Origin of the sequence: Flavobacterium alkalisoli (assembly GCF_008000935.1) — a bacterium.
In the GTDB taxonomy this organism is placed as follows: domain Bacteria; phylum Bacteroidota; class Bacteroidia; order Flavobacteriales; family Flavobacteriaceae; genus Flavobacterium; species Flavobacterium alkalisoli.
The window spans coordinates 1,556,281-2,479,026 of the sequence record NZ_CP042831.1 but is presented as its reverse complement, the minus strand read 5'-3'; the positions used below and the strand labels follow the sequence as shown (position 1 = coordinate 2,479,026).

845 protein-coding genes, 5 tRNA genes, 3 other RNA genes and 4 pseudogenes are annotated in these 922,746 nt (G+C 37.6%); 428 read left to right on the top strand and 429 right to left on the bottom strand.

The window, feature by feature from the left end; translation table 11 throughout:
- Positions 1–259: 259 nt before the first annotated feature.
- Entirely contained in the window at positions 260–832 is a 573-nt protein-coding gene (locus tag FUA48_RS11120; RefSeq protein ID WP_147583598.1) for a hypothetical protein, read from the bottom strand.
- A complete protein-coding gene (locus FUA48_RS11115) occupies positions 832–1,287 on the bottom strand; it encodes a hypothetical protein (RefSeq protein WP_147583597.1) in 456 nt (151 codons plus the stop codon). The genes FUA48_RS11120 and FUA48_RS11115 overlap by 1 nt, the downstream gene beginning before the upstream one ends.
- Positions 1,288–1,739: 452 nt before the next feature.
- Here FUA48_RS11115 and FUA48_RS11110 point away from each other — a divergent pair, with 452 nt between their 5' ends.
- On the top strand, positions 1,740–3,947 hold the full coding sequence (locus tag FUA48_RS11110) for a hypothetical protein (RefSeq protein WP_147583596.1): 2,208 nt from the start codon (positions 1,740–1,742) through the stop codon (positions 3,945–3,947).
- Positions 3,948–3,959: 12 nt separating this feature from the next.
- Positions 3,960–6,932: a coiled-coil domain-containing protein gene (locus FUA48_RS11105; RefSeq protein ID WP_147583595.1), complete on the top strand. Its 2,973-nt coding sequence runs from the start codon at positions 3,960–3,962 to the stop codon at positions 6,930–6,932.
- Between the two features lie 60 nt (positions 6,933–6,992).
- Here FUA48_RS11105 and FUA48_RS11100 read toward each other — a convergent pair whose 3' ends face one another.
- Positions 6,993–7,829: a hypothetical protein gene (locus FUA48_RS11100; RefSeq protein ID WP_147583594.1), complete on the bottom strand. Its 837-nt coding sequence runs from the start codon at positions 7,827–7,829 to the stop codon at positions 6,993–6,995.
- A 113-nt stretch (positions 7,830–7,942) separates the two neighbouring features.
- On the opposite strand from FUA48_RS11100, the gene FUA48_RS11095 reads away from it, so the two are divergent.
- A complete protein-coding gene (locus tag FUA48_RS11095) occupies positions 7,943–8,182 on the top strand; it encodes a hypothetical protein (RefSeq protein WP_147583593.1) in 240 nt (79 codons plus the stop codon).
- Positions 8,182–8,427 carry a hypothetical protein gene (locus FUA48_RS11090; protein ID WP_147583592.1) on the top strand — a complete coding sequence of 82 codons (246 nt, stop codon included), beginning with the start codon at positions 8,182–8,184 and terminating at the stop codon, positions 8,425–8,427. The genes FUA48_RS11095 and FUA48_RS11090 overlap by 1 nt, the downstream gene beginning before the upstream one ends.
- Positions 8,428–8,432: 5 nt before the next feature.
- Here the strand turns inward: FUA48_RS11090 and FUA48_RS11085 are convergent, their stop codons facing one another.
- From FUA48_RS11085 to FUA48_RS11030, 12 genes are all read right to left on the bottom strand, one after another.
- Positions 8,433–9,008 (bottom strand): Crp/Fnr family transcriptional regulator, encoded by a 576-nt coding sequence (locus tag FUA48_RS11085; protein WP_147583591.1) that lies wholly within the window; start codon positions 9,006–9,008, stop codon positions 8,433–8,435.
- A gap of 92 nt (positions 9,009–9,100) precedes the next feature.
- Positions 9,101–9,838: an SDR family NAD(P)-dependent oxidoreductase gene (locus FUA48_RS11080; protein WP_147583590.1), complete on the bottom strand. Its 738-nt coding sequence runs from the start codon at positions 9,836–9,838 to the stop codon at positions 9,101–9,103.
- 116 nt (positions 9,839–9,954) lie between these two features.
- Entirely contained in the window at positions 9,955–10,644 is a 690-nt protein-coding gene (locus tag FUA48_RS11075; protein WP_147583589.1) for an SIMPL domain-containing protein, read from the bottom strand.
- A 24-nt stretch (positions 10,645–10,668) separates the two neighbouring features.
- Entirely contained in the window at positions 10,669–11,778 is a 1,110-nt protein-coding gene (locus tag FUA48_RS11070; protein ID WP_147583588.1) for a hypothetical protein, read from the bottom strand.
- A 4-nt stretch (positions 11,779–11,782) separates the two neighbouring features.
- Positions 11,783–13,252: a hypothetical protein gene (locus FUA48_RS11065; RefSeq protein WP_147583587.1), complete on the bottom strand. Its 1,470-nt coding sequence runs from the start codon at positions 13,250–13,252 to the stop codon at positions 11,783–11,785.
- Between the two features lie 4 nt (positions 13,253–13,256).
- Positions 13,257–14,264 carry a serpin family protein gene (locus FUA48_RS11060; RefSeq protein WP_147583586.1) on the bottom strand — a complete coding sequence of 336 codons (1,008 nt, stop codon included), beginning with the start codon at positions 14,262–14,264 and terminating at the stop codon, positions 13,257–13,259.
- 4 nt (positions 14,265–14,268) lie between these two features.
- Positions 14,269–14,487, bottom strand: a complete 219-nt coding sequence (locus FUA48_RS11055; protein WP_147583585.1) for a hypothetical protein — start codon at positions 14,485–14,487, stop codon at positions 14,269–14,271.
- A gap of 24 nt (positions 14,488–14,511) precedes the next feature.
- Positions 14,512–15,363, bottom strand: coding sequence for a hypothetical protein (locus tag FUA48_RS11050; RefSeq protein WP_147583584.1), 852 nt, complete (start codon positions 15,361–15,363; stop codon positions 14,512–14,514).
- Positions 15,364–15,470: 107 nt separating this feature from the next.
- Positions 15,471–16,142, bottom strand: a complete 672-nt coding sequence (locus FUA48_RS11045) for a hypothetical protein (protein ID WP_147583583.1) — start codon at positions 16,140–16,142, stop codon at positions 15,471–15,473.
- Positions 16,143–16,150: 8 nt separating this feature from the next.
- Positions 16,151–16,504 carry a hypothetical protein gene (locus tag FUA48_RS11040; protein ID WP_147583582.1) on the bottom strand — a complete coding sequence of 118 codons (354 nt, stop codon included), beginning with the start codon at positions 16,502–16,504 and terminating at the stop codon, positions 16,151–16,153.
- Between the two features lie 10 nt (positions 16,505–16,514).
- Entirely contained in the window at positions 16,515–17,405 is an 891-nt protein-coding gene (locus FUA48_RS11035) for a hypothetical protein (RefSeq protein WP_147583581.1), read from the bottom strand.
- A 40-nt stretch (positions 17,406–17,445) separates the two neighbouring features.
- A complete protein-coding gene (locus tag FUA48_RS11030) occupies positions 17,446–17,844 on the bottom strand; it encodes a hypothetical protein (RefSeq protein ID WP_147583580.1) in 399 nt (132 codons plus the stop codon).
- Positions 17,845–18,647: 803 nt separating this feature from the next.
- Between FUA48_RS11030 and FUA48_RS11025 the strand changes: the two genes are divergently transcribed.
- The 10 genes from FUA48_RS11025 to FUA48_RS10980 all read left to right on the top strand — a co-directional run bounded on the left by FUA48_RS11025 (position 18,648) and on the right by FUA48_RS10980 (position 28,897).
- Positions 18,648–19,673 carry a Clp protease ClpP gene (locus FUA48_RS11025; protein ID WP_147583579.1) on the top strand — a complete coding sequence of 342 codons (1,026 nt, stop codon included), beginning with the start codon at positions 18,648–18,650 and terminating at the stop codon, positions 19,671–19,673.
- Entirely contained in the window at positions 19,673–20,731 is a 1,059-nt protein-coding gene (locus tag FUA48_RS11020; RefSeq protein ID WP_147583578.1) for a hypothetical protein, read from the top strand. The genes FUA48_RS11025 and FUA48_RS11020 overlap by 1 nt, the downstream gene beginning before the upstream one ends.
- 281 nt (positions 20,732–21,012) lie before the next feature.
- Positions 21,013–21,612, top strand: a complete 600-nt coding sequence (locus FUA48_RS11015; RefSeq protein ID WP_147583577.1) for a hypothetical protein — start codon at positions 21,013–21,015, stop codon at positions 21,610–21,612.
- Positions 21,612–22,025 (top strand): hypothetical protein, encoded by a 414-nt coding sequence (locus FUA48_RS11010; protein ID WP_147583576.1) that lies wholly within the window; start codon positions 21,612–21,614, stop codon positions 22,023–22,025. Before FUA48_RS11015 ends, FUA48_RS11010 begins: the two co-directional genes overlap by 1 nt.
- On the top strand, positions 22,025–23,182 hold the full coding sequence (locus tag FUA48_RS11005; RefSeq protein ID WP_147583575.1) for a hypothetical protein: 1,158 nt from the start codon (positions 22,025–22,027) through the stop codon (positions 23,180–23,182). Before FUA48_RS11010 ends, FUA48_RS11005 begins: the two co-directional genes overlap by 1 nt.
- Positions 23,157–23,654 (top strand): DUF6712 family protein, encoded by a 498-nt coding sequence (locus FUA48_RS11000; protein ID WP_147583574.1) that lies wholly within the window; start codon positions 23,157–23,159, stop codon positions 23,652–23,654. The genes FUA48_RS11005 and FUA48_RS11000 overlap by 26 nt, the downstream gene beginning before the upstream one ends.
- Before the next feature lie 2 nt (positions 23,655–23,656).
- Positions 23,657–27,382 (top strand): pyocin knob domain-containing protein, encoded by a 3,726-nt coding sequence (locus FUA48_RS18480; protein WP_205729406.1) that lies wholly within the window; start codon positions 23,657–23,659, stop codon positions 27,380–27,382.
- A 33-nt stretch (positions 27,383–27,415) separates the two neighbouring features.
- Positions 27,416–27,883: a phage holin family protein gene (locus FUA48_RS10990; RefSeq protein ID WP_168196974.1), complete on the top strand. Its 468-nt coding sequence runs from the start codon at positions 27,416–27,418 to the stop codon at positions 27,881–27,883.
- A gap of 4 nt (positions 27,884–27,887) precedes the next feature.
- A complete protein-coding gene (locus FUA48_RS10985) occupies positions 27,888–28,262 on the top strand; it encodes a YcbK family protein (protein WP_147583572.1) in 375 nt (124 codons plus the stop codon).
- Positions 28,256–28,897, top strand: a complete 642-nt coding sequence (locus tag FUA48_RS10980) for a DUF6549 family protein (RefSeq protein ID WP_147583571.1) — start codon at positions 28,256–28,258, stop codon at positions 28,895–28,897. The genes FUA48_RS10985 and FUA48_RS10980 overlap by 7 nt, the downstream gene beginning before the upstream one ends.
- Positions 28,898–28,946: 49 nt before the next feature.
- Here the strand turns inward: FUA48_RS10980 and FUA48_RS10975 are convergent, their stop codons facing one another.
- The 4 genes from FUA48_RS10975 to FUA48_RS10960 all read right to left on the bottom strand — a co-directional run bounded on the left by FUA48_RS10975 (position 28,947) and on the right by FUA48_RS10960 (position 31,248).
- On the bottom strand, positions 28,947–29,534 hold the full coding sequence (locus FUA48_RS10975) for a hypothetical protein (protein WP_147583570.1): 588 nt from the start codon (positions 29,532–29,534) through the stop codon (positions 28,947–28,949).
- Positions 29,535–29,763: 229 nt separating this feature from the next.
- The gene (locus tag FUA48_RS10970) at positions 29,764–30,039 is read right to left on the bottom strand and encodes a hypothetical protein (RefSeq protein WP_147583569.1); all 276 of its coding nucleotides are present in this window, start codon (positions 30,037–30,039) and stop codon (positions 29,764–29,766) included.
- 140 nt (positions 30,040–30,179) lie between these two features.
- On the bottom strand, positions 30,180–30,692 hold the full coding sequence (locus FUA48_RS10965; RefSeq protein WP_147583568.1) for a lipocalin-like domain-containing protein: 513 nt from the start codon (positions 30,690–30,692) through the stop codon (positions 30,180–30,182).
- Positions 30,693–30,783: 91 nt separating this feature from the next.
- Positions 30,784–31,248 carry a lipocalin family protein gene (locus FUA48_RS10960; protein WP_147583567.1) on the bottom strand — a complete coding sequence of 155 codons (465 nt, stop codon included), beginning with the start codon at positions 31,246–31,248 and terminating at the stop codon, positions 30,784–30,786.
- A 129-nt stretch (positions 31,249–31,377) separates the two neighbouring features.
- Here FUA48_RS10960 and chrA point away from each other — a divergent pair, with 129 nt between their 5' ends.
- From chrA to FUA48_RS10940, 4 genes are all read left to right on the top strand, one after another.
- Positions 31,378–32,490 (top strand): chromate efflux transporter, encoded by a 1,113-nt coding sequence (gene chrA, locus FUA48_RS10955; RefSeq protein ID WP_147583566.1) that lies wholly within the window; start codon positions 31,378–31,380, stop codon positions 32,488–32,490.
- A gap of 230 nt (positions 32,491–32,720) precedes the next feature.
- Positions 32,721–33,602, top strand: coding sequence for a hypothetical protein (locus tag FUA48_RS10950; protein ID WP_147583565.1), 882 nt, complete (start codon positions 32,721–32,723; stop codon positions 33,600–33,602).
- A 161-nt stretch (positions 33,603–33,763) separates the two neighbouring features.
- Positions 33,764–34,234 carry a hypothetical protein gene (locus FUA48_RS10945; RefSeq protein WP_147583564.1) on the top strand — a complete coding sequence of 157 codons (471 nt, stop codon included), beginning with the start codon at positions 33,764–33,766 and terminating at the stop codon, positions 34,232–34,234.
- Between the two features lie 2 nt (positions 34,235–34,236).
- Positions 34,237–35,811, top strand: coding sequence for a hypothetical protein (locus tag FUA48_RS10940; RefSeq protein ID WP_147583563.1), 1,575 nt, complete (start codon positions 34,237–34,239; stop codon positions 35,809–35,811).
- A gap of 66 nt (positions 35,812–35,877) precedes the next feature.
- On the opposite strand, the gene FUA48_RS10935 is transcribed toward FUA48_RS10940, so the two are convergent.
- The 11 genes from FUA48_RS10935 to FUA48_RS10895 all read right to left on the bottom strand — a co-directional run bounded on the left by FUA48_RS10935 (position 35,878) and on the right by FUA48_RS10895 (position 42,309).
- Entirely contained in the window at positions 35,878–36,246 is a 369-nt protein-coding gene (locus tag FUA48_RS10935) for a hypothetical protein (RefSeq protein ID WP_147583562.1), read from the bottom strand.
- 24 nt (positions 36,247–36,270) lie between these two features.
- A complete protein-coding gene (locus FUA48_RS10930; protein ID WP_147583561.1) occupies positions 36,271–36,762 on the bottom strand; it encodes a hypothetical protein in 492 nt (163 codons plus the stop codon).
- A gap of 59 nt (positions 36,763–36,821) precedes the next feature.
- The gene (locus tag FUA48_RS18370; protein ID WP_168196973.1) at positions 36,822–36,995 is read right to left on the bottom strand and encodes a hypothetical protein; all 174 of its coding nucleotides are present in this window, start codon (positions 36,993–36,995) and stop codon (positions 36,822–36,824) included.
- 2 nt (positions 36,996–36,997) lie between these two features.
- Positions 36,998–37,159, bottom strand: a complete 162-nt coding sequence (locus FUA48_RS18365; protein ID WP_168196972.1) for a hypothetical protein — start codon at positions 37,157–37,159, stop codon at positions 36,998–37,000.
- Positions 37,160–37,171: 12 nt separating this feature from the next.
- Positions 37,172–37,678 (bottom strand): hypothetical protein, encoded by a 507-nt coding sequence (locus FUA48_RS10925; RefSeq protein ID WP_147583560.1) that lies wholly within the window; start codon positions 37,676–37,678, stop codon positions 37,172–37,174.
- 6 nt (positions 37,679–37,684) lie between these two features.
- Positions 37,685–37,927: a hypothetical protein gene (locus FUA48_RS10920; protein ID WP_147583559.1), complete on the bottom strand. Its 243-nt coding sequence runs from the start codon at positions 37,925–37,927 to the stop codon at positions 37,685–37,687.
- Between the two features lie 420 nt (positions 37,928–38,347).
- A complete protein-coding gene (locus FUA48_RS10915; protein ID WP_147583558.1) occupies positions 38,348–38,701 on the bottom strand; it encodes a hypothetical protein in 354 nt (117 codons plus the stop codon).
- A gap of 552 nt (positions 38,702–39,253) precedes the next feature.
- Positions 39,254–39,329, bottom strand: a tRNA-His gene (locus FUA48_RS10910).
- 74 nt (positions 39,330–39,403) lie between these two features.
- Positions 39,404–40,120 carry a bacillithiol biosynthesis deacetylase BshB1 gene (gene bshB1, locus FUA48_RS10905; RefSeq protein WP_147583557.1) on the bottom strand — a complete coding sequence of 239 codons (717 nt, stop codon included), beginning with the start codon at positions 40,118–40,120 and terminating at the stop codon, positions 39,404–39,406.
- 592 nt (positions 40,121–40,712) lie between these two features.
- On the bottom strand, positions 40,713–41,774 hold the full coding sequence (locus FUA48_RS10900; protein WP_147583556.1) for an isochorismate synthase: 1,062 nt from the start codon (positions 41,772–41,774) through the stop codon (positions 40,713–40,715).
- Positions 41,775–41,883: 109 nt separating this feature from the next.
- A complete protein-coding gene (locus tag FUA48_RS10895) occupies positions 41,884–42,309 on the bottom strand; it encodes a hotdog fold thioesterase (protein ID WP_147583555.1) in 426 nt (141 codons plus the stop codon).
- A gap of 189 nt (positions 42,310–42,498) precedes the next feature.
- Between FUA48_RS10895 and FUA48_RS10890 the strand changes: the two genes are divergently transcribed.
- The 4 genes from FUA48_RS10890 to lpxD all read left to right on the top strand — a co-directional run bounded on the left by FUA48_RS10890 (position 42,499) and on the right by lpxD (position 46,515).
- On the top strand, positions 42,499–44,058 hold the full coding sequence (locus FUA48_RS10890; RefSeq protein WP_147583554.1) for a hypothetical protein: 1,560 nt from the start codon (positions 42,499–42,501) through the stop codon (positions 44,056–44,058).
- 67 nt (positions 44,059–44,125) lie between these two features.
- Positions 44,126–44,770, top strand: coding sequence for a DUF1579 domain-containing protein (locus FUA48_RS10885; protein ID WP_147583553.1), 645 nt, complete (start codon positions 44,126–44,128; stop codon positions 44,768–44,770).
- Positions 44,771–44,978: 208 nt separating this feature from the next.
- Positions 44,979–45,323, top strand: a complete 345-nt coding sequence (locus tag FUA48_RS10880) for a hypothetical protein (protein ID WP_147583552.1) — start codon at positions 44,979–44,981, stop codon at positions 45,321–45,323.
- Positions 45,324–45,525: 202 nt separating this feature from the next.
- Positions 45,526–46,515: a UDP-3-O-(3-hydroxymyristoyl)glucosamine N-acyltransferase gene (gene lpxD, locus FUA48_RS10875; RefSeq protein WP_147583551.1), complete on the top strand. Its 990-nt coding sequence runs from the start codon at positions 45,526–45,528 to the stop codon at positions 46,513–46,515.
- Here lpxD and FUA48_RS10870 read toward each other — a convergent pair whose 3' ends face one another.
- Positions 46,516–47,268 carry an NYN domain-containing protein gene (locus FUA48_RS10870; RefSeq protein ID WP_147583550.1) on the bottom strand — a complete coding sequence of 251 codons (753 nt, stop codon included), beginning with the start codon at positions 47,266–47,268 and terminating at the stop codon, positions 46,516–46,518.
- Positions 47,269–47,563: 295 nt separating this feature from the next.
- Here FUA48_RS10870 and FUA48_RS10865 point away from each other — a divergent pair, with 295 nt between their 5' ends.
- Complete coding sequence (locus tag FUA48_RS10865; RefSeq protein WP_129750256.1) at positions 47,564–47,773, top strand: hypothetical protein; 210 nt, start codon at positions 47,564–47,566, stop codon at positions 47,771–47,773.
- A 4-nt stretch (positions 47,774–47,777) separates the two neighbouring features.
- On the opposite strand, the gene FUA48_RS10860 is transcribed toward FUA48_RS10865, so the two are convergent.
- Positions 47,778–48,278 (bottom strand): hypothetical protein, encoded by a 501-nt coding sequence (locus FUA48_RS10860; RefSeq protein WP_147583549.1) that lies wholly within the window; start codon positions 48,276–48,278, stop codon positions 47,778–47,780.
- Positions 48,279–48,306: 28 nt separating this feature from the next.
- Positions 48,307–49,077 carry a hypothetical protein gene (locus FUA48_RS10855; protein ID WP_147583548.1) on the bottom strand — a complete coding sequence of 257 codons (771 nt, stop codon included), beginning with the start codon at positions 49,075–49,077 and terminating at the stop codon, positions 48,307–48,309.
- A gap of 249 nt (positions 49,078–49,326) precedes the next feature.
- On the opposite strand from FUA48_RS10855, the gene FUA48_RS10850 reads away from it, so the two are divergent.
- The 4 genes from FUA48_RS10850 (at position 49,327) to FUA48_RS10835 (ending at position 55,898) form a co-directional block, all read left to right on the top strand.
- On the top strand, positions 49,327–49,776 hold the full coding sequence (locus tag FUA48_RS10850; protein ID WP_147583547.1) for a hypothetical protein: 450 nt from the start codon (positions 49,327–49,329) through the stop codon (positions 49,774–49,776).
- Positions 49,777–49,926: 150 nt separating this feature from the next.
- A complete protein-coding gene (purL, locus tag FUA48_RS10845) occupies positions 49,927–53,589 on the top strand; it encodes a phosphoribosylformylglycinamidine synthase (RefSeq protein WP_147583546.1) in 3,663 nt (1,220 codons plus the stop codon).
- Positions 53,590–53,694: 105 nt separating this feature from the next.
- On the top strand, positions 53,695–54,828 hold the full coding sequence (locus FUA48_RS10840; protein WP_205729405.1) for a biosynthetic peptidoglycan transglycosylase: 1,134 nt from the start codon (positions 53,695–53,697) through the stop codon (positions 54,826–54,828).
- Between the two features lie 545 nt (positions 54,829–55,373).
- Complete coding sequence (locus FUA48_RS10835) at positions 55,374–55,898, top strand: hypothetical protein (protein ID WP_147583545.1); 525 nt, start codon at positions 55,374–55,376, stop codon at positions 55,896–55,898.
- Between the two features lie 451 nt (positions 55,899–56,349).
- On the opposite strand, the gene glmM is transcribed toward FUA48_RS10835, so the two are convergent.
- Entirely contained in the window at positions 56,350–57,738 is a 1,389-nt protein-coding gene (gene glmM, locus FUA48_RS10830) for a phosphoglucosamine mutase (protein WP_147583544.1), read from the bottom strand.
- Positions 57,739–57,900: 162 nt separating this feature from the next.
- On the opposite strand from glmM, the gene FUA48_RS10825 reads away from it, so the two are divergent.
- From FUA48_RS10825 to FUA48_RS10800, 6 genes are all read left to right on the top strand, one after another.
- Positions 57,901–58,491: an acyl carrier protein phosphodiesterase gene (locus FUA48_RS10825; protein WP_147583543.1), complete on the top strand. Its 591-nt coding sequence runs from the start codon at positions 57,901–57,903 to the stop codon at positions 58,489–58,491.
- On the top strand, positions 58,488–59,153 hold the full coding sequence (locus FUA48_RS10820) for a DNA alkylation repair protein (RefSeq protein ID WP_147583542.1): 666 nt from the start codon (positions 58,488–58,490) through the stop codon (positions 59,151–59,153). The genes FUA48_RS10825 and FUA48_RS10820 overlap by 4 nt, the downstream gene beginning before the upstream one ends.
- A gap of 74 nt (positions 59,154–59,227) precedes the next feature.
- Entirely contained in the window at positions 59,228–61,048 is a 1,821-nt protein-coding gene (locus tag FUA48_RS10815) for a chloride channel protein (protein WP_147583541.1), read from the top strand.
- 455 nt (positions 61,049–61,503) lie between these two features.
- Positions 61,504–62,778, top strand: a complete 1,275-nt coding sequence (locus FUA48_RS10810) for a chloride channel protein (RefSeq protein ID WP_147583540.1) — start codon at positions 61,504–61,506, stop codon at positions 62,776–62,778.
- Positions 62,768–63,367, top strand: a complete 600-nt coding sequence (locus FUA48_RS10805) for an HPP family protein (RefSeq protein WP_147584987.1) — start codon at positions 62,768–62,770, stop codon at positions 63,365–63,367. The genes FUA48_RS10810 and FUA48_RS10805 overlap by 11 nt, the downstream gene beginning before the upstream one ends.
- 415 nt (positions 63,368–63,782) lie before the next feature.
- Positions 63,783–64,697: an NAD(P)/FAD-dependent oxidoreductase gene (locus tag FUA48_RS10800; protein ID WP_147584986.1), complete on the top strand. Its 915-nt coding sequence runs from the start codon at positions 63,783–63,785 to the stop codon at positions 64,695–64,697.
- Between the two features lie 623 nt (positions 64,698–65,320).
- Here the strand turns inward: FUA48_RS10800 and fsa are convergent.
- The 5 genes from fsa to ffs all read right to left on the bottom strand — a co-directional run bounded on the left by fsa (position 65,321) and on the right by ffs (position 68,724).
- Positions 65,321–65,977 (bottom strand): fructose-6-phosphate aldolase, encoded by a 657-nt coding sequence (gene fsa, locus FUA48_RS10795; protein WP_129750241.1) that lies wholly within the window; start codon positions 65,975–65,977, stop codon positions 65,321–65,323.
- A 42-nt stretch (positions 65,978–66,019) separates the two neighbouring features.
- Positions 66,020–66,823 (bottom strand): SDR family oxidoreductase, encoded by an 804-nt coding sequence (locus tag FUA48_RS10790; protein ID WP_147583539.1) that lies wholly within the window; start codon positions 66,821–66,823, stop codon positions 66,020–66,022.
- A gap of 202 nt (positions 66,824–67,025) precedes the next feature.
- A complete protein-coding gene (locus tag FUA48_RS10785) occupies positions 67,026–67,604 on the bottom strand; it encodes a hypothetical protein (protein WP_147583538.1) in 579 nt (192 codons plus the stop codon).
- A 153-nt stretch (positions 67,605–67,757) separates the two neighbouring features.
- On the bottom strand, positions 67,758–68,465 hold the full coding sequence (locus tag FUA48_RS10780; RefSeq protein WP_147583537.1) for a hypothetical protein: 708 nt from the start codon (positions 68,463–68,465) through the stop codon (positions 67,758–67,760).
- 161 nt (positions 68,466–68,626) lie between these two features.
- Positions 68,627–68,724: signal recognition particle sRNA small type (gene ffs / locus FUA48_RS10775), an RNA gene on the bottom strand.
- A gap of 89 nt (positions 68,725–68,813) precedes the next feature.
- On the opposite strand from ffs, the gene FUA48_RS10770 reads away from it, so the two are divergent.
- The 5 genes from FUA48_RS10770 to FUA48_RS10750 all read left to right on the top strand — a co-directional run bounded on the left by FUA48_RS10770 (position 68,814) and on the right by FUA48_RS10750 (position 72,064).
- Entirely contained in the window at positions 68,814–69,869 is a 1,056-nt protein-coding gene (locus FUA48_RS10770) for a glutaminyl-peptide cyclotransferase (RefSeq protein WP_147583536.1), read from the top strand.
- Between the two features lie 235 nt (positions 69,870–70,104).
- On the top strand, positions 70,105–70,569 hold the full coding sequence (locus tag FUA48_RS10765) for a hypothetical protein (RefSeq protein ID WP_147583535.1): 465 nt from the start codon (positions 70,105–70,107) through the stop codon (positions 70,567–70,569).
- A gap of 5 nt (positions 70,570–70,574) precedes the next feature.
- Positions 70,575–71,036, top strand: a complete 462-nt coding sequence (locus FUA48_RS10760) for a hypothetical protein (RefSeq protein ID WP_147583534.1) — start codon at positions 70,575–70,577, stop codon at positions 71,034–71,036.
- Positions 71,037–71,094: 58 nt separating this feature from the next.
- Positions 71,095–71,556, top strand: coding sequence for a hypothetical protein (locus tag FUA48_RS10755; RefSeq protein ID WP_147583533.1), 462 nt, complete (start codon positions 71,095–71,097; stop codon positions 71,554–71,556).
- An 85-nt stretch (positions 71,557–71,641) separates the two neighbouring features.
- The gene (locus tag FUA48_RS10750) at positions 71,642–72,064 is read left to right on the top strand and encodes an SRPBCC domain-containing protein (RefSeq protein WP_147583532.1); all 423 of its coding nucleotides are present in this window, start codon (positions 71,642–71,644) and stop codon (positions 72,062–72,064) included.
- A 204-nt stretch (positions 72,065–72,268) separates the two neighbouring features.
- Here FUA48_RS10750 and FUA48_RS10745 read toward each other — a convergent pair whose 3' ends face one another.
- On the bottom strand, positions 72,269–72,829 hold the full coding sequence (locus tag FUA48_RS10745; RefSeq protein WP_147583531.1) for a fasciclin domain-containing protein: 561 nt from the start codon (positions 72,827–72,829) through the stop codon (positions 72,269–72,271).
- Between the two features lie 113 nt (positions 72,830–72,942).
- On the opposite strand from FUA48_RS10745, the gene FUA48_RS10740 reads away from it, so the two are divergent.
- The 3 genes from FUA48_RS10740 to FUA48_RS10730 all read left to right on the top strand — a co-directional run bounded on the left by FUA48_RS10740 (position 72,943) and on the right by FUA48_RS10730 (position 74,055).
- Positions 72,943–73,188 (top strand): hypothetical protein, encoded by a 246-nt coding sequence (locus FUA48_RS10740; RefSeq protein ID WP_147583530.1) that lies wholly within the window; start codon positions 72,943–72,945, stop codon positions 73,186–73,188.
- Between the two features lie 84 nt (positions 73,189–73,272).
- Complete coding sequence (locus FUA48_RS10735) at positions 73,273–73,665, top strand: hypothetical protein (protein ID WP_129750231.1); 393 nt, start codon at positions 73,273–73,275, stop codon at positions 73,663–73,665.
- A gap of 174 nt (positions 73,666–73,839) precedes the next feature.
- A complete protein-coding gene (locus tag FUA48_RS10730; protein WP_147583529.1) occupies positions 73,840–74,055 on the top strand; it encodes a hypothetical protein in 216 nt (71 codons plus the stop codon).
- 1,345 nt (positions 74,056–75,400) lie between these two features.
- On the opposite strand, the gene FUA48_RS10725 is transcribed toward FUA48_RS10730, so the two are convergent.
- The 5 genes from FUA48_RS10725 to FUA48_RS10705 form a co-directional block, all read right to left on the bottom strand.
- On the bottom strand, positions 75,401–76,009 hold the full coding sequence (locus FUA48_RS10725) for a hypothetical protein (RefSeq protein WP_147583528.1): 609 nt from the start codon (positions 76,007–76,009) through the stop codon (positions 75,401–75,403).
- A 96-nt stretch (positions 76,010–76,105) separates the two neighbouring features.
- A complete protein-coding gene (locus FUA48_RS10720) occupies positions 76,106–76,567 on the bottom strand; it encodes a hypothetical protein (protein WP_147583527.1) in 462 nt (153 codons plus the stop codon).
- Positions 76,568–76,588: 21 nt separating this feature from the next.
- Positions 76,589–77,128, bottom strand: a complete 540-nt coding sequence (locus FUA48_RS10715; RefSeq protein WP_147583526.1) for a tetratricopeptide repeat protein — start codon at positions 77,126–77,128, stop codon at positions 76,589–76,591.
- 6 nt (positions 77,129–77,134) lie between these two features.
- Complete coding sequence (locus FUA48_RS10710) at positions 77,135–77,662, bottom strand: tetratricopeptide repeat protein (protein WP_147583525.1); 528 nt, start codon at positions 77,660–77,662, stop codon at positions 77,135–77,137.
- A gap of 25 nt (positions 77,663–77,687) precedes the next feature.
- A complete protein-coding gene (locus tag FUA48_RS10705; RefSeq protein ID WP_147583524.1) occupies positions 77,688–78,215 on the bottom strand; it encodes a tetratricopeptide repeat protein in 528 nt (175 codons plus the stop codon).
- Positions 78,216–78,370: 155 nt separating this feature from the next.
- Here FUA48_RS10705 and FUA48_RS10700 point away from each other — a divergent pair, with 155 nt between their 5' ends.
- Positions 78,371–78,853 (top strand): hypothetical protein, encoded by a 483-nt coding sequence (locus tag FUA48_RS10700; protein ID WP_205729404.1) that lies wholly within the window; start codon positions 78,371–78,373, stop codon positions 78,851–78,853.
- A gap of 164 nt (positions 78,854–79,017) precedes the next feature.
- On the opposite strand, the gene rpsA is transcribed toward FUA48_RS10700, so the two are convergent.
- Positions 79,018–80,787 carry a 30S ribosomal protein S1 gene (gene rpsA / locus FUA48_RS10695; RefSeq protein WP_147583522.1) on the bottom strand — a complete coding sequence of 590 codons (1,770 nt, stop codon included), beginning with the start codon at positions 80,785–80,787 and terminating at the stop codon, positions 79,018–79,020.
- A 339-nt stretch (positions 80,788–81,126) separates the two neighbouring features.
- Between rpsA and FUA48_RS10690 the strand changes: the two genes are divergently transcribed.
- Positions 81,127–84,429, top strand: a complete 3,303-nt coding sequence (locus tag FUA48_RS10690; RefSeq protein WP_147583521.1) for a T9SS type B sorting domain-containing protein — start codon at positions 81,127–81,129, stop codon at positions 84,427–84,429.
- 86 nt (positions 84,430–84,515) lie between these two features.
- On the opposite strand, the gene FUA48_RS10685 is transcribed toward FUA48_RS10690, so the two are convergent.
- The 6 genes from FUA48_RS10685 to FUA48_RS10660 form a co-directional block, all read right to left on the bottom strand.
- Complete coding sequence (locus FUA48_RS10685) at positions 84,516–84,998, bottom strand: hypothetical protein (protein WP_147583520.1); 483 nt, start codon at positions 84,996–84,998, stop codon at positions 84,516–84,518.
- A gap of 43 nt (positions 84,999–85,041) precedes the next feature.
- Entirely contained in the window at positions 85,042–85,470 is a 429-nt protein-coding gene (locus FUA48_RS10680) for a hypothetical protein (RefSeq protein WP_147583519.1), read from the bottom strand.
- Between the two features lie 76 nt (positions 85,471–85,546).
- Positions 85,547–85,876, bottom strand: a complete 330-nt coding sequence (locus FUA48_RS10675) for a hypothetical protein (protein WP_147583518.1) — start codon at positions 85,874–85,876, stop codon at positions 85,547–85,549.
- 164 nt (positions 85,877–86,040) lie between these two features.
- Positions 86,041–87,312: a hypothetical protein gene (locus tag FUA48_RS10670; protein WP_147583517.1), complete on the bottom strand. Its 1,272-nt coding sequence runs from the start codon at positions 87,310–87,312 to the stop codon at positions 86,041–86,043.
- A gap of 345 nt (positions 87,313–87,657) precedes the next feature.
- Positions 87,658–88,872 carry a nucleoside permease gene (locus FUA48_RS10665; RefSeq protein ID WP_147583516.1) on the bottom strand — a complete coding sequence of 405 codons (1,215 nt, stop codon included), beginning with the start codon at positions 88,870–88,872 and terminating at the stop codon, positions 87,658–87,660.
- Between the two features lie 183 nt (positions 88,873–89,055).
- Positions 89,056–89,574 (bottom strand): hypothetical protein, encoded by a 519-nt coding sequence (locus FUA48_RS10660; RefSeq protein WP_129750214.1) that lies wholly within the window; start codon positions 89,572–89,574, stop codon positions 89,056–89,058.
- Positions 89,575–89,754: 180 nt separating this feature from the next.
- Between FUA48_RS10660 and FUA48_RS10655 the strand changes: the two genes are divergently transcribed.
- From FUA48_RS10655 to FUA48_RS10635, 5 genes are all read left to right on the top strand, one after another.
- A complete protein-coding gene (locus FUA48_RS10655) occupies positions 89,755–90,297 on the top strand; it encodes a hypothetical protein (RefSeq protein ID WP_147583515.1) in 543 nt (180 codons plus the stop codon).
- 23 nt (positions 90,298–90,320) lie between these two features.
- Positions 90,321–90,707, top strand: a complete 387-nt coding sequence (locus FUA48_RS10650; protein ID WP_147583514.1) for a hypothetical protein — start codon at positions 90,321–90,323, stop codon at positions 90,705–90,707.
- Between the two features lie 3 nt (positions 90,708–90,710).
- Positions 90,711–91,004, top strand: coding sequence for a hypothetical protein (locus tag FUA48_RS10645; protein ID WP_147583513.1), 294 nt, complete (start codon positions 90,711–90,713; stop codon positions 91,002–91,004).
- Between the two features lie 72 nt (positions 91,005–91,076).
- Positions 91,077–91,271: a hypothetical protein gene (locus FUA48_RS10640; RefSeq protein ID WP_147583512.1), complete on the top strand. Its 195-nt coding sequence runs from the start codon at positions 91,077–91,079 to the stop codon at positions 91,269–91,271.
- Positions 91,272–91,542: 271 nt separating this feature from the next.
- A complete protein-coding gene (locus tag FUA48_RS10635) occupies positions 91,543–92,601 on the top strand; it encodes an NAD(P)-dependent alcohol dehydrogenase (protein WP_147583511.1) in 1,059 nt (352 codons plus the stop codon).
- 99 nt (positions 92,602–92,700) lie between these two features.
- Here FUA48_RS10635 and FUA48_RS10630 read toward each other — a convergent pair whose 3' ends face one another.
- On the bottom strand, positions 92,701–92,925 hold the full coding sequence (locus tag FUA48_RS10630; protein ID WP_147583510.1) for a hypothetical protein: 225 nt from the start codon (positions 92,923–92,925) through the stop codon (positions 92,701–92,703).
- Between the two features lie 203 nt (positions 92,926–93,128).
- Here FUA48_RS10630 and FUA48_RS10625 point away from each other — a divergent pair, with 203 nt between their 5' ends.
- Positions 93,129–93,542, top strand: a complete 414-nt coding sequence (locus FUA48_RS10625; protein WP_147583509.1) for a hypothetical protein — start codon at positions 93,129–93,131, stop codon at positions 93,540–93,542.
- A 161-nt stretch (positions 93,543–93,703) separates the two neighbouring features.
- On the opposite strand, the gene FUA48_RS10620 is transcribed toward FUA48_RS10625, so the two are convergent.
- The 4 genes from FUA48_RS10620 to FUA48_RS10605 form a co-directional block, all read right to left on the bottom strand.
- On the bottom strand, positions 93,704–94,384 hold the full coding sequence (locus FUA48_RS10620) for an ATP-dependent Clp protease proteolytic subunit (RefSeq protein ID WP_129750208.1): 681 nt from the start codon (positions 94,382–94,384) through the stop codon (positions 93,704–93,706).
- A 92-nt stretch (positions 94,385–94,476) separates the two neighbouring features.
- Positions 94,477–94,743, bottom strand: coding sequence for a hypothetical protein (locus FUA48_RS10615; protein ID WP_147583508.1), 267 nt, complete (start codon positions 94,741–94,743; stop codon positions 94,477–94,479).
- Positions 94,724–95,260, bottom strand: coding sequence for an RNA polymerase sigma factor (locus FUA48_RS10610; RefSeq protein ID WP_147583507.1), 537 nt, complete (start codon positions 95,258–95,260; stop codon positions 94,724–94,726). The genes FUA48_RS10615 and FUA48_RS10610 overlap by 20 nt, the downstream gene beginning before the upstream one ends.
- A gap of 85 nt (positions 95,261–95,345) precedes the next feature.
- A complete protein-coding gene (locus tag FUA48_RS10605) occupies positions 95,346–95,711 on the bottom strand; it encodes a winged helix-turn-helix transcriptional regulator (protein ID WP_147583506.1) in 366 nt (121 codons plus the stop codon).
- Between the two features lie 80 nt (positions 95,712–95,791).
- On the opposite strand from FUA48_RS10605, the gene FUA48_RS10600 reads away from it, so the two are divergent.
- From FUA48_RS10600 to FUA48_RS10580, 5 genes are all read left to right on the top strand, one after another.
- On the top strand, positions 95,792–96,670 hold the full coding sequence (locus tag FUA48_RS10600; protein WP_147583505.1) for an SDR family oxidoreductase: 879 nt from the start codon (positions 95,792–95,794) through the stop codon (positions 96,668–96,670).
- Positions 96,671–96,800: 130 nt separating this feature from the next.
- Positions 96,801–97,277 carry a hypothetical protein gene (locus tag FUA48_RS10595; protein ID WP_147583504.1) on the top strand — a complete coding sequence of 159 codons (477 nt, stop codon included), beginning with the start codon at positions 96,801–96,803 and terminating at the stop codon, positions 97,275–97,277.
- Between the two features lie 142 nt (positions 97,278–97,419).
- Entirely contained in the window at positions 97,420–98,283 is an 864-nt protein-coding gene (locus FUA48_RS10590) for a hypothetical protein (RefSeq protein ID WP_240732446.1), read from the top strand.
- 33 nt (positions 98,284–98,316) lie between these two features.
- Positions 98,317–98,700: a hypothetical protein gene (locus FUA48_RS10585; RefSeq protein ID WP_147583503.1), complete on the top strand. Its 384-nt coding sequence runs from the start codon at positions 98,317–98,319 to the stop codon at positions 98,698–98,700.
- Between the two features lie 383 nt (positions 98,701–99,083).
- Positions 99,084–99,641 (top strand): hypothetical protein, encoded by a 558-nt coding sequence (locus tag FUA48_RS10580; RefSeq protein ID WP_147583502.1) that lies wholly within the window; start codon positions 99,084–99,086, stop codon positions 99,639–99,641.
- 55 nt (positions 99,642–99,696) lie between these two features.
- On the opposite strand, the gene FUA48_RS10575 is transcribed toward FUA48_RS10580, so the two are convergent.
- Complete coding sequence (locus FUA48_RS10575; RefSeq protein ID WP_147583501.1) at positions 99,697–100,593, bottom strand: DUF4421 family protein; 897 nt, start codon at positions 100,591–100,593, stop codon at positions 99,697–99,699.
- A 318-nt stretch (positions 100,594–100,911) separates the two neighbouring features.
- Between FUA48_RS10575 and FUA48_RS10570 the strand changes: the two genes are divergently transcribed.
- The 12 genes and pseudogenes from FUA48_RS10570 (at position 100,912) to FUA48_RS10515 (ending at position 113,385) form a co-directional block, all read left to right on the top strand.
- On the top strand, positions 100,912–102,696 hold the full coding sequence (locus FUA48_RS10570) for an AMP-dependent synthetase/ligase (RefSeq protein WP_147583500.1): 1,785 nt from the start codon (positions 100,912–100,914) through the stop codon (positions 102,694–102,696).
- A gap of 44 nt (positions 102,697–102,740) precedes the next feature.
- Positions 102,741–103,157 (top strand): hypothetical protein, encoded by a 417-nt coding sequence (locus FUA48_RS10565; protein WP_147583499.1) that lies wholly within the window; start codon positions 102,741–102,743, stop codon positions 103,155–103,157.
- A 3-nt stretch (positions 103,158–103,160) separates the two neighbouring features.
- Complete coding sequence (locus FUA48_RS10560) at positions 103,161–103,610, top strand: hypothetical protein (RefSeq protein WP_147583498.1); 450 nt, start codon at positions 103,161–103,163, stop codon at positions 103,608–103,610.
- A 30-nt stretch (positions 103,611–103,640) separates the two neighbouring features.
- Entirely contained in the window at positions 103,641–104,099 is a 459-nt protein-coding gene (locus FUA48_RS10555; protein ID WP_147583497.1) for a hypothetical protein, read from the top strand.
- Positions 104,100–104,185: 86 nt separating this feature from the next.
- Positions 104,186–105,160: a hypothetical protein gene (locus tag FUA48_RS10550; RefSeq protein WP_147583496.1), complete on the top strand. Its 975-nt coding sequence runs from the start codon at positions 104,186–104,188 to the stop codon at positions 105,158–105,160.
- A 2-nt stretch (positions 105,161–105,162) separates the two neighbouring features.
- Complete coding sequence (locus tag FUA48_RS10545) at positions 105,163–105,717, top strand: RNA 2'-phosphotransferase (RefSeq protein ID WP_147583495.1); 555 nt, start codon at positions 105,163–105,165, stop codon at positions 105,715–105,717.
- 41 nt (positions 105,718–105,758) lie between these two features.
- On the top strand, positions 105,759–106,469 hold the full coding sequence (locus FUA48_RS10540) for a DUF2071 domain-containing protein (protein WP_147583494.1): 711 nt from the start codon (positions 105,759–105,761) through the stop codon (positions 106,467–106,469).
- Entirely contained in the window at positions 106,470–107,102 is a 633-nt protein-coding gene (locus FUA48_RS10535) for a hypothetical protein (protein ID WP_147583493.1), read from the top strand.
- Between the two features lie 181 nt (positions 107,103–107,283).
- Positions 107,284–107,754: a MarR family winged helix-turn-helix transcriptional regulator gene (locus FUA48_RS10530; RefSeq protein WP_147583492.1), complete on the top strand. Its 471-nt coding sequence runs from the start codon at positions 107,284–107,286 to the stop codon at positions 107,752–107,754.
- Between the two features lie 69 nt (positions 107,755–107,823).
- Positions 107,824–110,214, top strand: coding sequence for a 3-hydroxyacyl-CoA dehydrogenase/enoyl-CoA hydratase family protein (locus FUA48_RS10525; RefSeq protein WP_147583491.1), 2,391 nt, complete (start codon positions 107,824–107,826; stop codon positions 110,212–110,214).
- A gap of 72 nt (positions 110,215–110,286) precedes the next feature.
- A pseudogene (locus tag FUA48_RS10520) lies at positions 110,287–111,470 on the top strand (acetyl-CoA C-acyltransferase).
- A gap of 115 nt (positions 111,471–111,585) precedes the next feature.
- Positions 111,586–113,385 carry an acyl-CoA dehydrogenase family protein gene (locus FUA48_RS10515; RefSeq protein ID WP_147583490.1) on the top strand — a complete coding sequence of 600 codons (1,800 nt, stop codon included), beginning with the start codon at positions 111,586–111,588 and terminating at the stop codon, positions 113,383–113,385.
- A gap of 157 nt (positions 113,386–113,542) precedes the next feature.
- Here FUA48_RS10515 and FUA48_RS10510 read toward each other — a convergent pair whose 3' ends face one another.
- From FUA48_RS10510 to FUA48_RS10495, 4 genes are all read right to left on the bottom strand, one after another.
- Entirely contained in the window at positions 113,543–113,704 is a 162-nt protein-coding gene (locus tag FUA48_RS10510; RefSeq protein ID WP_147583489.1) for a lmo0937 family membrane protein, read from the bottom strand.
- Positions 113,705–113,726: 22 nt separating this feature from the next.
- A complete protein-coding gene (locus FUA48_RS10505) occupies positions 113,727–114,323 on the bottom strand; it encodes a DUF4142 domain-containing protein (RefSeq protein WP_147583488.1) in 597 nt (198 codons plus the stop codon).
- Between the two features lie 119 nt (positions 114,324–114,442).
- Positions 114,443–115,351 carry a YihY/virulence factor BrkB family protein gene (locus FUA48_RS10500; protein ID WP_147583487.1) on the bottom strand — a complete coding sequence of 303 codons (909 nt, stop codon included), beginning with the start codon at positions 115,349–115,351 and terminating at the stop codon, positions 114,443–114,445.
- A gap of 14 nt (positions 115,352–115,365) precedes the next feature.
- Positions 115,366–116,568: an NAD(P)/FAD-dependent oxidoreductase gene (locus tag FUA48_RS10495; RefSeq protein WP_147583486.1), complete on the bottom strand. Its 1,203-nt coding sequence runs from the start codon at positions 116,566–116,568 to the stop codon at positions 115,366–115,368.
- A 151-nt stretch (positions 116,569–116,719) separates the two neighbouring features.
- Here FUA48_RS10495 and FUA48_RS10490 point away from each other — a divergent pair, with 151 nt between their 5' ends.
- Positions 116,720–117,916 (top strand): LETM1-related biofilm-associated protein, encoded by a 1,197-nt coding sequence (locus FUA48_RS10490; RefSeq protein WP_147583485.1) that lies wholly within the window; start codon positions 116,720–116,722, stop codon positions 117,914–117,916.
- 176 nt (positions 117,917–118,092) lie between these two features.
- On the opposite strand, the gene FUA48_RS10485 is transcribed toward FUA48_RS10490, so the two are convergent.
- Complete coding sequence (locus tag FUA48_RS10485; RefSeq protein WP_147583484.1) at positions 118,093–118,344, bottom strand: hypothetical protein; 252 nt, start codon at positions 118,342–118,344, stop codon at positions 118,093–118,095.
- Positions 118,345–118,656: 312 nt separating this feature from the next.
- Here FUA48_RS10485 and FUA48_RS10480 point away from each other — a divergent pair, with 312 nt between their 5' ends.
- A complete protein-coding gene (locus FUA48_RS10480; protein WP_147583483.1) occupies positions 118,657–118,851 on the top strand; it encodes a hypothetical protein in 195 nt (64 codons plus the stop codon).
- 23 nt (positions 118,852–118,874) lie between these two features.
- Entirely contained in the window at positions 118,875–119,309 is a 435-nt protein-coding gene (locus FUA48_RS10475) for an SRPBCC domain-containing protein (RefSeq protein ID WP_147583482.1), read from the top strand.
- A gap of 14 nt (positions 119,310–119,323) precedes the next feature.
- Here FUA48_RS10475 and FUA48_RS10470 read toward each other — a convergent pair whose 3' ends face one another.
- Complete coding sequence (locus FUA48_RS10470; RefSeq protein ID WP_147583481.1) at positions 119,324–120,601, bottom strand: retropepsin-like aspartic protease; 1,278 nt, start codon at positions 120,599–120,601, stop codon at positions 119,324–119,326.
- 46 nt (positions 120,602–120,647) lie between these two features.
- Entirely contained in the window at positions 120,648–121,262 is a 615-nt protein-coding gene (locus FUA48_RS10465; RefSeq protein WP_262712734.1) for a dihydrofolate reductase family protein, read from the bottom strand.
- A 175-nt stretch (positions 121,263–121,437) separates the two neighbouring features.
- Here FUA48_RS10465 and FUA48_RS10460 point away from each other — a divergent pair, with 175 nt between their 5' ends.
- The 4 genes from FUA48_RS10460 (at position 121,438) to FUA48_RS10445 (ending at position 125,876) form a co-directional block, all read left to right on the top strand.
- Positions 121,438–122,418 carry a GlxA family transcriptional regulator gene (locus tag FUA48_RS10460; protein ID WP_147583479.1) on the top strand — a complete coding sequence of 327 codons (981 nt, stop codon included), beginning with the start codon at positions 121,438–121,440 and terminating at the stop codon, positions 122,416–122,418.
- A gap of 87 nt (positions 122,419–122,505) precedes the next feature.
- Positions 122,506–122,928, top strand: a complete 423-nt coding sequence (locus FUA48_RS10455; protein WP_147583478.1) for a hypothetical protein — start codon at positions 122,506–122,508, stop codon at positions 122,926–122,928.
- 114 nt (positions 122,929–123,042) lie between these two features.
- Positions 123,043–124,188, top strand: a complete 1,146-nt coding sequence (locus FUA48_RS10450; RefSeq protein ID WP_147583477.1) for an ABC transporter ATP-binding protein — start codon at positions 123,043–123,045, stop codon at positions 124,186–124,188.
- A 17-nt stretch (positions 124,189–124,205) separates the two neighbouring features.
- Positions 124,206–125,876, top strand: a complete 1,671-nt coding sequence (locus FUA48_RS10445) for a hypothetical protein (RefSeq protein WP_147583476.1) — start codon at positions 124,206–124,208, stop codon at positions 125,874–125,876.
- On the opposite strand, the gene FUA48_RS10440 is transcribed toward FUA48_RS10445, so the two are convergent.
- Positions 125,873–126,106 (bottom strand): VF530 family protein, encoded by a 234-nt coding sequence (locus FUA48_RS10440; RefSeq protein ID WP_147583475.1) that lies wholly within the window; start codon positions 126,104–126,106, stop codon positions 125,873–125,875. The genes FUA48_RS10445 and FUA48_RS10440 overlap by 4 nt on opposite strands.
- A 135-nt stretch (positions 126,107–126,241) precedes the next feature.
- Between FUA48_RS10440 and smpB the strand changes: the two genes are divergently transcribed.
- Positions 126,242–126,694: an SsrA-binding protein SmpB gene (smpB, locus tag FUA48_RS10435; RefSeq protein WP_147583474.1), complete on the top strand. Its 453-nt coding sequence runs from the start codon at positions 126,242–126,244 to the stop codon at positions 126,692–126,694.
- Between the two features lie 100 nt (positions 126,695–126,794).
- Here the strand turns inward: smpB and FUA48_RS10430 are convergent, their stop codons facing one another.
- Positions 126,795–127,442 (bottom strand): protein-L-isoaspartate(D-aspartate) O-methyltransferase, encoded by a 648-nt coding sequence (locus tag FUA48_RS10430; RefSeq protein ID WP_147583473.1) that lies wholly within the window; start codon positions 127,440–127,442, stop codon positions 126,795–126,797.
- Positions 127,443–127,612: 170 nt separating this feature from the next.
- On the opposite strand from FUA48_RS10430, the gene FUA48_RS10425 reads away from it, so the two are divergent.
- From FUA48_RS10425 to FUA48_RS10375, 11 genes are all read left to right on the top strand, one after another.
- Entirely contained in the window at positions 127,613–128,581 is a 969-nt protein-coding gene (locus FUA48_RS10425) for a Gfo/Idh/MocA family protein (protein ID WP_147583472.1), read from the top strand.
- Positions 128,582–128,592: 11 nt separating this feature from the next.
- Positions 128,593–129,168, top strand: a complete 576-nt coding sequence (locus FUA48_RS10420; protein WP_147583471.1) for a hypothetical protein — start codon at positions 128,593–128,595, stop codon at positions 129,166–129,168.
- A gap of 18 nt (positions 129,169–129,186) precedes the next feature.
- Positions 129,187–130,368: a carboxypeptidase-like regulatory domain-containing protein gene (locus FUA48_RS10415; RefSeq protein WP_147583470.1), complete on the top strand. Its 1,182-nt coding sequence runs from the start codon at positions 129,187–129,189 to the stop codon at positions 130,366–130,368.
- A gap of 169 nt (positions 130,369–130,537) precedes the next feature.
- On the top strand, positions 130,538–131,428 hold the full coding sequence (locus FUA48_RS10410) for a 3-hydroxybutyryl-CoA dehydrogenase (protein ID WP_147583469.1): 891 nt from the start codon (positions 130,538–130,540) through the stop codon (positions 131,426–131,428).
- A gap of 64 nt (positions 131,429–131,492) precedes the next feature.
- Entirely contained in the window at positions 131,493–131,849 is a 357-nt protein-coding gene (locus FUA48_RS10405) for an SdpI family protein (protein WP_147583468.1), read from the top strand.
- A gap of 12 nt (positions 131,850–131,861) precedes the next feature.
- The gene (locus tag FUA48_RS10400; RefSeq protein WP_147583467.1) at positions 131,862–133,076 is read left to right on the top strand and encodes a DUF1015 domain-containing protein; all 1,215 of its coding nucleotides are present in this window, start codon (positions 131,862–131,864) and stop codon (positions 133,074–133,076) included.
- A gap of 70 nt (positions 133,077–133,146) precedes the next feature.
- Positions 133,147–133,812 (top strand): YggS family pyridoxal phosphate-dependent enzyme, encoded by a 666-nt coding sequence (locus FUA48_RS10395; protein WP_147583466.1) that lies wholly within the window; start codon positions 133,147–133,149, stop codon positions 133,810–133,812.
- 59 nt (positions 133,813–133,871) lie between these two features.
- Positions 133,872–135,236 carry an exonuclease domain-containing protein gene (locus FUA48_RS10390; protein WP_147583465.1) on the top strand — a complete coding sequence of 455 codons (1,365 nt, stop codon included), beginning with the start codon at positions 133,872–133,874 and terminating at the stop codon, positions 135,234–135,236.
- 38 nt (positions 135,237–135,274) lie between these two features.
- Positions 135,275–136,120 (top strand): ion transporter, encoded by an 846-nt coding sequence (locus FUA48_RS10385; protein ID WP_240732445.1) that lies wholly within the window; start codon positions 135,275–135,277, stop codon positions 136,118–136,120.
- The gene (gene miaA / locus FUA48_RS10380; protein WP_147583464.1) at positions 136,110–137,021 is read left to right on the top strand and encodes a tRNA (adenosine(37)-N6)-dimethylallyltransferase MiaA; all 912 of its coding nucleotides are present in this window, start codon (positions 136,110–136,112) and stop codon (positions 137,019–137,021) included. Before FUA48_RS10385 ends, miaA begins: the two co-directional genes overlap by 11 nt.
- Positions 137,021–137,761, top strand: a complete 741-nt coding sequence (locus tag FUA48_RS10375; RefSeq protein WP_147583463.1) for an acyl-[acyl-carrier-protein] thioesterase — start codon at positions 137,021–137,023, stop codon at positions 137,759–137,761. The genes miaA and FUA48_RS10375 overlap by 1 nt, the downstream gene beginning before the upstream one ends.
- An 87-nt stretch (positions 137,762–137,848) precedes the next feature.
- Here the strand turns inward: FUA48_RS10375 and FUA48_RS10370 are convergent, their stop codons facing one another.
- The 16 genes from FUA48_RS10370 to FUA48_RS10295 all read right to left on the bottom strand — a co-directional run bounded on the left by FUA48_RS10370 (position 137,849) and on the right by FUA48_RS10295 (position 162,052).
- Positions 137,849–138,568 carry a response regulator transcription factor gene (locus FUA48_RS10370; protein WP_129750162.1) on the bottom strand — a complete coding sequence of 240 codons (720 nt, stop codon included), beginning with the start codon at positions 138,566–138,568 and terminating at the stop codon, positions 137,849–137,851.
- Positions 138,569–138,577: 9 nt separating this feature from the next.
- Entirely contained in the window at positions 138,578–140,152 is a 1,575-nt protein-coding gene (locus tag FUA48_RS10365; RefSeq protein ID WP_147584983.1) for a sensor histidine kinase, read from the bottom strand.
- 71 nt (positions 140,153–140,223) lie between these two features.
- On the bottom strand, positions 140,224–140,811 hold the full coding sequence (gene coaE, locus FUA48_RS10360; protein ID WP_147583462.1) for a dephospho-CoA kinase: 588 nt from the start codon (positions 140,809–140,811) through the stop codon (positions 140,224–140,226).
- A 1-nt stretch (position 140,812) separates the two neighbouring features.
- Positions 140,813–141,808 (bottom strand): glycosyltransferase, encoded by a 996-nt coding sequence (locus FUA48_RS10355; protein WP_147583461.1) that lies wholly within the window; start codon positions 141,806–141,808, stop codon positions 140,813–140,815.
- A 115-nt stretch (positions 141,809–141,923) separates the two neighbouring features.
- Positions 141,924–147,059 carry an Ig-like domain-containing protein gene (locus FUA48_RS10350; RefSeq protein ID WP_168196971.1) on the bottom strand — a complete coding sequence of 1,712 codons (5,136 nt, stop codon included), beginning with the start codon at positions 147,057–147,059 and terminating at the stop codon, positions 141,924–141,926.
- Positions 147,060–147,467: 408 nt separating this feature from the next.
- Complete coding sequence (locus FUA48_RS10345) at positions 147,468–152,615, bottom strand: Ig-like domain-containing protein (RefSeq protein WP_147583459.1); 5,148 nt, start codon at positions 152,613–152,615, stop codon at positions 147,468–147,470.
- A 282-nt stretch (positions 152,616–152,897) separates the two neighbouring features.
- Positions 152,898–153,713 (bottom strand): enoyl-ACP reductase FabI, encoded by an 816-nt coding sequence (locus tag FUA48_RS10340; protein WP_147583458.1) that lies wholly within the window; start codon positions 153,711–153,713, stop codon positions 152,898–152,900.
- A 61-nt stretch (positions 153,714–153,774) separates the two neighbouring features.
- The gene (gene fabV, locus FUA48_RS10335) at positions 153,775–154,965 is read right to left on the bottom strand and encodes an enoyl-ACP reductase FabV (protein WP_147583457.1); all 1,191 of its coding nucleotides are present in this window, start codon (positions 154,963–154,965) and stop codon (positions 153,775–153,777) included.
- Positions 154,966–155,026: 61 nt separating this feature from the next.
- On the bottom strand, positions 155,027–156,679 hold the full coding sequence (recN, locus tag FUA48_RS10330; RefSeq protein WP_147583456.1) for a DNA repair protein RecN: 1,653 nt from the start codon (positions 156,677–156,679) through the stop codon (positions 155,027–155,029).
- Between the two features lie 36 nt (positions 156,680–156,715).
- Positions 156,716–157,600: a type IX secretion system protein PorD gene (gene porD / locus FUA48_RS10325; protein ID WP_147583455.1), complete on the bottom strand. Its 885-nt coding sequence runs from the start codon at positions 157,598–157,600 to the stop codon at positions 156,716–156,718.
- Positions 157,593–158,804: a bifunctional phosphopantothenoylcysteine decarboxylase/phosphopantothenate--cysteine ligase CoaBC gene (coaBC, locus tag FUA48_RS10320; RefSeq protein ID WP_147583454.1), complete on the bottom strand. Its 1,212-nt coding sequence runs from the start codon at positions 158,802–158,804 to the stop codon at positions 157,593–157,595. Before coaBC ends, porD begins: the two co-directional genes overlap by 8 nt.
- A 6-nt stretch (positions 158,805–158,810) precedes the next feature.
- Positions 158,811–159,128: a DNA-directed RNA polymerase subunit omega gene (locus tag FUA48_RS10315; protein ID WP_129750152.1), complete on the bottom strand. Its 318-nt coding sequence runs from the start codon at positions 159,126–159,128 to the stop codon at positions 158,811–158,813.
- 9 nt (positions 159,129–159,137) lie between these two features.
- Positions 159,138–159,944, bottom strand: a complete 807-nt coding sequence (locus tag FUA48_RS10310) for an outer membrane protein assembly factor BamD (protein WP_147583453.1) — start codon at positions 159,942–159,944, stop codon at positions 159,138–159,140.
- Positions 159,945–160,094: 150 nt separating this feature from the next.
- Positions 160,095–160,607 carry a ferritin gene (locus FUA48_RS10305; protein WP_147583452.1) on the bottom strand — a complete coding sequence of 171 codons (513 nt, stop codon included), beginning with the start codon at positions 160,605–160,607 and terminating at the stop codon, positions 160,095–160,097.
- A 33-nt stretch (positions 160,608–160,640) separates the two neighbouring features.
- A complete protein-coding gene (gene dapA, locus FUA48_RS10300) occupies positions 160,641–161,519 on the bottom strand; it encodes a 4-hydroxy-tetrahydrodipicolinate synthase (RefSeq protein ID WP_147583451.1) in 879 nt (292 codons plus the stop codon).
- Between the two features lie 8 nt (positions 161,520–161,527).
- Positions 161,528–162,052: a DUF6913 domain-containing protein gene (locus FUA48_RS10295; protein WP_147583450.1), complete on the bottom strand. Its 525-nt coding sequence runs from the start codon at positions 162,050–162,052 to the stop codon at positions 161,528–161,530.
- A gap of 50 nt (positions 162,053–162,102) precedes the next feature.
- On the opposite strand from FUA48_RS10295, the gene FUA48_RS10290 reads away from it, so the two are divergent.
- Genes FUA48_RS10290 through FUA48_RS10280 form a run of 3 tightly spaced genes read left to right on the top strand, consistent with a single transcriptional unit; the run spans position 162,103 to position 164,293 of the window.
- The gene (locus FUA48_RS10290) at positions 162,103–162,882 is read left to right on the top strand and encodes a 5'-nucleotidase C-terminal domain-containing protein (protein ID WP_147583449.1); all 780 of its coding nucleotides are present in this window, start codon (positions 162,103–162,105) and stop codon (positions 162,880–162,882) included.
- Positions 162,883–162,884: 2 nt separating this feature from the next.
- Positions 162,885–163,790, top strand: coding sequence for a bifunctional metallophosphatase/5'-nucleotidase (locus FUA48_RS10285; RefSeq protein ID WP_147583448.1), 906 nt, complete (start codon positions 162,885–162,887; stop codon positions 163,788–163,790).
- 47 nt (positions 163,791–163,837) lie between these two features.
- Positions 163,838–164,293, top strand: coding sequence for a hypothetical protein (locus tag FUA48_RS10280; protein ID WP_147583447.1), 456 nt, complete (start codon positions 163,838–163,840; stop codon positions 164,291–164,293).
- 2 nt (positions 164,294–164,295) lie between these two features.
- On the opposite strand, the gene FUA48_RS10275 is transcribed toward FUA48_RS10280, so the two are convergent.
- The 7 genes from FUA48_RS10275 to rpsF form a co-directional block, all read right to left on the bottom strand.
- Positions 164,296–164,982, bottom strand: a complete 687-nt coding sequence (locus FUA48_RS10275; protein WP_147583446.1) for a DKNYY domain-containing protein — start codon at positions 164,980–164,982, stop codon at positions 164,296–164,298.
- A 4-nt stretch (positions 164,983–164,986) separates the two neighbouring features.
- Positions 164,987–165,646, bottom strand: a complete 660-nt coding sequence (locus tag FUA48_RS10270; protein WP_147583445.1) for a DKNYY domain-containing protein — start codon at positions 165,644–165,646, stop codon at positions 164,987–164,989.
- Positions 165,647–165,699: 53 nt separating this feature from the next.
- Positions 165,700–167,697 carry an NAD-dependent DNA ligase LigA gene (gene ligA, locus FUA48_RS10265; protein WP_147583444.1) on the bottom strand — a complete coding sequence of 666 codons (1,998 nt, stop codon included), beginning with the start codon at positions 167,695–167,697 and terminating at the stop codon, positions 165,700–165,702.
- Between the two features lie 117 nt (positions 167,698–167,814).
- Positions 167,815–168,282: a DUF6495 family protein gene (locus FUA48_RS10260; RefSeq protein ID WP_147583443.1), complete on the bottom strand. Its 468-nt coding sequence runs from the start codon at positions 168,280–168,282 to the stop codon at positions 167,815–167,817.
- Between the two features lie 105 nt (positions 168,283–168,387).
- Positions 168,388–168,828 (bottom strand): 50S ribosomal protein L9, encoded by a 441-nt coding sequence (gene rplI / locus FUA48_RS10255; protein WP_129750142.1) that lies wholly within the window; start codon positions 168,826–168,828, stop codon positions 168,388–168,390.
- Positions 168,829–168,843: 15 nt separating this feature from the next.
- Positions 168,844–169,140, bottom strand: a complete 297-nt coding sequence (gene rpsR, locus FUA48_RS10250) for a 30S ribosomal protein S18 (RefSeq protein WP_114678073.1) — start codon at positions 169,138–169,140, stop codon at positions 168,844–168,846.
- A 2-nt stretch (positions 169,141–169,142) separates the two neighbouring features.
- Positions 169,143–169,484 (bottom strand): 30S ribosomal protein S6, encoded by a 342-nt coding sequence (rpsF, locus tag FUA48_RS10245; protein ID WP_147583442.1) that lies wholly within the window; start codon positions 169,482–169,484, stop codon positions 169,143–169,145.
- A 174-nt stretch (positions 169,485–169,658) separates the two neighbouring features.
- Between rpsF and FUA48_RS10240 the strand changes: the two are divergent.
- A pseudogene (locus FUA48_RS10240) lies at positions 169,659–170,359 on the top strand (LytR/AlgR family response regulator transcription factor).
- Here the strand turns inward: FUA48_RS10240 and priA are convergent.
- From priA to nadC, 4 genes are all read right to left on the bottom strand, one after another.
- Positions 170,356–172,806, bottom strand: coding sequence for a replication restart helicase PriA (gene priA / locus FUA48_RS10235; protein WP_147583441.1), 2,451 nt, complete (start codon positions 172,804–172,806; stop codon positions 170,356–170,358). The pseudogene FUA48_RS10240 and the gene priA overlap by 4 nt on opposite strands.
- Before the next feature lie 185 nt (positions 172,807–172,991).
- Positions 172,992–173,420 (bottom strand): DUF2147 domain-containing protein, encoded by a 429-nt coding sequence (locus FUA48_RS10230; protein ID WP_129750138.1) that lies wholly within the window; start codon positions 173,418–173,420, stop codon positions 172,992–172,994.
- A 21-nt stretch (positions 173,421–173,441) separates the two neighbouring features.
- Positions 173,442–174,368 (bottom strand): YihY/virulence factor BrkB family protein, encoded by a 927-nt coding sequence (locus tag FUA48_RS10225; RefSeq protein ID WP_129750137.1) that lies wholly within the window; start codon positions 174,366–174,368, stop codon positions 173,442–173,444.
- Entirely contained in the window at positions 174,368–175,225 is an 858-nt protein-coding gene (gene nadC, locus FUA48_RS10220) for a carboxylating nicotinate-nucleotide diphosphorylase (protein WP_147583440.1), read from the bottom strand. Before nadC ends, FUA48_RS10225 begins: the two co-directional genes overlap by 1 nt.
- A 114-nt stretch (positions 175,226–175,339) precedes the next feature.
- Here nadC and FUA48_RS10215 point away from each other — a divergent pair, with 114 nt between their 5' ends.
- The 4 genes from FUA48_RS10215 to rlmH all read left to right on the top strand — a co-directional run bounded on the left by FUA48_RS10215 (position 175,340) and on the right by rlmH (position 177,545).
- Positions 175,340–176,020, top strand: a complete 681-nt coding sequence (locus tag FUA48_RS10215; protein WP_147583439.1) for a hypothetical protein — start codon at positions 175,340–175,342, stop codon at positions 176,018–176,020.
- A gap of 24 nt (positions 176,021–176,044) precedes the next feature.
- The gene (locus FUA48_RS10210; protein WP_147583438.1) at positions 176,045–176,506 is read left to right on the top strand and encodes a hypothetical protein; all 462 of its coding nucleotides are present in this window, start codon (positions 176,045–176,047) and stop codon (positions 176,504–176,506) included.
- 3 nt (positions 176,507–176,509) lie between these two features.
- Positions 176,510–177,004: a hypothetical protein gene (locus FUA48_RS10205; protein ID WP_147583437.1), complete on the top strand. Its 495-nt coding sequence runs from the start codon at positions 176,510–176,512 to the stop codon at positions 177,002–177,004.
- A 67-nt stretch (positions 177,005–177,071) separates the two neighbouring features.
- Positions 177,072–177,545: a 23S rRNA (pseudouridine(1915)-N(3))-methyltransferase RlmH gene (gene rlmH, locus FUA48_RS10200; RefSeq protein ID WP_147583436.1), complete on the top strand. Its 474-nt coding sequence runs from the start codon at positions 177,072–177,074 to the stop codon at positions 177,543–177,545.
- A 97-nt stretch (positions 177,546–177,642) separates the two neighbouring features.
- Here the strand turns inward: rlmH and folP are convergent, their stop codons facing one another.
- Positions 177,643–178,467 (bottom strand): dihydropteroate synthase, encoded by an 825-nt coding sequence (gene folP / locus FUA48_RS10195; RefSeq protein WP_147583435.1) that lies wholly within the window; start codon positions 178,465–178,467, stop codon positions 177,643–177,645.
- A gap of 86 nt (positions 178,468–178,553) precedes the next feature.
- Between folP and FUA48_RS10190 the strand changes: the two genes are divergently transcribed.
- The 7 genes from FUA48_RS10190 (at position 178,554) to FUA48_RS10160 (ending at position 186,989) form a co-directional block, all read left to right on the top strand.
- Positions 178,554–179,096, top strand: a complete 543-nt coding sequence (locus FUA48_RS10190; protein WP_147583434.1) for a DUF1599 domain-containing protein — start codon at positions 178,554–178,556, stop codon at positions 179,094–179,096.
- Between the two features lie 58 nt (positions 179,097–179,154).
- A complete protein-coding gene (locus FUA48_RS10185; RefSeq protein ID WP_147583433.1) occupies positions 179,155–180,138 on the top strand; it encodes a TlpA family protein disulfide reductase in 984 nt (327 codons plus the stop codon).
- A 2-nt stretch (positions 180,139–180,140) separates the two neighbouring features.
- A complete protein-coding gene (locus tag FUA48_RS10180; protein ID WP_147583432.1) occupies positions 180,141–180,377 on the top strand; it encodes a hypothetical protein in 237 nt (78 codons plus the stop codon).
- Positions 180,378–181,454 carry an ABC transporter permease gene (locus FUA48_RS10175; RefSeq protein WP_147583431.1) on the top strand — a complete coding sequence of 359 codons (1,077 nt, stop codon included), beginning with the start codon at positions 180,378–180,380 and terminating at the stop codon, positions 181,452–181,454.
- A 124-nt stretch (positions 181,455–181,578) separates the two neighbouring features.
- Complete coding sequence (locus tag FUA48_RS10170) at positions 181,579–182,091, top strand: TlpA family protein disulfide reductase (protein ID WP_147583430.1); 513 nt, start codon at positions 181,579–181,581, stop codon at positions 182,089–182,091.
- Complete coding sequence (gene tpiA / locus FUA48_RS10165; protein ID WP_147583429.1) at positions 182,091–182,843, top strand: triose-phosphate isomerase; 753 nt, start codon at positions 182,091–182,093, stop codon at positions 182,841–182,843. Before FUA48_RS10170 ends, tpiA begins: the two co-directional genes overlap by 1 nt.
- Before the next feature lie 213 nt (positions 182,844–183,056).
- Positions 183,057–186,989, top strand: coding sequence for a choice-of-anchor I family protein (locus FUA48_RS10160; RefSeq protein ID WP_147583428.1), 3,933 nt, complete (start codon positions 183,057–183,059; stop codon positions 186,987–186,989).
- Positions 186,990–187,085: 96 nt separating this feature from the next.
- Here the strand turns inward: FUA48_RS10160 and FUA48_RS10155 are convergent, their stop codons facing one another.
- On the bottom strand, positions 187,086–188,303 hold the full coding sequence (locus tag FUA48_RS10155) for a porin (RefSeq protein WP_147583427.1): 1,218 nt from the start codon (positions 188,301–188,303) through the stop codon (positions 187,086–187,088).
- 197 nt (positions 188,304–188,500) lie between these two features.
- On the opposite strand from FUA48_RS10155, the gene prmA reads away from it, so the two are divergent.
- Positions 188,501–189,334, top strand: coding sequence for a 50S ribosomal protein L11 methyltransferase (gene prmA / locus FUA48_RS10150; protein WP_147583426.1), 834 nt, complete (start codon positions 188,501–188,503; stop codon positions 189,332–189,334).
- Between the two features lie 23 nt (positions 189,335–189,357).
- Positions 189,358–189,633 (top strand): ATP-dependent Clp protease adaptor ClpS, encoded by a 276-nt coding sequence (locus FUA48_RS10145; protein WP_147583425.1) that lies wholly within the window; start codon positions 189,358–189,360, stop codon positions 189,631–189,633.
- A gap of 71 nt (positions 189,634–189,704) precedes the next feature.
- Here FUA48_RS10145 and FUA48_RS10140 read toward each other — a convergent pair whose 3' ends face one another.
- A complete protein-coding gene (locus FUA48_RS10140) occupies positions 189,705–190,238 on the bottom strand; it encodes a hypothetical protein (protein WP_147583424.1) in 534 nt (177 codons plus the stop codon).
- Positions 190,239–190,713: 475 nt separating this feature from the next.
- On the opposite strand from FUA48_RS10140, the gene FUA48_RS10135 reads away from it, so the two are divergent.
- The 9 genes from FUA48_RS10135 (at position 190,714) to FUA48_RS10095 (ending at position 207,476) form a co-directional block, all read left to right on the top strand.
- Positions 190,714–191,595, top strand: coding sequence for a T9SS type A sorting domain-containing protein (locus FUA48_RS10135; RefSeq protein WP_147583423.1), 882 nt, complete (start codon positions 190,714–190,716; stop codon positions 191,593–191,595).
- 137 nt (positions 191,596–191,732) lie between these two features.
- The gene (locus tag FUA48_RS10130; protein ID WP_240732444.1) at positions 191,733–194,534 is read left to right on the top strand and encodes a helix-turn-helix and ligand-binding sensor domain-containing protein; all 2,802 of its coding nucleotides are present in this window, start codon (positions 191,733–191,735) and stop codon (positions 194,532–194,534) included.
- Positions 194,535–194,768: 234 nt separating this feature from the next.
- Positions 194,769–197,831 carry a SusC/RagA family TonB-linked outer membrane protein gene (locus FUA48_RS10125; protein ID WP_147583422.1) on the top strand — a complete coding sequence of 1,021 codons (3,063 nt, stop codon included), beginning with the start codon at positions 194,769–194,771 and terminating at the stop codon, positions 197,829–197,831.
- Positions 197,832–197,835: 4 nt separating this feature from the next.
- A complete protein-coding gene (locus FUA48_RS10120) occupies positions 197,836–199,317 on the top strand; it encodes a RagB/SusD family nutrient uptake outer membrane protein (RefSeq protein ID WP_147583421.1) in 1,482 nt (493 codons plus the stop codon).
- Positions 199,318–199,329: 12 nt separating this feature from the next.
- Positions 199,330–200,880, top strand: coding sequence for a hypothetical protein (locus FUA48_RS10115; RefSeq protein ID WP_147583420.1), 1,551 nt, complete (start codon positions 199,330–199,332; stop codon positions 200,878–200,880).
- A 10-nt stretch (positions 200,881–200,890) separates the two neighbouring features.
- On the top strand, positions 200,891–202,543 hold the full coding sequence (locus FUA48_RS10110) for a family 16 glycosylhydrolase (RefSeq protein WP_147583419.1): 1,653 nt from the start codon (positions 200,891–200,893) through the stop codon (positions 202,541–202,543).
- Positions 202,544–202,627: 84 nt separating this feature from the next.
- Positions 202,628–204,919 carry a beta-glucosidase BglX gene (gene bglX, locus FUA48_RS10105; RefSeq protein WP_147583418.1) on the top strand — a complete coding sequence of 764 codons (2,292 nt, stop codon included), beginning with the start codon at positions 202,628–202,630 and terminating at the stop codon, positions 204,917–204,919.
- A gap of 7 nt (positions 204,920–204,926) precedes the next feature.
- Positions 204,927–205,706, top strand: coding sequence for a glycoside hydrolase family 16 protein (locus tag FUA48_RS10100; protein WP_147583417.1), 780 nt, complete (start codon positions 204,927–204,929; stop codon positions 205,704–205,706).
- Positions 205,707–205,796: 90 nt separating this feature from the next.
- Positions 205,797–207,476, top strand: a complete 1,680-nt coding sequence (locus tag FUA48_RS10095) for a hypothetical protein (protein ID WP_147583416.1) — start codon at positions 205,797–205,799, stop codon at positions 207,474–207,476.
- A 50-nt stretch (positions 207,477–207,526) separates the two neighbouring features.
- On the opposite strand, the gene FUA48_RS10090 is transcribed toward FUA48_RS10095, so the two are convergent.
- A complete protein-coding gene (locus FUA48_RS10090) occupies positions 207,527–207,940 on the bottom strand; it encodes a DUF6691 family protein (protein WP_147583415.1) in 414 nt (137 codons plus the stop codon).
- Between the two features lie 7 nt (positions 207,941–207,947).
- Positions 207,948–208,508, bottom strand: a complete 561-nt coding sequence (locus FUA48_RS10085) for a YeeE/YedE family protein (protein ID WP_147583414.1) — start codon at positions 208,506–208,508, stop codon at positions 207,948–207,950.
- 112 nt (positions 208,509–208,620) lie between these two features.
- Here FUA48_RS10085 and FUA48_RS10080 point away from each other — a divergent pair, with 112 nt between their 5' ends.
- From FUA48_RS10080 to creD, 10 genes are all read left to right on the top strand, one after another.
- Positions 208,621–209,076: a 2-dehydro-3-deoxyphosphooctonate aldolase gene (locus FUA48_RS10080; RefSeq protein WP_147583413.1), complete on the top strand. Its 456-nt coding sequence runs from the start codon at positions 208,621–208,623 to the stop codon at positions 209,074–209,076.
- A 67-nt stretch (positions 209,077–209,143) separates the two neighbouring features.
- Complete coding sequence (gene kdsA, locus FUA48_RS10075; protein ID WP_129750108.1) at positions 209,144–209,962, top strand: 3-deoxy-8-phosphooctulonate synthase; 819 nt, start codon at positions 209,144–209,146, stop codon at positions 209,960–209,962.
- Between the two features lie 29 nt (positions 209,963–209,991).
- Entirely contained in the window at positions 209,992–210,852 is an 861-nt protein-coding gene (locus FUA48_RS10070) for a hypothetical protein (RefSeq protein ID WP_147583412.1), read from the top strand.
- A gap of 133 nt (positions 210,853–210,985) precedes the next feature.
- Positions 210,986–211,591: a hypothetical protein gene (locus FUA48_RS10065; RefSeq protein ID WP_147583411.1), complete on the top strand. Its 606-nt coding sequence runs from the start codon at positions 210,986–210,988 to the stop codon at positions 211,589–211,591.
- Positions 211,592–211,593: 2 nt separating this feature from the next.
- Positions 211,594–211,890, top strand: a complete 297-nt coding sequence (locus FUA48_RS10060) for a winged helix-turn-helix domain-containing protein (RefSeq protein WP_129750105.1) — start codon at positions 211,594–211,596, stop codon at positions 211,888–211,890.
- Positions 211,891–211,943: 53 nt separating this feature from the next.
- The gene (locus FUA48_RS10055) at positions 211,944–212,603 is read left to right on the top strand and encodes a DUF1361 domain-containing protein (protein ID WP_147583410.1); all 660 of its coding nucleotides are present in this window, start codon (positions 211,944–211,946) and stop codon (positions 212,601–212,603) included.
- A gap of 48 nt (positions 212,604–212,651) precedes the next feature.
- Positions 212,652–213,074: a hypothetical protein gene (locus tag FUA48_RS10050; RefSeq protein ID WP_147583409.1), complete on the top strand. Its 423-nt coding sequence runs from the start codon at positions 212,652–212,654 to the stop codon at positions 213,072–213,074.
- A gap of 324 nt (positions 213,075–213,398) precedes the next feature.
- A complete protein-coding gene (locus tag FUA48_RS10045) occupies positions 213,399–213,722 on the top strand; it encodes a hypothetical protein (protein ID WP_147583408.1) in 324 nt (107 codons plus the stop codon).
- Between the two features lies 1 nt (position 213,723).
- On the top strand, positions 213,724–214,044 hold the full coding sequence (locus tag FUA48_RS10040; protein ID WP_147583407.1) for a hypothetical protein: 321 nt from the start codon (positions 213,724–213,726) through the stop codon (positions 214,042–214,044).
- A gap of 21 nt (positions 214,045–214,065) precedes the next feature.
- Entirely contained in the window at positions 214,066–215,433 is a 1,368-nt protein-coding gene (creD, locus tag FUA48_RS10035; protein ID WP_147583406.1) for a cell envelope integrity protein CreD, read from the top strand.
- A gap of 33 nt (positions 215,434–215,466) precedes the next feature.
- Here the strand turns inward: creD and FUA48_RS10030 are convergent, their stop codons facing one another.
- The 3 genes from FUA48_RS10030 to FUA48_RS10020 form a co-directional block, all read right to left on the bottom strand.
- A complete protein-coding gene (locus tag FUA48_RS10030) occupies positions 215,467–215,859 on the bottom strand; it encodes a hypothetical protein (RefSeq protein WP_147583405.1) in 393 nt (130 codons plus the stop codon).
- 96 nt (positions 215,860–215,955) lie between these two features.
- The gene (locus FUA48_RS10025; RefSeq protein ID WP_147583404.1) at positions 215,956–217,392 is read right to left on the bottom strand and encodes an MFS transporter; all 1,437 of its coding nucleotides are present in this window, start codon (positions 217,390–217,392) and stop codon (positions 215,956–215,958) included.
- 24 nt (positions 217,393–217,416) lie between these two features.
- Positions 217,417–219,177: a family 43 glycosylhydrolase gene (locus tag FUA48_RS10020; RefSeq protein ID WP_147583403.1), complete on the bottom strand. Its 1,761-nt coding sequence runs from the start codon at positions 219,175–219,177 to the stop codon at positions 217,417–217,419.
- A gap of 491 nt (positions 219,178–219,668) precedes the next feature.
- Here FUA48_RS10020 and FUA48_RS10015 point away from each other — a divergent pair, with 491 nt between their 5' ends.
- Positions 219,669–220,370: a gasdermin gene (locus FUA48_RS10015; RefSeq protein WP_147583402.1), complete on the top strand. Its 702-nt coding sequence runs from the start codon at positions 219,669–219,671 to the stop codon at positions 220,368–220,370.
- A 73-nt stretch (positions 220,371–220,443) separates the two neighbouring features.
- On the opposite strand, the gene bglX (FUA48_RS10010) is transcribed toward FUA48_RS10015, so the two are convergent.
- The 7 genes from bglX (FUA48_RS10010) to FUA48_RS09980 all read right to left on the bottom strand — a co-directional run bounded on the left by bglX (FUA48_RS10010) (position 220,444) and on the right by FUA48_RS09980 (position 233,669).
- The gene (gene bglX / locus FUA48_RS10010; protein WP_147583401.1) at positions 220,444–222,687 is read right to left on the bottom strand and encodes a beta-glucosidase BglX; all 2,244 of its coding nucleotides are present in this window, start codon (positions 222,685–222,687) and stop codon (positions 220,444–220,446) included.
- A gap of 43 nt (positions 222,688–222,730) precedes the next feature.
- On the bottom strand, positions 222,731–223,435 hold the full coding sequence (locus tag FUA48_RS10005; protein WP_147583400.1) for a carboxylesterase family protein: 705 nt from the start codon (positions 223,433–223,435) through the stop codon (positions 222,731–222,733).
- A complete protein-coding gene (locus tag FUA48_RS10000; protein WP_147583399.1) occupies positions 223,435–224,832 on the bottom strand; it encodes a glucoamylase family protein in 1,398 nt (465 codons plus the stop codon). The genes FUA48_RS10005 and FUA48_RS10000 overlap by 1 nt, the downstream gene beginning before the upstream one ends.
- Positions 224,833–224,887: 55 nt before the next feature.
- Complete coding sequence (locus FUA48_RS09995; RefSeq protein WP_147583398.1) at positions 224,888–226,303, bottom strand: RagB/SusD family nutrient uptake outer membrane protein; 1,416 nt, start codon at positions 226,301–226,303, stop codon at positions 224,888–224,890.
- A gap of 10 nt (positions 226,304–226,313) precedes the next feature.
- Entirely contained in the window at positions 226,314–229,400 is a 3,087-nt protein-coding gene (locus FUA48_RS09990) for a SusC/RagA family TonB-linked outer membrane protein (RefSeq protein ID WP_147583397.1), read from the bottom strand.
- 242 nt (positions 229,401–229,642) lie between these two features.
- A complete protein-coding gene (locus FUA48_RS09985) occupies positions 229,643–232,387 on the bottom strand; it encodes a LuxR C-terminal-related transcriptional regulator (RefSeq protein WP_147583396.1) in 2,745 nt (914 codons plus the stop codon).
- A gap of 61 nt (positions 232,388–232,448) precedes the next feature.
- Entirely contained in the window at positions 232,449–233,669 is a 1,221-nt protein-coding gene (locus tag FUA48_RS09980) for an NAD(P)-dependent oxidoreductase (protein WP_147583395.1), read from the bottom strand.
- Between the two features lie 207 nt (positions 233,670–233,876).
- Here FUA48_RS09980 and ssrA point away from each other — a divergent pair.
- Together ssrA and FUA48_RS09970 are read left to right on the top strand one after the other, a co-directional pair.
- Positions 233,877–234,275, top strand: a transfer-messenger RNA (tmRNA) gene (ssrA, locus tag FUA48_RS09975).
- A gap of 302 nt (positions 234,276–234,577) precedes the next feature.
- Positions 234,578–235,882: a site-specific integrase gene (locus FUA48_RS09970; RefSeq protein WP_147583394.1), complete on the top strand. Its 1,305-nt coding sequence runs from the start codon at positions 234,578–234,580 to the stop codon at positions 235,880–235,882.
- Between the two features lie 112 nt (positions 235,883–235,994).
- On the opposite strand, the gene FUA48_RS18540 is transcribed toward FUA48_RS09970, so the two are convergent.
- The 4 genes from FUA48_RS18540 to FUA48_RS09950 all read right to left on the bottom strand — a co-directional run bounded on the left by FUA48_RS18540 (position 235,995) and on the right by FUA48_RS09950 (position 237,311).
- A complete protein-coding gene (locus tag FUA48_RS18540) occupies positions 235,995–236,132 on the bottom strand; it encodes a hypothetical protein (protein ID WP_240732443.1) in 138 nt (45 codons plus the stop codon).
- Between the two features lie 146 nt (positions 236,133–236,278).
- Positions 236,279–236,560: a helix-turn-helix domain-containing protein gene (locus FUA48_RS09960; RefSeq protein WP_147583392.1), complete on the bottom strand. Its 282-nt coding sequence runs from the start codon at positions 236,558–236,560 to the stop codon at positions 236,279–236,281.
- A gap of 44 nt (positions 236,561–236,604) precedes the next feature.
- Complete coding sequence (locus FUA48_RS09955) at positions 236,605–236,892, bottom strand: hypothetical protein (RefSeq protein WP_317130683.1); 288 nt, start codon at positions 236,890–236,892, stop codon at positions 236,605–236,607.
- Complete coding sequence (locus FUA48_RS09950) at positions 236,892–237,311, bottom strand: hypothetical protein (RefSeq protein ID WP_147583391.1); 420 nt, start codon at positions 237,309–237,311, stop codon at positions 236,892–236,894. The genes FUA48_RS09955 and FUA48_RS09950 overlap by 1 nt, the downstream gene beginning before the upstream one ends.
- Between FUA48_RS09950 and FUA48_RS09945 the strand changes: the two genes are divergently transcribed.
- The 3 genes from FUA48_RS09945 to FUA48_RS09935 all read left to right on the top strand — a co-directional run bounded on the left by FUA48_RS09945 (position 237,301) and on the right by FUA48_RS09935 (position 239,427).
- Positions 237,301–238,185 carry a TraM recognition domain-containing protein gene (locus tag FUA48_RS09945; RefSeq protein WP_240732442.1) on the top strand — a complete coding sequence of 295 codons (885 nt, stop codon included), beginning with the start codon at positions 237,301–237,303 and terminating at the stop codon, positions 238,183–238,185. The genes FUA48_RS09950 and FUA48_RS09945 overlap by 11 nt on opposite strands.
- Positions 238,186–238,288: 103 nt before the next feature.
- Positions 238,289–238,786 (top strand): helix-turn-helix transcriptional regulator, encoded by a 498-nt coding sequence (locus FUA48_RS09940; RefSeq protein ID WP_147583390.1) that lies wholly within the window; start codon positions 238,289–238,291, stop codon positions 238,784–238,786.
- The gene (locus FUA48_RS09935) at positions 238,783–239,427 is read left to right on the top strand and encodes a nucleotidyl transferase AbiEii/AbiGii toxin family protein (protein WP_147583389.1); all 645 of its coding nucleotides are present in this window, start codon (positions 238,783–238,785) and stop codon (positions 239,425–239,427) included. Before FUA48_RS09940 ends, FUA48_RS09935 begins: the two co-directional genes overlap by 4 nt.
- A 37-nt stretch (positions 239,428–239,464) precedes the next feature.
- Here the strand turns inward: FUA48_RS09935 and FUA48_RS09930 are convergent, their stop codons facing one another.
- Both FUA48_RS09930 and FUA48_RS09925 read right to left on the bottom strand, forming a co-directional pair.
- A complete protein-coding gene (locus FUA48_RS09930) occupies positions 239,465–239,716 on the bottom strand; it encodes a hypothetical protein (RefSeq protein ID WP_147583388.1) in 252 nt (83 codons plus the stop codon).
- 18 nt (positions 239,717–239,734) lie between these two features.
- Entirely contained in the window at positions 239,735–240,502 is a 768-nt protein-coding gene (locus FUA48_RS09925) for an XRE family transcriptional regulator (protein ID WP_147584979.1), read from the bottom strand.
- Positions 240,503–240,589: 87 nt separating this feature from the next.
- Between FUA48_RS09925 and dinB the strand changes: the two genes are divergently transcribed.
- The 7 genes from dinB (at position 240,590) to FUA48_RS09890 (ending at position 248,683) form a co-directional block, all read left to right on the top strand.
- Positions 240,590–241,747, top strand: a complete 1,158-nt coding sequence (dinB, locus tag FUA48_RS09920) for a DNA polymerase IV (protein WP_147583387.1) — start codon at positions 240,590–240,592, stop codon at positions 241,745–241,747.
- Positions 241,748–241,770: 23 nt separating this feature from the next.
- Positions 241,771–244,851 carry a DNA polymerase III subunit alpha gene (locus FUA48_RS09915; RefSeq protein WP_147583386.1) on the top strand — a complete coding sequence of 1,027 codons (3,081 nt, stop codon included), beginning with the start codon at positions 241,771–241,773 and terminating at the stop codon, positions 244,849–244,851.
- Positions 244,852–244,856: 5 nt separating this feature from the next.
- A complete protein-coding gene (locus tag FUA48_RS09910) occupies positions 244,857–246,239 on the top strand; it encodes an exonuclease domain-containing protein (protein ID WP_147583385.1) in 1,383 nt (460 codons plus the stop codon).
- A gap of 49 nt (positions 246,240–246,288) precedes the next feature.
- Positions 246,289–246,909, top strand: coding sequence for an alpha-ketoglutarate-dependent dioxygenase AlkB family protein (locus FUA48_RS09905; protein WP_317130682.1), 621 nt, complete (start codon positions 246,289–246,291; stop codon positions 246,907–246,909).
- Positions 246,910–247,396: 487 nt separating this feature from the next.
- Positions 247,397–247,744 (top strand): sensor histidine kinase, encoded by a 348-nt coding sequence (locus FUA48_RS09900; protein WP_147583384.1) that lies wholly within the window; start codon positions 247,397–247,399, stop codon positions 247,742–247,744.
- A gap of 11 nt (positions 247,745–247,755) precedes the next feature.
- Complete coding sequence (locus FUA48_RS09895) at positions 247,756–248,193, top strand: response regulator (protein ID WP_147583383.1); 438 nt, start codon at positions 247,756–247,758, stop codon at positions 248,191–248,193.
- 190 nt (positions 248,194–248,383) lie between these two features.
- Positions 248,384–248,683, top strand: a complete 300-nt coding sequence (locus FUA48_RS09890) for a hypothetical protein (RefSeq protein ID WP_147583382.1) — start codon at positions 248,384–248,386, stop codon at positions 248,681–248,683.
- Positions 248,684–248,854: 171 nt separating this feature from the next.
- On the opposite strand, the gene FUA48_RS18360 is transcribed toward FUA48_RS09890, so the two are convergent.
- The 5 genes from FUA48_RS18360 to FUA48_RS09875 all read right to left on the bottom strand — a co-directional run bounded on the left by FUA48_RS18360 (position 248,855) and on the right by FUA48_RS09875 (position 251,309).
- A complete protein-coding gene (locus FUA48_RS18360; RefSeq protein WP_168196970.1) occupies positions 248,855–249,022 on the bottom strand; it encodes a hypothetical protein in 168 nt (55 codons plus the stop codon).
- A gap of 545 nt (positions 249,023–249,567) precedes the next feature.
- Positions 249,568–249,735 carry a hypothetical protein gene (locus FUA48_RS18355; protein ID WP_168196969.1) on the bottom strand — a complete coding sequence of 56 codons (168 nt, stop codon included), beginning with the start codon at positions 249,733–249,735 and terminating at the stop codon, positions 249,568–249,570.
- 305 nt (positions 249,736–250,040) lie between these two features.
- Positions 250,041–250,445, bottom strand: a complete 405-nt coding sequence (locus FUA48_RS09885) for a VOC family protein (RefSeq protein ID WP_147583381.1) — start codon at positions 250,443–250,445, stop codon at positions 250,041–250,043.
- 22 nt (positions 250,446–250,467) lie between these two features.
- Positions 250,468–250,881: a DoxX family protein gene (locus tag FUA48_RS09880; RefSeq protein ID WP_147583380.1), complete on the bottom strand. Its 414-nt coding sequence runs from the start codon at positions 250,879–250,881 to the stop codon at positions 250,468–250,470.
- A 5-nt stretch (positions 250,882–250,886) separates the two neighbouring features.
- Entirely contained in the window at positions 250,887–251,309 is a 423-nt protein-coding gene (locus FUA48_RS09875) for an SRPBCC family protein (RefSeq protein WP_147583379.1), read from the bottom strand.
- Between the two features lie 134 nt (positions 251,310–251,443).
- Between FUA48_RS09875 and FUA48_RS09870 the strand changes: the two genes are divergently transcribed.
- From FUA48_RS09870 to FUA48_RS09860, 3 genes and pseudogenes are all read left to right on the top strand, one after another.
- A complete protein-coding gene (locus tag FUA48_RS09870) occupies positions 251,444–252,421 on the top strand; it encodes a GlxA family transcriptional regulator (RefSeq protein WP_147583378.1) in 978 nt (325 codons plus the stop codon).
- 223 nt (positions 252,422–252,644) lie between these two features.
- Positions 252,645–253,196 (top strand): annotated as a pseudogene (locus FUA48_RS09865) (DUF932 domain-containing protein); the annotation flags it as partial.
- Positions 253,141–253,608, top strand: a complete 468-nt coding sequence (locus FUA48_RS09860; protein WP_205729403.1) for a helix-turn-helix domain-containing protein — start codon at positions 253,141–253,143, stop codon at positions 253,606–253,608. The pseudogene FUA48_RS09865 and the gene FUA48_RS09860, both read left to right, overlap by 56 nt.
- A 328-nt stretch (positions 253,609–253,936) precedes the next feature.
- Here the strand turns inward: FUA48_RS09860 and FUA48_RS09855 are convergent, their stop codons facing one another.
- The 4 genes and pseudogenes from FUA48_RS09855 to FUA48_RS09825 all read right to left on the bottom strand — a co-directional run.
- Positions 253,937–256,765 carry a M16 family metallopeptidase gene (locus tag FUA48_RS09855; RefSeq protein ID WP_147583376.1) on the bottom strand — a complete coding sequence of 943 codons (2,829 nt, stop codon included), beginning with the start codon at positions 256,763–256,765 and terminating at the stop codon, positions 253,937–253,939.
- A 145-nt stretch (positions 256,766–256,910) separates the two neighbouring features.
- Complete coding sequence (locus FUA48_RS09850; RefSeq protein ID WP_147583375.1) at positions 256,911–257,144, bottom strand: hypothetical protein; 234 nt, start codon at positions 257,142–257,144, stop codon at positions 256,911–256,913.
- Between the two features lie 1,043 nt (positions 257,145–258,187).
- A complete protein-coding gene (gene nhaA / locus FUA48_RS09835; RefSeq protein ID WP_147583373.1) occupies positions 258,188–259,492 on the bottom strand; it encodes a Na+/H+ antiporter NhaA in 1,305 nt (434 codons plus the stop codon).
- Positions 259,493–260,156: 664 nt separating this feature from the next.
- Positions 260,157–260,315: pseudogene (locus tag FUA48_RS09825) on the bottom strand (SDR family NAD(P)-dependent oxidoreductase); the annotation flags it as partial.
- Here FUA48_RS09825 and FUA48_RS09820 point away from each other — a divergent pair.
- The gene (locus FUA48_RS09820; protein WP_147583372.1) at positions 260,314–260,724 is read left to right on the top strand and encodes an SDR family NAD(P)-dependent oxidoreductase; all 411 of its coding nucleotides are present in this window, start codon (positions 260,314–260,316) and stop codon (positions 260,722–260,724) included. The pseudogene FUA48_RS09825 and the gene FUA48_RS09820 overlap by 2 nt on opposite strands.
- A 56-nt stretch (positions 260,725–260,780) precedes the next feature.
- The gene (locus FUA48_RS09815; RefSeq protein ID WP_147583371.1) at positions 260,781–261,710 is read left to right on the top strand and encodes a helix-turn-helix domain-containing protein; all 930 of its coding nucleotides are present in this window, start codon (positions 260,781–260,783) and stop codon (positions 261,708–261,710) included.
- Between the two features lie 173 nt (positions 261,711–261,883).
- On the opposite strand, the gene FUA48_RS18535 is transcribed toward FUA48_RS09815, so the two are convergent.
- Positions 261,884–262,135: a hypothetical protein gene (locus FUA48_RS18535; protein WP_240732441.1), complete on the bottom strand. Its 252-nt coding sequence runs from the start codon at positions 262,133–262,135 to the stop codon at positions 261,884–261,886.
- Between FUA48_RS18535 and FUA48_RS18590 the strand changes: the two genes are divergently transcribed.
- A complete protein-coding gene (locus FUA48_RS18590) occupies positions 262,113–262,277 on the top strand; it encodes an Hsp20/alpha crystallin family protein (protein ID WP_262712733.1) in 165 nt (54 codons plus the stop codon). The genes FUA48_RS18535 and FUA48_RS18590 overlap by 23 nt on opposite strands.
- Entirely contained in the window at positions 262,270–262,392 is a 123-nt protein-coding gene (locus tag FUA48_RS18635; RefSeq protein ID WP_317130681.1) for an Hsp20 family protein, read from the top strand. The genes FUA48_RS18590 and FUA48_RS18635 overlap by 8 nt, the downstream gene beginning before the upstream one ends.
- Before the next feature lie 470 nt (positions 262,393–262,862).
- On the opposite strand, the gene FUA48_RS09805 is transcribed toward FUA48_RS18635, so the two are convergent.
- Complete coding sequence (locus tag FUA48_RS09805; protein ID WP_147583370.1) at positions 262,863–263,168, bottom strand: hypothetical protein; 306 nt, start codon at positions 263,166–263,168, stop codon at positions 262,863–262,865.
- 672 nt (positions 263,169–263,840) lie between these two features.
- Here FUA48_RS09805 and FUA48_RS09800 point away from each other — a divergent pair.
- The 4 genes from FUA48_RS09800 to FUA48_RS09785 all read left to right on the top strand — a co-directional run bounded on the left by FUA48_RS09800 (position 263,841) and on the right by FUA48_RS09785 (position 266,262).
- On the top strand, positions 263,841–264,041 hold the full coding sequence (locus FUA48_RS09800; protein ID WP_147583369.1) for a histone H1: 201 nt from the start codon (positions 263,841–263,843) through the stop codon (positions 264,039–264,041).
- Positions 264,042–265,014: 973 nt separating this feature from the next.
- The gene (locus tag FUA48_RS09795) at positions 265,015–265,224 is read left to right on the top strand and encodes a dodecin family protein (RefSeq protein ID WP_147583368.1); all 210 of its coding nucleotides are present in this window, start codon (positions 265,015–265,017) and stop codon (positions 265,222–265,224) included.
- A 222-nt stretch (positions 265,225–265,446) separates the two neighbouring features.
- A complete protein-coding gene (locus FUA48_RS09790) occupies positions 265,447–265,926 on the top strand; it encodes a VOC family protein (RefSeq protein WP_147583367.1) in 480 nt (159 codons plus the stop codon).
- A 105-nt stretch (positions 265,927–266,031) separates the two neighbouring features.
- Positions 266,032–266,262, top strand: coding sequence for a hypothetical protein (locus FUA48_RS09785; protein ID WP_147583366.1), 231 nt, complete (start codon positions 266,032–266,034; stop codon positions 266,260–266,262).
- A gap of 2,003 nt (positions 266,263–268,265) precedes the next feature.
- Here FUA48_RS09785 and FUA48_RS09780 read toward each other — a convergent pair.
- Positions 268,266–271,865 carry a PAS domain-containing hybrid sensor histidine kinase/response regulator gene (locus FUA48_RS09780; RefSeq protein ID WP_147583365.1) on the bottom strand — a complete coding sequence of 1,200 codons (3,600 nt, stop codon included), beginning with the start codon at positions 271,863–271,865 and terminating at the stop codon, positions 268,266–268,268.
- A 139-nt stretch (positions 271,866–272,004) separates the two neighbouring features.
- Positions 272,005–272,670: an IS6 family transposase gene (locus FUA48_RS09775; RefSeq protein ID WP_147583364.1), complete on the bottom strand. Its 666-nt coding sequence runs from the start codon at positions 272,668–272,670 to the stop codon at positions 272,005–272,007.
- A gap of 244 nt (positions 272,671–272,914) precedes the next feature.
- Here FUA48_RS09775 and FUA48_RS09770 point away from each other — a divergent pair, with 244 nt between their 5' ends.
- The 5 genes from FUA48_RS09770 (at position 272,915) to FUA48_RS09750 (ending at position 277,489) form a co-directional block, all read left to right on the top strand.
- Positions 272,915–273,367: an Hsp20/alpha crystallin family protein gene (locus tag FUA48_RS09770; protein WP_147583363.1), complete on the top strand. Its 453-nt coding sequence runs from the start codon at positions 272,915–272,917 to the stop codon at positions 273,365–273,367.
- 68 nt (positions 273,368–273,435) lie between these two features.
- Positions 273,436–274,602 carry a cation:proton antiporter gene (locus FUA48_RS09765; RefSeq protein ID WP_147583362.1) on the top strand — a complete coding sequence of 389 codons (1,167 nt, stop codon included), beginning with the start codon at positions 273,436–273,438 and terminating at the stop codon, positions 274,600–274,602.
- A 37-nt stretch (positions 274,603–274,639) separates the two neighbouring features.
- Positions 274,640–274,930 carry a hypothetical protein gene (locus tag FUA48_RS09760; RefSeq protein ID WP_147583361.1) on the top strand — a complete coding sequence of 97 codons (291 nt, stop codon included), beginning with the start codon at positions 274,640–274,642 and terminating at the stop codon, positions 274,928–274,930.
- Positions 274,931–275,716: 786 nt separating this feature from the next.
- A complete protein-coding gene (locus tag FUA48_RS09755) occupies positions 275,717–276,202 on the top strand; it encodes a YqhA family protein (RefSeq protein WP_147583360.1) in 486 nt (161 codons plus the stop codon).
- A 195-nt stretch (positions 276,203–276,397) separates the two neighbouring features.
- Complete coding sequence (locus FUA48_RS09750) at positions 276,398–277,489, top strand: helix-turn-helix domain-containing protein (RefSeq protein WP_168196968.1); 1,092 nt, start codon at positions 276,398–276,400, stop codon at positions 277,487–277,489.
- Positions 277,490–277,646: 157 nt separating this feature from the next.
- On the opposite strand, the gene FUA48_RS09745 is transcribed toward FUA48_RS09750, so the two are convergent.
- Positions 277,647–279,227: an arylsulfatase gene (locus FUA48_RS09745; protein ID WP_147583358.1), complete on the bottom strand. Its 1,581-nt coding sequence runs from the start codon at positions 279,225–279,227 to the stop codon at positions 277,647–277,649.
- A 265-nt stretch (positions 279,228–279,492) separates the two neighbouring features.
- Between FUA48_RS09745 and FUA48_RS09740 the strand changes: the two genes are divergently transcribed.
- From FUA48_RS09740 to FUA48_RS09730, 3 genes are all read left to right on the top strand, one after another.
- On the top strand, positions 279,493–280,179 hold the full coding sequence (locus tag FUA48_RS09740) for an HTTM domain-containing protein (protein ID WP_147583357.1): 687 nt from the start codon (positions 279,493–279,495) through the stop codon (positions 280,177–280,179).
- A 759-nt stretch (positions 280,180–280,938) separates the two neighbouring features.
- On the top strand, positions 280,939–281,358 hold the full coding sequence (locus FUA48_RS09735; protein WP_147583356.1) for a single-stranded DNA-binding protein: 420 nt from the start codon (positions 280,939–280,941) through the stop codon (positions 281,356–281,358).
- Positions 281,359–281,386: 28 nt separating this feature from the next.
- Positions 281,387–282,418: a DUF932 domain-containing protein gene (locus FUA48_RS09730; protein ID WP_147583355.1), complete on the top strand. Its 1,032-nt coding sequence runs from the start codon at positions 281,387–281,389 to the stop codon at positions 282,416–282,418.
- A 784-nt stretch (positions 282,419–283,202) separates the two neighbouring features.
- Here FUA48_RS09730 and FUA48_RS09725 read toward each other — a convergent pair.
- The 6 genes from FUA48_RS09725 to FUA48_RS09700 all read right to left on the bottom strand — a co-directional run bounded on the left by FUA48_RS09725 (position 283,203) and on the right by FUA48_RS09700 (position 297,298).
- Positions 283,203–288,080 (bottom strand): fibronectin type III domain-containing protein, encoded by a 4,878-nt coding sequence (locus tag FUA48_RS09725; protein ID WP_147583354.1) that lies wholly within the window; start codon positions 288,078–288,080, stop codon positions 283,203–283,205.
- Between the two features lie 127 nt (positions 288,081–288,207).
- Positions 288,208–291,000: an Ig-like domain-containing protein gene (locus tag FUA48_RS09720; RefSeq protein WP_147583353.1), complete on the bottom strand. Its 2,793-nt coding sequence runs from the start codon at positions 290,998–291,000 to the stop codon at positions 288,208–288,210.
- A gap of 97 nt (positions 291,001–291,097) precedes the next feature.
- Complete coding sequence (locus FUA48_RS09715; RefSeq protein WP_168196966.1) at positions 291,098–292,465, bottom strand: peptide-N-glycosidase F-related protein; 1,368 nt, start codon at positions 292,463–292,465, stop codon at positions 291,098–291,100.
- Between the two features lie 89 nt (positions 292,466–292,554).
- On the bottom strand, positions 292,555–296,493 hold the full coding sequence (locus FUA48_RS09710; RefSeq protein ID WP_147583352.1) for an ATP-binding protein: 3,939 nt from the start codon (positions 296,491–296,493) through the stop codon (positions 292,555–292,557).
- Positions 296,494–296,749: 256 nt separating this feature from the next.
- Positions 296,750–297,004 carry a hypothetical protein gene (locus FUA48_RS09705; protein ID WP_147583351.1) on the bottom strand — a complete coding sequence of 85 codons (255 nt, stop codon included), beginning with the start codon at positions 297,002–297,004 and terminating at the stop codon, positions 296,750–296,752.
- 12 nt (positions 297,005–297,016) lie between these two features.
- Positions 297,017–297,298, bottom strand: a complete 282-nt coding sequence (locus FUA48_RS09700; RefSeq protein ID WP_168196965.1) for a tetratricopeptide repeat protein — start codon at positions 297,296–297,298, stop codon at positions 297,017–297,019.
- A gap of 761 nt (positions 297,299–298,059) precedes the next feature.
- Here FUA48_RS09700 and FUA48_RS09695 point away from each other — a divergent pair.
- From FUA48_RS09695 to FUA48_RS09670, 6 genes are all read left to right on the top strand, one after another.
- Positions 298,060–302,199, top strand: coding sequence for a hybrid sensor histidine kinase/response regulator transcription factor (locus tag FUA48_RS09695; protein ID WP_240732440.1), 4,140 nt, complete (start codon positions 298,060–298,062; stop codon positions 302,197–302,199).
- A gap of 191 nt (positions 302,200–302,390) precedes the next feature.
- Positions 302,391–305,471: a SusC/RagA family TonB-linked outer membrane protein gene (locus FUA48_RS09690; RefSeq protein ID WP_147583348.1), complete on the top strand. Its 3,081-nt coding sequence runs from the start codon at positions 302,391–302,393 to the stop codon at positions 305,469–305,471.
- A gap of 13 nt (positions 305,472–305,484) precedes the next feature.
- Positions 305,485–306,960 (top strand): RagB/SusD family nutrient uptake outer membrane protein, encoded by a 1,476-nt coding sequence (locus tag FUA48_RS09685; protein WP_147583347.1) that lies wholly within the window; start codon positions 305,485–305,487, stop codon positions 306,958–306,960.
- Between the two features lie 78 nt (positions 306,961–307,038).
- Positions 307,039–308,097: a glycoside hydrolase family 130 protein gene (locus tag FUA48_RS09680; protein ID WP_147583346.1), complete on the top strand. Its 1,059-nt coding sequence runs from the start codon at positions 307,039–307,041 to the stop codon at positions 308,095–308,097.
- Positions 308,097–309,395 carry an MFS transporter gene (locus tag FUA48_RS09675; protein WP_147583345.1) on the top strand — a complete coding sequence of 433 codons (1,299 nt, stop codon included), beginning with the start codon at positions 308,097–308,099 and terminating at the stop codon, positions 309,393–309,395. The genes FUA48_RS09680 and FUA48_RS09675 overlap by 1 nt, the downstream gene beginning before the upstream one ends.
- Positions 309,396–309,521: 126 nt before the next feature.
- Positions 309,522–311,132, top strand: coding sequence for a hypothetical protein (locus FUA48_RS09670; RefSeq protein ID WP_240732439.1), 1,611 nt, complete (start codon positions 309,522–309,524; stop codon positions 311,130–311,132).
- A gap of 80 nt (positions 311,133–311,212) precedes the next feature.
- Here FUA48_RS09670 and FUA48_RS09665 read toward each other — a convergent pair whose 3' ends face one another.
- The 3 genes from FUA48_RS09665 to FUA48_RS09655 form a co-directional block, all read right to left on the bottom strand.
- Positions 311,213–311,878, bottom strand: a complete 666-nt coding sequence (locus FUA48_RS09665; RefSeq protein ID WP_147583343.1) for an IS6 family transposase — start codon at positions 311,876–311,878, stop codon at positions 311,213–311,215.
- Positions 311,879–312,007: 129 nt separating this feature from the next.
- Positions 312,008–312,415 (bottom strand): DUF6896 domain-containing protein, encoded by a 408-nt coding sequence (locus tag FUA48_RS09660; protein ID WP_147583342.1) that lies wholly within the window; start codon positions 312,413–312,415, stop codon positions 312,008–312,010.
- A 1-nt stretch (position 312,416) separates the two neighbouring features.
- A complete protein-coding gene (locus FUA48_RS09655; RefSeq protein ID WP_147583341.1) occupies positions 312,417–313,118 on the bottom strand; it encodes a hypothetical protein in 702 nt (233 codons plus the stop codon).
- Between the two features lie 28 nt (positions 313,119–313,146).
- Here FUA48_RS09655 and FUA48_RS09650 point away from each other — a divergent pair, with 28 nt between their 5' ends.
- Positions 313,147–313,404, top strand: a complete 258-nt coding sequence (locus FUA48_RS09650) for an ATP-binding protein (RefSeq protein ID WP_240732438.1) — start codon at positions 313,147–313,149, stop codon at positions 313,402–313,404.
- 470 nt (positions 313,405–313,874) lie between these two features.
- On the opposite strand, the gene FUA48_RS09645 is transcribed toward FUA48_RS09650, so the two are convergent.
- From FUA48_RS09645 to FUA48_RS09605, 9 genes are all read right to left on the bottom strand, one after another.
- Positions 313,875–314,549 carry a hypothetical protein gene (locus tag FUA48_RS09645; RefSeq protein ID WP_147583339.1) on the bottom strand — a complete coding sequence of 225 codons (675 nt, stop codon included), beginning with the start codon at positions 314,547–314,549 and terminating at the stop codon, positions 313,875–313,877.
- 48 nt (positions 314,550–314,597) lie between these two features.
- Entirely contained in the window at positions 314,598–315,131 is a 534-nt protein-coding gene (locus FUA48_RS09640) for a hypothetical protein (protein ID WP_147583338.1), read from the bottom strand.
- Between the two features lie 193 nt (positions 315,132–315,324).
- Entirely contained in the window at positions 315,325–315,618 is a 294-nt protein-coding gene (locus FUA48_RS09635) for a hypothetical protein (RefSeq protein WP_147583337.1), read from the bottom strand.
- 55 nt (positions 315,619–315,673) lie between these two features.
- Complete coding sequence (locus FUA48_RS09630) at positions 315,674–316,048, bottom strand: RHS repeat-associated core domain-containing protein (protein ID WP_240732586.1); 375 nt, start codon at positions 316,046–316,048, stop codon at positions 315,674–315,676.
- 40 nt (positions 316,049–316,088) lie between these two features.
- Positions 316,089–316,628, bottom strand: a complete 540-nt coding sequence (locus FUA48_RS09625) for a DinB family protein (protein WP_147583336.1) — start codon at positions 316,626–316,628, stop codon at positions 316,089–316,091.
- A gap of 56 nt (positions 316,629–316,684) precedes the next feature.
- A complete protein-coding gene (locus tag FUA48_RS09620; RefSeq protein ID WP_147583335.1) occupies positions 316,685–317,221 on the bottom strand; it encodes a Crp/Fnr family transcriptional regulator in 537 nt (178 codons plus the stop codon).
- A gap of 30 nt (positions 317,222–317,251) precedes the next feature.
- The gene (locus FUA48_RS09615) at positions 317,252–319,774 is read right to left on the bottom strand and encodes a TonB-dependent receptor plug domain-containing protein (RefSeq protein WP_147583334.1); all 2,523 of its coding nucleotides are present in this window, start codon (positions 319,772–319,774) and stop codon (positions 317,252–317,254) included.
- A gap of 4 nt (positions 319,775–319,778) precedes the next feature.
- The gene (locus FUA48_RS09610; protein ID WP_147583333.1) at positions 319,779–320,669 is read right to left on the bottom strand and encodes a FecR family protein; all 891 of its coding nucleotides are present in this window, start codon (positions 320,667–320,669) and stop codon (positions 319,779–319,781) included.
- A 45-nt stretch (positions 320,670–320,714) separates the two neighbouring features.
- A complete protein-coding gene (locus FUA48_RS09605) occupies positions 320,715–321,230 on the bottom strand; it encodes an RNA polymerase sigma factor (RefSeq protein ID WP_147583332.1) in 516 nt (171 codons plus the stop codon).
- A gap of 83 nt (positions 321,231–321,313) precedes the next feature.
- Between FUA48_RS09605 and FUA48_RS09600 the strand changes: the two genes are divergently transcribed.
- The 4 genes from FUA48_RS09600 to FUA48_RS09585 all read left to right on the top strand — a co-directional run bounded on the left by FUA48_RS09600 (position 321,314) and on the right by FUA48_RS09585 (position 326,254).
- Entirely contained in the window at positions 321,314–322,342 is a 1,029-nt protein-coding gene (locus FUA48_RS09600; RefSeq protein ID WP_147583331.1) for a hypothetical protein, read from the top strand.
- A 107-nt stretch (positions 322,343–322,449) separates the two neighbouring features.
- Complete coding sequence (locus FUA48_RS09595; RefSeq protein ID WP_147583330.1) at positions 322,450–322,923, top strand: hypothetical protein; 474 nt, start codon at positions 322,450–322,452, stop codon at positions 322,921–322,923.
- 43 nt (positions 322,924–322,966) lie between these two features.
- Positions 322,967–323,650 (top strand): hypothetical protein, encoded by a 684-nt coding sequence (locus FUA48_RS09590; protein WP_147583329.1) that lies wholly within the window; start codon positions 322,967–322,969, stop codon positions 323,648–323,650.
- Positions 323,651–324,094: 444 nt separating this feature from the next.
- Positions 324,095–326,254 carry a TIM-barrel domain-containing protein gene (locus tag FUA48_RS09585; protein WP_147583328.1) on the top strand — a complete coding sequence of 720 codons (2,160 nt, stop codon included), beginning with the start codon at positions 324,095–324,097 and terminating at the stop codon, positions 326,252–326,254.
- A 65-nt stretch (positions 326,255–326,319) separates the two neighbouring features.
- On the opposite strand, the gene FUA48_RS09580 is transcribed toward FUA48_RS09585, so the two are convergent.
- From FUA48_RS09580 to FUA48_RS09550, 7 genes are read right to left on the bottom strand one after another with little or no spacing between them, the layout of a single operon-like run.
- Positions 326,320–327,465: an MFS transporter gene (locus tag FUA48_RS09580; protein ID WP_147583327.1), complete on the bottom strand. Its 1,146-nt coding sequence runs from the start codon at positions 327,463–327,465 to the stop codon at positions 326,320–326,322.
- A gap of 17 nt (positions 327,466–327,482) precedes the next feature.
- Positions 327,483–329,831 (bottom strand): GH92 family glycosyl hydrolase, encoded by a 2,349-nt coding sequence (locus FUA48_RS09575; protein ID WP_147583326.1) that lies wholly within the window; start codon positions 329,829–329,831, stop codon positions 327,483–327,485.
- Positions 329,832–329,859: 28 nt separating this feature from the next.
- Positions 329,860–331,050 carry a glycoside hydrolase family 76 protein gene (locus tag FUA48_RS09570; RefSeq protein ID WP_147583325.1) on the bottom strand — a complete coding sequence of 397 codons (1,191 nt, stop codon included), beginning with the start codon at positions 331,048–331,050 and terminating at the stop codon, positions 329,860–329,862.
- Positions 331,051–331,060: 10 nt separating this feature from the next.
- On the bottom strand, positions 331,061–332,248 hold the full coding sequence (locus tag FUA48_RS09565) for a SusE domain-containing protein (protein ID WP_147583324.1): 1,188 nt from the start codon (positions 332,246–332,248) through the stop codon (positions 331,061–331,063).
- Between the two features lie 12 nt (positions 332,249–332,260).
- Positions 332,261–333,838, bottom strand: a complete 1,578-nt coding sequence (locus FUA48_RS09560) for a RagB/SusD family nutrient uptake outer membrane protein (RefSeq protein ID WP_147583323.1) — start codon at positions 333,836–333,838, stop codon at positions 332,261–332,263.
- 11 nt (positions 333,839–333,849) lie between these two features.
- A complete protein-coding gene (locus tag FUA48_RS09555) occupies positions 333,850–336,912 on the bottom strand; it encodes a SusC/RagA family TonB-linked outer membrane protein (RefSeq protein ID WP_205729402.1) in 3,063 nt (1,020 codons plus the stop codon).
- Between the two features lie 42 nt (positions 336,913–336,954).
- Positions 336,955–339,636, bottom strand: a complete 2,682-nt coding sequence (locus tag FUA48_RS09550; RefSeq protein ID WP_147583322.1) for an ROK family protein — start codon at positions 339,634–339,636, stop codon at positions 336,955–336,957.
- Between the two features lie 232 nt (positions 339,637–339,868).
- Between FUA48_RS09550 and FUA48_RS09545 the strand changes: the two genes are divergently transcribed.
- The gene (locus tag FUA48_RS09545) at positions 339,869–340,600 is read left to right on the top strand and encodes a GntR family transcriptional regulator (RefSeq protein ID WP_147583321.1); all 732 of its coding nucleotides are present in this window, start codon (positions 339,869–339,871) and stop codon (positions 340,598–340,600) included.
- Positions 340,601–340,971: 371 nt separating this feature from the next.
- Here the strand turns inward: FUA48_RS09545 and FUA48_RS18345 are convergent, their stop codons facing one another.
- On the bottom strand, positions 340,972–341,133 hold the full coding sequence (locus tag FUA48_RS18345) for a hypothetical protein (protein WP_168196962.1): 162 nt from the start codon (positions 341,131–341,133) through the stop codon (positions 340,972–340,974).
- Between the two features lie 339 nt (positions 341,134–341,472).
- On the opposite strand from FUA48_RS18345, the gene FUA48_RS09540 reads away from it, so the two are divergent.
- From FUA48_RS09540 to FUA48_RS09520, 5 genes are all read left to right on the top strand, one after another.
- A complete protein-coding gene (locus tag FUA48_RS09540; RefSeq protein ID WP_147583320.1) occupies positions 341,473–342,657 on the top strand; it encodes a PAS domain-containing sensor histidine kinase in 1,185 nt (394 codons plus the stop codon).
- A complete protein-coding gene (locus tag FUA48_RS09535; protein ID WP_147583319.1) occupies positions 342,654–343,700 on the top strand; it encodes a response regulator in 1,047 nt (348 codons plus the stop codon). The genes FUA48_RS09540 and FUA48_RS09535 overlap by 4 nt, the downstream gene beginning before the upstream one ends.
- A 549-nt stretch (positions 343,701–344,249) precedes the next feature.
- The gene (locus FUA48_RS09530; protein WP_147583318.1) at positions 344,250–351,077 is read left to right on the top strand and encodes an HYR-like domain-containing protein; all 6,828 of its coding nucleotides are present in this window, start codon (positions 344,250–344,252) and stop codon (positions 351,075–351,077) included.
- Positions 351,078–351,181: 104 nt separating this feature from the next.
- A complete protein-coding gene (locus tag FUA48_RS09525; protein WP_147583317.1) occupies positions 351,182–352,093 on the top strand; it encodes a PorP/SprF family type IX secretion system membrane protein in 912 nt (303 codons plus the stop codon).
- 11 nt (positions 352,094–352,104) lie between these two features.
- On the top strand, positions 352,105–354,036 hold the full coding sequence (locus FUA48_RS09520; protein WP_147583316.1) for an OmpA family protein: 1,932 nt from the start codon (positions 352,105–352,107) through the stop codon (positions 354,034–354,036).
- 221 nt (positions 354,037–354,257) lie between these two features.
- On the opposite strand, the gene FUA48_RS09515 is transcribed toward FUA48_RS09520, so the two are convergent.
- Entirely contained in the window at positions 354,258–356,051 is a 1,794-nt protein-coding gene (locus FUA48_RS09515) for a hypothetical protein (protein ID WP_147583315.1), read from the bottom strand.
- A gap of 281 nt (positions 356,052–356,332) precedes the next feature.
- Between FUA48_RS09515 and FUA48_RS09510 the strand changes: the two genes are divergently transcribed.
- Both FUA48_RS09510 and FUA48_RS09505 read left to right on the top strand, forming a co-directional pair.
- On the top strand, positions 356,333–363,940 hold the full coding sequence (locus FUA48_RS09510; protein ID WP_147583314.1) for a PKD domain-containing protein: 7,608 nt from the start codon (positions 356,333–356,335) through the stop codon (positions 363,938–363,940).
- Positions 363,941–363,942: 2 nt separating this feature from the next.
- Positions 363,943–364,932, top strand: a complete 990-nt coding sequence (locus FUA48_RS09505) for a PorP/SprF family type IX secretion system membrane protein (protein WP_147583313.1) — start codon at positions 363,943–363,945, stop codon at positions 364,930–364,932.
- A 217-nt stretch (positions 364,933–365,149) separates the two neighbouring features.
- Here the strand turns inward: FUA48_RS09505 and FUA48_RS18530 are convergent, their stop codons facing one another.
- The 4 genes from FUA48_RS18530 to FUA48_RS09490 form a co-directional block, all read right to left on the bottom strand.
- Positions 365,150–365,746: an OmpA family protein gene (locus tag FUA48_RS18530; protein WP_240732437.1), complete on the bottom strand. Its 597-nt coding sequence runs from the start codon at positions 365,744–365,746 to the stop codon at positions 365,150–365,152.
- Complete coding sequence (locus tag FUA48_RS09500; RefSeq protein ID WP_240732436.1) at positions 365,700–367,019, bottom strand: hypothetical protein; 1,320 nt, start codon at positions 367,017–367,019, stop codon at positions 365,700–365,702. The genes FUA48_RS18530 and FUA48_RS09500 overlap by 47 nt, the downstream gene beginning before the upstream one ends.
- A 20-nt stretch (positions 367,020–367,039) precedes the next feature.
- Positions 367,040–367,975 carry a PorP/SprF family type IX secretion system membrane protein gene (locus FUA48_RS09495; RefSeq protein ID WP_147581738.1) on the bottom strand — a complete coding sequence of 312 codons (936 nt, stop codon included), beginning with the start codon at positions 367,973–367,975 and terminating at the stop codon, positions 367,040–367,042.
- 67 nt (positions 367,976–368,042) lie between these two features.
- A complete protein-coding gene (locus tag FUA48_RS09490) occupies positions 368,043–374,387 on the bottom strand; it encodes a choice-of-anchor L domain-containing protein (RefSeq protein ID WP_147583312.1) in 6,345 nt (2,114 codons plus the stop codon).
- A 399-nt stretch (positions 374,388–374,786) separates the two neighbouring features.
- Here FUA48_RS09490 and FUA48_RS09485 point away from each other — a divergent pair, with 399 nt between their 5' ends.
- Complete coding sequence (locus tag FUA48_RS09485; RefSeq protein WP_147583311.1) at positions 374,787–375,989, top strand: low temperature requirement protein A; 1,203 nt, start codon at positions 374,787–374,789, stop codon at positions 375,987–375,989.
- A 71-nt stretch (positions 375,990–376,060) separates the two neighbouring features.
- Here FUA48_RS09485 and FUA48_RS09480 read toward each other — a convergent pair whose 3' ends face one another.
- From FUA48_RS09480 to FUA48_RS09470, 3 genes are all read right to left on the bottom strand, one after another.
- Positions 376,061–377,500 carry a glycosyltransferase gene (locus tag FUA48_RS09480; RefSeq protein ID WP_147583310.1) on the bottom strand — a complete coding sequence of 480 codons (1,440 nt, stop codon included), beginning with the start codon at positions 377,498–377,500 and terminating at the stop codon, positions 376,061–376,063.
- A 194-nt stretch (positions 377,501–377,694) separates the two neighbouring features.
- On the bottom strand, positions 377,695–379,956 hold the full coding sequence (locus FUA48_RS09475) for a multicopper oxidase domain-containing protein (protein ID WP_147583309.1): 2,262 nt from the start codon (positions 379,954–379,956) through the stop codon (positions 377,695–377,697).
- A 2-nt stretch (positions 379,957–379,958) separates the two neighbouring features.
- Positions 379,959–382,475, bottom strand: coding sequence for a heavy metal translocating P-type ATPase (locus FUA48_RS09470; protein WP_147583308.1), 2,517 nt, complete (start codon positions 382,473–382,475; stop codon positions 379,959–379,961).
- Between the two features lie 177 nt (positions 382,476–382,652).
- Here FUA48_RS09470 and FUA48_RS09465 point away from each other — a divergent pair, with 177 nt between their 5' ends.
- Positions 382,653–383,021 (top strand): DMT family protein, encoded by a 369-nt coding sequence (locus FUA48_RS09465; protein WP_147583307.1) that lies wholly within the window; start codon positions 382,653–382,655, stop codon positions 383,019–383,021.
- A gap of 50 nt (positions 383,022–383,071) precedes the next feature.
- Here FUA48_RS09465 and FUA48_RS09460 read toward each other — a convergent pair whose 3' ends face one another.
- Together FUA48_RS09460 and FUA48_RS09455 are read right to left on the bottom strand one after the other, a co-directional pair.
- Positions 383,072–384,469, bottom strand: a complete 1,398-nt coding sequence (locus tag FUA48_RS09460; protein WP_147583306.1) for a di-heme oxidoreductase family protein — start codon at positions 384,467–384,469, stop codon at positions 383,072–383,074.
- Positions 384,470–384,543: 74 nt separating this feature from the next.
- Positions 384,544–385,731 carry an imelysin family protein gene (locus FUA48_RS09455; RefSeq protein WP_147583305.1) on the bottom strand — a complete coding sequence of 396 codons (1,188 nt, stop codon included), beginning with the start codon at positions 385,729–385,731 and terminating at the stop codon, positions 384,544–384,546.
- 189 nt (positions 385,732–385,920) lie between these two features.
- Between FUA48_RS09455 and FUA48_RS09450 the strand changes: the two genes are divergently transcribed.
- The 3 genes from FUA48_RS09450 to FUA48_RS09440 are packed head-to-tail and all read left to right on the top strand — an operon-like array spanning position 385,921 to position 390,777.
- Entirely contained in the window at positions 385,921–387,021 is a 1,101-nt protein-coding gene (locus FUA48_RS09450) for an imelysin family protein (protein WP_147583304.1), read from the top strand.
- A 2-nt stretch (positions 387,022–387,023) separates the two neighbouring features.
- The gene (locus tag FUA48_RS09445) at positions 387,024–388,391 is read left to right on the top strand and encodes an HTTM domain-containing protein (protein ID WP_147583303.1); all 1,368 of its coding nucleotides are present in this window, start codon (positions 387,024–387,026) and stop codon (positions 388,389–388,391) included.
- Entirely contained in the window at positions 388,330–390,777 is a 2,448-nt protein-coding gene (locus tag FUA48_RS09440; protein WP_147583302.1) for a TonB-dependent receptor domain-containing protein, read from the top strand. Before FUA48_RS09445 ends, FUA48_RS09440 begins: the two co-directional genes overlap by 62 nt.
- A gap of 88 nt (positions 390,778–390,865) precedes the next feature.
- Here FUA48_RS09440 and FUA48_RS09435 read toward each other — a convergent pair whose 3' ends face one another.
- From FUA48_RS09435 to FUA48_RS09395, 9 genes are all read right to left on the bottom strand, one after another.
- Entirely contained in the window at positions 390,866–392,056 is a 1,191-nt protein-coding gene (locus tag FUA48_RS09435; RefSeq protein WP_147583301.1) for a glycosyltransferase, read from the bottom strand.
- Between the two features lie 720 nt (positions 392,057–392,776).
- On the bottom strand, positions 392,777–393,916 hold the full coding sequence (locus tag FUA48_RS09430) for a hypothetical protein (RefSeq protein WP_147583300.1): 1,140 nt from the start codon (positions 393,914–393,916) through the stop codon (positions 392,777–392,779).
- 39 nt (positions 393,917–393,955) lie between these two features.
- Positions 393,956–395,521 carry a helix-turn-helix domain-containing protein gene (locus tag FUA48_RS09425; RefSeq protein ID WP_147583299.1) on the bottom strand — a complete coding sequence of 522 codons (1,566 nt, stop codon included), beginning with the start codon at positions 395,519–395,521 and terminating at the stop codon, positions 393,956–393,958.
- Positions 395,522–395,614: 93 nt separating this feature from the next.
- The gene (locus tag FUA48_RS09420) at positions 395,615–396,199 is read right to left on the bottom strand and encodes a chemotaxis protein CheB (RefSeq protein WP_147583298.1); all 585 of its coding nucleotides are present in this window, start codon (positions 396,197–396,199) and stop codon (positions 395,615–395,617) included.
- Entirely contained in the window at positions 396,181–396,990 is an 810-nt protein-coding gene (locus FUA48_RS09415) for a CheR family methyltransferase (RefSeq protein ID WP_147583297.1), read from the bottom strand. Before FUA48_RS09415 ends, FUA48_RS09420 begins: the two co-directional genes overlap by 19 nt.
- A gap of 6 nt (positions 396,991–396,996) precedes the next feature.
- A complete protein-coding gene (locus tag FUA48_RS09410; RefSeq protein WP_129752488.1) occupies positions 396,997–397,359 on the bottom strand; it encodes a response regulator in 363 nt (120 codons plus the stop codon).
- 12 nt (positions 397,360–397,371) lie between these two features.
- The gene (locus FUA48_RS09405) at positions 397,372–400,950 is read right to left on the bottom strand and encodes a response regulator (RefSeq protein WP_147583296.1); all 3,579 of its coding nucleotides are present in this window, start codon (positions 400,948–400,950) and stop codon (positions 397,372–397,374) included.
- 9 nt (positions 400,951–400,959) lie between these two features.
- Entirely contained in the window at positions 400,960–402,168 is a 1,209-nt protein-coding gene (locus FUA48_RS09400; protein ID WP_147583295.1) for a sensor histidine kinase, read from the bottom strand.
- A 15-nt stretch (positions 402,169–402,183) separates the two neighbouring features.
- The gene (locus tag FUA48_RS09395) at positions 402,184–402,588 is read right to left on the bottom strand and encodes a response regulator (protein ID WP_168196961.1); all 405 of its coding nucleotides are present in this window, start codon (positions 402,586–402,588) and stop codon (positions 402,184–402,186) included.
- A 254-nt stretch (positions 402,589–402,842) separates the two neighbouring features.
- On the opposite strand from FUA48_RS09395, the gene FUA48_RS09390 reads away from it, so the two are divergent.
- From FUA48_RS09390 to FUA48_RS09365, 6 genes are all read left to right on the top strand, one after another.
- The gene (locus tag FUA48_RS09390) at positions 402,843–406,457 is read left to right on the top strand and encodes a PAS domain-containing hybrid sensor histidine kinase/response regulator (RefSeq protein ID WP_147583293.1); all 3,615 of its coding nucleotides are present in this window, start codon (positions 402,843–402,845) and stop codon (positions 406,455–406,457) included.
- 42 nt (positions 406,458–406,499) lie between these two features.
- Complete coding sequence (locus FUA48_RS09385) at positions 406,500–407,210, top strand: Hpt domain-containing protein (protein WP_147583292.1); 711 nt, start codon at positions 406,500–406,502, stop codon at positions 407,208–407,210.
- A 4-nt stretch (positions 407,211–407,214) separates the two neighbouring features.
- Positions 407,215–407,577, top strand: a complete 363-nt coding sequence (locus tag FUA48_RS09380; RefSeq protein WP_147583291.1) for a response regulator transcription factor — start codon at positions 407,215–407,217, stop codon at positions 407,575–407,577.
- Positions 407,578–407,586: 9 nt separating this feature from the next.
- Positions 407,587–408,591: a HEAT repeat domain-containing protein gene (locus tag FUA48_RS09375; protein WP_147583290.1), complete on the top strand. Its 1,005-nt coding sequence runs from the start codon at positions 407,587–407,589 to the stop codon at positions 408,589–408,591.
- 6 nt (positions 408,592–408,597) lie between these two features.
- Entirely contained in the window at positions 408,598–410,019 is a 1,422-nt protein-coding gene (locus FUA48_RS09370; RefSeq protein WP_147583289.1) for a glycosyltransferase family 2 protein, read from the top strand.
- A 79-nt stretch (positions 410,020–410,098) separates the two neighbouring features.
- A complete protein-coding gene (locus FUA48_RS09365; protein WP_147583288.1) occupies positions 410,099–411,304 on the top strand; it encodes a YaiO family outer membrane beta-barrel protein in 1,206 nt (401 codons plus the stop codon).
- Between the two features lie 95 nt (positions 411,305–411,399).
- On the opposite strand, the gene FUA48_RS09360 is transcribed toward FUA48_RS09365, so the two are convergent.
- Positions 411,400–411,828, bottom strand: coding sequence for a response regulator transcription factor (locus tag FUA48_RS09360; RefSeq protein WP_147583287.1), 429 nt, complete (start codon positions 411,826–411,828; stop codon positions 411,400–411,402).
- Between the two features lie 1,193 nt (positions 411,829–413,021).
- Here FUA48_RS09360 and FUA48_RS09355 point away from each other — a divergent pair.
- The 7 genes from FUA48_RS09355 to FUA48_RS09325 are packed head-to-tail and all read left to right on the top strand — an operon-like array spanning position 413,022 to position 419,125.
- Entirely contained in the window at positions 413,022–413,435 is a 414-nt protein-coding gene (locus FUA48_RS09355; protein WP_147583286.1) for a response regulator, read from the top strand.
- A gap of 2 nt (positions 413,436–413,437) precedes the next feature.
- Positions 413,438–413,977, top strand: a complete 540-nt coding sequence (locus tag FUA48_RS09350; protein WP_147583285.1) for a heme NO-binding domain-containing protein — start codon at positions 413,438–413,440, stop codon at positions 413,975–413,977.
- Position 413,978: 1 nt separating this feature from the next.
- Positions 413,979–415,904: a PAS domain-containing protein gene (locus tag FUA48_RS09345; protein ID WP_147583284.1), complete on the top strand. Its 1,926-nt coding sequence runs from the start codon at positions 413,979–413,981 to the stop codon at positions 415,902–415,904.
- A 5-nt stretch (positions 415,905–415,909) separates the two neighbouring features.
- Positions 415,910–417,040 carry an FIST signal transduction protein gene (locus FUA48_RS09340; protein ID WP_147583283.1) on the top strand — a complete coding sequence of 377 codons (1,131 nt, stop codon included), beginning with the start codon at positions 415,910–415,912 and terminating at the stop codon, positions 417,038–417,040.
- Positions 417,037–418,077 (top strand): sensor histidine kinase, encoded by a 1,041-nt coding sequence (locus tag FUA48_RS09335; RefSeq protein WP_147583282.1) that lies wholly within the window; start codon positions 417,037–417,039, stop codon positions 418,075–418,077. The genes FUA48_RS09340 and FUA48_RS09335 overlap by 4 nt, the downstream gene beginning before the upstream one ends.
- Complete coding sequence (locus FUA48_RS09330; protein WP_147584975.1) at positions 418,064–418,381, top strand: Hpt domain-containing protein; 318 nt, start codon at positions 418,064–418,066, stop codon at positions 418,379–418,381. Before FUA48_RS09335 ends, FUA48_RS09330 begins: the two co-directional genes overlap by 14 nt.
- A gap of 15 nt (positions 418,382–418,396) precedes the next feature.
- A complete protein-coding gene (locus FUA48_RS09325) occupies positions 418,397–419,125 on the top strand; it encodes a LytR/AlgR family response regulator transcription factor (RefSeq protein WP_147583281.1) in 729 nt (242 codons plus the stop codon).
- A 432-nt stretch (positions 419,126–419,557) separates the two neighbouring features.
- Here the strand turns inward: FUA48_RS09325 and FUA48_RS09320 are convergent, their stop codons facing one another.
- Positions 419,558–421,207 carry a tetratricopeptide repeat protein gene (locus FUA48_RS09320; RefSeq protein ID WP_147583280.1) on the bottom strand — a complete coding sequence of 550 codons (1,650 nt, stop codon included), beginning with the start codon at positions 421,205–421,207 and terminating at the stop codon, positions 419,558–419,560.
- Between the two features lie 241 nt (positions 421,208–421,448).
- Entirely contained in the window at positions 421,449–422,522 is a 1,074-nt protein-coding gene (locus FUA48_RS09315) for a phosphatidylinositol-specific phospholipase C1-like protein (protein WP_147583279.1), read from the bottom strand.
- Positions 422,523–422,740: 218 nt separating this feature from the next.
- Between FUA48_RS09315 and FUA48_RS09310 the strand changes: the two genes are divergently transcribed.
- The 6 genes from FUA48_RS09310 (at position 422,741) to FUA48_RS09285 (ending at position 430,831) form a co-directional block, all read left to right on the top strand.
- Entirely contained in the window at positions 422,741–423,271 is a 531-nt protein-coding gene (locus tag FUA48_RS09310; protein ID WP_147583278.1) for an RNA polymerase sigma factor, read from the top strand.
- A 64-nt stretch (positions 423,272–423,335) separates the two neighbouring features.
- On the top strand, positions 423,336–424,271 hold the full coding sequence (locus tag FUA48_RS09305; RefSeq protein WP_240732435.1) for a FecR family protein: 936 nt from the start codon (positions 423,336–423,338) through the stop codon (positions 424,269–424,271).
- Between the two features lie 75 nt (positions 424,272–424,346).
- The gene (locus tag FUA48_RS09300; RefSeq protein WP_147583277.1) at positions 424,347–427,616 is read left to right on the top strand and encodes a SusC/RagA family TonB-linked outer membrane protein; all 3,270 of its coding nucleotides are present in this window, start codon (positions 424,347–424,349) and stop codon (positions 427,614–427,616) included.
- A gap of 3 nt (positions 427,617–427,619) precedes the next feature.
- Positions 427,620–429,389, top strand: coding sequence for a RagB/SusD family nutrient uptake outer membrane protein (locus FUA48_RS09295; RefSeq protein ID WP_147583276.1), 1,770 nt, complete (start codon positions 427,620–427,622; stop codon positions 429,387–429,389).
- A gap of 122 nt (positions 429,390–429,511) precedes the next feature.
- Positions 429,512–430,084, top strand: coding sequence for a Crp/Fnr family transcriptional regulator (locus FUA48_RS09290; protein WP_147583275.1), 573 nt, complete (start codon positions 429,512–429,514; stop codon positions 430,082–430,084).
- Positions 430,085–430,156: 72 nt separating this feature from the next.
- Positions 430,157–430,831 (top strand): hypothetical protein, encoded by a 675-nt coding sequence (locus FUA48_RS09285; protein WP_205729401.1) that lies wholly within the window; start codon positions 430,157–430,159, stop codon positions 430,829–430,831.
- 51 nt (positions 430,832–430,882) lie between these two features.
- On the opposite strand, the gene FUA48_RS09280 is transcribed toward FUA48_RS09285, so the two are convergent.
- The 21 genes from FUA48_RS09280 to FUA48_RS09180 all read right to left on the bottom strand — a co-directional run bounded on the left by FUA48_RS09280 (position 430,883) and on the right by FUA48_RS09180 (position 473,771).
- A complete protein-coding gene (locus tag FUA48_RS09280; RefSeq protein ID WP_147583274.1) occupies positions 430,883–439,033 on the bottom strand; it encodes a LamG-like jellyroll fold domain-containing protein in 8,151 nt (2,716 codons plus the stop codon).
- Between the two features lie 332 nt (positions 439,034–439,365).
- Positions 439,366–441,255, bottom strand: a complete 1,890-nt coding sequence (locus FUA48_RS09275) for a cytochrome-c peroxidase (RefSeq protein WP_205729400.1) — start codon at positions 441,253–441,255, stop codon at positions 439,366–439,368.
- Positions 441,256–441,475: 220 nt separating this feature from the next.
- Entirely contained in the window at positions 441,476–443,707 is a 2,232-nt protein-coding gene (locus FUA48_RS09270) for a T9SS type B sorting domain-containing protein (RefSeq protein ID WP_147583272.1), read from the bottom strand.
- A complete protein-coding gene (locus FUA48_RS09265; protein ID WP_147583271.1) occupies positions 443,656–447,480 on the bottom strand; it encodes a hypothetical protein in 3,825 nt (1,274 codons plus the stop codon). The genes FUA48_RS09270 and FUA48_RS09265 overlap by 52 nt, the downstream gene beginning before the upstream one ends.
- Before the next feature lie 99 nt (positions 447,481–447,579).
- On the bottom strand, positions 447,580–449,439 hold the full coding sequence (locus FUA48_RS09260) for an OmpA family protein (RefSeq protein ID WP_147583270.1): 1,860 nt from the start codon (positions 449,437–449,439) through the stop codon (positions 447,580–447,582).
- A gap of 23 nt (positions 449,440–449,462) precedes the next feature.
- Positions 449,463–450,398 carry a PorP/SprF family type IX secretion system membrane protein gene (locus FUA48_RS09255; protein ID WP_147583269.1) on the bottom strand — a complete coding sequence of 312 codons (936 nt, stop codon included), beginning with the start codon at positions 450,396–450,398 and terminating at the stop codon, positions 449,463–449,465.
- Positions 450,399–450,479: 81 nt separating this feature from the next.
- A complete protein-coding gene (locus FUA48_RS09250; RefSeq protein WP_147583268.1) occupies positions 450,480–458,030 on the bottom strand; it encodes a choice-of-anchor J domain-containing protein in 7,551 nt (2,516 codons plus the stop codon).
- Between the two features lie 166 nt (positions 458,031–458,196).
- Positions 458,197–459,351: a tetratricopeptide repeat protein gene (locus FUA48_RS09245; protein ID WP_147583267.1), complete on the bottom strand. Its 1,155-nt coding sequence runs from the start codon at positions 459,349–459,351 to the stop codon at positions 458,197–458,199.
- A gap of 2 nt (positions 459,352–459,353) precedes the next feature.
- Complete coding sequence (locus FUA48_RS09240) at positions 459,354–460,928, bottom strand: helix-turn-helix domain-containing protein (RefSeq protein WP_147583266.1); 1,575 nt, start codon at positions 460,926–460,928, stop codon at positions 459,354–459,356.
- 205 nt (positions 460,929–461,133) lie between these two features.
- Complete coding sequence (locus FUA48_RS09235) at positions 461,134–461,442, bottom strand: rhodanese-like domain-containing protein (RefSeq protein ID WP_147583265.1); 309 nt, start codon at positions 461,440–461,442, stop codon at positions 461,134–461,136.
- 1 nt (position 461,443) lies between these two features.
- Complete coding sequence (locus tag FUA48_RS09230) at positions 461,444–462,835, bottom strand: MBL fold metallo-hydrolase (protein ID WP_147583264.1); 1,392 nt, start codon at positions 462,833–462,835, stop codon at positions 461,444–461,446.
- An 89-nt stretch (positions 462,836–462,924) separates the two neighbouring features.
- The gene (locus tag FUA48_RS09225; RefSeq protein ID WP_147583263.1) at positions 462,925–463,722 is read right to left on the bottom strand and encodes a sulfite exporter TauE/SafE family protein; all 798 of its coding nucleotides are present in this window, start codon (positions 463,720–463,722) and stop codon (positions 462,925–462,927) included.
- 80 nt (positions 463,723–463,802) lie between these two features.
- Complete coding sequence (locus FUA48_RS09220; protein ID WP_147583262.1) at positions 463,803–464,432, bottom strand: Crp/Fnr family transcriptional regulator; 630 nt, start codon at positions 464,430–464,432, stop codon at positions 463,803–463,805.
- Between the two features lie 31 nt (positions 464,433–464,463).
- Positions 464,464–464,877, bottom strand: a complete 414-nt coding sequence (locus FUA48_RS09215; RefSeq protein ID WP_147583261.1) for a DUF6691 family protein — start codon at positions 464,875–464,877, stop codon at positions 464,464–464,466.
- 10 nt (positions 464,878–464,887) lie between these two features.
- On the bottom strand, positions 464,888–465,445 hold the full coding sequence (locus tag FUA48_RS09210; protein ID WP_147583260.1) for a YeeE/YedE family protein: 558 nt from the start codon (positions 465,443–465,445) through the stop codon (positions 464,888–464,890).
- A gap of 112 nt (positions 465,446–465,557) precedes the next feature.
- Positions 465,558–466,613: a formylglycine-generating enzyme family protein gene (locus FUA48_RS09205; protein ID WP_147583259.1), complete on the bottom strand. Its 1,056-nt coding sequence runs from the start codon at positions 466,611–466,613 to the stop codon at positions 465,558–465,560.
- Positions 466,614–466,622: 9 nt separating this feature from the next.
- The gene (locus tag FUA48_RS09200) at positions 466,623–467,522 is read right to left on the bottom strand and encodes a hypothetical protein (protein WP_147583258.1); all 900 of its coding nucleotides are present in this window, start codon (positions 467,520–467,522) and stop codon (positions 466,623–466,625) included.
- Positions 467,523–467,596: 74 nt separating this feature from the next.
- Entirely contained in the window at positions 467,597–468,127 is a 531-nt protein-coding gene (locus FUA48_RS09195; RefSeq protein ID WP_147583257.1) for a hypothetical protein, read from the bottom strand.
- A gap of 119 nt (positions 468,128–468,246) precedes the next feature.
- Positions 468,247–469,155 carry a leucine-rich repeat domain-containing protein gene (locus FUA48_RS09190; protein ID WP_147583256.1) on the bottom strand — a complete coding sequence of 303 codons (909 nt, stop codon included), beginning with the start codon at positions 469,153–469,155 and terminating at the stop codon, positions 468,247–468,249.
- A gap of 67 nt (positions 469,156–469,222) precedes the next feature.
- The gene (locus tag FUA48_RS09185; RefSeq protein ID WP_147583255.1) at positions 469,223–471,760 is read right to left on the bottom strand and encodes an alkaline phosphatase PhoX; all 2,538 of its coding nucleotides are present in this window, start codon (positions 471,758–471,760) and stop codon (positions 469,223–469,225) included.
- A gap of 166 nt (positions 471,761–471,926) precedes the next feature.
- Positions 471,927–473,771, bottom strand: a complete 1,845-nt coding sequence (locus FUA48_RS09180) for a cytochrome-c peroxidase (protein WP_147583254.1) — start codon at positions 473,769–473,771, stop codon at positions 471,927–471,929.
- Positions 473,772–474,022: 251 nt separating this feature from the next.
- On the opposite strand from FUA48_RS09180, the gene FUA48_RS09175 reads away from it, so the two are divergent.
- A complete protein-coding gene (locus FUA48_RS09175; RefSeq protein WP_147583253.1) occupies positions 474,023–474,706 on the top strand; it encodes a sterol desaturase family protein in 684 nt (227 codons plus the stop codon).
- Between the two features lie 268 nt (positions 474,707–474,974).
- Here FUA48_RS09175 and FUA48_RS09170 read toward each other — a convergent pair whose 3' ends face one another.
- Positions 474,975–481,022, bottom strand: coding sequence for a choice-of-anchor L domain-containing protein (locus FUA48_RS09170; RefSeq protein ID WP_147583252.1), 6,048 nt, complete (start codon positions 481,020–481,022; stop codon positions 474,975–474,977).
- 451 nt (positions 481,023–481,473) lie between these two features.
- Here FUA48_RS09170 and FUA48_RS09165 point away from each other — a divergent pair, with 451 nt between their 5' ends.
- The 7 genes from FUA48_RS09165 (at position 481,474) to FUA48_RS09135 (ending at position 485,534) form a co-directional block, all read left to right on the top strand.
- Positions 481,474–481,815 (top strand): response regulator, encoded by a 342-nt coding sequence (locus FUA48_RS09165; RefSeq protein ID WP_147583251.1) that lies wholly within the window; start codon positions 481,474–481,476, stop codon positions 481,813–481,815.
- A gap of 48 nt (positions 481,816–481,863) precedes the next feature.
- Positions 481,864–482,802, top strand: a complete 939-nt coding sequence (locus FUA48_RS09160; protein WP_147583250.1) for a ring-cleaving dioxygenase — start codon at positions 481,864–481,866, stop codon at positions 482,800–482,802.
- 11 nt (positions 482,803–482,813) lie between these two features.
- A complete protein-coding gene (locus FUA48_RS09155; RefSeq protein WP_147583249.1) occupies positions 482,814–483,440 on the top strand; it encodes an alpha/beta hydrolase in 627 nt (208 codons plus the stop codon).
- Positions 483,440–483,799, top strand: coding sequence for a cupin domain-containing protein (locus FUA48_RS09150; RefSeq protein ID WP_147583248.1), 360 nt, complete (start codon positions 483,440–483,442; stop codon positions 483,797–483,799). Before FUA48_RS09155 ends, FUA48_RS09150 begins: the two co-directional genes overlap by 1 nt.
- Before the next feature lie 55 nt (positions 483,800–483,854).
- Positions 483,855–484,751, top strand: a complete 897-nt coding sequence (locus FUA48_RS09145; protein WP_147583247.1) for a pirin family protein — start codon at positions 483,855–483,857, stop codon at positions 484,749–484,751.
- Between the two features lie 5 nt (positions 484,752–484,756).
- On the top strand, positions 484,757–485,035 hold the full coding sequence (locus tag FUA48_RS09140; protein WP_147583246.1) for a GNAT family N-acetyltransferase: 279 nt from the start codon (positions 484,757–484,759) through the stop codon (positions 485,033–485,035).
- Between the two features lie 76 nt (positions 485,036–485,111).
- Positions 485,112–485,534 carry a DUF3995 domain-containing protein gene (locus tag FUA48_RS09135; RefSeq protein WP_147583245.1) on the top strand — a complete coding sequence of 141 codons (423 nt, stop codon included), beginning with the start codon at positions 485,112–485,114 and terminating at the stop codon, positions 485,532–485,534.
- Here FUA48_RS09135 and FUA48_RS09130 read toward each other — a convergent pair whose 3' ends face one another.
- From FUA48_RS09130 to FUA48_RS09115, 4 genes are all read right to left on the bottom strand, one after another.
- On the bottom strand, positions 485,535–485,921 hold the full coding sequence (locus tag FUA48_RS09130) for a rhodanese-like domain-containing protein (protein WP_147583244.1): 387 nt from the start codon (positions 485,919–485,921) through the stop codon (positions 485,535–485,537). It lies immediately after the preceding gene.
- 99 nt (positions 485,922–486,020) lie between these two features.
- Positions 486,021–486,521 carry a hypothetical protein gene (locus FUA48_RS09125; protein ID WP_147583243.1) on the bottom strand — a complete coding sequence of 167 codons (501 nt, stop codon included), beginning with the start codon at positions 486,519–486,521 and terminating at the stop codon, positions 486,021–486,023.
- A gap of 44 nt (positions 486,522–486,565) precedes the next feature.
- The gene (locus FUA48_RS09120) at positions 486,566–487,408 is read right to left on the bottom strand and encodes a GNAT family N-acetyltransferase (protein WP_168196960.1); all 843 of its coding nucleotides are present in this window, start codon (positions 487,406–487,408) and stop codon (positions 486,566–486,568) included.
- 36 nt (positions 487,409–487,444) lie between these two features.
- Positions 487,445–487,963, bottom strand: coding sequence for a thioredoxin family protein (locus FUA48_RS09115; RefSeq protein ID WP_147583241.1), 519 nt, complete (start codon positions 487,961–487,963; stop codon positions 487,445–487,447).
- A 173-nt stretch (positions 487,964–488,136) separates the two neighbouring features.
- On the opposite strand from FUA48_RS09115, the gene FUA48_RS09110 reads away from it, so the two are divergent.
- Positions 488,137–488,565, top strand: a complete 429-nt coding sequence (locus tag FUA48_RS09110) for a response regulator (RefSeq protein WP_147583240.1) — start codon at positions 488,137–488,139, stop codon at positions 488,563–488,565.
- 36 nt (positions 488,566–488,601) lie between these two features.
- Here the strand turns inward: FUA48_RS09110 and FUA48_RS09105 are convergent, their stop codons facing one another.
- Genes FUA48_RS09105 through FUA48_RS09095 form a run of 3 tightly spaced genes read right to left on the bottom strand, consistent with a single transcriptional unit; the run spans position 488,602 to position 490,145 of the window.
- Positions 488,602–488,916: a rhodanese-like domain-containing protein gene (locus FUA48_RS09105; protein ID WP_147583239.1), complete on the bottom strand. Its 315-nt coding sequence runs from the start codon at positions 488,914–488,916 to the stop codon at positions 488,602–488,604.
- Between the two features lie 22 nt (positions 488,917–488,938).
- The gene (locus FUA48_RS09100) at positions 488,939–489,550 is read right to left on the bottom strand and encodes a thioredoxin family protein (protein WP_147583238.1); all 612 of its coding nucleotides are present in this window, start codon (positions 489,548–489,550) and stop codon (positions 488,939–488,941) included.
- Positions 489,551–489,563: 13 nt separating this feature from the next.
- On the bottom strand, positions 489,564–490,145 hold the full coding sequence (locus tag FUA48_RS09095; RefSeq protein ID WP_147583237.1) for a TlpA family protein disulfide reductase: 582 nt from the start codon (positions 490,143–490,145) through the stop codon (positions 489,564–489,566).
- A 141-nt stretch (positions 490,146–490,286) separates the two neighbouring features.
- Here FUA48_RS09095 and FUA48_RS09090 point away from each other — a divergent pair, with 141 nt between their 5' ends.
- From FUA48_RS09090 to FUA48_RS09080, 3 genes are read left to right on the top strand one after another with little or no spacing between them, the layout of a single operon-like run.
- Entirely contained in the window at positions 490,287–490,742 is a 456-nt protein-coding gene (locus tag FUA48_RS09090) for a MarR family winged helix-turn-helix transcriptional regulator (protein ID WP_147583236.1), read from the top strand.
- Positions 490,743–490,764: 22 nt separating this feature from the next.
- Positions 490,765–491,397 carry an NAD(P)H-dependent oxidoreductase gene (locus FUA48_RS09085; RefSeq protein WP_147583235.1) on the top strand — a complete coding sequence of 211 codons (633 nt, stop codon included), beginning with the start codon at positions 490,765–490,767 and terminating at the stop codon, positions 491,395–491,397.
- A 26-nt stretch (positions 491,398–491,423) separates the two neighbouring features.
- Positions 491,424–491,993: a YceI family protein gene (locus tag FUA48_RS09080; protein ID WP_147583234.1), complete on the top strand. Its 570-nt coding sequence runs from the start codon at positions 491,424–491,426 to the stop codon at positions 491,991–491,993.
- A 74-nt stretch (positions 491,994–492,067) separates the two neighbouring features.
- On the opposite strand, the gene cysK is transcribed toward FUA48_RS09080, so the two are convergent.
- Both cysK and epsC read right to left on the bottom strand, forming a co-directional pair.
- Positions 492,068–492,976: a cysteine synthase A gene (gene cysK / locus FUA48_RS09075; RefSeq protein ID WP_147583233.1), complete on the bottom strand. Its 909-nt coding sequence runs from the start codon at positions 492,974–492,976 to the stop codon at positions 492,068–492,070.
- Positions 492,977–492,988: 12 nt separating this feature from the next.
- Positions 492,989–493,804, bottom strand: a complete 816-nt coding sequence (gene epsC, locus FUA48_RS09070) for a serine O-acetyltransferase EpsC (RefSeq protein WP_147583232.1) — start codon at positions 493,802–493,804, stop codon at positions 492,989–492,991.
- Positions 493,805–494,078: 274 nt separating this feature from the next.
- Between epsC and FUA48_RS09065 the strand changes: the two genes are divergently transcribed.
- Entirely contained in the window at positions 494,079–494,648 is a 570-nt protein-coding gene (locus FUA48_RS09065) for an anthranilate synthase component II (protein WP_147583231.1), read from the top strand.
- On the opposite strand, the gene FUA48_RS09060 is transcribed toward FUA48_RS09065, so the two are convergent.
- From FUA48_RS09060 to FUA48_RS09050, 3 genes are all read right to left on the bottom strand, one after another.
- Positions 494,645–495,277, bottom strand: a complete 633-nt coding sequence (locus FUA48_RS09060; RefSeq protein WP_147583230.1) for a hypothetical protein — start codon at positions 495,275–495,277, stop codon at positions 494,645–494,647. The genes FUA48_RS09065 and FUA48_RS09060 overlap by 4 nt on opposite strands.
- Positions 495,278–495,498: 221 nt before the next feature.
- A complete protein-coding gene (locus tag FUA48_RS09055; protein ID WP_147583229.1) occupies positions 495,499–496,164 on the bottom strand; it encodes a DUF2007 domain-containing protein in 666 nt (221 codons plus the stop codon).
- A complete protein-coding gene (locus tag FUA48_RS09050) occupies positions 496,157–497,386 on the bottom strand; it encodes a hypothetical protein (RefSeq protein WP_147583228.1) in 1,230 nt (409 codons plus the stop codon). The genes FUA48_RS09055 and FUA48_RS09050 overlap by 8 nt, the downstream gene beginning before the upstream one ends.
- Positions 497,387–497,480: 94 nt before the next feature.
- Here FUA48_RS09050 and rmuC point away from each other — a divergent pair, with 94 nt between their 5' ends.
- The 5 genes from rmuC to FUA48_RS09025 all read left to right on the top strand — a co-directional run bounded on the left by rmuC (position 497,481) and on the right by FUA48_RS09025 (position 503,848).
- Complete coding sequence (gene rmuC / locus FUA48_RS09045) at positions 497,481–498,878, top strand: DNA recombination protein RmuC (RefSeq protein ID WP_147583227.1); 1,398 nt, start codon at positions 497,481–497,483, stop codon at positions 498,876–498,878.
- Positions 498,879–498,889: 11 nt separating this feature from the next.
- Entirely contained in the window at positions 498,890–499,435 is a 546-nt protein-coding gene (locus FUA48_RS09040) for an acyl-CoA thioesterase (RefSeq protein ID WP_147583226.1), read from the top strand.
- A 62-nt stretch (positions 499,436–499,497) separates the two neighbouring features.
- Positions 499,498–500,595, top strand: coding sequence for a hypothetical protein (locus tag FUA48_RS09035; protein ID WP_147583225.1), 1,098 nt, complete (start codon positions 499,498–499,500; stop codon positions 500,593–500,595).
- Between the two features lie 115 nt (positions 500,596–500,710).
- A complete protein-coding gene (locus FUA48_RS09030; protein ID WP_147583224.1) occupies positions 500,711–501,805 on the top strand; it encodes a hypothetical protein in 1,095 nt (364 codons plus the stop codon).
- A gap of 24 nt (positions 501,806–501,829) precedes the next feature.
- Complete coding sequence (locus FUA48_RS09025) at positions 501,830–503,848, top strand: FG-GAP-like repeat-containing protein (protein ID WP_147583223.1); 2,019 nt, start codon at positions 501,830–501,832, stop codon at positions 503,846–503,848.
- Between the two features lie 113 nt (positions 503,849–503,961).
- Here the strand turns inward: FUA48_RS09025 and FUA48_RS09020 are convergent, their stop codons facing one another.
- From FUA48_RS09020 to rpmH, 5 genes are all read right to left on the bottom strand, one after another.
- Positions 503,962–504,543 carry a T9SS type A sorting domain-containing protein gene (locus FUA48_RS09020; RefSeq protein ID WP_147583222.1) on the bottom strand — a complete coding sequence of 194 codons (582 nt, stop codon included), beginning with the start codon at positions 504,541–504,543 and terminating at the stop codon, positions 503,962–503,964.
- Between the two features lie 124 nt (positions 504,544–504,667).
- Positions 504,668–505,639: an ion channel gene (locus FUA48_RS09015; RefSeq protein WP_147583221.1), complete on the bottom strand. Its 972-nt coding sequence runs from the start codon at positions 505,637–505,639 to the stop codon at positions 504,668–504,670.
- A gap of 108 nt (positions 505,640–505,747) precedes the next feature.
- A complete protein-coding gene (locus FUA48_RS09010; RefSeq protein WP_147583220.1) occupies positions 505,748–507,790 on the bottom strand; it encodes a CotH kinase family protein in 2,043 nt (680 codons plus the stop codon).
- 159 nt (positions 507,791–507,949) lie between these two features.
- A complete protein-coding gene (carB, locus tag FUA48_RS09005; RefSeq protein WP_147583219.1) occupies positions 507,950–510,802 on the bottom strand; it encodes a carbamoyl-phosphate synthase large subunit in 2,853 nt (950 codons plus the stop codon).
- Between the two features lie 170 nt (positions 510,803–510,972).
- Positions 510,973–511,134: a 50S ribosomal protein L34 gene (gene rpmH, locus FUA48_RS09000; protein WP_026979292.1), complete on the bottom strand. Its 162-nt coding sequence runs from the start codon at positions 511,132–511,134 to the stop codon at positions 510,973–510,975.
- 168 nt (positions 511,135–511,302) lie between these two features.
- On the opposite strand from rpmH, the gene FUA48_RS08995 reads away from it, so the two are divergent.
- From FUA48_RS08995 to FUA48_RS08985, 3 genes are all read left to right on the top strand, one after another.
- The gene (locus tag FUA48_RS08995) at positions 511,303–511,842 is read left to right on the top strand and encodes a DUF2892 domain-containing protein (RefSeq protein WP_147583218.1); all 540 of its coding nucleotides are present in this window, start codon (positions 511,303–511,305) and stop codon (positions 511,840–511,842) included.
- Positions 511,843–511,929: 87 nt separating this feature from the next.
- Complete coding sequence (locus FUA48_RS08990) at positions 511,930–512,325, top strand: ribonuclease E inhibitor RraB (protein WP_147583217.1); 396 nt, start codon at positions 511,930–511,932, stop codon at positions 512,323–512,325.
- Positions 512,326–512,466: 141 nt separating this feature from the next.
- The gene (locus FUA48_RS08985) at positions 512,467–513,168 is read left to right on the top strand and encodes a TlpA family protein disulfide reductase (RefSeq protein WP_147583216.1); all 702 of its coding nucleotides are present in this window, start codon (positions 512,467–512,469) and stop codon (positions 513,166–513,168) included.
- Between the two features lie 30 nt (positions 513,169–513,198).
- Here FUA48_RS08985 and FUA48_RS08980 read toward each other — a convergent pair whose 3' ends face one another.
- Both FUA48_RS08980 and FUA48_RS08975 read right to left on the bottom strand, forming a co-directional pair.
- Complete coding sequence (locus FUA48_RS08980) at positions 513,199–514,104, bottom strand: lytic transglycosylase domain-containing protein (RefSeq protein ID WP_147583215.1); 906 nt, start codon at positions 514,102–514,104, stop codon at positions 513,199–513,201.
- A 66-nt stretch (positions 514,105–514,170) separates the two neighbouring features.
- A complete protein-coding gene (locus FUA48_RS08975) occupies positions 514,171–514,830 on the bottom strand; it encodes an alpha/beta hydrolase (protein WP_147583214.1) in 660 nt (219 codons plus the stop codon).
- A gap of 118 nt (positions 514,831–514,948) precedes the next feature.
- Between FUA48_RS08975 and FUA48_RS08970 the strand changes: the two genes are divergently transcribed.
- From FUA48_RS08970 to FUA48_RS08950, 5 genes are read left to right on the top strand one after another with little or no spacing between them, the layout of a single operon-like run.
- The gene (locus tag FUA48_RS08970; RefSeq protein WP_147583213.1) at positions 514,949–515,671 is read left to right on the top strand and encodes a pirin family protein; all 723 of its coding nucleotides are present in this window, start codon (positions 514,949–514,951) and stop codon (positions 515,669–515,671) included.
- A gap of 5 nt (positions 515,672–515,676) precedes the next feature.
- The gene (locus FUA48_RS08965) at positions 515,677–515,964 is read left to right on the top strand and encodes a GNAT family N-acetyltransferase (protein ID WP_147583212.1); all 288 of its coding nucleotides are present in this window, start codon (positions 515,677–515,679) and stop codon (positions 515,962–515,964) included.
- 19 nt (positions 515,965–515,983) lie between these two features.
- A complete protein-coding gene (locus FUA48_RS08960; protein WP_147583211.1) occupies positions 515,984–516,700 on the top strand; it encodes a 3-ketoacyl-ACP reductase in 717 nt (238 codons plus the stop codon).
- Positions 516,701–516,704: 4 nt separating this feature from the next.
- Positions 516,705–517,340 (top strand): class I SAM-dependent methyltransferase, encoded by a 636-nt coding sequence (locus FUA48_RS08955; RefSeq protein WP_147583210.1) that lies wholly within the window; start codon positions 516,705–516,707, stop codon positions 517,338–517,340.
- 37 nt (positions 517,341–517,377) lie between these two features.
- Positions 517,378–517,911, top strand: a complete 534-nt coding sequence (locus tag FUA48_RS08950; RefSeq protein ID WP_147583209.1) for a DMP19 family protein — start codon at positions 517,378–517,380, stop codon at positions 517,909–517,911.
- 98 nt (positions 517,912–518,009) lie between these two features.
- On the opposite strand, the gene mtaB is transcribed toward FUA48_RS08950, so the two are convergent.
- A complete protein-coding gene (mtaB, locus tag FUA48_RS08945; RefSeq protein WP_147583208.1) occupies positions 518,010–519,344 on the bottom strand; it encodes a tRNA (N(6)-L-threonylcarbamoyladenosine(37)-C(2))-methylthiotransferase MtaB in 1,335 nt (444 codons plus the stop codon).
- Positions 519,345–519,431: 87 nt separating this feature from the next.
- Here mtaB and FUA48_RS08940 point away from each other — a divergent pair, with 87 nt between their 5' ends.
- Positions 519,432–521,042, top strand: a complete 1,611-nt coding sequence (locus FUA48_RS08940) for an ABC transporter substrate-binding protein (RefSeq protein ID WP_147583207.1) — start codon at positions 519,432–519,434, stop codon at positions 521,040–521,042.
- Between the two features lie 2 nt (positions 521,043–521,044).
- Here the strand turns inward: FUA48_RS08940 and FUA48_RS08935 are convergent, their stop codons facing one another.
- The 3 genes from FUA48_RS08935 to FUA48_RS08925 form a co-directional block, all read right to left on the bottom strand.
- On the bottom strand, positions 521,045–521,599 hold the full coding sequence (locus FUA48_RS08935; RefSeq protein ID WP_168196959.1) for a thermonuclease family protein: 555 nt from the start codon (positions 521,597–521,599) through the stop codon (positions 521,045–521,047).
- 10 nt (positions 521,600–521,609) lie between these two features.
- Positions 521,610–522,785, bottom strand: coding sequence for a GlmU family protein (locus FUA48_RS08930; protein WP_147583205.1), 1,176 nt, complete (start codon positions 522,783–522,785; stop codon positions 521,610–521,612).
- A 158-nt stretch (positions 522,786–522,943) separates the two neighbouring features.
- The gene (locus FUA48_RS08925) at positions 522,944–523,195 is read right to left on the bottom strand and encodes a type B 50S ribosomal protein L31 (RefSeq protein WP_129749530.1); all 252 of its coding nucleotides are present in this window, start codon (positions 523,193–523,195) and stop codon (positions 522,944–522,946) included.
- A 248-nt stretch (positions 523,196–523,443) separates the two neighbouring features.
- Between FUA48_RS08925 and FUA48_RS08920 the strand changes: the two genes are divergently transcribed.
- From FUA48_RS08920 to FUA48_RS08895, 6 genes are all read left to right on the top strand, one after another.
- Positions 523,444–523,974, top strand: a complete 531-nt coding sequence (locus tag FUA48_RS08920; RefSeq protein WP_147583204.1) for a DUF4199 domain-containing protein — start codon at positions 523,444–523,446, stop codon at positions 523,972–523,974.
- Positions 523,975–523,977: 3 nt separating this feature from the next.
- Positions 523,978–524,928, top strand: a complete 951-nt coding sequence (locus FUA48_RS08915) for a glycosyltransferase family 2 protein (protein WP_147583203.1) — start codon at positions 523,978–523,980, stop codon at positions 524,926–524,928.
- 39 nt (positions 524,929–524,967) lie between these two features.
- A complete protein-coding gene (locus tag FUA48_RS08910) occupies positions 524,968–526,695 on the top strand; it encodes a phospho-sugar mutase (protein ID WP_147583202.1) in 1,728 nt (575 codons plus the stop codon).
- Between the two features lie 3 nt (positions 526,696–526,698).
- A complete protein-coding gene (locus FUA48_RS08905) occupies positions 526,699–528,525 on the top strand; it encodes an ABC transporter ATP-binding protein (RefSeq protein WP_147583201.1) in 1,827 nt (608 codons plus the stop codon).
- Positions 528,526–528,615: 90 nt separating this feature from the next.
- Complete coding sequence (locus FUA48_RS08900) at positions 528,616–529,239, top strand: HAD family hydrolase (protein ID WP_168196958.1); 624 nt, start codon at positions 528,616–528,618, stop codon at positions 529,237–529,239.
- Between the two features lie 68 nt (positions 529,240–529,307).
- A complete protein-coding gene (locus FUA48_RS08895; protein WP_147583199.1) occupies positions 529,308–530,006 on the top strand; it encodes a DUF2971 domain-containing protein in 699 nt (232 codons plus the stop codon).
- On the opposite strand, the gene FUA48_RS08890 is transcribed toward FUA48_RS08895, so the two are convergent.
- From FUA48_RS08890 to FUA48_RS08880, 3 genes are all read right to left on the bottom strand, one after another.
- Entirely contained in the window at positions 530,003–530,728 is a 726-nt protein-coding gene (locus FUA48_RS08890) for a hypothetical protein (RefSeq protein ID WP_147583198.1), read from the bottom strand. The genes FUA48_RS08895 and FUA48_RS08890 overlap by 4 nt on opposite strands.
- A gap of 66 nt (positions 530,729–530,794) precedes the next feature.
- The gene (locus FUA48_RS08885) at positions 530,795–533,290 is read right to left on the bottom strand and encodes a TonB-dependent receptor (protein WP_394349205.1); all 2,496 of its coding nucleotides are present in this window, start codon (positions 533,288–533,290) and stop codon (positions 530,795–530,797) included.
- Complete coding sequence (locus FUA48_RS08880) at positions 533,274–534,992, bottom strand: M23 family metallopeptidase (protein WP_147583196.1); 1,719 nt, start codon at positions 534,990–534,992, stop codon at positions 533,274–533,276. Before FUA48_RS08880 ends, FUA48_RS08885 begins: the two co-directional genes overlap by 17 nt.
- 178 nt (positions 534,993–535,170) lie before the next feature.
- On the opposite strand from FUA48_RS08880, the gene FUA48_RS08875 reads away from it, so the two are divergent.
- The 4 genes from FUA48_RS08875 (at position 535,171) to rny (ending at position 537,549) form a co-directional block, all read left to right on the top strand.
- Positions 535,171–535,461, top strand: coding sequence for a DUF3450 domain-containing protein (locus tag FUA48_RS08875; protein WP_147584972.1), 291 nt, complete (start codon positions 535,171–535,173; stop codon positions 535,459–535,461).
- Between the two features lie 6 nt (positions 535,462–535,467).
- On the top strand, positions 535,468–535,764 hold the full coding sequence (locus FUA48_RS08870) for a cell division protein ZapA (protein ID WP_147583195.1): 297 nt from the start codon (positions 535,468–535,470) through the stop codon (positions 535,762–535,764).
- Positions 535,765–535,821: 57 nt separating this feature from the next.
- A non-coding RNA gene (gene ssrS / locus FUA48_RS08865) (6S RNA) lies at positions 535,822–535,928 on the top strand.
- Between the two features lie 55 nt (positions 535,929–535,983).
- Complete coding sequence (rny, locus tag FUA48_RS08860) at positions 535,984–537,549, top strand: ribonuclease Y (RefSeq protein WP_129749519.1); 1,566 nt, start codon at positions 535,984–535,986, stop codon at positions 537,547–537,549.
- A 73-nt stretch (positions 537,550–537,622) separates the two neighbouring features.
- Here rny and FUA48_RS18525 read toward each other — a convergent pair whose 3' ends face one another.
- From FUA48_RS18525 to xerD, 8 genes are all read right to left on the bottom strand, one after another.
- Positions 537,623–538,213: a TolC family protein gene (locus FUA48_RS18525; RefSeq protein WP_240732576.1), complete on the bottom strand. Its 591-nt coding sequence runs from the start codon at positions 538,211–538,213 to the stop codon at positions 537,623–537,625.
- Positions 538,146–539,036, bottom strand: a complete 891-nt coding sequence (locus FUA48_RS18520) for a TolC family protein (protein WP_240732574.1) — start codon at positions 539,034–539,036, stop codon at positions 538,146–538,148. Before FUA48_RS18520 ends, FUA48_RS18525 begins: the two co-directional genes overlap by 68 nt.
- Before the next feature lie 44 nt (positions 539,037–539,080).
- A complete protein-coding gene (locus FUA48_RS08850; RefSeq protein ID WP_147583194.1) occupies positions 539,081–542,269 on the bottom strand; it encodes an efflux RND transporter permease subunit in 3,189 nt (1,062 codons plus the stop codon).
- Positions 542,270–542,300: 31 nt separating this feature from the next.
- Positions 542,301–543,437: an efflux RND transporter periplasmic adaptor subunit gene (locus FUA48_RS08845; protein WP_147583193.1), complete on the bottom strand. Its 1,137-nt coding sequence runs from the start codon at positions 543,435–543,437 to the stop codon at positions 542,301–542,303.
- Positions 543,438–543,633: 196 nt separating this feature from the next.
- Positions 543,634–544,227, bottom strand: coding sequence for a TetR/AcrR family transcriptional regulator (locus FUA48_RS08840; RefSeq protein WP_147583192.1), 594 nt, complete (start codon positions 544,225–544,227; stop codon positions 543,634–543,636).
- 119 nt (positions 544,228–544,346) lie between these two features.
- Complete coding sequence (locus FUA48_RS08835; RefSeq protein WP_147583191.1) at positions 544,347–544,736, bottom strand: response regulator; 390 nt, start codon at positions 544,734–544,736, stop codon at positions 544,347–544,349.
- On the bottom strand, positions 544,726–546,231 hold the full coding sequence (locus FUA48_RS08830) for a sensor histidine kinase (protein WP_147583190.1): 1,506 nt from the start codon (positions 546,229–546,231) through the stop codon (positions 544,726–544,728). The genes FUA48_RS08835 and FUA48_RS08830 overlap by 11 nt, the downstream gene beginning before the upstream one ends.
- A 91-nt stretch (positions 546,232–546,322) precedes the next feature.
- The gene (xerD, locus tag FUA48_RS08825; RefSeq protein ID WP_147583189.1) at positions 546,323–547,222 is read right to left on the bottom strand and encodes a site-specific tyrosine recombinase XerD; all 900 of its coding nucleotides are present in this window, start codon (positions 547,220–547,222) and stop codon (positions 546,323–546,325) included.
- Between the two features lie 94 nt (positions 547,223–547,316).
- On the opposite strand from xerD, the gene FUA48_RS08820 reads away from it, so the two are divergent.
- Complete coding sequence (locus FUA48_RS08820; protein ID WP_147583188.1) at positions 547,317–547,931, top strand: porin family protein; 615 nt, start codon at positions 547,317–547,319, stop codon at positions 547,929–547,931.
- Positions 547,932–547,996: 65 nt separating this feature from the next.
- Here the strand turns inward: FUA48_RS08820 and FUA48_RS08815 are convergent, their stop codons facing one another.
- On the bottom strand, positions 547,997–548,584 hold the full coding sequence (locus FUA48_RS08815) for an outer membrane beta-barrel protein (protein WP_147583187.1): 588 nt from the start codon (positions 548,582–548,584) through the stop codon (positions 547,997–547,999).
- A 286-nt stretch (positions 548,585–548,870) separates the two neighbouring features.
- Here FUA48_RS08815 and FUA48_RS08810 point away from each other — a divergent pair, with 286 nt between their 5' ends.
- The 3 genes from FUA48_RS08810 to FUA48_RS08800 all read left to right on the top strand — a co-directional run bounded on the left by FUA48_RS08810 (position 548,871) and on the right by FUA48_RS08800 (position 552,453).
- Positions 548,871–549,419, top strand: a complete 549-nt coding sequence (locus FUA48_RS08810; protein WP_168196957.1) for a porin family protein — start codon at positions 548,871–548,873, stop codon at positions 549,417–549,419.
- Between the two features lie 134 nt (positions 549,420–549,553).
- Positions 549,554–549,970, top strand: coding sequence for a type II 3-dehydroquinate dehydratase (gene aroQ, locus FUA48_RS08805; RefSeq protein WP_147583185.1), 417 nt, complete (start codon positions 549,554–549,556; stop codon positions 549,968–549,970).
- Positions 549,971–549,975: 5 nt separating this feature from the next.
- Positions 549,976–552,453, top strand: a complete 2,478-nt coding sequence (locus tag FUA48_RS08800; RefSeq protein WP_147583184.1) for a DUF5686 and carboxypeptidase regulatory-like domain-containing protein — start codon at positions 549,976–549,978, stop codon at positions 552,451–552,453.
- Here the strand turns inward: FUA48_RS08800 and FUA48_RS08795 are convergent, their stop codons facing one another.
- On the bottom strand, positions 552,454–552,714 hold the full coding sequence (locus tag FUA48_RS08795; RefSeq protein ID WP_147583183.1) for a hypothetical protein: 261 nt from the start codon (positions 552,712–552,714) through the stop codon (positions 552,454–552,456).
- 132 nt (positions 552,715–552,846) lie between these two features.
- On the opposite strand from FUA48_RS08795, the gene FUA48_RS08790 reads away from it, so the two are divergent.
- Complete coding sequence (locus FUA48_RS08790) at positions 552,847–555,330, top strand: DUF5686 and carboxypeptidase regulatory-like domain-containing protein (RefSeq protein WP_147583182.1); 2,484 nt, start codon at positions 552,847–552,849, stop codon at positions 555,328–555,330.
- A 75-nt stretch (positions 555,331–555,405) separates the two neighbouring features.
- On the opposite strand, the gene FUA48_RS08785 is transcribed toward FUA48_RS08790, so the two are convergent.
- The 6 genes from FUA48_RS08785 to FUA48_RS08760 form a co-directional block, all read right to left on the bottom strand.
- Complete coding sequence (locus FUA48_RS08785; RefSeq protein WP_147584971.1) at positions 555,406–555,780, bottom strand: VOC family protein; 375 nt, start codon at positions 555,778–555,780, stop codon at positions 555,406–555,408.
- Between the two features lie 140 nt (positions 555,781–555,920).
- Positions 555,921–556,730, bottom strand: a complete 810-nt coding sequence (locus tag FUA48_RS08780) for an AraC family transcriptional regulator (protein ID WP_240732572.1) — start codon at positions 556,728–556,730, stop codon at positions 555,921–555,923.
- Positions 556,731–556,821: 91 nt separating this feature from the next.
- Positions 556,822–558,132, bottom strand: a complete 1,311-nt coding sequence (gene murA / locus FUA48_RS08775; protein WP_147583181.1) for a UDP-N-acetylglucosamine 1-carboxyvinyltransferase — start codon at positions 558,130–558,132, stop codon at positions 556,822–556,824.
- Between the two features lie 16 nt (positions 558,133–558,148).
- Complete coding sequence (locus FUA48_RS08770; RefSeq protein WP_129749503.1) at positions 558,149–558,844, bottom strand: DUF4290 domain-containing protein; 696 nt, start codon at positions 558,842–558,844, stop codon at positions 558,149–558,151.
- 10 nt (positions 558,845–558,854) lie between these two features.
- Positions 558,855–559,139 carry a DUF493 family protein gene (locus FUA48_RS08765; protein WP_147583180.1) on the bottom strand — a complete coding sequence of 95 codons (285 nt, stop codon included), beginning with the start codon at positions 559,137–559,139 and terminating at the stop codon, positions 558,855–558,857.
- A gap of 220 nt (positions 559,140–559,359) precedes the next feature.
- Positions 559,360–559,659, bottom strand: coding sequence for a hypothetical protein (locus tag FUA48_RS08760; protein WP_147583179.1), 300 nt, complete (start codon positions 559,657–559,659; stop codon positions 559,360–559,362).
- A 381-nt stretch (positions 559,660–560,040) separates the two neighbouring features.
- Between FUA48_RS08760 and FUA48_RS08755 the strand changes: the two genes are divergently transcribed.
- On the top strand, positions 560,041–560,343 hold the full coding sequence (locus tag FUA48_RS08755) for a hypothetical protein (protein WP_129749500.1): 303 nt from the start codon (positions 560,041–560,043) through the stop codon (positions 560,341–560,343).
- A 128-nt stretch (positions 560,344–560,471) separates the two neighbouring features.
- Positions 560,472–561,416: a 1-phosphofructokinase family hexose kinase gene (locus tag FUA48_RS08750; protein WP_147583178.1), complete on the top strand. Its 945-nt coding sequence runs from the start codon at positions 560,472–560,474 to the stop codon at positions 561,414–561,416.
- 29 nt (positions 561,417–561,445) lie between these two features.
- Here FUA48_RS08750 and FUA48_RS08745 read toward each other — a convergent pair whose 3' ends face one another.
- Positions 561,446–561,706 carry a hypothetical protein gene (locus tag FUA48_RS08745; RefSeq protein ID WP_147583177.1) on the bottom strand — a complete coding sequence of 87 codons (261 nt, stop codon included), beginning with the start codon at positions 561,704–561,706 and terminating at the stop codon, positions 561,446–561,448.
- A 232-nt stretch (positions 561,707–561,938) separates the two neighbouring features.
- Here FUA48_RS08745 and FUA48_RS08740 point away from each other — a divergent pair, with 232 nt between their 5' ends.
- Entirely contained in the window at positions 561,939–562,187 is a 249-nt protein-coding gene (locus FUA48_RS08740) for a hypothetical protein (RefSeq protein ID WP_147583176.1), read from the top strand.
- A 103-nt stretch (positions 562,188–562,290) separates the two neighbouring features.
- Here FUA48_RS08740 and FUA48_RS08735 read toward each other — a convergent pair whose 3' ends face one another.
- From FUA48_RS08735 to FUA48_RS08720, 4 genes are all read right to left on the bottom strand, one after another.
- Complete coding sequence (locus tag FUA48_RS08735) at positions 562,291–565,344, bottom strand: Ig-like domain-containing protein (RefSeq protein WP_147583175.1); 3,054 nt, start codon at positions 565,342–565,344, stop codon at positions 562,291–562,293.
- A gap of 832 nt (positions 565,345–566,176) precedes the next feature.
- Positions 566,177–566,491 (bottom strand): hypothetical protein, encoded by a 315-nt coding sequence (locus FUA48_RS08730; RefSeq protein ID WP_147583174.1) that lies wholly within the window; start codon positions 566,489–566,491, stop codon positions 566,177–566,179.
- A gap of 5 nt (positions 566,492–566,496) precedes the next feature.
- A complete protein-coding gene (locus tag FUA48_RS08725; protein WP_147583173.1) occupies positions 566,497–567,069 on the bottom strand; it encodes a hypothetical protein in 573 nt (190 codons plus the stop codon).
- Between the two features lie 73 nt (positions 567,070–567,142).
- Positions 567,143–567,823 carry a S24 family peptidase gene (locus FUA48_RS08720; RefSeq protein ID WP_147583172.1) on the bottom strand — a complete coding sequence of 227 codons (681 nt, stop codon included), beginning with the start codon at positions 567,821–567,823 and terminating at the stop codon, positions 567,143–567,145.
- A 494-nt stretch (positions 567,824–568,317) separates the two neighbouring features.
- Here FUA48_RS08720 and FUA48_RS08715 point away from each other — a divergent pair, with 494 nt between their 5' ends.
- The 13 genes from FUA48_RS08715 to FUA48_RS08660 all read left to right on the top strand — a co-directional run bounded on the left by FUA48_RS08715 (position 568,318) and on the right by FUA48_RS08660 (position 576,547).
- The gene (locus FUA48_RS08715) at positions 568,318–568,518 is read left to right on the top strand and encodes a hypothetical protein (RefSeq protein WP_147583171.1); all 201 of its coding nucleotides are present in this window, start codon (positions 568,318–568,320) and stop codon (positions 568,516–568,518) included.
- Between the two features lie 170 nt (positions 568,519–568,688).
- Complete coding sequence (locus tag FUA48_RS08710) at positions 568,689–569,105, top strand: hypothetical protein (RefSeq protein WP_147583170.1); 417 nt, start codon at positions 568,689–568,691, stop codon at positions 569,103–569,105.
- A gap of 7 nt (positions 569,106–569,112) precedes the next feature.
- Positions 569,113–569,370 (top strand): hypothetical protein, encoded by a 258-nt coding sequence (locus tag FUA48_RS08705; RefSeq protein WP_147583169.1) that lies wholly within the window; start codon positions 569,113–569,115, stop codon positions 569,368–569,370.
- 1 nt (position 569,371) lies between these two features.
- Positions 569,372–569,728 (top strand): hypothetical protein, encoded by a 357-nt coding sequence (locus tag FUA48_RS08700; RefSeq protein WP_147583168.1) that lies wholly within the window; start codon positions 569,372–569,374, stop codon positions 569,726–569,728.
- A gap of 5 nt (positions 569,729–569,733) precedes the next feature.
- Positions 569,734–569,961 carry a hypothetical protein gene (locus tag FUA48_RS08695; protein WP_147583167.1) on the top strand — a complete coding sequence of 76 codons (228 nt, stop codon included), beginning with the start codon at positions 569,734–569,736 and terminating at the stop codon, positions 569,959–569,961.
- The gene (locus tag FUA48_RS08690; protein WP_147583166.1) at positions 569,961–572,831 is read left to right on the top strand and encodes a primase-helicase family protein; all 2,871 of its coding nucleotides are present in this window, start codon (positions 569,961–569,963) and stop codon (positions 572,829–572,831) included. The genes FUA48_RS08695 and FUA48_RS08690 overlap by 1 nt, the downstream gene beginning before the upstream one ends.
- A 2-nt stretch (positions 572,832–572,833) precedes the next feature.
- Positions 572,834–573,073, top strand: a complete 240-nt coding sequence (locus tag FUA48_RS08685) for a hypothetical protein (RefSeq protein WP_147583165.1) — start codon at positions 572,834–572,836, stop codon at positions 573,071–573,073.
- Between the two features lie 11 nt (positions 573,074–573,084).
- Positions 573,085–573,327 (top strand): hypothetical protein, encoded by a 243-nt coding sequence (locus FUA48_RS08680; RefSeq protein ID WP_147583164.1) that lies wholly within the window; start codon positions 573,085–573,087, stop codon positions 573,325–573,327.
- A 15-nt stretch (positions 573,328–573,342) separates the two neighbouring features.
- Positions 573,343–573,495, top strand: a complete 153-nt coding sequence (locus FUA48_RS18340; RefSeq protein ID WP_168196956.1) for a hypothetical protein — start codon at positions 573,343–573,345, stop codon at positions 573,493–573,495.
- 3 nt (positions 573,496–573,498) lie between these two features.
- Complete coding sequence (locus tag FUA48_RS08675) at positions 573,499–573,771, top strand: ASCH/PUA domain-containing protein (protein ID WP_147583163.1); 273 nt, start codon at positions 573,499–573,501, stop codon at positions 573,769–573,771.
- Between the two features lie 2 nt (positions 573,772–573,773).
- On the top strand, positions 573,774–574,007 hold the full coding sequence (locus FUA48_RS08670) for a hypothetical protein (RefSeq protein ID WP_147583162.1): 234 nt from the start codon (positions 573,774–573,776) through the stop codon (positions 574,005–574,007).
- Positions 574,008–575,047: 1,040 nt separating this feature from the next.
- Complete coding sequence (locus FUA48_RS08665) at positions 575,048–575,836, top strand: hypothetical protein (protein ID WP_147583161.1); 789 nt, start codon at positions 575,048–575,050, stop codon at positions 575,834–575,836.
- 18 nt (positions 575,837–575,854) lie between these two features.
- Positions 575,855–576,547 (top strand): hypothetical protein, encoded by a 693-nt coding sequence (locus tag FUA48_RS08660; RefSeq protein WP_147583160.1) that lies wholly within the window; start codon positions 575,855–575,857, stop codon positions 576,545–576,547.
- 377 nt (positions 576,548–576,924) lie between these two features.
- On the opposite strand, the gene FUA48_RS18585 is transcribed toward FUA48_RS08660, so the two are convergent.
- Entirely contained in the window at positions 576,925–577,050 is a 126-nt protein-coding gene (locus FUA48_RS18585) for a hypothetical protein (RefSeq protein WP_262712751.1), read from the bottom strand.
- 204 nt (positions 577,051–577,254) lie between these two features.
- Between FUA48_RS18585 and FUA48_RS08655 the strand changes: the two genes are divergently transcribed.
- From FUA48_RS08655 to FUA48_RS08560, 20 genes are all read left to right on the top strand, one after another.
- Positions 577,255–578,742, top strand: a complete 1,488-nt coding sequence (locus tag FUA48_RS08655; protein WP_147583159.1) for a hypothetical protein — start codon at positions 577,255–577,257, stop codon at positions 578,740–578,742.
- Positions 578,742–579,737: a hypothetical protein gene (locus FUA48_RS08650; RefSeq protein WP_147583158.1), complete on the top strand. Its 996-nt coding sequence runs from the start codon at positions 578,742–578,744 to the stop codon at positions 579,735–579,737. The genes FUA48_RS08655 and FUA48_RS08650 overlap by 1 nt, the downstream gene beginning before the upstream one ends.
- Positions 579,738–579,761: 24 nt before the next feature.
- The gene (locus FUA48_RS08645; RefSeq protein WP_147583157.1) at positions 579,762–580,301 is read left to right on the top strand and encodes a hypothetical protein; all 540 of its coding nucleotides are present in this window, start codon (positions 579,762–579,764) and stop codon (positions 580,299–580,301) included.
- 169 nt (positions 580,302–580,470) lie between these two features.
- On the top strand, positions 580,471–580,950 hold the full coding sequence (locus FUA48_RS08640; RefSeq protein WP_147583156.1) for a hypothetical protein: 480 nt from the start codon (positions 580,471–580,473) through the stop codon (positions 580,948–580,950).
- A gap of 80 nt (positions 580,951–581,030) precedes the next feature.
- Entirely contained in the window at positions 581,031–581,402 is a 372-nt protein-coding gene (locus tag FUA48_RS08635) for a hypothetical protein (RefSeq protein WP_147583155.1), read from the top strand.
- Positions 581,403–581,404: 2 nt separating this feature from the next.
- A complete protein-coding gene (locus tag FUA48_RS08630; RefSeq protein WP_147583154.1) occupies positions 581,405–581,689 on the top strand; it encodes a hypothetical protein in 285 nt (94 codons plus the stop codon).
- A 4-nt stretch (positions 581,690–581,693) separates the two neighbouring features.
- Positions 581,694–582,518, top strand: a complete 825-nt coding sequence (locus tag FUA48_RS08625) for a hypothetical protein (protein WP_147583153.1) — start codon at positions 581,694–581,696, stop codon at positions 582,516–582,518.
- Positions 582,505–582,732: a hypothetical protein gene (locus tag FUA48_RS08620; protein ID WP_147583152.1), complete on the top strand. Its 228-nt coding sequence runs from the start codon at positions 582,505–582,507 to the stop codon at positions 582,730–582,732. Before FUA48_RS08625 ends, FUA48_RS08620 begins: the two co-directional genes overlap by 14 nt.
- A gap of 15 nt (positions 582,733–582,747) precedes the next feature.
- Positions 582,748–583,233, top strand: coding sequence for a hypothetical protein (locus FUA48_RS08615; RefSeq protein ID WP_147583151.1), 486 nt, complete (start codon positions 582,748–582,750; stop codon positions 583,231–583,233).
- 2 nt (positions 583,234–583,235) lie between these two features.
- A complete protein-coding gene (locus FUA48_RS08610; RefSeq protein WP_147583150.1) occupies positions 583,236–583,658 on the top strand; it encodes an annexin in 423 nt (140 codons plus the stop codon).
- 4 nt (positions 583,659–583,662) lie between these two features.
- A complete protein-coding gene (locus FUA48_RS08605) occupies positions 583,663–584,130 on the top strand; it encodes a hypothetical protein (RefSeq protein WP_147583149.1) in 468 nt (155 codons plus the stop codon).
- Positions 584,130–584,678 (top strand): hypothetical protein, encoded by a 549-nt coding sequence (locus FUA48_RS08600; RefSeq protein ID WP_147583148.1) that lies wholly within the window; start codon positions 584,130–584,132, stop codon positions 584,676–584,678. Before FUA48_RS08605 ends, FUA48_RS08600 begins: the two co-directional genes overlap by 1 nt.
- Entirely contained in the window at positions 584,675–586,291 is a 1,617-nt protein-coding gene (locus tag FUA48_RS08595; RefSeq protein WP_147583147.1) for a hypothetical protein, read from the top strand. The genes FUA48_RS08600 and FUA48_RS08595 overlap by 4 nt, the downstream gene beginning before the upstream one ends.
- Before the next feature lie 20 nt (positions 586,292–586,311).
- Positions 586,312–586,563: a hypothetical protein gene (locus FUA48_RS08590; protein WP_147583146.1), complete on the top strand. Its 252-nt coding sequence runs from the start codon at positions 586,312–586,314 to the stop codon at positions 586,561–586,563.
- A gap of 2 nt (positions 586,564–586,565) precedes the next feature.
- On the top strand, positions 586,566–587,159 hold the full coding sequence (locus tag FUA48_RS08585; RefSeq protein ID WP_147583145.1) for a hypothetical protein: 594 nt from the start codon (positions 586,566–586,568) through the stop codon (positions 587,157–587,159).
- Positions 587,120–587,596 (top strand): M23 family metallopeptidase, encoded by a 477-nt coding sequence (locus tag FUA48_RS08580; protein WP_147583144.1) that lies wholly within the window; start codon positions 587,120–587,122, stop codon positions 587,594–587,596. The genes FUA48_RS08585 and FUA48_RS08580 overlap by 40 nt, the downstream gene beginning before the upstream one ends.
- 1 nt (position 587,597) lies before the next feature.
- A complete protein-coding gene (locus tag FUA48_RS08575; RefSeq protein ID WP_147583143.1) occupies positions 587,598–588,059 on the top strand; it encodes a hypothetical protein in 462 nt (153 codons plus the stop codon).
- 1 nt (position 588,060) lies between these two features.
- Complete coding sequence (locus FUA48_RS08570; RefSeq protein WP_147583142.1) at positions 588,061–589,854, top strand: ArdC family protein; 1,794 nt, start codon at positions 588,061–588,063, stop codon at positions 589,852–589,854.
- Positions 589,829–590,419 carry a P-loop NTPase family protein gene (locus FUA48_RS08565; RefSeq protein ID WP_168196955.1) on the top strand — a complete coding sequence of 197 codons (591 nt, stop codon included), beginning with the start codon at positions 589,829–589,831 and terminating at the stop codon, positions 590,417–590,419. The genes FUA48_RS08570 and FUA48_RS08565 overlap by 26 nt, the downstream gene beginning before the upstream one ends.
- A 14-nt stretch (positions 590,420–590,433) precedes the next feature.
- Positions 590,434–590,802, top strand: a complete 369-nt coding sequence (locus FUA48_RS08560) for a hypothetical protein (protein ID WP_147583140.1) — start codon at positions 590,434–590,436, stop codon at positions 590,800–590,802.
- 542 nt (positions 590,803–591,344) lie between these two features.
- Here the strand turns inward: FUA48_RS08560 and FUA48_RS08555 are convergent.
- From FUA48_RS08555 to FUA48_RS08545, 3 genes are all read right to left on the bottom strand, one after another.
- Positions 591,345–592,385, bottom strand: coding sequence for a tyrosine-type recombinase/integrase (locus tag FUA48_RS08555; protein WP_168196954.1), 1,041 nt, complete (start codon positions 592,383–592,385; stop codon positions 591,345–591,347).
- A gap of 445 nt (positions 592,386–592,830) precedes the next feature.
- Positions 592,831–593,247 carry a hypothetical protein gene (locus tag FUA48_RS08550; RefSeq protein ID WP_147583138.1) on the bottom strand — a complete coding sequence of 139 codons (417 nt, stop codon included), beginning with the start codon at positions 593,245–593,247 and terminating at the stop codon, positions 592,831–592,833.
- A 41-nt stretch (positions 593,248–593,288) separates the two neighbouring features.
- Complete coding sequence (locus FUA48_RS08545; protein WP_147583137.1) at positions 593,289–593,477, bottom strand: hypothetical protein; 189 nt, start codon at positions 593,475–593,477, stop codon at positions 593,289–593,291.
- Positions 593,478–593,557: 80 nt separating this feature from the next.
- Between FUA48_RS08545 and FUA48_RS08540 the strand changes: the two genes are divergently transcribed.
- Entirely contained in the window at positions 593,558–594,043 is a 486-nt protein-coding gene (locus FUA48_RS08540) for a hypothetical protein (RefSeq protein WP_147583136.1), read from the top strand.
- Between the two features lie 434 nt (positions 594,044–594,477).
- On the opposite strand, the gene FUA48_RS08535 is transcribed toward FUA48_RS08540, so the two are convergent.
- Positions 594,478–595,152 (bottom strand): hypothetical protein, encoded by a 675-nt coding sequence (locus FUA48_RS08535; RefSeq protein ID WP_147583135.1) that lies wholly within the window; start codon positions 595,150–595,152, stop codon positions 594,478–594,480.
- Between the two features lie 259 nt (positions 595,153–595,411).
- The gene (locus FUA48_RS08530; RefSeq protein WP_147583134.1) at positions 595,412–595,792 is read right to left on the bottom strand and encodes a helix-turn-helix domain-containing protein; all 381 of its coding nucleotides are present in this window, start codon (positions 595,790–595,792) and stop codon (positions 595,412–595,414) included.
- 149 nt (positions 595,793–595,941) lie between these two features.
- On the opposite strand from FUA48_RS08530, the gene FUA48_RS08525 reads away from it, so the two are divergent.
- From FUA48_RS08525 to FUA48_RS08385, 30 genes are all read left to right on the top strand, one after another.
- A complete protein-coding gene (locus FUA48_RS08525; protein ID WP_147583133.1) occupies positions 595,942–596,139 on the top strand; it encodes a hypothetical protein in 198 nt (65 codons plus the stop codon).
- A 71-nt stretch (positions 596,140–596,210) separates the two neighbouring features.
- Positions 596,211–596,423, top strand: a complete 213-nt coding sequence (locus tag FUA48_RS08520; RefSeq protein WP_147583132.1) for a hypothetical protein — start codon at positions 596,211–596,213, stop codon at positions 596,421–596,423.
- Between the two features lie 181 nt (positions 596,424–596,604).
- On the top strand, positions 596,605–596,913 hold the full coding sequence (locus FUA48_RS08515; RefSeq protein WP_147583131.1) for a hypothetical protein: 309 nt from the start codon (positions 596,605–596,607) through the stop codon (positions 596,911–596,913).
- Between the two features lie 88 nt (positions 596,914–597,001).
- Positions 597,002–598,693: a hypothetical protein gene (locus tag FUA48_RS08510; protein WP_147583130.1), complete on the top strand. Its 1,692-nt coding sequence runs from the start codon at positions 597,002–597,004 to the stop codon at positions 598,691–598,693.
- A 3-nt stretch (positions 598,694–598,696) separates the two neighbouring features.
- Positions 598,697–598,927 (top strand): hypothetical protein, encoded by a 231-nt coding sequence (locus tag FUA48_RS08505; protein WP_147583129.1) that lies wholly within the window; start codon positions 598,697–598,699, stop codon positions 598,925–598,927.
- Complete coding sequence (locus FUA48_RS08500; protein WP_147583128.1) at positions 598,924–599,265, top strand: hypothetical protein; 342 nt, start codon at positions 598,924–598,926, stop codon at positions 599,263–599,265. The genes FUA48_RS08505 and FUA48_RS08500 overlap by 4 nt, the downstream gene beginning before the upstream one ends.
- Before the next feature lie 23 nt (positions 599,266–599,288).
- The gene (locus FUA48_RS08495) at positions 599,289–599,528 is read left to right on the top strand and encodes a hypothetical protein (RefSeq protein ID WP_147583127.1); all 240 of its coding nucleotides are present in this window, start codon (positions 599,289–599,291) and stop codon (positions 599,526–599,528) included.
- A 5-nt stretch (positions 599,529–599,533) separates the two neighbouring features.
- Positions 599,534–599,692, top strand: coding sequence for a hypothetical protein (locus FUA48_RS18335; protein WP_168196953.1), 159 nt, complete (start codon positions 599,534–599,536; stop codon positions 599,690–599,692).
- Between the two features lie 127 nt (positions 599,693–599,819).
- Positions 599,820–601,013: a hypothetical protein gene (locus FUA48_RS08490; protein ID WP_147583126.1), complete on the top strand. Its 1,194-nt coding sequence runs from the start codon at positions 599,820–599,822 to the stop codon at positions 601,011–601,013.
- Positions 601,014–601,335: 322 nt separating this feature from the next.
- Positions 601,336–602,538: a hypothetical protein gene (locus tag FUA48_RS08485; protein ID WP_147583125.1), complete on the top strand. Its 1,203-nt coding sequence runs from the start codon at positions 601,336–601,338 to the stop codon at positions 602,536–602,538.
- Between the two features lie 3 nt (positions 602,539–602,541).
- Entirely contained in the window at positions 602,542–602,988 is a 447-nt protein-coding gene (locus FUA48_RS08480; RefSeq protein ID WP_147583124.1) for a hypothetical protein, read from the top strand.
- A gap of 426 nt (positions 602,989–603,414) precedes the next feature.
- Complete coding sequence (locus tag FUA48_RS08475; RefSeq protein WP_147583123.1) at positions 603,415–604,932, top strand: hypothetical protein; 1,518 nt, start codon at positions 603,415–603,417, stop codon at positions 604,930–604,932.
- A complete protein-coding gene (locus FUA48_RS08470) occupies positions 604,932–605,996 on the top strand; it encodes a hypothetical protein (RefSeq protein ID WP_147583122.1) in 1,065 nt (354 codons plus the stop codon). Before FUA48_RS08475 ends, FUA48_RS08470 begins: the two co-directional genes overlap by 1 nt.
- Positions 605,997–606,019: 23 nt before the next feature.
- The gene (locus tag FUA48_RS08465) at positions 606,020–606,565 is read left to right on the top strand and encodes a hypothetical protein (protein ID WP_147583121.1); all 546 of its coding nucleotides are present in this window, start codon (positions 606,020–606,022) and stop codon (positions 606,563–606,565) included.
- 63 nt (positions 606,566–606,628) lie between these two features.
- Positions 606,629–607,201, top strand: a complete 573-nt coding sequence (locus FUA48_RS08460) for a hypothetical protein (RefSeq protein WP_147583120.1) — start codon at positions 606,629–606,631, stop codon at positions 607,199–607,201.
- A 79-nt stretch (positions 607,202–607,280) separates the two neighbouring features.
- Positions 607,281–607,646 (top strand): hypothetical protein, encoded by a 366-nt coding sequence (locus tag FUA48_RS08455; RefSeq protein WP_147583119.1) that lies wholly within the window; start codon positions 607,281–607,283, stop codon positions 607,644–607,646.
- Between the two features lies 1 nt (position 607,647).
- A complete protein-coding gene (locus FUA48_RS08450) occupies positions 607,648–607,938 on the top strand; it encodes a hypothetical protein (RefSeq protein WP_147583118.1) in 291 nt (96 codons plus the stop codon).
- A 3-nt stretch (positions 607,939–607,941) separates the two neighbouring features.
- Complete coding sequence (locus FUA48_RS08445; protein WP_147583117.1) at positions 607,942–608,739, top strand: hypothetical protein; 798 nt, start codon at positions 607,942–607,944, stop codon at positions 608,737–608,739.
- 2 nt (positions 608,740–608,741) lie between these two features.
- Positions 608,742–608,963, top strand: coding sequence for a hypothetical protein (locus tag FUA48_RS08440; protein WP_147583116.1), 222 nt, complete (start codon positions 608,742–608,744; stop codon positions 608,961–608,963).
- A gap of 15 nt (positions 608,964–608,978) precedes the next feature.
- Positions 608,979–609,470 carry a hypothetical protein gene (locus FUA48_RS08435; protein WP_147583115.1) on the top strand — a complete coding sequence of 164 codons (492 nt, stop codon included), beginning with the start codon at positions 608,979–608,981 and terminating at the stop codon, positions 609,468–609,470.
- A gap of 11 nt (positions 609,471–609,481) precedes the next feature.
- The gene (locus FUA48_RS08430; RefSeq protein WP_147583114.1) at positions 609,482–609,916 is read left to right on the top strand and encodes an annexin; all 435 of its coding nucleotides are present in this window, start codon (positions 609,482–609,484) and stop codon (positions 609,914–609,916) included.
- A gap of 1 nt (position 609,917) precedes the next feature.
- Positions 609,918–610,361, top strand: a complete 444-nt coding sequence (locus tag FUA48_RS08425) for a carboxypeptidase regulatory-like domain-containing protein (protein ID WP_147583113.1) — start codon at positions 609,918–609,920, stop codon at positions 610,359–610,361.
- Positions 610,361–610,927, top strand: a complete 567-nt coding sequence (locus FUA48_RS08420; protein ID WP_147583112.1) for a hypothetical protein — start codon at positions 610,361–610,363, stop codon at positions 610,925–610,927. Before FUA48_RS08425 ends, FUA48_RS08420 begins: the two co-directional genes overlap by 1 nt.
- A complete protein-coding gene (locus tag FUA48_RS08415; protein ID WP_147583111.1) occupies positions 610,899–612,296 on the top strand; it encodes a hypothetical protein in 1,398 nt (465 codons plus the stop codon). The genes FUA48_RS08420 and FUA48_RS08415 overlap by 29 nt, the downstream gene beginning before the upstream one ends.
- Entirely contained in the window at positions 612,296–612,649 is a 354-nt protein-coding gene (locus tag FUA48_RS08410; protein ID WP_147583110.1) for a hypothetical protein, read from the top strand. Before FUA48_RS08415 ends, FUA48_RS08410 begins: the two co-directional genes overlap by 1 nt.
- Complete coding sequence (locus FUA48_RS08405) at positions 612,649–613,206, top strand: hypothetical protein (protein WP_147583109.1); 558 nt, start codon at positions 612,649–612,651, stop codon at positions 613,204–613,206. The genes FUA48_RS08410 and FUA48_RS08405 overlap by 1 nt, the downstream gene beginning before the upstream one ends.
- The gene (locus tag FUA48_RS08400) at positions 613,179–613,658 is read left to right on the top strand and encodes a M23 family metallopeptidase (RefSeq protein ID WP_147583108.1); all 480 of its coding nucleotides are present in this window, start codon (positions 613,179–613,181) and stop codon (positions 613,656–613,658) included. Before FUA48_RS08405 ends, FUA48_RS08400 begins: the two co-directional genes overlap by 28 nt.
- 1 nt (position 613,659) lies before the next feature.
- On the top strand, positions 613,660–614,127 hold the full coding sequence (locus tag FUA48_RS08395; RefSeq protein ID WP_147583107.1) for a hypothetical protein: 468 nt from the start codon (positions 613,660–613,662) through the stop codon (positions 614,125–614,127).
- A gap of 3 nt (positions 614,128–614,130) precedes the next feature.
- Positions 614,131–616,419, top strand: coding sequence for a zincin-like metallopeptidase domain-containing protein (locus tag FUA48_RS08390; protein WP_147583106.1), 2,289 nt, complete (start codon positions 614,131–614,133; stop codon positions 616,417–616,419).
- A gap of 16 nt (positions 616,420–616,435) precedes the next feature.
- Complete coding sequence (locus FUA48_RS08385; RefSeq protein WP_147583105.1) at positions 616,436–616,819, top strand: hypothetical protein; 384 nt, start codon at positions 616,436–616,438, stop codon at positions 616,817–616,819.
- A 306-nt stretch (positions 616,820–617,125) separates the two neighbouring features.
- On the opposite strand, the gene FUA48_RS08380 is transcribed toward FUA48_RS08385, so the two are convergent.
- From FUA48_RS08380 to FUA48_RS08360, 5 genes are all read right to left on the bottom strand, one after another.
- Positions 617,126–617,557, bottom strand: a complete 432-nt coding sequence (locus FUA48_RS08380) for a hypothetical protein (RefSeq protein WP_147583104.1) — start codon at positions 617,555–617,557, stop codon at positions 617,126–617,128.
- Positions 617,558–617,564: 7 nt separating this feature from the next.
- Positions 617,565–618,149 carry a hypothetical protein gene (locus FUA48_RS08375; RefSeq protein ID WP_147583103.1) on the bottom strand — a complete coding sequence of 195 codons (585 nt, stop codon included), beginning with the start codon at positions 618,147–618,149 and terminating at the stop codon, positions 617,565–617,567.
- Position 618,150: 1 nt separating this feature from the next.
- Positions 618,151–618,516 carry a hypothetical protein gene (locus FUA48_RS08370; RefSeq protein WP_147583102.1) on the bottom strand — a complete coding sequence of 122 codons (366 nt, stop codon included), beginning with the start codon at positions 618,514–618,516 and terminating at the stop codon, positions 618,151–618,153.
- A gap of 170 nt (positions 618,517–618,686) precedes the next feature.
- Complete coding sequence (locus tag FUA48_RS08365; protein WP_147583101.1) at positions 618,687–619,943, bottom strand: tyrosine-type recombinase/integrase; 1,257 nt, start codon at positions 619,941–619,943, stop codon at positions 618,687–618,689.
- Positions 619,944–619,998: 55 nt separating this feature from the next.
- A tRNA-Met gene (locus FUA48_RS08360) sits at positions 619,999–620,072 on the bottom strand.
- 150 nt (positions 620,073–620,222) lie between these two features.
- Between FUA48_RS08360 and FUA48_RS08355 the strand changes: the two genes are divergently transcribed.
- Both FUA48_RS08355 and FUA48_RS08350 read left to right on the top strand, forming a co-directional pair.
- Positions 620,223–620,615 carry an START-like domain-containing protein gene (locus FUA48_RS08355; protein WP_147583100.1) on the top strand — a complete coding sequence of 131 codons (393 nt, stop codon included), beginning with the start codon at positions 620,223–620,225 and terminating at the stop codon, positions 620,613–620,615.
- 52 nt (positions 620,616–620,667) lie between these two features.
- The gene (locus FUA48_RS08350; RefSeq protein WP_147583099.1) at positions 620,668–621,507 is read left to right on the top strand and encodes an aminotransferase class IV; all 840 of its coding nucleotides are present in this window, start codon (positions 620,668–620,670) and stop codon (positions 621,505–621,507) included.
- Here the strand turns inward: FUA48_RS08350 and FUA48_RS08345 are convergent.
- From FUA48_RS08345 to FUA48_RS08325, 5 genes are all read right to left on the bottom strand, one after another.
- Complete coding sequence (locus FUA48_RS08345) at positions 621,504–622,064, bottom strand: YqgE/AlgH family protein (protein WP_147583098.1); 561 nt, start codon at positions 622,062–622,064, stop codon at positions 621,504–621,506. The genes FUA48_RS08350 and FUA48_RS08345 overlap by 4 nt on opposite strands.
- Before the next feature lie 119 nt (positions 622,065–622,183).
- Positions 622,184–622,459 (bottom strand): HU family DNA-binding protein, encoded by a 276-nt coding sequence (locus FUA48_RS08340; protein WP_129749492.1) that lies wholly within the window; start codon positions 622,457–622,459, stop codon positions 622,184–622,186.
- A 189-nt stretch (positions 622,460–622,648) separates the two neighbouring features.
- Entirely contained in the window at positions 622,649–623,596 is a 948-nt protein-coding gene (gene fmt / locus FUA48_RS08335) for a methionyl-tRNA formyltransferase (RefSeq protein WP_147583097.1), read from the bottom strand.
- A complete protein-coding gene (locus FUA48_RS08330) occupies positions 623,596–625,488 on the bottom strand; it encodes a RecQ family ATP-dependent DNA helicase (RefSeq protein WP_147583096.1) in 1,893 nt (630 codons plus the stop codon). The genes fmt and FUA48_RS08330 overlap by 1 nt, the downstream gene beginning before the upstream one ends.
- Positions 625,489–625,495: 7 nt before the next feature.
- On the bottom strand, positions 625,496–626,032 hold the full coding sequence (locus FUA48_RS08325) for an AAA family ATPase (protein ID WP_147583095.1): 537 nt from the start codon (positions 626,030–626,032) through the stop codon (positions 625,496–625,498).
- Between the two features lie 164 nt (positions 626,033–626,196).
- Here FUA48_RS08325 and FUA48_RS18330 point away from each other — a divergent pair, with 164 nt between their 5' ends.
- Positions 626,197–626,364 carry a hypothetical protein gene (locus tag FUA48_RS18330; RefSeq protein WP_168196951.1) on the top strand — a complete coding sequence of 56 codons (168 nt, stop codon included), beginning with the start codon at positions 626,197–626,199 and terminating at the stop codon, positions 626,362–626,364.
- An 85-nt stretch (positions 626,365–626,449) separates the two neighbouring features.
- Here the strand turns inward: FUA48_RS18330 and FUA48_RS08320 are convergent, their stop codons facing one another.
- A complete protein-coding gene (locus FUA48_RS08320; protein WP_147583094.1) occupies positions 626,450–627,265 on the bottom strand; it encodes an SRPBCC family protein in 816 nt (271 codons plus the stop codon).
- 168 nt (positions 627,266–627,433) lie between these two features.
- Positions 627,434–627,658 carry a hypothetical protein gene (locus tag FUA48_RS08315; protein WP_129749487.1) on the bottom strand — a complete coding sequence of 75 codons (225 nt, stop codon included), beginning with the start codon at positions 627,656–627,658 and terminating at the stop codon, positions 627,434–627,436.
- 158 nt (positions 627,659–627,816) lie between these two features.
- Here FUA48_RS08315 and FUA48_RS08310 point away from each other — a divergent pair, with 158 nt between their 5' ends.
- Positions 627,817–628,275 (top strand): NUDIX domain-containing protein, encoded by a 459-nt coding sequence (locus FUA48_RS08310; RefSeq protein WP_147583093.1) that lies wholly within the window; start codon positions 627,817–627,819, stop codon positions 628,273–628,275.
- 3 nt (positions 628,276–628,278) lie between these two features.
- Here the strand turns inward: FUA48_RS08310 and FUA48_RS08305 are convergent, their stop codons facing one another.
- Positions 628,279–629,100, bottom strand: coding sequence for a hypothetical protein (locus tag FUA48_RS08305; RefSeq protein ID WP_147583092.1), 822 nt, complete (start codon positions 629,098–629,100; stop codon positions 628,279–628,281).
- Positions 629,101–629,389: 289 nt separating this feature from the next.
- On the opposite strand from FUA48_RS08305, the gene FUA48_RS08300 reads away from it, so the two are divergent.
- Together FUA48_RS08300 and FUA48_RS08295 are read left to right on the top strand one after the other, a co-directional pair.
- Positions 629,390–629,623, top strand: coding sequence for a hypothetical protein (locus FUA48_RS08300; RefSeq protein WP_129749484.1), 234 nt, complete (start codon positions 629,390–629,392; stop codon positions 629,621–629,623).
- Positions 629,624–629,802: 179 nt separating this feature from the next.
- Complete coding sequence (locus tag FUA48_RS08295) at positions 629,803–630,033, top strand: hypothetical protein (RefSeq protein ID WP_147583091.1); 231 nt, start codon at positions 629,803–629,805, stop codon at positions 630,031–630,033.
- Positions 630,034–630,064: 31 nt separating this feature from the next.
- Here FUA48_RS08295 and hisS read toward each other — a convergent pair whose 3' ends face one another.
- Positions 630,065–631,435: a histidine--tRNA ligase gene (hisS, locus tag FUA48_RS08290; RefSeq protein WP_147583090.1), complete on the bottom strand. Its 1,371-nt coding sequence runs from the start codon at positions 631,433–631,435 to the stop codon at positions 630,065–630,067.
- A 166-nt stretch (positions 631,436–631,601) separates the two neighbouring features.
- Here hisS and FUA48_RS08285 point away from each other — a divergent pair, with 166 nt between their 5' ends.
- Entirely contained in the window at positions 631,602–632,843 is a 1,242-nt protein-coding gene (locus tag FUA48_RS08285; protein ID WP_147583089.1) for an ABC transporter permease, read from the top strand.
- On the opposite strand, the gene prmC is transcribed toward FUA48_RS08285, so the two are convergent.
- Together prmC and FUA48_RS08275 are read right to left on the bottom strand one after the other, a co-directional pair.
- A complete protein-coding gene (gene prmC, locus FUA48_RS08280) occupies positions 632,844–633,692 on the bottom strand; it encodes a peptide chain release factor N(5)-glutamine methyltransferase (protein ID WP_147583088.1) in 849 nt (282 codons plus the stop codon). It abuts the gene before it with no gap.
- A 3-nt stretch (positions 633,693–633,695) separates the two neighbouring features.
- The gene (locus FUA48_RS08275) at positions 633,696–634,184 is read right to left on the bottom strand and encodes a GNAT family N-acetyltransferase (protein WP_147583087.1); all 489 of its coding nucleotides are present in this window, start codon (positions 634,182–634,184) and stop codon (positions 633,696–633,698) included.
- Between the two features lie 72 nt (positions 634,185–634,256).
- Between FUA48_RS08275 and ribD the strand changes: the two genes are divergently transcribed.
- Together ribD and FUA48_RS08265 are read left to right on the top strand one after the other, a co-directional pair.
- Positions 634,257–635,327 (top strand): bifunctional diaminohydroxyphosphoribosylaminopyrimidine deaminase/5-amino-6-(5-phosphoribosylamino)uracil reductase RibD, encoded by a 1,071-nt coding sequence (gene ribD, locus FUA48_RS08270; protein ID WP_147583086.1) that lies wholly within the window; start codon positions 634,257–634,259, stop codon positions 635,325–635,327.
- Complete coding sequence (locus FUA48_RS08265) at positions 635,320–635,937, top strand: HAD family hydrolase (RefSeq protein WP_147583085.1); 618 nt, start codon at positions 635,320–635,322, stop codon at positions 635,935–635,937. The genes ribD and FUA48_RS08265 overlap by 8 nt, the downstream gene beginning before the upstream one ends.
- A 64-nt stretch (positions 635,938–636,001) precedes the next feature.
- On the opposite strand, the gene FUA48_RS08260 is transcribed toward FUA48_RS08265, so the two are convergent.
- The 3 genes from FUA48_RS08260 to FUA48_RS08250 form a co-directional block, all read right to left on the bottom strand.
- Positions 636,002–636,433: a hypothetical protein gene (locus FUA48_RS08260; protein WP_147583084.1), complete on the bottom strand. Its 432-nt coding sequence runs from the start codon at positions 636,431–636,433 to the stop codon at positions 636,002–636,004.
- 142 nt (positions 636,434–636,575) lie between these two features.
- The gene (dnaJ, locus tag FUA48_RS08255) at positions 636,576–637,700 is read right to left on the bottom strand and encodes a molecular chaperone DnaJ (RefSeq protein WP_147583083.1); all 1,125 of its coding nucleotides are present in this window, start codon (positions 637,698–637,700) and stop codon (positions 636,576–636,578) included.
- Positions 637,701–637,730: 30 nt separating this feature from the next.
- A complete protein-coding gene (locus tag FUA48_RS08250) occupies positions 637,731–638,312 on the bottom strand; it encodes a nucleotide exchange factor GrpE (protein ID WP_147583082.1) in 582 nt (193 codons plus the stop codon).
- Between the two features lie 126 nt (positions 638,313–638,438).
- Here FUA48_RS08250 and FUA48_RS08245 point away from each other — a divergent pair, with 126 nt between their 5' ends.
- Positions 638,439–639,110, top strand: coding sequence for a YceI family protein (locus FUA48_RS08245; RefSeq protein WP_147583081.1), 672 nt, complete (start codon positions 638,439–638,441; stop codon positions 639,108–639,110).
- Between the two features lie 45 nt (positions 639,111–639,155).
- On the opposite strand, the gene FUA48_RS08240 is transcribed toward FUA48_RS08245, so the two are convergent.
- Positions 639,156–640,061 carry a TIGR01777 family oxidoreductase gene (locus tag FUA48_RS08240; protein WP_147583080.1) on the bottom strand — a complete coding sequence of 302 codons (906 nt, stop codon included), beginning with the start codon at positions 640,059–640,061 and terminating at the stop codon, positions 639,156–639,158.
- Positions 640,062–640,153: 92 nt separating this feature from the next.
- Complete coding sequence (locus FUA48_RS08235; RefSeq protein ID WP_147583079.1) at positions 640,154–640,606, bottom strand: DUF4442 domain-containing protein; 453 nt, start codon at positions 640,604–640,606, stop codon at positions 640,154–640,156.
- A 156-nt stretch (positions 640,607–640,762) separates the two neighbouring features.
- Between FUA48_RS08235 and FUA48_RS08230 the strand changes: the two genes are divergently transcribed.
- The 6 genes from FUA48_RS08230 to FUA48_RS08205 all read left to right on the top strand — a co-directional run bounded on the left by FUA48_RS08230 (position 640,763) and on the right by FUA48_RS08205 (position 645,563).
- Positions 640,763–641,215: a DUF4870 domain-containing protein gene (locus tag FUA48_RS08230; RefSeq protein WP_147583078.1), complete on the top strand. Its 453-nt coding sequence runs from the start codon at positions 640,763–640,765 to the stop codon at positions 641,213–641,215.
- 85 nt (positions 641,216–641,300) lie between these two features.
- On the top strand, positions 641,301–641,633 hold the full coding sequence (locus FUA48_RS08225) for a PadR family transcriptional regulator (RefSeq protein ID WP_129749469.1): 333 nt from the start codon (positions 641,301–641,303) through the stop codon (positions 641,631–641,633).
- 2 nt (positions 641,634–641,635) lie between these two features.
- Positions 641,636–643,342, top strand: coding sequence for a PspC domain-containing protein (locus FUA48_RS08220; protein WP_147583077.1), 1,707 nt, complete (start codon positions 641,636–641,638; stop codon positions 643,340–643,342).
- Between the two features lie 25 nt (positions 643,343–643,367).
- Positions 643,368–644,090, top strand: coding sequence for a head GIN domain-containing protein (locus tag FUA48_RS08215; RefSeq protein ID WP_147583076.1), 723 nt, complete (start codon positions 643,368–643,370; stop codon positions 644,088–644,090).
- 75 nt (positions 644,091–644,165) lie between these two features.
- The gene (locus FUA48_RS08210) at positions 644,166–644,648 is read left to right on the top strand and encodes a nuclear transport factor 2 family protein (protein ID WP_147583075.1); all 483 of its coding nucleotides are present in this window, start codon (positions 644,166–644,168) and stop codon (positions 644,646–644,648) included.
- A 78-nt stretch (positions 644,649–644,726) separates the two neighbouring features.
- Positions 644,727–645,563, top strand: a complete 837-nt coding sequence (locus tag FUA48_RS08205; RefSeq protein ID WP_147583074.1) for a GIN domain-containing protein — start codon at positions 644,727–644,729, stop codon at positions 645,561–645,563.
- A 66-nt stretch (positions 645,564–645,629) separates the two neighbouring features.
- Here FUA48_RS08205 and trxB read toward each other — a convergent pair whose 3' ends face one another.
- Complete coding sequence (trxB, locus tag FUA48_RS08200; RefSeq protein ID WP_147583073.1) at positions 645,630–646,583, bottom strand: thioredoxin-disulfide reductase; 954 nt, start codon at positions 646,581–646,583, stop codon at positions 645,630–645,632.
- A 161-nt stretch (positions 646,584–646,744) separates the two neighbouring features.
- Here trxB and FUA48_RS08195 point away from each other — a divergent pair.
- Positions 646,745–646,819 (top strand) — tRNA-Pro (locus FUA48_RS08195).
- A gap of 174 nt (positions 646,820–646,993) precedes the next feature.
- On the opposite strand, the gene FUA48_RS08190 is transcribed toward FUA48_RS08195, so the two are convergent.
- Complete coding sequence (locus FUA48_RS08190; RefSeq protein ID WP_147583072.1) at positions 646,994–647,359, bottom strand: winged helix-turn-helix transcriptional regulator; 366 nt, start codon at positions 647,357–647,359, stop codon at positions 646,994–646,996.
- 110 nt (positions 647,360–647,469) lie between these two features.
- Here FUA48_RS08190 and FUA48_RS08185 point away from each other — a divergent pair, with 110 nt between their 5' ends.
- A complete protein-coding gene (locus tag FUA48_RS08185) occupies positions 647,470–648,075 on the top strand; it encodes an FMN-dependent NADH-azoreductase (RefSeq protein ID WP_147583071.1) in 606 nt (201 codons plus the stop codon).
- A 128-nt stretch (positions 648,076–648,203) separates the two neighbouring features.
- On the opposite strand, the gene FUA48_RS08180 is transcribed toward FUA48_RS08185, so the two are convergent.
- The 3 genes from FUA48_RS08180 to FUA48_RS08170 form a co-directional block, all read right to left on the bottom strand.
- A complete protein-coding gene (locus tag FUA48_RS08180) occupies positions 648,204–648,614 on the bottom strand; it encodes a response regulator (RefSeq protein WP_147583070.1) in 411 nt (136 codons plus the stop codon).
- 182 nt (positions 648,615–648,796) lie between these two features.
- Entirely contained in the window at positions 648,797–649,213 is a 417-nt protein-coding gene (locus FUA48_RS08175) for a response regulator (protein WP_147583069.1), read from the bottom strand.
- Positions 649,214–649,373: 160 nt separating this feature from the next.
- Positions 649,374–649,985, bottom strand: coding sequence for a M949_RS01915 family surface polysaccharide biosynthesis protein (locus FUA48_RS08170; RefSeq protein WP_147583068.1), 612 nt, complete (start codon positions 649,983–649,985; stop codon positions 649,374–649,376).
- Positions 649,986–650,170: 185 nt separating this feature from the next.
- Here FUA48_RS08170 and FUA48_RS08165 point away from each other — a divergent pair, with 185 nt between their 5' ends.
- The 3 genes from FUA48_RS08165 (at position 650,171) to FUA48_RS08155 (ending at position 652,689) form a co-directional block, all read left to right on the top strand.
- Positions 650,171–651,109: a helix-turn-helix domain-containing protein gene (locus FUA48_RS08165; protein WP_147583067.1), complete on the top strand. Its 939-nt coding sequence runs from the start codon at positions 650,171–650,173 to the stop codon at positions 651,107–651,109.
- 110 nt (positions 651,110–651,219) lie between these two features.
- Positions 651,220–651,984 (top strand): SDR family NAD(P)-dependent oxidoreductase, encoded by a 765-nt coding sequence (locus FUA48_RS08160; protein ID WP_147583066.1) that lies wholly within the window; start codon positions 651,220–651,222, stop codon positions 651,982–651,984.
- Positions 651,985–652,089: 105 nt separating this feature from the next.
- Positions 652,090–652,689 (top strand): 5'-methylthioadenosine/S-adenosylhomocysteine nucleosidase family protein, encoded by a 600-nt coding sequence (locus FUA48_RS08155; protein ID WP_147583065.1) that lies wholly within the window; start codon positions 652,090–652,092, stop codon positions 652,687–652,689.
- Between the two features lie 61 nt (positions 652,690–652,750).
- Here the strand turns inward: FUA48_RS08155 and FUA48_RS08150 are convergent, their stop codons facing one another.
- The 6 genes from FUA48_RS08150 to FUA48_RS08125 form a co-directional block, all read right to left on the bottom strand.
- Positions 652,751–654,778: a glycoside hydrolase family 97 protein gene (locus FUA48_RS08150; protein WP_147583064.1), complete on the bottom strand. Its 2,028-nt coding sequence runs from the start codon at positions 654,776–654,778 to the stop codon at positions 652,751–652,753.
- A 21-nt stretch (positions 654,779–654,799) separates the two neighbouring features.
- Complete coding sequence (locus FUA48_RS08145; protein ID WP_147583063.1) at positions 654,800–656,053, bottom strand: glycoside hydrolase family 71/99-like protein; 1,254 nt, start codon at positions 656,051–656,053, stop codon at positions 654,800–654,802.
- An 80-nt stretch (positions 656,054–656,133) separates the two neighbouring features.
- Positions 656,134–657,633 carry a RagB/SusD family nutrient uptake outer membrane protein gene (locus tag FUA48_RS08140; RefSeq protein ID WP_147583062.1) on the bottom strand — a complete coding sequence of 500 codons (1,500 nt, stop codon included), beginning with the start codon at positions 657,631–657,633 and terminating at the stop codon, positions 656,134–656,136.
- 29 nt (positions 657,634–657,662) lie between these two features.
- A complete protein-coding gene (locus FUA48_RS08135) occupies positions 657,663–660,593 on the bottom strand; it encodes a SusC/RagA family TonB-linked outer membrane protein (protein WP_147583061.1) in 2,931 nt (976 codons plus the stop codon).
- Positions 660,594–660,623: 30 nt separating this feature from the next.
- The gene (locus tag FUA48_RS08130) at positions 660,624–661,700 is read right to left on the bottom strand and encodes a hypothetical protein (protein WP_147583060.1); all 1,077 of its coding nucleotides are present in this window, start codon (positions 661,698–661,700) and stop codon (positions 660,624–660,626) included.
- A 7-nt stretch (positions 661,701–661,707) separates the two neighbouring features.
- On the bottom strand, positions 661,708–662,226 hold the full coding sequence (locus FUA48_RS08125; protein ID WP_147583059.1) for a DUF5004 domain-containing protein: 519 nt from the start codon (positions 662,224–662,226) through the stop codon (positions 661,708–661,710).
- A 423-nt stretch (positions 662,227–662,649) separates the two neighbouring features.
- Between FUA48_RS08125 and FUA48_RS08120 the strand changes: the two genes are divergently transcribed.
- The 6 genes from FUA48_RS08120 (at position 662,650) to FUA48_RS08095 (ending at position 670,330) form a co-directional block, all read left to right on the top strand.
- Positions 662,650–664,251 carry a DUF6377 domain-containing protein gene (locus FUA48_RS08120; protein ID WP_147583058.1) on the top strand — a complete coding sequence of 534 codons (1,602 nt, stop codon included), beginning with the start codon at positions 662,650–662,652 and terminating at the stop codon, positions 664,249–664,251.
- A gap of 212 nt (positions 664,252–664,463) precedes the next feature.
- Positions 664,464–665,747, top strand: coding sequence for a hypothetical protein (locus FUA48_RS08115; RefSeq protein WP_147583057.1), 1,284 nt, complete (start codon positions 664,464–664,466; stop codon positions 665,745–665,747).
- Positions 665,748–665,922: 175 nt separating this feature from the next.
- Positions 665,923–667,911 carry a S9 family peptidase gene (locus FUA48_RS08110; RefSeq protein WP_147583056.1) on the top strand — a complete coding sequence of 663 codons (1,989 nt, stop codon included), beginning with the start codon at positions 665,923–665,925 and terminating at the stop codon, positions 667,909–667,911.
- A gap of 96 nt (positions 667,912–668,007) precedes the next feature.
- Entirely contained in the window at positions 668,008–668,877 is an 870-nt protein-coding gene (locus FUA48_RS08105; RefSeq protein ID WP_147583055.1) for a hypothetical protein, read from the top strand.
- A 45-nt stretch (positions 668,878–668,922) separates the two neighbouring features.
- Positions 668,923–669,573, top strand: a complete 651-nt coding sequence (locus tag FUA48_RS08100; protein ID WP_147583054.1) for a hypothetical protein — start codon at positions 668,923–668,925, stop codon at positions 669,571–669,573.
- Positions 669,574–669,670: 97 nt separating this feature from the next.
- Positions 669,671–670,330 (top strand): hypothetical protein, encoded by a 660-nt coding sequence (locus tag FUA48_RS08095; RefSeq protein ID WP_147583053.1) that lies wholly within the window; start codon positions 669,671–669,673, stop codon positions 670,328–670,330.
- 30 nt (positions 670,331–670,360) lie between these two features.
- Here the strand turns inward: FUA48_RS08095 and FUA48_RS08090 are convergent, their stop codons facing one another.
- The 4 genes from FUA48_RS08090 to FUA48_RS08075 form a co-directional block, all read right to left on the bottom strand.
- Positions 670,361–671,131: a MerR family transcriptional regulator gene (locus tag FUA48_RS08090; RefSeq protein WP_147583052.1), complete on the bottom strand. Its 771-nt coding sequence runs from the start codon at positions 671,129–671,131 to the stop codon at positions 670,361–670,363.
- An 88-nt stretch (positions 671,132–671,219) separates the two neighbouring features.
- Positions 671,220–671,483 (bottom strand): hypothetical protein, encoded by a 264-nt coding sequence (locus tag FUA48_RS08085; protein WP_147583051.1) that lies wholly within the window; start codon positions 671,481–671,483, stop codon positions 671,220–671,222.
- A gap of 293 nt (positions 671,484–671,776) precedes the next feature.
- Entirely contained in the window at positions 671,777–672,268 is a 492-nt protein-coding gene (gene ribH / locus FUA48_RS08080) for a 6,7-dimethyl-8-ribityllumazine synthase (RefSeq protein WP_147583050.1), read from the bottom strand.
- 3 nt (positions 672,269–672,271) lie between these two features.
- The gene (locus tag FUA48_RS08075; protein ID WP_147583049.1) at positions 672,272–673,048 is read right to left on the bottom strand and encodes a tetratricopeptide repeat protein; all 777 of its coding nucleotides are present in this window, start codon (positions 673,046–673,048) and stop codon (positions 672,272–672,274) included.
- Positions 673,049–673,193: 145 nt separating this feature from the next.
- On the opposite strand from FUA48_RS08075, the gene recF reads away from it, so the two are divergent.
- From recF to FUA48_RS08050, 5 genes are all read left to right on the top strand, one after another.
- Positions 673,194–674,273, top strand: a complete 1,080-nt coding sequence (gene recF / locus FUA48_RS08070) for a DNA replication/repair protein RecF (RefSeq protein ID WP_147583048.1) — start codon at positions 673,194–673,196, stop codon at positions 674,271–674,273.
- A gap of 11 nt (positions 674,274–674,284) precedes the next feature.
- Positions 674,285–674,953 (top strand): DUF2461 domain-containing protein, encoded by a 669-nt coding sequence (locus FUA48_RS08065; protein WP_147583047.1) that lies wholly within the window; start codon positions 674,285–674,287, stop codon positions 674,951–674,953.
- A 41-nt stretch (positions 674,954–674,994) separates the two neighbouring features.
- Positions 674,995–676,008 (top strand): UDP-N-acetylmuramate dehydrogenase, encoded by a 1,014-nt coding sequence (gene murB, locus FUA48_RS08060; RefSeq protein ID WP_147583046.1) that lies wholly within the window; start codon positions 674,995–674,997, stop codon positions 676,006–676,008.
- Positions 676,009–676,080: 72 nt separating this feature from the next.
- Positions 676,081–677,187, top strand: coding sequence for a glycosyltransferase (locus FUA48_RS08055; RefSeq protein ID WP_147583045.1), 1,107 nt, complete (start codon positions 676,081–676,083; stop codon positions 677,185–677,187).
- Complete coding sequence (locus FUA48_RS08050; RefSeq protein ID WP_165357633.1) at positions 677,178–677,750, top strand: RNA polymerase sigma factor; 573 nt, start codon at positions 677,178–677,180, stop codon at positions 677,748–677,750. Before FUA48_RS08055 ends, FUA48_RS08050 begins: the two co-directional genes overlap by 10 nt.
- A gap of 2 nt (positions 677,751–677,752) precedes the next feature.
- On the opposite strand, the gene bla is transcribed toward FUA48_RS08050, so the two are convergent.
- Positions 677,753–678,475 (bottom strand): BlaB/IND/MUS family subclass B1 metallo-beta-lactamase, encoded by a 723-nt coding sequence (gene bla, locus FUA48_RS08045; RefSeq protein ID WP_147583044.1) that lies wholly within the window; start codon positions 678,473–678,475, stop codon positions 677,753–677,755.
- Positions 678,476–678,628: 153 nt separating this feature from the next.
- Between bla and FUA48_RS08040 the strand changes: the two genes are divergently transcribed.
- From FUA48_RS08040 to gap, 4 genes are all read left to right on the top strand, one after another.
- On the top strand, positions 678,629–679,486 hold the full coding sequence (locus FUA48_RS08040) for an energy transducer TonB (protein ID WP_147583043.1): 858 nt from the start codon (positions 678,629–678,631) through the stop codon (positions 679,484–679,486).
- A 130-nt stretch (positions 679,487–679,616) separates the two neighbouring features.
- Positions 679,617–680,507 (top strand): lipoyl synthase, encoded by an 891-nt coding sequence (lipA, locus tag FUA48_RS08035; RefSeq protein ID WP_129749432.1) that lies wholly within the window; start codon positions 679,617–679,619, stop codon positions 680,505–680,507.
- Between the two features lie 18 nt (positions 680,508–680,525).
- A complete protein-coding gene (locus FUA48_RS08030; protein WP_147583042.1) occupies positions 680,526–681,254 on the top strand; it encodes a DUF1796 family putative cysteine peptidase in 729 nt (242 codons plus the stop codon).
- 24 nt (positions 681,255–681,278) lie between these two features.
- Complete coding sequence (gene gap, locus FUA48_RS08025; protein ID WP_147583041.1) at positions 681,279–682,280, top strand: type I glyceraldehyde-3-phosphate dehydrogenase; 1,002 nt, start codon at positions 681,279–681,281, stop codon at positions 682,278–682,280.
- Between the two features lie 2 nt (positions 682,281–682,282).
- Here gap and lpxK read toward each other — a convergent pair whose 3' ends face one another.
- Positions 682,283–683,299: a tetraacyldisaccharide 4'-kinase gene (lpxK, locus tag FUA48_RS08020; protein ID WP_147583040.1), complete on the bottom strand. Its 1,017-nt coding sequence runs from the start codon at positions 683,297–683,299 to the stop codon at positions 682,283–682,285.
- Positions 683,300–683,393: 94 nt separating this feature from the next.
- Between lpxK and FUA48_RS08015 the strand changes: the two genes are divergently transcribed.
- From FUA48_RS08015 to FUA48_RS07980, 8 genes are all read left to right on the top strand, one after another.
- Positions 683,394–684,488, top strand: coding sequence for a Nif3-like dinuclear metal center hexameric protein (locus FUA48_RS08015; RefSeq protein ID WP_147583038.1), 1,095 nt, complete (start codon positions 683,394–683,396; stop codon positions 684,486–684,488).
- A gap of 2 nt (positions 684,489–684,490) precedes the next feature.
- On the top strand, positions 684,491–685,270 hold the full coding sequence (locus FUA48_RS08010) for a zinc ribbon domain-containing protein (protein ID WP_147583037.1): 780 nt from the start codon (positions 684,491–684,493) through the stop codon (positions 685,268–685,270).
- A gap of 37 nt (positions 685,271–685,307) precedes the next feature.
- Positions 685,308–686,153 carry an alpha/beta hydrolase gene (locus FUA48_RS08005; RefSeq protein WP_147583035.1) on the top strand — a complete coding sequence of 282 codons (846 nt, stop codon included), beginning with the start codon at positions 685,308–685,310 and terminating at the stop codon, positions 686,151–686,153.
- 27 nt (positions 686,154–686,180) lie between these two features.
- The gene (gene rluF / locus FUA48_RS08000; protein WP_147583034.1) at positions 686,181–687,011 is read left to right on the top strand and encodes a 23S rRNA pseudouridine(2604) synthase RluF; all 831 of its coding nucleotides are present in this window, start codon (positions 686,181–686,183) and stop codon (positions 687,009–687,011) included.
- A gap of 60 nt (positions 687,012–687,071) precedes the next feature.
- Entirely contained in the window at positions 687,072–687,968 is an 897-nt protein-coding gene (locus tag FUA48_RS07995; RefSeq protein ID WP_205729440.1) for a helix-turn-helix domain-containing protein, read from the top strand.
- A gap of 83 nt (positions 687,969–688,051) precedes the next feature.
- Positions 688,052–688,735, top strand: coding sequence for an SDR family oxidoreductase (locus FUA48_RS07990; protein WP_240732568.1), 684 nt, complete (start codon positions 688,052–688,054; stop codon positions 688,733–688,735).
- 172 nt (positions 688,736–688,907) lie between these two features.
- Positions 688,908–689,744: an SDR family NAD(P)-dependent oxidoreductase gene (locus FUA48_RS07985; protein ID WP_147583033.1), complete on the top strand. Its 837-nt coding sequence runs from the start codon at positions 688,908–688,910 to the stop codon at positions 689,742–689,744.
- Positions 689,745–690,137: 393 nt separating this feature from the next.
- Positions 690,138–692,999, top strand: coding sequence for a fibronectin type III domain-containing protein (locus FUA48_RS07980; protein WP_147583032.1), 2,862 nt, complete (start codon positions 690,138–690,140; stop codon positions 692,997–692,999).
- Between the two features lie 80 nt (positions 693,000–693,079).
- Here FUA48_RS07980 and FUA48_RS07975 read toward each other — a convergent pair whose 3' ends face one another.
- From FUA48_RS07975 to FUA48_RS07960, 4 genes are all read right to left on the bottom strand, one after another.
- Positions 693,080–693,967 (bottom strand): bifunctional 5,10-methylenetetrahydrofolate dehydrogenase/5,10-methenyltetrahydrofolate cyclohydrolase, encoded by an 888-nt coding sequence (locus FUA48_RS07975; RefSeq protein ID WP_147583031.1) that lies wholly within the window; start codon positions 693,965–693,967, stop codon positions 693,080–693,082.
- Between the two features lie 58 nt (positions 693,968–694,025).
- On the bottom strand, positions 694,026–695,366 hold the full coding sequence (gene ffh / locus FUA48_RS07970) for a signal recognition particle protein (protein WP_129749421.1): 1,341 nt from the start codon (positions 695,364–695,366) through the stop codon (positions 694,026–694,028).
- 396 nt (positions 695,367–695,762) lie between these two features.
- The gene (locus FUA48_RS07965; RefSeq protein ID WP_147583030.1) at positions 695,763–696,230 is read right to left on the bottom strand and encodes a hypothetical protein; all 468 of its coding nucleotides are present in this window, start codon (positions 696,228–696,230) and stop codon (positions 695,763–695,765) included.
- A 67-nt stretch (positions 696,231–696,297) separates the two neighbouring features.
- A complete protein-coding gene (locus FUA48_RS07960; RefSeq protein ID WP_147583029.1) occupies positions 696,298–696,975 on the bottom strand; it encodes a hypothetical protein in 678 nt (225 codons plus the stop codon).
- Between the two features lie 102 nt (positions 696,976–697,077).
- Between FUA48_RS07960 and FUA48_RS07955 the strand changes: the two genes are divergently transcribed.
- From FUA48_RS07955 to FUA48_RS07945, 3 genes are all read left to right on the top strand, one after another.
- Positions 697,078–697,599 (top strand): RNA polymerase sigma factor, encoded by a 522-nt coding sequence (locus FUA48_RS07955; protein ID WP_147583028.1) that lies wholly within the window; start codon positions 697,078–697,080, stop codon positions 697,597–697,599.
- A gap of 48 nt (positions 697,600–697,647) precedes the next feature.
- Positions 697,648–698,574: a FecR family protein gene (locus FUA48_RS07950; RefSeq protein WP_147583027.1), complete on the top strand. Its 927-nt coding sequence runs from the start codon at positions 697,648–697,650 to the stop codon at positions 698,572–698,574.
- 83 nt (positions 698,575–698,657) lie between these two features.
- Positions 698,658–701,111: a TonB-dependent receptor plug domain-containing protein gene (locus FUA48_RS07945; RefSeq protein WP_168196950.1), complete on the top strand. Its 2,454-nt coding sequence runs from the start codon at positions 698,658–698,660 to the stop codon at positions 701,109–701,111.
- Between the two features lie 52 nt (positions 701,112–701,163).
- Here FUA48_RS07945 and FUA48_RS07940 read toward each other — a convergent pair whose 3' ends face one another.
- From FUA48_RS07940 to argS, 5 genes are all read right to left on the bottom strand, one after another.
- Complete coding sequence (locus FUA48_RS07940) at positions 701,164–702,561, bottom strand: peptide-N-glycosidase F-related protein (RefSeq protein WP_168196949.1); 1,398 nt, start codon at positions 702,559–702,561, stop codon at positions 701,164–701,166.
- A gap of 89 nt (positions 702,562–702,650) precedes the next feature.
- Positions 702,651–704,318, bottom strand: coding sequence for an MBOAT family O-acyltransferase (locus FUA48_RS07935; RefSeq protein WP_205729439.1), 1,668 nt, complete (start codon positions 704,316–704,318; stop codon positions 702,651–702,653).
- On the bottom strand, positions 704,318–705,730 hold the full coding sequence (locus FUA48_RS07930; protein ID WP_147583024.1) for a LysM peptidoglycan-binding domain-containing protein: 1,413 nt from the start codon (positions 705,728–705,730) through the stop codon (positions 704,318–704,320). The genes FUA48_RS07935 and FUA48_RS07930 overlap by 1 nt, the downstream gene beginning before the upstream one ends.
- Entirely contained in the window at positions 705,723–707,201 is a 1,479-nt protein-coding gene (locus FUA48_RS07925) for an SGNH/GDSL hydrolase family protein (RefSeq protein ID WP_240732566.1), read from the bottom strand. The genes FUA48_RS07930 and FUA48_RS07925 overlap by 8 nt, the downstream gene beginning before the upstream one ends.
- A 15-nt stretch (positions 707,202–707,216) precedes the next feature.
- On the bottom strand, positions 707,217–709,325 hold the full coding sequence (argS, locus tag FUA48_RS07920; RefSeq protein ID WP_147583023.1) for an arginine--tRNA ligase: 2,109 nt from the start codon (positions 709,323–709,325) through the stop codon (positions 707,217–707,219).
- Positions 709,326–709,681: 356 nt separating this feature from the next.
- On the opposite strand from argS, the gene FUA48_RS07915 reads away from it, so the two are divergent.
- Entirely contained in the window at positions 709,682–712,081 is a 2,400-nt protein-coding gene (locus FUA48_RS07915) for a TonB-dependent receptor domain-containing protein (RefSeq protein ID WP_147583022.1), read from the top strand.
- An 80-nt stretch (positions 712,082–712,161) separates the two neighbouring features.
- Here FUA48_RS07915 and FUA48_RS07910 read toward each other — a convergent pair whose 3' ends face one another.
- The 3 genes from FUA48_RS07910 to FUA48_RS07900 form a co-directional block, all read right to left on the bottom strand.
- Positions 712,162–712,683: a L,D-transpeptidase family protein gene (locus FUA48_RS07910; RefSeq protein WP_147583021.1), complete on the bottom strand. Its 522-nt coding sequence runs from the start codon at positions 712,681–712,683 to the stop codon at positions 712,162–712,164.
- The gene (locus FUA48_RS07905; RefSeq protein ID WP_147583020.1) at positions 712,684–713,697 is read right to left on the bottom strand and encodes a 3-oxoacyl-ACP synthase III family protein; all 1,014 of its coding nucleotides are present in this window, start codon (positions 713,695–713,697) and stop codon (positions 712,684–712,686) included.
- A 127-nt stretch (positions 713,698–713,824) separates the two neighbouring features.
- Complete coding sequence (locus FUA48_RS07900) at positions 713,825–714,784, bottom strand: ABC transporter ATP-binding protein (protein ID WP_147583019.1); 960 nt, start codon at positions 714,782–714,784, stop codon at positions 713,825–713,827.
- A gap of 304 nt (positions 714,785–715,088) precedes the next feature.
- Between FUA48_RS07900 and FUA48_RS07895 the strand changes: the two genes are divergently transcribed.
- On the top strand, positions 715,089–715,700 hold the full coding sequence (locus tag FUA48_RS07895; protein ID WP_147583018.1) for a hypothetical protein: 612 nt from the start codon (positions 715,089–715,091) through the stop codon (positions 715,698–715,700).
- Between the two features lie 58 nt (positions 715,701–715,758).
- Here the strand turns inward: FUA48_RS07895 and FUA48_RS07890 are convergent, their stop codons facing one another.
- Together FUA48_RS07890 and FUA48_RS07885 are read right to left on the bottom strand one after the other, a co-directional pair.
- Entirely contained in the window at positions 715,759–716,451 is a 693-nt protein-coding gene (locus FUA48_RS07890; RefSeq protein WP_147583017.1) for an OmpA family protein, read from the bottom strand.
- A gap of 28 nt (positions 716,452–716,479) precedes the next feature.
- Positions 716,480–716,929 (bottom strand): lipocalin family protein, encoded by a 450-nt coding sequence (locus FUA48_RS07885; protein ID WP_147583016.1) that lies wholly within the window; start codon positions 716,927–716,929, stop codon positions 716,480–716,482.
- A gap of 348 nt (positions 716,930–717,277) precedes the next feature.
- Here FUA48_RS07885 and htpG point away from each other — a divergent pair, with 348 nt between their 5' ends.
- The 3 genes from htpG to FUA48_RS07870 all read left to right on the top strand — a co-directional run bounded on the left by htpG (position 717,278) and on the right by FUA48_RS07870 (position 720,635).
- On the top strand, positions 717,278–719,164 hold the full coding sequence (gene htpG / locus FUA48_RS07880; RefSeq protein WP_147583015.1) for a molecular chaperone HtpG: 1,887 nt from the start codon (positions 717,278–717,280) through the stop codon (positions 719,162–719,164).
- A 143-nt stretch (positions 719,165–719,307) separates the two neighbouring features.
- Complete coding sequence (locus FUA48_RS07875) at positions 719,308–719,901, top strand: hypothetical protein (RefSeq protein ID WP_147583014.1); 594 nt, start codon at positions 719,308–719,310, stop codon at positions 719,899–719,901.
- Complete coding sequence (locus FUA48_RS07870) at positions 719,868–720,635, top strand: hypothetical protein (protein ID WP_147583013.1); 768 nt, start codon at positions 719,868–719,870, stop codon at positions 720,633–720,635. The genes FUA48_RS07875 and FUA48_RS07870 overlap by 34 nt, the downstream gene beginning before the upstream one ends.
- Here the strand turns inward: FUA48_RS07870 and FUA48_RS18670 are convergent, their stop codons facing one another.
- Positions 720,636–720,725 carry a DUF6051 family protein gene (locus FUA48_RS18670; RefSeq protein WP_394349204.1) on the bottom strand — a complete coding sequence of 30 codons (90 nt, stop codon included), beginning with the start codon at positions 720,723–720,725 and terminating at the stop codon, positions 720,636–720,638.
- 74 nt (positions 720,726–720,799) lie between these two features.
- Here FUA48_RS18670 and FUA48_RS07865 point away from each other — a divergent pair, with 74 nt between their 5' ends.
- The gene (locus FUA48_RS07865) at positions 720,800–721,204 is read left to right on the top strand and encodes a DUF2721 domain-containing protein (protein WP_147583012.1); all 405 of its coding nucleotides are present in this window, start codon (positions 720,800–720,802) and stop codon (positions 721,202–721,204) included.
- A gap of 73 nt (positions 721,205–721,277) precedes the next feature.
- On the opposite strand, the gene FUA48_RS07860 is transcribed toward FUA48_RS07865, so the two are convergent.
- A complete protein-coding gene (locus tag FUA48_RS07860) occupies positions 721,278–721,883 on the bottom strand; it encodes a murein L,D-transpeptidase catalytic domain-containing protein (protein WP_147583011.1) in 606 nt (201 codons plus the stop codon).
- A 62-nt stretch (positions 721,884–721,945) separates the two neighbouring features.
- Complete coding sequence (locus FUA48_RS07855; RefSeq protein ID WP_147583010.1) at positions 721,946–722,350, bottom strand: hypothetical protein; 405 nt, start codon at positions 722,348–722,350, stop codon at positions 721,946–721,948.
- A 161-nt stretch (positions 722,351–722,511) separates the two neighbouring features.
- Between FUA48_RS07855 and FUA48_RS07850 the strand changes: the two genes are divergently transcribed.
- From FUA48_RS07850 to FUA48_RS07810, 9 genes are all read left to right on the top strand, one after another.
- Positions 722,512–723,423 (top strand): EamA family transporter, encoded by a 912-nt coding sequence (locus FUA48_RS07850; protein WP_147583009.1) that lies wholly within the window; start codon positions 722,512–722,514, stop codon positions 723,421–723,423.
- Between the two features lie 17 nt (positions 723,424–723,440).
- Complete coding sequence (locus FUA48_RS07845; RefSeq protein ID WP_147583008.1) at positions 723,441–723,794, top strand: DoxX family protein; 354 nt, start codon at positions 723,441–723,443, stop codon at positions 723,792–723,794.
- Between the two features lie 198 nt (positions 723,795–723,992).
- Complete coding sequence (locus tag FUA48_RS07840) at positions 723,993–724,268, top strand: DUF2805 domain-containing protein (protein WP_147583007.1); 276 nt, start codon at positions 723,993–723,995, stop codon at positions 724,266–724,268.
- 131 nt (positions 724,269–724,399) lie between these two features.
- Entirely contained in the window at positions 724,400–724,678 is a 279-nt protein-coding gene (locus tag FUA48_RS07835) for a DUF2089 family protein (protein ID WP_147583006.1), read from the top strand.
- Positions 724,679–724,683: 5 nt separating this feature from the next.
- Positions 724,684–725,268 (top strand): hypothetical protein, encoded by a 585-nt coding sequence (locus FUA48_RS07830; RefSeq protein WP_147583005.1) that lies wholly within the window; start codon positions 724,684–724,686, stop codon positions 725,266–725,268.
- Between the two features lie 7 nt (positions 725,269–725,275).
- The gene (locus tag FUA48_RS07825; RefSeq protein WP_147583004.1) at positions 725,276–726,670 is read left to right on the top strand and encodes an alpha/beta hydrolase family protein; all 1,395 of its coding nucleotides are present in this window, start codon (positions 725,276–725,278) and stop codon (positions 726,668–726,670) included.
- A gap of 72 nt (positions 726,671–726,742) precedes the next feature.
- Positions 726,743–728,575 (top strand): M61 family metallopeptidase, encoded by a 1,833-nt coding sequence (locus tag FUA48_RS07820; RefSeq protein WP_147583003.1) that lies wholly within the window; start codon positions 726,743–726,745, stop codon positions 728,573–728,575.
- Positions 728,576–728,658: 83 nt separating this feature from the next.
- Positions 728,659–728,988, top strand: a complete 330-nt coding sequence (locus FUA48_RS07815; RefSeq protein ID WP_147583002.1) for a hypothetical protein — start codon at positions 728,659–728,661, stop codon at positions 728,986–728,988.
- A gap of 107 nt (positions 728,989–729,095) precedes the next feature.
- Positions 729,096–729,824 carry a DUF4369 domain-containing protein gene (locus FUA48_RS07810; protein WP_147583001.1) on the top strand — a complete coding sequence of 243 codons (729 nt, stop codon included), beginning with the start codon at positions 729,096–729,098 and terminating at the stop codon, positions 729,822–729,824.
- Between the two features lie 215 nt (positions 729,825–730,039).
- On the opposite strand, the gene FUA48_RS07805 is transcribed toward FUA48_RS07810, so the two are convergent.
- From FUA48_RS07805 to idi, 5 genes are all read right to left on the bottom strand, one after another.
- A tRNA-Thr gene (locus FUA48_RS07805) sits at positions 730,040–730,113 on the bottom strand.
- A 79-nt stretch (positions 730,114–730,192) separates the two neighbouring features.
- Positions 730,193–730,459 carry a hypothetical protein gene (locus FUA48_RS07800; RefSeq protein WP_129749391.1) on the bottom strand — a complete coding sequence of 89 codons (267 nt, stop codon included), beginning with the start codon at positions 730,457–730,459 and terminating at the stop codon, positions 730,193–730,195.
- 55 nt (positions 730,460–730,514) lie between these two features.
- On the bottom strand, positions 730,515–731,483 hold the full coding sequence (locus FUA48_RS07795) for a type I phosphomannose isomerase catalytic subunit (RefSeq protein ID WP_147583000.1): 969 nt from the start codon (positions 731,481–731,483) through the stop codon (positions 730,515–730,517).
- A 9-nt stretch (positions 731,484–731,492) separates the two neighbouring features.
- The gene (locus tag FUA48_RS07790) at positions 731,493–731,903 is read right to left on the bottom strand and encodes a 6-pyruvoyl trahydropterin synthase family protein (RefSeq protein ID WP_147582999.1); all 411 of its coding nucleotides are present in this window, start codon (positions 731,901–731,903) and stop codon (positions 731,493–731,495) included.
- The gene (gene idi, locus FUA48_RS07785) at positions 731,903–732,436 is read right to left on the bottom strand and encodes an isopentenyl-diphosphate Delta-isomerase (RefSeq protein ID WP_147582998.1); all 534 of its coding nucleotides are present in this window, start codon (positions 732,434–732,436) and stop codon (positions 731,903–731,905) included. The genes FUA48_RS07790 and idi overlap by 1 nt, the downstream gene beginning before the upstream one ends.
- 123 nt (positions 732,437–732,559) lie before the next feature.
- Here idi and FUA48_RS07780 point away from each other — a divergent pair, with 123 nt between their 5' ends.
- Positions 732,560–732,952, top strand: a complete 393-nt coding sequence (locus FUA48_RS07780; RefSeq protein WP_147582997.1) for a DUF1398 domain-containing protein — start codon at positions 732,560–732,562, stop codon at positions 732,950–732,952.
- Here FUA48_RS07780 and FUA48_RS07775 read toward each other — a convergent pair.
- The 3 genes from FUA48_RS07775 to FUA48_RS07765 are packed head-to-tail and all read right to left on the bottom strand — an operon-like array spanning position 732,942 to position 737,267.
- Entirely contained in the window at positions 732,942–734,552 is a 1,611-nt protein-coding gene (locus FUA48_RS07775; protein ID WP_147582996.1) for a serine hydrolase domain-containing protein, read from the bottom strand. The genes FUA48_RS07780 and FUA48_RS07775 overlap by 11 nt on opposite strands.
- Before the next feature lie 47 nt (positions 734,553–734,599).
- Entirely contained in the window at positions 734,600–736,156 is a 1,557-nt protein-coding gene (locus tag FUA48_RS07770; RefSeq protein ID WP_147582995.1) for an NAD(P)/FAD-dependent oxidoreductase, read from the bottom strand.
- Positions 736,157–736,205: 49 nt separating this feature from the next.
- The gene (locus FUA48_RS07765; protein ID WP_147582994.1) at positions 736,206–737,267 is read right to left on the bottom strand and encodes a DUF2891 domain-containing protein; all 1,062 of its coding nucleotides are present in this window, start codon (positions 737,265–737,267) and stop codon (positions 736,206–736,208) included.
- A gap of 82 nt (positions 737,268–737,349) precedes the next feature.
- Here FUA48_RS07765 and FUA48_RS07760 point away from each other — a divergent pair, with 82 nt between their 5' ends.
- Positions 737,350–737,589 (top strand): hypothetical protein, encoded by a 240-nt coding sequence (locus tag FUA48_RS07760; RefSeq protein WP_147582993.1) that lies wholly within the window; start codon positions 737,350–737,352, stop codon positions 737,587–737,589.
- Between the two features lie 68 nt (positions 737,590–737,657).
- Here the strand turns inward: FUA48_RS07760 and recQ are convergent, their stop codons facing one another.
- Positions 737,658–739,856, bottom strand: a complete 2,199-nt coding sequence (recQ, locus tag FUA48_RS07755) for a DNA helicase RecQ (RefSeq protein WP_147582992.1) — start codon at positions 739,854–739,856, stop codon at positions 737,658–737,660.
- 88 nt (positions 739,857–739,944) lie between these two features.
- On the opposite strand from recQ, the gene FUA48_RS07750 reads away from it, so the two are divergent.
- Genes FUA48_RS07750 through FUA48_RS07730 form a run of 5 tightly spaced genes read left to right on the top strand, consistent with a single transcriptional unit; the run spans position 739,945 to position 743,430 of the window.
- Positions 739,945–740,910 (top strand): KpsF/GutQ family sugar-phosphate isomerase, encoded by a 966-nt coding sequence (locus FUA48_RS07750; protein ID WP_168196948.1) that lies wholly within the window; start codon positions 739,945–739,947, stop codon positions 740,908–740,910.
- Between the two features lies 1 nt (position 740,911).
- Positions 740,912–741,748, top strand: a complete 837-nt coding sequence (tatC, locus tag FUA48_RS07745) for a twin-arginine translocase subunit TatC (RefSeq protein WP_240732564.1) — start codon at positions 740,912–740,914, stop codon at positions 741,746–741,748.
- A 3-nt stretch (positions 741,749–741,751) separates the two neighbouring features.
- Positions 741,752–742,108, top strand: a complete 357-nt coding sequence (locus FUA48_RS07740; RefSeq protein WP_147582990.1) for a carboxymuconolactone decarboxylase family protein — start codon at positions 741,752–741,754, stop codon at positions 742,106–742,108.
- Positions 742,109–742,128: 20 nt separating this feature from the next.
- Positions 742,129–742,914: an LPS export ABC transporter ATP-binding protein gene (gene lptB, locus FUA48_RS07735; RefSeq protein WP_147582989.1), complete on the top strand. Its 786-nt coding sequence runs from the start codon at positions 742,129–742,131 to the stop codon at positions 742,912–742,914.
- Between the two features lie 48 nt (positions 742,915–742,962).
- On the top strand, positions 742,963–743,430 hold the full coding sequence (locus FUA48_RS07730) for a GNAT family N-acetyltransferase (protein ID WP_147582988.1): 468 nt from the start codon (positions 742,963–742,965) through the stop codon (positions 743,428–743,430).
- Between the two features lie 5 nt (positions 743,431–743,435).
- Here the strand turns inward: FUA48_RS07730 and FUA48_RS07725 are convergent, their stop codons facing one another.
- Positions 743,436–744,314: a glycoside hydrolase family 25 protein gene (locus FUA48_RS07725; RefSeq protein ID WP_147582987.1), complete on the bottom strand. Its 879-nt coding sequence runs from the start codon at positions 744,312–744,314 to the stop codon at positions 743,436–743,438.
- A complete protein-coding gene (locus FUA48_RS07720; protein ID WP_147582986.1) occupies positions 744,289–745,056 on the bottom strand; it encodes a CDP-alcohol phosphatidyltransferase family protein in 768 nt (255 codons plus the stop codon). Before FUA48_RS07720 ends, FUA48_RS07725 begins: the two co-directional genes overlap by 26 nt.
- 97 nt (positions 745,057–745,153) lie before the next feature.
- Here FUA48_RS07720 and FUA48_RS07715 point away from each other — a divergent pair, with 97 nt between their 5' ends.
- The 3 genes from FUA48_RS07715 to FUA48_RS07705 all read left to right on the top strand — a co-directional run bounded on the left by FUA48_RS07715 (position 745,154) and on the right by FUA48_RS07705 (position 748,169).
- Positions 745,154–746,224 carry a putative type IX sorting system protein PorV2 gene (locus FUA48_RS07715; protein WP_449404037.1) on the top strand — a complete coding sequence of 357 codons (1,071 nt, stop codon included), beginning with the start codon at positions 745,154–745,156 and terminating at the stop codon, positions 746,222–746,224.
- Between the two features lie 9 nt (positions 746,225–746,233).
- Positions 746,234–747,355 (top strand): Lnb N-terminal periplasmic domain-containing protein, encoded by a 1,122-nt coding sequence (locus FUA48_RS07710; protein ID WP_147582985.1) that lies wholly within the window; start codon positions 746,234–746,236, stop codon positions 747,353–747,355.
- A gap of 76 nt (positions 747,356–747,431) precedes the next feature.
- Positions 747,432–748,169 carry a tyrosine-protein phosphatase gene (locus tag FUA48_RS07705; protein ID WP_147582984.1) on the top strand — a complete coding sequence of 246 codons (738 nt, stop codon included), beginning with the start codon at positions 747,432–747,434 and terminating at the stop codon, positions 748,167–748,169.
- Positions 748,170–748,203: 34 nt separating this feature from the next.
- Here FUA48_RS07705 and FUA48_RS07700 read toward each other — a convergent pair whose 3' ends face one another.
- The 17 genes from FUA48_RS07700 to FUA48_RS07620 all read right to left on the bottom strand — a co-directional run bounded on the left by FUA48_RS07700 (position 748,204) and on the right by FUA48_RS07620 (position 769,402).
- A complete protein-coding gene (locus FUA48_RS07700; protein ID WP_147582983.1) occupies positions 748,204–750,603 on the bottom strand; it encodes a GumC family protein in 2,400 nt (799 codons plus the stop codon).
- 4 nt (positions 750,604–750,607) lie between these two features.
- Positions 750,608–751,384: a polysaccharide biosynthesis/export family protein gene (locus tag FUA48_RS07695; RefSeq protein WP_147582982.1), complete on the bottom strand. Its 777-nt coding sequence runs from the start codon at positions 751,382–751,384 to the stop codon at positions 750,608–750,610.
- Positions 751,385–751,492: 108 nt separating this feature from the next.
- Positions 751,493–753,445: a polysaccharide biosynthesis protein gene (locus FUA48_RS07690; protein WP_147582981.1), complete on the bottom strand. Its 1,953-nt coding sequence runs from the start codon at positions 753,443–753,445 to the stop codon at positions 751,493–751,495.
- Positions 753,446–753,482: 37 nt separating this feature from the next.
- Positions 753,483–754,634, bottom strand: a complete 1,152-nt coding sequence (locus tag FUA48_RS07685) for a DegT/DnrJ/EryC1/StrS family aminotransferase (RefSeq protein WP_147582980.1) — start codon at positions 754,632–754,634, stop codon at positions 753,483–753,485.
- An 80-nt stretch (positions 754,635–754,714) separates the two neighbouring features.
- Positions 754,715–755,749, bottom strand: a complete 1,035-nt coding sequence (locus FUA48_RS07680; RefSeq protein WP_147582979.1) for a GNAT family N-acetyltransferase — start codon at positions 755,747–755,749, stop codon at positions 754,715–754,717.
- On the bottom strand, positions 755,742–756,770 hold the full coding sequence (locus FUA48_RS07675) for a hypothetical protein (RefSeq protein WP_147582978.1): 1,029 nt from the start codon (positions 756,768–756,770) through the stop codon (positions 755,742–755,744). Before FUA48_RS07675 ends, FUA48_RS07680 begins: the two co-directional genes overlap by 8 nt.
- The gene (locus FUA48_RS07670) at positions 756,763–757,410 is read right to left on the bottom strand and encodes a sugar transferase (RefSeq protein WP_147582977.1); all 648 of its coding nucleotides are present in this window, start codon (positions 757,408–757,410) and stop codon (positions 756,763–756,765) included. The genes FUA48_RS07675 and FUA48_RS07670 overlap by 8 nt, the downstream gene beginning before the upstream one ends.
- Before the next feature lie 5 nt (positions 757,411–757,415).
- Positions 757,416–758,537, bottom strand: coding sequence for a polysaccharide pyruvyl transferase family protein (locus FUA48_RS07665; protein WP_147582976.1), 1,122 nt, complete (start codon positions 758,535–758,537; stop codon positions 757,416–757,418).
- A 2-nt stretch (positions 758,538–758,539) separates the two neighbouring features.
- Complete coding sequence (locus tag FUA48_RS07660; protein WP_147582975.1) at positions 758,540–759,814, bottom strand: ATP-grasp domain-containing protein; 1,275 nt, start codon at positions 759,812–759,814, stop codon at positions 758,540–758,542.
- A 7-nt stretch (positions 759,815–759,821) separates the two neighbouring features.
- Positions 759,822–761,039, bottom strand: a complete 1,218-nt coding sequence (locus FUA48_RS07655) for a glycosyltransferase family 4 protein (protein ID WP_147582974.1) — start codon at positions 761,037–761,039, stop codon at positions 759,822–759,824.
- Between the two features lie 10 nt (positions 761,040–761,049).
- Positions 761,050–762,102 (bottom strand): polysaccharide pyruvyl transferase family protein, encoded by a 1,053-nt coding sequence (locus FUA48_RS07650; RefSeq protein ID WP_147582973.1) that lies wholly within the window; start codon positions 762,100–762,102, stop codon positions 761,050–761,052.
- Between the two features lie 4 nt (positions 762,103–762,106).
- The gene (locus FUA48_RS07645; RefSeq protein WP_147582972.1) at positions 762,107–763,234 is read right to left on the bottom strand and encodes an O-antigen ligase family protein; all 1,128 of its coding nucleotides are present in this window, start codon (positions 763,232–763,234) and stop codon (positions 762,107–762,109) included.
- On the bottom strand, positions 763,235–764,560 hold the full coding sequence (locus FUA48_RS07640; protein ID WP_147582971.1) for an MATE family efflux transporter: 1,326 nt from the start codon (positions 764,558–764,560) through the stop codon (positions 763,235–763,237).
- Positions 764,561–764,564: 4 nt separating this feature from the next.
- Positions 764,565–765,629, bottom strand: a complete 1,065-nt coding sequence (locus FUA48_RS07635; protein ID WP_147582970.1) for a hypothetical protein — start codon at positions 765,627–765,629, stop codon at positions 764,565–764,567.
- A 29-nt stretch (positions 765,630–765,658) separates the two neighbouring features.
- Positions 765,659–767,053: a UDP-glucose 6-dehydrogenase gene (locus FUA48_RS07630; protein ID WP_147582969.1), complete on the bottom strand. Its 1,395-nt coding sequence runs from the start codon at positions 767,051–767,053 to the stop codon at positions 765,659–765,661.
- A gap of 84 nt (positions 767,054–767,137) precedes the next feature.
- Complete coding sequence (locus FUA48_RS07625) at positions 767,138–768,409, bottom strand: nucleotide sugar dehydrogenase (RefSeq protein WP_147582968.1); 1,272 nt, start codon at positions 768,407–768,409, stop codon at positions 767,138–767,140.
- A gap of 15 nt (positions 768,410–768,424) precedes the next feature.
- Positions 768,425–769,402: an SDR family oxidoreductase gene (locus tag FUA48_RS07620; RefSeq protein WP_147582967.1), complete on the bottom strand. Its 978-nt coding sequence runs from the start codon at positions 769,400–769,402 to the stop codon at positions 768,425–768,427.
- 324 nt (positions 769,403–769,726) lie between these two features.
- Between FUA48_RS07620 and FUA48_RS07615 the strand changes: the two genes are divergently transcribed.
- The 7 genes from FUA48_RS07615 to FUA48_RS07585 all read left to right on the top strand — a co-directional run bounded on the left by FUA48_RS07615 (position 769,727) and on the right by FUA48_RS07585 (position 777,368).
- Positions 769,727–770,614: an AraC family transcriptional regulator gene (locus FUA48_RS07615; protein ID WP_147582966.1), complete on the top strand. Its 888-nt coding sequence runs from the start codon at positions 769,727–769,729 to the stop codon at positions 770,612–770,614.
- 113 nt (positions 770,615–770,727) lie between these two features.
- Entirely contained in the window at positions 770,728–771,255 is a 528-nt protein-coding gene (locus tag FUA48_RS07610; protein ID WP_240732560.1) for a hypothetical protein, read from the top strand.
- Positions 771,256–771,449: 194 nt separating this feature from the next.
- Positions 771,450–771,998 (top strand): hypothetical protein, encoded by a 549-nt coding sequence (locus tag FUA48_RS07605; protein ID WP_147582965.1) that lies wholly within the window; start codon positions 771,450–771,452, stop codon positions 771,996–771,998.
- 121 nt (positions 771,999–772,119) lie between these two features.
- Positions 772,120–772,677 (top strand): hypothetical protein, encoded by a 558-nt coding sequence (locus FUA48_RS07600; protein WP_147582964.1) that lies wholly within the window; start codon positions 772,120–772,122, stop codon positions 772,675–772,677.
- A 36-nt stretch (positions 772,678–772,713) separates the two neighbouring features.
- Positions 772,714–773,514, top strand: coding sequence for a fimbrial biogenesis chaperone (locus FUA48_RS07595; RefSeq protein WP_147582963.1), 801 nt, complete (start codon positions 772,714–772,716; stop codon positions 773,512–773,514).
- On the top strand, positions 773,511–774,533 hold the full coding sequence (locus FUA48_RS07590; RefSeq protein WP_147582962.1) for a hypothetical protein: 1,023 nt from the start codon (positions 773,511–773,513) through the stop codon (positions 774,531–774,533). The genes FUA48_RS07595 and FUA48_RS07590 overlap by 4 nt, the downstream gene beginning before the upstream one ends.
- A 36-nt stretch (positions 774,534–774,569) precedes the next feature.
- Entirely contained in the window at positions 774,570–777,368 is a 2,799-nt protein-coding gene (locus tag FUA48_RS07585) for a COG1470 family protein (RefSeq protein ID WP_168196947.1), read from the top strand.
- Between the two features lie 2 nt (positions 777,369–777,370).
- On the opposite strand, the gene recR is transcribed toward FUA48_RS07585, so the two are convergent.
- Complete coding sequence (recR, locus tag FUA48_RS07580) at positions 777,371–777,991, bottom strand: recombination mediator RecR (protein ID WP_147582960.1); 621 nt, start codon at positions 777,989–777,991, stop codon at positions 777,371–777,373.
- Between the two features lie 77 nt (positions 777,992–778,068).
- On the opposite strand from recR, the gene FUA48_RS07575 reads away from it, so the two are divergent.
- A complete protein-coding gene (locus tag FUA48_RS07575; RefSeq protein WP_147582959.1) occupies positions 778,069–779,571 on the top strand; it encodes a sodium:solute symporter in 1,503 nt (500 codons plus the stop codon).
- Here FUA48_RS07575 and FUA48_RS07570 read toward each other — a convergent pair.
- Both FUA48_RS07570 and FUA48_RS07565 read right to left on the bottom strand, forming a co-directional pair.
- A complete protein-coding gene (locus tag FUA48_RS07570) occupies positions 779,555–779,923 on the bottom strand; it encodes a CoA-binding protein (protein ID WP_147582958.1) in 369 nt (122 codons plus the stop codon). The genes FUA48_RS07575 and FUA48_RS07570 overlap by 17 nt on opposite strands.
- A 73-nt stretch (positions 779,924–779,996) precedes the next feature.
- Positions 779,997–781,094 (bottom strand): carboxypeptidase-like regulatory domain-containing protein, encoded by a 1,098-nt coding sequence (locus FUA48_RS07565; protein WP_147582957.1) that lies wholly within the window; start codon positions 781,092–781,094, stop codon positions 779,997–779,999.
- Between the two features lie 117 nt (positions 781,095–781,211).
- Between FUA48_RS07565 and FUA48_RS07560 the strand changes: the two genes are divergently transcribed.
- The gene (locus FUA48_RS07560; RefSeq protein ID WP_129749347.1) at positions 781,212–781,844 is read left to right on the top strand and encodes a MarC family NAAT transporter; all 633 of its coding nucleotides are present in this window, start codon (positions 781,212–781,214) and stop codon (positions 781,842–781,844) included.
- 45 nt (positions 781,845–781,889) lie between these two features.
- On the opposite strand, the gene FUA48_RS07555 is transcribed toward FUA48_RS07560, so the two are convergent.
- The 45 genes from FUA48_RS07555 to rpsL all read right to left on the bottom strand — a co-directional run bounded on the left by FUA48_RS07555 (position 781,890) and on the right by rpsL (position 814,106).
- Positions 781,890–783,131: a sulfate adenylyltransferase subunit 1 gene (locus tag FUA48_RS07555; RefSeq protein WP_147582956.1), complete on the bottom strand. Its 1,242-nt coding sequence runs from the start codon at positions 783,129–783,131 to the stop codon at positions 781,890–781,892.
- Between the two features lie 3 nt (positions 783,132–783,134).
- Positions 783,135–784,040: a sulfate adenylyltransferase subunit CysD gene (cysD, locus tag FUA48_RS07550; protein ID WP_147582955.1), complete on the bottom strand. Its 906-nt coding sequence runs from the start codon at positions 784,038–784,040 to the stop codon at positions 783,135–783,137.
- A 2-nt stretch (positions 784,041–784,042) separates the two neighbouring features.
- Positions 784,043–784,756 (bottom strand): phosphoadenylyl-sulfate reductase, encoded by a 714-nt coding sequence (locus FUA48_RS07545; RefSeq protein ID WP_205729438.1) that lies wholly within the window; start codon positions 784,754–784,756, stop codon positions 784,043–784,045.
- Positions 784,731–785,003: a DUF2061 domain-containing protein gene (locus FUA48_RS07540; protein WP_129749343.1), complete on the bottom strand. Its 273-nt coding sequence runs from the start codon at positions 785,001–785,003 to the stop codon at positions 784,731–784,733. Before FUA48_RS07540 ends, FUA48_RS07545 begins: the two co-directional genes overlap by 26 nt.
- A 78-nt stretch (positions 785,004–785,081) precedes the next feature.
- Positions 785,082–785,495, bottom strand: a complete 414-nt coding sequence (locus FUA48_RS07535) for an RrF2 family transcriptional regulator (protein ID WP_147582953.1) — start codon at positions 785,493–785,495, stop codon at positions 785,082–785,084.
- Between the two features lie 2 nt (positions 785,496–785,497).
- On the bottom strand, positions 785,498–786,433 hold the full coding sequence (gene ctlX / locus FUA48_RS07530) for a citrulline utilization hydrolase CtlX (protein WP_147582952.1): 936 nt from the start codon (positions 786,431–786,433) through the stop codon (positions 785,498–785,500).
- Positions 786,434–786,454: 21 nt separating this feature from the next.
- Complete coding sequence (locus tag FUA48_RS07525) at positions 786,455–787,369, bottom strand: dimethylarginine dimethylaminohydrolase family protein (protein WP_147582951.1); 915 nt, start codon at positions 787,367–787,369, stop codon at positions 786,455–786,457.
- Positions 787,370–787,547: 178 nt separating this feature from the next.
- Complete coding sequence (locus tag FUA48_RS07520) at positions 787,548–788,831, bottom strand: citrate synthase (RefSeq protein WP_147582950.1); 1,284 nt, start codon at positions 788,829–788,831, stop codon at positions 787,548–787,550.
- 326 nt (positions 788,832–789,157) lie between these two features.
- Entirely contained in the window at positions 789,158–791,290 is a 2,133-nt protein-coding gene (locus FUA48_RS07515) for a T9SS type A sorting domain-containing protein (RefSeq protein ID WP_147582949.1), read from the bottom strand.
- 101 nt (positions 791,291–791,391) lie between these two features.
- Positions 791,392–792,153, bottom strand: coding sequence for a LytR/AlgR family response regulator transcription factor (locus FUA48_RS07510; RefSeq protein WP_147582948.1), 762 nt, complete (start codon positions 792,151–792,153; stop codon positions 791,392–791,394).
- Positions 792,154–792,155: 2 nt separating this feature from the next.
- Positions 792,156–794,147 (bottom strand): tetratricopeptide repeat-containing sensor histidine kinase, encoded by a 1,992-nt coding sequence (locus tag FUA48_RS07505; protein WP_147582947.1) that lies wholly within the window; start codon positions 794,145–794,147, stop codon positions 792,156–792,158.
- A gap of 142 nt (positions 794,148–794,289) precedes the next feature.
- A complete protein-coding gene (gene eno, locus FUA48_RS07500; protein ID WP_147582946.1) occupies positions 794,290–795,585 on the bottom strand; it encodes a phosphopyruvate hydratase in 1,296 nt (431 codons plus the stop codon).
- Positions 795,586–795,798: 213 nt separating this feature from the next.
- Positions 795,799–796,908 (bottom strand): glutamine-hydrolyzing carbamoyl-phosphate synthase small subunit, encoded by a 1,110-nt coding sequence (gene carA, locus FUA48_RS07495; protein WP_147582945.1) that lies wholly within the window; start codon positions 796,906–796,908, stop codon positions 795,799–795,801.
- 169 nt (positions 796,909–797,077) lie between these two features.
- Positions 797,078–797,581 carry a 50S ribosomal protein L17 gene (gene rplQ, locus FUA48_RS07490; RefSeq protein ID WP_129749333.1) on the bottom strand — a complete coding sequence of 168 codons (504 nt, stop codon included), beginning with the start codon at positions 797,579–797,581 and terminating at the stop codon, positions 797,078–797,080.
- A gap of 33 nt (positions 797,582–797,614) precedes the next feature.
- Positions 797,615–798,607 (bottom strand): DNA-directed RNA polymerase subunit alpha, encoded by a 993-nt coding sequence (locus FUA48_RS07485; RefSeq protein WP_147582944.1) that lies wholly within the window; start codon positions 798,605–798,607, stop codon positions 797,615–797,617.
- A gap of 20 nt (positions 798,608–798,627) precedes the next feature.
- The gene (rpsD, locus tag FUA48_RS07480; RefSeq protein ID WP_129749331.1) at positions 798,628–799,233 is read right to left on the bottom strand and encodes a 30S ribosomal protein S4; all 606 of its coding nucleotides are present in this window, start codon (positions 799,231–799,233) and stop codon (positions 798,628–798,630) included.
- Between the two features lie 89 nt (positions 799,234–799,322).
- Positions 799,323–799,706, bottom strand: a complete 384-nt coding sequence (gene rpsK, locus FUA48_RS07475) for a 30S ribosomal protein S11 (protein ID WP_035129822.1) — start codon at positions 799,704–799,706, stop codon at positions 799,323–799,325.
- Between the two features lie 11 nt (positions 799,707–799,717).
- Entirely contained in the window at positions 799,718–800,092 is a 375-nt protein-coding gene (rpsM, locus tag FUA48_RS07470; RefSeq protein ID WP_147582943.1) for a 30S ribosomal protein S13, read from the bottom strand.
- Between the two features lie 2 nt (positions 800,093–800,094).
- A complete protein-coding gene (gene ykgO, locus FUA48_RS07465) occupies positions 800,095–800,211 on the bottom strand; it encodes a type B 50S ribosomal protein L36 (RefSeq protein WP_002987490.1) in 117 nt (38 codons plus the stop codon).
- Between the two features lie 10 nt (positions 800,212–800,221).
- Positions 800,222–800,437, bottom strand: a complete 216-nt coding sequence (infA, locus tag FUA48_RS07460) for a translation initiation factor IF-1 (RefSeq protein ID WP_007136545.1) — start codon at positions 800,435–800,437, stop codon at positions 800,222–800,224.
- 8 nt (positions 800,438–800,445) lie between these two features.
- On the bottom strand, positions 800,446–801,792 hold the full coding sequence (secY, locus tag FUA48_RS07455) for a preprotein translocase subunit SecY (RefSeq protein WP_147582942.1): 1,347 nt from the start codon (positions 801,790–801,792) through the stop codon (positions 800,446–800,448).
- Between the two features lie 14 nt (positions 801,793–801,806).
- Complete coding sequence (rplO, locus tag FUA48_RS07450) at positions 801,807–802,259, bottom strand: 50S ribosomal protein L15 (RefSeq protein WP_129749328.1); 453 nt, start codon at positions 802,257–802,259, stop codon at positions 801,807–801,809.
- Between the two features lie 14 nt (positions 802,260–802,273).
- Complete coding sequence (rpmD, locus tag FUA48_RS07445) at positions 802,274–802,456, bottom strand: 50S ribosomal protein L30 (protein WP_129749327.1); 183 nt, start codon at positions 802,454–802,456, stop codon at positions 802,274–802,276.
- A 13-nt stretch (positions 802,457–802,469) separates the two neighbouring features.
- The gene (gene rpsE, locus FUA48_RS07440; protein ID WP_129749326.1) at positions 802,470–802,994 is read right to left on the bottom strand and encodes a 30S ribosomal protein S5; all 525 of its coding nucleotides are present in this window, start codon (positions 802,992–802,994) and stop codon (positions 802,470–802,472) included.
- 8 nt (positions 802,995–803,002) lie between these two features.
- Positions 803,003–803,353 carry a 50S ribosomal protein L18 gene (gene rplR, locus FUA48_RS07435; RefSeq protein ID WP_129749325.1) on the bottom strand — a complete coding sequence of 117 codons (351 nt, stop codon included), beginning with the start codon at positions 803,351–803,353 and terminating at the stop codon, positions 803,003–803,005.
- Between the two features lie 11 nt (positions 803,354–803,364).
- Positions 803,365–803,907 (bottom strand): 50S ribosomal protein L6, encoded by a 543-nt coding sequence (rplF, locus tag FUA48_RS07430; protein WP_129749324.1) that lies wholly within the window; start codon positions 803,905–803,907, stop codon positions 803,365–803,367.
- Positions 803,908–803,924: 17 nt separating this feature from the next.
- Positions 803,925–804,323 carry a 30S ribosomal protein S8 gene (rpsH, locus tag FUA48_RS07425; RefSeq protein WP_129749323.1) on the bottom strand — a complete coding sequence of 133 codons (399 nt, stop codon included), beginning with the start codon at positions 804,321–804,323 and terminating at the stop codon, positions 803,925–803,927.
- Between the two features lie 70 nt (positions 804,324–804,393).
- Positions 804,394–804,663, bottom strand: a complete 270-nt coding sequence (gene rpsN, locus FUA48_RS07420) for a 30S ribosomal protein S14 (protein ID WP_026981378.1) — start codon at positions 804,661–804,663, stop codon at positions 804,394–804,396.
- Positions 804,664–804,666: 3 nt separating this feature from the next.
- Positions 804,667–805,218 (bottom strand): 50S ribosomal protein L5, encoded by a 552-nt coding sequence (gene rplE / locus FUA48_RS07415; protein WP_129749322.1) that lies wholly within the window; start codon positions 805,216–805,218, stop codon positions 804,667–804,669.
- 2 nt (positions 805,219–805,220) lie between these two features.
- Complete coding sequence (gene rplX / locus FUA48_RS07410) at positions 805,221–805,535, bottom strand: 50S ribosomal protein L24 (RefSeq protein WP_129749321.1); 315 nt, start codon at positions 805,533–805,535, stop codon at positions 805,221–805,223.
- Positions 805,536–805,546: 11 nt separating this feature from the next.
- Complete coding sequence (rplN, locus tag FUA48_RS07405) at positions 805,547–805,915, bottom strand: 50S ribosomal protein L14 (protein WP_035129796.1); 369 nt, start codon at positions 805,913–805,915, stop codon at positions 805,547–805,549.
- A gap of 2 nt (positions 805,916–805,917) precedes the next feature.
- The gene (rpsQ, locus tag FUA48_RS07400; RefSeq protein ID WP_129749320.1) at positions 805,918–806,175 is read right to left on the bottom strand and encodes a 30S ribosomal protein S17; all 258 of its coding nucleotides are present in this window, start codon (positions 806,173–806,175) and stop codon (positions 805,918–805,920) included.
- A 14-nt stretch (positions 806,176–806,189) separates the two neighbouring features.
- Positions 806,190–806,381 carry a 50S ribosomal protein L29 gene (rpmC, locus tag FUA48_RS07395; RefSeq protein ID WP_147582941.1) on the bottom strand — a complete coding sequence of 64 codons (192 nt, stop codon included), beginning with the start codon at positions 806,379–806,381 and terminating at the stop codon, positions 806,190–806,192.
- A 12-nt stretch (positions 806,382–806,393) separates the two neighbouring features.
- Positions 806,394–806,813, bottom strand: a complete 420-nt coding sequence (gene rplP / locus FUA48_RS07390; RefSeq protein WP_129749318.1) for a 50S ribosomal protein L16 — start codon at positions 806,811–806,813, stop codon at positions 806,394–806,396.
- A gap of 19 nt (positions 806,814–806,832) precedes the next feature.
- Complete coding sequence (gene rpsC, locus FUA48_RS07385) at positions 806,833–807,558, bottom strand: 30S ribosomal protein S3 (RefSeq protein WP_129749317.1); 726 nt, start codon at positions 807,556–807,558, stop codon at positions 806,833–806,835.
- Between the two features lie 8 nt (positions 807,559–807,566).
- Entirely contained in the window at positions 807,567–807,980 is a 414-nt protein-coding gene (gene rplV / locus FUA48_RS07380; protein ID WP_129749316.1) for a 50S ribosomal protein L22, read from the bottom strand.
- Between the two features lie 9 nt (positions 807,981–807,989).
- Positions 807,990–808,268 (bottom strand): 30S ribosomal protein S19, encoded by a 279-nt coding sequence (rpsS, locus tag FUA48_RS07375; protein WP_020213638.1) that lies wholly within the window; start codon positions 808,266–808,268, stop codon positions 807,990–807,992.
- Between the two features lie 10 nt (positions 808,269–808,278).
- Positions 808,279–809,103: a 50S ribosomal protein L2 gene (gene rplB / locus FUA48_RS07370; protein WP_147582940.1), complete on the bottom strand. Its 825-nt coding sequence runs from the start codon at positions 809,101–809,103 to the stop codon at positions 808,279–808,281.
- 6 nt (positions 809,104–809,109) lie between these two features.
- Positions 809,110–809,400: a 50S ribosomal protein L23 gene (gene rplW / locus FUA48_RS07365; protein ID WP_147582939.1), complete on the bottom strand. Its 291-nt coding sequence runs from the start codon at positions 809,398–809,400 to the stop codon at positions 809,110–809,112.
- 7 nt (positions 809,401–809,407) lie between these two features.
- The gene (gene rplD, locus FUA48_RS07360; protein WP_129749313.1) at positions 809,408–810,037 is read right to left on the bottom strand and encodes a 50S ribosomal protein L4; all 630 of its coding nucleotides are present in this window, start codon (positions 810,035–810,037) and stop codon (positions 809,408–809,410) included.
- On the bottom strand, positions 810,037–810,654 hold the full coding sequence (gene rplC / locus FUA48_RS07355; protein ID WP_129749312.1) for a 50S ribosomal protein L3: 618 nt from the start codon (positions 810,652–810,654) through the stop codon (positions 810,037–810,039). Before rplC ends, rplD begins: the two co-directional genes overlap by 1 nt.
- Before the next feature lie 103 nt (positions 810,655–810,757).
- Positions 810,758–811,063 (bottom strand): 30S ribosomal protein S10, encoded by a 306-nt coding sequence (gene rpsJ / locus FUA48_RS07350; protein ID WP_020213633.1) that lies wholly within the window; start codon positions 811,061–811,063, stop codon positions 810,758–810,760.
- Between the two features lie 11 nt (positions 811,064–811,074).
- Positions 811,075–813,198: an elongation factor G gene (gene fusA, locus FUA48_RS07345; RefSeq protein WP_147582938.1), complete on the bottom strand. Its 2,124-nt coding sequence runs from the start codon at positions 813,196–813,198 to the stop codon at positions 811,075–811,077.
- Between the two features lie 25 nt (positions 813,199–813,223).
- Positions 813,224–813,700 (bottom strand): 30S ribosomal protein S7, encoded by a 477-nt coding sequence (gene rpsG, locus FUA48_RS07340; RefSeq protein ID WP_129749310.1) that lies wholly within the window; start codon positions 813,698–813,700, stop codon positions 813,224–813,226.
- A 25-nt stretch (positions 813,701–813,725) separates the two neighbouring features.
- Positions 813,726–814,106: a 30S ribosomal protein S12 gene (gene rpsL, locus FUA48_RS07335; RefSeq protein WP_035129761.1), complete on the bottom strand. Its 381-nt coding sequence runs from the start codon at positions 814,104–814,106 to the stop codon at positions 813,726–813,728.
- A gap of 181 nt (positions 814,107–814,287) precedes the next feature.
- Here rpsL and FUA48_RS07330 point away from each other — a divergent pair, with 181 nt between their 5' ends.
- The gene (locus FUA48_RS07330) at positions 814,288–815,952 is read left to right on the top strand and encodes a BamA/TamA family outer membrane protein (RefSeq protein ID WP_240732558.1); all 1,665 of its coding nucleotides are present in this window, start codon (positions 814,288–814,290) and stop codon (positions 815,950–815,952) included.
- Positions 815,953–815,999: 47 nt separating this feature from the next.
- On the opposite strand, the gene FUA48_RS07325 is transcribed toward FUA48_RS07330, so the two are convergent.
- The gene (locus FUA48_RS07325; RefSeq protein ID WP_147582936.1) at positions 816,000–818,741 is read right to left on the bottom strand and encodes a fibronectin type III domain-containing protein; all 2,742 of its coding nucleotides are present in this window, start codon (positions 818,739–818,741) and stop codon (positions 816,000–816,002) included.
- 473 nt (positions 818,742–819,214) lie between these two features.
- Here FUA48_RS07325 and FUA48_RS07320 point away from each other — a divergent pair, with 473 nt between their 5' ends.
- From FUA48_RS07320 to rlmB, 5 genes are all read left to right on the top strand, one after another.
- Positions 819,215–822,370 carry a SusC/RagA family TonB-linked outer membrane protein gene (locus FUA48_RS07320; protein WP_240732556.1) on the top strand — a complete coding sequence of 1,052 codons (3,156 nt, stop codon included), beginning with the start codon at positions 819,215–819,217 and terminating at the stop codon, positions 822,368–822,370.
- Positions 822,371–822,381: 11 nt separating this feature from the next.
- Complete coding sequence (locus FUA48_RS07315) at positions 822,382–823,923, top strand: SusD/RagB family nutrient-binding outer membrane lipoprotein (protein WP_147582935.1); 1,542 nt, start codon at positions 822,382–822,384, stop codon at positions 823,921–823,923.
- A gap of 15 nt (positions 823,924–823,938) precedes the next feature.
- A complete protein-coding gene (locus FUA48_RS07310; RefSeq protein WP_147582934.1) occupies positions 823,939–824,694 on the top strand; it encodes an immunoglobulin-like domain-containing protein in 756 nt (251 codons plus the stop codon).
- A 12-nt stretch (positions 824,695–824,706) separates the two neighbouring features.
- Positions 824,707–825,204 (top strand): lipid-binding protein, encoded by a 498-nt coding sequence (locus FUA48_RS07305; RefSeq protein ID WP_147582933.1) that lies wholly within the window; start codon positions 824,707–824,709, stop codon positions 825,202–825,204.
- A 62-nt stretch (positions 825,205–825,266) separates the two neighbouring features.
- Positions 825,267–826,001: a 23S rRNA (guanosine(2251)-2'-O)-methyltransferase RlmB gene (gene rlmB / locus FUA48_RS07300; RefSeq protein ID WP_147582932.1), complete on the top strand. Its 735-nt coding sequence runs from the start codon at positions 825,267–825,269 to the stop codon at positions 825,999–826,001.
- On the opposite strand, the gene FUA48_RS07295 is transcribed toward rlmB, so the two are convergent.
- Positions 825,998–826,819 (bottom strand): rhomboid family intramembrane serine protease, encoded by an 822-nt coding sequence (locus tag FUA48_RS07295; RefSeq protein WP_147582931.1) that lies wholly within the window; start codon positions 826,817–826,819, stop codon positions 825,998–826,000. The two genes, rlmB and FUA48_RS07295, sit on opposite strands and share 4 nt — an antisense overlap.
- An 89-nt stretch (positions 826,820–826,908) precedes the next feature.
- Here FUA48_RS07295 and FUA48_RS07290 point away from each other — a divergent pair, with 89 nt between their 5' ends.
- Positions 826,909–828,186, top strand: a complete 1,278-nt coding sequence (locus FUA48_RS07290; protein ID WP_147582930.1) for a replication-associated recombination protein A — start codon at positions 826,909–826,911, stop codon at positions 828,184–828,186.
- 4 nt (positions 828,187–828,190) lie between these two features.
- Here FUA48_RS07290 and FUA48_RS07285 read toward each other — a convergent pair whose 3' ends face one another.
- From FUA48_RS07285 to FUA48_RS07265, 5 genes are read right to left on the bottom strand one after another with little or no spacing between them, the layout of a single operon-like run.
- Entirely contained in the window at positions 828,191–828,898 is a 708-nt protein-coding gene (locus tag FUA48_RS07285) for a hypothetical protein (protein WP_147582929.1), read from the bottom strand.
- 2 nt (positions 828,899–828,900) lie between these two features.
- Entirely contained in the window at positions 828,901–829,584 is a 684-nt protein-coding gene (locus FUA48_RS07280; RefSeq protein WP_147582928.1) for a YjjG family noncanonical pyrimidine nucleotidase, read from the bottom strand.
- On the bottom strand, positions 829,584–830,090 hold the full coding sequence (locus FUA48_RS07275; protein ID WP_147582927.1) for a hypothetical protein: 507 nt from the start codon (positions 830,088–830,090) through the stop codon (positions 829,584–829,586). The genes FUA48_RS07280 and FUA48_RS07275 overlap by 1 nt, the downstream gene beginning before the upstream one ends.
- On the bottom strand, positions 830,083–831,456 hold the full coding sequence (locus FUA48_RS07270) for an ABC transporter permease (protein ID WP_147582926.1): 1,374 nt from the start codon (positions 831,454–831,456) through the stop codon (positions 830,083–830,085). Before FUA48_RS07270 ends, FUA48_RS07275 begins: the two co-directional genes overlap by 8 nt.
- A complete protein-coding gene (locus tag FUA48_RS07265) occupies positions 831,453–832,082 on the bottom strand; it encodes an ABC transporter ATP-binding protein (RefSeq protein WP_147582925.1) in 630 nt (209 codons plus the stop codon). The genes FUA48_RS07270 and FUA48_RS07265 overlap by 4 nt, the downstream gene beginning before the upstream one ends.
- Before the next feature lie 204 nt (positions 832,083–832,286).
- Between FUA48_RS07265 and FUA48_RS07260 the strand changes: the two genes are divergently transcribed.
- Positions 832,287–832,925 carry an NAD(P)-dependent oxidoreductase gene (locus FUA48_RS07260; RefSeq protein WP_147582924.1) on the top strand — a complete coding sequence of 213 codons (639 nt, stop codon included), beginning with the start codon at positions 832,287–832,289 and terminating at the stop codon, positions 832,923–832,925.
- Positions 832,926–832,978: 53 nt separating this feature from the next.
- On the opposite strand, the gene FUA48_RS07255 is transcribed toward FUA48_RS07260, so the two are convergent.
- A complete protein-coding gene (locus FUA48_RS07255; protein ID WP_147582923.1) occupies positions 832,979–833,377 on the bottom strand; it encodes a hypothetical protein in 399 nt (132 codons plus the stop codon).
- Positions 833,378–833,398: 21 nt separating this feature from the next.
- Positions 833,399–834,097 (bottom strand): RadC family protein, encoded by a 699-nt coding sequence (radC, locus tag FUA48_RS07250; protein WP_147582922.1) that lies wholly within the window; start codon positions 834,095–834,097, stop codon positions 833,399–833,401.
- Positions 834,098–834,186: 89 nt separating this feature from the next.
- Here radC and FUA48_RS07245 point away from each other — a divergent pair, with 89 nt between their 5' ends.
- Positions 834,187–834,771, top strand: a complete 585-nt coding sequence (locus FUA48_RS07245; RefSeq protein WP_147582921.1) for a DUF1287 domain-containing protein — start codon at positions 834,187–834,189, stop codon at positions 834,769–834,771.
- 14 nt (positions 834,772–834,785) lie between these two features.
- Here FUA48_RS07245 and FUA48_RS07240 read toward each other — a convergent pair whose 3' ends face one another.
- Positions 834,786–836,144 (bottom strand): UDP-N-acetylmuramate--L-alanine ligase, encoded by a 1,359-nt coding sequence (locus FUA48_RS07240; protein WP_147582920.1) that lies wholly within the window; start codon positions 836,142–836,144, stop codon positions 834,786–834,788.
- Positions 836,145–836,298: 154 nt separating this feature from the next.
- Here FUA48_RS07240 and FUA48_RS07235 point away from each other — a divergent pair, with 154 nt between their 5' ends.
- Entirely contained in the window at positions 836,299–842,775 is a 6,477-nt protein-coding gene (locus FUA48_RS07235; RefSeq protein WP_147582919.1) for an alpha-2-macroglobulin family protein, read from the top strand.
- A gap of 78 nt (positions 842,776–842,853) precedes the next feature.
- On the opposite strand, the gene FUA48_RS07230 is transcribed toward FUA48_RS07235, so the two are convergent.
- The 6 genes from FUA48_RS07230 to hpt all read right to left on the bottom strand — a co-directional run bounded on the left by FUA48_RS07230 (position 842,854) and on the right by hpt (position 849,375).
- Complete coding sequence (locus tag FUA48_RS07230; RefSeq protein ID WP_147582918.1) at positions 842,854–844,998, bottom strand: S46 family peptidase; 2,145 nt, start codon at positions 844,996–844,998, stop codon at positions 842,854–842,856.
- A 224-nt stretch (positions 844,999–845,222) separates the two neighbouring features.
- Complete coding sequence (locus FUA48_RS07225; protein WP_147582917.1) at positions 845,223–845,723, bottom strand: hypothetical protein; 501 nt, start codon at positions 845,721–845,723, stop codon at positions 845,223–845,225.
- A gap of 157 nt (positions 845,724–845,880) precedes the next feature.
- Entirely contained in the window at positions 845,881–846,882 is a 1,002-nt protein-coding gene (gene obgE / locus FUA48_RS07220) for a GTPase ObgE (protein WP_147582916.1), read from the bottom strand.
- Positions 846,883–846,962: 80 nt separating this feature from the next.
- Positions 846,963–848,243 (bottom strand): hemolysin family protein, encoded by a 1,281-nt coding sequence (locus FUA48_RS07215; protein ID WP_129749286.1) that lies wholly within the window; start codon positions 848,241–848,243, stop codon positions 846,963–846,965.
- Between the two features lie 15 nt (positions 848,244–848,258).
- Positions 848,259–848,831 (bottom strand): adenylate kinase, encoded by a 573-nt coding sequence (locus FUA48_RS07210; protein WP_147582915.1) that lies wholly within the window; start codon positions 848,829–848,831, stop codon positions 848,259–848,261.
- A 16-nt stretch (positions 848,832–848,847) separates the two neighbouring features.
- Positions 848,848–849,375 carry a hypoxanthine phosphoribosyltransferase gene (gene hpt / locus FUA48_RS07205; RefSeq protein ID WP_147582914.1) on the bottom strand — a complete coding sequence of 176 codons (528 nt, stop codon included), beginning with the start codon at positions 849,373–849,375 and terminating at the stop codon, positions 848,848–848,850.
- 181 nt (positions 849,376–849,556) lie between these two features.
- Here hpt and FUA48_RS07200 point away from each other — a divergent pair, with 181 nt between their 5' ends.
- The gene (locus FUA48_RS07200; protein ID WP_147582913.1) at positions 849,557–850,828 is read left to right on the top strand and encodes a PQQ-dependent sugar dehydrogenase; all 1,272 of its coding nucleotides are present in this window, start codon (positions 849,557–849,559) and stop codon (positions 850,826–850,828) included.
- Between the two features lie 64 nt (positions 850,829–850,892).
- A complete protein-coding gene (locus FUA48_RS07195) occupies positions 850,893–852,962 on the top strand; it encodes a TonB-dependent receptor (RefSeq protein ID WP_147582912.1) in 2,070 nt (689 codons plus the stop codon).
- Here FUA48_RS07195 and FUA48_RS07190 read toward each other — a convergent pair.
- Entirely contained in the window at positions 852,959–853,567 is a 609-nt protein-coding gene (locus FUA48_RS07190) for an acyloxyacyl hydrolase (protein WP_147582911.1), read from the bottom strand. The genes FUA48_RS07195 and FUA48_RS07190 overlap by 4 nt on opposite strands.
- A gap of 259 nt (positions 853,568–853,826) precedes the next feature.
- Here FUA48_RS07190 and FUA48_RS07185 point away from each other — a divergent pair, with 259 nt between their 5' ends.
- From FUA48_RS07185 to FUA48_RS07175, 3 genes are all read left to right on the top strand, one after another.
- Positions 853,827–855,251: a T9SS type A sorting domain-containing protein gene (locus tag FUA48_RS07185; RefSeq protein ID WP_147582910.1), complete on the top strand. Its 1,425-nt coding sequence runs from the start codon at positions 853,827–853,829 to the stop codon at positions 855,249–855,251.
- A gap of 109 nt (positions 855,252–855,360) precedes the next feature.
- Positions 855,361–855,927 carry a hypothetical protein gene (locus FUA48_RS07180; protein ID WP_147582909.1) on the top strand — a complete coding sequence of 189 codons (567 nt, stop codon included), beginning with the start codon at positions 855,361–855,363 and terminating at the stop codon, positions 855,925–855,927.
- Positions 855,927–857,147, top strand: coding sequence for a cation:dicarboxylate symporter family transporter (locus tag FUA48_RS07175; protein ID WP_147582908.1), 1,221 nt, complete (start codon positions 855,927–855,929; stop codon positions 857,145–857,147). Before FUA48_RS07180 ends, FUA48_RS07175 begins: the two co-directional genes overlap by 1 nt.
- Here the strand turns inward: FUA48_RS07175 and FUA48_RS07170 are convergent, their stop codons facing one another.
- Positions 857,148–858,443 carry an MFS transporter gene (locus FUA48_RS07170; RefSeq protein WP_129749278.1) on the bottom strand — a complete coding sequence of 432 codons (1,296 nt, stop codon included), beginning with the start codon at positions 858,441–858,443 and terminating at the stop codon, positions 857,148–857,150.
- A 69-nt stretch (positions 858,444–858,512) separates the two neighbouring features.
- Positions 858,513–859,976, bottom strand: a complete 1,464-nt coding sequence (locus tag FUA48_RS07165; RefSeq protein ID WP_147582907.1) for a glycoside hydrolase family 130 protein — start codon at positions 859,974–859,976, stop codon at positions 858,513–858,515.
- 199 nt (positions 859,977–860,175) lie between these two features.
- Here FUA48_RS07165 and FUA48_RS07160 point away from each other — a divergent pair, with 199 nt between their 5' ends.
- The 9 genes from FUA48_RS07160 to FUA48_RS07120 all read left to right on the top strand — a co-directional run bounded on the left by FUA48_RS07160 (position 860,176) and on the right by FUA48_RS07120 (position 867,015).
- The gene (locus tag FUA48_RS07160; RefSeq protein ID WP_147582906.1) at positions 860,176–861,336 is read left to right on the top strand and encodes a 5-(carboxyamino)imidazole ribonucleotide synthase; all 1,161 of its coding nucleotides are present in this window, start codon (positions 860,176–860,178) and stop codon (positions 861,334–861,336) included.
- 15 nt (positions 861,337–861,351) lie between these two features.
- Positions 861,352–861,834, top strand: coding sequence for a 5-(carboxyamino)imidazole ribonucleotide mutase (gene purE / locus FUA48_RS07155; RefSeq protein ID WP_129749275.1), 483 nt, complete (start codon positions 861,352–861,354; stop codon positions 861,832–861,834).
- A gap of 8 nt (positions 861,835–861,842) precedes the next feature.
- Positions 861,843–862,061 carry a hypothetical protein gene (locus FUA48_RS07150; protein ID WP_147582905.1) on the top strand — a complete coding sequence of 73 codons (219 nt, stop codon included), beginning with the start codon at positions 861,843–861,845 and terminating at the stop codon, positions 862,059–862,061.
- Positions 862,062–862,185: 124 nt separating this feature from the next.
- Positions 862,186–864,216, top strand: coding sequence for a M3 family metallopeptidase (locus FUA48_RS07145; RefSeq protein ID WP_147582904.1), 2,031 nt, complete (start codon positions 862,186–862,188; stop codon positions 864,214–864,216).
- 118 nt (positions 864,217–864,334) lie between these two features.
- Positions 864,335–864,838, top strand: coding sequence for a GbsR/MarR family transcriptional regulator (locus FUA48_RS07140; protein WP_147582903.1), 504 nt, complete (start codon positions 864,335–864,337; stop codon positions 864,836–864,838).
- A gap of 61 nt (positions 864,839–864,899) precedes the next feature.
- A complete protein-coding gene (locus FUA48_RS07135; RefSeq protein ID WP_147582902.1) occupies positions 864,900–865,250 on the top strand; it encodes a hypothetical protein in 351 nt (116 codons plus the stop codon).
- Positions 865,251–865,261: 11 nt separating this feature from the next.
- The gene (locus FUA48_RS07130) at positions 865,262–865,648 is read left to right on the top strand and encodes a hypothetical protein (protein ID WP_147582901.1); all 387 of its coding nucleotides are present in this window, start codon (positions 865,262–865,264) and stop codon (positions 865,646–865,648) included.
- 3 nt (positions 865,649–865,651) lie between these two features.
- Positions 865,652–866,077 carry a hypothetical protein gene (locus FUA48_RS07125; RefSeq protein ID WP_147582900.1) on the top strand — a complete coding sequence of 142 codons (426 nt, stop codon included), beginning with the start codon at positions 865,652–865,654 and terminating at the stop codon, positions 866,075–866,077.
- A gap of 35 nt (positions 866,078–866,112) precedes the next feature.
- Positions 866,113–867,015 carry a TIGR01777 family oxidoreductase gene (locus FUA48_RS07120; protein WP_147582899.1) on the top strand — a complete coding sequence of 301 codons (903 nt, stop codon included), beginning with the start codon at positions 866,113–866,115 and terminating at the stop codon, positions 867,013–867,015.
- On the opposite strand, the gene FUA48_RS07115 is transcribed toward FUA48_RS07120, so the two are convergent.
- Positions 867,010–867,828 carry a hypothetical protein gene (locus tag FUA48_RS07115; RefSeq protein ID WP_147582898.1) on the bottom strand — a complete coding sequence of 273 codons (819 nt, stop codon included), beginning with the start codon at positions 867,826–867,828 and terminating at the stop codon, positions 867,010–867,012. The two genes, FUA48_RS07120 and FUA48_RS07115, sit on opposite strands and share 6 nt — an antisense overlap.
- A gap of 137 nt (positions 867,829–867,965) precedes the next feature.
- On the opposite strand from FUA48_RS07115, the gene gcvP reads away from it, so the two are divergent.
- The 3 genes from gcvP to FUA48_RS07100 all read left to right on the top strand — a co-directional run bounded on the left by gcvP (position 867,966) and on the right by FUA48_RS07100 (position 872,484).
- Positions 867,966–870,821: an aminomethyl-transferring glycine dehydrogenase gene (gene gcvP / locus FUA48_RS07110; protein WP_147582897.1), complete on the top strand. Its 2,856-nt coding sequence runs from the start codon at positions 867,966–867,968 to the stop codon at positions 870,819–870,821.
- Positions 870,822–870,932: 111 nt separating this feature from the next.
- On the top strand, positions 870,933–871,304 hold the full coding sequence (locus FUA48_RS07105) for a group III truncated hemoglobin (RefSeq protein ID WP_147582896.1): 372 nt from the start codon (positions 870,933–870,935) through the stop codon (positions 871,302–871,304).
- A gap of 121 nt (positions 871,305–871,425) precedes the next feature.
- A complete protein-coding gene (locus FUA48_RS07100; protein WP_147582895.1) occupies positions 871,426–872,484 on the top strand; it encodes a 3-oxoacyl-ACP synthase III family protein in 1,059 nt (352 codons plus the stop codon).
- A 47-nt stretch (positions 872,485–872,531) separates the two neighbouring features.
- Here FUA48_RS07100 and FUA48_RS07095 read toward each other — a convergent pair whose 3' ends face one another.
- The gene (locus FUA48_RS07095) at positions 872,532–873,998 is read right to left on the bottom strand and encodes a lipopolysaccharide biosynthesis protein (RefSeq protein WP_147582894.1); all 1,467 of its coding nucleotides are present in this window, start codon (positions 873,996–873,998) and stop codon (positions 872,532–872,534) included.
- A gap of 99 nt (positions 873,999–874,097) precedes the next feature.
- On the opposite strand from FUA48_RS07095, the gene FUA48_RS07090 reads away from it, so the two are divergent.
- Positions 874,098–874,622 (top strand): class I SAM-dependent methyltransferase, encoded by a 525-nt coding sequence (locus tag FUA48_RS07090; RefSeq protein ID WP_147582893.1) that lies wholly within the window; start codon positions 874,098–874,100, stop codon positions 874,620–874,622.
- Positions 874,623–874,624: 2 nt separating this feature from the next.
- Here FUA48_RS07090 and FUA48_RS07085 read toward each other — a convergent pair whose 3' ends face one another.
- The gene (locus FUA48_RS07085; protein ID WP_147582892.1) at positions 874,625–875,251 is read right to left on the bottom strand and encodes a gliding motility-associated C-terminal domain-containing protein; all 627 of its coding nucleotides are present in this window, start codon (positions 875,249–875,251) and stop codon (positions 874,625–874,627) included.
- Positions 875,248–876,762, bottom strand: coding sequence for a hypothetical protein (locus FUA48_RS07080; protein ID WP_147582891.1), 1,515 nt, complete (start codon positions 876,760–876,762; stop codon positions 875,248–875,250). Before FUA48_RS07080 ends, FUA48_RS07085 begins: the two co-directional genes overlap by 4 nt.
- A gap of 73 nt (positions 876,763–876,835) precedes the next feature.
- Here FUA48_RS07080 and FUA48_RS07075 point away from each other — a divergent pair, with 73 nt between their 5' ends.
- The 3 genes from FUA48_RS07075 to FUA48_RS07065 all read left to right on the top strand — a co-directional run bounded on the left by FUA48_RS07075 (position 876,836) and on the right by FUA48_RS07065 (position 879,308).
- Positions 876,836–877,687 (top strand): glycosyltransferase family 2 protein, encoded by an 852-nt coding sequence (locus tag FUA48_RS07075; protein WP_147582890.1) that lies wholly within the window; start codon positions 876,836–876,838, stop codon positions 877,685–877,687.
- Positions 877,688–877,767: 80 nt separating this feature from the next.
- The gene (locus FUA48_RS07070; protein WP_147582889.1) at positions 877,768–878,508 is read left to right on the top strand and encodes an MlaE family ABC transporter permease; all 741 of its coding nucleotides are present in this window, start codon (positions 877,768–877,770) and stop codon (positions 878,506–878,508) included.
- Positions 878,508–879,308, top strand: coding sequence for an ABC transporter ATP-binding protein (locus FUA48_RS07065; RefSeq protein WP_147582888.1), 801 nt, complete (start codon positions 878,508–878,510; stop codon positions 879,306–879,308). Before FUA48_RS07070 ends, FUA48_RS07065 begins: the two co-directional genes overlap by 1 nt.
- A gap of 47 nt (positions 879,309–879,355) precedes the next feature.
- Here FUA48_RS07065 and FUA48_RS07060 read toward each other — a convergent pair whose 3' ends face one another.
- The 10 genes from FUA48_RS07060 to porU all read right to left on the bottom strand — a co-directional run bounded on the left by FUA48_RS07060 (position 879,356) and on the right by porU (position 898,842).
- Complete coding sequence (locus tag FUA48_RS07060; RefSeq protein ID WP_147582887.1) at positions 879,356–883,132, bottom strand: T9SS type B sorting domain-containing protein; 3,777 nt, start codon at positions 883,130–883,132, stop codon at positions 879,356–879,358.
- Positions 883,133–883,147: 15 nt separating this feature from the next.
- Positions 883,148–886,828, bottom strand: a complete 3,681-nt coding sequence (locus FUA48_RS07055) for a gliding motility-associated C-terminal domain-containing protein (protein WP_168196946.1) — start codon at positions 886,826–886,828, stop codon at positions 883,148–883,150.
- Between the two features lie 542 nt (positions 886,829–887,370).
- Positions 887,371–888,435, bottom strand: coding sequence for a mannose-1-phosphate guanylyltransferase (locus tag FUA48_RS07050; protein ID WP_129749256.1), 1,065 nt, complete (start codon positions 888,433–888,435; stop codon positions 887,371–887,373).
- Positions 888,436–888,515: 80 nt separating this feature from the next.
- Complete coding sequence (locus tag FUA48_RS07045) at positions 888,516–889,115, bottom strand: SprT-like domain-containing protein (RefSeq protein WP_147582885.1); 600 nt, start codon at positions 889,113–889,115, stop codon at positions 888,516–888,518.
- A 12-nt stretch (positions 889,116–889,127) separates the two neighbouring features.
- Positions 889,128–889,805 (bottom strand): SDR family NAD(P)-dependent oxidoreductase, encoded by a 678-nt coding sequence (locus tag FUA48_RS07040; RefSeq protein ID WP_147582884.1) that lies wholly within the window; start codon positions 889,803–889,805, stop codon positions 889,128–889,130.
- Positions 889,806–890,561 (bottom strand): M28 family metallopeptidase, encoded by a 756-nt coding sequence (locus FUA48_RS07035; protein ID WP_394349208.1) that lies wholly within the window; start codon positions 890,559–890,561, stop codon positions 889,806–889,808.
- 336 nt (positions 890,562–890,897) lie between these two features.
- Positions 890,898–892,529 (bottom strand): pyruvate dehydrogenase complex dihydrolipoamide acetyltransferase, encoded by a 1,632-nt coding sequence (locus tag FUA48_RS07030; protein ID WP_147582882.1) that lies wholly within the window; start codon positions 892,527–892,529, stop codon positions 890,898–890,900.
- Between the two features lie 2 nt (positions 892,530–892,531).
- Complete coding sequence (gene pdhA, locus FUA48_RS07025) at positions 892,532–893,533, bottom strand: pyruvate dehydrogenase (acetyl-transferring) E1 component subunit alpha (RefSeq protein WP_147582881.1); 1,002 nt, start codon at positions 893,531–893,533, stop codon at positions 892,532–892,534.
- Between the two features lie 204 nt (positions 893,534–893,737).
- The gene (gene porV / locus FUA48_RS07020) at positions 893,738–894,958 is read right to left on the bottom strand and encodes a type IX secretion system outer membrane channel protein PorV (protein ID WP_147582880.1); all 1,221 of its coding nucleotides are present in this window, start codon (positions 894,956–894,958) and stop codon (positions 893,738–893,740) included.
- Positions 894,959–894,999: 41 nt separating this feature from the next.
- Positions 895,000–898,842, bottom strand: coding sequence for a type IX secretion system sortase PorU (gene porU, locus FUA48_RS07015; protein ID WP_147582879.1), 3,843 nt, complete (start codon positions 898,840–898,842; stop codon positions 895,000–895,002).
- A 208-nt stretch (positions 898,843–899,050) separates the two neighbouring features.
- Here porU and gldJ point away from each other — a divergent pair, with 208 nt between their 5' ends.
- The 7 genes from gldJ (at position 899,051) to FUA48_RS06980 (ending at position 905,921) form a co-directional block, all read left to right on the top strand.
- Positions 899,051–900,721, top strand: coding sequence for a gliding motility lipoprotein GldJ (gldJ, locus tag FUA48_RS07010; protein ID WP_147582878.1), 1,671 nt, complete (start codon positions 899,051–899,053; stop codon positions 900,719–900,721).
- 69 nt (positions 900,722–900,790) lie between these two features.
- Positions 900,791–902,077, top strand: a complete 1,287-nt coding sequence (locus tag FUA48_RS07005; RefSeq protein ID WP_147582877.1) for a UDP-N-acetylmuramoyl-tripeptide--D-alanyl-D-alanine ligase — start codon at positions 900,791–900,793, stop codon at positions 902,075–902,077.
- Positions 902,078–902,187: 110 nt separating this feature from the next.
- A complete protein-coding gene (locus FUA48_RS07000) occupies positions 902,188–902,781 on the top strand; it encodes a TetR/AcrR family transcriptional regulator (RefSeq protein WP_147582876.1) in 594 nt (197 codons plus the stop codon).
- A 3-nt stretch (positions 902,782–902,784) separates the two neighbouring features.
- Positions 902,785–903,012 carry a hypothetical protein gene (locus FUA48_RS06995; protein WP_147582875.1) on the top strand — a complete coding sequence of 76 codons (228 nt, stop codon included), beginning with the start codon at positions 902,785–902,787 and terminating at the stop codon, positions 903,010–903,012.
- Between the two features lie 25 nt (positions 903,013–903,037).
- Complete coding sequence (locus tag FUA48_RS06990) at positions 903,038–904,288, top strand: MFS transporter (protein ID WP_147582874.1); 1,251 nt, start codon at positions 903,038–903,040, stop codon at positions 904,286–904,288.
- A gap of 97 nt (positions 904,289–904,385) precedes the next feature.
- Positions 904,386–904,964 carry a Crp/Fnr family transcriptional regulator gene (locus FUA48_RS06985; RefSeq protein WP_147582873.1) on the top strand — a complete coding sequence of 193 codons (579 nt, stop codon included), beginning with the start codon at positions 904,386–904,388 and terminating at the stop codon, positions 904,962–904,964.
- A gap of 75 nt (positions 904,965–905,039) precedes the next feature.
- Complete coding sequence (locus FUA48_RS06980; protein ID WP_147582872.1) at positions 905,040–905,921, top strand: SDR family oxidoreductase; 882 nt, start codon at positions 905,040–905,042, stop codon at positions 905,919–905,921.
- 159 nt (positions 905,922–906,080) lie between these two features.
- Here FUA48_RS06980 and FUA48_RS06975 read toward each other — a convergent pair whose 3' ends face one another.
- The 10 genes from FUA48_RS06975 to FUA48_RS06930 form a co-directional block, all read right to left on the bottom strand.
- Positions 906,081–906,590 carry a hypothetical protein gene (locus tag FUA48_RS06975; protein ID WP_147582871.1) on the bottom strand — a complete coding sequence of 170 codons (510 nt, stop codon included), beginning with the start codon at positions 906,588–906,590 and terminating at the stop codon, positions 906,081–906,083.
- Positions 906,591–906,599: 9 nt separating this feature from the next.
- Positions 906,600–907,340, bottom strand: a complete 741-nt coding sequence (locus tag FUA48_RS06970; RefSeq protein WP_147582870.1) for a hypothetical protein — start codon at positions 907,338–907,340, stop codon at positions 906,600–906,602.
- Between the two features lie 13 nt (positions 907,341–907,353).
- Positions 907,354–907,713, bottom strand: a complete 360-nt coding sequence (locus tag FUA48_RS06965; protein ID WP_147582869.1) for a hypothetical protein — start codon at positions 907,711–907,713, stop codon at positions 907,354–907,356.
- A gap of 445 nt (positions 907,714–908,158) precedes the next feature.
- Positions 908,159–908,650, bottom strand: a complete 492-nt coding sequence (locus FUA48_RS06960) for a hypothetical protein (protein WP_147582868.1) — start codon at positions 908,648–908,650, stop codon at positions 908,159–908,161.
- A gap of 67 nt (positions 908,651–908,717) precedes the next feature.
- Positions 908,718–908,792: transfer RNA gene (locus FUA48_RS06955), tRNA-Val, on the bottom strand.
- Between the two features lie 92 nt (positions 908,793–908,884).
- On the bottom strand, positions 908,885–910,099 hold the full coding sequence (locus FUA48_RS06950; RefSeq protein ID WP_147582867.1) for a bifunctional folylpolyglutamate synthase/dihydrofolate synthase: 1,215 nt from the start codon (positions 910,097–910,099) through the stop codon (positions 908,885–908,887).
- A 59-nt stretch (positions 910,100–910,158) separates the two neighbouring features.
- Positions 910,159–911,385 (bottom strand): Glu/Leu/Phe/Val dehydrogenase dimerization domain-containing protein, encoded by a 1,227-nt coding sequence (locus FUA48_RS06945; protein ID WP_147582866.1) that lies wholly within the window; start codon positions 911,383–911,385, stop codon positions 910,159–910,161.
- Positions 911,386–911,452: 67 nt separating this feature from the next.
- Positions 911,453–913,480, bottom strand: a complete 2,028-nt coding sequence (locus tag FUA48_RS06940; protein WP_147582865.1) for a tetratricopeptide repeat-containing sensor histidine kinase — start codon at positions 913,478–913,480, stop codon at positions 911,453–911,455.
- A gap of 62 nt (positions 913,481–913,542) precedes the next feature.
- The gene (locus FUA48_RS06935) at positions 913,543–913,722 is read right to left on the bottom strand and encodes a hypothetical protein (RefSeq protein ID WP_147582864.1); all 180 of its coding nucleotides are present in this window, start codon (positions 913,720–913,722) and stop codon (positions 913,543–913,545) included.
- Between the two features lie 186 nt (positions 913,723–913,908).
- On the bottom strand, positions 913,909–914,631 hold the full coding sequence (locus tag FUA48_RS06930) for a LytR/AlgR family response regulator transcription factor (RefSeq protein WP_147582863.1): 723 nt from the start codon (positions 914,629–914,631) through the stop codon (positions 913,909–913,911).
- Between the two features lie 106 nt (positions 914,632–914,737).
- On the opposite strand from FUA48_RS06930, the gene FUA48_RS06925 reads away from it, so the two are divergent.
- Positions 914,738–915,400 (top strand): response regulator, encoded by a 663-nt coding sequence (locus FUA48_RS06925; RefSeq protein ID WP_147582862.1) that lies wholly within the window; start codon positions 914,738–914,740, stop codon positions 915,398–915,400.
- Here FUA48_RS06925 and FUA48_RS06920 read toward each other — a convergent pair.
- Positions 915,397–916,467 carry an anhydro-N-acetylmuramic acid kinase gene (locus FUA48_RS06920; protein ID WP_147582861.1) on the bottom strand — a complete coding sequence of 357 codons (1,071 nt, stop codon included), beginning with the start codon at positions 916,465–916,467 and terminating at the stop codon, positions 915,397–915,399. The two genes, FUA48_RS06925 and FUA48_RS06920, sit on opposite strands and share 4 nt — an antisense overlap.
- 95 nt (positions 916,468–916,562) lie before the next feature.
- Here FUA48_RS06920 and FUA48_RS06915 point away from each other — a divergent pair, with 95 nt between their 5' ends.
- From FUA48_RS06915 to FUA48_RS06905, 3 genes are all read left to right on the top strand, one after another.
- Complete coding sequence (locus tag FUA48_RS06915; protein WP_147582860.1) at positions 916,563–917,705, top strand: acyl-CoA dehydrogenase; 1,143 nt, start codon at positions 916,563–916,565, stop codon at positions 917,703–917,705.
- Between the two features lie 360 nt (positions 917,706–918,065).
- The gene (locus tag FUA48_RS06910; RefSeq protein WP_129749203.1) at positions 918,066–918,404 is read left to right on the top strand and encodes a helix-turn-helix domain-containing protein; all 339 of its coding nucleotides are present in this window, start codon (positions 918,066–918,068) and stop codon (positions 918,402–918,404) included.
- 83 nt (positions 918,405–918,487) lie between these two features.
- The gene (locus FUA48_RS06905) at positions 918,488–920,881 is read left to right on the top strand and encodes an ATP-binding protein (protein WP_147582859.1); all 2,394 of its coding nucleotides are present in this window, start codon (positions 918,488–918,490) and stop codon (positions 920,879–920,881) included.
- Here the strand turns inward: FUA48_RS06905 and FUA48_RS06900 are convergent.
- Both FUA48_RS06900 and FUA48_RS06895 read right to left on the bottom strand, forming a co-directional pair.
- Entirely contained in the window at positions 920,878–922,218 is a 1,341-nt protein-coding gene (locus FUA48_RS06900; RefSeq protein ID WP_147582858.1) for a sigma-54-dependent transcriptional regulator, read from the bottom strand. The genes FUA48_RS06905 and FUA48_RS06900 overlap by 4 nt on opposite strands.
- Before the next feature lie 135 nt (positions 922,219–922,353).
- On the bottom strand, positions 922,354–922,656 hold the full coding sequence (locus FUA48_RS06895; protein WP_147582857.1) for a hypothetical protein: 303 nt from the start codon (positions 922,654–922,656) through the stop codon (positions 922,354–922,356).
- Between the last annotated feature and the right edge of the window lie 90 nt (positions 922,657–922,746).

The window sequence follows — 922,746 nt, the reverse complement described above, 5'->3', positions numbered from 1 at the left end:
GGCATCAGGCTCTGTGGCGTAAAGAAGCATCCGCTGTTTGAGGCCGATAGCCGAGTTCGGATGGTTTAGCCGAATGCAGTAATTTTTAGCCTAAGGAGCCATAGCCGCAGTCACGCCACAGCGTGATGGTTCTTTTATTTCAAGATAAAAGAAGTATTCAGTGGGCAGTCACAGTGGGCGGTAGATTGCCACAGCTTGCCACGCCTTAGCGTGGTCATGTCGACCGCAGGGAGACATCTCAATTCAATATTAAAGTAATCTACTTTATTTCTTTGGGCGGGGCATTCATTTTTACTGGCGGAGGCGGTGGAGGCAATCTATATTGTAATATCCCTGAATTAAACAAATGATACTTCATTGGTTTTAAGTCACAATCCTTAAGGGCAAGAATATCGTTTACTACCTTTAGCTGTTCGTCTTCCTCTAAATGTTCAAGATAAAAAGTGGTTGTAAGTGTGTCAATAGGTTTATCCTTATCGTCAAAGTAAGTATTAATATCTATCTGATAAAAATTAGCATCGTCTATATACCCATAATCGAGTTTGTTATCAAAAACGGCTTTGCTACGGTTTAATATGTCGTTTACCTTTTCCTTACCAACAATGCAATAGTAGTATTTATATAAAAATGTATCTTTAAAGGTCTCCTGCGGGTTAATCTCCTCACAGTAAAACACGGTATCACCTTTTAATTCTATTCCGTATCTCGGTTCACTGGGATCCATTCCGCTGCCAACAGTAATAATCAGGTTTTCCTGCATTTCCTGAGACTTTTGTGTACAGGAAAACAGTATAAAAAACAATAAGGGTAATAATAGCTTATTATGTTTCATTATTTTACAACAAAAGGTTCTGTATAAATTAGTTCACGGTTTTTCTGTTCTTCTAGTCTGTACCTGACTTCTAGCCTAAAAGTCCCTCGTTTTACCTGCTCCATTAAGCGTTGATTTTCAGCATCAGTATATTGAGAAGAACGAAGCCTCTCGGACTCGGATATTTCAAAAAAATTTTCCCGCGATTCGCCATCTTTAAGAACCAAACAAAATTCAGCTTTAACGTGAGGTTTAGAAAAAGCATCATTCCTGTAACTATCCCACTCGCCTGATTTTTCATTAAGCCGTTGCAGGCCAAAAGTTACATACAAAGTATCAATAGTATTATTGGTTACTTCCATTGTAACTTTTTCTCCTTTTTTAAACTCTAATTTAGGAAAAGACACCGTTACATCTGTCTGGGCAAAACCACAAACAAAAAACAGTAATAATGGGAGTAATAATAATCTCTTCATAGTAAGGTGGCTATAGCTCAAATATAGTAATTTTTAAGTATTTAATATTCATTTACACTAGCAGTTAGTTAGTATGAGATTCCTCACTTCACTGCATTCCGTATCGGAATGACAGTAAGACTAAGCTAATCAGAGTGAAGCTTCGGCATTAGGCTCTGTGGCGTTAGGAAAATTACAAGCGAAGCGTAAAGAAGCATCCGCTGTTTGAGGCGAAAGCCGAGTTCGGATGGTTTAGCCGAATGCAGTAATTTTTAGCCTAAGGAGCCATAGCCGCAGTCACGCCACAGCGTGATGGTTCTTTTATTTCAAGACAAAAGAAGAATTGAGATTGCCGCGTCGTTCCTCCTCGCAATGACAACGGGATGTCATGTCGACCGCAGGGAGACATCTCAATTTAAAATTCAACATTCATCATTTAAAATAACTCCAAGATTTGACCATAAAACACTAACTTGTCCCTTCTCCTCTACATTAACGGGCAGTTAATAGACCTGGATGCCGGCCAGTACATTGCCCAAACAAAACAGGTAAACGACCTAAACAGCCTGGACGACAGGCAGGCCAGTTATACCAACAAATTTAAACTCCCAAAAACGGCAAATAACATAAGGGCAATGGACCAAATGACCCTTTCGGGAAATTTATCTAACGTCCCTTACCAAAAAAACACCTGCAGCCTGTTTAACGATGTGGGCGAATGCTTTGTTTACAACGGCTGGGCCGTAATTACCGATGGCGGTGACTATTATGAAGCCGTAGTGTACGACGGTATTATAAACCTGTTTAAGGAAGTGGAAAAAGATACACTTGCCAGCATTGGCCTTGACGAACTTACGCACGAGAAAACCCCCGAAACGGTAGCACAGTCGTGGACACAAGACCTACCCTACCGTTACATTCTTGCCGACTATAACGGGAAACGTATTTACAGCAGGGGCGCGCTGAGCTTTCCCGACAGAATAAATATCGACTATATGGTTCCGTCTATAAATGTGGCCTGGCTTTGGGGTAAGATATTTTCCCATTACGGGTTTACCTACAGCGGATCTGTATTTGAATCGGATGAGTTTAAAAACCTATGGCTTACCTATCCTAAAGGGCTTGAAAATTCGGGGGAGGTTATCTTTCAAAGTGTTCCTGATAAATGGCACTGGCTAAAAAGGTATAAGGCCGAATGGAAAACTTACTCGGTTTCATTCTATGATGCAGAGATAAACGAACTGGGAGGCGACCAACCCGAAGACAATGTAAGATACCTTACTGCTCCCGAAGCTGGCAATTACCGCTTAACCGTAAAAGGAAAACTGGCTGTAAGTACAAAAGTAAACTTAGTAGTTTGTAAAAATGCTAATGATTATGGTACATTCCTTAATCCGGAATACATACCGATACCCGATTTTTTTACCTTGAAGGAAAACATCAATTCACAGGAAGAATTTACGGTAAGCAAAAATTTCAGGCTAGAAGAAAACGACAGTATTTGCCTGGTATTTAGAAATCCATCAGATAAGTTCTTTTTTTGGTATACACCTTCGTTAAATGTTACGCTTACCAAGCTTACAATAGGCGAAATGAATTTTAGCAATGCCCTGGCAGATTTTAGCATTAAAGACTTTATTAAGGAAATTGTTTACCGTTTTGGACTCACCCTGTTTAAAGACAAATACACTAATAACTATGAGTTCCTTTCGTTAACCGAACAGCTTAAAACACCTGCTGTTGTAGACTGGAGCAACAAATTTGCCAAAAAACTTAACGAAAGTTACATATACGGCAGCTATGCACAGCAAAACTGGTTTAGGTACAAGTATAATACCGAGGGGGCTTTTCATAACGACCACTACATTACGGTAAACAACCAAAACCTTGCGGAAAGCAAAGACAGCATTAATTCTAAAATTTATAGTCCGGAGCAGCAGCTAAGCCTTCTCGATGCCCCTACCAATATCTATAAACTATGGGAAAAAGAAGTTGTGGAAGAACCCGAAAATGACGAACCTCCCGTAACCTACAAGGCACTAGACAAACGCTTTTATTTAATGAGGGCTAATTTAAGGGCAGGCACAGTAAGAGCTGTAAGCAGTGCACTGGCATCAACTGCACTTGCTTCAAGATACTATAGAGAAAGTTTTACCAAACTGTCGTTTAGCGATATCATAAACACTTACTACACTCCGCTGCAAAGCATACTGGAAAAAGCCCTTATAGTAAATGCCGAGCTTTACCTTACCGATAGCGACATTAGCAACTTCGACTTTAAAAAGCTGTATTATATAGATGCGCTTTCGTCTTACTTTATGGTAAACAAAATAAACAACTACATACCCGGCAGGCTTACCAAGTGCGAACTCGTTAGGGTTAATTACACCCCAATACAGCGTGAGTATAATGTTGTTCCTACAATACGTCTAAATACCATAAACATACACAATGTGGTACAGCTTGCACCGCTTAACTATGTAATTAACTACGAAACAAATTTTACCCCTGTAAGCAACCTGGTTTACCAGTACTCGCCCGATGGTGTTAACTGGAAAACTGCACAGGTACAGCAGTCGCCAAGGCAGCCCGATACCGTTATTACCCCTGTACCGGCAACGCACTTCAGGGTAAGGTATGAGGCCACACGAACGTTATCTAACACTTTTATACTTGACTAACAACAAACATACATGGCAGAAAAAATTGTAATTGCACAACTCGACATTGATGTAAAAAGTCTTGTGGCAGGAGCCAATGAGGTTCGGGAAGCGATAAAAAAACTGAAAAACAAAATAGACGACCTTATAGCTTCGGGGCAGGCCTCTTCCCAGCAGTTTAAAGACATGAAAAAAGAGCTTACCAAGCTTAACGAAGCCTTAGGACAGCAGGCAAAAGCCATTAAAGATGCCGCCAAACAATCAGAAAAGCTTAGTGAGGCTCAGGATGATTTGGCAAAGTCGGCAAAAAATGCTGCCGGCAAACAGGCAGGCCTTACCTCTTCGGGACAGGAGTCGTCACAACAGTTTAAAGAGTCTAAAAAAGAGCTTAGCAAATTCGTTAAGGCACTGGAAGATCAGGTAGAAGCTACTAAAAAGGCAATAAAACAATCTGATAAACTGAGTGAAGCTCAGGATGATTTGGCAAAATCGGCAAAAAAAGCAGCTAAAGAACAGGACTCCCTTAGCGATTCGGCAAACGATGCCTCTTCTAATCTAAAAAAGCTGTCGGGCGCAATGACATCTGTAAAAACAGCTTCCGATCAAAGTTCAGGCAGCCTTAAAGAGGGAGGTAAAAGTTTTTCGGACTATAAAAAGCAGGCTATAGATGCTTTTCAGAGTATTAATGTCTTTAACGGCGGAATAAAAGGTTTAAAGCAGCGTGCAGAGGAAGCCGGTGGAATGGGTCCCCTTTTAAAAAATGCCTTTAATGGTATTACCGAAGGTATAGGCGGTATGACAAAAGCATCATATACTTTTATTGCAACCCCTATAGGAGCTATAATAAAAGGGGTTAGCATAGCCTTAGAATTTTTAAACAAAACATTTAAAGATTTTAAGCCTGTTATGGATAAGGTAGCGCAGGTTACTGCTGCTGCGGGGGCTGTTTTTGATTCCATTAAAAACTCATTGTTCGACCTTATTAATGTGTTTAACGGTTCTAAATCCATATTCAGTTGGTTTACCGATGCCGGAGAAGGTATGGCAAGTGCCGCGCAGGAAGCCTACGAGCTTAAAAAAGCACAACTGGAACTGGCCGAAAGTATGGCTTTACAGGAAATAAGAAATGCTGAAGCCCAAAAAAGTATTGAAGAGTATACACAGGCATCGGAAGATCAAACCAAATCGGAAGAGGAAAGGCTTGAAGCCCTTAAAAAAGCCAATGAAATAGAGAGTAAAAATCTTACCGAAAGAAAAAAACACTCTGAAGATGCCTATCAGCAGGCCGTAAAAGCCATAAAAGCAGGAGGTAACCTAACCGATGAAGAGCTGGAAAACTTAGCTACTAAGGGCTATGAATATACCCAGTATCTTCAAAAAACAAAAAACATAAGTCAGGAAGAAATTGATGCCCTTAAAGAAGCTCAGCTTAACAGGATTGCTCTTCAAACAGAAGAACAGCAGCTTACCAAAAAGCATTTTGATAACATAAACAGCCTTAGCGAAAGCTTTATCCAAAAACGCGAAGAAGAACAGAAAAAAAGGGAACAGATACAGCAGCAGGCTATGGATAAGGCACTGGAAAGGCAACAACAGCTTTTAGATCTTTTTGAAGCCGAGAACAGCGACAAAGCAAAAACACTCCAGCAGCAACTTGACTACGAGCAGGAATATGCAAAAAAATCTATAGCCCTGCTTGATGAAGAGCTAAAACAAAAGAAAATTAGCCAACTGGAATATAAAACGGCTGTTATTAATATACAGAAAGAGCTGGGAGAAAAAATACTCACAGCCACACAAGGGTATGTTAATGCTGAGCTGGAATTATGGAAACAGGAACATCAAAGCAAAATTGACGGGGCACAGGTATTAACCGATGCGTTAATTACTGAGGAAGCAGAAAGGCTGCAGCAACTAAGACAAAAAGAAATTGATGCCCTGTTTGCAGGCTCTGGCCTTGATGCTGAACGAATTGAAAACAAACGTAAAAATAGTGAACAGCTTTCGCAACAGGAAACCGAATACTATACTGAGCTTTTAAGGATTAGACAGGAGTATGACGAAACCATAAAGGCTAATGAAGATGCCCTGGTACAATCTAAAAAAGATCAGGAACAAAATAAGGTTCAGGATGAAGTGCAGGCAATACAGGAAAAAGCCGCTGCAGCACAATTGGGCTATGAGGTAGATAAAGCCAATGCACAAACCCAGTATGAGCAGGAACTTATTGATGAAGACGCGCGCTACGCCGCCAAAGTTGCCAAACTGGATGAAAGAAAAGCACAGGGGTTAATAAACGAACAGCAGTATAATGATCTTCTTAAAGCCGAAACACAAGAGCACGAAGACAATATAAGCAATATCAAACAGGCAGCCATGGACCGTAAACTCAGCATGGCTTCGTCTACCTTTGGTAATATGAGTACCATTTTAGGGAAAGAAAGTAAGGCGGGTAAGGCAATGGCTGTGGCACAGGCTACTATAGACACTTACCAGTCGGCCGTATCGGCCTTTAAGTCGTTATCGGGAATCCCTATCGTGGGTCCGGCACTGGGTGCAGCAGCAGCAGGTGCAGCCGTAGCTATGGGACTTGGCAACATAAAAAAGATAACATCTACCAAAACGCCTAAGGCCGAAAAAGGTGCTTTGTTTAGCATAGGCGGACAAAGGCACAGCGCAGGCGGCACACTATTTACCGGTGAAGACGGTACCCGCTTTGAAGCCGAAAAAGGTGAGCTTATAGGTGTTATGAACAGAAATGCCGCACGCCACTTTATGGCATTTAACAACACTTTCCCTGCCGGGGGGAGCAGTTCTTCGGGTAACTATTTTGAAAGCGGAGGTATAGTATCGCGTGAAATTGCCCCGTCTCAAATAAACATGCAGGAACTGGCTAACATAACTGTTCAGGCTGTAAAAAGCATTCCGCCGCCTGTGGTTGCCGTAGAGGATATTCTTACTCAGGGTAACAGCTATGTAAAGGTTAGGGACAACGCTAACTTTTAATACAAGCAAAAAGGCTTTAGCAAATGCTAAAGCCTTTTATTTTATAACTGTATAAAGCATTTACAGCTTGTTTCTTTCTTCAATGGTTTTATACCCACACTCTACAATACCTCTTATTTTTTCTGAATGCCTGGCAGGAAAATCGCTGTCTACAGGACTTTTTTCTTTACCAAAAATAACCGTGGTGATAAGGTTTTCACTAAAAAGTTTTTTCTCTCTTTCTGTAGTAATCATGTAAACATAATCTTTGTTCTCCAGGCTGCCATCATTATATTTACCCGATAGTTGTGCATTAGGATCTTCCAGTTTTTCTCCATTATCAAAAATAATAGTAATCCCTTTTGTTGCTTTAGTAGATATATTGAACATCATATTTATTTCCAGCTTATCTGTTTTAAGATTATTGTTCACCCATACTCTGGTACCCCAAAAATTCTTTGACATTCTGTTTATTTTCTTACCGTCGTCTACACCCGGTTGAAAATATTCACAGTAAAAATCTTCAGGTATATCTAAGCCTCCCTCTACTTCAAAATAGTACTCCCTGTCATCATATTTATTATAGGCATGGTAAATAATTTCGCCTTCGGGAGACTCCAGTTTTATTACATTAAGCTTGTTAAGCTCATTAGGCACTACTTTAAACACCCTGTTTTCAAGAGATTCTGCCGCCGATTTTTTGAAACCAATCTTATGGTATGTGTCGGTCCCATATACATTTGTAGCAAAATTAGAATAACCCTCGGCTCTGCTTTTTTCGGGAAGAGGCAATATCTTAACCGTTTTACCCAGTAAAAGTTCAGGGTGATTGTTAGGGAAAATTTCTACTGATTTTTTATCCTGTGCAGTTGCAACTACACTCAAAAATAAGGCAAATAATAAACTAAGGTTTTTCATTTTGGCGTGATTTAAATTAATACGATTATTTTGACCAAATATATAAGATTATTTTCTAATAGTGGAGATTTTTTTTATTTTTGCTTTAAATATTTGACTACGTTTTTTATCTGTTGATAAATGAAATACTTACTGGCTGGAAAAACTTTATAACCCGACCCGAAGTAACCGAAAAAACAGCCCAACACCGCGCGGCACTGTGTGCTGCCTGCCCTAATGCAAAAAGCGGAAAACTACTCGCTTTTATAAAAGACGACCTTACCGAAATACAGGGAAACTATTGCAACGTGTGCAAATGCCCGCTTTCGGCAAAAGTGCGCTCTAATGATATTTGTCCGATAAATAAATGGTAATGACCCGCTATGAAATTCTTCTTAACCTGGGCGAAAATTTTGTAAAACTGGTAGGCAAAAACCTCATCCCGGTACATGTACTGGACTGGAAAGTATATTATGAGGCTTACCTTAAGGAAACCGAATACCACAAAAAGCATTTTAAGAAAGTGCGCAAAACCCACATGATACAGCTTATTGCCGAAAACTACAATATTACCGAACGCACTATGTTTAACGTGGTTTCGTTTATGGAAGGGAAATAACAGCCTTAACGGATGTTTTTTCTTATTCGGCTAAGCGAATGTTTTGTAATACCCAAATAGGAAGCGATGTACTGTAAAGGCACACGATTCGCGAGGTTAGGGAACTTTTCTAAAAAGCTGAGATAACGCTCTGTGGCATCCTGCGGGAACATACTGCTAAGGCGCTGTACTTTTTGTGCCATGCCTTTAGTGGTTATTTTATGAATAATATTATCCCATATAATAATGGTTTGCGATAAATTATCCATTACGGCCTTAGAGAGTATAAGTATTTTACTATCGGTAACCGACTGTACATAAGAGGTGCTTGGTAATTGGCAGTTATAGCTTTCCATATCTGCCATAAAAGTACCTTCCTCTAAAAAGTAACGTGTAACCTCGTTGCCGTTGTTATCATAATAACAAACCCTGAAAATACCATCCAGGGTAAAGGCTATTTCGCGGGCTACCTGCCCTGCCTCCATAAAATAGTCCCCTGCTTTGTAGGTTCTCTCTGTAACCGATGCTTTTATAAGATCTGTCTGTTGCTTATTGAGGTCTCCAAACTGAAGTAAAAAGTCAATTAAAGGCTGTGTATCCATCGCTGTGCTGTTGCTTATAAAATTGTAAAGGTCTTAATAAATTTAATACCATAAAAGTACAGCATCCCCTTAGCGGAGATGCTGATTTAGTATTACCATGGGCTTATCTCTGTACCGTCTGTAATGTCGTGAGAAAAGTAATGTCCCGTTGGCGCATCGGCACCGGTATCGGTATGTTTAATAACAAATGCCGCCGAAGCCTCCGGACTAAGCGGACCACTGTTATGGTTAAACTCTGTAGAGGTATAACCCGGGTCTATTGCATTTACTTTAAAAGGCGTGTCTTTAAGCTCGTAAGCCAGTACAATGGTGTAGGCATTTAACGCCGATTTGGAAGGTCCGTATGCCGCACCTTTTACCTGATAATATTTCCAACTGGGATCTGAATGCAGGGTTAATGATGCCAGCCCCGAAGTAACGTTTGTTATCCTTGGACTCTCTGATTTTTTTAATAACGGAAGGAAAGCCTGCGTAACGCTTATAACCCCAAACAGGTTGGTTTCAAACACCTCTTTTATAATTGATAAAGATGTGTTTTGTGCATCCTGTTCCATTCCGCCAAGTATACCCGCATTATTGATAAGGATATCCAGTTTGCCCTTCTCCTGCTCTACCCTTACCTTTGCCTTAGCAATAGTTTCTGCATTTGTAACATCCAGAGTTAGGGCTTCAATATTTGTAAAGCCTTCTGCTTTTAGCCCTTTTACAACCTCATCACCTTTTTCGGTATTTCTGCTGCCCAGGTAAACAAAGTGTCCTTTTTTTACCAACTGTTTTGCCATTTCAAGGCCTATGCCTCTCGTGGCTCCTGTAACTAATACTGTTTTCATTTTTTAATTGATTTTTATTTACAGCAAAGTTCATCCTTTAAAAAAGTTTAGCAGTTGCCAAATGACAAAAACAAAAAAGAGGCTGTAGTTAGCCTCTTTTTTTAACCTGATATATTTTATTCTAAAGCAAATACCGTATTGACTTCTACATAAAAAAAGAGCTTTTCAAACTCTGTTGGTATCGGTTCATAACCAGAAGATCTCCCTTTAGTTATTACTACTTCCTCTAACAACGCACCGCTATATAAACTTTCCGATTTAAAAGACTTATCGGTTATAAAAAGTGCCTTTCCTAATTTACTGCCGGCAGAGGTAGCCATTAATTCGGCACTTTTACATGCTTTTTTAATAGCTTTTAGCTTAAGCTCCATAATTAGCTCTTCCTTTTTAGAATAGTTTTTTTCATCTATATGAACATTAGAGATGTCCTGCTGCTCTAAAGCGGCAATAACTTTTCCTGCCATAACAGCATCGTGTACCTCTAACATGTACATTTTTGTTTTGTTTATTTTTTGTCCCGAAAGGAAATAGCGTTGGTACTCACTATCCAGTGTACCTAAAGTCAAATCTTTTTTAGTGTCAATACCTAACGCTTTAAGAGTGGTTTCCATATCTCTTTCCATGTCTTCCACTGCTTTTTTACCTCGGGAGTCACCTTCCCTAAGGGTTATTTTAAGCTTAATAATATCGGGCATTATTAATGTATCGGCAATTGCACTTGTGGTTATAAACGGCTGATCTATAAAATTCTTTTGTGCAAAAAGGCTGCCGCAGGCCATTAGCATTACTAAAAATATGTTCTTCATAATTTATGGTTTTATAGTTTCTGATTAGTTTTTTACTTCGGTTAAGCCAAATTCCCTATCGTTTATGTAATCTTCTATGGCAATCCATATGCTACCATCTTCATATTTCTCACGATATACCTGAACCGTAAACTTTGAGTAGTCATAAACCCTACTTTCGGTTTCTACACTCTCATAAGTTACCTGATAATTAGCTCCAAGCGCATCATATTGTTCCATGTCATAAGTCCAGGGTTTTGCTATAAGCCTTCCGCTAAACTGGCTTTTTATTGCTGTACCTTTTTTCTCAGTAAAAGTGTAATCTATATAACCTCCGGTTCTTTTAGCTTCAAGCATACAATCGCAAACAGCAAGAGACTTAAAAGTATAAGTTTGGCCTTCTTGAAGTATGTTAGGAAAAGTAAGTTTTTGTTTTTTATATATATAAAAACCTTTTTCCTTTATTTTACGCTCAATAAACTCCCATAACGATTTATCAGCATCAATTTCTGTAACACTTGAAATGTTAACCTGAGATTCTCTCCCTCCATAATGCCCGTATCGCTTTCCATAAGTTCGAATACCTTTAACCTTCAAATATATTCCCTTATTAAAAGAACTTTTAATGCCTAGCCCCATTATACCTTCAACAATCACACTTTGTTTAACATCTTCATCAAAAAAAGCCCATCCTTCTCCCTTATACTCTCCGTGTTTAATCCACACAAATGTATGTCCTTCAAACGGACCAGTATAATAACCTTCTTCCTCAAAATATTCCAGTCGCTCTTCACCTTCCTTTAATTCTGTTATATAAACCTGATGTTTTTTTAAATAATCTTCCAGCAACTGGTTATTTTTTACAGACACAATCTCATCGACCTCTATGGTATATTTAGTAAAGTAACTTTCAAAAAAAGAGCGTTGCTCTATTATTTTACCTTTTAACTTAACAAGAGACGTATTAACAAAACCATCCGGAAGCTTATTATTTTTAAGATTAGCTATTAATGGTACCTGTACAAGGTTATTCTGTAATGGAAAAAAAAGGTTTTCCCTACCGTTTACCTTATAAAACCCTTCTAACTCTACACTCTCCTGCCCGTAAAAACAAACAGAAACTAACAGTAATAATAATGTAAGGTGCTTTTTCATAAATTTAGTTTTTTACTTCGGTAAGTTCAATAGTTATCGGCGAAGTATTATAGCTGTTTTTAATGCCTATTTTTATGTTGCCGTTTTCGTCTTTTTCACTTAACACATATAGTGTAAATAACGAATTACCTTTAACATACCTGTCGGGTTCAGTACTTTCGTAAACCTCCCTATACCAGGAGTCGGTTTCGGTGGAAGAAACAAATAAATAACACCCCGGGTCTAAAAGAAGTTTACCTGTAAACTGTGTTACTTTCTTATTCTCATAGGCAGCTGTAAATGTATAATGTACATAGCCTCCTTTTCTTTTAGCCATTAACATAAAGCTGTGTCCGTCTTTTTGTTCCTTAAATGTATATTGCTTGTTTTCCTGTAAGTTAGCAGGAAAAACTTGCTTTTCATCATCTTTACCAAAAAAGCCCCTTTTTGCAACTGTTTTTGCCTTATAGTCCCACAAGGTTTTAGAAACATCAACCTTTTCTATATCCCAAATAAAATATCTGTACATAAATTGGTTATTAAGTGCATAAGGATTGCCATAAATGCGCAGACCCTTAGCTTTAATAAGTATACCGTGAGTAAGGTACTCCTCATGAGCTTCTCTAAGATGGGGTACAAACGTGGTTATAAATTGCAGCTTAGGTATCTCTTTAATAGCATCGCTAAAAATCACCCCACCTTTATTTACCAGATCACCGTTTTCCGGAACCATTGCATATATCTGTTCGCTATTAAATTCAAAGTTCGTGGTTATAAACAGTTCACCTTCAAAATATTCGGCCTGTTCCTTTTGAATTGGCTCCGACTTTAACCCGGACTGCTTTTCAAGATAGTCTTCTAAAAGCTGATTATCATTTGTAAGGGTTACTTCGGTTGCCAGTATTTCTTTCCATGAATCGTGCCCGAAAAAAGAAGGATAAATATCAGGCTCCGGATAAGGTATAAACCCGCTTGAAAGCCTGCCCTTAACCTTAATGAGCCTCCCACTTGTAAATCCTTTAGGGAGAGAAATATTATTATCAGACAGGATAAGCACCGCCGGAGCTGAAAGCTTTCCGTCTTCCAACTTAAAAAATGCTAACCTATCGTTGTTTTCAATACAAAAACCCTGTGCATCAAAAGCTGTGGTCTTTTTAGTTAATTCTATAACTTCAAGACCTTGCTTTGTAGTAATAATATCTGCCGTATAGGTCCTGTCTATTTTTAGTATTTCGTTAACCGTAAAACGTCCGTCAGCATCGGTAAAACCTTCAAATTGAATATAAAACGGAACATAATGAGATAATTTTTCAAGCCTTTTGGTTATTTCATCTTTATTAAAAATCAGCTCCACTTCTTTATAATTGCCCTTATGATCTTTATACAAAATAGGATAACCACTATTAAAGGCACTTATATAAAAACCGTCTGCAAATTCCTGCCCGTAAAAACAAACAGAAACTAACAGCAATAATAATGTAAGGTGCTTTTTCATAGAATTATTTTTTAACGAAAAGCTCGGTATTCTCTACCCATACCGCCAGATACGGATTCATAGTGTCGCTTCTCAGTAATAAGAGGAAAGGCTTGTTTACAAACATTCTCTTAGGCTTTGCAGCTACAATACTGTCTACCGCTATCGCAGCTTCACTTTGTACCTCAGCTCCTTTTTCGTCGAGCCTGAATTTGGTATGCTGATATACCTGTGCTACTGTATGTGGTTTTTTACCGCTTTGGGTTGTAAAGGTGTTATTAATCAGTTCAGGGTAATCATAATCGATATCAAAATCTATTTTAGGGATAACCAAAAGATCAAGTTCATTAAACTTGGTTTTTAAAACCTCCTTTTCAATTTCCTCTACTGTAGAAGGTTTATTCAAAGTATAAACAACGTGTTGTATAGCGGCTTCCAGAGTCTGAGGCCTTTTTGAGGGCATCCAAATGAGTATCTCGTGTTTTGGATCTTTAGGGTTTAAGCGGACAATAAAATCACTGTCGCTGTTATACTCCAATATGTCTGCCCTAAATTCATATTCCCCACCACGTATGCAAAAGGCTTCTACTTTAGTACCGTTAAAAACAAAATCTCCATTATAGTTATCCATAGGATACTCAAATGGCAACTGCTTACTAAAAGACGCCGAAACCTCTATGGCACCTGTTAGTTTATCAATATCGGTTCGTGTATTATAGTCTGTATTAGTAAATACGTTTTTTACAAAAAAGCTGTGCTTATTAAGCCTTTGCAATTGCGGAAAAGAATCGCTAACCGTTATTTCTCCACCTATGGTCTCACCTATTCTTGTCCATGCATAAGGTAGCGATGCACAGTATATGGCGTTTTTACCCGTAAGGGTATTATCGGGCGAAGCAAAAAATTCTGTGCCCTTTAAGTCGCTTAGGTGAGTTATGGAAGCACTCTCTATCGCTACCGGATTGGTATTTGTATCTTTCTTACAGCCTATTACAAGAAAAACAGAAAAAACGATTAGGGCTATCTTTTTCATATAATTATTTTTTAACCAAAAGCTCGGTATTCTGTACCCATACCGCCAGATAAGGGTTTTTACTGTCCCTGCGTTTTAGTAATAATAAGAATGGTTTATTGATAAGCATTTTTTTAGGAACAATTTTCTCTCCGGGTTCCATTTCTTCTGTCACCGCTACTTCGGCTTCGCTCTCTATAATTGCACCGTTTTCATCAAGCTGAAAAGAAATGCGCTGATACACTTCCTCAATATTATATTCTTCAGTTTATCCGGTTAGGGTAAACCTGTTGTTTGTAATATCAGGGTAGTTTGATTTTAAATTAAAATATATTTTAGGAATAACAAGTTCATCTTCTCCTACAAATTTGTACCTCCAGGCATCATTGGCAGCGGGTTGAAAAGTGTTTCTTACTTTAACCATTTTAGTTGCCTGCTCTATGGCATCCTGTAGTGATTTTGGTTTTTCCTCCGGCATCCATAATAAGATCTCATGGTTCCTGTCTTTCGGATTCAGCCTTACCATAAAGTCGTTATCATTTTTGTAGTCTACTATGTTTACACGGTATTCGCCATGACCGCCCCATACATAAAAAGCTTCTACATTTTTACCTTTAAAAAGGAACGGAGATGTGTAAACCTCCATAGGCTCACTAAACGGAAGAAGCTTAGTAAACTTTGCCGAAGCCTTTATCTCAAAAGTATTTATAATTATCTCTACAGCAGTTTGATACTCGCTATCCTTAAGGCTGCCTTTGTATCCGTTATAATTATTAAGTTCCTGTAGGTTTGGGTAGCTATCGCTTACTACAATGGGCTTATTAAAGGTTTTTTCTATTTGATGCCAAGCCATTGCCAGTGTTGGACAGTATATGGCATTTTTATTATCGGAAAGTTCGTGCTGAGGCGTTGCAAAGAATTGTGTTTGCTTAAAAAAGCTAACATCTACCGCAGGGCCAAAGTTACTTTCACTTCCCTGCCCTTCTATAAACCCGGCTATAGAACTGTCTTCTTCCTTAAACTCAATAACCTCAATAGAATGTAACGGATTGTTTTCCTCCTGTTTACAGCATACAAACAAGAGTGCCAAAAGTGGCATTGTAAGGCGTAGGGATTTCATGGTTTGCGTTATTTGGTTGTTCTTCAAATATAACGCAAAATGTTAAAATTTTATTACTGTTCAAAAAGACTGCTATTAGAAAAAAGCAACAGCTTTTTCATAATGGTTTAGTATTTTAGTTTTTCAACCTGCCTTAATACGGCCCCTTCATCCGCATCCCAGCCTTTAAAAAGTTTTATTACAGCCAACAGCTTATCCTGACCATTATTGCTAAAACCAATATAGTTAGTACTGTTTTCCATATCCAGATAGGTTGACACAGAGAATTCCTTTCCTGTTACATTATCTTTATACTCATTGGTATCAAAAAAGAAAAACGAAGGCAGGCTAACCACTCCCGTTACTACATCGTCTAATACTTCATCTTCCTGAGCAAAACAGTGATATTCTATTTCACAAATACTCTTTCTCTTGACCTTGAGCCCAAAATATTCTCCCTTATTTATCCCTTCAAAAAAATATTCCTTCCCTATTTTAAGCATGTCAGGATAGGCAATAGTGTCTCCGTTAGTAATTACATAATCATCTGTATAGGTAATCTCTTCGGGATAATTTGATATTTCAAGTTCCTCTATAAACTCCTTTGGGAATAGCGAAACGTTTTTAACTACAATATTATCAGGCAAGTTAGAGCCTACAGGGCGACTATCAATTCTCTCAAAAGACAGATAGGGACCAACGGTATCTACAGCAACAGAGGTTTCTGCCGCCTGTTTATTCAGTTTTTTATCTCCACAGGCAGCAAGTGCCAGTAAAGACAGTAGCAATATTTTTTTCATAAGGTGTGTTATTTATTTTTCTTCTTCTTCTTTTTGTCTTTTTTATCGTCTTCTGCCTTTTCTAAACCGGTATACTCATATTCCCTTGGTATTCTTTCTCCGCTGCTTTTACCGCTTTTTCTTTCGTCTCTTTCCACAGCTTTAATATAATCCTCATAATCCATATTACTACCTATAACCTCTAAGTGCTGCTTTATATAAGGGTTCATGAGTGACAGGTTAAGTAAATAGCCTATTGTAAATACTAAGAACTTTATGAGAGCAAAAACGATCTTAAGAAGAAGCTGAAATATAACAGATCCTACAAGGCCTATAACAAAAAGGGCCAGTACCCATTTAAAAACCATAAAAACATCATTCATTTCCATACTTTTAATTTCTTTTCTTTATAATAGGTTTATATCCTCTTTTAGCAGCCCATTTAAGATACTCTTCATATTCCCTGTCATTCTCCTTCTTCGCTTCATAAAATCTCATATACCAGTTAGTACCTCTAACAGGAGTCCTGTTTTTAACAAAGCGCCAAACCACAGCATAAATAGGAGCAAAAACAAAAATCAGTAAAATTATGTATACAATAAATGCTATTAAAAGCACTACCATATCTTTTGTATCCATGAGTGGCTCAATATAAATTTGCTGCTCAAAAATTAAATCAGTAGTAATCCCCTTCTCCGGAATATTTAAAACGACCCGTATGGAATCTTTACTTTCATTTTCACCAATATCTATAAAAATATCTTTATCCTGCAGGCTGTGATATCTATTAGTTACAAATACCTCATTTTTAAAAAGTGTTGAATCAGTATAACTATGTTTATCATCAAAAAACCTCCCCGAAAGTTCAGCTTCACCTACAATGTAATTATCCTCGTCATAATCATATTCTTCCTTAAAAGTATAGTTAATTTTAGTCAGCCCGGTCCTTCTTATAAAAACCTCATAACCCTTTAAATTAATACTTTTTGCAAACAAATACTCCCTGTTAAGTTTAAGATCTAAGGGTATTTGTATAGAATCGCCATTGGTTACCAAACAACTGTCAATTAAGGTAACATCATACAAATAGTCGTCTTTTTTAAAGTCTTCTATAAATTTTTCAGAATATCTCGAAGTGTCTTTTACAGTAATTACCTTCTTAAGGGCTCCTTTACCCGAATCTGGTAAATAAAGCGTATCAATTACTGTATTCTCTCCCGTTTTACCTTGTTTATCACCACAGGCAACAAGGGTTAACAGAGACAGAAGTAATAGTTTTTTCATTAGGTGTGTTTGTTGGTTTTCCAAATATAGATAAATAAGTTTACCACTCAATAGTATCAGTATAGGGCTTGTTTATATAATTCGGGAAGTCATACAATTTTAAGAGAGTTTTGCTAAGCGGATTAAACTCCCATACGGCAGCCTTATCACTCCATGGGTCGGTTAGCAGGTTTACGGTATCTTTACCAACTGTCCTCATTGCAAAAACATCACTAAGCTGGGTATCTTCTATGGTTTCTGTTTTTTCAGGTGTCCAAATTATAAGGCTGTTTCCAGCCGCAATAGCCCAGTCATCATCATCGCTTATAATACCGCATAAAGCATCACCATATATATCTCCTAAACGCACTGTCTTTCCCTTAGCTAAGAAACTAAGGTAAACGGTTTCATAAAGATACTTTAACTCCAGCTTTGTGGTTTTATAAAGTGTTTTGTACATTATTCTTGTTTTTCCTTATCAGTAAACTTTATACCAATGTTATTAGGGCAGAATAAAGGCATAAGTATAAATCCTAAAAATATAACTACTAAAATTATATTAAACCAGTTTACATAATTGTATGGTTTGATAAAATTTTTTAAGGTATCAAACCCAAGAATAAAAGTAAAAAAGGCCCACCAATAGAACCTGAAGCGGTTAATGATTTTCATTATTAGATAAGTTGTGGTTGGTTTGGTTTCAAATATAAAAACATTTTACTGAAAAAGCCGCTTCAGTAAAAACCTAAAAACCCGCCGTACCTTTGTACTGTAAAAATGAGACAACAAAAGTTACTTCGTCTTAGTAGCTAAAAATCTCCACTCTAACCACGCGCAGCTTGTCATGTCGACCTCAGGGAGACATCTCCTAATTTAAAATCTAAAATTCAGAATTTAAAATAGTTGAAGATTGCCGCGTCGTTCCTCCTCGCAATGACAATTAGAGTAAGCAATTATGAGTGAAGCTGTGGCATTAGGAGCTGTGGCGTAAAGAAAATTACAAATGCGGCGTTAAAAAGCATCCGCTGTTTGAGGCGAAAGCCGAGTTCGGATGGTTTAGCCAAGTGCAGTAATTTTTAGCCTAAGGAGCCATAGCCCTGAACTTTTGGTTCTTTTGTTTCAAGACAAAAGAATAAATATAACACACCCCTGCCCCTCTCAAGAGGGGAACTCCTCTCTCTACACCTAAATGCTCTACTCAGAAAATTAGCTACTTAGCCACTCCGCAACTTAAAGATTTCAATCTTAAATGAACAAAATGAAATGACAGGAAACATTTACATCTCCGGCCAGATAGGCTCTTTTGACGGAACTCCCGGCATAGCGCTTATAGACGTTGTAAGCCAGGTAAAAAAACAGCCCAAAGCCACCGCTTTTAACGTACACATCAACTCTGAGGGCGGACTCGTAGATGTGGGCTTCGACATCTACCACTACCTTAAATCGCTGGGTAAACCCATAACCACCATAGGCAGCGGTATAGTAGCCAGTATAGCAACCGTAATATTTATGGCGGGCAACAAAAGGCTAATACGTGAAAACACCCCGTTTATGATTCACCTGCCCTGGGGCGGATCTATGGGCACTGCCGACGAGCTTACTCAGTTTGCCGCACAGCTAAAAAGCATAGAAAAAAAGCTGGTAAACTTTTACAAAGGCGCGCTCAATATAGAAGAGCAGGCCATACTCCCCCTCCTTAAAAACGAAACATGGCTTACGGGTAATCAGTTAACCGATTTGGGCTTTACCACCTCGCAGCAGGTAGCCATAGCTGCAAAAGCATATTTAAAACCTAATACTATGACCAAATTTACCGAGAAAGACAGGCACTGGATGGAAAGCCTGTTTACAAAAGTGCTGGCAAAGTTTAAGCACAGCAACATGTTTAACAAAGTGGTACAGGATGCCACAGGAACCGAAATTGATTTTACAGAACTGGAAGACGATGCCATAATAGAAATCGGTCAGCTGGCAACTGTAGACGGACTTCCTGCAGAAGGTGAGTTTATAATGCCCGATGGCTTTACCTACATTTTTACAGAAGGTGAACTTACCGAGATTATTGAACCCGAAGAAGATGCTCCTGCCGAAGAAGCCGCTGCACTAAAGGCAGAAAACAGAAAGCTTAAAAAACAGCTTAACGTAATTAAAGGTGAGGTAATGGCTCTTAAAAGGCAGGTTACCAGCAACTACAGTCTTGACGGAAAAAGGGCAGCTTACAGAAGGCCTGCCGAAAACGACAAACTAGCCGGAATGAAAGAATACTTGAAATCTAAAAAAGCACGATAATGGCATTAGTAAATGCAGAGAACCTTACACTTAACCCACGTGAGGCCGAAACGGTAAGCGGGGTAGTTTTTAACCGCGTATACAACGATTCTGACCTGCAGGAGTATCACGATATAGAAACAGGCATAGATGTTAGTACACAAATTGCCTTTGCAGGCAGGCTGGGGCTTTTAGGCAAAAAAGCCAGCGGATGTACGCCAAATGAGGCTGGTGGCTTTGAACTTACCGAAAAGTACTGGACTCCGGTACTTGAGGACTTCCGCCTTTCTCACTGCCAGGCAGATATGCCGGCTCTTTTAAAGCTGTTTAAAAAGTCTAAACGCATTAACCCCGACTTCTTTGATGCTGTAGGTACCGAGGAGTTTGGCGTAATTATTTCGGCTGTGGAAAGCGCCATGCTGGAAAACATGCACCGCAAAATATGGTTTAACGATACAGCAGCACAAACTGTAGACAACGGAGGTGTATTTACTAACGGAACTGATCTTGATTACTTTAACTCGTTTGACGGATTGTTTAAACAGATTTTTGCCGAAGTACCTACAACAGCAGATAACTATATTGCTATTGCTAAAAATGCAGAAGCAGATTATGCCTCTCAGGCACTTGCCGAAGATGCTGCTTTAGACATCTTTGAAAAAATGGTAACCGCAGCCGATGAACGCCTTGTCTCTGCCGACGACGCTTATATTTTAGCAACACGTTCCCTTGCCGATAACTACCGCGCTACACTAAGGAAAAAGAACTTAGGTTCGGGCTTCCTTGAAGTAGTGGAAGAAGGCCGCCCACGCCTGTTCTTCGATGGTATCGAGGTAAAAGTGCGCTACGACTGGGACAGGTATATTAAATCATACCAGGACAATGGTACAAAACACAACCTGCCACACAGAGCCGTACTAACTACAAAATCAAACATTCCGGTAGGAACACTTAGCGACGAAGACCTAACCAAACTGGATGTGTTTTACGACAAGACTCTTAAAACAAACATCATGGATGCGGCATACACTATAGATGCCAAACACCTTGAAAGCTACATGACAGTAGCGGCTTACTAAGATAAGTTTCAAAGCAGCAAAGTTTCAAAGTTACATAGTCGCAATCTTTACTTATATACTTGTACTGTTTTATACTTTGGAACTCAGCAGCTCTGCAACTCAGTAACTTTAAAAAGCCTTTGCCTTCACCACGCCCGCCAGGCATTTCTCACTATATCGTGTGATTGTGCACTGCCTTCTTTTTAAGTTACTAAGAAACTAAGCCTCTAAGTGACTTAGCCCCTCTCAAAATTTTCAGTCATAAATAATTCAATCTTTCAATTATAAAATAATAAAAACACATGCCAATAGATTGCACATCAAACCTTACTGCCAATATTACTTTTGACTGCGCTAATGCCCCAATTGCAGGTATCGAGCAAAACGTGATACTTATCAACAAAGAAGATATTGATTATACCAATGTCACTTTAGATACAACCAACCCTACGTTAGTAAGTAATCTACAGCTAAAACCGGGTACTACAGGTTATCTTTTAACCGGAGTTAAACAGTCTAACGGAAAAGCGTGGGAACTGGTTAAAAAAGAAAGTGCTCCCGATAAATTTAAGCACACCTTTAGCGGCGTGATATTTAACCCTAGCGCTGCAAATAAGCTGCAGGCATCAAAACTGGCAATGGGTGCTAAATATGTAGTGGTTATAGAGCAGGTATGGAAAGGTGAAGGCAGTGCCGATGCCTTTGAGGTACTTGGTCTAAAATCAGGACTTGAACTTTCTACCATGACTAACAACTCTAAAGAAAACGACAACATGATTATGTTTGAGTTGGCTTCTGTAGACGGTTATGAAGAAGTAACAATGCCGCAAACACTTCTTGACGGAGATTATGCTGCTACTAAAACAGCATTTACTAACCTATTCGCTCAGGCAGCCGGATAATGGATTTTACCCAGATGGATATCAGCACCATCGCCCGTTCAGTAACGGGTGATGGTGTACGGTATCTCCGCCTGTTTCTGGAAGAGTATACCTCAATTTTTAACGAAAGGGTAAATCCCTCCTGCCCCAAATGTTTAACCGCCTACTTAGAAAGGTACAAAAACCATTTTAAAGCCATGGAAAACACCACACAATACAGGCTGCATGCCAAGTACGAAAACATTCCGCTTGAATTTGGCTCACCCATACTGGTAAACAATGCCAATATTACCGATGAATATGCCCAAAAGCTGCTGTTACATAAAAATGGCGAGCGCTATTTTTCACAAATACCCCAACCGGCAATTACAGAACCTGTAAGCCAACCAAAACCGAAACGTAAACCACGAAAAACCAACCAAAACAAAGCATAATGAGAACCCTGTTAATAGACGTATGGAAAAGGCTCACCCCGTGGAGTAAGTCGGCCGATGTATACGCCAACGATACTGATAATGCCTATCCTGAACGCATGGACAGGCTCATAAACAACAGTGTCACGGCAAAATCGGCAGCAGCCATAATGGTACAATACCTTATAGGTAAAGGCTATGGCGACCAAAACGACAGCCTGATAATAAACAAAGACAAAAACACAAAACTTATAGATTTTGCCTGCGATGTGGCCGAAGCTCTGGTTAAACAACGCGGGGTATTTATCCACATAAACTGGAATGCCCTTTACCAGATAGCCGACTTTAGTATTGTTCCCTACGAATGGTGCAGGCTGGGTAAAGCTGACAGTAACGATTATCACGGCAAAATTGCCGTTTGCAAAGAATGGCTTAAACCAAAAAAAACCGACATACAGCTTATAGACATTTATAATCCGGATAAAAAAGTAATTGACGCTCAGGTTGAAAAAGCCGGAGGATGGGACAAATACAAAGGTCAGGTGCTTTACATAAATATGGATAGCGGGCTGCTTTATCCGCTTTCGCGAATAGATTCGGTTGCAAACGACTGCGACAGCGAGGCACAGGCATCGGTATATAAAAACAGGTTGCTCCGCAAAGGTTTTTTTGGTAATACACTCGTAGTTACGCGTCCGCTTATTGGTGACGGACTCGAACCCGGAAGCAAGTCACTTATAGATGCCGAAAGTGAAAGGAAAAAGTTTCAACAGGCTATTAAAGACAGTCTTGGCGCCGAAAGTACAGGAGGCGTTTTATGCCTTGAAATGGACTTTGCCGGAGAAAAGCTGGATGATGCTATTCTTATAAAACAAATTGAAAGCAAAATAGACGATAAGTTATTTAGCTATACCGAAACCAGCGTGCGCGAAAACATACTGGTTGCCTTTAATAACCTCCCTGCCGGACTCATAAAAACCAACGAGCCTTCGCTGTTTGGCAACTCCGGTGAAGCCATAAGGGAAATGAAACGTACCTATTGGGAAAACACCACAAAAGAGCGTAACCTTCTTACATCGGTACTTAACCAGCTACTGCAAAAATCGCAGGACTATACAAGCCTTAAAGTAGAACCCCTAAAACTGATAGACGATGCAGCTGCTAATAACCCGCAATGATATAGCACAGTACAGGCAAATATCTAAATCTCCCAATACCGATAAATTAAACGAAATGATACTGGATGCCCAAATACAGGATCTGGCTCCGCTACTTGGCGAAAAGCTATATAACAAAATCGTATCGGCACCACAGGATCATGTAGAACTTATGGAAGGTAGCACTTATGAATATAAGGGAGAGACCTATACCAACTATGGCTTAAAAATGGTGCTCTCCTATTTTGCCTATGCCAGGCATATGATGTTTTCTTCGGTAACCGATACACCTTATTCGGTAGTAGAAAAACTGAGCGATACCAGCCGTCCCGCAGATGCTTCTTCAAAAAAAGCCATATATACCCTAAACCGCGACAATGCCTTTAAAATTTGGGAAAACGTAAAAAACTACCTTACCCGAACTTCTCATCCTAATTTTAACTGTAATGGCAGCGGCACTCCACAAAGATTACGATTTACAAAAATTGGATAACCATGACTATAATAAACAGCGTAAGCAATACCCGTTTTTCATTTAACGGTATAGAATATTTCAGGAACTACATTTCGGTTGTTCGCGGTGACAGGGTAGAGATTTTTAACTGTTATGAGCGTGAAGATATCATGCTTTCACTAACGCATTACAGCAAAATTACTCTAAACGGAATAATTTACAGCAATGCCGCCAATTTACAGTCGGCGTTACAATCAGTTATCTATTCCAGAGCGACTTTGGGTACTGATGAAGTTGAAGTTGTTGAGCAAAACAATATCGGTAGGGTAATACAGCTTAACTATGTTACCGGTACCAACCTTTTAAATCAGGTATTAACCAATATCAACTCGACAACAACAGTAGTTTCCGCAACAGACAATCCGGTTTTCTTCTCGGCTTATAAGTCGGCCTCAACATCGGTTGTGTCCCAAAAGCTTCGCTTTCAGTTTATGGGAGGAAAAGGAACATGGGGAGCCGGCGGAAAAACCGTGCTTCCCTCTCACCTGTACCAACTTGCTCCAGAGGCACTCTTACCTGATGATATTACTGCCAATAGTAAATCGAATGTTGTTTCGTTAGGGCAGATATCCAGTACTAATGATTTTCTTAATCAGGTAAACGGTACCTCTAGAAATTTTAGTGATGCGAGCAAACTTCATTATTTGAGTTACACTCAGGATAGTGTATTATATCTGAAACGCTTTACCGGACAGCCCGGCGAATATGATGGTATAACAACTGTTCTAACCGAAGATGACTTTGAAGAAGCCACAAATAGTAATATTCAACCCGGATTGTTTACTCCGTCATTAAAGGACATTACTAATATAGATCCGTCTACCGATGTTCCCATAACTATTGTTGACAACAACTCCGGGAATAAAACCACCTTTACAGGTAATCAGATTAAACATACCTCGCTAGACGGTAACATCACAACGATTGACTATGAGCAAAATATTGATGATGTAAGTTATACCATTCCAGCCAAAAACACAGACGATGTTTTTGCAATGCAAAGCGATATAAATGGCATGACCATTACAGCCAATCAGTCGGCCAGCGAACTATACCTTAAAAATGCGGAAGGAACTGTGTTAGCGACTATCAATGTAGGGTTTCTTAACAACGAGGGCACTACCTTCTTTTTTAACGAATCTACCGAAAAGCTCGAGTTAAAAGATGACCTGGGCAATGTATTAAGCACGGTGCCTGTTAGCGCATTTGTAGCAAACTTAATGCAGTCGGTTAACTTTAATGGTTCGAGTCCTTATATTTTAGAATTTAAAGACGCTGAAAATAATGTTGTTGACTCCGTTAGTTTTGGTATCAGTAATGTTGAAGGGTTGCAAACCGTACTTGATAATAAAATAGGTACTTCACATCCTGCAAATGGAATTTCAGCAAATAATATTACTAACTGGAATAATGTTTATTCAGCATCTTCTAATTATGCTACCACTAATACAACACAAACCATTAGTGGAATAAAAACTTTTTCACCTGTTATTAATTTTCAGAATGGTATTACATTAGGCTCAGGCATAGGCTCGTTGTATGATAACGGCAGAGGTTATTTCAGTTACACTAATGGCTTATTTATACAAACGAGTATACCTGCATATAGTGATACTATGTTTGAATTATACATTAGTGGTAATGGCTATAATGCTCAACTCCCTGTAGATTCAATTATACAAGGTTACACATATTCATCAACTAACAATATAATTCAAGCATCCAACTTAGCAAAAGGTGTCAGATTTAATGTTGATGTTTTTCATTATGGTGGTAATGTATGCTTTTGGTTTAATCAGCCAAATACATTTCAAACATTCAGATTTAAATTAGGTGTACAAACTAATGCAAACAGGACTATTACTTCCATAGCAAATGAGATTAAACCAACTACAGGCATCACTGATTTGCTTACATTACAACCTGTTAAAACATGGAATTCAAATGATTTTTCAAGCACTAATTTAAGTAACTGGAATACGGCTTTCGGTTGGGGAGACTACAGACAGTTTGGATTAGGAAGCTCGTCTATAAACAATATTAATGATGCTAATAACCAGTTATTAGCAGCAGGTATGTATACAACATCAACCAGCTCTGCAAATGTTGCAATTCCTGGTTCTTCAGGATCATTATTAAACCTGCGATCTGGTGTTTCTGGAGGAGCTGTGGGACAAATATGGATGAAAAGTAATAATGCTACTGGAGAAGATATATATGTCAGACATTCTGATAGTTCTTCCATATTCCAACCATGGAAAAGATTATGGCATGATGGAGATTTTTCTCAAATAGATATAAATAACTGGAATAATTCATTAAGACTAAACAATAATGGTACTGGTTTATTACAACAAACATCGTCTTTTGATTTAAATAACTTAAACACAGGCATTATTTATGGTGGTTCTGATGTAACTAATATACCTACTGCAGGTTCAGTCATATCATTGATGCATACAGGTGGACAGTTTGGGGGACAAATTCATGTTTCCTCTACTTCAACACCTGCTCTTAAGTATAGAAACAGGGATAATGGAGTAAATTCATCTTGGCGAAAATTATGGGATGACAACGATTTCACATCTACAAATGTCGCTAACTGGAATACAGCTTTCGGATGGGGGGACTATAGGCAATTTGGTATTGGCTCAGGTGTTCAAAATAACTCAATCGTTAGTGGTGATGTTTTGGATTTTAATACAACTGGCGTATTCAGGGTAGCTTCATCATCAACAAACCTACCAATTGCTGAGAATGGTTACTTATATAGAATATATAGATCAGCATCTACCAGATATATATTATTTTATTCTGATTCAGGCAGAGTATATAAAAATGTAATGAACTCCTCTACATGGAGCGGCTGGAAGTATTTTTGGGATTCAAATGACTTTACAAGTACTGATATAGCTAACTGGAATGCTTACGCTACAAACAAAGCCGACCTCGTAGATGGTAAAATCCCCGCTTCACAACTGCCTTCTTATGTTGATGATGTATTAGAATATGCAAATTTAGCTGCTTTTCCTGCATCGGGAGAAATCGGAAAGTTATATGTTGCTATTAATACTAACTTGGTTTACAGATGGGCTGCCTCAGGGTATATTGTTACAAGTTCGTCTTTAGTCCTGGGAGAAACTTCGGGAACTGCTTACAGAGGTGATAGAGGTAAAACCGCTTACGATCACTCACTCACATCCGGCAACCCACATAATACTCAAATAACAGATATATCCGGACTGCAAACAGCTTTAAACAATAAAGCAAATCTTAGCAATACTCTATCCCATAAGGGGACTATACCATCTTATTCAGAATTAAACAATTATAATCAAACAGGATTATATACTCCTCAGGATGCAGAGTCTAATAGTAATACCCCTTCCAACAACAAAGGTACTTTACAGGTTGTCGACACTACAAATCTAACCACGTTTCAAACCTATCACGATGATTATAACGACTTCTATATGCGTGTTAATGTTGAAGGTGGATATTGGAGACCTTGGGAAAGAATGGTTAAAGCTTCTGAAAGAATAGAAAATGAAGATTTAAATACTCCCCCAACAAAGGCAATCTTAAATTCGTTATATCCTACTGCAAGACCAACTTTTACTGTTATAGCTCCTAATGTTGAAAAAGGAAACATGTATGTAAAAACAAGCGACGGGTGGCGCGTATTTACCGGAAACATTGTTTATTAAGAATTCACTAAATATTTCTGAAATATTGTTATTGTGGAAAAAATATGGATTTTTATTTCAACTCTTATATCAGGGCTTCTGGCCTGTTATACCGACCTTATTCCCGCACTTGTGTTTTTTATTATAAGCACCTGCCTTGATACGGCAACTTCCATACATGCTCAGGCTATGGTAAAGGGACTTATCTTCAATCCGTTTAAAAAATATTTTTGGAATGAAATATCCAGTAGCGGACTTAGAAACTGGATGAAAAAAGTGTTTTGGGAATATGGTGTATACCTCATAATTTCTTTTGTGATAGACCAATGCGTATTTAAAAACCTGACACTATTTAACACATTTGGCAGGGAACTTACCCTGCCGGTGCTTGCCATCTATCTTTTTGCCTTTATAGAAACATGGAGTATTGGCGAAAACATTGAACGTGCAGGGGGAATAAACATCTTTAAAAAGATACTGCACCTTATACCCGATAAATACCAAAAGATTTTTAAATCATGATTATATGAAGTTAACTCAAAATTTCTCTTTACAGGAATTCAATTGTAAAGACGGTACTCAAGTGCCTCAAAAGTATATAGCCAATGCCACAGAAGTAGCACAAAACCTTGAGATATTACGATCATTCCTGGATAAGCCAATACTAATTTCAGGGAGTGGATATCGTACCAAAAGCCACAATAAAAAAGTGGGAGGCGCATCAAAAAGTCAGCATCTTACAGCGTCGGCAGCCGATATTTCGGTTACCGGATTGCAGCCTATGCAAATAGCTGAAGCTATTGAAACCCTTATTGATCAGGGGAAAATGAAACAAGGGGGCCTTGGGGTTTATCCAACCTTTGTACATTATGATATTCGAGGAACTAAAGTAAGATGGTGAGGCGTTTAATTCCTTACTGTATCTCTCTTATTCTATTAGTAATTATAGTATCTCAGTGTAAGTCTGGTTTCAGGGAAAAGGAGATGTATAATAGTAATTTAACAGCACTTACAGATACCGTTTCCTACTATAAAAACAGGCTTGGCAATCAAACGGCTACTATAAAAACACTTGAATTACAAAAAGAGCAACTTGATAAGGTTATAATCCAAAAGGATAAACAACTAAAAACCCTTACAGCCGAGTTCAGCTCAGTAAATTCGGTTATAAAATATAGTACACAAACAAAAATTGATACTCTAGTCACTGTCTTTAAAAACCCTGTTGATAGTTTACCCAGATTCAGTATTACCGGTAACAGGTTTGATAAATGGTTTAGCTTTAAATATAAAGTTACAAACGATAGCCTTATCCTCTCCCCTTTTATTACTCATACGGGTGCGGCTATTGTAACCGGATACAAACGCAAATGGTTTTTAGGAAAGGAAACACTTACTACCGATATTACCTTCTCTAACCCTTACATTGAGGTTAACCAACTCTCCTCTGCTCAGGTTAACATTAGGCAGCCTTTGTATAGAAAATGGTATGTATGGTTGGGAATAGGTATTGTTGGCGGACTACTATTAAAATAGCTTAATAAAAAAAATCCTGTTCAAAGTGAACAGGATTTTTTTTATTTCTTTAGAAGATAAAACCTAGTTTTATACCGGCACGCGGTGCCCACTCATCTACATTTTTATTGTCTATATCTCCTTTTCCTTTAATTTCTATTTTCCATGTAGCTCCAATAAAAGGATCTACCGTAAAGTTACCAAAAACCATTTTGTAACCTAACTCCGGACTAAAGAAAGAGAAATAGCTGTAATTACCTTCAAACTTGCCTTCAAGAAAATCCTGGTCAAACTTAATGTTTCCGTAAGAAAGGTAGTTACTTGTATAAAGTCCTTCCAGTTTATCACCTTTGCTGTAATACTGTCTGGATCCTATTTCTATTACACCTCCCTGTCCGTTAATGTTATTAATAATACCACTATCATACTCCATTACACCAAAAGAAAGGTTTACAAGCTGAGTGCTTTTTTTAGAGTGTCCATGACCACATCTTAGACCTTCAAATTCAAACGAAAGTCCAAATTGAGAAGGATCAGAAAACATCCCCATACCGCTTATGGTAGTCACTTTTTTAGTAGCGCTGCTGCTGTCGGTATTATCCTGTGCAAAAATTAGAGAAGTAGCTGCTAAAGCCACAATAGTAAAAAGTTTTTTCATTTTTGTTGGTTTTTTAGATTGATAATTGTTTTTATGATTAGAACAGCATTTCCAAGAATAATGCCGAAAACTATTTTAACACTAAAAAACTTATCCGAATATAAGCATCCGGCATATAACAATACCCGCCACTATAGCAGCTCTGTAGCTAAACATGGTACCTAAAAGCACATACTCGCTCTTTTTATCTTCATTTTTGGTAGAAAAGCGTGTTACCTACAACAGTACATTACCTGACTCTTCCGTAATCGTCTACGCACTTTTTTGCATGTTCTTTAGCTATGGCCTGTATACGGCGCATGGCTTCCCTATCCTCTGCGAGGTTATTGCTGTGTGAAAATATTTCCACTACCCTTTCAAACTCGCTTTGTATAAGAGAAAAAAAAGTTTCAAGCTTACCTGTACCGTGATAGTTGGTTTTATACTGTATAGAAAGTTCTCCTATAACATCCTGGCATGCACAGTGAAACCTGCTCTCCAGCTCGGTATAGTCTATCGTGTCCATGGTTTTTTTGTGTGTAAATTGGTTCGTGTTAAAGATACAAATTTTCCGTCTTTTTTTAACATTCAGGTTTAAAAAGCAAAAGCCCCACACAAAATGTGCAGGGCCTTTAACATCTATTGAATTGATTATTGTTTCCTTAATTAATCTTCTACAGGAGGAGTTTCTTCTAAAGGAACCTGCTTTTCTACCTGAACGTCAAAATTTTCAAGCATTCCGCTGTTTCCAATACCAAATCTCCACTCCAGTACAAAGCTTTCCACTTCTTCTGTTTCAGGATCATCTTCCTGAACAACTACCATGTGCGCTTTTTCCTGAATAACCTCTTCGGTATCATTATCAAAAATAAGCGTTAACACATTTCCGGTTTTGGTATAAGTACCGCCATAATAAGGCAGCGCTTCACCACAATTATGCTCTACGGTAAAAGTGTTGTCTTCTAAAAAGGTAAAGTACACGTCCTGTTCTGTTGGTGTTTCAAGTTCGCACCCTAGAGGGAACTCTTCACCATCATAAGACACTGCAACAACTTTCCATTCTCCAAGCACATCGCCGGTGTACGGGTTATGTAAACCATTGTCTACATTTTCAACATCGTCGTCTGAGCTGCAGGCAAAAGCCAATGCAACAAATAATACTGCAACCAGTTTTTTCATAGTTTTTTGTTTTTAAAATAAATACAGGTCGCTAATCTAAACGAATGATGTGAAACAATATATTAACGATTTCTTAAAATTTAACTAAAAGTTATATTTTTTGTATCTCAAGCTTATATCCTCCCAACATGGCTTGGTCACTACCAATACCAAAAAACCTAAAGGCCAGTGTATTACTATTCTCATCGGTATCGGTCATGTGGGCTGTTTCTTTTAACTCGCCGTTGCCCATAGTAAGTGTTAGCACATGACCATCTGTAGTATAGGTGCCTTCGTTATACGGCAAAGCCTCATTACAGTTGTGCTCTACGGTAAAGGTATTATCGCTGTAAAAGGTAAAAAGAACATCCTGATTAGGCGTGTCAGGTTGGGTACACCCTAACGGAACATGGTCGCCGTCATACTCATAAAGGGCAACGGTTTTCCAGGTGCCTACAACATTACCGGTAAAAAGTGTTTGTGCTGTGTCTTGCGGAGCATCATCGTCTTCGCATATTACAGAGCAGGCACTAACACACGCAATGCAAAAGGCTGCAAGTAGTGTTTTAAGGTTCATGGTGGTATTAATTGTTTGTTTATGTATGCCTAAATTATAAAATCCTGCTTACATAAACCGTCAAGGTTTTACTAAAATTTTACATATAGCTTATAAGATTATACATATCTTTAAAATCATTTTACAGTTATGGATAACAAGGTGAAAGAGGTTGCTTTATTGTTTTTAAAGCTGGGGATTACTGCCTTTGGCGGACCCGCAGCACATATAGCAATGATGCAGCAGGAAGTGGTTACTAAACGTAAGTGGATGACCCAACAGCACTTTTTAAACATAATTGGTGCAGTAAACCTTATACCGGGGCCCAATAGTACAGAAATAGCCATACACACAGGCTATAACCGTGCCGGATGGAAAGGACTTATTGCTGCAGGAATTTGCTTTATACTTCCGGCAGTTTTAATTACCGGTGCTTTTGCTTGGCTATACAAAACCTACGGAAGCCTGCCACAAGTACAGCCATTTGTTTATGGTATTAAGCCTGCTGTTATAGCAATAATACTCAGTGCCGTTTATCCGTTGGGAAAGAAAGCAATAAAGTCTTTCATACTGGGAGTTTTGGGATTAACAGTACTGCTACTTGCCATTATGGGAATAAGCGAAATATACCTTATGTTTGGTGCCGGCCTGCTGTTTATGTTCCTTTTTTCTCTACAAAACAAAAAAACATTCAGTTTTACTCCTTCGGGAATTATAATACTGTTTTCGCCTGAAGCATTTAACAGTCAAAACATAAAGTTATTTTTAATTTTTCTCAAGGTAGGTGCCATATTATATGGCAGCGGCTATGCCCTGTTTGCTTTTTTAGATACCGAACTGGTTGCGACAGGAATGCTTACCAAAAACCAGCTTATAGATGCTATAGCCGTAGGGCAGTTTACACCCGGACCAGTATTTTCGTCGGTTACTTTTATAGGCTACCAAATTAACGGATTATGGGGCGCCATAGTAGCTACTATAGGTATATTTATACCCTCTTTTGTATTTGTGGGCTTTATAGGCCCTATTATGAAAAAGCTGGAATCCTCTTCTCTTTTCTGCGCTTTTCTTGATGCCGTAAATGTGGCTGCGGTAGCTGTAATTGCAGCAGTATGCTTTAGCATGGCACAGGAAAGCGTTACCAACTGGCGTACTGTAATTATAGCCCTCCTGGCTATTGTGGCTGCTTTTCATTACAAAATAAACAGTGCATATATTATTTTGGGCGGCAGCGTAGCAGGATATCTTTTGCTGCTTTTATAATCTTACACATTTTACAATTACACCTACATAATATTACCTGTTTTTAAAATTCAGGTAATACCACCTGAACCTTAACCAATTACACCATCTACCTTTACCACTGTAAATAAGCACTCCCCTGCCTTACCAATAATGCCATTTTTAGTGGAGCCGCAAATCACTATATAAACGGGGCGTATTTTCCGAAAAGCCAAAAGAGTAGGAAACTTAACCAACTAAAAATTTTAATTATGGCATGCAGAACAGCGTCGGTAGAAAGAGTAGCCGACAAATCAGTAACCGCACAGCAACAGCTGGACAAGCTAACCGACTCGGTAAAAGCACGAGAGGAAGAGCTTACTAAAGAGTTTAACAGCAGAGTAGACAAAGACCTGCTGGATGCACGAGTAGACGATGCTACCCTACTGGGTAAAAACAGCTACATTAAGGTAGAATACAGCTACGAGTTTAGCCTTGATAAAATTGCAAGTGTTATTAAAGACACGCTTAAGGCCGTAGCGGCAAACAAGGATACAAAAACTTTTCAGCAGGCGTTTAGCGACGAGGCAATAAAATCGTATACCGATTTAGTTAATTCGGTATCAGAAGCTGCCAAATCTAAATCTACTGCTGCTGCCAGCATATCGTTTTCAATGAACAGGCTGGCACCGGGTATTTTTGCTTTCCTTTCGGCTACCACAGCCAGCTTACAGGAGGAAGAAACCTTTGGCAGTGAGTCTGTAACCTCAACCGTTATTTTTTATAGATTAGTATACAGTATACAGGATCTAAAAAATCAGGGGAATTTTGATGAGGCCGCTATAGATGTACAAAACCTGCTTAACATGAAACGTGTACAGGCAGCACTTACCGATAGCCTTGCCGAAGGCAAAATTACCATAGACGACTGGATGGCAAGAGACGAAAAGCTAAACGGTGCGGTAGAACGCCTAAGAGCCCGACTTGAGGAAAGAGGCTTTGGCGACAGAACCACACTGGTGGCTTCAAGAGGTATGAGCGAAAACCAGCGACTTGTTACACAGGCGCTTGAAAGGCTTACCAAAATGGGTGCAGCTTACTTCCCGGCAGTATCTATACTGGAAAGCCGCCTTGAAATGAGTTATTTTAATTAGCAGATTCTTTTTCATATCAAGAACCCCTTATTGCCTAATCAATAAGGGGTTCTGTTTTTTACAGATAAAAATACCCAGTAATAGGTATGGCATCACCTTTATTATAAAAGTAAATTTACTTTTTAAAAAACTGTATTTCAACAAATTAAAACCTTACCGTTATGAAACAAAAAATTTATGATGCATTAATTAAAATGCAACAGGAAAAAAGCAAAACAAATACTGTAACATTTGTGCATGAAACTATTTACCATGGTAAAGTTAAAAAAGCTGAGATTAAAATTTCCAAATCTGCAGGAAACACCACAAATGCCAGTATAGTAGAACTTTCAGGCTATAGTAAAAACTATATAAGAAAGATGCTTAACCAAAGTATAGAAAACTTTACCGTAAATGTATTACCCCTACCCAAAGCAGGAGATGAAATAAGGATACGTGCCAATATATCATTAAAAAATGATGTAACCATACCCGAACACACTAACTACTACTCTGTAAACAACAGTATAATTAAATGTAGCGGAACACCATTACAAAAAGATTTTATTGCCGACTTTATCAGATTATCTCCAGACGGTTGTGACAAATTACCTCACAGCAGCAGTACGTATAAAATCTTTAAATTAAAATAGCCATGAAAAAGACATTATCAATAAAATTACTAGCCTTTTTAGGATTTATATTTTTAGTCACTTCGTGTGCAAAACCAAAATTCAGTAACCTGATAAGAGGTAAGTATAAGTATGACAATACCACCCTTAAAAACGATGTACTAAAAGTAAACGTTAGTATACTACCTGTATCTAAACCTGCAGGTGAAGAGGAAAAGCTTATTATGATGACCGATTTAAGAGATTCACTTCCTCACCTGTATATGAAACTCCTTTCTGAAAAGGAAAATAATGCCGAAAAGTTTATTGAGTTACTTAAAAAACCTTTGTCTGATAAAAAAAAGGGAACACCCGGTCCGGGTAAAACTAACTACGATGAATACCAGGTGCTGTTTGTCTTTTCTAACATCAAGCAATATTTTAACGACGGGAGGCTTATGCACCCTAACACGCGTTTAGAGTTTTTAAACACTACACTAAGCCTGGACAGTTCCTCTAAATTTTACTTTTACAACATTAACAAACTGGAAAATGAGTTTGAGGAAATTGACTTGGGTACTGCCGAACGTACTAAAGATGTAAAGTTTGAATCTAAACTTACAGCCAGTAACTCTATAGGTTTTTCTAACTCTAATACCACGACCGACAGCAGCGATACATCTAAAGAAAAAAACAACTCTTCTGTAAAGAATGTTTATGACGAAGACGGCAACCTACTGGGAAGCATAGGAAGGGGTGGTAATATAACAACATCAGGCAGTTCCGGCAGCGAAAACACAAACAGTCAGGAAGGCAGTCTTGGCTATGGTGGTGAAGTAGGCTATATAAATGGTGAAAGCATTAAAGAAGCGGTAGCAGTAAAACTGAAACGCATGAAAACAGGTTTTTCACTTTCGCCAAATAACCTGACTATCAGCCAGAGGGCAAGGCCTATGGGCGATATATCTGATAATGTTTATGTAACCGTTACCCTTAAAATAAAAAGCGAAGGGCTTAATACTGATAACTGCTACCTGGCCTCAAACCTTTATACAGATGCAGGCGTTATAAATGCTGCTAGTGCAATAAAGATACAGGAAAGGCCTGTTGCTTACATATCCTGTGAGAATGACGACAACCTTAGTTTTACTATGAACTATTCCGGTGCGTTAAGGGCGGTAACAACAAAAGCAATACGTTTTGAAAGCAGTAATAACGCTATGGAGTATGATGATAAGGTTACTTTTTACAAACTGCCCGAAAGTAATACTGTACAGGTAAAAATAGACGAAAATTCATTTTGCAGCAGGGTTTATGGCGTTAACTGTAAACTTAAAGATGATGATACGCTCTATACCTTATACATAAACAATACAGGTACAGAGGCTCTTCATTTTTTTAGTGAACATAACTACCAACTGTTTTTTAAATGGATTACAGAGGTGTTAACAGACCCTAAAACTGAGAACCTACAGGCAACGGGATTTGACCTGTTTTTTATGGACAATAATCGAACCAGACAAATTAAAGTGGTAGATAATGTTATTAATAACACTGATATTGAGTTATTAAAAAAATTAGATTTAAGCACTTTACAGCTTATTACAATAACACCTTAAAAACCATATAATTATAAAACAACAAACCCTCTACTTGTGTAGAGGGTTTGTTGTTTAGTTTTAAAACTACTCCCTAAGACAGCCATAAACATTATACCCGGCAGAAACAAAAAATCCGTGGCGGGAAACGCCGTCTATATCATTAAAGGAAATCTCTATACAGGGATCGTTAGAGTGGTTTACCTGATCTATTATAGCCGAAAAAGTCCCCTGGGTAATACAGTAGTCTTCTATAAAACCGCCATTGCAGTTGGTTTGCACGGTTACTGCCTTTAAATCAGGGTTTTCGTCATAATACGGACCATCATCTTCGTCGTCGTTAACAATATCTATAACAGTATCTATAGCATCGCCATCGTTATCGGGGTCGTTGTCCAGCAGTTCGCAGGAAACAAGCATAAACGGAAGCAGTAGTAAGGTAATTGCTTTTTTCATTTGGTTTTAGTAAGGTGATGATTTTTACCAGCCGTCTCTGGCAACTATTTTTTCAAAAAGGTAGGTAAAGTACTGGTCAAAGTAGCTTAGGGCACGCTCGTAGGCATCCCTGTCGCGCACCTGCCCGTCCTTCAATATTTCTCCGTTTACCGGAAGTACTAACATTATATCATCGGGATCATAATAATCCAGTTTAAAGATGGTAACCTTATATCGCCCCTCTTTAAACTCTACCATACCGGTACACTGTCCGCCCTCAGAAAGGAAGTACGGAGACACTCTGTAGCCAAAGTTCTTTAAATCGTCGGAAGTATAGTTAATGCAAAAGTCTACCACATTGTAGTTAAAGTCGGCAAACTGGCACTTGCCCGTAAGCTTAATTTGTTTCATCATCTCCTCCGGCATTACCGTGCCGGGAAACACCTTTTCCCAAACCAGGTTGTTTTTTATAATGCTGAAGTTATGCTGGCCAAAGCCCAGCAACGGAAACAATAGCAATAGTAGCAGTTTTTTCATAACGCGCGTTTAATTGGTTTTCAATTAACTGCACATCAAATAGTTTGCCAGAGAAGGAGTTATCTTCTATCTAAAACATATTTGGTCAAAAGTTCTAAATATCTCGCATAACTCATTTCTGTACGTTGCTCTCCTTCGGTTACAATAATTAAACCATTATTATTACCTCCTACAAATAAAATATTTGTCCAGCCGTTGGCTTCTAAAATAATTTTTATATTCTCAAAATCCATAATTAATCATCTTCTGTAGGTCTACTATCAGTAGGTCTACCTTTTTGAATTTCTTGATTTCTTCTCTGTTGCTCCTCTAAACGTCTTCTTTGTTCTTCCTCTCTCTGCCTTCTTAATTGTTCTTCCTGCTGTCTCTTTTTTAATTCATCATCATTATTTCCCATATTTGTTTAAATTTAAATATTCATACTGAAAAAAAATATTAATACTACAAGCCCGATTGTTAAAAAAAGTAAGCATACTAAGTTAAGTACATCTGTTAGCTTACTACATCTTCTACATCTTTTATCATACTTTTTCTGTTTATATTGCTCATCACAAGTCAGCTCTTTTCGATTACGTTTCTCCTTCAAAATTAATTTAGTGACTAAATAATCATAATTATTAGCATAATATGACGATACTTGAGAAATTAGATTAAAAAAAATTGTCATTACAAATAATAACCAAGATAATTTAAGAGTAAAATAATTTACATTATTTATTCCTTTAACAAAATCCTTTACAAAACCAATTGAAAAAATTAAAGCTGTGGTTGAAATTGAAATAACAAGTATATCAAATCTATCAGTAGAGTATTTTTTATGATCTTGGGCTCTTTCACAATGTTTTTCAAGATTAACAATATATCTTAATCTTTTTTCTTCTGATTCTTTATTTTCTTTTTTTGACTTGTTAGACATAATATTTTATCTGCTCTTATCAGACTGGGAAAGAACTGAGGCTGCTAAAGATTTTGTATCATCACTATATTTAGGGCTTTTTAAAACATTAGATGCAATGGTCTCCATTTCACTACTTGTTTGATTCTTTGACCCTGTTTGAGATAATACAGAACCCGCTAATTGTTTTTGAATCTTAGAAGCATTTTTATCATTCAGCTTTTCTGCTGCTAAGGAAGCCATTGCTTTTGATGTCTTTTTATTATTCATAACCTTTAGATTTTAGTTTAAACTGTTGCTAGACACAAAAAATTATTTAATAAATCACCTCGCCCAAAGTCTCATGATAATTGAAATAGAAATACTATAAAAGAAGAATAATTGATGGAGTATATAATAACATAGGGACGGTAAGGCATTAAAAAATTATTTATACAATTTTAAGAAAAAAATCATTACAAATTAACTTTTTAGTTAAAAAACAAATAAACATCTTTATATTTAGGAAAGAGATTTCTCCTATAGTCGAAATGACAAACAATATTGTTTAGATTGCTTCGTGCCTCGCAATGACAACTTTTGTGAGGTGGCAGGCTCAAAACAAAACCCCTTAGCGAACGCTAAGGGGTTTTATATTTTATGGTTTAGTTTTCTCGACTACTCTGCGTTTCGCTCGAAATGACAAAAAAATTAGTTTCCAAAAAACTCAATCTTCATAGTACCTCCTGCAATAGAAGCCACTTTTGCATACACCTTACCTTTTTTTACCTTTTTGCTAAGTTCTTTATCAGTTATTGTGGCAAGCGGGCTCGCGTGGTTAGCGTCCTGTTTTGCAAATACCTGTACGGTTGTACCGTCTGCCTGGGCTACAAGGTCCAGTTTTTCGGCATACCTAAGTCCTAACTGTTCAATAAGCTCCTGTAGGTTACTGCTGTATTGCGGTTTGCTTTCGGGCTTTATATAGTTGGTATTTCTTTTACTCCATTCGCGGGACACAAAGTAGGCAAGTACAGCACCTGCTCCCAGTATTAAATATAACTGCATAATTGTAAATTTTCCCAAAAGTAAAAATTAAGGTGATATAACAAACAAAATGAGTGAGATTTTAGAGGTGCTGAGTTGCAGTAGTGATAACACACCCCTGCCCTTCTCAAGAGGGGAACTTACTCATTACCTTTAAAAGATTGCCGTGTCGTTCCTCCTCGCAATGGCTGTAGCGGTTGTCATGTCGACCGCAGGGAGACATCTCAATTCGTAATTTGAAATTCATAATTAAACAGACACACCCCTGCCCCTCTCAAGAGGGGAACTTACTCATTACCTTTAAAAGATTGCTTCGTCATGCTTGCTCGCAATAGCAGTAGCGGTTGTCATGTCGACCGCAGGGAGACATCTCAATTCGTAATTTGAAATTCATAATTAAACAGACACACCCCTGCCCCTCTCAAGAGGGGAACTTACTCATTACCTTTAAAAGATTGCTTCGTCATGCTTGCTCACAATGACATAGATTTCTCCACTACACTATGTTTCGCTCGAAATGGAAAAAGAACAAAAACAAAAAACCCTTAGATTTCTCTAAGGGTTTCTATTTAGGGGTGAATGATGGGTCTCGAACCCACGACCTTCGGAACCACAATCCGACGCTCTAACCAACTGAGCTACAATCACCATCTGTTTTGCGAGTGCAAATATAGTATAGCGTTAGCTTTCCTGCAAATAAATATACAAAAAAATTACACTTTTTTATACCAAATCACTTAAGCTATTGACAGCCACATACCTTTCTACAGTAAAGCCTTCGGCATATTCGCTGTTTATTAGCCTTCCTAAGTCCTGTGCTCGGTACAAAATGCTTTCTTTAAAGTTTTTTGTAGCTATTGGCGTAACCGGTTCGCTGCTGTTTGGGTCATAAAACTGCGACTTGTATGCCATAAGCGAAGCCACTTTTGTATCCATAAATCCGGTAACATCCACTACGAAATCGGGAGTAAGGTTTTTCCACTGTATGTAATGGTATACCAGTTTTGGCCTGTAAGCCTGTTGCGGCTCTCCGTTAAGCTGAGTTTCTATCTTGCGCAGTCCCGAAAGGAAACACGCATCGCTAACCAGCTTACTGCCCTTACCGTGATCTATGTGTCGGTCATCTATCGCGTTGCATATTACTATTTCCGGCTGGTACTTGCGTATCATTTTTATAACCTCAAGCTGGTGTTTTTCGTCGTTTACAAAAAAGCCATCGCGAAAACGCAGGTTCTCCCTAACGGAAACACCCAGAATTTTAGCGGCTTCGGCAGCTTCTTCATCACGAATTTCGGCCGTACCGCGTGTACCCAGTTCGCCACGGGTTAAGTCTACAATACCAACAGTTTTACCAAGAGAAATTTCTTTTGCTATGGTTGCCCCACAGCTTAGCTCCACATCATCGGGATGGGCACCAAAAACAAGTATATCGAGTTTCATTTATCTTTAGTTGCAAAGTTTTAAAGTAGCAAAGATACAGAGTTTGGTTTTAATCTAAGGAACTTAGGTTCTTAGTAACTTAGATACTTAGTATGACACACCCCTAGCCCCTCTCAAGAGGGGAACTTACTCATAAGCTACAGAAGATTGCTTCGTCATACTTCCTCGCAATGACAACCTGTTGCCTGTTAAGCCGAGTGAAATGATTTTTAGCCTAAGGAGTCCAGGTCGCAGTCACGCCATAGCGTGATGGTTCTTTTGTGTCAAGACAAAAGAAGAAATGTTCAGTAGGCAGTAGGTTACTTCGAGATTTCTCACTCCGTTATCACTTCGTATCGAAATGACAAACAATACCGAAAAGATTGCTTCGTACCTCGCAATGACGGTAGTGGTTGTCATGTCGACCGCAGGGAGACATCTCAATCCGTAATTTGAAATTCATAATTAAACAGACACACCCCTAGCCCCTCTCAAGAGGGGAACTTACTCATAAGCTACAGAAGATTGCTTCGTCATACTTCCTCGCAATGACCACGCTGTGGCGTGGCAGACACTTCAAGAGGGGAACTGAACACTGATTACTGAATACTCATTAAAGTACCCTTCGCATGGTCATGCTCTTATTAACCGTTTCAAAAAACTCCTTTTCGGGGTTACTGTCTTTTGTAATGCCGCAGCCTATAAATAACTGGGCAACATTGCCGTTTACCTTCATGCAGCGCAGGTTAACAAACAGGTCGGTTTGTGCCTGTTTGCCCGTAGCAAAATCGTGGTTTATCTCTCCCAGAAAACCCGAATAATACTCGCGGTTATAGCCTTCGGTTTGCAGTATAAACTGCTTAGCTTCTTTTTTTGGGAGTCCGCATACGGCTGGTGTCGGGTGCAGGGTTTGCAGCACCTCTTTTAAATGGGATGCATCCTTTAACTCTGCCGAAATATCGGTTTTAATATGTACCAAATTGCCCGCCCTAAACGTATAAGGCTGTGTTGTGGTAATTTGGCTGGTATAAGGCTTAAGTTCGTTAAGTATAAAATCGGTTACAAACTGCTGCTCTTCCTTCTCTTTGTTTTCCCATACGGCTTCCTCCCCTTCCTTATAAAGCTGAGTACCCGCAAGGGCTACCGTGTGTATGGTATGGTTTTGTGCCTTTAAAAGCTGCTCTGGCGTTGCGCCCATCCATAAGCCTGCTTCGGGATGGAAAAAGCAATACTTAAAAGCATTAGGATAAGCATACAGTAAGTTTTGGTATACTTTGGTAATATCTGTCACCGTAAGTTGTGCCATCTCACTCCTGGACGCTACCAGCTTCCCGAATTTCCCTGTGTTTATAGCGTTAACGCAATTGGCTACCAAAGCTTCAAACTTAGTCTTGGCATCTGCATCTATACCTACGGGAGCAGGTTCGGCAGGTGCAAAGCCGTTGGCCTCTACTGTCACCGAAATAACATCGCTGTCCTCTGCGGGTATAAACAGGTACTCATCGCCCTCAAAGGGAGCAAATACAAATCCTTTACGGGTAAAATCGGTTAGGTAATGCGTTTGGCTGTCTGCCTGAAATATTCCGGTTACCACACTGCTGCCCGGTTTGCTGTATACCGCAAACGGACGCTGTTCCTGCAACTGGTTTTGTATTTTTAAGAGTAGATTGGTCATTTATACTGTATTCGTGGATTTGATTATTTGGTTATCTGAAACACGCCTGCCCCTCTCAAGAGGGAAACTAACACAGGTATTCAAATAAACAAATTATCGAATTAACAAATTATCGTTTCCTTGGCAATATCATGTTTGTAATCTTACAAAGCGATATAAGCCTGCCTTTTTCGTCGGTTATTTTAACTTCCCACAGGTGAAGGCTCCTCCCCTTGTGTACTATTCTTGCGGTTCCGGTTACTACACCGTCGCGCTTGGCACGCACATGGTTTGCACTGATTTCTATCCCCCTTGCTTCCTGAATTTCAGGGTTTACAAACAATAGTGAAGCGGCACTGCCCACGCTTTCTGCCAATGCTACCGTGGCTCCGCCATGCAATAACCCCATAGGCTGGTGTACACGGGGGTTAACAGGCATTTTTGCTTCCAGAAAATCTTCGCCGGCATCGGTATATACAATTTCAAGGGTTTCCATTAAGGTGTTTTTCGCAAAATCGTTGCACATTTTAAGTGCCTTTTCTTTATCAAATGCCATGAATTGTTTTTTAGGAGTGTAAAGTTAAGGAAAGTTACAGAGTTGCTAAATACTATTTTAAATGATGAATTTTAAATTTTGAATTGAAGGACTTGCCCCTTTATAAGAAAAACCATTTTTCCCCGTTAACTATTCAGCTGTTTTTTTACTTTTCAAATTAATGGCTACTTTTACCAAAAATTGTTATTTATGCGCTATAGCTTTCTGTTGCTTGTATTTGGGATATTTGCCGTTTCGCTTACTTCATGCCGAAATGATTTTGAATTTGAGCCAAACCCGGGCGGACTCGAGTTTTCTAAAGATACCGTGTACCTTGATACCGTGTTTACAAACATTGGCTCCAGCACTTATACCCTAAAAGTATACAACCGAAGCGATAAGGATATTAAAATACCTACACTACAGCTTGGACAGGGCAATGACTCTAAATACCGACTGATGGTAGACGGCATGCCGGGACGCGTATTTAACGATGTGGAACTGCTGGCTAAAGACAGTATGTTTATTTTTATTGAAACCACGATAGACTACACCGAGTTTACCAATAATGAGAATACTTTTTTATATACCGATCATATTGAGTTTCACAGTACACAGTCGGCTCCGCAAAAAGTGGAACTGGTTACGCTGGTTCAGGATGCTATATTCCTGTTCCCACAGCGTAATGACGAAGGCCAGTATGAAAGTATCCCAATAAGCGAAGTAGACGACACCCAGATATACGGTTTTAACCTTGACGAAACCGAAAACGGCAACGAACTTATATGGACCAATGCCAAACCGTATGTAGTATACGGATATGGTGCAGTACCTCCGGGTAAGACACTTACCGTTAATCCGGGTGCAAGGGTACATTTTCATGCCAATTCAGGGCTTATAGTGCGTAACGGCGCTACTATGAATATAGGTAGCCCATCCGACCCCGCAACAGAAGCCAATCAGGTTGTTTTTGAAGGCGACAGGCTGGAACCTGATTTTGCCGACATACCGGGACAATGGGGTGCTATATGGTTGCAGGAAGGCAGTACATCAAACTTTAATAATGCCATAATTAAAAACAATACGGTAGGTATATTAATGGAGGGCAATAACGGTACGGCACAGGCACTTAGCCTTAGAAACGTACAGCTATACAACTCTACCAATGTAGGGCTACTTTCACGTAACGGTACTATTTATGGGGAAAATGTAGTAATCAATATGGCAGGGCAGGCATCGTTTGCTGCTACACTGGGAGGTTTTTACAACTTTAAGCATTGTACTTTTGCCAACTACTTTAACAGCTTTAACCAGGTTCCGGTACTTATAAGCGACTATCAGGAAACACAGGATGCCATACTGGTAAATAATCTTACGGCAACTTTTGACAACTGTATTCTTTACGGTACCTCAAACTTCGGATTCCTTTTCGATCGTGTGGGCGAACTGCCGTTTGAATATAAATTCAACAACTGCTTTATTAAGTTTATAGACAGCACTAACCGTTTTACTAACAACCCTATGTACAATTTTGGCGATCAGTCACTGTTTAACGAAGGATGTACCATAGCGCAAAATTCTACTACCTATAAACCGTTTTTTGAAGACCCAAACAATAATAAACTTAATATTAGTGACGATTCGGCAGCAAACGGACTGGGCAATACCACTACTGCTGCACAGGTTCCGTTTGACATAGTTAACACCAGCAGAAACACTACTGCTCCCGACGCCGGAGCCTATGAGAGTGCAGCTTTTACTGAAGATTAACATATTCTTAGTATTTCTGCCATTTTTTTTCATAAATTTGTTGCACAAACCACAAATTCAAACAATTATGAAAAAAATCTATGTTACGCTTTCAGCTGTTGCGCTATGCCTTACTTCGTGCAAAAAGGAAGAAAAAATGGACAATGGGGATGCCGTTATGAATGACACGGTTACAACCGAAGAACCGGCTCCTAAAATGGCCATGGACTCTGCTGCAATGGCTCAGGCATGGCAAGCTTACATGACTCCCGGAGACATGCACAAACTTATGACTGATGAAGAAGGAAAATGGAATTGTGATATGACTTTCTGGATGGGTCCTGATGCCCCTGCCGAAAAACAAACTGCAGGTTGTGAAATTGAAATGATACTTGGCGGACGTTACCAAAAGTCTACCTACAGTGGCGATATGATGGGTATGCCGTTTGAAGGAATTGCTACATTAGCTTTTGATAATGCAAGCAATGAATTTACTTCTACCTGGATAGACAATATGGGTACAGGTATGATGGTACTTAAGGGTACTTACAATGGTAACACCCGCACTACAACTCTTGAAGGAAGCGCTGTAGACCCAGCGACTAAACAGCCAAAGAAAATTCGCGAAATCTATGAAATCGTAGACGAAAACACCCGTAAAATGCAGATGTTTGAAACCCCTAAAGGTGGTAGCGAGTACAAAAGCATGGAGCTGGTAATGACCAGAAAATAATTTCTTTAGAATTATTCCCCCGAATAATTTTAAATCCCCAATCCCGCCCAAACAGGCGGGATTTTTTTATCACCTGTAAATCAGTATAATATGTGGCTTTAACACAAATTCGACGAAATACACATTATGACTGACGAATAGCACTACATATTTTAACATTTTTTAACATTTCTTCGTTAAATTTACAATACCCAAATCACTACCAACCATGAACACAGGAATATCCTTTTTATTTCTGTGCAGAAAAATGTATTTTGACGGCTATACCCCTTCTAACGAAAGGATTTATACAAATGCAAACTATATTAGTCTGTGCAGCTTAGCCCGTGAACTTATTTCCCGACGAGGGAACGAAGGCTTTGCACTCTATTTTAAAGAAAATCAATATCTTATTGATTTATGGGCAGCACACTTTATACTCGAGTTTGGCCACCCAAACGCCTGTATGAAAGCACAGGCACTAGAGGTTATAAACAGATATGCACACATGCCTTATAAGGTAAAACTGGCACAGGAAGAAAAAGACTGGCTACGGGAGCACGGCTATGTTTAGCATATATATCCTGTATTATATTTTAAAAATTAACGTAAAAATTTATAGTTATTTAAAAATATTATATGTTAATTTGGCGTTTTACTAAATTCCACACCCTGATATTAATCTGCAGTTAAATAAATAATCCCGGACAGAAGCTGCCTCTCCGTTTACAATCTTTCTGTACCAAGCACTGCAGGATATAATACCAATTTTCTACATGAATACATACACATTACAACAGATAAACGCTGTTATTAACGGCGTTATAGAAGGCAACACAACAAATACAATTAATTCGCCCGAACAACTTGAACTTGCACAGGCCAACCAGATTACTTTTATAGGTAATAAAAAGTATGAAAAACTGTGGCAGGATTCTAAAGCATCTGTTGCAGTTGTAAATGATGATATAGCTATTGCTCCCGGAGAGAACAGGGCTTTTATTAAGGTAAAAAATGCCGACTTAGCCATGTCTCAGGTACTGGAGCTTTTTGCTCCTGCCCCTCCCGTTTTTGAAGAAGATATACATCCAAGTGCCACAATACACCCTACGGCTGTTATTGGCAACGGAGTAAAAATAGGTGCCGGCAGTTATATAGGTGCCAATACCACCATTCAGGATAATGCTGTAATCTATCCTAATGTAACCGTACTGGACGATTGTAAAGTAGGTAATAATACTGTTATATGGTCGGGTACGGTAATAAGAGAGCGTTGCACTATAGGCAGCCATACCATATTACACCCTAACTGCACTATAGGTGCCGACGGGTTTGGCTTTAGGCAGTGTCCGCAACAGGGACTGGCTAAAGTACCGCAAATAGGTAATGTGGTTATAGGCAACAGGGTAGAAATAGGATCGGGCTCATGTGTAGACAGGGGTAAATTCAGTTCTACTATTATAGGCGACGGCTGTAAAATTGACAACCTGGTACAAATAGGCCACAACAGTGTTATGGGCCGTTTTTGTATTATGGCAGGAAACAGCGGGCTTGCAGGATCTGTTACACTGGGTGATGGTGTAGTTATTGGCGGAAGCGCTTCTATTAAAGACCACGTAACCATAGGCAGCGGTGCTACTGTAGGTGCGGGATCAGGTGTTACATGTGATGTGGCTCCGGGCAAAACCGTATTAGGCTACCCGGCAGTAGAAGGAAGACTTGCCCTAAAACAATGGGCCATACTTAAAAAGATGGCTACCTCATAGCTATCTCCTTCCCTTTTTCTTTTTAACCAACGGATGATTAAGTCCGTTTACCACATTTTTCAGAATCTCGTATTTAGGTAGGTTTTGAAACAGCTGTGTAAGCGTTTTATAGCCAAAAGCCCTGGGGTCAAAACTGGGGTCAATTTTCCTTAAGTTAGAACCTATGGTTGCTATATAAGCCTCCTCATCCTCATTAATAGAGATATCAAAAGCCTTATCTATTATGGCTGTACTTATGGCAGGTTTCGGCTTTAGCCTCGATTTTGCTTTGGCAGTAGCTGTTTTAACCTCTTCTTCATGCTCTTCCTCTTCAATCTCGGTTGCAATGTTTTCGGTATAGGTAAATATCTCACACGACTGTACAAAGGCAACAGGCGTTTTCTTTTGCCCTATACCCATAACAAACACACCACCTTCGCGTATCCTTTTTGCCAGCCCGGTATAATCGCTGTCGCTTGATACAATACAAAAACCCTCTACATTTTTACTGTGCAGTATATCCATAGCATCGATAATCAGCGAACTGTCGGTTGAGTTCTTACCCGATGTATAGGCAAACTTTTGTACAGGATTGAACGACTGCTGGTTTATCACTTCTTTCCATCCGTTCATTTGCGGAGTGGTCCAGTCGCCATATATTCTTCTTATAGTTGCCTTACCGTATTTTGACACCTCTTCTATAATAGCCTGTATCAGTTTCGGCTGGGCATTATCGCCGTCTATAAGCACGGCTATATTAAACTTGTTATCCATATTATTTATTGGTTGATTAAGCAGTATTTAACGGAATAACATATTTATCCGTAAACAATACTTCAATAAAGATAGGTAACATATATGGGTTTACTGCTGTTTATCACAAAGTTTTCGTTATATGATAATAAGACGAATGTTATACACTATAAATCAACTAAATAGCTTACATTTGTAGTAATCCTGAATCTTAAATGATAGTTTTGTTTAGGCATACGATTAAGAAAAAACTATCGTGAGACGGCATACTCTACAAATTTGCTTTAACCCCACTACTTTTTTAAAGCAACTTATCATGAAAATTAAAATCTCTATTTTATCTATCTCTATTTTAGGAGTAATCCTTAGTCTGTATACCCTTATTGCAGGAGTAACCTATTCGCAAACCCTTAATAACTGGATTCATTTCAGTCTCCTTATTATTTTACTTTTAATAAGTATTATAGGAATACTGCTAAATTTTGAAGGCATTAGCATTTACCGAAACCGTGTAAGGTTTAGGTAGGTTGTTATATAGTTATATTGTGGGGAACTAAAACCGAATTACTTTCATTATTTGGGTCAACAAATATTTTTATTTTATCGCCCGATTCTTTATCCATGAGTAAATAATTCTTTGAAAAAGCATTTCCATATACTATTTGTTCATTAGACACGTCATAATAATAAGTAACCCTTATTCCTTTATTGGTAAAAACAGCTATTGTATCAATTTCTGCATCCCTAACAATGCCTGTTTTATACAAATTATATGTTTTAAGAGATTTTCTTCCTCCAATAAAAGCTATAAAAATTCCCCATAAAACAGTCCCTAAACCTATCAATATAGGAATATAAATATTTTGGTTAAAGTGTTTTATGCTGGTAATTATAATCACTATTAAAGTAAAAAATAAAAACACTAAAGAAAAAGCTGTGAACAAGAGACCAAAATAAAATACTATACTATTATAAATATTAGCATGTAAAATTTTAAAGAATACAGAAAGCTTAATTTTTCTTTTATGCATTATAAGTATGGGGTAAATAGTTGTTTTACTAATACTTTCTCATCAAATACTTAGGAGAAAGGTAAGATTTAGTCTCATCATCAGCAGATACATATATACTCACGGTATCATTCACTGCATTATTGGCTAAAAAACCAATGGGAGCCGTAGCATGCCCCAATAGTTTATTACCGTTTTTAGAAAAATAATGGTAATCTACAGATGCTTTCCTGTTAGTTATAACAATACCTGAAGAAACGGGCATTACAGCATAGATTTGGGCTTCACGCTCCTCCCCGTTTTTGTAAACCCTGTAAATCTTAAAACCGGGCCACATACCAATAATAAGCATTATTAGCCCTATGAACGGAAAAATAAAAAATGTCATAAAAACACTATACGGAAATACAAATGGCTCCAGACCTACAATAGCCGACTGACCGTTGTATACTTTTATCTTTAATGTTTTATGCAAATTTGAAAACATATTTTCCTGATTGTTTAAATCTAACGTTTCAAACTTATCATGCACTTCTTTACCGTTATCTATATAAGAATAGGATACCTGTACAGGATGCTGATTATTATAAGTTACGTTGAACTTTACCGAAATATTATTTACAACAGCCTCTTTCTCGGTTCCTTTATCATATATAAGCTCATGGTTATATTTTTCGTGAGGTTCAACAATTGATCCCATAAAAAGGTATAACGGTACCGTTACAAGAATACCTAAAACAGTAAACAGCAGGCCCAGCCAAAACAGTTTATTACCTTTTACAAGATTAAAGAATACAGGAAAGCCAATTTGATTTTTCATATTGAGGTGTGTAAGTTTTTTTTAGAGGATACGAAAATAAAGATTCTTTAAAAACATACAAAGCTAAATGCATAATACATTTCTTATACTATTATTACTACATTTGAAATTATTCATAACACAATGATTGCAGATTTTAAAGAACAAATAATAGATGATTTTTTGATACCTGCTTTTACCTTAAACAAAGGAGATATTATAGTAATTAACTTACTGAACACAGGCTATTTTTTCGAAATTTTTCAAGCAATGAATGAATTGCTCATACAAAACAACCAACAAAATACAACTGCACCTCTCACTTATGTAGAACGACATTTGGTAAAGAAGAATCTTCGTGAACGTTTTTTCCCTACAACTATTGATAAATGGTTAAAAGTAAATGCTAACCTTCAAAACAGTATATATAAAGAAGTTTATAATTATATAAGCAAGCTTTCGCTAAAAACCCCAATAAGATCTTTTGATAGTATCGACTCAAAATTTTTATCACTTTTTACTACACTATCGCACACTAATAATATAACTGTTGATTTAGCAGGAATTCCTCCCGTAGTAGTAGAAGATGTATTTTCTTTACTTAAAAAAACAGCGGCTAACGGAGGTGCAGTTATAGTGTATGATCGTTATGACGAATTTAAAGACGACTGCACTTTGTATCTGGAAGCAAAATACCTGAAAAGTTCATTTGCAGATTAATGATTACCTTATTTCAACCCTACTTACTAAAAGGAATTATGTACTTTCAAATCAACAAATAACCAAATGCAGAAATAGACATTTATGGTATTGCCAGTTATGGAAAATTAGATTAATTTTGCACTTTCAACAACGTAACTACTTTTTCTAATGATCCATTTCTTCGGAAACCAGACGAATACCGTATTTGCAGTACAATCGCAAAACGAACTTTCTACAGAGGATATTTCAAAACTGAACTGGCTTTTTGGCAACGCACATAAAATAGAGAAATCCGTACTGACGGATTTTTTTGTTGGCCCGAGAGCTACCATGATCACTCCATGGAGTACCAATGCCGTTGAGATTACCCAAAACATGGGTATTGAGGGTATTGTGAGGATTGAAGAGTTTGAAAAAACTACAGAAGACAACACTGATTTTGACCCTATGCTTTCGCAAAAGTATAACGGACTTAACCAGGAGATTTACACCATAAACATACAGCCGGAACCGATACTTGAGGTTAACGATATTGCTGCTTACAATGAAAAAGAAGGACTGGCACTTAGCCCTGATGAGGTAGAATACCTTAGAGGACTTTCTGAAAAACTGGGACGTAACCTAACCGACTCTGAAGTGTTTGGTTTCTCTCAGGTGAATTCAGAGCACTGCCGTCACAAAATATTTAACGGTACGTTTGTAATAGACGGTGAGGAAAAACCATCATCACTTTTTAAACTTATCAAGAAAACATCTCAGGAAAACCCTAACGATATCGTTTCGGCTTATAAGGACAACGTAGCCTTTATAAAAGGGCCACGCGTACAGCAGTTTGCTCCTAAAACAGCAGACAAGCCCGATTTTTATGATGTTAAGGAGTTTGACTCGGTTATATCGATTAAAGCGGAAACGCACAACTTCCCTACTACTGTAGAGCCTTTTAACGGTGCTGCAACAGGTAGTGGTGGTGAAATTCGCGACAGGCTGGCGGGCGGACAGGGTTCGCTTCCTTTAGCAGGTACAGCGGTATACATGACCTCTTACTCACGCCTTGAAGAAAACCGCCCTTGGGAAAACGGTATGGACGAGCGCAAATGGCTTTACCAAACCCCAATGGACATCCTTATAAAAGCATCTAACGGTGCATCTGACTTTGGTAACAAATTCGGACAGCCGCTTATATCGGGTTCGGTACTAACATTCGAACATGAAGAAGATGCCCGCAAACTTGGTTTCGATAAAGTTATCATGCTTGCAGGAGGTATTGGTTACGGTAAAGAAAGTCAGTCTAAAAAACAAAAGCCGCAATCAGGCGATAAAGTAGTTATACTTGGTGGTGAAAACTACCGCATTGGTATGGGTGGTGCAGCAGTATCATCTGCCGATACGGGAGAATTCAGCTCTGGTATCGAGCTTAACGCCATACAGCGTTCTAACCCTGAAATGCAAAAACGTGCTGCAAACGCCGTGAGAGGCCTTGTAGAAAGCGACGAAAATCCAATTGTTTCTATTCACGACCACGGTGCGGGCGGACACCTAAACTGTTTGAGTGAACTTGTTGAGGAAACAGGAGGTAAAATAGATTTAGACAAACTGCCTGTGGGTGACCCTACCCTTTCGGCTAAAGAAATAATAGGTAACGAGTCGCAGGAACGTATGGGACTTGTTATCGGACAAAAAGATCTTGATACTCTTAAGCGTATTGCCGATCGTGAGCGTTCGCCAATGTATGCTGTGGGTGATGTAACGGGAGACCACCGTTTTACGTTTGAGTCGGCTACAACAGGTGCTAAGCCAATGGACTTTGCCCTTGAGGATATGTTTGGTTCATCGCCTAAAACAATCATGACCGATAAAACGGTTAAAACAAAATATACTAACCCTGAGTATTCTGAAAATAACATTCACAGTTACCTTAACCAGGTGCTTCAGCTAGAGGCTGTAGCGTGTAAAGACTGGTTAACTAACAAGGTAGACCGTTGTGTGGGCGGACGCGTTGCTAAACAGCAAACTGCAGGACCTATACAATTACCGCTTAACAACGTGGGCGTTATGGCGCTGGACTTTGCAGGTAAAGAAGGTATTGCAACTTCTATAGGCCACTCGCCTGTTGCTGCCCTTGCCGATGCTGCTGCCGGTAGCCGTACTGCTATTGCAGAAGCTTTAAGTAACATTGTTTGGGCTCCGATGAAAGACGGACTTAAGAGTGTTTCGCTTTCGGCAAACTGGATGTGGGCTTGTAAAAACGAAGGTGAAGATGCAAGGCTATATGAGGCTGTAGAGGCTTGTAGCAACTTTGCTATCGAACTGGGCATTAATATCCCTACCGGTAAAGACTCTTTATCAATGAAACAAAAGTATCCTAACGGCGATGTTATCGCTCCGGGTACTGTAATTATATCGGCTGCAGGTAACTGTAACGACATTAACAAAGTAGTAGAGCCTGTACTTAAAAGAAACGGCGGAAACATTTACTACATTAACCTATCGGGCGATGCATTTAAGCTTGGAGGTTCGTCATTCGCACAGGTGCTTAATAAAGTAGGTAACGATGTGCCTACCATTAAGGATGCTGCCAAATTTAAAACGGCTTTCAATACTATTCAGGAGCTTATAAGAAACGGTAAAATTGCTGCCGGACACGATATAGGCAGTGGTGGTTTAATTACTACGCTTCTTGAAATGAGCTTTGCTGAGGTTAACCTTGGTGCTGAATATGACCTTACTGCCCTTAACGAGGCCGATACGGTTAAAGCCCTGTTTAACGAGAACATTGCTCTTGTTATCCAGGCAGATGCAGCTGTTGAGGCAGAACTTGCTAAAAACGGTGTAGACTTTACCCTTATAGGTAAACCAATGGAAGGACCTGTAGTTACCGTTAAAAACGGCGACAGCAACCTTACTTTCGACGTTATCGAAACAAGAGATACATGGTACAGGACTTCATACCTGTTAGACCAGAAACAAAGTGGAAAAGTAAAAGCGCAGGAGCGTTTTGACAATTATAAAAACCAACCGCTTACTTACAGCTTCCCTAGCCATTTTAATGGAAAAAAAGTAGCTGTAGACAGCAGCAAACCAAGGCCAAAAGCAGCTATTATACGTGAAAAGGGTTCTAACTCAGAGCGTGAAATGGCAAACGCTATGTACCTTGCCGGATTTGATGTTAAGGACGTTCACATGACCGACCTTATCTCCGGTCGTGAAACACTTGAAGACATTCAGTTTATTGGTGCTGTAGGTGGTTTCTCTAACTCAGATGTACTTGGTTCGGCAAAAGGATGGGCTGGTGCTTTCCTTTACAACGAAAAGGCTAAAACGGCTTTAGAGAACTTCTTTAAGCGTGAAGATACACTATCGGTAGGTATTTGTAACGGTTGTCAGTTATTCATTGAGCTTGGTCTTATAAACCCTGATCACGAAAACAAACCGAAAATGCTTCACAACGATAGCCACAAACACGAGAGTGCCTTTACATCGGTTACCGTACAGGAAAACAACTCGGTTATGTTGTCTACCCTTGCGGGAAGCACACTGGGTGTATGGATTTCGCACGGTGAAGGTAAGTTTAGCATGCCGTATGCAGAAACAGAGTACAACATTGTGGCTAAGTATGGTTACAACGGCTACCCTGCCAACCCTAACGGTTCAAGCTTTGATGTAGCGATGATGGCAAGCAACGACGGTCGTCACCTGGTAATGATGCCACACATTGAGCGTTCTATGTTCCAGTGGAACTGGGCTTACTACCCGGAAGGACGCCAGGATGAGGTTACACCTTGGCATGAAGCGTTTGTTAATGCACGTAAGTGGATTGAGAACAGAAAATAAGACTTCTTATATATGATAAAAAAGCCCCGCAAATTGCGGGGCTTTTTTTAGGGGTTATGTTAAAATAAAAATGTTAAATTAGCTAATACTTAATTACACACCTTAATGGACAATAAAGCTGAACAATATTATCCTACATATGTTTTTAAAAAAGAAAATAGAGACGTTGTCTTAATTGAATTTGAGGAAGCTCAAAAGCTAGCTAATTCACAAACAAAAATTTATGCTCAGGTAGCCAGTATATTAGTTGCTTTGACTGCTATAATTATCCCGTTTTTCTTTAATCAACAAGAAAAAAACTTAACTATTTTTAAAAATAATTCCATACTCTTTTCCATAATAGCTACATGTCTTGGAGCATTTCTACTTAGATACTTTGTTGAACTACAAAGACAAATAACATTTAATGCTAGAAAAGTAGTTACCCTTCGTTCTATGCTGGGATTAGACTATGGCAATATACACCTAACAATCCCAAATAATAGAGTTGAAGGAGCTAAGAATCCTTTCGAAATTAGGTTTTTTAATGGATGGCTATGGTTTCAAAGTGTTCCATTCTGGATATTAACAGTAACTATTAATTTTATTTGGTTTTACTCCTTAGAAAACAATGGTTATTCAGTATCTCTTTATGTTTATATAATAATACACTTGATAGTTACATGTTTATACTATTATATTTTTAGATGTAAATTATATGAATTACATGAAACTTTTTACTTACAATTTGTCCAATTAATTAGTAGAATTTTCGCTATAAAATTACTACCAAATTTTGAGTATATATTGTATCGAGCAAAGTTGTCATATATAGACCTTGACAGATTAGGTATTAATTATGAAAACCTAAAAAGAATATTAATTGATATTGAAGATCAAAATTTTTATAGTAATAAAGGAGGAATTTCAATCAAATCTACATTAAGAGCAGGAGTAAGTAGATTTAAACGTTTTAGAAATAAATATGGATATATTGAAAGTGGTGGTTCAACAATAACGATGCAATTAACACGAACTCTTTTTATTCCCTCTAATCAAAATAAATATCGTAGAAAATTCATTGAAATATTACTATCAATTTGGTTAAGTCATCAGTTTAATGAAAAAGAAATATTAAAAATGTACATATCATCAGTAAGATTTGAAAGAGGAGTTATGGGGCTTTCTGATGCAATAAAGTACTTCTTTACAGAAAGAATAAAATCTAAAAATCTTACTGAAGAAGAATCATTTTTTTAGTGGAAAGACTGTCTAATATATCATCTACCGTTAATGATAAAAGAATAAAGCATCTTTTGACAAGGACTAAAGTTAAAGTTAATGAAGAAAAATTAGACAAATTATATCAGCAAATGATAGATAACGTAAAACTACGACCTGTATAAAATATTATAACAGTTTACTATTTCTCCAGCTGGCGCGAGCGTTCCACTCACGCTAGCTAAAGAGATATTTTGAATCTCTTAATAATAGAATGGGAGAATTTTATGAATAGTTTTAAAAAGATTTCAGCAGAAGATGAAGAATAATGTTACCATAATTTTACTGTTGTTTTTTGGTATCCTTATAGCTTTTTTTGGGTATAAAATTTTTTATATCAAAAGATGTAAAATTTGCAAATCTAAATTACAAAGAAAAATAGATGAAGAAACTAACGAAATAATACTAAGTTGTCCAAAATGTAATTTTACTAAGCGAACTGGAGTATATTTTGGTTCAATTGAATAATAATTAGCGCGAGCATCCCGCTCTTACCTATTAAACACCTCTTTACCTCACCAAACATGAAACTCTCAATCATTCTACTTTTATTACTGGCTTTTTCCTGTGGTAATCCTGCAAATGAATTTGACAGCAAATTAATTAAAAGGATAGCTGATGAAGATATTACTACCGATATACCCTCTCGGTATTCAGGACTTGATTTCTATGTAAAATGTGAAAATGGTGATGTTGCTCAGGTAGGTATAAATCTACTTAGGTTTATGTACAAGGAAAATAAAATGGATATTTCCTTTGAAGAGTTTATTACAACAGTCTTAAACCATCAGCAAACATTTGCAGAATCAAAGTATATTGATTGTTTTTCATTGGATAAAGAAATTTCGAAACAGTATCATTCACAGGGTTTTAAATCTTTTCTGGCAATCTATTTTGAGAAATCTCATGATAGTTTCAGATTAAAGAAAAGCTTATCTGAAAATAAACTGGAAACTTTATTCTATTACTGCTACCTCAATAACTACCTTTCAAGCTTTGATGATCCTTCCGGGTTTCATTACATCACAAAGACATCTGATTTGTATTAAGGTTGAGATTGCCACAGCCTGCCACGCACAGCGGGGTCGTCCCTCCTCGCAATGATAGGGGAACTTTTACACAATTCTGAGATTTCTCCACTACACTGCGTTTCGGTCGAAATGGAAACAACAGCAGAGTGAAGCTCCGGCATTAAACGCCGTGGCGTAAGCAAATTACGGAATGAGGCGTAAAGAAGCATCCGCTGTTTGAGGCGACAGCCGAGTTCGGATGGTTTAGCCGAAAGAGGTAATTTGTAGCCTAAGGGGTTATAGCCGTGCCTTTTTCGTTCTTTTGTGGCAGGACAAAAGGACAGAACAAAATCTCGAGATGTCTCCACTTCGTTGCACTTCGGTCGACATGGAACATCCTAACATAAACAGATTGCCGCGCTGCACTACGTTTCCCTCGCAATGACAAGCGAAGTCTCACGTCTATTATCTATTATCTGAAAATCTTAATTTAAATACCCGCTACCTGCTTAATCTCGTCTATAATCCTAACGGCAAGGGCATCGGCTTTATCCTGACCTTTTGCTTCGGTATAGATCCTGATAATAGGCTCGGTGTTCGATTTTCTAAGGTGTACCCACTCCTCTGCAAAGTCGATTTTCACACCGTCTATGGTAGAGATATCCTCGTTAGCATATTTGGTCGCCATAGACTCTAAAATAGCGTCTACGTTAATTTGCGGCGTAAGCTCAATTTTGTTCTTGCTCATATAATATTGCGGATAAGAAGCCCTAAGCGCAGCAACGCTCATTTTCTTTTCTGCAAGGTAAGTAAGGAACAAAGCCACACCCACCAGTGAATCGCGGCCATAGTGAAGCTCAGGGTAAATGATACCACCGTTACCTTCGCCACCTATAATAGCGTTATTCTTTTTCATGAGTTCCACCACGTTCACCTCTCCTACTGCGCTTGCCTCATAGCTTCCGCCATGTTTTTCGGTTATATCCCTAAGCGCACGGGAAGATGACATATTGCTCACGGTGTTACCCGGTGTTTTGCTCAGTACATAGTCGGCCACCGCAACAAGGGTGTACTCCTCACCAAACATTTCGCCATCGTCGCTAATAAACGCCAAACGGTCTACATCCGGATCTACCACTATACCAAAGTGTGCCTTTTCCTTAATCACAAGTTCGCAAATATCGCCCAGGTGCTCTTTTAACGGCTCCGGGTTATGAGGGAAGTGTCCGTTAGGCTCACAGTATAGTTTTACTACCTCTACCCCCATCTGCTCAAGCAGGTTAGGGATAATAACCCCCCCCGATGAGTTAACACCATCTACCACTACCTTAAATTTGGCAGCCTTAACAGCCTCAACATCCACAAGCGGAAGGTTAAGCACCTCATCAATATGAATATCCATAAACGCATCGTTTGATGTTATTTCGCCCAAGTTATCCACATCAGCAAAATCAAAAGCCTCGCTTTCGGCAATCTCAAGTATTTTGGCACCATCGGCACCACTAAGAAACTCCCCTTTTTCGTTAAGCAGTTTTAAGGCATTCCACTGTTTAGGGTTGTGGCTTGCGGTAAGTATAATACCACCGTCGGCCTTTTCCAGCGGAACGGCAACCTCAACCGTAGGCGTAGTGGAAAGGTCTAAGTCTACCACATCTATACCTAATCCTACAAGGGTATTCATTACAAGGCTGTGAATCATTGGGCCTGATATACGTGCATCGCGGCCTATTACTACAGTAAGTTTTTCTTTATTGCTTTGGCTCTTTAGCCATGTACCGTATGCAGAAGCAAATTTTACGGCATCTACTGGTGTCAGGTTATCTCCGGTTTTTCCTCCTATCGTCCCCCTGATACCTGATATCGATTTAATTAACGTCATTTTTTAAAATTAGTTAGCGGGTTGTTTTTTCAGTCACAAATATAATAATGCATTTTCTTAAAGGGTTTATCAAAATCATAAAAAACGTTAACAAAATAGGATTATCCCGCCATTGTGCTTTTTGGTATTTGCCAACACAAAACTTATCGCTAAATTGTGCCTATGAACTTTTTGGCACACATATACCTTTCGGGCGATAACGATCTGGTTAAGATTGGCAACTTTATGGCCGATAATATTCCGGGAAACAAATACGAACATTTTCCGCCTGATGTTCAAAAAGGGATACTGCTGCATCGTGCCATAGACAGTTATACCGATGCCCACCCCGTTTTCAGGAAAGGTACAAAAAGGCTGCACCCCGTGTATCATCATTATGCCGGAGTGATTATGGATATGTTTTATGATCATTTCCTTGCCAAAAACTGGGCAAGCTACAGCAGCACTCCGTTAGAAGAATATACACTGGGCTTTTACCATATACTGGAGGCCAACTACGATATACTTACCGAAAAGACCAAGGGCATGATGCCGTATATGATAACCTATAACTGGCTGGCAAGCTATGCTTCGCTGGAAGGTATTGAGCGTATACTCACGCAAATGGACAACAGGACCAAAAACAGGTCGGGTATGCGGAATTCAGTTAAGGAACTTAAGGAACACTATGCTATTTTTGAAAAGGAATTCGCCGAATTTTTCGCAGATTTGCAAAATCACGTAAAAGAGAAATCAGCCGAACTGGAAATATGAATTTCATAGACGAACTTACCTTGGGCTTTAAAGCCAATGCCAATGCTGAAAACGCAAAGTACATGCAGGACTACATGAGGGGCCTGTTTACTTTTTATGGCTTAAAGACAAACGACAGAAGGGCAATTTTTAAGGAAGCCTGCCTTAACCATAAACAGGAAATTAAAACATCCTGCCGCGATATAGCCCTTAAACTCTATGAAACGGAAAAAAGGGAGTATCACTATTGTGCCATAGAGCTGCTTATAAAAGAGCTTAAAAAGAAGTTTGTAAAGGATGATATAATCCTTATTGAACATCTTATAGTTACCCATTCGTGGTGGGATAGTGTAGATACTATTTCCAAATATCTTTTGGGAGTTTACCTGCAGCAGTTTCCGGAGGAGACAGAAAACGTTATAAACCGTTTTTCCGATAGTGATAATATGTGGCTTAACCGAAGTGCTATTATCTTCCAGCTGGGTTATAAAAAAGATACTATTGAGGATATACTTTTTACCCAAAGCCTGAAGCATAAGCACAGTAACGAATTTTTTATACAAAAGGCTATTGGCCGGGCACTAAGAGAGTACGGAAAAACCAATCCGCAGGCCGTTAGGGATTTCGTAACAAAAGCCGGCCTAAAGCCCCTGAGTGCTAGAGAAGCGTTAAAAAATTTATGATTTAGACCTAAATAATTTACAAATGCAGTACCTTAGCATTTTTAAATTCTCAATCTAAATAGTAGTAGTAAGCAATGCCCAAAAGAACAATTTCTAAAATCAGATTATTCTTCAGAAATAACTTTAGGCGTCTTGAAACCCTGTTCTTTTTACTGAAAAGCCTTTTATCCGAAAGGCACTTTATTTACCTGTCTTGTGTTTTGGTTTCCATCTCCACAGGTTTTGCGGTAATTATACTTAAAGGGTTTGCCCACAACGTTTTCCGTTTTGCTACCTATGTAAACAGCTACCTTAAGCTGCCTTACATTAACAGTATATTGCCTATAGTGGGTATTGTACTAACGGTATGGGTAGTGCGTAGGGTACTTAACAATAAAATTGAGAAAGGAAGCTCGCGCATACTTTATGCCGTAGCAAAAAAAGGAGGTATAATCCCCAGGGCACAAATGTATGCCCAGATACTTACCAGTTCCCTAACCGTAGGTTTAGGAGGATCGGCAGGACTTGAGTCGCCCATCACCATAACGGGTGCGGCTTTCGGGTCTAACTTTGCACAAAAATACAAGCTGTCTAAAAAAGACAGGATACTCCTTTTGGCCTGTGGTGTGGCTGCCGGTATAGCCGCAGCGTTTAATGCCCCTATTGCCGGGGTGCTTTTTGCCATAGAGGTTGTACTTACCGATGTTACCATCACGGCCTTTATCCCTATTATGATATCGGCAGCGACAGGTGCGCTTATCTCTACCATTGTACTTAATGAAGAGGTATTACTAACTTTCCCTAAAGAACAGTCTTTTGATTACCATAACATACATTACTATGTACTGCTGGGCATACTGGCAGGTTTTGTATCACTATACCACGCGCGTACCTTCCAGAGGATAGAAGAGCATTTTGCCCGTACTAAAATGGGACAGTACCGCAAAGCATTATACGGTGCCATTCCGCTTGCATTTCTTATATTCCTGTTCCCAACACTTTTTGGTGAGGGTTATGAGAGTATCAAGATACTTTCGGGTCAGCACCCGGAGGTTATTATGAACAATACCCTTGTAGATGAATTTAAAGACAATGCCTGGATACTATTGCTTTTTGCAGGTATAACCATGATGCTAAAGGTATTTGCAACGGGACTTACGCTTTCCTGCGGTGGTAACGGTGGTAACTTTGCCCCTTCCCTGTTTGTAGGGTCTTACCTGGGCTTTTTTGTGGCCAAAATAATAAACCTCACCGGACTGGATAAAGACCTGCCTGTGGGCAACTTTACCATAGTGGGTATGGCAGGTATTTTGAGCGGACTTTTCCATGCGCCGCTAACGGCAATATTCCTTATCGGGGAGATTACCGGAGGTTATAGCCTTATGCTTCCGCTAATGATAGTATCATCTATCAGTTTTGCGGTATCCAAACAGTTTGAAGTTCACTCTATGGACGTGAAACACCTTGCCGAAACAGGTGAAGTATTTACATCAGACAAAGACCGAAACGTACTTAATTCTATAGACATCCTTAATATCATTAAAACCGATGTTCCTACCCTGCTGCCTACACAAACTCCCGATGATGTGGTGCAGCTGCTTACCTCTACAAACGAAAGCCTTTTTGCTGTTGTAGACGAAAAGAAACGACTGGTGGGTATAATCGATTTTAATGCCATTAGGCATATAATATTCAGTCCGTTTAAGATAAAGTATTCCAAGCTGGAAGAGCTTATGGCTCCTGCAACCGAAACGGTATCACTTGAAGATTCGGTAGAAATGATTATGGACAAACTGGAAGCCTCGAAAGCCGACTACCTCCCTATACTTAAGGACGATAAGTTTTATGGCTTTGTGCAAAAATCTAAAATACTTAACGACTACAGGGAGAAGCATATTGAAATGATTATTGAGTAGAGCTCAGTATTCAGTGGGCAGTAGATTGCTTCGTACCTCGCAATGACGGTAGCGGCTGTCATTTCGACCAGCGAGAGAAATCCCAGAGATTTATTTCATCAGTTCGGCTTACAGCCTCGTGTCTCACTCCGTTATCACTTCGTATCCAAATGACATCCGATACTAACAACAGAGTGAAGCTATGGCATTTGGCTCTGTGGCGTAAAGAAAATTATGAATAAGGCGTTAAAAGCATTCGCTGTTTGAGGCGATAGCCGAGTTCGAATGCTTTAGCCGAATGAAATAATTTTTAGCCTAAGGAGTTACAGCCGTAGTCACGCTACAGCGTGATGGTTCTTTTGTTTCAAGACAAAAGAATAATGTTAAACCAGCCCTAAGCTTATTTTAAACTCTTTTATCTTTGTTTACATACCATTTGCTGCTTACTTTTGCATAAATTTTTTATCTCATAACTTATGAAGAATAAAAGAAAGCAATATGTAATTACTACATGGCAAAAACTAATAATAGCATCACTGCTTGTAGGTTTTTTAGCAGGAGCACTTTCCATAAGCCTGAAGCATATAACTGAACATTTTGAAGCCAGCCTATTTGAAAAAACCCTTATCAATAAATTATACCTGCTTGTATTTCCTTTAATAGGGCTTTCGGTTATATATTTCTTAAGGCATTACCTTTTTAAAAAGAAAGAGAATAAAGGCATAAAAGAAGTTTTTGAAAGCACACAATCAGGAAAAAATCTGGCTGCTTATAAAATCCCTTCCCATTTTGTAAACGGACTTATTACAGTAGGTTTTGGAGGATCGACAGGTATAGAAGTCTCTACTGTGGTTTCTACGGCAGCAATAGGGAATATAGCGCACAAAAAAGAACGATTTTTAAGAAAATACAAAAATGAACTTATCTGCGCTGGTATAGCGGCAGGTATTACCGCATTGTTTTCCAGTCCGTTAGCAGGTATATTATTCGCTTATGAAGTAATTACCAAAAAGATGTCTAAATCATTTGTTATTGCAACAGGACTTTCGGTAACAGTTGCTTACAGCTTATTGCTCCTTATGAACGAGCCCCCTCTTTTTAAAGTTGCCATATCACTCTGGAAATGGAAGGCAATACCTTACTTTATTGTTTTAGGTATTATTGCCGGATTAAACTCTGTATACCTTACTAAATGTGTATTGGTTATTAAAAAACTGTTTTCAGCAGTAAAAAAGCAATCTTATAAAATTATGGTAGGGGCTTTATCATTAAGCATTGTCCTGCTTATATTACCTCAGTTATATGGGGATGGCTATCATGCCATAAAAGAAAATTTAGAATCAGCCAATACCTTGTTATTCACATTGCCTGTTGCGCTATTGCTTTTAGGCATTATTGTAATGAAGCCCATAATAACCTCTATTACATTAGGCGCAGGCGGAGATGGTGGCGTTTTTGCACCCAGCATTTTTATAGGTGCTTTTTTAGGGCTTTTAGTGGCTTTGCTGGTTAATACATTTTTACATGCAGATATCATACCTCTTAATTTTATGATTGTAGGCATGGCAGCTATGCTAAGCGCAAGTATACATGCTCCGTTAACGGCATTGTTTCTGGTATGTGGTGTGGTAAACGATTATACATTGTTTTTCCCTCTGCTTGTAGTTTGTTATGTGGCAAAAATCACTTCAAAAATGATTTGCCCGTATAATGTGTATACTTATAAAGAAAAAACTGCACATGCCCGTTAAACGAATTAAACGTACCTACCGTAAAACACGGTATGTTTTATACAGAGAAACCTTAGTAGACTTTAAAGAACACTTTTGGGCTTATATAGGATCGTTTATAGGGTTAGGTATAATAGCTTATTTACAGTACGGACTGATGCCTGAAAAGGAGCTTGTGTTTTTGATAGGATCTTTTGGGGCATCCTGCGTTTTGGTATATGGAGTTATAGAAAGTCCGCTGGCACAACCACGAAACTTAATTGGCGGACACGTTATATCTGCCATAATTGGGGTAACGGTACAAAAAATATTCCCCGACCTGCTATGGGTAGCTGCCCCGCTTGCAGTATCGTTATCCATCGTTGTGATGCAAATAACCAAAACACTACACCCACCCGGTGGCGCTACAGCGCTTATAGCCGCAACGGCTTCTCCGCAAATAAAGGCTTTGAGCTATATGTATGTCCTTTCGCCTGTACTGTCGGGTTGCTTAATACTGCTTGCCATAGCATTGATTTTTAATAACCTTACCCCATACAGAAAGTATCCTTCGCACACAGCCAGAAAAAGATACAAACAGATATACAGGAGGTTTAAAACCAAGTTTTAGATTTTAAGACAATAGATGATAGACGCAAGACTGTCATTGCGAGCGGAATGGAATGGAGCGTGGCAATCTGTTTAAGTTTACAGAGATTGCTTCGCAGGCTCGCAATGACCACGCCATGGCGTGGCAGGCTAAGGGAATGTCATATCGACCGCAGGGAGACATCTCAATTTGTTATTCATCATTAAACAAACACACCCCTGCCCCTCTCAAGAGGGGAACACTCAAAACCATGACAGATTGTTTCGTCGTACCTCCTCGCAATGACTACGCCACAGCGTGGCAGGCTGAGGGACTGTGTTATGAAGTCTCAAATCTCATATCTATTATCCAAAATCCTGCTCAAAATCTAACACAACGTTAAAGTACTCTTCTCTAAAAATTTAGTTTGATAACTTTATATATTATCAGACTAGCTATGGAAGAGAATGAAATTTTTGACGTGATAATTATAGGGGGAAGCTATGCCGGGTTATCAGCCGCATTGTCATTAGGCCGTGCCGGAAGAACGGTACTGGTTATAGACAGCGGAGAACCCTGTAACAAACAAACACCCTACTCCCACAACTTTTTAACCAACGATGGCAGCAAGCCCAATACCCTAAGGCAAATAGCCCGCGAACAGGTTTTATGCTATCCTACGGTATATTTTCTTGACGGATTCGCCCTTCATGTCGCTCCGGTAGGTGATACCTTTCAGGTAGCCACAAAAAATAAACAGGTTTTCACTGCTAAGAAAGTACTTTTTGCTACGGGAATAAAAGACACCATTCCCATTACTCCGGGGTTTGCCGACTGCTGGGGAATCTCTATACTGCACTGCCCCTATTGCCACGGACACGAATTTAAAAACAAAAAGATTGGGGTTTGGGGTAATGCCGACATGGGGTATGAAATGGCAAAAATCATAAGTCAGTGGAGTGATAATCTTACCCTTTTTACAAACGGTACCAGTACACTTACCCCAGAGGAAGTAAACAGCCTAAATAAAAACAATATAACAATAGTTGAAAACTGTATAGAAGCCATTGAACATGATAACGGCAAGTTAATATGCCTTCATTTTAAGGATACCGAACCCGAGCAACTTGATGCCGTATTTACCCAACTGGCGTTTATACAGCATTGTGATATTCCGGCAGCACTTGGCGTTGAGTTTACCGAGAAAGGCTTTATAAAGGTAGACCGCACCATGCAGACTTCGGTTCCCGGTATTTATGCTGCGGGCGACTGCCTTACTCACTTTAGGTCTATAGCTAATGCCGTAGCACAGGGAAACAAAGCGGGTGCAACCATAAACAGACAGCTTATTGAGGAGAAGTTTGCAATTTAGACCTGAAGATAATAGATGATAGACGGTAGACTTCAGGGAGATATCTCTAGCCTAACTCATAATTTGAAATTTGAAATTCATAATTAAACACACCCCTATCCCCTCTCAAGAGGGGAACACTCAATCCCATAACAGATTGCTTCGTCGTGCTTCCTCGCAATGACAAAAGCAAATATTAACAGCAGAGTGAAGCTATGGCATTTGGCTCTGTGGCGTAAAGAAAATTATGAATGAGGCGTTAAAAAGCATTCGCTGTTTGAGGCGATAGCCGAGTTCGAATGGTTTAGCCGAATGAAATAATTTTTAGCCTAAGGAGTCACAGCCGTAGTCACGCTACAGCGTGATGGTTCTTTTGTTTCAAGACAAAAGAATAGTTTAAGATTGCCACAGGCTCGCAACGACCACGCTACGCCATCGCAGGCTAAGGAAATGTTATGGAGACATGGAGACATCTCAATTCGTAATTCATATTAAACACACACACCCCTATCCCCTCTCAAGAGGGGAACACTCAACTCCATAACAGATTGCTTCGTCGTTCCTCCTCGCAATGACAGAGTGAGTAATCTTTGAATCTTAAATTAAATCCAATAAAAAAGGCTGCCGAAGCAGCCTTTAAACTATTACTTATTACCTTTTTCGTAGTCAGCAATAAACTGAGCTAAACCGCTGTCGGTAAGTGGGTGTTTTAATAAACCTGCAATTGCGCTTAGAGGGCCTGTCATAACATCGGCTCCTATTTTAGCACAGTTTACAATGTGCATAGTGTTACGTACTGATGCAGCAAGAATTTCTGTTTCATAACCGTAGTTATCATAGATAAGACGGATATCTTCGATAAGTGTTAAACCATCTGTAGAGATATCATCTAAACGACCAATAAACGGAGACACATAAGTAGCACCTGCCTTAGCAGCAAGTAATGCCTGACCTACAGAGAAAACAAGCGTTACGTTTGTTTTGATTCCTTTATCAGAAAAATATTTAGCAGCTTTCACACCGTCTTTCGTCATAGGGATTTTAACCACAATCTGCTCGTGCAGTTCGGCAAGCTCCTCACCTTCTTTAATCATACCTTCATAGTCGGTAGCAATAACCTCAGCGCTTACATCGCCGTCTACAATATTACAGATGTCAACATAATGCTTAAGAATGTTGTTTCTTCCTGTAATACCTTCTTTAGCCATTAGAGACGGGTTAGTTGTTACACCATCTAGAACGCCAAGCTCCTGAGCTTCTTTAATCTGGTCAAGATTAGCTGTGTCGATAAAAAATTTCATGTTCTTACTTTAAATATGTTTCTGGAAAATTTTTTTGCAAAACTACAATTTATAATGATTCATAAGCAACTTTTCATACACTTTATCAGGCAGTAACCTTTTTAAAACTATAGAAAACTTTTGCATAAATGCACCTACCTTATAATGCACCTTAGGATTAGGGTCTTTTATTATAGCATAAACAGCCTCAGCCATTTCCGTTGGATTACTGCCACTGTCTACATGGTCGTTCATCATGTTAAGCGTGTTACCATAAGGAACCTCATACGGCGAACCTTTTACAAGTGGTGCATGGTAACGCCCTGCTGCTATGTTTGTGGCAAAATCGCCTGGTGCTATATTACTTATTGTAACGCCAAAGCCCTTAACCTCCATACGAAGGCCTTCGGTAATAAGCTCCAGCGCCCCTTTTGATGCCGAATACACGCTACGGTATGGCAGCCCCATATAACCGGCTATGGAAGTTACGTTAATTATGAGTCCGTTTTTTTGTTCGCGCATTTGCGGCAGTACAGCCTTCATTACCTCGATAGGGCCAAAAAGGTTGGTTTCGAAGTTGTTTTTAATCTCATCAGCAGGAATCTCCTCAAGCGGACCTGTAATACCCACACCCGCATTATTAATAAGTATATCCAGTCTGCCTTCTTTTTGTATTACTTCGCTAACCGCTGCCTTAATACTTTGTGCATCGCGAACATCGAGCGCTACAAGCGGAAATTTAGACTCGGGCACCCTTTGCGGATTACGGCTGGTACCATATACTGTATATCCTTTTTCTGCAAGAAATTCGCCTACTGATTTACCTATACCCGAAGATCCTCCGGTAATAAAAACAACTCTCTTCATTAATGGTTGATTTGAAGATTTATAAATGAATGGCGAAAATACGGATTTTTAAAGAAAGACGATTAGATAATAGATGAGAGACAGAAGACTATTATAAATGATAAATTTTAAGTTTTGAATTAAGGACTTCGTTAAGTAAACTCATACCATCATTACGAGGAGGAACGACGAAGTAATCTTAAGAATTTAGCCATACAATACGCTACCTCAGCTCACAACCGCGTTTACACATTTCATAGGCCTTTTTATTTATCAACTTCTCTTTACTATAGGCAATCCATGTACTGACAACAGATTTCTCTTTATTTTTAAGAACGTTTTCATATTGAAATGCTAAAATGCTTAAACTTTTATTATAAGTAATTTCACAATGACAGGAATCTGTTTCAGGCATACTAAAAGGAGCAATTATATTTGCCAAATCCCACAAATTTGAATCTTTTAAAGCCAGATAAAACCCACTATTAAGTTCTTTCATGACAGAGTATTTTTCCTTTAGTATAAAATATTCTTTTTCTGCTTCTTCATAGTCTTTAAAAGAAGTAAGTTTTATCTCTTCTTTCAGGACTTTCAAAAAGAGGCTTTCATAACATATTTCATTAAAAGTTTTGAGAAAATATATTTTGTTAACGTAATTTTCAGCTGCCTTTTCAAAATCTTTATAACTATCGGATACGAGCATCAGGTCATATTCTTTTTTTAAATCTTCATTTAGGGGTTTTTCCTGAGCAGTTACAAAATTGAAAATAAGAACAAAGGCAATTAGAATACATTTTTTCATTTTAATTTCTTTAACATTTAGGATTTAACAATAAAAGTACACCCATATTTTAATTCCGTTTCTCGGCAAGAAAAGCAGAACATATACATTAAAAGAATTAAAACAGGTAAGGCTTTCATGTTGTAAATATAGTCTTTTACTTTAGAATCCCTTCTAACTAATAACCTGCGTTTCTACTTTAGCCTTTGTAAGATTTGAAAGCGTATAAAGTCCGCCAACTGTTAGTATTGACCCTCCCACAAAAGGAAATCCGGCACCTATAAGGTCGGCAATGTTTGAAGAAAACAAGAACGGAAGGCAAAATACCATCCCGAAAACTCCAGCAAAAACAGAAACTATTGCTGCATACTTTGTTAGACTACTCATATTCCAAACAGTTCTTTTAGTTTTCTTAGTACCAATTACGTGCTGCCTTAAATCTACAGTTTCAAAAGAGGCATACTCTTCAATAGTCCACTTAGAAACCGGTTGGGACTTCCTTCCCAGTTTAAAGTCCTTGCGTAAAGTACTCCACTCATCAGGTAAAAGCAGAACTCCAAATAGTAAAATCGTAAAACACGGAATAGTATAATTACCGTTACCCAGCATAAATGACTGCATTCTTATTTCGCCTACAGGTGTCATATCATACTCTAACAGAACATGCTTTAGGTCGTGGCTTTCATAATTAGGTACAAGAGTCAGATTGTGGTCATCAAGGCATTTGGCAATATCAAAACCTAAAGTCCCTTTAGGGTATTCTCTTAGTTTATCAACTTTTCCTTTATAGATATCCATATCAGAAAAATTTTCTATTAAGCTAACAGATAAGTTAAACGACCATTTGATAATTTGCCTTGCTGCCTTTTGTATACTGTTCATAATTCCATTAAGTATATAGCTATTAAAAATAGAGTGAACTTAAAATTAATAAAATATAGTATTTATTTCAAAAAAAGTAAGGAGTTAACCAACGAAGTAAATCTCAAATGCCTTAAAACAAAAAAATCTCCCATTGGGAGACCGACTGTATAAAAGAAAAAAATGGCAAGCGACCTACATCGCACCGCTACAACCACATACCTTTGCTGCGTTCCCGCCCTGGAGGAGTCTGCAGGAGCTGGTCGTGTAGGACTTGCCGGTGCAAATATACAATCTTTTTGTATTTTCGCAAAGGCAATTGCCAGTTGTAAAATACAATTGTATATTGTAATCGCTATTAATAAAACCATGAAAAAACATAACTTATTAGCTTTCATTTTATTGGGGGCATCCGCAATGAGCTGTGACGGCACAAAAAATTCTGAAAAAAATTTATTTAAGCTCGATACTTCGGCCATGAAACAGCAATATCACCTTGAAGAATCTACTTCTTTTAGCGTGGTAAATGAAAAAAACAAAGAAATTGACTCGGTTGTTTATTATGTAAACGACAAAAGAATAGGTGCTGCAAAAGGCAACGAAAAAGTAAACTTTAGCTTTAACAATCAAAAACTGGGCTACCTAAACATAAAAGCCCTTGTATTTTTTGAAGGTAAAAACCAGGAAGTAGACGGAAGAGTAGAAATTACCAGTAGTGTAGCCTTTACTCCGCTTAAGTATGAAATTGTAAACACCTACCCTCACGATATTAAAGCCTATACACAGGGTCTGGAGTTTTACCGCGACACCTTAATTGAAGGTACCGGAAGACACGGAATATCTACCCTACGCAAAACCAACTATAAAACAGGTGAGGTTTACAAGCAAATCAGTATTCCTGAAAAATACTTTGGCGAAGGTATAACCGTATTTAATAATAAGGTATACCAGCTTACATGGCAAAGCCACACCGGCTTTGTATACAATGCCGATACTTTTGAGAAGATTAAGGAGTTTAAATACTTTAAGAATATAGAAGGCTGGGGACTTACCCACGATGATAAATACCTATACCAAAGCGACGGTACCGAAAAGATATGGGTACTGGATCCTGAAACCCTTGAGGAGGTAGACTATATTAATGTATATACCCAAAACACCAAAATTAAGGCTGTAAACGAGCTGGAGTGGATAGAGGGTAAAATATATGGTAACATCTATCAAAAAGATGCTGTTGCTGTTATAGACCCTAAAACGGGAGCCATTGAGCACATTATAGACTTAACTGAACTTAAGCATAAGGTTACCCCTCATCCGGAACTTGATGTATTAAACGGTATTGCTTACAACCCTAAAACAAAAACCATTTTTGTTACCGGTAAAAACTGGGACAAGATGTTTGAAATACGTATCAAAAAAGACTAGTGGTTATACACTACTTATATATGAAGCTTCCTTCGGGGAGCTTTTTTTATTTCCATTCCGATTGAAGCGACAGCGAAACAGAGAAATCTCTCTGTCGTAAAAATATCTTCACGTAACAGATTGCTTCGCAGGCTCGCAATGACAACCGGAGTGTTATAAACCTTCCAAATACTTTTTACCTGTTTACTTCAGAATAAAGGAACAATTACTACATTTGAGTTTAACCTTACCATATATGAAACACATAGCCTTACTTTTACTCCTGTTTATATCACTCACCTGTTACTCTCAAAGTTTTACTTTTAAACATATGGGAGATCAGGACAAACCCATGCCTTCCATAGAAATTTCTGTTACTCCAAAAGATGGCACAAAAAAAAACATAGAAAAAGAACTAAGCAAAAGCATGGAGTTTTATTACACCTATTATGTGGACACTAAAACTTTTGCTATGATTAGTCTTTATATAACAGACTATAAAGTAAACCGTGAAGACATATTTTCTGCAGAGCTTCCTTATGGCACTTATAATGTTAGCTATACCTCTCCGGATACTAAGCATTACAATTCGCTATATCTGTTAGGGGCACTAAAGAGTAAACCTTTTTTTACAGGACTCCTTCCCTACCTAAAAGACTATAAAGAATTAGATGAAGCAGTAAATCAGGTAATAAAAAGATTATCTGTAACCAAAAGTTAATAGTTATGAAGAAGCTTATACTCAATCTTGTTATACCTATAACGATACTTACGTTTGTGTTTCTAAACAAATGGTGGGTAGTAGATATAATTGATGGCCCTCGTGTAATAATGCATGGCTTTCCGTTTATATTTGTTTCTCCGGGTATTCATACCTCCCTGTCTTTTGAGTTTTATATCCTTCCTCTCATTGCAGATTTACTAATATACTTTACTGCCTGTTTTACATTGGTTGCCATTATCAATAGATTAAGAAAAATAAACCTTAGTACAATTCAAATCTATACGATACGGATTATAGCCCTAACTTCTTTACTAATATACACCCCCGATTTGCTTTTTATGGATAATGAGATATATAGCCTTACCCGTGATTTTGATATTGAAGTTAAACAGAGTAGGTTTGGTTTTGGAATAACCAGTTATTCAGGACCAAAACATGTATATAAAGAAACAGAAAAGCCTTAGTCTTTTATTAAAGGTGTAAATCAATATTTTCACTAACTTTGAGTATAACCTTACTGATATGAAACGACTTATACTCATTTTAGTAATTCCTCTTACCTTATTATCGTTTATGTTTGTTTCTAAATGGTGGTTGGTAAATGTCCCTGACGGACCCGGTGAGGTAATTATGTACGGTTTCCCTTTTATATATCTTGCCCCGGGGTTTCACACCTCACTATCTAATCAGATTTTTCTACTTCCGCTATTGGGCAACCTGTTGGTTTATTTTGCAATAAGCTTTGTTATTATCTATATAATTAACCGTATAAAGCGTATAGTAATGTCTAAACTCATTATTACAGGTATTTGGGTTATAACGGTACTGCCACTCATTTTTACCATCCTAATAGCCCTTAATCCTGATAATGTGTACAGCCTTAAGTGTAACTGTCAGGCTCAGGTTATCAAATCAGGTTTCGATCTTGATGCGCAGGGCTACTGGACACCCCACATGACGGTAGAGAAAGCAAAACAAAAATAAATTGATACCATAAAGAAGTCCGTATTACCCCTCATCGCTTACAAGTCAGTTCGTTATATTTGTTTTCATCAAAAAACGAACAGCTATGCAAACAGGATTTAAATCTGTTTATCAAACCACTATCAACGCTCCAACAGAAAAAGTATGGCAGGCACTTACCGATGCTTCTATCGTTAAGCAGTACTTTTTTGGCTCTAACATGAAAACCGACTGGAAAGTGGGCAGCCCTGTTCTCTTTACGGGCGAATATGAAGGGCAAACCTATACTGATGAAGGTACGGTGCTGGAATATGAGCCTAACAAAAGGCTTTCTTTCAGTTACCTGAGCAGCTGGAGCAACTTACCGGACGAAACCAACAATTACCTACAGGTTACCTATGAGGTACAACCTGAACAACAGGGGACTCAACTTACCGTTACCCAAACCAATTATGATGAAGAAAGAGCTAAACACTCACAACAAAGCTGGGCCGTTGTTATAGACGGACTCAAAAAAATTGTTGAGTAGTTAGCAAGCAGTACAGCATCAAAGTCCTTCCTTATAAAGAAGGGCTTTTTTTTATTCCTATTATATAATGTGTTTCTACAATTCTAAGATTGCCGCGTCGTCCCTCCTCGCAATAACAAGAAAAAGCCGCTGTAAAAACAACGGCTTTTATCAAACCAACCAAAAAAAACAGTCACACACTGAATTTATCTTTAAGTTGTTTAATTACTTGTGCATAAGCACAGTATCAACAACATGAATAACACCATTGCTTTGGTTAACATCGGCAATAGTAACTTTTGCCCTGCCACCTTTTTCATCCATAACCCATACATCTTTTCCATCCATCATAAAAGTAAGAGTACCACCCTGTACTGTTTTTGCAGTGTACTTACCATTACCCTTTTTAATGGCTTTCACAATATCGGCTGCGCTCCACTTACCTGCCACAACATGATACGTTAGTATACCCTGAAGCATTTCTTTGTTCTCAGGCTTTAAAACAGTCTCTACAGTCCCTTTAGGTAATTTATCAAAAGCCTCGTTTGTTGGTGCAAATACCGTAAACGGACCTTTACCCTTTAAAGTTTCTACTAATCCGGCAGCTTTTACGGCCGCAACAAGCGTTGTGTGATCTTTAGAATTTACGGCATTATCAATAATGTCTTTTGTAGGATACATGGGCGCTCCGCCTACCATTACAGTCTTTTGTGCGAAAGACGCGGTTCCTAATAGCAGCATAAAAGCCACAATTGCAGTTGAATAGATTTGTTTTAGATTTTTCATAATTGAAATTTTAACGTTTTATAGGAAAATTTACGTCGTTCATCGATTTTTGGTTTTAAACAAGATAAGTTTTACAAATTTTTAACTACTTTTCGATCAAATCAGTCAGGCATATGAAAACGCAGCTGAAATATATAGGTAAAAATATTAGCTTACAGGTACTTACAGATACCGTAAAAGAAAAGGGGCTAAACAGGCAAAATACCTTAGTGCTTAATCCTCAGGATTATAACACTGTGGTACTGGAACAAACCCAAATGTTTGAAGAAGTACAACCTATACCATTGACAGTTAACGGAGTACTGATTCAAAAAGATGATAACAAAGATATTCCCTACGGGATAATAGGGATAACATAAAAATATTTAAATGACATAGAATACACATCCAACAACCAAACCAACCAACCAATAAACATTAACCACCAAACAAAATTACTAGACATGTTAAGCGGATTCATTGAACTAAACTCTGATCAGGTTTTTTCCATCAGATGGAAAAGCTATGATGAAATCATTAGACTTGCTTTAACTGAGTTAGCAGCCCTTCAACCGGGCACAACGACCTTAAACCTTATTACAAGGTTAGAATCGCACATTCCTCCCCAAGGATTTAACGAAAGGCACGAAATGGGCTGGGGCTTTATAGACAGCACACTGCATAAAACTATTTGCAGGAAACTGGAGCTTTGCAACCTGTGCCAGGACGAACAACAGCTGTTTTGGACAGCCGTTGAGAACGGTTACTCTAGACTTTTACAATGCTGTGATGAGTTTACTCACCTGCAACCCCACTACGTAAAAGAGCTTTTGGAATTAAAATCAAGAGCAGCGTAAACCAACTAAATACTACCACGCAATTTTAACAGTTTAAGGAGGTAAATATTACCACCCGGGAATACTGTTGCCATGCTAATAAGGCATTAAAGTTAACCGCTTTAATATGCCGGGGGGAGTTTTGTTTTAATTTGAAATAAACAAATTGCTTTTCAACCTTAAAAACGTAGTAAGATGAGAACAATATTTTTAGCCGAAAACCTTGGGATGCTGGTACTTTACGTATTTTTTACAGCAATAATAATATCACTTATAATAATAACCATGCTAAATTTTGCCTTTGCCAGAAGAGTAAAAAACTGGTGGCAGATTATAGCCTTTATAGTACTTGCATTACTGGTACCTGTGGGGGTATGCAGATGCGTAATAAGCTTTATAGGGGTGTTATAAGTAAAAGGAATTAACCAATAGAACAAACACAAACACAAATTCTTTAAACACCTTCTATATTTCCAAATTGCCTGAAAACCAAGCTAGCAGCGTTATCATTGTGGGGGATTACTTAACTAACTTATTTCGGGCAATTTTTTAAAAGACATAACCAACTGTAAGGTTAACCGGCAAAAGGCCTTGCAGCGATAGAATACATTACACCTTAAATTTACTTTGCTATTTTTTTATCATAGCCCGGAACATCCAAGTGACATGCGTTATCAAATGGGGGGATTACAGTGAAACTTATTATTTCGGGCTATTTTTTTAAGAGACACAGACTGCAGAAAGCAACGGCCCATGCAGCACCATATAAATAAATTTATGCCCTGCTATTATATATAACTATGATTGCCCGAAGCCTGATAAATTCATGCTATCTAGGGGGATTACATCGAAAAAAACATCAATTCGGGCAATTTTTTTAATCATAGCACAGGCACTATATACAAAACGAACAATTTGAGATAGTTTAATATTTAGTTATTTTTTAAAGCCCGGAATCGGCAAGGCAACATGCGTTATCAAATGGGGGGATTACTGCAAAAACACTTTTGATTTCGGGCTATTTTTTAAAGATTATACGCATGAAAATGCACAGTATATAAGCCAATAAGATGAACCTAAATTAATTAGTTATTTTTTGAGTCCGGAGCAATCCTGGTGAAAGCGGTAACTTGTTTCCGGACTCTCTTTAACTAACAAAACATTAAAAGAACATCCAACTAAACAATATATAACCTTAATTAATTAGTGATTTAGTTATTTTTTTTTATGCCCGGAGCTATTTAGTATCTGCGTTATCAAATGGGGGGATTACTGCAAAAACTCTTACGGTTTCGGGCATTTTTTTCTAAATCACACAAAAAAGAACAAACACAAACATTATATAAAATCATAGTCTGCTATTTGTATGTTTTCTTTAAAACTGCCCAAACAAAGCGCACTACAATCAATGTGAGGGATTTTGGTCAATAAGCTTAAGCTTTGGGCAGTTTTTAACTTAGAATCTATTCTGTTTTACTCTATATCTTTATTTTTATCAAAAACGCTGAGAGCCCGCTGTGAAGCCGGCTCTCTTCTTTTTATGATAGTCGAAGTTTTGTCATTAAATAAAAAGGGACTGTCTTAAAAGTGTCATTCTGAACGTAACGTAGTGAAGTGAAGAATCTCAAACAACTAATAGTCAGAGATCTTTCCTATCATCAAGATGACAAAATATAAACAGTAATTTTTTTCATAAGTCTAAAAATAAAAACCTGCTGGTTGGCAGGTTCCCATTGAACATTAATTATATAAACTTTTAAGCTTTATAAACATATACACTGGCCTTGCCGGAATTTACTCTTAGTTCAAAAGTAAAACTATCGCCGTCTGCTTTAAGGTTGTTTGTAAGATAATCACTTACTACAGTACTATTGTTTTCCAAATCATTTGTAAGAAGTGTAAAGTTATTAGGGGTAGTATATACTCCGCTGCTTTTTTCCTCAACGCCATTTCTGTCCTTATATACTACAAGATCTTTCTTAACGCTGTTTTCTAAAAAAATCAGTTCTTTAAGATGTGCCTCGCCTGCTTTTATTTCAATGGTCGAAACTAAATCGGTAATATCCTCACGCTCTTCAATTAAATCTCTGGCCTCTGTAATCATTTCAGCAAAAGTCTTATCACTTTTAGCTTTAAGGTCGGCTGCATTATCATACACAAACAGCTTAGAGAAATCCATATCCTTAAACGAAGCTGCTAACCCTTTGGCAATTCCATCGCCCAGGTTATCAAATTTTAGATTGTCAGCCTGTTTTGCTGTAACTTCCTGTGCATTTGTTTCGTTATTGTCTGATTGATTATTGCTACATGAAACCATTGCTGTACCAAATATTGCCAAGGTGGCAAAATACATAGCTTTTTTCATAATCTAAGGTTTTAATAGGTGTGTTAATACCATGGTTGTTAACTGTATAACGATAAAGATAACAAATAAAGTATTCTGATTATTTAATAAATAAAACTACAATTCCTCTGCCCTGTTTAGTTTATACCTTTTAAAGAAATCCCAAATTATAATTCCTAAAAACCACAGCAAGGGTACTATATTAACTATGCTATGTGCAGTATGAGAGTTTTCTGCGCCGGGGTGTAACATCATTAAAGTCATTACTATTACAATTTTTAGCACCACAAAAATGAAGAAAAACTGTACTATCCTTTTTACAAATAATGTTACAGCAGGATGATCTGTACTTTCCTCTTTGCTATCTTCATTTTTTCTTTTTTTGAATCTTATAATATTATCCCTAATAACTACTCCTGCAAACAGAATTATAGGTATAAGAACCAACCAGCTAACCACGCCGGCATCTGTAGGGAATATATTCAAATAGCTTTGCCCAAATAGCCCGAAAAGCATAAAAATTACGAACAACTGAAGGCAACGTTTTAAAATATGGTAAATAATACTGTCTTTGCTCATTGCAAGGTGTGTTATGTGTTATTAATCGCAATACATTCCTATTACATCGCGGCCTTCTACGGTAAAGCCCATTTCTTTTGCCTTTTTAAAATCGGCACAGGCCCCTTCCCTGTCGGGTTGTTCTAAACTTGCCCTGCAAATACCTCGCGAATAATATACTTCGCCGTCATAAGTAGTACCCAACTCAATAGCTTCGGTATAATCCTTAATGGCATTTAGATAGTCTTTATTACCCGAGAATGCTTCGCCACGGCAGGTTAGCACACGGCCTGTTTGCCTGTTATAGGTCATTGCCTTATTAAAGGTAGCCAAGGCATCTGTATACTTGCGGGAACCTACCTGTTTTGCACCAAGGCGCATCAGTTTTTCAAAATCGTCGTCTACAGGAGTGGCGGGAGCAGCAGTATCGGCTACCGGAGTTACCTCTGGATCCTTTTTAACTGTCTTTTCCTTTGCAGCCACACCTTTTTTATGTCTGGCTTTAGCATATTCCTGTGCTGTAAGTCCGTTAAATGTAAACAGGCACACCAGCAACAATAACATTTTAATTAAGTATTTCATTTTAATCTAATTACAGTCCCAATCTAAAGCCTTATCACCTTCTAACGCCCCATAATCACGGGCTTTTTTTATATCGTCACATTTTCGCTCCTTATCACCTTCACCGCCACGAGACCCATAAGAAATTCCCCTGGAAAGATGTATTACTCCCTTTGCATTATCATGAGGAAAATTAGTATTTTCTAAAGCATTAGTATAGTCTTTTATGGCGTCATCATATTGCTTTAGTTTCCAGTAACAAAGTCCTCTTAAATGCAGCACTAAATACTTCCAATCTGGCGGCGCTATCGCCAGCGCTTCAGTAAAAGCCTTTAAAGCTTCTTCAGGTTCATTATTATTACTAAAACCTCTTCCCTTTTCAAAAAGGGCCATAAAATCAGCGGGAGGTTCTTTTTTAATCTCTTTAGTCTCTGCAATCTTTTCCGGTTGTTTAAAAACAGTATCCTTTACCCTTTTGGTTGTATATTTAGGATAGTTTTGAGCATAGCCTAATCCGACACTAAACAAAAGTAATACAAGTAATATTCTTTTCATAGTAAGGTGTTTGGTACATTTTTTATTAATTACAACCCGTATCTAAAGCTGAGTCTCCTTCTAAAGCTCCATATTCACGGGCCTTTTTTAAATCAGCACATTTTCTCTCTATATCGCCTTCCCTATCACGTCGGCCATAAGACAGTGCTCTGGAAAGATATAATTGTCCTCTTGCATTATCATGAGGAAACTCACAATTTTCTATAGCATCTGTAAAATTGTTTATAGCCTGATCGTATTGTTTAATCCTGTTGTAACATAGTCCCCTAAATTGCATTATTAAATACTTCCATCTGGGTGAAGCCAATGCCAGTGCCTCTGTATATACTGCGATAGCTTCTTCATATCTACCGCTTCGGTTAAGATCAGTTGCTATATCATATAATTCCTTAAAACTGGCAGGAGGATCCTCTTTAACATCTTTAGTATCTTCAATTTTTTCAGGTTGTTTAAATACGGTATCTTTTACCCTTTTGGTTGTATACTTCGGATAGTTTTGTGCATATCCATAACCAACACTAAACAAAAGGAATAAAAATAAGATTCTTTTCATAGTAAGGCGTTTATCGCTAAGTTAATAGTTTTACATTATAACTTAAAACCATAGTGTTTTATTTTACCCTACATGATAACACAAACTTATTATACCTCTTTTACAGCCTTTACAAAAAGTATTTATATTTGAGCGAATACACATTGTTTACAGCCATGAAAAAGTATATAGTGCTTTTAGGTTTGTTTTGCCTGTTTTCCTGCGGAGGTGAAGACAACGACATTTGCTGTATGAACATAACCGACACTTTTACGGTTATATTAAAAAACAAACAGGGTGAAGATTTGCTTAATCCTTCGCATGTTGATTGTATAGTGCCCGACAGCATTAAGTTGTTTTATGTGGTTAATAATGTGGAGTATGAAATTTATAATCCGCAACGCGACTCGCCACGCAACTTTTTTGTATACCAAAATACTATGGACGGATTGTACCGCATTCAGTTTTATGCCAACCATTCACCCGAAGAACCTTACCCCATTACTTATATACAATGGACCTCACACGACCGCGACACGGTAAAGTGCCTTTTTGATGTGGGCCAAAACCATATAAACCTTAATAAGTTATGGTATAATAACTCCCTGCGAATTGATATGGCACAAGACGGTAATATGGAGTTTGAAGTTATTAAGTAATATTAAGTGTTCAGTCGCAGCAGGCAGTTGAGAAATCTTTCACTTCATTACATTACGTTCAGGATAACAACTCAACAACTTAGAACCTTAGGGTTTTGAAATACTAAGGACATAAAAAAAGCCCCAACAATGTTGGGGCTTTATATTTAAAGAGGAATCAGTGATTATTTCTCACCTTTTTCCATTCTTTCTTTTAATTCTGCTAATGCATCGATATCACCTAGAGTAGTTTTCTCTGCATTGTTGTTAGAGTTATTGTTAGAGTCGTTGTTAGACTTAACATTTTTCTCTTCCTCTTCTCTGAAGATAGCAGTATGAGAAGCTACAACTCTCTTGAATTCTTTGTTGAACTCAATTACTTTGAAGTCTGCAGACTCACCTTTTTTAAGTTTTTTACCATCTTCTTTCTCAAGGTGTCTTGTAGGGATGAAAGCAACGATATCGTCACCAAACTCTACAGTAGCACCTTTGTCAACGATCTCAGCTATCTCACCTGTGTGAACAGTACCTACAGCAAAAGACTCCTCATATTTATCCCATGGGTTAGGAGTAGTTTGTTTGTGGCCTAGAGATAGTTTACGTCCTTCTACATCAAGCTCAAGAACTACAACATCAAGTTTATCACCTACGTTTACAAACTCAGATGGGTGCTTGATTTTCTTAGTCCAAGAAAGATCAGAGATGTAGATTAAACCATCAATACCTTCTTCTAATTCTACGAAAATACCAAAGTTAGTAAAGTTTCTAACGATACCTGTGTGTTTAGAACCTACAGGGTATTTTGCAGTAATATCAGTCCAAGGGTCTTGAGAAAGTTGTTTGATACCTAGAGACATTTTGCGATCTTCTCTGTCAAGAGTTAAGATAACAGCCTCTACTTCATCACCAACTTTAACGAAATCCTGAGCAGATCTTAAGTGAGTAGACCAAGACATTTCAGAAACGTGGATTAAACCTTCAACACCTTCAGCAACTTCGATAAACGCACCGTAGTCAGCAATAACTACTACTTTACCTTTAACTTTGTCACCTACCGCTAGGTTAGCATCAAGTGCATCCCATGGGTGAGCGTTTAATTGCTTAAGACCAAGTTGGATTCTTGTTTTCTCATCATCAAAATCAAGGATAACCACGTTAAGTTTCTGGTCAAGTTCAAGAACTTCACTTGGGTGGTTAATTCTGCTCCAAGATAGGTCAGTAATATGGATAAGACCATCAACACCTCCAAGGTCGATGAATACACCGTAAGAAGTAATGTTTTTAACAACACCTTCAAGTACTTGTCCTTTTTCAAGCTGACCGATGATTTCTTTCTTCTGTACTTCGATATCCGCTTCGATAAGCGCTTTGTGTGAAACTACTACGTTTTTGAATTCGTGGTTGATTTTAACAACTTTGAACTCCATAGTTTTGTTTACATATTGGTCGTAATCCCTGATAGGCTTAACATCGATTTGAGAACCCGGTAAGAAAGCTTCGATACCGAATACGTCTACGATCATACCACCTTTAGTTCTGCACTTAACGAAACCATTAACGATTTCACCTGTTTCATGAGCGTTGATAACTCTGTCCCAAGCTTTAATTGTACGTGCTTTTTTGTGGGATAATACTAACTGTCCTGATTTATCTTCACGAACGTCGATTAATACCTCTACTTTGTCCCCTACTTTTAGGTTAGGGTTGTAACGGAACTCGTTTAAAGAGATAACACCTTCAGATTTAGCGTTGATGTCAACGATAGCATCTCTGTCAGTGATTCTAACTACAGTACCTTCTACTACTTCGTCATTGTCTGTTGAAATGAAAGTCTTCTCAACCAGATCTTCAAACTCTTTAAGGTGTTGCTCATCTACAGGATCAATACCTTCTTCGAAGTTGTGCCAGTTAAACTCTTTTAAAAATTCCTCTTGTGTTTTTACTTGTTCAGACATTGCTGATTAAAAATTTGTATTCCGTGCCTTACCTGGTTTCTTTAAGCAGTGGCAAAACTACCGGAAGCGTTTTACATATATGATTATAAACCTTTTAGAAACCTGTCCCGCTAAAAGGTGCGCAAAGGTACAAAAATATTATCATTATGCAAAACATTTACAAACAAGCTTTTAGCAACATTCAAATCATGTCTTAATCACACCCATAAATTTAAAATTAGTGTTACACATATAACTTTTATAAACAAATTATTTAACATAGATTTTATATAAATTATTTTAATTACCTTAGAAGCGGAAAAAAACTTGAAATTAAGTCTTAAAAACTTAATTTTATTTATGAAATTATCAATCAAATCAAAACCTTTGAAAATACAGCTTCCCTCCCGGAATTTTGTACTAACCCTTCTTTTGCTTTTTTTTAGCGTCGCAGCATCGGCACAGCTTACCGTTAGTATGACATCTAAAACCGATGAAACATGCCCCGGTAACGGTACCATAAACTTACAGGCACAAAATGCACAGGCTGGTATAGATGTATATTATTTAGTCTACAAACAGCCTGATTTAGCTAACCCAATATGGAACTCAACAAATCCTAACGTAACCGGCCTTACAGATGGCACGTATCAGGTAGTTGCAAAACAAAACGCAACATTATCTGACCCTATAGAAATTATTATAGAAGACCATACACAAACTATAACCTATAGCCTTACTAAAACAGACCCCGAATGCAATGACGGAGTTATAAATGTTACCGTAACACAGGGTACACCCATTAGCTATGAAATTATTGCAGGTCCGGCTACATTTCCTCCACAACCAACTCCTTCATTTACTAATCTTTCTCCGGGTACATATACCGTAAGGGTAAATGATGCCTGCGGATTTGGTGTTACGCAGTCTATTACACTTTTTTCGCAGACACAGGAACTTGTATTAAGTAACGCTCCGGGATTTCCCGACAACGAACTTCCGGCGTGTGACCAGTTAACCGTTACAAATTCATTAATGACAGTTGATGGCAATCCTGCCCAATTCCCTCTAACAATAACGATTACCGTATATCCACCCGATGGCAGTACACCTGTTACCGTAACAGGAGGTTATGATCCAAATACATTACAAACGTTTGCCGTAATACCTTTTTATTATGGAGAAACTTACCAATATACTATTACTGTAGAAGACTCCTGTAATACTTATACGGCAAACTGTACCGTGAATATAACTATGGTAGCGGTTGCCCTCTTTGATAATGCCAACTGTTTTGGTAAAAAACTTATTATATATCCCGCCAAATATGTGGCTCCGTTTACCATAACTTTTGACTCCTATCCTGCCGGGTGGGACCCTGCTGTGGCAAATCCTGACTATCCCGGGCCTTTTACAATTAACCCCGCAAATGCCGGACAGGAAATTGCCTTTGGTGATGACGATTATGAATGCCCATACGGAACTTATACCGGATCTATAACCGATGCATGCGGACGCACTCAACCATTTACCATAGAAATAGAAGAAATAGAAGTAATACCTACAGCGACACCTACAAATGCAGAATGCGGCACAGATATAGGCTCTGTTGTAATATCAATTCCGGGGCTTGAAATGGCAACGGCAGAAATTGTGGTAGCTCCCGATACTTATCCTAATCCGCTACCGGATGACATAATGGAGTTTTATGTTTACGATATGGAAGCAGAAGAGCCTATTAACGAACTTGAAATGGACCTGCCGGTAGGCAGCTACGTTGTGGTAGTTAGTGATGTATGCGGAAAAGTATACGACCCTATACCTTTTGTAATTGAAGTTGGCGATGGAAGTGCAGACGCCAGATCGCGTGTAGATTGCAGAGAAGGAGCCGTAACTATATCTGTATTCTCAACAAATACACCGGTTACCCAAGTTACGGTAACGGCGGCACCATCAGGTTTTCCCGAACCTATTCCTTTTGACATGACTCCTCTGTTACTCAATAACACGGCAGCATATATGGACGGGCTACCACCGGGATCATATACTTTTGAAGTAGTTGATGCTTGTGGTACACAAACTTTTTCAGAAACTTTTACAGCATATCAGGTAAATTCAACAGATGTTGATGTTACCCTGCAATGTGGTTCATTTGATATTAGCCTGGCACATTCCAGTAATGCCATAAATCAGGTAAAATTCTGGCTGCAACAATATAATGAAACAACAGGCGCATGGACCACACCTGGCATAGGTGATGATTATACCGAAGGTACTACACCGGAAGAAGGTGTAACCGGCATGCAGCTACTTAATAACCAAACCGCCTATAGCATTCCTTATAATGGTAGTTTTAGGGTATTAAAAACCTTTGAAGCTTATGGCTATGGGGTAAACAAAAAGATTTGTTCAACAAGTATTGAAGAATTTGAAGTACCCAATGGGCTTGAAATATTAGATATCCTTAATATATCATGCAACGGCAACGAAAACTCCGATGTTATGGTAAATGCGCTGGGTGTAGAACCATTAACCTACACCATAATACAAAAGAACGGGGAACCCTTTACCATAAATAACGGAACCAGTAATACTTTCCTTGGGCTTGAACCTGCCTCTTATACGGTACAGGTAGAAGATCCTTGTGGAAATGTGGTACCTATGATTTTTAATGTAAACGACCTTCCATCGCTGGTAACCGCTTATGACGCGCCTGATATTTCTAAATGTGATGTTAGTAATGACGGCGAAGAGGAATTTAACCTGGCAGCACAGGCTGCTTTTGTATTAGGCGCTCAGGATCCTGATTTGGTGACCATAACGTTCCACCTTACCCAGGCTGATGCCGAAACGCTAAGCAACCCGCTACCGGATATGTACACATCAGGTAACGCAACCATATATGCACGCGCTACACACAGCGCTAACCCGGATTGTGTTTCTGTAAGTACTTTTGAACTGATATTGCAGGAAGCTCCAATACTTAACATGGAAGACACCTATGCCCTTTGTGAAGGCGATGATGTTACCATTACCGCCCCTAATGGGTTTGATAGCTACGAATGGTCTACAGGTGAAACTACACAGTCTATAACATTATCAGAACAGGGTACTTATACCATAACAGCAACAAACGCCAACGGATGCGAAAGCACTAAAACAATTAGTGTTACTACTACAGCCATACCGCGTATACAGCATATTGATATTACCGACTGGACTACCAGCGACAATACCATAACCGTAATGGTAGAGCCTTCACCATACCCTCAGGATTTTGAATACTCTCTGGACGGAATTGTCTATCAGGATTCGCCTGAGTTTACCGGACTTACTGCCGGACCATACAACGTTTATGTAAGGGACAAATACAACTGTGGTAACGATTTGGGCGAAGTATACCTGCTTACCTACCCTCGTTTCTTTACGCCAAACGGCGACGGGGTAAACGAAAGGTGGCGTATACAGTACTCTATACACGAACCTGATATGGAAATTTATATTTTTGACAGGTATGGTAAGCTTATTACTGCCTTTGGCCCTAACTATGAAGGCTGGGATGGTACCTTCCACGGTAACCGACTGCCAAGTACGGATTACTGGTTTGTAGTAAAACGTCAGGATGGCCGCGAACTTAAAGGCCACTTCTCTATGGTGAGGTAAGCTATTTTTAGATTATTTGCTAAAATTTTCAGTCACAGTTTGTTGCTCGTGATCTGCTAGACTTGTGCTTTGAAAAGAAAAATGATCTATTCATCCTCAATCCTATTAAAAATCAATTCGTCTGTTCGTGAGCCATAAAACCACATAGCTACCTTAAGCAATAGCTTTTTATCGCTTACTTTACCCCAATAACTATTCACCTCTCTCCCTATACTATGAAATTCCATTGGTAAATCATCATCATTGGGTTCGGGTTCAATAAAGTCTGGCTTTACATAAGGGCTAACAGGTTCTTTACTGAACTTATAATTTTTTAGATGAAATTTTAAATTGTAACTATCATTACAGTCTTTACTTTCAGCAGTTTCAATATCGGCTACAAAACTAACTCCATCCCAATTACCACAATATACTCCCTTTGTCAGGGTATCGTTTTTAAAAGTAAGTTGGATATAATCGGTATGCTCTATGTAACCATCTAAAATATATTTACAAACATAGGTTTTAACCTGTGCCCGGCAATATATACCTATAAACAAAACAAAAATTAGTAAGGCTATTCTTTTCATAAGGTGTTATTAGGTTATACTATAAACAGTAAAGACAATACGATTATTGCTCTTCCCTTAATTTATCCTGTTGTTCTTTAATTTGTATTTTAATGTCTTTTATAAAACCTGGTGTAAAAGACATGAAACTATTAACCGAAAATCGAAACTTTTTTACTTCATTTCCTTCATTATATTCAACCACATATATCTTACGACTTAAAATAGACTTCCTTATAGACAATACATCCTTAAAAAATATTTCCTGCCCATTAACTACAAAGCGATTTTTATCTGCGTAAACCACTTTTAATGTCCTTAAATTTAACCACGCTATAAATAACATTCCACCAAGCAGCAAATAGGACAGTAAATCTCTGGTTTTAAATTCATCAAATATTTTAAAGAGTATAGCTATTACTATAAACACCAATATTAAATAAGGTATTCTTTTAGCCAATAATATTGGGGCGTCACTTGATATCTTTTTCATGTTCCAAAAATAATCAAGCTTATCAAACTGCAATTATAGAATATGTAAATATTCTCCTTTATTAAAAGATTACTGTTTACTGCACACTCCCCTGCCTCCACATGGCAATAGACTTTTCAAAGTACTTTTGCACATCGGTAGTTAAAAGCGCTATAAAAGTTTCCTCATACAGGTTTTCGTCAAAAAGGGTAAGTGCTATTTGCTCCAGTATAGCTTCGTGTTCAGGATGTTTTGTAGTATATACCCAGTTAACGCAGTCGGCACATCGATTGGATAAATCGGCATTATGAATATTGTTTGCTATGAAGATAGCGAAGAAACAGATTATAATAAAATCATCATCGTTTTCAAATTCCTTAAAGTCAAATTCGGGAACTGAATAAACCAGCTTTTCTTTTAGGGTCATATAGTGGTATATATATTAACTAACACAAGATAATTACTATGTCGCGTTTCCGTTTACGGGTAACCATAGTAAATTTAAAAGAATAGCCCATTCGGGCATTTAAACTTTAATTAATTTGTGCGAATTATATGATAAAACACACAAATTAATCGATAAACGGTAAACTACTTTAAAAAAGCAATAACTGCTTTTTCATATCCTTTGCAGTACTGGATATGATTTGTGCGTAACGAGTCTTTATAGCTAATACCGTCTACAGTTGCCTCGTGCATATTTACACGGTCCTGTACGGTTTGCCAAAGCCTTTTTTGTATGTACGGATTTTTATTGTTTTGCACAAAAGCATAAAACAACTCCGGTCGTTTTATAAAGATGTCATAAAAATAATCATCTGTACTCATCACCACGGTTTCACCTATAGGATTAGAAGCATCGGCCATTTTGTTAGTATAAATCTGGCCCGCAACATACATATAAAAAGTCAGGTTCTCGCTTTGCTCTTTTAACGACGACAGTACACCTGTAATTTCCATAAGGTCTCCCATTGTAGCATACTCGTCATAATGATTGGCTACCAGTTCATCAAGGTTTTTCCTGTTAGACTCAAAGTACGAAAGCTTTTCATCTGGAGTAAGTTTAAAGAACTGTGTTTCCTCCAGCGTACAAAACGGCTTTACGTCCATTTCGTTATCAGTAATAATAACCTCAAAAAGCTTTAGCTTATCGCCCTCTACCCTATAATGAAAGCTCTTGCCCCACTCGCTTCCTTTTTTAAAGTAAATCTTATCCATAGGATAGATATCAGAAACAAATACGGTTGCCACCTCATAATTATCGTAACCAAAAAGATTATTAGCCGATCCGTCAGGATTCAGCTGAATATTGGTAGTATAGCCTCCCATTTGCGGGCAATGGCATGAGTAACTTTTATTAGCAAATAAAATCTTATTGGTAACATCGCTTACCCCCTTCGACTCGTCTTTGGCATTCGGTACATCGGCTACTCTTATAAGTTCGGCCCTGTGTCCGTTAAGGTCAAACGAAAGTATGTTGTTTTTAAGGTAAATTCTTTCTTCAAGAGTACCCTCCAGTGTGGTGTAAGATATATAAGGTTCGGCATCTTTTTGTATAAGCATTCCCTGCTCTCCTTCAATACCGTAATATATCTTTATAGGTGTTTCTGCCTGGTCTGGTGCTGCCTTAATAACAACACTGTTTATTCCTTTAAGGAATTTAGACGAAGCGAATGGTGAACGGTTTGTTTTTAGTGAATCTACATACTCTTTAGGCACCCATACTCCATTGTATGGCTGAAGGCTAATAGTATATTCTACCTGTGGTACCACAGGCACGATTTCCGCGGTATGCTTGGGTTCCTGCTTGCAACCCACCAAAAATAGCATTACGGAAAACAGTAAAAGGGGCATCTGTTTCATTATAAGGCGGTGGTTTTTAGCTAATTATGCTCGCAACGAATGTAGTAAAAAAACTCTTTGTAAGAAACTAAATATTAAATTTTTATTTATATGTTGATTTTTCCTACATAATATGAGACTTAAATAACGAAAAAGGATTTTTAGTAAGAATCTTCTACGTTTTTTACATAGTCTCACAAGTTTCACCTATCAGATTTTAGATAAAAAACACGACGAAATGCATATTTTTTCGCTGAAATGACGTTTTTAAGGAAAAATGACAAAACTGAATGAAGCAATACAAAACATGAAAAGATTGCTTCGTACCTCGCAAGGACTGTAACACCTGCTTACTGAGTAGTGAACCTACTCCTTCTCTACTTTAAATACAAATGGGAAAATTACAGCCAACACTAAAGCATATGCGGCAAACGTAAACCAAATGCTTTGCCAGTCGCGGATACCGTTAGCGGTAAAATGATCTACTACCCATCCGCTGGCAAGTCCTCCCACAAAAGCACCAAGTCCGTTTGTCATAATCATAAACAATCCCTGTGCACTGGAGCGTATAGTTGGATCGGCTTCTTTTTCCACAAACATCGAACCTGATATATTAAAGAAATCGAAAGCCATACCATATATAATCATCGAAAGGACAAGCAGGTACAGTCCGTCATCAGGATTACCAATGCCAAACAGCCCGAATCTGAATACCCACGCCAGGATACTGAAAAGCATTACCGTTTTAATACCGTATTTCTTTAAGAAGAAAGGAATCAGTAGTATAAAAAAGGTTTCGGAAACCTGAGAAATAGAAAGCAGTAAATTAGGGTGTTTAACCCCAAACGAATCGGGATAGGCACTTTTAAAATCATCCAGAAACGGACCGCCAAAAGCATTTGTTATTTGTAATGCAGCCCCTAACAACATGGCAAAAATAAAGAAAACTGCCATTTTGCGTTGTTTAAACAACACAAAAGCATCTAAGCCCAGAGAGGACATAAGGCTTCTTTCGGTTTGCTTTTGCAATGGTGGCGAAGGTGGCATGGTAAAGGCATATAATCCTAAAAACAACGATGCCGATGCCCCAACATACAACTGGCTGGCACTTTGGGTCCATCCCAAAAAATCTACCGCCCACATGGCTGCAATAAAACCTACCGTTCCCCACACGCGTATTGGCGGAAAATCGGTAACTATGCTGTAACCCTTTTTCTCCAGTACATTATAGGAAACCGAATTGTTTAGTGCAATGGTAGGCATATATACACATGCATTGAAAAGCATAACGATATAAAACCAAAAATAATCGTGTACCGTTGTAGCATAAACAAGTAATAGCGCCCCAGCCAAATGGCAAAGTCCTAAGAGTCTTTCGGCGTTAATCCATCGGTCGGCAACAATACCTAAAAGTCCGGGCATAAATAATGAGGCTATACCCATAGTGGTATATACTCCGCCTATCTGAATACCGCTAAATCCTAACGTGGCACCCATATAGTTACCTAACGAAATTAACCACGAACCCCATATAAAAAACTGCAGGAAGTTCATAAGCACCAGGCGGCTCTTAATACCCATATATGCAACATATTAGTTTAACACAGCCGTAAAACTATCAAAAAAGTTGAAATGTAAGGAAATATGTAGGTTAAGCTTTTTATTAATTTAAAATTTAAGCTTACTTCACACAAAATCAAAATTGTATATATAACAAAAATCCCTGCATGGTGCAGGGATTTAAATATTATTATATATCTATGTTTATGACAATAACCTTCTGTTAACCGGAAGCCAGTAAAGTATTATAAAAGTTATACTAAACATTATTTTTACTCCCATACTAACATAAGAAATTATGAGAGATGGCCCTTCAGGAAGATTGCTGGTAAGATTTGGAATATTAATGGTAAGATTAGTATAAAGATATAGGCCTATACTCAGTATTGCTACAACAGTATAAATATAAAGTCCTATGAGCTTTTTCTTTAACATTAAAATGGCTCCAGTAAGTTTTGTTGCCGAAAATAATGCCCCTAAAACTATTAGCCATACAGAATATTCAAGTCCTATGCCTGAAAGTGCCACAATACTAAAAGGTAAACCTAGAAGGTTAAACCCCATTACAATTATAGTAAGTATACATAATACTTTAAGAAAAGTATCTTTGGGCTTTACCATCGTTTCAAAAGCTTCAAAGCCTTCAGATTGTTTTGTGTTGCAAACATGGCAGTAAGTTGCATCATCCGTTAGCATATTACTGCATTTTAAACATGGTTTCATTGGTGTGTTTAATTGGTTATCTGATGGCAAATATAAATTGTTATATTTATAAAAGCTAAACCATCTTATTAAACACTTTATCTTACTTTTATTCCTTTCTCTGTATACACTTATATGGCTATATTTACCTTAATTATGAATCCGAGTTTTATAAAGTAAAAATATAATCAACACAAACTAATGAAACCTACACGCCTTTTTACACTACTGTTTGCAACCGCATCTTTATTAACCGTTACCGGATGTATAGAGGATCCCGGCTATGGGAAAAGCTTTAACGAACAAAGAATAAAGCTGGGAGTACCTACCATTAAGTTTGACATGATTACACATGGCGGAATGGTATGGGAAGTAAGAAATGAAGATGAAAAAACCGGATCGTATCATGCTTCAAAGATTATCTTTCCCATGGGCGATAACAAAACTGAACATTTAGAAACCGACATCTTTAGGCGTAAACTTAATAAGGACATCTACGAGCAACTGGCTTACAGTGCTCATTTTTCTAACGACAGTACCGTTTCTTTTGAAGTAATAAAACCTTACTACTTTAAAGGCCCTAAAAGTGAAATGGAAAAAACCGCAACAGGTGAAACCAAGTCTTCAAGTATTACTGACAAAAAAGAACTAACCCTGCAACAAGCCGACAGTATACTTGAGAACTGGGCATTAAGCCGCATTAAAAAAGAAGGCGTGGTAAGCCATAAACATATGCAGAAGTAACCATAAAATAAACACACCTTTAAATGAACCTAAAATTACTTATCTCGTTAAAGTTTATTGCCACTATACTGTTTTTAGGAATAGCTGCATTTTGTTATTATAATACTAGTAAGAATGAAGAAGCTGTTGAGAATGTAAATACTATATACAGGCAACAGGACAAATTCAGGGAGCTAGAAAAGGTAATGTCACCAAGCGACAGTACAGGTATAGTAAAACTACATGCACTAATGGAAGAAAACAGGCTTGAAATAAAAAGACAAATAGAAATTGCCGATTCTATACCTGATTTCTTTTATTCAATGTGTCTCTATGTATGCCTTATTGCGGGTAGCGCTATAGTATCTTCATTAGATAATAAAATAGAACAGGAAAAAAAGACTATAAATGATAACGGTAAAATGCTATAAACCATGAAAACACTTACCAGAATACTTACTGTGCTGCTAAACCTTTCTGTACCGTGGCTTTTACCCATACTGCTTGTTTTTTTATGCTTCTTTATTTATGGATCAGGGGCCGTTGGTGCCGAAAGACTCGAAAAACAAATGTTTATCTGGCAGGGAATTTACCTCCTTATAGGAATTATCCATTTGTTTTTGGTTTACAAATTCATCGATTTGCTTACACGAACACAAAAAATCGTGATGGTTGCTGTTTTAGCAGCATTGTACGGCTTTTTCCTTATTAATTTTATGATGAGTTAGATAAAAATTTTGTGTGAATACTAAATTTTACCATAAATTCGCTCCGTTATAAAAAACTAACTTTTCCCAACTATGAAACTAAAACAAATTGCGGCGTTTTGCCTTCTTGTAGTATTTGCTGCCAGCTTTACCGGTTGTAAAGCCAGTGCCAGTGCAAGCGTAGGTACTAAGAGTGCCAGAACAAACAGTAAACCACTGCCTCCCGGACAGGCTAAAAAAATGAACGGCGACAAGAGCGCTAAAAAATATGCCCCGGGCCATAACTAAACAGACTTATACATTTAACTCCGCCATTTGGCGGAGTTTTTATTTATATCCACCAATACTTGTTTGAATTGCATAAGTTATTGTTTGAATTTTGCAATTCTGCCTATTTCTCCCTAAACTAATTTTACAAGGCATCTATAAACATCCCGATTTTAAAGACAGCTACTGATATATTGATATTTAGTTAAATTTTAAAATTTGTTCAACGGGATTATCCTTTATAAATGCGTAACTTTAAAAATTACCAAAAATCCATCTATTAAATCTTTTTATGAGTACACAAAGCGTTAAGGCATATGGTACAGAAGCTGCCACTGCCGACTTAAAGCAATTAAACATTAACCGAAGGGAAACTACACCTAAAGATGTAGAGATTGACATATTATACTGCGGTGTATGCCACTCTGATTTACATACGGCACGTAATGACTGGGGCGGTACTGTTTACCCTGCCGTACCGGGACACGAAATTTTAGGGCGCGTTACTAAAGTGGGTAGTGAAGTAACCAAATTTAAAGTAGGCGATCTTGCCGCTGTGGGCTGTATTGTAGACTCATGCCGTGAGTGTGCCAGCTGTAAGGAAGATTTAGAGCAATATTGTATTCCGGGGTTTACAGGTACTTACAACGGTAAAGACAAACACCTAAAAACACAAACCTTTGGAGGATACTCTGAAAAAGTTGTGGTAGACGAGCATTTTGTCCTTAGAGTACCGGAAAACCTTGACCTTGCAGGAACTGCTCCACTACTTTGTGCAGGTATTACAACATGGTCGCCATTACGCCACTGGAATGTAGGCCCTGACACTAAGGTAGCCGTTGTAGGACTTGGCGGACTTGGCCACATGGCTATTAAACTGGCTAATGCACTAGGCGCTAACGTTACCCTTTTCTCAAGGTCTCCGGAGAAAACTCAGGATGCACTTGACCTTGGCGCACACGAAGTGGTTATTTCTACAGATAAAGCACAAATGAAAAGTGTGGCAGGTAAGTTTGACGTTATTATAGACACCGTGCCTTATGTACACGATCTTAATCCGTATGTTGGTACGCTGGCAGTAAGCGGAACTATTGTAGTGGTAGGATACCTGGGCGGGCTTGAGCCGTTACTTAATACCGTACCTATGATTATGGGAAGAAAATCAGTAGCCGGTTCGGTTATTGGTGGTATTGCCGAAACACAGGAAATGCTTGATTTTTGCGGAAAGCATAACATCACTTCTGAAGTTGAGGTTATTAATATACAGGATATAAACGAAGCGTATGAGCGCATGCTGAAAAGTGATGTTAGATACCGTTTTGTTATCGATATGGCTTCTTTAAAAGCCTAATTTTGCATCTGTACTTTTGAAATGAAAAGCCCCGCATTGCGGGGCTTTTTTACAACTTTAAGATTATGACCTTAAGGCCATTAATTATTACGGCATATACTATTTGCCTGATTTATTGACAGCATACAATCCGCCGCCAAACAAAACGATTGCAAGCCCCACATATATAAAGCCCTGCGTTTGTCCTGATTCGTTTGAGGCGTCAATCTTGATACCTAAAAAATTAATTTCTTTAGTACTGTCGGCTATCTTATTTACGCCTATATACCCCACTCCCAAGCTAATCACAATCAATAGTATACCTATTATTTTTGATGCATTCATTTCTTTTTATTTTTTAAGGTTTCTCTAATTTAATAAGAATAATTGTAATGAATGTAAGTCTAAACAGGAATTAAGTTTTTTTTAGTATATGAGATGATAACACAATCCCTGAGATTTCTCTCTCCGGTCGAAATGACAAAAAAGATAACTTGATATTATCTGGTTATAAACTTTAAAAAACTTAATTTTATAAAAAAAAGAATATGAGTGTATCAGCATCCATTGGCTTTGGCCTCTGGAAAGAGCAGTCCTTTTCAGAAATTATAAAACTACTTCTTGCTAATGGTTGGGAAGCCAGCTATCATGGCCGTATTAACTATAGTGTTAACGACTATAATTATCTGAATGCTGAAGCAGACCAACTGGATGAAGTTTTAAAATTACTGGATAAGGAAAGTTCAGACTCACCTTCAATAACACTCATTAATACAAAAATTAAATCAGGGGGAGAACTATTACACCATAGGAACAGTAACTTCAGTCACTTTTCCTTAACCCTTAGCGTGAACAGGATTGTTGATACCACCACAAACCTTACCGACTTTAAACTATACCTTGAACAACTGCAATGCCTTATACCCATTAGCCAGTTAGTGGAATTTAACGAAATAAAATAACCCTCTTCCCATATTGAGTGAAGCTAAGCCTTAGGTCTTTTTGAGATTTCTCTCTTCGGTCGAGTGACAAAAAGATTACTTGGTAGTACCTCCACGTAATAACATACCACCCCGCCTTACAGGCACCCCTCCAAAGGAGGGGAATTCAAAGTTTAAAATAATTACCTCTCCAATATTTCATCAATCATACCGAAAGCCTTAGCCTCTTCGGCTGTCATCCAGTAATCGCGTTCGGCATTTTTGCTTATGGTTTCATATTCCTGTCCGCTGTGCTTAGCGATTATCTGGTATAACTCCTCCTGAATTTTAAGCACCTGGCGTATGCTTATATCCATATCGGCAGCCGTACCCTGTGCCCCGCTTGAGGTTTGGTGAATCATAACACGGGCATGTTTTAATGCCGACCTCTTTCCTGCTGCTCCCGCACACAATAATACCGATCCCATAGACAGGGCTACTCCTGTACATATCGTTGCCACATCGGGGGTTATATACTGCATGGTATCATAAATACCAAACCCTGCATATACCGATCCGCCCGGAGAGTTTACATACAACTGAATATCCTTTTTGGCATCCAGTGATTGTAAAAACAATAGTTGAGCCTGTATGATATTAGCATTACGTTCTTCTACCTGTTCCCCTAAAAAGATAATCCTGTCCATCATTAGTCGGGAAAAAACATCCAGTTGGGTAATATTTAACTGGCGCTCTTCCATAATGTAGGGCGTTAGGGCTTTAGGGCTTGCATAAGCCTCTGCCCTGCTTATGTACTTATCTACATACAGGCTGTTTATCCTGTGATGTTTTACCGCATAATTGCGAAATTCTTTTTTGTCCATAACTGTTCGTTTTTTGTTGAGATTAAAGCATAAATATCCTGCACCGCTACTAACAGGGTGCTTGTTTGATTGTGATTAAAATTGGAATGGTTTTATCCGAAGAAGCTCAATACCTTCTTCCTGAAAGAGGCATAGCGGCCAGCAGTAAATATATGGTGCGACACCTGCTCTATTTCCTCACGCAGCTTTTGACGGCCGTACTGCTTTGCTGCCACAGTTGTTTTTTGCTGCCATTTAAGATTATCGGCAAGTTGAGGTTCCAGTATGAGCCTGGCCTCAAAAAGTACCCTGTCTTCATCGCTTAGGCTACCGCTTAGGTACTGCTCTGTAAGTATCGTATCATTCCATGAAGTCTTCATACTGCAGCGATTTAGATTTTACGGTATCCTTTACTTTTTCAAGGCATTTATACTTTTGTGCCGTAGCCGAACGGCTTCCTGAAAAGCCAAACCTGTTGGCAAGCTTCTCCATATCCAGCTTTTCATAATAAAAAGCCGAAAGCAGTTCCATACATTTTTTTCCGGTGGTGCTAAGCAGTTTCATCAGCCTTGAAGAAACAGCCTCGGTATATTCATAAGCATTATCGGGTAAAACGGCCTCACCATCGGTAACCATAGTTAACTGGTTAAAGCGTTTGCTCCATAGATGGCGGGCAATACCTAACAGGTATCCCGACTCGTTTGTAACCTCAACACCCTCATAGCTTTTTTCCATATAGACTATAAGAGCATCGTGAAAAATATCTTTTGCCTCATCGAGCGAACCGCCCATTTTACCTACATACCCTGCTACTGCAGGAAACGCCTTTATATATAGCTCTTCCAACACCTCTTTTCGGGTTACAGGTTCTGTTATTGTATCATTTTTTGCAATCATAACACAAGCGTTTATATATAAGTGCCAAAAATGAGGCAGATATCACCATAAAAGTACTTCTTTTTTAAAAATATTTATAAACAGGTTACTGTTTACCCTCTTTCGCCCTTTCATTTATAGCCCAGCTTGCCATAGCATCAATAACAGGCATTAGCCCTTTGCCCGACTTACTCAGCGTATAGGTCACGTAAGGCGGTACTACCGGCTTGGCTTTTCGTATTACAAGTCCGTCGCTTTCCAGCTGCTTTAAATGCTGTATAAGCACTTTTTCGGTTATGGCAGGAATAGCCCTTTTTATTTCGCTGTAGCGAATAGGCCCTTTAGAAAGATGATAAAGTATAATAGGTTTCCAGTAGTTTCCAATTTTTTCCATTACATAGGTAACAGGGCAAATATCAAGCGCATACTGCTTGTTTTCCTGTATTACAGAGGTCTCTTTAATTGCTGTCATAGATACATACTTTAGGGTAAGTACTTGTATAAAAGTAAGTACAAAAGTAACTTTGTTTCAACAAATAAAAAAGTAAAATCATGAAAATAACAGTAACAGGATCATTAGGAAATGTGGCTAAGCCTTTAGCCGAATCATTAATTGCCAAAGGACATGATGTAACCATTGTGAGCAGCAGTGCCGACAGAAAGCAGGATATTGAAAAACTGGAAGCTAAAGCAGCAGTAGGTTCGGTTAACGATACGGCATTTTTAACCAATGCCTTTACAGGAGCCGATGCCGTTTTTGTAATGACTCCACCTAACCTTGGCGGTACCAACGTAGTGGCAAATACTACAGAGGCAGGTAAAAAACTGGCTCAGGCTATTAAAGATTCAGGTGTAAAACGTGTAGTGATGCTTAGCAGTATAGGTGCCGACAAACCAAGTGGTAACGGACCAATAGCCGGATTACATAACATTGAGAATATGTACAATAAAATTAGCGGCGTAAACTTCACTTTTGTGAGGGCAGGTTTCTTTTACTACAACTTCTTTAATGATATTCCGCTTATTAAAAATGCGGGTATTACAGGTGCTAACTATGCTGCCGATATTAAAATGGCAATGGTACACCCAAGGGACATTGCTGCCGTTGTAACGGAAGAGATTACAGACCTTAACAGCACAAACAAAATACGCTATGCAATAAGCGATATACGCACTCCGCAGGAAGTGGCTGCCGTTTTAGGTTCTGCCATAGGGAAGCCGGAACTGCCATGGGTACAGTTTACCGACGAGCAGCTTATTGAAGGGATGACACAGGCAGGCCTGCCGCTGGATATTGCCGAAATGTATACCGATATGGGACGTGGTTTAGGCAACGGCCATATACAGGAACATTTTAATACCACCGATGGTAAGGCTACAGGAAAAATTAAGCTTGAGGAATTTGCCAAAGAGTTTGCTCTTAAATTCTAAGTTGGTTTTTATTAAAAGCTAAAGCCCCTTAAAGGGGCTTTTTAGTTATATGTAAAATACCTTTTATTGGGTATTTTTTTTGTACCAATGTTTAGTAATTTTATAACAACAAATTTTAAACCAGTCAGTTATGAAAAATGTTTATTTAATTACATTGCTGTTGTTAATGCTTATTTCCTGCAAAAAAACTACAGAAGCTGCAGATTCTGTTACTGAAACGTCAGGAGAAGTTACCGAAATGAGCATTGATGAAATGAAAGCTGCAGTTACTTCCGAATATGGAAAAGTTGTTGAAAATGAGGCCGATATTGAAACCGACCAATCTGCCATAAATCAGGTAAGGCTTATACAAAACGGAGGCGACGGATGTGGCAGCAGGCCAGGCTGTGGTAAATATGAATATCTGAAAAATATTAGTACAGATAAACGTATAAGAGCCACAGTAAAAACTACATGGATGTATAATAATGAACAACGCTCAGAGACTAAAGTTTATGAAACCGACCCGGGGCAGGAAATTTCGCTTGGATGTACAGCATGGTGCAGCAGCATGGGTGGCAGGCAGGACTTTAGGAGAAGTATTGTAGGGGCAACTTATTTAAATTAAAATTTTCTCTGTTACACAGCCGCCTTACAGGCGGCTTTTTATTTATTATCGATGTAATGCTTTAATTTATCTGTAAAACACTGATTTATACTATTTTTCATATTAAACTGTTATAGTATTACCAACATAACACTATAGCATTATGATAGTTAACAACCTTACTAAACCACTTTTACTTATTTGCCTTGCTTTACTAAGCTGTGGCAAAAAGACCGAAGATAGGCTTGTACCAAACCCTGAGGCTTCTTTAACTCCGGCAGCAGAAACGGAAGCACCTGTTACTACTGCAAGCTATGATACACTTGCCAAAACCATTCATGTTTATGTGGCCTTATGTGATAATAAATATCAGGGAATTGTACCCGTACCAAAAGCTATAGGCAACGGGCAGGATCCTGACAATAATCTATACTGGGGCTGTGGTTATGGCATACGCACTTATTTTAAAAAGAGCACCAAATGGAAACTACTTAAAAAAGAGAAAAAAGATTCATTGATTATGGAAAGGCTGGTATTTAAACATACCTCAAAAAACTACTACCTGATAGCCGATGCCTATAACGGTAAGCACATAAAACAATGTACTAAAGACTTTTTAAACAGCAGCTGCGGCAAACTGACAGACACACTTACCATAAACAACACCATCTTAGGGATAGCAGGAAATTCAGGGCTTGTGGCATATATAGGCCACGACGGCTTAATGGATTTTCAGTTGTATGAAGATTACACCAATACTGATAGTAAACGGCGTAATGTAATTATACTGGCCTGTGTGAGTAAAAGGTTCTTCGGGCCACACTTACAAGAGGCAAATGTAAATCCGTTAGTATGGACTACAGGGCTTATGTGTCCGGAAGCCTACACCCTTCACGATGCAATAACAGGATATGTAAACGGTGAGAACAATACTCAAATACGCCAACGGGCAGCTCAGGCCTACAACAAATACCAGAAGTGCGGAGAAAAAGCTGCCAGAAATTTACTGGTTACAGGTTGGGAATAATTTTTATATTTATGACAGCCAAATCTTACCGTTATGAGCTTTATACTATTAACTTCTTTCCTTATAGTTTGTATACTGGGAACAGAGTATGCATATTGGGCAGAAGCTCATAATAAAAGTTTTACTAAAACAACTCATTACTTACCTGTTAAGGCGTTTATTACCCGTGAATCGCCACTAAAGGAAATTTGCCATTTCATGTTGCTTTATATTTATTTATGGATTATAGTTGCCTCGGAAATACCAATACAGGACTATACAGATCTTATGTGGCTAATTCCGGTACTATTTGTATTTGCCTCTCTCTTGGTTGACACCACCCTTTCAGTAATAATAAAAAACAATTACAGCCTTCTTATAGTTCAGTCTGTTGAAAGTGTAATTGTATTGCTACTGTGTTATTATTTCTTTTTTTAAATCAGGTAATACCATGTTTAAATATCTTATAATATTAGTTATTGTGCTTTTTATAGTTGGTTTTACTGCCCAGTATTATGACAAGTTGAAAAACTTTGATAAAAAGTGGTCTCCATTAAAAGAGCTTTGCCTTATACTGTTGTGCTGCCTCTTTTTACTGTTGGTTTTTTATATAATTGTTCCGTTACAGGACATGAGCTTGTTTGTTTTTATCATACCATTTTCATTTATAGCACTCTTTTATGTTTTGGATATGATTCTTGCTTCCAAAATAAAAAACCGTAAACAACTATTTATCATACAAAATATTATTTCCTTATTGCTTATAGTAGTAGCCTTAGATCTTTCAGGAATATTGACAATTTTTAACTTAAGCCTTTTATATGAAAAGCTATTTTAAATCATTAGCAAAAGACCGTTTTCTTATACCTTTCCTGTTGTTTGGGGTAATACTTAACCTGTTTTGGTTTTATATTTTTGGTGAGCTGGAAAATACAATCTTTAAAAGATCTCTTATTTTTTCCTATTTAAGCTATAGTATATTACCGGCACTACTTCATCAATACATGTTTGGCATAAGCATTTTGTCTTTTATAAGGATAAGTATCAGTTATTTTGTTTTCCTTATGCTTATAATTGCTAGTTTTCTTATACTTCTAAATACAGGTAGTTTTGTGATAGTCTATGCAGTTTTACTTTTAATTTTCATGCTGTTTATAACTTACTTTTTAGTCAGGTTTTTTAAAATTACCTTATCGCTGGTTTACTTAATAGAGCTTGTAGTTCTTTCCCTAATATCACTTGCCGTTATCCATATGCCCGACTATTCATGGTCTCATGATTTCGGATTACATCTTATTTTATCAATGGTAATGTTTACATTTACTTATCTGGCAGTAAAAAACCATAAACCCGTTTTAAAGGAAGCCGCGAAAAGTTGAATTCTTTAATTAAAAAACATCTCATGAAATGGAGTGTTGAAATATACTCTAGCTGTTAAAAATCTATATGCTTTACAAACGACAACTGGAAATTAATACCAGTAAAGCTTAATTCACCGTCGTCTTCGGTGTACATAAGTTTATTATTTACTAAAAAAGTTGCTGCCAGCGCCCAGTCATTTTTATGATATATTAATCCGCCACGCCCAAAAGCAGTTGGGTAAGCCTCTATTTTCCAGTCAGAAAGCAAATGCGGATCATTCCCTACATTTACACCTACTGTAAGGATACCTGTTGCCATCCATCGTTCATCAATTACCCAACTGTAAGCATATCCGCCATTAATACCAAACTGAACGTTTTTAAGACTGTTTTCTGTTTCCCATAACACTCCGCCGGGGTTTACCTTAAAAAAGTAAGCCCCTCCACCTAAAATAAAACTCCCTACAGATTTAAGCTGTATCTCATTTTGCTGAAAGGCTGCTTTGGCAGAAAACTTATCTCCCTTAAAAATGTAGGCAAACTCAGCACCTAAATTTCGCACATACATATCCGGATAAAGTGTTGTTTCATCCCCTTCTGCATCATTGTAAAAGCCTTTGTATTTCTGATAAAATAAATCTAAAACAAAATAGCGGCCGTAGTGATGTATCTGCAGGTCTGATGATTTGGTTTTACCTTTCCCGTCCTGTTCCAGAGGAGCTATACCAAAACTGTAACTAAAATTGATTACTGTATTTTTTATTGAAATACCCACCCCTGCCCTTAAAGGGTTATTAGGAATATAATCTTTTTCATCTTTGCCCAACTGTACGCTGCTTTGACTTAAAAACCCCGAAAGCATTACTCTTTGAGGGTAATCGGCTATATAAGCTGTGTCGGTTTTTACCTGCCCTAAAGTAATAGTGGGACAAAGGAGTAAAACAGCATAAATAAAGTTTCGCAAGGTCATTTAAGATAGTATATAAAAGCTTTTTACTAAACGGGGCAAATATACCATTAGTATTATGACATACAGATTAAGCAAATTTTATAAATGAAATTTTAAGGTTAAAAAAATAGATAAATTTTAATATGAGCGCATATTAAAAGCGAATAATCCAAACTAAGCGGGTTAGTATTTTAACCTGAAAATCAATTTTTAGCATTATATAGCAGCTTCTATATATATAATTTTCAAAAGGTTATATTGTTAACTTATCATAATCTCAAAAAAATTGCTTTATATCATATATTTTCATAATTTGCAATAAGCAATTAACAAACAGAAATGAGCAACATCACCCGTTTATTCGACTTCCCGTATCACCAACTGGAAAAATACAATTTACCCGATGCACTTGTTACCAAATATGGTGACGAATGGGTAAAAACATCTACACAGGAATATGTGGATAAAGCCAATGCTTTTTCGCGCGGATTATTAAGACTGGGCGTAAAGAAAGGCGACAAGATAGCTGTTATATCCTCTAACAACAGGACCGAATGGCACATTGTTGATATAGGCATACTGCAAACGGGAGCTCAAAACGTACCTGTTTACCCTACCATAAGCGAAGACGACCAGGAGTTTATCCTTAACCATTCCGAATCGGTTTACTGTATCGTTTCCGATCAGGAACTATATGATAAGATAAACTCTGTTAAGCATAAAGTAACAGGACTAAAAGAAATCTATTCCTTTAACCAGATAGAAGGCTGCAAGAACTGGAACGAAATTTTGGAATTGGGTAAAGACGAAAGCAATCAGCAGGAAGTGGAGGATATTAAAAACTCCATAACCGAAGAAGATCTTGCTACAATTATTTATACATCGGGTACTACAGGAAGGCCTAAAGGTGTAATGCTTTCACACAAGAATATTGTTTCGGATGTATTGATGAGTGCCGAAAGGGTTCCGTTTGAAGCAGGTAAAAACAGGTCGCTTAGCTTCCTGCCTATTTGCCACATTTATGAAAGAATGATACTTTACCTTTACCAGTACTATGGCGTAAGTACCTACTTTGCCGAGTCTATTGAAAAGGTAAGCGATAATATTAAAGAAGCTACCCCCGATGTTATTACGGCGGTACCAAGGCTTCTTGAAAAAGTATACGACAAGATTATTGCTAAAGGAAGCGAACTTACAGGCATAAAACGCAAACTGTTCTTTTGGGCTGTTGAAGTGGGCCTTGAGTATGAGCCTTATGGTGCTAACGGTGCCTGGTATGACTTTAAGCTGGCTATTGCCCGTAAACTGATTTTCAGTAAATGGAAAGCAGGGCTTGGCGGCAGGCTTGGACTTATGGTAAGTGGTAGTGCTGCCATACAACCAAGGCTGGCACGTGTTTTTGCTGCTGCTGAAATCCCCGTTATGGAGGGTTACGGACTTACAGAGACTTCACCCGTAATTGCGGTAAACGACCAGCGTAATGCCGGATTTAAGATAGGAACCGTAGGTAAACCGCTTAACGGACTTGAAGTTAAGATTGCCGAAGACGGCGAAATACTTTGTAAAGGCCCTAACGTAATGATGGGGTACTATAAGGATGAAGAGAAAACCAAAGAGGTAATGACCGATGGTTATTTCCATACAGGAGATATAGGCGAAATAGACAAAGACGGATTCCTGAAGATTACCGACAGGAAGAAGGAAATGTTTAAAACTTCGGGAGGTAAATATGTAGCACCTCAGCTTATAGAAAATGCCATGAAGCAATCCCGTTTTATAGAGCAGATTATGGTTATAGGCGAAGGTGAAAAAATGCCTGCTGCCTTTATACAGCCTGACTTTGAGTTTGTAAAACAATGGGCTTCCCGCAAAGGAATTTCAGTAAGCTCTAACGAAGATATTGCCAACAATAAAGAGATACACGACAGGATACAGGAAGAAATTAACGATGTGAACAAGAAATTCGGTCACTGGGAGCAGGTTAAGAAATTTGAGATAACGCCCGAGGTTTGGTCGGTAGACGGAGGAGAAATGACTCCTACCCTAAAACTGAAACGTAAGGCCGTTAAGGAAAAATACCAGAAACTGTATGACAAGATATACCGCACCGAAGGTGACAGGTAAAAACAAAAGCTGCTTTAGGGCAGCTTTTTTAAATAAATAACAACATGAAAAAACTCATTTATATACTTCTGCTTCTGCCCTTTGCTGCTATGGCACAGGAAGTTCCTTCCGTTAACGGCTACAAAACCTTTTTAGACAATAAACAGGTTGATATTACGCATTATTTTATTGATCCTGATAATGTGGCCGACATACGCACCGATAAAAACACAAAAGATATATATATAACACGAAAGGAACAGACCGAACTTGTTTGTCTTGCAGATATTTTAAACGAGCTTGAAAAAAACGGAACAACCGCTGTTATTAAAGTAAACGACAGCCTCATTGAAAAACCCGAAACATACTATCTGGAAAATAATGCCATATCTCGTGTTGATATAGAAAAAAGTTCAGGAGTAGGTCATATGAATAATCCAACTATTATACACATTACCACTAAGAATAACAGGAAAGAGTAACCAATGCAACTACCCAGAGGAATAACAGGTTTTAATATTCAAACCAGCAACACCTTTTTTACAAAAGAGAATGTAAAAGAGTTTTTATCAGGTTTAACCTATCCGTTTATTATTAAAGATATTGAACAACCACATCACACAGCAAATTACTTTAGAATTACCATAATCAACACTCAAGGTAATAGTCCCTATATCATGCTGGTACATGAGTGCTTTCCTTTTGCTTCTATTATACAAACTGATAGTCCTAAACAAATTACTTCTGCTAATTTTATCGCTATACCAAACGATTTCAAAGAAAGTATTACTGCCCTTACATTTTTAGAACCTGAAATACTACAACAGGAAGTCAATCAACAACACATAGCAAATCTTGGAAAAACAGAGATAAACCAAATTGAATATTGGCAACCCCAATCACTCGGAGAAATTATTTTTAATCATTACGATTAATTATTAATTTTACTCTTAATTACTATTTGCATGCTACCTTACAAACATTACACAATAGAATCACAATTAAGCACAGAAGAAATTATTAACAGGCTTAATCGGCTTACCCAAAACAGTGACTTTGATGATTCCTCTCAAAAAAAGAAAAGATACTTTACCGGTGCAATTACAGATAACTCGTTTAAAATAATACAAACATCGGGCAATATTGAAAAGGGCATCGTAAAAGGCATCATAACCCAAAATCAAAATTACAGCATTATAAAATTCAACACAAAACCATCTTCAGGCCTGCTAACCATGTTGTTTTTCATTTTAGGTTCGCTTACTGCTTTTATAATAAGTGGCGACAGTTTAAAAAGCATATTCTTCAAAACAGCGGGTCTTTTATTTTTGGTAATCATCTTCCTTTGGGATTTTTACAACTCATCCAGTGTACTTAAAAAGAATCTTGTAACGCTTTTTACTCAGGAAATTAAGGAACAATAAAAAAAGACAGTAAGTTTTGTTTTTCCCGTTTTAAAATAAATAGTTATTTTCGTCGGCTACAAACCAGTACCACACTAATTTTTAAAATGAAGAAGACCTTATTACTGCTGTTAGTAATGGCAGCTACATTACAAAGCTGCTATCAGAAACCGGAAACCATTGCCAATAATGATATAGACCCTAAGCTAAGGGAAACTATAAAAGCCAAGAACGACAGCCTTTTTGAAGCACTGTCTGACAGTAATTCCAAAGTACTGGAAAAACTGGGTTCAGAAAAATTCAACAAATTCCTTGTAGCAAAGCTAAACGGTGTTATATGGCCTTTTAGAAAAGGCTACCTTACTACCGATCATGAAGTGTATGAGGAATTTCATAACAAGCATACAACAGTTCCCGATAATTCAACCATAATATCGGCAGCAAACGGCTATACGCTTACTTTTCAAAACGAGGCTAAGGAAACTTATGTATCCCTGTTAACGAGTTCCTATATGGGCATAGACGATTACCTTATTACAGTAATTTACTGTAAAAGAGGTAACGACTGGAAAATAGAGGAAATTACGGCGGGACTTTTAAGTGTTTATGGTAAGAATGCCGCTCAGTCATACGCACTGGCTAAGGAATATTATGAAAAAGGTTATGAATGGGATGCTTACCAACAGCTTAATATAGCAAGACAATTACTGGAACCTGCCCAAAAGCTTATTAAATATCCTGAGGAGGAAGAAATAATAAGGGATTATGAAAGCATGGATAATAAAATAAACAGTACCTATACTATGCCTCAGCCTATAGAAAGCATTAACACCAAGCCAATTATACAACAACTGGCAGTAGTTAAAAATGCCGAAGGTATTTTTCCGCTTATCAGTTACACAACACAAATAAGACTTAGTGATTCTGTTTCACTTAACAATGAGCTGAAAAACATTAAAGCTGAAGTAAAGGAAAAATTCAAATGGATAAACTTTAAGCAAAAGTACATTTACTACCGTGCCTATAATGTTAGCGGCAACGGACTACTAGAAGACAGTTATACTTTTACCGAGAAGAATTAATAATGCTTAGCGAAAAGGAAAACACCCGTATAAGTAAGTTTTTAAGCTTGGTGCTCAGGCACCAGCCGGAACATATTAACCTTAGCCTTAATACCAATGGTTGGGCAAAAGTTGAAGAGCTTATAACGCTTTCGGCAAATGCAGGGGTTGTTTTCTCTTTTGATGAACTAAAACATATTGTTGAAACCAATAATAAAAAGCGCTTTGCCTTTAATGAGGACTGTACGTTAATACGTGCCAGTCAGGGGCATTCGGTAGCCATAGACAGCGGTTATACCGCACAGGAACCGCCCGAAGTTTTGTATCATGGTACCGCTATCAAAAACCTTGATTCTATACTGGCAAACGGACTTAACAAAGGCAACAGGCTACACGTACACCTTAGCTCAGATAAGGCTACAGCAGTAAATGTAGGCAGCCGTCACGGTAAACCTGTAGTGCTGGAGGTAATGGCATTGCAAATGCACAAAGACGGATTTCATTTTTATCTTTCAGACAACAAAGTTTGGTTAACCGATAGTGTTCCTGTAAAGTATTTAAAAATGCCTGCCCTGTAAAAGTGCTTTTTTAGTATTTTTATAGTAATAAAAACCTTACCATGAAAATATCTAACCTTCACGGATATATAGAAAGGCGTATTTTAATTAACTATACTGCCGATCCGAAGGTAATACAGAATCTGCTTCCCTACCCTTTCAGGCCTAAACTGCAAAATGGTAAAGCTATTGTGGGTATTTGCCTAATCAGGTTAAAAAACATACGTCCTAAAGGATTACCACAGTTTATTGGGGTAAATTCTGAAAATGCTGCCCATCGCTTTGCTATAGAATGGGATGAAAATGGTGAAACGAAAGGAGGAGTTTATATACCCAGAAGAGATACCTCCTCTACCATTAATGCTATTGCCGGTGGAAGGATTTTTCCGGGCAAACATTATAAAGCTAAGTTTAATGTCTCGGAAGCGGGAAAACATTATGCCCTTAGTTTTACAAGCAGTGATGCCACTTTTATGAATATTGAGGCTAGCGAAACCAACGAATTTAATTCGGAGTCTATATTTGGCGATATGGAAACAGCATCAGCTTTTTTAAAAGGAGGCAGCATTGGTTACACACCATGCAATTCAGGGCTGGACAGTGTAATACTGGATACCTACACATGGCAGGTAAAACCCCTTGATATTACAAAAGTAGAATCGTCTTACTTTAACGATAAAAATCTTTTCCCCGAAGGATCAATACAGTTTGACAATGCCCTATTGATGCACAATATAGAGCATGAGTGGCGAAGTATACCAAAAACTATTTAAATGACTGAAAGAAAATTCAATTTTTACTCAAACAAAAAAAAGTATATTACTACTCCGCTTAGAAAAATATTTTTAATATTTTTTGTCACTGGTTTAGTACCGCTATCATTAATATTTTTTGAAGATTTAGTACTGGCTGTTCAGGTTTTATTAATGTCATTAGGTATTGGTATATCGTTTTTTTTGATCGCTATAGTATTACCTACCCTACTTATATACTATAATCATAAGAAATTTAATGAAGATAGTACATTTAATATCAGGTTAAGTACAGGTGAGTATTATTATTCGGATAAAAGCGGTGAACTGATTTTTAGAGATCGGGATATAAAAAAAGTAGTATTGTTTTTACCATATGCATTATATAAACATAGTTTTGCCCAAAACTCTGTATGGAATCAGATGTTTTATACTCTAATAATACTTAAAACAGGTGAAAGGATTGTTTTATCCTGCTTGATTTTCAATCAGGTTAACATATATCCTGATACTTATAAATATTTTCCTGAAGCATCCTTAACAAGTTCATGGAAAGTAATACGGCAACAGGTAACCTTTCCTAATGTAAAGAAAGGTTTGGCACCTGCTTCAAACAATAATCTGGATAAACACACGCCGATACCAGAGGCTTAGCAGCTCTGCAAAAATAACATTTACTTAACTGATAATATTCACGCATAATATTTAAGAATACCGCAGTATTGCGTATATTTAACTCTCCATATTAGGAGAGTTTTTTAATTTTAGATAAAATTATTTTAAATTTAATATGCATGCATAATAAATTTTCATTACCTTTGAGAAACCAATATATATGAAAGACAAAACTATAGATTACATCCTTAGGGCAACCTGGCAGGCAGTAGCAAGAATGTACAACGAAGAGGCAGGTAAATATGGTGCAACAATGTCCATTGGGTTTGCTTTGCTTTCCATAGACAAAGAGAAAGGAATTTCTTCTACGGCATTGGGCCCGCAAATGGGAATGGAGGCAACCAGCCTTACGCGTACTTTAAAATCAATGGAAGAAAAAGGACTTATTGTCCGTAAAAAAAATCCTGTAGACGGCCGTGGGGTTATTATTCACCTTACCAAACTGGGCAGGGAAAAAAGAGAACTCTCTAAGGAAGTAGTACTAAAGTTTAATGAGGCAGTAAAACAACGCCTGTCTCAACAAAAGCTGGATCACTTTGTTGAGGTGGCCGAAGTAATAAACGAGCTCATCTCAGAAAAGCAGATATATGCCGGCGAAGAGAATGAAGCAGAAAAAACAGTAACAAAATAATAAGAGATGAAACCGCCTTTACCGGGGCTGTTTCATTTTCACAAACAACTAAAATACATACTATAAAAAATGAAACGCACTATTAAAAAGGCGGCCGTAATAGGCTCCGGTATTATGGGATCAGCAATTGCTGCCCATTTTGCCAATATAGGTGTTGAGGTTCTTTTGCTGGATATTGCACCAAAAGAACTTACGGAAGCCGAAAAGAAAAAAGGGCTAACGCTGGACGATAAGGTAGTAAGAAACAGAATTGTTAACGAGCACCTTGCCAACTCCCTTAAATCGAAACCCTCCCCTATTTACCACCAGAAATTTGCATCAAGGATATCTACCGGTAATATAGATGACGATCTTCCTAAAATTGCCAATTGCGACTGGGTAATTGAAGTAGTTGTAGAAAGGCTTGACATTAAACAAAAAGTATTTGAACAGATAGAAAAATACCGTAAACCGGGAACACTTATCACATCAAATACCTCGGGTATCCCTATCCACTTTATGAGCGAAGGGCGCAGCGAGGACTTCCAGAAACATTTTTGCGGAACACACTTCTTTAATCCGCCACGATACTTAAAACTCTTTGAAATTATACCGGGTCCTAAAACTTCACAGGAAGTACTGGACTTTTTAAATAACTATGGTGAGCAGTACCTTGGTAAAACATCGGTAGTTGCTAAAGACACCCCTGCTTTTATAGGTAACCGTATTGGTATCTATGGCATTATGAGCCTTTTCCACCAGGTTAAGGAAATGGGCTTAACCGTAGAGGAAGTAGACAAACTTACAGGTCCGGTTATTGGCCGCCCTAAGTCGGCTACCTTCCGTACGGTAGATGTGGTAGGCCTTGATACTCTTGTACATGTTGCAAACGGTATTTATGAGAACTGTCCTAACGATGAGGTTCACGAACTGTTTAAAGTTCCGGGCTTTATCGACACCATGATGGAAAAAAAATGGCTGGGAAGCAAAACCGGACAGGGCTTTTACAAAAAAGTGGACAAAGACATCCTTTCTTTGGATTTAGACACTATGGAGTACCGCCCGCAAAAGAAAGCTTCTTTTGCTACCCTGGAGCTTACCAAAACTATAGATAAGCCTATAAACCGCTTTAAGGTGCTGGTAAAAGGTACTGATAAGGCAGGCGAATTTTACCGCAAGAACTTTACAGGTATGTTCGCTTATGTTTCTAACCGCATACCGGAAATCACCGACGACCTTTACAAAATAGACGATGCCATGAAAGCCGGATTTGGCTGGGAAAACGGTCCGTTTGAAATATGGGATGCCATAGGTGTTGAAAAAGGTATCGAACTTATGAAAGCCGAAGGGCTTGCTCCGGCAGCATGGGTTAACGATATGCTGGCATCGGGCAATACAAGCTTCTACACTGTAAAAGAAGGAAATACTTATTACTACGACATTGCATCAAAATCCCAGAAAAAAATTCCGGGTCAGGATGCATTTATCATACTTAACAACATTCGCGAAAGCAAAAAGGTATGGAGCAACAGCGATGCCATCATACAAGACCTTGGCGACGGTATCCTTAACCTTGAGTTCCAGTCTAAAATGAATACCATTGGCGGTGGTGTGCTTCAGGGCATAAACAAAGCCATAGACCTTGCCGAAAAAGAATATGACGGCCTTGTTATAGGTAACCAGGCAGCCAACTTCTCGGTAGGTGCTAATATTGGTATGATATTCATGATGGCTGTAGAACAGGAATATGACGAGCTTAATATGGCTATAAAAATGTTCCAGGACACTATGATGCGTGTACGCTACTCGGCTATACCGGTAGTGGTTGCCCCTCACGGTATGACATTGGGCGGAGGCTGTGAAATGAGCATGCATGCCGATAAGGTTGTGGCTGCTGCCGAAACCTACATCGGGCTTGTTGAATTTGGCGTTGGGGTTATCCCGGGCGGTGGCGGATCTAAAGAGATGGCGCTTCGTGCAGCCGACACATTCCGTAAAAACGACGTAGAACTTAACGTACTACAGGAATACTTCCTTACCATAGGTATGGCAAAGGTTTCAACTTCGGCTTACGAGGCTTACGATCTTGGTATCCTTCAGCATGGTAAAGACGTGGTTGTTGTAAACAAAGACAGGCAGATTGCCGAAGCTAAAAAACATGCTAAGCTTCTTGCCGAAGCGGGTTACACACAACCGGTGAAACGTAACGATGTAAAAGTACTTGGCAAACAGGCACTGGGTATGTTCCTTGTAGGAACCGACAGTATGGAAGCAGGACATTACATCTCTGAACACGATAAGAAAATTGCCAACAAACTGGCTTATGTTATGGCCGGTGGCGACCTTAGCGAACCTACACTGGTTACAGAGCAGTACCTTCTTGATTTAGAAAGAGAGGCATTCCTGTCACTATGTGGTGAAAGAAAGACTCTGGAACGTATTCAGCACATGTTAACTAAAGGGAAACCGCTTCGTAACTAATTATTTTGAATGCTGAATTATAAATTTTAAATGATTCGGCTAATTCAAAATTAAATTCAAAATCTAATAAAAATGAAAACAGCATATATCGTTAAGGCCTATCGTACTGCGGTAGGGAAAGCTCCCAAAGGAGTTTTTAGATTCAAACGACCTGACGAACTGGCCGCAGAAACCATTCAGTATATCATGAATGAACTTCCGCAGCTGGACAAAACAAGAATTGATGACGTAATGGTGGGTAACGCCATGCCGGAAGCCGAACAGGGCTTAAACTTTGCCCGACTTATTTCCCTTATGGGACTTTAAGGTTGAGGATGTGCCGGGAGTTACTGTGAACCGTTACTGTGCATCGGGACTGGAAACTATTGCTATGGCTACTGCCAAAATACAAAAGCGGAATGGCTAATTGTATTATTGCAGGCGGTGCAGAAAGCATGAGCTACATCCCTATGGGAGGTTATAAACCGGTACCGGATTACCAACTGGCTAAAAACGGCCATGAGGACTACTACTGGGGAATGGGACTTACTGCCGAAGCGGTTGCTAAAAAATACAATGTAAGCCGTGAAGACCAGGATGAGTTTGGCTATCAGTCACACCAAAAAGCACTGAAAGCACAGGCAGAAGGAAAATTTGACAAACAGATTGTACCTATTACAGTAGAGCAGGTTTATGTAGATTCTAATGGTAAAAGAGCTACTAAAAATTATACTGTAACAAAAGACGAAGGTCCGCGTGCCGATACTTCCGTTGAGGCACTTGGTAAACTTCGCCCTGTATTTGCTGCCGATGGTAGCGTTACAGCGGGTACTTCATCTCAAATGAGTGATGGTGCCGCTTTTGTAATGGTAATGAGCGAAGAAATGGTTAAGGAACTTAACCTTGAGCCTATTGCACGACTGGTAAGCTATGCAGCTGCCGGTGTAGAACCAAGAATTATGGGTATTGGACCTGTAAAAGCTATTCCAAAGGCTGTGGAAATGGCCGGATTGAAGCTAAATGACATCGAACTTATTGAGCTTAACGAAGCTTTTGCTTCTCAGTCGCTTGCTGTTATCCGTGAGCTTGGACTTAATAAGGATATTGTAAACGTAAACGGAGGTGCTATTGCACTAGGTCACCCATTGGGATGTACAGGTGCAAAACTGTCTGTTCAGTTATTTGATGAAATGAAAAACCGCGGAAGCAAATACGGTATGGTTACCATGTGTGTAGGTACCGGACAAGGGGCTGCGGGAATTTATGAATTAATGTAGCCCCCCATCCCCCAAAGGGGGAGTTTTAAAAATTACTAAAATATAAATATACGTATAACTAAAACCCTATTTACCCCTAATAGGTGTTCCCCCTCTGGGGGTTAGGGGGCAGATTATGGCTGAAGTAAAAGATATAACAAGAGGCGGTCAGTTTCTTGTAAAAGAAACAAAATGTGAAGATGTATTCACACCCGAAGATTTTTCGGAAGAGCAGGTTATGATGCGTGACACGGTTAAGGAATTTGTTGATCGTGAGTTATGGCCTCATAAAGACCGTTTTGAGAATAAGGATTATGCGTACACCAAAGAGTGTATGGAGAAGGCAGGAGAGCTTGGCTTTCTTGGTGTAGCTGTACCGGAAGAGTATGGCGGACTGGGGATGGGCTTTGTTTCTACCATGCTGGTTTGTGACTATATCTCGGGTGCTACGGGTTCGTTCTCAACTGCATTTGGTGCTCATACAGGTATTGGTACTATGCCAATTACCCTTTACGGAACTGAAGAACAGAAAAAGAAATATGTACCTAAGCTTGCCAGCGGTGAATGGTTTGGTGCTTACTGCCTTACAGAGCCGGGTGCAGGTAGTGATGCCAACTCAGGTAAAACCAAAGCGGTACTTAGCGATGACGGCACACACTATAAGATTACAGGACAAAAAATGTGGATATCTAATGCCGGATTCTGTAGCCTGTTTATTGTGTTTGCACGTATAGAAGACGATAAAAACATAACCGGATTCATCGTAGAGAATGACCCAAGTAACGGTATCTCTATGAACGAAGAGGAACATAAACTGGGTATTCGTGCCTCCTCTACCCGTCAGGTATTCTTTAACGAGACTAAAGTACCTGTAGAGAACATGCTTTCTGAAAGAGGCAATGGTTTTAAAATTGCCATGAATGCCCTTAACGTAGGCCGTATTAAACTGGCTGCTGCATGTCTTGATGCACAAAGAAGAACCATTTCGGGAGCGGTTAAATATGCTAACGAAAGAGTACAGTTTAACACTGCTATTTCAAGCTTTGGTGCCATACGTGCTAAACTGGCTGAAATGGCTGCCAGTGCTTATGCCGGAGAAAGTGCATGCTACCGTGCCGCAAAAAGTATAGAAGACCGTATTGAGGCTCGTGTAGCCGCTGGTGAATCACATCAGGATGCAGAGCTTAAAGGCGTTGAGGAATTTGCTATTGAGTGTTCTATCCTTAAAGTGGCGGTATCGGAAGATATCCAGAACTGTAGCGACGAAGGTATCCAGATATTTGGAGGTATGGGCTTCTCTGAAGATACTCCGATGGAAAGTGCCTGGAGAGATGCAAGGATTGCGCGTATTTATGAAGGAACAAACGAAATTAACCGTATGCTGTCGGTAGGCATGCTTGTTAAGAAAGCAATGAAAGGCCACGTAGACCTTTTAGGCCCTGCTATGAAAGTAGCTGAGGAACTTATGGGTATCCCATCGTTTGATAAACCGGATTACTCTGAGCTTTTTGCAGAGGAGAAGGAAATTATAGGTAAGCTTAAAAAAGCATTCCTTATGGTTGCCGGTAGTGCCGTACAAAAATACGGTCCGGATCTGGATCAGCACCAGCAATTACTAATGGCTGCTTCAGATATCCTTATCGAGATCTATATGGCAGAATCTGTTATCTTAAGAACAGAGAAACTAGCTAAGAACAAAGGAGCAGAAAACGTAAAAGAACAGATTGCTATGGCTCAGTTATACTTATACAAAGCTGTAGACACCGTAAATACTAAAGGTAAAGAAGGTATTGCTTCATTTGCAGAAGGTGACGAACAACGCATGATGCTTATGGGCCTAAAACGCTTCACTAAATATACCAATATGCCTAACGTGGTAGCCCTAAGGGAAACCATTGCAGCAAAACTGGTAGACGAGAACGCTTACATTTATTAATCACCACTAATGTAAAATGAAAATTCCGTTTTTAGTTTAGTTTGTTAAACCCCGCCAATGGCGGGGTTTTTAATTACAATAAAGCTACCTAAACCACTACAAACAAAAAAGCCGCTGCGAATGTATCGCAGCGGCTTCTTAATAACATTGTGTATTCTTAGTTCAGGGGCTTATTTCCTTTAAGAACATTAACCAATATCGCTATTAGTGCAACCAACAGCAGTAAGTGAATCAGTGCTCCTCCCACATGTACCACAAAACTTCCTAAAGCCCACAGTATAACTAGTACAAAAGCAATTATAAATAAAAGGTTTTTCATAGCAATTTCTCCCTTCTTATAATTATTTCATTGCATCAAGCTTGTCCTCAAGCCTTTCAGCTTCATCCTGATGTGTTTTCAGCGTAGGTAACATATCGGCGGCCCACATTCTTATATCTTCATCATTTGCTTTTTCGCTGGCCTTCTCCATCTTCTCTATTGCCTTCTCATGACCATCCACCATCATATCCACATACTTCTTATCAAAATCTTCTGCTTTCTCCTCACTTAGTTTGTTGTAAGCGTCTTTTCCGTCTTCACTTAAAGCTGTGGGCAGCGATATGTTTTTTGCTTCTGCTGTTTTCTTTAAATCTTCAAGAGCCTTTGTATGGTCGGTAATAAGCATTTCTGCATATTGCCTTACATCGGCATTTGTACTTTTTTGCTGTGCCAGTTTGCCCAGCTCAATTTCCTTCATATGAGTATCGGCTGCAAAAACAAGATAATCAGAGTCTTCTTCTTTAGCCTCGTTAGTATCGTCAAACTTTTCCTCGTTTTGGTCTTCTGCCATTTCGGTAGCGTCTTTTTCCTTATTGTCTTTACATGAAGTCATTCCGAAAGACAAAGTGAAAACAGCCATACCTAACAGCATTTTCCCTAAAATTGATCTCTTTTTCATATTCTTTGTTATTTAGGTTATTGGATTATCTCTTTTTGTATACTCCAAAATTAACACATAAAATATGACTAAATTGTTAGCGGTTTGCCAATTAGTGTTAGGGAAATACTAAATGTGATTTATACCTCTACTATCTCTTTCCTTATCTTAACCGCATAAGGTTTAGGAGTAATTTTCTTGCCGTAGAGGCGTGCGTAGACCTTAGTGAATTCGGCTCCGAAGTATAGTATTATTGCCGAATAATATACCCAAACCAGTATTATAATTATAGAACCCGCAGCACCAAAAGCGGTAGCCACATTAGAACTGCCCAGATACAGGCTGATGCCAAATTTACCTATCATAAACAGTATGGCTGTGGTGGCAGATCCTACAAAAGTATCTTTCCATTTTACATAGCCATCGGGTAGCGTACGGAAAATTACAGAGAAAAGCAGGGTAATAATTATAAATACTACGACAAAATTAAGTACATATACCAAATAGACGGTACTATCTGATAAAAGGGAATGCAGCCTTTCATTAAGCAAATCAAGAAGTGTATTAGCCAAAAGGCTTACCATAAGCAGGAAGCCAATAACCCCTATCATGGAAAAAGACATAAGCCTGTTTTGTATAAACTTTTTAAGTCCTTTGTCCGGCTTAGCCCTTAGTTCCCATATATAGTTAATAGAGCTTTGTATTTCTACAAATACTCCCGAGGCGCCTATAAGTAGTATAATCAATCCCACTATAAGACTGAAAATATTATCGCCGGAAAGTTTTGTATTAGTTATCGCTTCCTGAATTTGTGCCGCAGCCTTTGACCCTACAAACTCGTTTATCTGTCCGTAAAACTCTCCCCTTACGGCATCTTCCCCAAATACAAGGCCACATATAGAAATGATAATGATAGACAACGGTGCTATAGAAAATATGGTGTAATAAGACAATGAAGCTGCCAGCTTAATGGCATTATCGTTATTAAACTCAGAAAAGGTGGTTTTTAAAAGCGTCCACACCTTTGTGGCTCCATATTTTATTTTCATATCAAGTAGTAAGTTTATCTGTCAAACGAAAAAAGCTCGGCATCAGGATTATCTTTACCTTGTAGCAGGTCGCAAATAATTTCTGCGCCAATAAGACTAAAGGTAATACCATTTCCTCCAAATCCCAACGAAAAATAACTGTTAGGCTTTTTACTGTACGGACCTATATATGGCAATCCGTCTTTTGTGGAACCAAACGTTCCTGTCCAGCTAAACTCAGGTTTAAAGTCAAGTTCCGGAAACAGTTTATTTACATCGTTAGTAAGTTGTTTTGTCTTTTTGGAAATAAGTTTATCTCTTTTTGCCGGATTGGAAAAATCCTCATCCCTGCCCCCTACCAGCACACGATTATCGGATGTGGTACGTATATAAAGGTATGGGTCGGCAGTATTCCAAATCAGCACCTCATCCTTCCAAAACTGCCTTTCGTTATACTGCTCACTCACCACCGCATAAGTAGACAACAACTTCACAATATCCTTATCGATAAAGTCTACTACTTCATATCCGGTAGCATAAACCAGCTTTTTAGCCTTTAGGGTATGCCCCGATTCGGTTGTAAGCACTACCCCATTCTTAGTATGTTTTATATCTGTTACCGGAGTACGGTCGTAAATTTCGAGCGACTTATTTTTCCCTTTCTGCTGCAAAAGGCAATGGGTAAGCATATAGGCATTGGTTTCGGCTGCCTTATCAGATAATATGGCACCATACGACTTAAAACCAAACTGCTCCATAACCTCCTCTTCATTCAGCCACTTTACTTTAAAACCTGCTTCTTTTCTGGCTTCATACTCCTTTTTAAGCCAGGAAACATCTTTCTTGTAGGCAGCATAGTACAGACTTTTACGTTTTTTAAGTTCGTCAAGCTTAAAGTCTTTAGTTATCTCAGCCAGCTTGTCTATAGCCTCTCCGCATAACTGATAAGCCCTTTGTGCCTTCTCCTTCCCTATCATCTCGTTCAGCTTATATAAGGGCACATCTATTTCATACTGAAGCAGTGACGTACTGGCACTGGTACTGCCCAGCCCTATGGTGCGGGCATCTATGGTAGTACATTTTATACCTGCCTTAACCAGATAGTACCTAACCAGTGCTCCCGAAATACCGGCTCCTATAATAACAACATCGGTATCTACATCATGGTCAAGTTTCGGGAAAGTAAATGGGAGTCCGTCTTTAATAAGCCAAAACGGGTAGCCTGCTTTAAGTGTCATACTCTTATAAATTAGCGGTTTACTTACAAAAGTAGCGGATAAAGGATTTGTAAAATGTTAGTTAGCCAAATTATAGGATATATTTAACTCTTGTTAAATAGGTTTCATACTATTTAAAAAATCATAGCTTTGCAGTACAATTAACACCACCATGATTAACCCTTCTGCCAGTGGCTGGATAGACAAGTTTTTTGCGAAGCTTAAAAGCAATCCGCAGATATATAGCAGTTCCCGCGAGTTTTATCTTCGCGTTAGGGAAACCGGTTTTATATACGGACACGTAATTAGCTTTAACGATCTTGATGATGCTGAGACGAAAGGGTGGACATCGGAAGAAACCACGAAAGCAGCCCTGCTTAATACCCAGTTTGCGCTTTACAGGCTTATTACCCAAAAAGACGATAAACCCGACTTCATCAATAAAGCCATTGCTTTTTATAAGGCCATGACGCCCGAAGGTTTCAACCCACTTAAAATGGTGTTGCCTGCAGGTAATCTAAGCCATCAGCTTGAAGAAATACTGGAGCAAAGGATTAAGACCAACGACAACATTATAAGCCGTAACTTTTCGCATATACTTACCAATGCGTTATTGTTTATGGATGTACTTGCTTTTCGCCAGTACCTGTTGTATAATGACCTGCCTGAAAAATACCTGCGCAGGCTGGAGGAAACAGTTATGGGTATAGTGGCTATTGCGCTTACCACAAAAAAAGAGAAATCATACTACGACGATTTACTTATCAAACTGTTTGAATCGTCTGTTAGATACACCAAGCTTTCTAAAATAAACAACGGCGACATAACTATGCCCGATACGAGTTTTGCAGAATCGGACCTGGAAAAGAATTACCTGCTTGACATGGCGGGTATGGCTGTGTGGAGCGATGGTGTGGAAGAACAAACCGAAACGGAGTTTTTATATCATTTGGCATGGCTGCTTAACCTTAGCCCTGAAACTGCCGAGCAAAGTATTGAGTCGTTTAACCTGTTTATAGAGGAATATAAAGAGGAGATTCCGTATTTCCGTTACTCAAACCCTATTAAGCATTTTTACGGGCATGCGGCACAAACAGTATCGCTGCTTATTAACCGAAATAAGAAGAGGCTTATTAAGGAAATATCCAATAACGGCGAACTGATGCTGTTACTAACACACTCTACCCACCGAAGCCTTGATGAGCGCGAAAAGAAAAAGGTAAAGAAACAGCTGCTGGAAATATGTAAAACCGTTCCGTCGCTTACCATTTTCCTTTTACCGGGCGGGAGCCTTTTACTGCCGCTGCTTATTAAATTTATTCCTAAAATGCTACCTTCGGTTTTTAACGAGAACCTTGATAGTGAGTAAAAAAAGTATCTAAGGAGCTTAGTTTCTTAGAGTAAGCATGAAAAAATTAAAACTAAGTATCTTAGAAACTTAGAACCTGATTTACTAAGTATGCAAAAAACCCGAAAGATTATAGTAATCCTCCGGGTTTCTGAATTAACACACCTTCTATAATTATCGATTAACTAAACTCAAATCTAGTCTGTTTTGTATTCTTTGTATTCATAATATTGCCTGATAGTCATTATGCCTTTGTGGGCACTTTTTCTTTTTATGGACACTACCGCAAGTACAAGGGTAATAATACCTACCAGCGACAGTAGAAAGAAAAACAGGGTATTTAACAGATATCCGCTAAAGGATGAATTGTCAAAACTGAAGTCGTTTACATACAGGTACCCTCCCAGCAGTATAACAAACATTAAAAGGAAAAAGTATAGTAGCTTCATAGGTAATTGTTTTTGGTAAATTTCTACACCGCAAGTTCTAAATTTATATCGTTTGAAACCAGTACTTTATGACTAAATAACTTTTGTTTAAGATAATTTTGGCAGGTAAAAAATTACAGTTTTTAAAGAATGTCCCGCTATACAAAGGGTTTCGAAACACGGTTTTAACTCCTTGATTTTATGTTAAATAAAACTAAAAACAGTAAAAACCTCTCAAATGTTAAATAAATAAAAAGTGTTGCGCAATTTAAAAATATAAGACTGAAATTTGTTAGTGCACCTTACTAAGTACAACCAAAAACCTTAAATTTTATGAACTTAAAAAGAACCTTTGGTGCCATACTTACGGTACTGGGAATTGCCGGACTTATTTATGCTGCCTATGTTTTTGCTGCAACCTCAACATCTGAGCAAAATGTAAAAATGACCATTGTATATGGTGTATTAGGGCTTATTTTCTTTATATCGGGAATAGGGCTGGTGAAAAGGACTAAAGACGAATCGTAAACCTTAAAAAAACAAAAAAAGCTATGAGTAAATCACTAATTGTAAAAAACAACATCAGGATTGATGCACCCCTTGAACGAGTATGGGAAGTGCTTACAAAACCAAAGTACATACGCCAGTGGGATCAGCTTCCAGAAGATTTTGGTGATTTTGAAATTCATCCTGCAACCGTAATAGAATGGCCGGGATATTCTAAATTATCAGTAGTAGAGTTTGTGCCTAACCAAATGTTACGTTACGAGCTGTATGTACCTACATGGGAAGAGCGTGTTACCAATATAGGTTATACCTATACCCTTACTGTAGACAACGAAGACCATACATGGTTGGGTGTGGAAATAGGCGACTTTGCCATTCTTGCCGATGGTGACAAATATTTTGATACAAGCGTTGATTTTGAAAAAACCGCTTCGCAAAAAATAAAAGAATTAGCAGAAAGAAGGGAAATTGCATTGTAATTTCCCTTTACTGTTTAATCGAACTTTATGTACATGTACTTAAAGTTGATGGTCATTTTATTGAACTGCTTTATAACATCCTGACCAATATTGCCGTAGTACATATTGGGCTTATCGCCTATGTTTTCAGTAAATACCTGTACACTGTCAAGCACAATTTTACGGCCTTCAATTTCAGGTTCAAAAGTTATAAAGTATCCTCTTTTGGAAAGTGTTCCCCCTGCCCCGCCAAAGCTTAAGTCGGTTTCCTGGTATTTACCCTGAATGGTCTCCCTGTGCTTAAAAAAGAACCTGTTGTATAGTGAAGTCCCCACAGCACCGGAGTCGAACGTGTAATGTTCTCCCTCAATACAAATTACAGGGTTTAAAAAATCGAGCGCCATGTTGCGCAACGGATACTGCACCGGTACCTTAGGCACTATAAATTCCTCTTTTTGTGTAATGGTTATCTGTTTCATAGCCTCTATAACCGGATACCCTAAAATACCGTTTATCTGGTAGTTTATTTGCGGGAAAGCCAGTGCTTCATCGGGAAACACAAGAAATACGGCATTCTTTACAGTTATATCACCTAATGTAAACTCAGGGCATATAGCCAGCTGCGATTGTACCGTTAACCCCGTTATGGCACCTACTTGTACAGAGCCATCAAGCATTTTCATGTTAAGCTTTTTGGCTGTGCTTTGTGTTACGGTAGAAATATTAGCCCCTGTATCAAAAATAAAGTCGGTATCAATACCATTAGCCTGTACCTTAAGGTTAGCGAGCTGTGCCGCATCCCTTTTAATTGCAAGTGTTGTATTTCTTTGTATAATCACTTCCTGTTTGGGCTGAACCGAAAGTGCATTCCAAATAATTTGGGAGTTTTTATAATCGTCTATTTCATCTTTAGACAATATCCCGCTATAGTTCTCCAGTATCTCTTTTACTGTCTGGTTTGCCTTTTCATATTCATACAAATGCACATAATTGCCCTGCTGTACCTCCAGTAGTTTTAGCTTGACAGAATCATTCACTACGTCGGCATACTTTTCAAAAATCTCATCTATCACTTTGTTGGATGATTCAGGATCATTAAAAGCATTGTCTATAAAAGCTTCTAAAATCAGTCTTTGTGGTTTAGCTATTTCTAATTTGTAGTAATTAAAAGTATCACGGGCATGAAAAAAGTCTTTTTCATCCAGATAAGCGTTTATCTTATTATAGCGTTTTAGAGAAAGGCCGTCGTCGGTCTTAACCGCACAGCCGAAAATCACTAATAAAACGAAAAGGAATGTAATAAATCGGGTCATTTTAATAATGGTTTGTTTTATAAAGGTATAGAAATTACTCCAATAACTAAACCTTTAATTTATAGTAGTGTAGCACTACCCCGTTGCGAAACTGCCGTGTTTTTTCCAACTCTAAAAAAGATAAAACAGGAGCACCAAACAAAGGTTTCCCTTTAATAAGCTTAACAGGGTGTACCCATAAGTGAAATTCGTCTATCAGGTTTTTCTCTATAAGATATCCTGCCAGTTTAGCACTGCCGTATATCATTACCGGATCGCCTGCCTCCTTCTTCATCTTTTTAATATACTGTTCCGGATCTTCCTTTACGGTTATAGTATTATTCCAAACCGTATGTTTTAGTGTATCCGAAAAAACAATCTTGGTATATGTGTTAAGCATTTCAGCAAAGGCACGGTCTTCAACGGGACCGGTAAGGTCTATCCCCTTGGCAGACCAATAAGCCGCCATGGCGTTATATGTTATCCTCCCAAAAATAACTGAATCGGCTTTTTTAAGTTCTTCGGCAAGGCATTCGGCCATTTCGGTAGTCCAGGTATTAAAGTGCCAGTCGAGCTCACAGTTTGGCCCCGAAAGAAAACCGTCCTCTGTAACATTCATGGAGAGGATCAGTTTTCTTTTAGGAGATATATTTGGAGGAATAATTTGGACATTGGTATTCAAGGTGTATTGTTTAATAGTGTACTACAAAGTTACTGTTGTAAAAAACGGATATATGGTGCCTGTAAAGACATTTTAGGGTGTTGTTAACGACATAAATAATTTTATTACCTTAGCTCTTTATTCCATGTTTATCACTGCCACCTTATTATTGTTTTTGTAAAAAATAAAAGGAATTATGATACATGTTTCGATATTGGTACCTAACGAAGCCGTTATGGCCAGCCTGGTAGATCCCCGCACAATATTCACCGGAGCAAACAGTTTTTTAGAAGCCGCAGGACACAAACCCATTTTTGATATTCAGTTTGTAGGCTTAACCCGGGAAGTTGAGTATAACGGAGGGCTTTTTGCAGTTCGCACAGATGCACTTTTAAGCGAAATTAAAAAAACCGATCTTATTATTATCCCTGCCATAAGCGGCGATTTATCAACTGCTATAGAGATAAACAAAGATTTCCTGCCCTGGATTATAGAACATTATAAAAACGGAAGCGAAGTAGCGAGCCTTTGCATAGGTTCTTTCCTATTGGCTTCTACCGGACTTCTTAACGGCAAGGAGTGTTCAAGCCACTGGCAAACCGCTAATGAGTTTAGGGAAATGTTTCCACAGGTTACTCTTGTAGACGGCCGTATTGTAACCGAACAAAACGGACTTTATTCCAGCGGTGGTGCTTCGTCTTACTGGAACCTGCTGCTGCATTTAACCGAGAAGCACGCCGGGCGTGAAATTGCCATTATAGCATCAAAAATATTTGCACTGGAAATAGACCGTAAGAGTCAGTCGCCGTTTATTATGTTTAACGGACAAAAAAATCATGAGGACGAACCTATCCGTTTGGCTCAGGAGTTTATAGAAAAAAACATTGCCGAAAAAATTTCTATAGACGACCTTGCCGATAAGTTTGCCATAGGCCGCAGGCACTTTGACAGGCGCTTTAAAAAAGCTACAAACAATACAGCAGGCGAATACATACAGCGCGTTAAAATTGAGGCTGCCAAAAAAGAACTGGAAACCAGCAACAAAAACGTAAACGAGGTAATGTATGATGTGGGGTATACTGATGCAAAGACTTTTCGCAGCCTGTTTAAAAAACTAACCGGTCTTTCTCCCGTTGAGTACAGAAATAAGTATAGCAGAGAGGCTGCGGTTGCGTAATCATAAAAAATAGTTAAAATTTGCAATATGATGCGCAACCAAATTGATGGTACTGCATCTAAGTAACATAAACACATTACAAGCAACATGAAGTATTTAAAGTTTAAAGTATTTGCACTTTTTTTAGCACTTACAACCCTTACCGGATGTTTAAGCGATGATGAGAATTATTGCTCACAAACCATTTATCCGTTTGTTAGTAATGTAACCGGTCCCGAAACAGCTTTAACAGGAGAAGAAATAGTATTAAATGTTTCTTTCCCTATTGTTAGTAACTGTGCCACTTTTGTAGGCTTTCAGCAAAACAATGTATTCCCAAGAAACATTTATCCTGCTGTACAATATGAAGGTTGCCAGTGTTCAGGCACTACTTCAACACAGACTGAAGAATATACTTTCTCTGCCGATGAGCCCGGAGAGTATGAGCTTAAGTTTGCAAACGGTACTACTGAAGATAACTCTCAGTACACTTACATAACAAAAACAATAACTGTAAGTGACCCTGACTAAACAGAATAATTTTTAGTTTTATTTATATTGATGACTAAGCCCTGCAAATTGCAGGGCTTTTTTTGTTAATAATATCCTGCTATTTAATATATTTGATTTTCACACACTTTACTCATGAACGAATTTGAAAAACAATATCAGGAGATTAAAGATTTCCTGAGGTTTGAAGACTATACGCTGGCAGTTAAGAGAATAATTGATTTTACTCTCGACACACAGGATATTTCCTTTTACAAAAAAACATGTAACCTGTTAGACTGGCTTGACGAAAACAGCGGCAGCGGCTCAAAAAAAGAAAAACTGGAGAGTCTGCTGGAAGAACTCCACGCCTTTTTGGCTAAGCTTACCATACAGCCCGCACAGCCTATACTGGAAGCTATAGAACTAAAAAAGAAATACTCCTCTTTTTCATTAGGCCCGGTTAACCTTACCCTTAACGAAGGTGATATTATAGGCCTTGTAGGCGAAAACGGTAATGGTAAAACTACCCTGCTACGTTCCCTTTGCGGAGAACTACATCCTACAGGAGGAAAAATAAACTACAAGTTTAATTATAGTGACCTTTATGAGTTGCGTACCAAACTGGTATATATACCGCAGCGTACAGATACCTGGTATGGCTCCATGATGGACAATCTTATGTTTACGGCTTCCAGTTATGGCTATATTCCTGAGGAAAGCCCGCTGGTAGTTGAACTGATAGTAGGCAGGCTGGGACTGAGAAACTTTAGGAAACACAAATGGAAAGACTTATCGTCAGGATATAAAATGCGTTTTGAACTGGCACGTATGCTATTAAGAAAACCAAAAGTATTACTTATAGATGAACCTCTTGCTAACCTTGATATACTGGCACAGCAAACAGTACTGGAAGATTTTAGGGCAATTGCTAAGTCGCCATTCAGGCCTGTGGGTATTATATTAAGTTCGCAGCAGCTGTATGAGGTTGAAAAAACATCAGACGAGGTTATATTCCTAAGGCATGGACAACAAAAAAACCTTAGGGAGACAGGAGAAAATCAGGAAACAGAAAAACACCTTGTTGTGGAATTTGAGAGTCCGTGGACGCAAAGTATGCTTAACGACAGCCTTCTTAGTGCAGGGCTAATAAGCCTACAGTTTAACGGAGGTACTTACATTGCTACCTTTAACAGCGGTGTAACCCTAAATGGTTTTATGAAAACCATTATAGACAAAAACATTCCGGTGGTTTACCTGCGTGATATTTCTAACTCTACAAGACGCTTTTTTGTTTCTTAAAACTACACACCTACACTATGTTTAAAAAAATACAAAACCACCTGCTGCTTCGCCATCCGTTATTATGGAACACTAAGTTTGTACCGGTACTTATTATAACATTGATTGTTAACCTGGCATTTTTTATTGGCGGATATATTTCAGGCGAAGTAGACTTTACAGATCCTTATGGTTATAATCCCCTAAGAAGTTACAAAAAGATAGTAGCATTTTTAGCTATAGTAATTGCACTACTTGTGATTATACTATGGCTGGTATTTTATGTAAGGAATAATGCTTTTAAATCGTTTTATCCTAAAAAGAACAATTCGCTTTACAAAGAATGGTTAATAATATTAATTGTATGCCTTCTAAATGTTAGCTACATACCTATATATCAATACGCTTACGATTTAAGGGCAAGAAACTATTTTGACAAGGAAGAGGTTATAAAAAGAGCCGATATAATAAGTAAGGCTTCGCTTTTTGTGAATGGTTCATTCCATCCATGGAAACGTTTTGACCGAACCATGTATAATGAACTTTTAAAAGGAAAAACTTCATTTGATTCATTAAGTGAGTACTATGGAGATGTAGAAATAGAAGCAGCAGTTGTCGAAACACCGGAAACAGAGTATTATGATGAGTATGACTATCAATATGATGACAGAAATGACGACTACTACAACCGTGAGTGGGATACCGTATGTTATTTTGAAAATGAATATAAGCTTACTTCGTTAATGAACAGGCAAAAGCAATCTTTTTCCATACAGCCTCATATAAACGATTCACTTAATGAATGGAAAGTAAAAAGATGGATGCTTAACAGGGAAAAAGATTCTGTTAGAAAAGTTCTCGACGATTTTTTTACTATAGCCAACGAGCATGGACTTAAAGCCAATATCACCAGTGAAGAATGGTTTAACTTTATTTACAAACCTGATATGTATGAAGACTATCAGATTGTAGGTACCCACAGTGAAGATGCTATACATGATGAACGAAAAGAAAATGAAGACTATACCGACAGAAATGATACTGAAAACAATTTTACCAGGTATGAAAGGATGAGAATGAAAGTTTACCCCAAGTATCATGTTCCGTTTAACCAGCTATATAATGGTTACGACAGAATTTCGGGGGCTTATGTATCTCCAATTAACTTCAAAGATATTGTAGGCTATTTCATTTTTGCCTTTGTTTTATCTTTTTTAATTTTTTCGTTTAAGGTTACTTCTGCAAAAAGCTGGCTTATTGCAGCGGTATCTATAGGAGTATTGGGTCTTGTTACGTTCATCTTCTCATTGGTCGCAGATCATTTTTTAAGATTGTTGCTGATAATAGATGAACTCACCATATTTCTTATAACATGGACAGTAATTATTGCTGCATGTTTTTTCTACTTCCTACATCGTATCAGGATTAAAACAAGTAAAAAAATATCCGGTATAATTGTTAATGCATTACTATGGCTGTTACCAACCGGAATAATAATAATTCGTGCAGCTATAAGCTTTTATTCTATGATAACCAGGCCAGCACCAATGTATGTTACCTCTATTTATTATCATGAAAAAAATTCGTTAGAAGAATGGATTGATGAAAATATATTTCTATGCATCTATAGTTGGCTGATTATTATAGTACTTTATATGTATCCGCTAACCAGACTGATTAAAAAATGGAAAGGAATTGCAGAGGCTTAGTCCTGCTGCATTTTAGGCAGGGTGCGTATATAAAGGTCTTCTACCTTTTTGCGTGCCCAGTCGGTTTTCCTTAAAAAAGTAAGGCTCGACTTTACACTTGGGTTATCATTAAAACATCTTATATTTATAAGTTCGCCAAGGGTATCAAAGCCATAAAAACTTACCAGGTCTTCCAGTATCTTTTTTAAGGTAATGCCGTGAAGCGGGTCGTTAGAGCGTTTTATTTCCATGGTGTAAAGATAGACAGTATTTTTAATACACTAACAGAAGCTCTATTAGGTAACAAACATCAAAAAATATAATTATTACAGGCAAAGGCCAACCCCTTGCCGCATTAAACTATTGTACTTACCTTTGCAATCCTTATGCAAAAAACGGTTAACATATTAAACAAAAGAGCCAAGTTCGATTTTGAGATACTGGAGCGTTATACGGCCGGTATTGTTTTGGCAGGTTCTGAAATAAAATCCATTCGTTTGGGTAAGGCTTCTATTGCCGAAAGTTTCTGTGAATTTCAGGGACACGAGCTGTTTGCCATCAATACGAATATAGAAGAGTATACCTATAGCAGAAGTTTTAGCCATGCGCCTAAAAGCGAACGAAAACTACTTTTAAACAAAAAAGAACTTAAAAGCCTTTTAAAAAGTGTGCAGAACAAAGGCCTTACCATAGTTCCGCTTCGTTTGTTCACTAACGAAAAAGGATTGGCAAAACTGGAGATAGGATTAGCCCGCGGTAAGAAAAACTACGACAAACGTGATACCATTAAAGACCGTGATGTAAAACGCGATCTTGACAGGATTAAAAAGGCATATTAGTCTTAAAGCCGAAAGTCATAAAGTCTAAAGACTTTTCTCAGTCTAAACAGCAAAACTATTCCTTATTTTAAAACGGAATACTGCGACTGAACACTGAATACTAATTCTTGTTCTCCAACAACGGTACAAACCTAAATTCTCCAAATTCATGTTTTTCAAACTGGGTTTCGGTCTTTCTTATAAGCATTGTCATAATTTGTACCCCCTGCTCATTATCTACAGGAATAATTAGCCTTCCGCCTATTTTAAGCTGTGCCATAAGCGGCTTAGGAATAAACGGGGCTCCTGCCGTAACAATCACGCTGTCAAACGGGGCAAAATTGGGTAATCCTTTATATCCATCGCCAAACGAAAGGTGTTTAGGCCTTATACCCAGCTTAGGTAATAACAATGAGGTAGACTTAAACAGTTCTTTTTGTCTTTCCACACTGTATACTTTTGCACCCATAGTACACAACACCGCCGTTTGATAACCCGACCCCGTACCTATTTCAAGTACTTTATGTTCCGGTTTTACCTCAAGCAACTGCGACTGAAAAGCCACCGTATAAGGCTGGGATATGGTTTGCCCTGCCCCTATCGGGAAAGCCTTGTCCTGATAGGCATAATCTGAAAAGCTGGAATCCAGAAAAAGATGGCGCGGAATTTTATTGATAGCAGCCAAAACATTTTTATCGGTAATGCCTTTTTGTTCTAAAACGCTTACCAACTGATTACGAAGTCCCTGATGTTTTGCTGTATCTTTCAATGTTCAAATAAATTTATTTTGTAAAAATAGAAAACAATTTCCATAAGGCGCAAGAGTATTTTTTTAGAAAAATTTAATAATAGGACTATCTGACTAAAGGGGATATTTTTAAAGGGGTGTTTTGTATTTTGCAGCCAAATAATCTTATTTTTGTTAAAAATTTTATCCTTATGCTTAAAGTAGGAGTATTGGGCGCAGGCCACTTAGGGAAAATCCACCTGCGTTTGCTCAATCAGTCCCAAAAATATGAACTGATAGGTTTTTATGACCCTAACAGCTCTAATGCCGATAAAGTAGCTAAAGAATATGGCTACCGCAAATTTGACACTATAGAAGAGCTTATACAGGCTGTAGATGTGGTGGATATTGTTACCCCTACCCTTTCTCACCACGATTGTGCAAAGGATGCAATTATGGCCGGAAAGCACATTTTTGTAGAGAAACCTATATCTAACACTGTTGAGGAAGCTGAGGAAATTATTACCCTTGCCAAGCAATATAACGTAAAAGGACAGGTAGGCCATGTAGAGCGCTTTAACCCTGCCTTTATAGCTACAAAAGAAAAGATTGCCAACCCAATGTTTATTGAAACCCACCGCCTTGCAGAGTTTAACCCTCGCGGTACAGATGTGCCTGTGGTACTGGATTTAATGATACACGATATAGATGTTATACTTAGCGTAGTAAACAGCAAAGTAAAAGACATTAAGGCGAGCGGAGTTTCTGTTATAAGTGATACCCCGGATATTGCCAATGCCCGCATTGAGTTTGAAAACGGATGTGTTGCCAACTTAACCTCAAGCCGTATCTCTTTAAAGAATATGCGTAAATCACGCTTCTTTCAGAAGGATGCCTATATATCGGTAGACTTTTTAGACAAGATGTGTGAGGTGGTAAAAATGAAGGATGCACCTGAAGAACCGGGCGATTTTGATATGATACTTCAAAATGCCGAGGGTCTTAAAAAACAGATCTATTTTGAAAATCCGGATATCCTGGCAAACAATGCCATACTGGACGAGTTGGAAACCTTTGCCGATGCCATTAACAACGATACTGACCCGATAGTAACACTGGAAGACGGTACAGAAGCATTAAGGATTGCCTATCGCATTATAGATTGCTTTGAGAACAAGTAAATAATACAATAATGAGCCCTGGCTTTATAGCCGGGGCTTTCTATATACAGTCATGTAACTTTAAGTATAAAGAGATGGTTATAAAATCTAAATTCACATCATTTATTTATGTTCCTTTTCTGCTATTCATACCTATAGTATTAATGCTGTGTATAAATATTTTTATAGGAAAAAATAATTTCCCTCCCGAATTTGTAATACTGTATGCAATAGCATCAACCTGGATTTTATTATCTGTTTTATTGTATGAGGTACGCCTTAAGATAATCAAGGTAGAACTTAACTCAAGAGAAGTTACTGTTAGAAAGTTTTTCGGGTTAGGAAAAGAAAGAAAATACAGGCTTAAAGATCTGGAAGGTTTTCATACCTACATCAGAAAAATCAGAAAAAAGAGTGGGTTTACAAATGAGATACTTGAATATGATTTTATCCATTTAATGCACAAAGGAAAAATTGTAGCCCGAATTTCCAACCAATATCACAGCAACTATGATGAGATGGCTGATTTTATAAAAGAGCATTTAACCGATCACGGATATAAAAGGCTTAATATTTTTTCTGAAATAACCGACGCCCTAAGATTTTAACCCAACACACCACTTAACATGAAAAAACTCTTTACTCTGCTATTATTAGTTGTCGCAACAACAGGATTTGCACAAAACTTTTTAAAAGGTACCGTAAAAGATATAATGACAACCGAAAACATGGATTTAGTAACGGTTAGTACAAAAGATTTACAGCACAATACCATTACCAACAGCGAGGGTGCATTTCAGCTTAGTTACCCCGATGGTACCCAAACCATTGTTTTTAATTATTTAGGCTACGGCACACTTGAGGTAGACCTTAATAACCTGCCCGAGGGCAATATTTTTTACCTGGAACCAAAAAGCCTAGAACTGGAAGAGGTTGTTGTATTAAATACACCAATTAATGAGTTTGTTAGTGAGTTGATAAAAAACTCATACAATCATTTAAACGCTCCGTTTCTTTTAAGTACTTACTATAGGGAGTTTGTAAAGATAAACGACACCTATACCAAGTTCTCTGACGGGCTTATTGATTACAACGTAGACAAAAGTCGTAAAAAAATTGAAAGCGATGTAGTTGTTAAACAAAGTCGTGCTTTTAAACTTGATACTCCCGAATCGGAAGCTGCAGATATGACTTCCCCTCTTGATTTGCGTAAAGCCATTTCCAGAGACTGTAACTTTGGTGCTTTAGGAAGTATTTTCGACAAAAAGGAGTTTAAAAAATATTCATTCATCATTAAATCGCAACAGGATGCAGATGGTAACGATGTACAAACCATATATTATGAACCTCTAGCCGAAGTAGAAGAACCTTTATATGCCGGAAGCCTTTCTTATGACCCTAACAAAAAACTTATCCTTGCCATGGACCTATATATGGCACCATCGCATAAAAAATACTCTAAACTGCGTAATTTTATAATTGTTAAGGCCAGGCTTGATGATATAGCTTACAAATGTTTTTTTAAGGCTACAGATAATAGCTATATGCTTTCTTACTCCTGCGTTTATGGCGATATATATATAAAGAACAAAAAAAGGTTTGACGACCACGTTATATTTAAAAGCGACCTTATTGTAACCAACTTTACCAACGACCTTAGCTCTTTTAATAAAAAAGAAAAGTACAGGGAAAGAGGACTTTATGAGGCAGGAACCAATTATACAGAGGAGTTTTGGAAGAAAAATAATTCAATCCTGCTAACCTCTCAGGAAGAGGAAATCATTAAGTCATTACAGGACGCTAAATAGTAAAATACCAATTATTATAAATATTGGCAGTTTACAGCCTTAATAATTACGAATTCAAAAACAAATTCGCTTAAAAATCAATCATGGTTGCAAATTTGCCATTATTCTTGCTATTTTTACAGACGGATTTTAATAGATTCGGCAAACTTTAAACAAACAAAAGATTATAATGAAAAACATAGCAGTAATAGGTGCGGGAACCATGGGTAACGGTATTGCCCATACATTTGCACAAAGCGGATTTACAGTAAAACTTATTGATATTTCAGAAAAATCTCTGGACAAAGGTATGGCTACCATAGCTGCAAACCTTGACAGGATGGTTGCAAAAGGCTCTATTACTGAAGATGATAAAGCTAAAACCATAGGTAACATTATTACTTATACCGATATTAAAGACGGTGTTGTAGGTGTTGATCTTGTGGTAGAGGCAGCTACAGAAAACGTAGACCTTAAACTAAACATATTTAAGCAGCTTAACGAGTACTGCGAAGAGAAAACGATTTTAGCTACTAATACATCGTCTATCTCTATTACTCAAATTGCGGCTGTAACAACAAGACAGGACAAAGTAATAGGTATGCACTTTATGAATCCGGTGCCTATCATGAAACTGGTTGAAATTATCCGTGGTTACAACACTTCAGATGAAGTAACAAAAACTATCATGGATTTATCGGTTAAGCTGAGTAAAGTTCCGGTAGAGGTTAACGATTATCCTGGCTTTGTGGCAAACCGCATACTTATGCCAATGATTAACGAGGCTATTGAAACACTATACAACGGTGTTGCCGGAGTTTATGAAATTGACACGGTAATGAAGTTAGGTATGGCTCACCCAATGGGTCCGTTACAGTTAGCCGATTTTATTGGCCTTGACGTATGCCTTTCAATCCTTAACGTAATGTACGACGGATTTAAAAATCCTAAATATGCTCCGTGCCCGCTTTTAGTAAACATGGTACGTGCAGGTAAACTTGGAGTTAAGTCGGGAGAAGGTTTCTACGATTACTCTGAAAGCAAAAAAGCTGAGAAAGTAGCAGCAATGTTCACTAAATAATTGTTTGCTAAATAGTATATTTGAAGACGGGTTATAAAACCCGTCTTTTTTAAATCTATAAGCCATGAACATTAATTGGGACAGTCAGTCGTTATCGGTACTGGGTTTATCAGGGATAATATTTATTATCGTAGGGGGCATTATGATTTTTTTCCCTCCTAAAAAAATAAACCACCTGTATGGGTATCGTACCTCGTCATCAATGAGTTCGCAGGAAAGATGGGATTTTGCCCAAAGGCATTCTGCCTTGCTTCTTATTAAGGGAGGAGCGTTTATGACAGTAATGGGAATAGCTATTTCCCTGTTACCCGTTAGTAAACGTACCGATATATTAATAAGCACCCCAACCCTGCTGGTAATAGTGTTCTTATTATTTTTTAAAACCGAACGTGCCTTAAGAAAGCGTTTCGGAAAAAACTAAAACCAAAACAAATTGGCAAAAATAGTTCCTTTTAAGGCAGTGCGCCCTACCCGCGATAAAGTGAGCCTGGTAACATCACGCTCTTACGACGAGTACACCCCTGCCGAACTGGCCTCACAGCTTGACTATAATCCTTTTTCGTTTCTGCACATACTAAACCCTGCCTATGTAAACCTGCAAAAAATAGCAACGGCTACAAGATTTAAAGGTGTACAGCTAAAGTATCAGGAATTTAAAGACGAAGATGTTTTTAAAAAGGAAAACTCTCCGGTATTTTTCCTGTATGAAATACAAAGCAAAAACAACTCGTTTACCGGTATTATAGCAGGCACATCTATAGAAGATTACAAGAACAACGTAATAAAAAAACACGAGGATACCCTTGCCTACCGCGTTGAGCTGTTTAAGGATTATCTGCACCAAACAGGCTTTAATACCGAGCCGGTACTTATTACCTACCCGCAAAACAACGAACTGCAGGCATGGATCGATAAGCGCAAGCAAAAAAGGCCTTTGTACCTCTTCTCTACCCCAAATAAAGACAAACATATACTTTGGCGTATTAAGGAGGAAGACGAAATACAATGGATACAGGAACAGTTTGAAAAGGCAGGTAATATATATATCGCCGATGGTCACCACCGTTCGGCTTCGGCAGAAATGCTTTATGATCAGGATAAGGAGTCGGGTAATGCCAATCTGGACTACTTTATGAGTTTTCTTATCTGTGAAACCAACCTGAAGATATACGAATACAACCGTATTATAAACGACCTTAACGGACTTACCAAACAGGCTTTCCTTAAGGCACTGGAAAAGGATTTTGTGGTGGAGAACAAGCAACAGGAGCTTTGGAAACCAAAACAAAAATACCAGTACGGTATGTATTTAGACGGCGATTTCTATGCACTTTCATTAAAAGACACTAACTTTAAGTCGGTAATGGAAGCACTGGACGCACAAATACTGTATACTAAGGTGCTAAACCCGTTATTAGGTATAGGGGATTTGCGTAATGACGAACGTATAGATTACATACCCGGCAGCAAACCGATTACCGAAATAAAAAAACAGGTAGACAGCGGTGATTTTGAAGTGGGCTTTATGCTCTACCCTGCCTCTATAAACGAGATTAAGGAACTGGCCGATAACGACCTTATCATGCCACCTAAGAGTACGTATATAGAACCTAAATTCAGAAGCGGCCTTGTGATTTATGAGATTTAATCAATTTCTGGTTTCAGATTTCAGGATTAATTCCAAATAACCGAAAAACGAATTATCGAATTATCAGAAAATGTCAATAAAAGATAACTTACTCAGCATAAAACAATCCCTTCCTGCACATGTAACCCTTGTGGCTGTAAGCAAAACCAAGCCTGTTAGCGACCTTATGGAAGCTTATGAGGCGGGTCAGCGCATTTTTGGCGAGAACAAAATTCAGGAAATGACCGATAAGTATGAACAAATGCCTAAGGACATTGAATGGCACATGATAGGCCACGTACAAACCAATAAGGTAAAATATATGGCTCCGTTTGTTAGCCTGGTACATGGTGTAGACAGCCTGAAGCTGCTTAAAGAAATAAACAAGCAGGCTAAAAAACATGACAGGGTTATAAGCTGCCTGCTGCAAATGCATATTGCCGAGGAGGATACTAAATTCGGGCTGTATGAAGCAGAGCTAAAGGAGCTGATTGACTCTGATGAGTTTAAGGAAATGAGGAATATTGTGGTTACCGGACTTATGGGAATGGCAACATTTACTGATAGCGAGTACCAAATTGAAAAAGAGTTTGCTTATCTTAAAGGAATCTTTGACCGCCTTAAAGAACACCCTGAAGCTGATAACTTTAAACCGCAAACCCTTTCTATGGGTATGAGCGGCGATTATAAAATTGCCATAGATTGCGGAAGCACCATGATTAGGGTGGGTAGCAGTATTTTTGGCTCAAGACATTAAAATTCGGGATTTTTATCCGAAATTTGCAACTTTAAAACTTTAAACAAGAAACAGGCTTTTTGTACGCAATACTTGACATAGAGACGACTGGTGGACAGTATAATGAAGAGGGAATAACCGAAATTGCCATTTATAAATATGACGGGCACGAGGTAACAGACCAGTTTATAAGCCTTATAAACCCCGAAAGACCCATTCAGCCATTTGTAATAAAACTTACCGGTATTAATAATGCCATGCTTCGCAGCGCCCCTAAGTTTTATGAAGTGGCAAAACGCATTATAGAAATTACCGAAGGCTGCATTGTGGTAGCACATAATGCCCAGTTTGATTACAGGGTACTGCGCACAGAGTTTAGCCGACTGGGATATAATTTTGAGCGTCAGTCGCTGTGTACGGTAGAGCTTTCACAAAAGCTTATGCCGGAACAGAAATCGCATAGCCTGGGTAAACTGGTACGTGCACTGGGAATACCTATGAGCGACAGGCACCGCGCTTCGGGAGATGCTATGGCAACCGTACAGCTTTTTAAACTGTTACTTGCTAAAGACTCCGGCAAAGAGATTGTAAAAAGCCTTATTAAAACCGACAGCAAAAAAGGAATTTCCCCTAAGCTGTTTGATCTGTTAGAAGGCATACCTTCTGTTACGGGGCTTTATTATATATACAAAGAAAACGGCGACCTTATCTACATAGGTAAGAGTACCAATATAAAAAAGAGACTTAACCAGCACTTTACGGCTACTACAGGTAAATCTAAACGCATACAGCGCGATGTATTTGCCGTTAAGTATGAGGAAACAGGCAGCGAACTTATCGCCCTGCTTAAGGAGTGCCAGGAAATAAAAGTAAACAAGCCGGTATATAATCGTGCTCAAAAGAAAACGGTTTTCCCATGGTCTGTTTACGTTGAAAAAAATAATGACGGCTACCTTTGCCTGACACTGCAAAAAACCGACGGCCGTAAAAAAGAGGTGGTTTCCTTTGCCAGCGTTACTGATGGTAAAAACGCGCTGCACAAAATTGTAGAGAAGTACAATCTTTGCAAAAAGATTAACGAGCTGGAATCGTCTACTAAAGAGAGTTGTTTCGGTTATGAGCTTAATACCTGTAACGGTGCATGTATAGGTAACGAACCTGCCGAAGAATACAACAAACGTGTACAGGAATTTGTAGACAATAACAGTTTCTACAACCAAAGCATGATTATTATAGATCGTGGCCGTACACTGGAAGAACGCAGTGCAGTACTTATAGAAAAAGGCGAGTACAAAGGCTACGCCTTCTTTAACCTTAACTATCAGATTACCAAAATAGACATCCTGAAAAACATTCTTGTACCTATGGAGAATAACAAGGATGCAAAGAATATTATTAAGAGCTACATCAGAAAAAAGAAAGCCTTAAAAATAGTACGTTTTTAGTAGATTTAGTATTTTTGAGAGTAATCTAATCCACTGCTTTGAAAAACGGCATTATTCCAGAAAAATCCAGGCAAAAGCTGCATGAAGTAATTTATGAGGCCGATACCCCCGCGGGTAAGTTTTTTGACCTTGCCTTACTGGTAGTTATCATCATAAGTATTGTTGCCGTTATGCTGGAAAGCGTAGCATCTATACGACTGGTTTACGGAAAAGAACTTGCCATTGCAGAGTGGGTAATAACTATACTTTTTAGTATAGAATACATTTCGCGTATTATAGCTGTAAAAAAACCCTTATCCTATATATTAAGCTTTTACGGTATAATAGACCTCCTTTCAACATTACCAAAATATGTAGACATACTTATACCTGGGCTATCATTAAGCTTCCTTCTATCTATAAGAGCATTACGATTACTTCGTGTTTTCAGGATACTAAAACTGGTACATTTTGTTGGTGCTTCAAACCAGCTACTCATAGCGCTAAAAAAGAGCAGGGCAAAAATTGCGGTATTTCTGTTTGCAGTAATCATATTATGTATAATTCTGGGTACAATAATGTATATGATTGAAGGTCCGGAGAGTGGCTTTACAAATATACCTGTCAGTATTTACTGGACGATAGTTACCCTTACTACTGTAGGCTTTGGAGACATTACACCAATTACACCTTTAGGGCAGTTTGTATCTGTTATAATTATGATAATGGGCTACGGAATTATAGCCGTACCTACCGGGCTTGTTACAGCTCAGTTTATGCAGGAACGCAACGATGTAAATAACACACAGCGATGCCCTAACTGTAATGCCGATCATCATAAAGACAATGCCAGTTATTGCTACAATTGTGGCTATCATTTACAAAAAAGAAGGAATGACCAATAATAAAAAATATATTATTACCGTAATAGGCCCTACCGCTATTGGCAAAACCGCTATGGCTATAGAGCTTGCCAAACATTTTAACTGCGAGATACTTTCGGCAGACAGTAGGCAGTTTTTCAAGGAAATGAATATTGGTACCGCTGTACCAAGTGAAGAAGAACTGGCTGCTGCACCCCATCATTTCATTCACAACATAAGCGTTTTTGAAGACTATACTGTAGGCGATTTTGAACGCGATGCCATAGAAAAGCTTGACGAGCTTTATAAAACCAACGATTTTGCAGTTTTGGTAGGCGGATCGGGATTATACATAGATGCCGTTTTAAAGGGCTTTGATGATTTTCCGGATATAGACCCCGCCATACGACAGGAGATTATAGACACCTACGAAAAGAGCGGAATAAGCTGGCTTCAACAGGAACTAGAAAAAAGAGACCCTGTGCATTATGCAAATGTAGCTAAGGAAAATCCGCAACGCATGATGCGTGCCCTTGAGGTATGTATTGCTTCGGGCAAACCCTACTCCTCTTTCCTTAACATCAAAAAGAACAGCAGGCGCTTTACCCCTATTATAATCGGGCTAGATGCCCAAAGGGAACTAATGTACAACCGCATCAATATGCGCGTGGATATAATGGTAAACAATGGCCTTATTGAAGAGGCTAAAGCATTGTACCCGCATAAAAAGTTAAATGCATTACAAACCGTAGGATATCGTGAATTATTCAGTTACTTTGATGGTGAGTTCACTAAAGACTTTGCCATAGAGGAAATAAAAAAGAACACACGCCGCTTTGCTAAAAGGCAGATGACCTGGTTTAAGCGTACCGATGGCACTAAATGGTTTGATTTTAAAACCTCTCCGCAGGAAATTATTAATTACATAGAAAACACATTATAATGCCAATATCTCCACAATTTACATCGGTTTTTTCTCAGGACTGGGAAGTAAACTTTTTACAGTGCCTGCCAAGCGGACATTTAAAGCATACCGAACTTTGTAACCTTATGCAGCTTACAGCCGGCGCACATGCCGAGTTGGGCGGAATGAGCTTTACCGATATGCAGCAACATGACCAGGCATGGGTATTAAGCCGTATGAGGGTTGAAGTGGATGAACTCCCTAAATGGCGGGATACTGTTACCATTAAAACATGGATTTTAGACTTACAGGGTTCCCGTTCTATAAGGGCATTGGAAATGTATATAGGCGACAAGAAAGTGGCAGGTGCCTTAACCTATTGGGCGGTGTTTAATACCAAACTGAGAAAATCGGAAGCACTGGCATTGCCACACGAACATTTTGAAAAGTATCCTGACAGGATGCCGACTAAAGAATCGTTTAAAAAAGTGGAGGTAACAAGAGAAAGTGAAATTGCTGCCGAAAGGACAGTACTGCTTTCTGACCTTGATATTGTATTTCATGCCAATAATGTAAAATACCTGGAATGGTGCCTTGATGCCGTTGATTTTAAGCCTTTGCTAAAGCAACAGCTTAAAAGCTTTGACATGAATTACCTTAGGGAATTAAAGATGGGTGATAAGATTACCCTTAAAAAAGGGCAACAGGAAAATCAAACCTATTTTACTGTAGAAAAAGAAGACAAGCCAAGTTTTGCGCTGGAGCTAAACTGGGTATAAAAATAAAAAGCTGCCTAAAAGTAAGTATGAGATCGATTTCATAAAAACCTTTCAGGCAGCCCGCTATAGTGGATTATAAAATATATATTATTTCTCCTCTACTTTATTTTTTACTACTAAACGGAAACCTTCTCCGTGTATATTAAGGATTTCAACATCCTCATCCGGTTTAAGGTATTTTCTAAGTTTAGCAATATACACGTCCATACTACGAGAGGTAAAGTAGTTATCATCTCTCCAAATCTTAGTAAGTGCAAGCTCTCTTGGCATTAAATCATTTTCATGAAGCGCAAGCATTTTTAAAAGCTCGTTTTCTTTTGGGGAAAGTTTTATTGGCTCTTCATTATCAAAAGTTAAGAAACGTAGCTTAGAGTTAAGGTGGAATCTACCAATCTGGAACTCAAACTTAGCATTATCCGTTTTAGTTTCAGAAGCTTTTCTCTGGATGATTGCCTTAATCTTCATAAGCAGTACTTCACTGTCAAAAGGTTTGTTAAGGTAATCGTCTGCTCCTACCTTATAACCTTTAAGCACATCTTCTTTCATAGATTTTGCCGTAAGGAAAATAATAGGCACTTCCTTATTTTTTTCCCTGATTTCTCTGGCTAGAGTATAACCATCTTTATAAGGCATCATCACATCAAGAATACAAAGATCAAAATTGTCCTTCTTAAATTTTTCAAAGCCTTCCATACCGTTTTTGGCAAGAGTAACCTCGAAGTCATTAATTGACAGGTAATCTTTTAAAACCGCTCCAAAGTTTGGATCGTCTTCTACTAAAAGAATTTTTTTGTGTGTTTCTTCCATATCTTTTTTTTAATTTATTAGTGGCATTTTAATTATAAACGTACTTCCTTTTCCTTTCTCGCTCTCTACATAAATGTTACAGTTGTGATCGTCTATAATCCTTTTTACATAGGCCAATCCAAGCCCGTGCCCTTTCACATTATGTAAGTCCCCTGTATGTTCCCTGAAAAACTTCTCAAAAATTCGTTTTTGAGTTGTTTTAGACATCCCCAAGCCTTTGTCGCTGATCTTAATCAGAATAAAATCTTTAACGTTCTCGGTATATACATCTATTTCAGGCTCACCTTCAGAGTATTTGATTGCATTGTCAAGTATGTTGACCAATACGTTAGTAAAATGCACATCGTTTAACAATGTCGTTGTCCTTGTTGCATGAAAGTGACGTGTTAAATGTCCTTCCCTTGCTTCAATAATTAAATGAACGTGCTCTATAGCGTCTTCAATAATATCGTGTATGTTGGCCTGGTCTTTTGTAATGTCCAGTTCCTTTCTATCCAGTTTAGATATCTGCAATACATTCTCTACCTGAGAGTGCATCCGTTTATTTTCCTCCCGTATCATTTGGAGGTACCGTTGTACTTTTTCGGTATCCCCAAGTATCTTAGGATTCTTAATAGCGTCCAGTGCAAGGTTTATGGTTGCAATAGGCGTTTTAAACTCATGCGTCATATTGTTTATGAAATCGGTTTTTATTTCCGAAATCTGCTTTTGTTTAATAAGCTGGTTTATGGCGCTTAAATATGCAATAATTATAATGAGCGTAAATATTACCGAAAGCATGGTTATGCCTAAAATCTTAGAGAGTATATACTGCTTCTTAGATGGGAAACTAACCATTAGCCTGTAAAAATTCTCTGACCTATCATCATCTTTATCTGGAAATAATGATGCGGTATAGCTAAGATTAGGGTCATAACTAAAATTTTTAGACCTCATTTTAGTCGCTAATCCCCTTTTATATATAGCATATTCAAAATCTATGTCAACCTTATTTTCCGAATCTACCATATTATCCCTAAAATCGGACCTTAGTGTCTTTAAAAAATACTCCTCAGATATCCTGCTTTCAATAGGCCTTTCTGTATTATAATAGTCAAAAAGGTACTTTATGTGCCTTTTTTCTCTTGCAGCATCTTCCCTTCTGGCATTCTCAACAGAAAGCTTATACTCATCAATAGTCATGCCATTTTGCTCAGAAATTTCTGTTAATGAACTATCTTTTTCATCCGGCTCATTTTTATCAAAGAACTCTAATTCTTCCTTGTAAGATTGCGACAAATAATCAGAGTAAACTATGTTTTGATGCTCCTTTAAATCGCCCTTATACATGTAGTTGGCAAAATCGGCTTTAGTAGGCCTGTGCCCTACACTGTCTTTTATATGGTAATATAGATTATTAAACCTTAGTTCTTCTTCAGTCCTTAATTTTTCGGCAACCCTGTTAAGTATTATCTGAACATTAAACTTAAACTGCTCATTGTTTATTTTTAATGATAAGTTAATCCAGTATAGCTGAACTAAAATGATACCTATAAGCGATAGGCTCATAAAGAACACCAATAACCGGAATCTTGTTTTATTCATCATTACAAAATTAACATTTTAACATTTAAACCTTTAATATATTAACCAAAGATTAACAAAGGCTGCAATTTTTACATTTTATTCAATTCTAAAAATATCTCTTTCGCCTTATTTTTCGCAGCTTCAAGATCTGTATTGTATATTATATAATCACTTAATTCTTCTTTCTTTTTTTCATCCCATTGGTTTGACATGCGTTCCAAAACCTGCTCTTTTGTCACTTTATCCCGCTCCATAACACGCTTAATCCTCAGGTCTTTTGGGGCAGTTACCAGTATTACCTTGTTGCAGTTTTTATAGCTGCCACTTTCAAACAATATGGCTGCCTCTTTTATCACAAAATTTTGCGATTTATGCAATTTTACCCAGTTTGTAAAATGATCTCTTACTTTAGGATGTATTATTTCGTTTAGCTGTTTTAGTTTATCAGGGTCATTAAACACCACTTTAGCTAGTTTAGCCCTGTCAGGTATTTGTTCCGTAAACACTTCTTCACCAAAAACTTTCCTTACCTCATTTACTGCCTCCGGCAGATACAATATTTTTTTGGCCTCTTCATCGGCTATATAAACAGGGACACCCAACGACTCAAAATAGTTTGCCATGGTGCTTTTACCGCTGCCTATACCTCCCGTTAAACCAATAATTTTTGTACCCATATTATTTGAAAAATAATTTAGGAAAAGCTACTTCCGGTTTTTGTTTAAGGATTTGCACTTTTAGTAATGATTCCGCATAGCCGGAACCATAACCATAAAACTGTATAAACGCAGCCACAACAGACAGAAAGCCTATTTTAAGGCTTTTATTTTGTATGGCTGAGAGTACAAACAGTAAACAGAAGTACAAAATATAAACATCTATAAAGAAATGCACATTAATTAACAGTACTATAAGAGAAACTATAAATCCGAACATAAAAAGTGACGGAAAAAGAAACACCGGCTTTTTATATTGAGGATGCCACAAGTTCAGGATAGGCCTTGCCTTACCAAACTTATTTACCTGTATATAAAACTTCTCCCAGTCTATTCTGCGCTTATGAAAAACAAAGCTGTCCTTAAACAGTTTTGTTGTGTAACCCAGCTTCCATAACCTGATGGAAAGATCAGGATCTTCACCCGGATGGATATTACCAAATCCTCCCGAAGCCTCAAAAGCCTGTTTGGAAATCCCCATATTAAAGCTCCTTGGCTGGAATTTTTCTATTTTCTCTGATTTGCCCCTTACCCCTCCTGTAGTTAAAAATGAGGTCATGGTAAAGTTTATTGCTTTTTGTACATCACTAAAAGATTCGTGCGCCGCATCGGGTCCGCCAAAACAATCGGTGTAATCTTTCTCAAGATTATCAGCAATGCTTTGCATGTAGTGTGGCGGTAAAATACAATCGGAATCTAAAATGATAAAATAGTCTCCCTTAGCTATCCTCATTCCGTAGTTACGGGAATCGCCGGGACCGCTGTTCTCCTTAAAGTAATAAGAAATCATTAACCTGTTCTCATAGCTGCTCACCACATCTTTACAGGTAACAGAAGAGCCGTCTTCAACAATTACTATTTCAAACTGCTGTTTATATGTTTGTTTTGTAAGGCTTTCCAGTAATTCCTGTATTTCATCGGGCCTGTTGTAAACAGGTATAACAAGAGAGAAAAACATCTAGCTATTTTTTTTTTAACAAAGTTACTCTTAAAAAAACAAAAAGCCACCAAAAAAATGGTGGCTTTTACTTTTTTTTAAAACAAGTGTTTAAATACTCGTTTTTATAACATGATTATTGCTTTTTAACTACCCTTATTGTTTTAGTCGCTGTTTCTGTAGCAACAATTACAATATAAGTACCTTCTGAAAGATTAGCCATGTTTACAGTACCTTCAAGGGCATTGATTTGCTGAGATATAACCGGCTGACCAAGCATGTTGTATACCGTAGCCGAAGTTATAGCTGAAGAGTAAGAAACAGTAAGCACATCTTTTACAGGGTTTGGCCAGTAAGCAAAGTTAGCTGAATCGAAATCTTTAGTATCAAGTACTACAGAAACCGTTACTGCAAATGGCTCACTAGGACAACCATCTATAGTTTGCACTGCATAGTAAGTAGCTTCATTTTCAATCACATAATCATCACCAAGAGGGTTTTCGTTGTTAAGAGCGTCCTCTTCTGTAAGGTACCATGTAATAACACCACCTTCTACACCGGTTACTTCAATAAGGCTTATATCAGCAGTTTGACCTGCATAAACACCTATTTCCTGAACCGATTCACCTTCTGGTGCCGGAGTAATATTAACAGTAACCTCAACAGCTACCCTTGCACTTTCACAACCGTCTATCATTTGAGAAACAAAATATGTTCCTGTTTCAATAGCGGTTTCTTCTGTAAGAACCTCATCAGCAGTTTCATCTGCATACCATTGAATATCGTTACCATCAGCAGTTAAGTCGGCCACGATAGAAGCACCACAAAATATTTGTTCTGCATCTGCAACAGGAACTTCTGTTATATTCACATTAACCGTAACATCGGCAGTAACCGAACATCCGGCAGCATTAGTAGCTGTTGCTGTATAAGCAAACTCACCTGCTTCGTTAGACATGAAGTAAACCATATCAACATCGTCACCTTCTGTATAGGCAACTATACCTTCCGCATCTGTATAAAGGTTTGTAGCCGGTACCCATGTTACAGCATTAACCACACTGTAGTTAAAGCTTATGTTTGGCCTGCTTGTAGATGAGTTTGAAGTACCATAAGAAGTAACTGCATCAAAACTTGCCACACCAGCAGGCGTAACACCATCTTTCGCGCCATAGTATACACTTGCAAATCCGGTTGTGGTAGTATTTGTTCTTGTACCACTACCGTTACCATTATTACCCTGGTTGTGTACTACCTCTACAATAAGGTTACCACCTGTCCAGGTATAAGATGTTGAAAAGTTAAAGTCAACATATCCTGTAGTACCACTTACCGGAGTAAAGTTTTGGTTATATACAGTTTGTAAAGCAGCTGAAGTTACAAAACCACCTTCCATATTGGTATTAGTAGTACTACCCATTCTGATAGTTAAATCGTTGCATGCATTAGCTGCCGAAGCATTAAAATCAAAAGCTAAAGAGCTAATTTGTGCACCTATAACCAGCCCCTGAGCTAAAAGCTCCTGTTCTGTATATAATATTTGTGTTTTAACACCTCCGTAGTATGCACTAAGCGGATTAGGATAACTTGTAGTTGACGGAGCAGTTGTACCGTTACCTATTACCACTTCACCAGATACATTAGCTCCCTGAGCTGTAAGCAGCTGTAATGTGTTACCACAAACTTCAATTGGTTCTTCGGCAATTGTTATTTCACCCGGAAGAAGGTTTACAGTTACTGTAATTGTAGCTGTTTCTATACATCCTGAAACCTCATCGGTAGCTGTTACCGTATAAATTGTAGTCTCTGTAGGAGATACTGTTTGTAAAGCTCCCTCAAGGTCGCCCGGTGTCCAAACATAAGTATAATCTGCATTATCGCTAGTTACAGAAAGATCTGTACTACCACCTATACATATTACCTCTTCTGTTGCTGCAGGAGTAATATCCGGAGCATCTGTTACCACAACCTCAACTTCTTCACGGCTTGAGAAACAAAGTCCGTTACCGTTAAAGATAAACTGTGGTCTTACTGAATAGGTCACTACAGTACCACCCTCTGTAGCAGCACATGCGTCTGCACCAGAAGTACTTTCACTAAAGTGATGTTTAATAGTAGATACATAAGCTGTTGCGTCACTTTTCACAGTCCTGCTCATTGTTGCAGAAGACGAACTGTTACCATGACAAAACTCTACTACTATATTAGAAGTACCGTCCCAGTTAAACGGAGTTTCAAAATTAAATGTATTAACTCCTTCTGCCGGAAGGTATGACACATTACTGTATACAATGCTAAACGCATCGTTTGCCACAAAAGCTTCCATATTAGCAGCTGAAGAAGTACCTATCTTAATTGTAAGGTCTTTCATAGGCAGTGTTCCTGCAGATGTAACATCAAGAGCAATTGAATTAATATCACCCGCAGATAATCCTGCTGCTGTAAGTTCGGCAGCTGTAATTAAATGCTGTGTGTGGTTGTTACTCCAAGCAGAGTATAGCGGGTTGCTGTACGTATTTGTGGTAGCTGCACCCTGACCAACTTTTACAAGAGCTCCAACACTTGTTTGAGCACTACTTACATAGAAGCTTGTAGTTTCTGTAATATAAGGAATTTCAAAAGTATCACCTTCTCCTACCGGTAAAGCAGCATCAGCACTTTCAAACCAGTACACAGTACCTGTAGTACTTGAAGCCTCAAGCTCTGTAGTACCCTCTCCGCAAACCTCACCCGGTTCTGTAACCGTTAAGTCAGACGGAGTACAAGCTGTCATAAACGATACCGGACCAACCCACTCGCTTTGAGCGTCTTCACTACAATTAGATCTTACCCATACGTAGTTTCTTGTACCCGATGTTAAATCGGTCACTTCAGCAGTTAACACACCTGCTTCAACACTTCCTGTAGCTTCGGTAGCCGGAGTAGGAACTGTACCATCCTCATTTACATAATACTCATATCCGTTTGCCGGAGCTGTAGCCGGAGCCGTCCATGATACCTGAACTGAATTTTGAGCTACATCAGAGTAAACTAAATCAATAGGTAATGCACAATCAGGCTGAACATCTACCACAAAATTGTCAATATAGAATCTGCTATCCGGAGTATCATCCTCACTATGAGCATAGAAACCTATTTTAATTATACCTGTATAGCCTTCAAGTGAAATAATATCTGATACTCCACCTGACGGAATATTGTCTCCGCCATATGTTTTTATAACATTAGTCACATCCCAGGTATTACCTGCATCTGTAGAAACAACAATTTTTACAAACTTATCTTCCATGTCTGCAATTGGAGTACTGCCAGACCAAGGAATTACCAAAGCATCTACACTTAACTGATAAGTTACAGATCCATCCCCTAAATCAATAGCCGGAGACACAAACCAATCGTCTAACCCATCATATAAATTAATGTAAGCAGCTTTGCCGTTAGCATTTCCTGAGTCATTGTTAAAGTTACCACTTTGCCAGCTGCTACCTTCATTTTGTAATACAACTGCTGTACCTAAAACACCTGTTTGCTCTTTCCAGCAATCACCAGGTATGCTTCCTGTATAATCCGTAAAATCCTGAGTTACTACCGGAGTAACAGCATCACACTCAGTTCTGAAAGAACCACCGCTTACCCACTCGCTGTAAGTACCACTACAGTTGCTTCTTACCCAGTAATAGTATACTGTATCAGCATCCAGAGTAGTTAACGAAAGGGTTATCTCTTCTGTATTACCTGTTGGTATTGTTTCTTCTGTAGGAGCAGTATTTTCTGTACTATAGTAATAGTCATAACCACCTGTTGGAGCAGTCTCTAAAGCTGTCCAAGATAAAGTAACTCCCTCATAAGTAACTAAATGACTGGCTTCTTCCGGAGCAAAGCAAGTAACCTCAGTTACACTTATATTATCAACTGCCGCTGCAGGCGACGAACCTACACCGTCGTCATTTATCCATTCAAATACCAGTCTTACAGTCTCACCTGCATAATCTGCAGCATCAATTACATATTGCTCGGTTAAGAAAGCATCACCACTAAGGCTAAGCTCTTCCACAACCAGTAAACCATCTGTATCTTCTATCTCCTGTCCGGCAACAGGGACATAAGTAGCAGGAACTACCCATACAGAAAGATAATCGTACCCGTCTTCTCCTGTACCTTTCCAGTCAAAAGAAACCATTGCCTGAACAATATCTTCAGGAAGTGTTATATCTCTGTAAGCATGTACAACAGATGTTGAACCGTTGTTATAATCATTGGTAGTACCATTATCATTTGATATATATAATGAGCTTGTACCTCCGTTGTTTACAGCAGTACCAATAAACCATTTGTTTACCTGAGAACCGTTTGCAATATTCCAGTTTGGTGAAGTTTCAAAATCTTCACTAAATGGCATTGTTGCAGGAACCTGGAAAGTTGTAAAAGTAAGAACAGTACTCCAGTCTGAAGTTTCATCTCCACAATCAGATCTTACCCATACATAATATTGTGTTGTTGGGTCCAGTGTTAAAGTTGCACTTGTTTCATCTGTATTATCAGTAGGATCAGTTGCCGCTGTAGGCGCTGTACTACTTTCAGAAACATAATAGTCGTAACCATCAGCAGGTGCTGTAGTAAGAGCGTTCCAAGAAATAACTGCCGAACTGTTTGTGATGCCTGAAACCGATAGTCCCGAAACAGGGAAACATGATGGCGGCGGAGACATTGTAAACTGTATCTGCGGTTTAAAGTTGTTTGCTATATCTGTAGCAACACCACATCTTGAAGATACGTCTGATCTGGCAAACCTACTGCTGTTATCTGCAGTACCATAAGTATATACAGTACCAAAACTCGATGTATATGGTACAGAACCATAACAAACATCAACTAAAATGTTGCTCGTTCCATCCCATAAAAAAGGCGTTGAAAGATCTATCATATCAAATCCTAACGCCGGAGTGTAGTCTCCACTATAAACTTCAGTCAATGAAGCTGTATTATTTGAAGCTGAATCTGTAGCATCTGTCAATGCAAACCTGATTTTGTAATTTGGAAGCGTACCTGCATTAGGTAATGTTGCCAAATTCCACCCCATTTCAGTAATTAGACCTTCAGCACCACCTGCAGATGTAATCTCTGCAGCTGTGTAAACTACCTGATAACGCATGTACTCATAATACCCGTTTACAGGACCTAAACCAGAACCGGTTGTAGAACTGACTGAAGTAGTCGTACCGGAACCGATTGTAACTGTTTGTGCATTAACCACCGTAAAGGAAAGACACATAACAAAAAAGAGTAAAAATCGGGCAACCCGATTTTCGGTCAAATTCCCGAGGTAAGGCCGGAAATTAACCCTAAAAGTAATTCTGTTCATGAAATTATATTGATTTTAATTAATTAGTTTGCTAAAAATATAAAAATACAACTCAGATATGTGTTAATTTTAACATTTACATATTATTTTTAAAATAAAACAGCCATTTGTTATATTTTAATGTAAATATTGTACTACAATTGATATTTATTTAAAAAATCAATTACACGACAATAATAAAATGTTATATTTTTTAAAGCTTTGTTAAATTAAAATCAATATGTTATTAAAATAAAATAAAAAAACCGTCATAAAAAATGACGGCTTTTGAATATTTGAAACTAAACAGCCTTTTTGGCTGTTTAGCCATAATATGGATTATTGTTTTTTGACAACTCTTATAGTTTTAGTTGCAGTTTCTGTAGCAACAATTACTATATAAGTACCATCTGAAAGGTTAGCCATGTTAACTGTACCTTCAAGAGCATTGATTTGCTGAGAAATAACCGGCTGACCAAGCATATTGTATACTGTAGCCGAAGTTATAGCTGAAGAGTAAGAAACATTAAGTACATCTTTTACAGGGTTTGGCCAGTAAGCAAAGTTAGCTGACTCAAAATCTCTGGCATCAAGAGTAATTGAAACCTCTACTCCAAACGGAGCACTGCTACAGCTACCTATGTATTGTACTGCATAGTAAGTATTACCAGAAACAAGTACCGCACCTGCAGCTAGCTGGTTAGTTCCGTTCATAGCATCTTCCATAGTAGCATACCACATTACAGTAGCACCTTCTGCAACAGTTATTTCAATATCCTCAATAACTGCATCTACTCCTGCGTCAACACCAATTTCCTGCATAGACTCACCTTCAATTTCAGGTACTGTAGTTACAGTTACCATAACAGCAGCTCTTACAGCACTTTCACAACCTTCATACATCATAGAAGCATAGTAGGTTAAACCATCTTCAAGAGCTGTTTCTGCTGCAAGAGGCTCACCTCCCATTTCGTCTGCATACCACATAACCTCATCATCAGCCATTAAATCTGCCACAGTAGCACTTCCACAGAAAGCTTGTTCTGCTTCTGCCATTGGTGTATCAACAACATTTACAAATACAGCTACAGGAGCTCTCATTAAACTCTCACATCCGTCTACTGTTTGAGAAGCAAAGTAAAGAGCAATACCCGGCTCAAGTTCAGTAGCAGGATCTAGTGGCTCACCACCTGCAAAATCAGTATACCATTGTATATCTGTACCGGTTGCCATTAAGTCGGCTACAGTACCAGAGTTACAAATAACCTGTACATATTCTTCCATTACAGGAGCAGGAGTTGTATTTACTACAGCTGCTACCATAACTCTTGCCACGCTCTCACATCCGTTTAGTGTTTGTGAAGCATAATATGTTGTACCATCGTTAAGCATTACAGTATCGGCAAGAGGAGCACCTCCTGTAGATGAATAATACCATTTAACCATTTCGCCATCTGCAACAAGATCTGCTACAGTAGCACCGGCACAAAATGTTTGTGTTGCATCAGCTGTTGGAGCCGGAGTAACAACAATAGTAAGATCTGTACTTGCAGAAACTGAACAACCAAATTCGCTTGTTACAGTAGCTGTGTAGCTTGCATCGGCAGTAGCATAGTAATATACTGTTCCTGCAGGTTGCCCCATATAAGGCATAGTAGCAGCAGCATCTGTATAAAGACCTCCTTGTGGAGACCAAACGTAATCTACAGGGTTTGTAGCTCCGGTAATGTTTACGTTATAATCTTCATACTCCCCATAACCATCAAAGAAACAAGAATCTGCCACACCTGATAGTACATTGTAGCTACAGAATACTCTCATTCTTGTAACACCGTTGTAAGCAGATGCAGGAATTGTAACCGTACCTGTAAATACTACTGATGAGTTACCTCCTGTTACTGAGTTATAAACACTCTCGTCTGCACTAAACACACCATCCTGGTTGTAGTCAATCCAAACTCTAAAGTATTCAGTCCAGGTAGCATTACCAGCCTGTAATGATATAGTATAGCTTTGTCCGCCACTTACGTTAGCAGTAAGGGCACTATAATAAGTATAGTCACTAGCTGCATCACCAGAAGCATTGTTTACAATGTTTGCAAAAGTAAAGTTGTTAAGGTAATCACCAGAAGCACCATCTTCTGCTACTGTAGGAGAACAGTATGGCTGCGTAATAATTGTGCTGCCTCCTGAAGCCATAAGGGCAACAACAGAGTTTTGACACACATCTGCAGAAGCAGGTGTTACTGTTACAGCAGACGGAAGCGGGTTAACTACAACTGTTACTTCCTGTACTGCAACACATCCCGTACCAGGATCTGTAGCTGTTACCATATAAGTTGTTGTTTCAACCGGAGATACAGTTTGTATAGCACCTGAAAGGTTACCCGGCATCCATACATATTCGTAATCAAGGTTATCACTAGTAACAGAAAGGTCTGTACTTCCACCTTCACATATTGCTTCCATAGAAGCTACAGCAGCAATTGCAGGAGCTTCTGTTACAGTTGCAGTTACCGCAACCCTTGGGCTTGCACAAATAACTGTACCGTTTAAAATCATTTTAGCCCTGTTACTAACAGTTAATGTATTACCAGAACCATTAACACCGCCGGTTACAGCCGCACAAATATCAGCTGCACTCTGGTTATCAGCATAAGTATAAGTTGTAGATACAAAGCCTACGTTATCATATTGTACTGTTGATGACGAACCACCAAAGTTCACGTTACTGTAACATACCTGAACAACGATGTTACTTGAACCATCCCACATAAACGGAGCAGTAAAAGTATAAGTATTAACACCTACAGTTAATGGCTGAGCCGCATTACTGTATACAGGAGTTAATCCGTCAATATGTGTAGTAGTAGCTGCATTTTGAGAAGTTGCACCCATACTAACAGCAAAGTTATTGAAGGTAGCAGTACCCAATGATGTAATTGTAAAGGCAACAGAGTTAATAGGACCTGCATATAAACCAGCTGCATTAAGCTCTGAAGCTTTTAAAATATATTGTGTTTTAACACCACCCCAACCATGATAGTAAGGTGAGTTACCACCACTTGAGCTTGTACTGCCTCCGTTACCAATAGTTACGTTTGTATCTGGAGTTGGTACACCAGAGCTAACATAAAAATCAGTAGTTTCAGTAATTAAAGGAGTAGTAAACATAGCACCTTCTCCAAGGAAATTACCTCCTGTTTGAGCATCATACCATCCAAGGATACCACCTTCTTCGGTAGTAGCATTAAGTTCTGCCTCACCTTGTCCGCAAACTGAACCACCATCTGTAGTTAAGATATCCGGATAGTCACAAAGTGTAGTAAATGTTTGAGCTAAAGCCCAGTCACTATATACATCTGTACATTGTGTTCTTACATATACATAATATGTAGTAGAAGGAAGTAAACCTGTAACATCTAAAGAAGTTTCTGTAGTAGAATCACCTGATGCCGGAGCGGTATCAGAAGTTATAACCGCATACTCATAACCTGTAGGAACACCTACAGTTGGCGCTGTCCATGAAACAGTTACACCGTCTTTAAGTATGTTTGAAGGAGCTGCCACTACAGGCACATCGCATGCAGGAAGCTCTTCTATAAGAATATCAGCAATGTGGAAATCATAATCAGGAGACTGGTCAAGAGGACCGTCTGTTGCCTGGAAACCTATCTGGATGGTTTGGCCTGTATAAGCCCCTAACATTAAAGTATAGTCAGTTAACACATTTGATAATGTAGTTGTGTTAGCTGCTTCAAAAGTATAAAGAGGAGTCCATGTTGCACCACAGTCAACAGAAACCATAACTTTTACTTTATCATCTGTACCCTGCATACCTGACGGATCAGCAGATGAACTTGCAAAATCACTTATCGCTGCTTTAAACTTAAGTCTTGAATTAGCTGCAAGAGTAATTTTAGGACTTATTATCCAGGCATTTGCATTACCTAAATATAGGTTAAACTTAGCTGTAGGAACACCTAAAGCATTACTGTTGGTCCAACCAGAAGTAACCCCTGAAGGATTAGCCGATGTAGGCTCTACGTTTGTTGTACTTGAAATAGTAGCCTCAAACCATCCCGGGAATACAATACCTAAGTTATCGCCGGTAAAACCAGTAAAGTTGTTTGATAATGGTAATGCACCTGCACTTGCAGGAACAGTAATTGTAAGCGCATTTGTTCCTGCTGTTACATTTATATATGTATCATAAGGACCGCTTCCGCATCTGTTATACTCATAAACTTTTACAAAATAAGAAGTACCACAAGTTAATCCGCCTACTGTAACAGATGAACCTGTACCATCATATACTATTTGCTGACCACCTGCATAAGTAGAAGAGGCTGTGTAAGCCGCTATACCCACTCCATCAAGAGGATCTACAATAGCAACATCACTAACCACTACCATTCTGCGGCCACCGTTTCCGTTAGTCCAGCTTAAAGCAGCTGCCGTATTACCAATATTACCCAAAATTAAAGCTGTAGCCTGAGTATCTGGAGCCATAACCGGGTTAATTGTTACTGCTTCAGAATAATCCATTGCAGCACCGTTAGCACAAGTTACCTTTAAACGGTACTGAATACTTGCACCTGCATAAGCTGCCGGAGTATATGAAGCTGTTGTTGCTCCTGTACCTCCTACAGCATCTGTCCAGTCTGTACCGGCATTAATAGATTGCTGCCATTGATATGAAATACCAGACACAGCTAACGGACTCGCTCCAGTAACTGTGATAACAGAAGGTGTAGCACCTGAACAAGCACTACGCACTAAACCTCCTGATACAGCACCTCCTTCAGGAGTACCGCTACATGGAGGCTGAACCTGCATGAAGAAACGAACTCTTGGTTTTGACGAAGAGCTACTATTTGAAGTAGCATTTCCGCACAAATCTGATCCATCCGCCTGACGGCTACGGAAATTGTTAGCTACACCTGTATAGTTCCAACATTGTCCATGTACTCCGCCTCCCTGATATGGCGCAGTATTAAAGCAAATATCAACTAAGATATTATCAGTACCATTCCAGTTAAAAGGAGTATCAAAAGTAATGTCGTTAAAACCTGCCACAGGAATATAACTAAAAGCAGTTTTAACTGTAGTTAATGGCTCTACATAATCAGCTGTAGGAATATCAGCCGTAGTGATGTGAGTCATTTTAATAGTGTAGTTTGGTAGTCCACCAGGGCTCCAGTAAACGGCTGAAACGTCCCAGGCAAGTTTTTCAATGTTACCTGCCGCGGCACCTCCCGCCAATAGCTCTGAAGCTGAGTAGACAATCTGAATTCTTCGGCTATTATAATAACCGCTTACAGGGCTTTGTCCGGTATTACCGCTTTGGGAACCCTGCGTCCCAAGGGTTACATAACCCTGTGCAAAAGCATCATTGCCCAATGTTAAAAAAAGGATGCTAAAAATAAGGTAATGCAATACCTTCATCCCCCCTTTAACAAAGGAAGTTTGTGTAGTTTTTTCCATAAAAACATCAATTTTAATTAATAGTTAATAAAATTATAAATTTTAACCTTAAAATTTAGAGTATTTCACAATAGGTGATATTTTTAAAGAAAAAAGACGTTTTGTTATATTTTGTTATATTTTATTCATTTCAGAGTACTTATTTCGAATTATTTATATTTTAAATAATGTTTTTATGTTAATTCTTTAACATCATTACTTAATATAATTCTTAAGATTTGCTTAAAATAAAATAAAAAAGCTCCATAAGGAGCCTTTATTATAAAATATATGTTAAAAATATTAATCTTCAGGATATAACTTTTCCATCATCGATGCGCTTACACCTGTAGAAGAATACCCTCCATCATGAAAAAGATTTTGCATGGTTACCATACGGGTTAAATCTGAAAACAATGTAATACAGTAATCTGCACATGATTCTGCATCGGCATTGCCCAGAGGCGCTATATTGTCGGCATAGTCATAAAAGTCTCCAAATCCTTTAATTCCGGCACCTGCCGTAGTTTTTGTAGGCGATTGCGACACCGTATTTACACGCACTTTTTTAGCAACACCGTAGTGGTATCCAAAGCTCCTGGCAATAGACTCCAGCATGGCTTTTATATCAGCCATATCGGTATAAAAAGGATAAGTACGCTGAGCCGCCATATAGGTTAAGGCTACCACACTTCCCCCTTCGCTTATAGCATCCATCTTTTTAGCGACACTTAGCATTTTATGAAATGAAAGCGCCGAAACATCTATACCTTTCATAAAGTAATCGTAGTTAGACTCCACATAAGGTATCTTTTTACGGATGTTTACACTCATACCTATAGAGTGAAGTACAAAGTCTATCTTACCGCCCAGTATCTCCTGAGCCTGAGTATATAAATTTTCTAAATCCTCTGTATTGGTAGCATCTGCCGGGATTATCTGAGAACCTGTCTTTTCTGCAAGTGCATTAATTTCTCCCATTCTCATGGCTATAGGAGCATTGGTCAATACAAATGTTGCACCCTGCTCATGCGCTTTTTCAGCCACTTTCCATGCTATGGAATTCTGATCCAGTGCTCCGGTAATAATACCTCTCTTACCTTTAAGTAAATTATTCATATTTCAAATATTTTGGTTAAAATAAAAAGTCCCGCCTTAGCGGGACCTTCATTTATATATCTTATTGTAAACTCTTTACAGGAACAACCTCGTTTACGTCTGCTTTATAATCTACTCCTTCGTAGTCAAAACCAAACAGGTTGTAAAAATCTTTTCTGTATCCTTGAAGGTCACCTAGCTGCTCAAGGTTTTCAGTCGTTGCCTGTTCCCAAAGTTCAGCTACCTTTTGCTGAATATCGTCTCTCATTTCCCAGTCGTCAATTCTTATACGGCCTTTTTCATCAACCGGAATATCTCCTCCTGTATAAAGACGGTCTGCATAAAGACGCTGCATTTGCTCAATAGTACCTTCGTGTAAACCAGCTTCTTTCATTGTTTTGTATAATAATGAAATATAAAGAGGAATTACAGGAATAGCAGAACTTGCCTGAGTTACCAATGCTTTGTTTACAGACACATAAGCCTTAACGTTAAGATCTTTAAGTTTATCTGTAATTTCAAAAGCAGTAGCCTCTAAATGGTCTTTAGCACGGCCAATAGTACCTTTTCTGTAAACCGGCTCAGTAAGGGCAGGCCCAATATATGAATAAGCAACTGTAAGGGCACCGTCTGCAAGAACATCTGCCGCTTTAAGTGCATCCATCCACATAGCCCAGTCTTCACCACCCATTACGGCAACCGTGTTTTCAATATCCTCATCTTTACAAGGTTCTATTGAAATTTCAGTAACCTTACCTGTATGAAAGTCAACTGTTTTATTACTGAATGTACCTCCAATAGGCTTTAGTACACTACGGTGAGTAACACCTGTTTCAGGATGTGTACGCACCGGAGAAGCAAGACTGTAAATTACAAGATCTACCTTACCAAGGTCTTTTTTAATAAGGCTAATAGTCTGTTCTTTTATTTCTTTAGAGAATGCGTCTCCGTTTATACTTTTTGCATAAAGTCCGGCTTTATTAGCTTCGCTTTCAAAAGCTGCCGAATTATACCAGCCCGGTGAACCCGGTTTGCCTTCACTTGGTTCTTTTTCAAAAAACACACCTATAGTAGCTGCATCGCTACCAAAGGCACTGGTAATTCTTGATGAAAGTCCGAATCCTGTAGAAGCACCTATAACAAGTACCTTTTTAGCACCGTTAATAGCTCCTTTAGACTTTACATATTCAATTTGATTCTTTACATTTTGCTCAGCTCCCGTTGGGTGGGCAGTTAAGCAAATAAATCCTCTCATTCTTGGTTCTATAATCATACCTCGAAGTAATTTATATCAATACAAATAATTAATTCTTTTACAAATATAGGCTGTTTTTTCAGTTAAGCAACGCCCTTGCATGGTTAAGAGCAGAATCGGTAATATCTTTACCCGAAAGCATTTCTGCAATCTCTCTAACCCTCTCATCCTCAGTAAGCAATTTAAGTTCAGAAACTGTTGTATCAGCCTGTGTGGTTTTAAATACTTTATAATGCTGCACACCTTTACCTGCAATTTGCGGTAAGTGCGTTATGGCAAACACCTGCATTTCGCTGCTCATTACCTTCATAATGTCGCCCATCTTATTGGCAATCTCTCCCGAAACCCCGGTATCAATCTCATCAAATATAATGGTAGGAAGCTGAGAATAATTAGCCAATACTGCTTTTACTGCCAGCATAATCCTGGACATTTCACCTCCTGAGGCTACCTTTTTAAGCAACCCAAAGTCTGTCCCTTTATTAGCCGAGAACAGCAGATTTATTTCATCCTTACCGTTTGGTGTATAGTTTTCCTTATGTGTAATATCAAACTGAAAACGTGCATTAGGCATACCCAGCTGCGTAAGTATAGCAGTAACCTTATCGGTTAATACAGGTATTGCTTTTTGCCTGTTTTCAAAAATAGTTAAAGCAGTTGCATCGGCCTCTGCTTTTGCTTTTTCAAGTTGCGCTTCCAGTTTCTCTATGGTACTGTCAAGCTCATCTGCCATTACAACCTTACCATCCAGCTCTTCCCTTATAGCAATAAGCTCTTCTACAGTAGCGACCTGGTGTTTTTTTTGCAGCATGTAAATCAGCTGTAGTTTTTGATTTACCAGTTCCAGCTGCTGCGGATCGTCTGCAAGTTTTTCAGCATCCTGCCCTACTTCATTGTTTATATCATCAAACTCTATAAGCAGACTGGAAATCCTTTCATAAAACTCGTTATACTGTGCACTTATACCGCTTATTTTTTGAAGCGAAGCCTTAATCTCTTTAAGGTTTTGCAACACTCCCATCTGCTCTTCGTTTGCTATAGAAACTACCTTTGCAAGCGATTCTTTAATAAACTCTACATTACTAAGCTTTTCAAGCTCCGCTTCAAGTTCTGCCTGTTCCCCTTCCTTTAGGTTTGCAGCTATAAGCTCCTCAAGCAAAAATGTATTATAATCCTGCTCTTTAGACAATGACTCCTTTTGCTCTTTGGCCTTCTTTAAACCGGATTGTACCGACTTAACAACCGAAAGCTCTCCTTTATACTTAGTAATAAGCGCAGTATTATCTGCAATGGCATCCAGAATCTGCATCTGGTACTGCTCATCAGATAATTCGCGGGTTTGCTGTTGTGAGTGTATATCTATAAGGAAATCGCCCAGTTCCTGAAGCTCCTGAAGATTTACAGGACTGTCGTTTATAAACGCACGTGATTTACCACTGGGAAGTATTTCCCTTCTTATTATTGTAATATCCTCATAATCGAGGTCATTCTCGGCAAAAAACTCTTTAAGGTTATAGCCGTTTATTTTAAAATGTGCCTCAATAACACATTTCTGCTCCTTATCCTTAAGCGATGTCAAATCGGCACGCTTACCTAATACAAGCCCAAGGGCACCTAATAATATAGACTTACCCGCACCTGTCTCACCTGTAATAATAGACAGTTTATCGGAAAACTCGATATCAAGATGCTCTATAAGAGCGAAGTTTTTAATTGATAATGATTGTAGCATATTAAATGGTGGCTGTGTTTTGCTTACACAAATGTACTATTTAATATTACTCCATTTATTAGAATTAAGCGGAGAAATTCTATTTAAGATATCAACAAGGTCATTAATACTAACCATAGGCCCTCCCGAGAAAACCGATACGATTTCATCGGCTTTTGCATCAAAAAAAACACGGGTTAAAAATGCATTTGGCCTTGCCCTGTTAACTTTATTAAGCGTTTTTATTGCTTCAAGTATTTTTTCTTTTCCTGCTTTAGGATTGTCTGCCATAACATCAAGCCCTAAGCGGTGGTAGTCATAAAGAGCTACCCTAAAATCTTCAAAAGTGTTAGAAAGTACATTGTCTACCAATGCAAACCTGGTTTGGTTACCATCCTGCTGGCTCCAACCCTTATAACCACTTTGCTGTGCAGATGATACAATTCTTTGTGCAACCGTAAAATAAGGAGAACCTCCGTTTATTTCATAAGTATCGGCATCCATACCAATAATCATGTTTGCATAGAACGATATAACACTTACTAGGTTTGAGTTAAAACTCTCCGGGTTATATACCAGGTTTTGATATTCTGTATAACTAAATCCAAAGTCCTTATCGTTATAGTTACAAACCGGAGACTCGTATGTAGAGTTAAATACCGGCCTTGCAGACTGTACCTGCAGTGTAGCGTTAAACTGATTGGATTCGTATGCGGTTACAGTGATAAAGAACGAACAGTTTATTCTTTCGTTTCTTTCAAAATTCCTGCTTGTAAACTGAGTGTTATTTATAAACTCGGTAAGTGATGTTTGCAGTGTTTTAAATATTTGCGGATTAGCATCGGTAATAAAGCTGGCATTAACCTGCACCGTAGCGTTAAGCTCCTGTCCTTTTGCAGTAAAAGAAAGAAACATCAACAATAATCCTAAATATCTATACATTGTACCGTGTTTTAATTTTATTAATAATATCCTGCGCCACCTGCTCTTTAGATTTTAGCTCCTGAGGCTCTGTATTAAACGCTGCATCTATAAAGGTAACCTTATTGGTTGGTTTTCCAAAACCTGCCCCTTTATCATTAAGTGAGTTTAAAACAATCAAATCTAAGTTTTTTTTCTTAATCTTTTGCTTTGCATGTTCAATTTCATTCTCGGTTTCAAGCGCAAAGCCTATTAAGTACTGATGCTTTTTCTTTTCGCCTAACGACTTTAAAATATCGGTCGTTTTTTCCAGTTCAAGCGTAAGGTTTTCTTCGTTTTTCTTTATTTTCTGGTCGGCAACGGTCTTAGGCCTGTAATCGGCAACCGCAGCTGCAGCGATAGCTACATCTACATCATCAAAATACTTATGGCAGGCTTCATACATATCCCTGCCCGAAACAACAGGCACAAATGTAATACCGTCACTCTGTACTTTTAAATGAGTAGGCCCGCTAACCAAAATAACTTCTGCTCCTTCTTTAGCTGCCGCATGAGCAATATCAAACCCCATTTTACCGGAAGAATGATTACCTATAAAACGCACAGGATCTATAGCTTCGTATGTAGGACCTGCTGTAATAAGTATTTTTTTTCCCCGCAGCGGCAGTTTCCCTTCAATATCCTTTTCGATAAACGCAACGATATTTTCAGGTTCTGCCATACGCCCTTCTCCCGAAAGTCCGCTGGCAAGCTCACCGGATTCAGCAGGTATCATAATATTACCATACTCCTGCAACGCCTTAAAACTGGCAAGTGTAGAAGGATGTTTGTACATATCAAGATCCATTGCCGGAGCAAAATACACCGGGCATTTAGCCGATAAATAAGTAGCAAGTAAAAGATTATCACAATTGCCCGAAACCATTTTAGACATGGTGTTTGCAGTAGCCGGAGCAATTAAAAAGAGGTCGGCCCAAAGGCCCAGTTCGACGTGGTTGTTCCACACCGCGTTTTCATCCTCCTCATCAAAAAAGGAAGAATGAACCGGGTTTTTAGATAATGTGGAAAGCGTTAACGGAGTAACAAAATCTTTAGAAGCAGGCGTCATGACCACGCGTACATCGGCGCCTGCTTTTATAAGTAACCTTACCAGTGAAGCTGTTTTATAAGCGGCAATCCCTCCTGAGATTCCCAGTAATATTTTCTTACCGCGTAAAACAGACATGGTAAATTATTTGTTTGGTTCCCTGTAAGCAACTTTTTCTTCCAGCCACTCCTGTACAGCTAGTGCGTGAGGCTTAGGAAGTTTTTCATAAAATTTAGACACTTCAATCTGCTCTTTGTTTTCAAAGATCTCTTCAAGACTGTCGTTGTAAGTAGCAAACTCCTCAAGCTTCTCGATCAGTTCCTTTTTAATTTCGGTATTGATCTGGCTTGCTCTCTTAGCTATAATAGTAATAGCTTCATAGATGTTACCTGTAGGCTCTTCAATTTTGCTTTTGTTGTAGGTAACTGTGTTTACCGGAGCAGTTGTCTTCTTTAAATCCATCACTCGTTCTTATTTAGAAAATTTTTGTAATTCCGTTTCAATTTTGGCATACATCTCGTCTGCCTGCTGCTTGTATTTAGTATCGGGCTTATATTTAACAAGCGCCTTATAGTTTGCTCTTGCATCAAGTAAGCGCTCTTCCATTTTGCTTGCAATACTGTTTAGTGCAAACCTGTAAGAAGAATCAAACTTATAGAACAATGCATCTTCCTTAAGTTTTGTACCCGGAAAGTCTATCAAAAAGTTATCAAACGTTTTGATGGCTGCCGTATAATCACCAAAGAAATCAGCCGTTGTATGATACTGTTTAGCTATTTCAAATGCTTTTTTCTCAAGCTTCTCCCTCATCTCCTTTGCCAGCTGGTTAGCCTCGTCCATATACTGAGACTCCGGATACCTGTCTATAAAAGCCTGTAGCGCATCAACAGCCCTGTATGTTTCATTCTGGTCTTTAGAGTAAACCGGAGAAAGCATATAGTAACATTTAGCACTTAAAAAAGCGGCTTCTTCTACCATATCGCTTTTAGGATAGCTGCTTACAAAACTGCTAAACTCATAACCTGCATTATAGTACTGCTTTTGCTTATACATGGACATAGCGTAAATATAGAACAGTTTTTGCCCTGAAGGTTTCCCCTTCATAACCGGTTTAAGCTTCTCGGCAAGGGTTATCACTTTAGTATATTTTTCTTTTTCATACATTTTTACGGCAACATCATACTGAAGCTTAATATCGTCTGATTTCAAGGCTTTTTGGTATTCGTTACACGAAGAAAAAAGTACCGCTAGTAATAATAAATAAAAGTATCTGCTCATGTTTTGTTGTTTACGCCATAATTTGGCCGCAGTTTTAAAAGCAACTGCAAATTTAGTTAATAATTAGAGAATACAAAATCTTTTTTTACGGTAATAAAACCATAAAAAAAGATGCCCGCAGGCATCTCTTTAAACTGTTTTTATATTTTTTTATTGTACGATATTATGACCTGTAGAAGAAAAAACCTTCATATCATTATCAAAAAGGTACAATCCGCCTTTATCATCACCTATCAGGTCTATCTTATCCAGTATCACTTTTGCGGTAGCTTCCTCCTCTATCTGTTCAGAAACATACCACTGTAAAAAGTTATGTGTCGCATAATCTTTTTCGGATAAGGCAATATCAACAAGATTATTAATGCATTCTGACACCCTGACTTCATGCTTATAAAGCTGGGCAAAAAGTTTTTTGAAAGAGGTGTAATCCAGCTTAGGCTCTTCAAGAGCAGAGATAGCCGCCTGGCCTCCCCTTTGGTTTACATATTTTACAAGCTTAAGCATGTGTGCCCTTTCTTCGTCAGACTGCTTAAACATAAACGTAGCTATACCCTCAAACCCTTTTACTTCTGCCCACGAAGCCATAGCCAGGTAAATTTGGGATGATTCGGCCTCAACTTTTATCTGCTCATTAAGCGCAGACTGCATTTTCTCAGATAACATGGCTTTTCGTTTTAATGGTTTATCACCACTAAATTAACGAATTTTCTCAACAAAAGCGTTAAGTCTTCCTGCTAAATCTTCGTTAACATTAACAAGCGGAAGCCTTACTGTATCTTCGCTAAGTCCTAAAGCTTTAAATACATGTTTGATACCTGCAGGGTTACCCTGCTCAAAAATCATATCAATAGAATCTGCTAAAAGGTAATGTAGCCTATAAGCCTCGTCTACTTTTCTTTCAAGACCTAACTGTACCATTTGAGAGAATTCCTTAGGGAAGCCCTCTCCTATTACAGAGATCACACCTGCACCACCGGCAAGAACCATAGGCAAGGTAATCATATCATCACCGGATATTACAAGGAAACCTTCGGGAGTACCGTCAATAAGTTTCATTGCCTGAACAATATCTCCGGCAGCTTCTTTAATAGCTACTACATTTTTAAAGTCGTTTGCAAGACGTATTACCGTAGACGGAAGCATATTACTTGCCGTTCTTCCCGGTACATTGTATAGTATTACAGGAATTGGCGAAGCCTCGGCTACAGCCTTAAAGTGCTGGTAAATACCTTCCTGTGTAGGTTTGTTATAATATGGAGAAACCGAAAGTATAGCTGTAAAAGCAGAAAGGTCGCGTGTTTTAAGCTCGCTTACCACCTCGTGTGTATTGTTACCACCCACACCAAGAACAAGCGGAAGTCTTCCGGCATTTGCTTCAATAACAGTCTTTATTACAAGTTCTTTTTCTTCCTTGTTTAAAGTAGCTGCTTCTGCTGTAGTACCAAGAACAACAAGGTAGTTTATACCGTTTTCAACCTGGTAATTCACAATTCTCTTTAGCGCATCGGTATCAACTGAAAAATCTTTTTTAAAAGGGGTTACCAGTGCAACACCCGTACCTATTAATGACTGCATAGTTCTGTTTATATTATATTTAGGATTTTTAAATATCTGAAAAGTTCAGCCATATACTCCTTATACCTGTCGGCACCTTCGGCTATGGTAAAATGGTTAAGCCTTTTGTCTACGTTGGCAAAACCTACCTTAAACTTAGCCTGCGACTCCAGTGTAGCCAGCATAAGCAAAGGCTTCTCGGTATCATAATAACTTATCAGCATATCAAAAGGAGTTTGCACAAAGGTTATTACTTCCTCTTTTTTCAGCTTACCTCCTGCCGAGACATCCTTTCTCGTATATACCGGATAATCAAGCTGCGCAGCCTCTTTTGCTGAAACTTTTTTCTTACAAACAAGCAGGCTTATGTTTTCTTCTTTTATACCGTGTTTGGTAATCTCGTTTATAACACGTTTTTTGTCTGTAAACCATGCCTCGTCCATTAATAAACCTATGGTTACCACCTTAGTTGGCATACCTCCGGGTTCATACTGAGCTAAACATTTCTTAATGTTTTTTTTCAGTCCAACGCCCTTAATAAACTTTAAAAACATAGTACCTTTACTTGTTGATTGCAAAATTAATTTAAATAACCTACAGTACAATGCCAATCCTCAAAAAGTATAACACAACACTAAGCAGGTTTGTTTTATTTTTAACTTTTTTATTAACACTCTCCTGCAGTACAAACAAACTGTATAACAACAGGATCGAGGGGAAAAACATTAGCATTACACCAGACTACAAAGATAATACCGAAATTGAGAATTTTATTACTCCTTACCGCAATCATATCAATAAAGATTTAGACAGTATACTGGCCTACTGCCCCGAGACTTTAGACAAGAGCCAGGGCAAGTGGCAAACCTCGATTGGCAACCTTATGGCCGATGTTACTTTTGAGAAAGCCGATAAGCTTTTACTAAAGCGTGAAAACAAACATTTAGACATTTGTTTACTTAATCACGGAGGCATCCGCTCTATAATACCTAAAGGGAATATTACCACACGTACCGCCTATGAGATTATGCCTTTTGAAAACAGCCTTATCATTGCAGCCCTTAAAGGTGAACAGGTTAAAGAGATTGCCCAATATATGATAGACGGCAAAAAACCACACCCGCTTAGCGGAATGCAGATTGTTATCGACTCAAACAATACCATTAAAAACCTAACAGTACAGGGCAAACCTGTAAACGACAGTCAAATATATTATGTAGCAACCTCAGACTATCTGTTTAACGGCGGAGACAATATGGATTTCTTTAAAAAAGCCATAGCACAGCATGACATGGACTACAAACTTAGAAACCTGCTTATTGATTATTTTAAAGAAGTGGATACGATTCCGGTTATTACTTCACAACGCATAATTACCGAATAGCCATGAAAAGAAGAGACTTTATACAGAAAACAGCAGCCGGTTCGGCATTAGTGTTAGGCGGTTTATCGTTAAGCAGTTTTAACGATCCTGTAAAGAAAATTACCATACTACATACAAACGATGTACACAGCCATATAGACCCTTTTCCTGACGATGACCCCCGTAATGCAAACATGGGCGGCGTAGCAAGAAGGGCAACACTTATAGAAAGCATAAGGCAGGAAAACGAAAATATACTGTTGCTTGATGCCGGTGATATTTTTCAGGGAACGCCTTATTTTAACTACTATGGCGGGGAACTGGAATTTAAGCTGATGAGCATGCTAAAGTATGACCTTGCCACTTTAGGTAATCATGACTTTGATAATGGTATAGACGGTTTTTATGCACAACTGCCCCATGCAAAGTTTGATTTTGTATCGGCTAACTACGATTTTAAAAACACCATACTGGACGGTATTGTTAAGCCGTATAAGGTTTTTGTAAAAAACGGAATAAGGATTGGTGTTTTCGGTTTAGGAATTGAACTTGCCGGACTTGTAGACAAACGTCTTTACAAAGAAACAGTTTACAACGACCCTGTTGAAGTTGCAAAAGATATAACCAAAACCCTTAAGCAGGACGAAAAGTGTGATCTTGTTATCTGCCTGTCACACATCGGGTTTCTGTATAAAAATGAGCCTAATAAAGTGTGCGACATTACTCTGGCTCAAAAAACAAGAAACATTGACTTGATTATTGGAGGCCATACCCATACCTTCCTTAAAAAACCATACATAGAGAAAAACCTTGACGGCGAAGAAGTACTTATCAATCAGGTTGGTTGCTACGGACTTAACTTAGGACAGGTTGATTTTTACTTTGAGAATGGCTCCAAAACCTTTAACGGAAGGAGTATTACAGTGTAGGTAATTGTAATTATTTATATATTGCGGTAACCAACCACAATAATTACATGGAAAAACAGTATTTCAAGTATGGCTCGGGCTATGTAAACATAGACAGTGAAAACCTATACTTAACCAATAGCGGCAACTGGCAGGAAGCCCGCGATCTGAAAGAAAAAAGCCCTAAAACAAAAAGACAAAACAGTTCGCGCATTTTAGGCAATAATATCTTTTTATTTATTGTTTTTGCCTCAGTACTTATTGGCGGATTTTTTCTTCTTGAAAGAGGAAGAATATTTTTAGGAGGTGTTGTACTTCTGTTTTTTGTATTAAGATATTTCCAACCTGAAATGGGCAACCGTTATAAAATACCGCTAAGCAAAATAGAATCTATAGAATTTTTTGAAAAAGGAATTACTATTCACTTTCGTAATGAAGCAAACGAAGCCGATAAAGAAAGTATAGACAATGTAGACCCAAAAGGTTTTGAGATACTTACACAAATAAATTTACTGAAAAGCTAAACCTATAATTTATTAAGCCTGGAGACAATTTCCTTCATTTCAGGAGTATTTAAATCGTTCTCTTTTAAAACATCTCTGCCACGGTAGTAGTTGTTTTTATCTTTAGCATAACAATAACCATCTTCTGCATCGCCTTTTAAAACCTTAAAAGTTTTAGAGTCCGCTTCTTCTATAAGCCCGAAGCGCATTTCGTAAACATGGTTCTTATCTTTAGCGTAGCAATCATTTATAATTTGAAATGTTGAAGGATCTGCTTCTGCCTGTATAGAAAAGTTTGAACCTCCTGAGGTTCCAAAGCTATGATAGATATGTCCTTTATCTTTATAATAAGCCCCAAACCCATCACCAGCCACAAGCCTGAATGTCTTCAAATCAATTACTGCATTTAATGGTGTTTGATTTTCATCATTAAAACAAATCTGATAATATACATAACCATAATCTGGCGGGTCTAACAATTTAAAAGACCATATACCTATTTCGCCATCCTTATTGACATATAAGCCATCTGCTATTTCTTTCCATTTCAAAGCATTATTGATACTATCTGCAAGCATTTTTCTTTCCACTAATTCAGAGGAAATTTTGTCTGTGACATCATTAGTTACTTGCAATCTTTCTTTATGCTTCCCCGTTGAATTACACCCAAAAGCAACAATAAAAACCAATAAATAAAATGTATTTTTCATGAGCCTATAATTTATCAAGTAAGGGTATTATTTCTTCTATTCCATCAATATTCAAATCCATCCCCTTCAATTCCCGGTCTTCTATGTAATAATTATTTTTATCCTTTGCGTAGTAACGATCTTTGTAAAAAAGAGATTTAAAAGTCTTCGGATCAGCTTTATCCATCAAACCAAAACGCATATGATGAACATGATCTTTATCTATAGCATAAGAATCATTCAAAACTTTAAAAGTTTTGTAATCAGCCTCATCATAATATGAAAAATTAGCTCCATCAGTAGTAGCGAATGCATGATAGATATGATTCTTGTCTTTATAAAAAGCGCCAAAATCAGAACCTCCCAACTTACTGAAAGTTAAAGTATCTACAATAGCCTTTAGAGGTGTTTCCTCTCCATCCCAAAAAGTGGTTTGATACATTATTATAGTGGCATTAGGAGCTACCTCCATGCCAATAAAACCTATTTCACCTTTCTTATTAATATAAAGTCCGTCTCTAATTTCTTTCCATTCTAAATCGACATTTAGACTGTCAATCGATTTTTTGTACTTTAAATATTGCTCTCCATCAAAATCAATTGTTGGTACGTCGCCTTCTTGAGCAATAGCTACACCCCAGCCACATAAAACCGTAAATAAACATAAGAGAATAAAGTTTCGCATATAGGTATGGTTATAAAAAAAGCGCTGAATATATAACTCAGCGCCTTGGTTTTTTATTTTACAAGCTCTATAAAATCGTCTTCACTTATTATGGTAACTCCCAGTTTATTGGCTTTTTCCAGCTTGGCAGGCCCCATATTGTCTCCCGCCACCACATAATCGGTTTTAGAGGAAATGGAACTACCCACTTTACCGCCGTTATCTTCTATAGCCTTTTTAAGTTCGTCGCGCGAGAATTTCTCAAACACTCCCGAAACCACTAATGTTTTACCCGCAAGCTTATCGCTCACTGTGGTATCTTCTTTAGCTACTGCTTCCAACTGAACACCATAACCTTTAAGGCGTTCTATAATCTTCCGGTTCTCTTCGTTTGCAAAAAAATCAACCACACTCTGAGCTATCCTCTCACCTATCTCATCTACAAGAATAAGATCCATTAACGATGCTGCCGCAAGATTATCTATAGTCTTATAATGTTTTGCCAGTTTTTTAGCAACTGTCTCCCCTACATAGCGTATACCTAAAGCATACAGTACACGCTCAAACGGAATCTCTTTCGACTTTTCAATACCGTTTATAAGGTTCTCTGCCGATTTATCTGCCATACGCTCTAACGGAACAATCTGTTCCTTTTTAAGGTCGTATAGGTCGGCATAGTTTTCAATTAGATCTGAGTTATACAGTAAAGCAACAGTTTCACCTCCCAGGCCTTCTATATCCATCGCTTTACGCGAAATATAATGCTGTACCCTGCCTATAATTTGCGGAGGGCATCCGTAAAAATTAGGGCAGTAATGCTGTGCTTCGCCTTCCTTACGTTCCAGTTCAGTAAAACATTCCGGACACTGGTGTATATAAACCGTAGGCATAGAATCCTCAGGTCTTTTGGTAAAATCGACAGCTATAATCTTAGGGATAATCTCACCTCCTTTTTCAACAAAAACCTCATCACCCACACGCACATCCAGTTTTTCAATCTGGTCGGCATTATGCAGCGATGCACGCTTAACCGTAGTACCTGCCAACTGTACCGGCTCAAGGTTTGCAACCGGAGTAATAGCCCCTGTACGGCCTACCTGATAAGATATCGAGTTAAGCCTTGTAGAAACCTGCTCCGCCTTAAACTTATAAGCAATAGCCCATCTTGGCGATTTTGCAGTATAGCCAAGTTCTTCTTGCTGATGCAGGTCGTTTACCTTTATTACCACACCATCGGTTTCATACGGAAGTTCATGACGGTGAGTGTCCCAGTAATCTATAAAAACCATTACCTCATCTATACTTTTAGCGAGTTTCGCTTCCTTAGGCACTTTAAACCCCCACTGACGTGCTTTCTCAAGTCCTTCAAACTGAGTGGCTATCGGCAGGTTACTGCCTATAATTGAATACAACAAGCAATCTAAAGGTCGTCTCGCCACCTCTGCACTGTCCTGTAGTTTAAGACTGCCCGAAGCCGTATTACGCGGATTAGCATAAGGCGTTTCCCCAATCTCGATAAGATCCTGGTTCATTTTTGCAAACCCTTCTAACGGAAGTATGATTTCACCACGAATATCAAACTTTTCAGGATAGTCGCCTTTCAGCTTAATAGGTACGGCACGAATGGTCCTTATATTATTGGTTACCTCATCACCCTGAAAACCATCTCCCCTCGTTACAGCTTTAACTAACCTCCCGTTCTCATAAGATATACTTATGGAAGCTCCGTCATATTTAAGCTCACAGGTGTATTGTATATCTTCTGTACCTAAGCCCTTTTGTACGCGCTTTTCCCATTCCAAAAGCTCTTCTTTAGAATAGGAATTATCAAGCGAATACATTCGGTATTCATGCTGTATGGTATTAAAATTCTTGGTAATGCTGCCACCCACACGCTGTGTAGGCGAATCTTCGTCAAAATATTCAGGATGTTTGGCTTCCAGTTCCTGTAATTCTTTAAGTTTTATGTCAAACTCAAAATCGGAAATGGTTGGGTTGTCTAATACGTAGTAGTTGTAATTGTGCTGATTAAGCTCTTCCCTAAGCGCCTGAATAGTCTGAAGGATATCCATTTAATAAAAAGTTAGTTTACGGTACTAATTTAGCCAACTTTTAAATAACGGGAAACGATTTTTAATTCAAAATATTAAAAACCATTTATTATAAAAAAATCGCCCTGAGGCGATTTATTAAAACATATCTTCAAATTGCTTGTAAAGCTCTCCGTCGCTTAAAATTGCGCCTTGTTTTAAAATATCAAAAACTTCGGCATTCCTATCTTCACCAAACGACTTTTTACCACGTTTGATTTCCACTTCCTTGCTAAAAATATTTTCGTTAAGCCATTGCAGTCCGCCTTCCGTTAAAAAGTCGGCATGAGGCACATGAGAATGGATAACTATACTCTCCATTTCTTCCTTACCCAGCTTAAATAAAAAGATATGGTTTTTAGAGTAATGCTCCAGGTATTCGGTTTGGTTTAGTACACCTTCCCAAATCAGGTCTGAAAAAACATCCAGTTCCTGCTCGGCAACCTCAGGTTTTTCTTCCTTAAGCTTATCCCACTCCGGCTTATCAATTTGTTGTGAGGCTAAAAAGTTAGCAAACTCCTCGTGCAACTCTTCAAACTGTTCTTTTGTTAACCTTATGTATTTCATACTACTATTTCTGTTATTAACACTTCCCTGTCACTTTCAGGAAGGGAAACAAGTGTAAAAAAAAAGCCTCCCGTAAACGGAAGGCTTTTGCTATAATTTTGATAATTACTGCTCAGCAACGATTTCATACGGAAGCTCAACGATAACATCTCTGTGAAGTCTTACGTTAGCAGTGTACTTACCAGTACGCTTAACGATACCACTGTTGATGAATTTTTTCTCGATAGCCTGACCGTTTTTCTCTAAAGCTTCAGCGATATCTGCATTGGTTACAGAACCAAATAGTTTCTCACCACCTGCTTTAGCAGTAATTTTGATCTCTAATGCTTTAAGAGCTTCAGCTGTTTTCTTAGCGTCATCAACTAATTTCTGCTCTTTAAATGCTCTTTGTTTTAGGTTCTCAGCTAAAACTTTCTTAGCTGTTGGAGTTGCAACAACTGCAAATCCCTGAGGTATTAAAAAGTTACGACCGTATCCCGGCTTAACTGTTACAACATCATCTTTAAAACCTAGGTTTTGTACGTCTTGTTTAAGTATAAGTTCCATAATATTGCCTCCTTTTTATTTTAATAAATCAGCCACATATGGCATTAATGCTAAATGACGTGCTCTTTTTACAGCTACAGACACTTTTCTTTGGTATTTTAAAGAAGTACCTGTTAAACGACGAGGAAGGATTTTACCTTGCTCGTTAACAAATTTCAATAAAAAGTCAGGATCTTTGTAATCTACATATTTGATACCTGATTTTTTGAAACGGCAATACTTTTTAGTCTTGTTCGTCTCTATGTTTAAAGGCGTAAGATATCTGATATCCCCGTCTTTTTTTCCTTTAGCTGACTGTTCTATACTTGACATAATTAGTTTGCTTTAGATTTTAGTTTTTCTCTTCTTCTCTCTGCCCATGAAATAGCGTGTTTGTCAAGAGCTACCGTTAAGAAACGCATAATTCTCTCGTCACGTCTGAATTCAGTTTCAAAACCGATAAGGATATCAGCAGGTGCCTGAAATTGTAATAAATGGTAAAAACCACTTTTTTTGTGCTGGATTTCATAAGCCAGTTTTTTAAGGCCCCAGTCCTCTTTTGCCACGATCTCGGCCCCTTTAGAAGTAAGATAATCTTCGAACTTACTTACTGTTTCCTTTACCTGGGTTTCAGATAAAACGGGATTCAAGATGAAAACAGTTTCATAATGATTCATAATACAATGTATTTATTTGTTATAAAATTGGGTGCAAATTTAGTCAATAAAATTAAACCTGCAAGCGTAAAAATTAGTTTTTTAAAAGTTAAAAAGTAGATTTTTTATCTATATTTGTATTTATCCAAACTAAAACCAAGAAAACATTGCTAAACGTTACAAATCTAACTAATCATGAAACTTAACTGTGTTGTTGTTGACGATAGCACAATACATAGGATCACGATTGCCAAGCTCGTAAACGATCACCCGGATCTAAACCTGGTAGGTGATTTCTCTAATGCATCGGAAACACGTAATTGCATATTGAGCAAACCTGTTGACCTTTTGTTTCTGGATATAGAAATGCCGGTACAAAGCGGGGTACCTACTTGACGGGCTTAAAAAAAGACCTCAGATTATTGTTGTATCGTCTAAACCCGATTATGCGCTTAAGGCATTTGATTATGCAGCCATAGATTACCTGCATAAACCTATTACAAAAGACCGCTTTAATAAAGCCGTTGAAAAAGCGCTTAACCTGCAAAACCTTAAAAAAGGAAGGAACAGAAGACGAAGGTGATTTTATCTTTATTAAAAGTAACCTTAAGAACTTTAAGATCTTTATCTCTAAGATTAAGTGGATTGAGGCTTACGGCGATTATGTAAAGATTATTACCGAAGACGAAAATCATTTGGTACTGTCTACCATGAAGTCTTTTGAGAACGAGCTTCCAAGCGACAAGTTTATGCGTGTCCACAAATCGTTTATTATAAACATAGACCGCATAGAACGCTTTAACAGCAAGTTTGCAGAGATTGGCCCTGTAAAAATTCCGTTGAGCCGAAACAAAAAGGAAGAACTCGCGCAGGCACTTAACAAATCGTCGTCTTAATAAGGATCTACGTTAACTGTAATCTTTATTGATTTATATTGCGGGACAGCGTCAAAACTGTCCAGTATCTTTCGTATTGCCTTTTTCGTACCCCCCAACGAATTCCCCTGAGGCAGTTTTATCATTATCGTACGGATGTACTCATTCCTTATTCTGCTGATTGCAGGTTCTTCAGGACCAAGTACCGGCATATTTAAATTTTGTGACAACACATTATACACCCACAATGCGCCATCCTTTAATTTTTCATAATCCCTTTGGCGCAGCGTTAGCCTTATAAGCCTGTAAAACGGAGGATACTTAAAGTTATACCTTTCATACACCTGTTCTTTATACATGGCAGGATAATCGTTATCGGTAACCTGCTGAATTATATTGTGCAGCGGATTATAAGTTTGTATAAGTACTTTACCCCTAACATCCTTACGTCCTGCCCTTCCGGCTACCTGAACCATCATTTGAAAAGCACGCTCAAAGGCGCGAAAATCAGGCTGATACAACATATTATCGGCATTAAGGATACCTACCAGACTTACATTATCAAAATGCAGCCCTTTGGCAAGCATTTGTGTACCTACCAGTATATCTATTTCCCTGTTTTTAAAGGCATCTATAATTTTTTCGTAACCAAACTTACCCCGTGTAGTATCCTGATCCATTCGCCACACATTTTTAGTCGGGAACAGCTCTTTAAGTTCCATCTCTATCTGCTCTGTACCAAAACCTTTGGTAGACAAATCGGTCGAGTGGCATTGGTGGCAATGTGTAGGGTTTGCAATACTGTAACCACAGTAATGGCAGCGCAACTGGTTTTTAAACTTATAATAGGTTAAACTCACATCACATTGCGGACATTGCGGTACGTGCCCACAGGTCATACATTCTACCCACGGCGAGAATCCCCTCCTGTTTTGAAACAATATTACCTGCCTGTCCTCGCTCAGCGCTTCGGCAATAGCCTCATTAAGCGTATCGCTAAAGTGCCCTGTCATGCGTTTACGTTTGTACTTGTCCTTAAGATCTACCAATACAATTTCCGGCGGCATTACATTTCCGTAGCGCTCTTTAAGCTCCACATAACCATATTTACCTCCCGTAGCATTGTAGTAGGTTTCTATACCGGGAGTGGCAGAACCTAGCAATACCTTAGCATCAAACATACCGGCAAGCACTATAGCCGCATCGCGGGCATGATATCGCGGTGCAGGATCTTGTTGTTTGAAAGTTTGTTCGTGCTCTTCATCTATAACTATTAGTCCGAGATCCTTAAACGGAAGGAATAAAGCTGACCTCGCTCCTATTATCACCTTTGCCTTTTCGGAATCCTCAAGTACCTGCTGCCAGGTTTCTATACGCTCGTTATTGGAGTATTTTGAGTGGAATACCGCCACCTGATTACCAAAATAAGCCGTTAACCTGACAACCAACTGGGTTGTAAGGGCTATTTCGGGCAACAGGTACAATACCTGTTTACCACTATTTATAAACTCTTCTATGAGTTTTATGTAAATCTCGGTCTTACCGCTGGAGGTTATACCATGCAGCAACGTAACCTGAAATTTATCAAAACTACCTTTTATACCATCAAAGGCTTCCTGCTGTTTAGGACTCAACCCAAACGCCGAATCGTCTGCCTTTTCAAACTGCACACGGTCTTCTTCAATATGGTACTCTTCAAAAATATCTTTATCTACAAGCGATTTTACCACCGCTGCCGTAGCACCCGAAGCCTCCATAAAATGCTTTACAGCTATGGGTTTCTTTTCCCTTGCCTGCAACTGGAAATAATACATTACCGCTTCCCTTTGTTTTTGGGCTCGGGATAGTATTTCCATCAGTTCGCTGAGGTTCTCTTCCTGAAGGAATTCAGGCTGCATCCTGATGTAGCGTATGGTTTTTGGCTTGTATTTTTCGTTTATTTCTTCCTGTAGCGATATGGCATTCTTAGCAATAAGCTTATTGATTACCGGCAGGGTTGTTTTTTTATTGAGAATGGCTGCCACCTCCTGTATTTTGAGTGCCGACTGCGTTTGCAGCGCTTCATATACAAGATACTCCTCATCAGAAAGCTGAGTATCATTTATACTAAAATCTTTTTTAGACGTGATAATAGTTTCACTTTCCAGAAGATAACCGCTTGGCATAGCCGACTTATACACATCGCCTATACTGCACATGTAGTAGGAAGCTATCCACTCCCAGTGCTTTAATTGAATTTCGGTTACGATAGGAAAATCATCCAGTATCTGGTGGATTTCCTTTGCCTGATAAAGCTGTGGCGGGGTTTGATGTAAATCGACAACAAGGCCTGTATATATTTTATTACGCCCAAAAGGTACTGCCACGCGCATGCCTTTTTTTATAAAACCATACTCCGCCTCATTAATGGCATATGTAAAAGGTTTTGGCAGCGCTAGGGGTAAAATTACTTCTATAAAAAAGGGCATACAGGCTTGTAGTTAGATTTTAATACAAATATAAAACAACCGGATAATATATTTGAGGCTTGCAGTATTGATATTCATCGTACAGACTTAACTAACTTAGCATCTTAGCAACTCAGAAACTAAGGAATAAAAAAACACTCCGTTACCGGAGTGTTTTCCCTCTATTGTGTTTGTTTATTTGGTATTTACTTTACCCTGTGCCACGTTTGGGAACGACCTATGAATGAAAATCCAACGTATCCCCTTACATCAAGCTTATCCTTACCATCAAGCTTAACGGTACAGCTGTAAAGTTTTCCTTTATTAGGATCAAGAATATCACCATCGGTATATTCATCACCATCTTTTGTAAGTCCTTTTATAATAACAAGTCCTAAAATAGGCTTGTCTTTATCTGCACCCGAACATTTGGTGCATTTTGCATCTTTTTTCGCCGGATTTAGTATCTCTACTACTTTTCCGTAAATTTTACCATCCTTCTCATAAATCTCTACAATAGATTTTTCCTCACCAGTCTCATCATCAATGGTTTTCCATTTTCCGGTTACCTGGGCACTTGCCGAAAATACTCCGGCTATTGCTATAAACAATACTGTTAAAAAGTACTTCTTCATAAAAAATGCATTTAAGTTTTGTTAAATATATAAATTTTTCCGTTTTAATTTATGAATTAGCGCATTTAATTCGAACCCTAAAAGCAAAATAAAGCAGTTAATCCATATGTAAAGCATAAGTACAAGAAGCGTACCAATTGATCCGTAAAGTTTATTGTACTGCGCGAACCTTAGCACATAAATACCGAATACATAAGACGTTATAACAAACAATATGGTGGTAAAAACCGAGCCGTAACTAAAGAATGCTGCCCCTTTTGTCTCTTTAGCTGCAAACTTAAACAGTAAAGATGTAATGGTTAATACCATAAGGATAAGGAAAGCATAACGGCCAAGTTCTAAATAAATAACATCGTCGGTTAAAAAGCCCCTACTTTTAAGCTGCTCTATAATTACCTGTAATGTAACGATAGCCGCAACAGTGATCAGTAATATTACAGACAGCATTAGCGACAGCCCGATTGCAACTGCATACTGCCTGAAATAGCTGCGTTTTATGGTAATGTGCAATGACGACTGAAATCCGCTAAGTATAGCATTCATTCCGTTTGACATCAGGAGAATGGCCAGCAAGATACCCGTAGAAAGAAGGCTACCGTAACTGTTTTCCATAATATCATCAAGAATGTCCTTTATGGCATAAAAAGTATTGGGCGGAACGTTTTCCTGCACAAACTGCATAAAGTCGGCCTGAAAGCCCTGTACGGGGATTTTAGGTATAAGGTTAAGTATAAACAGCGCAAAGGGAAACAGCGACATAAAAAAGCTGAATGCAATGGCACCGGCACGGTAAGACACGTCGCCTTTTACAATACCGGTTATATAAAGCTCTGTAAGGTGGTACAGCGTAAGCCCCTCCCCCCATGGCAGCTTGATGCTTTTACCAAACTTTACCAGGTACTTTATAACGGGCGTACGCTCCAGTTTATGTTCCAGTTCTAGTGACATTAAAAGGCTTTTAAGCTTAAGTCAAGATTATAGATTGAATGGGTTAACGCCCCCGATGATATAAAGTCTACACCACACTCGGCATAATGGCGCATGGTGTTTTCGTTTATACCTCCGGATGATTCTGTCTGGCAGTAATCGCCAATAAGAGCCACTGCTTCTCGGGTTTGCTCATAATCGAAGTTATCAAGCAATATACGGTGTACACCCGGGTTTGCTATTATTTCGCGAACCTCATCTAAATCACGTGCCTCAACAATTATCTTAAGGTCAAGATTATTGGCTTTAAGGTAATCATTAGTTTTTGTAATGGCCTGGGTAATTCCGCCTGCAAAGTCTATGTGGTTGTCTTTAAGCATAACCATATCATACAGGGCAAAGCGGTGGTTTTCGCCCCCTCCTATTTTCACGGCCCATTTTTCCAGTGCGCGTATTCCCGGAGTGGTCTTGCGGGTATCCAGCACTTTTGTACCTGTACCTTCCAGTATATCTACATATTTTTTTGTCTTTGTTGCAATGGCACTCATACGCTGCATAGCATTAAGCACCAGCCTTTCGGCTTTAAGGATAGACTGCGAACTCCCCGAGACATGAAAAGCCACATCGCCATATTTTACGGGAGTACCGTCCTGTAAAAACACTTCTATTGCAAGGTTTGGGTCTACATAGGCAAATACCTGTTTGGCAAAGTCTACCCCGGCAAGTATGCCTTCGTCTTTTACTAAAAGTTTGGCGCGCCCGGTAGCGGTTGAAGGTATACAGGCCAGCGAGCTATGGTCGCCGTCACCTACATCTTCCCTTATGGCATTTGCAATAATTATATCGAGTTCTTTTTGAAATTGAGTATCCGAAATCATCAGTATTTATTATAGTAACGCTAAAGTAATGGTTTTTTTTGGAAATGGGAAGCGAATGTTTACAGAGGTAACGTAAGGGTAATTTTCTATATTTGCTTTATAACCTTACTATCTATGTTTAAAAAATATTTTTTCATTATACACCTCATTTTGTTATCGCTAACTGTAAAAGCTCAAGAAAACAAAAATGACATAGAGAATTTAATCAATCAGGTAATGGACTCTCTAATACCTCAAGAAAGAGAATATTTTCTATTAAGAGACGAAAGCTCTGTAATTAAATTTAAAAAATCATACTATGAATACTATGTAAAATATGAATTTAAACCTCATATAATACAAGATTTTCCTGTTGAAATCTTGTTGGCATCTGATTCTACCGAAATAAAATGGTATGATTACAATATAAAAAGAGCCAGACGTTATGACCCTGAAAATGCTAAAAGGTATAACTGGAATGGTAATTTTGTTATACACACTTTAGTTCCTTATAATACTCCCGAAAAAATTATTGATAGTATTTTATTTAAGACAGACAAAATACCGATCAGAGTAAAGAGACATTGGAGTGAAAAGAAAATTGATAAAGAAATTGAAAAACAAGAAGTTGTATTGCGTAAAAAATACAAAGATGAAGAGAAATATATTTACCGTATTTCTACACCTACTTTTTCAGAAGATAAAAAGTTTGCATACTTCTCATTAAATAACAGATTTGTACAGTGTATATATTTATACAAAAAAGTGAATGATAAATGGATGCTCATATATGAATTCGCATGTAAAGTACACTAACCTTAATTCTTACATACTACACCAATGCAAGACCTTATTAACGAAGAAGAATTTGTACATTCGAAACCTTATAATCCATGGAAATGGTTCTTGATGTTTTACTGTCTAACAATAGCTTATATTCTATTTACTTACTTTGTTGGCGGATTATTAAAAATACAGCCTGAGAATTTTGTACTATTTATGATGACAGATTTCACCTTGCCCTTTGTAATGATATTTGCTAAAAAACAAAATATATTACTCCCTTACAAAACGATAATAGCTGCCGTAACAGGAATATACATAATATACATTTCCATACAACTCACACAGCTTTATTTAAATTTAAATATTGGCAATAATCCGTTAATCCCCAAAAGTTTATTTTTTTTCGCTGCCAAAACTCCTTTAATTACAAAATCAGTTTCTTTACTGGCAAGCCTTATTATTTTTTTAAGTATTGTTACATATAAACGCAGAAAAGTATCAAAAATCACAAATTAAAACATGCAGGACTTACTTAACGAAAACGAGTTTATACAAACCAAAACCTATAATCCATGGAAAAGGTATATGATATTCTATATAATTGTAACTGTACATGCAGTTTTAATCTTAATAACTACTTTATTCAATGAGCCGGAAAATATAGCTACTTTATTCTCCTGTACTTTATATTTCATTTCACCTTTAATCGTTCCTTTTATCCTGGCTTTAGGTAAAAAAAATTTTATAAAATCAGGCTTAGTAACCACTGTTTTAGGTATTGCGTTATTAAATTTCATTTATCCCTTGCTATTTATAATAATAATATGGTTAAGAGGGGAATATATTTTTGTAGATGAGTCCCCAATGACTATTGCGTTAGGAATAGTTGTATTAACTTTCCTTTGCACACTGTTAATCATTCCTATAATAATAGGGATTCGTGCCATCTTAATAAAAAAGCATAAAAAGAAAGAAGAAAAAGCACTTGAAGTCCATAAAAGATATTTCTCCTAACGTCGAAATGACAGCTTCCTTATAACTTTATATCTTTGCAGCTCTAAACACTGCAACTCTAAAAAGCATGAATATTAAACTGCTCGCTATAGGCAAAACCGATAATAAAGCCCTGCAAACCTTAATAGACGATTACACAAAAAGGTTATCGTTTTATGTAAAGTTTGATTTGGAAATTATACCGGACATAAAAAACGTGAAGAACCTTAGCGAAGCACAACAAAAGGAAAAGGAAGGCGAACTGATACTATCTAAGCTTTCCCCTACCGATCAGTTAATTCTGCTTGACGAAAACGGCAAATCGTTTTCCAGCGTTGGCTTTTCAGACGAACTGCAAAAGAAGATGAACTCAGGGGTAAAAACGCTGGTTTATGTTATTGGCGGCCCATACGGATTCTCACAGACTGTATACTCTAAGGCACAGGGAAAAATATCGCTTTCGGCTATGACCTTCAGCCACCAAATGGTACGCTTATTCTTTATCGAGCAACTTTACAGGGGCTTTACCATTTTAAGGAATGAGCCTTATCATCATCAGTAACGTGAATTTGGTGATTTGGTAATACGGTTATTTGGGCACACCCCGGCTTCGCCACCCCTCTCAAGAGGGGAATGCTCACTCAATACCAATATCTAAATTAACGAAGAAAATGAGAATAGATCTTTACCGCCTCAACCGCTTCCTTAACATCGTGTACCCTTAAAATATTGGCACCCTTACTTAGTGCTATGGTATTTAATACGGTAGTTCCGTTAAGTGCTTCCTGCGGAGTTACGCCAAGCAGTTTATAAATCATCGATTTACGTGATACACCTGCCAGTATTGGGAATTCTGTCATTTTAAACAGCTCCATCTTATTGAGTACCTCATAGTTTTGCTGTAATGTTTTTGCAAAACCAAAACCGGGATCTATAATAATATCGTCTATGCCAAAACTACGGGCTTCGGCTGTTTTTTGAGAAAAATACAGCAGCATCTCTTTTACGATATCCTCATAGTCGGTAAGTTTAGTCATGGTTTGCGGAGTACCGCGCATGTGCATCATTATATAAGGCACTTTTAGCTCCCCTACCGTTTGCATCATCTTATCGTCAAGGCCACCGGCAGCAATATCATTCACTATGGCAGCACCGGCCTCAATAGCTGCTTTGGCAACGGCTGCCCTAAATGTATCTGCTGATATAATCGCTTCCGGAAAATGCTTCAGTATCAGCTCAACGGCAGGTACCATTCTCGCCAGCTCCTCTTCTTCGCTTACAAAGTCGGCATTAGGCTTGGTTGAGTAAGCCCCTACATCAATAAAATCGGCTCCTTCGGTTAAAATACGCTCTGCCTGTTTTATAAATTCGGTTTCCGCTTTATACTTCCCTCCGTCAAAAAAAGAATCGGGTGTACAGTTAAGTATCCCCATAACTTTGGGTTGTGTAAGGTCTATAAGAGTGCCTTTGCAGTTAATGGTCATAATTAGCCGTATTATTAAAAAAGCGCCTTTGGGAGTTGGGTGCTTTTTAGTACATTTGAAAAAATTTCAAGCAAATATACACCGAAATGAGGAATACTTCTCAGGAATATGATAACGTAATTGCCTACTGCAGGCAGCTATATACAAACAAAATGAAGGATTATGGCTGTGCATGGCGCATTTTACGCCTTCCTTCACTAACCGATCAGATTTTTATTAAAGCACAGCGCATACGCAGCCTTCAGGAAAATGAAACCCGCAGGATTGACGAAGGTGAGGCTCCTGAGTTTGTAGGCATTATTAACTACTCCATCATGGCGCTTATACAAATTGAACTTGGCGTTGCCGAGCAGCCCGATCTAAGTGTAGATGAAGCCACAAGGCTGTATGATGAAAAGATTGCCCTTACCAAAGAGCTTATGGAGGCTAAAAACCATGACTATGGCGAGGCATGGCGTGATATGAGGGTAAGTTCGCTAACCGACCTTATACTTCAAAAAATACTTCGCGTTAAACAGATTGAGGACAACAAAGGGAAAACCATAGTATCGGAAGGTATAGATGCCAATTATCAGGACATGATAAACTATGCGGTATTTGCACTGATACACATGAAGTTCCACCAATAACATCTCATTAACAAAAGCTGGGGACATATACCCTATTTTTGAGAAAACTATACATCCAATGGAAAGCACAAAAAGATTTTTACCTGTACTATTAAGGCTTATTGTCGCCTTTTTGTTCATAATTTCGGCAGTAGCCAAAATGTACCCTTCACCTTATTTTGCCATCTCAACTTTTGAGGTTAAGCAGCTTTACCCTATGGGTTTCACACCGGAGGTTGCTGTTTTCTTCTCCAGGATACTTATTGGTATCGAGTTGGCATTAGGTCTGTTACTTTTACAGTCGCATTTCCTTAAAAGACTGGTTATTCCGGGTACTATCTTACTGTTAGTTGTATTTATAGTCCATCTAACCATACAAACCCTAAGCGGTGCAGGTGGTAACTGTGGCTGTTTTGGTGAATTGTTACCTATGACACCTGTTGAGGCAATCATTAAAAATGTTATTGCCGTAGCACTGCTTATATGGCTTAGCAGGTTATTACCTAAAGGTTTTGACAGAAAGAACTTCTGGGTAGTTACTAGTATTACTCTGGCATCTGTGCTTATGGTATTTATGCTTGCTCCTATTAAGGCATCTCAATATGATACAGAAAGCACAACTGCTGTTACAGCCAATAGTGCTGTAGATACAGACGGACCTGCTCCGGTACAGTCGGCTTACTCTAAATACTTTGCCGAGGTTGATAACGGAAAGAAAATCATGGCGTTTTTCGCCCCTGGCTGCGACCATTGTATGGAAGCTGCAAAACAGCTTACAGAGTTAAAGGCTAAAGACGAAAACTTCCCTGAAATGTATATTATATTTATGGATGAAGAACCTGAAAAAATTCCAGATTTCTTTAAATATGCAGGTGCAGAATACCCATACAAAGTTCTTGATGTGGTTGCCTTTTGGAATGCCATAGGCAATACTAAAGATACTCCCGGGGTAAGCTACCTGTGGAACGGTAACGTTATTAAAGAATGGGAAGGTATTAACGATAATAAGTTTGTACCTGCCGAACTGGAAGAAGTATACAAGCAACCTTATTCAGGTAACTAATTATGGAAGAAAATAACAATCAAAATATCCAGCCGGAAGCACCAAAAAGAAAACCTAACCCGTTATTTGCAATCGCTTTCTTTTATCTGCTTGGTTTTTTACTAACCAGAAAAGGCTCTACCGAAACTACACTAAGCACTATTATGCTTGTTTTAGGATGGGTACTGCTTGTGGCTTCAATGGTATTGTCTGTTCTGTTTTTTGTAAGAACTTTTAAAGACATCTTAAAAAAGAAATAATTGATAAAATACCTTTTATACAAAACAGGATATGCACTGCTAACACTTTTTGGAGTGATTACGGTCATATTCTTTTTGTTTACGGTATTACCCGGCGACCCTGCCCGACTCATGCTCGACCAAAACGAAAACTCGGAACAGATAGCCATTATCAAAAAGAAATACGGTTTTGATCAACCCATCTCTAAGCAATACCTGTACTACCTGAACGATTTGTCGTTTATTTCCTTTCACAGTACAAACCCTGATGATTATACACATCTAACCGAAGGCAAGTATAGTGCCGTAAAACTTTTTACCATAGGCAATACAACAACTGTATTAAAAGCGCCTTACCTGCGTGAAAGCTTCCAAAAAAACGGAAAGAAGGTTACTCAGGTTATTGGCGATACACTCCCTAACACGGTTGTACTTGCAATATCGGCCATTGTAATAGCCATCATCATAGGTATTATACTGGGTATTATATCGGCATTATATAAAGATACGTGGCTGGACAGGCTTATTGCTTTGGTAAGCACATTAGGCATGAGCCTCCCCTCCTTTTTTGCGGCCATATTATTTGCCTGGGTATTCGGGTTCCTATTACACAAATACACGCATCTGGATATGACGGGCAGCCTTTATGAAGTAGACGACTTTGGTGAAGGCAAATACATAAAATGGAAAAACCTTATCCTGCCTGCTATTGTACTGGGTATACGTCCGCTTGGGGTAGTAATACAGCTTATGCGTAACTCCCTGCTGGAAGTATTGAGTCAGGATTACATCCGTACGGCAAGAGCAAAAGGATTGAGTGAAATACGAATCATCCGCAAACATGCTCTTAAAAATTCGCTTAACCCCGTAGTTACTGCTATTTCGGGTTGGTTTGCTTCCATGCTTGCCGGAGCCGTTTTTGTGGAATACATTTTTGGCTGGAACGGACTTGGTAAAGAGGTTGTAGAAGCCCTAAACACCCTCGACCTTCCTGTTATAATGGGATCGGTACTGGTAATAGCCACCACTTTTGTTATTATCAACATCCTGGTAGATATCATTTATGCCTACCTTGACCCTAAGATAAGGTTAAGCTAGATACACTGCTGTTTTACGAAAACGATATAATTGTTTTTCCTCAAATTTTCCTGCTAAATATTTAGTTTTTAAACGATATTTGTTGCTTTACTTATTGTAAATTTGTTGTTCTAACAATTAAAAAATGAAAAAAATACTGTTATTACCATTAATCTTTTTCGGGCTTTTTTCGTGTGGAGAAAAAAATGACGGACCTGCCCCAACAACATTTTCTGAACAGGCTCTTGAGGATAATATGAAATCGGCTGATGGTACCGAAGTTCCTTTTAAAGAGATACTGGAAAAATACAAAGGCAAAGTAATTGTAGTGGATATATGGGCATCATGGTGTCCTGACTGTATAAAAGGAATGCCTAAAGTACACGACCTGCAGGATCAGTTTCCTGATGTTACTTACCTGTTTCTTTCGTACGATAAAACCGAAGAAGACTGGAAAATAGGTATCGACAAATACAATGTAAACGGCGAACATTACCTTATAGGCTCAAAATGGAAAGGCGGGGCATTTAGCGAAGCAGTTAAGCTGGACTGGATTCCGCGTTACATGGTAGTAGACAAAGAAGGTAAAATAGCACTTTTCAAAGCTATTGAAGCCGATGACGAACAACTAATAGCGACACTAAAACAACTAAAATAATGAGAAAACAGATTGTTGCAGGAAACTGGAAGATGAATAATGACAGCCAGCAGACTAAGGATTTACTGACTGAAATCTTAACTAAAAAACCTCAAAACACTACTGCTAAAATTGTAGTAGCTCCTACTTTTGTTAATCTGGAAAGTGCAGTTAACAAAACGGCAGGTAGCAATGTAATAGTAGCAGCACAAAATATGCATCAGGCAGAAAACGGCGCTTATACAGGTGAGGTTTCTGTTAGCATGCTAAAAAGCATAAAAGTAAACACTGTTATTTTAGGCCACTCTGAAAGAAGGGCTTATTTTGGCGAAACAAACAGTTTACTTGCCGAGAAGGTAAACACTGCCCTAAAGCACAATCTTACTATCATCTTTTGTTTTGGTGAAGAACTTGCCGACAGGCAAAGCGGCAACCACTTTAACGTAGTGGAAAGCCAGTTAAAAGAAGGTTTATTCCATATTAGTGAAAACCAGTGGCCAAACGTAGTATTGGCATACGAACCGGTTTGGGCTATTGGTACAGGTGAAACTGCTTCACCGGAACAGGCACAGGAAATGCATAATTTTATAAGAACACTTATTAAGGAAAATGTAAGTGCCGATGTTGCCGAAAACACTTCTATCCTTTATGGAGGAAGCGTGAAACCGGATAACGCTAAGGAGATTTTCTCTAAACCGGATGTAGATGGCGGACTTATAGGCGGAGCATCGCTTAAAGCGGATGATTTCCTTGCCATAGTAAATGCTATATAATATTCAAGCAAGCACAAATAGTAAGGCGGTAACAATGTTGCCGCTTTTTTCATGCCTTAGGTAGTTAACCTTAACATTACCTTCTTTACATAAATTTTACTATTTACAAACACTACATCGTTATATCTTAATACTTCATTATTCCACATTTAATGGTAAAGTAAAAAGAGACATAGATTTTTGCAGCAATATTAAACACCACAAAAAAATCGTATGTCAAAAAATTACTTCACAAAACTTTTGCTGGTTTTAGGGGTTTTACTGGTATCACAGTTATCAGGAGCACAAACCCTTATCCACTATTGGAACTTTAACGACAATGCATCGGAAATAGCTATCACTACTCCGTCTCAGTCGTATGTAACAGGTGCTTCAATTACCGTTAATGCAGGAACAGGTAGCCTTATCGATTTTGCAGGCGGTACAGGTCAGAACTTTGACGTTCAGAACCTGAATGCACAAAACGGCGATGCTGCCGGTTCACACTTACGTTTTAACAACCCTATAGGTGGTGGCCTTGTATTTGCCCTTCCTACTACAGGTTTTGAAGATATCATGGTAAAATTTGCTACCCGTCGTTCGGGCTCAGGTGCCGGTACTCAAAACTGGTATTACTCTACCGATGGTACAAACTTTACCCTTTTAACTACCGTAACCCCTAACAATGGCGATCCGGGTCTTGCAACGCTTGACCTTACAGCTATTACAGCCGCAAACAACAATGCTAACTTTAAACTGAAAGTTGAGTTTGAACAAGGTGACGGTGGTACAGGCGGAAACAACCGTTTTGACAACTTTACAGCCGAAGGTGCTGTAATAGGCGGTGGTGACCCAATCGCTCCGGTTGCTACAATTACTCCGGCAAACGAAGCTATTAATGTATTAGTGTCTCAACTACCTACAATCTCTTTTAATGAAGATGTAAGGCTTGCAGACAATACTGCAATTACTAATACAAACATCGACGCAGTAGTAGAACTTCGTTTAAATAACGCTACAGGAACTATTGTTCCGTTTGATGCTACTTTTGCAGACAATACAATTACAATTACTCCTGCTGTTGCCCTTTTAAACAGTCAGCAATATTATGTTGCCCTTCTTCCTAACACTATAGAAGACATGAGCGACAATGCAATTACCGAAACTCAATCGGCTACATTTACAACTATATCTGTACAAACTGCATTTACAGCAGGAGATATGGCTTTTGTAGCTTACAGAATGAATGCTAGCGGAACGGAAGACGAAATTGCCCTTGTTACTTTTGTTGATATCGCTCCGGGTACATTCATCACTCTTACCGATTCTAAATATACTACCAACCCGCAACCACAGTGTACAGACGGTATCGTTTGGACAGCTACAAACTGTGTACCTGCAGGTTCGGTTATCTCTATACAAACTGGTGCTCTTGTTGCCAGTACAGGTATTGTAACCGGTGGTGATTTCGGACTTAGCTCAGGGGGTGACCAGGTAATTGTTTATGCCGGTACAGCTATAGCTCCTAACTACATTACAGCAATGTCATCTAACGCATGGCTAACTGTAAATACTGATTGTGGCGGAAGCAACTCTATGTTGCCTTTAGGGTTAGTTGACGGCACAAGCGCTGTTAACCTTAGTACTGCCGCAGGTAACGTTGACGGCAATACTGCAAACGCATACTACAATGGCACTCAGGAAGGAACTCCTTCTCAACTTAAAGCGGCTATACTAAACCCTGCTAACTGGGTAGGTGTTGCAGCAGGTACTCCTGCACAGGAGTGGCCAACATGGAGCTTCCCTAGTTCGCCAACAGTTCAAAACGTAGCAGTAGTTAATGCAACGACTATTGAACTTACTTTTAATAACGAACTTAATGCAACAAGCGCTGCATTATTAACCAACTATACAGGTATTACCGGACTTACAACAGCAGTTGCAAACGGAAATGTAGTAACACTTACTTATGCTACAGCCTTTGAAGCAGGTATGGAATATACATTAACTGTAAACAGTATTACCGATGAGAATGCTGTAGTAATGGCATGTGAATACAGCTATACTTTTACATACAATACACTTATCTCTTTTGATGAGACTTTTATAGTAGTAAACGAAGATGCAGGTACACTTAACCTTGTTCTTAATCTTGAAGGGCCTGCTACTGCTTCGGTAGACTTAGTAGTTAAAGCTTCTCCGTTCAGTACGGCAGACGCTAATGACTTTACTCTTACTACACAAACCCTGAACTTTACAGGAACAAGTTCTCTTACACAAACAATTGCTATTGCAATTATTGATGACAACGAAGAGGAACAGGCTGCTGAGTATTTTGTTTTAAGCCTTGAAAACCCTGTAGGTATAAATATAACAGGAGACAGCTTTGCAACTATCTACATTAAGGATAACGACAGAATGGCTCCTACCCCTGACCATAGTATTGAGCTTGATTACATTGGTAGTTTCGATCCTTCAGGAACAAACGAGAGTACTTGCGAAATCGTAGTTCACGATCCTGCTACTCAAAGATTGTTCACTACAAGTGCTGTTGCAGGTTACCTTGACATTTTAGATTTCTCTGATCCTACTGCCCCATCTGTAGTATCATCTATAAACATGAATACCTATGGCGGAGTTACCAGTGTAGCTGTTCACAATGGTATTATAGCAGTCGCTTCTCCAAACGTTGAAGAGCATCTTGACGGAAGCGTAGTATTCTTTGATACCGATGGTACATTTATCGCTCAGGTTACTGTAGGTGCCCTACCGGATAATATCTCTTTCACTCCGGACGGAACAAAAGTACTTACAGCAAACGAAGGTCAGCCAAAAAGCGACTACACTGTAGACCCGGAAGGTTCGGTAAGTATTATAGATATTTCAGGAGGTGTGCAAACAGTTGCACAGGGTAACGTAACAACTCTTTACTTTACAGATTACAATGCTCAGGAAGCTGCACTTTTAGCTACAGGAGTAAGAAAAGTATACGCAGGTAGTACACTTTCTCAGGATTTTGAACCTGAATATATTACTTCAAGCGCCGATTCTCAAAAAGCATGGGTTTCCCTACAGGAAAACAATGCTATTGCAGAAATAAACCTTACTAACAATACTATTGCCGATGTATGGTCTTTAGGTACTAAAGATATGAGCCTGCCGGGTAACGGATTTGACATCTCTGATAACAATGGTGAAGTTCTTATCGCAAACTGGCCAATACAGGCATATTATATTCCGGATGCGGTTGCTAACTACAACGTAAACGGTGTAAACTATATCATTACCGCTAATGAAGGTGATGAGAAAGAATATGACAACTTTGAGGAAAGAACAACAATAGGCAACAACGGTTACAGCCTTGATGCTACAATTTTCCCTCAGGCTGCAATGCTTAAAAAGAGCTTTAATGCCGGCCGTATGAGAGTTACCAATGCTAATGGTAATCTTGATGAGGATGCAGAGTACGAACAGATTTTCTGCCTTGGTACACGTTCGTTCTCAATCTTTAATGCCGATACTAAAGAAATTGTTTACGATAGTGGAGACGATTTCGAAATGTATACTTCTACCGATGCTTCTATCAGTGCTTTATTTAACTCTGATAGCGAAGAAAACGGAATTAAAGGAAGAAGCCGTGCTAAAGGCCCTGAGCCGGAAGGCGTAACCGTAGCACAAATAAACGGCAAAACATTTGCATTTGTTGGCCTTGAGCGCGTAGGTGGTGTAATGGTTTATGATGTAACAGACCCTGCAGATGTTAATTTCGTAGACTACAAAAACAGCCGTAGCCTTACAGCTTATGAAGGTGACCATGGTCCTGAAGGTATAACTTACATAAGTGAGGATAACAGCCCTGACGGCAAAGGATATGTAATTATTGCTAACGAAATTAGCGGTACATTAAGTATCTATGAAGTTAATACCGAAAACCTTGGTACAGGAGATTTTGTACAGGCACCAAAAACATTTGTGGTGTTCCCTAACCCTGCTGTAGATGGCACCGCATACTTTAACCGTGCAGCTGACATTGAGGTTTATGACCTAAACGGAAAAATGATACATAGTGCCAAACAGGCATTAAAAATAGATACAACAAATATGGCTTCGGGTATATACATCGTAAAAACATCCGAAGGCATTGTAAAGAAACTGGTAGTTAAGTAGTGTTAAGTAGCAGTTAAGTAGTTTCGTGTTTTTTTTCAAAAAAAATCCTGCCGGTGGGCAGGATTTTTTACTTTATTATGTATTTTATTTTAGCAATTATATACCTATTTCTACCTGGAAACGTACAAGCCATATCTGTCTTGAGTCACCATTATAATAATGAAGATCGTCCATAGAAACTTCCATCTGAGCCTTAAATGCATGTTCCCAAATATATTTAGTAACACCAATACTATACTGATCAGAATCAGGAGAATACATTTCTATATCCTTATGCACTTTCTGATTTGAATAACGACCAATAAGTTCATAATTAGAAGGGAATAAATAACTAAGCTGATAGTCCATACCGTGACCAACAAAAACATAGTTAAAATCGGTTATATCATCAGGATTGTATGTAACCGGATCTTTTGCTGTTCTTTGCATATAAGCCGTTTGGAAAGACCAACCGTCGTACTTAAACATACCATCTAATAAAAGTGACTGCATATCTCTCTTTTCAAAAAGATAGTTACCAAGCTGTCCCTGTGTTTTTCTTGCCCTGTTATTAAACTGGTAAGCACCGGAAACCATTACTTTAGGTTTTTCTTCCCTCTTTAGATCACCTTCAAAAAAGGTACCGTTACTTTTAAATGCACCAAAAGGATATAACTCTACTTTACCTGTATAAGCCAAACCGTTATCCGGTTCTTTAGTTGAGTTTCTTCCCTCCCCCATACTTATGGCACCTTTTAAGTTGTATGAAAACTTGTCCATATATTCGTTAAGGTTGTGTACCTGTAAACCAAAGTCCCTGTCTATAGTAAACCTTGCATTATTTATAGTACGGTCTGTTAACTGTAATGCTCCTGAAGAGTTAATACGCTGGCGGTTACCCGGTAGCTTTGTTTGACCGAAACCTATATTCCAGTGTTTGTTAGGTCGGTAAAATACTATTGCATCCCTAATTATATTAATATTTTCACCTTCATTTATAGATCCTACATCACCCGGCGCAAATGATAGCTGAATTGCATAAAGGAATTTTGGATCACCTACATAACCATCAAAGCGCAGCCTTAACCTTCTTATTTGTCCATCTATAGTACTTACTCCGTCAGATTCAAGATAAGAAACCCTGTTTTGCATCCTGAAGCGGATGTTAAACTGGAAAAGACTGTCCGGCGAAGTCAGTCCAAGCCCCTTACCATAGCTGTAGTATGGTAAAGCAGAAAGTTTAAGGTCATTATTATTTTTTGTCTTTTCTATAGTCACCTGAGCAGAGGCGGCAAGACCAACAAATAATAATAGTGTGATTAACGTGTTTTTCATTTTCGTTCGTTTCGTGTTTTTCGTATTTTTTTGTTAACCTTACGTTGATGCAAATTTCACATTCAATCTGGCAAACATTTGGTAATTTTGTCGCGAATTAACTACCATAAAGCACCATTGTAAAGTTTGCGCAAACTTAATATTAATTATTACTGCGGTATGTTATGTTAATGTTACCTTTGCGAAAAATTAAAGTTATGCAGAACATATATATAGGTTATCATTTTAAAGTAGAGCCTAAAGATCCGGGAACGGAGATACTACTGGCAGAATTGGGAGAAACTCCTTTTGAGAGTTTCATAGAAACGGAAGAAGGCCTTTCTGCATATATCCAAAAAGAATTCTGGACTGAAAATGTTCTTGAGGACATATATATTTTAAATTCTCCTGAATTTAAAATAGAATATACTTTTGAGGAAATAGACCAGGTAAACTGGAATGAGGAATGGGAGAAAAACTTTGAACCTATTGAAGTGGATGATACCTGTTATGTAAGGGCTCCTTTTCATGAAAAGACCAATGCAAAATATGACATTGTTATAGAGCCTAAAATGAGTTTTGGTACCGGGCATCATGAAACTACTTTTATGATGATACAGCATTTGCTTGAAACTGATGTTGAGAACAAAAAGACACTTGACATGGGTTGCGGTACGGCGATACTTGCCATACTTGCCGAGATGAGGGGAGCTAAACCTATTGATGCTATAGATATAGACAACTGGTGCTACCTGAACTCTATAGAGAATGCCGAACGCAATAACTGTAAGCATATTACCGTTTATGAAGGCGACGCTGCCCTTTTAGAAGCTAAAAAATATGACCTGATTATTGCCAACATCAACAGAAATATATTACTGGATGATATGCAGCAGTATAAAGACTGCCTTAACGATGGCGGTACTTTATTACTTAGCGGTTTTTATGAAGAAGACATTCCGTTTATAGATGCTTCGTGCACCGAAAAAGGAATGAAGTTCATAAAAAAGTTTAGCAGAAATAATTGGGTTGCATTAAAATATGTAAATTAGCAACCGGAATTAAATTACTGAATATGAGCACAAAAGAAAAAGTATTAGAAGAAGTATTAGTTGAAGAAGGTATTACCGGCAACAGCGAAATAGTTTTGTTTAATGACGATGTGAATACTTTTGATCATGTTATAGACACACTTATAAGGGTTTGCGACCATACACCTGAACAGGCAGAGCAATGCTCTATAATTGTTCACTACAATGGCAAATGCACCGTTAAGACAGGTGAATATGATAAGCTAAAGCCACAATGCTCACAATTGCTGGAAGCAGGCTTAAGCGCAGAGTTAGTATAAAAATCTTCTATATAAAATAAAAAAGGGATGCATATAGCATCCCTTTTTACTTTTGGTACATTCACTCTACATTATTTCACAAATAAATACTCCACTGCACCAAAGGTTAATACTGCACCACCTGTTTCTTCATCTCTGTCCGGGTAAGTCCCAAACTCATTAGTATATCTTATTTCGTTACCAGTTTTAACAACATTCATTGTTACGGTATCGTCGTTATTATCTACATAAGTAAGTCTTAGGATAACATCGCTTCCTGCACCGCTTAAAAGCTCCCAGTTACCGGCATAAGTAGCTTCTGTACATGCTGAATTTCCTTCGGTAACATCAATTAAAACACTGTTTTTTTGGTACGTTAAAGTATTATCAGCGTTTAAGACTAACTTAGTACCATCATAACAATTCGTTTCCTGCATCTGGTCTTCATGAGAAGTACCGTCTTCATCAAAATCTGTAGGTTCTGCAGTCTTTACAGCCGTTAGGTTGTAAGTACCTTCAATTTGAACCTCATTGTTTACATCCTGTGCATCATCATCACTACTACAAGAAGTTAAACCAAATCCCGTGACTAATAATGTGCATGCTAAAATTCTGAACTTTTTCATTTTGCTATTTTTTAATTTAGGTTAATAATCCCAAATCTATAAAGGCTAATACGTCTTAATGTTAAGGAAACCGTTAATTAAATTTAGTTTAACAAAGCGTTATAAATTATGGTTTTTATAATCCGTTACTATTCAAAGCTTAGCAGGATTATTGTGTACTTTTTGTTAAAAAAGGAAAACAGGCTATAATTAACATGCATTTAATAAACTGATACCCAAACCGGTAAGATGTGAATTGAAAAACATTAGCTAAAAACTATACATTACCTTAACATTTACACATTAACCATAACAATATCTTTAATAACAAAATTAAAAAGTTACTAAAATAATAGCTAAAAAATAAAGCAATTCACAATTTAATGGTTTGAAAATTATGGTTTTATTATTTTGTATAGTTTGTATATAGGTGTAAAATTTACAACGTTTTCGTTTGGTATGTATTTTTATATCTAATCAATTAAATACCAAACCTATGAAACAAAAATTACTAAAAAACGGCAAGCTGTATTTATGCGGTTTACTACTGTCGTTACCCTTATTTAAAGCACAGGCGCAACTTGAATTTACAGTAGATGCTTCGGCAAATTGGACAGGATATGCAAATATCTTTGAAAATAACGAAACACAGGATTACCTGTGGGGAAGTCCGTGGGGATTAGGAGATATCAAAACCGTAATTAATACCGGAGATAACACCGTTACACTTTATCCTAATTACAATGTATATAACACAGGGGATGATCCTGCCTACTGGACAAACGGTGAGTATGGCAACAAAGTATTTGAAGGAAGCACCTATCAGGAAAGCCTTGAATGGGTGGGTCAGGATGTAACTTTTACAGGATATGTATCCAGCAATACCCTTATAGAAGACTATACAGCCGTTGCCTTTGTTAAGGCATTAAACCCTGACAACAATTATTCGCTTGATGTATATGCTACAGCAGAGCTTATTGAAGGCGAAAACTTTACAATTACTGTTCCTGCCGATCAGTTAACCAGCGGATTATTAGTTCAGTTTGGTTTCTCGGTTACAGGACTAAACGGAAACCCTGCTCATGAAAACGATAATGGTAATATTGTCGTTACTCAGGCGCAGGAATTGAGTACGGATAGTTTTTCTCATAATACCCTAACCTTATACCCTAACCCTGTTAGTGATGTGCTTACTGTAACCAATAGCCAATTGGTTAAAAACATAACCATCTACAACATGATGGGGCAAAAGGTTATGGAAAATGCTCCTCAACAGGAAACTGCAGCTGTTAACGTATCATCATTAACCTCAGGTGTATATATAATAAGTGTATCTGATGGTGAAGCCGAAACAACTGCACGCTTTATTAAACAATAACTTTTTCTTCAATTAATTTCTAAGGAGTGTATCAACCGCCTAAACATAGCTTAGGCGGTTTTGTTATTTAAAGTAAGTGTAAAATTTATTTTCTAATTGTATATTCGTAGTAAACAAACTAAACTCCCATTCCTTTCGTGAAAAAAATTACAATACTACTTCTGTTTTTTTATACCCTTACAGGATTTTGTCAGGACCTCCCTCCTATACTTAAATACAGCACAGGGATATATAATGCGGGTAACCAAAACTGGATGATTACCCAGGATAAAAACCATTATATGTATTTTGCCAACAATGGCGGACTACTGGAATATAATGGTACTGCCTGGACACTTTACCCCTCACCTAACGAAACAATTATAAGATCGGTTAAGGTAATAGGCGATAAAATCTATACCGGTTGCTATATGGAGTTTGGCTACTGGACCAGACAGGAAAACGGAAGCCTTACCTATACTTCTTTAAGCGAAAAGATAAAAAACAAGATACTGGATGACGAGCAGTTTTGGAATATTGCACAATATGACCATTGGGTAATATTTCAGTCATTAAACCAGATTTTTATTTACAACACCCAAAAACAGACTTATACTATCTTTAAACCGGAAACCGGGGTTAATAAAATATTCAGGGTTGGTAACAGGATATTTTACCAAACCTTTGGCACAGGGCTTTATGAAATAGAAAATGGTAAAAGCAGGCAGGTTGACACCAATCCGTTACTTACCGAAAACAAAATAATAAACATTTACCCTCATAACGAAGGCCTGCTTATACAAACGCAATACAACGGATTACTGGAATATAAGGATGGTAAAGTTACCAAATGGGTTACCGAGGCTGATGAAGAGCTAAAACTAAGCAGTATTTACAGCGGACAGAAGTTAAGTGACGGCAGTTTAGCATTGGGAACTGTATCTAATGGTATCTTTATTTTATCGCCACAAGGAAAAGTACGTTATCACATAACCCAAAACAAAGGACTTAGCAACAATACTGCCCTGTCTCTATATGAGGATGACGATAAAAATGTATGGATAGGACTTGATAACGGTATTAACTGCATTAACCTACAGTCGGCAGTAAGGAGCTTTGTAGACGATACCGGCTTTTTAGGTACCGTATATGCTTCGGCATTATACCACAACACACTATATATAGGCACAAATCAGGGGTTATTCTATAAAACGTACAGATCTAATGAGGAGTTTAAGTTTATACCCGGCACAAAAGGCCAGGTTTGGTCATTATATCAATATGATGACACTCTGTTTTGTGGTCACGATTCGGGAACATTTATTATTACAGGAAATCAGGCAAGGCAACTGTTTGCCGCATCAGGAACATGGAAATTTGAACCTCATCCTACCAATAAAAATATGTTGCTTCAGGGTAACTACTATGGTATATCAATACTGGAAAAAAATAACGGAAGCTGGAAGTTTAAAAACAAGATTGAAGGGTTTGACTATTCCAGCAGGTATTTCGCCCTTTTAGGGAATAATGAAATATACATAAGCCATGAATATAAAGGGGTATTCAGGATTAAAGTAAACAATACCTATACCCGTGTAGAAGATTCCGAAACCTATAAAACACCCGAGAAAGGTAAAAATGCGAGCTTGGCAAGGTTTAACAATACTATATACTATGCCTCTAAAGAAGGCTTTTATACGCTAAATCCTAAAAACAAAAAGTTTGAGAAAGATGAAAAGTTGTCTATGGTTTTCCGTCAGGACGAATACATGTCGGGAAAACTAATGCCGGATAAGTCTGGAAAACTTTGGTTCTTTACCAGAAACTATATCAATTATTTCTCTTCGGGGAAACTGACTACGGAGTTAAAGCAAAATGCCATAGCCATACCTTCGTCACTTACCAATTCAATGCTAGGCTTTGAAAACATTACCCAGATAAATCAAAGCGTATATCTGATTGGTACTACTGACGGGTATTATACCATAAACCTTAATGAACTTAATTTTAAGAGCAATACCGTTACAATAACAGGTATTACAGGAAATTCGCTCAACGAAAAGCCTTCTCCTGTTATTATAAACCAGGAAGGAGAGTTTAAATATGCCGAAAACAACCTCACCTTTTTCTATACCGTACCGGAATATAACAAATATGCCAATACCGAATTCCAGTTTATGCTGGAAGGAATGCAGAATGAATGGAGCGAATGGACCAACAAACCCGTTACCGCTTTTAAAAACCTGCCTGCTGGGAGTTATACTTTTAAGGTAAGGGCCAAAACAGGTAATTCAGTTTCTGTAAATACTGCTACGTATACTTTCATCATATTAAAACCATGGTATGCTACCAATTTTGCAATCATCTTATATATAATACTGGCTGTAATTGCCGCATATCTTATTAACAGGGCTTACAAAAACTATTACCAGAGACAGAGAGAAAAGCTTATTGAAGAAAACAACAGACTGCTTGAAATAAAAGAGCTTGAAAATGAGCAGGAGCTTATGAGAGTTAAAAACGAGCAGCTGGAGCAGGATTTTGAAAACAAGAACAGGGAGCTTGCGGTTTCTACCATGAACCTCATCAAGAAGAATGAACTACTTTCCATGATTAAGGAAGACTTAAAGAAAACAGGTACGGGAACCGACAGAAATATCAAATCGGTAATTACAACCATTAATAAGAACATTAATGAAGATGATACCTGGGATATGTTTAAGGAAGCATTTAATAATGCCGATAAAGATTTCCTTAAGAAGGTTAAATCCATTCATCCGTCATTAACACCTAACGATCTTCGATTATGTGCTTACCTCCGACTGAATTTATCATCAAAAGAGATAGCTCCCCTACTTAACATTTCTGTAAGAAGTGTGGAGATAAAACGATATCGTTTGCGCAAAAAAATGGACTTGCCTCACGAATTAGGGCTTGTTGAGTACATACTATCGCTCTAGTATACTACAACATTTTGCAAAATCACCTATACATTACCACAACAACAACGTTGTAAAGCAGTTTTCTTAAGATTTTTTTGAGCTGCTTAACTTAGTCTTAACACTCTGTATCAGACGAATATCATGGTAAAGGCCTAAGTTTTTTATGAATGTATAATTTTTGTTGAGGTTAATTTTATTCTTCGTAATTTATTGTGATATAATTTTAGATAATCACAAAAAACAATTTATTATATGAAGTCTAAATTACTCTTAATTGCTTTTATTCTGATTTCATCATTTTGCCATGCGCAGGATGTTGAGATTAAGGGTACAGTAAATGAAGCTGCCACCGGTTTGCCTATGCCCGGTGTTTACATCAGCGTAGAAAACAGCGAAGTTTCGACTGCTACGGACATCGATGGTAACTATATCATTAAAGCTCCTGTGGGTTCGAAACTTGTTTTTAGTTTTATAGGTTATGATACCATAATAAAAGATGTTACTGGAACCGGAAACATATCGGTTTCAATGACAGAAAACGCCAAAACCTTAGATGAAGTTGTAGTGATAGGTTATGGTACACAACGTAAAAAAGAAGTTACAGGTGCTGTAAGTGTTGTTAGCAGCAAAACACTGGAAGACATGAGACCCGTTAAAGTTGAACAGGCTTTACAGGGTACTGTAAGTGGTGTTAATGTTACAACACAATCGGGTAAACCGGGTGCTGCACTTGACGTAAGAATTAGAGGTATAGCCACTAACGGAGACAATGCACCATTAGTACTAATAGATGGTTATATAGGAAGCCTTAGTGATATTAATGCTACCGATATAGAAAACATTACAGTACTAAAAGATGCTCAGGCTGCTATTTATGGTACCAGCGGTGCAAATGGTGTTATACTTGTTACTACTAAAAAAGGAAAGAAAAACTCTAAAACATCGTTCTCTTATAACACGTACACAGGTTTCCAGGAAACTACAAGAAAACTTCCGTTGCTAAATGCTACAGAGTATGCTCTTTTATTAAACGAAAAGTATGCTAACGGAGGGCAGCCTATACCTTTCCCTAACGTATCTTCTCTAGGTGAAGGTACAGACTGGCAGGATGAAGTGTTTGACACAGGTGTTCCAATCATTAACCACGATCTTTCTATTGCAGGAGGTAGCGATAAAATTACTTATCGAGTGAGTGGCTCTCACCTTGACCAGGATGGTATTATAGGTGGAGACAAGTCGCATTTTGAGCGTAATACTGCCCGTATTTCATTAAATGCCGATTTAACCGAAAAACTTAAAATGTTCACTAACCTTATTTATCTTACTACAGATACACAAGGGTTTAACGAAAATGTATTGGGATCGGTATTATTCAATGCTATTAATACTCCTTCTATCTATACTCCCTATGATGCAAATGGTGACTTTACAGTATTACCAACAGGTAGTTCTACAATACCGGGAAGTAACCTTGGTAACGAGATAATTAACCCGCTTGCACAAATAGCTAACACTTATAATGATTACAACCTTAAGAAATTAAGCGGAACCTTTGGTGCTGATTATGAGGTAATCAAAAACCTTACTGTAACAGGTCGTGTAGGTTTTAACACACAAAACAGGGACGAGAGGATATTTAACAAACAAATATCTTACGGAGGTAAAGTATTTGATAATGTGAGAAGTACTGTAAACCAAAATGCTTTTGACGATAACGATTATACTTTTGATGCCTTTGCTACCTACAAATTATCTCTAAATGAAGCACATAACTTTACTGGTACTTTAGGTACAACCATATTTAAAACATGGGGTAAAGGTCTTTATGCTACTGGATTTGATGTGCCTAACAACTCTTGGGAGTTTGCCGACATAAACCTTACTACAGGATTTTCAGACAGCAAAACAGCCGGATCTTATTCTTACGATGACAGAAGAGTGTCATACTTTGGAAGAATTCAGTATGACTACAAAGGTAAATACCTTGTATCAGGTATGATTAGAAGGGATTCATCAACAAAATTCGGATCTAATAACCGTGTAGCTTACTTCCCATCAGTTACTGGAGGTTGGGTGCTTTCAGAAGAAAATTTCTTCAACAAAGAAAACGCTATTCTTAGCTTTGCAAAATTAAGAGCCAGTTACGGTGTACTTGGTAGTGACCGATTTGATTCTAATAAATATCTTGGCCTTTTAGATGGTGAAGCTACTTATATTTTTGGCGGGACATTAGTAAATGGTTTTGCTACAGGTGCATTACCTAACCCAAATCTTAAATGGGAAGAAGCAAGAAAACTGGATGTAGGTATTGACCTTAACTTCTTTAATGACAAACTGCAATTTGTAGCAGATTATTTTGAAGATACTAGAGCAAACCTTTTAATTCCCGGCATTCCTGTATCAGGTATATTAGGAACTTATGGTCCAGGCGGACAAAATCCTACTCTTAATGCAGGTACCGTTGTAAATAAAGGTGTTGAACTTGCCCTTACTTATGATAATACTATTGGAAACGATTTTCATATTAAAGCGAGCTATAATGTTACCTTTATAAACAATGAAGTTACCGAGGTAAAGAATGGTACCGGGTTTTATGGAGGCGGTGAGTTTGGTGTAGGCCAGCCACAACCTACGAGAATGGAAGTAGGACACCCAATGGGGTACTTCTACGGTTACCAAACAGATGGTATCTTCCAAAATGCTGACGAAGTAGCTGCCCATCCTGACCAATCGGCACTTGGCGCCCCTGCACAACCTGGTGATATCCGTTTTGTAGATACTAATGGTGATGGTGTGGTAAACGCTGATGACCGTACAGAAATTGGAGATCCTATTCCTGATGCAACTATGGGCTTTAACCTACAGTTAGATTATAAAGGATTTGACTTTGCCGTTTATACTTTTGCATCATTAGGCAACGATATGGTAAGAAACTATGAAAGAAACCTTACCGACGTAAACAGAATGAATTATACACTTAACCGTTGGACAGGCGAAGGTACAAGTAACAGTGTACCAAGAATGACTACAGCTGCAACTTCAAACAATGTTTTCTCTGATTTCTTTGTTGAAGATGCTTCATACCTTAGAATACAAAATGTTCAGTTAGGTTATACTATCAATCCTGACTTTACACAAAGAGCAGGTATTACTAAACTTAGATTATATGCAGGCGTTAATAACCTGTATACATTTACTAAATACAGTGGTTTTGATCCGGGTGCTTCCAGCGGTGCTCCGCTTTCATCAGGTATCGACTTTGGTTTCTACCCTGTTCCAAGAACATACTTAATTGGTTTAAACCTAAATTTCTAAAAAAATGAAAAGAAAAATTATCACAGCCTTTATGGCTTTCAGTATACTTGCAGTAACAAATATTTCCTGCAGCGACGACTTTTTAGAGAGAGCTCCTTTGTATAGTATTTCTTCAGACAATTACTTTAATTCTGAAGAAGATTACAACTATGCACTTATTGCGGCTTACGATATCCTTCAGTCATCTTATGTAAATGTTATTCTTGGTGAAATTGCCTCAGATAACACTTTATCGGGCGGTGAGAGCGCTAACGACGTTATTGGCTGGCAGCAGATAGATGAAATGACTCATACTCCGGTTAACTCTAACCTTAGGGATGTATGGAACTGGATGTTTGCTGGTGTAAACAGGGCAGCTTACATACTTGAATTTAAAGACAAAACCGATTTTGAAGGTAAAGCACAAATTATAGCAGAAGCCCGTTTTTTACATGCTTACTATAACTTTGAACTTTTAAAATGGTTTGGAGGTATTCCTCTTAAGGGAGACTCAAGATTTACCCTTGGAGATGAAAGCACTATACCAAGAGCCAGTACTGATGAAGTTTATGCTTCTATCATAAGTGATCTTGAAATGGCAATTGCAGACTTAGCTCCTACAGCACCTCAAACAGGCAGGGTAACTAAAGGAGCTGCACAGGCTCTTTTAGGAAAAGTTTACCTTTATAAAGGAGATTATGCATTAGCAGGCCCTATGCTTGAAAATGTAATAAACAGCGGAATGTATTCTCTTACACAAGGTGAAGACTACATGAACCTTTTTGAAGAACTTGGTGAAAATGGTCCGGAATCGGTATTTGAAGTACAGTATACTGATGTGGAAGGTGCAGGATTTGGCTGTCTTCAGTGTAGTGAAGGTAACGTAGCTGTTGGTTTTAGCGGGCCAAGAAACTATAACGGACCGGAATATACTTCAGGATTCAGTTTCAATGTTCCTACTGAAGAAGCTGCTTCAATATATGCTGCCGGCGACATGAGAAAAGATGTTACCATTCTTGATATGGTTGCATGGAACGCCGAAACAGGTGCTACTTATGGCCCTGGTTATAAAGACACAGGATACTTTAACAGAAAGTACATACCTAGAAAAAGAAGCGAACAGGCGGCGGGAGACTTAAACCTTACCAACCCTAATAACTATCGTGCTATACGTTATGCAGATGTACTGCTTATGGCTGCAGAGGCTTACAGCAGAACAGGCAACAGCGTTAAGGCGTTAGAGTATGTTAACGAAGTTAGGAGAAGAGCTTTTGGCGACCAGAATCATGATCTTGCAGGTGCAGGAGATGCGTTAACAAGCGCTATCCTAAACGAGAGAAGGCTTGAGCTTTTAGGTGAAGGACACCGTTTCTTTGACCTTGTAAGAACAGGACAGGCTTCAGGTACAATCCCTGGATTTACTGCTAATAAAAATGAAGTATTCCCTATTCCTATCGAAGAGATACAGTTCTCTAACGGACTGTGGGAACAAAATCCTAACTACTAATATGCTACTGATATGAAAAGTTTAAAATATATAATTACATTATTGTTTGTTACGGCGTTGTTTACAGCCTGTAACGATGATGAGTTTGATTCAGGATTTCTGGATAATGCTCCTGCACCTACTAACCTGTCGGCACTGTTTACCATTACTCAGGACAACACAGGTTTAGTAACCATACAGCCTAATGGCGAAGGTGTAGCTAATTACAGTATCTATTTTGGCGACGGTACACCGGATCCTGCAACAGTAACACCGGGACAAAAAGCCCAGCACAACTATGCAGAAGGTGTTTATGATGTAAAAATTGTAGGTAACGGTATTACCGGTAAGCAAACCGAAATAATCGAGCAGCTTACAGTAACTTTTGTTGCTCCAGAAAATCTTTCAGTAAACATTGCTACGGTAAACGGTGATCCTTTTACAATCAATGTATCTGCTACTGCCGATTATGAGACATTTTATGAAGTAACCTTTGGTGAAGACGAATCTGCAGCTCCTGTACAGTTTAACGAAGGAGATCAGGTATCATACACTTATTCTGACATAGGTACTTATGATGTTACTGTTACTGCCTTTAGTGGTGGTGCAGCTACAACAACAGTAACACAACAGGTTACTATAACCAACCCGTTATTATTACCTGTTGATTTTGAAAATTCAACCCTAAACTATGCGTTTGGCGATTTTGGTAACGCTACCACATCAGTTGTAGCAAACCCAGATCAGTCTGGCATCAATACAAGTACTATGGTTGGACAGCAGGTTAAAAATGCGGGAGCGGAAGTTTGGGCAGGTACTTCACTTGCACTTGACGCTCCTATAGACTTTGCTTCACTTAACCAGGTTAAGCTTAAAGTATGGTCTCCTGCTGCGGGAGTAACCGTTAAATTTAAAGTTGAAAACCTTGCTGACTCTAATATTAATTATGAAGTAGACCAGGTTACTACAACAGCTAACCAGTGGGAAGAACTTACTTACGACTTCTCTGCTATTGATACTAACAATGAATATGGCAGAATCGTACTGTTCTTTAACTTTGGGGTAAACGGTTCTGGTGAAACTTATTATTTCGATGACATTAAACTGGCAGCTCCGGCACAAGCAGTGGTTATTCCGTTAAACTTTGAGTATGACATTGAGTATACCTTTAACGGATTTGGTAATGCTTTTGGTGCAAAAGTGGCTAACCCGGATCAGTCTGGTATAAACACCAGCGGATTTGTAGGTCAGGTAGTTAAAAATAACGGAGCAGAAACATGGGCAGGTGTACATATGCCGCTTGTAGCTCCAATAGATTTCTCTACTCAGCAAAAAATAAAAATGAAAGTTTGGTCACCACAGGCAGGTATTACTGTTCTTTTAAAACTGGAAAACAACGGTGCTACAATAACTACAGAACTTCCTGCAACTACTACAGTAGCTAACCAGTGGGAAGAGCTTGTATATGACTTTACAGGAATAGATAATTCTGCAAACTTTCAAAACGTGGTTCTTTTCTTCGACTTTAACCAGCCGGGAACAGGTGCAACCTACTATTTTGATGATATAGAACTTACAAACTAAAAAATAGCTTATGAAAACATATATAACAAAATTAGGATTTCTGTTTGCCTTTGTAGCCGTGCTATGGGCATGTCAGGAAGACGATGCAACCTTTGGGGACATAACTGCCCCTACCAACCTAACGGTTGATTATGAAATTGCAGGCCAGGATGCCGAAAACCCTGACGGAGACGGATCGGGTATTGTAAACTTTACGGCTACTGCCGATAATGCAATCAGCTACAAATACCTTTTCAGCGACGGATCGTCAACTAACTCACCATCGGGTATAGTATCAAAAAGGTTTACTCAAAACGGAGTAAACACTTATACTGTAACAGTACTTGCTAACGGTACAGGTGGTGTAACAACATCTACAAGTTTTGAGGTTACTGTACTAAGTAACTTCTCTGATGACGAAGGTGTACAGTTACTAACAGGAGGAACATCAAAAGTATGGTACTGGTATGCTGCGGCTCCGGGCCATCTTGGTGTAGGCCCTAACGATACTTCAGACAATACAGGAGTACCTAGCTACTACGCTGCGGCGCCGTTTGAAAAAGCAGGAGATCCTGCCAGCAGCTGTTTGTATGAAAACGTATTAACATTCTCGCTTGATAACGGAATTATAAAATTCACGCTTGATAACGGCGGTAATACCTTCTTTAATGCTTCATTTAACAGTGTGGGTGGTAGTACATCTACAACAGACCAGTGTTCACCTTACGATACTTCAGGTCAAAAAGTGGTAAGCTTAGGCCCATCAAGCTCTCTTGTTCCTGATGATCAGAAAAGAGGTACTGTTATGGACTTTAGCGATGGTGGCTTTATGGGTTACTACATAGGTACTTCTACTTATGAAATACTTTCTATTACAGAAAACGAAATGCACGTTAGAGCCGTAATGGGTGGTAACGAAGCACTTGCATGGTACCATATCTTTACCACTACTCCTGTTGATGAGCAGGGTGGTAACGGAGGCGAAGAGCCTGATTATGATACTATTGTATGGTCTGACGATTTTGATACAGACGGTGCTCCTGATGCCAGCAAATGGACTATGGAACTAGGCAACGGATCAAACGGCTGGGGTAACAATGAACAACAATATTACCTTGCAGACAATGCAGTAGTAGAAGGCGGAATGCTTAAAATTACTGCTAAAGCAGAAAACTCTAACGGGTTTGATTACACTTCTGCAAGAATGAAAACAGAAGGAAAGTTTGATTTTACTTACGGTAAAGTAGAAATAAGGGCTAAACTGCCTACAGGTGGCGGTACATGGCCGGCATTATGGATGCTTGGATCTGACTATGCTACAAATGTGTGGCCAGGTTGTGGTGAAATAGATATCATGGAGCATGTGGGCAACCAGCAAAATACAATTCACGGTACGCTTCACTATCCGGGTAACTCGGGAGGAAATGGCAATACAGGTTCTACAACTGTAGCAGGAGTTTCAGATGAATTCCACATCTACAGTGCAATATGGAGTCCTACAAAAATAAGATTCTTTGTAGACGGTAATGAGTTCCACAGTTTTACTAACAGTAGCGAAACACCATTTAACAGCGATTTCTTCCTGATATTTAATGTGGCTATGGGCGGAAACTTTGGCGGAGAAATAGATTCTTCTTTTACCCAGTCTACAATGGAAGTTGATTATGTTAAGGTATATCAATAGTGTTTTTTCATAGTTAATTTACTTCATAGTAACTGAAAGGCCGGTACGGCCGGCCTTTCTTTATACTAATCATACAATCTCATAATGAAATTTAATTTACCAAAATATGTTTTGGCAGCCACCCTTATTGCCATAGGCTGCGGTACTGCTAAACAGGATATGGTTTCCGTAAAGGAAAAACAATTGCCCATAGACCGCAAAGTAGATTCGGTTCTTAACCTAATGACCCTTGAGGAAAAAATAGGCCAGATGAACCAGTACAACGGTTTTTGGAACGTTACCGGCCCTGCTCCTAAAGATGGCGATGCTGCCATAAAATATGAGCACATTAAAAAAGGCTGGGTAGGCTCTATGCTAAATGTAAGGGGTGTAAAAGACGTTAGGGCATTACAAAAAATTGCCGTAGAAGAAACAAGGCTGCGAATACCTGTTATTTTTGGCTACGATGTTATTCACGGATACAAAACTATAAGCCCTATTCCGCTTGCCGAAGCTGCCAGCTGGGATATGGAAGCTATAGAAAACTCTGCTGCCATTGCCGCTGCCGAAGCTGCAGCATCGGGACTTAACTGGACGTTTGCCCCAATGGTAGATGTAACACGCGATGCCCGCTGGGGGCGTGTTATGGAAGGCTCTGGTGAAGACACTTATCTGGGTAGCGCTATAGGCGTTGCAAGGGTAAAAGGCTTTCAGGGTGATTTAGGAGAATTAAATGTTGCGGCCTGCGTTAAGCATTTTGCCGGTTATGGATTTGCCGAATCAGGTAGAGACTATAATACCGTAGATGTAAATAAAAACACCTTACACAACATCATCCTCCCCCCTTTTAAGGCAGCTGCCGATGCAGGGGCACTTACATTTATGAACTCTTTTAACGATCTTGACGGAATACCTGCCACAGGAAATGCATACCTGCAAACAGAAGTCCTTAAAAAAGAATGGGACTTTAAAGGTTTTGTGGTTTCAGACTGGGGTTCTATGGGAGAGATGGTTAATCACGGCTATGCCGAAAACCTGAAACAGGCTGCACAATTTGCTGCCAATGCAGGATCTGACATGGATATGGAATCTCATGGCTATGTAGAATATTTAGCACAACTGGTTAAAGAAGGAAAAGTATCGGAAGAAAAAATAAACGATGCCGCACGACGTATACTTAGGGTTAAGTTTCAGCTAGGCCTATTTGACAACCCTTATAAATACTGCGACGAAGCACGTGAAAAAGCCACTGTTGGCAAAAAAGAATTCCACGACGGAGTGCTGGATATGGCAAAAAAATCCATCGTGCTGCTTAAAAACGAAAACAATGTACTCCCTTTAAAAAAACAGGGACAAAAGATAGCTGTTATCGGGGCACTGGCTACCGATAAAACGAGTCCGCTTGGAAGCTGGAGAATAGGCGCCGATGATGGTACAGCCGTATCGGTTATGGAAGGGCTTGAACAATACAAAGGCAATGAACTGGTATATGCAAAGGGTGCTGATGTTGCATTGGGCACCCCTGCATTTACCGTTGAGACAAAAATAAACATGACCGACAAAAGCGAGTTTGAAGCAGCTGTTAATGCTGCTAAAAATGCCGATGTGGTTATTATGGTGCTTGGTGAACACGGTTTGCAGACAGGCGAAGGAAGAAGCCGTACCGATTTAGGTTTACCGGGTGTACAGCAAGAATTGCTGGAAACAGTACACAAAACCAATCCAAACATTGTTCTGGTTTTAACCAATGGCAGGCCGCTCGCCATAACATGGGCTGATAAAAATATCCCTGCCATTGTTGAAGCCTGGCACTTAGGTACCGAAAGCGGTAATGCTATAGCTCAGGTATTGTATGGTGATTATAACCCAAGTGGTAAGCTTCCTATGAGCTTTCCCAGAGTTGTAGGGCAAATGCCTTTATACTACAACCACAAAAGCACAGGCAGGCCAAACTATAATGGCGGAGACAGTGTTTTCTGGTCGCATTATACAGATGAGAGCAACGACCCGCTATATCCGTTTGGTTACGGCTTAAGCTACACTACTTTTAAATACAGTAACCTAAGGCTTAGTAATAAAGCACTTAACGCTAACGGAAACATAACCGTAAGCATTGATGTTACTAATACCGGAAAAACAGATGGTAAAGAAGTGGTGCAAATGTACCTACAGGATTTATTCGGATCGGTAACAAGGCCGGTTAGGGAACTTAAAGGTTTTGAACTTACCGAGATTAAAGCCGGAGAGACAAAGACCGTAAGCTTTGAGATTAACAAAAAGACAATTGAATTTTATACTGCAAACAACAGATGGGAGGCTGAGCCGGGAGACTTTAAGGTTTATGTAGGCGGAGACTCTAAAGCATCGCTGGAGGCAGGTTTTACTTATTCTAATTAGAAAATTTATGAAGAAACTATCATTCCTTTTCCTTATAACCGCTGCTTTTGTTTCCTGTAGTGAAAGCAAAAAAGAAAATGAGCGCGAACTGCTGTGGGAAGAAAATTTTGACGGTACTGCCCTTAACGAAACAGTATGGAATTATGAGCTTGGCGACGGCTGCCCTAACATTTGTGGCTGGGGTAATAATGAGCGCCAGGTATATACCAAAACCAATCACAGGGTAGAAAACGGTAATCTTATAATTACCGCAAAAAAAGAAAATGATTCTACTTATACCTCAACCCGCTTAACCACAAAGGGTAACAAAGAATTTAAGTACGGTTATATAGAAGCAAGAGCAAAAATTCCTACAGGAAACGGAATTTGGCCCGCTTTTTGGATGCTAGGTTCTAACATTGGTGAAGTAGGCTGGCCAATGGCCGGCGAGATTGACATTTTGGAGTATGTGGGTAAAGAGCCGCATATGGCTTTTACATCTTTACATACACAGGATAGTCATGGTAACACCATTAATACAAAGAAAACAGAAATTAAAGATATAGAGCAGGGTTTTCATACCTATGCAATAGACTGGACAGAAGACTTTATTGAGTTTTTTGTAGATGGCAATTCGGTTTACAAGTTTGTACCGAAAAACAAAACCCAGGAGGTTTGGCCCTACAACCAGCCTTTTTACTTTTTAGTGAATGTAGCCGTTGGAGGAAACTTTGGCGGGCCTGAAGTAGACGACAGCATTTTCCCTCAGGAGTATGTAATAGACTACATTAAGGTATATTCAAATTGATTTTTTAGTTTATGTTTGAGTTAGTTAGTTAAAAAAAAGGACGCTTATAGCGTCCTTTTTTGTTTACCTTTATATACTAAACTTTTTAATTTGAAAACTCAACTTATATCTCGTATATCTTACAAGCAGGTTTTTAAAGAAGAAACGAAAATTGAGACCTTATTAAATAACATAAATATTCTTCAATCTTTAGAAATACTAGCTATAATTAATAAATATGAATACAAAATCAATTTTAAGTCAGACTCAGAATTAGTTTTTATTTTACATCATTGGATAACAAATTCAAATATTGAGCTTAAAAAAAAGATAACCAAATGTTATTATAATTTAGTAGATTCTACCTCAATATTAAATAAAGACTTTAGCTCAGTTAAAATAATTAATCATTTTGCTACTTTAAGATGTATTGAGATTTTATTATTTCATTTAAAATCTACAGAAAACAAAAAAATTGATGCCATTGAAAACAATGAAAATTTACTAAAACTTTATCTATTAGTAAATGATGAAATTGGAGAAAGACAAGATTTAGTATTTAAAAAATGGTATGATGAAAATTTAAATGAATTCAACGAAGTTAGATTACATCTATTCATGGGTTTAACACATGTACAGACATCTAATAATTATTTTTCACAACACTTTATACCAGAAATATTAAAATTTATTGAATTTGAAAAATGGCTAAGAGAAAATCAAAGTTATACAAAAATGGTGACTGAGTATTTTAAAAGTATGGGATTAAGTGGTTGGAATGATTATTTCAAAAAAGTTTATGATATAAACAAAGCTGCTATTGACCATCATAAAATCACTTTTGAAGATACCTCTTATAATAGCTTACTTACATTTTTTTCTGAAAGAGAAGAAATAAACTACGAGTGGAATGAATTAAAAAATCTACAAAAAAGACCAATTTTAAAAATCAAAGAAGAATATTTGATTCTTGACTTAGTTTTTTTACTTAATAAATTTTTCAGCGGAATATACCATGATCTAATTGAAATAAGCCAAAACACTTACAAAAATAATTTCCATCAAGAATATAATACAAAATTCATTGAAAAGCATTTATTAATTAATTCAATAAAAGCTGTATTTAAAAACTCGCATATACAATTCGCAGAAGAAAACATTAAAAGTTTTAAAATAAAGAATATAAATAATATATCTCTTCCTGATTATTACATTAGAAATGGCAACAAATTATTCTTGTTTGAATGTAAAAACTCATTCCTTTCAATAAAGAATAAAAAAGATTTAGACTTTGAATTGATTGAAAAAGAGATAAAAGAAAAATTTTATGAAACAGGAGATAAGAAAAAAGCCGTAAAGCAACTGATCAATTTTATTTTAAATTCAGAAACAGGTAAATATTCTTTCTTTGACGAGAAGAAAAAAGATAAAAATGCAAAATACTTTCCAATATTAATAACTACCGACCACACTTTAAACTTTATTGGGTTTAATAAACTTTTAAATGAATATTTTAATACTGAATTAAATAAACTTGAGTATGATCTAAAAAAAAGAATATATCCTTTAACCATTATTCATATTGATGACTTATTAAATTATAATGAATTAATCAAAAAACTTGATATATTTATTTTAGATTATCATCGATTTACTTCTAATACGAAAAATAGATTTGACGTTATGATATCTTTTAGTGATTATCTAAAACATTTCAAACTTAAAGACAAAGAATTACTCAGAAAAAAAAGCATAGAACATATCCTTAAAGATTCAATTATATTAAAATAAAAAGCCTTCATTAATGAAGGCTTTTTATTTTAAATCTTAAATTACATTAATTAATGAGGCAATTTATTTCTTAATACACCATAAAGGTAAGTACCTACAAGAGCACCAAGCAGCACTACCCCTATTCCGTAAAAACCTGCACCTATAAGTATGAATATAGGGCCCGGGCAGGTACCTATAAGTCCCCATCCTAAACCAAAAAGTATACCCCCTACCATATAGTTGGTAAAACCTTTTTCCTTATCGGCAATTACAATAGGCTGTCCTGTCGTATCTTTTACATTGTTGCGCTTTATTATTTGTATGCCCACTACCCCAACTACTACGGCAGTCATTATTATCCCAAACATATGGAACGACTGAAAGTGGAACATTTCATAAATACGGTACCATGACACAGCTTCAGATTTTGTAAGTACGATACCAAATACTAAACCTACCAGTAAATATTTTAAGAACTTCATGTTTCGTTTAGTTTAAAATTAATGGTAAAAGCAGCCACGACATAATAAGGCCACCTATAAAAAATCCGATAACTGCAATAAGCGAAGGTATTTGCAGATTACTTAATCCTGATATGGCATGTCCGGATGTACATCCTCCAGCATAACGGGTACCAAAACCCACCAGTATACCTCCTAGTAAAAGTATGGCAAGTATTTTAGGTGATTGTAAAGCTTCCGGGCTTGTTAGGGCATCGGGTAATAACTTACCCTGCGGCTCGTCTATATTCATCTGCCTAAGCTCCACAAGAGTTTGCGGATTAAGGTTTACACCGCTTCCGTCACTTAGGTAATGTGTAGCTATAAATCCGCCCAGCATGGCGCCAAGTACCACAGTAAGGTTCCAGCGTTGCGATTTCCAGTCGAAGTTAAAGAACTCAGCTGTTTTTCCTGCCCCCATTGCCGAACACATAGTGCGCAGGTTAGACGACATACCGAAGTTTTTTCCAAACAAAATAAGCGACAGCATTACTGCCCCAATTAAAAGACCGGATACATACCACGGCCAGGTACCATAAAAACTATACATAATGGTGGTTTTTCAAAATTTTTACAAAAATAGCAATTTAGGATTAACACTTTCCGTTAACTACGTGAAACAAAAATTTCTTTTAACTTTGAAGTGCATTTCAACTATACTCATGAAAAAAATACTTTTCTCTATACTGGTACTAACCCTTGCCACATCGTGCATAAGTACCAGAAACACCATAAAAAATATTGACAACGACGCCAGGATGCCTAATGTTACCCGAGAGCAGGCTTTTATAATTACAGAAACCGCTAAAGATAACAAGTATGGTTACAATCAGGACTGGCCTGTTAATCTCGGTTTTATGTCCATACAAACGGCCGAAATAAACGTAAAGCGCTTTTTTAATGCGCTTACAGGACCTAAAGGAGAAAAGCTTACCTATACAAAAACCGACAGCTGCTGCCCCTTCCCTTCTGAAAGGAACAATATGGGTGCAGGGCTTCTTGATATTTATGAAGTGACCTGGGAAGGACTTGCCCAGCCTAAAATAATATACATAAACCTTTATGAAAAAGGTGCAGTTATGGCACCCGCCGGATTTGGCATAAAAGAACAGAAATAACCATAAAAGCCTTAGTGTACTACTAAGGCTTTTATTTTTTATCTTTGCACCACAAATTACAGTATCTATGAACTTACAAAATATACCTCAGATAAAACATACCGATAGCGGCAACTTTTTCCTTCTTGCAGGCCCTTGTGCCATTGAAGGTGAAGAAATGGCGTTAAGGATAGCTGAAAAACTTGTTTCGGTAACCGACAGGCTACAGATACCTTATGTATTTAAAGGCTCGTTTAAAAAGGCTAACCGTTCCAGAATTGACAGCTTTACGGGAATTGGAGACGAAAAAGCACTTAAAATACTTCAAAAAGTATCGCAGACTTTTGGTGTTCCAACCGTTACCGATATTCACGAAAATGAAGACGCAGCAAAAGCTGCCGAGTATGTTGATGTACTGCAGATTCCTGCTTTTTTAGTTCGCCAGACTGACCTTGTGGTTGCTGCTGCCGAAACCGGAAAGACAGTAAACCTTAAAAAAGGCCAGTTTATGAGCCCTGAAAGTATGAAACATGCTGTACAGAAGGTGTTGGATTGTAATAACGAAAATGTAATGGTAACCGACAGGGGAACTATGTTTGGCTATCAGGACATGATTGTTGATTATAGAGGCATTCCTACTATGAAACAGTTTGCCACTACCGTTCTGGATGTTACGCATTCCCTACAGCAGCCTAATCAAACTATCGGTGTGACCGGTGGCAGGCCTGACATGATTGAAACCGTAGCCAAAGCAGGTATTGCTGTTGGTGTAGACGGTATTTTTATTGAGACACACTTTGATCCTGCAAACGCTAAGAGCGACGGTGCTAATATGCTGCACCTTGATTATTTTGAAGGTTTGATGGAAAAGCTGGTAGCGATCAGAAAAACTATCAATAACTTTTAACAAACACATTTTTTATTTAATTTTTTATCGTGAAACAACCATTTTTATTGGTTGTACTATCTTTTTGTGTTTTTTCACAGTACACCTTTGCACAGGAAACAACTAATGCCCCTGAAAAATACACAGCACACAACAAAGGAAAGTTTTTTGTCCTTTGGGGAGGAAATAGAGAATCCTACTCAAAATCTGATATTAATTTTTCCGGACCCGGGTACAACTTTACCCTAAATGATGTAGAAGCGCATGACAAGCCTAAAGGATGGCATGTAGACTACGTAAACCCAACCAAAATGACCATACCTCAAACCAATTTGCGTGTGGGTTATTTTATAAGCGATCATTACAGCATTTCACTTGGTATAGACCATATGAAATATGTTATGACCCAAAATCAGGTAACAAACATTAACGGTTATGTTGATATGGACCCAAGTCAGCCGGGAGCTGCTTTTAATGGTATTTATAACAATGTGCCTATTACGCTTACCGAAGATTTTTTAACCTTTGAACATACTGATGGTTTAAATTACGTTAACGTAGAATTTGCCCGTGTTGATGATATCTCTAAATACTTAGGTATAACCAACACCGATAAGTTTCAGGTTAATGTTACCGAAGGTTTAGGCGGTGGTATTCTATATCCTAAAACAAACGCTAAAGTACTTGGTATGGAGAGGCACGATGATTTTCATATATCAGGTTATGGCGTGGCAGCAAAAGCCGGTATTAACCTTACCTTCTTTAAATACTTCTTTATACAGGGAGAGTTTAAAAGCGGTTATATAGATATGCATGATATTCGTACGACCTATTCGGGTGCAGACAGAGCCTCACAGCATTTTTCTTTCTTTGAAAGAATTGTAGCCGTAGGCGGCATCTTTAGAATCTAAAAAGAAAAACACACAAAAAGCGCCCTAAATAGGGCGCTTTTTTTATACCACTTCCCTATCATTTATTTTTTCTGAAAAAAATATTGCAGGATTGAAAAATTATAACTTACTTTGTTTTTCAAAGTACTTTACTATGGATAATTACTTAAAGGATATACAGGACATAAAAGAGATGATGAACAGATCTTCTCAGTTCCTGTCACTAAGCGGACTTTCGGGAATATTAGCAGGTGTTTATGCACTGGCAGGAGCTTTTGCCGTTAAACAGGTTTATAATGAAAACTATCGTAAGCATATTACTCTTGAAAGTTATGCCTTTAAGCAGATAGTGTTTATAGCATTGGCTGTTCTTGTGTTATCGGTTACTACAGCAATTATCCTTACCTATAAAAAAACAAGGAAAGATGGCGAGACAATGTGGAATGCAACGTCTAAAAGGCTTTTACTAAATTTCCTTATCCCCCTATGCACGGGAGGCATATTTGGATTACTTTTGTTAAAAAACGGATACTATGGAATTATAGCCCCCGTAATGCTTATTTTTTACGGACTTAGCCTTATCAATGCAAGTAAATATACAGTAAGGGATGTACGCTATCTTGGTATGATTATAGTAGTTATCGGCCTCTTCTCTACTGCATATATGGGATACGGACTAGAGTTTTGGGCATTAGGTTTTGGGGTATGTCATATAATATACGGCACGTTCATGCACTTTAAGTATGACCGAAAAAAATAAGATTGAAGAATATTTTACAACATATAAATAAGGCTTTCGACCACAGGATACGTCTCGGCATCATGTCGATACTTATGGTGAACGAGTATGCCGATTTCAATACGCTTAAAGAACTGTTAGGTGTTACCGATGGTAACCTGGCCAGCCATGCCAAAGCCCTTGAAGGGGAAAAATACATTACTATAGAAAAACAGTTTATTGGCAAAAAACCAAACACACGCTATATAGCTACTAAAGAAGGCCGTAAAGCCTTTAAAGATCATATAGATGCTCTTGAAAAACTGATACAAAAAGGCTAGCAAAATTTTTTATACTTAAACTTTGAATTTCAAAGTACTTTAAATTAGTAAATATGAAAACAATAAAAACAGCAATCAACGAACAGTTTAGGCACAATGGTATATTAATAGCCATGGGATGCTTTGCAGTATGCCTCCTTTTAACCCGGTTGGTTATAACACATTCGGCATTTTATTTCTTTTTGATATGGAATATTTTTTTAGCCTATATACCATTAGCATTAACAGGACACATGATAGACAGGCCTCACCTTATAGAAAAGAAGTTGTATTTCTGGCTGCTCTTTTTTGCCTGGCTCATGTTCCTGCCTAATGCGCCTTACATCATTACCGATTTTATCCACTTAAAAAGGGAAAGCACTGTACCGGTTTGGTTTGATGTGCTGTTACTGATAAGCTTTTCATTAAGTGGATTATTATTCGGCATCAAATCGATGAAGCATATGTTTTATATGCTGGCAGTTAGGTTGAATTACTTTGCTGTTTGGGTAGCAATGCTGGTAATAAGCTTCCTTACCGGATTTGGTATTTATCTGGGTCGCTTTTTACGCTACAACAGCTGGGATGTACTACACAGGCCTTTTCAAATTTTAGCATCGGTTTTTGAAAGCCTTACTACCTACCCTGACTGTAAAACATCATGGGGAATGACACTTGGTTTCGGGATATTCATGTTCCTGGCCTTTATTATGCATCCAGATCTAGAAGATTAAAAAAAATTTATCAATACACTTTGAAATTCAAAGTAAAAAACAAAAGCTATGACACTCGTAACAACAATAATAAGACATTTTGAAAGGCCAAAATCAAACCTGACTCTGGAAGACCTTATCACCTACCCTCAGGACACATTAGGAAATCAGCTAGGTAAGTTTTTATTCAACAACAGCTATGAACAGGAACCGATTCCTGAGAAAGAAGACATCTATCGCCTGCTTATTACAAAAGAGGTTAGCAATACTGAAGAAGTTGCCATGTACTGCTATCTGTTTGGCAACGGAGACAAAAGCCTGCAAACTGTTTTCAGTATAGTTACAGGCACATTATTGTACCCTCATTATATACAATACTTCTATAAAAGATACAAAGACGGCAAAAGAGCATTTCGCTTTTATGACCTGGACTGCTTTAAAATGCTTCACCTCCCGGTTAACAAAATAAAAGATGCCTTTTTAATACAGTAACCATGACCAAACCACCCATTAAAGCCATAATAATTTTAATACTGCCGGTAGCTGTCCTTACCACAGTTTTAAGCATGGGCACTCCCCTGTTATTTTATTCACTACAAATCGATAAAGTTAGTTTTAGTAATCAATACTATGGTGGATTTATTTCAGGGGTTGCCATACTTAATTTGCTGGCAGTATTATTTCTTTTAATATTCTCGTCGTTTTACAGGCCAACGACAAGCCTATGGCGGTATATACTCACTGTAGCCAATATACCTCCGGCTATTATATACATTATTTACTTTTCATCAACTCTCCCTATAAAACTATAAGATTATGGAAAAGGAATACGACATATACCAAGTATCGAAAAATCTTATCAGGCTTACCAAAAAAGTATATCTGATAACATTTATAAGCGGGTTGATTGCCTTGGGCATATCGCTCTTAGCCGAATACTTTACAGTATTAATAGTTCTATTTATCTATATGGCCTCTGCTGCAATATTCAATTTCATAATGTTTGTAAATAACCTGCAGTATATATGTTATTACAGGGAGAACCGAAACACGTTAATACTTAGAAGCTTATTGCTACTAATTAACATTCCTACAGCCATACTTATATATATAATAATTGAGTCTTTTACTACTATATAAAATGATACCAAGCAATATAAGGATACTTCTTCAAATGCCGGCAGGTCTGGTAGTTCTTGCAATTGTGATGGCACCAATGTCCCTGCTGCTTGATATATTCTGCTTCTTTCAACAGATAAATATAGAACTGTTGGATATAGAGCTTACAACCGGTACGGCTTATTACATCTGTATAATGGCAATATCAAATGGTATCGTTTTAATCATTTTTTTAACCTTTTCAATTCTATACAATCAATACCGAAAAACAATACTGAAACATACGGCTTTGCTATCATTCAATATAGCAGTAGCTACATTTCTTTACATATACTTTTTTTAACTATAACTAACAATTATCACTATGGAAACAAACGAAAAACAAGGGTTCTTTCAGTCTAACACGGCAAAAATAATAATGGTAGGGTTGCTTACCCTAATATTGCTTATCCCTCTACAATTTGTAAAAAGTCTGATTTTTGAGCGCTCACAAAGACAGAAAGAAGTAGTAGAAGAAATTAATCAGAAATGGGGAGGCAGCGTATCGTTTTATGGCCCTATACTCAAAGTTCCTTACACTATTTACGATGAAACAAGGGTAGAAAACGAAAAGACCAAACAGGTAACTTATCAACGTACTCCTTATACGGAATATGCTTATTTCTTTCCTGATGAGCTAAAAAGCAATATAGATGTAGATGTGGATTCCGACAGTAAAAAGAGAAGCATATACAAGTCTGTAGTATATACATCTAAGTTAAACTTTAAAGGAAACTACAGCCTTCCTGATTTTAGTTCGAAGAAAATTGATGCCCAAAACATAGACTGGGATCAGGCAACAGTACTAATTAAAACTACTAACATAAAAGGTATTCAGGGTGGTGTGCATATAAAAGTGGGCGATAGAACACTTACGTTTGAACCAACTGCACAATTAAGCACATCCTCTAATACCTCTGACCTTGAAACTTCACCAATGGATATAAGGGAATTATTCAAGGACGAAAAAACCCCATTCAACTTCGATATTGAATATCATGGTAGTGAAAACATAAGTATAGTACCTATAGGGAAACAAACTGAAGCCACAATGAATTCTAACTGGCATTCACCAAGCTTTAAAGGAAACTTTTTACCTAAAACCGCTACTGTAGAAGGGCAAAGCTTTCCTGCTCAATGGAGTATATCTTACCTAAACAGGCCATTTACACAGCAGTACTTTGGTACACTCCCTAACCTTAGCGATTATACATTTGAAACCGGGTTTATTATTCCGGTAGATGAATACCAGCAATCAGAAAGGGCTGCCAAATATGGGTTTTTGGTTATCGGTTTAACATTCCTGGTTTTCTTCCTTATACAAACAATAAGCAAAGTAAGTATCCATATTTTTCAATACGGCATGATAGGGCTTGCCCTTATTATGTTTTACACCTTACTTATTTCCATTACAGAGCACAGCAGTTTTATGTTGGGGTATGTAATAGCTGCTGTAGCTGTAGTGGTAATGATTGGGCTGTATTCTGTATCCATACTTAAAAATGCAAAGTTCCCGCTGTTTATCGCCATTTCACTCAGCGCACTTTACTCCTTTATCTATGTAATAATACAGCTTGAAGATTATGCATTGCTTGTGGGCAGCATTGGTTTATTCCTTATACTGGGGGCAATTATGTATTTCTCCCGAAAAATAGACTGGAACAACAGCACTGCACAAACGGCAAACGCCTAATTAAAAAAGCCCCACTTAAAGTGGGGCTTTTACTTATATAATTATACTGATTGCTTTGATATGAACCTCTCCGTTCATTTCCCATTGCTCTCCGCTTGCAGTAACCTCATCATTAACATTTACCTCTCTGTAATTACCCGGTTCGGCAAGATTAGCCCTGCTAACAGTAACAAAGTAATACTGTCCGTCACCGTCTTTAATTTGAGCAGTATACCCGTCTTTACCATGCTCAACCTTTATAACAATACCTTTTACGGTAACACTTTTGGTCTCGGCATTTGCTGAAGGTTCCGGTGTTACAACCGTAGTATTATCAACTTCGGTTACATCAGTTGCATCATTTGATACACCATCTGTTTTTTTATCGTTACAGGCTACTACATTTACAGCAACAGCAAGCACTGCAATAATCAGGATTCTTTTCATAAAGTATATTTTTTAGTTGACCAAAGATAGTTAACATGCAATGAAAAAAAAAGCCCTGCCATACGGCAGAGCTTAAATAAGCACACGCTTTATATTTTAGTGGCCTCCGGCAGTTATTTTATCTAAAGAAATACCCTGACTTTTAAGGATGCCCTGTACTCTCCATGCATAGAACACAAGGTATGCAAAACATATTACACCTACGATGTAACTTGTATGTATAGTTGTTGCATCGGCAACAACCCCCTGAATCCAACTTACAATACCACCACCCATAATCATCATGATAAGGTAGTTACTACCCTGGTTTGTCTGTTTACCAAGACCGTTAATTGCAAGAGCAAAAATACAAGGCCAAAGTGTACTACAAAATAAACCGATACTTGTAAATGCATATACACTTACCATACCTGTAGTAGCCATACCAATTATACTTGCTACAATACCAAGAGTAGAGAATATTAAAAGCATTTTTGCAGGGTTACCTTTACTCGCAATATCAGCAAGGATAAGAACTAATATTATAACCGCATAAACATAAAACGGCTGTAAATCGTGCTCTGCAATAGCGTTTACTCCTAAGAATACACCAAAGGCTAAATAAGGAGCTACAAACTTAAGTATCTTTTGTGTGTTTACATTTTGTGTAAATACCTCTACCGCACCTGTCCAACGGCCTATCATAAGGCTGGCCCAGTATAGCGATACATAAGGAGCTACATCTTTAGTGCTAAAGCCCATTCCTTTTTCAAGGTAAGCAGGAAGGTTACTTGCGGTTGCAACCTCAACACCTACATAAAGGAAAATAGCCAGCATACCTAAAACCAGCTGAGGATATTGTAAAGCCGACTTTCCTGTAGAAGAAGTCTCTTCAATAATATCTTCTTCAGTAGAAGGGTGATTAGGCAGTGATGAGAACTTTAAAAGTATAGCAGCTAATAAGAAAATAGCACCTAAAATAAGGTAAGGAGCTTTTACGCTTTCTACACTAACTTCTGTAGATGGTGATGAAACCGAACCAAAAATAGCAAAGCTCACGATAAGCGGGCCAATTGTAGTACCAAAGTTATTAATACCACCCGCAAGTGTTAGCCTTTGCGAGCCTGTTGAAGGCGAACCTAAAGCAATAGCCAAAGGGTTTGCAACAGTTTGTTGAAGTGAAAATCCAAGCCCTACTATAAACAGACCTGACAGCATTAAGGCAAAAGATCCGGTGTTAGCCGCAGGATAGAACAATAGTGTTCCCAAAGCTGATATTACCAAACCTACTGCAAGGGAATTTTTGTAACCCAATTTGTTTACGATATCCTGTTTTATTAAATAGGAAACCCCTATATAAATTAATGAACCTATAGTATATGCCACATAAAATGCAACAGCTACCAGCTGGCTTTGACTTTGAGAAAGCTCAAAAGCTTCCTTAAATACAGGAATTAAAATGTCGTTACTTGCAGCAACAAATCCCCAAAAGAAAAATACTGACACCAAGGGAATAAACTGACCCCAATTGGTCCGTGAATTAGTTGAACTCATAAATTTACTTATTATTAATAGTTGTTATTCGGATTTTTTGATCTCGGTACGTGGACCAATTCCGTTGTTATTGAATGCTTCTATCTGAAAATAATATGCGTCTGTTTTATCCAGGCCTGCAAAGTAATACTCATTTTTGCCATAAACCATAATTGAACCATACATTTTATCAGGCGATTTGCCAAAATATATAACATAACCGTCGGCATTAGGCTCCTGCTGCCATTTAAACCATACGTTTCTCCTCTCCCCCTTTTTTCTTGGTGCAGACCTAAGTGGAGCAAAGTTTTGAACCATACCCGGTTTTTCACCGTTGCCTTTACCAAAAACCCTTAAACCGCTAATGGCAAATTTACCTGTTGGCATTTGTATGTTCTCCAGCTTGATATATCTTGCCATAGCAGGCTTTTCAAGCTGAATGTAATCGTGAGGTACGTCTTTGGTATTTTTACTTTTGTCTGCAAGTATACTCCATTTTTTACCATCGTTTGAAGCATAGATAATATATTTATGCCCTGTAGTGGTTTGTGGTTTACCCATTATATCCACATCCTGATCGGCATAATTTATCTGAATTGCATTTATCGTGCTTTTCTCCCCTAAATCGGTAATGATATACTCGCCTTTTTTTGCTGTTTTTGCACTCCAGTATGTTTTAATATCCTCATTAACGGCATAGTTAGACTGAAAACCTCCTAAGGTAGACGATACCTGTACAGGCTTGTTGTAGTTAAGCAGCATCCATCCTGTAAACGAATTAAGGCCTGTATGGTCTTTATGCTGAGCCGGTAAGTAGGTAGGATAATCGCCATAGGCAGTATTAGAGTACATTACACCATCCTTATCAAACCCTGCAGGCCAGATACCTATACGTCTTTCAAAATTGTTTTTTGTAGAAATTACTATAGTTGAAACATGCCAGTAATCGTTATTAACATCCTGATATGTCCCTCCATGTCCTGCTCCTCTTGCAAAGCCTCCCGGTTTGTATGAAAACGGATTGAACGACTGGTATTCAAACGGGCCAAGTGGCTTGTCGCTTACAAATACCCCGTCTGCATATCCACTAAACTCCGTACCCGGAGCACCATATTGTAAATAGTATTTACCGTTATGTTTGGTCATAAAAGCACCTTCCATAAACGGCTGCATAAAAGTATTGTCGTTGTATTCACCAAAACGCTCCCATCCGTGTTCGTCGTCATTAAGAGCTATAAGAGGTATAACTTCACCTTCCGGCTGGAATGTTTTTCTGTTAAGCTTTACGCCATATATAGGGTAAAGGTTACTTGAACCATAGTAAAGGTAAACCTCATCGGTATCCTTATCCCAAAACATCTGCGGATCCCATGCACCCGCCTCAAACTTATGTACCAGTTCTTTCCAGTCGTCTATGGCTGGGTTTGTGCTCATCCATATAGGAAACTCTTTTCCGTGTGTAGAACCAACTACCAGCATGGTATCGTTAACAAAAGAAACCGATGGCGCACAAAGCTCATCATATACCTTATGTTCGGGCCTTAAAAATTTACGGGATATAAATTTCCAGTCAACCATGTCTTTACTGTGCCAGTAACCCCACTGGTTTGTGGAAAAAAGATAGTATTCGCCTTTAAAGAATGTAATAACAGGATCGGCAGTAGCACGGTGCTTACCCTGCTGCACAAAATTAGGAATAGGGCAATATCCGTAATCTACATTTATAGGATTACAGTAAGTAGTTTGCTGGCTGTAACCAGCTATCGTGAGTAATAATGTACTAACTAATGCTACTAATTTCTTCATGTTTACTAATTAACCGGAATTAAATTAACGGCTGCTCCTTTCCCGGTGCCGAAGAACAACCGTGATACTTAAAACTAAGCGGTAAACTCTTCTATGGATAAAGGATATGCAGGAAGCCGGTTAAAACTGTTCTTATTAAACTGTAAGGAACAGCGTAAATTTTCGTCAGTTAAAAATTTCATAAATATACATATAAGAGGTTGTACCATACTAAATGAATCTGGCAAAAATTGTATTAATTTTTGCCCAGTCCCTTAAAATTATACCATGTAACACTATATAAAATGCAGAATTCATAAATTCAAAGGTTTTCGTTAACACTAAAAAAGCCGGTAGGAAAAAAGTGATGCTATAAATACCTTATTCAGTTTTGAGGCGTTATTTAAAAAAAATACTTTTCATTAAGGCTTTTTAAAAGCAATATGTAATTTTACAAATGCATCCAACCCTACTGTATATCATCATACAGTAAGCATAAAAACCAAACAACTATGAATCTTACCAAAACATTACGCGATTTGGGCTACGATTTAATTGAAGGCCCTGTTAGAAACCATAAACCTTTACAGCTTTGGATTAAACGAAACTTTGATGAAGCTGAACTGTATTATGAATCGATTGACCATGCTTTTAAAAGCGATGTTGAGCTGAATGAAATAACTACCGATGCGCTTACGGTAAACTCCAGCACAAAAAATGACTATAACTTTAATATAGGCATCACATTGCTGGAAGATATTCTAAAATCTATGGGGCTTGGCGCCTTTAATGTATCTGCTAAAATACAGTCGGGATATAAGGTAACTATCAGTTATGATAATTCCATCACAAAAGAGTATGCCATTGGTAACATTATAAATTACCTGTCTTCGGCTGATTTTGTTCATCCAAACCCTATCCTTTTAAAAAATGCCAACCGTAATAACATCCTTTTAATTACGGGAGCAATTTTTGCCAAAAACCTTATTGTAGAGATTGAAACCGATTTTACGCTTGACAGCGAGTTGCTTGTTAAGCTTAACAACGCAGCGCAGGGCAATCTTGACTTCTCTAAAATGGGACAGAATGTGCTTAAAATGACCTCATCTGCAAACATGCATTTCCCAATAGCGGTTAAAGCCAGCAGGATAGATTTTGACAGAGGCAAGTTTAGTAACCTCAACCTGGTAGGTGATAACAGGAACTTTTTTTAAAGAACGTAACTATAATACAATTAAAAGGCTGCCACTTAGGGCAGCCTTTTGTTAAGCAAAAACAATTTCTAAATTACCTAACTAACACAAATTTATTATTCATTTCAGTTGCAGAGCTTCCGCCAACGAATACTTCAAAATCGCCCGGTTCTGCAACAAAGTCCATATCTATATTGTAAAAACGAAGGTCATCTGCCGAGATTTCAAACTCTACAGTTTTCTTTTCGCCTTTTTTAAGAGCTATCTTCTCAAAGCCTTTCAGTTCCCTTACCGGGCGCGTTACCGTACCTATTTTATCCTGAATATAAAGCTGTACAACCTCTTCCCCATCATAGTTACCTGTATTAGCAACTTCAACACTGATTTTCAGCTTATCGGTAAAGTTGATTTTATCTGAAGACAGTTTTAAATTAGAATAACTGAAAGTAGTATAGCTTAAACCGTAACCAAACGGATATAACGGACTGTTGTCTACGTCGATATATCTTGATTTGTATTTCTGCTCAGGATCGGTTTTACCAAGGTATGGCCTTCCTGTATTTTTATGATTGTAGTAAAGAGGTACCTGACCTACATTACGAGGGAACGTCATAGGTAGTTTACCACTAGGGTTGCTCACACCATAAAGTGTTTGTGCAATAGCATCTCCACCCATAGTACCAGGCCACCATGCTTCTAGAATGGCATCCATATTATCATTCTCCCAAGTAAGGGTTAACGGCCTTCCGTTTAGTAATACAAGTACAATTGGTTTGTTTAGTTTTTTCAGCTCAGCAAGGAACTCCTTCTGTATACCCGGTAAATCGATATTGGTACGGGATGCAGCCTCTCCTGTCATATTTTCAAACTCACCCATTACAGCTACAATAACATCGGCATTACGAGCGCTTTCAATTGCTTTAGCCATCATGCTTCTGTCATCCTTAAGAATCTCAACACCTTTTTCAAAGCTTACTTTACTTTTATCCTTGATTAGATTGTTTACACCTTCCTGAAGGCTTACTGCAAAACCGTAACGGTCTCCTGTTGCAGCCCATGAACCTATAATATTCCATTCATCGCTTATTAGCGGACCAACAAAAGCCACCTTCTGGTCTTTTTTAAGCGGAAGTACATTGTTGTCATTTTTAAGCAGCACCATTGATTTGTTAGCAATATCTAGTGCTGCATCAAGGTATTCTTTTTTAGTTATGGTTGCTTTTTCCCTTTTCTCATCGTTATAACGGTAAGGATCGTGGAAAAGTCCTAAATCATATTTTGCTTCCAGTATCCTGCGGCATGCATCGTCAATCTGAGCCATAGTAACCTTACCTTCATCAAGTGATTTTTTAAGATTTTTAAGGTAAACTCCGCCTACCATATCCATGTCCACACCTGCTGTAAGTGCAAGTTCGCCGGCATGCTGGTTGTCTTTAGCATAACCGTGAGGTACCATTTCGTTAATGCCTGTATAATCGGTCACCACAAAACCGTCAAAATTCCACTCGGTTTTAAGAACACCATTTACAAGGAACTTACTCCCTGTAGAAGGCACTCCTGATATCTCGTTAAACGATGTCATAAAAGTTCTTACACCTGCATCAACCGTAGCCTTAAACGGAGGTAAATAAGTTTCTCTAAGTACTCTTTCGCTCATATCTACAGTATTGTAGTCACGGCCTGCTTCGGCAGCACCATAAGCAGCAAAGTGCTTAGTACATGCAAGTATCGTTTCAAGAGACATTAAGTCGTTACCCTGAAAACCTTTTACTCTAGCAAAAGCCAGTTTAGACCCCAGGTAAGTATCCTCACCAGATCCTTCAGACACACGGCCCCATCTTGGGTCGCGTGATATATCTACCATTGGAGCAAATGTCCAGTGTACACCGGATGCTGCTGCTTCCTCTGCAGCAATTCTTGCAGAAAGCTCTGCCGCTTTTAAATCCCAGCTGGCAGCCTCCCCTAATGTAATAGGGAATATTGTTCTGTATCCGTGGATAACATCATAACCAAAAAGCAAAGGAATTTTAAGCCTTGAGTTATCCATATTAAGTTTTTGTAGTTTTCTTGTGTACTCAACACCTGTGGCGTTAAGTATAGAACCTACATTACCTTTTTTAATTTCATCTATAAAGTTGTTACCGCTTTTAGGACCTGTAATGGTACCATCGGCAGTAAACTGAACCAACTGACCTATTTTTTCGTCAATGGTCATTTTCCCCATAAGTTCTGTTACAAACTCTTCACGGGGTTTAATTTTTTTGTCGTTTTTCCCTTTTTGTGCGTGTACACTTAGCGAGAAAGCTAATAAAAATAGTGCGGTTTTAGTGTATTTCATTTTATTGTAATGTAAATTGAATCCTTTCAACATTAATCAGCTGCTATTGCTTTTGCTGCTTTAACATCCATTCATAAATTTCAGGGTTATCGTAAACCCTTGTCCAGCTATCGTGGTTAGCATCGTCAAAAATGGTAAGCTCTATATCCTTACTGCAGGTTTTAAGCTTTTTATAAATATCCATTGAATAACTTACATCTACCACATCATCCAGCAAACCATGAAAAATGCGTGTTGGTATATCTTTTATCTTACAGTTTTCTATCATAGGTACCCTGTCTACAAATCCGGCTATAGGTACAAGTGCCGCAAACATATCAGGATGTGAAAAAGCCAGGTTCCATGCTCCCCAGCCTCCCATGCTAAGTCCGGTAAGATAAATTCGGCTGCTGTCTATATTGTTTATCTTTTGAACCTTTTGAATCAGTTTATACAGTACTTCTGAGTCCCAATACTGGTCACTTGGGCACTGTGGTGCTAACACATAAGCATCCAGCTTATGGTCTTTCAAGTATTTTAAAGGTCCGTGAACCTTTACTTTTTCGAGGTCATTACCTCTTTCTCCCGAACCGTGAAGGAATATTATAAGCGGTTTCTCCTCTTTAGTATCTTCCGGTTCGTATAATAAATAATCCAACTGTTTTTCCTGCTGAATCTTAACATTAAACGAACCTTCTTTTACCGCCTGAGCAAAAGAAGGAACGCTAAATAATAATGCGGCAACAGCTGTTTTAAGTAAGCTCTTCATTAAAATCCGTATTTACCTGAATGGAATCCAAGTTTTGTTAAACCCTGCTGAACTTCAGGAGCATTCATAAACAATTCCCAAAGTAATCCTGAACGGTAGTTTTCAATCATAACTACCATAGGTCCCTGGTCTATTGCCAGATATCTTTTTGCTGCCCAGTTATCATACTCTGCACTGTGTGCATCATAAAAACCAGCCGGACCCCAAATAGTAGATTTATAGTTTTCATAAAAATTACGCATTGCTGCGATAGATTCTGTAGGCATATATACAATAGAGCTCACAGCCGCCGTAGGAGAAATAACTCCCCTATCGTTACTTGGCATGTGGGCTGTATAACCTACGCTACCGTCTTCACTGCGCGTATAAGAAGCAGTAAGGCCCCAGTAGTTTTCACCATAACCTTTATACTGCTTAGGATTTTCCACACAGTACAAATAGTCAATTTTAGTTTGGTTGTAGTTTATATCCCAGTAATTAGCATACTTGTCTGCCAATTGATTAGGATCTAGACCTACATAAGAATAATGTGCCCAAAACAGTGGCCCGCCATACTCTTCGGCACCATTGTGCTTTACCAGTAAAGGAAGGTTGTATTTTACATTACCCGATTTGATTCCGCCTCCGTTTCTTGCCCAACACTCATGGTAAACCTCAGGTTTAATAGAATGATCCGGTGAAGAAGCACCTAATACATAAGTAATAAGACATTCGTTATAACCTTCAAGGGCAAAGTTCATTTCCCATTTATATTCCGGAGACCAGTGCCAAAACAACTTATTCTGATTGTTTGTGTACCAGTTCCACTCCACACCTTTCCAAAGAGCATCAAATTTTTGAGAAAGAGCTTTTTCCTCTTCGCTACCATCCTTAAAGAACTCTCTTACACAAATGACACCTTCACATAAAAAAGCGGTTTCCACAAGGTCACCACCATTGTCTTTTTTTCCAAAAGGCTGTACTTTTCCTGTATTACCGTTCATCCAGTGTGGCCATGCACCATGAAAACGATCGGCATTCTCAAGAAAGTTTGCAATACGGGTAAGCCTTTCTACCCCCTGTTCGCGGGTAATGTAATCCTGGTTTATACCTGCCAGTATGGCCATAAGTCCGAAACCTGAACCTCCCGTTGTAACAACATGTGCATCGTTTTGCGGGTAGTTACCATCAGGATGGAAACGTTCACGGGCTAATCCCGAATTTGGTTCGGCATAATCCCAGAAATATTTAAAGGTTTCCTTTTGTACCACATCAACCAACTGCTCATCTGTAAGCTTTTCTTCTGCAGTTTCTATTTTATCTTCTTCAGATTTAGAAGTTCCCGAACCACAGGCTACAAACAATAAAGCCGGAATGGCTAAAGCTAAACTTTTAAGACTTGTAATTTTAATTTTCATAGTAAGATATCTTCCTCTCACTATTACCGTGAGAGGAAGATGTATTTATTTTTTATTAATAACCAGGGTTTTGAGACATTTCAGGAGTTTGGATCAACTGATTGTAAGGTATTGGGAATAACTCGTGTGTACCTACAATAAATGTTTTACCATTTGCCTGCATAGCTGCAGCAGCCTGTCCTGTTCTAATCAGGTCAAACCATCTGTCGTGCTCAAAAGCAAGTTCAAGCCTTCTTTCTTTCCAAATTGCCTGTCTAAGAGCAACTCCTGATATTCCTGTTACAGGATCAAGATCTACCCTCTCTCTCACAACATTCAGGTTAGTAAGTGCAGCTCCTGTATTACCTAATTCGTTTGCAGCCTCTGCAGCAATAAGGTATATTTCACCAAGTCTTAATACACGGATGTTTTTATCTCCGTCTCCGTCACCTGCATTTGCGCTGGAATAAGCTTTTTCATTGTACATTGGGTTTTCAACCGATGCACTTACCTCACGTCCGTCAAATAATGTTTCACCTGCAAAAATGATTGTAGCATCTCTACGGATAACATCACCTTCTGCATTAAATGCATCAAGAAGGTTTTGTGATGGCGTATTAAAGCCCCAACCCCAACCACTGGTACCACGAGCACCTTGTGTTTGCGAATATTGTTGTACACCGTGAGCTACAGATTCACCTCTTGCCTGTACTTCAAATATAGACTCTGTACCATTTTCGCTACTGGCTCTCCAAAGCACAGCATAGTCTGCTTCAAGGCCATATTGACCGGAAGTAATTACAGTTTGAGCCATATCATAAGCTTCCTGCCATTTTTCCTGATATAAGTATACTTTAGAAAGTAGTGCCTGTGCAGCACCTTTAGTAGCACGTCCTAAATCTTCAGAAGCGTATTCACTTTTTTGTGGTAATCTGTCAATAGCGTCTAAAAGGTCCTGTTCTATATAAGCATATACCTCTTCTTTAGAAACTCTATCTACCAGATTTATATGTTGTAATGGCACATCGCCCCAACCTCTTACAAGAAAGAAATAGTTGTATGCCCTTAAGAACTCTGCCTCACCTATTAAGCGGCTTCTGTGAGCATCACTTATCCCTTCATAAGTCTCTGTTAGTTCGATAGCTGCCGTAGCACGACCGATAGATTTATACCAGTTAGACCACATAGCTCCAAAAGAGCCTGAACTACTTGTAAATAATAACTGATCCAGTTCCTGCTTATCTCCTCCTGTATCAGAAGGTGAACTACCTTTATCTGAATTGTCAGATAAGATTTCTGTTATTCCAAGATAAGAGAATGCGTAATCCCACTCTGTAAGCTGCCCGTATATACCTATAACAAGAGCATCGGGAGTTGCCTGATCTGTTTCAAGATTTTCTCTTGACGGTACATCAAGATAATCTTCACTACAGCCAGCTAAAAATGCAGCTGCAAAAAACATACAAACTATTTTTCTATATTGATTTTTCATAATGCCAATTTTATAATGTTAGTGATACACCAAAAATGAAACTCTTAGTGTTAGGATAAGCAGAAAGCTCTATACCCGTAGTTTCTCCCGGTAAACCATTACTGTTTATCTCCGGCGTAAATCCGCTGTATTTAGTAAACAGGAATGGGTTTTGAGCCGTACCGTATACTCTTACTGATTCTATACCTTTAAACAATTCTCTAAATGTATAACCTACAGTAATGTTATTAATTCTGAAATAATCACCATCTTCAAGATAGTAGCTTGAAGCTCTTGAATCTCTGTTTGCTCCCGGTGTAGAGTTTGAAGTACCAGGACCAGTCCAACGACCGTCAAACATATCTACAGGGAAGTTTTCACCTCCGTCAATACGCGTACCTTTAAGTCCGTTATAAACTTTATTACCGCCTACGCCATAACCATCAACAGAAAAATCTATGTTCTTGTAATTGAATCCGACGTTGATACCATAAGTAAAGGTAGGGATATAAGAACCAAAAGTCTTTTTATCGGCATCATCAATTCTTCCGTCACCATTTTGGTCTTTATATTTTAAATGACCCGGCTGTGCTCCTGCAATATGCGGATTAGCATCAATCTCTTCCTGAGTTTGCCAAACACCATCTGCCTCATACATCCACCATGAATAGATAGGCTGACCTTCTGTAAGTCTTTTGGTTATCTGACCGTTAGCTAAGCTACCACCTGTATAACCATCATAAGCAGGTTTAACATTTTGAACTGTGTTTTTATTGTTAGCAAATGTACCCCCTATAAAATAGTTAAAATCATCACCTAGAGTATCTCTCCAGTTTAGGCCAATTTCAAAACCTTCGTTAAGAATATCACACGCCTCATCATAAAAAGCAGTACTGGCAGCAGAATTAAGGACAGGATTGATTAATAAGTTTGCACCATCTGTAAGCCTGTGGTAGTAGTCTAAACTACCTGTAAGTCTTCTGTTAAGTAATTCAAAATCAACACCGGCATTCCACTCTTTTGTAGTTTCCCATGATATAGGTAAAGCCGGGGAAGAATAATAACTACCAAATACCATATCCTGGTTTGGTCCTAATACATAATTGTATGAACCACTATTGTTTCCTGATCTAAGAGTTGTTAAATTGAAAGGAACACTTGCATTACCAATTTCACCATATCCACCTCTTATTTTAAGGAAGTTAACAAAACTTACATTGCTTAGGAAGTCTTCTTTTGAAAGTACCCATCCTGCAGAGAAAGAAGGGAATGTACCCCAGTATTCTGCATTTTCTTTAAAATTACTGTTACCGTCTCTTCTTATATTAGCAGTAACTAAATACTTTTCATTATAATTATACTCAACACGGCCAAAATAAGAAAGTAAATGAATTGGCGTACTGTAGAATTGTGATGCTTCGGCTGTATATCCCTGAGATTGGTCTATATTCCAATATTGCTCTTCATAAGGTACATTCCAGTCTTTTACCCTTGCAGTATAAACATCATTTCTCTTATCTTTAGTAATACCACCTATAACTGTAAAATTATGGTTCTCAAAAGACTTGTTAATTGTAAAGAAGGTATCCCAGTTGTAACGGAAACTTTCTACATTTTTATATTCTAATGAGTTGTTTGCCCATGTTACAGATTCTGGGTTTGCAATTTGATTATCAATAAACTGCTGCTCAGTTCTTGTTGGGTCATTTGTTAACCAAATACCTTTAATATCGCTAAAAGTTCTTGTTTTAGCAAAACTCTTAGTAAGTCCCAGCCTTGAGTTAACTTTTAACCAATTAGTAACCTTTAACTCTGCATCAAACATACCCTGAAGATAATCTACATTAGTTTCTTCATTTTGGTAATATACATTAGCAAGAGGGTTACCTATAGAGTTTAGTCTACCTATACTTTCACCGTCTCCGGCAACATAACCAACCATACCTGTTGTTGTATTATAGAAAGCCTGACCAAAAGCACCATTATCATAATGAGTAGGTACTATAGGAGCCTGTCTGTAAGCATCATTAAACGCACCAAAAGGTTTAGGGTTTATTCTTGTATGAGCATAAGTAACATTTTGGCTTAGTTTAAGCCTGTTATCTAATACCTTAAATGAAGTATTAGAGCGTAAAGTGTTTCTTGCAATCTTTTGATTATCAAGAATACCGTCTTCAGAATAGTTGTTATAACTTACATAATAATCTGCATTGTCACTACCTCCTGAAATAGCAATGCTGTTGATTGTAGTTTTACCTAAATCAGTAGTCTCATCTAACCAGTCAGTATCATACGGCTGATTTTCCTGTAAGAATCCTGAGGTTCTTCCCTGGAAAGTAAGATTTTCATTAAAATAAGTTACATACTGGCTTGAATTTGCCATTTCAACTTTGTTAAGCAATGATTTTACTGCATAAGATGAACTTGCAGAAATTTTCATTGTTCCTGATTTTCCTTTTTTAGTAGTAATAAGGATTACACCGTTTGCAGCATTAGAACCGTAAATTGCAGCAGATGAAGCATCTTTAAGTACATCCATAGTAAGGATATCGCCCGGGTTAATATTATCAATACTACCCACAACGATACCGTCTACAACATATAAAGGACTACTTCCACCCACAGCCGTACCTAAACCTCTAACTCGTACAGTTGGAGTGGCACCCGGAGCATCATTATTAATAATGTTAACACCGGCAATTTTACCCTGAATAGAACCCATTGCATTGTACTGAGGCTGTTTTGCAAACTGCTCTGCCTTAACTGTACCTACAGCACCTGTTAAGTCAGATCTTTTTGTAGTACCGTAACCTACAACTACCACCTCTTCAAGTGTAGAGTCGGCACTTGGTTTCAATGTAACAGACATGCCAGTTGAAGCATTTACTGTCATTGTATCAAATCCAAGCATTGAAAACGTAAGGGGCTCCCCTTCTTTTGCCGTAATGGTAAAATTACCATCTAAATCGGCAACTGTACTTGTGTTAGATTGTGTGGCCACAATATAAACATCAGGAATAGGCAGACCGCTTTCATCCACTACCTTTCCTGTTATTTCCTGTGCATAGGTTATATAACCACCAAGCATAAGAAATACTCCAAGAATAAAGTTTTTCATAAATCGATTATGTTAAAGTTAGTTGAACACTAAATTAGTGACTATAACGTTGTAGTGTGCCTTTCTTAAGCATATCTTAAGCACATCATACATGCTATTTTAAGACATAAAACACTTAATAACAAAAAGATACAAAAGAAGCAGGTACATCATTAAAACAGCTAATGATGTAGTATTGATGAGTTGAAATATGATAATTATTGTAGTTAAAAAATAGTTTTTAGATAAAAAACGAGGCTCAATTATACATTAATCATAAAGCTATAGAGACTTTCTTCCTGATTTATATTTAATTTTTTTCTCAATCTGTATCGATGTAGTTCTACGCCGCGATAAGAAATATTCATTAAAGGAGCTATTTCTTTAGACGATAAATTCATCTTTAAATAGATACTCAGTTTAATATCTTTTGAAGTAAGGGTTGGATATTTTTGAGTAAGTCTGTCCACAAATTCTTCATGGCTTTTTATAAGGTTTTTCTCAAAACTCTGCCATTCATTTTTACTAATCGAACTGGTTTTAATAATTTTCTTGATTTTTCCTTTAAGCTCATCACCTTCAGCTTTGCTTTCTAATGCTTCCTGAATACTTTCTATCATTTCGCTATGCTTGGCAATAGATAATGATTTACCTGCAACCTCCGAAGCTTTATTCTGCACCTCCATTTCAAGCATGTGCTTTTCATGTTGTTGCTGTCTCATTTTATTTTCTGCCTCCATTTCAAGCTCAAGTATTTCTTTTCTGTGCTTAAGCTCTTCATCATTTAGTCTTATCTTTTGTATATACCTCACCTTATTCCAGCGATAATACACAAAGAACACCGAAGAAACAACCAACACATATACAACTATCATCCAAACAGAAAAATACCATGGTAATGCTACATGAAATTTGTAGCTGGCAACTTCAATATACTCTTTACCATTATTGTAGTATACAGAAAACTCCTGTTGTCCGCTACTTAGGTTATTCAGATTTACATTACCATTCTTAACAGCCTGGTAATTTCCCTCATTATTGAGCCTGTAAAACAAATCGGGCTTGTTATACCCGTAATAATCGGTTAAAATATTCATTTCAACCGGCTGATTGTATTTAATCTTTGTGTCCTGCCCTATCAGTTTGTCTTTGTAAAAAGCCTCAATAATAATATCCGACTTCATTTTTACAGTATTGGAATCATCAAAACTTAAAAATCCGTCATCAAGATTCACTAATAGATTATCTCCGCCTTTAAACACTCGCGTATCTTCCATTATTAGTTTACCCTGATAGTATTTTTCAGGTAAAAGGTGCCACACAAAACCTTTAGCATCTCTTGCTATCAAATAAAGTAAGCCGTTTTTAATAACTAAAAAACGGTTATCATCTATAGGCGATACATCTGTTATGTTCCTAAAAGAATCATTAAAAATCTTATTTTCCTCCAGCTTAGAGTTAATACTATTATAGGTATACCATGTATTATCTATGTAAAACAATATTTCATCCCTATACCTAAAAATCTTAACGGCATAATCGTTATCTATACCATTTTGCTTAGACACATCGGTAAAACGGATTGTATTAAAACCGGAATCATAGGTTATCCTGTATAATCCACGGTAATTATCAGCAGCCCAAATTTCACCTGGTTTGTTTTGCGCCAGGTTTTTAAGGGGTTTACTAAGGCTGTCAATCTTTTTATAGTCACTTAGATCATTTATATCTTTATACACTGCTATACCTGCATAATTAGCCTGAAAATAAGCCTGATCATAATCGCTTTTAATAAATCGCCAACCCCCATTTATAGCTCCTCTCTTTACAAACGATTTACCATCATACTTAAAGGTACCGTCATTATGACCTATTATATACTCAGAACCGTGCTTATAAATATCCCAAACCTGACCTTGTGAACCTTCAACCGTTCTAAGCGATTTATCGCTATATTTAAAGAGTCCGTGGTTAGTAGCAAACAAATACTCATCATTAGTAACAGAAAGTGAATAAACGGAACCTAAAATACCCGAGTTATCAAAAAATACGGATACAGGAGAATTGACCTCAACATGTGCTATACCATTATCAAGCCCTAACCAAAGGTCTTTTTCCTTATCCAGAGTAATAGAGAGTACTGCGTTATTATTTAAAGCGTTTTGCCTGTTTATATTGTAATATGAATTGGTATTTATGTCTACTATATAAATACCTTTTAAGGCGCTGCCTATTGCGAGCCTATTAGCATCAATAAACTTGGCAGAAAGAATAATATTTTGTCTCAGCAGATTATTTACGGGGGAATCCCAAGATGTTATACCCTTTTCATCTCCCACAAAAACGCCGTTGTTTTTTGTGAATATAAAAAAGCGTCCGTTATTCATTTCCATACCATGAATAACATTATTTTCTAACTGAGTCCAAGCGGTAATCTTTTCCCATGTGTTGTTATTAAGGACATAGATACCATGTTGAACCGAAGCTGCATATATTTTATTGTCTACCACATAACAGTAAGAAACAAGCGAAGGGAATCTTAATTTTTCTACCTCTCCGTTATTTTCTACATATAAAGCATTAAAAGACTGAAAATAAAATTTACCGTCATGCTTAAATATTTTCCAAATCTCTTCATTATCAAAACTTCCTGTGAAAATATTCTTGTCTTTTGATAACGAAAAGTATTCCATTACACCATTTATCCTTTTCCAGTAACCAAACTCGCGATAAGAGCCACAATAAATCTTATCAGCATCGGCATAAATAGATCTGATAATGGTTTTATTTGGCAGAGAGTATTTTTCCCATTTTACTCCGTTAAAACGTAAAAAATAATGTGTGTTGGCAAAGTAAAGCGCATTATCATCACCCTGATTTACACTCCAAACCTGATTATCTCCATTATAATCTGCCTTTGTAAAGTTCTCTACAAAGGGAAGTAAATCCTGAGCGGTAAGTTTAAGAGTGACTATTAAAAAAAGGGTAAGGAGAAATCTTACTTTCATTATGAGGACAATTTAGCTTACCAAATTTAGTAAACTAATATCATTATAAAAAAAATGCCCCTTAATTATGGGGCACTTCGTTGTTTTCACTTATATAATCTTCAAGGTATTTAAACCTTTGGGTAAGATTTCCGTTATGGGTTATCAATGCTCTTTTAAGTATACCATCGGTATCATCATTAAAAAATGCAGGAATAACATATTTAAGGAACATGTCACCAAATCCCTCACTGGCATCCTTAGGCAATTCACAAGGTAAATTGTCTACAGCCATTACTACAATAGCCGAAGGGTGGTACATGTCTATCTCTGTATTTTGCCCCGCATGATAACCATAAAAAGGTTCAGCGATAGTAGAAGCCCTCAGCGTACTTGCTATTGGTCCGGCCACATCACAAGAAATATCGGCAACTACCTTAATCTTATTATTTTTTGAAGCCAACATTTCGCGGGTTACTATAGCAGGAGAACCATTTGCATAAAAATGCCCCGCTATAAAGATATCTGCAACGGTAGAGAATCTTTCGAAATCTGACTCATATTTATCCGGATTTACATAAAAGTCCTCTTTAGTAGCTTGTTTTCCATCTTTACGTCTGTTATAGTCGGTAACATCAAGCTGAACATATACAGGTTCGGTATAGGTTTTAGTAAGGAAGTTTTCTACACTAACCTCTTTTATTTTTATGGCATCTAAAATCTCTTTAGCACCCATACCTACTTTTCCTTTACCAGTTAAAACAATTTTTACAGGAGGCAGGAACTGTTTTTTAAGTTTAGAAATAAGCGTTTGCTTGTCTGGTTGAGTCTCTGCTTTAGGTAAATTAAAAAGGTCATATTTCAAACCAAATGCCCTGAAACAATTATATGCTCCTACATTACCGGCATACTGGCCAAACCCAATTAAACGCTTGTTACCTGCGTCTACTATAGTTTCATGATCGTATAAATCAATATGCTTATTAATGATAGCCTGAAGCAGTTTACGGTTATGAGCCTGCTTTTTAATGGTATGTGAAAAGAAAAAATATTTTTTGCCGGGAATAAGAGCCTCTATAGGCACCTCTTTTACACCTAATAAAATATCACAGTCACTCAGGTCATTACTTAATTCAAAACCCAGTACCTTGTATTCTTCATCTTTAAAAACCCTTATATCTGAAGGTTCTACCTTAATTTCTGCATGCGGAAACTGCTTCTGCAGCTCGGCCAATTTTTGTGGTGAGAACACTACCCTTCTGTCTGGCGGAGACTTTCTTTCTTTAATGATTCCGATTTTCATTGCAACTTTTTTAAAGATAAAATAATGTTATCATACCGTCTTCGAAAACGTTTTTTATAAAATAATATAACTTTACATCAAAAACAGTGTTCAAATATAACAAAATTTGAATGCCTCAGCAATTAAAAAATTAAAATAAAAATGCTTAAATTTGCTGTCTTGTTTGGCATATTTATTGGATATACCTTACTAAGAAAAACTTACCATGGGGTCGACTGGTTTTGACAGCAGGCCGAATTGAACAGTAAGCACGTCGAGAAGGGGACGATTCTCGTTAATACAAGTCTCAACACTTTTAAACGGCGAAAATAATTACGCTCTTGCTGCTTAATCTGAATTATAGTAAGATTTTAAGCCTCGTTCCTACCAGGTAGGAAGGCGGGATTCTCCTGAAAAGCCCTGGTTTATGGCGTTTCATATAGGAGAACCGAAAAAATAGACCTGGAGGTTTTTTTGCTTCGCGGAGACCTCGAGACTTTAGAAGCTAAGTAGTGTGTGGCAGTTTTCGGCCTTGCACACTATCGAAAATCCAAGCGAAAACTAAACGTGTAGAAAGCTCTTTGCTTCCCTGTTTGGACCCGGGTTCGATTCCCGGCGATTCCACAGAGACGGTTGGATACAAACTTTTCAAAGTTTGCAAAACCAACCAAAATCTTCTGAAAAGCCCATAAAACCTGCAAATTTATTGATTTGCAGGTTTTTTTTATTTCTACCTGTTTCAACATAATTTTCAAAAGCTGGCAAAGTTTACGGTGCAATTTCGGTGCAATTCTGCTGCGACGGAAAAAGTGCACCGAATTTGCACCAACAAAGAGCGTAAACAACTGTATTACAACCAATAAAGCAGTTTTACATCTTGACTAAAATAGGCTGTAATCTTATATTTATTAACTTAAAAGTGTAAAGTTATGTTAGAAACAAGTTTTGGACTAAACTTCTTTATGAAGCCGCAAAAAAAAGAAACTACACTTAGGTACATCTACCTGAGAATAACAGTAGACGGAAAACGAAAGGAAACCTCGACTAAAAGAACCTGGGATATCCAAAGATGGGATACCAAAACAGAAAGAGCCATCGGCAGTAAGGAAGATGCCAGGGAACTTAATCATTTTCTGGATACCCTTGAGATGAAGATAAACAAATACAAAACCGACCTTTTATATAACGAGAAGACAATCTCAGCCCAACGTATCATGGATTTTGTACTGGGACGTGTCAGCTCTAAGGCAATGCTGCTGGCTGAATTCACAAGCCACAACCGTGAGATGCTTGCCCTTGTCGGAAAGGATTATGCCATGGCAACCTATAAAAGGTATGAGACAGCGCGCTCCCATGCCTGCGATTTTGTGCTTTACCAATATAATAGCGAAGATATTGAACTGCGTGATCTGGACTATGATTTTATTGCAAACTATGAACTGTACCTTAAAACGGTACGGAACTGTGTCAACAATTCGGCATTAAAATATATTGCCTGTTTGAGGAAAGTGGTAAACAGGGCCATTGATAAAAACCTTATTGCACAGGATCCCTTCAGGGCGTTCAGGAGAAAAAGGACTAAAACCAATAAGTGGCCCCTGACCTTAAAAGAATTAACCGTACTGGAAGAAAAAGAGTTTACCACCAAACGTCTCGAGGTAGTGCGCGATATTTTTATTTTCCAGTGCTATACAGGGCTTGCATATATCGATACCTACCAGCTCAGGAGAACCGATATAAGAAGCGGCATAGACGGAGCGGGCTGGATCATGTCCAAAAGGCAGAAAACCGGAAATATAACCAACATACCCCTGCTGCCCAAAGCACAGGAAATTATTGAAAAGTATAAGGACCATCCTTTATGTGTAGCCAGGGGAAGTGTCCTTCCGGTTTCATCCAACCAGAAGATGAATGCCTACCTAAAAGAAATAGCTGCACTCTGCGGACTGGATTGTGAACTTAACACCCATAAGGCACGACGTACCTTCGGCAGTACGGTCACCCTTAATAACGATGTTCCCATACATGTGGTTAAGGAAATGCTGGGACACTCTTCTATTCGACAAACCGAATCCTATGCCCTGACAACAGAACAGACCATCGCCAGGGAAATGAAAGGGCTCACAGGCCGCCTGAACAGCAGTCAGGTACAAATTCCAAAGGAAGGTCTCGAGATCATCAGTAAACTGGAAGAGGAACTAAGGCAGCTCAAAGAAAAATATGGAATAAAATAGAACTTTGTAAGCTCAAGGATAAAAGCAGTCACCTTTTTTACAATAGGATTATGCTGCATTTCATCATGCTCATCAAAGCACATACGGTAAGCAGAAATATAAAAAGACAACCTTACGGTTGTCTTTTTATATCCACCTCACTTCGTACACCAGGATGGTACGAAGGCCTGTAGGCAATCAGGTCCATTTCCTGCAGTTCCCGCAGGTATTTGTGATAGGTCGGCAGGGTACGTATGTGTGATAAGGCCATTATCCGGGTTCTGCTGACTTTCACCGCGGTGGACCTTCCCTGTCGCACCGCAGCGAGGCCTATGGCAGTAAGCAGTGCAGAATGCCAGACCGAAAGGCGATGGTCAGCTGCTATGGCTGAGAGGTACCGGATCAGTTTCTCCGCATTCATCCCTTTTCTTGTTCTTTGTTAAACAATTGTTCCAGATCGGACCGGTTGTAATAGTAGGAACCCAGAATTTTCCGAAACCTTACTTTACCCGTTATCCTGAGGTTCTGAAGGGTCCCGGGAGAAATATCCAGGATCTTGCGCACCGCCCTGCCCTTTAGCCAGTCTACCGGGAGCTTTGGTTCATTTCTTGCTTCTTCCTGCTCGAGCAGCGCACGGATTGTGCCGATTAGCTTTTGCCCGAACTGATGGAGATCTTCCCTTGTTAGTCGCTCTTTCATAACATCGTAGTATAAGGGTTATCATTAAAATATTATTGTCCGGCTTACTCCATAAAATGGATTATACTGGGCCGGGTCTTTTTTTTGGAGGGCAGATAACGAAGATAGCCGTAGGCATCCAGATCCTTAAGGCAACGACAATAGGTTTTAAGAGCTGAGATTTTGGCAAGGGGCATAATCTGACGGCTGTAGGCAGCGATGGGATTTACAAAGCCTTTCTGCTTCCTGTAATGCAAAAGCGCCGCAAATATACCGATGTGTGTACTGCTGATTCTTCCGTCATTTTGAATCCGGTCAAAAAAAGCAGTTAGAGGCCGTAGTTGCTCCATCATTATAGTTTTTGCGCACTACGGCGTTGTTTCTTTTGCTTTTCTTCACCGGTTCCCTGCTCATCGGCGGCCTTTGAGGCTTGTCTTCGTCCCTGCCTGGCCGACTGGCCCTGTTTCTCACGCTGCTGCTGGTCTTTACCCTGGCGCATGTCCAGCCTGTTTTTATCCGCATCATAGACATTGACCGTCTTAAACTGCGGGTTGGCCTCCACATACTGTTTTACCTCCTGCCCGTCTTTAATAAAGGTCGCGGATTGCAGATTTCCTTTTTTCAGGGAATTCATAAGATCTTCCTTATGCGAGGGATTGTCCAGCTCCTTAATCGGATGTTTACCTACTGCTGCCTCAAGGTCATAGCCGTAATTCTCGTGGTAGTGGTTCAGCCTGAAATTGCCGTTGTTGTCGGTATCTTTGAAGTCCAAAGAAACCCACGCCTATCTGAACGATGTCATGGAGCAGCTGGAGGGCCAGATTGCCTCGGCTAAGATTGCCCTGGCAAGATTGTCCTCCCCACAGCTGTATTATGTGCTCTCGGGCAATGATTTTACCCTGGATATCAACAATCCCGAGGACCCTAAGATTGTCTGCATGGGCAACAACCCGCAAAAGATACAGATCTACGGTGCGGTGCTTTCCCTGTACGTGACAAGGCTGGTAAAACAGGTTAATAAAAAAGGGAAACTCAAAAGCAGTCTGGTATTCGATGAGTTCCCTACCATCTACCTCAATAACATGGACAGCCTTATTGCCACGGCAAGAAGCAATAAGGTAGCCACCTGCCTGGGCATACAGGATTTCAGCCAGCTGCGTAAAGACTACGGACGCGAACAGGCCGATGTGATCATGAACATTACAGGGAACATCATCTCAGGGCAGGTCACCGGGGATACCGCCAAGCAACTCTCCGAGCGTTTTGGCAAGATCATGCAGGACCGGGAGAGCCTGTCCATCAACAGCAACGATACCTCCATCAGCCGCTCCAAACAGCTGGAATCAGCCATACCGGTCTCGAAGATTGCCGCGCTGAGCTCCGGGGAGTTTGTGGGGATGGTAGCCGATGACCCCATGAATAAGATGGAACTCAAGGCGTTCCATTGTGAGATATTGAACGATCATGAGGCCATCAAAAAGGAAGAAGCAGGCTATAAGGAAATCCCGCTTGTACGCAAAATAGACCCATTGATGGTACAACGAAATTATGCACAGGTAAAGCAGGATGTGCAGGAGATCATACAATCGGAAATGGAAAGGCTGCTGGCCGACCCCGCCCTGTCTTACCTGGTTATCCGTAAATGATTTGTGTATGTAGTAATTCATTAATCTTTTTATACCTATGAACGTAAGAAGCTTAAGACCGAAACAAATTGCATTTGTAAGCAAAAATGCTTACATTTGTACTATGGAAAAGCGATTTGAGAAATACCGGGGTATCCATCCGGGCATCATACTGGAGCGGGAACTCAGAAAGAGAAACCTCGCCCAGCGCCCCTTTGCCTTATCGGTAGGGCTGGCCCGACAATCGTTTAACCAGATCATCAAAGGCAAAAGAAACCTGCCCCTGCCCGCCGCACTAAAAATTGACCGTGAACTGGGGATTGAGCAGGGTACCCTGGCACTGTTGCAGACGCACTATGAGATCGAAAAAGAGAAAAGGAAACTCCTGCAGGAAAACCGTCCTGATCTGCAGCTGCTGCGCAAAAGCCTCTTCTGGGATACCGACAGTGAGACTATCGACTGGATAAGGCAGGCGCGTGCGGTAATCCTGCGCGTGTTCGAAAGGGGAAACTTTACCGAGAAAAAGGAAATACTTCGCTTTTACGGGCCTGAGAAAACAAGACAGGTACTCAGGGATAACACTAATACTGCCGGCGCAGTTCAATGGGATAAGGCTATATGATACACTGGAATACGGTAAGCGAATCCTTGCGTGAGGCGCTGCTTCTACTGATGCAGGCCGATGCGTTAAAAGAGTTCCGCCTGGTGGGCGGTACGGCGCTCAGCCTTCAGCTGGGGCACCGCATATCGGTGGATATCGACCTTTTCACTGATGCTGACTACGGTTCGGTAGATTTTGGGGCGATAGAATCTTTTCTGGAACTTGCCTTCCCCTATCTGGATAAAGGCTTCGGTACGGCCATCGGTATGGGGAAATCCTATCTTATCGGTAGGGATAAAGAGAATGCCGTAAAGCTGGACCTGTACTATACCGATCCTTTCATCACACCACCCTTTAAGATAGAGGATTTACGTATGGCTACAGCAGAAGAGATCATTGCCATGAAAATGGATATCGTGCAGCGTGGTGGCAGGAAAAAGGACTTCTGGGACCTGCACGAGCTTTTAGCTTCGCATGCGGTTTCCCAAATGATCGCGCTCCATGAAAAGCGCTATCCCTACACACACGACAGGCAGCGTATTGTTGCCAATTTCACCGATTTTAGACTGGCGGATGATGATTTTGACCCGGTAAGCCTGAAAGGCTATTACTGGGAACTCATCAAGGAAGACCTGGAGCAGGCGCTCGGGGATATGACCTGAAAATTGTTTGAGTCAAATGGGTGAATCAGATCTTCGGTTACTTTTCTACCAACATGACAATATCGGAGAGCAACTCTTCCCTGATACAGCCGGCAATATAGTCGGCTGCTTCTTTTCTGCGCGCAGTTTCCACACTAAAATAATGCATATAAAAGTGTTCATCCTCATCATCAAAGTGAATGATATCGGTATAGCACTGCGCAATAAGGCTTCCTTTGAGGCTGAGGATCTTTCGGGCTGTAGGTGTATCGACCTCCTTTTTGACCCGAAAACGTAGGATTGTATTCATTGGGGGATGTATAGGGTATTAGGTATGAATTTGTTTCAGGGCTTTTACTTCCTCGCGGATGCCGTAGAGCAGTTCGCGGATACTCTGCGGGTCGAGATTCTCGGGTTCTGCTTCTTTGGTGGCAATGCTGCAGGCATATTCCCAGATCTCCAGTATATCGGAAACTTTTATAGTGTAGGGTTCATAAAATGTATTATCCGAAATAAGGGTGAGGCTGTTCCTGCCGTTTTTGTTCAGCCGCTTGTAGACAATGCCCTCTTCCCTGGTCAGCAGGATATAGGTCTTGCCGTCCCGTACCTCACCCAGGTTTTCCACATACCTTCCCACAATAAAGGAGCCGTCCCTGTGGGGCGGCATGGAATCCCCCGATACGGGAAAAGCCCTGAACTTGCCATTGGTCAGGAACGGCAGGGAGACCTGCTGCAGGCCTTCGATGAACTCCGGATCGCTGTACCCGCTCAGGTAACCGGCCCTGGCCTTATGGGAAATGATCTCTATGGTATTCTCCCCTTCCCTGTCCACAGTAATGGGCAAAAGGATACGGTTATCCTCCAGCTGCATCAGCCCGTCAATATCTATTTTTCGAATATCGGCCGTCAGTAAAAGGTCAATACTCACATGGTAATAGTGGGAGATTTTAATAAGTATCTCAAAAGGGGGCTGGGACTTGCCACCCTCGTATTTGGCCATCCTGTCACGGGTGATGGACAGGCTTTCGGCCACGATTTCCTGAGAAACGCCTTTTCTCATTCTCAGGTGCCTGATGTTATCCGAAAATAGCGACATAATTATTTTGTGATTATTTATCACGACAAATATAAATATTTTTGGGAATATCTGTCCTAATTTTGTTCCGTACAAATGAGAATAATTATGGAGCGATCGATTGTACATATGGATCTTGATACTTTTTTTGTCTCCTGTGTGAGGCTGCAGAACAGTGATTTGGAGGGTATTCCGCTGATTGTAGGGGGTGGTGACCGTGGTGTGGTGGCTTCCTGCTCCTATGAGGCCCGCCGCTTCGGCGTGCACTCGGCCATGCCGATTAAAATGGCACTTCGCCTCTGCCCCGAGGCGCGTATCGTCAAAGGGGATATGGAACTCTTCTCGCGGTATTCGCATACCGTCTCCCAGATTATCGAGGAAAAGGCGCCCGTGATGGAAAAGGCTTCCATCGATGAGTTTTACCTGGATATTACCGGTATGGACCGATTCCACGGCTCCTACAAATGGACCCATGAGCTTTCTTCATTGGTGACCCGTGAGACCGGGCTGCCCATCAGTTTTGCCCTGTCGGTCAATAAGACCGTCTCCAAGATTGGTACCGGGGAAGGCAAACCCAAAGGCAACCTGGAAATACCACAGGCGATGGTACAGCCCTTTCTAAACCCTTTATCCATCCGTAAGATCCCTATGGTGGGCAACGCCACCTTTACCCTGCTCTCCCGCATCGGTATCCGAAGCATCGGTACCCTGGCCGAAATGCCGGCAAAGGTGCTGCAGGAGATGATCGGGCTCAACGGTCTGGAGCTTTGGAAAAAGGCCAACGGTATCGACAATACCCCTGTGGAACCGTATCGGGAGCGCAAATCCCTTTCCACCGAGGACACTTTTCATCAGGATACCACCGATATGTTGTTCCTGCGTGCCATACTCTCGGGTATGGTGGAAAAACTGGCCTACCAGCTGCGCAGTGAAGGCTGGCTGACCTCCAATGTGACGGTGAAGATCCGCTATTCCAATTTCGATACCGAAACCCGTCAGGTAACCCTCGCCTATACCTCGGCCGACCATACCCTGACCCGTGCCGTACTTGAGGCTTTCGAAAAGCTTTACCAACGCCGCATGAGCCTGCGCCTTGTGGGAGTGCGTTTCGGCAGGCTGGTACGGGGCTCCTACCAGATCAACCTTTTTGAGGATACCCAGGAGATGATGTCCCTCTATCAGGCGATGGATAAGATCAAAAACCGCTTCGGGGCCAACGCCGTGATGCGCTGCAGCGGGGCATTTGTAAAACCTAAGATGAATTAATTTATTTATTTGTTAGTAATAGTATGTACCTGAACTGTCATTCCTTTCACTCGTTGCGCTACGGCACCATCCCGGTAACCGAACTGGTCGCCCTGGGCAAAAGCCTGGGGATTACGGCTATGGCATTGACCGATGTTAACACGGTAACAGGCATCTATGAGTTTTACAGGCTTTGCAGGGAAGTGGATATCAAACCGCTTGTGGGAATGGAATTCCGTGAAGGGAATCAGCTATTGTATATAGCACTGGCTAAAAGCCGTGCAGGTATAGCGGAGATCAACCGTCATCGTACCGATCATAACCTGGAGGGTACCCCAGTGCCTGCCCTGGCGCCGGAATTTAAGGAGGTAGTGGTCATATATCCGATGGATAAGGCGCCGGATACCCTGCGGGAATTCGAGTATATCGGGGTGCGCAGCGGTGAGTTATCGTTACTTATACAATCGCGTTGGAAAAACAGGCTGGATCGTATGGTCGTATGCCAGCCGGTTACCTTCCGAGACAAGACCGAATACAACCTGCACCGTATCCTGCGGGCCATTGACCTGAACACCTTGGGCAGCAAGCTCTCGCCTTCGGATTATTGCGGGCCGGAGGAACGGATGCTGCCACCGGAAAACATCATGGTACGATTCAGCCAATATCCTAAATTATTGGAGAATACCTTTGCCCTGATCGGGCAATGTGATTTTCAATATGAATTTGGGGTGCCCCGCAACAAAAAGCACTATACCGGAGCGCGGGAAACCGACCGGAAACTACTCACGAGTTTAGCCCAGCAGGGACTCATGCGCCGGTATGGGAGTGGTAATGAAGCTGCACGCCTGCGGGTGGAAAAAGAGCTGAAGGTTATTGATGAACTAGGGTTCAGCGGCTATTTCCTGATTACCTGGGATATTGTCCGCTACAGCAATTCGATGGGCTTTCTGCATATCGGGCGCGGCAGCGGTGCCAACAGCATTATTGCCTACTGCCTGGGTATTACTGATATCTGCCCGCTCGAACTGGATTTGTATTTTGAACGGTTTTTGAACCTGAACCGTAAAAGCCCGCCGGATTTTGACATCGACTGGTCCTGGAAGGAGCGCGATGTGATACTGGAATATGTCTTCCGCCGTTACGGGGCAGATCATGTGGCTTTCTGCGGTACCAATGTGGAGTTCAAATACAAATCCATATTCCGGGAGGTCGGTAAGGTATTCGGCCTTCCGAAGGAGGAACTCGATGCCCTATCGGGTACTTCGATGGACCAACACGATACCAATGAGGTGGTAAAGCTGGTACACCGTTACGGGATGCTGCTGGAGAAATACCCCAACCAGCGCTCGATGCACTCCTGCGGGATACTGATATCGGAAGATCCCATTACCGATTTTACGGCACTGGAGCTGCCGCCCAAGGGCTTTCCGATTGTGCAGTTTGATATGCATGTGGCCGAGGAGATCGGTTTTGACAAGTTCGATATCCTCTCCCAACGGGGCATCGGACATATTGACGAATCGGTACGGCTCATTAAAAAGAACCGCGGGATTACCGTGGACATACGCGATACCTCCCTTTCCAAGGATGAAACGATCTGTAATACGTATTTGGGACAGGGAAAGACCATCGGCTGCTTTTATATCGAAAGCCCTGCCATGCGGGGGCTGCTCCGCCGATTAAAGTGTGATAATTACAAGACACTGGTGGCAGCCTCTTCCATCATACGCCCGGGGGTGGCCCAGAGCGGGATGATGAAGGAATACATTTTCCGTCACAACCATCCCGATAAGTTCGAGTACTTCCATCCGGTCTTTGAGCAGCAGCTGGGAGAAACCTACGGCATTATGGTCTATCAGGAGGATGTGATCAAGATTGCCCTGCATTACGGGGGGCTGGCCGCAGCCGACGGGGACATATTGCGCCGTGCCATGAGCGGCAAGGGGCGTTCCAAAGCGGCGTTGCAACGTGTAAAGGATAACTTTTTTGCTTCCTGTGCGGCCCAAGGGCATCCAGAGGAACTGAGCACGGAGATTTACCGTCAGATCGAGTCCTTTGCAGGGTATTCCTTCTGTAAGGCGCATTCGGCCTCCTATGCCGTGGAAAGCTATCAGAGCCTGTACCTGAAAGTGCACTACCCCATTGAGTTCATGGTGGCGGTCATTAACAATCAGGGCGGTTTCTACCGCACCGAGGTGTATGTGCATGAGGCGAGGATGTCCGGAGCGGTTATCCATACTCCCTGCATCAACAAAAGTGAGGTGGAGGCGACCCTGTACGGAAAAGATGTTTATCTGGGCTTTATGCACCTGCAGGGGCTTCAGGGGGAAATTGCCCGTTGTATTGTCTCCGAACGCATTGAAAATGGAGAGTATAGTTCGTTAGAGGATTTCATTAACCGGGTGCCTATAGGGATTGAAGGCCTGCAGCTTTTGATCTATATCGGAGCCTTCCGCTGTACTGGAAAGAACAAGAACGAACTCTTGGTTACCGCCCGCCGTATCATGATGCATTTTAAGCCGGTGCAGCGCCAGCCGCAATTGCTTCCTGAACCGGTGCAGCAGTACAGGCTCCCCGAACTGAAACGCTCCCCATTTGAGGATGCTTTTGACGAGATTGAGCTGCTGGGCTTTCCGATATCAGTTACCCCGTTCAACCTTTTGAAAACCGGCTACCGTGGGGATGTCATGGCACGGGATTTGGTGCAGTACCATAAAAGGCAGGTGAAGATGCTGGCCTATCTGGTCTCACGCAAGCACGTACCCACCAAGATGGGGGCGATGTATTTCGGGACGTGGATCGATGCCAACGGGGAATTCTTTGATACCGCCCATTTTACCGGCAGCCTGAAGCAGTACCCCTTTAAGGGCGGTGGTTGTTACCTGCTCTTGGGTACCGTGGAGGTAGATTACCACTTCCCTACCATTACCATATCCAAAATGGAGAAGCTGCCTTTTATCGCCGATCCGCGCTACAGGGAAACCGAAGAGGAAAGTACCCGTACGGCGCAGCGATTGCGGGAGGATGTTTCGATGACCCATCGTGCCCCTTACCCGCAAGAACAGGAAATCGGCCTGCCAAGGCATAAGATGAATACAGGATCAACCCAGAAAAAGACAGGATAAGCAGGATGAAAAAGAACGAGTATGCCATAGTAGATATCGAGACCACAGGCGGGAATGCCTCGGGGAGCCGCATCACGGAAATCTGCATCATTATCCATGACGGGATACAAGTGCTGGACCGCTGGGAAACCCTGGTGAATCCGCAAAAGGAAATACCCCTGCCCATTTTTGCCCTGACCGGGATCAATAACGAGATGGTGGCCGGAGCGCCCATCTTTGATGACATAGCGGAAAAGGTACTGGAGCTGCTGGAAGGCCGGATATTTGTGGCGCATAACGTGAATTTCGACCACTCCTTTGTAAAGCATGAACTGGAGCATGCCGGACTGAAATGGACCACCCGCAAGCTGTGTACTGTGCGGGCTGCCCGTAAGGTACGGCCAGGGCTTCCCTCCTACAGCCTGGGCAACCTGTGCCGCACACTGGATATACCCCTTACACGCGCCCACCGTGCCGGTGGTGATGCCGATGCCACAGCCATCCTGCTCTCCCGCCTGTTGCTCTGGGATGAAGGCGGGGAAATAGCAAAGATGATCAAACGGAATTCGCACGACCAGAACCTGCCTCCCAACCTGCCCCAATCCGATTTTGAGCAGTTACCGGAAAAGCCAGGGGTGTACTATTTCTATAATCAGGTGGGGAAAGTGGTCTATGTCGGGAAAGCCAAAAACATCAAGAAACGGGTAGCACAGCATTTCTCAGGGCATAAGATCACCCCACAGCGCCAGAACTTTATGCGTGATATCCACTCCATCTCTCACGAGGTCTGCGGGACTGAGTTTATGGCACTGCTATTGGAATGCTGTGAGATCAAAAAGCTATGGCCCCTGCACAACAGGGCACTGAAGAAGTTCGAGCCGAAGTTCGGGCTGTACCACTATGAGGCGCGAAGCGGATATAAGTATCTTGGCATCGGAAAATTGGCCAAAGGACAGACTTGTGTGGAACACTTCTTTTCCCTGCACGAGGGGGTGAAACTATTGCTTTCCCTGGCCGGGGAATTCAGTATCGACCATCGGTTCTGTCATTACGGGGTTCAGGATGCAGGGGACTTCATTATTAAAAGCAATACTTCCAATCTGCCCGATCTAAAACAGCACAATGCTAAGGTGGAAGAGGCACTGGACCACATTTTGGGGAGCAGATTGAGTTTCGGGATTGTGGACAAGGGGCGCTCTGTTGAGGAACGCAGCTGCATCTGGGTGGAAAACGGGCATTTCTATGGTATGGGTTATATGCCGTCGGATGTGGGGATCACAGAAGCTACCGAACTAAAAGATTATGTAACACCTTACCACAGCAACCGCTATATCATGCAGCTCATTACGGGTTATGCGGAGAAATATCCCGGTAGGGTCTTGCGGGCTGAAGTGCCTGTCGAAGAATAAGTGTGGAAAGAAAAGCAAGAATAATTGCGAAAGCAGAAAGGATGAAATTATGATAACACTATTTGACGATACGGAACTGTTTACTGTTGGTAACTCTCCAAAACGCTATTACGACCTGCCGGATATGGAACTGATGCAGTATGATGGTTTTGTTCCGAAAGCGGAAGCGGATAGTTACTATGAGACATTGCTGCACAATATTCCCTGGAGGGAATATCAGATACCGATGTACGATAAGATAGTCACCGCACCGAGGATGATTGCCTGGTACGGTGAACCCGAAGAGGCTGGTGAAGGAGCCCTGCCCTGGACTCCGGAGCTTCTTAAACTTCGAAAAAAGGTGGAGAAGGAAACCGGGCTGTCCTTTAACGCCGTTCTGCTGAACCTCTACCGTAACGGCAGTGACAGTGTGGCCTGGCATTCGGATAAAGAACACCGCATCGGCAGCAATCCCAATATTGCCTCGGTGACCTTCGGGCAGACAAGGCCTTTCAAGTTTAGGCATAAGACCGATAAATCCATTCCACAGGTTGAGATACCGCTGCATCATGGGACTTTGCTTTTGATGTCAGGAACTACCAATACCTATTGGGAGCATCATATACCGAAATCGGCGAAGGAGATGTTGCCGAGGATTAATCTGACATTCAGGCAGGTTACGTATTTATAGTTTCGATATTAAAACTTTATCTGAGGCTGGCAGGGTAAGCCTTAAGCCATACTAAGAAGATATGACTTGAATTCGATGAGATCCTTTTCAACTCCTGAAAATACCAATGTATTATATTTCTTGTCAAGATCTAAAGATTGTATCTCATGCTTTTGCAGAGCGGGAAACACTGAAAAATCTTTTCGCCTATGAGGATCTATAACAGAAAGACATGGAGTATTAAAAACTGGATTAAAGGTCAGCTTTTCGGCTTTATGTTTATTGCCATCCTCACCGGTTTGGGATTATGGATCCTCGGTATCATTAACCTGGATTAGTCTCTTACTGCATATATGACTATTCAAAAGTCGACAGCGATTCAGAAACTCCACAAAAAGTCGATCTTAATGAGGTTATCCGGCAGATTGAAACTGACCTTGAAGTAGTTATTGAAACTAAACAAGCCGTAATTACCTATTCGGATCTTCCTTATATTGAAGCCAGTCCGATGCTGATACATCAGTTATTCTATAACCTTATACTTAACTCCTTAAAATTTGCAAAAGCCGGTGTCCCGTCACGCATCTCTATATCAGCATCAGCCATTGTCTATAAGGACATAGACTACATGCAGTTGAGGGTTGCGGATAATGGTATAGGTATTAAACCTGAATATACCGATTCAATATTTACATCATTCACCCGTCTAAACTCAGCGGATCTGTACGAAGGTTCAGATTTAGGCCTGGCATTGTGTAAAAAAATTGTAGAACGACACAATGGTGAAATTACCGCTAAAGGTGAACTGGGTGAAGGTGCCGTATTTACAATATTATTCCCTTATAATAAATCTTAAATTTTCTAAGTATGCAGTATAGAATTCTACTTACAGATGATGACCTTGATGACAGGGATTTCTTTAGGGATGCAATAAATAAAATTAGCAATAGTGAGGTATCATGCATTACACTAGATGATGGTCACATCCTAATCGCTACATTGGCAGAGCACAGTGAGGAAAGGCCAAATATAATTTTTACAGATATAAATATGCCTCCTATGAGCGGATGGAAGGTTCTGTCGATATTAAAAGAACATAATACCTACAAGGATATTCCTGTTATTATGTATTATACCTCACAACATGACGAGGAAATTATAAAGGCTAAAAAACTTGGCGCCTTAGGCTACTTTAATAAGCCACCCGATTTTCTGGAATTGCAAAACGCAATACAAGAAGTTATCGAACATCTTCGAACCGGTACGATAGACCAGCTTTGTAACAATTCAAAAATATTTTTTTAGAGCTATATTACTGTCAGGTAGAATGGCCAATGAACATTATAAATTATACTTTGTGGTTGTAAATTCATTAACGTCTCCTCTTCAATAAAACAGACCTGGGACATTTAAATCTTATTTTTAACTTTTATTTGTACTCAAAAGAAAGTTAAATCTTTAATTTTAAATATTAAAAGGTCCTAAACATATAATTATGGAAAGACAAATGTATCATTACGCAACAGTTTCCAAAGCATTGAGGGAACTTGCTGAAAAAGGGTTTACCGTAGACTTCAATCTTAAAGAAAATCACATCACTGAACACCCGGAAGATTTTGAAATTGTACATGTATATCGTTACGAAGGTGAAAGTGACCCAAGTGACGAAGCCACAGTTTACGGAATAAAGTCATCCAAAGGCGAACAGGGGGTTTACGTTGCGGGACAGGGCGCCAATAGCGAAAAAGGAGCTTCTACGCTTTTACATAAACTTAGCACTAAAGGCAGGGATTAGCTGATCACATTGCCTCAAATCATCTTCCTTAAAATTAAATATTCCCGATCATTTTCGAAATCAGCCAAAGTTTTTTCAAGCCCTGTATAAGTGTGATAATACCTGGTGCCTGCACCAAATAAAGAAGGCGCCTCATACGAGAGCGCCTTCTTTTTGACTGCTAAAAAAAGATTAAGGCAGGCTGTTAAGCATATTTATTACATCGGTTTGGGTGGCCGTTATGATATCACCGGAGATGATAGTTGTCACCCCAAAAGGAGTGATTGTTACGGTTTTAACCGCATAAAGCCAGTTTCCGCCCTGTCCTGCAGCAAAAATCACATGGCAGGTTTCTCCCACAGGCATCAGGTTGTAATTCTCTCCGAAATAACCCGTTACGCTGCTGTAGGTATTGAGCTGTATCAGCAGGTTCTCCTGCCCCTCAAAGGCAATATATACTTTGGAATTTGTATCATCAAAGCCATTAGGTACATCTACATTTATAGTGGTCTTTTCACTTGGGAACTCGGCAAGCTTGTCAATGTTTACCCAGCCAAACCTGTCTAGGTTAAGGATGTACTCACCCTGATCGATTGGTGCGTCTTTATCGCCGCCATTCTCATCCTAGTCTTCGTCCCACATCACATCACCGTCTCCATCACCGCCATCGTTATCATCCTCATCCCAGTCTTCCTCACCGGTCCATACGGTCATCTCATCGTCCTCACCCCCGGTAAGTTCCGCAGGGACCGCCAGGGTATACTCAGACCCTTCATCGATATTTTGCCCTTCCTCGGTTGTCATATTGATGAAAAATTCCATCTTGTTAAATCCCTGATCATCTCAAAAATTACTGACACAAGAACTTAAAACTGTAGCTATCTGATCACTGTCTCCCGATATAATTACAGTGTGTGATCCTTGATATCAATATAGTTATGGTGATTGTCTAAGATCTTTACAATATCCAGCGTGTCGGCACGGTTAAACTGTAGAACTATTTCCACTCGCTTTACCCATATACACATTTCCAGCTGCATCCGTTTTAGTGTATGTAATATATTTATAAGCATTATCTTGCAAATAATCTGCTACCGCATCGGTAATTGCCACTATATATTGAGCAATAGCCACCCTGTTAGTGTATAACCATTGAGCTGATGCTCCCAGAATTAACCTTACGTTCAGGAATGTAAAAAAAGTGAAATAACTTAACAAATCTTATACCATGGCCTGCTGGTATGCTATATTCGTATGGATAAATTATTTATGGAAGATAAATACAAGCTGTCCCGTTTCCTGGATACTTTTCAGGTATTCCTGATGTACAGGCTTTAAAAATATTGAAGCTCAGGCAGGGCTAAATGGTGGATAAATTTCACTTAACGCTAAGTACCCACCTCACATCAAAAGCATCAATTACTTCAATGAGTTGCTGATCCACATCATCACTGGTACCCGGATTTGCAGCGACTGATTTCAGTTTAGCAATAAGCGTATCCCGATGTACTGGATCTTTACATGGCAAAAAGACCGAGAGATAATTCCCGATCTTTCTTCCTTCTTCATGCACCAGATCCGAGCCGTGAATAATGATGCTGTCTGAAACCAATGAGCCTCTGATCACTGGTTTTTCGGAATAACCATGCAGCTCCTGGTCAAAAGTCTCAAGATGCAGTACACCCCCGAAACATGTCTGGTAAAGCATAAGTGCCTCTTTGCAATTGCCGGAAAACGTTATGAAAATCCCGCTTTTTACTATATTGTCATGTTCAAACAGCATAATATTATAAGGCCATAGCCTCTTAATTCCCAAAGACTCCTTTCAGTTGTGTATCGTTATCCGGTTGTTGTTTTCGTATCTTATTGCCGTAATAATATGAAACGGCAAGAATAAGCAGAACCACGAGCGGCATCAGCATAAACCCTATATTCTTATCTACGGCCGCATGGCTGATGAACGCAAAAATCAGGTTAAACGTCAGACCTGCATAGGCCCACTCTCTTAGCTTACCAGGAATTTTAGGAAACGAGATCGCTATTACGCCTAATACTTTGCAAATGATTAGCGTATAAGCAAAGTAATCGGGATATCCCAGGGGTTTTGTACCTGCGTTTACATATTCAGGTGCAAAGAAGACGGTGCTGAGCGGCATCACACCTTCCCAAAGGATAAGGATGACCGTGGCCACCCAGAAGATTATCTGATACTTTTTCATGATTATTAATTTTTTGATTCAACATACCTCACAAAATTATCCAGGATCGCCTGCCAGCCTTGTTTCTGGAATTCAGGGTCATTTTGTGTTTCAGGGTCAAATGTGGTTGTGACCGTTGTCTTGCTGCCGATCTCCGCAAACAAAGTAGCGACTTTTCTTCCATCGGGCATGGTATAGCCTATTTCCCTGTTCAGTTCAACCTTGTCATAGGTGCCTTCAAAATCAAAACCGAAACTTCCGTCTTTCGCTTCCATCCTGTTTTTGAACATCCCTTTTACACGAAGGTCATTTTCGCTGGATGGGCAATGCCAGCTTGGGTCCGGCGTATTCCATTTTACAATATCACCCGGCGTATTCCAGGCGTGCCATACTTTTGTTACGGGAGCATTAATCGTTGCTTCTACCGTAATCTTTTTTTGTTCTGCCATGACTTTTGTTTTTTTGTTTGTAATGATAAGACAAAGATGCGGCAGATTTTAAAATTCGGGCTGTTGCAAAAACGACAACCTTAGGGGTAAATTACGACAAACTATTTTTTAACTTTACTGCAAATACTATTACGATGCAAATCTCAGTCTTTGTTCCCCAGTACGGTGTAATTGAAGCCATTACACCAGCCTTTCGTTCTTTCCATACTGCCAATGAGTTCCTTACGGTATTTGGCAAAGAACCTCCCTTCAAGGTGGAATATGTAGGCCTTAACGAAAATGTACCTGCCAACAATGGCGAATACACGATAAAAACCGACAGGCTGCTTAAAGATGTTGATCACACCGATCTGCTCATTATACCGCCTGCTTACGGCCCCACTGAGGCAGGGGTTCGTGCAAATGCCGAAGCGATACCGTACATTCGGAACCTTCACGGGAAAGGAGCCGGCATTGCCAGTTTATGCCTTGGTGCCTTTCTGTTGGCAGAGACAGGATTACTGGACGGAAAAAAGTGCTCGACGCACTGGGCGCACGTAAATGAATTCAGGGAGAAATATCCGCAGATAGAAGTCGAGGATGGGGCAATTATAACCCAGCACGGCAATATTTACAGCAGTGGCGGCGCCAGCAGCTTATGGAATCTGATATTGTACCTGGTGGAGAAATTTTCAGACAGAGATACTGCTGTACTGATCTCAAAGTATTTTGCACTGGATATAGGCCGGGACAGCCAGAACCAATTTGCCATTTTCAGGGGCCAGCGAAACCATGGCGATACTGATATTGAAAAGGTCCAGGATTATATCGAGAAAAATTATGAGGACAAAATAACTATTGAAAATCTGGCGAACCTTGCCGGTACCAGCAGGCGGACTTTTGAAAGGCGGTTCAAGGATGCCACCAATAACACTCCTATTGAGTACATACAGCGCGTGCGGATAGAGGCAGCCAAGAAGTTCTTTGAAGCCTCACGAAAGAATGTATCCGAAGTGATGTATGATGTGGGCTATACCGATACCAAAGCATTCAGGGACATTTTTAAGAAGATAACGGGGCTTAAGCCTATTGAATACCGTAACAAGTTTGCACGGGTTGCCAATGAGGTGTAATCTCATATGTCCAAATTATAAGTTGAAAGAGTAATACATGTTCGCAAAACATAATGGCTGCTATCTCTTATCTTGCACTATGTTTTGAAGATATAAAACGACATTTCGGTAATAACCCTCCGCCTGACTCTATGGACTTGAAGCCATGCCAGATTTTAGATACTCGGAAATTTCTTAATAGCTGCCATGTGACCATTGCCAATTTTAAAGGGAGCAGCATTACCTATTATGCCGGAGCACCCTGAATGCAGCCCTGCGCAACATGTCTAATGTGGTACGCATAAGGCATACCGCCAATGCCAAGCAGCGGTTAGCCGATGCCCACAGGGTCATAGGCTTGGCAGATAACCTGTCGGTACAGTTGGAGAGCATTTTCAGCGAATGGGCTAAAGTACGCATTGAGGATGCGCAGGTCAAAAGGCTGATACAGTTGGCACTCTGCCCCAACACCGAAACCCTCTCCCTACTGAAAAAAGGTGCGGATGACGAGCTGTCAAGCGTATTCAAAAATAGCTGTGATGCCGCCTTTGGGTATGCAATGGCAAGTGATACGCAGCAGATGGAAACCACCAAAGGGACAGTCTTCGGGGTGTACAATGCTGTGACGGGCTACTACCAAAACGTACGCAATTTTAAATCCGATGAGGACAAGATGAAAAGCATCTACCTCGGCAGGACAGCACAGGCAAGGGTTCTTTTCTTATGCCGTAAACGAGGCATTGCACCTTTCAGCAGAGGAAGAAAGCAGCCTTATTGCCATCTTAGACAGGATTGACCTGGAATGCAGGCATATTGACAGGCATACGCAGGAAATAATTCTCTCACAAATCGAGCTGTTGCTTAATTATTCCAACCGTTACTATGAGCGGCAGTTCCTGACCCGAAAAAGCAGCACCCATCATGTACTCGACAGGTTTGAAAAACTTGTCAATGACTATTATACCGAGAATACAGCTTTGAGGCTTGGGTTGTTAACCGTACAGCATATTGCAGGTGCAATGAACCTGTCCCCTAACTATCTGAGTGATTTCCTCTGTATCCATACAAGCCTCAATACCCAGCAGCATATCCATGAAAAACTGATTGAGCTGGCAAAGGAAAAGCTTTCCACCACAAGCTTATCGGTAAGTGAAATTGCCTTTGCCCTTGGTTTTGAACATCCGCAGTCTTTTAGTACACTTTTTTAAAAAGAAAACGAGATTCTCTCCTATAGCCTTCCGCAGGCAATTCCGTTAAATCACACCCGCAGCAAACAAAGACTCATCAGTACCTCAGGCTTTGCTTTCTTATAGATTTATCGTTTAGCATACCAAAAAAATAAACACTATAAATCAATAGCTTAATAAAATAATGAGCGTCTACATTGATTTTAATTCTCCAATAGTCGTAAAACCGTCTCGACAGTTAGAGGTATATCGTTGAAAATTAAATCAAAAAACCACTTTGCTAAAAAACAAAAAGCCGGAAGGTGATCTTCCGACTTTTAATGGTTTACTAATTTGAATCCTTTGATAATTACTTTTCCGGGTTAAGGATTGCTATAAAGCTATTTTTACCATCAAAGAATTTGTTAGCCGCCTTTTTTATATCCTTAACAGTGATCTTATTTATTTCATTTTCAAAATTCAGGAAACGCTCTATACTGTAGCCTGAAAATTCAAGCTGCTGTAATTTTGAAAGCCAGTAGGCATTGGTTTTAATCTCTTCCCTCCTTTTTTCGATCGTTGCTATCCTTACTTTATCAAGGTCTTTCTGTTCAGGGCCATCCTTTTTCAGCTTGGCGATTTCCACATCGGTTTGCTTAAGGATTGCATCAACATTTTCAGGGCCTGTTGGTAATTGTGTGATGATAGTATAGCTTGGGAACGGTTCCTTTTCCATGGATCCGCTAAAATTGCCGCTGTAAATAGACCCCATTTCCTCCCTTAGTTTTTCGATGACCCTTATCGTCAGGATGTCACCTATCAGATTGGCCTTAAGTGCCATGTCTTCGCTATAGGGCATTTCCCCAAAATATTGTGCGATGATAAGGCTTTGGGGCTCAGTCCCTTTTTTAAATACAAATTTATTGTTTCCAGGCTTAATCCTTAATCCGTTATCTACAAATTCCGGTTCCTTTCCTGTTGCAGGCAAGGACGCTACATACTGTTCCAAAAGTGGCTTTAGCACACTTTCATCTACATTACCAACCAAAAAGAAGTGGTAGCCGTCCGCGCTCGAAAATTCCTTCTTATATATGGCAACAGCACGCTGCGCGTTTAATAATGCAATATCCTCTTCTGACGGTACCGCAATGGGTTTTAATGGGTTATTATTGAACATCTCCGTAATCAGGCCATCAACAAAGGCTGCCTGTGGATTGGACTTGATAAATTTAAGCTGCATCTGTGCTGTGCTGACAAAACCATTAAACAGTTCCTGGTCCAGGCGAGGTTGCGTCAATTCCAGGTAATTCAGCTGTAACAGGCTTTCAAGGCCTTTAATGTCCGATTGCCCTTCTACAATATTGGTCGTCGGGGTCATGGAAGTCCGTAAACCGATATTCTTCCCGGCTAATGTCTTAGTAAGGACTGTGGGAGTAAATTTGCCATAGCCCATGGTTTGAATCAGGTTCCCCAGCATCGATACTGTCGCCTTATCCTTTACACCATAACTGTTTGTACCACCTCTTTTAACGCCCCTGAAAAGAATTTCATCACTTTTGAAGGCGGTAGACTTCACGGTAACTTTTATGCCATTGCTTAGGGTGTAGGTGGTAATTTGCAGTTTGGCTTCTTTCTGCACTTTTGTAATACTGCCCTTAGCCGGCATTTGATCTAAAAGTGTATCGCTAACGGTAACGTCAGTTTTCTTGGTAACCTTTTGGGCAAATGATTTCTCTATGGCTGCAAGCAGTGTCGCATCACTGTTGATAGCTGCATCTTTGGTTTCAGGGCTCATTACAAAAGCAAAGAACTTCTCCTGATCCTCTTTTGAAAACAGCTTGTTGAAGGCCGCAGTAACTTCTTCCGCCGTAATGCCCGGAAGCAACGTCCTGTATAGCTCAACTTCTTTCTCTATACCCGGAGCAGCTTCACCAGCTAAAAAATTCCTTTCATATTCTTTCAGGTAAGCACTCGAATTGGTTGTACTGCGCTCATTATATTGCTTTTCTATATAGCTCAGCATCCTTTTTTTCACCAGTTCAAGTTCTGCGGTAGTAAAGCCATATTCCTGTATGCTTATCAGTTCGCCTACACCCGCATTCAATGCAGTAGTCAGGTCAGATGTCGGGATTACAGTAATAGTAAGGGCCTGGTATCCCCTTATAAAACTTGAATTAGCGGTCTGCGCTGCAGCAAAAGGCGGTGTTGCAGAGCTTGCCATATCCTGGTAACGCAGGTTGATGGCGCTGAAGGCCAACTGTTCCACCAGCGTATTCCTGTAGTCGCCAGTTGTTTTGTCGGCTTCTGTTTTGCGTGGTGAAAAATTAATAGACAACATGGTCGAGGACTGCTCAGGATCTGTCAGGAACATTGCGCTCTGTTTTGTATATGGGCTGGCCCCATATACAGTACGGGCCCTTCCTTTTGTCGGATTGGTAAGGGTACTGAAATATTTTTTTACCAGTGTTTCGGCCTTTTCAGCCGTAACATCGCCCACTACAACAACAGCCATCAGGTCCGGGCGGTACCATTCTTTGTAAAATCTCTTTAAGACCTCAGGTTTAAAAGTCCTCAGCAGATCTTCCTTGCCGATCGGCAGCCTTTGGCTGTATCTCGAATTTGCCAGCAATTCAGGGAGGACCTTCCTTTGAAGCCTGTCCCGGGCGCCCTTACTTGATCGCGCTTCCTCCAGCACAATCTTTCGCTCCTCATCTATATCCTTATCGGTCATCAACGCACCATGTGCCCAATCCTGGAGAATCTGGAAACCGGTCTCCAGGTTCTTAGGATTATCTGTAGGGATGGGAAGCATATATACCGTTTCATCAAACCTCGTCTCCGCATTCAGGTCAGCCCCAAACTGTACACCCATTGACTGTAGGTTATTCACCAGTTCATTTTTAGGAAAATTCTTAGTCCCGTTAAAAAGCATGTGCTCCGTAAAGTGGGCAAGCCCCTGCTGGTCATCGTCCTCAAGAAGGGAACCGACATTTACAATAAGGCGCAGCTCTACTTTATTTTCAGGCTTACTGTTCGGACGGATGTAATATTTCATTCCGTTCTTTAAGGTACCAATGGTCACTTTAGGGTCTGTAGCCAGGTTTTCGGTAAGGTTTTGCCCTGTGGCAGTTTCGGTAGCCAAAAAGCTTACCAGCACAAAGAAACCGACCGATGCAAAGGTTTTAATTAATTTGTTCATCTTTTGGTGTTTATTTAAAAGCGTAATGATACGCAGATGATGGCTGCGTTAAAGGCCATAATGTTTTTATTACTATATAAAGGGCATACTACAATTTAAAAAAAGAAGCTTTCTTCTATTTTTATTCATAATATTTCATGAAAGATTAATTGTTAAGAATTTTTTTTATAAAAAACCATTTAACCTGAATTTGATTTCCTGACTGACTTTCATAATTAGTAATTCTTGGAGAAAGAATTACGGCAAGGCCTGCAGCAATCATTCCAACATATACATTGCTTAAATCTTTAATTGTAAAATGCAGGATTACCCAAATAGCAGAATAAATCATAAGAAAAGTTAAAGCAACAATAATTCTAATTTTTGTTTTTTTGTTCATGTTTTTTTGTTTTTATTTTAACCAATAAATGCATTACAAAGTACTAATTGGCGTGAAGTACTTTTTAACGGCTTTAATTTCTATTTCTTTTAAGTTTCCACTATTCATTTTTATAATTAAATTCCGTATTAAAAGCAGAATAATAGAGCATAAATAAATGTATTTCTTCATCAATTTGATTTAACTCCTCGATATTAGAAATCTCTTTATTTAAATATTTCTTTATACCATCTCTTTTGATATAAATTATTGTGTTGATTTTATTTAAGACTAATTTTCATTTTAATGATAAGTCTTATTTTGCCTTATGGCGTTACATGTTTTTTATTATATTTTATTTAATCATTCAAATTTCTTCAATCTAATATCGTGCAGTTTGATATGCATGTGGCGGAGGAGATCGGCTTTGATAAGTTCGACATCCTATCTCAAAAAGGCATCGCGTATATTGATGATACGGTCAAGCTCATCAAAAAAAATCACGCCATTACGGAATATCCACGACACTTCTATCCTTCCTATGTTGGGATTACAGAAGCTTCGCAGTTAAAGACTATGTTACGCCCTGCCACAGCAATCGCTATATCATGCAGCTTATTATGGGGTATGCGGAGAAGTATCCGGAAAAGGCAGTAAGGGCCGAGCTGCTTACAAAGGAATGAATAAAAAAAAATGAAATTATGTTGACAATTGTTAACGATATGGAATTATTTACCACCCCCAAACGCTATTACGACCTGCCGGATATGCCGCTGATGCAATAGAAAACAGATATTTTTGAACGATTGAAAAATGGCGAAATCATTTCACCAAACGACCCCGAAGCAAACAAAATGTAGGAAGCATCTTTTGCAACGAAAAATTTGTTGGTTCAAATGAATAACGCTTCAAATCCCGATGAAATCAGGAACTTACTGAGCCAAATTACTGGTTCCGAAATTGAGGAAAGTGTATCAAAATAAATTCTAAAATAATTTTCAGTTCAAATATATTCATCAATAGCCCATTATTCATTTTTAAAAATTGTAATTAATTTATTATGCTTAGACTTTCCGTAATATCAAAAAGCCGCTAACACCACAAATAAATGAAGCTACAAAAATTCCTATTTTTGCTTGAACAACATGCTCTAAATTAACGAAAGCAAGATCAGTAATAAATAAAGACATCGTAAACCCAACGCCTGCAAGCATAGCCACTCCATAAATATGTCGCCAATTAAGTCCTTCAGGAAGTACTGCCAGTTTTAGCTTGATAATAATTTTTGAAATCATAACAATTCCAATAAACTTACCTAATACCAGACCTAATAATACTCCCAAACTAACGTTGCTAACCAAATGTTCTACAAAATTCCCTGAAAAAGTTATACCTGCATTGGCAAGAGCAAAAATAGGCATAACAACAAAAGTAACTAATGAAGTCATTGAATGCTCGAGTCGTTGAAGCGGTGTTAATGCGGCTTTTGAATAAAACCTTATCCTGTCTACAATATGTAGCTGATTATAGGTGAGAAGTGTAGCATTATTCGGTATACTCTTTTCAAAATCATTGGTTAGGGAGTTCATTTTTATTACAAATTTTTTGTCTTGAATCTTTACGTTTGCCGGAATGGTAAGGGCTGCAATAACCCCCGCAACAGTTGCGTGAACTCCTGAAAGCAAAAAAGCCATCCACAGGCCTCCAATTCCAACTATTCCATAAAAAACCGTACTACGTACACCTAACACATTGGCAACTACAAGAATCAATAGAAATCCACCTCCAAATAACAAACTCATCATGGAAATTTCTGAAGTATAAAAAAGGGCAATTATCAACACTGCTCCAAGGTCGTCAGCAATAGCTAATACAGTTAAAAACACTTTGAGCGATCCGGGGATTCTATCTCCTAACAGGTAAAGTATTCCCAGTGCAAAGGCAATGTCAGTAGCCATTGGTATTCCCCATCCTGATGAAGCCCCTCCTGATGAATTTAGAGTTAAATATAATAACGCCGGAATTACCATACCACTCAATCCCGCAAAAATTGGTAAAACAGTATTTTTAGGCTTGGAAAGTTCCCCTACCATTATTTCCCTTTTAAGCTCTAGTCCTATCACAAAAAAGAAAACGGACATAAGTCCTTCACTTATCCAATGATGTAAAGATTTAGATACTACAAATTCATCAAATCCTATCGAAAAAGTATGCTCCCAAAAATGATGATAAGCATCCTTTATAGGTGAGTTAGCAAGAATCAGGGCTGTTACCGCAGCCGCAAACAATAAAATTCCGCCTGTTGTTGAATTATTAATAAATCGAGCAATTGGAATTAATAAAATCTTATCAATAGGGTCTGACCTCATTATTGAATGTTTTTTCTAGTTTTTTAAGGTAAAATCATATTTTTATTTTGATTCAATCTATTAACTTTCAATATTAATAACAGTCTTACATAACCATTAGTTACGGGATAAGTAAATAATTCTGGTAAGCACTCGCGGTTATACATTGTGCATGGCCCTGGATGAGCATTCATTCGTGCTAATATACGAATTTTTCTTAAGGGTGTAAGTTTCTTAGAGACAGGAGTAACGTCTTAAACATTAAAAATTAAAAAGTTATCAGGTGTGAGGTTTGAGCTGAAGGAAGGCTGCCAGTTTTTACAACAATGATTTTCATTTCACTGCTGGCTTTAATCGCAAATTCCATTTACCTGTATTTACTGCAAAAATCCAAAAGCTAAAAAGAAGCCCCGTATATAAGGTCAACTCCGAATTGCAAACTTCATACCTCTTGGACAGACCGGGTATAGTGAACCACTGAAAACGGAGACAGGCAGGAACGCAATTTACATTTCCAGCGCGACAGCGCGTTTCAGTATTGCCGAGGTGCTGAATGATTTGGATTTGAAATCGTATCATGCCGTTATACCCCGCTGGATGGGCTTTGGCAACAGCAAAGACACAGGGCAGGTTATCCTCTCAACCATTGGCAGTATCAAACAGCCCAAATCTCAAAAAATCCTGCCAGTCCACGGTTCTTTTCCCTAAAATACGGAATAAAAGCCTGTGTTACCCTGATAACCCCTAAAAGATTGGTATTGAGTTGTCTTACTAACTGCTCGTCTGTCAAGGCTTCAAGAGAGCCCATTAGGCCATACCCCGCGTTGTTAAACACCACATCAATGGGTGGTTTTCTTAGATTCCCACTTCATAGCATCTATCATGCAGCTAAATTTGGAATTGAGGGATGGTCTGAGGGGATGTCGTTTGAACTTGGTTTGCACAATATTGGAATTAAAACTGTAGCTCCTGGTGGTATAGACACTGATTTTTTAGGACGATCACTGGACAAAGCCTTACACATTGCCTATACGGAACTGGAAGACAAACTTTTTAGTATAACCAATGCCATGATGGATGCCGCTGCTAAAGCAGAAGATATTGCTACAGTAGTTTTTGAAGCAGCTACCGACGGTAAAGACCAAATACGTTATGTTGCCGGAGAGGATGCCAACACGATGTATAAAAGGCGTAACGAAATAGGTAATGAAGTTTTTAGGAAAGAGATAAGGAAGCAGATTTTAGGCAATTAAGATATTTTATCCGGGCAGCATATCCCTGTTGCCCGGTTTGATAAATAATATAAGCTATGATTAGCATTGATTCCATAACCGAATTTCACAGGCTGGTGGGGCTTCCCGATCCGCTACACCCTCTTATAAGTGTTTTTAAGGTTTCTGAAATGCAGTTTGAAGAAACTGAAGTATGGAAACAGTTCAGTTTAGGTTTTTACTGTATCTCCCTTAAAAGAGGGATTGGCAGCAAGGTGCGCTATGGTGGACAATACTATGATTATGACAAAGGGGTAATGACCTTTATCTCCCCAAAGCAGGTGCAGTCAGTAGATATTCCACACTCAGAAATACTGGGCAATATTGCAGGAGATGGCTACACGCTGCTCATCCATCCAAATTTACTCTACACCTATCCGATCGCGGAGAATATTAAACACTTTGGCTTCTTTTCCTATGAAGTGAATGAGGCGCTGCACCTTTCAGAAAAGAAAGAGGTGTATATTGCTGAGTTACTTGAAAAAATCAGGGAAGAGTGTGCCCATATCGACCGCACAACACAGGATATTATGGTGGCTCTGCTAGAACTTCTACTCAACTACAGCAAGCGTTTTTATGAGCGGCAGTTTTTAACCCGCAAAGCCGTCAACAATGATCTGCTCACCAAATTGGAGCAATATCTGGACCAATATTTTGATTCGGAGGATATTTTAAACAATGGCCTGCCAACAGTAGAACTGCTTGCCTCAAAGTTACATGTATCACCTCACTATCTTAGCGATATGCTTCGCTCACTTACTGGGCAAAATGCGCAGCAGCTTATACAGGATAAGATTATAGATAAAGCTAAGGAGTATCTTACCCTAACCAATATGTCCGTTTCAGAAATCGCATACAGGCTGGGATTTGGTTATCTGCAATCGTTTAATAAAATGTTTAAACGAAATGTATCCTTATCTCCTTTACAATTTAGGCACTTTCGTAATTCGGCGACCAAACCGTTTTAGAATTTTATAAATAATTAATGTTTTCTCCCTTATTTCTCAATTCAGATTTCATTTTCCGAATGCTTTTAAACATTGCGCTCTGAACTATCTTTTTTCTTTTTTCGTAGTGCTGGGTACAGTTACTTAAATCATTCCGGAGTGAGTGGAATTTAAAGTACAGGTTACGGAGTTCTTCAATCCCTTCCTTTGTTCTTCCATCCGAATATTCTGCTGTCACATAAGGTGACCGGGAGAATAAGGAATGTCAGGATAGCGTTTATCTGATCCCCTCCCTCTACAATATGCGGACGCGAACTTTTAAATTGGGATAACGGAAAATTTTCTTCCACAAACACTACCCTTCCTTCAGTAAATATAAGGGAGAACGATGACAATTTCGAGGTACAGGTTGCTGCACCGGGAATGGAAAAGAAGGATTTTAACATTACACTCGACGGCAATTTGCTGACGATTTCTTCCTCACGGGAACAGCATGAGGAAGATCCCCAAGAGAATTATAGCCGCAGTGAATTCAGTTACCAGTCTTTCCGGCGCAGTTTCCAACTACCAAAAGATATAGGTGGATGATGAAAATATTAATGCTAAATATGAAAATGGCCTGCTTCACCTGACAATTCCAAAAAAAGAGGAAGCAAAAAGAAAAGCCCAGGTCAATAGACATCTCTTAACTTTCACTTATTAAATGGGAAGAGGCTGGATATCTTGCAGCCTTTTTTTCCTTTCAAATTCAGTAAAATGGAAAGGGGTGTGATTCCTACGAATTACACTGCTGCACAACCGGTTGAGCAGGTTTGGCAAATATTGGATAGTTCGCAGCTTTCCTGCAATACGTGTTGTACCCGGCAGCCTTCATATAATACAGAAAAAAGAAATACTATAAAGCCATTGGCGGTTTAGTGATACCGGGCGCTGTCACGCCCGGATCAAACTAGCTATAACACTTATGGAAACGGACAAAAAGTAAAAACCTTCTGCCGCACAGACCGAAAAACAATTGTTGTGCACTAAATAAGATAATATGCACGTATAATAAAAATCGATCTTACATATTTTCTTTTAACGACAATAAAAATCGATTAACGGTATAAGGGAGGCCCCGGAAATTATCCAGGTAACCTAAAACAAGCCCTCCCGCCTTTTCAAACTATGCAATCATTTTAATCTCCTGCGGGTACGCTCCTCTCTAACAATAACAGGATGATCCGGATAAGCAAAGGAGGTGGACTCACAAAATGCGATTCCCTCCCAGGTCAGCTTTGCCCTCCAGAATCCCTTACTTTTGTAAAGCTCAATTAGCCCATTGTCCTTGAGCTGGCCTATCATCCGTCGCACCGACAAAAGTGAGGGAAAGGCTAAATGAGCACTCGTGATGGTTTTTGTAACGTCACGGTAGTTATCTTCGTCTTTTAACCTGTAAAGTTCCCGTAAAAAAAGATCTTTTTTTTCCGGCAGTCTCATGTAATGCTTTTGTTAAATTTAGACACCTAAATATATTAAAAATTCCCTTACAAAACCGAACTTTTCCAGGTAACTTCAGAAAAGTTTATTAATAGATATTCCTATATTTCCTTAAATACCCCGCTCTTTAAATTTACTTTTTTAGCAAAAGTTTATAAAATCTTTAAAATGAATTTATGATTTGAACTTTACTTTTGATATAAAGTATTTATAGCCTTGCCTTTAGCAGTTACTAGACATTATGAGCAGGAATGTGAACGATTATTTGGTATATATCAGCACAGATTCCACAACATACTGTCAAAATCAAAAAACGTTACAGATACAAAGCTTTTTATAAAATTTTCATGTTTGTGGGAGGAATACATCTGCCACATTCACCTGATTGCCAAACGTATTATTCAGATCTCGGGCAGCGGGACTCTTGAAGAGATGCTGAAAAAAATACACTGCCTGTTTTCGATACAGTTCAGTAAACTCTGGTTTAGGAAAGACACACTTTTAACCTGAATAATAAGCGGTGATAACTGTCAATCGGCGAAAGCCGGACTTCGTTAGCCCTGTTTACACAGGGCTTTTTTATTGCCGGTACCCTATTTTGGACAGCTGTACTAAAAAAAGCACTTAAAAGCATAAACCGCTATTTTTGACATTAACATAATAAATTACGACATGAACGCATTACTTGAAAAAATCAACACAGAACTGGAAATATTTAAAACAGAAAGCGGGCTCCAGGCAGAAAAAGGCAATAAGGCAGCGGGTACCAGAGTCCGTAAATCGGCTCTTAAACTAAGTAAACTTTTTAAGGAGTTCCGAAAGTTTCAATGGAAAAGGCAAAAAAATAATGCAGTACAAAGCTTTTCAGGATAGCACCCGGCAGTATAAACTGCATTCTTAAAAGCATCCAACAGTATTACATCGACTACTTTAATAAGCCCTGCAATTAGTGCAGGGCTTATTTTATAGCAAACAAAAGGCAGGACCTGCCTTTTAGAAAGGACTATAACCCACCTTACCTAGCTATAGCCCGCTCAAATTTAACGAAGGTAATCCTTTTAGCAAGGGGACATGTCGTATTTATCAAAATTTTAACCTGTTTATAAACGAACTATCTGGTCTCCCTTAATGGATATCATTTTGTTCAGCTAAGGACTGAAAAGCCCGATAAAATATAAAATAGAGCTTTCCCTGTTTGGGCCTGAAAAAAGGTTTACACGGTTAATAGGAGCAATGGATTTGTATATCCCCAACTGACTTTAGGAAAAAGCTGCCTGCCGAGATTGTTCGGGACTCACCTTGGCATTATCCAACAACTGTGATACTGTCTTTTAGCAGGGTAAGATGTACCCGCATCGGACACGGGAGAATAACGATATACTATTCCTTTTTTTGTCTTCATCTTACGGAAGAAACCAATTGCAACAGAGAAAAAGCCTGTGGGGAGGAGAATAAAATACTGTCAGAGGGTAATCGGTCCGCTAAATAAGGAGCTATAAACCGAAAATAAGCAAAAGACAAAGCCAACAACACAAAGTGTAGGTAAAATATTGTTATTTTTTTGCTAATTAACAATACAGAGTAAATCGTTAATTTTAATTAGTAGTATCTTTGATGGCAGACTTCTCCCCAATTAAAGATGGCCACTAGAGATTGAATATCTTTAGGTAACAATGACCGGGTTCGGGGAATCATCCGGACCTTCCCGCTAGCAAATTCTCAATACCCCCTAGTTTATCGAACGGCCCACATCTAAGGGTCAGCTAATTTTGGAATATCCGCCCCTTTTAAATGACCCAACCAGCACAACTCAAAAAGTTATTTAAATCATTAAAAATTAAAAATCATGGCAACACTTAAAGTAATAGAGGTTCTTGCAGAATCGGATAAAGGATGGGACGATGCAGCCCAAAAAGCGATAACCACAGCTAGTAAATCATTACACGGTATCAGATCCATATGGGTTAAAAATCTGAATGCGGTAGTAGTACACGGAAAAATCACCTCATGGAGGATGGATTGCAAAATAAGCTTTCAGTTGGATGGGGAGGGATAACCCATTATAAAGCACAGTGCCCACGCATTTTAGGCCAGTAAAAGGGCTGGTCTATTAGTGCTGGCCACCTGAAAAATTGGGAAATGCCTGGCTTTAAATGGTACAACATATCAGATAAAAAAAATCGAACGAAAGCAATAATTCCATGTGTATTACGACACAAAATAACGAACGGGCAACATTAAAAGGCAAAGAGATCTGGTGGGACAGTAAAATCAAAATATGAAAAAAAATAAATTGGTTGAAATGAATAATATTGGTATTGTTGTTGAAAACCTTGACAATGCCATTTTATTTTTTGAAGAAATAGGTTTGACTCTTGAAGGACGCGGAATGGTGGAGGGCATTTGGGCAGGACAAGTGACAGGGCTTGGAAATCAGTCCGTAGAAGTTGCGATGATGGTTACTCCTGACGGATGCAGTCGGCTTGAAATTTCAAAGTTTCTCTCACCTGCAACTATATCAGACCATAGGAAGGCACCTGTGAATTCCCTTGGTTATTTACGGGTAATGTTCAAAGTGGATAATCTCGAAGAGTTAGTGTCCAGGCTTATCAGGCAAGGAGCGAAACTTGTAGGCGAAATAGTCCAATATGAGAATATCTACCGGCTCTGCTACATTCGTGGAGTTGAAGGATTGCTGATTGGGATTGCAGAACAATTGAAAGAGAATGACCAGACAAAAATAAAATCAGAAGATTAAACGGAAATAATCCCAAAGATTGTGACACATCCTATTGCATAAAAACAGCTGAAAAATAAGTATCTTTAGGCTAACAACCTATACAGTCACTAATATTATACGGTCATGCGGAATCTTATAGAAAAAACAAAGACATTTTTAAATCTTGAACCCATAAAACAAAATGTATACAGTCGCAGGGAAAAGATGAATGAAATAAAACATCAATATCATCTGGCCAGCTATTTGGGATTTAAAAAATGGAAAGAAGTACATAAACCCGATAGTTATACCGAAAATGTGGTAAAGGAATTATTTGCTATTGACCGGGCCGCAAAGCAGGCATTACCGGAATAGCAGCTCCATTGACGCTGCTTACTTCAGCGGCAACAATATTGGACTTTATTCCCCACTGTAGTCCGTCAATCCTGCCTGAATACAGCTTTAGCCGACCCTTTAAACGGTTCTATTATCGTGCAGCTGCAATTACCGGTATCCAAGTGCAAGATGCGGAAGAAATACCCGGTCTGCAAAATCAAAAAGCCAGGGTGAGCCCGCCAGAGTCAAACCTGAAATGACATGCGGGGTCAGATATGGAAATCACGCAAAGGACACCCGGTTATAATTAGTAAAAAGACTGTAAAGCAAAACAACCATGCCAATTATATAAAAGATATCACTTTCCGTATTCCCGATATCAACCCAAAATCCAGGACGCTGCTGCTAAAAAAACACCTATGATGTAGTCAATGTATCCGCGTGCTGTGGCGCCTCGCTTTCCCACGGTAATAAATTTATATACAAAATTATTGAATTAATAAAGAGTAAACATTACATCATTTCAGTAAGCCCTAGTATAAGAAATTCAATAACAAAGTCAATCTCGTTAATAACAGCTACCTTTTACTTTTCCTAGACCGTATAATCAGATAGAGATAAAGCAGGAAATTTATAATCGAAATTATAAAAATGATAAACAGCATAAAGAACATCAGCCACTGAGCGGTTGTGTACAGGTAGGCAAGTACGATAATCAGAAAAAAGCCACTTATAACAGCCCCCAAGAATGACAATATTAAAATACACTTTTTCATAATGCTTCATTTAAACAGTCGGTAAAGTGATTTTTAATCAGTACGCTTTGGATAACTAAAAGTAGTGAATTTATCGGAAATAGAATCTAAGACAACTATTTATTCCTTAGTTCCCCTTTGAAAGAGGTGCAACCGATTTAACCTTCGTTTATAAGAAAAGTAAAAAGATGCTTCATTCGAGGTTTTGGATGTATATCGGGTGTTACCATTTCAGGCGTGTTGATTTGTAGTTGAAGGTTTGTAACCATTGTAAATTAAAAAAATTCTAAGTAATCAATAAAAGTTCCGGCATTTCTGGAATTTACTTCATTGTTCTAAAAACAGAATAAATATTATAATAAAAACAGGGAATTCCTTCCCTGCTCCAAACCTTATTCCTGCTAAGGAATGTTACTAAACCTGATTAAATATAATCTGAAAATTCTTAATAACAGATGTTAGCACTTTTTAATCGATTAAAATTATTTAAAAATCGTTAAAAAGTCCGCTGAGACAGTTAAGACATCATTTTTATAAAACAAGAAGTCAGTTACGCTTTCCCAGAATCTTCCTATTATAGAGTTGATGATCATCAATTCAGGCATAAAACCAAATCATGTAAAAGTCTTAAGGATATTCCTGATCCAACAGATTGTCTGGTATTCTATTGGTACTTTTCCCTGTTTGTTTTTTACCATCGGGAGAAGGTAAGAGAGAAAACTGCCGGAGAAAGTACAAACGGAATCAAGAGCATCCGAAATAACAATCACTAAACAGCACCATGAAGCTCGTCTGTCATGGCAATGCAGAAAATACTTAAGTACCATTTCGCATAATATCACTTGTAGGCCTGTAAAGTAATTTACTACTGCTCGCTGTTATTTTGCAAAAGATAGCAAATAGGTAGTCAGTACTACCCTGTCGCATAACTTGCTTAAGAGAGTGGGAAGCAATCCGTCATCCGTATGATTGTACCCGCACAGTTATAAAGAACTGCTCTATTCTGATTATGTGATACTATAATCAAATTTTTGAATTTCTTCTTTGATAGAATCATTATTTGAACATTCTTGACTGGTAATCACATATAAAAATTTGGTTGTTAAACTTCAGTTTAGTACCTTTAGTTTACATAACAAAATTAATTATTGGTTATTAAAGCCCTGTTTCATACTTTGGGGCAAGGTCGGCAGGGCTTTTCTTTTCTTAATATTCAATTAACATGGTATTTATGAACCTCATATTATAAAACAAATAACAGTAAAACCTAAAGTTTCCGGACGTTTCTCAATCTTTCAACAAATACTTTTCTGCAATGGCTTTTATAGTATCAAAAAGTATAGGCTTGGTAATATAATCATCCATTCCTGCCTCAAGACAGCGTTCACGTTCTCCTTTGAGAGTTCTGGCGGTTAAGGCGATAATAGGTATTCTTGTACCTGCTTTTTCAAATTTCCTGATTTGCCTGCTGGCGTCAAAACCACTCATTACCGGCATCTGTATATCCATAAATATGAGGTCAGGCGCATTCTTCTGATACATTTTTACCGCTTTTTCACCATCTTCGGCTACTAAAACAATAGCCTTGGGCAATATCTTTTGTATTATGCTCTTGGCAAGAAACTGATTTACAGGGTTGTCTTCCGCTACCATAATGTTAAACACGCTGCCTTCATCTTTAACGAAGGTGCCTGTCATTTCCTGACCATTACTGCCATTCTTCTTAGTGATTCTGCTGATAAGTTCAAATAACCTGTCTATGTTTATCGGTTTGGCAACCTCAAATTTAATATCAAGTTGTTTGTATAAATCAAGGGTCAAACTGTCAATAATTGAACTGTGAAGTAATATTACAGGCAGCATCTCTTTATCGATATCAAACTTTTCCCTGATATGCCTTATAAGATCAAGTCCGTTGAGGTAAGGCATATTATAATCAATAATAGCGAGGTCGAAATCGTTTCTGCTCTCCAGGACTTCAAGGGCTTCTATACCATTCTCCGCACTTACCGAAGCGATCTCTCCGAAAGCAAGCATATCCCTTAAAATAGTACGGTTATTTACGTTGTCATCAACAATAAGAACATTGCTGATGTTTGCCGCTTTTTCTTCGATTGTACTCTTTCCAGTAAGTGTTTTAAACCTTACCCTAAATGAAAAAACACTCCCGCTGTTTGGTTCACTTTTTACCTCAAGCCTGCTATCCATAAGTTCCAGCAGCCTGTTACTGATCGTGATGCCCAGACCGGTACCTCCGTATTTTCGGGTGGTGGAGGCATCTTCCTGATCAAAAGCATTAAATATTTTCTGCAGGTTATGAGGAGCTATCCCTATCCCTGTATCCCGTATTGAAAATTCAAAGAGCATTTCATTTTCATTATTCCCGATAGCCTCATTGCGCACTCTAAGCTCTACTTCTCCTTTTTCAGTAAATTTAATTGCATTATTCAAAAGATTGATCAATATCTGTCTTAATCGTACCGCATCCGCATAAACAAATCTGGAAATATTTGGCGAAACATCCAGTAACAGTTCAAGATTTTTTGAGTGGGCCGCGTGCTTAATAATATCAATGGTCTGGCTGCATAGTTCAATAAGGTCCGTTTCCTCCAGATACAACTCCAACTTACCGGCTTCTATTTTAGAGAAATCCAGGATGTCGTTAATCAGATCAAGTAGAGAATGTGCGGATGTATTCACCATCTGCATATACGTACCCTGAGTTTCATTCAGCTCGGTAGTCATCAGTAAATCGGTAAATCCTATCACACCATTTAAAGGAGTCCTAATCTCATGGCTCATATTAGCCAGGAATTCCGATTTGGATCTGTTGGCAGCTTCCGCCCTTATTTTTTCACTTAACAAAGATTTTTCCATTTCCTTAAGCTCAGAAATATCAGTTCCAATGGCGACATAACCGGAAATCTCCTCATTCTCATCCCTTACCGCGGTAATAACCAGCTGCACGGGAAACAGGGTTCCGTCCTTTCTGATGTAAGTCCATTCATGGGAATCATGCTTACCCCTTTTGGCCTTGTAGATAAAAACATCATCGATCGCCACTGCCTCTTGGTATTCGTCTGATAGTTCTTTTGCCCGGCGGATAATTTCCTTCTTATCATGTAGAGCTTTGATATCCATCTTGCCCACGACCTCATCGGAACTGTAGCGCAAAAGATTCTCAGCGCCTTTATTGAACTTATATATAATTCCATTTAGATCGGTCTCTATAATTGAAACCTGAGTCGTGGCATTTAGAAGGGTCCTCAAATCGTTTAAGCTCCTTTCCAGTTCCTTTCCTGCCAATACGCGGGAAGTTATATCGCTGATCTGAGAGATGAAATACTGAGGTGTATTGTTCTTGTCGCGGATTAAGGAAACATTCAGTAATCCGTAAACGATCTCTCCACTTTTATGTATATACCGCTTCTCAATACTGTAGCCGGAGCGTTTCCCCCTTATCACTTCTGAGAGAAGCCTCAGGTCCAGATCCAGGTCGTCCTGATGGGTCATTTCCTGAAACCGTAATTTCAGGAATTCTCTTCTTTTATAGCCAAGCATGCCGGAGAGGACATTATTGACCATCAGCCAGCTCCCGTCAAGCCCCACCAGTGCCATCCCGTTAGGGGAATACTCAAAAGCACTGCGAAAACGCTGTGCATTCTCTAGCGATTGCTCTTCTAGTAATTTGGCTTCAGTAATGTCCTCTATCTGTACCGTTATAAGATAATCCTCGCTATTCTCAGGATAGGCAATAGCAGTAAAGGTCCTACACCATATTATTTCTCCATTTGGCCTGAAAAACCGGCTTTCAAGAGTATATTCACTAATTTTTCCCTGTAGCAGCAGTTTTCTTTGTTCTTCCGCCTTTGGCAGATCCTCAGGATGTATATGGCTGTTTCGCGTTACCTTTAACAGCTGGTCCTTGCTCAGATTTTCAAGGCCGAATATTTTAATGCCCGATGGATTGATCAACAGCAGGTTATCATTACTGTTAATCAGTAATATGCCTACCGGAGAACTGTTGAAAATAATCTCAAAGCGCTCCCTGATATTTCGGTATTCTATTTCTCTCTCCTTTCGTTCGGTTATATCCTGGAATGCCCCGTATACCCTTATACTTTTTCCATTTTCCTGCACCGGACGTCCAATTACCCTGACCCAGCGGCAATTGTTTTTTGCAGTGATTATTCTTAACTCAACATCAAATGGTTTTCCGTATTCAATGGCCTCAGCAAAAAGATTACTGATGGCATCACGACTCCATCCCTGCTCATAGAAGTTAATGGCCGATTCAATATCCGGCTCAAAACTCTGGGGTACCTCATGAATCTCCTTTGTAACTTTTGTCCAACTGATTTTCTGAACGGTCACATCAACTTCCCACCCGCCTACCTTGGCTACTCTGTTGGTTTCATTTAATATGACCCTTAATTTTTTCAGCTTCTCAAGCTCAACCAGCAGTTTTTGCTGCTTAACATTACGCCGCTTGTAATGTTTCACAACCAGTCTGGAGGCCCTCTTGCCGGAATCAAAAATTACCTTGCCTACAGAGTGAAGTACAATGGAATAGCCCTTATCATCGGTATACATAAAATCGCCCTTAAACCCTTTACGGGGTTCTTCACGGGCAGCGTGCATCAGGTCAAGGGCTTTGTTCTTATCAAAAGTGTTGATACACATACTCCATTTATCAAAAACATGACCTGAAGGTGGCGCGCTATGACCAATAGACTTCCAAAAGACATCATTTATCCATAAGTTTCCTATTTGAAACAGGTCACAATACCATATCCCATCGAGGGAATCCTGCGTAAGCCATTCAAATAATTCAAAATCTTCCGATAACAGACTCTTAAACTCTTTCTGTAAATCTGTTGTGCTCATTTCAGTTTATCACTATGCTTTATTTTCTAAAGTAACTGAAATAAAATAGAAAAACAAACATTTTAATACTTCTATAAGTTAACAGATTGGTTCTGTCACATCTGTTTGTTAAAATCCAAGAAATTCGAGTACTATAACTTTATGCTGCCAGTTTGCAGAATGATTTGAACATAGTTGTCCCAGGATTAATCATCTGATTCTTTCTCAACATATGTATAACTTCTATTCCACTCAATGTTCTCTTAGCTGATTCAAAACTTTTAAAGCCTAAGCTGTTTTGTATTCTCCATTTTATAAAACGATGATCTTGCTCCACAATGTTATTAAGATATTTACATTGACGGATTTTAATTTTAGAGAACGAACGTTTATTATAAACCTTGATAGCCCCAGTATTGGAAACACTTTTATCTATATTGATGACTCTTGGTTTACAATTATTAGTAATCGCTTTGATTAAAAAAGATTGGGCACTCATCCTCTGCCTTTTCCTGGTCAACAGAAAATCAACTGTATTGCCTGATTTGTCAACTGCCCTGTACAGATAAAACCAAACACCTTTCACTTTAATATATGTTTCATCCATTCTCCAACTCGTCCCAACTAAAAGTTTTCTCTTTTTCATTTGCAACTCAATAAATGGTGTAAACTTATACACCCAGCGCTGAATCGTAGCATGGTCAACCTGAATGCCGCGAATCTTCATTATATCTTCAACATCCCGGTAGCTCAGAGTAAACCTAAGCTTAAAATATACGGCCTGAAGAATTATGGATTTCGGATAGCAATGACCTTTGATATTCATGAAATAAAGATTTTAAAGACCAAAGGTAAAACATATGTGTAGATGCGACAGAACCAACCGTACTCCTCTATAGTATAACAGTTCATTCGCCGGTCAAAAAACTGATGAAAGTGTCAGATTTTCAGTTCTACACTGAAAATCTGACACGATTATCCTTTGGCATACTTTTAGATTTTTTCTCTGCAACCGGCCTAATCGCTGGTTACGCAAATAAAATAGTTGTCTAATTTTAAAGTTAACAGTTATGAATTTACTTAAAAGAAACGGAAACGCCGGAATGGGCTTTCCAGGTTTGTTTTTTGATGACATTTTTGGCCGTGAGCTTTTCAATTGGGAAAACGGCAACTTCTCAACCACAAGCACAACCCTGCCTTCGGTAAACATCCGGGAATCGGCAGATCATTTTGAGGTGGAAGTCGCTGCTCCCGGAATGGACAAAAATGATTTCAGCGTCACACTGGAAGAAAATACACTTACCATTTCATCCGGCAAAGAGCAAAATGAGAATACCCAGGAAGGTTATTATACCAGAAGGGAATTCAGTTACCAGTCGTTCCAACGCAGTTTCGAATTGCCGAAAAATGTAGTGGATGAGGATCAGATTTCGGCCCGTTATGAGAATGGTCTTCTATTACTTACAATTCCTAAGAAGGAAGAGGCAAAACAAAAACCTCCTAGGTTGATAGAAATCTCATAATGCTATTCTTTTGTACTACTTGAGGCTGCCCTTTCGGGGCAGCTTTTCAATTAATAAATATTTTCGGTATGCCTTCTGATCTGTTCTCAGGTATCGCAATACTTTCATTTGTGGTATTGCTGTTGATCTTTTTACTAAGCAGGCTGCAACAGCCGTACTTTATTGCTTATATCCTCTCGGGTATCCTACTGGGCCCCGGGGTACTGAATATCATTCATTCCCCCGAGGTAGTCGGTCAGTTGGGAGAGGCAGGAATAGTATTACTCATGTTCTCCATAGGAACGGAAGTCGATATCCGCCACCTGAGCCGGAATTTTCTGCGCCCGCTTTTCATTGCGATGGTTCAGGTGCTGCTAAGCTTCCTCTGCCTTTACGCTATCGGAAGCCACATCGGATGGAGTAGGAACATAGTGCTGTTGCTTTCCTTCATCATCAGCCTGAGCAGCTCTGCCATAGTCTTCCAGTACCTGGAAAGGACCGGCGAGATAAAGAGTCAGTTGGGCAGCATCACCTGTGGTGTCCTTCTGATGCAGGATATACTGGTAGTTCCCATGATTCTTGTACTACATTTTCTTACCGGAAGCTCGGCTTCGTCTTTGGATTTGGTAAAGGTATGTTTCGGAGGTGCATTTATTATACTCTTTCTTTGGGCGGCCTTACGTAAAAAGTTATTCCGGATACCTATGCGAAGGGAAATAGTGGCAGATCATGACCTGCAGGTTTTTATTGGCTTTGCTATCTGTTTCGGAATGGCATGGTTTAGTGCCTGGCTGGGACTCTCACCTGCATTTGGCGCCTTTACTGCCGGAATGGTTATTGGTCAGGACAAGGCTACAAAATGGTTGGGTAAATCGGTTGTACCTTTCCGGGTGTTTTTTATGAGCTTTTTCTTTCTCGCAATAGGATTACAGCTTGAAGTGCTTTTTTTCGCTACTAATTTTGGGACCATACTTCTGATTACCGTCGTGGTACTCCTGATCAACAGCATCATCAATTCCGGTCTGTTCCGCTTAACGGGAAACAACTGGCGTGACAGCATCTATGGCGGTGCTCTTCTTTCCCAAATTGGGGAATTCAGCTTTGTACTGGTTACCCTTGCCGCATCCCTTGGGCTGGTCGGAAGCTACACGTATCAGATTACCCTTGCGGTAATAACCTGTACAATGCTGTTCAGCACCTTATGGTTAACGGTAATTCAAAAAATGATTTATCGGTTGGCGCTGGAAAAAAATTAACCGAATCGCATTGCAGAAACACTAAAAAAAGGGAACTATGGAAAATTTCTTTTACATCACACTTAATATAAGGACTGTTTCAGGGATTGATTCCTACGCCTACTATTATCTAGGTAACGACAAAAATAAAGCAGAAGCAATATTTCAGCAACTTAAAGGATCACAGCAGCTGGCGCCCGATACGGTCCTCACGATGGATTACACACAGATGAAAGACGGAATCCCCTTTCCGCTGACCATGCTGGCCTGTACCATTGAAGAGGTAACTTATAATACAAGAATCATCACACGGGAAATTTTTAAAAACCTGAACCTGGAATCCGATTAGTCTGATGAAAGTCGTTTCTCCCGGCAGCAATACCGATGAATTGAACTTGTATCCCTCTTACTGCAGCCTCAAGTCAGTAACAGTGTATTTTTGTGAATTCCTATGGCCGGTAGCTTATCGGACTCACTATAGCCGGACGGTAGGTAAAGATTTTGGAATATAAGGTAATTGGGGCTTAAAAATCAAGGAGGTGCGACTGAGCATTAATTTGAGGTTCAGTACAAATCAGGATCGGTAACCGCTGGAACTTTTTTAATGATGCATTTAGTAAAGCTTATGTTTATCCAGACACAGCTTGTCTTATTGCAAAAATGTAAAGATAGGCAACTACAATACAGAACGCGAGCGTACATACAAGTTAACAATTCATTTATACTATACTATTACCGTATTCCGATACTTTGTAAACAAACAGCTATGAAAAGCTTTCCTTTTTTATTGCTGCAACTTTTGCTATAGCAAAGGAAAGCGCTGTTTATTCCCACCTACGGTGCAGCCCTTGCAGCAGACCATTAACAGCGACAGTATCCTTACTGGAAGCCAATTCTACTTTTTCCCTCTTTCCAGCAGCCTCGCGTAGATTCATTCATGATCTGAATGCACTTACCCTCAACAGCCGTTGGTAAATTTTATTATCCAACAAAGCTTGTAAAGGTAGCGGGTAGTCAAAACCAAATTTTTTATATGTATTTGTCAAATTTGATAAATATTGGCAACGCCTAAAGCAGAAAAACCTACTTTAAAAAATAAACATGATTAATTTCAGAGCGTAAAAAAAAAACAATCATGAGAAATTTATTAAATCAGGTAGGAAATATTGCATCAATTATTGCCGTAATAGTCTTTGTATCAGGAATCATACTGACAGGAATTGGTATCTATGAACTCGTACTTACTTTTAAACCGGAAAGTTTTCATACAGCGGATTCATCAGCAACCATTATTGCTATAGGTCTACTTAAGTCCCTGGATATGTTCTTGATAGCCCTTGTATTTTTTATATTCTCTGTTGGAGTTTATACATTATTTAGTAACAGTCGTAACAATAAACGAATATTAGATAAAGTTCCCGAATGGCTGATGATTAACAGTTTTATCAAGCTCAAGGTTATATTGTGGGAAACCATACTTACGACGTTTCTGGTGTCATATCTTGCCGGAATTGCGGAAAAAAAATTTAGTGGGGAAGAGATAACAGTCCAGTCGCTCATAATCCCTGCCGCAATTGTAATGTTATCAATAAGTATGGTATTCTTAAAGAAAGAGTCGTAAAATTAAGTTTATCTTAAGAATATCGTTTTACAATTAGGATACTGCATTTTTTTTGTAAATTTAGACAACTAGCTATAAATTTACACTACCATGTTCGAGGCTTTTTCAACCATCTTGTCTTTTGTATTGTTTTTGTCCGTTTTTACTGGCGCCACACTTCTGATTTATTCTTCCGAAGCAAAGCGTCCAAACAGATTGCTTGCAATTTTTTATTTCCTGATTGCCTATCAGTCTTTTATAACCATCCTTATAACAACAAGAACCATCCTGGACTATCCTCATTTTTACAGGACGGGCTACATTTCCTTACTTGTCTCCACACCATTGGCTTATCTTTTTATAGAGTCCGTGCTAACCGGAAAAAACATCGATAAGGCCGATTTTTTGCATTTCATACCTGCCCTGGTATACATAATAGATTATCTGCCTTTGTTTCTTCTGGATGCTGCAGAAAAGCAAACATGGCTTAGTGATACCGAAAACTACAACAATACCCTGATTATGTTCAGCGAGAGCGTACTGTTTCCTCAGGGGTTCTATACGGCCCTTAACTACATACAGTCACTGACCTACTGGATACTGCAATGCATACTTATCTACCGCTTTATCTCTAAGAACAATATCGATGCAAAAAAAAATATCTGGCTACGCTGGTTGACACTCTTCATGATTGCAGAGGCCTTTACCTTTATACCACCTTTTGCCCTTCTCACTAAAGGCGATGAATTTAATCCTATACTGCTTTTCCTTTACATCGGAGGCGGAACCGGGCTGACTTCCATAATGATATTCCTGTTTCCGAAAATACTCTATGGCGTGGAAAATTTATCCCTTGATGAACTTAAGTTAATACCCGTGCCGGAATACAAGGCCCGAGGGACTCTTGAAACAGTTGAACCAGAAAACAAAGGTGTTTATCTAAGCGAGGAACGACTCGCAGAAATAGAGCGACTTATTGACAGTCATTTTTTTTCATCAGAAAAACCTTTTTTACGGCCACACTATACTCTTAATGAAATTTCAAGGGACCTTGGTATCCCTACTCAGTACCTTTCAATGATGTTCAACAGTAAAAAAAATGTCAAGTATAATGACTATATTAACGCTCTCAGGGTACAGCACACGCTTGATCTTATTGGGCGCGATATGCATAGGTCTCATACCCTGGAAGGTATAGCAAAACTTAGCGGTTTCAGCAATCGTAACACCTTTACAACCGCCTTCAAGAAGTTCACCGGTCAAAGGCCTAAGGAATATCTTAAGGACCTGCAGGCATATGATAAATAACTACCGTCAATATATTAATTCACGATTGGCTGTAAAATGTTGGTCTACCTGTTTTAAGAGTTAAAAATACTTCAAATCAGCCCCCTGCCACAGCTGCTGTACATTCGCTGACTGTCACAGGGGAAAGATTACAAAATTGGTTGTCTAAATAACTATATTATCTTCCCGTACCATTTCTTAATTTTTCTTCTATCCCACTCAGATTAAATGACCCGGGAACCTGACTCGGGGGGTAGTCAACCAGAGTCCGTAAAAACTTTGCAGCCATAGTCTGAATTGGAACAACTATAAATGCACGATCCAATATCCAGTCATTATATGTATTGGAGTTGTGTTGTGCTTTTTCAAAAGGATCTCTTCTCAGGTTAAATAAAATCGGAGCTCTTAACTCTACAAAAGGTTCCTGCCAGACTCCCAGTTCCTTCCCTCTGTTCTCCAGAAAAACCACTTTCCAGTCGCCGTACCTGGCAGCAACTACCTGACCTTCATCATTTATGTACCAAAATTCACTTCTGGGCGATACTTTCGACTTACCCGATAAATAATCTAACAGATTGTAGCCGTCAATATAATTCCTGTAGGTGCTGCCGTTAAGGGTTGCTCCTTTTAGCAATCTATCCTTTATGGTCATATCCCCGGCCGCAGCAGCAAAAGTAGGTAGCCAGTCTTCATGCGCTACAATGCCGTTTAAAGTGATGCCTTCAGGAAAATGACCTGCCCACTTTATAAAAGTAGGAACCCTGTAGGCACCTTCCCAATTTGAGTTCTTCTCTCCCCGGAATGGTGTGGTTGCGGCATCGGGCCATGAATTATAATGCGGCCCGTTATCTGTCGAATACATAACAATTGTATTATCGGCAATGCCCAGTTCATCAAGAACTTTTAACAGCTCACCGACATGCATATCGTGCTCTACCATACCATCGCTGTATTCATCCTGACCTGAGATTCCTCGATGCTCAGTCTTTACATGGGTTCGAAAATGCATTCTGGTGCCGTTCCACCAGCAAAAAAAGGGTTCACCTGCCTTATGTTTAGCTTTTATAAAGGCAATGGCTCTCGCTACTGTTTCATCATCAATTGTTTCCATTCTTTTTTTATCAAGAGGACCAGTGTCTTTTACCGTCTGTCCTCCCCTTCCGTCAGCCTTACAGTCAAGCACTCCCCTAGGACCAAATTGTTCTAAAAAAGTTTTACCATTTTCCAACTTCAAATCTCTTGGATAATCCATATTTTCCGGCTCTTCAGAGGCATTTAGATGATAGAGACAGCCATAGAATTCATCAAATCCATGCATGGTAGGCAAATGCTCATCCAGGTCTCCCTGATGATTCTTGCCGAACTGCCCGGTCGCATAACCGTTGCTTTTCAACACTGTGGCCATGGTTACATCTGCCTTTTGCCAGCCTTGTTTAGCCCCGGGCATACCTACTTTGGTCATACCTGAACGAACTGGCACAGCTCCGCTTATAAATGCTGCCCTTCCCGCAGTACAGCTCTGTTGCCCGTAATAATCGGTAAAGGAAATACCTTCCCTGGCTATTCTGTCTATATTGGGCGTTTGGTAGCCCATCATTCCCCTACTGTTATGACTGATATTCCAGGTTCCGATATCATCACCCCAGATGACAAGAATGTTAGGCTTCGAGGTCTTCTGCCCTTGAGCAAACAGTCCGCTACTCAAACAAAACAGAGCACCCAAAAATGAGATAAAATGTATAGTAATAGTTTTCTTCATGGTAGTAAATTTAATTGGTTACACAATGAAATATAGAGAAGTAAATTTCTTAAAAACAGCAGAGAATAATAATAAATCAATGGCAACATCTGCAAAAATTGAATAATTTTTGCAGGGAATTTCGTAAAAGGTAGGGAGAATCAGCCTTTGAAAACAAAAATGTCCGGATTAGAAAGAAGTGGATATAATTTAAATCCAAATTACAAAGTGATATCGCACTCGGTTATAAAATCCAAAGAAATTAGTAAATAAAAATCTAGCAGCCATCATAGACTTTCTCAATCCCTATATACATTCAGAGAGCCTGAGCATTAAAATCTTTCAGTGTACCTATTTTTTGTTGGGAATCTTAGTAATAATCGGTTTCTTCTCCAGAATTTCGGCAATCCTACTGTTAATCCTGCAGGTTTCACTTATAAAATCAAGTTATCTTTTTTCATATGGTGTGGATTTTTTCACAAGTATGTCACTCATGTATATTGCTTTAATGCCGTCAGATGATTATTTTTCCCTTCGCGGCTATCTTTGGCGCATCAAGGAAAAATCGGACCTTACACCATTCAGAAGGGCATTCCAGATTCATATCTGTATCGCCTATTTTGTTTCAGGTTTTGAGAAAATTATAGGATATAACTGGCGTAATGGTGAATCCGTATGGAAAGCTATTCATCTTATCGGATTTACAAATGATTTTAAAATTAATCTTGACTTTTTGGGTAATCATCCCTGGATATTTGTAGCGGCCGGATGGTTCACTATTATTGTAGAATTGTTTTATCCCTTATTTATTAACATACACAAAACAAGGACTGTTTGGCTATACCTTACAATTGCCCTACATTTGGGGATAGCACTTATGCTCAATCTTTATTTTTTCTCTGCTGTAATGATTACCTGGAACATTACAAATTACTATTTCGAGGACAAAAAAGGCAGTCTGCAGACCGTATAATATTATTTCTCCAACCTCTCTAATAACGGCCTGTAAATTTTTTGTTTACAGGTTTTTTTATTCCCCTTCCCTTTATTGAAAGAATTTTCGCCTTTTCACGATAGGCATTCACGATCTGATAGTTATTCAATCATAGCCTGGCTTCTGGATTTAAGAAAGCAAAGTGATAAGAACAGGTAGTTGAAGTTGTTCACTATTATATTTCTATCGCTACCGGAGCGTATAATGGCCGGGGAACTTATTATAAACATACTGTCTTTTTCTTTTTCCATAACGCCGCCAAGCCCCCGGGGCCTTTTTCATTAGCCACCTTAAATCAAATAGTATGGTACTCTGCTTAGGGCGAAGTGGGTTTTGCTACCGCAAAACCGCATTTTCCGGCTCATGGACAACCGACGTAATAGGCCTACTAAGATCGGACTTACACAGAACCCTTCTTTAATGAGGAGCAGACAGCCACTATTACAGGTTTTACTGCCATCAGTAGTACTGCCCATGAAACTTACTTACGAGGTTACAGCCAAACATTTCCAATGCGAAAACGGCCAAAAAGGGCAGCTAAGCTAGCAGGCGGCGGTTGCTCCGTGCGCATAATGGCTCCGGCTGCCGCGCGGGCCACCCTTCGGGACTTATAGCACGCCGCGCCCTTACCGCCCGCTTTGGGCTGGCTTTCTTTTTTTCCGTTTTTTCTTTTGGAAAATGTATGCGGGATTGGGGAAAGCAGATAGAACATTTTGTCAAACTTAAAATCTTTCGATTATGGAAATTACAGGACGACTGACAGCGGATGCCCAGGTGCGTACGCTGTCCGACAACAGGCAGGTAGTGAACTTCTCGGTGGCGGTTAGTGACAGCTACAAAGCGCGCAGCGGGGAACGTATCACACAGACCGAATTCTTTGACTGTTCCTACTGGATAGCCACAGGCATAGCGCAGTACCTCACCAAAGGGACGATTGTAGAACTCTCGGGGCGTGTAAGTGCACGGGCTTGGGTGGACAGCGAAGGCAACGCTAAGGCGGGGCTGAACTTCCACACCTCCAAAATTACCCTGCACGGTGGCGGGGTAGCCACAGATAAAGCGCAGCCTGTAAACCAGACCGCAGCAAGCGAAGCACCCGTGTACGAAGCCGAAGTAGTACCCAATGGTACAGCCTCTGACGATGACCTCCCGTTTTAAAACCGTTTAACCTTTAATTTTTAACATTATGGCACATAATATAAATTTCAATGAAGCAACAGGGCAACATGCCTTTATGAGTGTAAAGCAGCCCACATGGCACGGGCTTGGGCAGATAGTGGAAAACTACCCGACAAGCCGTGAAGCGATAACCTTTGCAGGCTTGGACTATGATGTTACCAAAGCCCCGATTTTCGCAAGGGATGCAGGCAGTTACGAGACGTACCCCGTACCCGACCAGTTCGCCACCATGCGCACCGATACCAAAGCCGTGTTTGGCGTGGTGGGCAAAGACTACCAAATCGTACAAAATGCGGATGCGTTCGCCTTTTTCGATGCCATTGTAGACGGTGGCGAGGGCACACTGTACGAAACCGCAGGCGCACTCGGCAACGGTGAACGCATTTTTATTACCGCTAAACTGCCCGGTTATATCCGTGTGGGCAACGGGGATGATGTAACACAAAAGTATATTTTCCTGACCACCTCCCACGATGGCAGCGGAAGCATTACCGCAGCCTTTACGCCTGTGCGTATTGTGTGCCAAACTGCGCTTCGCACCGCTACCAATGTAGTACGTATACGTCATACCGCAGGGGCTAGGGAACGCCTGGAGCAGGCCCACAGGGTCATGGGATTGGCGGACAACCTGAGCCTTCAGCTTGAGGAGATCTTTAACCAGTGGGCTAAAGTGCGTATGGAAGATAACGAGGTTAAGAAACTGATACAGCTCGCACTATGCCCCAACAGGGAAACCTTTGACCTTTTGAAAAAAGGGGCGCAAGATGAACTCTCGAGCGTCTTTAAAAACAGCTGTGAAGCCGCCTTTGAATATGCCATGGCAGACGGGGCGCAGCAACTCGAGACCACCAAAGGCACGGTGTTCGGGGCGTACAATGCCGTGACGGGCTACTACCAAAACGTGCGCCCGTTCAAGACCGACGAGGACAAAATGAAATCCCTGTACCTCGGGGGTACGGGACAGACCCGCGCACAGAAAGCCTTTGACCTTTGCGCCGATTTTGTACAAGGCGGGGCGGCTGCCCTGCTGATGAACTGATGTATAACGGTAGCCCCGCCCTGCGGGGCTGCCACAAAACCTACTCTTATGAAACCACTGCAAAGCATGAACAATATGGACAAGGGTAAACTCCTTGCTGCCCTGTTCCCGGACAGGGTACAGGCATACTCGAGGGCATTACCGCCACCCACCGCCACCTGAGCGATAACGAACTGCCCCTTCGCGGTGCATGGGATAATCCTACCCTGACCTTTGATTTTTGGCTCACGCAGGCGGAAGCCGCCGCCGATACGGTACGCAGGCATAAAAAGGCATTTTTTTATTATATAACCGATAAAATTAATTCAACAATGTAAACCCTAATACGTCGCGTATCTGGCTCATCTCAAAACGATAGACTGAGAAAGTTAGCACAACCACTACTTTAATCTTTTATAAAATATAATTAGAAAAATAAAGTATAAACTACAAAATGCAAAAGGAACTAAAACTATTATAAAAATGAGCGAGATATATTGCTTTGTTAAATTTCAGTAGCCATTAGTATGTATCAAAGAAAATAAGATTTACGCTCATAAATATAAAAGGGCACGGAAATTTAAAACTCCCATGCCCTTTTTGTTGTATAACGGTTAAAAAACCGGACAGAAATAGTATTTATTAATTTAACCCAACATAAAGAATAAAGTATTTATTTTATCATGTGTGTGTATTTTTCTTTGTTGTGTTAAATAGCGGACTGCCTTTTATTCATTTTTTGCTATGATCATGAAAAAATTTAAGCTTTTAAAACTCCCAATGACAGCCCGCATTGAACAAACTACTAATCTTCTCTATTTATATAGACCCATCCGGTTTTATTTTCTCCATTACTAAGTTCAATAGCATAATAGTAAGTTCCGGTAGGTAATTCATTACCGTCTTTATCCTGTCCGTACCATTCTTTATTATATACACCCTGACTATAAACTTCCTTACCGTAACGGTTAAAGATGCCTATTTTTGTTACACCAAATCCTGTTAGATCGAAGTTATCGTTCATGGTATCACCATTTGGTGAAATACCGCGAGGAATCATGCACGCAACATTATCTACAGTAACTTCAAGTGATGAAGAACACATATCACCTGCTATAGGTGTTACAGTAACTACATAATCTCCCGGTTCTGTAGCCGTAGCTGTTAATCCGGTAGCGATGATAGCACCATTAGCATCAGTCCAATCAATATTCACGGTATCTTCGGTATAATTAACATCAAGGGCTACTTCCATTAAATAAAGTCCTCCCTCACATCCCTGGTTAACACTTAGTAGCGGAGTGGAAGTAATTGTAATATCAAAACTGCTTTCACTTGAACATTCCGTATCAGGAACCTGTGCAAAGATGTAAACAGTCTGACTTTCAGACAACTCATTTCCTGCTACTAACATATCTCCTGTAGCGTCAGGTCCTGTATAGTAATTATTGTTTTCACTTAATGCAGGAAGTATATAAACATCACATCCTGTAACATCTTCCATAATATCTGCTACCGGTATGGCAATAACCGATACCTCTATAGCCGTGCGCGGACTCTCACATTCGTTTACGTTTGACTGACTTACATAATAAGTAATTGTACCTGCAACAGATGTATCAGGTGTTGGAGCCTCAGCCAGGGCCACTCCGTCTTCCAAATCATACCAGTTAATGGTATATCCTTCCAGTATTTCTGCTGTAAGAGCTATAGCATCTGCACCTTCACAGTATATAACATCACTAACAACAGGTGTAGGAATATCAATCCCGGAATAAGTCACAACCAGTGTGCTGTTACAAAATGGTGTTGACCATTCATAGTAATAGTCACCCGGAATAGTAAAGCCCGTAATTGTGGTAATATTGCTATCAGGATCCTCAATTACTGTTTCAGAAGGATTGTTATCATAAGCTATCCATGTACCACCTCCAATAGCTTCTATATTGGCTACAGGACCTGAACAGTCTATTTCAAGCGGGCTTGGAGTAACAATACCAGTATTGGCATTAAATGTAATGGCATCAAGGAAGTTACCTATGGTTGAACCTCCAACACTGCTTACAGATTCAAAAATGAAACGCGTTACATCCTGATTGGCAGGAACCGTATAAGTACCTGTATTATAACTCCATGCGGTTGTGCCTGTAGAAACAGGATCGCCCACAGGAAGGTATGGTCCTCCCGGAGGTCCGGCTAAAAGCTGGCAGGTGTCTGTTCCCTGACGACCGCGGTGAGCAAAACCATACTCAAAAACAGTTCCCGGTGGTGCAACATAATCCTGATATACACCAGATACTAAATTGGCATTAAGTTCAATAAACTGGTTTCCGCTATAAGCAGGTACACCATTAAAGCCATTGCCCCAATACTCAATCATACCATCTGATGCGGTTGTTCTCCAACCCGGTACAGCATTTTGATGGAACATAGCCCATCCTCCCAAATCAAACACCGGTTCTTCAAAATCAGAGTTAATAGTAGTTACCAAACATTGTGAAGCTCCGTTTCCGTTGGTATCAGGAGTAGTAATGCATAAATCACTTACATGTAGAGAAGAGTTTGGAGTAGTAGAGTTAAGAGAAACCCTTATTTTATAAGTGCTGCCTACAGTAAGTCCAAGTGCATTAATAGCATTGTTCTCACTACAGTATAACGGTGTGCCCAGAGCAGCACCACAAGCATCTTCATAAAGGGAAAGTACATAAGGCTGAGCTGCCGTACCACCTACTTCAAAATTACTTAAGGTTATTATATGAGTTGGTGCTTCGGCAACAAAATCATACCATACATCTCCCCCGTTTACTCCTGTACAAACCGCTTCTGCAGACGGAGTCGCACCCATAAATGATACTTCGGTAAAGTCTACACAATCATTAGTCATATTCACAGGAACTGTTACAGCTCCGTCACACTCATCATTCTCAATAGTTGTGGTAACATCAAACGGACCGGACCATGTACTGTATCCATCAGTATCTCCACAATTTGCCCTTACATAAAACACATAAGTTGTTGCTGAATCAAGGTTTTCTGCCGTATATGGATTTTCCGAAGTTTCCTCTCCTGCTTCTGTTGGTATTGGCGAGCCTGAAGGAAGTACCCATACTTCCCATGCATCTGCATCTCCCGTCTCATCCCAGCCAAATGTAGCTGTGGCCGAAGTAGCCCCTACTAACTCAATGTTTTGAGGTTTAGGACATACAGGTTCATCACATGAAACGGTACCAGCAATTACTACAGTTCCCTGAGCTCCTAAACCGGCAGGTTTAGAATATATATCCTCATACTGACTATAAATAATCAGTCCTTTATCTACTGTATTAGAACCTGAGGTGTTCCAGTATACCTCTATATCAACATCCGGACAAAGCGGAATATCAATCGTTGCTGATGAGCCAGAAGTGAAAGTAGAACCTATTACCTGTATCTCTACTCCTCCCTGAGAAACCACCATTGTGTTACCCTGCCAGCCGTTTCCTGCTTCACTGGTCATCTCAAAAGTGAATATACACTGATCTTCCGGTTCACAAACATTAGTGTGACTGCTTGTAGGACCTGCCCAATTAGTGACAGAATCGTCCGCACATATATATCTTACATAAAAATCATAGTTTGTAGAAGGATCCAGACCTTCAACAGTAACCGATGTTTCGGTAGTTTCGGTACCTTCATCAGTCGCTGTAGGTGCCGGAGATCCTGCTGTTACATAAAAGTATTCATAAGTACCGGGAACGTCATTCCAGGTCAAATCAACACTGGTTGTAGTCTCATTAGATACAGTAATATCTGTAGGTGTTAAACACAGTGGTTCGTCACAATCTACCGTTCCTGTGTATAGTAATGTATTTTGAGAACCTGTACCAGAAGGTTTTGTATAAAAGTTCTGATTGAATCCGTTTTGAGCAAACAGTCCAACTTCTGCAGCCCAGTTACCACCAGAATTCCAGAAAATCTCAATAGGCATATCATTACATACCTGTACCGTTACCTCAAAAGGTCCTGCATTGTTAAATCCTGGGCCTAAAACTGCTACTTCAACATTATTTTGAAGTATACTTATTGTATTACCGTTCCAGCCATCACCAAAACTATCTGTCAGGATAAAAGTGTAGGTACATTGATCAGCCACATCACATATTGACGTGCTAAATAAATAAGGCCCTGCCCAGGCGCTAAAAGTACCGTCTCCACAATCTGCCCTTACATAATATTCATAGTTTGTTGCCGAAGCTAAAGGCGTACCATCAAACTCTTCGGTAACATTATAATCTGTATTAACTGCAGTTGTTGTACCCGCTCCTGCAGGTATACCTGTACCTTCTTCCTGTACTACTACTTCCCATGAAGCAGATCCGTTTGCGTTCCATGTAAGATCGGCATTATCCAAACCTACATTTGAAGCAGAAAGGTTTGTTGGCGGAGGGCAGTTTACCTGCTGTATTGTTAAACTATAGGCTGCCGATTGTGATAACCAGCTTGAAATAACAATATAATAAGTAGTACCTGCGGTTACTGAAAAAGTTGGTATTGACACAGGAGTTGCCGAGAAATCAGACCCACCTCCATCAATACAGGCAACACCTATATCTGCACAATCATCATAAATAAAAAGCCCTACATAAGTACCTACATCCTCAAGGTCTATGCTTATAACCCCATCTGCCGGGGCCGTATAAGAATATACCACATCATCTCCGTTTAAATAACTTAGTGTAGCACCACAGGTAGCACCCGGAACGCCATTATAATCATCCCCATAGTTTGAGGTATTGTCTGTTACTGCAAAAGGCAGCGTAGCTATTTCAAGGGGAGCCGCACAGGTATCCCCTAAACCTACCGTACTGAAAAAGAAGGGACCTGCCCATCCACTCTCATTTACTCCTGCTTCACAAACTGTTTTTACATAAAATTTATAATCTGTATTTTCTATAAGCGTTGTTGGGTTATACTCAGCTGTTCCGGTAACAGTTACACCGGTACCTGTTGGAGCATCGGTTACAGGTAAAACTTCTATTTGCCACTCTCCTGCTACACCTCCGTCCCAGGATAAATCTGCTGTTTCCGTACCAATATTAGCAGCAGCCAATGCTGTTGGAGCCAGACATTCTTCCACTACCGAAACATTGTCTACAAGCCAACGATCGGCATCATCACCTTCCATAACAAATGCTATATATACATTTGTACCCGCTGTAAAACCCGATAGGGATACCAATACTTCATTATAAAGCTGCTGAATCGGGTTTATTTCCAATTCAGTCCATTCTTCTACCTGAGTATAGGCGGCTAGATTTGACGGATCGGCATCTGTAGATACCATTATTCTATACAAGCCTCCTGTATCACCATTTATGGTTAATCTTGAAAAAAAACGTAGCTGTGCATTAACAGGTAATGATACCAATGGCGTAACTAACCAGTCTTGTGCAGGTACAGTTCCGCTTACATTCTCTCTGTCAATAAAAGCAGCATAGTCTCCCTCGTGTGGGGGAAATATTGTATTGCCTAATGTAGTTCTCTTCCATGACTGTACAGGCCCTATACCATTGTTGTAAATAGTCCAGCCTGTAGGTGGCCAGACAGTAATGTCCTCAAACCCTTCCTGAGCCAGCTGGGCATATCCTCTTATGGCCAGTAAAAGAATGAAAAACATTAATATTTTTCTTGCTATCTTTTTCATACGATTTTATTGTTTGTAGTTAATTATGTGCATAGCGTTTCTTTTTCCTAAAGAAATAAAATCACTGTGCAGCCCCTCAGGCAGAATATCCTGAAGGGAAACTGACACAGCTATAGTTTAGTTAAGATTAGTTCTTTAGTATTTTTGAAGTAGCCAGAGTATTATTTTCAAAACGCACTTTTACAACATAATATCCTGCCTGAAGATCCTGAAGGTTTATTTCGTTTGAAGTTCCAGTGTAAACTTCCTGACCCAGCATATTATATACTTTTACTTCGTTAACATTACTGTTAGCATTTATGTATAAAACTGAAGATACAGGGTTTGGATATACAGTAAATGTTGTAGTATTAAAATCGATAGTACCTAATGCTTCAATAGTAACAACCACTTCCAGTTCGCCATAAACCTCAGCATTGTCTGCAGAAGTAGCTCTTACCGTAGCTGTACCACTAGCCAAAGCTGTTACAAGTCCGTTTTCATCTACATAAACAAAATCAGTACCTTCCTCTACGCTCCAAGTAACATCTGTAACTGTAGCGTCTTCCGGAGTAATTACCGCTAAAAGCTGTAATGTCCCGTTTTCTTCTGTAATAGTAGGTTCGGCATCATTTTCAACAACAACTTCAATAGCTGTAACATCAATATTCTGGTTAGAAACTGTTATTTCAATTTCATCATATACTGTATCATCCGAAGAAAGTGTAGCCCTAACTACTACTGTACCGTCTGCAATAGCAGTTACTAATCCGTTTTCATCAACAAAAGCATATTCAGTTCCCTGTTCTACCGTCCAAAGTACAGTTTCTTCTTCCGGAGTAACAGTCGCTATTAACTGAAGCGTACCCTCATTTTCTGTAATTTCAGGAAGTGCATCATCCTGAGTGGTAACAACTACTGATGTCTCTACAACATCAGACTGTGTTTCACAAATACTTATAGCGATTACGGCAGTTGTTGTAGCATCATTAGAAGAAGTTGCTTTTGTAAATGTAACAGAGCTTATAAGCTTATTATAATTCTCTTCGTTAAGTGTAAATTCAGTTTGGAAAAGCTGAGTTTGCGTAAGTCCGCTAAAGCTGTTTAACGGAGCCCAAGCTGCTGTAGTAATAACAGATATTCTACCTAAGCTTCCCATTGCAACCGTACTGGCATCAGGACTTGTAGACCACCAGTCTGTAGCGTTTTGACCTGCAAAAGTTTGTGAAGAGCCATCAGCAAAATTAACCTGAACATCCACACTGTTAGCACCTTCTGCACTTACCCATGCAACATAAACCCTCTCAGCTTTTTTCTGTTCGGTAAGTTCAAGGGTACCTGTATTACTTGTAGTATTTCTTAGTACAAGTCCGTTATTTTCAGAATAAGATGTTAACTGGTAGGTTAAACCTTCAGTTGCACTACTTGATACCATCCCATTGTTTGGAAGCCCTCCTCCGTAAGCAGCGGCACTTGCCCCTGAACTATGAGGGTTCGTAGGAACAAAATCCTGAGCGTAAAAGGCATTAGCACCGTCTATAGGATGTGTTGTTTTATCGTTTGCATCACCTCCTGTACCTTCGGCCACCACATCGTGATTAAAGCCTGTTAATGATAGCGGGGTAAACACACACTCGGCCGAAGCAGGAGCTTCTGTAGCTGTTATATTCACTGCTAATATTGACATACGAATCTCACTAGCCCATTCAGCAGTACTATCGCCATTAAAAGTAAAAGTAATGCCGGTAACTGTTTTTTCCTGGTTCTCTTCGTCTATTGCTAAAGTAATTTCATATAGTCTTGGGTTTGAAGCATCACCTTCAAGGTTGTTGTTGCTTGTATTTATCCTTCCAATACCCTGAATAGCAGAACCTGTACCATTATACCAGTCGTTTACCATAAGGCTTGCTGTCTGACTGGTCTCATCACTAAAGTTTACCGTAGCCGTAAAAGGTAATGTTTGCATGCCTCCGCCTGCACATCCGGCAAGAAAATATAAATCGGTTACATTTTGAGCCGAAAACGCCAGTGTACCTGTATTTGTTCCTGTACCTACATAATCCGGTGTAAGGAAAAGTGCATTATTACCTGAATAATCTGCAAGCTGGAAAGTAACATCAGTAGTAACCGCACTAGTAATCTCACCGTTAGCAGGTAATCCGTAAGTTGGGAAAGAAGCTCCTGAGGTTGCCTGAAAATCTAACGATACCAGTGCACGTGTATTGGTTTGGTCAAAACTCATTGTGGTACTTTGAGATGCATTACCTACACCATTTGCAATAATATCGTGGTTAAAACCCGAAGTAATGGTAACAGCTGCATTATATGTAGCGGCAGCCTCACCTACCACTAGAGTATAGTCATGATAGTTACCGTTACCTTCCCTAACAAAAGTAGCACATGCCTGACCTTCTGTAATAGGAGGATTCTCCGGATTATCACCCCAAATACCTACTACTCTCATACGGTAGGTACCAGGTTCTGTATCTGTCGGAATATCAAAAGTAGATGTTACGGTTTCAACTGTAGTAAGCCAGTCCGGATGACCCGCAAACAGCATTTCGTTAGCGTCATTAAAATCACCATCCAGATTAAAATCTGCATAGATAGCAAAAGACATATAGTTGCCTATAGTAATAGAAAAATCTACAGTCTCACCCGGAGCATGTGTAGTACTTAATGAAAGATAATCGGAAACGGAACAGGCTGCACCTGTTACATCGTTATTAATGTCTCCTATTACTACATTTCTAAGCCTGTAATTATCACAGGTTAATCCTGCTGTTGATGTAAACTGAGGTGTACAGTATTCCTGAGCAGTGGCCTGCCCTGCAACAAGTAAAAATATTCCCAGCAAAGAAGGGGCATAGTTTTTTCTTATGAATTTTGAAGCCATACTTTTGGTATATATGGCAACTCTTTTTGTGAAGTTGGTTTTCATAATGATTGGGTATTTTGGTTATAGTTTGGTGCAAAATTAAAACTATTTAGACTAAATAAAAATAATATTTACGCCGTCTAAACTATTTTAACAGATGTTAATTCTTAACTATCTTTTGTACAGCAGTTTGGTTGTTAGTAAACTGTATTTTTACAATGTAGATACCGCTTTGAAGGCTTGAAAGGTCAAGGATTGGCTCACTAGATTCAAAAACGGTTTGTCCGGTTACAGATGCTACAATCACTTTGTCAACATCAGTATCCTGTACATTTATATTAAGAATGTTATTTACCGGGTTTGGTGTTAAGCTGAAGTCCAGTGAATTAAAATCATTTGTATCTAAAGTAACGCTGAATCCCTGAAGATAAACTGACATAGGGAATTCACCCTGATCTCCGTTAAATACAGCATCCGGTACATCTATTTTAAAAGAGTGCTCTCCAGCTGATAAGTCACCTAATTCTATAACACGAATAGGGATTTTATCTCCGGGGCACCAGTTACTGAAAGATGCCCACTGTGAAGCTGTCATCGGGCTTGAGCCGTAAATACCGTTTGGCTGAGTATTATATTCCCTAAAAGGTTCACAAGACAATCCTCCCGGTTTATAACTGAATATTTCCTCATCATCAAGATAAATATAATGCCATCTCCTGATATACTCCTCACCTCCTGAATTAGCACCGTGATTAGAAGTTATAAGGAAAAACTTTGCATTAGGTAAGTCTTCCTCTAATGTAAAATTGATAGTTCTTACCGTTTCTCCCAATACATCTGTTCCGTCAAGAGTATAGTCTCTTAAAAGGTATTTGAAAGATAATGGTAAAAAGAAATTATTGCTGTACTCAAATGTGCTGTCTACATCGGTAACAAACTCAAGTGTACCATAAAACACATCACTCCTTCCTGCACAGCCACTCACCTGCTGATTAGCTGCATAAGGAACCCCAAACAACTCAAGTTCAATCCATATATCATAATCGGCAAGAATAACGGGATCCTGAAACAGTAATGCTACATTATCCATATCAAACGTATAAGGTACCTCATCAGGCTGAATGTTCTTATTCATAAAAGGAGTAATATATCGTGCTATCTCAACACGCTCTACCTCCCCATAATTATAAGACTCCTGTCCTTTAGGAACCAATGCAATATTAGCATTACCTATCCTGTCATAATTATCACATGCAGCCTTAATGGTAATATTCATGGTTAGTTTATTCCCAAAAAGAGCTAATTCTTCATCAGTAAGTTTGCGTGTAAAACAGGAATTGCTTAAACGAAATACTCCTGCGGGAACCGGTTCATCTACCGTTTCGGCATACCCGTCATAAAAGAGTACCTCATCAAACACAGTAATAGTTTGCTGTGCATTCATTTTTGCTGTACAGTTTAAAAGTAAACTGACAATCAAAAATTTCATGGCATTTTTGAGGTTTTCAAAAAAAGTAATTTTACTCATAGTTAAAATAAAGTTTAAAAAATTGTTAATGGTGTAAACCTCACATTTTTTTAATCTTAACTATATAACTATTGTCTCAAATGTCGTAACTATTGTCTCAAACTATCTTTTTTTTGGATATATTCCGTTGGGGTTAAGGAATATACCTCTTTGAAGCTTTTAGAGAAGTATGACGGACTACCAAATCCTGTTTTATAGGCAACTTCAGATATTGTGTAGTTTTCATGAAGCAGGGAAACCGCTTTTTTAAGACGATATATCTTTACAATTTCGGTTGTACTCATATTGGTAAGAGATTTTATTTTGCGGTGCAAACTACTCCTGCTAATATTAAGTGCCGATGCCAGTTCATCCATACTAAAAGTCTCATCATCGAGTCTTGTATCTATAACAGCATACATTTTATTTAGAAAAGGATCTTCTGTAACAGATACATTCTGTTCAACCTCATCCGGTAACAGTTTTAATTTCCTATATATAAATTTCCTCTGTTTCTTTAAAAGCTCAAGTCTGTTTTCAATGCGTAGTAAAAGTTCCGTAACATTAAATGGCTTGGTCAAATAATCGTCTGCACCGTAAGACAATCCTTCCAGCTTACTACCCATATCCACTTTTGCCGTAAGCATTATAACAGGAATGTGGTCTGTATTAATATCCGATTTTAAATGCTTACACATTTCAAAACCATCCATACCTTCCATAAGTACATCGCTCAAAATCAAATCAGGCATAATACTAAGCGCCAACTCTAATCCTTCTTTTCCATTTTGGGCGCGATAAATAGTATAATAAGGGTTAAGGCTACCTTCAATAAAATTGGCAAGTTCTCTATTGTCCTCTACTAAAAGGATAAGCGGTTTACTGTCAGAAAGACCGGAATCATCATCCTTTTCATTGACCTGAACTTGGGGAGGATTATTATCGATGGTTTCAACCGCCTTTCTGTACGGAAGCAGAACCGTAAAAGTAGTACCATGATTATTTTTGGTGTTATCACTCTTTACATCTATAGTCCCTCCTTCTAAGTCGATTAATTCTTTTACCAATGATAGTCCTATACCGGTACCTACCTCTTTACTTTTTCCATCTATGTGATAAAACCTCTTAAAAATATTAGATTGTTCATCATGGGGAATACCTCTTCCTGTATCCTGAACCTCCAGAACAATTCCTTTCTCAGATTCTGAAAACCTGACAAAAACCTTTCCTCCTAAATAACTATACTTTAAGGCATTTGACAAAAGATTATAAAGGATTCGTTCTAATATATCGGGTGCAAAAAAGTACTCAGCAGTTTCAGGCCCTTCAAAAATAATTTCATTGTTTTTTGTTGAGGCTTCTTCACTAAACATTACTATCACCTGTTTAACAGCAGCAACTACATCACCCCAAAGCTTATAAGGTTTTAAAGCTCCTGCTTCCAGCTTTGCTATGTCTAATAACTGATTGGTAAGATTTAAAAGGCTACCTGCATTTTTACTTATGATGGATAATAAATGGCCCTGCTGTTCTTTACTATCCAGTGTTTTTAATTGTTCTGCAGGCCCCATAATTAAAGTGATGGGTGTTCTTAATTCATGTGTTATGTTGGAAAAGAAACGGCTTTTAACCTCGTCCATTTCCCTTAATTGCTGCGCTTCCTTCTGCTTTAGTAAAATCTCATTCTTAATAAGCCCCTGCTGAATGCTGTAATTAATAAATAATATACTTACTATTATAGCAGCAATAATATAAAGCGTAAACGCCCACCATGTTTTCCACCAAGGCGGAGAAATCTTAATCTCTATAGTTTTAATTATAGTACTCCACTTTCCTGTTGAATTGGTAGCATTTACTTCAAACTGATAATTTCCCGGCGGGACTTTTGTATAAATGGCTTCCCTTTTGTTTCCTGCTAAAATCCAGTCATTATCATATCCTTTTAACCTGTATCTGTAAAGTATATCCTGCGGTTGATTAAATTCCATAGCCGCATATTCTATTTGCAGGGTATTTTGATCGTAAGGCAGCCTAATAAGCTTAATAGTATTTTCAGCTTCTGAACTTCCTCCTTTAAACAATTCATTATTGATCTTTATACATGTAATAACAGTATTTGGGTTAAAGTTATCATCATCTATAGAAACAGGGTCAAACAATACTCCGCTATTCACTCCTCCAAAAGCAATTTTACCATCAGGAAATGAAAACTGGTGGTATCTGTTAAACTCATAACAGGGAAGCCCGTGAGCTTCTGTAAACGTCCTTACCTTATAGGTTTGAGAGTGAAAACGGCAAAGCCCTTTATTAGTACCTAACCATAAATAGCCTTCCTTATCCATTAAAATGGAATAAATCATATTGTCCGGCAAACCTTCATCTACTGAATATAACGTCGTTTCAAAATTATACCTGTCAAAACGTAATAGTCCCTGAGTAGAAGCTATCCAAAAAATATTCTTACATTTCTTGTCTGGTACTATACCGTATAATTTATTTACCGGTAATGTTTTAGCAGCATCCTTTGCAATATGCTCTAGCTTTCCGTTTTTTAAATCGATACATAGTAAACCATTATATTCAGATGTTATCCAAATCTTATTGTCATCGGCTAAAATTCCGCTCGGATTAACTTTAAAACCCAACGCTTCTTTTACCTTGTTACTGTTAAATATTTTTTCCCAAGCAGATTGTCCTTCATCATACCTGTAAATTGTATTATCCTGATCAATAACTATAAGCTTATTGTCTTCTGATAATGAGATACCTTTTATAGGAACAAATTCCTTATATGATACCGCGGGCAATTCCGGAAGCTTCTTTATTTTTTTATACGAATCATCAAAATAGGCTACGGTCCTGTTCATGGCAACCCAAGTAATTCCTCTCTCAGTATCATGTAAAGAACGGAGATAGTATGAAGGGGATAAAAGGCCTCTGTCTGTAGCACTGATATTAAAAAAGTTATATACCGAAATCCCTAATTCCTTTTCAAAAAGGTCTACCGCAAAATCCTTTTTATATCTAAATACTTCAAAATTGTCTTTAATATCAATTTGATACACACCGTCTGTATTAGCTCCAAGCCATATAAGACCGGCTCCGTCTACAAGCAATGCCTGTGTATCCCTCTCGTTATTTATATTAATATCAGTCTTTTTTTCAATCCCCTGCTTGTCATCATAACTGTAAATTGTTTTGTTTACCTGAAAATATACTTTTCCATCAGGGGCAGTTGCCAATAACTTACCATTAAAATGGGCTTCTTCCGGGAAATCCGCTTTTCTGTATGTTTTGGCCGAAGGATTAAAAAAATATAAATGGTTTTTATCCATCCAAATCAGTTCCCCATTCTTTCTTTCTGTTAGCAAAGGAATCTCTTCACCAAAATCAAAATTATTATCATAACTGGTTTTATAAGGAACTTCAAAAAGTTCAAACTTTTTTTGTTGAGCACTAAACCTGTTTAGACCTTTTGTGGTCAATACCCATATATTTTTTTTACTGTCTTCCATTACTGTTAGTACGGTAGAACCGTTAAACTTATATAAAGACGGTTTTATATATTCCTGTCCTTTTTTGGGCAGGATAAAGTTATATACTGTTTCGTCCTTGCTTATAAACCAAAAAGAACAGTCAGATGCTACCTGCCATCCCCTCCTGTATACAACCAGATTATTTTGGTTAAGAAAATCGTTTGTAATAATATGGTTTACCTTATGGCTCGCCATATTAAATACATCTATAGAGCCACTATCATAGCGTAACCATAAATTATTATGCCTGTCTTTTATAGACTGTGTTATAAAATTTGATGAAATGGATGTTATATCGTCGGGTCTGTTTTGAAAGATCTTAAACTGATGCCCGTCATATCTTGTTAGCCCATTATGAGTACTAACCCAAATAAAGCCGTCATTATCTTCAACTATACCTGAAACAAATGATTGAGGTAAACCATCCCTAACTGACAGATGTTTTATATTTTGCGCAAAATTCACAAATGGAAGCAGTGTAAAGCATAACAGTATTATTTTTTTTACAAACATTATTTAAAAAAAAGTCAGTATTGGTATATTTATCACTAAGACTTCTGCAATATAGTTAAATTATTGTTAAAAAACATATATACTTTTTGCTTTAGGAAATACTGTCTACGTTTTTAGATCTTTGATAAAAAATCATATAATTTTAAAAGTAATTGACAATAAATCTGTATTACTATTACAATTAATTTATCATTAGCATTTCATCGATAAAACCAGTCGTATTGCTCTAATTAGTAACGTATAATACAGTATGCTGTTAACATTTTAGGTAAGCAGCTGATTTTTTAAACTCTCCTTTTTTATCTAAAATTAACGTTAATTGTCCATACCCATCCATAATGCCCCTTGGATAGTCCGATTCTTTCGCATAAGCTATATCCCTGTTAACATAATCAGATGCTCTTACTAAATCTCCCTTTGAAGCATAAATAATTGAATAATTCAGTAAAATCCTCTCCTTTAATCTGTTGTTATCCCCTTTTTCCGCTATATTCAGTGCTTCATTAAGCACTACTGAAGCTTTCTAATAGTTTTTTAGATTTGTTTCAATATTACTTATATTGATCATACAACTTGCCATGCTGACAGAATCTTTAATTTTTTCAAAATTCTTTAAAGCACGTTCCTGATATTCCAAAGCTTTTGAGTAATCTTCGGTTATCATATATATGTTACCTACATTGGCATAATAAAGCCCTTTACCCCTTACATTTCCTCTTTGATTATATATAGAATAGGTTTTATCAAAATAATTAATGGAATTTTGTAAGTCTCCGGTTTCAAAATAAAAAATCCCCCATCTCATTATAAAGAGCACTGAGGTTTTCAATATCATTTTTTTGCTCAAAATAGTTTTGGGCTTTTAAATAAACTGTAGCTGCATTTGAATATTCATTTTTTTGCACGTAATATTTTCGCAGTACTATATACAACTGATTAACCAGTTGTTTCTCATCAAGCTTTTTAGCATAGATTAAAATTGTTCCTCTATTGTACTTCAAATTTTATACAGCCATAAACGCTATATTGCTAATTTCTGCATCGGCAATTAAATTGTAAAAAATATTTTTATAATTTTACCTTCATTAATAGCATCCTTTGCTCAATTTGGTGCAAATTCGTGGCAACACACTTTTGAAGATAAGAAATATCAATAAATAAAAGGTTTTCGAACACAGGTTCGATTCCGGCGATTCCACAAAAAAGGGACAACTCTTTAAAATTTAGAGTTGTCTCTTTTTTATTTCACCCGGAATTTTAAAATGAAAATAATTTATTGTTAATTAACAATATTAATCCTCATAAGGGAGAATTCTCTTTAATACTGTTTAAACTGATTTTATAAATCTTACCCTGAAAACCTTTACCAGAATTAAGTAGTCAACCGGAGTATTTATAAAATAAATATTATTACATTTAAATCGACCTGGTTTATTACTTATGTTTAACTATTTAATCTTAATACCTGTCAATATTTTTAAGAAGATATTGATAACAGCTAATACTTGTATAAAAACTGTATCAACTATAGGTTTATCTATAATCATTAGCCTTTGCTTTTCTTTATTGCTTATTTCCTGCAACAATTCAAATTCCGTAAATATCGGAAAGGAAAAAAATGATTCAACACAAAACAGTAAAGAATATAAAGCATCCTCCGAAAAAATAAGTCAGGAGTATACTCTTGAGGAACTGGACAATTCTGCAGGATTATCAAACAGTTCTGTCAACTGCGTTTTTCAGGACTCTCAAAATCTTATATGGATAGGCACCTGGGATGGCCTGAACCGTTATGAAGGAAACTCATTTAAGACTTACAGGCCTGAACCGGGTAATGAAAACTCAATAAGTAATCAGGTTATATTAAAAATTGCTGAAGATAAGCAGGAGAAAATATGGATACTTACCATGCACGGAATAAATTGTTATGATAAAAAAACAGATATATTTTCTCATTATTACTTTTCTGCAAACACCAGCACTCCCCTCTCCGAATCCCATTTTAATTTAGCACTTAATCCTGATAAAGAAGTATTCTGTTCAGTAAAAGACTGGGGGTTAGGATATTTTGACGGTAAAATTTTTCAACATCTAAATATCCCAACCTTAAAAGGAAAAACAATACTTAGGCTAGAGTTTTTAAACAATGAAAAACTATTAGCATTAACCGAAGATAATGACCTGTATACTATTGATATAAAAAAATCGGGCCAGAACAAAACAATATCTAACTCTTTAAAAATCAATTCTGGTGTTAGAACATTTAATACATTACCTAATAACAGTATTTGTATTGTTTCTATCAGCGGAGCAACTACAATAGTAAAAGCATCAGGTGATAAAATTCCCGTAAGTAAAGAAATAGAAAATATTATAGGGCATACTGACAAAGAAATTATATTCTCCGAAAAATCAGAATATCTTGTAACTGATTTTTCCGGCAACAAAAAAAATACTAAATGGGTAGCACTCTTATCCAAATATAAGATTACTTCAATTACTAATGGGACAGAAGGCTTATTGTGGATAGGAACCGATGGAGACGGAATCCTGAAAATAGCATTAAAGGAAAAATCATTTAATAATATTTCTAAAGCATATATACCTGAGATAGATGGCGGAATAGTAAGAACTTTTCTTAAATCTGAAGATAAATCTATCTGGATAGGTACAAAAGGTAAAGGGCTTTTTCATATTCAAAGCGACCTGTACCCTATTACTAAAACACCTTTATCCTACACTTACTTTAATGAAAATAACAGCATGATAAACAATGCTGTTTATGCTATTTCTAAAGCCAAGGACAACCTTATACTTATAGGGACTGATGATAATGGAATAAGCGTTTATGATGAAAAAGAATCTAAAGTGGTATATTGGAAAGATATCGCAGGTAGCGACAAATGTGGCTATTTTAAATCAGTATATGCCATATACCAGGATTTGAATAACAATATCTGGCTGGGTACTAACGGCTACGGCATGATTAAGCTAAAAATGGAACGTGACGGCAAAAAACTTAAAATTACTGATCACAAAAAATATATTGCCAGCAATGCACAACCTAATACTTTAAGCAGCAATATTATATTTTCTATTGTTCCAAAAGATGATAACAAACTATGGATAGGAACGCGTTTGGGCGGACTTAATCTTTTTGACAAAACAACCGAAAGCTTTACTTCATTTAAGAATAATCCTAATGACAATAAAGGCCTGTCAAGCAATGACATTTTATGTTTAGCTGTTGATGCAAAAAAAACTTTATGGATTGGAACCAGCTACGGGCTTAATAGGTTAGACAGCTTAACTAATAGCAACAAAGCATTTTTTACACACTATACTGTAAACAAAGGACTTCCCAACAACACAGTGCACGGTATTATACCTGATGAAAATTCAAGCCTGTGGATAAGCACAAACTTTGGCCTGTCAAATTTTAATATAAGTGAGGACAAGTTTACCAATTATGTGAAAAATGACGGATTACAGAATAATGAATTTGCAGACGGGGCCTTTTATCGTGATAGTGAATCAGGTTATATATTTATGGGCGGTATAAAAGGCTTTAATTATTTCCTTCCTAAAAACATTACCCAATCTGCCGATTTACCTGATTTGTTTATAGATAAAATAAGCGGTCATAACCAGTCTGTTCCTTATTATCAGGGATTATTAGTATCTTCTGATACCAATACACCTCCTTCTATAACCTTAAAACACAATCAAAACTTTTTTGATATACATCTTACAGCACTTACTTATATAAACAATGAAAAATGCAGGTATGCATACCAATTGGAAGGATTTGATAAGGGATGGAATACCATTGATAACCGAAAATTAATTTCGTTTACAAACGTTCCCCCTGGCAATTATTCTCTTTGGATGAAGTGGTCTAACAGCGATGGAGTTTGGACAGAGCCTGTACATACCATAAATATAAAAGTAAAGCCGGTGTGGTGGCAGTCTAACACAGCGTTGATTATATATTTTGTCCTTGCTCTTTGCTTTATTCTTTTTGTCAGAAGTTATTATTTAAAGAGACAGTCTTTAAAACAAAACATTCTTTTCAGGCAAAAAGAAGAAGAATTACATGAAAACAGATTAACATTTTTCACCAACATTGCTCATGAGTTTTTAACACCTCTTACACTTATTAGTGGTCCTGCTCAAAAACTATCGGAAACAAATAATCTTGATGACCGTAACAAAAAGTTTGTTAACATGATTAAGCGAAATGCTTCGAGGCTTTCTTTTCTTACGCAACAACTTTTAGAATTCAGAAAAGCTGAACACGACCATCTCGATGTAAAAGTAAAAGAATTTGACCTGGTAAATATTATGGAGCAAATTGCTGAACTGTTTGATGACTGGGCTATTGATAAAAATATTGACTATACGCTAAACATTCCACATACTCTGCAAGGATGGTTTGATAAAGAAAAGATTGAAAAGATTGTTTTTAACCTACTTTCAAATGCATTTAAGTATACCCCTGCTAATGGTAAAATAAATCTTGAATGCATTATAGAAGATCATGATAAAAAGTTAAAAATAGTGGTCACTAATAATGGTAAGGGCATTCCTAAAGAAAAGCTGGAATCAATATTTGATCGTTTCTTCCTGTCAGATCCAAATCAGGTATCTGATACCGAAATGTTCAGGACAGGCATAGGACTCGCCTATGTAAAAAGGCTAGTAAGCGTATTGAGAGGTGAAATTACAGTATTCAGTATACCGGATGAGAATACTGTATTTACCGTTATAATTCCTTGTGAAAAAGAGTTTTTCAGGGAAACAGAAATAGATTTGGGTATTACCCCTTCTCTTATTTCTCAACAGCTTAAGGATATTCTTGAGGAAACATTACCTGAACAGGAAAACATTCCTGAAAAAATTATTGCTATCGACAAGGCAGAAAACCATAAAAAGAGAATTCTTATTGCCGAAGATGAAAAAGAAATTCATACCTATCTTAAAGATCTTTTAGGCAGTAAGTATGAACTCATCTTTGCCCTTAATGGTAATGAAGCACTGCAAATTATGGAAACCGAAACACCTGATATCATTATTAGTGATGTTATGATGCCTGTTATGGATGGTGTTGAGTTTTGCCGTACAGTTAAAACAGATGTAAGAACCTGCCATATACCTTTTATAATGCTTACAGCAAAAAGCTCTGTAGAACACCGGATTGAGGGTCTTGAAAGTGGTGCAAACTCTTATATACCAAAACCATTTTATCCTGATCATCTATTGGTAAGGATACAAAAGCTTTTAGAAGAAAAAGAACTTATTCTAAAGCATTTTGCTCAGGATACACTTGTAGACAACCTGCCTGAAATACCTATTAATAATGATGAAAAAACATTTATAAAGACAGTAATAGACCTGATACGTGAAAAAATAGATAATGAAAAGCTCGACAGTGCTTTTATTGAAAAGGAAATGGGTATCAGCAATTCACAACTATACAGAAAGACAAAAGAAATTTTTAATCTGTCACCGGGTGATCTGATAAGGACCATACGACTAAAATATGCTGCAGAGCTTCTCCGCAAAAATATATTAACGGTATCAGAAGTGTGTTATAAATCGGGCTTTAATAATCGTTCTTATTTCTACAGGGAGTTTAAAAAGATATATAAAACTACTCCTAAAAAGTATCAGCTGCAATTTAAAAACAAGGCTGCGGCATTTTAGAATAGTTTAAAAATCAACATTTTACAGATAGTGTACACTTTTGAAGAAATAGTGTACACTATTTTTTATGTCTCATAATTACATTTACAACGTTTTCGTAACCCAAAAAAAATCAATATCATAATTTAACTAACCTAAAATTACGAACATGGAAAAAAATTTACTAATTATTAACATTTTACATTTTTCATATGAGTAGGAAAATTATTTACAATTTGCTCCTTATGTGGGCAATGTTATCAGGTAGTGTAATTTTTGCACAAACTGTTCAGGGTACTGTTTCAGATAAAACAGGTCCTTTACCATCTGTCAATGTATTAATAAAAGGTACATCTGTAACTACATCAACTAATATGGATGGTGAGTATGTTTTAATGGATGTTCCGGCAGATGCAGTATTAGTATTTAGTTTTGTAGGCTATGCCACACAGGAGATTGCTAATGACGGAAGCGGAATCATTAATGTGGTAATGCAGGAAGATACAGTAAACCTAAATGAAGTAGTAGTAACCGGTTATGTGGGACAAAAGAAAAACTCCATATCCGGCGCTGTTGCTCAGGTAGACATGGATAACCTTTCCAAAACCAGGATACCTGATGTAGCACAGGCATTACAGGGGCAGGTTGCCGGTGTATTTGTTGCTGCAAATACGGGCGCTCCCGGAGACGGAATAAAATTAAGAATACGAGGAGAAGGCACACTGGGTAATAATGATGTACTGTATGTAGTAGACGGTGTACCTACACGTGATATATCTTTCCTTAATCAGGGAGATGTAAAGTCTATGACAGTTTTAAAAGATGCAGCTTCGGCAGCCATATATGGTTCCAGGGCAGCAGGTGGTGTGGTAGTAATTACCACGAAGCAGGGAGCAAAAGGCATATCGAGTTTTGATGTGGATGTCTTTACAGGAATCCACAATGCTACAAACTTACCTGATCTTTTAAATGCCGACCAATATCTTACCGTAAAAGATAGAGCTTGGCACAATACAATAGGTAATGATCCTTCAGCAGAAAGCCCATATGCTTTTGACCAAAGAACAAGAACAGATTTAGCTGATACAGACTGGCTTGATGAATTATTTACTACCGGTGTATCAAACAATCTTCAACTTTCTGCCAGCGGTGCTTCTGATAAGGTTAGATACCTGATTTCGGGAGGATACTATGGAATAAACGGTATAGTTACCGAAAATAATGATACTTACAGAAGGGTAAACCTGAGAACGAATATTAATGCAGACATTACAGACAGGTTTACTGTAGGTGCTAATGTACAGCTTAGCTTTCAGTCTCAGGATAAACTCTCTTCAAGCGGAGATGCGCCGGGAGTTATACGCCATGCTTTAATAAGACCTCCTGTATTATCTGTATATAAAGACGTAAACGACCCTACATACTCAGTAAGAGATCCTTATACAGATCTTCCTTTTTATACGGGGCCTAACGACGGATGGAGTAAGATATACGAATATTCATCAAACCCTCTTGCTATTGTACATTTTACTGATGATAAGAGAAATACATACCAAACATTTGGAAATGTATTTGCCGAATATGCTCTTTTAGGAGACAAATCATTAAAATTCAGGAGTAACCTTGGAGCGGATATCAGATTCTCTCACAATAAAAACTTTGCTGAAAATTATGGAGACCCTAACATAGCAGACCCTAGTAATGTTTACTACGGATTAGGCAGAAATAACAGGCCAAACAGCCTAAATGAAAACAGAGGTCAGGATGTAACCTTTACATGGTCTAACACTCTTAATTATGTAAAAACACTTAACGAAGTTCACAGCCTTAATATTCTGGCAGGTTCAGAGTTTATTAAGAATAAGATTGATGCAATAGGCGGAAGCAGGTCAAATTATGACAATACTACCGATCCTTTCCGCTATCTTGATTATGGTGGGTTGGGCAGCGATAATACTCCTTACCCATACAGTTCAGGTTCTGCCAGTCAATGGAGTCTGTTGTCTTTCTTCGGTTCAGGAACCTATGGTTACGACAACAAATACTTTGCTACAGCTACACTAAGGGCAGATGCTTCCTCAAGATTCGGACCTAACAACAAATGGGGATACTTCCCTTCATTCTCTGCTAACTGGATTATATCCAAAGAAGAGTTTATGCAAAACATCAGCTGGTTATCTTACACAAAACTAAGAGCAAGCTGGGGCCAGGCAGGTAATCAGGAAATACCTAATAATGCTTATGAAACACTGGTTTCAACCACAGGAGGTGTTGTAAATATTGTACGTTACGGTAACCCTGATTTAAAATGGGAAACCACTACACAAACTAACGTAGGTATAGATTTCGGTTTCTTAAATGACAAACTATCTTTCTCGGTAGATTATTTTAATAAAACTACAGATGACATACTATTAAGCGTAGGGCTACCGGCGGTATCAGTAGGTGTTATAGGCAGAACCTATGTAAATGCGGGACAAGTAGAAAATAAAGGTTTTGAATTTTCACTTGGCTACAAAAACAACGATAATGAGTTTAAATATGGTATCAATGCAAATTTAGCCACACTTGATAATGATGTTACTAAGCTGCAACAGTATGTACAAAACATTCAGGACGATGTCACCCATACAAGAACTCAGGTAGGACAGCCGATAAGCTCATACTATGGTTACGTTTTTGACGGTATATACCAAAATCAGGCTGAAGTTGATTCTTACCTGTATTCTAATGCTAATGGTGCACAACCGGGAGACATGAAATTTAGAGACCTTAATAACGATGGACAAATAAATGCCGATGACCGTACATTTATAGGAAACCCTATACCTAAGGTAACATACGGTCTTGCATTTAATGCTTCGTACAAAAACTTTGATTTTTCATTCCTTTTCCAGGGAGTTAAGGATGTAGACAGGTATAACGACATGATACAGATATTGGATTACGATAGCCGTCCGTTCAACTCAACTACCGATGTTTTAAACAGCTGGAATGGTGAAGGAACAAGTAACACTACTCCTCGCCTAACCTTTAATAATAACGGAGGCGGATTTGTATCAAGCAAATTTGTAGAAGATGCTTCTTACTTAAGGCTTAAGAATATTGAAATAGGCTATACCCTAAACAATACTATTAAAGGAATTTCTAATCTGAGACTTTATGTTTCAGGACAAAACTTACTAACCTTTACTGATTACAAAGGGCTGGATCCGGAATCTACTTCACTGATAGATAAAGGTACTTATCCGCAATCAACAGCGGTTATTTTTGGAGCAAGGGTAAAACTTTAGAAAAAAAAGAATCATGAAAAATTATATAAAAATAGGACTATTTATAAGTATCATCTCACTTACTGCCTGTGACGACGAACTTACTCAGGACCCAATAGGTCTCACTACCCAGGAACAGGCAAACACCACTCCTACTATAGCTACTATAGAAACAGCAGTAAAGTCTTCTTACGACCTGCTTTCTAACAGGCTTAATATTTTAGGAGAATGGGATTGGGCAGGAGGACTTGTGTTCCAAAACGACTATATTCTTCAGGACATCGCATCTGATGACATGAAAAAGAAATGGGTTACAGACGGAGACCAACCCTGGATAGATGATATTGACAATTTTACTTTTACCTCAACTAACGGAGGGCCTAACGGACTTTGGAAGTACAATTACGAAGGTATTAAAAGGCTGAACATTGCTATAGAACTACTTACAAACCCTGATATAGAATCTATTACAGGCATTACAACAGCCAGAAAAAATCAATTGTTAGGTGAAGCTTATTTCCTTAGATCTTACTATTACTTTTCGCTGGTAAGTAATTTTGGTGATGTTCCGTTAATTTTAAGGCCGGTAAAAACGTATCAGGAAGCGTTTGAAGTTGCTGTAAGGGTAGACAAAAATGAGGTTTGGGATAACATAAAAGCTGAGCTTGTTTTATCGAAAGATTTACTTCCTAACGCTAAATACTCTTCTGACACCGAAAAATGGAGGGTTCCTAAAGGTGCGGCGATAGCATTACTTGCCAAAGCTCAATTATACACGCAAAACTGGGCTGAAGTTCCGGCATTGGTAGACCAGCTGCCAGCATTAGGATACAGCCTTAACGCAAACTATTTTGACAGTTTTACCAGTGAATATGATGACAATGAGGTTATATTTTCATTTGATCATCAAACTAACGCAACACCAAGAAGAGGTAACGGTATCTGTGCTCCGCTTGGCTGGGGGTTCTTTGCTCCATCTGAAGATTTTTTAAACGCTTTTGAACCGAACGATCCTCGAAAACTTTACACCGTAGATGTTGACAACCAAAATGTAAACAAGATGCTGGGAAGCCTTGACGGAACCAATAAAGGAAACGATGATGCACCTAACAACAAAGTTTACATACGTTATGCAGATGCCTTGCTTTGGAAAGCAGAAGCGCTTAATGAAACAGGAGATCATGCAGGTGCTATAGCTATTATTAATCAGATTAGGGAAAGAGCCAGAACCACTGTAGATGCAAACGGTGAGGTTCCTCCTGCCGGCACATTGCCTGACAGGCCCGCCTCTACCGATATGGCAACCGTAAAAAACTGGCTTATTTCTGAAAGACGTGTTGAACTTGGTTTTGAAAACCAAAGAATGCTGGACCTTAAGCGTTGGGGGATTGCACAGGAAGTAATGCAGGCTCATGGTAAGAATTTCCAGCCAAGACACACGCTTTATCCTATTCCGCAATCAGAAATAGATGCCTCAGCAGGAACTTTAACACAAAACGAGGGTTATTAAAATACTTGTTGGGTTAGTACTCGGGAGCTGCCCATACAGCCCCGGGTTAACCCAATTAATTACCACAATAATTATAAAATGAAAGACATAGCAAAACGTTTTGCACAAAACCCATTATTATCTCCCACAGATTTAACTCCCAGCACTGAAGGTCTGGAAATTACCTGCCTTCTTAATCCTGGTGCCTTTAAGTTTCAGGAAAAAACCTGGCTTATTGTGAGAGTAGCCGAAAGGCCTAAACAAAAAGAGGGTATTATCTCCTTCCCTATCCTTACTGAAACAGGAGATATAACAATCATAGAAATAGAAAAAAACGACCCGGAACTTATTGCAACAGATGCAAGGGTTATCAACTATAAGGGAACAGATTACCTTACTACACTATCTCACCTGAGGTTAGTATGCAGTGATGACGGTATAAATTTTTACGAACCGGAAGATTACCCTAAACTGGTAGGCGAAGGTATATTAGAAACTTTTGGTATAGAGGACTGCAGGGTAGCACAGATTGAAGGGAAATATTATCTTACGTTTACTTCTGTTTCCGATAATGGTGTGGGTGTAGGTTTAAGAACTACCGAAAACTGGAAAAACTTTGAAAAACACGGAATGATATTTCCTGCCCATAATAAGGACTGTGCCATTTTTGAAGAAAAAATAAACGGACTTTATTACGCCCTTCACAGGCCAAGCAGCGTAGATATAGGCGGTAATTATATATGGATTGCCTCATCACCAGACAGTATTCACTGGGGAAATCATAAATGCATAGCCAAAACCCGTAAAGAACAATGGGATAGCAAACGCATAGGTGCAGGAGCTACCCCTATAAAAACTGAAAAGGGCTGGCTGGAAATTTATCATGGGGCAAACGATAAACATCAATATTGCCTAGGTGCATTATTACTGGATTTCAATGCCCCTTCAAAAGTACTTGCCCGAACGGAAGACCCAATAATGATTCCGACTGCCAGTTATGAACTGACCGGCTTTTTTGGAAATGTTGTATTTACTAATGGCCATATATTAAAAGATGATAATGATACCGTAACGGTTTATTATGGCGCATCTGATGAGTTTGTATGTGCAGCAGATTTTTCTATTAAAGAAATTCTTTCACTTTTAAAATATAACTAATGCTTAAAAAACTTATAACAGAGGTTAATCATTTTAAAAGACAATCGCATAATTTCCGCATACTGGTGCTTACCAACTTGGTCTACGCCCTTGTATTGCCGGTTATAGACATATTTGTGGCAGCTTACATAATGAGAAATTCTAACGATACCTCAAAGGTTGTAATATATCAGCTGGCCATATACACAGGCATCCCTATAACATTTCTTATTAATGGTTTTTTATTAAAACACGTTAATATTAAAAAACTCTATTCTATAGGAATGATGTTAAGTGGTGTCTCCATGATAATTATGATGTCACTTAAAACACTTAATCTTATGGGTATTGGAGTGGCAGGTATTACTATGGGGTTATCTTTTGGATTATATTGGTCTAATCGCGATTATCTTGCTGTATCTACCACAAATGATAACAACCGGAACTATTACTATGGTCTGGAAACATTTTTTTATACCATTATTGCAATTGTAGTACCGGCAGCTATCGGCTGGTTTATACAATCTAAAAACGGAGAAGAAGAAAAACATGGTGCTTATGTTATAATCACCGCAATTGTATTTGTAATTACTATGGCCGCATCTATGGTTTGTTACAGGGGCAGATTTGAAAACCCTATTCAAAAAAAATATATCTTCTTTAAATTTCATCCGTTATGGTATAAACTGCTTTCACTGGCAATGTTTAAAGGTTTGGCGCAGGGATTTTTGGTCACGGCACCGGCTATGCTTATATTCAAGATTCTTGGTGAAGAAGGTGCTCTTGGAAATGCACTTTCCATAGGTGCTGTACTTGCCGCAATAATCATTTACTTTATAGGACGATTCTCTAAACCGGCAGACAGGATTAAAATTTTCGCAGTAGGGCTTATATTGTTTGCTTTGGGGGCATGCCTTAATGGCGCTGTCTTTAACGAGACCGGGGTTATTATTTTCCTTCTTTTACTGCTTATAGCAAAACCTTTAATGGATTTAGCCTATTTCCCTATTCAACTAAGGGTTATAGATATTGTTTCCAAAATAGAAAAAAGAGGAGAGTTTGTGTATATACTTAACCATGAAGCAGGTCTATATGCAGGAAGATTACTGGGAGCTGCTACATTCCTGGTTTTATATTACACATTATCAGAAGATTTTGCTTTAAGATATGCTATAGGAATAATTGCACTTTTACAATTATGTTCGATATTTATTGGTAAAAAAATAATTGCACAGGGTGATAAAATAGCTCCGGAAAAAGAAGAAGGAGCTGTTGATACACCTAAAATATTGGAAGAAACAGCCTCAAATTTAGTTTAAGCCTTAATACACCTACAAATGAATACATTTTTCAAAACCTTAGTACCATGTCTATTATTATCTGCCTGTGCTGTACAGCCACGAGTTGAACAAAAGCCTATAGAGAGGGTTAATAAAATGGCTGATATGCCGCACCCCTTCGAAATAATTGACTATAACAAGATGGCACATGATTTTAATACTGTTGTATTTGATTTTGATGCAACAGGAGAATTTTGGCCATTAGTATGGATAGACAAATCTCATAAAAACTATCCACAGGATGTGGTAGGACTATATACTGCAATAGGTGACGTTAGGCAGGGGCCTGATAATAACGAAGGTATGTTTCATGAGGCACTGGCAAACATGGGAGCCACACTTGGCGCTACCCTGGTGGGCATTGATAAAACCAACGACAGGGGAATTGATTATGTAGCAATGCTGAAAAATTACTTTAACAGCGAAACAGGATGGGATATAATGATGAATAACACCTGCCCGGAAGTTGCCCTTTTAGGGGGCGGCTATGGACGTGACTGGTGGTATGACGTATACCCTAACCTATTGTTCTATGCTATATATGAAAGATACCCTAATGAACCCGGGCTTGAAGAAATTGCACGAAAAATTGCCGATAAGTTTTATGAAGCCGATGTTATACTAAAAGGCGATTACAACTATTCTTATTTTGATTATGGAAAAATGGTTCCTATGAAAAATAATATTTGTATTCAGCCCGATGCAGCAGCTGGTCATGCATGGGTTCTATATGCTGCCTATAAAAATTTTGGTGATAAAAAATATCTTGACGGAGCTTTGTCTGCCCTGTCAGCTTTACAATCACAGTCTCAAAACCCTACTTATGAACTACTAATGCCTTTTGGAGCTTATCTTTCTGCAAGAATAAATGCCGAACTGGGTAAAGATTATGATGTAGACAAAATACTGGATTGGAGTTTTGACGGTACTGCCATCTGTCGCGAAGGATGGGGTGTTTTGGCAGACAAGTGGAATGGTTTTGATATTTCTGGCACAGTAGGCAGCACAGTAGATCATGGAGGCTATGGCTTTTTAATGAATACGTATGATGCTGCATGGCCTTTAGTGCCTTTGGTAAGATATGATCAGTCTTATGCAGGTGCTATTGGTAAATGGATGCTTAATGCTGCTAACGCTTCAAAATTATTTTACCCGCAATATATGCCTGATGAGCACGAAACTATTCCGCAACTGGCTAATGCCGGAAAAGGAGTTATTGCTTATGAAGGAATTATAAAACAATCTAACCTCCCTGAATACCAAGATGTAAAAGCTCCGGTTGCACAAGGTGACGGACCATTATGGGTTGCGGGTAAAAATCCTCCACAATCACAATTAAGTGTGTATGGTAGTGGCCATGTAGGCATATTTGGAAGTATCATCCAAAAAACGGATGTTGAGGGTATATTACAACTGGATTTACTGGCAACTGACTTCTTTCATGACAAAGCTTACCCTACTTATCTTTACTATAACCCTCATGAAGAAAGTAAGGCCATAACGGTAAAAACTTCTAAAGGGCAAACTATAGATTTATACAATACTGTTTCCGGGACTTTTATTGCAAAGAATGTTTCAGACTCAACTAAAATCAAAATCAGTTCTAAAGAACCTGCAATTATAGTAATGGTCCCTTCAAAAGGAGAAATTACTTACTCAGGAACAGAAATGAAAGTAAATAATGTGGTTGTTGATTATCATGTCCAGGAAAAATAATTTCAGTAAAAAAACTGAAATTAAATATCGGTTCTGTCGCATCTGTTTGTTAAAATCCAAGAAATTCGAGTACTATAACTTTATGCTGCCAGTTTACAGAATGATTTGAACATAGTTGTCCCAGGATTAATCATCTGATTCTTTCTCAACATATGTATAACTTCTATTCCACTCAATGTTCTCTTAGCTGATTCAAAACTTTTAAAGCCTAAGCTGTTTTGTATTCTCCATTTTATAAAACGATGATCTTGCTCTACAATATTATTAAGATATTTACATTGACGGATTTTAATTTTAGAGAACGAACGTTTATTATAAACCTTGATAGCCCCAGTATTGGAAACACTTTTATCTATATTGATGACTCTTGGTTTACAATTATTAGTAATCGCTTTGATTAAAAAAGATTGGGCACTCATCCTCTGCCTTTTTCTGGTCAATAGAAAATCAACTGTATTGCCTGATTTGTCAACTGCCTTGTACAGATAAAACCAAACACCTTTCACTTTAATATATGTTTCATCCATTCTCCAACTCGTCCCAACGAAAAGTTTTCTCTTTTTCATTTGCAACTCAATAAATGGTGTAAACTTATACACCCAGCGCTGAATCGTAGCATGGTCAACCTGAATGCCGCGAATCTTCATTATCTCTTCAACATCGCGGTAGCTCAGAGTAAACCTAAGCTTAAAATATACGCCCTGAAGAATTATAGATTTCGGATAGCAATGACCTTTGATATTCATGAAATAAAGATTTTAAAGACCAAAGGTAAAACATATGTGTAGATGCGACAGAACCCAAGATACACTAATTGGCAAGAAAACTTCCAGCTAAACTTGCATTAGTTTATTTACACATTGTCTACTAAACTCTTAGATGTTTCTATTATAAATATAAATATTAATAGGATTACCATCAATATCATCCCACTCCAAAATTCCTTCATCTATTAGTTTCTCCAATTCATTCCGGATATAATCAGAAGTGTAGCCAGATTTTTTAAGAGCACTGGAGGAGTTAACATATTCTGAAAAAGACCATAGTGAAAACTTAATACCAGGTTTATTAACCGGTACAATATTGTACTCACAAATGATATCATCTTTTTTTACAGTACATCCTGCTCCATGATAATGGTATTCGAACTCACCAATTTTTCCCTTTCTTGGAACTAAAGTACCTGCCTTGGAGTATGGATTAACATCTAGTCCGTATTCGGACATAAGCAACTTTTCAAATGTTTCTATAAAATCATAATAATTGTCTAATATCTTTTTCATTTTAATGCATTCCGTTTAATATTTCCATTACTTTATCGCCATATCTTTCCATTGCCTTCTCAAGACTTAGGATAGTTGCATCAATAGTTGCATTGACATTTTTAGCGGCCTGGATGCGATGATGTCCATTCAGTATAAAATGCTCTCCTTTGTGCATGAACGTTTCGATAGGCTCCGCAATCTCATGAATTCTTCCATTCTCAATCATTTTTTCAAATTTAGAAATTTTTCCCAATGATTGGGCACCTACTTCTGTACTCCTCAAAGCCAGCAAGGATTTACCTGCCAACTGAACAAAAGTTGTTTTAGCAACATTTGTATATTTTCCTATCGGAATAGCTGAGGCAATCTTCCAGCTAGCTGAAGTTCCGCTTAATGAATTTCCATACCTGTCTTCCCCCGTAATATGACCTTGAATTCCGTCCCATGCCAACGCTATCGGATTCCACTGATCAGTTTCGTAAACTATTCTGGAAATCCAGTCGCCAACACTGCCGCTACCATCACCACCGTATTTTTGTCCCGTTGATGTAAAGCCAGTATTCTGCCAACCTGAACCATAATTAGCTTTAAACCCGCTCCACCAACTACTTTGGCCAGATCCGTTTATACCGGAAAAATCAGGTGTTTTAATAGTTGTTTTGTATAAATCGGGGCCATTTCCACCTAAGCCTAAAACTAACCAACTCGAGCAGGTATTCATCAATTTACTTACCAAAAGTATGTATGCCTTGGAGAACAGCGAAAACAAAGTAATAAACCTTACAGCCGAGGTAAGGCAGGAACGCACTTTTATTACCATATCGGACACCGGAATGGGTGTTGATAAGGAAATCGAGGACAAGATATTTCTTCCCTTTTTTACCACCCGAAAAGACGGGGCAAGCATAGGTCTAACCCTTTCAAAAAACATTATAGATGCTCATGGAGGACATCTGCAATACAAAAGTAGTTCTGAAGGAAGTTCCTTTAGTATCTGCCTTGTATAATTTTAAAAGTAAATTAGCTCAAAAACTAAATAACACAAAAGCAGTTTGACCTCAAATTATTATCATTTTTTAATCTTTGCAAAAATTAGCGAAAACGATACTTAGTAAACTAACATTCTATATTTGCAGCCTAAAAAGATTCCTTTTAATAAAAGGTAAAAGATATTTTTATAATTTTACATTATCAGTAGCGTTCTTTGCTCAATTAGGTGCAAAATCGTGGCAATTCACTTTTGAAAATTAAAAACATCAATAAATATCAAGGTTTGCGAGCCTAGGTTAGATTCCCGGCGATTCCACAAAAAAGGGACAACTCTAAGCTATTAAAGAGTTGTCCTTTTTATTTTATGTAAATCTTTATTTATCAGCAACATAAGAACTAAAAATTGGTTAACTCTAGGAGTTCAACATTTTTGTTCTAAAAATTTAAAAGCGAAATTTTAGCAAAATGATTTCTTGTTTTTTAAAACTTAATCATTATTATAACTAAGTTGAGAAAATTGTTTTAACTGATAAGTCTCTTCTTTTCCTTCTCTAAAAAAAACAGTAATACTGTCTTCATATAACTGAGATTTACTTACCATTAAATCAGAAAAATCTTCAGGCAACTTTTTAAAAAGTAGCTTATCTTTCATAATATCATAGAAAAAAATATTATTGTCATCCTTGAAAACATAACCATCAATGTTAGCAGAAACATCACGTTCTGTTTCAAAATTATTTTCCTTGATTTTTCTATCCTCATCCATACTGCAAGCTATTAAAGACCTATAACTAAATCCTGAACCACGACATAACATTATACAACCCTGCCTGTATAAAAATTTAGGAATCATTCCGTTAGGAGTTTGGCAATTCATATATAAATTAAGTGTATCCACATCTGCACCCATTTTTATTGCTACTCCGTACTTATCACTATCTATCGAAATAAATTTGGCGTAGTCACCATTTTTAAAAACAGTATCTCTTGCATCAGTACAGCTTAAAAATTGTTCTTTACTTAAATTTATTTTTTCCTGAGCTTGAACTTTAACATTAGGATACTGTAATAAGGAATCTTTACAGCTTAATAACATCAATAATGCTAATAAAGCAGACATTTTACAAAAACTGCTTATTTGCTCTTTTTTAAACTTATTCATATTTTTCCATTACTTTGAAACCCCCGTTAAATAAGCGGTTTTTTAGCATTACAAACGTATTCTTTTAAAACGTCTAGGAAATAGAGTATCAATACTTTCCTCCTCCTGTTTATTTATTTTCCTGACCCAATCATTAAAATAATACTCAACTTCAATAATACTATCATTAACCATTCTTACTCTTCCAAATGGCTCATCAATCTGAGGGTTATCAATATTGTTAAAGGTCTTTCTTAGCCCTCTTTCATAGCTACAATCTTCATTTAAAGACCAGCAGAAGACTATTTCATTGTTAATAATTTTTGAGGGAAACCAGTAACTGCATGAAGGGGTAAATTCATAGACAACTTTATTCGGTTTGAAAGTTAGTAACCAGAAACTACCTTCATCAGTCCATCCGTCAAGAACAGATTCATTTTCAATACTATCAATAGATGTAATCTTATTCTCTCTTAATAGCTTTGTTATATGTAGTATAGTATCGGCAGTTACCGTTTTATCCTCTTTATCCTTTTGGCCTTTACTGCCACAACTGATAAAAAATAATGAAATAATGCTTAAAAATAATATTTTGCTTTCCATATCTACAATTTTAAACTTCCTACGGGGCTAGCCAAAGGCGAGTTACCCATTAGTTCATTAGCTCGGTTAGAATTAAATATTTGAATAGCTTGAGTTCTTGTAATACCTTGTTCTTTTCCTCCTGGTAGAGAAGTCCAAGTACCATTTAATTTAATAAAAGCACTCATAATATTACCAGAATTGATATCAGATATTACACCTGAAGCTCTTGGATTATCAGAATTTTGCCATCTGATAAGTTGTAAAACTCCTTTATCTTGATTGCCTCCTGAAAAATCCGACAAACTAAGTTTGGCTGCAACTTTATCCCATGAAGATTCAAGAAATTGGTACGCACCAGCAGCAGTGCTTGTTGTGGATGATCCGCAAATTTCTCTTTATTCGAAATCTTCCCATCTTTATTAGAATCTTTACCCTTGAAAGTTCCTACTCCAAATAGAGAATCATAACCGAGCAAGCCATTACCATGATTTTCAGCATTTCTCAAAGTTGCTAAAATGCTCTTACATTTAGTTCATCGATAGTTATATCGACCTCTTTAATTATACTTCCGGACTCCCTGTTCCATCAATTAACATTTCAGAAAAATCTTTACTATAAGAATTACTCGAAAAGGTATACATTAAATACACCTTTTTATCATCAATACCATCACTACCTATTTTCTCTCCTCTTAAATTAAATATGTCGCCATCTAACATTCCCGAAGAATCTATCCTGGATATAGGATTATTTGAACAATAATGATAAGACGATTTACCTGGTTGAGATTCTGCTAATGGATCAACCGATGTAAAGATACTCCATTTTGGGTCATAGTACCTTGCGGGGTAGTAATAGTTTCCGGTTTCCTCGTCAAACTCTTTACCGTTAAATTTAAAGGGCGAATTGTTGGAGTTGGTATGTTCCTCGACCAGTGTCTCCCCAAAAAACCAACTAAATTTTTGTTCCCTAAAATCAAGTATTCAGAACATTTTTCGCCTGTATCACATGTCTTAAATTATGATATATAACTACCCTGAATGTATCTCCTAATCTCAATTTTATAAATCTTGATATGGATATAGAAGTTTTTACCTTTGTTAAATCTGTATCGGCAGAAGTTTCCAGAAGTTTCAAAATCTGCTGCTGTTGATATATGAATTTATCTAGAACACTCTTATCCAGTGATGAATTTATTGGATTCATGGAACTGAATGTTTTCATTTTATTCAGTTTTTCTTTTGGTAACAAAATCTTAGCAAAGTAGTCTCCCAGCAAACCTGTTTTGAAATTATCTGACTTTTTATGTTTTGATTTTTCAATTCGGCTTCTGATTTCAGGGATGTAAAAATCTCCGTATCTGTTTAAATGTTCAATACATTCTAATACGCTCCAGCTGTTGTTATTCTGTTTACGGCTTAATTCATCTATTGACAACTCTTTGAATGCCTGAATTTCATTTATGTTTTTGTATGTCAGTTCTACCAGCTCCCTAATTAGATCTTCTGTTTTCATAAAATTTATTTGAATACAAATATCAATTTTAAAAAAAACTAAAACATTGATTAAAATCAAGACTTTTTCAGTCTGGAAAGTGTCTCTGGTGACATCCTTAAATAAGAAGCAATGTATTTATTAGGGATTTCCTGAAATAACTGAGGGCTCCTTTGAAAAACTCTTTTATACCTCTCTTTTGGTGAATTAATAAGTATATCTTTCTCCCTGTCTAATTGCTGCAATATAAGTTGTTGCAAAATAGCATCCCAAAGCTTAATCAAATCATTACTTTGATTTATTAAGGTAAAATAATTCTGCTTCGACAAAACTTTTAATTCCGTTTTTTTAAGAGCCTGTATATAAAAGTCTGACGGCTTCTCAGTAATGAAACTATCCAAAGCCATTATGAAATTATTTTTGTATCCAAAACGAATAATATGTTCAGTACTATTATCAATTATTGATATTTTAAGACTTCCGGAAACAATATAAAAAAGGTTTGTTTCAACAGTTCCTCCAATCTTAAGGTATTCATTTCTTTTTAGTGAAATATTTTTATCCCAAGAATTTTGCCTTTCGATTTCGCTATATAGTTTATTTACAAAATCCATCCTATTCTTTTGAAATACCAAAGAGTCATATTACAATATAAGCTTTAGCCCCAGATTAGTTGTAAACCCTATAGAGTAAATATTTACGCTTTCTATATTATTATTTTGTTTGTTTATCCTGTAATACCTGTTTAAGATATTTTGTCTGTTAAGTAAATTAGTGACAGCTCCATTTAGAGAAAAATCTGATTTACCAATTTTCCAGTTTTTAGAGAATGACAGATTTACCTGAAAATAATCATTTAGTTCCTTACTGTTTGGGTGTTTATATTCTATAACCGAATTAGCCGGATTTTCAGTATCTATACTATAACCATCCGGCTCTGTTACTACCTTACCTGTATGCCATTTACAACCTATGCCAATTTTATAGTTGTTCCATTCATACACTGTAGCAGCAGATATGGCATTACTAATAGAATAGTTATTTCTAAATTGGGGCGGAACATACCCTATAAAATTATACTCGTTATTATTATAAGTATATGAAAGCCAGTTATAAAAACGCCAAATCTTTTTTTGAAATAAAAATTCTCCTCCAAAAACAGTATAACTTCCTGTAGTATCTAAGAACTCAAATTGATTTTGAAATCCCTGACTATTACTACTGATACCTTCTGTCTTTTTATAAAAAGGCTCTATGGTTAACAGTAAATCTTTATAATTATACGTTAGCGCAACAGAACTCTGCCAACTTATTTGCAACGGAGTTTCGGTGTCATTTGCCAACACCCAACGACGCTTTTCTATACCTAAAAAATCCTGTTGCAAATCTATTATTTGAGACATTGACTGACTCTTGCGTTCGCCAAGCACTTCAATCCTGAACTTTTCATTAAGTAATTTACCAAGAGACAGTCTTGGCTCAGTAATTATTTTTCCTGTTTTGGAATAGCTGTTAACCCTTACACCTACTTTTGTGTAAATATCACTGTACTTACTTTTAAACTGTACTTCTGCTACACCACTATTAGTAACATTAACCTCTTTACTTCTTTTTGAAAATTCAGGATCATTTATCCTGTCAAGATTTATTATACTGGTTTCGTTTATCTCGTAACCTACTGCTACACCAAATTGTTGTGAACCCGAAAATGTATAGCCCACACTAAGGTCTTTTGTAAAAATCCTATTCTTCTGAAAGGTTTCCTGATAATTTTCTATAGCTTCATTTTCGGCCTCCACATCATACCATGAAAAATTTCCTTTTACAAAACTCTTATGTTTTAAATTCCAATCAGAATTAAAAGCAATAGAAGCCCCGAAGTTTTGCTGTATAAGATGTACTTCTCTTTGTGCTACAGGTGTTTTTTGTTTGATTTCCAAAAAATTATGAATCCCTATCCCATTAACTGTTAGTGTATGAAGGCTGTCTATTTGCCTGTTGTATTGTAATGAAAAATCATAAAAATAAAAATTGTCATCACTTTTAACCGGTAAGTCAGAGTTTTGTGCTACATCTGTAATAGTTGTATTTTGAAACACTCTTTCCCTGTAACTTTTATAAGTAGGTGTCTCTAAACCATCAGTATATGATCTTCTTCCTGAAACCTGTATGTCGCTTTTTGTATCGATATTCACTTTTGTAAAAAATGAAGCGCTTATCATATCGGCATTAAAGGCAGTATAAAAACCCGGAGCAAAAGGTGTAGATGAAGTTATATCGACCGTTGAGGAAACACTTTCACCATAAAAAGCTGAAGTGCCATTTTTATATATGGTTATACTTGTTGACGGTAAAGGATTAAAAGGCGATATCAGTCCGAAAAAATGTCCTGTCTGGTATATTCTTATCCCATTCCATAAAAAAAGGTTTTGATCATGAGTTCCTCCCCTTACGCTTATGTTAGATACTGTTTCATCAATACTGGCTATTCCCGGTATTTGTAACATAGTTTGAAGCACATCGGGCTCGGTAAGGCCTGGTAGCAAACCAAACTTACGGGGTTTTAGAACAAGTTCTCCAAATTCTTTTTTAGTGATACCTAATGTAAGATACCTCTCTGCAATAACCTCATTAAGTTGTAATATAATGGGGGTTAAAAATATTTTCGGACAATCGGAAACATAAAGATCTTGCGGATTAATTATTTTAGGCTCATACCCCAAATGGTTAATACTTATTAAATTAGGAGTAAGTACCGGAATAGAAAAAAAACCATTTATTCCTGAGGCTAAAGAAGTGGTGCTTCCTTCTATACTTATTTGAGCATTTTCAATTCCCTGCCCTGTTTCTTTATCCAATAAATAACCACATAAAGGTTTATCCATCCCAACATCATTAAAAACAGAATAATATTTATCGTTTACTGCTTCTATTCTGAGTCGTGTATGCTTCTCAATATATTTTAGTTTTTCGCTTAAAGATAATTTACTGTCTGGCGGGCTAATTCTATATACTATAAGCTCCTCATCAATCTTATTAAAACTGATATTATATTCCCTGCCTATAGCATCCAGTATTTCACTAAGCGGTTTCTTCCTGTCATCCTGTGCAGCACATAGGATAGGAAAAAGGAAAAGAATGAAAAACAGAAACCGTTTATTAAACAAAATTTTATGGCTTTAAGATAATAATATTGTCTTTTTTCTCTGCTTTAAGGTGATAATTAAGTTCTAATATCTTAATAACAGTCTCAATATCATCTCCCGGTAAAGTACCCGAAAATAACTGAGATGAATTTGCTTTGTTCTCAATGGATATATTATAATGTCTTTCTATTTCAGCAATAACGGCAACTAAACTTTCCTTGTGGAATACAAGTTCATTATGCAGCCATGACGGATCTGTTTTTTCCATATTCAGTACTCCGCTATAAACATCATCTTCATAATAAAGTCCCTGAGACGGCTTTAAAACTACTTCTTTTCCTTCTTTAATGACCTTTACACTACCCTCAAAACAGGTAACTTCAAGCCTCTTCCCCCTTGCTTTAACATTAAATTGCGTACCTAATACCTGTACTGTACCTAAAGATGTAATTACAGAAAACTTTTCTCCTTTTGCTACCTTAAAATAAGCCTCACCGGTTAATTCAACTTTTCTGTTGTTATCCCATGACCATTTATTATAACTCAAGGCTGAACCTGAATTTAAAACAACCTCCGAAGCATCGGGTAGGTTTAAGGCGAAGGTTTTACCACTATGGGCCTCTTCATGTGTATCCTGAACAGTAAATACAAATCCTACTCCTAGCATAATTAATATAACTGCAGCAGCAGTAAACCAGTATCTTCTATATAATGGTATTGTTTTAGTTATTGTTTTTGGCTGGCTTAAAACCTCTGTTAGTATTTCCTCTTCATTAAAATAAGGAGACTGCAGGTTGTCAAGGTTTTCTTTTATGCGAACCAAGGTAGTATAGTTGGGTAACTTTTTAAGTTCTTCCAGTTCCTCTGTATTAAGTTCGCCTGACAGCCATTTTGCCAATCGGGTATCTTCTTTCATAAAATATGCTTTATATAAATTGAGACAAAAGTGGTTATAAAAACCCTACCTGAAATTTTCAATTTTTTCACTTAGTGCCACTAAAGCACCGTGTATTCTTTTTTCTACAGCTTTAACACTAATTCCTAACATCTCAGCTATCTCTCTGTATTTTTTACCTTCTACCCTATGTAACAGTAGTGCTGTTCGTTGTGCTTCAGTAAGTTCAGAAAGTGCTTTTTCAAATTTTTTCCTGAATTCTTCCTCCTCCATTAGATAGTCTGGTGCCTGATAATCTGTTTCTTTAGCAGGATTATTTTTAGTGTAGGCCATTATCACTTTCTTATTAGCCGTATGATTTAGCGCACTGTTTTTTGCCACCGTATAAATAAATGATTTTGGATGACGGACATCTGCACAATTTTGCCATAGCTTTATAAAAGCCTCCTGAGTAATATCATCTGCCAAATCTCCGTCTCCAAACTTATAATATAGGTAGTTTCTTAAGGATCGGGCATGGGTTTTGAAAAAACCTGTAAAAAAAATTTTATCGCAAATACCTTGTTTTTCAGGCTCTTTCATAAAAAAATAAAATTAATTTTGGGGTGAAATTAATAAAATTTGTCATTGATGGTAGGGTGAAGTTAAAAAATTTTGTCTTATCTATGAAAACACTCAAAAACATGAAGAATTTATTGATTGTTGTGATATTAAGTTTAGTAAGCTTTGGTTGCGAGAAGGAAGAGTTGACCGTTTCAACTCCTCCCGAAAACAATCTTGTAACTAATTTGACCTTAAGAAATAAATTATCACGAATAACACAATATGAAACATCTGTAGATAATATTATAGATAATACTAACTGCTTTACTGTAAATTTCCCTTACACCATAACAGTAAATAATCAAACTTTAACGCTTCAGGATGAAAGCGATTATCAAACAATTAAAAACATTATTGATGAAGATGATAGTGACAACGATGTTGTAACCTTTAGTTTTCCAATTACAGTAACTTATTATGATTATTCAGTACAAACCTTTGTTAATATTCAGGAATTTAACACGGCTATAGCAGGTTGTGTTTCTTCACAGGAATTGGCCTGTATGCAGTTTAATTATCCGGTAGGAATAAAAACTTATGATAGCCAAAACCTTTTAGCCGAGACATTCAGCATAGGAAGCAAAAAAGCTTTATTTGAACTATTAAACGAGTTAGATAATTATGATGCCGTAACCTTTAATTATCCTTTATTATTTATAACTCCTAACAACGCTACTGTTATCCTTACTAACAATCAGGAACTTGATACTACCATTAATAATTTCATCTCAGACTGTAATACTGTTATCGATCCTGATCCTGATTTTAACGACATTATAACCCAAGGAAGCTGGTATGTTTCTTATTTCTTTAGGGATACAGATCAAACAGATGATTATGAAATATATGATTTTGTTTTTAATGGTGACGGAACAGTATCTGTTACTGGTGAATCCTCTCCTATTGGAGGGACATGGGTTAGCTTTAACGACGATTCAGAATTAAAAGTGGTATTTGTCTTCAGCAGCTCTAATCTTGAAGAGTTACAGGAAGACTGGACAATAACTGAAGTCACCCAAAATGTTGTAAAAATGGAACATATAAGCGGTGGCGGAGATGATATAAGAAAACTGCACTTTACGAAGAACTAATCTAAAAAGACATATTACAAAAACACTATGCAATACAGTAAAGTATTGTACAGGGGGCTTTCATGCCTAATTTAAATCAAATTATTATTAACTAAATATTTTTTATCATGAAAAAGTTATCATTTTATTTACTAACGGCAGGACTTTTATTATCGTTAAATTCCTGTACATCAGACGACAGTCCGTCATCGGTTTCAGCAGATCCTCAACCTGTTATTAATACAGCTATTTCCGGAGAATGGGTAGTAACCTATTACTTTGACGATACCGATGAAACCGCTCATTTTAATGGTTACACTTTTACTTTTAGTGCAAATAACGTTCTAACTGCTACTAATGGAACCAATACCTATACAGGATCCTGGTCGGTTACCAATGACCATTCAGGTGATGATGATGACAGCGGGCATCATGACGACAGCAATGATCTTGATTTTAATATCAGTTTCTCTTCACCTGCAAATTTTGCTGAATTAACAGATGACTGGGATATTATTTCTTATTCTGCAAATAAAATTCAGCTTATAGATATAAGTGGCGGTAATGGTGGGACTGACTATCTTACTTTCGAAAAAAATTAATCATCAAACGAACAGTTATTAAAAATCAATCAAAAATCAATCAATGAAGAATACTGTAAAACTGCTTTTTTTAGCAATATTATTAATACATGTAAAACTTACAGCACAAACTACAATGGAGCCTGCCTGGAATTATATGGCGGATGAAACAAACGGTGATTATGCCATAGATTTTTGGGTAAACCCATTAGGTGATAGTTATACTTTAGGAAATATTGGTCAGGTAGCGGGCAGTAATCACAGTGATGCCATTATGTTTGTTAAAACTGATAGTAGCGGAGAAGAAATATGGCGAAACATATTATATGCGGTAACAACAGATTGGCAATTGTTTGCAAGAAGTGTTGTAGGTGATGAGGCCGGAAACGTTTTTGTGGTTTACAATGAAAGGTATAAATACACTGAAATGACTAATAACAGGATTGTTGTAACTAAATTTTCCCCGAATGGAAACCAATTATGGTCTCAATATTATACGGAGCAACAAAACGGTCCCATTGAAGAGATAAATCATCGCTCAGCTATTTATAAAAACGGGATTCTGTATTTTACAGGTATATCAACCGATGTTGAGCCATCTGCAACCTTAGACGGACTTATTGTAAAAATAGATGGTAACAATGGAGAGTTAATATCTAAGTTGGTTTTTAACAGTCAATATAACAGGCTTGCTAATTTCTGCATCGGGGTAAATAGCCAATATGTCACTATAAAATTACAATCTTGAAATTCCTTTGCAATCTTAACACACCATAAAATCATCTTAAAATCTAATTCCTATTAAGCCGAAAGCCTTACCAATACTATCAAATCTTTGATAAAGGTGTTCTAAAATTGTCCGGGCAAGTTCACAAATGCCTTTTGCAACTTGCTAGAGGCATTTTTTGTATAAATGATAGAATAGATTCAACATTGAATAAATCGTAAATTCTTAGTTTATTAAAATAGTTATATTGATAATTCATAGTGTTCGATTTCCTGTAAAGATTATCTTTACTCAGTCTTTACTCCTACAGAAATTACTACATATAAATCAATATTTCATTAAACTCATAAAGGCCATGCTACGATATAAAATATCTTCTAACTAGGTTAAAATTGAATTTAGTAAATCGTTTTAGTAATTAATTATGTTTACATATATTTGGTACTTATATAATAAATTATCCTAATGACTAGAAATAAATATTATTGCATCTTTTTTCTGTTTTATAGTATCTTATCATTTTCTCAAAATATTCCTATTAACAAAAAATCATTAGTTGGTAATGGTATTGCTGAGTTTATACCGCAAGGTTTTGATAAGAAAAAAACACCCTCATTAATATTGCAAAGTGAACCTGTTAACAATACTAGTCTCCCTGAAAACTGGAGACTAGTACCAGAATTTACTTTAACAGCCGATAAAGTAAGTGCAAGCCTTGTATTAGAAGACAGTGTTAGTTTATATGGTGGAGGTGAAGTAACAGGACCACTATTGCGAAATGATCAATCAATTAAACTTTGGAATACAGATACCGGAGCATACAGTGTTGAAAATGGTAAAAGACTTTATCAAACACATCCTTGGGTTATGGGTGTTCGCGCCGATGGGACAGCTTTCGGTATATTGTTTGACAGCACGTGGAAAGCTGAACTTATTACAAATTCTGATAAAATAATATACAATTCAGAAGGTGCACTATTTAGGGTATATGTAATAGATCGTGATTCTCCACAAGCTGTAATGAAAGGCCTGGCAGAACTTATTGGTACAATTAAAATGCCTGCCCGATGGACATTGGGATATCATCAATGCAGATTTTCTTATGACTCAGAAGAGCGTGTAATTCAGATAGCAGACACATTCAGGCTAAAAAAAATTCCATGTGATGTAATTTGGATGGATATTGATTACATGGATGGATACAGAGTTTTTACATTCGATAAAAAAAGATTCCCTGATCCTAAAAGTCTTAATGATAAATTACACCAAAAAGGTTTCAAAGCTGTTTACATGATTGATCCCGGAGTAAAGGTAGATGAGAATTACCATATTTACCAGTCGGGCTCTAAAAACGATATATGGGTTAAAAATCCGGATGGTACCGAATACCATGGAAAAGTATGGCCCGGTGATTGTACTTTTCCCGACTTTACAACGCCTCAAACCAGATTATGGTGGGCAGATCTTTATAAAGATTTTCTTCACACAGGTATTGATGGAGTTTGGAACGACATGAATGAACCTGCAATAAATGACAACGAACTACCTGAAAATTTGCGCTTAGGAACTATGCCTTATGATACTCCCCACAGAGGAGGTGATAATTTACCTGCAGGCTCACATTTGTTGTATCATAATGCATATGGAAGATTGATGGTAGAGGCATCTTATAATGGTATTATAAATGCGAATCCTAATAAAAGGCCATTTCTACTTACCAGAGCTAATCTTTTAGGGGGACAACGCTATGCTGCAACATGGACCGGTGATAATTATGCCAGTTGGGAACACTTAAAACTATCTGTACCAATGTCTTTAACTCTGGGGCTTTCAGGACAACCTTTTAACGGTCCGGATATTGGTGGCTTTTTAGGCAATACTAGTGGTGATTTGTGGGCTAATTGGCTTGGGTTTGGAGCATTTATGCCCTTTGCCAGGGGACATGCCTGTGCTGGTACAAATAATAAAGAACCATGGGCATATGGAGAAGATATTGAAAGATCTTCAAGAATTGCATTAGAGAGACGCTATCGTATACTCCCCTACTTATATACTTTATTCTATAATTCGCACAAAACGGGATTACCTGTAATGGCTCCTGTTTTTTTTGCAGATAGTAAAGACTTAAAACTTAGGGCTGAAGAACAAGTATTTTTATTAGGTAAAGACTTATTAGTAATTCCTTCGTTTGCAAAAGATCCGGCATTACCTTCGGGTATATGGGAAGAATTTAGTTTGGTTAATGGTGATTTAGAGGATACTTATCAGGCTAAAATAAAGATTAGAGGAGGAAGTATATTACCTGTAGGCAAAATTATTCAGAATACTACCGAAAACTCTTTTGACCCTCTCACTCTTATTGTCTGTCTTGACGAGAATGGTAAGGCTTTAGGTGAACTTTATATAGATGAAGGTGATAACTGGAATTTTGAAAATGGTGAATTTAGTTTGATTGAATTCACTGCTCAGAAAAAGGGTAAAAAAGTATTTGTTGAAGTAGGTAATAAAAAAGGAAATATGAATACTGATACTATTATCCGTAATATTCATGTACAAGTTATAATGAACAATAAAGTTTATAACGGTAGTGGCACCCTAAAAGATATTATAAAAGTAAAATTATAATAAGATAAGATAAGATAAAGGCTCTGTTGTCTGTTTCATATTAAGACAACAGAGCCTTTAGTTTTTTAGTTAAGTTTAAAAGAACAAAAACTTAAATACACAACACAAACTAAAAGTATAAGTAATGCACCTTGTTGTGAACCAGAAATCTGTCCGGCTGTTCCCATTAGTGGTGGTATTATAGCCCCCCCTGCAACACCGGTTATCATAAGACCGGATATCTCATTAGTCTTATTTGGATTTATTTTTATTGCAATGGTATAAATCACTGCAAAAATACTGGAAGAGCCAAACGCAATAATACAAACAGATAACAGTATTAAAGATTGACTATTCACAATAAACAGGCTTATTAGTGCCAATAGCACTAAAAACATATTAAACTTAAAAAATGTCCTTTCAGATAATTTAGTTAATAGTAAAACACCGCAAAACGTTCCTATAGTCCTGGCCGCAAAATACCAGCTTGAGCCATAAGCGGCTTCTTCTTTTATTAGTCCTATTCGCTCCATTAATAGCTTAGGCGTTACAATGTTCATTCCTACATCAAGACCTACAATGCATAAAATACCAATAAAAGCAAGCATGATTCTGGTATCTTTTAACAGGGAAAGCGTTTCAATAAGGCCTGAAACATTATTTTCACTGCGACTCTCTTTAATTCTTGTAAAAAATAACCAAAGCATTACCATTAATGTAATTGCACTGTATATATAAAAACTCTTTTCCCAAGAGGCATATTTCAATGAAAAATAGCCTACAATTATTGGTCCTAAAAAAGATGAAATAGCTTTTATAAATTGCCCTAAAGTCACATAACTTCCTAATTTATTTGGGTTTACAACATTTGCCAGCAAAGGATTAAGGGAAACCTGTAAAAAAGTATTGCCTATTCCTAATAATACAAATGTTATGTAGCAGGTAATTTCACTAAACTGAATTAGAGGGATTAATGTAGCTGCAAAGGTTATTATAAGCCCGGTTAAAACGATTTTTTTTTGCCCATGCTTATCCATTGCAATAGCGGCAGGTATTGAAAGTATAAAAAACCATAAAAAAACCAGTGATGGCAAAAAGCCTGCCTGAGATTCGCTCCATTGAAACTGTGATTGGGCATAAGTAACCGAAATACCCACCAAGTCACAAAATCCCATTATAAAGAATCCAAATAATATTGGAAAAAGCTTAAGTGATGATAACTCTTTTTGCATCAAAAAATATTATAAAATTATTGTGACCATTTTTCAGAATGTGATTTTCCCACCTTTAATTTTAAGGTTCCTCCATTTGCTATTTGCTGTAATGGTATAGAAAGCTGGTTTAAAGGTGCGCCATTTAAATCAGCATCCTGTAGGTATATATTTTCTTTAGAATTATTAGCAACATCTATAACAAAGTTGCCCCTTTTTAATTCTTTTGGCAGTTTTATAGTCACTTTATCAAACAGAGGGCTCCCTATCTGGAATGACGGATTTACATCAGTAAGGCCTTTTACATCAAAAAGACCTATAGACGACATTACATACCAGGCACCTAATTGTCCCTGATCTTCATCCTGCCCGTAACCATACCCGTGTACACCTTCTGTTCCATAAAACTCATCACAGATAGCATGAACCCATTTTTGAGTTAGATACGGTTTGCCTGAAAAATTAAAAAGCCATGAAATATGAAGGTTAGGTTGATTACCATGATTGTATAATGCAGAAAGTCCTGCAAAAGCATCTATTGTAGTTCCCCCTCCAAAAATATTTTTTTGTGAAGATTCAAATATATTATTAAGCCTTTCGTTAAAAGTATCTTTTCCTAACGTCTGTACAAGCTCCTTTACTGCATGAGGCACGTAAAAGGTGTATTGCCAAGCATTACCTTCCTGAAAACCTCTCCAGGGTTGTAAAGGATCAAAATTATCAACAAATTTTCCCTCAGCATTTTTAGGCCTTATAAATTTAGTTTCGTTATCATATAAAAGCTTCCAGCCATTAGATAACCCCATTAGTTTGTTATAATCGTCACTTTTACCTAAAGCCTTAGCAAACTGAGCTACTGCATAGGCACTGTAAGAGTACTCCAGAGTGTGTGATGCCGAAAAGCCAGAACCATTTGCATAAGTGTTGAAGCCGACATCATCTAACTGCGGAACATAACCTAACTCTATAAACTGTTTCACATCCATTTTGCCGGCTCCTTCAATACGGTTTTGCCATCCAAGCTCATTTTTCAATGCTGCCGCATAAGCTGTTTCAATATCAAAATTCCTTATCCCTGAGTTGTAAGCAGATGCTATTGCCAAACCTGTAAAATTTGTCCCAACTCCTGATACGTATTTACTGCTTGCAATACCATCACCTAACCATCCTGCATCTTTATATACTAGCAGTTGTCCCTGTACCCAATCAGCATAATACTCAGGATATGCAAGTGCCCAAAGCTGTGTGAGGTTCCAAAAGCCACCCCATATAGCATCTGTATTATAATAATTATAAAGAGGTTTTCCTTTGGCATCAAGTGGTATTTGTCCTACTTGCCCATTATTCATAGGGTACGCCCCGTTTACATCACTACCTACTCCCCTGCCTAATAAAGCATGGTAAAGCCCTGTGTAAAACTTAATTTTATCCTTCTCGCTTTTACCTTCTACTGTAATCCTGCCAAGCTGTTCATTCCATATCTTTAGGTTTTGCTTTTTAGCCTTATCAAAACCAAGTTTTTTTGCTTCCGATTCCAGGTTGTTTCGTGCATTGTCAATTGAAGTAAGTGACAAACCTATTTTCACGGTTACAGTTTCATTTTCCTGTGTATCAAACACAAGGTAAACTCCCGCACCTTCCCCACTTGTGGTTTTTACTCCCGGTTTAATATCATTATGATTAAACACTCCAAAATCCTTAAATTTTTTATCTACCACTGCACTAAAATACATACGTACATCAGCTCCGTTCTGATATTTCTTAACATATTCAGGGGTAGTAATAACATAGCCTTCAATTCTGCCATCAGCTGTCAATGTTACCTTAGCATCTTTTACTGCACCGCTTTCACCCTGCCTGTTTCCAATGTCAAAAATAATATTAGACTGTCCTGATTTTGGGAAAGTATATCGCTGAAAACCTACGCGTTTTGTAGCTGTTAATTCTGCCTTTACATTATAATCTTTTAATAGTACCGAATAATACCCTGAAGTAGCATACTCGTCCTTCCTGTCAAATCGGGAGCGGTAACCTGCATCAGGATTTTCTAACGGACCGGGTACTGTTTGCAATTGCCCTACAGATGGTGCCACAACAATACCACCTATCTGAAACTCATGAAGGCATGCAAATCCTTCTATAGATGTATCCCTGTCATCATAACCTGTAGCTTCCCATCCTTGGGCATTACCTAAATGTGCATTAGTAGATGGGCCAAGCTTTGCCATACCAAAAGGAGCGGAAGCCGGTGTATAGAAAAACCAACGGCTGTGTGCCGTACCTATATTTGGGTCTACATAATCGGAAAGTTTTTGCCTTTTTTCCTGACCAAATACTGTTATAAAACTAATTAAAGCTATAGATATACTTAAAGTTTTATTTATCATAATTAAAATATTAATACAGGTTTATTAGTTACTGTTGCTCTCCCTTAAGAATAGCAATTCTTCCATACATCTCTACTAAACCTGCCTGTTGAAGCAACCATTTATCCCTACCCGGGTTTTGTCCGGCCCAATCTTCATAGAAAAGATCATACTCGTTACGTGCATTGTTCCATGCATAATCCGCATTTTGTATAAATACATTTACATAAGTTTGTGCTGTCTGGTCATATTGAAGCAGGTCCAAATATCCTCTAAAAAGACATACATTAAACCATGAATCATGTGCAGGGAAAAACAATTGCGAATTTACAGTTCTTGTAAAATGAGAATAAGTAGATGCTGCTATAGTTCTGGCTCTGTCAAGATAAACCTCCTCACCTGTTATTTCATATAGAAGAACATTGTTAGTAATCATAGCCCCGCTATTATACGTCCACTTTGTTGTATTCACAAAATTATTACTTACTCTTATATCATTCCAAAAAAGATTGTCTACCGGATCCTGAATATACTCATTAAGCCAGTTATATAATCTCATTGCAAACTGAAGGTATTGTTCCTCATCAGTATGTTCATAAAGCCTTAGCAGGTATGTTACCGAGAAAGCTGTAGAACTTACGGCTTTCATACATAATTCACTCTCAGGATTATTCCTGTTTTGCTCGCTCCAGTATAACCCTCCACCTGTACTATTATCTTCTCCTGTAAGACTGAATTGTGCAATTTCCTTTGCACGGTTAAGATATGCCACATTATTTGTAATCTCATAGTTCTCTATCAGATCAATGGCAATAATAGCGTTATCATCATAAAAACGGTCATCCTGGCTGTATTGTACAGGAAAGGCAGCATAGGCTGACGGTGTACGCTGGGTATCATAATAGCCTTCAAGAGCCACATAAGAGTGATTAAGCTCAGGATCATCAAAGCCTAATGCTACTAGCTGATTTACTCCCGACAAAAGACCATCTAAAGACCATAAGTAAGAACACTCTCTGTCTCCCGGTTGTACCGGAAAGTTTTCACGATAATAGCCAGTACTGTTTATCTTGTAATATTGCTGAATAAGATCGAATGTCTGCTTAGCCTTTTCGCTATAGGTTATTGTCTCTTCCGGTTCTGTGTTCCCGCCGTTTGTAAGACCAGTATCTTCGTTCTCCTGGCATGATATATGCAAAGAGACAAAAAACATAAAGCAGGTTATATATAGATATTTCATAATTATAATTTTAGTATACTGTAATAGAGTGTTTATAATCTTGTGATGGCGACATATCAATAATTACATCTGCAGTTTTGTCTTCAGAGCCTACCGGCAGCTTATACATACCTGTCCAGTCCTGGTTTTGACCCGGACTAGGTATATCTGCAAGATTATAGACATTGTAATATTCCTCAGGTTCAGATGTACCGTCCGGCTGTACATTAAAGGCTGTAAGACCAGAAATATTAGATCCGTTCATGGCATCATTATGGTAGCTGCCCCATATCTCAAGTCCATTATTTGTAGTTACCCAAAAACGGTAACGTTCCTCAGGGTAACCCCAGTCATGAAAATAAGGTAATGCAATACCGGAAACAGAGAATTTATGATTTCCTTCGTAAACTAAATCTCCCAGATTATATTGCCAGGTTCTTACCATCTGGATATTTTGGATTTCGGTATACGAAATTGTTAAGAGGTTAAAATCTACCACTATCCTATATGCATTTCCGGTACCTGTAACCGGTATATCAGCCTCACCGTCAGCTTCAATAAGTTTGTTATTTACACCCAGCTGATAATAAGTCCTGTCTTCATCTAATGAATTACAAAGCTTAATATTCCCGTCATTAAGTGATGCTATTATTTCAAACGTACCATCAGCAATCATTTTACATTGCATGGCTGTACTAAAACTATCAGCTTCAAAACCCTCACCATATATAAATAATGTTGCCGGTATATCGCTAATTCCCGCAGGGCGCTTAAGTCTTAATAAATTTACCTGCTCAGTTACCTTACTCTCGCCTCCCTGAGAAGCTATTACTGTCCATTTAACCTCACCTTCAGAGTCTACTCCTATACCTGCATCTCGGGCAATCGAAACAAGTTGTCCAGAGGTTAGGGAAAGGTAATTTTGACTGCCTCCCCCGGCAGATCTAATACGGAAGAAAGGATTTGAAAAATCGCCGGAAGGGATATCAAAAACCACTTCATAAAGCACTACACCACCATATTTAGATTCAGAAGCGGTCCATTCAAAAACAGTTGGCGCCGTATTTTCAAGATCAATAGCAATATAATGATTATCTACTGGTGTTATAAGCTCTGTAGGAGCTTCAAAACCAACCTGTAATGCATAATCATCATCGCCGCACGATGCAAAAAGAAACATCGTTGCAAGACTAAGTAAACTATAATAAATATTTCTCATAACTTTCGATTTTTACCAATTAGGATTTTGTGAAATATTAGAATTTAAATCGCGTTCGGCCTGTGGCACGGGCCATAAATAGTGCTTAGCAGGATCAAATATCCTGTTCTCTACCCTTACATAGCCATCATCAACAGCATCTTCATCTGTTTTCATACCATGTACCCAGCCGTTAAGTTTTTCTTCCGCATTTTTCCATCGTCTTAGATCCATAAGTCTTAATCCTTCCATAGCCAGTTCAGATCTTCGCTCACGTCTTATAATTTCAATAAGAGCTGATCCAGATACGGCTGGGTAATCAAGAGCGTTGTCATTTGTAAAACCGGCACGTGCACGTAATTTTCTTATGGTCATATCCCATTCATTCTGTCCAAACTGTCCTAATTCAGCTTTAGCCTCTGCGTACATAAGGAGTATGTCTGCATAACGTATAAGAATTAAGTTAGACCCCGAATTAACTAAGTTACGGGCTGTCTTATCATAAAATTTAGCAACGTAATAACCTGTTGGTGTTGAGTTTGAAGCATAATGAATTGCATCCGGACCTGTACCTAATGCAGTTTGAATGGTGGTAAAGGTTCCGTCAGGATTTTCAAGTTGTGATTCATGCCTAATAATTGTTGCATCCAGTCTCGGATCTCTGTTACTATAAGGGTCAAGTTCGTTGTAGGAAGGATCTGCTATGGTATTTCCGTTAAGCATTATATAATCGTCTACAAGCTCCTGTGTTGGAGATATTGCAGCAAAACCACCCAAAGATGGAGGGATAAGGAAATACTGTATGTTGTGCTCCCTGTTAAGAGGCATAAACTCTACATTAAGTAATACTTCTATATTATCCTTATTCTCAGGTTTAAACAGGCCGGAATAGCTATTAAATAAATCTACGTTACCTGCTTCACCGTTTATTATATCTTCACAAACAGCACTCACTTCATTCCAGCGCTCCTCACAAAGCAATACTCGTGCTTTAAGCCCCATAGCAGCACCTTTTGTAATACGACCTTTATCGGTATCAGGATAAGAGGTAGGCAGCCCCATTGCAGTATCAAGTTCATCCAGTATAAACTGTAACACTTCCTGTTTTGGAGATCTGTATATAGTCATAGATTCCTCTATGCTAATTTGTTGTGTAACAAGCGGCACATCTCCAAAATTATTCATCAGTATAAAATAATGATAGGCTCTTATAACCCTGGCTTCAGCTCTGTAACGTTCTTTAAGCTCATTACTAAGTCCCGCCACATTTTCAACATTGTCAAGAAGTATATTACAACGTCTGATTCCTGCAAATCGTGCATTCCATACTTCTCTTACAAGTGGTGCAGATGCATCATAACTACCATTCGCAATATCCCTTACTAACGATCCGTTATTACTTCTTGTATACGAATTGTCTGATAAAGATTCATTAAATATAAACTGTTCTGCTCCATAAAGATCCGGATAGCAGCTATTAAGGGCTGCCAATGCATCTTCGGGCTTATCCCAGAATGTGATATCCGACTCCCTGTCTACAAGCGGGGTATCTAAACTTTCGCAGCCTGTTATCATCATGATAAATAAGGCTATGATAAGATAATTTCTCATTTGTAAATTTTTTAAAAGTTAACATTTAGTCCTACTGCCCATACTTTGGTTACCGGATATACCCTTCCGTTACTGGCATCGCCTGAATTAATTTCAGGATCGTAACCTGCCTTAAGTTTAGTAAGTGTTAGCAGGTTTTGGCCCGTTATATAAGCCCTAAGCCTGTTTATTCCTATTTGTTGTGTAATTTCTTTTGGAATTGTAAAACCTAACTGTAAATTTTTAAGCCTTGCATAAGCGGCGTTTTGTATCCAAAAGTCAGATCTTGCAGCATTGTTTGCCGATTCTGCACCTACAGTAAGACGTGGATATGAAGCATCAGGATTCGCTGGTGTCCAGCGGTCAATATGATAATCCATCACCGGCCCTTCGTTGTTGTTATGGAATGCTTCTACGCCTTCTCCGCGTATCCACATGCTTCTCTTTCCTACTCCCTGTATAAAGAAGCTGAAGTCAAGTCCTTTCCATTGAGCGCTATAAGTAAAACCATAATTATATCTTGGGAAAGGGTTTCCTAATATAAAGCGGTCGTCTTCCTCTCTTATCACTCCGTCCCCATTCCTGTCTACATATCTCAAATCTCCTGGCTTGGCACCTGCTGCATTAAAGTTTTGCTGAGGTCCATTAGCCACTTCTTCTGCATTTTGATAAATACCGTCAGTCATTAAGCCATAGTATGAATTAATAGGAAAACCTTCTCTAAGTATAGTTACCACATCGGTACCACCTATCAGCGTCCTGCCACCATCATCAGTAACCTCATTCACATTGTCAGCAAGGTTAGCTGTAATGGAATGATTTACTTTACCTGTATCAAAGCGATAATTTACAGCTATCTCATAACCTGAGTTATTGATTGATCCAACATTTTGTACCGGAGAACCGGCACCATAAATTCCCGGAACCGGTAAATTACTAACCAACACATTTTTAGAGTCTTTACTATATACGTCAAAAGTAAAGTTCAGCCTGTTATTAAAAAATCCGGCATCAATACCAAAATCAAGTGTTTCGCTCGTTTCCCAGCTAATGTCGCGGTTAGCTACACTAAAATAAGCTCCGTTCGCTAGATTATCGTTAAATGAATAAGCTTGGGTATTTACAGTAATGGTACTTAAGTACTGGTAAAGTCCAATGTCCTGATTACCTACCTGTCCCCATGAAGCTCTTAATTTAAGATTACTAAGAAATCCTGCTGTAGCCTGCATAAAGTTCTCCTGAGATATACGCCATCCTGCAGAGAAAGAAGGGAATATCCCCCAACGATTATCCGAAGCAAAACGTGAAGAGCCATCGGCACGCAAGTTACCTTCAAAAAGATATTTATCTTTATAAGAATAATTAAGTCTTCCAAAATAAGATTGAATACTCCATTCTTCAGCACTACCATAAGTATTGCTCTCATCCGTGTATGTACCGTTTGATAAAACTCCAAACTCATTGCCCGGAATTCCGATTTTTCTTGCCTGGAACCATCTTCTCTCACTACTTTCCTGCGATACTCCTAACAAACCGATAAAAGAATGGTTTTCACCAATATTCTTTGTATAATTCAGAGTTACTGTTGAATTAAGTAATACTGTTTTGTCAAAACGATCCATAACAGAACTCTCCAAGTCTCCACCTCCCAAATAAGGCGCATAATCTATAGATTTCCTAAATTCATGGGTATTATTATCTGAAACATTTGCTCCGAAAAAGCCTTTAAGCTTAAGATCTTTTACAATACTCCACTCAGCACTAAGGCTTCCAGAAAAATTATCAACTTCATAAGTTCTCATCCCTCCGTTAGTAAGTCTTGCAAGTGCATTAGAGTTACTACCGCTTGGTAATGTAAAGTTACCTTCTTCGTCCCTTATATTATAAATCACAGGCATTCTGGTAGCCTGTTCTATAAGCCAATTTGTCCAGTAGGCGTGCTCATTTACAGTAGAACCATTATAAAATCCTGTCGCTACAATGTTTAGATTATCAAATAGTTTTGAACTTATATTTAGCCTTGCATTATTTCTTTTTAATCCATAAGCGTCATTACCTTCAAAAAGGCTCCTTTGATTTAAGTGTCCTACAGATAAATGATAAGTAGTTCTATCTCCTCCACCCTGTACAGCAATATTATGTGATTCCTGAGGGGCTGACTTCCTGTATATTTCTTCCAGCCATATCGTTCCTTTACCCAATGCTCTGAATTCATTGATCTCCTGAGGAGAATATCGGGCAGGTAAACCTGAATTTACTAAAGCTTCATTTCGCAATTCGGCATATTCCCATGCCTGAGCATATTTTGGCATATTGGTTGCTTCCTGAAAACCATATAAGTAATCGTAGGAAATACTTGTTTTCCCAGCCTTACCTTTCTTAGTAGTAATTAGTATCACCCCATTAGCAGCCCTTGAACCATATATGGCTGTAGATGATGCATCCTTAAGTACCGAAACTGTCTCTATATCATTGGGGTTAATATTATCTATACTTCCTATAAGTCCATCTATAAGTACCAGAGGGTATGTATTTGACTGAAAAGTACCTATACCACGAATATTAATTACCGAACCCTGGCCCGGCTCATTACTACCCTGCTGTATTACGAGCCCCGGGGTTGTCCCCTGTAAAGCCTGTGCAGCGCTTGTTACGGGTCGGTTCTCAAAAACATCAGAATCAACTGTACTGATGGCCGATGTTATACTGTTTCTTTTTTGAGTAGCATAACCTACAATAACAACTTCCTGTAAAGAGTTTATTTCCTCCTTAAGTACAAAATCTATTGTATTTCTTCCATTTACCTGCTGCTCCTGAGTACCATAACCTATAAAGGATACAACAAGTATGGCATCATCAGGTGCTTTTATGGTATAGACCCCGTTTAAATCACTCACCACTGCATTAGTAGTACCTTTTACAGCTACTGTTGCTCCAATGATAGTTTCGCTGGTTGTTGAATCTGATATTACACCTGTAATGGTGGTTTGCGCATACATACCAGTATTAAAAATTAATGCAATGAGTATGGCAAGTTTTAATCCGGTTCGTTTTTCGATCCGGGAAAACAGTCTGCTTTTTTCGTGTTTTCTCATAATTTCATACTTATGTGTTAGTTGTTTATCGGTAAGGGTAGATTATTTTACAAAAGCTTTAACCAGCAGGACGGGTATATCGCTTAAATTTTTAATGGTGTAACTCTCTGCTGCTGCAGGTACTACAAATGTTTCGGCATAATTAAAAATCTGCGAAATACCGTTTTGTGTAGTAATTTCTATTTTTGAACCTTCCACTAACATCCATACATGACATTTGTTGTTGGTGTTGATTGTAACCTCGCGTGTTATATTATAGCGGTGCACATCATAAAAATGGTCCTTATGTGTAGGCAAGTGTTCTATTGTATAGTTATTCTCTTGCTTTATAATATATGGCTTGGATATCAGTTCTTTTTCAACTGTATCACCGCTTCTGTTAAAGTTGACATTTGCCATACCCCTGTCAATATTTATAGGACGTGGCTTACCATCCAAATCAAGACGAAGCCAGTCATACATCTTAAAAGTGAAAATATAGGGTGCGCTACTTATTTCAAGTACCATGTTATTGCTACCTGAAGCATGTATAGTTCCGTGCGGAATTAAGAAAAGGTCATGCTTATTTGCCTCGAATTTTTGAATATATCTGTCTACATCCAACTCTACTGATTTTTCCTGGCTGTGTTTCAACGCGTGTTCAAAATCCAGAGGTTCAACACCATCTTTAAATCCTAAATAAACTTCGGCATCACCTTTACAGTCAAGAATATAATAAGTCTCATCCTGAGTAAATGGCATACCGAATTCCTGTTTTATATATTGCGGAGAGGGGTGGCATTGAATTGATAAATTTCCTCCGTCAAAAGTATCCAGAAAGTCAAATCGTATAGGGAAATCATGTTTAAAGGTTTCGGCACAATCCCCAAGAATGTTTTTGTAGTTATTAAACATTATAGTGTCAAACGAAACTTCCAGAATAAAACCATCACTTTCAAGTAACAGTCCGTTCTCAAGAACCATCAGTTCAAAAGACCATGCAAGGTTTTCAACATTAGTGTTAAGACCTTCAAGATGGTCTTTCATCCAACTACCTCCCCAAGCACCAGGTTCAAACCAGGGCCTTGGCCTGAAAACATTAGATGCCATTGCAGTAAGTCCGGCTCTTAGGTCTTCTCCTTCCATAAAAAGAATATTATCCGGTCTTTGTCCGTCTATAATAAAGTCTATGTTAGGAAGTAAATACTCTTTATGTTTATTAAGAACTACCCAATCAATAAAAAAGAATCTTTTATAGGTGCTTTTGTTATCGGTAAGAACTTCCATTCCTAAATTACCTGCCCTTCCTGCCCTGGCTCTGAACTGAAGTTCATTTTTAGGAAGGTCTATATATAATATGGGAGCATCCCAACCTGTTAATGCGGCACCGGGCCCAACAACAATATTAATATCTACCGATGGGTCCTTAACTATCTTAGAAAGTTTGTCTTTATCAAACCAGTCTGATAATGTTTTGTCGGTAATCTTACCAAACAAAGGGTCATCACCACCCAGATAAGGCTCTAACATTCCATTAATCTCATCAGCCGGCTTCATAGCAGCATCAACATGAAACCATCTTGCACTTTTACCTATTTGAGCCAGTTCCTTATCTATAGATTTTATAATATCATCCCAAAATATTCCCTGATAGCCATCTATTACAATACTTGAAGATTGCGATATCAATTGAGCAAGATTTTCATAACCCTCTTTAATTTTACCTTTTCCAATATTAAAAGCCGGATAGGCATCATAGGCTATTTCGCTACTTTCTTCTTTCTTTTCAGGAATTAAAAACTGTTCTGTTTTTCTTACTGTTTTATTTTTTGATATTTCTTTTTCCTGCTTGTTTTTAACGTATGCTACAGCCCCAATTATTGCTGCCTTATCCCACAGTTCACAAATTTTTACATCTAAACTATTCTCTGAATTCAGCTTACCTAAAAACTTGTCCATAAATAAAGGCGCTGCCTTAGCTATACCGCCTCCTAAAACTATTCGTTCCGGTTTGAATGAGTTTACCCAAGGCTTCATAAAATCTGCAAAATTCTCTGCAAACAAATCAAATAAGCCAAGTGCTTTCAGGTCATTCTCATTTGCCAGTTTAGCAATAGCCTCTACACTGGCAATATTTTCATTATTAATCTCATTCCACTGTTTAACAAACCAGCGAGTAGAGAAAAAGTCGTCAGCAATACCATCTTTAAAAGGAATATCATATAAATAACCATTAGAAGGAACACCTTCTTCCGAATGATCCTGCATTATGCCATCAACAAGGAATGTACTACCAAAACCTGTCCCAAGGGTCATTATTATACTTTTTGAACTGTTAACGGCTGCGCCCCTTACATATTCACCTACTGCAAAACTCTCGGCATCATTAATGAAATAAACCGGAGTTCCGTCAGCAATTTTTTGTAATTCCTGTTTAACATTAAGCCCAAACAAAGCGTCATATTTTTGAACGCCATAAATTTTAGAAATACCATTTTCATAATCGAAGGGACCCGGCATTGCGACTCCTACTCCTAGTATACTTTCAAAATTGCTGAGATTACAGTTACTCATCACAACTGAAAAGAGCTCTTCACAGCGTTTAAAAAACTCTGAACATGAGCTGTTAGAGTCATGAACAGCCTTATGATAAGATTCTATGATTAATTCTCCTGTTTTTGCATTTATCAATGCTCCTGAGATATGTGAACCACCAACATCGATACCTAAATAATAAAGTGACATATAATTTATTTTAAAATACACATATGTACATATGTATGTACAATAACGTTATAGCAAATTAAAGAAAAGCATTTATGATAACAAAATAATAACTTAATTTTTGTTAAAAATTAATTACATTTGCCTATATAAAAAACAGAAAAAGCCACATAAAGTTTGTATTTATAAAGTTTAAAGCCTACATTAATGATAATTTAAAAAATAAATAATTATCAAATAATTAACATAATAAATGAAAATATCATTAGATTACAATAGTCCCATTCCATTACATATTCAAATTGAAGAGCAAATTAGAGAGGCTATAAAAGCTGATGAATATCAAAACGGTGCGAAAATGCCAAATGAAGTTAGTTTGTCTAAACAATTAGGCATATCAAGAAGTACATTAAGGCAATCTATTAACAAACTAGTTTATGAAGGATTACTGACTCGCAAAAAAGGTGTTGGTACTTTTGTAAAAAAAGCAGCAATAAGTTCTAAAGCACAAAATTGGTTAAGTTTTTCTCAGGAAATGAAAGCTTTAGGTATTGTTCCTAAAAATTATGAATTGCACGTGAGCTGGGTCAAAGCCAATAAAGAACTTAGTATGTTTTTTAATCTAGAAGAGAATGCAAGAATACTTAAACTTGAGCGTCTAAGAGGAAATGAAGATATACCGTTTGTATATTTTGTATCTTACTTTAACCCTCGTATTGGATTAACCGGAAACGAAGATTTCTCAAAACCTCTTTATGATATTCTTGCTCATTACAATTCTATTGCCAAGCTCTCTAAAGAAGAGATAAGTGCTGTTAAAGCAGATGCTTTTTTTGCTCAAAAACTTGAAATAAATGAAGGAGATCCTATTCTTAGAAGAAAACGTTTTGTTTTTGATCCAGGAAACAGGCCATTAGAATGGAATGATGGTTATTACCGTGCTGATAGCTTTACCTACACACTGGAATTTGACCGTGAAGTTTGATTTAGAAAAAAAGCCAAGGGAAGTTTCAAAAAAACCTTAAACCATATGTTTTAAGTTTTTTTGAAGTTTTTTAATTATCTATTTGAACAGTAATGGAAAGTTTACCGAATCCATTCCCCATATAACGCAAAAGTAAATAAACCATATCGGTTATTTTTAAGTAGCTCAATCCAACGCAGAAAGTCGGACCAATACTGGCAATCCTCCATCAATAAGTTCGACATTAGTCCCGTTGACTCCACTGAACGGGACAACTCTAAATTATTAAAGAGTTGTCCCTTTTTTATTGACCCGGAATTTTAAAATGAAAATAATTTATCGTCAGTTACCTATATTAATCCTCATAAAAGAGAATTGTCTTTAATAGGGTATTAACTGATTTCATTAGTATTTATTTGTCCGTCAAGCAACGGTACAGGAATACCGCTATTAAAATCAAGTCCTGCGTGTTGACCAAAGTACCAAATATTAGCCTCCTTTTGTGCATATATAGCCTGATTGAAAAAAAAAGACTGTACAAATAAGACCAGCAATTTTTATCATAGAATAAGTCGTTGGTTTTTAACCAGATGCTATTAATAATATTTGGTTGCGTAACGCCCTACTGTATAACAATGTAAACCAGTCATGTTACAAAAAGGAAATTTTGACTTATTCTATTAAATATACTATTCTGTAATAGCCGATATCAGATGTATTTCTTTTAAAAACCTGAGAAGTATCTTACATAAATACCATTCGTCTACACAATAATGCCATTCATCTACAGAAATCCAGCATTCATAACAATTAGTATGTAAAATAATTATTATAACTATAATTTTATTAAAATTTTAACTATTTTACTGTAACCCCCTCAATTTTTGATCGACATGAAAGATCAGATACTTGTTAATGCTATTATAGAAAATGCAATTGATGGAATTATTACTATAGACGAAGATGGAATAGTAGAGTCAATAAATCCTTCAGCATGTAATCTTTTTCTATATTATCCGCATGAGATAATAGGAAAAAGTATTAGCATTTTAATGCCTTCATCCTACTTAGAAAAATACCATTCCTGTTTACAGTCTTTAAAATCATTTGGCATTGATAATCTAAAAAGTATTGACAAAAACGTATTTGGCAAGAAAAAAGACGGCAGTATTTTTCCCTTTAGGTTAGGCATAAGTGAAATCAGGTTTCAGAAAAAAAGAATATTCACCGGATTCGTTCACGATTTAAGCTATCACAATGAAGTTGAAAATAAACTGTTACAATACACCCAACACCTGGAGGAACTTGTAAAAGACCGTACAATTTCTTTAAACGAAACTATTGAAGCTCTTTTAAAAGCCAAAGAAGAGATTAGTTTAACTTTAGAAAAAGAAAAAAATTTGGGTAAATTAAAAAGTAGGCTTTTATCCATGGCTTCACATGAGTTTAGGACACCTTTAAGCACAATTCAGCTTTCATCTTCCCTCATTCAGCGTTATGCCGAAAATTCAAACCCAAAAATTGAGGATCATGTTTATAAAATAAAAAGCGCAATATCTAACCTTACAACTATTCTCAATGATTTTCTTCAGCATGAAAAAACCGAATCTGAAAAAATTACCGTATATGTTACATCTTTCAAACTGGACACTTTCATCAACGAAGTAATTGAAGAATTAGAGTTATTAGCTAAAAAGAAGCAAAAAATAATCAGCAAACATAATAGCAAAGCCACATTGGTACAGTTAGATAAAAATCTTCTTAAAAACTGTATTATAAATCTGGTATCTAATGCTATAAAATATTCCGGCGAAGAAACAGATATTGAAATTCATACTTCCATCAATCGGAACAAAATAATCATCACAATCAAAGACAATGGTATTGGTATACCTGAAGAAGAGCAGGAACATTTGTTTGAAGCTTTCTTCAGAGCCCATAATACAGGGAATATACCGGGAACAGGATTAGGCCTTAATATCGTTTCACATTATGTAAAACTTATGGAAGGTACTATTAAATGTAAAAGTGAACTTAATGAAGGAACAATATTTACCATTGAAATACCACGCAAATGATTAGGGTGCTTATTATAGAAGACAATGACAGTATAAGGGAAAACATTATTGAGGTACTAACCCTTTCGGGATATGAAGTAGATACTGCCATTAATGGAAAAATCGGTATAGATAAGGCTCTTAAAAATAAGCCTGATATTATATTATGTGATATAATGATGCCGGAACTGGATGGCTACGGTGTATTGTACATTCTCAATAAAAATCCTGAAACCCAAACTATACCATTTATATTTCTAACCGCTAAGGCAGATAAATCGGATATCAGAAAAGGGATGGAACTGGGAGCCGATGATTATCTCACTAAGCCTTTTGATGATGCAGAACTGCTTCGTGCCATAGAATGCCGCATCAAAAAAAGGGATGCTCAGCAATTATACTATGGACATACTGCTGAAAGTCTTAATTCTTTAATCTCAAACAAAAATGGACTTACCGAGCTTAAAGAAAAAATGCTGGAGCGAAGCAGCAGAGAATATAAAACAAATCAATATATACATTATGAAGGCGATCGCGTAACAGGTATATATTACATTATAAGCGGAAAAGTAAAGACCGTAAAACATACCAAAGAAGGAAGGGAGCTAATAACCGGTATATATAGAGAAGGAGAGTATCTTGATCTAAACATTATATCTATAGACTGTTATAGCGATACCGCCATTGCACTGGAAGCCACAACGTTAAGTTTCTTACCTATTGAACAACTGGACAGGCTTTTATTTTTACATCCCGATATAGGTGCAAAATTCATTAAAATATTAACCCGAAACATCAGGGAAAAAGAGCAGCGTCTTTTACAGATTGCTTATATGTCGGTTAGAAAAAGGATTGCCGAAGCCATCATAAAAATGGCGGAACAAAATGATAATGGTGATAATTCAGTAAAAATTACTCGTGATAATCTTGCGGCATTATCAGGCACTTCTCCCGAAACAGTAAGTCGCACATTAAGTGATTTTAAGGCCGAAGGCCTTATCGAAAAAAATGCAGGCGCACTCCTTATAATCAATTTCGATAAGTTAAATACGCTAAAAAACTAATTAACAATTGCTCCATCGCATTTATCCTTTGTTTTCATTGCTTTTCTTTTAATCCTCTATTTTATAAGATAAAATTTCATGTAGAAATGGAAGTCAAAAACTAATTGACTTCCATTTTTTTTCTTATTAAATATTCCTTAAAAATTTCTAAAAAAATGATTTTTATACTATTTAGATATTAGAAAATGTGATGGAAATCACTTATTAAAATGATGAGCATCATTATTTAATAATTATTTAAAATTTAAATTTGATGTATACTTTTTAATCAATATTTAAATAAATAAGTACTTAAAAATCCAATTATTAATTAAATCTTTTTTAGAATAAAAGTTAAAAAAAGATTAAATAAGATTACGCCAACACCACCCTGAAAAATTCTTTTTGTAAGTATTTTAAAACTCTGTTGCTGAAAAAATTAATCATTTTTTTAGTGTAACAAGTACGTCAATAAGCTTAATAAATGAAACCGCTTTTTAATCCATAACAACACGATTAAAAGCACCTAGTATCAAAAAAATAGTACACAATATTTAATACCGGAAGATTATGAAGAACATTACCATCTTTTTGAAAAATATTAAATATGCTTTTATAACACTAATATTACTGTTTAATATCCATTTTTCGTTTTCACAGGTTGATTTAAGAACATGTGGTTTTGACTGTACATCTAACAACTACACATTAACAGATGTATACCTGAGCCTCTCCGGTGTAGACGGAACTCCCATAGGAAACACTCCCTGTACGATTGGAGATGTGCAGCAGGTATATATTTACCTGAATTACACTTCAAACGCAAATTCAAGTGTCTACTATGCACAGCTAAATGCCGATTTAAATATAGGTGGAGTGACCACCTTTCTTAATGTCTATTTGGGACAGATTGTTCCCGGAAGCAATATAAAGTTATTGTATGGCCCTTTTGATTGGGTTTGTGGCGACGAGTTAGATCTTACAAACACAATAATAGCATGGAAAACAAGCAGTAGTAATAACCCCGGACCAAACTATCAGTGTAATAGTTTCTCAAATGCCCAGTGTGATTATACAAATGCTATTACCATTTCTAAACCACTGGCTGTACAGTTTACTTATACAGCATGTACTGTTGGATCAAGTACTACAGTAAACTTTATGTCTACTACAAACGGTGGTAAACCACCCTATACTTTTGCATGGGATTTTTTAAATGATGGTGGTGCTCCAGATTCAACCTCTCCTAATCCCACCTATGTATATACTACAGCTAATAACACTGCAAAACTGACGGTTACCGATTCTCAAAACATCTCAAACTCCTACATCCTTCAAATCGTTCAGCCGGCAGAATTAATGTTGAGCGAAACACATACAATTGTGGGCTGTAGTGGCGGTACATCTTCCATCACATTAAATGTCTCCGGAGGAACTCCGGACTATACCTATTTATGGAACACAGGTGCCACAACAAAAGATTTGGCAGATGTTTCTCCCGGAACCTATACTGTTACAGTTACCGACGATAATAATTGTACAAAATCATTATCGGTAACTATAGAAAACGGAGATACAGTTAAACCGGTTATTGACCCCCTACCCGCCCCTACAACAATTAACTGTCCTGAAGTACCAAACTTTACGCAGGCCACAGCTACTGACAACACTAGGTCAGTTAGTTCATTAACATATACAGATGTAAATACTCCCGGTTCCTGTCCGGGTACTTATTCGATAACACGAACCTGGATTGCTAAAGATGCTTGTGATAATGAATCACTACCTGTAAGCCAAACAATAACCGTTCAGGATATAACTCCGCCAAGTTGGACAACAGCAGCACAGGTTTTAGATGTAACACTGGAATGCAGTGACCCTGAGGGGTTAGCTGCAGCACAGGCCCAGCAGCCAGTGGCCAGTGACAACTGCGAAGGCGAGATTGCCTACACCAAAACTGAAGGCTCTTTCGTGTCCTCAGGCTGTAACAACGCGGGTAGCTATACCAACACCTGGGTAGCCACCGATGGGTGCGGGAACGTGTCGGAAGTGTTTACTCAGATAATCACAATTGAAGATACAACAGCCCCGGTATGGAATACTGTAGCTGAAGAGCTGAATGTTACTCTGGAATGTAACGATATTAGTGGACTTACTTCTGCTCAGGCCCAACAGCCTGTGGCAAGCGACAACTGCGAAGGCGAGATTGCATATACCAAAACTGAAGGCAGCTTCGTGTCCTCAGGCTGTAACAACGCGGGTAGCTACACCAATACCTGGGTAGGCACCGATGAGTGTGGTAACGTATCGGAAGTGTTTACTCAGATAATCACAATTGAAGATACTACTGCTCCGGTATGGAATACTGTAGCTGAAGATCTGAATGTTACTCTGGAATGTAACGATATTAGTGGACTTACTTCTGCTCAGGCCCAGCAGCCAGTGGCCAGTGACAACTGCGAAGGTGAGATTGCCTATACAAAAACTGAAGGCAGCTTCGTGTCCTCAGGCTGTAACAACGCGGGTAGCTATACCAACACCTGGGTAGCCACCGATGGGTGCGGCAATGTATCGGAAGTATTTACACAAATAATCACAATTGAAGATACAACAGCCCCGGTATGGAATACTGTAGCTGAAGAGCTGAATGTTACTCTGGAATGCAGCGACCCTGACGGGTTGGCCGCAGCACAAGCCCAGCAGCCTATGGCCAGTGACAACTGCCAAGGCGAGATTAGCTACACCAAAACTGAAGGGTCTTTCGCATCCTCAGGCTGTAACAACGCGGGTACCTACACCAACACCTGGGTAGCCACCGATGAGTGTGGAAACGTGTCGGAAGTGTTTACACAGATAATCACAATTGAAGATACTACTGCTCCGGTTTGGTCAACTGCTTCATCCGAACTAGATGTTACTCTGGAATGTAACGATATTAGTGGACTCGCTTCTGCTCAGGCACAACAGCCTGTGGCAAGCGACAACTGCGAAGGTGAGATTACCTACACCAAAACTGAAGGGTCTTTCGCATCCTCAGGATGTAACAACGCGGGTAGCTATACCAACACCTGGGTAGCCACTGATGAGTGCGGGAACGTGTCGGAAGTGTTTACACAGATCATAACAATCGAAGATACTACTGCTCCGGTTTGGTCAACTTCTTCATCCGAACTAAATGTTACATTGGAATGCAGCGACCCTGACGGGTTGGCCGCAGCACAGGGCCAGCAGCCTGTGGCAAGCGACAACTGCGAAGGCGAGATTGCCTACACCAAAACTGAAGGGTCTTTCGTATCCTCAGGATGTAACAACGCGGGTAGCTATACCAACACCTGGGTAGCGACTGATGGGTGCGGGAACGTGTCGGAAGTATTTACACAAATCATAACAATTGAAGACACTACCGCTCCGGTTTGGAGTACAGCTTCATCAGAGCTGGACATCACTTTAGAGTGCAGCGACCCTGACGGGTTGGCCGCAGCACAGGCCCAGCAGCCTATGGCTTCGGACAACTGCGAAGGTGAGATTAGCTATACCAAAACTGAAGGGTCTTTCGCATCCTCAGGCTGTAACAACGCCGGTAGCTACACCAACACCTGGGTAGCAACCGATGAGTGTGGGAACGTGTCGGAAGTGTTTACTCAGATAATCACAATTGAAGATACAACAGCTCCGGTATGGTCAACTTCTTCATCCGAACTTGACATTACTTTAGAGTGTAGTGACCCTGACGGGTTGGTCGCAGCACAGGACCAGCAACCTGTGGCAAGCGACAACTGCGAGGGTGAGATTGCATATACCAAAACTGAAGGGTCTTTCGCATCCTCAGGCTGTAACAACGCGGGTACCTACACAAACACCTGGGTAGCCACCGATGAGTGCGGGAACGTATCGGAAGTGTTTACTCAGATCATAACAATTGAAGATACTACTGCTCCGGTTTGGAGTACAGCTTCATCAGAGCTGGACATCACTTTAGAGTGCAGCGACCCTGACGGGTTAGCAGCAGCACAGGCACAACAGCCTGTGGCAAGCGACAACTGCGAAGGTGAGATTGCATATACCAAAACTGAAGGGTCTTTCGTGTCCTCAGTATGTAACAACGCGGGTAGCTACACCAACACCTGGGTAGCAACCGATGGGTGCGGGAACGTGTCGGAAGTATTTACACAAATAATCACAATTGAAGATACAACAGCTCCGGTTTGGAACACAGTCGCTGAAGAGCTGAATTTTACTCTGGAATGTAACGATATTAGTGGACTCACTTATGCTCAGGCCCAACAGCCTGTGGCTTCGGACAACTGCGAAGGTGAGATTGCCTATACCAAAACTGAAGGGTCTTTCGCATCCTCAGGCTGTAACAACGCCGGTAGCTATACCAACACCTGGGTAGCCACCGATGAGTGTGGGAACGTGTCGGAAGTGTTTACTCAGATCATAACAATTGAAGATACTACTGCTCCGGTTTGGTCAACTTCTTCATCCGAACTAAATGTAACATTGGAATGCAGCGACCCTGACGGGTTAGCTGCAGCACAGGCACAGCAGCCTGTGGCAACCGACAACTGCGAAGGCGAGATTAGCTACACAAAAACTGAAGGGTCTTTCATGTCCTCAGGCTGTAACAATGCCGGTAGCTACACCAACACATGGATAGCAACCGATGAGTGTGGGAACGTGTCGGAAGTGTTTACTCAGATAATCACAATTGAAGATACTACTGCTCCGGTTTGGAACACAGTCGCTGAAGAGCTGAATGTTACTCTGGAATGCAGCGACCCTGAAGGGTTGGCCGCAGCACAGGCCCAGCAGCCTGTGGCAAGCGACAACTGCGAAGGTGAGATTAGCTACACAAAAACTGAAGGGTCTTTCGTGTCCTCAGGCTGTAACAATGCAGGCAGCTACACCAACACATGGGTAGCCACCGATGAGTGTGGGAACGTGTCGGAAGTGTTTACTCAGATCATAACAATTGAAGATACTACCGCTCCGGTATGGTCAACTTCTTCTTCCGAACTTGACATTACTTTAGAGTGTAGCGACCCTGACGGGTTGGCAACAGCTCAAGGCCAGCAACCTATGGCAACCGATAACTGTGAAGGTGAGATTGCCTATACCAAAACAGAAGGATCGTTTGTGTCCTCAGGCTGTAACAACGCGGGTAGCTACACCAACACCTGGGTAGCAACCGATGAGTGTGGCAACCTCTCGGAAGTGTTTACTCAGATAATCACAATTGAAGATACAACAGCCCCGGTTTGGAGTACTATAGCTGAAGAGCTGAATGTTACTCTGGAATGTAACGATATTAGTGGACTAGCTTCTGCACAGGCCCAGCAGCCTGTGGCCAGTGACAACTGCGAAGGCGAGATTAGCTACACCAAAACTGAAGGCAGCTTCGTGTCCTCAGGCTGTAACAACGCGGGTAGCTACACCAACACCTGGGTAGCAACTGATGAGTGCGGGAACGTGTCGGAAGTGTTTACTCAGATAATCACAATTGAAGATACAACAGCCCCGGTATGGAATACTGTAGCTGAAGAGCTGAATGTTACTTTGGAATGCAGCGACCCTGACGGGTTGGCCGCAGCACAGGCACAGCAGCCTGTGGCAAGCGACAACTGCGAAGGTGAGATTGCCTATACAAAAACTGAAGGCTCTTTCGTGTCCTCAGGCTGTAACAACGCGGGTAGCTATACCAACACCTGGGTAGCCACCGATGAGTGCGGGAACGTGTCGGAAGTGTTTACTCAGATAATCACCATAGAAGATACAACAGCCCCTATTTGGTCAACTTCTTCTTCTGAACTTGACATCACTTTAGAGTGCAGCGACCCTGACGGGTTAGCAGCAGCTCAAGGCCAGCAGCCTATGGCAACCGACAACTGCGAAGGCGAGATTGCCTATACCAAAACTGAAGGTGAATTTGTTTCATCAGGGTGTGCAAGTACCGGTACTTATACTAATATCTGGACAGCTACAGACCAATGTGGTAACGTATCGGAAGCATTTATCCAAATAATCACTATAGAGGATACTACCGCTCCGGTTTGGATTACTGAATCTCAAGAGTTTGACGTAACCCTTGAATGTAGCAATACAGAAGGGCTTGAAGCAGCTCTGCAAGTACAACCTATAGCGACTGATAATTGTGAGGGAGTATTTGCTTATACAAAAAATTATGGAGAGTTTGTTTCCTCAGGATGTGCTAATGCCGGTACTTATACTAATACCTGGATTGCTACAGATGAATGCGGTAATGTCTCGGCTGTATTTACTCAGGTAATAACCATACAGGATACTACTCCTCCTGCATTTACCGGAAATTTACCTGAAGACCTAACAGTATCCTGTGATGAAGTTCCTGAACCAGCAACTATAACCTCATCTGACAACTGTAACCCGGATGATGTGGTTATCACATTTGAAGAGATAAGAACTGATACTGACTGTGCCTCTGATTACATATTGACACGTATATGGACAATTACCGACTGTTCCAGCAATAGTTCCAATTATACTCAGATTATAACAGTCATGGATACCACACCTCCAACAGGTACAGCTCCGGCAGATATTGATGATTTAGAGAATATATCAGACATTCCGGTTCCTGATCCCGGTGCAGTAACTGATGTAAGTGATAACTGTAGCGATTTTGTGAACATAACAATAGATGACACCGATAACGGAGATACCGGATGTGTAGGCGCACCATTTATAGTAACAAGAACCTATACTTTGTCTGACTGTGCCGGTAATGTTACCACATTAGTACAAACAATAACTGTTCTTCAGGATGATTCAAATATAAAACGATTTGAAGGCACAGCATGTAACGAAGAGACAGAACCTGTTAATTTATTTGATTTTGTAGATCAGGATACCCCAAGAGATGGTACATGGATAGGTACTAATAATAACATTCCGATTGACAGAGGCAGTTATATTGAAGTCTACGGGCTTGCCATTGGAGACTATACATTTGATTATATATACAGAGGTGAAACTTGTCCGAGTTTAAACCTGAAACTTGGTGTACTGGATAATTGTAAAATACTTGAATGTGACCCAATACTGGTACATAATGCTTTCTCTCCTAACGGAGATGGTATAAATGAAGTCTTTGTAATAGACAACATTGATAACACTAACTGCTACCCCGATAACAACATCGAGATTTACAACCGTTGGGGAATACTGGTATTTGAAACCAGAAATTATAACAATACCTCTAATGCATTTGACGGTATTTCAAGAGGAAGAACAACAGTTAATAAGTCTGAGGGCCTTCCAACAGGAACTTACTTCTACATTCTTAATTATACTTCCGTAGATGCTAAAGGCACAACTCAAACGCATAATAAAACCGGTTATTTATTCCTTTCGAGGTAAAATAAACCGTCCTTACAATTAACTAAAATCTGTGTTTAAGCCGGTTAGTAAGGCACTCCGATAAGATTAAAAAAGGAATGTGGAATTAATTAATTGAACATATTATGAAAACAAAAATATTTACTTTGGTTTTGATGCTCACAGCTATTGTGGGCTATGCACAACAAAATGCACAGTTTACACAGTATATGTACAATACAATAAATATAAACCCGGCTTATGCCGGGTCACGTGGAGCCCTGAGCATTTTTGGTTTGTACCGTACACAATGGGTAGGACTTGACGGTGCACCGGAAACAAGTTGTTTCTCTGCAAATACCCCATTTAATAACAGCAATGTGGGATTAGGATTATCATTAGTTAACGATAAAATAGGACCTACTAATGAAAATAATATATCTGTGGATATTTCATACACTATTAGCACTTCAGAAACCTTTAAAGTGTCATTCGGATTTAAGGCCACGGGAAATCTATTCAATCTTGATGTTAATAAACTGAACCCTGTGGATCAGGCCGATCCGCAATTTCAAAACTTTAATAGTGTGTTTAAGCCCAACTTCGGAGCAGGGGTTTATTTACACTCAGACAGGTTATATGCAGGATTATCGGTTCCTAATTTTGTTGAAACCAATGTTTACAATGATAATGATGTTGCCATATATAAAAGCAAAATCAATTATTATATAATGGGTGGTTATGTGTTTGATTTAGGCCCCGACATTAAATTCAAGCCTTCTACACTTCTAAAAGTCGTTGAAGGAGCTCCTTTACAGGCAGATATCTCGGCCAATTTCATGTTCCTAGAAAAATTTGTAGTTGGAGTGTCTTACAGATGGGATTCTACAGTAAGTGCACTGGCCGATTTTCAGATTAGTGACAGCCTGAATATAGGTTATGGTTATGATCTTGAAACCACTAACCTTAACAACTACAATTCAGGTTCGCATGAGATATTCCTGCGCTACGAAATATTTAAAAATAATGGAAAAATGACAACTCCCCGTTTCTTTTAAAAACAGATATTATGAAAAATTATATTCTACTTTGTATTGCAGCAGGCATTTTATCAGTTAACAGCTATTCACAGCAAAAAAGAGTAGCTTCTGCCGATAAAAAATATGACAGCTATGCCTATGTAAATGCAATTAAAACATACGAAAGAGTTGCAGATAAAGGATATAAATCTGAAGATCTGTTTGAAAATCTCGGAAATGCATTTTATTTCAATTCTCAATTTGATAAAGCAGCAAAGTGGTATGGTGAACTGTTTGCCATGAACCCAGAGCAGGAACCGGAATATTACTACAGGTACGCACAATCACTCAAATCTGTAGGGGATATTGAAAAGGCGAAGGAAATGCTCGATATATTTGAAAAGAAATCAGAAAATGATGCGAGAGCCACCCTCTATAAAAATGACCGGAATTATATGGATGTTATTAAATTAAACTCAGGCCGTTATAAAATTGAGGATGCAGGTATAAACAGTCAATATTCTGATTACGGAACCGCATTTTATGAGGATAGGATTGTTTTTACTTCGGCAAGAGATACAGGCAGTTTGGGGCAACGCAAACACAAATGGACCGGTGAATACTTTACAAACCTTTATCAGGCTGAAGTAGATACCGTTTACAATCCCGGTAAAGCTGAAAAATTCATATCAAAAATTAACTCCAAATTTCATGAGGCAACCCCGGTTTTCACAAAAGACGGAAAAACAGCATACTTTACAAGAAACAATTACATTAACGGTAAAAAAGGAAAAGATGAGAATAAAATTACTTTAATAAAAATATACAGGGCAACACTGGAAAATAATAAATGTGTTAACATAACAGAACTGCCTTTTAACAGCAATTCATACAGCACGGCACATCCGGCTTTAAGCTCCGATGAAAAGACACTTTATTTTTCATCTGATATGCCAGGTTCAATCGGTCAATCAGATTTATACAAAGTAAGTATTAACAGCGACGGAAGTTATAGTACTCCCCAAAACTTAGGTCCTCAAATCAATACTGAAGGAAAAGAAACATTTCCGTTCGTAACAGATGAAGATGAAATTTATTTTGCTTCAGACGGGCATCCCGGTCTTGGCGGTCTGGATGTTTTTGTAGCGAAGATAGACAGTACAGGAGTAAGCAATATTCAAAATGTGGGAGCAGACATTAATTCTCCTATGGACGATTTCGCCTATATAATTGACACAAAATCCAGAAGAGGCTTTTTCTCTTCCAACAAAAGCGGGGGTCACGGGTCTGACGATATCTATAAGTTTTTAGAAACACGAAGGCCCGGATGTATACAGGAACTATACGGTACAGTAACCGATCTCGAAACAGGTGAAATATTACCCAACACCAAACTTACACTGTATGACCGTAAATTTAATATGATAAGTAGTGTGAATTCTGACGAAAACGGCAACTATACATTTCCTGTAGAATGTGATAAAACATATAATATAAGAGCCGAAAAAGAAGGGTATACGACCAAAGAACAGAGTATTACCATTCCTTATGAAAACGGCAGAACCCATTTACCTATTGAACTCGAAAAAGCCGACTGTGTTGTAACTATTGGGGATGATTTAGGAAAATGCTTTGGAATAAAAATGATTTATTTTGATTTGGATAAATCTAATATCCGGCCGGAAGCTGCTCTAGATCTTGAAAAAATTCTTGATGTACTAAATGAATATCCTAATATGAAGTTAGACATCCGCTCTCATACCGATAGCAGACAAACCCATAAGTACAATGAAGAGCTATCTGACAGAAGGGCCAAATCTACAATTAAATGGTTAGTGGATAATGGCATTGATAAAAGCAGGTTAACCGGTAGGGGTTATGGAGAAACCCAGTTGGTTAATGAATGTGCCGATGGTGTGGAATGTACCGAAGAGCAACATCAAATGAACAGGAGAAGTGAATTTATTATTTCTGATTTATAACTTTATTAGAACACCTTTAAACCCTATGTAAATATTAGTGTTTTCAATAAGGTTGCCGGGCCTGTTTGTCTAACAGATTATTTAAAAAGAGAAAATCAAACTGTGCAATGATCTATTTCTGAAAACTTGTTAGACATTAGTCCGTAGGCCTGACGAAAAGCCAATTCACATATTATGAATTGGCTTTTTTATTGTTTAAATTAATTGATGTAATATAAATTCTAATTCAATTGTATATTTTTCAATTGCATTCTGTAACATTCAAGTTTACTTAATATATTTTCCTGTTCCTCAAAAAAGTCATTATTACTAAACAGTTTTTCATAATAGTTAATTCCTGCTAAAAGATTATCCTTAAATACCGACCATTTTTTTAGTTGTATAGCAGGCATATCCCCTTCAAAACTAAGCTGTTCCTTTAAATAATTAATATAAAGTTTTAATTCCTTTATAAACATATTTGGTCGGTTTGCATTCTGTAAAACAGATGAGTATCCGTAAATATGCCTTACCATATCATATAAACAAACTTCCTTATCAAAATAGGCCATATTGGGCCCCGGGCAAATTACCACTCCCTGCTCCTCGCCTTTTATCTGAATATCATTTTCCATATATGCCGAATTGGCCAACCCAACACACAGGCAAGACTTTACAACAATAGTATCGTGTTTTTCTTTATAATCAGCTTCAGAAATTGCATGCCTACATTGCTCCAATTCAAAAAGCTTACGTTTTTGGTATTTTCTGGATGCTGTACAAATTCCTTTCTCATCATACTCATTATGCAAAGCCAGTAATTTTTTAGGACAAGAACTACCTGCTTTGTTCTGCTCAACACGATTACTTTTAATACCATCGTTAGTTGTTCCTTTAACGGTATTAAAAGGCACTCCTAAAGGCGATATATTACTTTTATAAAAATCTTCTTCAGTCGCTTCAATTAAAAGTTTACGAGTAGCCACATCAGTAGTTGTTGCCTCAGGAACCAAAAGGAATGGCGATCCCCACCCTACAGAATCGGTTTTATAATACTCCAACAAAAACTGATGTTCTGCTGCTGTACCTACGCCTCCCTGAACAGTTATCTTAACCTCTAAAGGTTCTTTAGGAATGAATGCTTGTTTTTGCTCCAGTTCTTTAATCCATAATTCATAAGCCGAATTTATAAGTTCCTGCCTTTGTTGTTTAAATTCTTCAAGAATAGGCCCTAGCAAAAGTCCGTTTGTGGCAAAGGCATGGCCTCCGCAGTTAAGCCCCGACTCAATTCTGTATTCGCTTACCCATATCCCCTTTTTCGCTAAGAATTTACTTTGTATTAAAGCCGACCTGAAATCGCTTACCTTAAGTATGACTTTCTTTTTAAGCTTTCCGGATTCATCAGGAAAAAAATCAGGAAATTCAGCCAGATAATTATATAATGATGGGTTCATTCCTGCCGATAGTACTACCGATGATTCCAGCCCGCTTTGGGCAAAACCTCTTAAAGAAGCATGGGCATCATTATAACAAAAAGGCAATACATCATCGTTACTGTAATTGGCTTTATCAACTTTGGTCATAATATTTACGTCGATTGCCCCGGGCCTGAAATGCTTCGTTAGAAAACTGCGTATCTCATTTGTTTTATCAAACGGACTTGAAGCATAAAACTGCAGGCCTTTTCTAAAGTCTGATACTTTAGGGAGCATTTCAATAAAATTGTTTAATGCTTTTTGGCTATTGGCCAGTTCTGCACAAAAGCCCTCATACTTTTGCTTTACAATTTTATCTACTGTATTCAAATAGGCTGTTATACGTTCTGCTCTGTAATCAAGAACTTTTTTTGAAATTTCCTTATACGGGAGTTCAAATTTTTCGCTGTAAAAAGCATGCATTTTCTCAATCAGTTCATCATCTACAATGGAAATTACTGAGTCTATACCAAACTGTGCCACCTTAATCGGGGTATCTATAGTATAGGCAAGCCCCATAACGGGAATATGAAAGCTATGCGGATTTTTTATAGTTGTCATTATGCAAATAGTTTATCTGCAAATATTAGATATCGCCGCGACACAAAAACTGATATTTATCATACTCCGGTTAATGTTTAATTATATTCATATTATAGACCTAACTTATCTATATAGAATTATTAGAGCGCCAACAGAAAACACAAAATAACTACCTATAATATAGATAATTAACAATAATTTTCTCTTATTTTTTTTAGTTAACTGTTCCTTAACAAAATATTCGTAGGTTTGCTGCACCAAACCAATTATTAACCACCCCACTATTAATAAAATTGTGTATGAAACAATTTTACGTTCTTTTCGCGCCCCTGCTATTTTTTTTCACGTTACCGGCTTTATCAGGCACCGTAAGTGTTTTTGATATAGATCCACCGGTAATAATAGGTCCGTCTACATTGTGCGGACCCGGAAATGTTACATTAAATGCAACTGCTGTACCTTCGGCTCAAATTTCGTGGTATGATGCAGAAACAGACGGTAACTTATTAAGTACCGGTCCAAGCTTTAGTGTCAATCCGTTATCGGTAACCACGACCTATTATGCTGAAGCAACCCTTGACGATGAAACTTCAACAAGGACATCATTTACGGTTACTGTAGCTGATCCTCCGGTAATAAACGATGTCGATTTTGTAGACAATCAGTGTTCCGGACTGGATATACTTTTCTCTCCGGATATCAGTAACGGTACAGCGCCCTTTACCTATTCATGGAACTTTGACGACGGAGTGACTTCTACAGAAACTACTCCCTCACATCCTTTTAACAGTATAGGATGTGGTACTCAGGTTTTTGATGTTACCTTAACCGTTACCGATGCAAACGGATGTAGCGCAACCTACACTACTCCGGTAACTATTAAGCAAAAGCCGGATGTAGCTATTGAGGACCAGAATGTATTTAGTCCTTTCAGTAATTGTGACAACAGTCCGTCTCAGGGTAGTTCCAATTACACCATTACTATAGATAATATTTCGCAAAACACCTGCGCTAATAATTATTCCATAGACTGGGGAGACGGTAATACGGAAACAAACCTGGCATTTACCGATTTCCCGTTAGATCATACTTATACTCAGTTAGGCTCCTTTAATCTTGCTGTTACGGCATTTGGTGCTAATGGCTGCAACAATACTCAGGTTTATGTGGTGGCCAACCAAAGCAACCCGGCAGGAAGTTTAGGTACATTAGGTTCTACAACGGGGCTTTGTGCTCCGGCAATAGTACCATTTACCATAGGCAACTGGGAGCTGAACTCACCGGGAACAACCTACATACTTGATTTTGGTGATGAAACATCTGTAACGCTAAACCACCCACTTACAGAAACCACAATTTACCATAGTTATGCAGCGACTTCATGCCCTAACGGAAGTTATACGGCAACACTTACTGTTACAAATGCATGTGACAGTACTCCATATACAGCCGGTAATGTACAGGTACGGATAAATCCTACCGCACAATTTACAGGTCCTGCAAGAGCTTGTATTAATGAAAATGTATGCTTTACAAATACTACATTACAGGGAACCTTTGGAGCTAGTTGTAATGAACTGACAACATATACATGGAATTTTGGAGACCCGTCTTCACCCAATAATGAAGTAGTTGTGAACAGTACAGGAATACCGAACCAATGCCATACTTTCTCGGCTCCCGGTATTTATACGGTTACACTAACAACCGCAAACCCTTGTGGTGACTCTAACTATACACAAACAATTTGTATTGAGAGTCCGCTTGCACCGGATTTTACCCTGAATACTATAGAAGGTTGTGCTCCGCTACTTATTGAAACAACAAATATTACAGACGAAAGCAATTCATGTAATGTTATCTATAACTGGAGTGCAACATTTGTTCCGGAAGAATGTGATTCTAACGCTGCTCCGGAATGGGTTTTTGCCAATGGCACTACTGCTGATTCTGATGAAGCTGATTTCACTTTCAATGCCGCAGGTACATATACCATAAGACTTATCGCTACTAATATTTGTGGTAGTGAACAGATAACAAAAACAGTTACGGTAATAAGACCTCCAACAGTAACTATAGATCCTATAGATGATTTATGTGGTGCTACCGAGGTAACCATAACACCAACGGTAACCCTTACCGAATGTAATGGTGGTGCACCTACTTACCTGTGGAACTTCCCAGGAGGTACACCATCTACCTCTACAGATGAAGCACCGAGTGTAACTTATACTACATCGGGCTCTCACACTTTTAGTGTTGAAGTTACCAATGCCTGTGGTACCGTATCCGATTCAGAGTCAATAATTATTGGTCCAATCGTGTTTGCTGAAGCCGGTGACGATGTTACTATCTGTCCGGGCAGTACTACTCTAGAAGGAACAGCAACAGGAGGCTCAGGATCAGGATATACCTACAGTTGGTCGCCAACTACAGGTTTAACGGGAGCAAACACAGCTACCCCTCAGGCCTCACCAACAAGTACAACAACTTATACACTAACCGTAACGGATTCTAACGGTTGTACCGCTACCGATGAAGTTACCGTATTTGTAAATGAACTGAATCAGGGAGCTATAGCTGCCTCACAAACCATTTGTAATGGTGGTGATCCTGTAGTCTTTACAGAAGTTACCCCGGCTACTGCACAAGGCACGATTAGCTATCAGTGGGAAAGCTCTGTAACAAGTAACATAACAGGTTATACTGATATTGCGGGAGCTACAGATGCTACTTATGATCCGCCAATTGCAACTCAAAATACCTGGTACAGAAGAAAAGTAACCAGTACCTTAAACGGTGTGGAATGTACCGCTACTACTAACTTTGTAGAGATAATAATAAACAATGTTTATGAAGGTATAATTGAAGATGACCAAACCATATGTACAGGTGGTGATCCAAACCCGATTATAGTTTCAATTCCGGCAACAGGTCAGGGAGCACTTACCTATCAATGGCAAAGCTCAACAGATAATATCACCTTTACAGATATAGCTGGGGCAACAGCAGATACTTATAATCCGGGAGTGCTTACCGCTACAACATATTACAGACGTGTTGTTACCAGTACCTCTAACGGAGTTGCCTGTACTGCAGTAGGTAACACTGTTACCATAACCGTAGAACCAGACCCGGTAATAGACGTACAGCCATTAGCTACCCAATCGCTTTGTCAAAATGCACCGGCCACTACGCTGGAAGTTACAGCTTCGGGAGGTATAGGTACATTTAATTACCAGTGGTACAGCAATACGGCTAACGATAACACTTCGGGCACACCCGTAACAGGAGCAACAGCAGCCACGTTTACCCCGCCTACAGATATTGCAGGTACATTATATTACTACTGCGTTGTATCTCAAACCGGGTTGGGATGTACTGTTACTTCACAAACTGCCGAGGTAAACATTATAGCAGCTCCTGTTTTTAGTGAGCAACCTCTTTCCAGCGATGTATGTTTAAACGGTACGCCCAATACGCTTTCTGTTGCTTATACAAACGGTACAGGAACGCCAACCTATCAATGGTATTCTAATACTGTTGATGACAGTACAACAGGAACCGAAATTGCAGGAGCTACAAGCCCAACCTACATACCTTCTACCACAACAGAAGGCACAACTTATTACTATTGTGTGATTACCTTTCCTGTAGGCGGATGTTCGCTGATAACATCAGATACTGCCGAAGTGAATGTAAGGGCTATACCTGCCATAACTGTACAACCAACCGAAACACAAAGCTTATGTGTAGGCGGTACTGCTTCTGAGCTAAGTGTAGCTTATGACAGTGACGGAGGTAATGCTACCTATCAATGGTACAGCAATACCACAAACAGCAATACAGGCGGTACAATAATAGCCGGAGCAGATCAGGCTAATTATACACCTTCTGCTTTTACAGCCGAAGGAACTTATTATTACTATGTAACTATTGATTTTGAAAACAACGGATGTGGTAACCTTACCAGCGAAGTAGCTGAAGTTATTGTAGTACAGGATCCGATAGTAACACAACAACCATTGGCAACCCAGTCATTATGCCAAAGTCCGTTTGCACAAGATCTGACTGTAACCGCTACAGGCGGGGTAGGATTACTTTCTTACCAATGGTACAGTAATACAACAAACAACAATACAGGAGGAACTGAAATAGCAGGCGCAACAGCAGATACCTATTCCCCTCCTGCCACAACAGTAGGAACAACCTATTACTACTGTATAATTACAGCAGAAGGATCAGGTTGTAATGTAACAAGCGATACCGCAGAGGTTATTGTAAACCCTTCTCCTATAGTAAGTACACAACCACAATCAGAAGACCTTTGTTTGGGTCAACCGATATCAGAACTTAATGTGGACTATACTAACGGTACAGGTACACCAACCTACCAATGGTATAGTAATACAGTAAACGATACAACTACAGGTACTCCTATTGCAGGAGCAACATCTGCTACATACCAGCCAACAGACACTAATCCGGGAACTTTATATTACTATTGCGAAATTGTATTCCCAATCGAAGGCTGTTCCGTAATCCTGTCAGAAACTGCTGCGATATCAATCTACGCGCTACCGTCGGTTAACGATATTAATGAAGAAACCTGTAGTAACGAAACATTTACCGTTATACCTACTGACGGTAACGGAAATAATGTTCCTGCAAACACTATGTACACCTGGACAGCTCCGGCAGGTACAGGCTTTACAGGTGGCAGTGCTCAGGCGACTCCGCAATCGGAAATCAGCCAGACATTAACCAATACTACAAACGCTCCGGTTACGGCTACCTATACGGTTACACCTGTTGTAAATAACTGTAACGGTGAAACATTTACGGTTGTGATTACCCTATACCCTGCTGCAACTCTTGAAGATGGCGAACTACTTGTGTGTAGCGGAAGTGACTTTAGTTATGACCCTGCCACAAATGCGGTAATACTTCCGGCAGGAACAGTATACCAATGGGATGTTCCTGTAGTTACAAGTGGTATTACTGGAGGTGCATCGGGAAGCGGTGAACTGGTGGTTACAGGTAACTTAACCAACCCAACAACCACTAACCAAACAGCAACTTATACTGTTACTCCTGTGTCTCCGGAGGGTAACTGTTTGGGCGAACCGTTTAATCTTGTGGTTACGGTTAGTTCTGAGTTTGCTGTTACATCAGATGTATCTGATTATAACGGCTTCCAGATAAGTACATCAGGAGCTACAGACGGTTGGATAAACCTTACCCCTACAGGTGGTTCGGGAACTTACACATACAGCTGGACTGGTCCTGACGGATTTACAGCCGATACCCAAAATATTGAAAACTTAGGAGAAGGAACTTATACAGTTATTATAAGCGATGGTTTATGTAACGATATAGAACTTACCATACTAATCAATGCGCCGCTTCCGCTTACTATTGGCGAAGCTGATGCAAGCCATGTGGATGTTAGCTGTTTTGGAGCAAGCACAGGTGTTATTGAAGTTGAAATTACACAGGTTTCCATTGCTCCTTTTGATTATGTACTAATGCTAGAAGATGGTACCGTAATAGAAACTGTTGAAGATACTTTTGCCGAAAATTATGTATTCGACAATTTACCGGCAGGCAATTACACCGTTCAGGTTACTGATGCAAACGGTACCGCAAAAACAATTGAAGATATCATTATAACACAACCGGAATCGGGTATTGCGATTACAGAAGCTGTAGTTTCCGATTTTAACGGATTTGGAATCAGCTGTTTTGGTAATCAGGATGGTAGTATAGACCTTACTGTAGAGGGCGGTTATCCGGGATATACATATAACTGGACAGGTCCAAACGGTTTTACAGCAGATACTCAGGACATCAGCAACCTTAATCCGGGTACCTATACTGTAGTAATTAACGATACTACGGGAGCGTGTCCGGTAACCGAAAGCTATGAAATTACAGAGCCACAACCGATAGCCTATACCAGTACGGTTTCAAACTACAACGGATTTAACGTAAGTTGTTTTGGAGGAAATAATGGTGCAATATCCATATTCCCCACCGGAGGTAATTCTGATTATGTTTACCAATGGACAGGACCTAACGGCTTTACATCAAACGAACAAAATCTTACAGGATTATTTGCCGGTAGTTATGAACTTACATTAACTGACACCAATAACTGTAGCGCTACAGGCAGTACTTATACATTAACGGAACCGGAAGAGATTATAATTACCGAAACTCATGTAAATGTTATTTGTTTTGGTGACGCCACCGGAGAAATAGATGTTACTGTTACAGGTGGTGTACTTATAGCAGGTTACCTGTACAACTGGACAGGCCCTAACGGCTTTACTTCTGCCAATGAAGATCTAATTGGTATAACTGCAGGGGCCTATACATTAACAATTACAGATGATTTAGGATGTAATGAAACCATTACGGTTACTATAACCGAACAGCCGGAAATAATAATTATACCTACCACTACTCCTATTACCTGTTATGGAGCAGATAATGCTTCCATATCATTAGCCATATCGGGTGGTAACCCTCCTTACACAGCACAATGGAGCAACCTTGCAACAGGAACATTTCAGGATAACTTAGGGGCAGGAACTTATACCATTACAGTAACTGATGAAAGCAATTGTACCAAAACAATAGCTGTAGTAATAGACGAAGCACCTGTATTTACGGTAAATCCGGTTTATACTAATATCACCTGTCATGGGGCTAACGATGGTAGTATTGCGCTTAACCTTATAGGTGGTATTGCTCCGGTAACACTTACATGGAGTGATGGTTCTACAGCAGGTACAACACGTAATAACTTAGGACCTGGTACCTATACAGCCACTATTGTTGATGGTACTCCTTGTGAAATCGTAAGGACATTTACCATTGTTGAGCCAGCCGCTTTAACGCTGAATGCGAATATTACTCATGCTACCGACTGTGATGATACCATGAGCGGCGCTATAGACCTGTTGGTTGCGGGAGGTACTCCTCCTTACACCTACGATTGGTCTAACGGAGAATCTACACAAGATCTTACTAATATAACTTCGGGCAACTACTTTGTTGAGGTTACAGATGCTAATGGTTGCACTAACTCGGCAACATACTCCATAACACGCCCTGAGCCTATTACGCTTGAGATTACAACTGATATCGTATTTGATTGTGACACCCAATATGTAAGACAGGTTAATATTGCCCATGCATCGGGTGGTGTTCCTCCTTTCCAATATACATGGACAAGTGGTGAAGTAAGCGGGCAAAATGGTCAGTACATGAGCACCGACCAAAACGGTACTGTGATTGTTACCGCAACCGACTTTATGGGATGTACTGCAACACAAACTTTTGAAGTGGATACACAACAGTTGGGCGAAGCATTCTTTACAGCAGAATCTTATGCTCACACCACATACAATATCTATTCAATTATGGATCCTGTAACTTTTATAAATGAATCTACAGGAGATTATACCGAAGTATCATGGGATTTTGGAGACGGAAGTTTCTCCAGCGAACTGGATCCAACTCACACTTATGTAAGGGAAGGTACTTACACAGTTACATTAACTGTAGTATATCCTTACGGATGTACAGACACTTACAGTATTGTACTGGAAATCACTAAAGGTTATGAAGTAATGATTCCTAATGCATTTACACCAAATGCCGATGGTGTTAATGATACGTTTAGTGCACTATACAAAGGTTTCAAGAGTATTGAGTTGAATGTGTATGATACATGGGGTTCCCTTATCTACTCCGAAAAAGGAGAAGTTATCAGAGGATGGAACGGTTACATTCAGGATGTTCCGTCTGAAAATGGTAATTACTATTACCGAATCAATGCCGAAACGTTTTACGGCCAGTTTGTAAATTTTGAGGGACCTTTTGTATTAATTAAGTAGAAATGAAAAGAATAGCAATAATTATAACCACACTATTGGCATTTAATACAAGTTGGGCTCAGGATCCTATTTTTACTCAGTATTTTATGGTGCCTCAAACCGTAAACCCAAGTTTTACGGCTTTTATGGAAACAACTTCTATTGGTGTAATGCACCGGACTCAATGGCCGGATGCTTCACTGAAAATAAATAGTGATTATGCCTTTTTAAACACATGGGCAGAAGAAATGAACAGCGGATTTGGAGTAAACTTCTTAAGCCAGAGAGAATCGTTTACAAACTATCAGCTTTCTCAGGTAAATGCCTCTTATGCATACAGGGTACAGATATCTGATTTCTGGTATTTTCACCCTGCTATTGAAGTAGGGTTTGGTACCAAGTCATACGGATTTCAGAATCTGGTACTCGAAGATCAGCTAAACCTTGGCACGGGAGTAATTGATGCTTCCAGTATAGACCCATTGGCGCTTAATGAGAAAATTACCTTTTTTGACATCGGTGCCGGAGTATTATTTAACAACGAAGAATGTTGGATTGGAGCTTCCTTAAAGCACCTTAACAAACCTAATATCTCATTTAGCCAGGCAGGTAATTTACCTTTAGAAATGCTTTTCTCCCTAAATGCAGGCTATGAGTTTAAACTTTCCAATTTTACTAATACCTTCCTACCCTACAATTCCAAATTACTTTTTACAGGTAATTTTATGCAGCAGGCCAAATACAACAGGTTTGATTTAGGTATGGGAATTATTTTTGAAAGAGTATTTGTAGGAGCAATAGCGGCTACAAATCCGGCAAAAAATAACGGAAACAGTAAATTGCTTACTTCCATAAACCCTTATTTCGGATTGAAATATGAGCATTTTAAAATTGGCTATTCATATGATGTCTTAACCAACAATATGGGAAGAACCGGAGGGATACATGAATTCTCCCTGATATATCAGTTTAACTGGGAAAAACAATGCCAGGGTTGCCCTGATTATTATTAACACGATCTTTTTATATAATAGTTTCACTAACTGAAAAGGGACAATTCTAATATTAGAATTGTCCCTTTTCAGTTTATATAGTTCTTTTTTTAAGCTTAGTTTTAAGAGCCCCATACCTTGTATGGGGCTTAAACATAAACTAAAATTTTGATCTATTACTCTACTTCATTGGCAAGGTGGTTTTGGTTTAACGTTTTAGGAATACAATTTCCTCTTATTATTTCTTCACGATTACAAACTCCGAGCGTCTGTTCTTAGCATGCTCTTCCTCTGTACATTTGTCTTTACAGTCAACAAGCGGCTGGCTCTCACCATAACCCTGTCCTGAGATGCGCTCCTTGGCAATGCCTTTGGAGATGACATACTGAACGGTAGATTTTGCCCTCCTGTTCGACAGGTTCATGTTGTACTGGTCACTACCACGGTTATCGGTGTGTGCCTTAACCATGATCGTCATTTCCTTGTTATTGTTCATAACCTCTACCAGTTTGTCTAACTCAAAGGCTGCCTCTTTGGTGATGTTACTCTTATCAAATTCAAAGAAGATGTCGTTAAGTTCCACTACAACTTCTTTCACGATCTCCTCGATCGGTTTCAGGTCAGCCATAACGTTCACCTCACCACCATGGGTTTTGGCAATCGGGAAGCTGTTCTGCTCATAACCCGTCATGCTTGCCTGGATGGTATAGGCCCTGTCACAATCAACATTGTAAACCACCTTACCTCCTGCATCTGCCGTTCTGGTCTCAATAACATTGTTCCTCTCATCAAGGATCGATACCCTGGCGCTTGCCAGGTTTGCCCGTGTTGGCATCCCTTACCATTACAATAGCCTCAACGCCACAGATTGGCGTTGCGCTGTAAAGCTGGTCAACACCTGTCCTGTTACTGCTGAAGAAACCGATGTTCTTCCGGTCATTGAAACTGAAGGCAAAGTCATCCTGTCCTGAGTTGATTGGTAAGCCAACGTTCATTACTTCTGTTCCTTTCTTCAGGTCCACCACAAACACGTCCAGTGCTCCAAAGCCTTTCCTTCCGTCTGAGGAGAAGTACAGCTTGCCCTCTGAGGTGATGTATGGGAAATTGTCATTGGCTGGGGTGTTGATCTTATCCCCAAGGTTCTGTGGCTCACCATAGGTGTTGTTGCCCTTAACCTCCACCTTCCAGATATCGTTGCCGCCCTGGCCTCCCGGACGGTTCGAAACAAAGTAAAGCGTCTTGCCGTCTGCACTGATGGCAGGGTTACCTGTTGAGTAGGTCTTCTCGTTGAAAGGAAGCGGCTGGATGTTACCCCATTTGCCGTCAGCCTTGGTAGCCTTGTAAAGGTATACCTGGCCCAGTTTAAGGTTGTTGTCCTTATCCCTCTCAAACTGTTTGCTCTCCTTAAAGCTCTCGCTGGAGAAATACATCGTGTTACCGTCTGCGCTTACCGCTGCAGGGCCGTCGTGCCATTTGCTGTTCACATCGGCAATAGGGGTCGGCTCACTAAGGGTACCGTCGGCATTATAGGTAGCCATGTACATATCAAGGAACGGCTGTTCGTTAGCCCCGTAGGTCTTCCTTGCCGTATTTCTTGCGCTGGTGAAGTAGAAGTTGTTGTCATCGGTAAGTACCGCACCAAAGGAGCTGTACTTCTCATCGTTGATGTCCAGCTTCTTCTCATCAAACAATCTTGTCTGGTTCCTTAATTTCGGAAGGTAGTCAGGGTCTTTCATAAAGGCCACAGACCTCTCGTCATTCGGCTTTAACTGGGCAAACTTACGCATCTGCGCATTAGCCTCCTCATACCTGCCTTCGGCCTTAAGCATCTGGGCATAGTGGTAATAGATCTCAGCTTCCTGCTGGCTCTCGGTAGCCTTGGCATACCATTTTACCGCCTCCTTGCTGTTAAAGACATTGTAGTAGCTCTCGGCCAGCTGCCTGTAAACATAAGGGTCGCTCTTGCCTGATAGCTTCATATATTCATTGGCGGCATCAACATATTCCATCCTGGCATACAGCTTGTCCGCCTTCTCGGTTTCCCTGCTCTGTGCCATGGCAAACTGTGCTGCCAGCATAAAACTTAAACTGATATATAGGTTCTTCATTTTTCTTGGTCGCTTTTAGGTTAGAAATAACGTGGTGAACGTGATACTTTCTTAGGGAAGTTCAAATCGAATAACAGCATTACCTCATGCGAGGCTGGGGTAGTGATGTTAAGGTCGGAAACAATATGGTCATAGGCATAACCCAGCCTAAGGTTAGGGGTAATCCTGTAGTTGACCATACCACCAAAAGAGTCATCAAGCCTGTAGGTGGCCCCGATCTCAAAGCGCTCAAAGAACAGCGCATTCAGTGAACCGTCTATAGAAGGCGATACGTTGAAGGCTGATTTTAACATGAAAGAGGGTTTTAGCTTTACGTTATCCGATAACTGGAATACGTAACCCCCCGTTAGGAAGTAGTGCTGAACTTCCGATCCGAACTGAAGGTCAGTTCCGCTTTGGGTAAGGTCAAGGTGCTTGCTCTTAAGCATGTTCGGTACCGAGAAGGCCACATAGTACTTCTGGGTGTAGTAGAAGAATCCTGCACCTATGTTGAAATAGGTGTTGTTAACGTTCTCACTGAAGGCAGGGTCGCCCGGCGCCGGTACATATCCGTTACCGATGTCACTGTATAGCCCCACATCGTGGAACGTTGCTCCGGCCTTAAGGCCAAGGGCAAGGCGGTGCTCTCCACCTAAGTTAAGGGTGTAGGAGAAGTCCGCATAGGTGTTGGTCTCCTTTACAGGACCAATCTGGTCGTTGATTACAGATAGGCCCAATCCCACATTCTTACCAACAGGACTGCTGCCCGAGAAGGTTGCCGTGGTTGGGGAATCCTGGATGTCAACCCACTGTTTGCGGTACAATAACCCAAAGGACAAATTCTCCTTCGAGCCCGCATAGGCAGGGTTGATCACGTTCATGTTATACATGTACTGCGTATAGTGCGGGTCCTGCTGTGCAGAAACATCGGCAAGGCCACACAATGCCACCAAAGCGGCAAGGTATATTTTTCTCATGTGTTTATTATGTGCTAATTATTAGTAAAAAGAAAGGGGTTGGGTTTACAACCCCTCTACTTTTGGTTTAGTTTTCTCTATTAATGTAAACCCAACCCGTTTTGCTGGTACCATCATTTAGCTCAAGTGAGTAGAAATATGTTCCTGTAGGAAGTTCTTTTCCGTGTTTGTCAAGACCATACCACTCATCACTATAATCTGTTTTACTGTATACTTCTTTACCGTAACGGTTAAAGATGCTTAGTTTAATTACTCCAAGACCAGAAAGGTCAAAGTTATCGTTCATGTTATCACCGTTTGGAGAGATACCACGTGGAATTGTACAAGCTGCGTTTTCAACATTATACACAAGAACCGATGAACAGATATCACCACCTGCAGGGGTAACAGTTACCACATAGTCTCCTATTTCCTCAGCAATAGCTGTAATATCAGTACTTATAATGGCTCCGTTTGGATCAGTCCACTCGATAAGAACCGTTTCCTCAGTATAATATTCATCATCTAAAATAACTTCCATAGTATAACGCCCACCTATACAACCACCTGTAACTTCAATTAGCGGTGTAGCAACAAGAGAAACCATAAAGCTGCTCTCGTCTGTACAGTTTGCCGGCGCAGTACCAGATTCCGTATAGATATAAATCATCTGATCTGTTGTTATCTCAGTACCTGCAGCAAGTGTTTCACCTTCAGGAGTATGATAAAAATTATTAGGACTAAGTGCCGGTAATACATAACTATCACAAGCAACAACATCCTCCATAACATCGGCAACAGGTATTGGAGTAACCGTTACAAATACCGACTGGGTAGCCTCACAACCTGAGTTGTTAACCGTAACCTCATAAGTACCTTCTCCTGTAACAGTAACACTGCTTCCTGTATCAGGTAATGCGTCTCCATTGTAAGTCCATGAGTAAGTAACATCCGGTGATGCAGGATCGTAGTTATTAGCTACAAGATCGATAGTTACACCTGTTGTACCTTCACAGATATTAAAGTCGCCACCCATATCAAAGTCAGGTGTAAGATCCTGAACAATCAGATTAAAGTTAAGCATACCCACACACCCTGTTGGCATATACTCTACCCTTACATAAATTGTCTGTAATTCAGCAACGGTATTTTCATAGACAGATCCGATAGGGTTAGCATCATTCTGAGCATCAGCCTCAGAAGCGTGGTAAGAAATCACAAAGTCTGCAACATCATAACCTTCAATAACACCTGCCTCGATAAGAGCAGTATTAGAAGCGAAATCGAAAGTAGTAAATCCACTTGCATCACAACCTATAAGGTCTACAGGCACACCTACAGTCTCTTCAACAGGAACATAGAACTCAACACGTTTGTTACCTTCCAGTGAACATGTAGAACCTGTATAGGTAGCAACTACCCTATAGTCATTTGTTTCTGAAACAGTAAGCGAAGCACCCGTCTCATTTTCAATAACAGTAGCAATATCTCCATCAACAGTATACCAAACAAAGTCATAATCATCTTCACTTAATCCAGTTTCGATAACAGATTCTTCATTATCACAAATAGCTGTACCATCTATAACTGTAAGATCTAAACCTAAGTCAAGCCCTCCGATATCAAAACTACCACCCGCAAGGAATACAGCTGAGTTAAATGACTGGTCTCTATAATCGGCAATTACAAGCTTGATATGATACTGGTTCCCCGGTATTACATCTCCGGCAGCTGTAAGAACTACTGTTTGGCCTCTATAAGCAATAGCTGAACCATAAGGGTTTGTTTGGTTGAAAGATCCAAAATATTGTTCGTTTACTGATTCACAATTAGCATTATAAGCACCATTCCTGATATTTACAACCGATACCGGTACGGTTGTTCCCGGTAAAACAGCTAAGTTAACCGGTACAGCATTTTCATCTTCCAAATCTGTAAGGATAAATGCAAATGCATCTCCATAACTACATTGGAAAGTACCGTACTCATTTGAAGCGAATAGAAAATCGAACGTTATCTGGTTTGTTAACGGTACGAAATCAAACTCTAATACAGAAGCATTATAAAGTGGATCTGTATTACCTTCCTCGGCAATAATTTCAGCTAAATCTGCATCACTTCCCCATCCGGAACCGGTTATACCCCCACTATTATTAGGATAAGGTCCGGGTGCTTCATTAATACTGCCTGTTGCTAATATTACACCATCATTGAACGGAAAGCTTGAATTATTAAAGTTGAAGTAACCAATACTACCAGCCCCTCCAAAATCAGAACCTGACTGGGAAGTGATGTTAGATACAATAGCGCACTCCGATCCTATAAGTACCGTTTCTACAAGTTGTTCTGCATTAAACAACGTTTCATTGACTGTAATTGAACCTGCAGGAGTAGCTATACATATATTAAATGTAGATGTTTGGTTTGGAGTAGAAGTAGAAGAATAAACCCTTACTTTATAAATATTGCCTACTGTTAAGTTTTCCGCCAAACTTTGTGCTGATGTACTACAATATAACTGTGTAAGCGTACCACACTCATCACCTTCATAAAGTACATGGTAAAGACCTGCTGTACTTCCCTGAATATTATTTATAGTTATAAAATGAGTTGTATTTACTGCTGTAAATTCAAACCATACGTCATCATCTGCAACACCTGTACAAGTATTTCCTTCTGTTGAAGCCGTAGCTGAGAAAATAGTACCAGAACCTGATTCCACACATTCTGAGCTGGCATTAGCAATTATAACTGTTGCCTCAGCACACTCATCATTTGCCGGTGGCGGCGGCGGTGTACCTATACAAAGATCGAAACTTGATGTTTGAGGTAACGAAGATGAAGTGTAAAGCCTTACTTTATATGTATTACCTATTGTTAATCCTGTTGCAAAACTCTGAGTTGTAGAATTACAATAAAGCTGTGTCAATGTACCACACTCATCTCCCTCATAAACAGTATGATAGAAAGAGTTAGACGGTGTAATATTTGAAAGTGAAATTATATGAGTGGTATTGGTTGCCACGAACTCAAACCAAACATCATCATCATCACTACCAAAACATGTATTAGCTTCTGCAGAAGCAGTAGCCGAATAAATTGTTCCTGATACTGTTTCACCACAGAACTGATCCGGGTTTACAGGTGCTACAATAGCATCGGCACACTCATCGTTTGCCGGAGCAGGCGGTGGTGTTGTTACACAAATATCAAAATCGGCAAGCTGACCCGGTAGAGATGTGTAAGAGTATACTCTTATTTTATAAGTAGTACCAACTGTTAAGCCTGTTGCAAAACTCATTCCGTTAGCACAGTATAATTGCGTTAAAGCATCACAATCATCTCCTTCGTAAACAACATAGTACAGAACCGTTAAGTTACCTACTATGTTTGAAATAGATATAACATGAGTTTCATTTGTAGCTGTAAATTCAAACCATGTGTCATCATCTTCTGTACCAGAACATGTACTTCCCTGTGTAGATCCTGTTGACCACGAAATAGTACCTGCAACTACCTGATCACATGTTGGAGTTGTATTAACAGGAACCTCTATTGCATTAGCACATTCGTCATTTACAGGTGGCGGCGGTGGCGTACCTATACATAAATCGAAAGTAGTTAATTGAGGTGCTAATGATGTTGAGCTGTATATTCTTACATAATAGGTTTGACCAACTGTTAAGTTCATCAAAATAGGAGATGTAGAGGTAGTACAGTTAAGCTGTGTTAAAGCTCCGCAAGTAGTACCTTCATAAACAACATTATAAAGCGTTGTTGAACTTCCCGTAACATTTATGTTAATTGTATGAATTTCATTTGTAGCCACAAACTGATACCATACATCATCATCATCTGTACCATAACAAGCATTTGTTTCCGCTGAACCTGTAGCCCAGGCAATTGTACCGGATGCAACTGTGCCACATTCAAGATCAGCGTTTGGTACTACTACTGTAGCATCAGCACACTCATCATTTGCCGGCGGCGGCGGCGGTGTACCTACACAAAAATCAAATGTTGTATCCTGCATTCCAATGGAAGTACTGGTATAAATTCTCACATAATAGGTTTGACCAATTGTAAGACCTCCTGCAATACTTGAACTATTTGTATTACAATAAAGCTGGGTCATAGAACCACATGAAGTACCTTCATACACTGTATGATACATAAAGGTATAGCTACCAGCTACATTATTAAGATTAACTGTATGTGATGTACTTGTAGCCACAAACTGATACCATACGTCATCATCATCAGTACCAAAACAAGTATTAGGTTCTGCTGATCCTGAAGACCACGCAATTGTTCCGGAAACGAAGTTTGTACACTCCAAATCAGGATTTGGCACTACTACCGTAGCATCAGCACATTCGTCGTTTACAGGAGCATCCGGCGGTGTACCTATACATAAATCGAATACTGATGTTTGACCAGCAGCTGTCGTAGAAGAATAAATCCTTACATAGTAGGTTTGACCTACGTTTAATCCAACTAAACTACTGTTAGTAGTACTACAGCTAATATTAGTTAAAGAGCCACATGTACCAGTATATATGCTATGATATAAAAGTGTTGTACCACCTGTAATGTTATTAACATTAATAGTATGAGTAGGATTTGTTGCCACAAATGTGTACCATACGTCATCGTCTGCGCCTCCTGTACATGCATTAGCATCCATAGATGGTGTAGCCCACGCAATAGTACCCGGTGTAACCGATCCACATTCTAAATCAGGATTAACTGTAACACTGATAGCTGTTGAACAGTCATCATTTACAGGCGGCGGCGGCGGTGTACCTATGCAAATATCAAACACTGAAGTTTGAGGTGTTGATGCTGTAGAGTATACCCTTACATAATAAGTATCTCCTATTGTAAGACCTCCGGCAATACTGTTGTTAGGGTTACTACAATATACTAAGTTTAATACACCACAGCTACCAGAATATAACACATGATCTAATGCCGTCGTACCACTTGTAATGTTATTTAAGTTTATTGTATGAGAAGTACTTGTAGCCTCGAATGAGAACCATACGTCGTCGTCATCTACACCTGTACAGGTATTAGCTTCAGCAGAACCCGTAGCAGAATAAATTGTAGCTGTTACAAACTGTGCACAACTTAAATCTGAATTAACAGGAACAGAAGTAGCTGTCGCACATTCGTCATTTGCAGGTGGCGGTGGCGGTGTACCTAAACATACATCAAATGCTGTAGTTTGGTTAGCAGCCGAAGTCCAGGAATATACCCTTACATAATAAGTATTACCAACCGTTAATCCTGTTGCAGTACTTGTATTAGGGTCACTACAATAAAGCTGGGTCATTGTCCCGCAGCTTGTTCCTTCATATACAACGTGAACAAGGTTAGTGGTTCCGCCTGTAATGTTAATAAGGTCGATTATATGAGATGTATTTGTAGCCACAAAGGTAAACCATACGTCATCATTTGGTGTACCTGTACAGGTAGTTGTTTCAGCCGAGGCCGAACCACCATTTATAGTCCCCGGTGTAGTTACTGTACAAATATTTGTTGGGTTAACCGTTAATACGGTTGCATCGGCACATTCATCATTACCCGGAGATGTATTAAAGCTGTAAGGCCCTGCCCAATCACTAGTATTACCAGTACCACACACAGATCTTACATAATATTTGTAAGGAGTTGTAGGAAGTAATGGAGAAACAGTAGTTGAATTACCGTCAACAATATCTCCAGAACCATCAGGAGCATCAGTAACCGGCATAACTTCAATTTCATATTGAGCTGCAGCACCTGTCCACGATAATGTCGCTGATGTATCTGTAACATCAGTGGCGGTTAAATCTGTAGGAGGTAAACACTGTTCAACAATACTTACATCGTCAATTAACCAACGATCCTGAAAGTCACCTTCCATAAGGAAAGCAACATGATAGTTTTGACCAACAGTGCCCGGTAAGCTTAATACAATTTCATTATACTCTTGCTGAACTGGGTTAATTAAAGCTTCTGTATAAGTTTGAATAACTGTAAAAGAAGCTAAATCTGTAAGGTCTGCACCAGCCGGTGCCATTAAAATTTTGTAAATGGTTCCCTGGTTACCATTAAGAGTAAGCCTTGACCAAAAACGTAACTGCCCGTTTGCAGGCATTTCAAAAGGAAGAGTTACTAACCAGTCTTTTGCCGGGTCACCATCGTCTGGCACATTTTCACGGTCAATGATAGCTGCAAAACTTCCACCTAAATTAGGAGGGAAAGGATAGGACGGATCATCCAGAGTTTGCTTCCATTGCTGGGACATTCCAATGCCATTATTATGCCTTGTCCAGCCTGTCGGAGGGAAGGTTGTACCTTCAAATCCTTCAGCCGGATCAATTCCTTGTGCGTAACTGCACAGCGTTAATAATGACATGAAAAAAAATAAAGTAAATTTTTTCATGATAGTGGTAGTTATAGATTAGGTCCCGAAAATAATTTATCTAAATTTTATATTTGGCTTTTTATTAAAAAAAAACAAATTTTATTACGAATGTTACATTTATAAAGAAATATCCACTTTTAAAAAATTAATTCAAAAAACACCTAAATAGCTCTTTAATTTTAAAACATTGCTAATATTTTATCTTAAAAACAGCTTATTTTAAAAGGAAAAAAAAATATTAACTACCATAAAAATCAAGTAAAAACCGAAGAAATTACGAAAAAGGCAATTTCACAACTATACTGAAAATCAACAGGAAACAATTATCCGTTAACAATTATTCTATAAATTTAGCAGTGATTAAATTTTAAATAAACAGAAACTCTTTCCTACACTATTTAAATTTCAACAGACTCTATGGAATTAAAAAAGAATATCTCTATCTGGTGGGGGCCTCCTAAAGATTTTAATCCGAAACAGGATAAACGCAGGGTTAGTTGGCTTGAACTGTTTTATGACCTTGTATATGTAATTGCCATAGCCCGTATTACACATCATCTATCCCACAATATGAGTTTTGAAGGGTTTATTGAAAATATATGTCTGTTTTCATTAATCTTTTGGGGGTGGCTTAACGGTAGTCTGCATCACGATCTTCACGGAAATCAGGGACTACGTACAAGACTGATGATGCTTTGGCAAATGATAATTATTGCTGCCCTATCGATAGCTATCAACAAAACAAACGAAAATTATACATTGGTAACTATAATTTTCATGATTATGCAGCTTTATATTACCTACCAATGGTGGAGCGTGGGGCTATATGACAAATCGCACCGAAAATACAGCTGGCCCTACACTACCCTTTTCCTTATTGCTTTTTGCTTAATGGGAATATCATTATCTGTTTCACATTATTGGTTAAGGCTACTATTTCCGCTAGTTCTTATATGTAATTATATTCCGCCTTTTATTGCCCATAAACTTTTATTGCGTTCGTCTCAACGCCTCGACTTATCTTCCAGTATGTTTGAGCGCTTAGGGTTATTTACCATTATTATTTTTGGCGAACTGGTATTAGGTGTAGTAAACGGTATAGGTGAGATTGAAACTTTAACTTTTACAAGCTGGATAAATTTTGCGATTGGCATTTCGGCGGTCTTTGCAATTTGGTGGATATTTTTCACATTTGTATCTTCAAGAGAGGTCAAAAAGGGGTTGGCCAGGGCCTCCCTATTGGAAATACTCTACATACCAACACTTATAGCACTTGGGTTTATCGCTGCTGCCCTACCCGCTTTTTTAGCCGAAAATGACTTTACTTATAACCTGCAACAAATACTTGGTTTTGGAATAGCTGTATTTTTATTCTGTATTTTCCTTATTATGGAATTACTGGAATATCCTGAGGTTTTTGATACCCTGAAAAAGCCAATGCGTTTTTCTCTTTTAGTTACGTCTGTTACATTTTTTATACTCTCTCTGGTAGAGCTTAATATCTCTGTCACCTGGTATCTTGTTTTAATAGTATCTATTCTTTCTATAGAAATTAGCTACCTCAACTATAAATACTACGGAAAATTAATAAAAGAGGGGATTGATCCTTCTGAAGTATAAATATTGATAAAATAAAAGCCTGCTTATAATAAGCAGGCTTCCAACATTGCCGGATAATATGTTACAAGTTATTATCCTCGCGTTAACCAACCTCTTCTGCTTGCAGTAGCAATTGCATAAGGGGTTATCCAAAACAAACCAAAGGTGTATAAAATACTATAGGAATATGCCCAAAACGATTCGGACACGTTATGTCTTTTCGCATAAAATAATACCGGAAAACTTGAATAAATAAGTATCCCCAGGAAAGTAGAACTTAAGAACAGTACAGGGTGCATTGCTATAAAAACAAACATTGCCACTATTAACGGGTAAGCCATTATAAGCTTTAACCACTGGTTTACAAACAATAATCTTGTACCGGCTTTAGAACCTTCCCTAAAATCTTTAAATACAAATTTTGCCATCATAATGTTTTCGCGAACGTTGCTCCTTCCCCATCGTATAAACATTTTGTACAATCCTTTATATTTTTCGGGTACATTAGTAAACACATAAGCGTTTCTCTGGAACCTAACCTCATACCCCTGTCTTAATATCATATTTGTCATGGCACGGTCTTCACCAATATCTGATGGTTGCCCCATGAATGTCTGATTGATCCACTCATCAAGACATGCGAATACTGCTTTACCTCTATAGGCCGAAAGTGCTCCGGGAGTACAAAGTACAGAACCTAACATACTCTCTGCAGAGCGCATGAACTCAAAACTAAGTACAAAGCTCACATTAAGCATTTTTGGAATAATGGCTTTTTTATTGTTAAGTACCCTTACGTTCCCTGCTACAGCGCCACATTTTTCGTTAACTACAAAAGGACTTACCATGTTGCGAAGTGTATCCGGTTTAACTATTGAGTCACTGTCTATAGTCACAAAAATCTCTCCTGTACCCATTTTAAAACCACGATATAAAGCATGGCGTTTACCCATATTTTTAGGCTGCTGATAAACCGAAACTCTGTCTCCCAGCTCTTCTTTTGCTTTTAACATCCATTGCCAGGTATCGTCTTTACTACCGTCATCAATGGCAAGCAGTTGTAATTTACCTTCCGGAAAATCACTTGCAGCTATACTTAATAATGTATCATAAACCAGCCTTCCTTCATTGTAAGCGGGAACAATAACAGTAGTAGTCGGAAGCTGCTCGTCCGATACTGATTTAATCGATCTGTATTTAAAATACAGGAATGCGTTAAACAGAAAGAAACTTCCTTTAAAAATGAATAGTGCTATCGCTATTATAATTAAGGTAAAGCCTAAAACCGAACTCATTCTGTTTGTATGTAGGAGTTCAAAATCAGGCTCTAAGAGAAATACTAAAAAGGCTGCTCCTATCATAAGAAGAAAAGAGCCAGCCAAAACTAATAAGTTACCAGTATTTGTTTTTTTTAGCTTTTTAAAGAATTTGGTTTCACTAACATTTGTTGTTTTTATATTATCAGAAAAAATGAAATCAGTCTCATTTTTTTCGCGATATAAAATCTCTGGGGCAATTGTATCGTTTTTCATATTCTTATTGTACAAGGTTTAAGTAAAAGTTCTTCCTTGTTACAGTAAGGCAAGCCTTGTGCCATCAGCATTTCCGGCCCTTTTTAACTACTTTTTCACAATAAAACCATTCCAAACTGTAGATTCGTTCTACACACAATTCCACAATTCTACAATAAAAACAATATTAAAAATATTCTTCTCTACTTAAAAGTTTAATATGTAAGGGCAATCCCTGCTCCAAAACCCATATCACTATCATAGTGGGTAGACAGCGACCAGTATTTGGTTAAAATATATCTGCTGCCTACACTATATTCATAATCTGTATTCCAGCTACCCCACAATCTTAATCGTGATGTAAGGGGTATATCTTCCCGAGTAAACTGTAATCTTACTTTACCTTCGTGGTCTACCCTTAAATCGGTTTCAACAAACCACGGCAATACATAAATTACGCCCAGACAGGCCACAACCCTTTTATCTTTTGTACTGGTTTGCCCAAAAAGATTGGTCTCAACCTCATCGGTTTTCCTGTACCTGAAATCCCAGCCTGTATATACCGAAAGAAATTGCTTATTATCAAGATAACGGCCTATATGCGCTTCAGTCTCATAGCCAGACTCATCATTATATCCTAGTCTCCATTCTAAATCTGCAAAATTCCTTGTATTAGCCAGCCTAACCTCACCATCACTACCGTTAGACTCCAACCCTATATCTGCCGACAGATAATATCTCCTGTCATCATTATATACTTTTTTAAGTGCCGCTACAGGATCAGGTATTTGAGGATTTGGCGGGGAGTCTTCATAACTGAAAATCCTTCCCATACCGGACATCATGTGATATAGGATATGACAATGGAAAAACCAGTCACCGTATTCTTCTGATGCATTAAACTCTATAACATCGGTTTCCATAGGCATTACATCAATTACATTTTTAAGTGGCGAATATTCCCCATACTGATTCACTACCCTAAAGTAATGCCCGTGCAGGTGCATAGGGTGACGCATCATAGAGTTATTGGTAATTACAATACGGATATTCTCTCCAGCCTTTATCAGTATCTTATCCGTTTCAGATATTGTTTTATTATTAACTGTCCATACATAACGGTTCATATTACCGGTAAGTTCAAAGTTCAGTGTACGGAAAGGCTTATCGGGCAACGTAGTTTTTACCGGCGATTTAAGCATATCATAATTAAGGGTAACTAATTTTCCTTTGTCCATATCCATATGCCCCATGTGATGATTATGCTCTCCCATATCCATATCCATATCCATATCCATCTTCATTTCTTTATCTTCCATTGCAGTATGGTTATGACCACTCTCCTTCTTTTTAGATTCAGGATACATTACAGCATTCATATCCATTTTTTGAAGGCTCATTTTCATACCCATATCTTTCATATTCCCTCCGGTTGTCATCATGCCGTTCATCATCTTCATACCTTCAAAGTAATTTAACCTACCCATAGGTTCCTGATGCTTTTTAGTACCATTACCCAACCATAATGAGGCGTGTCCTATTCTGTCTTCCGATGTTGCCATAAGCTCATAAGATGTATTGCCCTCAGGAATGGTAACAATAACATCATAGGTTTCGGAAACACCAATTATAAAACGATCCACATTTACAGGTTCAACCTCTGAACCGTCTGAAGCTACAACAGCCATTTTACCTCCGGCATAATTAAGCCAGAAATAACTTGACGAACTGCCGTTTATAATTCGTATCCTAATCTTATCCCCTGCTTTAAGCTGGGGTATTTCCTGCTCTGTTACTCCATTCACAAAAAAACGATCATAATAAACATCACTAACATCCATAGCATGCATACGCTTAAATTCATTGGTAAATTTGGTTCCCAAGTACCCTTTTGCCAATGCTTCACCGTAGTTTTGGGTAGCACCCTTTTTTATGGCATACCAATCGGTTTCCCTGTGCAGCAACCTTTCAATCTCATGAGGGTTCTCATCGCTCCAGTCGCTTAAAAGCATTACATACTCAGGAATTTTAGGTTCATTCTTTTTATTAATTATAAAAGCACCATACATACCCGACTGTTCCTGCAACATGGTATGGGAATGATACCAGTAAGTACCGCTCTGTTTTAAAGGGAATTTATAAGTGTGTACGGTATTACTCTTTATAGGGGCAGTAGTAAGATAAGGTACACCATCCTGCTCGTTAGGCAATAGCAGACCATGCCAGTGTATAGATGTAGCATGCTTAGCGTTGTTATGCACTCTTATTACGGCTGTATCCCCTTCGGTAAAATGAAGTTCAGGTCCCGGTATTGTGCCGTTAATCGCAATTGCTTTTACATTTTTTCCGGTATAGTTTACAACAGTATCTGTAACATAAAGATCATATTCTGTTACTTTTTGTGCATTAGCCATAAATACCCAAAGCAGTACAAACGGCAGCAACAATCTATTTGATATTTGTTTAGTTTTTGTCATAATTAGTGCAGTTTTAAATTCTTAATTCTTAGAGAATTTACAATTACTGATACCGAACTGAGACTCATTGCCAAAGCCGCAATCATGGGTGATAACAGTATACCGAAGAAAGGATATAATACACCTGCCGCAAGCGGAATACCTAACGCATTATAAACAAAGGCAAAGAACAGGTTTTGCTTAATATTACGCATAACACCCTCGCTTAGTTCACTCGCTTTAACAATACCATGCAGGTCGCCTTTTACAAGGGTTATCTGTGCGCTTTCTATAGCAACATCAGTTCCTGTTCCCATTGCTATACCTACATCGGCTTTTGCAAGGGCCGGGGCATCATTAATACCGTCGCCCGCCATTGCCACTATCTTACCCTGAGCCTGTAATTTCTTAATTTCATTAAGCTTGTCCTCCGGAAGGCATTCTGCCACAAAATGCTTGATTCCCAACTCATCTGCCACAGCCTTAGCTGTGCTTTTGTTATCTCCTGTAAGCATCACTACATCAATTCCCTTCTCCATAAGCGCAGCAATAGCTTTCTTACTGGTTTTCTTAATGGCATCGGTAATAGTTACAAAGCCTTCTACTTTTTCGTCTATACTTATGTAAGAAACTGTTTTTCCTGTTTCCTGTTCTTTAGTGGCCTGTTGCAGCACCTCATCCGTTAGAGAAATTTTAAGCTGTTCTAAAAGCTTTTTGTTACCAATTGCTACCCGTTTATCGTTAGTTATACCTGTTACCCCTTTACCCGAAACAGCTTCAAAATCTTTTACAGTATGCAACTCTGTACCCAGTTTATGGGCATGATTAACAATAGCCTGTGCTAATGGGTGTTCACTCTGTTGGTTTAGCGACGCTATTATTCCTGATAGTTCTTTCTCACTCATATTCCCTACAGACACAACCTTATCTACCGATGGTTTTCCTTCTGTAAGGGTTCCTGTCTTGTCGGTAATCAATACATTTACTTTAGCCATATTTTCAAGGGCTTCGGCATTTTTAATAAGTACGCCGCTTTGTGCCCCTTTACCTACCCCAACCATAACCGACATAGGCGTTGCAAGCCCTAAAGCACAGGGACACGCAATAATTAATACAGCCACAGCATTGGCAAAGGCAAACACGTATGCCTGTTGTGAACCGAAGATTGCCCAAACAATAAAGGTTACAATGGCAATGGCTATTACAATAGGTACAAAATAGCCTGATATCTTATCGGCCAGTTTTTGTATGGGTGCACGCGAACGGCTGGCATCATTAACCATGTGTATGATTTGAGAAAGAAGGGTCTCCGATCCTACGCGTTCGGCAGTCATTAAAAATGACCTTGATCCGTTTATGGTACCTGAACTTACCTTATCACCCTCATTTTTGGTTACAGGTATAGGTTCTCCGGTAATCATAGACTCGTCTACACTGCTACTTCCTTCTTTTATGGAACCATCAACAGGTATTTTCTCTCCGGGCTTAACCCTTAAAATATCACCTGCTTTTATATCATTTATATCAATAACTTTTTCAGTCCCGTCAACCACTACAGTAGCTTCGGTAGGAGAAAGTTTCAACAATTCTTTTATGGCTGTATTGGTATGGGTATGTGCCCTTGCTTCCAGTAACTGCCCTAACAGCACCAGGGTAAGTATCACTGTCACGGCTTCAAAATATAGATATACGCTACCTCCATGCCCCTTAAACTGATCGGGAAATATGGAAGGAAAAAACAGCCCTGTTATACTAAAAATGAAAGCTGCGGCAGCCCCAACACCTATAAGGCTAAACATATTGAGTTTCCATATTTTGAATGAAACCCACGCCCTTTCAAAAAACATCCAGGCAGCATAAAACACAACCGGTAATGAAAGCGCAAACTGAATCCAGTTTGAAACGGTATGCGATACATATTTTGAGATAGGGTTACCCGGAATCATCTCTCCCATTGCAATAACAAATATGGGAATAGTGAAGACCATAGCTACCTTAAACTTTTTAACCAGTATTTTGTAGGTCTCGTCTTCCTCTTCCTGAGGCTCTAACGGCACCAGATCCATACCACAGATAGGGCATGCACCCGGTTCATTTCTTATAACCTCAGGGTGCATAGGGCATGTGTATTGCTTTTTCTTTGGAGTAAGGTCGGGGGCTTTTTCCAAATTCATCCCACACACCGGGCAACTGCCGGGTTTATCATAAGTCTTATCTCCTTCACAAAACATAGGGCAATAGTATTTACCGCCTTCTACTTTATGAGAATGGTTATGGTGGCTATGATTGTGATGTTCGTGATTATGATGTGTGTGCTCTCCTTGTTTAGGAGGTTCAGTACTTATAATATATTTACTGCCTGCCTGAGAAAGCTTTTCCTGAAGTTTTTCTATGGGTATATGCTCTTTCATAGTAACTTCTGCTACCGGTGGGTTAAGGGAAACTGTAGCCACAATCCCCTCTATCTCGTTTAATGTTTTTTCAACCTTAGTGCGGCAGCCGTTACAGCTCATCCCCTGTATGCTATATGTATGTTTCATAGTTATTTACCTTTAAAAATTATTACCCTAAGTAATAGTATAAAGGTACTACTTAACAAAAGAACAGCTGTTACACTATTTTTGGTTTATCCTTTAAAATTTACGTTTGTTGAGTTTTGGGCGTTCACTTATTGAGATAAATTATTTAGTATATTTAATTCACTAAAAGCAGTACCTATGAAAGGCTTTCTAACCATCGTTTTACTTGTTATTTCTAACACATTTATGACTTTAGCCTGGTATGGGCATTTAAAGTTCTCTGAATGGAAATGGTTTAATAAACTGGGGCTTGCAGCTATAATATTAATAAGCTGGGGCATAGCCCTGTTTGAATATGTTTTTCAGGTTCCGGCAAATAAAATTGGTTTTAAGGAAAACGGCGGACCGTTTAATTTAATTCAGCTAAAAGTAATTCAGGAGGTTATTACCCTTATTGTATTTGCTGCTTTTACAATACTGTTCTTTAAAACCGAAAACTTCAGGCCTAATCATATAATAGCCTTTATATTTTTAATCCTGGCTGTGTTTTTTGCCTTTAAAAAATAAATCCGCATTGCTTTCACAATGCGGATTCAGGTCAGATTTATTTTAAAGGCTTATAGTGAATTTAAAAACTTAAGAAGGTCTTCCCTTTCGGAAGCCGATAATTCTTTGAACTTATTTTTAGAAGCCTGGGCTTCACCCCCATGCCATAATATAGCCTCAGTAATATTGCGTGCCCTGCCATCGTGCATAAAGTTTGTATGCCCGTTTACAGTTTGCACAAGGCCAATACCCCATAACGGCGGAGTACGCCATTCACTTCCTGTTGCTAAATAATCAGGCGCATTGTCTGCCAGTTCAGGCCCCATATCATGCAAAAGCAAATCGGTATAAGGACGAATAGTCTGGTTTGCATAACCCGAAATGATATAGCTGCTGCCTGTTTGCATTTTTGGCTTATGGCAGGCTATACAGTTAAGGTCTCCAAAAATCTGTTTGCCTCTCAGTACTGCCTCATCATCATAATTTCTCCTGATAGGTACCGCTAATGCACTTGAATAAAGTACCATCCTATCGAAACTTATATCTGTAATTTCAGGACTTCCCCCATTTGGAATACTGTTACAATCTACTCCCGGAGGGCAGTTCTCGTCAGGGAATATATAAGAGGTAATCCCCATATCCCCGCTAAGTGCTCCTGCAACCTGTTGTTTTATATTAGGCTGATTGGCCTTCCATCCAAAGCGTCCCATTTTTTGAGAATCGCTAAGTACATCATATACATAATTTGGCCTTCCCGATATACCGTCTCCATCGGAATCAAATTCATCGGCAAATCCTAAAATAGTCGCTTCCGGTACTGCCTCTAAAAGTCCAAGACCAATAATCTGGTTCGCTATTCTCGGAGAGAACATTACACCTGAAGCCAGCGGACCATAGCCTAAATTGTTTATGGTATATATTGGTTTTTGCAGTTCTACAGTAGTCCCGTCTGCAAAAGTTTCTGTAATAATCTGGTAAGTAATACCTATCTGTCCTTTTATTGTAGGCCCTAAAATTGCATTATCCTGAAGCTGTCCTCCATAAACCGGATCGGGCATTGAGCCACCATGCGGATTTATACCCGAAGTGCTTAACCTTATAAGTAGTCCCCTGCCCAGTTCGCCATCGTACATTGGCGGACGGCCGCGTCCATCCTTAAAGTGACAACTTGCACACGCAACGGCATTATAAAAAGGCCCTAAACCATCGCGTGCCGTTGTAGACGAAGGAGCCGAAACCCATGTTTGCCTGAAAAAAGAGTTACCCACTCCAAAATCGGTTGCCTGATCAGATGTTAAGCCTGTATAGGCAAAACCAAAAGCTTCTTCGGTAGCGTTGTTTACCGTAGCAACACCTCCTGAATACTGCTCTCCTTCTTCGGGAGCCAGGCTCACATAATCTTCGTCATTCTTACTGCACCCTGTTACAATCAGGGCTATGCAGGCAAGCGAACAGATGATTTTTTTCATTACTTTATTTTAACAGCAAAGTGCCTTCTTTAAAAAAAGAAGACACTTTGTAACTTATTTTATTTGGCGAAAAATCACTCAATAGTAACGCTAATCCCAAGCTTAGCTGCACCCGCAAGTAAATTAGGCGCAAGTTGTTCTTGTAAATCAAGCACAGCCGTTTTTACTTTAGCACCTTCTTCAGAGTTAGCACCACCCATAATAGCATAATCAAATGGTATTGCTATTGCGTTAATACTGTTCTCTGTTAATATAAATGCAGCGTCAGTATCATCAGCAATCATGGCATCTGCCTGTTCTACAAGATCTTCAAGAGATGCTCCTGTAATATTACCGTAAGTACCTTTGTAAACATTATACACACCTTTAAAGTTTAAGTAGATATCACGGTGTGTGTTATCACTAAAACAAGAATGCTCATCTTCCTGATCCATGTTTGCAAGAGCAACGTCCATACGCTCTACTGCAAGCTCAGCAGCTGCAAGAGTAGTTATCCCTAAATACATGTTTTGTAGTGCAGTATCTTCCGATAAAGCAAGGAATACGTTTCTGTAAGCACCACCTTCTTTCCACTGGTCTACAAGGTAAGACAGGTGATCTGTAAGTAAATCGGCAACTACGTTTAAGTAATCACGTCTTCTGTCCTGGTTAATAGCAGTACCACCGTCAACAAAGTCAGTATATGGTCTTTGTCCCGGTATCATATCAGCAGGGGCTGTTAAATCCTGTCCCCAAAGAAGGAACTCAATAGCATGGTAGCCTGTACTGATGTTTTTCTCACCACCATCTTCGTTAAGGCTGATTAAAAGATCTTTAGTTATTTCAGGATAAGTATCGGTAGCATTAATAATACCTCCGTCTATTACAGTACCGTTATTGTCAACATAATCAATATAATTTTCATCAAGCGGCCATGCGTTAAGCAAACCTTCCGGACCATTTTCGTCATCTATAGGACCATTTGCAAAACGAAAAGCCTCTGTAGTACCATAACTCTCCCTAGCAGTTTTCCATCTAAGTTTAGCAGTTGTAAAGTTAGCATCAGTAGGGTTAGTCGTAAAAGCATTAATTGCCTCTTCCAGAGCTACTCCGTCATCGTAAGCATCTTTATAGTTTTGGTAAACAATATTTGCGTAGTTATCTATAACCTCAGCTTTAGTAACTGCAAACGATGGTGTGCTTTGATCGTCATCATTGTTACATGATACCATTACCAGTCCGGTAACAGCAACTAACGATAATCCCATGGTAAGTTTTCTCATTATGTATGTGGTTTGTTTTATTTAATGTTATTTAGATTTATTAAAAACAAGGCAAATGTAAAAACTTATAGAGTATAACCAAAAAATACCTTTGCAAATTTTAAGATTTTTTTGATGTTGAAGAAATTATTTATAATAATTATAGATAAGTAAGTTCTGTTTCATACTTTTGCAAAAAATTTTTAAAGAATGAAAAAAGTATTTGCAATAGTTATTTTGGCAGTTGTTGCCTTTGCCTGCTCATCTAATGATAATGAAGGAGTTAACAACAGTCAGAATTATGACCGTACTGCCATACTTACCAACTGGGCCGATAATATAATCATACCGGCTTACCAAAATTATAATGACAAAGTAAGCGAGCTTTACACAAAAACAACAGATTTTACTCAAAATCCTGATGAAACTAAGCTTAACGAACTAAGAACTGCGTGGCTAAGTGCTTATGAAGCATATCAATATGTTGCCATGTATGATTTTGGTAAAGCATCTATACTTTATCTTAAACAGAGCGCTAACACCTACCCTACTGATGTTGCCGGAATTGAAAACAACATTACTACAGGAAGCTATAACCTTGACACTCAAATACAGTTTAGCAGACAGGGTTTCCCTGGCATAGACTACCTCATTAACGGTCTTGGCGACGATGCAGAAACAGTTGCTTATTACAGTAATACTGCAGCAGCAGATTACCTTACTGCTATTACCGCACAGCTAAAAAGCATTGCAGAACAGGTTACTAACGACTGGAATGGTACTTACAGAAATACTTTTGTAAACAACAACGGAACTTCGGTTACAAGTTCTGTAAACGTTACAACAAACAACTTTGTGAGAAACTTTGAAAAAGATGTTAGAAGCGGTAAAGTAGGTATCCCTGCAGGTATCTTTTCAAACGGAATTACTTATGCTGACAAAGTAGAAGCTTACTATAAAAATAATGTATCAAAAATGCTGCTTAATGCAGGTATTAAAGCACAACAGGACTTTTTTAACGGTAAAGCTTTTAACAGCACTGCTACCGGGCCAAGCTTAAAAAGTGCTCTTGACGGTGTTAATGCCGTAAGAAACGGTGAAAACCTAAGCACTATCATCAACAATCAGTTTGCTGCTATTTATACTGCAAACAACCAGCTTAGCGAAAGCCTTTCACAACAGGTTACTACAGATAATAATAAAATGCTTAATGCTTATGATGCCATGCAGCAAAATGTAATTTACATTAAACTGGACATGATGCAGGCACTTAACATTACTATTGATTATGTAGATGGTGACGGTGATTAATAATGATTTCGCATATAAAGTCATATTTAAACTCATATACTGATGCCGCAACACTGGCCTTCTACAGGCTGGTGTTTGGTTTTATGATGCTTATGGGACTTGTTCGTTTTGCATCATACGGCTGGATAGACAAATTTTATATTCAGCCAAAATTTCACTTTACATACTACGGTTTTAGCTGGGTTAAGCCTTTTGGCACTTACACCTATGCCCTATTCATAATTTGTGCCATTGCAGCATTATGCATGGCTATAGGCTATAAATACAGGTTTGCAGCCATAACATTTTTCCTGAGCTTTACATACATAGAGCTTATGGATAAAACCACATATCTTAATCATTACTATTTTATTTCCATCGTAAGCTTTGTGATGATTTTTTTACCGGCATCGGCTTATTTTTCTGTAGATGCTTACAAAAACCCACAACGCAATTTTAGCCAGATACCGCGATGGACGGTTGATATACTTAAACTGCTTTTGGCCATCGTATATTTTTATGCCGGGCTGGCAAAACTAAATTCCGACTGGCTGTTAAACGCCATGCCTTTAAAAATATGGTTATCGGGTCATGCCGATTTACCTTTAATAGGCCCACTAATGCTAAAAAACTGGGTACATTTTGCCTTTAGCTGGTTTGGTGCCCTATACGACCTGTTTATTGTTTTCTTATTGATAAACAAGCGTACCCGACTTATAGGATTTGGTTTTGTGCTTATATTCCACCTGCTCACATCACTTCTTTTCCCTATAGGTATGTTCCCGTATATTATGATAGCCTCATCGCTTATATTCTTTAGCAGTAGCTTCCATAAAAAATGCCTCGCCATAATTACTAAGGCTTTCAGGTTACCTAAAATGGCTGTAGAATCAACTAAAAATTACATTCCACGAAGAGTAGGATTATACAAACTAAGCCTTTCAGTACTTACTGTTTTTCTTTTTATTCAGTTAGTATTCCCTTTCAGGTATTTATTATACCCTGGTGAACTGTTTTGGACAGAAGAAGGGTTCAGGTTTTCATGGAGGGTAATGCTCATGGAAAAAGCGGGTTATGCGCAGTTTGTGGTAACCGACTCAGAAACCGGAAAAAGCATACATGTAAACAATGAGGAGTTCCTTACCCGATTTCAGGAAAAGCAGATGTCTTTTCAGCCTGATTTTATATTGGAATATGCCCATTTTTTACATGACTATTATGAAGCTAAGGGTATGAACAACCCAAAAGTATATACCGAGTGCTATGTGGCACTTAACGGCAGGCTAAGCAGGCCGTATATTGATCCCAAAATTAATTTAGCTGATAAAAATGAATCATTTAAACACAAAGACTGGATTTTACCATTTAACGAAACTATTTGGGGGCTATAGCCTATTCCTGTTGTTAGTTCCTGTTTTTGCTTTCGCGCAAAACACCATTTCGGGCACTGTGGTTTCTAACGATGGTGGTACCCTGTCTTATGTTGAAATATTCAACAAAACAAACAATATATCACTTACCACCGATGCTAACGGAGCTTTTACAATTAAGGCAGCTACCCCACAAACTCTGGTATTTTATCGAGACAATTATGGCCTTTTAGAACAAACTGTTAGTCCCGGTGAAAATATTACCATTACCCTGCAAAAGGTTATTAACCTTAACGAACTGGTTATACAGCAGGAAAAGTTCTATTCACTTACCAAAATGAAGGATGTGGATGGTACAGCCATTTATGCAGGAAGAAAAACAGAGGTTATAGACTTACAAAAAATTACTGCCAATAAAGCGACAAACAACACCAGGCAGATATATGCACAGGTAGCAGGATTAACCATTAATGAGAATTCTGACGGCGGTTTACAATTAAGCATTGGCGGACGCGGACTTAATCCTAACCGTACCTCTAACTTTAATACACGCCAAAACGGATATGATATTAGTGCCGACGTTTTAGGATACCCTGAAAGCTATTATACCCCTCCTACCGAAGCATTGGCTGAAATTCAGGTTATACGAGGTGCTGCAGCCTTACAGTATGGTACTCAGTTTGGCGGATTGGTTAACTTTAAATTTCAGTCACCGTCAGAAAAACCAATTGAGGTGGTTACCCGCAATACTGTGGGCTCCTATAATCTTTTAACCGATTTTACAAGTCTAAGCGGCACTGTAGGCAAGTTTAGTTACTACACCTTTTTCAACTACAAACAGGGAGATGGTTTCAGGCCAAACTCTGAATTCAACAGCCGTAACTTTTTTGCGAACCTAAATTACCAGTTCAGTAAGAAGACATCACTGCACTTTGATTATACCATGTTTGATTATCTGGCAAAACAACCTGGCGGACTTACCGATTATATGTTTTATCAGGATATGTTTCAAAGCAACAGAAACCGAAACTGGTTTGACGTAAACTGGAATCTTTTGGCATTAAGGCTTAATCACCATTTTACAGACAAGTCTCAGTTTTCATTACAGCTTTTTGGTCTTGATGCCAGCCGTAATGCATTAGGTTTTCGTGTTAACAGGGTAGCAAACCCCGATATTGAAGGAACAGAAAGAGACCTGCTTAAAGGAAATTTTGTAAACTGGGGTGCAGAAGCCCGTTTTTTACAGCTTTATGACATAAACGAAAATAGCAGTGCTTTACTTATTGGCGCAAAATACTATCAGGCAAGAAATACAGGTTCGCAGGGACCGGGAAGCTCGGGTAGTGATCCCGACTTTAACTATGCTTTTGATGAGTTCCCTAACTATGCGAATCAAAACGATTATGTGTATCCTAACCTTAACGTTGCCTTTTTTGCCGAAAACATGTTCAGGCTATCGCCTAAATTCACGATAACACCGGGAATTAGAATTGAAAACATACGTACAAAAGCAGACGGATATTACAGGGTAATAAATACTGATTTGGCTGGTAATGTAATTTTAGATGAAACAACTCAGGAAAACGTTACCAAGCAAAGGGAGTTTATCCTTTTAGGACTAGCCGCCAGTTACAAACCTAATACTATGATTGAGTTCTATGGTAATTTGGCTCAAAACTACAGGTCGGTTACCTTTAACGATATACGTAATGCAACTCCAAGCCAGATGATTGATCCGGATATCACCGATGAAAAAGGATATACTTCCGACATAGGTGTTAGAGGAAAATTGGCTGATAAACTATCTTATGATGCCAGTATATTTGGTTTGTATTACAATGATAAAATTGCCGAATACCCTACAATTATCGATCAAAAATATGTACGCTACAGGAGTAATGTAGGGACTGCAATAACTTACGGTTTTGAAGCACTATTGGACTGGAACATTACAAATACTTTTTTTGAGGGAAGTAAATTTAAGTGGAACATGTTTACCAACACCTCAATAACAGGGTCTGAATACTTAAAATCGGAGGTACCAAACATAGAAGGTAACAGTGTAGAGTTTGTACCGCTTGTAAACCTAAAAGCCGGCTCAGGACTGGGATATAAAAACTTTACCTGTAACATACAGCTAACCTATCTCTCATCTCAATTTACCGATGCTATAAACAGTACTTCGGGGAAAGATGATAACACCTACGGTATTTTTGGAGAAATACCTTCTTATTACGTTGCTGATATTTCTGCATCCTACAAATGGAGAATGCTTAAACTCGAAGCAGGGATAAACAACTTTACAAACAACTATTATTTTACAAGGAGAGCCACAGGATATCCGGGGCCGGGTATTATACCATCCGACCCGAGAACGTTCTATACAACGCTTCAAATAACCTTTTAAGCATATATAAGCACAAAGCCCATGCAATTGCATGGGCTTTGTCAATCAAAACCAATAAAAAAACATTATGAAAAAGTTTTTACCCTCCTTATTTATAGTGTAGGGTTATTTTCCCTAACTGGCCCAGTAAATTGAAAGAATGAAAGAACGAAACCTTAGTATTACGGGCATAAATCCATCTGTCTAAAGGCTTTTCATACCATAGCTGCTGTACATTATAGCGACCATACTTTTTTTTAAGCCTTAACAGTATTTCTATATCAAAAAGTGTTTTGGTGTAAAACCTGTTGGCAAATGCCAGTTCTACAACATCCCTTGTCATTATTTTTACTCCGCATTGTGCATCCCTGAATTCAAGTCGGAATATTTTACGAATGGTATAATTTACAAACCTGTTTATAAACCTTCGTGTAGGTTCGGTAGTAATATCAGCTCCCATTCGGCTTACCCTGCAACCACTAACAACTTTGTATTTAGACTTTGTAATTGTATTAACCAAATCAGAAAAATCATCAAAATTGGTAGAAAGGTCAGCATCTATAAAACCTATGTAATCAAATTGCTTTTGCTTTGCCAGGTTTAGCATACCTAACCTTATGGCTTCTGCCCTACCCACATATTTTTTTATATTATAAATACTTATGCGTCCTCCGTTTTCCTTTTTAAGATCATTTAAAACGTCGAGGGTATTGTCGGTGCTTCCGTCATTTACAAAGCAAAGATGATAGCCCAGGTTCTTTGTTACAAAATTCCTGAACTCTTCACTTAAAAGCCATTTCTCTTCATTATAACATGGTATTACTACACCTATGCAGGTATTTTGTATAATACGGTTGTTTATGCTTACCGGTACACTTTCTGTCGGTATCGGACTTCCAATCAATTTTTTCACTCTTATCCCTATTTCTTTAAGGCTAACAGGCTTTTTCATATACTCGTTAGCTCCCAGTTCAAAACCTTTTTCTAAAATATCATCATCAACATTTCCAGAAAGTATCATAACCGGTGTATCGTGGTTTCTTACATATCTTATGTACTTTAAAACCTCAAGCCCTGAATCCTTGTTCTCTATTTCCTTAAGTGTATTTTCAGGAGAAAACGTATCGGCAGTAACCGACATATTAATATCGATAAGGGCTAAATCAGGACTAAAGCTGTCGTAATACTGTACCGCATCAAAAATGTTATCGGCACACTTTACTTCAAAACCTAAATCGGTAAGGCTTTTTTCTAAAGACAATAATACTAACTGTTGATCATCTACTATAAGTACTTTCATGGTACTATTATTATGGGGATTGTTATGTCAAATTTATATCTATAAAATGCTGTATAGTACAATTTTAGACAAGCTGCGGTTTGCTGTCGACAAATGGTAACAAAATATCGATGTGCTCTTATCAAAGAAAAACCCCCTCCGCAAACAAATGCTAAAAGGGGGTTAGCTTTAAATAGACATTAGTAAAGCTTTACATTTAAGCTCTTTAATTAATTTATGGTATTGGGGGGTATCGGCATTATGGTGGGGCTTAATATGCACACAGACATATGTGCATTATTAATACGTCACAAATATCATAATACTGATAATCAGATATATTGATTTTTCGACCAATGGTTATTTACATTAGACGAATAAAAAATTTGAGCCGATAAATACTATTTAGGAATAGAGTAAAAAAAACCATCCTGATTATTCATCAGGATGGCCAAACTAGCTAAAAAAAAGAATTAATATAAAAATTTATATTACTCAACTAAAAAACTCTGGATAGTGGTAGAGTAGCACCGGCAAGCCGGATAAAAGAGTTAAGCCCCACTTCAACTGCAATTTACTACTCACCCTCAATAGGGTATCTCAGAGAACTTTGATGCAAAACTATAGCTAATTGTGGCCATTTTAAAATAACTGTTTTTAGGAATTAAAGAAATTTCAGGTTTTAATAAAGAAAAAATTAATAATCAAAATACTGATAATCAATTTCTTGTGTAAATATTTTTATTTTTTTTGATTATCTTCCATATCACTCCTTTTTTGCTCTAAAGACCTTCTCTTCTTCCTTATTTTTAAAAACATTATTAACAAAATTACAAGTAATAGAAACGAAATTGCAACTATAATTAAGGTTAATTTCTTACTCTGTTCCTGCTCGCTCTTTTTATTTTCTACTGAAATTTTATTTGCAACCTTATTTAAAGATTTCTTTTCTTCATCACTCAATTTCTTCTCTTCTTCTAAAGCCAGCTTATTATAATATTCGTGCTTTTCAAAATCTTCAATAGAAAGATAGTCTTCGGAAAGCTCCCTATAAAGCTGACTCTTCATTGAGGCATCATTTAAATTTTTCACCTCATCGAGAACCTCATTCAATAAAGCTACAGCTTCTTTATAGTTTCCTTCCCTTTTTAACACCCTTGATAATCCCATTTTCCCATAGGCAGCTCCCTGGGTAGCATTTACACTTTCGGCATACTTAATAGTCTCGGTAAAGTTTTCCTTAGCAGCCTCAAGATCATTAAGCTGGATATAGCAATCGCCGGCATTATTACTGGCAATACAAAAGCTTACTGCATTTATTTTTCTTTGTGTATCAGCCTTAAATATTTGTGCAGCTTCATTAAAATAAGGCAGTGCATACTCACAACCCAAATTATCTTTTTGTATAAGTCCTTTTACAAAAAGTATATTGCCTCCAAAATATTTTAATGAATCAGGGATGGTCGCTGTTTTATATATTTTTTCGGCCTGATTAATATAAACCAACGCCTTATCGTTTAACTGTAACCTCCTGTATTCTCCTGCAATAAACCCTAAAACCTGTATTTTATTTAAGGGCGTACCTTTAGTATCGGCAATGTTTTTTGCCTGTAGGGCAGTTTCCATAACCTCATCATGCTTTTTCAATATGGCATAGGCATTTGCGATAGTCAGCAGATAAGTAATTTTAAGTGTAGTATCATCCTCTTTTATTAGCGGATAGGCTTCTTTAGCTTTCCTTATTGCTTCTTCAGGGTTATTATAAACCATGAGGTTTATCTCGGTTTTAAGGCTGTCCAGATTTACCTGAGCAGATACACGGAAACACATAAAGAGCAGGCATAGGGCTACCGCTGCTTTTTGCAGATTATTTTTTAGCATAGTTGGTTGTAATATAAATTCAGTAAAAAGATAGTGTTTTTAAACTACTTCTCTTTCCTTTTCGGTTTTCTTTTTAAGGAAGTTTATAAATTGCTTAGGAGTAAGATTAGTGACCGATTTAAAAACTACAGTAAAGACACTATGAGACGCAAATCCGCAGTTTTCAGCCAGATAGCTCACCTTATAATTTAAAAATTTAGGATCGGTTTGCATCATGTCAATTATATAGTCAATCCTTAGATCGTTAATGTAAGCATTAAAGTTTTTCCCTTTATGTTTATTAATTATTTCAGAAAGGTATTTTGAGTTGGTCTTCATTTTTTTAGACAAAAACTGAACCGACATATTAGGATTGGTAAACTCCTTACCGTTTTCAAACTCTTTTAGCCTGTCTAAAATTGCCTGTTCAGTTTTCTCGGGAATAGTAAGAACCTTAACTTCTTTTTTGGCCTCTTCCCTATCGTTCTCTATCTTAACAAGCAGTCTTTCAAACTTTTTATATTCCTTATCCAGCTTTTTGTTATAGAAGAAGTATACAGCAAAAGCTACAACAAAAACACAAATAATAACAACCAGTAAGTAAGTATATCTTGTTTGGTTCTTCTTTAAAATTACGTTATGCTCCTTTTCAATTTGGGCAATAAGCGTATTTCTTGCTTCTCTTTCTAAAGTAGATAAGGCATCAAAATTGGCTTTATATAGCTTATAGTTTTCTTTATACTTAATATCATCTCCCTGTTTAAGGTAAATTTGAGACAAACTGTAATAAGTATCAGCTTTAACCTCGGTTTCAATCACTTTGCATGACAGTACTTTCTCAAATGCTGTTTTAGCATCTTCCGTTTTGACACCCTTCAGGGCTATTTCTCCTATTCCGTTGTAAGCAGAGGCTGCTATAGATGAAAATTCCAGTCCGCCTATCTTTAAAATATCAATTGCACGCTGATAGTGCTGTTTTGCCCCTATATAATCTGAAGTGTTGAAATAAGCTTTACCCAATGCACACTGTATTTTAGCACACGTACCGTAAAACTTGTTTTTATAGGGCTGAATTATAGTATATGAAGACGATAAAACCCTTATCGCTTCAGAAAACTTTTTATCTGAAACTAAAACCTGTCCCTTTTCATACAACACCTTAGCCTTGGCTAAAGCCTTCTTATCTGTATGCGAAATAAGGTTGGAGTATTCTTCTGCCTGTTGAATATAAGTATCTGATTTATCGGTAAGCCCAAAAAACCTGCATTTAGAGGAAATAGAAGTCAATACAAAGGTTTTAAGGAAACTGTTATTGCTTTTGTCTAACAGCCTGTATGCTTCAAAAAGGCTTTCTACAGATTGTTTATAATCATCTTTTAAAAAGCTAATTTCTGAGATAAGATAAAGCCCCTGGACTTTTTCATCGTTATCATCAGCATTATCCAACAGGTAGTGTGCTATTTTAAATCCCTTATCAGGATCTTTATAGCAGTTGCTTAGGTTTTCAAGGAAAATAGCCTCTTTGTCGGCTACAGACTGTGCCGAAACAAATCCTGAAAAACATAACAGAAAAAGAAGTACTATTTTTACTCTAAATACCATACCTGCATTAAAAATCGTTAACAAAGATACTCTTTTATAAAAATGTTAAATTACTTTTTTTATAAAAGGGGTTTCCAAGTATCTATACAATTTATACAGAATCAGGCAAATAATGTATTACAAATTTATATTTGTAACAAATTTTAATATCTCGTTTATATCTAAAACATAATCAGGCTGCATATTAGCGATAGCATTAACCGGCATAAAAGGAACCTCTGCACTGGCTGGCTTTTGTACTACAGTAATTCCTCCTGATTTTTTTACTATCTCAAGCCCTTTAGTACCATCGGCATTAGCTCCGGAAAGCAATATTGCAATCAGGGTACTGCCATAAATTTCTGCTGCCGACTCAAAAGCAACATCTATACTTGGCCGGCTGTAATTAACTTTTTCTGAAGTATCGAGAGAAAGGGTATGGTCCTTTTCAAAAAGGAGATGATAATCAGATGGGGCTATATAGATATTTCCCGGCTCTAATGGTGTTTTATCATCTACATCCTGAACAGGAACTTTAGTTTTCAGCCTTATAAGGTTTTCCAGAAGGTTATCTTCTCCGCTCTTTCTGTGAAGTACAATAACAAGAGCAAACGAATTTAATGTATTAAGGTTGGGTAGTAACTGCAAAAGTACTTCGAGGCTACCGGCAGACCCTCCTATTATTACCACTTCGCATTTTGCGTTTATTTTACCTTCTTCCATATTTTCTCCCTGTTAAGTTGCTGAAACCGATCCTGAACGGTCGAAAACTTAATAGTTTCTTTTGTACCCAATGCCAAATAACCCAAACACGCCAAGCTGCTATCAAACAACTGGAGTGCCCTGTCCTGCAGGTTCTTATCAAAATAGATAAGTACATTACGGCACATTATTAAATCAAATTCATTAAAAGAACCGTCTGAAACCAGGTTATGCTGCGAGAATACCATTTTTCCGGTAAACTCATCACTAAACTTGGCCAGTCCGTAATTGGCTGTATAATAATCGGAAAAATCGTTTTTACCTCCCGATATCATATAATTTTCAGAATACTGCTTCATCATACGCAAAGGAAACACACCTTTTTTAGCAGTATCCAGTACTATTGCATTAATATCTGTTGCATACAAAAGTGACTTGTGTAACAGGTTGGCTTCTTTTAATAATATCGCCATAGAATATACCTCTTCCCCTGTAGAACATCCGGCATGCCATATTCTTATAAAGGGTTTTGTTGCAAGTACAGGAAGAATCTCTTCCCTTACCACTTTATAGAATAGCGGGTCCCTAAACATCTCAGTTACATTAACCGTCACCTCTTCGACCAGGTGCTTAACATACCCCGGTTCGCTTCTTACTTTAGAAAGCAAATCAGAAAAATAGGTAAATCCGTCTATCTGGTACAGCCTGTCCACACGTCTTTTTAAAGATGCTCTGGAATAGCCACTAAAATCGTAACCATAATATTCAAACACTTCATTTATCAAAACCTCAAGTTCACGGTCACTAATCATACAGTTTTAAATTGTGTTTAATAAAAGTAATAATTTATCTACATCTATAGGTTTAGAAACATAACCGTCTGCCCCGGCCTCAAAACATTTTTCCCTGTCACCGGCCATAGCCTGGGCCGTTACCGATATTACAGGCAAATCTGCCCTGTGTGGTATCTCTTTTATCAGCGGAATCGCTTCATAACCATCCATATCGGGCATCATCATATCAATAAGCACAACATCTACAGGCTCCTCGCCTTTTAAAATAGTTAAAGCCTCTTCTGCACCGCTGCACGACAGGCAGGCAAAGGATTTGGCTTTTAAAGTAGCAGTAAGCGCAAAAATATTCCTTGCGTCGTCGTCTATTATCAGTACTCTTTTACTCATTCTATATTCTTATCAGGCTTTATCGTATAACCAAACTCTTAATAATGACAGAAGCTGGTCTACATCTACCGGTTTGGTAATATAGTCTGACGCTCCTGCATTAATACATTTTTCCCTGTCTCCTGTCATCGCTTTTGCGGTTACTGCTATAACAGGCAGGTTTTTAAGTTTCTTATCTTGTCTTATTCTGGTTGCCGTTTCATAGCCATCCATATTAGGCATCATCATGTCCAGTAGTACGATGTCTACTCCCGGATTTTCTTCAAGCACCTTAAGAGCTTCCTTACCGTCTATTGCAGTAAGTACATTCATTTTAAGTACTTCAAGAGCCTTGGTTAATGAGTAAATGTTACGCACATCATCATCAACCACAAGTACCGTTTTACCGCTAAGGATATTATTAAGGGTATTAAAGTTCTTGTTCTTTTTACCTCCTTCTTTCTTGTTTTGTTCTACCAAATGCAGGAACAATGAAACCTCATCCAGCATACGCTGGTAGGAATGAGCAGTTTTAACCACAATAGAATCGGCATACTTTTTAATTTTTAGCTCCTCTTTCATAGAAAGGCTCTTACCTGTAAATACAATAACAGGTATATTATCGGCCCCCGATTTGTTCTTTACATTTTCGAGTATCTCATAAGCCTGTTTATCTGGAACACCCATATCCAGTATTACACAGTCTATATTAGTACCCTGTAGTGTAGTGATACCATCGCTTACATCGCTCTTTATTTCCGATTTTATATCATTAGTCTCAAGGAAATAAGCCAATGCCTGAGCATGCTTGGCATTATCTTCTATGATAATTACTTTTTGAGAATCCTTGTTTACAATGTGCTCGATCTTTTTAAATACATCAGGAATCTGTTCAAAAGCAACAGGCTTATCTAAAAAGTTTACAGCTCCTTTTAGAAGACTTTCCTGCCTTACCTTATGTGAAGACATTATATGTACCGGAATATGCTTTGTAAGAACATTACCTTTTAGCTCATCCATAACTTCCCAACCGCTTTTTATAGGTAACTGAATATCCAGTAATATTCCTATTGGCCTGTATTTTAAAGCAAGATTAAACGCCTCATCTCCCCTAACCGTTATAACCCCTTTATAGCCTCGCTGATGGGTGAACTCAAGTAGCGATTTGGCAAAATTAACATCGTCTTCAACTATAAGCATTACCTTATCCCCTTCTGTAATTATATCCCTGTCGTCTGGTACGTCATCAGGTATTACCAGGCTTACATACCTGTTTTCTTCTTTAGTCACCAATGTTTTTTCTTCTTCCTGTTTTTGCAGTTCCACAGCCATGGTTACCTGTGGTTTGGTTACTACCATTCTTCCTGTAGCAGCGCCTAAAACAGGCAACAGTAAAGTGAATTCACTTCCTTTATTAACTTCGCTGGTTAGCGTAATTTCACCACCTAATAATTTTGCAAGTTCCCTGCTTATGGAAAGTCCTAAACCTGTACCTCCGTATTTACGTTTTGTAGAACCGTCTGCCTGCTGGAATGCCTCAAAAATAAGCGGTTGCTTTTCACGCGGTATACCTATACCGGTATCTTTTACAGTAAAGTTTACCAGTTTGTCGTTATCTTTTACTTTCTTGATTTGAAGTGTTACCGAACCTTCACTTGTAAACTTAATAGCGTTCGAGATCAGGTTCTTTAATATCTGCTCCAGCCTCATCCTGTCTGTTTTAATAACAAGAGGAGCATCGGTAGTATCAATTTTAAATTCTATACTCTTTTCTTTTGCTACTTCTGTAAACAGATTTTTTAAATTTTCTGTTATCTCTCTGGTAGAAACATCCAGAAATTCAACTTCCATTTTACCTGCCTCAATTTTAGAAAGGTCAAGAATTTCATCTATAAGCCCTAACAGTCCGTTACCGGAACTTTGTATCACCTTAGCAAATTCTATTTGCTCATCGTTCATGTTCTTATCATTGTTTTCAGACAATAGCCTGCTCAATAATAATATAGAGTTTAGAGGGGTTCTAAGCTCATGCGACATATTAGCCAGGAATTCGGATTTATAACGTGTACTCAGTTCAAGGTCTTCAGATTTTTTCTGGATTTCCATGTTTCTTTCCTCCAGTAGTACACTACGCTCAGCAAGTTCTTCATTAGTTTGCTGAAGCTCTTCCTGCTGAACCCTTAATTCTTCTTCTGAAGCCTGTAGTTTGGAAGTTTGTGCCTCCAGTTCAGCATTAATATTTTCAAGCTCGCTGTGCTGAATAATAAGCTCTTCAGACTGTGCCTGTGTTTCTTCAAGCAACTCCTGAACCCTTTGCCTGTTTTGCGACGCTTTTATTGCAATACCTATATTATTAGCTACCGCTTTTAAAAACTGTATTTCCCTTTTTGTAAATGTGTTTACTGTAGCAAGTTCTGCCACACCTATCACTTTGTCATCAGTTAAAGGCAACGCTACAACATGTTTAGGCTTTACCTCGCCTAAAGCGTAAGAAATAGTAATATCATCATCAGACAGAGACGTTAGTTCAAGTAATTTACCTGAAGTAACTGCCTGGCCTGTTATACCCTGACCTGCTCTAAGTCTTTCTCGTTTATTTTCCCCAGCATAGCTATACCCTGCTATAAGATAAAGCTCCTCTCCTTCTGCAAGGTATAATACCCCTGCGCTGCTTCTTGTAAATATGGCCAGATACTCTATAATATCCCTTGTAAGTTCTTCGGTAGTTTTCTCGCCTATCATTACCTGATTAAGCTCGGCAACACCAGCCTGCAACCATTCGTTATCCGATAATGACCTGAAAGATTTATCCAGCGAAAAAGCCATATTGTTTAGTGATATCGCTACAGTACCCAAAGCATCTTTTTGACTATCGTCTACCCTAACTTCATAATTGCCTTCGGATATCTGGGAAGCTATACCACTAATAACCTCTATCCTTTTTGCCATCTCTATATCCTTCTCCTGAAGTTGCTTGTGCAGCTTGGCTCTCTCATTATAATCTTTAAGTATCCTCATAAAGAAAGAGATACTTATAAGCAATGATAAAACGGCAGCAGCAACAATAAGTATTGAGCTGGCAGTACCATATCTTTCAGAATTGCTGTTACGTTGCTTTAAAAGTTCCTGCTCCTGGCTTTCCATGCGTTTTAAAATAACACGCATGCGGTCCATGATTTTTTTACCGGTATCCAAATCTGTAGACATGGTAGTTTCACCACGCGTTTTTTCTGTTATAAGATTTTGCAGATAATCAAAAAACTCACTTCTCAGCGGTTTAAGTTCTGTCAGGCTTTGTTGTTGTAAAGCATTATCGGAAGTAAGCTTTGCTATTTCCTCAAAAATCTCATTTGCCCTTGTTTCAGAATTATTGTATTGCTCCAAAAAGCTTTGCTTTCCAGAGACAAGAAATCCTCTTACACTGGTTTGTGCATCAATAACTACAGTAGCTCCTTCATTAATATTATAAATTACTTCTTGTGTATGATTTACAGCACTATTACTTTTTAACAGGCTGGTTATACTAAAGAATGAAGCAGCAGAACTGATTATTAAAATAACCAGAGAGATACTAAAGAAAACAAAGAGATTTCGTTTAAAGTTGGTTTCCATATAATGTGTTTACTTTACCGGTAATATTATTATAAAGCTTGCCCCTTCTCCGGGTTGGCTTTTTGCTGTTATAAGTCCGTTGTGTTTTTCTATTATTTTTTTGGCAATGGCAAGCCCTATACCTGTACCCTCATACTCCCTGCGATCGTTAAGGCTTTGAAAAATGATGAATATCTTATCCAGATACCTTTCGTCAAAGCCAATACCGTTATCGGTTACCGTTATTCGGCAAAACAAACCCTTCTCATCAACAGGTGCATCAAAATTTCTTTCAGCTATACGCTCAGAGCTTATTTGTATAATAGGACTTATATCCTTTTTTGAAAATTTAAGTGAGTTACTTATAAGGTTTTGGAATATCTGCCTTAACTGGCTTGGCACTCCCTTAATTTTAGGAAGGTCTTTTTTTATTATTATGGCATTATTCTGCTCAATAAGATAGTCCAAATCGGTTAAAACTTCATCAACAACCGCATTGATATCGGTCTTCTCTGGAGCGACATCCGATGATAACCTTGAATAGTCCAGTAAATCGGTAATAAGTTTAGACATTCTTTGTGCAGCCCTAACGGTTCTGTCCACATAATCTGTTGCTTTGGGATTGTCAGTAAGATAGCGTTCTTTGATCATTTTCACAAAGAGCTCGATTTTGCGTATAGGCTCTTTAAGGTCATGAGAAACTACCCATGCAAATTGCTGTAATTCATGATTGCGGAACTCAAGTTCCTCATTTTTTTCTATAAGTTCTTTTGTTCTTTCGGCTACTTTAGCCTCAAGGTTCTCTTCGGCAGCTTTTCGTATTTCTACCTCTTTAGAGAGTATGTCCCTTATGTTTTTAAGTTCGGTTTTCTGTTCAGAGAGTTTTAAAAAGGTCTTTACCTTAAGTATAAGCAAATCAGGATCTACAGGTTTTGTAATATAGTCTACACCTCCTGTTTCATAACCCTTTGAAATAAATCGTTTTTGCCTGTTTACTGCCGAAAGGAATATAACGGGTATATCTTTTGTACGGTTGCTGCCGGCAAGTATTTCTGCCACTTCAAAACCGTCCATACCCGGCATTTGTACATCCAGAACTATAAGTGAGTAGTTTTGCTTTAATATCTTCTTTAAGGCCTCTTCGCCCGATTGAGCAGTGTCAACCTGAAGATTGTGTACTTCGAGTGTCTTTTTTAAAGCAACAAGATTTTCGCTAATATCGTCTACAATTAATATCATAACTTAAAAGAGCCCTTACAGTTGAAAAGCTGTTTTGAGAACATTTTTTAGTTTATCACATAATTGCCAAAAATCACTGGGTTTTTCTATAAATAATTTTGCCCCGTGATTAAAACACTCTTTTTGGTAGTCATCTGAAGCCGAAGTAGAATACATAACAACCGACACATCTTTAAAACGTACATTTTCTTTTAAATGTTTAAGACAGTCAAGTCCGTTCATTCGTGGCATATTAACATCTAAAAAAATTAAATCGGGAAGTAAAACCTTTCCCGAAACAAGTTTTTCAAGTGCATCTGCCCCGTTGGCCGCCTCATTAAATATAACAGAATTATCAGCTTCAGCTAATGCTTCTTTAAAAAGAAAACGATCGTCCTGATCGTCATCAACTAATAGTAAAGTGCTTATTTTTTTGGTCACAAACCAAATTTAAGAAAACTTAAACACAATTCCTTGCGTGTTAATATGGTTTTTACAGCTTTTACCTTACAAAAACATCAGTTTATAACAATTTGCGTAAAATTTCTAAAAACAATTCACTTTTATTGAATCAAAATCAACCGTGAAGTTTCATTTTGCGTATATGCTAAACTTAAGAAAGTTGAAAGCAATACTTGATATTTAAAAAGAAAATTTTACATTTATTAAATATTATCCCCACTAAAAAACAACATATGCCGCAATCCTCTTCTACTCTGAAACAAGAGTTTAATGAGTTACTTATTAAAGCCCCTACTGTATTTTCGTGGTTAACCGAAGGTTCCCTTGACGGAATTTGGTACTGTGACCTTGAATTACCCGGAAAATTTTGGGCAAATGATGCTTTCTGGAAAATTTTAGGCCTTACAACTCCTGAAGATCAAAACATATTTGACAGATGGAGTATGACTATAAATACTTTTGATAAAAACAAAACAATACACCTTATAAAACAATGTCGTGAAAACCCTAAAAAAGAGTTTAACGACACCTTTACCTATATTGATGATAAAGGCTATGAGATAATATTACATTCTGAAGGAAAAATAGTTTTTGATAATCAAAATAATCCAACGAGGCTTATTATCAAACATTACAAAGAGAGAAATATAAAGCAGGAAAAGCTTTTAGGTAAGGTTAAAAAACTTAAAAAACTACGAGCTATTTTAAATGAAACCAACAAGGTTGCCAAAGTGGGTGGCTGGGAAGTTGATTTAGTTAACCAAAAAATAACCTGGACTAAAGTTACCAAACAAATACATGAGGTAGATTCTGATTATAAACCGGAACTGGAAACAGCCATTAACTTTTTTGAAGAAGGCTGGAGCAGAGATACAATTACCGAAGCTTTTGCCAAAGCTGTGGAAACAGGTAAGCAATATTATGTTGAACTTAGACTGATCACAGCTAAAGGAAATACTCTATGGGTAAGAACAATAGGCAAACCTGTTTTTGAAAATGGTAATTGTGTAAGAATATATGGAGCCATACAGGACATTAGTGCCCGTAAGGAACAGGAAGCAATATACGCAGAGACCCGTGAAAGGTTTGAAAAGATTTTTAATCACTCCTCAATAGGGATAGTACTCTTAGATTTTGAAAATAAACCTATAATTGCCAATCCTGCAAGCATCAAAATTTTTGGCTTTGAAGACGCTGATCATGAATTTGTAAAAGCTAACATAAGCTTTAAGGATATAGTACATCCTGACGATTTTAAAGAAGCGGTTAAACTTAGAAACAAGCTACAAAAAGGAGAAATAGAGAACTATACTTTACGCAGCCGATTTTACAAACAAAACGGTGAATTGATTTGGTGTAAACTAAACACCTCTCTTATTAGGGGAGCTGACAATTCAAAAAATATGATTATCAGTCATATTGAGGATATTACAGAACAAAAACAGTTGGAAGAAATAGCTTTTGAAAACTCAGTTCGTTTTAAAAGCGCCTTTGAACACTCACCTAACGGAATGGCTATGGTAGGCCTTGACGGCACATGGCTAATGGTAAACAAAGGTCTTAGCAATATGCTAGGGTATTCGAGAGAAGAATTTCTAAACCTTACTTTCCAGCAAATAACATACAAAACCGATCTTGATGCCGATCTTCGCCTTCTTCATGAAACCCTTGAAGGAAAAAGGGACACCTATGGCATGGAAAAAAGGTACATACATAAAGATGGCAGTATAGTATACGGCCTTCTTAATGTATCACTTATAAGAGATGAAGAAAACAACCCATTGTATTTTATTTCTCAGATAAACGACATAAGCAAAAGAGTAAGGGCTAAACAGGAACTTGAAGCCAGCCTTAAAGAGCTTCAGGATTTAATGAATGCCACCACTCAGGTTGCTATCATTGAGGCTGACACTAACGGTATAGTAAAAAAATATAATAAAGGGGCTGAAACTCTTTTAGGATACACTGCCGAAGAGATTATTGGTAAACATAAAGTAGGACTTTTCCACGACCAGGAAGAAGTAGCAAAACGCTCTAAATTACTTGCAAAAAAATATGGAAAAGAATTACACGGTATAGAGCTTTTTACTTATAATGCCACCAGAGGTGAATATGATTCTGAAGAATGGGTATTTGTAAGAAAAGATGGTTCTAAGTTTGATGTTCAGCTGGTAATTACTGCCATTAGAGATAAAAACGATGTAATAACAGGTTATGTTGGTATAGCAACTGATATTACTCAGTTAAAAGAAATGGAAAAATCGCTTGTGAGTGAAAAGCACAAAGCGGAATATGCTAATAAATCGAAATCGGAATTCTTAGCAAATATGAGTCACGAAATCAGAACACCTTTAAATGGAGTGATTGGTTTCACTGACCTGCTTATGAAAACCGAACTGAACGAAACACAAAGCAAATACATGCAGATGGTTAATACATCTGCACACTCATTGCTCGACCTGATAAACGATATTCTTGACTTCTCTAAAATTGAAGCAGGGAAACTCGAACTTAGTGAAGATAAAACAGATCTTATTGAGCTTTGTTCTCAAACGGTAGATATCATTAAGCACGATGCTCACGAAAAAGGACTTGAGCTGCTTTTAGACATTTCGCCAAAAGTAAAACGCTTTATCTATGCCGATTCGATAAGACTAAGGCAAATATTAGTTAACCTGTTAGGTAATGCTATTAAGTTTACCGAAAAAGGAGAAGTGGAACTTAAGGTAAGAAATACACCTTGCGGAGAGAATAAAGACGAAATGTTATTTGATTTCTCTATTAGGGATACAGGTATAGGTATAGCCCCACACAACCTTCAAAAAATATTCAATGCTTTTGATCAGGAAGATGCCTCAACCACAAGAAAATATGGAGGTACAGGCCTTGGCATTACCATAAGTAACCGTTTATTGGAGCTTATGGACAGCAGACTGGAAGTTGTAAGTGAACTCAACAATGGTAGTACATTCTCATTTAAAGTACGATTTAAAACAGAGTTTGATGACAGCTTTCCTGAAAAGCAAACTGAAAACATAAACAATGTACTTATTGTAGATGATAATGAAAATAACCTTACCATCTTAAGGGATATGCTTGCCTTTGGCAAAGTAAATTCTGTAAGTGCACAAAACGGTATTCAGGCTCTTGAAATTCTGGAAAGCAAAAATGATTTTGACCTGGCCATTATCGACTTTAATATGCCTTATCTAAACGGTTTAGAGCTAATTAGCCATATCAGGAAAAAACTTAAAATAGACAAGGAAGCACTTCCTATAATATTACTTCACAGTTCGGTAGTAGACAATAAGACGCTTCAGCTATGTAAGGAATTAGACGTTAAGTTTGAAGTTACCAAACCTATTAGAATAGACCAGCTTTTTGACCTGATAAGCAACATTAAAACCGAAAGCACCGGAATTAAGGAAGTTGTAGAAGACAGCTTTACTAAAAATGAACAGGGTGCATACAATATTCTTATTGCCGAGGATAATCCGGTAAACCAGTTCCTTGCTAAAACAATCATACAAAAAGTGCTTCCTCACGCAAATATTACAATTGCCGAAGATGGGGAAAAAGCGGTACGAATGTATAAAAGCATGCCACTCGACCTAATATTTATGGACATACAAATGCCCGTTATGAGTGGTTTTGATGCTACTAAACAAATAAGGATGCTTGAAGAGTCAGGCTTTAGAATACCTATTATTGCGTTAACCGCAAGGGCACTTAAAGGTGAAAGGGAACGTTGCCTTGATGCCGGTATGGATGATTATATTACAAAACCCATAATTTTTGAAACTATTAAAGAAACCATAAAATTACATTTACCCGTAACCCTTAAATAACATTTTATTCTAATTTTAAACTTTAAAAATATCCCCACCCACATGCAGTTAAATATTTTACTTGTTGAAAATAATACTGAAAAAGATGTAGTGACGCAGTTACTGCCAAAAGAATGGCAAATTACCTGTTGTGAAAATAGCTATGATGCTATACAAAAGGTAAAAAAAGAGAATGACTTTCATCTTGTAATTCTTGATGAAAACTCGTCTCCGTTAAATGCTTACCAAACGTTTGATTATCTTAATAAAGAAATAAAAGCCGACGTGCCTGTATTGGTTTTAGGCCAAGAAGGTGAAAGCACCATTGTTGAACACTATAAAGACAAGCTTGCATTCATTAAAAAACCTATCGGTATAGATGACCTATCGGTTATAATAGAATTATTGGAAAAAAATCACTGTGAGAAAGAAGTTGTGGAGAAAGCATACTCTCTGGATTATCTTAATGAAATCTCAGACAGTAACCAAGAGTTTATTATGGAAACGCTCTCTATTTTTACTTCTTCGGTAAGTGACAAACTTGAACAGCTTAAGGAAGCACTGGTAAATAAAGACTATCAGAGTGTTGCAGAAATTGCCCACAACATCAAGCCTTCATTTGAAATGCTTGAAAATAAAACATCGGTAGAGATATGTAATTTATTAAACAACAGGGCCCCCGAAGAAGATGTACCTACCTTAGCCGATAATTTGATAATAGAGTTTGCCAAAATGAAAGCTCAGTTAGAAAACGATTTCCCACAATTAAAATAAACCCATGAAAAAAAGAATCTTAGTGATAGAAGACAACCCCATGGTCGTAAAATCATTAGAATTTAAACTTAATAAAGACGGCTATGAGGTAACCGTGGCCCCTGACGGACGGGTGGCTACCGAAATTTTAAAAAACAACAGTTTCGACCTGGTTATTACAGATCTTATGCTGCCTTTTGTTACCGGCTCCCAGCTTATTGAGTTAATAAAAAAGGAAACACCCGAAACACCTATAATCGTACTTTCTACCGCAACTCAGGAAGATATAATAATGGACGCCTTTACTATGGGAGTAGATGATTTTATTACCAAGCCTTTTAGTCCTAACGAACTATCATTAAGAGTAAAACGAAGTCTTAGCAAATAAGTTAAGTGATTGGAACAGATATACGAAAATATATACCATAACGACTGGGAGTGGATAGTAAAGCTAAATATACTTGTAAGTTTTATTTTGCTTTTACTAAGCCTTTTGTTAATCCTGTTTATACTTTATTTAAGGGTATTTAAAAACCATCGCAACTTAAAAAAGGCCGAGCATTACAGTCGTTTAACCGATTTTATAAACAACTATCTCTTTGATCCTGATTTTGATGAAGCGGAAATTGAAAATTTTAAGAACAACTTTTTAAAAACCAGTCTTCAAAAAAAGATAACAACGAAAGAGATACTTATTTGCAATCAAAACTTTAAGGGAGAAGCAAACGATTCTATAAAGAAATTGTTTTTTAGCCTTGACCTTGATAATATTGTATTTAAAGACTTAAAAAGCTTAAAGTGGCACCGCAGGACCCGTGGCCTGTATACGGTTTCCAGTATGGGAATAAAAATACAGGAATCGTTAGCGGTTAAACTACTAAACGACAAAAGAAGTGAGGTAAGGCTACAGGCCCTTTTATACTTTATTAAGCTATCTCAAAAGTACCCTCTTAACTTTTTATATCGTTTAGAAGAATCATTAACCATATGGCAACAGGTATATCTGGAAGATGCCCTAAAAAAATACCAGGAGCAGGTTCCTGATTTCTCAAAATGGCTTACACATAAACAACCAAGCGTAGTTATTTTTTGTATTAAGCAAATTGCGGTATTTAACCAGTATGAAAATATAGATCAGGTAATGCCTTTTCTTGAAAGTCCCGAGGAGGAACTTAAAAGAGCAGCTATAAGGTGTATGCGCAAAATAGGACATGAAGAGGCTATAGATATACTGCTTACTAACTTTGCTACAGAGAGCAATGAAATTAAAAAAGAGATTTTAAAACTTATAACCCAAATAGGAGATTTCAATCAATTACAAACTTTATCCGGATTGCTTACCGGTAAAGATGAGGAAATGAAAATAGAATATTTAAAAGCTGAAGAGCATTTTTTAAAATAACACATTTTGGATTATAGAATATTAATAGATATAGCAAGTTGGGCATTCCTGGTATATGCAGTTGTAATATGCTCAGGATATACATTTGCTGCCTTGTTCTCCTTTCTGGAAATTAAGGAGTATAAAAGAATATACAATCTTCCTTCGGAAGAAGTAGCAATGCTGCAGTCCTCAACTCTGCCACCGGTATCTATACTTGCACCGGCCTATAATGAGGAGGCCAATGTTGTGGAAAACGTACGCTCCATGCTTACTCTTAACTATCCTTCTTATGAGATAGTGGTAATAAACGACGGCAGTAAAGACAATACGCTGCAAAGGCTGGTAGAAACTTTTTCTATGGTAAAAGATGAGTCATTACGATATAACTCCATACCAACACAGGAAGTAAGGGGCGTTTACACATCTACCATAAAAGCATACAAGAATCTAACGGTTATAGATAAGGCTAATGGTGGTAAGGCCGATGCCCTAAACGCAGGAATAAACAATTGTAAGCACGACCTAATTTGTTGTATTGACGTAGACTGTATACTTGAAAACGATGCCTTGCTTAAATTGGTAAAACCATTTTTAAATAACGAGAAGACAGTAATTGCATCTGGAGGTATAATCCGTGTGGCTAACTCATGTATTATTGAAGACGGCAGGATTATAGAAGTGCGCCTTCCGGATAAGTTTGTGGCCCGTGCACAAATACTGGAATACTTCAGGGCCTTCCTTATGGGGCGTATGGCATGGTCAAGACTGGATGGGCTTCTGCTAATATCCGGAGCATTCGGTATGTTTGATAAGAAGATAGCTATAGAGGCCGGAGGTTATAATCACAAAACCGTAGGGGAAGACATGGAACTTTTAGTGCGCATGCGACGAATGATGCGTAATAAAAAAATTCCTTATACCGTAGGTTTTATACCGGATCCTTTATGCTGGACAGAAGTGCCACAACAGTGGAAAGTACTGCACAGGCAACGCAACAGATGGACACGGGGTACTATGGAAACACTATGGATGCATCGCAAAATGATGTTTAACCCTAAGTACAAAGTATTGGGTATGCTTAGTACTCCTTACTGGATGTTTTTTGAATGGCTTGCCCCTATCATAGAATTCTTCGGGATACTTTTCATTATCCTTTTATATGTTTTAGGATTATTAAACTGGACTATATTCCTTAGCTTTTTTGCTTTGGTGTATTTCTTCTCGGTACTTTATTCAATTACGGCTATTTTCTTTGAAGAATATTCTTTTCAGCAATACAAGAAACCTAAATACATATTCAGGCTTATAGGTACTGCCTTTGCAGAACCTTTGTTTTACCATCCGTTTGTAATGTGGGCCGCTATAAAAGGTAATATCGATCTTATAAGAGGTAAAAAAACTTGGGGAGCCATGAGTAGAACAGGGCTTTCAAACCCTAAAAAATAGTTTAATCTTAAAAATTACTATTGTGTCAGTCAATCTAAAAAAAATACAATCAACTGTTAAGGTATTACTTTATATAGTTATGCTTTTTTCCTGCATTACTGTAAATGCCCAAACCAGCGATGATATATACACAGAAGCCCGAAAAGAAGCTTTTGAAAACAAAAACTACAAAAAAGCTATTGATTTAGCGCAAAAGGCTTTGGAAATGAGCCCGGATTATACCGAACTGAATATCTTTTTAGGCAGAGTATATACATGGGACAAACAACCGGAACAGGCGCGTATGGTTTTTGAAGAGGTTATGAAAAAAAATCCTAACGAAACAGATCTTTACCTTGCATACGGTAGTCTTGAGTATTGGAATAAAAACTATGACAAGGCATTAGAACTAACCAATAAAGGCTTGGAAAAAAGTCCGCAATCGGAAGAGCTGTTACTTTTAAAAGCAAGAATCCTTAAAGATTCCAGACAATTTACCGAGGCCAACAGTACCCTAACAACACTTTTGGAAATAAACCCAAAAAACAATGAAGCCAGAACTTTAAGCCAGGTTATAGGTATGACAGGGTTTAAAAATGCCGTAGGGGTTTATTATGACTACTATCACTTTGATAAACGTTTTGATGACCCTTGGCACATAGCAAGCGTAGACTATACCAGGCAGGGTAACTTTGGTACACTTACCGGAAGGGTAAATTATGCCAATAAGTTTGCTATGGATGCTATGCAGTTTGAAATTGAAAGTTATCCTAGAATATCTGATGTTTTCTATACCTATGTAAATGCAGGTGTATCTGATGATAAAGGTATTTTCCCTGAATATAAAGCCGGCTTTTCATTATTTGCCAATCTACCCAAAGGTTTTGAAGCAGAAGGGGGTTTTAGGATGTTAAGTTTTTCGGGAGAACAAACCTGGACCTATACCCTGTCTGCCGGAAAATATTACAAAAACCTATGGTTTAACCTAAGAGGATATTTTACACCAGACAGAAATAATGTAGGCCAGTCTTACCAGTTAACAACCCGTTATTATTTAGGTGGTGCTGATGAGTATGTGAGTTTGAGGCTAGGTACCGGTATTTCTCCTGACAATCAGAATAACGTATTACTTAATGAGACTTTTACCTATAAGCTAAAATCATACAATGTAGCTTTGGAATACAGGACCGTAATTAAACGTTCTTATGTCGTATATGTAAGGACTTCACTTGAAAATCAGGAATATGCCCCTAACACAAAAGGTAATCAGATAACTGCCGGCGTAGGAGCCATAAAACGATTCTAAAAAAAGAAACACCTGCAGTTTCCTGCAGGTGCATCAACCAAACCAACCATAAAACTATCATAATCCCTTAAGGCATTATGAAGTACTTTTTTATTTTAATTCAAACTAAAAATTGCGTTATCTATACCACTTGTAAGCCTTTTTGCTCTTGCTTCAATATCAGAAATACTTAAAGGCATTTTTGCGTAGTCGTTTACTCCAAGCTCGAAGGTTTTATTAAAAACCCTTTCATCGCTATGGCATGAAACTACCATTACAGGAGTACTAACCTTTTTTACATTTCTTATATATTGTATAAGTTCTAGCCCTGCCCTGTTTGCTTTAGGTTTGTTTATCATAGGTACCATTGGGTACACTACCGGTAAACTTATATCTGCTATAAGCAAATCAGGCTGAAAAGCATTAAAACTATTTACAGCATCCTGAGTATTGTCACAACACTCAATTTCATATCCTAAATCGCTAAGGCACCTGCCTAACGATGTTAATATGTGTCGTTCGTTATCTACTATTAAAACTCTCATATACCTGCTGTTTTAGTCATTAACACTGAACCTTATATTGATTTACGGTATTTTTTGGGTTATCAGTTTATTGGGGGCAATAATCTTGATAAGTTGTTTCGGGTTCAGTGTTAATTACAGTACAAATATCCGTCGGGTTTCAAAGGTTTTTGGCTAATATTCGACCAAAAACATTTTGCTGTAGACGAATGGTAACCACTAAGACGACAAACAGGCTGAACAAAGGTTTATATATACTATCTGCTAATCAAAACATCTATAAATAAAAAGACCTCCCGTTAGAGGAGGCCTTAAAACATACATTAGTTGTATAACCTATTTGTACTAAATAACACTACAAATTTCAACAAAGCTTTAAAACATTTTACCTGATATTCGCTTAACAACTTTTTACTGTAGACGAAAGGTATTAACAACACAGGTAAGCCGATTTAAATATAATTAGCATCAATAGATTAAAGTTAGAACAGCATAAATAAAAAAGCCTCCCTTAACAGGAGGCCTTAAAATAAACATCAGTAGTCGTGCATTCTAACATTAATTTCTTTCCATTCTTATAAAAACTATCAATGTACTTTGGGGGCTTAAAGTATGATAATCTATTATAACCACTTTTGTAATTAATTACATTGCAAATATCCGTCGGTAAATCAGCTTTCGAGTCTATTATTCGATGAGTGGAATTTTACTTTCGGTCAGATGTACCCGTATTCAGGGTAAGCTGCAAGATTTATCAAATAACAATCAATAAAAAAGGCCTCCTTATTAGGGAGGCCTTACACACCAGTAATTTTTAATTGAATATCAATAGCACTACTTTATTTTTGGGATCCATTTAATCTAGGGGGCTTCGACTAAATGATTATAAATGCATTATTTATGGTGCAAATATCTATTGATTGTGTTAGCTATCCTGTTAGATTTCGATGAATGGCATTCAACTGTAGACGAATGGTAATTTTGTCCCGTTTAACAAAAAAACTGATAATCAAATAAGCATTAAGCTATTGGCTACATACAATTCACAGTTATTTTATAATTGTAAGAAACTGCTTATAGCTTATTTAAAACCATTCGTCGCCTCAAAACTACCATTCACCGAAGTTTAACCCTCGCTTATCGAAAAGAAAAGTTATGCTTTACGGAGTCCCGTAATTTTGTGGTTGGAAAATTATACCCCTGAACTAAAAACAATGGCCAGAGCACTTAACATACTTTTAATTGAAGACGACTCTATCGAGGTTATGAAGTTTCACAGAGTTTTAAAAACCCTGCACTTAAACCATAAGATAGTAGAAGCCAACAATGGCGAAGAGGCGTTAGCAATATTAAAAGACAAGGAAATTATTCCGGATATTATTATTCTGGACCTTAATATGCCTAAAATAAACGGTATTGAGTTTTTGGGTATCCTTAAAAAAGACGAAGTGCTTAAATATATTCCTGCCATAATACTAACTACCTCAAACAACCATAGGGATGTAATGGAATGCTACAAAATAGGCATTGCAGGCTACTTAATAAAACCCCTTAAATATGAGGAGTATGTAGACAGGGTTAAAAAACTTATAGAATACTGGAGTGTAAATGAATTAATCTCACAGTAATTATGTATGGCTTTGTTAACAATGCAATAAAACATTATGTAAACGATAACTTTGGCAACCAAATTTGGAGGGAAGTTAAGCAGCAGTGTGCCCTTTCTCCAAGCTTTCTTGATGCCGATCAGCCATACAGTGAAGAAACTATTTTTAAAATAGCCGAAACAGTTTCAAAAATTACACAAACACCTCTAAACAAAGTACTTGAAGACATTGGAGCAAGCATTATTTCCACACTTGCCGAAAAATATAAGTTCCTGATGGAATCAAGAGGCGAAAACCTCAAAGATTATTTATTAAATTTACCTAACTTTCATAACAGGATTATGTTGATCTATCCTGAATTAACTCCGCCCGAGTTTAGAATAAGTAATGTAGCCCACAACAGCTTACATCTGCATTACAGCTCTGACAGGGAAGGTATTCGGGATTTTTTAAAGGGCTATCTGGATGGTTTGGTTAAAATATTTTGTGAACCCGCTATAGTAGAGCCTATTGAGTCCCCCGCTGAAAGCCGCCATCAGGAAGGTTTCAAAATCAATTGGTAATATGAGTAACAGCCATACATTTAAATTTAATGCCGATAATTTCAGCAGGATATTCCCTTTCTATATACTGCTGGATGAAAATTTAGTAATCTCCTCCTTTGGAAGCAGTATTACTAAACTGAATCCGGAATTAAAACAAGGCAACTCTTTTTCTGATTTCTTTTCACTTATACGTCCTCATACAGAAAACATTACCGAAGAAATACTGGTAGAAAACCTAAGTCAGCTTGTTATTCTGGAAAGTAAAATTGTACCTGACTTAATACTAAGGGGACAGTTTGAAACCATGGATAACAATTTTTTATTTGTGGGCTCTCCCTGGCTTATGTCGGTAGAGGAAGTAAAAAAAAGAAAGCTTTCCATCTTTGATTTTGCTAATCATGATCCTTTACTGGATCTGCTTCAGATATTAAAAACTCAGGAGTCTACAACCCAGGAGCTCAAAGAGCTTTTAAGGATAAATAACGAACAAAAAAATGCACTTAAGCAGGATCGTGAAGAGCTTAACAAGCTATCGGTAGTTGCCAGTGCAAACGAAAATGCCATAGTATTTACCAAGCCCAGTGCCGAAATATTTTGGTGTAATGATGCCTATTTAAAGATTACAGGCTTTAGCCATGAAGATGTAATGGGCAAAACCCCTATTGAAGTTGGCCTTACGGAATCTACAGACAGGGATGCATTACAGAAAATGATCGACCTGTTTTACAAAGGTGAATCGTTTGATGTGGAAGTAACCCATGCCAAAAAAGGCGGTGGCTATTTTTGGGCAAGAATTAAAGGACAGCCTATATATGATGACAAAGGAAATATTCTTCAGTATTTTGCCATGCTTGAGGATATGACCGAAGAGAAGGAAAAAGAAGAGCAATTGGTACTACTTTCCCTTATTGCCGAAAAAAACATAAACTCTGTGGTTATATGTGATAAGGAAGGCTGTATAGAATGGGCAAACTCCAGTTTTGAAGAAATGTCCGGATATAAAAAAGATGAACTCATTGGCAAAAAACCGGGTATACTATTACAGGGGCCTGAAAGTGATCCTGAAACTGTTATCTATCTAAGTAATCAGATAAAAAAAGGAGAACCCTTTAACTGTGAGATAATAAACTACTCTAAAGACAAAAAGAAATACTGGGTCAGGATACAGGGTCAGGCCTTGTATAACAATTTTGGAGAATTAATACGCTTTTTTGCAATTGAAGAAGATATTACTCATGAAAAACAACTTGAAAAGCAAAAAGAAGAGCTTCTAAAAAGCTTAGCAAAAAGTAATAAAGAGCTGGAAGACTATGCCCAAATCGTATCTCATGACCTTAAGTCCCCGTTACGCAGTATTAACTCACTTGTTGCCTGGATTAAGGAAGATAACGAAGGTTGCCTTACCGAGCAGACAACTGGCTATTTAAATATGATTGAGGATAAACTGGAAAAAATGGATCATTTAATCCAAGGAGTCCTTACCTACTCTAAAATAGATAAAACAGATATAGCTAAAGAAAATGTAAACATCCACGAAGTGGTTACAAACATTTTAAGCATTATACATATACCTTCACATATCAGGGTAGAAATAAAGAACAATCTACCGGTTTTAAAGGCTGATAGATTCAGGATACAACAGCTTTTTCAAAATCTGATAAGCAATGCTGTAAACTATATTGACAAGCCTGAAGGGTTTGTTGTCATAAACGTAAAAGAAGCTAAAGACCATTTTGTTTTCTCTGTTGCCGACAACGGACCAGGTATTGCAGAAGAAAATCAGGACAAAATATTCAAGATATTCCAATCTTTCAGTAACAGTGAAAGATCTACGGGGCTTGGCCTGTCCATAGTGAAAAAGATTATTGACAACTATGGTGGCAAAATATGGATTGAAAGTGAACTAGGTAAAGGCACCGTTTTTTATATTAAACTTTATAAGTAAGATTTATGAAAACAGTTCAGGCATACAAAAAAGACAATAGCTGGATTTATCTTACAGATATGCAGGCATTAAACAATCCGTTAGTACTTGTTTTTGGAAACAGGTACCTATTGGAAGACACTACTGTTATTGATGATATAAGAAAAGAGTTTCCTTATGAGCATCTTGTTTTCGGATCTACTTCGGGCGAAATAGCAGGTGAAAATGTTATAGAAAACTCTATTGCCATAACAGCCATAGAATTTGAAAAAAGTTCGTTTGTAATAAAGCGTGACAATATATTAAGCCATAATAAAAATGCCGTAGAACTGGGTAAGGCTCTTTATGAGCAAATGCCTAAGGAAAACCTTAAGCACCTTTTTGTTCTTAGCGAAGGAAGCTTTGTAAACGGCAGCTCACTAATTGCAGGGCTTGAGGATAATGTTTTTAAAAACGTATGCATAACGGGAGGAATGTGTGGCGACGATGCCCGTTTTGAAAAAACTCTTGCCTCTTATAAAGAAAACCCTAAAGAGGGCGAAGTAGTACTTATAGGATTTTATGGTGACACGCTGGAAATAACTTTTGCAAGTGTGGGCGGATGGCAGCCTTTTGGACCTGAAAGGATTATTACAAAATCTGAAGGAAACATACTTTATGAAATTGACGGTAAGCCTGCACTAAACCTTTATAAAAAATACTTAGGTGACAAAGCGGAAGAACTGCCTCAGGCATCACTGCTCTACCCTCTTAATGTCACTATTCCCGGTAAAGAAGTACCGGTTGTGAGAACCATTTTGAATATTGATAACGATGCTCAGTCGATGATACTTGCCGGCGATGCCCCAGAAGAATCTCTTGTACAACTTATGATGGCAACAGTAGACGGTATTGCAGACGGTGCTAATAAAGCTGCACTATATGCAATGCACAATCGTAAAACCATGCCTCAGGTAGCCCTATTAATAAGTTGTGTAGGCCGCAAACTGGTAATGAATCAGCGTGTTGAAGAAGAAATAGAACAGGTTAAGGAAATGATTGGTGACACTACCACAATCACAGGATTTTACTCTTACGGAGAAATGGCTCCGTTTGTAAACAGTAACTTTTGTGAACTACACAACCAAACAATGACATTAACTTTAATAAGCGAATGAAAAACCCCCTTTTAAAAAGACAGATATCCAAGCATATTGGAGGAGATATGCCTGCAGGTTTTGAAAATTTTCTAAATGCTGTAGAGGAGTCTTACGCTAATTATGAAGACCAGATATCTATGCTGCAAAGAGCTATGAGGATTAGTTCTGAAGAGCTTTTTGAAGCAAACCAAAAACTTAGGGACGAAGCCAATAGCCTTAAGGAAATAAACAGTAACCTGGAGTTCATACTTAGTTCCATGAATATGGATAACGATGCTCCCAGCGAAGGTAATTATGACCCTTCCGATTACATTAAACAACAATCCATTCAGCTTATAAAAATAAATGAGCAAAGGGAACAGCTTTTACAAAATCTTGAGGCACAAAACCAAGCTTTAAACGAGTATGCCCACATGGTATCTCATGACCTAAAGGCTCCCCTACGCAATATTACCACCCTAATACAATGGTTCCAGGAAGACCATAATGAAAAGATTGGAAATGAAGGTCAAAAATCATTAGAGCTTATTTTGTTTAATGTTGAAAAGATGGACCTGCTTATACAGGGTATACTTGACTATTCCTCTATCGACAAGGTACAAACCGAAGATAAACTGATAGACTTCAACAATGTATTTGAAGAGCTGTTAAGAATGATTTCGATACCTAAAAACATTGAGATAAAAATCCTGAATAAGCTTCCTAAACTAAACGGTAACTTTTATAAGTTCAGGCAGCTCTTCCAAAACCTGCTTGAAAATGCCATAAAATATAATGATAAGGAAAAAGGACTGATTGAAATTAGCAGTAAGGAAAAAAAATATGATATAGAATTTTGCATTAAAGACAACGGAAAAGGCATTCCGGAAGCTTATTTTGAAAAAATATTCAATATCTTTACTAAGCTTGACAGTGAAAATCCTTCTTCCGGAATTGGTTTATCCATAGTAAAAAAGATAGTTACGCACTATGGCGGTAAGGTTTGGCTGAAAAGCAAAGAAAATGAAGGTACTTCTTTTTACTTTACCTTACCTAAATACTATGGAACAGCCTAATCTAAATTATATAGACCAATTAGCAGGAGATGATGCCCCTTTCAGGCAAAAGCTTATTGATATTTTAAAAAAGGAATTACCAGAGGAAATAAAACTCTATAAAGACCATTTAAGCATCAATAACTTTTTAGCCGCTGCGGGCAGTGTACATAAGCTTAAACACAAAATAAGTATTATGGGTATGGAAAAAAGTTACTATCTTGCTGAAGAGTTTGAAAGAAACCTTAAAAATAATTCTACTGAACTGAATGAAGATTTTAATATCATTCTTTCAAGGATGCAGAATTATGTAAATGGCATTTAAAGCCGGTTATTTTATATGAATTGTATTATAATTGACGACGAAGCGCTGGCAAGAACAATAATTGCGCAAATGACTTCTAAAGACCCTGAACTTAACATTACAGGAGAATTTAGCAATGCGCTGAGTGCTATGAAGTTTTTAAACGAAAATCACGACAGCACCAACCTTATTTTTCTTGACATTCACATGCCTGACTTTACAGGTTTTGATTTTATTAAAACCATTAAAAACCCTCCGGCTGTAATACTTATAACTTCCGACAAAAACTTTGCAATTGAAGCTTTTGAATATGACTGTATAGTAGACTATCTGGTTAAACCGCTTACAGAAGAGCGCTTTCTTAAAGCAGTAAATAAAGCAAAGGCAAAAAACGAAAGCCCAACGACTGTGAAAACAGAAAGTTCTCAAAATGGAAGTCAACCTGCTGATACAGCTAATGAGTTCTATGTTAACATAGACCGCAGGCTTATAAAAATTGAGATTCCTACAATTAATATTATTGAGGCTAAAGGAGATTACATTCAGATAAAAACGGAAACTAAAAACTATACCGTACATTCTACCCTTAAAAAAATTGAGGAAAAGTTACCTCCTTCCCTATTTTTAAAAGTTCACAGGACTTACATTATTAATACCAAAAAGATTATTGACATTGAAGACAATAGTGTTCTTATAGGTAAAGATGTTGTACCTGTTAGCCGGGCAAACAGACCTGAGCTTATGAAAAGACTTAATATGTTATAAAACATTAAAAATACAATTGATAAAGCAGCTAACAGGCTGCTTTTTTTTATAAAACAACCCCTTTATTATAATAAAGGGGTTGCTAACATATTACTACTAATTAATTAAAATCGATGTTTACTTTATCATAGGCAATTTCTGGTTTTTAGTGGTTAATAATCCTTGTTTGTTTCTTTGTAAGCTAGCCTGGCCATCTGTCTAATTAGACAACCCAATACCGATAAGTACAGCGGTGTGTTACACAGTTTGCTAAATGACAGTTGTTTTTCCAGCCGGATGCGGCACAGTTGAATATGTAGTAAACACAGCCGCTATGGCTTATCAGATATTACTACAACATTAATGAAAAAATGAAAGTTTTATTTTGCCGTCCCGTAGAAAATAACAGCCAAAAAAGCGACAAAACAAGGTAAATTAAGCGACACTAAAAACCTAAATACTTGATATGTAAGAATATAAATCAACTTCTTTAGATATATTCATTTTTGCTGATAAACGCTCTTTTCTTTTCTTACTGGCTGCAAGAGTTATATTAAGTACTGTTGCAATTTCTTTAACGCTTAACCCCATATAGATGTAAGCTATAAACCTTATATCGTTTACATTAAGATCCTTGTGAAGTTCTTTAAGTCTGGAAAGGAATCCCTGATTAACTTCCTCAAAATGTTTTATAAAGTTATCCCACTCGTTGTCGGTTCTTAAGTATGCCTTTAGGGAATTAACATGATTAACCAGTGTTTGGTCTTTTGCCAGTTTAGGCTTTTTGGAAAGATAGGCAACGATTTCCTCTATAATCTCATTCCTGTCGGAAAGATAAAGTGCCCTGGATGAAAGCTTTTTGTTTTTGTTTTCTATTTCCTCATTAAGGCGTTCCTGCTCCAAAAGAGCTTTAGTAACTTTTCTTTCCAGTTTAAGATTATAGTTTTTCTCCTTCTCAAGATGAAGTTCAATTACATTACGGCTACGTTCTGCAATCATTTTCTTTTGCCTGAAAATAAGCACTATAATTATTACAGCAGCACATATAATAACTATTATAGCATAAAACACTCTTCTTTCAGAAGCAAGCTTTTGCTCTTTCACAAGAATCTGATTCTTATAATCCTGTATTTCAAATTTAACCCTGTTATTTTCAAAAACCCTACCGTTGTTACGCTCAGTAAGCTCGTGTTCTGTAACAAGTATTGAATCCTTAAACCGTAGGGCGTCTTTATAGGAACCGCTTTTTTCATATATATCTGAAAGAAGAACAAAAACATTCTTCTTGAATTCCAAATCGGGATTTCTGTTCAGGGCACGCTTAGCAAATACAATTGCCTGAGAATAATTCTTTTCCTTAAGATAGCTTTTGGATATTATTGTCCATAAAAAAATATCCAGCCCCATTTCAGCAGCATTCGGTTCATTATTATATAAGTCCCACGCTCCTTTTCTTGCCTTTACCACATCACCTAAAAGCAAATCATTTTCAATTAAAAGCACTTTAGACGAAGCCAAAAAATGGCCTTCAAGGTGTTTCGTACTTTCCAATAGGTATGGTCTCGCCTTTTCAGGTTCATTCATACGGTTATATATATAACCCAAATTCATTTGAGGAAGCCAAATATGTGACTCGATATTCTTATCCTTAGCACCCTTATAAGCCTTGGTATAATACTCTATTGCTTTTTCATACATTTTTTGACGCGCATAAATATTAGCAACATTATTAAGACACTCCAGTTCCTGCTCGTCCCATTTATTTTTAACAGCTATATTGTAAGCATCCAGAAAAAAATGAAGAGCTTCTCCGTAATCAAACATAGAATAATAGCTGAACCCAGTACCAAAAAGTGAATTAAAAAGTTGCCTGTCCCAATTTTTAGATAATGCCATTTCTTTTGCTACCGTATAATATTCCAGTGCTTTTACATAATTGGTCTTATCTTTCTCTTTGTTACCTTTTTTTATGAGAGTATCACACTCAGCCTGTGTATATTCTTCACCATTACTACCATTACCAGCTATTGCCAAATTACTGCACAACAAGCATATAAAAAATGTAAGCAAGTGGGTTCGAAGAATATTTTTTAGTGGTTTCATGTGGTAGGGATGGTTAAATTTTAAGTTTTTATTAACATTTCCAAATATAAGAATTGTATTACCCAGTTGACTTTTAATTTTTCTTAAAAAAATAAAAAGCCATAAATTTTTACATAAAAAGCAAACAGAAAGCTTAATCTTTAAGAAAAAATAAATTTAAAGCCCTTAAAATAATATTCGTAAAAAAAATAAGGCATTCATTAAGAATGCCTTACAAAACTAAAACGATAGAGAAAATTATTTATTTGCCTGTCACAGGATTAGGACGAACAAAAGTGTTATTATCGAAAGAAATATGATAATCAGATTTGAATAATTTACTAGGTAAATAATAATCGGTAGTTATTATTTGAGCCCCAGAGGTACATGCTTTATTAAAACGGGTATAATCGTTATTACGCGCTTCCTGAGTATTTGCATCTGCCCTGGTACGTATTATGTAGCCTTTTTTAACCAGGCTCTCAATATCGGTATCGGTTTCCGGCTCATTCTTAAAAAGCCATGCTGCTTCGGGTGTTCCCGGCTTTGCATTTACAAAAACCGCACGACCTTTTAAAGACGGATGCCCTTTCATATACAAATCCCTTTTCTTACCGTTATCATCCAGTATAAAAAGGAATTTGCCCCTCGCCTCTTTTAGTGTTGGCCAGTTATTGTTAAGTACCGCTTCTTCTAGTGTAGTATACTTGCCTCTTACCATATCAGGTGTTATAACCTTATCCTTACCTAAAACGGATAAAAGTACTTTATCCAATTCATCAAAAAGTTTGGCATTAAATTGTTCAGGCTCTGTACCAAAACGGTTTTTGTCACCGTCTTTAGGTTCAAGCGTAATAAATACAGGTACATGATCAGGATGTGCCTCACTCCATTTTCTTAATTTGGTAAGGCAGTCCTCAAATGTCATACACTGAGTCCTGAAGTCAAAATCGGGCATATGTAAAACCTTAAATCCCGGTTTTTTCATAATACCTTCTGTATCATAAGGCTGTTCTGGCGTTACAAGATCAAGGCCTTTAGGATGCGCATATTTACCACCTTTGGTATCGGCATAAACATCAATCTCTAAATTTCTTAATCCCATATCGAGCTGTTTTTCAATAGCTATATGTTCATACTGAAGTCCGTAAACAGAATGTGTTGTATCCATTTTAGCCATAGCCTCAAGCAAAGCAGGCTCTATTGCATTTTTGTAGCTATTGTGTGACCCAATAACCTGTAGTTGGTTAATATGTAAGTTATCGTCCTGAGCCATCGCCTTAAATACAGGAGCGGCTAACAGTAGCACCATTAATGGTGAAAAAAGTGATTTCATGGTTGGAAAAATTATTGTGAAGTATTGAGGCGAAAATTATAAAAGAGATATTAAGCCCGTGTTATATAAACAAAAACAAATAAAGATTAAAAAAGGCCTCTATAGCATAAATCAATATGCTTTCCTGTAAGAAATTAATTAAAATATAACTTTCAAATAAAGTACAATGCATTTTCATTTTTTTATTTAGCAGTTTACACAGCGCCTCTATTTACCCAATGAAAAGTACTACTGAGTTTGAAGAAATATACACCGGATATTGGGAAAAACTCTATGTTTTTTCTTTTAAGATGACACAGGACCGGGAACTTGCACAAAATATTGTGCAGGATGTTTTTATCGACTTTTGGGAAAGAAGAAATGAAACCACAATACTATCTATAGAAAGCTATCTGTTTAGGGCTGTAAAAAATCAGGTTTATAAATACTACCGTAATAATCGCTTTGACAAAAGCATACCCGAAGAAAAATTTGAAAATTACCTTATAGAGAATATCAGCTCTGTTGACGATGAACTACTAGATAAGCTTTACTCCTTATTAGATAAGCTTCCTGAAAAAAGAAAAGAAATCCTGATGATGTATAAAATTCAGGAAATGGACATAGACCAGATAGCCGCACAATTAAATATTTCAAAACAAACTGTAAAAAATCAAATTACCTCAGCCTTAAAACAACTACGGGCTGAGATAAAAGACATGGATTTTAATACGGTAATGCTGCTGTTTTTTCTATTAACTTTTCTTTAACAGTATAGTAATACTCGACAATAGTACTATTTCCCTCATAAGGTACTTATAGACGAATTACATTATGATGATTAGAAAAGTAAAACATTATCTGGAACATCTTATCGAAAAAAGTACAGATAAAAAAGCCTCTGAAAAAGAAGAGCAGTTGCTGGAAGATTTTATTCAGCATGAATATTCCAATAACAACAGTTGGGATGAAGCCACTATGGGAAATAAGGAAGAGGTTTCAAATGCTATTTACAATACTATAAGCCTGTCTGTAAATCCGGTTAAAAAAGTAAGAAAACTTAATTTTCACAAATATGCTGCCGCTGCATGTATAGCCATAGCGGTGGGCACCACTTTTATAATAAAAAGTGATAAAAAACCGGAAATGCTTTCATTACAAACAACAGCCGCAATGGATTCCCTTAGACTGGAAGACGGCACAACTATATTCCTGGCTGCCAGTTCACAATTAGCATATCCGGCACATTTTACAGGTAAAGAAAGAGCTATAACACTACTACAGGGTAACGCTTTCTTTAAAGTTGCAAAAGACCCTGAACATCCGTTTATAATTACTTCGGGCGATATCAAAACAAAAGTACTTGGTACTTCTTTCCATATAAAATTATGCCGGGAAAACTGTAATGTAACCGTAGTAACCGGTAAGGTAAATGTATCATCGGGCGGACAAAGTGTAGACCTTCTTCCTAATGAGGAAGCCATATATAACAACAGTAAACTTACCAAACAGCCTGCTACAGAAACTATACTGGCTAACTGGTATAAAGAAGATATAGAACTTAATGATGTAAAACTGGACGAGGTATTTACTTTGTTACGCTATAAATATGGTGTAAAACTGGAACTTAAAAACGAAGAAATATTAAATACCAGACTTACGGTTTACATTAAAAACAGAGCATCTTTAGACAGCATCTTAGAACAAATAAACTACATCACAAATCAAAAATTTGAGGCCTATGACAATACAATAACAGCGAAACGATAATAAAAAAACCGCAGTTGCTGCGAACAACTACGGTCTATAGAAATTAAGCCATCGTAAAAACCAATAACTTAAAACATGTATTCTAAATTTACTTCTTTTAAACTAAAAAACACGATTTTTTTAGTGTTTACGCTACTCTCCCTTTTAGGAGCTGAAGCTAAAGGCGTAATAAACACGCCAAAAGTAAGCTTTAAATCAGAAAAAGCAACACTGGTAAACATTTTTTCAACATTAAGCGAAAAAACAAACTATAAGTTCAGCTATGGTGAAAGCATCATAGAAGATAAAAACCTATATACGGTTACTTATACAAACAGCCCTATAGAAACGGTATTAAAAGACCTTTCTCAAAAAGCTCATTTTACTTATAACATCAGTAACAAACTGGTGCTTATTAAAAAGGAGGCCGCTGTTAAAAATATTTCAGATGTACAACAAACCGTAAAAGGTAAAGTACTTGACGAAAACGGAATGCCATTACCCGGTGCATCTGTTATGGAGGTGGGTACAAACAATATTGTAGCAACTGATTTAGACGGTAATTTTGAAATTATGGTAGCTCAGGGTAAAATCCTTGAAGTATCATTTATAGGTTATAAAACAAGAAGTGTTTTAGTTGACAGCGACAGCCTTAGTATACAACTGGAGTCAAACGCATCAGAGCTTGACGAGGTTGTAGTGGTAGGTTATGGTAAGCAAACTAAAGCCGACCTTACAGGATCGGTAACACAACTTGAGGAAGACAACTTCAGACTAGGTGTTAACGTATCTGCCGATCAGCTATTACAAGGTAAGGTTGCCGGTGTAAGGGTTGTTCAGGCAAGTGGTGAGCCGGGAGCTCCTATGGATGTAACCATCCGTGGTGTAGGTTCAATAAGAAGTGGTAGTACTCCGCTATTTGTTGTAGACGGTGTGCCGTTAACTAATGACGATGCCAGCCCTGCAGGACAAAATGTTGGTTTTGGTACTTCAAGAGCTAAAAACCCTCTTAACTTCCTTAATACAAGTGATATCGAATCTATAAGTGTACTTAAAGATGCTTCTGCTGCTGCTATCTATGGAGCAAGGGGATCTAATGGTGTAGTTATAATCACTACTAAAAAAGGTAAAAAAGGTGAAGCTACTTTTACTGTAGACTCTTACTTAGGTTTCTCTAAAGTGTCTAAAAAGCTTGATGTACTATCTGCAAGCGAATACAGAAACGCTCTTACTGATCCTGCTTTTGACCACGGCGGAGATACCGACTGGCAGGATGTAATATACAGAAATGCCGTGACTACAAACAATGTAATGGCTTTCTCTAAACAAACCGATACAGGTAACTACTATGTATCACTTGGACAAATGGATCAGGAAGGTATAGTAAACAACAGTAACTTTAAACGTACTTCAGGCAGGATTAATGCTGCTGAGTCATTTTTTGACAAACGTTTACGCCTAAGTGCTAACCTTACTGCAAGTGAAACTGTAGATAACGGTGTACCAACCAGTGATGATGGTGGTTCTAACGGACAGCTTATTATCCACACCCTTATGGCAAACCCTACTCAGCCTGTGTTTGATGAAAACGGCGAGTACCAAAACTTTAACATGAATGCGCATTATAACCCTGCTTACCTCTTAAGCATCTATAATGACGAAACACGTACAATAAGAGTATTAGGAAACTTTGAGGCATCTCTTAGGCTTGCTAAAGGTTTAGACTATAAACTTAATATAGGTGTAGACCGTTCAATGTCAGAAAGAAATACTACAATCTACCCTAACGTAACCGACCTTAACCCTATAGGTAAATACATTCAGGGTAACCTTGAATCTAAAAGCCAGCTTATCGAAGATTATTTAACTTATAACTGGTTTAACGACAAACATAAGGTAGAAGTTCTTGGTGGTTTCTCTTATCAGAAATTTGAAAGATCGGGAACAGCATTCAGCATAGACGATATAGCTGATCAGGAAATAGGCGTTAATCCGGCAGATAACCCTGCATTTTCAGGCTATCAGACAGGTGTAACCGGTTTCGCTCAGGAAAATGAGCTACAGTCTTTCTTTGGAAGGGTAAACTATGCTTTCAACAAGAAATACCTTATTACAGCTTCAATGAGGGCTGACGGTTCTACACGTTTTGGTGAAAACAACAAATATGGTTACTTCCCTTCATTTGCAGGGGGTTGGGTAATTTCTCAGGAAAGTTTCCTTAAAGAGAACAAAGTAATAGAAAACCTAAAACTTAGAGCAAGCTGGGGACAAACAGGTAACCAGGAAGTACAAAATAAAATTACAAAAGCGAGTTACGCTCTTAGCGGCGCAGATGGTTACTATCTGTATGATGACCTAGGCCTTGTTAACGGTGTATCTGTTTCAAGAACTCCAAACCCTGACCTTAAATGGGAAGTAGTTACTCAGTTTGACTTAGGTATAGACTTTAGCCTATGGAACGGTAAACTATATGGTACACTTGATTACTTTAACAAAACCACTACCGATGCCATCCTAAACATACCTTCTCCGGTACTTAGCCCAACCAATACTATTTGGGTAAATATAGACGGAGAAATTGTAAACAAAGGTTTTGAGTTCATGTTAGGTTCTCAGATAATTGACAACAGCGACTTTAAATGGTCGGTAGATTTTAACGGGGCTACACTTGATAACGAAGTGAAAAACCTTCCTGTATCAGAAATCCTTTCAGGTGCAATTTCAGGTCCTGGTCAGTCGGGAGTATTAGCAAACATCTACAAAAGCGGATATGCTGCAGGTTCATTCTACCTTATTGAGCATGTAGGTTTTGATGAGAACGGTGCCGAAATATTTAAGGATCAAAACGGTGACGGTGCCATTACAGGAGACGACCGTGTAATTATAGAAGGTGCGTTACCTAAATTCACTTACGGCTTTAACAGCCAGATGAACTATAAAAACTTTGATTTCTCATTCTCAATCATCGGTCAGTCAGGAGGGTATCTTGTAAACAATACAGGATTAAATGCTCTTAATATTAATAACCTTGCATCAGACAGAAACACTGCAACAGATTATTACAATTCAGGAGCTAACCCTGCAAACTCACCACAGCTGTCTACACTTTATCTTGAAAAATCAGATTTCTTAAGATTAAACACAGCTCGTTTAGGTTACAACTTTAAAATTAAAAACCTAAACTGGTTACAGGGACTTAACCTGTATGTAACAGGACAAAACCTGTTTACAATAACAGATTATAGTGGTTACGATCCGTTAATTAACAGCGCTAAATCAAGCGGAGGTAACCAGTCACTGGGTATCGATTATTCAAGCTACCCAAGTGCAAGAACATTCATTCTAGGTGCAACTCTAAAATTATAAAAAATGAAAAAGAACAAAATATTTACAATAAAAAGTATAGCAGTAGCACTTGCTGCCCTGACTTTAGCCAGCTGTACCGACTTAGACGAGGTAGTGCTTGACGAGGTACTTGGTGAAGACGCATCTAGCGTAGACGGTGCCCTTGCAGCAGCATATGACAGATTAGGTGACGGAACTTTTGTAGATAACGGTGGTATTTTTGCCATGCAGGAATATTCTTCTGATATAGCTATCCTTCCTACACGTGGTAGTGACTGGGGTGATGGTGGTAAATGGCGTACAATGCACGAGTTTACATGGACTCCAAGCAGTGCCGTTATTACCGATAACTGGAACAAACTTACTAATGGTATTACACGTTCGCTTACAGCTATAAAAACAATAAGCGGAAACGAATTTACAGATAAGGCAATGTTTCTTGCCGAAGCTAAAGGGCTCCTTGCATTCTATACTTACTATACACTTGACCTTTACGGACAGGCTCCTTACCGCGACCCTCTTGATGAGAATGCTCCTGTAGAGATACTTCAGGCTGCCGATGCGATTGACGGACTTATTGAGGACGTAGAAGCTATTATTCCTGATTTAGCTGAACTTGGAGAAAACAGGACACATTCAGGCCGTTTTACAAAAGAGGCTGCCTATGCCCTACTTGCTGATATGTACCTTAATCGTGCAGTTTATAAAGACCGTTACAACGCAAGTTCTTCATTTAACTTTAATGAGGCTTCTGTAAGCGGAAACGGTACAGATATGGACAGGGTAATTTACTATACTTCGTTAATTATCGATTCTGGTAAATTTAGCCTTAACCCTAATTTCTTTGATAACTTCTCTATCAACAATTCAGGCGGTCAGGAACACATTTTTGTTGTAGTACAAAAAATAGACAACATCCGTAATGGTGATAACGACTTAGGCTATATGTGTGTGGCCCGTAACCAGAGACCTTCTCCTGCAAACAGGGGTACTAACGGTTCATGTACTACTCCCGAGTTCTATGCAAGTTGGGAAGGTAATCATGAAGACCCTAGATTCTCAAGAAAATACCAATATGGTGACGGCACATGGTTTATGAATGATGGTACCGATGTAAGCGTACCTGCATCTGACCTGGTACCGGGAAGCAGCGACCTGCCTTGGTTCCACTTTAACAGCGGATTACTTGTTGGACAACAGTACGGACCGAAACTTACTCAGTCGGGTGGTTTTGAAATGACTGGCGACGGAAGAATTAAGGTATCTCAGCTATTTATGGAAAAAAGCGCTACCACTCCGATGGTATTTACTCCTGAGCTTGATTTTGACAATCCTACACAGGCTGTATTTGCTCAGGATCAGATAAACCGTGGTGTACGTATCTTCAAATTTGAATACGACCCGGAACAAGGTAACGGATCTAGTAATGTAGATATTCCGCTATACCGTTTAGGTGGTATTTATACTATGAGAGCTGAAGCTTATTTACGTAAAGGAAATAATGGTTCTGCACTTATGGACATCAATATGCTTAGAACTTCGAGAACAAGAGAAGCACTTTACGGAAATACTCCTGGTATAGCTATTCCTTCTATCGATGCTGATATACTATATAAAGAAATTGGATTTGAGCTTTACTGGGAAATGAAGAGAAGGCCGCAAATGATACGTTTCGGCAAATTTGACCTTCCTTATACAGCAAAACCTGCTTCTGAGCCATTTAGAAGGGTATTCCCTATCCCTCAGGAAGCAATGGATGTTACTGATGAACTTACGCAAAATTTGGGTTATTAAGTTGATTAATGTTTCAGTACTTAAAACTCCGGCAGCTGCCGGAGTTTTTTTTACCCTCTTATCTAAAAATACTGTTTAGGTTTTGATTACTATATTTATACTTCAAATCTAAACTAACCAAAATGGAACGGGAAGCATTAATAAGTTTTATAAAACAAACCATCCCTATATCTCAAAAAGAAGCAACTACTATTTCAGCGACATTTGAACCCATTACCTACAGCAAAGGAGATTACCTCCTTCATCAAAATGAGATAAGCGATACTTACCTATATCTTGAAAAAGGACTTATGAGAACTTTTTTATTTGATACCGATGGTAACGAAATAACTACCGATTTCCATAAAGAAAATAATGTGGTTTTTGAGGTTACTTCTTTTTTTAACAGAGTGGCTTCTCAGACTAATATTCAGGCTGTAACTAACTGCAGTGGGTACAGGTTATCGTACAGTGAACTCAATACTCTTTTTCATAACAAGCCCGAATTTCGTGACTTTGGAAGAGCTATATTAGTAAAAGAATTTATAAAGTCTAAAGAACGTAACTATGGTATGATAAATAAAACTGCCGAAGAACGCTACAAGGCACTTATAACAAATGATAATAAAATATTACAATATGCCCCATTAAAACATATTGCATCTTATTTAGGTATTACCGATAGTACCCTTAGTAGACTAAGAGGTAAAATGTAAAACTTATTTCTTGCCTTTTGTCAAGAACCAAACAAAGGCTTAAACAGAAATTTGTATTGTAAACACTTTATTATGGTACAAATTTCAACTCCAACTGCAATAGGATTTATTATAACCACAGTACTTACCGTATTCTTTTTATACAAAGCCACAAAAAGCATAATAACACTCATCATCATATCTCTATGGATGATTGTAACTACAATATTGGCTTTTAAAGGCTTTTACAGCAATACAAAGGAATATCCGCCACACTTTATATTTTTAATTGCTCCCGGAGTCTTATTTGCTGTTATAACAGGGATTGGAAAATCACTCTCAAAAGACAGAATTAGCACCTCACTCAAATGGCTTACAATACTCCATATCATCCGCATCCCGGTAGAGTTACTGTTATTCTGTCTATATAAAAACAGGGTAATACCTCACCTAATGACTTTTGAAGGATACAACTTCGATATCATTTCGGGTATTACCACACCCATCATCTATTACTTTATTTTTATTAAAAAAGCACTTGATTGTAAGTACCTTTTAGGGTGGAATATCATTTGCCTAGCCCTACTTATAAACATTGTAAGCATAGCCGTTTTAAGCGCCCCTACTCCATTCCAGAAACTAGCTTTTAACCACCCAAATATAGGGGTAACCTATTTTCCTTATGTATGGTTACCGGCTGTAATTGTTCCTATAGTTTTGTACTCTCATATTATATCCATTCGACAACTACTTAAATCAATAAAATAAAAAAGGCCGGTACATTTTGTACCGGCCCTCTTCTTGCATGAAATTATAATACTACCTGTTAACTTTAAGCATTTTATAAGTTCCTGTTTTATCACCTACTGTTACATTGATGATAAATACCTGCTCACCCTGAAGTGATGTTAAGTCAAGGCTTATTGTTTGTGTACCTCCTGTGGTTTGTACATTTTGTGTAGTTATTTTTCTACCTACTAAGTCATATACATCAACCACTACATCCTTACCGCCTTCGTCGTTAATTTCAACCGTTACCTTACCGCTTGTAGGGTTAGGATAAAGGCTTACTTTATCTCTAAGAGGATTAGGATTATCGATACCAAGGCCTTCTTCAACAATTATGTACTCTTCTTTAGTAAGCGATTGGTTACCTGCCACGTTTGTAGCAATAAGAGTAACATCATAAGTGCCTGCTTCTGCATAAGTAACCGTTGGGTTTTGCTCTGTAGAAGTAGCAGGGTCACCACCTTCAAATGTCCATAACCACTCAGTTGGGTTATTAGTACTTAAGTCGTTAAATGTTACTGTTTCACCTTCTTCCACCTCTACCTGATCTGCAACGAAATCAACTTCAGGAGCCTGAGTCCCTAAATATTGGTTAAGTGAGAACACTACAGTAGCCGAAGCATTAAATGTTACATTACCAAATGTAGCATCCTGTTGAGGAGCATTACCACCGTTAGGGTGCTGTACAGAGAAGAATCCGTATTTATAGTCTGGCGTAAATGTTAGACCTGTTGGCTCAGAACCTGCAGGCATAGACGCAAATAACTCAATATTAGGATTGTTTTGTGTATGATCCGGACGGATTACCCAAATGTAGTTTAATCCACCATCCTGGCATACCCAAAGGTTACCTTTGTCGTCAAACACAAGGTTATCGTTACCATCTCCCCATTGTTCTGTAACTGTACCTCCTGCTGTTGCAATAGGATAAGACATACCTCCTGCAAAAGTTTCAAAGTCAGTAATTGTATCGTTCACACTTACAGGATCTGTAAATCTGTAGATACGGTTTCTACCTTTAGCAGTAAAGTAAATTTTACCGTCAAGAGGGCTGATATCACAATCTTCAACACCATTAAAGTTTGTACCTCCTAAAGAAGCAGCAACTGTATTAAGGTTGTTTCTGTCCTGTTGTGTTGTATTAGGAACCTGAATCCATCTTGCTTTTGCAGAACTTGGCTCGTCGTTAGACATTTCAAGATCTAAGTGAAGTACATATACAGTACCTGAGTAAAGGTTACCCGGTACATCCGGTACATATTTGTAAACACAGTGTGTACCACCGTCTTCACCATAGTAAGCTGCAGAACCATCGGCTTTAATAACCACGTTTTCGTGATTCATTCTACCCATAGCCCAAAGTTTTTCCTGCTTACCGTTACCGTACTCCATTACCTGAGCAGTAACAGGATCAATTTCCACTAACCAGCCTTCATCCTGGTATCCGTCGCCGTTAGCGTCTCCTGAAGCTGTATTCTCTTCAGCAGTAATTACGGTACCCCAAGGAGTAATACCTCCTGAACAGTTTCTTGTAGTTGTTACAAGGTCGTTGTTATAGAAGTCTACCGGTTGAGAATCGTCAATAACCCAAAGTTGGTTTTCTGTATCTAGGTGAATATCAAGCATAGACACACCACCCGGAGTATTTTCGTGGTTAACTGATAAATGACCAAGTTCGCTGTCTCCGTCCGTACCTACATAGGCAGAGAAGTCATGGTTACCCGGCACGTTACCCGAACCGTCCATATAAGCATCTCCCTGTTTGAATAATAACTGGAATCTGTGCTCCTGAGAAATTATAAGGTTAGGAGTTTGTCCTGTAGGGTTAATTGAAGTGAAACAAGCAATATGCTCTTCGTCACAAACCTCAATATCCTGAGGAGCATCTTTAATATACATATCAAAACTGATATCTGAACTCTGACCGTCACGGTTGTGAAGCTCAACAGAAATTCTGTTTACACCTTCCTGGAATACCGTTTTTGGTACTATGTAAGAGAAGTATCTCTTCTCGTCTGCACCGTCTATGGTAGTAGCAGAATGTGTAAGATAATCAATAGCACCTTCAGGCATATTGTCTCTAAATACTTCCACACCGTTTACATAAACTACGGCACCGTCGTCTCTTCTTAAACCAAACTCAACATTTTCAGCTACATCAGCAAGAGAAAGTTCGAGATCTCTTGTAAAGTAGTAAGTAATGTATTTGTTTGAAGCATCAGGACCGTAAGAGATTACTGTTTTAGCAGGATCTCCGTAACCAAGAGGAGCCTCTCCTCTTTCCCATGCATTGTTGTTGTATGTAGATTCTGTCCAGTCTGTAGCACCTAAATCAGAACCGTTGTCAAGATAAGCCCATGTCTCTCCTTTATGAAGCGGGTAAGATGCTGCTTCAAGCGGAGGAAGGTTAAAGTTAACCTCCATATCAAAGCCAAGGTCTGAACTGTTTGCAGAAGCCTGGTGAAGCTCTACAGCAATTACGTTCGTACCGTTTTCAAGCAGGTTAGCTGTTTCAACAAGTTCATAAGTAGTTTCATCTGAACCACCTATTGTTGAAGAAGCATAAGTGTTGTAAGTAACAGCACCTTCAGGCATGTTTGATCTGAAAGCCTCAACGCCGTTTACATATACTATTACACCGTCATCTTTTAATGTATGGAAAAGTAACGAACCTATTTGAGAAGCGTCTTCCACGTTAAACGTATGTCTGAAATAGTAAGTTGGGTATTTGTTATTAGCATCCTCACCATAACTTAGTGTAGTTGCCTCAACACCGTCTCCGTAACCTAATATACCATTACCAAACATCCATGCTGTATCATCATAATCTACAGCTGTCCATTCAGTACCAAGGTCAACTCCGTTATCGTTGTATTTCCATAAGCTTTGAGAAGCGATAGGGAAAGTACCCACAGGATATTCTGTAGAACTCTCTAACCATGCAAGGTAAAGCGGGGTACCATCAAGAGGAATCTCTGTAAAGGTTACAATGCTTCCTACTTTAGTACCTGTTGCTGCAACTGTAATTTCTGTAGCAGGGTTACCTGTTAACAGGAAGTAAGTTGTTGCAAGTGTATTTACATCGTTAGGGTTGTCAAACACTTTAGAAACGTCAACCTTAAGGGCTGCTGTTTCAATAAAGCGTGTATCAGGCATCCATCTTCCGCTGATATAAAGCGTATCGTTTTCTTCATCGTTTAGTGCATGAAGTACTTCATTACCTTCTTCTTTACCAAATACTACGTTGTTGTTAACGCTGGTAACTTCATCAGCAAGGTACATACCGTTACCGCTATCATTCATAACACTCCAGCTACCCCTAACCTCATTACGGTAAGGAGCTTCCATATCCCTTACAGGATCTGTAGCAGCTATGATTGAAGCATTTGTATAAGGAACTTCAACTACTTCAGAACCACTGTTTACTAAGAAACCGCTGTTATCCTGATTAAATGTATAGTTGTAAGCAAGATTATCTGTAGCTTCAGGAATTGAAAGGTACATATCTTCACGTATCTCTTCAATTGTCTTAGCCTTAGTCCATATACGGAACTCATCTATATCACTACTTGTTGGCGCATCATTCGAAAGGTTTCTACCAAAGGCAAGGTTGTTAGCATTTGGCTGGAATGTTCCTACCGGCATGCTGTCTACAAGTTCACCGTTTATATAGAACTTAAATTCACCGTTAGGTACAAATGTTACCGCAACGTGGTTCCATTCGTTTACTCCCCAAACATGGTCTGAGTTTAGTGAATTCCATCCTCCTCCGGCTCCTTGACCAGTAATTGTCTGTAGTGTCTGGTTACCTAAGAACTCCATTTCCCAACCGTAGTTACCACCACCAAAGCTGGTAAAGCCTACAAGTTTCTTGTTAGCTCCCGAAGGCTCCCTTAAACGAGCCCAAAGCTCGATAGTAAAGTCTCCCGAAAGTGCAGCGTTTACACCTTCTTTAGGTATCTGTACATCGTGACCGTTACCTAGGCTAAGTACACCACCCTGTGCTATAATAGCAGCTGTTGGGTCTATTTCAAAAGCAAGGTAATAGTTACCTATAGCTAAATCAACATCTTCAAACAGTACCACACCATTTTCTTCAGTAGCTGTTGCTACTGTTTGGTAAGTACTGTTAGGATCTCCTTTTATAAGTGAATATTCTGCCACTATTGCATTAACAGCTGCAAAATCTTCTATAACAGTTGCAAGGTCAACCTCAAGATCGGCAACCTCCATGTTAAGGGCATTTAAATGCCATCCGCCTACAAGGTATTTGTTATCCTCATCTTCACCAAGCTGAGCAATGTCATTGTCTTGGTTACGTGAAACGATTAGGTTTTCTGTAAAGTTAGAAATACCACCGCTTACATATAAACCATTAAGAGTTTCGTTAGTAATACTCCAGTTACCTGTAACCTGATCCGGGAAATCTACATTTATTTCACTAACCGGGCTGGTAGCATTAATTATAGTTGCATTTGTATAATCTACAACTGTTGTTTGAGTACCTCCTAGATTTTCAAGCACACCGTTATCTTCCTGATCGAAAGTGAAGTTGTATAATAAACCATCCTGACCTTCTTCAAGAATTACGTGCATCTGCTCAACAATCTCTTCCTGAGTTTTTACGTGATTCCAGATACGGAACTCATCCATCATAGAATAAGTTTGTCCTCCGTAGTTTATACTTTTACCAAAAGCAAAGTCCCAGTTTTGGTTAGGAACGAAATCTGCAAAAGCATTTTCACCTTTTAGCTCACCATTAACGTAAAGCTTAACCATACCACCGGGAGCAGCAGTAACCGCAATGTGGTTCCACTCACCTATTGTTAAAGGAGTACCTGAGTTAGTACTGTTCCATGCACTGGTGTTAGTACCAAATACAGCAGAAATAGTATTGTTATCCGGCATCTCAAGAGAGAAACCTGTTGAGTTACCGTTTATTTTACCGTGGCTTGAAAGTACCTTGTCGTTATTACCCGGATCCTGAGTTACGTTTAACCAAAACTCAAGGGTAAAGGCATTAGCCATAATAGGGTTCATATCTGCATACGGAATAGTAACATCATGTCCACCCGCAAGCGATAAAGCTCCACCTCTACCCGGTACAAACTCTGCTGTAGACCATGCTACATAATAAGTACCTTCAGTAAGGTTAGCATTGTAGAATGTTACATTTTGTCCGTCAAAGCTTCCTTCTGCAACATTTTCAAATTCTTCTGTCTCCTCAGATCCCTCAACCGACTTAAGCAGATAATACTGCCCTGCAGTCTGGCTTATGGTTTCATAATCCGGTAAGCTTTCTTCAAGATTGATTTTTACTGTAGCAAAAGGAGTGTTTAGAGGATCTATTCTCCATCCGCCCTGAAGGTAAGTCATATCGTCCTCACCCGGTACGGCTGCTGTAGTTTCCACATTATGTTTACCTACCACAACATTGCTGTTGTAAGCAGTAATATTGTTAGGGAATGTAAGTCCTGAGTTATTTACATCGTTGTTGCGGCTCCATTTACCTGTAACCACATCTTTATAATCATCACCTAGTACTGATACCGGAGAAGTTGCCGTAGCAAATACACCTCCATTAAGGAAGATTTCCTGCTCCATAGAGCCTAAGCTTACAAAGCTGTCTGCATCTTCATCAGCAGCACTAAAGTCAAAGTAAACAGCAAGGTCTTCCTCATCACCTGTTAAGTGATAGTGCATCTGCTCGTTTATCTCATCTGCAGTAAGTGCTCTTTCCCAAATACGGAATTCATCAAGTTCTGCCTGCACAGCACTACCGTAGTAAGGGCTGTAACCAAGACCTAAACCAAACTCGTTAGGGATATATTCTCCAAACGGCGCAGAACCTATTTGCTGTCCGTTTACATAGTATGTCATGGTACCATTTTTAGTAACCGAAAGGGCTACGTGGTTCCACTCACCTATGTTCCAAATAGCTCCCTGGTTAGAAATTGTATTCCAGCCTGAACCGTTTGTACCAACAACAACATTTAACTGATTGTTATCCGGGAACTCAAAAGATATACCTGTTGTAAGGTTGTTTACCCTACCGTTACTTGCAATAATTTTAAAGTTTCCTCCCGGGTCTGCAGTAAGTTTACCCCAAAACTCAATAGTAAAATCATCACTTAAAGCGTCGTTTACTACTTCAGAAGGGATAAGCATTTGCTGAGCACCAGCCATTTTAAGTACATCACCACGTGTAGACTCAAAATCGGCCTCTTCCATAATAGCGTCATCAGATATGATTCTACCGTAAAGGTTAAGCTTATCTAATAATCCTATATATTTTTTATCCTGGAAGTTGTTACCGATTGTAATATCAGCATCAGAAGCTACCGGAGTAAGGATATTACTCCACTCCTGGATAAGGAATCCGTTATAGTATACTGATAGTTTTCTTTTTACGTTGTCGTATTTCCAAACAATGTAAGACCAGTTATTTACAAGCAGGCTGTACTCTGTAGAAAGTGTTGTGCCTGTTGCGTGGTTTGTGTAAGTAAGCTTACCGTTAGGGCTAATACCAAATGATACACCCGCACCCTCTGCTCCGTTTGAATAAATTGTTGATCCTGTTGCAGTAAACTGTTCCAGTTTTAACCAAAACGTTAAACTGTACGGACGGTCGTGCATATCAAATGCAGTAGCATAAGGAATGGTTACATTAGTAGCAGCACTAAATTGTAATGCACCGTTAGTAACGCCATCTCTGTCTGCTGCAAAAGTGTGGTTCTCTGCAGTTATGATATGGTTATAGCCTGAAGCATCTGCAACAGCATTTTCTATACCCATTTCCAGCTTAAGAGCATCTGCATTCTGACTGGTTAGCATGTCTTCGTGAATGATTGTCTCAAAATATGGCTGACCTGTTGCACCCACATATTCCACTTTCATCCTTCTGTCATCTGCATCACCATAAACATTAATCCTTAAATACGTTTGTTTAACACCTGTAAGGATATAATTGCTGTTATAGTTAATGTTGTAGTTACCGTTACCCACATCTGAATTGATGTTACCCGATAACACATCATAAAGCGGATAGTTAACATCACCATCCCTTATTATGAATTTCTGCTCATGTATATCAGCACTTAACGATAATACACCATTAATGTTGTTAGCCTTAATGTAGTTGATTAACTCCTGAGACTGTGCTGTATTACAAAAGTTTCTTCCGCCACAGTTTCGCTCAAACGAAGGCGTACCGTTAATTAAAACTTTAAATGTAGCAGTAGAATTTAATAGTCCGTCTTTAAGCCACTGAAGCTGATCCGGACCTAAATGCTGCGATATACCATCGCGGTAGCTACGGTTATCTAATAAAAAGTATTCTACATCTTTATATACATAAGATGAGTAAAGTCCCTGTCCTTCCGGTGTACTGTTGTATTCCGGGTTTGGCCACCAGTCCATGAATATCTCACGCATCTCGCCAATGGTAGGCAGCGTTTTATTAAATTCATTTGGACCAAGATCGTGGTTGTCTGTAATTGCAAGCTGAGGCATTGCAACCGTTAGACTGTCGTGAAAATTCCTAAAGAATCTGTAACGGTCAAAAGCCATATCTTTATTTGCCCAGTCATCAACACCATCAGGACATTGTCCCATTGCATGTTGTAAACCTAATAGATAAACAGCGTCACCTAACCATACCATCAGGTCACTCTGCTCTTCAGCCATTACGTTAAACATTGTTGGAGTTCCGTTAAAATGGAACTCAGCTTCCGGCTGGTCTATACAACGGCTAAGGTCATATATACGGCCACATCCTCCCGAAAGGAATTCAAAATCACTTAACGTGTTTTGTCCGTTTGTAATTGTCGACTGACGGCTTGAAGGTATACCGTTAATAAGTACTTTTGCCGTGTACGACTGCCCTTCTGCTAGTCCGGTGTACTCAAAAGACCTAAGGCTGTAACCAAGCCTGTCATCTGAATTGTAAACCGTACCTGTAAGAGGGGCGTTCTCAGTACCGTTTTGAGTTAACGCTATAGAAAGCGCATTACCCGAACCGGTATTGTTTTTGGTTAACACCCAAACTCTTACTGAGTTATTGTATACTGGACTCATCATAGGCCCGTACACTATGGAATCTCCAGGAATGGTTTGTGCCCGAAGGCCAAAACTCATCAATAAAGACACCATTAAACTCAAAAAAAGTAAACTTTTTTTCATTTTAGCTAATGTTGGTTTAAATTAATTAATAGATTCTTGCTGCAAAATTAGCCTCTGGTTTCGGCATGGATTGTTCGAAATTCTTAAGTTTACTTTAATTGAATATGAAGATTTTATGGTAAACCATAAACGTATTTTTATCAAAAAGGCCCAAAAGTGATTCTTAACATTGAAAATGATAGTAAAAAGCAAAAAAATGACAACTCTTTAACAGTTAGCACTTAAAAGCATGTAAATCAGTCATATTTTTTTAGTTATAATGCAAATAGTCTAAATCTTAACTTTCAGTTAAAACACTTATGCCTTATATTGTTGCGCACGCACCCGTATAATTACTTTTTAAATGACGAAGGATTGTCTGTTAAGGATTCCAGGAAGGCAATAAGTTCTTTTATTTCTTTTTTACTCAGCCCTAATTTATCAGGCGGTAAAGTTTGGTTAGGCAATTCATAGTCCAGTCCTTTACCAGCTGCACCACCTTCATTATAAAAGTCTATAACCTGTTCAAGCGTTTCATAAGCTCCATTATGAAAATAAGGACCTGTTAGCTTCACATTCCTTACGGTAACTGTTTTAAATGAATTCCTGTAGATTTCATGCTTTTCATCAATAACACCGTTTGCTATACGGCCATAATCGATATCTACCATCAAAGTATCAGGATGTTTTAACACCCCCAATACCTCACTCTCATTTTCATCATACAATGGCGGCACCAGCCCGCTAAAGGTTGGCATATAATGACAGGTAGCGCAACCCGCCTTACCCATAAAAAGGTTAAAACCTGCTTTTATATCTTTAGGTAACTCTTTGCTTTTCCCCTGCATATATAAATCAAACGGACTGCTAAACGATCGTAATGACAACACATAAGATGATAAGGCCGACGAAAACTGGTAGCGTGTTACCAGAGTATTCGTTTTGAATACAGCATTAAACTGTTCCCTGTAAACTTTATCAGAATTCAGTTTTTGTACCAAAACCTCAAAACTTGTATTAAACTCCATATGATTTTCTACCACATGTTCTGCCTGTTCTTCCAGATCATAGGCCCTCATATCATAAAAATACCTGTCAGCATAAACCGAATTAATAAGGGAAGGTGAATTACGCAATACACTTTTACCTTCTATACTGGCAAACGATTTTTTATACCCGTCAGAAAAAGCAAGCTCCGGCTTATGGCAGCTTGCACAGCTCATTATACCGTTTTTGCTTAATCCCGTATCATAAAAAAGTTTCCTGCCCAAATCTCTTAAAGCATCACTGTCGTTCTCTTCTTTCAGCAGACTATAATAATATGGATTCAGGAAGTCTTCCGAAAACATGTTTGTACTATATGCATTCCATGAAGGGGTAGCTGCATGCACTTCGGCGCTGCTTTTTATATGCAGGGATAATTGCAAATCCAAAAGCTGCTTATATAAAGGATTGATGTATTCTGTAATAAAATTCAGTCTGTCAAAAGCATCAAAGTTTCTGCTTTTATTTAAAACAGAAACAGACTTCTTAAATAGCCCTTTAATACTTTTATTAAGATTGGCGTCTGCTTTTGCTAATAAAGGTTCAAGTGCTTTTTCTATACCTGTCAACGATGAAGCTGCCTCTTCCATAGCATTAAGCGAACCCGGAGTATCAAATCCAGTGATTCCTCTTGCTGTTATTCTTACCAGTTCAAGCCTGCAGGCCTCCATAACTTCAAAATCATAAAAAAATGCCCTTGATTTGAATGCAGTAACCAATACCTGATAGGAGTCTCTTACCTCTTTAGCCAGCTTATACACTTCTTCCCTATGAGGATTATCATCCGTATAAAGTGTTTCATCCAATACCTGTAAACCTACTGGCGCAACTATCTTTACCTCCCCTTTATAGTGGCCCGCCTCCAGGTTATCAATAGGCATACTGTTTCTATATTGTTCCGGATTAAGATTATAATAGTCTCCCGAAGCATTCTTATCTATCGGCAGCGGATCAGGATGATCTAAAGGTGCCCCGTTTATATAAGCCTTTATATGTTCAGGATAGTAATACTCCAATATATATTCAGATCTCTTAAATGAGTTTCGGGTTTCTGTAAGCTGCTCTTTTAATTCTTTAAGGGTAAGATTCCCCTTCTTGTAATTCAGGGCATTTTGCTCAAGTTTGTTTAATTGTGAATTTAAATCATCAACACCTGTAATTATTACAGTTCGAAAATCATCGTTGTAATAATCACTCACAGAAGTATACTGTAAATTGAATGGCAGGATAAAAACTATCAGGAAAAATAGTGGTAAAAAACGATTGTAACCTTTGTACATATTTCAGGCTATTAGAAAATGCAAACATAAAGAGCCTTAAAATTAGCCTGTGGTAAACCTGTATTAAGAAATGATTAAACTATTAAAACAAAACAGGCAGCCCTTCGGCTGCCTGTTTTTATCATTTGTTTATTGTGTCTTATCTCTTTAGTGAGAAGTGTGCCTTGAACTCCTTAACAACCGGCATACCGTTAACCGTCTCACGGTAGGTTACCGTGAACCAGTAGTCCGTAGCAGGTAGCGGTGTACCGTTGAAGGTACCGTCCCAGCCCTCACTCTCTTCGGTGGCACTGATCTGCTTGATCAGCTTGCCGTAACGGTCAAAGATGTACACCTTAGCATCAGGCTGGTTCAACCCTATGATGTTCCAGGTATCGTGGTAACCGTCACCGTTAGGGGTGAAGTAATGCGGGTAGTCCACAAGGCTTACGCCCTCTATGGCAATCTCATCACACGCAAACTCCGTGCTAACATCCCTTACATATACCGTATGGGTGCCTGCAGGTACATCGGTAAACACATTGCTGCTCTGCCACATGCCGTCCTCATCAAGCTTGTACTCGTATTCTCCATACCCTTCAACAAACACCGTGATAACCTGGTTGTCGCTGAAGTAGTTGGTCACCTCATAACCAACACCAACAGGGCTGGCAGGGCCGCTCTTCTGAACCTGGAAGGCTGCTGAGATATCAGAGATACAGTTCAGTGGTGCAGGGCCTGTTACCTCTACAGTATAGTTACCCTCGGCTATCGCCTCATAGGTAGGAGATGCCGGGTCATAATCGGTCAGTTCCACTCCGTCAAGGTACCACACAAAGCTGTAGCCCATACCGCTCGGGATGCCGCTGTCCAGGGTTACTGTCCTTAACACATCGTCGGTAGTGTAGTCCACACAGATCGTATCACTGCCGTCCACCGAGGTGATCACAGGCTCAGGCAATCTTTCCACTATAAGGGTGATCTCCGTGATGTCATGGCAACCGCTGATGGTCGAGGTGTTGGTCACCCTTGCATAGATGGTCATAACATCGGCAGTGGTGTTCACATACACCGTAGGGTCCGCTATAGGGTTGGTTGCATTATCTGCATCCTCAAAGCTCTCATAGTAGGCAACACTGTAGTCCGCAGGGTCCTGCGCTCCCAGTATCTCCGCATCGAAGACACTAAGGTCAAAGGCATGCATACCGTCGTTTGTACCGTCATCATCACAGGTAGACAGCGATGGGTCGGCAGGGGCGTTGGCTACTGCGGCCTCCTCCACCAGGAGCTGCATCGGTGCGGTGGTGGTACAGCCGCTCTCTATGTGCTGTACCCATACAAGGATATCCTGTGGCGTGCTTATGTTGTTGTACTGGTTCGGCAGTGCTGTGCCCGCATCAAGGGCTGCCTGATCAAAGTAGAACCTTACAAGGTAATCGTTCGGGTCGGCATCCTCTCCCAGTATCTCAGGGATGTGGCTGCTTAGTATAAAGGTGGCAAAACCATCGGTGTTCTGCTCACAGATCGCATAGGCAGGAATCGCCCCGTTCTCGCCCAATGCAGGCAGCGGGTTAACGATAAGCTCAAGCTCAACGATCTGGTAACATACAGCATCATTCGGGTTGCCCGTGTTGGCCTCTACCCTTACATATATCGTAGCCGTACCGCTTACAAACTGCGTAGGGTCCGCTATGGCGTTTATATCCTGGTCAGCATCCTCATAAGTAAGATGGTAGCTTAAGATAAGGTTCGGCTCGTTGTCCATAATGTCCCCTGCTGCCTGGGTAAGGTCAAACTCCTCCTGGCCGTCCCCCGCATTGTTGTCATCACATAACACAAGGGCATCAGGGGTCGTATTCGGTGTAGGTAACGGAAGTACCTTTATGGTCATGGTAGTGTAGCTCTTACACCCTGCAAGGGTGATAACCTCTACCGTTAATGTCATCGGGTTGGAGGTGTTCACATAAGCAGTAGGGTCGGCAATCGGTGTGGTTGCCCCGGGCTCATAGTAGTTAACCGTGTAGCCAAGGCCTACCCCGAATGGGCCCAGTATCGTGTTCTCCATTACCGTAAGGTCAAACTCCGTGGTCATATCATTCGGCAGGGCCTCGTTACATACGCTAAGTACAGGCGGACGTGTTAAGGCAAGCGGGATATTGATATGGATGGTGAAGCTCTCGATGCTGTAGCAGCCCGTGGCAACATCCTCAATCCTTACATAGATAACCTCTCCGTCCTGAGCCGTGTAGCCCGCAGCGTTGGTAATCCTCGGTGCTCCGTTCTGGGCTGCCGTAAGGTTATTGAAGTAATGGATGATATAATCCGACGGGTCCGCATTGCCTAAGTGCTCCAGTATGTAGCTGTCCTGAACCGTAAGGTCCACGGCTGCCATGGCATCCTGGTCGTTGTTGTCCGTATCACAAAGGGTGATGTCCTGAAGGTCCGCATCAATCTGAGGGTATCCACAACAATAAGGTTAAGCGCATAGGCCGTAGCCGTATAACAGCCCGTTACCGTGTTCTCCACCCTTACATAGATGGTCTGGTTATAGGCATTGGTATTGGTATAGTTGTCCGTATTAGGGATGGCGTTGATACCCAGTTCCGCATCCTGTGCCGTCTCGTGGAAGGTTACAGAAAGGTTCTCTCCGTTGTTGATCATATCCTCAACAAGGGCATCAAGGTCAAACTGGGCATGGCCGTCACTGTCTGGGTCACACATGGTAAGGTCTTCCTGGGAAGGGGGAACCACTATCGGTAGCGGCTCTACCCTGATATCAAGCAATACGATCCTGTAGCAGCCCGTAGCCTCAAAGGTAACCCTTACATAGATCGCCTCGGCATTGCTCTGGTTGGTATACGCCTGCGGGTTCTGTATTTCATTTATGTTAGCATCAGCATCCGCAAGGGTATGGTGGAAGGTAACATTGATTCCCGTCTGGACCCCGATGATCTCAGGGATCTTAGTGGTAAGGTCAAACTCCTCAACCTCGTCAGGCTGCCCTCCTATAGTGTTCACATCACATAATGTGTATGGTGTAGGCTGGGTAGCAACAGGTAGCGGGTTGACGATAAGCTCCAGTTCCACGATGTCATAACAGCCCGTTGCATTGTCCGTTACCCTTACATAAACAGGGGAATCGGTATTGGTAGCCGTGTAGCTGCCCGGGGTCGCAATGGCAGGGGTATTGGCCTGTGCTGCCTCAAGGGTCGCAAAATAGCCAACCGTGTACAGTGCAGGGTCCAATCCGCCAAGTATCTCAGACTCTCTTGAAGGAAGTACAAAGATACCCTCGCCGTCAGTATCATCCGGACCGTTGTCGCATAGTGCATAGGGTGCCGGTTCGGTGGCGATAGGCGCCTGGTGAACAATTAATTGTAGTTCGACTACGTCGTAACATGTTGTTTGTCCCGACTGAACTCTTATATATAATACCCCTGAAGGGTTATTAACTGTAATATAGTTGTATGCTGCAGGATTTGATACAGGGTTTGTGCCAAAATCAGCATCATCAATAGTTTCATGAATAGTAGCAGTACTGTTTGGTATTTGTGCTTCAATAGCATCAAGTACTACCTGAAGGTTAAATATTGCTGAACCATCTGCATTAAAGTCACACTCTTCAAGCGGAGCAGGATTTTGAGCTACCGGAGCCTGAATAACCTGTAACGGTACAGTTACTACAATCCAACAACCAGTAGCGGTAGAAGTTACTCTGGCAAAAATATCTGTAGTTGGAGAGACATAGATATCAGGAAGTGCAGTAGCTGGATCTCCAATTTCTGCAGCCGATTGCGAATCGAAATAAGCAACGCTAAATCCTGCCTGGAATCCTGTAACATTTCCATCATGGTTATGAAGAATAAAATCTGCCTGTCCGTTCACTTCCTCACAAGCTGTATAAACAGGTGCAGGATTATTTATTACCGGTAATGTATTCACTACCGTATTAAAAGCTGTAACAGCAAAACATCCGTTAGGATTTTGAGACCTTACATAAACAGGTTCTCCCGCTGAAACAAAGTTAGCCGGATCAGCAATTGCATTTTGTCCTCCCGCAGGATTAGAGGCATCTGCCATAGACAGGTGATAAGTAAGTGTGTAAGGACCTACTTCTGCTGCTCTGGTTGTAAGATCGAATGTCTCCTGTTGGTCACCATCAAAATCACAAAGGCTATAATTGCTTATTACCTGTGGCGCCTGTGGTGTATCGTTAACCGTAATTTCAAAAGAAGTTATTGAATAGCACGTTGAGTTAGCCGTATCTATAACTCTTGCATATATTGTTTGTCCTCCCGCAGCACTATTAGTATAAGCCGTTGGGTTAGCAATTGGTGTAGTTCCTGCCTGTGCCTGTGCAGACGAAGTATAGAATGACACCGAATAGTTTGCATTGCCTCCTGTAATTTGAGCAGTAACCGAAGTTAAATCAAACTGCATGAATCCATCTGCGTTGTCATCACAAACCACAATAGGGGACGGCATATTAATTGTAGGAGCACTGGTTGTAATTAAATCAAGTGTTATAAAAGCAATACAGTTTGCATTGTTAGCATCCTCTGCACGAACAAATAAAGTTTGATTTGCAGCAGTACTCTCATATGGCGATGCTAATGCACCTGTATCGTTATCGGCGTCTGCCTGTGTTAAGTGGTAAGTAATTATATAGTTATCACCTCCTGAAATAACAGCATTATTACTATCTAAATCAAAAGTACCTAATCCTGTTATACCGTCTGCACATTCGTTCATCGGTTCAGGATTTGTAAGTACAGGTGTAGGTGTGACTGTTATAGTTCCTGTTTCGTTTAGTGTAAGTACACAAAACGGAGCAGCCCCATTGGTTACGCTTATAATTTCAAAGTCAGTTGTTGCTGTAAGAGCCGGTAAGTTAATAGTACCTTCACCGGTTGCATCAAGGTCAACTACCTGAACAGTAGGGTTTGTACCAATAGTATAATCTACACTACCATTGGCCGGGCCTGTAAGAGTTATTATACCATCTTCTCCGGCACATAAAGGCGAGTTTGTTGTAAACAATAACTCATCCATTTCATTAATTGTAATTGTTACACTACCTGTTAAGGTTTGGCTACATACCACTGTATTATCAGAAGTAGTGATATTAGCGTCTTCAAGTGTATAAGTCGTATCGGCAAGGTAACTTTGTGTAATGGTAAAAGTACCTGTTGAGTTTAGTGTTTGAAGCTGTGACGGACCTCCGTTTACATTGTAATGAAAGTTCGCATTAGCCGGACCGGAAAAAGTAACAGTTACATCTGCACCCGGACAAGCGTCCTGAGGGTTTGCAGATACAGTTACATTTGGAACCGGATATACCGCAATATTAAAATCGGTTAATGAATAACACCCTGTGGTATTATCTATAACCTTTGCAAATATCTGCTGAGGGTTTGTAGTATTAGATATAATATTACCTAATGGAGAAGTACCGTCTACCGCATTAGCCGCAGTAGCAAAAAACTGAATTGTATTGTTAGTAGTATCTGCATTGATTTGAGGTTTTAAAGCACCTAAATCAAAAATACCTGTATTACCTCCTATGCTACATGTTCTTACTTCCTCCAACTGATTTGCTGTTGGAGGTGCAGGAAATGCTCCTGTACCTGCAGTAGCAGTACCTGTCCAGTTTAGTTGGAAGCCACCGTCACCTAAAGGTCTGTCAATTACAATATAATATGACTGACCAGGAGAAACGGTTAACCATCTAACATAGCCATTACCATCGGCACCGGGACCAGATTGTGTAATTAAAGTACTACCGTACATACCAGTATGGTTATTAGGTAACCCTGCCATCTGAGGGTTTGTGGTACAGCAACGGATAGGTGCTCCTAAAGCATCACAGGTAGCGTTTGCAGGGTAAACCCAAAAATCATAATCGACATTGATGTCGGTATTATCGGGAATTAAGTCAAACCCTAGCGTACCCGCCTGAACAATGTTAATTTTGATCCAAATAGAGTTGTTTTCAAACCCACCGCAACCGGTAACTTCCTGAACGTTTCCTATTCCGTTTGCATTTGACACAAAAGTGTCATTACCGCAAACTGTAATTGCATTAACACAATCATTAGGTTCGTTTTGGGCCATTGCGGTTATTCCTGCAAGAAGCAACAAACACGAGGTAATAATCTTTTTCATTTATTTTTTAACCTTTTTTAAAAACGGCAAAAATAGGTGATTTAAACTGTAAAACCACCTATTTTCGCCTATGTAATCTTATTTTAACAGTAGCTTAAACTACTTCTTCACGATAAGAAACTCCGAACGCCTGTTTTGAGCATTCTGTTCGTCTGTGCATTTCTCCCCGCAATTAACTTTTGGTTCAGATTCACCATAGCCTTTTCCGGAAATCCTGTCTTTGCTTATCCCTTTAGAAATAACATAAGAAACAGTTGCCTGAGCTCTTTTTTCAGAAAGCTTCATGTTAAAATCTGCACTACCTTTAGTATCGGTATGCGACTTAACAAGAATTACCATTTCCGGGTAATCATTCATTATTTCAACTAACTTATCAAGCTCTTTAGCCCCTTCTCTGGTTATATTACTCTTACCAAACTCAAAGTTGATATCGGCAAGTTCAATATGCGTTTCTTTAATAAGCTCATTAACCGGCCTAAGAGCTGCCTCAACCATAACTATTTTCTCGCCTGTTTTGGCAAAAGCTATTGTTGCGGGCTCATAACCTGTTTTTGAAACCTCAAGAACATAATCAGTATCACACTCCACATCATAAGAAGCTTTACCATCTGTTCCTGTTTGTTTTGTTTCTATACTATTTTTAGCATTATCAAGTATTGCCACTTTTGCATCGGCAAGAACCTTTCCTGTCTTTACATCTGTAACAGTTGTAAGAGCTTCTACCCTACAAACTGGGTTTGCAGTATAAATATTGTCTACGCCTGAACGATTTGACGAAAAATATCCTACATTTTGCTTTGTATTAAAACTGAAAGAAAAATCGTCTTTTTCACTGTTAATCGGTTTACCCAAATTTACAGCTTCACCTCCTTTGGTAAGATCAGCTTTGAAAATGTCAAAACCTCCATAACCCGGACGTGAAACCGATGAGAAATAAAGAATATTATCATCTGTAATAAAAGGGAAATTCTCTTTACCCGGTGTATTTATATCCTTACCAAGATTAACTGGTATACCATAAGTACCATCACTGTTAACATTTATTTTCCAGATATCTGTATCACCTAAACCACCCGGCATGTTTGACGCAAAATACAATGTTTTGCCATCTGCACTAAGGCTTGGGCTTCCTACAGAATATGAAGTACTGTTAAAAGGAAGCGCCGTGATGTTTTGCCATTTGCCATCTACCTTAGTCGCCTTATATAAACCTATTTGAGCAAGTTTTACTTTTTTACCTTTTGTATACTGCCCTTCTGCATGGCCATCTCGTGCAAAATAAACCGTATTGCCCTCAGCGCTTACCGCTACAGGTCCATCGTGAAAACGGGTATTAAGTTCTGATACCGCTACAGCTTCAGAGAAAGAACCGTCAGCATTTTTCACAGAGCTGAAAATATCTATATAAGGCTGACCATAATCGTCTGTTGCCGATGTATTTCTGGCGCTTACAAAATAAAGTATGTTATCGTTAGACAATACTGCCCCAAAATCACCTTTATCTTTACTGTTTACATCTAATGCCGTAGCATCAAACATTTTGTTCTGACTGTTTAGTGAAGGGATATAATCAGGATTAGCTTTGTGTAAAACCGCTCTCTGATCATTAGGCATCATCGCTGCAAAAGTATCCATCTGCTTATTTGCCTCTGCATATTTTCCTTGTGTTTTCAATGCCACAGCATATCTGTAATATGTTTCTGCATCCTGTTTTGTTTCTACTGCCTTTGCATACCATTTAGCAGCCTCATCCATATTAAAAACAGCATAATAACTATCTGCAAGCTGTTTGTATACATAAGCATCTGCCTTGTTGCTGTTAGCAAGCTGAAGGTACTCTTCTATGGCAACAGTATAACGGCTGTTTTCAAAAAGGGCATCGGCTTTCAGGGTTTCCTTAGATTGCGAATATCCCTGTAATGCCATTAACAACCCTACTGCTATATATAATTTTTTCATGTTTAGAAATGTCTTTTAACAGATTAGAAGAATCGAGGTGAAACAGATACTTTTTTCCTGAAATTCAGGTCGAATAAAAGCATTACCTCGTGTGAAGCCGTAGTAGTAACATTTAAATCGGATGTTATATAATCGTATGCATAACCAATTCTAAGACCAGGAGTTATTGCATAGTTTACCATAGCGCCTACTGAGTCATCCAGCCTGTAAGTACCACCTATCTCAAACTTTTCAAAGAACAGGAAGTTTAAGGCCACATCCAGTGAAGTTGGTGCATCAAATGCAGATTTCATCATGAATGACGGCTTCAGTTTTGTGTTGTCTGATAAATTGAAAACATAACCTCCCGATAAGAAGTAATGCTGAACATTTGAACTGAATTTACGCTCCTGCCCGCTATCAGTTACCTGCAGGTAGCTGTTTTTAAGCATATTTGGAACAGAGAAAGACACATAATACTTATCTGTATAATAGAATAAACCTGTACCAAAATTAAAGAAGGTGTTGCTTGAGTTTTCCTTAAATGCCACATCACTTGTTGAAGGAACATAACCATTACCAATATCACTAAATAAGCCTACATTTTGAAACGTAACCCCTGTTTTTAAACCTAATGCTAACCTGTGCTCTCCTCCTAAATTTAATGTATAAGAGAAATCTCCATACACGTTAGTTTCTTCAACCGGACCAATCTTGTCACTTATTGCAGAAAGCCCTAAACCTACATTTTTACCTACCGGGCTGCTTATTGACAGTGTTCCTGTCTTTGGAGCCCCTTCTATGTCTACCCATTGTGCCCTGTAAAGCAATCCTCCCGAAATGCTTTCTTTAGAACCGGCATAAGCAGGGTTAACCACATTCATAGTATACATATACTGAGTATACTGAGGGTCCTGCTGCGCTTTTGCACTAAATACTGATGCAAAGGCAATAGCCATTGTTATATATATTTTTTTCATTGCTATGTGTGAAGTGAAATGATTGAAAAAGAAAACCTGTCTGCCATGGCAGGCAGACAGGCTGTCTGTTTATTAATTAACTTAATACTCTCTGCTTATATAAACCCATCCGGTAATTGACTCTCCGTTAGATTTATTAATGCTGTAGAAGTAAGTACCGTCAGGAAGCTCATTGCCTTTTTCATCCTGACCGTGCCATTGGTTCGTGTATCCGTTAGACTGATGGAATACTTTTTTCCCGTAACGGTTGAAGATAACGATCTCCTGAACCCCAAGATCTGTAAGATCGAAGGTGTCGTTATCTCCATCACCGTTAGGAGATATACCACGTGGTATCTGGCACATTATAGTTTCTACTGTGTAGCTTGCCTCACCAGTACAAGAACCCGAAGTTACCGTAATGGTAAACACTAAAGGAAGCTCAAGACTGCTGTTTGCCGCATAGTATTCAGCCACATTAAATTCTGAGCTGTTACCTACTGCTACACCGCTTTCATTTCTCCATACATAACTTACATTGCTGTCAAAAGTTCCGTTTACAGAACCAGCTGTTAACCAAACATTTTCTCCTCTACAATCTTGTGTAATTGCTACAGAAAGGTCTCCCGTAATTGTAACTGTTGTAGTATAAGTACCTCCTATATTACATGTTTCCTCATCCATAACAACTGTATAAGTAACATCATATGTACCGGCAGTACTTGCCATAATATCTATTTCACCTGTTGCCGCATTTATTGCAAGTCCGGCATCCGAAGTAAATGTACCTCCTGTAAAGAAGTCTCCCAGAGTAGTTGGCATTGGGTTTTCACTATCATAACAGTATACACTGTTATAGCTAAACTCAACTACAGGCGTAATACCTTCCGTAAGTTCTACAGTGGTTGTATAAGTACCGCCTTCTGTACATGTTAACGGATCTAGATCTATAGTATAAACTATATCGTGGCTACCCTGTGTTGCCGTAGTAAGGTCTATAATACCTGTTTCTGCATCTACAGTAAGTGTTGTAGAACTGAATGTACCTCCCAATGTAAAGCCTTCGGCTATAGAAGGAACAAGCTCTGCTCCTGAGTTAAGACAAGAAGGACTATCATAACTAAACTCAACAACTGCTACTGCTAAATCAGTAATTGTTACAGTAAATGTTGTAGTTCCGGCTTCAAGACAATCTCCTGCCGCTACTGTATAAGTAACATTGTAAACTCCTGCTGTTGTGTTAACAAGATCTATCTCACCTGTTGCAGCATCTATAGCAAGACCTGCTTCGGAAGTAAACTCACCTCCTGTGTAGAATCCTGCATCAGTCATTGGTATCGGATTAACTGTCTCAGCGATACAGTATGACTCCGCATAAGTAAAGCCTGTTACAGGAGTTACTAATGGGTTAAGTGTTATTGTTACTGTATTTGTACCTTCAGGGTTACAGTCAACAGCTTCAATAGTATAAGTAATATCATAAGTACCGGCAGTACTTGTTGTCATATCAATTTCACCTGTTGCAGCATCTATAGTTAATCCTGCAGGAGTAGCTGTAAATGTACCACCTGTAGTAAAATCTGTATCAAGAGTAATTACCGGGTTAGTTTCTGCCATACAGTAAGTCTCTGCATCATAAGCAAATCCTACTACAGGAACAAATACCTCGTTAATTGTTACATCAATTTGTGCTCTTAATCCTTCACATCCTTCTTCGTTTGCATAAGCAACATAGTAAGATGTAGTACCTACTGTAGTAGTAGACGGTGTTGGAGCTCCCGCTAATGCAGTACCTCCTACCGGATCTGTATACCATACTAAAGTGTGACCTGCTAAAGCCGGAGCAGTTAACGGATCGGCTGGTGCACCTTCACAGTACTCAACCGGAGTAACTACCTCAGGAACATCGTCTACGGCAACATTAGCAATTACTATAGTGTTCTCGCAGTAACGTGTATTCCAGTAGAATGTATAGTCACCGCTGGCAATAAGCCCGCTTACAGTTGTAGTGCTGCTGGCAGCATCTGTAAACACAACTTCTGTAGGGTTGTTTTCATCAGCACTCCACATACCTGTACCTCTTGCTTCAAGCTCAATTGACTCTTCAGTACAATCAAGTTCCTGTGGCTGAGTAACAATCTCATTATTTGCATTAATACTTACTGCGTCTAATAAAATTCCTATACCATTATCTTTTGCTCTAAAAATAATTCTTGTTGTATTCTGCCCCGCAGGAACATCATAAGTACCTTCAACAAACTGCCATCCGGTTGTAGTTGGTACTTCTTCCAGTAATACAAAAGGACCTGAAGGCGGGCCTGCAAATGCCTGGATTATATTACCCTGGAATCTTGTAGACACAGCATAAGAATAGTTGTACTGTGTAACCTCTGAACTGTCAAAATCCTGATAGATACCCTGAATATTAACCATATCTGCAGGGTCATAAGGATCATTTGGCGTTAATAACTGGATTACCTGTGTTCCGTCATAAGCAACAACACCTTCAGCGTTATATGCATCAAAATAGAATATAGAATCCCAGTCCGGCATGTTATATCTCCATCCTGAAGTTACTTCATATCTCATCATGTTATCTAAAAGCCCAAACTCTGTTGTAGGGTTTTCAAAACTTGCATTAACAGCATCTATAGCACAAAGGTCGTTAGGTGTTTTAACACATACACTAAATGTATATTTATCAGCCGCCCCTGTATTAAGTGATAATCTTATTTTATATGTATCTCCCACTACAGTTGCAGTAGAGTAAGCAGCAACAATTGCATTGTTATAAGAACAAGACATTTCTTCCAGTGTAGTACCATCAACATGATATAGCGTTAATGTTACATTAGGATGAGGCGGATTACCTGTACTGGCATAGTAATCTCCAGAGAAGTCTATCAGTTCTACAATATGTGCTGTAGAGGTAGCTTCAAATTCATACCATACGTCTCCGTTGTTATTACCCGCACAAGACATAGGCTCAGAAGAAACCGTAGCACCATAGAACGATGCATTTGCAGCTGAAACCTCACATGTTTCTGTTGGGTTTACTTCTAAAGCAATAGCATTTGCAGAAGAATCGTTTCTAACAAACTCATAAGGGCCTGCCCAGAAACTCTCGTTTCCTTCACCACATATTGCTCTAACAAAAAACTCATAAGTACCTGCCGTTAAAGAATCGAAATCTGCAGTAACCGGGCTATAAGTAGGTGTAACATCTACTATTGTACCTGACTGAGGTAATGTACCGTTACCAATAGGCTGAATATATACTTCCCACTGAGTTTCTGTACCACCGGCAGTCCATGAAAGCGTACCGTTTTGGTTTACAGACAAGTTTGTAGGATAAGGACATGTAATAGTACTACATGAAGCAAAGCCTTCATAAATAACATCATTCATTGGTCCAAATGGTGTCGGGCTTGTCCAAATAGTAGTTGTACCCTGCTGTATAGTAACCACAGTATTAGCACTGTTACCAGGAACATAACCTATACCATCCCAAAGTAATGAGAATTCTACACCATCACATAAGAATACTGTATACGTATTAGTTGCTCCGGCACTGGAACTTGTTAAATCAAGTGTACCCACAACTAATCCGTTTTGAATAACCTGAACTTCACCTGAAAGACCTCCTGATGATGGATTAGTGATAGTAAATGTATACTCACAAGCCGTAGCTAACGGACATAGTGTTGTAAACTCAAATGGTCCTACCCATTCGCTATCTCCTGTTCCACAAGCAGCTCTTACATAGTATTCATACTGAGAAGCTTCGGTTAATCCTGTTTTTGTATACGGATTGTTTGTTACGTTTGAAGTTAAGTATGCAGGATCTCCGTCTCCTACAGGAGCACCAAGACCTGCCGGCTGTACATATACATCCCAAGCTGTTTCTGTACCTGTACTTTCCCATGCTAACTGAACAGTTGTATCTGCGATATTGTTAAGCGTAAGGTTTATTGGTTGAGAACAAGCCGGTATGTTTTCAATCATTACATTATCTATAACATAAAGCTGTCCTCTGTAACCCCATGGGTTTGGAGTTTCCTGAGGTATATGCCATGCAATATTAATATTACCTATAACATCTGTAGGTATATTAATTACCTTCTCCTTCCACTCCATATTATTAAGAGGGTTAGGATCTGTATCAGTAGAATATAATACAGTTGTAAAATCAGCAGGTTCTATACCTGTTGTAGAAAGTAATATATCCAGATCTTCTTCAAAGAATGAATCTTCAACTCTGTAGTAAAATCTTAAACGCTGACCGGCAGTTACAGTAATTGTTGGCGAAATTAACCAGTCATCATTCTCACCGTTACTACCTGTAAACATACCTGCAGTTTCTATACCTGCATAAGGGTTTGTTCCACCGTTTAATATAAAGTGGTTTACGTCACCGTTATCATTTCTTATTACCCAACACTGCTCTGTAGTTGAGTCAGCTTCAAATGTTTCAAGGAATGGTGAAGGGAAAGCATCACATAAAGTTTTAAATGTATATGGCCCAATCCATTCGCTTTGGTCTGTATCGTTACAGTACGCTCTTACATAAACCTCATAATGAGTATCTGAAGTAAGTGTACCTGTTGTTACTGAGTATTCAGGATCATCAACAGTTGTTCCTGTAGAAGGTACACCTGTACCAACCGGCTGTACTACAACCTGCCACTGATCTTCTATAAATCCTGCTGTCCAGGCTACATCTGCAGATGTAGTTGTAATATTTGTAACTGTAATTGCAGACGGGTTAGGACAAGCCGGAGCTTCACCAATTCGTACATTGTCTATCTGCATACCGGAAAACGCTGTAGAAGTATCAAATGTTGGCGGAACTCTGAAGGCTATATAAACCGGTCCGTTTGCATTAATATATAATGCTTTTTCTATATAATCTGTATTGGTAAACTCCATTAATGGCATGATTACCGAGAAGCTCGCAGGATCAGTATCTGTAGTAGACATTAATACCTCCACCCCTAATCTTGGTGTAGGGAAGAAAATACCCACTACCGCTTTGTAATCAAACTTAAGTTCTTTAGTACCTACAACATTAATAGCCGGAGAAATAATCCAGTCATCAAAAGAAGCAGGCGGAGCACCAAATCCGGATCTTTGTATTCTTGCATCTGTTACAGAAGCCGAGAAGTTTTGAAATACCACGTTATCTCCATTGCCATTAACCGGAGTCCAGCAGAATCTGTGCGTATCCAAATCATTATCAAAATCTTCAAAGAAAGGCACATCAAAAGAACCACACTCTGTAATAAAATTAAATGGCCCTACCCAGTTACTCTGGTCGGTACTATTACAATATGCTCTTACATAATATTCATATTGAGTTGAGTGATCAAGCTCATCTACAAGGAAGTTAACGTTTGTTGTTGCTACTTCTCCTTCAATTGTAGGAACACCGGTACCTATAGGCTGTACAACCACTCTCCATTCGGTCTCATTAAGTCCCGGATCCCATGAAAGTTCCGCAGAAGATGTAGTTAACGTACCTACTGAAAGGTTTAACGGATCCGGACATGCAGGAGCATCCTCAATATAAACATCATCAATTGAAATTCTAGTTGCTACACTACCTGTACCCGGCGTAACGACAAAAGCAATATTTACATTACCTGTCATAACCGGTAAGTACACAAATCTTTCAACAAAACCGGTATTAGTAATTTGCATTTCAGGCATTACAGTTGTAGTAAAGTCTGAAGCACCTATACCTGTAGTCGAAATTTTTATTGAATAACTGGAAACACCGTTTGTAGATCTGTCTTTAAAGCGTATTCTTTTCATTCCTCCTGTAAAGTTTACCTGAGGAGAAACCAGCATATCGTTGTTTAAATCAGGATAAGTGTTTGTTTGTATAGTAGCATAGCCACCTAAATATGTCCATGTAAGGTTATCACCATTGATATCTAAAGGTGTCCAACAAGCCTCAGGCGCTGTTGCCGAAGCTCCGGTAAACTGAGTAGAGTATGGTAAAGGGAAAACATCACACTGTGTTTTAAACTTGTATGGCAAACTCCATGGTCCCGGTACACCACCACAAACCGATCTTACATAGAAATCGTAAGTGGTACCTGCTGCTAAACCTGTAACCGGGTTATCAGTATTTGTAGTAGTATCTGTACCTGTTGCAGGTGCTGCAGAACCCGTAGGTACGGCTGCATATTGCCAGTTACTCATTAAGTTATTTGTATTGTCCCAGGAAAATGAAACAGTATTTTGCAGTAAATGAGAATATGTAAATGCTGCCGGTGGAGGACAATCTGAAGTACTAACCGTAATTTTAAAACTAATACTTGCTGTTGCTGTTAATTGAGAGGAAGCAACTATAATATAAGTAGTACCGGCTTCTACATAAAGGTTAGGTATAACTTTAGTTACACCCTCTGTAGTATTAAAAGTACCGGCTATACACTCTACTCCAACATTAGAACAACCATCATATACAAGTAACGAACCATAGTCGTTAGTACTTGGAGTTGTTATAAGGTGAGTTAATGTAATCAGTCCGCTTGTAGTAGGTGTATAAGAGAAAAACGCCTTAGCACCATTTAAGTAGTTTTGAGTTACTGCAGAAGGTAAACAGTTTGATCCCTGAGTTGTATAAGTAACTGCCGGGTTTTGAAAAACATTCAGGTTCCCTGCATATACATAAGTATTACCATCATCAGGTATTACAATAGGTTCTGCACAGGTTACACCTAAAATATTTGTACTTAAGTTGAAAGGGCCTGCCCAAATACTTTCAGATTCAGAACAGACAGCCTTAATATATACATCATAATCAGTATCAACAGCTAGACCTGAAGCTGAATAAGTGTTACCGGTATTAGTTCCTGTGGTTCCCGGAGGCGCACCGTCAGCAACAATCTGAATCTGGAAATCACTTGTTGTAGGATGCGTCCAGCTTAATTGAGCTGATTGTGTTCCTACTGATGACACTGTAAAGTTTGCAGCTAAAACAGGATCACACACCTGTGGTGCCTGAATAGATACGTTATCAATAAACCAACTGTTAGCATCTGGTGTTGCACCAGGCTGGTCGTTTATTAATACGAAAGCAACATAAACATCCACAGCAGTACCCAGTCCTGAAAAAGTAACAACTTTTTGTCCGTAAGATGTACTAAGATCACTTTCTGTAAAAGTAGCTAGAGTAGTTGTAAAGCTAGAAATATCTGTTTGCGATGCTGTAGAAACCTTTATCTGGTATATGTTACCATGATTTGCTGCATCGCCCTGTTTTGTATAAAATTTAATCTGGTCACCATTAGAAACATTTACTAAAGGTGTTACCAAATAATACTGAGCAGTGTTGCCTGCCCCGATGTTCTCTGCTGTTGGGTTAATAAAAGCAGCCCCTGTGCTTGAATTGTATCCGTCTGTAGAAATACCAAAAGGTGTTGTACCTACCGCATTATTGGCCTGAGCCCATGTGGCTGGTATCCCACTTTCAAAAGTTTCGGTTGCTAATTGCGCATTTGCTGTAAAAGCAAACAACAGGAAAAACATCAAAAAGGATGCTTTACCTAATACGCTTTTAGGCACTACCGGATGGAAAAGCCCTGAAAACATTTTCAGGAATTTCACCAATAACTTTGACGTTATTAGTAATTTTTCTCTCATAGTTAATAGTGTTTAGAATAGTTAATAGCAGTTGTTAATCACGTAAACAAATATTAACAAAAAGAAAACACAACTATAATAGTATGCTTTTAGAATTCAGTAATTTTTAAAGTAAAAAAAGAATAAAAAATACCTGAATATCAATAAGTTAAAAGCAAAAACAAATTTAAGGCAAATTTGTAAGCTTTCTGCTTTTTTTAACCTTTTGCAACTCTAATCTAAGCTTATTTAAAGATTTCTTAGCCTGATTATGATATCTGTAAATCACAAAAAGAGCTATTAAAATAAGGATTATTATTACAGAAAGATATATGTAGTAACGATTTGTAAGCTGAGAGGTTTTTGTATCATATTCAACCATAAGTCCATCTATGGAATCACTTATTGATCTCCTCTCCGATTCTTTGATTATATCCTGATTGCGTAAAAACAGTTTTCGATATTCCTGATACTTCTCCCAGTTATTAACCGATAGATAATTATCGGCAAGGGCCATGTAAACTCCCCTGTTCAAAATAAGGTCACCCACATCTTTAGACAATGTAAGTGCTTCTTCCAAAACCTTTATAGCCTCACTATAATTCTCCTCATGAGTATAAACTTCGGCAAGCCCTTTTAAGGCGAATGCTTTTAAACTTTTGGCATTAATAAATTCGGCGTATAAAACTGCTTCCTCAAAGCTTGTTTTAGCTTCCTTGTATTTTCCCATAGTATAATAGCAGTATCCCTTATTGTAATACATTATACTTAGGTTAGGCTGTTCATTTTTGGTATTGAGCCTTTTATAATAGCTAATAGATTTATCTAAAAAAGGAATTGCCAGTTCGCAGCTAAAGCCTTCTTTATAAATAAGCCCCCTAACAGCAAAATTGGTAGCTCTTAAGTAAACTGAGTCTCTAATTTTATATTTCCCTAGTATACCTTCACACTTATCAATATATTCTAATGCTTTGTCATAAACCTTTAGCTGCTGGTAAACAATGGCAATACTGTTAGCTATATTGGCATTGATATCCTGATTGTTCTCTTTCTTGGCTATGCTGTCACTTTTTAAGCAATACTTTAAAGCTTTTTGATAATCCCTTTTAGATGAGTATGCACTTGATAAAAGTAACAGTCCCCTCACCTTATCATAGTTGGAACTTTGAGGAGATGAATATATGGAATCCCCTATTCTGGTTGCTTCTTCAGGATCTTTATAAATATTGAGCCTTTTAGCTTTTATAATACTGTCTATTTTATGCTCGGTTTGGGCAAAGCAGTTATAAGCACTCAAGAACAAAAGCACAACTAACAACGATATTTTTTTAAAACTATCCATGGTTATGCTTTTTTGTTATGAATTTCCTTTCCCAACATATCTATAAATACTGTAGGTGCTATACCGGTTATAGACTTAAACACCGTCGCAAAACTACTGTGTGAAGAAAAACCGCTTTCCTCTGCCAGATAACTTATTTTATAATTAAGGTATTCCGGCTCATTTTTAAGTTTCTCAATTATATAGTTTACCCTTAATTTATTTATGTAAGTATTAAAATTATCGTTGTAATGCTTATTAATAATTTCTGAAAGGTATTTGGTATTCGTATCAAGCTGTGCGGCCAGTGTCGCCAGTGACATATCTTTACTGGTATACTTAACCGTAGATTCAAACTTTTTAAGACCTACTAAAATATTCTGCTCAGTCTCTGTAGGTATAGACAGTTTTTTAGGCGATATGCTTTTCACCTTATCAACCGAGTCTACTAAAAGTTTATTGGTTATCTCAAGGTAGCCTATAATCTCTTTCAGCCTTTTCTTTTTAGCCTTGTTTGAGAAGTATAATAAATTACCAAACAACAGAACCAGGAAAAACACACCTAAAGCAGAAAAAACAACAACCTTAAGGCTATTTTCCTTTGCTTCTAAGTTTAGAGCCTGTTCTTCATTGATATAATTATAAGCAGAATTTATCGCAGATGTTTCTAAATCATAAACGTTCTTGTTATACGACAGAAAAGCATCATTATACTTTAAATGATTCTCCTTATCATTAAGACCAAGATAATTCATGGCAATCCTGTTGTTAATTTTTTCAAGCAGGTAATTATTTTCTGAATCACTTAATCGTTTTAAAAACCGGATAAGTTTGTTAAGTGCAGCTGAGTAGTCTTTATTAAAATAATCAAGATCGGCAGTGCCCGAAACCAAAGCTGTTTCAGTAAGTAAATTAGTACTTTTATGATCTTTTAGATATGAAGCTGAAGCTAAATCATAATACTTATAACTTTCTTCATATTTTTCCAGTCCCTTGTAAGCTTTGGCTTTTATAAGATAATAAACATCCGAAAGCTTAAGCTCTTCTATTTGCTTACTCTCCTTATCTAAAGTATTAATTACAGTAATGGCCTGATTATAGTTTTCCTGATCGATAAGCATGTTTGCTTCTTCTAAAACAAGCTTTATATTTATATAAGATTTTAAGGAAGCCTCATCCTCGTTTTGCTCAAGTGCCTTTACATAATCAATATAATTATCAAACTGATTGTAAAGTTTAAGGGTTCTTGCCAGAAAAGCCTTATGAAAAACAATTTCTGCCTTTAGGGAGTCATTAACCTTATTGATAAGCCTGTTTGCCTTAAAAAGGCTTTCAGCGGTTTTATCATAGTCACCTTTGGCTGTATTAATATCAGCCTCTATCAGGTATACTGTAACATAATCATCTGCTGTGTTGGCTTTCTTGAGCAGATGATCTGTTAACCTTAAAACTTCATTCGGACTAAAAAAAGCCATCTCACGGGCTTTATTTATCATACGCCTATCCTCATCATTTTCCTGAGAAAATAATGGTGAAATTACAAACAGCAGCATAAACAATACATACTGTCCAAAAAGCCTATTATTACTTAAAATCATTAGCCTTGCTTCCTGATAGCGTTGTATAAATCTAATAAAATTTCTGTAAGAAATTATTATAGTGCAAATATACTTTTAATAGTTAAGCAAACCCTGATTATTTAGAATATAACAATATAAACATAAAAGGCGGCCATAAAAGCCGCCTTTACCAATCAATCACAATTTAATCACTTTAATTAAAAATTATAACTTCATCAACAAGTTATTTTAAATCACCTTTCCACAACAGTAATCCGCCATTAAGGTTTATCGTATTCTCAAACCCAAAACTCTCCATGAACTGACATGCCATACCGCTGCGGTTTCCGCTCCTGCAGTATACATAGTAATTTTTATCGCGGTCAAGTTTTCTCATTTCATCAAAAAAATGCTCTCTCTCAAAAAAATTAATACAAACAGCATTAGGCAGCATACCCTCGGCACATTCATCTTCTGTCCTTACATCAAGTACAACCGCATTTGAGTCCTGCTCAATAAGCGTTTCCCATTCGTCCTGTCTTACATTTTTCATATTAATTACTTACTGTTAGGTTATTGTATTTTTTCCATTCGGCCATACCGGCTGAATAATTTTTTACTCTAATTCCGTTTTTGCGAAGTAATGAAGCCGCTATAGCTGCACGATCTCCGCTCTGGCAGTGTATAACCACCTCTTTTTTTGTATCTATTCTGCCAAGGTTATCCTTTAATGTACCTGTAAACAGGTTTATGGCTCCCTCAACATGGGCAGCATTATATTCTGCCTCTCCCCTTACATCTACTATTTGTACGTTTGTTTTACCTATTTGGTTTTTAAATTCGTCAATTGATATCACATCCGACTTTTGTAACTCAAACCCCATTTCCGCTACATTATCAATATATCCGTAGATGTTATCAAGACCTATACGCATAAGCTTTCTGGTAAGCTCATCCATTTGACTTTCATCTGCTATAAGGATAAACTGTTCTTCATAGTTAAGTATCCAGCCACACCAGGTCGCAAAAGAGTTGTTACCCTGTATGTTTATGGTATCGGGTATAAAACCGTTTGCAAAATCGGTTTTGTTACGGGTATCAATAATGGTCATCCCTTTTTCATAAGCATCCAGAAACTCTGCTTTAGAAAGTCTGGCATGTTTTGGTACTTCAACCAGTAGTGGCCTGTCTACCTTATTAAGCTTTTTCATCATTGCAAAGTACTTAGGAGGTTCCGGCTGATCGGCAAGCAGATAGTCTGTAAAGCCCTGTTCATTATTTTCGTACTGAAAAGCCCAGTTTCTTATTTTTTCATACCCGACAGTTGAACTTGGTACAGCTCCCAGAGCCTTACCACAGGCAGAACCTGCTCCATGACCGGGCCATACCTGTATATGAGCAGGAAGGGAGGCAAACTTTTCTATCGATTTATACATTTGTTTTGCTCCGGCATCCTGAGTGCCTTTCAGGCCTGCTGCCTTTTCAAGGAGATCGGGCCTGCCTATATCCCCTACAAACACAAAGTCTCCGGTAAACAGCATTACTGGTTCATCTGTAGCAGGATGGTCTGTAAGCAGGAAGCTTATACTTTCGGGTGTATGCCCCGGTGTATGTACTACTTCCAGAGAAAGATTACCTACTTTAATAATATCACCGTTTTTAAGGCCCACATGATCAAATTCATATTGCCAGTCGGGGCCACCTTCGTCAGACAGGTACATTTTAGCCCCTGTCACTTTAGCCAGTTCTCTCGACCCAGTAAGGAAATCGGCGTGAATATGGGTTTCGGCAATATGAGTAATTGTCATATTGTTTTGCTTTGCTATATCCAGATAAGTATCTATATCCCTTTTAGCATCTATTACAATTGCTTCCCCTTTAGCCTGACAGCCTATAAAGTAACTAGCCTGAGCCAGGGTTTTATCATATACATGTTGAAAATACATAACTTAAATATTTATTGTTTATACTCCAAAATTAGATTATTCCGTTTGCCTGTGCAGTAACAAAAGTTACACAAACAACTTATTTTCAATTACATAAAAATTTCTTTTATCAAAATATAGATCCCCATTATTAATACAAACCACCCAAAGCCTGTTTTAAGTTTTTCGCCCGGAATTTTATTTGACAACGCTATACCAATAAAGATTCCGATTACCGACATTAAAGTAAAGACCAGTAAAAAGGACCAGTCTATATTACTTTGCCCCACATCTCCCATAAAACCGGCCAATGACTGGATGGCAATAATAAAAAGTGAAGTTCCTACGGCCTTTTTCATAGGCATATGTGCCAAAAAAACCAATGCAGGTATTATTAAGAATCCGCCCCCGGCACCTACAGCTCCTGCTAAAACCCCTATAAGTACCCCCAAAACGACCAACTTGGAATAGGAAACATCAATATTTGCTGCGATAGTACCGGAGTTTCCGGATTTTATCATTCGTACTGATGCCGTTAGCATTACCACAGCAAACAGTACCATTAACAGTAAAGATTTTGTGATTAGAACTGTTCCTGCAGAAAATACCACATCAGGTATTGCAGGTATTACAAATGCCCTAACGAGGTAAGCAGCCATTAAGGATGGTATACCAAATATCCATACTATACTAAAATCTACATTCTTGTTAAAGGCATTTCTTACTCCTCCTACCAAAGCCGTGCTGCCTACCACAAAAAGAGAATAAGCAGTTGCCAGCACAGGGTTAACCGTTAATATATATACTAAAATGGGTACGGTAAGTATAGATCCTCCACTGCCTATAAGGCCAAGAGAAACACCTACCAAAAGGGCAAGAAAATAGCCTGAAACCATTGTTACATCCATAAGTGTATGCTTTAATAATTTCAGGCTAAATTAGTATGTGGTAAAAAGCTGGGCAGTAACAAAAGTTACACTGACGTTTTTTATTTTAAAAGAACAATATTATTTCGGTTCAGTTTTATTTTACCCTCATTTTCAAAGGCTTTTAATAATCTTGAAACCACTACCCTCGATGTATTAAGCTCATAAGCTATTTCCTGATGGGTGTTATTAATAATATTTGAATTATTGACCTTAGATTTCTCATTGAGATAGTTAAGCAGGCGCTCATCCATTTTCATAAAGGCAAGGTTATCTACTGCACTAAGCATTTCGCTTAAACGTTTATTATAACTGGTAAAAACAAAATTGCGCCAACTCTTATATTTACCCAGCCACTCTTCCATTTTGTTTACCGGTATCATGGCAAGGCTGCCTTTGTTTTCGGCTATGGCCCTTATCTCACTTTTGGTATCACCCATACAGCAGGCAAGTGTCATGGCACAGGTATCTCCCTTTTCAAGAAAATAAAGCAGTAAGTCGCCCTCATCCCTGTCTTCCCTTAATATTTTTATAGCTCCTGTTAGCAGTAAAGGCATTCTTCTTATGTATTCTCCAATATCAATAAGCCTGTCTCCTTCCTCAAATTCAACAAGGGTAGACACTTCTGCTATTTCCTTTATAAGGGCTTCTTCAAAAATATTGCCGTAAGCCTGTTTTATCAGTTCTTCCATTGTGTTGTGGTTGATTGTTTAAATATACAAATTAATGCGGCAGCTTGTCTTTTATAAGTCCGTAAACCCAGGTACCGCCTACTGCTCCTGCAATTACAATAAGTATAGGATAAAATCCTGCACCTGCCAGTACAAACATAGGTCCCGGACATGCACCTGCCAAAGCCCAGCCTAAACCAAAAAGGATACCTCCAAACATATACCTCGAAAAGCTTTTGTCTTTAGGAATTATCAGTATGGGGTTACCCGACATGTCTTTCAGTCTCTTCCTTTTTATAAGCTGAACCAAAAGCACTCCCAGTACCAGTGCAGAGCCTATTATTCCATACATATGAAATGACCTGAACTGAAACATTTCATAAATTCGAAACCACGAAGCTGCTTCCGATTTAAACATTACTATCCCGAAGAATGTACCAACTATTAAAAAAATTATATTTCTCATTGTCTTGCTATTAAAAAATTAAAGGAAACAGAAGATGTACCATAATAAGTCCTCCCACAAAAAATCCTACTACAGCGATAAGTGACGGTAACTGAAGATTGCTTAACCCCGATATGGCGTGTCCTGAGGTACATCCCCCGGCATAGCGGGCACCAAACCCTACCAGAAAACCTCCTGTCAATAGGATGATGATTGTTTTTATCGAAGAGAAAGCTTCACTCCCAAAAAGTTCTGTAGGTACGTATGCTTTTCCGGCGCTTTCAAACTCCATTACTTTTAAATCGGCTATTGTATCAGGATTAATATCAGGTACCGGATTTACAGATAAAAAGTTGAAAGCTATAAAACCACCCAGTATAGCCCCAATCATGATTAGAAGATTCCATTTTTGAGAACGCCAGTCAAAACAAAAAAAGTCGCAGGTACTACCTGCACCGCACATTGTACAAATAGTACGGAGGTTAGACGACATACCAAAGTTCTTTCCTAGAAATAAAAGCAACGCCATTGTAAGCGTAATTAAAGGTCCGGCCACATACCATGGCCACGGTTGTAAAATCCAGTTCATATTATTTTATTTTTCTGCAAAATAACAGTACATAAAAATGTTGGTCAGTAGCTTTTGTTACATAACAAAAAAAGCAGCCTTTTGGCTGCTTCTATATACTAAATATCTATTATTAATTCTTATCCTTTACACAACGGAATCCCACATGTTCCTGCCCACTATCTTCAGAGTTTGCCATTCTGGCATCGGGCCTGTAGCTTGAGCAATACTGTTCACTGCATAAAAAAGAACCTCCTTTTATCACTCTCTTAGGGCTGTAAGGGTCATTAGGATCATAACTTACCTCCGGGCCTTTAGGGCTGTGGCACTCCCTCATCCCCGATGTTTTATACATCTTATAAGTATCCGGCCTGTAACGGTCGTCTGTAAGTTCCCAAACGTTACCTATCATATCATACAAGCCGTATCCGTTTGGCTGAAAACTCTTTACAGGAGCCAGCCTGTCAAAACCATCGGCATCGGTATTATGATAAGGAAAATCTCCCTGAAAGAAGTTTGCCTGATAAACACCCGCTGGGGTCAGTTCGTTACCCCATGCAAAGTTTTGATTGTCCTTTCCTCCCTGTGCTGCATATTCCCATTCTGCCTCTGTAGGTAATCTTTTACCTGCCCATTTTGCATAGGCCTGAGCATCTTCATAAGCCACCTGCACTACCGGGTAATTACCTTTTCCTTTAATATCGCTATCAGGCCCCTGCGGATGTCTCCAGTTAGCACCTGGCATCCAGGCCCACCATAGTGAATAATCATTTAATGGCACTGGCCCTGAAGGTGGTAAAAATACCAACGAACCGGGAACTAGTATAGAATCGTGTGGTTTAGGTGTGCCGGGAGGTAATTGTTTTTTCATCTCTTCCCAGTCAATTTCCCTTTCCGCAACTGTTTTATAGCCTGTTGCTTTTACAAAGGCTTCAAACTGGTCATTTGTAACTTCAGTCTCGTCTATCCAAAAACCATCCATTTTGGTTAACACGGCAGGCCCCTCGGTATTAGCGGCATCTGTACTGCTGTTCCCCAGCATAAATTCCCCGCCTTTAATCCAAACCATCCCTTTAGGTTTATTGGCAGGAACGGCATCAGTATTATCTGCAAGGGTATCAGTATTTTTTTTGTCCTGGCAGGAGCAAAAAACAAATGCAATTGCCAGTATAAGGTAGTTTAGTTTCATTGGTAGTGATTATTTAGAAAATTTGATTTTATTGCCAAAAGTATAAGTCGCAGTTAAAGAAGGTCCGTTATATCCCCATTTAAAAAAACCGTTAAGCCTTTCTTTCTCTACATCTACCCTTATATTTAAACCTGTATATCCTGCCGTAATACTAAAGTTTTTATAGATATTATATAATACAGACAAGTTATAGCTTATTATCCTTCCCCTAATATTATCTATAGTAAGGGATAAATAATTAATGTTTGTATAAAGTCCGAATTTAGGCCCCAGTACAAATTCGCCCCAAGCACCAATATCAGGTAAAGGTGCAGTAAAGTCAAAATTATCCTCTACTCCCACCGAGCCTATATTTGTATTCAGCTGTAATCCCATATCACCAAAAATCACGTGAGCACCTATAAGTAATCCAGCCTCATATTTTGGTTTGCTTAAAATAGCGTAACTATATGCCAGCCTTGCTATGTTATTATCAAAAAAGGCAGACACCGAAGCATTTACAGGATAAACATGATCCCCGAATTCTATTTCTCTGTCTAATGTTTTAGTTGACTCCCTCCTAAGATAGAAATATTCTAATACTAATCTTGATCTTCTTGATATACGCCATTGAAAGTCGGCTATAAAAGAAGTAGTACTTTTGCTGAACCCTAAATCATCTTCCAGGTCTATTGTAGTCCCAAAGTTACCATTATTGTTCCCTACCCTTACCTGAGTATTGTTTACGGGAAAAAAGGCACCCGCATTAAATTTAAATCTTCTGGCATACCAAAAAGGAAGATCATCCGGTAAAATCTGAGGAATTTCATCTTCTGTCTGAACAACAATGGTATCCAGTTGTAATTCTGTTTGTGCTGTAACTGACAGACTCAAAAAATAAAATAAAGGAGCGAACAATAATTTCTTCATGACGGGAAAGTATTGGTTGATGTATTAAAGTTATAAAAACATCTGATTATAAGCAACATAAATTAAGCTTTTTACTAGTTTAAAACCCTGCTTACCCCTATGCTTATAGTATAACTATCGTAAGCATTCCACCTGAAATCATAGTTAAGTGCTGCACCTACCTCCCATTTTTCAGATACCTCAATTCCATATTCGTAGCCCAGCCTGTTAAGAAAAAGATTTTCCTCTTTTTCAAACTCACCACCTATACCAAACATTATTGTATGATTACCAAACTTTCTCATTCCCATAACGGCAGGAGCTATCGGAAAGCTTCTCTCTAACGGAGCATCATCACCTAAATTTTCATCGACCGTAAATTTATCGACCGTGATATCAGTATGAAGCCCCAAGCCCCATTTTTCATTAAACCAATAGTTATAATCAATACCCCAGGCAGGTAACGATATCAACTTATTTTCTGAATTATCCACACCATTAAAAATATTAACGTGGCTAATGGAAACACCCAACGTTTGATGATGCCCTGAACTCTCCTCCTGTGCAAAACCTTTTGTATAAAAAAAGAATGCTGCAAAAAAGTATAGTGGTAATAACTTTTTCATTATGAAATATTTAATAATGTTACTCCCTTTAAAGTTAAACACTAAAACCCTTAATTTTTTGTTAAATAAAAAAGACAGCAAAATGCTGTCTCTACAATTCTATACTAGATATTGAATTTTTAAAAATATACCTTACACCCTGGCAAAGCTTTTTTAATCCTTTCTTTTTCAGCAGTATTTATATTATTACCCGTAATTATTAGTGTTTTTAAACCTGTAAGCTTATCAATGCCTTTTGGTAATTCGGTAAGGTTATTGTTGGCAATAGTTAAAAGCTCAAGTTGTGTTAAGTCCTGAATGTTATCCGGCAGCTTTACAAGCTTATTATTATTTAGCATTAGGGTTTTAAGGGATGTTAGTTTCCCTATTTCCTGAGGCAAATATTTCAGGCTGTTATATTCCATATTAAGAATCTCAAGATTGGGAAAATTAAACCAACTCCCATCAAACTCATTAAACTGATTATAGCTCAACTGAAGATTTTTTAGTTTTTTTAGCTTGGCTATGTTTTGAGGAAGATAACTTAACTGATTATTGTCAAGCTCTAATATTTCAAGATTTTTACAATTACCGATACCCTCCGGCACAGAAACGAGTGAATTTACAGAGAGATGCAGGTATCTTAGCTTTGTAAGTTCTTTTATTTCCTGAGGAAGATAGGATATATCATTATCCGACAAGTCTATCCTAATAAGGTTGTTTAACTTGCCTATTTCTTTAGGAAGATATTTTATAGAGTTAAGTTTAAAATTTAGCACTTCAAGATTTTTAAGTGTAAAAATTTCCTCATCCCAATACTCCAGGTTATTACGCATAAGGTTTAAAAATTCCAGATGCTCCAGTTTGCTTAAGTCGGCTGGTACATAAAAAAGTTTCTGATCCCTTAAATTAAGCTGCTTTGCATTTTTATCTGACATTGCTTCCTTTACACTGTAGTACACAGGTATATTAATAGGATCGGCATACTGAGCCCTTGCACAAACACTACCTAAAATAAAAACCGTTAAAGCTAAAATTCGTTTTTTCATCACACAATTAAATTGAAAAAAGGACCGGTACTACTACCGGCCCTTGTATATTATTTTGAATAAAGTATTAGTTTACTTTAATCATTTTGTATGAACCTGATTTCTCACCAACTTTAATATTGATGATGAATACCTGCTCGTTAAACTGAGTTAGGTTAAGGTCAATTTTTTGTGAACCACCTACTGACTGGGTTTGTTCTACAGCAACTTTTCTACCTACAAGGTCATATATTTCTATAGCTACATCCTGTCCTGCTTCACCATTAAGCTCTACAGTTACCTGACCTCTTGTTGGGTTAGGATAAATGCTTACCATACCTTTAAGAGTATCTTCTAAACCTAAAGCAGAATCAACTACAATATAATCGTTTTTAAGGTTAGCTTCGCTATCACCTGCTACGTTAGTAGATACAAGTGTTACGTTGTATGTTCCTTCTTCTGCATAAGTAACTGTTGGGTTAGCATCTGTAGAAGTAGCCGGCTCACCACCTTCAAATGTCCATGACCATGAAGTTGGGTTGTTTGTACTTAGGTCAGTAAATGTTACTACCTGTCCTTGTCCTACCTCAACATCGTCAGCAGAGAAATCTGCAACAGGAGTCTGTACACCAAGTTGAGATCTGTTAGCAATAACAACTGTAGCAGAGGCATTAATATTAACATCTTCAAATGTTGCATCTACCTGAGCATTGTTACTGCCATTAGGGTGCTGTACAGAGAAGAAACCATATTTAAAGTCTGGAGTGAATGTTAAACCTGTTGGCTCAGAACCTGCAGGCATAGAAGAGTGTAGTAAAACCTGAGGAGCTCCCTGAGAGTGGTTAGGGCGTATTACCCAAATGTAGTTTAATCCACCATCCTGAAGTACCCAAAGGTTACCTTTATCATCAAAAGTAAGGTTATCGTTACCGTCACCCCAAGGCTCAGTATAACTTGTACCGTTAACGTCAAGTTCATAATCCATACCTCCTACAAAAGTTTCAAAATCAGAAACTGTAGTACCGTTATCAGTAAAACGGTAAACACGGTCTAAACCTTTAGCAGTAAAGTATACTTTACCGTCTATTGGGCTAATTTCACAGTCTTCAACACCATTAAAAGCTGTACCACCTAGTGCAGCTGCATTAGCAGTCATAGTATTTCTGTCTGCAGCAGTAGCGTTAGGAACCTCAATCCAGGTAGCAGTACTTGAAGTTGGCTCATTGCTTGAAAGTGCAGTATCTAAATGAAGTACATAAACAGTACCTGAAGATAAATCGTTAGCATTATCGGCAACAAATTTGTAAACACAGTGTGTACCACCGTCTTCACCATAGTAAGCTGTAGTACCATCGGCAGAAACCACTACGTTCTCATGGTTCATTCTACCCATAGCCCATAATTTTTCCTGCTTACCATTACCATATTCCATTACCTGAGCAGTTACCGGATCTATTTCCACTAACCATCCCACATCCTGATAATTGTCACCGTTTGCATCACCACCTGAAGTATTCTCTTCTGCAGTAATTATTGTACCCCATGGAGTAACACCACCTGAACAGTTTCTGATAGTAGTTACAAGGTCATTGTTTTGGAATTCTACCGGTTGAGTATTATCAAGCACCCAAAGGTTAGTTTCCTCATCTAAGTGCATATCTAAGATAGATACACCACCAGGGTTGTTTTCGTGGTTTACAGCAAGATATCCAAGCTCGCTACTTCCTTCCATAGGCACATAACCTGTAAAGTCATGATTACCCGGTACAGTACCAGAACCATCCATATAAGCATCTCCCTGTTTGAACAGTAACTGGAATTTATGCTCTTCAGGGATTATAAGGTAAGGCATTTGAGAAGTAGGCATGATAGAAGTAAAACATCCTATGTGTCCCTCTTCACATACGAAATCTTCCGGTGCATCTTTAATATACATATCAAAGCCAAGGTCAGAACTCTGTCCGTCACGGTTGTGCATCTCAACAGCGATTCTGTTTACACCTTCCTGGAAAATAGATTTTGGAAGATGGAATACCTGGAATCTTTTCTCATCAGCACCATCAATGATACTTGCTGAATTCGTTAAATAGTTAATTGCACCTGTTGGCATATTGTCTCTTATAACTTCTACACCGTTAACATAAACAATAACACCATCATCTCTTCTGATACCGAATTCTACCATGTCGGCAACCTCAGAAAGAGTGATATCCATATCTCTTACAAAGTAACTTGTAATGTATTTGTTTCCTGCATCAGGACCGTAAGAGATAACTGTTTTAGTAGGGTCTCCGTAACCAAGAGGAGCCTCTCCTGTAGACCATGCAGAAACATCATAAGATGAAAGTTTCCAGTCTGTAGCATCAAGACCTGTACCTAAATCAAAATAAGACCACTCTGAGTCTTTAGAAAGAGGATAAGCAGCAGGAGTTAAAGGAGGCATCATTGTAGCAACTGTAGTTACAGCTACTTTCTTATCAGCAGTAGTATTTTTTTCAGCTGTGGTTGGCTTAGCTTCATCAGCTTTAGCCGGGGTCGTTACAGAGAAGTTCCCTGTATTAAAGTTGATTACTGCAAAGCTCCAAAGAGAGAACAGTAAACTTAAAGAAAGTAAACTTTTTTTCATGCTTTAATTATAGTTTTGGTTTTTACATGGCAAAACTACCTTCTGCATGTTTCCTTAGCCTGAAGTCACCTTTAAGGTTTATTTAAACTAATGTTACCCGTTTTAAAAAACAATTAAATATAAAAGCAAAATTCCCCCCTATGTTTACTCAATGTAAATCTTCAGATTATTTTTCTATAGCAGACAAATCAGTAAGTGATTTTAAAAAAGCGACAAGGTCTTTCTTTTCCTGCTCTGTAAGATCCAGAGCATCCGACCCAAGTGTTTGATTAGTTACCGAAAGCCCCAAACCTTCACCTCCGCCGTTATCATAAAAATCAATAACTTCTTCAAGGGTACTATATGCTCCGTTATGAAAATAAGGAGCCGTAAGCTGTACATTTCTTATAGTTGTGGTTTTAAAGGATCTCTCATAAATCCAGGCATACTCTGTAAGTACCTGATTGTTTATTCTGCCTAAATCACCATCAAGTTGCGGTGATTTGTTATCAGGGGTCACCAAAACCCCTAATATTTCGCTTTCGTTCTCGTTATAAAATGGCGGCACTAGCCCGCTAAAGGTTGGCGCAAAGTGACAGGTAGCACAGTTGGCCTTACCGGTAAATAAATTAAACCCTCTTTTTACCTCTGCCGGAATATCTTCCAGTTCTCCCCTTACATATTTATCAAAAGGACTGTCAAACGATTTTAAAGAAAGTACATAAGACACAAGTGCCTTAGAGAAGTTCTCCCTGTTAACAGCACTTTTACCGAATACTTTTTTAAACTGATCGGCATACGTATTATCATTTTCCAGCTTTTTAAGTATATCACTATAGGCCGTATTAAATTCTTCATGATTAAATATTACGTGTTCTGCCTGTTGTTCAAGGCTAAAAGCTCTCAGGTCATAAAAATACCTGTCGGCATAAACAGCGTTTAAAAGTGTAGGCGCATTTCTAAGTACCGTTTTACCCTGCACGCTGCTTAACGATTTAGGAACACCGTCTGTAAAACCTTTTTCAGGATTATGGCATGATGCACAGCTTAACGAACCATCGCTACTTAATACAGGATCATAAAACAAAGATTTTCCTAACTTTCTAAGAGCTTCGCTGTCATCTTCCTTATTAAGTTCTGTAAAATAATACGGATTCAAAAAATCGGCAGCAAATACCGATGTACTTTCGGGATTCCATCCTGAAGTCTGCTTCAAATACTCAGGGATATTATTACCCTGCATTTCCCCCAGTTTTTTATATAAAGGGTCTATGTAGGTTTTTAAAAAAGTAAGCCTGTCAAAATCTTCAAATGATTCTGAACTGTTTAAATAGGCCAACCCGCCTTTAAACAACTCAATTACCTTGTTTTTATCGGCTATATTGCCCTGATTGTAATTTTCCGTAAAGAACACTAACATTCCTTCAAACGAGGCCCTGGACTCCTCTATTCCGTTTAAAGAACCCGGAGTATCAAATCCGGTAACCCCCATGCTAAAAATTCTCACTAACTGCAGCCTCATAGCAGTTAAGTTATACTGATTTTTAAATTCCTGACTGCTCAGGCTATTATATAACACTCCATATTTACTCTTCACATTTTTGGCTACCGCAGCAATCTTTGACTTTTCCTTATCTGCCTCATCAGAAAAAACAAGTTCATCAAGAACCTGTAACCCTTCCGGGCTTACAACCTTTGGCCTTGTACCCTCTTTTTCTATCTGCATAAGCGGCGCCCCGTTTATATGGCTGTTTACATACTCTGCATAGTAAAAAGCCAAAAAGAATTCTACTTTTTTATAAGAAATCCTGGTATCTTTTAAAGTATGCTGTAGTGAATCAAGGGTAATTTTGCCCTGCCTGTAACTGTTTGCCGTATTATCCAGTATTTCCAGTGCATTACTGAAGTCTGAAAAATAATTGGTTATTACCTGTGGTGGTGTAGAGGAAGTTTTACCGCTAAAGGAAATAAAAACCAGGGCAAAAAAAGCTATTGCCAGTGCAAAAACAGTTTTTTTATAATATGCTGACATAATAGTAATAGTATCAAAAGGCAAACTTACTTAGCTACTGTATGGCACACATTAACCCCGTATTAAGAAATGATTAAGCTAAACATAACACTCCAGCCGTTGTATTTGCTATAGTTTTGCACAGTTGATTGTTCAAAAAACGGTACTATTTTTTAAATTTATACTTCAGTTCCAATTAATAATTTTAGTAAATTGTACTGTTAAAAAATTTAATCAATCTCAATCAAATCAATTCTAAAAATCACACAGCCATGTCAGACACAACCCACTCCAAACGCCACAGACCGAAACATAAAGGAAGCGCAACACTATTTAAAAACCCTTTCTTAGAAAAGCTTACCAAAACACATATTGCACTGCCTTTATCCATTTTTACGGTTATTTCTGTTGCTTTAATTTACTATGGTATAATAGAAAAAGGGTTTACGACTCCACAAATCATTCTTCTGTTTTTTGCAGGAATGTTTGTATTTACGTTTATCGAGTATATCGTTCACCGTTACCTGTATCATATCAAACCACATGAACATCAGGACGAAACTGATACATTTAGCTATAAAGTACATGGGGTACATCACGATTATCCTAAAGACAAGCAAAGGCTGGCAATGCCTCCAATTATCGCCTTAGTACTTGCTACCTTCTTCTTTATTCTGTATCGTGCCATTATGGGAGATTTTGTTTTTGGTTTCCTGGCAGGTTTCCTTATGGGATATACTATTTATCTGTGTATTCACTACAGTGTACACATTTTTACTGTACCTGATAATTTCCTTAAAACCTTATGGCATCACCATGCTGTACACCATTATAGACAACCAGACAGGGCTTTTGGTGTATCATCGCCTTTCTGGGATTATATTTTTGGAACAATGCCTAATCTTATAAATCAGGAAAACACAAAATCAGGTGAATTTATAGACGATAACAAATAAGTAAAGGCAGCCATGTGGCTGCCTTTTTACTTTTTATGCCTGAATCACACTTCTACTTCAACAGGCAATATGTTTTTCTAAAAAAAACAATCTTTTTCATAGCGTTTTGTAATTTAACAAACTGCTACTACAAATTTACATTTTATAACACATTACAACTATAAGATTATCATAAAATTTCATAAAAAACTCCTGCCCCTGTAAACAGGGGCAGGAGCGTGATCAAAAATAACTATTAATCTATGAAGTCGAAGTGTGTAGATCCTGATTAATTATCCTGACGGTTTATATATACCCATCCGGTTTTACTCTCGCCTCCGCTACGTTCTATTGAATAGAAGTAGGTTCCCGTAGGCAAATCATTACCATTATTACCCTGTCCGTACCATTCGTTGGTATAATTCCCGCTAAAGCTGTAAACTTCTTTTCCGTAGCGGTTAAATATTATAAGATTGGTTACATTAAGTCCTTCCAGGTTAAAATTATCATTCATACCGTCGTTATTGGGTGATATACCTCTTGGAATAAGACAGCCCGTACCGCTAATTTCTACAGACCCCTGTACAGAACAACCCTCCGTAGTAACTATTGTGACTGTATATATCCCTTCTTCTGTAATTTCTGAAGAAGGCTGAGATGTATTGAATCCGTCCGGACCAGTCCAGCTTATATCTGCCGTGGAAGGATCAAAAGAATCGTCAACAGGTACTACATGTATCATATAAACCGTGCCCTCGCAGCCATGATCTATTTCAAAAGCAACGGCATCGGTATCTTCAATAACTATTGTGGTTTGTGTAAAAGAACAGTCTCCCAGACTTACCGTAACACTATAGGTTCCAAAATCATCTGCCTGCAGTATTGGGCTGGTTTCTGCTAAAATATCCCCCTCGTAAGTCCATTCGTAAGTAGCTTCTGCCAAATCAAAATTCTCGGGCATCACTTCAATTACCGCAAAAGAAGGATCACAAACCTCATAGGTATCACCTATACTAAAAGATGGTGTAGGATTTATGTTAACTGTAAAGCTGCTTTCATCTGCACATCCCGGCTGGGTTGTTGATTGTGCGTAGATATAAATAAGCTGTGTAACGGTTATTTCAGTACCGGCAGTAAGCATCTCTCCTGTACCTTCGCTACCTGTATAATAATTATTGTTTTCACTTAACTGTGGTAAAATATAAGAATTACATTCAGTTACATCTTCAAGTACATCGGCAGTATACTGCGGACTTACGATTAAGTTAAAACTATAAACCACATAACACTCACCTCCTGTTACCTGTACCCTTGCATATATAGCCTGAGGGTTAGATGTATTTGTATAAGGAGATTCTAAAGCTGCTTCATTATTATCAGCATCTTCCTGAGATTCGTGATAGGTTATTGTAAAATCTTCCGGATTCTGGCCAGCCAGAATAAGCTCAGTATTTTGAGTGAAGTCAAACTGGGCAGTATCCCCTTCTGCACACACAATCAAATCTACAGGGGTACTTGTAACATCTTCTATCGGGTCAAAATACTCTATGATTACAGAATCAGAACCTCCACAGGTGGTATCCATATAAATAACCTCAATAGTATACTCTCCTGATTCGGTTACCGTAAGGCTTGCTCCGGTTTCTCCCTCAATTACCTCTCCATCCTGATACCAGGTTATGGTATATAGAGTTTCATCAAGTCCACTATCAATAGTATATTCGGTTCCGGCACAAAGCGCGCTACCTCCCTCAAGAGTTAAATCTTCACCTATATCAACATTACCTAAATCAAACTGTCCAATAAATATTCCGGTATCATTACCCGTATCAAGATCGTCTGCAACTACCATTTTTATATGATAGGTTTGCCCCGGCACCACATCGGCTTCGGCATACATAACAACGGTATGTCCGTTAAAGTTTGTTGGCGCAGTCATAGGGTCTAGACCATTATAAGGTCCATAATACTTATCAAACAACTCCGGGTACTGCGACTCACAAGGGAATTCGTAAAACGGATCTACATAAGCCTCATCCCTTATGGTTTTTGAAGTTACAGGTATCGTTGTTCCCGGTATTACACCCAGGTTTGTAACGTTCCCATCAGGATCTGTAAGGAAGAAACCAAACGCATCCGAGAAAAAACACTGCCCTGTTCCGTTATATTCTTCTGAAGCGAACACAAAAGGGAACTTAATATGATTGGTTACAGGTACAAAGTCAAATTCCAGTATTGAAGCCTGATTAAGGCTCATAAGGAACGGATTGATTCCTGATTCCTGTACATAATCAAAAAGCTGATCATCTCCAGGCCACCAGTCGCCTTCTCCAAGTGGGCCATTACCCATAGAAGTATTATTAGGCCCTGTTGCCTGATCGGCTCTTCCTGTTGTAAGAAGAACACCTTCCTTCAGGGGGAAGTCTGTTGTGCCCTGACTAAAGTAAGCGATACCGTTAGATACAGCTCCGTTATCAATTCCGGTACTCCAGGTAATGTTACTTACCTGCCCGCATTCTGATTGAATTAAAATATCATTTACTATTTCATCAACTGTATATTCTTCCTGATCTATTATAATTGAATTGCCAACTGGTGTGTAAACACAAAAATCAAAACTAACAATAGAGTTAAGTTCCGGAGAGCCTCCGTCTATATACACCTGAACCCAATACGTTTCACCTATTGTCAGTCCGGTAAGCGTACTTCCGTAAGACTCATAATTACAGGCTATTTCAGTTAAGCCATCACAATCCCCTTCAAATACTGCATGAAAAGGCATTACCTCTCCTGTATGATTGCTAAGGCTTATGCTTTGTACTTCGTTAATAGCAGTGAACTGGAACCATATATCTGCCAATGGTGTTGTCCATGTACAGTTTGAAGTAATACCTGAAGCCGTAGCCCCATTCATAACTCCTGAAACTGATTCAACACATTCAATTCCCGGATTTACCGTAGCTACCGTAGCTGTATCACAATTATCATTTTCTATTGGTGTGATAAATGCAAATGGGCCAGACCATGTACTGTTACCATTCCCTCCTCCACATACTGCCCTTACATAGAAAACATAGGCAGTTCCTGAAGAAAGCTCGCTTGTTGTATAAGATGTTTCTATTACCGGAGTACCTGAAGCAGGCTCTGGCAAACCTGAAGGCAGTATGGCAACTTCCCAGTTTTCAGCAGTACCCATTTCTGCCCAGCTTACTGTAGCATCCGTAAAAGTTATATCGGTGACCGTTAGCTCCTGCGGTTTAGGACAAGGTGGAGCATCACAGTTAGGAGTACCTGTAAAAACTGTAGTGCCCTGTTCACCCGTTCCCGGCTCCATTTCAAAAAATGTCTCCATATAAGGAGTATAAATCACCAACCCTTTATCGGCAGGGTTACCCCAACCATCGGTATTCCAAAATACTTCTATCTCTGCATTAGAGCATAAAGGTATTTCTACGTTATAAGAACTGCCAAACTCAAACCCCGGACCCAATGTTGCAATAGGTACACCCGCCTGATAAACGGTCATTGTCGTATTTTCCCAACCCCAGCCTAAAGCACTGGTAAGCTCAAACTTATAAACACACTGCTCTGATAACTCACAAACAGTTGTATTAAACGCAAACGGACCTGCCCATTCGCCAGGCACTCCACCTTCACAAATAATTCTTACATAATACTCATAGTTGGTTGCAGCGGTAAGCCCCGACGCCGTAACCGGATTTGTAGTAGTGCCTTCTCCTTCGGTTTCCGGTTGTGGTGCAGGATTTCCTGCCTCGGTAATATAATATTCCCAGTTACCTGTTGATGCTCCCTCCCAACCTAAATCTATAGTATTTAGAGTTGCGTTTGTAGCGGTAAGGTCAGCCGGCGGTATACAGGCAGGATTATCACAATCCACGTCTCCTGTATACACAATAGTACTTGGAACATCCTCACCGATTGTAAGGCTAAATAATGTCTGTTCGAAAGGATTGATGATTTCGAGCCCTATTTCAAAGGTAGCACCACTGTTCCAATATACTTCAAACGGCTGACCGCTACATAAAGGAACTGTAATTGTTTGCGAATCTCCTTCTGCAAAGGTTGATCCGATGGTTGTAACAAATACACCTCCCTGGGTTATGGTCATAGTATTGCCCAAGTAACCACCTCCAAAATCACTTGTCATTACAAAAGTATATTCACACTGGTTTTCCGGCGGACATACTAATGTACTAACCAAATGAGGCCCTCCCCAAGTGCTGGTTGGCGTAGCTGTACCGTCGCACACCATACGTATATAAAAATCGTAGTTGGTTGCAGGATCAAGTCCCTCAACAGTAAACGGATTAGTAGTGGCAGGAAGCCCGGTTGTAGAACCATCAGGAGCAGCGCCACCCTCTTCAACAATATAATACTCCCAGTTTCCGGTAGCATCACCATCCCATGATAATGTAACCGAATTGAGCGTAGCACTATCTAAAGTAAGCGTAAACGGTGCCAGGCATGAAATAGTATTACAATCTACATCACCTTCGTAAAGCAATGTATCCTGAAAACCTTCTCCCGGAGCTTTTTGATATACGGTTTGTCCAAACGAATTATGAACTGTTACTCCCACCTCATTTTCATTAAAACCTCCGCCGTTCCAGTATAACTGTACAGGTATACCATGACAAACAGGAACAGTTACTTCTGCTGTACTACCCCAGTCAAATGTTTCACCAAGTACAGCTATAGTTACTCCGTTTTGCGAAACATTCATGGTATTACCGTCCCATCCGTTACCTGCAATATCAGTAAGGGTAAAAGTATAGTTACATTGTTCAGAAGCTTCACAAATTAATGTATTAAAAACATAAGGACCAGCCCAGGCACTAAATGTACCATCCTCACAATCGGACCTAACATAATATTCATAAAGGGTACCTGCAGTTAAATCTTCTACCAAATAATTAGTGTTTACAGTGGCTGTTTCACCACTTCCTGTTGGGAGGCCACTACCAGGTGACTGAATCACCACCTCCCAGGAAGTAGCTGCGGTAGGATTACTCCACGATAGTTCTACAGATGTCATATCCGAAACCGTTGGCAAACCAACAGGCGGGTCGCAATTTACCTGCTGGATTGCTATGGTGTAAGGTGTAACAAAAGATGAACTACTGGATATTACTATATAGTAATCTTCTCCGTCTGTAACTGCTATTGAGGGAATACTTGCAGATATTGATTCAAAACCTGTTGTAGCACCTGCTAAACATTCAGCCCCTATCGAGGCACAGTCCTGATAAACAAACACACCCGAAAAATTTGATGCCTCTGTTAAATTTACTGTTATCTCTCCGGTAAAATTGGCTGTGTATTGATATACCACATCATTACCCATAAGGTATTCTTCCCAAAACAGGGTACCACACCCCGTTCCCGGCGCACCACTATATATATTGGCATGATTTGCCGTATTACCTGAATCAGAGTAAGGTAATGATACAGCTATAATAGGTGCATCACAGCTATCTCCCTGAGCAATTGTATTAAAATAAAACGGACCTGCCCAGGCACTTTCCTCTCCTGTATCACATAAAGCCCTAACATAAAACTTATATTCTGTACCGGGATCCAAATCGCTTACAGAATAAGGCAGTGAACCATTATAAACCTCACCCGAGCCGATTGTTGTCCCTGCTCCTTCAAGCAACTCAATATCCCATTCGGCATTGGTATTAAAATCATCCCATGTTAAATCTGCCGAGTCAAGAGATATATTAAGGGCATTAAGGTTTTGAGGAATTATACATTCTTCAAAAACACTTACTTTATCTATAAGCCATCTGTCGGCATTATCGGCTTCCATAACAAAAGCCAGATAAATATTTGTACCTGTAAGTGCAGCCGGCAGGTTTACATTTATAAGAGTGTACTCAGTTTGGTCAGGGTTAATTTCTTCTTCTGTCCACAACATAACCTCTTCATAAGCGGCAAGGTTTGATGGGTCAGGATCTGAAGATACCATAATACGGTATACTCCACCCTGATCTCCACCAATGGTAAGTCGTGAATAAAATTTTAATAATGGGTTACCGGGCACATTAAACTGAGGAGTTATAAGCCAGTCCTGAGGAGTTACACCTGCGGGTGCATCTTCCCTATCCATAAAAGCGGCATAGCTTCCCTCATACGGAAAGTCGAAAAAACTTCCCGGCACTGACTGTTGCCAGGTTTTTAAAAGTCCGTTTCCGTTATCTTCAATTGTCCATCCCGTGGGAGGCCAGGCTCCTTCAAAACCTTCTTCGGTCAATTGGCTGTAACCCAAAAAGGAATAAAGGACCATAAAAATTATTAAAGTAATTTTTCTCATAGCGTTTTTTTAAAAGTATAATAGTTAGTCGTAAGTAGTCTTCAAGAAAAAAAGGGTTGAAGTAAGGAAACCCGAACACATTAATTTTTGGGGGCTGTGTTATGGTAAATTTACGCTCTGAGTAATATATTATCTTAAATAAAGCGTTGACATGTGTGTTGACATGAAAAGTGTTGTTTTTTGTTCCATACTTAAAATCAAACACTTATTTCACACAAAAAATTAACACAAAATATTAAAAGCTTAAGTATCTTATAGTTTTTGTAAAACCAGTTGTTACGCCTTTGTCAACACTTTCTGTATACAATGCTGTTACATCACGGTTTTTCAAAATCATAAAAAGTGCTAAAAAAGCATATTCCCTTCATCCTTCCTCTTTTCTTGTCCCAGTTCAATGCACACAGCATTTGATTAACGGAACTTTGTAATGTAAACTTTAAGATGCAATACAATGGAAGCGATAAACATTTTATACATAGGCAGGCATCCTGAAATTATGGAGACCGTTGTAAGGCTTATAAACAAAAATGAAAGCTGGAACGGATTAGGAACTACCAATGACGAGGAAGCCAAAGCACTCTTTAAGGGAGTAAGAATAAGTCTTGTACTATTGGGATGTGGCATTAGCGAAGAAGATGAAATTTCTTTAAGAATAGCTTTTGCAGCTCACAACCCCAGAGTTAAGGTTATACAACATTATGGAGGGGGTAGCGGATTGCTTTATAATGAGATATATGCCGCTTTATACAACAGGCCCGAGATAATTAACTTCTTGTCCCAGTTCAATGCATAACTTTTAAACCAACAGTAATTTTACATAACAATTTTAAAAACATATATCATGGAAAATAGAATTTTAGGCTTACACCATATTACTGCAATAGCAGGTGACGCCAAACGTAATTTTGACTTCTACTCTAAAATATTAGGCTTACGTTTTATTAAAAAAACCGTAAATTTTGACGACCCCGGTACTTACCACTTTTATTTTGGCGACGAAATAGGCAGTGCAGGAACCATACTTACTTTCTTCCCTTGGGGTGAAGGTATCCCACAAGGAAGAAGAGGCTCAGGAATGGCTACCGAAATAGGTTATTCTGTACCAAAAGGAAGCCTTGAGAAATGGGTAGAGCGATTTGACAAATACAATGTTATTTACAATAAACCTGCCGAAAGGTTTGGAGAAAGGTTCTTAACATTCCTTGATCCTGATGGATTGAAACTGGAACTGATAGAATCTGAAACTCCGGATAACAGAAAGCCGTGGGAAACCGATGAAGTAAAAGCAGATATCGCTACCCGAGGATTTCATAACGTTACCCTTACCCTAAACAATATTGCCGGCACTGCAACTGTATTGACAGAAGTATTTGGTTACAAATTAATATCCCAGGATGTTAACCGTTACCGTTTTGCTACCGATGCAGTAGAAAATGCGGCAATAGTAGATATTGTAGAGCTTAAGGATGAAAAACGAGGTCATGTGGCAAACGGAACCGTACACCATGTAGCCTTTAGGGTTAAAGATGATGAAACCTTAATGAAAATGAGAGAAAAAGTGGTGGTAGCAGGATTAAATATTACTCCGCAAATAGACCGTAACTATTTCCACTCTTTATACTTCAGGGAACCGGGAGGAGTATTGTTTGAAATAGCTACAGACAACCCCGGATTTATGGTAGACGAAAGTCTTGAAGATTTAGGTAAAGGGCTTAAACTTCCGGAACAGTATGAATCTAGACGAAGCGAACTTGAGGCTTATTTAGCACCTATTAACTAATACTTTTTAAAATGAACTTTGAACCTTTAAAATATATATACCTACCATCTCAAAATGCAGCAGCTTATACTTTACTACTGCTGCATGGTACCGGTGGTAACGAAAGAGACCTTATTCCCTTAGCCGAAAACTTTGGTAAAGAATACAACATATTAAGCCTTAGGGGAAATGTTAGCGAACATGGCATGCCACGTTTTTTTAAACGCTTAGGCATGGGAGTATTTGACGAACAGGATCTTGATTTCCGTACCGATGAAATGGTTGCTTTTATAAAGTCTATAGCCGATAAGGAAGGTTTCGATATCACAAAGCTTATAGCTTTAGGTTACTCTAACGGGGCCAATATTGCAGGGGCAACACTTATAAAATATCCTGATTTTTTAGCAGGGGCCATTTTATACAGGCCTATGCAACCGTTTAAGGAAATTAAATCTGCCGGAACAAACAACAATGTTCCTGTGTTTTTCAGCTCAGGAAGGCTTGATTCTACTGTAAACCCGAATGATACGCAAACCTACCTTAATAACCTTAAAGAGCTTGGTTTTGCAGTTGATTACTACGATATCCCAACAGGGCACAACCTTACGGCTGATGATATAAAACTAACAGCCCAATGGCTGGCAACATCCTTTAAATAATGGAAGCTTACACTATAACCCGCATATATAGTGATAGTAACGGAGACAGTCGTTTTGAGACTGTCTCTGTACCTCTTAACGATAATGGTGAAATAGGTTTTCTTTCTGAAGCTCAAAAAGCAGGGACTATCACCTTTAGGAAAGTTGTTTCTTCATACGATTATGATTTTCATAATGCACCCGCCAGGCAATACATTATACTTATGGATGGTGTTATTGAAATAGAAACCTCGCTAGGAGAAAAAAGATACTTTAAAGGCGGCGACATACTACTTGTAGAAGATACTGAAGGTAAGGGACATAAAACCCGAAACATTACAAAAGAAATACGTTCATCTATTTTTATCACTTTATTGTAACAGGTTGATTTTTGTATTCTAATTATTTGTAATTTAAACCTTTAATTTTTATACCATGTCAAATATCAATCTAATTATAGAAGAGCGCCCCAGCGACATAGGTAACTTTCTCGTAGGAAGGCTCTTACCCTTTAAAGACAAAAGAACCGTAGGTCCGTTCGCATTTATTGACCACATGGGTCCGGTGGCTTTAAAAGACAATGAAAATATGGATGTAGGTCCTCATCCGCACATAGGCCTGTCTACACTAACCTACCTGTTTGAAGGAAACATTATGCACAAGGACAGTTTAGGTACTGAAGTAGAAATAAAACCCGGCCAGGTAAACTGGATGACTGCAGGCAAAGGCATTGTACATTCTGAACGTACACCTGACTATTTAAGGCATTCAGACAAAATGCTTCATGGCCTGCAAATATGGGTTGCATTACCTAAGGAATTTGAACAAACAGAACCATCTTTTGTACATATTGAAGAAAATGAACTCCCGGCCTGGGAACAGGATGGTGTATCCGTAAAGCTTATTGCCGGAGAAGCTTTCGGTAAAAAATCACCGGTACCGGTTTACAGTAAACTGTACTATATAGAAATAAAAAGTAAAACGAAACAAAAACTGAGTATAGGCAAAGACCTTTATGGGGAAAGCGGCCTGTATATTCTTGAAGGCAGCATAGAAAGTGACGGTACCGTTTTTGAACCTAAACAGCTGCTTGTGGCAAAAGAGGCCTCGCTTTGCGAATTCACAATAAACGAAAACAGTACGGTATATATTTTTGGAGGAGAACCGTTTCCTGAGCCAAGGCATATTTACTGGAATTTTGTGGCTACTTCCTATGAACTTATTGAAGATGCCAAACAGAGATGGCTGGATCAAACCTTCCCTAAAGTACCGGGAGAAACAGGCTTTGTACCACTACCACCTCAAAACACAAACTTTAAACCAAAACAATAACCGTTATGGAGATAATTCATTATGATGATGGCAAAAAAGGCCATTTTAAAGCTATGGAAAGCGATGTTCAGGCAGGTATTATGACCTATGTTTGGGCCAACAACGATAAATTTATAATTGAACACACTATAGGCAACCCTGAATTTAAAGGTGTAGGCAAAAAACTACTGGATAAGGCAGTTGAGTTTGCCCGAGAAAAGAACATTAAAATAATACCCCTGTGTCCTTTTGCCAAAAAGATGTTTGACAGACACGAAGAAATTGGGGATGTTTTAGCAAAATAACACCCTGTTTTAATATAAGTTTAAAAATCATTACGTTTTAATAAGGTAACTTTGTGTAAACCAACATTAAACCGTAATGATTTTTCCTGTTTTAATAAACACTTCCATATTTATCTTTCTATCCTTTTTACATGTTTACTGGGCTATGGGTGGTAAAAAAGGGATGAGTGCAGTACTCCCCTCTTTTGAAGAAGGCCATGCCGTTTTTACTCCGGGTCCGCTTGTTACTTTTATCGTAGCCGCAGCAATGGGTATTTTTGCTTTTATTACTATAGGCAATCTCGATATCTTCAGGGAGTATGTAAACCTCAACATCTTTAAATATGCCACCCTGGCTATAGGTTTTATCTTTACCCTAAGAGCCATAGGTGATTTTAAATACATTGGCTTTTTTAAAAAAGCAACGGGTACCCTCTTTGCTAAGAATGATACCCGTTATTATTCGCCTTTATGTGTTGTAATTGCCTTTGTAAGCTTTTTGATATTCCTGTTAGACTAACTATTTCTTTACAGGCTTTGCCGCCTCGTTCCAGGCATCCATACCTCCGTCTAGTTCCACTATATGCTTAAAGCCTTTTTCCTGCATAATTTCAACAGCTTCGGCACTTCGCCCTCCTGCTTTACAGTAAACATATACTGTTTCATTTTTATCAAGTTTGTCAATTCGTTCGCCAAAATCCTTATCATATAAATGGATATTTACAGCTCCGTCTATACACCCTGATTTGTATTCTTTAGGCGTACGTACATCTATAATCTGTCCCTTCTCGATCTCTATCTTTTGAGCAAATTCGGTTGGGTTTATTAATTCTGTTCCTTCCTTTTGCTGTGCCTGGCAGGATATAAGTGAAATAAATAATACTGCTAAATAAAGTGCTCTTTTCATAATATGTATTTTTAATTGTATTGACAAAGTTAAGGGTAAATAAGTACTATTTCGTGCACATATTAATTCAATCTAATCTATAAATTAACATCCTATTTTTTATCCCAAATGAATAACTTCATTATTCAAATTATTATCTCCTACAAACAGTTGTTCCTCAAATGGTGCAGGATATACTATTTTTGATAAGTAGTCTATATCTATTTGTTCTTTTAAAATTTTTAATTCTTCAGGCTTTACCTTTTTATAATTTACTAAAAGAAATTCAGATACAATATCAAATAACATATAAGCAAAATCCAAGTTAGTATTTTTTGACACCTGAAATTTATCAACATAACCTACCATAATAGGAAATGCTTTGGTATTATAACTTTTATAAACAGTAGGTGGAAGAAGCGTAATATATTCCTTTGTCTTGTCTATAAAAAAACTTATCTGTAACAAACTGGTTACTTTGTTATTAACAATAATTTTCTTTTCAGTAAAAAACATTTCAACAAAAAAATCTTCTATATATTCCTTAACCTTGTAAGAAACTTTAGGTCTTAAATCAAAATATTCTTTTCCATATAAAAGATCTAATTTAAAATTATACATCTGCTTAAACTATTTAATAGGTTACGTTATTTAAATCAATAAAGTTAAGAGTAAACAAGCGTCATTTCATGTAAATGATAATTTGGTTTCAATCCTAAAGCATCAAAAAATGCTTTTGCCCCTTTATCATTATCATCATAATTTACAAAGTTTACTTTTCCCAAAGCCTGAGTAACATTGGCTAATAATGCTGTACCTATACCTTGTCTCCGGTATTCCTTTTTAACGGCAAACTGTTTTGACCTGCCGTTAACTGTATCATATACAAGATATCCGGCAAGGTTTCCTTCAACATAAGCGGCAATAATCTTTTGATCTTTCATTGTCCTTTGTACTGTTGGAGTATGGTTTTGCCATGCAGGCTGCACATCCCAAAAAGACTGTACCTTAATCCAGTCTAAATATTTTACCTCCTTTATCTCTACAGCAGGAATAATTTGTGGAGCAACAGTACCTTCATAACCGAAAAGGTCTCTTGATTTACGGAAGCCAACCTTTTCATAAGCCCTTTCGGCCTTTATATTACCATTAAGCACCTCAAGCTGATGGTGCCTGTAGCCTTGTGCTTTTAAAACAGGCAGTATGTAATTGTACATTTGTTTTGCAAGGCGCTGCCCTCTATGTGACTGTACTACTCCTGTGGCGGCATTAAAGACCCTTTTTTCTCCATTAAACTCATCAAGACCATGGAGAATAAACCCTACAAGCTTATCTCCGTCAAAAGCTCCTGCAGAGAAGCCAAGCGAAACTCCTTCGATAAAAAGCTTACGCAGAAAAATAGCTTCCTCCATCCTCATGGGGAGGGCATAATCAGAAAAAGCACTGTTAAATACCTCAAGGAGTTCAGGTATTTCAGTGCTTTCTAAAGTTTTAAACTGTATAGCCATATTGGACATTAATTGTGTCCGGCAGGCCCCCGGACCTTATTTTTTAATTATAAATGTTTCAGAAATTACTCCTAGTTGTGCCGGGGTTAATTTTGATGTTCGTTTAAGCTTTGCCGTAAACTCGGCTACTTCTTCCGCCGTAGAAGGGCATCCCAGGTTTTCGCTTTTACTGTTAAACGAATCGGCAAGCAGGCTGCCATCGGTATCAAGAATTAGCCAGAACGGAATTCCCTGACCTTCGCCTTTAAACTTCTTAAGGATATCATCTCCTCCCGGATTTTCAAGGCTTTTGTTTTTAGGCGATTCCTGCACCGTTAAAAAGGTGGTTACATAATTATCATCAAATAGCTTTTTGCAGGCAGGGCTCTGCATATTCTTTTCCATCTTTTTGCACCATCCGCACCATGAGGCATGGAAGATTACAAACACTTTTTTCTTCTCTTTTTTAGCTTGTGCATAGGCTTTTTCCAAAACCACCGACGCATCTTCCTGAGCATTTGCAGCGGTTAAGCTTCCTAAAAGGAAGAGGCAGATTAAAATTGTTTTTATTTTCATTTTTAGTTGGATTATACAATTTCATGAAATCGCAATTTAAGTAAATATAAGTAAATACCTATATCGTTATACATCGAATGATAAAAAATCTGCCGAATGTTATAACATAATTTCCATTAATAAGTGGTAATTATGCACTGTAAAACCAAAACCAACAAACAGTAGGACTAGCCATGAAAAAACACAGGGATATTCTTATTATTGAAGACGACGAAGACGACAGAGAGATTTTAAAAGAAATATTCAGGGATTTAGGTTACAAAAACAACCTGATATTTTTTAACGACGGTGTAGAAGCACTTGACTATTTAAGGAGGCCTGAGATAGAGCCTTTTATTGTGATATCCGACATTAATATGCCTAAACTGGGAGGCTTTGAATTAAGAGAGCTTATATTACAGGAAGAAATTTTTATGGATAAAGACATTCCTTATATATTTATCTCTAATGCTCAGGATGACCATTCCATAAGGCAGGCTAACAAGCTTTCCATTCAGGATTATATTCATAAAGGCAGCGACTATAACAGCTACAAAGAGCGTATAAAAGATTTGATTGATTACTGGAAGGAAAACATTAACTCATTTACTTCCAAAGGATAAAAATAAAAAAGAGCCTTTAAAGGCTCTTTTTTATTTTTATTCAGGTTGTGTTACCGGACCATCCCACTGGGTTATTCCGCCCATAAGGTTGTATGCGTTTTCTATGCCCAACTGATTCATAATGTTGCAGGCCTGTGCACTTCTTCCTCCGGCTGCACAGTACACATAATAATTTTTAGATTTGTCCAGTTCTTCTATTGCATAAATAAAGCCCTGTCCTTTATAGATATCTATATTAATGGCTCCCGGTATAATACCACGGTTCCATTCGTCTTCGGTACGAACATCAAGGATTATCGCATCTGCGTCTTCCTGTGCCTTGTCCCACCATTCCTGTTGTGATAAGTTCATTCTGAAATTTTTTACAAAGGTATTATGCTTTTATCGAACAGCCAATAGCCTTAGTTTCTTTTACGCTTACTTCTTTACCTTTTAAAAGTGAGTTTACAGCATCTTCAACATATTTTTTTGTAACTGCTGCCTCATCTTCATAGTTATCATCAATAGCCCCTATGTATTTAACCACATTACCTTTTGCAGTTTTTTGAAGTACATACACGTGAGGTGTTTTTGTAGCACCATACTGAGGATATATCTTTTGTCCTTCATCTAAAAGGTAAGGGAAAGTAAATCCTTTTTCTTTTGCTCTTGACTGCATTTTTTCAAAACTGTCGTCTTTTTGTTTTTCAGGATTGTTTGGATTGATGGCAATAACCGGATACCCCTGTTTTTTATATTTCTTATCAAGGGCAACTATCCTGTCTTCATAAGCCTGAGCATACGGACAGTGATTACATGTAAATACTACTATATAACCCTTAGCATCTTTAAAATCTTTTAATGATACTTTTTTACCATCTACATTTTTTAAACTGAAGTCTGTAGCAACATCCCCTACCTGATAGCCGCTAACCGTCTTTGCTGCTGTAAAGGCAAACAACAGGCCTATTATTGCAATTGCACCTAAAAATTTTAGTGTTTTCATGATTTATGATTTATTATGGTTTTATAAAATTGTTCAGTTCCTTTTCAAGCTCTTCATACGTAAATTGTTGTTCAAAAAACTTGCGACTATTCTTATTATATATAATTGTTGCCGGTATTGCCCCACTCCATATTGTATCAATCTTTCTTATCCAGGTATCGGCATCCGGATCTCTTAGTAAAACCACGTCACTTTGCAGTTTCTTTTTATCTATAAAAGGTATCAGGTTACTCTCTATTTTTTTATGCATATCCAAACTCACCAGAAGAACCTTCACCTTTTTATCGGCATACCCGGCATTAAGCTTTTCAAAATATGGTAGCTCTTCTACACACGGAACACACCATGTAGCCCAAAAGTTCACCACATAGGTAGTATCATTACTCTTGGTTAAAAAATATTCAAGTCCGTTATAGTTATAAGCATTTACCTTAACCCCACCCTTTTCATAAACATGTATGGGTTGTGGCTTATTTATTTCTGCAACTGCTTCTTTTGAGTCAGAATTACTGTTTTCAGTACTATTTTCTTTCTTTTCATTACACGAATACAGCAAAAATATTGCCGATAAACCTGCCATTAGCATTTTTTTCATTTTACCTGTTTTGCGTTAAGGCCTCTAAAATTAAGGCAAAAAAAGCCATCCATATACCGTTAACAAATTTTTAACAACATATTTGTATATACAAATATAAAATACACTACATTTGTACATACAAATATTGTAGATACAATTATGAAAATAGAAGAAGTTATTAAAGCAACGGCACCCATGAGTCTTCCTAAGAAGATTATCCTGAATATTATGTATACCCAAAACGTAATAGGTGAAAGCTTTAGTGAAATTGCTAAAGCTCATGATTTATCGCCTGAACAGTATAATGTTTTAAGGATACTAAGGGGACAAAAAGGTAAACCCGCAAATATGTGTGTTATACAGGAGCGTATGATTGCTAAAACGAGCAACACTACCCGATTGGTAGATAAGTTACTGCTAAAAGAACTGGTAACACGTGAAGTTTGCCCTGACAACCGCAGAAAAATGGAAGTAGCCATAACCCAAAAAGGGTTAGACCTATTAAAGATATTGGACCCTGTAGTAGATAACCACGAAGCAAAATTTTGCAATAACCTTACAGAAAAAGAACAGGAGTTGCTTAATGGACTTCTTGAAAAATACAGAAACGCATAATTAAATATATAAAGAGCTAGTCATGAAAAATTATATTGAAAGTTTAAACTGGCGTTATGCCACAAAAAAATATGATCCTGCAAAAAAGGTGTCAAAAAATGATCTTGAAACCCTTAAAGAAGCTGTACAGCTAAGTGTATCTTCTATGGGATTACAGCCTTATAAAGTGCTTATTATAGAAAATCCGGAAGTACGTGAGCAGCTTAAAGCAGCCGGTTACAATCAGGATGGTATTACCGAGTCTTCTCACCTTTTTGTTTTTGCTTATGAGAAAAACGTAAATGAAACACACGTTGAAGCTTATATGAAAAACATAAGCAAAGTAAGACAGGTTGAAAAAGAGTCCCTAAAACCATTTGAAAATATGGTTAATGGTTTTATACAAAACCAAACCGAAGAAGGCTTAAATACATGGGCTGTAAAACAGGCTTACATTGCGCTTTCTACCCTTATTAATACTGCTGCATTATTACATATAGATGCTACACCAATGGAAGGCTTTAACGCTCAGCAATTTGATGAGATACTTGGCCTTGACAAACTTGGTTTAAGCACAGCAGTTATTGCAGCAGTAGGCTACCGCCACGAAGAAGACAGTTTTCAACATCTTAAAAAGGTTAGAAAACCTGAAAACGAATTATTTATCACTATCTAATATTCTTAAATTAATTAAATTAAAAAATGAAAAATTTCAAAACAATCGTAGTTGCATTAGTAGTAGCTCTTGGTACCATAACAGCATCAGCTCAGGACAAGAAAATCAATACTTCTTCAAGCAAAATCAGCTGGGTAGGTAAAAAAGTTACCGGACAGCACGAAGGTACTATCAGCTTTAAAGATGGTGTACTTAATTTCAAAAACGGTAAACTTACAGGTGGTAACTTTACTGTAGATATGACATCTATCAACGTTACCGATCTTAAAGCTGGTGAAGGTAAAGAGAAACTTGAAGGCCACTTAAAAGCTAAAGATTTCTTTGGTACAGATAACCATGCTACTTCAAAGCTTGTTTTCAAATCAGTTAAGGCTAAATCTGCTAACGTTTATACAGTTACTGCTGATTTAACAATTAAAAACATTACTAAACCTGTAACTTTTGATCTTACCGTAAACAAGAATTCTGCAACTACTGCGTTTAATGTAGACAGAACTAAATATGGTATTGAATACAATTCAGGAAGTATTTTTGACGGTCTTGGAGACAACATGATCTACGACGAGTTTGAACTTACAGTAAACCTACAGTTCTAATTAGAGTTTAAATTGAAACAAAGAACCCCCGATGAAATCCATCGGGGGTTTCTTTTTCTACCTAAAAATATACATTAGAACAATCCCTCAATAGAAAGGTATCGCTCTCCCGTATCATAGTTAAAAGTAAGAACAGTTGCCCCATCGGGTATATCTGCCAGCTTTTTATTTACAGCTGCCAGAGAAGCACCAGTTGAGATTCCTACCAGTATACCTTCGGTTTTGGCAATGTTCCTTGCAAAATCAAAAGCCTCGTCCTTGCCTACAGTTATTACTCCGTCAATAAGGTCTTTTCTGTAAATAGACGGTACAAACCCCGCTCCTATTCCCTGTAGGGGATGCAATCCCGGATCTCCCCCGCTTAATACAGGCGAAGCCTCAGGCTCTACAGCAAACACCTTAAGGTTTGGGTATTTTTGTTTTAAGATATCAGCAACACCTGTTATGTGCCCACCTGTGCCAACCCCTGTTATAAGGTAATCAATTCCATCAGGGAAATCGGCAAGTATCTCCTGTGCAGTTGTTTTGCGGTGTACCTCAACATTGGCCTGATTATCAAACTGACTTGGTGACCAGGCATTAGGAGTAGACTCTGTTAACTCCCTTGCTTTTTCTATAGCTCCTTTCATTCCTTTCTCACGCGGGGTCAATTCAAATTCGGCTCCGTAAATAGACATAAGCTTTCTACGCTCCACACTCATAGATTCCGGCATAACCAAAATCAGCTTATACCCTTTAACGGCAGCTACAAAAGCCAGGCCTATACCCGTATTACCCGAAGTAGGTTCAATTATAACGCTGTCAGCCTTCAGGAGTCCTTTTGCTTCAGCATCTTCTATCATTGCCAGTGCAATCCTGTCTTTAATGCTGTTTGCCGGATTATTACGCTCCAACTTAATCCATACATTCTTTCCTTTAAAAAGTTTATTCAGTTTTACGTGGGGTGTGTTACCTATGGTTTCTAAGATGTTATTTACTTTCATATCGATGCGGTTTTATATTACAAAATTTAACGGTTCAGGAAATGTTTCCTTCGTTTTTATAGTTATTTCACTTTTATGATATACCAAAGAATGAGCCGGTATGGAATTAGTAATCCATACGTTACCTCCTATTACAGAATCGTCGCCCACAATGGTATTGCCTCCCAAAATGGTTGCGTTGGCATAAATGGTAACTCTGTTGCCTATGGTAGGATGGCGCTTAACAGAAGCTTCTTCTTTATGTACGCTTAAAGCCCCTAATGTTACTCCCTGATATATTTTTACGTCGTTGCCTATTACTGAGGTTTCCCCTATTACAATACCGGTTCCATGGTCTATAAAAAATCTGTCACCTATAGCTGCCCCGGGATGAATATCTATACCTGTCCTACCATGCACATATTCACTAATAAGCCTGGGCAGTACAGGTACATTATTAATCCATAATTCGTGAGCAATACGGTAAATGGCTATGGCAAAAAAACCGGGATAAGAAACCAACACTTCGGTTCTTGACTTAGCTGCAGGATCAAAAGCAAAAATAGCCTTAAGACTGTCTTCCATTTTTTCATGGAGTGTTACTATCTTATCTTTAAGATGAAGTAGCAACGGTTGAATTTTTTCTTCTTCCAGCCCGGAAAGGCATAGTAAATCAGATAGTAGTCCGTCGAGTTCCTGCTCCTTCTTTAAAAAGAAATCATAATCGGCATATTGCGGACCTATACAAAACAGCCACTGAAAAAATTCCTCTATCCAGTAACCTGTTTTCTGCTTATCGGGCAGCACACCCGATTTCAGATAATTTGCGGTATAAACGGGATGTTTCATAATAATGCTAAATATTTAAATAAAAAAAGCTCCTCGGGTTACGAGGAGCTCACTAACTGTTTACTGTTTAGGTTTGAACCTAATTTCCATGTACAGCAAGTGCTTCCTCGTTTAAAGAGAAACACATACACGCCATACACTTGTTTGTTAAAACTGCCATATATTCTTTTGTGCATAACAAATATAGTTATTTTTTTAATAGTCTACCAGTTTAGTAGATTTTTAAGATATTTTTTTATCACTAAGTTTTATACATTTGCAAACCACTATGCATATGAAGAAAATACTGGTAATAGATAACTACGACAGCTTTACTTACAACCTTGTACACTACCTGGAAAGCCTTAACTGTGAAGTTACTGTTTTAAGAAATGACGAACTCTCCTTAGATGACCCTGAGGATTTTGATAAGATATTGTTATCTCCCGGTCCCGGTGTGCCGGCCAATGCAGGGTTACTTGAAAGTGTAATAAAAAAATATGCCCCTTATAAAAGCATATTGGGTATTTGCTTAGGTCAACAGGCTATTGGCGAAGTTTTTGGCGGTAAGCTTATAAACCTCGATACTGTTTATCACGGCGTTGCAACTACTATCTCTATACTAGTTGACGATGAACCTTTATTTAAAGGCCTGGAAAAAGAAATAAGTGTGGGGCGCTACCATTCCTGGTGTGTGGCAAAAGAAAATTTCCCGGAAGTACTGGAAGTAACATCCGTAGACGATAATGGCGAAATAATGTCATTACGCCACAAAACATATAATGTAAGGGGGGTACAATTCCATCCGGAGTCTGTATTAACTCCAAACGGAAAAAAAATGCTGGAAAACTGGCTGGAAATCTAGAACGGTATTTGCCTTAATCTTATACTAAGTACAATTACAAAAATAAGTATACCAAGTCCAAATATTATTCTTCCGTGTCTTCTCTCCACTTCACTATAACTGAATACAGTTATGCCGTTTGGCATTTGTCGTTGAGAATTCCACATTAAAAAGCCAATAACAATACCGGCAACTCCTCCCATCAGGGCTAAAATGTAACCGCCCATGATGTGTAAAATCTGAGAAGATTCCGGCTTTGCAGTGTCTTTCTTTTTTTCTTCCCTTAGTCTGCTAATAGAATCACTGTCGGTAGGAAGTCCTTTTTCATTCAGTATCTTCTTAGCTAACAGATAATCAAAATCACTCCATACATCTTCGTTAAGAAGTACATCATAAAGTTGCTTTTGGCTGAAAGAATAAAGGCAGTAATCGCTGGTCACTTTTTCAATCATCTTCTCAGTGCTTTCTTTTACAAGTTGTGAAGCGCTATTATAATCGCTTGCCATAACCTTGATTTCAAATTCGCACTTCTCTGTAGAATGATTGTCGTTTAAAAAACTCCTGATGTTGTTTTTGCTCAGGAAACGTTTCATCTCTTTTGCCTGATCCAAATCGGGCATAGTTTTAAAGGTAGTAAATGTTTTTTCCATTGGTTTATAGTTGGGTGTCCTCCAAATATAGGAAAACACTTCTAAAAACCTAATTTACATATCAGATAACCAGCAAATTATAACAAAAAAATTACGAAATTTTAACAAGTCCTTTCTTTATGCGGGTTTCGGATAAGTTAATTTAACCAACAATATCATTTTAAACCCTTTAACACTTTTTTAATATTTAAAATAGTACTAAAATTAAAGTTTTAAAATTCTTAATAAAGGCTAATCATATATTCATCTAAAAAAATTCCTAATATGTAAATAGCAGACAAAAATATACCCAGGCAAAAAATTATAAGTCCGTGACTACGTGATTTTTGAGAATAAGTATAGATGACCCTTCTGTCAGGCAGCGTTGTTTTAGATTCCCATAACATATACCCTATAAGTATCCCTAAAAAACCTCCCATTAATACAAATACATAACCGGCAAAGATCCACGTTTTTTCATGAGGCTGAGGCTTTGTAAAATCTGCAATTCTTTGTTTCTTGAGGCTGTTTAATAAATCCTCATCTATTACCTTTCCCCTATCAGTTAAAAGTTTTCTGGCTAGAAGATAATCAAACTCATTCCATTCGTCCTGTTTGATTAAAACATCATATAACTCTTCATTAGTAAATGAAAACAGGTAATAATCCTTATCAACATCTCCCAGTGTCTCCTTAACCCTCTCTTCAACTAGTAAAGATGCCCTTTCAAAATCAACAGCTTTTATTTTAACCTCGTAATCCACAGGGATACCACCCCCAAAGCTATTATCAACCGAAGGCTTACCATCACTCACGAAACTTTCAATTCCATTTTGCTCTAAAAACTCTTTAAGCTCTTTGGCCTGTATTATATCCGGAAATTTTTTAAAAGTGGTAATCTTACTCATGGTTATTTTTTATAATAGTTATGGTTTGTTCTATCCAATCAGTATAAGGGCTAAGGATATAGTCAGGCTGTACACCAACTCCTTCATAGTTCAAATATCCTGAATATTCTTTATTATCAGCATAAAATTCAAAATTACCGCAGGCCAGTTGTGATTTCACCGACATATCTTTATTATAACCATAAGCCAAAACTCCACTGGTGGCCTCCCCCAAAATATAGACATTCTCCTTACCTTTAATATCGGCAACAAACCTTTCGGCCACATTCATCACTTCTGCATTAACCATTATATAAACCCTGTTCTTTTTAGAATATTTTTTTACAAATCGGGCAAGTGGATTATATAAATTATCCCTGCCATATCTGTCATTTCTTATATCTATTATAATATCAGGAGTAGTAACTGTTTTGTTTATTTCCGTTACAAAAGCAACAGTCTCTTCATCATATTTTTTTGCGACGCCAATTATCAGGCTCTGTATATTTTCTGCTTCCTCAACACGCATACCATATCCCTGTTGTCCGTAGTAATAGTTCTTATCGCTTTTAGACCATCTTGAAAAAACCAGCCTGCCATTTGAAAATCGTTCATGCTTTCTAAACTCATACGTATTATTAAAATCCAGAGCAGTAAGAATAAAATAATTATTTGGAGATTGTTCATGTAGTACAAAAAACAGGTTTCCCTTTTCCCAGTTAGCATGACCGGACTCTATTATAACACCAACAATACTGTCATTAGAACGATATACAGCAGCTTTTAATAAATTGTGTTCATATATCCCTTCAATATCAAATTCAGGTTTGTCTTTCAAAACCTCAACCAGCGAATCTAGATTAACATTAACAACAGGATTATACTTTTTATATTCACCATCATAAAAATGGGCATTTTTACCTGTAATAACCTCCTGTTCCATTTTACCCAGATTTTTAAAATCTTTTTGATAAACTCCCATATTACCATTAATTATAGGATAAAGCAATTTTGAGAGTATTACAAGACAGGGTAAAACCCCTTTCTGTTTCTCTGCTTCTTTTCTTAAAAACTCATAAGTACGCTTATACTCCTCATATTTTTTACCACCTAATTGAGTTTTATAGGATGTTAGTGTACGAACATTTGCATAAAGAGCGTCCAGTTCAGCTTCACAGGTACACGATTGGGAATAAGAAAAATATGATAGCAACAGAAAAAGAAATGTAAGGTGTTTTTTCATAATAAATGGTTTGTTTAACAAATATAACAGTATTTTTTTGTGCAGTGTCTTGCAATATTTTGCTTATTTTTACCCATTAGCAAATACACTTCAAATGCCTGATACCATTACTTTATTATCTGCCTTTATTATTGCCTTAGCTATAGGAGTTTACCTTGGCAAACTTATATTTTCATCAAAATCCGTTTCAGACAGAAAAGTACTGGAAGAGCGTAATAACAGCCTTACCTTAACTATAGAGCAACTTAAACAACAGGCCGTTAATGACAGAACCGGACTTGAAAAACAGATAATACAGACAATTGCAGAGCGTGACGATTTACGCACGGCAAAGGATGCCCTTACTGTACAGCTTACTAAAAAGGAAACTGATTTTGACAATCTGTTGGAACGTATGCGTGAACAGCGTCAGGAAACAGAAGAGCTAAGGGAAAAATTTACCAAAGAATTTGAAAATCTTGCCAATAAGATCCTGGAAGAGAAATCGACCAAGTTTACTGAACAGAATCGCGAAAACATGAAAAACATACTTTCTCCCCTGCAGGAAAAAATACACCTGTTTGAAAAGAAAGTTGAAGATACCCATAAGGAAAGTATAGATTATCATGCAGCATTACGCCAGCAGATATTAGGCCTTCGTGAAATGAACGAACAAATGAGCCGCGAAACCCTTAACCTTACCAAAGCCCTTAAAGGTGACAGTAAGATGCAGGGTAACTGGGGTGAGCTTATACTGGAACGTGTTCTGGAAAAATCGGGCCTTGAAAAAGGTCGTGAATATGAGGTACAGGTTAGCTATACTACCGAAGAAGGAAACCGTATACAACCCGATGTTGTAATTAACCTTCCGGATGGTAAAAAAATGATTGTGGACTCAAAGGTATCTTTAGTAGCTTATGAGCGTTATGTAAATGAAGAAGACGAGATTGCTAAAACACTCCATTTAAAAGAACACATAGGCTCCATAAAAAGACACGTAGATCAGCTTAGTGATAAAAACTATCATGACCTATACAAAATGGAAAGCCCTGATTTTGTATTGCTTTTCATACCTATAGAACCTGCTTTTGCCATTGCGCTTAACGAAGACGCTACACTTTACAATAAAGCTTTTGAACGCAATATTGTTATTGTAACCCCTAGTACTTTACTGGCTACGCTTCGCACTATAGACAGTATGTGGACAAACCAGAAGCAACAGGAAAATGCATATGAGATAGCCCGACAGGCAGGTGCTTTATATGACAAATTTGAAGGCTTTGTAGGCGACCTGATCATGGTAGGCAAAAGGATGGAAGAAGGTAAAAAAGCCTATGAAGGCGCCATGAATAAACTGGTTGACGGGCGCGGTAATATAATTACCAGTATAGAAAAACTTAAAAAGATGGGAGCAAAAGCCAAAAAATCGCTTCCTGACAATATAGTTAACAGGGCACTACTTTCCGGAGGCAGTGAAGAAGAAGATACAGACAACGAGTTACCTAACCTATAATACAACAAAAAATGACTGTAAGCGTACAAAAAGTAAGTGCATCAAAAGTTACAATATCTGAACTGATGCTTCCCTCCCATTCCAATTTCAGCGGAAAGATACACGGAGGTTATATACTTATGCTTATGGACCAGATTGCTTTTGCGTGCGCATCTAAATACTCAGGGTGCTATTGTGTAACGGCTTCTGTAGACACGGTAGATTTTTTAAACCCTATAGAGATAGGCGAACTTGTTACCATGAAAGCTTCGGTAAACTATGTAGGCAGCAGCTCTATGGTGGTAGGTATACGCGTTACTTCACAAAACATACAAACCGGCAAGGTAAAACACTGTAACTCTTCTTATTTTACAATGGTTGCCAAAGATGAAAACGGTAACAATGTAAAAGTACCTACACTTATACTTTCTAATCTGGAAGAAGTAAGGCGCTTTTATAATTCCGTAAGGCGTATTGCCTTAAAAAAAGAAAGGAATATGCATGAGGAAACATTTGACCACACAACTCCGGAGGCGTTAGAGGGCCTTAATCTTTATAACGTTAAACTAGACCTATAATACGATTCTTTTTATTTTTTATATATATTTGCTATCCTTTCACTATTTTTAAGGTAGCAAAAATGAGAAAATTTTACTTTTTATCGACCTTCGTTATACTTTTAGCAACAACCTCTATAGTTATATCATGCGGATCGGATGATAAGGAAAACTATACCGAAATTCCCGATGAATCTCCGGTAGTTTTAGACCTTGATGCCGTACCTTATCCTAAGTTATCAGATTATAACTTTTTTGAAGGTGAAATGAAAAACTTAGAGCCTGTTTTCAGGGTAATTCCATACGATTTAAACAGTACTCTTTTTACTGATTATGCAAAAAAGAAGAGATTTATATGGATGCCTGCAGGAGTAAAAGCTTCATATGAGTCTGACAGTTCACCACTTAACTTTCCTACAGGTACTGTACTGATAAAAAACTTTTATTACGACAATCTGTTACCGGACAATACTACTAAAATCATCGAAACACGATTAATGATTAAAAAAGCAGACGGCTGGATGTTTGCAAACTATGTATGGAATGATGAACAGACTGAAGCAGTTTACAATGTATTAGACGCAACACAACAATTAACATGGAATGAGAACGGTATAGAAAAAAGTACAGAGTATCAAATCCCTGCACTAGATCAATGTCTTACCTGCCATGGTTCAAATGAAGTAGCTACACCTATTGGCCCTAAGCCTCAAAACATCAACAAACTTTTTAATTATGGAGAGGGAACTCAAAATCAGCTCCAAAAGTGGATTAATACAGGATATCTTGAAAACAACCTTCCACAACAAATAGTATCTACTGTAGACTGGAAAGACACATCTCTTCCGTTAGACATTAGAGCAAAATCTTATCTTGACATTAATTGTGCGCATTGCCATACACCGGGAGGTTTTTGTGATTATACCGATATGAATTTTGCCTTTAATGCTTCAAACGACCTTACAAATCTAGGAAAGTGTATAGAACCGCAGGATTTTGTTGTAGGCAATGAGGTTTATTTACTTGCTCCGGGTAATAGTGATATTTCGCTGGTTTATACAAGAATGAAAAGCGAAAGCATGGAAATGAGAATGCCGTTATTGGGTAGAACAATACGTGATGAAGAGGGTGTAGAACTTATTAAAGCTTGGATTAATTCTATGCCAAGAGACTGCGAATAGTGTTTTACATATAACACTAAAAACCAAATACATAAGTTTTAACACACTTTTGTTTATCGGTTAGTGTTTTATTATATATTTGTTATTTTATTATAAAAATTGCTAATATAACTATATGAAAAAACACCTTATTATAAAGATATCTTTATATATATCTTTAATTACCGCTTTTTCCTCATGTGGAAAAGATGACTCGGAAGAATATTCCGAAGTACCAGATTCTTCTCCTGTTGTACTGGATCTTAATACAGTACCTTACCCTAAACTTTCCGACTATAATTTTTTTGAGGGTGATATTAAAAATCTTGAACCCGTAAAAGGAGTGTTGCCATATGATTTAAATAGTACCCTATTTACTGATTATGCCCACAAAAAAAGATTTGTATGGATGCCGGATAATGTAAAGGCGCAATACATCAGCGACAGCGAAGTACTTAACTTTCCTTCGGGGAGTGTACTCATCAAAAACTTTTACTATGACAATGTACTACCGGAAAATAAAACCAGAATAATTGAAACCCGACTTCTGATTAAAAAAGGAGAAAAATGGATTTTGGCCAATTATCTATGGAATGATGACCAAACCGAGGCAACTCTTAACATGAATGGTAGTTATACAAACATCTCATGGATGGAAAATGGTGAGAATAAAAGCACCAACTACAGAATTCCTTCTAAGGTAGAGTGCTATACTTGTCATAAGTCAGAACAGGACACAGTGCCTATAGGACCTAAACCACAAAACCTAAACAAGCTTTTTAATTATAGCGACGGCAGTAAAAACCAACTTACAAAATGGGCACAAGCCGGCTATTTACAAAACAATTTACCTGATAACATTATTACTACTATAGACTGGCAAGACGAAACTCAGCCTCTTGAACTGAGGGTTCGTTCATACCTCGACATTAACTGTGCCCATTGCCACCGCGAAGGGTCACATTGTGATTACCGACCAATAAGATTAGCATTTAATGAGACTACAAATCCTACCAACTTAGGGATATGTGTAGAGCCTGAAGAATTTATAAATAACTCTTTAACTCACATTATTACCAAGGGGAATTCTGAACGTTCTGAAATGTATTACAGATTAAACTCTGTAACAGAAAACGAAAGGATGCCTTTACTAGGCAGGACTATAAAACATCAGGAAGCGCTGGATCTTTTTAAAGAATGGATTAACAGCATGGAAGAACCATGCCCTTAGACCAAAAATCAAATCAACTAAACTATGCTTAAAAGAATTACATTACTATTAGCTTTATCGGGCTGCTGTATCCTGCATGCCCAGCAAAGCTGCGACCAGGCAGTTCCTATTGGCGAAGGCCAATATAATGCAACATTTACTACAGGAAGCGAAGTTCCTGTAAACTGCTTAGAAGACGGATCCCCTACTATGGGTATTTGGTATAGCTATACCGGGACAGAAGACCACAACGTTATCATATCTACCAATATCGCTGGTCAACCAAATCATGACACCAGGGTCATGGTATATTCCGGCGAGTGCGGTAGCTTAAACTGTATTGCAAGTGATGACGACAACGGAGGAAGCCTTACATCTCTTGTTGTTTTTAGTGCTGTTGCCGAAGAAACTTATTACATCGCTTTTGACAACAGATGGGAAGAAAATGACTTTATTTTCACTGTTACGGAAACCGTTTTCCAGTTACCTATGTTCGCAACACAAAACATAAGTTTAGATGGCGATTACAAAATATGCGTTACCGACCTTAACGGTGATTATCTTGATGACATAGTAGCACCTTCTAACGGAACTGTACATGTACTTTATCAAAACCAGGATGGTTCCGGATTTACCAGTGCAGCACTTACAGCTCCCAATACACAGTTTATGCCAGGCTGGAGCATGGCTGCGGGCGACTTTGATAAAAATGGTTATAACGACCTCCTTTATGGCAATACTTATGGAGCAACAATTATGCTCGCTAATGAAGACGGCACCGCTTTCTCCGATATAATCGAGTCTCCGTCAAATTTTTCTTTATTCTCTCAAAGAACAAATTTTGTAGACATCAATAACGACGGTAATCTGGATGCCTTTGTTTGTCATGATATTGCTCCTAATGTCTATTTCCTTAATGATGGCGAAGGTGGTTATGAATTTATTCAGGGAGGCCTTGGTGATTATTCGGAAGGAGGAAATTACGGTTCTATTTGGGTAGATTATGATAATGACGGCGATCAGGATCTCTTTATTGCAAAATGCAGAGGTGGTGGAGACCTGGCAGCCATGAACGAACTCCACCGCAATGATGGAAATATGACTTTTACTACAGTAGCCAGTGCCACAACTAACGAATCTAACATGGCAGATATGGTACAAACATGGTCATCTGCATGGGGAGATTATGATAATGACGGATATATGGATGCATTTGTAGGTGCCAGTTCATTTGCTAGCGGACATCATAAACTTATGCATAATAATGGAGACGGCACTTTTACAGATGTTACGGCAGGAACCGGCTTTGAAACATTTAACGGTATGACACACGACCATTTTGCTCATGACTTTAATAATGATGGTTTTATTGACGTTTTTGGAGGAAGTAACACCATAATGCTAAACAATGGTGACATGACTTTTTCTCCTATGATAGTTCCTGGCGGCAGCGGCCCTATAGGTGACTTAAATAATGACGGATTCCTGGATATTTATAATGGAAATAAAATTCTGTTTAACAACGGTAATGATAATAACTGGATGAAAATTACCCTTGAAGGTAACGAAAGTAACCGAAACGGTATAGGCGCCAGAGTTGAGATACATGCTACAGGAGGAACATGGACACAACAGATACGTGATGTTAGAAGTGGTGACAGTTTTGAATACATGAGTTCACTTAACGTACATTTTGGTTTAGGGCAAACAGAAACCGTAGACCAACTGGTTATAAAATGGCCATCAGGTTTGATAGATGTAATAAACAATCCTACTATTAACCAGACAACTCATGTTACGGAAGGAGAGACATTAGGAACGCTACAAACGCAAAAAATATCTCTCACTCTTTACCCTAACCCTGCAAAAAGCTATATAAAAGCAGATATGCAGAATAATGAAATTGTTAGCGCTACCATTTATAGCCTTAACGGAAAAGTTGTGAGCACAATACAGGTAACCGATAATACGATTCCTGTAGAGAACCTGGCACAAGGTACTTATGGCATTATACTTAAAGACAATACCGGGAAATATTTTACAACTAAAATTATTAAAGAATAATCAACTAAGAGAATACCTGTTAGTCTTTTATTTGAGTAATAACACAAAAGCCTGTTCGATATCGAACAGGCTTTTTCACACACACACTTGCTTTATTAAAGAAAAACTGATGTTTATTGTTTAACTACAGATATTGTTTTTGTTTGCCCTGCTACAGTAACTTTTACTAAATAAGTGCCTGCATTGTAATCCTGAAAATAAATTTTGCTGTTAGAGTTACCGGCATTTGAAGCCTGCATCATAAGTTTACCGCTCATATCATACACAGCGATATTATCAATAACATCCGCTGCATTAATTGTTAGTATATCTGTTGTAGGGTTTGGAAAATATTCAAAAGAAACTTTGCTTACATCTTCCACGCCCAATACTTCCTCCACTGTAATTGTACCCTGCATACTGGCATGAAAACTACATCTGTACGGATTATTTCCCACTTCGGTAAAAGTATGAGAATAGGTTTGGCCAATACCAGTAATTGTACCACTATCAAAACTCTCAGCACTACCCGCCTGAGAAGTTACGGTATGAGGAGTACTGTCACTCCAGGTCCACTCTACTGTGTCACCCTGGTCTATAGTTAATGTAGCATCGTTACTAGGAATGCCCATAGCCCAATTGGTAATGTGATGGGTTGTTTGAGCCATAAGGCTAAACGTTCCCATTAATGCTGATAATAGTAATAATTTTTTCATAAGCTTTCGTTTTTGGCTTAGTTAAAGTTTGTGATTATACATTACAAAGTAACTTTATAAAAACCTAAAACTTATACCCTATTTAGTATAGGGCATAGCTTACTTAGTATTTTGCAGTTTTGAATTAGTATTTGTTTAATTCGGCTGTTTTATGCGCATTTATCTTATCAAGATGCAATATGGTTGTAGTATTATCTTCGTTCTCGTTATACATTATCTCAAACTTAGCCCCATATTCAATCTCATCAAACAAATAGGAAGTAGTTGTGGCAACAGTAGAACTGAAAAGGTCATCAAATGCTTTTATATATACTATAATTTCACCTTCGGTATTTTCAAAATCTTCTTTTGTAAAGCCGTAAAAGGGACTGTCTTCTGTAATAGGATGTACAAGTGTCCAGCTTAATGTAAGTGAATTTATTTTTTGCAGCTCAAGATTCAGCGTATAAAATTTGGTAACCATATGTCCGTTTTCATAAATGCTCATACCAAGGGTCATACGTGCTTCAGCATCTATCAGGTTGGTATTTTTATAAGGAGCAAGCCTAATCATAAAAGCATTGATATCCTTATAGGGAGCAACAACCCCATTCTTTGAGAACTTCAAAAAAGCCTTAGGACGGCTAAAACGCCCATAAAACAAACCTGTAGCTATAGCAAAGCTTAAAAGTCCTGTAAGGGCTTCTGTAGCCGCCAGGGCACTTGTAAAAAAACCATTAGGACTAATATGTCCGTATCCAACTGTAGTAAATGTTTGTGCGCTAAAAAAATAGGCCTTACCAAACTTAACCCATTCAGAGCCATAATTTCCAACCCCATCTAAATACTCCAAACCTATCAGGTAGTACAAGGCCGCAAAAATGAAATTAATCCCAGCATAAAAAGTAAAAAGTACTGCAATAAACTTCCAGGCCGGCATATTAAGCATCATATGATACCAGCTTATACGGCTTAAGAATGGTATTCCCTGCTTCTCTATATTGGCAGTACCGTCTTTATTTATAAAACGGCCTCCATAAGTAGAAGGGTTTGTACTGAAACCGGTATTACTGTCGGTCTTTGCTTTGGTGTTTATTATTCCTTTAAAAACATTCATTGATTGATGGTAATTGATTCATCAAATATAAAAAATTTAAACCGCTCCTTACCACAATAAAAAATCCTGCCTTTCAGCAGGATTCTTTGTGAAACAAAAATTATAAAACTATTTTTTAATTACTTTTTTACTGGTTGTTCCCTGCCCTGTAGTAATGTTTACCATGTAAATACCAGACTGATAAACACTAAAATCTATTTCTGCATTAATAGCTGTAGGACTTACCGACAATAAAAGTTTACCATAAATATCGTAAACATTAATTCCAGTAATATCTGTATTGGCTCTAACCAATAATATATTACTTACCGGGTTAGGATATAGCACTAGTTTAGCAGACTCTGTAAAATTTTCTATACTTAGTGACCCTTCGGCAACTGCAGTCCAGCTTGAAGCAAGGCTGTTATCAAGAGAAGTGTCTGTTAGCAATAAATAACTGCCGTTACCATCTGCATCCGGCCAGGGAGAATCATCATCATATTCCACTTCATCAATTATATTTCCAAAGCCATCAGCAAGTACCAGTCGCTGTGTACTGTTTGATAGGTTACGCTCAAACTTATCAAAGGCTGTTGTTTCATATCGCTGCTCAAAAACCTCCGGGTTACTGGCTAAAAACAGCCACTCACCTGCCTCAAGAGTAGCATTTGCCTGAAACTGGTAGGATATACCCAATTCGCTAAGATAAACTCCTGTAAGGTTAACTGTTTCGGCTCCTGTGTTTCTGATCTCTATAAACTCCAAATCATCAGATTCCGGAAACTCTTCTGTTTCTCCCGGATGATAATTAATCCTGTTAATAACTAACGATGGAAGCTCTACATCAGCACATGCCGAAAATGTACCTACGTTATCGGTTATCCAGTCTATCCTTTCTGATATAAAACTTTTAAGCGAAGTTATTTCTGCCGGATGGTTAGGCACAGTACCCCAACGTAATTGCTCTCTTGCAGCCGCTTCACTAATCAAATCAACAGTTTCATCAATAAAATCACTAAGATTATTGTAGCTTAATGTATTTCCTTCTGCTGTAAGTGTATTCCAGCGTCTGGACAGGTAGCATTTAAACTCTGCATTTTCAAAAAGTTCTTTCCAAAATCTCGGCCCTTCATTATCTCCGTTATCAAACTGCCATATATCCGGATGACTTCTGTCTCCAAACTCATCATGACCAAAACTCAGGTTAAAATCCCAAACCGGCCCTGCCCTAAGCTTACCTCCTCTATCTTTATGAAAAAAGGTACTAATTTGGTAGGCATCAACATTTGATGATAGTTCGTTAAGTATCATAAAGTCAACAAAAGTAGGTACATCTATAATAGACGGAAAGCCATCTTCCAAACCAGCATTATCATTATGAGCTGCCGTTTCTAATGCGGTAAACTGACCGTGTATATATACATTCTGTTCTTCAGTAACATCTTCAGGCTTAGGTAACTCATGTATAAAATCGGTATCCTGAGCGTCCGATGCCATAACCCATGCCACAGGATCTCCTCCTGTCGTTTTATCAGCCTTTGTAATATAACCTCCGGTAAGGTTCGCACCTGAATTGTCGTCTTCTGTTATTTCCTCAATATTGATTCTTTTAGAGTCATCCTTCAGTTTTTCCTGAAGTACATATAACCCTCTGTAATTTCCGTTAATAATAACTTCACAATATTGGGTACGGGAAGCATACTGCCCCATCTCTCTTGAAAGATTGTATATAAGGTAATCTCTCATTAATGTAGCATCATAAGCAAGGCCGTTAAGTATCCAGTCGTTTTGACTTGGCATGCCCAGTATGCTCACCTTTTGCTTGTTACCATCATTATCATAGGTAGTCCAGCCGTATTGTTTTTTCTCCAGCCACTGTGATGTCGATCCTCGAAGCTCTATCTTAATTCGGGCATCATAATCCAGAAAATCAGCATTATCCTGATCGGTCATATAATTACGGGTACCATCGGTATGATAAATAATCTTCATATCGGCCCATACCTTAGGATCATCCGGAATCTCAGTAGGCTGCCCCGTCTCAGGATCGATATCCGTATTAATAATAACAATAGGAAGATTACTATCGGTGAAAGTAACCTGTCCAAACACTATTACATGCAGCAATAGCATAACAGCAAGCAAATGCTTTCGGGTAAAAATTAAATTCATGTTTTTAACTAGTTGGTTTCGTGTATTTTTAACAAATATATCATATTAACTTAACCGTAGGTAAACACTAGAATTATTTCTACAAAAAGAGATGGTAAAAAAGGCGACATAATAAAAAAGCCCGCTAAAAAGCGGGCTTTAACTTATATATACCAGGTATTATCTGCTTAGGTACATTTTTCTTCTTGAGTACAGTTCGTAGAACTGATCGTCTTTAAGATCTTCTATGAAAAGAATACTTTCACCTGTAGACTTCATTTCAGGACCCAGTTTCTTGTTTACTCCCGGGAATTTATTGAAAGAGAATACCGGCTGCTTGATAGCATATCCTTTAAGCTGAGGGTTAAAAGTAAAGTCTTTTACTTTTTTCTCGCCTAACATTACTTTAGTTGCATAGTTTACATAAGGCTCACCGTAAGCTTTTGCGATAAACGGAACCGTTCTCGATGCTCTTGGGTTTGCCTCGATGATGTAAACAACATCATCCTTAATTGCAAACTGTATATTGATAAGACCTACTGTTTTAAGCGCTACTGCGATTTTCTTAGTATGATCTTTTATCTGCTGCATTACAAACTCTCCTAAGTTGAATGGAGGTAGCGTTGCGTTACTGTCACCAGAGTGTACACCACATGGCTCAATGTGCTCCATGATACCGATGATGTATACATCTTCTCCGTCACAAATTGCATCAGCCTCAGCTTCTATAGCACCATCAAGATAGTGGTCTAAAAGTAGCTTGTTACCCGGTATACTCTTAAGTAGGTCGATAACGTGCTCTTCAAGTTCTTTCTTGTTTATTACGATTTTCATACCCTGTCCACCTAGTACATAAGATGGTCTTACAAGTAGAGGGAAGTCTAAAGTATCTGCAAGTTTAGAAGCCTCTTCTGCACTTTCAGCCACACCAAACTTAGGGAATGGTATTTTTAATTCTGATAGTAGTTCAGAGAAACGTCCTCTGTCTTCAGCAAGGTCAAGCGCCTCAAAGCTTGTACCTAATATCTTAACACCATACCTGTCAAGTTTCTCAGCAAGCTTAAGAGCTGTTTGCCCTCCTAGCTGTACAATTACACCCTCAGGTTTTTCATGGCGGATAATGTCGTAAATATGTTCCCAGAAAACAGGCTCAAAGTAAAGTTTGTCTGCAGTATCAAAGTCAGTCGATACAGTTTCAGGGTTACAGTTAATCATGATAGTTTCATAACCACACTCAGACGCTGCAAGTACACCGTGTACACAAGAGTAGTCAAACTCGATACCCTGACCAATCCTGTTAGGACCTGACCCTAGTACGATAACTTTTTTCCTGTCGGAAACAACACTCTCGTTAGATACATATTTAGTACCGTCTGCCTTTTCAATTTCAGCTTCAAAAGTTGAGTAGTAGTAAGGAGTTTGTGCCTTAAACTCTGCCGCACAGGTATCAACCAGTTTGTAAACGCGCTTAACACCCATTTCCTCACGTTTGTTATACACCTGACTTTCAAGACATTTCATCATGTGGGCAATCTGCCTGTCGGCAAATCCTTTTTGCTTAGCCTCAAGAAGTAATTCTTTAGGTAAAGTATCTATAGTGAAAGTAGATATTTCTTTTTCAAGAGTGTAAAGCTCCTCATACTGCTTAAGGAACCACATATCTATATTTGTAATTTCGTGGATGCGGCTTAATGGTATGCCCATCTGGATTGCATCATAAATTACGAATACCCTGTCCCAGCTTGCATAAGTAAGCTTTTCTATAATCTGCTCGTAGTTGGTATAACCTTTACCGTCTGCACCAAGACCGTTTCTCTTAATTTCTAGAGACTGGGTAGCTTTGTGAAGAGCTTCCTGGAACGAACGTCCGATACCCATAACCTCACCTACCGATTTCATCTGAAGTCCAAGAGTTCTGTCTGCACCTTCAAATTTATCGAAGTTCCAACGAGGTATTTTTACGATTACATAGTCAAGTGTAGGCTCAAATAAAGCTGAAGTCGACTTAGTAATCTGGTTCATTAATTCGTCAAGGTGGTAACCAAGTGCCAGCTTAGAAGCAATTTTTGCAATTGGGTAACCTGTTGCTTTTGATGCTAAGGCAGAAGAACGCGATACACGAGGATTAATTTCAATTGCCACGATATCTTCTTTCTCATCAGGGCTAACCGCAAACTGAACGTTACATCCACCTGCAAAGTTACCTATGCTGCGCATCATTTTTATTGCCATATCCCTCATTCTCTGATATGTTGTATCAGAAAGGGTCATTGCCGGAGCTACAGTAATACTGTCTCCTGTGTGGATACCCATTGGATCCATATTTTCGATTGAACAGATGATAACCACGTTATCATTCTTATCACGAAGTAACTCAAGCTCATATTCTTTCCATCCGAAAAGTGCCTTATCGATAAGTACCTCATGGATAGGAGAAGCTTCAAGTCCGCGTGTAAGCAGTTCGTCAAAATCTTCTTCTTTGTGTACAAAAGCTGCCCCTGTACCACCCAGCGTAAACGAAGGACGTATTACAAGCGGGAAGCCAAACTCCTGTGCAATTTCTTTACCTTTAAGGAAAGAGTTAGCTGTTTTAGCCGGAGCTGCAGGAATTTCAATTTTTTCAAGTAGCTGTTTAAACTGCTCCCTGTCTTCTGTAATGTTAATAGCGTTAATATCAACACCTATAAGTCTTACATTAAAATCAGCCCAAATTCCTTTTTCTTCCGCTTCAAGGCAAAGGTTAAGTGCAGTTTGTCCTCCCATTGTAGGCAGTACAGCATCAACATTAGGGTGCGCCTTTAAGATTTCAATAATAGATTTGGTGGTAAGAGGTTTAAGATACACATGATCGGCCATCGAAGGGTCGGTCATGATTGTTGCTGGATTAGAGTTGATAAGAATTACTTCAATTCCCTCTTCCCTTAAAGATCTTGCCGCCTGTGAACCGGCGTAGTCAAACTCGCAGGCCTGACCAATGATGATTGGCCCTGAACCTATGATTAAAACTGATTTGATAGAACTGTCTTTCGGCATTGTATATGTAAGTAGTTGTAATTATCGTTCCCTGTGTGAGAAACTTTGCAAAGTTACTATTATTATTTTAAAAAAATCCCCCTTTATTTGGGGGCAAAATTTCGCTTAGGTATAAAAAAAGGCGTTACCCTTAATAAGTAACACCTTTATATATTTTCTAAACAAAAACATTATTTTTTATGTCTTGGTTCGCTGGAAACAGTTAATTTATGTCTTCCTTTAGCTCTTCTGCGAGCAAGCACTTTTCTACCGTTGGCAGAAGCCATTCTTTCCATGAAACCGTGCTTATTTCTTCTTTTTCTTTTTGATGGTTGAAACGTTCTCTTACTCATTGCTTTGTATCTTTAAATCTTAATTGAATATCTTCGTCGAGCTTTCAGAATCTGGTATCCTAAAACCGCGTGCAAATATACGAAGACTTTTTTTTCCTGCAAGTGGTTTTAGGAAAATATTTTTAATTCATTTTCTTACCTTTGCAGTCACAAAATTAAAAAATAATTATGTTCAACAAAAACATTAAGCTGATATTAGCTGCTTTAATAGTTATAACTGCTGTATGGCAGTTTACCGAAAACAATATAGGCAATGGTATTTTCCTTATACTGCTTTCGCTTATCTTCATTTTACTATATTTTAAAAACGAAATAATTGTTATGGCTTTCCTTAAATTAAGGAAACAGGATTTTGAGGGAGCTACTAAATGGCTTAACAAAATAAAAAATCCTGAAGCGGCCTTAGTAAGAAAACAACAGGGATACTACAATTACCTTCACGGACTTATGGTTTCACAAACAAACCTTAATGCTGCCGAAAAATACCTAAAGAAAGCCGTAGAGCTTGGACTTAGCATGGATCAGGATCTTGCAATGGCAAAACTTAACCTTGCAGGTATAGCAATGACAAAGAATAGGAAGATAGAAGCTGAGAAGCTACTTGGCGAGGCTAAGAAACTTGACAAACAGGGAATGCTTAAAGACCAGATTGCTATGATGAAGGCACAAATGAAAAAAGGCCCCCAGCAACAAATGAGAAGATATTAAAATATACTTTTTACAATTGAAAGACCACCTGCTTAGGTGGTCTTTTTTATTTTCTATATTTGATTAATACTGCATTACAAATAATATATGAAAAAAGCATTAATATCTTTAATCTCTACTTTAAACCCATTTTCAAAGAGTAAAAAAAATAGTCCAGAACAACACCTATCTCCAGATGAAAAGGTAATAAAAGCTCTTAAAAGTTATGGAGACAATCATTCAATACCAAGACAAATAGACTACTGGATATATTTTAAATCAGAATACGACAGAGACCTTTTTATACAAGAAATATTAAATGATTTTAAAATTGAAAATAAATCTTATGATAAATCCCTAGGCGATTTAGCTTATTCACTTCATATATCAAATATTAATATAATCGACATTACCTTAATTAAACAAGTCACCTTATTTTTGAATAATAAAGCCCATGCATTTAATGGAGACTACGACGGCTGGGAAACATCAATTGAAAAATAAATATAAAACTACGTTTTACATAAAAAGAATCCTACAAATTGTCGTTCAGCGGTTTTTTTTTGCACTTAGTATATTCTTCTTGACAAAATATGATTTTACATAAATTTTAACTATTTTTATACAATAAAATTGTTAAGGCTTATGAAAAGATTATTACTACTAACAGTAATTTTGCTTTTTCCGCTCCTGTGCCACAGTCAGAGCGATAGTCTTCATTATTTTTCCGATGCCATAAAGGTCGACCTTAAGCAGTACAAACGTGAGAGCGCTATAGCTTACCGCAAGGGTGACTTTGAGAGAGGAAAATTCCTGTTTGACTCCCTTGTAGAAAACAGACTTACCGGAACAAGATTTGACGAATTTGTATTTAAAAAAGTACGAGGCGGTAAATTTAAGTTCAGTAAAGAGAAAAAACCCATAATCCTTATTACTTATGCCTCATGGTGTGTTACCAGTCCAGGAGAAATTCCTGCCTTAAATAAACTGGCAAAAAGATATGGCAGAGATGTAAAATTTGTAGTAGTGTTTTGGAACCGCAGGCACGATATGAAAAAAATAGCCCGCAAGTTCAATCACAATATCACGGTATGCTATGCACACGAGACCTATAAGAATGATGAATCGGCAATAGCCGCAATCAAACACACCTTAGGTTTTCCAACCAGTTTCTATTTGGACGAAGACAAAAATATTGTAGACATAAGACGATGCGGGATTAAGCTAAGCCCAAAACGCACGACATACAGAAAAGCATATACCTTAAATTACAATTCTTACCTTGACGGACTTTCTACTATTGTATTGGGTAAAGAATTAGTAAAAGAAACTATAGCCGTAAAATAAAAAAAGAGCGCTAAGCGCTCTTTTTTTATTTTAGTAATATCCCTGTAAAGGAATTTCTACTGTATATGTTTTTCCTGATTTAACATCCAGTTTCCTGTCCCTCATCCATGGGTTATGCAGTTTTAATATCTTATAATTTACACCCTGCTCTTTTGCAAAAACAGCAAGATCGGGTATTGAAGAGCTAACCTGAATTTTCTTTACAGGAATTACAGGATACAAATCATCAGGCAATAACCTGAAATTAAATTTAAGCGGATCCTGCATAATTTCTTTTAATGCAAGTATCCTGAAAACATAACGTGAGGTTTCTTCAGTCAGCAATAAATCGTAATAATTTCCTTCCTGCTGAAAATCAACCTGCCTGTTCACCCCTGCAACACCACCGTTATAAGATGCCGCAGCCATTGTCCACGAACCTAGCCTTGATTTAGCCGACACAAGATACCTGCACGCAGCCTCAGTAGATTTTTCTAAATCATAACGTTCGTCTACATAATCATTGATCTCTAAATCATATTCTCTTCCGGTAGCCGGCATAAACTGCCATACTCCCCTCGCTCCTGCAGGAGAAACTGCGTTTACAAGTCCGCTCTCTATAACGGCAAGGTATTTAAAATCATCAGGAACACCATACTTTTTTAAAATAGGTTCAATAACAGGAAACGCCCTGTTAGCCCTTTTTAAAATAAGCTGTGTAGAGGCATGAAGATTGGCATTTACCATTAGCTCCCTGTCCAGCCTCTCTTTTACATCTATTATATGCAATGGTACTTCCTCTCCGGCAAAATCTGCCTTAGCAGGAAAGTAATTTATAATTTCAGTAGTAGTGTTTTCCTTATTTTTTGCTGTCTCCTTATCCGTTACAGCGTGAAAAGTTGCTCCGCCCACCAATATCACCGAGGCTACAACCCCGGCTTTCTTCATCCATTCCATTTCAATATAGTATTTTGTGATTAATTTCTTCTTCCTTTGGTTACTGTAAAGTTACAAAAACCGTTCCTAACCCTCTATTAACGCAGGTAAATTTTCATTAAGCCATTTATATTTGTTAACTATCATAATATGAGTACCTCCCTTAACAGGAATATAGCTTTTAATATACTTTGCAGGGAAAACCTCATCGGCAGTACCATGTATATGTACTACTTTCTCATCAGCTTCTGCCCTGTTCCATGTTATCACAGTTTCAAACGCCCAATCGAGATATTTCTTATCCCTAAAGGACATATATTTTTCATATAAATTGAGTTTCCTGGTAATCATATTGTTACCAAAAGACACACGGGCCAACCAGTCTACCTTTTCCATTAAGGAGGTTGGAAACATCCTGTAGGCTTTTGTCATTTTTGCAAAACGCATCCTTCTGGGGAATTCAAGGCTCGATCTTACACTCGAAATAATAATTACCTTTCTGGCTTCTATAATGCGTGAAATTTCCTGTACCAAAATACCACCAAACGAAACTCCCACCAATACCGGGTTCTCATGTTTGATATTAGCAGCCACACGTTTGGCATAACTCTCTAATGGTTCATGGGGTTCCGGTAAAATCCACTCTAAAAAGTACATTTCAAACCTGTCTTCAGGTAATTTTATATTTTCAAATATTTTGGGGCTGGCTGCCAGCCCGGGCATAAAATATACAGGAATCTTCTCCATTCTTTGTGTTTTAACGCCAAAAAGACGCTATTTATCAAATTTTATTACGAAATTTGTATAAAATTAAACTTTTTTATCGACACGCAAATTGCGCCCAGTTTTAATTTATCAATAATTTATGAGACACAGGATATTTCCTAAAAACAAAAGAGGAACTGCAAATTATAATTGGCTAAAAGCTAACTTTTCTTTCTCTTTTGGCAACTACTACAACCCTGATATGGTACAGTTTGGTATGCTGCGCGTACTAAATGATGATACTATAGCAGGAGGAACAGGATTTGGCACCCATCCTCATGAAAATATGGAAATTATTACCATACCTTTGGAAGGCGGGCTTACGCATCGCGACAGTATGGGAAATGAAGCTACTGTGAAATTTGGAGAAGTACAGGTAATGAGTGCCGGAACAGGTATACAGCACAGCGAAATGAATGCCAGCGAGACGGATCAGGCCAAAACATTGCAGATATGGATTTTCCCGGAAAAAGATAATGTTACACCACGATATGACCAAAAAGGCTTTGACCTTAAAAAAAATAAAAATGCATTTGTTACCGTAGTATCCCCACAGGATAAAAATGACGGAAATGCCCTATGGATACACCAGCAGGCTTTTCTAAATCTCGGTATTTTTGATGCAGGAACCACTACCACTTATGACTTAAAAATTCCTGAAAACGGAGTTTACCTTTTTCTGATAGACGGAGAAATTGAGATTAATAATGAAACCATCAGGGAACGCGATGCTTATGGTATTGTAGAATTTGACAGCTTTGACATTAAAGTAAACAAAGAGTCTAAAATACTTGTAATCGAGGTTCCAATGAAGTTTAACTAAAAACTATGGAAATTAAAGACAACGAATTCTCGAGACAGTTTGAAACTATGGTAGACGACAAAATGATGTCGGTAGAATACTCAGGCCAGGAGAGGAAAATTTTCCTTACAAAAATTAATGTGCCTGAAGGTGTGGATGAAGATGATGAGATAGTTTCTGATTTTTTAAAAGAAATTTTGGCGATTGCCGAAGAAAAAAGATTAAGGGTGGTACCTACATATCCAAAAATTGCTGCATTTTTTAAAAAGAATCCCAAATACAAGGAGATGCTTCCTCCGGGGATAAGGATCTAAACATCTATTTATTAATATAATGCAAAATTTAAAACAAAAGAATGCGCTTATTACAGGTGCAGGAAAAGGTATTGGCAAAGCTGTAGCAATTGCCCTAGCTGCCGAAGGCGTTAATGTAGCACTGTTGGCACGTACTAAAACCGATTTAGAGCAGGTTGCTAAAGAAATCGAACCTTATGGTGTAAAAACAGTTATAGTAACTGCTGATATTGCCAATATAGAATCAGTTAATCAGGCAGTGAACACAGTTCTGGGCGAGTTCAAAACCATAGATATTCTTATAAACAATGCCGGTATAGGTAAATTTGGCAAATTCCTTGACCTCGCTCCCGAAGAATTTGAAAATATTATCAAAGTAAATCTTTTCGGTATTTATTATGCCACAAGGGCTGTACTGCCGGGTATGATTGAGCAACAGGGCGGAGATATTATAAACATCTCTTCTACTGCCGGACTGAAAGGTGCACCAATAACAAGTGCATACAGTGCTTCTAAGTTTGCTGTTATGGGCTTAACAGAATCGCTAATGCAGGAAGTACGTAAGCACAATATAAGGGTAACAGCATTAACTCCTAGTACAGTAGCAACTGATATGGCCATTAACCTTAATCTTACTGATGGTAATCCGGAAAAGGTTATGCAGGCAGAGGATATTGCCGAACTGATTGTATCCCAACTAAAACTAAACCGCAGGGTATTTATTAAGGAAAGTGGTATTTGGTCTACTAATCCATAAAAATATGGAAAGCCTTTACTGCCCGTTATGCAACGGTACATCTAAAAGCTTTTACACACATAGGCAAAGGGAATTTTTACAATGTTCCCTTTGCCTTTCTGTTTTTCTGCACCCTAAAGATTATTTAAGTCCGGCTCAGGAAGAAGCTCATTACAAACACCATAACAATAATCCCGAGGATTTGGGCTATCAGAATTTTGTAAGCCCAGTAACAAATGCTGTTCACAGGGATTTTTCACCAGAACATCACGGACTGGATTTTGGATCGGGAACCGGGTCACCTATTGTGAAGGTACTACAAGATAACAATTACCACATTGAGCAGTACGATCTTTATTTTCACAATAATCCGGAACTGCTTAAAAAGCAATATGACTATGTAACCTGCACCGAAGTAGCCGAACATTTTAAAGAGCCCTTTAAGGAATTTGAGCTTCTAAAAAGTCTGTTACTTCCTAACGGTAAACTTTACCTCATGACCGACCTGTTTGATGAGAAAAGGGATTTTGGAAGCTGGTATTACAAAAACGACCATACCCATGTTTTTATGTATCACCGCAATGCCTTGGAGTGGATTAGGGAAAAATTAGAGTTTAAAAAGTTAACCATAGAGAAAAGGCTTATAACACTGGAGTTATAACTTATTGCTACCTTTACGGCAAATAATTTTGATACACATGAAATTTGACAAGATAATTGTTTCTGAAAATGCTTTTAACAGCGAAGACACCAATGCTATTATCAACTCTAATATAGCAGTGATAAACCTGCTTCGTGAAGAAGGTGTAGCAGACGAAGATATACATGAAGATGCTCTTATAAGCTATTATCTTGATTATTATACCTCGCAGGTAAATACCGATGGTTTTGCCAAGTTTGTATATAACTCACAATGGACCGAAAACCTTAACGAGATGCTTGAACAAGCTTTTGAAAAGGTAGGTTCTCAGGCGAATTTGGATTATTTTAGAATGCAGACAGAAAAAATCGATTCACTTACCCGTAAGGAGTTTGATGGCTTTATGGATCAGGAATTTGGCAAGAGTCCTATAAAGGATAAAATAGATGACGACACTTATTTTGAAATTCCTGAAGCATTAGTAACACTTAATGCCCAATGGTTAAGAAACCATCCGGATCTAAAAGTAATGTCTATTGAAGATATGTACACTGAACTGGAAAAGTTCATCGGAAGAAAAATTGAGAGATAACACTCCTTAAATAAAAACCCTGCTAAAAAGCAGGGTTTTATATATTTATCATTGATATTTCTCGACTTCGTTGCACTTCGCTCGAAATGGAAAACTTATTAAACGAAAACAGGCTCGTTTACAAACTCCATTCTTACTATACCGTCTTCATCAATTTTGGTAAGTTTTATTTCGTGTAAGGTATTTACCAGTTCCGGATTCCAAGGTGTCTTTACTTTTACATAATTTTCTGTAAATCCGTGAATATAACCTTCCTTGTTTTCACCTTCAAACAATACCGTTCTGGTGGTACCTATCTGGCTTTCATAAAACGCACGGCGTTTTTTAACCGAAAGCCCCCTAAGCATTTTGCTTCGTTTGCTTCTCACGTTCATAGGTACTACTCCATCCATCTCGGCAGCAGGTGTATTATCCCTTTCAGAATAAGTGAACACATGCAGGTAAGATATTTCCAGTTCGTTAAGGAAGTTATACGTTTCCAGGAAATGCTCATCGGTTTCACCAGGGAAACCAACAATAACATCCACACCAATACAGGCGTGTGGCATTACCTCCCTTATTTTAGATACACGTTCTGTATACACATTGCGCAGGTAACGTCTCCTCATCAGTTTAAGGATATCATCACTACCCGATTGTAATGGTATATGGAAGTGCGGCACAAACGTACGGCTTTGGGAAACGAATTCTATGGTCTCATTTTTAAGCAGGTTAGGCTCGATAGACGAAATCCTTAAACGCTCAATACCTTCAACATTATCTAATGCCTGAACCAACTCATAAAAAGTATGTTCGTGCTTTTTGTTACCAAACTCACCTTTTCCGTAATCTCCAATATTTACACCGGTAAGAACTATTTCCTTAATATTCTGTTCAGATATTTCTTTGGCGTTTTTAAGTACATTCTCTAAAGTATCACTTCTTGAAATACCCCTTGCCAACGGAATGGTACAATAAGTACATTTATAATCACAACCATCCTGCACCTTTAAAAAAGCACGGGTACGGTCGCCTATAGAATAACTTCCTACGTAAAAATCGGCCTCCGATATTTCGCAGGAATGCACCTCACCCATATCATTTTTAGAAAGGTCGTTTATATAATCGGTAATCTTAAATTTCTCTGTTGCACCAAGTACAAGGTCAACGCCGTCTACAGCAGCAAGCTCCTCCGGTTTTAACTGTGCATAGCAACCTACTGCCGCCACAAAAGCCTTCTCATTCTTCTTTATCGCCTTTTTTACTATCTGTTTAAACTGCTTATCGGCATTTTCTGTAACCGAGCAGGTATTGATAACATAAATATCAGCCTCATCTTCAAAATCAACACGATCAAATCCTTCGTCCTGAAAACTGCGGGCAATAGTAGATGTTTCTGAAAAATTCAGTTTACATCCTAAAGTATAAAAAGCGACTTTTTTCCTGTTTTCCATTGTATAAGCTCCTTGTAAAGCTGTAACTTTAATTATATTTACCTCTACAAAAAAGAGGTTGCAAATTTACATACAAAAATCGACTTGATGAAATCAATAATAACCTATATATCAATTTGTTGCTTATTTCTCCTTTTTATATCCTGCTCCGGCGACAAAAGCCAAAACCGCGACCATCTTGTTTTCAGGTATAACGAAAATGCCGCCGTAAACTCTCTTGACCCTGCTTTTTCGCGCATAAGGCCGTCTATTTGGGTTTGTAACCAAATGTTTAGCGGACTGGTACAGCTTGACGACAGCCTGAATATAAAACCGGACATTGCTAAAAGATGGGAAATATCCGAAGACGGAAAAACCTATACTTTCACACTACGAAATGATGTATACTTTCATAAAAGTGATTTATTTGGCAGTGACAGTACCCGTACTGTAAAAGCAGCCGACTTTACCTATAGCCTTAACCGTTTATTGGATGAACAGGTAGCCGCTCCCGGAAGATGGATACTACAAAATGTTGAGAAATTTTATGCTGTAAACGATTCGGTTTTTGAAATACAGCTCAACAAAACCTTTCCTGCCTTTTTAGGACTGCTAACCATGAAGTATGCCTCTGTGGTACCTCATGAAGCTTTTGAAAAACAGGGTTACAACTTCAGGTCAAATCCTATTGGTACCGGTCCTTTTCAATTCAAGATATGGGAAGAGAATGTTAAACTCGTTCTGAGAAAAAATCCTTTATACTATGAAAAGGACGAGCAGGGTAACCAACTGCCTTATCTGGAAGCTGTAGCAATTACTTTTTTACCCGACAAGCAAAGTGGTTTTCTTCAGTTCGTTCAGGGTAAACAGGATTTTGTCTCTGGCTTAGACCCTTCTTATAAAGATGAAATATTAACTCCAAAAGGACAGCTTCAGCCAAAATATACTGATAAGGTTTCTATGATTACAGGGCCTTATCTTAATACAGAGTATATGGGATTCAGACTGGACGGTCCGGATGATGCTGTAAAAGACAAAAGAATACGCCAGGCACTTAACTATGGTTTTGACCGTGCTAAAATGATTATGTACCTAAGGAACGGAATGGGTACTCCCGGCACCAACGGAATGATACCTACCGGGCTTGGTGGCTTTGGTTGCGAAGGCTATAATTACAATCCAGCCAAAGCCAGGGAGCTTGTGGCTTCCTATAAAACAGAAACAGGAGATAAGAATCCTAAGATACAGATAAGTACCAGTGCCTCTTACCTTGATATAACCGAATACCTGCAACGTGAATGGCAAAAAATAGGATTAAATGTAGAGGTTGATGTTAATCCGCCTTCTACCCTTTCGCAGGCCATTTCTACCGGAAAAGTTTCTTTCTTTAAAGCCAGCTGGATAGCCGATTACCCTGATGCCGAAAATTATCTCTCTCTATTTTACAGCAAGAACTTCTCTCCCGGAGGACCTAACTATACTCACTTTAAAAACGAAGAGTTTGACAGGTTATACGAGCAAAGCTTTTTAGTAACTGATGATAAAAAACGTCAGGAGATTTATAAACAGCTGGATGCTATAGTCATGGAAGAAGCTCCTGTAATTGTCCTTTTTTATGATAAGGCTGCCCGTTTTACAGGTAATGATGTAAACGGACTAGGAATTAACCCGCTAAACCTGCTTACATTAAAAACAACCAGAAAGGATAAGAATGAATAAAGCTACTTGTGGTTATTTTTTCTCCATTCCCACGGATTGATAGGGTTTTGCTGTACCCACAATCCTTTATACTGTTTTTTTGCCTGAGTTTCAAGTTCCTTTAAACTTTCGTTTTCAGAATATTTGTAACGCCATGCCAGTCCTTCCTTAACCAGTTGGGCATTTACATTAATCGTATCATTTACATATACATATCCTAATATCCGTCCATACTGGTCACGACCTCCATCGGCCTTTACGGTTACCGTTTTACCATAACATAAGCTATTAGCATATTGCTTCGCTTCCTTACCAAACGGTTGTCCCGTTTCAGGACAGTCTATATCCAGCAGGCGTATCCTTTCTTTTTTTCCTTTATAGAGAACCTTAAATGTATCGCCATCACTTACCGACACTACTTTACCCGTAAATTGGGTTAACTCTGTATCGTGTGCGGTCTCAGGACTTTCGGGTTTTGTAAAGTCATTATTCTTTACAACAACAAAATAAAAAAAGAAAGCCAGCAATAACAGCAGGCTTCCCAGTTTCGTTTTATTCCGATTAGATTTTTTTCTCAAACCTGTATAATTATTCTTTTCTCCATTTTTTGGTTTCCTCAAACACATGCTCCAGTATGGCAGCATCCTGTTCGGTAAACTCTACATTACGTCTTGACATTACAATACGTGCTGTTTCAAAAGCCTTTTTAGTAATATAGGTAGTGAAGCCTGAAGCTCCTCCCCAAGAATAGCTTGGTACAAAGTTGCGAGGGAATCCGCTACCAAAAATATTGGCGCTCACCCCTACTACTGTACCAGTATTAAACATGGTATTGATACCACATTTACTGTGGTCTCCCATCATAAGTCCGCAAAACTGAAGTCCGGTCCTAACAAAACCTTCCTTTTCATAGCTCCACAGTTTTACTTCCTCATAATTATTCTTAAGGTTAGAGTTATTGGTATCAGCACCTAGGTTACACCATTCACCAAGCACTGAATTCCCTAAGAAACCATCATGACCTTTGTTTGAATAAGCAAACAGTACCGAATTACTTACCTCTCCCCCTATTCTTGAATGAGGACCAACCGTAGTTGCTCCATATACTTTTGTAGCTAATTTTACCTGAGCACCTTCGCAAAGCGCAAACGGCCCACGGATTACAGAGTTCTCCATAATCTCACTATCCTTACCAATGTATATTGGTCCGGTTGAAGCATTAAGTGTTACAAATTCCAGCTTTGCACCTTCTTCAATAAATATGTTTTCGGCAGCAATAACATTAACACTCGACGGTATAGGTTGCGAAACCCTGTCGGCAGTAAGAAGCTCAAAGTCTTCTCTTATGGCTGCATCATTATTTTTAAATATATCCCACGGATTTTCAATTCGCAGGCAGTCTTCGGTATATTCAATAGCTTCATAGCTATCAAAATCTACTTCTTCCTGAGTATCTTTTGTGTAGAAAGCTATAACCTCATCACCATAAAATATAGCCTGGTTTTCCTCAAGGCTTTGTACCATCTCGGCAAGTACCTCATTAGGCAGGAAAGAAGCATTAATCATAATATTCTCTTCCATCTCTACCATTGGGTATTTATCCATAAGGTATTCTTCGGTAAGAGTGGTTGTGGTATAGCCCAGATATTTTTCCCATTTTTCACGTATGGTTAATATTCCCACACGAATATCGGCAACAGGCCTTGTAAATGTAAAAGGCAGCAGGGCGTTGCGCACCGTTCCGTCAAATAATATGTAGTTCATTACTGTGGTGATTAGCGTTAAAAAGCGACTGCCACGAATTTACATCAAATCTTTTCAATAAAAAAGTTTCAATAAGATTTAGGCAGGGATACCATTTCGTTAAAAATAAAAAAGCCTTCCGTTTCGGGAAGGCTCTTGTATGATATATAAATTCAGAATTATTTTTTGAATTTAGCGTATTTGTTTTTGAATTTATCAATACGACCAGCTGTATCGATAAGTTTAGATTTACCAGTGTAGAAAGGGTGTGAAGTTCTTGAGATCTCCATTTTCACAACCGGATATTCAACTCCGTCAACTTCAATTGTTTCTTTTGTATCTGCTGTAGATTTAGTAATGAAAACATCCTCGTTAGACATGTCTTTAAAAGCTACTAATCTGTAATTCTCTGGGTGAATACCTTTTTTCATCTTTGTAAATTTTTATTGTTTGGCTGCAAAACCATTTCGCGGCTTCCCTTATCAGAAAGGTGTAAACGTTTTACAACTTTTTGTTTTTAAACTTTTTAATTCAGAGCGCAAAAGTACAACTATTTTTTTAATATCAAATAGTATATAGTATTTTTTTAGCTGTAACGATATTATATTTTTAGCGACTCATTAATAGTGTAATTAGTATATTTGTAGATTAAAATCAAACCAATCAAAAAATAACAGCAATGACAGAAGCAGTAAAAAAGAACGGGATAAACTTTGGGGTAATATTAGGGGTAATTTTTGTATTATGTTATGTAGCAATGTATAGCATTGACTTAAAATACTTTGTTAACATGTGGCTGGGTATCGGCATCATTTTTTTAGGTCTGATAGTTGGCATAATATCTGTAGTTAAGGCAAAAGTTGCTCAAAATGGCTTTATAAGCTTTAAACAAGCTTTTACAACTTTCTTCATAACATTGGCAATAGGCCTTGCAATCAGCACTGTCTTTAATATAATCTTATTGAATTTTATTGATCCAGCCGCAAAAGATGTGATTAGACAACATTTAATTGACATTACTATTCATTTTGGGGAAAAATATAATGCTCCTGTTGAGCAGTTAAAACAGCAGGTAGAATCTATTAAAAATACTGATAGTTATAGTGTTTTTAATATGATAAAGTCTTACTTCTTTATATTAGTATTATATATAATAATAGGCCTTATCGTAGCAGCTGCATTCAAGAAAACTCCAACACACGAGCAATAATTAATGAACTTATCCATAGTTATACCACTCCTTAATGAAGAGGAGTCTTTAAAAGAATTACACCAGTGGATTGTTAATGTAATGACCGCCAATAATTATACCTATGAGGTTATTTTTATTGACGACGGCAGTACAGATAATTCGTGGGGCATTATAGAGCAGCTTGCTGCACAAAATCCATACATAAAAGGTATACGCTTTTTACGTAATTATGGTAAATCGCAGGCATTGCATGCCGGTTTTGCCAAAGCCCAAGGTGATGTTATTATTACTATGGATGCCGACCTGCAGGATAGTCCGGATGAAATACCGGAACTGTACAATATGGTTACACAACAGGGATTTGATCTTGTTTCAGGTTGGAAAAAGAAGCGTTATGACTCGGTGATATCTAAAAACCTACCATCTAAACTTTTTAACTGGGCCGCCAGAAAAACATCAGGTGTAAAGCTTAATGATTTTAACTGCGGACTTAAAGCCTACAAAAATGTAGTGGTTAAAAACGTAGAGGTTTCAGGAGAAATGCACCGTTATATTCCGGTACTTGCTAAAAATGCAGGTTTTGGCCGTATTGGTGAAAAGGTTGTAATACATCAGGCCCGTAAATACGGAATCTCAAAATTTGGCATGAGCCGTTTCATTAACGGATTTCTTGACCTTATCACTATATGGTTCCTTTCGCGTTTTGGTAAAAGACCTATGCACCTTTTTGGCGCTATGGGAGTAGTTATGTTTATAATAGGTTTCCTTTCGGCTTTATATATAGGTATTACTAAGCTTTATAAGCTATACCATAACGAACCGGCAATACTGGTTACAAACAACCCTTGGTTTTATATAGCGCTTGCCACCATGATAATTGGTACACAGTTATTCTTAGCAGGCTTTTTAGGAGAGATAATCCTAAGAACAAAAAGCAATGAAGAACGTTATAAAATAAGTGAAACTTTATAAAAGACATATTTAATATGTCTTTTTCTAAATATAAAAGATATGCATATCGACCAATCGATACTTGATAAAGTTAATGTGTGGCTTTCACCTCTTTTTGACAGCCAGACGCAGGAAGCTGTTAAGGAAATGATGACGTCTTCACCAAAAGAACTTGAGGACAGCTTCTACAAGAATCTTGAATTCGGAACCGGCGGAATGAGAGGCATCATGGGGCCCGGCACTAACCGTATTAATAAATATACACTTGGCAAAGCTACTCAGGGCCTTAGCAATTACCTGAAAGATGTTTTTAAAGAACAGGAAATAAAAGTTGCTATAGCTTATGACTGCCGTAACAACAGCGACACATTAGCTAAAACTGTAGCCGATGTTTTCTCTGCAAACGGAATTAAAGTATATCTGTTTAGTGACCTTAGGCCAACTCCGGAACTATCTTTTGCTGTAAGACACCTAAGCTGCCATGCAGGTATTGTACTTACCGCATCACACAACCCACCGGAATATAACGGCTATAAAGTATACTGGCAGGATGGAGGACAGCTTGTACCTCCTCAGGATGGAGAAATTATAAAGGTTATTGAAGCATTAGAATATGATCAGATCAACTTTAATGCAAACGAAAATCTTATTGAATATATAGACAGCGAAGTTGACAAAGCATTTTTGGGCGCTTCTGTTGAGGCAGCAACTTTCAATACACCTCAGGAGGTAAAAGGTGCCTTAAAGATTGTTTTTACTCCGTTACATGGTACATCGGTAACACTTATACCTGATTTACTAGAAAATGCAGGTTACAGTAATGTGCATATTGTAGCAGAACAGGCAGCACCAAACGGAAATTTCCCTACTGTAAAATCTCCAAATCCGGAAGAACCTGAAGCACTGGCAATGGCAGTAGAACTGGCTAATGAGGTAGATGCTGATATTGTTGTAGGTACTGACCCAGATAGCGACAGGCTTGGTGTTGCAGTAAGAAACGAACAGGGAGTTATGACATTGTTAAATGGTAACCAAACCATGATACTGATGACTCACTTTCTTTTAGAGCAATGGAAAAAGCAAGGCAAAATAACCGGACAGCAGTTTATTGGTTCTACTATAGTATCTACACCAATGATAATGGATCTGGCAAGTGACTATGGCGTAAACTTTAAAGTAGGACTTACCGGCTTTAAATGGATTGCCAAAATGATAGTTGACTTCCCTGAACTGCAGTTTATTGGTGGTGGTGAAGAAAGCTTCGGATACATGGTAGGCGATTTCGTTAGAGATAAGGATGCCGTTACCTCTACCCTATTGTTATGTGAACTGGCTGCACAGGCAAAAGCCAATGCAAGTTCACTTTATCAGGAACTTTTAAAACTATACGTTAAATATGGTTTCTATAAAGAGTACCTGATATCATTAACCAAAAAAGGTATGGATGGTGCTCAGGAAATAAAACAGATGATGATTGACCTACGCGAAAATCCGCTTAAGGAAATTGACGGAGAACGTGTTGTAATGATTGAAGATTACCAATCGTCTACTGCAAAAAATATGTTTACAGGTGAAGAAGAAGCGTTAACTTTGCCAAAATCTAACGTGCTTATCTATTATCTGGAAGACGGCACAAAAATATGCGCAAGACCAAGCGGTACAGAGCCAAAAATCAAGTTTTACTTTAGCGTAAACAGTACACTTGATAAAGTGGAGAATGCCCGTGAAGTGGAGGCAATTCTTGATCAGAAAATCAGGAATATTGTACAAGAGATGAATTTGATATAATAAATGGATTACTTTAAAAAAATATTTCGCTTTGCGAAACCCTACAAAAGGTATGCTTACCTAAATATATTCTTTAATGTTTGGTATGCTTTATTCAGCGCACTTTCTTTTGTTGCACTAATACCTATGATGACTGTTCTCTTTGAAAAGGAAGAACAGATTTTCACCAAACCTGTATATCAAGGCTTTAGAGATACCGGAAGATACCTAAAAGACTATATGGGGTATTACATCAGTACCACCTCAGATGAACACGGACAACAATATGTTCTTTCCATAATGATAGGGCTCATCATTTCCCTGTTCCTTCTCAAAAACCTTTGCAACTATGGAGCAATGTACTTTATTACTTTCTTAAGAAACGGAGTACTTAAAGACATAAGAGATGCCATTTATAATAAAACGGTAGCATTACCTATTTCGTTCTTTTCAGAAAAAAGAAAAGGTGATATCATGTCGAGGATATCGTCAGACGTATTAGAAATACAGCACTCTTTCCTTTCTATTCTGGAGCTTATAGTACGCGAACCGTTAACAATACTTTTTACAATCATTACAATGTTTGTAATAAGCGTTAAGCTAACACTGTTCGTTTTTATCTTCATTCCGCTTTCAGGATGGCTTATATCAATTGTAGGCAAGTCATTAAAAAGGCAATCCGATAAAGCACAAAGAGAACAGGGCTATTTTCTTTCTATATTGGAAGAAACACTGGGCGGACTTAAAGTGATTAAAGGTTTTAATGCCGAAAAGATTTTTGAAGGTAAGTTTGGTGAATCCAACAACCGTTTTTTTCACCTGTCAAATAAAATACTAAACAGACAAAACGTAGCCACTCCATTAAGTGAGTTCTTAGGAATAGTAGTTATTGCTGCCCTTTTATGGTTTGGAGGACACATGGTACTTGTGGAAGGCACACTAGACGCACCCGACTTCATCTCTTACATGGGACTTGCTTACAATATCCTTACTCCCGCAAAAGCCATTTCAAGAGCTTCATACAACGTAAAGAAAGGCAATGCAGCTGCCGAACGTGTTATGGAAATACTGGAACAGGATAATCCTATCATAACCAAACAGGGAGCTATAGAAAAAGCCTCTTTTGACAACAGCATTTCCATTGAAAATATCAACTTCAGATACGAAGATGAAAACGTACTTAAAGAATTCTCGCTAACCGTACCTAAAGGGCAAACCGTTGCACTTGTAGGTCAGTCCGGTAGTGGTAAAAGTACCATTGCAAACCTGCTTACCCGTTTTTATGATGTACAGGAAGGAAGCGTAAGAATAGACGGAACTGACATAAGGGATTTAAGTTTGCATTCGTTACGCGGGCTTATGGGACTTGTTACCCAGGACAGCATTCTGTTTAACGATACTATCAGAAACAATATAATGCTGGGTAAACCTGATGCTACCGAAGAAGAAGTTATGGCAGCACTTAAAATTGCCAATGCCTACGAGTTTGTAAAAGATCTTCCAAAAGGCATAGATACCAATATAGGCGATAGTGGTAATAAACTTTCGGGCGGACAAAAACAACGTTTAAGTATTGCCCGTGCCGTACTTAAAAACCCTCCTATCATGATTCTTGACGAAGCTACTTCTGCTCTTGATACAGAAAGTGAAAGACTGGTACAACAAGCGCTTGAAAACATGATGCAAAACCGTACTTCAGTAGTTATTGCACACAGGCTATCTACCATACAAAAGGCCGACAGAATTGTAGTAATGAAAAAAGGGCGTATTGTAGAACAGGGTACTCACAATGAGCTTATGGCAGCAGACGGCACTTACAAAAAGCTGGTCGCCATGCAGTCGTTTGAATAAGACTATAACGTTATATGATAATAATACGTTAAGAATGGCTGCAATATTGCAGCCATTCTCATTATACGATAATTTTGTAAAAAAATTACTATGCCTAAAAAAGCTATAATATACGATCTTGACAATACTATATACCCTGTACATGCAATAGGTGACAAACTTTTCGCGCCCCTTTTTGACCTTATCGCCGAAACAGGACTTCACAGCGATAATCTTGAAGCTATTAAAAAGGAAACCATGAGAACACCTTTCAGGCTCGTAGCCAAGGAATTCGGCCTTAGTGATGACTTAACCCAAAAAGCTATTGACGTTCAGGAAAGCCTTGAATACAGCCAACCTATAGCCGCTTTTGAGGATTATCCCGAGATTAAAAACATACAGGCCGAGCGCTTTTTGGTTACTACTGGATTTGAAAAAATGCAGTATTCTAAAATCAAGCATCTTGGTATTGAAAATGACTTTAAGGAAATTCATGTTGTAAACCCTGTACTTACCAGTAAAAAGGAAGTGTTTGACAGTATATTGAAACGCTATAACTACAAACCTGAAGAAGTTCTTGTGGTAGGTGATGATCCAAAATCGGAAATTCAGGCTGCAAAGGATTTAGGTATAGATACCGTTTTATACAATAAGTTTGGGTGGCATGATATTAAATCGGCTACTTATGTTATAGATCATTTTAAAGATCTTAAAGATATTTTCCTTAACAGTTAAAACTAATAACACTTTTTTAACCGTAGTAATAAGGAACATTCGTAACTTTAAGTACAAATATCCCTCCCATGCATGTTTCTAATGAGCAGATAACGCGTCCGGATGCCGACACTATAGTATGGAAATACCTTGACCTGTCTAAGTTTCTGGATCTCCTGTTATGCAAACAACTCTTTATGTCGCGGTCTGATAAATTTGAAGACCAGTATGAAGGCACTTTCAGCGAGCCCACTTTTGAGGAACTGAAAAAAATATCTGAAAACAATCCTGAATTTTTGGACTCCTATAAAACCCATCGTGAAAATGTGGTAATAAGCAGTTGGCATATAAACGAATATGAATCATATGCGATGTGGCAGATATTTACCCAGAATAGTGAAGGGCTTGCCATACAATCAACTGTAAAAAGGCTAGAAGAAGCATTACAGCCTGAAACACGCTATGAACAGCATATAGGCGAGGTTAAGTATATAGATTACAAAAAAGAATACATTCCGTTTGATAATGACTTTTTCCCTTTCCTGTTTAAAAGAAAAAGCTTTCAGTATGAAAGAGAGGTTCGTATAATATCAAACCTTACCAAACACAATCTTAATATTAATGAAGGTGTCAAGATAAATATCGATATCAATAAACTTATAGAAAAAGTATACATACACCCCAAATCAGAGAACTGGTATAAAAACCTGGTTTTCCAACTTATGGAACAATTGGGCTTTAATTTTAATATTGAAAAATCGGATTTGGAAAGCGATATCCTTATTTAGTATACAGGCTCATAAGCTTCCACCGTCCATTCACCGGAATTAAGCTGGCAATACTGATAATGCACTTTGTCGTTCTTATCAAAAGCACCATTCTTATTGATGTCCTCAATAGTACGGAAATAAAGCCTGTTTTGAGCATCTATAATATTCCAGTCTATAAGCTCCTGCATATCTTTAGAAAGCTTGGTAAAGTTCTTTCCGCTTATATCACTTATATATAAAGAGCGAATGTCATTAGAATCTACTTTACCATCCTGGTTGGTATCACTATCAACAAGAGTATATACTAAAATTTGTTTTTTGGTCCTTTCGGCAACAGTATTTAAATAAGTGGCTGTTTGTATCTGTACAAGCTTATCTGTTAACGGATTTAAGGCTGTAGAATCTATGTGTTGAAATTTAAGGTTTTCAAAATAACCGGTAAGCTCATAACGGTTATAGTTAGATATTGCGTAGCTCACATTATTCATCCTGCTACTTCCGTATGTTTTAATGTTGTCATCATAAATACGCATATCCCCTACCGGATGGATAAGGTATTTTGTTCCTTCCATATGTACCGGAAGATCGGCAACCTTAATCTGAGAAGAATCCGGCTTTCTCACAGCCTTTTTAGCTTCAATAGATTCTTCATATTTCACCTTAGGTTTTTCTTCTTCTTTTTTACAGCTAATGGTGAATAATGACGTAAGGGCTAATATAACAACAGCAACTTTTTTCATTGTATAGGGAATATCGGTATCCTGTATTGAATACCATATCAAAAATAAACAAAATGTTTCAAAAAATTAAATCCTGGCCGAAAGCTTAAGGCTAAATACGCGTGATGTTAAATAATTAGGAATACCATATTGATTTTTAGTATACACATCCCTCACCCATGTATTTGTAATAGCATTTTGGTTATTAAACAGGTTAAATATCTCTAAGCCCAGTGAAAGCTCCTTAAACGTAGAAAGCCAATGATCTTCGTCATATTTCTTTTCAACTCCCGGCCCTGTAAACACATAAGAAAAACCTATGTCGGCACGACGATAATCGTTAAGCCTTGACTGATAAATATAAGGATCGGCATAAGAAGGAGAACCTCCCGGAAGCCCTGTATTATAAACCAGATTAAGATACATTTTGATATTAGGGATGTTAGGCACATAATCCTGGAAAAGGATACCAAACTTAAGTCTCTGGTCGGTTGGACGTGATATATATCCCCTATCATTAAGATTTTCCTCGGTTTTCATGTATCCAAAACTCAGCCAAGACTCTGTACCCGGCACAAACTCCCCGTTAAGCCTCATATCCAGTCCGTAAGTATATGCAACGGCATCGTTGTTAGCGCGGTATCTTATCCTTACGTTTTCTAAAGTATAGGTATTAACATCCGTAAGGGTTTTATAATAAGCCTCAGATACTAACTTGAATTTCTTGCCTTTTTTAGTTTTAAAACTATAATCGTTAGACAACACTACATGAACCGAACGCTGTGCATCTACATTGGTATTTATAGAACCATCCTGCGCCCTTAACTCACGATAAAAAGGAGGTTGGTAGTAATATCCTCCTGAAAGCCTGAAAAGCATATCCATTTCCCAAGCCGGTTTTATTGAAAATTGTGCCCTTGGGCTAACTACAATTTTACTGTCGCCATCTTCATAACCTCTTGCGGTTATTTGCCATTGTTGTGCCCTCACACCTGCATTCATCCAAACCTCACTTCTACCCCATTTTGCTCTTCTGCTCCATTGTGCATATCCCGAAAACCTGTTTACCTGAGTAAAATTTGTTGCCCTTGCTCCGCTGTAAGGTACAAGCGGACCTGTATATGGATTATAGGGCTGATCGTTACGTGGTAAATCTACAATTGGCGGATTTATCGAAAAACCTGCAGAGTCTATAACCTGCCATTCTACCAAGCGGTCATGAATATCTTCACGGGTATATTTTACACCCCATTCAATTTTATTCTTTTCCAGATCATGAAATCCTTTTACCTCTGCATTTACAATTAAGGCATCAAGATCATTACGACCGTGATTTAGTTCTGAACCTACAGCCCTGGCAAAACGCACGTCACCAAAAGTTTCAGAACCAATATTGGTATCTACCTCTCCAAGTGCATACTGCGCCAATATATCGAAGTGTTCCTGCTCCTGAGTATGGTATATGGAACCTATTACCTTTAGGGTAAAATCTTCAGATACAATGTAAGTTGATTTTAAAGCACCAAAATAGGTTTTGTACTCATCCTTTTCCTGTCCGTCATAAAATATCTGAAGCGCAATAGGGTCGTCTATGGTTCCAAAGTTGGTTTGCCTGTAAAAAGGCTGGTAATGATATTTATTTTCAGATACATTTCCTAAAAAACTTATTTCCCACTTTTCATTAGGATTAAAGTTTACCATTGTCTGTATATCTGCAAAAGTAGGTTTGTAGTTTGTTTCGGTTTGCTGACTGTTTACCAATAAACTGTTATCACGGTAACGCCCGCCTACAACCGCATTCCATTTTTTATCTTTAGAGACTCCTTCAACCGTTAGGCTACCTCCTAAAAAGCTGGCTTCAAGCTGTGCCCCAAAATCTACCGGCCTCCTGTAAGTTATATCAAGAACCGACGACAACTTATCTCCATATCTGGCCTGAAATCCTCCGGCAGAAAAATCTACATTTTCTACCATCGCAGTATTTGTAAAACTTAAACCTTCCTGCTGACCGGAACGGATAAGGAAAGGACGGTATATTTCCACATCCTCCACATACACAAGGTTTTCATCATAATTACCGCCTCGCACAGCATACTGTGTACTAAGCTCGTTATTGGAATTACCTCCTATAATCTTAATTATATTTTCCACTCCGGGCATTGCTCCGGGTATTTTCCTTATCGTTTCGGGAGATACGCTTATAATCCCCTCGACCCTCTTCCTGTCTACAGTTTTATCTATAACAACATTTTGCAGCTCTGTATGCCCCGTAAGCATGATAAAGTTCATTTCTGCCGTATCATTAGCCTGCATCACAACATCTAATGAAGACAGCTTAAAGCTTGTATGTTCAAACCACACCACAACTTCCCTCTCTATAGGAATTTCAATTTTATAAAAACCATTAACATCAGATATGGTTCTTACAGTACCTTCAATATCGGCATAATAAACATTAACCCCTTCTATAGGCTGCCTGTTTTCGTCCAGAAGTATACCATACATAATAGGCTTTTGTTGAGCAAATACTACAGCGCTAACCAGTAAAAAAGCCAGCGTAAATAACTTATTTATCTTTTTCAACAGACGTTGTTTTTTGAGTTCTGAAAAAATGTGTTTCAAAGGTAGCAGAATTTCCCACATTATCGGTAACCGTAACTTTTAAATCGTTACGCCCCTCATCTACAATACCATCACTAAAATTATGATAAATTATGCGTGTCTTGTAGTCATAATGCATCAATATCCACTTACCGTTAAGCCAGGCATCAAAGGTAGCGATACCCGAAAGGTCATCACTAATCTTAAGGCTAAACGTTTTGTTTGAACTTAGCCATTTGCCTTCTGCAAAGCTAGGGCTGAATATTTTAGGCGGCGTGTTATCCTGCGCCAGCTTAAATTTACCCAAGTATCTTACCTTAGCCGTTAGCTTGCCGTTTTCCATATAACTGTTGTTATATAGAATTCTGTTACCGTCTACACCAGCTATAAATGTTCTTTGCAGCACTTCGGGCGACAGATGGCTAACGTCAAAAGAAACGATAATATTGCCATGAACCGGAACCGAATCGTCATGAAGATATAAGATTGAATCTTTTACATCAAAGTCCATGTAAAAGTCTTCATACAGTGTATTAGCAGGAATAAAAACCGAAACCCCGTCTTTTGTATAGCTGTTATCATTAGCCATTTTAACAAAATAAGGCGTTATCTTTTTTGGCTGTGTAATGGTTGCAGGCTTGTCGCTAAACTCAACAATCCCGTTCACCACCCTCTTATTGCCGTGAAAATCAGAAACCACAATACGGTAGTTTACCGTTTCTCCTTCCTTAACTTCAATCTGTCCGTTTGTGGCGTTATCCCTAATCACGTCCAAAGGATAAGGGGTTGTTACAAAAAGCTTTTGGAAACGCTGCCCGTTAGCCATATACTTTTGGTAATCTATATAATAGTTGATATAACGCGACTCATCAAAAGCAAACTGGTCGAAAACAGCCTTAAAACCCGGTGATCCGTTTACAAAAGTCTCAACTTTAAAAACACCGTTATTACCCAGGCTTCCCGTACTCTTGTCGGTAGCATTTATAGACAGCCCAACGTTACCTCTGGCATATATCTTATCGGCCAGATAAGTCCCGTCCTTTAGTAATTTCAAGTGCAGTGTAACCGGTTTTTCCGATTCATTTACCACAGCCTTATCCCCCAAAGCATAAGCCATCATGCCATAAACCGTAGGCATTTGGGTATCTTTCATTATCTTGTTCAAACCAAAGAATAACGGATTGATTATCTCCTCAGTTTTGGTATCACGATATTCAAAATGAAGGTGTGGCCCACCGGAACCTCCCGTATTACCGGATAACGCAACGAGTTCGCCTTTATCAACAGGCAATTCTCCCGGTTTTGGGAATAACTCTATATCAAAACTTTTCTTTTCATATTGCTTAGCTCTCACATACTCCTCAATCTTTGTAGCATATTCACTTAAATGCCCATAAAGCGTGGTATATCCGTTAGGATGATCTATATACAAAGCCGTACCATACCCATAGCTGGAAACCCTAATGCGCGACACATAACCTTCGGCAGCGGCATAAACAGGCAGTCCGGTTTTTTGCTCGGTACGATAGTCTATACCGGCATGAAAGTGATTGCGCCTAAGCTCACCAAAAGTCCCCGAAGGGTGCAACGGCAAATCCATTGGGGAACGGAAATAGTCCTCGGGATAAGTGTTTTGGGCAAATAAAGCGGTTGAATATAATAGAAGTAAAAAGAAAATTCTCATATGGCTAAATTATAAAAAAGCACCCGAAAAAATAGTGCCAAAATCTGTTTGTTATAACTGTTTACATAACAAATTATTACGGTAAACATAAAGATATTGTAATAATTTTTATAACAAACAGTTGTATGTAATTAAAGTAATATTAACTTTGTAGAATCATGTAATGAAGTTGACTGTAATGAACGGATTATCCGAAATAGTTGATTCTCTTGAAAATAAGCTGCAAAAGCTGGTCCAGAAAACGGAAAAGCTTGAAAGGCAAAATCAGGAACTGGCGAACGAAATTACGCGTTCGTCTTCGGTTATCAGTGGTCAGGCACAGGAAATAGCTTCTCTGCAAAAGCAGATTGAATCGCTAAAAACCGCCAATTCATTACTGGGCAGTGACGAAAATAAGAGGGATACAAAACTCAAAATAAATTCATTGATCCGCGAAATTGATTATTGCATAGCACAACTTTCTGACTAGCAGGAAATGGATGAAAAACTAAAGATAAAGATATCAATTGCCGACAGGGTATACCCGTTAACAGTAACCCCGGCACAGGAAGAAGGCCTGAGAAGCGCTTCCAAAAAGATTGATACCATGATCAAGCAGTTTGAAGAAAACTATGCCGTAAGAGACAAGCAGGATGTACTGGCAATGTGTGCGTTGCAGTTTGCAGCACAGGTTGAACAAAAGCAGATTGACAAGTCTACCGACTTTGAAGAAGCTTTTAACAGACTGCAGCAGATGGATGAAAAACTGGGTAAATTCCTCTCAGATAAATAAAAAAACGTTCTTAAACATACGTCAAAAATACTGCCTACATTAGTACATATTTGATAAACTCAACACTAACAAATTAAAATGGGTGAATCATCGCTACTAAAGCAAGCTGCCTTTGAGCAGATCCTTGAACAGCGGGTTAGCCCAAAACTTGTCTTTACGAGTTTATACAATCTTCCTGATGTAGGCTTTTTTTATATATATATTTTACATAAACAAACTATGGACTCGACACTATTGATAATTATTGGCAGCATCGCGGGGATCGGATTCGGATTCGGGATTGCAAAATTCCTGGAGAAGAAAAACGTTTCCACTCTTATTAAAAACGCGAAGAAGGAGGCGGCATCAATATTAAAAGATGCCAAGACAGATGCCGAAGCCATTAAAAAGGATAAATTACTGCAGGCAAAAGAAAAATTTCTTGAGCTAAAGGCAGAACATGAACAGGTAATACTTGGCAAAGACAAAAAAATTGCCGAGGCTGAAAAAAGAACCCGTGATAAAGAATCTCAGGTTTCTAATGAGCTTGCTAAAACAAAAAAGCTTAACGACGAAGTTGAAGCTAAAATTACCGATTACAACAACCGTATAGATTTTCTTGACAAAAAGCAGGCTGAGATTGACAGGCTACACAAAAGCCAGGTAGAACAACTTGAAGTTATTTCAGGCCTATCGGCAGAGGAAGCTAAAAACCAGCTTGTAGAGAGCCTTAAGGCAGAGGCTAAAACCACTGCTATGTCTCATATACAGGATACTATTGAAGAAGCTAAGCTTACCGCACAACAGGAAGCTAAGAAAATCATTATCAACACTATTCAGCGTATTGGTACGGAAGAAGCTGTTGAAAACTGTGTATCTGTATTCAACATCGAATCGGATGATGTAAAAGGTAGAATTATTGGTCGCGAAGGTAGAAACATCCGTGCCCTTGAGGCGGCTACAGGAGTTGAAATTATTGTTGACGATACTCCGGAAGCTATCATCCTTTCTTGTTTTGACCCTGTAAGAAGAGAAGTTGCTCGTCTTGCACTTCACAAACTTGTTACAGACGGTAGGATTCACCCTGCACGTATTGAAGAAGTTGTTGCTAAAACAGCAAAACAGATTGAAGACGAAATTATTGAAGTTGGTAAACGTACGGTTATTGACCTTGGTATCCACGGATTACATCCTGAACTTATCAAAATTGTAGGTAGAATGAAATACCGTTCTTCTTACGGACAAAACCTTCTACAACACTCTCGCGAAGTTGCTAAGCTTTGCGGACTTATGGCTGCAGAACTTGGACTTAACGTTAAGCTTGCAAAAAGAGCAGGTCTATTACACGATATAGGTAAGGTGCCGGATACAGAAAGTGATCTTCCACACGCATTACTTGGTATGCAGTGGGCTGAGAAATATGGTGAGAAAGAAGAAGTTTGCAACGCTATTGGTGCTCACCACGACGAGATTGAAATGAAATCACTTCTGTCTCCTATCGTTCAGGTTTGTGATGCTATTTCAGGTGCAAGACCGGGAGCAAGAAGACAGGTTCTTGATTCTTATATCCAGCGCCTTAAAGACCTTGAGGACATCGCTTACGGATTTGGCGGAGTTAAGAGTGCTTATGCAATTCAGGCAGGTAGAGAGCTTCGTGTAATTGTTGAAAGTGAAAAAGTAAGCGACGAAATGGCTGCTAACCTTTCATTTGAAATTTCACACAAAATCCAAACAGAAATGACGTATCCGGGGCAGGTAAAAATTACTGTTATCCGCGAAACCAGAGCTGTTAATATTGCTAAATAATACGGAAGTAATCCGTTTTATTATAAAAAAGCTGCCCGAAAGGGCAGCTTTTCCTTTTTAACAATAAACACCATCATTTCCAGCCACCACCCAAAGCCTTATACAATTCGGCCAGGGCACTTAGCTGGTCTCTCTTTAATGCTGCCAGGTCTAGCTCACTCTGAAGTACGTTACTTTGAGCAGTAATCACTTCAAGATAGTTTGCCATCCCGCTGTTAAACAATTTGTCAGCATTTCCGGTAGCCCTTTGTAAGCTTGCTACCCTTTGTTCAGCAAACTGCTGTTCTTCCTTAAGCTTTTCTATTTTTACCAAAGCATCAGAGACTTCACTAACAGCTACCAATACTCCCTGTCTGAAAGCCAGCACAGCCTTTTCCCTTTCTACTTTAGCCACTTCATATTGTGTCCTTAATCTTTTATTATTCAATAAAGGCTGAGCAACGCTTCCTGCCACAATACCAAATAATGAAGAAGGCATATTAAACCAGTTATCCGATTTAAAAGAGTTTAAACCACCAGATGCCGTAATATTTAATGCAGGATACATTTGGGCTTTTGTAACCCCTACCCTTGCATTTGCTGCTGCAAGGTCATATTCAAACATTTTGATATCCGGCCTTCTGCTCACAACTGCTGCGGGTACACCGGTAGTTAATATTCTCATAAACAGGTTCAAGATCTATAGAAGCTATTCTTGCAATTTCAGCCGGAAGCTCTCCGGTAAGTACACTAAGTGCATTTTCCTGAAGTACAATCTCTTTTTCAAGCATTGGCACTATTTGAGCTGCATTAAGCCTTTGCGCTTCTGCCTGCTCTACGGCAAGTGAGGTAACCTGCCCCGATTCAAACTGCATTCGTATTATACGAACAGTATTATTACTTAAATCAAGGTTTTTTCTTGCAACACTTAACTGCGCATCAAGCATAAGCAGGTTATAATACCCCTGAGCAACACCAGACACTAATTCCGTTTGTATTGCTTTTTTAGCCTCTTCAGTTTTCAAATATTGGGCTAAAGCCTCTTTTTTCCTGCTACTTATTTTACCCCAAATATCTGCTTCCCATGATAATGACAGTCCGGCATCATAATTCTCTACATGGCTTGTCCCTAAAAAATTATTAGCGCTTAATCCGTTTAAACTGTTTTCGGAGGGGATTGTAGAGCTTGCCGTTACATAAGCATTAAGTTGCGGCACATTACCCCATTTAGACTGCTTAAGTAATAATCTTGAAGCCTCAATATTTTTAAGGGCCTGTTGTAGGTCATAATTTCCTGAAAGGGCCTTATCAATCAGTTGCTGTAAAGTAGCATCCGGAAAAAAAGTACGCCATTCAATATCGGCAATTGTCGAAGTATCTGCGGTAGTAATTGCATTTCTGTATGCTACAGGGAGGTCAGGTTGTGGAGTTTCCACATCCTTAGAGACCTTACACCCTGTTAGCATGAGAAAAAGAACAGATAAAAGATATATATATAAATTTTTCATTGTTGATATTTTAGAGGCTCCTCCTTAAGAGGAGCCTTAATAAATTAGTTCATCAGTTCAAGTTCTGCAGGTTCCAAATGTTCCTGCTTAATTGTTTTAGGTTGCGGTTTACCCGATATTTTTTCCTGAATGTACTGGAATACAATAAACAATACAGGAATGATAAACAGACCCAGTACTACTCCCGAGAGCATACCTCCGGCAGCACCAATACTGATTGAGTGGTTACCTTTTGCAGATGGCCCTATGGCAAACATCATTGGTATAAGTCCTACAATAAAGGCAAGCGATGTCATTATAATAGGCCTTAACCTTAATTTAGCCGCTTCCAGTGAAGCAGAAAGCAATGTTTTACCCTGCCTTCTTCTCTGCACCGCAAACTCTACAATAAGGATGGCATTTTTAGCAAGAAGACCTATAAGCATTACAAGTGCCACCTGTACATAAATATTATTAGAAATACCTGTCAAACCAATGGCTGCAAATACCCCGAATACACCTGTAGGAATAGAAAGTATTACCGCTAATGGTAGTATATAACTTTCATACTGAGCTGCAAGAAGGAAGTAAATAAACAGTAAGCTTAAAAGGAAAATTACTGTTGATTGTCCTCCGGAAATAATCTCCTCTCTTGTTAAACCTGAAAACTCATAAGAGTACCCCTGAGGCAGGTATTTTTCGGCAACTTCTTCAACTGCTTTAATTGCCGCTCCCGAGCTGTATCCCGGAGCCGGAATTGCATTAACCCCCATAGAGTTAAACAGGTTGTAACGTGATGCATTCTCCGGTCCGTAAACTCTTTCCAGTTTAACCAATGTATTTACCGGTACCATTTCACCGGTCCTGTTTTTCACATACACCGCATTAAGCGATTCAGGCGTGGCACGATTATCTTTATCTGCCTGTACCATTACACGGTAATACTTACCAAATCGGTTAAAGTCAGACACCTGTGCACTACCGTAGTAAGCCTGTACTGTTTGCAGTAAGTCTTTTACACTTACACCAAGCTGCTCGGCTTTTACATCGTCCACCTGTAATTCATACTGAGGATAATCAGCCCTGAAAGGCGTAAAGGCAACGGCAATCTCATCTCTTTTCATAAGTTCGCCAATAAACCTGTTTCCAACCTCACTAAACTTATCCAGTTTACCTCCGGTACGATCCTGAAGTACAAAATCAAGTCCGTCAATATTACTGAAACCTGGAACGGTAGGGAATGTAAACACAAAGAAGTTAGCTCCTTTTACTAAGGAAAGCTTACCGCGCACCTCATTCATAATATCCTCTATATCGCTTATCTCTCCACGCTCTTTTAACGGTTTAAGATTAAGGAAAAGCACACCAAATGAAGGGCTCGACGACTGCGTAAGCATATTAAAGCCTGAAAGTCCGTCTATTTCCCTGTTAGCCTTTACTGTATTAATTACACCTTCGGCCTCTTCAAGAATCTTAATGGTACGGTCAAGGGAAGTACCTGCCGGCATCGATACCGATACAGCTATGAATCCCTGATCTTCTGAAGGTATAAACCCTGACGGTGTCGTTTTTACCATCCATACGGTAGCCAGAATAACTAATCCTAATCCGCCAAGGCTAATCCATTTATTGCGAATAAGAAAACGAAGGCTTCCCATATATCTGTTGGTTACTTTTTCAAATCCATTATTAAATCCGGCAAAAAAGCGTTGCTTGAAAGTGGTTTTAACAGCATGTCCGTTTTGATTGTGATGATGATTATCCTTAAGGAAAAGCGCTGCTAAAGCCGGACTTAGTGTTAATGCATTTACTGCTGATATAACAATGGCTATTGCCAGGGTAAAGGCAAACTGCCTGTAAAATACCCCTGTCGAGCCTTCCATAAAACCTACCGGAAGGAATACTGCCGACATAACCAGTGTAATGGAAATAATAGCTCCTGTAATTTCACTCATTGCCGATGTGGTTGCATGCTTAGGCGACATACCCCTCTCCATTTTAGAGTGTACTGCCTCTACCACTACAATAGCGTCATCCACCACAATACCAATGGCCAATACAAGTGCAAATAATGTTAGCAGGTTTATTGAAAACCCAAAAAGGCTCATGAAAAAGAAAGTACCCATAATAGCAACCGGAACCGCTATGGCAGGAATAAGTGTTGACCTAAAGTCCTGCAGGAACAGGAATACCACTATAAACACAAGTAAAAATGCCTCAACAAGTGTTGACTTAACCTGAGAAATAGAGGCATCAAGCATTACCTTTGTGTTATAAATATTTACACGTTTTACTCCTTTAGGGAAACTTTTTTCTGCCTTATCCATCAGCTCGCTGATAGCAATCTGAATATCATTTGCATTAGAACCCGGTAACTGGATAACCATAATATTAGTTCCCGGTTTACCATTAATCCTGGTAAAGTTACCATAAGTATAAGAACCAAACTCTACACGTGCCACATCCTTAAGTCGTAAAATTGACCCGTCTGGATTGGTACGTATAATCATGCTTTCATAATCGGCAGGCTTACTTAGCTTACCTTTATATTTTATAACATACTCAAATGATTCGGCACTGTTCTCTCCAAACTTACCGGGAGCAGCCTCAAGGTTTTTATCCTGTATAGCTGCCATCACTTCTTTAGGGGTAATGTTATAAGTAGTCATTTGGGCCGGTTTTAACCACACCCTCATGGAATAATCTTTATTACCACCAAAAATTGCTGCCTGACCTACACCCGGTATCCTTTTAATCTCAGGAATAATATTGATTTGGGCGTAGTTAGTAAGAAATGTCTGGTCGTATGTTTTTTCATCTTCAGAATATAAAGCGGTTACCATAATAAGGCTGTTTTGCTGCTTAGCTGTGGTAACACCTGCCTGTATAACTTCTGATGGCAGCTGGCTGGTAGCCTGAGCCACCCTATTTTGTACGTTTACTGCTGCCTGATCTGGGTTGGTACCCAGTTTAAAATATACTGTAATAACCAATGAACCGTCATTACTGGCTGTTGAGCTCATGTAAATCATGTTCTCTACCCCGTTGATGGATTCCTCAAGTGACGGAGCAACCGAACGCAGAACCGTTTCTGCATTGGCACCCGGGTAAAGGGCCGTAACCTGAACAGCAGGCGGTGCGATATCCGGGAACTGCTGTAATGGCAGTTTAAAGAGGCCAATTACCCCTAAAATTACCAATAGGATGGATATGACCGTAGCCAAAACCGGCCGGTCTATAAATTTTCTAAACATCTTTGTTTCTAATTAAATTGTTGGTTATAAATTACTTGGAAGCCATTTCAGATTCTGCTTTCTGCGGAACTACCACAGCTCCTTCCTGTAAGTTTTCAAAACCTTTTGATACTATCCTGTCTCCTGCTTCAAGTCCTTCAGAAACTAAATAATCAGTACCGCTTTTACCTATTATGGTAATTGGTTTCCTTGCAACTTTATTATCTTTATCAACAGTGTAAACAAATACCCTGTCCTGTACCTCAACGGTTGTAGCCTGTGGTACAAGTATAACATTATCATGTGCCATACCTAAACGCACCCTTCCTGTATTGCCTGAACGTAATAATCCTTTACTGTTAGGGAAACTAGCCCTCAGGGTAATTGCTCCGGTTGTTCGGTCAAACTGCCCGTCTACCATATCAATTTTGCCCTGAGTTTCATACACGGTACCATTTGCCAGAACAAGTGAAACCGGAGGAAGGTTTTTAATTTTTTCGTTAAGGGTATTTCCTTCATACCTGTCTCTAAAGCTTAAGAAATCTGACTCTCCCAGTGAGAAATAAGCATGTACAACAGCAATATCTGAAAGTGTGGTTAAAGGCTCAGGATCTGAGGCAGAAACAAGGCTTCCCTGCTTTTTAGGCAGTCTGGTAATGTAACCGTCTACAGGTGCTGTAATTAAAGTATAGCCTAAGTTTATTTTTGCAGAGGCTACTGCGGCTTCAGCCTGTTTCTTATTAGCTTCAGCTACTTTTAGGGATGCCTTTGCCGATTTTAACTGGTAGTCAGACACTACTTTTTCAGCTACTAACGGAGTCAGTTTTTCAACTTCTAACTGTGCATTTATAAGAGCTGCCTCAGCTGCGTTAAGATTACCTACAGCGCTGTTTAACTGTTCGCGATAACGGTGATCATCTATTTTAAAAATAGACTGCCCTGCTTTTACAAAAGCTCCCTCATCCACATATAATGTTTCAAGATATCCGTCTACCTGTGGGCGTATCTGTACATTCACCCTTCCCTCTACCATTACAGGATATTCCTGATATGTAGTTGCTTTACCCTTGCTGATGGATAATACCGGAACCGGTATGGCCTGTGCGGCCGGGGCTGATGCCGTGTTACCTGTACAGGCAGATACCAAGATTGCAATTGCAAGAATTAAGATTAATGTGATTCGATTCATAATACTATTAAATTATTTAATGGTGTTAAATTGTTAGATAAAATTTTTTTTGATTAAAATGATTGCTTGAGTATTTTACATAGATTAAATGATTTAACGATGTTAAGTAATGATTAAAAAAATATGATTGATGAATTAATTTACAGTTATAAACTATTTAACAGTGTTAAGCAGAAGGTCAAAAAAATAGATTTCTCTATTCTTCTATATACCGTATGATACCGCTTATGGCATCTTTAAGTATTTGTTTGTTTATATCTTCAGAAAGTCCGTTGCCAACAATATTTATGGAAATAAGACCATGTATTACAGAGAAAAAAGTAAAATATTTTTGCTTTATTACATGCGGATCAGGTTTACTCTCCTTCATCAGTTTACCTATAGAATCGCTGATAAGCTGATAAGGAGCATCAGATTCTGAAGTGCGTTGTGCACAACATGTCATTTCCACTCCATACATTAGCTGATACATCTCCTTGTTCTTAAGAGCAAAATTCCAATAAGCTAACCACATACCTTCAAGCTGCTCTGCCGGATTATCCGATTTTGTCTTGGCAGCTTCCAGATCTTTAGTCAATATTGTAAAACCTTTGCACGTAAGTTCCTGTAATATCGCTTCCTTATTCGCAAAATACTCATAAATGATAGGAGCAGTATACTCTATCTTATCAGCTATCTTACGCATACTTAAGCCCTGCCATCCTTCATCTTTAACTATCTCTCTGGCGGCCGTAAGTATATTAGCCCGGGTCTCTTCCTTCTGTCTCATTATGCGCTCTTTGCTACCCATTTTTAAAGCTTTTAAATTACTTAACAGTGTTAAGCAAAATTATTACGTTTCTACAACGTAACAAAGTATTAAGTAATTGTTTTTTATTATACCACATATAAAGAAAATCTATACTGCAATTAAATGAAGATTTTATGAAGGTCTTCCTTGCAGATAGGCTTCAAAAAATAATCTTTTACTACGCCTGAGAATTCCCTTGCCTTATTTATATCAACCTCATTATTGGATGAGCTTATCATATAGATATGCGGATCTTTACCAAAGTTAGTTTTAAGCTTAATGTACTCTTCAAGAAACTGCCAGCCATTCATAATAGGCATATTAACATCTAAAAGAATAAGATCGGGCAAGTCATCATTATTTTTCTCGTCCGATAAAAACTCTATAGCATCCTGTCCATTCTGAAAAAAGACAGACTTTACATCAATATTGTTTTGCTTAAGAAGATTCTTAAGTAAAAAGTGATAAATCTTATCATCATCTATTACACACAGGTTCCTAATCTTCATCTTTAAAATAAATTTTAAAAGTGGTCCCTTTATTCACTTCACTATAAACCTCTACACTGCCCCCCATTGCCTCTATCTGGTTCTTTGTTATAAACAAACCTATACCTCTTGAGTTTTGGTTTTTATGGAATGTTTTGTACATACCAAACAATGAGTTTTTGTGTTTCTTTAAATCAATACCTAAACCATTATCTGTAATGGAAAGGATTTTCTTTCCGTCTTTTATCTCAAAATCATATAAAATAATCGGGGATCTGTCAGGACTCGAGTATTTAATAGCATTAGTTGTAAAATTTAAAAGTATACTTTCCAAATAGGCCGGATTGTAATTAACCATTACATCTAACGGTATATTTACTTCAATATTTACGCCATGCTTCTTAATCTCGTTGTGCAAAATGTTGAGGATGTTTTTAAGATAGTGCCTAAGGTTTACCCTTTCTTTTACGTTTTTAACCTCAAACTGGATTTCTACAAGTTCCTTTAAATGCCCTATGGTAACATATAAACCATTTGAAATTGCTTCAAGATGCTCAAGCATTTCTTCACGTTCTTCCTGGTCTGCATTTTTAAAAACATCTATAAGCATCTTAAGGTTTCCTGCATGCGAACGCAGGTTATGAGAAACGATATGGGCAAAATTTACCAAACGGTTATTTTGTTCCCCAACAATATTAATGGTATCGCCTAACTCAATTTCTTTTTCCTTAAGCTGGGTAATATCTTTATGAGTACCTATAGACCGTATAGGAGTACCCGCGCTGTCAAACTGAACTACCCTTCCCCTACTTAGTACCCATTTGTATTTACCTTCATCGGTTTTAATACGATATATATTTTCAAACGAGGGTGTCTCCCCTGTTAAATGTCTTTCCTTTGCTAAGGCATGCTCTCTTATATCTTCCACATGCATTCTTTCCTGCCAATCCCTTAACGGTATAATGGCTTCTTTTTCCTCCTTACCTATAATCTTCATGGACTGAGCCGAAAAATAAACCATATTGGTTTGCATATCCCAGTCCCAAATCCCTTCAGATGCTGCCTTAAGGGCAAACTTATAACGCTCCTCTGAAACCTGGAGTTGATGTTCCTGTTCCTTTTGATCGGTTATATCACTTACTCTTCCGTAAAAATTAATACTGTTATCTTCCTGTTTTTCCGGTTTAGCATTAAGCCTCATCCAACGCAGCCCTTTTTTAGGCAACTGAACACGGAATTCCTGATTCCAGTTCACTAAGCTTTTTCGGCAATATTCCACCCTTTCAACAAAAGCATCCCTGTCCTGCTCCAATATCCTCTCTGTATAAAAAAGTCTTTTATTCACCATAAGCTCTTGAACGGAATATTCGAAGATTTCATTTACCGCTTCACTCAGAAACAGTATAGAATAACCGTTTACCTCATCCCATGAGATATAAAAAATCAAATCAGGTATCTGATTCAGGAGTTTTTTATAAAGACTGTCTGCCTTTTGTTTGTTTTGAGGGTCAGTCATATAGTTTAAGGTGGTTAGGAAATAACCATGCTAAAAGTAAGCACAATTATTACGATTGAAACTTACTAAAATTTTAAGAATTCTGCAATTTTTATTTCCTTGGATGGTATGTATTTAGAACTTTATTCAGGAATTTTCTATCCAGGTGCATGTAAACCTCTGTAGTAGTAATAGATTCATGCCCCATCATTAACTGAATTGACCTTAAATCTGCACCGTTTTCAAGCAGGTGTGTAGCAAAAGAATGCCTGAATGTATGCGGGCTTATTGTCTTATTAAGACCTGTTTTTTCTGCTAAATTTCTAATTATGGTAAAAATCATAGCCCGGGTTAACCCGCTTCCCCTTCTGTTTAGAAAAAGTGTATCTTCATGTCCTTTTTTAATTTCGAGCTTATTCCTTATAGTACTAACATAGAGGTTTATATACTTTTGAGTATAGTTGCCAATAGGCACAAAACGCTGTTTATTACCCTTACCTGTAATTTTTATAAAGCCTTCATCAAAAAACAGGTCAGACATTTTAAGGCTTATCAATTCTGAAACCCGTAAGCCGCAACTATACAATGTTTCGAGCATTGCTCTATTACGCTCCCCTTCATTAGTACTTAAATCTATAGCCTTAATAAGATTATCTATTTCTTCTACCGAAAGCGTATCAGGAAGTTTACGCCCTATTTTTGGCACCTCAATAAGCTCCATAGGGCTATCTTTTCTATAATCCTCAAAAACCAGGTAATTAAAAAAGCTTTTAAGTCCTGAGATTATTCTTGCCCTGGACCTGGCATTCAGTTCAGATGAAATACTGTATATAAACTCCTGAATGGTTTCCTCAGTTATTTTTAATGGCGATATATCCTGCCCGGAATCAGACAGGTAATTCACCAGCCTGTTTATATCAAAAGAATAATTTTCAACCGAATTTACAGACAACCCACGCTCTATTTTTAGGTACGATTTGTAATCGATTATAAATTTAATCCAATTTTTCATACAGGTTAAAGTTATGTGAATTAAGAATTCCTTGATAATTAACCCAAGATTAATAATATAATTTTGACATACAAAACAAAAAAACATGAAAAAGATGAAAAGACTAATTAAATTATTTTCGGTAGGATTTTTATTCCTAGGAGCAGTCACGACGGTAAATGCACAAACTAACGATTCATTTACTCCTAAATTTGGTATAAAAGGTGGTGTGAACTTTGCCACTGTTAGCGGCGATGATTTTGACAGCCCTGATTCAAGAACAAGCTTCCATGTAGGTGCACTGGTTGAGTTTCCATTAACAGAAATGTTTTCCCTTCAGGCAGAGGCATTATATTCAGGTCAGGGATTTGAAACTGATGTAGACGGCGGTATTTTTGGCGGAGATGGTAAAGTTGAATATCAGTTAGACTACATTAACGTACCGGTTTTAGCTAAGGTTTACATTTTAGACGGCTTAAGTATAGAAGCAGGACCTCAGTTTGGATTTAAAGTAAATGAAGAAATTGATGCTGAAGCTAATGCTGATGACGGAGATCTTAATGTTGATGAGGCAGAAGATTTTGATTTTGGTGTAGCTGCAGGTATTACATTTGAAACTCCTATGGGACTATTTGCTACCGGACGTTATACTCAGGGCTTTACTGATATTGTAAACGACAGAGACGTTAAAAATTCAGTATTCCAGATAGGTATAGGATATAAGTTCTAAAAACTTAATTCATATAAAAAACAAAACCTCCCTATTGGGAGGTTTTTGCTTTCTTATAAACTTAATTAGAATTTATAAACAATACCAAAATTGATATTGCTCATATCTACTCCAAAATCAAAAGTATCAGTTGATTCAGCACCATCAGCATCAGGCTTGTCAGTTGAATAACCAAGAATACCGAAAGTAGCTTCAAGAGCAAAATGATCTGAAACGAAGTAGTTGATACCAGGAGCTAATCCAATGTTAAAACCGTTTGATTTAGCTTCTAAAGCTCCTTCCTCATATTTGTTGGTTGCATAAGCTACACCTAACTGCCCAAACAAAGAGAACTTACTTGCGGGAGTAAAATAATATCTACCAAATGCACCTACCTCAAACATAGAGTTCTTTATATCTTCAGAACCCGGAGCTTTATCAGTAGTGCTGGTATACCCTAAAGCAACGCCTACAGCAATATTTTCACTCACAAAGTAACCTACTCTTGGCGATACTGTAAAACCATTAGTTTTTACATCACCTGTAGACTGATTTGAAAAACCTACTGCTCCTGAGATAAAAAGATCTCCGTTAGCAAATCCACCGTCAGTTTCCTGAGCACTTACTAAACCAAATGCAAATAAAGCAGTTAATGATAATAAAACTTTTTTCATCGTTTTTTGAATTTAATTGTTACGGTGCCAAATATATAATTTTTTTAACAGGAAAAACAACACGTATTAAAAAATATTTCAACATAAAGTAATATTATTTAAATAATAAATATTAATAATGTTAATTTTTTACTTAAATTTTAAATAATCACCATTCCTTATTTTAAGAAACATTTAACCTAAAACTCTCATAAATGTTGACTTTAGTACTATTTTTCTCAAAAGTTATTATATACTTTTGTTTAGAAACTTACAAGTACTATAACCAAACTTAAATGTAATGACTATGAAAAAAATCTTTTTTTTAATTGCGGCTTTTGCAGGCAGTTTTGCCATGAACGCTCAGGGAATTGATTTAGGTATTAAAGCCGGAGCTAACTTTTCAAACTTTCAGGGAGATATTGACAGCGACGGGATAACCAGCTTTCATGCCGGGGCAGCCCTTGAAATAAACCTGGTTCCTTCCTTCTCTGTTCAGGCAGAAGGTCTTTTCTCTTCACAGGGAGGAAAGGCAAAATATGATGCTGATGGTGCTGTAGGAGTAGCCGAAGACATTAATCTTGATTATATCTCGGTTCCTGTAATGGCTAAATTTTATATTATACCAAGCAAATTCAGCCTTATGGCAGGGCCACAATTCTCTTTTCTTGTTAATGATGCAGATGAGGCGTTTGAAACAAATAGTTTTGATTTAGCTGCTTCAGGCGGTGTTGAGCTTAAAATCATTATGGGACTTTTTGCACAGGCCCGTTACAACATTGGACTAACCGACACTTTTGATAATGTGGACTCAAAAACCGGTGTATTCCAGTTATCAGTAGGATATTATTTTTAAAAATCAGGTAATTATAAACACTAACCCGGTTAGGCTTGTCTTACCCGGGTTTTTTATTGCTTTTAAATGTTAAATTTTTTCTTACGCAGTATGCTTTCTTGGGTATGAATAGCTACTTTTACAAAAACAGGAATATGAAAATCATCATTATAAACGGACCTAATCTTAACCTGCTTGGAAAGCGCGAACCAGAGGTATACGGAACCAGAAGTTTTGAGGATTATTTCGAAACATTAAAGCATCGCTTCCCTTCTATGGAACTGTCCTACTATCAAAGTAATATAGAAGGCGAACTTATAACCAAGATACAGGAAACCGGCTTTACTTACGACGGTATCATACTTAATGCAGGCGCCTACACACATACCTCAATTGGTATTTCCGATGCTATTAAAGCTATTACTTCACCTGTAGTAGAAGTTCATATTTCCAATACGTTTTCAAGAGAAACATTCAGGCATCAGTCATTTATATCACCTATTGCTGCAGGAGTTATTATTGGCTTTGGTCTAAAAAGCTACGATCTGGCCTTACAATCATTATTAAAATAAATTATATGAAAAAGTGTCTGCTACTAATATTGCTTCTATACGGCTCATTTGTAGTAGCACAAATAAGAGGAACAGTATCATCTAAAGAAGGTGATCCGGTTCCCTTTGCCAGTATTGTTGTAAAAAACAGTTCCTACGGTACCTCTACAAATCAGGAGGGTGAGTTTTATATTCCGGTCACCAAAACCGGAGATTATACCTTCATATTTAAGTCACTGGGCTATAAAACAAAAGAGGTTGTACTTACTGTTGACAAACTTCCTTTTGAGCTTAATGTACAGCTGGATGCTGAAGAATACCTTCTAAACGAGGTTGTAATTGAAAGCAAAAAAGAACAGGCTGACCAGATTATCAGAAAAGCTATAGGGGAAAAAAGAAAGAACAGGGAAAAAACATCAGCTTATGAAGCCGACTTTTACTCTCGGGGTATATTGCGCATAAGCGATGTACCCGAAGAAATACTGGGTCAGGAAGTGGGTGACTTTAGCGGCACATTAGACTCTACAAGAAGCGGTGTTTTATACCTTTCTGAAACGGTCTCGAAAATAAAATTCAAACGGCCTTATAACATTAACGAAGTTATAATTGCATCAAAAGTAAGCGGAGAAGACAGTGGCTTCAGCTACAACAATGCTAATGCCGCTGAGTTCGACTTTTATGAAAATTACCTGCCTTTTGAAACCAGTGTAATATCCCCCATAGCCGATAATGCCTTTAGCTATTACAATTATGAATTAGAAAATTCTTTTAACGACAAAAGCGGTTATTTAATAAACAAGATAAAAGTTACCCCAAAACGTGACAGTGAACCTGCCATGTATGGTTATATCTATATAGTAAATGAAAGTGGGGAACTATATGCTCTAGATTTAAGCATTAAAGGTTTATTAATAGAACAGCCTTTGGTCGATATCCTTACCATAAAACAAAACTTTGGTTATAACTCACAGGAAAAAACCTGGACAAAAAATGTTCAGACTATCGACTTTAATACCCAAATACTTGATGTAGACTTATCGGGTAGATTTAGTGCGGTGTACAGTAATTTTAACCTCAACCCCGACTTTAAAGAGCATCAGTTAAGCAACCGTGTACTGGCTTTTGAAGAGGATGCCAATAAAAAACTGGAATCCTTTTGGAACAAGAACAGGCCTATACCTCTAACCTTAGAGGAAAAGGAAGATTACATAAAAAAGGAGAAACTTGAAGAACTGAAGCAAACCGAAAAGTATAAAGATTCTCTGGATAAAAAGAAGAACCGTTTTCTGGTCTTTTCATTACCTGTCGGGTATACCTACACGAATACTGATGAAAACTGGGAAATAAAATTTTCGGGGATAATAAGAAAGCTTGCTTTTAATACCGTTCAGGCCTACCATATAGACCCAACTTTCTATTTCACTAAAACAAATCCTGAAACAAAAGCCTATACTACGGTTGGTACCGAACTAAATTATGGCTTCGCCGAAAAACGCTTTAGAGCTACAGGAACTATCGCTCATAAATTTAATAACATAAGTAAACCAATACTTACTATTACAGGTGGTAGCAGTATAGAACAGTTTAATCCTGAAAAACCAATAAACAGAATCGTAAATAGTGTAAGTACATTATTTTTCAGGGATAATTACATGAAGCTATACGACAATAACTTCCTACGATTAAGCTATGAGGAAGAATTGATTAATGGTCTTGAGTTCTTCAGTTCTGTTGAATATACCAGAAAGAGGTCTCTGTTTAATAACACCAATTTTTCTACCATTAAAAATGCCCGTAAACCATATACCTCTAACAACCCTTTAGATCCCGAAGCTTTTGACACCCCTGCTTTTGAAAAGCACCATATGATTAAAACAACGGTTTCTGCAAGGTTTACATTTGCTCAAAAATACATGCTAAGGCCTAACGAAAAAATAAACCTTGGTACTAAGTACCCTAGGGTACTGGTGAGTTACGAAAAAGGATTAGCTTCAAATGTTGACGATTATAATTTTGACCATCTGTCTACCCGAATCACTTATGATGCCACGGTAGGTAATATGGGTGATTTAGGAATAAGCATAAGGGCAGGTAAGTTTTTCAATAGTGACAGCATCTCTTTTACCGATTACAGACATTTTAACGGCAATCAGACCCATGTAGGTAAATCAGAACGATATTTAAATGTTTTCAACTTCTTGCCTTACTATACACACAGCACTAACGACAAGTATATTGAAGCACATGCCGAATATAATTTCAAGGGGTATTTGGCTAACAAAGTACCTTTACTTAATAAACTGAATTATTATCTGGTTACAGGCTACCATGTATTGGGAGTTCCTGATCAAAAACCTTATATGGAATTTACCGTAGGGCTGGATAATTTGGGTTGGGGTCGATTCCGCTTCTTAAGAATAGACTACCTAAGATCGTATCAGGGAAGCAAGATGACCGACGGAGTAATATTCGGGCTTACCTTCCTGGATATCCTCGAGAACTAATTATTTTTTCCTGAAAACACTTCCCTTGAATTCTTCAAGAGGTTCTTTTTCCCTAAAACGTTCAATATCTTCCAGTGTAGCACACTTTATATTAAACTTTACCCCGTCAATAGGTATCGGTAGGGTTACATATTCTACTCCTGTAAGATCTTCTCCTAAATAATACTGCATATCCTTAACCGAATAAAACCACTCTTTGTCAAACTGTATTTTATTTACAGAACTATCTTTTCTCAGCTCGGCTTCTTTTATCTTTTTCATACATAAGGAATAATAGACCTCAAAGATAAAGAAAGAATAAAATAATGCAGCCATGCAACCTTTTATAAAATTTATACGTCTATCTTTAAAAAACCAATCTAAATAATCATTTTACCTTAACTACTAAAAAACATGTACAAACTAATTACCTGTTTATTATTACTGTTTACCACACTAAATACCTCTGCCCAAATTAAAGGAAAAATCACCACTACCAATGGTGAGCCTGTACCTTTTGTAAGTGTGAGCATAGAAAACACCTATACAGGAACAACTGCTAACGAAGAAGGCGTGTATGAACTGGGAATAAAAAAAACCGGCACTTATGTAATAGTATTCCAATCGATAGGTTTTAAAACCAAAAAAGAAACAATCAACATAACTTCTTTACCTCACACCCTTAATATTGTTTTGCAGGACGAAACCTATACCCTTAGTGAAGTAGTTATATCAAATACTGAAAACCCGGCTAACAGAATTATAAGGGAAGCCATTGCCCATAAAAAGGAAAATTCAGAAAAGACAGGCCGTTTTGAGGCCGATTTCTATTCAAAAGGCCTTTTCAGGGTAAAGAATGTACCTACAAAAATTATGGGAGTTAAGGTTGAAGATGAAGAAATGACTTCTGTTTTAGACTCGACAGGATCGGGAATTGTTTACCTCTCCGAAACGGTGTCAAAAATTACCTTTGAACAACCTAACAATCTAAAAGAACGCATAGTAGCATCAAAAATAAGCGGTAATGATAACGGATTTAGCTATAACACTGCTTTAGGGACTTATTACAATTTTTATGACAACTATATAGAGTTTAATATAAAAATGGTTTCGCCTTTAGCTAACAATGCCTTTAATTACTACAAATACAAATTTGAGGGAACTTTCTTTGACGATAATAACAACTCTATAAGTAAAATTAAGGTTATACCAAGACGCGATAAAGAGCCTGTTTTTGAAGGCTACATTTATATAGTAGACGACAGTTGGGCTATCTATGCGGTTGACTTTGACATTAAAGGATACAGGATGCAGCAACCGATACTGGAAAACCTTAACCTTAAACAAAACTTCAGTTACAATACCACAAATAGGATTTGGGCTAAAAACTCACAGACTTTTGATATAAAAGCAGGAATATTTGGCGTAGGCATTTCGGGAACATTTACGCATGTTTACAATAATTACGTATTCCGTGACCATTTTGAAAAAGGAACATTTGGTAAGGAAATAGTATATATAGAAGAAGATTCTAACAAAAAAGACTCAATATACTGGCAGGCAATGAGGCCAATACCTCTTACCGATGAAGAGGTAACCGACTACTTTAAAAAAGACAGTATACAAACCGTTCACAAATCTCCTGCTTATCTGGATTCAATTGACAAAAAGAGTAACAAGCTCCATTTAACAGATATCATTTCAGGATATACCTACAGGAACTCGGCTAAAAATACAAGATACACCTACGACGGCCTTTTACAAATCCCTATGTACAACACGGTACAGGGCTGGGTATTTAAAAGCGGACTTTCATTCCGTCATTATGATGAAGACACGAAAAAATATACTTCTGTAGGCGCTGACTTTAATTATGGTGTTGCAGAAGACAGGCTTAGGGTTACAGGATGGTTCTCACACCGTTTTGGCAAAGTGGGTATTTTCACTCTATCCGGAGGTAGCAAGACCGAACAGTTTAATGCATCTCAGCCTATAAGCCCGTTTGTAAACAGTGTAAGTACATTATTCTTTAAGGATAATTACATGAAACTGTACGATAAGACTTTCGCAAGGCTAAACTATAGCAAAGAGGTATTTACAGGTTTAAATATGGGCGGATCAATTCAGTATTTAAGACGTAAACAGCTGTTTAATAATACAGATTATGTACTGATTAAAAATGACCATGACTATACATCAAACAATCCGTTAGCACCAAACGATTATACTACTCCGGCTTTTGATACCCATCATTTAATGGAGGCTACTGTTAATGCTACTGTGCGTTTTGGTCAAAAATACATAACAAGGCCTGACGGCAAAATAAATGTAAGTACAGCCAACTACCCTACTATTGCAGTACAGTATACAAAAGCTTTTGCTGCTAGTGAAAGTCAGTATGAATATGATTTTATTGCTGCAAGAACCTTTTATAATGTTACTTTAGGTAACAAAGGTGATTTTGGCATCAACCTAAAAGCAGGTAAGTTCTTTAATGCAGATAATATTGCATTTATGGACTACAAGCACTTTAACGGCAACCAAACTCATGTTAACTCAGGCAACGGAAACCTTAATGCATTTAACCTGTTACCTTATTACTCTCACAGCACTAACGATTCTTATTTTGAGTCGCATGCAGAACACAACTTTAAAGGCTTTATAATGAACAAAGTTCCTTTACTTAATAAATTACAATGGAATCTTGTAGTAGGCTATCACGGCATCGCTACGCCGGATTACAAACCCTATCATGAATTTACCGCCGGATTTGACAATATTGGTTTTGGTAAATTCAGGGTATTCAGGGTAGATTACGTAAGGGCCTATCAGGGAGGCTTTGCAACTGACGGTATAATGTTCGGGCTTAAATTCTTAGATATAGTAGACAATCTTTAATACCCCACATATAAACTCATACTAAGGTTCAGTCATCAATCAAAAAACCCCATCTGTAAAGATGGGGTTTTTTGATTATTTCGCAGTATATTTCACAATATCTATACCTACACCATTGGGATCAATAATAGCAAAATGCCTGTCTCCCCAAGGCTCATCTCTCAATTCAATTTTAATTGGAATGCCTTTGTTTTTTATTTCTTCATAAACCTTATCAACATCCTCCACTTCTAGTGTAATATAAACACCTTCACCTTTAAAAGGTTGTTGAAATAAAGGTTGTTGAGAGGGATGCTCCGGAAGTAAAAAACTAATTTCTGACTCATGCCCCGGTGTATGCAGTAAAATAAAAAAATCATTTTCAAATGTTACCCCAAAATTTAAATTCTCAGTATAAAACTTTTTGGTTTCACTCAGTTTTTCTGTAATAATCCCTGCGTTTAACTTCATAATTTTCGTCTTTTTAGTTTGTGAATAGCTGCTGAATGATACGGCAACCACAAGAGTAATTAATAAATGTCTCATCTTTTGATTGTTTGATAAAGCAAAGTTTGCTTAAATCCAGCACTTATAATTGTAAAAAACGGACATTATTTTTGTAGTGATTTGCCAGGGGTAATTCCATAAAGATTTTTAAAATCTTTTATAAAATGTGCCTGATCGTAATATCCTGCATCATAAAAAAGTTTATTTATGTCGCTTCCTTCCTGTTGTGATAAGTTTAAAAGATTTTGGAATCGTACCACTTTACAAAACGTTTTTACGTTAGTCCCAATATAATGTTCAAACATTCTCCTCAACTGCCTTAAGCTAACACCTGTATCCAGGCCAGTCTCAACATTTAAATTCCCTTTATATTTTAATGTAATCAAGAGAGCATTAAAAAAACGTTTATCGGCATCAACGTCATGTATACTGAGATAATTACAGAAAAAATCATTTAATAAAGAGGTAATCTGTTCAAAAGTAGAATTATCTTTTATTTTAAAAGAAATAAACTTTGATAGGGCAGGTACAACATCATAAAGCGATTCAAAACGACTACTCAATTCAGTTGCTCTTACATTAAAAAGGCGGGTAAAAGCTGTAGGCAAAAAGCGTATGCCTATGTAATGAAATCTTTTATCTATGGAAAACTCTGTATTACTGTTACTAAACCCCATCACATAACTGTTTTGAGGGTTGTTAAGCTCAAAAAACACATCTATACAACCATCTGCCACTACATTATAAGTGTATGCTTCCGAAAGTTTTTGTGTAGTTTTCAGCTCCCAATAACAATATATAAGATCCTTCAATCTAAAATCAGGAAGAAGTTCTTTATACATTAAACCCTCTTCTCTAACAGCCGTTGGTTGAATAGGTTTATAAAATGATCTTATTGTGTTTTGAGTTTTCAAAAAATCTTACTTCAAAGAATCTAACCAAATTTAATAAAAAAAAGAGCTGAAAAATTTCAGCTCTTTTTTTTATTATCGTCGAGTAAGAGAATTAAGACTCTCTGGTAATTTTAGCACCAAGTGCTCTTAACCTCTCGTCTATTCTTTCATAACCTCTGTCTATCTGGTCTATGTTTTGAATTGTACTTACACCTTTAGCAGAAAGTGCTGCAATAACAAGAGATATACCCGCCCTGATATCTGGTGAAGACATCATAATACCTTTAAGCTGCGATTTGAAATCGTGACCGATAACCGTAGCCCTGTGCGGATCGCAAAGGATAATTTTTGCACCCATATCTATAAGCCTGTCTACAAAGAAAAGGCGGCTTTCAAACATCTTTTGATGGATAAGCACACTACCTCTTGCCTGTGTTGCCACAACGAGTACAATACTCAATAAATCGGGTGTAAAGCCCGGCCACGGAGCATCAGCAATGGTAAGTATAGAACCGTCAATGTAATTTTGAATTTCATAACCATCTGCATGAGCAGGAATATAAATATCATCTCCCCTACGCTCAAGTGTAATACCTAGTTTTCTAAAAGTACTTGGAATAATACCTAAATTATCCCAGCTAACATTTTTAATGGTAATTTCACTTCTGGTCATAGCAGCAAGACCAATCCAGCTTCCTATCTCGATCATATCCGGTAGGATTCTATGCTCACAACCTCCCAGTTTTTCCACACCTTCAATTTCCACAAGGTTAGATCCTACCCCTGTAATTTTAGCTCCCATACTGTTAAGCATTTTACAAAGCTGCTGCAGGTATGGCTCACAAGCTGCATTATATATAGTCGTTTTGCCTTCAGCAAGTACGGCAGCCATAATAATGTTTGCTGTACCGGTAACCGATGCTTCATCTAAAAGCATGTAAGTACCCTTAAGTCTGTCGGCTTCTACACCATAAAAATAGTCTTCTTTATTGTAACGGAATTTAGCTCCCAGGTTAATAAAGCCCTCAAAGTGGGTATCAAGTCTTCTTCTTCCTATTTTATCACCACCCGGTTTAGGGATATAACCTTTACCGAAGCGAGCCAATAGCGGACCTACAATCATTATAGACCCTCTAAGTGACTTGCCTTCTTCTTTAAAAGCTTCCGATTCAAGGTAAGCAAGATTTACCTCATCAGCCTGAAATGTATAAGCACCGTGTCCTAATTTCTCAATCTTTACGCCTAAATTCTTTAAAAGTGTAATAAGCTTATTTACGTCAATAATATCCGGAATATTGGTAATCGTAACTTTTTCGGGTGTAAGCAATACAGTACATAACACTTGTAAAGCTTCATTTTTTGCACCCTGAGGCGTTATTTCTCCTTTTAATTGTACTCCTCCTTCAATTTTAAATGTTCCCATGCGGCGTTAAAGAAATTTAGGATTTTCTGTTTTTATTGTTTTGGTTCTTAGTGTTGTTGTTTCTGTGACCTTTCTGTTTGCCATTATTGCTAAACTGGGTCTTATTACTGGTTTTCTTATTAACCCTCATTAAATCGGTAGAGGCAGAAAGCTCTTCATCCGTTTTAAGAAGGTTTATTTTTCCTCCCGAAAGCTCAAGTAGGTGTTCAAAAATAACCTCATCCTTTACGGTATCCTTATTCCAGCTCAGGTATGATTTTTTCATATGGTTAGCTATAACCATAATCAGCGCAGTTTTAAGGTCACCTTCTTCCCATTTATTGGCAACATCAATCATGTATTTAATGTTGTTACCATAAAAGCGGTATTTAGGGAAGTTTTGCGGATAACCAAGCGTATCCGGTTTTTGCTCCAGCATCTCTTTAGAAGGTATAGGATATGGAGAATCAACATCCAGCTTAAAATCAGACATTATAAAAATCTGATCCCATAGCTTATGCTGAAAATCGGGCACGTCACGCAGGTGCGGGTTAAGGCTTCCCATAACCGATATGATATATTTTGCAGCTTTGTTACGCTCTTCCCTGTCTTCCAGTTCTACAGCCTGTTCTATAAGTTTTTGCAGATGCCTGCCATATTCCGGAATAATAAGTTTAGGCCTTTCGGCATTATATTCCAGATATCCTATGGCATCGTCAGGATTGTATTTCATTTTTTTGTTTTTAAAGTGAAATGATACCTTCTATGGTAGACATTTCAATATATTTATCTACCACAGCCTGGGCACTTTTCATAGTTACATTTATTGAAACACTGGTATACTTTCCTGTTTTGGATTGTGTTGTTTCAATTACTGCCCCCATTTGGTCAAAGGCTTTTTCTATTTCTTTAATTTTTTCCGGTTCTGAAGGCACAATGAATTTAAATAAATATTCAGAGGGCCAAGTGGTTGATCCGGCTAATTCTTCATGAAGTCTCCTATAAAAATCTTCGCTTTTCTTATCCATTCTACATTAAAAATAAAACGCAAATATACATTATACCCCACTAAATCTATTATAAATAACAGTTGGGGTTACGATTTACAAAGTACACAAATATTTTCTTTAATCAAGCAACCTTTTTATATTATTTGCATCTATATAATACAAATCTTCATAAAAAGGTTAGGTTATTTTAGATTGTTTATTTGGTTAAAAACCGCTGCAACCCTTAGCAGCGGTTTTTTTATGCTTTTACCAAATACCAAACCCCCGCCGAAGCACCTACAACAAATACATAGCTGTAAAGCACTATGCGGTTTAGTATAGTTTTATTTCTAAACATTCTTATTACCGTAAAAATTGCCGTACCCATAAACAGGTTTAAAAGTATCCAGAACAGGAACACTTCATTAACCCCTGAATTTATATGGTTAATCTCATTAAAGGCTGTCATACCTATTAGCACAGTTATTACTGCAACCCATAAAAAATAAACTCCTATCAAAATATGGAATGCGGTATGTTTTACATCTAATTTCTTCATTAAAAACTTTCTTTAAACACCTTTAAGCTGCTAATATAACGCTTAACCTCTGGTTTTATTGAATAAAGCCTGAAGTTAACCTTATCTTAATCCATTCAAATCTACTTAATATATAGGCTTATTTAACTCAACATTTTGACAATCAAAGTCACTATCAAATACATTGTTTTCTTAGTTTATTAAAAATGGTTAAAAATGAGCAATAGCTGAACAAATCTAGCCTTAGGGATGATTATGATATAATAAATTATTTTTTTCTACAGCAAAAAAGTAAGATTATTAATAAAAGATTAACAAAATTTTAATATTTTTACGTCGTATTTTTATGTGTATTAACCGATTAGTCCCCCAAAGGCTAAGCATTAAAAATAATTATAGCCTATGAAGCTGAAAGACCTTAAAGCATGGATTAACCAGCTTTCAGACGAAGAGCTGGAAAAAGATTTACTGTATAATTCGATGGATTATGGCATCTCAGGTCACGTTAAAGAAATTAGCAAAAATGATGCAAATTTGTATTACGTGGGCGACGAGCCTGTACTACTTCACACTAAAGAGGAGCTTAAACAACGTGGTTTTACCGATAAACAAATCTCAAAATTTGATGTAGAAATCCCTAAAGACTGCTATTATATCGAGCTAAGCAACGAATATAGCATACTGGAGCGTTTTTTACAGCCTTAATCTTTCCTTCACACACACTCACCCCACACACCTTCCACTTGCTTTATTAATTTTTACTTTTTGCACACTTGCAAAACCTAATCATTTTGGTAAATTAGCTTTCATCTAAATAATAAGCCTAAACCTTAATGAAAGTACTTACTATTACACTAAATCCCACTGTAGACAAAAGCAGTGAAGTCGCCAATATTAAACCGGAAAAAAAGCTGCGCTGCACACCCCCTAAATATGAGCCTGGAGGTGGAGGCATTAATGTATCCCGCGGACTCGTGAGGCTTGGTATAAATTCCACAGCTTTATTCACATCGGGCGGGCGCACCGGTAAACTCCTTGAAGAATTACTATTAAAAGAAAAAGTAGACATACTACCTGTAAATACTCAGGGAGAAACCCGTGAAAACTTTACCGTTGTAGATACAGCAAGTAACGAGCAGTACCGTTTTGGTATGCCCGGCGAAGTTGTAAGCAATGAAGAGGTTAATCAAATAATAGAAACCATTAACAGCTTCTCTCCTTTTCCCGAAATAGTTGTTATAAGCGGAAGTCTTCCTCCGGAGATGGACGCTGCCGTGCTTAGACAAATAACAGCCATTGCTAAACAGAAAAATGCTAAAGTGGTAGCCGATACATCCGGCGATGCACTTACGGCAATACTGGAAGAAGGTGTTTACCTGCTAAAGCCAAACCTGGGCGAATTAAGCCGCCTAACAGGCATTGAAACCTTGGACAACGAAGTGGCTGACCAAGCAGCCAAAAAACTTATTGAAGAAGGAAAAGCCCAAATGATAGTAGTATCTATGGGACCGCAGGGAGCGTATCTTGTAACCGCCGATAACTGCCTGCACATACCTGCCCCTTCTGTAAAAAAATTAAGCACTGTAGGTGCCGGAGACAGTATGGTTGCCGGAATGGTATCTGTATTAGCAAAAAACGGATCTCCTGCTCAAATGGCCTGCATGGGTGTTGCCTGTGGCACGGCCGCAACCATGAATCCGGGTACAGGACTCTTTAATGTAAAAGATGCCGAACGCCTTTACAACTGGCTAATTGATAAAGCTGTAACAATAAAATAAAAAAAAGGCACTCAATGAGTGCCTTTTTTTTATTCCTTCTCTATATTGTAAATAAACTCCAGGGGATATCGGTTAAGATATTTCTCTAAAAGCCGCCCTTGCTTAAAACTGAGCTTCCAGCTCACATTATTGGTTAACAAATCGCACCATAGTTCAACAAAAAAATTGTCTATGGCATATAGCAGTTTTTTTACTTTACCTTCAATACAGGCGTCAACTAAAACACCTTTATCCCAAAGTATATCATACTGCCTTTCATCACTTAATTGTTTGTACTCATTCAGCTTCATATTCGTTCTAAAATTACAAAATTCTTTTACACAACTTTTCATTTCTCACATACTTTAATACAAACGTAATGCACATTTACATTATTACCCTTTAAAACGAGACATGTTTTTATCATTCTGTTAACTAATTAGTTACAATATAAATTTTAAGTATTAATTAGTAAATGATTAGCTAAAATTATGATTTATAAGAGCGAAATTGCAGTATACAAATCAATAAAAAATAAATAGTATGAAACTAGTATTGCTGATACCAACGGTTGTGCTGATGGCAATTTCAGGATACAACCTTTCTGTAGAATTTACCAAAACAGGAGAAGCCAACTATCTTATCTTTAAAGCTGTTCACCTAACAGTATTAATTATAAGTATTTTATGTACGGCTGTCATAATTCGCTCCATGTTTAAAATAAAGTATGTGGAAATACCTGAAACTAACAGTAACAAAAATTATAACGAGCTGGAGCTACAGCATTCGTAATACAATAAAAGCCCTGTATGCAATTTAACCAATTAGTATTATAGGGCTTTAAAAAACAAAAGGGCGCTTAACAGCGCCCTTTTTATTATATATTATTAAAAAATTATTTTCTCATAATTTTAGTAGAGTAAGATTTTCCTTCTTCTCCATATACCTGAAGGATATAAGTACCCTGTGGCAGAGAAGAAACATTTATCTCAGTATTGTTAGCATTTACAGAAACATCCATTACTTTTTGACCTAACAGGTTGGTAATGGTTATTTGAGAAACAAACTCTTTACTAGTAATAGTTAGCATACTTTCAACAGGGTTAGGATAAACCTGTAAACCTGCAGCAGCAAAGTCACTTACACCTAAAGTTATAGCAACCTCAACTTCAAGAGGCTCACTTTCACAACCCTCTACAGTTTGCGTAACATAGTAAACTGTATCATCCATTAGTTCATCACCCGGCTCTACAGCTACCATCTCACCTTCTACCATCACATAGTAATTTAAAGTACCGTTTCCGGCAGCAGTAACCTCAAGAGACTCCACAACAGAACCTTCAGCAAAAGATTGGTTTTCATCTCCTGTTGGAGCATCCGGCACAGCATTAATAAATACATGAGTATCGTTTGCAGCACTTACACATCCTGCAATTACCTGTCTTGCAAAATACGTTCCCGGCTCAAGTTGAGTACCCATAGCAATTGGCTCTTCAGACTCTTCTGTAGCATACCATTGTACCTGAGCACCAGGAAGAGCAACAGAGAATAATTCATCAACAGTTACACTACCACAAAAATATTGGTTAGTTTCAGTTCCGGGAGCAGCAATCTCATTAAAGTCTACCACAACCTCAACCCTGTCACTTTCTCCACAACCTTCCTGCTCAAAAGAAACAAAATAAGATCCCGGCTGAATTAATGTTGATTCAGCTAACGGATTTGGAGCATCGGCTGTAGCATACCAGTTTAGCATACCTTCACCTTCTGCAAGAGCCATTAAATCGCCCACTGTTGCACCTTCACAAAGAGACTGGCTGGCAGATGCTGTTGGCATAGGAATTTCTGTAAAAGTAATTTGGACCTCTACTCTGTCGCTATCTCCACAGTTTTCCGGAGCCTGAGCCACAAAATAAGTACCTTCCTGTAAAACTGTAGTTCCGTTAAGAACAAAAGGAGAATCAGCAGTAGCATACCAGTGGATAGCTGCACCTTCATCACCCTCAACAACAAGATCGGCAATTGTAGCACCCTGGCAAACTTCCTGATCTTCAACAGTTGGAAGCGGAACATCTGTAAATACTACCTCAACCTCAACTCTTGGGCTACGGCAACCTGTTTTTTGCTGACATACAAAATACGAACCTTCAGTAAGAGGGGTATTTGTACCAACAGGGTTTGGAGCATCAGCTGTTAAGAACCATAAAAGAACTCCTCCTGTTTCAGCCTCAGCTGTTAAATCTGCAATAAGAGATCCCGGACAAACTGTTTGTTCTGCATCTGCAGTTGGAGGATTTACAGAGTTAACAGTTACAGCTACTGCTGTTCTGTCACTCTCACAAGTTCCTATATATTGAGAAACATAATAAGTACCATCTTCTTCGATAAGAGTCTCAGTATCTAAAGGTTCAGTAGCATCTTCAGTGGCATACCAATTGAATTCAACATTTGCAGCACCGCTAACCATTAGATCAGAAACAGTAAATCCAATACCTCCACACGCTATCTGATCATCAGCATCAGGCGCAGGTAAATCACATACAAATGGTTCATATGTAACTGTTACAGAAAAACTATCAAGCTGAGCATTTGTAGTTCCGCAACCAGTAGAACCAAAAGTCCTCCAAGGACCAAGTTCAAACTGAATCGTACCTGTTGCACCGGCCGCAATATTAAGTCCTGTTCTGTTATATAACATTGTACCTGCTGTATTACCTACACCTGCATAAACCTGTGATTCAGCTAAGCCTGTAGTAATACATTTAACTCTCGAAACCTGATCTGATTTCCATGTACTTCCAAAAGAAGTCATACTATAAGCTACGCTAACAGACGCAACTTGGTATCCTTCCGGCACATCTACAGAAACTAAAGCAGGACATGTAGAAACTGATGTTGGTGATGCATTTGTCATATACTCAGTAGATGATACACCTCCGTCATAAGCAACAGTTAATTGTCCCGGAGTAACGGTAGTCATTACCCAGTTACCTAAATCATCCGTTCCACAATTAGATCTCACCCATACATAATATGTAGTACCTGCTGTTAAATCTTCAAATGTAACCGAGTTAACAGTATTAGCTACATTAGTAACCTCGGTAGTCTCTGTAGGAGGAGTGTTTGTTGCAGACATGTAATAATCATATCCTCCTGAAGGCACTACCGGCGCAGGAGACCATGATACTGTACCGCTATCTGGCGTAGAAGAAGAAGTAAGATTAGTTGGAGCCGGACAAGAAGGAATAGCATCTGCAGTAAAAGCCATAATGTTTACAACACTGGCAGCAGTAGATGTTTTAGTTACCTGAACACTTTCAATAAGCTTACCCTGATTTGCAGCATCAATATTTACTGTTAACTGATAAAGCCTTGGGTTTCCAGTTGGAGTTTCAATAGCATTAGTAGCAATACTAACCCTACCAAAACCAGATACAGCTACCGGTTGCAATGTACTGTTAAACCAGTCAGGCAGTATTAAACCTGTAGAAACTTGCGAAGTCGCATCAGTAAAATTAACTGTTACTGATATTGTTGACTGTCCACTTCCTGACGTACCAAGCAAATAAAGCTTACTAGCCATTACCTGATTAGAAAAAACCGCTGTTAAACTGGTAGCAGAAGTAGGAATGCGCATAGAGTTGTTACCGCTAAATGGAGCAAACTGATAGCTTAATCCTGCAGTAGCTGCTGAATTTACTAAACCTGTAGCTGGCAAAGCTCCTGAATATGATGCATTACTTGGCGAAACAAAGTCAGTACTTAAAAAAGCAAAACTGTCGTTGTCAACCTGAATACTGGTAGATGAAGCAGCACTACCAGCACCATTTGCAACCACGTCTGCATTATAGCCCGATGTTACGGTAAGAGGCACGTACTCCTGAGCAGCCGCAGATAGCGACATTAAAGGAACCAGCGCACAAAGAAAACGAGGTAATTTTAACTTCATAGAAAAAAAATTTAGTTGATAATTAATTAGCGTAATTTATGTTTAAGCCATAAAAATACTGGCTCTTTAACAAATATAACCAGTTTAATCTGTTAAAAGATGTAAGAATTATACGTTTGTTAATTAAATAACAAAGTTGCAATAACCTGTTATTTTTTTATGTTTTTTTTTAGAAATAACACGAAAAAAACTCTTTAGCAAAGAGTTAAATATGTAATATTTTACTGCGTGAAAAATTTGAAATGAAAAACAAATAAAAAGAGGTATAAAAAGTAAAAAACAATAATCATTTTTAAGATTCAAAATTGCTTTAAACTAAAAAATCACAGAGGTATAAAAACAAAAAAAGCTGCAAGAGTTTTTCTTACAGCTTTTTAGAAATTTTGTAGCGAAGACGGGATTTTATTTTCGTCTACTTAGCAAACCGTCAATGTTGTATATCAATACTTTACAAACTTCACTATTTATAATTCTTAAAGAAATGTGGCACAATTTTGACACAGGCCGCACCTTCATTTTATTAGCATTCTAAACTTATCGCACGGAGTGCGATAAATAAAAAACCCGTAAGGACAACGCACAAAGAAGGTATTTGCGCCCAGCAAATAGCTCTTTGAAGTATTGTCCTTACACCTTATTCTTTTAACCCCGCAGGGAGCTTTTTTTGCTCTATGCTCGGGCTTTGCCCTTTTTCCCTCCCTAACCCTCTATAGTTTTTAAAATAAAGTATAAACTTTGTAAACAAAAGGCGAAAGGCAGAAAATACAAGTGTTTTACTGTTTATATTATTGTTTATTTTTATATATACTGTTTATAAAAAAAATATAAACAATTAACACTTATCGTCAATTTTAAAATAATGCTCTTCTGTATTCTTTATATCTTCCATCATTAATCCCACACCATCTTCACTGAGATTTTTAAATACACTTACTGCCGAAGGTGTTACTTTACAATTCTTAAAACTTTTGTTGCCTCCTTCATTATTATAATAATTTAAGCCACAAATAGTAATATTATCATCATGGATATTTCTAAACCAATAAACACAAAGTGAATCTTTAAATAAAATATCTTCACTATAAATAACTTCTTCTGTTGGATAATACGAAGTATTCTTTCCGTGTATATATTTTAGTGGATTCATCTAGATTAAAATTTATAACCTAGCTTAAGTCCGCCTCTAAAAGCCCATTCGTCAACGTTTACGTTGTCTACATCTCCCTGACCTTTTATTTCAATTTTCCAGATAGCACCTACAAACGGATCAAGTGTGAAATTGCCAAACGCAAACTTGTAACCTATCTCCGGGCTGAAGAATGAGAAATAACTGTACGTACCGTCGAACTTACCAAACATGGTATCTTCATCAAAGCTGATGTTACCATACGAAAGATAGTTTGACGAGTAAAGGCCTTTAAATTCTGCTTTGTTTTTACCATAGTACTGACGACCTCCCAGTTCTGCAACAAATCCGGTACCGTCTATAGAAAGAAACTCTACATCATAAGACATCGTTCCAACAGATAAGTTAAGCACGTTGGTTCTGCCTTCGCTGCCATGCTTGCTGGTTAAGAAATTAGTTTCATAACTTAAACCGCCCTGATGCGGTTCTGAAGCCATAAAGTTTAATGAAAGGTTGTTGTATTTGCCCGAAGCATCGTTATCCTGAGCAAATGTGAAAGCGGTTGCAACAATAGCCGCTAGAGTAAAAATTTTCTTCATGTGATTACTTATTAAAGGTTATTAAATACTTTGTCGTGGTGTGTATTCTAATCGAACTAAGTATTTCCTGCCTTTAAACTAATCGTATAACGCCCGTAACAATTGCAATCGCGTTAAGCTTGCTTTTATGTAAATCAAACGGATCGTACTCCGGGTTATCACTAACCACTAGAATATGATCGTCGTCTTTTCCTTTTCTTATTCTTTTTAAAAGTGCTCCCTGGTCCGTATCTAATACATATACTTTACCCCACTGGAAAAACACATCGTTAATATTTAATTTCTTGCAGGCCACAACGTCCCCACTGTTGTATTTAGGCTGCATAGAGTTTCCGCTTACTGTAATAACAAAATCGGCGGTTTTAAAATTTGGGACTACAAAACGTTCGCAATCTCTTTCCAATATTGTTTGATCTATTGTGCCAAATCCTGCCATTGCACTAACCGGTATAAGTGGTAAGGATTTGCCGGTTACGTATTCAGTTGATTGTTCATTTACTTGTGTCTTTTCGTCGTTTTGCTCGTAAATCTTCAACATTTTACCTTCTCCGGTAATAAACCAGTTTAGGTTAACATCTTCAAACTTGTTTGAAATATCTTCAAGAATATCAAAACTAGGCTTGGCATTTTCTTTCTTAAGCCTGTTTAATTTCTCTGAAGATGTATAATTCAAGCCTTTAATAGCAAATTCATTAACAGACTTAAACCCTTTATTTTCAGATAATTGCAATAAACGGTTGTAAATATTTGTCATATTTATTCAAATATGTTTGTATGTTTCAATCTTGTTTGTATATTTGCTATATCGAAAACGCACAAAAAGCCAACGAAAAGCACACAAAAAGCCAACAACAAGTATAATAAAAAAATCGTGTGCCCCGAAAGGTTTTTTAACATTTCGAGATAAGCAAAAAAATAATTCACAATGAGAGGTAATCCCATTGCAACGCCCGCAGTGTACTAACCAATGATTGTGCCATTATTTAACAAGTAATTATTTGTTACTAAAAATTTTGTGTAATCATTAAAAACCTTTTAACAATGTACACACCGCACGAAATCAGAACAATTATCAGGAATTGCAAAACCATTGCACAGCTGCTTTTAGCAGAATTTATACTCCTTCCTGAATTACCAAACTACACCCGACTACAAGTCGAAGTTTTTAAAAACGCAATAGCAAAACAAAAAGCTAAACTATTGCAATACAACAGCTTGTAACATATTTATAAACTAACATATAGGATTATGGCAGGTAAATGCGAAAAATGTGGTGTATCTGTTTTTGATAGACCATTGCAAAGAATAAACGAGCCAGGTGTTAACGGGATTTTTTGGTGCGAACCATGTATTAAGGAAAATGAGCCTGAATTGTATAACAATTTGATGGAAGATGTAACACCAGTAGAAAAGGAACTAAAGGACATTTTCTACAATGGCAACTCCTAAGCAAAACAGACGGTACAGGCTGCACCAAAAGATTAAAAGCCTGTACCACTACTCCCCCACGGACAAAACGATTTTTGTGCCGTTTGACGCTACCCCCCCCTTGAAAATACCGATATAAAAGAACTTATAGACAATTACAATTACTGCATTCAATACATAATAACGTAAAGATGGAAAATATACCAGGAACGGATTATAATAAAGGCATTGTGTTATATGGCAACGACCATAAAAAAGCGATAGCCAAAGCTAAAGAGTTAGCAAAATACAGTACGAAACCTGAAAAGGTATTGTATTTAAACAGTTTGGAGACCCGTAAGCTTTTTAATAATCATTTTATACTTAATGAAATAGAAGATAAGGATTATTTGATTATTACTGGTTTAAAAACATTGCAACACCTGTATGCTGTAGCTTCAAAAGTTACTGGTGTATTCCTTGTTGAGCCACAAAATAAACCTGCTTACGATTATATGTTTAAGCAGATAATAGTGATTCTTAACACCACTCCTCCTCCATCACCAGCAGAACTGTTAGAGCTTGACCCGTCTACAAAAAGAAGGTTCACTTTTATAGAATGTAAATAACGACCCAATGATTAACGCAGCACTTAAAAAAAAGATAGTTACCACACTTGGCAAGCAGTACAGCGGCAAGATTATAGAATACCTTAATAAAAATGGTGTGTATAATCAAAAAGGCGAACCGTACTCAGCTTCCAGTATTCAGAATATTGTAGGTGGCCGCAAAAATGAAACGGTTGAAAGCCATATTCTAAACCTGCTTGCTTCCGAACAAAAAAGGCTGAAGCTTTTAAAGATTAAGAAATCGAAAATCATTAAAAACAAATAGTATGGAAAAGCGGGATATAATAAAGATTCTTAAGAGGATGCTTGAAGATTACAAGAGTGTATTAGACTGTAAAACGTACGAAACCTTATTGACACGCTGTAGAAAACTCAGTATACGTCTAGGCTTTTGTTTTTGGCTTGATGTAAATAAAAATCGTACTACTGGAAATATACTTATAAATGAATTGATGCAAGATTCAGGATTAAACCTCCCCCCATTGGAAGGGTTTTGGTACCCTACTGTAAGTGATGGAAATCAGCTTGATATACAAATTGATAAATGCATCAAGCCTAGAATAATCAATATTGAAAGAACCATTGCAAGACTTCAAAGAGAAATACAACAAACACAACAATAACCACTATGAAAGCACTTATCTATATAACCCAGCTACCGGAGTACAAAAAACAGCTTGAAAGGCAAATTGAAGTACTTGAAATTGCCGAAGGCTTTACCCCGCAGGAAAAGAAAACACTTTTATCAATTTACAATCAGTTACTAGGCGAAATTAACGCCATTATGGCCAATGATGAAAAGATAGTACAGGATGTAAGAAATATTGAAGTTTTCCACCCTATAGCTGTTAACTAATGTTGCAATACGATAAAACATACCTTTTCGACAAAACCAATGGCGGGTTAGAATACTTTCACAGTGTGTACCCGCAGTCAGTTGGTTTTGAAGATAAAAACAAAGGCTTTAAAATCCGTGACGAACGCACCGGAAGTACGCACCTGTTTTGCAAAGAGGGTGTTTGGTACATTAAAGATTTCGGCTCGGGTGATAACGGTTTAAATTGTATTGACCTTTGTATGCAGGAAGAAAATTTGGAGTTCCTTCCCGCTATGAAATTCCTGTACCAGTTCTTTGGACTGGAGGCTAAAACATTACAACAGTTTAAGCCATTGCGTGAGCATAAAAATACTGACTTAGAAACTGGCTTTTATGAGATTGAGTATTTCGATACTATACAGCAAGCCGAATTGTTTGCACCTTTCCTTACAGATGATACTTGTAAAGAGTATAATTTCTATAGTGTAAAAAGCTATCAGTACGTTTCTTATAAACGCGATGTTAACGGAAAACAAACCAAAACCAAGTTACTTAATACTGTTACTGCAACCGCTGAATATCCTATTTACGCTTTTAAAGAAGAGAAATTTGTAAAGATATACGAGCCAAAGAATGATAAGGCTTACCGTTTTCGTTTCCTGGGCGAAAAACCACAAAGGCATATTTACGGTTGGGACAGGGTTTTTAGCCAGGTAGACCTTAAAGAAATACAGCGATTAAGGAATGTTGTAAAAGCCTATGGCGATAGTCAAAGTAGCGCAGCAAAAGAAGCAAAAGAACAATTAGACGAGGTTTTACTGCCTTGCATTATTGTTGGCTCAGGAGGTTCAGACAGTCTTAATATTGCATCGCTTGGTTATGATGTTGTTTGGTTAAACAGTGAATCAGAGCAACTGGATTTTGAAGAATACCGACAGTTAAAAGAAATATGCAAACAGGTTTATTACCTGCCGGATATTGATACTACAGGCGTTAAAATGGCTGTAAAACTGGGTTTGCAATTCCTTGACCTAAAAACCATTTGGCTACCTAAAAAACTACTTGAAACCAATAAAAAAGACTTTAGAGACTGGATAGGCAATTACAAACATTTAGGACTAGAAAAAACAAAAGGTGCATTAGAAAAGCTAATAACCCATGCACTGGAGTTTAAATGGTGGAAATGGAACAAAAAAACGGGTGCCTATAAATATAACTATGTATCCCTTCTTTACTTCTTGGAGCATCAGGGTTTCTATATGTACAAGCTTCAGCACCGTAACCAACAAAAGGGACAAAATACCTTTATTTTCATCAAGATAGATGGTAATGTTGTCCGTGAGGTTACAACCCCTGAAATTAAAAGCTTTGTACAGGATTGGCTTAAAGAGAATCATATTTCGCTTGAAGTGCTTAACATGGTTATAAGTAGCCAGTTTCTAAATGAAAAAGGTTTGCAATCCCTACCTAGTAAAGAACTTAATTTTAAAATCGCGGGTGTAAGCGATCAGTTATTCTATTTCAATAACAAAACCGTGCGCATTACTGCTGAAGGTATAGAAGAAGTACACCCTACAAAAATTACCAACTATGTTTGGCAGAATAAGGTTCTAAAACACAATATAAAATTAACCGACCCGCAATTCAAGATACAAAAAGATGCTTCCGGCGATTGGGATATTGAAGTACTGGAAAAAGAGAATATGTTCTTAAACTACCTTATTAACGGCTCGCGTGTGCATTGGCGTAATGAGTTGGAAGAGCCGTTTAAGGATAAGAGCAAAGAGGCAAAAGAGAAGTACTATAACGATAACCGTTTTAATATCGCCGGGGCTAATCTTGACCCCGATTCCATACACGAGCAAAAACTGCATTTAATCAATAAGATTTATACAATAGGCTACCTGTTGCATTCATATAAAGATGATGCAAAGCCGTGGTGTGTGTATATTATGGATAATAAATTACCTGAAGTGGCCAGCGAAAGCCACGGAGGCTCGGGAAAATCATTTGGAGTTTCTAAGATACTGGAATACTTTAAAAACTATTTCTATTTAGAAGGCCGTAATCAGGACTTATTGCGTAACCAGTTTATTTATGATGGTATAGACGAGGATACAGATGTTATTTTTCTTGATGATGCTCATTACACATTAAATTTCGGTTTCTTCTTCTCTATACTTACAGGTACATTGAGAGTTAACCCGAAGCACGGTAAAGCCTTTGAGATTCCGTTTAAGCAGTCGCCTAAACTAACCATTACAACAAACTTTGTACCTACCACTTTAGACCCTTCAACTATCAGACGATTGCAATTGATGGTATTTAGTGACTATTACCACGAACTAACCGACGAGTATCAGGAGCGCAGGCAGATAGTTGACGATTTTGGCGGGAAGCGAATGTTTGATGAAAATTTTAGCCATAATGATTTCAATCTGTTTTATAACTTCTGCATACAGTGTTTGCAATTCTATTTAAGCAGCAGCGAACGCCATGAGGCACCGGAAGGCAATGTTAAGAAACGTAACCTTATGCAGCTTATGGGCGACAATTTTTACGAATGGGCTAAAAGCTATTTCTGTGATGATAAGCTTAACACCTTTATTCCCCGCAAAGAAATTCAGGACGAATACAAAGCCTTTGTTTCCGGCAGAGTTATGAGCGTGCAAAAACAGAAAAATGCGCTGGATGCCTTCTGTAAGTTTAATGGCTGGATACTTAACCCGAAAGAATTATTAGGCAGTGACGGTACAATTAAAAAACCGTATGAAGATCAACAAGGCAAACGCCAGGTACTGGAGCATTACTATATAAAGACAGATAATGCAACTGTTGATGTAGAAACTATTGAAGCTAAAGAGGCTGAATTACCTAAAAAAGTAGATACTGAAGATTTACCCTTCTAATTATGGATGCAAAGGAATTTCATAAATACGCTAAATGGTGCAATGACAATTTTGTCTTTATCTACCCTGTACCTCTTACCGCAGTTAATTCGGGTAACTATAAAATAGAGGTTTGCAATAGAGGAAAAGTCAAAAAAGGCGATGGAGTTTACAGAGATAAGCCCATTAAAGATGAAGTTTCTGTTTGGGATAAAATAAGACAACTGTACCAAGAGATTTATAACCGCAATAACCCTTCTTAACCACACTGAACATGGAAAACACAAATTTAAAGCCCCTGCCATTTTCTGTAAAAAAAGGTGAACTGGTAGAAATGTATATCGACCAAATGACCGAACGATTTATACTCGACAACATCAACACAATTATAGTTGCCACCCGCAACCTGCCAAAAAACTACAGGCCGCGAGTTAGCCAGCTACTACATATAGAATTTATGGAGTTCGTTGCCACTTATGGTGCGCCAAAAGGCTACGAAAAACCAAAAGTATTTTAACCAAAACCTTACGATATGAAACAAGCTAAAATTTTAGTTACAGTTGGAATGGTAACAGTGGCATTTGCTGCCGCTTTCATCATTGGAGGAATACAGTTAATAGCTGGTGCGGCTATATGCTTAATAGCAGGTGCGGTGTTATCTGAAATATGGAAATTAAAAGGATAAGATATGTTACATAAATTAAAAACATTACCAACTCATTTTAATGCCGTAAAAGATGGCAGAAAGAATTTTGAGATAAGAAAGAATGACAGACACTTTCAAATAGATGATGAATTACTCTTAGAAGAGTTTGAGCCAAAAGACTATTGGGATCCTGAAGACCCAAAAGAAGATAGATATACAGGAAGTTTCGTTCATCGCAGAATAACCTACATAGTAAAAGGTAAGGAATATGGACTTAAAGATGGATATGTTGTTTTAGGTATTGAAAAAATATAATTATGCCAGCACTAAAGTCAAATAATCGTGAGCGCGCCTATATCAATAAACACTTTGTAATACGTGTTACTGATACCAACCAAAATACTACAACATTGGTTGGCGCAGGCAAATATTCTGCCCTTGTAGGTGAAGAACTTAAAATAAAGCATTTTAAGACAGTTTCGGAAGGCACGGCGCAGCAATACACCTTCAAACTGAGAAGAGGTCTTAAAATTAATTTTCACTCAAAATAACTATTGCAAACATTGTGATTATGATACTAACCCGATTAGGTAACAAGCGTAAAATGTCAAGCAAATTGCAAGAATGTAGTAGTTAAATTTTCTTTAAAAAAGCTTTTTGCATATAATTTTCTTTCTTAATTCATTGCTATTGAATATCTTTACAAAGTAATTGAGGCACATTTTACATATCCTCAAAGTGTGATCAAAGCTTGCATTTTTTGTGCCTCAATTCTCTACAAATTCAAGAGATCGAACTTCTCTATATGCATCAACCGCCAACTTACCATGCTTAATTTGGAACTGTATAAGGCTAACAGATGATCGTTTTTACTGCTATTTTTTTGACATTTGTTCATTTTAAATTTTGATTGATGATTGATGATTCTGTATATTTGCAACTTCTCACGGTATCGGTAATACGGAAATTCGCCACAAAAGACTTTATGTCCTCCGACTGTGGCAACCGCTATTAAAATACCGTGAGAAGTTTTTAATTGTCGGAGGATTTCATTAATTCCTCCCTACTAAAAAATTAATTATAACCCCTCAGCCGAAAGGCGGCAAAGTAAATTAAGGTAAGGTGTGGTTTATTTGCATGAGGGGTTTACTTAAAATATTAGTTTTTCTTTTTCAAAAGCCTCTCAAGATTGACTTTGGGGGGCTTTTTTAAATATAACCTTGATCCTTAGTACAAAATAAGCTCGATTAATGACTTATGCTGAAGATTATCAGTATTTGTCATATTCTTTAAACATAATTCAAATAAATCAACCAAATATTAAATAAATATGATTTTTCCTATAAAAAAGTTATCATTATTTGAGCTTTTAACATTTATAGGAGTAACATTAACATGACATTAACTTTCAATGTCTATTATTTCGATAGTTTTGAAAAAATAACACGCCTTACACTATGAAATATACATGTACTATAAAAACTAGTATATCCTTAATTTAGGATTCAGACAATATGAAAGTATGGTCTGAAATGCTGAAACAGAGACCTTAAATACTGAAAGTAGGCACCAACTAAATTACTTTATTATTATGAAAAATTTATTTTCATTTTTTAGCCTTTTTTTATTAATCTCTTTTACTTCTTGTTCAGATGAGTCTTCTACACCTGAAAAAAGTTCAGGAAACTTAATTACTAAAAGCACCGATGGTAGCGATGTTGATCCGGGAGAACTTCATAATGACATTGTTCGTAAATATGAAGCATACAAAGATGCAAATGGCGCTATAACTGATTTCGATGCGGTAGTGGCTTTTGTTGACGACGAATTAAAAGCATCAGGATCTCCTATAACATTAACTCAGGTTTTAGATCAGGATCCGGTTTTCAGAGAGAAACTTTTTGAAGTTGTAAATGCAGGTGCAGATATAGCTAAGATAAATTCTATTTTTAACGACATGTATGTTGATAAGATCAGTACTTACGAACAATATACTTATGCCGTTGATCTAATGAATAAAATAGATGACAACGAAGGCGATGTGTCTACTTATTATAATGCTATAGCCTCTTTTGAAAGCCAGGTACAAAACGACAGCCAAATGGACAGTTCTCTACAAAAGGCATTCCTTCAAACCGGATCAATAGCAAGCGGATCACATTATTTTTGGTATGAAGAACCGGGAAACCCTAATCTGTCTCAAACTCAACAAGCTTTACGTAATGAAAGTAAAATTGTACGTATAGCAGGTGCAGATACAGCAGGTGCTTTGGCTGGTATTCAAAGTGGTGCTGTTGCGGCAGCCAGCGTTTTTGGTGGCTGGGGAGGCCTTGTAGCTTTAGTAGGATGTGCAGCTGTTTCTTCAATAATGGCAAGCTAACATAAAAACATTTTTATCATGAGAAGCTTAGATATTAAATTAGTGCTGCCTTATAATTGGTATCACGCAAGAAGAATAAAAATTTGCGATGATAAAGGAAAAGTGCTTACCAAAATTATGCATAATGAACACCATCAGGTTACTTTAGATAATGAGGTAGAATTTATTATCATAAAGCTTGACTTCCTTCGTTCAAAAATTGAAGTACCAAAAGGACAAACGAATTTATACTTAGGAGTATATATGGACTTTAGGGACAAATTTCCGATAATGTATTATGACATTCTAAAAAGAAAATGTTTAACTGGTATGTTTTTAGACGAAAACAAATTCCAAAATTTTGATGTTTCAATTTATGGGCAATCAAAAAAATACATACTGAAATCGGAAGTTAATTTAGCAAACGTCCTTCTGGGAATGCTTATATCAGTTGGGTTAATTGTAACTTCAGTTTGGGAACAGGATAATGAAAATAACAGCCTTGTATTTTTCATTGGGATGGTAAGCTTCTTTTCTCTCTTAATGATAAAGCTAAGTGACGGTAAACTATCATTATATGATTATCGAAACAGGGTAATTGCTACAGGAGCTGCTTTTATTCTTTCGGCGTTTTTTGTCGAAAATGCTTATCCGGTAAGAGCTTTGTTGATAATATTTACTTTGGGATTTATTTTCCAGGCATATAGAAACTTTAGTACAATAAAAACCTAGATACTACTTTTTTTTAACTTGTTAAAAGGGGGTTGCCTAAATAGGCAGCTCCCTTTTTCTATATACTTTATAGATTCCGTAAAATATCATTTCTGTATCTCTTACATTCCCTATATAAAGCTTTTAATAATCTGTACTCCTTTTGCATTTCGGGTCCCGTACTCACATTTTTTAAGTACAGCAGATAGTTATCATCCATTTTACAGAGAAACTGCTCAATTGATAACTCTTTAAAAATAACCGCTTCTTTTCCTTCTATTTCTCCAATATCAATTAACGCTAGTTGGGTTTTATAAAATAAGTCTACAGTAAGGTGATAATAAATCCATTTAATCATGTCGGTAAAATAACTATATAAGGTGGGTTCAGTGTTTTGTTTATTTTTTTTTCTCAGAGTCGCCTGGTTCATTTCGCTTTTTATTATAATCTTCAATAATAATTTTGCCTGTTTTAGAATCTCGAAGAACACGAACAACTTTAATATTCTTCCTCTCTTCTTTCATGGTTATAAGGTGTGTAAAAGGTTATTAAACACTAATATAGCAATTTTTGCAATCAAACTGAACATCTATTGCAACCCTCTGCCCTCAAAAGAGTTGCAACGTTCGGCATCTTCCGACATCTTCCGACATCCTGCCACATCTTCCCGCAACTTTCCGCACTCAAAAATCTATAAATCAAATCTTTGCAATGTATTTCAGTAACACATGAGCGAATTTGATTTCCTATTAAACAGAAAAGTACTAAGCGGTAAGCAATATGATAGGCTAATCCCAAAATCGGAAGGTAAAACAACCTATTTAGGCGACGGCATGACCGACTTTTCTGTAAACGAAATGGCAAAAATGGTTAACAAATATGCCTTTCAGATGGAAAAAGTCGCACCGTTACTGAAAAAAAGTTCATTGCAATTAACGTGTAAAAGTATCCATGAATGGTGCTATGACCATTTTCAATATAAGGCAGATGATGAAACCCAGCTTTTACGCTCGCCTTCCTATGCTTGGTGGTACGACAGGTTTAAAGGGATAGACTGTAAAAGCTATTCAATTATTGCAAGCTGCATCCTTACCTGTTTAGGCATTAAGCACTACATAAGAAAAATAAAGCAACCCGGTTATTTGCCTCAATTATGGACACACGTGTACGTAATAGTTCCGACTGACCAAGAAAAAGGGACATTGAAAAAAGGCTATTACGTGATAGACGGCACGGTTGACACGATGAACGAATCATTATACACAGAAACAAGCGATTTAGATATGAGTATGCAGCATTACGGATTAAACGGCAGCTTTGCACAGCGAAATTACCAACAAGGATTGGGAATTTCGTATTCCGAACTATCAAAACACCTTTCGCTAAATAACATCAAAGGTTTGTTTTCAGGTGGCTGGTCGCCTAGCTGTATTGGTGGTTCTCTTGATACCGATGATTTTTACGCGGCTCTTGCTAACATTGTTCCGGCATTTGAAAAAATGATAGACGATGTTAACCTTGCTGTAAATAATGGAAGCGACATTTTTACAAAAATAAATAAGCTATTAAGGGTTGCCGCACAAATGAAAAGCCATAGTGCTGTTAAGGCAAGTGGTGACTGGAAAAGCAGATGTTCTAAAAATGCGGTTGACCTGTACAAATCGGCAGGCGAATACTACTACAACATTGTATATACTGGCTTCCTTCAATGGTTGCAATACTATTTCGATATTCAAACCAGCGTGATACAAGTGCCTAACAATACGTTCGATATCGAAATGAAATTCGATAAAAACAGCAGTATTGAAACAACACAGGCCACTATAGTTACAAAGATTTCACCTAAAGCAGGTACTACAAGCGTAAAACAATTTGTTATCACTCCATATATTGGTGAACCCGAAAACCAATCAAACTTCAATATTCAGGAATTTTTAGGAGGCATCAACAAAGTTGTTGCAGCCTTTACCCCTTCTAACTCAGGCTCGGGAACTGGCACAAGTTCAGGCTCAGGAATCAGCACAGGCTCAGGCAAAAACAACGACGGCACAATTACCTATACTGGAAATAATGTAAAAATGGCCAGCATGGGTGGTGTTTTTGGTTTCTTACTTTTTGCTGGTGGTGTAGCTTACATCTTTAGTGGCATGAAAGACAAACCTGCTGGTAAAGCTACTCCGGCAAAATCTCAATCTAAAACAACAACCTCGAAATAATGAATTTAGTACAACAAAATAAAACTGTAGAAAGAAACCTTCCTGCAATTGCAATGGCAAATGTACAAGGATTAGGGTTAAGGATATTTGGCTGGACACCACCAATAGGTGATTGGATAGCAGGTGCAGTACGATACGTTGGCGGTGCTATTGCAGGTCGTGTTAGGTCAATACCTTTTGTTGGAAGGGCTATAGCCGACGAAATAGACTCACTTACTGAATTAGCTGCACAAGTAATTGAGACGAGATTTACAGAATGGGGACTTAATGCTCGTGTGTTTGACAGCGAAGGCAATTATATAGGTACTGAGCTAACGGAATCTGAAAAGCAAATATTAGAACAGTGGTTAGCCGTTTTTAAACCGTATGCAGAGAACCTAACTCTGGAAGTTGTAAATGCATTGGCATTAACCGACACCAATGCAATGCTAACGGGTATTAATGCAGTACTGAATAAGATTAACGCTATACAGGATCATTATAACCCTGACGTTACAAAAACACCCGGACTTTCAGATAATGCATTAAAGCAAAGAAGCTATGTAATTTATCAGGCGTTTAGCCTAATAGTATTAGCTATTACCGAAGGGCTTAAAAGTAAAAACCTGAATCTTACAACTAAGCAGGTATCCTTCCCAATGAACCAGTACAATTTTATGCCGCTGTTTAGTAGCAGTGCCATAACATCGGTAACGGGTGAAAACTATGTACTTGCTGGCTCAGGCACTAAACCTACAAAGCCAATAGGAGGCGGTACCGATTTAGTTACTAACGTACCTGGCAAAGTAATAACCGAACCTGTAAAAGTACAGCCTGTAAATACTGGTAATACCACTACAACCAATACCGGAGGTACAACAACTACCGACAACACTCCGGCAACAACCGCAGCAAATGAAACTAAAAAAGTACCCAACTGGCTTTGGTGGGTTGCAGGTGGTGCGCTAGTGTATGGTATAAGCAGGGCTAGAGGTAGTAAAAAAAGTAAAAAATAGTACGAATCTTAAATTTTAAAATAAATGAAACTAAAGAAGCCATCAGCTAAAAAAGTGACAGACACAGCCGCCTTAACTGGTGGTGTAATCGTAGGTGGTGCGGTTTCTAAAGGTGTTTTCGGGCTTATTCACAGTCCGGCAGCAACAGAAGATACCGCAGAACAGAAAAAACAGGAAAACGCAGCCCTTGTTAAGCGTGCTTTGCTTATCGCGGCAACCGGAGCAGGCGCGGTTTTTCTTGAAGGAAACGACAGCATAACGAGTGCGGCAAAAGGCACTTTAATCGGTATGGCTGCTATACAAACCCTTGAAGCTATTGCAACCCTTGCGAAGCGTAGCGGAGTAACCCCTGAAGCTGCTGCAACTACAGCTCCTAAGAAATTCTTAGCGCGTGTAGCCGGATTAGGTTGCCCTTGTACTGATACTATGGGTATGGGTTCAGTTATCCCAATGGCTTTATCACCTCGCTACAATCTTGATATGAGTGCAGAGAGAGGTTTAGGTAATTCGGCACTTGACCTTTTTGCTTTACCTGACCCGTTAGCGGTAAGTCCGGCTATATAAATAGCCTCCCAAAAATCCCAAAAAAGAAAAATTCACTAAAATCAAATAAGTCAAACAATTTTAAATCCCAATACAAATGGAAAAATTAACTGTAAAAGATGCTGTAGCATTTATCCCTAACGCCCAGCAAGGGAATGGAGTTTCAGTGACCTCTATAAATGGCGCAAAAATGAAAGTAAGACGTAAGGTAATGTACCTTGCTGGTCTAGCCGCCTCTCTACCTTCTGACGGTCAGCTGATCGAACAGAAAACAAATAAAGAGATAGGTATTACCAACTTTGACGGCGGTAACAAATTAAACAAAGGCCGTAACCTGCTAGTTACAGGTGTACGCATTTTGTTTGACACAACTGCCTCGGTAGCTGTAAAAACTGCTACATGGCTTTCTGCTGCGCCTGCTAACTTCAAAAATGGTGAGCTTGTTATCTCTCAGGACGGTTCAGGAAATCTATTTGAGAATCCAATCGGACCATTCTGCAAGTATAACGCAAGTATCCCGACTGAAGATGAATTTCAAACTGTAGTTCCATTCTTCATCAGAGAAGATGTATCATTCAAAATACAGGCACTTCTTGCCGGAGCAGCTGCTGCTGATCAGGCATACCGTCTAGAGCTTGATTGTGTCGAGTTTGTAGAGGCTGACAAATAATAGTTTGTGTTAGTTAGATAGATTGTTAATCAGAAAAGCCAAAGGCAGTGCTTTTGGCTTTTTTTAAACTCATAAACTCCATGTCAAAACCACTTATAGAAAGAGTTAACCTAAGTATCGCCAGTGGCAGCGCGTCGGCTACAGCTACAATTAGACCTAGAGCAGGTTTAATCATAGGTTGTGCGGTGTATCATAACAACGCTGCTAATACCGGCACTATTCAGGCGAGCTTTAAGACTGACGACGGCGAAGAAATCATTCCGTTAGTCCACATTAACCATTTAAGAAGCCGTGAGGCTGGATATAGGGAAGGCTTAGTACCTCTATTCCTGGAGTCTACAGGTAAATCTTATACGTTTAGTGTGATTGCTACAGACAACTTTACCGAAAACTTTACCGCACAATTAGTGTTGGTGTACGAAAACGACTTTACAAAAGATAACAACTGTTAATCATGAACAAATCAGGCTTTAACTCCCAGCTTATAACCAACGATGATAAAATCATTTTAGAAGGTGTTACCAGTTTAACGCTTGCCAATTATGGTGCAGATGATCTTACAGTTACGGTTAATGATGTGTCCCGAAAAGTACCCGCTTTCAATACTGAAATTGGCGTGCCTTATGGTTCATTCAATATACCTGGCGACGGGACAGCCTGTGATGTTACACTTGTTGTAAAGTTTAATGGCACTAGCAAGAATGCCATACTAGATTACAGATTAATCAAAAAATGTTAAGACGATGAAGCAAGAAGTTTTAGACATAATTCAAAAACTAAAAAACGGTGCCATAGCATCAACTGGAAAAGCCCAGACTTTTGCTGTTACGATTACCGATGCCGTTGGCTTTAAACCTATTTGCAACAGCAAAACAGGTGAAGCAATGGCTCAGGAAAAAGGCACAGTCGAAGATTACTTTAACTGGCTTTCTCAAAACTACAGTACCGTTGCTATCCAGTTACGCAGACGTAACGGCAACAGTTGGAAAGATGATGGCGCACCGATAACAATAACCTTTAAACCTACTCAGGCAGAACCGATAACCCAGGCAACGCCCATGCCTTCTTATAATCCCCCTGCCAATAACTACCCAGCCCCGCAAAATCCTTTTTCGGGGTTAATGGGTGGTTTAAATATGGATATGGCTTACCGCTATCAGGATTACCCGGAAGTAAAGGCAGAAAGAGACAGACTACGAACTGAAGTTGAAAGGCTTAAAGATGAACTTTCAGAAAGGAAAATTGAAGCTATCAAGAATGAATTTTCTGAAACGAAGGCTTCAGGCAATAAGGAAATGATTAACTCCTTAGTTACTGCCCTTGCTCCCCTAGCCGCTTCTATGATGGCAAAAGGTGCAGCAGCACCCGAAGGGCTTAACGCTGCTGTGACTACTGAAGGTTTAGGAGAGTATAAACAGGCTCTTATTACTGCCATAACTCAGCAAAGCGAGACAATTGCGCAAAATCTATATTCTGTTTTACACGGGATGTTAAACAACCAAGAATTTGCAAACGAACTATTTACACTAATTCAAAAACATCAAGCTAACACACATGGCACAGAATAACCAACCCACCAATACAATGACGAATGAAGTCACTATCACCTTTCAAATCAAAGCGGGGAATCCCTTTGACCTGAAAAAGAAAAAAGAAAACCTCGAAGCCTTTGCCCGTTTAGAAATGGACGATCAGGAAAGAATCGAGCAAATTATAAAAAGTCCAAAAGCCTTAAAAGCCCTAAAAGATAAGTGGCTTATGTTAAAGGCAATGTTCACATAAAAAAACACTATTGCAATGGCAGTAACCAAAACAAAAAAAGGCTTGAGTAATCCCGCGGTTCTTGCTACCGTCGCTTCATCGCCCGCGGGACAAAAAGCCGTAACAGGCGCAATTGATACCACTTTTACAGTGGTTAAAATCGTTGCTGTAGCCTTAGTTGTTGGCGTTGGCGGTTATGTTGCTTATAACCTTTATAAAAACAGGTTTGTTTCATTGGCCACAAATCCAAATTACGAGCCTTCCAACATTTCTGAAGCCGTTGCAAACGCAAAAGCCGACGCATTATACAATGCCATGTACGGATGGGGCGCAGACCTTGAAACCGTGCTGGAGGCTTTATCCGGCATCAATTATAATGCTTGGGTAAAGGTGTACAATGCCTTTGGTAAAAGAAAGCCGACAATAGGCAACGAAATGACCTTAACCGAGTGGCTGAATAATCAGTTTACAAGTCAGCTAGACCGTTCGAAAATATCATTACTAATACCCGTAGCCTTTTAATCATGGATGCAAAAACTAAAAAAACAGTCTTAATAGCTGCCGGAGTAATCGCCGCAGGTGTGGTACTGTATTATGTGGTTAAAAAGAAAACCGATTCTTCCGGTGCCATTATCGACCCAATTACAGGCGGTACTAGCACAGCCATTTTTGATGCGGGTAAAGTAGCCGAAAAGCTTTATGATGCCATGAAGGAAAGCGGTACAGATGAACAGGCCATATTCGCAGCTTTAAAGAATGTAAACGCATCACAGTTTGACCAGGTGTTTCAAAAGTTTGGCAAACGCAGCTATAATAAGTTTTTGGGTAATCAGATAAGAGTAAACCCATTTAGCCCCCTACCGCTAGAGCCATTGAATGTATGGCTTAAAACCGAGTTGTCAAGTGATGATTATTACGCACTGAGTTTAAAATATAATCAACTATAAAATTATGCCGTACAAGATCATCGGGAAAATAGTCGGCGATGACGGCTACCCCATTTACCAGTCCGCCCTAATTGAAGAATTAAACAATAAGGGAGAACAGATAGCCAGTGTTTTGTCCGATGCTGATACTGGCGATTTTATTTTCCTGCCACTTGGTGAAAATTCATTAATCAGGATATCCAGCCCCGGCTATAAAGAATTAAAGTTCGCGGCTAAAGATGTTCCCTACCCTAAAATAACCCTATACGCTTTGGATTCATCCGTGATCAATTTTACAAGAACCAAACCCACCAACGCTGGTTTATATATAGCATTAGGTACTATCGCCTTAGTAGCAATAGCAGCCTATGCCATACAAAAGAATGACCAAAAGAAACAAGCGGCTACTGCCCCGGTTAAAAGCCTTCCGGCAGCTAAACCAAAAACGAATACAAAACCACAGGCACGCCCTGTAAAAACCGTAACTGTATAATGCCTTACACCAGTTTTTTAAATAAGGATGCTTACCCTCGCGGATTGAGAAACAATAATCCCGCTAATCTTGTGATTACAAGTATAGCCTGGCAGGGTAAAATTCCTGTAAGTCAGAATACCGACGGAAAATTTGAACAGTTTACCGAGTTACGCTATGGCCTTCGTGCTATGATGCGTAACATTATCAGTAAGGTAAACAGCGGAACAAATACCGTAAGCAAACTGATAAGCGTGCTTTCTCCAGCATTTGAGAATAATACGGCCGCATATATTACTATGGTTGCTAACGCGATTGGCATTTCTCCAAATATTCAGATTGATTTAAGCCAGGAAACGCTTATCTCTCTATGTAAGATTATCGCGGTAGCAGAAAACGGGCAGCTTTACGCTGACCTGATTACCGATAAAGATTATAATGACGCCATTGCAATACTTGGCATCACTTTAAAAAAAAAAAGTAACAGTAAAGGCTTAATTATCCTGCTTGCCATTGTCTTAGCAGTAATAATTGCCTACAAACTTTATAATAAACACAAATCACGATGAACGGAATAGGTACAGGAGTTGATTATTTCAATGCACTTAAAGGGGTGTCTATTGTTGATACTATTACTCAGTTAAAAAATTATAAAGGGAGTAATAAAATTGTATATGTACAGGATACTGTTCAAGGCGGCATATTTAATTATGTTACAGGTTTAGTTAAAGACGACGGAGTTGTGTTTGATGCAATTGGAATGGGTTCGGGTTTTTGGCAAAGAGATTTAACCCCTTCACCTACGATTGATGTTCAATGGTTTGGAGCTAAGTGTGACGGTGTAACAGACGACAGAGAAGCGTTATTAAAAGCTATCAGCTATTGTCTGAATAACGGAGGAACATTATTTCTTAAATTAGGGAAGATACTATATTTTACAGGTGAAATAGATGCCTTTCAGGTGCGTAGCATAAAGTTTGAAGGAACTTTAACAGGTGAGCTAACTTCAAAATTTATTATAGGATATCGCTCAGCTGTAACCACTCCTTGTGAAATTTCTTTTAATCTTGTAAATAATGCCACTATTCAATTACAGGGGGCTAAAAACATTGATTTAAAAATAAATAGAGCTAAAAAATTACTAATATATGCTGACGGGGACAATTCTTTGATAGCATCGTGTGCTTACAATAGGATTAATATTGGGTATGTTGATGATCTCGAATTGTTTAGTGAGCCTTTAGCATCAACCATAGGGTGGATAAATGAGAATATATTTTGGGTTGGGAGGTTAACCACTTTAATTGTAGATGGAAATTACCCTCATAATCATAATATCTTTCATAAACCATCTTTTGAAAATAGCACTATCCACATAAAGAAAGGTTTTTCAAATATTTTTTATGATTGTCGTTTTGAGGGTGCCAACAGCATAACTTTTGACGAAGCTACTTTTGACAACCAGTTATTCAAAAGCTATTCAGGTTTAAAAGGTGCTATATTAAGAGAATCTAACACCCCTGCATTTACGGATAATGGCACAAACAATTCAGTAAACAATCAGCTTGATTTAACTTTAGAAGAAAGAATAATACACGAAATAAACTGCAAGTCTAAAAACTTTAATTTACAAGGTGTAACTATTAATTCAGATAATATTTCAATCCCTGCTTCATTTGTTTTTTTAGAAACAGGCTTAGTTCCTTGCGGGATCAATCCTTTCGGATTTTCTTTTGTCTCCGACATTTCTTTGTTTAGAATGACTGTCACATTATACGACTCGTCTAAAAATCAGATAATTGAAGAACCAACAAACGATATTATTTCGTCAACCTTTTTACAATGGAGTCTTGTAAGCAATAATTATATAACATCCTCAAACAGATCAACTGCAAATATCGGAGTACTTAAAAGTGATGATGTTAGATATATTAAAATCAGAATTGCATCAGCTAATTCAGGCTCAATAATATTTGCAAAAGCTTCAATAAAACATAATAAAAACTATAACCAAACCATCCCGATTATTACTGAAACAAAAAAAATGTCTCTAAATGCTATCCCAACAATTGGAACTTTTGAGGAGGGTGATATAGTTTATAATAAAGATTTAGCTTCAGGTGTATTTGCCTGGATATGCACTGCGGCCGGAACTCCCGGAAGCTGGAAAGCGATTACTTAATAACCCCAAAACTCAATTATATGTCCTTACCTGAAATTTTAAACTTACTACTGGGCGGCACTACTATTACTGGTTTTATAATAGCATGGAAATCTCGTAATGCTCAGGTACAAATTACAGAAACCAACGCAATACAGGAACTTCAAAAAGCTTACCGCGACTTTATAGCCGATAACCGCGCAGAAGTTGAAGATTTGAAAAAAGAAGTTTTAAGACTTCGGACAGAACTGGAACAACACAAAAACCAATGTAGAAACTGTAAAGCAGCTTAACTATGAAAAAATTAATTACACATCCCCTGTTCTATTGGTTCAGCTTCATTTTATTGATGCTTGCCATTTCTGTTTTACCTATTGGTTGCGGTGCTTTTAAAAGGCCGCAAAAAGTTGTAGTACAAACCGAAAATAAAACGAACATCGACAGCCTTTTACTGGAGATTAAAAAACTTACCAAAGTAAACAGGGAGATCAACGACAAAACCAGCATATATATCCCTGATTTAAATACAGGTAATGACGAATGCGACAGTATTTGTAATGCCCGTATGCGTGAAATGCTGGTGACGGTAAACAGGGTAATAGAATCGGGAAACAACAAATACCAGCTTCTATATAACGAGCATAGCAAAACAATTGACTTACTGGCTAAGATGGCCGAAACTCAGGACAGCAATACAGAAACCAATAGAGAGCAGTTTAAAAGCGAAGAAAGCGAAGTGGTAAAGCCTGTAATTATAAAGGTTATTCCTGCTTTTTGGCGTTACAGTGCTTATTTAGGTTGGGCTGCAGCCCTGTTAATAGTCTTTACAATTTTTAACCGGGTAAAATCATGGGGTACAAAAAAATTCTTTACATCGGGGGCGGTATAGCCTTAATAGCATTACTTATGAAAGGAAACAAAGCTTTTGCCGCATTAACGCCAAACCAGCAGCTTAGAGGCTGCGACCCGTTAGGATGCGGGCATTTTGGCGCACCTAGAGGTACACGTACACATCAGGGAATTGATATTATAGCAACACCCGGGCAGGATATACTTTCACCTATTACAGGGAAGGTAAACCGAATTGCTTATCCCTATGCCTCAGATATGAGTTATAAGAGACTGGAGATAGAAAACGAACAATACACCGTCAAAATATTTTACATAGCTCCTGCCGTTCCTGTTGGTTCAGTTGTAATGGCAGGAAGTAAAATTGCGGTAGCTCAAAATATAAGTGCCAAACATGGTGCATCAATGATTAACCACGTACATATTGAAGTACGCAATGCACTGGGAAAATTAATAGACCCTACAACCTTGTTTTAGTATGAAAGCAAAAACCATCATAATAGCAGCTTCAATTGCATTGGCAGGTATTGCAATAATAGGTTATAACAAAGTGAAAACCTTAAAGGCAATATTCGACCAAATGACCATCGAACCTTCAGGTATAAGAAACTTTAAATACACGGTTTCTAAAATCACTTTCAATCTTGACATAACAATTACAAATCCTACTCAGGAAGCCTTTTCTGTCTCCGGTGCCTCACTGGCAAGTTTAAAAAGGGTTATGGTTTACATGGGCGATAAATTTATAGGAATGGCAACCGTAAACCTTGATGCTATTGAGATACCACCACAGGCCAGTCTTACGGTTAAAAACATTCCGTTGGAGGTAGCAACCGAAAATGCTATCGGATTGCTTTCAGTCCAAAATCTGAGTTTAGATATCTTCAACATTATGGCTGTTGTAGATGTATTTGGAAACGAATATACAATAGAGGGTTAATATGAGTGTAGTCGATAAATTTAATAGCCTTTTAGGCAAACAGGTAACTAAAAAACAAATTTTGGCTCTTATTGAGGAAGCAAGAAACGAGGAACAGTTTGCAATAGTTGAGCGTTTGCAGTCTGTACTCCTTTCTAATCCAAAAGATTCAAAATTACGTTTTAGTAAGCTTTCTGCTCCAGCAATTGAAGTGGTGCCGGAAAGCTTTATCCGTTGTCTTGACTGCCTTGAAGATACAGACGAAAATATTATCGGGCTTGGTAAGGCTGTTTCACCTAATGAAATCTATCAAATGATAACCGATAAGATGATAGATAAAATTAAGGAAGCAAATTCATCTGACTATAAAAGAAAATGGAAATCGGGAATCTTTGACACTACAGGTTATACTATTCCTTTCAACTTTGTGAGTAAAAACAGATACAGAGGAATTAATGTTATTCTGCTTACTGAACTTGAGCCTATGGCAAACCCTTTCTTTTTGACTTTCAAGCAAATAGAAGATTTAGGAGGTCGACTGAGGAAAGGCAGTAAAGGTTTCCCTGTTGTTTATTTTACACTACTGTACAAATATGTAGATGCTGATAAAAAAGTCGATATCGCAAGCTATGATCTTAAAAAATATATCCAGTTACTAAAGGATAACAAAAAACATATTCCTGAATTTCAAAACGGTTTTACGGCCGAGGAAATTGCTCAAATGCACAAGTTACCAATCCTGAAATATTACAACGTTTTTAATGGTGTTGATATTGATGGGATTGATTTTGATTTAGATAATTTCAAAAATGGTTTTATTGAGCAGCCAATCACTACCGATAGTGAGGAAAAAATGCCAATTCCCGAAGCAATTGTTACCCATTATCCTAGTCCGCAACCTGGTTTAAAATTTGGTGGTGACAGGGCGTTTTATTCTCCTACTAATGATAGCGTTACCCTACCACATTTTAAAAGCTTTGAGACGGCTCAGGATTATTATAGAACGTTGTTTCATGAATTTGCTCACAGTACTGGCCATCCTGATAGGCTAGAAAGAGATTTTTCAGGAAGTTTCGGGTCTAAAAAATATGCATTTGAAGAATTAGTCGCTGAATTTGCTGCTACTTTCCTATGTGCAGAAGCGGGTATTTTATGGCATACCAATACTAACCACCCGGCTTACCTTAAATCATGGAATGCAGCGTTAACGCATTTGGAAGATGATAACCGTTTTCTAATGCGTGCAGCTACAGAAGCACAAAAAGCCGCTGATTTTATTTTACAAATTGATAAAAACGGAGAGCCAAAATATTATAATGACCTAAAGAAGATTACAGCAGCTAAACCAAAGGTTACGGTTACAAAGAAAAAGGCATCTACAAAAAAGGGCCCTGCATCAACCAATGCGAAAACACCCATAAAACCTTTGGTTAAGTCTGTTGTAAAAAACACTCAGGATAAGCCAAGAGTTAACCGAAAGAGAACTATTTCTTCTAATAAAAAATTAGAGAACTCTAATAAACAATTCGACCTTTTCGGGCTTAATGGCCGTAAAAAGCAAACTGGTTTAAAAGCCGCAGCAATAGAAAATATAGAGGTTGTAGCTGAAGTAGTAAACCCTGTTATTGAAACTGTTCCGGCAGTTCCTCAACCGCGCCCTGGTTCTATAGCTCATAGGCTGCAACAAAAACAAAATGTGGTTAGAGAATATTACAGAATAGATAACCAAGAAATAAGCGATTTTTTAGGAAGGATTGAAAAAAAAAACCAAAGAGAGTGTAGTTATTACCATGACTGGAGGGCAAGGAAGCGGTAAAACGCGTTTTTTATTCCAGGTAATGAATGCCTTTGCTCAAAATTATCGTTGTGGCCATGCTTCAATGGAGGAACACCCTGAATCATCATTATACGAAGATAAGGCATTGCAATACTTAAACGCTACCGCTTTAAATAATGTAGATAACCCGGAAGTTAAAAGCCTTCAGGATCTCGAAAAACTAATCGAGGAAAATGAGGTAATTTTTATTGACAGTTTCCAAAAGCTACAGGAATTAATTCCGAGATATGAGGTAGATAAAGACCTTAGAAAAAAGTACGATGGAAAACTCTTTGTAATTGTTTTTCAGCAAACCTCTAACGGTTCTATGCGCGGTGGTACTAAATCGCAATTTGACGGTGATATAATCCTTATGACAGAGAAATTTGAGGATTACAGGGAAAACTATATCTATCCCGATAAAAACCGCTATAACAGCATTCCTACGCCTGAATTGAAATTTAATATATACTCTGGTACAATGTTACGGACTGAAGGCGCAGGCAATACAGAAATTGAAGGCGTAACAGTCGATTTAGAGAAACTAAACTTTGATGTTGAATAAATAAATCTATAGATATGAAAAATAAGAAGCTTTTAATAGGCGGGTTGCTCGTAGCTGGAGCAGTAGCCTTTATGTTCCGGGATAAAATTTTCGGCGGGACTACAACAACAGCCAACCAGTTACCAGCCGGTGCAAATACTGATACTGGTGCCGCACAGATTGTAAACGGTAGTCCATACGAAGGGCAGGTAATCCGAAACCTTTCATTTGATCAGGGATGGTACAAAGTAATAAACGGGCAAAAGGTTGTATTCCTTTCTCCAATAGGTTGGCAAGCTGCCGGAGCTATACCAGTACAGGATGTTTCTGCCGAAGAATTTAAAGCAATTCCGAGTAATACAAGGCAATATATTAACGACTATGGCCAGGTAACAAATTGGTAAAAGATAAAAAATAGTTAAACACGCTTTACACGGCGTGTTTTTTTTTATAACTTAGTAAGTGACAAAAGTTAGGTATTTTTGTCATATGGTGGTGATTAGATAAAGTCCCGGCTTTTGAAGAAAAGGTCGGGACTTTATAAAAAAAATCCCCCCAAAGTGCTAACCAAGCAAAATACAATGAGGGGTGATGTAGGGAATACAGTTTATGTTTGAGCTGGTCTAAAATAAACATTTTTTAACAAATAGGAAATTATATTAAACTTTTAAGTATTTAATCTTAACTAATATTTTTTTTATAAATTAGTAGGGATATAAAAATAAGCTGTTATATCAAAAGCCCTGAACTCGTTGGCGTGATCATTCAGGGCTTTTTTTATGTCTTGTTTACAAGTTTATAAAGTGGTTTATAAACAGAAATGTAATCAAATTTACAATTTTAAAACACTATATATCAATTAGTTATAATTTCATTTTGCATTGTTTATAAAGTTTATACTTTTTTTCGGTTTTATTTTATTTAGTCGCGCAAGGTGTAAGATTTACTAGAATTTTGCACCTGAGTTTTTTAAAGATTCATCCCCTCCCCCGCTTCTCGGAGTGTACAGTTCAGTAATCTTCAAATCATAGTGGCGTGCCTGATCACGAATTTTTAAAGGCGAAATTCCAAGTCCGAATAAGTCAGTTATCCCGGTATCTTTTAAGCTGTAAAACTGAAACTGGGTGCCTAAACCTAAATGCTTTCTGACCTGTACCCATGAATCAGAAATACGTTTCGGTGGTAATTGATGTTTTCCGGCTTTAAAATCATTGGCCGAAAATGCAAAATTGTTGTATTGCGCCCCTTCGAAATGTCTTTCAAGTATTACTTTAAGCTCTTTAGGAATGGTAACATATTCGTCCTTTCTGTTTTTACTTACCGTTCCAGGTATCGTTATATAATCTTCAGTGAGATTAAAGTCCGATACTTTCAGCTTTGTAATTTCTGTACGTCTTACCATGCAGTAATAAGTCACCATACACAAGGCGTAATAATTAAAATTGAAAAGTGGGAGCTTCTCACTAAGTAAAGTCTTGATGTGTGGGTCTATTACCTTACGTTTTTTAAGCTGTTTTCTTTTCTTCGAGATTTCGTTAGTCGGATTCTCTTTAATATATCCGCGCTCAATTAAAAAATTTCCGAATGTGCAAAGGAATTGCAGGTGATTGTTATACGTATTGGGAGAATTTTGCCTTTCATAATAGATCCAGTCAAGATATCCGATTGCAACATCCTTATTAAATTCAATAGCAAAGGTAATTTTGATCGCTTTTTCCTGTAAGTAGGTTTTAATCATATTTAGATATGACTTATAAGCCCTGAGTGTATCAGGCCGTTTGATGCCATCTCCTATCTCTTTTTCGGTATTATCTAAGAACCTGTTGCAACCTTCCTCAAACGCTTTGAAAGATTTACCCGGCGTTTCAAGCCAAGGCGACCATCCTGAAGCAAGCTTTTTATTGATTTCGGCAACAATTCTGTTAGCATGACGGGTGCGTTCTGACTTGTTTTTTAATACTGGTACGCGCATTCTGAAGCGTTCCATCTTCTCAGTCATTGGATTTTTAGCATAATAGATAATTAACCAGTCTTTATTAATTCGTAATTCTGCTGGTTTGTAATCGACAAATACAATACTATTTGCACGCGGAAGTAAGTGGTTAAAATTTGGCATTTTTTTTTACGGCCTCTGAAATTCAACAATTTAAGAAACTGCAAAGGTTCGACACAAATTTGACACGGCTATAAAAGCCAAAAAACCGAAAACCCTAGTTTATACTGGATTTTCGGTTCACTAAGTAGCGAAGACGGGAGTTGAACCCGTGACCTCAGGGTTATGAATTTTAATTCTCCCTAAAACGCAATAAAAACAAGCGGTTTTACTGGCTTTGTTATATGTATTATTTATAAATCGTATTCAGCTTTATGTTCAATTTTAAAGCTTTATTAATTTTCATACGTATACCTAATTTACATTATTTCTTTATTCTCTAATAAGCTGCAAGATAGCAGAGAAAAGCTACTGTTACAATCAAAGTTGACAGAATAGCTAAAAGAGATAAACCGTTAGTTCTGGAAATAGATTTACCATATTTTACAACTTCACCAACGGGCTTATTATTAATGTCAGCTAAAAATCTCGCATTTTCCATCTGTCTGTAATTTATAAGGATCAGGAACCATAGATTCAATACTGGAAATAATATAGTCCATCGAGAAATATTTTCTTGAAATTGAGCGAGTGCAAAAAAAGCTCCAATAAGTAAGTTGTTGTAGTTTGAAATATAATCATGTATTCTATCGAAATACTTAGTTATATCCGCAACTGCCTCATCTTCACGCTTCTTCATTCTTGCGTCTCGTTCAGCAGCTTCTCTCATTTTTTGTTCGAGATTGAAATCATCCATTATTCCACATTGTTAGTTATTATAAAGTAATAGTGTTTATTTTACCATTTTAATTCTTTTAGTATTTTATAGACCCTACTATCTAACACATCAGTTATTTTAAGATGTAAAGCAAATAAGGTGTTTAACTCTTTATCACTGCTATCCTTTTCCCTCACATATTCTATCATATCTTTTATATGGTCAGACAATGCTTTTAAATCAGAACTTGGTATTTTAGATAGTTTCATATAATATAATTATAAATCCCTCTTGTTTAAGGAGGGGTTGAAATTTGTATATTTGATTATTAACAGTAATGCCTTACAGTATGTCAAAAAAGAAAACCAAAAAATCCAAAGTTGCTCTTGTAAGACTTTCTACTCAAGAAAGACAGAAACGCGTATGGGAAGCTCTTTTTTACAGTCACCAGAGACTTGATACATTACTAATAGTTATTTCCGGCACAGGCATATATGTATGCTTGGAAACAATTAAATTTTACAGCTCTAAAACTGAAGACGTTCACTGGATAATTCATCTATCAGCATTTTTATTATTATTTGCAGTAATCACCAATTTCTTCTCTCAATGGTGTGCAAGCAAAGTTCATCAAAATGATTATTGTATCACAGTGATAGATTTTCAATGCGAAGAAGAAAGTCGTGAAAGAAGTGAATTCTTAGCAGAAATACAAAAACACGAATGCGAAATATCTAATTACGAAAAGATAAATAATTTCCTAACTATTTTTTCAATTTTACTAATGAGTTTTGGCCTAATTGGAGTTGTAGTCTTCTTTATATTTATCTTTTAGGAGGCGTTACTCTAGGTAAACTTCTTTCTTCTTTTCCCGGATATGGTCCAGTCGGTTTAGGGAATTCTCTAGGAGGAGGTGTTTGACGACTTGGAGGGTTAGAAGGTCTTTGAGGTTTTCTTTCCTCACTTATAAAGTTTTTCATAGTAAAGTGTGTTTAAGTTACTTACAGCAAGTTAAACAATAATCTCTTACATTAACAAAATACTTACTAACAGATTGTTAGTAAAAATTGTTTGAAATAAGAAGTTTTGTGTAATAAAAATCTCCCTTAATTTAAAACTTGTATCTAAGTTTATCCTTTCTTTAGCACAGGTCTTATAGGAGGTATTGGTCGTGCAGGAGGCGGAGGTGATACTCTACTCCTTGGTACATTGTTTGTCGCTGGTTTCGTTTGGGTATTTCTCACTAATGAAACCTTCCATCTTCGTGGATTAGAGTGGGAGTTCGAGTTGCTCATTTTCTTCTAATTTTGCTTCTTCAAGTATAATATTACCATTTCCAAAATTCAAGTATATTGATTGTATTTTATATAACTCTTGACTATCAGGAAAAGTATAAACTGTCACGTCATTTAATACAATTTCTTTATCGTTTTCTTTGTCAGAGAATAAGGCTACTGCTCCTAAGTAAGTCAAATTATTTTCTATATCCCTAACGTATACCCATGTTAATTGATCGTTTAAAAGATACTGATTATATATACTCTGGTCATTTAATTTTTCGGTGACTCTAAATTTGTAAGCAAGTCTGTTTATTATATTTGACGAGTCCATCTTTCCAAATGTTACAGCAATTATCGTACCCGATAATATTGCGTAAGCTACTTCGTCGTATTGTATTGGATAATCCTCAGTTATGTATGTTAAAGTGATTAAGTGAAAACTGGACCAATCTTCTATACTAAATAAATTATGAACTATGACAAAAAAATTAAATAAATAATGAATTGAAGCGTAAGACAAAAACCCTAAAAGTATAGAAACAACTATAAACATTAAGTCACTTCTCTTAGTCTCTCTTATTGTTATTCTTCTGTAGATAAAATAAGAAATAAGCCCCGGAACAAGGAGTATTATTAACTTTACTGTTAAACTTGATATTTCCATAGTATCAAATTTAACATATTTTCGTTTACTTCTCTTTAAAATTCTTCATTTTTAATAGAGTCTCATTGAACTTAAATAAAGACTCTTGTTTCCAGCCTTTTCCATATATTCAAGTTTAGCTGCTTTTTTACATTCGCCCGCAAGAGGTAATTGAATACAATCTACATTAAGGCACTTTGCAACATCCTAACGTTGAAATAATATTCATATATAAGCATTTAAAATTTAGTTCAATTCTTAAACACCGTCCAATTGATAACTATGACGCTTTCGTCTGAGTACTGTCAAGCCGACTACGCAAAGTTGCTATCAGTTCCTTTTGTGTTTCGATAGTTTCCCGTTGCGCAGCTATAATAGCATCTTTTTCGTTATTGTAAGGTGTGTTTTGTTCTGTTGCAACTTGTTGTTGCGATTTGCTTTTATATGCCGCTTCAGATAATTCAGAATTAACTAAATCATCTAAAGTAATTTTAAAGTGAGAGCAAATTTTTTGGAGTGTTTCAATCTTAGGCAAGCTCTTACCCTGTATATATTGATTTATCACTCCCTTTTTTAAATCAAAGAGAATCCCAAAGTCATCCTGCCTGTAATTATTCTCTTTGACAAGATATGATATATTTTCAGATATAAAGTTTTTCATATAATATTCGGATTTCAAAAACCCTTATAAATCAAAAGATTACAGGAATAAATATAATTTTATACGATTTATTCCGTATTTTATTAGATTATTCCGAATAATAATATTAGATTTGTCTTTATAAATATAGACATTTAATAATTATGGCAATGGCAATACGGAGAGAAACAGTACGAGAAAAGAAGATGCGCCGCAATAAGAAAATATTGAGCCGCTACGATGAACTTAAAACATCTATGACCTGCAGAGAAACTTACCCAATACTAATGGATGAGTTTAACCTTGGTAAATCGACTATATTAAATATCCTTTTTGTAAAATCTTATTCTAATTCTCCCCTTGCATAACCGTTGCAACGGAGTAGAATAAAAACCATGCCACTTTAACATTTTTAGTAAGAAAACAAGTTATAAACCAATTGAAAGCCGAAACTGCATACAACGTTATTCAGGCTCTCCCGGAAGAGGAGAAAAACAGGCTATTCTTAATGTTGGGCATGACCAAAAAGGAAAAAACTAAGAAGGTTAACGAGAATATGGATAACCTAATACAAGAATATAAAGAAATGGCTTTGAAGATATTAACCGATAGGAAAGTAAAAAAATATGGTAATCCTTTGACACCGGTATAAAAAAAATGAGGCGAGGTACCACCCTCGCCTGCCCTAAACCATAATAGCCGTTAGAGCGGCTAACCATGGAAGAAACAAAATTACAGAAAAATATTATAACTCAAAAAGAAATAACACATTTATAACACCACCGTTGCAACGAACCGTTGCAAAAAACCCTAAACCAAACCACATTTTAATCATGGAGAATAATCACTTTTATCCAAATGCCGGGAAGTTCCCGGTATTGGAAAAGCTTCCTACTCTATTACAAAAACCTGTTTTACTACTTGCAGGTTTATCCTGTGTGGCCGGTATCATATCCGGCCATCAGCAGGAAGATACTACAACCATGCTGCACATAGTGTTTTCTGATCATGAAAACATGGATTACAAAAAAGCATTAGACTGCTTTAAAAGCGAAGGAATAAAGCCTGTTTTCATCAATCTAAATCCTGAAAGCCGCTTTATCAAAATCAAGCTTACACATTCAAAATCAATTTTCAATTAATAAAGCACTGGGAGCAATACGCTCAAAATTCCCTTGATGCATGCGGGTGTTATATGCACCCGCAGCGGACAGGTTAAAAAATAGAGTAATGAGAAGTCAGGAAACAATAAAATTTGGAGAATTAGCCGTTAACCTTTTTGGCGTTCAATCTCCGCAAATAAAAGAACCTAAAGCGATTGCTTTGCCTCCGGATAATAGTATTAAAGCTATCTACCCGGCCATTATAGAAGAAGCGTATTCGCAAACTATGGATAACTACCGTAAATATGTTTCAGATTACAATTTCCGAACGTTAGAAGAAAACGAACTTATTGATAAGCACAATTCTAAAGTAAAGCTGCTTTACAAATCTGAAACCTTTAACACCCTTTCAAAAGAACACCAAATATTTATACAGTTCTTTCCTAAGAGATACAAAGACCTATCGAACAGGGAATACAATACTGAAATTGACAAACAGCCGGAATCTCTATCAAAACTACTTCTAAAGAGACGAATACAAACAATAAAATATCCTACAGAACAAATATTCCAAAATATGCTGCACCTGTATAACACGCAGCTTATGAAAAGGAACTCTGAATACATGCGTTTAGGCGTTAAAACGATCAGACCAATTCAGGAACTAGACGTTAATTCATTTTTTATAACCCAGCTAAAGCGAAATAACGTTCATAGCATTGATGTTTGTGGTAAAACCATCCGTAACCATAGGCAACGTTTAGAAGAGGCTGGAATCTTCTCAAAATCGACTTTTTTCGGACATACAAGAGGTGTTAAGGTGGAGATAAACCCTGAAATTTTGGTAGTTCTTGACCTTCAAACCAATAAAATTGCCACTACTGAAAATCAGCACGTTACCCCAAATGGAGAGAAAAAGTTACCTGATAACAATGATACTACAGGAACAAATAAAGATAAATATAAGAAAAGTAAGGATGCTTCGCACTCCTTTGATGATAAGGTGTTCCCTGCGGTCACAACCTCTTTGCATTACAAGACCGTTTTTTACAGGAACACTGGGAGCAATGTAGAAAATTCACCGGTGGGCGGCGCGGCCGACAATGTTAAAAAGGAAAAAACTTTAAGCGATAAACTTAGGGAGCGCACAATCCATCGTCAGGAATTGGCTTTAGGCCTTGCTTCCGGTGAGTTTAATAACTATATCCCAATCGATATAAGGATTCTGCAAAAAGAGGCCTACGCCGGAACCCTAACCAACGAGGAATATATCGAAACTGTTATTCAGGATATTTTTAAAACAGCCACTAAACTTTACAGGGATGCAAATATCTATCCTGGCTGTTGGAAAAATGCCCTTAACCATTGGATGCAGAATAAATTCCGCACTTACAACGGTTTACCATTCAACAAAGCAAATGTTTTCGATAGCATTCAGGAAATACGATGGAGACTGGAACACGCCCGTAAATGGTTCTTGCGTACCGGTGTAACACCGCTCTACCCTTCTAACTATTTCGACACTACGAGAAAAACAAATAAGGAAGTTGGTTTTGAATACACCAAAAAAGCATGGCAAAGGCATTTACAATACATGGAAAGCGAGCCAGTGAAAAAAAGGCAACTAGAACGCAAAGCAGCTTTAAGGCTAACGGACATAAACCATTCTAAAAAGTTTGAAAGTCAGATCAAGCGATTCTTAAAAAACAAAATCACACTGCCTGAACTGATAGATTATGTTGAGAATAACCTTCCGGCTCAGTTCTATGCAAAACTGCCTGAAACCCTTAAAAAACTTGAATTAACATTTAAACCATAACCTATGCCGATTTTCGATAAACACACAGCCCGTATCAAACTTGTGATACTTACAAAGCCGGGAGAGAAAAACATCACTTGGTACAGCCTTGAAAAAGAGAAAAACAAGCCTGAAAAATCAATAATTGATGGAATGATAAAAAGGTTTGAAAGAAGCTCTTACACAAAAATAGCCCAAGTGTTGCAATTCTACGATAACAAGAGTAATCAACTAATAGCAGTACTAAAGGGATGAAAAAAGTAAAACTTACAAAAGTAACTCCCGATGAAATAAGAGTTATGCAGGAACAAATATTTCATTATTCGGAAGCGCTACGATGGAATATTAAAAACCTTGATATCGAAGATTTTTTAAATGTACTCGCATCAATGGATATAGGCTTCAGGCTTTGGCTGACATTCCGCAAAAGAGTTGAGAGTTACCAAGACAAATTTACACTAACTCTTAAAGTAAGCGAAGCTGTTGTTCTCCTTAAATGCTTTATGTGGCCGGGTGAGAACCGAACTGATTACGAAAAAAATGTAACCCTTAAATATAAAACCATAATTGACCAACAACTAAAGAATATTTAATCACCAACTAAAGGTTAACCAATATGAACACACAAGAAATGGAATTACAAACCTTACCCTACTCTGTAAATAAAAAGAAGTTAACAGCCCTTTACGTTGCAAGCGGGATGACTGAAAGGCAAATTCGTGATGGGATTAATACAATAATCGCAGATAACAGAAAATTGCCTTCAGATAAGCCTGTCAACGTCCAAAATATTTGGAATTGCGAGTTTATGGAGTTTGTAGATACATATGGTTTGCCAAAAGGTTATAAAAAATAAAATCTATGCTGAATTTCTTTATTAAAACAATTGTAACGGCTGTATCATTAGGTGTAGTCGTTACAGCTTCCTACCTAATTGGAGGGTATACAATAACAATAGGCGCGTTAATGTGCGTGATAATAGGCATTGGTATTACTCTATTATGGAAACTTAAAATATAAGTAAAGGAAATGGAGAGGATAAAAATTGAGATACTTACAAATCAGAATTTAAAGGTTAATTTTATGTTAAAACGCATAAGAAAAACTCACATTTGGATACATTTATTAAAATTTTAAACCATATCTTATGAAGACATTTATGAAAACAAAAGCAATTATTGCAATTTTATTTGTTGTCATACTTGCTAGTTGTAGCGACCCTACATCTACAAATGACCTTACAACTAACTCAAATTTAAAAGTATTCCAAAAAGATTATAAATACTATAATTATGGAATGGGAGATGTTAATTTAAAGTACTTTAACATTAACAAAAAAATAAACTCTCACAGTTTAATTTTAGAAAATAATTTTCAGCTAATGGTTGAGGATATTATCACTTCTTTTAATTTAGCTATAGAAGATTTTGAAAAAGTATCAAGTATTGTTTTTTATGGCAACAACTTAAATCTAACCGTTAATAGTAATAACATAACAGGTTTCACTCTGCTTAAAAATATCAATAATAGTTTCATCACAGAAACTTACAAAATAAAAAACTCACAAGCGACATTGATAGAAGATCTATCCAAAGATTACAAGAATAAAATTTTTATAGATGTATTTGGCTATATTACAAATAAAATTGATTCAAATAATAATACATTTATTTTAGTAAAAGATCACCCAATCCAAAAAAGTATTACTTTAAAAGATGGAGAAGAAGAAAATGATTATTCTTTAGACCTTTACCTTTTAGATCAATTTCCTATAATATTCACTTACGAAAGTGCCAGTACCCATTATTGCAGCGAAAGCCAATGTGCCTCCCAACAAAGTGGTTTTTGTACATTTCAAACAGATACTGAAGCATCTGAATGTGCAAAAAGTAGCCATGAAGAAGATGGCCCTTGCCCAAGAGATGAATGGGGAGATAATCCACCGGAAGGAGATGATGACTATACATTCGTCCAAAGTGCACGCGCTGCCATGTACAGCATAAGAGATAATATTTTATCATCATCTACGAAGGGGCAACAATATGTTGATTTCTACTACAAGATAGGATATGTATGGAAGGTTACTAGTGCATATCAAAACAATGCAGCTGATATAAAAGATTTAATGGATTTTATAGACCGAAAATCAGTACTATTAATTACAGCAAGTAGTAGTACAGTAATTATAGATAGCTCTGATGCCACGTACCTTAGATCAATGATTGCTACTCTTAAAAATGTACATTCCAATGCCGAGTATCAATACATATTTACTACATTAGACAATGATTTAAATACATTTGAAAATAAAACTAAAGCAGATTTATTATCTTTATTTTAACCATTGAAAAATTCAATTTACATATTGTTAGAATTTTTAATAATAGTATGTAAAGGGTAACTAATAATTCTATTGAATCTAAGCTTAATAAAACTTTAAATTTGTAAATCATTTAAGGAGGTTGTTTCAAATAAACAACCTCTTTTTTATTGTTCCATTTAGGAATTATCGAAATTACTTCAATATAGTCTGAATTTTAAATAAAAATTCAATAAATAACTTGTAGAAAATCAAAAAGTTAAAAAAAAGTTAAAAAAAACAAAATATTAAATTAAAAAAAGATAAACACAGATATATTTGTTAAAATTTAAATCACATCATAATGAAATTAAAAAATTTTAAACCAATTCTTTTAGCTATTTCAATAGCTGTTTTATCAACTAATTGTACAGAATCTAATGATACTACAGACTCTACAACAGAACTTAGTTCATTTGCTAATCTGAAAATTTTAGGACAACCTTATGATTATTATAATCATGCGACTGGAAATGCTAAACTAAAGTATTTTAATGATGAAAAATCAATTACAGCTAACAGCCTAATAATAAATGAAAAATTTGAACTAATCGTAGAAGACCTTATTGCATCTTATAATTTCACAACTACTGACCTATCTAAAATTACGTCTATTGCTTTCTATGGACATAATTTAAACTTTTCGCTTCAAAAAGAAAATATAACAGGATTTACATTGCTTAAAAATATTGATGGCAATTTTATCACTGAAACATATCAGGTAAAAGATTCTAAGGCAATTTCTGCCGAAAATCTTACTAAAATTCATAAACAGAGGATATTTTCAGAAGTATTTGGTTATATCTCAAATGAAATTAATGAAGAAAATGATTCATTCTTTCTAGTAAATAGACCTATCGAGCAACAGACAATTAAATTAAAAAATGTAGAAGAAGAGGAGGATTATTCTTTCGAGTTAAGTCTCTTGGATCAGTATCCTATTATTTATACAAATGAAGCTGCAAGTAAACACTATTGCACTTTAACAGAATGTGATTCTGAAAAGGTTGGATTTTGCACTCATGTAACAGACACAGAAGATTCATATTGCGGTAAAAGCTCATATATCGACGACTGTCCTGATGAAGAAGGGGGTACAGATCCAGGTCCTGAAGAAGAAGATGATTATACATTCGTTCAAAATGCACGCGCTGCCATGTACAGCATAAGAGATAATATTTTTTCTTCTTCAACAAAAGGTCAGCAATATATTGACTTTTATTATAAAATTGGTCATGTATGGAAGGTTACAGGTACTTATAATACTAACACAGCTGATATACAGCAATTAATGGATTTTATAAGACGAAAATCATTGTACTTTTTAGCTGCTGGCAGTAATGACGTTATTATAAATACTTCAGAAGCAAATTATCTTAGATCTAAGATTAATACATATAAAAATGTTCACTCTAACGCTGAATATCAATATATATTCACTACTTTAGATAACGATTTAAATACTTTTGAAGGCAAAACAAAGGCTGATTTACTATCTATTTTTTAAAAAGTGAAAATTAATTTTAATATATTAATTTTATTATTTCCAATTTTTATTATTGGATGTAAAGGTGCTTCTCAGGAAGCGCCTTTACCTTCTCAATCTGTAACTGGAGTTTATTATAGTATTGAACCTAATAGAAATGAAACTTTTTCTATTATGTATACAAGAGGTATTTTTAACTTTCTATATACAGCTGCTAATGATGAATTTATTGAGATTAAAGAAGATAGTCTTTTTTCACATAGTATGAACTTTTGTAAAATTGGAGAAACTGTTTATGAAGGTAAATGGAGTTTAAAAGGTAATTCTTTAATACTGGATTATTCTGATTCAAGAAAAGATGATTTAAAATTTTATATTGTTTCAGATAAGATATATTGTATTAAGGATGTTATCGTTAATAACGAAAATAATGATAGAATGAAATCCTTAACCTTAATGAAAAAAAAATAATCCAAAGAAATTAATTTTTTACTGATTTTGAAAAAGAACATGATTGTTGCAAGTTTAGTACTTGTTATATTGAAGATAGTATATGACGTTTATACTTTTGTTTATGATAAGCAGGATTTAAAAATTGAGAGGTATTTCAATGTGGCTATCGTTTTCTTTATAATTTACTATAGCGTTTCTTCTAGAAAAAAAATTAAGAAAGCTTAATAAAATTTTCAATTTGTAAAAATAATTAAAGAGGTTGTTTCAATTTAACAACCTCTTTTTTTCTTTTGGTTATTACATAAATTACTTCAATCAAAAAATCCTGCTAAACCTTAGCAGGGTTTTTTATTATATGAAGGCATTGCAACGAAATATAACAAACCGTTGCAAAGGTTATCAAAAGCTACCAAAGGTTATCAAATCAAGGCTAAACATAGCAAAGTGAATCACTTGCAAATCGTTGCATCGCATCTTTGCAATGTGATTCAGCAACCAATGAGCGATTTTGATTACTTACTACACAGAGAGATTAAACCCGGTAAAGAGTTTGAAAAGCTAATACCAAAAACCACCTGCAAAGCCACTTTTCTTGGTAAAGGCATGACTGATTTCTCAGTCGATAAAATGGCAGGCATGGTTAAGATGTATGCTTTCCAAATGTCAAAGGTTGCTGAACTCTTTCGCAACAAATCATTGCAACAAACCTGCAATGATATTCACAAATGGTGTTACTGGCATTTTCAATACAAAGCCGATAAAGAAACCCAGTACTTGCGCAGTCCATCATGTTCATGGTATAGCAGGGTTGAGGGTATAGACTGTAAAAGCTACACGATAATTGCAAGCTGCATCCTTACAAATCTTGGTATCAAACACTATATAAGGCGAATTAAGCAACCGGGGTTTGCACCTGAATTATGGACGCATGTTTATGTTGTCGTTCCTAAGAACCAAAAAAACAGCAAGCTAAGTGAAGGTTACTTTGTTATTGATGGAACGGTAGAGACACTTCAGGAATCAGTATTTACACAAACCAGTGATTTATTTATGGATATGGAACATTACGGATTAAATGGCAGCCACAGAGGATTAGGGATTACCTATTCTGAACTCTCAAAACACCTTTCGCTTAACAACATTAAAAGTCTTTTTTCAGGTGGTTGGAAACCTAATTGTATTGGAGGCTCTTTAGATACTGACGATTTTTATGCATCACTGGAAAACATCGTGCCGGCATTTGAAAAAATGATAGATGATGTCAACCTCGCTGTAAACAACGGTAATGATATAATCCCGAAAATCAATACTCTATTAAGGGTTGCTGCTCAAATGCAAAGCCATAGCAGGGTTAAAGCAAGCGGCAGTTGGAAAAGTACATGCTCAAAAAATGCCGTTGATTTATACCAAGCTGCGGGCGAATATTATTACAATATTGTTTACACCGGCTTCATGCAATGGTTGAAATATTACTTTGATATTGAAACCAGTACAGTACAAGTACCTAACAATACTTTCGATATCGAAATGAGATTCGATAAAGGAAGCAGTATTGAACAAACACAGGCTACTATAGTTACTAAAATTTCTCCAAAGGCAAATACAACCAACGTAAAACAGTTTGTAATTACCCCTTACATCGGGGATAAAGAAAACCAATCAAACTTCAATCTTCAAACATTTTTAAGCGATATCAAAGAGGTTGTCGCGGTTTTCGCTCCTTCAAATACAGGATCAGGAAACAATACAGGATCTGGTACAAACTATAACAATGGTACAGTTACTTATACCGGAACAAATTTAAAAACTGCAAGTTTAGGCGGTATTGCAGGTGTAGCCCTTTTTGCTGCCGGTGCTGCTTTTATATTTTCAGAAATGAAAGACAAACCGGCAAAGCCCGGTGATAAATCCAATAAGGCTTCTGAATCATCAACAAAAACAAAAGTAAAAAAGACAAAGTAATGAATTTAGTACAGCAAAACAGAACTGTAGAAAGAAACCTTCCCGCAATAGCATCCGGAAAGCAAGGTTTAGGATTAAGGATATTTGGATGGACACCACCAATAGGTAAATGGGTGGGTGATGCAGTACGATACGTCGGGGGTGTTATTGCCGGCCGTGTAAGAGCTATCCCTTTTGTTGGTAGGGCGCTTGCCGACGAAATTGATTCAATTACTGAATATGTGGCTCAGAATATTGAAACCGGTTTACAGAGTATCGGCCTTAATGCTAACCTTAGTCTTAAAGATGAGCTTACACTGGAAGAAACCCGAATCTTAGAGCAATGGTTGACCCAATTTAAGCCATACGCTGAAAATCTGACACAGGACGTTGCAAACGCATTGGCATTAAGCGATACTACTGCAATGTTAACAGGCCTTAATGCGGTACTTAACAAGATTAATGCAGTACAAGACCACTATAACCCTGAAGTTACAAAAACAGCCGGACTTTCTACAAACGCATTACGCCAACGTAGTTATGTAATTTATCAGGCTTTCAATCTTATTGTAATGGCGGTTACTGAAGGCCTTAAAAGAAAAAACTTAAGTCTGACAACTAAGGAGGTAACTTTCCCTATTAACCAGTACAACTTTATGCCGCTATTCAGTAATAGTACTATTTCAACGGTTACAGGTGAAAATTATGTTCTTGCTTCCGGTTCTACAAAACCAACCACAAAACCCGGAATCGAATTACAGCCAGGTGGCATTACTACCCTTCCTGTTTACCCGGGTGGCGGTATAATCCCTAAAGTTCCTGTTAATACCGGCGGCACTCCTGTAACGAATGTACCGACAAAAGAAGGAACAAATACGACCACAGACAAAGGAAGTGATGTTATAGAAGCTGAAGTTATTACAGATACATCTTCAGATGATGTTACAAACAATACTACAGGTAAAAAATCAAACACCACTAAAGTAGTATTAGGCGGTTTACTTGTGGTGGCCATTGCAATAGCAGCTTCAAAAGCCTCGAAGAAGAAGGCCGTGAGATCAAAAAAGCGCACTAAAACCAAGTAAGAATTTAAAACAATTATAAACACATGGAATTTAAAAAACCATCAGGAACAAAAGTGAAAGACACCATCGCATTAACTGGTGGTGTTCTTGCAGGCGGTGCCGCATCTCGTGGTATTTTCGGACTTATACACGAAAATCAAGCTACAGAAGATACGGCAGCCGCTAAAAAACAGGAAAACACAGCTTTATTAAAGCGTGGAGTTATGACAGTCGGTGCAGGAACGGCCGCCGTATTTATCGAAGGTAAAGACCTTGTTGCAACGCTTGTAAAAGGTGCTTGTGTAGGTATCGCAGTTGTACAAGGCTTAGAAATAGTTAAAACCTTGGCCGCTCGAGGCGGTGTTACTCCTGAAGTATCAGCAACGACCAAAACACAAAAAATCCTTGCTCAAACGGTAGGCTTAGGCTGCCCTTGCAACGATACAAAAGGTCTTATGTACAGCGCTCCTGTTTTCTCACCTCGTTACGTGCATACAGACATTAACGCTGAAAGAGAAAACAGCAATTTCGGGTTAGCCGGTGACATTTGGAACTCGCAGGATATTTGGGCGAAGCCTGCCAGTGCGTAACGATCAAAAAAGCCTTAATTAAAAGTTTAAAAATCAATACATAAAAAGTTAAAAATTAAAAAGATGAAACATTTATCATTTGCAGAAGTAATAGGGTTACTACCAAGCATCCAAAACGGAAACGGAGTTGCATTAACCCCAACAGGAAAAAAAGTTAAAAGAAAAACCTACTTCGTAGCAGGTATTTCAGGAAGTTCGGATTTTACTTCTGATGGAAAATTAATCGATGCAGGAACTAAAAAAGAAATCGGCCGTACCAACTTTGACAAAGGTAATATGCTGAATGAAGGCCGTAGCTTTATTGTTACTGGTGTTCGTGTCCTTTTCGATACTACAGCAGATGTAAACATACTAACGGCAACCTACAAGAGTGAGGCTCCCGCACCTTACAAAAATGGTGAGCTTAAAATCGCTCAGGATGGTTCAGGGGATTTCTTCAACAACCCTATCAGTGCCTACACTAAAAATGATTACTCATTTGAAAAAGATGTAGACTTCATGCCGGTTGTTCCTTTCCAAATTCGCCCTAATATTCCTTTCGATATTCAAATCCTTACAGCCGGTTTGGCTGCTGCCGGTACAGCAGTAAAAGTTGAGCTTGATGGGTATGAGTTTGCAGATGCAAGCAACGCATAATCATAGTTCGGGTTAGTTTAATGTTTGTTAATTAAAAAGCCAAAGGCAGTGCTTTTGGCTTTTTTTACTCGAAAAAACCATGTTCAAAAAACAAGAAGAAATTGTAAACCTGACCATTGCAAGCGGAAGCAGAAACAACTCTGTTACCTTTCAGCCGATGGCAGGATTAGTAATTGGATGCGTGATTTATACCAATGCCGCACCAAACACAGGATTTGTAACTGCTAAAATAACAAACGACAATGGCGAGGTAATATCAGCCAGTGCGGATATTAGAAACTATCGCAGTCGTGAAGCAGGGTACAAGGAAGGATGCAAGCCGCTATACTTCGAAACAGGAAACAAAGCGTACACCTTTGAAGTAAACAGCGATGCCAATTTTACTGCTGACTTTAAATGCCAGTTAGTATTGATTTATGAAAACGACCTAACACAACAGTGCTAAAATGGAAAAAACAGGCCTTATATCAAGATTAATCGGAAGTGACATAAAAATGAATTTAAAGAACGTCACCAGTCTAACCCTTTCTAATTACGGTTCAGACCCTTTAACTGTAATAGTTAATGATGTACCACGTACAGTGCCGGCATTAAGGGAAGAAATTGGCGTTCCTATGGGTTCTTACAATCTCCCGGGTGATGGTACGGCCTGTAAACTTACCCTTGAAGTAAAATTTACCGGAGAGAGTAAACATGCCATTTTAGATTACAGAGTGTACAACCCGCAAGAATGTTAAGAGATGAAGCAACTCGAAACCATAATAGAAAAATTAAAGAACGACCAATATTTTGCAATAACCATTACTGATACAGATACATTCAAAACAGTATGTACTAACAGGATGGCCGCTCAGATGGTTGAAGAAGCCGGGAGCGTGGAAAAATATTTCAATAAAATAGTTGAACAGGGTCACACCCAAATCGCTATTAACCCACGCAGGAAAAACGGCACATCATTTAAGGATGATGGCCAACCGGTTAAATTATCGCTTCGCCCCAAAGGCGAACAATACCAAGAAGCAACCCCGGTAGCTTCTGCCTCTCCTGCCCTAACCATGCCACAGACTGGCCATAACCCTTTAATGGGACTTATGGCCGGTTTAAATGGCTTTGATGTGGCTTACCGCTATCAGGATTACCCGAAAATAATAACTGAGAACGATAAGCTAAAACTTGAAAACGAGACTTTGAAAAAAGAGGTTGCCTCTCTTGAAAAAGAAATCATTCAGCGTGATTTTTCGGAAAATAAAGCAGCCGGCAACAAAGAATTGCTTTCAGAACTACTCGGAGCTTTGCCAACCGTTATGGGGGCATTGGCGCAGGCTAAAGGCGCACCGGGTGGATTAAACGGAACTTCACCGGTTCAGGATACCGAAACACTATCGGACAACAAAAAAGCCCTTGTAGAGGCCATAAAAACCCAAAGCGAAGGTATTGCCTACTATTTGTGTGCTGTCCTTGAAGGTATGACCACCAGTGAAAACTTTAGCAACGAACTATTAAAACTATTACAAACACATAACCTAATTCAGACTTAACAATGTCAACACCAAACACCACAGAAAAAATGAGCGGCGAAGTAACTCTAACATTTGAAGTAAAGGCCGGAAACGTCTTTGACCTTCAGAAAAAAAAGAAAATCCTTCAGGATTTCTCCCGCCTCGATATGGAAGACCAAGAACGTATTGAGCAAATAATGATTAACCCAAAAGCAAGGGAAGCCCTTAAAAAAAACTGGAAGTTGCTTAAATCAATGTTCTAAAATCAAAATCAACCAATGGCAGTAAAAGAAAATACACAACAAAAAGGCTTATCAAATCCGGCGGCTCTTGCACTTGCTTCGTCTCCCGCCGGACAAGAGGCCATTGCCGGTGCGGTTAAATCTACTGTTTCCATTGCTAAAATAACACTCGCTGTTGTAGCTACAGCAGCGATTGGTTATATAGCCTATTCCCTTTACAAAAAGCGTTTCATAAAGCTTGGAACAAATCCACAGTTAGACCCGGCCAACGTAAACACAGCACAGGCAAAAGCCAAAGCAGAGGCAATTTATCAGGCCATGTTAGGTTTTGGGGCTGATGTTGACGTGGTAGCGGAACAATTAGCCGGACTTAATTACAATGGATGGGTTGAAGTTTATAACGCATTTGGTAAGAGAAGGGGCAGCATTCCCGGTACTTCTGAAATGGATTTAGTAGAGTGGTTGAACGATCAATTTTCAGGCAGTAAAATGGAAACATTACGATTCATATTACCCGGACTTTTTTAATTTCTCCAACCATGACAAAAAAAAATAAAATAGTCTTAGGCATTGTTGCAGGACTGGCCGCAACGGTTATAATCTACAATGTAGTAAAAAAGAAAACGGATATTTCCGGGAATGGCGACCCAACCGGCAACGGTACAGGTTCTACTAACCCTTCAGTACCTTTCAATGCAAATACAATAGCTGAAAAGCTCTATGATGCCATGAAAAACACCGGTACGGATGAAGATGCCATTTTCAGTGCGCTTAGGAATGTAACACAGGCTCAGTTTGCACAGGTTGTAGCTGCCTTTAAATACAGAAGCTATAACAGTACTGCCGGCAATCAAATCAATTACATTCCTTGGGGAGATCCTTTGCCTTTAAAGGATTTGCCTTACTGGCTTAAAAACGAATTAAGCTCGAGCGATTACCAAAAGTTAAGCCTAAAATTTCCAAACTACTTATAATATGCCTTACAAAATTTCGGGTAAAGTTGTCGGGGATGATGGCTACCCAATATATCAGCAAGCTTTAATAGCAGAATTGAACAATCAAGGTCAGCAAGTGGCAAATATTCTAAGTTCTGAAGAAACTGGGAGCTATGTTTTTTTTGCTGAGAACGAAAACTCAACAATCAGGATTTCAAGCCCCGGATATAAAGAACAGATATTTTTAGCTAAGGCTGTACCTTCAGAAATAACCTTATACCCTTTGGATTCATCAGTAATAAACTTTACAAGGCCAAAGCCTGACAGAACCGGGCTTTATTTAGCATTAGGAACACTGGCCGCTGTAGCCATTACGGCCATAGCAATAGGCAGGAAAGATAAAAAAGCCAAAGCCCAGGACTCCAAACCTAAAGCGAAACCCGTTGCAACGGCTAAGCCTAAAGTTAAAACAGTAACAGTATAATGGCAAAAAGTTTTCTAAATAACCCCGCTTACGCTTCTTATCCTCGTGGCATCCGCAACAACAACCCGGCCAACCTCATTTTAACCAGTGAGAATTGGCAAGGTAAAATTCCAAACTCCCAAAATACGGATGGCCACTTCGAACAGTTTAAGGAATTGCGTTACGGAATACGGGCAATGATGCGAAACATGATTAACAAAATCAACGGCGGCATTAACACCGTTGACAGCTTGATAAGCGTGCTTTCACCTTCCTTTGAGAACCACACCGGCATTTACATTCAGAATGTGGCCAAAGCATTAGGAATATTGCCAAGTGTTAAGCTCGAGATAACTCAGGAAACTATAATCGCGCTTTGCAAAATCATTGCAACGGTTGAGAACGGCAAGCAATACGCCGATTTAATTACGGAATCGGACTATCAGGAAGCTATCGCAATTCTCGGGATGCCATTAAAAAAAAAAAGCAGTAACGGCCTGTTAATTACACTGGCCTTAATTCTTGCCGGGTTAATCGGCTATAAAATCTACAAAAAAAATGAGCGGACAGATAGGAACAGGAATTGACGTTATTGCATTAACAGGCGATAACAACGGCGGTGGTGCTACCGGTGGTAAATTCGGTATTGAAGATAACACCTCAGAGGTTAACAGGGCTGTTGATATGGGAGGTAATTCCCTTTCCCTGAATAACGTATCGGAATTTAATATTAAGGGGGCGGGTGTTACACAGTTTGTACCGTACACCTTTGATGATATAGAGGAAATCGGAAATATGGAGGTTTATACTGAAGTTCCTTTCCCGGGGTATGAGGATAAATCAATGGTTGAGCTTTACGAGGGCTACGATTATGCACCGTATAACGAGCTTGGCCTTGATACAAAATTCTATTTTCTTATTGATGGCCAACCAACGGAGTTAATAGGTGAATTTTTTCTATTTGAGGATGAATACCCGGTTTATTTTATACCAAAAATAAACGATGAAGCTTTTACAGCCATTGGTTATGACTCCGTTGTTTCAAATCTTGATGTTACAATTGATGTTCCAAAGATACCCGCTGATTCTGAAACACAACCGGAAAATGTATTGTTTGTCAATAACGAAAATAAATTAAGAATCGGTAAAGTTCCCACACCTCAGGCACCATCTTGGATGGATACGCTAAACACAGATGCAAATATAACCGGGAATGTCTATTCTTATATGAATAATGGTGTATTCTTTAATATCTATGGTGCTAATCCGACCTCACCAGTATTTTTTATAAGTAACAATTCAAACCCAATCCTTGCAAAATTTCAGATTGGTGTAGGCCAAAACGGTTTTCTTGATGCCGGTATAAGTTTTTATAATACCCACACAGAAGTAAGAAGGTTTCTTCAGTATCAGCTTGACAATAACGAATGGATGATACAATTCGACAGAACGATTCCGGATGCAGGCTTTGTAAGGGGAGGTTGGGGCTATGTCAAGCAGTTAACCGATGATGTGAGTGCCAGTGTTCTTGGGGCTAAAGATTACTTCATTGAAATTTTTTCAGATGCCGGCTACAATCTTGAACTTAACAAAGATATAATGTTCAAGGGTAAAACTTTTATTATCAAAGTTTCAGGCCAAGCTAATGTAACACTATCTGTTACTAACAACGGCACAATAAACGGTAAAACTTCAATGGTGCTTGTACCGGGAACAACTTTAGAGGTTATTCACAATAGTTTTGAGTATAGAATTATATCGGCCACCTGCAAGATAACTAATTCAGATGTAACGGATTTATTTACCATTGAGCAAATTAACGCTTTATACCCGGATGCCTTAGAAGGATTTGAAGTGTATTGCCCTAATACAACCCCGCCGGTTCTTTACCGTAAAACAGGATGGATAAACAGTTGGATTGGAATAGAACCACGCTACAACCTAATACCAGTATAATGAAAAACATAATTGAATTTATCAAGACCTTACCAAACGAGATTTACGACGTTTTTCTCTTTGTCTTTGCCGTACTCTTAGGAACTGGTTACAAAGTGGCCAAACAGAATGAAAAAGGCATGAAAATCACTTTCAGGAAAATGCTTACCGAGGGCTTAATGTCTTTTTTTATAGCCCTTATAGTATTTGCGGTTTTTGACCAGTTCCTAAACTTCAATAAGCTTTTTACTTACATGATGTGCAGCCTTGCCGGTTCAATGAGTTCCTTATTTCATAGCAAATTAGAGGACTTATTGAATTACCTCTTTGAGGCGGCCAAAAAGAAAATAAACCAACTTTTAAAAATTCAGTAATGAGAAAAATAAAAAGCACATGGCCAATCCTGTTTCTTTTTGCACTTTTTTTCAGTGTCCTGGCTTCAGGATGCAGAACGCAAAAGGTTCTGAAGGAAGAGGAATCGACCGTTAATATTGACAGCCTAACACAGGTAATTTCAAAGCTTACGGAAGTTAACCGGGAAATAAAGGATAAGGCCTCTTTTTATTTTCCCGATGTGAATACCGGTAATAGCGATTGTGACAGCCTTTGCAATGCCCGGGTGCGTGAGATATTAAAAAGCATCAACCGGGAAATAGAATCAGGCAATAACCGCTATCAGCTTCTTTATAACGAGCATAAGAAAACCTTAGAGGTTTTGGCCGATATAGCGGCAACCCAAAACGTCCAGAGTACGGAACAAACCGACCATTTAAAAAAGGAAAGTTCGGAGATAATAAAAGAAGTGCCGGTAAGAGTTATCCCGGCCTTTTATAAATACAGTGCTTGTTTCGGTTGGGTATGTGCTTTTTTCCTTATCAATTATTTAATCAGTAAAATAAAAACATGGCTGCCAAAAAAATTATTTACATAGGTGTTGCAGCCGCTTTAATACTACTTCTTATGTCAAACAGCAACAAGGCTTTAGCAGCAATTACCAAGAAACAAAAAATAAGGGGATGCGATCCGCTCGGGTGCGGTTCTTTTGGCGCACGCAGGGGAACACATACACATCAGGGAATTGATATTGTGGCCGCTCCCGGTGAAGATATATTCTCACCGATAACCGGTAAGGTTACACGCGTGGCCTATCCTTATGCCAGTGATTTGAGTTATACCGGTGTTGAAATCGTGAACGAGAAATACAGGGTTAAAATGTTCTATATGTCGCCGACCGTTGTAATACCTAAAACAGTACTTGCCGGTGAAAAAATAGGCATAGCCCAAAACATCAGTGCCAAACATGGGGCAGCAATGACAAATCATGTTCACATTGAGGTAAGAGACAGCCTAAACAGATTAATCGACCCAACCAACCTATTTTAAAATGAAAACGAAACACATCATTATAACCGGGATTATTGTTGGTGTTGCCGGGTTAGCTTATGCCGGCTATAGAAGGATTCAGAAACTAAAGGCTGTTTTCAGCGCAATGAATGTTTACCCTTCCGGGTTAAGGAATGTAAAAATAGGATTAAGCCATTTTACTTTCAATCTTGATTTAACGATAGAAAACCCGACAAAAGAGGATTTTTCTATCTATGCCGGCAGCTTCGCAAGTGTCAAAAGGGCTATTGCGTACCGTAACGGCCACTTTTTAGGCATGGCCACACTTGCAATTAACATGGTACACATACCGGCGTTAAATACACTTGAATTAAAAAACATTCCCTTTGAGGTTTCCCCGGAAAATGTATTAAAAAATGTTATAACTATCGAAGGCTTCTCTTTAGAGCAGCTAACCTTTGTTGTGGTAGTTGAAATATTAGGGAAAGAATATTATATAGAAAGTTAGATTATGGGAGTAGTTAAGAGCTTTAACGGGTTGATAGGCACTAAGACAAAGTTAAACCGTACAGATATAAACGTTTTGATAATCGATGCCAAACAGCAGGAACAATACGAGCTTGCAGAAAGGCTTCAGAAAGCTTTAACGGACAATCCAACCGTAGATGAATTTAAGTTTAGTAAGAATACAGCACCGGCCATTGAATCAGTGCCGGAAAGCTTCTTACAGTGCTTGGATTGCGAACAGGATTCGGACGATACAATTATCGGTTTAGGGAAGGCCGTTTCAGCAGACGAAATTTATCAGATGATTACTGATAAAATGATTGAAAAAATTAAACTGGCCAACACCAAAGATTATAAACAAAAATGGTCTGCTAAAAAGTACGGAACGGGCTACCTAATGCCTTTCAATTTTGTTTCTAAGAAAATGTACAGGGGTGTTAACCGCTACCTTCTTACCGACTTTGAGCCGTTAAAAAATCCTTTTTTTATGACTTTCAAGCAAATTGAAAGTTTAGGCGGTATGGTTAACAAAGGTGCTAAAGGCTATCCGGTAGTTTACTTTACCGAGCTTTATAAATACTATGATTCCGAAAGGAAAGTTGATATAGCCAGTTACGACCTTAAAAAGTTCATTGCACTGCTAAATGAGAACAGGGATAAGATACCTTTTTTTGCTGCCGGACAGTCGGCTGAAGATATAGCAAAGAGGCATAAACTACCCATCCTGAAGTATTACAATGTTTTTAACGGCATTGATATAACCGGCATTGATTTCGACCTGAAAAACTTTAAGCATGGCCTTATTGAAAAACCACTGCCGGCAGCGGAAGAATATAAGATGCCGATAGCGGAAGCCATTATAAAAAACTATCCTGTACCCGCACCGGGTTACGCATTTGGCGGCAATGAGGCATTTTATTCGCCTCGTAAAGATACCATCACAATGCCGCATATCTATGACTTTGAGGCGGCACAGGATTATTACGCAACGTTTTTCCACGAGATTGCACACAGTACCGGCCATCAAAAGAGATTACAGCGTGATTTTTCAGGAAAATTTGGTTCTAAAAATTATGCGTTTGAGGAACTAATCGCAGAGTTTACGGCAACGTTTTTAAGTGCTGAAGCCGGTATCATTTGGCACACTGATAAAAATTTCCCTGCTTACCTGAAGTCATGGAATAACCGATTAACACACCTTCAGGATGATAACAGGTTTTTGATGCGTGCCGCAACGCAGGCACAGGCCGCAACGGATTATTTATTGCAGTACAATAGTGCCGGTGAGCCGAAATACTTTGAGGATTTAAAGCAGGCCGCTAAAGAAAAGGCCGCTAAAGAGAAAAAGGAAAAAAAGGAAAAGGCCAAAGCCCAGGAATCTAAAGCAAAAGCCAAACCCGTTGCAACACGTAAAAGAAAATCGAGCCAAACAAAACAGTTAAATCTATTTGGTTTAAATGGTAAAAGAAAAGCTTCAGGGCTTAAAGGCACAGAGGTAACAGAACCACAGCAGATAAATAATACACCAATAGAAATACCACAGCCACAGCCGCAGCCGCAAAAAAACCCTCGAGTAAAAAATATAGGTGCGGCGGCCAATGAAGTGCCGGCACAGTTCTTTACTGTAGCGGGCGAGGTTGGAAAGTTCCTTCAGGCCGTTGAAAGAAAGCCCGAACATAGCGTAGTTATCACGATGGATGGTGAGCAGGGTGCAGGAAAAACAACCACTTTATACAAGTTCATGAATGCCTTTGCAACGCCCGGAAACCGTTGTTTGTTTATATCCGGGGAAGAACACCCGAACAGCTCTTTAGCAAAAGAGAAGGTAGAAAAATACTTATCAGGCCAAGCGCAGGCAAATATTGATACCGTTGGCGATGTGGAGGACAAACAGGACTTGTACGACCTTGTAAAGGATTATGAAATCATTTTCATTGACAGTTGGCAAAAGCTGCTTAGGATGGTGGGAACGATACACCTTGATGAAGATTTACGCAAAAGGTTTAACGGTAAAGTGTTTGTAATCATTTTTCAGCAAACCACGACCGGCCGAACCAAAGGAGGTTCTGAAGTTGTTTTCGATGGTGACATCATCATTAAAATGGTTAAGGAAGCCAGTTTTGCGGATAACTACGCATTCTTTGATAAAAACCGCTATACAAAAGTACCTATTGAAACCATTCGCTATAATATAGCAACCGGCACAGTTTACAACCCTTTAGAACCTGAAACGGAAGCAGAGGCCGAAGCTGTTGCAACGGAAATAAACGAACTAAATTTTGAAGTTATATAATTATAAAACCTAAGTTATGAATAAAAAAATGATTCTTGGCGTTGCCCTATTAGGAGCGGCGGCCGTTTTTACTTTTAAAGATAAAATATTCGGCGGTAGCAATACCGGTACCGGCAATGCAAATACCGGTATAAGCACCGGCAACAATGCAAACACCGGAAGCAATTCAAATGCCGGCGTTAGCGCATCACCTTATGAAGGTAAGGTAGTAAGAAGCCCGGGCAATGACGAAGGATGGTATTTGGTGAAAGATGGCGTAAAAATAGTTTACCGTTCAATAGAGGCATATAAAGCTGATGGCAGCCGCCCGATTGTGGATATATCAATCGACGAATTGAGAAATATTCCTTCGAATGCTTCTGTTTACGTAAATGAATACGGAAAGATTGTAAACTGGTAAACTATCAAAAATATACTCTTAAACATATACTAAAACCGCTTTTATTTGAGCGGTTTTTTTTATATTCGCACCATTAACAAGGTAAGGTGTGTTAATGAAAAGCCCCGTTAATTTTGGTGTGGTTACTAAATCCGGGGCTAAATTTTAAATTCCTGCCCGGTTCAGGGCGCGTTATATTATTATTTCTTTATTATCTTTTAATAAAATAGACAGAATAAAAAAAGGCCTCTAAAAATAGAGGCCTTTTTTTATTTTAAGAAATAAGATTTACTATAAGTCTAGTTATACAACTTGAAAATTTATTTTTTATTTTGCAATTGTTTTCTCTTTTAAAACATCTGCCATATTTGTAAAGTTTATTAATCCCAATAACATCACACCATTTTCATGATTTGTTTGTAATGTCAAGGTACTAATAAATGCTCTTATATATGGAAAAAATATCGGAATAGCACTCAAATAAAAGTGTTTTGGTAGTTCCTCAATTTTATATGGTTGATCAAAAATATAATCTGCAAATGCAGTTACAGTTATAACTTCAAATTTAGGGTCATTATTAAAGGCTCTGAAATTAAGTTTTAAAGTATATTCTCCCGTTATCGAGTTATATTCTCCTGAAGGTTCAAACTCAATGTCAAAATTATTCCCTTTAACAGAGGATTCATTATAGGAAAAATTAGAAATTCTATAATTTAAAAATTTGAAGGCTACTCCTGCCTGAGCTTTAATTGGTTTCATAGTGCAATTATATTAAAAAAAAAGACTCTGAAATATATTCAGAGTCTTTTTTTTGTTTATGATTATCTTTTTTCGGTTTAAAATGTTCCCTTATAAAACCAATTGATTTTGTCCAAAAACTTTTATCTTCTGCAATTTCGAAATAATTTGTAGACTCATCAATAATTGTTGGTTTTGGTACACAATAAAAAAAATGTTCATTATTAGTATCCATATGACTTATATGAATAAGTAGTTGCTCAAAATCAAAATTTTGAGCATCTTTCTCATCTTCGCCAACAACTTCATACTCTAAAACCGGCACTTTACCTAATACTTTTGATGTTCCTAATTCAAGTATAGGGTTATCTATACCTATAAGTATATTTTCAGACATAAAGAGGATTTCTTCATCAGGAAACATATTTTCAAATAATTCCTCTAAAACTATTTGCTGACGAATATATTGTGAATCTTTCTCATAGCAGTGTATAGGCTTAACTTCAATAATATGAGTATTGATTTTCAGCTTATACTCATATTTAATCTCTAAATATGGAAGAGATTCATAAATATTGTTTAGCTGTTTTTTTAAAAACTCTATTGATTCCATTTTATAATTTTGATTTTACAAAGCTTATTACTTCATTACTTAATTTTATCGCCTCATTTCCTTTATCGAAACTAATAAATTCATTGTGATAATCTGAAAGTAGTCGTATTGCCCTTAATCTTTTGACTTTCCCTTTAATATCCCTTGCCGTAAATCCACTATCGTTGAATTTTTTATTTATTTCCTTGCACATTAAATCAATTGGATAGCCATGAGTCGTTAACTTGACTGGTTTAGTTTTAGATGAGCTAATTGCAGTATCTATACTATCGTAACTATGTCCAATTTGATTTAATTTATATTTTATAAATTGAAAACACCCATAATATGCACAATGAACACTGGAAGAGTAATTATCTTCATCCATTAACATTTGTGATGCTAGAATATTGAATTCTGATTTCGATTTAAGGTGATCCAAATTTTATATAAAAATAAGAAATGAATAGGTTATATAAAAGTATTTAAGAATAATATAACGACCCAAATGTATAAAAATTTTTTATAAAACAAATTTTTCATATAAATTTAACTTAACTATGATATCAAATACGAGTAATCTTCCGGGAGTTCCGCATCAATATCACGTAAATATTTCTCGAGTGCATCCATGGTACTATGACCGGTAATAAGCATTAAACGGCTTTTACTCTCAAATGGTGTTAATTCTTTTCTTAGTTCGCGATAAATCCTCGTAATATAAGTATGCCTGAAACTATAAAGGCCGTATTCCTCGCCTAACCCTAATTCATCTTTTATAGCTTTAAAGCGTTTTCCAAAGTGATTACGCCTATTAACTTCTTTTGCATTCCACTCCCCTATACCATTGGGTGTAAAAATAAAATCAGTATTTTTAAAAGGTGTTAAATCTGGAATATTCTGTAAAAGAATGTCGGGAATTATCTTTGTTTTTACGGGCTGATTTTTTGCACGGACTTTCAAAACTTTATCACTTATATGAATATCCTTTTTCTGAAGTCTGCAAACTTCAACCGGCCGCAGCATATTTATAGATATGAACTTTACAAACAACAATAAATGTTTGTCTTTTTCAGCCATCAATTTTAGAATATCTTCTTCCTGCTTCTTAGTATAGGTTTTATTTTTTTTCGGGCTACTTTTTAATATGTCTATACCTTCGATAATATTCTCCTTAACAATCTGATTGTTTTTAAGGATTTTGTACAACGAAGATAGTGCCGCTCGGGTGTTATTACGATTTCTAGGACTTGTACGTTGCAATATATCATTGAGAAAGCCAATAGCATCAATGCTTTTAATCTCGTTCATTTTTGTATTGACCGGCTTATTATTTGTAAGCCAATCCTTAAACCTTGTAATACGGCTTTTAAAATCATTGTAAGAGCTTTCGGAATGCAGATTCTTTGCATACTCGAGCGCAAAATCAATAGCTTCAGTAACTTTCTTTGCTGAGTTGATATTAACCGGTTCTTTATCTGACTGGCCGGATAAAATGCTGTTATCGGGTTCAGGAGTATAAGGGTTAAAACCTTCCTCCAATATTAACTTTACAGACTTACATAAAGCGCGGGCGCGCAAAAGCCTTTCCTTTACAGTGTTGTAATTGTCTAAGTCAGCATAAATAGGCGGTTGGCGTTCCAATTTTCCTGTCTCAGGGTTTCTAAAAGAATAGTAAACGTACCACCTTCTATTAAGGTCGCCGCCTCCATCGTATATAGTTGGCCCGCCATATTGTTTTTGCTTCTTCAAATTGTATTCAAAAACGTATTCAAAATCGTATTCATTGCGTAATATCCTGTTGATTGAAGGCATAAAAAAAAGCGGTTTTAAATTGCTTTAAAACCGCTTGCTGCGTATTGCGTTTCTGTAGCGAAGACGGGAGTTGAACCCGTGACCTCAGGGTTATGAATCCTGCGCTCTAACCGACTGAGCTACCTCGCCATTTATTCTCGGTTATTACATCCTTGAATGCGGGTGCAAATATATAACTAAATTTAAAGGCTGCAAATATATTTTGCAGAAAAAAAATTATTTTTCAAATCGCTTTTATATGAATCTTAATTATTATATATTTCCAAAAAATAACTAAGTATGGACGTAAAAGTAAAATATGAAATAGAATTCCCCCTAACCTCTTCACCCCAACTGTTATACCAATATATATCTACCCCTTCAGGTCTTTCAGAGTGGTTTGCAGACAATGTAAACTCAAGAGGAGAAGTTTTTAGTTTTATTTGGAACGACAGTGAGGAAAAAGCAAGAATGGCTTCAAAGAAAAATGGTGAGAAAGTTAAGTTTCGCTGGTTAGACGATGACAATCAAGACACCGACTATTACTTTGAAATGCGTATACTTGTGGATGAAATCACGAAAGACGTTTCATTAGTTGTTGTTGATTTTGCTGACGAAGACGATGTTGACGAGTCTAAACAGTTATGGGAAAATCAAATTTCCGACCTAAAACATGTTATTGGTTCCGTTTAGGAATTCATTCATATAAAAGCTATATTTGCCCTGAATTTTCAGGGCTTTTTTTATGATTAACTACAACGGTAACCTTACAGATAACACAAACCTTACATTAGAACAAAACAGAGGCTTTTTATATGGCGATGCTGTTTTTGAAACACTGAAAGTAATAGACGGAAAGATTCTTTTTGCAGAAGATCATTATTTCAGGCTAATGGCATCTATGAGGATTATAAGAATGGAAATCCCTATGTATTTTACTATGGAATACATGGAAGAACAGGTTAAAGCCCTTACCGAAAATTTAGAAATATCAGCTTCTGCCCGTGCAAGGGTAACTTTTTTCAGGAAACGGGGCGGATTATATTTACCTACAACAAATGATGCTGAATTTATAATTACTGCCGAAGCAATAGCCGAACCTCTTTACTCTTTAAATGAAGATACTTATGAAGTAGACCTGTTTAAAGATTTTTACGTTACCAAGCAGCTTTTATCTACCCTGAAAACCACCAACAAAATGGTTCAGATAACAGGAAGCATTTTCGCTTATGAAAACGGACTTAACAACTGCCTGCTTATAAATGACGACAAAAACGTAATTGAAGCACTACAGGGCAACATTTTTATGCTGAAAGGAAATAAATTAGTTACTCCACCCATTACAGATGGCTGTTTAAACGGCATAATGAGAAAACAGATACTTTCTATTGCCCGAAAAACTGAAGGGATTGAAGTTTCTGAAGAAAGCATATCTCCTTTTGACCTTCAAAAGGCTGACGAGATTTTTATCACTAACGTGATAAAAGGAATTCAGCCAATAACTAAATACCGCAAAAAGGAATACGGAAACGCTCTGGCTTCCGAACTGATAAAAAAATTAAATGTTTTAATAAGACTTGGCTAGTTAAGAGCCGGGTTTTCGGGCGAGTTAGACCAAATCAGGTACTCTCCTCCTAATTCCATTATTTTTTCTTTCCAGAAAGAAGTACTGGACTTACCTATGATTTTGTTTTCGTAACTGTTTTCAGAAACAATCCAGGAATTATCTTCAAGTTCATCCTCCAACTGATGAGCCGCCCAACCTGTATATCCCAAAAAGAAACGGATATTATTACGCTTAATCTTACCCTGATTAATTAAATCTTTGGTAGATTCAAAATCACCTCCCCAGTAAATTCCGCTGGAAATCTCTATACTCTCCGGTATAAGCTCGGGAACATTATGAATAAAATACAAATTATCCTGCTCTACAGGCCCGCCATTATATATTTTAAACTTACCATGGATTTCAGGAATAAGATCCTGTATCGAATAACCTAAAGGTTTATTAAGAATAAAGCCTATAGACCCTTCTGCATTATGATCGGCTAGTAAAACTACAGACCTGTTAAAAGACAGATCTCCAATGGAGGAAGGCTCTGCAATCAGCAGGTGGCCTTTTTTGGGTTTTAGTGAAATCATAGTCTTTGCATTTTGAAATAAATTTAAAGAAAAAATTACCTACATCCAAAACAATTTATAAAAGTTTAAAAGAAAAAGCCCCCAAATATGGAGGCTTTTATACTATATGCAAACTAATATTACTTATTTACAGATCCATCAAGCTCAGCCCCTGGCTTAAATTTAACCACGTTCTTAGCAGCAATTTTAATTGTTTTACCTGTTTGAGGGTTTCTACCTTCTCTTGCAGCTCTTTTAGACACTGACCAAGATCCGAATCCTACAAGCGATACTCTTCCTCCTTTTTGTAATGTAGTACCTACGTTACCAACAAAAGATTCTAAAGCTTTTTTTGCTGCACCTTTAGAGATTCCTGCATCTGCAGCCATTGCGTCGATTAATTCTGATTTGTTCATAATAATTGTTATTAATTGTTTGGTTAAAATTATTGTTTTTCTAATCCTGTACTACAAATTTAATAGGAAAATCAAATTACACAAGTGTTTATAGGTTAATTCCGTTTATTTGTTGATAACTTCGGTTTAAATGTTAATAAACTTGTTTGTTTTATTAAAATTTTCTTAAAATATCAGTGTTTATTGGGGTTACAGAACCTTTGCCTCGCCAGAAAACTGCATCCCGTTAAGCAATTCCTGAGCCGTCATTTTTTTCTTTCCGGGAAACTGAAGGCTTTTTATATGTAAATAACCATCTTTTACAGCAACTTTTATCTCTTTTTTACCTGAAATTATGCTTCCCGCTGACTCACTTACCTTTGTTTCCTCAAATGTAGTTTCATAAACCTTTACATTCCATTCCTGCCCATTATCATTTACAAAACACCACGCAGCCGGATACGGACTAAGCCCTCTTACCAGATTGTGTATTTCCCTCCCCGGTTTAGACCAGTCTATTTTACAATTATCCTTATTAAGCTTATACGCTGTCTTAATATCTTCTGTTTCGTTTTGAATAGTAGTTTCTGCCTTGCCTGTCTCTATAAGCTTTAAGGTCTTTAAAACTGTACCTTGACCCAATTCCATTAATCTGTCATGAAGTTCACCAGCTGTTTCGTTTTCACCAATAGCTGTTTCCTCTCTTAATATCATGGCACCGGTATCAATCTTTTCATCAATAAAAAAGGTAGTAACTCCGGTTCTCACCTCTCCGTTAATAACGGCCCAGTTTATAGGAGCCGCTCCCCTATACTGAGGCAACAATGAAGCATGCAGATTAAATGTACCTAACTTAGGCATTCTCCATACCGCTTCCGGCAACATCCTAAAAGCTACAACAACCTGAAGGTTTGCCTCAAGAGATTTAAGTTCTTCTAAAAAAGATTCGTCTTTTAAATTTACTGGCTGCAAAAGTCGTAACTCTTTCTCCAGGGCATATTCCTTAACAGCAGAGAATTTAACCTTCTGCCCCCTCCCGGCAGGTTTATCGGGTGCTGTAATAACTCCTACTATGTCATAATTATTCTGATATATGGTATCGAGTATCCCCACAGCAAATTCCGGCGTACCCATAAACACGATCTTCAGTCTTTCCATTACTTTAATATATATTGATTATTGGCATTTATTTTAATCCTGTCGTTCTCTAAAAGGATTTGTATTGCAAAAATAGTCTCCTTTGGTGTAAGTTCCAGCTTTTCCTCTATATCTCTTGACGACATAGCTCCCTTTTCAAGCAATTGCAATATTGCAGTAGCCGTTTCAACAGGCTCTTTAGTTTTTCTAACCTTATTAATACACCAGGAACATATTCCACAGTCCGTCTGAGACTCTTCATCAAAATATTTTAATATCAGCCTACTTTTACAGGTTTCGGTATCATTAATATAATTAATAACACGGTCCAGCTGCGTTGTTTTAATCTCATTCTGTTTTTCTAAAAACTTGGCAACCCTATTGATGGTTAAATCATCTTCCCTAACCTCATTAAAAGTAAGCCTGCTATCATTACCCAAACTATGATACGATATAACTTCTTTATCATTCAGCCTTTTCAAAACCTGTTGTAATTCCTCTTGAGTAGTTTTAGCCTTCCTTATAATCAAATCGGCATTCAGGCTGGTTTCCATATCAAATACTCCTGGATAATTCCTTAATATGGCAAGAATGATCTCTTCATCATTACTGTTAAGGCTAATATACCTCATCACCTCTTTACTTGGTACAAGAAACTGTATAGTAATCTTTTCCGAAAACTCTTTAGCCATGGTTATGATCCCCTGCCTGTCTAAAAACTGCAAAGCATTATATGCCTTTACAACCGGAAGATTATACTGCCTGCAAAAAACATTGAAATTAAAAGCAAAGCTTTGATTTATACCTTCGCCATAAGCTATCTGCAAATAGTTATTAAGCCTTATGTATACATCTTTTAAAAAATGCCTGTCAGGCAGCACTTCTAAAAACTGCTTTTTACCTATTTGCGCATCAGATGCATTTACAAGCAAAACCGCAAATGCTTTGTTACCATCACGCCCTGCCCTGCCAGCTTCCTGGTAATAGCTTTCCATATTTTCGGGAAGTTGGATGTGTATCACCGTCTTAACATCCGGTTTATCTATACCCATACCAAAAGCATTAGTAGCTACCATAACCTGAGCCTGATTGCTTAACCACAACTGCATATTCTTTTCCTTTTCTGAAGATGTAAGTCCGCCATGATAAAAAGTAGCCTTAAACCCTAACGACTCTAACTGCCTTGACACGTCGTGGCAAGATTTCCTATTGCGAACATACACTATGGAAGATTGCGGATTTTTAGTGAGAATTTGCTGCATCCTGTGTAATTTATCTTCCGTTTCAAAAACCATATAAGCAAGGTTGTCCCTTGCAAACGATTTTACAAAAACAGCCGGATTATCAAGTTGCAGGTGTTTTATAATATCTTCCCTTACCCTTTTTGTAGCCGAAGCGGTTAAAGCCAGGAAAGGGACTTTAGGTAAATAGTTTTTTAATGCAGATATCTTTAAATAGGCTGGCCTAAAATCGTGCCCCCATTGGGATACACAATGCGCCTCATCTACAGCAACAAGATTTATGGGCAGCTCCTTCAACCTGTCCAGTATCCAGTCGGCCTGAAGCCTTTCCGGCGACAGGTATAAAAACTTGTAATTGCCAAAACGGCAATTGTCCAGCAAATCACTTATTTCATCTACAGATATACCTCCTGTAAGCGCAATAGCTTTAATCCCTTTTTGCTGAAGGTTAGCAACCTGATCTTTCATTAATGCTACCAAAGGCGAAATTACAAGGCAAATGCCTTCTTTTACCATTGCAGGCACCTGAAAGCACACCGACTTACCTCCGCCGGTAGGCATTATGGCAAGCGTGTCTTTTCCCTGTAAAACAGATTGTATTATTTGTTCCTGTGGTTCCCTAAAACTATCATGTTTCCAATAGTTTTTTAAAATTTCTAGGGGTTGTTGCATATTCAAATCAAGAAAGATGCCCTAAGATAAAAAGAATTCTGTTATCCACCGTATCTTTTGGCACTTCAATTAGGTTGTAGCCGTAATTTGTATAGGTTTCTACTAAATGATCGGCTATTAACTTAGCCTGTTCCCAGTTTTCGTAACGCTCCTCATCGGGAGAATAGATTTCTTCCCAGGGAGGTAAAAAGAAGATTTTAGTATAACGGTATTCCTTACAGGCATCATCAAAAGCAGAAGGATAGGAATCTCCTATATAGTGCATATAAGCCAGTACATCGGGTATTCCCCTGTCTAAAAAAACTATTCGTGACTCTTCCTGTAAAGCATCAGCATGTTGTTTTTTTCTGCCTTCCAGCAAAAGTTCACTAAAAAGCAACGGTTTTTCTAAAAACAGCTGTTCTATGCCCTGCCTTCTGGCCTCAAGTGTTACCTCGCGTGAAACTTCAGGGTAACAGATATACCCTTTTTTGATAAGTTCATCTATTACAGAAGTCTTGCCAGTGCCCGGCCCACCTATTATAACTACAATTTCTTTTTTCAAAATGTAATATTAAACCACAAAATTAGTTAAACCCAACCGAATAACGAAACATGGCATACTTTTTGGATTTTACAAATAAATAATTATTTTTAAGGCAATGTTAAATCATTTTCAATAAAATTTAGCATGTATTAAATTTATCCACGTAATAAACAAATAATGCTATGAAAAACACATCTAACTACAACGGAAATACTTTAGCCCGCAAAAGGAAATATAACTTTCACTTAGCTTTCAAAAAGAAAGATAATATTATAAGATATATTGAAATTGCTGTTGGGGCTATCATTGCTGCAATGGTTGCAGCCGGAATTTTTGGAACTATTAAATAAGGCATACAGCCAATTAGAAATAAAAACTCCTCTTTAAAAAGAGGAGTTTTTTTGTGCCCAAAGGCACTACTAAAAAAAGGAATCTTTATTCCTGCGGTATAGGCGCGTTACCGGACTCCATGTAACTTTTAAAGCCCTCTATATCATTAAATACAATATTTTCAAACATTGGGTTAAGCAATTTTGCCACACCTGCACCCGGCATACCCAGTGGTGCATGATAAGAAATGGTAACATCTATTTCTGTGCTCGCACCGTTATCTTTAAATTTCACTTTTCCAGAATTATTAATTGTTGCTCCGGGTAAGGATTGCCAGCTTAACACCTTATCCGGTTCATCCATCAATATCTCTGCATTCCATTTAACTGAACCCAGCCCTCCGGGTACACTTGCTTTCCATTCAGAAACGTTTTCGCTTACTTCGGTCACACTTTCCAAATGTTTCATAAACAACGGAAGGTTTTCTAAAGTACGCCACGCACTGTAAACCTCATGTACAGGCTTATCAACCGTTAAGTTAGCAGTGATAGAAATATTATTACTTTTAAGCATCTTACTCCCTTTCAGTGCATCATAAGCCGGACAATAACCGCTTACCCCTCTAAAAAGCATAGTCCCCGCGGCCATACTCTCTAATACTTTTCTGTCATCATTCTTTTTTAATGCACGGTATAACAGGTAAGAACCTGCAGCTATCATAAGCAGCCTTTCAGTAGTACCTACATTTACCCTTAATCCCGGTATAATACTTTTCTTCCCATGAAGGTATTCATCTGCCTCTTTAGGATTGGATACTGCTGCATAACGATTAGGATCTGTACCAGAAGGATCATATTTTGAAAAATTCTGCTTTTTACTATCTGTAGCCGTAGCTTTCGGCTGTATTACATTCGCTTCCATAATTCTGCTTTTTTTAGGTTAATTACTTAGTATAAAGTTATTTAATAACTAACCTCCTAACAGCCAATGATATGATAAAGTATTCTTAAGGATGTGATAAATTGATAAAAACAAAAAAGAGCTGCCTTTATTAAGACAGCTCTTTATCGTTTTAGCTTTACTAATGTACTATGCTAAATTAATTTCAAGTACATCAATTTCGTTTTCTTTCACCTCATTATTGTTATCGGCAATAATATTTACTCCGGCAACACGTAATGATTTAACTTTCTTTTTTCCGGCATTAACCAATTTTTCAAAGTTAGAAGGATGAAGCATAAGCATCACATTTCCTTTTAAAGCATTGGCCAGAATGAATCTTTTGATGGTAGCAAGGTCGATGTTCTTTTTCATGGGGTAAATTGTTGTTGGTTAATGTTGCAAATATCAAAGTTTTTTCCTTAAAATTTTGATAATAAACTGATAATAAATGTTTAAATTTTCTTAAAAACATTAACATTACTACGAAATGCTTATTTTTATCTATCAACTGCACGTTTTTATAAAAAATAATGAAAATTAGTTACGGAATCCTGTTATTCAGAAGTACAAATAACAATACCGAATATTTCCTGGTGCATCCGGGAGGTCCATATTTTAAAAACAAGAATGAAGGCTTATGGACCATACCTAAAGGAGAAAGTCTCCCAAATGAAATTCCACTTACTACTGCGATTAGAGAATTTGAAGAAGAAACAGGGTATACACCCATTCCTCCTTTTATCGAACTACTGCCCATAATTCAAAAAGGAGGTAAAAAAGTATTTTGTTGGGCTGCACAAGGAGATTTAAATCCTGACACCATAAAGAGCAATACATTTACCATTGAATGGCCACCAAAATCCGGAAAACAAAGTGAGTTTCCTGAAATTGATCGTGCCGGATGGTTTAGCTTCGAAGAAGCCAAAAACCTTATCAATGAAAAGCAGATACCTTTACTGGAGCAACTGAATAAAATTATTAAAGAATAAGCTCTATTCGTTATTTGGCTTCATGGCCTTTTCCCAGGTTGCCCTGTCAATTACCCTAAGTTCGTTTTTAATACAGTCCCAAACCGAAACATATTTTGTAGAAAGTACATAATGATTTTCCCAGTTTGTATACGGGCTGTAAAGCATTAAGGTACATATATCGGTCGCAGTTATAATATCTCCCGATTCATCATTATGGCTATGTAGTGAACTGATTTGATTTGGGTCATTACTATAGTTAAGAGGTATAATGCTACTGTGAAGCTTTTTAACCGACTGTACAGTATCATCTTCATTAAAAGTAATAAGGTAGTCATTACCAAAAATCACAACATTACTGGATTGCGGCCCTGTAAAAAAATAAACCATCTTTTTACCTTTATAGATAAGTGGAACCGGATTAAAGTTTGTACCATTATAAAATTCAAATACTTCATTGGTTTGCAGCTCTTCCATTGCTTTTTTCCTAATGATATAAAGGCTTTTTTCATAAGAGGAAAGATCTCTTGCCACACTATCAATTTTAACTGCTCCCGGTAAATAGGTATCATCAAAAGAGAACGACAGTATAACCTTGGGTTCGTCATCCCTGTTATAAAACACATTAATATTCCTGTTATCCTCTGTATAAGAAAAATAACCGCCTACAACTTTTGTTTTAGCTTTAAAGCGTTCCATTAGCAAATCGGTTCCATGCCATGAAGCTTTTTCCGATTTATATAGAAGCTTACCCTGTTCTAAAACCTCTTCTTTATTTTGAGAATATCCTGTAAATGAAATAAAAACAATTGATAATAGTAATTGTAGTTTTAGGCGCAAAATCATAAATATTTATATGTTAATTGAATATGCAACTTTACTTAAATTTATCTAGAGAAACATATTTTTTATTTAAAAAATGAATTCTAAAATAGTTTTTTAACAAGAAAGAATGTAATATCACACATTGTCAGTATTTTAACAACATCTCTAAAAGGCAATTTTATTAACTTTTTTATAACAATATTTTACCTACATCGTTTTTTAATTTGTTAAAGTTTAAATTTTTAACAGTTTTCCCTTAGGTTGATTCATCAGAATATCTATTTTTATGAAAACTTAAATAACCAAGCTTATGGAGAAAATTACTTATGACGCTATGCGTGAATTTATTATTGAAAACGAATTAACTGACAGTGTATCGATTGTGTTGCACCCTGACAGTTTTGATGAATTGGTGCTGGATTATCTGGATTTTAATGATAACCAGATTGAGCGCCCGTTTGAAATTTTAGGTATCGAAATCCTTCAGGACAACAATGGTAATATACCTAAAAGTAAAATTCACATTTTAGATGCGGTTCAATAAAAATTCATCTTGCTAACCAAAATCACAAAAAATCCGGTCATAAGGCCGGATTTTTTTGTTTACCTCACAATCTTATAACTATTAAAGTAAAATAGCATAACACATACTATGGCAATAAAGTTGCAAATTGCAGTACAATTAACCTCCCAATAAATACCTGATTACCAAACAACTTAAACATGCAAAATAGTAAAATAAATTTTGCCGGAATCAGGGACTTCATACTCGAAAACGAGCTAACGGATAGTGTTGCCATTGTCCTTCATCCTGATAGTTTTGATACCCTGGCTATAGATTATATATCCATACACGGCTTTATAGAACGCCCTTTTGAAATATTAGGGATAGAAATACTTGAAGATACTACAGGTCTTGTAACCCGAAACAGAATCCAGACTATTGAAACATAAAAAAAGCCTCTTTTCAAGAGGCTTAACTGTATTATTGAAGTTTTTGTTTTAACTCATCAAGGTTAACCAGAGCCTGTTCACCCGATTTTAAGTCTTTTAAAGTAAACGTATTATTAGCTATTTCTTCTGCACCTGTCAATACCGCAAAAGGTATTTCTCTTTTATCTGCGTGCTGAAACTGTTTTCCTATTTTGGCCGCATCAGGATAAAGTTCTGATTTGATTCCGCTCTCCCTTAATTTCTTTATTGCTTTTACAGCATATAACGATTCGTTATCACCAAAGTTTATAAATAGAACCTTTGTAGCTTCTGTTACAGTCTCAGGGAATAATTTAAGCTCTTCTATTACATCATAAATCCTGTCTAAACCAAATGATATACCTACACCGCTCATATTCTTTAAACCGAATATACCGGTAAGGTCATCATATCTGCCGCCTCCTCCTATAGAACCTATTTTTACTCCGGCAGGTGCCGAAACCTCAAATATAGCTCCGGTATAATAGTTAAGTCCGCGTGCTAAAGTAACATCAAGATCCAGTACAGACTCGCCAAGACCTACAGCAGTAACATTATCACATATAAAGCGAAGTTCCTCTACACCTTTCAAACCTTCTTCAGACGAAGCCAGTAAAGTATTTAACTTATGCAACTTTTCGTTAATGGTTCCTGTAAAATTAAATAGTGGCTGTACCTTTTGTATTGCATCTTCGCTTAAGCCTTTTTCAAGCATTTCCTTCTTAACACCATCTTCTCCTATTTTGTCCAGCTTATCTAAAGCAACAGTAAAATCTATAAGCTTATCTTTTGCTCCTATAACTTCAGCTATACCCGAAAGTATTTTACGGTTATTAATCTTAATCGTTACTCCGTTAAGCCCTAAAGAAGTAAAAACATTATCATAGAGCTGTACAAATTCAACCTCCTGCCATAACGACTTAGAACCAACCACATCGGCATCACACTGATAAAACTCCCTGTAACGGCTTTTTTGAGGCTTATCAGCTCTCCATACCGGTTGTATCTGGTAACGCTTAAAAGGGAATACAATATCGTTTTGGTGCTGCACCACATAACGGGCAAAAGGCACTGTTAAGTCATAACGAAGTGCTTTTTCTGAAATTTGAGACGCTATTTTATTACTGTCTTTATTTTCTAATAAAGTTACATCAGTATTTGCAAGAAAATCTCCGGAATTAAGTATCTTAAAAATAAGTCTGTCTCCTTCTTCCCCATACTTACCCATTAAGGTAGATGAGTTTTCGAATGTAGGAGTTTCTATTGGCTGAAATCCAAAAGTCTCAAAATGATGCTTTATCGCCGATATTATATATTGACGTTTAGCCACCTCTGATGGTGAAAAATCTCTTGTACCTTTAGGAATTCCCGGTTTTTGTGCCATAGTAAATCTTATTTTAATTTAATTGCAAATATAATACAGTTTGCGCTTTTAGCTTAAGGCTTTTGCCTACTATTATTACCTTTTAAGCTTACATAACACCATCCTGATTAATTTACGCTGCAAACATGAAACAAATTATGTATTTTAGTGGCTAAAATCATAATTTATGTTTAGCCTGTTTAGGGAAAATACAAAAATAGCCTTCAGTTCCATAAAAACACAATTGCTTCGCACCATACTTACAGTACTTATTATTGGAGTTGGTATATGGGGACTGGTAGGTATTCTTGCAGCAGTAACCGTATTAGAAAATACTATTACAGGCAATTTTTCAAGCATGGGGACTAATACCTTTTCCATCAGCCGTTATGATTTTTCCGAGCAGATAAGACAAAACTCCAATGAAGTAAAGGTTAACCCAACCATTACATACCCTCAGGCCAAAGCTTTTCAGGAAAAATATAACTTCCCGCTTTCTACTGTTTCACTTTCCTTTACAGCTGCCAGCGGTATTGAAGTAAAATATGGTGCCGAAAAGACCGATCCTGAAATTAATATACTGGGGGTAGACCATTATTTCATGCCTAATTCCGGACTTGAAACCACAAAAGGCCGAAACTTTACCTCGTTTGATATTGAAAACAACAACTATGTATGTATTGTTGGCTCTGACTTTGAGAAAGGGCTTTTAAAAGATGTAAACCCAATAGGCAGAACCCTATCTATAAGAGGCGCAAAGTTTAAGGTTATAGGTGTTTTAAAAGAACAGGGATCTACTTTTGGCAACAGACAGGATTTAAGGGTGCTGTTACCTATTCAGGTAGCGAGGTCATTATTTACCGCACCTAATATAAACTACGATATAAAGGTAAAAACCGAAAATCAGGATATGATAGACGGTGCTGTAGACGAAGCTATAATTACCATGCGAAGGGTAAGAAAACTAAACCCTGTAGAAGGCGACAATTTTGGCGTAGAACGTAGCGATGAATTATTACAAAGACTTATTACTCAAATAGGAATTTTAGGAACAGCCGCCTGGCTAATAGGTATCATTACCGTTTTTGGTTCTTCCATAGCCCTTATGAATATCATGCTGGTATCGGTAACCGAGCGTACACGGGAAATCGGGGTCCGCAAATCATTAGGAGCTACCAAGAATACCATTGCCATGCAATTTTTTACAGAAACACTGATAATAAGCTTTTTTGGTGGCGTATTAGGACTATTATTGGGTCTACTTACCGGTTTTGGGGTCTCACTTCTTATAAATGGTTCTTTCCCTATGCCATGGACAGCCACAATGGCTGCCTTCGGTACGGTATTTGTCGTAACTATAGTTTCTGGGGCTTACCCTGCAATTAAGGCTGCAGCTTTAGACCCTGTAGAGTCTTTGCGTTATGAGTAATTATTTAATAGTGGCTGCAACCATACGGTCATTGTCATAAATATCTTTTTTAAGCACTACATCATCATAAAAATTTTCCTCAAGCATAGTTACTGTTTCAGGCCCTAAGTATTGATTTATCTCAAAATAAAGCTTCCCCTCTTTAGGCAAACTGGCTTTAGCAAGCTGTGCTATTTTCCTGTAAAAAAGCAAAGGGTCGTTATCATCTACAAAAAGTGCCAGGTGAGGTTCAAATGCCAGTACGTTTTTCTTAATCTCATGCTTTTCCAGATTACGTACATAAGGAGGGTTAGACACAATTACATCAAAACTTTCGGGAAGTGATTCTGTTGTCAGTATATCCTTTTCTATAAAAGTAACGTCAGCTGTATTTCGAATAGCATTTCTTTTTGCCGTCGCTAAGGCATCCTTAGACACATCTATAGCAAAAACTTTTGCATTAGGCAGGTTTTTGGCCAGTGTAATAGCTATACAGCCACTACCGGTACCTATGTCCAGAATCTTTATATCTTTTTTGTTTTTATTTTCATTAATAATCCACTCTACCAGTTCTTCCGTTTCGGGACGCGGAATAAGCGTGCTCTCATTCACAAAGAATTCAAGTCCATAAAAATGGGCATTCTCAAAGATATATTGTATGGGGCGTTGTTCTTCCAGTTCGGTAAGAACCTCATTCCACTTTATAAGCTCTATTCTTGTCAGCTCGGCATTACTATTCATGGCAAGATCTATCTTTTTCCACCTTTTCAGGTTTTCAAGACATATATAAAAAAGGCTTTCAGCTTCTGCTGCATCATAAACAGCACTTAGCTTCTCCAGAAAAAAACTACGGTACTCTCTAATGTTCATTGGTTAATTCATTTCTTTTATCATCCATACAGGACAGGAACTATGCCCCGTACAGCCCATAGGCGCATCAAGATAATTAAACCCTGACTTTTTGTACAGCTTTTGTGCACTCTCCATGTATGGCATGGTTTCTAAATAACATCTTTTAAAGCCAAAACCCGAAGCGCTTTCCAAACATTTTTGCATCATTTTCTCTCCTAGCCCCAGCCCTCTTGCTTCACTCAGGAAATACATCTTCTGCAACTCGCAGGTATCTTCAGGCCCGTTCTCTAAAGGTGCTATACCTGCTCCTCCAATAATTTTGCCATTTTTTTCCACCACATAATATATCGAGCCGGACACACTGTAAGTTTCAAACATACAGTCCAGGGAGGCATCGGCATAAGCCGTACCTACCTTAGGAACATTATGTTCTATAAGTACATGGCGAATTACCCTTGCAATCGCTAAATTATCTTCTTTTACTATTGGCCTGATGATAACCGAATCCATTTTGCAAAACTACTCAATTTGAAATTGTCACTGCATAAAACTTTGTAACTTTGATGTTTTACTACGCTACCCATGAACCACGAACTTTACATGCAACGCTGTCTTGACCTTGCCGCACAAGGTTTAAGAGAAGCCATGCCCAACCCCTCTGTAGGGGCTGTACTTGTATATAACGGAAAAATTATAGGAGAAGGACACACATCTCCTTACGGAGGACCTCATGGAGAGGTAAATTGCGTTAATTCCGTAAAGGAAGAAGACAGGGATTTAATTCCACTATCTACTCTTTACGTTAGCCTGGAGCCCTGTAGTCATTACGGAAAAACCCCTCCTTGTTGTGACCTGATTATACAGCAGCAAATAAAAACCATAGTAGTAGGAACAACAGATCCGCATGAAAAGGTAGCGGGCAACGGAATAAGAAAACTTAAAGAGGCAGGACGCGAAGTAATTGTAGGAGTATTAGAAAAAGAATGTCGTGAATTTAACCGACGCTTTTTTACTTTTCATGAAAAGCAACGCCCTTATATAATATTAAAGTGGGCCGAAACTGCCGATGGCTTTATAAGTCCGTCGCAAAAAAACAGAAACGACGACGGCACATTAAAAAGCAAAAAACCTGTTTGGATAACTAACCTTTATTCCAGGCAGTTGGTACATAAATGGCGCAGCGAAGAAATGGGCATACTCGCCGGCACAAAGACGGTTTTAGACGATAACCCAAAACTTGACGTAAGAGACTGGACAGGGCCAAACCCTACAAGAATCATCTTAGACAGAAGCAACAGAATACCAGACAGTTATTTTGTTAAAAATCAAAAAATAAACACAATTATCTTGACAGAAAAAACGAATTTGCCTAACTTAGGGAATTTCCTTTTTGAAAAAATAGATTTTAACGAGAGCCTCCCCCGGCAGATAACGCAGGTGTTATACCAACATAACATTCAGTCGGTCATTATTGAGGGCGGAAGGCAAACCCTCCAAACTTTTATTGATTATAGTTTGTGGGATGAGGCCAGGGTTTTTAAAGGTGAAACCCTTTTTCATGAAGGGATAAAAGCACCGGTATTAAACGCCACAGCAACAAAAAGGTACAGCGTACTTAATGACGAACTTTTAATTTTCAGGAATCATGATTAACACTATTATATTTGATTTCGGCGATGTTTTTATCAATAAAGATAATGTAGCCCGCGATAATGCGCTGAAAAACCTGGGACTTAAAGAATGGACTGAAGAATTGGACAGACTTGAAAAAAGGTTTGAAACAGGAAAGATTAAAGAGGTTGATTTCCTTAGGGGAATTAAAGCCTACATACCCAATGCCGATCCCGGAAGAATACGCGAAGCCTGGAATGCCGGCATAGGAGACTTTCCGCTATACAGACTGGAGTTCCTTCAAAAGCTCTCAGCTAATTATCGCTGCTTTCTGCTAAGCAATACCGATCCTATACACATAGAAAAGTTTGAGCATGATGCAGGAGCTTCTTTTTATATGGATTTCTACCAGTGTTTTGAGAGGGTTTATTTTTCCCATGAGATAGGAGCCCGAAAACCGGATGTAGAAGCCTACAACTACCTTATAAATAATCACGACATACACCCTAAGCGCACATTGCTTATAGACGATAAAAAATTTAATACCGATGCTGCCGAAGCATTAGGCTTTAAGATATGGACACTCAATCCGGAAAACGAAGATGTAACGGAACTGTTTGAGAAAAAAATAATCACAATGGAAGAGGTTTAAGAATTAATCATATAAAAAGAAAGAGCGGCAATAATATGCCGCTCTTTCTTTTTATATGATTACATTACTTTTTACTTTTTATCCCTATAAGCAGCTTATCATACGATTCTGTATAGAACAAAAGGTTTCTGGTTTTAGGAAGTCTCCCTTCAAAATCATTTTGTAGTAAAAAGCAGCTTACTTTCTCCATTACTTCTTTATCATCCGGCACAATAACGTACAAACTTATTTTCTCACTGTCTCTTTCTATAAAACCCAGATTAAATTTATACTTGCCATCGTACATTGCATTAAGCTTTTCAATCATATCAGCCGCCAGCTTTTTATCATCATCCGAAAACTTATATCCGGCATCACCTGTTTTTTTCAGTTCCATAGCCTGAAATGCTGACATTTCTGTACCACAATAAATTTCTTTGGTTTCATTTTCACCACATCCGGTAAGTGAAGCTGCAATAATTAATACGAAAATTGATTTAACAATTAAATTCTTCATAATAAAAATGGTTATTGTACGTTATAATATAAAGATAAATAAAAAACCCACCCTTATTGGCATAAGGATGGGAAAAATTGCTATGAAAAAGAAAAATTCACTAGTTACCTAGTGAATTTCAAATATATAAATTTATCTTAAATTATGAAAACATATCTTTAACTTTTTCAAAAAAAGATTTATCCGACTTTTCAGGGTTCGGAGTAAAGTTTTCATCTGTAAGGGAATTCTCAAAGAATTGCCTTTGCTCCTTACTTAGTTTTTTAGGTGTCCACACGTTAACATGTACAAGTAAATCGCCACTTCCGTAGCTATTGATGCTAGGTATACCTTTACCTTTAAGCCTTAAAATTTTACCTGACTGAATACCTTCCTCCAGCTTAATTCTTACCTTACCTGATACCGTTTCTATGTCTTTACTTGTACCTAAAGCAGCCTCAGCAAAGCTTATATAAAGATCTAAATGCAGATTTTCGCCTTCACGTTTTAGTGTTTCGTGCTCAATTTCTTCAATTGCCACGATAAGATCTCCCGGAATACTATTGTTACCCGGAGCATCGTTACCCTTACCGGAAACCTTTAACTGCATACCGTCTACAACTCCTGCAGGTATCTTGATTGAAACCGTTTCATCTTCCATTACCATACCCTGTGCATCGGCATGATTCGGTTTAGAATCTATAATTTGTCCGGTACTACCACAACTATGACAGGCAGATGCCGTTTGCATTCTACCTAATATGGTATTGGTAATTTTCATGACCTGACCTGTACCGTTACAGGTAGGACACGTTTTAAAGCTAACACCTTTGGCCTGTACCTTACGCTTAACTTTAATTTTCTTTTCTACACCGTTAGCAATCTCTTCAAGGCTAAGTTTTACTTTAATACGAAGATTGCTTCCTTTCATCCTGCGCTGGCCGCCTCCGCCGCCAAAACCTCCGAAACCACCAAAGCCTCCGCCAAATGCACTTCCGAAAATATCTCCAAACTGGCTGAATATATCATCCATATTCATACCACCTCCGCCACCAAAGCCTCCGTTTTCAAAGGCTGCATGACCGTACTGATCATAACGCGCTTTTTTATTCGGATCACTAAGTACTTCATAAGCCTCGGCAGCCAGTTTAAAGTTCTCTTCCGCATCTTTGTTACCCGGGTTTTTATCAGGGTGATATTCAATAGCCTTCTTTCGGTAGGCTTTTTTTATCTGTTCGGCAGTTGCGCCCTTTTCAATACCAAGTATCTCGTAATAATCTTTTTTCATCCTTGTGTTTGCTTTTTACAGTTCTCTAAATTAGCTACCTATAACTACTTTAGGGAAACGAATAATTTTATCACCCAGCTTATATCCTTTTTCCACTACATCTACCACCTTACCTTTAAGATCTTCGCTGGGAGCCGGTATTTGTGTAATTGCTTCTGCAAAGTCAGCATTAAAGTCGTCACCTGCTTTAATATCAACCTGCTCTAAGCCTTTAGACACTAACGTATCTTTAAGTTTATTATGTATAAGCTCTACACCTTTTAGCAGAATCTCATCTTCCGATTTTGAAATCTGCACAAGCGCCCTGTCAAAATCGTCAAGAACCGGTAACAAAGCCTGTAAAACTTCCTGATTGGCAGTCCTGAAAAGCTCAACTCTCTCCTTAGATGTTCTTTTTTTATAATTTTCAAACTCGGCAAAAAGTCGTAAAAACTTATCTTTTTCCTTAGCCAGCTCTTCTCTAAGCTTCTCTTCTTCCGTTAACCCCTCTGCAGAAGGAATACCTTCATTTACAGTCTCTTCATTGTCGTTAACTATATTATCCTGTGTCAAGTCTTTTTCAACATTTTCAGAATTTTCCTGGCTCATATTTTTAAATATTTTCTTAAACATTATTTCTAGTGTGGAAAACCGAGTGCAAATGTATTGCCAAATCCGATAAAATGTCAAATTGTCACGTTTATTTTTAAGGTTTTTATTTTAGATTTGTAATCAATATTCATTAATAATAAAACTAATATGAAAAACAAACTTACCATTCTTATGCTTTGCGCTTCGCTTGCATTTACGGTTTCATGTAAAAAAGACAACACAGAAAATGCTGAAACAACTGACGCTACTGAAGCTGCAGAAGCAAGTGCAGAAGCTGTAAAGTACACAGTTAACACTACTGAATCTACAATTGACTGGACAGGTTCTAAACCTACAGGAAAACACACAGGTACAATAAACCTTTCTGAAGGTGAATTCTCTGTAAAGAATGATTCAGTAGAATCAGGAAAATTTGTTATAGACATGAACTCTATTACCGTAACTGACCTTGAGGCAGGAAATGGTAAAGAAGATCTTGAGGCTCACCTTAAAGGTTTAGGTAAAGAAGATACTGCCGATCATTTCTTTAACGTAAAAAAATACCCTACAGGTACTTTTGAAATTACAGGAATTACTCAGGAAGCAGGAAAAACTATGGTTGAAGGTAATCTTACACTAAAAGAAACAACTAAAAACATTAAATTCCCTGCAACTGTTACAGTTACTCCGGAAGCTGTTACCCTTACAAGTGAAAACTTTAAGATAAACAGAACTTTATGGAGTGTAAACTATTCTTCTAAAAGTATTTTTGACAACTTAGGAGATAAATATGTTGATGATGAGATTGAACTTAAAGTAAACATAAAAGCTACTAAGTAATCTTTATCTTTATAAAGAACAAAATCCCCGCTAATGCGGGGATTTTTATTTCAATTCGTTTTCAAGTGCTTTTTCAAGAGAAAGGTATTTAAACTGATACCCCTGCCCTATTATTTTTTTGGCGCTAACATTTTGACTGGTAAAAAGCAGCATATGCATTTCTCCCAATATTAACTCCATTGCAAATTTTGGGATATTAGGCATAAAGTAAGGCTTGTTTAAAACTTTAGCTACACACTTAACCAGTTCATTTTGAGAAACCGGATAAGGAGCTACTGCATTATAAACCCCTTCAAGTTCATTATTAAGTATATAATAATATATATCTACAAGATCTTCTATATCAATCCAGGACTGCATTTGATTGCCTGAACCAAAAGCCGAACCCATACCATAACGAACAGGCTTGGCAATTTCTGCAAGCATACCTCCTTTACCCGAAAGCACAAGACCGGTTCTTACTTTAGCTACCCTTATGCCCAAACGCGAAAAGCTATCTACAGCTTCTTCCCATTTCTCTACAACATTCCCGATGAAAGAATTGTCAACCTCATTACTATCTTCTGAATAAACCTTCTCCAGACTATCAGGGTAAATACCTATTGCGGAAGCACTAATGAGCTGATGAACCCTGTTTTCTTTACTTTTAATCAGGTTGTAAAGCACATTTGTTGAAAGAGTCCTGCTTTCCAGTATTTCTTCTTTATATTCTTTTGTCCAACGTTTGGCAATAGGTGCGCCTGCTAAATGTATAACAACATCAACTTCGTCAATGCAGCTTTCATCAATAATACCTTTTTCAGGATCCCAATAAAAACCATTATACAAATCCTGTTTTTGTATTTTTTTTTGTGATGTCGTCAGATAGTTTATTTGAATACCGTTTTTTAGAAGAAGGGATACCAATTCACCTCCCACAAGCCCGGTAGCGCCGGTGATCAAAACTTTCATACCTCTTTTTTATCAAAGTTAAAACCAAGTTATGTAAATATTAGTTAAACATAAGCGCTTTAACTGAATTTTGTGATTTTATACTTACAAAACTATTTCACCTTAATACTCCATTCAAATTCCATTTGAGAAACCTGGTCTCCGGCCTCATCCTTACCTATAGATTTCATCCAAAAGGTTTGTCCTTCACCTGTTTCTATGGCTCTTTCTATAGCATTTTTAATAACATGCCCATCATTACTAACAAAAGTTATCCTTCCCTTCGCCTTTTTAGTAAAGTTTCCTTTATTGTTAGCTACAAGCATAGAGATCTTTTTACTGCTCTCTTTAATATGGTACATAACTAAAGCCCCCGTAGTTAATTCGGCAGCCATTGCCTGAACGGCAAAATACATAGAATTAAACGGGTTTTGATTAATCCAGCGATGTTTAACTGTAACAATACATTGCTCTGTAGTTATTTGTTTTACCCTTACCCCGCATATATAAGCCGAAGGTAATTTTAAAAACAAAAACGAATTAAGTTTTGATGGTGTAAAGCGCATAGTCATTGGTTTTCATGCTAATATAACAATTTAATTGCTATGATTGCATAGAATTATTTTTGTTAAAATTTTGTTAAATTTAAGTACTTTGTATTGCATAATACCTTTTAAAAGAAATATATTTGCATAGAATATTAACTGACATACCAATATACTATGGAAACCACAGCAAACCGAAATACAGCCATACTGATGCAGCTTAGCGCTTACACACAGTACTTTATACCTCTTGGAAATTTTATTTTTCCGGTAATAATATGGAGTATTAAAAAACAGGAATCTAAATTTGTAGACTATAACGGAAAGCAAATCATTAATTTTCAGCTTAGCCTTTTAGTGTACTCGCTACTATTAGTTATCATAGCTGTACCACTATTGCTTTATACAGTGTTTAGCGGAATGGATTTTAACTCTATAGATGCATTTAACAATATGGAACAACAATTTACAACAGGCAGGATATCAGGCATCGCCGCAATTGCCATAATAGCAGCTGTTCTGTTCATTACTTTAAAATTTGTTGAGTTCTTTTTAATAATATATGCCTCAGTAAAAAACAGTAATGGAGAAAATTACAATTATCCATTCACCATAAAATTTATAAAATAAACAAATCAATCAGCCATTTCAATCATCATCAATCATCAATCATCAATCAAAAAATGAACAGTTCAATTAAAAACAAAAGAGTCTTATGAACATTGAAAACACAAAGGCGCAAATGCGTAAAGGGGTATTGGAATTTTGCATCCTTTCAGTTTTAAAGGAAAAGGATGCCTACACATCAGAAATTCTGGATACTCTTAAAAACGCTAAGCTGCTGGTAGTAGAGGGTACTGTTTACCCTTTGCTTACAAGACTGAAAAACGACGGGCTTCTTAGCTATCGCTGGGAAGAATCAACCTCGGGGCCACCAAGAAAATATTACGGGCTTACCGATGAAGGAAAAGAATTTTTAAAAGAATTAAGTATCACCTGGACAGAATTGTCCGACGCAGTAAACATTATAACAAGTCAAAACTCATAGCCATGAACAAAACAGTAAGTATAAATTTAGGAGGTTTTTTCTTTCATATAGACGAAGACGCCTATCAAAAGTTAACCCGCTATTTTGATGCTATAAAACGCTCACTTACTCCAGATGGAAAAGAAGAGATAATGAACGACATCGAAGGCAGGATTGCAGAGCTTTTGTCAGAAAAACTTAAAAATGACAAACAGGTTGTGAGCATTAGAGAAATTGACGATATTATTGCTATAATGGGTCAGCCTGAAGATTATAAAATAGATGAAGAAACAACAGGAAGCAGTTCTTACAGTTCTTCTTCACAAACCTATTTTGCACCGGGCTACACCAAAACCAAAAAGTTTTACAGAGATGGTGACCGCGGCATGATAGGAGGCGTGTGTGCGGGTGTTGCACATTACTTCAGGATAGATCCTTTATGGGTGAGAATCATCTTTATAATAACACTTTTCATTTCATTTGGCACAAGTATTTTTGTCTACCTGCTTTTATGGATACTTATCCCAAAAGCAATTACAACTACAGAAAAGCTTGAGATGACCGGCGAACCCATAAACATCACCAATATTGAAAAAAAGGTTCGTGAGGAAATCGACAATATTTCCTCAAAATTTCAAAACGTAGATTACAACAAGTTGGGAAACGATGCAAAAACTGGTGCCGAAAGAATTGGCAGTGGCATCGGTAGTGTATTTCTTGCAATTTTTAAAGCAATCTCTAAGGTAATTGGTGCGCTAATAACAATTTTTGCAGCCATTACACTGGGTAGCCTTATCATATTTTTCTTTACAGTATTGTTTACTTCAGGAATACCGGGCGGCCCTTGGCATGAACTAATGAATATTGCCAATTATACCGAAACTCCGCTATGGATATTAGGTTTGCTTTTCCTTATAACTATTGGAGTACCTTTCTTCTTCCTATTCCTTCTGGGACTTAAAATTCTTATTGAAAACCCAAGGCCTATAGGTAATACAACAAAGTATACACTGCTTGCCATCTGGCTTATTGCTGTAGCCTTCTCAATATATCTTGGAATAAGACAGGCTACAGAAGTAGCTTATGAAGGTAAAACAATGCAGAAAGAAGAAATATTACTTACACCAAGAGACACTTTAAATATTAAGTTTAGGTATGATGAATATTTTGCCAAATCAGTAGATCAGAATACAGACTTCAGGTTTGTACAGGATACTACAGGTACCAACCTACTTTACTCTAATAGTGTTGAGCTTTATTTTATGAAAACCGATGCCCCAACTCCATACCTACAGGTAGAGAAAGTAGCTGAAGGCGGCTCTATAAGCGAAGCAAGGGAAAGAGCAGAAAAGATAAACTACAGTTTTGATTTACAAGGAAATAATTTAACTTTAGACAATTGTATTACAACTGAGGTTAGCAACAAGTTTAGAAACCAAAAGGTTAAAGTATATGTTTATATTCCGGAAGGTACAATTGTAAATGCCGACAAAAGTATAAGACATTACCACAGAAGCGACTATTCTTTGTATATCCCGTATAATGATCAGGATCATTTGTATAAGCTTGTAGAAGACGAACTGAAGTGCCTTGATTGCCCTTTTGAAGGAGAAAACGGTGACAGCGTTGATAATGATGTGGTGGCACACGGTCATATAATGATATCTGAAGGCAATGCCGACATTAATATAAAAGTTACGGAGAAGCCAAAAGATACAATCAACAAATAAATAAAAACCAGCTAAAACCAGAATCATGACAAAAATTGTAACCCATATAACAAAAGCCATATTAGCCATAGCTACCGCTTTGTTATTATCCTCTTGCGGATTTGGGATTGATGGAAACGGAAACGTCGTAACATCCCAAAGAAATGCCGATGCAAGTTTCACTTCGGTATCCGGTAACAGAGGTCTTGAAGTTGTTATTGAACAGGGAAGCCAAACATCTATAGTTGTAGAAGCCGATGATAATTTACACGAGCACATAACTACCAAGATTAAAAATGGTGAACTGGTTATTACCAGTGATGTAGGTATACAGAAAGCAAGCTCTAAAAAAGTAATAGTTACTATGCCTGTTATTGAAAGAATAGCTGCTTCTTCGGGTGCTAATGTAATTAGCAAGAATACCATTAAAGGTAATGACATAGGATTATCGTCAAGCAGCGGTAGCCAACTTGAAGTTAGTATTCAAGCCGTTAACGTAACGGCAGAATCAAGTAGCGGAAGCTCTTTAAAAGTAAGCGGGAAGGCTCAAAAACTGGAAGCAGACTCTTCAAGCGGAAGTACGCTTAACGCTAAAGACTTACTGGTATCCAATGCAGATGCTGAGGCATCGAGCGGAAGTTCGGTTACTGTAAACCCAACCAACAGCCTAAATGCAGAAGCATCTAGCGGAGCTTCAGTTTCATACGCAGGCGCTCCGGCTACAATAAATAAAAACACTTCTTCGGGAGGTAAGGTAAAACAAGAATAAACCTTCCGGCCATTTCTAAAAAACACTGCTGACTACAGTGTTTTTTTTGTTTAATAATCAATCAAAACAATCAAAATGAAAAATATAATCATCGTTTTTGTCCTGCTTACCTCTGCAATCTCGACTGCACAGGATAAGTATCCTCAATCACAAAAAGAGCTTAAAGAAAAAATAATTGCCCTGGACAGTAAGGCGTTTGAAATGTACAATACCTGTAATTTGGAACAGTTCAGCACCTTTTTCACTGAAGATCTTGAGTTTTACCACGACAAGGCAGGCTACAGTAAAGGACTGGACAAATTAATTGAGAGTATGCGAAATTACATTTGTAATGACTTGAATAAAAAGGTATTACGCAAGCCGTTAACCAATACATTTAAAGTTTATCCTTTAGAGGGCTATGGGGCAATATTAACAGGGGAACATGAGTTTTATATGGTTGAGAATAATAGTGAGAAAAAAACCGGAACGGCAAAATTTACTCATGTATGGCTACTTATAGACGGAACATGGAAAATGTCGCGAATATTGAGTTATGACCATAAAGCCACAGAGTAATTTGTATAACCTTATCTCACCGGTACTTGCCGGTGTTTTTTTTATATATTTGTCGCTAACCATTACTAAACAATGCACATGAAAAAGTATTTTATAATAGTATTAACCTTACTGCTTAGTACCGCAGCATTTGCACAAAAAAAAGAGAAAATTAAAGGATCTAAAATCGTTACTGTTACTCAACGTGAAATAGCATCTTTTGAAAATCTGGAGGTAGAAGACAATATTGAAATCTTTTTGGTTAAAGGTGCCGGAGAGGGAATTGAGATCGAAGCAGACGATAACCTTCACGATGCCATACAAACCGATGTTAACGGAAGTACTTTAAGGATATATACCTCTAAAGATGTAAGCCGTTTTGATAAGTTTACCGTAAGGGTGACTTATACCCCAAGCCTTAAAAACATTATAGCAAGGCATGAGACCGTTATTAATGCCCTGGCCGATTTAGAAGCGGATACCATTACCATTAAAAACTTTGATTATTCAAAATCATACCTTAATGTAAGGGCAAATACCTTTAGCCTTTATCTTAATGATAAAACTAAGGCTGAAATAAACTTTAAGGGAGAAACAGGATCTTTTGAATTAAGCAAAAAGGCAAACCTAAAAGCGTTAGTAGTTGCTACGGGGTCGGCCAAATTCGACTTATATCAGGAAAGTGTAGCGGTTATAGAAGGAGATTCTCCTGAGGCGTTATTGAGAGTAGATAACAGCGCCTCTTTTACCGGACATAAATTTACCGTAAAAAACCTTGAACTCGTAGCAGAGGGGTACTCTAACAGTAATGTTATGGCGGCAGAAACAGCTGTTATTTCAGCTTCGGGTAAAGCAGCAGTTGGTTTTTATGGCGATGCCAAAATAGAAGTAAAAACTTTTGCTGACAGCGCAGTTATCTCTAAAAAAGAAATCTAAAAGAAATTTATATCAATAAAAAAAGCAGTGCTCACGCACTGCTTTTTTTATCTAAACTTAGAGTTATTAATGACTCTCTAAAGTAGCAAGGTAGCGTTCTGCATCAAGCGCAGCCATACAGCCTGAACCCGCTGCAGTAATTGCCTGCCTGTACTCTTTATCCTGTACATCTCCCGAAGCAAATACACCAGGAATGTTAGTTTTTGTACTCTTACCCTGAGTGATAAGGTAACCTGTCTCATCCATATCCAACTGACCTTTAAAGATATCGGTATTAGGTTTGTGTCCAATAGCGATAAAAAGTCCCGTAATGGCAATTTCAGATTTCTCTCCTGTCTGGTTATTAACCATTCTAAGTCCTTCTACAACCTGATCACCAATAACCTCATCAACTTCTGTATTATAAAGCACTTTTAGGTTAGGAGTGTTCTCCACACGGTGCTGCATAGCTTTAGAAGCTCTCATGAAATCTTTTCTTACCAGCATGGTAACATTTTTACAGATGTTAGCAAGGTAAGTTGCCTCTTCTGCAGCAGTATCCCCTGCTCCAACTATAGCAACATCCTGACCTCTGTAGAAGAAACCGTCACATACTGCACAAGCAGAAACTCCTCCGCCTCTAAGGCGTTGCTCACTTGGTAATCCAAGATATTTTGCCGTAGCACCTGTAGAAATAATTACAGTTTGTGCATGAACTTCTTTATTATTATCAATAGTAACCTTATGCCATCCTCCGGCTTCTTTGCTAAATTCAACTGCTGTAGCCATTCCAATACGTACCTGAGTACCAAAACGCTCAGCCTGCTGTTGCAGCTGCACCATCATTGTTGGTCCGTCAATACCTTCAGGATATCCCGGAAAGTTATCAACCTCGGTAGTTGTAGTTAGCTGGCCTCCCGGTTCCATACCGGTATATAATACTGGGGTCATATCGGCCCTTGCTGCATAGATAGCAGCAGTGTAACCTGCAGGACCTGAACCTATAATAAGACATTTTATTTTTTCGATAGAATCAGACATAGTTTTAACTGTTAGTTTTAATCAAAGAGATGCAAATGTAAGTTTTAATTAAAAAAATAACTATACTTATATATCAGATTTGACTATCAAAAAATAAATTTTTACTATAGTGTTTGTAAATTGATTTTTAGTAGTATATTTGCAACCTCTTAACCGAGAAACGGGGTGTAGCGTAGCCCGGTCATCGCGCCTGGTTTGGGACCAGGAGGTCGCAGGTTCGAATCCTGCCACCCCGACAAAAAAAGCTTCAGTGAAAACTGGAGTTTTTTTTTATTTCACCACCTTACAAAATGTATACAGTATACATTATTTATAGCACTTCAAAATCCAGGTACTATGTTGGCCAAACCAATGATATTGACGATAATTAATGTATTTTAAATAACATCAGTAAATATTAAACGTTTTATTTAAACCTTACCTTTTACCTTATTCCTGTGGTTCTCGCCCCAATGACTTAATTCAATTAGTATATTTTTGAGGGTATAGCTGTAGTCTGTAGCTTCATATACAATACTAACCGGGGTTGTGGGGTACACATTACGCTTAATAAGAAAATTTAATTCCAGGTCTTTCAGTTCATTGGCCAATACTTTTGGCGAAATACCATTTATTTCCTTCTGAATTTCATTAAAACGCTTTGAAGACTGCATGAGGCTAAGCACTAATGGCAATTTCCATTTTCCATTTAAAACATATATTGCATCAAAAACGTTTTTTAGAGCTCCTGCACATTCTTCTTTATTTGGAAGTGTTTTATTTTCAATTGTTTCCATACAGCAAAGATAGTAACTTCCCTAAAAGTAACCACTTTCCATTAGGTAACTACTATCTTTTACATACCACCAAATCCTACCTTTGTTTCAACATAAATCATTTTAAACTTATGAAACAAATCCTCCATATTCAATCAAGCTTAATGGGTACGCAGTCGTATAGTATCAAATTAGGAAATGCTATAGTAGAAAAAATTCAGAAAAAATACCCAGGTAGTACTATTGAAGAGTTAAACCTGGTAGAGAATGATATACCACATCTAACTCCTGAAGTATTAGGTACATTCTTTATACCTGAAGAGCAAATGACCGAAAAAGACCGAAAATCTATTCAACTCTCCAATCAATTGGTTGAACAATTAATGAATGCTGATATTATTGTAATCGGTGCACCGCTTATCAACTTTGCAATACACTCATCACTAAAATCATGGATTGACCATATTACAAGAGCTGGAGTCACTTTTGGATATGGGGAAGACGGCCGTCCTGTCGGTATGGTAAAAGGCAAAAAAGTATATGTAGCTATGGCATCAGGTGGCATCTATTCTGAAGGCCCCGGAAAAGATAATGACTTTGTTGCCCCCTACCTGAAAAACTTTCTCGGTTTTTTAGGAATGACTGATCTCGCAGTATTACGGGCTGAAGGTCTTAAAATACCCGGAATTAAAGAAACGGCTATGGAAAAAGCAATTGCAAGTATTGTAATTGACTAGTTATATTCTCCCACTTTAAAATTTAAAACGTTTGACAGATTACATTACAGAGAATCGTTTAGCCACCCCAAATAAAAAAGCTTCAGTTTTCACTGAAGCTTTTTTATTTGTTTTTTCTATAGTAAGAACTACACTTCAACCATATTATAATGGTAATTTATAATTTCGCCTAATGTTTTTCTCAGATCCTGAAAATCTGATTTTTTCTCAAAAAAACCATTTTCTGCTAAACTCTTGTTACTACTATGTGGCAACTCAGCCGCACCCGTTAAGAAAACAAACGGGACCATATGTCCTGAGAATTTCGGATTTGCCTGTATATTTTCTCGTAACTCAAAACCGTTCATTTTTGGCATAATAATATCGCTTATCACTAAAAAAGGGGCTATACTATTGTCAACAAGATGCTCATAAGCCCTTATACTGTCATGAAAAATCAGAAGTTTGTTTCTGTACGGAAGCGTTCCGTAAGCTTCCACCATTAAATCGATATAATCAATATCGTCGTCTATAAGTACTATTGGTTTAAGGTTTTCCATTTCTTTAGCTTTTGAGTTCTAAATTAACAAACGTTCATTTAAGAAAATTAAAAAGAAATGCCAAAAAATGCTAAATTATATAACCTCATTACTCTGTTGCACAAACACATTATATTTCCCAACAAAAAAGCTCCGGTTTTCACCGAAGCTTTTTCATTAAATATTTTTCTGTCAACTACAACTTAATCCGAAGGTATGCCATCCTTCCAATATCCTATTATTCTTTCCATCATATTAGTCATCTCAGTTATATCGCTCTTTTTTTCAAAATAGCCATGAAATGATTTCCGGCAATATTTCTTCATCATAGTCCTGTCGGCCGATGTGGAAATAAATACAAAAGGGATAATCTTCCCTGAGATTTCGGCATCACTTAATACCTTATCCCGCAGTTCGAAACCATTCATCCTGGGCATATTGATATCTGAAATAATCAAAAAAGGATAAGCCTCAGGATCTTTAAGATAAGAATAAACCTCTTCCCCATCATGAAACAACACCAGTTTGTTCTCAAAGGGCAACATACTATATATTTCTTCTAAAATATCGAGATCATCAATATCATCATCAACAATAATTATTTCTCCTCGCTTATTCATGGTTTTGGTTTTTGGTGACTTCCAATTTAGCAAGAAACAATCAAACAATTGTTATAGAAATGTGAAAATGACAATATAGCACCAATCAAATATTTTCCTATGAGAAAACTACCGAAAAATGTATGTAGGCAGAATTCAAAACTGGATGAGTATCAAAATACTAAGCGAGATGAAGAATAAAGTAAAGAGTATATGTATTTAATCCCATTTCTGCATTATATTTTTTTTGCCATAATTGCTTAGCGTAACCTAAAAACACCACAGGACCTTCATCAAATGCAGAATCAAAGGTATAATCTCCCCCTATGTAATGCTTTTTACCTTTTTCATCTGTCCCTCCAAAAACCTTATTCTCTCCCCGCATTGCATATTTTTGCCTGTCTTCATACATTATTATTTTCATATCACAAGGACTCACATCTCCATGACAAACTTTCTTATACATTAACCATACCTCAGCTATACCATCATTATCAAGATCGGTTACAGGAAAAGTATCTTTAAAAAACTCTGCTTCAACATCCACAGGGCAGTCTTTTATAAAATCATAAACCTTCCATAGTAATTTTACATTACCTTTTTCAACCAGATAATGATATGCAAAAATCTCAGCATCTCTGCCATCATTTTCATGATCAAACTTTTTATTGATGTGTATTCCGGTTTGTGTTCGTATAACAATATTATCTCCTATACTGTCTGTCCACCTAACAGCATCAAGAAATTTCCCTTCAAACAAAACACCTTTGGGCAATGCTTTTTCATTAATCAACTTTATACTAAAACTATTTTGAGAGTACACATTCCCGTATACAAGAAAAACAAGGATAATAAAAAACCTATAAACCATATACTATTTTAAAAGCTGTTAGAACGCTAATTTATAAAGAATAACAATTATTAAAACATAGAGAATAAAAAACTCACTACCTTTGAATTTTGCAAATATTCCCTGTTATGAAAAACATCAACAATACCTCACTGGAAGAATTTTACAGAGAAGCCGCAAACTTTACTGGAAGGGATATTACCACCCTTTTACCTCTCGGAGTAAGTAAGGAAGTAGGCCATTTTAATGTGTTTGATATTTCGGAAACGATAAAGGAAGTAAAGAAAAAAAATGTGATGCCTTATAACAGAAGGTCTTATTACAAAATAAGCCTGATAAGGGGTAAAAACCGCGCCGAGTATGCCGATAAGGTAATTAACATAGAAAAAAACGCACTGTTGTTTGCCACACCAAAAGTACCCTATCACTGGTATCCGCTGGATGAAAATCAGGGAGGGTTATTTTGTGTATTTACCGATGAGTTCCTTATTAAAAACAAAAGCGGCATAGTACTGGACGAACTGCCAATCTTTAAATCGGGAGGATACCCTGTTTTTGAAATTGATGATGAGAAGGCCGATGAAATTGAACTTGTTTTAAGGAAGATGCAAAAAGAAATTGCTTCCGACTATGAATTTAAGTACGATTTGCTTCGCAATTACCTAATAGAACTTATTCATTACGGGCAAAAGCTTCAGCCTGCCACTGTATTGCGTTCTGAACAAAATGCTTCGGGCCGAATCATAGCACTTTTTATAGAACTGCTGGAACGCCAGTTCCCTATAGAATCCCCTAACCAAAAACTACAGCTACGCACTGCAAAAGAATATGCCGAAAGGCTTGCCATTCATGTAAACCACCTCAACAAGGTATTAAAAGAAAGTACGGGTAAAACCACTACCGATATTATAACCGGACGCATTTTACAGGAGGCAAAAATACTTTTAAAACAAACCGACTGGAATGTATCTGAAATTGCTGATAGCCTGGGCTTTGAGGAAGTAGCACATTTTTCTAACTTCTTTAAAAAACAGACAACGTTGGCTCCGCTTTCTTTCCGTTCCTGATAGCGATATTTGAATTTTGCAAATAACCGATTGATGTTTGCAAACCTTAAGGTGGCTTTCTGTCTGAACTTTGTACCATAAAATAATAACAACTAAAAATTGATTAAAAAATGGATACAGTAAACAAAATAGCTTTAGTTACAGGTGGAAGCCGCGGGTTAGGAAGAAATATGGCAGTTAGCCTTGCAAAAAAAGGAATTGATGTTATACTTACTTACCACAGCAACAAACAACAGGCCGATGAAGTGGTAGAAGAGATTAAAGCGATTGGACAAAAAGCAATTGCCTATCAGTTAAACACTGCCGACACAAAAAGCTTTGACCCTTTCTTAAAACAGGTTACAGAACACCTTAAGGAAAATACAGGAAGTACTAATTTCGATTTCCTTATAAACAATGCGGGCACAGCACTTTATTCTCCTTTTGCAGAAACTACCGAAGAACAGGTAGACGACATCTTTAATATTCACTACAAAGGTGTTTTCTTCCTTACGCAAAAATCGCTACCATATCTTAATAATGGCGGACGCATTATAAATATCTCATCAGGTTTGGCACGTTTTTCTTTCCCAGGTTCATCTGCCTACGGATCTATGAAAGGTGCGATAGAAGTACTTACAAGGTATTTAGCTAAAGAATTAGGTCCACGCGGTATTGCAGCAAACATTGTTGCCCCTGGAGCTATAGAAACCGATTTTGGTGGCGGACACGTAAGAGACAACAAAGAAGTTAACGATCAGGTTGCAAGCGTAACGGCTTTAGGCCGTGTAGGCTTACCGGAAGATATCGGCGGAGTGGTTGCGTTCCTATGTTCTGAAGAAGGGCGTTGGATAAACGGACAGCGTATTGAAGTATCTGGTGGTATGATGCTTTAAAAACATAATATCTCTAATAAAAAAAGGCCAGACAATTGTCTGGCCTTTTCTGTTTTAAAACAGGTTTATTTTTTTGACTTAAATTTGCAGAAATTTAGATTATTAATGTCTGTCACAAATTACCCTAATTTAACTACCGAAGCAGGATTACTGGAAAACCCACTATATGTTTTTGCTTTAGAGTCGGAAGCAACTCATGAGTTTGCAGATGTAAATCCTCTTTTTGTAGGCATTGGTAAGCTTAATGCCATGTACAACCTTATGAAACGCATTCATGAGGAAAAACCGAGCATTATAATAAACTTAGGATCGGCGGGAAGCACTTCCCATAAACGCGGCGAAGTGGTTTGCTGTACCGGATTTGTACAACGGGATATGGATGTTACCGCCTTAGGCTTTGAAAAGTACCAAACCCCCTTTTCAATACATAAACCGATATTGGAATACGGCATCAGTATTGATAATTTACCTCACGGAATTTGCGGTACCGGTGATAGTTTTGTAATGGATCATAATACCGAAGATTACAATGTAATTGACATGGAAGCTTATCCGCTAGCCCTTATAGCTAAACAGGAAAGCATACCTTTCCTTTGCCTAAAATATATATCTGACGGTGCTGACGGCACAGCTGCAACAGACTGGCCGGAGATGGTTAAACTGGCAGGCAGTGCCTTAAAAAAGACTATTACTTCTATACTATAAAAAAAGCGGGGCCTCCACTCCCCGCTTTAACTAAAACATAATCACAAATACAAGTCTATATCTACCTGTTTATCTTTAATGGTGTTATTCTTATTGCAGTACCTCCTCCCGGAGCAAGTTTCAGGTCTAATGTCATGGTACTGTTAACCGTTTTCTTTTCTATAACTACCGGATACGGGTTTGTCTTGTAATTTGCCCCTTCGCCATCGGCATAGATTTCTGCCTCATAAGCCGTACCTTTTTCAAGGAAATCTAACGGAATATTAAGCTCTCTGGCATCGCTATTGGTTATTGAGCCTAAATACCAGCTGTCACTGTTTCTGTCTTTACGTGCAATAGTTACATACTCCCCTATTTTAGAATCAAGCACTTTAGTCTCCTCCCAGTTACACGGCACATCCTTTATAAACTGGAAAGCAGGCTTGCCTTCATAATTCTCAGGCAGGTCTGAAGCCATTTGCAGCGGACTGAAAATAACCACATACAATGCCAGCTGTTTAGCTACAGTAGTTTGTACCATAGCCTTATTAGGGGTTTCATATTCAAAATCAAAATTACCCGGTGTAAAGTCAAACGGACCGGCAAGCAATCTGGTAAAAGGCATAATTGTAGTATGTTCAGGAGTATTACCTCCATCTGCCGACCATGCATTATATTCCTGCCCTCTTGCTCCTTCCTGAGCCATAAGGTTTGGATAGGTACGCCATAACCCTGTACCCTTTACAGGCTCATGGTTATCTATCATTATATGGTGCTTGGCAGCTGTTTCTATTACTTTTCTATAGTGGCGAACACCATACTGTCCGTCATGCCATTCTTTCTTATCCAGATATTTATTTACATATCCGGTTTTAACCGAATTTACACCCACTTTATTATACAGGTTGTAAGCATCTTCAAGCTGACTTTCATAGTGACTTGCTGCCCCGGCAGTTTCATGATGGCCTATAAGCCTCACATTCTTCTCTGCGGCATACCTTGTTATCTCTTCTAAATCAAAATCAGGATAAGGCTTTACAAAGCTAAATGCAGTACCATCTGCAGTCCAGTCTCCGTCCCATCCTTCATTCCATCCTTCCACAAGCACACCGTCAAAACCGTTTGCTGAGGCAAAGTCTATATACTTTTTGGTATTTTCTGTTGTAGCACCATGTTTTTCACCCTGTCCCCATGTATATTTATCAAGATGCATGCCCCACCATATACCAACATACTTGGTAGGTGTAATCCATGAAGTGTCTTCAATCTTACACGGTTCATTAAGGTTTAGAGTTAATGTAGACGTAGCCAGATCTCCCGCTTTATTACCTACCATAACGGTTCTCCATGGCGTTACAAAAGGAGTTTGCGCATATACCTTAACCCCATCGGCCCATGGAACCAAGTCACTCTTGTAAGTATTACCTTCAGTCTTTAACAGCGTCATGGATGCAAAGTCTGTTAAATTAGCCTCGTGTACAGCAACGAACAGGCTGTCTCTGGTTTCAAAAGTAGCCGGCGTGTTTATGGTATCTGTCTTACTCATAGGAGTTTTACGGTAAAAACTCTCATAGTAGCTGTTCTCCCTGTGAACAGGAATCCACCACACGTCATTATCAAAAGGGAAAGTAAATTGTGTAACCTCGTTAGAAATCTTAACCTTGTCAAGATTAGGCTGTTTAGGGAACGAATACCTAAAACCTACCCCATCATCAAAAACCCTGAAAACAATATCCATTAAACGGCCTGCCCCTTTAGATTCCTTTAGATGAACAATAAGCTCGTTATGGTTATCTTCAACTGTTTTAAATTCACCCCAAGGCTGTTCCCATGATTGTTTTACCGTGTTTTGTTCGGTATTTACTACCTCAAAACCTTCGGTCATTTTATCTGTATCCTGAAATTCAAACCCCATTAAAGAAGGCTCAATCACTTTTTTCCCGTTAAAGGAAAAACTATACTCAGGCTGTCCTGCTTCAGTCAGTTTAAAAACCAACTCATTGTTGTTACCCGGTGATGCTATTGTATATACTTTTTCTTCTGTACCACAGGAAAAAACCAATACCGAAGCAACAGCTGTAAGGCACAACCTGTATAATTTATTTTTCATTATCTGCATTAATTACAATTATTACTGGATTTCGTTTAATAGCGCTATCGCTTTATCGGCTTGCATTGAAACAAAATAACTGAATGCTTTATCAAGCTTTTTCTGAATATCAGGATTGCCTTTATATTCTTTTCTTAAATCGTAAAGTTTACTTATTTCAGCAAAAACATTTCCTGTGTTTTGCACCCCTGCAAATGTTTTTACTTTTTGAATGTAGTTGTAGCCAAACTCTGCTGTTGGCTCAAACATGGTGCCTTCCCCAAAGTCATTCCATGTTATAAGCTGCAGGTAATTAAGATTAGCGTTTTGTGCCATACTTAATGTCTCATCAAGCGTAGCCCCGTTATTATGATCTATAGTCCAGCCAATAACTGTAGAAGTACCACCTTCTGCATAAAAATCATGAAATCCGGGATAAGCACTACCCATAGCCACATCCAGGTTAGGAAGGTTATTTACATAAAAATTATTAAGGTTTGCATTGTTCTCATACACCCATGCATACTCACCCGAAGCATTTGAACCAGCCTCTGCCGATTCATTCCATAAGGTAAGGAAAGTAGGTTTTGTACTCAGGTTACTGAAAGCACTGGTCCATTGATCCGGCGTTTGCAGTACTATAGGGCCAAAGTTTAAAAGCAAAGGCTTATTATTTATTTTGATATAAGCATCATCATTAAAATAATTGCTTTGCATATAGCCCAAATCTGTTTTGGCAGCTCCGGTTACGGTAGGTGCCAAACCTGCATTCACAATATCATTTAAAAACCTGTCTTCATACACAATGGCATACTGTAGCCCAACCTCATCGATCATATCGATAATCTGTTCTGAGTTTTCTTTTAATGCCTTAAAGTCATTTAAATCAAAAGTCCCGTACCAGTCAATTAAAATACCATCTACTCCTGCGTACTTCATCAGTAGTAAATGGTTTTCAATAACATCTTTATCTCCCGAATGATAAGGCCCGATTAACGGATAGTAATGTGAAGCTATTTCCCTGTGCCCGTTTGCATCAACATTGTCAGGGTTTTTGTTAGCCATTGTCCAGTGGTAACCCCACTGGTTATTGCCACTGCTCTCCTTGGTTTCAAACCAGGGCATATAATGCATGTAAATTTTTGTAGCATTTGTTTTAGTTACTGCTACAGGGTCTATGGTTTCCTCCTGCGGAGTATCCTGAGATCCTGAATCGTCTTTGCTGCAGCTACCGCAGCTAAAGGCAATACCAAAATTAACAGCCCCTATTAATAATATTGTAAAATACCTGTTCATCAAATCTTTTTTTATTAAGCTTAAAAGATGCCGGCCTTCCACGACTAACCCAAACATAGAAGACCGGCAACTAACACAAATTAGTAACCTGGGTTTTGTACCAGATTGGCATTGGTATTCACCACTGTTTCCGGTATAGGGAAAATAGCTCTGTATGACTCTGTAGTCCCCAATTCCCATCCTGGCTGGAAGAAAGTACCAAACCTGATGTTGTCGGTTCTTCTTCTTCCCTCAAAAAGGAATTCTCTTAAAAGTTCTTTATCTATAAAATCTAAATCTATTGTGGCCGGTGTATCAACACCTGCACGAGATCTTACCTGCGCTACAAATGGCTGTGCAAGTCCAGGAGAACCTAAACGCACATAACATTCTGCCTGCATCATAAGGATTTCTGAATAACGGATAACAACAAGGTCGTGATCTCTCTCCCAAGTCTCACCCGGTTTCATTTCATATTTCCCTAAACGGATACCTACATTTTGAGTAGAGTTTGTAAAATCAGGAATATCTTCAGTATAAATAAGCGGTTCTCCGCTATCCATAATAATAACAGATCCTGTAGCAAGGTTAATCTGCTCTCCTTCAACCATAGCATTTCTTCTTACGTCGCCTTCTTCAAAGCTTGAGTAAACACCAGGTTCTGCAGACATACCATTTGCACTCCAGGGATAATCTCCGGTTGGCGAAATAGTAAACCTGTGAAGATAATGACAGCTCATAGAGCTCATATAGTTACCCACTGTACCAGCTGTATGATCGTAAGGAATCGCAAATATTATCTCTCCTGATGTCTGATTCTCTGTAGCAAAGTTTCCAAAGTAATCTACATTTAAAGAATAGCCTGAAATATTCTGGCACATATCTATACAATCCTGCCAACGCGCTACACCTACAAATGCTTCTGAATTTAGATAAAGCCTTGCCAGTAAAGAATAAGCTACATTTTGGGTAAACTTAGAATATACAATTTCTGATTTAAGGTTTGGAAGCACATCTAAAAGCTCCGACTCCACGAAATCATATACTTCCTGACGTGTTGAGTTTGACGGTAAATTCTGGTCTTCAAAATCAGTAACAATAGGCACATTACCAAACATATCTAATAACATGTAGTAATAATAAGCCCTAACTGCCCTTAACTCTGCATAGATAGGAGTTTTAGCCTCATCGGTTAATCCTGATTTGTCTATCTGGTAAATAATAGAGTTTACTTTAGCGATACCCGCATAGCAATAACGCCATGCAGAAAGTATCATACCATCGGTAGTTTGCCATGTGTGGGTTTGCGCCCTTTGCCATTGCCCGCCATCAAACCAGTCGGTACCTCTTGTTGGGATTACGGTTTCGTCTGAACTTACTGCATTAAGGAAAAACACATATTCGCTACCCGGAAATGAGTTTGAAATTCCGTCGCTAAAACCTCGTAATGAAGAATAAGCTCCACCTACCAGGGCCTCCACCTCACTTGGAGTAGTTCCAAAGTTATCATCCTTAACTCTGTCATACAGATCTTCGTCAAGATCTGTACAAGACAGTGCAAAAAGCGAAGTAAGGAATAATGCTGTTATTTTAATTTTCATTAGTTTAAAATTTAAGGTTATCAAATCGCTTATTCAGCAAGTGTGAAATTAAGACCTATTGAAAAAGTTCTTGGCCTTGGATAGTTATTAAACCTGTCTATACCCGGATTTGCAAGACCTGTAAGATTTACTTCAGGGTCTGTACCATCATAATTTGTAAACACAGCAAGGTTTTCACCCATTATATATACTCTTAGTTTAGAACCAATGTTCTCAAATGGTATAGTATAACCTAGTGTTACATTTTGTAATCTGAAGAAAGAAGCCTTTTCTATCCAGTAGCTTGAATAGGTAGGAGCTGAATTAATACCAGAACCTACATAGCTATCCGGTACATTGTAAGCAGGAAGCCTGTTAGGATCGTTAAGCATCATTGCTGTTGCATTAAGTACATCCTGACCGAACATACCGTAACCTGAAATACCTAAATCAAATTTATCGTATGTAAAGTTCATTCCAAGACCCATAATAAAGTCTGGCTGAACATCACCTATAGCTTTCTCCTCTTCGCTTAAGATAAACTGTCCGTCTTCATCAAATCCAAGAAATTCTTTACCCCAAAAAGTACCTACAGGATAGCCTTCAGCAATAATTTGCGAATACTGGTTAGACATACCTGAAAGTCCGTGTAACGAACCACTGTAAATAATATCTGTTTCATAAGTCTGGTTTGAAAGTTTTTCAATAACCTGCTTGTTGTGAGCAAATGTACCGTTTACACTCCATGTAAACTTATCTTTATTAATAACATCTGCATTTAATGTAAGTTCCACACCTTTGTTAGAAAGTTCACCTACGTTAGCAAGCATAGTACCCACTAAGTAAGGTGGCTGTGGTACCTGATACGTATAAAGAAGGTCTTTTGTTTGTTTTGAATAATATTCAAATGAACCTGAAAGGATATTAAACAATGTAAAGTCAAGACCAATATTTAACTGGCCTGTCTGTTCCCATTTAAGATCAGGGTTAGGGTTTTGAGTTGGCGAATAAGCAAGGCTCCATGTACCTGTAGCCGGGTTATAGTAACTATCCTGTCCTACTCCTAGTATAGAAAGTGATTTGTATTCACCAATACCATCCTGGTTACCTGTTACACCATAACCTACTCTTAGCTTAAGGTTACCTAACCAGTTATCTGACCAGTTCATAAAGTTTTCATCTGAAATTCTCCATGCAACCGAAGCTGAAGGGAATACACCCCATTTGTTGTTTGCTCCAAAGCGGCTTGAACCGTCTCTTCTGATTGTAGCCGTAGCCATATATTTACCATCATAAGAGTAGTTTGCCCTACCAAAGAAAGAAACAAGATTTGATTTTCCTTTATAAGAGTAAACATCACCTAAACGGTAGCTGTAACCGGCACCTAAATTGTTGTAACCAAATAAATCTGTTTCAAATCCGCTACGCTGAGCACCAAAGCCCTGATACACGTTTTCAAGGTAAGAATAACCTGCCATAACATTAACGCTATGCTTATCAAACAGCTTGCTGTAGTTAAGATAAGTTTCTATCTGAGCAGTAGTGTATTCTGCATAAGTTTTTTGTCCGTAACCGTTTTCAGTTCTACCTTCTAGAACTGCGTAAGAAGGCTTGTATTGATCTGCCTGTAATGCATTGTGCTCTAATGAAGTGTTTACTACGGCTTTAAAATCTTTAAATATATCTACCTCTGTTTTAAAATAACCTAACAACCTATGTCTTCTGCTGTCTGCAGTACGGTTAGTAAGTATTTCAACCGGGTTTTCATAAAGAGTACCACCTACAGATGTAAAATCACCGTTTTCATCATATACCGGAATTGTTGGGTTCAGGTTAAATGAACGTTCAAAAACCCTGTAATCAACCGGATTCCATTTGTCTATATTGGCCATTAAACCAATATCAAACTTAAGTTTCTTATTAAAGGCATACTGATAAGCATTAATGTTACCACTTAATCTCTCTAAGCCCGATTTCTTAATAACGCCTTCGTTATCAAAATACTGGATTGAAGCTTTTAGTCCGCTTGTTTCTGTACCGGAACTAATGCTTAAGTTGTGGTTTTGAGAAACCGCAGTCTGCTGAATCTCTTTTTGCCAGTTTGTATCCCCTCCGTAATCAACCGCATCAGCAAGGTTGTTATCACGAACATAACCTCTCCACTGGTCTGCTGAAAGAAGGTCAAGATTGTTAGCTGCCTTTCCTATACCTGTAAAACCGTTGTAAACAATTGATGCACCTTTTCTGCCGCTCTTAGTGGTAATGATAATTACACCATTAGCACCTCTTGAACCATAAATAGCAGTTGCCGAAGCATCTTTTAAAACATCTACTGATTTTATATCATTAGGCTGAACGATATCAATATCCACACCGGCAACACCATCTACCACAATTAACGGGCTGTTACTTGCCGTTAGTGATGTACCTCCTCTTAATCTTATAGAAGAACCTGCACTTGGATCACCTGTATCCTGCACTACCGCTAAACCGGCAACTTTACCCTGCAGTACTCTAGATGTAGAAGTAATGTTACCTTTTAACAGGTCATCCCCGCTTAAAGTTGAAATTGCACCTGTTAAGTCAGATTTTCTCATGGTACCATAACCTACAGAAACTACCTCAACCGCATCTAGCAGTAAAGCACCTTCTTCAAGGGTTACATTTAGCGTAGAAGTGTTTTGCTCTACTACTATAGTTTGTGTATCATAACCTACAAACGATATTTCAAGTGTACTGCCTACAGCAGCTTCAATAACAAACTTACCATCTACATCTGTAGCTACACTGTTTGCGGTTCCAACCTCAATTATCGAAACACCTGGTAAACCCATACCGGTTTTATCATTTACAGTACCCGAAATCAGCTTTTTCCCCTGGGCATACATCCCCACCGAGAATAATAGCATGAAAATCGTAAGCATCAGCAATTTATTAGCCCGTACCTGGTACAGGCCTGCTTTTGTATTTTTACTATTCATTGAAAGATTTTTTAAGTTGATTGTGAATTATTAATCCAACTGTTTAAGTGGAATAACCGAGTCAGAAATAGTCCTGTCAGTATTATCCTTTACCACTACATGAATTTCTGTAACATCTACATTTTGCAGTGCTGTAACCAGATTAACAAATCCTTTAATTTCGCTTACTCCACCGGCAAACTCACCTGTAAGTTCAACAGAACCTGCAGTAATAGTATAAATAAGAGTATTTATTCCCGGCTCGTTGTTTGTTCTTATTATCCCTAAAAAGTCTTTCTTGCTAATTTGTAAAGGGAAAAATTTAAATTCCGGTGGCGGCGGCGGGATAAACTCTCCGGCATAAATTACCTGATCCGGAGTTGTACCTGCCCAGTCATCCTTAACGAAAAGGAAAACTATATTTTCCATCACATAACCATCCGGAGCGCTATAGTATTCCTGAGGTATAAGGTCCATTTTATAGATACCTCCACCCATATTTTTCAATTGTGTTTTCTCAACAATCTCAGGTATCCATGACTGATACTCTACCTTAAGATCCCAAAAGTTAAGTCCGCTGTGAAAATGTACCGAAGTAGCATCTTCAAAACCATCAGCAAGGTTAGCGTTAAACAGGATACTTACACCCTCATCAATAAGTGGTGAAGACGGATATGACTTAAATAACTCTCCCGAACCCGCAAAATCAGAGAAAGGAGTATAACCTACATTATGAACTTCAGACTGTAGTGAACCCGTTTTATCTTTTAAACGGAACCAGAAGCCGGCACTTGCAGCAATATCTTCGGCAGACATACTAAAGTAATCTGTTGGTGTAAGGGTAAAGCTCCAAATCATATTACCTTCATAGGTAAGTTTGGCAAATTCAGATGAGTTTTCCCAGTTACCTGCATCCGGTTCAGATGGCGACCATATCCATATATAAACGTCAGATTCTGCCGCAAACGTTGTAGTGGAAAGGTCAAAAAACCACGTCACTTCTTCGTCGTAAGCATATATTACAGGGAACGACCAAATGTCGTTTATAGACCCTGCCGCCTCCTGTGCCCTGGCAATGCCCGGCAACAGAAAAAAGGCTAATATTAGTGAATGTATAATTTTTTTCATGTTAGTTTTAATTAACTGCATTTAACTTAAATGAATAGGAAACAAAAGGATTACCTCCAGATGTCCTTACCAACTGAATTTCCATTTGCTCGTTACTGCCCGGTACAGATATTAATTTAAGCTCATCTGTAAGTGTAGTTTTTTGTGCATCACTATATAAGTATATTTTTATAGCTTCACCATTTGGCTGTTGGAAAGCAGAGCTCAGTTTCCAATAACCGTTAGGAGAAAACAATGGAGGAACATCACCTAATACCTCATAAGTTGTAGGCTGCATATTTTCGTCTACATTAAGACGTAGCTTAAAGTCTTCGTAGTTAAATAATGCACTAAGGTTTTGCTCAGATGGTTCTATGGCATTTGCCTTAGCATATTCATCAACCATCTTTAAATTCATTAATCCCCATTCGCCATCTACCTTTTCATAAATGGTAATAGGATCTACATAACTGCCATCATCCGGATCGTTACAGCCTACGGCCAGTAACCCCATGATAGCTAACCCATAAATAATTTTACTTCTCATAAATTGTTGTTTTTGTTAGGTAATCGTCACTCATGCAATAAAGAGTAATACGAAACTACCTCTTAAAAAAATCTTAAAAAAAACATTCATTAAAAATCAAGATAATTCAAAGACGTTTCTAAAAATAAATAACTATTATTCAATTAGTTACATTTTTATCAATCGATAAAAATCAAGTAGATGTCTAGATTAATTTACCTTAATTAAAAGCCAATTAAATAACGATATATAAAAAATATAGTTTATTTATTCTCAATACTTTATTTATATCATATATTTTTTATTGACTTGAAAATTTTTACTGTATTTTTGGCTTTCAAGAATAATCTGTTAAAAAAATATTTATTTTTTATCTTGATATTAAAGCCGTGAGCTAATGATGTGGTAGTATAACAACATTACAGGCTATAAAAACTTCACAGAATGAAACAGCTTTTAAGCCTCCTTTTTTTACTACTAACTTTTTCACTTTTTGCAAAGGGTAATGACCCTATTCTTGAAAAACTGGATGCGGAACTTCAAAAAAAGGACTTCTATGTAAAGAAGAAATACACCGCCATAAAAGAATTAAAAACCCATGTAGAAAAGTTTATCCTGAGCAAAGATGAAAGGGCTTTGTACAATACCTATATGTCATTGTTTAATGAATACAGATCCTTTAAATATGATTCTGCATACTATTATATTGAACAGGCTAAAGATGTAGCCCTGAAATTGAAAGAACCTGAGCTTTTAGCCAAGTCAAAAATCAAGGAAGGCTTTGTTTTGCTTTCATCAGGATTATTTAAAGAAGCCATAGACACCCTTTCAAGCATTAAAAACACCGAAGCACTTGACCTTAAAACACAATATGAATATTTCTCTGTAAAAGCCCGCGCCTATTATGACCTTGCCGACTATACCAGAGATCCAAGATATAATGTAAATTATATCCAAAAAGGTACCGAATACATCAATCAGGCTATAGCGATTGCCGATACCAACACTAACGATTACTGGGCTGTAGTAAGCTTAAAGCGCATGAAACAACAGGACCGTAAAGGTGCTGAGTTTGCTTTTAGTTACTGGATAAACAACTATAAACTCCCTGTTGAATATTATGGCATTGCCACTTCGAGTTTAGGATACATCTATTCTGAACAGGGATTGAAGGAAAAAGGTATTTACTACCTAACCTTAGCAGCGATTGCAGACATTAAAAACGCTACAAAGGAAACTGTTGCATTGCGAAATCTGGCTAATGAGCTTTTTAAGACAGGAAAATTGGAAAAGGCTAACAAATACATTAACCTGGCTATGGATGATGCCACCTTTTATGATGCCAGGCATCGCAAAATTGAAATATCTTCCATACTGCCTATTATAGAAAAGGCACAGCTCAATAAAATTAAGGACAAGAACGACACCCTTGAAAACATTGTAATACTGCTGGCAGTACTTGCGGCTATCATTATAGTATTCCTTGTAATTATTTTCAGGCAACTAAAGGAAAGGAACGCCTCCCGAAAGGCAATGGCAGAATCTTACACCAAACTAAAGGAGATGAACGTAAGCCTTAGTGAAGCGAATATTATAAAAGAAGAATACATCGCCTACTTTATTAAGGCTACGTCAGACTTTATCAATAAAATTGACCACTTACAAAAAAGTACGATTCAGAAAATCATATCTAAAAAGACCGATGAGGTTATTACCAGCCTTAAGCGTTATAATGTAAAAAAGGAAAGGGAAAACCTGTTCCATCACTTTGATGAGATTTTCCTAAGGTTGTTCCCCACCTTTATTGAAGACTTTAATGCGCTTTTTCCTGACGATCATAAAACTATCATCAAAAAGGGAGAACTACTTAACACCGAGATGCGTTTGTTTGCCTTATACCGACTTGGAATACAGGACAGCACACAAATTGCCGACTTCCTTGAGCTTTCGGTTTCAACAGTCTACACATACAAGACCCGCATAAAAAGTAAATCGCACAGCAAAGACGAGTTTGAAGATAAGATTATGGCTATCAAAACCATATAAATAAAACACCCTAAATACTATTATAAATATTCGCTATTTATTAATTAAATAAACACTTTATTATTAATATTTTAATAATAAAGCCGTAAACATTAGGTTGTATGCTTTTATTTTATTTGAGTCTTTTACAAGCAACAACACTTTCATGAAAAGAAAATGATGATGGGGAATTGTTCTGCATTACAAGCCGAATAATTATTAAAACCATAAAAATGAAAACCACTTACTTAAAACAATTTGCAGCCCTGCTTATGGCTGGTGCAATTTGTTCGTGCTCAAATGATCTTGAGCAAAGTACTGAAGATGCTGCAACATCTCAGGACACCCAGGTTACAACCAAGGCTTTTCTCAATCTGCCTATCAGCTATGTAGACGAGAGCAGCTTTGTAAACTCTTTGTCGTCTTACGGCTTCCTTGAGCCCGATGACATTAGCCTTAACCGTACTGCTACAAAAAGCGGTTACAACAGCGTTTACGGATTTAATATTCCGGCAGCCAATCAGGTTACAGGGTTTAAATGGAACAGCGGTGACGAACAAACCGAAGAATGGAGGCCACAAGGTCTTACAGGGTTTAGCTACGGAGGCAAAAAATTCCTTCTTGCCACTTGGTATGGTGTAGGTCCCGGTACTATTGCAGGAATTAATAACCAACACAAAGGTGTTAGAATTGCACTGGTAGACATTACTAATATGAATGATATTACATATCGTCATATCCTACTTGTACAAAACAAGGCTAACATGAGTAACAGCCAGTTATACAAGTCTTCTAACTCATACAATCAGTTAGACCTGTTTTGTCCTGTTACCATACACGCAGGAGGTGTAGCCTACTCTAACAACAAAATTTATGTTGTAGACACTAAACTGGGCATGCGCGTGTTTGACATCAGAAAGCTTATAGCAGTATCCGGCGACAGTACAAAAAGCCGCATAGGCCGTGAGAGCGACGGAACACTAAAAGCATTTGATTATGCTTATATACTTCCGCAAACAGGATATTATGACATCGACAACGCTAATCCTTACTCATGTATCTCTTTAGGAACAGGTAACGATGGCGAGGCAAGACTTTGGACAGGACAATACCTTACCCAGTCTGACAATCAAATTCCTAAGATATATGGATTTGCTTTAAACTCAAACGGACAGATAATTACAAGCCAGACTGTACAACAGCTTGAGCCTCAGGATAACGAAAGTGGTGACAACGGACCTGTTTACAGAGTACAGGGTGTATACCGAAGAGGACAAACAGGTACAAGTATCCTAACAACAACAGGTAACAGCAGCTACGAAGGTTCTACTGCACGTTTAGTGCGTCACTATAGCGGTGACGGAGCCGGTACACGTTACCGTTGGCCACACGGAGCTGAGGACCTTTACTATGACAGCAGCACAGGTTACTTATGGAACCTTACAGAATATGAAACTTCTAAATACGGACAGGATAACCGTTGTGTATTTGCCGTAAGATATACCGATTACGATTAATAAATTAATTGTCTTGGTTATTTAAGTTTGGGCGGGTGTACTTTATAAAAAGTACACCCGCTCTTTTTTACATTTAAACGAATACTATTTAACTCAAAGAGCAGTTAATGTTATAATTCAGTATATTTATAGTGAATCATTAATCAAAAATCAATCATTTAAACTGTAAGAAAAAATGAAAAAATCAATCTTAACCATTCTTGCATTTACTGTTTTAAGCAGTATTACGGCACAGGAAAAAACGGAATTGCCGGGAGACACTTCGCTCCCTTCCTCCAAACAGGAACTTGAAAAATTAGCGGCACAGGAAAAAGGCAGCTATAAATACTCTGTAGAGGATTATTTTAAGAAACCGAAGCAAAGCTCTTTCCAGTTCTCCCCTAACGGTATGTATTTTTCATACATGGAAAAAGAAGACGACGGCAAAAGACATGTGTATGTCAAAAACACTGCTACAGACAAAGTAACCCGTGTTATTGAAGAAGACAAAGACCTTATAAGAGGCTATGGTTGGGCTAACAACAACAGACTTATTTATGTAATGGACAACGGAGGTAATGAAAATTACCATCTGTTTGCTGTGGATCTTGATGGTAAAAATCAAAAAGAGCTTACTCCGTTTGATGGCGTAAGGGTTAGCGTTTTAAATAATCTGAAAGACCAGAAGGATTTTATGATCATTCAGATGAATAAGGACAATCCTGAAGTGTTTGAACCTTATAAAATAAATATCATTACCGGCGATTATGTAAAGCTTTTTGAAAACAAAGACCTATCCAGCCCCATAAGTAGTTATGATTTTGACAAGGACGGAAACCTAAAGGCATATACCCAACAGCAAAACGGAACTAACTATGTACTGTATTACAGGCTTAGTGAAAAAGAACCGTTTAAAAAAGCTATGGAAACAACATGGAAAGACCAGTTCGGCATACTGGAATTCAATTATGCGACAGAGAATCCGCATGATGCTTATGTGCTTTCAAACCTTGAAAACAATACCAATGAAATCATACTATATGATTTTGCACAGGGTAAAACGATAAAAAAATTATTTGCAGACAAGACCTATGATGCTGATGGTATAGAAACATCACGCAAAAGAGGTTATGAAGTAGACTGCTATTATTACACAGGAGAAAAATCGGAAGTTATTCCGGTAAGTGAGACTTATAAAAAACTTGATAAACGATTTAAAAAAGAATTTAAAGACAAAGAGGTAACCATAACCAATGTAACTGATGATGAAGACAAACTGTTACTTTATGTAGGCAGTGACAAGCTTTATGGCATATACTATTTTTATGATGTAAAGAAAGACACCTTTAAAGAGATCTTTAACCTGATGCCAAACCTGAAAGAGGCTGATATGGCAGAGATACGACCTATAGAATTTAAGTCAAGGGACGGGTTAACACTACATGGTTATCTAACAATTCCTAAAGAAGCAAAAGACGGTAAGAAAGTACCCCTTATTGTTAATCCTCACGGAGGACCATACGGACCAAGAGATACCTGGGGCTTTAATCCCGAAACACAGCTTTTTGCCAGCCGCGGGTATGCAACGCTTCAGGTTAACTACAGAGGCTCGGGCGGGTATGGAAAAGAATTCTCTCAGGCAGGAAATAAACAGATAGGCCGCAAAATGCTGGACGATCTTGAAGACGGAGTTGCTTATGTAAAATCGTTAAATATGATTGACGATAAAAAGATTGCTATTTACGGAGGAAGTTATGGAGGTTTAGCCACATTAGGAAGCCTTGTAAAAACTCCGGACTTATACACCTGTGGAGTTGACTATGTAGGGGTATCTAATCTGTTTACCTTCTTTAAATCATTCCCTCCTTACTGGAAACCATACTTAGGACAGGTTTACGAACAATGGTATGACGAAAACTCTAAAGAAGATCAGGAAATAATGAAAAAAATATCTCCTGCGCTTAATGTAGATAAAATTACCAAACCACTATTTGTGGTACAGGGTGCTAACGATCCAAGGGTAAATATCAATGAAAGTGATCAGGTAGTACAAAACCTGAGAAAAAGAGGATTTGATGTTCCTTATATGGTAAAATATAATGAAGGCCACGGATTTGGACATGAAGAAAATAGACTGGAGCTATACAAATGCATGATGGGATTCTTTGCCAAGCATTTAAAATAATATCAAAACTAATAACAAAAAGCCGGACTTATAGTCCGGCTTTTTAATTATAAATAAAGTACTATTTTTACTGCCATTATTAACCAACCATCCACTATGAAAAAACTAATAGCATTAACCTTAAGCAGCATTGTGTTTTTATTCTCATGCAGCAATTCTGACGATTCTAAAACTACGGCAGAACCTAACCTTGTAATAAAACTTAAGTTTGACAAGAATCAGGTAAGGCTCAATAACTTCGGGCAACCTTCGGAAATTGGAGAAGGCAATGCGGCACAAACCCCGGTTGTAAATTTCATGAGTGCACATTATATTGAACTTGCCCCTTCGGCTACCACTTTTCTTGGCGAAGGAGAAATAGTTTATAAAGGCGAAGAAACAAACGCAGGAGGAAGTAAGGCTATTGACTTTAGTAAAGCTATTTTAGGGCAGGATGGTGAAGTTTTCCTTACTGTACCGCTAAGTGAGGTAGCAGCGGGAAATTACAGTTGGGTAAGGGTATCTGTTTCCTATCAAAACGGAACCATAAAGTTTTTAAGCAACGGCAACGAACTAACAGGTACAATGGCAAGTTTTATAGGTTACAACAACTACATAACCTCTTTTGATATTAACGGTAATACCGTAGCGGTAAACGGCAATAAATTACAGGGGTACTGGGCATTTGAAACCCTTGGCTTTGTAATAGACGGACAGGCTCCTGAAGGTGCGGTAACCGTACCTAACCCATTATTTGAGTCCTCTCCTATTCCTCAGGGGTCTTGTGTACTAACAGGCCAGTTCGCTAACGGATTAAGCATAACAGGAAATGAAACAAAGGATATTACCATAGACCTATCGTTCTCTATTAAAGACAGCTTTGAGTGGAATGAGGTAAATGCTGATGGCAAGTTTGAGCCTGCTGCCGGAGAAACACTTACAGATATGGGACTTCGCGGATTAATACCTTATGTTACCTACCAATAATTGAGTATATTAAAGCCTTACCAAGTAAATACTTTTAACCAATAAATGAAAAAAAACACCTTACTATTACTATTATCTGTTCTTTTTATATCATGTTCACCGCATACAATTGTTATAAATTCATGGAGAAACAAAGAAAAGCTTAAAGACAAACACATTGAAAGCATTTTTATAGCTGTACTTACTCCTCATCTTGATGTACAAACAACTATAGAAAACGAAATTGCTTATCAGGTAAATCAGTTTGGTATAAAAGCTTATAAAAGCCATAATTTGTTTACAAAGAACTTTACCAAAGAAGAAATGCCTTCACAGGAAGAATTACTGAGAGTATTAGAAGTAACAAACGCTAAGATATTCTTTACGATAAGAATTTTAGATCAAAAAACTTCAACATCAGAGACAACAAATAATATGTTTCTTCCTGTATATTACAACCATGGAGGTATTGTTGATACTTTTTGGTATCCTTCTTTTAAATCTCCCGTAAACTGGTCTTATACCGGACTTCATGAAAAAAACAAAAGTTATTATATGGAAACCCACCTCTATGATATAGAAACTCATGAACTACTTTGGAGGGCCACTACTAAAACATTTAATCCTTATGATTTGGAAGGTCTTACCAAGAGGTACACTGAAAAAATTTTAAAAAAACTCGAAAGAAACAAAGTAATAAAAAAGGCAGAACTATAGTTCTGCCTTTTTTATTACTCCATGAAAGACTTTTATTAGGAAAATTTTAAGAAAACAAATCTTATCTTTAAAGGAAGCAACACTAAACCAATATATTATGAAAAAAAGTTACTTATTTCTGTTATTATTTTCAGCCCTTGTAATTTCCTGTTCTTCATCAAATACAAAAATTACCGGTTCTTGGGCCAATCAGGAAAAAATTAATAGCGAAAAAATTAAAAGCATCTTTATAGCAGCACTTACAGGCAATATGGAAGCTAAAACCACACTGGAAAATGAGCTGGCATTTCAGGCCAGTCAGCGAGGCGTTGAGAGCTTTAAAAGCCATAATGTATTTACCAGGACATTCACTAAAGACGACATGCCTTCCAGAGAAGAATTACTTAAGGTAATTAAGGCCACAAATGCCGACGTAATTTTTACGGTTACAATGAAGGACAAAGAAACCTCAACAAGATATGTCCCCGGAACCACATCTTATTACCCTATGGGCATGGGATATGGTTATTATGGTAGTTTTTACGGATACTACTCAAACGTATATCCAATGATGTATGACCCGGGCTACTACACAACAGACAGAACCTATTATATTGAAAGTAATCTTTATGATACTGCGTCAGAAGAACTAATCTGGTCTGCACAATCAGAAACTTACAACCCTTATGATATAGACAACTTTGTAAAGGGATATACTGAAACACTGCTTAAGCAACTTGAAAAAGACGGGATAATAAAACCTGCGGAAACAAAATAAAAAAAGAGCCCCTATATAGGGGCTCTTTTTTTATAGATTATTATCTGAAAAATATTCCATTGCCTGGCTCAAAAAGCGGGCAAACTCTTCATCATAAACATTGTTTACCAAGGTAAACCTCTCATCATTTAAATACAGAAGCCCTAAACCTTTGTAAGCCTCTGCCTGAGTATCTTTAGCTTCACCGGTTCCCCAAAGTTTTCGTGTATTCTCATAATGCCTCCTTATAAGAAGCTGCACGGTATTACTCATGGGGCTTTGATTTTTATATTGATAAAGTTGTACCGCTAGTTCCTTTTGTTCCTCTACTAGTTTTTGAAGTTCATTCTTCTTTAAATTCTGCAAATGGCTTTGGGCTTTATCTACCACTTCTTCGCCATACTTTTTTATAGCTTCTTTTTTATAGGCCGCCGCTTTTTCCGTCGACAGTCCTTCATACAATTCTTCGGGTTTTAACATCGTTTTGTTTTTAAGTGAATCAATAGTTTTGTCGATAGTTGCTAATAAGATTAGGAATCTTTCCTTTTTTGAAATAAGCATTTCTCTATGTGCCTTTAACGATTGTAGCTCATCAAAATCAGGATCATCCAGTAATAGTGCTATCTCCTTTAAAGGAATGTCAAGCTCTCTGTAAAAAAGTATCTGTTGCAGTCTCAACAGTTCTTTTGTACCATATAGCCTGTAATTAGCTTCCGATCTTACCAAAGGAGATAAAAGTCCCATACTATCGTATAAATGCAGGGTCCTGATACTTACTCCCGCAATCCCTGCCAGCTGTTTTACTGTATACTTTTTTTCCATTTGCTTAAATTTTATGCTGCAAAACTAGGGTATGACGTAAGGTAAGAGTCAAGCATTTTATTTAAAAACTATAAATTCACTTATCATTTTAAAAAGAAAATTTTAAAGTAATATTTCCCTCATAGCCTAAATAAGCATTTAGCGGAAGCAGTGCCACCGAGCCAAAAAAGCAGATAAAGAATATGGGGTTTAAGATTGCCCTGTTTATTGATTGCATAGCCATAAGATAACTTTCATCACCCAAACGACCAAGTCCGGGATTTACAGAAAAGGAATAAGAATAAAATAATCCGGCCATTAAAGCCGTAACCAGCAATGTAAAAAAACTAATACTATTGGAAAAGGTAAACATAAGTCCGTTTTTATTGATTGATATTTCATTAAACAACATAATGAAAATACAATAAAAATGTTTACCTGTAAGAGCAAAAAAAGCTAAGAAGCTCATTATAAGAACAATAACCTTACCCCTTAAAAATGAAAAACCCTCCTGCCCGAAGACAGAAGGGAAGCCGGTAAACCACACCTTACCTTAATTTATCCGGCTTTTTATTGTTATACGAAGATATCACTTTTTTAGTTTCAAAAAATAAATATTTATTTAAAATTTGATTAAAATTTAAGTAATATAAATGTAGTAAATTTTTAGCTGGTTACAGATCTTAAATTCGCCATTTTAATAGCTACTATCCCTGCTTCTGTACCTTTATTTCCGTGTTTACCTCCGCTACGGTCTATAGCCTGTTGCAGGGTATTATCGGTAAGTACACAAAACACTACAGGAATATCCGTTTGCACGTTAAGATCTTTTATTCCCTGAGATACAGCCTCACATACAAAATCAAAATGTTTGGTTTCTCCCTGTATAACGCTGCCTATGGCAATAACAGCGTCTACGTTTTGAGTATCAATCATTCTTTTAGAACCATAAATAAGCTCAAAACTTCCCGGAACATCCCACTTAACTATATTATCTTCACTTACGCCGTTTTCAAGCAATGCTTCAATAGCACCTTTGCAAAGATTTTCTGTTATGGATTCGTTCCATTCAGAAACAACAATCCCAAATCGAAAGTTTTTCGCATTTGGGATAGTGTTTTTATCATATTGTGATAAGTTTTTATTAGCTGTTGCCATTCCTTATTCTGTCATTGCAATATAAGCATCGATATTGTTAGCTTCAGGAGCCGACTCATACTTATCTTTAATCTGAGTAAAGTATTTGTTAGCTTCAGCTTTATTGTTCATCTGCACAGAAAGTTGTCCTGCTTTGAAAAGGAAACGAGGAGTTACAAGTGCATCATCTCCCATAGCTACTGCTTTACCGTAGTACTCTAGAGCCTGCTCATTTTGGCCTAATTGTACAAAAGCATCACCAATAGCACCTTTTGCTAATATACCGGTTGTAAGTTCTTTTCCTTTATAGTTATCAAGATGCTCAATAGCCTCTTTGTATTTACCGGTGTTAAGGTAAGCCATACCTGCCATATAATCGGCAATGTTAGCTGCATCAGTACCCGAGTAGGTATCAATAACAGATAAAAGTCCCATTTTACCTTCACCCCCGTTTAGGGCAAGATTAAACAAAGAGTCTTTTGCTGTTGTTGAATTTGTAGCCTGAATAAAGTATTGCTCAGCCTGGAACATATCGTTAACGGCATCAGTTTCTTTAGGCTCAACTAAAACGCGATCATATAACATATACCCTACTAATCCTAGAGCAACCACTAGTAAACCTACAAGAATAGGCTTCTGATTTCTGGCTACCCATTCTTCTGTTTTAGAAGCGGTTTCGTCAAGTGTATTAAATACTTCTTCAGTTGTACTCTGACCATCAAAAGTTTCCTGCGGTTCTACTACATCTTTAACCTCTTCCGGTTTCGGAGCTTTGTACCCTCTTTTGTTATATGTTGCCATCTATTTTAATTTAGTGAGCCGCAAAAATAAAATTTTTATTGAATATTAAAAGACCTTTTTGTCGATATTTTTCAATAATTTGCAGGCTCTTTTATAAAAGTGCGATTATTATTCAAGGTTCTCACTATCAAGAACACAGTTGCAAATGTACCTAAAAAATTTATCCCTCCTAAATTACAAGAATATATCTGAAGCTAATTTTGAGTTCGACTCAAAGATAAACTGTTTTGTGGGAAAAAACGGTATTGGTAAAACAAATGTACTTGATGCCATATACCATCTTTCTTACGGTAAAAGCTATTTTAATCCGCTAGCCATACAAAACATAAAGCACGGAGAAGAATTTTTTGTTATAGACGGGACTTTTGAAAAAAATGAGCGTACTGAGCAAATTGTATGCAGCCTTAAAAAAGGACAGAAAAAAGTTTTAAAAAGAAACAGTAAAGCATACGACAAGTTCTCTGAACACATCGGCTTTATACCATTGGTTATGATCTCCCCTTCCGATAACGACCTTATTATGGAAGGCAGTGAAACCAGACGCAAATTTATAGACAGTGTTATATCGCAACTGGATCCGGCTTATTTACAGGAACTCATCAGCTATCAAAAAATAGTTGCACAACGTAATGCCCTGCTTAAATATTTTGCCATTAACCGTACTTTTGACAAGGAGACACTAAGCATATATAACGAGCAGCTAACTACTTTAGGACATGTAATTTTTGAAAAGCGCAAGCAGTTCCTTGCCGATTTCATTCCTATATTCAATACACATCATCATGCCATAACCAACTCAGCAGAAGATGTAACACTGGTATACCAGAGCCAGCTGGAAGAAAAACCTCTTAATGAATTACTGGAAGAAAACCTACAGCGTGATAAGGTACTACAATATACAAGTGTAGGTATACATAAAGACGACCTATCATTTGAAATAGAAAACCACCCTATCAAAAAATTTGGTTCGCAGGGACAGCAAAAATCTTTTTTAATAGCTTTAAAGCTTGCCCAGTTTGACTTTATAAAAAAACAAAGCGGGGTATTGCCCATCTTACTTTTTGATGATATTTTTGATAAGCTCGACGAGACTAGGGTATCTAAAATTGTGGAAATGGTTAACGATAAGGTATTTGGACAGATATTTATTTCTGATACACATCCTGAACGTACCGAAACCATTGTAAAGTCTACCCATCAGAGTTATCGTATATTTAACTTATAAAAAAACAAACTATGCTGCCATCATCCATACTTCCGTTTTTAGAAGACCTTAAAAACAATAATAACCGTGAGTGGTTTCAGGCAAATCAAAAAAGATATAAAACTTATAAAGAAGACTATAAAAATGTTGCCGAGGAACTTATAAAAGAAGTAAGCACAACAGACACTTCGTTAAAGCATCTTGAGGCAAAAAACTGTACTTTCAGGATAAACCGTGATATCCGTTTTTCTAAAGACAAATCTCCTTATAAAACCAATATGGGTATATGGATGTCGGCAGGAAATAAGGATTTCAACATGGGTGGCTATTACCTGCATATAGAAAAAGGCGCCAGCTTTATTGCAGGAGGCCTGCACATGCCCGATCCTGTCTCACTTAAAAAAATGCGCCGTGAAATTGCCGGCTTTTATGAAGATCTTGAAGAAATACTGGAAAACAAGGATTTTAAAAAACTATATGGCGATTTTGACAGGGAGCAAAGCCTTAAAACCGCTCCTAAGGATTATGACAAAGACCATCCTGCCATAGACTTTTTAAAACTTAAAAGCTTCACAGTTACCCATAAGCTAAGTGATAAAGATTTAGCCGATAAAAACTTTATAAAGGAAACAGCAAAAAAATTATTGGTAATGCAACCGCTTATAGAATATATAAACCGTGCCATGACTACCGAAGAGTAGTTTAAATATGTACTTTTGCCGCACTAAACGTAAACCATACTATGGAAATTGCTTTACACCATCCGCTAAAAAACTATAATACTTTTGGCATTAATGCCCATGCAGACGAGTTTGTAGCCGTACGCTCCGTTTCAGAACTTTCTCAGGTACTTAAAGAAAACAGCAATAAGCAAAAGTTTATACTTGGTGGTGGCAGCAATATGTTACTTACTCAGGACATACATGCTTTGGTTATACATGTAGATATAAAAGACAAAGAAGTGGTTTTTGAAGACGACAATCATGTTCACTTAAAAGCAATGGCAGGCGAAAACTGGCATGAGTTTGTTCTTTACAGTATTTCTCAAAACTATGGCGGACTTGAAAATCTTTCTTTGATACCCGGCAATGTAGGCACTACCCCAATACAAAACATTGGTGCCTATGGCACCGAAATAAAAGACACTTTTGTTTCCTGCGAAGCTATGGATATAGAAACACAGGAAATAAAGACATTTACAAAAGAGGAATGCGAATTTGCTTACAGGGAAAGTGTTTTTAAAAACAACCTTAAAAACAAATATGTTATTGTTTCGGTTACATTCAGGCTAACCAAAAACAACCACAAAATAAACACCGCTTATGGTGATATTCTGGCAATGCTTGCTCAAAACAACATTACCGAGCCGACCATAAAAGATGTAAGCAATGCCGTTATAGCAATACGCCAAAGCAAATTACCAGACCCAAAAGAACTGGGCAACAGCGGTAGCTTTTTTAAAAACCCTATAATAAGCAAAGAGCTTTTTGAAAAAGCACATGCCCAACACCCGCAAATGCCTCATTATGTAGTTTCGGAAACTGAAGTAAAAGTTCCTGCGGGATGGCTTATAGAGCAGTCAGGCTTTAAGGGCAAACGTTTTGGAGATGCCGGTGTGCATACAAAGCAGGCCTTGGTACTGGTAAACTACGGCAACGCAACCGGACAGGAATTACTGCAACTTTCTAAAAAAATTCAGGAAACCGTTTATACTAATTTCGGAATCAGGATTGAAGCAGAGGTTAATGTTATTTAATTGTTTTTAGCCTTAACAAACTCAATCTTTTTTCTAATTTTGCTGTAAAATCGCCAAACAAAAAATACCTGCATGCTTAATATTACCTTCTATATTTTTATTGGTATTACCGCCATACAACTGTTTTATTACCTAATTGTTTTCGGAAGATTTGCCTTTGCAAAAGCACAGTCTGTGACTCCAAAAAAAGTTCCGGTTTCGGTTATTGTATGTGCTAAAAACGAAGCAGAAAACGTAAAAAAATATGTCCCTCTTATTGCAGAGCAGGACTATCCAGACTTTGAAGTTATACTTATTGATGATGCCTCCAGCGATGAAACTCTGGACATCTTAGAGGAATTTGAGCAAAAATACCCTCACGTTCGTCTTGTAAAAGTTGAAAATAACGAAGCATTTTGGGCCAATAAAAAGTTTGCACTTACACTGGGTATTAAATCTGCTAAAAAACAATATTTACTATTTACCGACTCAGACTGTTACCCTACTTCTAAAGACTGGATAACGCAAATGAGTGCACAGTTTTCGCAAAACCATACCATTGTACTAGGATATGGTGCTTATGAAAAGGTGAAAAATTCGCTTTTAAATAAAATAATCCGTTTTGACGAGATGCTGCGTGCTACCCAATACTTTTCGTGGGCAAAAATGGGAAGTCCGTATCTTGGTGAAGGTCGCAATATGGCTTACAAAAAAGATGAATTCTTTGCTGTAAACGGTTATATGAGTCACATGCATGTAAGAAGTGGTGAAGATTCACTTTTCATAAATCAGGCTGCCACAGGAAAAAACACCACTGTTTGTTATACTCCGGAGAGCTTTACTTACTGTGAGGCAAAAAAAACATACAGGCAATGGTTCGCTCAAAAAAAGAGGCAGATATACCTGCACTCTATTTTTAAAGGAAGTGACAAATTACGTATCAGGCTGTTTTTTATAGCTCAGCTTCTTTTCCCGTTTTTTGCTGCAGCACTTTTAATATTAGGTTATAACTGGATGTATGTTGTTCCGGTAATAGGCTTCAGGTATCTTATAGCATGGCTAACTTTAGGATACAGCGCAGGCAAGCTTAAGGAAAAAGATGTAATGTACTGGTTCCCTTTTATTGAAATAATGCTTATCTTCACTCAGCTTAATGTGTATGTAAGCAATATGTTTACAAAACCTGTACATTGGAAATAAACTCACAAATAATACAAGGCAATATAGAAAAGGCAAAAATGGGTGACCAGATTGCCTTTACTTTTTTATTGGACTTCTTTTGGAATGAAGTTTACGGCTTTATGCTAAAACGTACCCAAAACGAAACCGACACAGAAGATATTGTTATAGAAACATTTGCCAAGGCCTTTGACAGGATTTCCACTTACAACCCAGAGTATGCTTTCAGCACCTGGCTTATTGCTATAGCCAAAAATGTACATATAGACATTTTAAGGAAAAAGAAATCGTCGCTGTTTATTGACATTACTGATGAGGAGAACCAACAGGCCTACAATGTTGCAGACAGTTCACCTAGTGCTGAAGACGAACTGATTAAGGAACAAAATCTGTCCAGCCTTTTAGAATGCATCAAACAGCTTAAACCTCATTATCAGGAAGTGATACAGCTTCGTTACTTTCAGGAATTGAGTTACCAGGAAATTGCAGAACAGCTAAATGAACCACTTAATAATGTAAAGATCAAATTACTTAGAGCTAAGAAATTACTTGCCGATATTATTAGAAACGGTAAGAAGAAATAATCCTATTCTTTCCTGTTTTCCCTCACCAGTTTAATTGTATGCTTTATTGACTCATCTCCTTTAGACCAGGCAAAGTGCCCAGGTATTACATAAGCGGGATCAGGATATTTCTTCATAAGATTTTTCATTGTCTTTTCCCATTTATCCACACTGGCATCGGCTACATTTCCTAAATCCACTGCCTCGATACTCTTTATAAGGCATCCGCCATAAATAACCTTTTCATCTTTTACATACAAAACAATATTATCCTTAGTATGCCCTTCTCCCGGATAATATGTCTCAACAACTTTACCTCCTATATTAAAAACAGTATCTTTCTTAAAGGTATGCTCTGCTGGGCTTCCATCCTTTTTAGACATGGTAATATCATAAGTCATTTTAGAAGTATATGTTTTTATTCCTTTACTACTATAATATTCCAATCCGGCACTACTATCTTCATGAAAATGCGTGGCGATGCAAAGGATCACTTTCTTTTTATGTCTTTTCTCTATACTATCCAATAGTGGCTGGAATTGGTTTTTATCCCATGGAGTATCAAAAAGTACAACACCTTCATCAGTTACCATATACATGCTGTTTGAAGGAAACTGCGCTCCCGAAAAGAACTTATAATTGGTATAAACATACAAATCATCAGTAAGTTGGGTAAACTTTAACCCTGTAGTTGCCTGAGAATATCCTGCTAAACAGAATAAAAAGAAGAGATAAAATAATCGCATATTTTTTTTGTAAAGATATTCATTAAAAAAAATGGTCTTTCAGTACAATAAAATATTATTAAAACTTTATCATATTTCTTACAATAAGAAAATCTTCGAAATCGTTTTAGTAATAAAATCAAATCCTATTAACAAACTTTAAATCATCTTATTATGTCAAAAGTAAGCGTTTTCGACCGAGCATGGATTGACCTTGTTTTTGAAGGCCGCAACAAGGAATACGGAGCCTACCAACTTCGTAAAGAAGATCCGAAAAATACTCTTCTGGCTTTGTTCTCAGGTATTGCTGTAGTAGCACTATTAGTGGCAATACCAGCCATAGCGAGCAATATAAACCCTACCCCTCGTCCGGGTGAGACAGCATCAGGTCTGGTTATTGAAAGGGACTCTCTTGTGGTGGTAAACCTTCCGGAAAAACCGGAAAAACCAGCTCCTGAAATACCCGAACCACCAAAACCTGAGCCGCCAAAACCACAGGATGCACCAGCATCTGTAACTAATAAAATTAAGCTTAACCAGCTTAAAGTAGTAGCTGCCAATACGGTTATTGATACTTTACCTACCATAAACGACTTTAAGGATGCCGACCCATCAAGTATTACAGCAAAAGGTAATCCTGAAGGAACCATAACACTTGGAGAAAGCGGGAAAGAAATTGGCACAACAGAAGGAGACAAGGTAACAGAAGGCGAAGGAACCATCAGTAGCCTGAGAGTTGATGTACAACCGGAATACCCCGGAGGTATGGATAAGTTCTATAAAACTGTAGGAAACCGATTCCAGGCACCTGAAACGCAAAAAAATGTTACTTTAAAAGTATTTGTCTCTTTTATAATAGAAAAAGACGGAACAATGTCTAACATAAAAGTTATCAGAGATCCGGGATATGGAATGGGTAAAGAAGCAGAGAGGGTACTAAAATCACTCGACAAAAAATGGAAACCCGGCATAAAAAATGGCAAGCCTGTTAGAACAGCATATAATCTCCCTATAACACTTAACTTAAAATAGTGTCAAAAGCCCCTTACCAAGGGGCTCTTTTATTACAATAACACAACAAATTTCACACTTATCGTATAATAATTAATCATTACATAATATCCACAAATATCCCTTATCTTTGCAGTATAAAGTTTTTATTATGGAAACCGTATTAGATACTGCAAGACCAACTGCCCAAAACGGACAGCTTACACAAAAGCCTAAATGGCTTAGGGTTAAGCTTCCTACAGGAAAAAAATATACTGAACTTCGAGGACTGGTAGACAAGTACAAACTGCATACTATATGTACTTCGGGCAGCTGCCCTAACATGGGTGAATGCTGGGGAGAAGGTACAGCTACCTTTATGATATTAGGTAACACCTGTACACGTTCGTGCGGATTTTGCGGTGTAAAAACCGGACGCCCCGAAACTGTGGACTGGGATGAGCCTGAAAAAGTAGCGCGTTCTATCAAGTTAATGAACATAAAGCATGCTGTTATTACAAGTGTAGACCGTGATGACCTTAAAGACGGAGGCTCTATTATTTGGGCTGAGACTGTAAAGGCCATCCGCAGGATGAACCCTAACACTACTCTTGAAACACTTATACCGGATTTTCAGGGTATTGAAAGAAATATAGACCGTATTATTGAAGTTTCTCCGGAGGTTGTTTCCCATAACATGGAAACCGTAAAAAGGCTTACCCGTGAGGTACGTATACAGGCGAAATACGAGCGTAGCCTTGAAGTACTTCGTTACCTTAAGGATAACGGCATTAACCGTACTAAATCGGGTATTATGCTGGGCCTTGGCGAAACCGAGGAAGAGGTAATACAGACTATGCACGATCTTAGAGCCGTAAATCTTGACGTACTTACAATAGGCCAGTACTTACAGCCAAGTAAAAAACACCTTCCTGTAAAAGAGTTTATAACTCCGGATCAGTTTAAAAAATATGAAGAGATAGGACTTGAACTAGGTTTCCGCCACGTAGAAAGTGGTGCCCTTGTACGTTCTTCATACAAAGCACAAAAACACATTTTATAACAGTTTAGGGGATATCAAATGAGGATACCGCTAATTTACATCCCACGGACAAGATTTATAAAGTTTTTATACATAGAAAAAAGTTATGTCCCTGAAAATATAGTCATTCCGATAGGATGTGATTGTCACCCTGCTCATTGTCTTAAAAAATTACATATTAGAAAGCAAAGCTTTCCTTTTGACTGGCTTAACACTTTGCCTGTAGAAGGAATAAAATATGTAACAGATAATATTGAGAATGACTTTGAATCTTTTATTAGCGATCTTATTATTAATCAAAATAACAACATTGTATCCTCTCATTACCCTGAAACTGAATTTATTCATGAGAAAGACCTTATAGTAAATAACGAGACAAAAAATAAACTTAAAACACGGTCAACTCTTTTCCTGCAAGCATATAAAAACAATCCTGTAGATTTTCTATTCAGCCTACCTGTTTCAGGCATTAATAGTGTAAATGACATTGACTACATAACACGGTCAATATCGGATTTTACAAAAAAAATAAAAGAAAATGACCGACTTTATATCTATGTAAGGTACGATGAAAATGTAAATGAAAACAAAGTCTTTTCCAATAAACTATTTGAAGCACTTAACAATATACCTAAGGTAAATTCAGCAAAATACGTTAGATACTTTAATAAATACGGTCTTTGGGGAAACCCATCAGCATATCCTGATTTAATTGAAGACCTAAAAATTCCTATACAAAAAACCAAACCAAAAATATATATTAAATAATCATACCTTTTACTTTTGCTAAAAATGGATAACAAAATAAAAATTGCCATAAATGGTTTTGGCCGCATAGGCCGAAACCTTTTCAGGCTTTTGCTTAACCACCCTCAAATAGAAGTTGTAGCAATAAACGATATTGCCGATGCAAAAACCATGGCCCACCTTATTAAGTATGACAGTATACATGGCATATTACCTTATGAGGTAAGTCACACCGCTGATTCACTTATTATTGACGGTAAAAGTTATGCTTTTTTAAGGAAGAAACTGGTTAAGGATATCGACTGGAAACAATTTAACGTTGATATAGTAGTAGAGTCTACCGGTAAATTTAAAACACTGGAAGAGGCTAACGAGCATATACTGGCAGGAGCTAAAAAAGTTATACTTTCTGCACCACCTGAAGACGACAGGATTAAAACTGTTGTTTTAGGTGTAAATGAAGATGTTTTAGATGGTACAGAAACCATCATCTCTAATGCAAGCTGCACTACCAACAATGCAGCACCTATGATGAAGGTTATTAACGACCTTTGTGGCATTAACCAGGCATACATAACTACTGTTCACTCTTACACTACAGACCAAAGCCTGCACGACCAGCCCCATAAAGATTTAAGAAGGGCAAGGGGTGCATCACAATCTATAGTACCTACTACCACCGGAGCCGCTAAAGCGCTTACCAAAATATTTCCTGAGTTTGCAGGCAAAATTGGAGGAAGCGGTATTCGTGTACCTGTACCGGACGGATCGTTAACCGATATTACCTGTTATGTAAAGCGTGAGGTTTCTATTGAGGAAATAAATGAGACTTTTAAAAAAGCTTCGGAAAACGAACTCAAAGGAATACTGGCTTATACTGAAGACCCAATTGTATCGGTAGATATTTTAGGCAACAGGAATTCATGTCTATTTGATGCACAGCTTACATCAGTAATAGATAAAATGGTAAAAGTTGTAGGATGGTATGACAACGAAATAGGTTACTCTTCCAGAATAATAGACCTTATCCTTTTTGTAAGCAAGTAGCTTTATCTATAGCCTGCAATAAAATCTAAAACAGCTTTATCAAACTCCTTACCCCTATCCAGGAAAGAAGTTTTTATAGGTAGGTAAAAAAGTTTGTCTGTAGGCATTTTATCTTTTAACCTTACATAGTCTTTTTCGGTAGTAACCACTATTTTGTTTTTTGCGACAGCAAGGATATCCTTTACGTCCTTATCCGAAAAATCATGGTGATCAGCATAAGTAAGACAATCATCACTATCATTCTTCAAATGATTAAAAAATGGCTGAGGCTTAGCTATACCGGCAACCAACACTTTTTCCATTGCCATTACTTCTGTTGTGTTAAGACTGGAAACTCCGTTATAAACAACGACATCATAGGCTATAGCTGTAAAATAAACTTTTTGATTAGGTAACGGACGTAGCTTCTTAATAATTTCCTGTTGTTTAGCAGCAGATAAATCTGGCGGGCATTTAGTAACTATTATCAAATCTGCCCTTTTTGCTCCGCTCCTGCTCTCTCTTAAATTTCCGGCAGGCAATAGATAATCATCCGCATAAATATCTCCATAAGCAGTTAATAAAACATAAAAACCTGCTTTTACTTTTCGATGCTGATAAGCATCATCAAGAATAATAACTTCCGGCTTTGGTTCAAGAGATAATAATTGGGTAATACCGTTTGTCCGGTTAGCATCAACTGCTACATTAATCTCTGGAAATTTACTGTAAAACTGGTAAGGTTCATCACCAAGTAAATCAGAATTGGCATTGGTATCTGCTAAAATATATCCTTCAGATTTTCTTTTGTACCCCCTACTTAAAGTAGCAATCCTGAATTTATCTTTAAGTAACCTTATAAGATATTCTGTTTGCGGCGACTTACCGGTACCTCCGGTACTAAGATTACCTATAGCAATAACCGGTGTTTTAAATTCAGCCGATTTAAATACTCCTGTATTATAAAAAAAGTTACGCAGAGCTGTAACTATCCAATACAGTAACGAAAAAGGAAGTAAAATTTTCCTGATGAATCTCATAACACGAAAGTAAAATTTTTTATGCTATAAATTAAACTTCTTATTGGCCTTAGCTTAATAATTTTTATTTTTGGGATAACACTATAAAATTATCATGAAAATAAAAGATGTTATTACGGTTTTAGAACAAATGGCTCCACTGGCTTATGCGGAAGATTTTGATAATGTAGGGCTGCTTGTTGGCAACAGTAATAACCAAACCACCGGAGTATTGGTATGCCACGATGCGTTGGAAAATGTTATTGATGAAGCCATTGCTAAAAACTGCAACATGGTTGTATGTTTCCATCCGATACTTTTTTCGGGACTTAAAAAAATAACCGGAAAGAACTATGTAGAGCGTTCAATAATAAAAGCTATAAAAAATGATATCGCTATTTATGCGGTTCACACAGCACTGGACAACCATAAACATGGCGTAAACAAAATATTTTGTGATGCACTTGGTCTGCAAAACACAAAAATATTGATTCCTAAAGAAAATCACATCCGTAAACTCATTACCTATACCATACCCGAAAACATGGAAAAACTACGCAATGCACTATTTGATGCAGGAGCGGGAAATATAGGCAATTATGAGAATTGCAGCTTTACATCGCAGGGTTTTGGAAGCTACCAGGGCAACAATGACAGTAACCCTACCATAGGTATGCCCGGAGAGTTTGTAGAGGACAAAGAAATTAAAATAGAGGTAACTTTTGAAAAACACCTTGAATCTAAAATCCTAAAAGCACTTTTCAGCAACCATGTTTATGAAGAAGTAGCCTATGAGATTTACAGTCTTGAAAACAGGCATCAAAATATCGGTTTAGGTATGATTGGCGAGTTTGAACAGGCAATGGATGAAAAAGATTTTCTGCGCTTTGTAAAAGAAAAAATGAAGGCAGGCGGCATTAGGCATAGTGCTTTTACAGGTAAACCCATAAAAAAAGTTGCCGTTTTGGGTGGCTCAGGAAGCTTTGCCATAAAAAATGCAATAGCACAGGGAGCAGATGTTTTTTTAACGGCAGACCTTAAATATCACCAGTTTTATGAAGCTGAGGGCAAACTTTTATTGGCAGATATAGGACATTTTGAGAGTGAACGATATACAAAAAATTATATAGTTGATTATCTTACGAAAAAAATCCCTAATTTTGCAATCATTTTATCGGAAGAAAATACAAATCCAGTTAAGTACTTATAAATATGGCGAATACCAAGGAATTAAGTGTTGAAGACAAGTTAAGAGCACTTTATGATCTACAGTTAATTGATTCAAGAATAGACGAAATCAGAAATGTAAGAGGAGAGCTTCCGCTGGAAGTGGAAGATCTTGAAGATGAAGTAGCAGGATTAAGTACAAGGCTTGACAAACTTAAAAGCGACCTTGAATCTATTGAAGAGCAAATCAAGGAAAAGAAAAATGCCATTGACGAGCACAAATCTGCTATCAAGAAGTATACTGAGCAGCAAAAGAATGTTCGCAACAATCGTGAATTTAACTCATTAACCAAAGAGATTGAATTCCAGGAACTTGAAATCCAGCTTGCTGAAAAGCACATTAAGGAAATGAAAGCCTCTATTGAACACAAAAAAGAGGTTATCAGTCAGTCTCACGACAGACTTGAGGCTAAAAAGAGCCACCTTAACCATAAAAAATCTGAGCTTGATGCTATCATGGCTGAAACTGAAAAAGAGGAAAATTTCCTTATTGAAAAATCAGCTGAATATCAGGCACAAATTGAAGAAAGACTACTTGCTGCTTACAAAAGAATACGCACCAGCGTAAGAAACGGGCTTGCTGTAGTATCTATTGAAAGAGGTGCTTCTGCCGGATCTTTCTTTACCATCCCGCCACAAACGCAAATGGAAATCGCTTCACGCAAAAAGATCATTACTGATGAGCATAGCGGAAGGATTTTAGTAGACAGCATGCTTGCTGATGAAGAAAAAGAAAAAATGGAACAACTGTTCGCAAAATTATAATTACTAAGCCCCGCATTGCGGGGCTTTTTTAACCGCCATGCAGAAACTGATTACTTTTTTCCTGTCAAAATCCATAGGACTTTACATAAATATTCTCAGTTATATTGCTCCGCAAAAAGCAAGCAGGCTAGCCTATAAATTTTTTAGCGAACCCCGCGATGGCAGACTTTCTAAAGAAAGCCTTCCCGATATTTTAAAAGAAGCCGAAGCCGAAATTATCACCCATGATAATTTCATTTTCCAGACTTATGTATGGAAAGGCAACCACACTAAAGTATTACTGGTACATGGCTGGGAAAGCAATGCCTCACGCTGGGAACTTTTTATCCCCTACCTTAAAAAGGCCGGATGCACCATTATAGCAGTTGATGCTCCTGCACACGGACTTTCTTCCGGACATGAGTTTAGTGTACCTCGTTACTCAGAGTTTTTAGACATCGTGGTAAAAAAACTTGAGCCACAATACATGGTAGGCCACTCAATGGGCGGTGCCACTGCCCTGCACTATCAGTTTTATTACCCTAACGACAACATAGAAAAAATGGTAATACTGGGAGCACCAAGCGACCTAAACACATTGCTTAAAAACTATGCAGGTATGTTAAGCCTGAACCTTAATGTAATCCAGCTACTTAAAAAGCATTTCTTTAAACACTTCAGAATAAAAACCGACGAATTTTCAGGGAGTATATTTGCCTCTCAAATAAAGGTAAAAGGTTTTGTTGCGCATGATGTAAAAGACGAAGTTGTATCATTTAAAGAAGGAAAAAAAATTGCCGAAGCATGGCCTAATGTCGAATTTGTTGTAACAAAAGGTTTAGGCCACAGCATGCATGACGACGAGCTGTATAAAAAAATCTACACTTTCCTTTTTGAGAAATAAGCATAGAATAAACCTTATCTTTGCACAATGGAAGAGCTTAAACGTTTAAATAAATTTATTTCGGAAACCGGCTATTGTTCCCGTAGGGAAGCCGACAAACTAATCGAGGAAGGACGTGTAACCATAAACGGAGTAGTTCCGGAAATGGGAACTAAAGTGAGCCAGGACGACGAAGTACGTATAGACGGAAAGCTTATTACCGAAAAAAGAGGTAAAAACATATACCTTGCTTTCAACAAACCTGTAGGTATTGAATGTACCACCAATCCGGAGGTAAAAAACAACATAGTCGACTTTATCAATTATCCTACCCGCATATTTCCCATCGGACGACTTGACAAAGCAAGTGAAGGGCTTATTTTCATGACTGATGACGGCGATATAGTAAACAAGATTCTCAGAGCCAGAAACAATCACGAAAAAGAATATGTGGTTACTGTAAACAAACCCATAACCGATCGTTTTATTCAGCGAATGAGCAATGGAGTACCTATACTGGACACTATCACCCGAAAATGTAAGGTTGAACAGATAAGCAAATACATTTTCAGGATAGTACTTACCCAGGGGCTTAACAGGCAAATCAGGCGTATGTGCGAATTTTTAGGCTATGAGGTAACAGCGCTTAAGCGTATCCGTATTATCAACATTTCGCTGGATGTTCCTGTGGGAAGATATCGTGAACTTACTCCCTCCGAAATTAAAGAGCTTAATAAGCTAATTGAACCTTCGAGTAAAACAGAAGAGGCAAGCTTACCGAAACCTGAAGTAAAAAGGCCATTTAACAGCAGCAGTAGACCTAAACCTAATAATTCCGGAAATAACAGGAACAGGGACAACTTCAGGAAAAGAAAATAAGATTTATATGGCTATTGCATTATTTCGTATCTTTGGTTGAATTTTGCAATAAGCCCTATTATGGAATCAGAATCTTTAACCCAGTTTTACGAACAAAAAAGAAAAGAGGTACCTCAAAACCTTAACGACGATGTAGGCCACTTTAATGTTTTCAGGCTGGAAGACTGCCTTCAACCGGGTAAACAGGTACGCTATGCCCGTAGGGACTATTACAAAATAACTTTTATAAAAGGGCACAACCGATACCACTATGCTGATAAAAGCTTAGAGGTAGACGGAACTTCGCTTGTATTTTTCAATCCTCAGGTACCTTATACGTGGGAATCATTAAGTGAGGACCCTACAGGTTACTTCTGCATATTCACAGCACCTTTCTTTACAGAGAAAATAAAAGGAAGCCTTAACGAACTGCCTATGTTTGCCCCGGGAGGCAAACCGTCTTACATATTAAAAAATACTCAGGAAGAGGCCATTACAGCCGTTTTTGAAAAGATGCTAACCGAAATAGCATCAGACTATACATTTAAGTATGATTTACTAAGAGGCTACCTTAACGAACTTATTCACCTGGCGTTAAAAACCGAGCCTGCTGAAAACCTATACACGCACCCTAATGCCAATTCAAGGATAACTTCCATATTCAACGAATTACTGGAAAGACAATTCCCAATAGAAAATCCGGTTCAGCGTTTTAACATGCGCTCCGCTAATGATTTTGCCCAGAACCTTTCCATTCACGTAAACCATCTTAACCGTGCCATAAAGCAAACTACAGGCAAAACCACAACCTCACTCATCAGTGAAAGAGTACTTGCCGAAGCAAAAGCTCTTTTAAGACATACCGACTGGAATATAGCCGAGATAAGCAACAGCCTTGGCTTTGAGGAACCATCGCATTTTAATAACTTTTTCAAGAAACAAACTACCCAAACACCTTCTACTTACAGAAATGTTTGATTTTTGCAATTATCGGTTTGACTCAAGCAATTACCAAACACTAAACCTTACCGAACTTTGTACCATAATTAAAAACAAAAATTATGGAAAGCAAAAAAGAACAAAAGGTATGGTTTGTAACCGGAGCATCTAAGGGACTTGGCCTCTCTATTGTAAAGCAGCTTTTAAAACTAAACCAAAAAGTTGCAGCCACTTCCAGAAACAAAGAAGCCCTGATTGAAGCGGTTAACTTTACCGGAAACAACTTTCTACCACTGGAAGTTAACCTTGCCGATAATAAAAGTGTAAATGCTGCTATTAAGGAAACTAATGATGTTTTCTCATCTATAGACGTACTTATAAACAATGCAGGCTATGGTATAGGTGGCAGCCTTGAAGAACTAAATGATAAAGAAGTAAGAGACAGTTTCGATGTTAATGTCTTTGGCACCATCAATACCATACGCAATGTATTACCGTACATGCGTAAGCAAAAATCAGGTCACATTATCAACATCTCCTCTATTGCAGGTTTCGCACCCGGCATAGGCTGGACAGCTTATGCAGCAACAAAATTTGCGGTAACCGGATTAACCGAAGCCTTAGCACAGGACGTAAAGGAATTAGGAATTAAAGCTACTGTTGTACTGCCGGGAGCTTTCAGGACCAGTTTCCTTACAGATGAATCACTTTTCCTATCAGAAAATGTAATTCCTGATTATACTGCGATAAGAGAAACACACTCCATTTTTAAAGCAAAAGACGGACACCAACAGGGGAGACCCTGAAAAAGGTTCGGCTGTAATAATTGAAACAGGATTTAATCCCGAACCTCCTGTTTTTCTCCTTATCGGATCTGATGCCTATAAAAGGGCTAAAACTAAAATTGAAGATTTAACTAACCAGATCGGCATATCAAAAGATATTACAACATCAACCGATTTTTAATTTCAAAAAACAATGGATACAAAAAAAGTATGGTTTATTACCGGAGCAAGTAAAGGCTTGGGCCTTGAGTTTGTTAAACAGCTTTTAGAGAAAGGCAATTATGTAGCCGCAACATCAAGAAGCATTGCACAACTGGAAACAGCTGCAGGCAAACATGACAATTTCCTTCCTCTTGAAGTTAATTTAAGCAGCGAAGAAAGTGTAGAAAAAGCTATCAACGCTACAATAGAAAAATTTGGACATATTGACAATGTGGTAAACAATGCCGGATATGGCTTACTGGGCAGCCTGGAAGAACTAACCGACGCAGAAGCACGCCAAAACTTTGAAGTAAATGTTTTTGGCACGCTTAACATAATACGTAAAGTAATGCCTTACCTGCGAAAACAACAGTCAGGACACATATTCAACATTTCGTCTATTGGCGGTTTTGTAGGTAACTTCCCGGGGTTTGGTATATACTGCGCTACAAAATTTGCAATGGCTGGTTTTACCGAGGCGCTTGCTGCAGAGGCTAAAGCCTTCAATGTAAATGTAACATTGGTATTACCCGGTTATTTCAGGACAAATTTCCTAAATTCAGACTCTCTTGCAATTACCCAAAACCCAATGGAAGAGTACAAATCTACCAGAGACTCTCAGGCAATGCATCAAAACACCATAAACGGTAACCAGCAAGGCGACCCGGTTAAAGGTGTGACAGCAATGATTAAAGCATCTGAGGCTGAAACCCCTCCTTTATACTTATACCTTGGAAGTGACTCAGTAAGTATGGCACAAGCTAAAATAGAACAGCTTAGTCAGGAAATAAAGGAATGGGAGAGCCTGAGCCGTTCAACAGATTTTTAATAACAAAAACCTTATAAAAAGAGCTTAAGAAATTAAGCTCTTTTTTATTTTTCTGTTTTTTTAACAAAAAACAGCATGCAAGAACTTTATTTTCTGTCATTTTATTACACAAAAATATATATTTATGCTTTTTATTTAAAATTAGAAAACGTTTTCGGTAATAATAAAAAAAGATATCGATAAATTAACATAACAAACACATTATCAACAATATAAAAACAATCTGTCACTTTTTGTCAATACCATTGTCGCTTTTTTACACAACACAATATCAATAAGTTAACTAAAAAAAGATTGATTTTTCGTTAATGTTGTACCTGGTTTTTCTGTCACACTTTTTAGGTGTCGGGGAAATTTCAAACTACAAACTATTAACTATTACAAAAATTGATCATGAAAAAAATTATTCTTTTGATTCCTTTTTTGTTGCTTGGAGTATTTACAAATGCACAATGTAATGCACCTGCCAATGCAGCAGTAACAGAAATCACGTCTAACAGCGCCCTACTGAGTTGGGATGCCGTTTCAACCGGGAGCGAAGTACAGTTTTACCAAACCTCTTTTGTTGAAGGCACAGCAGAAGCTATTGATGGTGCTACTACAGTTACAACAAGCCTAGCAAGCTATTATCCGCTATTACCGGGCACTACTTACACCGCTTATGTGAGGTCATTTTGTTCAGGTGCATGGAGTGACTGGACTACCGGGGTGACCTTTACTACCACATCGTGTCCGGCTGTACAGCCTCCATACACTTTGGACTTTGAAACTGTTACAGCAAGTTTAATTCCTGAATGTACAACAGCGGTAGCTCCCGCAACCCCTCATTGGAAAACGGCTACAAATCCGGGATTTGGTTTTGAAAGCGGCACATTAAGGTACATATCAAGCAATGCTATTGCCAACAGCTTTTTATTTACACAAGGTATAGCGCTTGAAGCCGGAACGAATTATAAAATATCGTTTAGGTATGGTAATAACAGTACCGAGACTGCTGAAAATATTATGCTTACTTATGGGCTTTCACCTACTGCTGAAGATGCAATGCCATTATATGCAGCAATCGTAGATGATGCCATACCACACACACATGACCACTTCTTTACTGTAGAAGAAACCGGCACATATTATATAGGTTTCCGTGCTGTAAGTGAAGCAAATCAGGGCGAACTGTATGTAGATGATTTTTCAATACAGCAAACTGTTTGTGGTGCTCCTGAAAATGCTATGGCTAGTGCTGTTACTTTTAACAGCGCAACAATATCATGGGAAGAAGCAACAGAAGGGAATGTGTCATCTACAGGGTACTATTTTGGATACTCTACCACAAACACCCCGCCTGACTCTCCAGAAACTATTACAGAGTTATCTCAGGATCTTACCGAACTGGAAGCTAATACAACGTACTATGCTTTTGTAAAAAGTGTGTGTGGCGATGTAAACAGCGAGTGGGAAGTTATTGAATTCAGCACTTCTTGTTTACCGGTAGCCCTGCCATACACAATAGATTTTGAATCGGTAGATGCTCCCGATTTCCCGGAATGTACAGCAGCCTTTAACTTAGGAGCAGGAAACAACTGGACTACAACAAACAATCCAGGTAACGGCTTTGACACTAATACACTAACCTATAGTGCTGCTACAGAAGCTGCCAATGCAGTATTTGTAACCGCTCCTGTAGAACTGGAAACTGAAACGTACTATAAAATAACTTTTAGATACAGAAATAATAGTGATACCACAACTGAAAGCTTCAATCTTAAATTTGGTACTACATCTGACCCTGAAGCATGGACAACTACAATAACAAGTGAAACTGCAATTAACGATGGTGAAGAACATCAGTTTATATCACCTCCTTTCAGCCCGGCTGCAGGTGTATACTATTTTGGTATCCAAGCTACAAGCGACGCTTCACAAGGCAGTTTATATATAGACGATATAACAATCTCTGAATGGACTTGCGAATTACCTGAGAATCCAAACATTACTTCTCTATCATCAGACAGTGCCACTATAGAATGGTCTCCTGCAGAGGGAGGAACTGCAATGGGATATTTCTATACCTATGGCACCAGCAGCACTCCGTCTGAAGAGGATATGGTAATGACAACCGAGCTTGACATCACTTTTGATGAGCTTGAACCAGACACAACGTACTATGTGTTTCTAAGAACATTTTGCGGGCCTGTACAGGGTGAATGGACACAAGCAATTGTTTTCACCACACCATGTACAGAAACAGCAACTGTTCCTTACTATCAGGATTTTGAATCTGCTACCGCTCCTGCTATACCTGCATGTAATTCATTAGCAACAAACAGCGGTAATATGTGGAGTACTGCAAACAATCCGGGAAGCGGCTTTGAAACCAATACACTACAATATACAGGTACTGAAGCTAACGCTGACTCATGGTATTTTACTCAGGGAATAGAACTTACAGCAGGCACTCGTTATAAGGTAGAGTATACTTACGGTAACGACAGCAGTGAATTTACAGAAACTCTTAAAGTTACTTTAACTACGAACCCAGATCCAGTTACAGCATCACAAGGAGGTGTATTAGGAAACCATTCTGTTAGCGGTGCTGCACCAGCTACAAATGAAGTAAACTACATTACAGTTCAGGAAGATGGAGTATACTATATTGGTTTCCACGCACAAAGCGAAGGCGGACAGGGAAGTATCTATGTAGACAACTTTAGCATTGAAGAAAGCTCATGTGGTGTACCTGCAGATTTACAGGTATCTGATATTACAGACTCATCAGCTACACTAACTTGGGAAGGTACTACAGAAGGTAATTCAGAGCCTAACGTTTACCAATATGCAATAGGTAATACTGAAACTCCTCCGGCAGAAGGTACTCAGGAAGGAAACTTTACTACCAATTTTAGTGAACTTGAACCGGAAACTACATACTATGCATTTGTAAGAACACAGTGCGGACCAATATGGAGCGACTGGGTGATGGTAAGCTTTACTACAGAAGAGGAGTTAGGCATTGACGAGAATAACTTTAAAGGTTTTGCGTACTACCCTAACCCAACAAGAAATAACATTACTGTAAGCAATACTAATGTAATTGATACTGTAGAGGTGTACAATATTACAGGACAACTTGTATTACAACAAAACATAAATGCAGAACAGGCAGAAATAAACATGAGCGATCTTTCGGCAGGTGCTTATTTCCTAACTGTGCATTCCGGTAATAATTCTAAGCAGGTAAAAGTGCTTAAAATTGACTAATGATAGTTTTTTTCCGTAAGCAAAAAGGCTGCTAATAATATTAGCAGCCTTTTTTATTTATATAAAATACTATATTCTAATTATTGACCTCTTAAAGCTCTTTGCTCTCTGGCAAGTAATGTGTTTTTAAGAAGCATTGCAATTGTCATAGGCCCCACACCACCAGGAACCGGAGTAATGTAAGATGCTTTTTTGCTAACATTAGCAAAGTCTACGTCACCTGTAATCTTATAACCTTTTTCGTTAGTTTCATCCGGTACACGTGTAATACCCACGTCAATAATAACCGCATCATCTTTTACCATCTCTGCTTTAAGGTAGTTAGGCACACCTAAAGCCGTTATAATAATATCTGCCTGTGTAGTAATCTGGCTGATGTTTTTAGTATGACTGTGTGTTAGTGTTACTGTAGAGTTACCAGGAAAACCTTTACGTCCCATAAGAATACTCATTGGCCTTCCCACAATGTGACTACGGCCTATAACTACAGTGTGCTTACCTGCAGTTTGCACATTATAACGCTCTAAAAGCTCAAGAATACCAAATGGAGTAGCCGGAATAAAAGTAGTCATATCCAAAGCCATTTTACCAAAGTTCTCAGGGTGGAAACCATCCACATCCTTACTTGGATCTATAGCCATAAGTACTTTTTGGTCGTCAATCTGTTCCGGTAAAGGAAGCTGAACTATAAATCCATCTATATTATCATCCTGATTAAGCTCTTCAATTTTCTTTAAAAGCTCAGTTTCAGAAATAGTGCTTGGCAGCTTAATAAGTGTAGACTCAAACCCAACGCGCTCGCATGATTTTACTTTACTAGCTACGTAAGTAAGGCTCGCTCCGTCGTTACCAACAATAACCGCTGCAAGGTGAGGTACTTTTTCACCATTGTCCTTCATTTTTTTTACCTCAGCGGCAATTTCATTCTTAATGTCTTCAGAAACTTTTTTCCCGTCTAATAACTGCATGTTATATCTATTAATTATTATTAAAAAAGACGCGGTTACCCGCGCCTCTACAGTTTTCTTATGGCCTCATACCTTTCATTCCGCCCATCATTCGCATCATGTTCTTTCCTGCACCACCCTGCATCATCTTCATCATTTTGCTCATTTGGTCAAACTGCTTAAGCAGTTGGTTAACCTGTTGTATGGACGTACCCGAACCTTTTGCAATCCTGTTCTTTCTTTTAGCATCAAGAACGGAAGGCTTGCTTCTTTCGCCCGGAGTCATAGAATGTATAATAGCTTCGATGTGCTTAAAGGCATCATCTTCAATTTCCACATCTTTAAGTGCTTTACCTGCACCGGGTATCATACCTATAAGGTCTTTCATGTTACCCATTTTCTTTACCTGCTGTATTTGAGAAAGGAAATCGTCAAAACCAAATTCGTTTTTAGCGATTTTTTTCTGAAGCTTTCTTGCCTCTTCCTCATCATACTGCTCCTGTGCCCTTTCTACTAACGACACAACGTCTCCCATACCAAGAATACGGTCGGCCATACGTGAAGGATAGAAAACATCAATCGCTTCCATCTTCTCACCCGTACCTATAAACTTGATTGGCTTGTTAACTACCGATTTGATTGAAATAGCGGCACCACCACGGGTATCACCATCCAGTTTGGTTAGTATAACACCGTCAAAGTTTAATCTGTCGTTAAAAGCCTTAGCTGTATTTACAGCATCCTGTCCAGTCATGGAATCTACAACAAATAGCGTTTCATGCGGCTCTATAGCCTTATGAACATTTGCTATCTCGTTCATCATCTCCTCATCTACAGCAAGACGACCGGCAGTATCGACAATTACAACATTAAATCCGTTTGCCTTAGCATGCTTAATAGCATTTTGAGCAATTTCAACCGGATTTTTGTTTCCTTCTTCAGAGTATACCTCTACACCTATCTGTTCACCTACTACATGAAGCTGATTGATAGCCGCAGGACGGTAAATATCACACGCTACAAGTAAAGGTTTTTTATTCTTTTTAGTTTTAAGGAAATTGGCAAGTTTACCGGAAAAAGTGGTTTTACCCGAACCCTGTAAACCTGACATTAATATAATTGACGGATTACCTGAAAGGTTTACCCCTGCTACATCGCCACCCATTAATTCGGTAAGCTCATCTTTAACAAGCTTAACCATTAACTGGCCCGGCTGTAATGTAGTCAATACATTTTCACCAATAGCTTTTTCCTTAACCTTAGTGGTAAAATCTTTAGCTATCTTAAAGTTAACGTCGGCATCAAGTAATGCCCTTCTTACTTCTTTAAGGGTATCTGCTACGTTTACTTCAGTAATCTTTCCGTGCCCTTTTAAGATATGAAAGGCTTTATCTAATTTATCGCTTAAATTATCAAACATAATTTACGGTTCTGTTTTATGAGGTGCAAATTTAAGAATTTGATTTTGAAGTTACAGATTTACAGGCATAAAAAAACCGGTCTTTATGAGAAACCGGTTTTCTTGAGGAAAAAACTTGAATATTAAAAAAAAACACAAACTTTACGATTAATTTATTGCATCTGTTAATCGGTTTGATAGTAAAACAGTTATATTGATTTATACCCTACCCTGTTTATTAATATTTTTCATAAAAAAAACCAGTCTGTAAAAGACTGGTTTTTTAATCGATAAACGTAAGCTTTAGATCTTCATAGCAATTCAAAAATTTTCGCTTCCTGTTTATCCAAGAAATAAGTAGTTTTCTTTTTCATCTATTGTTATTCCTCCACAACATCGTTGCAAAAGGAAATTGTTTTAATTGTTCTTAACAAACACCAAAGTATCTGTTCCTCCGTTACCTCCGCTTACATCTATAAGGCTTATGGTTGTAGCGGTAACCTGCACAATATGCCAGTCATCTGTAAGATCGGCAAAATCAGCCGGAGAGGTAAATGCAATATTAAAATCTACATCACCGCTTGGGTTATCATCATTACTGTCATCATCATTAGTAACCGACCATGTTCCGGTATAAGTAGCATCTCCGTTTGTTGCAGTAAGTACTCCCCCGCTTCCAAAAGTAAAATTATACCCTGTAAAATGGTTCGTCTCATCGTTACCTGAATCTACATAAGAAGATATCTTCCATGAGCCGGACTGTGCCATACTAATAATTTCAGACAAATCATTGTTCACAGATGAGTTATCATCATCAGAACTACATGCTGCTGCAGATATTATCAAAGTGCATGCCAACATTAATTTAAGAACGTGTTTTTTCATAATTAAGTAGTTTAAGTTATTGTTTGCGTGTTTCTTATAAAAATACCAAATTATTCAGATATAATTATTAGTCACATTCATAAAACATACTTAATACACTCAATAGTTCATTATTATTATTACAGTCCACTTCTTCACCATCTGGTTTAACCACAACAACAGGATAAGCAATAGCAGACAGGACATTTTCATTAAGATTATTCAAAAACCCATAAAATTCCATATCATCATCCATTACCTGTACATCAGCAACCTGATAAATTGTGTCATAGATATTTACCGACAACGGATAAACAAAACGCAAACACTTTAAGCCTGTAGAAGCAGTATTAACGCACTCTGACGCTAAATCCCAATCTTCCTGTGTTAAAATCTGGCTTTGGGTATAGTCTGCATAAACAACAGTTGCAGGCAATTCAACCTGCACCATGTCTACATCCTGTTGTGATTCGTTGAAAATATCCTCAACCGAAATAAAATCAGAAATCTCGGCAATGTGCAATTCCTGCCCGTTAACCAGAACATTTACAGGAAGCTTTACCGAAAAACAATCAGTACTGTCAATTATATTATCTGCCCATACCGGATTTTGTGTTAACTGCAGCATTTTATCTACCAATTGCGAACCTGAAATAAGATTCTCGGTATCATCCTGCAAAACAACATTTTCCTCACTTTGACAGGAAAACAGAAATAATGTTATGAGAATAAAAAAAATATATATTTTTGCTTTGTCGAGCTTCATAAATGTTATTACCGTTTTCGGATAGTAAAACAGTTAAAGGACAAAATTCCCTACCTGGTTTGCTTTTTTTTTATAATTTCACAAAGACATTGTACTCCGAAAATGAAAAACAACTCCAATAATAATATCTGCGAAGAACTTCTGTTTTCCAGTTTCTTTAAAGCCCACGTAAAAACATTAAAAAACTACCTGTTTTACAAGTTTGGCAATGAAGAGCAGGCAGAAGACGTAACCCAGGAAGCTTTTATAAAGCTTTGGGAAAACTGTGCCAATGTACCTGTAGAAAAAGCCAAGTCGTTTATTTACACCGTTGCCAATAATACTACCTTAAACCAAATAGCTCACCAAAAAGTGGTTTTGGAATATGCAAAAAAGCATAATGGTTCCAACTCGTCATCAGAAAGTCCGGAATTTATTATGGAAGAGAATCAGTTTAAGGTAAAACTGCAAAATGCCATAGCAAAACTATCGGAAGCACAAAGAACCGCATTCCTCCTTCATCGTATTGACGGAAAGAAATATTATGAAATTGCCGAAATGCTAGACATAAGCGTTAAGGCTGTGGAAAAAAGAATTCACGGAGCCTTAGTTGAGCTTAGAAAAGAAATTGACAATTTCAGGTAGGGTATTTTGAATAATAACTGTTTATAAAGCAAAGAAACGAACAAAACAATGAAAGACGATAATAAATTAGCGAAGTGGCTTGCCGGAGAGATGGATGAAAAGGAGCTAAGGGAATTTGAATCATTGCCGGAATTTGAAACTTACAAAAAGATAGCCGATTATTCTGCTCAGCTGGAAGCACCGGAGACAGATACAGATGCTATTTATAACAATATAACAGCAAACAGAAACAACAAAGCTAAAGCTGCCGAACCTAAAGTTATACGCCTGCACAGGCCATGGCTTGTTCGCATTGCTGCAGTTTTAATAATAGCACTTTGTTTTACTTTCTTTTACAATACAAACCACACTACTACAGAAATAGCAGCAGCTGGTGAAAAAACAGAATTTTTACTTCCTGACAACTCTAAAGTTGTACTTAATTCAGACTCTGAAGCTGAATATAAATCATGGAACTGGAATAAGAAACGTAGTGTTGAACTTAAGGGCGAAGCCTTTTTTAAAGTTGCAAAAGGAAAAACTTTTGATGTAAACACCCCGCTTGGAACTGTTACTGTAGTAGGTACACAGTTTAATGTAAAAGCCAGAGATAATCGTTTTGACGTTACCTGCTTTGAGGGTAAGGTTAAAGTTACTTATAAAACAGAGGAAGTATTCCTTACTCCGGGTGAAAGTGTTACCTTTGAGGAAGGAGAGGAAATTGAAATCCCTGAAACCAAAGCTGCACAGCCGGGATGGATTAATAATGAAATTACTTTTACAGCCGAAAAACCTGAAAACGTAATTAAAGAGATCGAAAGGCATTTTGCAGTTTCAATTCAGCTGGATAAAAACGTATCCTTTTCCGCTAAAAGCAAATTTGAAGGTACCCTGCCTATGAATGACCTTGAAACAACACTTAGCTTTTTCACAGAAAAGTATCATTTAAAAGCTGAAAAAACAGGTAAGGGCACCGTTATTTTATCGGCAGAATGATATTAAAACAAAAGCTGTTTTTTTTCTTTACATTATTTTTTTTTTTCGTCCGGGCAGCCTACTCTCAGGACACTGAAAACCTTTTGCCTTTAAAAACCGTACTGGTACAGATTGAGGAACAGCATAATGTAAAGTTCAGCTATCTTAATGAGGATGTATCTCCCATAAAGATTGTACCTCCTGAAAGCAAAAAAAACTTAGCCGAAAAAATCTCTTACATAAAGAAAGAAACAGGCCTTAGCTTTAAACAGGCAGGAAACTATATAAGCATATATAAACCTGTAAGCGAAGAATTTATATGCGGATATGTTCTTGACGAGAATCAGGCTCCTATACAAGACGCACTAATTAAATATCTTAACGGAGGGCAGGAAGAAATTACCGACTCTAATGGGTATTTTAAAATCATCAGAAACAACAATGATTATTTGGAGATTTCACACGCCTCCTACAATTCTATAACATTTACAGCGAAGAGTTTTAAAGATGACTGCCGTAACATAATACTGCAAATTGTCTTTACCACTACATTACCTGAAATAGTTGCCGATCGTTACCTTACAACCGGTATCTCTAAAAAGAAAGACGGAAGCTTTGTTATAGAACCTAAAAAGTTTGGTATACTACCGGGACTTATCGAGCCCGATGTACTGCAAACCATGCAACAGCTACCCGGTATAAGCAGTGTAGATGAAACGGTGAGCAACATCAACGTAAGAGGCGGCACACACGATCAAAACCTGTTTTTATGGAATGGTATCAGGCTCTTTCAAACAGGTCATTTTTTTGGTTTAATTTCCGGATTTAACCCTAACCTGCCCCATCAGATAAAAATCTTTAAGAATGGTACCTCCGCCTTTTATGGCGAAAGTGTTTCCAGCGTTGTGGATATTTCTTCCCGCTCAAAAGATATTGATGAGAGCAGTTTTGGTATAGGTTCTAACATGATTAATATCGATTTTTATTCGGTATTGAAGCTATCTGAAAAATCAGGCCTTGAACTGTCTGCAAGACGTTCTTTTACCGATTTTATAGAATTGCCTTCTTACAGCAAATACTCCAAAAGGATTTTCCAGAATACTGTTGTTACAGAGCTTAACAACAGTAATGACGTAAATTACAAAAGCGATAAGGAATTTTACTTTTACGACTTTACCGGACAGTATCGTTTAAAAACAAGCGATAAAAGCGAACTATTTATTGACTTTATAGGTATTAAAAACAACCTAGATTTTACACAGGGAACCATTACACAAACACAAGTTGTTGTTACCAGCAGCAGTCTTAATCAGTTAACCCTGGGAGGATCTGCAACATGGAAATCCCAATGGAATGACACAAATCATGGAGAAGTAACCTTATATAGCTCTTATTATCACGTTAACGGAAACAACGAAGCGTTACTTAACAATCAGGTTGTAGAGCAGGAAAATAACATTTTAGACACAGGCTTAAGGCTTTCTAACAGTACTATTCTAAAACCGGAATTAACCCTTAATACAGGCTATCAGTTTAACGAACTGGGCATAAAAAATACCGACAGGGTAAATTCCCCTGATTTTTATAAGGACACTAAAAATGTTTTAAGAACTCATGCAGCCATAGCTGAAGCAGAATACAATCCTGAAGATCAGAATTTTTATGCCAAAGCAGGACTTAGAGCAAACTATTTTACAGGACTTTCTACTTTTTTACTGGAACCAAGGCTACAATTTAACTACACCATTAACAACAGATGGAAGCTTGAAGCCTTAGGAGAAATTAAGAGCCAGGCCACCTCACAGATAGCCGAAGTACAACAGGACTTTTTAGGCATAGAAAAAAGACGCTGGATAATGGCAAATGGAGAAGATATTCCTATACAGAAAAGCCGTCAGATATCTGCCGGGGTATACTATAAAAATGACAGTTGGCAGGTATCCCTTGAAAATTTCTACAAGAAAGTAAGGGGCATAACCACTCCGGAACAGGGATTTCAAAATCAGCTTGAGTTTACTAACCTAACCGGAAATTATAGGGTTTTTGGCACCGAATTTTTGGTACAGAAACAATTTCACGGATTCTATGCATGGTTTAGCTATACATGGAACAACAACAAATATGATTTTAAAGATTTTGACCCTTCAAAGTTCCCTAACAATCTTGAAGTTAAACACTCCATAAACTGTGCGGCAACCTATGAGTGGAAAAAACTGAAGTTTGCATTAGGAGCAAAATGGCATACAGGACGACCTGAAACAATCCCTGTAAGTAACGACCCTGTATATATTACCCCGGGATATCCAGAAATTAGTTACTCATCCCCTAACTCATCTAATATTGAAAACTTTTTTGAGGTTAATTTCTCTACCATGTATTCTTTAGAAGTAAAAAACACCGGAACGCTGCAAATGGGTGTATCAATATTAAACTTACTTAACAGAAGAAATATCCTTAACCGCTACTACAGGATAAATAATGACACCGACCTAATTGAGGTTGTAAACACCTACTCTGTAGAGCGTGTACCAAATGCCATGATAAGACTCAAGTTCTAAATAAAAAAAGCCCACTTAAAGTGGGCTTTTTAAAAACTATCATCTGGCAATTTTAGTTCTTTATAAGTTTTTGAGTTGCTGTCCTGTTATCATCAAACCTTACATTAACAATGTAAACTCCGCTTTGAAGCTGAGATAGGTTAACTTTCTCACTTGTACCTGAATAAACAATCTGTCCAAGTGTGTTAACTACAGTAACATTTCTTATGCTGCTACCGTCTACAGTTTGTATTTCGGCAATATCAACAACCGGGTTAGGGAATAATGTAAATGCAGTTGTATTAAAATCCTCTACCCCTAAAGTTTGTGAGAATCCCTGAAGATAAACAGACATAGGGAAGTATCCCTGTCCTCCGGCAAACTGAGCAGCAGGAACATCTATTTTAAACGAGTGCTCACCAGCCTCAAGAGTTCCTAATTCAATAACCCTGATAGGAATTTTATCTCCCGGGCACCAGTTATTCCATGACCAAGCTGCGTTAGTATCAGGCCTTGGAGGAGATGGATTTTGTGAACAGTCATAATATATACAGCTAGGCTGAGTATTGTAGTTAAAGAAAGGAACACATGATAGACCTCCAGGCTTATAAGTAAACACCTGCTCACCATCAAGATAAACATAATGCTGTCTTCTGATATACTCTTCTCCTCCCGAATTTGATCCGTGATTAGAAGTTATAAGGTAAAACTTGGCATTAGGAACATCTTCTTCAAGAGTAAAGTTAATTGTCCTAACCGTTTCACCTAAAACATCAGTTCCGTCTAAAGTGTAGTTTTTAAGCTCATATTTAAATGAAAGCGGAATAAATGTATTATCATCTCCATTTGTTATTAATGGGTCTTCTGTAGAAATAAACTCAAGGCTACCCTGATAAACATCATTTCTGTTAGCACATCCTGGTATTTCAACAGCAGCTCCACCCTGGCCGGGACCACCCTGATAACCATAAACCTCAAGTTCAACCCATAGGTCAAATTCTGATGTTATGTTCTCATCATGAAATATCTGAGTTACATTATCAATTTGCCACTCATAAGGTACTTCCTGAACAGATGTGTTGTTTTTATCCATAAAAGGAGTTATAAAGCGACCAAGTTCAATTCTTTGTACTTCATTATACACATAAGTAGTTTGTCCCTTAGGCACAAAAGCAAGGTTAACATTACCTATCCTGTCATAATTATCACAAAGAGGATTAAGGGTAACTCTCATAGTAAGCCTGTTACCAAAAGAAGCAAGTTGTTCCTCCGTAAGCATTTTACCATATGAAGAGTTGCTGTTTCTTATAGCGTCTGTAGGTACCGGTTCGTCTACGGTAGCTTCATACATACCGTAGTATACTGCCTGGTTAAACACTTGTAGAGTGTAAGGTTCTTCCTGAGCAGAAACAATTAAGCTGCTAAAAAAGGCAAGACATAAAAAGGTTAAAAATGGTAGTTTTTTTCTCATAATTCTCAGTAAAGCTAGTGTTAAAACGCGAAATTTAATAAATTTTTTGCATTAAAACCTAACTAACTTAACCTTAGAATGAAAAATATTTAGAATTGGAAGTAAATAAACGGTTGTGGACCTGCTGAGGCAGCCGCATAAACCAGCCAGTAAACCAATCCTAACATTATACCTTTAAGAATCAGCGGAGTTTTATAAAACGCCTGCTTCATAAACTCTGTAAATTTTTCAGGAAGGAAATGCCAAACATAACCCACTAACATTAAGGCAAATACATTTTTATATCCTAATATAATCGTATACCATTGTTCGGGGTTAAATGTTACATCACCTATGTTTTTAATTACATCGAGAGCAGTGTTAAAGTCTTTGGCCCTAAAGAAAATCCAGCAAAATGCGACGAAATGAAATGTTAGTACTACCGAAAATATTTTCCATAAGGCAGAACCAAAATTTAACTTCACATTCTTTTTATCAGGAAAAAATTCCTGAAAAAGTTTATGAATAGCTAATCCCATACCATGTAACGCGCCCCAGATAATAAACCTGAGACTGGCGCCATGCCATAAACCGCCCAACAACATTGTCGTCATAAGGTTTGCGTTGGTATACATTGTCTTCTCCTTATTTTTAGAAAGCGCAAATGTAAGTATGAACAGTAAGGTAGAACCTAAACCAATTATAAACGGAATATAACTTGTGGGCCCATAAGTAACACCCCATATTATAAGCCCGAAGAAAAACAGCGACGGAAAAAGAAAACCGGCAATAGAACCGTATCTGTTACCTCCTACCGAGATATATAAAAAGTCTTTTAACCAGGTAGAAAGCGATATGTGCCATCTTCTCCAAAACTCGGTAATTGAACCCGACTTATATGGAGTCCTGAAGTTAGGAGGCAGCTCAAAACCCAATAACAATGCTATACCTATTGCCATATCAGAATAACCCGAGAAATCACAATAGATCTGAATGGTATACCCATAAGAAGCCATCAGGTTTTCAAAAGCCGTATAGCTGTTTGGCGAGTCAAAAACACGGTCTACAAAGTTTATTGAAATGTAATCTGAGATTACAGTCTTCTTTATAAGCCCGCCAATAATAAGGAATAATCCATAGTTAACCTCCTCCTTGGTTACATTTAGCTTCTCATAAATCTTAGGGATAAAATCCTTAGCCCTTACAATAGGGCCCGCCACTAATTGCGGGAAAAATGAAACGAAGAAAAGATAATCCGGAAAGCTCTTAGCCGGGGTAATCTCTTTTCTGTATATCTCTATGGTATAACTTATGGACTGGAACGTATAGAACGATATACCTACCGGCAATATAATATCATGGAATGAGAAAGTACCGCCAAACAAATCGTTATAATTACCTATAAGGAAGTTGGTGTATTTAAAATACCCTAAAAAGGTCAGGTTAACCACTACACTAAACCAAACATAAAGTTTTCTCTTTAATACATTAGTTTCCCTATACAAAAAGTAACTGAGAGTATAATCCAGCACCGAAGTAAACAACAGCAGTAGAAAATACATACCGCTAGACTGCTGATAGAAATACAGCGAAAAACAGATAACATAGAATATCCTTAGGTGAAATGTTTTCCTTAAAAGAATATATATGGCATAAAAAACAACAAACAGCTTTAAGAACCTTCCCGAATTGAAAAGTAAAGGCTCATTTGGGTTATATGCAAACCAACCCAATACATCCTGCCACGATAAGTGCGGAATTAAATCTGAAAACTGCATTATTGCCTGTTTAATTTAAAATTATTGTATGCATTTAAAAATGCTTCTGTAAACTGTTCTCCCTGTTGCTTATAACCTTCTCTTGAATAGTGTATCCTGTCGGAAGACATTAATCCTTTCTTGGCGTTTTCGTTTACACTAAAAAGCCCTCCTAAAACAGCAAACATATTCCAGGTTGCATAACCCTTTTCTGTTTCCTGCATCAGGATATTCCTTGTATAGTCTCCAACAAATGTATTAGGGTATTTCTTTTTGAAAAGTGATGTCGGCGGCGTAGTAATAATTACACACGCATATGGATTTTCTGCCTTTACACTATCAATAAACATATTAAGCTGGGCAATGTATTCTGTAGCAGTAAGCTTATCAAACGATTCGTTTGTACCTAATGATATAATTACTAAATCAGGATTTAAAGCAGGTAACTGCTCAAAAAACATTGGATACTTATTATAGTCAGAACATTTTGCACCATTCACACCAATTGTGTGGTACAGTATACCCGGAGCATCCTTTTCTAATATTACCCCGTTTAAATTATATAGCTTTTCCTGTTTGTTAGGCAACAAATATATTTTAGATAATCGTTCGCTGCTGTAATAATAACTGTTCAGACTGTCTTTTTGCAAATCCAGCGGAATAAATTCCGAACGCTGAACTTCTTTCTTAACCTTTTCTCCCGTAAGGATTTTTAAAGTCTTCCCAGCTCTGATATTATTGGAGCGTAAACCATTATATTTTTTTATTTCCGATACCGATGTATTGTACTTTTCAGCAATTATAGAAAGTGCTTCCCCGCTTTTTATCTTATGTACTATAACTTTAGGCTCTGTAGACTCTAATGTTATTGTTTTAGAACTTGTAGCCACATCAAACAACGATGTATTGTGCGGAGTTACAATTTTTATGGTATTAAAATAATCGGAAGTGTCACGCACTTCAAGACCAAGCACAAAATTTTCGGCGGTGGTCAATCCTATTGCACTTAAGCCTACTTCTGTACCATCGGGAGTATAAATATTTCTTCTGCTCTCCCAGGATGCATTAGAAGTAAACTTTACTTTATAACCTCCATTTGTTTTTGCCAGATTATAAGGAAATGAAAACCCAGGACCCGCATTACCGTATTTAGCCTGAAGTTCTTCCCTAACCTTTCCTGAAAACAGGTCGGCCTGAATATGGGAATCTCCTATATGCACTATATTGATATGCCCTTTTTTTTGCTGCTCCAGTTTAAAAAGCTTTTCAAACACCGGATCAAGCACAGAAGTATTTGTGATAATATTATCTGAAATGATAATTGTACTGTCTATCACAACACTATCCTTATCAACTTCTACAGAATCTATCTGAGCAGACGCATTGGCATAAAATGCCAAACAAAACAAAATTCCTAATACCTTTTTAATCATGTAGCGAATCTTTATAAAGTATTACGGAATCATTTTCAGTCTCCGGTTCTTCCGGATCATTTATTTCAACAGGCTTGCTTTTAGCCCTTAGTTTTTTATATTGTTCATAGCCATTTATAACCTGTGTATAAATCAGGTCGGCTACTTTTTTAGCACCTTTATAATTAAAGTGTGTATAGTCTTTATTTGCCATTGCAGGCACCTCTTCAACCCATTTTACCATAGAGCCATCGCCTCCCATAAGGGTATAAAGGTTTACATAAGCAGCTTCAGATTGTATTGAGAATCTTTTTTGCGCCTGCGCTAAAGGTACTACGGCAGAATCGGTTTTCATTTCAAGGTCATATTTGGTTGACTTATCAGCCGTTGAAATTACTAAAATAGCAACTCCCGGAAAACATTCCTTTAGATGATTAATTACTCTTGTCATTCCCCTTTCGTACCACTTGTAGTTGTAAGAACCATAGTTAAGTACATTGGTTCCGTAATGCAGTACTATAAGGTCGTAACCCAGCTTATCATTAAAGGCCCTCATCAGGTTAGTATTGAACATGGAAATAGGTAAGCCTGAATTACCCCTGTTAGAGAAATTATCTACATGTACACCTCTTCCGTTATCAAAATTAACACCATAAAAAGGAATTGAATCGGCTTTAATAAAATCGGCCTTAAGCGTTTTAAGATCACCCGAAGAAAGTAAAAGGGTATTTAATCTTTTTGTCGGATTAAGCTTTTTAACTATGGTATCTTTTCCGTTTATCACAGCAACACTCGCCTCCTCATTACCGCTTTGCCCGTAGAAAAGCGTAGGGCTGTTAAGTTTAGACATGTGCTTTAAGCCCCCTGCCTTATATTTAATCCATACCGGATTCACTGTATCGTGCTTAACAAAAAACACGTGCCCGTTAACCCCAAAAGGCCTTATCGGATTTTTTACATTTAGATAGGACTGTGTTTTCCAGTTGCCTGAAAACTGATGCACCACAGAAGATCTTGATGCGGCAGACTCGGAAGTGATGTTTACAAAACCTACACCTTCTCCCCCAAATTTCTCCTGAAGGTTAGACCTGAAATCCTGCACGATCATATCACCATCGGTCATGGAGTCACCAAAGTAGGCTATCCTAACCTTGCCTTCACCAGTGGTTTCCAGTTCAAATAATTTTTGAAACAAAGGCACCAGGTGCTGATATCCCTTATACTGTTCAAAAGTTTCTGTAGGAAACTGTACTCCATGTTTTTCTTCAAAAACAATATCCTCTTCGGTAATGGTATCGGTTTCCACAGCTATGGTATCTGTAGCCTCAATTGCTTCGAGCAACAGGCTGTCTACCACAACATTTTTGTTTACTGTAGTTGATTCGGTGAAAATCTTTTTTGGCAAAACCTGTTTAAAGCCAATAAATGCTGCTATTGACAGTACGACAATAGCAAACGACTGAAAGAAATAAGGTTTTTTATTATGGCTCACAAAACTAGCAGTTTATTACATTCTCTCCGGCACACCTATACCTAACATAGCGAAAGCAGATTTTATTGTCTCGCCTACCTTTTTGGATAGCTGTATCCTGAATATTTTTTCGTTTTCAATTTCCGACCCCAATACCGGTACACTTTGGTAGAAAGAGTTATACTCTCTTACAAGCTCATAAGTATAATTGGCAATAAGTGCAGGGCTATGGCTGTTAGCAGCATTTTGTATCACCTCCGGATACTCTGCTATAATCTTAAGCAGTTCTTTCTCTTTTTCATGAAGGGCAATATCAGCATTTGATAGAGATTTAGAGAAATCAAAATCAGCTTTACGGATAAGCGACTGTATCCTTGCGTAGGTATATTGTATAAACGGTCCTGTATTACCCGCAAAGTCAACCGACTCTTCTGGATTAAACAGTATACGTTTTTTAGGGTCTACCTTAAGTATGTAATATTTTAAAGCTCCAAGACCTATAGTTCTGTACAGCTCTGCTTTTTCTCCGTCAGAATAGCCTTCAAGCTTACCAAGTTCTTCAGATATCTGCTTAGCTGTTGAAGTCATTTCACTCATTAAATCATCAGCATCCACTACAGTCCCTTCACGGCTCTTCATTTTGCCTGACGGAAGATCTACCATACCATAAGAAAGGTGGTAAAGGTTCTCTGCCCAGTCAAAACCAAGTTTTTTAAGGATAAGGAAAAGTACTTTAAAGTGGTAATCCTGTTCGTTACCTACAGTATAAACCATACCACCCACATCCGGATAATCTTTTACACGCTGTATGGCAGTACCTATATCCTGGGTAATGTAAACCGATGTACCGTCTGCACGAAGTACCAGTTTTTCATCAAGGCCGTCTTCAGTAAGGTCAATCCATACCGAACCATCTTCTTTTTTAAAGAAAACACCTCTGGCAAGGCCGTCTTCAACTACGTCTTTACCTAATAAATAGGTATTGCTTTCATAGTAATAACTATCAAAATTAACTCCCAGATTGTTGTAAGTAGTTGCAAAACCTGCATACACCCATTGGTTCATTTCTTTCCATAATGCAATTACCTCAGCATCTCCTGCTTCCCATTTACGAAGCATTTCCTGAGCCTCAATCATTATCGAAGTCCTCTTCTTGGCAATATCAACAATTTCACTTAAAGCCTCATTTATTTTATCCTCAACTTCAAGTACTTTTTTAATTAAAGTTTGAAATTTCTTTATTTTTTCATCAATATTTTTTTCATCTTCTAAAATATAATGAGATTTAAATTGAGAAATTATTGAGTTAAATGTTAGCTTGTTTTCAATTGCAGCATTGGTTAATTCATAAAATCTTTTATCAAGAGATAAAATTGAATCTAAATTAACTTTTTGAATTTCCTCTTCTACTTTAGAATATAAATCCTTAAGAGATTCGTTTAAAGCCTTTATCTTTGGTTCAAATGGAGTTGGATACTCTGAAAAAATCCCATTAACATAATCCGTGTAAATTGGAGTAGTTTCTTGTTTTAACGCTATTTCAAACTTAACATAAAAATTACCAACCAGCTTATCCCCTTTTAAGCCTGTGCTTTCCGGAGTTTGCCCATTACCAAATTTTTGCCATGCCAGCATTGACTTACAAATATGTATACCTCTATCGTTAATAACCTGAGTTTTGTATACTTTTTTACCTGAAGCTTTTATAATTTCCGCCACAGAGTATCCTAATAAGTTATTACGCACATGCCCTAAGTGAAGTGGCTTGTTTGTATTAGGTGAAGAATACTCTACCATTACAGCCTTATCGCCCGGTTCAGGAGATAAAAGACCAAAGTTTTCGTTTTGTTTTATACCGTTAAAGAAACTGATGTAGTAAGCATCAGAAATTACAATATTTAAAAATCCGGACACTACATTAAACCTTTCAACAATTTCAGAATTCTCTACAAGGTACTGTCCTATTTTATTTCCTAATTCTACCGGATTGCTTTTTATAATTTTAAGCAACGGAAAAATAACCATGGTAATATCGCCTTCAAACTCCCTGCGTGTTGCCTGTAGTTCAACCTTTTCAGGGGTTACACCAAACAGTTCGTTTACCGCTTTTTCGATATGGGAAGTAAGTATTTGTGATAATGCCATTTTTATATTGATTTTAAGCCTGCAAAGATAAATTATTTGCCCGAGAGGCAGAAAGGAAAATTCTTAAAATAATTACAGCAGTTATATTTTGAATCCTGTCGCGTTAACCCCCTTCAATTATCTGTTTTGCAACACCTTATTTACAATTTAAAAAAGTAGTTTTACACTCATAATAAAGCTGTTAGGACAGGCTTGAAAAAAAAATTAAAAAAACCTGTAACATTTTATGCCCGGCTATGTCTTATGTATAACAAGGCAGGATAAAAATTTTAAAATGCCTTGTCGGTTTTAGTGTGTCGCCTTTCATTTAAGGCTGTACATTTGCCGGTTCAATCATCAATCAATTAATCGAACAAATGAAAATCAAATTTCTTTTTGCGCTCCTGTTCGGGAGCCTGATTTCTGCGTATGCCCAAAACCCGGGAAGTATTACAGGAAAGGTAGTAGACAGTAAAACTAAAGAGAGCCTGCCTTATGTAAGCATAGTGGTTAAAAACGGCGACCAGGTTGTTACCGGAGGTATTACCGAAGATAACGGTCTTTTTACAATTAAAAATCTCGAGCTTAAAAAATATACTGTAGAAGTACAGTTTATGGGCTATACAACTCATAAAGAAAACATTACCCTTGGAGAAGCTGCAAGATTTATCGACATGGGAATCATTCAGCTTACAGAATCAAACACTGTACTTGAGGAAGTAGAAATAGTAAAAGAAGTTTCTACCATAGAGCAAAAACTTGACCGTAAGGTTATTACTGTTGGCCGTGACCTTACTACAGCAGGAGGTACTGCTGCCGAGATCATGAACAATATACCAAGCGTAAATGTAGATCAGGACGGTAACATCTCCCTTAGAGGAAACCAGAATGTAAGGGTATTATTAGACGGGAGGCCAACTAACATAAGTCCGGCACAGTTATTAAAACAGATACCATCTACCTCTATTAAAAAGATAGAACTTATTACTAATCCAAGTGCAAAGTACAATCCTGAAGGGATGTCCGGTATCATAAATATAATCCTGAACAAAAACACAAACGACGGATTTAATGGTAACCTGAGTTCAGGTATCACTTTTGGTAAAGTACCAAAGTTCAATAACTCTTTAGACATGAACTACCGTATGGGTAAAGTTAACTTCTTTGCAACCACAGGTAGTAACTTTGGCAAAAACTATAATTGGGGAAAAGTTGAGAGAAATACTCCAGATGTTAATTCTTTACAAGACATTGATGTAGTTAACGATAACGAAAATTACTTTGGTAAATTTGGTTTAGACTTTTATCTGGATGATAAAAACACCATTTCTGCCTATGTAAACCTGAACAACTTTTCTGCTGACACAAACATCAACATAGGCATAGACTATGCAGGTAGTGATTCTGAAGACACCACACAGGAGTCTGTATTTGACAGCGGTAACCATAATAACACTTACAACTTAGCGTACAAACATAAGTTTGATAAAGACGGACATACCTTAGATTTTGAAGGTAACCTTAACGAAACAAAAGGATCTCAGGCTGGTATTTATGATATTGTAACAGGTAATGTACCCAGCAACTATATAGACAGGGTTGAAGATAATCGCACCAACACAACACTAAATCTTGACTATGTAAACCCGCTTAGCGAAAAGTCTACTTTAGAGCTTGGTGCCGAATCAAGGATTATCCGTTCAGACAATGATTACAACACAACGAATCCGCTGATTACAAACCCGGTTTCAGACTATACTTACGACATGGACATCTATTCTGCCTATGCCACATTCGGACAGAAATTCGAAAAAATAGGCTACCAGGTAGGTGCCCGATTTGAAAGCTATAAGGTAAAGGCAAAATCAAACAGTGGCGGCGTAGCTTTTGACGACGATTATATTACGGTATACCCTTCGGCTTACCTTACCTATAACCTGAACCAAAAAAATATGTTCCAGGTAAGTTACACACGTCGTGTAGACAGGCCAAGCCTTGAACAGACAAAACCGATAAGGGAATTCTCTACTCCGCTTATTACCTCATTAGGTAATCCGGAACTGGAGCCGCAGTTCACTAACTCGGTAGAACTTAATTATACTAAAGTATTTGAAAAAGGATCTTCAATTACTGCAGGTATATTCTACAGACTGATAAATGATGAGATTAGTAGGGTTTTATATCCGGATGAAACTACCGAAAACCCTAATGACCAGATCATGACGTTTGACAACTATAACAACAATAAGTCTTACGGATTTGAAGTTTCAGCAAACTATAAAATAGCAAAATGGATGGATATCCAGCCGGCTATCGATTTTTCAAGCATATCACAAAAAGGAGCTGTAAGCCAATCACAACCTGACGGAACCTATGAGTTTGTTATAAGGCAGATAGACGCCAATGCATTTAACGCAAGGCTTAATGCAAACTTCAGGGTTAACAAGCGACTAAGCTTTATCCTTTTCGGGTTCTATAGAGGCCCTGTAAACGGGGTACAAAACAATAGTAAGGAAATGTACAAAGTTGATTCTGGTGTTAGCTATAACCTGCTTGACAACCAACTTACATTTAACCTTCGCTTTAACGACATGTTCAAAACCATGCGCTATGCTTTTGACAGCCAATACCCGTTCCCGCAAAGCGGAGAATTCCGTTGGGAGAGCCATACGGCATACTTTAGCCTTAACTACCGATTTGGAGGTGGTAAAAACAGGGCTATGCAGCGTAAATACCGCGACAACAACACTAAACAAAGTGGTGGGGGTATGTTCTAAAACAAGAGAATTTAGTTTTTTTATACATTAGATTTAGTAGTTAGTAAAAAAGCCCGAAACTATGTTTCGGGCTTTTTGTTTTATGGCAGTATCTCAATTACCGCATTATGTTTTACAGCTTTATAAAGCTCATCTATTTCCTTATCGGTTACCGCTATACAGCCGGCTGTCCAGTCTTTCCATCTATGAAACTTACCTATATACCCACGATCGTTCCTTAGTCCGTGAATTTTAATAAGTCCGCCCGGTGATTTGCCTTGCTTTTCAGCAAATTCCCTATCACCCTCATTAGGATAGGAAACCCCTAAATTTTTATGATAGGCACTATTGGGATTACGGTCGTTAATGGTATAAATACCTTCGGGTGTTTTTTTATCCCCTTCAAACTGTTTATGCCCTACGGGATTCTTACCTAAAGAAATTGTGTAGGTTTTAAGAAGATTCTCTCCGCTGTAAGCCAGCATTTTTCTTTTAGATTTGTACACCACCAACCTGTCTACCTCACTACCTTTTGGCAATGCTTTTTCAGGAATAAAATAATACACCCCAAAAGCAACAGGAACGGCAAGTGTACTTAAGAGAATCATTTTCTTAAATTTCATTTACCATTTTATAATGGCACTACCCCAGGTAAATCCGCTACCAAAAGCAGCTAGTACCACAGTATCTCCTTCTTTTATCTTACCGTTTTCCCAAGCTTCGGTAAGTGCAATCGGCACAGAAGCAGCAGTTGTATTACCGTACTTCATGATATTGTTATATACCTGATCGTCACTTAGACCAAACTTCTGTTGAATAAACTGAGAAATCCTAAGATTAGCCTGATGCGGTATCAGCATATCAATATCAGCTACTTTAAGGTTATTTGCATTTAGGCCTTCCATAATAACTTCACTAAAGCGAACCACGGCATTTTTAAACACAAACTGTCCGTTCATGTAAGGATAGTAACTCTCATCATCAGGATTATTTTCTGTAATAATATCGGTTACCCATCTTTTACCCATACCCGGAGCGATTAAAGCAAGCTCTTCTGCATACTGCCCTTCTGAATGAAGGTGTGTAGAAAGTATACCTTTAGTAATATCTTCTTCCCTCGTTAGAACTGCAGCACCGGCACCATCACCAAAAATAACCGAAACCCCGCGACCTCTTGTTGTCATATCAAGTCCGGTTGAATGAAGTTCAGAACCTATAATAAGTATGTTTTTGTACATACCTGTTTTTATAAACTGATCGGCTACCGAAAGTGCATATATAAATCCCGAGCATTGGTTTCTCACATCAAGAGCACCAACAGTCTTTTTCATACCAAGATCTCTTTGTACAAGTACACCCGGCCCAGGGAAATAATAATCTGGGCTAAGGGTTGCAAAAATTATAAAATCAATATCCTCTTTATCAATACCCGCACGTTCAATAGCTATTTTGGCGGCTTTAACCCCCATAGTAGTGGTAGTATCACCATCTCCTTTTACCACATGCCTTCTCTCCTTTATACCGGTACGTTCCTGAATCCACTCATCATTGGTCTCCATAATTTTGGAAAGATCGTCATTTGTAACAACATTTTCCGGAACATAATAGCCTAAACCTGAAATCTTTGAATGATACATAAATTGTTTGTTTTAATAAAAATGCAGATGTAAAAATAAACATTCCTTAAAAAGGAATTGAAAATAATTTGATTTTTTGACAAAACTCAAGAAAGCTAAACTACTGCTTTACAATATTTAAGACAGGCTACCCAAAAGCATTCCTGTCTACCGTAAGACTTACTTCTGTATTTACAGGCAGTTCTTTATAGTGTTCAAAAAATATTACCTGCCTGTTTAAGGCCGACTTTATAAGATATCGGTTACCCTTAAAATAGCATTGTTTAACAACAACTTTAAGCGGCCCCTCTTCCACCACTTTAAGCTGGTGCGGATAAATTAAAACTGTTTCGTCTTCCTTTTGTGTTAGTGTAAGCAGTTCCAGTTTTATTTCGTTAACCTCGCCAAAAAGTGAGGCGGTATATTTATCTGTAGGGTTATAATAAATTTCTTTAGAAGGTGCTTTACCTATCATCCTTCCCCCTTTTATAACTATAGTCTCATCAGCAAAAGAAAGTGCATCGGTACTATCATGTGTAGCCACTATACAGGTAACCTCTTTTTGTTTTAGGTAAGCAAAAAGGTTTCTCCTTAATGCATTTTTCCTAAAGTTATCTATATGGCTAAAAGGTTCATCAAGAAGCAGAATTTCCGGTTCCAGCGCCAGTACTTTTGCAAGCGCTATACGTTGCTGCTGGCCTCCGCTAAGATATTGTGCTTTTACATCGGCAAACTCTATCATCTCTACAATACCTAAAAGCTCGGCAATACGCTTTTGTTTTTCTTCCGGATAAAAGTTAGAAAGATATGCCCCTACATTTTCGGCTGCTGTTATGTAAGGCATCAGGTCAAAATCCTGAGCCAGATATTTCATGTACGGCATTCCCGGAATAAGATGAAACTTTGGCCCTAAAACAGGCTCTCCCTTATAGGTTATCTCTCCCTCGTTAAGATCAAACAGTCCGTAAATAAGTTTAAGCAGGGTGCTTTTTCCACAACCGCTTTCACCTATAACAGCTATATTCTGCCCTTTCTTAACAGTAAAATCCAGGTTATGGATTATTTTTTTCTCGGTATATCCAAAAGAAATATTCTTTACAGCAAGCATTGAAAATTATAAATTTTTAATCCTGCAAAAGTAAAGGATTTACAGCAAAAAAGCCCTGTGCTTAAAAATAAATAAGGGCACAATCTCAAACGAGGAGAAAGCACCCTTATCAACCTAACCAATAAATAAACAAACTCGTTTGTGAGATATCATTTAGAATATTGAATCTCATAAATTCTTAAAAAAATCATAACATATGTTATATATACGTAAAAAGTGTAGGGGTGGTTTTAAGTTTTTACTTTTTTTTACTTTTTTTTTATTTCTTTACACAAACACACCTATCTAACCCAATTATTAAAACATGAAAAAAACCATCACACTTTGTATGCTGGCGCTCTCTTTTTGCGCTTTTTCTCAAAGTAAAAATGAACAGTTTTCCCTAGAAGGGGGCTATGGAGCGAGTATTCCTGTAGCAAGATTTTCTGATTTCAGACATTACGAATTTGCCTTCCGTTATATGGCAGATGAACAATGGGGGTTTAAATTTGATTTTGGATCGGATAAATTCAGAAAAAAAGATGTTCCCAACTATGGCTCTGATTATTTTAGGGTTTCGGCACAGGTTGTAAATAATCTTGCCCGCACCTTTAACCTGAAATATCACAGCGATACTCGTTTTAATCTTTTGGCACATGCTGGGCTTGGATATTCCAATATGAAATCGCAACGCTATCCGGGTCAGGACAATATTGTCCATATTATTTTCGGCGTTACGCCTCAAATCAAAATTACCGATCGTGTAGCATTTTACTTTGACTCTTCATTCATTATGAATTTTAGTCAGGATTATGATTATAACGGTGCACGATACAAAAATGAAACCGATCCGCCTTCGGTAGGTAAGTTATTAAACCTTTCTGCCGGACTGGTTTTCTACTTAGGAAAAAACCAGGGAGATTCAGACTGGAGATAAAATAAAAAAGGCTGCCTATTGGCAGCCTTTTTTATTTTAGTTTATATAACTCAATTTATTATTGAGCCTGTTTTTTAGCATCTTCAACCATTTTTTCGTTTGCTGTAATTGCAAACTCAACACGACGGTTTTTGCTCATACCTTCTTTAGTATCGTTTGAAGCAATAGGATCTGCCTCACCACGGCCAATTGTATTAATACGTCCGGCACTTAAACCTTTACTAACTAAATATGTTTTTACTGAAGCAGCTCTCTGTTCGGATAATTTAAGGTTATAGTCATCACTACCGCTACTGTCTGTATAACCAAAAATATCAATGTTAGTATCAGGATAGTCATTAAACACAGGAACAAGCTTATCAAGGTTAGCTTTTGCTGTAGAAGTTAATGAAGATTTGTTAAGGTCAAAGTTAACCGAATTTTCTCCCAGTGTAAGTTTAATACCTTCTCCTACCCTTTCAACTTCTGCGCCCGGTAAAGCCTCATCAATTTCTCTTGCCTGTTTGTCCATACTGTTACCTATAAGACCTCCGGCAGTACCACCCACAACACCACCAATAATGGCACCCAGTGCAGTGTTACCTCCTTTACCAACATTGTTACCTATAATACCACCAATAACCGCTCCCGAAGCAGCACCAATACCGGCACCCTTCTGTGTATTATTCATATTTCTTGTGGCTTCACACGATGTAAAACCTATACTGAAAATAAAGGCAAAAGCCATTAAATAAATTTTCGTCGTTTTCATAATCTTTATTTTTTGTGTTTTATTGATATTACATTTTGTTAAACTGGTAAACAACATCTACATTCTTACCGCCAACATTTACATTATCTACAAGCTGGAAAGAACTTTCAGACTGGTTCATTACCTTAAGGTAATATCCCTGAGTTACTCTTTTCCCTTTTTCGCCTTCTGTAATTTTTAGCGTAAATGATCCGTCTTTAGTTACCGACCATATAATAGGACTTGAAAAAGCAGGACAGCCTACTTTATTTAAGGTCATCTCACCAGTGTTGTTGTTACTCACAAACTTCCATGAGCTACCTACAAAACACTGAGAATCGGCAACATCAAAAGAAGTTACCTTAATGTAGTCAGATCCCGGATAGGTAACGCTTGATATTGTCCAGTTTCCTTTAATACCAACCTGCGATTTTTGATCTAGCGAAGAGCATGAGGCTAAGGCAATTACACACATGCATAAAAACAATACTTTTTTCATAACTGCTATTTTAAGTTTTAGGTTATTTACTTCTTTTCGTTGAATAAAGTTAATCACATTTACTGTTACCAAACAATAGCCCCACTCGTTTTTTAACAGGAAATATCGGTTAATTTTACATGAGATTTTTTTCACCTCTTACAAATCATTTATTATCAGCGGGATTACAATAAAAAACCCCGTAAAACCCTGCTATAATTAATGTTTTCTTAAAATTTTCATTTTTTAACATATCAAAACCATTGATTACTGACAAACAGCTAAAACAAAATGTCAATTTGTCACCAAACAAGGGTTGGTATCTTATTTGAATAAGCAAAATCAGAAAACAATAAAAAACATCATACTATGACAACAGGAAAAATTAATGTTTCGGTAGAGAACATATTTCCCTTAATCAAGAAATTCTTATACAGCGACCACGAAATCTTTTTACGTGAGTTGGTTTCAAATGCAACAGACGCTACACTTAAACTTAAACACCTTACAGGTATAGGAGAAGCCAAAGTAGAATATGGCAATCCTGTTATAGAGGTTAAGGTAGACAAGGAAGGCAAAAAACTTCACATTATCGACCAGGGTATTGGTATGACAGCTGAAGAAGTTGAAAAATACATCAATCAGGTAGCTTTCTCAGGAGCTGAGGAGTTCCTTGAAAAATACAAAGACTCGGCTAAAGACTCCGGTATTATAGGCCACTTTGGTTTAGGTTTCTATTCGGCATTTATGGTTGCTGAAAAAGTAGAGATCATCACCAAATCTTATAAAGACGAGCCGGCAGTACACTGGACCTGCGACGGTAGCCCTGAGTTTACACTAGAGCCTTCTGATAAAACCGACAGGGGCACAGAAATAATCCTGCACATTGCAGACGATTCTACAGAATTTTTAGAAGAGCACCGCATTAGCGAGCTGCTTAAAAAATACAACAAGTTTATGCCGGTGCCTATTAAATTCGGTACCCGCACAGAAACACTTCCTAAACCGGAAGATGCTCCTGAAGATTACAAAGCAGAAGAAATTACGGTTGACAACATTATAAACAACCCTAACCCGGCATGGACAAAACAGCCTAGTGACCTTAACGAGGAAGATTATAAAAACTTCTACCATGAGTTATACCCAATGCAGTTTGAGGAGCCGCTGTTTAACATCCACCTTAATGTAGACTATCCGTTTAACCTAACAGGTATTTTATATTTCCCTAAGCTTTCTGCTGATTTACAGGTTCAGAAAGACAAGATACAGCTATACCAAAATCAGGTTTTTGTTACCGATAACGTAGAAGGTATAGTACCGGAATTCCTTACAATGCTTAGGGGTGTGATTGACTCTCCGGATATTCCGTTAAACGTATCGCGTTCTTACCTTCAGGCAGACGGTGCCGTTAAAAAGATATCCAACTACATTACACGTAAAGTAGCCGATAAACTTAAATCACTGTTTACCGAGAACCGTGAGGACTTTGAGCAAAAATGGAACGATATTAAAATCGTACTGGAGTATGGTATGCTTAGCGAGCCTAAATTCTACGAAAAAGCAGGTGCATTTGTACTATACCCAACTGTAGATAATAAATTCTACACACTGGAAGAGCTTAAAGAAGCCCTTAAAGCTAACCAGACAGATAAAGACGGTAAACTGGTAGTGCTTTATGCAAGCGATAAAGATGCACAACACAGCTATATTGCAGATGCTAAAGAAAAAGGATATGAAGTACTTCTTCTTGACTCACCTATCGTATCACACTTAATACAAAAATTAGAGGCAGATAACGAGAATCTTACTTTTGCACGTGTAGATGCCGACCATATAGACAAGCTTATTAAGAAAGATGATGAGCAGATTTCTAAACTAAGCGAAGAAGAAAAGGAAAAACTTAAAACCGTACTGGAAGAGATTGTACCTAAAACTACTTACAGCGTTCAGCTTGAGGCTATGGATAGTAATGCAGCTCCGTTCAGGATTACACAGCCTGAATTTATGCGTCGTATGAAAGAAATGAGCCAGACAGGTGGCGGTGGTATGTTTGGAATGGGTAACTTCCCTGAAATGTACAACCTTATTGTAAACACTAACCACGAGCTTACATCAAACATACTTAACAGCGGAGACAAAACGCATCAGGAAGCATTGGTAAAACAGGCGCTTGACCTTGCCAAGCTATCGCAAAACCTGCTTAAAGGTGAAGAGCTTACTGCTTTTGTAAAACGTAGTTTTGACCTGATAAAGTAATTTCCATTTCGAGCGAAACATCGTGAAGTCGAGAAATCTCACTTCAAAATAATTATAACAGACCTGTGGTGAGAGCCACAGGTTTTTTTTATGTTTTTATAATCTGCTTAATTACTTAGTTTTGCAAAAAATTTTAAAAATCTATGAAAACACGCATTACACTCGCTCTGTTTTTTATATGCAGCATACTTACCGCACAGGATTTTAATGTTGTAGACTGGAACCCGGAGTATAAATTAACGTTGGCTGATTTTAAATCAGAAAGCACACAAATAGGAGAAACAAACCTTTATAGTGTTTACAGTTCTGCCAGTTTAGATTATGGCGTACAAATGACCAATATAGAGTTTATGCTTACCAAAAACTTTAATTCTAAAGTAAGCAACAGGTTTTTCCCTGAATCGGCTATAATTATCGCACCTAATGAGGAAACAGCGTTAAAAATGGTAGATTTTGCCCAATATGAATTTGACGCCTGCGAACTGTATGCCCGAAAATTCAGGAAAATGCTTTATGAGGAAAAAGGTACTTTTTCAGACATTAGTTATGTACAACCATTATTTGACAATATAAGACGGGAATATAACGACAGAACTGCCAAAGCAGGAAAAGCAACCGACCTAGGCCAAAAAAGTGAAGAACTTAAAAGGCTACACGAAGAGGTACTGAAAGAAATTAATGAACTCGCTGATTTTTGCAAAACATGCAAACCAAAGAAAAAGAAGAAGAAAAAATAAATGAAAAGCCTGTAGCGAAAGTTGCAGGCTTTTTTGTTTATTTTTGGAAAAAGACTTCCATGAAAAAAACCTTACTCCTGCTGTGTATTGTTTCCTTTTTTTCCTGCAATAATAAGTCTGTTATATTTAACTCTTTATCTTCTTCCGAAGATGATGAAAAAATAAACTGTGACACAATCCTAAACAATAATCATGTTTTCAAAATATGCATGGGCATTAATGCTAACATATTTATTTTGAAGGATAACGACACTATCTATAAACATCCTGAATGGGTTAATAGTTATGAAGTAAAAGATTTTAACGAAGACGGATATAAAGACATTATTTTCTATTATATGTCCAACTATCCTCTGGAAAAAATATATCTATTTGACAAATCTCACAACCTTTTCAGGCTTGTAAAAAATTCCGACTCACATCCTGAATCAGTTAAGATAAAAGGTTCAGATTTATATTACAGCTACAACAGAAGGGGGTGCGCAGACCTTAATTGGGATAGCGACTTATATTATATAAAAGAATTTGAGATTCACAAAATAGGTAACATTACAGGAATAGGATGCGAACGTGATGATGATGAAATAAAAAACGGTATATATATTTATAAAACCAAAAAAGATTCTATACAAACACTAATACAATACATACCACGGGACTCTGGGTACTATGGAGACAAATGGGAATTCATCGAAAAATACTGGAATGAGAACTATAAAAATTTCAAATCATAATCACCCTAAAAAAGCAGCAGCCTTTCTCATGGTTTCTTCAAACGAGGCATTAATCTCTTTCTTAAACTTTTGGGTTAACGGGAAAGGCACTAGGGATGGTTAAAATGATTCATAAAAAATTAAAAAGCAGTATCTTTATAACACCATTTAACAAACCCTGATTTATGAATCTTTCCCTTGAAACCCCGGCTCTTTTATTTTCGGCAACATCATTAATCCTGCTTGCTTACACAAACAGATTCCTTACCATTGCTACTATAGTTCGCGGGTTAAAGAAAAACTACGACGAAAACGAAACAAAAAGTATATTACTGGAAATACAAAACCTCAACAAAAGACTGACCTTAATACGCCACATGCAGATGTACGGAGTATTAAGTCTGTTCTTTTCGGTATTTGCAATGGCATTATTATTTGTAGGCAGTAACATTTGGGGCACTTATATTTTCGGGTTAAGCCTGCTGCTGCTGTTAGCATCACTTGCTGTTTCCTTTTGGGAAATAAGCATATCGGTAAAAGCATTAAGGGTACACCTTAGCGATTTAATTGAAAAAGCGAAGAAAGGATAATCTGTGGATTTGGTTATTAGATTATTAGGTTATTTGGGGTAAATCAACAAATCATCGAATAAACAAATAATCTTTATTCTACAATCCATAACAAAACAGGCTTGGTTGTCTGTTTCAGTTTTTCGTCCAGTTTCTTCATAAAAATATCTGACACCGCAGGGCAGCCCCAACTAAGCGGACTATATTGCGGATGGATTTCCCTGTTTGACACGGCATCCCAAGAGTGTAATACCACTACCCTGTCTACTGCATTGTTATTGCTTTCTTCCAGTCCGTGCAGCCAGTATTTTACGTTTATACCCCAGGAACTGTAGTCGCGTTTACCAACTTTGTATTTCCCTTTAGAAGAACAATGGCTATCGGCCCTGTTACTGAATTTGGCTGTTTGGTATTTATACGGGTTATCATCAAACTTATCGCAGCTGCCATGTGTAACCAGATTCTTGTCGGTTACAATAGTATCTTTAAAACTATATACAAAAAAGCGGTTCTTACCAGAGTGCACACTCATATCTACTAAGAAATAGTAATCTTCGCTAAAACCTTTTTCTTTACAAAAGGTAAGTGCTTCGGCATGTATGGCAGAATAGTCTTTTTCAGTTTCTTTAGGCTCTTCTTTTTTAGTTCCTGAACAACTAAAAACAGAAAGAAAAAATAACAGGTATAATTTGGCAGTCATATAGTTAAGATGTAGGTTATTACCTATAACTATATTTTTAGTTGATTTATTATTTAAGCTATTTATCTTTTTAATATTTCTTTTTCTAAAGCCCGTTTAAAGCGCCACTCGCAAAAAGAACATATCCCGAAAATAAAAAGTAACCTGGCACTATTGGAAGTTGCATACCTAAAATGATATAGTATTATTTGGGAATGAGGTTCAATATTGATCTCAAGAAATTTCAGAATATATTTATTATAAGTAAGCTCTATTTTAGACGTAAAACCTTTTTCTTCCCAACCTAAATTTTGCAAAGCGGTTTTTACAATATCAAAATTAACTGCTTTAGATTTACCAGTAACCACTTTTCGCCAAGTGTTGTCCTGCCATAATAAAAAGGCTATAATAAGTATGGTTGCCACCAGCCATAATGGCCAAAACTCTATCATCTCCGTTTTAAGTAAAAAATAAATAACCTGCTCCATATATAGGAATTAGTGTAAACACGCTACCTACAATGGTACTGTACCAATAATCACTTTTTGAGGTGTATTTCGATTTTATCATTAAAAGCTATGGAAAAAGTAATGTTAAGACGTACAAATATACCGTAAATGATTCCTACCTTTAACCTGCAATAAAACAAATGGGCAAGAATATATTAAAAGGCGTTTTTTTAGTTGGCTTGGGTGCTACGAGCTACGGTATGCTGGCCACTATGGTAAAGCTTTCCTATAAAGAAGGTTATACCACTGCCGAAGTAACCTCATCCCAAATACTTTTAGGCATAGTTGGCATGTTTCTTATTAACTATTTTCAGAAGAAAAGAAACGGGGACACACAAGTAAAAGCTACAAACAAAGACAAACTTCATCTTATAATAGCCGGTACATCAACAGGATTTACAAGTGTATTTTATTACCTGTCGGTAATATACATACCTGTTTCTATGGGAATTGTGTTACTTATGCAAACCGTATGGATGGGCGTAGTACTGGAATCCCTTCTTACCAAAACCCTGCCTTCTGCCAGAAAGATAGTAGCCGTTATCATTGTCCTTATAGGCACAGCTATGGCAACTAATTTGCTCAACACAAACGAGATCCCCGACTGGCGGGGTATTGTATTAGGTCTGCTTGCGGCAGCTGCCTTTACGGCAACAATGTTTGCTTCTAATAGAATAGCAGTGCATCTCTCCTCTTCAAAAAGAAGCCTTTACTTTTTATATGGTGGCGCAGTAATAGTGCTTACTTATACCGCATTTACCTGGACAGGAAATTATAACATAGACATCTTTATTAAATATGGGTTGGTTCTGGCTTTATTCGGTACAATTATCCCGCCACTGTTATTAAACACAGGTTTCCCTTTAACCGGTATTGGGCTGGGTAGTATAGTTTCTTCGTTGGAACTTCCGGTGTCAGTAACTATGGCTTTTGTACTCCTGCATGAAAAAGTAACTGCTGTACAATGGACCGGCATAGCCCTTATAATTGCTGCCGTTGTAATAATGAATATTGGCAACCGGAACAAATCCGGCAAATATGAGTATATTTGATATTAAATCAAACAGTTATGAATTTACCCTGGCATTTATACGTAATGGCTGCATTGTATATCCTTGCAGGGCTTAACCATTTTAGGGCACCAAAAATGTACACTAAAATTATACCGCCGCTTTTTCCTGCTCCAAAAACATTAAATGTATTAGCCGGACTTGCCGAAATAGTTTTAGGTGTATTATTATGTTTTCCTCCTACAACATCATATGCAGCACTAGGTATAATGGCATTACTTATAGCCATCTTTCCTGCAAATATGTATATGTACCTTAATGATAATGTTTCGTTAGGATTATCTAAAACAGTAAGGTTAATAAGGTTACCGCTACAAATTGTACTGTTATACTGGGCTTATTACTATGTTTAAATTAGCCTCAAAAAAATATCTCTTTAAAAAAATTTAACCCTTATTTGATATTTTTTTAAAAAACTGCAACGTTAACCCTCTAACAATGAATCCTTTTCAAAAAAATATAAAAATTTACTTAACCCTTACAATCAAACATTTTTTTTAGTAATATTGATTAAACTTTAAACTATTATTTGATATTAATGTTTTCATCTGATGAAAAAGAGTAACCACGAACTTGGCAAAGAAGCTATAGACAGAATAGTAACTTTGGCTCAGGAAGAAAGGAAGCCTTTCGAGGAGATTAAAAAAGAATTTGGCTTATCCGAGAAGGAAGTAACCGAAATTATGAAAAAGAGACTGCAGGCTGATAACTTTGAACTGTGGAAGAAAAAAGTAGCTGCTAAAAAACCAAAGCTTAAGCCACAAAACTTCAGTGATTTGGAAGATGATGATTTGGATTCGAAGTATTACTTTAAGAACAAATTTTAAAACTTATACAACTCCCTAATGGGAGTTTTTTTATAGCCAAAATCTAACCTTAAATAATTTTTAGTTTAACTTTATTGAATTTTAGTTTAATTTTATTAATATTGTATTACAATTAAGTAAACAATATTAACATGACACCTAAACTGCCCATTACATGCCCCAGCTGTTCGTCATCGCTAAATGTTTCCCAACTGGCCTGCCCCTCGTGCAGCACTACTGTTAGCGGCAACTTTCCTTTACCTGTATTACTGCGGCTTAGTCAGGAAGAACAGGATTTTATACTACAGTTCTTTTTAACCAGTGGCAGCCTTAAGGAAATGGCTTCACAAATGGGAATAAGCTACCCTACGGTAAGAAACAGGCTTGACGATCTTATCAGTAAAATAAAACAACTGCAAAACCAGGAATAACCACTATGAAAAAAACACTATTTAACCCCTTTGAGAAATACAGCGAAAAGCAACTTTTTGTAACAGGTATTACCATGGCAGCAGTATGCTCGTTAGTTGCCTATTACCTTAATGCACGGTTTGACGGCATACTTGACATGCATATTGTAAAAAATGTAAGGTTTGACGCTCCTTTTATAGACAATCTTATCAATATAGTTACCCTGACATTGTTACTTTTTGCAGCTGCCCTTATTGTAAATAAGAAGACCCGAATAATAGATATACTTAATACTGTTCTTATAGCAAGAATAATCTATTGTTTCTTACCTATATTCAATCCGGAATTCATTTCTCCGGGAATTGATGAAAAACTACTTTCTATAGATCCTAAAGACCCACAATCGCTAAACCTTACAGCTTTAGACTATACTGCAATAGGAATTACAGCTATTGTAATGATTGGAGCATTAGTATGGTATATCGCATTACTGTATAACGGATTTAAAACAGCCAGTAATTCTAAAAAGATAACACACACTATCGCATTTATACTGGCTATTATTATTGCAGAAATAGTTTCCTCGCTATTGATTTCAACTATTAACTAAAAGCATTATGAAAAAACTTATTACCCTCATCACGCTATGCATTTCTTCTGTACTATTTGCTCAGGATATTACAGGCACTTGGAACGGATTATTAAAAGTACCGGGCACAACAGTTCGCCTTGTTATTAATATTACAAAAACAGAAACCGGCTATTCGGCTACTATGGATAGCCCAGATCAGGGAGCAAAAGGGATTCCCGTTACAACAATCAGTTTTGAAAACAATACCCTCGCTTTTGCTATCCCTGCAGGAAAACTGGAATACAAAGGCACTTGGGAAAACAATATTATAAAAGGCACCTATAAGCAAAACGGATATGAAATTCCGCTTGACTTAGGCAGAGATGAAATTAAAATAGAAAAACCAAAAAGACCACAAGAGCCGCAACCTCCCTATGGTTACTATACAGAAGATGTAACTTTTAAAAACGAAAACGCAGGAATAACCCTTGCCGGAACGCTTACACTTCCTAAAAAAGAAGGCAACTACCCGGCTGTAGTACTTATAAGCGGGAGTGGCCCTCAGGACAGAAACTCTGAGCTACTGGATCATAAACCGTTTTTAGTCCTTGCAGATTATTTAACCAAAAACGGCATTGCTGTACTTCGTTTTGATGACAGAGGTGTTGGTGAATCGCAAGGTGTTTTTGCTACCTCTACTTCTGCCGATTTTTCTACCGATGCCGAAGCCGCATTTAACTATCTTAAGTCAAGACCCGAAATAAACAAAAACAAGATTGGACTTATAGGCCACAGTGAAGGTGGCATGATAGCCCCAATGGTTGCAGCCAGAAACAACAGCGTTGCTTTCCTTGTCCTAATGGCAGGCCCCGGAATATCAGGCGATGAAATTTTAATGAAGCAAAACTACCTTATAAACAAGGCAGGTGGTATGCCCGAAGAAGAGCTTCAAAAACTGGGTTCTGTAAACAGAAAGTTATATGATGTGATTTTAAAGGAATCCGACATGGATGCTATAAAATCAGGACTATCTCAAATTTACAATACCGAGATGAAACCTTTATTCCTTGAAAAAGGAATTCCTCAGGAACAGATAGACCAATACTCACAAATGCAGATTGCAGAGCTTACCTCTCCGTGGTTCCTGTATTTTATAAGATACAACCCTGCTTCAAATCTTGAAAAAGTACAATGCCCTGTACTGGCAATTAACGGAAGTAAAGACCTTCAGGTGCCTCCTCAGGAAGATCTTGCAGGTATAAAAAACGCAACAACTAAAGGCGGAAACAAAAAGGTTACAACCAAAGAACTGCCTAACCTAAACCACCTGTTCCAGGAATGCACAACAGGAGAAGTATCAGAATATGAAACCATAGAACAGACTATTGCTCCGGTTGCCTTAAACGAAATATCGACCTGGATTAAGCAACAGGTAAAATAATTTCAAAAAAAATCATAATAACCTGTAACATCCTCATGTTTTAGCATACATATACGTATCAAAAAACAGCAAATGAGAACAATTATTAAAACAATTGCACTCGCTTTATCTGTATGCAGTGTTGCAACAGCCCAAAAGCATGAGGATGTACAGGTTGCTATAAACCTGAAAAATGTTACTAACGACAAAGTACAGGTTACTGTTACCGCTCCAAAACTGGACGATAAAACCACTACTTTCTACATTCCGAAAATTGTACCAGGAACTTATTCCAGCGACAATTACGGTAAGTTTATAGATGACTTTAAGGCTTATGACAAAAAAGGACGTGAGCTTAAGGTTGAACATCCTGATGAAAACTCATGGAAAATAGCCGATGCCAATAAACTTGAAAAAGTTACTTACTGGGTAAACGACACTTATGATATTGAAGGAACAGGTGTTCATGATATATTCTCTCCGGCAGGAACAAACATTACTGCAAACGATAACTTTGTACTAAACACTCACGGATTTGTAGGTTACTTTGAAGGCAAAAGCGAATTGCCTTATGTACTTACCATATCACACCCTGCCAGTTTATGGGCTTCCACTTCTTTTATAGACGAGGATGCAAGCAATGAGACAGATGTATTTAAATCGCCGAGATACCCGGATGTGGTAGATCATCCTATAATGTACTCTAAGCCTGACTATACTACCTTCACGGTAGATGGCATGGAAATTCTTATAAGCGTATATTCTCCTAACGGAAAGATAAAAGCCGCCGATATAACTCCGGATATGGAAACCATGATGCGTGCTCAAAAACGCTTTTTAGGAGCTATAAACAGTACTAAGAAATATAGTGTACTGATTTATCTAACCAATATGGAAAAGCCGGATGCAAGAGGTTTTGGAGCGTTAGAGCACACTACATCAACCACTGTAGTTATGCCTGAGATGATGCCTCTTGACCAGCTTATATCAACCCTGAAAGATGTGGTATCTCACGAATTCTTTCATATTGTAACTCCGCTAAGCATACACTCAAACGAAATTCATTACTTCAATTACAACACCCCTAAAATGTCTGAACACTTATGGATGTATGAAGGTGTAACCGAATATTTTGCCAATCTGTTCCAGGTAAATCAGGGACTTATAACCGAAGACGAGTTTTATGCCCGCATGGCCGATAAGATTGCGCAGTCTAAGCAGTTTAGTGAAACAATGAATTTCACTAAAATGAGTAAAAACATACTTGAGTCTCCTTACAAAGACTCTTACTACAACGTATATCTTAAAGGTGCACTTATTGCTATGTGTATTGACATACAAATAAGAGAAAATACCAATGGTGAAAAAGGGATTTTAGACCTTATGAGAAACCTTTCGGCAGAATACGGAAGCAACAAACCGTTTAATGACGATGATTTATTTACCGATATAGCTAAGCTTACTTCGCCAAAGGTAGAAGAATTTTTAAAGGTTTATGTAAGTGGCAACACCCCTATTCCTTATGAGGAGTATCTGGCAAAAATGGGTGTAACCCAAGCTATTGTTGAAAAGAAAGGAACACCATTCCTTAAAAACGAGGAAATACCTTATGTAACCATAAACAGCGAGAAGCAAATTGTGCTTCTTCCGGCAGAAGGCAATGCCTTTATGGATACTCTGGGGCTTAAAACAGGAGACATTATAACAACAGTTAACGGAACAGCTTATAACCTTGATAATATTTACGATCTTATCATGACAAGCATGAGCTGGAAAGATGGTGAAGATATTACACTAAAAATTAAGCGCGAAGGCAAGGAACAGGATATAAAAGGTAAAGTTGTATTACCTACAGAACAGGTTGAAGGTTACCATGCATCAATTGAAAGTAAAACCAAATTAAAGGAGGCCTGGTTAAAAGGTTAACACTTTGGTATTCAAAAATTTATTATATTTAAGCCCTATAATCAAAGCTGTTTAACACAAAGCGGCAAAAAAACCTTACTATTATGAAAGCATTATTTATCATATTTTTTATGGGATTAAGCTTTACCGCTTTTGCCAACAATGGTAATAACGGCAATAATACCACACCAAATCCTACAGAAAACAACACTACGGTTACTCACACTAACAAAGAAACCAAGACCGAAAAGACAGCTAAGGTTTCAGCAATCAGAACTGAGGATACGACTGTTGTAAAAACAGTTTCCAAAAAAGAAACTACCAGAGTATGTACAACAGGTACTGAGGCTCCGGGATACGGAATAGGATCATTTTTTGTTGAGTTTGTTCACAACAGCAACAAAAAACTGGCAAGAATGTTTTTAGACGATTAACAATTTATACATAATAATAAAAAATGCTGCTTTAAAGCAGCATTTTTTATTTATCTAAACAGGTAAATTTTATTACTTTGCGAAAAATTTAACCGCTTTATTAACTTATGAAAAAAACTATTCTGGCCCTGTTTGCCGCCTTAACACTTTTCGCTTGTAACGAAGATAAAAAAGCCGATACAAACCTGCACATTACAGGCAACATTAGAGGCTTTAAACAGGGTACACTCTATATAAAGAAACTCCAGGACACTTCTTATATTACCCTGGACAGTATAACAATTAAGGGCAATTCGAACTTTAAAAGCGATTTAAACATCGATTCGCCTCAAATGCTATACCTTATACTGGACAGAGGCCAAACAAACTCTATGGACGATAAACTAGCGTTTTTTGCCGAACCGGGTAATATGACTATCAATTCAAATATTGAAGGTTTCTATTCCAGAGCAAAAATTACGGGATCGGAAAACCAAAAGATATATGAAGAATTCCTTCAGCACAGAAAACGTTATATAGATATTGACCTTGACCTTACCCAAAAAAGTATTGAGGCAATTCAAAATAACAACCTAAAGCAAATAGACAGCATCAGCGAAAAGAAAGAGCAGCTTTTAAAGCGCAGATATCTAATTACTGCCAATTTTGTCATCAATCATTCAGATCACGAAGTAGGCCCATATATTGCCCTTTCTGAAATTCATGATATTAATATCAAATATCTGGACACGATGCAAAAAAGCATGACTCCTAAAGTAGCCGAATCGCACTACGGAAAAATATTGACCGAACTTTTAGAGGACAGAAAAAAAGATGAGGCCGCAGAAGTGAAGTAAGTTTTTTAAATCTCAAAGAATATGAAAACAGCAAGGTGTATAACCTTGCTGTTTTTATTTTAAGATACATACATTAGATGCAGGGAATATACAACAGAACTGTAGAAGTAACATTCAACATTTTGCCATTACTACTAAAAACAGAACAACCGTGCAAAAAAGAAATAACTTATAAAAACAAAAACCGCTTCATAAATGAAGCGGTTTTTTTATTGAGCCGATGGAGGGACTCGAACCCACGACCTGCTGATTACAAATCAGCTGCTCTAGCCAGCTGAGCTACACCGGCATCTCAATACGGGTGCAAATATAAGACTGGTTTTGAATTTTCCAAAAAAAATTTTGCACTTTTTTATTGAAATTTTCCCTTACAGCGCATTGATTTTTGCAACAAGCTGACCAGCAGATTCTTCCAGCTCCTTATTAATTTGTCTGAAATGATCTTTTTTATTTTCCACGTTTTTTTGGTTAATTTTTGAAATTAAGTTATCAAAAACAGTAATAGCCTCATCTATAATAGCTTCCGACTCTTTTGTTGGTTTTCCCTGAGTTGTCATCTCCCAAATGTAAACTGCCTCGATAATATCTCCTAAAACGTAATTAATGTCCTTCTTTAAAGTTTTTACACTTGCCATCTTATTTTTGTTTTTAAATTTTATGCAAAATTACAATTAATTTTTTCCTCCGTTGTTAAGAAATACATATTTCTAGCAACGTAGCTTCTCCGCTAAGCTCAAATGCTTTTAATGCAGCAGGCACTAATATGGTATCGCCCTTTGTAAACGAATAGCTTTTACCATCAGTTTTAAAGCTATATTCTCCTTCAGTACATATATAAACAGTAAAGCTGCTGCCATCCTTATCAACAGAAGCCGTTCCGTTTAAAGGAAAGTAACTTGTGGTAAAATAAGGGCAGTCTACCATTACATTTCCTGTATTAAGTGTTTGTGTGTACTGCTTTTGTGTATCGGTAGTATTATAGTTCATGGCATCAAGAGCCTGCTCAACGTGCAATTCTCTTGAATTACCATTAGCATCTACCCTGTCCCAGTCATAAATACGATAGGTAATATCAGATGTCTGCTGTATTTCGGCAATAACAATCCCTGCACCTATAGCATGTATAGTACCTGTTTCAAGGAAAAACACATCACCTTTTTTAACCTCAACCTCATTAAGAATCTCAATAAGGTTTTTATTATTAAGGTGCTCCAAATACTCATCCGGGCTTGATTTGTGTTTAAATCCTACAATTATCCTAGCTCCTTCATCAGCCTGCATTACATACCACATTTCGGTTTTACCAAAAGAGTTATGTCTCTGTTTAGCCAATTCGTCATTAGGATGAACCTGTATGGAAAGATCTTCCCTTGCATCCAGAAACTTAAACAGTAAAGGAAACTGTGTCCCAAACTGATCGTGTATTTTCCTTCCAAGAATTTCCTGAGGGAACTGTTCCAGAAGTTCGCTTAAGGGTTTGCCCTTATAAGCTCCTTCCCTAACAACACTAACGTCTCCGGGTACGGCAGAAAGCTCCCAGCTTTCTCCTGTTGTTTGTGTAGGTATGTTTTTACCTAAATCGGTTTTGAGTTTGGTACCTCCCCAAATCCTGTCTTTTAAAATTGGTTCAAAAACCAGCGGATATAATTCCATTATAATACTTATTATTTAGATGCCTTTGTAAGTTACAAAATTCCTTGGGGTTTCATATAACACTACCTCAAGGTCCATTTGAGAGTCGATACGCCTTCTTATCCTGTTCCATATCACTACCACTATATTTTCGGCAGTTGGGTTAAGATCTTTAAATTCCGGCACATCAAGATTAAGGTTCTTATGATCAAAAGGCTCCTCAACCTCTTCTGTAATAATATCCTTCAGCACTTTGATATCTATCACATAACCTGTTTGCGGATCTATTTCCCCTGTAACACTAACTATAAGCTCATAGTTATGCCCATGAAAATTAGGGTTATTACATTTCCCGAAAACAGTATCATTCTGCTCTTCACTCCAGTCTTTACGATAAAGGCGGTGTGCGGCATTAAAATGTGCTTTTCTGCTAACAGTAACTCTCATTATTGCGGTAATTTATGATCTTCAAGATAATGATAAAACTCCTCAAATATAATCCTGAACCAAACTGTATATACCTCGGGATTAGCCTTCATATCTTCCTTAACATCATCAATACTCATCCACTTCCAGCTTTCGGCTTCTTCCCTGTTTATATTCGGCTCATCATTATAATAGCCTATCATTACATGATCCAGTTCATGTTCTGTAAGTCCGTTATCAAAAGGAGCCTTATAGATAAATGAAAACAGCTCTTTAAGTTCGGTTTTAATCCCCATCTCCTCCATAAGCCTGCGGTTACCGGCCTCAATATTAGTTTCACCCTCACGCTGATGGCTGCAGGTGGTATTTGTCCACAATAATGGGGAGTGGTATTTATCTGCTGCCCTTTGCTGCAGCATTATTTCGTTTTTAGAGTTCAATACAAAAACGGAGAATGCCCTGTGTAATAAAGCTTTTTCATGAGCTTCCATTTTTGGCATCAGTCCTATCTGTTCGTCTTTTTCGTTTACAAGTATTACTTTTTCTTCTGTCATCGTTATATAATAGCTTTCAAAAATAAGAAAATATTACCGGAAAAGAAGCCTATTCCCTCTTTGATGATATTTTATTGGACACCAATATTTTATGTATCTTTGATATAATAAATTTTATAGAGTATGTTCACAATTGATCAAATTAAGGAAGCGCACTCTAAAGTTAAAAGTGGTGCAGACTTTCCACAGTACATTCAGGATCTCATAGCTCTTGGAGTAATTCATTACAACACTTATGTAAAAGACGGCCATACCGTATACTGGGGCTGCGACAATTACCGTATACAGTCACCCCCTAAATACGACAATCTCCAGGTTGCAGAAACCGGAAATATGAGCGATTTTATACATCACCTCAACGCCCATCAGGCAGGAGAAACCGATTATCCGCAATTTTGCAAAGATGCCGCTGACGACGGTGTCGAAAAATGGGTTGTTGATATGGTAGAAATGACTTGTGTTTATTATGACAGGGCAGGACATAAAATTTATGAAGAGGAAATACCTACTCCGTAGATTCTACTTTTACAAATCGGATGTTTCTGAATCTCGGATGATTGAGTGTAAAACCTTTTACTCTTTTATTTTCGTCAAAATCATATTTCACAACACCAAAATCAAAAAAAGCTTTATAAACAGCAAAATACCCCTCTGTTTCATCATTCCCTACTTTACACTTTAAAACACCATTCTCTTTGTAGAAAAAGTAAGTTACATCTAGATTACTACAATAAAATGAACCTGTAACCCTTTCAAAATCGTTTACGGCAACTTCTCTTCTAACCGCTATATCAGATACATTTGATGACAAAATAATCATTTTCTGCGCTTTACCATTTTGTATATCTTCAAATGTAAACGTGTAATTATCTTTACTAAAAGAAGAGTCATGTATAGGAACCAAATCAAACTCAAGGTCATTAAAAACCTGCATTATGCTTAACACACCGTGCTCATGACTTACTTTATAAAAGTATCCGTTTTGGTTATAGAGACCATCATATCGCATCAATAAAGAATCAGGCAGTCGTTTACTCTCCAAAATTTCTTCTTTATGACTCTCTTCTTTAATTCCTAATGCAATATCAGCACCCAAAGAATGTAAATATTCAACAGGAGCATCATCATTGTTTGAAAGTGTTATCACACTAAGTTTTTCATCCGGAAACAAAGACACATATGTATTAAAACCGTCGTTAACACCACCATGGGTAATTTGCTTTCCTTTCTCATCGTTTAAAATATATAACCCCTTATTATAAGCGTAATCTGACTCTTCATACATCTTTCCTTTTAGCATTTTATTCCAAAAAACTTTGCCAAGAACTTTATTACTCTGCATTTCTTCGAGCCATTTTTGTAAATCACCAAGAGTAGAATATAAACCTCCTCCAATCACAGCAACAGCATCTACTTCTGTCTTAAAATATTTATCTTCCTTTTCCCAATACCCAAAAACCCTATTTTCAAAATAATCATCCCCCTTATAAACATATCTGGTATTTTTCATTCCTAAAGGAGTAAAAATATTTTTTACTGCAAAATCATTTAAAGACATCCCAGATACCTTTTCAATAATCTGAGCCAGAAACCAATAACCTGAATTATTATAACTATGCTCAGACCCTGGTTTAAAATCCAACTCCTGAACAGACAATAATCTATATATCTTTTCATTATCATAATCTTCGACTTTTTCCTTTTTTAGACCTGCTAAAGCAACAATATCTTTAATTCCGGAAGTATGATTAAGAAGGTCATATATGATAATATCCTGAGCATACACAGGCATATCGGGAAAATAATCAGAAAGTTTATCGGTAAAATTCAGCTTACCCTGCTGTTTTAAAAGCACTATACAGGCACCTGTAAATTGTTTAGAAACTGAGGCAAGATAAAAAATACTATTATCGGTTAGCTTATCATTTATTTCGAGGTTTGCATAACCTGAATGTTTATTATAAATCACTATCCCGTCTTTTACAATCCTCATAGAAACACCCGGCCTAAAGCCCTGATCGTAAATGCTTAAAATAGAATCTATTGCTTTAAAATCATTTTGTGAAAAAGCAATAAGGGGTAATAATATCAGGAGTAAGGCTGATATCTTTTTCATAATTAGTTTGATTTTTTAGGTTTGATAATATAGTAAGAAGAAAAACTTTAATTCAACTCTTCAGCACATTTTATAGCACATTTCTCCCCGTCTATTGCAGCAGAAATAATACCTCCGGCATATCCGGCACCTTCACCACAAGGATAAAGCCCCTTTATCTGTACATGCTCTAAAGTATAAGGATCACGCGGTATACGCACAGGTGATGAAGTTCTCGATTCCGGCGCATGCAATATGGCTTCATTGGTTAAATACCCTCTCATAGATTTACCAAAATCTACAAATCCCTGCCTCATTACCTGTGTAAGGAATCCCGGGAACACCTGTCCTAATTCAACCGAAGTTGTACCAGGCACATAAGATGTTTTAGGAATATCGGCCGAAACCTTACTTTGGGTAAAATCTATCATGCGTTGCGCAGGCACTTTTTGGGTTTCCCCTGCCAGATGCCATGCTTTCTGCTCAATACTTTTTTGAAACTCCATTCCAGCAAGTGCACCAAATTTTGCAAACGGTTTAAAATCTTCCAGTTTCAGCTCTACAACAATACCCGAGTTAGCCGTTGCCTGATCCCTTTTAGAAGGTGACCAGCCATTTGTTACAACCTCACCCGGACTGGTAGCACATGGTGCTATAACCCCACCCGGACACATACAGAAAGAATACATACCCCTGCCGTTTACCTGTTTTACAATACTGTAAGGTGCAGGCGGTAAATATTCTCCTCTAAAATCGCAGCTGTACTGTATACTGTCGATTAAAGTTTGCGGATGCTCTGCCCTTACACCAAGCGCAAAAGGTTTGGCTTCAATAAATATCTTTTTACGGTCAAGAAGTTCAAATATATCCCTGGCAGAGTGGCCAGTAGCAAGTATGATTTTTTTAGCATTGATAACGTCCCCATTCTGGGTAACAACACCATCAACCTCATTATTTTTAAGCAAAATATCGGTTACACGGGTATCAAAAAGTACCTTACCGCCATACTCGATAATCTTTTCACGCATGGACTTGATTATCTTCGGCAGTTTATTTGTACCAATATGCGGATGTGCCTCTACCATGATATTATCGGCAGCACCAAAAGCCACAAACAGTTTAAGAATTCGGTCTACATCACCACGCTTTTTAGATCGGGTGTACAGCTTACCGTCAGAATAGGTTCCTGCCCCTCCCTCACCATAACAATAGTTGGAATCTTCGTTTACAACATGATCACGGTTTATTGCCTTTAGGTCACGCCTGCGCTCCTGTACATCCTTACCTCTTTCTAAAACTATAGGCTTAACACCCAGTTCTATTAACTGAAGGGCAGCAAATAATCCTGCAGGGCCGGCGCCAACAATAATAACCTCCTGACTGTTTGAAACATCTTTATATTCCGGTAACGGAACAGTGTTTTCCTCAAAAGTTTCCCTCCAGTATACGGCAACCTTAAGATTTATCTTAATAGCTTTTTGGCGCGCATCTATAGAGCGCTTTATAACCGCAATATGATTAATCTCTTCAGGCTTAACCTGCATAAGTTTAGCTACATGAGCTATAAGTAAATGCTGCTGTGCAGCTACCTCTGGGGCAACCTGTATCTGGAGTTCTCTTGGCATGCCGCAAAAATAATCAATATTTAGAGATTATTTTCACTTAAAAACAAACCTACTTAAGAGCAGCCTTCTCTTCAAAAGCATGTAATGCAAACGAAGCCAGCCAGTGTTCTCCTTCATAATTACCATCTACTATAGCAGGCAGCGAATAATTAAAATGCTCATTAGCCAAAGGTATAAGGTGGCTAAACTGTTTAGGATACTGACTTGCCAGCCTGTACATATTCCATGCACGGCTAAAGTTCAGCCCGTCAAGGTGCACCAGGTGACCGTCACTTCTGTCAGACACCTTACCCGGTTCCCATTTGTAGTTTTTATCAAATAATGGCTTAGCAAAATCCTTAAGCCATTTTAAAAATTCTTTTTCAGGCATTACGCGCTGCATAATACCCATTTCTTCCATACAAGGCGAAAGAAAATCGGTTCCGCTGGGTTCCCATGCAAAAGGGCAATCGCCGTCATTTTTAAATAAGCGGAGTGCATTATCCCTAATCACATTTTGCAGTTCGGTGTTTTTAGAATGCATAGCATAATCCCAAGCCAGTGACATTCCAAAAGCAGTATTAGTATGCGTTCCAACCCTAACCGGATAATTAAGTTTTGGCAAAAACTCAATATATCTTGACGCGATAAGATCTGATAGTGGTTTTACATTCTCTGCCAGTTGCTTTACCTCATCAATTTCTGAAGTTTCCAGTTCTAACTGAAGCTTTAAAAGCCATGCCCAACCATATGTACGCTCATACGACTTTTCATGCTCTTTGCTCAGGTAAGCTATTTCTTCTGCTATATTTTCTTTGGAGAGATTTACTTTCAGTTTACTTATTATCTCCTCTTTTCTGTCAATATCCGGGAAACGCTTTAACAGATATACCAGACTCCAGTGCCCGTGCACCGAAGAGTGCCAGTCGAAACATCCGTAAAAGGCAGGGTGCAGTTCTTTAGGCCCTCCAAGTTCCGATTCATCAATCAATAACTGGCTCAGCTTATTAGGATATTCCTTTTGCATACACTTTAATGGAAGCCCGGCAAGGCCGTTAGCTCTTTCTAAAGTAAGCTCCTGTGCAAAAGAAAAAGAGGTTATAAATAAAGCGGTAAGTAAATAGTGTTTCATAAGAATGTCTTTGTCCTCAAAAATAAGCAAATAGATTTTCTGACAAAACTCAGTAACTTTGTTCTCTGAAAATAAAAATAAGATGTCGAGAAAAATAAAACTGATATGGGATTTTAAAGGGCCTGCCGGATCAAAAACCGCAGAACACCATGAAATTCATTTAAAAGAATATATAGCAATAGAAAAACTGCCGTTAAACATCACCGGATTTGAAGTCCTAACCGATATGCACGCTATAGCGTACATGGTAGTTACCGATGAGCACATGATACAGGTACGTGATGCACTTAAGCCCCATCGAGGTGAACTTTATGAGCAGTAGTATATTGATATCAATAAAAAAGCCCTGAGATTTTTCAGGGCTTTTTTATTTATTTTTCTATTGCTAATTTAATTAGCAACCTCGCTTATAAACTTAATACGCATAAGCCTTAGCTCTTCGGTATCATAATCTCCGTCAAATTCCTTAAGGGCATCCTTAATATTATCCGACTCCGATTCCATATAATATTCATGAATTTCTTCCTGCTGGTCTTCATCCAGTATTTCGTCAATCCAGTATTTTATATTAAGCTTGGTACCAGAATAAACAATCTGCTCCATTTCTTTAAGCAATGCATCCATATCAAGGCCTTTAGCGCTTGCAATGTCGTTAAGCGGAAGCTTCCTGTCTATATTCTGGATGATATATAATTTAAGCGCCGAGTTAGCTCCTGTAGACTTCACCACAAGATCATCCGGCCTTATAATATCATTATCCTCAACATAGCGCTCAATAAGCTCTACAAAGTCCTTACCGTATTTTTTAGCCTTACCTTCACCTACACCGTGAACATTACCAAGTTCTGCTATAGATACCGGATATTTTAACGCCATATCTTCAAGAGAAGGATCCTGGAACACCACAAATGGCGGAACTCCAAGCTTTTTAGCCACTTTTTTACGAAGGTCTTTAAGCATACTTACAAGAGCCTCATCAGCTACCCCTCCGGCAGATTTACCAGTGGTAACGGTAGTTTCATCGGTTTCATCGCCATAATCATGATCCTCTGTCATCATGAATGATTTAGGATCAGCAATAAACTCCTCTCCTTTTTTGGTAAGTTTTAAAACCCCATAAGTTTCAATATCTTTTGACAGATACCCTTCAACCAGTACCTGCCTGATTAAAGCCATCCAGTGTTTTTCATCATATTCCTTACCCTTCCCAAAGAAAGACTGAGAATCGGTCTTATGTGCTTTTATTAGAGCATTCACCTTCCCTGTAAGGGTAAATATAACCTCTTTGGACTTATACATTTGCTTTGTACCCTTAACCGTTTCCAGCAAAGTAACAACCTGGTCTTTTGCCTCCGATTTTTTCTTAGGGTTACGAACATTATCATCCATATCGGCACCTTCGCCTGTCTCGTCGTCAAATTCCTCCCCAAAATAGTGAAGCAGGAATTTCCTTCTTGACATAGATGTCTCAGCATAGGCAACAACCTCCTGTAACAATGCAAAACCAATTTCCTGCTCTGCTACGGGTTTGCCCGACATGAATTTTTCAAGTTTCTCAATATCTTTATACGAGTAGTACGCCAAACAATGCCCTTCACCTCCGTCACGACCAGCCCTACCGGTTTCCTGATAATAGCTTTCCAGTGATTTAGGTATGTCGTGGTGTATTACAAAACGTACATCCGGTTTATCTATACCCATACCAAAAGCAATGGTTGCCACTACCACATCAACATCTTCCATAAGGAACATATCCTGGTGCTTGGCACGGGTTTTAGCGTCAAGTCCTGCATGGTATGGCACCGCACTGATACCGTTTACCTGTAGCACCTGTGCTATCTCCTCAACCTTTTTACGGCTAAGGCAGTAAATAACTCCTGATTTCCCTTTGTGTTGCCTGATAAAACGGATAATATCCGACTCTACCGTTTTTGCTTTAGGCCTTACTTCATAATACAGGTTTGGCCTGTTGAAAGAAGCCTTAAATACATTGGCATCAGACATATCAAGGTTTTTAAGTATATCTTCCTGAACTTTTGGTGTTGCTGTTGCGGTAAGTCCTATTACAGGCACATCGCCCAACTGTTTAATAATGCTCCTAAGGTTACGGTATTCAGGTCTGAAGTCATGACCCCATTCCGAAATACAGTGAGCCTCATCAATGGCTACAAAAGAAAGCTCTACTCCCCTTAAAAAAGTAACATACTCTTCTTTGGTAAGCGACTCAGGTGCAACATATAAAAGTTTTGTTATTCCAGATGTTATATCCTTCTTTACCTGGTTAACTTCTGTTTTTGTAAGAGACGAGTTAAGTACGTGGGCAATTCCTGGTTCTGACGAAAGGCTCCTTATGGCATCAACCTGGTTTTTCATCAGCGCAATGAGTGGGGAAACTACAATAGCTGTTCCATCGAGTGCCAGAGCAGGTAACTGGTAACATAGTGATTTTCCGCCACCTGTAGGCATTATAACAAATGTATTGTTCCCTGTAATGATACTTTTTACAACATCTTCCTGGAGACCTTTAAATTTGTTAAAACCAAAATATTTTTTTAACTCTTTGTGTAAGTCAATTTCGGTCGATTTCATTATTTATTAATAGTAAATTACATAAATTTGCAGAACATAAAGATACAAAAATCTTTAATACGCACAACTTTTTAAACATTTCGCAAGTTTGATAAATACACAAGCAATACTGGCTTCTGCCAGGAAAACCATACTTTCTGAAAGTGAGAGCATTGCTAACCTTATTCAATATTTAGATGAGGATTTTGCAAAAGCTGCCGAGATAATTTACCAGAGCAAAGGCAGGCTGGTTGTAACCGGAATAGGCAAAAGCGCCATTATTGCAAACAAAATGGTTGCCACCCTTAACTCGACCGGAACACCTTCATTATTCCTTCACGCTGCCGAAGCCATTCATGGCGATTTAGGCATGGTACAACCCGGCGATGTTGTTATCTGTATTTCAAAAAGCGGTAACAGTCCCGAAATAAAAGTACTGGTACCACTACTAAAACGCTTTGGCAACGTACTTATTGGAATGACAGCCAATAAAAATTCGTTTTTAGGAAAAGAATCCGATTACGTACTTCATGCGTATGTAGAAAATGAGGCATGCCCTAATAATCTTGCCCCAACCAACAGTACCACAGCACAGCTTGTTTTAGGTGATGCATTAGCCGTTTGCCTTATGGAGCTTAACAACTTTAAAAGTGAGGATTTTGCAAAATATCATCCGGGCGGAGCACTTGGTAAAAAACTTCTGCTTCGTGTAGGCGATATGCTTGACGACACACACAAACCGGTTGTTAGTCCTGAGTGCAGCATCAAGAAAGCTATTGTTGAGATATCTGAAAAGAGGCTTGGTGTAACTGCTGTTGTGGAAAATGAAAAAGTAATAGGTATAATTACCGATGGAGATATAAGGAGGATGCTTAACGACCGTGATAACATTGCAGGTGTTTTGGCCCGCGACATCATGACGCATAATCCTAAAACAATAAAATCTACCGATATGGCTGCTGATGCCCTTAACACCATGGAAAACTTCAGTATTACACAACTTGTGGTAGTGGATAATGGCGAATACAAAGGCATCCTGCATTTACATGATATTTTAAAAGAAGGAATAGTTTAATATGGCTCAAAAAGCAAAAAAAAGCAACTCTGGCGAAATGTCTTTCCTGGATCACCTTGAAGAGTTAAGGTGGCTGCTTATAAGGAGTACCGTTGCAATTTTAATAGCTGCCTGCGTAGCTTTCGCTTTCAGTAAATTTATTTTCGACGAAATAATTTTTGCACCAAAAGACGGCAATTTTATCACTTATCGCTTTTTTTGCGACCTGGCCAACAAATATGATCTTGACAAGAGTTTTTGCGTAACCGAGATTCCATTTGAGATACAAAGCCGCCGTATGGACGGGCAGTTCTCTACCGATATATGGACAGCCATAACCGCAGGTTTTATTCTGGCTTTCCCTTTTATACTATGGGAATTCTGGAAATTTATCAGGCCCGCACTTTATGACAAGGAGCGCAAGTATGCCCTCACATTTTTATTCACCACTTCTACCCTGTTCTTTTTAGGTGTATTATTCGGATATTTTTTAATAGTCCCGCTTTCCATAAACTTTTTAGGAACATACCGGATTAGTGACGTGGTTAAAAACGACATTGACCTTGATTCCTATTTGAGTCTGGTTAAAACTACAGCAATATCGTGTGGCTTGATTTTTGAGTTACCTATAGTAATCTATTTCCTTTCTAAAATAGGACTTGTTACTGCTGCCACTTTAAGAGGCTACAGAAAGTTTGCTTATGTAATTATGCTTATAGTAGCTGCCGTGGTAACCCCTCCAGATGTGGTAAGTCAGATTATAGTAACCATACCACTGGCTATTTTATATGAAATAAGCATTCTTATTTCGGCAAGAATGGAGAAAAAAGAATTAAAAACAAATGAGCTAAAAAAATAGACTATGGCTGATTTAGTACAGGAATTTAACGATTACCGCCAAAAAATGAACGACAAGCTTCTGGCGGATAACAACAAAATAATAAAACGTATTTTTAACCTTGATACCAACGCCTATATGGAAGGTGCCCTTGACGTAAAAACCAAGGAACTTTTAGGACTGGTTGCATCGGCAGTACTTCGTTGTGACGACTGTATAAAATACCACCTTGAAACGTGCTATAAAGAAGGCCTCAACAAAGAACAGGTTATGGAAGCACTGGGTATTGCAACACTTGTAGGCGGAACCATAGTAGTACCCCACTTAAGGAGGGCTTATGAGTTTTGGGAAGCACTGGAAGAAAACAGTAAAGGCGAATAACGTACAAGAAACCTGAAAACATGAAATTAAGAGCAGATAACTTAATAAAAACATACAAAGGACGAAGCGTAGTAAAAGGCATCTCTGTAGAAGTGAATCAGGGTGAAATTGTTGGTCTTTTAGGCCCCAACGGAGCCGGAAAAACCACTTCTTTCTACATGATCGTAGGCCTTGTAAAACCTAACAGCGGCAAGATTTACCTTGACAATATGGAAATTACCGATTTCCCTATGTATAAACGCGCCCAAAACGGTATAGGTTACCTTGCCCAGGAAGCTTCTGTTTTCAGAAAATTAAGCATCGAAGACAATATCCTTAGTGTATTGCAGCTTACCAATCTTTCTAAAAAAGAGCAGGAAGCTAAAATGGAAGCGCTTATAGACGAGTTCTCCCTTCAGCATATACGTACTAACCGCGGTGACCTTTTATCGGGTGGTGAGCGAAGAAGAACTGAGATTGCCCGTGCACTGGCCACCGACCCTAAATTCATTCTTCTGGATGAGCCTTTTGCCGGGGTAGACCCTGTAGCGGTTGAGGATATTCAGCGAATTGTAGCACAGCTTAAAAATAAAAATATCGGTATTCTTATAACCGACCACAACGTACAGGAAACCCTGGCTATTACTGATAAAACCTACCTTATGTTTGAAGGAGGGATATTGAAAGCCGGTGTGCCGGAAGACCTGGCAAGTGATGAAATGGTTCGTAAAGTATACCTGGGACAAAATTTTGAGCTAAGAAAGAAAAAGCTCGATTTCCAGCAGCATGTAGCCCCAAGCAATGTTCCTGATGAAGAAAATTTTTAAAATTCAATATAAGCGCGGTTCTCCGCGCTTTTTTTATTACCTGACACAATGATACAATTAAAACGAACTGACTCATCTGATACCGACTTCAGGAATCTTGTAACGGAACTCGATGAATTTCTCGCTATCTTAAATGGCGAAGAAGACACCTTTTTTGCTCAGCATAATAAAACAGACCTAATAAGACATACAGTCGTTGCGATTCATGAAGAAACTCCTTGTGGCTGTGGAGCAATAAAAGAATATGAACCAGAAATTATGGAAGTAAAACGCATGTTTGTTCATCCTGATAAACGTGAACTGGGAATCGCTACAAAAGTTTTAAATGAATTAGAGCAATGGGCTTTAGAACTGGGATATAAAAAGTGTATTCTTGAAACAAGTAAAGAATTAAAAGCCGCAATAAGCCTTTACACTAAAAATGGTTACAACATCACTCCAAATTATGGACAATATAAAGATGTGGAAAGCAGCATTTGTTTCGAAAAACAGCTAATAAAAATTAAGCAATCATAGTTTTATTACCTCATAACAAGGGTATGCTTTTTTAGCTGATCATAATTGCCGTTATAGATATTTACATCCACATTTCCGTCAATACCTTCAATAGCTGCCTTATCTGTAAATTGCCAAAAGTGCCATTCGTTTCTTATCTCGTCTTCAAAAAAACTGTAATTGGCAATCCATACTGTATAGCCTTCAAATTCTTTTTTTAAAAAATCGGTATAAAAGCTCTCACCGCTGTAAATTATAGGTTTTACACCATAATGACCTTCTACCTTATCCAGCCAGCGCTTTAAACCTACTTTAAGGCTATCCATGCTTTGTTTACTCGGAATTTTTTCGATATCCAATACAGGTGGTAAATCTCCCTTTTCAAGCTTAACCGTACTGATAAAATTCTCAGCCTGCTTAATTGAATTTTCATTAGGCCTATAGTAATGATATGCCCCTCTTATAAACCCCTTTTTACCGGCCTGTTTCCAATTCGTTTTATATTGACTGTCGGTTTTATTTTTTCCTGCAGTAGAACGGATAAAAACAAACTTCATAGCATAATGCTCATTCTCCCCGTGTACTTTATCCCAATCTATCTTTCCCTGATACTGCGATATATCAAATCCAAAAACCTTATCCTTGTGCCGGGAAACAATCTCATATATCCTTAAATCGGCAATTTTGCGTTCCTCCTTAGTAAGTGTTTCGATACGCTTATTGGTTTTAAAACCCAGATAATACAAAAAACCGTTTCGGTAATGATATCCTACAGCAATAATAAAGGACAATAGCAAAACCAGGAAAGAATACCTTAGTATTTTTCCCGGAGTTATTTTTTTAGCCTGTTTAGGTTTAGGCTTACGTATATTTTTTGCGTTACTCTTTTGCGGATGGGCTTTCATGAACCTTTTTAGCAGACATATTGTTGATTACCGACAATATTACATAAAAAAGAATAATAAGCGGTATGGCAAAATACTGGAAAAAGAACAATAACAGTATAGATGCTATAAGGAATACAAACTGAATTTTGTTACGTTCCCAGTTAAAATATTTAACCTTAAGTGAGAACAAAGGTATTTCCGCATTCAATAAATATGCACTAAGAGCACTTATACCTGCCAGTATAAACGGATTGCTTAACCATTCAAAAACAAGTCCTACTCCTCCTGTTTTATCTAATATAACAGGAAGACTCATAATAAACAATGCATTTGCAGGTGTTGGCAAACCTATAAAAGAGTCTGTCTGACGTTCGTCAATATTAAATTTAGCAAGTCTGTAGCACGATGCAATTGTTATAATAAAACCAACAAACGGCAGAATACCTAAATAAGCATTATCGGCACTTAAATTAGCATCATCCCTTAGGTCGGCTATATTAGCAAGAAGCTGATACATTGTAACACCGGGTACTACACCACTGGTTACCATATCTGCCAAAGAATCTAATTGTAGGCCCAGTTTACTCTGCACCTTGAATATCCTGGCAAAAAAACCATCCCAAAAATCAAAAAAGATACCCATACAAACCCAAAAGAATGCCATTTGAAGATTTGTATTAAAAGCATAAACAAGTGCAATTAATCCTGAAGTAAGGTTTAATAATGTAATTACGTTAGGAATGTGTTTTTTAACAGACATAGTTCTACAATTTTACTGCAAAGTTAACACAATAAGTTAATAGAAATAGAGTTTAGTAATTGAGATTTTTATTTCATATTTGCACAAAATAACAGCGTTGAAGAAGAAATTTATATTTCCCATACTATTTTTTTGCTTTTTAAGCCATGCTCAATCGGTTAGAAAGTACTCCAATGAGTTCATGAATATTGGGGTAGATGCTGCTGCTTTGGGTATGAGTAATGCTGTTACTGCCAGTACCGGCGATGTAAATTCCGGCTACTGGAATCCCGCAGGACTCTTAAAAGTAAAAGACAAGCAGCTTGCGCTGATGCACGCCAGTTATTTTGCAAATATCGCACAGTATGACTACGCCGGATTTGCCATGCCAATAGACGACAGAAGCGCTTTTGGCTTATCCATTATCCGTTTTGGGGTAGACGACATCTTAAATACAACACAGTTAATAGACAGCGAAGGAAATATAGACTACAACAGGATCAGCTTGTTTTCAACTGCCGATTATGGTGTTACCCTATCTTATGCCCGCTCGTTACCTTTAGACGGATTACAATATGGGATTAACGCTAAAGTTATCCGCAGGATAATTGGGGACTTTGCCGATTCATGGGGTTTTGGTTTTGACATCGGGTTACAATATCAAACCAAAGATCAATGGAATTTTGGGTTAATGCTAAGGGACATTACAACAACTTACAATGTATGGAATATAAACGAAGAAGCTTTTGATGCTATTCGCGATGCCGTACCGGGCGAAAACCAGGAACTGCCTGAAAGCAGCGAAATTACTTTACCAAAAGCACAGCTTGGCTTTTCAAAGAAATTCATAATCCGTTACGACTACAGTATATTAGCTGCCGCAAACATCAATATGCAGTTTGCACAAACCAACGACCTTGTATCTACAGAGTCGGTGAGTTTTGACCCTGCATTTGGTTTTGAATTCGGATATATAGATTTGGTATTCCTTAGAGGCGGCGTAGGTAATTTTCAAAACATAAGGGAATTAGACGGAAGCGGTAAATTAAGCTATCAGCCAAATATTGGTTTAGGGTTTAAATATAAAGGCATAGAAGTAGACTATGCTTTAACTGATATTGGCGATCAAAGCGCTGCACTATATTCAAACATCTTTTCTTTAAAAATAGATTTAGGACTCTTTAGATAAAAAAACACCATGCAAAGTTTAAAAGTATTATTAGCAGTTATATTCTTTAGCCTGTTTTCATTTAAGAGCTTTGCACAAATACCGCTATCGGAAAAAGCCGAAGTAAGTCTTTTAACTTGTGGTTCGGGTAACGAGCTTTATTCTGTTTTTGGCCATACAGCAATAAGGGTGTTCGACCCTGCAAATAACATTAATACTGTTTACAATTTTGGTACTTTTGATTTTAACACACCTAACTTCTATTTAAAGTTTGTAAAAGGTGATTTACAATATTTTGTATCGGTAGCATCATATGCTGATTTTATCTACGAATACAAGTACTACGGAAGAGACGTATATGAGCAGGTTTTAAACCTAAGCCTAAACCAGAAACAACAGATAGCAGATGAACTGAACGGCATCCTTTTCTCAGACAAAAAATATTATACCTATAAATTTATAAACCGCAACTGCACCACTATGGTTGCAGACATTATTGACAAACAAGTAAAAATTTCCTTAGAAAATTCAGATAAAGGAAAAACATACAGAGAAATTATTTACACTTATCTGGCAGACAATCATTTTTATGAGAACTTAGGTATTAACCTGCTGTTTGGCTATAAAACCGATTACACATCTGAAAAGCTGTTTTTACCTAAAGAGTTAATGGAAGGTGTAAGCAATACAACAACCAGTAACGGTCCCTTGGCAAAGTCCACCTTCACAATTGTAGAAAAAACCGAAATTACATCAGGCAGTTCATTTTTAAACAGCTATTACAGCTATGCCATACTTGTAATTATACTTTTAGTATTAACTATAAAAAGAGTAGGATATTTATCCTATTTAGTAATTGCAGGATTGTTTGGCATCCTTTTCTGTTTCGTAAGTCTTTATTCATCACATAACGAATTGCTCCTAAACTACAATATATTGCTTTTTAACCCTCTTTTTATCATTATAACCATAGTAGCCTTATCCAATAGAAAAAAACCGCTAAAATGGCTTAGTTTTGGTTCTATTGCATTAATCATTATATATACAGCTCTAATTATAAACAAACCTCATTTTGTAATAATGCTGCCTCTTATCATACTTAACTCAGCTGCCTTATTAAGAACCATAAAGCATTTAAAAGCTAACCCTTAATATAAATTAACTTCAATATTTTTACAAGGTTACTGTTTTACTTATTTTTACAATCTAAACATAAAACCATTTAACCTTGCTTTTTTTCAGTAAACCAAAAGTCGCTCTAGCGGATTTAATCCCAAGCGATTATGTAGATACACACTCACATTTGCTACCGGGAATAGATGACGGAGCCAAAGATGAAAATGATACTTTACAGTTAATAAACACTTTAAAAGGATACGGATTTTCTCAATTTACCGCCACACCTCATATCTTACCGGGAGTTTGGAATAATACAAGAGAAGGGATCCTTAAAAAAGAAGAGAGTACTCTTTCATTTCTTAAAGACAACAATATCACTTCACCTTTTAAAGCAGCTGCTGAGCATTTAATGGATGACACTTTTGTAGAGTTATTCAAATCAGAGCAGTTATTAACCCTAAAGGAGAATTATGTATTGGTTGAGATGTCATATATTAATCCGCCAATTAATTTATATGATATATTATTTGAATTACAGGTAGCCGGTTACAAGCCTGTGTTGGCACACCCGGAAAGATATTTGTTTTATCACACTAAATTTGACGAATATTACAAGCTTAAGAAGGCGGGGTGTCTGTTTCAACTCAACTTATTATCGGTTACCGGATATTATGGAGAAGGTGTATTAAAGACAGCCGAGAGATTATTAAATGAAAAGTTGATTGACTTTACAGGATCTGATGCACACCATATGAGACACGTTGAAGCTTTTAAAAATAAAATACCTTTTAAAAAACATGAACGCTTGATTGAAGCTTTAAATAACAACACCTTCTTTAAAATTTAAAGAAGGCGTTTTATATTATAAAAACTGTAAGATTTTACTTTCTACCGAAAATCTTGCTCTTCCAGTCTGATTTGGTAGTTTCCATATTAGCTCCATAGCCATAACCATAGCCATAACCATATCCGTAGCCATAGCCATAACCTGTTTTCTTATCGGTATCATTAAGTACCATTGCCATGTTAGGAAGCTTATTTTCTTTGTACATAGTTTCAGGTACAATAAGCATTCTTTTATCAAGATAGTTAGCTCTTGAAACATAAATAAACGAGTGAGCTAAATTAGCCACAATAAGAGTATCAGTAACTAAACTTACAGGAGCAGTATCTACAATAATATAGTCATATTCTGTCTGTAATTTTTTAAACATTTCCTCAACCTTATTACTCATAAGTAGTTCAGCAGGATTTGGAGGAATTATACCTGGAGGCATAATATAGAAATCCTCAAATTCTCCATACTTAACTATATAATCATTAATATTTGTATTACCTGGTGTTGACAAATAATTGGTTAAGCCCTTAGAAGGTATATTTATATATTCATCCAGCTTAGGATTTCTGATATCCATACCAATTAATAAAACTTTCTTACCTGTCATTGCAATAGTAGTTGCTAAGTTAACAGAAATAAAAGTCTTACCTTCTTTAGGAATTGTTGATGTTACAAATATGGTTTTTGCAGTACCTGCCGGTACATTATTAAGCATAAATTCCATATTCGTCCTAATAATCCTTAAAGCTTCAGCAGTTCCCGATCTACCATGCAAGTTAACCAACTCACTACTTGTTTCAGATCTTGGTACATCACCTAAGAATGGTACCTTTAAATGATCTAAATCTGCATTGCTATGAATTTTAGTATCGAGAAGCTCTCTTAGATAAATAACCAAAAACGGAATAGCCAGTCCTAACAATAAAGAAGCTAATAAAACTACATTTGTTTTAGGTGAAACCGGTTGCTCTTTAGCAAAAGCACTATCAATTACTTTTGCATTTGGGGCTGTTACTGCTTTAGAAATAGCATTCTCTTCTCTTTTAGTAAGCAAGAACAGATACAACTGCTCTTTTACCTCTTTTTGTCTTTCAATAACCCTATACTGTCTTTCTTGTCTCGGGGCCTGTCCTACCCTTCCCTCCATAATACCTTCCTGACGTTCTAGGTTCCTTTTTGCTATTTTTAATGACGATTGCAGGTTAGTCAAGCTTTTAACTATGCTTCCTTTCAACCCTTCTAACTGCATATTCATTGCTAATATATTTGGATGTAGTTCTGTCATACTTCTATCCAAATCTCTCTCTCGTTTTAACACAAGGGCATTATATTGCTGTATTAATTCGGAAGCTTCACCCTGAGAAATTAAATTTGTAGGTAAAGTATTAAATTCTTCAGAATTTTTCAACTCATCAATCATAAAACCTACTACCTCCAATTGCGAACTATTATCCACAACACTTTTTTCATACTCACTTGCTGAGTTAAGAAAAAGTTTCACATCAGATTCTATATCAGTAAGCCTCTCTACCTTTTTAAAGTCTTCTGCATTCCTCTCTACTGTATCCAGCTCTTTTGTTAAAGACTCAAGTCGTTTATTAATAAAATCCTCAGTATTTCTTGCAACCTGATTTTTGTCGTTTATAGCATCCTGATTATATGTATAAATAAGCGTATTAAGAAAATCAACTCCTTTTTCCTTAACCCTATCAGTTAACGATAAAGAAACCACGCTTGTCATTTTATTTACTGTAGCCACTTGTAACTTAGCTCTATATTCTTCAGCAAGTTTATCTAAAGCTTTTAATTGCACAATTACATCCCTGTTAGCACTATCAGATTTTTTATTCGATATGCTATCAGTATTTATAGTTACCAGCATTGTTCCGAGATTTGAAGAAAAAGACTCCCCAAATGAATGAACTCCTAACTTATTAGACTCAGCATCAAAAATTTCAAATTTAGTATCTGAAATTGTTTTAACAGTAAAAACTGTATCTTTCGTATAAAAGTCGTCAATTACATCGTAGAAACTAACTTTAATATACGGATTGACATAAGTTTCTTTTGTCTTAACATTGCCTTTTGTAAAATAACTAATATTAAATTTAAGTTCTTTTACAGTGTTTCTTGTTAACGACCTTGCTTTAAGAACTTCAATTTCATTATCTACATTACTATTTCCTCCCATTAACCCTAATTCGCTTAAAGCTGAAACTTCATTGGCTACCCCGCCTTTTTTTTCATCTTTAATTAAAATGGTTGCGCTAATCTGGTATTCAGGAGTTGAATATCTCAAATAAAGAAAAGCCAAAAACAAACACGCAATTACGCTAACAGTAAACCATTTCCAATGAACGAAATACTTATCTATTTGTTCTCTGATATTAAAACTGTTGACACTATTTTCGTTTTCAGTTTGTATGGGTAAATTATTCTGCATCTTTCTATCTTGTAAGTATGGCAATTAAGGCAATCAATACGGATGTAGCAGAAATAATTACACTAACATTAGGACCAACACCCGATGAATTTATCTTTGTTTTATTAGGCTCAACATATACTTCATCATTCTGTTGAAGATAATAGAATGGAGAATTTATAAAATCGGCTTTTGTCATATCTATATAATTAAAAGTCTTTTTCCCATTAATATCTCTCCTTACCAAAACATTATCTCTCTTACCATAAACAGTCATATCTCCAGCCATAGCAAGCGCTTCAGGCAATGTTATCCTTTCGGTTTGCAAAGTGAATCTACCTGGTCTTGCCACCTCACCTGACACTGCAATTTCAAAATTAACTATCCTTAAGTTAATCACAGGATCTTTTATATACTTATTCAGCTTTTCATTCAGCATTTCTATCACTTCACCTTTTGTCATGCCTCCTACTTCAAGCTTACCCAAAACAGGAAACTGAATGAAACCATTATTATCAACATGATAAGTTTGAATTCTTTGTTGACCTGAAGCCGCATCCATACTTGAAGAAAACATATCAGTACCTGTTATTCCAAGAGCGGGTAAATTAAAATCTTTAGCTGCATCTCCCGGAGCAGATATTATTATCATTAATAAATCATCTGATTTAATTCGAGTTTCAAAATTGTTTCCAGAATCCTCAAAAGAAGTTAAATTTTGATAATACACTATTTTCTTTCTCGGTACACATGAAGTGAATACAAAAAATAGCAATAAAAAGGGTAAGACTTTTCTAATCATATAAATTAATAAGAGATAACGAATTTCCAGTAGAAGATCATTTTTATTACAGGCACAAAGATAATTTTTTTTAAATGGAAAGCATGAATAAAAAGTTAAAAGAGAAATTTATGCTTTTTTATCTAAAGTAGCAAAATCAGAATTCATACTTATAAATTCAGGAACAATTTGTTTCATTTTATAAACTACCTCTTCAGAAGAATAACCACATGCAATTACTATCAAATCGTCTACCTGATGTTCCAGACAAACAAAATCATCAAAAACCTCCTGCGCTACCATTATTTTTTCATGATGTGTAGGCAACGTTTTTGAAGTATCGTTAAGCAATTCCTCATATAATTTCTCTCCAGGCCTTAATCCTATGATTTTTATTTCAATGTCCTTATCCGGAATGAAGCCCGCCAAACGAATCATTTTTTTAGCTAAATCTATAATTTTAACCGGCTTACCCATATCAAAAATATAAATCTCTCCTCCATTACCCATAGCTCCAGCTTCAAGTACTAGCTGGCACGCTTCCGGAATAGTCATGAAGTAACGAATTATATCAGGATGTGTTAAAGTAATTGGCCCTCCTGCTTCAATTTGCTTTGTAAACAAAGGAACAACCGAACCATTTGAACCTAAAACATTACCAAAACGGGTAGTAATAAATTTAGTTTTACATTTACCTGTTTCAACAATCATTTTATTATGAAGTGCCTGAACATACTTTTCGGCTATTCTTTTACTTGCCCCCATAACATTACTTGGATTAACCGCTTTATCAGTAGAAACCATTACAAAGCTGTCAACCCCAAATTCACATGCCAGGTCAGCAATATTTTTAGTACCCAGAACATTAACAAAAATTGCCTGTGAAGGGTTTTCTTCCATTAAAGGCACATGCTTATATGCTGCCGCGTGATAAACAACCTGGGGTTTATATTTTCTAAAAACCTCCAACATTGCATCTTTATTTCTTACATCTGAAATAACAGAAATAATATTAGCTTGAGAATCTAATCTGGCAACTTCAAGACTTAGCTGATGTAAAGGCGTTTCAGCCTGATCCAACATAATAACATTTTTAGGACTAAACTGAATTACTTGCCTTACAATCTCACTACCAATAGAACCTGCAGCCCCGGTAATTAATATAGTTTTATTTTTAATTTGAGACGAAATCGAATTATTGTCTAATACGATAGGCTTTCTTTCAAGCAAATCCTGTATCTGAAAATTTTTAATTTTTCTTGATATCTCTTTTTGATCTTCCCAATCGGATATCAGCGGTACAGTATATACTTTATAATTAAACTCTAAGCATTCATCAACAATAGCAAGTTTCTCTTCTTTTAATAAACTCTTATCAGCAATAACTAAAGCTTCAGCATTAAAAACTCGCATCACTACAGAAATTCTCTTTTTATGTTGAAGAATTGGCAAACCTAAAATCATCTTAGATTTGTTATAACTTGATTTATCAATAAATCCTACCAATTTAAACCTTCCCGGAATTTCAGACTTTAATGCATTGGCTACGGCAATAGCATTAGCATCAGAACCATATATAATGGCCCTAACTAACTTTTTGCCATTACTACTATTAAAATAATTCTCAAAAACCTGTTTTACTAAAACTCTATATAAAAAAAGACAGCTAAATGAAAAAACAGCATTTATTAATATTCCTACATTAAGGTATAACAAATCACCTTTAATAGTTTCATAAAGACTATTAAAAGCAAGTAAAAGAAAAGCTGTAGTAAATTGAGCAAAGAAAATCTTCACTGCATCAATATAAGAAGAATGCCTTATAATACCAGCGTAAGTACGAAAAGCCCTAAATGAGAGAAGAGTTATTAAAAGGTAGAAAACAATACTTATAACATATAAATCAGGTTTAACAGACACTCCCGTTCTATGAATTAAGACATACGAGAAAATACCGGTAAAAGACACTACTACCAAATCCAACAAGAGTATTATCCATCGTGGTAAATACCCCAGATTATGTAAAGATGTCCAAAATCGGTAATCATTAAATTTATAGGCATTATTATTCTTTCTCTCCACTCTATATCGCGAAATAAATATTATTAAATGTATTCACTTAAACAGATAACTTTCTGTCAAAAAAAACTTCTAACAATCCTGATATACGTTCTCTTTCACTCTCTCCTAAATTTGATCCAGAAGGCAGGCATAATCCTTTATCAAATAAATCTTCAGAAACTTTTCCACCATAGTATGGACAGCCTTCAAACACAGGCTGAAGATGCATTGGTTTCCATAACGGCCTAGACTCAATATTTTCAGCTTCTAATGCTAATCTAACATCCTCTCTATTAACACCAACAATAGAAGAGTCTACAATAATTGCAGAAAGCCAATGATTAGAAAAAAAATCGGAATTAGGCTCTTTAAAAACTGTAATCCCTGGCTTTTCTTTAAATAACGAAACATAAAAATCATGCATTGATCTTCTTAAAGCTATATGCTTATCCAGAACTTCCATTTGTCCTCGACCAATACCCGCACATATATTACTCATCCTATAGTTGTAACCAACTTCAGAATGCTGATAATGAGGGGCATTATCTCTAGCTTGTGTAGACAAAAATACGGCTTTATCTTTAAATTTCTTATCCTTTACAACTATAGCACCTCCACCAGAAGTAGTAATTATTTTATTCCCATTAAAAGATAAAATACTAATATCTCCAAAAGTACCACATTTTTGACCTTTATAAGAGCTTCCCAATGCCTCTGCACTATCTTCAAGAATAGGAATTTCGTATCTATCTGCTATTTCTCTTAATTCATCAACTTTATACGGCATACCATATAAATGTACGGCAACTATAGCTTTAGGTTTTTTTCCTTTCTTCAACCTATCTTTAATAGCCTCTTCTAATGAATCTGGACAAATATTCCATGTATCAGACTCACTATCTACAAAAACTGGTTGAGCTCCTAAATATCTAATCGGATTTGCCGAGGCTGAAAAGGTCATACTTTGGCAAATCACTTCGTCACCATACCCAACACCTAACATTATAAGCCCCAGATGCAAGGCGGCAGTTCCCGAGCTTAAAGCACCAACATATGCCCCATATCCTAAATAAGATTCAAGATCAGCTTCAAACCCATCAACATTTGGCCCTAATGGAGCTACCCAATTAGTTTCAAAAGCTTGATTAATATATTTCAATTCTGTTCCTCCCATATGAGGTGAGGAAAGCCATATTTTATTATTTCTCATTAAACATGCCCTTTAATTTACAAATATAGATATATCAAAATACATTTATTATTTTTTTAAGCAAAACAATCACTAATCTATCAACTATTCAATCTATAAATAGGAAAAAAATCTGTTTCTGGCACTTCTGATGAAAATTTAATCTCAACTAACTTATTATAGTTATCCTCATCGACAACATATTTCCATACTTTAAAATTAAACCTAAGTTGAGAAAAGCCTGACTTAAATCTAAATAAGCTATCTTCATCGCTACCACCGACACCTCCACCGAGATGTAAAAATTCAAGATTTAAATCATTTGCTAAAAGACGTGCTTCATCTAACACTAATTTCATTGGAGTATATCTAATAAATTCAGATTTAGTACCTGCTAAATGATATTGCATAATCTTATCTGAAATAGTAAAAATAGCCCCTGCAGCTATCTCTCCTCCTTTTTTAGCCAACAATAATTTACTCTTAAAGCATTTATTATTTAAAAAGGATAAATAGTAATTCCTATTAAAATAATAATTCGGCGACGCATTGACTCTATCCATTGTTTCATTATAAATAGAGATAAACTCATCAATTTCTTTCTCTGATCTTGCTTCCTCTATAACAAAGTCTTTTCTTCTTAACTGATTTAATTCAGATTTATTTGACTTTCTATATTGTTTACGTTGCTCATCGGGTGATATTCTTAAATCAACAGCAACAGTACTATTTATATCATAAATATTTCCAAGATTATTTAAAACACTTTCTCCTTCTATCAGAGGGTGTAATCTTGAAAAAACTGTAACTATATTATTTTTCTTAAAATAGTCATTTAACTGATCCGTAAAATTAATTATGCCATCATTTGAAACATTATTAAAATCTACGCTGGATATTGGCCCACAGTAACCATATACAGATGTACAATCAAACAGATCACTCTCAGGAATCTTTCTCACCACCAAAGGAAGTGCTATAAATTCATCATTAAAATAACTAACACATAAAATAGGTCGGTGTTCTGTTTCTAAAAGGTTATATGATTGAGTATGATAGAAATCATATTTAAATGAGCGCTTAATAATTTCACTCCATTTAGCATCATTAACTTCTATTACAGAAAAACTATTCATGATTAAAAAAATTTTGTAATTTAAAAATAATTGTTTTTATATCGCTTAAAGAATACCTGTAGTCCATGTGCAAAAAAAGCATTTTACCAGCTAGTAATATATCATTATCATTCTGTTGATTTGGCCATAAAATTGCCGGATAAATCTTATTCTCAACAAGATAATCTTTTAACTGATTTTTTACTAATACTGTCTCACATTCCAATATAAGTCCAAATGACTTACCCGTATTATTAAAATTAACCTTTAATTGATTAATGACTTTTAATTCTCTTAAAGCAAAATCAATATTTACCTGTTTTAGAGTATTTATTTTTTTTACATCCAGACTAAACAAAAGAGACTTGACCCACTCAGGCATAGCCGAATTAGTATATAACTTGTTAAAATCATCTTCACTTTTTTCAAACAAGCCTCTATATATATCTTTATCGCTTATACCTCCATATAGATACTCTCTCTTAAGAATCATTGCTGCAAACTTTTCACTAGCTAATATATCACTTTCAAAATTCGACTGAAAACTTGGCAACTCTAAGTTTTTCGGCGAATAACAAAAACCTCCAACAGGAACAGGTAACTCTTTCCTAAGTGAACCAAAACAATAATGGGCTGTAGAATGAAGAACAGATTCAATATTGTGCGTTAAATCCTCAATAATTATAGCTTCTTTAATTGAAGAGAGATTCAATTTTTTTAAACCAAAAAAATCTACATTAATAATTACTGATTGAGACGAATCTATAAAATCAATCCTATCAAAAAACTCAAAAGGATTACAACTATATAAAACAATTTCTACAGGCAAAGTTGCAACAAAATCTACTACCGAATGACAATAATAGCTTGGAAAATAAATTCTCTTCCAACCATACCGAGAAATGCCTTCCTTTAAAATACCATGTAATCCTGAACGACCAGAAAATGAGAAAACAAAATTTATAGAATCAAAAAAAGATTTTTCATCAATTGTGATTTCTTTGTAAGAATAATGGAAATCCGAACCAAATTCTTTATTCATTTTCATCAATATTAAAATAATGTTTAGCCAAACCTTTTGTTATTCCAATATCATCTATCTCTGACATTTTTCTACCCATACTAATATCTGAAGATTTAAATATCTTAAAAAAAGTTTTAACTAAAATCTGCAAATCCAATTTTAAAGAAACATTATCTACATAATGAACATCTAAATTAAACCTTTCACTAAATTTGAGATAATTTCTACCTTCAATTTGAGCTAACCCAGTAATTCCCGGCTTTATTTCATGTCTACGAATATGATATTCAGAATAATAAGGAAGATACTCTGACAGCAAAGGCCTAGGTCCTACTAAACTCATCTCTCCTTTTAAAATATTAAATATTTGAGGTAATTCATCTAACGAGGCTTTTCTTATAAAATGTCCGAAAGGAGTAATTCTATCCATATCTTTGAGTAGATTGCCTTGGTCATCTTTCTTATTATTCATTGACCTAAATTTAATTAATCCAAACTCTTTATTCATTTTACCTATCCTAGTCTGTATAAAAAAAACCTCCCCAGAATTTTGAACAAATAAAATAAGAAAGATAATTATGAATATTGGTAAAAAAATTACTATAATAAAAATTGATATAATAAGATCAAAAAAACGTTTTAAATAATTACTGTACATTTCTACTAAGATTTATTTTTTATAATTTTATCTGAAATTTCATCAAAAGTTTCATAAAGCTTAGCCTTCATAAAATCTGCATAAATATGTAATGATTTAGAAGTTTGTTTTTCTTTAAGCAATCGAGATAATACACTATAAGTATCTGAACTATCACTAAATAAATATTCACTTCTAAATTGTAGCCCATATAAATCTTGAAGTTTAGTCCCTTGCCACTTGTTAAAAATAGCAGCAGGAATTCCTTTCGCTAATGCAGTTATTGCAACATGCAGACTTGAACACAACACAACTTCAGAATGTACAATTAAATCTAGCATCTCAAGCACACTTAGATTATTCGGTAAAAGTTTAAACTCTCCTCCTGATGCTTCTAAAATTAACTCTAAATACTTTTCATCTTTCCATAAATGAATTACAGGCAATAACAGTACCTCAAAACCTGTTTCCTCTTTAAATTTCAATAAAGCATCACTAATATTTTTGGCCTCTATATCCGTAATATTATGAACTTGAAAAATTATATACTTGGACCCAAATGCCCATTTTTTATAATGTTGACCTACTTCATTTCTAATAGTCAAATAGTCTGGAAAAATCCAGCCTAAATCTGGAGTAATCTTAATTTTATCATTAAACTCTTCGTAATCTCCATGTTCTAATATTTTTTTTGAAAGAATCCCTCTTACAGAGATATAATCTAAATCAGATATAGATTGATTAATCTTATCATCATCCCATTTATCCCCAAAAGGCCTAACTCCTACTGAAAGCCAAGCTTTAAAAGAAGAGTCTTTATCAATCCAATCCCAAACTACATCATATGCATTTTCACTTAAAACCTTTTGATTATTTTTTTCATAAATTGGCTTCCAAGTTCTTTCTTCAAACAAATGAACAACTTCTCCCCCTGCGAGAATTAAGGCATCATATTTTTCTTTAACTTTACTCTTATGATAAGACCTGTAATAAAAACCTTCAAGTTCTATTTCTGAGGGAGTATAAAAATCAATGTTAACATTAGCTATTCTTTTCTCAATTTCATGCTTAAAAACATGTGAAAACAATATATCTCCATAGTTATTAATATCTGCATATGAGAACATTGCTATTTTAATAATATCCATATCTAATTTTTTATCAAACTTTCTACTGTATCTACATCAAATACCGGCATATCTTTCGCTAATCTAACTTCTCTTCTTTCAACAAACCAATTATCGATGAAAATCGCTTTATGTGATTCTATGTAATCTGATTTTTTATCCTCCATTTTTAACACAATTATCTCATCGAATAAACTTGGAGATATTGAGTAAAAATTTAAAGACATATGCAATTTAGCCCCATGTTTAGTAATTAACTTTACTATTTTTCCATTATTCTTACATTGATAAATAAAACTCATCAAGACAATATTAACTTTTCCGTTTACTATTAACGTATCATCATAATCTACATAGACAGTATCATATTCTAACCCATACTTAAATTTGTTTTTAGTTACACGAAAAAGCTCAAGTTCATAGCCATACTTAAAAATCTCCACATCCATCCCAAGTGCATCATATATAGTTAGCAAAGGCAAGTTAACCCCCTTATGCCTGAAGAACCCCATTGTTCCTGCTGTACGTGTTGACACTTCTAACAATTTCAAATGTCCATTACAATCTTCTTTCAATTGAAAGAACCATAAACCATGAAAACCAAGTTTGCTATTAATTTTTTCAGCTATTTGTTTTACCTCATCTGTTAAAGAAACCTCTCTACTTCTAAAACTAATACCCATTTTAACTTCTGCTCTTTCACGAATACCGGAAAACAATAGCTCCCCATACCTATTTGTAAAACAATCTATTGTATATTCTTTACCTGGGAGATATTCTACAAAAATCAAATCATTGTTATCAATTAGAGATTCATGATGTTTCTTTGACTTTATCAACTGAACACCTTGTGAACCCTGACCTACATCAGGTTTTGAAAAAATTGGATATTCTTCCTCTTCTAAGACTTTTAAATAAATTTGGGGGCAAAAAAATTCATCTTTAAAAAGAGTATATGTTTCTTTTTTATAGCGACAAACCAAATTTGTTTTAAAATCAGCTGACAAAATTTTTGCATTAATTATAGAAGCATTTTCTGCGAGAAATAAAGATGCAGTATCATCGGTAGGAAAAATTAAATCAATTTTATCTTTTTCAATTAACTTATTCAAATCCTCAATAAAATTTAATTCATTTAAAAAAGGCAGCTTCCTAACTTCATTTTCGTAAATTAATTCACTATAATCATTCCTTCCTGAAGCTGGGATTACTTCTACATGAATAGAATATTTTATTGCTTCGTTTATTTCCAAAGCATTCTCAGCTCCAGAAGGAAAAATTAAAACTTTTTTTCTCATGGATTTTTTAATTTTTATAATTCAAAGAATATTTTTGAGATTCTATTTTTTCTACAATATCTCCAAATTCTTTACACAGTATAGTTTTATCAAACTTATTTAACGCTAAAGACCTTGACTGCTCCCCCATACTTAGCTGAATATGAGTATTTTTTTGTAAAAACTTTATTTTTTCTACTAAATCGGATGGGGCATCAAAATTAACATAAAAACCGCACACATAATCCTCAACTAAATCTTTTGTCCAACCTGCAGAATTAACTATAATTGGTTTGCCTGCAGAAAGAGAATCAAACAATTTATTAGGAGAGTTCGTGCTTAAAATAGGTAAATTTAAAAAAGAAACTAAAGAAACATCACAAAAGTTTACAATTTCCGAAGTTTCCCTCATTGGATACCTTCCTAATAATTTAACGTTTTTTAAGGATAATAACTCAATTTTTTCCTTTATCCTCGATTCCATTGCTCCACCTCCTAAAAAAACAAATTCAATAGTAAAGTCATTTTTTAACAATTCAGCAGTTTCAATCACGCTTTCAATACCATTTGCTAAACCCAATGCTCCAAAATGTATTATTTTAAAAGAATCTTGATTTAGACCTAACTCTTTCATGAGCTTATAATTTTTCTCCCTTGGCCAAAATTCATCTTTCTTTGCCATATTAGGTATCATGGATGTCTTTTCGTAAGGAATATACTTTATCACTCCATCCCTCATTCCAGGTGAAAGTGAAACAACATGTGTAGCATTTTGATATATAATCTTTTCAAAAAATTTTGTAACTTTTATAAGTAAAGGATTTTTTATTGCTCCCATTTGTATAGGAACTTCAGGCCATAGATCTCTAACTTCAAATATATACGGAACTTTCTTTAACCATTTCAACATCAAAGCAGGCACACCAATCGTGAGAGGAGTTGATGTAGCAATAACCAAATCAACGTCACTATATTTTAATCCTATTTTTGTCGATTTATACATAAATCGACAAAATGCTTTTAAACGCCTATAGAACCCCATTTCTTGATTGTATGACTCTTGGATATAAATAACATTAATACCATCAACAATTGTTTCATGAACTTGCTTAGTAAATTGCGATGAAGCTGTTATAATAGTGACTTTATGCCCTCTTCCTATTAGTTCTTTTGCAATCCAATACGATCTTGTACCTCCAGGTTCTTGGGGAGTTTTAAAATATTGATGAAAGTATAGTATATTCATTATTTCAATTTTAATTTTTTTTCAAGCCTCTTATTATTTCATTTCTGCATAAGTCTAATTTTTCTTTCGCTTTTGGCAAGTTGATCAAAACTTGTGAGTCTAGATATTTTTCTTTCAAAAATTCATATAAAACATCTTCATATCCCGAATCTAAAATACTAATATTTTCCATTCCTAAAACATCAAAATGGTGTTGAACCTTTTCACTTAACTTCGGCAATATATTAGCAGGAATTGCCCCTTTTGAAAAAGCTAAAATTAAAACATGAAGCCTATCACTTAAAATAAGCTTTGTTTTTTCATATATCATACACAATGCCTCTTCCTGTACCGTATGAGTATATTTGTCAGGCCATATTAATTCATCTGCATTTAATTTTGAAGCTATTTCAACAGTTCTCGCATTATCCATTCTAACTTGAGCAACTACCTTTATTTTAAGACTATAGTCAGTAGCAAAATTTTTCACAGCTTTAAACCATGAATCTGTAGGAAAAGGTCTATCACCTCGCATTGATATTGTCAAATATTCTCTAGAAACATTATTTTCTAATAAATCATTTGAAATATCATAAAAAGCCAAATCAGGTATTACCTCACCTATTCCAAATAAATCTCTACTGTGATTTGTTCTCCAATAAACCTGTGATGTAGGCATAAATAGCAATTTCCATAACCAAATATTTTTGCTTCTGCTGTTAGACATAGCAGCTATACCTACTCTTAAAACTTTTCCATTTTTTAATCTAACAAGACATTGAAAAGGAAACAACAGAATTTCTCCTTTTAACCTTCGACTTCCTAAACGTATTTCTCCTGGATTAAAAACAAAATTTGTTTTATTAAATCCTGAAAAACTTAGTTTTATAAGCCATTTTATTAAACTTTTATATATAACTACTTTATTATCTAGCTTTAACCCCTCTATGAAACTATCAGGCGCATTACCTACATAAATATGCAAAGTACCTGCATTTTTAAGCCAACTTAGCAACTCTCGTCTATGTAATACATCCCCAATATTTGTGAATTGCCCTACAACAGGTATAAAAATATTACTCATTTATCTATAATTTAGTATTATCATTTGAAACATAAGCCAGTAACAGCGGAAAAAAAGCATAACGAAAATATGAAAAATCACCGCTAAATAGAAGTGTCATCATACCATATAAACCAACATAAGCAATTATCTTTTTGTACTTTAGCTTAAACAATAAATAAAGAAAAAAAACAAACCCTACAAATCCTGTTTCAGCTAACATCTCCATTGAAACATTATGAGGGTATTTATGATCTGTGAAATTACTTTGCCAACCCCCAAAACCTACACCAAATATTGGATTTTCTAAAAACAGTTTCCAAGAAGTAGCTATATACTCCTGCCTTGTACCAACAGAACCTTTACCTACGCCTTCAGAATATTCTTCAGGATCAGCTAAAAAGTCTATAATCATCCTTACTGATCTAATATCATCACTATATATTAATAGAATAAAAAACGCAATACATACTATACTAAATACTATAATTTTAGTACTTACTTTCTTTCCTAAAACCCTATTCCAAAAAATTAAACAAACTAAGACTACCCCTAATAGTGGCCCCTTTGATCCAGTCCAAATGATCATCGTCAGAAAAAATAAAGAAAGAACTATTTGTTTAAAACTCTTTTCTCTAACCAACACTAAAGATAAAAAAGCCATCCCGTTTACCCATCCAAAAGGAATAGAGCCAAGCAAACCAAAGGAAACCGATCTATCAAAAAAGCCTCCCTTAAGCTTGTAAAGTATACCTATTATACTAATAATAGAAACAGATATTATCAAATATTTAAGAACACTCTTATCATCCCATTCATATCTATTAAAAACAATAATACATAAAACAGGAACAAATAGTCCTAAAAATACTTTTTGTAATCCATATTCAACTTTTAAAATGTCTAAATTCTGAAAAGACATAAATAATAAAAAAAAGTAAAACAAAACGACTAACCAAAGGATATTTTTTAGCTGATAAGTATTACTGATAAAAAATATCATAAGAGATATAAATGTCAATACAAATATACCTTCTAACAGGAAGTCATTAACTTCTAAAAACCTAATAACCTCCTTAAAACCAATATTAACAAAAAAGAGGATTACAAAAAGTATCCAACTTCCCTTCTTTTTATTTGTAGCTTGCAGCATTTATTCTTTGTTAAAAAAACTTATTCCTAAATACTTCTTTGAAACTGAAAATGCAATGGCATTTTGTAACACTAACCCCAACGCTGAGGAAATTGCTGCCCCCATAAAACCATAATAAGGTGAAAGTAAAAAGGAAGACAATACGCTAACAATAGCAGTACATATAACAATATTTCTCAAATATTTTTCATGCCCTGTCATGTTCAGCAGAAAATATACCGGTCCAGTTGCAACATTAAAAAGTTGTGCTACAGCCATAATTAATAATGCATTCTTTGCCTCTTTAAATTCTTCCCCAAACAGCCCCAATATAAATGTTGGAAATGAAACTATTACAATAAATATAGGCAACGCAATAATCATCATATATAAGGTAGAATTCCTAACTAACCTCCTCAATTCATTCATTTCATTTTTATAATAAGAATTAGCAAAATGAGGCGCATATACTGTACTAACAATCCATAACACAAAGTTAACAACAAAAGCCGTACTATTTGCCAAAGAATACAATCCTACATCTTTACTTGAAGCATAAAGTCCTAAAATTATCGTTGGACTAAACTTTAGCAAATAACCTGTAAAGGCAGACAAAGCATAATCTGGCAGACTTGAAAAAAAACCTGTATAATTTTCCTTTTGATATTCATTTCCAGACTGAGCTTTTTTAACTATTCTATTAAGCATTATATATCCCATTAAAGCAACTATCACTGAAGCAAAAAAGAATACTATACTTGCATTTACCCCATTAATATTCATCCCAAACCAGGCTAATATCGCAATCGAAGTTCCTGTTATAAAAGTAGTCAATCCAACCTCAAAAAAAGGTGCTATTTGAGGCTTAGCATATGCTTTAAAAAAAGAAGACTGGATAGTTTGATATGAATAAAAAGGTAATGCAAATGCAAAAACTAACAAAATATCACTCACCTTATTACTGTTAAAAAAAACAGTAGATATATAATCTCTAAATAAAACAAGAAAAACTCCAAAAACTATTGTTACAACTAAAGATATAAAGAAAACATCTTGTCTTAATTTTCTAATTTTCCCAAATTGTTTTTCAGAATACATAATAGCAGCAAATCTCATAATAGCTGAGGATAATCCAAACCTTGCAAAAAAACCGAGTCCGATTAACAGAGAATATGCTATCATAAAATTCCCAAGCTCAGTAGCGCCTAAATATCTTGCTAAAACAAAATTAAATACAAAAGTACCAAAAGCAGAAACAGCCCTAGTAAAAGCAGTCTGCATGAGCTTTAGTATAATTTGCTTATCATTTTTAATTTTTGAGAGCAGCTTATTTAAATTATTTTGCATAACATTAATTTGGATATACTGGTTTGCCTGCAAGTAATATTCGTGAGTTTAATGCACAATTCCCGTAAAATTGAGTACTCCTTCCTTTATCATGTTTTTCTAATCTTCTTTGGAGAGCACGACTATACCTCCCTAACTTAATAAGTCCGTCTGTAAACCAACCTGATCCATTACCTGACCCATCAAATCTTTCTGCAAATTCATAAGAACTTTTCCAAATAACTTTATCAAAAGTAATTATGAGGTTATCAATATCCATATTATTGAATGCTGTTTTTTTTTCATACATATCAATAACGGTAGAAACAACTGCATTTCCGTGCCCAACATCTTGGGCTTTGCCTTCTTTCCACGAAGCTTTCCAAGATATAGCATTTTTATTTTTAGGATTAACAATTATTTGATTTTTAAATTTATCAATAAAAAAATCCGTTACTTTTTTATATTTGGCTTTACTGGTTATTAAATATAAATCCATACTAATCCTTGCCCAATGAGAAGACATATGTACATTACTCCTATAGATATTGTTTTCGCCTCTACTATACCATTTATCAAAAATATTCTTCTCTGTGAACGCTAAAATTGAATCAAACTGGCTCTTGTATTTTTTATTAGAATAAATAGCAGGAGATTTTTTTATAATATACAATAATGACGTTATATACCTCCAGCAGTAACTTTCAAATAAAGGATACTCTTTACCATCATCTCCTAATGATGGTGCAGTATGGTTTGGCCATCCTAAATAATTATCTTTAAACTGACTTTTCTTTATTTTAGCAGAAACAATTGCAGATTTCTGAATATTATTTATATATAATAATGCCCTGTCTAAATAGATGGTTTTACCTGTAGCTTGAAACATAGCATTATTGGCATCAATAGAATAGGCAAGATTATAAAATTTCCAACTATCCCCAGAAGTACTTTGCACATAAGCTATACTATATTCTTTATCCCAATTTTTTAAAAATTTCTTTTCCCATTCATCAACTGTTTGTATATTCTGAGAAAATACCGAAACATTAAATAAGTAGAAAAAAAACATTATTAGCTTACGTATCATAAATACGGTATATTTTTTATTATTTGCTACTAACTTCCAATATTTTTATAAACGAACCCAATTTTATTTAATTTCTCACCATCCAGTATATTCCTACCATCAAAAACAAAGGCAGGTTTTTTCATTTTATCATATATCCTCTGCCAATCATAATCTTTAAATTCATCCCACTCTGTTAATATGGCTATTGCATGAGCATCTTTACATATCTCATAAGGATCTTCGTATACTTTTACGCTTTCACTGTTTTCAGTTTCACTTCTTGTTCCTAAATAATTTAAATCTGATAAAATTTTCTGTTGTGAAACTTTAGGATCATAAACAGCTATATTCGCTTGCTCATTAAGCAGGTCATCGGCAACATAAATAGCTGCAGACTCTCTTGTATCATTAGTATCTTTCTTAAAAGCCCAGCCTAAGAAAACTATCTTCTTACCTGAGACAGTATTATAAAGTGTCTTTACTATATTAGCTGCAAAACGCCTTTTTTGATGATCATTCATTATGATTACCTGTTCCCAGTAATCTGCAACTTCATTAAGTCCATATGATTTAGCTATGTATACTAAATTCAATATGTCTTTCTGAAAACACGATCCCCCGAATCCAACAGAGGCTTTTAGGAACTTAGAACCTATTCTACTGTCCATACCTATTGCTTTTGCAACTTCATTCACATTAGCACCAGTCTTTTCACATAATTCTGACATGGCATTAATGGAAGATACCCTTTGGGCTAAAAATGCATTTGCAGTAAGCTTGGATAGTTCCGAAGACCAAACATTTGTTGTCAATATTTTATCTCTGTCAACCCAGTTTGCATAAATATCTACTAAAGCCTGTATAGCAACCTGCCCTTCTTCATCCAAATCCCCTCCTATCAAAACTCTGTCTGGGCTTAATAAGTCTTGTACAGCTGTACCTTCTGCTAAAAATTCCGGATTAGATAAAATTTGAAATTTCACTCCATTACCGGTATTATCTAAAATATTTTTTATAGCCTCAGCTGTTCTAACAGGTAATGTTGATTTCTCCACAACAATTTTATCCGTTTTGGCAACAGCTGCAATTTGTCTGGCACAAAGTTCAATATATTTTAAATCTGCTGCCATACCTTTACCTAAACCATAAGTTTTAGTAGGTGTATTAACAGAAATAAAAATCATTTCTGCCTCATCTATAGCTTTTTCAACATCTGTCGAAAAAAACAGATTTCTATCTCTTGCTTCTTTAACAATATTTTCAAGCCCCGGCTCATATATAGGTAGCTTTGTAATATCTTTATCATTCCATGCTTTAATTCTCGCTTCATTAAGATCAACAACTGTCACTTTAACATCAGGACATTTATGAGCAATTACAGCCATGGTAGGTCCTCCTACATAACCAGCTCCTATACAGCATATATTTTTTACTTTTAACATATCTCTTTTAATAAATCTGCTTTTCAAAAAAATTATAAAAAACGGCTAAAATAAGCCCATTTTTATGAATTAACAATTTAATTCTCATAATTTACCGTCAACCTCTCCTTTAATAACACCTTTTACATCATAAATAACACTAATTTCTTTTGTTAATTTATTTAACTCTAAATCATTAAATTCATTGTGGGCTACTCCTAAAACCACACCATCAAACTTTAGTTCCGGTAATATATTTATGGTTTTAAAACCATATTCTTTTTCAACCTCATCAGGATTAACTACAGGATCATAAACGATTATATTGACACTATATTCTTTTAACTTGTTTATAACGTCAACAATTTTTGTGTTTCTTACATCAGGACAATTTTCTTTAAAAGCTATCCCTAGCATAAGAACATTTGATCCATTTATAACTATCCCTTTTTTAATCATCAGTTTAACAACCTGAGAAGCTACATATTCTCCCATACTATCATTAAGACGTCTACCTGCTAAAATAATTTCAGGATGATAGCCTACTTCCTGTGCCTTTTGGGCTAAATAATATGGATCCACCCCTATACAATGTCCGCCAACTAAACCAGGTTTAAAAGGAAGAAAATTCCATTTTGTATTGGCCGCCTCAAGTACAGATTGTGTATCAATGTCTAAACGGTTAAATATTTTAGAAAGCTCATTTACAAAAGCTATATTTATATCTCTTTGAGCATTCTCAATCACTTTGGCCGCTTCAGCAACTTTAATTGAAGGTGCTAAATGTGTACCTGCTATTATAACAGATTTATAAAGTTCGTTTACTTTCTCACCTATTTCCGGTGTAGATCCGGCAGTAACTTTAAGAATCTTATCAACAGTATGCAATTTATCTCCGGGGTTTATTCTCTCGGGAGAATAGCCCGTATAAAAATCTGTATTAAACTTTAACCCGCTTACTTTTTCCAGGACCGGCACACATTCTTCTTCTGTAACTCCGGGATAAACGGTAGACTCATAAATAACAATATCTCCTTTTTTTAAAACTTTACCAACTGTTTCACTGGACTTATATAAAGGATTTAAGTCTGGCCTATTATTTTTATCTATAGGTGTAGGAACAGTTATTATGTAATAATTACAATTGGCAATATCATCAATATTTGTAGTACAATACAACCCGGAACTATCGGGTATACTATCAACTAAAACAGACTCTAACTCCTCTTTATCCACTTCAAGAGTACTATCTTTAGCAATATTTAATTCTTCAACGCGCTTTTGATTAATATCAAAGCCTATTACAGAATACTTAGTAGCAAATAATCTTGCCAAAGGCAATCCAACATAACCAAGTCCTATTATAGCAATTCTCATATAACTAAAGTGCGTTTATCTTAAATTATCCTTATACCATTTTACTGCTTCTCTTAACCCATTCTTTAAAGAATATTCAGGAGAATAACCCAACAGCTCAACTGCTTTATCTATACTAGCTAAAGAATGAGGTATATCACCTGTCCTGTTTGGACCATAAACAACCTCTACCTTCTTAATCTCTTGATCATAACCAGACAAAAACTCTTTTAAATAGCCTATTAACTCATTTAAAGTAGTCCTCTCTCCAAAAGCTGTATTATAAACTGTATTGACAGCCTTGGGATTTTGAACAAGCATAGCTAGCTCATTCATCTGTAAAACGTTATCTATATATGTAAAATCTCTGGAATAATTACCATCTCCATTAACCACAGGACTTTCATACTTCATAAACTGCATAACAAATTTGGGTATTACTGCTGCATAAGCACCATTCGGGTCCTGGCGCCTTCCAAAAACATTAAAATACCTTAAACCTATGGTTTCAAGCCCGTATGTTTTACTAAAAACATCAGCATACAACTCATTAACATACTTTGTTACCGCATAAGGCGATAGCGGCTTACCAATTTTTTCTTCTGTTTTAGGGAGAGATTCAGAGTCACCATATGTTGATGAACTTGCAGCATACACAAACCTTTTCACTTTAGCATCACGTGACGCTGTTAGCATATTTAAAAATCCGCTTACATTAACCTCATTAGTTGTAACAGGATCATTAATAGACCTGGGTACCGAGCCTAATGCAGCCTGATGTAATACATATTGAACTCCGGAAACTGCTTTTTTACAATCTTCGAAACTTCTTATATCACCTTCAAATAAGGTAAAATAAGGATTAGCTAAAAGATGTTCAATATTCTTTTTAAAACCTGTAGAGAAATTATCCAGACAAACCACCTTATAACCTTTACCAACAAAGTAATCGCATAGATTGGAACCAATAAATCCGGCACCTCCGGTTATCAGGATTGTTGTTTTATCGTTCATTTAACTTCTGTTTGTCTCTCTTGGTAGTTTGCGCTTACAAATATATACAGTTTATGTGGTTATTATTCCTTTTTAGGGTTTAGTTAACCTTTAATTATTTAAAAAGCTTCAAAACATTTATTTAAATAACACTTAAAACAACTGTAAACATAGCCTCTGCATAATAATTTTAAAAAAGAAAATCCATCAACAACACCCGTCTATATTAACCATTTAATAACAAATCAACCCTAAAAAATGCGTATTATCCGTAAAATATTATTTCTTTACCTCAAAATATTATGTTTTTTATATTTTTGAAAAAACATACCTTATATTTAAAAAATGATTAAACAAATAACTCTGGACAAAAACCTATATCCTTACGGGTTTGCTGCTTTTTATGTCACTCCCGAAAAATCGGAAGTACTAAATAATTCATGCCGAGGAGATTTTTACACATTGTTCTTTGTAAAATCAGGAGAAGTAAACTTACAGATAGACACTAACAGCATTGACATTAAAAGAGGCGAATGTGCTTTTATTGGTATAAATCAGGTTTTTAGAATTCAAACACCTTCTACCTTTCAGGTTTTGGTACTAAGGTTTGAAGAAAGCTTCTATTGCCGACACGACATTGACATTAACTTCCTTAACAGTTGTAAGTTTTTTGACAATTCAGCAAAGCTTTTTAAATACAAACTGGATCTACCAACTCAAATTATACTGGAACAACATTATAAATCGCTTTCAGAACAATGTATTGAACCGTATAATGAACTCACCTATTTAATTACTCATAATAGTGTAGAAAGACTTTTGCTTTATTGCCAAAGGGAATCACTTTTAAATAATTTAGAGAGTTACAATCAAAATGTAAACCCGGATAACGAACTAGCAAACAGCTTCAGGCAATTAGTAAAAGAAAAATTCAAAAAACAAAAACAGCTTGGTTTTTATACTGACGAACTAAACACTTCTACAAAAAAACTTACTGAAGTAACCAAAAGTATATATGGTATATCACCTAAAAAACTGATTACTGACCAAACAATACTTGAAGCAAAAAGACTTTTGCTACACAGTTCTATGAATATTAAAGAAATAGCTTTTGAACTAAATTTTGAAGAACCCAGCAACTTTATACGCTTCTTTTCTAAATGTGTAGGCATGTCACCTAAAGAGTACAGAGACTACTCCAAGCAGCACAATACTCTCCTGCCGGAACTTTAAAAGTGCATTTCATCGAGTAAATAAACCTTTTAAACGTTTTTTCCCCTTTTAGTAACAGGAGTTATACCGCTCAACAATATATTTGGATATTGTTTGATTTTAGGGGGGACTTTATGAATAAGATTTACACAATACTATTTGCACTTTTGGCTTCTTTTTGCATTACAGAAGCAAATGCACAAAATAGTGCAGGTACAAATCTTAATATTCATTTAAACGACATACAAAGTATTAAAATCAATGAAAGCCAGAGTAACGTAGGCATTTCATTAAATACTTCAAACGATTATATTAACGGTAAGTCAATATTAGAGGCAAACCATATTGAAATAATGAGCAGCAGTAATTATGAAATAAGGGTTTCTGCCGCTTCAAATCTTTCTGGTGAAGGCGCAACTATTGATATAGGAACCGTTACATTAACACCTACGCAGGGTAATATAGGGGGTGAATCGCAAGGCAGCATAACAATGTCGCCTACTGCTTTATCACTTACCGACAACACATTAGTACAGTCAACTAGTGGGGACATAAAAAGGTCATTCGACATCGAATACCATGTATCGGGAGGCAGTGAGTATCTTAACAAACCTACCGGAACATATTCTACTTTAATAACTTATACCATTTTAATGCCTTAAATACCCCGTATTTAACATTAAAATAGCGTATTGTTATTTTTTTCTTAAAATGATAGTAAAAAGTACTTTTTTGACTACCTCCTAGTCATTATTTGAATATACTTTTGCATCGTTAAAACTAACAAAAAGAAAAAATCTAAGTGCTTAGCCCCCTAAGAATTAGATTTAATTGTCCCACTAAAATTAAACAACTAATGACTAATTTTTTCAAAGTTGCATCTGTTGCAATTGTTGCTTTAACAGCAAACTCACTATTCGCTCAAGCAGAAGACACTGCAGAAACAACACTAAACGTTAACTTAGGTAGCTCATTCGAAATCACTGTTGCTGATGCTTCAGTTGACATCGACATGAACACTCCTGAACACTTCCAGTCTGGTAACACTTCTGGCCAAAAAACTGACCACGTACAAGTAAGTGCTACAGGTGAATATGAAGTAAAAGTTATCGCTTCTACAGATTTAACATCTGGTGCTGAAACTATCCCTGTAAGTACAATTACAGTAACTCCTACTTTAGGTTCTTACCTTGGTGCAGGAGACGAAGGTTCTGTTTCTCCAACGCTTACTGCGCAATCTTTAAGCACTTCTACTGAGAACACTATCATTTCTTGTGATACTGGTGAATCTTTAAGAGGGTATAATATTGAGTATTCAGTTCCTGCTGCAAGCGCTGCAGAATACCTTAACCACACAACAGGTACTTATACTACTACAGTAACTTACTCGCTATACGCGCTGTAATTAAAACAAACTGTAGGAGAAGTTTATAGGAACAGCCCCAACTGCCAGCTAGGTAGTTGGAGCTTTTCTTCACATTCTTTATTTTGTATTTTTTTGCTCTAGCAAAAGAAAACTATCCCCCTTGAAAAGAATACCGCAAATCTGTTTACTACTTGTGCTACAGTTTTGCCCGGCTATCGCTTTCTCCCAAATCGGCTCTGCCGAAACACAGGTTAATGTCTTAATAGGCCAGGTACTTAGCATACAGGTATCGCAGCCCTCTGTAAATATTGATATGGGCCTGAGCACGCATTTCATTAATGGAAATTCGTCTGCTCAGCAAACAAATCATATACAGATAACTTCTAACAATGGTTATGAAGTTAGCGTAAGGTCTGCATCCCAGTTTTTCTCCCTGAACGGCAATACATCTACATTGCCGGTAAATACTATTATGGTACAAACTACACTGGGAGATGATCTTACAGGTACAAACAGCAGTCCGTCATCAAGTTTATCGGTTAATGGTTCAGTACCATTAAGCACCAGCGACGCTACCGTAATTACTTCGGGGGAAGGAGAAAGTGCAAGAGGTTTCCATGTTACATATAGTATACCTGCTTCACAAACCGGCAGCTATTTAAACAAAGAACCCGGAACTTACACTACCAGTATTATATACACTGTGGTACCTCAGTAAATTCTATATCTTTACCGATATAAATAACCATAGATCATGAAAAATTTCCTTTTAGTTATCGTTTTGTTTTTTATCTCTGTAAACACAGCTTTCTCACAGGCAGGAATATCGGTTACACCAGGCAGACTATACTATAGAACCGGAAAAGGGAACTCAGTTTCACAGTTTGTAAAAATTACAAACCCAACCGAAAAAGAACTTGAAATAGGTGCTTCATTCAGTGACTGGGAGTATGAGGAATCAGGGAAAAATCAAATCCTGGATGCAAACACACTAAAAACATCATGTTCTGACTGGATACAGATACTGCCTTCGTCATTTCTTGTAATCAAGCCCGGCGAAACAAAGCAGGTAGAAATAATCCTTAAAGTACCTCAGGATGCAAATGCTGAAATCCCTGTACACACTTCAATGATTTTTTTCACCCAGCTTAATCCGGGAAAAACAACAGATAAAAATGGCGCTTCCATACAGGTTACTGTAAGGATGGGAGTAAAAATTTATCACAGCTTTCAACAGGAAAACGAATCGATTATTGAGTTTGTGGATTTCCTGAGCTATGCTGATGATGATAACAACAAAGTTCTTGAACTGAAAATTGAAAATCAAAGCAAGATTTGGGCAGACGGCACTATTAAATGGGAACTGTTTAACAACAGCACCGGTAAAAAAACCATTTTAAAAGAATCAGAATTCTATACACTTCCGGGTAATATAAGATCATTAAAGCAGGTGTTACCGACTGATCTTCCTAAAGGAGATTATACGGTTTCGGCAATCCTGACTTACGGCGAAAAAGACGTGATAAAAATAGCAGAACTCGAATTTAGTTTATGATGAAAATTAAAAACATACTGATTGTTGCTTTCCTTTTAGCGCTCATACCTGCAAATGCTCAAGTAACCCTAAATTCTTGGGGTGGCGGTCAACCACAAATGACTACTTACAGCGAAATGGTAAATGGTAAAACGGAAATAAATCAAACAACCGTTAACATTCAAAAGTACAGTGGAGCAAACAATGTTACAGAATGGAGACTTACCGTTAGACTTATACAAGACTATAATTATGATTCATATAATATAGGCGCACAATATAGTTCACTGCAGTTTAATCAGCAACAAAATAACGGATCTACTAACAGTAGCCTGATAAATATTTCCACACAGCCTATACAGTTGAGCAAAACTAACGAGGTAACGCTTATACACAGCACTGTACCTTTAACAAATACGGTTAACAGAGTATTCCAGTTTAACCTTATCATACAAGGAGGAAATCATTTGCTTACAAGTCCAAATGGCACTTATCAATCGGCTTATGAATACAAGTTATACAGGATAAAAAGTAACGGAACCGAAGATCTTATTGCAACGAGAACGGAATCAGTTGGCAGTAGCGCACGTTTACAGATAAACTATAGCGGTAACAACGGTCAGCAAAATGTTATTTTACAACCGGGTGCCAACGTTTTTAATCTTTATTTTAATACAGCCGAGAATTACACTAATGGAGTATCTGTTGAAGTTCAAAATGGTTTAAGGGTCACTTCCCCAAGCAATTATCAGTTATCTGTTAAGGCATCGTCAAGCGAAATGACTTCTGCCACTACTGCGTCAACCATACCGGTATCGACACTTCATGTAGAATTAAGCACAAACCAAACAGTCCCCGGACTAACTATATATTCACCACTCAGCCTTACAGACAGCGATCAGATTATTGCTGTAAGATCACAATATGTGGCAAGTATAGATTATAATCTAAGGTTTTTTATTCCGCCTAATGCTCTTGATCTGGATGTTACTCCGGGCACCTATACAACCTATGTATATTTTGTTATAATACCTAACTAAAGGTTTATTATGCCGGGTAAATATTTTAAAAACATAATGGTAGCAGCTTTTTTGCTGTCTGGATTTATTTCCATGGCACAGAAAGGCAACTTTACTATTGAGTTTACCCAACAAAATTCGGATGCGAAGAATACAGGTATAATAGATGCATTCGTAAAAATAAAAAACACTTCAGGCAATTCTGTTACAGGAGAATTTGACGTGCACAGTAATCATGAAGACCTCTATTTAGTACAACGTAAACCGAAACCAATTACACTTCAGGGAAGGGATTCTGTTTTTATTCCGGTAAAGGCAATTATTTCAAATACGGCAAAAGCCGGAAGTGAACCCTCAATAGAAGCTGTTTTTACAACAACTGAAGGAACAAGTGAGAATGTAACATTACCAATAACTATAAAAGAAAGAAAGCTGGTAAAAATGTTTTTACTGGAAACTAATCTTATCTATGAAAACATTGGTGATAGCCTTACTATACCTATCAGAATATCAAATGATGGTAATACCGATCAGAAAATAAATATTGTTACCCGCTACCCTAACTTTATAGCCAAAGACATGATGGAGTCTGAAACTGTAAAAGTAAGGGCCTTTACAGACACCTTAATCAATCTAAAAAAGATAGTAAACAAAACGATTCTTTCTCAGGAAGATTTTTCCATCACAATCACCACTTTATATCAAAGCGGAGATATAATAGGTATATCTAACGTAACGGCTAGTTCCATTAAACAGGACAGGCGATATTCCACTCAATTTTCTCCGGAATACGCTCAAAGCTTTAACAGGTCTAACCAGGTAAGTGCCAGCTACCTTCAAAACAGTAGTGGCGGTACAGCATATTACCTGTATGCTAATGCAGAAGCAGAAATTAATAACAGTACAATATATACAAACATTGATGCAAACCTGTGGACAAACACCAACCAGTTATTTTTAAGAAATACCTGGTTAGGTTATAAAAACAAAACCATGGGTGTTTTAGCCGGTAACATATCTAAGTTTTCCGATATCAATTTAGTGGGTAGAGGCGCCCAGGCATATTACAACACATCAGAAAATAGTAAAATTGAAGTTGGAAGCATTGATAAATCATACAATCTTGCTGATTTCTCAATACCTTCCGGGGGCACTTCAGCCTGGGCCTCTTACTACCACAAAGGAGGATGGCTTGACAAAGGTTTTGAATCCAGCCTGATTTATGACAACGATAAATTTAGCGGGTTCACCAATTATCTCATTACATCAAGGTTTAATGTATTCCAGAAAAAACATCTTTCATTAAGAGCCGGAGGTGGTTTAAGCAGTGTAAACAATGAGGTAACCGGAGAAAATAAAACCGGCGGTACTGTAGACATGGTTGCTACCGGAAGATATAAAAACTTCTTTTACAACAGTACCAATTATTTAAGTTCAGGCTATTATGCCGGTGTAAGAAAAGGTGTTTTCAGCCTTAATGAGAGACTAAACTGGGTTAAAGAAAACTATAACTTTTGGGCATTGTATAACTACATATCTGTAGACCCTAAATCTTTTAGCGATCAGTTATTCTACCCTTCTCAGTTTTCAACATCAAGATATAACATAGGAGCTTCAAGAAGAATAAACAAATTAACTGTTTCATTATCTCCTTACCTTTATAAAGAAAAAAGAAGAGAATCCCTATTCGGGAATACACCACAGGATTATACGCTGGATGCTACAAGGGCAAACGTTGGTTTAATATTCAATAATGTATCTTCAAGCCTTAGCCTAACGTTTGAAGGTGGTATTTTCAACAGTAATGCCGACCCGATATCTAACCAGTTTCATTTTAAAACGAACCTTATTTACAACTGGAAGTTCCTAAACATACTTACCACTTACCAGCACAATTACTTTAACCTTGGTGAGATTATCGCCAACCAGCAACTTAATAACGACAAGACATTTTATAATGTAATGTTTAACCCAAGTGCGGTACTTAAGTTTTTTGACAGTAAACTGGTTTTATACACAGGAGCTACATTGGCTTCAAATCTGTTTACAGATCGTATAACTCAGCTTAACGGACGTGCGGATTACAGGCTTAGTCCTGATTTCAGTATTTTTGCCAATGGTTATTATAGTGACATTTCCAATAACCCTTATGCCATAAACTCATTTCAGGTTGGTTTGACAAAACAGTTCCGTCCTATAAGAATAGACAGTTCCAAAAGTGATTTAGAGGTATATGTTTATTATGAAACAAACGGGAAAGGGCCGGAAGACACACACAATACCCCTGTAGCAAACCAGTTGGTTATAATAAGCGGAAAAGCTTTTAGGACTAACGATCAGGGCATTATTAAATACAGGCACCTGCCACCGGGAGATTATGAAGTACGCCCTGTAAACAGCAACGAATGGCATGCCTACAGCAGGACTGTAAATGTAATTCAGGACACAAAAGTTGCCATTGGGCTTACCAAAACCTCAACCATTAAAGGATCTGTTACCTATATAGAAACAGAGAGAAGTTTTGAAATCACCAAGAAAAAATCGGGGCTTTCTATTATCGCTATAGATGACTCGGGTAATGTATTCCAAACCCGCACAGACGATACCGGAAACTTTATACTTTATGTACCTAAAGGCGGCTATACACTTACTTTAGAAAAAGCCGGAGTATCTGAATACGTAGAGGTAGAAAACAACAACAGGACTGTTGACGCTGTTCCCGACACTACTACTCAGGTAAAATTCAATCTTAACATCAAAGAAAAAAGGATTGAGACCCGCAAGTTTACTTCCAGAGGTTTCCCTAGTCAGTCAACTGGCGATGACAGTGATAAAAAGAAGAAAAAGAAAAAATAGGCTTATGAGTTTTTAAGGCTGCTTTCAAACGGCACCCTGTGTATAATACTTCTTCCTAAAGTTACCTCATCGGCAAACTCAAGCTCATCACCCACTGCTATACCTCTTGCAATTGCCGACAGTACTATATTATGATCCTTAATTTGTTTGTAGATATAAAAATTGGTGGTATCGCCTTCCATTGTAGAGCTTAATGCAAAAATAAGCTCTTTGGCTACTCCTGTTTTTACCTTTTCTACCAGTGTGGCAATATTAAGCTGGCTTGGGCCTATACCATCTATAGGGGATATCTTCCCGCCAAGTACATGGTAAATCCCTTTAAACAAGCCTGTGTTTTCAATAGCCATTACATCCCTTATATCCTCAACAACACAAATAACCGATTTGTCCCTGGAAAGGTTACTGCAAATTTCACATACCTCAACATCAGATATGTTATGACATTCTCTGCAAAAACGTATCTCCTCACGCATCTTTAAAATAGCTCCTGTAAGATGCTCTGTCATATCTTTAGGCTGCTTTAATAAATGTAATGCCAGCCTTAAGGCCGTACGTTTCCCTATACCCGGTAGCTGAGAAATTTCAGCCACTGCCCTTTCCAGTAATTTTGAAGACATTTCCATAAATGCAAATGTACAAAACCTGCAAATTGTGAGTATATTGTAATATTTTTTATTTGTTTTGTATACAAACTTATTTTATGCAACCAATAACCATCTTATCCATAATAATAGTATACTTTGGGGTACTAATTGCCATTTCCAGGCTAGTAAGTAAAAAAGACAGCGGAAATGATGCCTTTTTTAAAGCCAATAAAAACTCCAAATGGTACCTGGTTGCTTTTGGTATGATTGGTACTGCGCTATCGGGCGTTACATTTATTTCTGTACCGGGCGAAGTGGGCTCTCCTAGCGGGGAACAGTTTAAGTACTTTCAGTTTGTATTGGGTAATGCCATAGGATTTATACTTATAGCCAAGGTATTATTACCCCTTTATTACAGGTTGAACCTGACCTCTATTTATGGCTACATAGAAAACAGATTAGGACAATACAGCTATAAGACCGCTGCCATGATATTTTTGATAAGCAGGACTATTGGTTCGGCCTTCAGGTTATATCTGGTTGTAATTGTACTGCAACGCTATGTTTTCGATTCCTTTGGTGTTCCTTTTTGGGCTACAGTATTAATATCGCTTATGCTCATATTTGCTTACACCTATAAGGGCGGACTAAAAACAATTATTATTACTGATACGCTTCAAACCTTCTTTATAGTCTCTTCGGTATTTTTTACCATTTATTTTATATGTGATAGTTTAGAACTGAGCCTGCCACAGGCTTTTGAGACCGTAAAGGAAAGTAACTATTCTAAAATATTTTTCTTTGAAGACTTTATAGGTAGCCGTTTCCACTTTGTAAAACAGATACTGGGAGGGATTTTTGTCACCATAGCCATGGTAGGCCTAGATCAGGACCTTATGCAAAAAAACCTAAGCTGTAAAAACATTGGCGAAGCTCAAAAAAACATGTTCACCTTTACAGGGATATTTGTGATAATCAATTTGTTTTTCCTAGGTGTTGGTGCCTTACTTTATATTTACGCCAATAAAAACGGTATAGATGTTCCTCTAGTAGACGGCAAACCAAGAACAGACTTATTATTCCCGGAAATTGCCTTTCACCATCTGGCACTTATACCTTCGGTAATATTCTTGCTGGGTTTAACCGCGGCAACATTTGCAACAACCGATTCGGCTCTTACAGCGTTAACCACATCTTTTTGTGTGGACTTTTTAGGAATGGATAAAACGGAAAATGCCAATAAACCTAATGTGGTCAGGACCAGACACTGGGTACATATATCTTTTTCGTTCCTTATGTTTTTGGTAATTATAGTTTTCAATATCATAAACGACAACTCTGTTGTTAGTATGATATTCAGAATTGCTTCTTATACTTATGGTCCGTTACTGGGCTTATATGCCTTTGGACTGTTTATGAAGAATCTCACATTAAGGGATAAACTTACTCCGTTAGTATGTATAGCCTCCCCTTTACTTACGCTGGCATTAAGCCTTAATTCAAAAGTATTGTTCGGCGATTATGTTTTTGATAATGAGCTTATAATTGTAAACGGACTTATTACTTTTATCCTTTTACTGTGCATCAGTAAAAAGGCATCGGTTAGTAATTCCCTATAGAAAGCATAACAAGCGTACAGGCTACCTCAACCTCAATGTTATTTTCCTTAAGGATAGTATATAGCTCAGGATTTTCTGTGCCAGGATTAAATACAACCCTTTTTGGTTTCAGGCTTACAATATAGTCGTAGTATTGTTTTTGATTTAAGGGGTTAAGATACAGTGTTACGGTATCCACTCCGTCAAAATGTATAAGTTCTTTCTCTATGTGAACATTACCAAGATCTTCTTCCTTTTTACCTACAGCAACAACAGGGTGACCATACTGCTCAAGCATTTTTACAGCCCTGTAAGCATATCTCTCGGGGTTGGTGGAAGCTCCTATTACTAATGTTTTCTTTTCTGTTTTCATTACAAATAAGTTTATATCAAAAATAAGTAAAGAAAGTAGCTTTTCATACCTTTTTAGCCTAACGATAACATAGTTAGTTATTGATATAAGTATAATCGGCAGGCAGCATATCCCCTACTTTAAGTTCACCGAAATATCCACCAAATATCATAGAGGTTATAGGCCAGAACAAACCATTGCTGCCTATATAAAAATGATCGGCATTCATTTCAAAAAAAGACTGTTGCTCTCCGTCATGCAGTACGGCAAAACGTATGTTTCTTTCTTTTGGAGCTTCTAAAGTCCTTTCACTAAGTTCCTTGTTCATTTGAATTTTCACATTCGTTTCAGGTATAGGAACTTTACTTTTTAAACAGGTTACTTTTTTATAATCCAGCGTATCGCTTACTTTAAAATATTCATTAGGGCTTGCCGGAAAACTATCTACATAAAGAGCATATTTCTCTTCGCTCCATTCATTAGCTGCAATAGCCCGCATGAAATGCAATAAAGACCCTTTGTAGGCCTCATCCCTATCCTCTTTAATACTTTCCTTTTTAGATACATCCTTAAAAAAGCTGGTTCCTGCATAAAAACTTGTTTGCATGGCAAAGGGTGAAAGGGTCTTCCTGCCAAAATGCACCTGAAAATCTACCAAATCAAACTGCACTTCATATTTCAGCTTTTTGTTAGATATCTGAATCGGTTTCTTTGCTTCAGCCTTTAGTGTATTTGTAGCCAAATCATAATATAATATTATATCGTCTTCATTAAGTATTTTACAGGATTTACCTGCTTTGGTCTTTCCTAAAAACTGCTCCCTGAATACTTGTAGCATCTCTTTTCTCGAAAAAGCGGCCTTTTTATTTATTACCACCTCATCCATTTTTATGGCATCTTCCTTTAAAAGGATTTTAATTTTACCCTCATAGGAAAAAGGATTTTGAACTATCCTGGTTTGATATCCCATATACTTTACTACTAAAGCAGCCGAAAGCTGTTGCCCTGTATTTATGGTAAAAGCCCCGTTTGAATCGGTACTTGCAGAAAAGGTTGTTCCGTCCAGATACACAAAAGCGCCTTCCAGAGGTATATCTTCCTTCTCGTCATATACATAGCCTGAAACAGATTGTGCCTTAAGAACCGTAGCAGTTAAAAGGAGTATAACAAATAGTAATATTTTCGTTTTCATAAGGTGTTATTATTGCCTAAAAATAAGGAAATAATTAATGCTTTAATAAATACCTTTCAATTGCCCACCCATATTTTCTTATTAAATTTACAATAGAAAAAAAACCAACAATCGTTCATGGAATTATTTATCTACATTTTTGCCGCGCTATTTTCAGTTATTAACCCTTTAGGAGCTGTGCCTATTTTTGTAGGACTTACACAGGATGACACTAAAGCCGAACGTTCCCGTATTTCTTTCTGGACTGCCGTTAATGTATTCATTATCCTTATCATATCTTTTTTTATAGGACAGTACATACTGGCATTTTTCGGAATCAGTATTGATGCACTTCGTATTGCCGGAGGCTTTATCATTGTAAATTCAGGATTTGCTTTACTATCCGGTAAGTTCAGTAAAACAAGAGGGGTTAACAAAAAGGTAGCCAATGATGCTCAAAAGAGAAATGACATCGCCCTAACACCACTTGCGATCCCTATGCTGGCAGGCCCCGGATCTATGTCATTACTTATTGCACTTTATCAGGATTATACAGATATTATGCAAAAGGTTATTGCCTGTATTGCCATAGCTTCGGTAGCTATAGTAATTTTTTTAGTAATGAGAAGTGCACACTACCTTTCCAGGATATTAGGAGCATCAGGCATCGTTGCTATTTCAAGAATAATTGGCTTTATAGTTATTGCCATAGGTATACAATACATAAGCAGTTCGGTAGTAAACATACTTCAAACGATACAAATTAAATAAACAAAACCCCGCTTAAAGCGGGGTTTATTATTACGAACACTCTGATTATTCCGAAAAACCAACGCCTACGGTATTGTTGGTTTGCGTATCTATTATTATAAAGGCTCCGTTAAGCCTGTTATTTTCAAAAGAGTCTATAAATGCCGGAGTAGCGGTTTTAAAACTTACTCTGGCAATATCATTTAACTTAAGCGTATCGGCCTGAACCAACTCCTCCGGATTTTCAGGCGGAATAACCGCTTCTATCTGCTGCAATTTGCACTGTACCGTTCTCGTTCCGGCCTGTAGTAAATACCTGCCCCCGGGAACTGTCTTTTTTTCATCCAGCCAAACCAGTGTCGCCTTTATATCTTTAGACAATAACTTTTCATCGTTATCTTTCACTAGCATCATACCACGGCTAACATCAACATCGTCTTCCAGTCTAAGCTGTATAGACTGTCCGGTTTTAACCTCATTAAAGGTATTGGTAAACTTACGTAATTCTGCCACTTTGCTTTTTTGCCCGGAAGGAAGTACAATAACCTCATCCCCCACGGCTACACTGCCACTTATCACCCTGCCGGCATAAGCCCTGTAATCTACAAACTCATTATTTTGCACATGCATTACCTGTTGAACATCAAACCTAAAATCATTGGTTTGCGCTTCTCCCGGTTTTATATCATGCAGTACTTCCGAAAGGGTTTGTCCGGTATACCATTGCATAGTTTCAGAATGGTTTACCACATTATCTCCCTTAAGCGAACTGATAGGTAAAATATGTACGTCAGGCTTATACTCAAACTTGCCTGCCATTTTATTAATATCTGCCGCAATAGATAAAAACACGTCTTCACTAAATTGTACCAAATCCATTTTATTGATACAGAAAACAACCGTTTTTAACCTTAGCAGATTACTTATAAAGTAATGCCTGTATGTTTGCTCCAATAATCCTTTACGGGCATCAATAAGAATAATTGAAACTTCTGAATTAGAAGCTCCCGTAACCATATTACGGGTATATTCCACATGACCCGGACTATCAGCTATAATAAACTTTCTTTTATCTGAAGAAAAGTATATATGAGCCACATCAATAGTGATTCCCTGTTCCCTTTCAGCTATAAGCCCGTCAGTTATAACCGAAAAATCAAGATCTTCAAGTCCTTTTTCCTTGGTCTTTTTTACTATAAGCTCTTCCTGCTCTATGGTAAGCGCATGGCTATCGTTTAAAAATCGCCCTATAAGTGTACTCTTGCCGTCGTCTACACTACCGGCTGTATTAATTCTAAGTAAATCCATATCTTAAAAATACCCTCCTTTCTTTCTTTGTTCCAATGCCGCTTCCGAACGTTTATCGTCCATCCTGGCACCTCTCTCTGAAGATTTGGAAGATTTGTTTTCATACATAATATCAGGTATTGTATTGGCTTCCGAAATAAAAGCAGCAGTACAGGTCATATCCCCTACAGTTCTGAAGCGTACAATAGATTCTACAATCTCATCGGTTTCCACAAGATTCAGATAATCTGAATGTGCTAAAAAGGCACCATCTCTTTTTACAAGCTTACGCTTATGGGCAAAATAAATACTTGGTAAACCAATTTCTTCCTGCGCTATGTAATTCCAAACATCCTCTTCGGTCCAGTTGCTTATAGGAAATGCTCTTACATTTTCGCCAAAGTGTATTTTGCCATTCAATATATTAAACAGTTCCGGACGCTGTTTTTTTGCATCCCATTGCCCAAAATCATCCCTTACGGAAAATATTCTTTCTTTAGCCCTCGATTTTTCTTCGTCACGTCTTGCCCCGCCCATACAGGCATCAAAACCAAACTCTTCAATAGCATCAAGCAGGGTCACGGTTTGCAGTGCATTACGGCTTGCATATTTCCCTGTTTCTTCCTGTACTTTCTTTTGATCTATACTATCCTGTACATAGCGTACAATAAGTTCAACACCTAGCTCTTTTACAAGCTGATCTCTAAATTCAATAGTCTCCGGAAAATTATGTCCGGTATCTATATGTAAAAACGGGAACGGTATTTTTGCCGGGTAAAAAGCCTTTTGCGCCAGTCTTGCCAGCGTTATTGAGTCTTTCCCTCCTGAAAAAAGCAACACCGGCTTTTGAAACTGTGCCACTACTTCCCGTAATATATAAATACTTTCATCCTCCAGCGTTTGCAGATGTGATTGTATGTAATGTGTCATGATTAATAATTTTTATCCTGATGAATATGCAGTCCGCATTCTTTTTTTCCGTTTTCCCACCACCATCGGCCTGCCCTAAAGTCTTCCCCTTCAGCAAGGGCTCTGGTACAGGGTGCACAGCCAATGCTTAGAAAGCCTTTTTTATATAAACTGTTTATGGGTACATTAAACTGATTTACTTCCTGCTCTACCTGTTTAAGGCTGTAATGCAGTAGAGGATTGAATTTTATAAGCTGGTTCACTTCGTCCCACTCTAAAAACTCCATCTCTTCCCTGTTTTGCGATTGTTCGGCACGCAGGCCCGTTATCCATAAATCGGCACCTTTAATGGCACGCTGTAACGGTTTAACCTTCCTTATGTGGCAGCATGATTTTCGCTTTTCTATACTGTCGTAAAAACCATTTATTCCGTTTACAGAAACATACTCTTTTACATCCTGTTCATCAGGAAAATAAGTTTCAATGATTAACGACGGGTACTTTTTTTGGGTTTTATGAAATACCTCATAGGTTTCGTTAAACTGTCTCCCGGTATCCAGTGTAAAAACTGAAACCTGATCATGATGCGGAACCATATAGTGTGTTAACAACTGGTCTTCTATACCAAACGATGTTGAAAAAACCTTTTTTCCCTCTATATTTTGCACTACAAAAGCAATAGCATCTTCTATGCTCTTGCCCTGTAATTCCTTATTCAGATATTTTAATCTCTCCATTACCTTCATTACTATTCTTTCTCGTTAATCTTGCCCAGGCCCTTTCATGTAAAAAGTAAAGCAGCATTTTAGACATTACCTCTACACTCCCTATAGAAAATGCAATTGTAATGTTACCGGTTAGTATATAGGAAATTATCATCGTATCTATAGTACCTACTATACGCCAGGTTACTGCCTTTATTGCCGAAATCTTAGGGCTGTCTTTTAGTGAAAAGTTTTTTTTGGCTTTTATCAAATCAAGCATTTGTCTTTCCTCGTATTAATTTTTTCAAATATACTATTAGTCTATAGATTTTATAGACTAATAGTATAAATTTTTTTGTTATAAAATCGCCAAATCATACAACGACCTTTGCTGAAGCAGGCTAAGCGTGTTATCTCTCACCTGTGCAAGAAATTTATTAAGGTTACATTTTGCCTCATCCGGACAGTCGTCACACTTCTCATAATAGTTAAGGCTAACACATGGAAGCATGGCTAAAGGACCATCTAAAACCCTTATGATTGTAGCAGCAGAAATATCTCTAGGATCTTTAAGCAGGTAGTAACCTCCACCCTTTCCCTTTTTAGAACCAAGAATACCAAACTTTTTTAAATCCAAAAGAATAGCTTCAAGGAACTTTTTGGGTATACGCTCGCGATCCGATATTTCAGATATAAGGACAGGCTCTGTACCCGAATGCTTAGCAATGTAGATAAGAGCCTTTAATCCGTATTTAGTTTTCTTAGAAAGCATATTTATTGTTTAAGTAAAAACACCTCTGCCATCATGCATCGTGCACTACCGCCTCCGCAAGCTTCAATGGTATCAAGGCTTGAACTTAAAATTTCTGTATGTTTTTCAATTTTTGCTATCTGGTCTTTTGTTAAAACCTGATGGGCCGAAGCACTCATAACGAGATAACTCCTGTCATTATTGCCCCTAACCTGTAACATATTTCCTGCAAAATGATTTAGTTGCTCCTCAGTAAGAAGGATAATTTCCTTCCCGTCTGACTTAAGGTTATCCAATACCATTTTACGTTCTTTCTTATCATCAATACATTCTGCGCAAATAACGGCAAAGGTTTCACCGATGCACATCATTACGTTAGTATGATAAATATGCTTGCGTTCACCGTTTACTGTCTGGAATGCTTCAAATATAACAGGTGTATATTCAAAATCTTCACAAAACTCTATAAACAGTTCCTCTTCGGCACGGGGTGATAAGGCGCAATAGGCTTTATGATTGGCCCTGTCAAGAACTATACTACCAGTCCCCTCAAGAAAAATATCATCTTCTTCTGCCGAAGTATAATCTACTATATTTTCTATCACAAAACCTTTATCCTCCAGCATATCAAGAATCTCTTCCCTTCTCTCCAGCCTGCGGTTTTCTGCAAACATAGGATATAAGGCTACATCCCCGTTTTCATGGAAAGAAACCCAGTTATTTGGAAATATGGAATCAGGAGTGTCGGGATTAACCGTATCATCCACAACAACCACATTTACTCCGGCTGCTTTAAGCTTATCGGCAAAAGCATCAAACTCCTGCTGTGCTTTAGCATTAACTGTATCAGGCAGCAGATTATCCATTACTTTTTGGTAATAATTGTTTACTGCAGTCTGTTCATTCATCCTGAAAGCAACAGGACGTATCATTAGTATAGTATCTGTAATCTGTCTCATAATATAAAGATAAGGATATTATTAATCCCTTATTAACGGCAGTGTAGAACATCTTAAAAGCCCTTCCTGCTTTGCAATTTCAGCATACGGAACTTCTTCTACTGTGAAGTCCCTTTCAAGTAACCATTTTTTTAGTCTGGTAAAGTTCTTTTCTATAACAACCACATCAGGCGCTATAGAAAATACATTAGATGTCATATTATACATCTCTTCTCTATCGATGTGGAAAAGGTTTTCCATACCAAACAGATTAACAAGATACATATAGTCTGCCTCTTCACGGAAACCGCTTTTATAGATAATCCCCTTGTCTTTACCTATAGGCTGAAAACAACAATCTAAGTGCAGGGCGTTATCACGAGGTTCTATTTTAGACTTTACAAGATCAAACTCCTTTACAATCTTATTAGGGAAAAGCTCTTTTATATAGTTTACACCCTGCATATTTGTTCTTGCAGTAATATAATCTTTATAATCGCTACCTTTATAAGTACCTATAAAGATATGATCGTTCCATGGCATAACATCTCCCCCTTCTATATGCACTTCATCCGGAGGACGAACTACTTTTGCAGGATCAATCTGGTCGATGATATATTGTATAGCTTCAAGCTCCCTCTCCCTATCAGGAAGGATATTAGCTTTAATAAATACATCTTCTATTACAAAACCGATGTCACGGCTAAATATCTGATTATAGTTCTCTATAATTTCAGGACGGTATACCTTAACGTCATATTTCTCAAACACCTTATTAAAAGCTTCCATTTCCTCTACCATATCCTTTTCTACAGGGTAGGTTCCGGCTTTAATGTGCTCAAGAGATTTTGGGTCGTATGCTTCGTATATTTCCGGAGTTGGCCCGTTGCTGACAGCAGTACCCAGAATAACAGCCCTTAATCTTGATGTTTCGTTCTTTATATTTAAATTCAACATAGTTTTTGGCTTTTAGGCAAATATAGAAAATGCCCTCTAATTATAAACATTTATTACAATATTAGTTTCATTGCTATTAATTACATAAAACAAATAACAATTAAAGACTGATTAATAATAATACCTTAACAAAAAAGGCTCTGCAATGCAGAGCCTTAACTATTTAAAACGATAACAATTATCTGTTATTTAAACCTTTAAAATCCCTAAGAGGACTACCTGTGTAAACCTGTCTTGGACGACCGATTGGTTCTTTGTTTACTCTCATTTCTTTCCACTGAGCAATCCAGCCCGGTAAACGGCCTATAGCAAACAGCACTGTAAACATCTCTGTTGGTATCCCCATAGCCCTGTAAATGATTCCTGAATAGAAATCTACGTTAGGATATAGGTTTCTTGATTTGAAGTAATCGTCCTCAAGAGCTGCTTTTTCAAGTTTTTTAGCGATATCCAGTACCGGATCATCAACACCTAAATCAGCAAGAACTTCATCTGCCGCTTTTTTGATGATTTTTGCTCTTGGGTCAAAGTTTTTATATACCCTGTGACCAAAGCCCATTAAACGGAAAGGATCGTTTTTATCTTTTGCCTTAGCAAGGAACTTTTCAGCATCACCACCGTCTTTTTGTATTTCCTCAAGCATTTCAAGTACTGCCTGGTTAGCACCTCCATGAAGAGGACCCCAAAGTGCAGATACACCTGCAGAAATTGAAGCAAACAAACCTGCATGAGATGACCCTACCATTCTTACTGTAGAAGTAGAACAGTTTTGCTCGTGGTCTGCATGAAGGATAAATAGTTTATCAAGAGCGTTAACAACAACAGGATTCATTTTGTAAGGGCCTGTAGGAAGCTCAAACATTAAGCGCATAAAGTTTTCTACATATCCTTTAGTGTTATCATAATAATTTAGAGGATAACCCATGTTTTTTCTATAAGTCCATGTCGCTATAACTAAGAACTTAGCCATAGTTTTACAAACAGCCTCATACATTTCTTTTTCGTTCTCTACATTAACCGACTTAGGATTAAATGCAGTAAGAGCACTTGTTAACGATGCTAAAACTCCCATTGGGTGAGCCGTTTTAGGGAAACCATCAATGATGTTTTTCATTTCCTCGTTTACAAGCGTATATTTTTTTATGTCATTCTCAAATTTTTGTATTTGAGCTGCAGTAGGAAGTTCTCCAAAAATTAAAAGATAAGCTACTTCTAAAAAGTTAGATTTTTCGGCAAGATCCTCTATAGAATATCCTCTGTAACGTAAAATACCCTGTTCTCCGTCTAAGAAGGTAATATCACTGGTACATGAGCCCGAATTTTTATAACCCGGATCTATAGTAATGGCGCCTGTTTCACCTCTAAGCTTATTAATATCGATAGCTACTTCATTTTCAGTTCCCACAATTACCGGAAACTCATATTTTTTGCCATCAATTTCCAATATTGCAATATTTGACATGATGTATTGAGTTTATTTTTGTTTGTAAATTTTATATTCCTGCGAATTTAATAAATTGTAATTTATTTAAGAAGAAAATTACTTATTAAAATCGTTAAATCTGCATGTAAAAAACAAAAGTTCTTACTTTGAAGCTATATAAATTGAAAAATATTCAAAATAAGAGCATTTTTAACCCTCTAAAATCTATTTTTTAATTAATATTTTAAAACTAATCTGTTAATAATCTGTAAGTTTCGTTTTAGAATATATTTCACATAAAAATTAAAAGGCCGGCACAAAACACGCACCGACCTTTCACCATGAAGATTTTCTTTTTCGGAATTTTATTCTTTTGCAATTTTTTCCACCTTAACTCCCTTATCAGAAGTTATTTTAAGGAAGTAAATTCCTTTTTGCCTATCCGAAATATTAAGTTTTGTTTCTTTGTCATTCACCAGTTGCGTTTGCAGCAATCTTCCCTGAATATCATACAGTGTTACCGACTGTAAATTATCATCTGCCACAACAGTAATCATATCTGATGCAGGATTAGGATAAACCTTAACAGAAGCATCCTGAATAAACTCTCCTGTACCTAAAATACCCGCAAACTCAGTAATCGCTTCATTTGTTTCTACAGGATAGTTATAATCAAAATAAATATTAGCCTGATTCATTACCTGATCGCCTTCTGCCAAATCAGCTTTAGATTTAAGCTTAAACAGTATATTACCGTGATCAAGGGCGTTAAGATTTATATTATCGAAAATAAACTCGATAACATTACTTGTTATTCGAGCTTCAACCTGATGGGAACTGTTTAAAATCTGAAGTGATGCAATATCAAAATCAGCCTCATTGATAATGTGTTTTACTACAACAAAAGAAGCTGCTGCGGTACCTGTATTTTCAAAATTAACTACATAATGCAGGTAATTACCTATATCATCTACCGAAGCTGTTTCACCCTCTATACATATTATGTTATTAGGATCGTATGCACCTATAACAACCTGATTAAACACATACTCATTATCTCCGGGATTTTCATCTGTCCCTCCATTAATAGTAGCTGTAAAAGGCAATACATCATCAATATTCACAGCTGGTTCATCCGTAGGACTGTTAACATGCAGTGTCATTAAAATTTCCCTGTTTTCAAATGGCTGCAGGTTAGAGTAATTCCACCCATAAATACCCAATCCTATATCGTCTGCCATTGGCTGTAAAGCAACAGGTGTAAGGATTTCATAATCCCAGGCACAACCTACCGTTCCTGAAGCTATTTGGTTACCTTTGTTCTTATAAACTATTTTATAGACAGCATCAAAGCCAGGACTTGCAGGCACTATAGGCACCATAACAACTTCCACATCATTATGCACACCATTAGGTGCTATACAAAAGTTTTGAACTGAAACAGAACCATCAACTACCGGAAAGTTAACTGCTGCCGGAGTTACTGTAAACCAATCGTCCTCAAACTCCGGAGTTATCGTAAAATCTCCCTCCTGAGTATAAAAGCTATATTCGCCATTTGTATTGGTAAAAGCATAACCTCCTTCTGTACCATCATTTATACTAATTTTTACAAAAGAATACGGAAAATCTTCCGGACCACAACCGTCAATGTCAGCATCAAAAACAGCAGTACCCGTTATGGTATTATAATCGCCTCCCGGAGTGAAAGAGCAATAAGAACTGTACGAAGGATTATTACCAGAACCAATAAACCCTTCTATCAAAGACTCTTCACCTTCATCTACACATATGAAATTAAGATTGGAATTATCACTTATATCTGTGCCAAGCCCCACAAAAAAACTATTCCCATTTTTAAGATTTATGGTTTCCAAAAGGTTATTACCAATACATTTTAACAGAGGAAGAAAAGAAGAATTACTTAAATCAATATTTATAAGATTAGTATTATAAAGCTCTAATTTAGTAAGATCAGTCATATAAGAGAAATCTAAATTTGAAGCAGGAACATCTTCCAATATAAATTCTTGCATTCCTATTGTCCCGGTAAGATTAATTGTTTCAAGATTCGTATCTGAAATATAAACCGTTTGAAGATTGGACAAACCAGCAAAGCTTAAAAACTCTAATCCGGTTCCTGCATCACAATTGAAATCTTCAAGATTAATCAAACTCGACAAATCTAAATAAGTGAGATTGCTATTATTAGCACATTCTAAACTTCTCAAATTAGTAAAATACTCCAAACCTGTGGCATCAGTCATTCCTGCACCAAACAAGCTCAACTCCCATACCAAAAGTGCTTCACTTTCCTGAATTTCATAATCATTATTATTATCAATAACAATTGAATTACCATTAACATCTTTAGCAACATCATTAGATATACTTGCTGACAACAGTTTATTCTTAAAATTAATATCAGGTATATTAACTATCTGAGCACTGGCAATACCTGAGAACAGTAGTAATAAATAAAGTAGTTTCTTTTCCATATTAGTTAGTGTGTGGTTAATCGGTCTTTCAAATATATTTTTTTATCCTTCTCCCAACTGTTGTCGTTTAGAATTCGCTTACTATCAGTTAGAATTTGCAATTACATCGACTTTAATATTTCCTGCAAACGCTCTTTTTTCCTTTGGCTAATCGGCAAATGGCTATTATCTGCCATTACAGCATATCCTCCGTCTTTCTTTATGTACGACTTCAAATAAGCCAGATTTATAAGATGTGACTGATGAATACGTTCAAAGCCCTGTTCTGACAGCAGGTCTTCATATTCCTTGAGTGTTTTGGCTATTAAAATCGGCTTATTGTCTTTTATATAGAACTTGGTATAATTATCCTGCGATTCACAACGTATAATATCGCTCACTTCAAACAAATGAATACCATCGGAAGTAGAAAGTGCAATTCTTTTAAACTTATTCACTTTCTTACGTATGTTTTCCAGCAGCAGATCAATATGAGCATAGTTATCATTTCCTGACAAGGTTTTTTTAATCTTATCCACAACATTATTCAAGTCCTCCGGATCTACTGGTTTTAAAAGATAATCCAGCGCACTAAAACGGAATGCTTTTACCGCATACTGTTCGTGTGCCGTGATAAATACCACATGACAGGAAAGACTGCCTTTTCGCTGCATTACCTGTTCCAGAATATCGAAACCTGTACCATCGCCTAGCTGAATATCCAAAAACACAACATTAGGCTGATGAAACTCAATAGCACTTATTCCTGCTTTAACACTGTCTGCCTCCCCTACTATTTCTATATCGGGAGCATATCGTATTAAAAAGCTTTTCATACCGTTTCTCAGGTTAGCGTCGTCGTCTATCAGTAGTGCTGTAATCATATCTAGTTCGTTGCGTATTGTATTGGTAAATTTAAAACAATCTTAGTTCCTGCGGTTTCCCCGTTTTCATCAATCACGTCGTTTATTTCCACTTTTGATGTTTTAGAAGTAAAGGCCTGTATTACTTCCAGCCTCTTTCTTGTTATTTCAAGCGCCATAGATTTATGAACCGTAACCGAATTTTCCTTAAGCTCTTTCGATTTTTTAAATCCTATACCGTTATCGGTAACTGTACATACAAGCTTATCACCGTTTAAGGCAAAATCAACATGTATAATCCCTTTTTCTTTTTTAGGAACCAGCCCATGTATAATTGCATTTTCAATAAAAGGTTGCAACAGGAGTGGCGGTATAGCCATATCATCCTCTATGTGCGAATCTTTTACTATAGAAAAATCAAACAACTTATTAAATCGAAGCTGTTCCAGTTCCAGGTAATTTTGCAATCCTTCAATTTCCTTATCAATAGGAATAAGCGACTCTTTACTGTACTCTAAGGTTAAGCGCATAAGCTTAGAGAATTTAGACAGGTATTTTATAGCCGAATCTGTACCATTTTGCACTATAAAGCTGGAAATAGATCCTAAACAGTTAAAAACAAAATGAGGGTTCATTTGGAGATGGAGCGCCTTTTGCTCATATTCCGCCAATTCCTTTTGCAGGGTAAGCGTCTTTTTAAGCTGCCTCCTGTTTGATACCAGGAAGACTACACCAAACATAAGCAGGATAAACAGCACAACAAAAAACATCTGTTGATTATGTCGTTTTACTTCTTCATTATAAATAGCCTGTTTCTTTTCACTCTCTATCTTCTGGAGTTCAGCTTTACGCTCCATTTCGTAATTCATTTCCTCCCTAACAATATTCTTAATGTTTTCGGCATTAACAATACTATCTTTGGCTTCTTCAAATTTTTTATAATGTAGCAATGCCAGCTTATAATCCCCTTGCTTCTCATAAAGGTCGCTAAGGCTCTTTTCAGAAGTTTTAACCTGTTCAAGAACCCCAATCTCCTGAGCAAAAGCCGATGATTTATTTAGAAACTCAACTGCCTGCTTGGTTTTACCCTGCCCTGCATACAAATCACCTAAAAAGCCTAACGATGCCGAAGCACCGTACTTTTCGCCAACACCTTCAAAAACTTCAAGCCCTTTATTATAATATTCTTCTGCTTTAGCTTTATCACCGGTCTTCTCGTAATAATTACCAAGAGAGTTGTATAACTCGCCCAATCCTCGTTTACTGTTAAACCTTTCAAATATGTTAATCGCTTCCTGATAAGAAGCAAAAGCCTCTTTATTTTTATTTTGCAGTAAATAAATATTACCAATATTGGTTATCGTGGTCCCTGCAGTATCATCGTTCAGCTCTTTTTGAATTTCCAGCGTCTTATTGAAATATTCTAAAGCCTTGGCATATTCACCCTGAGTTTTATATACTATTCCAATATTATTATAAAGCCTGAATACTATTTGCTGCTGCTTAGCCTCCTTATAAAGTTTAAGCGCCTTAAAATAGTACTCTAAAGCTTTTGCATAGTTATTCTGCTCTGAGCAAACTATACCAATACTACCATAGGTCTTAGCAAGATATCCTTTAATCTCACTTTTATCAGAGGCATCTTCGGCAAACAGCTGCTCAAAAATATCCTGCGCACTTGTAAAGCTCTTTATGGCTTTAGAATAATTACTCAGCATAATATTGGCATTACCCATATTAAACCATGCCTCACCTTCCCCTTTCTTCAATTTTTTCTGCTGAGCCAGCTTTAAGGCTTTTTCGGCATACTGCATCATTGTAGCAGGATCATTTTCAATATACTCTGCTCCCACAGCATTTAGCAACTCAACCTTTTTGGCATCGGTATCTGCCTTTTCCAGCTCGGTTAAAAGACTGTCTAACACCTTGTTTTGAGAAAAACAGGTTAAAGGTAAAAGTATAGCTACACATACAGGGAGCAATTTCAACAGCTTCATATGCAATATGTTAATCATATCTAACAAATTTATGATTTCCTCCCGAATTAAAAGGCACCGATTAGAATTTGATGCTTATGGATTAGAATTCGTTTGATCCATAAAAAAAAGGCACTCCTGAATTGCAGGAGCGCCTTATATAATTTTATAGCCTAAAAAATTATCTTTTTACTTTAAAAGCGTTTTCTCTTGGAAAATAAGCCACTTCAGCAAGCTCTTCCTCAATTCTTAGTAACTGGTTGTATTTAGCCATACGGTCACTACGTGAAGCAGAACCTGTTTTGATCTGGCCACAGTTTAATGCAACTGCTAAGTCAGCAATTGTATTATCTTCAGTTTCTCCCGAACGGTGAGACATTACAGATGTATAACCTGCATTGTGAGCCATGTTTACAGCTGCAATAGTTTCGGTTAAAGTACCAATCTGGTTAACTTTAATAAGAATTGAGTTAGCAATGTTTTGCTCAATACCTCTTGAAAGGCGCTCAACATTAGTTACAAATAAATCGTCACCTACTAACTGAACTTTATCTCCTATTTTCTCAGTAAGGTATTTCCATCCTTCCCAGTCATCCTCATACATACCATCTTCGATAGAGATAATAGGATACTTAGCAGCAAGCTCAGCCAGATAATCTGCCTGCTCCTGAGAAGTTCTTACTTTACCTTCTGCACCTTCAAATTTAGTATAGTCATATTTACCGTTTACATAGAATTCAGATGCTGCACAGTCAAGAGCAATCATAACTTCATCGCCAAACTTGTATCCGGCATTTTCTACAGCTTTCTTAATAGTATCAAGAGCATCCTCAGTACCTCCTGCAAGGTTTGGAGCAAAACCACCCTCATCACCTACAGCTGTACTTAGGTTTCTGTCATGAAGTACTTTTTTAAGGTTATGGAAAACCTCTGTACCTATCTGCATAGCATGAGTAAAGTCTTTAGCTTTTACAGGCATGATCATAAACTCCTGGAAAGCGATAGGCGCATCAGAATGCGAACCTCCGTTGATGATGTTCATCATTGGAACAGGAAGCGTATTAGCAGAAACACCACCTACATATCTGTATAACGGCATACCCAATTCGTTTGCCGCTGCTTTAGCAACTGCTAAAGAAACACCAAGAATTGCGTTAGCGCCAAGGTTTGATTTATTTGCAGTACCATCAAGTTCAATCATAGCTTTGTCTATAGCATTTTGCTCGAATACAGACATACCAACAATTTCACCTGCCAGTTTAGTATTTACATTTTCTACAGCTTTAAGTACGCCTTTACCCATATAAGACTTACCGCCATCACGCAATTCAACTGCTTCGTGCTCTCCGGTAGAAGCTCCTGAAGGAACCGCTGCCCTACCTAGTATACCATTTTCAGTAATTACATCAACCTCTACTGTAGGATTACCACGAGAATCCAATATTTGCCTTGCATGTACTTTAATAATAATGCTCATTATATAGTTTTTAGTTTGTTATATTCATAATTAATCAAAACAAATTTAAACATTTTGAAAAATGAAAAGCCCTTATTTTTAAAAACTTATAAACGCAATCGTTTTAGTTTCTGCCACTTAACCTAAATTTTATTTCCAAAACGTCTATAAACAGAATTTGGGCTAACTTTTATATTAGCCCAAATTCGTTTTTTTGTTTTTAAAAGCCCATAATTAGTTTTTGGCTTTTTGTATATTTTCGATAAACTGATCAAACAGATATGATGCATCATGCGGACCAGGACTTGCCTCCGGGTGGTATTGTACCGAGAAGCAGTTCTTGTTCTTCATACGCATACCTGCTACAGTACCGTCGTTAACATGCTCGTGAGTAATCTCAAAGTCTGGGTGCTTTTCAAGCTCTTCCCTTACTACGGCAAAACCGTGGTTTTGAGAAGTGATTTCTCCTTCACCTGTAATCATGTTTCTTACAGGGTGGTTAATACCTCTGTGCCCGTTAAACATTTTGTAAGTAGAGATTCCGTTAGCAAGAGCCAGCACCTGATGCCCTAAACAGATTCCGAAAACCGGTTCATTATTTTCTAATATCTTTTTAGCAGTATCCTGAGCTACAACAAGCGGAGCCGGGTCACCGGGACCGTTTGAAAGGAAGTATCCGTCAGGATTAAAACTTCTTAAATCCTCATAAGTTGAGTTATAAGGGAAAACCTTAATATAACAGTCTCTCTTAACAAGGTTTCTTAAGATATTTTTCTTAATACCTAAGTCAAGAGCAGATATTTTATACTTAGCATCCGGGTTACCTACAAAGTAAGGCTCAGTAGTCGATACTTTTGAAGAAAGCTCAAGACCATCCATGTTAGGAACTTCAGCAAGTTGTTTCTTTAAATCTTCAACAGAAGTACCGTCTGTAGAGATAGCAGCATTCATGGCTCCGTTATCACGGATATAACTTACAAGTGCTCTTGTATCTACATCAGAAATAGCTACTAAGTTTTGTTTTTCAAAATACTCTTTAAGTCCATCAGTAGAATTAACCCTTGAGTGGTTAAAGCTAAAGTTTTTACAAACAAGACCTGAAATCATTATTCTATCAGCCTCTACTTCCTCTTCATTAGTACCATAGTTACCTATATGTGCATTAGATGCAACCATAATTTGCCCGAAGTAAGACGGGTCTGTAAAAATTTCCTGGTAACCGGTCATACCGGTATTAAAACATACTTCACCAAATACTGTTCCTTCAATTCCAATAGATTTTCCGTGAAAAACAGTGCCGTCCGCTAAAAGAAGTATGGCTTTGTTACGATTTGAATATTTCATTTATTACTATTTGTTGCTGTATTGCGTGCAAATTTACTTCAAAAAATTGTGTTTCTAAAATTTAGCTATCAATTGATTAGTATAAACCGATTTGACTAAGTCAAAAAAAAAGGACAAACTATAAAGTTTATCCTTTTTTAATATTATTGAAAAATCAGTTTTACCATGATTATTCAGTAGCTTCTTTGTTTTCTTCTGTATCAACAGCAGGAGCTTCAGTTGCAGGAGCCTCAGCTGCTGGAGCTGTTGCTTTTTTTGCTGTTCTACTTCTACGAGTAGTTTTCTTAGCTTCTTTTTTAGTAGCGTTGTACAGTTCGTTAAAGTCAACAAGCTCGATCATAGCCATATCAGCGTTATCCCCAAGACGGTTTCCTAACTTAATGATACGAGTATAACCACCCGGACGATCTCCAACTTTAGCAGCAACTTCTCTGAAAAGTTCAGTAACTGCATATTTGTTTCTTAGGTAAGAGAAAACGATACGTCTGTTGTGAGTTGTGTCTTCTTTAGATTTTGTTACAAGAGGCTCAACAAACTGCTTAAGGGCTTTTGCCTTAGCAACAGTCGTGTTGATACGCTTGTGCTCTATAAGGGAGCAGGCCATGTTAGCCAGCATAGCCTTTCTATGACCAGCTTGCCTGCCTAAGTGATTTATTTTTTTTCCGTGTCTCATTGCTGTCTGTAATTAAAACCTTAACGGCCCAGATTATTCTTTATCTAATTTATATTTCGTTAAATCCATTCCGAAGTGTAAATTCTTAGAAGCAACAAGCTCATCAAGCTCGGTTAAAGATTTTTTACCAAAGTTACGGAACTTCATTAAGTCATTTTTATTGAACGATACTAAGTCACCTAATGTATCAACTTCAGCCGCTTTTAAACAATTTAATGCCCTTACAGAAAGATCCATATCAACAAGCTTAGTTTTAAGAAGCTGTCTCATATGTAATGACTCTTCGTCATAAGATTCTGTTTGTGCTATCTCATCGGCCTCAAGTGTTATCCTTTCATCAGAGAACAGCATAAAGTGATGTATTAGCGTTTTAGCTGCCTCAGTTAATGCGTCTTTAGGATGAATAGAACCATCTGTGATAATTTCAAAAACCAGTTTTTCGTAATCGGTTTTCTGCTCTACACGGAAGTTTTCTATTGTATACTTTACATTCTTTACAGGAGTAAAGATTGAGTCTGTAAAGATTGTTCCTATAGCTGCATTTTGCTTTTTGTTCTCCTCTGCAGGCACATAACCCCTACCTTTCTCTATAGTAAGCTCAAGGTTTATGTTAATCTTGCTGTCCATGTTACAGATAACAAGCTCAGGGTTTAATACCTGGAATCCTGAAATGAACTTTTGGAAATCACCAGCCGTAAGCTGATCTTTTCCTGTAAAAGATACAGTAACAGATTCGTTATCGATGTCTTCTATCTGACGTTTGAAACGAACTTGTTTTAAGTTCAGGATTATCTCCGTAACATCTTCAACAACCCCAGCTATTGTAGAGAATTCGTGGTCAACTCCTTCGATACGAACAGAAGTAATTGCGTAACCTTCCAGTGAAGAAAGCAAAACTCTTCTTAGTGCGTTACCAACAGTCAATCCATATCCCGGTTCCAAAGGTCTAAATTCAAATTTACCTTGGAAATCGGTAGAATCGATCATGATAACTTTATCGGGCTTTTGAAAATTAAATATTGCCATATTTCGACTGATGTCAATTATTATTTGTTATACAACTCAACGATTAGTTGTTCTTTGATGTTTTCCGGGATTTGTATCCTGGCAGGTACTGAAACAAAAGTACCTTCTTTAGTGTCGTTGTTCCAGGTTATCCACTCATATACTTGAGCAGAATTTGATAAAGAGCGCTCTATAGCGTCAAGAGATTTAGATTTCTCACGAACAGCAACTTTATCTCCGGCTTTAAGGTGGTAAGAAGGAATGTTAACCACTTCACCGTTTACTGTAATATGCCTGTGGGAAACGATTTGTCTTGCAGCCCTTCTTGAAGGAGCAATACCCATTCTGTAAACCACATTGTCTAATCTTGCTTCACAAAGCTGTAAAAGTACTTCACCTGTTACTCCTTTAGTAGCAGCTGCTTTTTCATACAGGTTTCTGAATTGTTTTTCAAGAACTCCGTAAGTGTACTTAGCTTTTTGCTTTTCCATTAACTGAACTGCATATTCAGATTTTTTACCTCTCTTTTTAGCTAAACCATGTTGCCCTGGAGGGTAATTTCTTTTTTCGAAGGCTTTATCATCTCCGAAGATCGCCTCACCAAATTTACGGGCGATTTTAGTTTTAGGACCAGTATATCTTGCCATTTCTAAAAATTAATAAACAGGGGATTATGAATTCAGGTCTCATCCTCCGATAATCCGTAATCCTGTTTGGTTATACTCTAATAAATAAATTAAACTCTTCTTCTCTTAGGAGGACGGCACCCGTTGTGAGGTAGTGGAGTTACATCGATAATTTCAGTAACTTCAATCCCACCATTGTGAAGAGATCTGATAGCAGATTCTCTACCGTTTCCAGGACCTTTAACGTAAACTTTTACTTTTTTAAGACCTGCCTCAAGAGCAACTTTGCTGCAATCTTCTGCTGCCATCTGAGCTGCATATGGAGTGTTCTTTTTAGAACCTCTAAAGCCCATCTTACCAGCAGATGACCATGAAATAACTTCACCTTTCTTATTAGTTAAAGAGATGATGATGTTGTTAAAAGTTGCACTAATATGAGCTTCGCCTGTTGACTCAACAACAACTTTACGTTTTTTTGTATTCGCTTTAGCCATACTACTACTTATTATTTAGTTGCTTTTTTCTTGTTAGCAACAGTTTTTCTCTTACCTTTTCTTGTTCTAGAGTTATTCTTAGTGCGTTGACCTCTTAGAGGTAGTCCAACTCTGTGACGGATACCTCTGTAGCATCCGATATCCATTAAACGTTTGATGTTTAACTGGATTTCAGAACGAAGCTCTCCTTCTATTTTAAAGTAAGAAACAGCCTCACGAATGTTACCGATTTCATCATCGTTCCAATCCTGAACTTTTTTATCTTCACTAACCTGAGCTTTTTCTAAAATCTCTTTAGCCCTGCTTTTACCAATACCGAAGATATAAGTTAAAGCAATAATTCCTCTTTTGTTTTTAGGTATGTCTACCCCTGCAATTCTTGCCATAATTATCCTTGTCTTTGTTTAAATCTAGGATTCTTTTTATTAATCACATATAATCTGCCTTTTCTACGCACAATAATGCACTCGGCACTTCTTTTCTTTACTGATGCTCTTACTTTCATTTTAATAGCTTTAGTATCTATAAGTAATTCTTGCTTTAGACAAATCATAAGGGCTCATTTCCAGTTTCACTTTATCACCAGGTAATAACTTGATATAATGCATACGCATCTTTCCTGAAATGTGAGCAATTACAATATGTCCGTTTTCTAACTCTACACGGAACATAGCATTTGATAATGCCTCTATGATTGATCCGTCTTGTTCTATTGCTGATTGTTTTGCCATAAAAATTATTAAGCTACCGCTTTTCTATTCTTACCACTTTTCATCAAACCATCATAATGTCTATTCAACAAATATGAATTTATTTGCTGGATAGTATCTATTGCAACCCCAACCATGATTAACAGCGATGTTCCGCCATAGAACAAAGCCCACTGAGACTGAACATTCATTATACTCACAACAACTGCCGGGAACACGGCAATAATTGCTAGGAATAATGATCCAGGGAATGTGATTAGCGACATGATCTTGTCAAGGTAGTCTCCGGTTTCAACACCTGGCCTAACACCCGGTATAAAACCTCCACTTCTCTTAAGATCATCTGCCATTTTATTCGTAGGTACTGTAATCGCGGTGTAAAAGTACGTAAAAATTATAATTAATAGCGCAAAAACAATATTATACGCCAAACCGAACACGTTTTGGAACTGAGAAGTAATGGTTTGTGCTGCATCAGCATCGGAAAGACCGGCAAGAGCAGCAGGTATAAACATAATAGCCTGAGCAAAGATGATTGGCATAACTCCCGCAGCATTAAGCTTAAGAGGAATCCATTGTCTGTTGTTTCCTGCGATATCCTGTTCGAAATCACCTGAAGCAGTACGACGTGCATACTGTACAGGAATTTTTCTAACAGCCATAATAAGCAGTACACAAGCTATTATAATTAATAACCATATTACTATTTCAATAACCAAAAGCATTGGCCCTCCATTGTTCTCAACCATACGTGAAGTAAACTCCTGGATAAAAGCCTGAGGCATTCTTGCAATAATACCTACAAGAATTAACAGTGATATACCGTTACCAATACCTTTGTCGGTAATTTTTTCACCAAGCCACATTGCAAAAATTGTACCTGTAGTTAAAATCACTACAGAAGAAAATATGAAAAGAAATGAATCTGAACTTATTAAAAAAGCTTGAGGTGGTAAAGTCTTGTATAGGTTATAGATATAACCAGGACCTTGCACCAATGTGATTAATATTGTAAGCCAACGGGTAATCTGATTGATTTTCTTTCTGCCGCTCTCACCTTCTTTTTGTAACTTTTGAAGGTAAGGAACTGCAATACCCATTAACTGCACAACGATAGACGCAGAGATGTATGGCATGATACCCAATGCAAATACAGATGCCTGCGAAAACGCACCACCTGTAAACACATCGATTAACCAACCGATACCTCCATCAGTCTGATCTGCTAAGCTATTTAATTGTGTAGCATCAATACCCGGCAATGTAACATGCGCACCAAAACGGTAAACAAGTAACAAACCAAGAGTAACTAAAATTCTATTTTTTAGCTCTTCTATTTTCCAAACATTGATAAACGCTTCTATAAATTTTTTCATGTGACTATAAGAGATTATAAACTTACAGCTTCACCACCAGCAGCCTCGATAGCCGCTTTAGCAGTTGCAGTAAATTTGTGAGCAGTTACTTTTAGTTTTGCCTTAAGCTCTCCTCTTCCTAATATCTTTACCTGTTCATTTTTTGTAGCAAGACGGTTTTCTACTAATACTGTAAAGTCTACAGTATCTGTAACAATTCCGTTATCTACAAGAGCCTGAAGCGTGTCTAGGTTTACACCGGCATATTCCTTACGGTTGATGTTTTTAAAACCAAATTTAGGAACACGTCTTTGTAAAGGCATCTGACCACCTTCAAAACCTATTTTCTTAGAATAACCAGAACGAGACTTAGCTCCTTTGTGACCACGTGCAGCAGTACCACCTTTACCGGAACCTTCTCCTCTACCTACTCTTTTGTTCTTATTGTGAACTGAACCTTCAGCTGGTTGTAAGTTACTTAAATCCATAACTATTGTTATTGTTATTTAGTTTCTTCTACAGAAACTAAGTGTTTAACTTTGTTTACCATTCCAAGGATAGCAGAAGTTGCATCGTGTTCAACAACTTGTCCCATTTTTCTAAGACCTAAAGCCTCAAGAGTTCTCTTTTGAGTAAGAGGACAGTTGATTTGACTTTTTACTTGTTTTACTAAAATTTTTGCCATTTTTTTCCTTGAATTAACCTTTAAATACTTTTTCTAAAGATACACCTCTTTGCTTAGCTACAGTAGCCGCGCTTCTCATTTGCAATAAAGCATCAAAAGTTGCTTTTACCACGTTGTGAGGATTTGATGAACCTTGAGATTTTGATAATACATCGTGAATACCTACAGATTCAAGAACTGAACGTACAGCACCACCGGCAATTACTCCGGTACCATGAGAAGCAGGCATAAGTAGTACGCGAGCACCACCAAATTTACCTTTTTGCTCGTGAGGTACAGTCTGGCTTGAAAGAGGGATTCTTACAAGGTTCTTTTTAGCATCTTCTACTGCTTTAGCAATAGCTTCAGATACGTCTTTAGATTTACCAAGACCGTGGCCTACTACTCCATTCTCGTCTCCTACAACTACAATAGCAGAAAAACCGAAAGCTCTACCACCTTTTGTAACTTTAGTAACACGATTAACACTTACCAAACGGTCCTTTAATTCAAGGCCGCTTGGTTTTACAAGTTCTACGTTTTTATAATTATGATACATAATTTTTCTTAGAATTTAAGTCCGGCTTCTCTAGCGCCTTCAGCTAATGATTTAACACGTCCGTGGTAAAGGTATCCACCTCTGTCAAAAGTGATGGTTTCGATACCAGCTTTCAAAGCTTTCTCTGCTACTAATTTACCTACTGCAGCTGCAGTTTCAATGTTAGTACCTTTAGTTATTCCTGCCTCTCTTGAAGATGCAGAAGCTAGAGTAACACCGTTCACGTCATCTATGATTTGAGCATAGATCTCTTTATTGCTCCTGAAAACAGAAAGTCTTGGTTGAGCAGCAGTTCCGCTTACAATCTTTCTGATTCTGAACTTAATTCTTTGTCTTCTTTCAGATTTTGTTAATGACATAGTCTTAATTTTTAAGCTGATTTACCTGCTTTTCTTCTCAATACTTCACCTACAAACTTAACTCCTTTTCCTTTGTATGGTTCAGGTTTACGGAAAGATCTGATCTTTGCCGCCACCTGGCCTAAAAGTTGTTTATCATGAGAAGCTAGTTTAATGATAGGGTTTTTACCTTTTTCAGATACAGTTTCTACAGTTACTTCAGGCACAACTTCTAAAACGATATTGTGAGAAAAACCAAGAGCTATATCAAGTTTATTACCTTGATTAGAAGCCCTGTAACCAACACCTACCAATTCAAGTTCTTTTGTAAAGCCTTCAGAAACACCTAAAATCATGTTATTGATAAGGGCTCTGTATAAACCGTGCTTAGATCTGTCGTTTTTGTTGTCAGAAGATCTTTCAACAATAACTTTGCCCTCTTCAATTTTTACAGTTACATCTGTAAATTCCTGAGAAAGCTCACCTTTTTTTCCTTTTACTGTAACAACGCCTTCTTTAACATCTACTGTTACTCCAGACGGTATTGCAATTGGATTTTTACCTATTCTTGACATCGTATAAGTCTTTATTATTAGTATACGTAACAGATTACCTCACCACCAACATTAAGTTGTTTAGCCTGTTTCCCGGTCATCAAACCTTTTGATGTAGAAACGATAGCTATACCTAATCCGTTAAGGATTCTAGGTAGGTTATCAGCACCTGCATATTTACGTAAACCTGGTTTACTAATTCTCTGGATATCTTTAATTACCGGCTCTTTAGTCTCTTTATCATACTTTAGAGCGATTTTGATTGTACCTTGTACAGTACTGTCATCAAACTTGTAGCTTAAGATATATCCCTGATCGAATAAAATCTTTGTGATCTCCTTCTTAAGGTTAGAAGCAGGAATCTCTACCACTTTGTGGTTAGCTCTTACTGCATTTCTAACTCTAGTTAGATAATCTGCGATAGGATCTGTATACATATTTATTAATTTGCGGTAACGGTTTTCGGCCTGTTAAGGCCGAACCTGAAACCAATTTATAATTCTTTTATTACCAGCTGGCTTTTTTAACTCCTGGTATCAACCCGTTGTTTGCCATTTCACGGAAAGTTACACGTGAAATACCGAATTGACGCATATACCCTCTTGGTCTTCCTGTTAATTTGCAACGGTTGTGTAAACGTACAGGAGAAGCATTTTTAGGTAATTTTTGCAGACCTTCATAATCTCCGGCTTCTAAAAGAGCTTTTCTCTTTTCTGCATATTTTTCTACTAATGCTTGTCTTTTTACCTCGCGGGCTTTCATTGATTCTTTAGCCATAACTTAATTCTTTTTAAAAGGTAATCCTAATTCTGCTAATAATGACTTCGCTTCTTTATCGGTTTGTGCCGAAGTTACAAATGTAATATCAAAACCTGCAATCTTGTTTACTTTGTCAATATCAATTTCAGGGAAAATGATTTGCTCAGTAACACCCAGGTTGTAATTACCTCTACCGTCAAAACCAGTTGCTTTGATACCACCAAAGTCTCTTACACGTGGAAGTGCAGAAGTGATAAGTCTATCTAAAAACTCATACATTCTTTCACCACGTAAAGTTACTTTAGCACCAATTGGCATACCTTTTCTCAATTTGAATGTCGCAACGTCCTTTTTAGAAATAGTAGCCACAGCTTTTTGACCAGTAATTTTTGTTAACTCTTCAACTGCGTGATCAATTAATTTCTTGTCAGACACAGCTGCACCAACTCCACGGCTTAAAACGATTTTTTCAAGTTTTGGAACCATCATCACGTTTTTGTAACCGAACTCTTCTGTAAGAGCAGAGATAACTCTGTTCTTATATTCTTCTTTTAATCTTGGTATATAAGCCATCACTATAATACTTGATTAGATTTTTTTGAAAATCTCACTTTCTTATCTCCTTCAGTTCTTACACCAGTTCTTGTAGTCTCCTTAGTTTTAGGATCAACAAGTGCGATGTTAGAAATATGGATAGGAGCTTCTTTCTTCACGATACCACCCTGAGGGTTGCTAGCGCTTGGCTTAGTGTGCTTAGACACCATGTTAACGCCTTCTACGATCGCTTTGTTTTTCTCACGAAGAACTTTAAGAACTTTACCTTCAGAACCTTTATGGTCTCCGGCAATAACTCTTACTGTATCTCCTGATTTTATCTTTAGCTTTATCATCTTTAAAACAATTAAAGCACTTCTGGTGCTAATGATACAATTTTCATGAATTGTTTTTCACGAAGTTCTCTTGCTACAGGACCAAAAACACGAGTTCCCCTCATTTCACCAGCAGCATTTAATAATACACATGCGTTATCATCAAATCTGATGTATGAACCATCGGCTCTTCTCACTTCTTTTTTGGTACGTACAACTACTGCAGTCGATACAGCTCCTTTTTTAACGTTACCGTTAGGTGTTGCATCTTTTACTGAAACTACAATTTTATCTCCAACAGAGGCGTAACGTCTTTTCGTACCCCCTAATACACGAATAGTCAAAACTTCTTTTGCTCCCGTGTTGTCTGCTACTTTTAGTCTAGATTCCTGTTGTACCATAATTACTTCGCTCTTTCAATGATTTCAACTAATCTCCAACATTTAGATTTACTTAAAGGACGTGTTTCCATAATCCTTACTGTATCACCAATGTTACAGTCATTTGTTTCGTCGTGTGCAACGTATTTTTTAGTTTTTAACACGAACTTACCATATAATGGGTGTTTTACTCTTCTTGTTTCAGAAACAACAATAGACTTTGTCATTTTGTTGCTAGTAACCACACCTATTCTCTCTTTTCTTAAATTTCTTTTTTCCATCTTGCAGAATACAATTATTGTAAATCTCTTTTGCTTAGCTCAGTTGCTACTCTTGCAATAGACCTTCTTACACCTCTTATTTGTAATGGGTTTTCAATTGGAGAGATCGCGTGAGCTGATTTTAGATCGGCATATGTTTTCTGTAACTCACCAAGTTTCGTTTGTAACTCAGCTGCAGATAGATCTTTAATTTCTGATTGTTTCATAATAAATTTAGATTATGCTTCGAAATCTCTGGCAACTATAAACTTAGTTTTTACTGGTAGCTTTTGAGCAGCAAGACGTAAAGCCTCTTTTGCTACTGATAAAGGCACACCGCCAACTTCAAACATTATTCTTCCCGGTTTAACAACAGCAGCCCAATATTCAACTGCACCTTTACCTTTACCCATACGTACCTCTAGAGGTTTTTTAGTGATAGGCTTATCCGGGAAAATTTTAATCCACAATTGACCTTCTCTTTTCATATAACGAGTTGCAGCGATACGAGCAGCTTCGATTTGACGAGAAGTAATAAAAGATGAATCTAAAGATTTTATACCAAACATTCCATTAGAAAGTTCGTGTCCTCTTTGAGACACGCCCTTCATTTTACCTTTCTGTACCTTACGGTATTTTGTTCTTTTAGGCTGTAACATTTTTCTTTAGTTTAAATAATTACTTTCTTTTGCGTTGGCCTTGTTTTCCTGCCGGCTTTCCTGATCCTGTAGATTTGGATTGTTTTTTATCCATACCCACTAACGGAGAAAGATCACGTTTACCGTACACTTCGCCTTTCATGATCCACACTTTGATCCCCATTCTACCATAAGTAGTATGAGCCTCTGTAAGTGCATAATCAATGTCCGCTCTGAAAGTTGATAGAGGAATTCTACCTTCTTTGAACATTTCTGAACGTGCCATCTCAGCACCGTTCAAACGACCTGAAATCATAACTTTAATACCCTCAGCATTCATACGCATAGCTGCAGCGATAGCCATTTTAATAGCTCTTCTGTAAGAGATACGGCTTTCAATCTGACGAGCAATGCTTGAACCTACTAAGTAAGCATCAAGTTCTGGTCTTTTGATTTCAAAGATGTTGATTTGAACCTCTTTGTCAGTAATTTTCTTAAGCTCTTCTTTTAGCTTGTCTACCTCCTGACCACCTTTACCAATAATAATACCTGGACGGGCAGTAGTGATAGTAACGGTTACAAGCTTTAAAGTTCTCTCGATGATTACTTTAGACACACTTGCTTTAGCTAAACGGGCATGGATATACTTTCTGATTTTATGATCCTCGGCAAGTTTATCACCGTAATCATTTCCACCATACCAGTTGGAATCCCATCCTCTGATGATACCAAGGCGATTTCCTATTGGATTTGTCTTTTGTCCCATACTGTTAATTAATTGCTTTGTGTGTTATTATTATTAGCACCTAACACGATAGTAACGTGGTTAGAGCGTTTTCTTATTCTGTGAGCGCGACCCTGTGGAGCCGGTCTTAGCCTTTTAAGCATCATACCGCCATCTACTCTGATCTCTTTTACAAACAGTCCAGCATCTTCTAAGCTCTCTTCAGCATTTTTCTGCTGCCAGTTATTGATCGCAGAAAGTAATAATTTCTCAAGTTTGCGAGAAGCTTCTTTACTGTTAAACTTTAATATATTAAGAGCTAATTCTACTTTCTGACCTCTTACTAAATCTGCTACAATACGCATCTTTCTAGGCGAAGTAGGGCAGTTATTTAACTTAGCAAACGCAACTTGCTTGTTAGCTTCCTTAATCTGCTCTGCTCTTTCTCTTTTACGAACTCCCATAGCTTCTTATTATTTTTTACCTTTATTTTTTGCACCAGCATGACCTCTAAAAGATCTTGTTGGCGAAAATTCTCCTAATTTATGACCTACCATATTCTCTGTAACATAAACCGGTACGAATTGACGACCGTTGTGAACTGCGATAGTCTGCCCAACAAAATCCGGAGTAATCATTGAAGCTCTAGACCAAGTCTTAACAACTCCTTTGTTACCTTTTTCGATATTTTCCTGAACTTTCTTTTCTAATTTATAGTGAACGAAAGGTCCTTTCTTTAATGAACGTGCCATATCTTACTTATTATTTCTTTCTACGTTCTACGATATACTTATTACTCGGGTTAACTTTAGAACGAGTTCTGTAACCTTTAGCCGGTAAACCTTTTCTTGAACGTGGGTGACCTCCAGAAGAACGTCCTTCACCACCACCCATTGGGTGATCAACCGGGTTCATCGCTACTGGTCTCGTTCTAGGTCTTCTGCCTAACCATCTAGATCTACCTGCTTTACCAGATACAACTAATTGGTGATCAGAGTTAGAAACTGCTCCAATTGTAGCCATACAAGTTAAAAGGATTAACCTTGTTTCACCTGAAGGCATTTTGATTGTAGCATATTTTCCATCTCTTGCCATTAACTGAGCAAAAGTACCTGCACTACGAGCAATTACTGCTCCCTGACCAGGACGTAGCTCTATACAAGATATAACAGTACCAAGAGGAATTTTGCTTAAAGGTAAAGCATTACCGATTTCAGGAGCTGCATCAGCACCTGAAACAACAGTTTGACCTACTTGTAGACCGTTTTGAGCTATGATGTAAGTTTTCTGACCATCAGCATAAGCTAAAAGCGAAATGAATGCTGAACGGTTTGGATCGTACTCGATAGTTTTAACTGTAGCAGGAATACCAGCTTTAGCTCTTTTAAAATCGATAACACGATACTTTTGTTTGTGACCACCGCCTGTGTAACGCATGGTCATTTTTCCTTGACTATTTCTACCTCCTGAGTTTTTTTTCGGTGCGAGTAATGAACGCTCCGGCTTATCAGTTGTAATAGTGTCAAAGCTATTTACAACTCTAAAACGCTGACCCGGGGTAATAGGTTTTAATTTTCTAACTGACATTTTCTATTAGATATTATTATAAAAATCTATTGTTTCACCTTCCTGTACTTGTACAATTGCTTTTTTGTAAGCACTTGTCTTTCCGCTAATTAAACCACTCTTAGTGTATTTAACTGTTCTATCAGCCCTGTAATTCATAGTGTTAACTTCAACAACAGAAACACCATATGCAGCCTCAACCGCATTTTTGATCTGAATCTTGTTTGCTTTCTTGTTAACAACAAAACCAAAACGGTTGAAAATTTCACCGTCTTTAGTTATTTTTTCGGTAATGATAGGTTTTATTATGATACTCATTGCCCTATTATTTACTTAAATTTTCTTGAATTCCTTCTAACGAACCTTCTAAAAGAACTAAATTATTTGCGTTTAAAATCGCATAAGTGTTTAATTCTGAGGTAGTTACAACATTAGACGCCTTTAAATTGCGTGACGACAAATATACATTTTTATTTGTATCACCCAACACAAATAGAGATTTTTTATTCTCTAACCCTAAAGCTTTCAAAACGTTAATGAAATTTTTAGTATTTGGAGCTTCGAAAGTGAAGTCTTCAACTACCGTTAAATTTGATTCATTTGCCTTGATTGATAGAGCAGATTTTCTCGCTAAACGTTTAAGGTTTTTGTTCAGTTTGAAAGAGTAGTTTCTTGGTCTTGGCCCGAAAACTGTTCCTCCTCCTTTGAACAATGGATTCTTAACACTTCCTGCACGTGCAGTACCGGTTCCTTTTTGCTTTTTAATCTTGCGAGTACTTCCGGTAACTTCAGCTCTTTCTTTTGCTTTGTGAGTTCCTTGTCTCTGGTTTGCTAAATATTGTTTAACATCCAGGTAAACCGCATGATTATTAGGCTCAATTGCGAATACAGAGTCAGAAAGAGTAACTGTTCTGCCTGTTTCTTTTCCGTTGATATCTAATACTTTTACTTCCATTACTTTTGAATGATTACGTAAGAGTTTTTGTGTCCAGGAACACATCCTTTAACAACCAGTAGGTTTTTCTCTGCTACTACTTTTAAAACTCTAAGGTTTTGAACTGTTACATTTTCTCCTCCTGTTCTACCTGCCATACGCATTCCTTTGAATACTCTTGACGGGTAAGATGATGCACCTACAGAACCCGGCGCTCTTAGACGGTTGTGCTGACCGTGAGTAGCCTGTCCAACACCACCAAAACCGTGACGTTTAACAACACCCTGGAAGCCTTTACCTTTAGATACACCTTGTACATCTACAAATTCACCTTCATTAAACAGATCTACTGTTAGAACATCACCTAAGTTATGCTCTTGTTCAAAATACTTGAATTCAACGACTCTTTTCTTCACATCAGTTCCAGCTTTCTTAAAGTGGCCTTGAGCCGCTTTTGTTGTGTGCTTTTCTGACTTGTCATCGAAACCAAGTTGCAACGCTTTATACCCGTCAACCTCATTGGTTCTGACTTGGGTAACAACACATGGTCCAGCTTCGATTACTGTACACGGGATATTTTTTCCGTTTTCATCGAAAATACTGGTCATGCCGATTTTTCTACCAATTAACCCAGACATATTAAAAATTAATTATAATTACTTATTTAAATTTTGTTCTATATAGCAAGAAGTATCAGGCAGAAAGAAACCGCCTGACACCTTCTTTACTTTTATTTATTTATCACACTTTGATCTCTACTTCAACACCACTAGGAAGCTCTAATTTCATAAGAGCATCGATAGTTTTAGAAGAAGAACTGTAAATATCAAGAAGTCTTTTGTATGAACTAACTTCAAACTGCTCTCTTGATTTTTTGTTTACGTGCGGAGAACGCAGTACAGTAAAAATCTTTTTATGTGTAGGTAACGGAATTGGACCTGTTACAACTGCACCTGTACTTTTTACAGTTTTAACGATCTTCTCAGCAGACTTGTCTACAAGGCTATGATCGTATGATTTTAATTTTATTCTGATTTTTTGACTCATTTTTCTTTGAATTAAGCGTTACCTTTTGCTTTTTTAATTACCTCTTCTGAAATATTAGAAGGTGTTTCAGCATAGTGAGAGAACTCCATAGTTGATGTTGCACGACCCGAAGAAAGTGTTCTTAGAGTAGTTACATAACCAAACATTTCTGAAAGTGGAACGCTTGCTTTAACAACTTTAGAACCAGCTCTGTCATCCATGTTGTTGATTTGACCTCTTCTTCTGTTAAGGTCACCAACGATATCACCCATATTCTCTTCAGGAGTAAGAACCTCAAGCTTCATGATAGGCTCAAGAATTACAGCTCCTGCAGCCTTAGCAGACTCTTTGTAACCCATTTTAGCAGCTAATTCGAAAGAAAGAGCATCAGAGTCAACCGGGTGGAATGAACCATCCGTTAGAGTCACCTTCATACTATCCATTTCATAACCGGCAAGAGGACCTTGTTTCATAGCTTCTTTGAAACCTTTCTCTACAGCAGGTATAAACTCTTTTGGTACGTTACCACCTTTAACCTCGTTAACAAACTGAAGACCAACAACATTTTCATCTGCAGGCTCAATTTTGAACACGATGTCTGCGAATTTACCACGACCACCTGATTGTTTTTTGTAAACCTCTCTGTGGCTGGCATTACGCGTAAGAGCTTCTTTGTACTCAACCTGAGGCTCACCTTGGTTAACCTCAACTTTGAATTCTCTCTTAAGACGGTCAACAAGGATATCTAAGTGAAGCTCACCCATACCAGAGATGATAGTTTGTCCTGAAGCGTGGTCAGTTCTCACTGTAAACGTTGGATCCTCTTCAGCAAGTTTAGCTAAAGCCATACCCATTTTATCTACGTCTGCCTTAGTTTTAGGCTCGATAGCGATACCGATTACCGGATCAGGGAAGTTCATACTCTCAAGTACGATTGGGTGTTTCTCATCACAAAGAGTATCACCAGTTTTAATATCTTTAAAACCTACAGCAGCTCCAATATCTCCAGCTTCGATGAAATCGATAGCATTTTGCTTGTTAGCGTGCATTTGGTAAATACGAGATATACGCTCTTTGTTTCCTGAACGAGTGTTAAACACATAAGAACCTGCATCAAGACGACCTGAGTAAGCTCTAAAGAATGCTAAACGACCTACATAAGGGTCAGTAGCAATTTTAAATGCTAACGCAGCGAACGGCTCGTTTACAGATGGCTTACGAGAAATTGGCTCCTCTGTATCAGGATTTGTTCCGTCGATAGCCTCTTTATCAAGTGGCGAAGGAAGGAATTTACAAACTGCATCCAGCATAAACTGAACACCTTTGTTTTTAAATGAAGAACCACAAAGCATAGGGATGATAGCCATATCAATAGTAGCTTTTCTTAACGCCTCGTTGATTTCTTCTTCAGTTATAGAGTTTTCATCCTCCATATATTTCTCAAGAAGGTTTTCATCATAAGCAGCAACCTCTTCAATTAGTTGAGATCTGTACTGATGAGCTTCTTCTTTTAAATCATCCGGAATAGGAACAATATCAAATGTAGCTCCCTGAGTATCATCATGCCATACAATAGCCTGGTTTTTGATAAGGTCTACTACACCTTTAAAGTCTGCCTCATCACCAATTGGTAATACAATTGGCACAGCGTTAGACTTAAGCATATCTTTAACCTGCTGACAAACTGCAAGGAAGTTTGAACCCTGACGGTCCATTTTGTTTACGAATCCCATACGAGGAACTCTGTAGTTATCTGCAAGTCTCCAGTTAGTTTCAGACTGTGGCTCAACACCATCTACCGCACTGAAAAGGAAAACAAGACCATCAAGAACCCTTAATGAACGGTTTACCTCTACTGTAAAGTCAACGTGACCCGGAGTATCGATGATGTTAAAGTGGTACGGGTTAGTATTCTCAAGTGCCTTACCCTGCTCTGTAGGGAAGTTCCAGGTACAAGTTGTAGCAGCAGAAGTAATTGTAATACCTCTTTCCTGCTCCTGTGCCATCCAGTCCATGGTAGCAGCACCATCGTGTACCTCACCTATCTTGTGTGATTTACCCGTGTAAAAAAGTATACGCTCAGTTGTTGTCGTTTTACCGGCATCAATGTGAGCAGCAATACCTATATTTCTAGTATATTTTAAATCTCTTGCCATTTTATTTATAATGTTTCTTTATGAATTAAAATCTAAAGTGAGAGAATGCTTTGTTAGCTTCTGCCATCTTATGAGTATCCATTCTCTTTTTAACAGCAGCACCTTCTTCTTTAGCAGCAGCTAAAATTTCAGAAGCTAGTCTCTGAGCCATAGATTTCTCATTTCTTTTTCTTGCATAAAGGATCAGCCATTTCATAGCCATAGAGATTTTTCTGTCTGGTCTGATCTGCATTGGGATCTGGAAAGTAGCACCACCTACTCTGCGGCTTCTTACTTCCACGTGAGGCATTACATTGTTAATAGCATCTTTCCACGTCTCTAATGCTGATTTCTCCGCATCCTGTTTTTTCTGTTCTACGATTTCAATAGCATCATAGAATACTTTAAAAGCAGTTGATTTTTTACCGTCCCACATTAGGTTGTTTACAAAACGTGTTACTAATTGATCGTTAAACTTCGGATCTGGTAAAAGAGGTCTTTTTTTGGCCTGTCTTTTTCTCATGTCTTTACTTTAAAAGTTTTTAAAATTACTTTTTGTCTTTAGGGCGTTTTGCACCATACTTAGACCTTCTTTGTAACCTACCGTTAACACCGGCAGTATCCAAAGCACCACGAACGATGTGGTATCTAACTCCTGGTAAATCTTTTACCCTTCCGCCTCTAACTAATACTATCGAGTGCTCTTGCAGATTGTGTCCCTCTCCAGGAATGTAAGCATTCACCTCATTACCGTTAGTTAAACGAACCCTTGCAACTTTACGCATTGCAGAATTCGGTTTCTTAGGTGTAGTAGTGTAAACACGTGTACAAACCCCTCTTCTTTGAGGGCAAGAATCTAAAGCAGCCGATTTACTCTTCTTAGTTATCTGGGCTCTCCCTGTTCTTACTAATTGCTGAATTGTTGGCATAATTAATATTAAAAATTTCTTATGTTTAAAAAACCCGCTTTTTACGGGGATGCAAATGTATAAATTATAATTTACAAAACAAATCTTAATCCATTAATTTTCAAATGAATCAAAGTCAAAAATGCCTCTGTATATTTTTTGCGCTTTTTTTGCGTTACTTTTACCGGACAAGATTTTTAAGTTGAGGCATTTTTTCACCATATATATAGTATTACTTTTTTCGGTTTCGGCAACAGCCCAAAATTTTTATTTAAAAGTTGAAGGAAAGAACGAGACGGAAACAAAAACTATCGACTCCATAGGTTACAATAAAAGCCATGAGAATGCCAAATCGGCTAAAGACGAAACAGACAGGGTAGTATCCGTTTTACAGAGAAGAGGTTATTTTGAAACAGATGTAGCCAATTATTCCAAACCAAACGACACTACTTTTCTCTATCATTTAAATGTGGGCAATCGCACTAACACCTTATATATATATACCGGAAAACTATCTGAAAACGAAAAGGAACTCCTTAATATTAAAGATGATACGATTATAACTACACCGGGAGAAGCAGAAAGCTTTATGAACTCCAGTATAAAGCTTCTGGAACAAAAAGGATATTCCATAAGCTCTCTTAAACTAACAGACCACAACACAAAAGGAAACTCTTTATACGCAAAACTTAACTTAAAAACCGAAAAGAAAAGATCTATTAACGGATTGACTATTCAAGGATATGACAAGTTCCCCGAAGGAATACGCCGAAACATATTAAAGCAATACAAAGGCAAGGTATTTAACCAAAACAACCTTGAGCGGATATACAAAGACTTTAATGCCCTTAGATTTGTAAATCAGGTTCGTTACCCTGAAATACTGTTTAAGGAAGACAGCACAAAAGTATATGTATACCTTGAAAAAGGAAGACCAAACACTTTTGACGGATTTATAGGTTTTACAAACGATGAAGAAAGCAATATAATCTTTAACGGATATATAGACATACTCCTTAATAACGTACTGAACTCCGGAGAGAAATTCAATCTTTTCTGGAAAAGTGACGGACAGAAACAAACCACCTTTAATGCAGCTCTGGAATTACCTTATATATTCAAGAGTCCGTTAGGGGTAAAGGGTAGTCTTAAAATATTTAAACAGGACAGTACTTTTCAAAACACATCTACCGACTTAAACCTGGGATATTACTTTAGCTATAACTCAAAATTATTCTTAGGCCGCCAGACAACAGAGTCAGTCGACATTCAAAACACAAACAGCAGTACACTAAGTGACTACTCCAATCGCTTTTGGACATCAACCTACGAATTTACAAACTACAATATTGATGATTTTCTATTTCCGGAAAAAACCATACTTCAGCTAAAAGCAGGCGTAGGTACCAGAGACAGCAAAGCAGGAAACAGCAATCAGCATTTTGCACAAATTAATGCGGCGTATAATTTTTACCTCAATAAAAGAAACATTATAAACCTAAAGAACCAAACCTATTACCTTAAAAGCGACTCCTATATAGTAAGTGAACTTTTCAGGTTTGGAGGTATCACCTCTATAAGAGGTTTTAATGAAAACAGCCTGCAGGGAAATCTATTTTCGGCAATAATGAGCGAGTATCGTTTTGTACTGGCTCAAAACATGTACCTCCACTCCATTACCGATTACGGATACTATCAGGATGAAACCAGCAACATAAACAACAACCTTTTAAGCTTTGGTTTTGGTTTCGGGCTCCTTACAAAAACAGGACTGTTTAATATCATCTATGCTAACGGAAGTACAAAAGGACAAACCATTAAACTATCCAACTCTATTGTACACATAAGTTTTAAGACTACCTTCTAAAATCAAAAGGCTGCCATAAGGCAGCCTTTTGATCACAATGCAATTAATTAGTCAACTATCACCTTAACGGTGTACACCTTGTTTGAGTGTATTTTTAAAACATATACTCCCGTAGGAAGACTTTGATTTATTAAAGAGAAATTATAGTCATTAATATTTTGTGATGAATAGAAAAGGTTACCTGTCATATCAAACATATCTATTTTATCAATAGGGTATTTAGACTTGATATAAGTCCTCTCCCCTTTCTTAACCGGATTAGGATAAACCATAACACCCGACTGGCTGCTGTTTTCAGGAATACCCATTGTATCATCAACAACTTCAAAAGAAATTCTGTTTGATATTTCATTATAAGAGTCATTAGTAAACATTACAATAAAATAATCTCCGGCCTCAGCGGGAAGGTTTTCATCAGGAATTACCTTAGTACCTTCAGGCTGTCCGTCAAAATAGGTATAACTAACAAGCTCATCTATATTTGGATCATCACCTTCGTGATAAATACCTAACCAGTCTTTTATTATACCCGGAGCATCTGTCCATGTAGCAATAATATTTTCGTTAAGATTATAGATTGTTTTATTGATTATAAGCTGGGTAATTTGCTCCCCTACCTGAAAGAACGCCTTATTACCTATACTATAATAACCATCCTGCAGATAGTATTCTGCATAATAGTAACCATCGGCAAGTCCCTCAAAAGTAAAATCACCACTTTGCGAAGTAACATATTGCCATTGTGTAGAGTTTACCGAACCAGGAACATGACCTACCTTATATATACCAATCCAGTCGTTTTGCAACTGCGGACCATTTTCAAAAGAAATTGTCACAGCAGCACCTGAGTCATAAACTTCCTGATCTGTACTAAGCGTAACAAAAGGACCAACATAGAATATTTGCCTATCTGCAATCTCAGTATAACTGTCATTTTCAAATATTGCAGCATAGTATCTGCCATAATCGGTAAATCCATCAAAAACTACGTTACCGCTATTTTGTCCGTTTAGGTAAGCCCAATCCTGAGAAGGACTTGCACTACCCGGCTCCTGCTCTAATTTATATACACCAATCCAGTCGGTACTGTTTCCTGGTGCATCAGAATAAGAAACAGTAACAGGCGTATTAGGATGATATGCTATAGTATCTGTTTGGATTAATGTATTGGCAAACTCACTGTTTATTACATTAAACGATTTAACCTCACTCCACTCACTCCAGTTAAGATTACTATCCCTATGACGAAGCTTTACAAAATATTGCCCATTAGGAATTTCATTTTGTGCAATGGTAAGCTTTGTAATATCCACACCTAAATTAATATTTGCAGTAGTATCTACCTGTGTCCCTACAGGACCATACAGATTTTCAAAATCCCTGTAAACATCTTTTTCTATAATATCGAACTGCGGAGTTTTACCTATAAGGAACTGAGTTGAATTTAAAGTTTCTTCGGTTGAAGTAGCATACCCTGTACTCTCTATAACCAATGGCAGCTCTACATCACCCCCATTAAAATCGTTAACGATTGTAGGTGTATCAGGAGACTCCAAGCCTAAGTAACGGTGAAACTCATCCATCAGCTCATTGTTTTTCCATGTGTATACACTACCAATAGAGTAAGCCTCAACATCAAAAGTACCGTTGTTTACATCTATATCAATTATCTGATACAACCAGTTTGATATAGTTTTCTGAACATCTTCAAAATCCTGCTCTACCGACATACCCCAGTATTGATCCCATGCCACACCTCCGGATATAATCTGATAAGTAGGCGTGTCTTTTAACTGACCTCTGTGATATAAATGGTGGTGTGCACCAATATGCAGAATGTGTTTAGGAGATGTAACCAAAACAGGCATAACTGTATTTCTTACCCAGTTAGAAATATCTCCTACATATTGTTCTGCCTGATAAGGCCTGTGCCCTAATGAGATTATCCAGTCTACAGTATCGTCATCATTAGCCGCCTCAAGCACCTGTGTTACCCAGTTTAACTGCTGTAAACCTGTATGCTCAGTATCCAGCGCAATAAATAAAGTATTACCCACCTGGTTAGCATAATAGTTTTCTGTTCCCGAAGATATACCCTGATAAGACATTTCATCAAGTACATAATGATCATAATACGCCTGCATACCTAATGTACCATAGGTTTCATGATTACCTACTAACGTCTGTATAGGCAAATATCCTGAAAGGGCCTTGTTTTTCTTGAAGTGAACATTTTCATAATGATCAAGCGTACCTACATCAACCTGATCACCCACCATAACAGTTAATGCAATATTATCTGCCGGATCGGCGTCAATCCCCCATTTGTCTGCAATCTTTCTTTTAGCAGCAGACACAAGGGAGTCAAAACGAGGAACGTTTCTCATTTGGTTATCACCTAACACTAAAAAACGAAGATGTCCATCCTGAGTAGCAGCCTGCCCGGGAAGCGGAAGTGTTTTAAATGAATAAACATCAGAAACCACAGAACCGGTTTTTACTCTGTAATAATATTTTGTATTAGAATCCAAACCTTCCAGCTTAACAGTATGATAATAATAGTTATCCTGATAACCCGTATCAGAGAAAATCTGATTAGAACCGTTAACAGTATTTACCAAGGCATCTGCCGAAATACCATATTCAACAACAGAGTTCGGGTTTGCCTCTGTTTTCCAGTTAACATAAATCGAATTTGTTGTAGGAGCCTGCAAATAAGGATATAATGTTTGAGCCTTCATCCCTAAACCAAGCAGAAACAAAAAAACCACCAAGTAAATTTTGCGCATTTTTATTTTTAATTAGTTAATAATATATAGTGAGACAAAACTACTCTTCAGTAAAATGAGAAAGATTATATAAACTTTATTTAAGAGTTAACAATAATCCTTATCCTGAAAAAGAAAAAAGCCATCTGTTTTCACAGATAGCTTCCTTTAAACTAAACTAAAACTACTTAATCTACTATTACTTATTTGTCCGCAACAAAACTACCCCTTACCTTTCTTATTTAAATTACTTCATCTTTAAATTAGAGTTAAAGAAAAGACATTCATAAGTTTGTTAAAATAATTATGTTTTTTAAATTTTTATAACACTTTTAACAATAATAAATATAAATAGTTAATATTTAAATACCTTTCGCTCTTTTTTTCCTACAAAAAAACCTAATTATCTGTTAAAATTTTAAAATATATCCCAAAAAATTTGGATTAGTAAATTCTAGATATGAAATTTGGTAGACTAACTCAAATCTATTTCAATGAAGACAAAACTTAAGGGATTATTAACGCTCTTTTTTGCGTTAATAATGCAAATTTCATTTGCGCAGGAAAGGGCAGTTTCGGGTACTGTTGTAGACCAAACAGGTTTTCCGCTTCCGGGTGTCAACGTTCTTATTAAAGGGACAACTACGGGAGTTCAAACAGACATTGACGGTAAGTACGAAATTTCGGTTTCACCAAGTCAAACACTGGTATTCAGTTACATTGGTATGAAAACGCAGGAAGTCGCTGCTACATCCACAACAGTCAATGTAACATTAGCTGATGATGCTACCGAACTTGATGCCGTGGTTATTACCGCGGTAGGTATCAAAAGGGAAAAAGCTTCCATTGGTGCCGCCACATCAACAATCAGGTCAGAGGAAATTGGTAAAGGAGCACAGGGCGATATAGCCAACTCCATTAAAGGTAAGGTTGCGGGTGTTGTTATCTCAAACGCTTCAACCGACCCGGGTGCATCATCAGGGGTTATCATCAGGGGTATAAGTACTCTTGGGGGTAGCAACCAGCCTCTATATGTAGTAGATGGTGTACCAATTAATGACAACACAAACTTTTCTGATGACCTAAACGGAGGTTATGACTTTGGACGCGGTTCGTCAGACATTAACCCTGATGACATTGAAAGCATGACCATACTTAAGGGTGCTTCTGCAACAGCACTTTATGGTTCACGTGCTGCCAACGGGGTTATCATGATTACAACTAAAAAAGGTAAAGCCGGAAAACTGGCTGTAGACTTCTCTACCACAACATTCTTTACCTCAATACTAAGAACACCTAAATACCAGTCTACTTTTGGACAAGGTTGGGACGGCGTACACTATCTTGGAGAAAATGGTTCTTGGGGTCCAAGATTTGACGGAACAGTGCGCACATGGGGTAATGTTGTAGACAATTCACAACTTATCAAACCTTATGTATTTCAGGAAGACCAGCTTGAAAACTTCTTTGATATAGGTACTTCAACTTTTACAACAACATCAGTTTCAGGAGGTAGCGGAGATACCAGCGTAAGGTTATCTTATTCAAACCTACAACAGGACGGTATATACCCTACAGATTCTGACTCTTTTGAAAGAAACACTTTAGGGTTATCGGGTACATCAAAAATCAAAGGATTTACTTTAGGAGGAAATCTAAATTATGTTAATACAGGAGGTAGTGCTGTAGCCACAGGACAGGGTGTTAACACATTCAACAACCTTATGCAAATTCCTACGGATATTCCTATTACAGAATTTGCAGACTACACCAATCCGTTTCATAATGTTTCTAATTATTACACTCCTTATGGTGTAACCAATCCATATTTCACTCTTAATGAAAATGGCAGTGACTACAACAAGGAAAGAATATATGGTTCTGTTGAACTTTCTTATGAATTAAACAAATGGTCAAGCGTATCATATCGTTTTGGTCTAGACCAGTATAGTGATAAATTAAGAATATGGACCGCTGAAGTTGATGCAGATCCGGGAAGCCCTAATGATGGCACATCTACTGAGCAACCCGGTACATATGCAGAAGCGCATAATACTATTAAGCAGTTAAACCATGACATACTTTATAACTTGAATTTTGACTTAAGTGAAAAGTTTGGTTTAGCATCAACTTTTGGTTTCAACGCCAACACCAGAGAAGGAAGCTCATTAGCTGCAAGTGTACCTAGTCAGGATATACCAGGTTTCTTCTCTTTCTCAAACAGTGCAGATGTACCTACTATAGCTTCTACAAGAAATTCAAGAAAGCTATATGGTGTATATAACTCTTCTACACTTTCATTTATGGATCAGTTATATTTTACTGCCAACTTAAGAAACGACTGGTACTCTACTCTTCCTAAAGACCAAAGATCAGTATTTTACGGTGGTGCTAACATAAGCTGGTTGTTTACTAAAACTTTCCCTGAAATTAAAAATGTCATCAACTATGGTAAACTAAGGGTAGGTTATGGTGAAACCGGTGTGGATACAGATCCGTATCAGGTACTTCCTATTTATGCCTTAGGCAGCACAGACAACCAAGGCTTTAGAAATTACAACTATCCTGTAAATGGTATTACGGGTTATGAAGTAGGTAACAGATTGGCAAATCCTGACTTAAGACCGGAAAGAAGAAAAGAGTTTGAAGTAGGTATCGAAGCATCATTCTTTGATAACTTAATCTCAATTGACGCTACTTACTATGACGCAAAAGTAGAAGATCAGATATTAAATCTTCCATTAGCACCAAGTAGTGGTTATACAAATCAGACAGCTAACATTGGTACTATCTCTAATAAAGGTTTTGAGGCTTTACTAACACTAAACCTTGTAAGAAGCAAAACAGATGGTTTTGAGTGGAGCACTTCAGTAAACTTTGCAACAAACAACGCAGTGCTTGAAGAACTGGACCCTCGTATCCAACAGGTAGACCTTGGTGGTTTAAGCACTACATCACTAGTAGCACAACCAGGACAGCCAATTGCGCTTATTATGGGTAGTGTACCGGAAACAGATCCAGACGGAAACATTGTTGTTGATGCAAACGGTGTACCTGTAGCATCTTCTGTAAAAGAAGTATATGGTGATACTCAGTATGACTACACTATGGGTATAGGAAACACTTTCAGATGGAAAGGTGTATCACTAGACTTTACATTTGATATTCGTCAGGGTGGTTTAATGTACTCTCGTACAGCAGACATCACAAGATTTACAGGTAACTCTATAACTACAACTTATAACGATCGTCAACCATTTATTGTTCCAGGATCAGTAGTTAAAGATGTGGCCGATGACGGAACTGTTTCTTACTCTCCTAACACTACTCCGGTAGATGTGGAGCATATGGATGATTATTACAGAGCTGATGCACTTGCAAGAGCAACAGTTATAGACAAGTCATTTATTAAATTAAGAGAGGTTGTTTTAAGCTATGATATACCATCTAAGTTATTAGGTGACGGATTTGTACAAAGACTACAGGTATCTGCAATAGGACGTAACCTATTCATATGGACACCAAGAAGCAATCAGTACATTGATCCGGAAGCATCAACATTTGGTACAGATCTACAAAGTCAGTTTGGTGAATTTAGCGCTAACCCTTCAACAAGAAGCATTGGTTTTAGCATTAAAGCAAACTTTTAAAAAAAAATATCATGAAAAATATATTTAAAATATTCTTATTATCATTTGCAGTAGTCTTCACATCCTGTGACGATGAGCTGGATATAAATACAGACCCAAACTCACCTGCTCAAATAACTAAGGGACTTGCACTTGCTTCTTCCGAAGCATCTTTAGTAACTATTCTAGGTGGTGAATTAACAAATCTAGGTGGTTTTTGGGCTCAGTATCATACTCAATCACCAAGTGCCAGCCAATATGAAGTTTTTGACCAATATAACCTAACAACTTCTTATGCTGACAGATTATGGACTGAAATTTATGCAGGATGTCTAAACGACCTGGAATTTACTATAACTACTGCACAAGAAGATGGTGACACTGGTACTGTAGTTATCGCAACCTGTCTAAAAGCATATACTTTTCAGTTAATGGTAGACCTATTTGGTGATATTCCTTACACAGAAGCTTTACAAGGCATAGAAAACATAACTCCTGCAGTAACTCCTGGTGAGGAAGTATATGCTGACCTCATAGCTAAATTAGATGAGGCCGTTGCCGCTTATGAAGCAAATCCTGTAAATGGTGGCGTAGGATCTCAGGATCAGATATATGGAGGTAATGTTGCCCGATGGATTGAGTTTTCAAATACATTAAAACTAAAAATGTATATAAGAATGGCTTATACTCCTATGGCAAATCCATCTGCAGTAAATGCATTATTAGCCGAAGACAACTTTATTACAGTAGATGCTGCTTTTACGAACTTTGATGATACTCAAAACAAGAGAAATCCTTTTTATGAAGTACAAATTGATAGGCTTGGTGACGTAAACAATGTAGCCAGTAATACATTACGCGATTTTTATCAAGACAATGGTGATATAAGAATTCAGGCAGCTTACAGACCGTCAGGAACAAACCCTTTAAACTTTCCTTCCATCTCTCAGGGAACAGGAAATGACTTTAACAACACCGCAGCTTCTTACGGAAGGCCTAACATTTGGCAGCAAACACCTGTTTTCTTAATATCTTTAGCAGAAAGCAATTTCCTTCAGGCAGAGGCTTTAATACGCTATGCAGGTGGAGCGGGTGCAAAAGAGAAATATGACAACGGTGTATTACAGTCTTTCCTTACTTATTCTAAGTACTTTGAAAAAGATGATGATTTAACCGATACTGAAGAAAACCTAATACCGGTATTTACAGCAGATGAAGCTACAGCAGCAGCTACAGCTCTTACAGATGCAGGAGGAGCATATGAGTATAATGCTACAGGTGATACCGAAACTCTAGTAAGACAGGTAATCATTCAAAAATGGGCTTCACTGCCTTATATAAATAATATAGAGGCTTACATAGAAGCTACAAGAACTAAATTCCCTGAAGTTGTTCCAGAAGGAACTGAAGACTACTCACAAGGAAACAGGATACCATCTGCAATTTCAACATTACCGAATGTACAAATACCTAGTATCTTATTCTATCCTGATGATGAGGTAAACAGAAATCCGAATATAACTCAGCACAATAGCCTTACAGATAATGTTTGGTGGGATCAGAAAACAGAATAATTAAAAACTGAAATCATGAAAATTATATATAAAACATTAAAAGCAGGCTTATTGTTATCTCTCGCGGTCTTAACATCGTGTGGATATGAAGACCCTGTTGATTCTAAAGTAACCTACTATCCGATAATCGAAGTTAACGGAGGTGATGTTCTTTTAAACCTAGGTGATTCTTATACAGACCCAGGAGCTGTTGCAACTATCGACGAAGAAGAAGTTCCGGTAGACATTAGATTTGTAGGAAGATACAGAAATAATGTATCTACAACGCTAGACACTAATATTGCAGACATATACACTCAGGAATATTCTGCAACAAATGAAGATGGCTTTAGTGGTACTTCAACAAGACAGGTTATTGTAGCTAATACTGGCGACCTTGTTAACAGTATAGAAGGCTTGTATACTTCTACTGTATTTAGAAATGGTACTCAAGGGAGTCCCGCTTCTGCTTATACCGACATTGAGTATATGTTGATATGGAAAAATGCAGATGGTAGCTATCAGATATCTGATTCGTTTGGAGGTTGGTATTTATTTGGAAGAGCAATTGACTTTTCGGAAACACCGGGAGGTATTATTGTAGCTAACGACATCCCTTCTAACGATTTTAGTTTCCCGGGAACTCAAACCAACAGATATTTTGGAGGTAGTGCTGAAATAACAGATTTAACTGTAGACCCTGTAACCAAAACCCTTGTACTAACAACAGTTTGGAATGTTTCAGGTACAACCTATACGTTTGAAAGCCAACTTACACAAGTTCAATTCTAAAAAAGCAAATTCATGAAAAATATAAAAAAATTATTATTGCTTGTAGGAGTCTTCGCTTTTGCTTTAACCTCTTGTGAAGAAGGTGGTTATGACGACTACGGTATGGATACCACACCATCTGTTGCAATGAACGGCGAATGGTGGGTAGATATTATTGATGAAGCATCAGGCTCTGTACTGGCTCAGCATATATTACATAAAACATATGATACAAATGCAGGAGACGGTAGGATGTTTATAGATGATAATCAAAACGGCTACTGGATAAAAGGTACGGTAGCGGTAGACCTTAACAACTTTACCTTTAGCACTACTGATGAGGAAAACCTGGCTGATCCGGGAAGTACTTTTAATGTAACTGAAGGTATGATACTTAAAAATGCTGCACTCTCTGAATCAGGTGTTGTAGTAGACAGTATCTATTTTAAAGGGGAGTTTAGTTATGATCCGGGTACAATAATCATCTTCGCAGGACACAAAAGAACCGGCTTTTTGGAAGATGAGTATTAAAAGAGAAACTTCGTCTCTTAAAACCACCCCTAACGGGGTGGTTTTTTTATTACATTTGCAAAATGGAAAAAGAACATCAGATTTTTGGGATAAGGGCTGTAATAGAAGCCATAAATGCAGGTAAAGAAATTGATAAGATTTTTATTCAGAAAGAGGCACAGGGTGACCTGATGCGTGACCTGATGAAAACCATCAAACGAAACAACATTAACTTTAGCTATGTACCTGTAGAAAAGTTAAACAGGCTTACCCCAAATAATCATCAGGGTGTTGTAGCAACCATTGCCCCTATCCGCTTTCACGATCTTGAAACTTTAGTAGAGAATGTACTTGAAACCGGCAAAGCTCCTTTATTCCTTATCCTAGACCAGTTATCTGATGCACGAAACTTTGGTGCTATTATCCGTACAGCAGAATGTACAGGTGTAGATGGCATTATAATACAAAAACAGGGGTCTGCCCCTGTAAACGGAGACACAGTAAAAACTTCAGCCGGAGCGGTGTTTAATGTACCTATTTGTAAAGTAGAGCACATAAAAGATGCTATTTTCCACCTGCAGGGTTCTGGCATAAAAACCATAGCCGCGACAGAGAAAACAGAAAACACTATTTATGATGTTTCATTTAATGAACCTGTTGCTATAATAATGGGGTCGGAAGACAGAGGTATAAACCCTTCTGTTTTAAAGATAGTAGATGAAAAAGCAAAACTGCCTATGTTTGGAACAATATCATCTTTAAATGTATCTGTAGCCTGTGGTGCTTTTCTATATGAGGCTGTAAGACAACGCCTTTAATTAATTTGGTTTTCGCTTCCCTCCTCACCTTCCTTTTCAGGCTTGGGTGTATAACTATACACTATCCTTAATACAGGTCCGCTATGCGTATGGGTAGAATTATCTGCCTGAATATTACTTTCATCTTCAAATAATTCTTCCGGTTCCGGTTTTGGAGGATTAACAAAATTACCTTTCTCGTCAAAGCGTTTCATAAACGCATCCTGACTGGGATCAAAATCTGCTCTCTCCCAATCATAAGTAATTTGTTTCTTGTATTGAGGTGTTACATATATCCTGGAAAACAATAATCCGGTTAACAGCCCTCCTAAGTGGCCTTCCCAGGATATCCCCTGTTTAACATCCGGAAATATATACCATATCATCCCACCATACAGTATAATTATTAGTAAAGACAAAGCCACTAACCTGTAATAACCCGTTTGTATACCTTTAAAGAAAATAAAGCTTACCAAAACATATATCAGTCCGCTTGCCCCTATATGATAAGACTCCCTGCCTATTGCCCAGGTAAACAATCCCGAAAGTAAAATACCGTAAACAATTACCTGTAGCGCCTGTTTACGATAAAAATATCGTAAAGCAGCTATAAGTACCAATAACGGTATCGAATTATTATAAAGATGCTCTAAACTACCATGCAGAAAAGGACTGAAAACAACACCACGCAATCCTTTTAATGTACGTGGATAAATACCAAAATCATTTAAATGAAGTTGGAATTTAATATCGGCCCAATATACAATCCATAAGGAAAGGACAAAATACAAAGGCCAGGCCAGTACAGAAGGAGTGAATTTGAATTGATTATCGGTCATAAAAGGTATGTTAAGCTATTTGTATCTACTCAATAATTTAACCAATTTTGCTTTAGTGCAATTTTGTCATAATTCAGTAATTTTACACAATGGAAGCACCTTTAGCAGAACGCATACGCCCTAAGCATTTATCAGAATATATCAGTCAGCAGCATTTGGTTGGCCCAAACGGTTCGTTAACCCATCAGATAGCTCGCGGAGTAATCCCATCGCTTATTCTATGGGGGCCTCCGGGAACTGGAAAAACCACATTGGCTCAAATCATGGCTGAAGAATCCAAAAGACCTTTTTATGTGTTAAGCGCAATCAATTCGGGTGTTAAAGACGTACGTGAGGTTATTGACAAAGCCAAACAAAGTGGCGGATTGTTTACTTCTAAAAATCCAATATTGTTTATTGATGAGATTCATCGTTTTAGCAAATCGCAACAGGACTCCCTTTTAGCTGCAGTAGAAAAAGGCTGGGTAACACTAATAGGTGCTACTACCGAAAATCCGAGTTTTGAGGTTATTCCCGCGTTATTGTCAAGATGTCAGGTGTATGTATTAAATGCTTTTTCTAAAGAGGATTTAGAGGCATTATTACACAGGGCTATGAATACCGATGAGATTTTAAAACATAAAAACATTGACCTTAAGGAAACAGAAGCCCTACTTCGACTTTCAGGAGGTGATGGCAGAAAGCTTCTTAATATTTTTGAGCTTATTATTAATGCTTCTGAAGGAGAAGACATTGTAATAACCAACGACAAGGTAATGCAGTTGGTTCAAAAAAACACTGTACTTTATGACAAGACCGGAGAACAGCATTATGATATTATCTCAGCTTTTATAAAATCGATGCGAGGCAGTGACCCTAACGGTGCCGTATATTGGCTGGCACGAATGATTGAGGGAGGTGAAGATTTAAAATTCATAGCACGACGCATGCTAATCCTTGCGTCTGAAGATATTGGTAATGCCAATCCAACTGCACTTATTATGGCTAATAATGCCTTTCAGGCAGTATCTACCATAGGTTATCCTGAATCGCGCATCATTTTAAGTCAGTGTGCAATCTATCTTGCTACCTCACCAAAAAGCAATGCTTCATACATGGCTATAGGGAAAGCACAACAAATGGTAAAACAAACAGGTGATTTACCTGTACCGTTCCATTTACGCAATGCACCCACAAAACTTATGAAAGATTTAGGGTATGGTGATGACTATAAATATGCGCACGACTATGATAACAATTTTGCCGATCAGGAATTTTTACCGGACGAAATAAAAGGCACGCCTTTTTATGAACCGGGAAATAATAGCCGTGAAAACTCTACCCGCGACTTTTTAAAGCACAGGTGGAAAGGAAAATATAAATATTAAAGATTTAGAATTTAATATTCAGTACCTGTGAAACAGGCTCATCATTAAGATAATACTCAAAAACCCAGCTACCGTCTCTTTTAAACACAACTCCTGTTATATCTTCCATCTTAGCACTATAAGAATCAGGCTGAGATGTTTTATACATTTTAAGAACTGTTTTTTGAGATTTATCTATTAGTTCGTAACCGTATGATGTAGGTTTAGCATATAACTGATTATCCCTGTTTTGAACAACAGGTTCTTTTTCTTCCGATGCCTGATGCGGTGTAGCACTTTCTCCTTTGAATTTGTAATCGGTAGCATCCAGTGATTTGGAAGCATCACGAAGCGACTCATAATAAGCCCTTCTTAATTCTTTCTCTTTACTTTTACCTTCAAGCGATTTAAAAACCTCCTGATCTACACAATTCTTTAAAACAATTGTTATTTGCGTAGAAAGAAGCTTAGAGTCCAATAGTAAATCTCCATATAAGGCTTTACATTTATCCATCTTCAACTCAAAAGGCATTTCATCTCCTTCAAAATAAACCTCAAAGCCTTTCTTTTCAAAAAGCATTTTGGTAATATCATTCATGTTGTACTGATTTTTCTCTGAAAGAAAATCAAAATGTTTTGGCAACACTACATACTTATAATCATTAATATCAGTACTTTGAGCAAATAAAACACCACTAAACAGCAACGCTGCAAAAAGAGCTATTTTTTTCATTTTTAAAGGAAATTTTTTAATTCCAGCAGATGATGAACCTGAGGTATCCCCTCTTTTACTGCCAGCTTGTTTTCATTAAAGTAAATTGCGTCCAGACCACAATCCAGAGCACCCTGAACATCGGCTTCAATACAGTCGCCTATCATTACCCCCGTATTTTTTTCTACGTTAGCAATTTTTAAAGCATATTCAAAAATCTTGGCATCGGGCTTTTTACATCCTGCCTGCTCAGAGTTTGTTATGGTATCAAAATAATGGTAAATATCGGCATTTTTAAGCTTTGCTATTTCCTGAACCCCATTAGTAATTATATGAAGACTGTAATTAGGCCTTAAATACTCCAGTATCTCTACAGTACCCTCATACAAATGATTATAGGTAGGCAAAAGGGCTATATAATCTTCCCAAAGCTTATCAATAGTAACATCATTTACATCGCAGCCTACAGTATCAAAAGCTTCTTTAAGCCTGTTGTACCTTAACTCCTGCTGACTGATATGTCCATCGCGATACATTTTCCAGTATTTAAGATTGATAGGAATATAGTTTTCAATAAACAGCTCTATATCAACCTCAACATTATGCTTTTGAAGAATTACCTGAAAAGTAAGCGCAGAGTTTTTCTCGAAGTCCCATAATGTATGGTCGAGATCAAAAAACACCGCTTTCTTTTCCTTTAGCTTCATTATCCTTTTATAATAACAGCATTTTCAATGTGGTAAATCCAGTCGTCCACATCAGAGTCATTATATCTAAAAGTACCTTCCAGCGTTACATACTGGTCGGTTTTAAGTTTCATGTTAGGATTTTTAAACTTAATCCCCATTATGGTTTCAGGACCGGCCTGACCACAGAAAAAGCAGGAAGCAAAAACATTTTTACTAAGCGCATAGCTTTTATTATCAATAGGAATAATAAAACCACTCATTATAATAGTTTTTTTGCTTTTCGCCTTTAGTGTAGGATTTACAACCGGAAACATTACCCCTTCAGGATAATCATCGGTTGATTTCTTGATATATTTTATCTGCCCTAAAAGTTTCCAGGATAAGGTATCCGAGAAAACAGCAGTATTGTCTGCCTTTGTATTAGTAGTCGTAAAACCGGAATTTTGTAAAGAAGGTGTTCGCAATGACATCAACATTAACCCCGAAAACATAATTACTGCTACAATGAAATAATTTTTACGCATTTGCCAGTGTTTTTGAAATATTTAATCCGTAAGCCTTAACCGCAGGTATAACCGCCGCTAAAACCCCTACAAAGATAGTGAGCAGGAATAAATATCCCTCTTTTTCCCACACAAACTCGAGAGGATTAAACGAAATTTTAAATTCGCTTTCAGACGAACCCGAAATTAAGCTTAGTGCTAACCTCCCAACAATCGTTCCAAAAATGTATCCTGTAAAGCATAATAAGAGACTTTCTATAAGAACAAGCATTAATAATTGCAGCCTGCTTGCACCATTAACACGCAGAAGGGCAAATTCATATTTTCTTTCCTTTAAAGTATTGAACAAAGCGATAAATATACTGATACCCGATATAAGCATAATACCATAAGCAAGGTACTGCAACGCATCAAGGCCGATACCAAAAAGCGTAAACAATCTGTTTATCTCTATAGCAGGAAGCGCTCCCTGCATTTTTGTATTTTGAGGTATAAGCCTTGGCCAGGTTACTATACCCATTTTGCTTTTAAATTTAATAAGCACCGCCGTTATCTCTTTCCCTTCTTCACTTACAGGTATATCCACATGATCATGAACTTCTTCTGCATGGTCGTGATCGTGGCCATCTTCATGATGATGTTCTTCACCTTCCTCTTCGGCTGCCATGTGGTCTTCGTGGTCATGAGCTTCTTCAGCAGCTTCATGGTCATGATGGTCGTGCCCTTCGTGATCATGGTCTTCCAATGCCTCTCCTTCATGTTCATGATCGTGTTCGTGGTCATGCATTGCCCAAACGCTTGGAATATTACTTAAAATAAGATTGTCTACTACCTTACCGGTTGAAGAGGCGATACCGGTTACTATGTAGGCATGGTTTTCATGTACCTCCCCTTCTTCAGAATCTCCGTGAGAACCAAAGAATTTATCTCCTAACTTGATATTCATTTTTTGTGCTACGGCACTACCCACAACAACCTCAAAATTCTTATCGAAAACCTTACCGTCGGTTATCTCTGCACCATATTTATGTAAATATTCGGGGGTTGTCCCAACAATCCTAAATCCTCTGTAATTATCACCAAAAGCAAGCGGAATTGCCGTTTCCACAAACGGGTGTTTCATCCATTTTTTAGCTTCGGTATAATCAATATTCCCTGTTGGGGCATCTACCTGATAAACCGAAGACAGTATAAGCTGCAACGGGCTACCTTGTGCGCCAAGCACCATATCTATACCATCTATATTGTCACTAAATTTCTTTTCAAACTGATCCTGCAGTAAAATAAGCAGGGTAATAATAGCCACACTCGCTGTTAGCAGGATAATACTAAGAAGTGTATTTAGTGGCTTAAACCATATATTTTTCCAAGCTATTTTAGTAATCATGATAACGTAATTTGATTAGGGAAACGGTCTTTTAACCTTTGGTCGTGAGTTACTATAACCAGTGCAGTACCAAACTGCTTGGCAAGTCCCGAAAGCATATCGGCTACCTTATAAGCATTCTCATCATCAAGGCTTGAAGTAGGCTCATCGGCAAGTAACAACTTGGGCTCGTTAATAAGGGCACGGGCAATAGACACCCTTTGCTGCTGGCCAATACTAAGCTGAGAAGGCAATTTATGCATATGCTCTTTTAAGTCCAGTTGTTCTAAAAGCTGCTTCGCCTTTTCAGTGGCATGATGTCCGGTTGCCAGCCATGATGCCAGTACCACATTTTCCAAAACGTTTAGTGATGCCACAAAATAGGATTGCTGCAATACAAGCCCTATGTTTTTACCCCTAAAATGATCGAGTTTCCTGTCTGACAAAACGGACAGGCTTGTATCATCTATAAAAACATCTCCCGACTGCGGACGTAAAAGCCCTCCAAGCAAATGCAATAATGTGGTTTTTCCTTTTCCCGATCCTCCCGTTATAAGAAGGCTGTCTCCTTTTGAAGCTGTTATATCAGGAAACTGAAAAGAAGTGCCTTTCCCGTAAGAAAAGCGTATATCTTTTGTAGTAATCATTCCGGATTTATTTTGATGTGATGCAAGTTAGCGAAAATAGGGCGATAATAAAATTGTAATCTTCCTACAATTTACTACTTTTAACACATTAGAATCTCTTTATAAAATAGTAACAGACAGGCAAACTGGTTTTGCCGCACTTTGCCAACCTTAAAACCGGTTAGCGAAGCAATAGTTTATTATCTATTTTAAAAGAGAAATTTTATGAAACCATCTATAAAAATTGCCGTTATAGGCGCCACCGGAAAAGCCGGTAAATTCCTTATTAAAGAACTCGCAAAAACCAACTACCAGATTAAGGCGTTGGTTAGAAATCCTGAAAACACGAATCTCTCTACAGTCGAAGTCATTACAGGAAATGTTTCAACCCTGGATGATGTACTTTCGCTATTAAAAGATTGTGACGCGGTTATAAGTGTACTGGGCATGGGTGTCTCACCAAATCCTACCGATATATTCACAACTTCGACAGGCAATATTCTGTCTGCAATGAAGAAGCTGAATATAAAACGATACATTGTTATTACGGGATTGAATGTAGATACTCCTACCGATAGTAAAAGCCCTAACTCTAAAGCGGCTACCAATTGGATGTATGAGTACTTTCCTGCTACCACAAAAAATAAGCAGGAAGAATATGAGATGCTAACAGAAAGCAGTACAGACTGGACTATGGTAAGACTCCCGATGATTGACTTAACCGAAGAATCTCCTGAAATTGCCATAAGCCTTACAAACTCTCCCGGCAATAAGATAAGCGCTACCTCGCTAGCGCAGTTTTTAATTAAGCAGCTTACTGATGAAGCCTACATAAGGCAGGCTCCTTTTATAGCCAACCAATAAAAATAAAGCGGGCAATATGCCCGCTTTTATATTATAACATACAAGATAACAACTTAATCAAGCATTCTTGTCATCCTGAAATTTCCTTCATAATTATTCCCTTTAAGAAAAACTGTATCTTTTGTATAACGTAAAAGCTTATACTCCATTTCAGGATAACCTAAAGAAAATATACTGTCTGCTTCATTAAAGTTCCATTTGCTCTCAGGGTTTTCGTTTCCTTCAAAATTAATTTTCTCCTGTAAAACCATGTATTTTCCAAACCATTGATAAGTCTTATCAGAAAAAAACTGATTATACCTGACAAAAGTATAGTGATTATCTTCTAAAGCTTCAAAACACCAAACCTTTCTGTCTTCTTCAACAGCTAAAGTCCTTTCAAAATCTGTAATGAAATGTTCTTCTTTACATGATATAAGCAAAAACAGTATTAGCAATATACTCGTTCTCATTTCGTTGGTTATTTGGTGATACTACAACATCCCCTCATCAGCAAAACTTAGGTAGGATTTCTCGGTTACTATAACATGGTCAAGGATATTAATGCTAAGGCTCTGCCCCGCCTGTTGCATCTGTTTTGTTATCTGCCTGTCGGGTTCACTCGCCTGTAATGTTCCGGAAGGATGATTATGTACCAGTATCATGCCCGTTGCATTATGTTCCAGTGCCAGTTTAAAGGCCAGGCGAACATCTACGAGTGTTCCCGTAATACCTCCTTTGCTTAATTGTGATTTATAAATAACCTTGTTGGAATTATTAAGGTATAATACCCAAAATTCCTCATGGGGTAACTCACCTATAAGCGGTTGCATAATATCATAAACCGCCTTGCTGGAAGTTACTTTTTTTAAGTCGGGCGTATCTTCTTCCCTTCGTCTTCGGCCCAGTTCGGCAGCGGCGGCAATGGTTACGGCTTTAGCTTCCCCTATCCCCTTAAAGTTCATGAGTTGCTGAATGGACATTTTACCTAAAGCATTAAGGTTATTGTCTACACTTTTAAGTATGCGTTTACTAAGTTCCACCGCACTCTCGTTACGGCTACCTGAGCCTATAAGTATGGCTATCAGTTCAGCATCACTAAGGGCGGTTTTGCCCTTAAGCATTAATTTTTCGCGGGGTTTATCGTCCTCTGCCCAATACTTGATCGAAAAGGCTCCTGTGGTTTCTTCCATAATTATTAAAGTAAGGTTGTACGAATTTAATTAAAAACCACATACTATTACAGAATAATATTACGTTACAAATTAAAACACCATAGTGAATGAAGCAACTTTTACTCTTATTCCTTATCGGTTCTGTTTTAAAAGCTGATGTACAAAAAGACTTCTACACACAGCTTTCTGATGCTGCCCTAACACTCACCAAAGACGCTGTAAGGTATGAGCCTAAATATGTAAAAATAAAATATCCTAACGGAGATGTTCCTGCCCACACCGGTGTATGTACCGATGTGGTTATACGTGCTTACCGAAAACTGGGAATCGACCTGCAAAAGGAAGTACATGAGGACATGAAGGCTAACTTTGCCAAATATCCCAAAATATGGGGATTAAAATCTACCGATACCAATATTGACCACAGAAGGGTGCCTAACCTGCAAACTTTTTTTACCCGTAAAGGAGAAAAACTTGCAGTAACACAAAAGGGAAGCGACTACAAGCCGGGAGATATTGTAACCTGGATGCTAAATGACAGGTTGCCTCATATAGGCATAGTGGTAAACAAAAAAGGAAAATCAGGCAATTATATGATTGTACACAATATAGGCAGCGGACAAAATTTAGACGACTGCCTCTTTGACTATTCGATAAGCGGGCACTACCGGTATAAAAAAGAGGGACATTAAGTCCCTCTTTTTTATTACATAAGTGTTTTTACATCGTCAAAATTAAGTCCGCCATAATTACCCGAACTCATTAAAAGAAGCGCCACACCTTCGGTATCATATTTTAAATGGAAAAGATATTCCTTAAAAGCCTCAGGATTGGTATAAATAATAAGATCTTCCCGATTAAAGGCTTTGGCTATCTGCTCATAGGTTACCTCTTCAAGCTGTTTTATCTTAACCGCTTCCGGCGAATAGAACACTACTGCCACATCGGCATTATCAAGAGCGCCCTCATACTCTTTTAAGAACTCAGCATTAAGGCTGCTGTAAGTATGCAGCTCTAAGCAGGCAATAAGTTTCCTTTCAGGATACTGTTCTTTTACGGCTTTAGTTGTAGCAGCCACCTTACTTGGTGAATGGGCAAAATCCTTATAAGCTACATTCTTGCCATTTTCTGCAATTTTCTCAAGGCGTTTACTCGCTCCTTTAAAACTTGCAATAGCCTCATAGAAATCGGCTTCATCCACACCCATATTCTGGCATATCCATTTGGCACCGGCCAAATTATTAAGATTATGTGCCCCAAACACCTCAATAGGCATAGCTCCTTCGGGAGTTTCAAGATAGGTAACACCATTTTCTACAGAATATTCCGGTGTACTGTATGGCAGTTTACGGATTGGGTTTGTTGCAGCTTCGGCAATCCTTTTCACCTCTGCATCATCTTCATTGTATACTAATATACCCCCGTTTGTAATCTTCTCGATAAATATCTCAAACTGCTCTACATAGTTCTCATAGGTAGGAAATACGTTGATATGATCCCACGCAATACCGCTTATAAGTGCTATGTTAGGATTGTACAGATGAAACTTCGGCCTTCTGTCCATAGGTGAAGAAAGGTACTCATCCCCTTCAAGCACAATAAAGTCGTTATCTTCTGTTAAGTGTACCATGGTTTCAAAGCCTTCCAGCTGGGCTCCTACCATATAGTCTACTTCTATACCATGATAGTGCATTACATGAAGTATCATACTCGTAATGGTTGTTTTACCATGCGACCCTCCAATTACCACGCGGGTTTTATTTTTAGACTGTTGGTATAAAAACTCAGGGTAAGAATAAATTGTAAGTCCCAATTCCTGCGCTTTTAAAAGCTCTGGGTTATCAGCCTTAGCATGCATCCCCAAAATTACAGCATCAATATCGGCAGTAATCTTTTCAGGATACCATCCCAGTTCCTGCGGCAGTAATCCTTTCTTTTCAAGACGGGAACGCGATGGCTCAAAAATGGCATCGTCACTACCTGTTACATTATATCCTTTTTCATGCAGGGCCAGGGCCAGATTGTGCATAGCAGCACCGCCAATAGCTATAAAATGTGTACGCATTTAGTTTCTGATTATTTTTTTTAAGAGCTTCCCAACCTTTGCCGGAAAATAATGCTCTATACTATTAAATACCAAAAGTAATAAAATCATGGCATAAGCACCTCACCCTACCACAAACAAAAATGAACTATATTGCTCACTTAACTACCAACATATGAAAAAAGCCTTACTACTCTTCATTCTTATTATCGGTTTTACAGTAAATGCACAGGATTACAATGACAGATGGGAAAAAGTAATTAATTATGAAATTGACGGCAAGATAAAATCGGCTGATAAAGAAACCGATGAAATTCTTGAACTAGCCAAAAAAGACCGTAATGAACCCCAAATAATTAAAGCTTTTTTCTTTAAGGCAAGACACATGCAAACGCTGGAAGAAAATGCCCAGGTAAAAATATTTACCCTTTTAAAAGAAGAAAAGGAAAAAGCCAGCGTTCCCGGCAAGGCTTTAATGGAGTTTCTTTATGCCTCAACATTAAAAAAATTTTATAATAGTATCAATTATAAAATAAGTAATATCACCTATATAGAAGATGCTGTTCCCGAAGATATAATGGAATGGAGCAGAAAAAATTTTACCGAAGCCATAAGTGAGGCTTATGAACAAAGTATTAAAAGTAGGGACATATTATATAACGTCCCTTTAAGTGATTATGATGCCATAATGGAACTTAACCCTATACTTGCAAAAACAAACCGCTCGCTATATGATTTTCTCTTAGAACAATATATAGTACAGTATAATATGGATTTAAAGACAGAGACTGTAGGTATCTTGTTTGCAGACAGTGAAACTTTTCAAAAGGCAGACTTGAGGCAATATTCGGCTTCTTACAACGCTATTGTATTGTTACAGGATACAGAAAAACTGTATCAAAGCAATAACGACTCTTTAAACTTACAACGCGCCATTTTAAGAAGACTTGCTTTCTTTGATAGACATTACAATTTCTATTTAGCTAAAGAAAACAAAAACACAATATACCTTAACACACTTATAGAAGTTACTGAAAAATGGAATAAAACACCTTTCCTTTTTGAGGCAAAACTCAGGATGGCTCAGATTTATTATGATTTATCCAGCAAGGACAAACATCCTGAATATCGCAAAAAAGCTGTTGAACTATGTAATGAAATAATCGAAAATTCAAGGTACAATCATGTTGCAAGCAATGCTGCCGATCTGTTAAACACCTTAATCAAAAAACAATGTAATATTGAAACCGAAAAGTACATTATACCTAATGAACCTTTTTTAGCTAAGGTAAAATTCCTGAATATAGACACATTATATGTAAAACTATATAAGGTTAATAGTAACCACGACGTAATCCCTAATAAAAATGTCGAAGTAACGATATTTAAATACTCCTTACCAAAAAAAGCCGATTACTTTGAATATGAGACAGAACTCATAATACCAGCTATGCAAAGCGGTTATTATTTGCTGGAAGTATCACCTACAGAAGAAAATGAGATTTATTCCAAAAAAGCTAAAATTACAATATCTAATCTTGCTTCTGTGGAACAGCAAGAAAGCAATACTAAATATAGTCATTACAGAATCCTTAACCGTGAAAGCGGAGAACCTGTAAAAAATGCAAAAATACTATATGCTGAAAAAAAATATACCACCGATAAAAACGGCAAGGCAATTATTAAACAGCCTAAATACAAAAAGGGCGATGGACCAAAATCCAAAACACCCCTTATTTACTATAAAAAAGACACTTTATCTTCCTATAATCATGTACAATACAGCTACAGAAGTGAAAACAAAAATATTAGCAAAAAGTCAGAAAATGACACCCCTGATATTGATGTTACAGGAAAAATATTTACAGACCGGGCCATATACAGACCCGGGCAAACTGTTTATTTTAAAGGCATTATAACTCAGAAGGTTAATTCTGTTTATAGTGTGGTCCCCGATATTTATGTCAGCATATACATTACCGACTCACAAGGTAATGAACTTAAAACGTATCGTCTTAAAACTAATGAGTTTGGCTCGTTTTCGGGAGAATTTCAAATTCCTAAAAACGCACTAACGGGAGAATTTGAAATAGAAGTTGATGAAGATGAGGATTATGAACTCGATGAAAATTATAACAAGGTAAAAGACGAGCATCCTTTTTGGGACAGTGAAAATATATACTTTGATACTTTTTACAAGGAGTTTAGCGTAGAAGAATACAAAAGGCCAACTTTTGAAATTGAGTTTGACAAAGTAAAAACTTCCGTGCTTATAGACAAACCGGCTGTAATAACCGGTACGGCAAGGGCTTTAAATGGTGCTAACCTTACTGAAGCAGTAGTAGAATATACAATTAGCGGATTCCCCGACGGCTCGCAGGATGGCGAAGTAAAAACAGATAAAGACGGAAAGTTTACTATAGAGTTTATTCCTAAAGCTCCTGAAGATTCTGATGAAACAGAACTTCCTGTATTTACTTACGACATTAGCGTAGAGGTTACTGATATTAATGGCGAGACCCATGACAAGAAATTTAATGTAAAAGCCGGCTATCATGATTTGAGATTTTATGTCTATACCCCTTATCAATTTACTTCAGAAAAAAAAGATAAAATGTGGATTGAATCATTAAATCTAAATAATTACAACATAAAAAGTGAAGCCCAGGTTACAATCTATAAACTTATTGATGAAGAGTCAAAAATAAAAAGGGACAGGCCGTGGTTGGAACCAGAAATACAAACTATAACTCAGGAAGAATTTGAAAATACATTCCCTTACATACCTTATAAAAAAGCGAAAAAACTAACTGAGAGGGAGAAAGTTGTGTACAGTCAAAAATTAAATCTACAAGACAAAGAAAACATATTGACCCATGATTTTAGTGAATGGGAAACGGGGCGTTATGAAATTGTAGTTAGCACAACAGACAGCACTAATCACTATATTGAGTATAAAAACGACTTTTCTTTTGAAAACACAGATAAATACTCCGAACAATATATCTTTAAATTCAAAAAGCTAAACGAAAACTATATAACCGACGGGTATATTGAACTGGAACTCGCTTCATCCCTTGACAATTTGTATGTAGCCATAGAGGCCTTTACAGATGGCAAACGTAATTATGATAAAGTTGTGCATCTACAAAACAACAAAAGCACAATTAAAATACCTTTTACAACTAACCAACATAAGGCTGAAGTAAAGTATTACTATATATGGCAAAATGATTTTTATTCTGAAGTCCAAAAGTTCGACCTTAGAGATAATGACGAAGAAACTTTACAGATAACATCTTATACCCTGCGAAGCACCCTTACACCCGGCAATAAAGAAACCTGGTCGTTTAGTATTAAAGGCAATGGTAAAGAAAGGTTTGAGGCATTGGCATCAATGTATGATGCTTCTCTTGACCAGTTTAAAACTGACTATTGGCAGGACAATACTTTAAGAGAACGTGAATACAAATATTACCACACTCCTTATCTACAAACCACCGTAGGAGGCAACGTAAACACTTGGGGATACAGCTATTATAAAAGCACTGATATTTATAGCTTTACAACTCCCGATAAGATAAACAGCTTTGGGTTTGACATAAACGGCAGCCGGTTTATTTTTGAGAAACCTGCTACCCAAAAGAAAATATTAGCCGAAGTAGGATATGAAATAAAAGGGGTTGTTGGCGATGAACTTGGGCCACTGCCCGGAGCAAATGTTATACTTAAAGGTACACAAGTAAGCGGACAAACAAACATTGACGGTGAATATACTATTACCGCAAGTAAAGGGGATGTATTAGAATTCAGTTTTACAGGCTACGAAACCATACTTGTTACTGTAGATGACGCAACTGTATACAATGTAATGATGGAAGAAGGAATGGCACTTAGTATGGTTGTAAAAGATGTCTATAGAGCTACAACTACTAAAAAGTCGGCAATGGCTGTTGCATCAGTATCAGGTGTAGCTATTGAAGGCAGAACCAATGCTTCTATACTCCAGTCTCTACAGGGGCAGGTAGCCGGCCTAAATATAGGAACAGGATCGGGCCAGCCTGGTGCCGATAGTACAATTATACTAAGAGGTGTATCTTCTATTGATGGTAACCCTCAACCACTATTTATTGTTGATGGTGTCCCTGTTGATGAGGAAGGTTTTAGGAGTTTAAAAACTACAGATATTGCAAACATCGAAGTTTATAAAGATGCGGCAGCCACTTCAATATATGGAAATCGTGGGGCAAATGGTGTTATAGTTATAAGCACCTACAATGCCCTTATACAACAATCAGAAGAACTTAAAAAAGTTGGAACCCGAAAAAATCTGGATGAAACAGCGTTCTTTTATCCGCATCTTACTACAGATAAAGACGGAAATCTGAGTTTTACCTTCACTACCCCTGAAGCACTTACCGAATGGAGTATGCGACTTTTTGCTCATAGCAAAGATGCAAAATCAGGTTATTTTGAGCACTGGGCAGTTACACAAAAAGATTTGATGGTTATGCCAAACATGCCCCGTTTTCTCCGTGAAACAGATACAATAGTGATTAGCGCTAAGGTAACAAACATGACCGCTGCCCCTAAAACAGGTAATGCTATGCTGATGCTTTATAACGCCGTAGACATGCAGCCTATAGACGACATTGCCCTTAACAGCAATAATGTAAAACCATTTACTGTTCCCGGAAAAGGCAACACTATGGTAAACTGGAAAATTACCGTACCAAGAGGCATGGAAGGCATACAATATAAGGTTGTTGCCAAAACAGAAAACTATACTGATGGTGTAGAAAGCATACTCCCTGTATTAACAAACAGGACACTGGTAACCGAAAGTATACCGTTATGGGTGAAGCCAAATGAGACAAAAGAATATACTCTGGAAAAACTGAAGAATAACACTTCGTCAACCTTAAAGAACCATAAAATAGTATTTGAGTACACCTCAAATCCGGCATGGATAGCTATACAGTCGCTGCCATACCTTATGGAATATGAACATCAGTGCTCAGAGCAGCTTTTCTCAAGAATATATGCCAATACTATTGCTGCATCAATATTAGACAGCAACCCTAAAATAAAAGAAGTATTCGATTCCTGGAAAAAAGAAGGTGCTCCCACCTCTAAACTGGAGCAGAATGAAGAGCTCAAGTCTATTATATTGGCCGAATCTCCATGGCTACTGGACACTGAGAGTGAAGCCGAAAAGAAAAACAGGATAGCACTGTTGTTTGACCTCTATAGAATGAAAGGCTCTATTGCTGCCAACCTTGCCGTTCTTGAAGATCGACAAAACGAAAGCGGAGGATTTGCCTGGTTTGAAGGAGGAAAGGAAAATGAGTATATCACACGCCATATACTTGCGGGAATGGGACATCTGGCAAAACTAAAAATGGAAGATCCCGAAGAATATTCTTCTGACTACATTACAAAAAAAGGTATAAAGTATATTGATAAATGTTTTACAGAAGCCGAAAGGGAAAGAGCTAAAAAAGATAAGAAATCAGTGATTTCATCTGCTTATGTACCTCTACATTATCTTTATACAAGAAGCTTTTACACCAAGCAGTACCCCGTACAGGACAGTCTTAAAATCAGAATAGATAAGTATATTGATAACATTAAAGATAACTGGCTGGAATATCGCCTCTATGAAAAAGGAATGGCTGCCCTGGTGCTTAACAGGTTTGGCGATACCATTACTGCTAAAAAAATAACTGAAAGCCTTAGGGAAACATCATCTAACAACACCGAGTGGGGAATGTACTGGATAAGCAATAAAGCAGGATGGTACTGGTATGAGTCGCCTATAGAAACTCAGGCTTTACTTATCGAAGCCATGATAGAGATTGATAATGATATAGAATCGGCAGATGCCATGAAGGTTTGGCTTATAAAAAATAAACAAAATAAAAACTGGCCTACCACAAAAGCAACGACCGAAGCAGTGTATGCATTACTCATGAAAGGCGGCGAATGGCTTTCTGTAAAAGACAAGACCTCTATTAGTTTAGGAAATACTGAAGCTCTCAATAAAAAACTGGCAGAGAACAGTAAAGAGGCAGGAACGGGATATTTAAAACTGGAATGGGATAGTAAGGAAATTACCAAAGAACTGGCTGATCTTAAAATTGAAAACAAGTCGACAGTTCCCGGTTATGGAGGGCTTTACTGGCAGTACTTTGAAGATTTAGATAAAATAGAAGATGCCCAAAAAGGGATTATGAATATTACTAAGGAGCTTTATTTAAAAAACAAGTACGGAAGTGAGGCTTCATTAAGCCAAATTACACAGCAAACGCCTTTAAAAACCGGCGACCTTGTTACCGTAAGAATTATACTTAAACTAACAGAAGACATGGAATATGTTCATCTTAAGGATATGAGAGCTTCTGCGTTTGAGCCTGTAGATGTAATTTCAGGCCACAAGTGGGAGAAAGGCATGAGTTATTACAAAAGCACTAAAGATGCGGCTACACACTTCTTTTTTGACAGGCTGAGTAAAGGAACGTATGTACTGGAATATGATGTAAGAGTAAATAACGCCGGGGAGTTCTCTAACGGTATCTCAACCATACAAAGCATGTATGCCCCTGAATTCTCGGGTCATACAAAAGGTATAAGGATTAAGGCCATACCCTAGCCCATCCTTACTTTTTTAGGTAAATAAAAAAACGGCTTCTTTAAAAGAAGCCGTTTTTAATTTGAACAAATAATTAAATTATCTCACAATCGTCATTTCGTCCACAATGTGTTTCGCACCAGAGAATCTGTCGATAACCCAAAGTACATAACGTATATCTACGTTAATTGTTCTTTGCAGTTTGTCATCAAATATAACGTCTCCGGCCATAGCCTCAATATTACCGTCAAAAGCAACACCTATAAGTTCACCTTTACCGTTTAACACAGGAGAGCCTGAGTTACCACCTGTAATATCGTTATCAGTAAGGAAGTTTACCGGCATATAACCTTCTTTGTCTGCATACTGTCCAAAATCTTTAGACTCATACATTTCAAGAAGTTTTTTAGGTAAATCAAACTCAGGATCGTTTGGCTTATATTTAGCTACTTCTCCTTTCATTGTAGTGTAGTAGTTTTTCTCAGCATCATTTCTGTCGTCTTTAGGCAGAGCGATTACTTTACCGTAAGTTAAACGCAGTGTACTGTTTGCATCCGGGTAGTACTTCTCTTTTGGATTAGCATCTCTCATACCCTGAACCAGTAAACGGAATGATTTTGAATAGCTGTCCTCTAAAGCAGCAATCTCATCCGGTACCGCTCTGTACTGAGTTAAGATGTCGTTTGAAAGAAGGAATAAAGGATCGTTTTGAAGTGCCTCAGCATTTGGACTCTTAAGGAACTCTTCAACGCTCTCTTTAGATCTGAAGATGCTTGTTTCAAAAGCTTCGTTTACATATTTTGTATAATCGTAGTTATTCTCCTCACCTATTTTAGCTACTAAAGGAGCAATTGCATAACCTGTAGATTTAGTAGCATATAAATGAAGCTGAGCAGCAAGTACATCTTTTTCAAGAGGCATATATAATGTTTTATACTCTTCTGCCACAAACTCTTCAATTCTTGGAAGATATTGTGCTTTTTGTGCCTCGTTAGAGTTAGCATACTGCATTAATGCACCGCCTACTCTGTACGGAAGAACTGCAAAAGCACTTGTTCTTAATAAACCTACAAGATAGTTATCCTGACGTGCTTTTTCATTAGTTTTAGCATAGTAAGCGTTAATGTTAGCTACAACATCGCCATACTTAGCTTTATTTTCTTTTTTGTTAGCCCATTTATTAAATTTAGCTTCACCAGCTGCTTTAGTTTCAGCTGTTTTGTGAGCTGTAAGGGCATCAATCATACCCTGACGGTTTTTCCAGTAGTTTGCTACCTGAGCATATTTTGAAGCATAGTCAAGACGAACTTTGTCACTTTGATCCATATATACCTTCATTCTGTCCATACCTAGTTTAGAAGACTCAACCCATGCAGGGTAAGCATACTTAACATTCTGCTCAATACCTGCAGCAGGCATCCAACGGTTTGTACGGCCAGGGTAACCTAAAATCATGGCAAAGTCACCTTCTTCCACTCCTTTTAAACTTACAGGAAGATATTGTTTAGGATGTAACGGAACGTTGTTTGGAGAATACTCTGCCGGGTTACCGTTTGCATCTGCATAGATACGGAACATAGAGAAGTCACCAGTATGACGAGGCCACTCCCAGTTATCTGTATCCCCACCAAATTTACCAATGCTCTCAGGAGGTGTACCTACAAGACGAACATCGTTATAATCCTGGTAAACGAAATAGTAGAACTCATTACCCTGAAAGAATGAGCGAACAGAAACTACATATTTACCACCTTCATTATTTTCTTTTTCGATAAGAGCACTTTCCTGCTGAATAGCTTTTTCCCTTTCAGCCTCGGTCATATTGTCGTTAAGTTTAGAAAGGATTCTCTTAGAAACATCATCCATTCTTACAAAGAAACGAACCGAAAGGCTTTTTGGCTTAAGCTCATCTGCCCTTGTTGGAGCCCAGTAACCATCTCTTAAATAGTTAGCCTCAGGAGATGAAAGTTCAGCAATAGCTTCATAACCACAGTGGTGGTTAGTTAGTACCAAACCGTCTTTAGAGATAACCTCTGCAGTACATCCTCCGTCAAACTGTACGATTGCATCTTTAAGGCTGTGGTTGTTAATGCTGTAAATTTCCTCAGCAGTTAACTGTAAGCCCATTTTTTGCATATCCCTGTGATTTAAACGCTCAATGAACATTAAAAACCACATACCCTCGTCAGCCCTTACAGGCATTACCATAAGTGACATGGTAAGGAATAAAATAAGTTTTTTCATCTGATTTTAATAAAGTTAATAGTTTAGCTAATAAGTAGCTGTATTACATATTTGTTACACCGTTATTATTAACTATCTCGTTTTAGAGCTGCGAATATACCTATTTTTAAGAATTTCGTAAAATAAACTATGCTTAAAAACCACATTATACTCTACTGTTTTAAAATAAAAAAGACGCTTAATAGCATCTTTTTTATTTTAATGTAATATGTGGTCTACTCTATTTACCTGTAACGTATAGATAAGAGTAAATCCGCTATAATTTCAAAAAAACAAAAATCCACCATTATAACAAAAAATACTGTAGTAACAATTGCGATATCTCTTAATGAAAGCCTTCTCAAATTTTTGACTGATACTATAACCAAAGAAATCAATATAGATAACCATACAAAAATTTTATGATTTAAATTTAGATTTTGATTTTTATCGCAATACACACATAAAGTAGTCCACAAAGCGACAAACTGATAACACGCCGCTAGTAGTATAAAAACCATTTGTGTATACTTACCCGTTTTTTTTGCACAAACTGCTACAATTATACTTAATAACAAACCTGTTATGGTTGGTAATAAATAATACAGAATATTTAAAATCCCTTTATCAATAAAGTGTCTGTTAAACACTAAAAAATCCAATGAGAGCCAAAAAACAATTGACACAGGCAGTCCGACAAAAACAATATCTAAAATAAACGATGCAATTTTCTTTAAAAGCCCCATTAATAATAAAAATTTTTAGTTTGGTGATTACTCAAATATACATCATCATTACAACCAAAAACATTATTTTTTCAACAATTTTAATATTTAAAATAAAAATCCTGAGCTTTTAAACCCAGGACTTTGTATATATTACAAGGCTTTAAACCTTTTTATTTTAACTGTTAAGCATTTGCCACAGTTTATCTTTTAACTCGGTTAGCCCCTGCTGTGCCACCGATGATATAAACAGATACGGTACACCTTTAAGCTCTTTATCCAGTTGCTGTTTTAATTCGCCCTTAAGCTCCTCATCCAGCATATCGCATTTTGTAATGGCTACCAGCCTGTCTTTGTCAAGCATTTCAGGATTATACCTTCTCAACTCATCAAGAAGTATCTCATATTCCTTTTTGATATCCTCAGCATCAGCCGGAACAAGGAACAGCAATGTAGAGTTTCGTTCTATATGCCTAAGGAAATAATGCCCTAGACCTTTACCTTCAGCCGCACCTTCAATGATTCCGGGAATATCAGCCATAACAAACGACTGGAAATCCCTGTAGGCTACGATACCTAAGTTAGGCTTTAGCGTGGTAAACGGATAATCGGCAATTTTTGGTTTTGCAGAAGTAAGTACCGAAAGCAAAGTAGATTTACCCGCATTAGGGAATCCTACCAATCCTACATCTGCCAATACTTTTAGCTCAAGGATGACATCCAGCTCCTCACCGTAAAGTCCGGGCTGGGCATAACGTGGTGTCTGGTTTGTAGAACTACGGAAATGCCAGTTCCCTAAACCTCCCTTACCTCCTTTTGCAAGTATTTTTTTCTCTCCTTCTTCGGTAATCTCAAAAAGTATTTCGTTTGTTTCCTTGTCGCGCACTACTGTACCCAATGGCACTTCGATATACTTATCTTCTCCATCAGCACCTGTACTTCTTGCACTACCGCCATCTCCTCCGTGTCCGGCTTTAATGTGACGTGCAAACTTAAGGTGAAACAATGTCCAAAGACCTTTGTTCCCCACCAGATAAACGTGACCTCCGCGACCTCCGTCGCCACCATCAGGCCCTCCTTTTTCAATAAACTTCTCCCTGTGCAGGTGAGTAGATCCTTTACCTCCTTTACCGGAAGCAACATATATTTTTACGTAATCTACAAAATTCCCTTCTGTCATCTTTTTATGTTTCAGGTTTCAGATTTAAGGTTTCCCTATCCTTAACCAATTACAATTCTATCCTTAACTGCAAAAACAGTTTATTCTTCTTTATTTATAGACTTTACCTTTACCTTATCAATCTTAACACCATCCATTTTAAGCACCTCAAGCTCAAAGTGATTCCAGGCCAGCTTCTCTCCTTCTTTAGGAATATAAGAAAGCTCTGTCATTATAAGTCCGCTTACTGTTGTTACCTCATAATCTGTAGTAAGCTCATCAAGATCAAAATAAGTTAAAAAGTCGTGTAACGGATAATGCCCGTCTACCGTCCATGTACCATCGGTATTTTCCACAAGCTGGAATTCGTCATGATAAAAATCAGACGCGTCCCCTACCAAAGCCTCAAGTATATCGTTAAGGGTTATTATACCCTGAAATACTCCATACTCATCGGTAACCAAAGCATAGTGCACTTTGGTTTTCTTGAAAATCTCCAAAGCCTTGTATGCCGAGGTATGCTCTATAAGATATACCGGCTCTTTTGTTATCTGTCGCAGGTTAAACAAAGGCTTTTCGTAATTAGCGAAAATATCCTTAAGCAACACTACACCTATAACATCGTCAAGATTGTCTTCACATACCGGATAAACCGAATGAAGCTCTTGCAGCATTATTTCCTTGATACGGTCTTTATCAGATTGCGTGGACAGATAAGCTACCGACTTGCGGTGTGTCATCAGTGAGTTCACCTTCCTGTCTCCAATATGGAAAACACGCTCCATAATATCCTGCTCTATCTCCTGAACTTCGCCACCTTCTGTACCTTCCTTAATTATGGCTTTAATCTCTTCTTCAGTTACCTTACCATCTGCCGTTGGGCGGATGTTGAATATCTTCATTAAAAAATCGGTAGACGAAGTAAGTAACCATATAAACGGCGCCGTTATTATCGAAATAAATTTCATTGGCAGCGCTACCAATTTTGCAATGCTTTCAGGATAAGTTAAACCTATCCTTTTAGGCAACAGCTCTCCTAACACCAAAGAAAAAAAAGTAAGTATTACAACCACTATACCTACAGCAATACTGTCGGCATAAGGCGCAAGCATCTCAAACTGTACAACAAATACCTTTACATCATCAGTAACCTTGTCACCACTGTAAATACCGGTAAGTATACCTATAAGGGTAATACCTATTTGTACAGTAGAAAGGAATTTGTTAGGCGAATTGGCAAGATCCAATGCGGTTTGGGCACTGGAGTTACCTTTTTTTGCCGCAGTTTCCAAACGGCTTTTACGTGCTGATATCAGTGCAATTTCCGACATGGAAAAAACACCGTTAAGCAGTATTAAAAATAATATTATGGCTATTTCCAATCGTTAGGCTTTTAGTTACAGCTTATCTATAATCAGACTTAACCTTTCGGTTACTTCTGATATTTCGCCAATACCGTTTACGGCATAAAACTTACCCTGTCCTTTGTAATACTCAATAAGGGGAGCCGTTTTCTCATTATATTCCTGGTAACGGTTTCTTATCAGTGCTTCGTCCTGATCATCAGCTCTTCCACTTGTTTTACCTCTCTCTAAAAGTCTTTGTACAAGTACCTCATCATCTGCTTCAAGAGCAACCGTAGCCGTTACTTCCCACCCTTTAGTTTTAAGGAATGCATCAAGTGCATCTGCCTGAGCAACTGTTCTTGGAAAACCGTCAAAAAGAAAACCTTTAGTTTCAGGGTTTTTCTCTACCTCATCCTGAAGCATTTTTATTGTTAATGCATCCGGAACCAGCTCTCCCTTATCAATGTAAACCTGAGCTTCTTTACCAAGTTCAGTACCGTTTTTAAGGTTGTAACGGAATATGTCTCCTGTAGAGACATGTGTTAAGTTGTATTTTTCTTTTAAAAATTCCGCCTGAGTACCTTTTCCTGCACCCGGTTTTCCAAATAATACGATATTAATCATTGTATGTTTAAGTATGTTATTTAAGTTGATAAATTTCCGGTAAATTCCTGCCTAACCCATCATAGTCCAGGCCATAGCCCACTATAAATTTATTAGGTATGCTAAATGCTGTATAATCCAGCTTTATATTTTTTGTATAAGCTTCAGGCTTAAAAAATAACGCAGCTATTTTAAGCTGCTTAACATTAACTGCCTCAAACATTTTTTTGAGTTCTTCCACGGTATTGCCCGTATCAACAATATCCTCCACGATTATTACTGTGCGTCCCTCTAGCTTTTTATCCAAACCTATAAGCTGCTTTACCTCATTTGTGCTTTGTGTACCTTCATAAGAAGCCAGCTTTACAAAACTTACCTCACAGGGTCTTGTGTAGTGCTTCATCAAGTCGGAAACTACCATAAAAGCACCGTTAAGCACGCCTACAAAAACAGGCACTTCATCCTCTACATCTGCAGCAATTTTAGCCGCCATATCCGCTATTGCCGTATCAATTTCGGCAGCGTTTATAAAGGGCACAAAATGTTTATCATGAAGCTGTATCATGCTTACTAACAGGTTTGAAATAATTTGCAAATATACTAATTAGGAATTTGCTGTCCTTATACCTTAAGTATTTTGTTTTAATTTCCATAAGGCGTTAAAATATAGCTAATATTTATGTTTTTGCTTTTTACAAAAAATCTTATAATTAACTTAGTTACTACATTGAACCAATCCGTAATCTATGAAAAGAATATTTCTACTATCTCTTGTTTCCGTATTTACATTATATTCATGCAAAGAAAAACTGAATAAAGAAGAAAAAGAGCAGGCAAACGCTAAAGGCAGCACTACCGTTACTACTGCAATTGGCGATATTACATTACCCCCTCCTTATGAAACAAAGTCGGTAACGAAAAGAAACAGCATTACCGAATGGCCCGAAGGGCAAACTCCAAAAGCCCCTTCAGGTTTTACTGTAACAAAGTTTGCCGGCAACCTTAAAAACCCGCGCAATACATACATAGGCCCTAATAATGATGTTTTTGTAGCTGAATCGGGCACAAGAAATAGTGCTGACAGAATTACCATTTTTCGTGATAATGATAAAGACGGGATTTTTGAAACACACAATGTTTTTGTTGAAAATTTGAACCAACCTTACGGGATGCTTATATTAAGCAACTATTTTTATGTTGCAAATACTGATGGTTTATACAGGTATCCTTATAAAGAAGGCATCCTTAAATTAGAAGGAAAAGCTGAAAAAATTGCTGAGCTTCCTGCAGGTGGCTACAACAATCACTGGACCCGAAACCTTATAGCCAGTAAAGACGGCTCAAAGATTTATATTTCTGTGGGTTCTGCTAGCAATAACGCAGAGCACGGTATGGATGAAGAAAAACGCAGAGCTAATATTTTAGAAATAAACCCCGACGGAACCGGAGAAGTAATATATGCCAACGGATTAAGAAATCCGGTAGGCATGGACTGGAATTCGGCAACGGGAGAATTATGGACAGCTGTTAATGAACGTGATGATCTTGGAGATAATCTGGTTCCGGATTATATAACAAGTGTTAAAAAAGGAGGTTTTTACGGATGGCCTTATTCTTACTTCGGACAAATTGAGGATCCGCGTATGAAGGGTGTGCGCAAAGACCTGGTTGAAAAGGCAATTGTACCGGATGTTCCTGTTGGCAGCCACACAGCTTCTCTAGGTATAGCCTTTTATGACAAAGACGCATTTCCTGAAAAATACAAAAATGGGGCATTTGTTGGGCAACATGGATCATGGAACAGATCTGTATTGAGTGGTTATAAAGTTTTGTTTGTACCTTTTAAAAACGGTAAACCCGCAGGTAAACCCGAAGATTTTCTTACAGGTTTTATTAATGATAAAGAAGATGCTGAAGCCTATGGCCGACCTGTAGATATTACAGTTATGAATGATGGCAGCCTGTTAGTTAATGATGACAGTGGAAACACTATTTGGAAAGTAACCGCAGATAAATAAAAAATAAATTTAAAGTGGCATAAACTCTATACAGATGTTATAGAGTTTATGCTTTTAATAATATATGCAAAAGTTTAAATTTATTATCCTACTGCTATTTACTTCTTCTTTATCAGCACAGCATCCTTTAGACACTTTAAACATACTTAAAGAAATAGTAATAAGCCCGTATCATATTAATGATACCCTGCTTAATGTACCAGCATCTATAAGCGTTCTTTCATCCGAAGAATTACAAAGCAATAATCTTTCTGATATATCACTTGTATTAAACAAGGTTGCCGGTGTAAACATGCAGTCGGGCAGTTTAAATACAAACCGCATAACGATAAGAGGAATAGGTGCGCGAACACCCTACGGAACTAATAAAATAAGAGCTTTTTACGGGAGTATTCCATTAACGTCGGGGAATAGTGAAACCACTATAGAAGATATAGACTTAGAAATACTCAGTCAGGCTGAAATAATTAAGGGCCCATTATCAAGTATTTACGGAGCCGGACTGGGAGGTGCTATCTTATTTTCTCCAAAAATAAGTTCTTCTTATGGTAATAACGCTGTAATAAGTTCCACCGTTGGCTCTTTTGGTATGATAAAAAACACCTTAACATATGGTTACGCCTCTCAGAAAGGAAATATAAACATTAGCTATCACAACCTTAGTTCTAAAGGCTATAGAGAAAATAGCCCATACAACCGTGAGGGGGTAACTTTAGCAGGAGAATTATTTAAAGCTGAAAAAACAAGCTTTAAATATTTTGGAAATTATACTTATTTAAAAGCATACATACCCAGCTCTATAGATAAAAACACATTTGAAACTAACCCGCAGGCAGCAGCTAATACATGGAAAGCCGCTAAAGGTTATGAGCAATACCGCTCTTACTTAGGCGGATTGGCTTTTGACGCAAAAATAAAAAACGGGTTAACCAACTCTACTTCTGTATTTATAAACGCAAAAGACAATTATGAACCGCGCCCGTTTGATATTCTTTCACAAAACACTACTGGTTTTGGAGGACGCACGCAGTTTAACTCCTCATTTAAAACAGGTAAATTAAGCACAAAAATTATTGCCGGAGCAGAGTTATTTAAAGACGGATTTCATGGTAATACTTTCGCAAATTTATACGAGCAGAACAATGGCAACGGCAGCTTACAGGGAGAAAAACTTTCAGCTATAAATCAAGACAGGTTTTTTATTAACGCTTTTATGCAGATACATATAGCTTTTACAAAAAAGCTGGAAATGCATGGGGGCATAAACTACAACAAAACAAATTTTGAGCTTAAAAATGCTTTACAAAACGAAAATGAATTTACCCAAAAATATAACTATAGTGCTATATGGTCTCCTCAAATAGCAGTGTTATACAAACCATCCTCCAGTCAAACTTTTTATGCTTCGGCCAGCAAAGGATTCTCTATTCCTGCGATTGAAGAAACACTTACCCCAGAAGGCACAATTAACGATAATATCAAACCTGAAAGTGGTTATAACATTGAGATAGGAAGCAAAATTAATCTTATTAATAAAAAAATGTATCTGGAATTATCTGTATACAGGATGATTATAAAAGATCTCCTGGTGGCTCAAAGAGTTGACGATGACAGATATGTGGGTAAAAATGCAGGAAAAACATTGCACGAGGGATTAGAAGTAAAACTAAGTTACATTACAACATTGAGCAACATAACTTTACAACCCTATATAAACGCTTCTATAGGTAATTATACGTTTAAAGATTTTAACGACAATGGTAATAATTACACAGGAAACGATCTTACAGGTGTCCCCAACAACACTGTAAATGCAGGTATTGATTTACAAACCGGGTTTGGTTTATCTTTTACAGCGAATTATTCTTATACAGATAAAATGCCTTTAAATGATGCCAATACAGAATATAACGACAGCTTTCAACTTATAAATATTAAAGCAAGCCAACAGATAAACCCCATGAAAAATTTCTATCTAAATTTTTCTGCAGGCATTAACAACCTTACCAATACATCTTATGCGAGTATGGTTTTAGTAAACGCCACAGGATTTGGCAATTCGGCGCCAAGATTTTATTACCCTGGCTTACCTATTAACTATTATGGAAATTTACGTTTAAATTATCATTTTTAAAGAGGAACAATTATACCAAAAGAGATATTATAGGTATTAAATCCGGCATTGGATTCATACAGCCCGGCATTGGAAACATGAGCAACACCTGGACGTACATCAAGGGTAATATCATAAAAACTAACTGTGGTACCAACAGCAAAAACATCATTAAAGGCAAAGCCCCTGTTAAGCCTTTCAGTCTCGGTATCATTAAACATCGGTCCCACGTTACCCATAGCATAAACATTAAAATTATCACACACATTATACCTCAAAAAGAAAGCAACATTTAAAATAACCTGCCTTACATCCTTAAGCTTGGTATATTCATTTCGTTTCCTTTCATATTCAGGATCATCAGGTGTAACAAAGTATTTGTTTAAAAGCTGATGTTGGGCAAAGTTTATTTCGGGCATAAGCGCAACCTGATATTCCCATTTTTTTTCTGGATTAAAGCTGTAATAAAACTGCAGCTGAACATAACTGTTTGAAAAAGTATAATCATAATTATCAAACTCTTTTCCCCAGCCATAGCAGGCACCAAACTCAAATTTAGAAGGATTTTTAACTTCCTGGGCATGTAACCCGGCCACAAAAAAAAGAATAAAAATTACCCTGATCATATATGTACTTTTTCAATTCACTAAAAATAGCTTTTTTGATTTAACAAATAAATACCTACTCAATTAATTTTTAATTAAATTTTACAAAGAGCCTATTCTTCGTCCAACACATTTTCAATTAAACCTCTCACTATAAATATTTTAAACAAAAAAACGTCACACTAATGTTTTAAAATGTCACACTTTATCCCGGCAACCGTAAGCGCTAAGGAAATGAGGTAACGTAATTTAGCCGAACGAACTAAAAGCTACTTTTACTATGAAAAAGTTATTACTTATTTTATTATGTCTTGCGCCTATGTTATCACAGGCTCAGGCGCCAACTATTGAGGGAGACACTATGCTGTGCCCTTATACAAACGGTACTGCCTCAATAACAACAGACATGGAATACGACAGCTATCAGTGGTATTCTAAATATTGGTTTACTACAGATGAATTTGAGCCAATTGATGGCGCAACCGGAGCATCTTTTACTTATGATTGGTATACTTACGATCAATCAATATTCAAAGTAGTGGTTACTCTTGACGGAGAAACTTATGAATCTAATACTATCACGATAGACAGTTATGCATGGTCTGGGTTACTTGTTGAAACCCAAACAAGTGACGATGTAACATTTAACCCTGATCAGGGATACTATATTTGTGAAGGCAGCACTATTACAAACACAATACAAATGCCTTACAATGTAATACAGTGGTACAAAGATGGTGTAGAAATTGAAGGCGCTACAGAACCTACTTATACCATTACAACAGCAGGAACCTATCATGCAGTTGCCGCTCCAGACTTTTGTCCAAACAGTACTACAAATACATTACCTATTGTAGTTATAAACAACCCTGACTGCGGACCTGTTGACCCAACTCCGGTTATTGCGGGAGATACAATGTTATGTCCATATACAAATGGTACAGCAGCAATAACAAACGATATGGAATATGATACCTACCAGTGGTATTACAAATATTGGTTTTTAGAAGATGAATATGTTGCCATTGACGGTGCAACAGAAGCATCATTCACTTATGACTGGCTTACTTACGATCAGGCTTTATTTAAAGTAGTGGTTACTCTTGACGGAGAAACTTATGAGTCTAATACAATACAGATTGACAGCTATAACTGGGCTTCCCTAACTTTTGGCATGACCTTTAGTGATGATGTTGTTCCAAATGACGAAACTTTCTCCTACATGATATGTGATGAATCTACCATTACATGTTCGCTTAACGAACCATATGACAGCAGTATACAATGGTACAGAGACGGAGAAGCGATTGAAGGAGCTAATGAAATAACTTATGTTATAACAGAGCCTGGAAGTTATTATGTAGAAGCTGCTCCTGCAGTTTGCCCTAACGCAGTAAGCAACACAATGACAAGCCCTGTAGTGGTAGTTATGAATCCTGACTGTAACTTAGGCATTAACGACCCTGAATTCAACAACAGCGTAACGTTATATCCCAACCCTACGTCTGATATTCTTAATGTAATGCTTCCTAACAATACAGAAGCAAAAGATTATACAGTTTTTGATGTTACAGGAAAAACCCTTTTACAGGGAGTTTTCTCATCAAACAACAGCATAGATGTTTCCTCTCTTACTGCAGGTACTTATATTATTAAGCTTACGGGAGAGAACAAACAATTCTCCCAGATATTTATCAGGAAATAAACTGCTAATTTCCAATTTGTGCGACAAGGGTAAAACAATATGTTTTGCCCTTGTTTTTTTTATGCTCTTTTATTTTTTGTATTTTCCGCATTCTTAATCATCAGTCAAATTGAATCAGCTTTTTTACGATAAGATTGCAAACAGTACTGCTCACCGGCCCATAAGAGACGAACTGAGCGGAATGGTATTTAAAGACAAAAACCTATTACCGGATTTGGTAAAAATTGCCACAAATCTTACCGACAAAAATCATCATAAGGCATGCTGGGTAAGCGAGCTTGTATTTGAAAATAAAATTGAATGGTTAAGCGATTACCTTGATGTATTTTGCGATACGCTGGAAAGATACACTCATGAGAGCGCTATGAGGCCTGTTTCCAAAATATGCCTGTTTGCGGTTGATTATCATTACAAAGCAAAAGTCCCTTTTTTAAACGGCAACCATATCAGTAAAATTACTGAAGCCTGTTTTGACTGGCTTATAGATTCCGAAGGGAAGGTTGCCACCAAAGCCTATTCCATGAGGGCGTTGTATATTTTAGGCAAGAAAGAAGACTGGATTTACCCAGAACTGGAAAACATTTTACCGTTAGGGTTCCCGCAACACACAGCAGCATATAAATCGGCAGCTAAAGACATTTTACAAAGAATAGAAAAATCTAAGAAGACAAAATAATGCAAGAGCCCCAACCCAAAAACAGTTTACTTTTTAAAATAACTACCAATCTTACATTTTGGGTACTTATTGCCATTATAGCCGCTATACTATTAGGACACTTTAGCCCTGACACTGCCGTAAAAACCAAGATTATAGGCGACTGGTTTATCAAAATAATAAAAGTATTTATTGCCCCTATTATTTTCCTCACCATAGTACTTGGAATTGCAGGAATGGGCAACCTGAAGAAAGTTGGCCGTATAGGAATAAAATCCCTTATCTATTTTGAAATTGTTACCACTTTTGCACTTGCCATAGGTGTTATAGTAGCCTACATTATCCAACCCGGTAAAATTGATAAAGCAGGCCTTGATATTGGCGATGCCTCAAAATACACAGGAGAAAAAAGCGACTTTAGCTGGTTACAGTTCTTTTTAGACAATGTAACCTTACAGGTGTTACTTGCCGCTATAATAGTGGGAATTTTATTAAACTACAGCAGCAAAAGAGAAAAGGCTGTGAGCTTTTTATACAAGTGTTCCAACATTGTTTTTAAGGCCTTAAAATTTGTAATGTATCTGGCTCCTTTAGGTGCTTTTGGAGGTATGGCTTATACAATAGGTAAGTTTGGACTACATACACTACTCCCATTGGGCAAGCTCATGATAACCATTTATATCACTATGGCTATCTTTATATTTATAATACTTGGAGGCATCCTAAGGTATTTTAAAATGAACATAATGGAGTTCCTTTCTTATATAAAAGCTGAGTTACTTATTGTTTTAGGAACCTCGTCATCAGAAGCTGCTTTACCTAACCTGATGGAAAAGCTGGAAAAAATGGGATGCAGTAAATCGGTTGTTGGTTTGGTTGTACCTACAGGCTATTCCTTTAACCTTGACGGAACCTCTATTTACCTTTCTATGGCTGTGATATTTTTAGCGCAGCTTTATAATGTACACTTATCTTTTGGTGAAATAGTTACCATTATCGGCCTGCTCATGATAACCTCAAAAGGCGCCGCCGGAGTTACCGGAAGCGGCTTTATAGTATTGGCTTCCACATTAACGGCAATCCATAAAATACCACTGGAAGGACTTGCCTTTCTTTTAGGTGTAGATAAATTTATGAGCGAAGCCCGTGCCATAACCAATTTTATAGGCAATGGTGTGGCCACTATAGTTATAGCAAAAACGGAAGGTGAATTCCTCACCGAAGAACCGGAAGAAATTTAATTATTCTTCTTTTTGTTCATCCTGTTTTTCCTCTTCATAGAAACCAAACCTGCGTAATTGCGGAGCACTGAAGAATGTTACCGCAACCACACCCAGGGTAAGGCAGCCACCCACAACTACTGCCCTAACAGTACCCAGCCAGTGTGCCATAACACCGCTTTCAAAATCACCTAACTCGTTAGATGAGCTTACAAACATGGTATTTACAGAAGCAACCCTGCCTCGCATGTGATCTGGTGTTACCAGCTGAAGAATCGTACTACGTATTACTACGCTTACCGCATCAAACATACCTGAGAGCATAAGCATGGCAAACGAGAGTATAAAGTTTTTAGAAATACCGAATATTATAATGGAAATGGCAAACCCACCTACCGCTACAAACAATTTTTTACCAGGGTTGGTACGTAAAGGTAAAAATGCCAGTATACCCAGTGTAATTAACGCTCCTATACCCGGTGCTGCACGTAGTATACCATAACCTACCTCGTCTACCATAAGTATTTCCTTTTGGTAAACGGGTAACAGCGCTACTGCCCCACCAAACAATACCGAAAACATATCTAACAGCTGAGCACCTAAAAGTTCAGGAGTTTTTAACACAAAACGTATACCCTGTGTAAGGCTTTGTAGTATAGGCTCTTTTTCTTTTTTTAATATTGGCTTTACACCAACACTTAGCATAGGAATAAGCAACAACAGTTCTATAGCCACAACTACTCCCATTCCTAATGTAATACCATCAAGAGCAATAAGTACACCGGCAGCGAGAGGCCCTAAAACCGAACCCGTTTGCCAAGCCATACTACTCCAGCTCGTGGCATTTGCATAATGTTTTCGCGGAACAACAAGACCGAAAAGTGAAAACATAGACGGCCCCATAAACGAACGTATGGCCCCACCACAAAACACAAAGAAGTACACAAGGTATAATGTATAATCTACACCTAAATTATCAAGGGCAAACGGAGTTGTTAGTGTAAAAAGGCTTGCTCCCAGCAAAATATAAGAAGCCAGGCACAGCAACACCATTTTTCGCTTTTCGTTAAGGTCTACAAAATGACCTGCAAAAAAGGAAAATGTAATGGCAGGAATAACTTCCGAAAGGCCTACCCCTCCCAGGGCAAGCTTATTGGAAGTAATATGATATACCCAATAGAATATTATGGTAATTTGCATATTCAGGGCAAAAATGAGCCCGAAACGCACCGCTAGGTAAGAGCGGAATTCTTTTATTTTAAGTACAGGATTTTTTTTAAAGAAGCCGGTTTGCTTTTCGGCACTGTCGTTTTCCATGATGGCTAGATGCGTAATTTTATGCAAATATACAACAGTACCAAAATCAATTGCATTAAAAACAATTATTTAACCGCCACTTTTAAGCCTGTCCAGCAAAGTTTTAAGATTAACCGATGCAAAGCCCGAACTGTGATCAGAATGCCCATAAGGGATTATCAGTTCGTCATTATGAATAATAGAGCCACAGGAGTAAACCACATTAGGTACATACCCTTCACGCTCATCAGTATTAGGCATAATAAGCGGGTCCTTTAATCTGCCAATTTCTTTAGACGGGTCTTCCAGATCTAAAAGTGAAGCACTAATAGTATAACGACGCATAGGCCCTACCGCATGGGTAATAACCAGCCATCCGCATTCTGTTTCAATAGGAGATCCGCAGTTACCAATCTGAACAAATTCCCAAGAATATTCAGGTCCCTGAATTTTTACCGGATCTTCCCATTCATTGATATTATCAGAATACATTAGGTAATTATTCCAGCCGTCTATACGGGCCAGCATGGCATACTTACCGTTAATTTTCCTCGGGAAAAGCGCAAGGTTTTTATTACGTGCACCGTTACCATGCAGCGGACTCGTTTTAAATTCGTAAAAATCAGTGGTCTTTAAAAGTTTGGGCATTATGTGTACGCCATCATAAGCTGTGTAGGTAGCATAATAAATAATACGTCCGTTATCATCCGTAAACTTTACAAAACGCGCATCTTCTATACCCTTGCTTTCAAAATCGGAAATAGGAAAAATAACCCTGTCACTTATATCGGTATCCTTAGAAAAAGTAATACGCCTGTAACTGTCACTCAAGGCAAGTATCATTTTGTACTGCGCTATATCCTTAGGGTTGGTAGTTTTGTCCCAGGCCTCATACACCAGTCCTTTCAACTGGTTATAATCAAAGCGGTCCTCCAGCTTTTCGGTAACCACCTGTAAAAAATGCTCATTGATATCGGCCTCTTCGGCTTTTTTAAGAAACTGCCTTTTATGGTAAATGAGATTATGAATTTTATCGGCTTCATCTATATAATTACCTGCCGGAATTACGGTAATACTACCGTCCCTATCTAATATTGCCCTCCTGAAAACAACAGACGATACATGACCCTCGCCCACTGCCCTGAAACTGATTATAACGCGAAGCTGACCTTCTTCAAGATTCGCCTGATCGGGATCTGGAACTATAGACGGGTTGAAAAATGCTGCCGACTCAATAGAATATTCATGAGTAAAATAAGAACCTATCAAAAGTTTGCACCAGTCATCCATTTCATCAATATTACCCCCGGCCATTTCTATATATCTCCTTACCCGCTCGCAATGGCGCATCAGTTTTTTGGTAATACTCCTGTGTCTTTTGGAAAAATCCTGAAGTAAGGGAGAAATGATATTAAAGACTTCCTCCTTATCCAGTATCAGTATTTTCTTCAGCATTTCAACGGCACGTTCCTCCCCATTAAAAAAAAAGCGCGCTATAACGCGTCTTGTATCAGGAAGTACTTTTACGGGTTTTCGGTCAACTGTCAATCTCATATTCTTAATTTTACCTCTAAACAGAAACCCTAAATTACAACTAATATTTAGATAAGACTGAGGCTCAATTGCTAAAATTAACTAAAAAATTACCCAAAAATTTCTGACAGTAAAAAGCTTTGCCGATAAATATTCGTTTAGCACTGCATAATTTTACGGCTTTAAGTATCTTTGCACAGCAAAATAAGAAACACGATAAATGAATTATTTTTCTTCTGATTTTAAGTTAGGAATTTTAGGAGGCGGGCAGCTTGGAAAAATGCTGCTTACCGAAACCAGAAAATTTGATATACAAACCTATGTACTGGACCCAAGTGATGAGGCACCATGCAAAATAGGCAGTAACAAGTTCTTTAAGGGCAGCCTTATGGATTTTGATACGGTATATAACTTTGGTAAACAGGTAGACGTACTTACTTTTGAGATTGAACTTGTTAATGTGGAAGCTCTTGAAAAACTGGAAACCGAAGGAGTTAAAGTATACCCGTCGCCAAAAACCTTAAAACAGATACAGAACAAAGGCACTCAAAAAGACTTTTACAGCGCTAACAACATCCCTACTGCGGATTACAAACGCTTTGAAAGCCTTACCGAATTAAAAGCTGCTGTTGAAAATAACGAAATAAGTATGCCTTTTGTATGGAAAAGTACCGAAGGTGGTTATGACGGAAACGGCGTTAAAGTTATACGCTCTATGGAAAGCTTTGAGGGGCTTGCCAATGTACAGTGTATTGCAGAGACCATGATTCCGTTTAAGAATGAACTTGCTGTTATAGTTACGAGAACTCCGTCGGGACAAATAAAAACATACCCTGTGGTTGAAATGGAATTCCACCCGGAAGCCAACCAGGTAGAATATGTAATTTGCCCGGCCCGTATTGACAATGATGTTGCAGAAAAAGCAAGGGCTATCGCTTTAAAGGTTTCGGAAGCATTTAACCACGTAGGATTACTTGCAGTAGAAATGTTCCAGACAGAAGATGACCAGATACTGGTAAACGAAGTAGCACCAAGACCACACAATAGCGGACACTACTCTATAGAGGCAAGTTATACATCTCAGTTTGAACAGCACCTGCGTGCTATTCTTGACCTGCCTTTAGGAAACACAGATAGCAAAGTTGCCGGAATTATGGTTAACTTAGTAGGTGCTGAAGGTTATACCGGAAATGTGGTATATCAAAACATTGAGACTATTTTAGATAAAGACGGGGTTACACCTCACATTTATGGCAAAAAGGAAACAAGGCCTTTCAGAAAAATGGGTCACGTTACCATAGTAAATGAGGATATTACTGTTGCCAGAAAAATAGCCGAAGAAGTAAAAAACACGATTAAAGTAATAAGCCAGCAAGGCTAACTTAATAGAACAAGAATGAAAGTAGCTGTAGTAATGGGCAGCATATCGGATATGCCGGTAATGCAGGACGCCATAGACATGTTAAAAGAGTTTGGTATAGAAACACACGTAGATATCGTTTCTGCTCACCGTACACCTGAAAAACTGGTAGACTTTAGTACAAATGCACACAACAACGGAATATCTGTAATTATTGCAGGTGCAGGTGGTGCAGCGCACTTACCGGGTATGGTAGCTTCTATGTCTCCGCTTCCTGTTATTGGTGTACCGGTTAAGTCAAGCAACTCTATTGACGGATGGGACAGCGTATTGTCTATACTACAAATGCCGGGTGGTGTACCGGTTGCAACGGTAGCACTTAACGGAGCTAAAAATGCAGGCATACTGGCAGCACAAATTGTGGGAAGCCATGACAAAGCTGTTTTAGATAAAATTATTGCTTACAAATTAAAACTTAAGGAAGCTGTTCTTAAAGCTGCCGAAGGCTTACAGAAATAATAAAGAGTATGAAAGTAAAATTCTTCACATTTATAGCTGCCACAGCACTTTTTGTTAACTGCAAAAGTTCACAGCAAATAACCGAAACAGAAAGTCAAAATACTGACATTACTGTTGAAACAGAAGAAACAAACGAACCTGTTGAACCTAAATATGAAAGTCCGAAGAATAAATCACTTGATTCGATAAAAGCAAAGATGTCCACTAATTTGCCTAAAAAAGGATAACACTATAAAGCTGCCAATTGGGCAGCTTTTTTTATAGCTTTTTACCTTAAGTCAAAATGAATACCTTTGGTATAATTGTTGACCAACTTTCAACATATTTATGTTTAAAATCTTAAACGAGACTATGAATTTACTTACTCAAAAATTTAATACAAAACACGATACAGCCCCTTTTAACGGAATTAAGACCGAAGATTTTCTTCCTGCTTTTAAAGAAGGGATTGCTGAAGCAAAAAAAGAAATTGATGCTATTGTTAACAACCCTGAAGCACCAGGTTTTTCAAACACTATAGAAGCTTTGTCTTTTAGTGGCAACATGCTGGAAAGAACTTCTTCCATATTCTTTAACCTCCACTCTGCCGAAACCAATGACGAGATACAGAAAACGGCCATGGAGGTTTCGCCTATGTTATCAGAATTCAGCAATGACATCCGTTTAAACAAAGAACTGTTTGCAAGGGTAAAAGCAGTATACGACAGTAAAGACAGCCTTGACCTTACTACAGAACAGGCTACCCTATTAGATAAAAAATATAAAAGTTTTGCGCGTAACGGTGCTAACCTGCCGGAAGACAAAAAAACAAGGCTTCGCGAAATAGACAAAGAACTTTCACAACTTAGCCTTAGGTTTGGAGAAAACGTATTGGCAGAAACCAATGCCTTTACATTACATATTACAGATGAGAAAGATCTTTCCGGTTTACCGGAAGGTGCCATAGAAGCAGCCCGAGAAATAGCTATGGGCATGGAAAAAGAAGGATGGGTATTTACTCTTGACTTCCCTAGCTACATGCCGTTTATGACTTATGCAGATAACAGGGATCTGCGCAAAAAAATGGCATTGGCCTTTGGCGCAAAAGGTTTTCAGAAGAATGAATTTGACAATCAGGAAATAGTATTACAAATAGTAAAACTTCGCCATGAGCGCGCCAACCTTCTAGGTTATAAATCGCATGCCGATTTTGTACTTGAAGAGCGTATGGCTGAGAGTCCGGAGAAAGTTCGTTCATTCCTAAACGACCTGTTGGTAAAAGCAAAACCGGCAGCACAAAAAGAATTTGCCGAGCTTAGTGCTTTTGCCAAAGAAATTGACGGACTGGATCATCTTGAAAAATGGGATGGCGCATACTATGCCGAAAAGCTAAAACAAAAGCTTTTTAACCTTGATGATGAAAAACTGAAACCTTATTTTGAACTGGACAAAGTTCTTAAAGGGGCATTTAATATTGCAGGTAAACTATACGGCATTTCGTTTACTGAAGTTCAGGATATAGACAAATACCACAAGGATGTAAGGACTTATGAAGTGAAGGATGAAAACGGTGATCTAACAGCTATTTTCTATACCGACTTCTTCCCGAGAAAAGGCAAACGTAACGGTGCCTGGATGACATCGTTCAAATCGCAATATATTAAAGACGGTATTAATGAAAGACCGCACGTTTCTATAGTTTGTAATTTCACCAAACCTACCGAAACAAAACCGTCACTTCTTACCTTTAACGAGGTAACTACACTTTTCCATGAGTTTGGACATGCACTTCACGGTATGCTGGCAAACACTACCTACCCTAATCTATCGGGCACAAGCGTATATTGGGATTTTGTGGAGCTACCAAGCCAGATAATGGAAAACTGGTGTTATGAGCCAGAAGCATTAGAGCTTTTTGCTCACCACTATAAAACGGGAGAAGTTATCCCTATGGAGTACATAGAAAAAATTAAAGAGAGTGCTACCTTCCAGGAAGGTATGGCAACCCTTCGTCAGTTGAGCTTCGGTTTACTAGACATGGGTTGGCATGCACAGGATCCGGCTGCCATAGGCGATGTTAAGAGTTTTGAGATTGAGCAGTTCTCTCCTACTCAGCTATATCCCGACGTACAGGAAAATGCCATGAGTACAGCCTTTTCACATATTTTCCAGGGAGGCTATTCTTCAGGTTATTATAGTTACAAATGGGCTGAGGTACTGGATGCCGACGCTTTTGAATACTTTCAGGAGAAAGGTATTTTTGACAGGGAAACCGCCAGTAAATTTAAAGACAACATCCTTTCTAAAGGAGGTACAGAGCACCCAATGCTTCTTTATAAACGTTTCCGTGGGCAGGAACCTAAACCCGAAGCTTTATTAAAAAGAGCCGGATTGCTTGCTTAGTTTATTTTGATCATTCGATAAGAGACGTTGCTAATATTATTAGCAACGTTTTTTTATACTCAACAAATAAACTTTCAATTATTTTTGAAAGTTTAAAAATAATTTATACCTTTGACTCATGGAATTCAAGGAAGCAAAAAATAAGTTTGTACAAACCTGGGGAGCATTAGGTTCGCAATGGGGCATAAACAAAACTATGGCCCAAATACATGCACTGCTAATGGTAAGTAACGAACCGCTTTCTATGGAAGACATTATGGAGGAACTACAGATTTCACGAGGTAATGCCAGTATGAATATCCGTGCCCTTATGGACTGGGGCATTGTTTACAAAGAATTTAAGCACGGTGAACGCAGGGAGTTTTTCACGGCCGAGAAAGATCTTGACGAGCTTGCCATAAAAATAGCCAAAGAGCGCAGCAAGCGTGAAATAAAGCCTGCGCTTAAAGTACTGAAGGAAGTTTCTACCGGAGTTGAGGAAAAATCGGCAGAAGCAAAATATTTTGCAGAACAAACCGATAAGCTTTATGAGTTTGTACTAAAAACAGATAACATTATAGAAAAAGCCACAGAGTATAAAGACAACTGGCTTACCAAACTTTTAATGAAGATGATGAAATAACATCATTTTTTTTAATCTAAAGTTTCATTTTTTTCTGAAACTTTGAAATAAATAATAAGTTATGAATCTTAATATCCTTACATACGGCATCTTCCTTCTCATTGTAGTTTACATTATCGCGGTAGTAGGAAAAATTTGCTATAAGAACGGGAATATATATGTTTTGGAATTGCTGCACGGCCACAAGGAACTATGCCTGCGTATTAACAGGATATTATTGGTTGGCTATTATCTGGTAAACATAGGCTATGCAGCAATGACATTACTAAACTGGGAAACCATAACCACACTCAATCAGCTTATAGAAACCATAGCGATTAAGTCGGCAACAATAATAAGCATCCTTTGCATACTGCATTACCTTAACATATTCCTTTTAACCAAATACGTTCAAAAAATTATTAACGACTAAATTTTATCATTATGGAAACCACAAAAATTTTAATCGGCTACACCATTTACTTACCTGTTGCATTAGCACTTACATTTATAGTTTCACGCACCCTTTTTAAAAATGGAAAGATTTTTATGCTGGATATCTTTAAAGGCCGGGAAGAAATAGCAAATGCTACAAACAAACTCTTTGAAACAGGCTTTTACCTTCTTAATCTGGGTTATGCACTCATGATATTAAAACTTAGTTTGCGTAACGACAGTTACCAGAGTTTAGTGGAAGCCCTTAGCCACAAAATAGGCGGATTCTCTATTTACCTAGGCATAATGCTGTTCCTAAACCTATACTTCTTTTTTAGAGGAAAAAGAAAAGCAAGACAAAGCAGAACTGAAGAACATATTGTTTACAGACCATAGATCATGAATATAAACATTCCAAACTGGCTGATTGTACTGGGAGGCATAGGCCAGATTTTCACAGCACTTATTTACCCTTATATCCGTCATCAGGTATTTGACTGGTATAATGATGTGAAAAAACTGAAACCTTTAAATCAGGAAATTGCAAAAACATACGGCAGGTACATACAGGGACTTAATTTTAGTTTCGGGCTGATTGCCATAGTATTGCCAAACGACCTTAAAAACGGAAGTCGCTTAGCGATAGCCATTACAGCATTGATAGCTGCTTATTGGGTAGGCAAAGTTGCAACACAAATAGCCTACTATCCCATGTATCAAATACCGCAAAAGCTTCATTTTAAGATCGGGAGCTATTTTATGAATACCCTGTTTGTGTTTTTTGCAACGGTTTATACCCTATTAGTATTACAAAACATTCTCTAGTAAAAACCACACCTTACTTTAATTATAAAAATGTTATGAAAAAGATGGTTATTGCTGCCGGGACAGGCTTTCTCGGCAGCATCCTTATCGGATACTTTAAAGATAAGGCCGAAGAAATTGTGATTCTTACCCGAGGTAAATCGGGCACAAAAAACAACATCAAATATGTAAACTGGGACGCTAAGAGTTTTAGCGGATGGGAACATGAACTTGAAAATAGTGATATACTTATTAATCTTGCAGGCAAATCTGTAAACTGCAGGTACAACGAGCGGAACAAAAATGAAATAATGGCTTCCAGAATCAACAGCACTGCTATATTGAACAAAGCCGTTTTACAATGTAAAACCCCTCCAAAGCACTGGCTTAACTCATCAACTGCTACAATCTATAAGGGATCATACCACAAACAGATGGATGAGGTTAACGGCGACAAGGGTTTTGACTTCTCTATGAAAGTGGCCCGCGCCTGGGAAAAGGTTTTCTTTAAGACAGAAACTCCCCAAACCTTAAAAACAGCCTTACGCACTTCAATAGTATTAGGCAAAAAAGGAGGTGCTTACCCTATGCTAAGGAAATTAGCAAAAATAGGAATGGGCGGTAAACAAGGCAACGGCAGACAATATGTAAGCTGGATACATCAACATGATTTTGCGCGTGCAGTAGAATTTGTAATCAAAACTCAAACAGAAGGCGTTGTAAATGTGGTTAGTCCAACCCCTGTTCGCAACACTAATTTTATGGCAGCTATAGTAAAGCGAGTAAAAGCACCTTTTGCTATTCCTATTAGCAAACTCATGTTAGACCTGGGTGCAAAGATAATAGGCACAGAGACCGAACTGGTTTTAAAAAGCAGGAACGTAATACCTAAACGCTTACAGGAAAACGGGTTTACTTTTAAATACCCCAATTTAGACGAGGCATTACAAAACTTATAGATTACTCGCCAATACTACCAGCCCTAACCAAAATATAGGAATACTCTCCACCCAAAAAAGTGTATAGTATTTATTACGTTCGGGAGTGGCAAAAATGGTAAACAGGGCAGTTGCCACTACAAGCACTATATTAACCAAAAGCTGCATGGTATCTACCGTGCTTTTAAAGAATTCAAGACAGTAAAAAGGAACTAACAGAAACAGGTTAAGCAGCTTGGTCATTTTTACCCCTATTATTTGGGGGACTGTGCGCAACATTGGGTCATCTTCCCTTAAATCAATAATCTCAAAAATAAGGATAAGGATAAGTACCAGTAAAAACCGCTGACTAAACTTAAGGATTACATCGGTAACTATTTCGTGGCCAACCTCAACCAAAGGCATAAGTGTAGTAACCCCGGCCCAGCATAAGGCCACAAGATAAACTTTTATTCCGCTGAGGTTCCTAAGGTTAGGACGTTTAGGAAAAACAGGTATGGTATAAAGTGCCGTTAACCCAAAAAAAATGATTCCGGTAATTTGGGTTACCCTCTTAAGCATCAGAAAGAAAACAACAGCAGCTATAAAAGCAACAACACTAAGTACAGTAATAATTTTAAGCCTTGGTGTTATTTTCCTTTTAAAACGATACCAGCTTTCATACTTCATAAAATTGTAGCTAAACATGGTACCGCAATAGGCAAATCCGGCCATGGGCAAATTAAATTCCAACCTAAACATATGATTGGTCATAAGTACCAGCGCCAGGACTGACATTGCCACGTGCATACTACCGTGAAGGTAAGTATCTAACATGCGTTTTAGTGCTATCATACTTACAAAAATAATCAATATGTTAACAGTATTTATTCGTCAATGAAAAATTCCTAAATTTCGCAGCAAAAAAGACATTAAAATTTGGATATAATTAACTAATTTTGTGCCTTCTAAAAAACACGCAACAATATCATATGAGAACAGATGCTTTTGCTTTAAGACACATTGGCCCAAGGGAGAATGATCTGCAGCACATGTTTAAGACCATTGGTGTCGAATCCATAGACCAGTTGATCTATGAAACTTTACCGGATGATATCCGCTTAAAGGCTCCATTAAACCTGGACCCTGCAATGACGGAATATGAGTATCTAAACCACATACATCAGTTAGGAGCAAAAAATAAAATATTCAGGTCATATATCGGTTTGGGTTACCACCCTGCTATTGTACCGGCTCCTATACAAAGAAACATCTTCGAGAACCCGGGATGGTATACTGCCTATACTCCTTATCAGGCAGAGATTGCTCAGGGACGTCTTGAAGCTTTATTAAATTACCAAACCACTGTAATTGAACTTACAGGTATGGAAATTGCCAATGCTTCCCTTCTTGATGAAGGAACATCAGCAGCAGAAGCTATGGCTCTTTTATTTGATGTTCGCACACGTGATCAAAAGAAAAACAACGTAAACAAGTTCTTTGTTTCCGAAGAAATACTACCTCAAACTTTATCAGTACTTCAAACACGTTCTACCCCAATAGGTGTTGAGCTAGTAATAGGTAACCACGAAGAGTTTGATTTCTCTGATGAGTTTTTTGGCGCTATCCTACAGTACCCTGGTAAATTCGGTCAGGTTTACGACTATGCAGGATTTATTGCTAAAGCAAAAGAAAAAGAAATTAAGACAGCTGTAGCTGCAGATATATTAAGCTTAGTGAAACTTACTTCACCGGGTGAAATGGGTGCTGATGTTGTAGTAGGTACTACTCAGCGTTTTGGTATCCCAATGGGTTACGGTGGTCCTCACGCTGCTTACTTTGCTACTAAAGAAGAATACAAAAGAAGTATGCCGGGAAGGATTATTGGTGTAACTGTTGATACTAACGGTAACCGTGCCCTTCGTATGGCGCTACAAACAAGAGAGCAGCACATTAAACGTGAAAAAGCTACTTCAAACATTTGTACAGCTCAGGTACTTCTTGCTGTTATGGCAGGTATGTATGCAGTATACCACGGTCCTAAAGGACTTCAGTACATTGCAGACAAAGTACACGCAAGCGCTGTTACAACTGCAGAGGCTCTTAACAAAATTGGTGTTTACCAAACAAACACTTCATTCTTTGATACTATTACAGTTAAAGCTGATGCTGCTAAAGTTAAGGCTGCTGCCGAAAACAAAGAGATTAACTTCTACTATGTAGATAACGATACGGTTTCTATTGCATTTAACGAAACCACTTCTATAAAAGACATTAATGATATTGTTGCTGTATTTGCTGAGGCTACAGGAAAAACTGCTGAAGCTGTTACTGCTCTTGCACAAACAGAGAACATTCCTTCTTCTTTGATAAGAACAAGTGAGTTCCTTAAGCACGATGTATTCAACAAATACCACAGCGAAACTGCATTAATGCGTTACATCAAGAAACTGGAGCGTAAAGACCTTTCTCTTAACCACTCTATGATTTCTTTAGGATCTTGTACCATGAAGCTTAACGCTGCTGCAGAAATGCTTCCGCTAAGCTACCCAAGATGGAACAACATCCACCCGTTTGCTCCGCTTGAGCAGGCTCAGGGTTACCAGATAATGCTTAAAAAGCTAGAAGAGCAGCTTAATGTAATTACTGGTTTTGCCGGTACTACACTACAGCCTAACTCTGGTGCCCAGGGTGAATATGCAGGTTTAATGGTTATCCGCGCTTACCACCAGTCAAGAGGTGACAGCCACAGAGATATCGCCCTAATCCCTGCTTCAGCTCACGGTACTAACCCTGCTACCGCTACTATGGCAGGTATGAAAGTGGTTGTTACCAAAACAACTGAAGACGGAAACATTGATGTTGAAGACTTAAGAGCAAAAGCTGAGCAACATAAAGATAACCTTGCATGTTTAATGGTTACTTACCCGTCTACTCACGGTGTATATGAGGCTTCAATTAAAGAGGTAACTAAAATAATCCACGATAACGGCGGACAGGTTTATATGGATGGTGCTAACATGAATGCACAGGTAGGTTTAACTAATCCTGCTACAATTGGTGCAGACGTTTGCCACCTTAACCTGCACAAAACATTTGCTATCCCTCACGGTGGTGGTGGTCCTGGTGTTGGCCCGATATGTGTTGCTGCACACCTTGTTCCGTTCCTGCCTACAAACCCTGTAGTTGCTACAGGCGGTAATACTCCTATCACTGCAATTTCTGCAGCTCCATGGGGTTCTGCACTTGTATGCCTTATTTCTTACGGTTACATCACTATGCTGGGTGAAGAAGGCTTAACAAGCTCTACTCACCACGCTATACTTAATGCTAACTACATTAAAGAAAGACTAAAAGGTCATTATCAGACTTTATATACAGGCGAAATGGGCCGTGCTGCTCACGAGATGATTATTGAGTGCCGTCCGTTTAAACAAAATGGCATTGAGGTAACTGATATTGCTAAACGTTTAATGGACTACGGTTTCCACGCGCCAACAGTATCATTCCCGGTAGCTGGCACATTAATGATCGAGCCTACAGAGAGTGAAAACCTTGAAGAGCTTGACCGTTTTTGTGATGCAATGATTGCTATTCGTCAGGAAATTGAAGAGGCTTCTGCTGATGATAAAAACAACGTGCTTAAAAATTCTCCGCACACATTAGCAATGCTTACCTCTGATTCTTGGGATTTACCATACACAAGAGAGAAAGCTGCTTTCCCGCTTGAGTATTTAACAGAAAATAAATTCTGGCCAAGCGTAAGAAGAGTTGACGATGCTTATGGCGACCGTAACCTGGTTTGTTCATGTGCACCAATCGAAGCTTACATGGAAGAAAACAACTAATATATCTTTGATAGTAAAAGGCTGCCTTAGGGCAGCCTTTTTTATTTATACTGATTTGTATCATAAACAAATTGTGAGTTGTGTCGTAACTTTGAGCAAACTTCAAACAGAATGAAAGATATAGAAACAAGGTTAGACATAGGGTTACTAATGAGTGAATTTTACAACCGCCTTTTAGCCGACCCTGCCATAAGCTATATATTTACCGATGTTGCTAAAATAGATCTGGAGGCACACCTGCCCCATCTTACTGATTTTTGGGAATTAAGCCTGTTTCATACCGGCAATTACAAAAAGAATGTGATGCAACTGCACTTGGATTTAAATGCTAAAGAATCATTAACCGACACTCATTTTGACATTTGGCTATCACATTTTAACACAACAACAGATACTTTGTTCACAGGTTCAAATGCAGAGAAAATAAAAACGAGGGCACTTAGCATAGCAACCATAATGAAAATAAAAATTCAGTCTGCATAAAATATCATTTTCATAAATAAATCCCTTTATTTTCAGATATCTGCAAATTATATGCTCGCATAACAGTTTAAACATTAATATAACGTTTTTATAATTAACTTAGCTTTAAACAAACAATATAATGAATATCAGAATAACAGGATCAGGAAGTTACATACCTAACAGGATAGTAACAAACTTAGAATTTGCCCAGCACAGCTTTTTAGGCGAAGGAGGAAAACCACTACCTTACTCTAACGAAGAGGTTGCCGAAAAATTTAAACAGATAACCGGAATTGAAGAGCGTCGTTATGTTGATGATGACATGCTTACTTCTGATATCGCTTATTTTGCTTCTCAAAGAGCCATTGAGGATGCTGGTATTGACCCGGAAACAATAGACTATATTATTTTTGCCCATAACTTTGGTAATGTAAAGGAGGGCGCCATTCAAACAGATATATTACCAAGCCTTGCTTCACGCGTAAAACACAGCCTTAGAATAAAAAATCCTAAGTGTGTGGCCTATGATATCCTTTTTGGTTGTCCGGGATGGGTAGAAGGCGTTATACAGGCAAAAGCATTTATAAAAGCCGGCATGGCAAAACGTTGTCTGGTAATAGGTGCCGAGACACTTTCCCGCGTAGTAGACCCGCATGACCGCGACAGTATGATCTATTCAGATGGAGCCGGAGCCAGTATTATTGAAGCTACCGATGAGGAAGGCGGTATACTGGCACACGAAACAGCATCATTTACTTATGACGAAGCCTATTTCCTTTTCTTCGGAAATTCCTACAATGTTACTCACGATCCTGATGTTCGCTATATAAAAATGTACGGACGCAAGATTTACGAATTTGCCCTTAACCACGTGCCTCTTGCCATGAAAGAGTGTCTTGACAATAGCGGAGTAGCCATAGATGATGTAAAAAAAGTACTTATACACCAGGCTAACGAAAAAATGGACGAAGCCATCATTGATCGTTTCTTTAAACTATACGACAAAACACCTCCTGAAGGAGTTATGCCTATGAGTATCCATAAACTTGGTAACAGCAGCGTAGCAACAGTCCCTACCCTTTATGACCTGCTTATAAAAGGACAACTGGAAAATCAGGAACTTAATAAAGGTGATATTGTAATTTTTGCATCGGTAGGTGCCGGAATGAATATCAATGCCTTTGTTTACAAAATTTAATTCCTCTAAATATTATCTTGGAAAGGACGGCTATAGCTGTCCTTTTTTTATTTCCTTACAAAAAACATCGCTTTATCTACCCATACGGTTACCTGATGCACTAACCTCAGCTTGTAAACAATAACAATATTCAGAATAAGCGACAGGCCTACTTTGAATACCAGATTTAAAAAATTATCCGATAAATCAGGCAATAAACAAACGAGGCATAAAGACGAAGCAAAAATAAGTCCTAGTATAAAGAAGTTTTTATCAAACGGAAGCAGTCTGAACTTTTTATAAATAAACACCATTTTAAGAGCATTAAATAAGGTTACCGAAACAAACGACGCCCAAGCTATTCCTTCTATACCCCAATCGGTATAATACACCACAAAAAGATTAAGGGGAATATTTAAACCTATCAAACTTACAATAGCAATCATATTAAACCTATAGTAGTTAGAATAGGTAATAATCTCGGTATTAAAACCTGTAGCCATATTTATAAGAACACTAAAACCGGATATGCAGATAACAGGTATCATTTGCCTTAATTTCTCATAAGAAGGCAACAAACTGAATAAATCATCAATCCCTATAACAATACAACTAAACAACAGTGCCCCTACAAAAAACAACAACCTTGCTGTTTCCTTATACTTTACATGCAATTCTTTCAAATTTCCTGACTTAAGATATTCAGAAATAACCGGAGCGTACAAAGCAAAAAGACCTATTGCAGGAACCTGCATAGCAGATGCTATTGTTACTGCATTACCAAATATACCATTTGCTTCATCCGAAATAAGATTAAACACAACTATACCATCTATTCTAAAAGCAAGTACCGAACCTAAACTTCCTGCAAAGGAAAAAAGACTATACCTAAAATAATCCCTTCTGGATATTTCGCCAAAAAGTGTTTTAAACCTATAATTATATCCGGGTTTAAAGTATCTGAAAAGATAGAAACCTGTAAAAAGAAACACTACCATATAAGTTATTACATAATAGAAAAGCGACTCATTAACGCCGAGCACATTATTTAACAGCATTATAAACAGTACAGGGAGTGCTATTTTGGGTATTATCTTTTCAAAGAGGGCAGGCACTGCCAGTTTCTGCATTTGTTGTGCCTGTTTTCTAAACAAATCAATAAAAGCTAATGATATGGATATAGGGAAAGCAAAATAAACCAGTATTATTTTTTTATAACCCGTTATCTTATCAAAAGCAATTATAAAAAACAGCACTACTACTGAAACAGTAAGTATAGAAATAAGACTATAATTAAACAGCTGTTTCCTTCTCTTATCATCTAATGCAGGATAAAATTTTATTAAGGCATGAGAAGCTCCTAAAACCATTACAGGATAAAGCAACTGAGTAATATTATCTATGAATTTTACTATTCCTGAAAAGCCATAATCTAAAGGATAAATAAACAAAGCAGAAACTATACCTATAGCTGTACCCAGATAATTTATTAATGTATAAAATATTGCCTGTTTATGTATTGTTTTATTAGCCAACAGTTAAGTTTAATTATATATAGCAGTAACAAATATAGTTTTCATTTATGAGACTACAGACATACTTTTTTTATATTTTTGAAATTCAATTCTATAAAAATGTACGAAAAAACTTTTCCTCATAAACGCTATAACATTACATTGGATTTTTTAAAAAAACACGTTCCTGAAAACAGCAATATACTTGACTTAGGTACTGTAAATCCTTTTTCTGAAATAATGAAAAAAGAAGGATACAATGTTATCAATACTACCGGTGAAGACATTGACACCAACCAAAAAGCTATTGAAGAAAAAGAATATGATGTGCTAACAGCTTTTGAAATCTTTGAACACCTTTTAAACCCATATACTGTTTTACAAAAAATAAAAAGTGACAAAATTATAATCTCTGTACCCATGCGTTTATGGTTTAGCCCTGCATACAGAAGTAAAACCGATATGTGGGACAGGCACTATCATGAGTTTGAAGACTGGCAGCTGGACTGGCTTCTTGAAAAAACGGGATGGATAATTAAAGACAAAAAAAAATGGACAAATCCCACTAAAAAAATAGGAATCCGTCCATTCTTAAGACTTATAACGCCTCGTTATTATATTGTGTATGCCGAGAAGAAAAGTTAACCTTATTTTTGAAGATAAACCCAACCGCTAAGCCTGCCTCCTTTAGCAAAACTAATAACATAATAGTAAGTTGCTGTAGGAAGGTCTCCTTTATCAGATTGTCCGTGCCACTGATCAGAATAATTATCTTCTTTATAAACTATTTCTCCATACCTGTTAAATATCGTAAGGCTATGACTGCAAAGAAAAGATAAATCAAACTGATCATTTTTACTATCACCATTAGGAGAAATACCTCTTGGAATTTCGACTTCATTAGCTGAATAGCAAACAGTTTCACAAGGCTCAATTCTTGCAAGGTAACGGTTACCTTTTAATATCCTGGTTCCTTTTTTCAAAACAATAACCTTACCCGCCTTCATGGTTATGTTTCGTTCATCACCGGTATTTATAAAATAATTCTCCTGAGTAGTAATGCTATTCGATGCCTCATATAAAAAGACACTATTCTGTTCTGGTGAATCTAGTAATATATTAAACTCACAATTTGTTGTTAACTGACTTCTCATTACAGAATCGACAGAACCATTTGTCCTATTAAAAAACAAAAATCCAATAGGCGGAACTGATACTGCAACAGCATTTAAAGAAAACAGTAACAAACAAAAAGAAAACATTCTTATTTTCATTTTTCTTCTTTTAGTTTTTTGATTTCCTCCTGTTGTTGTTCCAGTTTTTTATTAAGGTCTATAACATAAAGTGTAAGCTCTTCAACCTTTTCAAGCAACAATTTGTTCATCTCTGCCAGTTCAACCCCATTTTGCTTTACTTCCTCTTCACTAGGAATATTTTTTAAATGTCCGTTTTCTTTTATATATCCTTCAACATCCTTTAAATCGGTAAGCTTATAGTCTTCTTTAAAAACATAATCTGCCCATTCATCTACAAGAGCAACTCTAACCTCTTCTGTAAGAATACCTCCCGAAACAAAAAGATTATAAAAACTTACATCCTCATCTCCAACCATAACAGGGAGTTCTGTAACATTAATACCTACTTTTCCGTTTGTATAAATATTATCATCTATAGATTCCGGAGAAGAACCATTCAGAGTAAACCAGTCTGCATCACCAGACGAAACTTCGCCAGTAGGGACCGGAAACTCTAACACATTACCCTCTGCATCTGTTCCTAACATAAATACTGCATCTGTTCCATTAGGTAACGCTTCAAATTTTACAGAACCATTCGAATGAATTACAGCAACCGGATTTTGAACGTTAAAACCAACAAAACCGTTTGTATAAATATTATCATCAATAGAGTCGGCAAATGAGCCATCAGAAGCTAACCAATCATAGTCGGAATCTCCATCTACTCCTCCTTCAGGCACAGGATATCTTGCAACGTTACCAAATGAATCAACCCCTAATAAAAATACAGGATTAGTCGAGTTTGGCAATCCTTCAAATATTATAGGCCCGTTTGCATGAATAGTTGCCAGTGGATTTTGAACATTAAAACCAACTGAGCCATTAGTGTAAATATTATCGTTAACAGAACCGGGAAACGATCCGTCAGTTACCAGCCAATCATAGTCAGTACCTCCTGTTCCGGCCGGCATTTCATATTCATATACATTCCCTGCCGTATCAGTACCAAGTATAAAAGCCGGAGGTGTATTAGTATTCAAAAGATTTTGAAAACGTACCTGTCCATCAGTATGCAATATAGCCGAGGGAGACTCAGTATTGATACCTATATTTCCATTAGCCAGTATTGTCATTAATTTAGACGACGCATTTCTCCATTGAAACAAAGGTCTGTTCATAACGGCGTTTGTTGTTCCTGATGGTCCCCAAAAAAAATCTCCTGTTGCTGGTGCTCCGGGAATAATTTGAGTAGGAACACCCGTTGTAAATAGCATAACCGGACTTGCGCCGTTATCCATCATTGAAGATATTGCCGATGTAAACACCATTGAAAAGGAATTACTACTTTCCCTATAAGACCATAAAGTAGGTATAAACTGTCCTCCTATTTGTGTACCATTTGCTATTTCAAGTCTGTCATTACCTGCATCAGAAACAGTGAAATTAGAAACCCTTTCAGCCCCTGAAGGCACTGAAGTAGCATTATTAGGAAAAGATACTTGGGAAAACGCACTTAAAGGCAATAACAAAAAAAGGTATTTTTTCATTTTTTAAGGTGAGGTTAATGATAATTTCAAAAGTAAAAATTTATGAGGATATTTGCACCAACTTCTATAGAAAATGAAATATTATACCATTATCCCGGCATACAACGAGGAAGCTTTTATGGCTATCACACTGCAATCGCTTGCAGAGCAAACTGTTTTGCCTGCAAAAGCTGTAGTAGTAAACGACAGTTCTACCGACAGGACAGCAGATATAATACACGAGTTTGCTCAAAAATATCCGTGGATTAAACTGGTCAATAAATCTTCCGATGCAGTTCACCTACCGGGAAGCAAAGTAATACAGGCTTTTAATGCTGGTTATGAAACTATTGATGAGGATTATGACATAATTGTAAAACTGGATGCCGACCTGATATTACCTGACAATTATTTTGAAACCATACTCAATACCTTTAAAAACAACCCCAAGGCAGGCATGGTAGGCGGATTTGCCTACATAGAACAAAATGGTAAATGGATACTGGAGAACCTTACCGATAAAGACCATATTCGCGGCGCATTTAAAGCATACCGTAAAGAGTGCTTTTTACAGATGGACAAACTAAGGGTTGCCATGGGATGGGACACTGTAGACGAACTACTTGCCAAATTTTACGGTTGGGAAGTAATAACCATAAACAGCCTTAAGGTAAAACACCTGAAACCTACAGGGGCTAATTACGATAAAACGGCACGTTATAAACAGGGCGCAGCATTTTATACTTTAGGTTACGGATTTCTGATTACTGCAATTGCCTCTGCCAAGCTGGCAATGAGAAAAGGCAAACCATCACTTTTTGCCGATTACATAAACGGTTACTTTAAAGCAAAGAGAGAAAAGAAAACAATGCTGGTAACAAAAGAACAGGCAAAATTCATAAGAAAATACCGTTGGGCAAAGATGAAAAAGAAAGTCTTTAACTAACCCAAGAATATTAAAAAACTATTAAGTAATACTAAAAACTGACTACAATTCGGTACTTTAGCCTTTATTTTGAAATTTAGATGATTAAAGCTTTACATCAGATAGGCCGTTACTTCCTTATGATCAAGGAGGTTTTTAATAAGCCAACAAAATGGGTCGTAATGAAACAGCTGATACTTAAGGAAATAGACGACCTTATTATCGGCTCACTAGGCATTGTAGCCTTCATTTCGTTCTTTATAGGTGGGGTTGTTGCCATACAAACAGCACTTAACCTTACAAACCCACTTATACCAAAATCGCTTATCGCATTTGCGACAAGGCAATCGGTTATACTTGAGTTTGCGCCTACTTTCATTTCCATAATTATGGCGGGTCGTGCAGGTTCATACATCACATCAAGTATAGGTACCATGAGGGTTACAGAGCAGATAGACGCACTGGAAGTTATGGGGGTTAATGCTATTAACTACCTTGTATTCCCTAAAATCGTTGCCTTTACGTTATATCCGTTTGTAATTGCAATCTCTATGTTCCTTGGAATTTTAGGAGGATGGCTTGCAGGTGTTTATGGAGGCTTTGTAGGAAGTGACCAGTTTATTACCGGTATACAAACCGACTTTATACCTTTCCATGTGTTTTATGCATTTCTTAAAACCTTTATTTTCGGTATGCTGTTGGCAACCATTCCTTCATTCCATGGTTTTTACATGAAAGGAGGAGCGCTGGAAGTTGGTAAGGCAAGTACCACATCATTCGTGTGGACCAGTGTGGTTATTATTACCGTTAACTATATTATAACGCAATTACTTTTAAGCTAATGATTGAGATTAAAGACATAGAAAAATCGTTTGGGGATACCAAAGTGCTTAAAGGTATTTCTGCAACTTTTGAAACCGGAAAAACTAACCTTATAATAGGGCGAAGCGGATCGGGTAAAACCGTAATGCTTAAATCGCTTTTAGGTATACATACCCCTGAAGTGGGAACAATTTCATTTGACGGAAGAATATATTCTGAACTAAGCAAAGACGAAAAAAGAAAACTTAGAACAGAGATAGGAATGGTGTTTCAGGGCAGCGCCCTTTTTGACTCCATGAATGTGGAAGACAATGTGGGCTTTCCCTTAAAAATGTTTACCGACAAGAAAAGCAGGGTAATTAAAGAAAGGGTAAATGAAGTACTTGACAGGGTTAACCTGAAAGATGCCAACCATAAGTTTCCTAACGAACTTTCGGGAGGTATGCAAAAAAGGGTTGCTATAGCAAGAGCTATTGTTAATAACCCTAAATACCTGTTTTGTGATGAGCCTAACTCAGGCCTTGACCCGGAAACATCTATTCTTATTGATGAACTTATACAGGAAATTACCCGTGAGTATGACATTACTACTGTGATAAACACACACGATATGAACTCTGTATTACAGATAGGTGAAAAGATTATATTCCTTAAAAACGGAATAAAAGAGTGGGAAGGTACTAACGAACAGATACTGGAAACAAGAAACAAATCTATTGTGGAATTTGTTTACTCGTCAGACCTGTTCAAGAAAGTACGCGAAAGTCTTCTTGAAGAAGATGACGACGAAAGAAGTAACGATTTACATCTTAATAAATAAAAAAGCTTAGCAAATGCTAAGCTTTTTTTTTGACACTTAAAATACCATTAATTAACTGGTCTTTGAAGGTAGACCCAACCTGTTACCTGTTTACCGGCCGAAAGCGTAACCACATAATAATAAGTTCCCGTAGGCAACTCATCACCGTGGTCTGACTGACCATGCCATTCATTAACATAGCCTGCTTTTTCATACACTAAAAGCCCGTAACGATTAAATATTTTTATTTCCTGTACGTTTAGGTTAGTAAGATCAAAAGTATCATTATAGCCATCATCACCCGGAGACACGCCTCTTGGTATCGTACAGAAAGTACTTTCTACGTCTACAGATGCAGTTGCTGAACATCCCTGCATATTAGTTACCTCAACTGCATAGGTTCCGGCAGGCATTTCTGAAATTACAATTTCAGAATCCGAAGCATTAAATCCTTCAGGACCTGTCCAGTTATAAGTAGCTCCATCAAGATCATCAGTACTTGTTACAGATATTACATAATCAAAATTATTACACCCGTTTTCAAGCACCAGTTCAAAGGCGTTTGTATTCTTCGTAACTATTATAGTTTGTTCAGCTAAACAACCATTATTATTAACCTCAACGCGATAACTTCCTGTCTCCTGAACATCTATAACTGAAGCATCAACATCTGGAAGCTGTTCCTCTTCAAAATACCACTGATAAGTAACTGCATTAACATCAAAGTTTTCTGCCACAACAGTTAGTTGCCCGGTTTGTCCTTCACAAAGAGCAGTACCACCTTCTATACTAAAATCCGGAGACGGATTAACTACAACATTAACAGTAGCTGTTTCAGAAACACAGCCATTTACAACAACCCTAACCTCATAGATACCATTAGCAGCAACACCTGCATTTGCTATCATTGGATTTTGTTCTGCAGAAGCAAAATTATCCGGGCCTGTCCATTCGTAAACGGCATTTGCGACAGTAGCAGCACCAAGCTGAACATCTTCACCTTCACAAACGGCCGCCACAGGATCGGCAAGCGGTGCCTGAGGAATATCCCTTAGGTTTATTATAATTACGGCCTCATCTGCGTTATCACACATATCGGTTACCGTATACCTAAACTCATACACCCCCGCTGTTAGCCCTTCAGTAGTAAGCATATTACCTGTAAGAGCACCACTACCGTTTACATCACTCCACACACCTCCTTCATCATGCGGAGTACTTAAAAGTACGTTTAGATCTATAGCCTGCCCATCGTTACAAAAGGTAATAGTATCATCATCACCTGCATTTGCCGCCGCCGAAGGCAATACCTCATACTCAAGTATCTGCTCACAATCAATACCTCCTCCTGTAGCTACTAAACTCACAAAGTAAGTTCCAGCATCGGTAGCTGAATTGAATGAAGGAAAATCAAGAGTATTGGTCGTACTCAAAATAACTCCCGGATTACCTTCCTTCCACCATTGGTATTCAAATATTGAGAATTGTGAAACAAAAAGTTGCCCGTCTGCACCATCACATAATCCTGTAGCTATTATATCAACCGGTTCAAGATCGTTAATATCCAGTTGTACATTTCTAAAGTTTCCACATTCATCGGTAACCCTAAAGTTATAAGTCCCCGGAGTTAAACCTGTAAACACGTTATTTGTACCGTTATCTACAAGAAACGGATTACCGTTCATCTGGGTTATACTGTAAGTAAGCGGTGGCATGCCTTCTGCCTCAACTGCCACATGCATTTCCGTACCACCACAAGGCAAACTGTATACATCTGTAATCGTCGGCAGGCCATCAAATGTAAACTCACTAATTACGTGTACACATCTTGTAGTTGGTGCTAAGCCGTTAGAGAAAACAAAAAACACACGTATCACTCTAAAGTCTCCCAAATAACCAAAACTGTAGTTAGTGGCATTATTATTTAAAAATATTGAATTAAAATTAGTTGGTTGTGAACCTTCAGGGTAGGCAACATCTGTTCCCGGATGACCCCAGGTATTTGTATCAGGATTATATTTCTGGAGCCAGTATGAAACTGCGCCAGTACTATTTGCTGCATACTCAAGTTCTAAATCAAAAGATCCACAATTTGGGACAACCTCTATATTATTAGTTTGTACAGCATAGCCCTGTATTAAAACCTGGCCTGAATGTGCAAATCCACATGAATCTAATCCCTCAAAGGTATAATTACCCTGAGGCAGGGAATTCATGTAAACCGAACCGTCTGAAGCTATATAGGCCGATGCATCAAAAGGCAATGTCTGTTGAAAAGTAGACGGTGCAGAAGTTATCTCTATACTTGAAATAGAATTTTGGCTTACTACTACATGCACTGAGCCATCACCCAGCGCACAACCAGCCCTTTGCTCAAATAAAAAACCATCCCACTCAAAAGGATTAATCTCCATTTCCAGTGTATGCTCAACACCACATCCGTCAGTTACTATAAATGTATAACTACCCACAGGAAGGGGGGCCATTAAAAATTCTGAATTATCTGTAGGTGATATATATTCCGAAACATCATCAGGCAATGCATTCGGATAAGCATCGGGAGCTGCCACAATCTCCACATGTGTAATCGCACCCATTTCATACATTATTCCAACCTGTCCTGCACATGTAGAAGGTGTAAATGCAGCTATATAGTTAGGCTCTCCCTGCGTTTCTACTACAACCTCTTTTACAACCGTATTACCACAGAAATCGGTCACCTGTACATTATATGTCCCGACAGGAAGAGGATTATCCTGGGTACCGTAAAATGTTTCATTACTTGAAAAAAGAGGATGTGAAGCATTAAAGTCTGACGGTACAAAACCAGCCGGTGAATCCAGAAAAGTAACCGTATAAGGCGTACCGAAATGAGCCAGTCCTAACCTTAATATAAACTCTTCACATTGTGCATAGGCATATGTCAAATCAAGATCAAGTTCTTCTTCTATTTCTACATCATTTAAAGAAAACACATTGCCACAAACATCAGTAATCTGCAAATCATACTCATATGCCTGACCGTTATAAAAGGGAATAGTTGATTCTATTGTATTTACACCGGAAGGTGATCCGTTTGCTACATTTTGTGTGACAATAACAGGTGTTCCTCCTCCCGGAGGATAAACCGTATATTGAAATACTAAAGGAAAAAATATTTCACTATTACTTCCTGCATCAGTATATAAATGAGAAATATTTATCATATTACACTCAGGTAAAGCTCCCGGATCTACAATAGGTTCACCTATATAAATACCTGCCGGTACAACTATTACCTGATAAGTAACCACATTAGCATCGCCACAACTGTCGTGTACCCTTACCTGATAAGACCCGCCGGGCAAATTATTGAAAACATTTGAAGCCTGCTCAGGAAATGTAACGGGTCCAGACATAATTTCATAAGTAAACGGACCAGTTCCTGATGTAACATTAACTGTAATTACACCATCGTTGCCACAATGTACCGGTGTACCAACTATTGTATAATTAATAGGCACCGTATTATTTGTTATAGTAACATTTACCGACGCTGTATTAGACTGAGCCCCTAAAGATTGTGTTGCAATAACAAGGTAGTTACCTGCCTCAAGACTATTTAATGTTGAAGATGTGGTAAATCCTACCGGGTTTGTTGTATCAGGCAAAAGATATACTGTATAATCTATAGTAGCTGCGGGATCTGTACCCGAAACAGAAAAGGCAAGCGAACCATTACCTAAACATGTTTGTGCAGTGGGGGTTGCAGTCACAGTAAAGGAAGGTAGCTGCGCAAAGGCAGAAAGTGAACATAAGAGCCAAAAAAGTGTAAAAATCTTTTTCCCGGCAGTAAGGTTTAACATAATATAGAGGTTTAGTTAGTTTAAATATCTTTGTAGGTAGACCCAGCCTGTTACTTTTTTACCGGCAGAAAGTGTCACTACATAATAATATGTCCCTGTCGGCAGTTCATCACCTTTATCGGACTGTCCATGCCATTCATTCTTGTAATTTTGTTTTTCATATACAAGTAACCCATAACGGTTATAAATCTTTAAATCCTGCACGTTTAGGTTAGACAAATCAAATTCATTGTTATAATCGTCATCACCGGGAGATATTCCCCTCGGAATAAGGCAAAAAGTATTATCAATATCTACTGAGGCAGTTACACTGCAACCTTCAACATTAACAGCTTCTACAGTATATGTACCCGCAGCTAATTGCGATATATTAATTTCAGAGCCTACCGCATTGAAACCTTCGGGGCCTGTCCAGCTATATGAAACACCATCCAGTTCATCAGCATTTGCAATCCATACCATATAATCAAAATCACGACAGCCGTTTTCTATAATAACATCAAAAGCTGCTGTATTTTCGGTTACCTCAAAAGATTCCTCTGTAATACAACCATCACTGCTTACCGTTACACTGTAAACACCGGTTTCATAAACTTCAATTTCCAAAGCATCTACACCTTCAATAAGATTATTATCCAGATACCATTGATAAGTAACCAGGTCTTCGTCAAAATTCCCGCTTATTATTTCAAGTTGCCCTGTTTGTCCCTCACATAGAGAGGCATCACCCGTAATTTCAAAAACAGGTAATTCTTTTACCATTACATTTACAGGGGTCGTTAATGAAGCACATCCGTTTACCACTACCCTTACCTGATAAGTACCCGCAGCAGTTATTCCGGCATTTGCTATAACCGGATTTTGCTCTGAAGAAGTAAAGTTATCCGGCCCTGTCCATTCATAAACTGCATTTACAACTTCGCCGGCACCAAGCATAATATCTTCCCCTTCACAAATTGCCGCTACAGGATCTGCCTGCGGCGCATCAGGAATATCCGTAAGGTTAACGGTAATAACAGCCTCATCGGCCATATTACACATTCCTGTTATAATATACCTGAACTCATATATCCCCTCCTCAAGATTGGTAATATCAAACTCACTACCAGAAAGCATTCCGGTACCGTTAACATCACTCCAAACTCCTCCTTCATCATGAGGGCTACTTAAATAGTTTTCAAGATTAATTACAGAGCCATCATTACAATACAAAACTGTATTATCATCGCCTGCATTAAGTTCATTGGTTGGTAAAACTTCATATTCCAATGTCTGGTTCATACAGGAAACAGGATTGTCGGTAAAAACCCTAACATAATAAGTACCAGAATCTGTATTACCATTAAAAGGTGAAAATTCAAGAGTGTTTGATGTGCTTAAAATTGTATCCGGATCATCGCCGTTATACCACTCATAGCTAAGAAACGAAAACTGCGGAACTGATAACTGCCCGTTTACACCCTGACACAAATTTGAAGCTGTTATTTCTATAGGCTGTACCTCTGTAAGATCCAGCTGTACATTTCTGTAGTTCCCGCAACTGTCTTCCACCCTGAAAATATAAGTTCCGGGTACCAGTCCATTAAAAACATTAGACTCCTCGTTATCAATAAAAAATGGCTCACCATTCATTTCTATTACAGCATAGTTTAACGGGCCTATACCTTCGGCTTCAATAGCCACTTCAACATTACCTGTTAAACAGGGAGTATTATAATAATCGATAATTTGCGGACCACCACTTACAAAGAATTCATGTAAAACCTCTGTACATTTATTATTTGCCGAACTACCGTTGCTATAGGTATTAAATGTTTTAACTATCCTGAACTGACCATCGTAAGGCAGGCTTAAATTATTTGCATTATTTATTAATGTAACTGCATTTACAGAGCCTACGTTAGCCGCTGTTGCACCGGTTCCCGGATGCCCCCAGTCGTCAATACCGGGATAATATTTTTGCAGCCAGAACTGCTGAAGTTCGGTACCGTTACTCGCATTTTGTATATTAAGCACAAATGAGCCGCAATTTTCTGTAACTGCATAGCTGTTTACTACTTTGTGATATCCCACTACTGTAACATCCATGGTGATAATACCACCACATTCATTACTGAAACTAAAAACATATTCTCCTTCCGGAAGACTGTTCATGTAAAGGGTACCTACAAAATTTATATTTGCCGAAACGTTTGCAGGCAATGGAGCTTCAAATGCAGGCGGAGCAGAAATTATACTTGCAGTAGTGAGAGTGGTACCTATACCCTTAGCCATCATAGAACCTATACCCTCCTCACAACCGGGACGCTGACTAACATCTACATTAAAAGTTGAAGATCCTACTGTAATTTCTTCAGTATACTCAATACCGCATTCATCAGTAAACTCAAAAACATAAGTACCATAAGCCAATCCTGTTATCATAAACTCTCCATCACTATTTATCAGGGCTGACAAATCCTGCGGTAAAGATTCCGGATAATCTGCCGGTGCACTTACTAATTCTATATTAATAATATCCCTACCCGGTATACTTAATTTTACAGAGGATGAAGTACAACCCAAACTTTGTACTACTACCTGAGGCGTTAGCTCTAATGTTTCAATTGTAAAACTACTCACCGCGACATTCCCGCAACCATCGGTAACCTGTACTGTATAGTCACCCATAGGAACACTATTGGTTTCAGAACCATACACCATTTGATCAATTTCAGTAAAATTCGGATGCATGGTATTAAAAGAAGCAGGATTAAATCCGGCAGGCGTATCTAAAAACTGAACCGTAAACGGTGGCATATAATTAAACACATCAATAGAGAAACTAAAGTCTTCGCAAGTATAAACCTCCGGAGTAACAATAGCAGAAAAAGTAGGTGTTATAACAAAATCAGAGAACTCAAATACATTACCGCAGGCATCAACAACCGTTACATCATAACTATATTGTTCACCATTATAAAAAGGTATATCTACTCTTAAACCATTATCAGGAGCTAGCAAAGTAACAGGTTGACCTCCGTTTGGAGGATAAATAGTATAAGTTGCAGTTATAGGTAAAAATATATCAGTTCCGGGAGGAAGAAAATCCGGAATAGTATTTTGAATCGTTATAGTATTACAGTCAGGCAAAGGATCTAAAAAAGCTGTAAAAGGATCTAACGACATTGTAGGTGTTTCCGCAGTAAGCTGTACAGACACAACAACCGCATTCCCGCAGTTATCATGCACCCTTACCTGGTATAAACCTATAGGCAGGTTATTAAATACATTTGACGGCTGTAACGGTCTTGTTACGGGACCGGATATTATTTCGTAAGAAACTGCTGTTCCTGTTAATACATTTACAGTTATTTTCCCGTCTGCACCACATCTCACCCTAACCGTTTGAAGAAGATAGTTTAATGCAATCACCTGATCTATTATGGTAACTGATGCAGTTTGAGTATTAGAATTACCGCCTAAAGATTGTGTTGCAACAACCATATAATCTCCTGCACTCAAACTACCTAAAAATGAAGAGGTGGTTACACCTACAGGGGTAGTGGTATCGGGTAAAAGATATACGGTATAGTCCATACTTGCCGAAGGATTAGTACCGGAAACAGAAAAACCAAGCATTCCGTTACCCAAACAGGTTTGCGGTGTAGGAGTAACTGTTAAGGTAAAATTGGGCAATTGGGCAAAAGTTGCCATACTAAACATTAAGAGCGAAAACGTAAAAAGCAATCGCCTCAAAGTAAGGTCTATGTTCATTATATAGCGGTTTGGTTTATTCTTACATACCGGCAGATTCTAACTGAACTACCTGTATTTTTCCGGAAATTCGTTTTAAAACTGTATTGCTTTAATTCAACAGCATTACAGCCTTACTTATTAAGATGCCTATACTCCTTAAATAGTTGTAATTTCCTTCTCAATTTACCCTAAACTCCATGCTTCATAAAACAACATAAAGCCATACATATTGATTATCAATAAAAACGAAAATCCTATTGGCTATCCTTAATAAAAACGAGGTTTATAAAAGTGCTTATCCGAAAAGATGAAACTTCCGGACAAAAAAAATCGACTAGTAACATATCTTACTAATCGAAAAAAATACAGGATAAACATTATGTTTTATCCCAGACTAGCAATTCTTTTTCAGCACTATTAATATCCTGACGAATAAAGATAGTTTATTGAAAATAAATTACTTAAAAAAAAGTTAAATTTAACAGTGCCTGCTACAGCTGCTATTTATTCTTAGTAACAATAGCAGTGATTTTTTTAATTTCCTGCTCTTTTTCTTTTGGATAGATAAGCAGTATATCATCCCTGTCTACAACAATGTAATTATCAAGACCATCTATAACAACTGTTTTATCATTATCTGTACGGATAATATTATTTGTAGCATTTTCAAGAAAAACCCTTGCATTTACAACTGCATTATTATTTTCATCCTTTCCCAGTTTTTCATGTAGTGAGCCCCAGGTACCTAAATCATTCCAGTCGAAAGAAGCAGGAAGCACATATACGTTTTCGGCATTTTCCATTAATGCATAGTCAATGGAAATATTATCTGCCTTGGTATAATTCTCTTCAATAAACTCTTTCTCTTCAGGATTATTATAATGATTGTAACCCTCTTTAAACAACTGGTACATTTGAGGCTGAAACTTTCTAAACGCATTTAAAACTGCCTCTACCGTCCAGATAAAAATACCGGCGTTCCATAAAAAGTTACCGCTGCTTAAAAACGTTTTTGCAGTTGCATAGTCCGGCTTTTCCCTAAACTGAGAAACCTTTTTAATAAGATTAGTATCCTGTTTATTAAATTCTATGTAACCATATCCTGTATTAGGGAAAGTAGGCTGAATACCCAAAGTCATTAAAACCTCCTGTTTAAGGGCACAATCAAAAGCTTTTTGAAGGTTATCCAAAAAAGCATTTTCATCCTCAATCCAGTGGTCGCTTGGCGCCACCACCATAACGGCATCGGGATTAAGTTTTTTTATTTTTAAGGTAGCATACAAAATACACGGAGCCGTATTTCTCATGGCCGGCTCAAGCACTACCTGATCCTGACAAAGATCGGGCAACTGCTCTAAAACAAGATCATTGTATATATCGTTTGTAAGTACAAGTATGTTTTCTTTAGGGATTAATTTTGAAAGCCTGCTGAAAGTTTTTTGTATAAGTGTTTCCCCAGTACCCAGCATATCATGAAACTGCTTAGGAAACTGTACAGTACTAACAGGCCAAAAACGAGAACCTACACCCCCCGCCATTAAAACAGCATAATAATTTTTGTTCATTATATTGGCAATCGTTTTTATTTATGTAAAGTTTTTATTTTATAAATCAATTTCAAAATGCTTTATCCTCAATTTAACAATTAATGAGGCAGCAATTCCACTTCGGCATTTGGATTAAAGAGATATACCCTTCCGGTGCTAACCTCCATACATTCAAAACGCTTAACCCTTTGTGCCCCTTTCCTGAAAATCTTACCGTTGTATATGCGGAAATGACTACCGTAAGGAATTTCAAAAATATAATTTTTATCTGACTTCTCATCAAATTGCTTCAACGCAATTGAGAGCGTTGCATCAGTATCGCTACTTGCTTTCGGGTTTCTGAAATGCCTTGCAAGAAGCGGCAATAACTGCGGCGGAAATATTTCAGGACGTATATAAGGAACCATCAGTCGCTGAAATGTAGCCTTCCATTCCTCACCATGAGGTTTTATGTTTCTGCCAAACTTTTCAAAAGCCGCCAAATGGGCAATTTCATGCACCAGCGTTATAAGGAACCTGTATTTGTTAAGGCTTGAGTTTACCGTTATCTGATGATATCCATTGGCATCTCTCCTGTAATCACCATGACGGGTAACCCTTTCGTTTACAATCTTAAGATGAACCCCATAATGTTTTATCATTTCAAAAACACTATCAACAGCATGTTCCGGCAAATAAGGGTCAATAATATGCTTCACTTATAATTTCTTTTATGGGGTGCTCGAAGATACTTCCAGCACTTTGCCGTTAAAGTATTTATTTCCTGTTAAAGCAAAATCATAAATATAATTGGCCATATCAGCTGCCGAAAGTGGTGCTTCATAACCCGGAAACGCCTCTTGTAGCATCTCTGTATTAACAGCACCAAGAGCCAGAACATTAAAGGCAATACCAGCCTCTTTATACTCCTCTGCCAAAAGCTCAGATAATGTTATTACAGCCCCTTTACTGGAACTGTAGGCTGAAAGCCCCGCAAACTTTACTGTTCCCTGAACACCACCCATACTACTGATTGTAATAACATGCGCTCCGCTTTTCATATAAGGCAGCACTACCCTGTTTAAGGCAGCTACACCAAAAACATTTACCTTATAGATATATTCAAATTCCTGAGAAGTTATTTGGGTAAACGGCTTATGAATAAGAGCCCCTGCATTATGGATAAGTACATCTGCCTTATGCCAGGTGTTAGCTATAAAATCATCCACTTTTTGCAGATTACCTTCTTCAGAAATATCTACAGCCAAACAGGAAATATTCTGGTTTTCTATAAAAGCCTGAGGAACCTTTCTGGAAATGGCAAGAACCTGATGGCCCGCATTTGCAAACTGCAGTGCCAGCTCATAGCCTATACCCCTGCTCGTTCCCGTAATTATTATATTTTTCATTTAGTCTTTAAGTACAATTTCTTTGGTTTCAGCATTAATAAGCTTTTCCGTTATCGGGATCATCTGCTGTATAAAATCTGCCATGTGAGCAGTATCCATCTCATCAAACTCATCACCTGGCTGATGGTAATAATGGAAACTCTCCATATCAGTAGTACTGAATGTGTGGGCCGGTATATTGAACTCCGTATAGAAAGGATAATTATCCGAAGCCCTGAACAACTGATACTTTATGGCAAAATCATAGTAACCTATAAATTTCTTACCACTATATTCATTGATTTTTTCTGCAAGGTTAGATTTTCCGTAACCTGTCATAAAAGCTACCATATCTTTTCCTGCAGGCATTGGCACACCTATCATTTCATAATTAAGCATCAGGTAAACATTCATATTAGCCTGCTTTAATTTTGCAGCAAGATGTTTAGACCCTAATAAGCCTTTTTCCTCTGCTGAGAAGAAACAGAACAATATACTGCGCTTGTTTGTCTTCTCTTTAGCATAGTAATTCACAAATTCAGTCACAGCAGTAGTTCCTGAAGCATTATCATCGGCACCATTATAGATGCTGTCTCCGGCAACTGCCTTACCAATACCCACATGGTCATAATGGGCACCAACTACCACAACCTCATTTTTAAGTTTAGGATCGTTACCTTCCAGATAACCTACAATATTATACGCAGGTTTAGAAAAGTTAGAAAGTGTATCCCTATAGGTAATAAAATAGGGCTTAATACTGTTTTTTACAAACACCTCTTCAAGGTATTTAGCAGCTTCTTCAATACCTTCTGTACCCGGGTCGCGGCCTTTAAGCTCATCAGAAGTTAAAAATTTAAGTGTAGTAGCGATACTTTCTTCGCTTACCTTATAACCATTTTCTTTTTTTGTATGAGAACCGGCACAGCCAACAACTAAGGTTAATAGTACCGAAAAGAAAAAGAATGATATTCTTTTCATTGTTTTTTGTTTTGTATTGCTAAAATAGTAAAAATCAACCGCTGCACCTAATAGTTATTGCTTTACGGATATTCCCAAAAAAAATCCGTCCTGAAATCAGAACGGATTTATTATTTTAAATTACAATAAGGCTTATGCCAGCATTGTAACAGGGTTTTCAATATACTGTCTAAGTGTTTGAAGGAACTGAGCTCCCGTAGCACCATCAATAGTACGGTGATCGCAAGTAAGGGTTACTGTCATAGTATTACCCACTACTATCTGACCATTTTTAACAACAGGCTTCTGAACGATAGCACCTACCGAAAGAATTGCTGAATTAGGTTGGTTGATGATAGAAGTAAATTCCTGAATACCAAACATACCTAAGTTAGAAACGGTAAACGTACTTCCTTCCATTTCTGCAGGAGTAAGTTTTTTGTTTCTTGCTTTACCTGCAAGGTCTTTTACGTTATTACCTATTTGAGAAAGACTCATAAGATCTGTAAAAGGAAGTACCGGAACTACAAGTCCGTCTTCTACAGCAACAGCCACACCAATACTGATGTGCTTATTGTATACCGTTACATCATCTTTCCACTGTGTATTGATTTGTGGGTGTTTGCGAATCGCCATTGCAGATGCTTTGATAACCATATCGTTAAACGATACTTTAGTATCAGGCACAGCGTTTATAACACCACGGCTTGCAATAGCATTATCCATGTCAAGCTCAATAGTAAGGCTGTATTCCGGCGCAGTGAATTTAGATTCAGCAAGACGACGCGCAATAGTTTTACGCATCTGGTTATTTTTAACCTCTTCTTTGCTTACCTCACCAGCAGGAATAAATGGCTGAGCAGCAGGTGCTGCCTGTGCAGCCGGAGCCGGAGCAGCTTGAGTAGGTTGTGCCGCAGCACCAGGAGTAAAGCCTTCAACGTCTTTCTTAACGATTCTTCCGTTTTCTCCTGTACCCTTAACCTGATTAAGGTTAATTCCTTTTTCTTCTGCTATTTTACGGGCAAGAGGAGAAACAAATACTCTGCCTCCGTCGTTATTTACAGCTTCAGCCTTAGGAGCTTCAGCAGTTTCTGCTTTAGATTCAGCCGGCTTAGCTTCTTCTTTTGTTTCAGTTGCAGCTGCACCTCCGGCCTGAAAGTTCTCGGCAATACCGCTAACATCAGTTCCCGCAGGGCCAATTATTGCAAGAATACTGTCTACCGGAGCAGACTGACCTTCCTGAACACCGATATATAAAAGTGTACCTGCATTGAAAGATTCAAACTCCATAGTAGCTTTGTCAGTTTCAATTTCAGCAAGGATATCGCCTTCCTCTACTTTATCACCAACTTTTTTAAGCCATGTAGCAACAGTACCATCTGTCATAGTATCACTAAGACGAGGCATAGTAACTACCTTAACATCTTTAGGTAACTCTGCAGCAGGAGCTTTTTTCTCCTCAGCTTTTGGAGCCGCTTCTTCTTTTTTCTCTTCTGCTTTAGCAGCAGGGGCAGCATTACCGCTTAGAAGGCCGGAAATATCTTCACCTTCTTTACCGATAATTGCAAGAAGTGAATCAACCGGAGCCGACTCCCCTTCCTGTATTCCTATATGTAAAAGAGTACCTGCATAGAAAGACTCAAACTCCATAGTAGCTTTGTCTGTCTCTATTTCAGCAAGTATATCCCCTTCCTGTATTTTATCTCCAACTTTTTTAAGCCACGTAGCAACAACCCCTTCGGTCATAGTATCACTTAATCGTGGCATTGTAATAATTTCTGCCATTTTTATTGTAATTTATGTGGTAAAAAAGGATAGTTTTCCTGTTCGTAAACAACGTCATACATAACGCTTAAATCCGGGTACGGAGACTCTTCTGCAAATTTCTCACACTCCGCAACAAGATCTTTTACTCTTTCATCAATAGCTTCAATTTCTGCATCTGTAGCATAGTTATTTTCTTTGATGATATCAAGAACCTGAGTGATAGGGTCAATTTTTTTGTACTCCTCAACTTCTTCTTTGGTTCTGTAGTGCTGAGCATCACTCATTGAGTGACCTCTGTAACGGTACGTTTTCATTTCAAGGAAAGTAGGACCATCGCCTCTTCTTGCTCTTTCCATAGCTTCATGCATAGCTTCGGCTACTTTCACAGGGTTCATACCGTCAACCGGTCCGCAAGGCATTTCATAACCAAGACCAAGTTTCCATATATCTGTGTGGTTAGCAGTCCTCTCTACAGAAGTACCCATTGCATAACCATTATTCTCAACAATAAACACTACAGGAAGTTTCCACAGCATAGCCATGTTAAATGCTTCGTGAAGTGATCCCTGACGTGCAGCTCCGTCACCAAAATAAGTAAGGGTTACACCACCTGTTTCAAAATATTTATCTGCAAACGCGATACCGGCACCTACAGGAATCTGCGCTCCTACAATACCGTGACCACCATAAAAACCGTGTTCTTTAGAGAAAATGTGCATAGATCCTCCAAGACCTTTTGAAGTACCTGTACCTTTACCTAAAAGTTCTGCCATTACTTTTCTTGGGTCTACTCCCATACCAATTGGCTGAACGTGGTTACGGTAAGCCGTAATCATTTTGTCTTTAGACAGGTCCATTGCATGAAGAGCACCGGCAAGAACTGCTTCCTGCCCGTTATATAAGTGAAGGAAACCTCTAACTTTCTGCTGGATATATAAAGCAGCCAGCTTGTCTTCAAACTTTCTCCAAAACTGCATGTCTTCATACCATTTCAGATAAACTTCTTTTGTAATTTCTTTCATTTCCTAATAGATGTTGCTAATATGTTCTTTAAAAATCTGATTTAGACGCAAAAAGTTTCCTCACACAAATTTGCGAACTGCAAAAATAAGACTTCCCTTTAATAACTAAAAAAATAAATCAAAGTATTTTACCCTTTTTTCCACATACAAAAAATAAAAAAGGGATTTTTATCAAATCCCTTTTAAATATTGTATTTCCAACTACTAATATTCGTCATAATCGTCTCCAAAATTGAATGAAAGTGAAAAACGAAGTGTATTTTCAAGCGGGTTTCTTACCTGCGAAGCGGAGAATAAATAAGAAACATCGACCTTAACAGCTGTGTATCTGAAACCGGCACCTAAAGAGAAAAACTTACGGGCACCTTTCATTTCGCTTTCATTAAAATAACCTAACCTAAACATAAAAGCATCCTGATAGCTATATTCTGCCCCTACCGAATAAGTAATTTCTTTAAGCTCTTCGCTAAATCCGTCCGGCGCATCACCAAATGACTTAAACATACCTGACACCCAGCCTATTTTTCTGTAATCCTGAAGATCCTGAGAATAGTTCGTGTCTGCAACAGCTCTGTCTGACGCATCTACAGTACCGTTTCCGTCAAAATCCTCAAGGACATAAGCCGGAGGCGTAGGTACCATTAGCTTAGTAAGCTCCAGGTTAACACCTATTTTATTGTATTCGTCAAAAATGAAATCAAAACCTCCACCTAATCTCATGTTAGCAGGCAGGAAGTTTGCATTTTCTTCATTATCGTCGTTGTTGTAGTTAATCTTAGGACCCATGTTCTGGAAGTTGAATCCAAGTCTCCATCTACCGTCAAAATCAGAATAAGGTATTTCTTCCGACTGATAGAAACCAGCCACATCAAAAGCAAAAGTAGTTGCCGCACTTGCATCACCACCACCTGCAGTTTCAGGTATTCTTAAATTAGAGCTGATAAAACGTCCTGCAACAGCCATTGAAAAACGCTCACTTAATTTAAGTGAATAAGAAAGGTCTAAAGCAAGTTCGTTAGGACTTCTCACTACAGGCTCCTCATCTGGGTTTTGCCTTAACTCGATATCACCTAAACCAAAATAACGAAGACTGGCACCAAAAGCACTCCTGTCGTTAATCCTGTCATAAAATGTTAACTGAGCTAATGAGATATCATTTGCAATATCCGTAAGGTATGGAGTATAACTTACAGACCCTCCATATTCTTTAAGCGCAAAAGCATATTTTGCCGGGTTCCATTGCTGAGAGAAAACATCTGTTGAAGTAGCAACGCCGTTATCGGCCATACCCGCCGCTCTTGCATCTGCCGCTATCAGTAAAAAAGGAACTCCTGTGGTAATTACTCTTTCTGTTTGTGTTTGAGTTTGAGCCTTTGCCATCTGCACTCCTAAAAGGATAATGGCAAATAAAATTATTTTCTTCATTTTTATCTTGAAAATTTTAAGGTAACAAATATAGTATTTTCTTATAGCAATACAAGTTTCTCGTACTTTTCAGCTTTTTTACCTGTTGATGCTGAACGTACTGTCAATTTATAAACATACACTCCTTTACCAATCCTGTCGCCAAAGTCGTCTCTTCCGTCCCATTTGATGTCTCGGCATAAAAAACCTTCGGTAGTAACCGACTGGTTAATAGTTTTTACAACCTTACCACTTACGGTAAAAATCTGCACCTGTACATCAAGCGGTTCAAAAGGCCTGTTATGGGTAAACCAGAATTCAGTATAACTAACAAACGGATTAGGATAATTTAACACCTTCTCCAGTCTCATCTCCTCGTCACCTACCACTACAAACTGTATTTCGGCAGTGACAAGATTATTATAAACATCCCATGCTTTGAAGGTGATTGTATGAAGCCCGGGCTCCAAATCACTGAAAGGATATTTAAGACTACCTTTCATATAATCATCTACATCAGTTTCATAATAATCATTAAGCACAAATGGCTTTGTTTCATCTCCATCAAGAATAGCAACTATATCATGACCTATGCCACTTGCGGTATTAATACCATGCTCATCCTGAAGAAACGCTAAAAATATAGGTGAATCATTAGTTATCCCTCCTGAGATAAAACTCTCATCATTCATATAAAGCCTTACGGTAGGCCCGGTAACATCCTCCTCTGCATTTTCGTTAATCCCTCCTATCATAATATCACTATCAAACCCTGTATGGTCTTCCAGTACATTATTACGTTTTGAATAAAAACTCACCCTGCCGTTACCTACAGGAATACGTATATCACGAGGCACAACAAAATTGAATTCAAACTTACCACCTGCAACAGTAGCATTCCCTCTAAAGATAGCCTCACCTAAAACCTTAAAATCGGTAGCATCTCCATTAGCTATACCATCATTCTCTAAAAGTGGCATATCAATAGGCTTATCAAAAACGGTAGCAGCAAGTTCTCCGCTATAATTACTTAACAAATTACCTGCCTCATCTGTAACCTGACCTTCAAGCTTCACAAAAGATAATGCTTTAAGCGCTTCAGGCGCTCCGCTAACAGGCACATCATTAATCTCAGTAAGTACAATTTTAGGTTTTGGTATAGCAACTACAAGAGCCGGATCACCAATAAAAGAAACAACCCTTAAATTAGAATTACCCTGAGCCACTTTAGCCATCCTCATTGCTTCGGCCATAGACGGATATTCTCCGCCATCAAAAGCAAACAGATACTCTGGCAAGGCTGTATTGAAACCAAATGCAGCACTTACAAAAATAGACCTGGTAGTAGTAATTAACCCAATCGCACCTCCTTTTGGATTCCAGTAAAGGTATTCTCCACAGGTTTCTCTGTATGGATTATCAAAACGGGTAAGCTCACACGTTACAGTAATAAATAACGGATACTTATTTTCATTATTAAGTTCCTGCGCATCTGTTTTCTCAAAAATCCTTTCAGCTGCCATACCGTCTTCTCCTCCGTGGCCAAGATAATTTACGATAAGCGAACCGTAATTTATACTCCTTATTATTTGCTGCTTAGCCTTAGGATACCTGAACCCTCCGGAAGAAGATTCCTGAACATAAGCATCAGAATATATTTTTCTTACATTAATAAAAGGTTTATTAGCCACCACCATATCATACACTTCCTCCATCTCCGGCACAAAATTAGAGACCTCCGCATCAGGATCATCAGCCAGAAGAATATACTCATTTCTCCACCTTCCATAAGACTCTTCGTGCAGATAAGCTGCGACTTTATCTACCATTTCCCTGGCATCAGTAGCGTCGGTCACCAACATACGCCCTATTGCCACATCGGCAGATTCAGCATTATTAACAATAGGCCCTTCATTAGCATCCATTAGTCCGAAAAATTCATCCGAAACAAATGTAGTTGCAGTATTATAATTAGCAATACTGCCTCCATAAGCATGGAAAGTAGGAACTATATTCGTATTATTAGGTATCCTGTTTTTATAATCAAAAGAGGCATCACCAAAAAGGCAAACATACTTTATTCGTTTATCATCTGAAGAGGCATTAAAATATATATACCTAACCAGATTTCTTATCGCTGCTATATCCTGTTTACCAGAAGAAAACTCCTGATAGATATTTTCAAGATTAACAACCTTTACATTCAAACCGGAACTTGTCCTGTGGATATTAGCCAGCCTTTCTGCCTCCGAATTAAGATAGGCAGGCGTAACTATAAGATAATCTACATCTTGAAACTGTCCTTGAGAATTATTAAAAATAGTCCCTTTTATATTTTGATTAGCAACAGCCGTTTGACTATCTCTTAAAGGAGAATAATAATCAGAAGGAACGACTGTGATATATTTTCTCACCTCCCCGGCCTGAGCCTTGAAAGAAAACTGACCCTGATTAGATTCGTTAGTCACTTTCCTTGCATTATATATATCAGTAATATCCCAAACTGCATTTATACCCGATGCATTTGTTAACTGATATTCCAAAACACCGGTATTACCACCGGCTGCATCATACTGAAATCTGAATTGCTTTCCGTTACCTTTTAAAAAACGCTTAGGCTTTATAATAATATAATCCAACCAGGCATTAGACCCGGGAACACCATTATTATTATAAGTAAGATTTACAGTAATTGTACCTCCTGCAGGAGTAAAAGTCCCAATAAAACCCTGATTGGAGTTCATCCCCTCTCTGGCTACATTACTACCACTCGACGAACTAAAAGTAACAGTCCCTACATTTTGCCCGTTTGCCTTAACTCCCATTGTAGTGGAAGTTACCGAAGTAGCAGCAGCACTTACGTTAATAGTTACAGGCGAAGTCAAATCGATATCCGGAACAAAAAACTCAAAATCCTGGCTATTATTAACATTAAACTGCTCGCCATGCCATTTTCTTCCCAGCCTGGCAACACTTACCAAGTCCTCTTCGTGAAAATAATAATCATCAAAAGAAGTTACCGTTACCGTTGCAGGGCCTGTTGGCTGGACCACATCATTAATCCTTTTACCATCTGTCCCGGAGGAAGTCACATAATAATATGCTTTATCAGCAAATAGATTTTTATTGGTACCACTTTCAGCATTCCAGTTATCAACACCTTCAGCATAGAAAAGTATATAATCGCCATCACCAAAATTACCATCCTCTTCTCCTACAAACAGTATGGCGTTTTCAGCCAGGTCATCAGGATAAGCAATACTATTGTTTAACGGAGCCATGCGGCCGCCGTTACCATATATCTTAATCTTTCGCGGATCTACATTTACATTAACTCCTATTTGCTGAAGGAAACTTTTTGATATCCTGTACACACCCGATTTTTGCACATAAAACCTGCGCCATTCTCCGGAAGCCAAAACCGAATTGGTTATAATTTGGGTATCCTTAAAATTAAATGCTCCGCCACCTATATAATAGGAGTAAGAAAATGACTTAACCCTTTTATAGCCCGAACCGTCTTTTATAATAGGAGAAAACCTTATTTCTGCATACCATTTATTACGGGCATGGGCACTTTCAAGCTTCTGATTGATGGAAGTCGGGATCTTATTTACAGAAAGCTCTCCCAGTAAATCGGCCGAAATACTCTCATAAACTATATTAGTAACCTGAAAAGAAGCAGGATTTACTCTTCCGGAAACAGGAAATCTTTGTCTGAAAAAAAGCTCAGACGAATCGTCCCTATACTCCATATTAGAATAGTCAAACTGCGGAATTTTTACTGAATTACCCTCATTTAAAGGAAACTTTGCATTGTCTTTCCAGGTAATATTTACAGTACCCTGCTGAGCATAAGACAGCAAAGAAAAAAACAGCATTATAAGGAGTATTCTATTTTTCATCAATTGTGACAACGTAAATAGTAAAAATATATTACGGCAATAAAAAGATTTTTTTTATTTATCAGGATTGCAATATTACTTCAATTCATGCGTTATTTAAAGACACTATTAACATAATTTTGGAATTTTATTAAAAATTTTAAAAACGTGTTGCGGTTTAATGGTTAATTATTATATTGCGCCACGAAATTAATTACCTGCAAAAAGTATGAAGATTAACAAGATTACAGCTTTTAAATTGCTACTTGCAGTTGCAGTAGCAGTTGGTTTTACCGGTTGTAGCAAGAAAGGTGGTAGTAATACTTCCTCTGCGACTGGTTGGAAAATCAATGACAAAAAGGGTGGTTTCCAACACAACTCTAACTACAAACAACAGGAGCCAGCTCCCGGACTTGTAGAGGTTGAAGGAGGAACTTTTACCATGGGTAGAGTTCAGGATGATGTAATGCATGATTGGAATAACACTCCAAACCAACAGCATGTTCAATCTTTTTATATGGACGAAACCGAGGTTACTAATGTTATGTACATGGAGTACCTTGACTGGTTGAAGAAAGTTTACCCACCAACAGAAGAGAACTACAAAAACATTTATGTAGGTGCTCTACCTGATACATTAGTATGGAGAAGTGCTCTTGGCTATAACGAAACCATGACTAACAACTACCTTAGACACCCGGCTTACGCTAACTACCCTGTAGTAGGTGTTAACTGGATTCAGGCAGTTGAGTTTTGTGACTGGAGAACAAACCGTGTTAATGAGGCTATTCTTGAAAAAGAAGGTTTCCTTAAGAGAGATGCAAAAATTCTTGACGTAACTGCCGAAAACAACTTTGACACTGAAACTTACCTTGAAAGCCCTACTAAAGCTTACGGAGGTAACGAAGAGGTTGTTCTAAGAGGTCGTAACAACAAACTTGCAGGCGACGAAGAGGCTGTTAACGTATATGCTCAAAGAACTTCAGGTTTAATTTCACCTGAGTACAGACTTCCAACGGAAGCTGAGTGGGAATATGCTGCTATCGCACTTGTAGGTAACCGTGAGTACAACATTTACCGTGGTAACAAAAAATATCCTTGGAAAGGCCAATACACTCGTTCTGGTAAAAGACAGAAAAGAGGTGACCAGTTAGCTAACTTTAAACAAGGTAAAGGTGACTACGGAGGAATTGCAGGATGGTCTGATGACAACGCAGATATTACTGCACCGGTTAAATCTTACCCACCAAACGACTTTGGTCTTTACGATATGGCAGGTAACGTAGCCGAGTGGGTAGCCGATGTATACCGTCCTATTATAGATGATGAAGCAAGTGACTTCAACTACTACAGAGGTAACGTTTACATGAAAAACCAAATTGGTGAAGACGGAAGAGCAGAAATTGTTACTTCTGAAACTATAGAGTATGACACTTTAAGTAACGGTAGAATCCAGTACAGAAACCTACCAGGTCAAATTGCAAGAACTCCTGTTACTGAAGAAGATGTTTACTTAAGACAAAACTACACTAAGAGTGATAACCGTAACTATAGAGATGGTGACAGACAGTCTACCCGTTTCTACGACTACGGAGGTTCTTCTGAAGAAGGTGTAAACACTACAAGCCAAATGTATGACTCTCCTCAGCACAAAGTTGAAACTGACAGCTTAGGGAACATGTTAAGAGAATGGGATAAATCTAACAAGAGAACTACCCTTGTCAATGACAACGTAAGAGTTTACAAAGGTGGATCTTGGAGAGACAGAGCTTACTGGTTAGACCCGGCTCAAAGAAGATACTACCCACAAGATATGGCAACTGACTTCATCGGATTCAGATGTGCAATGTCTAAAGTAGGTCCTAAGTCTACTAAGAAAACTGCAAGACACAAAGGTTAATCAAAAGATTAATTTCCTATAAATAAAAAAATAAAGCCCTATCTTAGGGCTTTATTTTTTTATACACCTATGACAACTACAGAAGAACTATACCAGTACTTCATTAAATGCAGTTCGGTTACTACCGACACCCGAAAAATTGAAGCCAACTCCCTGTTTGTAGCATTAAAGGGCGACCGTTTTGACGCCAATACTTTTGCAGAAGAAGCCCTTGCTAAAGGGGCCGCTTATGCCGTAGTAGACAATCCCGAATACAAAACAAACGACAGGATACTTTTAGTTGATAACGGACTTACGGCTTTACAACAGCTTGCCAACCACCACAGGAATATATTAGGCCTGCCAATAATAGCCTTAACCGGTAGCAATGGCAAGACCACTACCAAAGAACTTATTAATGCGGTTCTTTCAAAAAAATATAACACTACAGCCACTATAGGCAACCTTAACAACCATATAGGTGTTCCCCTAACCCTGCTTTCCTTTACTAATGACACAGAGATAGGCATCGTGGAAATGGGTGCCAACCATAAAAAGGAAATTGAATTTTTGTGCAATATCGCAGAGCCTAACTTTGGGTATATAACCAATTTTGGCAAAGCACATCTTGAAGGCTTTGGAGGTGTTGAGGGCGTAATTCAGGGAAAAAGCGAACTTTACGAATACCTGAAATCACACACTAAAACTGTCTTTGTAAATCTGGACGATTCCATTCAGGATGAAAAAACAAAAGATATGTCACGCTTTACATTTGCCGTTGATGATTATAATTGCGATGTTAGGATTGATACAGTTCATGCTAACCCTATGGTTACAATTAAATACAACAATCTTGATATTCAATCAAACCTTATAGGTATCTATAATGCAAATAACATAAATGCCGCAATAACCATAGGCACCTATTTTAAAATAAGCGATAAGAAAATCAAGGAAGCTATAGAAAATTACATCCCTAACAATAACCGCTCGCAGCTGATAGAGAAAAACAGCAACAGTATTATTATGGACGCCTATAATGCTAATCCAAGCAGTATGAATGCAGCCCTTGACAATCTTTTACAGCTGGATGCGAAATCAAAAATAGCAATCTTGGGGGATATGTTTGAACTGGGTACAGAAAGCCTTGACGAACACAGAAAACTTGTAAACAAGATGGCTGACAAGCATCAGGTAGAAACATATTTTATCGGAAAAGATTTTTATGCTAATAAAATTAGCAGTGATCACCTTTTCTTTTTTGACACTTTTGAGAACTTTAAAGAATACCTCAGCAATATAAAACCCTTACAAAAAACAATATTGATAAAGGGTTCCAGAGGTATGGCACTAGAACGCACATTAGATATTTTATAAACAAAAAAACGCTTTCATATTGAGAGCGTTTTTTATTTCATAAAAATTTTACATTATAAATGAATGAACATTCATTTATTTAATTACTTTTGCCTCATAAAAACTACCACATGAGGACAAGGGATACCGATAAAGAAGAACTGGTTTATAAAAAAACTATTGAACAGATTGTAAAACATGGCTTTGATGGCTTTAGTATGAATAAGCTGGCAAAGGCATGCAATATATCTGTAGCTACCCTATATATATATTACAAAGACAAAGACGATTTAATAAAACAGGTAGGCAGCAAACTGGGAAACAAATTTTTCGGGATGGTAGTGGATGGTTTTAGCGCCGATATGCCTTTTGAGGAAGGCATGTGGAAACAATGGCAAAACCGCGCTGGTTATGCTTTAAAATATCCAACCGAAGTTTCCTGCTTTGAAGCAATGAAACACTCCCCTTTTGCTGAAGAAATAATGCAAACCGAAGCGCTCCAGAAATTCAAACAGCTGATGATGGATTTTTTTAAAAATGCAGTTGAAAGAAAAGAACTTACACCTATGCCTCCGGAAATATTCTGGTGTGCGGCATACGGACCTTTATATGCTTTGATAAACTTTAACCGTGAAGGAAAAAGCATGGGTGGAAAAAAATTTGTACTAACCGATGAAGCACTAAAACAGACATTTGATATAATGATAAAAGGACTAAAAAACTAAAAAATGAAACAAGACCAACCACAAATACACGTTTTTAAAACTGATATAACTGAGCATTGCAGCAATTGTGAAGTCACGAAAAAACTAAACAGTCATCCTGAAATACAGGACTGGAGCATAGACTGTGATGACACCGACTGCGTGTTAAGAGTTGTTAGCAAAAGTATAAATACCAACGATATTATAGAACTCGTACTTTCTGCAGGCCACAGCTGCGCAGAACTTGTATAAATCATAATCAATCATCAATCAAAAAATGAAATCAAAATCAGAAATTCCAAAGTTTACACCCTATCAAAAACTCGTAATAGCTTTACTGGCAATTGCACAGTTTACCGTAATCCTGGACTTCATGGTTATATCCCCCTTAGGAGACATACTAATGAAGAATCTTAACATGTCTACGTCAAATTTTGGCTTTGCCGTTTCGGCATATGCTTTCAGTGCCGGAACATCGGGTCTATTGGCAGCAGGTTTTGCTGATAAATTTGACCGTAAAAAACTGCTTATGTTTTTCTATACCGGATTTATTCTGGGAACATTTTTCTGTGCCATGGCAAACAGCTATTGGACTCTTGTTGCCGCAAGGATATTCACAGGTCTATTTGGAGGAGTTATAGGATCCATATCACTTGCTATAGTAACCGATTTATTCGTACTGCAACAAAGAGGCCGTGTAATGGGCTTTATACAAATGGCTTTTGCAAGCAGCCAGATTTTAGGTATACCATTAGGCTTATACTTTGCAAACAACTGGGGATGGCACTCTTCTTTCTTAATGATAGTAGTACTGGCAATTATTACACTTGCCGTAATAGTTATTAAACTTCAGCCTATAAACAAGCATTTAGAATTACAATCGGATAAAAGCCCATTCCTCCATCTTTTCCACACATTAGGCAACAAAAGATATCAGGTAGGCTTTACCGCTATTGCCATACTTTCTGTAGGCGGATTTATGCTTCAGCCATTTGGAACGGCTTATTTAGTAAACAACATACATGTTAGCCATGAACAGCTTCCTATAATATTCTTTTTTACAGGAGTATCTGTATTATTCATAATGCCAATTATAGGTAGATTAAGTGACAAAGTGAGTAAGCTGAAGCTTTTTGCCATAGGGTCATTAATTTCAATAATTATGATCTTAATATACACCAACCTACCTCCTATTCCTGTATGGCAGATTATATTAATAAACATGGTATTATTTATGGGAATTATGAGCAGAATGGTTCCGTCTACAACCTTAAATACAGCTGTACCGGAAACTCAGGACAGGGGAGCCTATATGGCCATTACCTCATCTCTGCAACAAATTGCCGGAGGTATTGCCGCTGTTTGTGCCGGATTTATAGTTCATCAGGAAACTAAAACCAGTCCGCTAATAAATTATGACATACTGGGCTATGTAATAAGTATTATAACCCTTGCATCTATCTTACTTATACAAAGGGTAGACTCAATGGTTAATCCGAGAGAAAGAGTAACCGAAGTCGCTATATAACATCATCAATCAAAAAACTTATAGTTTTTTCAACTCCGGTACTGCCGGAGTTTTTTATTCAATACATTTAAATGCTTTAATTCATTACTTTTATATAATGCATCCTGAATTTGAAAAATACCTGGTAGCCAATACCTCCCTTATGGAAGATACTATCCAAGATATTGGCAATAATGCGATAAATAAAACATTACGTCGTAACGAACTCTTACTACAGGCGGGAGATGTTTGCCGTCATAAGGTTTTTATAGCAAAAGGACTGCTTCGCACGTACAGTATTGATGCAAATGGCAACGAACATATAGTACAGTTCTCCCCCGAACACACCTGGACACTTGACATAGAAAGCTATGACAAGGAAACCCCTTCCTTAATAAACATAGGAGCCACTGAACCTACAGAAGTACTATTATGGACAAAAGATGACTTTAACAGATTACTGAATGAAGTCCCTGAACTCCGTAAGTTGTCGCAGCAAATTATATCCCGAAACATATACTACAGCAGGCAACGCATATTAACTACGCTTAGTGGCACACCTGAAGAAAAATATGATGATTTCATCCAACGTTTTCCAAATTTATTGTCCCGATTGCCTTTACGGATGATAGCATCCTATCTGGGCATGTCAATTAAAACACTTACCAGAATACGCCACACACAACTGCACAGATAATTTCAATTATGGTCAAATGACCACGTTTATCCCCTTGTTTTTAACGTGCTTTGTTACAGTTAAAAACTTAAAATTATGCGTGTATTTGTAACTGGAGCCTCAGGCTTTGTAGGCTCAGCAATAGTAAATGAATTATTAAATGCCGGGATGGAAGTACTTGGACTGGTAAGATCTGAAAGTTCAGCTCAGAAACTGAAAGAAACGGACGCCAACGTACTTATGGGTGATATAAACGACCCCTATATTATCCAAAAAGGAGCAACTTCCTGCGATGCTGTAATCCACACCGCCTTTAATCATGACTTTTCACGATATCATGATAGTTGTGAAGAGGACAGGAAAATAATCGAAATCTTTAGCGATGCACTTGCAGGAACACAAAAACCATTGGTTATTACTTCGGCTGTAGGTATACTTCGTAGCGAAAAAGCAATTACCGAAGACGACAAGCCTGCCAGCTCTGCAAGTGTTCCTAGGGCAGCATCAGAAGAAGCGGCGTTAGCAGCAATAGCTAAAGGAGTGAATACATATATTGTTCGCCTCCCTATTGTACACGGCAAAAACGACCACGGGTTTATTCCTATTGTTATAGAAATGGATAAAGAGAAAGGACAGTGCGGCTATATAGGCGAAGGACTTAACAGATGGCCTGCAGTACACAGAGAGGATGCCGCCAGCCTATACCGACTTATTGTTGAGAAACAACCTGAGCAAAAAGTTTTCCACCCTGTAGCGGAAGAAGGAGTACCGTTTAAAGAAATTGCTAAAACTATCAGCAAAGGTATTTCATTACCTGTAAGAAGCCTGAATCATGATGAGGCCGAGGCACATTTTACTTGGTTTACTCATTTTGCTGGTATGGATGGTTATGCTTCCAGCGAAAAAACCAGAAACATACTTGACTGGAAACCTCAACAAATAGGATTGTTGGAAGACATTAGCGAAAATTATTTTTAAACCAAATACCCTCATATGAGGGTATTTGGTTTAACTTTTCATCACATAATCCTGTGTATCATTTAAAACATCACCAATCCTGCTATTTTTCGAATCAAATAGTTCTCATTCAATCTAAGATTATATGCAGCTAAATAAACTGAGGTATAAGTCAAACCTTTATTGTGCTGATGGTGAAGGTACAGGATTAGTAAATAAATTAATTTTATGTAATCCAAATTTCATTAACCCTTTAACAGGCAAATAATACTGCAGAGGGTTTGTTAAATGCACCGCTAAAATTTCAAGATAAGGCAGCGAACCATCCATATCAAAAGGATTTTTAATAAGGTCTACTTCAATTACCGGGTTATGGGCAAAATCAATAATCTCAATATTTTCAAAATGAAAAGTAGCTGTTATTTTGTCTTCGCTTGTTCCTGAGACATAACTGTAAATTTCCTTTTTACTTTTACGCTGCCATACAGAAGGGAAATCCTTTGTAAACTTTTTAACCTCAAATGTAGTTTCATTATACATCATACCATTAAAAGCAGGGTCTTTGCCACCACTTTTTTTAGGCAATTCTAACTGCACCTGATGTGTACCTTTGGAGATAAACGTCCATATTATAACATCTATATTAGACGGTACATTTTTTATTCTTTCTTCAATAGTAAGCTTTTCCATAGTACTGAGTTAAGGGATTGAAATAATGGCTGAGTCGGCCCACTCTTCAAAGGCATCTATATTTTTTGTTTTAAGAATAACTCTATTATTGAGGTTATTGTTAAGGAAATAACCCACAGACGTTTTTGCGTCTCCCGAATAATTTGAGCGGCACTCCCAGGCCAGCAGATAGTCTTTTTTTGGATCAAGCATTCCCAGTGGTACAATGGTACCATTACCCGTAGGTAAATCATAAGCCTGCGAGAGATCCATATCAGTATTATTTACTGCAATATTTTTAAAATTAGCCAGCGCCCCCTGGCCATAAGGATACCAGCCTATAAACATCGACAGATGTGATTTTGGTGCATCTTCAGGCATTTTGATGATAACTTCCTGTATTGGGTTTTCATCATCAACATCTTTACCTTGTGATGTAACAGGAAGATTTAGGTTGTCTGCAAAATTTTTAAACTCGTCACAAGTATCCCGCTGTATAGGATACTTGTGTGGCGTATTCCCTGCCATAAGTGTAATAGTCCCCTCTACCTCATTGCAAACTACAAACAATCCGGCGCGAAGTTTTATAAACTCGCCAATGTGCATTAAAAAGACCAACCCATTGGTGGTCGAGGATTTCATACAGTTACTGATAGGAAACGTGTCCTGCAGGTAAATTAAGGTTCCTGTTTTCTTATTCTCATCAATTGAGATTTCTAAAGGTTGCCTGTTACCAAACTGATCCGTGATTTTAGTTTTGAACGTTTTCATATTATAATTTTGATTAATTGCAGGGTAACCAGTTTATACTCCCTGATGTTTGTGATGAAATGCTTTTTATTTGATCTGCCATCTCGTCGCTGACTGAGTAGGTCCATGATTCTCTTCTTCCATCGTCATTACAGGTAACATTACCGGTAATGGTTTCACTTCTCAAAACACCCCCTCCCTGGTTTTTCCAATCCAAACGTAACTGAAATGCAGGTGTTGAAGCAGAAATAACCTTAACTGAATGCACATACCCCGTAATATAGAATTTAGGGCCATTATCCCACCATACTCTGACATCTGAGTATCGATCATATAATTTTGCCCTCTGGTTTCCTTGGCTGTCCAATAGATATAGATCTGGCAACTGTACCATTTTTATAATGTGCCAATATCCTGGCAGGAGATATTCCTGTTTGAAATTATCTGCAGATCTTGGTTTCTGAAATAAATTATTCATTGGTAATCATTTAGTTATAATCCCAAAGTAAGATTATAATAACAACCACGGCAATACCCAACTATAGGTATTTTTCCATCTTGATTTACCAGTTTTTTTAAGACTTTAATTCTGACAGGTCTATAACAAGACCGTTAATCTCTTTATAAGATGTATTTATTGCTACTGCCTAAATACAAGTATATTTTTAAATCCTGATACAGAATTGAGTCTAAATCAATAAATGAAAGTTTTAAAGGGTAAGTGAATTTGCAGGCATGAATGGTTATACCTCTAGCGAAAAAACCAGAAACTTACTTAGCTGGAAACCTCAACAAATAGGAATATTGAAAGACATCAGTGAAAATTATTTGAATTAAAATCACAACTTTGAATAAGGTTCAGGATACTTTTCAGGATATTCTTTACGCTTATCAATATAGTATCGGAGTGGTTTTCTTGCTGAATTTTCATTAACCCTAAATAAAAACAAAAATCTATCCTGCCTGTTCAAATAGAGAGTAATTGTATTTTCATTATAATCAACAATATCGAGAGAGTGCTCACCCCAAGTCAAAATACTATCTCTTGATACAGACCAGGCAGTGTCATAAAAAACTAGATCTCCTTGACTGTTTGTTTGAGTAAACTCATTATTTAAATCTTTTTGATAACGCCTGCAAACTCCATCATCATTAAATTTAAAATATGGCCCTCCCAGATATCCTGGCTCAACTTCATCGTAAAGCAACCAATAATCCTTCTTGCCGTTAATGACACATTTCTCTAATGACTGATTTTGGCAACTAATAATGATGAGGCTTTGTAAAAAAAGTAATGAAAAAACAATTATTCTTTTTATTGACTTTAACATGGTATATTGAGATAGACAAACTAATATAAAGAAAAAAACCTTCAGTTTTCACTGAAGGTTTTTTCTGTGGGCGATGAGGGGTTCGAACCCCCGACCCCCTCGGTGTAAACGAGGTGCTCTGAACCAGCTGAGCTAATCGCCCGATATGTCTGCAATTTCGTCACTTATTTAGTTCCTTATTGCGAGTGCAAATATAGACCGTTTTTTTGTATTTGCAAACATTATTTTAAAAAATTATAAAATTTCTGCTACCACAAATGTGCTTCCTCCCACATAAATAAAGTCATTTTTACCGGCATCATTCAATGCATTTATATAAGCATCTCCAACAGAAGCATATACTTTACCCTTCAAATCAAACTTAGCAAATTCCTGCTGAAGGATATTTGCATCAAGCCCACGCATTAAATTCGGTTTACAGAAATAATAAATTGCATTTTTAGGCATCAGTGGTAAAATTTCACTCAGGTCTTTATCGTTTACCACTCCAAAAACTATCCTTAAAACATCAAATTTTTGCTTTTCAATCTGGTTAACCACAATTTTAAGCCCATCTGCATTATGAGCCGTGTCGCAAACCACCATAGGGTCATGTTGCAGTATTTGCCATCTACCCATAAACCCTGTATTCTTTACAACATTTAAAAAGCCAGCTTTAATATTAGCATCACTTATAGTAAATTGATTATTTAAAACATTCAGTGCGGCTAAAACAGTTTTCTTATTTTTTTGCTGGTAATCACCCGTAAGATCCGATTCATACTCCGTAAACTCCTCGTCAGAAGCAAAAGTGATACTGGCATTCATTTCCTTCGCTTTGGTTTCAAAAACAACTTTGGTCTCCGACATATATTCACCTACAACCACAGGAATGTTGTTTTTAATTATCCCCGCCTTTTCATAAGCTATCTTTTCCAGGGTATCTCCCAAAAACTGCATATGATCGAAACCTATATTGGTGATAACCGAAACCAAGGGAGTGATAATATTAGTTGAATCCAACCTGCCTCCCATTCCTGTTTCTATAACAGCCACATCAACCTTTTCTTTAGTGAAATAATCGAAAGCCAGGCCAACAGTCATTTCAAAAAAACTAAGATGATTCTCTTCAAAGAAAGGCTTATTTTTCTCCATAAAGCTGCAAACAAACTCTTCGGATATATCCTTCCCGTTAATTTTTATGCGCTCCCTGAAATCCTTAAGGTGCGGCGAGGTGTATAACCCCACCTTATAGCCCGTTTCCTGTAAGATAGAAGCAAGCATATTAGATACCGAACCTTTTCCGTTTGTACCGGCCACATGTATCGATTTAAACCCATTTTCAGGGTTATTTAAATGCTTAGCCAGTAATAATGTATTGGTAAGGTCTTTTTTAAAAGCAGAAGCCCCCTGGGTCTGATACATGGGCAACTGCTTAAACATCCATTCTATAGTTTGCTGATAGGTCATAATAAAAAAATGACAGATAAAAATTATCTGTCATTAAATATATAAATTTTATTGATGTATTATACCAGTTGCTTTAAAGCTATTTCAAAAGCAGTATTGCTTATATTAAGCTTGGAGCTGTTTTGCTCGTGTACTCTTTCAATTGCTTTTTTAATTGTTTCAGATGTATCGTTAAATACAGCCTCATCTGTCATACCAACTTTTTTCTCCATGAAGTAAGCAAATACCCTTGCCATACCACAATTAGAAATAAAGTCAGGAATTAAGCTTACTTTACTGTCTGTCTCCTCCATAATAGGACCAAAGAAGATTTCCTTATCTGCAAACGGAACGTTAGCACCACAAGAAATAACCTCAAGACCAGCAGCAATCATATTATCTAACTGTTCTTTTGTTACCAGTCTTGATGCTGCACAAGGTGTAAATATCTCTGCACCTATTTTCCATATCTTCTCATTGATTTCCTCAAACGGAATCATATTATCAGCAACAAGCTTGTTACCATCCTTATTAAGGAAAAGCTCTCTTATCTCTTCAAAAGTAAATCCGTTCTCATTTAGAAGTCCGCCGTCACGGTCTATAATACCTACAACTTTAGCTCCCATTTTTGCAAGATAGAAAGCAGCTGCAGAACCTACGTTACCAAAACCCTGAACGATAGCTTTTTTGCCTTTTACATCACCGCCGTAAATAGCGTAGAAATGACGTACAGCTTCTGCAACACCATAACCAGTAATCATATCGGCTACAGTATATTTTTTATCAACGTCCGGAGAGAAAGCAGGGTTTTCAATTACTTTAATAACACCTTGTCTTAACTGACCGATACGGTTAATTTTATCTGCCTCGCTTGGTTTAAAGTGCCCGTTAAACACACCTTCCTGCGGATGCCACACACCACACTCCTCGGTCATTGGGATTACCTCATGTATTTCGTCAACATTAAGGTCACCACCTGTACCATAGTAGCTTTTTAATAGTGGAGAAACCGCTTTATACCAACGTTGTAAAACGCCTTTTTTTCTTGGATCTGCCGGATCAAAATTTATTCCCGATTTAGCTCCGCCAATAGCAGGGCCAGAAACCGTAAATTTAACTTCCATAGTTTTTGCAAGAGAAAGCACTTCATTCATATCAAGTCCTTTTCTCATTCTGGTACCTCCACCGGCTGCACCACCTCTAAGTGAATTAATTACTGTCCACCCCTCTGCTTCTGTTTCAGAGTCTTTCCAGTTAAAAACTATTTCAGGTTGTTTATTTTCGTATTTCTTTAATAAATCTTTCATTCGTTGAACATTTTTAAATCGGCACAAATATATAAAACAAATAAATGAGAATTCTCTATTTATCTTATTAATTAGGGAAGACAATCTTAATTTTTGAACCCTGCCCGGGAGAAGAAAGTATATCCAGTTTTCCGTTAAGTACAGAAGTCCTTTTTCTAAGGTTCCTTAAACCTATACCTCCCTTAACTTTTTCAGGATCAAAGCCAATACCATCGTCTTTAATATAAATGCTTATTGCATTACCATCTTTATTAATTTCCACCATAGCATTTTGGGCAACACTATACTTATTGATATTCTGCAACCCTTCCTGAATAATCCTGTAAACATTCACTTTTTGGATGTTTGGCATCTCATCCCAGTTAATGGTACCATCTACAGCGACATCAAAAGCAGTTTTAAATTTATTTTTCTGACTCATAACAAGCGACTCCAATACATCTTTAAAACTCTTATCCTGAAATACCGCATTACGGCTAAGATCATGCGAAACGCTTCTTATTTCACTCTCTACCGTTTGCAGCTGTTTTATGTATTCTTTTCTCTTAACTACAGATTCATCATCCGATTTTCTGTTTATAAACTCGAGATTCAGCCTAACCGCATATATATTATTAAGTATACCGTCATGCAACTCCATAGCTATACGACTCTTCTCCTCTTCCCTTGCCTTATCAATTTTATTTTGCTGCTCGAACATCAGCTGGTAAATTTCCTCATTAGCCTTTTGATGTTCCTGTTCCAGCAATAGTTTTTTGTTTCTTGAGTTCAGGTAATAAATAATAAAAACCGCACCAATAAATAACATAACCATAGCAGATACTCCTATTATAAAACCATTACGTTTTACCAGCGCTTCCTTTTCATCCTGAAGCCTGTCGGTTTCATATTCTATACGTGCAAATTTATCCCTGTTTTCCTGCGCCACTAACTGTAAACTATCAGTAACAGCTTTATAATTGGAATAATAAAGATCAGAGCGTTTTTTGTCTATTAAGGCCAATTTATCTAATGCTTTGAGTATATCGTCACCGCTTTTAAGCTCTTTAGCGTTATGATAAGCCTCTTTTAAATAGTCAACCGCAAGCACAGTATCCTTTTTATAGGCATAAAACTCTCCTAATTTTATTTCGCTTGATATAATACCATAAGCATTATTGATGCTGTCTCTAATTTTAAAAGATTTCAGAAAGTTTGCTTCCACATCTTTCATATCCCCTTTTTTAAATTTGGCATAAGCAAGATGGTTTAGAAGTTTTGCATATAAGGATGTGAAATCTTTTTCGGATATAAGCTTAAGGGCATTACTATATAAATCAATAGCCTTATCATATTCCTCCATATCCACATATACCTCGCCCCAATTGTTGTAACAACTGGCCCTGTAGTAATTAATATATTCCTGACTGTAGCCCGCCTTAGAAAAAGACTCTATTTGCCTCATGGCAAACTCATAATATTCTATAGCCTGAGAATACATTTTTTGCCCCGCAAGCGCGGCCGCAATAAGATTATGGCAGTTATATAAATCGATAACATCTTTACCCTGCAAAAGAGCCAAAGCCCTTACAGCTTCGGTTTCACACAACTGATATTCACCACTATTGTAATAAATATAAGCCTTGTAAAGCTTACTCCTCCCAAGGCCATCATAATCATGAAGTTTCTGGTATAACTTTTCCGACTGGGTATAATAAGCAAACGCACTGTCCCTTTCAGATTTTCCATGGTAGAAAATACTTCCCATCAGATACATGACTTCTGCGGAATTAAGACTATCCTTTGCTTTATTATACAGGTAAAGACTTTTTCGTCCCGAAATTAGCGCATCATCATAAAAATCAGAATTGTAATACCCTTTACACGCCTTGTGATAAAATTTAGGCAAACTATCCTCAATAGGATAATCCTTTACTTTTATCATTACAGAATCAAGATACATTTTCCTGATATCAATATCAGAAGCATCATCTGCCTTTTTAAATAAACTGTGTATTGTATTATCTTCTATAGACAATTCTTCCTCCCTATCCTTACAGGAAATAACAAGGATAAAAAAAACGAGAAAGAAGAATATTTTTTGGTAGTTGTTCAAAATTTTTGAGGCAGTAGTTGTTATTACTACTGCCTCAAAAATAATATAATTTTTTAACTTATTTAGTTTCTGCCTGCCGGTGGTTTTGGAAGTTCGATATCTCCATTATCTACTGGACTTGGAGTTGATACGAACGTGTTATCTGCAGATGTATCCTCTAATGCGCTGTCATCTGTTGAGCAAGATACTGCTGTTAAACTAACGAATGCAATAAGACCTAAAGTAAGAAGTGATTTTTTCATGGTGTTAAATTTTTTTAAATTGGATAGGGTTTTTAAATTTTTTAATTAATTCTGTTTTGCTTATTTGTTTATTTCTGAAGCAAAACTAAGCGAGAAAACGCTACCTATCACCATGATTTACAGCAGTTTTAGTGAATGACACCCCCACGCGAGTAACTCGACCTGTTTGAAGGGTAAAATGCTGTTTTATAAATTTTCGGGAGCAACCTTTCGGATAATAGCATCAATATTATCCTTAAATGTTTTAGAAAATGAGATAGACACATCACTGTTATTTAAATAACATAGTGCCTTACCCGTATTAATTCTTGAAATATAATTACTGTTTACTATATAGCTGTTATGTATCCTGAAGAAGAAAAACGGCAGATTTGACTCATAATGCTTAAGCGTTTTATAAGCTGTAAGCTTTTTGCCGTTTTGCAGATAAAAGTCGGTCGTATTATTATCTGCTTTAAGATACACAATATCATTAAGCGAGATAAACTGATAGTCACCGTATGACTTAATACATATAGTATCTCTTGATGCAGCCGGACTGGTCTTTTCAAAACGCAGTAAAGCTTTTCTCAATTCAAAATGATTAAGCGGCTTTAAAAGATAATCTGAAACACCTGCCTTAATAGCATCATACGCAAATTTTGTATTGGAAGTTGTTACTACAAAATAAGGAAGCGTATCAATATATTGATGCAGTTCTGTAATAATAGAAAGGGACAGTTGTGATTTTTTATTTTTTGGAGAAACTTCAAGAAATACCAATGACGGCTGTAACTCAAGTATTTTGTTTACAGCTTCATCCTTACTACTCGCCACCCCTGCACAAAAATATTCAGGAAAACCCTCAAGCTGCGCCAGTGTGTCTTTCGCGCTAATATCTTCGTCTATTATTAGATATGAATATTGCACCTATCCTGAAAAATGTTAAAATAACGACGGCAATATATTAAATTTGATTTAGGACATTTACGGTTTAACCGTAATTTTTGTTAAATTTGTCCTAATAGATTTGTATATGCAGAGAGATTTAAAAATTCTTATCGTTGACGACCACCCCATGACGGTTAACGGTTACATCAATGTTTTATCAGATGAAAACATTGAGGGGCATAATCTTATATTCACTAAAGCACTGGACTGCAAACAGGCTTACGACCTTATTACCAGCCAGCATTTCGACATTGCTTACCTTGATCTCAGCCTCCCCCCGTATGAAGAAAAAAACATAACATCGGGCTTTGATTTAGGTGTGCTTATTCGAAAAACCATTCCAGACTGTGTTATTATCATATTAACAATGCACAGTGAGGCTTCTTTAGTTGACCGTTTGATTAAAGACATTAACCCGGAAGGTATTTTATGCAAAAGCGACATTGATATTGATGAGTTTGTAAACGCCTTTAAGATAATTTTTGACGGCGAGAAATACATGAGCAACAAAATCATGAAATCGCTAAGAGATAAAGACTTCGACAAGTACAACCTCGACAGTTACGACAGACAGATACTTATGAGGCTTAGCGAAGGAATACTCACAAAAAATATCCCCAACTATGTACCGCTCTCCCTAAGCGCCATAGAAAAACGAAAAGCAAACCTCAAAAATATGTTTCTTGAAGGAAGCAGCGGAGACGACCACGATCTCATTGAAGCCATTAAAAAAATAGGCATTATTTAACCCCCCAACACAATCCCCGAACTATGATCCCTACTAGCCCCCGTAACACTGGAAAGTACATTCACCTCTTCCCTTAGCTTTAATACACCCAACAAGCCAAAAATGAGCGCCTCCTTAAACTGTATTGTTTTATCACCAGGAATTACGACAGTATTTTCAGGTAATAGAGCTTCAAGACTTTTTATAAGGAAAGTATTATAGGCACCTCCACCGGTAACAAGCAATTTACCTTTAGGCATATCTTTAAGCACGTTACTTATTTGTAGCGCAACATGCTTTGTAAACGTATGCATTTTATCTTCTACACTATTATCATAACTTTCCATTAAGGGAAGCAATACCTCTTTTACATATTCAAAGCCTAACGACTTAGGAAAAGGCATACTATAAAATGCTAAAGCATTAAATTCATCAAAAAGTTTAGGAATCATTTTTCCTCCGGCAGCTATTTTTCCTCCATCATCATAAGGCAACCCTAAACCGTTAGCATAGTAATTCAATACTGTATTTACCGCACATATATCAAAAGCCAGACGCTTACCGTTATTCTCAAAAGAAATATTAGAAAACCCTCCCAGGTTTAAACAGTAAGTATAATCTGCAAACAAAAGCCTGTCTCCTATAGGTACAAGCGGAGCACCCTGCCCGCCCATTTTTACATCCTGAACCCTAAAATCGCAAACTACGGTCTCATTAACTATATCAGCAATTTCCTTTTTATTGCCTATCTGTAATGTAAACCCGTTAGCCGGCTGATGTAAAATTGTATGACCATGGGAACAAACCGCATCCAGACCTTTTATTGCATTATCCTCAATAAAGGTTTTTATAACACCCCCTAAAAGAGAGGTATAGTCAGTATTTAATTCCGCTAGTTCATCACCTCTATAATTAACAGCTTCTTTCAATCTCTTAACCCACTCATCACTATAAGCAACTGTTTGACATTCAGAAATATTATAAGACCATTTACCATTATTTACAGTAAAAATAATGTGTGCCAAATCAACCCCGTCAAGCGAAGTTCCCGACATAATCCCTAAAACGTTGTAGTTTTGTCCAATCATGCGCTAAAATTAAATATTGATATTGAAAAATTCACATTAAATAACTACTTTTGGGCGCAAATAAACAAAATTACAATATTACAATTTAGATAGTTATGGATTTTAAACTTACTGAAGAGCATCTGATGATTCAGCAGGCAGCCAGGGATTTTGCCCAAAATGAATTACTTCCGGGTGTTATTGAAAGAGACGAAAAACAAATTTTCCCTGCTGAGCAAATTAAAAAAATGGGAGAACTTGGTTTTCTTGGTATGATGGTTGACCCAAAATACGGAGGTAGCGGGCTTGACACCATGTCTTATGTAATTGCAATGGAGGAAATCTCTAAAGTTGATGCTTCAGCTTCAGTTGTTATGTCAGTAAATAACTCTCTTGTATGCTGGGGACTTGAAACTTTTGGTACCGAAGAGCAAAAACAAAAATACCTTACACGCCTGGCATCAGGTGAGATTATAGGTGCATTTTGTCTTTCTGAGCCGGAAGCAGGTAGTGATGCTACTTCGCAAAAAACAACAGCTATAGACAAAGGAGACCATTACTTACTAAACGGTACTAAAAACTGGATTACAAACGGAAGTACTGCCGATGTTTATTTAGTTATCGCTCAAACTGATATCGAAAAAAGACACAGAGGTATTAATGCCTTAATCGTTGAGAAAGGCATGCCTGGTTTTGAAATAGGTGCAAAAGAGCAAAAACTTGGTATCCGCGGATCTGACACACATTCATTAATGTTTACTGACGTAAAAGTTCCTAAGGAAAACAGAATAGGTGAAGACGGATTCGGTTTCAAATTTGCAATGAAAACACTTGCAGGAGGAAGAATCGGTATTGCATCTCAGGCATTAGGTATTGCTTCAGGAGCTTACGAACTTGCTCTTAAATATTCTCAGGAAAGAAAAGCTTTTGGTACAGAAATATGTAACCACCAGGCTATTGCATTTAAACTGGCTGATATGGCTGTTCAAATTGAAGCTGCCCGCCACCTTTGCATGAAGGCAGCATGGGATAAAGACAACCACAACAACTACGATCTAAGTGGCGCAATGGCTAAACTTTATGCTTCTCAGGTAGCTATGGACACTACTATCGAAGCTGTACAGATACACGGTGGCAACGGATATGTAAAAGAATATCATGTGGAAAGATTTATGCGTGATGCAAAAATCACTCAGATTTATGAAGGAACATCTGAAATTCAGAAAATTGTAATTTCAAGATCAATTCTTACAAAATAATCTTTCGAATAAACAGAAAAAAGCCGGTTTTAAACCGGCTTTTTTTATGTTAACACTCTTGAAAATCCAATTGTTAAAAAATTAATCTAAAATATAACTATCATTTTTTAACTATATATTTACTTTTTAACGGGAAAAATATGCTTTACATCGATTATTTCAGTGAAGTTTTCCTGTACGGAATCATCTTTTCTATTTTTATAAAATAAATGTAGCTTAACACAAGTTATAATACTAAAAGGAGTTACGGTTTTGCACACCTTACTGCAATATTTTATAGCATTTTTAAAAAGCTTATTTATAACCATCAAATGAACAAACTTGAATATTAGTTATAATTTAATTATTGCCAACTAAACCATGAACGTAATAGGCCAAAAAATTAAGAAACTTAGAGAAGAAAAAGGAATCACACAAGAAGCCATGGCTATCCATCTTGATGTAACACAAAGTAACTACGGAAGACTGGAGAAAGATGACAGAAGATTAAATGTAGTAAAGCTTTTAAAAATTGTTCAGATTCTTGACGTAAACATTAACTACCTGTTCAACGAGATAATCAGCGAGACTGAACCGGGAGAAGATATGTTTAACCAAGCTAATAAAGAAGTTTACGAAATATTAGTAGAGAGCCTTAAGGCAGAAATACAACATCTTAAAGAAGAAATAAACTTCTTAAGAGTAATTGTAAAAAGCTAATATATTCTTAAAAAATACTTTTTTATACTTTATACTACCTGAGAGCGTTTTAATTTAGATACTTTAATTGGTATCTTTAATATATGGCGCATCAAACAAAATCAGTAAAATATAAGGTCATAACCGGGTACCTGCTGCTTTTTATATTTGCAGTACTTGCGGTATGGTTCGTTTATACCGAAATATCAAAAGCAGCATCTAAAAACATTACGGGAAATGACAACACTAAAGTCATTCAGATAAGTAATGTAATCACTAATCTTTATGCGTCAGAAGCTTTAGGAAGGACTGCTATGCTTACAGGTGAGGAAAGCGACTATAGCACTTATTCCAAACTAATTGACAGCATAGGTAAAGATATCGACATCTTAAAACAAGAAGCAGACCCTGCTCAAACCAAAAAGTTTGACTCTATACAATTACTTATAAACCAAAAGAGAATTAGTGTAAATAGTATTATAAAGTACCGTAACACAAACAATCCTCAAAATTTATACGAAAAAGGCAAAGAGCAAATAAAGGAAACTAAAGAATCTCTTGTCAACAAAGCCACACCACTAAAGCCTGAGGAAAGGTATGAATGGAGTAAAGTTGTAAACGCAGCCCTTACCCCTAAAATGCTTGACTCTATAAGAAAGTTTGCTTCAAACGATTCACTTACCATAGCTTACAATAAGGTCGTAAACAAAATGATTAATGACGACCTTGCCCAACGCAGGAAGCTTAATCAGAAGGAACAGATATTACTGGACGAAAACCGTATTATAACCGAACAGCTCAGGGTCATACTTTCTTCAGTAGAGAATGAAATCCTTCAAAAATCGTATCGCAAAATTACCGACTCACAAGCTGCTATTTCTTCAACACTCGATAAAATGGCATGGATAGGCGGAGCGGCACTACTTATAATAATACTGTTTGCATGGATTATTATAAACGACCTGACCAAAAGCCAGGAATACCGTACCCAGTTGGAACTGTTAAATACAGAAAATGAGAAACTGTTGCGAAGTAAAACAATGCTTATGGCCACGGTTACACACGATTTACAGACACCATTAGGGAGTATTATAGGCTTTTCAGACCTGATTTACAATTCAGATATAAACCCGAAACAAAAACAATACCTCCAAAACATCAGGGAGTCTGCCGACTATATTCTAAAACTGGTTAGCGACCTTGTAGATTTCTCTAAGCTTGAAAACAACCGTATCACTATTGAAGACACTTCTTTTAACCTTAAAAATCTCATTGAAAATACCTGTAGAACATTAGAGCATTCAGCAGAAAATAAAAATATTGAGCTAAACTGGGACGTAGAGGATGAACTTGATACCACTATTCTATCTGATCCCTACAGAATAAAACAGGTGCTCACTAACCTTATAAGTAATGCGATAAAATTCACTAACGAGGGATCAGTAGAAGTTACTGCTGTCAAAAAAAATGAAAGCATACAAATATGTATAGTCGATACCGGTATTGGTATTGCAAAAGAGAGTCAGTCTAACGTTTTCAAGGAATTCACACAGGCAAATCCGGGTATCGAGAAAAAGTTTGGAGGAACAGGCCTTGGGTTAACCATTTCAAGAAGGATAATTGAGCTCCTTGGAGGAACAATTGAGTTGGAGAGTGAAGAAGGAAAAGGATCGGTATTTACCATAATTATTCCTTATATAAAGGGTATTCAGTCTACGATTGACACAACAGGCGAAGAAGATACTTCTTACCCTTACTTAAAGGACAAAAAAATACTTTTAGTGGATGACGACAAAACACAGTTATCACTACTTAAAGAAGTATTCACAGATAAAAATGCAGTTGTAACTACTGAGATTAATGCTTTAGCTGTTCCGAATATAGTTGGAAAATCCAATTTTGATATCATTCTAACCGACATACAAATGCCGGGCATAGATGGTTTTGAATTACTGGAAAGACTAAAGGAAAGTGATTTTGACCTACCTATCATAGCTCTATCCGGAAGGAAGGATTTGACAGATGAGTATTTTAAAGAAAAAGGATTTACTGCATTTCACCCTAAACCAGTTAATGTAAATCAGCTGTTGGCACTGGTATCAAATATATTTGGTGACAATAAAACAAAAAAAAAAGAAACTCAGGAAACCTTTAATCTTAACAGGCCATTATATGATTTAAAAAGTCTGTCACAATTTACCCAAAACGATCCTGAGTCACTTAAAATGATTATAGAGACCTTTATACAAAGTTCCATTGAAAACTGTACTCATTTAAATGAAGCGTTGTCTGAAACCAATGAGCAAAAGGTTGTGGAAGTATCTCATAAGATGATACCCATGCTAAAACAAATTGAAGCTTTTCATATATCTGAAGTATTAGATACTCTGGAAGAACGACATTATAGTGACGACTGGAATAAAATTCAGCAACAGATAGACACAGTTTGCAATAGCATTGATGTATTACTGGAGAAGCTTAGAGGAGAAATTACCTAAAGATCTATATTGTACAACTTAAGTTTATTGTAAAGAGTTTTTCTGTCTATATCTAATAGTTTGGCTGCTTTAGACTTATTATTATTTGTCCTTTCAAGTGCCTTACGAATTGCCTCTTCCTCACTTATATTAGAATAATCAGACTGTATATCCTCATTAGCTGCCTGCTCCATTTCAGGAGGCAAAACATCCAATGTTATTGCGGCACCTCTGGTTAATAATACAGAGCGCTTAATAATGTTCTTCATTTCCCTAAGATTGCCTGGCCAGGCATAACTCAAAAATAAATCAATAACATTCTGATCGAAACGTTCTACATCTTTTTCAAGTTCATCATTAGCCTGAGCAAGAAAATGATTTGCAAACATCATTATATCTTCTTTACGCTCATTAAGCTTAGGCACACGAATACAAAACTCATTAAGTCTGTGGTAAAGGTCTTCTCTAAAATCACCGCGTTTAACAGCCTCGTTTAAATCTTCATTTGTAGCTGCAACTACACGTATATCCACCTGGACTTCATTATTACTTCCTACAGGCTTTATTTTACGTTCCTGAAGCGCACGCAGCAATTGCACCTGAACTTCATATGATAGATTCCCTACTTCATCAAGAAAAAGAGTTCCTCCGTTAGCAGCTTCAAAATGCCCCGTCTTATCAGTTACTGCACCGGTAAAAGATCCTTTTAAATGTCCAAAAAATTCACTTGAGGCAAGTTCTTTGGGTATAGCACCACAGTCTACCGCAATAAAAGGTTTATCAGCCCTCTTACTTTGCATATGTATTGACTGTGCAATATATTCTTTTCCTGTACCGCTGTCCCCTATTATCAGAACAGACATATTAGTTGGCGCAACAAGATTTATATGATCATACAATTTTGCAGAATCGTTACTTATTCCTTTAACAAAATTTAAAGGAGAGCTGGGACTCTTAACTGCACTGGCTTTTGAAGGAGATGAATTTTTATTTTCAGATTTTAATAATGCCTGCTGTATTGTATAAAGTATCTCATCGGGGTTTATGGGTTTGCCTACATAATCAAAGGCCCCCATCTTCATCGCATTAACGGCAGTTTTAATATCGGTATAGCCAGTCATTAAAATAACCTGAGTTTTTAATGACAATTGCTTTACATTTTTAAGTATCTCAAGCCCGTCACTATCCGGAAGGCGGATATCGGTTAATACAATATCAAAAAAGCCCTTATTAAGTTCCTGGAGAGCATCATTACCATTAAAAGCATTTACTACTTCGTACCCTCTTTTTTGCAAAAAGGTTTTCAGCATTATGCAGAAAGCAGTATCGTCGTCAACAACCAGAATTTTTACACTCATCTAATTAAAATCTATAGGCACAAATTTAATGCTTTTGGTATTTTTAAAGTGTTAATAAAAACAAAAGGAGATGAATTAACATCTCCTTCTATTGAAGAATTTACCAGATTCTTCAAATCACCTTACTATATATTTTTAAGCTTCTTTAATAAACTCACCTGTAGCTTTGTAAAATGCTGTTACTTTATTTCCTTCTTTTAATAAAGCTACCTTATATTCTGCATCTTCAGAAACAAATGCTTCAGTTAAGGAATAACCTGCATATTTTGCACTTATGGATTTTAGCACATCTGCCGGTACCTGAGATACATCTATTTTTCTATATTCTTTTTCCTGCTTACCCTCAATAACTGGCAAAACAGTAGACTCATAGGTTGTTGCCCCTACAGATAATGTAAGAGAAAACAATATCGCCAATAATAAATTTTTCTTTTTCATAGCCGTTTTATCAGTCAGACATTCATACAAATGAAAGAATCATACCAAAACAAAAAAGAAATAATAACACAAGCTAATAAACTGAAAAAC

Bases quoted from the DNA above. Each gene is read 5' to 3' on its own strand.
- FUA48_RS18535 (WP_240732441.1), bottom strand. From the start codon at position 262,135: ATGTTAAAATCCTTCTTTTCCATTCCCGGTGCAGCAACCTGTACCTCG.
- FUA48_RS08415 (WP_147583111.1), top strand. From the start codon at position 610,899: ATGAGCGGACAGATAGGAACAGGAATTGACGTTATTGCATTAACAGGC.
- FUA48_RS09400 (WP_147583295.1), bottom strand. From the start codon at position 402,168: ATGATATTAATTGTAGACGATATTAGCGAAAATCTTGTTGCTTTAAAA.
- FUA48_RS10005 (WP_147583400.1), bottom strand. From the start codon at position 223,435: ATGAAGAGCTTACTTAAAACAGCTGTTGCCGCATTATTATTTAGCGTT.
- FUA48_RS07610 (WP_240732560.1), top strand. From the start codon at position 770,728: ATGAATAAGATTTACACAATACTATTTGCACTTTTGGCTTCTTTTTGC.
- FUA48_RS11065 (WP_147583587.1), bottom strand. From the start codon at position 13,252: ATGAAAAAGCACCTTACATTATTATTGCTGTTAGTTTCTGTTTGTTTT.
- FUA48_RS09405 (WP_147583296.1), bottom strand. From the start codon at position 400,950: ATGGAAACCAACTTTAAACGAAATCTCTTTGTTTTCTTTAGTATCTCT.
- FUA48_RS08445 (WP_147583117.1), top strand. From the start codon at position 607,942: ATGAAGCAACTCGAAACCATAATAGAAAAATTAAAGAACGACCAATAT.
- FUA48_RS10545 (WP_147583495.1), top strand. From the start codon at position 105,163: ATGCTTAGCGAAAAGGAAAACACCCGTATAAGTAAGTTTTTAAGCTTG.
- FUA48_RS09040 (WP_147583226.1), top strand. From the start codon at position 498,890: ATGACTGTAAGCGTACAAAAAGTAAGTGCATCAAAAGTTACAATATCT.
- FUA48_RS09720 (WP_147583353.1), bottom strand. From the start codon at position 291,000: ATGAAAACCAACTTCACAAAAAGAGTTGCCATATATACCAAAAGTATG.
- FUA48_RS07775 (WP_147582996.1), bottom strand. From the start codon at position 734,552: ATGAAAAAGATATCAGCCTTACTCCTGATATTATTACCCCTTATTGCT.
- FUA48_RS09380 (WP_147583291.1), top strand. From the start codon at position 407,215: ATGAAAAAAAGAATCTTAGTGATAGAAGACAACCCCATGGTCGTAAAA.
- FUA48_RS08245 (WP_147583081.1), top strand. From the start codon at position 638,439: ATGAAAAACAAACTTACCATTCTTATGCTTTGCGCTTCGCTTGCATTT.
- FUA48_RS08565 (WP_168196955.1), top strand. From the start codon at position 589,829: ATGACTGGAGGGCAAGGAAGCGGTAAAACGCGTTTTTTATTCCAGGTA.
- FUA48_RS10925 (WP_147583560.1), bottom strand. From the start codon at position 37,678: ATGTCTAACAAGTCAAAAAAAGAAAATAAAGAATCAGAAGAAAAAAGA.
- FUA48_RS08240 (WP_147583080.1), bottom strand. From the start codon at position 640,061: ATGAAAGTTTTGATCACCGGCGCTACCGGGCTTGTGGGAGGTGAATTG.
- FUA48_RS08765 (WP_147583180.1), bottom strand. From the start codon at position 559,139: ATGGATAAGAAAAGCGAAGATTTTTATAGGAGACTTCATGAAGAATTA.
- FUA48_RS09195 (WP_147583257.1), bottom strand. From the start codon at position 468,127: ATGAAAAAGTTATTACCACTATACTTTTTTGCAGCATTCTTTTTTTAT.
- FUA48_RS10125 (WP_147583422.1), top strand. From the start codon at position 194,769: ATGAAGTCTAAATTACTCTTAATTGCTTTTATTCTGATTTCATCATTT.
- FUA48_RS09530 (WP_147583318.1), top strand. From the start codon at position 344,250: ATGAAGAACATTACCATCTTTTTGAAAAATATTAAATATGCTTTTATA.
- FUA48_RS08830 (WP_147583190.1), bottom strand. From the start codon at position 546,231: ATGACTGACCCTCAAAACAAACAAAAGGCAGACAGTCTTTATAAAAAA.
- FUA48_RS10640 (WP_147583512.1), top strand. From the start codon at position 91,077: ATGAAACTAAAACAAATTGCGGCGTTTTGCCTTCTTGTAGTATTTGCT.
- FUA48_RS08640 (WP_147583156.1), top strand. From the start codon at position 580,471: ATGAAAGTAAGACGTAAGGTAATGTACCTTGCTGGTCTAGCCGCCTCT.
- cysD (WP_147582955.1), bottom strand. From the start codon at position 784,040: ATGACACATTACATACAATCACATCTGCAAACGCTGGAGGATGAAAGT.
- FUA48_RS10760 (WP_147583534.1), top strand. From the start codon at position 70,575: ATGAAGAAGCTTATACTCAATCTTGTTATACCTATAACGATACTTACG.
- FUA48_RS07030 (WP_147582882.1), bottom strand. From the start codon at position 892,529: ATGGCAGAAATTATTACAATGCCACGATTAAGTGATACTATGACCGAA.
- FUA48_RS07545 (WP_205729438.1), bottom strand. From the start codon at position 784,756: ATGGAGAGATTAAAATATCTGAATAAGGAATTACAGGGCAAGAGCATA.
- FUA48_RS08230 (WP_147583078.1), top strand. From the start codon at position 640,763: ATGGAAACCACAGCAAACCGAAATACAGCCATACTGATGCAGCTTAGC.
- FUA48_RS07830 (WP_147583005.1), top strand. From the start codon at position 724,684: ATGAAAAAAACACTATTTAACCCCTTTGAGAAATACAGCGAAAAGCAA.
- FUA48_RS10100 (WP_147583417.1), top strand. From the start codon at position 204,927: ATGAAGAAACTATCATTCCTTTTCCTTATAACCGCTGCTTTTGTTTCC.
- FUA48_RS08820 (WP_147583188.1), top strand. From the start codon at position 547,317: ATGAAAAGACTAATTAAATTATTTTCGGTAGGATTTTTATTCCTAGGA.
- FUA48_RS08880 (WP_147583196.1), bottom strand. From the start codon at position 534,992: ATGAGAATTTTCTTTTTACTTCTATTATATTCAACCGCTTTATTTGCC.
- FUA48_RS09655 (WP_147583341.1), bottom strand. From the start codon at position 313,118: ATGAATACCTGCTCGAGTTGGTTAGTTTTAGGCTTAGGTGGAAATGGC.
- FUA48_RS08870 (WP_147583195.1), top strand. From the start codon at position 535,468: ATGGATGAAAAACTAAAGATAAAGATATCAATTGCCGACAGGGTATAC.
- prmC (WP_147583088.1), bottom strand. From the start codon at position 633,692: ATGAACATTAGAGAGTACCGTAGTTTTTTTCTGGAGAAGCTAAGTGCT.
- FUA48_RS09760 (WP_147583361.1), top strand. From the start codon at position 274,640: ATGGAAAATTTCTTTTACATCACACTTAATATAAGGACTGTTTCAGGG.
- FUA48_RS09115 (WP_147583241.1), bottom strand. From the start codon at position 487,963: ATGAAAATAAAAACAATTTTAATCTGCCTCTTCCTTTTAGGAAGCTTA.
- FUA48_RS10310 (WP_147583453.1), bottom strand. From the start codon at position 159,944: ATGAGCAGATACTTTTATTTATTATTACTAGCGGTACTTTTTTCTTCG.
- FUA48_RS08550 (WP_147583138.1), bottom strand. From the start codon at position 593,247: ATGGATGATTTCAATCTCGAACAAAAAATGAGAGAAGCTGCTGAACGA.
- FUA48_RS07990 (WP_240732568.1), top strand. From the start codon at position 688,052: ATGGAAAGCAAAAAAGAACAAAAGGTATGGTTTGTAACCGGAGCATCT.
- eno (WP_147582946.1), bottom strand. From the start codon at position 795,585: ATGAGCATTATTATTAAAGTACATGCAAGGCAAATATTGGATTCTCGT.
- FUA48_RS07295 (WP_147582931.1), bottom strand. From the start codon at position 826,819: ATGACCGATAATCAATTCAAATTCACTCCTTCTGTACTGGCCTGGCCT.
- FUA48_RS08905 (WP_147583201.1), top strand. From the start codon at position 526,699: ATGGATTACTTTAAAAAAATATTTCGCTTTGCGAAACCCTACAAAAGG.
- FUA48_RS09935 (WP_147583389.1), top strand. From the start codon at position 238,783: ATGATACACTGGAATACGGTAAGCGAATCCTTGCGTGAGGCGCTGCTT.
- FUA48_RS09690 (WP_147583348.1), top strand. From the start codon at position 302,391: ATGAGTAGGAAAATTATTTACAATTTGCTCCTTATGTGGGCAATGTTA.
- FUA48_RS08030 (WP_147583042.1), top strand. From the start codon at position 680,526: ATGAGGATACCGCTAATTTACATCCCACGGACAAGATTTATAAAGTTT.
- purE (WP_129749275.1), top strand. From the start codon at position 861,352: ATGAAAGTAGCTGTAGTAATGGGCAGCATATCGGATATGCCGGTAATG.
- argS (WP_147583023.1), bottom strand. From the start codon at position 709,325: ATGGCATTATCACAAATACTTACTTCCCATATCGAAAAAGCGGTAAAC.
- FUA48_RS09770 (WP_147583363.1), top strand. From the start codon at position 272,915: ATGAATTTACTTAAAAGAAACGGAAACGCCGGAATGGGCTTTCCAGGT.
- FUA48_RS10705 (WP_147583524.1), bottom strand. From the start codon at position 78,215: ATGAAAAGAATCTTATTTTTATTCCTTTTGTTTAGTGTTGGTTATGGA.
- FUA48_RS10870 (WP_147583550.1), bottom strand. From the start codon at position 47,268: ATGGATAACAAGTTTAATATAGCCGTGCTTATAGACGGCGATAATGCC.
- FUA48_RS11035 (WP_147583581.1), bottom strand. From the start codon at position 17,405: ATGAAAAAACTATTACTTCTGTCTCTGTTAACCCTTGTTGCCTGTGGT.
- FUA48_RS10965 (WP_147583568.1), bottom strand. From the start codon at position 30,692: ATGAAAAAACTGGTTGCAGTATTATTTGTTGCATTGGCTTTTGCCTGC.
- FUA48_RS10000 (WP_147583399.1), bottom strand. From the start codon at position 224,832: ATGAAAATTAAAATTACAAGTCTTAAAAGTTTAGCTTTAGCCATTCCG.
- FUA48_RS07865 (WP_147583012.1), top strand. From the start codon at position 720,800: ATGAATCTTTCCCTTGAAACCCCGGCTCTTTTATTTTCGGCAACATCA.
- FUA48_RS10120 (WP_147583421.1), top strand. From the start codon at position 197,836: ATGAAAAGAAAAATTATCACAGCCTTTATGGCTTTCAGTATACTTGCA.
- FUA48_RS09110 (WP_147583240.1), top strand. From the start codon at position 488,137: ATGAAAAAACACAGGGATATTCTTATTATTGAAGACGACGAAGACGAC.
- FUA48_RS08580 (WP_147583144.1), top strand. From the start codon at position 587,120: ATGGGGTACAAAAAAATTCTTTACATCGGGGGCGGTATAGCCTTAATA.
- FUA48_RS10770 (WP_147583536.1), top strand. From the start codon at position 68,814: ATGAAAAAACATAACTTATTAGCTTTCATTTTATTGGGGGCATCCGCA.
- rplN (WP_035129796.1), bottom strand. From the start codon at position 805,915: ATGGTACAACAGGAATCTAGACTAAAAGTAGCAGACAACACGGGAGCA.
- fmt (WP_147583097.1), bottom strand. From the start codon at position 623,596: ATGGAAAGACTGAAGATCGTGTTTATGGGTACGCCGGAATTTGCTGTG.
- rluF (WP_147583034.1), top strand. From the start codon at position 686,181: ATGGAAGAGCTTAAACGTTTAAATAAATTTATTTCGGAAACCGGCTAT.
- FUA48_RS09330 (WP_147584975.1), top strand. From the start codon at position 418,064: ATGGAACAGCCTAATCTAAATTATATAGACCAATTAGCAGGAGATGAT.
- FUA48_RS09675 (WP_147583345.1), top strand. From the start codon at position 308,097: ATGCTTAAAAAACTTATAACAGAGGTTAATCATTTTAAAAGACAATCG.
- FUA48_RS09680 (WP_147583346.1), top strand. From the start codon at position 307,039: ATGAAAGACATAGCAAAACGTTTTGCACAAAACCCATTATTATCTCCC.
- FUA48_RS08910 (WP_147583202.1), top strand. From the start codon at position 524,968: ATGCATATCGACCAATCGATACTTGATAAAGTTAATGTGTGGCTTTCA.
- FUA48_RS08305 (WP_147583092.1), bottom strand. From the start codon at position 629,100: ATGATTTTGCGCCTAAAACTACAATTACTATTATCAATTGTTTTTATT.
- FUA48_RS09815 (WP_147583371.1), top strand. From the start codon at position 260,781: ATGATTAGCATTGATTCCATAACCGAATTTCACAGGCTGGTGGGGCTT.
- FUA48_RS09065 (WP_147583231.1), top strand. From the start codon at position 494,079: ATGAAGAAAATACTGGTAATAGATAACTACGACAGCTTTACTTACAAC.
- FUA48_RS07940 (WP_168196949.1), bottom strand. From the start codon at position 702,561: ATGAGAAAAAAACTACCATTTTTAACCTTTTTATGTCTTGCCTTTTTT.
- FUA48_RS06980 (WP_147582872.1), top strand. From the start codon at position 905,040: ATGCGTGTATTTGTAACTGGAGCCTCAGGCTTTGTAGGCTCAGCAATA.
- FUA48_RS08700 (WP_147583168.1), top strand. From the start codon at position 569,372: ATGGAAAAGCGGGATATAATAAAGATTCTTAAGAGGATGCTTGAAGAT.
- FUA48_RS07140 (WP_147582903.1), top strand. From the start codon at position 864,335: ATGGAATTCAAGGAAGCAAAAAATAAGTTTGTACAAACCTGGGGAGCA.
- FUA48_RS09960 (WP_147583392.1), bottom strand. From the start codon at position 236,560: ATGAAAGAGCGACTAACAAGGGAAGATCTCCATCAGTTCGGGCAAAAG.
- FUA48_RS18365 (WP_168196972.1), bottom strand. From the start codon at position 37,159: ATGGGAAATAATGATGATGAATTAAAAAAGAGACAGCAGGAAGAACAA.
- FUA48_RS07975 (WP_147583031.1), bottom strand. From the start codon at position 693,967: ATGCAGTTATTAGACGGGAAAAAAGTTTCTGAAGACATTAAGAATGAA.
- FUA48_RS09890 (WP_147583382.1), top strand. From the start codon at position 248,384: ATGGAAAGACAAATGTATCATTACGCAACAGTTTCCAAAGCATTGAGG.
- FUA48_RS09480 (WP_147583310.1), bottom strand. From the start codon at position 377,500: ATGAAAAACGATACAATTGCCCCAGAGATTTTATATCGCGAAAAAAAT.
- FUA48_RS09295 (WP_147583276.1), top strand. From the start codon at position 427,620: ATGAAAAAGAACAAAATATTTACAATAAAAAGTATAGCAGTAGCACTT.
- FUA48_RS09050 (WP_147583228.1), bottom strand. From the start codon at position 497,386: ATGAAAAAACACCTTACATTTCTTTTTCTGTTGCTATCATATTTTTCT.
- FUA48_RS18540 (WP_240732443.1), bottom strand. From the start codon at position 236,132: ATGGCCTTATCACACATACGTACCCTGCCGACCTATCACAAATACCTG.
- FUA48_RS08960 (WP_147583211.1), top strand. From the start codon at position 515,984: ATGCAAAATTTAAAACAAAAGAATGCGCTTATTACAGGTGCAGGAAAA.
- FUA48_RS08355 (WP_147583100.1), top strand. From the start codon at position 620,223: ATGGACGTAAAAGTAAAATATGAAATAGAATTCCCCCTAACCTCTTCA.
- FUA48_RS07060 (WP_147582887.1), bottom strand. From the start codon at position 883,132: ATGTTAAACCTTACTGCCGGGAAAAAGATTTTTACACTTTTTTGGCTC.
- FUA48_RS10960 (WP_147583567.1), bottom strand. From the start codon at position 31,248: ATGAACCTTAAAACACTACTTGCAGCCTTTTGCATTGCGTGTGTTAGT.
- FUA48_RS10180 (WP_147583432.1), top strand. From the start codon at position 180,141: ATGGAAGAAAATAACAATCAAAATATCCAGCCGGAAGCACCAAAAAGA.
- FUA48_RS09600 (WP_147583331.1), top strand. From the start codon at position 321,314: ATGAAAACACTCAAAAACATGAAGAATTTATTGATTGTTGTGATATTA.
- FUA48_RS10755 (WP_147583533.1), top strand. From the start codon at position 71,095: ATGAAACGACTTATACTCATTTTAGTAATTCCTCTTACCTTATTATCG.
- FUA48_RS07085 (WP_147582892.1), bottom strand. From the start codon at position 875,251: ATGAAAATAAGAATGTTTTCTTTTTGTTTGTTACTGTTTTCTTTAAAT.
- FUA48_RS07185 (WP_147582910.1), top strand. From the start codon at position 853,827: ATGAAAAAGTTATTACTTATTTTATTATGTCTTGCGCCTATGTTATCA.
- FUA48_RS08090 (WP_147583052.1), bottom strand. From the start codon at position 671,131: ATGGAAAAAAAGTATACAGTAAAACAGCTGGCAGGGATTGCGGGAGTA.
- FUA48_RS07265 (WP_147582925.1), bottom strand. From the start codon at position 832,082: ATGATTACTACAAAAGATATACGCTTTTCTTACGGGAAAGGCACTTCT.
- FUA48_RS09125 (WP_147583243.1), bottom strand. From the start codon at position 486,521: ATGTATAATTTTAAATTAGATCTTTTATATGGAAAAGAATATTTTGAT.
- FUA48_RS10065 (WP_147583411.1), top strand. From the start codon at position 210,986: ATGGATAATTACTTAAAGGATATACAGGACATAAAAGAGATGATGAAC.
- FUA48_RS18340 (WP_168196956.1), top strand. From the start codon at position 573,343: ATGAAACAAGCTAAAATTTTAGTTACAGTTGGAATGGTAACAGTGGCA.
- FUA48_RS10840 (WP_205729405.1), top strand. From the start codon at position 53,695: ATGGACAATAAAGCTGAACAATATTATCCTACATATGTTTTTAAAAAA.
- FUA48_RS08185 (WP_147583071.1), top strand. From the start codon at position 647,470: ATGAAACAAATCCTCCATATTCAATCAAGCTTAATGGGTACGCAGTCG.
- FUA48_RS08770 (WP_129749503.1), bottom strand. From the start codon at position 558,844: ATGAAATACAATCCTGACGATGCCATAGGATATCTGGAATATAATGCC.
- FUA48_RS07780 (WP_147582997.1), top strand. From the start codon at position 732,560: ATGTTCACAATTGATCAAATTAAGGAAGCGCACTCTAAAGTTAAAAGT.
- FUA48_RS09085 (WP_147583235.1), top strand. From the start codon at position 490,765: ATGAAAAATTATATTGAAAGTTTAAACTGGCGTTATGCCACAAAAAAA.
- FUA48_RS08940 (WP_147583207.1), top strand. From the start codon at position 519,432: ATGAAATCAATAATAACCTATATATCAATTTGTTGCTTATTTCTCCTT.
- FUA48_RS07995 (WP_205729440.1), top strand. From the start codon at position 687,072: ATGGAATCAGAATCTTTAACCCAGTTTTACGAACAAAAAAGAAAAGAG.
- FUA48_RS09590 (WP_147583329.1), top strand. From the start codon at position 322,967: ATGAAGAATACTGTAAAACTGCTTTTTTTAGCAATATTATTAATACAT.
- FUA48_RS10410 (WP_147583469.1), top strand. From the start codon at position 130,538: ATGAAAAACATAGCAGTAATAGGTGCGGGAACCATGGGTAACGGTATT.
- glmM (WP_147583544.1), bottom strand. From the start codon at position 57,738: ATGACGTTAATTAAATCGATATCAGGTATCAGGGGGACGATAGGAGGA.
- FUA48_RS09980 (WP_147583395.1), bottom strand. From the start codon at position 233,669: ATGAAAATCGGAATCATTAAAGAAAGAAAGTCTCCGCCAGACAGAAGG.
- FUA48_RS08500 (WP_147583128.1), top strand. From the start codon at position 598,924: ATGAAAAAAGTAAAACTTACAAAAGTAACTCCCGATGAAATAAGAGTT.
- FUA48_RS09915 (WP_147583386.1), top strand. From the start codon at position 241,771: ATGTACCTGAACTGTCATTCCTTTCACTCGTTGCGCTACGGCACCATC.
- FUA48_RS08615 (WP_147583151.1), top strand. From the start codon at position 582,748: ATGGCAGTAACCAAAACAAAAAAAGGCTTGAGTAATCCCGCGGTTCTT.
- FUA48_RS07105 (WP_147582896.1), top strand. From the start codon at position 870,933: ATGAAAGATATAGAAACAAGGTTAGACATAGGGTTACTAATGAGTGAA.
- creD (WP_147583406.1), top strand. From the start codon at position 214,066: ATGGAAACAAACGAAAAACAAGGGTTCTTTCAGTCTAACACGGCAAAA.
- porV (WP_147582880.1), bottom strand. From the start codon at position 894,958: ATGAAGAAAATAATTTTATTTGCCATTATCCTTTTAGGAGTGCAGATG.
- FUA48_RS09100 (WP_147583238.1), bottom strand. From the start codon at position 489,550: ATGAAAACACTAAAATTTTTAGGTGCAATTGCAATAATAGGCCTGTTG.
- FUA48_RS09310 (WP_147583278.1), top strand. From the start codon at position 422,741: ATGAAAAGTACTACTGAGTTTGAAGAAATATACACCGGATATTGGGAA.
- FUA48_RS10185 (WP_147583433.1), top strand. From the start codon at position 179,155: ATGGAAAGCACAAAAAGATTTTTACCTGTACTATTAAGGCTTATTGTC.
- FUA48_RS07915 (WP_147583022.1), top strand. From the start codon at position 709,682: ATGAAAATCAAATTTCTTTTTGCGCTCCTGTTCGGGAGCCTGATTTCT.
- FUA48_RS07635 (WP_147582970.1), bottom strand. From the start codon at position 765,629: ATGATACGTAAGCTAATAATGTTTTTTTTCTACTTATTTAATGTTTCG.
- ffh (WP_129749421.1), bottom strand. From the start codon at position 695,366: ATGTTTGATAATTTAAGCGATAAATTAGATAAAGCCTTTCATATCTTA.
- FUA48_RS11080 (WP_147583590.1), bottom strand. From the start codon at position 9,838: ATGAAAACAGTATTAGTTACAGGAGCCACGAGAGGCATAGGCCTTGAA.
- FUA48_RS09625 (WP_147583336.1), bottom strand. From the start codon at position 316,628: ATGAAAACAGAAGATCTAATTAGGGAGCTGGTAGAACTGACATACAAA.
- coaE (WP_147583462.1), bottom strand. From the start codon at position 140,811: ATGGGTACAAAAATTATTGGTTTAACGGGAGGTATAGGCAGCGGTAAA.
- recN (WP_147583456.1), bottom strand. From the start codon at position 156,679: ATGCTACAATCATTATCAATTAAAAACTTCGCTCTTATAGAGCATCTT.
- FUA48_RS06975 (WP_147582871.1), bottom strand. From the start codon at position 906,590: ATGGAAAAGCTTACTATTGAAGAAAGAATAAAAAATGTACCGTCTAAT.
- FUA48_RS08160 (WP_147583066.1), top strand. From the start codon at position 651,220: ATGGATACAGTAAACAAAATAGCTTTAGTTACAGGTGGAAGCCGCGGG.
- FUA48_RS09455 (WP_147583305.1), bottom strand. From the start codon at position 385,731: ATGAGAAAACTTACCATGGGATTATCGTTAGTTGCTGTTACCGGACTG.
- FUA48_RS09155 (WP_147583249.1), top strand. From the start codon at position 482,814: ATGAACTTTGAACCTTTAAAATATATATACCTACCATCTCAAAATGCA.
- FUA48_RS11100 (WP_147583594.1), bottom strand. From the start codon at position 7,829: ATGAAAAACCTTAGTTTATTATTTGCCTTATTTTTGAGTGTAGTTGCA.
- FUA48_RS08405 (WP_147583109.1), top strand. From the start codon at position 612,649: ATGAGAAAAATAAAAAGCACATGGCCAATCCTGTTTCTTTTTGCACTT.
- FUA48_RS09610 (WP_147583333.1), bottom strand. From the start codon at position 320,669: ATGAAAGAAGATACCCGATTGGCAAAATGGCTGTCAGGCGAACTTAAT.
- murB (WP_147583046.1), top strand. From the start codon at position 674,995: ATGGAAATTGCTTTACACCATCCGCTAAAAAACTATAATACTTTTGGC.
- FUA48_RS07560 (WP_129749347.1), top strand. From the start codon at position 781,212: ATGGAATTATTTATCTACATTTTTGCCGCGCTATTTTCAGTTATTAAC.
- FUA48_RS08115 (WP_147583057.1), top strand. From the start codon at position 664,464: ATGAAAACCACTTACTTAAAACAATTTGCAGCCCTGCTTATGGCTGGT.
- FUA48_RS08140 (WP_147583062.1), bottom strand. From the start codon at position 657,633: ATGAAAATTAAAATAACAGCATTATTCCTTACTTCGCTTTTTGCACTG.
- FUA48_RS10680 (WP_147583519.1), bottom strand. From the start codon at position 85,470: ATGAAAAAGATATCAAGTGACGCCCCAATATTATTGGCTAAAAGAATA.
- ribD (WP_147583086.1), top strand. From the start codon at position 634,257: ATGAACCACGAACTTTACATGCAACGCTGTCTTGACCTTGCCGCACAA.
- murA (WP_147583181.1), bottom strand. From the start codon at position 558,132: ATGGGAACATTTAAAATTGAAGGAGGAGTACAATTAAAAGGAGAAATA.
- FUA48_RS07620 (WP_147582967.1), bottom strand. From the start codon at position 769,402: ATGAACGATAAAACAACAATCCTGATAACCGGAGGTGCCGGATTTATT.
- FUA48_RS07160 (WP_147582906.1), top strand. From the start codon at position 860,176: ATGAATTATTTTTCTTCTGATTTTAAGTTAGGAATTTTAGGAGGCGGG.
- FUA48_RS09905 (WP_317130682.1), top strand. From the start codon at position 246,289: ATGATAACACTATTTGACGATACGGAACTGTTTACTGTTGGTAACTCT.
- FUA48_RS08260 (WP_147583084.1), bottom strand. From the start codon at position 636,433: ATGAAGAATTTAATTGTTAAATCAATTTTCGTATTAATTATTGCAGCT.
- FUA48_RS08540 (WP_147583136.1), top strand. From the start codon at position 593,558: ATGTCAAAAAAGAAAACCAAAAAATCCAAAGTTGCTCTTGTAAGACTT.
- FUA48_RS11030 (WP_147583580.1), bottom strand. From the start codon at position 17,844: ATGTACAAAACACTTTATAAAACCACAAAGCTGGAGTTAAAGTATCTT.
- FUA48_RS10820 (WP_147583542.1), top strand. From the start codon at position 58,488: ATGAATTTCATAGACGAACTTACCTTGGGCTTTAAAGCCAATGCCAAT.
- FUA48_RS08745 (WP_147583177.1), bottom strand. From the start codon at position 561,706: ATGAAGCTGAATGAGTACAAACAATTAAGTGATGAAAGGCAGTATGAT.
- FUA48_RS07935 (WP_205729439.1), bottom strand. From the start codon at position 704,318: ATGCAGTTTTCAGATTTAATTCCGCACTTATCGTGGCAGGATGTATTG.
- FUA48_RS10450 (WP_147583477.1), top strand. From the start codon at position 123,043: ATGAACGAATTTGAAAAACAATATCAGGAGATTAAAGATTTCCTGAGG.
- FUA48_RS08420 (WP_147583112.1), top strand. From the start codon at position 610,361: ATGGCAAAAAGTTTTCTAAATAACCCCGCTTACGCTTCTTATCCTCGT.
- rpsF (WP_147583442.1), bottom strand. From the start codon at position 169,484: ATGAATCATTATGAAACTGTTTTCATCTTGAATCCCGTTTTATCTGAA.
- FUA48_RS10190 (WP_147583434.1), top strand. From the start codon at position 178,554: ATGAGGAATACTTCTCAGGAATATGATAACGTAATTGCCTACTGCAGG.
- rpsN (WP_026981378.1), bottom strand. From the start codon at position 804,663: ATGGCTAAAGAATCAATGAAAGCCCGCGAGGTAAAAAGACAAGCATTA.
- FUA48_RS06895 (WP_147582857.1), bottom strand. From the start codon at position 922,656: ATGAAAAAGAAAAATTTATTATTGGCGATATTGTTTTCTCTTACATTA.
- FUA48_RS08275 (WP_147583087.1), bottom strand. From the start codon at position 634,184: ATGGATTCGGTTATCATCAGGCCAATAGTAAAAGAAGATAATTTAGCG.
- FUA48_RS10415 (WP_147583470.1), top strand. From the start codon at position 129,187: ATGAAAAAACTCTTTACTCTGCTATTATTAGTTGTCGCAACAACAGGA.
- FUA48_RS10555 (WP_147583497.1), top strand. From the start codon at position 103,641: ATGCTACCTTACAAACATTACACAATAGAATCACAATTAAGCACAGAA.
- FUA48_RS08435 (WP_147583115.1), top strand. From the start codon at position 608,979: ATGGCAGTAAAAGAAAATACACAACAAAAAGGCTTATCAAATCCGGCG.
- FUA48_RS10015 (WP_147583402.1), top strand. From the start codon at position 219,669: ATGAATCTTACCAAAACATTACGCGATTTGGGCTACGATTTAATTGAA.
- FUA48_RS07820 (WP_147583003.1), top strand. From the start codon at position 726,743: ATGAGAACAATTATTAAAACAATTGCACTCGCTTTATCTGTATGCAGT.
- FUA48_RS07900 (WP_147583019.1), bottom strand. From the start codon at position 714,784: ATGCTTGCTGTAAAGAATATTTCTTTTGGATATACCGAGAAAAAAATA.
- FUA48_RS10395 (WP_147583466.1), top strand. From the start codon at position 133,147: ATGTCAATAAAAGATAACTTACTCAGCATAAAACAATCCCTTCCTGCA.
- FUA48_RS10280 (WP_147583447.1), top strand. From the start codon at position 163,838: ATGGAAAAACAGTATTTCAAGTATGGCTCGGGCTATGTAAACATAGAC.
- FUA48_RS09360 (WP_147583287.1), bottom strand. From the start codon at position 411,828: ATGAGAGTTTTAATAGTAGATAACGAACGACACATATTAACATCGTTA.
- FUA48_RS09325 (WP_147583281.1), top strand. From the start codon at position 418,397: ATGAATTGTATTATAATTGACGACGAAGCGCTGGCAAGAACAATAATT.
- FUA48_RS09030 (WP_147583224.1), top strand. From the start codon at position 500,711: ATGAAAAAACACCTTATTATAAAGATATCTTTATATATATCTTTAATT.
- FUA48_RS10865 (WP_129750256.1), top strand. From the start codon at position 47,564: ATGAAAATTAAAATCTCTATTTTATCTATCTCTATTTTAGGAGTAATC.
- FUA48_RS10940 (WP_147583563.1), top strand. From the start codon at position 34,237: ATGAAAAAGACATTATCAATAAAATTACTAGCCTTTTTAGGATTTATA.
- FUA48_RS11075 (WP_147583589.1), bottom strand. From the start codon at position 10,644: ATGAAGAACATATTTTTAGTAATGCTAATGGCCTGCGGCAGCCTTTTT.
- FUA48_RS08350 (WP_147583099.1), top strand. From the start codon at position 620,668: ATGATTAACTACAACGGTAACCTTACAGATAACACAAACCTTACATTA.
- bshB1 (WP_147583557.1), bottom strand. From the start codon at position 40,120: ATGAAACTCGATATACTTGTTTTTGGTGCCCATCCCGATGATGTGGAG.
- FUA48_RS09260 (WP_147583270.1), bottom strand. From the start codon at position 449,439: ATGAAAAAATTATATATAGCAGTAGGGTTGTTAATGGCATTACAGGGA.
- FUA48_RS08375 (WP_147583103.1), bottom strand. From the start codon at position 618,149: ATGGAATCAATAGAGTTTTTAAAAAAACAGCTAAACAATATTTATGAA.
- FUA48_RS09460 (WP_147583306.1), bottom strand. From the start codon at position 384,469: ATGAAAAAAATCATCTGTTCGCTTGCCTGCATAGCCCTGATTGTAACA.
- FUA48_RS08425 (WP_147583113.1), top strand. From the start codon at position 609,918: ATGCCTTACAAAATTTCGGGTAAAGTTGTCGGGGATGATGGCTACCCA.
- FUA48_RS07740 (WP_147582990.1), top strand. From the start codon at position 741,752: ATGGCTGATTTAGTACAGGAATTTAACGATTACCGCCAAAAAATGAAC.
- hpt (WP_147582914.1), bottom strand. From the start codon at position 849,375: ATGATACAGCTTCATGATAAACATTTTGTGCCCTTTATAAACGCTGCC.
- FUA48_RS08465 (WP_147583121.1), top strand. From the start codon at position 606,020: ATGGAATTTAAAAAACCATCAGGAACAAAAGTGAAAGACACCATCGCA.
- FUA48_RS10090 (WP_147583415.1), bottom strand. From the start codon at position 207,940: ATGAAGTTCTTAAAATATTTACTGGTAGGTTTAGTATTTGGTATCGTA.
- FUA48_RS09575 (WP_147583326.1), bottom strand. From the start codon at position 329,831: ATGATAAATAAAACTTTAAGTATATCTATAGCTTTAATTAGTTTTATA.
- FUA48_RS11040 (WP_147583582.1), bottom strand. From the start codon at position 16,504: ATGAATGATGTTTTTATGGTTTTTAAATGGGTACTGGCCCTTTTTGTT.
- FUA48_RS06925 (WP_147582862.1), top strand. From the start codon at position 914,738: ATGCAGAGAGATTTAAAAATTCTTATCGTTGACGACCACCCCATGACG.
- FUA48_RS09280 (WP_147583274.1), bottom strand. From the start codon at position 439,033: ATGAAAAAAAGTTTACTTTTTTTGAGTTTAATGGTGTCTTTATTGATG.
- FUA48_RS08190 (WP_147583072.1), bottom strand. From the start codon at position 647,359: ATGGAAACAATTGAAAATAAAACACTTCCAAATAAAGAAGAATGTGCA.
- FUA48_RS08295 (WP_147583091.1), top strand. From the start codon at position 629,803: ATGCAAAATAGTAAAATAAATTTTGCCGGAATCAGGGACTTCATACTC.
- FUA48_RS07890 (WP_147583017.1), bottom strand. From the start codon at position 716,451: ATGAAAACGACGAAAATTTATTTAATGGCTTTTGCCTTTATTTTCAGT.
- FUA48_RS07315 (WP_147582935.1), top strand. From the start codon at position 822,382: ATGAAAAATATATTTAAAATATTCTTATTATCATTTGCAGTAGTCTTC.
- dapA (WP_147583451.1), bottom strand. From the start codon at position 161,519: ATGCAGTCATTAATAGGTACGGGTGTTGCACTGGTAACCCCTTTTAAA.
- FUA48_RS07170 (WP_129749278.1), bottom strand. From the start codon at position 858,443: ATGGAAAACGACAGTGCCGAAAAGCAAACCGGCTTCTTTAAAAAAAAT.
- FUA48_RS09500 (WP_240732436.1), bottom strand. From the start codon at position 367,019: ATGAAGAACCTATATATCAGTTTAAGTTTTATGCTGGCAGCACAGTTT.
- FUA48_RS09940 (WP_147583390.1), top strand. From the start codon at position 238,289: ATGGAAAAGCGATTTGAGAAATACCGGGGTATCCATCCGGGCATCATA.
- FUA48_RS06960 (WP_147582868.1), bottom strand. From the start codon at position 908,650: ATGTTAAAGTCAATAAAAAGAATAATTGTTTTTTCATTACTTTTTTTA.
- FUA48_RS07240 (WP_147582920.1), bottom strand. From the start codon at position 836,144: ATGCGTACACATTTTATAGCTATTGGCGGTGCTGCTATGCACAATCTG.
- FUA48_RS10490 (WP_147583485.1), top strand. From the start codon at position 116,720: ATGATTAACCCTTCTGCCAGTGGCTGGATAGACAAGTTTTTTGCGAAG.
- FUA48_RS18590 (WP_262712733.1), top strand. From the start codon at position 262,113: ATGGAAAAGAAGGATTTTAACATTACACTCGACGGCAATTTGCTGACG.
- rpsH (WP_129749323.1), bottom strand. From the start codon at position 804,323: ATGTATACAGATCCTATCGCAGATTATCTAACTAGAGTTAGAAATGCA.
- FUA48_RS09710 (WP_147583352.1), bottom strand. From the start codon at position 296,493: ATGTTTGTAAAAAAAATAATACTGTTATGCTTTACACTGCTTCCATTT.
- FUA48_RS09300 (WP_147583277.1), top strand. From the start codon at position 424,347: ATGTATTCTAAATTTACTTCTTTTAAACTAAAAAACACGATTTTTTTA.
- FUA48_RS07165 (WP_147582907.1), bottom strand. From the start codon at position 859,976: ATGAGATTGACAGTTGACCGAAAACCCGTAAAAGTACTTCCTGATACA.
- FUA48_RS07875 (WP_147583014.1), top strand. From the start codon at position 719,308: ATGAAAACACGCATTACACTCGCTCTGTTTTTTATATGCAGCATACTT.
- FUA48_RS08735 (WP_147583175.1), bottom strand. From the start codon at position 565,344: ATGAAGTTAAAATTACCTCGTTTTCTTTGTGCGCTGGTTCCTTTAATG.
- tpiA (WP_147583429.1), top strand. From the start codon at position 182,091: ATGAGAAAACAGATTGTTGCAGGAAACTGGAAGATGAATAATGACAGC.
- FUA48_RS10575 (WP_147583501.1), bottom strand. From the start codon at position 100,593: ATGACCTTGCGAAACTTTATTTATGCTGTTTTACTCCTTTGTCCCACT.
- FUA48_RS09010 (WP_147583220.1), bottom strand. From the start codon at position 507,790: ATGAATTTAATTTTTACCCGAAAGCATTTGCTTGCTGTTATGCTATTG.
- FUA48_RS07515 (WP_147582949.1), bottom strand. From the start codon at position 791,290: ATGGAAAAGAAACTACTTTATTTATTACTACTGTTCTCAGGTATTGCC.
- FUA48_RS08970 (WP_147583213.1), top strand. From the start codon at position 514,949: ATGAGACACAGGATATTTCCTAAAAACAAAAGAGGAACTGCAAATTAT.
- FUA48_RS09820 (WP_147583372.1), top strand. From the start codon at position 260,314: ATGGGTGGTTTTCTTAGATTCCCACTTCATAGCATCTATCATGCAGCT.
- FUA48_RS10585 (WP_147583503.1), top strand. From the start codon at position 98,317: ATGAGCTTTATACTATTAACTTCTTTCCTTATAGTTTGTATACTGGGA.
- FUA48_RS07710 (WP_147582985.1), top strand. From the start codon at position 746,234: ATGCAAAGTTTAAAAGTATTATTAGCAGTTATATTCTTTAGCCTGTTT.
- FUA48_RS10275 (WP_147583446.1), bottom strand. From the start codon at position 164,982: ATGAAAAATACATTTTATTTATTGGTTTTTATTGTTGCTTTTGGGTGT.
- FUA48_RS09570 (WP_147583325.1), bottom strand. From the start codon at position 331,050: ATGAAATATCTATATATAACCTGCTTTATGTTTTTTGTCTCTTTGCAT.
- FUA48_RS10225 (WP_129750137.1), bottom strand. From the start codon at position 174,368: ATGTCACTAGAACTGGAACATAAACTGGAGCGTACGCCCGTTATAAAG.
- FUA48_RS10860 (WP_147583549.1), bottom strand. From the start codon at position 48,278: ATGCATAAAAGAAAAATTAAGCTTTCTGTATTCTTTAAAATTTTACAT.
- FUA48_RS10800 (WP_147584986.1), top strand. From the start codon at position 63,783: ATGGAAGAGAATGAAATTTTTGACGTGATAATTATAGGGGGAAGCTAT.
- rplD (WP_129749313.1), bottom strand. From the start codon at position 810,037: ATGGAAGTAAAAGTATTAGATATCAACGGAAAAGAAACAGGCAGAACA.
- FUA48_RS07650 (WP_147582973.1), bottom strand. From the start codon at position 762,102: ATGAGTAATATTTTTATACCTGTTGTAGGGCAATTCACAAATATTGGG.
- dinB (WP_147583387.1), top strand. From the start codon at position 240,590: ATGGAGCGATCGATTGTACATATGGATCTTGATACTTTTTTTGTCTCC.
- FUA48_RS09910 (WP_147583385.1), top strand. From the start codon at position 244,857: ATGAAAAAGAACGAGTATGCCATAGTAGATATCGAGACCACAGGCGGG.
- FUA48_RS07505 (WP_147582947.1), bottom strand. From the start codon at position 794,147: ATGATTAACATATTGCATATGAAGCTGTTGAAATTGCTCCCTGTATGT.
- FUA48_RS08285 (WP_147583089.1), top strand. From the start codon at position 631,602: ATGTTTAGCCTGTTTAGGGAAAATACAAAAATAGCCTTCAGTTCCATA.
- FUA48_RS09955 (WP_317130683.1), bottom strand. From the start codon at position 236,892: ATGATGGAGCAACTACGGCCTCTAACTGCTTTTTTTGACCGGATTCAA.
- FUA48_RS08180 (WP_147583070.1), bottom strand. From the start codon at position 648,614: ATGGAAAACCTTAAACCAATAGTACTTATAGACGACGATATTGATTAT.
- FUA48_RS07525 (WP_147582951.1), bottom strand. From the start codon at position 787,369: ATGTTGAATTTAAATATAAAGAACGAAACATCAAGATTAAGGGCTGTT.
- FUA48_RS09475 (WP_147583309.1), bottom strand. From the start codon at position 379,956: ATGACAAAAACTAAACAAATATCAAATAGATTGTTGCTGCCGTTTGTA.
- rpsQ (WP_129749320.1), bottom strand. From the start codon at position 806,175: ATGGAAAAAAGAAATTTAAGAAAAGAGAGAATAGGTGTGGTTACTAGC.
- FUA48_RS10140 (WP_147583424.1), bottom strand. From the start codon at position 190,238: ATGAAAAAGTTCAGAATTTTAGCATGCACATTATTAGTCACGGGATTT.
- FUA48_RS09970 (WP_147583394.1), top strand. From the start codon at position 234,578: ATGTTAGAAACAAGTTTTGGACTAAACTTCTTTATGAAGCCGCAAAAA.
- FUA48_RS08720 (WP_147583172.1), bottom strand. From the start codon at position 567,823: ATGACAAATATTTACAACCGTTTATTGCAATTATCTGAAAATAAAGGG.
- FUA48_RS07585 (WP_168196947.1), top strand. From the start codon at position 774,570: ATGGTAGCAGCTTTTTTGCTGTCTGGATTTATTTCCATGGCACAGAAA.
- FUA48_RS09390 (WP_147583293.1), top strand. From the start codon at position 402,843: ATGCCGCAATCCTCTTCTACTCTGAAACAAGAGTTTAATGAGTTACTT.
- FUA48_RS08975 (WP_147583214.1), bottom strand. From the start codon at position 514,830: ATGGAGAAGATTCCTGTATATTTTATGCCCGGGCTGGCAGCCAGCCCC.
- FUA48_RS10030 (WP_147583405.1), bottom strand. From the start codon at position 215,859: ATGAAAAGAATCCTGATTATTGCAGTGCTTGCTGTTGCTGTAAATGTA.
- FUA48_RS09870 (WP_147583378.1), top strand. From the start codon at position 251,444: ATGCAAATCTCAGTCTTTGTTCCCCAGTACGGTGTAATTGAAGCCATT.
- FUA48_RS09080 (WP_147583234.1), top strand. From the start codon at position 491,424: ATGAAAAATTTCAAAACAATCGTAGTTGCATTAGTAGTAGCTCTTGGT.
- FUA48_RS07800 (WP_129749391.1), bottom strand. From the start codon at position 730,459: ATGGCAAGTGTAAAAACTTTAAAGAAGGACATTAATTACGTTTTAGGA.
- FUA48_RS09990 (WP_147583397.1), bottom strand. From the start codon at position 229,400: ATGAAAAACTTTATTCTTGGAGTATTTCTTATGCTTGGTGGTTATATA.
- FUA48_RS08645 (WP_147583157.1), top strand. From the start codon at position 579,762: ATGAAACTAAAGAAGCCATCAGCTAAAAAAGTGACAGACACAGCCGCC.
- FUA48_RS09565 (WP_147583324.1), bottom strand. From the start codon at position 332,248: ATGAGAAATATTTATTATAGTTTACTTAGTCTTGCAACGATGTTTCTT.
- FUA48_RS06900 (WP_147582858.1), bottom strand. From the start codon at position 922,218: ATGAGTGTAAAAATTCTGGTTGTTGACGACGATACTGCTTTCTGCATA.
- FUA48_RS07645 (WP_147582972.1), bottom strand. From the start codon at position 763,234: ATGCTGCAAGCTACAAATAAAAAGAAGGGAAGTTGGATACTTTTTGTA.
- FUA48_RS09510 (WP_147583314.1), top strand. From the start codon at position 356,333: ATGAAACAATTTTACGTTCTTTTCGCGCCCCTGCTATTTTTTTTCACG.
- FUA48_RS08510 (WP_147583130.1), top strand. From the start codon at position 597,002: ATGAGAAGTCAGGAAACAATAAAATTTGGAGAATTAGCCGTTAACCTT.
- FUA48_RS09130 (WP_147583244.1), bottom strand. From the start codon at position 485,921: ATGAAAAGAGCACTTTATTTAGCAGTATTATTTATTTCACTTATATCC.
- FUA48_RS08815 (WP_147583187.1), bottom strand. From the start codon at position 548,584: ATGAAAAAAGTTTTATTATCATTAACTGCTTTATTTGCATTTGGTTTA.
- FUA48_RS10985 (WP_147583572.1), top strand. From the start codon at position 27,888: ATGAAGTTAACTCAAAATTTCTCTTTACAGGAATTCAATTGTAAAGAC.
- rpmC (WP_147582941.1), bottom strand. From the start codon at position 806,381: ATGAAACAATCAGAAATTAAAGATCTATCTGCAGCTGAGTTACAAACG.
- FUA48_RS10885 (WP_147583553.1), top strand. From the start codon at position 44,126: ATGAAAAAAATCTATGTTACGCTTTCAGCTGTTGCGCTATGCCTTACT.
- FUA48_RS10460 (WP_147583479.1), top strand. From the start codon at position 121,438: ATGATACATGTTTCGATATTGGTACCTAACGAAGCCGTTATGGCCAGC.
- FUA48_RS08535 (WP_147583135.1), bottom strand. From the start codon at position 595,152: ATGGAAATATCAAGTTTAACAGTAAAGTTAATAATACTCCTTGTTCCG.
- FUA48_RS10045 (WP_147583408.1), top strand. From the start codon at position 213,399: ATGGAAAAGGAATACGACATATACCAAGTATCGAAAAATCTTATCAGG.
- FUA48_RS09435 (WP_147583301.1), bottom strand. From the start codon at position 392,056: ATGAAAGTACTTATAGTAGATGATCAACAGTTAGTATTATTGTCTTTA.
- FUA48_RS09335 (WP_147583282.1), top strand. From the start codon at position 417,037: ATGAAAAACCCCCTTTTAAAAAGACAGATATCCAAGCATATTGGAGGA.
- FUA48_RS08345 (WP_147583098.1), bottom strand. From the start codon at position 622,064: ATGATTTCACTAAAACCCAAAAAAGGCCACCTGCTGATTGCAGAGCCT.
- FUA48_RS08410 (WP_147583110.1), top strand. From the start codon at position 612,296: ATGAAAAACATAATTGAATTTATCAAGACCTTACCAAACGAGATTTAC.
- rplF (WP_129749324.1), bottom strand. From the start codon at position 803,907: ATGTCAAGAATAGGTAAAAATCCAATTGCAATACCGTCTGGAGTAACA.
- FUA48_RS10805 (WP_147584987.1), top strand. From the start codon at position 62,768: ATGCCCGTTAAACGAATTAAACGTACCTACCGTAAAACACGGTATGTT.
- hisS (WP_147583090.1), bottom strand. From the start codon at position 631,435: ATGGCACAAAAACCGGGAATTCCTAAAGGTACAAGAGATTTTTCACCA.
- FUA48_RS10790 (WP_147583539.1), bottom strand. From the start codon at position 66,823: ATGAAGAGAGTTGTTTTTATTACCGGAGGATCTTCGGGTATAGGTAAA.
- FUA48_RS10020 (WP_147583403.1), bottom strand. From the start codon at position 219,177: ATGAAGAAATTAGTAGCATTAGTTAGTACATTATTACTCACGATAGCT.
- FUA48_RS10080 (WP_147583413.1), top strand. From the start codon at position 208,621: ATGAAAAAAATACTTTTCTCTATACTGGTACTAACCCTTGCCACATCG.
- rplQ (WP_129749333.1), bottom strand. From the start codon at position 797,581: ATGAGACACGGAAAAAAAATAAATCACTTAGGCAGGCAAGCTGGTCAT.
- FUA48_RS09800 (WP_147583369.1), top strand. From the start codon at position 263,841: ATGAACGCATTACTTGAAAAAATCAACACAGAACTGGAAATATTTAAA.
- FUA48_RS08610 (WP_147583150.1), top strand. From the start codon at position 583,236: ATGGATGCAAAAACTAAAAAAACAGTCTTAATAGCTGCCGGAGTAATC.
- FUA48_RS09490 (WP_147583312.1), bottom strand. From the start codon at position 374,387: ATGAAAAAATTTACTTTATTTTTTTTCATGTCATTATTAACGCTGTGC.
- FUA48_RS08495 (WP_147583127.1), top strand. From the start codon at position 599,289: ATGAACACACAAGAAATGGAATTACAAACCTTACCCTACTCTGTAAAT.
- FUA48_RS08040 (WP_147583043.1), top strand. From the start codon at position 678,629: ATGTCAAAAGTAAGCGTTTTCGACCGAGCATGGATTGACCTTGTTTTT.
- FUA48_RS10620 (WP_129750208.1), bottom strand. From the start codon at position 94,384: ATGGACAAAAAAGAATTTCGCAATTATGCGGTAAAACATCACAGGATA.
- FUA48_RS09495 (WP_147581738.1), bottom strand. From the start codon at position 367,975: ATGAGAAAAATATACCTTGCCGCTTTGGTGGCATTGTGTGGCCTTGCC.
- FUA48_RS08400 (WP_147583108.1), top strand. From the start codon at position 613,179: ATGGCTGCCAAAAAAATTATTTACATAGGTGTTGCAGCCGCTTTAATA.
- FUA48_RS08750 (WP_147583178.1), top strand. From the start codon at position 560,472: ATGAAAGTACTTACTATTACACTAAATCCCACTGTAGACAAAAGCAGT.
- nhaA (WP_147583373.1), bottom strand. From the start codon at position 259,492: ATGAGGTCAGACCCTATTGATAAGATTTTATTAATTCCAATTGCTCGA.
- FUA48_RS07510 (WP_147582948.1), bottom strand. From the start codon at position 792,153: ATGATTACAGCACTACTGATAGACGACGACGCTAACCTGAGAAACGGT.
- FUA48_RS07230 (WP_147582918.1), bottom strand. From the start codon at position 844,998: ATGAAAAAACTTATTTTATTCCTTACCATGTCACTTATGGTAATGCCT.
- FUA48_RS08800 (WP_147583184.1), top strand. From the start codon at position 549,976: ATGAAAAAGTGTCTGCTACTAATATTGCTTCTATACGGCTCATTTGTA.
- FUA48_RS07535 (WP_147582953.1), bottom strand. From the start codon at position 785,495: ATGCTTTCTAAGAAAACTAAATACGGATTAAAGGCTCTTATCTACATT.
- FUA48_RS06935 (WP_147582864.1), bottom strand. From the start codon at position 913,722: ATGAAAAAATCACTTCTTACTTTAGGTCTTATTGCATTCGTTAGTTTA.
- folP (WP_147583435.1), bottom strand. From the start codon at position 178,467: ATGACCATTAACTGCAAAGGCACTCTTATAGACCTTACACAACCCAAA.
- FUA48_RS09660 (WP_147583342.1), bottom strand. From the start codon at position 312,415: ATGAAAAAGATATTAGACAATTATTATGATTTTATAGAAACATTTGAA.
- FUA48_RS10605 (WP_147583506.1), bottom strand. From the start codon at position 95,711: ATGACAGCAATTAAAGAGACCTCTGTAATACAGGAAAACAAGCAGTAT.
- gldJ (WP_147582878.1), top strand. From the start codon at position 899,051: ATGAAGATTAACAAGATTACAGCTTTTAAATTGCTACTTGCAGTTGCA.
- FUA48_RS10900 (WP_147583556.1), bottom strand. From the start codon at position 41,774: ATGACCAATCTACTCTTAAAAATACAAAACCAGTTGCAGGAACAGCGT.
- FUA48_RS07985 (WP_147583033.1), top strand. From the start codon at position 688,908: ATGGATACAAAAAAAGTATGGTTTATTACCGGAGCAAGTAAAGGCTTG.
- FUA48_RS08585 (WP_147583145.1), top strand. From the start codon at position 586,566: ATGAAAAAATTAATTACACATCCCCTGTTCTATTGGTTCAGCTTCATT.
- FUA48_RS10745 (WP_147583531.1), bottom strand. From the start codon at position 72,829: ATGAAAAATCTAAAACAAATCTATTCAACTGCAATTGTGGCTTTTATG.
- FUA48_RS10510 (WP_147583489.1), bottom strand. From the start codon at position 113,704: ATGAAAAACCTTTTATTTATAATTGCTTTTGTACTAGTTATACTGTGG.
- FUA48_RS08650 (WP_147583158.1), top strand. From the start codon at position 578,742: ATGAATTTAGTACAACAAAATAAAACTGTAGAAAGAAACCTTCCTGCA.
- FUA48_RS07670 (WP_147582977.1), bottom strand. From the start codon at position 757,410: ATGTACAGTAATTATTTAAAACGTTTTTTTGATCTTATTATATCAATT.
- FUA48_RS09585 (WP_147583328.1), top strand. From the start codon at position 324,095: ATGACTAGAAATAAATATTATTGCATCTTTTTTCTGTTTTATAGTATC.
- FUA48_RS07765 (WP_147582994.1), bottom strand. From the start codon at position 737,267: ATGAAACACTATTTACTTACCGCTTTATTTATAACCTCTTTTTCTTTT.
- FUA48_RS07955 (WP_147583028.1), top strand. From the start codon at position 697,078: ATGAAAAACAACTCCAATAATAATATCTGCGAAGAACTTCTGTTTTCC.
- FUA48_RS07065 (WP_147582888.1), top strand. From the start codon at position 878,508: ATGATTGAGATTAAAGACATAGAAAAATCGTTTGGGGATACCAAAGTG.
- FUA48_RS06990 (WP_147582874.1), top strand. From the start codon at position 903,038: ATGAAATCAAAATCAGAAATTCCAAAGTTTACACCCTATCAAAAACTC.
- FUA48_RS07625 (WP_147582968.1), bottom strand. From the start codon at position 768,409: ATGAGAATTGCTATAATAGGACTTGGTTATGTTGGATTGCCTTTGGCA.
- FUA48_RS10470 (WP_147583481.1), bottom strand. From the start codon at position 120,601: ATGACCCGATTTATTACATTCCTTTTCGTTTTATTAGTGATTTTCGGC.
- FUA48_RS07175 (WP_147582908.1), top strand. From the start codon at position 855,927: ATGCAAGAGCCCCAACCCAAAAACAGTTTACTTTTTAAAATAACTACC.
- FUA48_RS08590 (WP_147583146.1), top strand. From the start codon at position 586,312: ATGTCCTTACCTGAAATTTTAAACTTACTACTGGGCGGCACTACTATT.
- FUA48_RS08715 (WP_147583171.1), top strand. From the start codon at position 568,318: ATGGCAGGTAAATGCGAAAAATGTGGTGTATCTGTTTTTGATAGACCA.
- FUA48_RS18530 (WP_240732437.1), bottom strand. From the start codon at position 365,746: ATGCCAACACGGGCAAACCTGGCAAGCGCCAGGGTATCGATCCTTGAT.
- FUA48_RS08555 (WP_168196954.1), bottom strand. From the start codon at position 592,385: ATGGAACGCTTCAGAATGCGCGTACCAGTATTAAAAAACAAGTCAGAA.
- FUA48_RS10565 (WP_147583499.1), top strand. From the start codon at position 102,741: ATGAAAAAACTCATTTATATACTTCTGCTTCTGCCCTTTGCTGCTATG.
- FUA48_RS10215 (WP_147583439.1), top strand. From the start codon at position 175,340: ATGTTTAAAAAATATTTTTTCATTATACACCTCATTTTGTTATCGCTA.
- FUA48_RS08460 (WP_147583120.1), top strand. From the start codon at position 606,629: ATGAAACATTTATCATTTGCAGAAGTAATAGGGTTACTACCAAGCATC.
- FUA48_RS08125 (WP_147583059.1), bottom strand. From the start codon at position 662,226: ATGAGAAGTAAAATTATTTATGGGTTAGCTATCATGGGGTTACTGGCC.
- FUA48_RS07080 (WP_147582891.1), bottom strand. From the start codon at position 876,762: ATGAAAAAATACCTTTTTTTGTTATTGCCTTTAAGTGCGTTTTCCCAA.
- FUA48_RS08340 (WP_129749492.1), bottom strand. From the start codon at position 622,459: ATGAACAAATCAGAATTAATCGACGCAATGGCTGCAGATGCAGGAATC.
- FUA48_RS10635 (WP_147583511.1), top strand. From the start codon at position 91,543: ATGAGTACACAAAGCGTTAAGGCATATGGTACAGAAGCTGCCACTGCC.
- rplP (WP_129749318.1), bottom strand. From the start codon at position 806,813: ATGTTACAGCCTAAAAGAACAAAATACCGTAAGGTACAGAAAGGTAAA.
- FUA48_RS07845 (WP_147583008.1), top strand. From the start codon at position 723,441: ATGAATTTACCCTGGCATTTATACGTAATGGCTGCATTGTATATCCTT.
- FUA48_RS06905 (WP_147582859.1), top strand. From the start codon at position 918,488: ATGGCGCATCAAACAAAATCAGTAAAATATAAGGTCATAACCGGGTAC.
- FUA48_RS10355 (WP_147583461.1), bottom strand. From the start codon at position 141,808: ATGTTTTTCTCTCTTGTTATACCTGTTTACAACAGGCCCGATGAAATA.
- FUA48_RS10205 (WP_147583437.1), top strand. From the start codon at position 176,510: ATGCAGGACTTACTTAACGAAAACGAGTTTATACAAACCAAAACCTAT.
- FUA48_RS08895 (WP_147583199.1), top strand. From the start codon at position 529,308: ATGCATGTTTCTAATGAGCAGATAACGCGTCCGGATGCCGACACTATA.
- FUA48_RS08680 (WP_147583164.1), top strand. From the start codon at position 573,085: ATGGAAAACACAAATTTAAAGCCCCTGCCATTTTCTGTAAAAAAAGGT.
- FUA48_RS10675 (WP_147583518.1), bottom strand. From the start codon at position 85,876: ATGACCCTAAAAGAAAAGCTGGTTTATTCAGTTCCCGAATTTGACTTT.
- FUA48_RS08890 (WP_147583198.1), bottom strand. From the start codon at position 530,728: ATGAAAAAAGTTGCTGTTGTTATATTAGCCCTTACGTCATTATTCACC.
- FUA48_RS08145 (WP_147583063.1), bottom strand. From the start codon at position 656,053: ATGAACAGGTATTTTACAATATTATTAATAGGGGCTGTTAATTTTGGT.
- FUA48_RS09895 (WP_147583383.1), top strand. From the start codon at position 247,756: ATGCAGTATAGAATTCTACTTACAGATGATGACCTTGATGACAGGGAT.
- FUA48_RS06920 (WP_147582861.1), bottom strand. From the start codon at position 916,467: ATGATTGGACAAAACTACAACGTTTTAGGGATTATGTCGGGAACTTCG.
- FUA48_RS07050 (WP_129749256.1), bottom strand. From the start codon at position 888,435: ATGAACAAAAATTATTATGCTGTTTTAATGGCGGGGGGTGTAGGTTCT.
- FUA48_RS08365 (WP_147583101.1), bottom strand. From the start codon at position 619,943: ATGCCTTCAATCAACAGGATATTACGCAATGAATACGATTTTGAATAC.
- porU (WP_147582879.1), bottom strand. From the start codon at position 898,842: ATGAAAAATAGAATACTCCTTATAATGCTGTTTTTTTCTTTGCTGTCT.
- FUA48_RS09515 (WP_147583315.1), bottom strand. From the start codon at position 356,051: ATGACAACTATAAAAAATCCGCATAGCTTTCATATTCCCGTTATGGGG.
- FUA48_RS07725 (WP_147582987.1), bottom strand. From the start codon at position 744,314: ATGAAAGCCCATCCGCAAAAGAGTAACGCAAAAAATATACGTAAGCCT.
- FUA48_RS08380 (WP_147583104.1), bottom strand. From the start codon at position 617,557: ATGAAACCAATTAAAGCTCAGGCAGGAGTAGCCTTCAAATTTTTAAAT.
- htpG (WP_147583015.1), top strand. From the start codon at position 717,278: ATGACAACAGGAAAAATTAATGTTTCGGTAGAGAACATATTTCCCTTA.
- FUA48_RS08725 (WP_147583173.1), bottom strand. From the start codon at position 567,069: ATGAAGAAAATTTTTACTCTAGCGGCTATTGTTGCAACCGCTTTCACA.
- FUA48_RS07150 (WP_147582905.1), top strand. From the start codon at position 861,843: ATGAAAGTAAAATTCTTCACATTTATAGCTGCCACAGCACTTTTTGTT.
- FUA48_RS18520 (WP_240732574.1), bottom strand. From the start codon at position 539,036: ATGAAAAATTTATATATATATCTTTTATCTGTTCTTTTTCTCATGCTA.
- FUA48_RS08760 (WP_147583179.1), bottom strand. From the start codon at position 559,659: ATGAAGAAATTAGATGTAAAACATACCGCATTCCATATTTTGATAGGA.
- FUA48_RS08545 (WP_147583137.1), bottom strand. From the start codon at position 593,477: ATGAAACTATCTAAAATACCAAGTTCTGATTTAAAAGCATTGTCTGAC.
- FUA48_RS09640 (WP_147583338.1), bottom strand. From the start codon at position 315,131: ATGGAAAGCAAAATATTATTTTTAAGCATTATTTCATTATTTTTTATC.
- ctlX (WP_147582952.1), bottom strand. From the start codon at position 786,433: ATGAGACAGATTACAGATACTATACTAATGATACGTCCTGTTGCTTTC.
- rmuC (WP_147583227.1), top strand. From the start codon at position 497,481: ATGCCTGATACCATTACTTTATTATCTGCCTTTATTATTGCCTTAGCT.
- bglX (WP_147583401.1), bottom strand. From the start codon at position 222,687: ATGAAATACACTAAAACCGCACTATTTTTATTAGCTTTCTCGCTAAGT.
- FUA48_RS10655 (WP_147583515.1), top strand. From the start codon at position 89,755: ATGAAACCTACACGCCTTTTTACACTACTGTTTGCAACCGCATCTTTA.
- FUA48_RS08920 (WP_147583204.1), top strand. From the start codon at position 523,444: ATGACAGAAGCAGTAAAAAAGAACGGGATAAACTTTGGGGTAATATTA.
- bglX (WP_147583418.1), top strand. From the start codon at position 202,628: ATGAAATTTAATTTACCAAAATATGTTTTGGCAGCCACCCTTATTGCC.
- FUA48_RS07040 (WP_147582884.1), bottom strand. From the start codon at position 889,805: ATGAAAAATATAATAATTACGGGAACGAGCAGGGGTATAGGCTATGAG.
- FUA48_RS07570 (WP_147582958.1), bottom strand. From the start codon at position 779,923: ATGAAAACAGAAAAGAAAACATTAGTAATAGGAGCTTCCACCAACCCC.
- FUA48_RS09385 (WP_147583292.1), top strand. From the start codon at position 406,500: ATGCAGTTAAATATTTTACTTGTTGAAAATAATACTGAAAAAGATGTA.
- FUA48_RS08235 (WP_147583079.1), bottom strand. From the start codon at position 640,606: ATGCGCTTTACACCATCAAAACTTAATTCGTTTTTGTTTTTAAAATTA.
- FUA48_RS08470 (WP_147583122.1), top strand. From the start codon at position 604,932: ATGAATTTAGTACAGCAAAACAGAACTGTAGAAAGAAACCTTCCCGCA.
- FUA48_RS10750 (WP_147583532.1), top strand. From the start codon at position 71,642: ATGCAAACAGGATTTAAATCTGTTTATCAAACCACTATCAACGCTCCA.
- FUA48_RS10765 (WP_147583535.1), top strand. From the start codon at position 70,105: ATGAAACACATAGCCTTACTTTTACTCCTGTTTATATCACTCACCTGT.
- FUA48_RS10040 (WP_147583407.1), top strand. From the start codon at position 213,724: ATGATACCAAGCAATATAAGGATACTTCTTCAAATGCCGGCAGGTCTG.
- FUA48_RS09350 (WP_147583285.1), top strand. From the start codon at position 413,438: ATGTATGGCTTTGTTAACAATGCAATAAAACATTATGTAAACGATAAC.
- rplW (WP_147582939.1), bottom strand. From the start codon at position 809,400: ATGAGTATCATAATAAAACCTATCATTACCGAAAAAATAACTAAAGAC.
- fabV (WP_147583457.1), bottom strand. From the start codon at position 154,965: ATGATTATAGAACCAAGAATGAGAGGATTTATTTGCTTAACTGCCCAC.
- FUA48_RS18525 (WP_240732576.1), bottom strand. From the start codon at position 538,213: ATGAGAATATTAACTACCGGTGTACCCGCAGCAGTTGTGAGCAGAAGG.
- FUA48_RS07115 (WP_147582898.1), bottom strand. From the start codon at position 867,828: ATGATAGCACTAAAACGCATGTTAGATACTTACCTTCACGGTAGTATG.
- FUA48_RS09430 (WP_147583300.1), bottom strand. From the start codon at position 393,916: ATGCTAAAAAATAATCTGCAAAAAGCAGCGGTAGCCCTATGCCTGCTC.
- xerD (WP_147583189.1), bottom strand. From the start codon at position 547,222: ATGAAAAATTGGATTAAATTTATAATCGATTACAAATCGTACCTAAAA.
- FUA48_RS09520 (WP_147583316.1), top strand. From the start codon at position 352,105: ATGAAAAATTATATTCTACTTTGTATTGCAGCAGGCATTTTATCAGTT.
- FUA48_RS07070 (WP_147582889.1), top strand. From the start codon at position 877,768: ATGATTAAAGCTTTACATCAGATAGGCCGTTACTTCCTTATGATCAAG.
- FUA48_RS10440 (WP_147583475.1), bottom strand. From the start codon at position 126,106: ATGGAAATAAAACGCTCTAACGACCCGCTTCACGGCATTACCTTAAAA.
- FUA48_RS10780 (WP_147583537.1), bottom strand. From the start codon at position 68,465: ATGAACAGTATACAAAAGGCAGCAAGGCAAATTATCAAATGGTCGTTT.
- FUA48_RS09555 (WP_205729402.1), bottom strand. From the start codon at position 336,912: ATGAGAAAACACGAAAAAAGCAGACTGTTTTCCCGGATCGAAAAACGA.
- FUA48_RS09315 (WP_147583279.1), bottom strand. From the start codon at position 422,522: ATGAAATCACTTTTTTCACCATTAATGGTGCTACTGTTAGCCGCTCCT.
- FUA48_RS08850 (WP_147583194.1), bottom strand. From the start codon at position 542,269: ATGTTTAGAAAATTTATAGACCGGCCGGTTTTGGCTACGGTCATATCC.
- FUA48_RS06965 (WP_147582869.1), bottom strand. From the start codon at position 907,713: ATGGTACAGTTGCCAGATCTATATCTATTGGACAGCCAAGGAAACCAG.
- FUA48_RS08005 (WP_147583035.1), top strand. From the start codon at position 685,308: ATGCAGAAACTGATTACTTTTTTCCTGTCAAAATCCATAGGACTTTAC.
- FUA48_RS07665 (WP_147582976.1), bottom strand. From the start codon at position 758,537: ATGGATATTATTAAAATAGCAATGTTCTCATATGCAGATATTAATAAC.
- FUA48_RS07870 (WP_147583013.1), top strand. From the start codon at position 719,868: ATGCAAACCAAAGAAAAAGAAGAAGAAAAAATAAATGAAAAGCCTGTA.
- FUA48_RS07700 (WP_147582983.1), bottom strand. From the start codon at position 750,603: ATGCAGAATAATTTACCCATACAAACTGAAAACGAAAATAGTGTCAAC.
- FUA48_RS09020 (WP_147583222.1), bottom strand. From the start codon at position 504,543: ATGAAAAAATTATTACTATTATCAGCATTAATGGGAACGTTTAGCCTT.
- FUA48_RS10055 (WP_147583410.1), top strand. From the start codon at position 211,944: ATGAAAACAATAAAAACAGCAATCAACGAACAGTTTAGGCACAATGGT.
- FUA48_RS07855 (WP_147583010.1), bottom strand. From the start codon at position 722,350: ATGGAGCAGGTTATTTATTTTTTACTTAAAACGGAGATGATAGAGTTT.
- FUA48_RS09290 (WP_147583275.1), top strand. From the start codon at position 429,512: ATGGAACGGGAAGCATTAATAAGTTTTATAAAACAAACCATCCCTATA.
- FUA48_RS09595 (WP_147583330.1), top strand. From the start codon at position 322,450: ATGAAAAAGTTATCATTTTATTTACTAACGGCAGGACTTTTATTATCG.
- FUA48_RS11115 (WP_147583597.1), bottom strand. From the start codon at position 1,287: ATGAAGAGATTATTATTACTCCCATTATTACTGTTTTTTGTTTGTGGT.
- FUA48_RS08710 (WP_147583170.1), top strand. From the start codon at position 568,689: ATGGAAAATATACCAGGAACGGATTATAATAAAGGCATTGTGTTATAT.
- FUA48_RS10445 (WP_147583476.1), top strand. From the start codon at position 124,206: ATGTTTAAAAAAATACAAAACCACCTGCTGCTTCGCCATCCGTTATTA.
- FUA48_RS10730 (WP_147583529.1), top strand. From the start codon at position 73,840: ATGAGAACAATATTTTTAGCCGAAAACCTTGGGATGCTGGTACTTTAC.
- rpsL (WP_035129761.1), bottom strand. From the start codon at position 814,106: ATGCCAACAATTCAGCAATTAGTAAGAACAGGGAGAGCCCAGATAACT.
- FUA48_RS08560 (WP_147583140.1), top strand. From the start codon at position 590,434: ATGAAAAATAAGAAGCTTTTAATAGGCGGGTTGCTCGTAGCTGGAGCA.
- FUA48_RS08310 (WP_147583093.1), top strand. From the start codon at position 627,817: ATGAAAATTAGTTACGGAATCCTGTTATTCAGAAGTACAAATAACAAT.
- FUA48_RS08525 (WP_147583133.1), top strand. From the start codon at position 595,942: ATGGCAATACGGAGAGAAACAGTACGAGAAAAGAAGATGCGCCGCAAT.
- FUA48_RS09190 (WP_147583256.1), bottom strand. From the start codon at position 469,155: ATGAAAAAACGAATTTTAGCTTTAACGGTTTTTATTTTAGGTAGTGTT.
- FUA48_RS09120 (WP_168196960.1), bottom strand. From the start codon at position 487,408: ATGGCTATACAGTTTAAAACTTTAGAAAGCACTGAAATACCTGAACTC.
- FUA48_RS08455 (WP_147583119.1), top strand. From the start codon at position 607,281: ATGTTCAAAAAACAAGAAGAAATTGTAAACCTGACCATTGCAAGCGGA.
- rpsM (WP_147582943.1), bottom strand. From the start codon at position 800,092: ATGGCAAGAATTGCAGGGGTAGACATACCTAAAAACAAAAGAGGAATT.
- FUA48_RS10145 (WP_147583425.1), top strand. From the start codon at position 189,358: ATGAGCACAAAAGAAAAAGTATTAGAAGAAGTATTAGTTGAAGAAGGT.
- FUA48_RS07590 (WP_147582962.1), top strand. From the start codon at position 773,511: ATGATGAAAATTAAAAACATACTGATTGTTGCTTTCCTTTTAGCGCTC.
- FUA48_RS08785 (WP_147584971.1), bottom strand. From the start codon at position 555,780: ATGAAGTTAAACGCAGGGATTATTACAGAAAAACTGAGTGAAACCAAA.
- FUA48_RS07930 (WP_147583024.1), bottom strand. From the start codon at position 705,730: ATGATTAAAAAGGTATTAGGAATTTTGTTTTGTTTGGCATTTTATGCC.
- carA (WP_147582945.1), bottom strand. From the start codon at position 796,908: ATGAAATATTCAAATCGTAACAAAGCCATACTTCTTTTAGCGGACGGC.
- FUA48_RS08205 (WP_147583074.1), top strand. From the start codon at position 644,727: ATGAAAAAGTATTTTATAATAGTATTAACCTTACTGCTTAGTACCGCA.
- FUA48_RS09250 (WP_147583268.1), bottom strand. From the start codon at position 458,030: ATGAGAGAAAAATTACTAATAACGTCAAAGTTATTGGTGAAATTCCTG.
- FUA48_RS09245 (WP_147583267.1), bottom strand. From the start codon at position 459,351: ATGGATAGTTTTAAAAAAATATCGTTGTTAGTTGTGCTTTTGTTCTTG.
- FUA48_RS09605 (WP_147583332.1), bottom strand. From the start codon at position 321,230: ATGAAAGAGCCTGAAAAACAAGGTATTTGCGATAAAATTTTTTTTACA.
- FUA48_RS09160 (WP_147583250.1), top strand. From the start codon at position 481,864: ATGGAAAATAGAATTTTAGGCTTACACCATATTACTGCAATAGCAGGT.
- porD (WP_147583455.1), bottom strand. From the start codon at position 157,600: ATGTATAGATATTTAGGATTATTGTTGATGTTTCTTTCTTTTACTGCA.
- FUA48_RS18330 (WP_168196951.1), top strand. From the start codon at position 626,197: ATGAAAAACACATCTAACTACAACGGAAATACTTTAGCCCGCAAAAGG.
- FUA48_RS08795 (WP_147583183.1), bottom strand. From the start codon at position 552,714: ATGAAAAAGATAAAAGAAGCCGAGCTGAGAAAAGATAGTTCTGTAAAT.
- FUA48_RS08915 (WP_147583203.1), top strand. From the start codon at position 523,978: ATGAACTTATCCATAGTTATACCACTCCTTAATGAAGAGGAGTCTTTA.
- ribH (WP_147583050.1), bottom strand. From the start codon at position 672,268: ATGGCAACAGCTAATAAAAACTTATCACAATATGATAAAAACACTATC.
- FUA48_RS08955 (WP_147583210.1), top strand. From the start codon at position 516,705: ATGGAAAGCCTTTACTGCCCGTTATGCAACGGTACATCTAAAAGCTTT.
- FUA48_RS10720 (WP_147583527.1), bottom strand. From the start codon at position 76,567: ATGAGCAAAGACAGTATTATTTACCATATTTTAAAACGTTGCCTTCAG.
- FUA48_RS10980 (WP_147583571.1), top strand. From the start codon at position 28,256: ATGGTGAGGCGTTTAATTCCTTACTGTATCTCTCTTATTCTATTAGTA.
- FUA48_RS10230 (WP_129750138.1), bottom strand. From the start codon at position 173,420: ATGAAGAAGTACTTTTTAACAGTATTGTTTATAGCAATAGCCGGAGTA.
- FUA48_RS08995 (WP_147583218.1), top strand. From the start codon at position 511,303: ATGTTCAACAAAAACATTAAGCTGATATTAGCTGCTTTAATAGTTATA.
- FUA48_RS07595 (WP_147582963.1), top strand. From the start codon at position 772,714: ATGAAAAATTTCCTTTTAGTTATCGTTTTGTTTTTTATCTCTGTAAAC.
- FUA48_RS09340 (WP_147583283.1), top strand. From the start codon at position 415,910: ATGAAAACAGTTCAGGCATACAAAAAAGACAATAGCTGGATTTATCTT.
- FUA48_RS09440 (WP_147583302.1), top strand. From the start codon at position 388,330: ATGAATCATTTAAACACAAAGACTGGATTTTACCATTTAACGAAACTA.
- FUA48_RS10305 (WP_147583452.1), bottom strand. From the start codon at position 160,607: ATGTTATCTGAGAAAATGCAGTCTGCGCTTAATGAGCAGATAAAAGTT.
- miaA (WP_147583464.1), top strand. From the start codon at position 136,110: ATGACCAATAATAAAAAATATATTATTACCGTAATAGGCCCTACCGCT.
- FUA48_RS08660 (WP_147583160.1), top strand. From the start codon at position 575,855: ATGAGAAGCTTAGATATTAAATTAGTGCTGCCTTATAATTGGTATCAC.
- FUA48_RS10260 (WP_147583443.1), bottom strand. From the start codon at position 168,282: ATGAAATACATAAGGTTAACAAAAGAACAGTTTGAAGAGTTGCACGAG.
- FUA48_RS08630 (WP_147583154.1), top strand. From the start codon at position 581,405: ATGAACAAATCAGGCTTTAACTCCCAGCTTATAACCAACGATGATAAA.
- recF (WP_147583048.1), top strand. From the start codon at position 673,194: ATGTACCTAAAAAATTTATCCCTCCTAAATTACAAGAATATATCTGAA.
- FUA48_RS08320 (WP_147583094.1), bottom strand. From the start codon at position 627,265: ATGGAAGCGAATGTAATACAGCCGAAAGCTACGGCTACAGATAGTAAA.
- FUA48_RS07905 (WP_147583020.1), bottom strand. From the start codon at position 713,697: ATGTATCATTCAAAGATTTCAGGTTTAGGCTATTATGTTCCGGAAAAT.
- FUA48_RS09850 (WP_147583375.1), bottom strand. From the start codon at position 257,144: ATGAACAAAAAAACAAAAATTAGAATTATTGTTGCTTTAACTTTTCTT.
- FUA48_RS09735 (WP_147583356.1), top strand. From the start codon at position 280,939: ATGGAAATTACAGGACGACTGACAGCGGATGCCCAGGTGCGTACGCTG.
- FUA48_RS10500 (WP_147583487.1), bottom strand. From the start codon at position 115,351: ATGAAAATAAAATATGGAGCCACAAAGGTGTGGACGCTTTTAAAAACC.
- FUA48_RS10115 (WP_147583420.1), top strand. From the start codon at position 199,330: ATGAAAAGTTTAAAATATATAATTACATTATTGTTTGTTACGGCGTTG.
- FUA48_RS10270 (WP_147583445.1), bottom strand. From the start codon at position 165,646: ATGCGAAACTTTATTCTCTTATGTTTATTTACGGTTTTATGTGGCTGG.
- FUA48_RS10295 (WP_147583450.1), bottom strand. From the start codon at position 162,052: ATGTTTTTAAAGTTTATTAAGGGCGTTGGACTGAAAAAAAACATTAAG.
- FUA48_RS10590 (WP_240732446.1), top strand. From the start codon at position 97,420: ATGATAGTTAACAACCTTACTAAACCACTTTTACTTATTTGCCTTGCT.
- FUA48_RS10135 (WP_147583423.1), top strand. From the start codon at position 190,714: ATGAAACAAAAATTACTAAAAAACGGCAAGCTGTATTTATGCGGTTTA.
- FUA48_RS09535 (WP_147583319.1), top strand. From the start codon at position 342,654: ATGATTAGGGTGCTTATTATAGAAGACAATGACAGTATAAGGGAAAAC.
- FUA48_RS07290 (WP_147582930.1), top strand. From the start codon at position 826,909: ATGGAAGCACCTTTAGCAGAACGCATACGCCCTAAGCATTTATCAGAA.
- FUA48_RS10815 (WP_147583541.1), top strand. From the start codon at position 59,228: ATGCCCAAAAGAACAATTTCTAAAATCAGATTATTCTTCAGAAATAAC.
- FUA48_RS10665 (WP_147583516.1), bottom strand. From the start codon at position 88,872: ATGGGTATTAAGAGCCGCCTGGTGCTTATGAACTTCCTGCAGTTTTTT.
- FUA48_RS10625 (WP_147583509.1), top strand. From the start codon at position 93,129: ATGAGTGTATCAGCATCCATTGGCTTTGGCCTCTGGAAAGAGCAGTCC.
- FUA48_RS08530 (WP_147583134.1), bottom strand. From the start codon at position 595,792: ATGAAAAACTTTATATCTGAAAATATATCATATCTTGTCAAAGAGAAT.
- FUA48_RS09540 (WP_147583320.1), top strand. From the start codon at position 341,473: ATGAAAGATCAGATACTTGTTAATGCTATTATAGAAAATGCAATTGAT.
- FUA48_RS10610 (WP_147583507.1), bottom strand. From the start codon at position 95,260: ATGATTGCAAAAAATGATACAATAACAGAACCTGTAACCCGAAAAGAG.
- FUA48_RS07835 (WP_147583006.1), top strand. From the start codon at position 724,400: ATGACACCTAAACTGCCCATTACATGCCCCAGCTGTTCGTCATCGCTA.
- FUA48_RS10685 (WP_147583520.1), bottom strand. From the start codon at position 84,998: ATGAAAAGAATAGCCTTACTAATTTTTGTTTTGTTTATAGGTATATAT.
- FUA48_RS11105 (WP_147583595.1), top strand. From the start codon at position 3,960: ATGGCAGAAAAAATTGTAATTGCACAACTCGACATTGATGTAAAAAGT.
- FUA48_RS09545 (WP_147583321.1), top strand. From the start codon at position 339,869: ATGAAAATATCATTAGATTACAATAGTCCCATTCCATTACATATTCAA.
- FUA48_RS07575 (WP_147582959.1), top strand. From the start codon at position 778,069: ATGCAACCAATAACCATCTTATCCATAATAATAGTATACTTTGGGGTA.
- FUA48_RS18335 (WP_168196953.1), top strand. From the start codon at position 599,534: ATGCTGAATTTCTTTATTAAAACAATTGTAACGGCTGTATCATTAGGT.
- FUA48_RS10715 (WP_147583526.1), bottom strand. From the start codon at position 77,128: ATGAAATACTTAATTAAAATGTTATTGTTGCTGGTGTGCCTGTTTACA.
- mtaB (WP_147583208.1), bottom strand. From the start codon at position 519,344: ATGGAAAACAGGAAAAAAGTCGCTTTTTATACTTTAGGATGTAAACTG.
- FUA48_RS07520 (WP_147582950.1), bottom strand. From the start codon at position 788,831: ATGTCAAATATTGCAATATTGGAAATTGATGGCAAAAAATATGAGTTT.
- FUA48_RS08315 (WP_129749487.1), bottom strand. From the start codon at position 627,658: ATGAAAAAGAACATCGACCTTGCTACCATCAAAAGATTCATTCTGGCC.
- FUA48_RS07125 (WP_147582900.1), top strand. From the start codon at position 865,652: ATGAATATAAACATTCCAAACTGGCTGATTGTACTGGGAGGCATAGGC.
- FUA48_RS09465 (WP_147583307.1), top strand. From the start codon at position 382,653: ATGAAAGGCTTTCTAACCATCGTTTTACTTGTTATTTCTAACACATTT.
- FUA48_RS07325 (WP_147582936.1), bottom strand. From the start codon at position 818,741: ATGCGCAAAATTTACTTGGTGGTTTTTTTGTTTCTGCTTGGTTTAGGG.
- FUA48_RS10600 (WP_147583505.1), top strand. From the start codon at position 95,792: ATGAAAATAACAGTAACAGGATCATTAGGAAATGTGGCTAAGCCTTTA.
- FUA48_RS07895 (WP_147583018.1), top strand. From the start codon at position 715,089: ATGAAAAAAACCATCACACTTTGTATGCTGGCGCTCTCTTTTTGCGCT.
- FUA48_RS07485 (WP_147582944.1), bottom strand. From the start codon at position 798,607: ATGGCAATATTTAATTTTCAAAAGCCCGATAAAGTTATCATGATCGAT.
- FUA48_RS09645 (WP_147583339.1), bottom strand. From the start codon at position 314,549: ATGAATAAGTTTAAAAAAGAGCAAATAAGCAGTTTTTGTAAAATGTCT.
- FUA48_RS09745 (WP_147583358.1), bottom strand. From the start codon at position 279,227: ATGAAGAAAACTATTACTATACATTTTATCTCATTTTTGGGTGCTCTG.
- FUA48_RS07825 (WP_147583004.1), top strand. From the start codon at position 725,276: ATGAAAAAACTTATTACCCTCATCACGCTATGCATTTCTTCTGTACTA.
- FUA48_RS09170 (WP_147583252.1), bottom strand. From the start codon at position 481,022: ATGAGAAAAATTACTTTAATAATTTTTATGGTCCTTTATTCCTTTTTG.
- FUA48_RS09285 (WP_205729401.1), top strand. From the start codon at position 430,157: ATGGTACAAATTTCAACTCCAACTGCAATAGGATTTATTATAACCACA.
- FUA48_RS09015 (WP_147583221.1), bottom strand. From the start codon at position 505,639: ATGAATGTTTTTAAAGGAATAATAAACACCAAAGCAAAGACCGACAGT.
- FUA48_RS10365 (WP_147584983.1), bottom strand. From the start codon at position 140,152: ATGAATAAAACAAGATTCCGGTTATTGGTGTTCTTTATGAGCCTATCG.
- FUA48_RS07285 (WP_147582929.1), bottom strand. From the start codon at position 828,898: ATGAAAAAAATAGCTCTTTTTGCAGCGTTGCTGTTTAGTGGTGTTTTA.
- FUA48_RS09795 (WP_147583368.1), top strand. From the start codon at position 265,015: ATGGCAACACTTAAAGTAATAGAGGTTCTTGCAGAATCGGATAAAGGA.
- FUA48_RS07235 (WP_147582919.1), top strand. From the start codon at position 836,299: ATGAAAAAAGCCTTACTACTCTTCATTCTTATTATCGGTTTTACAGTA.
- FUA48_RS10825 (WP_147583543.1), top strand. From the start codon at position 57,901: ATGAACTTTTTGGCACACATATACCTTTCGGGCGATAACGATCTGGTT.
- FUA48_RS10935 (WP_147583562.1), bottom strand. From the start codon at position 36,246: ATGAAAAAAGCAATTACCTTACTACTGCTTCCGTTTATGCTTGTTTCC.
- FUA48_RS08950 (WP_147583209.1), top strand. From the start codon at position 517,378: ATGAAATTTGACAAGATAATTGTTTCTGAAAATGCTTTTAACAGCGAA.
- FUA48_RS08490 (WP_147583126.1), top strand. From the start codon at position 599,820: ATGAAGACATTTATGAAAACAAAAGCAATTATTGCAATTTTATTTGTT.
- FUA48_RS07860 (WP_147583011.1), bottom strand. From the start codon at position 721,883: ATGACTGCCAAATTATACCTGTTATTTTTTCTTTCTGTTTTTAGTTGT.
- FUA48_RS08690 (WP_147583166.1), top strand. From the start codon at position 569,961: ATGTTGCAATACGATAAAACATACCTTTTCGACAAAACCAATGGCGGG.
- FUA48_RS09255 (WP_147583269.1), bottom strand. From the start codon at position 450,398: ATGAAAAAAATATATATAACAATGGCTATTGCCTTTGCATCAGTATTT.
- FUA48_RS07100 (WP_147582895.1), top strand. From the start codon at position 871,426: ATGAATATCAGAATAACAGGATCAGGAAGTTACATACCTAACAGGATA.
- FUA48_RS07640 (WP_147582971.1), bottom strand. From the start codon at position 764,560: ATGCAAAATAATTTAAATAAGCTGCTCTCAAAAATTAAAAATGATAAG.
- FUA48_RS10880 (WP_147583552.1), top strand. From the start codon at position 44,979: ATGAACACAGGAATATCCTTTTTATTTCTGTGCAGAAAAATGTATTTT.
- FUA48_RS09215 (WP_147583261.1), bottom strand. From the start codon at position 464,877: ATGAGAAATATAATTTTTTTAATAGTTGGTACATTCTTCGGGATAGTA.
- FUA48_RS10550 (WP_147583496.1), top strand. From the start codon at position 104,186: ATGAAGAAGACCTTATTACTGCTGTTAGTAATGGCAGCTACATTACAA.
- FUA48_RS09205 (WP_147583259.1), bottom strand. From the start codon at position 466,613: ATGAAACTAAACTACCTTATACTGGCAATTGCATTTGTTTTTTGCTCC.
- FUA48_RS10315 (WP_129750152.1), bottom strand. From the start codon at position 159,128: ATGGATTTAAAGAAGACAACTGCTCCGGTAAACACAGTTACCTACAAC.
- purL (WP_147583546.1), top strand. From the start codon at position 49,927: ATGATCCATTTCTTCGGAAACCAGACGAATACCGTATTTGCAGTACAA.
- FUA48_RS09220 (WP_147583262.1), bottom strand. From the start codon at position 464,432: ATGGAAGAACTGATAAAACAGGCTTACGGCAATATTTTTGAAGAAGCC.
- FUA48_RS07005 (WP_147582877.1), top strand. From the start codon at position 900,791: ATGACAACTACAGAAGAACTATACCAGTACTTCATTAAATGCAGTTCG.
- cysK (WP_147583233.1), bottom strand. From the start codon at position 492,976: ATGAAAGTAAATAACATCTTAGAAACCATAGGTAACACACCCCACGTA.
- gcvP (WP_147582897.1), top strand. From the start codon at position 867,966: ATGAGAACAGATGCTTTTGCTTTAAGACACATTGGCCCAAGGGAGAAT.
- FUA48_RS10890 (WP_147583554.1), top strand. From the start codon at position 42,499: ATGCGCTATAGCTTTCTGTTGCTTGTATTTGGGATATTTGCCGTTTCG.
- FUA48_RS07840 (WP_147583007.1), top strand. From the start codon at position 723,993: ATGAAAAAGAGTAACCACGAACTTGGCAAAGAAGCTATAGACAGAATA.
- FUA48_RS09685 (WP_147583347.1), top strand. From the start codon at position 305,485: ATGAAAAATTATATAAAAATAGGACTATTTATAAGTATCATCTCACTT.
- FUA48_RS09175 (WP_147583253.1), top strand. From the start codon at position 474,023: ATGTCAGACACAACCCACTCCAAACGCCACAGACCGAAACATAAAGGA.
- FUA48_RS09665 (WP_147583343.1), bottom strand. From the start codon at position 311,878: ATGAATATCAAAGGTCATTGCTATCCGAAATCTATAATTCTTCAGGGC.
- rpsG (WP_129749310.1), bottom strand. From the start codon at position 813,700: ATGAGAAAAAGACAGGCCAAAAAAAGACCTCTTTTACCAGATCCGAAG.
- rplX (WP_129749321.1), bottom strand. From the start codon at position 805,535: ATGATAAAGCTAAAGATAAAATCAGGAGATACAGTAAGAGTTATTGCC.
- rplR (WP_129749325.1), bottom strand. From the start codon at position 803,353: ATGTCATTAACAAAATCTGAAAGAAGACAAAGAATTAAGTTCAGAATC.
- FUA48_RS09270 (WP_147583272.1), bottom strand. From the start codon at position 443,707: ATGGCAGCCGTGGACCTTACGGTTCAGGACAGCTACATACTGGAGCAC.
- FUA48_RS10160 (WP_147583428.1), top strand. From the start codon at position 183,057: ATGTCAAAAAATTACTTCACAAAACTTTTGCTGGTTTTAGGGGTTTTA.
- FUA48_RS10785 (WP_147583538.1), bottom strand. From the start codon at position 67,604: ATGAAAAAATGTATTCTAATTGCCTTTGTTCTTATTTTCAATTTTGTA.
- FUA48_RS09355 (WP_147583286.1), top strand. From the start codon at position 413,022: ATGGCCAGAGCACTTAACATACTTTTAATTGAAGACGACTCTATCGAG.
- FUA48_RS09855 (WP_147583376.1), bottom strand. From the start codon at position 256,765: ATGAACAAATTAATTAAAACCTTTGCATCGGTCGGTTTCTTTGTGCTG.
- FUA48_RS09805 (WP_147583370.1), bottom strand. From the start codon at position 263,168: ATGAGACTGCCGGAAAAAAAAGATCTTTTTTTACGGGAACTTTACAGG.
- FUA48_RS07815 (WP_147583002.1), top strand. From the start codon at position 728,659: ATGAAAGCATTATTTATCATATTTTTTATGGGATTAAGCTTTACCGCT.
- FUA48_RS09150 (WP_147583248.1), top strand. From the start codon at position 483,440: ATGGAAGCTTACACTATAACCCGCATATATAGTGATAGTAACGGAGAC.
- FUA48_RS07270 (WP_147582926.1), bottom strand. From the start codon at position 831,456: ATGATTACTAAAATAGCTTGGAAAAATATATGGTTTAAGCCACTAAAT.
- lpxD (WP_147583551.1), top strand. From the start codon at position 45,526: ATGAATACATACACATTACAACAGATAAACGCTGTTATTAACGGCGTT.
- FUA48_RS08265 (WP_147583085.1), top strand. From the start codon at position 635,320: ATGATTAACACTATTATATTTGATTTCGGCGATGTTTTTATCAATAAA.
- FUA48_RS06915 (WP_147582860.1), top strand. From the start codon at position 916,563: ATGGATTTTAAACTTACTGAAGAGCATCTGATGATTCAGCAGGCAGCC.
- FUA48_RS07605 (WP_147582965.1), top strand. From the start codon at position 771,450: ATGACTAATTTTTTCAAAGTTGCATCTGTTGCAATTGTTGCTTTAACA.
- FUA48_RS18585 (WP_262712751.1), bottom strand. From the start codon at position 577,050: ATGAAAGAAGAGAGGAAGAATATTAAAGTTGTTCGTGTTCTTCGAGAT.
- FUA48_RS09240 (WP_147583266.1), bottom strand. From the start codon at position 460,928: ATGATTTTAAGTAATAATAGGCTTTTTGGACAGTATGTATTGTTTATG.
- FUA48_RS10615 (WP_147583508.1), bottom strand. From the start codon at position 94,743: ATGAAGACTTCATGGAATGATACGATACTTACAGAGCAGTACCTAAGC.
- FUA48_RS11015 (WP_147583577.1), top strand. From the start codon at position 21,013: ATGCCAATAGATTGCACATCAAACCTTACTGCCAATATTACTTTTGAC.
- FUA48_RS10485 (WP_147583484.1), bottom strand. From the start codon at position 118,344: ATGAAGCTACTATACTTTTTCCTTTTAATGTTTGTTATACTGCTGGGA.
- FUA48_RS10340 (WP_147583458.1), bottom strand. From the start codon at position 153,713: ATGAATAATTTACTTAAAGGTAAGAGAGGTATTATTACCGGAGCACTG.
- prmA (WP_147583426.1), top strand. From the start codon at position 188,501: ATGCAGAACATATATATAGGTTATCATTTTAAAGTAGAGCCTAAAGAT.
- FUA48_RS07910 (WP_147583021.1), bottom strand. From the start codon at position 712,683: ATGAAATTTAAGAAAATGATTCTCTTAAGTACACTTGCCGTTCCTGTT.
- FUA48_RS11020 (WP_147583578.1), top strand. From the start codon at position 19,673: ATGGCATTAGTAAATGCAGAGAACCTTACACTTAACCCACGTGAGGCC.
- fsa (WP_129750241.1), bottom strand. From the start codon at position 65,977: ATGAAATTTTTTATCGACACAGCTAATCTTGACCAGATTAAAGAAGCT.
- FUA48_RS07960 (WP_147583029.1), bottom strand. From the start codon at position 696,975: ATGAAGCTCGACAAAGCAAAAATATATATTTTTTTTATTCTCATAACA.
- FUA48_RS09225 (WP_147583263.1), bottom strand. From the start codon at position 463,722: ATGGATGTAACAATGGTTTCAGGCTATTTTCTTGCCCTTTTGGTAGGT.
- rlmH (WP_147583436.1), top strand. From the start codon at position 177,072: ATGAATATTAAACTGCTCGCTATAGGCAAAACCGATAATAAAGCCCTG.
- FUA48_RS09415 (WP_147583297.1), bottom strand. From the start codon at position 396,990: ATGATTAGTGACCGTGAACTTGAGGTTTTGATAAATGAAGTGTTTGAA.
- coaBC (WP_147583454.1), bottom strand. From the start codon at position 158,804: ATGTCTGTTTTACGCGGTAAGAAAATATTACTGGGAATCTCAGGAGGG.
- FUA48_RS10085 (WP_147583414.1), bottom strand. From the start codon at position 208,508: ATGTATAGTTTTTATGGTACCTGGCCGTGGTATGTATCCGGTCTTTTA.
- FUA48_RS10735 (WP_129750231.1), top strand. From the start codon at position 73,273: ATGTTAAGCGGATTCATTGAACTAAACTCTGATCAGGTTTTTTCCATC.
- FUA48_RS08085 (WP_147583051.1), bottom strand. From the start codon at position 671,483: ATGTTTACCTTTTCCAATAGTATTAGTTTTTTTACATTGCTGGTTACG.
- rplI (WP_129750142.1), bottom strand. From the start codon at position 168,828: ATGGAACTTATACTTAAACAAGACGTACAAAACCTAGGTTTTAAAGAT.
- FUA48_RS09345 (WP_147583284.1), top strand. From the start codon at position 413,979: ATGAGTAACAGCCATACATTTAAATTTAATGCCGATAATTTCAGCAGG.
- FUA48_RS10700 (WP_205729404.1), top strand. From the start codon at position 78,371: ATGAAAAAGTATATAGTGCTTTTAGGTTTGTTTTGCCTGTTTTCCTGC.
- FUA48_RS07565 (WP_147582957.1), bottom strand. From the start codon at position 781,094: ATGAAAACGAAAATATTACTATTTGTTATACTCCTTTTAACTGCTACG.
- FUA48_RS09715 (WP_168196966.1), bottom strand. From the start codon at position 292,465: ATGAGTAAAATTACTTTTTTTGAAAACCTCAAAAATGCCATGAAATTT.
- FUA48_RS08655 (WP_147583159.1), top strand. From the start codon at position 577,255: ATGAGCGAATTTGATTTCCTATTAAACAGAAAAGTACTAAGCGGTAAG.
- FUA48_RS09470 (WP_147583308.1), bottom strand. From the start codon at position 382,475: ATGAAACATACATATAGCATACAGGGGATGAGCTGTAACGGCTGCCGC.
- FUA48_RS10740 (WP_147583530.1), top strand. From the start codon at position 72,943: ATGAAAACGCAGCTGAAATATATAGGTAAAAATATTAGCTTACAGGTA.
- FUA48_RS07190 (WP_147582911.1), bottom strand. From the start codon at position 853,567: ATGATCAGGGTAATTTTTATTCTTTTTTTTGTGGCCGGGTTACATGCC.
- FUA48_RS11070 (WP_147583588.1), bottom strand. From the start codon at position 11,778: ATGAAAAAGCACCTTACATTATTATTACTGTTAGTTTCTGTTTGTTTT.
- FUA48_RS09165 (WP_147583251.1), top strand. From the start codon at position 481,474: ATGGAAGCGATAAACATTTTATACATAGGCAGGCATCCTGAAATTATG.
- FUA48_RS09450 (WP_147583304.1), top strand. From the start codon at position 385,921: ATGAAAAAAGTATTTGCAATAGTTATTTTGGCAGTTGTTGCCTTTGCC.
- FUA48_RS10345 (WP_147583459.1), bottom strand. From the start codon at position 152,615: ATGGAAAAAACTACACAAACTTCCTTTGTTAAAGGGGGGATGAAGGTA.
- FUA48_RS08440 (WP_147583116.1), top strand. From the start codon at position 608,742: ATGTCAACACCAAACACCACAGAAAAAATGAGCGGCGAAGTAACTCTA.
- FUA48_RS08095 (WP_147583053.1), top strand. From the start codon at position 669,671: ATGAAAAAAAGTTACTTATTTCTGTTATTATTTTCAGCCCTTGTAATT.
- FUA48_RS07885 (WP_147583016.1), bottom strand. From the start codon at position 716,929: ATGAAAAAAGTATTGTTTTTATGCATGTGTGTAATTGCCTTAGCCTCA.
- FUA48_RS10975 (WP_147583570.1), bottom strand. From the start codon at position 29,534: ATGAAAAAACTTTTTACTATTGTGGCTTTAGCAGCTACTTCTCTAATT.
- FUA48_RS06950 (WP_147582867.1), bottom strand. From the start codon at position 910,099: ATGACCTATCAGCAAACTATAGAATGGATGTTTAAGCAGTTGCCCATG.
- FUA48_RS09560 (WP_147583323.1), bottom strand. From the start codon at position 333,838: ATGAGAAATTATCTTATCATAGCCTTATTTATCATGATGATAACAGGC.
- FUA48_RS07810 (WP_147583001.1), top strand. From the start codon at position 729,096: ATGAAAAAAACTATTCTGGCCCTGTTTGCCGCCTTAACACTTTTCGCT.
- FUA48_RS10530 (WP_147583492.1), top strand. From the start codon at position 107,284: ATGAAAGACAAAACTATAGATTACATCCTTAGGGCAACCTGGCAGGCA.
- rpsS (WP_020213638.1), bottom strand. From the start codon at position 808,268: ATGGCACGTTCATTAAAGAAAGGACCTTTCGTTCACTATAAATTAGAA.
- FUA48_RS07225 (WP_147582917.1), bottom strand. From the start codon at position 845,723: ATGGGGCTTTTAAAGAAAATTGCATCGTTTATTTTAGATATTGTTTTT.
- FUA48_RS08395 (WP_147583107.1), top strand. From the start codon at position 613,660: ATGAAAACGAAACACATCATTATAACCGGGATTATTGTTGGTGTTGCC.
- FUA48_RS18480 (WP_205729406.1), top strand. From the start codon at position 23,657: ATGACTATAATAAACAGCGTAAGCAATACCCGTTTTTCATTTAACGGT.
- gap (WP_147583041.1), top strand. From the start codon at position 681,279: ATGGATAACAAAATAAAAATTGCCATAAATGGTTTTGGCCGCATAGGC.
- FUA48_RS07305 (WP_147582933.1), top strand. From the start codon at position 824,707: ATGAAAAATATAAAAAAATTATTATTGCTTGTAGGAGTCTTCGCTTTT.
- FUA48_RS08220 (WP_147583077.1), top strand. From the start codon at position 641,636: ATGAACAAAACAGTAAGTATAAATTTAGGAGGTTTTTTCTTTCATATA.
- FUA48_RS10405 (WP_147583468.1), top strand. From the start codon at position 131,493: ATGAACATTAATTGGGACAGTCAGTCGTTATCGGTACTGGGTTTATCA.
- FUA48_RS10285 (WP_147583448.1), top strand. From the start codon at position 162,885: ATGAAAAGAAGAGACTTTATACAGAAAACAGCAGCCGGTTCGGCATTA.
- FUA48_RS10525 (WP_147583491.1), top strand. From the start codon at position 107,824: ATGAAACGCACTATTAAAAAGGCGGCCGTAATAGGCTCCGGTATTATG.
- FUA48_RS10155 (WP_147583427.1), bottom strand. From the start codon at position 188,303: ATGAAAAACACGTTAATCACACTATTATTATTTGTTGGTCTTGCCGCC.
- dnaJ (WP_147583083.1), bottom strand. From the start codon at position 637,700: ATGAAAAAAGATTATTACGAGATACTTGGTATTGAAAAGGGCGCAACT.
- FUA48_RS07695 (WP_147582982.1), bottom strand. From the start codon at position 751,384: ATGATTAGAAAAGTCTTACCCTTTTTATTGCTATTTTTTGTATTCACT.
- lpxK (WP_147583040.1), bottom strand. From the start codon at position 683,299: ATGAGATTCATCAGGAAAATTTTACTTCCTTTTTCGTTACTGTATTGG.
- FUA48_RS07720 (WP_147582986.1), bottom strand. From the start codon at position 745,056: ATGTCTGTTAAAAAACACATTCCTAACGTAATTACATTATTAAACCTT.
- FUA48_RS08635 (WP_147583155.1), top strand. From the start codon at position 581,031: ATGTCAAAACCACTTATAGAAAGAGTTAACCTAAGTATCGCCAGTGGC.
- FUA48_RS07685 (WP_147582980.1), bottom strand. From the start codon at position 754,634: ATGAGAAATAATAAAATATGGCTTTCCTCACCTCATATGGGAGGAACA.
- FUA48_RS07320 (WP_240732556.1), top strand. From the start codon at position 819,215: ATGAAGACAAAACTTAAGGGATTATTAACGCTCTTTTTTGCGTTAATA.
- FUA48_RS07245 (WP_147582921.1), top strand. From the start codon at position 834,187: ATGAAGCAACTTTTACTCTTATTCCTTATCGGTTCTGTTTTAAAAGCT.
- rpsK (WP_035129822.1), bottom strand. From the start codon at position 799,706: ATGGCTAAAGCGAATACAAAAAAACGTAAAGTTGTTGTTGAGTCAACA.
- rpsE (WP_129749326.1), bottom strand. From the start codon at position 802,994: ATGTATCATAATTATAAAAACGTAGAACTTGTAAAACCAAGCGGCCTT.
- FUA48_RS09900 (WP_147583384.1), top strand. From the start codon at position 247,397: ATGCTGATACATCAGTTATTCTATAACCTTATACTTAACTCCTTAAAA.
- FUA48_RS08075 (WP_147583049.1), bottom strand. From the start codon at position 673,048: ATGGCAACATATAACAAAAGAGGGTACAAAGCTCCGAAACCGGAAGAG.
- FUA48_RS07680 (WP_147582979.1), bottom strand. From the start codon at position 755,749: ATGAATAGTTTTTCTGTAATAGAAGTTAATGATGCTAAATGGAGTGAA.
- FUA48_RS08165 (WP_147583067.1), top strand. From the start codon at position 650,171: ATGAAAAACATCAACAATACCTCACTGGAAGAATTTTACAGAGAAGCC.
- lipA (WP_129749432.1), top strand. From the start codon at position 679,617: ATGGAAACCGTATTAGATACTGCAAGACCAACTGCCCAAAACGGACAG.
- FUA48_RS10375 (WP_147583463.1), top strand. From the start codon at position 137,021: ATGCCAATATCTCCACAATTTACATCGGTTTTTTCTCAGGACTGGGAA.
- FUA48_RS09230 (WP_147583264.1), bottom strand. From the start codon at position 462,835: ATGTATTTTCAACATGTATATGATAAAACCCTGGCTCAGGCTAGTTAC.
- FUA48_RS08430 (WP_147583114.1), top strand. From the start codon at position 609,482: ATGACAAAAAAAAATAAAATAGTCTTAGGCATTGTTGCAGGACTGGCC.
- FUA48_RS10920 (WP_147583559.1), bottom strand. From the start codon at position 37,927: ATGAATAATAAAAAGACATCAAAAGCAATGGCTTCCTTAGCAGCAGAA.
- obgE (WP_147582916.1), bottom strand. From the start codon at position 846,882: ATGACAGAAGGGAATTTTGTAGATTACGTAAAAATATATGTTGCTTCC.
- FUA48_RS10895 (WP_147583555.1), bottom strand. From the start codon at position 42,309: ATGGCATTTGATAAAGAAAAGGCACTTAAAATGTGCAACGATTTTGCG.
- FUA48_RS07090 (WP_147582893.1), top strand. From the start codon at position 874,098: ATGTACGAAAAAACTTTTCCTCATAAACGCTATAACATTACATTGGAT.
- FUA48_RS09180 (WP_147583254.1), bottom strand. From the start codon at position 473,771: ATGTCAGCATATTATAAAAAAACTGTTTTTGCACTGGCAATAGCTTTT.
- FUA48_RS10930 (WP_147583561.1), bottom strand. From the start codon at position 36,762: ATGAAAAAACTGCTACTATTGCTATTGTTTCCGTTGCTGGGCTTTGGC.
- rplB (WP_147582940.1), bottom strand. From the start codon at position 809,103: ATGTCAGTTAGAAAATTAAAACCTATTACCCCGGGTCAGCGTTTTAGA.
- pdhA (WP_147582881.1), bottom strand. From the start codon at position 893,533: ATGAAAGAAATTACAAAAGAAGTTTATCTGAAATGGTATGAAGACATG.
- FUA48_RS09140 (WP_147583246.1), top strand. From the start codon at position 484,757: ATGGAGATAATTCATTATGATGATGGCAAAAAAGGCCATTTTAAAGCT.
- FUA48_RS06910 (WP_129749203.1), top strand. From the start codon at position 918,066: ATGAACGTAATAGGCCAAAAAATTAAGAAACTTAGAGAAGAAAAAGGA.
- secY (WP_147582942.1), bottom strand. From the start codon at position 801,792: ATGAAAAAATTTATAGAAGCGTTTATCAATGTTTGGAAAATAGAAGAG.
- FUA48_RS09785 (WP_147583366.1), top strand. From the start codon at position 266,032: ATGCGGAATCTTATAGAAAAAACAAAGACATTTTTAAATCTTGAACCC.
- recR (WP_147582960.1), bottom strand. From the start codon at position 777,991: ATGGAAATGTCTTCAAAATTACTGGAAAGGGCAGTGGCTGAAATTTCT.
- FUA48_RS07965 (WP_147583030.1), bottom strand. From the start codon at position 696,230: ATGAAAAAACACGTTCTTAAATTAATGTTGGCATGCACTTTGATAATA.
- FUA48_RS09550 (WP_147583322.1), bottom strand. From the start codon at position 339,636: ATGTCACTTTATTATTTAGGTATCGATGTTGGTGGTTCACATATCTCA.
- FUA48_RS09060 (WP_147583230.1), bottom strand. From the start codon at position 495,277: ATGGAAAAAACATTTACTACCTTTAAAACTATGCCCGATTTGGATCAG.
- FUA48_RS08120 (WP_147583058.1), top strand. From the start codon at position 662,650: ATGAAACAGCTTTTAAGCCTCCTTTTTTTACTACTAACTTTTTCACTT.
- FUA48_RS09305 (WP_240732435.1), top strand. From the start codon at position 423,336: ATGATGATTAGAAAAGTAAAACATTATCTGGAACATCTTATCGAAAAA.
- FUA48_RS08740 (WP_147583176.1), top strand. From the start codon at position 561,939: ATGAAACTAGTATTGCTGATACCAACGGTTGTGCTGATGGCAATTTCA.
- fusA (WP_147582938.1), bottom strand. From the start codon at position 813,198: ATGGCAAGAGATTTAAAATATACTAGAAATATAGGTATTGCTGCTCAC.
- FUA48_RS09670 (WP_240732439.1), top strand. From the start codon at position 309,522: ATGCCGCACCCCTTCGAAATAATTGACTATAACAAGATGGCACATGAT.
- FUA48_RS07255 (WP_147582923.1), bottom strand. From the start codon at position 833,377: ATGAGAACGAGTATATTGCTAATACTGTTTTTGCTTATATCATGTAAA.
- priA (WP_147583441.1), bottom strand. From the start codon at position 172,806: ATGCCCTTTTTTATAGAAGTAATTTTACCCCTAGCGCTGCCAAAACCT.
- FUA48_RS07260 (WP_147582924.1), top strand. From the start codon at position 832,287: ATGAAACCATCTATAAAAATTGCCGTTATAGGCGCCACCGGAAAAGCC.
- FUA48_RS07760 (WP_147582993.1), top strand. From the start codon at position 737,350: ATGTCGAGAAAAATAAAACTGATATGGGATTTTAAAGGGCCTGCCGGA.
- FUA48_RS10650 (WP_147583514.1), top strand. From the start codon at position 90,321: ATGAACCTAAAATTACTTATCTCGTTAAAGTTTATTGCCACTATACTG.
- infA (WP_007136545.1), bottom strand. From the start codon at position 800,437: ATGGCAAAACAATCAGCAATAGAACAAGACGGATCAATCATAGAGGCA.
- FUA48_RS09135 (WP_147583245.1), top strand. From the start codon at position 485,112: ATGATTTTTCCTGTTTTAATAAACACTTCCATATTTATCTTTCTATCC.
- FUA48_RS10110 (WP_147583419.1), top strand. From the start codon at position 200,891: ATGAAAACATATATAACAAAATTAGGATTTCTGTTTGCCTTTGTAGCC.
- FUA48_RS10725 (WP_147583528.1), bottom strand. From the start codon at position 76,009: ATGAAAAAAGCTATGTATTTTGCCACCTTGGCAATATTTGGTACAGCA.
- FUA48_RS09880 (WP_147583380.1), bottom strand. From the start codon at position 250,881: ATGAAAAAGTATCAGATAATCTTCTGGGTGGCCACGGTCATCCTTATC.
- FUA48_RS08130 (WP_147583060.1), bottom strand. From the start codon at position 661,700: ATGAAAAAAATTATACATTCACTAATATTAGCCTTTTTTCTGTTGCCG.
- FUA48_RS08505 (WP_147583129.1), top strand. From the start codon at position 598,697: ATGCCGATTTTCGATAAACACACAGCCCGTATCAAACTTGTGATACTT.
- FUA48_RS07210 (WP_147582915.1), bottom strand. From the start codon at position 848,831: ATGATTAATATCGTATTATTTGGAAAACCGGGTGCAGGAAAAGGTACT.
- FUA48_RS09210 (WP_147583260.1), bottom strand. From the start codon at position 465,445: ATGAACTGGATTTTACAACCGTGGCCATGGTATGTGGCCGGACCTTTA.
- FUA48_RS11085 (WP_147583591.1), bottom strand. From the start codon at position 9,008: ATGGATACACAGCCTTTAATTGACTTTTTACTTCAGTTTGGAGACCTC.
- FUA48_RS10595 (WP_147583504.1), top strand. From the start codon at position 96,801: ATGAAAAATGTTTATTTAATTACATTGCTGTTGTTAATGCTTATTTCC.
- FUA48_RS09620 (WP_147583335.1), bottom strand. From the start codon at position 317,221: ATGGATTTTGTAAATAAACTATATAGCGAAATCGAAAGGCAAAATTCT.
- FUA48_RS07075 (WP_147582890.1), top strand. From the start codon at position 876,836: ATGAAATATTATACCATTATCCCGGCATACAACGAGGAAGCTTTTATG.
- FUA48_RS09410 (WP_129752488.1), bottom strand. From the start codon at position 397,359: ATGAGTAAAAGAGTACTGATAATAGACGACGACGCAAGGAATATTTTT.
- FUA48_RS10370 (WP_129750162.1), bottom strand. From the start codon at position 138,568: ATGGAAGAAACACACAAAAAAATTCTTTTAGTAGAAGACGATCCAAAC.
- rpsC (WP_129749317.1), bottom strand. From the start codon at position 807,558: ATGGGACAAAAGACAAATCCAATAGGAAATCGCCTTGGTATCATCAGA.
- FUA48_RS08670 (WP_147583162.1), top strand. From the start codon at position 573,774: ATGCCAGCACTAAAGTCAAATAATCGTGAGCGCGCCTATATCAATAAA.
- FUA48_RS10350 (WP_168196971.1), bottom strand. From the start codon at position 147,059: ATGTGTCTTTCCTTTACGGTGGTTAATGCACAAACAGTTACAATCGGT.
- chrA (WP_147583566.1), top strand. From the start codon at position 31,378: ATGGATAACAAGGTGAAAGAGGTTGCTTTATTGTTTTTAAAGCTGGGG.
- FUA48_RS10810 (WP_147583540.1), top strand. From the start codon at position 61,504: ATGAAGAATAAAAGAAAGCAATATGTAATTACTACATGGCAAAAACTA.
- FUA48_RS08485 (WP_147583125.1), top strand. From the start codon at position 601,336: ATGAAATTAAAAAATTTTAAACCAATTCTTTTAGCTATTTCAATAGCT.
- FUA48_RS08810 (WP_168196957.1), top strand. From the start codon at position 548,871: ATGAAAAAAATCTTTTTTTTAATTGCGGCTTTTGCAGGCAGTTTTGCC.
- FUA48_RS09145 (WP_147583247.1), top strand. From the start codon at position 483,855: ATGTCAAATATCAATCTAATTATAGAAGAGCGCCCCAGCGACATAGGT.
- FUA48_RS08900 (WP_168196958.1), top strand. From the start codon at position 528,616: ATGCCTAAAAAAGCTATAATATACGATCTTGACAATACTATATACCCT.
- FUA48_RS10540 (WP_147583494.1), top strand. From the start codon at position 105,759: ATGAAAATATCTAACCTTCACGGATATATAGAAAGGCGTATTTTAATT.
- FUA48_RS08620 (WP_147583152.1), top strand. From the start codon at position 582,505: ATGGCACAGAATAACCAACCCACCAATACAATGACGAATGAAGTCACT.
- FUA48_RS07145 (WP_147582904.1), top strand. From the start codon at position 862,186: ATGAATTTACTTACTCAAAAATTTAATACAAAACACGATACAGCCCCT.
- FUA48_RS09780 (WP_147583365.1), bottom strand. From the start codon at position 271,865: ATGAGCACAACAGATTTACAGAAAGAGTTTAAGAGTCTGTTATCGGAA.
- FUA48_RS18355 (WP_168196969.1), bottom strand. From the start codon at position 249,735: ATGCTTATAAATATATTACATACACTAAAACGGATGCAGCTGGAAATG.
- FUA48_RS08675 (WP_147583163.1), top strand. From the start codon at position 573,499: ATGTTACATAAATTAAAAACATTACCAACTCATTTTAATGCCGTAAAA.
- rpsR (WP_114678073.1), bottom strand. From the start codon at position 169,140: ATGTCAAGTATAGAACAGTCAGCTAAAGGAAAAAAAGACGGGGATATC.
- FUA48_RS09485 (WP_147583311.1), top strand. From the start codon at position 374,787: ATGGAATTAAAAAAGAATATCTCTATCTGGTGGGGGCCTCCTAAAGAT.
- FUA48_RS09035 (WP_147583225.1), top strand. From the start codon at position 499,498: ATGAGAAAATTTTACTTTTTATCGACCTTCGTTATACTTTTAGCAACA.
- FUA48_RS06985 (WP_147582873.1), top strand. From the start codon at position 904,386: ATGCATCCTGAATTTGAAAAATACCTGGTAGCCAATACCTCCCTTATG.
- FUA48_RS10560 (WP_147583498.1), top strand. From the start codon at position 103,161: ATGCAACTACCCAGAGGAATAACAGGTTTTAATATTCAAACCAGCAAC.
- FUA48_RS08845 (WP_147583193.1), bottom strand. From the start codon at position 543,437: ATGAATCGAATCACATTAATCTTAATTCTTGCAATTGCAATCTTGGTA.
- FUA48_RS07195 (WP_147582912.1), top strand. From the start codon at position 850,893: ATGCAAAAGTTTAAATTTATTATCCTACTGCTATTTACTTCTTCTTTA.
- FUA48_RS09755 (WP_147583360.1), top strand. From the start codon at position 275,717: ATGAGAAATTTATTAAATCAGGTAGGAAATATTGCATCAATTATTGCC.
- FUA48_RS08515 (WP_147583131.1), top strand. From the start codon at position 596,605: ATGGAGAATAATCACTTTTATCCAAATGCCGGGAAGTTCCCGGTATTG.
- FUA48_RS08985 (WP_147583216.1), top strand. From the start codon at position 512,467: ATGAAAAGATTATTACTACTAACAGTAATTTTGCTTTTTCCGCTCCTG.
- FUA48_RS08875 (WP_147584972.1), top strand. From the start codon at position 535,171: ATGAACGGATTATCCGAAATAGTTGATTCTCTTGAAAATAAGCTGCAA.
- smpB (WP_147583474.1), top strand. From the start codon at position 126,242: ATGCAAAAAACGGTTAACATATTAAACAAAAGAGCCAAGTTCGATTTT.
- FUA48_RS10420 (WP_147583471.1), top strand. From the start codon at position 128,593: ATGAGCCCTGGCTTTATAGCCGGGGCTTTCTATATACAGTCATGTAAC.
- FUA48_RS10970 (WP_147583569.1), bottom strand. From the start codon at position 30,039: ATGGACACGATAGACTATACCGAGCTGGAGAGCAGGTTTCACTGTGCA.
- tatC (WP_240732564.1), top strand. From the start codon at position 740,912: ATGGCTCAAAAAGCAAAAAAAAGCAACTCTGGCGAAATGTCTTTCCTG.
- FUA48_RS09265 (WP_147583271.1), bottom strand. From the start codon at position 447,480: ATGAAAAAGATTATTACCTCGTGTTTGTTGCTTCTTGCAGGAATAACC.
- FUA48_RS08685 (WP_147583165.1), top strand. From the start codon at position 572,834: ATGGATGCAAAGGAATTTCATAAATACGCTAAATGGTGCAATGACAAT.
- FUA48_RS07730 (WP_147582988.1), top strand. From the start codon at position 742,963: ATGATACAATTAAAACGAACTGACTCATCTGATACCGACTTCAGGAAT.
- FUA48_RS08575 (WP_147583143.1), top strand. From the start codon at position 587,598: ATGAAAGCAAAAACCATCATAATAGCAGCTTCAATTGCATTGGCAGGT.
- FUA48_RS08135 (WP_147583061.1), bottom strand. From the start codon at position 660,593: ATGAATAGTAAAAATACAAAAGCAGGCCTGTACCAGGTACGGGCTAAT.
- ykgO (WP_002987490.1), bottom strand. From the start codon at position 800,211: ATGAAAGTAAGAGCATCAGTAAAGAAAAGAAGTGCCGAGTGCATTATT.
- FUA48_RS10050 (WP_147583409.1), top strand. From the start codon at position 212,652: ATGACACTCGTAACAACAATAATAAGACATTTTGAAAGGCCAAAATCA.
- FUA48_RS09995 (WP_147583398.1), bottom strand. From the start codon at position 226,303: ATGAAAAATCAATATAGAAAAATAGTTTGTATGTTTTTTGCAGCTGCA.
- FUA48_RS08015 (WP_147583038.1), top strand. From the start codon at position 683,394: ATGAAAATAAAAGATGTTATTACGGTTTTAGAACAAATGGCTCCACTG.
- carB (WP_147583219.1), bottom strand. From the start codon at position 510,802: ATGCCGAAAGACAGTTCTATCAAATCAGTTTTAATCATAGGTTCAGGG.
- FUA48_RS06995 (WP_147582875.1), top strand. From the start codon at position 902,785: ATGAAACAAGACCAACCACAAATACACGTTTTTAAAACTGATATAACT.
- FUA48_RS09885 (WP_147583381.1), bottom strand. From the start codon at position 250,445: ATGCTGTTTGAACATGACAATATAGTAAAAAGCGGGATTTTCATAACG.
- FUA48_RS10630 (WP_147583510.1), bottom strand. From the start codon at position 92,925: ATGAATGCATCAAAAATAATAGGTATACTATTGATTGTGATTAGCTTG.
- FUA48_RS10170 (WP_147583430.1), top strand. From the start codon at position 181,579: ATGAAAAAAATACTGTTATTACCATTAATCTTTTTCGGGCTTTTTTCG.
- rpsA (WP_147583522.1), bottom strand. From the start codon at position 80,787: ATGTCTGAACAAGTAAAAACACAAGAGGAATTTTTAAAAGAGTTTAAC.
- FUA48_RS10855 (WP_147583548.1), bottom strand. From the start codon at position 49,077: ATGAAAAATCAAATTGGCTTTCCTGTATTCTTTAATCTTGTAAAAGGT.
- FUA48_RS08965 (WP_147583212.1), top strand. From the start codon at position 515,677: ATGGAAATTAAAGACAACGAATTCTCGAGACAGTTTGAAACTATGGTA.
- FUA48_RS08390 (WP_147583106.1), top strand. From the start codon at position 614,131: ATGGGAGTAGTTAAGAGCTTTAACGGGTTGATAGGCACTAAGACAAAG.
- FUA48_RS07980 (WP_147583032.1), top strand. From the start codon at position 690,138: ATGAAAAAAATTATTCTTTTGATTCCTTTTTTGTTGCTTGGAGTATTT.
- rplE (WP_129749322.1), bottom strand. From the start codon at position 805,218: ATGGCTTATATACCAAGATTAAAAGAAGAATATAAGAACAGAGTTATC.
- trxB (WP_147583073.1), bottom strand. From the start codon at position 646,583: ATGTCTGATTCTATCGAAAAAATAAAATGTCTTATTATAGGTTCAGGT.
- FUA48_RS08925 (WP_129749530.1), bottom strand. From the start codon at position 523,195: ATGAAAAAAGGTATTCACCCAGAGAATTACAGATTAGTAGCTTTTAAA.
- aroQ (WP_147583185.1), top strand. From the start codon at position 549,554: ATGAAAATCATCATTATAAACGGACCTAATCTTAACCTGCTTGGAAAG.
- FUA48_RS09875 (WP_147583379.1), bottom strand. From the start codon at position 251,309: ATGGCAGAACAAAAAAAGATTACGGTAGAAGCAACGATTAATGCTCCC.
- FUA48_RS08600 (WP_147583148.1), top strand. From the start codon at position 584,130: ATGCCTTACACCAGTTTTTTAAATAAGGATGCTTACCCTCGCGGATTG.
- FUA48_RS08215 (WP_147583076.1), top strand. From the start codon at position 643,368: ATGACAAAAATTGTAACCCATATAACAAAAGCCATATTAGCCATAGCT.
- FUA48_RS08370 (WP_147583102.1), bottom strand. From the start codon at position 618,516: ATGGATGAAGATAATTACTCTTCCAGTGTTCATTGTGCATATTATGGG.
- FUA48_RS11060 (WP_147583586.1), bottom strand. From the start codon at position 14,264: ATGAAAAAGATAGCCCTAATCGTTTTTTCTGTTTTTCTTGTAATAGGC.
- rplC (WP_129749312.1), bottom strand. From the start codon at position 810,654: ATGTCTGGGTTAATTGGTAGAAAAATCGGCATGACCAGTATTTTCGAT.
- FUA48_RS08210 (WP_147583075.1), top strand. From the start codon at position 644,166: ATGAAAAATATAATCATCGTTTTTGTCCTGCTTACCTCTGCAATCTCG.
- rplV (WP_129749316.1), bottom strand. From the start codon at position 807,980: ATGGGAGTTCGTAAAAGAGAAAGAGCAGAGCAGATTAAGGAAGCTAAC.
- rpmD (WP_129749327.1), bottom strand. From the start codon at position 802,456: ATGGCAAAAATTTTAGTAAAACAAGTAAAAAGTCAAATCAACTGTCCT.
- FUA48_RS10475 (WP_147583482.1), top strand. From the start codon at position 118,875: ATGAGTAAATCACTAATTGTAAAAAACAACATCAGGATTGATGCACCC.
- FUA48_RS08250 (WP_147583082.1), bottom strand. From the start codon at position 638,312: ATGTTTAAGAAAATATTTAAAAATATGAGCCAGGAAAATTCTGAAAAT.
- FUA48_RS09365 (WP_147583288.1), top strand. From the start codon at position 410,099: ATGCTTTTTTCCTGCATTACTGTAAATGCCCAAACCAGCGATGATATA.
- epsC (WP_147583232.1), bottom strand. From the start codon at position 493,804: ATGAAACATCCCGTTTATACCGCAAATTATCTGAAATCGGGTGTGCTG.
- FUA48_RS11005 (WP_147583575.1), top strand. From the start codon at position 22,025: ATGAGAACCCTGTTAATAGACGTATGGAAAAGGCTCACCCCGTGGAGT.
- kdsA (WP_129750108.1), top strand. From the start codon at position 209,144: ATGAACTTACAAAATATACCTCAGATAAAACATACCGATAGCGGCAAC.
- FUA48_RS08385 (WP_147583105.1), top strand. From the start codon at position 616,436: ATGAATAAAAAAATGATTCTTGGCGTTGCCCTATTAGGAGCGGCGGCC.
- FUA48_RS08595 (WP_147583147.1), top strand. From the start codon at position 584,675: ATGAACGGAATAGGTACAGGAGTTGATTATTTCAATGCACTTAAAGGG.
- rplO (WP_129749328.1), bottom strand. From the start codon at position 802,259: ATGGATTTAAGTAACTTACAACCAGCTGAAGGTTCAGTTCACAATAAG.
- bla (WP_147583044.1), bottom strand. From the start codon at position 678,475: ATGCGATTATTTTATCTCTTCTTTTTATTCTGTTTAGCAGGATATTCT.
- FUA48_RS07950 (WP_147583027.1), top strand. From the start codon at position 697,648: ATGAAAGACGATAATAAATTAGCGAAGTGGCTTGCCGGAGAGATGGAT.
- FUA48_RS07660 (WP_147582975.1), bottom strand. From the start codon at position 759,814: ATGAGAAAAAAAGTTTTAATTTTTCCTTCTGGAGCTGAGAATGCTTTG.
- FUA48_RS08705 (WP_147583169.1), top strand. From the start codon at position 569,113: ATGATTAACGCAGCACTTAAAAAAAAGATAGTTACCACACTTGGCAAG.
- FUA48_RS10425 (WP_147583472.1), top strand. From the start codon at position 127,613: ATGCTTAAAGTAGGAGTATTGGGCGCAGGCCACTTAGGGAAAATCCAC.
- FUA48_RS07310 (WP_147582934.1), top strand. From the start codon at position 823,939: ATGAAAATTATATATAAAACATTAAAAGCAGGCTTATTGTTATCTCTC.
- FUA48_RS10945 (WP_147583564.1), top strand. From the start codon at position 33,764: ATGAAACAAAAAATTTATGATGCATTAATTAAAATGCAACAGGAAAAA.
- idi (WP_147582998.1), bottom strand. From the start codon at position 732,436: ATGACAGAAGAAAAAGTAATACTTGTAAACGAAAAAGACGAACAGATA.
- FUA48_RS09925 (WP_147584979.1), bottom strand. From the start codon at position 240,502: ATGTCGCTATTTTCGGATAACATCAGGCACCTGAGAATGAGAAAAGGC.
- rpsD (WP_129749331.1), bottom strand. From the start codon at position 799,233: ATGGCAAGATATACTGGTCCTAAAACTAAAATCGCCCGTAAATTTGGT.
- FUA48_RS10210 (WP_147583438.1), top strand. From the start codon at position 176,045: ATGCAAGACCTTATTAACGAAGAAGAATTTGTACATTCGAAACCTTAT.
- lptB (WP_147582989.1), top strand. From the start codon at position 742,129: ATGAAATTAAGAGCAGATAACTTAATAAAAACATACAAAGGACGAAGC.
- FUA48_RS08665 (WP_147583161.1), top strand. From the start codon at position 575,048: ATGAAAAATTTATTTTCATTTTTTAGCCTTTTTTTATTAATCTCTTTT.
- FUA48_RS07790 (WP_147582999.1), bottom strand. From the start codon at position 731,903: ATGAGAGTTACTGTTAGCAGAAAAGCACATTTTAATGCCGCACACCGC.
- FUA48_RS11090 (WP_147583592.1), top strand. From the start codon at position 8,182: ATGACCCGCTATGAAATTCTTCTTAACCTGGGCGAAAATTTTGTAAAA.
- FUA48_RS10505 (WP_147583488.1), bottom strand. From the start codon at position 114,323: ATGAAAAAGAGATCAATTTTAGGGAAAATGCTGTTAGGTATGGCTGTT.
- FUA48_RS11025 (WP_147583579.1), top strand. From the start codon at position 18,648: ATGACAGGAAACATTTACATCTCCGGCCAGATAGGCTCTTTTGACGGA.
- FUA48_RS11000 (WP_147583574.1), top strand. From the start codon at position 23,157: ATGCAGCTGCTAATAACCCGCAATGATATAGCACAGTACAGGCAAATA.
- FUA48_RS18370 (WP_168196973.1), bottom strand. From the start codon at position 36,995: ATGGATTTTGAGAATATAAAAATTATTTTAGAAGCCAACGGCTGGACA.
- FUA48_RS08225 (WP_129749469.1), top strand. From the start codon at position 641,301: ATGAACATTGAAAACACAAAGGCGCAAATGCGTAAAGGGGTATTGGAA.
- FUA48_RS09105 (WP_147583239.1), bottom strand. From the start codon at position 488,916: ATGAACTTATCACAACAGGAATGGTGGGACAAGGCACAGGAAGACGCA.
- FUA48_RS07200 (WP_147582913.1), top strand. From the start codon at position 849,557: ATGAAAAGAATATTTCTACTATCTCTTGTTTCCGTATTTACATTATAT.
- FUA48_RS08570 (WP_147583142.1), top strand. From the start codon at position 588,061: ATGAGTGTAGTCGATAAATTTAATAGCCTTTTAGGCAAACAGGTAACT.
- FUA48_RS10645 (WP_147583513.1), top strand. From the start codon at position 90,711: ATGAAAACACTTACCAGAATACTTACTGTGCTGCTAAACCTTTCTGTA.
- FUA48_RS07850 (WP_147583009.1), top strand. From the start codon at position 722,512: ATGGGCAAGAATATATTAAAAGGCGTTTTTTTAGTTGGCTTGGGTGCT.
- FUA48_RS10670 (WP_147583517.1), bottom strand. From the start codon at position 87,312: ATGAAACAGATGCCCCTTTTACTGTTTTCCGTAATGCTATTTTTGGTG.
- FUA48_RS08010 (WP_147583037.1), top strand. From the start codon at position 684,491: ATGGCGAATACCAAGGAATTAAGTGTTGAAGACAAGTTAAGAGCACTT.
- FUA48_RS08755 (WP_129749500.1), top strand. From the start codon at position 560,041: ATGAAGCTGAAAGACCTTAAAGCATGGATTAACCAGCTTTCAGACGAA.
- FUA48_RS08695 (WP_147583167.1), top strand. From the start codon at position 569,734: ATGAAAGCACTTATCTATATAACCCAGCTACCGGAGTACAAAAAACAG.
- FUA48_RS10580 (WP_147583502.1), top strand. From the start codon at position 99,084: ATGAAAAGCTATTTTAAATCATTAGCAAAAGACCGTTTTCTTATACCT.
- FUA48_RS09700 (WP_168196965.1), bottom strand. From the start codon at position 297,298: ATGAGATGGGGGATTTTTTATTTTGAAACCGGAGACTTACAAAATTCC.
- nadC (WP_147583440.1), bottom strand. From the start codon at position 175,225: ATGATTTCGGATACTCAATTTCAAAAAGAACTCGATATAATTATTGCA.
- FUA48_RS08110 (WP_147583056.1), top strand. From the start codon at position 665,923: ATGAAAAAATCAATCTTAACCATTCTTGCATTTACTGTTTTAAGCAGT.
- FUA48_RS07275 (WP_147582927.1), bottom strand. From the start codon at position 830,090: ATGCGTAAAAATTATTTCATTGTAGCAGTAATTATGTTTTCGGGGTTA.
- FUA48_RS08175 (WP_147583069.1), bottom strand. From the start codon at position 649,213: ATGAATAAGCGAGGAGAAATAATTATTGTTGATGATGATATTGATGAT.
- FUA48_RS08150 (WP_147583064.1), bottom strand. From the start codon at position 654,778: ATGAAAAATAAATTATACAGGTTGTGCCTTACAGCTGTTGCTTCGGTA.
- FUA48_RS09580 (WP_147583327.1), bottom strand. From the start codon at position 327,465: ATGCAAAAAGAGTTATCATCACTTAAGCTTTTTCCAATATTATTTGGA.
- FUA48_RS09525 (WP_147583317.1), top strand. From the start codon at position 351,182: ATGAAAACAAAAATATTTACTTTGGTTTTGATGCTCACAGCTATTGTG.
- FUA48_RS07120 (WP_147582899.1), top strand. From the start codon at position 866,113: ATGAAAAAGATGGTTATTGCTGCCGGGACAGGCTTTCTCGGCAGCATC.
- FUA48_RS07130 (WP_147582901.1), top strand. From the start codon at position 865,262: ATGGAAACCACAAAAATTTTAATCGGCTACACCATTTACTTACCTGTT.
- FUA48_RS08840 (WP_147583192.1), bottom strand. From the start codon at position 544,227: ATGGGTAGCAAAGAGCGCATAATGAGACAGAAGGAAGAGACCCGGGCT.
- rlmB (WP_147582932.1), top strand. From the start codon at position 825,267: ATGGAAAAAGAACATCAGATTTTTGGGATAAGGGCTGTAATAGAAGCC.
- FUA48_RS09200 (WP_147583258.1), bottom strand. From the start codon at position 467,522: ATGAAGAAATTATTGTTCGCTCCTTTATTTTATTTTTTGAGTCTGTCA.
- FUA48_RS10835 (WP_147583545.1), top strand. From the start codon at position 55,374: ATGAAACTCTCAATCATTCTACTTTTATTACTGGCTTTTTCCTGTGGT.
- FUA48_RS11050 (WP_147583584.1), bottom strand. From the start codon at position 15,363: ATGAAATCCCTACGCCTTACAATGCCACTTTTGGCACTCTTGTTTGTA.
- FUA48_RS07630 (WP_147582969.1), bottom strand. From the start codon at position 767,053: ATGTTAAAAGTAAAAAATATATGCTGTATAGGAGCTGGTTATGTAGGA.
- FUA48_RS09420 (WP_147583298.1), bottom strand. From the start codon at position 396,199: ATGGAAGAAGGTAAAATAAACGCAAAATGCGAAGTGGTAATAATAGGA.
- FUA48_RS07055 (WP_168196946.1), bottom strand. From the start codon at position 886,828: ATGGCAACTTTTGCCCAATTGCCCAATTTTACCTTAACAGTTACTCCT.
- FUA48_RS10710 (WP_147583525.1), bottom strand. From the start codon at position 77,662: ATGAAAAGAATATTACTTGTATTACTTTTGTTTAGTGTCGGATTAGGC.
- FUA48_RS10915 (WP_147583558.1), bottom strand. From the start codon at position 38,701: ATGCAGTTATATTTAATACTGGGAGCAGGTGCTGTACTTGCCTACTTT.
- FUA48_RS07675 (WP_147582978.1), bottom strand. From the start codon at position 756,770: ATGAATAAAGAATTTGGTTCGGATTTCCATTATTCTTACAAAGAAATC.
- FUA48_RS08155 (WP_147583065.1), top strand. From the start codon at position 652,090: ATGTCTGTCACAAATTACCCTAATTTAACTACCGAAGCAGGATTACTG.
- rpmH (WP_026979292.1), bottom strand. From the start codon at position 511,134: ATGAGTAAGAGAACGTTTCAACCATCAAAAAGAAAAAGAAGAAATAAG.
- FUA48_RS10535 (WP_147583493.1), top strand. From the start codon at position 106,470: ATGACTGAAAGAAAATTCAATTTTTACTCAAACAAAAAAAAGTATATT.
- FUA48_RS10025 (WP_147583404.1), bottom strand. From the start codon at position 217,392: ATGAGTTCAACTAATTCACGGACCAATTGGGGTCAGTTTATTCCCTTG.
- FUA48_RS09185 (WP_147583255.1), bottom strand. From the start codon at position 471,760: ATGAAAAAAAGTTTACTTTCTTTAAGTTTACTGTTCTCTCTTTGGAGC.
- recQ (WP_147582992.1), bottom strand. From the start codon at position 739,856: ATGAAATCGACCGAAATTGACTTACACAAAGAGTTAAAAAAATATTTT.
- FUA48_RS09930 (WP_147583388.1), bottom strand. From the start codon at position 239,716: ATGAATACAATCCTACGTTTTCGGGTCAAAAAGGAGGTCGATACACCT.
- rny (WP_129749519.1), top strand. From the start codon at position 535,984: ATGGACTCGACACTATTGATAATTATTGGCAGCATCGCGGGGATCGGA.
- FUA48_RS09775 (WP_147583364.1), bottom strand. From the start codon at position 272,670: ATGAATATCAAAGGTCATTGCTATCCGAAATCCATAATTCTTCAGGCC.
- FUA48_RS09730 (WP_147583355.1), top strand. From the start codon at position 281,387: ATGGCACATAATATAAATTTCAATGAAGCAACAGGGCAACATGCCTTT.
- FUA48_RS08930 (WP_147583205.1), bottom strand. From the start codon at position 522,785: ATGAACTACATATTATTTGACGGAACGGTGCGCAACGCCCTGCTGCCT.
- FUA48_RS10660 (WP_129750214.1), bottom strand. From the start codon at position 89,574: ATGAAACCATGTTTAAAATGCAGTAATATGCTAACGGATGATGCAACT.
- FUA48_RS09090 (WP_147583236.1), top strand. From the start codon at position 490,287: ATGAAAATAGAAGAAGTTATTAAAGCAACGGCACCCATGAGTCTTCCT.
- FUA48_RS07555 (WP_147582956.1), bottom strand. From the start codon at position 783,131: ATGGATTTACTTAGAATTAATACAGCCGGTAGTGTAGACGACGGCAAG.
- FUA48_RS09765 (WP_147583362.1), top strand. From the start codon at position 273,436: ATGCCTTCTGATCTGTTCTCAGGTATCGCAATACTTTCATTTGTGGTA.
- FUA48_RS09505 (WP_147583313.1), top strand. From the start codon at position 363,943: ATGAAAAGAATAGCAATAATTATAACCACACTATTGGCATTTAATACA.
- FUA48_RS09725 (WP_147583354.1), bottom strand. From the start codon at position 288,080: ATGAAAAAGATAGCAAGAAAAATATTAATGTTTTTCATTCTTTTACTG.
- FUA48_RS06945 (WP_147582866.1), bottom strand. From the start codon at position 911,385: ATGAAAGATTTATTAAAGAAATACGAAAATAAACAACCTGAAATAGTT.
- FUA48_RS07615 (WP_147582966.1), top strand. From the start codon at position 769,727: ATGATTAAACAAATAACTCTGGACAAAAACCTATATCCTTACGGGTTT.
- FUA48_RS08065 (WP_147583047.1), top strand. From the start codon at position 674,285: ATGCTGCCATCATCCATACTTCCGTTTTTAGAAGACCTTAAAAACAAT.
- FUA48_RS10515 (WP_147583490.1), top strand. From the start codon at position 111,586: ATGGCTGAAGTAAAAGATATAACAAGAGGCGGTCAGTTTCTTGTAAAA.
- FUA48_RS09445 (WP_147583303.1), top strand. From the start codon at position 387,024: ATGATTTCGCATATAAAGTCATATTTAAACTCATATACTGATGCCGCA.
- ligA (WP_147583444.1), bottom strand. From the start codon at position 167,697: ATGGATATCCTTCAGACTATTCAGGCGCTTAGGGAAGAGCTTAATCAG.
- FUA48_RS11045 (WP_147583583.1), bottom strand. From the start codon at position 16,142: ATGAAAAAAATATTGCTACTGTCTTTACTGGCACTTGCTGCCTGTGGA.
- FUA48_RS10950 (WP_147583565.1), top strand. From the start codon at position 32,721: ATGGCATGCAGAACAGCGTCGGTAGAAAGAGTAGCCGACAAATCAGTA.
- radC (WP_147582922.1), bottom strand. From the start codon at position 834,097: ATGGAAGAAACCACAGGAGCCTTTTCGATCAAGTATTGGGCAGAGGAC.
- FUA48_RS08300 (WP_129749484.1), top strand. From the start codon at position 629,390: ATGGAGAAAATTACTTATGACGCTATGCGTGAATTTATTATTGAAAAC.
- FUA48_RS07280 (WP_147582928.1), bottom strand. From the start codon at position 829,584: ATGAAGCTAAAGGAAAAGAAAGCGGTGTTTTTTGATCTCGACCATACA.
- FUA48_RS08625 (WP_147583153.1), top strand. From the start codon at position 581,694: ATGAAGCAAGAAGTTTTAGACATAATTCAAAAACTAAAAAACGGTGCC.
- FUA48_RS10495 (WP_147583486.1), bottom strand. From the start codon at position 116,568: ATGACACTTAAAGCAGGCTACCCGTTTTGGCTTATTAAAGACGGACTC.
- FUA48_RS10850 (WP_147583547.1), top strand. From the start codon at position 49,327: ATGAATGAATTGCTCATACAAAACAACCAACAAAATACAACTGCACCT.
- FUA48_RS08730 (WP_147583174.1), bottom strand. From the start codon at position 566,491: ATGAATCCACTAAAATATATACACGGAAAGAATACTTCGTATTATCCA.
- FUA48_RS11010 (WP_147583576.1), top strand. From the start codon at position 21,612: ATGGATTTTACCCAGATGGATATCAGCACCATCGCCCGTTCAGTAACG.
- FUA48_RS08835 (WP_147583191.1), bottom strand. From the start codon at position 544,736: ATGAAGATTAGGAACCTGTGTGTAATAGATGATGATAAGATTTATCAC.
- FUA48_RS09985 (WP_147583396.1), bottom strand. From the start codon at position 232,387: ATGAAAGTAAGATTTCTCCTTACCCTTTTTTTAATAGTCACTCTTAAA.
- FUA48_RS08055 (WP_147583045.1), top strand. From the start codon at position 676,081: ATGCTTAATATTACCTTCTATATTTTTATTGGTATTACCGCCATACAA.
- FUA48_RS10690 (WP_147583521.1), top strand. From the start codon at position 81,127: ATGAAATTATCAATCAAATCAAAACCTTTGAAAATACAGCTTCCCTCC.
- FUA48_RS10455 (WP_147583478.1), top strand. From the start codon at position 122,506: ATGAAGTATTTAAAGTTTAAAGTATTTGCACTTTTTTTAGCACTTACA.
- FUA48_RS08605 (WP_147583149.1), top strand. From the start codon at position 583,663: ATGCCGTACAAGATCATCGGGAAAATAGTCGGCGATGACGGCTACCCC.
- FUA48_RS07540 (WP_129749343.1), bottom strand. From the start codon at position 785,003: ATGCTTGATTTGATAAAAGCCAAAAAAAACTTTTCACTAAAAGACAGC.
- FUA48_RS07000 (WP_147582876.1), top strand. From the start codon at position 902,188: ATGAGGACAAGGGATACCGATAAAGAAGAACTGGTTTATAAAAAAACT.
- FUA48_RS08980 (WP_147583215.1), bottom strand. From the start codon at position 514,104: ATGGAATGGATGAAGAAAGCCGGGGTTGTAGCCTCGGTGATATTGGTG.
- FUA48_RS09025 (WP_147583223.1), top strand. From the start codon at position 501,830: ATGCTTAAAAGAATTACATTACTATTAGCTTTATCGGGCTGCTGTATC.
- FUA48_RS09790 (WP_147583367.1), top strand. From the start codon at position 265,447: ATGAAAAAAAATAAATTGGTTGAAATGAATAATATTGGTATTGTTGTT.
- FUA48_RS09095 (WP_147583237.1), bottom strand. From the start codon at position 490,145: ATGAAAAAAATGCTAATGGCAGGTTTATCGGCAATATTTTTGCTGTAT.
- FUA48_RS10480 (WP_147583483.1), top strand. From the start codon at position 118,657: ATGAACTTAAAAAGAACCTTTGGTGCCATACTTACGGTACTGGGAATT.
- FUA48_RS08790 (WP_147583182.1), top strand. From the start codon at position 552,847: ATGTACAAACTAATTACCTGTTTATTATTACTGTTTACCACACTAAAT.
- FUA48_RS08330 (WP_147583096.1), bottom strand. From the start codon at position 625,488: ATGCAACAACCCCTAGAAATTTTAAAAAACTATTGGAAACATGATAGT.
- FUA48_RS10290 (WP_147583449.1), top strand. From the start codon at position 162,103: ATGCCAATCCTCAAAAAGTATAACACAACACTAAGCAGGTTTGTTTTA.
- FUA48_RS09320 (WP_147583280.1), bottom strand. From the start codon at position 421,207: ATGAAACCACTAAAAAATATTCTTCGAACCCACTTGCTTACATTTTTT.
- FUA48_RS07770 (WP_147582995.1), bottom strand. From the start codon at position 736,156: ATGCCAAGAGAACTCCAGATACAGGTTGCCCCAGAGGTAGCTGCACAG.
- FUA48_RS07655 (WP_147582974.1), bottom strand. From the start codon at position 761,039: ATGAATATACTATACTTTCATCAATATTTTAAAACTCCCCAAGAACCT.
- FUA48_RS07135 (WP_147582902.1), top strand. From the start codon at position 864,900: ATGAATCTTAATATCCTTACATACGGCATCTTCCTTCTCATTGTAGTT.
- rpsJ (WP_020213633.1), bottom strand. From the start codon at position 811,063: ATGAGTCAAAAAATCAGAATAAAATTAAAATCATACGATCATAGCCTT.
- FUA48_RS08990 (WP_147583217.1), top strand. From the start codon at position 511,930: ATGAAAAAAGCATTAATATCTTTAATCTCTACTTTAAACCCATTTTCA.
- FUA48_RS08100 (WP_147583054.1), top strand. From the start codon at position 668,923: ATGAAAAAAAACACCTTACTATTACTATTATCTGTTCTTTTTATATCA.
- FUA48_RS11120 (WP_147583598.1), bottom strand. From the start codon at position 832: ATGAAACATAATAAGCTATTATTACCCTTATTGTTTTTTATACTGTTT.
- FUA48_RS10570 (WP_147583500.1), top strand. From the start codon at position 100,912: ATGAGCAACATCACCCGTTTATTCGACTTCCCGTATCACCAACTGGAA.
- FUA48_RS08105 (WP_147583055.1), top strand. From the start codon at position 668,008: ATGAAAAAACTAATAGCATTAACCTTAAGCAGCATTGTGTTTTTATTC.
- FUA48_RS09235 (WP_147583265.1), bottom strand. From the start codon at position 461,442: ATGAAAAATGTAAGACAGGACGAATGGGAAACGCTTATTGAGCAGGAC.
- FUA48_RS08450 (WP_147583118.1), top strand. From the start codon at position 607,648: ATGGAAAAAACAGGCCTTATATCAAGATTAATCGGAAGTGACATAAAA.
- FUA48_RS09055 (WP_147583229.1), bottom strand. From the start codon at position 496,164: ATGAGTAAGATTACCACTTTTAAAAAATTTCCGGATATAATACAGGCC.
- FUA48_RS06970 (WP_147582870.1), bottom strand. From the start codon at position 907,340: ATGAAAACGTTCAAAACTAAAATCACGGATCAGTTTGGTAACAGGCAA.